We start from the raw sequence: 907,315 nt of genomic DNA, 5'->3' as shown, positions 1-907,315 counted from the left end.
GCTTCGCCAGTGCGGCGCCGAACGTCGTGGTGTCGACCGGGACCGCGGCCCCGGCCAGCAGCGCCCGGACGTCGAACAGGCTCAGGTCCAGCCCGCGCCCGAGGTAGGGGAGCGCGGTGCCGGGCACCTCGTAGTCGCGCTCGCCGAGCCGCAGGTGCACCAGCGCCCGCGCCATGCCCTTCTCGACGGTGGGCCGCACGTCGTAGCGCAGCCGCCCGTCGGGGCTGGGCAGGACGGTGAGCCGCTCGCCCGTGGGCAGGGTGGCGGTCGTCGTCGGCGGTGCCGCGGCGACTGCGGCCGGTGGGGTGAGTCCCACCAATCCCGCGAGCAGCACTGCCGACACCGTGAGAGTTCTTCGCACTGGCACCTCCGTGTGGTGGTTGATCACCACTACCGACGAGCCAGACGCCCGGGTCGTTGAGCCCGGTTCTCGAACTCCGCCGAATTACCCCGATCGGGTCAACGACACACGGTCAGGACCGGGCGGCCGGAATCGGCCGCGCGACGCCGAAACCCCCGTACGGCCCGGCTTTCGCGCGCTTGCGGACCTCGTCGAAGTGCCGGTGCACGGCCTCAGCCGCGGCATCCGCGTCTCGCAGCAAAAGGGCGTCGACGATGGCCTGGTGCCGCTTCGCCGTGGCTGTCGGCGACGACGCGGGTCCGCCGAGCTCGCTTTCGGCGATCCGGTAGACGTCCCAGAACAGCCCGGTGAGCTCGCGCGCGAGGTCGAACCCGGCCTCGGCGCAGATGAGGTCGTGGAACTCGCGGTCGGCCTCCGCCGCGTCCGGGCCCTTGCGCTTCATCCGCGCGACGCAGGCTTGGAGCTCCTCGACCAGTTCGGGCCGGTGGTCGGCGGCGACGCGGCGGGTCAGCTCGGTCTCCAGCATCTCCCGCACCTCCAGGAGGTCGCGCAGCCGCCCGACGTCGGTCGCGCCACGGGCGCGGGTGCGGAACAGCAGCCACGTCTGCAGGGACTCCGAGCCCGCCGAACCGACGAACGTGCCGTAGCCGTGGCGGATCTCGACGATGCCGAGCGCCTGCAGGGCCTTGATCGCCTCGCGGATCGAGTTGCGGCTGACGCCGATGTCCTCCATCAGGCTCAGCTCGGTGGGCATGGGCGCGCCCGGTGGGAGCTCCCGCTCCACGATCAGGTCGATGATGCGCTTGGTGATCTCTTCGCTGCGCTGCGGACGGGCCACTGGTGTCCTCCCCGGGTGCGTCATGAGAGGACATCCTACGTCATACGTCCAGTGCTCTTGACCGGCGCGCGAACGCATCCTAGGCTCACGCCGGTCATAGGACGTCCCATGTCCTACCGTTCGAGGGCACCAGGAGACAGCGATGTCCCAGCTCAGCCGCCGCCAGTTGCTGCGCTACACCACCTTCGCCGGGGCGGCTTTGGCGTTCCCGACCGTGCTCGCCGCCTGCGGCGGCCCGGCTTCCACCAACAAGACCGGCAGCTCGGCGGGCTCCCTGACCGCCGTGATCGGCTACGGCAACAACCAGACGTGGGACCCGCTGCAGACGGCGTCCGCGTTCTCGATGGCCGCGATCCTGCACTGCTACGAGTCCCTCGTGGAGGGTGACCCGATCACCCGGGCGCCGTTCCCCGGCCTGGCGAAGGCCCTGCCGGCCGACGTCAGCGGCACCAGCCTGAAGTTCGAGCTGCGCGACGGCGCGAAGTGGCACGACGGGCAGCCGGTGACCGCCGACGACGTCGTCTTCACCTACGCGCGGGCGCTCAGCGAGAAGGAGAACGTGCTGATCCACAGCTTCTTCTCGCACTGGCTGTCCGAGGTGAAGAAGACCGGCGAGCGCTCGGTCGAGTTCGTGCTGAAGTTCCCCTTCCCGTACGCGCTGCAGCGGATCCAGTGCTGCAAGATCGTCCCGAAGCACGTCTACGACGGCAAGTGGGCCGACGCCGCGGCGGGCAAGGTCGTCGGCTCCGGCCCCTACAAGGTCGTCGAGCAGGCACCGCTGAGCCACACCAGCTTCGAGAAGTTCGCCGACTACAACGGCCCGCGCCCGGCCGCCTACGACAAGATGCTGTGGAAGTCCATCGTGGACTCCGCACCGCGCGTCGCCGCGATCTCGGGTGCCAAGCCGGACGCGCAGATCGCCGAGAACATCCCGGCCGCCAACGCCGACCAGCTCCGCAAGGCCGGCCGCACGGTCGAGTTCGCCGACGGCGGCAACAACCTCTTCCTGCTCTTCAACACCGCGCACAAGCCGTTCGACAGCAACCTCGTCCGCCAGGCCCTGCACTACGCCATCGACAAGAAGAAGATGGTCGAGATCGGCCTCAAGGGCGCCGGCACGCCGGGCACGTCGTTCATCAACCCGAAGCTCCCGTCGTCGCAGCCCGCGTCGCAGGACTTCGCCTACAACCCCGAGAAGGCGAAGCAGCTGCTGCAGCAGGCCGGGGTGAGCGGCCTGAAGGTCACGCTGTCCACGACGAACACCTCGCTCGTCGCCGACTGCGTCAAGGTGATCAAGGAGGGCTGGGACGCGATCGGCGTCCAGACCACTTTGGACTCCCAGGACACCAAGGCGCTGTTCTCCAAGCTCGACGCGGGCACCGACTTCCAGGTCGTCGCGACGACCAACAACCCGATGCAGTTCGGCAACGACCCCGACCTGCTCATCCGCTACTACTACGACGCCAAGTCCATCCTCACCAGCAAGTACGCGCGCTGGACCGGCCCGGACGCCCAGTCGCTGCTGGCCCTGCAGGACCAGGCCGCCGCGGAGGCCGACGAGGCCAAGCGGACGGCGCTCAACAAGCAGCTGCTCGACCGGATCTCCGAGCAGGCCGTGATCTACCCGGTGGTGTTCACCCAGCTCGGCACGGCGTGGGACCCGAAGGCGATCACCGGCGTGCGCGCCCAGGGCTACCCGGGCATCTACCTGAACCAGGCCAAGCCGGTCTAAGAGGAGAACACCCGTGGCCGTCGTCGTGCGGATGCTGCTCAGCCGCATCCTCGCCCTGATCCCGCTGCTGCTCGGCGTGATCCTGTTCGTGTTCATCGTGATGCGGTTCGCGCCGACCGACCCGGCGCTGGCGGCGTTCGACGGCGCGAACGCCACCGCCGAGCAGCTCCAGCAGTTCCGCGCGGAGAACGGGCTGCTGGACCCGCTGCCGCTGCAGTACGTCCACTTCGTCTGGCACCTCGTGCAGGGCGACTTCGGCACCAGCGTGATCACCAAGCAGCCGGTCGGCGAGACCATCGCCACCGCGCTGCCGCTGACCGTGCAGCTCACCCTGCTCGGCCTGGTCATCGCGCTGGTCGTGTCGCTGGTGCTCGGCGTGACGTCGGCGCTGTTCCGCGACCGCTGGCCGGACAAGGTGATCCGCGTGGTCACCCTGGCCGGCGTCGCGGCACCGGCGTTCTGGGTGGCGCTGCTGCTGGTGCAGTGGCTGGCCGTCGACCGGGGCCTGTTCCCGACCAGCGGCTACGTCAGCTCGGCCGACTCCTTCGGCGGCTGGCTCAACTCGCTGACGCTGCCCGCGGTGTCGCTGGCCCTGCCGGTAGCCGCACAGCTGACCCGGGTGATCCGGACGTCGATGGTGGAAGAGCTCGACCGCGACTACGTCCGCACGGCCCGCGGCGGCGGGCTGCCGCCGGTGGTCGTCGTCGGGCGCAACGTGCTGCGCAACGCGCTCGTCACCCCGCTCACCGTGCTCGGCCTGCGGGTCGGCTACCTGCTCGGCGGCGCGGTCGTGATCGAGACGATGTTCGCGCTGCCGGGAATGGGGCAGAACATGATCCAGGCCGTCAAGGACGGCGACACCGCCAAGGTGCAGGGCTTCGTGATCACGATCGCGATCGGGTTCGTCCTGGTCAACCTGATCGTCGACGTCCTCTACCTGATCGCCAACCCGCGCCTGCGGAGCCACGCGTGAAGCGGCTACGCGGGGGCTGGCCCGCACTCGCCATCCTCGGTGTCCTGGTGCTCGTCGCCGTGGTCGGCACGCTCGTGGCGACCCACAACCCGGACGCGCTGAGCACCGACACCGGCGGCCCGAGCGGCACGCACTGGTTCGGCACCGACACCTCCGGCCGCGACATCTTCTCCCGGCTCGTCGCCGGCACCCGCTGGTCGCTCGCCATCGGCCTGGGGGCGGTGGCGCTCGCGCTCGTGTCGGGCGCGGTGATCGGCGCGTTCGCGGCGACGTCGCACCGCCGCGTGGACGCCGTCGTGATGCGCGTGCTCGACGTCATCATGGCGTTCCCGGGCATCGCGCTCGCCGCGGTGCTGGTCGCGGTGTTCGGGCACGGGATCCTGGTGCTGATCCTGGCCATCGGCTTCCTCAACATGCCGCCGGTGGCCCGGGTGGTCCGGGCGAACGTGCTGGCCCAGTACGGCGAGGACTACGTCGCCGCGGAACGCGTCATCGGCGCGCGCCGGTTCTTCGTGCTGACCCGGCACGTCGCGATCAACTGCGCCGCGCCGATCCTCGTGTACTGCACGGTCACGGTGGCCGACGCGATCGTGTTCGAGGCCTCGCTGTCGTTCATCGGCGCCGGCATCCAGCCGCCCGACCCGTCGTGGGGCTCGGTGCTCGCCGACGGCAAGGACCTCGTGCTCACCGGCGGCTGGTGGGCGACGCTGTTCCCCGGCCTGCTCATCCTGATCACGGTGCTGGCGCTCAACATCCTGTCCGAGCGGATCTCCGATGCCTGGGCCGCGCCCTCGGCCCGCGCGGTCAAGGCGGCCGAAGTCGCGAAGGCCGTCGAAGCGCGCGACGACGCCGACACCGCGCCCGTGCTACCCATCGCCGGGCTGCGGGAGGCGGGGGAGCGGCTGTCGCGCACCGCCCGGTCCCTCGACCACCGCGAGACGGTCCTGGAGGTCGACCGGCTGCGGATCGCCTTCCCCGGCCGCCACGAGGGCGTCGACGTCGTCGACGGTGTCTCGTTCAGCGTCCGCGCGGGCGAGGTCCTCGGCCTGATCGGCGAGTCCGGGTGCGGCAAGACGCTCACCGCGCTGTCGATCCTCGGCCTGCAGCCCCCGGCCGCGAAGGTGTCCGGCCGGATCCGGTTCGCCCAGCGCGACCTGCTGGACCTGCGTCCCGGCGAACGGCGTCGCCACCTCGGCCACGACATCGCGATGATCTACCAGGACGCGCTCAGCTCGCTCAACCCGGCGATGACCATCCGGGCGCAGCTCAAGCAGTTCACCCGCCGCGGCGGCACCCGCACCCCGGCCGAGCTGCTGGAGCTGGTCAACCTCGACCCGGACCGCACGCTGCGGGCGTACCCGCACGAGCTGTCCGGCGGCCAGCGCCAGCGGGTGCTGATCGCGATGGCGCTCTCGCGCAGCCCGAAGCTGATCGTCGCCGACGAGCCGACCACCGCGCTCGACGTCACCGTGCAGGCGCAGATCATGGCGCTGCTGCTGCGGCTGCAGGAAGAACTGGGCTTCGCGCTCATCCTCGTCTCGCACGACCTGGCCCTGGTGTCCGAGATCGCCGACCGCGTCGTCGTCATGTACGGCGGGCAGGTCGCCGAGCTCGGCACGACCGCCGAGGTCGTCGGCTCGCCCCGGCACCACTACACGCGCGGCCTGCTGAGCGCGGTCCTGTCGCTGGAGGAGAACGAAGCCCGGCTCACCCAGATCAAGGGTGTCGTCCCGGCGCCCGCCGAGTTCCCGGCGGGCTGCCGGTTCGCCGACCGCTGCCCGGCCGCGCGGGCCAAGTGCCACGACGAAACGCCGGTCCGCTTCGGCGAGCCCGTCGACCACCTCGTCGCCTGCCACTTCCCGGCGGTCGACATCGCCCGCGAGAAGGAGGCGACGGCGTGAACCTCCTCGAGGTCGACGGCGTCCACGTCGTGCACAAGATCCGCGGCGCACGGCTGTTCGGCCACGACAACGTCTACGCGCTGACCGACGCGCACCTGGTCGTCAACCCCGGCGAAACCATCGGCGTGGTCGGCGAATCCGGCTGCGGGAAGTCGACGCTGGCCAAGGTGATCGTCGGCCTGCAGCCGCCGACCGCGGGCACCGTCCGGTTCCGCGGCAAGCCGCTGGACGGCGGCTCGGGCCGCGAGGTCGGCATGGTCTTCCAGGACCCGTCGACGGCGCTGAACCGGCGGCTGGCCGTCGCCAAGATCATCCGCGACCCGCTCGACGTGCACCGCGTCGGGACCCCGGCCGAGCGCAACGAGCGCGTCCGCGAGCTGATGAACCTCGTCGGCCTGCCCACGAGCGTCGCCGACGCGGTCCCCGGCCAGCTTTCGGGCGGCCAGCGCCAGCGCGTCGCCATCGCCAGGGCGCTGGCCCTGCGGCCCGCGCTGCTGGTCGCCGACGAGCCGACGTCCGCGCTCGACGTCTCGGTCCGCGCCCAGATCCTCAACCTGCTGCTCGACCTGCGCGAACAGCTGGAGCTGGCGATGGTGTTCGTCTCCCACGACATCCAGACCGTGTCGAAGATGAGCGACCGGATCGTCACGATGTACCTCGGCCGGATCGTCGAGGAAGCCCCGGTGGGCGCCGAGGCCCGCCACCCGTACACGCGGGCGTTGTTCTCCGCGACGCCCAGCCTGCTCCACCCGGTCGAGCCGATCGTGCTCACCGGCCCGGTGCCGTCGGCGACGAACCCGCCGAGCGGCTGCCCGTTCCGCACCCGCTGCCCCAAGGCGACCGAGGAGTGCGCGGCGGAGCTGCCGCCGCTCGCCGCGGCCGACGGCGGCCACACCTACCGCTGCATCCATCCCGAGATCCCGACCGGAGTGACCCCCTGATGAAGTTCGCCGGAATCGTCCCGCCGCTGTGCACGCCGTTCAACGACGACTTCAGCGTGGACACCGACTCGCTGCGGCGCCACGTCGAGTTCCAGCTCGACGCCGGCGTGCACGGCGTCTTCGTCCTCGGCTCCTCCAGCGAGGTCGCCTTCCTGCCCGACGCCCAGCGCCGCGTCGTCGTCGAAACGACGGTCGACCAGGTCGCCGGGCGCGTCCCGGTGCTCGTCGGCTGTATCGACATGACGACTCTGCGGGTCGCCGAGCACATCAAGGCCGCCGAAGCCGCCGGGGCCGACGCCGTCGTCGTCACCGCGCCCTACTACACGCGGACGCACGTCGCCGAGATCGACCGGCACTTCCGCCTGCTGCGGGAACGCACGGAGCTGCCGATCGTCGCCTACGACATCCCGGTCGCGGTGCACACGAAGCTCGACGGCGGCCTGGTGCTCGACCTCGCCGCGGACGGCGTCATCGCCGCGCTGAAGGACTCCAGCGGCGACGAAGCGGCGTTCCGCGCGGTGCTGCTCGGCAAGCGCGACCGCGGCCTCGACGCCTTCGCCGTGTTCACCGGGTCCGAGCTGGTCGTGGACGCGGCGCTGGCGATGGGCGCCGACGGCGCGGTCCCGGGCCTCGGCAACGTCGACCCGGTCGGGTACGTGCTCATCCACGACCACTTCAAGTCCGGCAACCTCGCCGCGGCCCGCCGTGAGCAGGAACGCCTGATGAAGCTGTTCTCGATCACGTCGGTGGCGCCGCCGAGCCGGATGGGCCGCGGCTCGGCCGGGCTCGGCGCGTTCAAGGCCGCGATGAAGATGCGCGGCTTCATCGACAACGCTGTCATGGCGCCGCCGCAGCTCCCGCTGGACGACGAGGAGCTGTTGCAGATCAAGGGAAAGCTCGCGGAAGCGGGTCTGCTCTGATGATCCGCTACGGCGCCGACTACAACCCCGAGCACTGGTCCGAAGAGGTCCGCCGCGAAGACCTGAAGCTGATGGCCGAAGCGGGCGTCACGATGGTCACCGCGGGGATCTACTCGTGGGCCGCGGTCGAACCGCGGCCGGGGGAGTGGGACTTCGGCTGGTTCGACGACGTCATGGACGGCCTCGCGGGCGCGGGCGTCCAGGTGTGCCTGGCGACGATGACCGCGTCGCCACCGCCGTGGCTGTCCCACGCGCACCCGGAGATCCTGCCGGTGCGCGCCGACGGCGTCCGGCTCTCGCCCGGCGCGCGGCAGCAGTTCTGCCCGTCGAGCCCGGTCTACCGTGCACACGCCGAGCGGCTCGTCTCGGAATTGGCGTCGCGTTATGCCGGGCACCCCGCCCTGGCGATGTGGCACGTCGGCAACGAGTACGGCTGCCACATCCGCGCCTGCTACTGCGACGTCTCCGCCGAGGACTTCCGCCGCTGGCTGCGGGAGCGTTACGGCACGATCGGCGAGCTGAACTCAGCGTGGACGACCACGTTCTGGTCCCAGCGTTACTCCACTTGGGACGAGATCCTGCCGCCGCGCGTCGCGCCGACGTTCCCGAACCCGGCCCAGCAGCTGGACTACCACCGGTTCTCCTCCGACGCCGCGCTCGAGTGCTTCCTGACCGAGCAACGCGTGCTGCGGCGCGTCACGCCCGGTGTCCCGATCACGACCAACTTCGTCGGCCTGGTACAGAAAGCACTCGACTGGCACACGTGGACGCCGCACGAGGACTTCGTCAGCCTCGACTCCTACCCGGACCCCTACGACCCGCGGGCGCACGTCGAAGCCGCGTTCGCCTACGACCTCGTGCGGTCCACAAAGGACCAACCGTGGCTGTTGCTGGAACAGGCGCCGAGCGCGGTGAACTGGCGGCCGCGCAACAGTCCCAAGCCGCCCGGCGCGATGCGGCTGGGCAGCTGGCAGGCGATCGCCCAGGGCGCCGACGCCGTGCTGTTCTTCCAGTGGCGGCAGACCAGCGGCGGCGCGGAGAAGTTCCACTCGGCGATGGTCCCGCACGGCGGCCGCGACACGCGGACGTTCCGCGAGACGGCGGGCTTGGGGCAGGAGCTGGCCCGCGTGCCCGAACTTGCCGGGACGCGCGTGCGCGCCGACGTCGCCATCCTGCACGACTGGCCGAGCTGGTGGGGCCTCGAACTCGACTCGCACCCGGCTCAGCTGGAGTACCTCGAGACGCACCTCGCGCACTACGCGCCGTTGTTCGACGCCAACATCACGTGCGACGTCGTCCACCCTTCGCGCGATCTGTCGCGGTACAAGCTCGTCGTCGTCCCGAACCTGTACCTGCTGGAGCAGGAGACGGCCGACAACCTGCGCGCGTACGTCGCCGGTGGCGGCCACCTCGTGGTCTCGTACTTCACCGGCATCGTCGACGGTCGCGACCGCGCCTACCTCGGCGGGCATCCGGCGCCACTGCGGGACATCCTCGGGCTGCGGGTCGACGAGTTCTGGCCCCTCGAAGACGCCGTCGACCTGCGTTTCGCCGATGGTACAACGGGTTCCGGGACGAACTGGTCCGAATGGATCGAGACCGAGGGCGCCGAGGTGATCGCGTCGTTCGAGGGCGGCGAGCTGGCCGGACGGCCCGCCATCACCCGGCATGTGTTCGGTGACGGCGTCGCCTGGTACCTCGGCACCCGGCCGGATCTGGGCCCGGTACTCGGCCGCGTGTGCTCGGAAGCCGGGGTGTCGCCCGTGCTCGACGGCCCGCCCGGGGTGCAGGCGGTCGTCCGGCACGGCGAGGAAAGCGCTTACCTGATCCTGCTCAACCACGGCACCGAGCCGGTCACCGTCGACCTGCCGCACGCCGCGCCGGACCTGCTCACCGACCCGTCGCGGCCGGTGCGCGAAGTCCGGCTCGCCCCGCGAGGTGTCGCCGTCCTGAAGGGATGAGTATGAGAACACTGGGGAGATGGGCCGCGCTGGTGGCCCTGGTGGCGAGCTCGCTGCTCGCCGTGAGCCCGGCGCGGGCCGAGCCGATGTTCGACCAGCAAGTGTTGTTCAAGGCTTCGCAGGATCCCGGCTACAGCTGCTTCCGCATCCCGGCGATCGTCAAGTCCGCCCACGGCACGCTGCTGGCCTTCGCCGAAGGCCGCATCGACAACTGCGGTGACACGGGCGACATCGACCTCGTGCTCAAGCGCTCGACCGACGGCGGCAAGACGTGGTCGCCGCTGCGGGTCGTCAACCGCGGCGGCGGCGACACGCACGGCAACCCGGTGCCCATCGTGGACCGCCGGACCGGCCGGATCGTGCTGATCACGACGTACAACAAGGGCCGTGACGACGACAAGGGGTGCGACGTCCCGTGCCCGCGGACGCCGCACTCGCAGTACAGCGACGACGACGGCCTGACCTGGTCGGCCCCGGTCGACATCAGCGCGCAGGCGAAACTGCCGGACTGGGACTCGTGGTACGCCTCCGGCCCGCTGCACGGGATCCAGCTGAATCAGGGAAAGCACGCGGGACGGCTCGTGTTCGGCGTCAACGCGGAGACGAGCGACGGCACGCATTCCGTCGAGAACCACGCGGGCCTGGTCTACAGCGACGACGGCGGCCGCAGCTGGCACGTCGGCGCGGTGAACTCCTACCCGCACCCGGTCGGCGGCACGTACACGCAGAAGCCGTCGGAAGTCACCGTCGTCGAACTGGCCGACGGCTCGATCTACGCCGGGGGCCGCGAGCAGGGCGGCACCGACATCGGCAACCGCGACTACGCCATCAGCCGCGACGGCGGCGAGACGTTCTCCACGCCCTTCACCACCATCCCCGACCTGGTGACGCCGATGGTGCAGGGCGCGGTGCTGCGCGTCGGCAACCGCCTGCTGTTCTCGTCGCCGTCGGACACCGACCGGCGGCGCTGGATGATGATCCGCTCGTCCTACGACGGCGGCCGGACGTGGGAGAACGCCGAGCAGGGCACGCGGATCACGACGGACTGGTCCGGGTACTCGGACCTGGTGCAGATTGATAGGTCGCGGATCGGGCTGCTGTACGAGGGTGGCGCCGTCGACGCGCGTGACGAGATCCGCTTCGCGCGCTTCAACCAGGAATACCTGGGGTGGCGCAACTCGGCGGGACCGTCCACACCGGACGTTTCCGGACAGGCCGACGCCCGGGTGCTCGGTGGGGCGTCGATCACCGAGGGACGCTTCGGCGGGGCCGTGGCGCTGGACGGCGTCGACGACTACGTGCGCGTGCCCTACGACCCGGCGCAGCCGCCGGGCGACGGCGACCTCACCTGGACGGGCTGGTTCCGCTACGGCGCGACCAAGGGCAACCAGGTGCTGTTCTGGCTCGGCGGCATGGGCAGCACCGCGCCCCAGCTGTGGTTGCGCGGCGAACCGGCGAACCACCGGCTGATCGCGATGATGACGACGGCGGCCGGGAGCGCGTCGATCACGTCCACGCAGGCCTACGACGACCAGGCGTGGCACCACGTCGCGCTCGAGCGGACCGGCGGCAAGCTCCTGCTGTGGGTCGACGGCGTCCAGGTCGCCTCCGGTGCCGCGGCGGCGGGGTCGGTCAGCCAGACGGTGTCGTTCCAGCTGCAGCTCGGCCAGCGGCTGGACAACCAGTTCCGCTGGAACGGCGCGTTCGACGAGGTCCGCTTCTACCGCAGGGCGCTCACGGCGCCGGAGCTCGACGCGATCCGGCTAGCGAACGCGCCGGTGCCGGCGGGCCAGGTGCTGCGGCTGCCGTTCGACCGGATCCACGGCTGAGCGAGAGGAGGACGCCGCCGGCGATGCTGAGCGCACCGCCGGCGGCGTCCACCCAGGTCGGCGTCTCGCCGAGCCACGCGAACGCGACCGTGACGGCGACGGCGGGCACGAGGTAGAGCGCCCCGTGGCGACGGCGATCGAGTGCCGCGCGACCGTGTAGCCCCAGGCGACGAACCCGATCGCGGAGGGGAAGACACCGAGGCGACCCAGGCCGAGCCGGTGTAGGCGAGGCCGCTGCCGACGGCGATGAGCGTGCTGCCGCCGAGGGCCACCGCGCTGCCGAGGACCCGGGTCGCGGTCAGCCGTTCCCCGAGGAACGCCGCGGCGAGCAGCACGCTGAACACCGGGGCCACCGAGACGAGCAGGCTGGCGGTACCCGCCGGGACGTGCACCTCGCCCCAGTTGAGCAGGAGCTGATAGGCGCTCATCCCGGCGAGCCCGCAGACGGCGATCAGCGGCAGGTCGGCCTTCCGGGGCACGCGGACTTTCAGGAGGGGCGCGGCGAGCAGCAGCACGGCCGAGGCGACGGCGAGGCCGACCTTGACGAGAGCGTGCAGGACGCGCGGGCGGCGAAGCTCCACCATGAAGCCTGACTTTCCGCATGACGAAGAAACCGCCCAGCACCGCACGGTGGCGGCGACGGCGGCCGCGCTGCACCTGACCGGCCCGGCGGTGTCGCAGCACCTGGCGGCGCTCGAGCGGGAAGCGGGCGTGCCGCTGCTGGAGAAGCAGGGCCGGACGCTGGAGTCCACCGCGGCGGGACGGCTGCTGGTCTCGCACGCGGAGGTGATCCTCGACGACCTGGCCGCGGCGGAGTCGGCGATGGCGGCGGTGGCTTCGGAGGGCGCGGGGACGGTCCGGGTGGCGGCGTTCGCGTCGGCGGCGCGGGGGCTGCTGCCGCGGATCTGGGGCGGGCCGGTCTCGTTGCGCCTGATCGAGCAGGAGCCGGATCTCGCGCTCGCCTCGTTGCACCCGCCGGGAGGTCGACATCGTGGTGGTGCACAGCTATTCGCTCGTGCCGCGAAACATCCCGCCGCGGTGCGAGGAGCGCGTGCCGCTGGAGGAACCGGTGCTGCTGGCGGCGGCCGGGCAGGTGGCGTCGCCGGTTCGCCTGGCCGACTTCGCGGACGAGCCGTGGCTGGTGCCGACGTCGGACTTGTCGTGCTACGAGATGATCCAGCGCGCGTGCGGCGCGGCCGGGTTCGTGCCGTCGGTGGTGGCGGAGTCGGCGGACTTCTCGGTCCTGGTGGCCTTGGCGGCGGCTGGTGCCGGGGTGGCTTTGGTCCCGGCCATGGCGGTGCCGTCCGGACCGGTCGGGGTGGGGCTGCACGAGCTGGCGGAACCGTTGACGCGCAAGGTGTTCGCGGTGACGCGGTCCGGCCTCGCGCGGCGGCCCGACGTCCGGGCGGTGCTGGACGAGCTGGCGAGGGTCACACCGTCCGGCAGGTGAGCTGCGGGCGGTCGGCGCCGGTGCCGTTGCCGGTCAAGGCGATGAAGCCGAACGTCGTGCTCGCGCCGGCGTCGAGGGTGGCGTTCCAACCCGCGTTGTCCACCGTGACCGTCGAGCCGTCCACCGTGTAGGTGCCGTTCCACAGGCCGGTGATGTGGTGGCCGTCGGGGAGGGTCCAGCGGACGCTCCAGCCCGAGAGATCGTCGGTGCGGTCGTTGCGGACCGTCACCTGCACCTGGTAGCCGCCCGGCCAGGAGTTCGTGACTTCGTAGCTGGCCGCGCAGCCGAGGTCGGCCGTGGTCGTCGGGGCCGGGGGTGGGGCGGAGGACACCGGTGCCGCGACCGACGTCCCGCCGTCCGGGACCAGAATCGTGCCGATCACCACGCCGAGGGCCAGCAGCACCGCCCCGGCCGCGGCGACGAGCACAAGCCGCCACCGGGGGCGGTGGACTTTCAGCAGCCGGGTGCCCAGGTGGCCCCGGGGACGCGGCGGTGGCAGGGGGCGGTTCTCGGTGACCGCCTCGAACAGCTGCCGGACCTCGGCCATCGACGGGCGCGCGTCGGGGTCCCGCTGGAGCAGGCGGGTGAGCACCTCGGCGAGCGGACCTTCGTGGCGCGGCGGGATGACGTCCTCGCGGGCGACCCGCAGCAGCAGGGCGATCGGGTTGTCGTCGGTGCCGAACGGGGGAGTGCCTTCCAGCGCGCGGTAGAGCGTCGAGCCGAGGGAGAAGACGTCGGCGGGGAACCCGGCTTCGCGGCCGTTGGCGACTTCGGGGGACAGGTACGCGGGGGTGCCCGCGATGAAGCCGCCGCCGGTGACGGTGCCTTCGCCGGTCGCGCGGGAGATGCCGAAGTCGGCGATCTTGGCGACGCCGGAGTCGGCGAGCAGGACGTTGGCGGGCGTGACGTCGCGGTGCACGATGCCTTCGGCGTGCGCGGTGGCGAGGGCGGAGGAGACCTGCAGGCCGATGCGCGCGACGTCGTCGGCGGGCAGGGTTTCGCGGTCGAGCAGGAGGTCGGCCAGGCTCCGCGACGGCAGGTACTCCATGACGAGGTAGGGCTCGCCGTCGTGCTCGACGACGTCGTGCACGGTGATGGCGTGCGGGTGGCGCAATCGCGCGGTGAGCCGGGCTTCGCGAAGGGCGCGCTGGCTCGCCTGGTCACCGGCGGCCTGCCCGATGGCCGGGTCGTAGCCGAGCTGCTTGACGGCGACGACCCGGTCGAGCCGTTCGTCGCGAGCCCGCCAGACGACGCCCATCGCCCCCTGGCCGATCCGGCCGTCGAGCCGGTACCGCCCGGCGATCAGCTGTCCTGCGTCGCTCACGACGACCTCCCGGCCTTCCCCGGAACACACGGATGCGGGGCACGATCGGTTCGAGCTTAGCGACCGGCCCCGGCGATCCGCCGACGAACGCGGCGCGGCCCGGGCGTGCTGAAGGGGACGTTCATCTCATCTCACGCGCTGAAGGGCCCTTTCCTCCCGCCACATGACAGGAAAGGGCCCTTCAGCCCAGCTTGGCAAGTCTCACGCACTGAGCCGGTGCAGCTCGTCCCACGTCGGCACGCGCGGGGTGAACCGCAGCTTCATCCCGGCCTCCGCGGGCAGCCTGTCGCCCTTCCGGGCGTTGCAACTGCGGGCCATGCCACCGCACGCGGCGACCGTGTTGAGCCACGACGTCCGCTCGCCGCCGCGGCTCAGCGGGATCACGTGGTCGATCGTCGTCGCGCGGGCGCCGCAATACGCGCAGCGGTGGCCGTCGCGGGTCAGCACCCCGCGGCGGGACCAGCGCGGCGGCTGCGTATATCGCCACTTCATGACCACGTACCTCAGCAACCGCACGATCTTCGGGCGCGGGAACAACCCGTACGCGAGACCGTCCTCGGCCTCGTGGATCTCGGCCACGTGCCGCACCAGCATGCGGATCGCGTGCGGGACCGACACGGTGTGCAGGGGCTCGTAGCCCGCGTTGAGCACGAGAACCTTCACGGCGCACCTCTTTCCGGGGTGAAGACACAGAAAGCCGCCCGACGGGGGCGGCTTCTGTCTGGCGCCGATCATCGTCGCCCGGAGGCTTGACCTGCGTCAATCGTGTTTCACACCAGGGCGTGCGTGCGGAAGAACCGCCAGATCACCGGGGTCGCGTCGATGACCGTCGGCGTCGCCGAGTCGTTGTTCGGCTCCGTGCTCGGCCAGACGTGCCCGGCCCCTTCGACGCGGTAGTGCTCGAGCGCGCCACCCCGGTCGCAGCCGAGCCACTTCTGGGCCACCACCCCCGCCACCGGCGTCCACGACACCGGCGTCGCGCGGCAACCGTCCCTTGTGGACCACGCCGCCAGCCAGTCCGGGATCGCGGGCAGGCCCTTGGCCGGGTTGCCCGCGTACGGGATCGTCGTGTCCGCCGTGCCGTGGAAGTCGAGCACCGGCACCGGACGGCTCGGGTGGCAGGCGCCGCCCTGCGGGTAGAACGCGCCCGACACCGGCGCGAACGCCGCGATCCGGCCGGCCATGCGGCACGCCAGCACCCCGACGAACCCGCCGCCGTTGGACTTCCCGGCCGCGAAGATCCGGTCGTTGTCCACGCACAGGCCCCGCTGCAGCGAGTTCAGCAGGTCGCTGGTGAACAGGACGTCGTCCGCGGCGGCCGAGTAGGGCGCGCCGGTCCAGGCGGACTCGCCGTCGGTGCCGATCAGGCCCTGCGGGTAGACCGCGATCGCGTCCAGGGCCGAGAAGCCGGACAGCTGCTCCTGGTACAGCGACGTGCGCTTGTGCCCGTGGAACGAAAGCACCAGCGGGTAGGCGCGGCGCGGGTTGTAGTTCGCGGGCAGGTGCACGGTGTACTCGCGGTCGAGCCCGCCCGAGACGACGTGCCGCGTGGTCGTGACCCCGGCGGGCACCGGGGCGGCGCGCCCGCAGCCGGTGGTGCGGACCGGGTGGTCGACGACGCCGGCGGCCGCGGCGGGCGCGGCGAAAGCGGTGGTCAGGGCACAGGCCGCGGCGAACGTGGCGGCCCACCGGGGGAAGCGTCCGGGCACTCGATCCTCCTTGATCGGCAGCGGGGCGTGGTCAGCATCACACCGGGAGCCGGGCGCACCTACATTGCGTTCATAAAGTGCGCGGCGGACCTGTCGGACCCCCTCGGTAGGATCGCCTCACCTCGGCCGATGCACCCGGAAAGGAACGGAAGTGACCACCCCGATCGAGACGCTGGAGTTCCAGTCGGAAGCGCGTCAGCTCCTCCAGCTGATGATCCATTCGATCTACTCGAACAAGGACACCTTCCTGCGCGAGCTCGTGTCCAACGCCTCCGACGCCCTCGACAAGCTGCGGCTGGAGTCGTACCGCGACAAGGACCTCGGCGCGGACACGTCCGACCTGCACATCACCATCGAGGCGGACCCGGCCGAGCGGACCCTGACGGTGCGGGACAACGGCATCGGCATGACCCGCGACGAGGTCGTCGCCCTCATCGGCACGATCGCGAAGTCCGGCACCGCCGACTTCCTGACCAAGCTGAAGGAGGCGAAGGACGCGGCGGCGTCGCAGGACCTGATCGGGCAGTTCGGCGTCGGGTTCTACGCGAGCTTCATGGTCGCGGACAAGGTCACCCTGGTGACGCGCCGCGCGGGCACCGCCGAGGGCGTCCGCTGGGAGTCGACCGGCGAAGGCACGTACACGATCCAGGCGGTCGAAGACGCGCCGCAGGGCACCGCGGTCACCCTGCACCTCAAGCCCGAGGACACCGAGGACCACCTCTACGACTACACGGCCCCGGCGAAGATCCGGGAGATCGTCAAGCGGTACTCCGACTTCATCACCTGGCCCATCCGGATGAAGGGCGAGGGCGACGAGGTCGAGACGGTCAACTCGATGAAGGCGCTGTGGGCGCGTTCGTCGAGCGAGGTGACCGAGGACGAGTACCACGAGTTCTACAAGCACGTCAGCCACGACTGGCAGGACCCGCTGGAGACCATCCGGCTGCAGGCCGAGGGCACGTTCGAGTACCAGGCGCTGCTGTTCCTGCCGTCGCACGCGCCGATGGACCTGTTCCTGCGCGAGCGCAAGCGCGGGGTGCAGCTGTACGTCAAGCGCGTCTTCATCATGGACGACTGCGAGTCGCTGGTGCCGGAGTACCTGCGGTTCGTCAAGGGCGTCGTCGACGCGCAGGACCTCTCGCTGAACGTCTCGCGGGAGATCCTGCAGCAGGACCGGCAGATCCAGCTGATCCGCCGTCGCCTGGTGAAGAAGGTCCTGTCGACGGTCAAGACGATGATGACCGCGGACGCCGAGAAGTACGCGACGTTCTGGCGCGAGTTCGGCCGCGCGGTGAAGGAAGGCCTGCTCGACGACTTCGAGAACCGCGAGGCGATCCTCGAGATCTCGTCGTTCGCGTCGACGCACGACGCGGAGAAGCCGACTTCGCTGGGGGACTACGTCTCGCGGATGAAGGAGGGCCAGGAGCACATCTACTACATGACCGGCGAGTCGCGCTCGGCGATCGAGAACTCGCCGCACATGGAGGCGTTCCGCGCCAAGGGCTACGAGGTCCTGGTGCTGACCGACCCGATCGACGAGATGTGGGTCGACGCGGTGCCGGGCTTCGACGGCAAGCAGTTCCAGTCGATCGCGAAGGGCCAGGTCGACCTCGAGTCGGAGGAGGACAAGAAGGCCACCGAGGTCGCGCGCGAGCAGCAGAAGAAGGACTTCGAGGGCCTGCTGACCTGGATGGGGACGGCGCTGGGCGAGACGGTCAAGGAGGTCCGCCTCTCCTCGCGTCTGACGACCTCCCCGGCGTGCATCGTGGGTGACACGCACGACCTGACGCCGACGCTGGAGAAGATGTACCGCGCGATGGGGCAGGAGCTGCCGCCGATCAAGCGCATCCTGGAGCTGAACCCCGAGCACGGGCTGGTGACGGGGCTGCGGGAGGCGTACGCGGCCCGGCCGGACGACGAGGGCCTGGCCGAGACGGCGGAGCTGCTGTACGGGATGGCGCTGCTGGCCGAGGGTGGCGAGCTGGCCGACCCGTCGCGGTTCATCAAGCTGGTGGCCGGTCGGCTGGAGAAGACCCTCTGACCTGACGCCCGGTGGGTTCGCCTGGCGGGTTTCGACGTCGCGAATGACTCATTCGGGGCGCTGGAGGTCGCGAATGAGTCATTCGCGACCTCCGGGCCGGGGTCGGGCCAGACCGCGCCCGGCTCAAGCCGTCACGGGGCTGCGTTCATCAAATCCAGCGCGCTCTGCTGGCGTGCGGCATCCGCCTGGTCGAACGGCCCCGCCCACATCAGCCCGTACGCCTCCGCGCTGTTCCGGTCGTTCGCGTACGCCGAGTTCGCCTGACGCTGCAAATACCCCGTGTACGGGTGATCCGACAGCGCCGCGTTCAGCGCAGCCAAATCCCGGACGTACACGCCCTTGAAAGTCGGCCCGTCGAGACCGCCACCGCCCGCCGTCTCGCCCGGGTCGCGGAGGATTCCGCCCGGGTTCAAAGCCGTGCTCGTGGTCGACGCGTTCGCCAGCGTGCGGGCCCTCGTCAACAGCCCCGCGTCGCCCGTCGCCCGGGACAGCTCCGTCAAGGCCGCCAACGGCACTCCCTGGTTGTACGTCCACGTCGGCTGGCCGTTGTTGGTGCACGTCGACATGTTCAGCCCGTCGTTCACCAGGTTCGACCCGTTGATCATCCCGCTGCCCGAGAACCACGTCCACCCCGCGCGGGCCCGGCTCAAATACACCGTGTCGCCCGCGATGCGGTTGTGCAGGGCCGCGTTCAGCTGGATGTACAGCGAATTCGGGATCGCGTTCTTCGTCGTCCGCGACGTGTTCCACCACACCCCGCCGCCGCAGACTCCGTCCCAGTACGCCGCCATGTGGTCCGCGTCCGCCCGGGCCGTGTTCAGGTAACGGCTATCACCCGTCAGGTCGTACGCCTTCACCCACGCCAAGCCCCACCACGCCGTGTCGTCCAGATAGTCATTTCTGAAGCTGCCGCCCTGGGCCGCGAGGTTCTTCGTGTACGTCGTGTCGATCGCGTACCGGTAGCTGCCCATTCCGCTGATCCGGATGTTGTCGATGAGCGCCGTCAACGCGTTCGCCGAATTCCACCAGCCCGTCGTGTCGAACAAGCCCGTGCCCAGGTTGTACCGCTCCATCAACGCCGTCGCGGCCGCCGTGCGGCGGTCCCACGCGTTCCACGTCGTCCGAGCCCAGCCGGTGCACGCGATCGTCGACGATCCCGTCGGCTGGCCGCACGCCCGCAGCAGCCCGACGCCCTTGTTCGCCCAGTCGTCGACGTTGTACATCAACGTCCGCCACCCCGTGGCCCCCGACGGCGTCGCCGTGTCGCCCAGCTTGCTGCCCGACGCCCACGTGCGCCCGGCGTCGAACGACCGGTCCAGCCACACGTGGTCGCCGGGTGCGCCGCCGGTGATCGACGCCCAGCCCATGTCGTCGGCGTCGTCCAGGTGCAGGGATAGCCGGCGGCCGCCGACCGTGGCCGAAGCTCCTTCGCGGTCGCCCGGGGACAACGCCGGATCCCGGGCGTCGCAGTACTTGTCGCAGATCGTGGCGGCCGCCGCCGCCGGGGTGGGAGCCGGGGTGGCGGCGAGGACCAGGGTCAGCAGGGGAACGAGGACGTTGAGCACATCGGCCACCTTCCACGGTGAAGGGCGATGCTTTCCTTTCTAACGCGCTGATATTATTGGTCCAGTCCTTTTGTGGACAGGTTTGCGGACAGGAATTCACGCCCGGCGCGAGCTGAGCAAGAGCAGGCACAGCACCGCGATCCCGGTGACGAGCCCGGCCACCAGCAGCATCGGGTCGAGCGACGGCGCGGTCGCCTGCTGCACCGTGGGTGAGGGCACCGTGGTGGTGGGTGGCGCGGTGGCAACCGGTGCTGCGGCGGCCGACGACGTGGGAACCGATGACGGGGAAGCCGCCGCCGTGGACCGGGACGGGGTCGGCTTGGCCGTCGTGGGCGCCGGTTTCGGCGGTGCGGTCGTCGGCGCGGGCAGGACCGTCACCGTGGCCCGCATGTCGGGGTGCACCGAGCAGTAGTACGCGTACGTCCCCGGCTGGCGGAACGTGTAGCTCCAGCTCTGCCCCGCCGACAGCCGCGGGCTCCGGAACGCGACCGGCGCGCTCGTGGTGACCACGTCGTGCGGGGCCTCGTCGTGCTGCATCCACGTGACCGTGTCGCCGACCCGCACCGTCAGCGCGGCGGGGGAGTACGCGTAGCCCTGCATCATCACCTGCTGCGTCGCCGCGGCGGCCGGGTCGGGCGCGAAGGGCAGGTTCAGGAACACCAGCAGGCCCGCGACGGCCAGGGCAGCCCGCCTCATCGGACGAACTCGATCGCGATCTCGACGCGCAGCCGTCGCCGGGCGAGCAGGCGCGCCACCCGGCCCGCCGGACGCCGCGACGCGCGGGCCGGGGCCACGAACCCCGCCGCCCACACGACGACGCTCTCCTCGTCCCGGTGCCGGACGTCACCGCGCAGCTTCACCTCACGCCCGGCGACGCGGCCTTCGACGACGAACGGGTCGTCGTCGACTTCCTCGGCCGTGAAGGTCAGTTCGTCGCGGAACGTCCTGCGGAGCAACGGGGTCCGGAAGGAGCCGAGGGTGATCGTGAGCGTCGAGCCGGGCGTCCAGTGCCCGCCGGTCGCGGTGAGCCTGCCGCGGATCACCGGCGGGCGCGGGGAAACTTCGATGACGCAGCGGTCGCGGCGCAGCGTGTAGCCGATCCCGGGCGGGGCGGGCAGGACGGCGGTGTCGGGCATGGCCGGGTGTCCTCCAAAAGGGGAAGGGCGGGGTGGCCCGGCCGGGCCACCCCGCGGGGGTCAGCAGCTCGCCTGGTCCAGCAGCGGCGTCAGCACGGATTCGAGCCACACCGTGTGGGTCTTGATGTACTGGTCGAGGTTCAGCAGGTCGGTCACCTGCTGACCCAGCGACGTCTCCAGGTGCGCGCTCTTGATGTGCGCGACGATCGGCGCGAGGGTGTCGGTGAGGACCTTGCTGCCCGACCCGTCGAACGCCGGGGCGAGCACGGTCTCCAGCCACACCGTGTGCGTCTTGATGTACTGGTCCAGGTTGAGGATGTCCTGCACCTGCTGACCCGGGGAGGTCTCCAGGTGCGCGCTCTTGACGTGGTCGATGATCGGCTGCAGGACCGCCTTCGGCACGCAGGAGCCGCCGCCGGCCGGGGTGGTCGGCATCGGCATCGAGTGGCTCGGCGGCGAGGTCGGCGCGGACGTCGGGGCCGACGTCGGCGGGGCACTGGTCGGGGCCGACCCGGTGACCGTGACCGTGGCCTTCATGTCCGGGTGGATCGAGCAGTAGTACGAGTACTTGCCCGCCTGGGTGAAGGTGTGGCTGAAGGTCTGCCCGTTCTGCAGGGTCGGCGAGGTGAACTTCTCCGGCCCGTCGGTGATCACGATGTTGTGCGGCGCGGTGTCGTGGTTGGTCCACGTCACCGTGTCCCCGACGTTGATGCTGAGGTCGGCGGGCGAGAACTTGTAGCCCATCGCCTCGACCGACCTCGCCGACGCGGCCGGAGCGGCCTGCTGTTCCTGCTCGAGGCCTTGGTACAGCGGCACGGCCAGCGGGCTCTGCTTGGCCAGCGCCGCGAGGTCGACGTTCGTGGCCGCCGCCGGGGCGGCCTGTTCGCCCTGCCCGCCGCGGAGCGTGGCGATGCTGAACAACGCCGCCGCCAGTGCGACGATCGCGACGGCGACCGGCCAGTGCCGTCGCCGCACCGCCTCCGGTCGCTCGGGGGTGGCCGGGGTGGGGTTGTCCATCGAGGACTCCTTTCGGAACTGCGCGATCACCGGCCGGGACTGGCCGTGACGAGGAAGCTCGCCGCGAGGAGGACCACGATGACGAGCGTGGTCTCGGCGGCGACGGAATAGACGAACGGGCGGACGGTGCCGGCGTCCCCGCGCAGGACGACGGCGAAGTCGAGGCGGCGGCCGACCCAGCCGCGGCTGAACTGCGCGGCGAGCAGCACGGCGGCGAGCACGGCGAGCTTGACCAGCAGCGTCCGGCCGTAGGCGGTGCCGAACACCCGGCCGAGGCCACCGATGGTCTGCCACGCGAGGACCACGCCCGCGGCGACGACGACGGTCACCGACGTCATCGCGAGCTTCGAATACCGGGGGACCACGGTGGCGAGCTTCTCCGGGGTCGCGCCGGGCCAAGACCCCGAACAGCAGCACGGCCAGGCCGCCGATCTACGCGGCGGCGCCCGCGAGGTGCGCGAAGTCCGCGAGCTGCGTCAGCCACGGGCGGGTGCTCTCGACCGCGTGCCCGGTGAGGCCGGTCGTGCGGAGCAGCCCGAGGAGGATCGCTCCGGCCGCGACGCGCCAGGGCAACGCCGTCGCGGCTGCGCGGCCGCGTTGCAGCAGCCAGGCCAGCACGACGCCGCCGAGCAGCCACAGCAACGCCCTGGCGAACCAGATCCGCCCGAACTGGCTGTCGAGGGCCTCGCTGAGCAGGTCCCAGGCCAGGAAGTCGCCGGCCGGGCGCTGCGCGGCCCAGGCCGCCTGCAGGCCCAGCCCGGCGAGCGTGCCGAACAGGCCGAGGAGCCAGCCGGTCACCAGCACCGAACGGGCGCCGCGGTGGCCCGCCCCCGCCGGCCAGAGCACGGCCAGGAACAGCAGCCCGCCGGCGAAGAGCGTCAGGCCGGTGTAGTCGACGGCGCGCGCGAGCACGTACCACGCTTTGACGGCGTCCACGCTCACCGTCCACTCGGGACGGTCGACGGCACGGCGGCGGGGATGAGCGCGCCGTCGGGGGCGCGGCAGTAGCCGAGGACGAGCGCGCCGAGGCCGTCCGGACCGGTGACGCCGAGCCCGGTCGTGACGGTGCCGAGCAGCGGGAGCCCGCCGACGGTGTCCAGAACCTGTTGCGCTGCACCGGGTTCACACGCGGGCACGTCCGTTCCCGGCGGGGGTGGCGGGGGAGTGGTCGGCGGGGTCGTCGGCACGGGAGCCGGGGTCGGCGCGACGACGACGTCGCCGGGTGCCGAGGGGGCCGGCGGCATCGGGGGCATCGGCTCGGCCGGTGGGGCACCGGCGGGCAGCGGGACCGCGGGGACACCGGACGGCGGCAGCCCGGACGGCAGCGGCTGCGTCGTGGCCGGCGCCGGGGGCCCGCCGTCGGCGACCGGCGGCGGGGTGGCCGCGTCCGCGGCGCTCCCGGGACGCAGGCCGATGCCGGACGCGTAGCCGACGACGACCACGACCGCGCCGGCGAGGCTCGCGGCGATGACGTGGTCACGGCGCAGGGCGGGACCTCGCACGGTTTCGTCCTCCAAAGAACGGGAATGCGCTCACCCGGAAAGGGGTCGGCCGGAATGCCGGAGCGGCGGGGAATGAACGGGATGTGGGGAGCAGGTAACCAGCCGTCCCGTTTCGCGGGGTGTTCTTCCCGTGAAGGCGAGGTAAAGTCGGGCGGCCTCCGGGCGGCGGCCGCCGGTGAGATGGTCCGCTGAACGCCTCGTTTTCTGGGCCGTTCGGGTGATCGGCCGCGCGCACCAGTGGAGCAAGCGCCCGATTTGCCCGGTTCGGCGACGGCGGCGCGTTGCGGCGGTGAGAATTGCTTAACGCAGCTGTTTCACGCTTCACGGTTGTCCGTTCCGGTGTGCTCGCTAGCGTTTCCGGTCATGTCCGCCCGATCGTCTTTCCCCGCCCGGATCACCGCCGCACTGGCCGTCGCCGGGGTGTCCTTGTTGTGCGCGCCCGAGGCCGACGCGCACAGCGTGCTCGTGTCCAGCTCGCCCGCCCGGGACGCGGTGCTCACGGCGTCGCCGTCCGAGGCGGTGCTCGTGTTCAACGAGCCCGTGGAGAACCGGTTCACCGAACTCGCCGTGCTGGGCCCCGACGGCGCCTCGCACTGGGAATCCGGCCCGGCGTCCGTTGTGGACGGACGCGTGTCCGCGCCGCTGCGCCCGCTCGGGGCCCGCCGGCGGCTACACGATCCGGTACCGGGTCACCTCCGCCGACGGCCACCCGGTCTCCGGCGCGGTCCCGTTCCGCCTCGCCGTCGCGGGCCCGGCCACGGCGGCCCCGGTCGCGGCGATGACGGCCCGCCCGGACGACGGCCCGGCGCCGCTGTGGCCGTGGATCACCGGCGGTGCCGTCCTGCTCGGCACCGGGTTCGCGGTGGCCAGGCGGGTCGCGCGGGCGAACGCCTGACCCGTGTGTGCCGCCGCGGCCGTCCGGGTAACCCCGGCCCATGGCGAATCTCGACGACACCCAGACCGCGCGGCTGGACGAGTTCGTGCTCGCCCGGCTCGCGGAAGACGAAGACCGGGTCCGCGCGGGCGAGCTCCCGCTGCTGGACGAAGCCGAACGGCGCGGGCACCTGCGGATCATGCACGCCCACGGCGGTGACGGGCTGCTGCTGGTCGGCGGGCCGGTCGAGGCGATGGAAGAGCGGCGCCCGGTGCCCTTCGCCGAGAAGGTGGAGTTCCTGCGCCGCGAAATCCGCGACAGCCACGACGACACGTCGGTGAAGCTGATCGCGTCCGTCTACTCGGCCCACCCCGACTGGCGGGACGACTGGCGGCCCTGACGTTTTGCGCCGTCCGGGAACGGGCAAACGCCCGGTATGTCCCGCACCGTGCTCGACGACGTGACGACGATCCGCGAAGCGGCTCGGCCGCTGCGCTGCCCGCAGGACTTCGACCCGCTCGTCCGGCGGATCGGGGACGCCCGGATCGTGCTGCTCGGCGAGGCGACCCACGGCACCGCCGAGTTCTACCGCTGGCGCGCCGAGCTCACGAAACGGCTGCTGGCGGAACGGGAATTCTGCTTCGTCGCCGTCGAGGGCGACTGGCCCGAGTGCCACCGCGTGCACTGCTGCGCGGCCGGGGCACCCGGCGCGCCGAACGACCCCGGCCAGGTGCTGTGGGGCTTCCGGCGCTGGCCGACCTGGTTGTGGGCGAACGAAGAGGTCGCCGAGTTCGCCGCCTGGCTGCGGTCGTTCAACGCGACCGGCGGCGGGATCCCGTGCGGCTTCCACGGCCTCGACGTCTACAGCCTCGGCGAGTCCCTGCGCGGCGTCCTCGACTACGTGCACGAGCACGCCCCGGACCACGCCGAGGCGGCGCTGCGGGCGTTCCGGTGCTTCGAGCCGTACGGCGAAGACCCGCGTGAGTACGGGATTTCCGCCGAGCTGGTGCCGGAGAACTGCCGCGAGGAAGTCGTGCGCCTGCTGGCCGGGCTCCGGTCGGCGGCGCACGTCGACCCGTGCCGGGTCTCGACCCGGCGTTCGTCGCCGAGCAGAACGCCGAGGTCGTCGCCGGCGCCGAGCGGTACTACCGGGAGCTCGTCCGCGGCGGTGTCCGGTCCTGGAACGTGCGCGACACTCACATGGGCGACACGCTCGATCGGCTGCTCCGCGCATACGGGCCGCGGTCCAAAGCCGTCGTGTGGGCGCACAACACGCACGTGGGCGACGCGCGGGCGACCGACATGGCCGCGGCGGGCATGACCAACCTCGGGCAGCTGGCCCGGGAACGGCACGCGGGCGCCGGCGTCGTCGCCGTCGGGTTCGGCACCCACCACGGGTCGGTGATCGCGGCCGACCACTGGGGCGGGCCCGCGCGCCGGATGCCGGTCGAAGAGGCGCACCGGGACAGCCTCGAAGGCGTGCTGCACGAAGCCGTTCCCGGTGAGGACAGCCTGTACGTCTTCGAAGACGGCGACGGGTGGGCGCAGGAACTGCGCGGGCACCGCGCGATCGGCGTCGTGCACCGCGGCGGCGGGTACGTCCCCACCGTGCCGTCGGCCCGCTACGACGCGTTCGTGCACTGCGACGAGACCACGGCGATCACGCCGCTGCACCAATGGGAGCCGGAGGAGGACGAGCCGCTCGAGGCGCAGACCTTCCCCAGCGGTGAGTGAGGCGGCATGGCTTTCCGGGAGGACGTCCCGCTGGTCTTCGCCGACCGCGAGGACGGCGGCCGGCGGCTCGCGGCCGAGCTGCGGCGGCGCACCTGGGTCGACCCGCTCGTGCTCGGGCTGGCCCGCGGCGGGGTGCCGGTGGCCGCCGTCGTCGCCCGGCGGCTCGGCGCCGACTTCGACGTCGCGGTCGCGCGCAAGATCGGCGCGCCGGGCCGCCGCGAATACGGCGTCGGCGCGGTGACCCCGGACGGGCCCGCGATCTACGACGAAGCCATCCTGCGCTCGCTCCGGCTGACCTCGGCCCGGATGGCCCGCGCGGAAGCCCGCGAGCGCGCGGAGGCGCGACGGCGGCTCGCGCGCTACCGCGACGGGCGGGCCCCGGCCGGTGTCGCCGACCGGGACGTCATCCTCGTCGACGACGGGCTGGCGACCGGCGTCACCGCGACGGCGGCCCTGCGGGACGTGCGGGCCGGGAACCCGCGGACGGTCGTGTTCGCCGCGCCGGTGGGAGCCCCGGGCGCCGCGGCGCGCCTGCTGCACGAGGCGGACGACGTCGTCTGCGTGACCGAACCGGCGGGATTTCGCGCCGTCGGCCAGTGGTACGCCGATTTCCGCCAGACGAGCGACGAAGACGTCCTGGCCCTGCTTTCCGGTGACCGTCGGGAATCCACAGAGGACGGACGGTGACGCGTTGGGCCACCCGGGTACGCCCGGGTTCAGCCGGTCGGGGGCGGGGTAACACCCGGCAAGGGGACCGACCGAGGGCGGGCGTGATGATCGAACGGGACGGGCTCGGCGCGGCGGCGCGCGGGCTGCGGCAGTACCTGCTGGCCGTCGCGGCCAAGCTGGACGCGCCGGCCTGGTTCTGCGAGGTGGACGTGCCGGCGGGCGCCTACCTGGCGTTGGAACGGCGGCTCGGGCGGTTCCCCGACCACGAAGTGGCGCTGCTGTGGGACGAGCGCGACGGCTGGGCGGTGGCCGTGGAGTCGCCGTCGGGGGAGGACCTGGTCGTGCTCGCCTACCTCGGCGAGGACGTCCTACCCGCGCCGGACGCGGTCGTGGCCTTCGTGCGGGAGTGCTACGCCGACGGCTACCCAGGACAGCCGGACCCACCGGGCTTCCGGAGACCCGGGGCCCCGGACGGCTTCGACGACCGCCTGGCCGCGTTCTCGGGCGACGGCGTCCGCCTCCCCGAGGCCCACTCCTGACTCAGCGCGGCGGCAGGACGCAGAACTCGTTGCCCTCCGGGTCGGCGAGCACGATCCACGGGTCGTCGGCCGGGTCGTCGAGGACCTTCGCGCCGAGCATCACCAGCCGCTCCACCTCGGCCCGCTGGTCGCCCTCCACCGGGGCCACGTCCAGGTGCAGCCGGTTCTTCACGGCCTTCTCCTCGGGCACCGGCTGGAAGAGCAGCGCGGGCCCGTCGTCGAGGTCGACCTGCGTGTAGGTCGTGCCGTGCGAATCCGTCCACGTGCGGCGCTTCCCGTTCCCCGGCGCCTTTTCCCAGAACTCGGCGAGCAGGTCGGGCTGACGGCAGTCGACCGTCACGGCCAGGACGCGCGTGGTCGTCATGACCCCGCCACGATCCGGTCGACGGCCTCGGCGACCAGTTCCGGCTCGGCGACCGTCACCGTCAGCGCCGGGTGCCGGATGCGGCCCCACGGCTCGATGCCCGGCACCGGCTCCCGGAACCGCAGGCACACGCCGCGTTCGGTCGTCGTGCCGAACGTCAGGCCGCGGTCGGCGAGCGAGAGCCGGACGCCGAGCGCGCGCACCGCCCGGAACGGGCCGGTGACCTCGGCGCCGGCGAGGTTGTCCAGCGGGGTCTCGACCAGCCACGGGCCGAACCGGACGCGCAGGCCCGCGGCGTCCAGTTCGAGGCCGCTGCGCGTGCCCAGCAGGCGGCGCAGGGAAGGGTGCGGCACGGCGAAGTCCGCGTGCAACCGGTAGTGCACGACGACGGCAGGCTCACCCGTCGCCGGTTCGGCGGCGGTCATGCGTCCCCCGGCGGGACGGCGCTGACGAGGTGCATGGGGCCTCCTTCGCGGTGGGTCCCCCGGGGACTACCCGCTGTGCCCGTGCCGAAACGGCGGGATCACCGGGTGGCGGCGGACCGGGTGAGCGCGCGGGTGGCGACGATCGCGAGCACCAGCCCGGCGACCGCGGTGAGCCCGTGCAGCCAGTTGTCGGCCCAGTTGACGTTCACCGGGTCCTCGGGCGTCTCGAACGCCGTCGCGAGGACGCCGTAAGCCGTCATCCCGGCGAAGCCCACGAACAGCACCCAGCAGTAGATGATCGAGCCGGTGCGCCGCGTCGCGGCGAGCAGGCCGAGCACGCCGACGGCGGTGTGCACGAAGTTGAGCATCGGCGTGGTGCTGAAGATCCACACGGCGCGGCTGGTCTCGTGCCCGGCCGCCGCGGTCTCGGGGGTCAGGAACCCGGCGATCCCGAGCGCGAGGTAGGCCAGCCCGGCCACGGCGACGACCGGACGGAGCCAGCCCGGGCCCGGCCGGGAGCGGGTGTCGGCGGACGACATGGTGGTCTCCTTCCCTCCGGGAGCGGATACCCGCCCGGACGGGGAGGAAACCGGCGTCAGAACTCGTCGGCCTCGGTCAGCTGGTGCTCGAAGGCGTCCGCGCGGGCGACGACCGACTTCAGCGGCCGCTCGAACTCGTGGAAGATCGACAGGTCCTCCATGGGCACGGTGTGCTTGAGGAGGGCGACGCCGTCGACCACGGCCGCGCCGCCGATGGCCGCCGTGCCGGCGAGCTCCAGCAGCGACCGCAGGTCGATCGCGTCGGCCCGGCCGACCGGCGAGGAGATCTCGAGCCACGCCCCGCCGTCCAGGTCGGGCAGGTGGTGCACCGTCACCTGCTGGGTCCGGTCCCGCGGGCCGGTCAGCCGGAACCGCAGCCAGCCGTCGGACTCCTCGAGGACCTCGTACCGCGTCCGGACGAAGTTGATCACATCGGTCCAGCTGGCCACCCGCTCCGCCTTTCACCACCGGTCGTCGTGCGCGGTCGAGCATCTCACGACGGCGGGCCGTCCGGACCGCGGACCGGCCGTTTCACCCCGATTTCATCGCCCGCCCCTACGGTCGGCCGCTCGGGGTGGGCCGGGGGAGGGAGAACGGGTCGGTGAAACCACTGGAGCCCGGCGAGCCGCGCGCGTTCGGCGGCTACCGGGTGCTGGCCGAGCTGGGGCGCGGCGGGATGGGCCGGGTGCTGCTCGGCTGCGGGGACGGCGGGCGGCTGGTCGCGGTCAAGGTGATCCACCCGCACCTGCTGGCGGACGAGGGTTTCCGCAAGCGGTTCCGCCGCGAGGTGGAGGCGTCGCGCCGGGTTTCGGGCCCGCGCACGGCGGCCGTCGTCGACGCCGACCCCGACGCGCCGTCGCCGTGGCTGGCCTCGGAGTTCGTGCCCGGACCGTCGCTGCAGCGGGCCGTCGAGCTGACCGGGCCGCTGCCGCCGGAGGCCGCGCTGGGGCTGGCGTCCGGGCTGGCCGCCGCGCTGGCCGAGGTGCACGCGTCCGGGCTGGTGCACCGGGACCTGAGCCCCGCCAACGTGCTGCTCGCCGCGGACGGGCCCCGCGTCATCGACTACGGGATCGCGCGGGCCGCCGACGGCGAAGGCGTCAGCCGCCTCACCCGCACTGGCTGGCTGGTCGGCGTCCCCGACTTCATGGCACCCGAGCAGGCCGAGGGCGGGGAACCCACCGCGGCCGCGGACGTGTTCTCGCTCGGCTCGGTGCTCTACTTCGCGAGCACCGGGCGCGGCCCGTTCGCCGGGCGGTCCGCGCCGCAGGTCCTCTACAACGTCGTGCACGCCGAGCCCGGCCTCAGTGTGCTGCCGGACGAACTGCGGGACGTCGTGCGGCGCTGCCTGGCCAAGGCGCCCGGCGAGCGCCCGGACCCCGCCGAGCTGGTGGGGGACGCGGGCACCCCGGTGTGGCCGGACGCCGTGCGGGAGCTGATCGAGCGCGAGCACGCCGAGGCGGGCGAACTGCTCACCCCCGCCGAGCGCACCGCGCACTTCAAGAGCCCGACGCGGATCCTCGACCCCACCCTGGCCAGGTCGGGTGAGCAGCCCCGCCGCTTCGCCGGGACCGCGGTCGGCCTGGCGCTGACTGTCCTGGTGTTCGCCATCGTCCTGGCGGTCGCGCCCTGGCGTGACCAGAGCGAGTCGAGCTCGTCGGCGACGTCGTCCGAACCGACGCAGACCACCGCGTACGACGGCGATCCCGTCGCCGCGGTGTCCACTTCGGACGAAGAAACCACGGAACCGCCGACGACCTCGGCCGAGCCGGACGACGGGCCGTTCACCGCGTCCGTCGGCGACTGCTTCGCCGACGAGAACTCTTCCGGCGGGCGGTCGAACCTGCACCGCGACGACTGCGAGCCGGGCAACTTCAAGGTGCGCAAGCGTGCCGACGGCACGTCCGACACCCGAAGTGCGTGCGCCGGGGTCGACAGCGCGAACTGGCTCGTCTCCTGGGACGCCACGAGCGACCGCGACGCCATGGTGCTGTGCCTGGAATACCTCTACCGCGACGACGTCTTCACCGGCGAGGCGGGGCAGTGCGCCTACGGCAACCCCGACGCGTCCGGCTGGCACCTGGTCGACTGCGACCGGCACAACTTCGTGATCGAGCGGATCCTGCACGGGACCGACGACGCGAGCCGGTGCGGCAGCGACCCCGAGCTGCGGTACAAGCTGTCCCACCGCGAGTCGCGGCCCGCGCTGTCCGTGGTGGTGTGCCTGAGCTTCCGGTACGGCGACGACGGTTTCGCCGCGAAGAAGAACAACTGCGTCCGGCTCGCGGACTCGGGACACTTGCTGACGTTTTCCTCCTGCGCGAGCGCGAACTTCGTCGTGACGGGCTACACCCACGACCGCTACGACCCGGCGTTCTGCGGCCGCGACGGCAGCTACGGCTGGCACGACACGGCGGGCTGGGGCGAGTACCTGGACTACACCGTCTGCCTCCGGCGCCGCTGATCACCGCCCGCCGGGTTCGAGCACCGTCACGCGTTCGGCGTTGCGCCGGACCTCGGCACGGGAATACAGCAGGGGCACCGTTTCCCCGGCCTGCCAGCGCGCGGCGAGGTCCCGGTAGTGCGGGCTGCGCGGGTCGCCGGACTGGCCGGGCGTGTTGACGACGCGGGAGGCGTCCCAGCGGCCGACGTCCAGCACCATCCGGAAGGACGCGCCGACCACCTGCCGGTGCGAACCGGGGTCGTAGATCGAAGCGTCCACTGTGTACCAGTCGCCGCCGCGCGGGAACGGGCCGGTGTTCCACGCCGGGTCGCCGCGGACGGGGGAGAGCGGGTGGGCGAACGTCGTCGTCTGGACGCCGCCCCAGCGCCACGCCGCCGGGTCGGGACCGAGGTGGGCGGCCAGGTCCCGGTACGCCTCGCCGAGCGTCGAGAGCAGGAGCCGGTCGCGGGCGGCGGCGGAGCCGAACCACGGCTCCGGGTGCTCGACCGCCGACACGAGCACCGCGTTGTCCGGCACGTACACGTGCGGCAGCGCCTTGGGCGCGACCGCCTGGACGAACGCCGGGCCGAGGTACGCCGTCAGCCACGTCTCGAACAGCGTCCCCGCCGACGTTCCTTCGCTCAGGACGGCGTCCCAGCCGCGCAGGAGTCCCAGCGCGGCCGCGGAGTCCGCGTCCGTGCCCGACAGGCCCGCGAGCACCGCGGTCAGGCGCCGGGCGGGGATCGACAGCCGGTCCGCCTGCAGGGCCACGGAGTCGGCGACCGACGACTTCGGCCGAGCGGCCAGCACCTCGGTGATCCGCTCGTAGCGGGACGGGTTGCTCCACTCGTAACCCAGCCCCTCGACCGGGTAGCCCGCGGGCAGGTTGTACTGGTTGGCGCTGGCGACGTAGCCCTCGGGCGGGTCGACGCGCTCGGGCAGCGCGGCGCCGTCGACGAAGCCGTTCCATTCGTACCGGCCGTCACCCGGCACCGGCAGCAGCCCGTCGTAGCCGGTCCGCCGGGGTGCCCGGCCCACCGACACCAGGCCGATCGTGCCCGTCGTGTCGGCGTAGGCCAGGTTTTCCGCCGGGGCGCCCCACGCGCGGGCCTGGTCGGAGAACTCGCGGAACCCGCCCGCGCGCAGCAGGCGCAGGCTGCCGAGGTACCCGGCCGTGCCCGGCTCCAGCCACGCGGTGCGCACCGCGTACGCGCGGTTCTTCGCCGCGTCCACCCGGATGACCGGGCCGTGCCGGGTGAACGAGAGGGTGACTTCCCGCGGGGCTTCGCCGCGGACGGCGATCCGTTCGGTGGTCGTGCGCATCCGTTCCCAGCCGCCGCCGTAGCGGTAGCGGCCGGGGTCGGCCGGGTCGAGCTCGTAGACGTAGAGGTCTTCCTGGTCGATGGGGAAGACCGTGATGCCGAACGCCGCCGTGCCGTTGTGCCCGGCGGTGATCCCCGGCGCGGACGGGTCACCGGCGCCGATGACGTCGAGGCCCGGCGCCGAAAGGTGCGCGAGGTACCGGGTGGACGGCGCGTCCATCGAGCGGTGCGGGTCGTCGGCCAGGATCGGCCGCCCGGTGGTGGTGCGGCCCGGCCCGATGGCCCAGTTGTTGCTGCCCTCCGCCGAAACCGCGGGCGCGACGGCGACCCCGGTGCCGGTGAACCGCACGGGCGCGGTCGCCAGGCGGTAGGTGTCGAGCACGTCGGCGGGCAGCGAGCACGGGTCGAACCCGGACGGCACCTTCGTCTCGTGCGCCGGTTGCAGCCCGACGCGCACCCGGTCGGCGTCGATCCCGGCGGCGCACGCGACCTTCGCCCTGGCGACCTCGCTGGTGAGGTTCTGGGTCAGGGCGTGCGTGCGGATCCGCACGACGTCCTCGGGCGACCAGCGCGCGGGCCGGTAGCGGAGGAGCGCGAACTCGGGCGGCAGCGCCGACGGCGTGCGCTCGACCCAGTCGAGGTAGGCGTTGATCCCGGCGGCGAACCGCGTCGCGGCGGTCCGGCCTTCGGGCCCGTACACGGCCCACTCCGCGGCCATGTCGCCCCGGTACAGGAACAGCCGTGCGGCGCGGTCCTGCTCGGCGTAGGCGGGCCCGAGCACCTCGGCGAGGGTGCCCAGCCCGCGACGGCGGCCGAGGTCGAGCTGGAACAGCCGGTCGGCCGCGGCCGAAAAACCCTGGGCCAGGTAGGCGTCCGCCGCGCTGCCGGCGTAGATGTGCGGCACGCCCCACCGGTCGGTGACGACCTCGACGGGCCGGTCCAGCCCGGCGGCGGTCAGCACGGTCCGCGGTGCCGCCGCGGCGGCCGCCGGCGTGACGGTGGCGAGCAGCGACACCGCGACGGCCAGCAGCGGCCCCCGGCGCGTCTTCCCTCGGAGCACGGTTCCCCCTCGTGGATCGTGGAAGCCCACTCTCCCAAGGGAACCGTGGTCCGAGAACCCGAGAAAACCGCAGCCGGAGTAGGGGTCGCTAGGGGGTGGAGCGCCGTCGCGCGACGTGGTGCGCGACGGCGACGGCCGTGCTCCCGGCGACGAGGAACGCCGTCGCGGCGGGACTCAGGAACTTCGACAGGCTCGGCGCGGTGCTCGGCCCGGCGAGCCACAGCGTCATCGGCACGACGTAGAGGGCGGCGAGCGCGCCGGTCCACCAGCGGACGGCACGCAGACGGCGGTCGCGCAGGGTGCCGACCGCGACGACGGCGATCGGGATGCCGGACAGGAAGGCGAACCCACCCGCGACGAAGACGGGAACGGCCCAGGCCGCGACGAGGACGGACAGCGAGGTCTTGGCGGGACTGGCGGTGGTGGTCATGGTGGTCTCCGGTCTGGTCAGCGAGCCCGCGCGAGCGCTACCGGGCGCAGGTGCGCGCGGAGGTCAAGCAGCGCGCGTGGGAGCAGATCGCGACCGCGGGCGTCTCCGCGCTGTCGCTCAACGCGATCGCCAAGCAGCTCGGCATGAGCGGCCCGGCCCTGTACCGGTACTTCGCGAACCGCGACGAGCTGATCGCCGCGCTGATCCGCGACGCCTACCGAAGCCTCGCCGACACCGTGAAGGCGGCGCGCGACGCCGGGGCCGACGTCGCCGGGCTGGCCCGCGCCATCCGGGACTGGGCGCACGCCGATCCGCAGCGGTACTTCCTCATCTACGGCACGCCCGTCCCCGGCTACCGCGCGCCCGACGACACCACCGCGATCTCGTTCGAGGTCATGAGCGTGCTGCTCGACGCGTTCGCCGCCCGGTCACCGGAACCGGCGTCGAGGCCGTTCGAGGCGCACCTGTCCGGCCACCGCGCGTGGGCGGGGGAGCACCCGGCGCCACCCGCCGTGCTGCGGCGCGCCCTGACGTTCTGGACCCGGTTGCACGGCGTGCTGTCGCTCGAGCTGGCCGGGCACTTCGCCGGGATGGAGTTCGATCCCGGCCTGCTGATCGCCGACGAGCTGGCCGCCTTGCCGGAGCGGTGAACCCGGCGTCAAACGGTCCTTTGCGGACACCCGCCGCGCGTCACGATGCGCACGGCGACGGCCATCTGCTCCCGGCGGCGGTCCGGTCGCGCGCCGGACGACGCGGTGAACAGGTGCTCGGCCAGTTCGTCGGCGGTGACGCCGTGCTCGCGCCACCGGGACTCGATCCCATTGCGCCGCACCAAGTCCGCGATGGCCGCGACGACGTCGTGGTGAAGCCGCGCCGGAAGTTCGCCGGTCAGTTCCCGCAAGCCGGTGCTCGCCGGGCTGTCGTGGACGGCCGCGAGCGCGTCGGCGAGGCGGTCGGCCACCGTGCGGCCGCCGTCGGCGAGTGCGTTCAGGGCCGTCTCGCGCACTGATCCGGCCAGGTGCTCGACCACCGCGTCGAACAGCGCCTCCTTCGTCCGGAAATGCAGGTAGAGCCCCTGGCGGGACAGGCCCGCCGCGCGGGCGAGGTCGTCCATCGACGTCTTGCGGTAGCCGTAGCGCAGGAACACCCCGGTCGCCGCGTCGAGGATCGCCGCCGCCCGCTCGCCGGGTGGATTGACAGCCTTTGCCCACTTCGTCAACTGGACCTACTTTGTCCGACCGGCCGGTTGTCGTCGCAATTTTTCTGAGTCATGTCAGATTCTTGCATGTTGTCTCCCAGTTGTTGCATGCTCGTACCGCTCTGGCTCCCCTCCCTGCCGTCTCAAAGAAGAGAAGACGCCATGACACGCATGCGCCTGTCCCGGCTCGTCGCCGGTTTCCTCGCCGTGGGCCTCTCCGCCGCCGGGCTCTCCCTCGCCGCCGCCGCGGCCGGTCCACCGCCGGCCGCCACCGCCGCCCCACCCGGCCTCGCCGCCCTCGCGGAAGTGCCGCTGACCCGCACGGTTTCGGCGAGCAGCGCCTTGCCGGGCTACCCGGTCTCGAACGCCGTCGACGGCAACCAGGCCACCTACTGGGAGTCGGCGAACAACGCGTTCCCGCAGTGGATCCAGGCCGACCTCGGGTCGGTCAAGCCGCTCTCGCGGCTGGTGCTGAAGCTCCCCACCGGCTGGGAGGCCCGCACCCAGACCCTGACCGTGCGCGGCAGCACCGACGGCACGGCGTTCACCGACCTCGCCGCGGCGACCGGGTACGCCTTCGCGCCCAGCGCGAACACCGTCACGATCCCCGTGACGGCGTCGACCCGGTACGTCCGGCTCACCATCACGGCCAACACGCAGTGGCCCGCCGCGCAGCTGGCCGAGTTCGAGCTGTACGGCCCGGACTCCGGTGACACCCAGCCGCCGAGCGCGCCCGCGAACCTCACCCTGACCGAGCCCGGCTCCGGGCAGGTCGCGCTGAACTGGGCGGCCTCGACCGACGACGTCGGCGTCACCGGCTACACCGTCTACCGCGACGGTGCCGCCGTCACCACGGTCACCGGCACCACGTTCACCGAGGCCCGGCCCGCGGGCACGCGCGTCGAGTACTTCGTGCGCGCCAAGGACGCGGCGGGCCACGAGTCCGCCGACAGCAACCACGTCGTGCGCCAGGGCACCCAGGCCGGCCAGAACCTCGCCACCGGCAAGCCGATCGAAGCGTCGTCGTCGGCCTTCGACTTCGTCGCGGCCAAGGCAAACGACGGGAACACGAGCACCTACTGGGAGTCCGCCGCGGGCTACCCGAACTCGCTGACCGTGAAGCTGGGCGCGGACGCCGACCTCGACCAGGTCGTCGTCAAGCTGAACCCGGACCCGATCTGGGCCGCGCGGACGCAGACCTTCGAGGTCCTCGGCCGCGGCCAGGGCGCCACCGCGTTCACCTCGCTGAAGGCCGGTGCCGACTACCGCTTCGACCCGGCGGCCAACCAGAACACCGTGACCATCCCGGTGAGCGGCCGCGCCGCCGACGTGCGGCTGCAGTTCTCGGCCAACTCCGGCGCGCCCGGCGCGCAGGTCGCCGAGCTGCAGGTGTTCGGCACGCCCGCGCCGAACCCGGACCTGGTCGTCACCGGCACCACCTGGACCCCGGCCAGCCCGGACGAGACCAGCCAGGTCACCGTCGCGGCGACCGTGAAGAACGCGGGCACCGCGAACGCGGGCGCCACCACGGTGAACGTCAGCCTCGGCGGCACCGTCGCCGGTTCGGCGGCCGTCGCCCCGCTCGCCGCGGGCGCGTCCACCACGGTCACCGTGAACGCCGGGACGCGGCCGCAGGGCAGCTACGGCGTGTCCGCCACGGCCGACCCCACCGGCGTGGTGGCCGAGCAGGACGAAGCCAACAACACCTACACGTCGCCGACGCCGCTGGTGATCGCCCAGGCACCGGGACCGGACCTCGAGGTCACCGGCATCACGTCGAACCCGCCGAACCCGGCGGCCGGCACCGCGGTGTCGTTCACCGTCTCGGTCCACAACCGCGGCACCAGCGGCGCGGGCACCTCGGTGACGCGGCTGGCGGTCGGCGGCACGACGCTGACCGGCACCACGGGCGCGATCGCGGCGGGAGCCACGGCAGAGGTCGCCATCTCCGGCACGTGGACGGCCACCAGCGGCGGCGCGACCCTCACGGCCACCGCCGACGCCACCAACACCGTCGCGGAGACCAACGAGTCCAACAACGGGCTCTCGCGCTCGATCGTGGTGGGCCGCGGCGCGGCCGTGCCGTACACCGAGTACGAAGCGGAAAGCGCGCAGTACCAGGGCCAGCTGCTGGAGGCCGACCCGCTGCGCACGTTCGGGCACACGAACTTCGCGACCGAGTCCTCCGGCCGCAAGTCCGTGCGGCTGGCGAACCAGGGCCAATACGTCGAGTTCACCTCGGCGAACCAGGCGAACTCGATCGTCGTCCGGAACTCGGTGCCGGACGCACCGGGTGGCGGCGGCCAGGACTACACGCTCAGCCTGTACGTCAACGGCACGTTCGCGCAGAAGCTGACGCTGTCGTCGGTCCACAGCTGGCTCTACGGCACGACCGACGACCCCGAGGGCCTGACGAACACCCCGCAGGCGGACGCGCGGCGGCTCTTCGACGAGTCGCACGCCCTGCTGGCGCAGTCCTACCCGCCGGGCACGAAGTTCAAGCTGCAGCGCGACAGCGGCGACAACGCGTCCTTCTACGTGATCGACCTGGTCGACCTGGAGCAGGTCGCCCCCGCGCTGCCGAAGCCGGCGGAGTGCACGTCGATCACCGAGTACGGCGCGGTGCCGAACGACGGTGTCGACGACGCCCCGGCGATCCAGCGGGCGGTCACCGACGACCAGAACGGCAAGATCGCCTGCGTCTGGATCCCGGAAGGACAGTGGCGGCAGGAGGCGAAGATCCTCACCGACGACCCGACCGTGCCCAACGGCGGCGGCCAGTACAACCAGGTCGGCATCTCCAACGTGACGATCCGCGGGGCCGGCATGTGGCGCTCGCAGCTGTACTCGCTCATCCAGCCGCAGGACGCGAACACCATCAACCACCCGCACGAAGGCAACTTCGGCTTCGACATCGACAAGAACGTGCAGCTGTCCGACATCGCGATCTTCGGTTCCGGCCGGATCCGCGGCGGGGACGGCGGTGCCGAAGGCGGGGTCGGCCTCAACGGCCGGTTCGGCACCGGCACGAAGATCTCGAACGTCTGGATCGAGCACGCCAACGTCGGCGTGTGGGTCGGCCGCGACTACAGCAACAAGCCCGAGCTGTGGGGTCCGGCCGACGGGCTCGAGTTCAGCGGCATGCGCATCCGCGACACCTACGCCGACGGCATCAACTTCACCAACGGCACGCGGAACTCGAAGGTGTTCGACTCGGCGTTCCGCACCACCGGTGACGACTCGCTCGCGGTGTGGGCGAACCAGTACGTGAAGGACCCGTCGGTGGACATCGCGCACGACAACGTGTTCGCCAACAACACGATCCAGCTCCCGTGGCGCGCCAACGGCGTCGCGATCTACGGCGGCTACGGCAACCGGATCGAGAACAACCTGATCCACGACACGATGAACTACCCGGGGATCATGCTGGCGACCGACCACGACCCGCTGCCGTTCTCCGGCCAGACGGTGATCGCGAACAACGCCCTCTACCGCTGCGGCGGGGTCTTCTGGGGCGAGCAGCAGAAGTTCGGCGCGGTCACGTTCTTCGCGCAGGGCAAGGACATCACCGGGGTCACCCTGCGGGACACCGAGATCCACGATTCGACCTACGACGGCATCCAGTTCAAGACCGGTGGCGGGAACATGCCGAACGTGGCGATCACGAACGTCAAGATCGACAAGTCGAACAACGGCGCGGGCATCCTGGCGATGAGCGGCGCCCGCGGCAGCGCGACCTTGACGAACGTGACGATCTCGAACTCGGCGGCCGGTGACGTCGTCCGTGAACCCGGTTCGCAGTTCGTGATCAACGGCGCACCCGTCCCGGCCGTGGTCTCGACGGCCCGTCGCCCCGGGTAGCGGTGGCGGGCCGGGGATAACTCAAATGATCGATGACCGCCACGCCGCCGGTGGGTTAGCGTGGGGGCGGCCAGTCGTCGATGTTTTGGGAGGTCCGGATGGGACAGGAACACACGGCAGACAACCCGGCACCGGCCAGCGGCCTGCTGCTCAGCGTCGAGACGCTGACGACGGCCGTGGACCGCGGCAAGGCCAACGGCGCGGTGGCCGACAACGACGGCAACGACTAGGAACACCGCCGTCGTGACGGAGATCCCCGGACTGGCCGACCTCGTGGCACCCCTCGAGGTCGGCCAGTTCTTCGATGACGTGCTGGGCCGGGCACCGCGAAGGTTCACCGGCGAAAAGGGACGGTTCGCCGCCCTGCTCCCGTGGCGGGACCTCGACCGCGTGCTGCGGCAGCACCGCCTGGACTTCCCGCGGCTGCGCCTCGCCCGCGACGGCGAGGTCGTGCCCGCGCACACCTACACCGAGATGGTGCAGACGCGCCGCACCGGGCTGGTGCCCCGAGTGCTCTCGGCGCCCTTCTCGGAGCAATTGCGGGCCGGGGCGACCCTCGTGCTCGACTCGGTCAACGAGCTCGTCGACCCGGTCGGCGACCTCGCCGCGCGGCTGGAACACGAGCTGCGCGAACGCGTCCAGGTCAACCTCTACGCGGGGTGGGGGACCACGCACGGCTTCGACGTGCACTGGGACGACCACGACGCGTTCATCATCCAGCTCTCCGGCCGGAAGCGGTGGCGGCTGCACGGCGTCACCCGGCCGTCGCCGCTGCAGCGGGACGTCGAGCTGCCGCCGCGGCCGGAGGGTGAGCCCCTCGACGACTTCCTGCTCGAGGACGGTGACGTGCTGTACGTGCCGCGCGGGCACTGGCACGACGTCTCCGCGGTCGGGGAGGAGTCGCTGCACCTGACGATCGGGTTCAACGCGGCCACCGGCGTCGATCTGGTGGCGTGGCTCGCCGACCAGGTGCGCGCGGACGAGCTGTTCCGCGAGGACCTGCCGCGGTTCGCCGCGCCGGAGTACCGGACGAAACGGGCGGTCGAGCTGCGCCAGCGGGTCACCGAGCTGCTGACCGACGACCTGGTGGACCGGTTCCTCGCCGATCGCGACGCCCAGGCCCCGGCGCACCCGCGGATCGGCCTGCCGTGGTCGGCGACCGGCGACCTGCTGCCGCCGGGTGACGACTTCGCCGTCCGGCTGCTCACCCCGCGGGCCGCGCTCGAGGAGGGCGAAGGCACGGTCGCCCTGGTCGCGGCCGGGAAACGCCTGGTCTTCGCGGTCGCGGCGCGGCCGGTGCTGGCCGTGTTGCTCGGGGGCGCCCCGTGCTCGTTCGGGGCGCTGACCGAAGCCGCACCGACCCTCGACGGAGTGACGCTCCGGGCCCTGCTCGGCGAGTTGGTCACACAGGGGCTGCTCGCCCCCGCCTGAGTCAGGTACGCTTAGGCATGCCTAAGTCGAGCTCCGGAGCACCAGGGGGAGCTTGCGCCGGACACGAGGGTGCGGCGCCGGGGTGCGCCACGCTGACCCGAGCCCTCGGGGGTCCGCCCGCGGGCACCGCCGGGCACATGACGTCGTGGCTGCTCATCGAGCAGCCCGGCGCGTGGGCGCCGGACGCCCTCGAGACCGTGGTGGCCGAGGCCTTCCCCGATCACCTGCTCGACGCCGCCCGCCAGGCCGGGCTGCGCCCGCTGCTCATCCGCAAGCCGGGGCGCCACGCACGGGTGCCGGGCGCGCCGCGCACGGTGTTCGTCGCGAGCGGCCGCCCCGGCCGGCGCTGGCTCGAGCGGCTCGAGGTCACTGACCTCGCCGAGCTCGCGAACCTCGATCTGGAAGCCGTGGCCGCGGGCCGCGGCGGCCACGGCACCCCGGTGCCCGGCCCGCTGTTCCTGGTCTGCACGCACGGCAGCAAGGACATGTGCTGCGCGGTGTACGGGCGGCCGGTGGTGACCGGGCTGACCCAGAACCACCCGGGCCTGGTGTGGGAGGTGAGCCACGTCGGCGGCGACCGCTGGGCGGGCAACCTCCTGACGGTCCCGGACGGCTTCCTGCACGGCGGGCTCGGCGCGGCCGAGGCCGAGCTGGTGGCCAAGGAGGCGCTGGCCGGCAACGTCCGGCTGGAGCACCTGCGCGGCCGCACGTCGGCGGACAGCTCGTGGGAGCAGTTCGCGGAGATCGCGGTCCGGGGCCGCACCGGCTTGCGCGGCCTGGACGCGGTCGAGGCCGTCGCGAGCTACACCGACGGGGATACACGCAGAGTCGTGGTCGCGGCGGGGCGCCAGACGTACGAGGTGGTCCTGCGGCGGGTGCCGTCGGTGGCGTCCGGTGAGAGCCGCTGCTCGGCGCGCCTGGTGCTTTCGGGGTTCGCGGTGGAGTCGGTGCGCCTGGTCTCGACGCCGTCCCGCCTCGCCTCGTCCGCCTGAGGGTCCACATCGGACCATTCGGGTGCGGGTACCGGCTTCCGCCCGGCCGAACGGCATCGGGCGACCGGCCCAGCGTTCTTGCGCGCGAAATCGGCGGCCTCCTACAGTGATCCTCCCGGTCCCCGGCGGGAGGAAGCGTTGTGCACCACTACATCCACTCGAGGCGGCGCTCGATCACCTTCAACGGCAGGACGATCGTGATCAGTGCCGCGCTGCGGGAAGGCACGTTCGGCAACAACACGCGGAACTCGTTCGCGGTCTCGCGGGTCAAGGGGGTCAGCAACGTCGAACCGGGCGTGACCCGGCCCGGCCGGCTGCACTTCGACGTCGACGGCGGCTCGGGCGCGGTCCTCGAAAACCCGGCGGGCGGCGGCGACAAGATCGACATGACCACGTTCTGCTACAACGCCATCGACCGCGGGCAGGTCCGGAGACTGGTGGCCGACATCAAGGCGGCGCTGGCCGCGAAGTAGCCCGATGGACGCGATCGGCTTGCACAGCATCAACCCGTGGGAAGTCGCTTTTCTGCGGGAGGAGGTGGGCGGCTACTTCGCCGCCGGGATCGAGCTGGCGCCCGGTGCCACGGTCCTCGACGTCGGGGCCAACGTCGGCGTGTTCTCCGCCGCCGTCTTCGAACGGCTCGACGGCGACGTCCGGATCTTCGCGTTCGAGCCGCTGCCGCCGCTGTTCGCAACCCTGGACCGCAACGCCCGCGAGTTCTTCGGCGGACGGCTGACCGCGTTGCCGTTCGGCCTGGCGGCCGCGCCGGACGAACTCGACTTCAGCTACTTCCCGGGCGCGACCATCTTTTCGTCGTCGTGGCGCAACGAGGGCACCGTCGAAGCCGAGCGGCGCCGGGTCACCGCGAGCGTGGTGGAGATGATCCGCGGGGGCGGGCTGGGCCCGGCGTTGCGGCGCATCCCCGCGCCGGTGCTGCGCGGCCTGGTCGGCCGCAAGCTGCGGGTGCTGCGGCAGCTCGAGACGCACCGCGTCGCGGTCCGGCCGCTGTCGCCCGTGCTCGACGAACACGGCATCGACCGGATCGACCTGCTCAAGGTCGACGTCGAAGGCGCCGAGCTGGACGTGCTGCGCGGCCTCGACGACCGGCACTGGCCGCTGGTCCGCCAGGCGGTCGTCGAGGTCGAGGGCTGGCAGCGGAACCGCGACGCCGTCCGCGAGGTCTTCGCGGCCCGCGGGTTCACGGTCGACGCGCGCCAGGACGCCGTCCAGCGGGCCGCGGACATCGGGATGGTGTTCGCGACGCGCTAGGACCGGTACCCGAGCCAGTCGAGGTTGATCGAGCCGTTGTCGCCCGGCTCGTACGACAGGGTCACCACCGGGTCGCGGCCGCTCAGCGGCACGTCGGTGAACGTCGCCGTGCCCCAGGCGTCCCAGCTGTCGGAAACCTTCGGGAAGCTCACCTGCCGCACCCGCTCGCCGTTGACCGACAGCGTCATCGTGCGGGTGTCGTTGTTGGCGTTGGCGTACCGGACCGTGAGCGTGCCGGACTCGGCGCCGGTCGACGTCCGGTGCGCGGTGAACGACGACGACGCGCCCTGCGCCCAGAGCCCGTCGAGGAACGCGCGGCCCGAGTACCCCGTGTGGTTCACGTTCGTCTTCGCGCCGCCGGTGTTGCGGGCGTCTTCCGCCTCGAGGTGCGCCGGGTCGGGGCAGCCCTCTACGGTGCCCGCCGTGTCCGCGCAGCGGTCCAGCGCGTCGGTCACGCCGTCGCCGTCGCGGTCGGCCGGGGCCGCCCCGGTGAGCGTGATGTCGATGGTGTGCGTGCCGGTCAGCGTGGCCGGGACGGAGTTGCCGGGCGCGGGCCTGCCGTCGATCGAGAAGGACCGGACCCGGGTGCCCGCCCCGTGCAGCGCGATCGTCAGGTTCGCGCCGCGGTAATGCAGGTTGCGCAGGGTCGCGTCGCCCCAGCCCGCCGGGAGGCGGGGCGTGAACGCCAGCCCGCGGTCGGTGAAGCCCAGCCCGAACAGTCCGGTGTGGACCATGTCGAGGAACGCCGTCGCCGACCAGGTCTGGTCGGGCTCGGACCCCCAGTGGAACTTCACGGTGTCGCCCAGCCGCTGGTACCCGCCGTCGACGACGCCGGTGTTCCCGTTGTAGATCTCCCAGAATCCGCTGTTGCCCCCGGCGAGCTTCGCCAGCCGGGCCGTCTCCGCCGCGAACGCGTTCTCGTCATCCTGCTGCGCCAGCGCTTTGGCCCACAGGCCCTGCACGAGCGGCCAGACGATCGCGTTGTGCCGTCCGGGCTGCGCGTCGGAGTAGCGGTCCCAGTTCGGGAAGGTGTCGGGCATGCCCCACGTCATCTCGTGGGCGTTGGCCAGGATCGACCGGGCCTGCGCCGGGTTCGCGACGCCGAACAGGATCGCGAATGCCAGCCCGGAGCCCTCCTGGTAGGCGCCGCGGGAGCCGTCGGCGAGCAGCTGGTAGTCGTAGCGGCCGGTGGCCGGGTTCCAGAAGTGCCGGTTGATCGCGGCCTTCAGCGCGGTGGCCTTCGCCCGGAACCCGGCGGCTTCCGCGCCCGGCCGGTGCAGCTGCTCGGCCATGTTCGCGGCGTTCACGTACGCGGCGTAGTAAAGCTCGTTGGTGCTCAAGTACATCCCGCTCGCCACACCCGGCCACGGCATGCTGCCGGTGCTGACCGACTCGGTCGCGTCGGCGGGCGGCGCGGGGTACCCGGCGATGCCGTCGTTGAAGAACGACGCGCCGGTGAACAGCCCGTAGGTGGCGTTGTACCCGGCGGTGGTGGCGTGCTCGCGGATCGTCAGCGTGTCCGCGGCCGTGCGGTAGGCGGTGTCGAGGAACGTCCGGTCGCCGGTGACGAGGTAGTGGTGCCACGCGGCGGTCACCCAGACGACCTGGTCCCACTGCTGGTCGTCCTGCTGGACGCGCGGGGCGCCGGTGGCGTCCTCGTCGACCACGGCCCACAGGGTGTTCCGCGCGAGCGCCGGGTCGAGCAGGCTCGTGGCGTTCCAGCTGTTGATCGACGCGTCGCGCGTCCACGGCTGGGCGTAACCGCCGCCCGCGCGCACGATGCCGACCGCGGGGTCGAGCAGGCCGGTCTTGTCGTAGCGCGGGTCGTAGGCGATCGTGTTGGTGCGCAGCAGGTTGCCGAGGGCCGCGGTGTACGCCGTGCCGAGCAGGGCTTGGCTTTCCGGGTTCGCGAACTCGAGGGTGGGCGGCGCGGGAGCGCCGTCGGCCAAGCCCGCCCCGGCCACGACGCCGCCGGCGACCGCCACGGCGAGGACCAGCGAAGCGGTGCGGGACCGTTTCCTCATCGCGCGTACCCCTTTCAGTGCCGTCAGACCGGAGACAGTGCACCACGGAAAGTCGGCTTTTCCCTGGGAACACGGCATTTCTGTCCGTTTCTGTCCGGCGGCGGCGGGGCCGTCACGGTCCGGTAAAGACCGTTGTGCCCGGTCGCACCGTGTGATCGGGTGACGGAACCCGGTCGCGTTCGGTGAGGAGGGCCCGGTGCCGTTCTTCGTCTCGCGGCTGTTCGCCCGCTGGGTGCTGCACCGGGGCTGGGCGCTGCCGGTCGCGGTCGTGACCGTCGTGTTCGCGACGAGCTGGCCGCTGATGGCGCTGGCCGAGCCGGCGGGCAGCGAGCTGGTCCGGCCGGGCACGTACTGGTGGTACTTCGTCGTCACGGCCGCCACGGTCGGTTACGGCGACTTCTCGCCCGAGACCGTCGCGGGGCGGTTCGTGGGCGGCTACGTGATCGTCGGCGGCATCGCCACGCTCACGACGGTGTTCACCAAGCTCGCGGGCCGGCTGGAGCAGGCGAAGGGACGGCGGATGCAGGGGACGGAGCCGGTGCGGTCGGCCGGGCACACGGTGCTGATCGGGTACACGGCCGGGCGGACCGAACGGATCGTGGCCCAGCTCGTCGCCGACGGCGTGACCGCGCTGGTCCTCTGCGCCGGCGAGGAGGTGCCGGAGCACCCGATGCCCGGCGGGCCGGTGCGGTTCGTCCGCGGTGACCCGACCGCGGCCGACGTCCTGGCCAGGGCGGGCGTGCCGCGCGCCGCCGCCGTCCTGGTGGACATGGCCGACGACAACGCGGCGCTGGCCGTCGCGGTCACCGTGGACCACGCCAACCCGGCGGCGCACGTCGTGGTGACCCTGCGGGACCTCGAGCGGGCCGAGCTGGTGCGCTACGTCGACCCGCGGATCCGCTGCGTGCAGTGGCACGTGCCGCGGATGGTCAGCGAGGAGCTGACCTCGCCGGGCATCGCCGAGGTCTACGCGGAGCTGATGACCGCGGGCGGCGCCGACACGTTCTCGGTGACGCTGCCCGAGTCACTGGGGCGGCTCCCCGCCGAGCGCTGCCGGCTGGCGCTCGGGCGGGCGTTCGGCGCGACGGTGCTGGCCGTGCGCACGGGCGCCGACCTGGTGGTGAACCCCGCGTGGGACGCGGAGCTCGCGGCCGGCGCGGTGCTGTACTACGTCGGCCCGAAGCGGCTCACCGGCGCCGAGGTCGAGACGGCCCTGCGAGCGGCCTGAGCAGCGGCGTCCCGCGGACCGTGGATGATAAGGTCGGTTTGTCCGGATCCCGGCCGTGTGCCGCGTCACTGGCCGAGCCGGGCGGAGTGTTCCATACTGCACCGATGTCGCGAAGGAACTCGGAGGTCGCGCGGTGAGTCCCCGCGAGGGGCCGTCCCGCCCGAAGTTCGGCCGGATCGACCCGTATTGCCTGATGGCCGTGCTGCCCGTGCTGCTCGTCGCCGGGATCCTCGGCGCGCTGGTCAACGTGGCGCTCGGGCTCGGCTGCGCCGTCTTCGCGGGGTTGATCCTGCTCTTCGACTCCTGGGCGAACCGTCCCGCTCGCGCGCCCCGCGAGCCGGAGCCCGAGGCTCCCGCACGGGCTCCGCGCCCGGCGCAGGGCCGCCCGCCGCGCCCGGCGGACCGCGGGCCGGCCCGGCGTCCGGGCCCGCCGCCGCCCCGGCAGCAGCAGGGCCAGCGCCCCGTCCGCCAGGCTCCGCGCGGCGCGCCCTACCGCTGACCCTCCGGTCCGGAGTGGACGCTCCCGGCGTCGTCCCGCGCCGCCGGGGGCAGGAACCCGTGTTCGGACAGGTCGAACCAGTTGCCCTCGGGGTCGATCGCCCGGTACTCGGCGAACGGCCGGTCCCCGCCGCGCAGCACCGGCCGCGGGACCCCCGCTTCGGCCAGGGATTCGGCCACCGGGGCCACCGCCGGGACGTCGAAGCCGAAGTGGTTGAACCCGGTCGGGACGTCGCCGCTCAGCTGCTGCTGGATGAGGGCCAGGTTGAGGTACCCGTCGGTGACGAAGTGGCTGCCGTCCGGGTCGGTGTGGAACAGCTCCATGCCGAAGTGCGTGCGGTAGAACTCGGCCATGCGCCGCGCGTCCCGCACGACGAAGGCGAGGTGGCGGAGCCGGGGGCGGGTCATGCGGCGGGTCCTTTCGGGATCATGTTGTGGAAGGCGGCGATCTCGGGCGCTCCGGCGTGCCGGACCACGGCTTGGGCGTGCGTCACGACTCCGGCGGGGTGGATCTCCGACATCGCGTGCACCAGGGAAAGCTCCGGCGTCAACGGCCGCACCAGCGTCACGGTCGCGCTCAGCGTCGTCCCGCGGTAAGCCGTCTCGAAGAGCCGCGCGTGCCCGGCTTCTACCGCGTCGCGGCCGAGGAGGGCTTCGCCGCGGACGTTCACGAAATCGACGTCGGCGGCGAAGACGGAAGCGAAAAGTGCGGCGTCGCCCGCGTTCCAGCCCGCCGCCATCGTCCGCCACAGTGCGTGGATCACGCTTCCCCCAGTTCCGCGCGGAAGGGCAGCGGCGCGCAGTCGCCGTCCCACGCCGCCAGTGAGTAGTAGAACCGGCCGTCCCGGCGTTCGAGGTAGCAGACGACGTTCAGCGGCCAGCCCGCGCCGCGGAACACGTATTCGTCCATCGGCGTCGGGCGTTCGCTGAGCGGGCGGTCGCGTTCGCAGTCCGGCCCGAGCCGGTGCCAGTCCGGGTGCAGGTGGATGGAGCCGAGCACGTCGAGGCCGCGCGCTTCGGCTGCGCGGGCCACGCGCAGCAGGTCGGCGGGCTCGAACCACCAGGCGCGGACCGGGTTTTCGTAGGCGGACCCGAACCGCGGGACGATCGCCGTCGCGAACTCCGCGCGGGCGCCCGGGTCGGTCGTGCGCGCGTTGCGGCCGAAGGCGAGGTCCGCCACCACCGTCGCGTCCGGCGTGACCGTGCCGAGCAGCACCGCGAAGCACGGTCTCGGTTCGTCGGGGGTGATGCGGGAGTATTCGGCGGCGGCCGCGTCGAGGAACCGGCGGAGCACGGAATCGGGGAACAGCACGGGAAGGGCCGACTTCCCGCTCACCGGAACGGAAACCAGAACTGTCACGCGGGGGAACGTAACCGCGCGCCGGGCCGCGCGGCCATCGTCGTCACGGGACCGGCCCTATTGCAGGGGGCGATAACGTTGCCGATCATGCGCTTGGAGATCAGGCACCTGGAGCTCGTGGTCGAGGTCGCCGACGCCGGGAGCCTGCGCCGGGCCGCCGCGCGGCTGCACCTGAGCCAGCCCGCGGTGACGACGCAGCTGAAGCGGATCGAGCGCTTCTTCGGCGGCCCGCTGTTCGTCCGCTCGGCCGACGGCGTGCTGCCCACCCACGCCGGGGCCGAGCTCGTGCGCGACGCGCGGAACCTGCTGCGCCAGTTCGAAGTCCTGCAGCGCACCGCCCGCGTGAACGCCCGCAGCGAGGCGGGCGCGCCGCTCAAGGTGGGCGGGATCCCGGCGCAGCAGTTCAGCCTGCTCGTCAACGCGCTCACGACGCTGGTGCCGCGGCGGGAGGTGACCAGCCGCACGATCCGCGAGACGGGCACGCTCACGGTGTTGCTGCGCTCCGGCGAGCTCGACGTCGCCGTGCTGCGCGAGTTCCCCGGCTTCCCGCTGGCCCTGCCCGAAGGCGTCGAACACCGGCTGCTGCTGCGGGAGCCGTTCTTCGTCGGCGTCTCGGCCCGGCACCCGCTGGCCGCGCGCGGCGAGATCGAGCTCGCCGCCCTGGCCGACGAGAAGTGGGTGATGCCCGACCCCGACGACAGCGGGATGAACGAGTACTTCGCCCGCGTCTGCGCGTCGGCCGGGTTCGCCCAGCGCATCACGCACTTCACGACCGAGGCGCACGTGGCGTTCGCGCTCACCGCGGGCAACCGCGCGCTGTGCCCGCTCTACCCGATCGGCACGGCCCGCGACGGCCTGGCGACCCTCGCGCTCGCAGGCACGCCGCTGCACCGCGACCTGGTCCTCGCGTGGCGCACGGACTCCGCGCTCGCCTCGCTCGTCGACGAGCTGTGCGAAGAGATCCAGGAGGGTTACCTGGCCTTGGTCGAGGGGGCGGCGTTCTACCGGCGCTGGTGGCACGACGGCGGGGCGGCGTTCGCGCTGCCCCCGGACCGTCACCAGCCCGACTTGAGGAACCCGGCGCCGAAGTCGTGATCGTCGTCGTCGGGTTCGGGCTCCGGTTCGGGTTCGGTGAGGTCGAGTGCCGCGAGGGCGGTGATCTCCTCCCGGGTCCGCGCGTCGGCGACGGCGATGGCGGCCTGCTGCTCGGCTTCCGGCAGGGCGTGCCACTCGTCGATGCCCTCGTGCGCGGCGGCCAGGGTGCTTTCGTCCAAGTAGGACCGGTAGAGCACGTCTTCCGCTTTCGCCCGCCCCGCGAGGACGTCGCGGGCGAAGTCGGCGAGGTCGCCTTCGCCGCGGGCGAGCAGCACCAGCTGGTTGTGCCTCGCGAGCCTGCCCTGCTCGGTGCGCCACGGTGAACCGTCCACTTCAGACCCCCGGGTGCTTGTACGGTTCGCCGGGCCAGGACTTCGCGGCGATCTCCCCGTTGCCCGCGACCAGCTCCGAGATCGACGCGATCGTGTGCGCGAGCGCGGTGAGCGCGTCGATGGCCGACCGCAGGGGACTGACCTCGGCCAGGATGCCCGCGATGGCCTGGCGCAGGGACTCGCCGTCGGCCAGCCCGACGATGCCGAGCAGGCCCAGCTCCAGCGCCTTGCCGAGTTTCAGCACCTTGCCCACCAGCGCGTCGAGCAGGCCTTCGAGCGCGATGTCGAGCGCCTGCATCGCGTCGTACGCCGCGCGGGCGAAGTTCTTGATCTTCCAGCCCGCTTCGGTGCAGAACTTGGCGTGGGCCGCGCAGGCGTACGAGTAGTCGGTCAGCCAGGCGCGGGCCGCCTCGCCCGCGTGCCCGGTCCAGGCTTCCTGGATGCCGTAGCGGCCGCGGTCGACGTTCTGCTTGATCCGCTTGAAGGCGGTCCCGATGTCCTCGAACGCCATGCCCTGGGCCAGCAGGGCGTCCCAGTCGCCGGCCACCAGCTTCTCGACGAGCGCGAGCAGGTCCACGCCGACGACCTTGGTCAGCAGCCCGCGCACCGGCCCCGAGATCGCGGCGCCGCCCGCGATCTTGTCGGCGATGCGCTGGAGCTCGATGTTCCAGCCGCCGAACGCGTCTTCGGACGGCTGGAACGACCACGGGTAGGGCTCGTTGGTCCGCGGGTTGAGCGAGGCGTTCTCGATGTCGGTGAACTGCGCGGCGGTGCCCGGGTCGGTGACGTCGTCGGGTTTCACCCGTTCGGAGAGCGCGTCCGGATAGGACCGGTCGGCTTTCTCGGCGGCTGCCTTGTCGGTTTCGCGGTAGAGCTTGGCCGCGGCGACGAGGGTCGTGTCGCACGCGTGGGCGAGCGACTCGGCCCGGCGGCTGTTGGCGAGGCACAGCGCCTGCCACCGGTCGAGCGGCGCGGCGAGGTTGCCCAGCAGGCCTTCACCAGCGGCGTTGGGACCGGAGTTGGCGGTGGCGGCGCAGATCCCGGCCGCGGAACCGGCCCGCTCGAGCAGGGCGGCGAGCTTCCCGATCGCGGCCGGATCGGCCCGGAAATCCGTGCTGATGGCGAACCCCTCGAATGCGTCGGAATGACCGGAGCATACGGCGGAATCCGCGGGAATCCCACACTAAACCGGACGACCTCGTCGCGCGTGGGAGCACGCCACCACCACGTCCGGAAATTGTCGGTGGCGCGTGTGACACTGCTTCCCGTGAACTTCGTGTTCGAGGCCGAGCTGTGGGAGTGGGACGCCCGGCGCACCGAGACCTGGACCTTCGTGACCCTGCCCGCCGACGCCTCCGACGAGATCCGGGAACGCGCCGCCGCGGCCGGGCCCCGGCGCGGCTTCGGCGCGGTGCGCGTCCGGGCCCGGATCGGCGTGACCGGCTGGCGCACGTCGATCTTCCCGGACAGCTCGCGCGGCTACGTGCTGCCCGTCAAGCGGGCGGTCCGGGACGCCGAAGGCTTCGGCATCGGGGACACCCGCACCGTCACCGTGGAGCTGCTCGACGGGTGACCGGCCGCCCGGCCACGGGATCTGCCGAAACCGGATCGGCGCACGGACGGATCTGTCATGATGCGGGCCACCGCCCACCGCAATCGCACAAGGGAGACACGATGTCCGCCCAGATGGACGAGCTGATCGCCCAGTTCGAGAACTTCCGCAGCAAGGTGCGGCAGGCCGAAGCCCGCTTCGCCGGCGTCGGCGACATGCAGGAGCGGATCGCCCAGGTCGCGACCACCGTCACCTCGCCGGACGGCACGGTCACGGTGACCGCGGGTGCCGGGGGAACGATCACCGACCTGCGGCTCACCGCGGGCGCCACGCGCGTCGAGGCCGGCCAGCTGGCCGCGACGATCATGAGCACGATCCGCCGGGCGGTGGCCGGGGCCGTGCAGCAGCAGGCCGGCATCGTCGACGACACCTTCGGCGACGCGTTCGGCGTCGACCTCACCGCCCAGGTCCGCGAAGCCCAGACCGAGGCGTTCGGAACCGCGGCGGCCCCGCCCGCGTCGGAACCGGAGCCGCGGCAGCCGTCGCGGCCCGTCCGCCGGCCCGCCCCCGGGGACGACGACGACTTCGACCAGGGCCCCATCCTCCGCCGATCCTAGGGAAACCCGCGATGCCAGACGGAATTCAGACGAACATCGGCGCGATCTCCGCCTACGCCAAGCAGCTGCCGTTCTACGAGCAGGAGGCGGACAAGTTCGGCGCCAAGATCGACACCGCCGACGTGACGAACGAGGCCTGGGGGCTGATCGGGCTCTTCGCCAAGGAGGGGTACACCGAGCGCCTGGCCGAGCTGCGTTCGCTGCTGACCGACCTCAAGGACGGCGTCGACGGCTTCACCACGAAGCTCACCAAGGCCGCGGAGATGTACCAGGGCATGGAAGACGCCGGGAAGGTCACCTTCGGCAAGTACGAGGCGGAAATCGACGCGGTGGGGAAGGGCGAATGACCGAGCCGAAGAAGAGCATCGCCGACGCGCTCAACGTCGAGGGCTACGACGAGAGCATGGGCGCGAACCTCGACCGCGCCGCGGGTTACGTGCCGGTGGCCGGCACGGCATACAAGGCGGGCAAGAAGATCGGCGAGCACGCCCGGCAGGCCGCCGAGGCGGACGGCCCGGCCGAGCTGGCGTCCGCGGGGGCCGCGCTGGTCGGCGACGGCGCGGCGTTCGTCGGCGCCGCGGCCGGCGACATGGTCACCTTCGCGATGGACCCGATCGGGTGGCTGGTCAGCCACGGGCTCAACATGCTGCTCGAGCTGGTCCAGCCGCTGCAGGACGCCCTGCACCAGGTCACCGGCGACGGCCCGGCCATCGGGCACGCCTCCGAGAACTTCGTGACGATCGCCCAGGGCTTCGTCGCGCTCGCCGACGACTTCGAGCGGACCGGCGACACCGCGCTGGCCGAGTGGGTCGACGAGGCGGGCAACGCCGCGAAGGAAGCGCTCGGCGACTTCTCCGCCGGCATCCGGGGCATCGGCTCGGCCGCCGGTTCGGTGGCCGAGGTGCTGCAGATGTGGTCGATGGTCATGGTGGTCATCGAGGAGCTGATCAAGGGGATCATCACCGAGCTCGTCTCCTGGCTGATCACGCTCTGGCTGCCCGCGCTGGCGGCCTCGGTGATCAGCTTCGGCGGCTCGGTCGCGGCCGCGATGACCGCGTCGATCGCCAAGGCGGCCAGCGTGCTGCAGAAGGTCACCCGCTACCTGGGCAAGTTCGGCAAGCTGCTCGACAAGTTCATGGAGTTCCTGGTCAAGTACTCCGGCAAGCTGGAGACGTTCGCCCGCAAGCTGCGGGTCGGCGTGATGCCGGGCGAGACCAAGTTCGGGTTCGGCGCGGCGGCCGAGGGCTTCCAGCCGAGCAACCGGCTGCTCACCACGATGTTCGGCACCTCGGCCGGCGTCAAGCCCCTGCTGGCCGGCGCGGGCGTCAAGGCCGGGATCGGCGCGGGGAAGGGTGCCTTCAAGGAAGGCAAGGAAGCCGTCACGCCCGAGGGGGACGAACCGTGGTTCGACAAGAGCGAGATCGGCGGGGACCGGAGCGCGGCGGAGACGCGGGAGAACCTGGACATCTGATCGAGCGCGTGCGCGACGAGGCCCTGGTCCGGCCCGGGTTCCGGGAGCGGGTCGAGGAGCTGGTGCGCGCGCGGTGGCACGAGCCGGTCATCGTGCTGCGCCTCGGCGACACGGACCTGGGCTTCGCGGTCCCGGGCCGTCGCCTGGACGGCACGGTCAAGGGCAGGCGGCTGGTCCGCCGGTTCTTCTGGAACATCCTGCGCGGCCTAGGCGGCGCGGTGCTGTACGTGCTCTACCTGGCGAACGGGTCGGGCGGGGGCGGCAAGACGGGCCACCCGTTCCAGCGCGAGATCCGCGTGTCCGGCCCGGCGGACGCGCAGGCCCTGGCCCTGGTGGACCGGCTGCGCGGGGCGAGCGGGCCGTGGCTGGCGTGCTCCCCGTCGGGCGTCGCGGTGGTCGAGACCGGGCCGACGTACGCCGACCCGGCCGACGCACCGCCGCCGCGGATCCTGTGGGAGGCACGCAAGCCGGAGGCTCCGGCGTTGAGCTTCCGCAAGAGCATGCTGACCTGGCCGGACGGCTCGACCTTCCGGTTCCCGCTGCACGGCCGGGCCGAGGAGCGGCACCTGCGCAAGTTCCTCGAGTTCCCCGACGTCGTGCACTGGGACGGCAAGCCCTAGAGCCGGTCCCGGCCCTCGCGGAAGAACGCCGTGATGGCGCCGTCCAGTTCGCGCAGCGGGCGGGCGGCGCCGAACGGCGCGGTCCAGAACTCACCTTCGCGCGGTTCGAACGGGCCGACGTACGCGTACGGCTCGTCGAGGTAGCCGTCGCCGGGGGAGACGCCGTAGTTCACCTCGTCGAGGGCGATCGCGACGTCGAAGTGCTCGGGCCACAGCACCGGCGTGAGATCCGGGGCGAACTCGCGCAGTGCCCGGTCGCCGTCGGCGAAGCCCTGCAGCAGGGCCTTGAGCACGTCGGCGTCGAAGGTGATCGTCTCCTCCGGCCGGACCCCGGGACCGCCGGAGTAGACGCCCGCGGGCTCGCCCGCCTCGATCCCCGCTTCGGCCGCCACCTCGGTGTAGGTGCGGCCGGACAACGGCACCCGGGCCGTGCCCGTAAGGAGTTCGTCACCTTCGACGCGCAGCTCGCGCCCGGCCACCGTCGCGAAACCGCCCTCGACCACGCGAAGGTCGATGCGCCCGGTCTCGCGGTGCTGCGGCCCGGCGAGCAGCAGCTCGGCGACGCCGTGCAGCGCACGCCTGGTCGGGTTCCAGTCCATCCGAACTCCTCGTGTAACGCCCGGACGGGTTCCGGGCACTGAGCCTGCCTCACCGCAGTGTCCCGGAACCCTGGAGGCGTTACATGGCGGACTGGCACCGGGTCGACCCGGCGGACGTACCCGCGGACGGGCGGGTCCGCAGCGTCACCGTGGACGGCCGGAGCGTGGCGTTGTCGCGGTGCGGCGCGCGCCTCGGCGCGTTGGAAAACCACTGCCCGCACCAGGGCGGCCCGCTCGGCGAGGGCTCGATCGAGAAGGGCTGGCTGCGCTGCCCCTGGCACGGCTACGACTACGACCCGGTGACCGGACAGCCGCCCGAGGGCTTCGGCGACGCCGTCACCACCTACCCGGTCGAGGAACGCGAAGACGGCGTGTTCGTCCGGCTGCCGGACCCGGCACCAGCCGTGCGGACCGTGGCCGACGTCCTGGTCGAGACGCTCGTCGCGTGGGGCGTGCGGCACGTGTTCGGCATGGTCGGGCACTCCAACCTCGGGTTCGCCGAGGCCATGCGCCGCGCGGAGACCCGCGGCGAGCTGACCTACCTCGGGATCCGGCACGAAGGCGCGGCCGCGTTCGCCGCGAGCGCGTACGGCAAGCTCACCGGACGGCCCGCGGCCTGCTTCGCGATCGCCGGGCCGGGCTCGACGAACCTGCTCACCGGGCTCTACGACGCCAAGCTCGACCGGGCGCCGGTCCTCGCGATCTCCGGGCAGGTGCCCTCGAAGGTGCTCGGCCGCGGCGCCTTCCAGGACGTCGACCTCTCGGCGGTCTTCCGCGACGTCGCCGTGTCCACCACGACCGTCCACAGTGGCAGCGACCACGCCGAGCTGGCCGCGCTGGCGGTCAAGCACGCCCTCGACCGGCGGGGCGTGGCGCACCTGGTGCTGCCCGACGAGGTCCAGGTCCAGCCGAGCGACGCGGCACCGTCCACACCGGACGGACGGCGCGCGGGCCGGGCCGGGCGGCCGGACGCCGCCGCCGTGACGACCGCGGCCGCGCTCGTGCGCGACGCCCGGCGCCCGGTGTTCGTCGTCGGCCACGGGGCCCGCGGCGCGGCCGCCGAGGTCACGGCGCTGGCCGAGCGGCTGGGCGCCCCGGTGCTCACCACCTTCAAGGCCAAGGGCCTGGTGCCGGACACCCACCCGCTCGGCGCGGGCGTGCTCGGCCGCAGTGGGACGCCGGTGGCCAGCTGGCTGATGAACGAAGCCGACCTGCTCATCGCCGTGGGCGCGTCGTTCAGCAACCACACCGGGATCGCCGCGTACAAGCCGATCCTGCAGCTCGACGACGACCCGGGTGCGATCGGCCGGTTCGACGCGGTCACGACTTCGCTGCTCGGCGACGCGCGGCTCGCCCTCGACGCGCTCGCGGCGGAACTGGGGGAGACGAAGGCCGAGGACCAGCGCCCCGACGTCGCCGCCCGCTGGGCGATCTGGCGAGCCGAGAAGGCCCGGCGCGTCGCGGACGACCGCGGCCGCGGTGTCTCGGCCGCCGCCGTGTTCGACGCGCTGTCGCGGCACCTGCCCGAGGACGCCGTGGTGACCGTCGACGTCGGCAACCACGCCTACTCGCTGGGCCGCTACCTGGAGTCGAAGGGCCAGCCGGTGCTGATGTCGGGCTACCTCGGCTCGATCGGGTTCGGCTACCCGGCCGCGCTCGGCGCGTGGGCGGCGGCCCCGGACCGCCCGGTCGTGGCCGTCACCGGCGACGGCGGGTTCGGCCAGTACGCCACCGAGCTGACCACCGCCGTCAAGTACGACATCCCGGTGAAGCACGTGCTGCTCGACAACAACTCGCTCGGCAAGATCGGCAAGGAGCAGCTCGCCGCCGACTACCCGGTCTGGCAGACGTCCCTGGTCAACCCGGACTGGGCCGCCTACGCGCAGCTGTGCGGTGCCACCGGGATCGCCGTCACCGGCCGCGACGAGCTGGACGAAGCCATGATCGCGCTCTTCACCGCCGAAGGGCCCGCCCTGCTGTGCGTCGAACAGGACGCCGAACTCCTCTGAAGGGACTCTCATGCCGGACTACGACGACCTGCGTGCCCTGTTCGTCAACTGCACGCTGAAGCGCTCGCCCGAGCGCAGCAACACCGAGGGCCTGATCGAGATCAGCCGCCGGATCATGGAGAAGAACGGTGTCGAGGTCGAGGTGCTGCGCGCGATCGACCACGACATCGCCACCGGCGTCTGGCCGGACATGACCGAGCACGGCTGGGCGAGCGACGAGTGGCCCGCGATCCACGAAAAGGTGCTGGCCGCCGACATCCTGGTGCTCGCGGGCCCGATCTGGCTGGGGGACAACAGTTCCGTCACCAAGCTGGTCATCGAACGGCTCTACGCCTGCTCGCACCTGCTCAACGACGCCGGGCAGTACGCCTACTACGGCCGTGTCGGGGGCTGCCTGATCACCGGCAACGAGGACGGCGTCAAGCACTGCGCGATGAACGTGCTCTACAGCCTCCAGCACCTCGGCTACACCATCCCGCCGCAGGCGGACGCGGGCTGGATCGGCGAAGCCGGGCCCGGACCGTCCTATCTGGACCCCGGCTCGGGCGGCCCGGAGAACGACTTCACCAACCGCAACACCACGTTCATGACGTGGAACCTGCTGCACCTGGCCCGGATGCTGAAGGACGCGGGTGGCATCCCGGTGCACGGCAACCAGCGCGCCGAGTGGGACGCGGGCTGCCGCTTCGACTTCGCCAACCCCGAATACCGCTGAGCCATGCCGGACGTCGGGTTCGTCAACCTGTTCGCGGTGGCGGCGATCGCGCTGGCCGCGCCGCTGCTGCTCGGGCTCGCGCCCCGGCTGAGGATCCCCGCCGTCGTGCTCGAGATCGTCGCCGGGATCGCGCTCGGGCCGTCCGGGCTCGGCTGGATCGAACCGGACCTGCCGGTGCAGGTCGTCGCCCTGCTGGGGCTGGCGTTCCTGCTGTTCCTGGCCGGGCTGGAGATCGACGTCCACCGGCTGCGCGGGCGGGCGTTGCGGGTGGCGTTGCTGGGATACGTCCTGACGCTGGTGCTCGGGCTCGCCGCCGGCGCGGGGTTCGCGGCGGCCGGGTGGCTGCACAGCCCGCTGCTGGTGGCCGTGGCGCTCTCGGCGACGTCGCTCGGCTTGGTCGTGCCGGTCCTCAAGGACGCCGGCCAGGCCGAAGGCGGGCTCGGGCAGGCGGTCATCGCCGCCGCCTCGGTCGCCGACTTCGCCGCCGTGCTGCTGGTTTCGCTGCTGTTCTCGGCTTCCGGCGGCAGCACCGGCGCCCGGCTGGTGCTGCTGGCCGCGTTCGCCGGGCTGGTCGTCGTGACCGCGCTCGTCGTCGCGGCCGCCGGCCGGTCGCGGCGGCTCGGTACCACGCTCACCCGGCTGCAGGACACCACGGCCGAGATCCGCGTCCGCGCGGCCGTGGTGCTGCTGGTCGCGTTCGTCGCCCTGGCCGAGGCGTTCGGGCTGGAGAGCATCCTCGGCGCGTTCCTCGCGGGCGCCGTCGTCGGCCTGCTCGACCGCGACTCCGCGTCCCACCCGCGGTTCCGCGTCAAGCTCGACGCCATCGGCTACGGCTTCCTGGTGCCGGTCTTCTTCGTCACCAGCGGGCTGCGGCTCGACCTGTCCGGGCTGCTCGCCGACGCGGGCGCGCTCGCCCGCGTCCCGCTGTTCCTGGCGGCCCTGCTGCTCGCGCGCGGCATCCCGGCCCTGCTGTTCACCCGGGAGTTCGGGGCCCGGCGGGCGGTCGCGGCCGGCCTGCTGCAGGCGACGTCGTTGCCGTTCCTCGTCACCGCCACGCAGATCGGTGTCTTCACCGGACTGATGACGCCGGTGACCGCGGCGGCGCTCGTGTGCGCCGGGTTGCTGTCGGTGCTGCTGTTCCCGGCCGGGGCGCTGGTCCTCCTGCGGTCGCGCGACCGGGCGGCCGTAAGGTGACCGTCACCCTTTTCCGGCCCGCCCGCGGATACGCTCGCGAGGTGAGAAAGCTGCCGCCCGACGACGAGCTGCTCGCGGCGCTGCGGGCCGGCGACGGCGCTGCGTTCGCCGAGGTGCTCGACGCGTGGTCGTCGTCGATGCTGCGGCTCGCCCGCACCTTCGTCTCGACGCACGCCACGGCCGAGGAAGTCGTGCAGGACACTTGGCTCGCGGTCGTGCAGGGGGTCGGCGGCTTCGAAGGGCGGTCGTCGGTCAAGACGTGGGTGTACCGGATCCTGGTCAACACGGCCAAGAAACGCGGTGCGCGCGAGAAGCGCAGCGTGCCGTGGACGAGCCTGCTGCCCGGCGACGAAGACCACGGCCCGACCGTGGACCCCAGCCGGTTCCAGGGCCCCGGCGGTGCCTACCCCGGGCACTGGCGGGAGGCTCCCGAAGCGTGGCCGTCGCCGGAGAACACCGCACTGGCACTGGAAATCCGTGAGGTGCTCACCGGATTCCTGGACGAGCTGCCCGCGCGGCAGCGCGCCGTGCTGAGCCTGCGGGACATCGCCGACCACACGGCCGAGGAGGTCTGCGAAATCCTGCGGATCTCCGCGGCCAACCAGCGGGTGCTGCTGCACCGCGCCCGCGCGGCCGTCCGCGAACGCCTGGCGGGCTACCTGGAGGCCGCCGGATGAACTGCGACGAGTTCGTCGAGCTGGTCACGGCTTTCCTGGACGGCGCGCTCGACCCGGAGACCGAAGCCCGGTTCGCCGAGCACCTCGCCCGCTGCCCCGGCTGCGAACGCTACCTCGGCCAGTTCCGGACGACGATCACGCGGCTGGGCGAGCTGCCGCCCGAGTCGCTTTCGCCGTCGGTGCGCGAAAACCTGCTGACCGCCTTCCGGGACTGGCACCGCGGCTGAACCGCCTCACCCCCAGTCGTGGAACCCGCGGCCGGTCTTGCGGCCCAGCTCGCCCGCGGCGACCTTGTCCCGCAGCAGCTTCGGCGGGGCGAACCGCTCGCCGAGCGTGCGGTGCAGGTACTCGGCGATGGCCAGCCGCACGTCGAGGCCGACGAGGTCGGTGGAGCGCAGCGGTCCCATCGGGTGCCGGTAGCCCAGCTCCATCGCCTGGTCGATCGCTTCGGCGTCGGCGACGCCCTCTTCGAGCATCCGGATCGCTTCCAGCCCCAGCAGCACGCCGAGGCGGCTGGTGGCGAACCCGGGGGAGTCGCGCACCACGACGTCGGTCTTGCCGAGGCCGCGCACCCAGTCCCGGACCCGGTGCACGACCTGGTCGGCCGTCGCGGGCGCGTGCACCACCTCGACCAGCTTCGACGCCGGGACCGGGTTGAAGAAGTGCATGCCCGCGAACCGCGCCGGAACCCGCAGCGCGGCCCCCAGCTCGGCGATCGACAGCGAACTCGTGTTGCTCGCCAGCACCGTGTGGTCGCCGACCACGGCCTCGGCCCGGGTGAGCACGTCGATCTTGAGGTCGGCGCGCTCGGGGACGGCTTCGACGACGAGGTCCGCGTCGGCCGGGAGCCGCTCGACCGCCTCGACCACGGCGATCCGGTCGAGCACCTCGGCCGGGTCGCCGGTCAGCGCACCGCGTTCGGCGGCCTTGGCGAGCCCGTCGGCCAGCCGGGCGCGGGCGGCGTCGGCCGCCGCCGCGCTGCCCTCCACCACGGACACCCGCGCGCCCCGCGCGGCGAACACCTGCGCGATGCCCGCGCCCATCCGGCCGCCGCCGATCACCCCGACGACGCCGGGCCCCGCGCTCACACGCGCTCCACGAGCAGGGCGACGCCCTGGCCGACGCCGACGCACAGGGTCGCGAGCCCGCGACGCGCGTCTTCCCGTTCGAGGCGGCCCAGCAGCGTCACGACCAGCCGGGCGCCCGAGCAGCCCAGCGGGTGGCCGAGAGCGATCGCGCCGCCGTCGGCGTTGACCTTCGCCTCATCGAGCTTCAGCCGCCGGATGACGGCGAGGCTCTGGGCGGCGAAGGCCTCGTTCAGCTCGACCGCGTCGAGGTCGGCGGCCGAAAAGCCGGTGCGGGCGAGGAGCTTCTCGGTCGCCGGGACCGGGCCGAGCCCCATCAGGTGCGGGGCGACGCCCGCGCTCGCGCTCGCGACGACCCGCGCCCGCGGCGTGAGGCCGTGGCGGCGGACGGCGTCCTCGCTGGCGAGCACCAGCGCGGCGGCGCCGTCGGACAGCGGCGACGACGACCCGGCGGTGACGATGCCGTCCTCGCGGAAGACGGGGCGCAGCTTGGCGAGCTTCTCCAGCGTGGTGCCGCGGCGCGGGCCTTCGTCGACGGCGAACTCGCCGTCCTTGACCGGGACCGGCACGATCTCGCGCTCGAACCGGCCCGCGTCGATCGCGGCGAGGGCGCGCTGGTGGCTGCGCAACGCGAACTCGTCGCACTCCTGCCGGGTCAGGCCGTCCAGCCGGGCGACCTCCTCGGCGGTCTCACCCATCGGCAGGGTCACCTTGCGCACGTCCGGGCCCGCGCCGGGCTCGACGGCGGCGTCGTGCGCGGCGAACTCCGGGTTCGTGAACCGCCAGCCCAGTGAGGTGTCGGCCACCTCACCCGGGCGCGCCCACGGCGTGCCCGGCTTCGCCATCACCCACGGCGCGCGGGTCATCGACTCGACCCCGCCGGCGACGACGACGTCGGCCTCGCCGGACCGGATCGCGTTGGCGGCCGAAGCGACCGCGGTCAACCCGCTGGCGCACAAGCGGTTCACGGTGTAGCCGGGAACCTCGTCGGGCAGCCCGGCCAGCAGGGCGGCCATCCGCGCGACGTTGCGGTTGTCCTCGCCGGCCTGGTTCGCCGCGCCGAGCACGACCTCGTCGACGACGTCGCCCGCGACCCCCGCGCGGGCCACCGCGGCCCGCACCACCAGCCCGGCGAGGTCGTCGGGCCGGACGCCGGCCAGCGCACCGCCGTACCGGCCCTGCGCCGTGCGCACTCCGTCGACCACGAACACCTCGGGCATGGCTCTCCTCTTGACATCCGAACGGGTCCCGCTTTTACTTGGCCCACATTATTTACCGTCCATTCGGTCAGTAAGCAAGGCCGCGGAACGAACTTCACACCCGCCGAGGAAGCCGGAGAGAGATGACGACCACGCACCCCGCCAGGCGCTTCGGTGCCACGCCCGCCGCCGACGAGCTGTCGCCCGACGAGCGCGTGAGCCTCGACGAGCTGCGTGCCCGCCAGCTGGACCGGCTGCGATGGACCCTGCGGCACGCCTACGAGAACGTGCCGTTCTACCGGGCGAAGTTCGACGAAGCCGGCGTCCACCCCGACGACTGCAAGGACCTCGCCGACCTGGCGAAGTTCCCGACGACCACCAAGCACGACCTGCGGGACACCTACCCGTTCGGCATGTTGGCCGTGCCACAGCGGGACGTCCGGCGCCTGCACGCCTCGTCCGGCACCACCGGGAAGCCGACCGTCGTCGGCTACACCGAGCAGGACATCGAGACCTGGTCGACCGTGCTGGCCCGCTCGATCTTCGCCGCCGGTGGCCGTCCCGGGCACAAGCTGCACAACGCCTACGGCTACGGCCTGTTCACCGGCGGCCTCGGCGCGCACTACGGCGCCGAAAAGCTCGGCTGCACCGTGATTCCCGCGTCCGGCGGCATGACCGCCCGCCAGGTGCAGCTCATCACGGACTTCGAACCCGAGATCATCATGGTCACGCCGTCGTACATGCTGACGCTGCTCGACGAGTTCGAACGGCAGGGCGTCGACCCGCGGTCCAGTTCGCTCAAGGTCGGGATCTTCGGTGCCGAGCCGTGGACCGAGCGGATGCGCACGGAGATCGAAGAACGCCTCGACATCGACGCCGTCGACATCTACGGCCTCTCGGAGGTGATGGGCCCGGGCGTCGCGCAGGAGTGCGTGGAAACCAAGGACGGCCTGCACATCTGGGAAGACCACTTCTACCCGGAGGTCGTCGACCCGGTGGACGGCGACGTCCTGCCCGACGGCGAAACCGGCGAGCTGCTGTTCACCTCGCTCACCAAGCAGGCGCTGCCGATCATCCGCTACCGCACCCGCGACCTGACCGCGCTGCGCCCGGGCACCGCGCGGCCGTCGTTCCGGCGGATGGACAAGGTCACCGGCCGCAGCGACGACATGATCATCCTGCGCGGGGTCAACGTCTTCCCCACGCAGATCGAGGAAATCGTGCTCGGCACCGACGGGCTGGCCCCGCACTTCCAGCTGCGGCTGACCAAGCGCGACCGCATGGACCACCTCACGGTCCTGGTCGAATCCCTGGCCGGGACCGACGCCGACCGGCGGCGAGCCGCCGCGCGGGAGATCGCGGGCCGGGTCAAGGACGGCGTGGGTGTCTCGGTCGGCGTGGACGTCCTCGACCCCGAGACGCTGGAGCGTTCGGTCGGCAAGCTGCGCCGGGTGATCGACGAGCGGTAGCCGCTTGCGAGAATGCCGGTATGGCCGACACAGCGACGAACCGGACCGCCAAGCGCGGCAGGCCGGGGTACGACCTGGAATCCCTGCTGCGCGTGGCGGTTTCGGCGTTCACCGAGCGGGGCTTCGACGGCACCAGCATGGAGGACCTCTCCCGCAAGCTCGGCATCTCGAAGTCGGCGATCTACCACCACGTGCGGAGCAAGGACGAGCTGCTGCGGCTGGCCGTCGACCGCGCCCTCGACGGGCTGTTCGCCGAAGTGGCCACTGTGGACGCTCTCGACGGCCCGGCCATCGACAAGCTGGAGCACCTCGTGCGGGCCAGCGTCGGCGTGCTGATCGAGCAGCTGCCGTTCGTCACGCTGCTGCTGCGCATCCGCGGCAACACGAAGGTGGAGCGCGCCGCGCTGGCGCGCCGCAAGGAGTTCGACCGGATCGTCGCGGACCTGGTCGCCAAGGCGGCCGCCGACGGCGACCTGCGACCGGACATCGACCCGAGCATTTCGGCGCGCCTGCTGTTCGGCATGGTCAACTCGATCGCCGAGTGGTACCGGCCGCGCGGCGGCGTCCCGGCCGGAGCCTTGGCGGACGCCGTCGCGACGGTCGCGTTCGACGGGCTGCGGTTGCCCCGTCAGGCGAGCGGGTAGTGGATCATCTCCACGCCGCCGCTGGCGTAGTTCGGTACGTCCGCGGCGACCGCTTTGCCCGCTTCCGAGTCGAGCGCGGCCTGCATCGCGTCGGCGGACTCGAAGTCGGCGTGGAAGACGGCGAAGTACTTGCTGTCGCCGCCGAGCGCGGCCACGTCGAGGGAGTACTCCGACCGCAGGATGCCGGGCAGCTTCGCGGCGAGCGGCAGGTGGGTTTCCACGTAGTACTCGCGGAAGTGGTCGGGGTCGGCGGGCGGGGGGTACAGCACGGTGAGGCGGTGCATCGGACGTCCTCTCGTTGCCGGGGCGGCGGAGGTCCGGCCCGCCGGGGCGGCGAGCCGGACCGCGGCACCGACGATAGCGGTCCGATCAGCCGGTGATCAGGTCCGCGGCCTTCTCGCCGACCATGATGGACGGCGCGTTCGTGTTGCCCGACGGCACGACCGGCATGATCGAAGCGTCCGCGACGCGCAGCCCGTCGATCCCGCGAACCCGCAGGTCAGGGTCCACGACGGCGAGGTCGTCCACGCCCATCCGGCAGGTCCCGACCTGGTGGTGGTAGGTCCCGACCGACCGGCGGGCGAACTCACGGATGTCGTCGCGCGTGGTCGCCGACGGCCCGGGGGCCACCTCGCGCTCGCGCCACTCGTCGAAGGCCCGCTGAGCGCCGACCTCGCGGCTCATCTCGATGGCGTCGCACAGCGCCTCGAGGTCGTACGGGTCGGCGAGGATCCGCGGGTCGACCAGGGCCGGTGCGGTCGGGTCGGCCGAGGCCAGCCGCAGGGTGCCCCGCGACTTCGGCGCGACGATCCCGGCGGCGATCGTGTAGCCGTGCTCGGGCACCTCGTAGCCCTCGGCCGGGTAGACCAGGTGCAGGAACAGTGGCTGCAGGTCCGGGGCCGCGTCGGTCCAGCCGGTGCTGTCGGCGTAGAACTGCGCCTCCAGCAGGTTGTTGCCCCCAGCGGGCAACGGCTTCGAGGCTTCGTAGACGACGCTGATCAGCGGGTGGTCGTGCAGGTTCTCGCCGACCCCGGCGACGTCCGCGACGACGTCGACGCCGACCTCGCGCAGGTGCGCCGCCGGGCCGATGCCGCTGCGCAGCAGGATCGCGGGGGAGCCGATGGTGCCCGCGGAGAGCACCACCTCGCCCTCGGCGCGGGCCACGTGCCGCTCGCCGTCCACGAGGTACTCGACGCCGACCGCGCGGCCGTTCTCGACGACGACCCGGTCGATCAACGCCGACGTCGTGACGGTCAACCCGGGGTGGTCGAGCACCGGCGCGACGAAGCTCTGCCACGCGCTCATCCGGCGGCCGTCGCGCACGGTCATTTCGGTGAAGCCGACCCCGCGCATGTCCTCGCCGTTGAAGTCCTCGGTGCGCTTGTGCCCGGCCGCCACGGCGGCGTCGACGAAGGCCTGCGCGGTCGGGTGCGGCGTCTCGATCCGGCTGACCGGCAGCGGCCCGCCGGTGGCGTGGTGCTCGTCCGCCCCGGCCAGGTGGTCTTCGGAGCGCAGGAACAGCGGGCGGACGTCGTCCCAGCCCCAGCCGGTGCAGCCCTGGGCGGCCCAGCCGTCGTAGTCGGTCCGGTGGCCGCGCATGTAGATCATGCCGTTGAGGGAGCTGCTGCCGCCGAGGACCTTGCCGCGCGGCCAGAACAGCGACCGCCCGTTCGCGTGCTCCTGGGGGACGGTCATCACGGTCCAGTCCCGCGGCCCGGCCAGCAGCGTCGGCCAGCCCTGCGGGCTGTGGATGGCCTCGTCCGTGTCGGCCGGCCCGGCTTCCAGGACGTGGACCGTCCGGCCCGCGTCGAGGAGGCGGCGGGCGAGCGCGCTGCCCGCCGAACCGGCCCCGACGATGACGTAGTCGCTGCTGGTGTGTGAACCCATGGGCACCTCTTCGCTCGACGGTGGATCGCGGGTCCCAGTCTGTGTCGGCGGTCCCCGGGGGAGTTGACTCGGCGCGAACCGGAGTTGCGCACCGGCGAACACCCCGGTTGACCGACCGACCGTTCAGAAAGTAGCGTGCCCCGGGACCAGCGCACACTCGACGAGGAGTCCGCATGGCGACCGCGACGGCCACCGCACCGGCGACCGGGTTCGAAGACTGGGAAGACCGGATCTGCCGCACGTTCGTGCCCCTGCGAGCGACCTGTGACGGCGACACCGCCGGGTTCAGCGGCGACGTCGACTCCGCCGACCTCGGCTCGGTCGCGCTGGCTTCGGTGACCGCGTCGCACGCCGTCGTCGAACGCACCCGCCGCCTGATCCGCCAGGACGACCCCGAGCTGTACAAGTTCGGGCTGCAGGTCAGCGGCACCAGCGTCGTCGAGCAGGACGACCGCCAGGCCCAGCTCACCCCGGGCGACCTGGCCATCTACGACACCTCGCGCCCGTACCGGATCTCCTTCAGCGACGACTTCCGGATGACGGTCGCGATGTTCCCGCGCAAGCTCGTCCGGCTGCCCGAGGACCACATGGCCGGGCTGACCGCCGTCCGGCTGGCCGGTGATTCGGGCCTGGGCGCGCTGATCGCGCCGCTGATGAAGGGCCTGACCGGCGACCTCGGGGACGCGACGACGGTGATCGCGGCCCACCTCGGCGACGCCGTGGTCGACCTGGTCACCGCCGCCTTCGCCCAGCAGCTGCAGCAGCCGCTCGACGCCGGGAGCTCGGCGTCCCGGCGGGCGCTGCGGGCGCGGGTCGGCAAGTTCATCGACGACCACCTCCACGACCCGGACCTGACGTCGAAGGCGGTCGCCGACGCGCACTTCGTGTCCGTCCGGTACCTCCAGAAGGTGTTCGAGGCCGAGGGTGTCTCGGTGTCGGCGATGATCCGGACGCGCCGCCTCGAACGCTGCCGCCGCGACCTGGCCGCCCCGCAGAACCGGGACGTCCCGATCGTGGCCGTCGCGCAGCGGTGGGGGTTCACCGACGCCGCGCACTTCTCGCGGCTCTTCCGCTCCGCGTTCGGGCAGTCGCCGCGGGAGTACCGCAAGAACGCCTGAGGGAGGACGGGCCCGCGGGCCCGGGCACGTCCTCAAAGGACGATCGTGACGACCTTCTCCTCGGTGTTGGCGAGGATGCCGCTCCAGCCGAGCTCGCGGCCGATGCCGCTGGACTTCATGCCGCCCCACGGCAGCGCCGGGTCGATCGCCGCCCAGCCGTTGACCCACACCGCTCCCGCGCGGATCTTCGCGGCGAGGGTGTGCGCGTTCGAGACGTCGCGGGTCCAGATCGTCGCGGCGAGCCCGTACGGCGTGTCGTTGGCGATGGCGATGGCCTCGTCGAGGGTGTCGAACGGGATCACGGCGCCGACCGGGCCGAAGATCTCCTCCTGGGCGATCTTCGAGCTGTTGTCGACGTCGGCGAAGATGGTCGGCCGCACGAAGAACCCGGGTCCGTCGTGCTCGCCGCCCGCGACCAGCTTCGCGCCGGACGCCTTGCCCGCTTCGATGTAGTCGAGCACGCGCCGCCGTTGGTCGGCGTTGACGAGCGCGCCCATGGTCGTCGACTCGGCGAAGGGGTCGCCCAGCACCTGGGCGTCGGCGGCCTGGGCCAGTGCCTCGACGACGGTGTCGTAGTGCGAGCGGTGCACCAGCACGCGGGTGCCCGCCGCGCAGACCTCGCCCTGGTTGAAGAACAGGCCCATGGCGATGCCGTTGATCGCGGCCTCGACGTCGGCGTCCTCGGCGACGATCTGCGGGCTCTTCCCGCCCAGCTCCAGCGTGACGCGCTTGAAGGTGTCCGCGGCGGCCTTCTGGATCAGCCGCCCGACCTCGGGGGAGCCGGTGAAGCTGATCTTGTCGACGTCCGGGTGGGCGACCAGGGCCGCGCCCGCGCCGCCGCCCAGGCCCGGCACGATGTTGACGACCCCGGCGGGGAACCCGGCCTCCTCGACGAGCTTGCCCAGGTGCAGGATCGACAGCGGCGCGTCCTCGGCGGGCTTGACGACGACGGTGTTGCCCGCGGCCAGTGCCGGGCCGAGCTTCCACGCCGCGATCATCAGCGGGGTGTTCCACGGGATGATCGCGCCGATCACGCCCACCGGCTCGCGCACGGTGTAGGAGTGCGTCTTCGCCATCCCCAGGTACCCGGCGGTCGGGATGGTGGCGCCCTGGATCTTGTCGGCCCAGCCGGCGAAGTGCCGGAAGGTGGCGATCGTGTTGGGCACGTCCAGCATCGCGGGCTGCCCGGCGGGCTTGCCGATGTCCAGCGCCTCCAGCCGGGCGAGCTCCTGCGCGTCCCGCTCGACGAGGTCGGCGAGCTTGTTCAGCAGGTGACCCCGCGCGACGCCGGGCGTCTCGCCCCACACGCCTTCGAGCGCGGCCCGCGCGGCCCGGACGGCCCGGTCGACGTCCTCGGCGCTCGCGTCGGCGACCCGGGCCAGCACCTCGCCGGTGGCCGGGTTGAGGTCTTCGAACGTGGCCGCCGCGTCCGTCCAGGCACCGTCGATGAACAACCTGGTGGTGAACCCGGTCCGGGTGTCGGCGGTCAGTGTCATGGCGTCCTCCTGCGGGAAGAAAGGGGTGGCTGCCGCCACCGTCGCAGGAGTCCGCGGCCCGGACTTGCGCGTAACCGCACGCACGTTGTCCAGCGGCGCCCTCAGGCCAGCAGCGGGGCCAGCTGGGCCGCGTGCTCGCGCAGCCGGTCGAGGAGTTCGGTGTTGGGCTCGGCGACGCGGTCCGGGGGCCCGCTGAGCGCCAGCCCGGCCACCAGGGTGCCGTCGGTGACGTCGTGGATCGGGACGGCGAGGCAGCCCCGGTCGGCGTGCAGTTCGCCGCACTGGCGGGCCAGCCGGTCTTCCCGGCAGCGGGCCAGCTCGGCGTCCAGCCGGTCGGCGTCGATGACCGTGTGCGCGGTGAGCTGCCGCAGCCCGCGGACGGCCGCGCGCCAGTCGGCCTGGTCGGCCAGGAGCAGCTTGCCGAGCGCGGACGCGTGCGGGTAGCGGGCGAGCAGCGCCTCGTCGTGCGGCGGGTGGTCGGGGTCGCCGTCGAGCAGGACGATCCGGCCGGTCCGGAAGGACGCCAGGTGCACGCCCCAGCGGACCTGCTGGCGCAGGTGCCCGACGATCGCGCGGGCCGCGGCGGGCGGGCGCGTGGTCACCGGCACGGACAGCCGGGCCGCGCGCCGCCCGAGCGCGAACCCGCGCAGGTCGGGCAGGCGGACCAGGTACCCCTCGGCCACCAGCAGGTTGAGCAGCCGGTAGGTGGTGGCGGGCGGCAGTTTCAACGCCCCCGAGATCTCTTTCGCCGTGACGCCGGGCCCGGCGGCGACGACTTCTTCGAGCACGGCGAGCGCGCTGCGGACCGCCTTGGGCTGGCGGCCGGACAGCGGGGCGGGGTCGGGGCTCACGGCCGGCCGTCCAGCAGGTCTTCGGCGGTGGTCTCGTCGTAGATGCCGATCGCGGCCAGGCTCCGCGGCCGTCGTGCCCGCAGCCAGCCGAACCAGGCCAGCCCGGCCGCGGCGAGCACGGCGAACAGCACCGGGTACGGGCCGTCCACAGTGGACGTCGTGAACACGGTCAGCGCGGCGAGCAGCGCGGCCGCGGTGACCGCCGCCGCGGCGACCGCGCCGCGGGTCAGCTCGCCGATGCGGTGCAGGAACACCGGCGCGGCCAGGCAGACCAGGAAGTAGGCGATCAGGTAGCCGAACCCGGCCACGTTCAGCAGGGTCATGAGCACCTTCGCCGGCGGGACACCGGCGGCCGGCAGTGCCGCGGCCGCGAGCGCGAGCACCGGCACGGTGGCGAGGACCGCGACGTGCGGCGTGCGGTACCGGGGGTGGGTGGCGCCGAGCCGCCGCGGTAGGACGCCTTCGCGGCCCATCGACAGCAGCAGGCGGGCCAGCGTGCCGGCTACGGTCATCGCGCACGCGAAGAACGACGCGCCGATCCCGGCGTCGAGCAGGTAGGACAGCCACGGCAGGTGCTGGGCCGCGGCCAGTGCGCCGACCGGCTCGGCCTGGGCGGCCAGCCCGCCCGGCAGGCTCCGCGCGCCGATCGTCTGCGTGTGGGCGGCGACCAGGTACAGCACGCCGCACAGCGCCGCGGTCCACTGCATGGCGCGGGGGACCGTCCGGAACGGTCGCTTCGCCTCGACGCCGAACGACGTCGCGGCCTCGAACCCGATGAACGCCCCGAGCGCGGGCAGCACCCCGGCGGCGATCCCGCCGAGCCCGCGGTCCGGCGTCGTGAACGGCGACTGCGGCCCCACCCGCACCAGCAGCAGCACGAACACCGTCAGCATCAGACTGATCGACACGGCTTCGGTGACGAGCACGACTCGCCCCGAGAGCCGCACGCCCCGCAGCACGCACACCGTCACCAGCGCCCCGAGCAGGAGCGTGACCACGGCGGCGACCACCCAGCCCGCCGGCAGCCCGGCCCGCTCCAGCCCGCCCCGCGCGTACATCCCGGCGGCGGCGAGGGCGGCCATCGCGAGGAAGCCGTAGCCGATCAGCAGCGCCCAGCCGCAGACGAACGCCGCGACCGGGCCGAGGCCCTTCGCGGTGAGGCTGTAGAGCGACCCGGCGGCCGCCATCCGCCGGGTGAACTGGGCGACGCACACCCCGATCAGCAGGGCGAGCACCAGGGCGGCGGCGAACGACCAGAGCACCCCGGTCCCGGCGTTGGCGGCCGCGATCGCCGGGCTCGCGGCCATCGCCGCCGACGGCGCGGCCCCGGCGACCGACTGCGCGAACACCGGCAGCGGCCCGAGGTTGCGCCGGTCGAGACCGGACATCGGGGACTCCGCGCGCACCGGCGGCAGCAGTCTGGGCGGCAACGACATGGTTCTTCTCCTACCGGGGCGCATCACGCTAACCAAGCTCGATCACGCCGGTATTACGGCCCGGCGCGGGTCCGCACAAGCCGAATGAGAATTTCCGCGGCCGCGTTCCCGCGTTCGGAGAACGCCCTTCGCCGGGTTCCCGGAGGCGGAGACGGGGGTTTGACCCAGCGAGTCCGGTGTCGGCAACGTGTCTCGGCAAGCCTGGGCCGACCGAAGTCCCCATCCTCTCCGGAGGTCCGTCATGGACACGTCCGCGTCCCGTTCCCTTTCCGGCTCCCTCGGTGCCGGTTCCATCGTCTTCATGGTCGTGGCCGCCGCCGCGCCGCTCACCGTCGTCGCGGGCAGCGTCCCGCTCGGCGTCGCGCTGGGCAACGGCGCCGCGTTCCCCGCGACGTTCGCCGTCTGCTGCGTGGTCCTGCTGCTGTTCGCCGTGGGGTTCTGCGCGATGAGCAGGCACGTGCCCGACGCCGGCGCGTTCTACACCTACGTCCGGCGCGGGCTCGGCCGGGCGCCGGGGCTCGGCGCCGCGTTCCTCGCCCTGGTCACCTACACCGCCGTCCAGCTGGCCGTTTACGGCTACCTCGGGGCCACCCTCGACGGCCTGGTCCAGCACTACGGCGGCCCGGCCGTCCCGTGGTGGGCGTACGCGCTGGCGGTGCTCGCCGTCGTCGGCGTGCTGGGCTACCGCCACATCGAGCTGAGCAGCAAGGTGCTCGGCGTGCTGCTGCTGTGCGAGGTCGGCATCGTGCTCGTCTTCGACGCGGTCGTGACCGTGCGCGGCGGGTCGCCGTCCGGGCTGTCCACGGCGCTGTTCGACCCGGCGAAGATCGGCTCCGGCTCGGTCGGCATCGCGATCATGTTCGCCATCGCGAGCTTCATCGGGTTCGAGGCGACGGCCATCTTCCGCGACGAGGCCCGCGACCCGGCCAAGACGATCCCGCGCGCCACCTACACCGCGCTGCTGCTGATCACCGCGTTCTACGCGCTCTCGGCGTGGGCCGTGGTGTCGGCGTGGGGTGACGACGCCGCCATCGCGCAGGCCGGGACCGACCCCGGGACCATGCTGATCACGACGGTCGGCAACTACCTCGGCACCGCGGGCGCCGACGTCGTCCAGGTGCTGCTGGTGACCAGCCTGTTCGCCGCCGCGTTGTCATTCCACAACGTCCTCGCGCGCTACGCGTTCTCCCTCGGCAATTCCGGTGCGCTGCCGTCGCACTGCGGGCGCAGCCACGGCCGCCACGGCTCCCCGCACGTCGCGTCGGTCGTCCAGACGGTCTCGGCGCTGGTGCTCGTCGCCCTGTTCGCCGTCACCGGGATGGACCCGGTCACCCAGGTGTTCTCCTGGATGGCGGGCACCGCGACGCTCGGCGTGCTCGCCCTGATGACGATGACCTGCCTGGCCGTGCTGGTGTTCTTCCGCCGCACGGGCGCCGACCGCCGGGTGTGGCACACCGTCGTCGCGCCGCTGCTGGGCTTCGCCGGGCTGGCCGCCTGCCTGGCCCTGACCATCGGCAACTTCCCGACCCTCATCGGCGGTTCCGCGACGCTGGCCGCCGTGATCGGCTCGGTCCTGCTGGGCGCCTTCGTGCTCGGCCTCGTCCTGCACCGGGTGCTGCGCCCGGTCACCTCCGCCGTCCCGGCTGTCGAACCCGCCTGAACAGGAGCGATCATGACCCTCACCGACGACCAGGTCACCACGACGGCCACCCACCCGCTCGACCCGGTGACCGCCGCCGAGATCACCGCGGCCCGCGGTGTCCTCGCCGAGGCGGGTTTGCTCGGCGACGCCGTGCGGTTCGCGTTCTTCGCCCTCGAAGAACCGGCCAAGGACGAGGTGCTCGCCTTCACGCCGGGCTCGCCGGTCGAGCGCCGCTTCCGGGTCGTGCTGCTGGACCTGGCCGACGGCAGCTCGCGCGACGTCGTCGTGTCGACCACCCGGTCCACTGTGGACTCGGTGACCGGGATCGACCCGGCCGTGTCCGGGCAGCCGCCGATCATCGACACCGAGTTCGAGCTCGTCGAAGACATCGTCAACGGCAGCGAGACGTGGTGTGCGGCGCTGGCCCGCCGCGGGATCGACCCGGCGAGCGTGCGGTCGGTGCCGCTGTCGGCCGGTGCCTACGACGAGCCGGGGGAGGCGGGCCGCCGGATCGTGCGGGTGCTGGGGTTCCAGCAGTTCCACGAGAAGGACCACCCGTGGGCGCACCCGGTCGACGGCCTGGTGGCCTACGTGGACCTGACGCGGCGCGAGGTCGTCCGCGTGCTCGACCACCGCGAGCTGCCGGTGCCCCAGGAGCCGGGCAACTTCGACGACCCGGCGCAGACCGGGCCGCACCGCACGACGCTCAAGCCGATCGAGATCACCCAGCCCGACGGCCCGAGCTTCGCCGTCGACGGCAGCCGTGTCCGGTGGGAGAACTGGGACCTGCGCCTCGGCTTCAACGAGCGGGAAGGCCTGACGCTGCACCAGCTGTCCTTCCACGAGCGGCCGGTGCTGTACCGGGCGTCGGTCGCGGAGATGGTGGTGCCGTACGCGGACCCGTCGCCGGTGCGGTTCTGGCAGAACTACTTCGACTGCGGCGAGTACATGTTCGCCCGCTACACCAATTCCCTCGAGCTGGGCTGCGACTGCCTCGGCGAAATCCGTTACTTCGACGCCACGGTCGCCGACGACCTCGGCGAGCCGCGCACGATCGGCAACGCGATCTGCATGCACGAAGAGGACTTCGGCGTGCTGTGGAAGCACAGCGACATGTTCGCCGGCTCCCACGAGACGCGCCGCCAGCGCCGTCTGGTGATCTCGTTCTTCACCACCATCGGCAACTACGACTACGGCTTCTACTGGTACCTCTACCTCGACGGCACGATCCAGCTCGAGGCGAAGGCCACCGGCATCACCTTCACCTCGGCCTACACCGAGGGCCAGGACTACGCGACGCAGCTGGCGCCCGGTCTCGGCGCGCCGTACCACCAGCACCTGTTCTCCGCGCGGCTCGACATGTGCGTGGACGGCCCGCGCAACGCCGTCGACGAGGTCGAGGCCCAGAGGCTGCCGGTGAGCGCGGAAAACCCGTACGGCAACGCCTTCCGCGAGTCCCGCACCCGGCTGACGTCGGAGTCCGAGGCCGCCCGCGTCGCCGACAACAGCCGGGCGCGCGCGTGGCACATCGTCAACCCGGAAAGCCGGAACCGGTTGGGGCGCAACGTGGCCTACGCGCTGTACCCGGAAGGGCAGCCGACGCTGCTGGCCGACGAGTCGTCGTCGATCCACCAGCGCGCGGCCTTCGCTACCAAACACCTGTGGGTGACCCGGTACGACCCGGCCGAGCGCTACCCGGCGGGCGACCTGGTCAACCAGCACCCGGGCGGGGCCGGGCTGCCGGCCTGGACCGCGGCCGACCGGAGCGTCGACGGCGAGGACATCGTGCTGTGGCACACCTTCGGCCTGACGCACTTCCCGCGGCCGGAGGACTGGCCCGTGATGCCGGTCGACTACGCCGGGTTCACGTTGAAGCCGGTCGGGTTCTTCGACCGCAACCCGACGCTGGACGTGCCGCCGTCGGCGAACGGGCACTGCCACGGTGGCTGACCCGGTCGCCGTGCTGGCCGTGGCCAGCCTGCTGAGCGGACTGGCCGCGCACCCGGCGTGCGGGGTGCGCGGCCGGTGGGCCCACGGGGTGCTCTGCGCCGCGATGGTCGCGATGGCGGTGCCCGGCGTGGCCGTCCTCGGCCCGCTGGCCTGGGCGGGCCTGCTCGGCGGGGTGGCGTACTGGGCGGCGGGGGCGGATCGGCCGGTGCTCGCGCGCCTGCCGGTGCTGGCCGACCTGCTGGCGATGGCCGCGCTGGTGGTCCTGATGCCGCTGGCGGCCGCGCACCCGGGTGCGGTGCCCCACCGGCACGGCGGGCACACCGCGGCCACCACGCCGTCGTTCCTGCCCGTGGTGGTGGTCGTGCTGTGGGCGGCGGCGCGGTGTGCGCTCCACTGGCACGCGCGCGGTTCTCCGGTCCCGGGACCGCGTCGCCTGGCCACCGTCACGGCCGAGGTCACCATGGCCGCGGGCATGCTGCTCATGGTCGGCTGACCGGCCGGTCCTCCGGGTCGGCGGTGTGCCGCGCGGCCAGCTCGGTCCGCGAGCGGACGCCGAGCTTCGCGTAAATCCGCGTCAGGTGGTATTGGACCGTCTTGCCGGACAGGAACAGCTCCGCCGCGACCTCCTTGTTGGACAGTCCGCGCGCGACGAGCTGCGTGACGGCTTCCTCCTGCGGCGTCAGCGCCGTCGCCCCGGTGCGCAGGAGGTTCACCCCGCCCGCCTTCAGCTCGCGGTCGCAGCGTTCGACACAGGTCGTGGCGCCCATGGCGGCGAACCCGTCGCGTGCGGTGGTGAGCAGGACGTCGGCCCGGCCGCGGCGGCCGAGGCGGCGCAGGGTCTGGCCATAGGCGAAGTGCACGCGGGCCTGGTCGTAGCGCAACGGCAGCGCGCCGAGCAGCTCGACGGCTTCGTCGAACGACGCCGTCGCACCCGCGACGTCGTTCCGCGCGCCCAGCAGGCGGCCCCGGGCGGCGGCGAGCCGGGCGCGCGCCGACGCGTGGTCGCGCTTGGCGGCCAGTTTTTCGTGCGGGGCCAGGAAGTCCTCGGCCTCGTCGAGCCGCCCGAGCAGCACGAGGGCGTGGGCGTAGGTGTCGTGCCACGGCCAGTGCCCCGGCTCGTCGGCACTCGACGCCGGCGGACGGCTGGTCAGCGGGTACAGCGCCCGCAGCACCCCTTCGGAGTCGGCGCGCGCCTCGGCGACCTGGGCGCGGGCCAACCGGCTCGGCAGCCGCATGATCGGGTAGTCACCGGTGCCGGTTTCCCCGCGCAGCAACGCTTCTTCGGCGTCGTCCCAGTCCCCGCGCAGCGCGTGCACCGACGCCGAGGTCCACCGCAGCAGCGGCCCGGTGAGCAGGATGCCGGTGCGCTCCTGCAGCTCCAGCGCGTCGCGGACGGTCGTGAGCGCCTCGTCCCACTCGCCGGTCAGGAACTGCGCCCGCGCCAGCCACGCCCGCGCCCACAACGAAATCCGCGCGGAGCCGCCTAGGTAGCTCGTCGGCACCGCGCTTTCCAGGTCGACGCGAGCGTCGTCCACGCGGTCGGTGAGCAGGCCGAGCCAGCCGCGGGCCATCACCGCGCGCTGGGACTGGGCGCCGTGCCGGATCCGCCCGGTGAGCGTCTCGTAGTCCCGCCTCGCCTGTTTGGCGCGGCCGATGCCCGCCAGGCCGAGGCCGCGGATGGCGGCGGCTTCGACGGCGGGCGGGGTGTCCGGCCCGGCCAGCTCGATGGCCCGGTCCGCCCACCGCACGAGGTCGCGGCCGTCGTAGCGGCAGAGGGCGTCCAGGACGTAGCGCTGGCAGATGAGCGCGGCGGTCTCCGGGTCACGCTCGGCGTTGACGATGTCCCACGCGCGCCCCAGCCGGGTGCCCGCCTCGGCGGCCCGGCCGCGGACCAGCGCGAGGTAGCCGAGGACCGCGTCGCGCAGCGGCGTTTCGCGGACGCTCTCCACCTCCGGCGCCAGCGCGGCCGCGCGGAACACGTCCCCGGCGCCGATCAGGGCGTCGACGGCGCGGGTGATCCGGGCCTGCCGCAGGGGCGGGTCGTCGGTGAGCCTGCTCGCGTCGGTGAGCAGAGTGGCCGCGGTGCCCCAGGCGCCCTCGGCGGCCCGTGCCGCGGCGAGGTCGTCGAGCCGGGTGGCCACGTCGGCGTCGGGCACCGGGCTGGCGGCGACGAGCAGCCGCAGTGCCCGCACCGGGTCGTCGACCAGGTCCGCCGCGCGGCGCTGCAGCGCGGCCCGCCGCCGCGGCCCGAGCCGGGCGAGCACGGCGGCGCGGACCATCGGGTCCGGTGGGCCGACGGAGGTCAGGCCGCGCGGCGCGAGCTCGACCAGTCCGGCGGCGGCCGTTTCGTCGAGCATCGGCAGCGGGTCGCCGGTGAGCTCGGCGAGGGCCAGGACGGTCCGGACCGGCGAGCCGTCACCGAGGACCGCGACCGCCTCGGCGAAGCACCGCGCCGGGGGCGAGCAGTCCGCCAAGGCCTGGCGCACGCGGGCATCGACGACGGCCGGTGCGGGCAACACCGGGTCGAAGGTGGTCCAGGTCGAGCGGGGCAGCTCGGCCAGTAGCCGCACGGCGGGTCCTGGCCTGCCCAGGGTGTGCCGCGTCAGCCGCTCGGCCATCGACGGGTGCAGGGCGACGCCGTACGCGGCCGCGAGCTCGGCGATCTCCGCGGCGTCGAGCGGCGGCACCCGGGGCTGGTCGGTCGCGACGCGGGGGAGCAGGTCGAGCACCTCGGCGCGGGCCCGCCGGTCCCCGGTCACCGCGGTCGCCACCACGCGCAGCCCGGCGTCCGGGTGGTGGCGCAGGGCCGACGCCAGTGTCCGCAGGGAGTCCAGGTCGCCGAGCTGGGCGTCCTCGACGACCAGCAGCGTGCCGGGATCGAGGCGCCGGACGAGCTCACCGGCGGCTTCCAGGGGGTCCGGCCCGGTCAGCCCCGGCCAGGCCTGGTCCAGCAGCGCGTACGGCCGGTCGGCCTCCCACTCGGCGCCGGTCGCCCGCAGGCACGGGCCGTCGTGCTCGCCCGCGAGGTGGACGGCGAGCGCCGACGTGCCGATCCCGGACGGCCCGGCGAGCAGGACGAACCGCGCGTGGCCCGCCCGGAGCCGGTGCGCCAGGCCGGTCACGAGGTCCGCCCGCCCGATCAACGGCGGTGCTGCTCTGCTCACGTCCACCTCGTGGTTCGCCTCAGCCGGGATCGCCCCCGGCGACGGGCAGGACGGTGCCGGTGACGTACGAGGCCTCGTCCGAGGCCAGGAACGTGATGGCCGCGGCCTGTTCGTCCAGCGTGCCGTACCGCTTGAGCAATGACGAATCGAGCGTCTGGTCGATGTGGGCCTGGTACCACGCCCGCTCCCGCTCGGTGGCCGGCTCGGGACCGCCCCGCGGGATCCGCCGGGGCGGCGCTTCCGTCCCGCCGGGCGCCGTCGCGACCACGCGGATCCCGGCCCCGGCGTACTCCAGGGCCAGCGACGCGGTGATCGCGTTGATCCCGCCCTTCGCCGCGGAGTACGGGATGCGGTGGATGCCGCGGGTGGCGGCCGAGGACACGTTGACGATCACGCCGCTCCCGCGTTCGGTCATCGACGGCAGCGCGGCCCGGCAGGCGAACAACGTCGTCGTCAGCGACCGCCGCAGCTCGGCTTCGATCTCGGCCGCGGTGAATTCGGTGAACGGCTTGAACCGGATCGCCCCGCCGACGTTGTTGACCAGGACGTCGATCCGGCCGTGCCGCGTCAGGGCGGCCTTCGTGACCGCTTCGGCACCCGCCCACGTCTCGAGGTCCGCGACGACCGGGTGGGCCTCGAGTTCCCCGGCGACGCCCTCGACCAGCTCGGAGCGGTCGGCCAGCACGAGCGCCCCGCCCTCGGCGGCGATCCGCCGCGCGGTCCGCTCGCCGATGCCCTGCGCGGCCCCGGTGATCACGACGACCTTGCCGTCGAAGCGGCCGGGGCTGACGAACGCCGGTCGTTCGGGCGCGCCCGCCATCGCGCGCCGGGTGGTGACCTTGGAGCGTTCGGCGTGCTCGGCGACCAGCCGCCGGGCCGCGGCCCGGTCAGCCGCTTCGAACGCGCTCACGATGTCCAGGTGGTCCTGCGTGCAGCGCGGGTGGCACCAGGTCGCCTTGCGCAGCGTGGTCTCCATGTGGCCCTTGACGCCGAGCGCGCGGTAGGCCTGCAGCAGGTGCTCGTTGCCGGTGAGGCCGAACAGGTAGTCGTGGAAGGCCGCGTTGGTCTCGGTGTAGGCGGCCGCGTCGACGAACCGGTCACCGTCCACATAGGGCACCGTCGACTCGGCCAGCAGCCGGTACCCGGCGAGCTGGCGCGAGGTGAGCCGGCCGATGGTGAGCTCCACCGCGCCCAGCTCCAGCGCCTGGCGCGCCTCGAACACGGCGTCCGACTCGTGCACCGACGGGTGCTCCTCGCCGATCTCGTACCGCCCGGGCTCCGGGGGAGCGGGGAACACGGCCTGCCCGCCGAGTGTCCGCGCGACGGCGGTCTCGGCCTCGGCCGACGGCGGCGTGCCCGCCCGCAACGGCGCGACGGTCGCGACCGGGAACACCGTCTGCCCGGCGAGGGCGCGGCTCGCGCCGGGCACGTTCTCCGGCAGCACCGCGGAGTCCGGCGGCGGCCCGGGCGCCTCGGCCGGTTCGGCGGCGGGCTCCCGCGCCGGGGCGGCGAGGGCGAACTTCTCGTAGTAGAAGCCCGTCGGCTCGATCCCGCCGTCGGCGAAGTGCTTGCGCACGGCCTCGACCATCGGCGGCGGCCCGCACAGGTAGACCGCGACGTCGCCGCCGTGCAGGTGCTCGTCGCGCAGCAACGTCGTGACGTACCCCTTGTTGGGCGCGGAACTGCCCGGATCCGCGACGCAGTGGTCCCAGGTGAAGCCTTCGACCTGCGCGGCCAGTTCGGTGAGGGTTGCGGTCTCGACGAGGTCGTCGTCGGTGCTCACGCCGTAGACCAGGTGCACCGGCCGGGTCGACCCGGTGGCCCGCATGGTCCGCAGGATCGACAGGATCGGGGCCAGCCCGGTGCCCCCGGCCAGCAGCAGCACCGGGCGGTCGGTCTCGCGCAGGAAAAAGCTGCCGTGCGGCCCGGTGAAGGACAGCTCGTCCCCGGGCTTCGCGCGTTCGGTGAGGTACTCCGACATCACCCCGCCCGGGGTGAGCTTCACGAGGAAGGTCAAGCTCTTCTCGTCGGGGGCGTTGCTGAACGAGTAGGACCGGGTCTGGTCGGTGCCGGGCACGGCGATGTTGACGTACTGGCCGGGCAGGAACGCCAGCGCGTCCCGGTCGGGCGTCTCCAGCGTGACGGCCACGGTGGTCGGGGAGAGCCGCTCCAGCGCGGTCAGTGTCGCCGGGTGGGTGGCGGCTTCGGTCTTCGCCACCGCGGACGTGCTCGCGATGCGCAGCACCAGGTCGGACTTCGGTTTCATACTGCACGGCAGCACGTACCCGCGGCCGGCCTCGTCCGCGGTGAGCGCGTCGTCGATGTAGGTGCCGCCGTCGTACTCACCCGACTCGCAGAACGCCTTGCACGTGCCGCAGGCGCCGTCGCGGCAGTCCAGCGGGATGTTGATGCGCTGCCGGTAGGACGCGTCGGCGACGGTCTGGTCCGGCGCGCAGGTGATGAACCGCGTGACCCCGTCCTCGAAGGACAGCGCTACCTGGTGCGTCATGGCGGGCCCTCAGATGTGGTAGACGTCGACGACGTGGTGGATGTAGTCGTTCTTGAGCACCACGGTCTTGCGGCGGATCAGCGGCGCCGCCCCGGAGAAGTCGATGGTGTAGAACGAAGTCCCGTAGTACGGGTCGACGGTCTTGTACCGGAAGTACATGGTGTGCCAGTTGAACCGGACGTCGACGACGTCGCCGCGGCGCTCGATCAGCTCGACGTTGGTGATGTTGTGGCTGGTGCGCGGCTCCGGGATCGACGTCGCGCTCGAGCGCTCGGTGCGGATGCGGAACACGCGGTCCTCCAGCCCGCCCTTGTTCGGGTAGTAGATCAGCGAGATCGACGACTGCGGGTCTTCGGTCAGCAGGTCGTCGTCGCCCCAGGACGGCATCCAGTAGACGACGTCGTCGGCGTAGCACTCCAGCCACTTCTCGAACTCGCGGTCGTCCAGGTAGCGCGCCTCGCGGTAGAGGAACTGCTCGACGTCGTGCTGCGTGATCGTCTTTTCCGCGGTGGTCATCGCGTCTCTCCTCGTTCGGCGGCGATCGCGGCCCGCATGGTGTCCCGCCAGTAGCCGTGCTGGACGGGGTAGAGGCCCTCGTCCTCGTTCTTCTTGCCCGCGGAGATGACGCCCTTCATGTCCAGGGCTTCGGCGACCTCGTCCGGGCCGGTCAGCCAGTGCTTCGCGCCGCGGCTCATGTCGTTCCACGGCGCGGCCGTCGCGCGGAAGGTGAGCTGGCAGGAGCGGAACTCCTCCAGGTCGTCGGGGGTGGCCATGCCGGAGGCGTTGAAGAAGTCCTCGTACTGGCGGATCCGCCACGCGCGGGCGTCGGCGCTCTCGCCCTTCGGCGCGATGCAGTAGATGGTGACCTCGGTCTTGTCCGGCGCGATCGGCCGGAAGTGCCGGATCTGGGTGGAGAACTGGTCCATCAGGTACACGTTGGGGTAGAGGCACAGGTTGCGGGAGCCGCGGACCATGAACTCGCCCTTGGCGTCGCCGAACTTCGCCTTCAGCTCGGCCATCCGGTTCCACAGTGGACGGTCCTGCGGGTTGCCCGCCCACGTCCACAGGCACAGGTGCCCGTGCGGGAAGGACCAGTAGCCGCCGCCGGACTTTCCCCAGCTGCCCGCGTCGAGGGTCTTGGTGTCGTTCTTGGACTCACCGGTGTTGCGCCGCGCGGTGGTGGCGGCGTAGTTCCAGTGCGTGGCCGTGACGTGGTAGCCGTCGGCGCCGTTTTCGGCCTGCACCTTCCAGTTGCCGTCGTAGGTGTAGGTCGACGCGCCGCGCAGCACCTCCAGCCCGTCGGGGGACTGGTCGACGAGCATGTCGATCACCTTGGTCGTGTCGCCGAGGTGCTCTTCGAGGGACAGGACGTCCGGGTTGAGGCTGCCGAAGAGGAAGCCGCGGTAGGAGTCGAACCGCGCGACGCGGGTCAGGTCGTGCGAGCCGCCGGTGTCGAAGGAGTCCGGGTAGCCGGCGCCGTCGGGGTCCTTGACCTTGAGCAGCTTGCCGTCGTTGCGGAACGTCCAGCCGTGGAACGGGCAGGTCAGCGTGGTGCGGTTGTCGGTCTTGCGGCGGCAGATCATCGCGCCGCGGTGCGCGCACGCGTTGATCAGGCAGTGTAGCTCGCCGTCCTTGTCGCGGGTGAGCACGACCGGCTGACGGCCGATGTAGGTGGTGAAGTAGTCGCCGGGGTTCGGCAGCTGGCTCTCGTGGGCGAGGTAGATCCAGTTGCCCTCGAAGATATGCTTCATCTCGAGCTCGAAGACTTCTTCGTCGGTGAAGATCCGCCGGTTGGCGCGGTAGACGCCCGCCTCGGGGTCTTCGACGACGGCGTCGGCGACGACCGCCGACAGGTGCTCCAGCTGTTCGGTCATGGCTTCGAACGGTGACAGGCCGTGCCGCCGGTCACACGAGGCAAATACCCAGTTCTGACCTAGGGTGCTATTGATAACGAGCATCGATCAATCTGCGGAAAACAAGTCTTTGTCTTCGATCAATGTCGCTCCCTACCGTGGGGTGACGGCGACGAGGGCACGGGAGGAGGCAGCCATGGAACTGCGGCACCTGCGGTACTTCGCCACCGTCGCCGAGACCTGCCACTTCGGCAAGGCGGCCGACCGGCTGCACGTGGCCCAGCCGGCGCTGTCCCACACGATCCGGCAGCTGGAGGACGAGCTCGGCGTCGCGCTGCTGTCCCGCACGACCCGGCAGGTCCGGGTCACGCCGGCGGGGGAGTTCTTCCTCGACGAGACCCGCCGGGTGCTCGACGCCGTCGACAGCGGCGTCCGCGGCGTCCGGCGCATCGGTGAAGGCCAGCTCGGCCTGGTCCGGATCGGCTTCACCGGCACGGCGGCGTTCTCGCACCTGCCGCACCTGGCCCGCGCCGTCGGGCACCGGGTGCCCCAGGTCGAGCTCGAGGTTCGCGCCGACCTGCTCACCGTCGACCAGTGCGACCTGCTGCGGGCCGGCACGCTCGGCATCGGGGTGCTGCGCCCGCCGGTGGCCGGCGAAGACATCGGCTTCCGCGTCATCGAGGTCGAACCGCTGGTCCTCGCCGTGCCGGCCGACCACCGGCTGGCCGTCGAGCCCGTGGTGGCGGTGGCGGACCTGCGCGCCGAGCCGTTCGTCACCTACGACGGCCGCAACTCCGTGGTCCACGAAGCCGTCCTCCGCAGCTGCCGCGACGCGGGCTTCACCCCGCGCCGGGTGCACGAGGCACCCGGGACCGCGGTCCTGCTGGCCCTGGTCGCCGGCGGACTCGGCGTCGGCGTCGTGCCGGCTTCGGCGCGGTCGCTGCCGCTGGCCGGGGTCGTCTTCCGCGACCTGGCCGGCGCGGCGACCGTCGAGCTGGCGCTGGCCTGGCACCGCGAATCCCGGTCCCCGCTCGTCACGACCGTCCTCGACGCGCTCGAGGACGTGTTCCCGTCCGTCCGACCCGAGGACACCCGATGAAGATCACGCGGGTGGAGGCGATCCCGTTCGCCATCCCCTACCGCAAGCCCCTGCGGTTCGCCTCCGGCGAGGTGCACACCGCCGAGCACGTCCTGGTGCGGGTGCACACCGACGACGGCGTCGTCGGGGTCGCCGAGGCACCGCCGCGGCCGTTCACCTACGGCGAAACCCAAGCCGGGATCGTCGCCGTCATCGAGACGCTCTTCGCGCCGCAGGTCGTCGGGCTCAGCCTGCTCGACCGCGAGACCGTCCACACGCGACTCGCCCGCACGGTCGGCAACCCGGCCGCGAAGTCGGCCATCGACATGGCCATCTGGGACGCGCTCGGCCGCTCGCTCGACGTCTCGGTGACCGAGCTGCTCGGCGGCTACACCGACCGCATGCGCGTCTCGCACATGCTCGGGTTCGCCGAACCGGCCGCGATGGTCGCCGAAGCCGAGCGGATGCGCGACACCCACGGCATCACGACGTTCAAGGTGAAGGTCGGGCGCCGCCCGGTTTCCCTGGACACCGCCGTGGTGCGGGCGTTGCGCGAAGGTCTCGGCGACGACGTCGGCCTGTACGTGGACGGAAACCGCGGCTGGACGGCGGCGGAGTCGGCGCGGGCGATGCGCGAGATGGCCGACCTGGGCCTGCTCTTCGCCGAGGAGCTCTGCCCGGCCGACGACGTGCTCGGCCGCCGTTGGCTCGTCGCGCAGCTGGACGTGCCGTTCATCGCCGACGAGTCCGCGGTGACCCCGGCCGACGTCACCCGCGAGATCCTCGGCGGGTCGGCCACCGCGGTGAGCATCAAGACGGCGCGGACCGGGTTCACGCGGTCGCAGCGCACGCACCACCTGGCCGAGGGCCTCGGCCTGGAAGTCGTGATGGGCAACCAGATCGACGGCCAGCTGGGTTCGGTGTGCACGGTCGCGTTCGGCGCGGCCTACGAGCTGACGTCGCGGCGGCCGGGCGAGCTGTCCAACTTCCTCGACATGAGCGACGACCTGCTCGCCGAGCCGCTGTGCATCAGCGACGGCGAGCTCGCCGTCCGCCCCGGCGCCGGGCTCGGCGCCGACCTCGATCCCGGCAAGGTCCGGCACTACCGGCAGGACCGCTGACCCCACCACGAATCAAGGAGGATTCATGACCGCCATCCACGAAACCGCCACCGCCGCCGCGTCCGGGGCCAGCGCGACCGAACGCTTCAAGTCCGACAAGCTCGCCGGCGTCGCGAACACGCCGAAGGAGCGCGTCAGCCTGCTGGCCCGCGAAGTCCTCGAAGCCGTGCACAGCACGATCCGCCGGAACAAGGTGACCTACGACGAGTACAACGCGCTGAAGTCGTGGCTGATCAGCGTCGGCGAAGACGGCGAGTGGCCGTTGTTCCTGGACGTCTGGGTCGAGCACGTCGTCGAAGAGGTCGCCACGGAACACCGGCAGGGCAACAAGGGCACCATCGAAGGCCCGTACTACGTGCCGGACGCGCCCGAGCGCGGCGCCGCCGGTTCGGTGCCGATGCGCCCGGACGAGCCCGGCACGCCGCTGGTCTGGACCGGCCGGGTCACGTCCACCGACGGCACCGCGCTGGCCGGTGCGAAGGTCGAGTTGTGGCACGCCGACGCCGAAGGCTTCTACTCGCAGTTCGCCCCGGGCATCCCGGAGTGGAACCTGCGGGCGACGTTCACCGCGGACGCCGACGGGAAGTTCGAGATCCGCACGGTCCGCCCGGCGCCGTACCAGATCCCGACCGACGGCGCGTGCGGCAAGCTCATCGCGGCGGCGGGCTGGCACGCGTGGCGCCCGGCGCACCTGCACGTCAAGGTGTCCGCGCCGGGCCACGAACTGCTGACCGCCCAGCTCTACTTCCCGGGTGACGAGCACAACGACGACGACATCGCCTCGGCGGTCAAGCCGGAGCTGGTGCTGGCGCCCCACCCGGCCGCCGACGGTCACGGCGAAGCGGTCGAGTACGGCTTCGTCCTGGACCCCGAGGTCAATTGAGGCCGCCGCGCCACAGATAGGCGTCGCGCAGGGCGGCGATCAACGCTTCGTCGTCGACTTCGGAGGGGAGATCGCCCATCGGCAGCCAGATTTCGGCGGAGCGCCGTCCGGCGTGGACGCGGATGAGAGTGACACCCGAATAAGAAAGTGTCTCGTCTTGACCGTCCACGCCGGAAAACGACACGCGGCGGGTCTCCGCCCGCACGAGGACCTGCCGTTGGTCGTTCATGCCGTGCTCTTCCCGGACGCGACGGTCGTGGCTGCCTCTCAAGGATAGCCAGCGGACGGCCGCACGCCTGCGGGCGAACAGCGGATTTTCCGTCCACCTCAGTTCAGGGACCGCTCGCGGCTCACCATTCCCGCTGTTTCCCGTCGCTGTCCGTTTACTGTGCGAAGCGCTCGGCGGGCGAATTGACCGGTACCTATCTTTTGTCCTGTCCGACGAAAGTCGGTACCGCGGGTCCCGGCCCCGGCCCAGGCTCGACCGCGCCGGATCACCGTCCCCCGCGAAAGTGAGCCACGGTATGCCAACCCGACCCCTGTTCGCCCGCTCCGCCACCGCCTTGGCGGCCGCCGCCGCGGTCGCCGGGTTCCTCACCCCGGCCGCCACGGCCACGACCATCGACGGCTACTCGCCGACCGTGCAGCGCGAGGCCGTCGCCTCCCTCGCCGCGGACGCCGGGATCAGCGAGTCCGCCGCTGTCGCCCTGCTGCGCACGCAGGCGGCGAGCGTCGACACCCTGCACGCGGTCACCGCGTCACTCGGCGCCCGCGCCGCCGACGGCTACCTCGACGCGGCCGCGAAGCCGGTCGTCAACGTGCTCGACCAGGCCGCCGCCGACCAGGTCACGGCGGCCGGGGCGCAGGCCCGGCTGGTCAAGCACTCCAGCGCGGCGCTCGCGAGCGCGCAGGAAGCGTTGCAGGCCTTGCCGACCGTCGCGCACACCACCGTCGGCCTCGACCCGAAGACCAACCAGGTCGTGCTGACCATCGCCGACGCGGCCAAGGGCACGGACGCGCTGCTCAAGACCGCCGCGTCGCTCGGTGACCGCGTCCGCGTCGAGCGCGTCGCCGGGGAGATGCACACCGCGATCTACAACGGCGAAGCCATCACCGGCGGCGGAACCCGCTGCTCGGCCGGCTTCAACACCAACCGCGGCGGCCAGAACTACGTCATCGACGCCGGTCACTGCACGCGCGCGGTGTCCCAGTGGAACATCGGCCCGTCGCAGGGCGCGAGCTTCCCGAACAACGACTACGGCCTGATCCGCAACACCAGCGGCAGCGCACCCGGCGCGGTCACCCTGTGGAACGGCTCCACGCAGCGGATCAGCTCCGCCGGCACCGCGACGGTCGGGCAGCGGATCAGCAAGAGCGGCAGCACCACGCACCTCACGTCGGGCTCGGTCCAGCGGCTGAACGTCACCGTGAACTACGCCGAAGGCTCGGTGTACCAGCTGATCCAGACCAACGCGCTGGTCAACCCCGGCGACTCGGGCGGCTGCCTGTTCGCCGGCAGCGTCGGCCTCGGCATCACCTCGGGCAAGGGCGGCGGGTCGTCCTACTTCCAGCCGGTGGGCGAGGCGCTGAGCGCGTACGGCGTCAGCCTGAACTGACCGCGGGATCTCCGGCGGCCGTCGTCAGTCGCGGCGGCGGCCGCCGAACACCATCCGGTAGCCGACCAGGATGATCAGCGCGCCGAGGATCGCCAGTCCCCACGTCCGCAGGTCGAAGAACGTGCCGATCTGCGTGTGGAAGAGCGTCTTGCCGACCCAGCCGCCGACGAACGCCCCGCCGATGCCGAGCAGGATCGTGATGATGCAGCCGCCGGGGTCCTTGCCCGGCATGAGGGCCTTGGCGATGATGCCCGCGATGAGGCCGAGCACGATCCAGCTGATGATCCCCACGGGGAGTCCTCTCGTTCGCCCGCTGTCCTGACGGCACAGGATGGCAGCCACCCGCCCGCGCGGCGCGGTGAGCCACGCCGACGTGACCCGGATCTCAGCCGGTTTTTGTCGTACCCCGCCGGTAGCGTCGGGCGCATGGTGCTGTCCAAGGAAGAACGAGAAGAGTTCCTGGCGCAACCCCACATCGGTGCGCTGTCGGTCGTCGAGCGGCCCGACCGGGCGCCGCTCACCGTGCCCATCTGGTACCAGTACACGCCGGGCGGGCCCCTGTGGGTGCGCACGGCGCCCGGGTCCCGCAAGGCCCGCGCGATCGCGGCGGCCGGCCGGTTCAGCCTGATGGTGCAGCGGACGACGCCGTCGGTCCGGTACGTCTCGGTGGAAGGGCCGGTGACGGGCCCGGAGCCGGACGACGCCGAGCGGGCCCGCGAGATGGCCGCCCGCTACCTGCCGCCGGACCAGGTCGACGGGTTCCTGGCCTACGAGCGGGAGCACCTCGGCGAGCACGCCGTGCTGTACCTGCACCCGGAGCACTGGCTGTCGGCCGACCTCGGCCCCGGCTGAGCCGCGGGCTCAGGTGGTGAACCCGCCGTCCACCGGGAGCACCACCCCGCTCAGGTGGCTCGCCCGGTCGCTGAGCAGGAACGCCGCCGCGGAACCGACTTCGGCGCCCGTTCCCGCCTTGCGCAACGGCGTCGCCGCGATGCGGGCCTCCACCCCGCCGGGGATCGTGCGGCGCAGCTCGTCCAGCATCGGTGTCTCCGTGGGACCCGGGGCGATCACGTTCACGCGGACGCCGAGCGGCCCGAAGTCGTGCGCGGCGGTGCGGGTCAGGCCGATCACGGCGTGCTTGGTGGCCTGGTAGGCACCCATGCCCGAACTGCCGCGCAGGCCGCCGATGCTGCTCACGTTCACGATCGAGCCGGACCCCTGCCGCTCCATGACCGCGATTTCCGCGCGCAGGCACAGCCAGGTGCCCTTGACGTTCACCGCCATGATCCGGTCGAAGTCCTCTTCGGACACTTCGTCGAGGCGTCCGCCCTGGCCCATCGCCGCGTTGTTGAACGCGCCGTCGAGGCGGCCGAACCGCGCGACCGTGGCGGCCACGAACTCCGCGACGCTGGCCGCGGAGGAGACGTCGCCGGTCGTGTGGGCGACGTCGTACCCCTCGGCGGAGAGCTTCTCCGCGAGCTCGGCCAAGGGCTTCTCGGTGCGGGCCACGAGCATCACGGACGCGCCGTCCGCGGCGAACACGCGCGCCGCGTCCGCGCCGATGCCGGAGCTCGCTCCGACGACGAGCACGACTTTTCCGGTCAGCAGGCTCATGCGTTTCCTCCTCGCAGGGCCAGCATGGCCCGGGCGTCGGCGGGCGTGGCGATCGGCTTGCCGAGATCTTCGACGACCGCGCGGATCTTCCGGACCTGCTGGGCGTTGCTCTCGGCGAGCTGCCCCTTGCCGATCCACAGGCTGTCTTCCAGGCCGACCCGGACGTGGCCGCCGAGCCACGCGCTGTGCGTGCCGAAGCTCAGCTGGTCGCGCCCGGCCGCGAAGGCCGAGAAGTAGTAGTCGTCGCCGAAGAGCTTGTCGGCGATCCGGACCATGTGCTCCAGGTTCGCGTGGTCGGCGCCGATCCCGCCGAGGACGCCGAACACGCCCTGGATCAGCAGCGGTGGTTTCGCGAGCCCGAGGTCGGCGAAGTACGCCAGCGAGTAGAGGTGCCCGATGTCGTAGCACTCGTACTCGAACCGCGTCCCGGCCGCACCGAGCGTCCGCAGGGTGTCCTCGATCCGGTCGAAGGTGTTCACGAACGGGTTCGAGTACGTGTTGAGCACGTACGGCTTTTCCCAGTCGTGCTTCCAGTCCGTCACCTTGCCGGCGATGCCGGAGTAGACGAAGTTCATCGACCCCATGTTCATCGACGCCAGTTCGGGTTTCAGCTCGCGCGCGGCGGCGAGCCGCTGGTCCATCGTCATCGACGACGCGCCGCCGGTGGTGATGTTGACGACGGCGTCGGTCTGCGCGGTGATCCGCCCGACGATCTTCTCGAAGACCGCCGGGTCGGCGGTGGGCCGCCCGTCCGGTTCCCGGGCGTGCAGGTGCACGACGGCGGACCCCGCTTCGATGGCTTCCAGTGCGGCGTCGGCGACTTCGTCGGCCGACAACGGCAGGTACGGGCTCTGCGACGGGATGTTCACCGAGCCGGTGATGGCGGTGGTGATGATGACCTTTTCGGCCGGGCGCATCAGTTCTCCTCTTCGGCGAGGGCGCGGTAGGCGTCGAGCTTCGCGTCGTCGAGCGGGCCGACCAGGGTCAACGCGACCTGCGTCGCCCCCGCGTCGTACTGGGCCCGCACCGCGTCGCGCACCTGACCGGGCGTGCCGCAGGCGACGAGCGCGTCGACGAGCCGGTCGGACCCCGGCGGAGCCAGGTCCGCTTCGGTGAAGCCGAGCCGCGTCAGCTTGGCGATCTGGTGGGGGAGCGTCAGGTAGTAGGCCAGCCGCTCCCGGGCGACTTCGCGGGCGGCGGCGCGCGACCGGCCGACCACCGCCCACTGCACGACGGACAGGAAGAGCTCCCCGACCGTCTCGCGCGCCCAGCGGGTGTGTTCCGGCGTGACGAGGAACGTGATCAGCCCGTCGGCCCGCTCGGCCGCGAGCCGGGTGATCCCGGCCGAGTACGCCCCGAGCACCCGCGGCACTCCGGGCGCGACCTTGTCCACGCCGTCGAGGTACTCGCGCAGGAACGGCAGGGGCCCGATCCCGCGTTCTCGGACCGCTCCGCTGACCCCGAGCCCCAGCACGTACCGGCCGGGGTACCCGGCGGCGAGGTCTCGCGCCGCCGACCCGGCCGACTTCGGGACGCGTTCGAGCGCGCGGGCCACGCCGTTGCCGACGACCAGCCGGTCCGTCGAGGCCAGCACGAGCGCCGCCGTCGTGAACGCCTCGCGCCCGGTGACCTCCGGGATCCACACCATCCGGTGGCCGTACTCCTCGAGCGTCCGCACGAAGCGCACGACGCCGTCGTGGTCGAGGTGGTCCAGCTCGGCCACCGACAACGCCGTGCGCGGCAAGGAAAGCGTCATCCCGCGGCGTCCCGGAACGCCCGGACGAGCCCGCGCGCGGCTTCGGCCAGCATCGTCGTGTCGTTGCTGAGCAGGACGAAGTCGCAGCCCTCCCGCACCGCCTGCGCGGCTCGCTCGGGAACGCTGCCGAACGCGAGCCCGCAGCGCTTCCCGGCGTCGTGCGCCGCCGAGATCGCCGAGGCGACCAGGTCGAGCACGTCCGGCGAGGACGGCGTCGACCCCATCGACATCGACAGGTCCGCCGCCCCGACGAACACCGCGTCCACGGTGTCCAGCGCCAGCATCTCCGGCGCCGCCTTGATCGCCTCGACGCTCTCCAGCTGCGGGATGCAGAGGACGTCCTCGTTGCCTTCGGCGAGGTATTCGGCGTTCGGGCGCAGGCCCCACGCCCCGGCGCGGCTGGTGCCTCCGGCGCCGCGGACGCCGTGCGGCGGGAACCGGCACGCGCGCCCGACCGCCGCCGCCTCCTCGACGGTGTCGACGTGCGGGACGAGGATGCCCTTCGCGCCCGAGTCGAGGATCTTCTGGATCGTCGACGGCGTCTTGTCCGGCACCCGCACCAGCGGCGTCATGCCGAGCGCGGCGGCCGTGTTGATCAGCCGGTACGCCGTCTGCAGATCCAGTGGCGCGTGTTCCAGGTCGACGACCACGAAGTCGAACCCGGCGAACGCCATGATCTCGGCGGGTTCGCCCGAGGCGATCTTCAGCCACGTCCCCACGGGGGTGTGCGGGCGGGTGAACAGCCCGCCACCAGTGCGCGCGCTCATGGCATGGGGTAATCGTCGGCGTTCAGGACCCAGCCGGGTTTCTCCGAGAAGTCCACCCGCGGCGGGCTGAAGATGTCGATCAGCTGGTTCACGCCGGGGTCGCTCGCCTCGGACGTGTGCACGGTCGGCGGCGGGATGATCGTCACCGACGGGCTGCCGATCCGCACGTGCTCGTCCTCGCGCCAGGTGGAGCTGTCGGGCAGCCACGGCGTCCGGATGTGGTGCACGTATTCCCCTTGCACGGCCAGGGAAAGCTGTTCGAAATCGTCGTGGTGGTGCGGCGAGAGCTTGCGCGGGTCGCGCGGGCCGTCCTGCAGCGGCAGGAAGTTCACCATGAACGAGCGCGTCCGGAAGATCCGCCCGAACCGCTTCGGGTCGTCCGGCACTTCGGACAGCGGGTAGAAGCGGACGCGCTGTTCGGCGGGGGCAGGCCACCGTTCGAGCAGCGCGACGCGCGGGTGGTCTTCGGCGTAGGCGTCCGCGTTGGCCGGGCGGTCGCGCCACGCGGGCTCGGTCGCCTCGACCAGCCGGACCAGCGGGCCGTCGCCGTGCACGCTGATCCGCGACGCGCCGGGCGGGACGACGACCAGGCCCGGCGAGTCCACTTTGGTCGTTCCATCCGCGGTGAGCACGGTGAACGCGGGGGAGGCGTCGGTGACCACGATCGCGAGCTCGCCTTCGAGCGTCCCGTTGTCGAGGTCGTCGCCGTCACGGGCGTCGGTGTGGATCAGGATGACGTTCTGCGCCCGCACCACCGGGGTGGCGCGCAGGTCGAGGTACTGGGCGGCGGCGATCGCGTCGCCGGTGTCCGGGCGGGCCGCAGTGGCCAGGCTCGAGCGAGGATCGTCCTTTTCGTACACGCGCGGGTCCTTTCAGGCGTCGAGGTTCAGCAGGTACGTCGGGTTGTCGCGGACCATCCGCCGCAGGTCCTTCTCCGGCAGGCCGAGGTCGAGCAGGGCCTCACTCACCCGCAGCCAGGCGTCGACCGGCTTCGGGTTGGCCTTCTGGCCGAAGTCCGAGGCCAGCACCGTGTGCTCGGGGCCGAGCGTCTCGATCCAGGTCAGCAGCTGCTTCGGGTCCCACTTCTGGGTGCCCTCGGGGTCGTACATGCCGACCTCGTGCTCGATGAACGCGCCGAGCTCGATCAGCTCGCGGCAGACGGCCGGGTCGGCGCCGATCACGAAGTCGGGGTGGCTGACGACCATCCGCTTCATCCCGCGCTCGTGCGCCTCCTGGAACAGCGTCTTGATGTACTCGGGGTACATGTGCCCGCCGTTGAGGACGGCCTGCTGCTCCTTGATCTCGTCGAGGATCTCGACGGCCTCGGGCTTGAGGACGCCGTCGCCGTCGACGATGTCGATGCGCTCGAGCGTCAGGGGAACGGTGGTGGTCGGGAACGCGCCGTCCTCGGGGTGGCAGTCGATGTGGCGGCCCGAGGAGATGGTCGGGAACCAGACGACCTTGCCGCCCATGCGCAGGCACATGCGCACGGCGTGGACGTTGAGTCCGCCGACCGTGCTGTTCAGAGCGATGCCGCCGAAGGCCTGCGCCTTGACGTCGGCGAGCCGGCCCTTCATCGCGAGGACGTCCATCTGGGTGTTGTGGTGGTGGGACTTGGCGACCATGGCGCGCATCCCGATCCGGGCGCCGTCCTGCGCGGCTTCGACGTGGTCGAACCGCCGGGGGAACGGGCTGGGGCCGGAGTGGACGTGCATGTCGACCAGGCCGTCCAGGACGGTGGCGATGGCGGGACGGGGGCTCATGGGACCTCTTTCGTTCGCATTATGAAGTCAAAGTTCACTATAAGACCGGCTGTCAACCCTGTGACCGGTCTTGTGTATCGACGGACGCATGTTTAGGCTGCCTGAAGTTCACTTCGTGAACATTCGGTTCGGAACTCTCGGAGGGACGACGATGTCCACACCGCCCACGGCCGCGGAGCCGGCCGCCCGTCCCGGAACCCCGCACGGTCCGGACATCGCCAAGGTGCGTGCCGCCGTCCGCGGCGGGACCCTCGCCTACTTCGTCGACCAGTTCGACATCTACCTGCCGATCGTCGTGCTGGCCCCGGCGACGGCGTACTTCCAGGCGGCGAACCTGAGCGCGAGCACGACGGCGCTGCTGGCGTCACTGGTGTTCGCCTCGACGCTGATCGGCCGCCCGCTCGGCGCGGTCATCTTCGGCCACTTCGCCGACACGGTCGGGCGCAAGCGCACGACGCTCGTCGCGGTCGGCGGCTTCGGCGCGATCACGCTGCTGACCGCGTGCCTGCCCGGCCACGAGACGATCGGGATGTGGTCGGTCGGCATCCTCATCGCCCTGCGGTTCGTCGACGGGATCTTCCTCGGCGGCGAATACACGACCGCGGTACCGCTGGCCATGGAGTGGAGCCCGAAGCACAAACGCGGCCTCTACGCCTCCATCATCACCTCGACCTCACCCGCCGCGTACGCGGTGATCGCCGCGATCACGCTGCTGATGCTGCAGCTGCTGCCGTCCGCCGGGCTGCACAGCGCGTACGTGCAGTGGGGCTGGCGGGTGCCGTTCCTCGTCGGCGCGCTGCTCGCGGCCGTGCTGTTCCGCTACTACCTCAAGCAGGTGCACGAGCCGCCGACCGAGCTGACCGGCGAAAAGCACAAGCTCCCCCTGGTCCGGCTGCTGGTGAAGTACCCGCGGGCGCTCGGGCAGGTGTTCGTGCTGATGACCGGCACGTGGCTGGCGACCAACATGGAAGCGGCCGTGACGCCCGCGCAGCTGAAGGCGCACCTGGAGCTGTCCAGCAAACAGGTCACGCTGACGATGCTCGTCATCAACGCCGCCGCCGCGTTGTCCTACCCGCTGTTCGGGATGCTGTCGCAGCGCATCGGCCGGCGCCGGTTCTACATCGGCTACGGCTTCTCGATGGTCGTGCTCGGCGCGGGTTCGTACACCCTGCTGATGGCGTCGAACGGCGGCTTCGGCGCGGCGCTCGGCTTCGGCGTGCTCATCGGCGTGTTCACCGTCGGCACGTTCGGCCCGATCGCGGCGTACCTGACCGAACGGTTCCCGGCGAGCATCCGGTCCACCGGCTACGGCGTCGGCTACAGCCTCGCCCTCATCGCTCCGGCGTTCTACCAGTTCTACCTGCAGCAGTTCGACGGCTTCATGCCCGCGCACCTCGCCCCCGGCGTCCTGATCGTGCTCGCGGGCCTGCTGATCAGCCTCGGCGGCTTCCTCGGCCCGGAGACCAAGGACGTCGACATGGCCGACGACAGCACGATCCCGAAACTGTCCTGAATGGACCGGGTGGAGCTCGGGGGACTGGTCACCGCCAATCCGGTGTGGGTCGGCTCGTCCGAGCTGACCATGACCCTCGCGGGGATCACCGCGTGCGTGGACGCGGGCGCCGGGGCGGTGGTGGCGAAGTCGGTGAACGAGAGCGCCGCCGCCCGGCGCCAGCTGGACATCGCGGACTACGCGTTCGTCGCCGCGGACGGCTCGGTGCGGCCGCCGGGCGCCGGGATGCCCGGTGACGGCCTGTTGAACCGCTCCGGGCTCGCGCAGGTGGACCTGGACGACTGGCTCGGCGTGCTGGCCGACGCCAACGCGTACGGCTCCGCCCGGGGTTGCCCGGTGCTCGGCAGCATCACCCTCGGTGACCCGGAGGCGGCCGCGCGGATCGGGCGCGCGATGGCCTCGGTGGTTCCGGCGGTCGAACTCAACATCGGTGCCCCGCACGGCCGTGAGGCGCGGGCCGTGCGGCAACTGACCGAAGTGGACGGTGTGACCGACGCGGTGCGCGTCGTGCGTTCCGCGGTCGACGTGCCGTTGTTCGTGAAGCTGCCGGGCCAGGCGTCGGACGTCGTCGCGCTCGCCCGCGCGGCCCGGGCGGCGGGCGCGGACGCCGTCGGCCTGGTCGGCCGGTACCCGGGCTTCCTGCCGGATCTCGACGGCGGAGCGGTGCTCGGTTCGTGGGGCGCGTGGAGTTCTCCGGGCTGCTTGCCGATGAGCCTCTACTGGGTGAGCAAGGCTTTCCGGCAGCTCGACGTGCCCCTGATCGGCACCAACGGCGCCCGCACCGCGAAGGACGTGCTGCGGTTCCTCGCTTCCGGCGCGCGGGCGGTCGAGGTCGTCACCGCGCTGTGGATCGGCGGTCCCGCCGCCCTCCGGGTCATGGTCGACGGCGTTTCCGGGATCGGCGAAGACTTCGTCGGCAGCGCGCTGGCGGGCACCCGCGAGTACGGCGACGTGCCGCCGCCGCCGTCTCCGGCGTGGCTGCCCTACACCGCCCGCTGGACGTCGTCGGGCCGGTAGTGCCCGCCCAGCTCGTGGGTGAGCTCGCGCGCGGTGTCGACGACGACGCGCAGTTCGGGCGCGTCGTCCGACATCGACAGCGTGTTGTCCGGGCCGACGATCGCCAGCGTGGCGCAGATGCCGTACTCGTCGAACACGGGCGCGGCCACCGCGACGATCCCGGGCGTGCTCATCGCGGAGCAGTGCCCGACCGCGCGCACCCGGTCGACGTCCGCGCGCAGCTCGTCGCGCGCCGTGCCGGACAGGTTGCCGATCAGCCGTTCCATTGACAGCTGGTCGGCGTGGTAAGCGAGGAACACCTTGCTCTGCGCGGTGTCCAGCGGCAGGTGGCTGCCGACGCGCACGGACACGACGACGATGGTGGAGACGTTCTCCTCGACCCGCGAGACGACCGGGCCGGTGAGCCCCCACAGGCTGAGCACGACGCTCGTCTGCGTCGCGCGCGAAAGGGCTTGCATGTGCCGCGGCGCCAGGTTCACGACGCGGCGGTGCCCGATGGCGAACGCGCCGAGCTGCAGCAGCAGGCCGCCGGGCACGTAGCCGCCGTCGTTGCTGCGTTCGAGTAGCCCGGCCGCAACCAGCGACGTGCAGTAGCGGTAGGCGGTGGTGCGGTTGAGCCCGAGCCGCTCGGCGACCTCGGCCGCGGTGACCTCGGGGGTGGCGGGGTCGAACAGCGACAGGATCTGGCTGACCCGGCTCACCGCCTGGATGTCGGCCTGGTCCGCGCGGGCGTCCGGGGACCGCGTCGGTTTGGTCACGGGAGCCTCCGCGGGACGTCTGAGACGGCTGTTCACTTCGTGAACACAGGCTACCGGACCCGCTCGCGCTCGCTGACCCATCGGATCAATCCCCGGCGGGTCAGGGATCCACGACATTCCTTGTCATCTCGTCAGGTCTAGACATCCGATGGCTGGCCGACCTAGTCTGGCCAGCGTCCACCCCCGATCCGCCGCCGCCGGGTTCGTGGCCGCGGTCCGTCATGAGGGAGCAGCATGCCGATCCGCGGACTGGTCCTCGTCGTCGCCGCCGCCGTTTCCGCGGCGCTACCGGCGGTTTCGCCGGCCGCCGCCGACGACGGGTGCGGCGGGCCGATCCGGCCCGCGACCATCATGACCGTCCAGTCGTGCGACAACCCGGCCCGGATCGTCGCCAAGGCCGCCGCCGTCGTCCCGCGGAAAGGTCAGCTCGCCTGGCAGCAGCGGCCGGTCACGGCGTTCACGCACTTCGGGATGAACACCTTCACCGACCGCGAATGGGGGTCCGGCGCCGAGAAGGAGTCGACCTTCGCGCCGCCGGCCGTCGACACGGACCAGTGGATGCGGTCCCTCAAGGCCGCAGGCGTAACGCAGGTGATGCTCACGGCCAAGCACCACGACGGGTTCGTCCTCTACCCGACGCGCTACACGAACCACTCCGTCGTCGCGAGCCCGTGGTGGCTGACGCCGGGCTGCACCGACGAGGCCCGCGACGCGGCGGAAGCCGCGCGGTCGACGGACCCTTCGGCGTATTGGCAGACCCGCAACTCCGCTTGCGCGAACCCGCGCGGCGACGTCCTGCGCGACTACGTCACCTCGGCCCGGGCCGCCGGGCTCAAGGTCGGCGTCTACCTGTCGCCTGCCGACGGCGCCGAGCTGCCCAAGTCGTTCTTCGCCGACGAGGTGCAGCGCATCGAGGCGAAAGTCGCCGCCGGGCAGCCGTTGAGCATCGAGGAGCAGGCCACCTACGAGGACCGCGCGAGCTCACCGCAGGGCCAGGGCCGCTACGGCACCGGCAGCGCGATCACCCGCCGGACCATCCCGACGCTGGTGCCGCACGACGACCGCGCGGCCGCCCTCGCCGCCGGGAAACTGCCGAAGTTCACCGTCGACGAAGACGACTACAACGCCTACTACCTCAACCAGATCTACGAGCTGTTCACCCAGTACGGCCCGATCGACGAGCTGTGGCTGGACGGCGCGAACCCGTGGCGCGACCGCGGGATCGGCGAAACCTACGACTTCACCACCTGGTTCCGGATGATCCACGCGCTGTCCCCGGACACCGTCACCTTCGCCGGGCCCGCGGGCGTGCGCTGGGTCGGCAACGAGGCCGGGCAGGCCCGTGAAACCGAGTGGAGCCCGCTGCCCACGACCGGTGACCCGAACACGGCACACAACGAAGAGCTGTTCGTCGGCGGCGCGACCGCCGAAGACCTCGGGTCGCGGCAGGTGCTGGCCGATCCGTCGGTGCGGTACCTGCAATGGGCGCCCGCGGAATCCGACGTCTCCATCCGCCCCGGCTGGTTCTTCCACCCGGACCAGACGCCGAAGTCGCCCACGCAGCTCGTCGACATCTACCGCCGGACGGTGGGGCGGAACTCGTCGCTGCTGCTCAACATCCCGCCCGGCCCGGACGGCCGGATCGCGCCCGCCGACACGGCCGCGCTGGCCGGGTTCGGGCAGGCGATCGCCCGGACGCAGAGCCGCAACCTCGCGGCCGGTGCTCCCGGCGCCGTCACGGACTCGTCGCTGACCACGGCGGTTCCCTTGGACCATCCGCTCGACGTCCGGCTGCCCCGGCCGGTCACGTTCGACCAGATCCGGCTCGGCGAGGACATCACGCGCGGCCAGCACGTGGAAGGCGCACTCGTGCAAGCCGAGATCGGCGGCACCTGGCAGACCCTCGCGACGGTGACGACGATCGGCTACACCCGCCTGGTCACGCTGCCCGCGCCGGTGACCGCCGCCCGGCTGCGCGTCGTCGTCACGCAGTCCCGCGCCACGCCGTACCTGGCCACCTTCGCGTTGTACCGCACCGTCGTCTGAAAGGGAGCCATGACCCGCCGCAGAGCTCTGTTCGCCGCCGTCGTGACGGTGGCCGCCACTCTCACCGTCACCGGCCCGGCTGTCGCCGAAGGCGCGCTTCCGGTGGTTTCCCCGACCCCGCAGCAGATCAGCCGCACGTCCGCGGACGTGCCGCTGCCGTCGTCGGTGGCGCTCGTCACCGAGCCCGGCACCGACCCGGCGGCCAAGGACCTCCTGACGTCGGTGTTGCGCGACCACGGCGTCACCACTGGCGGCCACGGCCTGGTCATCCGGCTCGGCGGCACCGGTCGGGACGTCCCGGCGCAGGCCGAGGGGTACGCACTGAGCGTGTCGCGCTCGGGCATCACCATCGGCGGCCGCGACGGCGCCGGCCAGTACTACGGCGTCCAGACGTTGCGGCAGCTGCTCGTCCGGCACGGCCACGGCTGGGTGGTGAGCGGCGCGACCGTGCGCGACTGGCCGAACATGGCGCTGCGCGGGTCGATCGAGGGGTTCTACGGTCCACCGTGGACGACCGAGGACCGCCTGCGGCAGATCGCGTTCCTCGGCGAGGTCAAGGCGAACACGTACATCTACAGCGCCAAGGACGACGCGTACCTGCGCGCGCGGTGGCGCGACCCGTACCCGGCCGACGAGCTGGCCACGCTGGGGCAGCTGGTGCGGGCGGCGAACGCCCACCACGTCGAGTTCACCTACGCGCTGTCGCCCGGGGTGTCGATCTGCTTCTCGTCGCCGTCGGACGTGGCGGCGGTCGTGGCGAAGTTCCAGGCGGTGTACGACCTCGGCGTGCGCTCGTTCTCGCTGCCGTTCGACGACATCTCGTACACGAAGTGGAACTGCGACGGCGACCAGGCGGCGTTCGGCGCCCCCGGCCAGGCCGCCGCGGGCACGGCGCAGGTGTCGCTGCTGAACACGATCACCGAGAAGTTCGCGAAGACCCACGACGGTGTCCGGCCGCTGCAGACGGTGCCGACGGAGTACAGCGACCTGAAGGACTCGCCGTACAAGACGGAGCTGCGCGAGCACCTCGACCCGTCGGTGGTGGTGCAGTGGACCGGGACCGACGTGGTCCCGCCGAGCGTGACCACGGACGAAGCCGCCCAGGTGTCCACAGTGTACGGACGCAAGGTGTTCCTCTGGGACAACTACCCGGTGAACGACTACGAGCAGTCGGCGGGCCGCCTGCTGCTGGCCCCGTACGCGCAGCGCGAGGCCGGGCTGTCCCGGTACCTGAACGGGATCGTCGCGAATCCGATGAACCAGGAGGCGGCGAGCGAGGTCGCCGAGTTCGGCGCGGCGGACTTCGCGTGGAATGACGCGGGATACACGCCGTCGCGGTCGTGGCCGCAGGCGCTGGGGCGCTTGGCGGGCGGCGACCCGCGCGCGACGGCGGCGTTGACGGTGTTCGCGGACCTGGAGCACCTGGCCCCGACGTTCGGCCCGACGCCGTGGCAGCCGCAGGCCCCGGTCCTGGCGGCGAAGATCGCGGACTTCTGGGCCCACTGGAAGGCAGGCGACCACCGGGCGTTGAACGAGTTGCGCGCATATGCGGTCCGCATCCGCGACGCGGCCGACGTGATCCGCGGCGGCCGGGTCCAGCAGGCGTTCGTGACGGAAGCGGGACCGTGGCTGGACGCGACGGCGTTGTGGGGCAAGGCGATGGCGACCCGCCTCGACGCGCTGGCAGCGGCGACCCGAGGCGACCAGACTCGAGCGGACCAGCTCACTGCGGAAGCCGACGCGCTGGTGGCGCGGGCACAGGCGGTGAAGACGGGCAACACGAACCGCTGGGGCGTGCGCCAGGCACTGGTCGGCGACGGCGTCCTGGACACGTTCCTCGCGCAGATCCGGGAGCAGTCATGACGGGGTTGACCAGGCGCGGGTTCCTGGGCGGAGCGGCGGCGATCACGGCGAGCGCGGTGCTGGCGGGCCCGGCCGGAGCGGCGGGCCGCCGCGGCTTGAGCGTGTCGGGCGAGCGGTTCCTGCTGGACGGAAAGCCGTTCCAGATCGTGTCGGGCGCGATCCACTACTTCCGCATCCACCCGGACCAGTGGCGCGACCGCCTGGAGCGCCTGAAGGCACTGGGGTTGAACACGATCGAGACGTACGTGGCGTGGAACTTCCACCAGCCGAAGCGGGGGAGGGCGGACTTCTCGGGCTGGCGAGACCTGCCGAGGTTCATCCGGACGGCGGGGGAGCTGGGGTTCCAGGTGATCGTCCGCCCGAGCCCGTACATCTGCGCGGAGTGGGAGTTCGGCGGGCTGCCGTCGTGGTTGCTGGCGGATCGCGACATGGAGCTGCGCTGCGCGGACCCGGCGTACTTGGCGGCGGTGGACGAGTGGTACGACGAGCTGATCCCGCGGCTGGTGCCGCTGGAGGCCCAGCACGGCGGCCCGGTGGTGGCGGTCCAGATCGAGAACGAGTACGGCAGCTACGGGAACGACACGAGTTACCTGGCCCACTTGCGAGACGGCTTGCGGTCGCGAGGGATGACGAGCTTGCTGTTCGCGGCGGACGGAGCATCGGAGTTCTTCATGAGGTTCGGCTCCCTCCCGGGAACGTTGGAGGTCGGAACGGGCGACGGCGACCCCCGGCCGAGCATCGCGGCGATGAAGGAGTTCCAGCCGGGCAAGCCGGTGATGATGGCGGAGTACTGGGACGGCTGGTTCGACCACTGGGGCGAGGAACACCACACACGCGACGCGGCCCAGATGGCGTCGTACGTGGACACGTTGCTGGCCACGGGAGCGTCGGTGAACTTGTACATGGCGTGCGGAGGCACGAATTTCGGCTTCACGGCCGGGGCGAACACGTCAGGCACGACATACCAGCCAACGGTGACGAGCTACGACTACGACTCCCCGGTGGGTGAAGCGGGAGACGTAGGAGCGAAGTTCACGGCGTTGCGATCAGTGATCACGAAGTACACAAAGGCCCCGGTAGGCCCGGTACCGGCGCGTTCGCCGAGGCAACCGGCACAGACGGTGACGGTATCGGGGTCGGCATCGTTGCTGGAGGCGTTGCCGGTGTTGTCGAAGCCGGTGCGGTCGGCCCAGCCGTTGCCGATGGAGAGAGTGGGGCAGGCAACGGGTTTGATTCACTATCGAACGACGGTCCAGGGACCGCACGCGGGACCGTTGAGCATCCACGGGCTGGCCGACCGGGCGCTGGTGTTCGTCGACGGAGTGCAGGTGGGTCTGCTGGACCGCAATCAGCCATCGGGAACGGTGGAGGTGAAGCTGACAAAGCCCGCAACCCGGCTCGACATCCTGGTGGACGCGATGGGCCGGGTGAACTACGGCCCGTACTTGGCGGACCGCAAGGGCATCGACGGCTGGGTGGCGATGAGCACGCAGCAGAAGCTGTTCGGCTGGGAGACGCGCCCGCTGCCGTTGGACGACCTGTCGGGCCTGCGGTTCACAACGGGTGCGGTGGTGGGTCCGGCGTTCCATCGGGCGACGGTCTCGGTGGCGAGTCCCGAGGACGCGTTTGTCGCGTTGCCGGGGTGGGAGAAGGGTGTGGTCTGGCTCAACGGGGTGAATTTGGGCCGGTATTGGAAGATCGGGCCGCAGCGGACGCTGTATGCGCCGAAGCCGTTGTGGCGCCGGGGAGAGAATTCGGTGGTGGTCCTGGAGTTGCACCAGCCGGGGACGGCGATCGAGATCCGGCCGGAGGCTGACCTGGGGTAGGGGTGCGGTCGTGGCTTGCGCCGGGTGACGGGCCTTGGTCGCGTTGATGGGGGTGCGGGCGGGAGGGTTTGAGTTGGGTTGGCGGATTGGTGGTGGCGGTTCGTTGGGTCGGCTTGGCGTGGGTGGAGCGCGGGGTGGGCTGGTGTGGGGGCGTGAGTTGCGTTGGCGGGGTGGAGGTCCGTCGGGGGAGCCTTGCGATGGGGAATGGGGGTCGGGCTGGTGTGGGCGGCGAGCTTAGTTGGGCGCTGGAGTTGCGAGCGGCGTAGGCGGTGATCGCGGTTCGTCTCCGTGGCATGTGGCCAGGGTGTTTGGGGCGTGGGTGTAGGCCCGTAGCCGGTGGCTGCGGGCCTTTCCCGTTGTTCGGTTGTCAGGCTGCGAACGGTAGGGGTTCGTGGATGTTGTTGCGTCGGGGTTTTCGGCGTTTGTCCAGATAGACCGGTGGGAGGAATTCGGGAAGGCCGTCGGCGGCGATGCGGACTTGCCAGCCCGAGCGGTGCAGCAGGCGGTGGTGGTGCCCGCAGAGCAGGACCATGTTGCCCAGGTTGGTGGGGCCGCCGTCGGCCCAATGCCGGATGTGATGGCCTTGGCAATGCCTCGGTGGGCGGTGACAGCCCGGGAACGCACAACCCCGATCCCGCAGGTAGAGGGCGCGGCGGAGCCCGGCCGAGATCAGGCGGCGGAGGCGCCCAAGATCGAGGGGTTCGCTTTTCTCACCCAGCACCGCCGGGATGATCATGCTGTCGCAGGCATGCACCCGCGCCTCGGCCGCGGTCATGGTGCCGGTGTCGCCCAGGGTGGCGGTGCCGAGACCCGTCTTCAGGTCGGTGAGGGAGACCGCGACCATCACGTGCGCGCGTTCACCGGCCTGCATCGGCAGCGTCGGGGAATTGAGGGCCATATCGATGGCGTCGGAGAACGCATCCCCGTAACGGGCCTGCGGGGAACGGTGGTCGGGGCCGTCGTCGCTGACCCGCCGTTCGGCCAGCGTGTCCAGCAGCGCGCTGGCGCGGGTGCCGGTTTCGTCGTCGAACCGGCCGGACAGCTCCCAGATCCCCGTTCTCTTGCGGCGCAGGAACAACTCCCGGGTCGGAGTGGCCGGTTCGATATCCTCAGGGGCCGGGCCGTCAGGGTCGAGATGCGCCACGATCCGCGCGCCCAGGGCGGCGACCTGCTTGTGCCCGGCGTCCTCGGCCAGGCCGAGCAGGTGCTGTTCGGCACCCTCGCGATGCTCGACCGGGATCTGCTGCAGGGTCTCGACGATCACATCGATCATCGGAGCACTCAAGGTGCCGCGGGTGGCGGTGCGGCCGGTGGCGGCAGCCACCGGAGCAAGAGGGGTGCCGTCGAGATTGCGGCCCGGATTCAACGCCCGGGCCCGCTTCACCACACGTTCGGCCGCGGATTCCGGGACATCGGCGAGGTGCTCGTAGAGGCGGGCCACCGAGCGGTAGCCGAACAGGTCCATCACTCCACGGGATTCGATTTCCACCAGCAGCGCACCGAGTTCGGCATCAGCGGCACGGATGGTGGCGAGCAGCTCACCGACACGGTCGGCCAACGCCACCGCATCCGCCCGCCGCATCGCCATCTCGTCCATGCACCCAACAATACCCAAAGCTCGAACACCTGTTCATCACACAAACAGGTGGCAATAGCACCAAGTGTTCAACGAGGGTGACACCAAAGACAAAGCAACAGCAGGATCGTTGCGTGGGGAATCGGCGCTGGCGACCACAGGAGAAGGCAACCAAAGAGAAGCGCCGATTTCCCACGCCCCGGCGAAGCCGTATCTTGAAAAAGCAACCAAGAGTCAGCCAGTCAAACCCACATGAAGGAAGGCAAGCAAGGTCCCAGGCCCAACAAGAAGACAGATGGCAAGCCCACCAAGAAGAGGAGCATCATCAAGATACATCCTCACAAGAAGCCCAACGGCCACAAGAGCAGTAACAAGCAGCAAAGAGAGCACAACAACAGACACGGAGAATCCTTCGCGAGAGACAGAGGCCCGACGAGGCAAAGGGAAGCGACGCCGGTAGGGAAAAGAGTCAGCAAGCAAAGGAAGGAGGACCACGAGAAGAACGTGAAGAAGGCGAAGCAAGAGCGGCAGCAACACCCGAAGCAGAGAGAAGGCAGACGTACCAAGAGGCAAAAGGGAGCCCCGGCAGCGAAGGAACAACAGCCGAGGGCAGTCGAGGAGCGGAGGGCCGCGCAGTGACAAGATCATGACCAGCGGCAACGGCAACAACGGGACCATCAGAGCCATGAACGGCCGAAGAGACCGCAGGGAGACCACCGAACAGAAGCAAGACGACGAGGAGCGCCCCCAGAGGAGCGCCCCTCACCGTCAGCCAAGATCGTCCGATGCGGCCAGGCTACCTCACCCGTCGTAGGTGGACTGCGTCACGGCGAAGACGTTCCGATTCCCGACGCCTTCCTGAAGTGTCCACAGTAGATCAGCAGCGGTGGAATCCTCCCAGTAGGAGATGCTCTCCCCACCGCCAACCCAGGAGTAAGTCGCGGAACCAGTCGAAGGAGTCCAGTAGTAGAGCTGCTTCTGCCCGGAAGAGTTGAACCACCAGCGCCCGTTGTGCGACGCGACCCCGTTGAGGTTGTACCAAGGAAGCTGCAACGCCTGACTGGCCGTGGTCGTCGCGGCGAAAACACCCGAGGCGAACGGATACCGGATCGCGCGGGGAGCCCGGTTCGGATACGACGTGCACCCGGACTGGCACGTGTACTCCGTCATGACGATCGACTTGCTGACCCGGTCGAGGGAAATCGACGACCAGGCGAGGTTGGTGCCCGACGTCGTCTTGGACGTGATCGTGCCGACCTGCGGCAGCACGTACGCGTAGTTGTGCGCGTAGTACACCGTCGGCGACTGGCGGCCGATCTGGTCGGCCGTGCCGCCCGTGTTCGTCTTGAGGATCTTGCGCATGTCGAACACCCGCATGCCGCGCCCGGTGTCGGCCACGTACAGGTAGTCGCCGTACCAGGAGACGCCGCCCGCGTGGATCGGGATGTCCTTGAAGTCCGGGGCCGACGCCGTGCCCGTCGGCTCGACCAGCAGGACCTTGCGGTACTTGTTCGGGTACGTCGCGTCCCAGTCGACCAGCGTGATCCGGCTGCGCGACTGCGCTCCGTCGCAGCCGTCCTTGGTGTACCAGCTCACCAGCACCAGCTGGTGGCCGTCGTAGTTGCCGCTGTTGGCCGTTCCGACGGCGTCGCGGCTGGTCGTGATGCCCTGCGGGTAGTTGGCGCAGTCGGAGTTGTCGCCGCTGTCGAAGCGGAAACCGCCGGACAGCCCGGCGACCGAGAACGACGACGGCAGGGCCGTGCGGTCGTGGTTCGCGTTGTCCATCACCGTGTGGACGGCCGCGGTGCCCAGCGTCGACACCAGTGCCGAGTTGATCGTGTCGAACTGGTTGTAGTTGGCGCTCAAGGTGTACTGCGACGCGGGCAGGGTGGTGGGCCCCGCCGCGGCGGCGGCCGCGGATGGCGCGACGACCAGGCCTGCGAGCACTCCGGCGGCCACGCAAGCCCGGGTGAGACGACGGCGCGATGACATGAGACCCCCAGTAGTCCGAATCAAAGCCTTCCACAAGGTAGGACCCGAGTGGGTGAATCCGCAACAGCCGGGTTTTGTCGGTGCCCCTCGCTACGGTCGTGGCGTGACTGTGACGGCGATCTTCGAAGAGGGCGAATACCTCCCTGAGTACGGCACTTTGGTGGTCCGCGACCGCTACGCCGCCGACGGGCTGGAGCCGCTGGACAACGAGCTGCTCGGCGAACTGGCGACCGAGGCGTTGTCCGGCACCGTCGCGACGGCGGGGGACGGCTGGGTGCACGGCAAAGCCGGCGACCCGTTCCAAGCCGTGCGGCTGGAGGCGCACGACGCGCCGGCACCGATCGTGCTCGAGGACTGGGAGGACGTCGTCGAATCACCGTTCCGCAGCCGGAGTGGCCGCGTTGCGCTGGGCTTCCTCACCGGCGGGGAAGGGCCGGAAAGCCTGGAGCTGGGCGGGCGCGGCATGTTCCGGGTGCGGGTCTCGCGTCGTACGGCCGTCGACGGCGAGGAGGGCGACGTCTGGCTGGTGCAGTTCTGGCCGTCCGACAGCCGGGAGCTGCCCCGGTGGGTGCGGCGGACCCGGCCCGCGATCTCGGCGCCGGGTTCGGGGTGGCAGGAAGTCCTCGGTTACTCCGTCATGTCCGCGGCGTGGACCGCCGCCGGGTACGTCCCGCCGCGGTCCGGGACCTGGCTCGACGATCCGCTGTTCGAGCCGCTGCCGGACGAGGCCGTCTGCGCGCAGCTCGGCGTGCCGCGCCCGGAGAAGAACCGGGACGCGGTCGCGTTGCTGGTCGCGGCGGGCGTGCTCGTCGCGGACGGCGACGGGCACCGGCTGGCCGAGCACCCGCCATTCGCGGCCGAGCGGCTCGACCTGCCGGATGCGCTGGCCGCCCGGGTGACGGACGCGGCCGACCGAACCCGGTACACCTGGGCCGCGGCCGACCTCACCAGCGTCGCCGCGTGGGGTGACCCCGCGCCGCTCGACGACCTCGCCGAGCGGCTGCTCCTCGAGCCGGGCGACGTTCCCGGCCTGCTCGCCCACGCCGCTGCCACCGGGCTGGTGCACCGGGTCGAGGGCGGGATCGCCGCGCTGCCACGGCGGAAACCGGAATCCTCGGTGGTGGCCGTGCCGATGACACTGCCTACGCGCGCGGAGAACCCGGCCACCTTCGAGGGCGCGCCGCCGCGGGCCGGGGTCGTCGGCGGGAACGGCGACGTCGTCGTGTGGCGCATCGGCGGCCCGGTGGTGCTCGGGCACGTCCCCGACCAGTACCGCTACCGCGCTTACGAGACGTTGACCGGGATCGCGGTGTCCACGTCCGGCGGCCCCGGGATGCTGGTGCGCTGGGACGGGATCGCCGAGCGGCTGCCCGCCGATCTCGGGGTCCATCCGGTGCGCAGTGCCGACGGGCGATTCCTCGCCGGGGTCGAAGTCCACGTCGGCCGCCGGTCGTGGGACCAGCCGCACCTGGTGGACGTCACCACCGGCGAGGTCGCGAGCCTGCCGCGCGCCGACGGCCTGACCCGCCGCGCGCTCGCCGTCGTGGACGGTGCCCTGTACTACTCCGAGGGGATCGACGTGCGGAGCCGCACGTTCCGCTGGCGGCCCGGCGCCGATCCCGAACCGCTGGCGCCGGGGCTCTGGCAGGTCGACCCGCTTTCCGGGGCGGCGCTGGAACGTTCGCCCGACGGCGTCTTCCGGCACGGCCCGGACGGCGTCCGCAGGCCGGTGCCCACGGACCGGCAGTACGAGCTCGCCCCGGGCGGCGAGCGGCTGTACGCGTTCCAGTACGCGCCGCCGTCGGTCTGGCTGCTCGACGACGGCGGACCAGACGAACACCCGCTGCCCGAGGGGTGCGACACCAGCACGGCGATCCCCGCGGCGCCGTTCTGGGAAACGCCGTCGACGCTGGTGTTCCACCACGAGCGCGGCGGCGGGACGCGGCTGGTGCGCTGGCACCTGGAAGCGGGCCGGTTCGACCACTTCGACCTGCCCGCGCTCACCGGGTACCGGCCGTTCGCCGTCCGGCCGATCCTCCGCGCCGTCTCACATTGAGACCGGCGCGGAGGCGAGGACCTGCTGTGATCACGACGTCGGAAGGAGGGCCGGATGACCGAGCACGCGGAGGACGAACCCGATACCGGGCCCGAAGCACCGGATGACGAGCACCGGCTGTGCCTCGAGCGCGCCCGCGGTGCGCTGGTGCTCGCCGGGTGGCAGGTCGACGCCGGGGGCTGAGCTACCGGACGACGCGGAACCGCAGGTGGGTCGCGGCCGGGGTGACCAGGACGTCGGTGCGGTCCAGCGAAATCGCCGACGTGAGGTCGCCGAACAGCCGCGTGCCGCCGCCGACGAGCAGCGGGACGACGTGGACGTGGATCTCGTCGACCAGGCCGAGCGGGAGCGCCTGCTGGAGGACGGTCGCGCCGTGCAGGCCGACGACCTTGTCCCCGGCGGCTTCCTTCGCCTGCTCGATGGCGTCCGCCACGCCGGTGGTGACGAACCGGTAGACGTCCGGGTAGGTGCGGTCCGGCTCCCGGTGCGTGACGACGTAGTTCGGAAGCCCGTCGACGGGCCCGGACTCGCCCCACATGTCCACGCACTTGTCGAAGGACCAGCGGCCCATCACGACGGCGCCGGTGCGGTCGACGGCGCTGTGCAGCAGGGCGCGGTCGGCGTCGGTCGCCTCGTCGAAGAGCCAGTCGTGCAGGGTGCCCGCGCCGTCGCCGAACGGGTTGTCCTTGCTGTCGTTCGGGCCGGTGACGTAGCCGTCGAGCGAGATCGACATGTCGGAGATGACGAGTGCCATGGTGGTGCCCTTTCGTCGCGGGGTTCGCCTGCGCGTCGAACGAGGCGGCCCGCTTTCGACCGGGTCAGCCGGGCAGTCCGCGTGCAGGCACTGCAGCGCGACGTCGAGGCCCGCCACGACGAACTCGCCCGCGGGCAGGCCCACCTCGGCCTCGGTGCGGGAGAGCCGGTCGTGGCGCGGCGCAGCTCTTGATGCGCGTCCGGCTGAAGCCGGCGGACATGACGCTGGAGCTGGGCAAGGGCATGCTGCTCGCGGGCGCTGGCCGGGGAGCCGGCGTTCCGCTGACTCCCCGGCCCGCCGCTCACCAGCTGGACGGGACGTACGCCCAGCCGAGGTAGTCGGAGCGCTGCGCGTACGTGCTCGTCTGGTACACCGACGGGCCCGTGCTGATCGCGACGCCGCCGCCGAGGGCCAGCATGATGTGGCCCGCGCTGGTGGTGCTGGTGAAGAACACCGCCGTGCCCGCCGGGGCGACCGAGCCCGTGTGGATGCGGCCGTTGTTCTTCTGCCACTGGTAGTGCGTCATCGCGGTGGCGAACCGGCCGCTGGTGCCGAAGGCGCGTTCGACGAACAGCTCGCACTGGTTGTTCCAGTCCGTGTGGCCCAGGCGCGCCTTGGCGAACGCGATCGCGCTGTCGGCGCGCGGGTCCGCCGGGAAGGCCGAGCCGCCCGGCTTGAGGCCGTCGGTGTCGCAGTGCGGGATGCCGCTGACGAAGCCCTCGGTGCCGGTCTTGACGTAGGCGTCGGGCACCCACAGATTGTCGCTGGTGAAGTCCCAGATCTCGTCGGACGCGGTGGCCTGGCAGACCACCGGCACCGACGCGCCGGTCAGGTACTTGTCCGGCACGCTGCCCGCCGCGTCGGCCGCGTCGCCCTTGTGCACGCGGCCGTTGAGGTCCGCTTTCGCCGGGTACGAGTGCGGCGTCGTGCACTGCGGCGCGACCATCGCCGTCGAGCCGGTCCTGACGTAGGCGTCCGGGACCCAGAGGCCGTCGGTGGTCAGGTCCCAGATGCTGCTGCCGCCGTACGCGGGGCCGGTGTCCTGGCAGGCCAGGGTGACCGACGTGCCCGCCGGGTACATGTTCGCGATGCGCTGCGCACCCACCGCGACGTCGGGGTCCTTGACCGTGCGACCGTCCACTGTGGTCGTCACCGGGTAGGTCGACGCGGCCTGCGCCGCGGGTGCGGTGGCCAGGCCGGTGACCGCGACGGCCAGCCCGATCGTGGCGACCGCCGCCTTCAATGTGGTTCTCACGTTGTCCTCCAGAAACGATTCCGTGCCGCGGATCGTGGGCCGGGGCCGTACAAGAGGTGTACAAGTCACCGCGCGACAGTGATGTCGCTCGCATTGTTGACAATCCAGGCGACACGGCCTCTACCGTTGAAGGCAACGTCGGCGTGAAGGGGTGTCATGAAGAGCGAAGAGGTCGAGCTCCACCTGCGGGAACGGCTGTTGCGCGGCGAGTTCACGCCCGGCTCCCGGCTGCCCGAGGTGAAGCTGGCCACCGAGCTGGGCGTCACGCGCAACGCCGTCCGGTCGGCGCTGCTCGCGCTCGAATCGCGCAAGCTCGTGGAGCGGATCCCGAACGTCGGGACCGTCGTCGCGCGGGTGGATCCCGAACGGCTGGAAGAGATCTACGACGTCCTCGAGGTCCTCGAAGGGCTCGCCGCCCGGCTGGCTGCGCAGAACGCGGCCGAGGGCGACTGGGCCGAGCTGCGGGAGCTGTTCGCCCCCGGGCCGCTCGACGAAGCCGCCACGAGCGGCGACCTCGAAACCTTCCTGCGGGCCATCGACGCCTACCGCGACACCGTGATCCGGCTGGCCGGGCAGCGTTTCCTCGCCGAAACCCTGGCCGGCGTCCAGGACCAGGCCCACCTGCTCCGGCGGCGCATCCTCATGACGCCGGGCCGGATGGAAGAGAGCCTGGCCGAGCACCGGGCCGTGATCGACGCGCTCGTCGCGGGCGACGGCGAACGGGCCGAACAGCTCAAACGCCTCAACATGCAGACCGCGCGCAAGCGGCTCCGCCGCTACCGCGACTTCCTCGTCTGAGCAAAGGAAATCCCATGTCCCACCAAGAGCGGCGCAGGGCGTTGAAGGCCCTGCTCGCCGGTGAACGGTCGCTGGTCCTGCCCGGCGCGTACGACGCCTTCAGCGCCCGGCTGGTCGAGCAGGCCGGTTATCCCGCCACCTACCTGGGCAGCTTCGCCGCGGCCGCGTCCGCGTTCGGGCTGCCCGACGTCGGCCTGGTCACCCTCACCGAGCTGGCCGAGCAGGCCCGCCGGGTCGTCGACGCCGTCGCGATCCCGGTGCTGGCCGACGCGGAAAACGGCTTCTACGACGCGCCCAATCTGTGGCGCGCGGTGAAGGCGTTCGAAGACGCCGGCGTCGCGGGCGTGCACATCGAGGACAACCTCGGCGGCAAGCACACCGCCGTCCCGGCCGGGCTGCTGCCGGTCGAGGAGATGGCGACCAAGGTCCGCGCGGCGGTCGACGCCCGGACCGACCCCGACTTCCTCATCATCGCCCGCTCCGACGCCGCGTGGGTCGAGCATGACGTCGAAGCCTGCGTCCGCCGCCTGGAGGCGTACGCGGCCGCGGGGGCCGACATGGTGTTCGCGCCCGCGATCCCGGCGGCCGAACTGGCCCGCGTCCGGGGACGGCTGAGCGTGCCGGTGATGGTGCCCGGCGACCTGCTCGACGTGCCGGGCTCGGACGAGCCGTCGAGCACGCTCGCCGAGTACGAAGCGGCGGGCGCCGACGTGATTCTCTTGTGGTACACGGTCATCGGCGCCGCCTCGCGGAACGTCTCCGCCGTGCTGGAGGCGTTGCGCGGCGGGAGTGACGTCGCCGGGGTGAAGGAGTTCGTGACCGACCAGCACGTCTTCGAGGCGGCCATGGGTTACGACGCCTACGAAAAGCGCAGCGCGCTGTACGCGGGACAGGAGGTCCGGTCATGAGTGTCGTCTACCAAGGGGCGCGGGTGATCACCGGCTCGGCGGTGCTCAACGACGCGGCCATCGAGGTCCGCGACGGCGTGGTGACCCGGATCGGCACTGACGTCGTCGCGGACCCCGGCGCCACCACGGTTTCCCTGCACGGCAAGACGGTCATCCCCGCGCTGGTGAACCCGCACGGCCACATCGGCTACATGCGCGGGACGACGGCCGCCGCGGCGAACTACTCGCGCGAGAACGTCATCGACCACCTCCGCCGGCTGGCCTACTACGGCGTGAGCGTGTTCCAGTCGCTCGGCACCGACCGCGACGACACCGAGATCCGGGTGCGGGACGACCAGCGCGCGGGCCGCCTCGGCGAGTCCGATGTCGCGACGCTGTTCACCGCCGGGGCGGGGATCGTCGCGCCGACGCCGGGCGGGACGAACGGCGGGCCGTTCTTCGCCGCCGACGTCGTCCACGAGGCAACGAGCCCCGAAGACGTCCGGGCCTACATCCGCGAGCTGGCCGCGAAGAAGGTCGACGCGGTGAAGTTCTGGCTCGACGACCGGCACGGCACGAAAGCCAAGCGGGGTCCGGAGATCTACGAAGCCGTGATCGACGAAGCCCACGCGCACGGTCTGAAGGTGGCGGCGCACATCTACACGCTCGACGAGGCGAAGGCCGTCGTGCGGGCGGGCGCGGACATCATCGCGCACCTGCCGCGCACCCCGGGCGCCGACGACGAGCTCATCGAACTGCTGATGGAGCGCGACGTCGCGGTGTTCACGTCGCTGGCCATCCAGCGCCCGCCCGGCGAGGCGTGGCTGGACGACCCGGCGCTGGCCGAGACCGTCCCGGCGGAGGCGATCGAAAGCCTGCGCGCGACGATCCGGCAGTACGCCCCGGAACCGCTGTTCGACACCGCGGAGTCCTACGGGCGCATGGAAAAGACGCTCGGCGTGCTCGCCCGCGCCGGGGTCCGGCTGGTGTTCTCCGCGGACACGGGCCTGCTCGCGCAGGTGCCGGGGTTCGCGGAACACCGGGAGCTGGAAGCCCTGGTGGCGGCGGGCCTGGACCCGCTGGCGGCGCTGCGCCTCGCGACGGAGGCGTCTTCCGAGCTGCTGGGGCTGACCGACCGCGGGAGCCTGGCGCCGGGCAAGCGGGCCGACTTCGTGGTCCTCGAGGCCGACCCGCTGGCCGACATCACGAACACCCGCCGGATCGACTCGGTGTACCTCGCCGGGCGGCGGGTGGACCGGGAAGGCCTGCGGGAAACCTGGCAGAAGAGCTGAGCAGAAACGAAAGCCGGGCCGGTGCGGGAAGCACCGGCCCGGCTTTCGTCCGTTGTGGACGATCAGCCGCCGACCTTCCGGTCGCTGCGCGACCAGTAGCGGTCCCGCAGCTGCCGCCGCATGATCTTGCCCGAGCCCGTCTTCGGCAGCTCCGCCACGAACTCCACCGAGCGCGGTTTCTTGTACCCGGCCAGGTGTTCCGCGCAGACCGCGACGATCTCCTCGGCCGTCACCGCGTGCCCGTCGCGCACCACGACGACCGCCTTGAGGGACTCGCCCCACATCTCGTCGGGGACCCCCACGACGGCCACCTCCGACACCGCGGGCAGCGTCGAGACGACGTTCTCGATCTCCGTCGGGTAGACGTTGAAGCCGCCGGTGACGACCATGTCCTTCTTGCGGTCCACGATGTACAGGTACCCGTCCTCGTCGAAGCGCCCGAGGTCGCCGGTGCCCGCCCAGCCGTCCGGGCCGATCATCGCCGCCGTCGCGCCCGGGAGGTTCCAGTAGCCCATCATCATCTGGTCGCCGCGCACGGTGATCTCGCCGATCCCGCCGGGCAGCACCTCCTCGCCCAGCTCGTCGACGAGCTTCACCTCGACGAAGGGGTGCACCCGGCCCGCCGACGCCAGCCGCGGCGGGATGCCGTCGGCCGGGTCGAAGGCGTGGTCGCGGGCGGACAGGCAGGCGATCGGGATCGGCAGCTCGCTGAGCCCGTAGAACTGGACGAACACGTCGCCGAACACCGCGCGCGCCCGGGCGAGCCGGTCCGGCGCGATCGGCGAACCGGCGTAGACGACCGTGTGCAGCGACGAGTAGTCGCCCGGCCGCTGTTCGGCGGCCAGCACCAGCAGGTTCAGCATCGTCGGCACCATCGGCAGGATCGTCACGCGCTGCCGCTCGATCAGCTCGAGGGTCTCGGCGGCGTCGAACTTCGCGCGGGTGAGGTGGGTCGCGCCGCGGACGAAGAACGACGGCGCGACGTACCCGCTCAGGTGGCTCAGCGGCGCGACGTGCAGGACGAGGTCGCCGTCGGTGGCCGGGGAAGCTCGACGAGCTCGTTGCGCACCATCGCCACCCAGTTCGCGTGGCTGAGCGTCGCGCCCTTGGGCAGGCCGGTGGTGCCGCTGGTGTAGAGGATCGCGGCCGGGTCGCCCGCGCCGGGCCGGGCCGGGGGTACGGGATCCGCCGCGCGCAACGCGGCCAGGGTCGTGTCGCCGGGTCCGCCGCCGACGGTGACGACCGACCGCAGCGCCGGCAGCTGGGCGCGCACCCCGGCCAGGCGTTCGGCCCAGTCCGGACCGGCGAACACGACCGAAGCCGCGCAGTCGGTGAGGATGTGGACGACCTCGCGCAGGTGCAGCCGCACGCTGAGGGCCGTCCGGACGAAGCCGCCGACGAACAGCGCGTGCTCGGCCTCGAAGAACTCGGGCCCGTTGGCCAGCAGGAGGACACCGCGGTCGCCGCGCCGCAGGCCCAGTTCGGTCAGCCCGCCGACGATGCGGTGCACGCGGTCGCCGAGCTTCCCGGTAGGTGAGCGCGTGGTCGCCGTCCCGGACGGCGACGCGGGAGCCGAATTCCCGGTACGCGCGTTCGTAGAGGTCCGCGACCGTGACGTCGACGCCGCGGCGCCGGTGGTCCAGCCCGTCGGGGCCGATCGCGCCGGTGGTCCGATCTGGTGCAGCCGTCTCGCCGAGCATCGTCGCTCACCCTCCTCGGTCCCGGCCGATGTTTGTACCGGTCGGTCTGAATAAGCCTGTTAACTGACGATTATGCTTGTACCGATCGGTATAAACAAGTACCGTCGCCGCATGGAGAACAGTGAAGTGCGCGCACTTTTGGTGACCGAACCGGCCGGTCCGGCAGCCCTGCGCATCGGGACGCTGCCCGTGCCGGACGCGGAAGTCGTCATCGACGTGCACGCCGCCGGGGTGACCTTCCCGGACCTCCTGCTGACCCACGGCCGGTACCAGGTGCGGCCCGAGCCGCCGTTCGCGCCGGGGCTCGAGGTCGCCGGGACCGTGCGGCGGGCCGCGCCCGGCACCGGGTTCGCGCCCGGCGACCGCGTCGTCGCCTTCACCGGCCACGGCGGTGGGTACGCCGAGGCAGTCGGCGTGCCGGCCGCGCACGTCGTGCCGCTGCCCGAGGCGATCGGCTTCGTCGACGGCGTCGGCCTGATGGTCAACTACCAGACCGCCTACTTCGGTCTCGCCGAACGCGGGCGGCTGCGAGCGGGGGAGACGGTGCTGGTGCACGGCGCGGCCGGCGGCGTCGGGACGGCGGCCGTGCAGGTCGCGCTCGCGCTCGGCGCCCGGGTGCTGGCGGTCGTCAGCGACGACGCGAAGGCCGCGGTCGCCCGGCGGGCCGGGGCGACGGAGGTGATCCGCACCGATCGGTGGGTGGACGAGGTCCGGGAGCGCGCCGACGGCGTCGACGTGGTCTTCGACCCGGTCGGCGGCGACCGGTTCGACGAGAGCCTGCGGCTGCTCCGCCCGGACGGGCGCCTGCTCGTCATCGGCTTCACGGAGGGGCGGATCCCGCAGGTGGCGGTGAACCGGCTGCTGCTGCGGAACATCGAGGTGGTCGGGGTCGCCTGGGGACACTACGCGGCGATCGACCCCGGCATGATCCGGCGGGTCGGGACGGCGCTCGCGGACTTGGCCGTCGCCGGGCGGGTGCGGCCGGTGGTGGGCCGGACGTACGCGTTCGAGGACGGCGCCGAGGCGCTGGCGGACCTGGAGGCGCGGCGGGCGGCCGGAAAGAGCGTGCTGACGTTCCGACCGGCCGCCCCTGGCGTCACCGGCCGGTGAACTTCGCTTTGCCCGGCCCGTTTTCGAGGAACGACGTCATGCCGATGTCGCGGTCCTCGGTGGTGAACAGGTCCGCGAACAACGCGGACTCGAGGTCGAGGCCCGGTTCGAGATCCTGCTTGATCGCCTTTTTCGCGGCCGCGTAGGCGAGGCTGGGCCCGTTTTCGAACTGGGCGGCGTAAGCGAAGGCCCGGTCGTAGACCTCTTCAGCCGGGACGACTTCGTCGACGAGGCCGAGCTTGAGGGCCTCCTCGGCGTCGACGAACCGTCCGGTGTAGACGAGGTCCAGGGCGGCGGCCTCACCGATCAGCCGGGTGAGCCGCTGCGTCCCGCCGCCGCCGGGGATGACGCCGAGGAGGATCTCGGGCAGGCCGAGCTTCGCGGTGTCCGCGGCGATCCGGCGGTCGGTGCTCAGGGCGATTTCGAGGCCGCCGCCGAGCGCGAAGCCGGTGAGCGCGCTGACGGTCGGCTTCGGGACCGACGCCAGCGCGCCGATGCCCGCGGAGATCCGCCGCGCCTCGGCGGCCATGTCCGCACCGGAGAGGGCGGCCAACTCCCGGACGTCGGCCCCGGCGGCGAACGCCTTCGGCCCGCCGTGCACGACGACCGCCCGGACGTCGCCGCGGCGCGTCACCTCGGCGGCGACCTGCAGCAGCTCTTCCCGGACGGTGCGGTTCAGCGCGTTCACCGGCGGCCGGTCGAGGCGGACGACGCCGACCCCGCCTTCGACGGTCAACCGGACGTGCTCGGCCATGGGTGCCTCCTCGTGGATCAGTTGGTACAACGGAGGCTAGGTCTGCCCGTGTTCGTGTGCTTGTGACGTTGTCCATAACGTGGACCGGGCGGTCCAAGGCCTGGGCGGGTATTCTGGCGGAATGGCCGACGCTGATCTGCACTTCTACTTCGACCCGGTTTGCCCCTTCGCCTGGATGACGAGCAAGTGGGTCCGCACCGTCGCGCGGCAGAAGCGGTACGACGTCGAGTGGCGGTTCATCTCGCTCCGGCTGCTCAACTCGCACATCGACTACGCGGCGCACTTCCCGCCGGAGTACGAGGCTTCGCACACGGCGGGCCTGAAGCTGCTTCGCGTGGCGGCGAGCGTCCGGCGTGCGCACGGCCCGGCGCCGATCGGGGCGTTCTACGAGACGCTGGGGGAGGAGACGTTCGAGCGCGAGGCGGTGCCGGACGGCACGGCAGCCGCGGTCCACCGGGGTACGCGCGAGCTGGCGACCTCGGCGTTGACGCGGAACGGGCTCCCGGCCGAGCACGCGGACGCGTTGGAGGATTCGACGTGGGACGCGGTGATCCAGGCCGAGACGGACGTGGCGCTGACGTTGACGGGCAAGGACGTCGGCACGCCGATCCTGCACTTCGAGCCGCCGACGGGCACGGCCCTGTTCGGCCCGGTGATCAGCCGCCTCCCGGACGACGCCGAGGCGGTGGAGCTGTGGGAGCACGTGGTGGCGTTGTCGCGGTTCCCGGGGTTCGCGGAGCTGAAGCGGAGCTTGCGGGAGCAGCCGCAGCTGCCGTCGTTCGGGGTGGCCGCGGGTGAGGTGGGCAAGCAGGAGGACTGGCACGGCGGCAGCAGACGCCAGAAGAAGTAGGGCCGGACGAGACGGCTTCCCGCGGTTGGGCTCGCGCGCCGCGCTGCCGGGCCCGCGCGGCCGTCACTGCCTCGCGGCAGCCGGTGCCGGAACCGCCGTGGCGGGGGCGAGCTGGCCGTGGATGATCAAATCCGTGAGCCGGTCCGCGATGTCGTCCGGGGACAGCGGGCCCCGCTCCGCGTCCAGCCACACGTGCGTCCAGTTGAACATTCCCAGCACCCCCAGCACCACCACCCGGTCGGCGCTCGCGAACACCCCCTGCGCCGCCCCCTCACGCAGCACCGCGGCGAAGAGGTTCTCGTACTCGTCGCGCAGTTCCTTCAGCCGCTTCGCGCGGATTCCCGTCAACGAGTGCATCTCGCGGATCACCACCGTCACCTCCGCGCAGCGGGCCGCGATCGTCCGCAGGTGCTCGCGGGCCAGCGCGCGCAGCTTCGCCGCCGGGGGCAGGTCCTTGGCCAGCACCTCGCGGCCGCGGGCCAGTGCCTCCTCCACGTGGCGCTTCGACAGGTCGAACAGCAAGTCCTCTTTGGACTTGATGTGGTAGTATAGCGCGCCCCGCTGGAGACCGGCGGCCGCGCCCAGCTCGGCGACGCCCGTCGCGTGGTAGCCCTTGCGGGCGAACATCTCCGCCGCCACCCGCAGGATCCGCTCCTGGGTCGATTCGTCCACCGGGCCTCCTAGTACGATCGGACCGTTCGGTCCAAGACTACGCCGGTGGAGAGCAAGGACTCGGTCTCCGCCGGGGTGAATCCGGCGGCGGTCAGCACCTCCCGGCTGTCGGCACCCGGCAGCGCCGGTGGCCCCGGCGTGCCGGGGACGCTGCGGCTGAACCGCGGTGCCGGGGCGGGCTGGAGCAGGCCGTGGGCGTCGGTGAAGGTTTCCCGCGCCCGGTTGTGCGGGTGCACGGCGACCTCGTCGAGGTTCAGCACCGGCGCGAAACAGACGTCGCGGTCGGAGAGCAGCGCGGTCCACTCGTCGCGCGTCCGGTCGCGGAACACCACCGAGAGCCGGTCGCGCAGACGCGGCCACAGCGACCGATCCTCGTGGCCGCGCACGAATTCGTCGTCGTCGGCCAGGTCGAGCGCGTCGAGCAGCTCCCGGTAGAACCGGGGCTCGACCGCGCCGATGCTGACGAACCGCCCGTCCGCGCACTCGTAGACGCCGTAGAAGTGCGCGCCGCCGTCGAGCAGGTTTTCCGCGCGGTCGCCCCACAATCCCTGTGCTCGCAAGCCGTGCACGATCGTGGTCAGCAACGCCGTCCCGTCGACGATCGACGCGTCCACCACCTGCCCCTGCCCGCTCGCCCTGGCCTCGAGCACCGCGCAGACCACGCCGAACGCCAGGAACATCGCGCCGCCGCCGAAGTCGCCGAGCAGGTTGACCGGCACCGTCGGCGGGCCGTCCGCCGGGCCCATCAGGCCGAGTGCGCCGGCCAGCGCGATGTAGTTGATGTCGTGGCCGGCCCGCGCGGACAGCGGCCCGTCCTGGCCCCAGCCGGTCATCCGCCCGTAGACCAGCCGCGGGTTCCGCTCGCGGCAGGTGTCCGGGCCGATGCCGAGCCGCTCCGCGACGCCCGGCCGGAATCCTTCGAGCAGCACGTCGGCGGTTTCGGCCAGGCGCAGCAACACCTCCGCGCCCTCCGGGTGCTTCAGGTCCAGCACCACCGAACGCCGTCCACGGTTGAGGAGGTCGAACGACGGCGAGACCGGGTTGCCCGCGTGGCCGTCCGGCCGGTCCACACGGATCACGTCCGCGCCCATGTCGGCCAGCAGCATCCCGCAGAACGGGCCGGGCCCGATGCCCGCGACTTCGAGCACGCGGACGCCATGCAGCGGTCCGCGGCGTTCGGGAGCAGGGTCGACCATCCGGGCCTCCAAAGTGGTCCGCGTCACCCGACCGGGTGAAGGTGGCGCAGTGCGGGATTGACTGCGTCGGCGACGAGTGTACCGTTCGGTCGGAACAACGGTACCGACTGATCGGTACAAGAGCCATCGAAACAACGGAGTGACGATGAGCGCATCCCCATCGGGCCGGACCCTCCTCGCCAGGGTCTCGCAGGAACAGATCGTCCTGGTCGTGGTCGTCGCCCTGTTCGTGGTGTTCGGCGTGACCCTGGACGGCTTCCTGCACCTCGGCAACCTGGTCAACCTCGTCCGCAGCGTGTCGTCCCTCGGCATCTTCGGGGTGGCGATGGCGGTCGTCGTCATCGCGCGCGGCATGGACCTTTCGCTCATCGCGTCGATGGGCGTCGCCACCGCCGTCGCGATCCAGCTGATGCACACCGAGGTGAGCACCCCGGTCGCGCTGGTCGCCGGCCTGGGCATCGTGCTGGTGATGGGGCTGCTCAACGGTTTCCTCATCGCCTTCGCCGAAATCCCCGCGCTGTTCGCGACGCTCGCCTCGGGCCTGCTGGTCTACGGGCTCGCGCGCACGACCGTCCTCGACGGACTGATCGCGGAGCTGCCGGGCGACCGCCACTTCGTCCTGGCCCTCGGCCAGGGGACGCTGCTCGGCGTGCCGGTGCCGATCATCGTGTTCGTCGTGACCGCGGCGCTCGCGCAGCTGCTGTTGTCGCGCACCAAAGCCGGGCGGTTCGTCTACGCCCACGGCGACAACGCCGGCGCCGCCGCACTGACCGGGATCGCGGTCCGCCCGTTCACCGTGCTCGAGTACACGGCGAGCGCGACGATCGGGTTCGTCGGCGGCCTGGTCGTCGCCGGGTCGGTCGGCGGGCTCAACACGCAGGTCATCGACAGCACCCTGATCTACGACGTGCTGCTCGTCGTGGTCGTCGGCGGCATCAGCCTGGTCGGCGGCCGGGGGAGCGTGCTGAGCGTCGTGGCCGGCACCGCGCTGATCGGCGTGATGCTCAACGGCATGACGATCCTGAACATGAACACCCACGAGCAGGACATCGTCAAAGGCCTGATCCTGCTCGCCGCGCTGGTGCTCGACAACCGGCTGCACCCCCGCGACGAAGAGACCGTCCGCCAGGGCGACTAGCACTGCCCACCCCGAAGACCCGAGGACAAGGAGGTCCTGTCATGCGCAAAAACCGTGCCCGGAAACCGGCGGCGCTCGCCGCGGCGGCACTGCTGGCCGTCACCGGCTGCTCGACCGGAGGAGGCACCAGCGCCGCGAGCAGTGGGGGCGGGGATCAGGTGCCGCCCACCGCGTCGGCGGGCGAGCTGCGTGACCACGCGCTGAAGAGCCTGCAGGGCAAGACCGCCGCGTTCGTGCCGATCGGCATGGGCACCCCGCTGATGGCCGAGTGGAGCCGCCAGCTGCAGCGCGGGTTCGAAGCCGCCGGCATGCACTACGTGCTGCGCGATCCCAACTGGGACACCGCGAAGCAGGCCGAAGCCGTGCAGTCGCTGATCAACGAGAAGCCCGCCGTGCTCGTGGTGCACAACTTCGACGTCCAGCTCCTGGCGAAGCTGATCCAGCAGGCCCAGCAGGCCGGCATCTACGTCGTCCAGATCAACATGGTGTCCAACTACAAGTCCGACGCCTTCGTCGGCGCGGACACGATCGACCTCGGCCGCCGGATCGCCACCGACATCGTCACCCAGTGCGGCGCGAGCACGCCGACGTCGCACGAGGTCCAGATCGTCCAGGGCGACGCCACGTCCGGCTTCACCCTCGACGTGATGGCGGGCGCCAAGCAGGTCTTCGACCAGCACCCGGAGATCAAGATCGTGTCCACCCAGGCGGCGAACTGGGACCGGACCAAGGCCCACGACATCACCGCCACGGTGATCCGCCAGCACCCGGACCTCTGCGCCAGCTGGGGGTTCTGGGACCAGATGCAGTACGGCGCGGCGACGGCGATCAAGGAAGCCGGGAAGCTCGGCCAGGTCAAGGTCTTCACCTCCGACCACAGCAACATCACCTGCGAAGGCGTCCGCGACGGCATGTTCTTCGAGTCCTACGGCTACTCGGTGCCGACGCAGGGCGCGGACATCGTCGCCATCGCGAAGTACCTCGTCCAATCGGGACAGGCGCCCGGCACCGCGCGGATCGCCGACTACACCCCGCTGGTCAAGATCGACAAGGCCAACTGGAACCAGCCCGACACTTGCTACGACGGCAAGAACGACGGCCTGACCGTCCGCTGACAGCCCGCGCAAAGGGAGAACCATGACGGCAACCGCCCCGACGCGGCCCGCGCCCCCACGGCGGCGGCCCGCCGAACGGAACATTCCCCGGCAGGAGACCCTGCGCGGGCGGCTGCGGCACCTGCGCTACCGCGCGTCGCCGCAGCAGGTCTTCGCGGAGCTGTTCGAGAAGCGCTGGATGGAACCGGCCATCCCGGTGGCCCTGCTCGCCGGGGTCATCGTGTTCTTCTCGATCGCCGCACCGGGGTTCGCCTCGTCGGCGAACCTGCTGTCCACCGCGGCGGAGCTCGCCGAGATGTCGCTGATCTGCCTGGGCATGGCGGTCGTGATGATCTCCGGCGGGATCGACCTCTCGGTCGGCGCGATGTTCGGGCTCACGAACATGGTCGCGATCCTGCTCATCACCGTCGGCGGGGTGCCGGTGGTGCCGGCGATCCTGCTGACCGTCGTGGCCGGGGCCGTGCTCGGCAGCCTCAACGGCGTCATCGTCGCCTACCTCAAGGCCCGGCCCTTCCTGACGACGCTGGTCACGCTGATCATCTTCCGCGGCGTGCTCAACCTGCTCGACCTGCACTTCTCGGCGCAGACGGCGTCGGTGTTCGTGACCGACCCGGTGTGGGAGTGGTTCGGCTCCGGGAAGGTCGCGGGCCTGCCGTTCAGCTTCGTCACGTTGCTCGTGGTGCTCGTACTCGGCCACGTCGTGCTGAGCCGGTCGCGGCTCGGCTGGCACGTCACGGCCGTCGGTGCCAGCAGGCGCGCGGCGCGGCACGCGGGCATCCGGGTCGAGCGCGTGCTGCTCTTCAGCTACGTGGCCGCGGGCGCGTTGTGCGCGGTGGCCGGTGTCTTCTACGCGGCGCGGCTGAGCAGCGCGAGCGCGCGGGTCGGCGAGGGCTTCGAGCTGAACGTCCTGACCGCGGTCATCCTCGGCGGCATCAGCCTCGCCGGCGGCAAGGGCACGGTGTGGCGCGCGTTCATCGGCGCGGCCACGATCAGCCTGCTGGGCAAGGGACTGCTGCTGATGGACGTCGGCGGCGAGGTCCTGCAGACCGTGCTGGCCGTGGTGCTGATCGTCGCCGTCGGCCTGGACACCAAGTGGGGCAAGAACCGCGGCAAGGCGATCCAGAAGACCTACGTCAACCCGACGCTGCTGGAGTACGGCCCGCTGGAGGACATCCGGCCCGGCTCGGGCAGCCCGTTCGAGATCAACGACCGGCTCCGCGACGCCGAAGCCATCGGCCTCGGCCAGGTCGAGGGCCCCGAGGACGTCATCGTGGACGACCAGGGCCGTGTCTACTGTGGAACGCGGCAGGGCTGGATCCTCCGCTTCTCCGGGCCGGACTTCGGCACGCGCGAGGTGTTCGCCCGGATCGGCGGCCACCCGCTGGGCATGGCGTTCGACGCCGAGCGGAACCTGATCGTCTGCGTCGGCGGCATGGGCCTCTACGCGGTGTCGCCGGACGGCAAGCACCGCAAGCTGTCCGACGAAACCGACCGGACGTGGTCGCGGCTGCGCGACGACTCGCGGCTGCGCATGGCCGACGACGTCGACATCACCCCGGACGGCCGGATCTGGTTCAGCGAGGCGACCACCCGGTTCGACATGGCCGACTGGATCCTCGACGGCGTCGAGGGGCGGCCCAACGGACGGCTCGTCTGCCACGACCCGAAGACCGGACGGACCCGCACGGTGCTGCGCGACCTGGTGTTCCCCAACGGGGTCTGCGGCGCGCACGACGGCGAGTCGCTGCTGATCGCCCAGACCTGGCTCTGCCGGATCCTGCGCTACTGGCACAGCGGGCCGAACCGGGGTCGCCTGGAGATCTTCATGGACAACTTCCCCGGCTACCTCGACAACATCAACCGCGCCTCCGACGGCACCTACTGGGTCGCGCTCAACGGGATGCGCTCGCCCGCCTACGACCTGGCCATGCGGATGCCGAAGTTCCGGCGCCGCATGATGAAGCGCATCCCGCGCGACGAATGGCTGTACCCGAGCATGAACCACGGGTGCGTGGTCAAGGTGTCCGAGGCGGGCGAGGTGCTGGAGACGTTCTGGGACCCGGGCGGCGAGAAGCACGCCACGATCACGTCGATGCGCGAACACGACGGCCACCTCTACATCGGCGGCCTGGAGAACAACCGTGTCGGCCGCGTCCGGCTCAGCTGAAGGGAACGACGATGCCCCGAGTCGAAGCGTGGGAACTGGTCAAGGAGTTCCTGTTCCCCGGCCGGTCCGCGCACCGCGCCGTCCCGCCGCTGGACGGCGGCCTCACCCCGAACGACGCCCTGGACGCGTCCCGGACCGCGGTCGGGATCACCGCGCCCGAAGACGTCTGCCCGGACGACAGCGGTGGTCTCCTGGTCAGCACCGGACGGCAGGTCGTCCGGCGGTCCGGCCCGGAGTTCTCCCGGTCCGAGGTGGTCGCCGACCTGCCCGGCCTGGCCGGGGCGCTGGCGCGCACGGGTGACGGTGACGTGCTCGTCTGCGTCGCGGGCATCGGGCTGGTGCGGATCGGCCGCGACGGGACGACGTCCGTCGTCGCCGACACCGACGAGGACGGCGTGCCGATCCACTGCCCGACCGACCTCGCCGTCGCGCGCGACGGCGCGGTGTACCTCACCGACGGTTCGGTCCGCCACCACGGGCCGGACTGGGTCCGGGACCTGATGGAACAGAACGCCACCGGACGGCTGCTGCGGCTCGACCCGGGTGCCGCGCGGGCGACCGTGCTGGCCCGCGGCCTCGGTTACGCGAGCGGCGTCTGCCTGACCGCGGACGAGGACGCGCTCGTCGTCGCCGAAGCCTGGGCGCATCGGCTCAGCCGGTTTCCCTTGAGCGGCCACGGAAGGCCGATCCGGGAGAACCTGCCGGGCTACCCCGGCCGGCTCAACCCCGCGCCCGGCGGCTACTGGCTGGCCGTCTTCGCCCTGCGCACCCAGCTCGTCGAGTTCGTGCTGACGCAACGCGACTACGTCACCGAGATGATGCGGACCATCGAACCGGACTACTGGATCCGGCCCGCGTTGCGCGGCCTGGACTCCGGGCTGGAGCCGTTGCAGGGCGGGCAGATCCGCAAGCTCGGCGTGATCAAGCCGTGGGCCCCGCCGAGGTCGTATGGCCTGGTGGCGCGGCTGGACGAAGAGGGGTACGTGACCGGCAGCCTGCACAGCCGCGGCGGCGGCCGGCGGCACGGCGTCACCTCGGTCAAGCAGGACGGCGAGCGCGTGTTCGTCGCGGTCCACGGCGGTGACGAGGTGCTGGTCCTGGAAGCGGGTGAGGTGTGATGAGCGAGCTGCTCGTCGAAATGGCGCGGGTGACCAAGACCTACCGCGGGGTGCACGCGATCCGCGACGTCGACTTCGATCTGCGGGCCGGGGAGGTGCACGCGCTGGTGGGGGAGAACGGCGCGGGGAAGTCGACCCTGTGCAAGGTCCTCGCCGGCGCGGTGCAGCACTCCGCGGGCGAACTGCGGATCGCCGGGGAGCCGGTGAACTTCCGCCGTCCGCACGACGCGCTGGAGCACGGCATCGCGATGGTCTACCAGGAAACGAGCCTGGTGCCGACCATGACGGCCGCGCAGAACATCGAGCTGGGCCACGAAAAGCTGCTGACGCGGTTCCGCTCGCTCAACATCGGTGCCCAGCAGCTGCTGCAGTCGATGAACTTCCACGTCGACCCGACCGCGTACGTCTCCACGCTCGGCGCGGCGAAGAAGCAGATGGTCGAGATCGCCCGCGCGCTGCGGTCGGAGGCGCGGATCGTCATCTTCGACGAGCCGACCGCGAGCCTCACGCCCGAAGAGACGCTGCACCTGTTCACGGTCATCGACGAGCTGCGCGCGGCCGGGCTCGGCATCATCTACGTCTCGCACGCGCTGGAGGAGTCACTCAAGATCGCCGACCGCGTCACGGTGCTGCGCGACGGCGAACGCGTGGCCTGCCTGGACGCGAAACAGACCAGCCGGGACGAGATCGTCCGCCACATGGTCGGCCGGAGCCTCGGCACCGCGCGGGCGGCCGCGCCGCGCGAACCGGGAGCCCGGCGCCGTCGCGTGCTGGAGGTCGAGAACCTCATCCTCGGCACGGTCGTGAAGAACATGTCCTTCTCCGCCTACGCCGGGGAAGTCCTGGGCATCGCCGGGCTGATCGGCAGCGGCCGCACCGAAACCGCGAAGATCATCGCCGGAGCGCTCAAGCGCAACCGGATCCACGGCGGCCGGGTGCTGCTCAACGGCAAGCCGGTGCGCTACCGCGTCCCGAAGCAGGCGATCGACGACGGCATCGTCTACATCACCGAAGACCGCAAGCTCGACGGCTACTTCGAGACGATGACGATCGCCGAGAACCTCTACCTCGGCCAGCTCGCCTCGCGCCGGGGCCAGTGGTGGCTTTCGCGGTCGCGGCGGCGGGCGCTGGCGAAGGAGTGGAGCGAGCGGCTGCGGATCAAGGCGATCAACGCCGACGCGAAGATCGTCGAGCTCTCCGGCGGCAACCAGCAGAAGGTCGTCGTCGGCAAGTCGCTGGTCGCCGACCCGGAGGTGGTCATCTTCGACGAGCCGACCCGCGGGGTCGACGTCGGCGCGATCGAGGAGATCCACCAGCTGATCCGGCGGCTGGCCGACGAGGGCAAGGCGGTCATCGTCATCTCGTCGTACCTGCCGGAGGTGCTCGCCGTCTCCGACCGGATCCTGGTGACCCGCTTCGGCCGGACCGTCGCCGAGTTCAGCCGCGCGGAGGCGACCCAGGAAAAGATCATGTACGCGGCCATTTTCTGACGAGGAGCTCCATGGACAGCTACACGGTGGCTGAGCTGCTGCGCAAACCGCGCCTGGCCGGCCGGGTCAACGAAGGCCGGATCGCGGTGACGTTCGAAGGGCGGGACGTCACCTACGACGAGCTCGACGAGCGCTCGGACCGGCTGGCCGCCGGGCTGCACGCGGCCGGGTTCCGCCACGGCGACCGCGTCGGGGTGCTGCTGCACAACCGCGTCGAATGGGTGGAGCTGTTCTTCGCGGTGGCCAAGCTCGGCGGGGTCGTCGTGCCGGTGAACTACCTGCTCAAGGCCGCCGAGGTGCGGTACATCCTGGACGACTGCGAAGCGTCCTGGGTGGTCTATGAACCCGCACTCGGCGCGGTCGTGGACGAGGTGCGCGCGGGCGGGTTCGCGGCCAGGTACGTCGAGATCGGCTCGTCCTACGAAGACCTCGTCGCCGAGCCGGGGCCGACACCGAAGTGGACGTTTCGGCCGGGGACCTGTTCCTGCTGCAGTACACCTCGGGCACGACCGGCGTGCCCAAGGGCGCGATGCACACGCATTCGACGGTGCTGTGGAACTCGTTCCACCAGATCGTCGACTACGGCGTCACGGCGGACGAGGTGTACCTGGTCGTGCCCGCCCTGTGCTGGGCCGCCGGGTTCCACGACCTCGCCCTCGCGACGCTGTGGCGGGGCGGCCGGGTCGTCCTGTCCCCCAGCACGGGCTTCGATCCGGAGCGGTTCTTCGCGACCGTCGCCGCCCAGCGCGTGACGTCGGTGCTGCTCGTGCCGACCGTGCTCAAGCGCGTGCTCGCGCACCCCGGGATCGGTGACCACGACCTCGGCTCGCTGCGGCTGATCTGCAGCGGCGGCGAGCCGGTGCCGCTGACCACGATCGCCGACGCGCGGCGGCTGCTGCCGGACTGCGCGCTCGTGCAGGTCTACGGGATGAGCGAGTTCCCGACGATGATGCTGTACCTCGACGCCGCATACGCCGACGCGAAGGCGGGTTCGGCCGGGCGGGCGTGCAGCGCCGCCGAAGTCCGCGTCGTGGACGACAAGGGCCGGGACACCGCGCCGGGCGTGGTGGGGGAGATCATCTGCCGGTCACCGGCGACGATGCTCGGCTACTACGGCAAGGAAGCACCGCTGGAAGGCGGGTGGCTGCGCACCGGCGACCTCGCGCACGTCGACGAAGGCGGCTTCGTGTACGTCTCCGGCCGGTCCAAGGACATGATCATCACCGGCGGCCTCAACGTGTACCCGGCCGAGGTGGAGCGGGTGATCGCCCAGCACCCGGCGGTGCTCGAGGCGGCGGTCGTCGGCGTCCCGGACGACGAGTGGGGCGAGATCGGCTCGGCCCTGGTGGTGGTCCGGGACGAACTGACCGCGGACGAGCTCGTCCGGTACCTGAAGGCGGAGCTGGCGACGTTCAAGATCCCCCGCCGGTTCACGTTCACCCGCACGCCGCTGCCGCGCACGACGTCGGGCAAGGTGCGGAAGTTCCTGGTCCGTGACACGCTGGAGCAGGGGTAACGCCACCCGTGGGGCTCCGGCCGATACCCTGTGGATCGTTCGGTCCACGAGGAAGGCGGCGTCGGCAGATGACGGCAACGGGGTTCGAGGCGAACCGGGCGCGCGTGATCGGCATCGCGGCCGAGCTGTTCGCCAAGAACGGGTACCACGGCACCGGAATCGCGGAGCTCGGCAGCGCCGCGGGCCTCGGCCGCGGCGCGCTGTACCACTACATCGGCAGCAAGGAGGCCGTGCTCTACGCGATCAGCAAGGAGCAGGTCGACAAGATGAACAGCTACGCCGAGGAGCTGCTGGACCAGAACCTCCCGGCCGAGGAACTGCTCCGCCGGATGGCGCGCGGGCTGCTGCGCAACATCGCCGAGCACCGCGCCGAGTGGGCGGTGTTCTTCCGCGAGTACACGGCGCTCACCGGCGAGTGGCGCGACCACGTGATCACGGCTCGCGAGCGGTACGAGGGGTACTGGCGGCAGGCGCTGGACCAGGGCGTGCGCGCCAAGGTGCTGAAGCAGACGCCGCGGCTGCTGGTGAAGGGCATCCTGGGGATGCTCAACTACACCTACCTGTGGTTCGAGCCCGACGGCGAGCTGACGCCCGACCAGGTGGCCGACATGTTCCTCGATGCGGTGATCGAGGGTATCCGCGCCTGAGTTTTTTTGTCCGACCGGTGGCGTGAAGCTGTGCACACAGGCTTGTACCGACCGGTCTATACACGTATTGTCCGGGGTATTCCGACGACTTCCGGAGGAGCCATGACCTCACCGCGCGACGCGGTCATCGTCGACGTGCTGCGCACGCCCGTCGGCAAGGGCAAGCCGGGCGGCGCCCTCTCGCACGTCCACCCCGTGCACCTGCTCGCCGACGTCCTCGCCGCCCTCGTCCGCCGTAACGGGATCGACCCCGCGCTCGTCGACGACGTCATCGGCGGCTGCGTCACCAAGGCCGGCGAGCAGGCGGTCAACCCCACGCGCAGCGCGGTGCTGGCCGCCGGGTTCCCGCTCACCGTCCCGGCCACCACCGTCGACCGGCAGTGCGGCTCGAGCCAGCAGGCCGTGCACTTCGCCGCGCACGCGATCCAGGCCGGCGCGGCCGACGTCGTCATCGCCTGCGGTGTCGAGTCGATGTCGCGGGTGCCGATGCATTCGGACACCCAGGGCGCCGACCACCTCGGGTCCCGCATCTCCGACCGGTTCCCCGGCGGCCTGATCGGCCAGGGCCTGTCGGCGGAGCTGATCTGCGCCCGGTGGGGCCTCGACCGCGACGAGCTGGACGAGTTCTCCGCCGCTTCCCACGCCCGGGCCGCCGCCGCGCAGCCCCTCTTCACCCCGGACCTGATCACCGTCACCGACGCGCCCGGCGTCGTTGCCGACGAAACGATCCGGCCGTCGACCACGACCGAGGGGCTCGCCGGACTGCGACCCTCCTTTGTGGACGAGGAGGCGGCGCGCCGGTTCCCGAAGATCGACTGGAAGATCACGCCCGGCAACTCGTCGCCGCTGACCGACGGCGCGGCCGGTGTCCTGCTGATGAGCGCGGAGAAGGCCGAGCGGCTCGGCCTGACGCCGCGTGCCCGCGTCCACACGACCGCCGTCGTCGGCGACGACCCGATCGTCATGCTGATGGGCGTCGTCCCGGCGACCCGCGCCGTGCTGGAGCGGGCCGGGCTCACCCTCGACGACATCGACCTGTTCGAGGTCAACGAGGCGTTCGCGCCGGTGCCGCTGGCGTGGCAGCGCGACCTGAAGGTCGAGCACGAACGGCTCAACGTGCACGGCGGCGCCATCGCACTCGGCCACCCGCTCGGCGCCAGCGGTGCCCGCATCATGACGACGCTCGTGGGCGCCCTGGAGCACCGCGGCGCGCGCTTCGGGCTGCAGACCATGTGCGAGTGGGGCGGCATGGCCAACGCCACCGTCGTCGAACGGATCTGAGGTATGTCACAGTTTTCCGTATGGACCGATCGGTACAGTCATTCCATGGATGCAGAGACAACGGACCGGGTCGCTTTGGTCACGGGCGCGTCCCGGGGCATCGGCGCCGGCATCGCGCGGCAGCTGCTCGACCGCGGCGTCCGCGTCGCGGGCACGTACCGCTCGGGTGGCGAGCTCGTCGAGAAGCTCGCGGCCGACCACCCCGGCCGCGTCCTGCCGGTGGCGTTCGACCTCGCCGCGCCGGAAACGGCCGACGCGGTGGTCGAGCGCGTCACCGGTCACTGGGGACGCCTGGACACGCTCGTGCTCAACGCGGCCGTGTGGCAGGGCGGCAAGCTCGCCCGGATCGACCTCGGCGACTGGTGGCGCGTGATCGAGGAGAACTTGCGCAGCACCGCGGCGCTGGTCCGGGCCGCAATCCCGTGGCTGGGCCGCGGCACGGACTCCGGCGTCGTGATCATCGGCTCCGCGGTTGGCTCCGTGGGCTTCCCCGGCGACACCGCGTACGCGAGCGTCAAGGCGGCGGCCGTCGGATTCGCCCGGTCGCTGGCGAAGGAGCTGGCCCCGCACGGGGTCCGGGTCAACGTGCTCGCGCCGGGGTTCGTCGACACCGACATGACCTCGGCCATCCCGGAGGCGTCGCGCCGGAAGATCGCCGACGCCACCCTGCTCGGCCGGTTCGGCACCGTCGAGGAGATCGCCAAGGCGGCGGTGTTCCTGGCCGAGGACGCCACGTTCTGCACGGGCGCGGTACTCGCCGCCGACGGCGGCTGGACGCTGTGAATCTCAAGGAGGAAGTCATGACCGCAGGCCTGCCCGACGACGAGTACCAGAAGGTGCGCGACAGCGTCTTCGCGACCATCTGGGACGAGCTCGACCCGCTCGAGCACCGGATCGAGGACACCGAGAAGATCCCCTACGACGTGGTCCTGCCCGCGCTGCGCGCGTGTGGCGCGTTCGGGCTGATCGTGCCGCGCGAGTACGGCGGCGCCGGGCTCTCAATCGCGCAGTACCTGCCGATCCTCGCCGAGTTCGCCAAGATCCAGGGCGGCATCCGGGCGATCGTGCACGTCCACAACTCCTTCGCGCACGCGCTGTCGGAGATCGGGAACGCCGAGCAGAAGCGCGAAATCCTGCCCGGCGCCGCGACCGGCGAGAAGTCGCTCGCCTTCGCGCTCACCGAGCCCGGCAACGGCACCGGCGCGGACCTGTCGACGACGGCGCGCCGCGACGGCGACGACTACGTCATCAACGGCCGCAAGTGGCTGATCACCAACTCGGACATCGCGTCGCACTTCCTGGTGTTCGCCAAGACGTCCGCGAAGGAGGTCTCGGCGCTCATCGTCCCGCGCGACACGCCGGGCTTCACCATCGCGCCGCTGCCGGAGACGATGGGCTGCAAGGGCGCCGAGCACGGCGAGCTGACGTTCACCGACGTCCGCGTGCCCGCGTCGGCGCTGGTCGGCGCCGAAGGCGAGGGTGGCGCGCACCTGGAGCGGGCGCTGGAGATCAGCCGGGTGTTCATCGCCGCGTCGTCGCTCGGCACGGCGTCGCGCGCGCTCGAGCTTTCCCTGAAGTACGCCCAGGAGCGCGTCACCTTCGGCAAGCCGATCGGGCAGCGGCAGGCGATCCAGCGGTACCTGGCCGAGATGGCGGCGGACGTCTACGCGCTGCGCGGCATGCTGGCGGACACGGCGGCCAAGTGGGACAGCGGAAAGCGCATTCCCGCGGAGTCGTCGCTGCTCAAGCAGTTCGGGCTGGAGGCCGTCGGCCGCGTCACCGACCGCGCGCTGCTGGTGCACGGCGGCATCGGCTACACGCGGAAGTACCCGATCGAGCGGCTCTACCGCGACGCGCGGCTCAACTGGCTGGAGGAGGGCACGCCGACCATCCAGTACATGGTGGCGGCGCGCGAGCTGCTGAACGGCTACGAGTTCGACGACGCGTTCAGCGTCGCGTAGTCCTTTGTGGAACCGGACGGCCGGGCACCCGCTGGGTGTCCGGCCGTTTGTGGTGCCGCTCGCAAAGCCTTGGCGCGGCGCCCGTCCGCGCTTATGTTTGACACCACTGTCAAACATGGATCGGTGGAGGCAAACGATGCCGTCGGCAAACTCGGCTGCGATCGTCGAATCGTTCTGGCACGCGGTGTGGAACGGCCACAACCCGGAGGCGGTCGACGACTACGTGGTCGAGGACTTCGTCATCACGAACGCGGGGGAGCGGATCGAGGGCCGCGAGAACTTCAAGGCGTGGGTGCGCGCGTTCCTGGAGCAGGTCGATGACCTCGAGCTGGAGGTCGTCGAGACGTTCCAGAACCACGATGGCAGCCGGGTCGCGTCGCGGTGGAAGGTGCACGGCCGCAACAACGGCGTGCTCGGCACGGAACCGGACGGGCAGCCGATCTCGTTCAGCGGCACGGCGGTGTGGGAGGTCCGCGAGGACGGCAAGCTGCTGCACAACCACGTCGAGCGCGCGTCGTGGGAGCTGTTCCGGCGGTTGACCGCGGCCTGAGCCGTGCAGGCCGTGGCCGCTGTTGCTTTCGGACAGACGCCGCGGCCGGGCTCACGATCGGCGGGGATGGGAAGCCGATCGTGAACCCGGCCGCGGTGCTCGGGTCTCGGCTCTACCGGCTGCGGGGAGCCAGCAGCAGCGCGGTGAACGTCACCGCGCACGCCAGCACGATGTACAGCGAGATCACCCACGATCCGCCGAACCCCGCGAACAGCGCCGCGGCCAGGAACGGGGCCGGGCCGCTCGTGATCAGGCCGCCCACCTGGTAGGCCACCGACACGCCCGTGTACCGGTGGTCGGCGTCGAACAGGTCAGCCAGGAACCCCGCGATCGCGCCGTACGTCGTCGCGTGGCCGAACGTCGCCAGCAGGATCATCGCCACCAGCACCCCGCCGGACGAGCCCGTGTCGATCAGCCAGAAGAACGGGAACGCCGCGACCGCCGAATAGACCGCGCCGCCGAGGAGCACCTTCCGCCTGCCGATGCGGTCGGCGAGCATCGCCACCAGCGGCACCGCCGCGATGTCCACCACGGACGCGATGATCAGGCACGTCAGCACCGTGCCGCGCGAGATGCCGACCGTGCCGGGGCCGTACGACAACACGAAGACACTCGCCACGTAGAACGGGATGTTCGTGCCCGCCTGCGCGAAGATCCCGACCAGGACCGCGCGCAGCGACCGCCGCAGCGTCTCCTTCAGCGGGAACGAAGGAACGCCCTCCGCGCGCGAGACCTGCTCGAACTCCGGGGACTCCTCGAGCCGGCTGCGGACGTACAGGCCGACGAGGATCAGCACCGCGCTCGCCAGGAACGGCAGCCGCCAGCCCCAGCTCAGCAGCTGGTCCTTGGGCAGCTGCTGGACCGCGAGGAACGCCGACGCCGACAGCACGAGCCCGGCCGGGACCCCGGCCTGCGGCCAGCTGCCGTAGAACGCGCGGCGGTGCGGTGGCGCGTGCTCGACGGCCATCAGCACCGCGCCGCCCCACTCGCCGCCGACCGCGAACCCCTGCAGCAGCCGCACCAGCACCAGCAGGATCGGCGCCGCGACGCCGATGGCGGAGTACGTCGGCAGCAAGCCGATCGCCACCGTGCCGCCGCCCATCAGGAGCAGCGACAGCATCAGCATCCGCTTGCGGCCCAGCCGGTCGCCGAAGTGCCCGAACACGATGCCGCCCAGCGGCCGCGCGACGAACGCGACGCCGAACGTCGCGAACGCCGCCAGCGTGCCGGCCAGCGGGCTCAGCGTCGGGAAGAACCGGGAGTTGAACACCAGGGTCGCGGCCGACCCGAAGAGGAAGAAGTCGTACCACTCGATCGCCGTGCCGACGAAGCTCGCGAACGCCACGCGGGCGGGTTTGACCCGCACGCCTTGTTGTTGCTCGACAACCACAACTACCTCCAACGGCATCGGGGGAGAGTGTCCCGGGCGGGGCGCGGGGATCCGGGGTGGAGACCGCCGGGCCCGGACGGGAACCGGGCCCGGCGGCGGACGTGCCACGCCGTCGGTTCGCCGACCGTGACCTGGGACGTTGCGAGGGACTATAGCCGGACCGACCGATCGGTACAAGCACGATCCAGACGCGGGCTGCGGTAACCGATTACCGCTGATTGGCCAGTTCGGACCTCCTGTGACGTGCGAAACGGCGAATGGACCAGTCGTTCCAATGGGGCTACCGTTTCCGGTCAGCCCCGCATCCCCGGAGGACTCGGAGATCGCCATGACCCTGCCCGTCGTCGCCCCCGAAACGTTCCTGCACCCGGTCGAGCTCGGCTGGCCGGTCATCACCGTCCCCGGCCGGGTCGGCCTGGCGACCGTCAGCGGCTTCTGCGGCGTCGAAGTGGCCGGTGCGCTGGCCACCCGCGTGCTGGACCGGTTGCGCGCCACCGAATCGGACGGCCCGGTCGTCGGCATCCCCGGGCCGCCGCCGCACCGGGTCTTCATCGCCGAAGCCGACGTCGTCGCCGACCCGGCGGAGTTCGCTCGGTACGGCGGGCGGCTGCTGCACGCGCCGCACCGGATCACGCTGCCGCCGAGCGGCCTGCCCTACGGCCCGGCGGTCTGGCTCGTCCCGCCCCGGCCCGCGCGACGCTGGCTGCCCAGCCTCTCGACGATCCTCTGGGCACTGCGGGCGGCCGAGCCGAGGGGCACCGAGCGCGCGGTGCCGCCGTGCCGGCTCGGCTGCGCGTTCTGAGCCCCTAGTACTGCAACGACACTTCGTGATGGCCGCGTCGTCGGTAGTGGCTGGCACGCGCCCGGGCTTGGCTGGCTCGTCGCCATCGTGACCAGTGCATCGCATGCTGGCTTGTGCGGCGGATCGGTGCGGTGACGCGGTTGAGCAGTCTGCGAATTTCGTTGGAGGTGAGCGGTATCAGGCCGGGTGTGGATCCCCTTTTTTCGCGGCGTCTCGAGTGAGGACGAGAAACGCCGCTGCCGCCATGGAGAGGGTGATATGCCGATACCATGCTTCGTATCGGCGGACCTGGTAGTGGTCGAGTCCTGTTTCGTTTTTCGCGGTTTGGAAACTTTCTTCGATTGCCCAGCGGCTTCCGGCGACGCGCACCAGTTCGCGGATGTCGGTGCCGGCGGGGCCGAAGCAAATGTAATAGGCGATATCGGTGGGATCGCTGACAGAGCGGCGGGCCAGCAGCCAGTGGCCGACTTCTTGTCGGCGTAGAGGCCGGATGTCGACCACCGCCCAATCGTAGATCCGTTGCCCGTGCGCTCCATCGCCGCAGGACAGACGTTGCCAGGCGGCCGGTTCGACCTCCGCGATGACGGCGCGGGCGCGTCGTTGCCGCAGATCCATGGAAATCACCATTTGGGACTTGGGTACGGCGAGTACATGTGCGATATCGTGTTCTTCCAGCCAGAGCCGCAGCCGCCCGACCTGCCCGTAGGCTTCATCAGCGGTGAACCACGCAAACGGGATTCTCGCGGCGAGCGCGCGTTCCACCATCAGTTGTGCCAACTCGGGCTTGGTCGCGAATCCGACGTCGTCGGGAATGCCGGCCGCAGCGCACCGGCCCCGATCCGCGATCCACTCTTTCGGCAGGTACAACTCGCGATCGATCAAAGCTCGTCCCCGATCCGAGGCGTACGCCAAGAACACGCCGATCTGCGAATTCTCGACTCGCCCGGCCGTGCCCGAATACTGGCGCGCCACGCCGGCGGATTTCGTGCCCTTCTTCACGAATCCGGTCTCATCGGCGATCAACACGCCGCGTTCGGCGTCCCCGAGCACGTCGACCACCGCATCACGCACGTCATCACGCATGCCCTCGGCGTCCCAGGCGTAGAAGTTCAGCAGCCGCTGCATGCCCTGCGGACCCGCCTCGCCCGCCATCTCGGCCAGGGTCCAGCCGTTCTTGCGCTCGGCTTCCGCCAGCAGGCCCCGCAGGTAGGACACCATTTGCCGCCGGGGCTCCACCCGGGAAAACCGCGTCGCGAACCGCCCCGCGAACGCAGCGAAACGCGCCGACCAGTCCGTCACCATCTCCAGCACACAAGATCAACTACACGACCAACGAACCAGAGCCTAACCGACACGCGGATCAATCCATCACGAAGTGTCGTTGCAGTACTAGGGCGTGTCTGACAATGTTTTGGTCCAGGTGATCACGGCGTGGAGGACGACTGCTGAGCGGTAGACGATGGCGAGCTTGTCATAGCGGGTGGCCAGGCCTCGCCATTGTTTGAGCAGGTTGAACCGGCGTTCGGCAACGTTGCGGCCGCGGTAGTCCACCGGGTCGAAGGCGGGCGGCCGCCCGCCGCGGGAACCGCGGCGTTTGCGGTGCCCGGCCTGATCAGCAGGCTCCGGGATCACGGCGGTGATGCCGCGGCCGCGCAGATGACTGCGGATCGCTCGCGAGGAGTAAGCCTTGTCACCGCGGACCCTGTCGGGCCGGGTACGAGCCCGACCGTGTCCAGTTCGAGGGATCCGCAGGTGCCGCATCAGATGCGGGAACATCGGCGCGTCCCCGGCCTGGCCCGGCCCGACCAACATCACCAGCGGCCGGCCGTTCCCGTCGACGAGGTGGTGCACCTTGGTGCTCCACCCGCCGCGGGATCGGCCGATCGCATGATCAGGCGGCTCGGCGAGCAGATCCGTGTAGTTCGACCCAGCCCCCTGTGGGGCGGGTGATGTTGGTGGCGTGCTGATGCGCTCGGGCGATCGTGGAATCCACCGACACCGACCAGTCCACCATGCCCGCGGCGTCGGCTTCGGTGAGCAGGCGCTGCAGGACGGTGTCCCAGGTGCCGTCACCGGCCATCCGGCGATGCCAGGTCCAGATTGTCTGCCACGGACCGAACACCGCCGGCACATCCCGCCACGCCAGTCCGCACCGATACCGATAGATGATCCCCTCGACCATCGCCCGTGCATCCGAGAACGGCCGCCCACGCTTACCGGTGCGGGCCGGCAGTAGATCCTCGATCAACGCCCACTGAGCATCCGAGAGCAACTGAAACCGCGACACGACCAACAGCATCCCAGCCACCATCCAGAATGTTTGTCAGACACGCCCTAGTACTTTCCGCCTAGCCGAAAGTCTCCGAAGTTCCGATGTGCGCGCCCGCGCGGTGGGCGATCTTGGACGCAACGAACCGACGTCCACGAGGAGAACCCCATGCATCCCGCCGCACTGGTCCAAGGCCACGAGCAGACCTGGTCGTGGCTCGTGCTCGGCCTGACCGCCGCCGTCGTGCTGGCCTTCGCCGTGCTGTTCCTGGCCGCGCTCATCAGCATCCTCGGCTCGCGGCTGACCGGCGGCATGAAGCTCGTCTGGGTGATCTTCGCCTTCTGCGCGCCGTTCCTGGGCAGCCTCCTGTGGTTCGCCGTCGGCCGCCGCGACGCGTACCTGCCGGCCCGGCGATGATCGTCGCCGAAGGACTCGCCAAGACCTACCGCGGCGGCGCCGGCGTCGAAGACCTGAGCTTCACCGTGCGACCCGGCGTCGTGACCGGGTTCCTCGGCCCGAACGGGGCCGGGAAGTCGACGACCATCCGGCTGATGCTCGGCCTGACCCGCGGCCGCGGCCGCACCACCTTCGGCGGCCGCACCTACGCCGAGGTGCCCGGTCCACTGCGGACGGTTGGGGTGCTCACCGACGCCGCGGCCGTGCACCCGGCGCGGACCGCCGCGGCGCACCTGCGGATGGTCGCCGCCGGTGGCGGCCTGCCCGCGACACGCGTGCGCGAGGTGCTCACCACCGTCGGCTTGGAGTCGGTCGCGACGCGGCCCGCCGGGCGGTTCAGCCTCGGCATGAAACAACGGCTGGGCCTGGCCACCGCGCTGCTCGGCGACCCCGAGTACCTGATCCTCGACGAACCGGCCACCGGGCTCGACCCCGAAGGCGTGCGCTGGATCCGGGACCTCCTGCGCCGGCTGGCCGGGGAGGGCCGCACGATCCTCGCGTCCTCGCACCTGCTCGCGGAGATGTCGCTGCTCGCCGACGACCTGATCGTCATCGGCGCCGGGCGGCTCGTCTCGGCCGGGCCCCTGGACGAGTTCGTCCGGCGCCACGCCCGCGCCGACGTCGTGGTGCGCGTCGAGAACCCGAGCGTGCTGCTGGTCGCGCTGGCCCGCGACGGCCTGCGCGTGCGCCAGGAGAACGCGGCCGAGCTGGTCGTCGAGACCGCCGACACCGGGCGGGTCGCGGCCGTCGCCGCGCGAGCCGGGGTGGGCGTGCGGGAACTGTTCGTGCGCCGCAGCGGTCTCGAGGACGCGTTCCTCGCCGCCACCGCGGCCGCCGTCGCGCACCGGGGGGAATTGCCGTGAGGAACGCGCTGGCCTACGAACTCGTGCGGGTCCGCACGCTGCGCTCGACCTGGGTGCTGCTGCTGAGCGCCGGGTTGCTGCAGTTCGCCTCCGGGCTCTACTGGGGACTCAAGCGCGACCTCGGCGACCTCGACGCGTTCGCCTCGGCCTTCGGGCTGGTCGACCGCCTCGGCGCGCTGCTGGTCGCGGCGGTCGGCGTCGCCGCGTTCGGGCTCGACCACGAGCACGGCACCCTCGCGACCACCCGGCTGGTGCTGCGCTCGCCGGTCCGGATCGTCGCCGCGCGGGCGCTGGTCACCGCGGGGCTCGGGCTGCTCGCCGGAGTCCTGATGGTGGTGTTCACCGCGGCGGGCGTGGTGACCGGGGGAGGGGCCCTGCCCGCCGACGCGGGGGCGGCGGGCCGGGTCGCCTCCGCGGTGCTGCTGCTGACCGTCCTTTCCGGACTCGCCGGGGTGGCGCTCGGCGGGCTGCTGCGGCACACCGCGCTCGCTGTCGGGATCTTCGCGGTGTGGGTGTTCGTCGCGGAGACGACGTTGGCCGCACTGGCCGACGTCCCGGTGACCGCGTTGCCGATCAGCGGCACGGCGTTGTCCGCGGTGCCGGGAACGCTGGGGTACGCCGCGCTGGTCCTCGTCGCGCTCGGGGCGACGACGTTCACCCTGGCTCGTCGTGACGGCTGACGGGGCGCGCCTTAACCTGAGCACGATGAAGCGATGGCTGAGCTGGTGGGACGGCCGCGTCGCCCTGCTGGCGCTCGACGTCGCCGTGGTGGCCGGCGTGATCGTGGTGACCCTGACCGGCGGCGACCCGCGCGATCCGCACCCGGCGCTGTACGTGCCCGCGGTGTTCGCCTCCGCGATCGCGCTGCTGGCGCGCCGCCGGTGGCCGTTCGTCGTGCTGCTGGTCGCGGTGGCGTGCCTGCCCGCCGGGGTGACGCTGTTGCCGGTGACGGTCGCCGCCTACTCCGTCGCGGCCCGGTACGGGGTGAGCCTGAGGACCGCCGCCGCGGTGGTGGTGTCCGGCATCGCCGGGAACGTCCTGCAGGTGCTGCGGGAGCCGGCGGACGTCACCACGGTCGTGATCGTGCTGGTGATGTTCGTGTTCGGTCCCGCGCTGGCCGGGCTGTGGATGCACCAGCGGGCCGTCCTGCTCGAAGTGCTGCGCGACCGGGCCGACGAGGCCGAGCGCACCCGGACCCTGCTGGCCGACCAGGCCGTGTTCGCCGAGCGGCGGCGGATCGCGCGCGAGATGCACGACGTCGTCGCCCACCGGGTCACCGCCGTCGCGCTGCAGGCGGGCGCGCTTTCCCTGCGGGCGCCGGACGAGCGGACCGAGCGGGCCGCCGAGACGATCCGCGCCACCAGCGCCGCGGCGCTGGACGAGCTGCGGGACATCCTGCGGGTGCTGCGCGACGACGCCCCGGACACCGCGAGCCCGGGCGTCCTGGCGTCGCTGGAGGACCTCGTCGAGGAGGTCGCGGCGACCGGCGCGCGGGTCGAGCTGAAGCTGCCGGACCCGCTGCCCGCCGTGCCGGACCAGGTCGGCCGGGCGGTCTACCGCGTCGTGCAGGAATCCCTGACCAACGCGGGCAAGCACGCGCCGCACGCCGCCGTCGACGTCCGGCTCGCCGCCGAGCCCGACCGGCTGGCGGTGGAGGTCACCAACCGGCTGACCCCGCGCGGCAGCGCGGTCCCCGGCTCCGGCTACGGACTGGTGGGGATGCGCGAACGCGTCGAGCTGGCGGGCGGCGACCTGAGCACGGGCCCGACCGGCGACGGCCGGTTCCGGGTGCTGGCCCGGTTCCCGGTGGGGGTGGAGGCGAAGTGACGGTCAAGGTCGTGCTGCTGGAGGACGAGGAACTGGTCCGCAGCGGCATCCGGATGATCCTCGAGTCGGCCGACGACGTCGAGGTGGTCGCCGAGGACGGCACGGGCGCGCGGGCGGTCGAGCTGACCGACCACCACCGGCCGGACGTGGTGCTCACCGACGTGCAGATGCCGAAGGTCGACGGGCTCGAGGTGGTCCGCAGGCTGGCCGGGCACCCGGCGGCCCCGGCGGTGGTGGTGCTGACGACGTTCGACGTCGACGAGTACGTGTACGCGGCGCTGCGCCACGGCGCGGCGGGGTTTCTGCTGAAGGACACCCCGCCCCGCGAGCTGCTGACGGCGGTCCGGGTCGCGGCCCGCGGCGAGGCGATGCTGTCGCCGAAGATCACGAAGCGGCTGCTGTCGGAGTTCGCCGCGGGCGGCGGAACGTCGCGGGCGCGCGCCCGGCTGTCGGCGCTGACCCCGCGCGAGCACGACGTGGCCGTCCACATCGGACGCGGGCTGAGCAACGCGGAGATCGCGCGGGCCCTGGTGGTCAGCGAGTCGACGGTGAAGGTCCACATCGGACACATCATGGCCAAGCTGGAGGCCGCGAACCGCACCCAGGTGGCGATCCTCGTCCACGACGCCGGGCTGAGCTGAGCTGAGCGTAACCCGGCGGCGATGGAGGCCGCGACGATCGTGGCGACAGGCGGTGACCGCCAAGGCGCACAGCATCGCGAGCAGGTCCGGGCTGAACGCGACCCCGAACGCGGACAGGCCACGCCGATGCGAAACCGCGCCGCCGGTAAGCGTCACCGCCTGGCGCGGCGGTCGAGGACCTTCAGCGACTGCTCGCACCAGCGCAGGTTCTCCCGCTCGAACGACAGCCCCCGCATCAGGGTCAGGTACGGGCCGATCCGCTCGGCCTCCGCGAGGTAGTCGTCCTCGAAGCGGCCGTCCAGCAGGCGGGCCCGCAGCTTCTCGTAGCGGGCGATCTTCACCTCCGCCCGCTGCCTCCGCTCCTCGAGCGCGCGCCGGACCGCCGGCTCGTCGCCCGCGTCCAGGGCCTGGACCTGGACCAGCAGCTCGTCGCGGATCACCCCCGGCCGGGGCGGGCGGGCGGTGAACTCGTGCAGTGTCCGGCGGCCCGCCTCGGACAACGAAAACAGCCGCTTGTCCGGCCGCCGCTCCTGGTGGACCACCCGGGCGTGCACCAGGCCGTCCGCCGCCATACGGTCGAGTTCGCGGTAGAGCTGCTGCGGGGTTGCCGCCCAGAAGTTCGCCACCGATGCGTCGAACCCCTTCGCGAGGTCGTAGCCCGACGCCTCGCCTTCGAGCAACGCCGCCATCAGCGCGTGGCGCAGTGCCATACTCAACTAGTTGACCGCTTCGCGCTGAATCCGGTCGAACTGCGCGGCCATCGCCTCGGCCAGCGCCTGCGCGGCCGACAGCGGCCGGACCATCACCGTGAACTCGTCGATCAGGCCGTCCTCGTCGAGGTGCAGGAAGTCGCAGCCCTCCACCCGGACGTCGCCGATCCGGGCCTCGAACACCAGCGCGTGGTCCCGGCCCTCGCCGCCGTCGAGTTCGCGCACGTACCGGAAGTCCTCGAACACCCGGAGCACGCCGCGCAGGATCGCGGCCGTGATCGCCTTGCCCGGGTACGGCCGGAACGCCACCGGGCTCCGGAACACCACGTTCTCCGCCAGCGTCGCGGCCATCGCGTCGGGGTCCCGCGCCTCGACGGCCTTCCGGAAGCTGTTCATCGCGCCCACCTCTTATAGTCAATTAGTTGAGTACCGTAGGAGCTTACCGTGGTGCAGGCGAGCCCCGGTAGGCTGCGTCGGGCCACACACCCCGGCGCCGGAAGGGATCCCGCACCCATGGAGGACCTCGACGACGCCGCCGCCGTCTTCGGGCAGGTGCGGCCGCGGCTGTTCGGCATCGCCTACCGCATGCTGGGCAGCGCCGCCGACGCCGAAGACCTCCTCCAGGACGTCTGGCTGCGCTGGCAGGCCTGCGACCGGTCCGCGGTGACCAACCCCGGCGCCTACCTCGCGACCACCACCACCCGGCTGGCGATCAACGCCACCAAGACGGCGTACGCGCGGCACGAGACGTACGTCGGCCCGTGGCTGCCGGAGCCGGTGGACACCTCCGCCGACCCGCAGCTGGGCGCCGAACGGGGCGCCGCACTCGAATTCGCCGTGCTGCTCCTGCTGGAGAAGCTCACGCCGACCGAGCGCGCGGCCTACGTGCTGCGCGAAGCCTTCGACTACCCGTACCGCGAGATCGCCGAGATCGTGCAAACCAGCGAAGCCGCGGCACGCCAGCACGTCAGCCGGGCGCGCAAGCACCTCGCGGCGGGCCGCCGCACCCCGGCCGGGCCCGAGGAGCAGAAGCGGTTCCTGACCGCCTTCGTCGCCGCGGCCCAGTCGGGTGACCTGCCGACACTGGAACGCCTCTTCGCCGCCGACGTGATCAGCTACTCCGACGGCGGCGGCACCGTGCGGGCCTCGCGCATCCCGGTGCGCGGCGCGACCACCGTGGCGAAGTACGTCCGCGCGTTCGCCGGCCACTTCTGGACGGGTGTCACCGTGACCCCGGCCGTCATCAACGGCGCGCACGCGATGCTGCTTTCCCGCGACGGCGAAGTCTTCACGGTGCTCACCGTGACCGCGTCGGCCGACGGCATCGACCAGGTGCTGTGGATGATGAACCCGGGCAAGCTGGCGGCCGCCGCCGTATAACGCCCTACACGGCCGCGCTTCGTGGTTCGTACTGGGCGCGCAGGGCCTTCTTGTCCGGCTTGCCGAGCCCGGTCATCGGCAGGGACTCGGCGACCACCACCTGCTTGGGCACGTGAACCGGGCCCTTGCGCTCCCGCACCGCCGCCTGGATCTCCGCGGTCAGGCGGTCGATCGCGGCTTCGTCGCGGGCGGCGTCTTCGCGCAGCACCACGACCGCCGTCACGGCTTCGCCCCACTTCTCGTCCGGGGTGCCGATCACGCCGACCTGCGCGACCGCCGGGTGCTCGGCCACGACGTCTTCGACCTCGCGGGGGAAGACGTTGAACCCGCCGGTGACGATCATGTCCTTCACCCGGTCGACGATGAACCAGAAGCCGTCCTCGTCCTCGCGGGCGACGTCGCCGGTGTGGAGCCAGCCGTCGCGGAACGTCTCGGCCGTCTGCTCGGGCAGGTTCCAGTAGCCGCCGGCCAGCAGCGGGCCCGCCACGCAGATCTCGCCGGGTTCGCCCGGCGGCACCGGTTCGCCGTCCGGGCCGAGCAACGCCGTGCGCAGGAACGCCGACGGGCGCCCGCAGGAGGCGAGCCGCGCGTCGTCGTGGTCGCCCTTGGCGAGGTAGCTGATCGCCATCGGCGCCTCGGACTGCCCGTAGTACTGGGCGAAGATCGGGCCGAACCGGTCGATCGCCTCGCGCAGCCGCACCGGGTTGATCGACGCGGCCCCGTAGTAGACCGTCCGCAGCGACGACAGGTCGCGCGTGCGCGAGTCGGGGTGGTCCATCAGCGCGTAGAGCATGGTCGGCACGAGCATGGTCGCGGTGATCCGCTGCTCTTCGATGATCCGCAGGATCTCGCCGGGGTCGAACTTCGGCACGACGACCAGCGAGCCGCCCTTCAGCAGCGTCGGGGCGAAGAACGCGGCGCCCGCGTGCGAAAGCGGGGTGCAGATGAGGAACTTCGGTGCCTCGGGCCACTCCCACTCGGCCAGCTGGATCTGGGTCATGGTCGCCATCGCCCGCGCGGTGCCCATGACGCCCTTGGGCTTGCCGGTGGTGCCGCCGGTGTAGGTGATCGACACGACTTGGTCCGGCGGCAGCTCGACCGGCACCAGCGGGCCGGGCTCGAAGGTGGCGGCGGTCGCGGTCAGGTCGGTGCCGACGTCGGCGAGCTGCTCCGGCACCGGCCCGATGGTGAGCACCTTCGTCAGCCCGGGCACCTTCTCGAGCAGGCCGAGCGCGCGGTCGACGAAGGCGGGCACCGGGTCGATGACGAGCGTGGTGATCCCGGCGTCGGCGAGGATGTAGGCGTGGTCGTCGAGCGAGCCCAGCGGGTGCAGCGCCGTGCGCCGCGACCCCTGGACCTGCCCGGCGGCGATGATCAGCAGGACCTCGGGCCGGTTCAGCGACAGCAGCGCCACCGGCGCGCCCGTGCCGGCGTCGAGCGCGTCGAAGGCCTGGACGTACTGGCTGACCTGCTCGGCGGTCCGGCCGCCGGTCATCGTCGTCTCGCCGAGCACCATGACCGGCGCGTCCCGATGGCGTTTCAGCGCGGAGACGACCAGGTGCCCGAGGTGGTTCGGATACCGCATCGCCTGCTCGTCCATCCCGGCCCCTTCCGAAACTAGAACACGTTCCCGTTCTGGGCACTATAGCGCCATGGGACCCGGGTGCCTATGAATGGAACAGGTTTCATGGAACGGGGGCGGCCACGGCGCGCGCGACGGCCTCGTCGCGGTCCGGCCGCAGCAGGTACCCGGCGCGCAGGGCCCGGTCGGCCGCCGCCGTGAACGCCGCGACGTACGCCGCATGGTCCGGGTACAGCCGCCGGATCCGCTCCGGTGACAACGGTGTCGTCGTGCCGAGCAGCAGGCACGCGCCCGGCACGTTGCCACCGCTGTTGTTCGGGGCGTAGGCCGCCACCGGCACGTCGAGGTCGGGGAGCCGGACGCCGCCCCGCGCGTTCTGGTCGGCGTCGCGCACGATGATGAGGTTGAGCAGCATCGAGATCGGCGGGGCCACCGGCGGGGCCGCGCCGCCGCGGGCCCAGCGGTCCAGGTGCGCGAAGGCGGCGTTCTCGGCGTACCGGGACGTCATGCTGTTCACCGGCTTGTCGCACGTCGTCGGGGCGCCGTCGTTGATCGACCGGTCGCGGGCGTTGGCCGCGTCGTACAGGTCCAGCCCGTACCGGTCGGCGTGCGCGGTGCCGGCCACCTCCCAGGTGCGCACCAGCGCGGTGTCCTGCCGGACCGAGGCCGAGGCGACGACGTCGGTCTCGGACTGCAGGACGAACACCGGGACGCCGAGGTCGGTGCGGATGCGGGCGGAGAGCGGGCCGAGGACGCCGTCGCCGATCGGGGCCGCGAGCGCCGCCCGGCCGTGGATCATGAAGCCGTCGTAGGCGTGGCGCACCGGCTGGATCGCGTTGGCGTAGGTGGTCAGCCGCAGCGCGGACTGCGAGTGCCCGGTGCCGAGCACGACCGACGGCGTCCGGCCACCCAGCAGCGCCGGGTTCGCCCGGACCGCCTGCGCGGCCTGCGAGAAGACGTCGTAGGAGAGCGCGTCGCCGCTGAGGTCGACGGCGCCGTAGCGGGCCGGGTCGAGGCTCTTCAGCTTGTCGGCGCCCGCCTTCTGCGTCGTCACGCCGACGTAGGCGTGGCCCTCGCGCAGGAAGTGCTCGTACGACTGGGAGAAGTCGACCGGGATGTCGACACCGAAGCTGACGTTGAGCCATTCGACGACGACGGTCCCGGTGAAGCGCGCGGGGTCGCGGGGGCGCACCACGACCATCCGCGTGGTGTAAGGGTTGCCGGTGGAGGCGACGCGCGTGGCCCAGCGGCCGTCGTCGGTCCACAGGCCCGCCTGGGCGTACGTGTCGGCCTGGCCGGAGAGCAGGTACTCCTCTTCGACGTACCCGCGGGCGGCGAGGTCGAGCACGCCTTCGGCGCCACTGACCGGCCAGCCCTTCCCGGCGTCGGCGGGCACCGCCGTCACGGTGGGGGCGGCTTCGGCGGTTCCGGGGACCACGACGGCCGGCAGGAGCACGGCCAGCAGGAGGCACAGCAGTCTGCGCATGGGGGACACCCTCCGTCCACATCGGACACGGATGCGGTCGCCGTCCCGGCCACCGCTCTCCGTCTTTACCGGGCGGGGCGGCGGGGAGGCAACGACGCACCTGCGTGACCCGCTGAACACCCGCCCGGGTGCTCAGCGACCTGACAAAAGCCGGGTGCGGGACACTCATGCGGAACAAAACCGGCTTTCGCGGCCGTCACCTTGCGCGGCGGCAGCGGGTGCGCGACTATCGCGGGACGTTCTGCACGTGCAAGCGCACGGGCGAGGGGGTGTGGTGACCGAGGTGGCGCCGGCGGTGGCCGGGACGGCGGACGTCCCGAGCGACGCGGCCTTGATCGAAGCGGTGCGCGGCGGGGACATCGCCGCATACGGCGAGCTCTACGACCGGCACTACGTCGCCGCGCGCCGGGTGGCGGCCGCGATCGCCGCCGACGAGGCCGAGCGCGACGACCTGGTCGCCGAAGGGTTCACCCGCGTCCTGCGGATCCTGCGCGCCGGAGAAGGTCCGGACGAGGATTTCCGCCCCTACCTGCTCACCACGATCCGGAACACGATGATCAGCTGGCGGCGGCGCGACTCGGCCGTGTCGCTGGTCGCCGAGGTGCCGGACGTCGCGCCGGGCGGGGCGAGCGACGAGCCGGTGGGCAGCCGGATGCACGCCACCGTCGCCGCGGACGCGTTCGCGAGCCTGCCCGAGCGGTGGCGGACCGTGTTGTGGCGGACCGAGATCGACGGCGAAGCGCCGTCGCTGATCGCCCGCGACCTCGGGATGACGCCCAACGGCGTCGCCGCGCTCGCCTACCGCGCCCGGGAAGGCCTGCGCCAGGCCTACCTCGACCAGCACGTCCCCGCCGCGCGCCGGCGCACCTGCCGGATCGTCTCCGGCCAGCTCGCCCGCTGGGTCCGCGACGGCATCGGCGACCACAAGGCGCACCGGATCACCACCCACCTCGACCGCTGCGCGGACTGCCGCGAGCTGGCCAGCGGCCTCCGGCAACTCAACGAGGAACTGCCCGCCACCGTCGCCCCGCTGATCCTGGGCGTCCCGGTCGTGACGCAGTGGCTGTCCACCACGGGATCGCTCGCCTCTTCCGGAGCCGCCGCGGGCACGAGCGCCTTGTCGTGGGCGACCGCGGCGAAGGTGGCCGCCGCGGGCGCGGCCCTGGTCACGACCGTGACGATCGGCGCGAGCACCTCGGTCGACGCGCCGCCCCCGGTGCGTGGCGAGGAAGGCGCGACGGTGCAGCCCCTCCAGACCGTGCCCCGCAGTGGCGTCGCCGCGCCCACCCGCTCGGCCGGGCAGTCCCCGGCGGCCACACCGTCCTCGTCGGGGCCCGCGGCCGCCGGGACGACCGGGCCGCCGTCCGGGAAGCCCGCCGTGGCGGCGGACCCCGAGAAGCCCGAGGTGGCGGCCGACCCGGAGAAGGGCAAGCCGTCGACCAAGGCGGGCAAGCGGCAGAACGAGGACAAGACCAAGCCGTCGAAGACGCCCGGCCCGAGGGAGTGACCCGGCCCCGCGGGGCCGGGCCCTCCGCTCAGCAGGGCTGCAGCAGCCAGCAGAGCCGGTAGTTCGCCTTGTAGATCGCCGACGTCGGCGGCGCGACGATGTTCTGCGTCCGCGCCCCGCCGTGCGCCCAGCTCGTGAAGGCGTACTTCAGGTTGAGCGGCGGCAGGTTCTGCGGGCTGTTCGCGCTGATCGAGTTGACCGACCCGGCGATCACCGTCCGGGAGAACGGCGTGCGCTGCTGGGTCCCGCCGACGGTGAGCATCGCCTGGCTCGGGTTCGAGGTGAAGTTCAGTGTCACCGTCTTCGGCTGCAGGTCGATGGTCTTCGAGCCGGTGCGGCCCGTCGAGTCCGTCGCGGTCAGCGTCAGCTGCAGGTAGGACGGGTACTCGTGGTCGGGGGCGACGAACGACCCCGCGGCCACGCCGACGAAGTCCTGCACGTTGTGCGTGTGGCAGGTGCCGTTGGCCGCGCAGTGCCGGATGGCGAGCCGCCAGGACAACGCCGAGGGCGGCAGGTCGCCGTCCTGCGCGTCGACCGCCCGGCCCGCGAAGGACACCACCTGCCCGACCGACCACGTCAGCGCGGGGTCGGGCGCGTCGATGACCGGCACCGGGTCGAGACCGACCGGGGTGCCGATGGTCACCCGGACCGTCGTGGCCGCCGTCGCGCCGTGGGAGTCGGTCACCCGCAGCCCGGCGTCGACCGCCGCCGCGCTCGTGTAGGTCCAGGTCGGTTTCGGTGCGGCCGAGTCGTCGTAGGCGCCGTCGCCGTCGAGGTCCCAGGCGTAGGACAGCACGTCACCGGCGTCCGGGTCGGTGGACCCGGTGCCGTCGAACTGGACGGTGAGCGGAGCGGGCCCGCTCGACGGCGTCGCCGTGGCCGCCGCGACCGGGGGCCGGTTGGTGCCGCCGGGGTAGCTGACCCGGCGCAGCTCGCCACTGCCCAGCGCGACGTAGAAGAGGTCGCCGCCGGGGCCGGTCAGCAGCTGCACGGGCGCGTTGACCCCGGTCACGAACGGCACCAGGCGGCTCGGGCTGGGCTGCCCGGAGACGGTCTGCATCGCCCAGATGCAACCGCGTGAGGAGTCCGCGAAGAACAGCGCACCGGCGTACTCGGCGGGGTAGTTGCTGCCCGACTCGAACGCGATGCCGCTGATCGAGGAGCCGCCGGTGGGACACGGGTCGCCCGCGACGACCTTCGCGTTGTGGTTGTAGGTGTAGTACGGCGCGGTCTGCCCGCCCGAGGCGTAGAGGGACTCGCAGCGGTCGAGGTTCGCGCCGTCGTAGCCCGCCTGCCTGCCGGTGCCCTCGAAGCAGGGCCAGCCGAAGTTCTCCGCCACCGCGTCGCCGGCGTTCGGGACGCGGTTGATCTCTTCCCAGGTGTTCCAGCCGACGTCCCCGGCCCACAGCTCGCTCGTGCCCGGCCGGAAGCCGAACCGGAACTGGTTGCGCGAGCCGTAGGCGATCACGCGCCGGGCGTCGGCGTCGGCACTGCTCACGAAGGGGTTGCCGGGCAGCCCGGCGCCGGTGTCGGGGTCGATGCGCAGCAGCGCGCCGTTGAGCAGCACCGGCTGCCCGGCGGGACGGCGCGGGGACTGCGACCGCAGCGCGCCGCCTTCGGCGTTCGGCGGCGCGAGGTTCGTCCCGGCCGGCGACGGCGGGTCGGCGCACGGGTTGCCGGTCTGGCCGTAGTCGGCGTAGTTGAAGCTGGCGCCGTCCCCGCCACCGGCGTACAGGGCGCCGTCGGGGCCGAAGGCCAGCGAGCCGACGGAATGGCTGGGGAACTGCTGGCACCAGCCGGTGACCAGCGGTTTCTCGCTGACGGCGGTGCCGCCCGCGCCCATGGTCAGCTGCGAGACGCGGCCGGTGACCACGCAGCCCTTGTCCGTCGCGCCCGGCGGCGTCGGGCACGTGTCGCCCCACTGCGGCGCGGTGCCGCCCGGCAGGGCGTCGAGGGTGTAGGAGACGTAGACGTACGGGCGGGCCGGGAACGCGGGGTCGACGGCCAGCCCGAGCAGGCCCCGGTCCCAGAAGTCCTGGGTCTGCGTGCGCAGGTCGGCGAACACGGTCGCGGTCGGGTCGGCCAGGTTGTCGAACACCTTGACCAGGCCGCTCTTCTCGGCGACGAACACCCGCCCGTCGGGCGCGAACGCGGCGGCGGTCGGCGAGGTCAGGCCGCCGATCGCGACGGTGTCGGCGAACCCCGTCGGCACGGCGGCCGCGGGCGCCGCGGCGGCGACGGCCACGGCGAGCGCACCGGCCAGGGGCAGGACCACCGCCGTGGCGAGGGCACGCCGGGATCTTCGCGGGAACGAACGGGAACGCATGCGGAACTCCTCACGGCGGGGACCGGGCAAAAGCGTCGATGCTGCCCGATATGCCGCCGGACGTCCGGAAGGTGTTACGCCCGGGCCCGGCAGTGCACACGAATGACCGCGCACGAACGGCCGGAATCCGGTACGGGGAAATAACTCACCGGCGTCCCAGCCACTCGGCGAGCAGCGCGCGTTCGGCGTCCGTGAGCCGCGCGTCGGCGGCTGGAAAACCGGCCGGCGCGTCGGTGAGGATCTGCCGGGTCACCGCTTCGTACATGGCGTCGGCGAGGGCGGGGTCGCGGTCGTCCGGGGGCGTGGCCAGCAGGGTGAGGACCGCGCCGGTGCCCGCGGCGTGCAGCAGGTCGACCGCCCGGCGTTCGGGGACCCGGAGCCGTCCGGCCGCGGCGACGCGGTGCACCCGGGCACGCAGGACCGCCAGCCCCGCCTCGGCGGCCGGGGAGACCCGCCCGGGCGCGACGAGCAGGCCGAACAGGGCCGCGTTGGCGAGCCCGAAGCCGATGTGCGCGTCCCAGCCCTCGCGGAGGTCGGCGACCGGGTCCGGGTCCGGTTCCGCGGTGCTCTTCGCGGCGACGTAACCGGTGAAGACGTGCTCGGCGACGGCGTCGAGCAGGGCGTCCTTGTCCTCGAAGAACCGGTAGATGGCCGGTGGCTGCAGCCCGGCCGCCTGGGCGACCGCGCGGATGGTCACGGCCGCCGCGCCGTCGTCCAGCAGCCGAGCCGCCGTCTCGACGATCTTCGCCCGCGTTCCGCTCCGGTCCACCTTCATGGTTCCGATGATAACTCATACTTGCTAACGGTGTGGGTAACGTGGTTAGTATCGACGTAACCAACCGAAGGGGAACACCATGATCGTGCTCACCGGGGCCACGGGAAAGCTCGGCTCCCAGGTCGTCGACCACCTGCTCCGCCGCCTTCCGGCGGGCGAAATCGGCGTCAGCGTCCGTGATCCCGGGCGTGCGGCCGCGTTGGCCGAGCGCGGCGTCCGCGTGCGGCGCGGCGACTTCGCCGATCCCGCCTCGTTGGCCGAGGCGTTCGACGGGGCGTCGCAGGTGCTCGTCGTGTCGACCGACGAGACCGGCGAGACGGCTGTCGCGCGGCACGCGGCGGCGATCGACGCCGCGCGCGAGGCGGGCGTCAAACGCGTGCTGTACACCAGTCACCAGGCGGTGGCGGGGGATTCGCTCTTCTCGCCGATGCCCGACCACGCCGCGACGGAACACCACCTCGCGGCCTCAGGCGTCCCGTTCACCGCACTGCGCAACGGTTTCTACGCTGCCACCGTCCCGCTGCTGCTCGGCCGGGCGTTGGAAACGGGCGAACTGATCGCTCCGGCCGACGGGCCGGTGTCGTGGACCGCGCACGCCGATCTCGCCGAGGCGGCGGCCGTGATCCTCGCCGACGAGGGCCGGTTCGACGGGCCCACGCCGCCGCTGACCGCGCCCGTGGCACTCGACCTCGAAGCTGTCGCGGCGCTCCTGACCGAGATCACCGGCCGGGTCGTCCGCCGGGTGGTCGCCGACGACGGCGAGTGGGTCGCGGGCCTGGTCGCGCACGGCGTACCCGAGGATCGCGCCGCGCTCCTGCTCGGCATGTTCCACGCGGCTCGCCGTGGGGAGTTCGCCGTCGCCACCAGTGACCTCGAAGACCTGCTCGGACGGCCCGCGACCCCGCTGCGCTCCGTGCTCGAAGATCACTATGAACGGGGTGTATAAACTCCGGCTATACACACGGTGTACAGTCCTCAGCATGTCGATCGGACACACCCTGCTCGGGTTGCTGGAGAACGGGCCACGGCACGGCTACGACCTGAAACGCGCCTACGACGACCGGTTCGGGCACGACCGCCGCGTCCACTACGGTCAGGTCTATTCGACCCTCGCCCGCCTCCTGAAGCAGGGGCTCGTCGAGGCCGACGGCGTCGAGGTGGACGGCGGCCCCGAGCGGAAGCGCTACGCGATCACCGAAGCCGGGGTCGCCGACGTCGCCACCTGGCTGGCGACCCCGGAGAAGCCCGACGCGTACCTGCACAACACGCTCTACACGAAGGTCGTGCTCGCGCTGCTGTCCGGGCGGCCCGCCGCCGAGGTGCTCGACGTCCAGCGGTCGGCCCACCTCGACGCGATGCGCGAGCTGACCCGCCGCAAGACCGCCGGCGACCTCGCCGACCAGCTGATCTGCGACCACGCCCTGTTCCACCTGGAGGCCGACCTCCGGTGGCTCGAGCTGACCGCGGCCCGGCTCGACCAGCTGGCGGAGGCGGTCTCGTGAACGACGTCCTGCTCGAAGCGGCGGAGATCGGGAAGGCGTACGGGCCCACCGAAGCCCTGGTGTCGGCGAGCCTGCGGGTGCGCGCGGGCGAGGTCGTCGCGCTGATGGGCCCGTCCGGGGCGGGCAAGTCGACCCTGTTGCACTGCCTGGCCGGGATCGTCCGGCCCGACTCCGGCCAGGTCCGCTACCGGGGCGCGGACCTGGCCGGGATGTCCGACCGCGCGCGCTCGGCGTTGCGCCGCACGGACTTCGGGTTCGTCTTCCAGTTCGGCCAGCTCGTCCCCGAGGCTCACGTGCCTGGAGAACGTGGCCTTGCCGCTGCGGCTGAACGGCGAACGTGGCCGCGTGGCCGCGGGGCGGGCCCGGGCGATGCTGGACGAGCTCGGCCTCTCGGCCGTCGCGGGCCAGCGGCCGGGGGAGGTGTCCGGTGGGCAGGGGCAGCGCGTGGCCGTGGCCCGCGCGCTGGTGACCGGCCCGCGCGTGGTCTTCGCCGACGAACCGACCGGTGCGCTGGACTCCCTCAACGGCGAGCAGGTGATGCAGCTGCTGACCGCCGCGGCCCGCGACCGGGACGCGGCGGTCGTCCTGGTGACGCACGAGGCCCGCGTCGCGGCGTACTCCGACCGCGAGGTCGTCGTGCGCGACGGGCGGACGCGGGAGCTCGAGGTGACCCGGTGATCCGGCGCTGGACCGCCGACCTGCTCCTGGGGGTGCGACTCGCGCTCGGCGGTGGCGGCGCGCGGACGTCGTTGGTACGGCTGGGGTTGACTGCCGTCGGCGTCGGGCTCGGTGTCGTCGTGCTGCTCACGGCGACGTCGTTGCCGACCATGCTCGGCGCCCGCGCCGAACGGTCCGCCGCGCGCACGCCCGGCGCCGTGGCCGTCGAGGGCGTCGACCCCGTGTACGCCGTCAAGCGGGACGACGAGTTTCGCGGCCGCGGGCTGACCGGGTACCTCGTGCAACGGACCGGGCCGCACGCACCGGCCCCGCCCGGCGTCGACCGGCTGCCGGGGCCGGGGGAGGTGGTGCTTTCGCCGTCGCTCGCCGCGCTGCTCGCGTCGCCGGAAGGCGAGCTGCTGCGGCCGCGGTTCTCCCAGCGGGTGATCGGCACGATCGGCGACGCCGGGCTGACCGGGCCGAACGAGCTGTATTTCTACCTCGGCTCGGACACGGTGGCCGGGCAGCCGGAAGCGGGCCCGGTGAGCCGGTTCGGCGGCGAAGCGAACCGGCGCGGATTGTCGTCGATCGAGCTGCTGCTCGTCGTGGTGGGTGCGACGACGTGTCTCGCCCCGGTGTTCGTCTTCGTCGTCACGAGCACCCGGCTCGCCGCCGCGGCCCGCGACCGCAGGCTCGCGGCGTTGCGCCTGATCGGCGCGGACCGCGGCCAGGTGCGCCGGATCGCCGCCGGGGAAGCCCTGCTCGGCTCGTTCGCCGGACTGCTGGTGGGCGGGGCGCTGTTCCTGCTGGTGCGCGCGCTGGTCCCGAAGATCACGGTGTCCGCGTTCCGCGGCGGCATCTTCGGCGTCGACGTCGTGCCGGACTGGCGCCTCGGCGTCCCCGCGCTGGTGGCGTTGCCGGTGCTGGCGTGCGCGGCGGCGGTGTTCGCGCTGCGGCGGGTGGTGATCGAGCCGCTGGGCGTGGTGCGGCGCGGGACGCGGCTGCGGCGGAAACTCGCGTGGCGGTTCATGCCCGCGGTGGCCGGGGGAGCGGTGGTCGGGACCGGGCTCGGCACGGCGAACGCCGACCCCGTCTTGGCCGTGGGGGTGGTCCTGATCCTCGCGGCGATCCCGTTGGTGCTGCCGTGGCTGGTCGAGCGCTGCGCGGGGGTGCTCGGCGGCGGCTCGCCCGCATGGCTGCTGGCCGTCCGGCGCCTCCAGCTGGACAGTGCGACGGCGGCGCGGCTGGTCAGCGGAATCGCCGTGGTGTTGGCCGGATCCATTGCCCTGCAAGGGGTGTACGCGCGCGCCGAAAGCGAGCAGCCGCGTCCGGCGGCCGCGCAGGTGCTCGCGAGCCACTTCGCCACGAACCTCGCGGACGCCCGGGCGTTCGCCGACACTGTGCGCGCGTTGCCCGGGCAGGGTGCGTTGCCGGTGCGCGTCGGTGGCCTGATCGAGAACCAGGCGGGGGCGATGGCGTCGATCCTGGTCGGGACGTGCGCCGAACTGCGAGCCCGTACGGGACTCGCGGACTGCCGCGACGGCGAGGTCTACACCACGCCGTCGACCGACCGCTACCAGCCAGCGCCGGGAGATCGCGTCTGGTTTTCCGGGGCCAGGAAAGCGGATCCACGCATCACTCCACAGTGGACCATCCCGGCAGTACACCAGGCGACCTTCGACGACGCGACGCTGCTCGTCACCCCGGGAGCACTGGCCACGGCGACGAGCGTCGGGCTGGTCTCGACGGTGACCATCCCCGGCGCCGGTCCGGATCTGGTGGAGCGGGTCCGGAACGCGGTCGGCTGGAACGGCACGGCGTACTCGCTGGGCACCGGCCGCGACGGCACGTACGCGCTGATCACCCGGGTGCTGTCGATCGGCTCGGTCCTGGTGCTGCTGCTGGCCGCGGGCAGTCTGCTGATCGCGGCGTGGGAGCAGCTGCGCGAACGGCGGCGCAGCCTCGCGGCGCTGATGGCCAACGGCGTCGGCCGCGGCGTGCTCGCCCGCTCCCTGGTGTGGCAGCTGGCGATCCCGGTGGCGGTGGCGGTGGTCGTCGCGGTGCTCGCCGGGGTCGTGCTCGACTGGCTGCTGCTCACGCTGGTGGTCCACCGGCCGATGCTGGTCGACGTGGGGGCGATCATCACGCTGGCGGCGACGGCGGCGGTGGCGGTCCTGCTCGTCACCGCGGTGACGCTGCCCGCTCTGTGGCGGACCACCAGCTTGGAGCACCTGCGGGAGGAGTGAGCGTCAGGCGGTCAGCCAGCTCGTGCACCACCACGCGCCCTGCTTCTGGCACGCGCGGAAGCTGGTGACCGGGTTGGCGGACGTGCCGGGGAAGACGGCGCTGCAGCCGGAGCTGCTGCCGTTGGCGTCGTCGACGTAGCCACTGGCGCCGCTGCGGAGCCGGTACTCGGTGCGGAAGCCGTAGCCGTCGCTCGCGGTGTCGCAGGAGTAGACGCGGGTGTGGCTGTTGGTGACGCCGCCGTAGCCGCAGCGGAACTGGCCTTGGTAGCCGCAGCCGTAGACCTCCCCGATGGCATCGTGCGCCGAAGCGGCGGGCGCCACGGCGACGGTCCCGGCGAGGGCCAGGAACGCTGCGGCGGCGAGGGTGGGCAGGGAGCGGATCGGCACGGTTCCTCCTGGGATCGGCGGTGACGCGCGGACAACTCCGGAGGGGGCGGACCGGTTGGGGGAGAGGTGGTGACGTCACCTGATCGGCGGAGCGCCGCGCATGGCTCGCGCTGCGGCTTGCCCCGGGGCCGGGCCGCCCCGCCGAAGTGGCCTTGCGGCCACCCTGCCGCCGCCCCGCCACCCTGCCGCCGCCCCGCCACCCTGCCGCCGCCCCGCCGCCCTGCTGTCGCCGCGTGGACCCGCCGCCCTGCCGCCCGCCGCCCCGCCGCCGCCGCCGAGGTGGCGGGGCACCTGGGCCCGCCGACCGGTTCTTGCCCGAGCCGCTAGTTCGACTGCCTCCGGCCGGTCGCTCATCGCTATGGCCCGCTCCCCGCCGCGCTCCGCCGCGCCGTCGCCCGGCGTCCGCTCTTGCCCCCTCGGGCTCGCCAACCAGCTCGAGCCCGCCCCGCAAGCTCGACCACTCCTCACCTCTCCCGCCCGGCCGCCCAAGCGTCGCGAATGACTCATTCGAGACCTCCGACGTCCCGAATGAGTCATTCGCGACCCCGGCCGCACCCGAGCGCACCCGGCGGAGTCGCTCCGATGCGTTCCGTGCGGTGTTGACACAGCCGCGCGGCGGGTGCCAGTATCAGGATTAATCCGATTGGAAACGTTTCCAACACCGGCTTCCGGACTTGGAAACGTTTCCAAACCCAGACTCGAGGTAGAAGCGACGATGACGTCAACACGCGCCACGCTGCTCCAGGTGGCCGAGCGCGCCGGGGTCTCCCTGGCCTCGACCTCCCGCGCGCTGCACGGGACCGGGGCGAGCAAGGCCATGGTCGAGCGGGTCCGGGCCGCGGCCGCCGAGCTTGGCTACAGCGCCGATGCCATCGGGCGCTCGCTCCGGCTGAAGAAGACCTTCCAGGTCGCCTTCGCCGTCGCCGACATCGGGAACCCCGTCTACGTCGAAATGATGCGGGCCATCCACGAGGTCCTCGAACCGCACGGCTACCGGGTCGTCGTGATGACCACCGGCGACACCGCCACCTCGACCACCGAACTCGTCCGCAGCCTGAACAGCGGCTTCGTCGACGGCATGATCGTCAGCCCGCTGCGCACCGACGACCGGCTCATCCGGGAGATCCAGCAGGCACCCGTCCCGGTCGTGGTGATCGGGCGGGCGATGGACGACCGTGGCATCAGCTCCGTCTCCACCGACTCCGCCGGCGGGATCGGCGAGGCCGTCCGGCACCTGCACGCTATCGGGCGCCGCCGGGTCGGCTTCCTCAACGGCCCGCTCGACACGACGCCGGGTGCGTCCCGCCAGCGTGGATTCGACGCCGCCACCGAACACACCGCCTTCGAGCGCGTGGACCGGGAGGTCGCCGCCGACTTCACCGTCACCGCCGGGCTCGAGGCGGCCCGCGCCCTGCTCGCCCGCGGGGACTTCGACTCGCTCGTCGCTGCCAACGACCTGCTCGCCATCGGCGCGATCCGGGCCGTCCGCGAACGCGGCCTGTCCGTGCCCGAAGACGTCGCGATCACCGGCATGGACGACACCGAGCTCGGCCGGGTCTTCCAGCCGAGCCTCACCAGCGTCTCCCTCGGCTCGACCGAACGCGGGCGCGCGGCGGCCCGCATCATGCTCCAGCTCACCGACGATCCGGACCACGAGGCGCAGCAGATCGCCGTCGGCCCGGAGCTGATGGTGCGCGAGTCGACCGGAGGTGCGCGATGACCGCGACCCTGACCCGGCCCGCGCCGCCGGCCGGGAAGAAGAAGCCCGCGATGGCCCGCACCCGGCGCCGCGAAGCGATCGCGCTGGTGCTGCCGTCGCTGATCCCGATCCTCGTGCTCAGCGTCGCCCCGCTCGTCGTCGGGATCTTCCTGGCCTTCACCGACGCGCGCCTCGTGCGCCACCCCGACTACAGCTTCGCCGGGGTCGACAACTTCACCAAGCTCGTCGGCAACGACCTGTTCTGGGACTCGCTGCGGATCGGCATGATCTGGACCGTCGGCGTCACGCTCCTGCAGCTCGCCGCCGCGATGGGACTGGCGCTGCTGCTCAACTCCGGGCTGCGGCTGCAGGGCCTGACCCGGGTGCTCGCGCTGATCCCGTGGGCGATGCCGCCGGTCGTCGTGGCGATCATGTGGCAGATGATCTACTCGGCCAACGGCGGCCCGCTCAACGCCTTCCTCGGCAGCGTCGGCCTCCCGGACGACATCAACTGGCTCGGCGACTTCTCGACGGCGCTGCCCGCGGTGATCGTCGTCGGCGTCTGGGTCGGCATGCCGCAGACCACCGTGACGCTGCTGGCCGGCCTGCAGCAGATCCCGGCCGAGCTGCACGAAGCCGCGGCGGTCGACGGCGCGGGCGCGTGGCGGCGGTTCACCGCGGTCACCTGGCCCAGCCTGCGCCCGATCGTCACCTCGATCACGTCGCTGAACTTCATCTGGAACTTCAACTCGTTCTCGCTCGTCTACGTGCTCACCGCGGGCGGGCCGGGCGGCAAGACGATGGTGCCGGTGCTGTTCATCTACCTGGAAGCCTTCAAGAACCGCGAGATCGGCTACGCCGCCGCGATGGGCCTGGTGCTCGTCGTCGTGGTCGTGCTGATCCTCGCCGTCTACCTGCGGTCGCAGTTCCGCGACGACCGCGCCGTGAAGGGGCGTTGATGCGAGTCCTCCTGCGCCCGGCCCAGTACCTGGCCCTCGCGCTCTACATCCTGTTCCTCGGTTTCCCGTTGCTGTGGCTCATTTCCGCGTCGGTGAAGTCGTCGGGGGAGCTGAACTCGCTCACCGTCAGCCTGCTGCCGGACGAGTGGCACTGGGACAACTACACCGAGGCGCTGACCAAGCAGGGCCTGGTCCGGTCCGCGGCCAACAGCCTGGTCGTGGCGCTCGCGTCCACGGCTTTGTCGGTCGTGATCGCCGTGCCCGCCGCGTACGTGCTCGCCCGGCTCAAGGGCAAGGTGCGGGCCGCGGGCGTCGGCTGGATCCTCGTCAGCCAGGTCTTCCCGGTCGTGCTGATCATCCTGCCGCTGTTCCTGATCCTGCGGACGCTCGGCCTGGCCGACAGCCTCGTCGGCCTGACGCTCGTGCACACGACGTACATGCTGCCGTTCGCGCTCTGGATGCTGCAGGGTTACGTCGCGGCGATCCCGGTCGAGCTGGAAGAAGCCGGCGCGATGGACGGCGCGAGCCGGCTGACCGTGCTGCGCACGATCGTCTTCCCGCTGCTCGCGCCCGGCGTCGTCGCGACCGCGATGTTCAGCTTCGTCTCGTCGTGGAACGAGTTCTTCTTCGCGCTGGTGCTGCTGCAGTCGCCGGAGAACTACACGTTGCCGATCACGCTCAACATGTTCGTCGGCGGCGAGGGCAAGGTCGCCCTCGGGCCGCTCGCGGCGGGCGCCGTGCTCGCCGCCATCCCCAGCATCGTCTTCTTCAGCATCCTGCGGAGGAAGCTCACCAGCGGCCTGATGGCCGGGGCGGTGAAGGGATGAACCCCAACCCCACCAGAAAGATCCGAAAGGTCGGTCGATGAAGACACGACGCATGGTTGCCGCCGCCTGCCTGATGGTCGCCGGCCTGCTGCTCACCGCGTGCGGTTCCGGCAGCGGGGACGGCGGCGGGAGCGGGCCGGTCACCCTCACCTTCCAGTCCCTCTCCGACCAGCCCGCCGCGATCGCGGCGACGCAGAAGATCGTCGGCGACTGGAACAAGGCCCACCCCGACGTGCAGGTCAAGATCGTGCAGGCGGGCTGGGACGGCGTCTACGACAAGCTGATCACCCAGTTCAACGCGGGCTCGGCGCCCGACATCGTGCACTACGAGGCGGCCGGGGTCGCGCCGTTCGCGGCCGACGGCTACCTCGCGGACCTGACGCAGTACCTGCCGGAGCAGAAGCGGGCGGACATCCCCAAGGGCGTGCTCGACTCGGTCACCGTCGACGGCAAGGTGATCGCCGCCCCGACCGAGCTGCAGTCCTATGTGGTCTTCGCGAACAAGACTCTGCTGCAGCAGGCCGGGGTCACGGTCCCGACCGGGAACTCGATGAGCTGGGACCAGCTGCGCGAGATCGCGAAGGCGACCACGAAGGACGGCAAGTACTGCCTCGGCTGGGGCCTGTCGAGCCCGACGGCGGCGTTCGTCGCGCTCGCTCCCGGCTTCGGCGGCAAGTACTTCGAAGGCACCGGTGACAAGGCGCAGCTGAGCGTCGGCCAGGGCGAGCAGGCGCTGCCGCAGCTCGTCGACGCGATGGCGCACCAGGACCACTCGATCCTGCCGGTCACGCTGACGCAGTCGGGCACCAAGGCGCTCGCGCCGTTCTACGCGGGCCAGATCGCGATGACCGTGCAGGGGTCCTACCAGGCGGCCAACATCGCGAAGGACGCGCCGAAGGGCTTCGACTGGGTCGTGCTGCCGCCGCTGGCCGGGTCCGCCGGTCCCGCGCAGGCCGCCAACCCGCAGACGCTGTCGGTGAACAAGGACTCCCAGCACGTCAAGGAAGCCGCCGAGTTCGTCGACTTCTTCACCAACACGGAAAACCTCGCCGCCATCAACGAGGCGGACGCCCTGATCCCGCCGACCACGTCGGCGCGTCAGGCCCTGACGACCAAGCTGGGCGCGAAGAACGGCTGGAAGGAAATCCTCGCCTCCGGGGAGTACCTGACGTCGGCGCCCTACCTGTTCGCCGGCAAGTACGCGCAGTGGAAGGACACCGTCGCGACGCCGGCGTACCAGCAGTTCCTCGCCCAGAAGATCGACGCGGCCGGCCTCGCGAAGCAGCTCGAGGACGGCTGGAAGAACGTGAGCAAGTGACAGGAGCGGATTGGTGACCTGGCTGGAAGACCGGGCCGTCGCGGTGATCACCGGTGCGGCCGTCGGGGACGCCCTCGGCGGCGCCACCGAAGGGTGGACACCCGAGCAGATCGAAGAGCGGCACGGCGGCCGGGTGACCGGTGTCGTCGGGCCGTGGTACCCGGACTGGCGGACGGCCCGCCCGATCGCGCCGTACCACAAGGGCGACGGGCACGTCACCGACGACACCCTCATGACGCGGGCGCTCGTCGAGGTGTACGCGAAGCGCCGCGCGCACCTCGACGCGTACGCGATGGCCGAGGATCTGGTGCCGCTGATGATCGGCGAGCCGCGCTGGGTGCCGGAGCTGGAGTCGACCGCGCTGCTGCTGCAGCGGGTCTTCCTCGCGGAGAAGTGGATCGTCGCGAGGCTCCACTACGGACACGTCGACCCGCGCGAAGCGGGCGTGGGCAACGTGGTCAACTGCGGCGCGGCGATGTACGTCGCCCCGGTGGGCGTGGTCAACGCGGGTGACCCGCGGGCCGCGTACGCCGAGGCGATCGACCTCACCGGCGCGCACCAGTCGAGCTACGGCCGCGAGGCGGCGGGCGTGCTGGCCGCGATGGTGGCGGCCGCGGTCGCCCCGGGCGCTTCGCTCGACGACGTTGTCGCGGCCGCGCTGGACGTGGCCCACGACGGGACGGCGGCGGCGCTGCGCGCGGTCGTCGAGGCGTTCGGTGGCCGGACCGTTCCCCCGGCCACCGACGACGAGGAGCGCGAGCTCGCGGCGCTCGTCCGGGAGACGGTCGCGCCGTTCGACTCGGTGGGGCCGCACTACCGGGAGATGTCGATGGACGCCCGGCGGCCGTCGCGGACGAAGTCGATCGAGGAGCTGCCCGCCGCGCTGGCGTTCGTGCTCGCGCACCGGGGCGACTTCCGGGGCGCGGTGCTGGCGTCGGTGAACTACGGCCGGGACGCGGACTCGATCGCCGTGATGGCGGCGGCGATCTGCGCGGGCCTCGGCGGGACGGCGGTCGTGCCCGCCGAGTGGGTCGACGAGATCGGCGAGGCCAGCCGGATGGACCTGCGGGAGACCGGGCACCTGCTGGCTTCGGCGGCCGCGGACATCCTGAAGGCCGACCGCGAGCGGGCCGCGGCCCGGGCGGCGTTCCTGGAGGCGACGGCGTGAGGCTGACCTGGGCCCGGCCCGAGGACCTGCTCCCGCACGAGCTGGTGCAGTCCGCGGCGGAGGGCAAGGACGTCACGGCGGTCCGGGAGCGGTGGGTCGCGGCGGGCGGCGACCCGACGCCGGTGGTCGGCGGGGCGGGCCCGGAGCGGCCTTCCCTGCGTCAGCTGGCGCGGGAGCTGCTGGACGAGCTGGACGCGCCCGCGGCCGCCCCGGACTGGGAGACCGTGCTCGCGGCGCTCCCGCCCGCGCCTGCGCTCCCGGTCGCGTTCCGCGGCCGCGAGCTGGGCGCGTGGACCGGGCGGGCGGCCGGGTGCCTGCTCGGCAAGCCCGTGGAGAAGATCCCGCGGGAGGGCATCGAGGAGATCCTGCGCGCGACCGGCCGCTGGCCCCTCGACGGCTGGTTCACCGCGGTCGGGCTGCCCGCCGACGTGGCCGCGCGATGGCCGTGGAACCGCCGGTCGGCACCGACGTCGCTGGAAGAGAACATCGACGGGATGCCGGAGGACGACGACCTCAACTACCCGATGCTGGCGTTGACGTTGCTGGAGGCGCACGGCCGCGGCTTCACGACCGACGACGTCGCGCAGCTGTGGCTGGACAACCTGCCCGCCGGTCGGGTGTTCACGGCGGAGCGCGCGGCGTACCGCAACCTGCTGGACGCGCGCCCGGACACGGCGACGTATCGGAACCCGTTCCGCGAGTGGATCGGCGCGCTGATCCGCGCGGACGTGTTCGGCTGGGTGTCCCCGGGCGACGTGCGAGCGGCGGCGCGGATGGCGTGGACGGACGCGCGGCTGAGCCACACGCGCAACGGGGTGTACGGCGCGATGTGGGCGGCGGCCCTCGCGTCGGCGGCGATGGTGTGCGACACCGTGGACGAGGTTTTGGACGCGGCCGAGACGGTGATCCCGCTCGGCAGCCACCTGGCGGCGGCGGTCCTGCTCGGCCGCTCGGCGGCCGAGCAGGGTGACGTCGCGAGTGGACTGGATCGCCTGCACGCGGAGTACGGGGACTTGCATTGGGTGCACGTGCTCAACAACGCGGCGGTGATCGCGTACGCGCTGGCGAAGGGCGGCGGCGAGTTCGGGCCGAGCATCGCGATCGCGGTGACGGCGGGCTGGGACACGGACTCGGCGGCCGCGACGGTCGGCGGGGTGGTGGGCGCGCTGAGCGGAGTGCCGGATTACTGGGCACGGCCGCTGGACGGGCGGATCGCGACCTCGCTGCCTGGCGGCGAGCGGCGGATCACGGAGCTGGCCGCGCGAACGGCGAAGCTGGCGGAGGAGACCCGATGACCGGTCTGACGTCCGGGCGTGTTGTCGTCGTCGGGTCGGCCAACGTCGACCTCGCCGTCGATGTGCCCCGCCCACCGAAAGCGGGGGAGACCGTTCTCGGCGGGCGGCTCCGCCGGAGCCCCGGCGGCAAGGGTGCCAACCAGGCCGTCGCCGCCGCGTTCGCCGGGGGTGCCGACACCACCTTCGTCGGCGCGCTCGGCTCCGATGAGGCCGCCGATCTCGTCCTCGTCTCGCTCGGCGGGGCCGGGGTGCGGACCGATCTCGTCGAACGGGCCGACGCCCCCACCGGCACCGCCTTCGTCACCGTCTCCCCGGACGGCGAGAACGCGATCGTCGTCGCCCCCGGGGCCAACGACCACGTCCGGATCGGGGCCGCGCAAGCCGAGCGGATCGCCGACGCCGATGTCGTGCTCGCCCAGCTGGAAATCCCGCTCGACGTCGTGGCGGCCGCCGCCGCGGCGAAGCGGCCCGGGGCCCTCATGGTGCTCAACGCCGCCCCGTCGCGGGAGCTGCCGGACTCGCTGTGGGACGTCGTCGACCTGCTCGTCGTCAACGAACACGAAGCCGCCGATCTCGCCGGGGAGCCCGAAAAGCTGCTCAAGCGGGTCCCCGCCGTCGTCGTCACCCTCGGCGGTGAGGGCTGCGCCGTCCTGCGCCGCGACCAGGAACCCGTGCGGATCCCCGGCATCCCCGTCGACGTCGTCGACACCACCGGCGCCGGCGACACCTTCTGCGGCGTCCTCGCGGCCGCGCTCGCGCAAGGCCGGGACCTCCCCGAGGCCGCGAAACGGGCTTCGGCCGCGGGTGCGCTCGCCGTCACCCGGCCCGGCGCCCAGGCCGCCGTCCCCACCGCCGCCGAGGTCGACGCGCTCGGAGGAAAGACACCATGACCTACACGTTCGACCCGCTCGTCCCGCGCCCGATCGACCGGCCCACCGAGGTATGCGGCCCACTGTCCGATTTGGACGACGCCAAGATCTTCGCCGCGCCCGAAGACCCGGCCGAGCGGCCCGCGTGGCGCGCGAAGCTCACCGAATGGCGTGAAGACGCCCGGCGGCGCCACGCCTACACCGGCGCCGCCTACGAGCGTCCCCAGGCGACGTGGGCGGCGACCTGCCACACCGTCGCCCAGGTCTGGCTCTGGGACGAGCTCCTCTACTCCTTCGAGGACCACCGCTTCACCCCCGAGCGCTTCCTCGCCGACGCCCGCGACCGCTTCGGCGGCCTCGACGCCGTCGTGCTCTGGCACGCCTACCCGGTGATCGGCCTCGACGACCGCAACCAGTGGGACTTCTACCGCGACGTCCCCGGCCTCGCCGAGCTGATCGAGACGCTGCACCAGGAAGGCCTGCACGTCTTCGTCGACTACAACCCCTGGGACGTCGGCACCCGTCGCGGTGACGACGACCTGACCGAGCTGGCCGCCCTCGTCGAGGACCTGAACGCGGACGGCGTCTTCCTCGACACGCTCAAGAAGGCCGAACCGGACTTCGTCGAGCGCCTGGAAGCCGCCCGGCCCGGCATCGTCCTCGAAGGCGAGTCCAAGCTGCCGGTCGAGCGGATCGAGGACCACACGGCGTCGTGGGCGCAGTTCTTCGCCGACTCGCCCGTGCCCGGCGTCCTGCGCGCCCACTGGTACGAGCGGCGGCACATGCAGCACCACGTCCGCCGCTGGCACCGCGACCACAGCGAAGAACTCCAGTCGGCCTGGCTCAACGGCGTCGGCGTGATGGTCTGGGAGGTCGTTTTCGGCGTGTGGGTCGGCTGGTCGCCCCGCGACGCCGCCACCGTCCGCCGCATGGTCACCCTGCAGCGCGCCGCGGCCGACCTGCTCCTGGAGGGCGAGTGGACGCCCCTGGCCGAGCTGCCGCCCGAGGCCGAGGCGGCGGGCGTGTACGCGTCGCGCTGGCAGCTGAACGACCGGACACTGTGGACGCTCGTCAACCGCGGCGATACCGACTACCACGGCCCGCTCCCCGGCATCGACCTCCTCGGCGGGGTCCCGGCCCGGGGGATCGGCGCCACGGTCGAAGGGTGGCGGCCCGATCTCCCCGAGTTGCCCCACGACCCCGACGCCCGGTTCCCGCACCGGATCGCGACCCGGATTCGTCCCCAGAGGACGACCGGCGTGCCCGACGCGGACGCCGTCGTCGTCCCGGCCGGGCCGTACGTGCTGACCGTGCGGTACCGCGCCCGGGAGACCGGCATGTACCAGGGTGCGCCCTATGTGGACGAATGGAAGCCACTCCCGCCGCGGCTCCACGACGCCCGCACCCTGCAGCGCGAAGGCGAGCTGGCGACGGCCGTCGCCGTCGGGGCCACCGAGGTGACGAACGCCCAGTTCGCCGAGTTCGTCGCCGCCACCGGCTACCGGCCCACGTACCCGCACCGGTTCCTCGCACACCCGGGAACACCGGACGAGCCGGTCACCTACGTCGACCTCGACGACGCGCGCGCGTACTGCGCGTGGCGCGGCGGGCGCCTGCCCACCGAGGACGAATGGCAGCTGGCGGGGGAGACCGGCGGGCTGCGCCGCGGCACCCCCGCCGTGTGGAACTGGACCGAAAGCGAGCACACCGACGGGCGGACGCGGTTCGTGATGCTCAAGGGCGGCGGCGACTACGCGGCCGAAGGCTCCGAGTGGTACGTCGAAGGCGGCGTCAAGGCCGCGGACTACACCGTGAAGCTCCTCCTGCCCGGGCTGGGACTCGCGCGCGCCGCCACGGTCGGCTTCCGGTGCGCTTGGGAGGTGACGGCGTGAGCGTCTCCCGCGATCCCGCCACCGGCGCGCTGGCCGGGCTGCGCGTCGTCGACGCGTCGACGCTGTTCGCCGGGCCGATGGCCGCGATGCACCTGGGCGACATGGGCGCCGAGGTGGTCAAGGTCGAGCATCCGCGCAAGCCCGACCCGTCGCGGACCCACGGCGCCGCGAAGGACGGCGTCAACCTGTGGTGGAAGACCCTGGGCCGGAACAAGCGCACGATCACCGCCGACCTGGGCAGCGAAGGCGGCCGCGAGGTCTTCCTCGCCCTCGCCGCGACCGCCGACGTCGTCATCGAGAACTTCCGGCCCGGCACCCTCGAACGCTGGAACCTCGGGTACGACGAGCTGGCGAGCTGGAACCCGAAGCTCGTGCTCGCCCGCGTCACCGGCTTCGGGCAGTTCGGTCCCTACCGGACCCGGCCCGGCTTCGGCACGCTCGCCGAGGCGATGAGCGGGTTCGCCGCGACCACCGGCGAACCGGACGGCCCGCCGACGCTGCCGCCGTTCGGGCTCGCCGACGGCGTCGCGTCGCTGGCCACGGCGTACGCGATCATGGTCGCGCTCGCCGCGCGCGAACGCACCGGGCGCGGGCAGGTCGTCGACACCGCGATCATCGAGCCGATGCTGGCCATGCTCGGCCCGCAGATCACGCGCTGGGACCAGCTGCGGACCGTCCAGCCGCGCACCGGCAACCGGTCCACCAACAACGCGCCGCGCAACACCTACCGCACCGCCGACGGCGAGTGGGTCGCGGTGTCCACCTCGGCCCAGTCGGTCGCCGAGCGCGTCGTGCGGCTCGTCGGGCGGCCGGACTTCGTCGACGAACCGTGGTTCGCCAGCGGCGCCGACCGGGCCCGCCACGCCGACGAGCTCGACGAAGCCGTCGGCAAGTGGATCGGGCAGCGCACGCGCGACGAGGTCGTGGCCGCCTTCGAGGAGGCGCAGGCGGCGATCGCGCCCATCTACACCGCCGCCGACATCGTCGAGGACCCGCAGTTCCGGGCCCTCGGCACGATCCACGAGATCGACGACGACGACCTGGGCCCGATGCTCATGCAGGGCCCGCTTTTCCGGCTTTCGGGCCACGACGGCGTCATCGGGTTCACCGGCCGCGCGCACGGCGCCGACACCGACGCCGTGCTGGCGGAGCTGGGGTTCTCGCCGGAGCGGATCGCCGAACTGCGCGAACGGGGTGCGGTGTGAGCCCGGCACTGACGTTCCTCTACGCCCCGGCCGACCGGCCGGACCGCGTGCGCAAGGCCCTGGAGTCCGAGGCCGACGTCGTGCTCGTCGACCTCGAGGACGCCGTGGCGCCCGCCCACAAGGACGAGGCGAGAGAGAACGTCCTCCGGCTGCTCGCGGATCCGGCGCGGCCGGTGCAGGTGCGTGTCAACCACCCGAGCACGCCGTGGCACGAGGCCGACCTGGCGGCGGTCGCCAGCCTGCCGCTCTCGGTCGGGGTCCGGCTGCCGAAAGTCGAGACACCGGACGAGGTCCTGGCCGTCGAGCGGGTGCTGCCGGGCCGCGCGCTGCACCCGCTGATCGAGTCGGCCCTGGGCGTGGAACGGGCATTGGAGATCGCCACGGCGTCCCCGGCCATCGCCTCGATCGGCCTCGGGGAAGCGGACCTGCGCTCGGACCTCGGCGTCGCCGACGACGCCGGGCTGACGTGGGCCCGCAGCCGCGTGGTCGTCGCCGCGCGAGCGGCGCGGCTGGTTCCGCCCGCGATGTCCGCTTATGCGAACGTCCGCGACCTGGACGGGCTGGCGGCCTCGTGCCGCGCGGGCCGCGCGCTCGGCTTCCGCGGCCGGACGGCGATCCACCCGGTGCAGCTGGCGACGATCCGGGCGGCGTTCCTGCCGACCCCGCAGGAGGTTTCGCGCGCGCGTGAGGTGATCGCGCGGGTGGCCGGGGCGACGGCCGCCGGGGTCGGCGCGATCGCGTTGCCCGACGGGACGTTCCTCGACGTGGCGATGGTGGAACAGGCGCGCACGGTGCTTTCCCTGGCCGACTAGTACAAGAACCGTACAAGCCGCGGTGTACGAAATTTGGACCCGCGTCTGCCGGAATGACGCCCATGCGAATTCCGAAACTGGTTCTTCTCGTGCTGGCCGTGGCGGCCGGCGCACTGGCGCTGCCGGGGACGGCGAGCGCCGCCTACAGCGATCCCCTGACCACGACGACCAAGCAGGGCCTGGTGTGGCACGCCACCCCGGCCGCCGCGCTCACCGCGCTCGACAGCGCGCTGCCGAACGTCAGCCTCAACACCGTCGTCAACGACCCCAGTTACGCCATGACCGGTTGCACCAGCGCCGAAAAGGCCGCGCTGCCGAAGGCGCCGGTGGCCACGAAGTCCCTGTGCTGGGACAGCGAACGGGCGGGCAGCACGTCGTGGGTGCCGCAGGGCATCACCACCTCGGGTGACGCCGACGACGACGGCATGTGGGGCGCGGACAAGATCATCCTGTCCGGCTGGCACGGCACCGACGCGCTCGGCCGCTACAACGACGCGCGGATCCAGGCGGTCAACTACGACGACCCGGCCTCGGCCGCGCACCGGATGCTGTACCTGGCCGTGCCGAACAGCACCGGCAGCAGCTTCACCGCGGCGAAGGCGCACATGGGCGGGATGGCCTGGTACGGCGACAAGATCTACGTGACCGCCGTCGGCAACACCTCGACCGCGATCCGGGTCTTCAGCACCAAGCACATCCTGCAGATGACCGACACCACGTCGAACGCGATCGGCAAGACCTCCGGCGGCTACGCGGCCTACACGTACAAGTACGCGATGATGCAGATCGGCTACTACACCTACGCCGGCGGTACCTGCAGCATGGACTCCGACACGGGCGTGCCGTGCTTCTCGTCGCTGTCGCTGGACCGCAGCACGTCCCCGGCGTCGATCGTGACGACGGAGTACTTCTCCGACCAGACCAAGCACGGCCGCCTCTACCGCTTCCCGATGGGCGAGGACTACCTGCTGACCGGCACCGCGACCGAGGCGTTCCGCAGCTCCGTCGGCAACATGCAGGGCGTGCTGTCCCACTACGGCAAGTGGTACGTGGCCCACAGCTCGGCGACGATCAACGGCCAGCTCTGGGCCCAGACGACGGCGGCGAGCACGTCGGCGACCTGCGGTTCCACGACGGCCTGCTGGGCGGTCCACCCGGAGGCGCTGACCTACGACTGGTCGACCGGGCTGGTGTGGTCGCAGTCGGAGTGGTCGACCGCGGACTGCGCGGCCAAGGACCAGGTCTGCGGCCGGTCGGTGTTCGCGGTGCCGCTGTCCTCGCTGGGCTAGCTGTGATGTCCAGGGACGTTGTTCCGGGTTGAGGTGACCCGTTGGTGGCCTGTCGTGCGGACAGGTGAAGGCCTCCGGTTGTGAAGTGGAGCTGTCTAGGAACCGCTTCGTCCACCGGGGGCCTTCGTGTCCGGCTGGGCCCGGTCCAGATCGCCGGCTGGCTCAACCTGCCGTCCTCGACCGTGCACGCAGTGCTGGTGCGCTGCCGGATCAACCGGCTTACCCGCATCGACCGGGTCACCGGCGAACCCCTGCGCCGCTACGAACACGACCACACCGGCTCGCTGATCCACGTCGATGTCACCAAGTTCGGCACCATCCCCGACGGCGGCGGACACCGCTTCGTCGGCCGCGCCCAAGGCGACCGCAACCGGGCCGCGACACCGGGCAAGCCCCGCAATGCCGATCACCCGGCTGACCAACCTCCCCGGACAGCACAGCTAGCCGCCGAGGAGGGACGTTCCGAGCGCCGTGGTCAGGTACAGCACCCGGCGCCCGGAACGGTCCCGGTCCACCAGCCCGTTTTCGCGCAGGACGGCCAGGTGCTGCGACACCGCGCTGGGCGTCACGCCGAGCGCGCGGGCCAGCTCGGTCGTGGTGGCGGGGGAGCGGAGGGCTTCGAGGAGCCCGGCCCGCGCGCGGCCGAGCAGCCGGACGGTGCCGTCCGCCGGGGGCTGCGTGCCCGCCGTCCACAGGGCGCCGCGGCCGCGGGCCGGGTAGCGGATCGTCGTCTGGGTGGACGTGCTCCGCTTGACCAGCACGTGGGGAGAGCCGAGCACGACGGGGATGAGGACGAGCCCGCCGGGACCCCGGTGCACCGGGCGGTCGCCGGTCAGCAGCAGCCCGCCGTCGCGCCAGCGCAGGTCCGGGTGCAGGCCGTCGAACAGCTGCGCGGCGCCGCCGGTGGCGAGCACCCGGGCGCGGTGGGCGACGTCGGCGTCGAGAACGGCCCGGATCCGCGGCCAGTGCGGGGCGATCAGCCGGTCGTGCGCCTCCCGCAGTTCGTCGGCGATCGCCTGCACCCCCTCCGACGGCCGCTCGGCGAGTTCGGCGGTCGTCCCGCGGAGTTCCGTGCCGAAGACCCGGCCGAGACTCCGCCGGACCTGCCGCGCGGTGGTCCGCCGGAGCGCGGCCAGATCGTCCTCGATGGACGGACCGGCGCCGCGAGGCGCGGGCACCAGGAACTCCGGCCAGCCGGGCCGGTCGTTGACGATCAACGGCCACGTCCACGGTAGGTCGAGCGGAGCCCGGGCGAGTTCGTCCTCCGCCCAGCGCAGCCACGGCAGCGCGCTCGCCTGCCGCTCGCGCCCGCCCAGCTGCTGCAGGCACGCCACCGTCTCGGACAGGGGCGAGATCGCGAACCGGGTCGCCGCCAGCTCCGCGACGTCGAGGTCGATCGTCAGGGCCATGCCCTCGAGTATGTAGGGCTGGGCTAAATGCTGTCCCACTCCCGCGCGGGCCAGCAGGATCGCCCACCATGACCCTGCCGAAGGCGTTCCGGCGGCTGTGGTGGGCCACCGGCATCGACAACCTCGGCACCGGCGCGTTCACCGCGGCGGTGCCCCTGCTGACCGTCACGGTCACCCACGACCCGAGGCTCGTGTCGCTCGTCTCGACCGCGGCGTTCCTGCCGTGGCTGGTGCTTTCCCTGCCCGCCGGCGCCCTCGCCGACCGGTACGACCGGGCCGGTTTGATGTGGCGCGCGCAGGCGGGCCAGGCCGTGCTGGCCGGCGCGACCGCGGTCCTCGTGGCCTGCGGTGCCGCCGGGATCCCGGTCCTCGCCGTCGCCGCCTTCGGGCTCGGCGCGGGCGACGTCGTGTTCGGCACGGCGGCGCAGGCCGTCCTGCCGGATCTGGTGGCGAAACCGTTGCTGCACCGGGCGAACGGCCACCAGCAGGCGATCACGACGATCACCGCGCAGTTCGCCGGGCCACCGCTCGGCAGCCTGCTCTTCGGGGTGGCGGCCGCACTCCCGTTCGGGCTCGACGCCGTCTCGTTCGCCGGGTCCGCGCTCCTGGTCCGGACGTTGCCGCGGCAGGCGCGGAGCCGCCCGGCGCGGTCCGCCGTCCGGGACGGCCTGTCGTGGCTGCTGCGGCACCGGGCGCTGCGGACGCTGGCCGCGCTGCTCGGCGTCAACACCTTCGGCGGCCAGCTCGCCAACGCGACCCTCGTCCTGCTCGCCACCCAGGTGCTGCACGTCGGCACCGCGGCCTACGGCCTGCTGCTCGCCGGGGCGGCACTCGGCAGCGTCCTCGGCGGGCTGGTCAACGCGCGCGTCGTGGCCCGGATCGGGGCCAGGGCGGCGCTTCTCACCGCGCTGGCGGTCAACGTCGTCGCGTTCGCGGGCGTCGGCCTGAGCCCCGGCGCGCTCGTGCTCGGCGCTTTCCTCGCGGTGAACGGCTTCGCGACGACGCTGTGGAACATCGTCACCGTCGGCCTGCGCCAGCAGCTTGTCCCGGCCGAGCTGCTCGGCCGCGTCACAAGCGCGTACCGGCTGCTCGGCTGGGGCCTGATCCCGGTGGGCACCCTCGTCGGCGGGCTGGTGGCGCACGCGCTGGGCCTGCGCGCGCCGTACCTCGTCGCGGGCGCAGTGCGGGGGATCGCGCTCGTGGCCGCGCTGCCGGTCCTGGTGCGGGCTGAAGGGGACGTTCATCGCATCTGATGCGCTGAAGGGGACTTTCCTGTCATCTGATGAGAGCAAAGTCCCCTTCAGCCCGGCTCGGCCGGGGTGCCTCAGGCCTGCAGGCCGTGCCGGGCCAGTTCGTGACCGGCCAGCTTCTCGATGATGTCGCGGTCCCGCTGCCGCCAGCCGGTCGCGACCTCGCCCACGGAAGCCAGCCGCCGCAACGGCTGCGTCGCCAGTGCCCGCAACGCCAGCAGGTCCAGACCTTCGTCGCCGAGGGCGCGCAGGCGCGCGGCCGCCGTCGCGCGGCGGGTGAAGTGCCAGCGCAGCGGCAGCCAGGTCGCCACCAGGGTCAGCACGGGCAGCGCGATGATGATCGCCGCCATCCACCACGCGAGGTTCTCGACGGCCTCGATCTGCCAGCGGCCCGCGTCGGCCAGCCTCGTCCCGACGTCCGATCCGCCGTGCAGCGCCTTCGCCAGCGCGTCCCCGACGAGCGGGATCCCGTCGGCGGAGTTCGCGGCGTTGTCGAAAGTCCCGCGCAGTCCCGTTCCCGCGTCGACGAGCCCGTCGCCGGGCGCGCGCAGCTTCATCACCTCGTCGTACACCGACGTCGCCAGCCACACCGCGAAGACGACGAGCAACACGGCGAGCAGATCGCTGACGAGCTGGGCGGTGCGGCGGATCGGCCGTTCGGCGTAGAACTGCATCGGGACGCCTTTCGCGGTGGGGGGAGCGCGGGCCACCGCAACGTACCCGCGCTCCGCCCCGCCGAACCGTGCTTACCGCCGGGCCGCCACCGGCAGCTCTTCGAGCCCGCTCAGCGCCGGGGGCAACGGGTCCCGGTGCAGGACCCCGAGCCGCTGGGTGGCCCGGGTGAGCGCCACGTACAGCTCGGCCGCCCCACGCGGGCCGTCGGCGAGGATCGCGGCCGGCTCGACCACGAGGACGGCGTCGAACTCCAGGCCCTTCGTCTCCGACGGCGGCACCGCGCCCGGGACGCCCGGCGGCCCGATCACGACGCTGGTGCCTTCACGACCGGCTTCCTCCCGCACGAACTCCTCGACGGCCGCGGCCAGCTCGTCCTCGGTGACCTGCCGCGACCACGGCGGCACGCCGGACGCGCGGACCGAATCGGGTGCCTTGACCCCGGGCGCGAACTCGGCGAGCACGTCGGCGGCGACGGCCATGATCTCGGCCGGGGTGCGGTAGTTCACCGTCAGGGACCGGTAGACCCAGCGGCCGGGCACGTACGGCGCCAGCACCGCGTCCCACGACCGCGCCCCGGCTTCCGACCGGCGCTGCGCGAGGTCGCCCACCACGGTGAACGACCGGCCGGGGCAGCGCCGCATCAGCACCCGCCAGTCCATTTCGGACAGTTCCTGCGCCTCGTCGACGACGACGTGCCGGTAGGTCCAGTCCCGGTCCGCGGACGCGCGTTCGACGAGCGTGCGCGTGTCGTGCTCGACGAAGCGCTCCGCCAGGTCCTCGGCGTAGAGCAGGTTCTCCGCCGAGAGCATGATGTCCTCGTCCATCTCCTCCCGGTCGAGCTTCATCACCTCCATGACCCCTTCGGCGTACTCCGCCTCGGCCTGCCGCTCGCGCTGAGCGGCCTGCTCGGCGGCCTTGTCGGCCGCCTTGTCCCGGCCCAGCAGGTCGACCAGCTCGTCGAGCAACGGCACGTCCGACACGGTCCAGGCGTCGCCTTCGGTCCGCAGCAGCGTCTGGTCGGCCCCGGCCGCGCGCAGCCGCTCCGGTGAGGAGTACAGCTCCGCCAGCAGCTGTTCCGGTGTCATGATGGGCCACAGCTCGTCGAGGGCCGCCGTGAACTTCTCGTCGGCGGCGAGCTCGGCGAGCAGGCCCGCCCGGAACTGCTCCCACTCCTCCCGGTCGTCGCGGCTCAGCCAGCCCCGGCCGATCCGGCCGATCGCGCGCTCGGTGAGCACGTACGTGACGATGTCGGTGAACACCGCGCGGGCCTCGTTGTGCGGCAGCCCGCTGTCGCGCGCCTCCTGCCGCGCCCACTCGGCGGTCTCCGCGTCGATCCGCACCGTGACGTCCTTGAGCTGGACCGGGATCGGCTCGGCCGGCAGCCGCTGCCGGTCGGCGACCGCGGCCTTCAGCACGTCGAGGATCTTCAGCGAACCCTTGAGCCGGGCGGTTTCCGGGGCGTCTTCGGCGGTGACGTGCAGGCCCGGCACGAAGCCGCCGGTGGTGGTGAACACGACGTCGGTCTCGCCCAGGGACGGCAGGACGCGCCCGATGTGGTGCAGGAACGCCGGGTTCGGCCCGACGACGAGCGCGCCGTGGCGTTCCATCCGCTCCCGCTGCGTGTAGAGCAGGTAGGCGACGCGGTGCAGTGCCACCACCGTCTTCCCGGTGCCCGGGCCGCCTTCGATCACCAGCACACCCGGGTGGTCGAGCCGGATGATCTCGTCCTGCTCGGCCTGGATGGTCGCGACGATGTCGCGCATGCCCTCCCCACGCGGCGCGTTGACCGCGGCGAGCAACGCCGCGTCCGGGTCGCCGTCGCCGTCCTCGCCCGGGCGGCCGAGGACCTCGTCGGTGAAGCCGAGCACCGCGCGCCCACGCGTGTGGAACTGGCGCCGCCGCCGCATGTCCTCCGGGTTCGCGCCGGTGGCGGTGTAGAACGGGCGCGCCGCGGGCGCCCGCCAGTCGAGCAGCACCGGCTTGTAGTCGTCGTCCTGGTCGAACAGGCCGATCCGCCCGATGTAGGACCGCTCGCCGGAGACGGCGTCCAGCCGCCCGAAGCACAGCCCGTTGTCCACGACGTCCAGCCGCTTCACCTCCCGGCCGAGCGCGCGCACGCCGACGTCGCGCTCCATCGCGCCCGCGCCGTCACCCCGCAACGCCGCCTCGTACTCGCTCTTCACCCGCACGCGTTCGGCGTCGAGCCGGTCGTAGAGCCCTGCCACGTGGGCGCGCTCGGCCCGCAGTTCTTCTTCGTACCCCTGTGCTGACACAATCCCTCTTAGTCGTCGGAGCAAAGCGTTCAGGCGGTGGGCGCGCCGAACCACTTCCGCAGCGCGTCCGCCAGTCCGGTGTCGTCTTCCCCGGTCCAGGCCACGTGGCCGTCCGGGCGCAGCAGCACCGCGGGCACGTCCAGCTCCTCGCTGACGTCGACGACGTGGTCGACCCGGTCCGCCCAGCCCGCCGCCGACAGGGCGCCGGTCTGGTCGAGCAGCAGCCCGCGGCCCTGATGCAGCAGCGAGTAGAGGCGCCCGCCCTTGAGGCCGATGTCGCGCAGCCGCTTGCCCAGCAGCGGGTGGCCGTCGCCGAAGTCGTAGCGGATGCCGGTCGCGATGATCTTTTCGGTGAGGTAGCGGTTCACCTCGTCGAACTCCATCAGCTCCGCGAGCAGCCGCCGCGCCGCCTGCGGGCCCGGCTCCAGCTGCATCAGCTCCATCTGCGCGCGGGTGTTGTTCAGCACGTCGGCGGCCACCGGGTGGCGTTCGGCGTGGTAGCTGTCGAGCAGCCCCTCCGGTGCCCACCCGCCGACCTCGGCGGCGAGCTTCCACCCCAGGTTGAACGCGTCCTGCACGCCGAGGTTGAGCCCCTGCCCGCCGGTCGGCGGGTGGACGTGCGCCGCGTCGCCCGCCAGGAACACCCGGCCCACCCGGTAGCGCTCGGCCTGCCGGGTCGCGTCGCCGAAGCGCGAGAGCCAGCGCGGCGAGTGCACGCCGAAGTCGGTCCCGGCGGTCTTGCGCAGCTGCTCCTTGAGCTCCTCGAGCGTCGGCGGCGTCCGGCGGTCCTCGGCGACGCCCTCGGCCGGGACGCCGACGCGGTAGGTGCCGCCTTCGACCGGCATGAAGCCGAACCGCTTCTGGGTCTTGCGGACCTCGACGTTCGCGGTGTCGATCACCTCCCGCGACACACCCACCTCGACCTCGCCGAGCAGCGTTTCGATCCGGCTGGGCTCACCGGGGAACGCGACACCGAGCAGCTTGCGCACGGTGCTGCGGCCACCGTCGCAGCCGACGAGGAACCGCCCCCGCTCGCGCGAGCCGTCGGCCAGCTCGACCGTGACGCCTTCCTCGTCCTGGCTCAGCCCGGTGACCTCGTGCCCGCGCCGGATCTCGGCGCCGAGCTCGAGCGCGTGCTCGGTCAGCAGCCGGTCGATGACGGGCTGGTGGATGCCGAGCGTGTAGCCGTGCGCGGTGTCCAGCTTTTCCGGTGACGGCTTCGGGATTCCGGCGAAGAAACCCCCGACCGGGTATTTCGTGCCCAGTTCGAGGAACCGCTCCAGCAGCCCCCGCTGGTCCATCACCTCGATGCTGCGCGCGTGCAGGCCGAGCGCGCGGACGACCTTCGTCGGCTCCGCGTCCCGTTCCAGCACGAGCACCTCGACGCCGTGCAGGCGCAGTTCGGCCGCCAGCATCACGCCGGTCGGCCCGCCGCCGGCGATGATCACGTCGAACAAAAAGACCCCCTTGAATCACCCGCGTTCGCGCAGGTAGTGGCTTCGGCCGAGAATTGTGCGGCACGACCGGGGTCTTGCCGCAAGCCCGGGGGTGCGCTATACGTTAGACATGGAGGGGAGTGGTTTTCCGCCCTCCGGCCTCCGGGACGTTCTCCCAGATCAACCCCTTCTCATCACCTCAGGTCCTTCGTCGCGCTCGTGATCTATGACAGCCGTCATAGTGTGCTTCGCGTCGCATCGTGCTCTCATGGGACTATGACAGCTGTCATGGAGATCCGGGAGCTGGGCGACCGCCCGGCCGACCGGGAGTGCGTCGCTGCGCTGGTCGCGGCCTGTTCGCCGGAGAGCCTCCGGCAGCGCTTCCTCATGGGCGGCCCGGCTCGCCCCGCGGAGGTGTTCCAGCGCTACCAGCGCTTCCTGCTCGCCGGCGTCACCCTGCTGGCCACCCGGGACGGCCTGCCGGTGGGACTGCTCAACTTCGTCTCGGAAACCCCGGGCGAGGCCGAAATCGGGATCCTCGTCCCCGACGCGTGGCAGCGACGTGGCATCGGGAACGCGCTGAGCCGATGGCTGTGGGCGTCCGGGCGGTGGCCGGGCTGGACCGTGCGCGCCACCGTCCGCACCGGCAACAAGGGCGCCGAAGCACTCCTGCTGCGCCAAGGGTTCCGCCCGGTGCCGTCCTACGAACGCGGCGAACGCGACTTCGCCGTCGTCGTCCCGGACTGGGCTACCATGACGGACGTCATGAAGGAGGCAGCCGATGACGAGGACACCGCGCGAGCGGATGGTGCTCAGCGCCGCGCAGCTGGTGCGGGTCCAGGGTGTCGGGGCGACCGGCCTGCGGGACGTGGTCGCCCACGCCGAAGCCCCGCGGGGGTCGCTGCAGCACTACTTCCCCGGCGGTAAGGACCAGCTGATCTCCGAGGCGATCGCCTGGGCGGGGGACTACGCCGCCCGGCGCGTCGCCCGCGTCGCCGCCAAGCTCGAGGACCCGACCCCCGGGAAGCTCTTCGCCGCGATGGCCGCCCAGTGGCGCGACGAGTTCACGGAGACCGGCTTCGACGGCGGCTGCCCGCTGGTCGCGACGGTCGCCGACACCGCGGCGACCAGCGACACCCTCCGCGAAGCCGTCGGCAAAGCTTTCGAGGGCTGGCGGCGCCCGGTCGCCGAGACGCTCGAGCAGCTCGGCGTGCCGTCCGCGCGCAGCGCGTCGCTCGCGGTCCTGATGCTCAGCGCGCTGGAGGGCGCGATCGTCCTGGCGCGGGCGCACCAGGACGTCGCGCCGCTGGACACGGTGGTCGAGGAGCTGCGGCCGCTGCTCGACGGCGCCGTCGCACCCCGCCGCCGTCGAGCGTCCACAAGGGACTAGCGGCCGCGGAAGAACTCCCGGACGTCACGCACCAGCTCCTCCGGCGCCTGCAGCGACGCGAAGTGGCCGCCGGTGTCGTACTCCGTCCACCGGGTGATCGTGTTGGACAGCGCGGCGAGACCGCGGATCGCGTGGTCACCGCGGAAGTTCGCCACCGCCGTCGGCACCCCCGACGGCGCCGGGCGCTCGCCCCAGCCGTCCTGGCCCGCCTCGAGGTAGAGGCGCGCGGCCGAGCCCGCGGTGCCGGTGAGCCAGAAGATCGTCACGTTCGTGAGGATCGCGTCGCGCGACACCGGAGTCTGCTCGGTGGCGGCGGGGTCCCAGTCCACGAACCACTCCAGGTTCCACGCCAGCTGCCCGGCGGGGGAGTCGTTGAGCGCGTAGGCCAGGGTCTGCGGCCGGGTCGCCATCTGCGTGGCGTAGCCGGAATGGCCGTACCACCACGCTTCGTTCTCCTTCGCGACCTTCCGGTCCGCTTCGGACAGCCGCTCGAGGTCGCCGGGTGCGGTCGGGACACCGGCGTTCGCGACGGCGTTGACGTGCACGCCGAGCACCGCCTCCGGCGCGACCCGGCCCAGCTCGGGGGAGACGATGCTGCCGAAGTCGCCGCCCTGGGCACCGTAGCGCTCGTACCCGAGCCGCCGCATCAGCTCGGCCCACGCCCGCGCGACCCGCCGCGTGTTCCAGCCGCGCTCGCGGGTCGGGCCGGAGAACGCGAAGCCGGGCACCGACGGCGCGACGACGTGGAAGGCGTCGGCCGGGTCGCCGCCGTGGGCGCGCGGGTCGGTGAGCGGGCCGAGGAGGTCGAGGAAGTCGGCGACCGTGCTCGGCCAGCCGTGGGTGAGGATCAGGGGCGTCGCGTCGGGCTCGGGCGAGCGGACGTGGAGGAAGTGCACGCGCTGGCCGTCGATGGTGGTGGTGAACTGCGGGTGGGCGTTGAGCCGCGCTTCCTGCGCCCGCCACTCGAAGCCGTCCCGCCAGTACGAGACGAGCTCGGCGAGGTAGGGCTCGCTGACGCCGTAGTCCCACCCGGCGCCGGGCAGCTCGCCGGGCCAGCGGGTGCGGGCGAGCCGGTGGTGCAGTTCGTCGAGGTCGGCCTGCGGGACGTCGATGCGGAAGGGTTCCATGCCCCGCACCCTCTCGCGGGTGTAGGACAGTTCCGGTCCGCATTGGCTGAGAAGCGCCGGCGAAGTCCCGAGGGGGCGGCGCGGCGAGGGTCGCGAATGAGTCATTGGCGGCGCTGGCGGTCCCGAATGGGTCATTCGCGACGCCGCGGCCCTGGCTGCGACCGGCGGGCATCGGCCAAGCGGGCGCGGGCTGCCCGCGGGTCGTGGCGTTCGTCGTGGGCATGCTCGACGTCGCCTTCGACGTGGAGTCGCCGCCGTCACGGGGGATTGATGGCGTCGAGCATGCCGAGGAGCTTCCACGGCCGCGGCCCGAACGCGGCGAACTTGCCGCCGAGCAGCGGCTTGACCAGACTCTGCCGTCCGATGAAGACCAGCATGAGCGCCGCGGGGTCGGCCCGGAGGTAGGCGTCGGCGAGGCAGCCGGTGCCGAGGGTCAGGCAGCCGCGGTCGAAGTCGAGCACGGTGCGGCCGCCGCCACGCAGGCGGACCTCGATGCGCCCCCGGAAGTCGCTGCCCTCTTTGACGAACGCCGTGGGCGGCAGGGCAGCGATGAGCGGCAGCACGCCGCCCTCGATCGCCAGCAGGGCGTGCCGCCGCCGGATCGGCCACGGGCGCCCGGTCGCCGCGGCGATGTCGTGCCCGTGGATCAGGCACTCCTCGAGGACGTGACCCGCGACGACCGACGGCGGCAGCGGAACACCTTGCAGCCAGTCGACGTGCGGTGCTTCCACCGCGACGTCGTCGAACCCGTCGGCCAGGGCGGCGAGACGATCGGCGAGGACGGCCGGGTCCCGGTCCCCGTCGTCCGCGAGGAGTTTCGCGTTGAGTTCGGCCATGCCCGGTGCCGTCACGACAGCTTCCGGCACCGGGTTTCCGGCGATGGCGTCGATGTCGAAGCGGAAGACGTGCGAGAGGTGGGCCGCGACGTCGGCGACGGTCCAAGTGCCGATCCAGGGGGCCGCCCTGTCGGGGATGCGGCGAACCAGGTCGACCACATCGGGGACGACCTCCCGCACCGCCGCACGGATCTCGTCCAGCTCGGTCATCGGCCCCTCCTCCGGTTCCGCCGGATGGTGGCACGTCCACTTGAGAATGTAAAGTGGACGGATGAGTCGGAGCTACGGCCAGTACTGCGGGCTCGCGCGGGCGCTCGACGTCGTGGGGGACCGGTGGAACCTGCTCGTCGTCCGGCAGCTCCTGGTCGGTCCCGCCCGCTACCGCGACCTGCTCGACGGGCTGCCCGGCGTGGCCACGAACCTGCTCGCCGACCGGCTGCGCGACCTCGAATTCGCGGGCGTCGTCGAGCGGCGATCCGCCGACGAGGGCAACGCCGTCGTGTACGCCCTCACCCCGTGGGGCGCCGAACTGCGGGAGCCGGTCGAAGGCCTCATCCGCTGGTCCACGCCGCGCATGACGAGCGGGCCGGGCGGTGACCACTTCCGCGTCGACTGGCTCGCCGTCGCCCTCCCCGCGCTGCTCACCGGATCCCGGCCCGCGACGGTGGGAATCGCCGTCGGCGACGACCTGCTCCAGGTGCGCTCGACCCGCACCGGTGCCGAGGTCGGCCGGCACGACGGCCGCGACCTCGAGGCCGTCCTGCGTGCGGACGCGCCGATCGTGCTCGGGCTCGCGGCGGGCGTGCTCACCTTCGACGGCACCGCGGGCCTCGTCGACGTCGAAGGAGACGAAAGCGCCGTCCGGGCCGTCTTCAGCCGCGCCTGATCAGGTGTGCGTGCCGCCGTCCACGCGGATCTCCGTGCCCGTGATGAACTCGCCGTCGTCCGACGCCAGCATCGCCACCACGCCCGCCACCGCTTCCGGGCGGGCCACCGGGTTTCCCACCTCCGTCGTCAGGCCCGTCGGGAGGATCGGCAGCAGCCGCCCGAACAGCGAAAAGTCCACGTCCTGCGGCAGCCAGCTCGCCGCCGAGTCCGTGATGCCGCTCTTCACGCTCCCCGGGGCGACGCTCACCGCGCGCAGCCCCTGCTTGCTGTACTCCAGCGCCAGCGAATGCGTGAACGCCTGGATGCCGCCCTTGCTCGCGCAGTAAGCCGCCATGTACGGGTGCGCGAACGACGCCGACGTCGAACTGAAGTTCACCACCACACCCTTGCCGCTCTCCAGCAGCGATGGCAGGGCCGCGCGCGTCACCAGGAACGTGCCCGTCAGGTTCACCGCCAGCACCCGGTTCCACAGCTCCAGCGACGTCTCGTGCGTGTGCGACGCCAGCAGGATGCCGGCCGCGTTGACCAGCACGTCGAGTCCGCCCAGCGTCTCGACGGCCGCGGCCGTGCCCGCGGCGACCGAGTCCTCGTCGGCGACGTCCATGGTCACCATCGACAACCCGGGCGCCGGCGGCAGGTCGAGCCCCGTGACGTCGGTGGCGACGACCCGGGCCCCTTCCGAGAGCAGGCGGAGCGTGGTGGCCCGGCCGATGCCGGAGCCCGCGCCGGTGACCAGGATCCGGCGATCGCGCAAGCGGTCCATGGCGATCACCGTAGCCAGTCAGGCGAGTTCGGGCACCCGTTCCGACACCGGCGGCGGGGGCGGCGGGGTCCCGTCGCCGAACGGGCGGCCGCCGAGCTGCTCGCGGTCGTGCGGGGTCAGCCAGCCGGACACGTCCGGCCCCAGCGGCACGATCCCGGTCGGGTTCACGTTCTTGTGCACCACGTAGTAGTGCTCCTTGATCTGCGCGAAGTCGATCGTGTCGCCGAACCCGGGCGTCTGGAACAGGTCGCGCGTGTAGGCCCACAGCCCCGGCAGCTCGGTGAGCTTCTGCCGGTTGCACTTGAAGTGGCCGTGGTACACCGCGTCGAACCGGACGAGCGTGGTGAACAGCCGGACGTCGGCCTCGGTGATCGTGTCGCCGACCAGGTAACGCTGGTTCGCGAGCCGCTCCGAAAGCCAGTCGAGGCGGTTGAACAGCTTGTGGTAGGCGTGTTCGTACGCTTCCTGCGAGCGCGCGAACCCGCACTGGTACACGGCGTTGTTGACGTCGGTGAACACTTTCCGCGCGACGTCGTCGATCTCGTCCCGCAGCTTTTCGGGATACAGCTCGGGCGCGCCTTCGCGGTGGTAGGCGACCCATTCGGTGGACATGTCGAGCGTCATCTGCGCGAAGTCGTTGGTGACGACCTGGCCGCTCGGGATGTCGACGAACGCCGGCACCGTGATGCCGCGCGGGTACTCCGGGTCGCGCTTGAAGAACGCCTCCTGCAGCCGCTCGATGCCGAGCACCGGGTCGCGGCCGCCGGGATCGAGGTCGAAGCTCCAGCTCCGCTCGTCGTGGACCGGCCCGGCGATGCCCATCGACAGTACCGGCTCCAGGCCGAGCAGCCGCCGCACGATCACCGCGCGGTTCGCCCACGGGCACGCGCGCGCGACGACCAGCCGGTAGCGGCCGGCTTCGACCGGCCAGCCGTCGCGGCCGTCGGCGGTGATGCGGTCGGGGATGTAGTTCTGGTCGCGGCGGTACTCGCCCTTGTCGCTCATCGCGTCCTCAGCAGTCGTCGGATGGGGGAGCGGCGTCGAGCGCCGCGGCCAGCCGGGCCAGCACCGGCCCGGCCGTGCGGATGTCTTCGGTGCTCAGGTGGGCGAACACCGACGCGCGGACGCGGCTGAGGTGGCTCGGGTAGGCCGCCTTCAGTTTGGCCAATCCCGCGTCGGTCAGCACGGCGTTGGCCGCGCGCCCGTCTTCGGGGCAGCGGCGCTTCTCGACCAGCCCGCGGCGGGTGAGGTCGTCGACCACCCGGCTGATCCGGCTCAGCGACAGCGCGGTCGTCGCCGCCAGGGCCGAGATGCGGAGCAGGTGGTCGGGGGCCTCGGACAGGGCGACGAGCACCCCGTAGTCGGAGACGGTGAGCCCGGTCTCGGGCAGGAACTGGTCTTCGAGCGCGCGCGGCAGCACGGTCGCGACGCGGATCAGCGGTCGCCAGAACGCCGCTTCGTCCTGGTCGAGCGCGGTCAGGTCACCCATACCGGTCAGTCTAGCGAAAGCTTGCTTGCGCAACCAGCCAAATTGAGTACAATGTTGTTGAGCCCTCAATCACCCGGGGGGACACCACGCAGAGGAGAAGCAAAGTCATGACCACCGCGACCACCTACCCCCAGCTGACCGGCGAGTACACCCTGGACGCCGCCCACTCGCGGATCGGGTTCGTCGCCCGGCACGCGATGGTGACCAAGGTCCGCGGCAGCTTCAACGAGTTCGCCGGCACCGCCACCATCGACGGCGACGCGCCCGAGAAGTCGTCGGTCCAGGTGACGATCCAGGCGCACAGCATCGACACGCGCAACGCCGACCGCGACGGTCACCTGAAGAGCAACGACTTCCTGTCGATGGACGAGTACCCGCAGATCACCTTCACCTCGACCGAGATCAAGCAGACCGGCGACACGAGCTTCGACGTGACCGGCGACCTGACGATCAAGGACGTGACCCGTTCGGTCACCGTCCCGTTCGAGTTCGAGGGCTCGGCCAAGGACCCGTTCGGCAACGACCGGATCGGCTTCGAGGGCTCGACCACGATCAGCCGCAAGGACTACGGCATCACCTGGAACGCCGCCCTGGAGACCGGCGGTGTCCTGGTCAGCGACAAGGTCACCCTGGAGTTCGAGATCTCCGCGATCAAGTCCGCCTGAGCCGGGGAGCGGGAACCGGCGTCAGGCCCGGTTCCCGCTCGCCTTCAGGTTTTCGATCCCGACGTCGAGCGCCGCTTCGAGGTGGTCGATGCGCCCGGTCGAAAGCATCACCACGACGCCGCCCTGGATGCCCGCCAGCAGGGCGGCCGCCCCGCGTTCGGCGTCCAGCTGCGGGCCGATCTCGCCGGTGCCCTGCAGGTGCCGGACGCCGGCGGCGATTTCGTCCTGCCAGCGCCGCAGCATCTCGCTCACCACGGCCTGCGCGCCCGGCGTCACCCGGCCGAGCTGGGAGATCAGGACGTTGAGCGGGCAGTGCTGCCCGCGCCCGCGGTAGTGCGAGACGACGGTGTCGCGCCAGCGCCGCCACGCGGCCCACGACGTCAGGCCGCCCAGCTGCGGCTGCTGGACGGCGAGGACCTGGTCGGCTTCGTACCGGGCGACGGCCAGCAGGAGCCTGTCCTTGCCGTCCGGGAAGTAGTGGAACAGCTGGCTCTTGCTGGTGCCGGTGCGCGCCCGGACGTCGTCGAGCGTGGTGACGGCGACCCCGCGCTCGCGGATCTCCGCGGCGGCGCCTTCGATGATCCGCTGCCGCGTCGCGGCGCCCTTCGGGGTCAGCTTCGTCGTTGGACTCACCGGTCCACTTTAAACCGGTGTCGCGAATCGTGCCGGGGACGCGACAATCCGGGCATGTCCACCGTGACCCCCTTCGCGTACGTGGCGGTGGTCAGCGCCGTCTCGGGCGCGATCACCGCGTGGTGGCGACTGCGCCGGGACGCGCCCGCGCAGGTGGTCACCCCGGCGGCGCCGCCGGAGCCGGTGGACGCCGAAGTCACCGCGCGGCTGATGGCCGACGAACGCGCCGATCGCCTGCGCGGCCTCGGGGAACTGGCCGAGGAGGCGGACGCCGACCCGGAACTGCGGCAGGAGTGCGTCGACGAGCTCGTCGCCCACCTCAGCCACGTGTGGCCCGAGTGGGCCGCGTGGCAGGCCGAGGTCTGGGACCTGCTGCGGCCGCACCTGAGCCCCACCTCGCCGCGGTTCTGGCCGGGCATGGACCTCCACGTGGAGGATTTCCAGCTCCACCGGGTGGACCTGCGAGGCCTCGAAGTCCGCGACGCCGTCTTCCACGAGGTGTGGTTCGCCGGTGACGCCCGGTTCGACGACCTGATCTGCACCGGGCTGGTGAGCTTCGCAGGCGCGCGGTTCACCCGGCACGCCTTCTTCCGTGGTGCGCGGTTCGAGACCGGCGCCGACTTCGAGGACGTCGTCTTCACCGCCACGGCGGCGTTCGACGGCGTCACCGCGGGCGGCCCGATGTGGTTCGACGGCGTCCGGTTCTCGGCGCGCACGGACTTTTCGTCGGCCGAGTTCGCCGATGTCTCGTTCGTGGACGTGGGTTTCGCGGGCCGGACGACGTTCCGCGGCGCCCGGTTCGCCGACGCCGTCTTCGGCGAAGCCCGGTTCAGCGGGCACGCCGACTTCACGGCGGTGACGGCCGAGGGCTTCGACTTCACCGGGACGCGTGCCCGGACGGACGTGCACGTGGTCCGGACCTGGCCGCCGGGCTGGACGCTCGGCCCGTCCCGGCCGCGCAAGCCGGGGCAGTGGGCCGACTTGCGCCCGCCCCGGCGGTCTTGAATGACAGAGAGGATGTGGGTGAGCACCTCCCGCCGGGGCCTGACCCTTTGAATGACTGACTCCGGGTCTTTACCGAGATCTGTCGCCCCCGGCCGGGAGGTGCTCGCGCACTCACCGGACGGGCGTTGGTGACTTCATAGGAGCCTGGCCAGAGGCCCCATCTCTGTCTTGTCCCGCGTTGCCCGGCTGGTGCGTGCCGCCCTGCCCACGGTCAGCAACGACAGGACGACAATGCCCACTATCGCACCCCACCCCCGGCAACCGCCCGAGGTCACCGGTGGCGTCGACACCCACCTCGACACCCACACCGCAGCCGTGATCGACCCGATCGGACGGGGCCTGGGGACCCGGCAGTTCCCCGCCGACCCGGCCGGGTACGCCGCCCTGCTGGACTGGATGCACACGTTCGGACGACTAACACGGGTCGGGGTCGAAGGCACCGGAGCCTACGGAGCCGGACTGGCCCGGCAGCTGCACCGCAAACAGGTCGAGATCATCGAGGTCGACCGCCCCCACCGCAAAACCCGCCGGTTCCAGGGCAAGTCCGACCCGATCGACGCGATCGCCGCCGCCAAGACAGCCCTGGCCGCAGAACGCACCGCGACCCCCAAGCAACGAGACGGCCGCATCGAGGCACTGCGCACCCTGCGGGTCGCCCGCCGCAGCGCCGTCGAGCAGCGCGCCGACACCCAGCGCCAGATCAGGGCCCTGATCGTCACCGCACCCGACCCGCTACGCGAGCACCTCCGCCACCTGAAGCTCCCGGCACTGATCACCACCTGCGCAGGATGGCGCCCCGACCGCACCGACACCGCATCCCCGGCCACCGCCACCCGGCTCGCCCTGCGCTCCCTGGCCCGCCGCCACCAGCAGCTCACCACCGAAATCACCGATCTCGACCAGCTTCTGGCGCCCTTGGCGGCCACCATCAGCCCACGCCTGCTCGCCGTCCCCGGCGTCGGCACCGACGTCGCCGGCCAGCTCCTGGTCACCGCCGGGGAAAACCACGACCGGCTCACATCCGAAGCCGCGTTCGCCATGCTCTGCGGCGTCGCCCCAATCCCGGCCTCATCCGGCAAAACCACCCGCCACCGCCTCAACCGCGGCGGCGACCGGCAAGCCAACGCCGCCCTCTACCGTGTCGTCCTCACCCGCCTGCGCTGGGATGACCGCACCCGCGCCTACGTCGAACGACGCACCGCTCAAGGCTTAACCAAAAAAGAGATCATCCGCTGCCTCAAACGCTACGTCGCGCGCGAGCTCTACCAGATCATCACCACACGCGACCCCGAACCCGCCACTTGACATCCATAGGAGCATCTCATTCAGGGCGTCGGAGGTCCTGAATGACTCATTCAAGACCCGCGGGCGGGCCGCGCTAGGGCGTGTCTGACAATGTTTTGGTCCAGGTGATCACGGCGTGGAGGACGACTGCTGAGCGGTAGACGATGGCGAGCTTGTCATAGCGGGTGGCCAGGCCTCGCCATTGTTTGAGCAGGTTGAACCGGCGTTCGGCAACGTTGCGGCCGCGGTAGTCCACCGGGTCGAAGGCGGGCGGCCGCCCGCCGCGGGAACCGCGGCGTTTGCGGTGCCCGGCCTGATCAGCAGGCTCCGGGATCACGGCGGTGATGCCGCGGCCGCGCAGATGACTGCGGATCGCTCGCGAGGAGTAAGCCTTGTCACCGCGGACCCTGTCGGGCCGGGTACGAGCCCGACCGTGTCCAGTTCGAGGGATCCGCAGGTGCCGCATCAGATGCGGGAACATCGGCGCGTCCCCGGCCTGGCCCGGCCCGACCAACATCACCAGCGGCCGGCCGTTCCCGTCGACGAGGTGGTGCACCTTGGTGCTCCACCCGCCGCGGGATCGGCCGATCGCATGATCAGGCGGCTCGGCGAGCAGATCCGTGTAGTTCGACCCAGCCCCCTGTGGGGCGGGTGATGTTGGTGGCGTGCTGATGCGCTCGGGCGATCGTGGAATCCACCGACACCGACCAGTCCACCATGCCCGCGGCGTCGGCTTCGGTGAGCAGGCGCTGCAGGACGGTGTCCCAGGTGCCGTCACCGGCCATCCGGCGATGCCAGGTCCAGATTGTCTGCCACGGACCGAACACCGCCGGCACATCCCGCCACGCCAGTCCGCACCGATACCGATAGATGATCCCCTCGACCATCGCCCGTGCATCCGAGAACGGCCGCCCACGCTTACCGGTGCGGGCCGGCAGTAGATCCTCGATCAACGCCCACTGAGCATCCGAGAGCAACTGAAACCGCGACACGACCAACAGCATCCCAGCCACCATCCAGAATGTTTGTCAGACACGCCCTAGGCCGATCGGGCGGTTCCCGGCCCGTGGATGTGTGGCCGGCGCCCGGGCTGGGAACTCGCCTCCTCGGCCTGGGGAGGGAACATGGTTCTGGACAAGCTTTTCTTCGACGGCGAGCCCGCGCAGGTCCGCAGGGTCCGGGCTTGGGTTCGCGACCGGCTCGCCGCCGCGGAGGAGGTACCCGAAGACGTCACCGCGACCGCCGTGCTGGTCGCGGGGGAGCTGGCCGCGAACGCGGTCCGGCACGCGACGGCTCCGGCGTGCGCCCTGCTGACGTGCGCCGACTCGACGGTCTGGATCGGTGTCGAGGACTCCGGCGGCGCCGCCTGGTTCGACCCGGCCGCCCCCGACGTCGCCCCGGTCGGCACCGGGCTGGCGCTCGTGGCGGCGTGCAGCAGCCGTCGCGGGCACTTCCACCGCCGCGACGGCGGCCGCACCGTGTGGGCGGAGATCCCGATCGGCACCTGACGTCCGTCAGCCCAGGGCGGCCGCCATCGAGCGCGACGGCACCGCGTTCAACGCCGCGAGCGTCTCCGCGTCGAGCACCAGCTCGCCCGCGGCGAGGTTCGCCTTGAGGTGGGCCGCACTCGCCGTGCCCGGGATGAGGTGGACGTTCGGCGCGTGGTGCAGCAGCCACGCCAGCCCGACCTGCTCCGGCGTGACGTCCAACGCGGCCGCCGCGGCGCGCACCGCCGGTTCGTCCGTGACCTTCGGCAAGCCGGGGAACGCGCCGCCCAGCGGGAAGTACGGCACCCACGCGATGCCCTCCTCGCGGCACAACGCCAGCAATTCCTCGTCGTCGCGGGAGACCAGGCTGTAGGCGTTCTGCACGCACGCGATGCCCGCCGGGAGCGCGTGGCGCAGCATCTCGAGCGTCACGCTGCTGAGCCCGATCGCGGCGATCTTGCCCTCGTCGCGCAGGGTGATCAACGTCGCCAGCTGGTCGTCGACGTCGACGAGCTGGTCACCCTCGGCCAGTACGCCGGGACGGCGGTCGGCGCGGCGCAGGTTGACCAGGTCGAGCCGGTCGGTGCCGAGGCCGCGCAGGTTGGCCTCGACGCTCGCGCGCAGCTGCTCGGGCCGCTGGGCGAGGCGCAGCGGGACCGGGCCGTCCGGGTCCGGGTCCGCGCCGACCTTGGTGGCGACCAGGACGTCGTCCCCGGCCACCTCGCGGATGACGTCGTTGACGAAGCCGTGGCCGTAGAAGTCGGCCGTGTCGAGGTGGTCGACGCCGAGGTCGAGGGCCCGGCGCAGGAGGGCGACGGCGGCCGAGCGGTCGTCGCGGAGGCGTTCGAGCTGCATGGCGCCGTAGCCGACGCGGGTGACGGTCCGGCCGGCGAGGGGTGCGGTGGAAGGCATGGTGGTCCCGCTCTCGTGCGATGATGGGGGAAGCGGAGGTGCCTCCGCTAACCCGACCGTAGCACAACCGGAGGGACCTCCGTTTTGTCTTCGCCCGAACCCGCGCGTCCGGTGCGCGCCGACGCGCGCCGCAACCGCGAGAAGCTCGTCGAGGTCGCGCGGGCCGCGTTCGCCACCGACGGCGCCGTCGCGCTCGAGACCATCGCCCGTGAGGCCGGCGTCGGGATCGGCACGCTCTACCGGCACTTCCCGACGCGCGAGGCGCTCGTCGAAGCCGTCTACGCGGCCGAACTCGACGACGTCACCGCCAGCGCCCCGGCCCTGCTCGACCAGCACCCGCCCGCGGTGGCGCTGCGCGCCTGGATGGACCGCTACGCGGCCTTCTTCGCGACCAAGCTCGGGATGGCCGACACGCTCCGCGTCAGCCTCGGGACCGGCCGGATCGTGACGGCGGAGACCCGCGCGCGCATCGTCGCGGCGATCGGCGCGATCCTCGACGCGGGCGCGAAAGCCGGGACCTTGCGCGACGACGCCGACCCGGAGGACGTCACGTTGCTGCTGCTCGGCGCTTTCCTGTCGGCCGGACAGGAGCCGGAGCGGATCGGGCGGATGCTGGACCTGCTGGCGGCCGCCCTGCGGCCCTGATTCACTCCGGGCGGATCGGCAGCTGCGCGCCGTCCCGCAGGAACACCGGGATCCGCTCGGCCGGAGCCGCCGCCTCGACCGTGGTCCCGCCTTCGTGACGCGCGCCGGTCACCGCGTCCGTCCACACCGGACCCGACGGCAGGTAGACGCGCCGCGACGTCACCCCCGGCTCGAGCACCGGGGCCACCAGCAGGTCCGGGCCGAGCAGGAACTCGTCCGAGACGTCCCACGCGGCGGCGTCGCCGGGGAAGTCGACGAACAGCGGCCGCATCGGCGGGACGCCCTGCTCGTGCGCGACCCGCATCTGCGCCATCAGGTACGGCCGCAACCGCTCGCGCAGCCGCAACGACTCGGTGATCGCCTCCAGCGCCTCCGGGCCGTAGGACCAGACTTCGTTGGGCCCGCCGGTCATCTCCGGCCCGAACCCGGGACGCGGGTCGCGGAAGCCGTGCAGCCGGAAGAGCGGGCAGAACACGCCGTACTGGAACCACCGGACCATCAGCTCGCGGTACTCCGGCGAGTCCGGGTCGCCGCCGTGGAAGCCGCCGATGTCCGTGGTCCACCACGGGATCCCGGCCACCGCGACGTTCAGCCCGGCCCGCACCTGCGCCCGCAGCGACTCCCACGTCGCCCCGACGTCGCCGGACCACAACGCCGCCCCGAACCGCTGGCTGCCCGCCCACGCCGACCGGGACAGCAGCACCACCTCGTCGTCGCCCTCGGCGCGGATGCCGTCGTGGAACGTCTGCGCGTTCGCCTGCGGGTAGAGGTTGAACACCTCGGCGCCCGGGCCCGCGTGGAAACCGAGGTTGTGCGGGTGGCCCGGCTGGATCTCCGGCTCGTCGCCGTCCAGCCACCACGCGCGCACGCCCAGGTCGTAGTAGTTCTCCTTGACCTTGCCCCAGACGAACCGCCGCGCCGCCGGGTTGGTCGCGTCGTAGAAGGCGACCGGCATCTCGACTCCGAACCCCTTGTCCTTCCAAGGCGCGTGGAACGGGACGCCGTTCTCGGCGGCGACCAGCAGCCCCTGTTCGTGCAGCTCGCGGTAGTTCTCCGACAGCGGGCTGACCGACGGCCACACCGACACCATCAGCTTGACGCCCAGCTCGCCCAGCTCCCGCACCAGCCCGGCCGGGTCGGGCCACTCGGCCGGGTCGAACTTCCAGTCGCCGAGGTGCGTCCAGTGGAAGAAGTCCGTCACGATCACCGAAAGCGGCAACCCGCGCGAATGGTACTCACGTGCGACGGAAAGCAGCTCCTCCTGCGTCCGGTAGCGCAGCTTCGACTGCCAGAACCCGGCCGCCCACTCCGGCAGCATCGGCGCGTGGCCGGTGGCGTCGGCGTAGTGGCCGAGGATCTCGCGGGGGCCGTCGCCGGTGGTGACCCAGTAGTCGAGCTGGCGGGCGTCGTCGGCGACCCAGCGGGTGCCGTTGGCGGCGAACTCGGCCCGGCCGACCGCGGGGTTGTTCCACAGGAACCCGTAGCCGCGGCTGGAGAGCAGGAACGGGACCGACACCTCGGCGTTGCGCTGCACCAGGTCCAGGACCAGGCCCTTCTGGTCGAGCCGCCCGTGCGTGTGCTGGCCGAGGCCGTAGATCCGCTCGTCGTCGTAGGCGGTGAACCGCTGCTCGAGGCGGCCGTACCCGTTGCGGGACGGCATGAACAGCCGCGCCCCGGGCCACCAGAAGTGCGCGCGCTGCTCCGACAGCAGCTCTTCGCCGGTGTCGGTCCGGACGAACTTGAGCTGGGCGTCGATCCCGGTGTCGGTGTCGGCGATCTCGACGACCGCGGTGAGGGCGCCGTTGACCACCCGGCCGGTCCGCCCGTCCGCCTCCGCGGTGGCGGCCGACGGCTTCGCGGGCAGCAGCGCCCCCGGCACGTCGTCGAGAATCCGGTGCCGCCCGGCACGCACGCGCAGGCTGTTGGCGCCCCAAGGCTCGACGCGCAGGACTTCGTGCCGCACGGTCACTTCGAGCGAGCGGCCGTCTTCGGTCGTGGCGATCACGCGGTCTCCTTAGTCTTTGACGGCGCCGCTGGTCAGCCCGGCGACGACGTACCGCTGGGCGACGACGAGCAGGACGGCCGCGGGGATCGCGGCGAGGACGGCGGTCGCCATGATCCCGTTCCAGTCGGCGGACTGGTTGCCGACGAACCGGTAGATGCCCACCGTGATGGGCTCGAACGACTGCCCGGTGGTGAGGGTGACGGCGAACAGGAAGTCCGCCCAGGCGAACAGGAACGAGAACAGCCCGGCGGTCACCAGCGCGTTGCGGCTGACCGGCAGGATGATCGAGAAGAACGTGCGCCAGTACCCGGCACCGTCCACTCGGGACGCTTCGGTGAGCTCCTTCGGCACGGAGATCATGAACGCCCGCAGCAGGAGCACGGCGAACGGGATGGTCGCGGTCGAGTCGGCGAGTACCAGCCCGAGGTAGTTGTCGATCAGGCCGAGGTTGCCGAACACCGTGTACAGCGCGTTGGCCATCACGATGCCCGGGATCATCTGCACGATGAGCAGGACGAACACCAGCACCGGGCCGCCGCGCACCTTGAGCTGGGCCAAGGCGTACGACGCGGGCGCGGCGACGGCCAGCGAGACGAGCACCGCGCCGAGCGCGATGACGACGCTGGAGAGCAGGTTCGGCCCCTGCGTCGCGAGGGCCTCGCGGTAGCCGTCCAGAGTGCCGCCGATCGGGAAGAACGCCGGGTCCGGGCGCAGCAGCGCGCCGCCGGGCTGCAGGGACGCGTTGACCATCCAGTACAGCGGGAAGAGCAGCACCGCGACGATCAGGACGCCCAACACCGTGCGGGCCTTCACGCCGCCGCCTCGGCCAGCGTCGCCTTCGCCGAACGCAGGTACAGCAGGCCGAAGACCGTCGCCACCAGGATGAGGACGTTGCCCACGGCGGCACCCTGCCCGAATGCGAAGTCCCCGAAGCTCAGCCGGTAGGACCACGTCGTCAGCGTCTGGGTCGCGTTGGCCGGCCCGCCGCCGGTGACGACCATGATCACGTCGAACACCTTGATCGTGTAGACCAGCCCGAGCATGAGCACGATCCCGGTGACCGGCCGCAGCAGCGGCCAGGTGACGTGCCGGAAGCGCTGCCACGCGTTCGCGCCGTCCAGCGACGCGGCTTCGTAGAGCGACGCCGGGATCGCGCGCAGGCCGCCGTGCAGGATGACCAGGTTGAACGGGATGCCGATCCAGATGTTGGTGAGGATCACCGCCGGCAGCGCCCAGCTCGTGCCGCTCAGCCACGGCACCGCGTCGAAGCCCAGGAACCGCAGGCCCGCGTTGAGCACGCCGTGGTCCTGGTCGAACATCCACCGCCAGACCGCGCCGCTGACCACCAGCGGCAGCAGCCACGGCAGCAGGAGCAGCGACCGCAGCAGCGAGCTGCCGAGGAAGCGGCCGTTGAAGAACACCGCGAGCGCCAGCCCGATGCCGAACTGGAAGACCAGCGACCCGGCGGTGAACAGGACCGTGTTCAGCGCCGCGGTCGAGAACAGGGGGTTGTCCAGCACGGCGGCGTAGTTCGCGAGGCCGACGAAGGGCGCTTCGCCGGTGTAGAACGACTTCACCGTGTAGTCCTGCGTGCTCATCACCAGGTTCGCGGCGAGGGGATAGCCGAAGAACACGACGACGTAGGCCAGCGCGGGCAGGAGGAACAGCCACGCGGCGAACCGGTTGTCCCGCCGGGACTTCCGGCTCGCGCGCGGCGGTGCCGTGACGGCCGGGGCGGCGAGCGTCACGACCCGCTCGTCTGCTGCGCGGTCTTCAGCGCCTGGTCGGCGGGCTGCTTCCCGGTCAGGGCCGCCTGCAGCGCGTCGGCCAGCGCCTGCGAGACCTTCGGGTACTTCTCGCCGAGTTCGGCGGTGCGGGAGCGGGCCGAGCCGACCTCGTCGACGAACGCCTGCATCGCGGGCTGCTCCGCACCGAACTTCGTCGCGGTGGCTGTCTTCGACGGGATGTAGGCGTGTGCCTTGCTCCACTCGAGCATGGTCGGTTCGGACAGGATGCAGGCGAGCACCTTGCCCGCGGCCTGCTGGGCGGGACCGCTGGTGACCGGCACCGTGCCGACCTCCCCGCCGAGGGCGACCACGGGCTTCCCGCCCGCCCGCGGCACCGGGATCGGCACGACGCCGTAGTGCAGCGACTGCTGTTCGTCCAGCCGGGCCAGGTTCCACGACCCGTTGATCATCATCGCCGCGTTGCCCGCGACGAACTGGTCGGCGACGTCGTTCTGGTTCCAGGTCACCACGGACTTCGACGCCGACCCCGAGTTCACCAGGTCCGTGACGTACTGCAGCGCCTGCGTGGCCTGCGGCGAGTCCAATTGGGACAGTTCGGCGCCGTTGCTCCAGAAGAACGGCAGGAACTGCCAGGTGCCCTCTTCGGACGGGATCGCGGAGAAGGCGAGGCCGTACTTTCCGTCCTTGGTCAGCTTCGCCGCGGCCGCCTTCAGTTCGTCCCACGTCTTCGGCGGTTGCACCCCGGCCGCGGTGAGCAGGTCCTTGTTGTAGATCAACGCGAGCCCGTTGACGCCGGGCGCGACGCCGTACACCTTGCCCTGGTAGGTCCCGGCCTTGACGATGCTTTCGTAGTAGCCGTCGGTGGTGATGCCGTAGTCGGCCAACGGCGTCAGCGCGCCGGTGGCGGCGACCTGCTGCAGCGTCGGGTTGTCGGTGAAGAGCAGGTTCGGCAGCGTCTTCGAGCTCGCGCCCTGCAGCACCTTCGGCAGCATCTGCGCGGTCGGCACCTTCTGGCGCTCGATCTTGATCCCGGTCTGCGCGGCGCACGTGTCGAGGATCTTCTGCCAGGCGGCGGAACCCTGTTCGTCGGCGTAGTAGTCGAAGCTCGGTGATCGACGAGGCGGGCTGCGCGCCGTTCGCCGTGGACGGGGCCGGGCTGGGGCTGCACGCCGCCAGCAGCGCGGCACTCGCCGTCAGGATGAAAGCGCGACGGACTACGGACATGGCGATTCTCCTTCGGCGGTGGAGCAGAACCGGGTGTCAGGCGCGCGGCGCGGCGGTGCTGTCGCGCCGGGTGAGGCGGGGTCCGAGCAGCCGGACCTCGGGCGTGGTGTGGCCGGCGAGCCGGCGCATGGTCATCTCGACGGCCTGGGCGCCGACCTCCTCGGCCGGGATCGCCACCGTGGTCAGCGCGACGGCGTGCTGCGCGGCCATGCTGTCCGGGCACACCGCGACGACCGAAATGTCTTCGGGCACCCGCAGGCCGCGGTGGCGCAGGTCCGACAGCAGCCCGGGCAGCACGGCCTCGTTGTGCACGACCAGGCCGGTCAGGTCCGGGTCCTCGGCGAGCAACTCGTCGAGGCAGGCGCTGACCGCTTCGTAGGAATGAGCGCACGGGCGGGACACCGCACGGATTTCGCGGGTCTTCGCGGCTTCCTCGAAACCGCGCAGGAACCGCGTCGCGTAGCTCGTGCCGCGCCGGTACACGGCGGGGGAGGCGCCGATCAGCGCGATCGAGCGGTGGCCGAGGTCGGCCAGGTGCGCGACGCACGCCGAGCCGGCGGCGGTGAAGTCCAGGTCGACGCAGCTCAGCCCGGCCGGGTGGTCGGGCACGCCGATGAGCACCACCGGCAGGTCGAGCGCGATGAGCATCGGCACCCGCGGGTCGGCGGCTTCGACGTCCATCACCATCAGCGCGTCGGCGATCGCCGACGACGCCACCCGCTGCAGCGCGGCGGGGCCTTCGTCCTTGGTGAGCAGCAGCAGGTCGTGGTCGTGCGCGCGGGCCGCGGTGACCGCCGAGGCGACGAACTCCATCACCACGGCGACGTTGAGGTCCGTGCGCAGCGGCACGACCAGGGCGAGCACGTTGGTCTTGCTGCTGGCGAGCGCCCGGGCCCCGGCGTGCGGGTGGTAGCCGAGCTTGCGGATACTCTCCTCGACCAGCCGCCGGGTCTTCGGTGAGATGGACCGCTTGCCGCTGATCACGTACGACACCGTGCTGGGTGCCACGCCCGCCGCGTTGGCGACGTCGTTGATCGTGACCACGGGCGGCCTCCTGAGGACGGTGCGGGAGATCGGAGTCGAAGCGCATCGACGATGGCACGAAGGTAAGTGACACCCGCCCGAAACACAAGCAGGATTTGCCGCCGGCGGATATTCGATTCCCATTCGACGGCGGTGGTTCTTGTCGAAACTGTCGAACGTGCCTGATGGCGGATCTTCCCCCAGCTCAAGGACGGGTTTCCCGAGTGGTCCGGACATCCTGGGAGCGCGCCCAGGAAGTCTTGACCCCGCCCTAACGCGGCTGTAATAGTCGTCACCATCCTCACCTTCGACGCGAATGTTCCGCGCCGCACTGTCGAAACGATTCGACGAATCCGGGAGGCCGTCCGTGCGCCAGTCCCCGCTCCGCCGCGCCCTCGTGCCGGTGGTGACCGCGACCCTGCTGCTGGCGCCGTCCCCGGCGCTCGCCGCGTCCCCACCGCCGTTCCGCGACCCGGCGTTGCCGCTGGCCACGCGGATCGACGACCTCCTGTCCCGGCTGACCGCGGACGAGAAGATCTCGCTGCTGCACCAGTACCAGCCGGCCATCCCGCGCCTGGGCATCGGCGTCTTCAAGACCGGCACGGAAGCCCTGCACGGCGTGGCGTGGTCGACCGACTACGACAACAACGGCGCCGTCGTCAAAGCGGACGGAACGGTGTTCCCGCAGGCGATCGGCCTGGCCTCGACGTGGGACCCGGCGCTGGTGAAGCAGGTCGGCACGGCCGTCGGGCAGGAGGCGCGCGGGTTCAACGCGCGCAATCCGACGCTGTGGGGCCTGAACCTGTGGGCGCCGGTGGTGAACCTGCTGCGCGACCCGCGCTGGGGCCGCAACGAAGAGGGCTACTCGGAGGATCCGCTCCTCACCGGGGAGCTGGCGACCGCGTACGGCCACGGGATCCAGGGTGACGACCCGCGGTACCTCCAGGCCGCCCCGACGCTGAAGCACTACCTCGCCTACAACAACGAGGTCAGCCGCGACACGAGCAACTCGTCGGTGCCGCCGAAGATCCTGCACGACTACGACGAGCAGGCGTTCAAGATCCCCCTGGAAGCGGGGGCGGCGAACGCCGTCATGCCGTCGTACAACCTGGTCAACGGGCGGCCGAACACGGTGAGCCCGGACCTCGGCGGCCTGCTGCGGAAGTGGGCGCCGCAGGACATCGCCGTCGTCAGCGACGCGGGTGCGCCGTCCAACCTGGTCAACTCCGAGAAGTACTACGCCACTAAAGCCGAGGCGGACGCCGCGGCGATCAAAGCGGGTCTCGACAGCTTCACCGACAACGACACCAACGGCTCGATCACGGTCACCGCCGTCAAGGAGGCACTGGCCAAGGGCCTGCTGACCATGGCCGACGTCGAAACGGCCGATCGCCACCTGCTGTCGCTGCGGTTCCGGCTCGGCGAGTTCGACCCGCCGGGCCGCAACCCGTACGCGAAGATCACCCCGGCCGTCATCGGTTCGCCGGAGCACCGGGCGCTGGCCCGCGAGACGGCCGACGAACAGATGGTGTTGTTGCGCAACAACGGGAACGCGCTGCCGCTGGACGCGGCGAAGACGAAGAAGGTCGCCGTCGTCGGCCCGCTGTCCGACACGTTGTACGAAGACTGGTACAGCGGGGCGATGCAGTACCGCGTCACCCCGGCGCAGGGGATCGCGGAGCGGCTCGGCTCCGCGGGCACCGTCGCGTCGTCGGAAGGCGTCGACCGGATCGCGCTGAAGGACCTGGCCACGGGCCGGTACCTGACGGCGCCCGCCACGCCGGGCAAGGTGACCGCGGGCGGGACCGTCGCGGGCACCGCGGAGTCCTTCGACGTGTTCGACTGGGGCGCGGGCAAGAACACCCTGCGCGCGGCGGCGAACGGCCGGTACCTGAGCTACTCGGGCGGCGCGCTGGTGAACGACGCCGAGCAGCCGACGGGCTGGTTCGTGCAGCAGCAGCTGAAGCTCGACGCGCAGCCCGACGGCAGCTACGTGCTGGAGTACGCGGGCAACGAAGTCACGGAACCGTGGTTCGGCCCGAACCGGTACGCCGTCGTCGGGGCGGACGGCGTGCTGACGATTTCGTCGCCGGACGCGGCGCACGCCACGAAGTTCGGCCGCGAGGTGCTGGGCAGCGGGGTTTCCGCGGCGGTGGACGCGGCCCGCGGGGCGGACACGGCGGTCGTGGTGGTGGGCAGCATGCCGTTCATCAACGGCCGCGAGGCGAACGACCGGACGAGCACGGAGCTGGCTCCGGCCCAGCGAGCGCTGATCGAGGCCGTGCGGAAGGCGAACCCGCACACGGTGGTCGTGGTGGAGAACAGCTACCCGACGACCGGGTGGGACACCCTGGACGTGCCCGGGATCGTGTGGACCAGCCACGCGGGCCAGGAGACCGGCCACGCGGTGGCGGACGTGCTGTTCGGCGACGTGAACCCGAGCGGGCGGCTCACGCAGACGTGGTACGCGTCCGACGCGGGCCTGCCGAGCATCCTGGACTACGACATCGCGAAGACCGGCCTGACGTACCAGTACTACCGCGGGAAGCCGTTGTACCCCTTCGGGTACGGGCTCAGCTACACGACCTTCCGCCACGGCGCGGTACGGGCCTCGCGCACCGGTGCGACGGTCGAGGTCAGCGTGGACGTGACGAACACCGGCGACCGCGCGGGGACCGACGTCGTCCAGCTGTATTCGAAGAACTCCGGCGTGCAGCGGCTCCGGGACTTCACCCGGGTGACGCTGGCGCCGCACGAGACGCGGACGGTCCGGTTTTCGGTGCCGGTGAAGGAGCTGGCGTCCTGGGACGTCTCGCGGGACCGGTCCGTGGTCGCCGCCGGGGTGTACGAGTTCTCGGTGGGGCACAACGCGGCGGATCTCTCCGCGCCGCAGCCGGTGTTCGTGCCGGGGGAGCGGGCGCTGCCCCGCGACCTGAACCGTCCGACGGCGGCGCAGAACTTCGACGACTACGCCGGGACGACGTTGACGGACACGTCGAAGACGTCGGGCACCTCGGTGGCGGCCGTCGCCGGGAGCTGGGTGGCGTACGAGAACGCCGCCTTGGCGGGCCCGGCGCGGTTCACGGCCTCGGTGTCCACAGTGGAGGGAGCACGCATCACGGTCCGGCTGGGGTCGCCGACGGGCCGGATCCTGGGCACGGCGGCGGTCCCGCCGACCGGGGACCGCTACGCGTACACGAGGGTGACCGCTCCACTCGCCACGACCACCGGCCGCCAGGACGTCTACCTGACGTTCGACGGGCCGCTGAACCTGGCGACGTTCTCCCTGCGGTGACGGCCGCCGTGGGGGTCGTGAGTGTTTAGGGCGGTTCTAACCGCCCTAAACACTCACGACCAGCCACGCGCGGACTCAGGGTTTCCGGCCCACTCCGGCGTACGGCAAGGTGTTGATCGCGGGGTCGTCGGACATGTCGCCGACGCCCTCGGGCTTCCACATCGCGCAGCCCACCACGCCCGGCTCGACGACCTCGAAGCCGTCGAAGAAGGCGAGGACCTCGTCGTGCGTGCGGGGGACCGGCTGGTTCTGCTGGTCCTGGTTGGTCTTGTACACCTCGACCGCCTCGTCGAGCCGCTCGGACTCGGAGTCGGCCGCGACGTGCGTCACCGCCAGGAAACTGCCGGGGGCCAGCCGGTCGCGGTAGCGGGCCACGATGCCCGCCGGGTCCCAGGAGTCCGGCACGAAGTGCAGCAGCAGCAACATGAACACGCCGACCGGCTCGTCGAAGTCGAGCACCTTGGCGGCGCCGTCGAAGATGTCGTTGACGTCGCGCAGGTCGGCCTGCAGCACCATGCAGTTCTCGTTGTCCTGCAACAGCAGTTCGCTGTGCGCGACCGCGACGGACTCGCGGTCGACGTAGACCACCCGGCACGCCGGGTCGGCCTGCTGGACGATCTCGTGCAGGTTGCCCACGGTCGGGATGCCGGAGCCGATGTCGAGGAACTGCCGGACGCCGGCGTCGACCATGTACCGGGCCGCGCGGCGCAGGAACGCGCGGTTGAGCCGGGCCGCGTCGCGCACACCCGGCATGATCTTGAGGATCTGCTCGCCGAGGGCCCGGTCGGCGGCGAAGTTGTGGTCCCCGTCGAGCCAGAAGTCGTACACCCGCGCCGGGTTCGGCACGGTGGTGTCGATCTCCGGCGGTACCCAGCTCAGCTCCCCGGTCACGGGACCTCCCACCCTCGCGGACTCTGGAGTGGCGGAGTCTAGTCCCCGCCGTGCCGCTAAGGTGTCCCGGTCCACGAGGAGACGAGGCCATGACGAACCCGCGTCCCGTTCCCGGCGGCTGGCCCGTGCTCGGGCACACGGTGCCGCTGCTGCGCGACCCGCTGAAGTTCTTCGCATCCCTGCCCGCGCACGGAGATGTCGTCAAACTCCGGCTCGGCCCGCTGCCGGTCACCGTCGTCACCACCCCCGAGCTGTCGTGGCAGGTGCTGGCCACCGACGCCGACAAGTTCGACAAGGGCCTGGTCTTCGACAAGATGCGCCCGCTCTTCGGCGACGGCCTGGCCACCTCGAACGGCGAGCTCAACCGCCGTCAGCGCCGCCTGGTGATGCCCGCCTTCGGCCGCGCCCGGATCGCGGGCTACGCCGAGCACACCATGACGAAGCTGGCCGACGAGCTGGCGAGCTCGTGGCGGCCCGGCGAAGTCGTCGAGTTCGACCGGTGCATGCAGGACCTCGTGCTCACCATCGCCGGGCAGACGCTCTTCTCGACCGCGCTCGGCGAGGACGCCCTGCGCGAGATCCAGCGTTCGATCCCGGTCATGCTCAAGTACGTGCTGGTGCGGGCGTTCTCGCCGAAGTTCGTGGAACGGCTGCCGATCCCGCCCAACCGGAAGTTCGACGCCGCCGCCGCGCGCCTGCGCGAGGTGATCGGCGAAACCGTCGTCACCGCCCGCGAAGAGGGCGCCGACCACGGCGACCTGCTTTCGATGCTGCTGCTGGCCCGCGACGAGGACACCGGCGAAGGCATGTCCGACCGCCAGGTGCACGACGAGGTCATCACCATTCTGACCACCGGCGCCGAAACCACCGCGGTCGCGCTGGCCTGGTTCTTCCACGAGCTGGGGCAGCACCCGGACGTCGAACGGCGCTTTCACACGGAGGTCGACGAGGTCCTCGGCGGGCGGCCCGCGCGCTTCGAGGACCTGCCGGATCTGGTGTACACGCACCAGATCGTCAACGAGATCGTCCGCCGCACGCCGCCGCTGATCCTCATGCGGCGGGCCCGCGAAGACGTCGAACTCGGCGGGGTCCGGGTGCCGACGGGCACCGAGGTCGCGGTCAGCCAGCACACGCTCCACCGGGATCCGCGCTGGTTCCCGGACCCGGACCGGTTCGACCCGGACCGCTGGTCGCCCGGCCACACAGCGGAACTGCCGAAGGGCGCGTACATCCCGTTCGGCGCGGGCGCCCGGTTGTGCCCGGGGCACGTCTTCGCACCGACGGAGATCGGCATCGTCGCGGCGACCATCGGGGCGCGGTGGCGCCTGGTTCCGGTGCCGGGCAAGAAGGTGTACGCGCAGCTCAAGGCGACGATGCAGCCGAACCGCCTGCCGATGACCGTGGTGCCGCGGACCTGACGGTGCCCGTTCCACTACCGGGTGTAGTGTTCTCGGGTCCCGAACAGCCACCCCCCTTCCGGAGGAGTACGGCGTGAGACTGCCGGTCAAGCTGACGTCCGCGTTGTTCGCCTGCGGGGTGCTCCTCGCCTCGCTCACCGCCGCGATGCCCGCCGAGGCGGCCGCGATCTCCTGCACCGACACGGATCTCCCGGTCGGCGGCCCGGGTCTGCCACCGCTGGTGCCGGGCACGCCCGCGACCGTGTACGGCAGGCTGTGCCTGCCCGCCGGCGAGGCGCCGGACACCGTCCAGCTGCTCGTGCACGGCGGGACGTACAACAGCGCGTACTGGGACCTGCCCTACCAGCCCGAGCGGTACTCCTACCAGCGCGACATGGCCGCGCACGGGTACGCGACGTTCGCCGCGGACCAGCTCGGCGCCGGCGCCAGCAGCCACCCGCTGAGCCTGCCGCTTTCGGTGTGGGCAGCGGCCGAGTCGATGCACGAGGTGGTCGGGCACCTGCGGGCCGGGCGCGTCGGCGGGGTGCCGTTCGCGAAGGTGGTCATCGTCGGGCACTCGGTCGGGTCCGGGGTCGTCGCGGTCGAGGCGTCGACCTACCACGACGTCGACGGCGTCGTCCTCACCGGCATCACGCACCTGCCGGCGCTGCCGGTGCTCGCGCTGGGCGCGGCCCTCGGTCTCCAGCCCGCGCTGCTCGACGGGCAGCTCGGCCGGCTGGGCAGCGACCCGCTGTACTTCACGACGAAACCGGGGGCGCGCGCCGGGTTGTTCTACGCCGGCGGCGACGCCGACCCGGCCGTGATCGCGGCCGACGAAGCCACGAAGGACCAGGTTTCGGTGCCGGGGATGGGCACGGTCGCGTTGTTCGGGATCGTGCTGCCCGCGACGAAGGGAATTACCGCACCGGTTTTGCAGGTGGTGGGGGAAAAGGACGTCCTTTTCTGCGGACTGCTCGCGTTGCGTGACTGTGCGCACCCCGACGTCTTGCGCGCGCAGGAAGCGCCCTACTACGCCGATCCGTCGAAACTGTCGATGTACGTTCTTCCGGGTGCGGGTCATTCCGTTGCGTTGCACGAAAACGCGGCGGACTACCGGGACGCCACCCGGTCGTGGCTGCGGGACCGGCTGGCGATCGCTCCGCAGGGTTATCACTCGATTGGGTGAATCCTGTTTCGTGCGCCGGACACCAATTCGCGCCAAGATATATCGGTTACCCGAACGCGAGTGTGTGCCGATAACCAGGACAGGCTGAGGTGACTGCTCCCCATCCCCGTGGCGACGTCCCGCGGAAGAAGCCGTCCGCCGAACGGGCGGCGAAACGGCTGTCGACGCTCGCCCGCAAATGGGGTTACCTGATCAGCACCACGGCGTACGTGCCGCACCCGCCGGACGAGATCGAGCGCGAGCTGCGCGTGCTGGCGGGCAGCCTGTTCGACGCGGTCGTGAGCGAACCGCCGGACCTCGAGGCGGCCGCGGCGGCGGGCGGACGGCTCGTCGAGCTGCGCTGCGTCGGCTCCGACAGCCTGCGCCGCAGCCTGGAGATCCTCGGCAAGGCGCTGCTGCGCGAGCCGGAGCTGCACCGCGTCGACGGGCTCGCCGAGCGGGTGGTGCTCGTGCTCGGCGCGTTGAGCTCCGGCTACGGCGAGATGCTGCGCGAAGACATCCAGAAGCGCCAGGAGGGGTTGAGCCGCGCGCTGCTGAAAGTCGAGCAGGAGACGCGGCAGAAGCAGGTCATCACGCGCGCGCAGTTCGAAGCGGTGTTCACCGGCTCGGCCAGCGGTGTCGCGCTCACCGAGCTGGACGGCCGGGTGCTGCGCGCCAACGCCGCGCTCGCGAAGACGCTCAACCGCACGCCCGCCGAGATCGCGTCTATGACGTTGTTCGACCTGGTGCACCCCGAGGACGTCGAGCAACTTCGCGAGGACTACCGCGACCTGGTGGCGGGCAAGCTGCACCGGCTGCGCGCCGGGCGGCGCCTGGTCGGCAAGGACGGCGAACCGATGTGGGCGACGTTCGCCGCGTCCGTCGTCCGCGACGCGGTCGGCGCGCCCCGCCAGCTGATCACCATCGTCGACGACGACACCGAGGTGTCGCTGCTGCAACGGCGGCTGAGCCACCAGGCACTGCACGACGTGCTCACCGGGCTGCCGAACCGGCAGTTCTTCAGCACCCGCTTGGAAAACCTGCTGCGCGAGGCCGACCCGGCCCGCGGCGTCACGCTGTTCCACCTCGACCTCGACGGCTTCTCGCGGATCGCCGGCGGGCTCGGGCCGGACCTCGGCGACCGGGTGCTGCGCGGGGTCGCGGCGAAGCTCAAAGCGGTGTTCGAGGGCGAAAAGGCGCTCGTGGCGCGACTGGGCGCCGACGAGTTCGGCGTGCTGGTGCAAAACGGCGAGGACACGCCGGGGGTGGTGGCGCTCGTCCGCCGGATCACCCACGAGCTGGCGGAGGCGGAGTACGTCGACGGCGACCGCGGGGTCGCGGTGTCGGCGGCCATCGGCGTCGTCCACCGCCCGCCCCGCGACGTCACGCCCGCGGAGCTGCTGCGCGCGTCGGACCTGACACTGCGGCGCGTCCAGGCGGCGGGTGGCCAGTGGGGGTTGTTCGACCGGGAGCTGGACCGCCGCGACCGCCACGACTTCGGGCTCGCGGCGTCGATGGCGGGCGCGTGGGAGAACGGCGAGATCGACGTCGCCTACCGGCCGCTGGTCCGCCCGGACGGCGAAGAGGTGGCCGGGGTCGAGGCGCGGCTGCGCTGGACGCACCCGGCGGAAGGCGTGCTGTCCCACGAGACGTGCGTCCGCCTGGCCGCCGAGACGGGGCTGGCCCTGCCGCTGGGCACGTGGCTGCTGCGCACGGCGGCCGAGCGCCTGGCGGCGTCCGGTGCGTCGGTGCCGCTGACAGTGGAACTGACGGCCCAGCAGGCCGCCGACCCGGAGTTGGTCGGCGAGATCCGCCGGATCCTCGACGAAACGGGCCTGGCGCCGGAGAACCTGCGCCCCGGCTTCCCGGCGGCGACGCTGACGGCCGACACCGGCGAAGCGGCCGACAACCTGAACGTCCTGACGGAAATCGGGGTGGGCGCGGAGATCCACGACTTCGCCGACGTCACGTGCCTGACGGAGTTCCCGGCCCGCACGGTCCGCCTGGCGCCGGGCCTGGTGGCCCGCCGCGAACACCCCGTGGCGGCGCGGGCGGTGACGGCGTTGATCGAAGCGGCGCACCTGGCCGGCGCCGAAGTCGGGGTCGCCGGGGTCGAGTCCGCCGAGCAGGCCGCGTGGTGGCGGGAGCGGGGAGTGGACCGGGTTTCGGGCCCGCCGTTCACCGCGGTGCCGGGCGGGTTGCCGCGCTGCTGAGTCAGATCCGGACGAGGACCTCGTCGAGGGGTTTGCGCCGCGACGCTGTCGGCGGCCGGGGACCGACCGGGATCACCGCGAACGCCTTTTCGTTGCGCGGACGGCCGAGCAGCTCACCGAGGAACCGCATCGGCGACGGCGTGTGCGTCAACGCCGCCAGTCCCGCCACGTGCAGCGCGGTGAGCAGCATGCCGACCGCGATGCCGACGGATTCGTCGACGTAGTAGTGCTTGCGGACGCCGCCGTCGTCGTCGAGGGCGAACCGTTGCTGGAACACCACGATCAAGTACGGCGCTTCCGTCAGGTGGGGCTTGACCGCGTCCGTGCCGAGCGGCCGCAGCGCGTCGAGCCAGGCGTCGCCGAGCCGCCCGTCGTAGGAAATCCGTTCCTCCGCCTCGGCGGCTTCGCGGATCCGCCGCCGCACGGCCGGATCGGTGACGAGGACGAACGTCCACGGCTGCTGGTGCGCCCCGCTCGGAGCGGTGGCGGCGACCGCGATCGCGTCGAGCACCGCGCGTTCGGGGACAGGGTCGGGGGAGAACATCCGCACCGAGCGCCGGGCTTCCATCCGCTGCCGCAAAGCGGCGGCCTGGGCGAGCCCTTCGGCGGCGGGCAGCCGGGCGGGCCGGTAGGGCACGGGGTGGTAGGTCATGCCCGGATTGTGGCGAGGGCCGACCGGCGGCAGCAGGGCCGAACGTCGGTGCTCGCCACGGCCACCTCGCGCCCGCGCGCAAGCCAGGCCGACACCGTCACCTGCTAGATGTCCGCCCCTTGCCCTCGAGCGACGCCGCGCGAGTGGTGAACGGACTCGACGTCCGGAGGATTGATCGGCACCCAGACCGACTGTTCGAGTCCCGGGCCGACGAACAGGCGCCAGTCCTTCGCGTCCATCGCGTTCCGCAGGCTCGGATTCGCCGACCGCCCCTCCTGCCAACCGGCGGCTTTCAGGTCCTTCACCAGCTCATCCGCCAGCCTCTTGGCTTCACTGCCCACGTCAGGTCCTCCCGTCGCCGCGGCACGGTGCGCCGAGCAGCTGTGCGATTCGCGAGGCACCAGTATCCGTTCTGCGGACGGGAAGGTGATCCTTCCTTCGATTTTTACGCCGAACGGTCCAATGTAACTAGGCCATTTGGTCCTGTCGCGCGAAGTGAGCTCCTCATTACCCTCCAGTAGCAGGCAGTGGTGCCGATCACAGTCGCTCCAGGAGGCCCCATGGCGTCGCGCGTGCGAGGACCCGGCTCCGAAGACCGGCGCGAACTGCGGCTCAGGCACATCGCCGGCTGCCTCTCCTGCACCCTCAAGTGCGGGTACTGCGGGCTGCCGGTGCGGCTCACCGGGCCAGGGGCGCACCCCGGCTACGGCGTCGTCGAAGAAATCGGGGCGGAACTGGTGCTGCTGCACCGGTTCTGCCGCGGCGCGCTCGGGCGCTGCCGGACGCGGGGGTGCGTGCTGCGGCGCGCCCACCTCGGCCGCGCGACCGAGCGGTACGAAACCGGCCACCGCCGGCCGGGGCGCTACCAGCGCCTCGGCGTCCGGTGGTCGCCCGACCTCGATCTGTACCGGAAACACTGGCGGGTCGCGAAGATGCGGTACGCGTGCAAGGCGTGCCGGTACTACACCGGCTCGCACTGAGCCGGTCCTTCCATCACGACGCGGAGGACTCGTGCTCGTTCGTCTCATCCTCGGCCTGCTCATGACGGTCGTCGGCCTCGCCGTCGCCGGCAAGCGCGTGGCCTTCCTGTACCAGCTGATCAAGGCCGGTCAGCCCGACACGAAGCGGTCGAACGAGCTGGGCGCCCGCCTCTTCGCGCAGGTGCGCGAGGTGTTCGGCCAGCGCAAGCTGCTCAAGTGGTCGGTGCCCGGCGCCGCGCACTTCTTCACGTTCTGGGGCTTCGTGATCCTCGCTTCGGTGTACCTCGAGGCGTACGGGGCCCTCTTCGACGAGAAGTTCGCCATCCCGTGGATCGGGCACTGGGCGGTGCTCGGCTTCCTGCAGGACTTCATCGCCGTCGCGGTCGCCGTCTCGCTCGGCGTGTTCACGGTGATCCGGATCCGGCAGGCGCCCGAGCGCAAGGACCGGGCGTCCCGGTTCTACGGCTCGCACACCGGCGGCGCGTGGCTGATCCTCTTCATGATCTTCAACGTCGTCTGGACGATGTTCTTCTTCCGCGGCGCGTCCTCGGCGTCCGGCAACTTCCCGTACCAGTCCGGCGCGTACGTCTCGCTCGGCGTCGGGAACCTGCTGGAGCCGCTCGGCCACTCGACGACCGAGGTGCTCGAGACGGTCGGCCTGCTGCTGCACATCGGCGTGATGCTGGTGTTCCTGTCGATCGTGCTCTACTCGAAGCACCTGCACATCTTCGTCGCGCCGATCAACGTGTCGGCGAAGCGGCTGCCGGACGCTCTCGGCCCGCTGCTGCCGATGGAGTCCGGCGGCGTCGCGATCGACTTCGAGGACCCGGGCGAGGACGACACGTTCGGCCGCGGCAAGATCGGCGACTTCACGTGGAAGGGCATGCTCGACTTCGCCACGTGCACCGAATGCGGCCGCTGCCAGTCGCAGTGCCCGGCGTGGAACACCGGGAAGCCGTTGTCGCCCAAGCTCGTCATCATGAACCTCCGCGACAACCTGTTCGAGGAGGCGCCCTACATCCTCGCGGGCACCGAGCACGAAGAGGCGCGCCCGCTGGTCGGCCCGGAGGCCGACGGCGGCGTGATCGACCCGGACGTCCTGTGGTCGTGCACCACCTGCGGCGCGTGCGTCGAGCAGTGCCCGGTGGACATCGAGCACGTCGACCACATCGTCGACATGCGCCGCTACCAGGTGATGATCGAGTCGGCGTTCCCGACCGAGCTGGGCGGGCTGTTCAAGAACCTGGAGACCAAGGGCAACCCGTGGGGTCAGAACAACTCCGAGCGGCTCGCCTGGACGAAGGACCTCGGCTTCGACGTCCCGGTGTTCGACGGGCAGCTGGGCGAGGACGTCGAGTACGTGTTCTGGGTCGGCTGCGCGGGCGCGTTCGACGACCAGGCCCGCAAGACCGTCCGCGCGACGGCGGAGCTGCTGCACATCGCCGGGGTCAACTACGTGGTGCTGGGCAACGAGGAGTCGTGCACGGGCGACCCGGCGCGGCGAGCGGGCAACGAGTTCCTGTTCCAGATGATGGCCCAGCAGACGGCGGAGACGTTGAACGCGGTGTTCGAGGGCCGCGAGCCGAGGCTGCGCAAGATCGTCACGACCTGCCCGCACTGCCTCAACACGCTCAGCCGCGAGTACCCGCAGCTGTACGGGCACTACGAGGTGGTGCACCACACGCAGCTGCTGAACCGCCTGGTCCGCGGCGGCCAGCTGACCCCGGTGAAGGGCGTGGACGACGGACCGCGCGTCACGTACCACGACCCGTGCTACCTCGGCCGGCACAACAAGGTCTACACGCCCCCGCGCGACCTGGTCGGCGCGGCGGGTGCCCAGCTGACGGAGATGCCCCGCCACGCGGACCGGGCGCTGTGCTGCGGCGCGGGTGGCGCCCGGATGTGGATGGAGGAGCAGATCGGCAAGCGGATCAACCTGGAACGGGTCGACGAGGCGATCGCGACGGACGCCGAGACGATCGTGACCGGGTGTCCGTTCTGCCGGGTGATGCTCACCGATGGGCTGGTTCAGCGGCAGAGCGAGCAGAAGGCCGAGAACGTCGATGTCCGGGATGTCGCCCAGCTGCTGCTGGAGCGGGTGAAGACCCCGGAGGCCGCACCGAAACCCTGATCCCGGTATTTCCCGCCGCCCGTCCCGGCTCCGAAGGGAGTCGGGACGGACGGGAGGGACCATGGGGAACCGGGACGCGGCGACGATCGAGACGGTTGAAGGTGCGGTGGCGAGGCTGGCGGTGCGCCGCGGCTCATGGCTCGTCGGCCGCGGGCCGGAGGCGCACCTCAAGCTCTACTCCGATCACGTGAGCCCGCGGCACGCGTGGCTGCGCCGGGACGCGCGCGGCACCTGGGTGTCGGACGCGGGCTCCCGCACCGGCACCCGAGTCAACGGCGAGCCCCTCGCCCCGGGACTGGCCCGTCTCCTGCGCGACGGCGACCGCGTCACCTTCGGGACCATCACCACCGTCTACGCCGACAGCCGCCCCGCCGCCGACGAGCCGCCGGTCTTCGCGAAAACCGGTACCGGCAAGGGAATCCGGCGGCTGGGCGTGCTCCTCGGACCGCCGCTCATCGTGGCCGGGTTCGGGCTGGGCGTCTCCCGGGTGCTCCACTTCCTCACGGCGGGGGCACCCGGCGACTTCCGGCTCGGTGCCGTCCTCTTCGCGCTGGGACTCGCGATCACCGTGCTCAGCCGTCCACAGTAGAGGCGACCACAGTGGACGGTGCCGCCGTCGCCGGTGCCCCGAGCCGCGCGGTCGGCACCTGGTACGTCTCCCGGGCCGTCGCGGCGGCGCCCGCCGCCACCACGCACACTGCCGCCGTGAAGATCGCGACCCCGAGCCAATCCTCCTTCGCCGAGCCGATCGCCGCCACGACGCTCGGGGCGAATCCCGCCACCGCGAAACCGATCTGAGTGCCGATCGCCATGCCCGACAGGCGGACCCGCGCGCTGAACATCTCGCCGTAGAGCGACGGCCAGACGCCGTTGACCCCGGAGTAGGCCACGCCGAACAGCACGATGCCGAGCACGAACAGCAGCGCGTACGAGCCGATCGAGATCGACCACAGGTACGGGAAGATCAGCACGCCGCACAGCAGGCACCCGGTGATGAACACCGGCTTGCGCCCGACCCGGTCGGCGAGCCCGGCCAGCAACGGGATCGCCGCCAGCGCGACGACGTTGGCGAGCACGCCCACCCACAGCATCGGCGTCCGCGCCAGGCCGATCGTGTTCACCGCGTAGCTCAGCGCGTAGACGGTGAAGATCGTGCTCACCGAGGCGATCGTCGCCGCGACGATCACGCGCAGGACGTCCGCCCAGTGGTCCCGGAACAGCACCGCGACCGGCAGCTTCGCGACGTCGGTGCGTTCGAAGACCGGCGTTTCGTCGAGCTTGCGGCGGATCACGAACCCGACCACCACAACCAGCGCGCTGCACCAGAACGGCACCCGCCAGCCCCAGGTCAGCAGCTGCTCCTGCGGCAGCGCGGCGACCGGGAGGAAGATCGCGGTGGCCAGGATCTGGCCGGCTTGGGTGCCACTCAGGGTGAAGCTCGTGAAGTACGCGCGGCGGTGCTCAGGAGCGTGTTCGAGCGACATCGAGTTCGCACCCGCCTGCTCGCCGGCGGCGGAAAGTCCTTGCAGCAGCCGGAGAACGACGAGCAGCACCGGCGCGGCGACGCCGACGCTCGCGTACGTCGGGAGGCAGCCGACGCAGAACGTCGCCACGCCCATCAGCAGCAGCGTGAAGACGAGGACGCGCTTGCGGCCGAACCGGTCGCCGACGTGGCCGAGGATGAACGCGCCGACCGGCCGGGCGAGGTAGCCGACGCCGAAGGTGGCCAGGGCCAGCAGCGTGCCGGTGGCGGGGGAGGAGGCGGGGAAGAAGACCTTGTTGAACACCAGCGCGGCCGCGGTGCCGTAGATGAAGAAGTCGTAGTACTCGAGCGCGCTGCCGATCCAGGCGGCCAGCGCCGCCTTGCGGGGCATCGATCCGGTCACGGGGACGAACTCCTGACGTCCGTGCTTCGTTGCGCAGAGTCGGCGGGGAAGCAATGTACGGTCTAGTTAGTTAATAGACTGTGCGAGACGGATCCCCGGGTGTCAAGAGGCGGTTCGCGGCTCGCCCGCCTCGTCCCGCGCCCGGGGACGCCGGGCTGAAGGGTCCTTTGCTGGCGTCAGATGAGAGGAAAGGACCCTTCAGCGCACCGGATGCGATGAACGTCCCCTTCAGCGCGCGCCGGGCGGGCCGGGGTCAGGCCGTCAGGTAGTCGATCACCAGGTCGCCGAGCATGGTGCGGTAGTGCTCGCGCCGGGCCGGGTCGAGCATGTCGCGGCCGAAGATCGCCTGGAACGTGTGGCGGTTCGCCAGCCGGAACACGCAGAACGAGCTGATGATCATGTGGATGTCGAGCGGGTCGGCGTCGGCGCGGAAGCGGCCGGCCGCCCGGCCGCGCTGGAGGACGACCGTCAGTCCGCCGAGGGCCGGGTCGGCCAGTCCGGCCAGGATCTCGGACTGCGCGAGGTGCTCCGCGCGGTGGATGTTCTCGATGCTGACCAGCCGGATGAAGTCCGGGTTCGCCTCGTGGTGGTCGAAGGTCAGCGCCGCCAGCTGCCGCAGGGCTTCCTCGGGCTCGAGGTGCTCGACGTCGACCTGCCGCTCCAGGGCGCGGATCGCGGAGTACGCCTGCTCCAGCACGGCGATGTAGAGCTGTTCCTTGCCGCCGAAGTAGTAGTAGATCATCCGCTTGGTGGTGCTCGTGCGGGCGGCGATCTCGTCGACGCGGGCGCCGGTGTAGCCCTTGTCCGCGAACTCGCGCATCGCCACCGCGAGGATGTCGGCGCGCGTGCGCTCCTTGTCGCGTTGCCGTTCGGCCTCCGACGATGGTGCGGCCACCGGGCTCCCTCCGCTGCAGGTGAACGGCCCCAACTCTAGCCCAGCCCTTCCGTCCGGGCGGGTCCCGCGCTACCGTGAACTCACTAGTTCGTACATTAATTCCGGAGGACGCGGCGTGACCAGCTACCTGATCGGACTCGTCGGCTCGGGCATCGGGCCGTCCGCCAGCCCGGCGTTGCACGAGCGCGAAGCCGACGAGCTCGGCCTGCGCTACGTCTACCGCCTGCTCGACCTCGACGTGCTGCGCCGCCCGGTCGGCGACGTCGTCGCGGCCGCCCGGCTGGCCGGGTTCGACGGGCTCAACGTCACCCACCCGGCCAAGCAGCTGGTCCTCGAGCACCTCGACGAGCTCTCCTCGGAAGCCGAAGCGCTCGGCGCCGTCAACACCGTCGTCTTCGAACGCGGCCGCGCGATCGGCCACAACACCGACGCCACCGGGTTCGCCCGCAGCCTCGGCCGCGGCCTGCCGGACGTCCGGATGGACGACGTCGTCCTGCTCGGCGCCGGGGGAGCGGGCGCCGCGGTCGCGCACGCGCTGCTCTCCCTGGGCACCGGGCGGCTGACGATCCACGACGTCGATCGGGCGCGCGGCGAAAACCTGGCCGAGGCCCTCAATGAACGGTTCGGCGAAGGTCGTGCGGAAGCAGGAGACCTGGCCGCGGTGGAGAACGCCGACGGCTTGGTGCACGCGACGCCGACCGGGATGGCCGCCCACCCCGGCTCTCCCGTCGCGGCCGAGCTGCTCCGCCCGGACCTGTGGGTGGCCGACATCGTCTACCGGCCACTGGAAACCGCGCTGCTGGCCGCCGCCCGCGCTCGCGGTTGCCGCGTCCTGAACGGCGGCGGCATGGTCGTGCTGCAGGCCGCCGAGTCGTTCCGGCTGTTCACCGGCGTCGAACCGGACCCCGCGCGGATGCTGCGCCACTTCGACGCCCTCGAAGGGGAGGCCGCCCGTGCCGCCTGAGCCGCGCACCGCGATCGCCACCGTCTGCCTCTCCGGCACCCTCGAAGACAAGCTCGCCGCGGCCGCCGCGGCCGGGTTCGACGGCGTCGAGGTCTTCGAAAACGACCTGGTCGTCTCGCCGTCGAGTCCCGCCGAGATCCGCCGCCGCTGCGCCGACCTCGGCCTGACGATCGACCTCTACCAGCCGTTCCGCGACTTCGAGGCCGTCCCGCCCGACGTCCACGCGGCCAACCTCCGCCGCGCGCGGCGCAGGTTCGACGTCATGGCCGAGCTCGGCGCCGACACCGTGCTGGTCTGCTCGTCGGTCTCCCCGGACGCGATCGACGACGACGACCTGGCCGCCGAACAACTGCACGCGCTGGCCGAGGTCGCGGCCGGACGCGGCATGAAGGTCGCCTACGAAGCACTGGCGTGGGGCAAGCACGTCAGCGGCTACGAACACGCGTGGCGCATCGTCCGCCGCGCCGCGCACCCCGCGCTCGGCGTCTGCCTCGACAGCTTCCACATCCTGTCGAAGGGCCACGACCCGGCGCCGATCCGCGCGATCCCCGGCGAGAAGATCTTCTTCCTCCAGCTCGCCGACGCCCCGCGCCTGCCGATGGACGTCCTGCCGTGGAGCCGTCACCACCGGCTCTTCCCCGGCCAGGGCGACTTCGACCTGACGGCGTTCACCGGGCACGTGCTCGCCGCGGGCTACCGGGGGCCGCTGTCCCTGGAGGTCTTCAACGACGTCTTCCGCCAGGCCGACCCGCGTCCGGCCGCGGTCGACGCGATGCGGTCGCTGCTGGCGCTCAAGGAGTCCCTCGGCGTCCTGGACCTCCCGCCCGCACCGGCCCTGACCGGGCACGCGTTCGCCGAAGTCGTCACCGATCCCGGCGCGGGCCGGGTGCTCGCGTCCCTCGGCTTCGCCCGCACCGGCGTGCACCGCACCAAGCCGGTCGAGCTTCTGGGAGCAGGGTGACGCCCGCGTGGTCGTCAACGAGGGCGGCGGGGAACACGGCGCCGTCGGCGCGGTCGCGCTCGCCAGCACCGACCCGGCCCGCTCGGCCCGCCGGGCGGATGCCCTGCGCGCGCCGGTCCTGCCGCGCGTGCGCGGTCCGCGCGAGGCCGAGCTGAACGCGGTCGCGGCGCCGGACGGCACCGAGGTCTTCCTGTGCGGGAACGACGACTGGCGCGCCGACTTCGTGCCGACGGGGGAGACCGCACCCGGCACCGGCGTCCTCGGAATCGATCACGTGGCCCTCACGCAGCCCTTCGACCACTTTGAAGAGGCGGCTTTGTTCTACCGGTCGGTGTTCGGGCTGACGCCGTCGCCGGTGGCCGAGTTCGCGGCGCCGTTCGGCCTGGTCCGCAGCCGGGCCGTCGCGGCGGGCGGGGTGCGGTTGACGCTGGACGGCGCCCTGGTCCGGCGCGGCGAATGGGCGCCCGCGGTACCCGAGCCACAGCACGTCGCGTTCGCCTGCGCGGACGCGGTCGCGACGGCGGAGGCGATGCGCGCGCTGGGGGCTCCGTTGCTGGAGATCCCGGGCAACTACTACGACGACCTCGAGGCGCGGCTCGACCTCCCGGCGGCGCGGCTGGCCGCGCTGCGGGCGAACTCGGTGCTCTACGACCGCGACGAGGACGGCGAGTTCCTGCACTTCTACACGGCGCTGGCCGGGGCGCGGGTGTTCTTCGAGGTGGTCCAGCGGGTCGGCGGCTACCGCGGGTTCGGCGTGGCGAACGCGCCCGTGCGGATGGCCGCGCACCGCGCCCGCCGACATGTCGTGCCACCAGCGAAAACACCAGCCTGATCACGGTCGCCGCCCCGGGAGTCCTTTCCCGGGGCGGTTTTTTCGCGCCCGCCGGGCGCGGCCACGCCGGAACCCGGCTTCCTGCCGTGAAAAACGGCCCGGACACCTTCCTATTCGGACGACTTCTGGCGCCCGGGTCACCGACGCGGGTAACCGTCCGGCTACTGCGCGTCAGACTCCCCGGTGCGTTTACAACGTTCCGGCAACCGCCTTGACAGGGCCTGTGGTACGTACCACTCTAACCCCAACATTGGTCTACACCATTTGGGGAGCCTGGCCGAGGTGGCCGGGCATGGAAAGGACGGCATCGAGTGAAACGCTGGCTCAAGCTGGCGGCGGGCGCCGCCGCATTCACGCTCGCGACCGCTGGTTGCGCGGGCTCCGGCGGCACCGACACCGCGGCCTCGTCGAGCGGCAGCGGACCGCTGAGCGGCACCGTGACGGTCTGGCTGATGACCGGGTCCGCGCCGGCCACCCTGACCGACGCGCTCAACAAGGAGTTCGAGACCGCGCACCCCGGCGTCAAGGTCAAGTACGAAATCCAGCAGTGGGACGGCATCCAGCAGAAGCTGACCACCGCGCTGGCCGGTGGCACCCCGCCCGACGTGATCGAGGTCGGCAACACGCAGACGCCGGCCTTCGCGTCGCAGGGCGTCCTCACCGACCTGTCGGGCGACAAGGACAGCTTCAACGGCGGGCAGTGGCTGAAGGGCCTCGCGGCGTCGGGCGAGTACGACGGCAAGACCTACGGCGTCCCGTTCTACGCGGCCAACCGCGAGGTCATCTACCGCAAGGACATGTTCGAGCAGGCCGGCATCACCAAGCCGCCGGCGTCGAACACCGAGTGGCTGGACGCCATCACCAAGCTGAAGGCGAAGTTCGGCTCCGACCCCGACTTCCAGGCGCTCTACATGCCGGGTCAGAACTGGTACGCGCTGCTGTCGTTCATCTGGGACAACGGCGGTGACATCGCCAAGGCCGAGGGCAAGGGCTACAAGGCCACCCTCGACACCCCCGAGGCCAAGGCCGGCCTGGAGTTCTACAAGCAGCTGGTCGACGCCTCCGGCACCAAGGCCCCGAAGGACGCCGACGAGGCCAAGCCGCAGCAGGCGACCGTCTACGGCGCCGGCAAGGTGGCCATGATGATCGGCCTCCCGTGGGAGCTGGCCACCGCGGCCAAGACCGACGCGAGCCTGACCGACAAGACCGCCGCGTTCGCCATCCCGAGCAAGACCGCCGGCCAGAGCGCCCCGGTGTTCCTCGGCGGCTCCAACCTGGCGATCCCGGCCAACAGCAAGAACGTGGCCGCGGCCAAGGAGTACGTCAAGCTGCTCTCCAGCGCGAAGTACCAGGGCCAGCTCGCCGCCGCCGGCGTCGTGCCCGGCACGTCGACCGACACCAGCGGCCTCGACAAGGACGCCCTCGGCAGCGTGATGGCCAAGGCCTCGGCCAACGGCAAGGCCGTCCCGGCCAGCCCGAAGTGGGGCGACGTCGAGTCCGGTCAGAACCCGATCAAGGACATGCTGACCGCGTACGTGACCGGCAAGAAGACGCTCGACCAGGCGACCGCCGACGCCAACGCAGCGCTCGACAAGCTCATCGGCGGATGACGGCGACCGCGAACATCACGATGCCGGCGGGGGCGACCCCGCCGGCATCGGCGCGGACGCCGGGAGCCCGCAAGCGCCGGAAGGGCCGGTTCGGCGACCGGATCCTCCCGTACCTGCTCCTGCTGCCCGCGCTGGCCGCCATCCTGGTCCTGCTCGCCTGGCCGCTGGTCCAGGTCCTCGGGATCAGCCTCCGCAAGCTCGACATCGGCGAGCTCGTCTCCGGCAAGACCGTCTGGGTCGGGCTCGACAACTACACGAACACCCTGGCCGACCCGGAGTTCTGGACGGTCACCGTCCGGACGCTCGTCTTCACCGCGGCCATCGTCGCCGCGACGATCCTCGGCGGCCTGCTGCTGGCGGTGCTCATGCGCCACCTCGGCCCGGTCGTGCGGATCATGGTCCAGGTGACGCTGGTGCTGGCGTGGGCCACGCCGGTGATCGCCACGACCACGGTGTTCCAGTGGATCTTCGACGAGCAGTACGGGATCCTCAACAAGACCCTCGACCGGCTCGGCTTCCACGGCTTCATCGGGTTCTCCTGGTTCTCCAGCGGCGCCAGCACGCTCACCGTGATCGGGCTGCTCATCGTGTGGCAGGCCGTGCCGTTCGTGACGTTCTCGCTGTACGCGGGCATCATCGGCGTCCCGCGCGAGCAGTACGAGGCGGCCGGCATCGACGGCGCCGGCCCGTGGCAGACGTTCCGCGCGGTCACCTGGCCCGCGATCCGGCCGATCACCACGATGGTGACGTTCCTGTCGGTGCTGTGGGACTTCAACGCCTTCGCCCAGATCTGGGCGATCCGCGAGGGCGGTCCGGACGGCGAGAGCACGACGCTGGCCGTGGTCCTGTACCTCAAGGGCATCGCGGGCAACCACTTCGGCGCGGCGGGCGCGATCGCCACGCTGATGCTGATCGTGCTCGCGCTCATCACCGGCCGGTACATCCAGCTGCTGGTCCGGACCCCGGAAGGTGATCTCAAGTGAGGAAGTCGCTGCCGCAGCGGATCGCGCTCTCGGTCGTGGGCGTGGTCGTGGCGCTGCTGATCCTCTTCCCGACGTACTGGATGTTCGTCACGTCCCTGCGGACGCCGGGTGAGATCCTCTCGCCGAAGTACGACCTGATCCCGACGTCGTTCTCGTTCGGCAACTTCACCACCGCGCTCGGCAAGGACAACTTCCCGACGTACCTGCTCAACAGCCTGATCGTCACCGTCGGGTCGGTGCTGTGCGCGTTGGTGGCCGGCACGCTCGCGGCGATCCCGCTGTCGCGGTTGCGGTTCACCGGCCGCAAGGGGTTCCTGGTGCTGGTCATGGTGGCGCAGCTGGCGCCCGTGTCGGCGCTGTTCATCCCGCTGTTCCTGCTGATGCGGGACGCCGGGCTGCTCAACACGCTGCCGTCGCTGCTGCTGATCTACTTCGCCACCACGCTGCCGTTCACGGTCTGGATGCTCTACGGCTTCGTCAACGGGATCCCGTACGAGCTGGAAGAGGCCGCGATGATCGACGGCTGCAGCCAGACCGGCGCGTTCCGCCGGGTGACGCTGCCGCTGCTCGGCCCGGGCCTGGTCACCACCTCGGTGTTCAGCTTCATCACCGCGTGGAACGAGTACCTGTTCGCGCTGGTCTTCATCCAGGACAAGCCGAAGGAGACGTTGCCGGTGTGGCTGGCGTCGTTCCGCACCGCGTTCGCCACCGACTGGGGCGGCGTGATGGCGGCGTCGGTCATCTACGCGATCCCGGCGCTGATCTTCTTCCTGCTCGTGCAGCGCAAGCTGGTGTCCGGCGCGACCGCCGGCGCCGTGAAGGGGTAGTGCGGTGACCTCACCGGAGAAGCTCGCCGAAGCCGTTCTCCTGCCCGGGTTCGCCGGCACGACCGCGCCGGACTGGCTGCGCCGCCGGATCGACGGCGGCCTGGGTGGGGTGGTGCTGTTCGGCCGCAACGTCGTCGACGACGAGCAGGTCGCCGCGCTGACCACGCAGCTGCGTGGCGGCCGCGAAGGCGTCGTGGTCGGGATCGACGAGGAAGGCGGCGACGTCACCCGCCTCGACGTGAACACCGGGTCGTTCGTGCCGGGGCCGCTGGCCCTGGGCGCGGCCGACGACCCGGAGCTGACCACGGCGGTCGCCGCCGCGCTCGGCGAACGGCTCGCGGCCTGCGGCGTCACGGTGAACCTCGCGCCGTGCGCGGACCTGACCCTGGCGGCCGAGGACCCGATCATCGGCGTCCGGGCGTTCGGGTCCGACCCGGCGAAGGCGTCCCCGCACGTCGCGGCGTACGTGACGGGGCTGCAGAAGTACGGCGTCGCGGCGTGCGCCAAGCACTTCCCGGGCCACGGCGCGGCGACCGAGGATTCGCACGTGGCCCTGCCGGTGCTGCCGCGGACCCTGGAAGAACTGCACGAGATCGAGCTGGTGCCGTTCGCGGCGGCGATCCGGGCGGGGGTGCGCGCGGTGATGTCGGGCCACCTGGTGGTCCGGGCGTGGGGCGACGAACCGGCGACGCTCAACCGGACGGCGCTGACGGACGTCCTGCGCGGTGAGCTCGGCTTCACGGGTGCGGTGATCACCGACGCGCTGGAGATGGGCGCGGTGTCGGGCGCGTACGGGCGGCACGACGGCCTGGGTCAGTCGGCGGTGCGTGCGCTGGCGGCGGGCGCGGACGCGCTGTGCCTGGGCGGGGCGGCGTTCGAGGCCGAGCACCTGGACGCGTGCGTGTCGGCGATCGTGGCGGCGGTCGCGGCGGGGGAGCTGCCCCTGGAGCGCCTGGCGGAGGCGGCATCGCGGACGGCGGCACTGGGCACCGACCCGGCCCCGGCCGCGGTGGGCCCGGTGGACCGCCGGCTCGGCTTGGAGGCGGCCCGCAAGGCGCTGCGCATCCGGGGAGACGTCCGGCTGGACGGCCCGCCACTGGTCGTCGACGTCCAGACCGAGCCGACGATCGCGGCCGGGCCGATGCCGTGGGGCCTCGGCGCGCACCTGGCCGAGCTGATCCCGGGAACCCGGGCGATCTCGGCGACTCCCGACGACGTCGCGGCGATTCTCGAAGCGGCACAAGGGTTCTCGAGCGTCGTGGTGGTGACGCGGGAGGCGCACCGGCACCCGCGGGTGCGCGACCTGCTGGCCGAGTTGTCCTCTGTGGACTACATCAGGGTCGAGACGGGCGTGCCGGGCCCGGCCGACGGCGACGGTCCGCGGATCGACACGTTCAGCGGCTCGTACGTGAGCCTACGCGCGGTGGCCGAGTACCTGGCCTGAGCCGGGCGTCCGGAAGCCCCGCCGGAGACGTCCGGCGGGGCTTCGTCCTTTTTGCCGCATCTTCACAGGGCGTTCGCGCTTTTGTACGAGCCTTGTACCGGCCATCGCCATGCTGTCCCCACCACGAAATCCTGGAGGGACGGACACATGAGAATTCGGATCGGGAAGCGGACGGCGGCCGTGGTCGGGGCGGCCGCGGCTATCGTGCTGGCCGGCGCCACCCCGGCCCTCGCGGCGACCGGGACCGTGCACACCGACTCCGGTGCGCCGCTGACCGTGCGCTCGGCTCCGAGCACCGGGGCGACCTCGACCGGGACGGTCGCCGACGGCACCGCCGTCACCATCGACTGCCAGACCACCGGCGAGACCGTCACCGGCAAGTACGGGACCAGCAACATCTGGGACCACATCCCCGGCGGCTACATCACCGACACCTACGTCTACACCGGTTCCGACGGCCGGATCGCGCCGGACTGCACCGATGTCCCCACCCCACCGACCACCGCGTGCTCCACCTCCGGGCTCGGCGACCCGAACACCTGCGCCCAGGCCGTCACCAAGGCCAAGTCGCGTGTCCACACCAACTACGACTCCTCCTACGACGGCTGGTGCGACCGCATCAACGCCCAGAACTACGGCTTCAGCGCGAGCGGCTCGACCACCGCGTACGTGCACTGGACGCAGATCCCCAGCTCCTACAAGCACGCAGGCAGCACCGACGTCCCGGCGGGCGGGCTCGCCTTCTTCTCCAACGGCGGTGCGGGCCACACGATGATCTCGATCGGTGGCGGCAAGTTCCTGTCGAACGACATCCACGGCGCCGGCACCTACACCGAGACGACGATCTCGGAGATCAAGAGCAAGTGGGGCCAGACCTACCTCGGCTGGTCGCAGCCCTGGTTCAAGGTGAACCACTGACCTGACGTACGACGGACCCCTGTCCCGCCTCCCCGGGACAGGGGTCCGTCCGCGTTCAGGGTTTCAGGTGGTGCAGGACGAAGATCCCGCCCAGCGCCGGGCGGTCGAGCCGTTCGTGGTCGGTGGCCACGTACTCGTCCAGCACCGCGAGGATCCGGCGGTCGAGCTCCTCGACCTCGGCGGGGGACAGGTGCAGCAGGAACTTCTCGTGCACCGCCACCGACTCCGGGCCCGCCGCCCGCACCTCTTCCTGGAAGATCTCGATCGGCGCGAACCGCGTCTCGGCGTCGGCGCCGGACAGCGGGCCGTCGAGCCACCACGTCTCGTTGTTCGAGCGGTACGGCTTCTCCAGCGCGCCGCTCGCGCCGGTGCGGACGGGCGCCGGTTCGAGCAGGCCAGCCGCCACCAGCTGCCGGACGTGGTGGAGGACCGTGCCGGGGTCGCGGTCGAGGCGGTCGGCCAGCTGCTTGTTCGTCAGCTCCTCCACCAGGCACAGCCGCATGATGCGCAGCCGCAGCGGGTGCCCGAGGGCCTTCGCCTCCTCGGGCGTCGCCGGGCGCCGGCGGCGGGGTTCGCTCATGAGCGGAGCGTAGTCCATCGATGGAATCCAGTCACATCGATGGAGAAAACCCCATCGATGTGCGATCCTCCATCAATGAGCGCCACCTTCTGGCGGCTGTGGACCGCCGCCGGCCTGTCCAGCCTCGCCGACGGCGTCCTCAAGGTCGCCCTGCCGCTGGTCGCGGTCGGGTACACGCGGTCGCCCGCCCTCATCGCCGGGCTCGCCTTCGCCTTCACGCTCCCGTGGCTGCTCTTCGCACTGCCCGCCGGCGCGCTGGTCGACCGGCTCGACCGCCGACGCGCGATGCTCGGCGCCAACGTCGTCCGCGGTGGCCTGCTCGCGGCCGTCACGCTGCTGACCGCCTTCGGTGCGGGGTCGATCTGGGCGCTCTACGTCGTCGCCGCGGCGACCGGGACGGCTGAGACGATCTACGACACGGCCGCGCAGTCGATCGTCCCGCAGGTCGTCGGGCGGGCGGAGCTGGCGCGGGCCAACGGCCGGGTGTTCGCCGCCGAGCAGACGGCCAACGAGTTCGCCGGTCCGCCACTGGCCGGGGTGCTGGCCGCGGCCGGAGCCGTCGCCGCGTTCATCACGCCGGTGGCGCTGTGGGCGGTAGCCGTCGCGGCCCTGCTGCTGGTGCGCGGCACTTACCGGGTCCCGCGCGAGCGACGCACGACGCTCCGCTCCGACATCGCCGAAGGCCTGCGCTTCCTGGTGCGGCACAGAGTATTGCGGACGTTCTCGGTCATGGTCGGCACGTTCAACTTCGCGACCGGCGCCGTCTTCGCGGTCCTCGTGCTGCACGCGGTCGGGCCGGACTCGGCGATGGGGTTGTCGGAACCGGCGTTCGGGCTGCTGATGGCCACCATCGCCGCGGGCGGCCTGGCCGGGTCGCTGCTCGCCGAGCGGGTGGAACGCCTGCTGGGTCGCGTCCGCGCGCTCTGGGTGTCGTGGCTCGCGGGCGGGCTGCCCGTCGGCGCGCTCGCGGTGACGACGAACCCGTACGCCGTCGGCGTGGCGTTCTTCGCCGGTGGCGCGGGAATCCTGGTGTCGAACGTCGTGATGGTGTCCCTGCGCCAGCGGCTCACGCCCGACCGGCTGCTCGGCCGGCTCAACAGCAGCCACCGCCTGGTCGCCTGGGGCACCAAGTCCCTCGGCGCGCTCGCCGGCGGGGCGATCGCGCAGGCCTTCGGGTTGCCGGTGGTGTTCGCCGTGATGGCGGTGCCCGCGTTCGCCGTGGTGCTCGGGCTCTTCGTGGTGACCGAACCCGCCCTCGCCGCGGCCGAACGCGAACCGGGGTGCCGCGGCCTCGAGAGCGAGACCGCGGCACCCCGGGAACCGGGCCGCGGGTGACCCGGCGTCACGCGCGGCAGGTCCGCCCGCGGTTCACGCAGTTGACCAGCCCGTTCATGATGCGCTGGGACATCACGTTGGCGAAGTCGTCGTGGTCGGACAGCGGGTTGTGCTTCTCCTGCGGGAAAGCGTCCACTTTGTACTGCTTCTTGACCTGGACGTCGTGCGGGATGTCGTAGGTCAGCGAGATCTGCAGCTGCGGCACGGCCTTGAACCCCTTCGCGCACCGGCCGAACTGATCCGGGAACACGATGTGCGTGCGGTGGTTGGCGCTGTCGGTGTTCTTCCCGTCCCAGCAGCTCGGGAACGTGTGGATCCGCTTGACCTTGCTGTTCTGCGGGCAGATCGGGTACTTGTCGGTGACGCGGTTCTCGAAGCCGGTGCACGTCCAGCTCGCCCGTGCGTTGGCCGGGCCGTTGGTCGACACCTTCGCGTCGCCGTAGAGCACGCGCAGGAACCGCGGCATCGCCACGACCTTGCCCACCGGGCTGCCGCGGAAGGTCAGCTGGACTCGTTGCGGGCGCTGGATTTCCCCGTCGTTGCCGGGCAGCTCGTTGTTCTCGTCCTGGCCGGGCAGCGCGCCACCCGCCGTGGTGCTCGGCGGCGGTGTCGGCGTGCCGGTGTCCTTGCCGGGCTTCGGGGCGCACGGCGCGAGGCCGCCCAGGTCGCCCGGCTTCGGCGCGAACCGGCCGATCGCGATGGCGATGCGGTCGATGATCGCGGCGCGGCGGTCCTTGAGCGGGTTCAGGATCGCGTTGCGCACGAAGTCCGCGCCGCCCTGGCCCTGCGTCTCGGCGATGCGCTTGTTGGCCTCGTCGGTCTGGGTGTCGAGCTGGTCGAGGTTGGCGTCCACTTCGGCCATCGCCTGGTCGGGGACGTCGGCGAGCTTGCTGGCGACGTCCGGGCAGGCGACCTGGACGGTCTTGGCCTCCTGGTCGGCCTGCGCGCGGTCGGCGTCGGGCTTCTTCGCGGGCTCGTTCTTCTCCTCTTCGCCGGTGTCGATGCGCACGACGGGCCAGAAGTAGGCGGACTTGTCGCCGTTCCGGCACGTCGTGCCGGCCCGCACGAGGCTCTTGTTGTTCGAGTCGGCGTTCGTCGAGAGGTTGCCGACGTAGTCGTGCAGGTGCTGGGCGCCGTTGCGGACACCGGGCTGGGCGATGAAGTTGTCCGGGTTGAAGTGGCCGTTCTCGTTGCGGCCGCAGTCGACGGTGAAGGTGCCGGTCGACGCGCCGGTGACCGGGCGCGGGTCGAACTGGTTCGGCTTCACCTTCAGGATGTCGATGTAGAACGCGGGATCGGCTTCGTCGGCGCTGGCTTCACCGGTGGTGCCGGTGGTCGTGGCGACGACGATGCCGCCGACGGCGATCGCGAGGGCGAGGCCGCCGGTGGCGATCTTCGTTCTGCGGGAAAGGCGATGCCGTCCTTGGGTGCGGGACATGCGGAAATCCTCCGGGTGTCGGGCTGGCGGGAACGCACGACACTGAACGGGCACGCGCGTGCCCGTGAGTCGGCGACGGAACGCCCGGCGGCTGGTCCACTGACCCGACATCAGTGGGCGCGCGGTCACCTGCCCGTGGCCGCGCCGTCAACCGGCTGGTTATCGTTCCGTGATGGAACCTACACGGCGTTTTGACACCGGGCAAGAACTGTTTTAGCCATTACGAGCCGTCATGACCGCTTTCGGTTTCCGTAGCCGGGCAACGGGTTTGCCCAGGTCGCGACCGCTCGGGAAAAAAGTTTGAACCGATCCGAACCCGGGTCCGTACTACTCGGTGAAGCGCCAGGAATGCCCTCCGGTCGAATTGTCACGCGGAAATAGCGGGAATGCGCCCTTTTTCGTTCAGCGGAGTGCGGCGGGAACCGCCGGGATCGCCGACAACGCCGAATCGAGCCGGTGGCCCACCGCCAGGCCCACCTGGTCGCGCAGTGCGGCCAGCTTTTCGACGTCGATGCCGGTCGCGATGCCTTCGCCGTGGAAGAAGTCGACGAGGTCGTCGGTCGCGACGTTGCCCGACGCGCCCGGCGCGAACGGGCAGCCGCCGAGCCCGCCCAGTGCCGAGTCGAACCGGCGGATCCCGAGCGCGAGCCCCTCCCACGCGTTGGCCGCCGCGCGGCCGTAGGTGTTGTGCAGGTGCAGCCCCAGCGGGACGTCGGGCAGCTCGTCGCGCACCGCGGAGACCGCGGCGCGCACCTGGCTCGGCCGCGCCGCGCCGATCGTGTCCGCGAGGTGGACCACGCGCGCGCCCATTTTCCCCAGGCGCGCGGCCACGTCGGCCGTGCGGTCGGGGTCGGTGTCGCCGTCGAACGGGCACACGAACGCCGTCGCCACCGACGCTTCGATCGCGACGCCCGCTTCGGACAGGAGTTCCGCGCACCCCGCCAGCCGGTCCAGCGCCGCGTCGGTCGGGACGCCCGCGTTGGCGGTGCTGTGCCCGTCGCTGGCCGAAACCACCAGCCGGACCGCTCGCGCGCCCGCGTCGATCGCCTGCCGCGCCCCGCGTTCGGTGAACACCAGTGTGTGCAGGGTCGCGGGCACGTCCGGCAGGAGGGTCCGCAGCACGTCCCCGGTGTCGGCCATCTGCGGCACCCGGCGCGCCGAGACGAACGAGCCGACCTCCAGCGACCGCACGCCCGCGTCGATCAGGCCGCGGGCGAGCCGCACCTTCTCGTACGTGGGAACGGTGACGGGCTCGTCCTGCAGCCCGTCCCGCAGCACGACCTCGGTGATGAGGACTTCGGTCATGGTCAGATCACTCCGTTCTCGCGCAGGCGGGCGACCGCCTCGCCGGGGACGCCGAGCTCGGCGAGCACGGCCTCGGTGTGTTCGCCCAGCTCCGGCCCGAGCGCGCGGGTCCGGCCGGGCCGCTCGGTCAGGGTCGGCACGATGCCGGGGAAGGTGACTTCGGTTTCGCGGTCGCCGTCCAGGCGGACGCGGTGCCGCTCGTGCATGCCGCGCGCCTCGAAGTGCGGGTCCTTGGCGATGTCGGGGGCGGTGAGGATCGGTCCACACGGGACGGACGCCGCCCGCAGCACGGCCTCGGCGGCTTCCTGGGTGAGGGTCGCCGTCCACGCGCCGATCGCGTCGTCGAGCAGCCCGGCGTGCGCGACGCGGCCGGCGTTGTCCGCGAACCGCGGGTCGTCCGCCAGGTCGGCGCGGCCGACGGCGTGCATCAGGCGGCGGAAGATCGCGTCGCCGTTGCCGCTGACCACGATGTACTTCCCGTCGGCGCAGCGGTAGGTGTTGGAGGGCGCCACCCCGGGCAGCGCGGAGCCCGCCGGGCCGCGCACGACGCCGAACGCCTCGAAGTCCGGGATCAGCGACTCCATCAGCGAGTACACGGCTTCGTACAGCGCGACGTCGACCACCTCGCCCGGGTTCGCGCCCGGCTCGCGGTCGCGCCGGAGCAGGCCCATCAGCGCGCCGATCACCGCGTAGAGCCCGGCGACGGAGTCGGCGAGGCTGACGCCGACCCGCGTCGGCGGCCGGTCGGGGTAGCCGGTGAGCGCGCGCAGGCCGCCGATCGCCTCGGCGACGCCGCCGAAGCCGGGCCGGTCGCGGTAGGGGCCGGTCTGGCCGTAGCCGGACACGCGGACGACGACCAGCCGCGGGTTGAGCGCGCGCAGCTCGTCCGGGCCGAGGCCCCAGCGTTCCAGGGTGCCGGGCCGGAAGTTCTCGAGCAGGACGTCGCTGCGGGCGGCCAGCGCGCGGACGATGTCCTGGCCTTCGGGGCGGCGCAGGTCGACGGTCACCGAGCGCTTGTTGCGGCCCAGTGTGCGGAACAGCAGGGAGGTGTCGCCCGCGTGCAGCCGCCAGCGGCGGAGCTCGTCACCGGTGCCGGGGCGCTCGACCTTGACGACGTCGGCGCCGAAGTCGGCCAGGAGGCGCCCGGCCGTGGGCGCGGCGATGAAGTTGCCCAGTTCGACCACCCGGATGCCGGAGAGCGGCCCGGTTTGTTCACTCATGCCCGACTCCAAACCACTATGTGAGTTGCTAACTCAGAATACGGGCGCGAGTCGCGGAGTCAACCGGTTCGAGCGTGGATAGACTGTGCGGCACACCACGGGCACGGGGCGGGGCGATGGCGGACGAAGAACGCAGCGGCACGACGCCGGTGCTGGTGCTGCGCAAGTTCAAGCAGATCCTCGAGTCGTTCACCATCGACAACCCCGAGCTGACGCTGCAGCAGATCACCCGGTCGACCGGGCTGCCGGCGAGCACGTGCCAGCGGCTGGTGCACAACCTGGTGCGCGAAGGGTTCCTCGACCGCTACGACGACACCTACCGGGTCGGCCTCGGCCTGGTCCGCTGGGCGGCGCCGGGCACGTTCGGCCTCGACCTGGTCCGCCTGACGCGGCCGGTGCTGCACCAACTGCGTGACGAAACGGGCGAAACGGCCTGCCTGTACGTCCGCGACGGCGCCTACCGCACGGTGATCTCCCTGGCCGAGTCGCGGCACCCGGTGGTGCGGCTGTTCGTGGTCGGGATGGTGATGCCGCTGCACGCCGGCTCGGCGGGCAAGGTGTTCCTGGCCTGGGACAAGCTGGCGGTCAAGGACGCGATCGGCCACGGGCTGGCCCGCTTCACCCCGCGCACGGTCGTCGACATCGAGCTGCTGTCCGAGCAGCTCCGGCAGATCCGCGAGGCGGGGTACGCGTCGAGCTTCGAGGAGCGCGACCTCGGCGCGGCGTCGCTGAGCGCCCCGGTGTTCGGCTTGAACGGCGAGGTCAGCGCGGCGATCGGGATCGGCGCGCCGACCCAGCGGATGACCCCGGCCGACGTGCCGCGGCTGGCGCCGATCGTGGTGGAGGCGGGCCGCCGGGCTTCCGAGCGGCTCGGGTACCGGCCGGGCGTGGAGCAGGTCGCGGGTCTCTGACCTTCTTTTCCGCCGGTTCGCCACTGTTGTGCCCTGATGCCCGGATTGTCCCCCGAGTGGAGGGCGGTTCGGGCCTGACTCATCCTGTCTTCGGTCCGCGAGTCCTTGACTCCGCCCGCCGCACGTCACATTATGAGTCGGCCAACCACATAGTGGAGAAGTCAAAGGAGACGACGGATGGCGAACATCCCCGACGCCGCCGTGCCGGACGCCGGCACCATCGCGGGCCGGCTCGACCGGCTGCCCATCACCCGCACGCACCGCCGGGCCACCGTCGCCGTCGGGCTCGGCCTGTTCTTCGACTTCTACGAGGTCTTCCTGACCGGCGTGCTGAGCTCGGTGCTCGTCGAAGAGTTCAACCTGACCAAGGCGGAGCTGCCGCCGCTGCTCGCGTCGACGTTCGTCGGCATGTTCTTCGGCGCCCTGCTGCTCGGCAGGCTCGCCGACCGCTACGGCCGCCGCGGCGCGTTCCTGCTCAACCTCGGCCTGTACTCGTTCTTCTCGCTGCTCGGCGCCTTCAGCGGCGGCGCGCTGATGCTGCTGGTGACGCGGTTCTTCGCAGGCATCGGCCTGGGCGCGGAGCCGCCACTGGCCGACACCTACCTCACCGACCTGCTGCCCGCCCGCAAGCGCGGCCGCTTCATCGCCTGGGCGTACACGCTCGCCTTCTGTGGCTTCCCGGTCGTCGGCTTCCTGGCCCGCGGGCTGACCGAGCACGAGATCTTCGGCATCGCGGGCTGGCGCTGGCTGTTCGTGATCGGCGCGCTCGGCGCGGGCGCGGTCTTCCTGCTGCGGCGCGGGCTGCCCGAGTCGCCGCGGTGGCTGGAGTCGGTCGGCCGCACCGAAGAGGCCGAGCACCTGGTGGCCGGCATGGAGGCCGAGGCCCGCGGCGGCGTCAACGAGAACGTGGCCCCGCCGCGCGGCACCACCCGCAAGCGCGCCGCCGCGCCGGTGCTCGAGCTGTTCGCCCCCGCGCAGCGCCGCCGCACCTGGATGATGGTCGTCTTCCACATCCTGCAGACCCTCGGCTACTACGGGTTCGGCACGCTGGTGCCGCTCGTGCTGGCCGCCAAGGGGTACGCCGTTTCGCAGTCGCTGCTGTTCGCCGCGCTGACCTACCTCGGCTACCCGGTCGGCTCGGCGCTGTCGCTGCCGATCGTGGAACGCGTGGAGCGCAAGTACCTCGTCGTCGGCTCGGTGCTGGCGATGGCGGTGTTCGGCATCGCGTTCGGCTACGCCGGATCGATGGCGCTGATCCTCGTGTTCGGCTTCCTGTACACGGCGACCAGCAACGTGTTCTCGAACGCGTACCACATCTACCAGGCCGAGATCTTCCCGACGGCGTTGCGCTCGACGGCGTCGAGCGGCACGTACTCGCTGTCGCGCCTGGCGAGCGGCGCGATGCCGTTCGTGCTGGTGCCGCTGCTCGCCGCGCACGGCCCGACGACGCTGTTCCTGGTGGTCGCGGGAGCGCTGGTGGTGGTCGCGCTCGACATCGCGGTTCTCGGCCCGAGGACGACGGGCCGCCGCCTGGAGAGCGTGAACGACGACGTCCCGGCCACGGCCCCCTCGCAGCCGATTCGCTGACCGCCGCCGCCTCGTCGATCGGCAACCGGGCGGTGCCGACGACGAGGCGGCCACAGTGGACTTTCCCGCTCGCGGCCTACGAAGCTTCCCGTTTCTGCGCGAGCAGCCCGCGCCGCAGGGTGGTCAGCGCGCGGTGCTGGGCCACGCGCACCGCGCCCGCGCTGCTGAGGCCGACCGCCTCGGCCGTCTCCTCCGCTGTCATGCCGAGGATGATCCGCAGCACCAGGATCTCGCGCTGGCGCGGCGGGAGCGTGTCGAGCAGGCCCTCGGACCAGTCGAGCGCGGCGGAGCGTTCGACCTCCTCGCCGGTCGGGTCCGTGCCCACCCAGCGGTCGGCGGGCGGCTCGGCGACCGGGCTCGTGCGGTCGCGGGCCCGCCGCCGGTGGACGTCGGACACCTTGTGCGCCGCGATCCCGAACACGAACGGCAGGAACCCGTCGACCTTGTAGCGGTAGCCGGGCAGCGCGCGGACCACCGCGAGCAGCACGTCCTGAGCGCAGTCCTCCGCGTCCGACGAGCCGTCCTGCCACGTTCCGAGCCGGCCGAGGCAGTAGCGGAACACGATCGGGCGCAGTTCGCGCAGCACCGCGGCCACCGCCGCGCGGTTCCCGGTCATCGCCGACCGCACCAGCTCGGGGGCGAGGGCGAACGTCGCCGCGGGCGCGCGGTCACCCTCGGCGGAGTGCGGCGGCATCGGGCTTCACCTCTTCCCCGGACGGCAACGGACCGTCACGACGCTAGGTGACGCCTAGTGCCCGTGACACCGGCCCGAAGGCCGCGACGACCAGGGTCTTCCGGCCCTGGCGCGCGGCCCTCCGGCGTGCCTCGCGCGCCGTCGCGCGGGTGGCCGGGCCGAACGGCCCTATCGACGGACCGCGCGGACCGATCACGCTTGCCCTCCGGGGTGGACGACGGAGAAACACAGGTTGACGATGGTGGATGACGTGGGCTTCGGGCTGCTGCTCGACCGGCAGCAGTGCCTGGCGCTGCTCCGGACGGCGAGCCTCGGCCGGGTGATCTTCACCCACCGCGCGATGCCCGCGGTCCGCCCGGTGCGGTTCGCGGTCGTCGACGACGCGGTCGTGTTCGCCGCGCAGGCGGGCAGCCCGCTCTACGCAGGGGCGCGCGACGCCGTCGTGGCGTTCGAGGCCGACGACTTCGCCGACGACCTGGGCGCCGGCTGGTTCGTCAGCCTGCTGGGCCGCGCCACCGAGTCCACCGACGTCGCCGAGATCGCCTGCCTGTGCCCCTGCCGGGGCGGCACGGGCCACCGCTTCCTGCGCATCCCCGCCGAGACCATCACCGGGCACCGCATCGCCTGTCACGCGGAGTGATCCGCCGATCGCCGTAACAGTGGCCGTCCCCCGATCGACCCACCGGATGGACGAACCGGATTGGGCCGTCACGGGCAGTGGCTTGTGGCACCCTTGACGGCCCGGGGCAAGCCCGGGATCGGGTCGGAGCCGACGGGGTCGACGGGACGTGGCGGACGAAATCAGCATGCCGGCGATCCTCGCCGCGGTCGGGAGCATCGCCCGCGAACTCGAGCTGCCGTCGCTGCTGGAACGCGCGGTGACGGCGACGGGCGAGCTGCTCGGCGCGCGCCGCGCCCGGCTGGAGCTGGCGGAAGGCGGCGTCGCCGAGTACGGCCGGGGCAGGCCGGGGGACGGCGCGGTCGAGCTGCCGGTCCGCGCCGGGACGCGCACGTTCGGCACCCTCGTGGTCGAGCCCGGCGACGGCGGCGAGTTCAACCGCCGCGAACGGGAGGTGCTGAGCGCGCTCACCGCGGCGACCGGGATGGCGGTCGAGAAGGCACTGCTCGTCGACCAGATGCGCCGCCGCGAACGCTGGCTCGAGGCGTCCTACGACGTCACCGAAGCGCTGCTCGGCGCCCAGGACCTGCGCGCCACGCTCCGGCTGATCGCCGAGCGGGCCCGCGTCGTCGCGGGCGGGACCGCGGGCGCCATCGCGCGGCCCACCGGGCCCGCCGAGCTCGTGTTCGACGTCGTCGAGCCGCCGGGGGAGGACGCCGACCGGCTCATCGGCCTGACCGTGCCCGCCGAAGGCACCGCGACCGGTGTCGCGTTCACCACCCGCCGCCCGGTCGTGGTCCGCGACTACGGCGAACGCGTCCAGGAACAGCAGCGCGACCGCGCCGGGCCGATGCCGGCCATGATCAAGGACCTGGACTCGGCCATCTCGGTGCCGCTGCTCGTCGGCGAAGACACCCTCGGGGTGCTGGTGGTGGCCAAGTTCCGGGACAAGTCGCCGTTCACCGACTCCGACGTCCAGCTCGCCGAGACGTTCGCCGGGCACGCAGCGCTCGCCGTCGAGTTCTCCCGCGCGCAGGAGGCGCGCCAGCGGCTGGCGGTGTTCGAAGACCGCGACCGGATCGCCCGCGACCTCCACGACCTGGTGATCCAGCGGCTCTTCGCGACCGGCCTCGGCCTGGAGGGGGTGAGCAGGCTGATCGCCGACCCGGCGGTCGCCGCGCGCGTCGCCGGGTTCGCCCAGGACCTCGACGGCACGATCCGCGAGATCCGCAACAGCATCTTCTCGCTGCAGGCACCGGCGCAGGCGCAGGGCAGCCTCCGCGCGGAGCTGCTGCGGGTGGCCCTCGACGCCCGGGACACCCTGGGTTTCGAGCCGCGCGTCGGCTTCGACGGGCCCCTGGACGCCGCCGTGCCGGACGCGGTCCGCACCGACCTGACCGCGTCCCTGCGCGAGGCGCTGACGAACGTCGCGCGCCACGCCGGGGCGACCACGTGCTCGGTCGAGGTCACCGTGGACCCGCTCGGCAGGCGGCTGAACCTGGTGGTGCGCGACGACGGGGCCGGGCCGCCGCCCGGACCCGGCCGGGTCAGCGGGCTCGCCAACCTGGCGGCCCGTGCGGCACGGTGGAGCGGGAACTGCGGGCTGGTGGCCGCCGAGGGCGGCGGTTCCCGGCTGGAATGGACGGCCGAGCTGCCGGCGCACGCCGGCGAGCATGGGAGTGGACGATGACGATCTCGGTATTCCTGCTCGACGACCACGAGCTGGTCCGGACCGGGCTGAAGACCGTCTTCGAGTCCGAAGAGGACATCGACGTTGTCGGGGAGGCGGCGACGGCGGCCGAGGCGCTGGTCCGGATCCCGCAGTCCCGCCCGGACGTGGCGATCCTCGACGTCCGGCTGCCGGACGGCCAGGGCGTCGAGGTGTGCCGCGAGATCCGCTCGACGGTCGAGCCGCCGCCGGCGTGCCTGATGCTGACGTCCTATTCGGACGACGACGCGCTGTTCGGCGCGATCATGGCGGGCGCGGCCGGGTACATGCTGAAGCAGGTTTCCGGCCGGTCGCTGGTCGAGGCCGTCCGCACGGTCGCCGTCGGCGGGTCGCTGCTGGACGCGAACTTGACGGCCTCGGTGATGAACAAGCTGCGCGGGGCGGACGTCTCGGCGCCGGACCCGCGGTACGAGCAGCTCAGCCCCCAGGAGCGGCGGGTCCTCGACCTCGTCGCGGAGGGCCTGACGAACCGCCAGATCGCCGCGCGGCTGTTCCTGGCCGAGAAGACGGTGAAGAACTACGTGTCGTCGGTGCTGCACAAGCTCGGGGTCGAGCGGCGCACCTCCGCAGCCGTCTACATGTCTCAACGGCGCGGCGAGCCTGGTCGATCGGGCTGAATTTCCGGCTGTTCGGCCGTAACCGGTGGGGGGTTCGACGTATCCAGGCGCCGATGCAGTACACCTGTCGGGTGACCGCACGGGTTCCGTGCGCGGCGGAGGGGACGGCATGGCGGGGTTGTCGAGCGGGGACTATGTCACGCGGCAGATCCGGGCACTCGCGGAAGCGGTGCTCCGGGAAGGAGCGGGAGGGGTCGGGACACGCAGCTTCCAGCTGGCGGAGCACCTGGCGGCGGAGGGCGGTGTCCACCGTGGAGACATCATGACCGCCACGGCGACGCTCCTGGCGATGACGGCTTGGTGCGACGGTGAAGCCGAGTCGGCGTCCCGGTTCGCGGAGCTGGCCGGTGAGCACGACGAGGAGTCGCGCGAGCTGGTGACCCATCTGCTGCGCCTGGAGGCCGGCGCGCACCAGGGATGGCTGCCGCGGGAGCAGGTGGAGGCGTTGCTGGAGTACGCGCGCCGGGCCCGGCGGGGTGATCTGGTGCTGCGGATGCGGGTGATCACCGGCAGCCGCAGCGGCGGGCGGCACCGGCGCGAGGACTAGGCGGGCGGGTTTTGGGACGGCCGCGGGTATCGCGCCCGTGGCGCCCGGCTCGGCGAGGAGCTAGCCCGGCAGCGGCGCCGCCGGGTCGGCGAGCCGGTCCGCGTCGACCGGTCGGCCGTCGGCGATCAGCTTGCGCACCGCGTCGAGGCCCTCGTCCCACTGGTTCACGTGCATTCCGGCGACCACGCGGCCGTCCGCGAGCCAGTACGCGTGGAACGCCTCGTCGGTCCCGCGGGTCACCACGCGGTCGTAGCCGCCGGGCGGGAACCAGCCCGTGAACTCCATGCCCACGTCGTACTGGTCCGAGAAGAAGTACGGCAGCTCGTCGTGGACGACTTCGTGCCCGAGCATCGAGCGCGCCGCCGCCGGGCCGCCGTTGGTGGCCGCCGCCCAGTGCTCGACCCGGATCCGGCGCTCGTACGCCGGGTGCCACGCGCTGGCGACGTCGCCCGCCGCGAAGATGTCCGGGTCCTCCGTGCGGAACCCGGCGTCGACGCAGACGCCGTCGTCGACGGCCAAGCCCGCCTCTTCGGCCAGCTGGGTCTCGGGGCGCGCGCCGATGCCGACGACGACCGCGTCGGCCGGGATCTCGTCTTGGTTGGTCTGGACCGCCGTGACCGCCGAGTCGCCCGCGAAGCCCGTCACGGTCGTGCCGAGCCGCAGGTCCACGCCGTGGCGGCGGTGCAGGTCGGCGAAGAACCCGCCCAGTTCCGGCCCGAGCGCCGCGTGCAGCGGCGATCCGGCCGGTTCGACGACCGCGACCTCGCAGCCGTAAGTCCGGGCCGCGGCCGCGGTTTCCAGCCCGATCCAGCCCGCGCCCGCGACGACGACGCGCCCGCCGGACGCCAGCGCGTCGCGCAGCCGATCGGCGTGCGCGAGGCGGCGCAGGTAGTGGACGCCCTTGAGGTCGTTGCCCGGCACGCGCAGCCGTCGCGGCGACGCGCCGGTCGCGAGCAGCAGCTTCGTGTAGCCGAGGCGCTCGCCGCCGGCCAGCTCGACTTCGTGGGCGGCGCGGTCCAGGGCCGTCACGCGCCGTCCGGTCAGGACTTCGACGCGCTGGTCGGCGTACCACTGCTCGTCGTGGACGAACACCGACGCCCGGTCGTCCTGGCCGAGCAGGTAGCCCTTCGACAGCGGTGGCCGCTCGTACGGCAGGTCCGGCTCCGCGCCGACCACGACGACGCGGCCGGAAAACCCTTCGGCGCGCAGGGTTTCCGCGGCCTTGGCGCCGGTGAGCCCGCCTCCGACGATGACGTGGGTGTCCATGGCGGCCTCAGCCGTGCACGCCGGTCAGGGCGAAGAACTCCTGCCGGGTCTTGGGTTCCTCGCGCAGCATGCCGTGCAGGGACGACGTCACGGTCAGCGCCCCGTTCGCCCGCACCCCGCGCAGCGACATGCACAGGTGCTCGGCCTCGATCACGACGCCGACGCCCTTCGGGGCCAGGTGCTCCTGCAGCCAGTCGGCGACCTGCTTGGTCAGCCGTTCCTGCACCTGCAGGTCGCGCGCGAACAGCTCGACGACGCGGGCGAGCTTCGACAGCCCGAGGATGCGCTCGCCGGGCAGGTACCCGACGTGCGCGACGCCGCGGAAGGGCAGCAGGTGGTGCTCGCACAGCGACTGCACGGGGATGCTCTTCGCCAGCACCAGCTCGTCGTAGCCCTCGTCGTTGGGGAACGTCGTCAGCTGGAAGTCGCGCGGGCGCAGCATCTCCGCGTACGCGTTGGCCACGCGGCGCGGGGTGTCGTGCAGGTGCTCGGAGCCGGGGTCCTTCCCGAGCGCGCGCAGCAGGTCGGCGACCGCGCGTTCCGCCGCGCGCAGGTCCATCGCGTCACGGTCGTGAACGACACCGAGGTGCCGCAGCGGAATGGGTTCGCTGACGGGTTCGACGGTCACGGAAGCCTCCTTGTAAAACCAAGTCGGGCCGACATTAGAAGCCCGCGGGGGTTTTCGTCAACGATTATTTGTTTTAGAGTGCGGAGATGCACAAGTCCCAGGCCGGCGCGCTGGCCGCGGTGGCGGCGCTCGACGAGCCGACCCGGCGCCGGTTGTACGAGTACGTCGTCCGCCAGCCGGAGCCGGTGAGCCGGGACGACGTCGCCGCCGCCCTCAGCGTGCCGCGTGCGACCGTCGCGTTCCACCTCGACCGCCTGGTGGACGAACGGCTCCTCGCCGTCGGGCACGAGCGCCGCACCGGGCGCAGCGGGCCGGGCGCGGGCCGCCCGGCGAAGCTCTACCGCCGATCCGACCGGCAGGTGTGCGTCTCCCTGCCCGAGCGGCAGTACGAACTCGCTGGTCAGCTGCTCGCGGGGGCGATCGAGGAAGCCGACGAGACCGGCGGCTCGCCGCGGGAAGTGCTGGGGCGCCGGGCCCGTGAGACGGGCGCGGAGCTCGCCGAAGGCGCCACGGAGATCATCGGCACGCTCGAAGAACACGGCTTCGAACCGCGCACCGAGGACGGCGAGGTGCTGCTCGCGAACTGCCCGTTCCACCGGCTCGCCCGCACGCACACGCGGCTGGTCTGCGAGATGAACCTCGGGCTCGTCGAAGGCATGCTGGCCGGCGTCGGCGAGCGCGGCCTGCGGGCGAAGCTGGCCCCGCGCCCCGGCTTCTGCTGCGTCCGCCTCACCCGCGCCTAGCTCTAAAACTGACAGAGGTTGTTGACAGTCTGGGCTCCTGATCAAGGGAGGCCCATGGCTGAGCGAGTATGGAGTGAGAAGGACCTGGTCAGGCGTGCAAACCGGCGCCTGGCCGTCCTTCGTCACGCCGAAGAAGTCAGCGGCAACGTCGCGGCGACCTGCCGCTACTACGGCATCAGCCGGACCGTGTTCTACCGGTGGAAACGCCGCTACGAGGACGAGGGCATCGACGGGCTGAAGGACCGCTCGAGCGCCCCGCTGCACTGCCCGACGATCACTCCTCCCGAGGTGGTCGAGAAGATCATCCACCTGCGCCAGCACTACCACTTCGGCCCGCTGAAGATCGAGATGTACCTGCGCCGCTATCACGACCAGGAGATCGGCCACTCCACGATCTACCGCATCCTCAAACGCCTGGGCATGAGCCGGCTGCCGGCGTCTCAGCGCTACAAACGCCACCAGCAGCGGTGGAAGCGGTATGAGAAGCAGCGCCCCGGCCACCAGTTGCAGATCGACGTCAAGTTCGTCGAACCGATCACCACCGACGCCGGCCGGAAGAAGCGGTACTACCAGTACACCGCCATCGACGACTGCACTCGCCTGCGGATCCTGCGGATCTATCCCCGCTCCGATCAGAAGACCGCGATCCAGTTCTTGGACTACGTGCTGTCCCGGCTGCCGTTCCAGGTCGAGAAGATCCAGACTGACAACGGTGCGGAATTCCAGTCCGCGTTCCACTGGCATCTGCTCGACCAAGGCATCGGGCACGTCTACATCAGGCCCGCCACGCCGCGGCTCAACGGGAAGGTCGAGCGTTCGCACCGCATCGACGCCGAGGAGTTCTATCGGCTGCTCGACGGTGTCGTCCTCGGCGACATCGGCGCCTTCAACGACAAGCTCAAGGAATGGGAGGACTACTACAACTACCACCGCCCGCACGGCGGCCTGGACGGCCAGACCCCGTATGAGAGGCTGCTACAGAAGACCCAACCCCCATCCCAGGGTGTCAACGACCAGAAGCAGCAGCACACCTAGCCGCGTTTGGCCAGGTGCTCGGCCAAGGCGTCGTGGTAGGCGAACAGCGCGGGCACGCCGCCGCTGTGCAGCACCACCACGCGGTGCCCGGCACCCCAGCGCCCGGCCGCCTGGTGGGCGAGGAACCCGGCGAAGGTCTTGCCGCTGTAGACGGGGTCGAGCAGGACGCCTTCGGTGCGCGCCAGCAGGAGGATCGCGTCGAGGCACGCCTCGGTCGGGTCGCCGTACTCGCGTCCGACGAACTCGTCGTGGATCTCGACCTCCGGCGGCGGCGCGCCGATCTCCAGCAACGCGGTCAGTTCGCCCCACCAGTGCCGGTAGTCCGCCTGGCACGCGTCTCGGTCCTGGTTGACGCTGATGCCGATGACCGGGCACGGGAAACCCTGGTCCCGCAAGGCGAGCGTCACCGCGGTGAAGATCCCGCCGGTGCCGAACGGCAGGTAGACGGCGTCCGGGCGCTCACCGCGTTCGCGCAATTGGGCGGCGAGTTCTAGGCCGGCCCGGACGTAGCCGAGGCAGCTGTGCGGGGTGGTCCCGCTGATCGGGACGGCGTGCGGCCGCCGCCCGGCCGCACGCAGCTCGTCGCACACCGCCTGGACGTGGGTGTCGAGACCCCAGTGGTCGGCGACGTCGACGACCCGGACGTCGGCGCCGAGCAGCCGCACGGTCAGCAGGTTGCCCTGGAACTCGTCGTAGGCGTCGCGGCTGAGCACGACCGTGCAGTCCATGCCGAGCCGCCGGGCGGCCGCGGTGGTCAGGCGGGCGTGGTTGCTCTGCATCGAGCCGCACGTCACCACGACGTCCGCGCCGTCCCGGCGGGCGCGGGCGAGTTCGTATTCGAGCTTGCGGGGTTTGTCGCCGCCGAGGGCGAGGCCGGTGAGGTCGTCGCGCTTGAGCAGGACGCGGGGGCCGAGCTCGGCCGAGAGACGGGAAAGCTCGTCCAGCGGGGTCGGGGTCAGGGCCAGGTGTTCGCGCGGGAAGCGGGCGAGCCGGGTCGTGAGGTCCACGGGCACGTCCTTTCTGGCGACGGAGCCTTTCTAGCGCGGGAGGAACGGCAGGGTGAAGAGGAAGCCGCCGAAGCCGACCAGTGCGGCGGAGGCGACGCGGTGCAGGTGCTGTCCCCGGAGTCGTCTGGCCAGGCGGGTTCCGAGGAACGTGCCGGCCCCGGCCAGCACGCCGAGGGCAGTGCCGAGTCCGAAGTGGACGGACCCCTGCGCCGCGTAACCGAGCGTCGCGAAGCCGACGAGCGGGAGCTGGATCAGCTGCCCGGCCGCGATCGTCGTCAACGCGGGCACGCCGAGCGCCAGCAGCACCGGCACCAGGAGCACGGGCCCGCCGGTGCCGGTGAGCGCCGAGCCGAACCCGACGGCCGCGCCGACCCCGACCGCCGCGGCCGCGGGCAGTTCCCGGGCCTCGCGCGGGCGGGCCCAGAGGTTGTACCCACCGGACCCGGCGGTCACCACGGCCAGCACGAGCCAGAGCGCGGTGGCCGGGACGAGGCCGTTCACGAGCGCGCCGGCCGCGGCGGCCGGGGCCGCGCCGAGGGTGAGCAGGCCGCCGAACCGCCACGGCATCGCCTGGTGCCGGGCGTAACCGAGGGTGCCGACGAGCCCGGTGAACAGGAAGCACCAGCTGCTCGTGCCGGCCGCCGCGTGGATGTCGAGCCCGGCGAGGCCGGTGAGCGCGGGCGGCAGCAGCACGCCGCCGATGCCGACGGTCCCGATGCACACCCCGACCGGCAGTGCCACGAGCAGGACGCCTAGCACGACTCTCGGAGCCGGTGCAGCCGGCGCAGCTGGGACGGCGGCAGGGCGGGGCAGGCGGCGGCATTGTCCACAGCGGACAGCAGGTGCCGGCGTGCCGCGGCGGCCGCGGCGTCGCCGTCCCCGCGGGCGAGTGCGGCGACGACTTCGCGGTGGTCCGCCGTCCAGGCCCGGGCCTGCCGGGCCCCGTCGGCCCACGCGGCCGCTTGGGTTTCCCGCCAGACCGGGCCGGACGCGCGTTCGAGCAGCGTCCGGACTTGCTCGCGCAGGTCCGGGTTCCGGCAGACCCCGGCGATGGCGGCGTGCAGCCGGTGGTCGGTGTCCGCCGGGATCGTGTCGCCCGCGGTCACGAGCGCCATCCCGGCGACGGCGTCGTGCGCCTCGTCGAGGGCGGCGGGGTCCGGATCGGCCGCGGCGAGCCGGAGCACGGCCGGTTCGAGGACGAGCCGCGCTTCGAGCAGGTCGACGACCTCCTCGAAGGTTCGCGCGGCCCGGACGTGCCGGGCGGCACCGGGAACGGGCGAGCCGCCGAGCACGACGGTGCCGCGCCGCCGCCGTGGCTCGACGTACCCGGCGAACTGGAGCGCGCTGAGGGCCTCGCGCACCGACGGGCGGCTGACCGCGAACTCGGCGGCCAGCGCCAGTTCGGTGGGCAGGACGGTCCCGGCGGGCCAGCGCCCGTCGTCGATGCGAGCCCGTACCTCGGCGGCGATCCGCAGCCCGGCGGAGGTGCCCTGGGTGGCTTCCACGGGTCCCGACGGTAGCACGATATGTAAGACATATCAGCCAAGAAAGTCGGACAAGTCGCCCGCCGCTGTTGTCGGGTCGCCAGCACCCCAAGGCGGCCTTGGTTGCGTCTCACGCACCGAAGGCCGCCTTGGGTGCGTCTGACGCAACCAATGTGGCCTTGGGGCGCTTGGGGCCGGTCCGGCGCGGGAGGACCGGTCGGCGGCGATTCGGCGGTACCGTCTCGGGGTGGTGAGACAGCGCGAGACGGAGGGGGCCAGGGTGGTGGACCGGGCGAAGGCGGGGGAGCAGGCCAGGACGGTGCCGCCGGGGTCGCGGCAGCCCAGCCTGGCCGACGTCGCCGGGATGGCCGGGGTTTCGCACATGACCGTCTCCCGGGTGGTCAACGAGAGCGGCCCGGTGCGGCCGGAAACCCGCGAGCGGGTTCTCGCCGCCGTGCAGAAGCTCGGCTACCGGCCCAACACGGCCGCGCGGACGCTCGTCACCGGCCGGTCCGGGACGCTCGGTGTCGTCGCCCTCGAGTCGAACCTCTACGGGCCCGCGAGCACCTTGTACGGCATCGAAAACGCCGCGCGCGAAGCCGGGTACGGGATCGCGATCTGCAGCGTCACCCGCCCCGGCCGGACGTCGATCGGGGACGCCGTGGAAAGCCTGCGGCGCCAGGCGGTCGAGGGGATCGTGGTGATCGCCCCGCACGTCACCGCCGGTCGCGCGCTGGCGGCCGCGCCCGCGGACATCCCGCTGGTGGCCGTGGGTGGCGGCGAAGCCGCGCCGGTCCCGGTGATCTCCGTCGACCAGTACGACGGTGCCCGCCGCGCCACCGAACACCTGCTGGCACTGGGCCACCGGACGGTCTACCACCTGGCGGGCCCGGAAGACTGGCTCGAGGCCAGGGACCGCGAACGCGGCTGGCGCGAGACGCTGGAGCGGCGCGGCCTGCGGGTCCCGGCCGTGGTCCGCGGTGACTGGAGCCCGCGCTCGGGCTACGAGGCGGGCCGGGTCCTGGCGGGCAAACGCGGGCTCAAGGCGGTGTTCTCGGCCAACGACCAGATGGCGCTGGGCCTGCTGCGGGCGTTCACGGAGGCGGGGATCCGCGTCCCGGAGGACGTCCACCTCGCCGGGTTCGACGACGTCCCGGAGGCGGCCTACTTCACGCCGCCGCTGACGACGGTCCGCCAGGACTTCATCGAAGTCGGCCGCCGGACGTTCGGGTTGCTCGAAGACCGGATGGGCGGCGGCGACGTCCGGGTGCGGCACCTCGTGCCCGCCGAGCTGATCGTGCGGGAGAGCACCGGCCCCCGCTGACACCCGCGTCTTGAATGAGTCATTCAAGACCTCCGAAGACCTGAATGAGTCATTCAAGACACTTCGTGCGGACTGTTAGCGCTAACACAACCTCGGCACTGATCCATCCCGGTGTTGTGTCTTGACCGCTTCTGTTGGATCGGCAAAGGATCGTGTTCGGTTCAGTGCCGTTCCCGGAGGTCCCCCGCATGCGCCTCGCCCGCCGTTCCCGGACGCTGTTCGCCGCCTTCCTCGCCGTCGTCTTCGGCCTCGCCGGGGTGACCGTCCCGCAGGCCGCCGCGGCGGCCCCGCAACCCGCGGGCCACACCGTCACCTACGACGGCTACTCCTTCCTGGTCGACGGGCACCGGACCTACCTGTGGTCCGGCGAGTTCCACTCCTACCGGCTGCCGAGCCCGGACCTGTGGCTCGACATCTTCCAGAAGATGAAGGCCGCCGGGTTCAACGCGACGTCGCTCTACTTCGACTGGGGCTACCACTCGCCGCGCCAGGGCGTCTACGACTTCAGCGGCATCCGGGACCTCGACAAGCTCCTCGACATGGCGCAGCAGGCCGGGCTCTACGTCATCGCGCGGCCCGGCCCCTACATCAACGCCGAGGTCGACGGCGGCGGCTTCCCGACCTGGCTGTCCACCACGCCCGGCCACACCCGCAGCGCCGATCCCGTCTACCTGAAGTACTCCGACGAGTGGCAGACGCAGATCGACCGGATCATCGCGCGCCACCAGCTGACGAACGGCACCGGCAGCGTGCTCGCCTACCAGGTCGAAAACGAGTACTACAACGGCAACGCCGACGGCCGCGCGTACATGAAGCACCTCGAGGACAAGGCCCGCGCCGACGGCATCACCGTCCCGCTCGTCGGCAACAACAACGGCACCTTCAACTCCGGTGCGGCCGCGCTCGACGTCGACGCCGCCGACTCCTACCCGCAGGGCTTCGACTGTTCGAACCCCACGCGGTGGAACGGCGTGCCCGACATCAGCTACGACCACGTCCCCGGGAAACCGCTGCTCACCGCCGAGTTCCAGGGCGGCGCCTTCGACCCGTGGGGCGGCCCGGGCTACGAGAAGTGCGCCCAGCTGATCAACGACCAGTTCGCGAACGTCTTCTACAAGCAGAACATCGCGGTCGGCGCGACCGGCCAGAGCTTCTACATGCTGCACGGCGGCACGTCGTGGGGCTGGAGCGCGATCCCCCAGAACTACACCTCCTACGACTACGGCGCCGCGATCACCGAAGCCCGCCAGTTCGACCCGAAGTACGACGAGGACAAGCTGATCGGGTACTTCACGCAGTCGGTCGCGCCGCTGACCAAGACCGACGGGCTGGCGGGAGCGCCGCTGACCGACCCGGCCCTCACCGACACCGCCCGGATCAACCCGGACACCCGCACGCAGTTCCACACCCTGCGCCACACCGACTCGACGTCGACCGCGACGAACACCACCAGCCTCGCGCTCGACCTCGCCGCGCACGCCGGGTACACCTACGACGACCGCGCGCCCGAGGTCGGCTACACCGGCACCTGGAGCCACGTCGGACCCGAGGTGAACTACACCGGCGGCGACTACCAGCACACCGAGTCCTTTTCGGAGGTCACCGGCGACAGCGTGAGCATCCCGTTCACCGGCACCGGAATCCGGTGGGTGACCTCGAAGGACGGCAACCACGGCATCGCCGACGTCTACCTCGACGGGGCCAAGGTGGACAGCGTCGACCTCTATTCGGCGAGCAAGCAGAACCAGGTGACCGGTTACGAGGTGCGCGGCCTGCCCGCCGGGGCGCACACGCTGAAGCTCGTCGTCACCGGGCAGAAGAACGCCGCGGCGACCGGGCCGTTCGTGGTCGTGGACGCCGTCGACCTGCTCTCCGGCAGCGCCGACTACTACCCGGTGGTACCGCAGCAGCCCGGCACCGGCGTCACGCTGAACGGCCGCCAGTCGAAGATCCTGGTCGCCGGGTACGACCTCGGCGGGACGCGGATGCAGTACTCGACGTCGGAGATCATGACCACCGCGGCCATCGGCGATCGCGACGTCGCGGTGCTCTACGGCGACCACGGCGGCCCTGGCGAGACCGTCCTGCGCTTCGCGCAGCAGCCGTCCGTGCGCGTGCTCGACGGAAACGCGACGTCCACTTGGGACGCTACCCGCGGTGACCTGCGGCTGAACTACACCCATGACGGCCTGACCCGGGTGCTCGTCACGGCCCCCGGCGCGCGGCCGCTGCTCCTGCTGCTCGCCGACAAGGCGACGGCGGCGACGTTCTGGCGCCAGGACACCGCGGCGGGCCCGGTGCTGATCCGCGGCACGCACCTGGTCCGGACGGCGGCCGCCGGGTCCGGCACCCTCGCCTTGACCGGCGACACCGGCACCGACGGCGCGTTCGAGGTCTTCAGCACCGCGAAAACCCTGTCCTGGAACGGCTTCCCGGTCTCGGTGACGCCGACGCCGAGCGGCAGCCTCACCGCCACGGCCCCGACCGCGAAGCCCGTGACCCTGCCCGCCCTGACCGGCTGGAAGCACCAGCAGGAGTCGCCCGAGAGCCAGCCCGGCTTCGACGACTCGGCGTGGCCGGTGGCCGACAAGGACACCACCAACAGCTCGACGGCCCTCGGCACGAAACCCGTGCTCTTCGCCGACGACTACGGCTTCCACACCGGCAACACCTGGTACCGCGGCCACTTCACCGGCGACGGGCGGCAGACCGGCATCACCCTGGCGAGCCAGAGCGGCGGCCCGGCGGGCGCGTTCTCGGCGTGGCTCAACGGCGTCTTCCTCGACAGCTCGAAGGACCCGCAACACACCTTCGCCTTCCCGGCGGGCGCACTGCGCCAAGGGGACAACGAGATCTCCGTGCTGACCGTCAACATGGGCCACGAAGAGGACTACGGCGCCGCCAACGGCAACAAGGCCGCCCGCGGGCTCACCGCCGCGCGGCTGACCGGGACGCCGCTGACGTCGGTCACCTGGCGGCTGCAGGGCGTCCGGGGTGGCGAGACCGGGCTCGACCCGGTCCGCGGCCCGCTCAACACCGGCGGCCTCTACGGCGAGCGCGCGGGCTGGTCGCTGCCCGGCTTCCCGGACGCGCGCTGGACGGCCACGACGCTCCCGGCCCAGGACACCACGCCCGGCGTCTCGTGGTACCGGACGACCGCCGACCTCGACCTGCCGCACGGCCAGGACACTTCGCTCGGGCTCACCATCACCGACGACCCCGGGCGGCAGTACCGGGCGCTGCTCTTCGTCAACGGCTGGCAGCTCGGCCAGTACGTCAACTACCTCGGGCCGCAGCACAGCTTCCCGATCCCCACCGGGATCCTGAACCCCAACGGCCACAACACGATCGCCGTCGCGGTGTGGAACCTCGACGGCAGCACCGGCGGGCTCGGCAAGATCAGCTGGACGAACTACGGCAGCTACCGCTCGTCCCTGGCCGTCCGGCAGAACGCCTCGCCCGGCTACGACGCGGTGCGGTACGCGATGCCGCCCGCGCCGACCGCGGCGGTCGCGTTGACCGCGCCGGACACCGTGTCGGGCGGCGAGCGGTTCGCCGCGTCGGCGACCGTGCGGGTGCCCGCGGACGCGCCGACGGTGTTCGACGTCAAGCCGGTGCTCACCGCCCCGGCGGGCTGGACGGTCGGTGCCGCGTCCCCGCCGTCGGTCTCGCGGATCGAAAGCGGGCACGAGGTGACGTTCTCGTGGCCCGTCACCGCACCTTCCACAGTGGACACCGCGGCGCTGAAGGTCGCCGTGGCCTACCGGCAGGCGGGCAAACCGGGGTCGGTGACCGGCGAACGGATCGTCGGCGCCGTGCCCCCGGCGCCTCCCGCGGGCCAGGTCGCCGTCAGTTCGCTGCCGTTCCTGACCGCGACGAATGGCTGGGGCCCGGTCGAACGCGACACGAGCAACGGCGAGGCGGCCGCGGGCGACGGCAAGCCGATGACCATCGGCGGGGTGGCCTACGCGAAGGGCCTGGGCGTGCACGCGGCCAGCGACGTGCAGCTCTACCTCGCAGGCACGTGCACCCGCCTCACCGCCTCGGTCGGCGTCGACGGCGAAACCGGCACCGGCGGCAGCGTCGCCTTCAGCGTGTCGGTCGACGGCGTCACCCGCGTGACGACGCCGGTGGTCAAGGGCGGCCAGGCGGCCGTGCCGGTCGACGTCGACGTCACCGGGGCCCAGGTCCTGGACCTCCTGGTGAGCGACGGCGGCGACGGCAACGGGCTCGACCACGCGGACTGGGCGGTGCCGACGCTGACCTGCGTCACGCCGCCCGGTCGGTGAGCGACGGCAGCGGCCGGAGCAGGAAGGTGGCGCGGACCTGCCGGCGTTCGCGCCACAGGTGGTACACCGCGAGCCCGAAGATGATCGAGCCCACGACGTTCGCGACGAAGTGCCACCAGACGCGGTAGGTGGTCAGCCCCGGACCCGGGTCGACGAGACCGAAGAACGTCGACAGCCCGATCGCCCGCGGCGCGCCGAAGGCCACCGACAGCGTCAGGACCAGGTGCTCGAGCCCGTGCAGGCCCTGCATCCAGACGCCCATCTTCGCCCACCGGCGGGCGCGGGTGCCCACGGCCCGCCGCGTGATCACCATGACCCCGGCGAGCCCCGCCAGGAAGATGAAGTTGCCGGTGAGGTGCAGCAGTTCCATGCCGAACGTCTTGCGGGCGGGCAGCAGCATCTGCAGCCCGTCGGCCAGCCCGGTGCCCCACGGCGTCATCCAGGCCGGGGCGTTGGGGTGGCCGAGCCAGTACCCGGCCTGCGCGATGTGCTCCTGGACGTGCCCGAGCTGCCCGAGCACACCCAGGCCGATCACCGCGACCGCGCCGCGGTACACCCAGGGCCGCACCGGGCCGCGGTTCGCGTACGCCAGCACGCCCACCGCGGCCCACATGGCGAGCGCCCACAGCACGAGCAGCGTCGCCCCCGCGACGTCCCACCCGGACATCGCCGTCATCGGCATGGTCATGGCCGCCTCCCGTCCTCGGTTCCCCGAGACTAGGCGGGCACGCGGCCGGGAGACGTCTTCCACGGTGCGGCGGAGAACAGGACAAACTGTTACACCGCAACGGTTTTTCGCTCAACCGAGGACAAGTCGGACGGCCAGGGCGGTGATCACCGCGCTCGACACGAGTGCCGTCGTCAGCCGTCCGCGCGGCCCGGTGAGGAGCCGCCCGAGCAGGGCTCCGCCGCCGGCCAGCAGGGCTTGCCAGCTCGCCGAGGCGGCGAACGCGGCGACGACGAACACGCCTTGCTCGAGCACCGACACGGCGGTGCCGGCGCGGTCGCCGACGACCAGCGCGGTGAAGTAGACGACCGTCGTCGGGTTCACCAGCGTGATGCCGAGCAGGCTGACGTAGGCGCGGCCGGGTGCGAGCGGGGTCACCGGACGCGCGGTGGCGGCCCGGTGCGAACGCAGCGCCTGCCAGGCGCCGCGAACCGCCAGGACGACGAGGACACCCGCCGAAACGAGCCGCAGCGGACCGGCGACCGGCGTCACGACGCCCGCGATCGCGGCCCCGCCCAGCACGGCGACCAGGGCGTACAGCCCGTCGGCGCTGGCGACGCCGAGCGCGGCGGCCAGCCCGGTCCGCAGCGACGTGCGGGCGGTGAGCGCGACGAGGTAGGTGGCGACGGCGCCGACCGGGATCGCGATGCCGTAGCCGGCCAGCAGGCCGGCGACCAGCGCGCCGGTCACGGCAGCGGGCGGGAGGGCCTCCGCGGACGGCACGGCTGCTGCTGGACCGGCGCGGTGGTCGCGGCGACGGTCGGCAGGAGCGGCATGCGGTGCGTGGTCATGGGGCAGATGGTGGCGGCCGGGCCCCCGCGGCGGCAACCGGATTTCCCAGCCGGTGCGGCCCGGCGAGCTGTGCTTGAATCGGCCCGAGGGCGGGACGAGGCGAGAAAGGGCTTTCACGCATGCGGGTCGACCTGAGCGGGAAGACGGCGCTGGTCACCGGGTCCACCCAGGGCATCGGCGCGGCGATCGCGGCGGGGCTCGCGGGCGCGGGGGCGCGGGTCGCGATCAACGGCCGCAGCGACACCGGTGTCCGGAAGGCCATGGCAAGCCTGAAGGAGACGCTGCCGGACGCCGACCTGCTCGCCGCCCCGGGCGACGTCTCCGACGAGGCGGGTGCCGCCCAGGTCGTCGAAGCGGTGCCCGACGCCGACATCCTGGTCAACAACCTCGGCATCTTCGGCGCCCAGGAGCCCCTCGAGATCACCGACGCCGACTGGCGGCGCTACTTCGAGGTCAACGTCCTGGCCGCGGTCCGGCTCACCCGCGCCTACCTGCCCGGCATGACCGAACGCGGCTGGGGCCGGATCCAGTACATCGCCAGCGACTCCGCCGTCGTGATCCCGGCCGAGATGATCCACTATGGAGTGTCGAAGACGGCGCTGCTCGGCGTGTCCCGCGGGTTCGCCAAGCACGCGGCGGGCACCGGCGTCACGGTCAACGCGGTGATCGCGGGCCCGACGCACACCGGCGGGGTCGAGGAGTTCGTCTACGAGCTGGTGGACAAGGACCTGCCGTGGGACGAGGCCCAGCGCGAGTTCATGAAGCGGCACCGGCCGCAGTCCCTGCTGCAGCGGCTGATCGAGCCCGAGGAGATCGCGAACCTCGTGGTGTACCTCAGCTCCCCGTTCGCCTCGGCGACCACCGGCGCCGCGGTGCGCGTCGACGGCGGGTACGTCGACTCGATCGTGCCCTGACGACGCCGGGGTACCCCGCGCAGGGGTCGCCCGGACGAGGGCGCCGGCTGGGCGGATCCGGCTCCGTGGTTCATGATCGAGTTCATGGACCACATCGAGACACCGGCGAAGCCCGCCCGCGGCCTGCGGCGCGTCCTCCTCGCGGCGGCGACGGGCGCCTTGCTCGCCGCCGCCGCGTGGGTGGCGCTGTGGCTGGCCATGAACGTCTGACCTACGGCGTGACCGGGATGTTCGTCAGCCCCGACCGGGCGTTGGTCGCCGTGTTCGAGGCGTAGACGACGTTCGGGTTCGCCGAGCACTTCGACACCGAGCTGATCTTGATCGCGTAGGCGCCTACGCCACCGAGGTCGGACTTGTTGTCGCGCCAGACGTTGCCGCAGCCGTTGTCGAACGACGGGCTGGTGCTCGGGTTGTGGTTCTCGTAGCCGTTGGCGAACGTGCCGGGCGAGGTGAACGTGCCGGTGTTGCCCTCGATGGTGTAGCCGATGCCCTTGACGTCGATCCAGGAGTCGGCGGAGTTCTGGCCGGTGATCCCGCGGCCGTCGAACGTGTTGCCGCGGATGAGGCCGCCGGTGGTGCCTTCCTTGACGTCGACGGCCTCGGCCGCGACGAACGGGCCGATGTGGTTGTCCAGCACCTGGATCCGGTCGCCGCGGTCGACGCCGCCGGAGTTGCCGTGGCAACCCCAGTTCGAGTTGGCCGAGCCGAGGTAGACGCCTTCGCCGTAGCCGGGCTGCACGAGGCCGGTGTAGGTGATGGTCGAGTTCTTCACGACGCTGTCGGCCGAGGACCGGCGGAAGTGGATCGCCTCTTCGTCGACGTGGTTCACGGTGACGCCGTCGATGGTGGTGTGCGGCGAGGCGTCCACCACGATGCCCTTCTTCGACTCCCGCACGGTGAACCCGGACAACGTCCAGTAGGGCGCGCCGGACAGCCACAGGCCGTACCCGGGATCCCAGCCCGGGGTCGGGGCCGGGCAGTCCGGCGCGTCACCCGACGGGCCGTCGTTGATCAGGACCGCGTCGGCGGGGCCGGACAGGCTGATCGGGTTGGTGGCGGTCCCGGCCTTCGTCGTGACGAACGAGCCGCGGTAGGTGCCGGAGGCCAGCTTGATCGCCTGGCCAGGGGCGGCGTTCGCCAGGGCCGCCTGGAGTTCGGCGGCGGTGGACACGTTCACGACGTCGCTCGCGGACGGGGGAGTGGTCGGGGTGGTGGTGACCGCGACGGTGAAGCCGAAGCTCGCACTGGCCCCGGGCCGGACCGTGCCGTGGCCGGTGGTCCAGACCGAGGTCTGCGCGAACGTGGCGGACAATCTCGCCGAGGCGGCTCGCGCGGCCACCCCGCCGGTCAGGGCGACGACGACGGCGGTGGCGGAAACGGTGGCGGCGCCGAGGAAAACGGCGCGGCGGAGCGGAGTGCGTGGGGACACCAAGGGCCTCCGGAGGAAGATCAGCGGAGGTGTTGCGGCGTACACCCGGACGTCCCTTTATAGGTCAGCCCGGTGACGTGCGTCAACAGTCTGAACCGCAGTCAGGTACGTGAACGTGACACTTTCCGGTGACCCTGGACGTAACCGGTGCCGGACGGGGAATCTCCTCCAGCACAAACCCCTGGCCCGCAGGGAGATTGCGGAAGGAGAGCACGATGAAGACCCGAATCGCGTCCTGGGTGGCGGCTGCCGCGCTCACGGTTTCCGCGGTGGTCGCCACGGCCGTGCCGGCGTCGGCCGACCCGGTGCCGGGGAACCCGAACCAGTTCTACGCCTATTGCTCCGTCGACATCCTGGGCGTGCCGCTCGCGTGCACGGAGACCGACGCCGAGCACGCGTCGCACATCTGCCAGTACGTGCTCACCTCGCTGGGCCTCGGCCTCGACTGCATCCTGCGCTGACGCCGCCGGTTGCCCGAAAGTACCCGGTGGTCCGGACCATCGGGTACTCGTCGGAAAATGACCGACCGGATAGCCTTGTTCTTCGCCACCGGCGCGTCCATACTTTGTTGCCATCCACAACAAATAGGGTGCCGGTGAGCCGCCAGCCGTCGCCCGCGGACGAAGAAGAGGCGACAATGACGTCGACCAGGAACTCCCGCCGGTGGTGGCGGACGGCCCGGCTGCTGGCCGCGCCCGCGACCCTGCTCGTGCTCGGCGCGGTGGTGGCCGCCCCGCAGAGCCAGGCCGCCCCCAACGCGGTCCTCGCGAGCTTCTCCGACGACTTCGACGGCCCGGCGGGCAGCGGGGTCGACGGCGGGAAGTGGGTGCACGAGACCGGCGACAACGTCAACAACCACGAGCGGCAGTGGTACACCGACGGCACCGCGAACGCGGCGCTCGACGGCCAGGGCCACCTCGTGATCACCGCGAAGAAGGAGAACATCGGCAAGAACTGCTGGTACGGCACCTGCGAGTACACCTCCGCGCGGCTCAACACCTCCGGCAAGTTCTCGACCAGCTCCGGGCACGTCGAAGCCCGGATGAAGCTGCCGCGCGGGCAGGGCATGTGGCCCGCGTTCTGGATGCTGGGCACCGACATCGGCACCGCGGGCTGGCCGCAGTGCGGCGAAATCGACGTCATGGAGAACGTCGGGTTCGAGCCGAACACCGTGCACGGCACCATCCACGGGCCGGGTTACTCCGGGTCCGGCGGCATCGGCGCCGCCTACACCGGGCCGAACTTCTCCGACGACTTCCACACCTACGCCGTGGACTGGTCCACCGACAAGATCGTCTGGTCGGTGGACGGCAACGCCTACCAGACGCGCACGCCCGCCGACGTCGGCGGCAACCAGTGGGTGTTCAACCACGAGTTCTTCGTGATCCTCAACCTCGCGGTCGGCGGCTACTGGCCCGGCGACCCGGACGCCAGCACGCAGTTCCCGCAGCAGCTCGTCGTCGACTACGTCCACGTGAGCTGACCCCCGGACCGCGGGGCGCCGCTCGCGCGCGGCGGGCGGCGCCCCGCGCCTTCTTTGGTACAGAACCGCGACATTTCTGGTTCAGACCTGTCGAACAACCCCGACGGACCGGCGATCTTCTCCGGACAGAGTGATCGGTGTGCGCTCGAGAAGCGCACCCCGGCACCCGGAGGAAACGCATGGCCCGTACCCGAATCCCGCCCGTCGCCGGTGGGCTCGCCGCCGCCGTGGCGGTGGTGCTCGCCGCCGCCTGCTGGGTCGTCTTCCCGCCCGAGATCGCCGGCCGGGCGCTCGCGCGGCCGGACGTCGACCTGGCCTTGCCGTGGCCCGACGAAGGGCAGGCGAGCGCCGAGGTGCAGGGGCTCGGCTCGCTCGGCAGCCGCGGTGAGCGCGGGCCGGTGCCGATCGCCAGCGTCACCAAGGTGATGACCGCCTACGTGGTGCTGAAGGACCACCCGCTCGCCCCGGGCGAGGCGGGTCCGGAGATCACCGTCGACGAGCAGGCCCAAGCCGAGTCGACGGCGCCCGACGAATCGACCGCGCCGGTCCGCGCGGGCCGACGGATCAGCGAACGGGACCTGCTGGCGCTGATGCTGATCCCGTCCGGCAACAACATCGCCCGCCTGCTCGCCCGCTGGGACGCCGGCAGCCAGGAAGCCTTCGTCGAGAAGATGAACCGCGAGGCCGCGGCCCTCGGCATGACCGACACGACCTACACCGGCGCCAGCGGGGTCGAGGACTCGACCACGAGCACCGCCGAGGACCAGCTGCGCCTGGCCCGCGAGGTGATGAAGAACGAGGTGATCCGGTCGATCGTGGCGACCCGGAGCCTGCGCGTCGACGGCGTCCCCGGCTCGGTGGTCAACACGAACACGCTGCTCGGCCGCAACGGCGTGATCGGGCTGAAGACCGGCTCCTCGACCGCGGCGGGCGGCGCGCTGATGTGGGCGGCCGAGGTACGCGGCGGGGCGTTGGTCCTCGGTGTCGTGCTGCACCAGAACCCGGGCGGCTCCCCGGCGGCGGGGCTGCGGGCCGCGCTGGAGAACAGCGAAAAGCTCATCGCGGCGATCCAGCGCGAGCTCCCGGCGGCGACCCGATGACCGCGATCACCGAGCCGATCACCGTGCCGCCGACCCCGGAGCGCCGACCGGGGACTTGGCGCCGGGGCCGGGTGATCGCCGTCTTCGCCGTGCTCACGGCGGTGCTGATGCTCGCCCACCGGCTGGTGCCGAACTGGGCGGTCAACGCGGGCAGCCTGCTCGAGACGGTCTTGCCGTGGCTGGGGCTGCTCGTCGTGGCGCTGCTCGTCGCGGCCGCGGTCCGGCGGTCGGCGCTCGCACTGGTGGCGCTGCTGCTGCCCGCGCTCGTCTGGGGTTTCACGTTCGGCGGACGGCTGCTCGACCGGCGGGCGGCCGGGGGAGACTTCACGATCGTCTCGCACAACGTGAACGACGAGAACCCGGACCCGGCGGGCACCGCGCGGGCGCTCGCCGCGTCGGGCGCGCAGGTGATCGCCTTGGAGGAGCTGAAGAAGTCCGAGATCCCGAAGTACGAGGACGCCCTCGCCGCCGGGTACCCGCACCACTCGGTGCAGGGGACGGTCGGGGTGTGGAGCACGTTCCCGCTCCACGACACGCGCCCGGTGGAGATCATGCCGTGGACGCGCGCGCTGCGGACCACAGTGGACACTCCGCGGGGTCCGGTGGCGGTGTTCGTGGCGCACCTGCCGTCGGTGCGGGTCCGGCTCGACGCGGGGTTCACCGCGAACGGCCGCGACGCGGCGATCGGCAGGCTCGCCGACGAACTGGCCGCGGCCCCCGCCCCGCGCACGGTGCTGGTCGGCGACTTCAACGGCACCACCGACGACCGGGGCCTCGACCCGATCACCGCCCGGCTGCGCCCGGCGCAGGACGAGGCGGGCGACGGCTTCGGCTTCACCTGGCCCGCGTCGCTGCCGCTGGCGCGCATCGACCAGATCTTCGTCGGCGGGGTGCGGCCGGTCGCGGCGTGGACGTTGCCCGCGACGGGCAGCGACCACCTGCCGGTGGCGGCTTCGCTGGCGCTCTGACCCGCCGAACATGCCCCTTGAACACCGCCGCGCCGCACGGCCGGTGAAAAACAAACGAGTCTCCCCGCAGGTCGGGGCCCTGAAGTGCGAGAGCGGCCTGCTCCGGGTCACGTGACTAGACCGTTACGCGACCCGGGGTTGACCGCGTCGGTGTTATCGCTAACACTACTCCTCGCCGTCACCGGTTCGGGTGACGGGGACCACGTCAGGGCCGACGAAAGGGGACACCGGTGGCCGAACGACCGCGCTCCGGCGGCCCCGCCAGGGTGGCCGCCACCGGTACGCGGCAGCCGAGCCTGACCGACGTCGCGGGGGTCGCGGGTGTTTCGCACATGACCGTCTCCCGCGTCATCAACGGGACCGGCCCGGTGCGCCCGGAGACCCGCGCCCGGGTGCTCGCCGCGATCGAGGAGCTGGGCTACCGCCCCAACTCCGCGGCCCGCGCCCTGGTCACCGGCCGGACCGGGACGCTCGGCGTCGTCGCGCTCGAGTCCAATCTGTACGGTCCGGCCAGCACGCTCTACGGGATCGAGAACGCCGCCCGCGAAGCCGGGTACGCGATCACGATCTCCAGTGTCAGCCGGCCCGGCCGGTCCTCGATCGCCGACGCGGTGGAGAACCTCCGCCGCCAGGCGGTCGAGGGCATCATCGTCATCGCGCCGCACGTCAGCGCGGGCCGGGCGCTCGAAGCCGCGCCCGCGGACTTCCCCGTCGTCGCCGTCGGCGGCGGCGAGGCGGCGCCGGTGCCGGTGATCTCCGTCGACCAGCGCGACGGCGCCCGCCGCGCCACCGAGCACCTGCTGGCCCTCGGCCACCGGACCGTCTGGCACGTCGCCGGTCCGGAGGACTGGCTGGAGGCCCGCGACCGCGAGCTCGGCTGGCGGGAGACCCTGGAACGCCACGGCGTCGCGGTGCCGCGGGTCATCCGCGGCGACTGGAGCTCGCGCTCCGGCTACGAGGCGGGGCGATCCCTCGCCAAGGACCCGGACCTGGACGCCGTCTTCGCCGGCAACGACCAGATGGCGCTCGGCCTGCTGCGCGCGTTCGCCGAAGCGGGCATCTCGGTGCCGCGGGACGTGCGCGTCGCGGGCTTCGACGACGTCCCCGAGGCGGCGTACTTCACGCCGCCGCTGACCACGGTGCGCCAGGACTTCATCGAAGTCGGCAGGCGCACGTTCGGCCTGCTGAGCGAACGGATGGGCGGGGGCGACCGGCACGCGCGCGCCCTGGTCGTGCCCGAGCTGATCGTCCGCGAAAGCACCGGGCCCCGGTAGCGCGGCGACCGCGGCCCACCCGAGAGCCCCACCTTGGGATGTTAACGCTAACAAAAATGATCACCGTCGATCGAGGAGTGAACGTGCTGAAGAAGCGATGGGCCGCCGCGGCGGCCGCGGCGGCCGGACTCGTGCTGCTCACCGCCTGCGGGAGCGGGGGTTCGTCCGGCTCGTCCGGCGGGGCGATCACGCTCGGCTTCGCCCAGGTGGGCGCCGAGAGCGGCTGGCGGACGGCGAACACGAAGTCCATCCAGGAGTCCGCGAAGACGGCGGGCATCGAGCTGAAGTTTTCCGACGCGCAGCAGAAGCAGGAGAACCAGATCTCCGCGATCCGCTCCTACATCCAGCAGAAGGTCAAGGTCATTGCCTTCTCGCCGGTCGTCGAGTCCGGCTGGGACACCGTGCTCAAGGAGGCCAAGACGGCCAACATCCCGGTCATCCTCACCGACCGCGCGATCGACTCGCCGGACAAGTCGCTCTACAAGACCTTCCTCGGCTCGGACTTCGTCGCCGAGGGCAAGAAGGCGGGGGAGTGGCTGACCAAGGAGTTCGGCAGCGCCACCGGCCAGGTCAACATCGTCGAGCTGCAGGGCACGACCGGTTCGGCCCCGGCGAACGACCGCAAGAAGGGCTTCGCGGACGTCATCGCGGCGGACCCGAAGTACAAGATCGTCGCCTCGCAGACCGGTGAGTTCACCCGCGCCAAGGGCAAGGAGGTCATGGAGGCCTTCCTGAAGTCCCAGCCCAAGATCGACGTCCTCTACGCGCACAACGACGACATGGCCCTCGGCGCCATCGAGGCGATCGAGGCCGCGGGCAAGGTGCCGGGCAAGGACATCAAGATCGTCTCGGTCGACGGCGTCAAGGACGCCCTGCAGGCGCTGGCCGACGGCAAGATCAACCACGTCGTCGAGTGCAACCCGCTGCTCGGCCCGCAGCTGATGGACCTGGTGAAGAAGGTCGCCGCCGGCGAGCAGGTGCCCGCCCGCATCGAGACCCAGGAAACCGAGTTCGACCAGGCGTCCGCCAAGGCCGCCCTGCCGCAGCGCCAGTACTGACCCGTCCCAGGCGGTCGTGAGTGTTTAGGGCGGTTCTAACCGCCCTGAACACTCACGACCCCACCGCCACCCCGGAGCACACGTCATGCCTGAACCGCAGCCCATGGTGCGGATGAGCGGTATCCGCAAGGAGTTCCCCGGCGTCCTCGCCCTGGACGGGGTCGACTTCCGGATGTTCCCCGGCGAGGTCCACGCCCTGATGGGCGAGAACGGCGCCGGGAAATCCACCCTCATCAAGGTGCTGACCGGTGTCTACGGGGTGGACGCGGGCACGATCGAACTCGACGGCGACGAAGTCGCCTTCAACGGACCGGGCTCGGCCCAGCAGGCCGGCATCAGCACGGTCTACCAGGAGGTCAACCTCTGCCCGAACCTGTCCGTGGCGGAGAACGTCTGCCTCGGCCGGGAACCCCGCCGCTTCGGCCGCATCCAGTGGGGCCCGATGCGGCGGCGGGCCGAGGAGCTCCTCGCCCGGCTGGACGTCCACGTCGACGTCTCGGCCGAGCTGAGCCGCTGCTCGATCGCCGTCCAGCAGTTGGTCGCCATCGCCCGCGCGCTCGACGTCGACGCGCGGGTCCTCGTCCTCGACGAGCCGACGTCCAGTTTGGACACCGGGGAGGTCGAGCAGCTGCTGAAGGTCGTGCGGTCCCTGCGCGACCAGGGCATGGCGATCCTGTTCGTCTCCCACTTCATCGACCAGGTCTTCGCGATCGCCGACCGGATGACCGTGCTGCGCAACGGAAAGCTCATCGGCGAGTACCGCACGGCCGACATCACGCCGGTCGAACTGGTCACCCGCATGATCGGCAAGGAGCTGCAGGTCCTCGAAGACCTGGAGGACTCCGGGCCGACCCGCGCCGAGGTCGCGGACGCGCCGGTGCTGCTGGCCGCCGAGGACCTCGGCCGCAAGGGCGGGGTCGCGCCGTTCAGCATCGACGTCCACGCGGGTGAGGTCGTCGGGCTGGCGGGGCTGCTCGGGTCCGGGCGGACCGAGCTGGCCCGGCTGCTGTTCGGTGCCGACCACGCCGACAGCGGGTCGGTGAAGATCGACGGCGAGGCCGCCTCGCTGCGGACCCCGCGCGCCGGGCTGGACCACAAGATCGCGTTCCTGTCGGAGAACCGCAAGGCCGAGGGCCTGGTCGAGGAACTGACCGTCCGCGAGAACATCGTGCTGGCGCTCCAGGCCTCCCGCGGCTGGGCGCGGCCGCTGTCCCGCCGCCGCCAGGACGAGATCGCCGAGAAGTACGTCAAGGCCCTCGACATCCGCCCGGCGAACCCCGAAGCGCTGGTGGGCAACCTGTCCGGCGGCAACCAGCAGAAGGTGCTGCTGGCCCGGTGGCTGATCACCGAGCCGCGGCTGCTCATCCTCGACGAGCCCACCCGCGGCATCGACATCGGGGCCAAGACGGAGATCCAGCGGCTGGTCACCCAGCTCTCGGGCGACGGCATGGCCGTCGTCTACATCTCCGCCGAACTGGAGGAAGTCCTGCGGCTGAGCCACCGCGTCGTGGTGCTGCGCGACCGGAAGGTCGTGGCGGTGCGCGAAAACCAGGCGCTCACCGCGGACGACATCATGGCCACCATGGCCGAGGGGGTGCAGGCGTGAAAGGCATGACGAAACACCGGCTCTTCTGGCCCGTGGTGGCGCTGCTGGTGCTGCTGCTCGGCGATCTCGTCGCGAGCCCGTCGTTCTTCAAGGTCGAGCTGCGCGACGGGCACCTCTACGGGAACCTCGTCGACATCCTCAAGAACGGCGCCCCGCTGGTCCTCATCGCGATCGGCATGACGCTGGTGATCGCCACCCGCGGCATCGACCTCTCGGTCGGCGCGGTCGTGGCGATCAGCGGCTCGCTCGCCTGCCTCTGGGTGAGCGGGCACCCGGACGGAGTCGGGACGACGCTGGTCGCGTTCGGGCTGGCGCTCGGCCTGTCGCTGGTGCTCGGGGTGTGGAACGGCTGGCTCGTCGCCGCGCTGGGCATCCAGCCGATCATCGCCACGCTGATCCTCATGGTCGCCGGGCGCGGGATCGCACAGCTGATCTCCGACGGCCAGATCATCACCGTCAACTCCCACTCCTTCGAATGGATCGGCAGCGGGTTCCTGTTCACCCTGCCCAGCGCCATCCTCATCGCGCTGGCGGTGTTCGTGCTGGCGTCGGTGCTCGTCCGCCGCTCCGCGCTCGGCATGCTCGTCGAAGCCGTCGGCGGCAACCCCGAGGCCAGCAGGCTCGCCGGGCTCCGGTCGGCGCGGCTGACCTGGCTCGTCTACGTCTTCTGCGGGCTGTGCGCGGGCATCGCCGGGCTGATGATCAGCGCGAACGTGCACAGCGCCGACGCCAACCACGCCGGGCTGTTCATCGAGCTCGACGCGATCCTCGCCGTCGTCGTCGGCGGCACTCAGCTGACCGGCGGCCGGTTCTCCCTCGGCGGCGCGGTCATCGGCGCGCTGCTCATCCAGACGCTGACCACCACCGTCTACGCCCTCGGCATCCCGCCCGAGGCGATCATGCTGTTCAAGGCCGTGGTCGTGCTCGCGGTGTGCCTCCTGCAGTCGCCCGCGTTCCGCCGGAAGCTCCGGCGCAGGCACCGGGCCCATCCGGTCACCCCGGCGCCGTCGCCGGAGAAGGTCGAGGTCGGGGTATGACCACGCTCGCCGCCCGCGTCAAGGGCTACCGGCCGCAGCAGCGGCACCTGCCGATCCTCGCCACGATGGCGCTGCTGATCGGGGCGTACATCTTCGGCGCGTCGAGCTACGAGGCGTTCGGCTCCGGGCAGGTCATCCTCGACCTGTTCATCAACAACGCCTTCCTGCTCGTGGTCGCCGTCGGGATGACGTTCGTGATCCTCACCGGCGGCATCGACCTGTCCGTCGGGTCGGTCGTCGCACTGTCCACAGTGGTCTCCGGCGACCTGCTGCAGAAGCACGGCTGGCCCGCGTACGCGGCGATCGCCGTGGTACTGGTGATCGGCGCGCTGCTCGGCGCCGGGATGGGCGCGCTCATCCACTTCTTCGAGATCCAGCCGTTCATCGCGACGCTGATCGGGATGTTCTTCGCCCGCGGGCTCTGCTACACGATCAGCACCGAGGCGTACTCGATCGACAACCCGACGATCGCCACCCTCGCGCAGACACAGATCCCGTTGGGCGGCGAGCTGCACATCTCGATCAGCGTGGTCGTCGCGCTGGTGGTCGTCGCGGTTTCGGCCTACGTCCTGGTCTTCACCCGGTTCGGCCGGACGGTCTACTCGATCGGCGGCAACGCGCAGTCCGCGATGCTGATGGGTCTCAAGACCGGCCGGACGAAGATCGCGGTGTACACGATCAGCGGGTTCTGCTCGGCGCTCGGCGGGCTCCTGCTGGTGCTCTACAAGTCCTCCGGCGACCCGCTCAACGGCGTCGGCCTCGAACTGACGGCGATCGCCGCGGTGGTCATCGGCGGCACCATCCTCACCGGCGGCTCCGGCTACGTGCTGGGCACCGTGCTCGGGATCATGGTGCTGGGCATCATCCAGACGCTGATCACCTTCGACGGCACCCTCAACTCCTGGTGGACCTCGATCATCACCGGGGCCCTGCTGTTCGTCTTCATCGTCCTGCAACGCCTCGTCACCCGCCGAACCCGCTAGCGCGAAAGCGTCACTTTCCCTACGAAAGTGGCGCTTCCGCACCCCCAGTCGTGTGAGCGCTAACGCTCGAAGGAGAGCCATGCCCCACAGATTCCGGCGCCCCCTGGCCGTGCTCGCGGCCCTGACCCTGTTCTCGGCCCTCCCCGTCACCGCCGCCTCGGCGGCCGAGCCCGAGCCGGGCCTGGCCGGGCACTGGACGTTCGACGAAGGCAGCGGCACGACCGCGGCCGACACCGCGGGGGACCACCCCGCCACCCTGAACGCGGGCGCGGGCTGGGGGCCGGGCATCCGCGGCGGTGCATTGACCACCGACGGCGCCGGCGGGTTCGCCGACGCCGGGGCACCCGTGCTCGACACGACGAAGAGCTTCTCCGTCAGCAGCTGGGTCAAGCTCGACAAGACGTCCGGTTTCCAGACGTTCGTCAGCGTCGACGGCACCCAGGTCAGCAACTTCTTCCTGCAGTTCCGCGACGACTCGCGCCGCTTCGCCTTCACCCGCCTCGCCGGGGACGCCCCGGCCGACGGTGTGGTCGCGTCGGCGAACTTCGACCCGGTCGTCGGCCAGTGGTACCAGCTCACCGGCGTGTTCGACGCGGCCGCGTCGACGCTGGCCCTCTACGTCGACGGCACCCGCCAGGCGACCGTCGCCGCGCCCGCGGGCTGGGCCGGCACCGGCCACCTGGTGATCGGCCGCGGCAAGTACGGCGGCAACCCGGTGGACTACGTCGACGGCTCGATCGACGACGTCCGCGCCTACTCCGGCGCACTGACCGGCGCCGACGCCGCCCGCCTGGCCATCGCCGGGCACTGGGGTCTCGACGAAGGCACCGGCACCACCGCGGCCGACGACTCCCTCGACGCGCGCACCGCCACCCTGACCAGCGGGGCCGCCTGGGGCGACGGCGTCGTCGGCCCGCACGGCGCCGTGTTCAACGGCACCGACGCGGCGGCCGACGTCCCGGCGCCGGTCGTCGACACCGCGCAGAGCTTCTCGGTGTCCGCGTGGGTCAAGCCGACCGCGGCCACCGGTTTCCGGACCGCGGTGAGCGTCGACGGCTCGGCGATCAGCGGCTTCTACCTCCAGCGCGCCGCCGACGGCCGTTTCGCCTTCACCCGCCGAGCGGGCGACGGCGACACGGCGTCGTCCTCGGCGGTGTCCACCCTGCCCGCGCAGGCCGACCAGTGGCAGCACGTCGTCGGCGTCTACAACCGCGCGGCCGGAACGCTTTCGTTATACGTCAACGGAACCCTGCAGCAGAGCGTCCCCTTCACCACGCCGTGGACCGCGTCCGGCCACCTGGTCATCGGGCGCGGCAAGTGGGCGGGCGGCCCGGCCGACTGGTTCGCCGGGGGAGTGGACGACGTCCGCGCGTACCCGACACCGCTGACCGCGTCCGCCGTCGCCGCGCTGGCGGCCAGTGGGTCGTGGCACTTCGACGAGGGCACCGGCACGGTCGCTCACGACTCGAGCGCGAACGCGGCCGACGGAACGCTGAAGGGAGCCACGTGGACCGCGGGCGCGGCGGGCAAGGCCGTCCAGCTCGACGGCAAGTCCACTGTGGACATGGGTACGTCGCCCGCGTTCGACACCGGCACCGGCTCGCTCTCGCTGGCCGCCTGGTTCCGCACCACCGCGGACGGCAACGTCGTGGACCACGGCGACGGCTACGCCCTCGGCGTCACCGGCGGCAAGCTCACCGCCCGCGTCGGCACGATCCAGGTGACCACCACCGGCGGCGGGCTCGCCGACGGCAACTGGCACCACGCGGCTCTCGTCCTCGACCGCGCTTCGCAGCGGCTCACCGTCTACGCCGACGGCGACGCGGCCGCGGTCACCACCACCTGCGGCACGCCCACCGGCACGACCCTGGACGTCTCGGCTTGCCCGGCTTCGGGTACCGCGGCGGCCCCGTTCACCGTGGGGTCCGGCTTCACCGGCGCGATCGACGAGGTCGAACTGCGCCGCTTCCCGCTGACCGCCGCCCAGATCGGCACCCTCGCCGGGGCCAACCAGCTCGCGGTCGACGCCAACGTCGTCCGCGCCAACACCCGCCCGACCACCTACGGCTCGATCCTCGAAGACATCAGCCACTCCGTCGAAGGCGGGCTCTACGCGGAACTGGTCCGCAACCGCACCTTCAAGGAGGCCTACCAGCGCGGCAGCGGCGCCGGGGACACGCCGGTCCCGTACTGGTCGCTGCTCACTTCGCCCGGTGCCACCGGCACCTACGCGATCGACACCGCGACGCCGCTCAACACCGCGCTCGACCGCTCGCTGAAGCTGCACGCCGACACGGTTCCGGCCGCCGGGCGCGTGGCGGCGGCCAACGTCGGCTACTACGGCGTCGCCGCGAAGCCGTCCACGAAGTACACCGGCAGCTTCTTCGCCAAGGGCACGTGGACCGGCGCGGTCCGGGTCAGCCTGGAGAAGCCGGACGGCACCGTGCTGGCGAGCAAGGACGTCCAGCCGGTCGGCGCCGCGTGGGCGCAGCAGACGTTCAGCTTCACCACGCCGTCGACGATCACCGCCTCGACCGACAACCGGATCGTCGTCTCGCTGGTCAACAAGGGCAAGACCGCGCTCAGCGGCGACGCCTGGTTCCAGCAGGTCTCCCTGTTCCCGCCGACCTTCAAGAACCGGGCCAACGGCGTCCGCGCCGACCTCGGGCAGAAGCTCGCGGCGATGAAGCTTGGCCTGTTCCGCGTCCCCGGCGGCAACTACCTCGAGGGCAACACCCTCGACACGCGGTTCGCGTGGAAGAACACCATCGGCCCGCTCGAGCAGCGGCCCGGCCACCAGAACACCGCGTGGGGCTACTGGTCCACCGACGGCTTCGGCATCCTCGACTACCTCAAGCTGGCCGAGGACATCGGCGCCCAGCCGCTGCTGGCCCTGTTCGCCGGGTACACGCTCAACGGCCAGCACGTCAGCCAGGCCGACTACCCGCAGTACGTCCAGGAAGCCTTGGACGAGATCGAGTACGCCATCGGCGACCGCTCGACGACGTGGGGCGCCAAGCGGATCGCCGACGGGCACCCGGCCCCGTTCGACCTGCACTACGTCGAGGTCGGCAACGAGGACTGGTTCGACGGCTCGGGTAGCTACGCCTGGCGGTTCACCGACATGTTCAACGCCATCAAGGCGAAGTACCCGCAGCTGACGGTCATCGCCACCACCGGCGGCCTGCAGGGCGGGGCCGCGTCGAGCACGTCGACCGGGGTGCGCCCGGACGCCGCGGACGACCACTACTACCAGTCGCCGCAGTGGTTCACCGACAACTCGACCCGCTACGACACCGCGGACCGCTCCGGCCCGGAGATCCTCGTCGGCGAGTACGGCGCCCAGGACGGCCGGCCCACCGGCACCCTGGCCGCCGCCATCGGCGAGGCCGCGTTCCTGACCGGGCTGGAACGCAACAGCGACATCGTCATCGGCTCGATGTACGCGCCGGTGCTGGTGCACGAGAACCAGTCCAACTGGCCGGTCAACCTGATCGGCCTCGACGCCGGGAGCAGCTACGGCTCGCCGTCGTACTGGGTGCAGCAGATGTTCTCCAGCACGCTCGGCAAGCAGATCGTGACCAGCCGCCTCAACCAGGGCAGCCCCCTGCGGCAGGTGGTGAACGTGACCACCAAGAACGGCCGGAAGACGTTCACGGTCAAGCTCGTCAACCCGACCGGCCAGGTGCAGACGGCCCGGCTGGCGCTCACCGGCGTCACCGCGGTCGACGGCACCGGGACGCTCACCACGCTCACCGGCGACCCGACGGGGCGCAACAGCCTCGCCGCGCCGACCGCCATCGTGCCGCAGACCAGGGAGATCACCGGATTGGCGGCGACGTCGAAGCTGACGCTGCCCGCCAACTCCGTGACGACGCTGGTCTTCACCGGCCGCTAGAACCCCGGGGCGCGGCGCGACCACCGCCGCCCGCGCCGCGTCCCGGTCACCAACCAGGAGGGAGGACACCGTGGGAGAACCACTGACCGTCGGCGTCGACTTCGGCACGCTGTCGGGCCGCGCGGTGGTCGTGCGGGTCCGGGACGGGGCCGAGCTCGGCTCCGCCGTTTTCGAGTACCCGCACGGGGTGCTCGACGAGACGCTGCCCGCCACGGGCCGCGCGCTGCCGCCGGACTGGGCACTGCAGGTGCCCGCGGACTACGTCGGAGTGCTCCGCAACGCCGTACCGGCGGCGCTGCGGGACGCGGGCGTCGACGCGGGTGACGTCATCGGCGTCGCCACCGACTTCACCGCGTGCACCATGGTCCCGACGACCGCCGACGGCACGCCGCTGTGCGAGCTGCCCGGGTTCGAGGGCAACCCGCACGCGTACGTGAAGCTGTGGAAGCACCACTCGGCGCAGCCGCAGGCCGACCGGATCAACGAGCTGGCGCGGCAGCGCGGCGAGAAGTGGCTGCCGCGCTACGGCGGCCTGATCTCGTCGGAGTGGGAGTTCGCGAAGGCGCTCCAGGTGCTCGAAGAGGCCCCGGACGTCTACGCCGCGATGCGCCACTGGGTCGAGGCGGCCGACTGGATCGTCTGGCAGCTGACCGGGACCTACGTCCGCAACGCGTGCACCGCCGGGTACAAGGGCATCCTGCAGGACGGCCAGTACCCGAGCCAGGACTTCCTGCGTGAGCTGGCGCCGGGCTTCGAGTCCTTCGTGGCCGACAAGCTCGAGCACCCGCTGGGCGAGCTGGGTTCGCGGGCCGGTTCGCTGACCGCCGAAGCCGCCGCCTGGACCGGCCTGCCGGAAGGCATCGCGGTCGCGGTCGGGAACGTCGACGCGCACGTCACCGCGCCCGCCGCGAACGCCGTCGAGCCCGGCCAGATGGTGGCGATCATGGGCACCTCGACGTGCCACGTGATGAACGGCGCCGAACTGCGCGAAGTCCCCGGCATGTGCGGGGTCGTCGACGGCGGCATCGTCCCCGGGCTCTGGGGCTACGAGGCCGGGCAGAGCGGCGTCGGCGACATCTTCGGCTGGTTCACCGGGCATTTCGCCCACGACGGGCACGAGCAGCTCACCCGGCTGGCCGCCCAGCAGGAGATCGGCGAACACGGCCTGGTCGCCCTCGACTGGCACAGCGGCAACCGCTCGGTGCTGGTCGACCACGAACTGTCCGGCGTCATCGTCGGGCAGACCCTCGCCACCCGCCCCGAGGACGTCTACCGCGCGCTCCTGGAAGCCACGGCGTTCGGCACCCGGAAGATCATCGAGACCTTCACCGAGGCCGGAGTCCCGGTCACCGAGCTGATCATCGCGGGCGGGCTGATGAAGAACGCCTTGCTCATGCAGATCTACGCCGACGTCACCAACCTCCCGCTGTCGGTGATCGGCTCCGCGCAGGGACCCGCGCTCGGCTCGGCCATCCACGCGGCCGTCGCCGCCGGGGCCTACCCGGACATCCGCGCGGCCGCCGCGGCGATGGGCTCGGTCGAACGCGCGGTCTACCGGCCGGTGCCCGCGCACGTCCACGCCTACGACGAGCTGTACGCCGAGTACACGACGCTGCACGACTACTTCGGCCGCGGCGGCAACGATGTCATGCACCGCCTCGCCGCCCGCCGCCGCGAAGTCGCGAAAGGACGGTCCTGATGTCGCTGACCGGCGAAGTCCTCGACACCGTCGCGGAACTGCGGGAGACCGTGGCGAACCTCCACGGTGAACTGACCCGCAACGCCCTGGTCATCTGGACCGCGGGCAACGTCTCCGCGCGGGTCCCGGGCCGGGACCTGATGGTCATCAAGCCCTCGGGCGTGTCCTACGACGATCTGTCCGCCGAGACCATGGTCGTCACCGACCTGCACGGCGAACTCGTGCACGGCGAGCTGGCGCCGTCCTCGGACACCGCCGCGCACGCCTACGTCTACCGGCACATGCCGGAGATCGGCGGGGTCGTGCACACTCACTCGACGTACGCCACGGCGTGGGCCGCCCGCGGCGAGCCGATCCCGTGCGTGCTCACGATGATCGCCGACGAGTTCGGCGGGGAGATCCCGGTCGGGCCGTTCGCCCTGATCGGCGACGACTCCATCGGCCGCGGCATCGTCGAAACGCTGCGCGCGAGCCGCTCGCCCGCGGTGCTGATGCGCAACCACGGCCCGTTCACCGTCGGGCGGACCGCGCGCGCCGCGGTCAAGGCGGCGGTGATGGTCGAAGACGTGGCCCGCACGGTGCACAAGGCCTTCGAGCTCGGCACCCCCGAACCCCTCCCACCCGAGGACGTCGACCGGCTCTACGCCCGGTACCAGAACGTCTACGGCCAGCACTGAACGCTCCAAGGAGAACGATGACCCGCGCGTCGAAACCCCAGCTCTGGTTCCTCACCGGCAGCCAGGCCCTCTACGGCGAGGAGACCCTCGAGCAGGTCGCCGGCCAGTCCCTGCGCATCCAGCAGCTGCTGGCCGCCTCCGGTGGGATCTCCGCCGAGATCGTCGGCAAGCCGGTGCTGACCGAAGCCGCGTCGATCCGCCGCGTCCTGCAGGAGGCCAACTCCGACGCCGCCTGCGTCGGCGTGATCGCGTGGATGCACACCTTCTCGCCCGCGAAGATGTGGATCACCGGGCTGGACGCGCTGCGCAAGCCGCTGCTGCACCTGCACACCCAGCTCAACGAAGCCCTGCCGTGGTCGACCATCGACATGGACTTCATGAACCTCAACCAGGCCGCGCACGGCGACCGCGAGTTCGGGTTCATCCAGACCCGGCTCGGCGTGCCGCGCAAGACCGTCGCCGGCCACGTGTCCGACCCGGTCGTGGTCGCGCGGATCGACGCGTGGGCGCGCGCCGCCATCGGCGCCGACCACCTGCGGAACCTCCGGCTGGCCCGGTTCGGCGACAACATGCGCGACGTCGCCGTCACCGAAGGCGACAAGGTCGAGGCCGAGCTGCGGTTCGGCGTCTCGGTCAACACCTACGGCGTGAACGAGCTGGTCGAGCAGGTCGACGCCGTGTCCGATGTGGACGCGTTGGTGGCGCAGTACGCCGAGGACTACGACGTCGTCCCCGAACTGGCGGCCGGGGGAGCGCGGCACGAGTCCCTGCGGTACGCGGCGAAGATCGAAGCCGGGCTGCGGAGGTTCCTCACCGACGGCGGCTTCGGCGCGTTCACCACGAACTTCGAGGACCTCGGCGGCCTGCGGCAGCTGCCCGGCCTCGCCGTGCAGCGGCTGATGGCCGACGGCTACGGCTTCGGCGGCGAGGGCGACTGGAAGACGTCCGCGCTGCTCGCCGCGGTCAAGGCGATGGGCGTCGGCAAGAGCCTCGGCGCGTCGTTCATGGAGGACTACACCTACCACTTCGGGCCGGGCACGCCGAAGATCCTCGGCGCGCACATGCTGGAGGTCTGCCCGAGCATCGCCGCCGCGAAGCCGTCGTGCGAGATCCACGCCCTCGGCATCGGCGGCCGCGAGGACCCGGTCCGGCTGGTCTTCGACGCCGCCCCCGGGCCCGGCGTGGTCCTCGGCCTGGTCGACCTCGGCGACCGGTTCCGCCTGGTCGCCAACGAGATCGAGGTCGTCGCGCCGGACGAGCCGCTGCCGAAGCTGCCGGTGGCGCGCGCGGTGTGGGAGCCGGCGCCGTCGCTGTCGACGTCGGCCGAGTCGTGGATCACCGCCGGCGGCCCGCACCACACCGTGCTCACCCAGGCCGTGGGCACCGAAACCCTTCGCGACTTCGCGAACCTCCTCGGCGTCGAGCTGCTCGTGATCGACCAGGACACGACCCCGCACGGCTTCGCCGACCGCATCCGCTGGAACCAGGCCTACCACCGGCTCGCCCAGGGCTTCTGAGAAAGGAAGAAGGAACAATGAAGTTCACCAGAGGAATCGCGGCACTCGCCGCCGCGGGGCTCGCGCTGACGCTGTCGGCGTGCGGCTCGAGCCAGAAGACGGCGGACCAGACGGCGGCTCCCGGCGCTGACGCGGCGGGCAGCCTGGTCGGCGTCACCATGCCGACGAAGTCGTCGGAACGCTGGATCCACGACGGCGACAACATCAAGGCCGCCCTGGAGAAACTCGGCTACAAGGTCGACCTCCAGTACGCCGAGAACGACATCCCCACCCAGGTGAACCAGATCGAGAACCAGATCACCAAGGGCGCCAAGCTGCTGGTGGTCGCTTCGATCGACGGCACCGCCATCACCACCCAGCTGCAGGAGGCGGCCGACCGCAAGATCCCGGTCATCGCCTACGACCGGCTGATCCGCAACTCGCCGAACGTCGACTACTACGCCACGTTCGACAACTTCAAGGTCGGCGTCGAGCAGGCGAACTCGCTGGTCAAGGGCCTGGGCAACGGCCCGGGACCGTTCAACATCGAGCTGTTCGCCGGTTCGCCGGACGACAACAACGCCACCTTCTTCTTCAACGGCGCGATGTCCGTCCTCAAGCCGCTGATCGACAGCGGCAAGCTGGTGGTCAAGAGCGGGCAGACCGACTTCGCCCGCGCGGCCATCCTGCGCTGGGACCCGGCCACCGCGCAGCGGCGCATGGAGGACCTGCTCACCAAGACCTACACCGGTGGCGCGAAGGTCGCGGGCGTGCTCTCGCCGTACGACGGCCTGTCGATCGGCATCCTCTCGGCGCTGAAGAGCAACGGCTACGGCACCGCCGGCCAGCCCTACCCGATCGTCACCGGGCAGGACGCCGAGGTCGCCTCGGTCAAGTCCATCATCGCCGGTGAGCAGTACTCGACGGTCTTCAAGGACACCCGCAAGCTCGCCGACACGACCGTCAAGATGGCCGACGCGGTGCTCAAGGGCGGCAAGCCCGAGGTCAACAACACCACCGACTACGACAACGGCAAGAAGGTCGTCCCGTCCTACCTGCTGCAGCCGGTCACCGTGGACAAGTCCAACTACCAGAAGGAACTCGTCGACTCCGGCTACTACACGGCAGGTCAGCTGAAATGACCGAACTGCTCGGCATGCGCGGGATCACCAAGACCTTCCCCGGGGTCAAGGCGCTGTCCGACGTCACGCTTTCCGTGCGCCAAGGGGAGATCCACGCGATCTGCGGGGAGAACGGCGCCGGGAAGTCCACCCTGATGAAGGTGCTCTCGGGCGTCTACCCCCACGGGACGTACGACGGCGAGATCACCTTCGACGGGCAGCGGTGCGAGTTCGGGTCGGTGCGCGACAGCGAGCGGCGCGGGATCGTGATCATCCACCAGGAGCTCGCGCTGTGCGGACAGTTGTCGATCGCGGAGAACATCTTCCTCGGCAACGAACAGCAGAAGCGGGGCTGGATCGACTGGAACCGCACCAACCACGAGGCCGACGCGCTCCTGCGGCGCGTCGGCCTCGCCGAAAACGCGACCCGGGCGGTGCAGGAGATCGGCGTCGGCAAGCAGCAGCTCGTCGAGATCGCCAAGGCGCTGTCCAAGGACGTCAAGCTGCTCATCCTCGACGAGCCGACGGCGGCGCTCAACGACGACGACTCGGCGCACCTGCTCGACCTGCTGCGCGGGCTGCGTGACGAAGGCGTCACCTGCGTGATCATCTCGCACAAGCTCGGCGAGGTGACCGCGATCGCCGACACCGTCACGATCCTGCGGGACGGCCGCACCATCGAAACCCTCGACGCGGCCGGGCTCACCGAGGAGCGGATCATCACCGGGATGGTCGGCCGCGACCTCGAGCACCGGTTCCCGCCGCGGGAGCCGGACATCGGCGAGGAGGTGCTGCGGATCGAGGACTGGACGGTGCACAGCCCCACCCAGGCCGGGCGGGTCGTCGTCGACCGCGCGTCGCTTTCCCTGCGGCGCGGGGAGATCGTCGGCCTGGCCGGGCTGATGGGCGCGGGCCGCACCGAACTCGCGATGAGCGTGTTCGGCCGGTCGTGGGGCAAGGACATCTCCGGCCGGATCCTGAAGCACGGCAAGGAGATCGACGTCCGGTCGGTGCAGGACGCCGTCCGCCACGGCATCGCCTACGCCACCGAGGACCGGAAGCGCTACGGGCTCAACCTGATCGAGGACGTCCAGCGCAACGTGTCCGCGGCCGGGCTCGGGAAGCTGGCGAAGCGGGGGTGGGTGAACGAGCACGCCGAGCACGACACGGCCGCCCGGTTCCGCCGCGACCTGCGGATCAAGGCACCGTCCGTGCGCAGCGTGACCGGGAAGCTCTCCGGCGGCAACCAGCAGAAGGTCGTGCTGGCCAAGTGGATCTTCACCGACCCGGACGTGCTGATCCTCGACGAGCCGACCCGCGGCATCGACGTCGGCGCGAAGTTCGAGATCTACACGATCATCAACGAACTGGCCGCGCAGGGGAAGGCCGTCCTGGTCATCTCCTCCGAGCTGCCGGAGCTGCTCGGGCTCTGCGACCGGATCTACGCGCTGTCGGCGGGGCGGATCACCGGCCAGGCGACCCGCGAAGAAGCCACCCAGGAACTGCTCATGCAGTACATGACCAAGGAACGGGAATGACCACGACCGAAGCGCGGCCCGCCGCGCCCCCGGCCGAGCGCTCCGCCCGGCGGATCTCGATCAACCCGCGCCAGAGCGGCATCTACGTCGCGTTCGCGCTGATCGTGGTGCTGTTCGAGGTGCTCACCGGCGGCGCGCTGCTGGAGCCGCAGAACATCTCCAACATCATCGTGCAGAACAGCTACGTGCTGATCCTCGCGATCGGGATGATCCTGGTGATCATCTCCGGGCACATCGACCTCTCCGCCGGGTCGGTCGTCGCGATGACCGGCGCGGTGTCGGCGGTGCTGATGGTGAACTGGCAGCTGCCGTGGTTCTGGGCGGTGCTGATCACCCTCGTCGTCGGCGCGGTGATCGGCGCGTGGCAGGGCTACTGGGTCGCCTACTTCGGCATCCCGGCGTTCATCGTGACGCTGGCCGGGATGCTGGCGTTCCGCGCGCTCACCCTGACGGTGCTCGGCAACCAGGGCATCGGCCCGTTCCCGGACGCGATCCGCACGCTGTCCAACGGCTTCACCGACGGCTACCTGGGCAACATCGGCCTCGGCCCGCTGGGTGGTGCCGACCTGGTGTCCCTGCTGGCCGGGGTGGCGGCGGTGGCCGGGATCGCGTTCACCCAGTGGCGCAAGCGCTCGGCGCGGCTGGGTTACGGCCAGGACGTCGACCCGTTCCCGGTGTTCGTGCTGAAGATCGTGGGCATCGCGGTGCTGGTGCTCGCGCTGGTGGTGCAGCTGGCGCGGTTCAAGAACCTGCCGTGGGTGCTGATCCTGCTGGCGGTGCTGGTGCTCGGCTACTCGCTGGTGGCGGGCAAGTCGGTGTTCGGCAGGCACATCTACGCGGTGGGCGGCAACCTGCAGGCGGCGACGCTGTCGGGCGTCAAGGTCAAGTCGGTGACGTTCTGGATCTTCGTCAACATGGGCGTGCTGGCGGCGCTGGCCGGGATCATCTTCGCGGGCCGCCTCAACCAGGCGGGCCCGACGGCGGGGGTGAACTTCGAGCTGGACGCGATCGCGGCGGCGTTCATCGGCGGCGCGGCGGTCCAGGGCGGCGTCGGCAAGGTGGTCGGCGCGATCACCGGCGGCCTGATCATGGCGGTGATCAACAACGGGATGTCGTTGATCGGCGCGCCGAGCGAGCGGGTGATGCTGGTGAAGGGCGTGGTGTTGCTGGCGGCGGTGGCGTACGACATCTGGACCAAACGCCGCGCGGCTTCCTGAGTGCGTGCCGTTCGGAAAGGGGCTTTCCTCGTTCGCGGGGAAAGCCCCTTTTTTTCGAAGTTCTCGAATTGCTTGACCGGGTGGTAACGGGGCGGCCATAGTGCTGGTGAATCCCTCACCGTGGAGGCCTTCCCCATGCGTAAAGTCGTGCGTTCCCTCGTGGTTTCCTTGACTGTGGCCGCTTCTGTGGTCGGATTATCCGGCGTGGCAACCGCCGCGACGTGGTCGTCTTCGGACAAATGGGCGACCTGGTCCAATGGCGGGTACACGATCCGCAACGATGTCTGGGGCAGCGGGGCGGGCCCGCAGACCATCTGGGCGAATTCGTATTCCAACTGGGGTGTCTGGTCGGATCAGCCGAACACCGGTGGCGTGAAGTCGTACCCGCATTCGGCGAAGAACGTCGGCAAGAAGCTGAGCGCGCTCGGAAAGGTGTCGAGCAGCTTCAACGTCAGCCGCCCCGGCAGTGGCGCGTACGAGACGGCGTACGACATCTGGGCGGACAACAACGCCTACGAAACCATGCTGTGGATGAACAAGCAGGGCGCGGTCGGCCCGCTCGGCACCCAGCAGACGACGGCGACGGTCGGCGGCCACACCTGGGACGTCTACAAAGGATCGAACGGGTCGAACGCGGTGTTCTCGTTCGTGCGCACGTCGAACACGAACGCGGGCACGGTCGACGTCCTGGCGGTGCTGAACTGGATCCGCGCCCGAGGCTGGTTCGGTGACGTGACCCTCGGCGAAGTCCAGTTCGGCTTCGAGATCACGTCGTCGGCCGGTGGGCTGAACTTCGCGGCGAACAGCTATTCGGTCACCGCGTCCTGAGGGGCCGTTATTCGTTCGTTATTTATGGAAAGTGAAGGAAGTTCACGTCTGCGGGTGTGATCGCTAACATCGGATCATGGTTCGGCGGGGCACGCTCGGCGTGATAGCGACGGGTTCGACGGCCGCGGGCCCGGTCTTGCACGGCCTCCGCGCGGCGGCCCGGGAAGCGGGTTACGGGCTGAGCGTGTTCAGCGTCCCGGGCCGCGGCGAGGCGGCTCTGGCGGCCGCGGCGGCGGGGCTGCGGCTGCAGGGCGTGGCGGGGATCGTGGTGCTGGACCCGCACCTGGCCGCGTCGCCGCCACCAGTGCCGGGGATCCCGCTGGTCCCGGCGGCTTCGGCGGACCAGTACGAAGGCGCCCGGCGCGCGACGGAACACTTGATGGACATGGGCCACCCGACGGTCTGGCACGTGGGCGGCCCCGAGGACGGCCCGATCGCCCGCGCCCGCGAACTGGGCTGGCGCGAGACGTTGGAGCGCTACGGGGCCGAGGTGCCACCGGTGGTCCGGGGCGATTGGTCGGCCCGGTCGGGGTATCGAGCGGGGCAGTCCCTGGCGGTGGAGGCGGGGGTGTGCGCGGTGTTCACGGCGAACGACCACATGGCGCTGGGCCTCCTGGCGGCGTTCACGGAGGCGGGGATGCGGGTGCCCCGCGACGCGCACGTGGTGGGTTTCGACGACGTCCCGGAGGCGGCTTACTTCGCGCCACCGTTGACGACTGTGCGGCAGGACTTCGTCGCGGCGGGCCGCCAGACGCTCGCCCTGGTGACGGCCCGCATCGACGGCTCGCCCAGTCCGGTGCGGGAGATGGTCGCGGCGGAGTTGGTGGTGCGGGAGAGCAGTCGCCCAACCCGGGTCTGAGGGTCCGGACTCAAGCGCCCCAATGTGGCCTTCGGTGCGTGAGACGCACCCAAGGCGGCCTTCGGTGCGTGGGACGCAACCAAGGCCGCCTTGGGGCGCTTGGCCGGAACCGTCCTCCATCCTTGCCGGGCCGCCTACGCTGGGCCCATGGCGCGTACCTGGGGGACATCGCCCGCTTTCGACGAAGCTCTGGCCGTCGTCGCCCGACGGGCCGAGGACTTCACCCGGCTCCGGCACATCCCGCCGGACGTCGTCGACCTATTCCGGCGTGCCGGGTTCTACCGGGCCACCACCCCGAAGTGCTTCGGCGGCGATGCCCTCCCGCCCGCCGAGTTCCTGCGGATGGTCGAACGGCTGTCCGAAGTGGACGGCTCCGCGGGCTGGGTCGCCAGCTTCGGCTCCTCGGGCGTCTACCTCGCCGCCCTGCCGCCGGACACCCAAGCGCAGCTCTACGCCGATGGCCCCGACCTCGTCTTCGCGGGCGCACTGTTCCCGGTACAACCCGCCGAGGAAGTCCCGGACGGCTTCCGCGTCCGCGGGCGATGGCGCCTCGCGAGCGGCTGCCGAGCCGCCGACTACCTCGGCGTCGGCATCGGGACCGGCGGCTCCGGCCGCCCGCGCACCGCCGTCCTGCCCGCCGCGCAGGTCGACGTCCTCGACACCTGGGACGCCCTCGGCCTGCGCGGCACCGGCAGCCACGACCTCCGCGTCGACGACGTCTTCGTCCCCGCCGACTGGACCTTCGTCCGCGGCGGTCGCCCCACCATCGACGAGCCCCTCTACCGCTACCCGACCCTCGCCTTCGCCTCCCAAGCCCTCGCCGTCGTCACCCTCGGCCTCGCCCGCGCCGCCCTCGACGAAGCCGCCCGGCGCGAAGGAGTGGCCGGCCGCCCTTACGCCCGCACCGCCTTCGCGAAAGCCGAAGCAGAAGCTCCGTTCAGTAAGGGCTTTCTTCTACGAAGCCACCGAGGAGGTCTACGAGACGGCTTTGGCGACAACGCCCCAGCCAGAACAGGTCAGCCTGCTCCGCCTGGCCGCCGCACACGCCGCTCACGTCGGCTTCGACGTCGTCAAAGCGGCCTACGAACTCGGCGGCACGGCGGCGATCGCGGCCGACCACCCCCTGCAGCGCCACCTCCGCGACGCGGCCGTGGTTCCGCAACACGCCTTCCTCAACGAAGGCATGTACGACGGCGCGGGCGCGGTTTTCCTCGGCGCGGAACCGTTCCCCGGCTACCTCTAGAGCGTCAGCCGGTCGCCCAGCTCGCGGATGTGCTCGGCCGACCCGCAATCGAGGTCGAGCTGGCGACGCCGTTCCGCGACGAACGCACGACCCAGCCCCGTCCGGTCCGAAGTGGACATCGACCGCCGCAGCTCGTTCAGCAGCCCGCGCTCTTCACCGCGCACGTGCGCGTCGACGACGTTCTCCAGGCGCAGCAACGCCTTCTCGAAGTCCTCGGCTTCCAGGACCGCCAACAGGTCGTCGGCGAACGGCTCGCCGGACACCGAAGGCCGGACGATCCGCTCGGTCGCCGTCGCGTGGGCGACCAGCAACGCCGCCAGCTCCGCGACCAGCGCCGGGCGGTCCGCCTCCGCGTTGCGCAGGTCGCGCAGCAACTGCTCGAACCGGCGGTGGTCGGCCAGCAGCACCTCCACCAGGTCCGACCCCGGCGCGGCCGCCGTCGGGCCCGGGCGCATCCAGCCGAACGTCAGCTCCACCGCCTGGCGCCAGTGCCCGTACTCGCTGTCTCGACGGGCCGGGTCCATCGCCGGCAGCCATTGCCCGGCCCGGTGCCAGTTGCGCCGCAGCCCCTCCAGGTCCGGCCAGTAGCCGACCGACAAGCCCGCCGCGTACGCCGCGCCCAGCGACACCGTCTCCGCCACCATCGGGCGGACCACCGGCACGTCGAGGACGTCGGCGATGAACTGCATCAGCAGGTTGTCCGCGGTCATCCCGCCGTCGACCTTCAGCGACGACAGCGCGAGCCCGGAGTCCGCGTTCATCGCGTCGACCACCTCGCGCGTCTGCCAGCCGGTCGCCTCCAGCACGGCCCGCGCCAGGTGGCCCTTGGTGATGTACGACGTCAGCCCCGCGATCACCCCGCGCGCCTCGCTGTGCCAGTGCGGCGCGAACAGGCCGGAGAACGCGGGCACGATGTAGCAGCCGCCGTTGTCCTCGACCGTGCGGGCGAGGGTCTCGATCTCGGGCGCGCTGCCGATCAGCTCGAGGCCGTCGCGGAACCACTGCACCAGCGACCCGGTGACGGCGATCGACCCTTCGAGGGCGTACACCGCCGGCTCGTCGCCGATCTTGAACCCGACCGTCGTCAGCATGCCGTGCGTGGACAGCACTGGCGTCGAACCCGTGTTGAGCAGCAGGAAGCTGCCGGTGCCGTACGTGCACTTCGCCTCGCCGGGCGCGAAGCAAGTCTGGCCGAACAGCGCCGCCTGCTGGTCGCCGAGCGCCGCCGCGATCCGGATGCCGGGGACCACGCGGGACGTCGTGCCGTACACCTCCGTCGACGAGCGGATCTCCGGCAGCATCGCGCGCGGGACGTCGAAGAAGTCCAGCAGCTCGGTGTCCCACGACAGCGTGCGCAGGTTCATCAGCATCGTGCGCGAGGCGTTGGTGACGTCGGTGACGTGCACGCCGCCCTCGGCGCCGCCGGTGAGGTTCCAGATCAGCCAGCTCTCGATCGTGCCGAACAGCACGTCGCCGCGTTCGGCTCGTTCTCGCAGGCCGGGGGTGCGTTCCAGCAGCCAGCGGATGCGGGGCGCGGAGAAGTACGTCGCCAGCGGGAGGCCGCACAACTGGCGGACGCGGTCGGCGCCGGGCTCGCGCGCCAGCTGTTCGAGCATGGCGTCGGTGCGGGTGTCCTGCCAGACGATCGCCCGCCCGATTGGGTTGCCGGTGTGCCGGTCCCACAGCACGGTCGTCTCGCGCTGGTTCGCGATCCCGAGCCCGACGACCTGGTCCGCGGTGACGCCGGCGTCGGTCAGGGCCTGCGGCACGATCCGCGACAGGTTCCGCCAGATCTCGACGGCGTCGTGCTCCACCCAGCCGGGCCGGGGGAAGTGCTGCTGGTGCTCGCGCTGCACGACCGAGACGAGCCGGCCGCGGGCGTCGAACAGGATGCACCGGGTGGAGGTGGTGCCCTGGTCGATGGACATCACGTACCGCTGGACCATCGTCCTCCCTTCACCACCGGGACGCGCCGAGGTCACGGGAGACCGCGCGCGCCGCGTCGCGCACGTGGCCCAGCAGCCGGGGGCTCGGGCCGCCGTCCGGCTCGCAGATGCGCTCCACCGGGCCGGACACCCCGATCGCGCCGACCACGATGCCGCCGTGCCCGCGGATCGGGGCCGCGATCCCAGCCTCGCCGGAGATCATCTCGCCGTTCTCCACCGCCCAGCCGGCCTCGCGCACCTTGCCGCAGGCGCGCTTGATCGCCGTCTGGGTGACCAGGGTCCGGCGCGTGTACGCCTCCGGTTCGCCGGTGCGCAACGATGCCACGAGAGTCGTGTCGTAGGCCAGCAGCACTTTCCCGAGCGCCGTCGCGTGCAGCGGCAGCAGCGTGCCGACGTCGAGGGTCTGCAGGCTGTCGTCCGGCCGGAACACGTGGTGCACCACCAGCACCCGGCCTTCCAGCGGCGCGCCGATCCGGACGGCCTCGCCGCTGCGGGCGGCCAGCGCGTCGGCCCAGTTGATGGCCCGGGACCGCAGCTCGTTGACGTCGAGGTAGCTCGTGCCCAGGTGCAGCAGCGCCGCGCCGAGCTGGTACTTGCCCGTGTCGCGGTCCTGCTCGACGAACCCGACGCCCTGCAGCGTGCGCAGGATCCCGTGCGCGGTGCCCTTCGCCAGTTCGAGGGACTCGGCGATTTCGCCGACGCCGAGACGGCCGGAGCCGCGCGCCAGCAACCGCAGGATCGCGGCGGCGCGCTCGATGGACTGGATCGGACCGGGCACGGCGCCAACCTAACCCGACCGGCCCTGATTCGACAATGTCGAACATCCACTTCGGCCGTTCGACAATGCCGACCGGCGTCCGTTGACCGCCCCGCCGGGCGAACCTAGCTTTCACCCACCGGGGGAATGAACGGTCCTTTGTGGAGGAAGCAATGGTGCGAAACCTCAAGGCCCACGGGCTCGTCGGCGAGATGGCCGCCGAGTTCGTGGGGACGATGATCCTCATCCTGTTCGGGTGCGGGGTGGTGGCGCAGGTCGTCGCCGCGGGCATCGGGGACCACGACAGCATCGCCTGGGCCTGGGGATTCGGCGTCACGCTCGGTGTCTACGTCGCTTCGCGGATCAGCGGCGCGCACCTGAACCCCGCGGTCACCGTGGCGCTCGCGGTGTTCAAGGGCTTCGAGTGGCGCAAGGTCGCCCCGTACGCCCTGGCCCAGACCGCCGGCGCGTTCCTCGCCGCGCTGCTGGTGCGCTGGAACTACACCGAGGTGCTCAACGCCAAGGACCCCGGCCTCACGATCAAGACGCAGGGTGTGTTCTCCACCCTTCCGGGTAACGGCACGCTTCCGGTGGGTGACTGGGGCGCCTTCCGCGACCAGATCATCGGCACCGCGATCCTCGTCCTGGTGATCTTCGCCATCACCGACCTCCGCAACACCTCGCCGGGCGCGAACCTCGCCCCGGTCGTCGTCGGCTTCCTCGTCGTCGCGATCGGCATGGCCTGGGGCACCGACGCCGGCTACGCGATCAACCCCGCCCGCGACTTCGGCCCGCGCTTCGCCTCCTGGCTGACCGGCTACGACACGGCCTGGTCCGATCAATACGGCTTCCCCTACTGGTGGATCCCGATCGTGGCCCCGGTGATCGGCGCGGTGATCGGCGGCGCGATCTACAAGTTCTTCATCGAGCGGTACCTGCCCGCCGGGGAGCCGCTGGACGCCATGCCCGCCAAGGACTTCGAGCCCGCCAACTGACTTCAGGAGAACGACCATGCCGGACTACGTAGGCGCCGTCGACCAGGGCACCACCAGCACCCGCTTCATGATCTTCGACCACGGCGGCAACGAAATCGCCCGCCACCAGCTCGAGCACGAGCAGATCCTGCCCAAGCCGGGCTGGGTCGAGCACGACGCCACCGAGATCTGGGAACGCACCCGCTCGGTCATCGCGACCGCGCTCAACAAGGCGAACCTGGCACACAGTGACTTGGCCGCGCTCGGCATCACCAACCAGCGCGAGACCACCGTCGTGTGGAACCGCCGCACCGGGCGCCCGTACTACAACGCGATCGTCTGGCAGGACACCCGCACCGACCGGATCGCCTCGGCGCTGGAGCGCGAGGGCAAGGGCGACGTCATCCGCCGCAAGGCCGGGCTCCCGCCCGCGACGTACTTCTCCGGCGGCAAGCTGCAGTGGATCCTCGAAAACGTCGACGGTGTGCGCGAGGACGCGGAGAAGGGCGACGCGCTCTTCGGCACCACCGACTCGTGGCTCATCTGGAACCTCACCGGCGGCCCGGACGGCGGCGTGCACGTCACCGACCCGACCAACGCGTCGCGCACGATGCTGATGGACCTCGAAACCCTCGACTGGGACGACGAACTGCTGTCGTTCTTCAACATCCCGAAGCAGATGCTGCCGGCGATCCGGCCGTCGTCGAACCCCGGCTTCTTCGGCACCACCCGCGCCGACGGCCCGCTCGGCGGCGAGGTCGCGCTCACCGGCGTCCTCGGCGACCAGCAGGCGGCCACCGTCGGGCAGGTCTGCTTCCGGCCCGGCGAGGCCAAGAACACCTACGGCACCGGCAACTTCCTGCTGCTCAACACCGGCCACGAGCTGGTCCGCTCGAAGCACGGCCTGCTGACGACGCTCTGCTACCAGTTCGGCGACCAGAAGCCGGTCTACGCGCTGGAGGGCTCGATCGCCGTCACCGGTTCGGCCGTGCAGTGGCTGCGTGACCAGCTCGGCATCATCAGCGGCGCGGCCCAGAGCGAGAGCCTGGCCCGCCAGGTCGAGGACAACGGCGGCGTCTACTTCGTCCCGGCGTTCTCCGGCCTGTTCGCGCCGTACTGGCGCTCGGACGCGCGCGGCGCGATCGTCGGGCTCACCCGCGCCACGACGAACGCGCACATCGCGCGGGCGACGCTGGAGGCGATCTGCTACCAGACCCGCGACGTCGTCGAGGCCATGCAGAACGACTCGGGCGTGACGCTGGACGTGTTGCGGGTGGACGGCGGCGTGACCGCCAACGAGCTGTGCATGCAGCTGCAGGCGGACATCCTCGGCGTCCCGGTGTCGAAGCCGGTCGTCGCGGAGACGACCGCGCTGGGCGCGGCCTACGCGGCCGGGCTGGCCGTCGGCTTCTGGAAGTCGACCGACGAGCTGGAGCAGAACTGGAACGAGGACAAGCGCTGGGCGCCGACGTGGACCGGCGAGCAGCGCGCCGAGGGCTACGCGGGCTGGCAGAAGGCCGTCGGCCGCACGCTCGACTGGGTCGACGTGCAATGACCATGAGGAGGAACACCGTGACACCGCTTTCCCCGTCCTACCGCGCGGACACCTTGCGGAAGCTGGTGAACGAGGAGGTCGACGTGCTGGTCGTCGGCGGGGGAGTGACCGGCGCGGGCGTCGCGCTCGACGCGGCGTCGCGCGGGCTGTCGACCGCGTTGGTGGAGGCGCGGGACTTCGCCGCCGGGACGTCCAGCCGGTCGTCGAAGCTCATCCACGGCGGGCTGCGCTACCTGGAGCAGCTGGACTTCAAGTTGGTGCGGGAAGCGCTGAAGGAGCGCGGGCTGCTGCTGCAGAAGCTCGCCCCGCACCTGGTGCGGCCGGTGAAGTTCCTGGTGCCGCTGCGGCACCGGGTGTGGGAACGCGGGTACATCGGCGCCGGGGTCACGCTGTACGACACGCTCGGCGGGGCGCGGGCCCTGCCGCGGCACCGGCACCTGTCCAAGCGCGGCGCGGCCAAGGTGGCACCCGGCCTGGCCGACGACGCGCTGATCGGCGCGATCCAGTACTACGACGCCCAGGTCGACGACGCCCGCCACACGATGACGATCGCGCGGACGGCGGCCGAACAAGGCGCTTCGGTGCTGACGCGGGCGCGTGTGACGTCGCTGCTGCGTGACGGCGAGCGGGTCGTCGGCGCGAAGGTCGTCGACCGCGAGAGCGGCGCCGAAATCGAGGTGCGCGCGAAAACGGTGGTCGCCGCGACGGGTGTCTGGAGCGACGACATGGCGGAGGCGGCGGGGATCCCGGCGCCGTTCACCGTCCGCGCGTCCAAGGGCATCCACCTGGTGGTCCCGCGGGAGAAGATCGACCTCGACACCGGGCTGATCCTGCGCACCGAGAAGAGCGTGCTGTTCGTCATCCCGTGGGGACGGCACTGGATCGTCGGCACCACCGACACCGAGTGGGACCTCGACCGCGAACACCCGGCGGCGAGCCGCGCGGACGTCGACTACGTGCTGGAGCACCTCAACGCCGTGCTCAAGACGCCGGTGACGCACGACGACATCGAGGGCGTGTACGCGGGGCTTCGCCCGCTGCTGGCGGCGAAGGCGGCCGCGACGACGAAGCTGTCGCGGGAGCACGCCGTGGCGCACCCGGTGCCGGGCCTGGTGATCGTGGCGGGCGGCAAGTACACGACGTACCGGGTGATGGCCGCGGACGCGGTCGACGTCGTGGTCGAGGAGCTGGGCCGCCCGGCCCCGCCGTCGTGGACCGACCGGCTCCCGATCGTCGGCGCGGACGGCTACCACGAGCTGTGGGAGGACCGGTTCGGGCTCGCGTCGCGGACCGGGCTGCCGCTGGTGCGCGTCGAGCACCTGCTGCGGCGGTACGGGACGCGGATCTGGAACCTCGTGGACCTCATCCGCGACGAGCCTTCCCTGGCGTCGCCGATCACGGAGACGTCGGAGTACCTGCGGGTGGAGGCGGTCTACGCGGTTTCCCACGAGGGTGCGCTGCACCTGGAGGACGTGCTCACCCGGCGGACGCGGATCTCGATCGAGGAACGCGACCGCGGGGTGGCGGCGGCCCCGGTGGTGGCGGAGCTGATGGCCCCGCTGCTGGGCTGGGACTCCCACCGGACCGACCGGGAGGTCGCGAACTACCTCGCCCGGGTGGAGGCGGAGCGCTCGGCCCAGGAAGCACCGGACGACGCGGCGGCGAACGCCACCCGCCTCGCGGCCCCGGCGCTGCTGCCGAGCTGATCCGGCGTGCTCACGGAGCCGGGCGGCTCGCCGAGCGTCTTGAATGAGTCATTCAGGTCTTCGGAGGTCCTGAATGACTCATTCAAGACGGGCCCCGCCGCCCCGAGCCGGGCGGCAGCCCAGCTCCGTGAGCACGTGCCGGGCGTTGCCCGAGATGACCGGGTTGGTGTGCCGGTAGTACGGCAGCTGGATCACGGCCATCGACAAGGCCCGGCCGCGGCCGCGCGCCCAAGTCGCGTCGTCGGCTCCGACGGCCTCGCGGAAGGTGTGCCGGGTGTCGGCGGTCAGCAGGTTCCACGCGGGGATCAGGTCGCACGCCGGATCGCCGACCCCGGCTGTCGCCCAGTCGAGGACACCGCTCAGGCGGCCGTCGCGGAGCAGCAGGTTGCTCGGCATCAGGTCCGCGTGCACCCAGCTCGGCGCTCCTGTCCACTGTGGAGCTTCGAGCGCCTCGGCCCAGGCGGCGAGGGCCGCCGCCGCGTCGAACGGCTCGTCGGTGCGGCGCAGCTCCTCGATCGCCCGGCGGGTGGCCGTGTCCACGTCCGACAGCGGCTTCCCGCGGCGGGTCGGGGGACCGTCCGCCGGGAGCGCCCGCAGGGCACGCACGAACGCCGCCAGGTCGCGCGCCGGTGCGTCCCGGCCTTCCAGCGCCGGTGAGCCGTCGAGCCAGCCGTGCACCGCCCACGCCCACGGGTAACCCTCGGCGGGTTCGCCGAGCGCGACGACGGCCGGCACCGCGACCGGCAGCCCGTCGAGCGCGGTGAGGATCCGGGCTTCCTTCGCCAGGTCACCGGCGCCGCCCGCGGTCAGGGGAAGCCGGACGGTCAGGCTGTCGCCGAGGCGGTACACCGCGTTGACGGTGCCGCCCGAAGCGAGGGGCGTGACCGGCAGGTCCGCCCATAGCGGGAACTGCCCGCGCACCAGCCGCCGGACGAGAGTGGTGTCGATGGCGTGCTCGTCGGCGTGCATCCGGCCCATGTGATCACCGAACCACGCACGTCAACGGGGTTTCCGTGACGCCGGGCACCCCGGATTGCACGGTGATGCATCGGCGTGCATAATCATTCGCATGTCCAAGGTGCTCACTTCCCTGCCCGTCGGCGAGCGTGTCGGTATCGCCTTCTCCGGTGGCCTCGACACTTCCATAGCGGTCGCGTGGATGCGCGACAAGGGCGCGGTGCCCTGCACCTACACCGCCGACATCGGCCAGTACGACGAGCCCGACATCGCGTCGGTGCCCGGGCGCGCCACCCAGTACGGCGCCGAGCTCGCGCGGCTGGTCGACTGCCGGGAAGCCCTCGTCGAAGAGGGGCTCGCCGCGCTGACCTGCGGCGCCTTCCACATCCGCTCCGGCGGCCGCAGCTACTTCAACACCACCCCGCTCGGGCGCGCGGTCACCGGCACGCTGCTGGTGCGCGCCATGCTCGAGGACGACGTCCAGATCTGGGGTGACGGCTCGACCTTCAAGGGCAACGACATCGAGCGGTTCTACCGCTACGGCCTGCTGGCCAACCCCTCCCTGCGGATCTACAAGCCGTGGCTCGACGCGGACTTCGTCACCGAGCTCGGCGGCCGCAAGGAGATGTCGGAGTGGCTGCTCGCGCACGACCTGCCCTACCGGGACAGCACCGAGAAGGCCTACTCGACCGACGCCAACATCTGGGGTGCCACCCACGAGGCCAAGTCGCTGGAGCACCTGGACACCGGCATCGAGATCGTCAAGCCGATCATGGGCGTGGCGTTCTGGGACCCCGAGGTCGAGATCGCGCCCGAAGACGTCACGATCGGCTTCGAGCAGGGCCGCCCGGTGACGATCAACGGCAAGGAGTTCGCCACCGCCGTCGATCTCGTCCTGGAGGCCAACGCCATCGGCGGCCGGCACGGGCTCGGCATGTCCGACCAGATCGAGAACCGCATCATCGAGGCCAAGAGCCGCGGCATCTACGAGGCGCCCGGCATGGCGCTGCTGCACGCCGCCTACGAGCGGCTCGTCAACGCCATCCACAACGAGGACACCCTCGCCAGCTACCACAACGAAGGCCGCCGCCTCGGCCGCCTCATGTACGAAGGCCGCTGGCTCGACCCGCAGGCCATGATGCTGCGCGAGTCGCTGCAGCGCTGGGTCGGCACCGCGGTCACCGGCGAGGTGACGCTGCGGCTGCGCCGCGGCGAGGACTACTCCATCCTCGACACGCAGGGCCCGGCGTTCAGCTACCACCCGGACAAGCTGTCGATGGAGCGCACCGAGGACTCGGCGTTCGGCCCGGTCGACCGGATCGGCCAGCTGACCATGCGCAACCTCGACATCGCGGACTCGCGGGCCAAGCTGGAGCAGTACGCCAGCCTCGGCATGGTCGGCGGCAACTCGCACCCGAAGCTGATCGGGGCCGCCCAGGCGGCGTCGACCGGCCTGATCGGCGCGATGCCCGAGGGCGGCGCGGAAGCCATCGCCTCGCGCGGCAAGGCGGGCAACGACGCGCTGCTCGACAGCGCCGCGATGGAGTTCGGCACCGACTGACTTCACGGGACCAGCACGACTTTGCCCGTGACAGTGCCGGATTCGGCCAGGGTGAGGGCTTTCGCGGCTTCGGTGAGCGGGAGGCGTGCGGCCACCTGCGGCTGCAGGGTGCCGCACGCCGCCAGGCCGAAGACCGCGGTCAGGTCCTCGGCCAGGCGGGCGCGGAAGCGGGGGAGGTTCCGCTTGCCGCCCCAGACGTTGTAGAAGTGCGCCCGGCGCCGGTTCGGCAGCGCGTTCCACCACAGCAGCCGTGCGAGCAGCTTCAGCACCGGCAGCCGGGAGTTGCCCGGGTCGTCCTTTGTGGACGCGCTGCCGTAGGCGACCAGCGTGCCGCCGGGAGCGAGCAGCCGGAACGAGTCGACGATGCCGGGGCCGCCGACGTGGTCGAAGACCGCGTCGACCCCGGCGGGTGCCAGTTCGCGCACCCGGGCCGGGACGTCGCCGCGGTAGTCGACGGCGGTGGCGCCGAGCGCCGTCACGACGTCCTGGTTCCGGGCCGACGCCGTGCCGATCACCGAAATCCCCGCCGCGCGGGCGAGCTGGACGAGGGTCGTGCCGACGCCGCCGTTCGCGCCGTGGACCAGGATCGTGCCGCCGCGGCGGACGCGGGCGCTGCGGTGCAGCATCTGCCAGGCCGTGATGCCGTTGACGACGAACGTCTCGGCTTCGGCGGCGTCGAGCCCGTCCGGCACCGGGACGAGGTCGGCGGCGGGCAGCACGACGTGGCTGCGCCAGCCGCCGGTCTTCGTCAACGCGGCCACCCGGCGCCCGGCCAGCGTGGGGTCGTCGGCTTCGAGCACGGTGCCGACGACGTCGTAGCCGGGCACGAACGGGAACGGCGGCTGGTCGTAGTACTTCCCGCGCCGCATCTGCTGTTCGGCGAACGAGACGCCGGTGGCCTCGACGCGGATGAGGGCTTCCCCCGCGCCCGGCCGCGGCAGCTCGCGGTGCTCGACGCGCAGGCCGTCGGGCTCGACGATGCCCGGGAGGACGATTTCGGTGGTGGTCATGGTGGTTCCTTCCGATCGTGAGTGACTGATCAATCACTCGATGGGCGCGAAAAGCGGCCCCTGGACGGGGCCCGCGTCAGTTCTTGCCAGGGTGGCGGATCCCGGCGGAGAGGACGGCTGCCCACTCGCCGGCGTGCTCGTCGAGGTCGAGGGTCGCGATCAGGTGGCAGAGCTGGCCGTAGGCGATGAACCGCTGCACCTGGTCGCCCTCGGCGCCGGAGCGCGACCGGGCGAACTCGGTCACCTTGGCGAGCCCGCGCCGCACGGCGTCGGCGACCTCCGGGGTGTCGACGGCGGACTGGGCGTGCACCTGCAGCAGGAGCAGGTTCCGGTCGGCGATGAGCTCGGCGTAGGCGCCGCCCATCTCGTGGAGGATCTTTTCGGGGTCGGCGTCCCCAGTGCGGGCGGCGCCGTTCGAGAGGGCGTGTACGACCAGCTCGTAACACCGGTCGAGCGCGGCCACGAACAGGGAAACCTTGCTGGGGAACAACTTGAAGACGTAGGCGGGGGAGATGTCGGCCTTGGCGGCCACGGCGCTGATCGGCGTGCTGTGGTAGCCGCCGCGGGCGAACTCGGCGATGGCCGCCTCGACGACGGCGTCCCGCCGGGCGTCGGAGGTGGAGAGAGTGGCACCGCGCTTCGTCATGTGAGTGACTGTACACTCACTCTCGCCGGAAAGGCAAGGTTGCCCGGCGAGTGCGTGGACGCAGGCCGCGTGCACGGTTTGGGGATCTCCGGCGGGCCCGGGTGGCGAGATCGGGCTCGGCAGGCCTGCGGATCTAGCGACGCTGGGTTTCGGCGACGGCGTCGGCGACTCGGGTGGCCAGGTCGGGATCGCCCGGGTCCGGCAGCAGCCGGTCGATCGGGGTGAGACTGGCCAGCGCATGGGCGCAGGCCGCATGCACGTCGAGGTGGGCCTGCAGATCTGCTGCGGGCAGCCCGGCCCGCAGCAGCCCCGGCAGCGCCAGCAGCGGCGCGACCGGGTCGCCGGGTGTCACCACCGCCGGGCCCGGGCCGGGATCGTGGCCGCCCAGCAGGTCGACCACGACGTCCACGTCACGGGCGACCCGGGTCAGCGGGAACGCCGCCGCGTCGGCCGGGTGCCACAGCATGATGTCGGCCGTGCCCGCGGCGACCAGCACGGGGACGAGCAGGGGCGCGGCGGACGGCCCGGCGATGAGCACCCGGGCGTCGGCCGGGGTCCGGTCACGCCGGTGGAGCGCGACCCGGACCGCCGCCGCGATCGCGATCGCGAGCGTGTCCTCCTCGGTGAGCACCGAGACTTCCCCGGCCAGGGCGAGCTGGGTCGCGCGGGCCTGGTCGCGGTCGGTTCCGGTGAGGAACACCGCGTCCGCCGCCAGCGCCCGGACGGCCGCAGTCAGCCCGGCCGGGTCCGGCGGCACCGGGACGGCGACGGCCTCGAGTGCGGTGAAGGCGGTGAGCAGCCGGGCGGTCTCGTGGACCCGGGCGGCCCGGTGACCCGCGACCGCGAGGACGAACTCGGTCACAGCGGCACCCTTTCTCCTGGGGCAGAGGCCGGCGGCCCGTCGGTGTAAGCTCTTCAGCAATTGCGAATGTTAGCAAGTCCGTAGGGCTGCGGCGGGAGGGTGATCGGCCGTGAAGGAATTCGAGAAGACCTTGCGGGGCCGCGTCGGCGTCGTCTACACCGAGCTCGCCGCGGCGCGGGAAGGCGGCGAAGACTACGCCTGCGACCTGCACGCCGCCCGGCTCGAGGAGCTGTTCGACCTCGCCCGCCGCCACGGGATCGACGCGACGACGTGGGTCGACCTCGACGTCGCGATCCCGCGGCAGTGCTCGGCCTGAGCCCGCCGGGGAGCGGGCCGCGCGGCCGGCCGGGGGACACGGCAGGATCAGCGCATGCGCACCATCGGACGGCACGGCGGGGAGGGGCGCCCGTGAGCAGGCCGCTGTACCAGGTCAAGGCCGAGTTCTTCAAGACGCTCGGGCACCCGGCCCGGATCCGGATCCTGGAGCTGCTCAGCGAACGGGAGCACGCCGTCTCGGAGCTGCTGCCGGAGATCGGGATCGAACCGGCGAACCTGTCCCAGCACCTCGCCGTGCTGCGCCGGGCCGGGCTGGTCGCCACCCGCAAGGAAGGCTCGGCCGTCCACTACTCGCTGACCAGCGCCGACGTCGCCGAGCTGCTCGCGGTGGCCAGGAAGATCCTGACCGAGGTGCTCAGCGGCCAGATCGAGCTGCTCGGTGACCTGCGGACGGCGCCGGTCGCCGCCCGGCCCCGGGAAGGCTAGGCACGGTCGGGCGAGCCGCCCATCATGCGGAGCATGCCGACACCGCCGGTGCGGACGAAGCGCGTCACCAACGCCGCCGCGAGGAGCAGGAACGCGATGTTCAGCCACGTCGTGTAGTTCCACGACACGCCTTCCCGCATCACCGTCGCCGAGCGCTCGGCCGGGATCAGGCCCGCGGTGCCGAAGAGCAGTTCCACGACGTACCCCGCGCCGACCATCGCGGCGTAGAACGTGCCGAGCAGCACCAGCGTCATGCGGACGCCGTAGTACTTCCGGTAGATGTTCAGGATCGGCAGGATCAGCAGGTCGGCGAAGATGAAGGACACGACGCCGCCGAAGCTGATGCCGCCGTTCCACAGCACCGCGGCGAGCGGCACGTTGCCGATCGAGCAGACGAACGCCAGGATCGCCACCACCGGGCCGATGATCGGGCCCCACACCGCCGACGCGACCGGGTGGTCGGTGAAGAACAACGCCCGCCACCACGACTCGGGCACCCACGCGCCGACCGCGCCCGCGATCAGCAGCCCGATCACCAGGTCGCGCAGGATCGCCGCCCACTCCATGACGAACACGTGCGCCACCGAGGTGAACCCGTCGGCCGAGAACAGCCGCTGCCGGAACGTCCCCGGGCCCTGCACGGACATGTCCATCGCCGCGTGGCCCTCCATCGACCCGGCGACACCCTTTTCGGCCTGCTCGCGGGCCTTCTCCAGCAGCTGCCGGCGGACGAAGAGGCGGAACAGCACGGCGAGGAACACGATCATGATCGGCCCGCCGACGAACTCCGCCGCCGTGAACTGCCAGCCCATCAGCAGGGCCAGGATGATGCCCAGCTCGACGACAAGGTTGGTCGAGCCGATCTCGAAGGCCATCGCGGCGGTGAAGTGCGCGCCGCGCCGGAAGAGCGAGCGGGCCAGCGCGACCGCGGCGTAGGAGCAGGACGACGACGCGGCACCCAGCAGCGACGCCACGGCGAGCGTGCGCGGCCGGTCGTCGCCCATCAGCCGCACGATCGTGGACTTGCGCACGACCGCCTGCACGACGGCCGACAGCAGGAACCCGAGGATCAGGGCCCACAGGATCTCCCAGGTCATCGACCCGGCCAAGGCGAGCGCTTCGAGGACTTCACCCACGGAACGGGGACCCTACTCCCCGCCGCGCCACCGCGCCCGCCGTGTCCACAGTGGACACAGCGGGCGCGGTGGGGAAGGGCTCAGACGCCCGCGGTGGAGGAGATCCAGTCGCGGTACTTCGTGATGTTGATGTAGGCGGTGTAGGACTGGCGGTCGCTCGTGGACGCGACGCCGACCTGCTTGCCGTTGGCGTACATCGGGCCGCCGGAGTCGCCGCCCGCGGTGATGCCGTCACCGCGGTTCGCGCACACCGAAACCCCGGCCGCGCCGTCCGGGCAGTCGATCGAGGTGACGCTGACCTTCGCGACCTTCAGCAGCTGCGACTGGCACTCGATCTCGGGCTTGTCGGTGCAGGTCGCGCCCCAGCCGTAGACCTCGGCCTGGTCGCCGACCTTGACGTCGCCCTCGGACCCGAGCGGCGCGTACTCGGTGTCGACCTGCTGGTCGATCTGCACCAGCGCGATGTCCGCGTCCGGCGCCTCGTGCACGGAGGTGGCGTTGACGGTGGTGCCCTTGGTCTGGTCGAGGTCGCCGACGTGGAAGCTGATCGGCTTGCCGTCGGCGCCCTGGGTGCAGTGGCGGGCGGTGAGGACCCAGTCCGGCGCGATGATCGTCGCCGAGCAGATCTCCTGGCCACCGGCGAACATCCGGGCCGCGGAGTGGAGCGAGTCGGCGTTGCCGCCGTCGATGATGGCGGGCTGGGCGGCCAGGGACGGCGCCGCGGCCGCCAGGGCCGAGAACAACACACCGGAGACGACTACGCCGGTTCGCGCGATACGCACTTTAGGATCAACCTCCTGCCGCGGACCGGGGTCTCGCGGTGACGGGCGGTCAGGGACCCACCTACCGTCACCGCTGTGGGTGAATCCCCGAAACCCGCCGATAGTCGGTTGATCCAAAACACGACTTTCGTCGTGAGCCGATCGGCGCACCCCCGCGATCAGGCCGGTTCGGCAAACGAGTGACGTCCGCGGCGCCGGTGTCCCGAATGTCGGCGAACCACCCACAAGCGGCGCGTCTCGCCGGATACAGTCCGCCCGGCTGGGGCGCCGCCTGGGGCGGCCGCCGGAACGGGGTGCGCGATGGGACCTGAGGTGCGGTTTCACCTGCTCGGACCGCTGACGGTGACGGTCGGCGGCCGTCCGCTGCCACTGGGCGGGACCAAGCAGCGGGTTCTGCTGGCGCACCTGCTGCTCAACGCGAACCGCATGGTCCCGCCCGGCCAGCTGGTCGACACGATCTGGCCGGCCGACCCGCCGACGTCCGCCACGGCCAACCTGCAGACGTACGTGTGGCGGCTGCGCCGGCTGCTGCCGGACGGGGCCGCCCTCCGCACGCACGGCGCGGGGTACTCGCTGGCGGTCGACCCCGGCGACGTCGACGCGCACCGCTTCACCCGGCTCGTCGGCGACGCCGAGCGGGCGGCGAAGGACGGCTCGCCCGAGAAAGCCTTGACACTGCTGGCCGAAGCGGAAGCGATGTGGCTCGGTGATCCCCTGGAGGACCTGCCGACCGCGCCCGCCTGGGACGCCGAGCTCGGGCGGCTCGTCGACAACCGGCTCGCCGCCGTCGAGGAACGCCTTGCGCTGCAAGTGCTCCTGGGCCGCCACGACACCGCGATCGCCGAGCTGACCGTGCTCCTGGCCGAACACCCCTACCGCGAACGGCTTTGGCAGCAGTACCTGCTCGCGCTCACCGGCGCGGGCCGCCGGGCCGAGGCACTGCAGGCGTATTCGACGGCCCGCGAGCGGCTGGTCACCGAGCTCGGCGTCGAACCGGGGCCGGAACTGCGGGCCCTGCAGGCCGCGATCCTGGCCGGGGAGCCGCTTCCCGGGCCGTCACCGGTCGCCGTCCCGGCGCCGCTGCGGCAGCTGCCCGCCGACCTGCCCGACTTCACCGGCCGCGAGGACCACGTCCGGGAGCTGGCGGCCGCACTGGGCCCGGCGCCGGTCGTGCTCACCGGCGCGCCGGGCACCGGCAAGTCGGCGCTGGCCATGCACGTCGCCCACCGGCTCGCGGACGAATTCCCCGACGGCCAGCTGTACGTCGACCTCGCCGGGACCGGCGCCCCGCGCGACCCGGCCGAGGTGCTCGCCGACTTCCTGCACGCGCTGGGCGTCACCGGGAACGCCGTGCCCGCCGGGCTGGACCAGCGGGCAGCGCTCCTCCGGTCCCGCCTGGCCGGCCGCCGCGTGCTGCTGGTGCTCGACGACGCCGCGAGCGCGTCGCAGGTCCGGCCGCTGCTGCCGGGCGACGCCGGGTGCGCGGTGCTGGTGACGACCCGCGGCAGGCTGCCCGACCTGGCCGGCGCGAAGCACGTCGAGCTGCCGGTGTTCGGCGAGACGGACGCCTTGCGGCTGCTGGCCGGGGTCGCGGGCGCGGACCGCGTCGTCGGGGAACCGGCGGAGGCCGCGGCCATCGTGCGCTGCTGCGGGTACTTGCCGCTGGCGATCCGGATCGCCGGGGCGCGGCTGGCCGGGCGGCAGGCGTGGAGCCTGCGCACGCTGCACGACCGGCTCGCCGACGAGTCGAGCCGGCTGAGCGAGCTGCGCGTCGGCGATCTCGGCGTCCGGCCCAGCTTCGAGCTGAGCCTGCGTCAGCTGCCCGCCTCGGCGAGGACGGCGTTCTGCCGCTCCGCGGTACTGGGCGCGCAGGACTTCCCGAGCTGGGTGGTCGACGCGCTGCTGGACCGCGGTGGGGCGCACGAGGTGCTCGACGTGCTCGTCGACGCGAACCTGGTTTCCTTGGCGGGCCTGGATTCCGGCGGCCACCCGCGGTACCGGCTGCACGACCTGCTGCGCTGCTACGCGGCGGAGCTGCTGGGCGCCGAGCCGCTCGCGACGCGGCGGGAGACCCTGGCCCGCGTGCTGTCGGTGTTGCTGGCGTTGGCGAAAGCCGCCGCGGCGGGTCTGCCACCCGCGTTCGGGGCGATGACCGGGCCCGCGCTCGGGGCGCCGCTGCCACCCGGGCTGACCCGGCTGGTCGCCGACCCGCTCGGCTGGTTCACCGCGGAACGGCGGCTGCTGGCGGCCGCGGTCCCGCTCGCCGCCGACGCGGGCCTGGCCGAGCTGGCCTGGCAGCTGACCGCGGCCGCCGTCCCGTTCTACGACCTGCGCGGGCTCTACGACGACTGGCGGCGCGGCCACCTCACGGCGCTCGCGGCGGCGGAGGCGGCGGGCGACCGCGCGGGCGCGGCCGTGCTGCACCGCGGCCTCGGCCAAGTCCGGCTCTACCACGACGAATACGCGGCGGCGGTGGCCGACATGGAACGCTCGGCGGCGTTGTTCGCCGACCTCGGCGACGTCCGCGGCGAGGCGCTGGCGGTGGCCGGGCTGGGGACCGTCGCGCGGGTCCGCGACCGGCCGCGCGACGCGCTCGGGTTCTACCGCCGGGCCCTCGACGGCCTCGGCCGCGCGGGTGACCACAGCGGTGTCGCGCAGATGCGCAACTCGCTGGGCTCGACCTACGCGTTGCTGGGGGAGTTCGGCGAGGCGGAGACGTGGCTGAGTCGAGCGCGCGAGCTGGCGCGGGAAATCGAGGACCCGCACCGGGAAGCGAAGGTGCTGACCGAACTGGGCACCTTGCACCGGGACACCGGGCAGCTGCCGGAGTCGCTGACGTGCCTGCGGCTGGCGCTGAGCATCCTCGAGGGCCTCGACGACGAGCGGTGCAGCGCGTACGCGTTGCTCGGCATCGGCCAGACGCTGCTGGCGGCGGGCGAACCGGTGCAAGCGCGCGGGGTCTGCGACCGGGCGCTGCGGGTGTTCCGGGAAACCGGCAACCGGCAGGGCGAAAAGACCGGCCTGGAGCTGCTGGAGCAGGCGCAACGCCGGCGCAGCCCATCGGCCGCGGCGCGCGGCTGACGTCGTCGCGCGAGGCGGCCGCCGGGCACCCACCCGTGCCCGGCGGCCCGGCCCGGTCAGTTGCTGTTGCCCGGCTTCCAGCCCAGGTAGTGGCTGAAGTAGCCCTGGCGGGCGTGGCCGATCGCGCCGTTCACGCTCGTCGCCCAGACCCCGCCGTTGCCGTCGGCGATGCCGACGTGGCCGTACGCGGAGATGTTCCAGAACACGAACGCGCCGCGCGGCGGCGTGCCCGTCGTGTGGCGGGCGCCGTCGGAGGAGCGCCAGTGCTCGATCGCGCTCGCGTGGTGGGTCGTGCGGTTCCAGGCCAGGCGCACCGCGCGCTCGCAGTAGCCCTGGTAGGCCGTGCTGCCGTTGCGGCTGGAGAACCAGGCGATCGCCTGGTTGGCCGTCCGCGCGGCGGTCAGGTCGGCGGCCGAGTCGGTGATCACCGCGCCCGGGTCGGCGATGTCGGCGGCGGTGACCTCCGAGTACACCTCCGACGGCGGGGCGGTCGCGGCGGAGGCGACGGTCGCGCCGCCGAAGAGCAGGGCGGCCGAGAGCGCGGCCGCCTGGTAGATCGTGCGCATGGGTGTCTCCCTCAGTGGGCCGGGCCCGATCGGCCCGGCATCGACGGGACGACCTTGCTCGGCGCCGCTACACCGGCACTACACCGCCGCTCTCGCCGGTGCGTGACAAATACGCGAACGAATACCTCGGCTCGGCATGACAAAAAACCGGGAAACAAAAACGCACAATGGCCGGTTGGAGAGTTTCCACCTAGTATCCGAATCGCCATTCGACGACGAAAGGACCGACATGACGGAAACCCTTGTCCGGAAAAAGCGATTCCTGGGAATGGCGCTGGCCGCCGTGGTGGCGGGCGCGCTCGCCGTGGTTTCCGCGGGACCGGCCGCCGCGGCCGAGAAAACGCTCACCTACAAGGGCGGGTTCCCGCTCATCGGCGACCAGACGGTCAGCGTCGTGGTGAAGGCCGACATCCCCGCGACGGCCACGGCGGGCGAGCCGGTTTCGGTGCCCTTCAGCCTCGACGTCGACGCCGGGCAGGCCGCCGGCGACGGCCTGCGCCTGGTCGGGGCCACCAAGATCTCGGGCACCATCGAGTCCAAGGTGAACGTCGCGATCAGCGGCCAGTCGGTGGCCATCCCGGTCGAGCTTCCCGATCCCGGAGACGCCGGTGCCCGCCGAGGGCACGCTGAAGTTCACCGCGCAGGGCCAGGTCGACTTCACCATCCCGGCCGGCACCCCGGCGGGCGAGGCGACCAGCAGCGTCGACGCCGCGGCGACCACGCACGTGGCCACCGACTCGAGCCTCGGCGAGTTCGACGTCGAGCTGGCGCTCGACCCGCCGGACCAGGACGCCACCCTGGGCACCACGACCATCGGCTGACCACCCGGCCCGCCGCCGCCGGAATCCGTCCGGCGGCGGCGAGCCGATGCCGGAATCCGGCACCCGGGAAATGCCGGGATCCGCCGGAAACCGTTCCCTCCCAACGTGATCCTCCCAAAGTAGGTACCGGGACGACGGCCGCGTGCGGAGTATTCCGTGCCACCAGGTCGCCTCTTCACCGACTGGAGGACCACTTCGTGAAAACCACTTCAGGAGTCCTACGTGGACTCGCGGCGGTCTCTGCCGCGGCCGCCGCCGTCGTCGCGCTGCAGGCGCCGGCCGCGGCCGCCGCGGCGCAGTCCGACGTCGGCATCACCATGCAGGCGCAGCAGAAGGACCAGTGGTGCTGGGACGCCAGCGGCAACACGATCGCCGACTACTGGGGCTACTCCCTGACCCAGACCCGGTTCTGCCAGATCGCGCACAACGAGTCGGGCAGCGACTGCTCGAACCAGCAGGGGTACCTGTCCGACCAGCAACGCGTGTTCCGCTACCTCGGCTTCACGAACATCGGGTCGTACAACTCCGGCGGCCAGGTCCTTTCCTTCACCACCATCAAGAACCAGATCGACGCCGGGCAGCCGATCGGCACGCGCATCGGCTGGCGCTCCGGTGGTGGTCACATGCACGTGCTCTACGGCTACGACAACGCGAATGGCGCGACCCGCGTCGAATACGGCGACCCGTGGCCCAGCAACAGCCGTTACAACTCGATGAACTACGACACCTACCGCTCGAACAGCCAGTTCCAGTGGACCCACACGCTGTACGGGATCGAGGGATGAGCATGCTGAAGAAAGCGCTGGGCGCGGCCGTGGTGGCCGGCGCCGCGATGCTCATGACGGCCGGGGCCGCGGACGCGGCGAGCGGGCCCGCCGGCACCCCGACGGCGGCCGACACCGCCGCGATCGGGCAGCTCACCGGCGGCGCGGCGACGCTCGACCGGCTGGCGTCGACGAAGTTCCCCGGCGCGCACCCCGCGGCCGTGGCTCGCGCGGCCGCCGCCGACCCGCGCACGCAGGTGCCGGTCTACGAGCCGACGGCGGAGTTCGTCGCCGGGAAGTCCGACGTCCCGGCCGCGCTCGCCTACGTCGCCGTGCCGGCCCGGACCGGCGACGGCACCCCGGCGACCGTGTGGGCCGAGCGGCAGGGCGCGGCCTGGACCGTCGTGAACGTCGCGTCCGGCGACTACGAGCGCCAGTACGCCCAAGCCGCCGCCGGTGGGTATCTCCTGCACGAGCCGCAGGTCAACGCCTGGTACGCGGTGCACGGCGACTCCGTGACGGTGCTCGACGGCTCGGTCACCGGGCTGGCCGCGGGCACGAAGCTCGCCCTCGCGGACTACCGCGCGGCCCTGCACCAGCGGTACGCCGACAAGCTGCCGGGCTCGGCCTACGACCGCGACGGCGCGGGCGGCGGCTACGGCGGCCGCGAGCGGGCCGTCCCGGCCGCGGACCCCGGCGACGTGCCGGTGCTGCCGTTCGTCGTCGGCGGCGTCCTCGTGCTGGCGGCGGGCGCGGTGGTCGTGCCGCGGCTGCGGCGGCGGTAGGGACGGCGAGGGCCGCCGGCCCGCCCCGGCAGACGTCTTGAATGACTCATTCAGGTCCCCGGAGGTCCTGAATGACTCATTCAAGACAGCGGTGAGCGGGTGCGTCCGGCGGCCCTTGGCAGGTGATCATGATCAGGTCACAATGCGCCATGCCCGTTTCGCCCGCCGCGCAGCCGGAGCGACCGGGGCTGAGCGCCTCGGACCTCGCGCTGGTCGAGGCGCTGCAGCGCGACCCGCGGGCGCCGTGGACGCGGATCGCGGCCGCGGTGGGCACCGACGCGACGACCGCGGCCCGCCGCTGGGACCGGCTGCAGGCGGCCGGGCTGGCCTGGCTGACCGCGTACTCCACGGCCCCGACGACCACGGTCGGCTACGTCGACCTCGCCTGCCGCCCGGACGCGCTGAGCGAGCTGACGCGGGAGCTGTGCGGCTGGCCGTCGGTGTTCAGCGTCGAGCGCACCACCAGCCGGTTCCCGCTGTTCCTCGGCCTGGCCGCGCGCGATCTCGACGCGCTGGACGCGCTGGTCACCGGCCGCATCGGGGCCTTGCCCGGGGTGCGCGACGTCCGGTTCGCCGTCGCCACCCGCGTCTTCCGCGAAGGCAGCGGCTGGCTGGTGAACGCGCTGGCGCCGGAACAGCGGGCGGTGCTCGACGAAACCGCCGTGCAGGCCCGGCTGGTTGTCCCGCAGCAGTGGAACGACCAGGACCTGCGCGCGCTCGTCGAGTCCCTCGGCGAAGACGGGCGGCGCAGCTACGCCGAGCTCGCCAGGGACTGCCGGATGAGCGAGTCGGCGGTGCGGCGCACGCTCGCGCGCATGCTGCGCAACCACGAGCTGGACTTCCGCTGCGACATCGCGCACGTCCCGGCGGGCTGGCCGGTGATCGCGAACTACCGCGTCGACGTCGGCCCCGGCGGGCTCGAGCGGGCCGGGACGGCGGTCGCGCAGCTGGCGGAAACCCGTCTGTCGGCCGCGGTCGTGGGCGAGGGGAACCTCGTGGTGTCGGCGTGGCTGAAGGTCCCGGCCGACTGCACCGGGTACGAGACGCGGCTGGCCGCGGCCGCGCCGGGCGCCCGCATCCTCGACCGCGCGATCACCCTGCGGATGCCGAAGCGGATGGGCAGGCTGCTCAGCCCGCACGGCCTGGGCGGCACGCACCAGGCGATCATCCCGGCTCGCTGAGCCTGGGTAGGGTCGAGAGGAGGATCCGGCAGCGGGGAAGGACGACACTTGGGCGAGTCGAACTGGGCGGGCAACCACGCCTACGCCGCGGACGAGGTGCTCGCCCCGCGAACCCTCGACGAAGTACGCGAAGCCGTCGCGGCCGCGACGCACGTCAAGGCGCTGGGCAGCCGCCACTGCTTCAACGACATCGCGGACTCACCCGGCGGTGTCCTGCTCGACCTGAGCGCGCTCGAGAGCCGGGTTGAGATCGCCGACGGGAAGGTGACGGTCGGCGGGTCCGCGCGGTACGGCGACTTCGCGGCCCACGTGCACGCCGCCGGGTACGCGTTGCCCAACCTCGCGTCCCTGCCGCACATCACGGTGGCCGGCAGCGTCGCCACCGGCACCCACGGCTCCGGGCGGCGGCAGCCGGGGCTCGCCGCCGCCGTGTCGGCCATGCAGCTGGTCACGGCGGACGGGAGCATGCGCGAGTTCACCCGCGCCGACGACGTCTTCCCCGGCCTGGTGGTCAGCCTCGGCGCACTGGGTGTCGTCACCCGGCTGACGCTCGATCTGGTGCCCGCCTTCGACGTGCGGCAGGACGTGTTCGACGACCTGCCGTGGGACGCCGCGTTCCGGCACTTCGACGAGATCGAGGACGCCGGGTACAGCGTCAGCATGTTCACGAACTGGGTGAACGACGCCGTCGACCAGGTGTGGGTGAAGAGCCGCGTCGACGCCTTCGCCGAGCGGGCGGACTGGTTCGGCGCGGTCCCGGCCGACGGGCCGCGGCACCCGGCGCACGCGGCGGGCGTCCCGGCGGACAACACCACGGCGCAGCAAGGGATCCCGGGCCCGTGGCACGAGCGGCTCCCGCACTTCGCGCTCGCGTTCACCCCGAGTGTCGGGGACGAGCTGCAGTCGGAGTACTTCGTGCCGTACGAGCACGCCGTCGCCGCGATCGAAGCCGTGCGCGGCATCGGCGACCTCGTCGCCCCGCTGCTGCTGGTCTCGGAAATCCGCGCGATCGCGGGGGACGAGCTGTGGCTGAGCCCGTGCCACGGCGGCGACCGCGTCGCCCTGCACTTCACGTGGCAACCGCGCCAGCCCGAGGTCGAAGCGGTGCTGCCGGTGCTGGAGCAGCGGCTGGCCCCGTTCGGCGCACGCCCGCACTGGGGCAAGCTCTTCCACGGCGGCGGCTCGTACCCGCGGCTGGCGGACTTCCGCGCGCTGGCCGACGACCTGGACCCGGGCGGCAAGTTCCGGAACCCGTTCCTGCGACGGCACGTCTTCGGCGGCTAGCCTCCCGGCGGGGCCGTGGTGGCGCGGACGATCAGGTAGGTGTCCAGCACCTGCGTCGTGTGCTCGTCGGCCTCCCCGTCGAGCAGGCCGAGCAGGATCGTGACGGCCGCGCGGCCCGCCGCTTCGGTCGGCATCGCGATCGTCGTCAGCGGCGGCGCGGAGATCGCGGCGAAGACGAGGTCGTCGAACCCGACGAGGCTGATCTCGTCCGGCACCGGGACCCCGCGCGCGTTGAGCCGCGCCAGCGCCCCGAACGCCACCAGGTCGTTGTAGGCGACGATCGCCGTGACGTCCGCGGCCAGCGCCAGGTCGGCGCCCTGCAGCCCGCCTTCGAACACCGGCGGGAACGGGCCGAACTCGACGACGTCCGTGCCGTGCCGCTCGGCCGCCTCCACCAGCCCCCGCTTGCGGGCGTGGTTCGCCCACGACGTCCGCGGGCCGCCGAGGTAGGCGCAGCGGCGGTGGCCGAGCGCGGCCAGGTGCTGGATCGCCTGCCGCATCCCGTCGGCCGCGTCCATCACGATCGACGGGATGCCCGGCACCTCGCGGTTCAGCAGCACCAGGGCGGTCTGGCCGGCGAGCGCGCGCAGCTGGTCGTCGGTCATGCTCGGGCTGCACAGCACGACGCCGTCGACCTGCCGCGCCATCCGCCGGACGAGGTTCTGTTCCATGGCCGGGTCTTCGTCGCTGTTGGCGAACAGCACCGCGATGTCGTCCTGGCGCGCGCGGGCCTGGACGCCGTTGAGCACGCCGGTGAAGAACGGGTTGCCGAGGTCGGAGACGACGATGCCGATGTGCCCGGTGCGCACCGCGGGCACCGGCTGCGCCGCGGCCGCGGCGTGGTAGCCGAGTTCGGTCGCCGCGGCGAGCACCCGGGTGCGGGTCTGCCGCCGCACCAGATCCGGGGACGTGAACGCCCGCGAGACCGTCGAGATCGACACGTTGGCCCGGCGGGCGACGTCGTGAATGGTCACGCTCACGGCAACTCCTCGGCAGGCTCCTGCCACATCATGGAAACGCCTGGCAGTGTTGTCAACAACGGTTGTGGGTTCCGCCGAAAATCCTGCAAATCGTCGACCGATCACGTGGTAACCCACGGCTGAACCCCGAGTTCCCTCCGCACAGCAAGGGGTTTCGGCGTCGCGGCACTCGGCGCGGAGGCGGGAGTTCACGATTCGTCGATGTGAGAGTAAGCGCTTACTCAAACTGGTCGCCGCCGGACGGAGTAGCCGGTTTTCGATGAATTCGACGTCGGTGTCCCGCATATTGACACGTTCGTCGGGAACGCCCTACGGTGACGATCGGAAGATTTCCCTCCAGCTCCGCACCCTTCGTCAGTTCCGCGCGGCCGGGTGGGCCGCGCCGATCGGAGACCCATGCCGGGGAGCAGGCGCCGCACCGTCGCGGACCCGCCGAGGCTGGCGGTGGTCGGCACGTCCGGCTACGCGTTCAGCTACCTGCACCGCGCGCGCATCCTGCACGACGAGGGCCTGGTGTGCTTCGCGGGCATGGCCGACGTCCGGGTGCCGTCGGCCGCCGCCGTCGCGCTGCTGCCCGAGGGTGCGACGGCGCACGTCGGGGTCGACGAGCTGCTGCGCCGGTGCCGCCCCGACATCACCGTGGTCGCCACCCCGCCGCACGCGCACGTCCGGGTCGGCGGCGCGGTGCTGCGGGCGGGCAGCGACCTGCTGCTGGAAACACCGCCGGTGCTGGACCTGGCCGGGTTCACCACGCTGACGCGGCTGGCCGCGGAGAGCGGAACGGCCTGCCAGACCGGGTTCCAGAGCTTCGGCTCCCCGGCGTTGCCGGTGCTGCGGGCGGCGATCGCGACCGGACGGCTCGGCGGGGTGGCCGGTGTCGGCGCGGCCGGGGCGTGGATCCGCACCGACGCCTACTACCGCCGCAACCCGTGGGCCGGCCGCCGCTGGCTGGACGGCGAGGCGGTCGTCGACGGCGCGCTGACCAACCCGTTCTCGCACGCGGTGGCCACCGCGCTGCTCGTCGGCGGGGTCGCCGCGGACGACCCGGCGGAGATCGCGCTGGAGCTCTACGGCACGCGCGACATCGAAGCCGACGACACGGCGTGCCTGCGCATCCGGTTCGGCGACGGGCCGGAGATCGTCGTCGCCGCATCGCTGTGCGCCGAGCAGGACCACGAGCCCTACGTCGTCGTGCATGGCAGCCGAGGCCGGGCGAAGTTCTGGTACAAGAGCCACCGGCTCGAGCTCGACGACGTGCGCGTCCACCTCGGCGAGCCCGTGGACCTGCTGCGCAACCTGGTCGCCCACCACCGCGACCCGGCCGGGGTGCCGCTGCTCGCGCCGCTGTCGGGGACGCGGGCGTTCGCGTCGGTGGTCGAGGCCGTCCGGGACGCGCCGTCGCCGTCGCGGATCCCGGCGGGCTGGATCCGCACGGTCGGGGAAGGGGCGAGCCGGCACCCGGTGGTGCGGGGGATCGGCGAGGAGGTCGCGGTCGCCGCGGACCGGCTCGCGTTGTTCTCCGAGATCGGGGTGCCGTGGGCGAGTGCGGCGGGGGCCGCGGAACGCACCGGATAGTGGAGCCGGTGCCGTCGCGCTGGCAGCCCGGAAATCCCGCCCGGTCGCTGTAAGCGCTTTCTCAGCGTGCCCATTCGTCGCTGAAAACGTTGTGGCGCAACGACTATCGTCCGGCGTAGGCCGTTGACACCGGTGCGCCGCACTGCTTACCGTGAGCGCGCTGACAGCATTTTCAGAAAAGCTGACCGGCCGAGAACGGAGAAGCCTGATGCGTCGGAGTGGAGAGCGCCGGACCCGCGGGGTCGCCGCGCTGGCCGTGGTGGTCCCGTTGCTGCTGACCGGGGTGGCCGCGTGCGGCTCGGACTCCGGCGACGGCGGCGGCGACGTCACCATCACCTTCGTCTGGTGGGGCAGCGACGGCCGCGCGAACCTGACGAAGAAGGCCGTCGAGCTGTTCCAGCGGAAGAACCCGAAGATCAAGGTGCAGACGTCGTTCTCGGCGTACGCGGCCTACTGGGAGAAGCTGGCGACGCAGACGGCCGGGGGCAAGCCGCCGGACGTGCTCAACGTCGACACGCGCTACCTGGCCGAGTACGGCGGGCGCAACGTCCTGGCCGACCTGAACCAGGGCGCCGGCAAGGCGATCTCGCTGACCGACATCAACCCCGAACTGGCGGCCACCGGTGTGTACCAGGGCAAGCGGTACGCCGTGCCGTGGGCGCAGAACACCCCGGCGATGCTCTACGACCCCGCCGCGTTCACGGCGGCGGGCGCGGACCCGGCGAAGGGCCTGACCTGGCAGCAGTACGCCGACGCGACGCAGAAGGTCAGCGCTGCCGGAGGAGCTCGCGGCACGACCGACTTCGGCATCCTCGACACGGCACTGGAGATCTGGCTGCGCCAGCAGGGCAAGCAGTTCTACACCCCGGAGGGCAAGCTCGGCTTCACCGCCGACGACCTCCGCCGGTACTGGCAGCTGGCGAGCGGGTTCCGCGACGCCAAGGGCGCGTCGCCCGCCGACGTCACGGCGTCCTACAACACCTCGCCCGAGCAGTCGCCGCTGGGCAAGAAGCTGACCAGCTCCGAGTTCGCCTACGACAACCTCCTGCCCGCCTACAAGAAGGCGAACGGCAAGGAGCTGAACGTGGCGCCGTACCCGACGGACGTGCCAGGCAACACCGGGCAGTACCGGCGGCCGTCGATGTTCCTCGCGGTGTCGGCGCGCAGCCAGCAGCAGGAAGCGGCCGCGAAGCTCGTCGACTTCCTGGTCAACGACCCGGAGGTGGGCAAGATCGTCGGCACCGACCGCGGGCTGGCGCCCAACCTCAAAGTGCGCGCGCAGCTGGCGGCGTCCGCGACCGGCAACGACAAGACGCTCTACGACTTCGAAGCCGCGCTCGAGCCGAAGCTCGGGGCAGCGCCGCCGGTGCCGCCGAAGGGCGCGGGCGCGATCCAGAAGCTGCTCCAGCGCACCTACGAGGAAGTCGCGTTCGGCCGGATGAGCATCGACGACGCCGTCGGCCGGTTCATGTCCGAAGCCGAGAAGGGACTTTCGTAGCCGATGACGACCGTGCGCACCCCGGACCCGCCGGTCGCCACGGAGGCGGCCGCGCGCGTCCGGCCGATTCGGCGCCGTCGCAAGAGCCAGCCCGAGGCCTTCGCGTTCCTGACGCCGTGGCTGCTCGGCGCGGTGGCGCTGACCGTCGGCCCGATGGTCGTCTCGCTGTACCTGTCCTTCACCGACTACGACATGTTCACCTCGCCGGACTGGGTCGGGTTCGGCAACTTCACGCACATGTTCACCGACGACGACCGCTACCTGCAGTCGGTGAAGGTGACCTCGATCTACGTGCTGGTGTCGGTGCCGTTGAAGCTGACGGTGTCGCTGCTGGTGGCGATGCTGCTCAACACGCGCCGCGGGGCGAACGGGTTCTACCGCGCGGCGTTCTACGCGCCCTCGCTGCTCGGCGCGAGCGTCGCGGCGGCGCTGGTGTGGCGGGCGCTGTTCATGGGCGGCGGCCCGGTGAACGAGGTGCTGGCCTTCTTCGGCTGGCACACGCCGAGCTGGGTCGACGACCCGCAGTTCAGCCTCGCGTCGATCGTGCTGCTGACGGTGTGGCAGTTCGGCGCGCCGATGGTGATCTTCCTGGCCGGGCTCAAGCAGATCCCGGCGGAGCTGCACGAGGCGGCGGCGATCGACGGCGCGGGCGCGTTCCGCCGGTTCCGGCACATCACGCTGCCGATGCTGTCGCCGGTGATCTTCTTCAACCTGGTGATGGAGGCGATCCACGCGTTCCAGGCGTTCACCCCGGCGTTCGTCATCGGCGGCGGCCGCGGCGGGCCGGCCGACGCGGACCTGTTCTACACGCTCTACCTGTTCGAGGTCGGCTTCCAGGACTTCCGGATGGGCTACGCGTCGGCGATGGCGTGGGTGCTGCTGGCGGTGATCGCGATCGTCACGGCGATCGTGTTCAAGACCGCGAAGCTCTGGGTGTTCTACGACGACGCGGAGGAGCGCCGATGACCGTGGTGCCGCGCTCGGCGCGTTCGGTGGGGTGGCACGTGCTGTGCGTGGTCATCGTGGCGGTGGTGCTGTACCCGTTGGTGTGGCTGGCGTTCGCGTCGGTGAAGCCGCCGGACGAAATCCTGTCCCGGCTGGCGCTGCTGCCGACCCGGTTCGTGTTCGACGGCTACACGAAGGGCTGGGAAGGCGCGGCCGACGTCGGGTTCGGCCGGTTCTTCCTGAATTCGTTCCTGGTGGCGGGGCTGTCGGTGGTGGCCAACGTGCTCTCGTGCTCGCTGGCCGCGTTCGCCTTCGCGCGGTTGCGGTTCCGGTTCCGGGGCGCGCTGTTCGCGTTCATGATCACGACGTTGATGCTGCCGTACCACGTGACGCTGATCCCGCAGTACGTGATCTTCCAGCAGGCCGGGCTGGTCAACACGTTCGTGCCGCTGATCCTGCCGAAGCTGCTGGCGACGGAGGCGTTCTTCGTGTTCCTGATCGTCCAGTTCATGCGCGGGATTCCCCGCGAGCTCGACGAGGCGGCGACGATCGACGGCTGTTCGGTGTACCGGACGTTCTGGCACGTGGTGCTACCGCTGTCGAAACCGGCGCTGGTGACGACGTCGATCTTCACGTTCATCTGGACGTGGAACGACTTCTTCACGCAGATGGTGTACCTGAACGACACGGAGAAGTTCACGGTCCCGCTCGGGTTGCGGCTGTTCGTGGACACGAGCAGCCAGTCGAACTTCGGCGCGATGTTCGCGATGTCGGCGTTGGCGCTGGTCCCGATCGTACTGTTCTTCCTCGCCTTCCAGCGGCTGCTGGTGGAGGGCGTGAGCACCAGCGGTTTGAAGGGGTGAGGCGAATGCGCGCGGTGACGTGGCGGGCGGGGCTGGGGGAGTTCTCGGACTGCCTGGTGGTCGGGCTGGTGGTGGCTGTCGCGTCGATCCCGGTGGTGACGGCGGCGCCCGCGGTGGTGGCGGGGTGCCGGGCGATCGGCCGGACTCGCAGTGGTGTGGGTGGTCCACTGTGGACGACGTTCTGGGCGGACTTCCGGGCGGTGCTGCGGGGCGGGCTGGCCTTCGGTCTCGGGTGCCTCGCGGCGGGGGTTCTGCTGGCGGTGGACTTCGAGGTGGCGGGGGAGCTGCCGGGAGCGGGGCTGCTGCGGCCGGTGTTGGGAGTGCTGGGCGCGGCTGCGGTGGTGATCGCGGTGCGAACCTGCCAGGTTGTGTCTTCGGGTGAGCTGTTCTGGCGACGAGCTTTGATCACGGCTGCTAGGGCGACGGCCGCGGCACCTGCTCAAGCTGCACTTCTTGCCGCTGCCATCGGCCTCTCCGCCGTGCTCGTCTGGATGCTGCCGATCCTCGCCCTGGTCGTCGCCGGACCGCTCTGCCTCGCCGCCGTTGCTACAGGCGGGTCCCGATGATCCCCGCCGTCGTCGTCTTCGGGACCGCCGGGCATGCCCTCACCCACCTTCGCCGGGCCCGCGCCCTGCACGACCGGGGCGAGATCGTCCTCACCGGCGCCTGCGACGTCCGCGAACCCTCGGCCGAGGCCCGCGCCCTCCTCCCCGCCCACGCCGACATCACCCGCGACCCCGCCGATCTCCTGGACGGCGCCGACATCGCCGTGATCGCCACCCCGCCCCACACCCACCTGCCCCTGGCCCGCCAAGCCATGAACGCCGACTGCCACCTGCTCCTCGAGAAACCGCCCGTGCTCGACCTGGTCGCCTTCGACGAACTCACCGAACTCGCCCGAACCCGCGGCCTCGCCTGCCAAACCGGCTTCCAGAGCTTCGGCTCGGCGGCCGTCCCGCTCATCGGAGACACCGTCGAACGCGGCGAAATCGGGACCGTCACCGGGATCGCCGCCGCCGGGGCGTGGATCCGGCGGGACCGGTACTTCGGGCGCGCCGAATGGGCGGGCCGCCGCCGCGTCCGCGGCCAGCCCGTCGTCGACGGTGCCCTCACCAACCCCTTCGCGCACGCCGTGGCGACCGCTCTCCTCCTGAACGGCACCGCGGCCACCCTCCCGGACCGGATCACCGTCGAGCTGTACCGCGCCCGCGACATCGAAGCCGACGACACCGCGTGCGCCCGCCTGAGCTTCGAAGGCGCGCCGGACGTCGTCGCCGCGGCCACGCTCGCCGCCGAGGCCGACCACCAGCCCTACGTGCTCGTCCACGGCACCGACGGCCGCATCCGGTGGGACTACAAGACCGACCTCGTCGAGGTCCGCGGCGAACCGGTGACCGCGGGCCCGCCCGAGGACCTGCTCGTCAACCTCGTCGGCCACCTCCGCGACGCCGTCCCGCTGCGGGCGCCGCTGTCCGCGACGCGCGCCTTCACCGCCCTGGTCGAGGCCGTGCGGGACGCGCCCGACCCGCGCCCGCTCCCCGCGGACCGGGTCGAAATCACGGGCGCCGGGCCCGAGCGGCACTTCGTCGTGCCGGGCATCGACGCCGCCGTCGACACCGCCGCCGAGCGGCTCGCCCTCTTCTCCGAACTCGCCCTGCCCTGGACCGGCGCCGGTGCGCGCGCCTGACGCGGAAGTGAGGTGATGGCGGTGCGCCGCCACGCGATCGTCGGCCTCGGCTCGCGGGCCCAGCTCTTCGCCCGTGCCCTGCACGGCTCGCCGCGGGCCGAGCTCGCGGCCTTCTGCGACACCAACGAGACCCGCATGCGCGTCCACAACGACTGGCTCGGCACCCGCGTGCCCGCCTACCGCGCGGCCGACTTCACCGCGATGCTGGTGAAGGAACGCGTCGACGTCGTCGTGGTCTGCACCCCGGACCACACCCATGCGGACTACGTCGTCGCCGCGCTGGAGGCGGGCTGCGACGTCGTCACCGAGAAGCCCATGACGACCGACGTCGACGGTGCCCGGCGCATCCTGGCCGCCCGCCGCGAGACCGGACGCTCGGTGCGCGTCGCCTTCAACTACCGGTACAACCCCGTCCACCGGCGCGTGCGGGAACTCCTCGCGGCGGGCGCGATCGGCGAGATCGGGTCGGTCGAGTTCAGCTGGCTGCTCGACACCGTCCACGGCGCCGACTACTTCCGGCGCTGGCACCGCGAGAAAGCCAACTCCGGCGGCCTGCTCGTGCACAAGTCGGGCCACCACTTCGACCTGGTCGACTGGTGGCTCGACAGCGGTCCCGAGACGGTGTTCGCCCTCGGCAGGCTGTTCTTCTACGGCGAGGAGCACGGCTCCGCCGACGACCGCTTCGCACTGGACCTCGTGGCCTCGCCCAGGCTGCGCGCGCTCTATCACGACGCAGCGCACGAAGACGGCTACGTCCGGAACCAGGACGTCTTCGCCCCCGGTGCGACCATCGAGGACGACATGTCCGTGCTCGTGCGGTTCCGCGGCGGCGTGGTGCTGAACTACCACCTGCACGCCTACTCCCCGCGCGAGGGCTACCGCGTCGCGTTCTCCGGCAGCGAAGGACGGCTGGAACTCGACGTCCGGGAGAACGAGTTCGCGGCCGGGGCGGCGAACAACGAGCCCGGCCGCGCGCGGCTCACCCTGCAGCGGCACTGGGCGCCGTTCGAAGTCGTGCTCGACGACGTCGTGGGGGCGGGCCACGGCGGCGGGGACGAACGCATGCTCGCCGAGCTGCTCGGCGACGCCGAACCCGATCCGCTCGGCTGCGCGGCCGACCACGACGCCGGGTTGAAGGCGCTGCTCACCGGATTGGCCGCCAACCGGTCGCTGGCGACCGGCCGTCCCGTGTCCGTCGACGAGCTGCTCGGGGAGATCGGGGAACCGGCGTGAGCCGGGCGGCGGTGGGGGACGGAACCTTGGAGCTGGCCGAAGAAGACGACGGCCGGGTGCGCGTCCACCTCGGCGACGTCGTGCTGGCCGAGTACGTGGTGACGCCGCCGACCCCGGCCGGGGATTCGCCGAAGCCGTACCTGCACCCGGTGCGCACCACCGCCGGCGAGACCGTGACCGCGGTCCGGCCGCACGACCACACCTGGCACAACGGCCTGCAGTTCACCATGGCCCACCTGTCGGGGGAGAACTTCTGGGGCGGCCGGACGTATGTGCGCGGCCGCGGCTACACCCCGCTCGACAACAACGGCACCGTCGGGCACGTCGGCTGGGAAAGCATCGTCTGCGCGGCCGGGCACTGCGAACTGCGCCACGAACTGGCCTGGCGCACCGCGGCCGGGCGGCGGTGGCTCAGCGAGCACCGCACGCTGCGCTTCGGCGACGTCTCGGTCGACGGCGGGCACTGGACGCTGACCTGGTCGAGCCGCCTGCGCAACACCAGCGGCCGCGAGCTGCGCTGGGGGAGCCCGGTCACCGAAGGCCGCGACACCGCGGGCTACGGCGGGTTGTTCTGGCGCGGTCCGCGCTCGTTCGTCGGCGGCACGGTCCGGACGCCGGACGACCGGCCCGCGGCGGCTGCGATGGGTCACCGGGCGCCGTGGCTCGCCTTCACCGGGCGGCACGACGAAAGCCTGCGCAGCTCGACCCTGCTCTTCGCCGACAGCCCGGCCAATCGCGGTTTCCCGACGGCCTGGTACGTGCGCGCCGAGCCGTTCCCGGTGGTCAGCTTCGCCGCGACCTACCACCGGCCGTGGCTGCTCGAACCGGGCGAAGAACTCACCTTGACCCACCACGTCGTCGTCATCGACGGCGATCCGGACACCGCCAAGCTGTCCGAGCTCGCGGCCCGGGCGGCCGGATGAAGGAGCTGACATGCGCTGGAAGGCTTTCGCGGGGTGCCTGGCCCTGCTCGCCCTGACGCTGACCGCGGCACCCGCGTCGGCGCACGGGCGCGACCCCGGCCGGGTCGTGCTCGGCCCGCGGGACGGCTGGGCCGCGGCGACCACCGGGACGACCGGAGGTGCGGCCGCCGCGCGTGCCGACGTCCACACAGTCACCAAACGCTCGGAGCTCGCCGCCGCGCTGGCCGCGCACCCGGGCGCGCCGAAGATCATCTACGTCCGCGGCACGATCGAGGGCAACGTCGACGCCCGGGACCGGCCGATGAGCTGCGCCGACTTCGCCGACCCCGGCTACAGCCTGCCCGCCTACCTGGCGGCCTACGACCCGGCGACCTGGGGCAAGGTCGAGCCGTCGGGACCGCTGGAGGAGGCACGGGCGCGCTCGCAGGCCAACCAGGCCGCGCAGGTGGTGCTCGACGTCGGTCCGGACACCACGATCGTCGGCCTCGGCGCGGCCACCCTGCACGGGCTCACCCTGCGCGTCACCGGGGACAACGTGATCCTCCGGAACCTGGTCTTCGCCGACGCGCACGACTGCTTCCCGCAGTGGGACCCGCTCGACGGCGCCGACGGCAACTGGAACTCCGAGTACGACAACCTCGACCTCGTCGGCGCGACGCACGTCTGGGTCGACCACAACGAGTTCAGCGACGGCGGCAACACCAGCCAGCCCAAGTACTTCGGCCGGAAGTACGAAGTCCACGACGGACTCTTGGACATCGTCAACGGCTCGGACCTCGTGACGGTGTCCTACAACCGCCTGCACGACCACGACAAGACCATGCTGATCGGCAACACCGACAAGCCCACCTACGACGTCGGGAAGCTGCGGGTTTCCGTGCACCACAACCTCTTCTCGGAGATCGGCCAGCGCGCGCCACGCGTGCGGTACGGGCAGGTGCACGTGTACGACAACCTGTACGCGGTCCGGGATCCGGCCGCCTACACGTATTCGATCGGCGTCGGCGTCGAATCGCGGATCTACGCGGAGAACAACTTCTTCCGGCTCCCCGCCGCGGTGCCGCTGGGCGCGCTGGTCGAGTACTGGAAGGGGACGGTGCTGCACGCGACCGGAACTCTCGCCGTCACGGGCTCGTCGTGGCCGCGGCCGGTCGACCTGCTGGCCGAGTACAACGCGGCCAACGACCCGGACCTCGGGCCCGACGTCGGCTGGACCCCGGTGCTGGTGGACCGGCTCGACCCGGCGTGGGAAGTCCCCGCGCGGGTGCTGTCCGGCGCCGGTCCCGGTCGGTAGGGGATTCGGTTTTCTGAAAACGCCGCCCGGCGGCGACCATCCGGGCGACTTGCCCGGCGCTGCGGCGAACGACATTGACACAGACTGTCCGCAACCCGAAACTCGGTGACGAGAAAGCGCTTTCACAACCCGGTCGGACGTTTCCCGGCAACGCCGATTGACCGACGAGACCAGGGAGTGGTGCATGATTCCCCCAGTGATTTCCCGGGCCACCCGCGTGGTGGCCGTGGCCGCGCTCGCCGTTTCGGCGGCGGTCGGCACCGGCGCGACCGCGTCGGCCGCATCGTGGCCGAACCCGAGCACAAGCGTGCCGGTCGGCGCGACCATCAAGGTCACCAGCGGCACCTACGACGGCGGGCTCAAGCGGTTCTACGGCACCGGCGACCTCGGCACCGGCGGCCAGGACGAGGACCAGGGCCCGATCTTCGAGCTCGCCAACGGCACGACGCTGAAGAACGTCGTGCTGGGCAACCCGGCCGCCGACGGCGTGCACTGCCTCGGAACGTGCACGCTGCTCAACGTCTGGTGGGAAGACGTCGGCGAGGACGCCGCCACCTTCAAGGGCACGTCCGCCTCGCAGACGATGACCATCGACGGCGGCGGGGCGCGCAAGGCGTCGGACAAGGTCTTCCAGCACAACGGCCCCGGCACCATGTACATCCGCAATTTCCAGGTGAACGACTTCGGCAAGCTGTACCGCTCCTGCGGCAACTGCAAGACGCAGTACAAGCGGAACGTCGTCGTCGACAACGTCACGGCCACCGTGCCCGGCAAGGCGCTGGTCGGCATCAACACCAACTACGGCGACACCGCGAGGCTGACCCGGATCACCATCGTCGGCGACACGAGCCGCAAGATCGAGCCCTGCCAGAAGTACCAGGGCGTCACCAGCGGCGAGCCGACGAAGATCGGCAGCGGCCCGGACTCGACGAACTGCCTGTACACGACCGCGAACATCACCTACCAGTGAGCCCCGGGCGCGGGGGCGCCGGCCGCCGTCCGGCGCCCCGTCCCGGCCAGGAGGTGCCATGCTGAAGACTCTGCTCCTCACCGCGCTCGCCGCCGCCTCGCTGACCGCTCCGGCGGCCGCGGCCGTCAACGTCGTCGTCGCGAAGGACGGCACCGGGAACTTCAAGACCGTCCAGGCCGGGATCGACGCGGTTTCCGCGGGTGGCACGGTCTCCGTGAAGCCCGGGGCCTACCACGAGGTGATCTCCGTCCCGGCGAGCAAGACCGGAATGACGTTGCGCGGCACCACGGGCAAGGCGTCCGACGTCGTCGTGGACTACGACAACGCCAGCGGGACGAAGAAGCCCGACGGCTCGACGTACGGAACCTCCGGCAGTGCCACCGCGACGATCGCGGCGAACGGCTTCACCGCGAGCGCGCTGACGTTCCGGAACTCCTTCGATCGCAACGCCCACCCCGAGATCACCGCCACCCAGGCGGTCGCGGTCAAGACGACGGGTGACCGGATGGTCTTCGACAACGTCACGTTCCTCGGGCACCAGGACACGCTGTACGCCGACACGGCGGCGGTGGGCACCGTGGGGCGGCAGTACTACCGGAACTGCTCGATCAGCGGGGACGTCGACTTCCTGTTCGGCCGGGCCACCGCGGTGTTCGACCGGGCGACGATCACCGCGCTCGACCGCGGGTCGAGCACGAACAACGGCTACCTCACGGCGGCGAGCACGCGCCGGAGCAACCCGTACGGCTTCTTGATCGTGGGCAGCACGGTGCTCAGCTCGGCGGCGCCGGCGAGCTTTCACCTGGGGCGACCGTGGCATCCCGGCGGCGACGTCGACGCGATCGCGCAGGTCGTCGTCCGCGAGACGAGCCTGCCCGCGGCGATCAAGCCCGCGCCGTGGACGGACATGTCCGGCTTCTCGTGGAAGGACGCCCGGTTCTTCGAGTACCGCGACACCGGTCCCGGCGCGGGGACCGGGGCCGACCGGCCGCAGCTGACCGCCGCGCAGGCCGCGACCTTCACGGCCCAGCGGTACCTCGCGGGCGGGGACGGCTGGAACCCCGTGCACTGACGGCCGGGGAAAACCCGCCGGGCGGCCCTTGACGGGCGGCGTTCGAACGGGAACATTGTTAGCGCTAACAGAACGTCCGGGATCAGCGTCGAACCGAGGACAGCCATGAAACCGCACCGCCTGCTCGCCGTCGCCGCCGTGGCCGCCGCCCTGCTGAGCGCGCCCGCCGCCCAGGCCGCGGACTACCCGAACCCCGGTTACGTCACCGGCGACATCGAGGCGGTGCACGACCCGTCGATGATCCGCGCGGCCGACGGCAGCTACCTGCTGTACTCCACCGACCAGTACCTGCAGGTCCGCCGCTCGACCGACCGGATCCACTTCACGAAGATCGGCTCGGTGTGGCCGAACGGCGCGCCGTGGACCGCGCCGTTCACCGACCCGGCCCACCCGGGGTACCTGTGGGCGCCGGACATCTCGTTCCACAACGGCAGGTACTACCTGTACTACGCCGCTTCGACGCTCGGCTCCCGCAACTCGGCGATCTTCCTGGCCACCAGCCCGACCGGGCTGCCCGGCAGCTGGACCAACCAGGGCATCGTCGTGCAGACGAGCACCAGCAACGACTACAACGCCATCGACCCGAACCTGTTCGTCGACTCCTCGGGCCGCTGGTGGCTGAGCTTCGGCTCGTGGTGGACGGGCATCAAGCTGATCCGGCTCGACCCGGCCACCGGAAAGCGCAGCACCACCGACACCGCGTTGCGGAGCATCGCCCAGCGCACGGGCAGCACGACCGCGGAGGAAGCGCCGTACATCGTCCAGCACGGCGGCTACTACTACCTGTTCGTCTCGTGGGACCTGTGCTGTCAGGGCACGAAGAGCACCTACCGGGTGATGGTCGGCCGCTCGACGTCGATCACCGGGCCGTACACCGACCGCACCGGCGTCCGGCTGACCTCGGGCGGCGGCACGCAGATCCTGGCGAGCCACGGCGACGTCCACGGGCCCGGCCACGTCGCGGTGCTCCACGACTCGGACGCCGACGTGCTCGTCTACCACTACTACTACTCGGACGCGACGCCGCTGACCGGGAAGCTCGGCATCAACCTCATCGGCTACGACAGCGCGGGCTGGCCGTACGTCTACTGAAACCCCAACCGGTAAGGGAAAACCGATGCGCCGAGTCCTCACCGCGGTGGCCGCCCTGCTCGTCGCGGCCGGGTTGTGTGCCGCGCCGGCGGCGACCGCCGAGCCGCCGAAGCACCAGGTCACGTTCGACAAGTATTCGCTCATGCTGGACGGCCGCCGCCAGGTCGTCTGGTCGGGCGAGTTCCACCCGTTCCGGCTGCCCAGCCCGGACCTCTGGCGCGACGTGCTGCAGAAGATGAAGGCCACCGGCTACACGGCGGTCTCGATCTACTTCGACTGGAACTACCACTCGCCGGCGCCGGGCGTCTACGACTTCACCGGCGTACGCGACATGGACCGGGTGCTCGACCTCGCCGCCGAAGCCGGGCTGTATGTCATCGCGCGGCCCGGCCCCTACATCAACGCCGAGGTCACCGGCGGCGGGTTCCCCGCCTGGCTGAGCACGCAGGCCGGACGCGCCCGCGGCGACGCGCCGGACTACCTCGCGGCCGCCGACGAGTGGCTGACGCGGATCGACCGGATCATCGGGCGGCACCAGTACACCGACGGCCGCGGCCCGGTGATCCTGTACCAGATCGAGAACGAGCTGGCGGCCACCGGGACGGCGCAGCGCAACTACGTCGCGCACCTCTACGACAAGGTGCGCGCCGACGGCATCGACGTGCCGGTGTTCCACAACGACAAGGGCCGCAACGGGATCTGGGTGCCCGCGGACTCCGGCGTGCCCGGGACCGTGCCGGGCAAGGTCGACCTCTATGCCTTCGACGGCTACCCCGGCGGCACCTGCCGGACGGACGCGACACCGGGCAGCCCGAACGCGGCGCCGGACTGGGGCACCTACGGGCCGGGTGGCGCGAAGGGCGGCGCGAGCGCGTCGCCGAACACCCCGGGGTTCGTCGCGGAGTTCGGCGGCGGCTGGTTCGACTACTGGGGTAGCAACGGCACCTACCCGTGCACCGCCGTCCGGCAGGGGCCGGGTTACGAGCGCGTGTTCTACGGCACCAACCTGGCGAACGGCCTGACGCTCCAGAACTTCTACATGACGTTCGGCGGGACGTCGTGGGGCTGGCTGCCCGCCCCGGTCGTGTACTCGTCGTACGACTACGGCGCGGCGATCGACGAAGGCCGTCAGCTGCGGCCCAAGGCGCTGACGATGAAGGAGCTGGGCTACTTCCTCGCGGCCGTGCCCGATGTGGCCAAAATGGACCGCGCGGCGCCGGTGACGCCGTCGTCGGCGGCGGTGAAGGTGTACCACAACGTCAACCCGGACACCGGTGTTCATTTGTATGTGCCGATGCACTCACCGTCCACTGTGGTCACCGACGACACGTTCACGTTCCCGCTGTTCACACCGGACGGTGACTACACGGTGCCGCTGCGGCTGGCCGGGCAGGACGCCAAGCAGCTGGTGGCGAACTTCGACGTCGCGGGCCAGCACCTGGTGTACTCGACGTCGGAGCTGATGGCCCAGGCCGCCGGGGCCGTGCTGCTGCACGGCAGGCCGGGCGAGGACGGCGAGACGGTGCTCCGGTACGCGACGCGCCCGCGGGTGGACGTCCTCGCCGGGAACGTCACCGCCACCTGGACCGGGAACGACCTGAAACTCGGCTACCGGCACGACGGGCTGGCCCGGGTCCGGATCAGCGGCGGCGGCCGCCCGGCCGTCACGCTGCTGCTCGCCGACGACGCCACCGCCGACACGTTCTGGCTGGCTTCGGGTCTGCTCGTGCGTGGGCCGGACCTGGTGCGGACCGCGCAAGGGTCGTCGTTGACCGGCGACACCAAGGGGTCGAGGGACCTCGAAGTGTGGGGCGCCCGCGGCCCGGTGATGCGCTGGAACGGCACGGCGGTGCCGATGCGGCCGACGGCTTCCGGCAGCCTGCTCGCGCTCCGGCCGTTGCCGGGCCCCGCCGACCCGCGGCTGCCCGCGCTCACCGGCTGGCGCTCCGCCCCCGGCTCCCCGGAAGCGGACCCGGGTTACGACGACTCGGCGTGGACGGCCGCGGACCACACGACCACGAACAGCACCACCCCGCCGCCGTCCGGCCAGCCGGTCCTGACCGCGGACGACTACGGCTTCGGCGTCGGCGACGTCTGGTACCGCGGGCGGTTCAGCGGCACGCCGGGGGAGCAGGTCAGCCTGCGCTACGGCGGTGGCGGCGCCGGGATGGTCCAGGCGTGGCTCGACGGGCAGTACCTCGGCCAGGACGTCCTGCCGTCGGCGCTGGCCGCACCGCCGACGACCGGCACGGCGACGTTCCCGGTGCCGCCCGCCCTGCGCGGCGAAGGACCGCACGTGCTGTCGGTGATGGTGCGGAACGACGGCCACAACGAGGACGGCGGCGTCAACGACGCGCACAAGGAGGGACGCGGGCTGATCTCGACGTCACTGCCGGGCGTGGTGTGGAAGATCCAGGGCGGGACGGCCGACCCCGTGCGCGGGCCGCTGAACAACGGAGGCCTGGCGGGCGAGCGAGCGGGCTGGCACCTGCCCGGCTTCCCGGACCGCGGCTGGGCTCCGGCAGAAGTGCCGTCGGCGACCGCCGCGCCGGGGACGACGTGGTACCGCACGACGTTCGACCTGCGGGTGCCGGCCGGACAGGACACCTCGATCGGGCTGACGCTCGGCGACCCGGCGAAGCCCCGGTCGGGTGGCCGGTACCGGGTGCTGATCTTCCTCAACGGCTGGAACGTCGGCCAGTACGTCGCGGATGTGGGGCCGCAGCACACGTTCGCGTTGCCGACCGGGGTCCTGGACGCCCACGGCCGCAACACGCTGGCGTTGGCGGTGACGAGCGACGGCGGCGAGGGCAACGGGCTGGAACGGGTCGCGCTCACCGACCTGGGTTCGGCGCGGGGCGGGGTGCCGGTGCGGCCGGTGGCGTCGCCCGGCTGGTAGTGCGGCGCGGGCCCGGTGCGTCGCACACACCGGGCCCGTGCCGTCACTTGGCCTTGTTCTTGGCCTGCTTGGCCTTTCCCTTGAGGGTGCCCTTGGCGTCCTGCAGCGGGGCGTAGGTGCCGTAGAGCGCCGGGTCGGGCTTGGGCGCGGTGCCGGGTCCGCCGAGCGGCTTGGGGTCGGTGAGGTATTCGATGCCCGCCTCGGTGGTCCAGCCGCCGCGGGGGCCGTCGGGTCCGTCGGACAGACCCCAGATCGTGTTGTTGTGGGTCTGGTCTTCTTCGTCGAGCAACGCGTTCGGCGCGATTTCGCCCTCGAGGCCGTCGGCTTCGAGCTCCTCGATCGCGGCGAGCCACTGCCGCTGGTGCACCGTGTCGCGGGCGAGGTTGAACTGCAGCATCGCCTTGACGCCGGGGTCGTCGGTCATGTTGTAGAGCCGTGCGGTCTGCAGCCGGCCCTGCGCTTCGGCGGCGGCGTTCGCGCGGAAGTCGGCCAGGAGGTTGCCGGAGGCGATGATGTACTTGCCGTTCCAGGGCGTGCCGTTGCTGTCGGCGGGGAGCGCGCCACCGCCGGCCACGATGGCCTGCTGGACGTCCATGCCGCCGATCATCGCGGCCATCACGGGGTCCTTGACGGCTTCGGCGGTGGCTGTCGCCGGAGCGCCTTCCAGCAGCCGGGCGACCATGGTGGCGAGCATCTCGACGTGCCCGATCTCCTCGGTCGCGGTGTCCATGATGAGGTCCTTGTACTTGCCTTCGATCCGGCAGTTCCAGCCCTGGAACAGGTATTGCATGGTGACGGTCATTTCGCCGAAGGCGCCGCCGATGAGTTCTTGGAGCTTGTGGGCGTAGACGGGGTCGGGCTTTTCGGGTTTGGCTTCGAACTGCAGGAGCTTGGTGTGACGGAACACGCGCGGTGCCCCCTTCGTCAGCGCCGTGGTTCCCGGGGTGGAACCGGTGGCCGGGTCCAGCGCATTCCCGGGCACCGGGGGGATAACCCCGGAAATCGGGATTTCCCGGACAGGGCACGGGTTTGGCGGCGGCGCGAAGCGGGTAGGAGTCGATCACGGACGTACGCGCGTGGAAGGGAGAAGCCTCGGATGAGTGAGCTGTCCGCCCTGCTGCTGACGGTGACGACCGCGGAGCCCCGGCCGGGCACGGCCAAGGTGACCGTGACGGGCGAGATCGACATGACCACGCGGCCCCGGCTCGAAGAGGAGCTGGACCGGGTCTTGGAAACAGCGCCGCGGCGAGTAGTGGTGGATCTGCTCGGCGTCGGTTTCTGCGGCGTGACGGGCGTGGCGGCGCTCGGCCGCTTGCGAGCGCGCTGCGCGGACGCGGGGATCGAGCTGGTGCTGAAGCCATCCCACGTCGTGCGGCGCGCATTGGACCTCGCGGCGGTGGGTTCGCTGTTCCGGCTCGAGGGGCGTGAGGCGGAGGAGCGGCTGGTCGCGCGCTGAGGGCTGGGTTCATTCGGGGCCGAGTGCGGCGCCCGCGACGGCGCCGCCGGGTTCCTTCAGCTCGACGAAAATCGAGTGCGTCGGCGTGGTGCCGACGTTCTCCCCGGAGTGCTCCTGGGCGGAGAGCCAGCGCACCTGTCCGGCGGGCAGGTCGACGCGCACCTCACGGCCACCGGCGGAGATGCGGCGGCTGAAGGAGCTGATCGTGACCATGACGGAGTCCGGGTGCCGGTGCGGCGCCGTGCGGTCGCCCGGGCGGTCCAGGTACTCGAGGACGCGCACCCGCTCGTTTTCGAAGACGACCCGGTAGAGGTCCGGGTTCGTGTCGGCTGGATCAGCGGTCATGGCCGCCTCCTTCGTGGGACGTGAGTACCATGATGGCATGGAGGTGCCATATGAGTCCACGGGCAGAAGCAGGCAGAAGGGCCGGACGAAGACGGCGCTGGTGACGGCCGCGCACGCGTTGCTCGCGGAGGGCCGCTCCCCGACGGTGGAGGACGCGGCCGAGGCGGCGGGGATTTCCCGCACCACGGCGTACCGGTACTTCCCGAACCAGCGCGAGCTGCTGCTGGCGGCGTACCCCGAGATCCAGGACGACGCGAGCTTGCTGCCGGTCGACGCGCCCGACGATCCGGTCGCGCGCCTGGACTTGGTGATGCGGGAGTTCATCGGCTTCACGCGGCGGTGGGAGCCGCAGTTGCGCGCTCAGCTGAGGTTGTCGCTGGAGCCGGGGTCGAGTCGGCCGGTGCTGCGGCGGGGGCGGGCCGTGCGGTGGATCGAGGAGGCGCTGGAGCCGCTGGCCGCAACGCATCCGGGGATCGACGTGCACGGTCTCGCGGTCGCGATCCGGTCGGCGACGGGCATCGAGTCGTTGGTGTGGCTGGTGGACATCGGCGGGCTGGATCGCGACCGGGCGGCGGAGGTGCTGGCCGGTTCGGCGCGGGCGATCCTGCGGGCGGCTTTGGACGCGGAGTCGGCTGAGCCTGGGTGACGTGATCGGTCGCCCGCGAGGGGGCACGCGCGGATGCCGCGCGGCCGGGGTCCGGGTGGCGCTCGGCCGGGGTCGCGAGCGGGTCGAACCAGCCCGGCGCCGCGCTCCGTGCGGGCGGCCCTCGACCGCGGACCGGGCCCCGGCTGAGCTGATGCCGCGCCGAGACCTACCCCGCCAGCCGCCGCCCCGCAACCCCCGGGTCAGCTGATCGGGACCGTCGCCGTGCAGGTCGCCGTGCCGCTGTCGAACGTCGTCGATGCCGTGCCGCGAGCCGTCATCGGGATCGTCAGGCCCGTCGGAAACGCCTCTGCCTGCTCGCCGTTCGTCGCCGCGCTCAACCTCGTGTAGATCGTGCGCGTCGTAACCCCTTCGCGGTACGAAATGCGCATCAGCCGCGTTCCCGAGTCGCCGATGTACGGCCCCGACGTCGTGATCGCCCCGATCGGGCGGTGGTAGCCGCCGGAGGTTTCGTAGCGCAGTGTGAACGTGCCGCCGAAGTCGCCGTCGTGGCACGTGCTCGTGACCTGCTTGATCGTCGCCGCGTCGGCGGGCGCCGCCAGCAGCGTCGTCCCGGCCAGCGCCAGCGCCAGTGCCGTCAGCCCGGCGCGCACCGCAGTCTTCATGGGTCCTCCCAGTCGTCCCGGCCCATCCTGCCGGGCCCCGCTTCCGTCCCGCTTCTCCCTCAGGCCGTGGTCCGGACCAGGTGCACGGGGCAGGCCGCGTGGTGCAGCAGCGCCTGACCGGTCGAGCCGAGCAGCAGGCCGGGGAACCCACCACGGCCGCGGTCCCCGAGCACGACGAGCTGCGCGGCCGCGCTGCGCTCGACCAGCTCCCGGCGCGGGTGGGCCCGGACCACGACCTGCTCGACGGCGACGTCGCCGGTCTCGTGCGCGAGGATCCGCTCGTCGAGCAGGCGTCGTCCGGCATCGGTCATGCTGCGCGGGTCGTCGTGAGGCGGCGGCGTGTCCGCCCACGCGTGCAGCACGACGAGGGGAGCGCGACGCAGGCCCGCCTCGGCGAGCGCGACTTCGAGGACGCGGGTACCGGCTTCGCTGCCGTCGATGCCGGTGACGACCGGGCGTCCGGCCGCGTCCGGCTCGTCCCAGCTGTCCCCGCGCACCACGACCGTGTCGCAGTGCGCGTGCGTCCCGACGGCCGCCGCGACCGACCCGGCGAGCAGGCTCGTGAACCTCCCGTGCCCCGCCGCGCCGACGACGAGCAGCGCCGCGGTGCGCGACGCCTCGATGAGCGCCTGCGCGGCGCGGTCCGAGTCGAGCCGGGTCGTGACGTCGGAGACGCCCTGTGCGACGGCGAGTTCCCGCGCGGTCCGCAGCGCACGTCGACCGCGGGCCCGGAGGGCGTCCACCATTTCTTCGGGCGGGGGCACCACGCCACCGGCGAGGAGGGCCGGCAGGTCGAGGGCGTGCACGATGTCCAGCGGCGCGCCCCGGAGCCGGGCGGCGCGAGCGGCCCACCGGACGGCGTCGAGCGACTCGGCCGACCCGTCGACGCCGGTGACGATCGACCCTCCCGCTGCGGCGGTCATCCGAAGACTCTAAGCCCGGGCGAGCGTCCGCCGCGCGGAGTAGCCGAGCAACCCGAGTTCCAGCGCCGCGAACCCGGCGAGCACCACCGCCCCGGAGGCGACGAGCATCGCGAGCCCGACCACCAGCACCGGCAGCACCAGACCCGCATACGCGGCAAGGAAGAGCGCGGCCAGCACCTCCCCGCGGGTGAGGTCGTCCGCGAGCGCGGCCACCGCGGCGACCGACGCCCGGAACCCCAGCCCGAACCCAGCGCCCGCCAGCACGCTGGCGCCGAAGAACAACGGGAGGTCGGCGGTGAACGCCGCCACCGCCAGCAGCACCAAACCCGTCGCCATCAGCACGTAGCCGGACCACAGCTGCGGCCGCGTGCCGACGCGCGCGAACCCGATCTGCGCGAGCGCGGCGCTGCCCAGCATGGCGAACGGCGCCAGCCCGGCGACCAGCCGCGACGGCTCGTGCAGTTCCTGGCTCAGCAACGCGGGTGCGAGCGCCATGAACAGCCCGCTGAGGGCGAACGCCGCGAACACGCCGATCGCGGCCCCGGCGAACCGCGCCCGGGCGGCGTGCGGCAGCGACAACCGTTGCGGCCGGTACGCCGGGCGCTCCTCCCGGCGTTCGACCGTTTCCGGCACCAGGCTCACCGCGATCGCTTCCAGCAGCAGGACCACGAGGAACACCGCGTACGGCGTGGAAAGCGGGTGGTCGGCGTACCGCGCGAACACCCCGCCGACCAGCGGGCCGAGCGCGAGGCCACCCGCGTTCACCACCGTCGCGACGAGCCCGGAGCGCCCGAGGTCTTCGTCCGGCCGGGCCTGGGCACGCAGCTCGGACAGGTGCGCGGTGGCCGTCGCGGTGATCGCGCCGATCCCGGCGCCGCTGACCAGCCGCGCGATGACCAGGCCGGGCACCTCCGGCCAGAGCAGGAACAACGCCGCGGCGAACGCTTCGGCGAGCAGTCCGGCGAGCAGCACGCGGCGCCGCCCCAGCCAGTCGCTGACGTGCCCGGCCAGGTACAGGCTCAGCATCACCCCGACCGCGTACGCGGCGAAGACCACCGTGACGACGAACGGGGGAAAGCCGTCCCGCCGCTGGTAAAGCGCGTACAGGGGCGTCGGGACGGTGGAGAACGCGAGCGCCGTCGCGAACGCGACCGCGACGACGCGGAAACCCAGGCCGTGGCTCACGCGGAACCGGGCCGGGGAAAGGGTGACGGTCATCGGGACCTTCCGGGTGTTTCGGGATCTTCTCCCTCCACGATGTCCCCGCCGACTCAGCAAGTCCAACGAAAAGTCCTGGTCCCAGTTATCGACTGAGGCGATAGATTGAGGGCATGGAGACGCGTCAGCTCGAGTACTTCGTCGCCGTGGCCGAGGAACTCAGCTTCACCCGGGCCGCGCAGCGGATGTTCGCCGTGCAGTCCACGGTGTCGGCCGCCGTCCGGGCCCTCGAGACCGAGCTCGGCACCCGGCTGTTCGACCGGTCCACCCGCCGGGTCGCGCTGTCGCCGGCGGGTGCCGCGTTCCTGCCGGAGGCCAAGAGCGCGATCGAGGCGCTCGAACGGGCGCGCGCGACCGTCCAGGAGGCGTCGGAAGGCCTGCGCGGCAGCCTCCGGATCGGCACGCTGACGTCGATCGGCGGCGTGGACCTGCCCGCGCTGCTCGGGGCGTTCCACCGGCGCTACCCCCTCGTCGACATCCACGTGACCGTCTCGATCACCGGGTCGACCGGCCTGGCGGGGGAGGTCCGCCAGGGCAGGCTCGACGCCGCGCTCGTGGGCCTGCCCGAAACCGACCTCGCGGGGCTCGACGTGCTGCGCGTCGACACGCGCCCGTTCGTCGTGGTGCTGCCGGCGGACCACCGGCTGGCGGCGCGGCGCGCGGTGCGGCTCGCGGACCTGGCCGGCGAGTCGTTCATCGACACGCCGCGGGGGTTCGGCAACCGCGTCGCCATGGACCGCGCGTTCGACGCCGCCGGCGTGCCGCGGCGGGTCACCGTCGAGGTCGCCGACCTGCGCACGGTGCCCGGATACGTCCGGGCCGGGCTCGGGCTCGCGGTGGTGCCGGACCTGCCCGCGCCGGACGAACCGGACCTCACCGTGCGGCCGCTGGCGGGCGCCGGGCTGGACTGGCCACTGAACCTCGTCACGGCGGGGGCGAAGCGGCCGAGCCGTGCCCTGCGGACGCTGCTCGACCTCATCGAAAGCGCCCGGGAGAGTTGAACACGTTCAACTCTGCGGTACGGTGGGTGGGTGAAGGTCGTGATTCCGGGCGGCACCGGTCATCTGGGCCGGGTGCTGAGCCGCGTGCTGGCCGCGCGGGGAGACGAAGTCGTCGTGCTGACCCGGCGCGAAGCCGGGCCGGAGCCGAGCGTGCGGTACGTGCGGTGGGACGGGCGCAGCGCCGGGCCGTGGACGGGTGAGATCGACGGCTGCGACGTCGTGCTCAACCTGGCGGGCCGGTCGGTGAACTGCCGGTACACCAAGGAAAACCTGCGGGAGATGTGGAACTCGCGCATCGACTCGGCGCGTGTCGTCGGCGGCGCGATCGAGCGGGCCGCGCGGCCGCCGGGTGTGTGGCTGCAGATGAGCACGGCGACGATCTACGCCCACCGCCACGACGCCCCGAACGACGAAACGACCGGCATCCTCGGCGGTGACGAACCGGGTGTCCCGCCGTATTGGGCGTACAGCGTCGACATCGCGCGGGCGTGGGAACGCGAGCAGGAGCGGGCGGACACGCCGCGCACGCGCAAGGTCGCGTTGCGGACGGCGATGGTGATGAGCCCGGAGCCCGGCGGCGCGTTCGAGATGCTGCTGCGGTTGACGCGGCTCGGGCTGGGCGGTCCGGTCGCGGGCGGGGCGCAGTACATGTCGTGGATCCACGAGGACGACCTCGTCCGGGCGATCGACTTCCTCGTCACGCGTGACGAGGTGAGCGGGCCGGTGAACTTGGCGGCGCCGGAGCCGTTGCCGTATCGGGAGTTCCTGCGTGCGCTGCGGGCCGCCGCGGGTGTCCCTTTCGGACTGCCCGCGACGAGGTGGATGGCGGGGATCGGCGCGTTCGTGCTGCGGAGTGATCCCGAGCTGCTGCTGAAGAGCCGTCGCGTGGTGCCGGGGCGGCTGCTGGAGGCGGGGTTCGCGTTCGAGTACCCGGCGTGGTCCGCGGCGGCGGAGGACCTGGTGCGGCGGTCGCGGAGTCCTTTGAGGACGGTCAGCTGAGGTCGGCGTTGTCCCGCAGCCGCCGCGCCATGAGGGCGAGGTGCAGGCGGAAGCGTCCGGCAGGGGAGTCGACCTCGAACCCCAGCACGGCTTCGGCACGCGCGAGCCGGGCGGGCATGGTGCTGTGGTGGCGGTGCAGCACGGCGGCGGCTTTGCGGGCCGAGCCGGTCGCGCACAACGCGGTGAGGGTGGCGAGCGTGTCGCCGGACTCCGCGGCGAGCCGGTCGAGGGCCTGGACGTCGGCGAATTCGGCGAGGCCGGGCTGACCGTCGAGGGCGGCGAGGACGCCGAGGTTTTCCCACCACACCACGGGTTCCGCGGTGGCGGTGAACCGCAGCGCCGTCCGGGCGGCGGTCCAGGAGCGGGCCGCGTCGATGGCCGCCACCTCGGGGCCGATGCCCGCCCGCCCGCCGTCGGCGAGCAATGCGGGCGACAGGTCACCCGGCACGGCCGGACCGGCGCCCGTTCGGCGGCCGTCGGCGAGGGATGCGGGCGGCGGGTTCCGGGGCGTGCTCGGAGCGGCGCCCGTTCGGCCGCCGTCGGTCAGCGATGCTGGCGGCGAGTTCCGGGGCGTGGCCGGACCCGCGCCGGTTCGGCCGCCGTCCAGCAGTCCGTTGGCCCGCCCAGCAGCCGCGTCGGTGCCGGAGTAACCCGGCAACTCGGTCGCCAGCACTGCCCGGACGGATCCCAGCACCGCCGACCGCCCGGCGAACGAACCCGCCCCCACGACCGCCAGCACCCGCAGCCGCGTCGATGGCCCGATGCCCAGCAGGTGCAACGCCCTGGCGCGTTCAGCCGTGCCCGCGTCCTCGGACAGCACCAGCTCCACCAACGCCGGGTCGCCCAGCTCGGGCCGGGGCACGCCCGTGTGCTCCAGCAGGATCGCCGTGGCGATCGCGAACCTTTCCAGCAGCATGTCGTCGAGAGGGATCGGCGCTCCCGTCCGCGCCACCCACACCACCACGCCACCCTCGAGCTCGCGCGTCGCCGCGCCCGGCGGCGGTGCGCCCGCCGCTTCGACCGGTGACTCCGGCTCCGCGCGCAGCGACAGCCCCTGGCCCGGCGCGTGCACGCCCACCGGGCAGCCCGCGAGGTCGGCCGTGCTGCGGACCAGCGCGTCCAGACCGGCGCGCCCGGCGATCAGGCGGTCGAAGAACCCGATCACCCGCACGGCGTTCTCGGCGTCGGCGTCGAGCCCGGACAGCCTCAGCAGCAGGCCTTTCATGCCGTCACGATAGGCGCGTCCGCCGCCGGATGGCGAGGTCCGCCGCCGCAACGCCCGCCGCGTGGCGGTGGCCGCGCCCCGCCTTCGCGGCCCAAGATCGGTCCATGACCTACGCGATCGATCCCGAGCTCCTGCCCTGGCTGGACATGCTCCCCGGGGTGGCCCTGACCGACTACGACAGCCTGGTCGCCGCCCGCTCCTCGATGGGCCAGCTGACCGACGTCCTGCCTGCCTACGAGCCGGTCCACCCCGTCGACTTCCGGGACACGACCGTGCCCGGCCCGGCCGACGCGCCGGACGTCCCGGTCCGCGTCTACTCCCCGGCGGACCGCACCGGCGCCGTGCCCGGCCTGCTCTACATCCACGGCGGCGGGTTCGTCCTCGGCGACCTCGAGATGTTCCACGCCTCCCTGCTGAAGCTGGTCGACGAGCTGGGCATCGTGATCGTCTCGGTCGACTACCGGCTGGCCCCCGAACACCCCTTCCCGGCCCCGGTCGAAGACTGCTACGCGGCCCTGAAGTGGGTCGAAGCCAAGGCGGCCGAGCTGGGCATCGACCCGACGCGGCTCGGCGTCGCCGGGGAGAGCGCCGGTGGTGGCCTCTCCGCCGCCGTCGCCTTGCTCGCCCGCGACCGCGGCGGCCCCGCGCTGTGCTTCCAGTACCTCGGCATCCCGGAGCTGGACGACCGCCTGGACACGCCGTCGATGCGGGCTTACACCGACACGCCGCTGTGGAACCGGCCCAACGCGATCTTCAGCTGGACCAGCTACCTCGGCGCGGAACCCGGCGGCGACGACGTTTCGCCGTACGCCGCCCCGGCACGCGCCACGGACCTGGCGGGGCTGCCGCCCGCCTTCGTCACGACCTGCCAGTTCGACCCGCTGCGCGACGAGGGGATCCAGTACGCGCAACGGCTCGCGCACGCGGGCGTGCACGTCGAACTGCGCCACTACCCGGGCACGTTCCACGGCTCGGGCCTGGTCGAGACCGCGCGGATCTCACGCCGGATGTTCGCCGACGAGGTCGACGCGCTGCGCCGCGGCCTGCGCATCACGACCGGCTGAAGTCAGGGCTTCGGCAGCTTGGCGATGAGCGCTTTGCCCATCGCCACGGCGGTGTCGCAGGGGTCGCCGCCGGTGGTGCCCGCGGTGATCCGGACGTGCTCGGCCAGCCGTTCGGTGGCTTGCCGGTGGCGCCAGGTCACCACGCACGACTCGCCGAGCGCGCGCCGGGTCGCCGTGACGCCGCCGAGGTCGACCGGGGTGCCCTCCGCCGGCACGTCCGCCGTCCGGTCGAACACCAGTCCCGCCGACGGCTTGCCGGACCACTCGCAGTCGCGCATCCGGGTGAGCGTGCCCGTCCCGACCCGGCCGATCGTGGCCGGTTCGACCAGTGCGCACGGGTCCAGCGGCAGCAGGGAACCGGGCGGGAGGTCGAACCGGGAATTGCCCTCGCGGATCCGTTCGACGGCCTCGCCGAGGGCGGCCTGGGCGAATTCGCACGTGTCGGCGACGGTCGTCACGCCCAGCCCGGGCTGGGCCGGCAGCCGCAGCGTCGCCTCGCACGTGCTGCCTCCGACTGTGCTGAGCACCACCGGCCTGCCGTCGAGGTTGCCGGGCGGCTGGGCGTTCAGGACCGTGAACTCCTGGCCCAGCCGGAGGGTCACCGTCGCGCCGGAGCGCGCGCGGTAGTCGCAGCGGTCGATGTCGGGGTAGTCGGTGTTCGGCGCCTTCAAGGTCCCGGCACCGCCGACCGATACGTCGGCCAGCACCCGGCAGGGATCGGTGCGCCGCAGCGTGTCCAGGCTGACCGGGTCGAGGTTCGCGTTCGGGACCTCGGCTCCGGCGCCGGTCACCTTCACCGCGACCAGGGCACCGGCGGCGAGCGCGGCGACGGCGGCCAGCCCGGCGGCCACCGGCACCCAGCGGCGGCGACGCCGGGGCGGCGCGGGCGCCGGCGGGGGAGCGGGCCACGACAGCACCGTCCGGACGGCGGCCTCCTGTGCTCCGATCAGCTCGTGCACCGCCGGTGGCCACGGCCGCGTGCCGGGCGCCACCGGGCCGAGGAAGTCGAGGATCCGCTGCGGGGTCGGCCGCCGGGCCGGGTCCTTGGCCAGGCACGGCTCGATGAGCGCGCGGACCTCCGGCGGCACCGCTGTCAGGTCGGGGACGGCGTGCACGACGTTGTAGAGCAGCTGCGCGGTCGTCGTCCCGGCGAACGGGCCACGCCCGGTCGCGGCCATCACCAGCAGCCCGCCGAGGGAGAAGACGTCGCTCGCGGGCGTCAGCGGACGGCTTTCGGCCTGCTCGGGGGACATGAACGCGGGCGAGCCGACGATGCCGCCGGTGCCGGTGAGCTCGGCGCCGCCCTCGGCCGCGCGGGCGATGCCGAAGTCGATCACCCGCGGGCCGTCGCCGGTCAGCAGGACGTTGCCGGGCTTGAGGTCGCGGTGGATCAGGCCGACCCGGTGGATCTCGGCGAGCGCCGTCGCCAGCCCGACGGCGAGCCGCCGCACGGATTCGACCGGCAGTGGCCCGGTCGCTTCGACGGCCTCCTTCAGCGACGGCCCGGTGACGAACACCGAAGCCAGCCAAGGAGTTTCGGCGTCCGGGTCGGCGTCCATGACAGCGGCGGTGTACGCGCCGGACACCCGTTGCGACGCCTGCACTTCCTGCCGGAACCGGGTGCGGAAGCGGGCGTCGCGCGCGAACTCGGCGTGCACCTGCTTCAGCGCGACCAGGCGGCCGTCCGGGGCGACGCCGAGCAGGACGCGGCCCATGCCGCCTTCGCCGAGCGCGGCGACGAGGCGGTACTTCCCGGCTTGCCGGGCGTCCCCCGGCTCCAGTGGCTTCACGGTTTCGGCAGCCCGGTCCGGGCCGCCTTGGCGAAGTCCCGCACGTGGCGGCAGACCTCCTCGGGGGTGCGCGAGCCGCCGGCCGCGGAGTAGCCGATGACGACGTTTTCGGCGGAGTCTTCGTCGAGCTGCCGGTGCGCCCAGGTCAGGTCGCAGCTCACCTGGCCGGGGAACCGCTTGGTGGTGAAGTACGCGGTGACGCCGCCGAGGTCGACGGTCCCGGCCGAGTCGTAGTAGGCGTCCTTCGACTGGAACGGCCGGGTGCCGCGCTCGAGCGACAGGGAGACGCGGCCGTCGACCTGCCACTCGCAGGCGTGCAGCCCGCGTGGTTCGACCTTGGTGACCGGCCCGACGATCGGTTGCGCGGCCGCGGGGGAAACGAGGGCGCAGGGGTCCACCGGGGCCAGGCTTCCCCGCGCCGCGGGCGGGCTCGCGTTGCCCGCGCGAAGGCGTTTGATCGTTTCGGCGAGGCCCGCTTTCGCCGCGTCGCACGGTTTGGCGAACTTCGCGGCCGAGCCCTCGGCTTCGACGGCGATGGTCGTGTCCGGGCGGCCGACGACCGCCACCGAGGCGGTGCAGCCGCCGTTCTTCTCGTCGATGGCGAGCGGCAGGCCTTCGAGGTCCCCGGACGGCGTGCCGTCGGCGGTCACCGGCCCGCCGACGGCCAGGTCCAGCCACTGCCCCTGTTTCGTCTCGTAGGTGCACTCGAAGAGGTGGACGTCGATCTTCGGGGTGAGCGTGCCGACGCCGGGCACCGACGGCAGCACCTGGCAGAGGTCGACGCCACGCAGCTTGTCCGGACCCAGCGGGTCCGGGTTCGGCGCGGACGTCGTGGCCACCGGGGCCGGGGCGGGCGTGCTCGCGGGCGCGGCGGTCGCGCCGTCGTCGCCGCTCGTGAGCGTGATCGCGGTGATCGTGCCGCCCACGACGACCACGGCCGCCGCCGCGGCGAGCGCGACGCGCAGCCCCCGCCGCCGCGGCTTCGGCGGCTTCTTCACGACAGCCGCGACTTCGGCCTGGTGACGGGCGACGAGCGCGTGCACGGCGGGCGGCCACGGGTGCTGGACCGGCGGCAGCGGGCCGAGCAGCTCGAGCAGCCGCGCGGGCGTCGGCCGCCGGGCGAGATCCTTGGCGAGGCACGGCTCCGCGAGTGCACGGACCTCCGGCGGCAGGCCCCGCAGGTCCGGGTGCGTGTGGACGACGTTGTAGAGCGACTGTGGAGCCGATGCCCCGGCGAAGGCACTGCGCCCGGTCGCGGCGAGGACGAGCAGCGCGCCGAGCGAGAAGACGTCGCTCGCCGGGGTCAGCGGCCGCCCGTCGGCCTGCTCCGGCGACATGAACGCGGGCGAGCCGAGGATGACGCCGGTGTGGGTCAGGTCGGTGCCGCCCTCGGCGGCGCGGGCGATGCCGAAGTCGATGACGCGGGGGCCGTCGTCGGTGAGCAGGACGTTGGCGGGCTTGAGATCCCGGTGCACGAGCCCGGCCCGGTGGATGCCGGCCAGCGCCGACGCCAGCCCGGCGGCCAGGTGCCGCACCGCGGACGGCGGCAGCGGCCCGGTCGCGTCGACGGCTTCCTGCAGCGACGGTCCCGCGACGAACACCGAAGCGAGCCACGGCGTCGGCGCGTGCGCGTCGGCGTCCATCACCGCCGCGGTGTAGGCGCCGGAGACCAGCCGCGAGACGTCGACTTCGCGGCGGAACCGTTCGCGGAATCCGGGGTCGTGCGCGAAGTGCCGGTGCACCTGCTTGACGGCGGCGAGCCTGCCGTCGGGCGCGACGCCGAGCAGCACCCGGCCCATCGCGCCCTCGCCGACCGCCGCGAGCAGCCGGTACCGCCCCACCTGCGCCGGCTCACCCGGACCCAACGGCTCCACAGCCACCTCCGCGGGCGATCGTAGAGCGTGCGGTCACGGCGGTGGCCGGGAACGGCCGGATCGGCGCGGGCCGGTGTGGGGAGTACCACCGGCCCGCGCCTTCCTCCCCCGGGTCCGGAGCGGGCTGAAGGGTCCTTTCCTGGCATCACATGCGAGGAAAGGACCCTTCAGCGCATCAGACGCGATGAACGTCCCCTTCAGCCCGTGCCCACCCCCGGTCAGGGCACGACGTCGGTCACCGTGTCCTTCACCACCTGCCACCGGCCGCGGTCGTGCACCAGCGTCAGGCTGATCGTGTAGTGCCGGTCGATGCCGTGCGACGGCTCGAGGTAGTGCGCGTCCAGGATCGCGAAGCCCATCTGGCAGTTCTCGACCACCGTGTGCACCACCGTCCACGGCATCGAGTACTCGTATGGCACCTTGAACTGCTCCAGCACCGGGTTCACGTTCGCGTCGTAGCCGATGTAGAGGTTGCCGCGGCGGCCCACCGTGACCATGTCGCGGTGGATGATCGCGCGGTAGCGGTCGGCGTCGCGCTTGTTGTAGCTGTCCATGTCCTCCCACACGGCGTGGTCGAACGCCCGCCGGCAGTCGTGCCCGCCACCCCCGGCCTGCTCGCCGTCGGCGGCCGCGGCCGGCGTGGCGAGCACCGCCGCGGCCAGCGCCGTCGTCAAGGCCGCGTAACCCCACTTGCGCATCTGGTTCCTCCGGTGTCCGTCGTGGTCCGGCCCCGGACACTGCCCGGCCGGTGCATCACAGCTGCATCACTTCCGCACCGGTGCCGCGCGCGGGCCGGTTAACCTCGCCCGCGGGGTGAGCCATGGAGTTCCGCGTCCTGGGGCCGGTGCGAGTGCTGGCGGGCGGGCGGCCGATCGGGCCGTCCGGGCCGCGGCAGGAACGCATCCTGGCGGCGCTGCTGCTCGGCGCCGGCCGGGTGGTGCCGGTCGCGCGGCTGGTCGACGTCGTGTGGGACGGCGAACCCCCGGCGACGGCGGTGCGGCAGGTCCGCAACCTCACCACGGCCCTGCGCCGCACGCTCGTCGCGGCCGGGGCGGGCGACGACGTCCTCACCGCCGACGGCCCCGGGTTCACCCTGCGGCCCGGCGCGTTCGACCTCGACGCGTTCGAGGAACACGCCACCCGCGGCGAATTCCGGGAGGCGCTGGCCTGCTGGCGCGGTCCCGCGCTCGCCGGGGTGGACAGCGCCGCGCTGCGCCCCGACGCCGAACGCCTTGAGGAACGACGGCTGGCCGTGCTGGAGCGCTGCCTGGCCGCCGACGTCGAAGCCGGTCCCGCCGACGTCGTCGCCGAGCTGAGCGCGCTGGTTTCCGAGCACCCGCTGCGTGAAGGACTCGTCGGGCTGCTCATGCGGGCCCTGCACGGCGCGGGGCGCCAAGCCGACGCGATCGACGTCTACCAGCGCGCGAAACGGCGGCTGGCCGAGGAGCTCGGGATCACGCCGGGCGCGGCGCTGCGCGCGCTGTACGAACAGCTCCTGCACGAGGAACCCGTGCCGGGACGGTGTTTCCTGCCGTACGACGTGCCGGACTTCACCGGCCGCGCGGCCGAGGTGACCCGCGCGCTCGAGGCGTTGCGCGCCGGGCGGCCGGTGGCCGTCGACGGCATGGCCGGGGTCGGGAAGACGGCGTTCGCGGTCCGCGTCGCGCATCGAGCGGCGCCCGGCTTCCCGGACGGGCAGTTGTTCGTGGACCTGCACGGCCACACCCCGGGTCGTGACCCGCTGCCCGCCGAAGCCGCGCTCTCGGCCCTGCTGCTGCAGACCGGCCTGCCCGCGAGCCGCCAGCCCGACCGGCTCGACGAGCGAGCCGCGCTGTGGCGGTCGAGGGTCGCCGGGCGCCGTCTGCTCGTGGTGCTCGACAACGCCGCCGACGCCGCGCAGGTGGTGCCGCTGCTGCCCGGCGGCCCGGCCGTCGGGGTGCTGGTCACCGGACGGCGGCGGCTGGCGGCCGTCGACGGCGCGACCGCGATCAGCCTCGACGTGCTGCCGCCGTCCGAAGCCGAGGCCCTGTTCGCCGCCGCGGCGGGCGGCCGGTCCGGCGGCGACGTCGCGAAGCTGTGCGGGTACCTGCCGCTGGCGCTGCGGATCGCGGCCGCCCGGCTCCAGGCACGTCCACTGTGGACACCCGCCGACCTGGTGGCGCGGCTCGGCTCCGAACGGCGGCGGCTGGGCGAGCTGCGCGCGGGCGGCCGGGACGTCGCGGCCGCCTTCGCCTTGTCCTACCGGGATCTCACGCCCGCGCAGCGGCGGATGTTCCGGGTGCTGGGCGCCCACCCGGGTGGCGACTTCGCGGTGGCCGCGGCGGCCGCGCTGTACGGCACGGACGTCACCGAGGCCGAGCGGCTCCTGGAGGACCTGCTCGACGCGCACCTGCTGCGGCAGCCCGCCCCGGACCGCTACGGCTTCCACGATCTCATCGCCGAACACGCGCGGGCGGAGGCGGACCCGGCCGAGACCGCGGCGGCCCTCGATCGCCTGCTGGACCACTACCGCGATGCCGAGCTGCCGTTCGCCGCCGAGCGCGCCAACCTCGTCGCGGCCACCGAGTCCGCCCTCGAGACGGGCCGGAACGACCACGCCTGGCGGATCGCCGACCGCGCCGTGGCGGCGTTGCGCGAGCGCGGCCACCGCGACGAGCTGACCGCGCTGGCCCACGCGGGCGTCCGGGCCGCGGCGCGGCTGGGCGACCCGGACGCCCGGCAGCTGAGCCTGGCGAACCTCACCACGGCGCACTGGGAAACCGGACGGCTCACCGAAGCCGTGGACGCGACGGCCGAACGGCTGCGGCTGGTCCGTGAGTCCGGGGACCGCGCGGCCGAAGCAGCGGCTCTCGCCCGGATGGGCGCGCTGCACGGCATGCTCGGCCGGTACGCCGACGCGGTCCGGGACTACCGGCAGGCGCTGGTGCTGGCGGGGGAGACGGGCAGCCACGCGGTCGCCGCGCTGGTCTGGGGCAACCTGAGCAACGCCCAGGAGGTGCGGGGGCAGTTCGAGGACGCGCTCACGTCGGCGTCGCGGGCCGGGGCGATCCGCGAGGAACTGGGCGACGGTGACGGCGCGATCCTGGCGTCGGCCCAGCTCGGGCTGGTGCTGGCCCGGCTCGGCCGGTTCCCGGAAGCCCTTGCGGTGGCGGAGAAAGCGGTGCGGACGGCGGTCGAGTCGGGGTACGCGTTCGGGGAGGCGTGGAGCCGCATCGACTGCGCGGAGGTGCTGCTGGCGGCGGGCCGCGCGGCGGAGGCGCACGACCACGCCGAACGCGCGTGCGCGATCCTCGCGCGGCTCAACCACCCGTTGCTGCTGACGATGGCGGCCAACAGCCTCGGTGCGGCCAGCCTCGCGCTCGGCGACCCGGCGGCCGCGTCGGCGGCGCACGGCGTCGCCCTGACGACCGCACGGCGCATCGGCTACCGCGCCCAGGAAGCCCGGGCGCTGACCGGACTCGGCTCGGCCTGTGCCGCGTCGGGGCGCGACGCCGAGGCTTCGCGGCATCTGCGAGCCGGTCGGGAGCTGTCCGGCGAAATCGGTGAGCCGGTCCGCGCGTCCTGACCGATCATGGGGCCATGGGAACTTCGATCGGGTTGCTGCACCCGGGGGCGATGGGGGCCGCGATCGGCGGGCTGCTCGCCGACCGCCATCCGGTGTCGTGGGTTTCGGCGGGGCGCGGGCCCGCGACGCGACGGCGTGCCGAAGAAGCCGGGCTGACCGAGGTCGCGGACCTGGCCGCGCTGGCCGGGTGCGACGTCATCCTCAGCGTTTGCCCGCCGTCCGCCGCGCTCGACGTCGCCCGGAGCGTCGCGGGGTTCACGGGCACCTACGTCGACGCCAACGCGATCAGCCCCCGCCACGCCGAGGAGATCGGCGAAATCCTGCCCCGGGCGACGGTCGTGGACGGCGGGATCGTCGGGCCGCCGCCGCGCACGGCCGGGACGACCCGGCTCTACCTGTCCGGCCCCGCGGCGGGCGTCGCGGGCCTGTTCGACGGCACCGCCCTGCGGGTGGTGCCGCTTGACGGTCCGGTCGGCCGCGCGTCGGCGCTCAAGCTCGCGTTCGCCTCCTACAACAAGCTCACCTACGCCCTCGCCGCTCAGGCCCACGCGTTGGCGGAGCGCCACGGTGTCGGCGGCGAGCTGCGGGAGCTCGCCGCCGACGTCCTGCCGGACACGCCGTTCGGCGCGCCCGGCGGGATCACCTCCGCCGGACGCCGGGCTTGGCGTTGGGAGGGCGAGATGGCCGAGATCGCGGCCGCGTCCGCCGACGCCGGGCTGGCACCGGAGCTGGTGACGGCGGCGCAGGCGGTGTTCGCCCGCTGGCGTGACCACCGCGACGACGACGGCGTCGACCTCGCCGCGCTCCTGCGCGCCTTGGTTACTTGATGTCGATCAGCACCTTCCCGGTGACGCCCTCTTCGGACGCGCTGTGCGCCTTCGCGGTGTCGGCCAGGGAGAAGCGGTGGACCGGGACGCCGCGGTCTTCGCCGAGCCGCAGGGCGCCGTCGGCCATCGCGGCGGTGATGTCCTCGGCTCCGGCACGCAGCTTGTCCGCGCCGACCGTGTAGAGCACCAGGAACTGGTAGCGCGAGTTCAGCCAGAGGTTCGCCCCGAAGTCGAGGCTGAGGGTTCCGGTGCCGCGGTCGTCACCGTAGACCGCGACCGTGCCGCGCGGGCGCAGCACCTGCGGGTGCAGCGCGGCGTTGACCCCGGCCGCGACCTCGACGACCAGGTCGACGCCGTCCGGGGCGACGTCGCGGATCCGCGCGGCCAGCTCCGGATCGGGGTAGCGCAGCACGTGGTGGGCGCCCGCCGCGCGGGCGAGGGCGGCCTTCGCGTCGCTGCTGACGGTGGCGACGACTGTCGCCCCGGCCCAGCGGGCGAGCTGGATGGCGGCGTTGCCGACCGCGCCGGCGCCACCGCTGACCAGGACGGTCCGGCCGTCGAGCGCGCCGGGGGACAGGCGGGACGGCCCGTCTTCGGCGACGGTCAGCGCCCGGTGCGCGGTCAGCCCGGGGACGCCGAACCCGGCGCCTTCGTCGAACCCGACGCCGTCGGGGAGGCGGACGAGCTTTTCGGCCGGGAGCACGGTGTACTCCTGCGCGGTGCCGGACGCGGGCCCGTAGGCGCCGGCGATGATCAGCCACACGCGGTCGCCGGGCGCGAAACCGGTGACGTCCGGGCCGACGGCGTCGACGACTCCGGCGCCGTCCTGGTTGGGCACGGTCTCGGGGACCTCGGTCCCGGCTTCGGCGCCGCGGCCGTTGCGCTGCTTCCAGTCGGTGGGGTTGACCGCGGACACGACGATCCGGACGCGGACCTCGCCGGGCCCGGGATCCGCGACGGCCCGGTCGGCCGGGGTGAGCACCTCGGGGCCGCCGTGGCGGCGGAAGACGACAGCTTTCATGACCGGTCCAATCCCGCGTGACCCGGGGTTATTCCCGGCGAGCGCGGAAATGGGAGGTGCGGGAAATCGTTTATCGCGGTCCGGCAAATCCGAAATCGACCGCCACGCGGGTGATCCCCCGCCCGGGCGATTTTCGGTGTTGCCCGAGCGGAATCGGCCGTCGCCCCGGAAACTGGGCGCGTGGGAGAGGAAAAGCGCACTCCGGGGGACGAGCGGCCGAAGCGCGACGACGGTGAGCCGACGCCGATCTTCGACGCCGTGTTCAGTGCGACGCGAGCGCGGGCGAATACCCAGAATCCGGCGACCGAGCCGGGCGAAACGGGGCGGTGAGCGAGCCCGAAACGGTTCCGGCCGGGGGAGGGGCTGATGCGCGAGGGGTGGGCGTGGCGAGCCTTGGCGGCGACGTACGCGGTGGTCGCGGCGGCCCAGGTGTACCTCGCGGCGACGACCGGGGTGGTCTGGGCGGTGGCACTGGCGACGGTGTGCCTGGCACTGGCGATCGGCTGCGGTTTCGCGGCCAGGAACCTCGGCCGCTGAACACTTTGCTGGACGTCCGCAGGGAAGATGTAGCATCTCGGGTGCACGTGCATCTGCGGGTGAGGAGTGAAGCGTGGCAGGCGTGGTGAACAGCATGATCGCCGCCGAGTACGCGGCGGGAGCCACGATCTCGGAACTGGCCGAACGCTGGGGCATCGACCCACGCCAGGTGGTCGAACGCATCTCGGCGGCCGTCCGCCCCTGAGCCCCTTCCGGCAGGGCCCGCCGGGCTGAAGGGGACGTTGCTCTCATCTGATGCGCTGAAGGGGACTTTCCTGCGATCACATGCCAGCAAAGTCCCCTTCAGCGCACCAGCCCGCAACCTCGCCTAGATCGCGCGTTCTCCCTTGCCCAGCACGACGATCCCGCCCGGGCTGACGTGGTAGTGCCCGCGGTCCCGGGCCAGGTCCACCCCGATGTGCGCCCCCGGCGGCACGACCACGTTCTTGTCCAGGATGGCCCGCCGCACCACCGCGCCGCGGCCCACGCGGGCTCCGTCGAGCAGCACCGAGCCCTGGACCACCGCGCCCTGCTCCACGATCACGTCCGGGGACAGCACCGAATCGACCACCTGGGCTCCGGAAATGATGCAGCCGTTGCTGACGATCGACTGGTTCGCCGAGCCGCCCTCGACGAACTTCGCCGCCGCGCGCTGGCCCGGGTGGGCCAGGATCGGCCACTTGCGGTTGTACAGGTTGAAGATCGGGTGCGTCGAGATCAGGTCCGTGTGGGCGTCGTAGTAGCTGTCGATCGTCCCGACGTCGCGCCAGTAGCCGTGGTCGCGCTCGGTCTCTCCCGGCACCACGTTGCCGCTGAAGTCGTAGACCGCCGCCTCGCCGGACTTCACCAGCGCCGGGATGATGTCGCGGCCCATGTCGTGGTGCGACGCCGCGTTCTCGGCGTCCGCGTGCAACGCCTCCAGCATCACCTTCGTCGTGAAGATGTAGTTGCCCATCGACACGTACGACTCGTCGGGGGAGTCCGGCAGGCCCGGCGGGTCGTCCGGCTTCTCCATGAACGCGTCGATCATCAGCCCGTCGGTGGTCCGGATGACGCCGAACGAGCTCGCCTCCGCCCGCGGCACGCGGATCCCGGCCACCGTGACGCCCGCGCCCGACGCGATGTGCGCGTCCAGCATCTGGCGCGGGTCCATCCGGTAGATGTTGTCCGCGCCGAACACCGCGATGTACTCGGGGTCCTCGTCGTAGACCAGGTTGAGGCTCTGGTGGATGGCGTCGGCGCTGCCCTGGTACCAGCGCGGCCCGAGCCGCTGCTGGGCCGGCACCGGCGTGACGTACTCGCCGGTCAGCGACGACAGCCGCCACGTCGTCGAGATGTGCCGGTCGAGCGAGTGCGACTTGTACTGCGTCAGCACGCACAGCCGCCGGAACCCGCCGTGCACCAGGTTCGAGAGCACGAAGTCGACCAGCCGGTGCACCCCGCCGAACGGCACGGCGGGTTTGGCGCGGTCCGCGGTGAGCGGCATCAGGCGTTTGCCCTCGCCACCCGCGAGCACGATGCCCAGGACGTCGGCTCCACTGTTCACGAAGACCTCCCGCACGCCTCGTAGAGCGCGACCGTCCGCTCGGCGATCGCCTTCCACCCGAACTCGCCGACCGCGCGCTCGCGGCCGGCGGTGCCCATCGCGGCGGCCCGCTCCGGGGAGCCGACCACCTCGTTCAGCGCGGCCGCCAGCCCCGCCTCGAACCCGCGCGCGTCCCGCTCGTCGTAGTGCACGAGCAGGCCGGTCCGACCGTCGTCGACGACTTCCGGGATGCCGCCGACGTCGCTGGCCACCACCGCCGTGCCGCACGCCATCGCCTCGAGGTTCACGATCCCGAGCGGCTCGTAGACCGACGGGCAGGCGAACACGGCCGCGTGCGTCAGCAGCTGCACGACCTCGTCGCGCGGCAGCATCTCCGGGATCCACCGGACGCCGGTGCGGGTCTTCTCCAGCTCGGCGACCAGCCCGCGGAACTCCGCGTCGAGCTCGGGGGTGTCCGCGCCGCCCGCGCACAGCACCAGCTGGGTGCCCGGGTCGAGCGACGCGCCCGCGCGCACCAGGTGCGGCACGCCCTTCTGCCGGGTGATCCGGCCGACGAACAGCACGTACGGCCGGTCCGGGTCGATGCCGTGCTTCGCCAGCGCGTCGGTGCCGGGGTCGGGGCGGTAGAGCGTGGTGTCGATGCCGTTGTGGATCACGTGCACGCGTTCGGGCGGCACCGCCGGGTAGGCGGCCAGCACGTCGCGGCGCATGCCGCCGCTGACCGCGATGATCGCGTCCGCGGCTTCGTAGGCCTCGCGCTCGATCCACGACGAGACGCGGTAGCCGCCGCCGAGCTGCTCGGCCTTCCACGGCCGCAGCGGCTCCAGCGAATGCGCGGTGACGACGTGCGGGATGCCGTGCGTCATCTTGGCCAGGTGCCCGGCCAGGTTCGCGTACCAGGTGTGGCTGTGCGCGAGGTCGTGGCCTTCGAGCGCGTTCGCCATGGACACCGCGATGTCCATGGTCGTGAACGCGGGCTGGCGGTAGCCGTGGGGATCCGTGTGCCCGGTGGCGTCGGCGCGGTCCGCGCCCCAGCAGTGCACGTCGAGATCGACCAGCGGCCGCAACTCCCGGGCGAGGAACTCCACGTGGACCCCGGCGCCGCCGTAGACCTCCGGCGGGTACTCCCGGGTGAGCAGGCCGACCTTCATGGTTCGAACCCTATGGCCTTTTCGGCCCGCGGCGCAGTCTGGCGTCCAGGGGAAATCGGACGAGTTTCCGGTCACCGCTCAGATGAGCGGCAAGATCACGGCTCGCGGGTGAGCGTGAAGTGGCCGACGCCTTTCGCGGTGGAGAAGACCTGCCAGCTGTCCGGTCCGGTGGCCGGGCCGGCGCCGTACCGCAACCGGTAGTCCGGCCGGTGGGGCGCGATCGAGGTGTCCAGCCAGTGGTAGTTCACCCGCAGCGCCAGGCTCATCAGCGGGTTCGCCGTCGCGATCCGCCGTTCGACCAGCTCCACGGCGTGGCCGCGGTCGGAGAACTCATCGATGATCGCGCACTCGCAGTAGTAGGCGAGGGTGCCGATCTCGCCGGGGCTCGCGACGCTCGCGCCGTTCAGCCGCGCGCCGAGCTCCCGGCCCACCCGTGCGTAGTCCGCGGCGCTGGCCCAGTTCCCGAAGATCACCGGTGACTTCCAGGGCAGGCCTTGGGCGGCGTCGACGGCCGCGCCGCAGAGCACCAGGACACCGGTGAGCCCGAGCGCCAGGACGGGAGGCCCGGTCCGCAAGGCCGCCCGCTCGCGCGCCTGGGCGTACCAGGTGCCGAAGGCGGCGACGGCGAAAGCGCTCGCCGCGGTCGTCGGCGCCACGTAGTACCAGTGGAACGGGCCGACCCCGATGAACGAGTACGCGACGTAGTAGAGGACGCCGCCCGCGGCCAGCGCCGCCACCGGGCCGAGCGCCGGGAACTCCGGCCACCGCACGCCGAAGCGCGCCGCCGCCCACGCGGCGAGCGCGATCACGCCGAGCACGGCGGGCAGGAACGACACGAGCACCGTGATCGGCCAGCCGAGGTAGTACATCACCGGCCCGGTGCCGAACGTCCACGGCGCGAACAGGCCCGCCTGGGCCTGCTTGATCGCCAGCGTGTCGGGCACGAACGAACCGAAGGCGAACCAGCTGACGGCGAACCACGGCGCGGCGGTGAGTACGGCGACCCCGCCGGCGGGCAGCAGCCGCCGCCGGATCGCGGGCGTGCCGAAGGCGATCACCAGCACGAACACGATCAGGTCGAGCCGGGTGAGGACGGCGAGCCCGGCGGCGACGCCGAACCGGACCGGCCGAGCTTCGAGCGCGAAGACCGTCAAAACCAGCAGGACGGCCGGGATCAGCAGCACCTCCAAGCCGATCGCCGACAGCACGAACGGGTTGAGCAGCACGACCGCGACCCCGAGCACGCCCGCCGCGGGCGGCAGCGCCAGCACCCGGCCGAGGCGCTGCCACGCCCAGCCGAGCACAGCGCCGCACAACACGGTCAGGACGCCGAGCGCCACGACGGGGTGCGGATCGCCCGCCACCCGGGTCAGCAGGGTCAGCGCGCCGAGGAGCAGGACGTTCAGCGGCGACGTCGCCGAGTTCGCCGGCGAGCCGGGGATGATGCCCCATTCGCCGTGCACGGCCAGGTTCTTCGCGTAGGCGAGGGTGATGTAGGCGTCGTCGGTGAGGCTGCCGCGCACCAGCAGGAAGACGGCGACGCCGAGCACCGCGCCGAAGACGGGCAGCCACCGTCCCCGCGCGCTCGTCCGCTCCGCGTTCGCCTCCGGAAGCACCGCCCCACCTCGCGGACGCACTGTCGCGACGCCCGCCCTCTGCCCGATCGCCATGACCCGGGAACCGTAGTGGCGGCGCGTTACCGGGGTGCTACGCCCGTGTTAGGGCCGCCGGTCCGGTTCCGATCGTGGCACGCGCGGTGGGAGTCCGCAGTCTGGCGACCCGCGTCCAGGACGTCCGGTGAAGTCCGTCGGCGTGCACCCGGCGAGCGCGCGGAAGTCGCGGTTGAGGTGCTGCTGGTCGGCGTAGCCGCAGTGGTGCGCGATCTCGGACCACGGCAGGCGCCCGGTGAGGGAGGCCGCGTGCTGGAGCCGCAGGATCCGCGCGAAGGCCGATCCCGCAGGCCCAGCACGGGGGAGACCGGCAGGCCGCCGCGCGACGGCGCCGTGAAGTCGAGCGTCACGGTGACCACGCCGAGTGCGGTGAACCGCCAGGGCAGCTCGTCGGCGTGAAGGAAGTCGTGGAAGACGTAACCCAGGACCGGTCCGGACAACTTCGGGTGCGGGCGGACCGGGCGGCGCTCGGCGGGCGCGCGGGCGGCGTCACGCCGCCGCCGAAGCCCGCTACTTCGCCGTCTACGACCACGCGATGAGCCTGTGCCCGGAGCCCGCCGAAGTGCTCGACGTCGGCACCGCGCACGGCACGACCCGCGTCTACCGGTTCGGCGAAGGCGACGCCCCGCCGCTGGTGCTGCTTCCCGGGCTGGGCGCCACTTCCGCGTGCTACGCCGACCTGCTGCCCGCGCTGGCCGCGACCGGCCCCGTCTACACCGTCGACACGCTCGGCGAACCGGGCCGCAGCGTGCAACGCGCCCGGCTGACCACGCACGCCGACCGGGCGCGCTGCCTCGACGACGTGCTCGGCGAGCTCGGGCTCGGCGAGGTGCACCTGGTCGGCGGCTCCACCGGCGGCTGGCACTGCGTCAACCAGGCCGTCCACGCGCCGGAGCGGGTCGGGTCGATCAGCCTGCTCGACCCGACGTCGGTCACCGCGCCGTTCGGCCGCGCGGTGGTCGCGCTCGGCCTGCTGTGCGCGGTGGTCCGGACCGAGCGGGCGCTGCGGTGGTTCGTCGGCCGGGTCGCGGGCCGGGACGCGCTCGAGAGCGCTGTCGTGCGGCTGGTCCTCGCCGGGATCCGGGAGTACCGGCCCCGGGTGCCGTTCCCGGCCCGCCCGTCCGAGGACCGGCTGCGAGCACTGCGGCTGCCCGTGCTCGCGGTGTTCGCCGGGCGCAGCGCGGTGCACGACGCCGGGCTCGCCGCCCGCCGCCTGCGTGCCCTCGTTCCGCACTCCGACGTCGAGCTCCGCCCGGACCTGGCCCACGCCCTGCCCCTCGGTCCGGGGGAACGCGATCGGTTCACCGCCCGCGTGGTCGCCTTCGCCGGACGGGCCACAGTGGACGGACCTGGGCCGATGAAATCCGGGTGAACCGCGGTGTCCTCCCGGGGCGGGATGCGCCCGCGCGGCGGAGTTCCTAGGCTGGGGCGGTGCGGGCGAGGGTGGTCAGCGGGGTCCGGACCCGCCTGGAGGCGAGCCTCGGCCGGGCGGGGATCGCGCTGCCGTGGTGGATCCCGGTGGGGGCGACCGCCGTCGGCGTGCTGCTCGTGGTGGTCTCGGCCGCCCAGCGCGGGCCGACGCTCCTGTCGGTGGTCGCCGGACTGCTGGCGCTGGCGACCCAGCTCGGCTGGGCGCTCACCGGCGCGATCGCGCCGTCGTGGCTGAAGACGCTCACCGTCCTCGGTGCCGTCGGGCTGCTCCTGTCCGATCCGGTCGTCCCGGACTTCTCGCCTGTCCTGCTGGTGGTGCTGGCCGCCGAAACCGCCCTGATCAACCGGCCCGGGTTCGCCTTCGCCGCGACCGCGGCGAGCCTGGCGACGCTCGGCGTCGCCGCCGCGTGGGTCGGGCTCGTCGGGTTCCCGGTGTACTCGGCCGCGGTGCTGCTCGGCCTCTCGGGCGGGCTCATGGGCCGCTGGTACGGGCGGGCGCTGGACGCCGAGCGCGCGGCCCGGGACGCCGTGCGCGACCAGGCCGTCCTCGCCGAACGGCAGCGGATCGCCCGCGAGGTGCACGACGTCGTCGCCCACTCGCTGAGCATCACGCTGCTGCACCTGACCGGCACCCGGCACGCCCTGCGGCAGGACCGCGACATCGACGAGGCCCTCGACGGGCTCGAGGAGGCCGAGCGCGTCGGGCGGACGGCGATGGCCGACATCCGCCGGACCGTCGGGCTGCTCGCCGAAGCACCGGCCGGCACGCGCCCGCTGCCGGACGCCCGCGACATCTCGGCGCTGGTCGAGCGCACCCGCGCGGCCGGGCTGGACGTGCGTTACGAGCAGGAGGGCGACTTGGCGGAGGTGCCGGACCTGGCCGGGCTCGGGCTGTACCGGATCGCGCAGGAGTCGCTCGCCAACGTCGCCAAGCACGGCGGCGGCGCGCCCGCCCGGATGCGGCTGGCCGTCGGCCCCGCCGGGGCGCGGCTCACCGTCCGCAACCGGCTGCCCGCCGGTGCGGTGCCCGCCGAGGGCGGCTCCGGCGTGACCGGGATGGCGGCGCGCGCGGGACAGCTGGGCGCCGAGCTCAGCGCGGGACCGGAAGGGGCGGACTGGGTGGTGGCGGTGAGCGTGCCCGCGGGCGTCCGGCCGGTCGCCCCGTGACGGCGGGCGAGGGTGAGCCCGTCCGCGTGCTGCTCGTCGACGACCAGGAGCTGGTCCGCTCCGGGCTGCGGCGGATCCTGCGCCGCCGCGACGGGTTCGTCATCACGGGGGAGTGCGGCGACGGGGCGGACGTCCCGGCCGCGCTGGCCGCCGCCGAGGCCGACGTCGTCGTGATGGACCTGCGGATGAAGCACGTCGACGGGATCGAGGCGACCCGGCGGCTGCGGCGCGCCGGCCGCCGCCCGCCCGTGCTGGCGCTGACCACCTTCGACGACGACGAGCTGCTGGCGGGCGCCCTACGCGCGGGCGCGGTCGGCTACATCCTCAAGGACTCGTCCGCCGAGGAGCTCATCCGCGCCGTGCGGGCGGTGGCCGCGGGTGACGCCTGGCTCGACGCGGCGGTGACCGCTCGCGTGCTCACGACCTACCGGCGCGCCGCCGTCGACGGGCCCGCCGGGGTGCCGCCGAACCTGCTGACGCCGCGCGAGCTGGACGTGCTGCGCGCGGCCGGGCGCGGGCTGACCAACGCCGAGATCGCCGCGGCGCTGGTCGTCTCCGAGCTGACGGTCAAGAGCCACCTGAGCCGGATCTTCGCCAAGCTGGGGCTGCGCGACCGCGCCGCCGCCGTCGTGTACGCCTTCGACCACGGGATCGTCAGCCCGCGGACGGTGCGCCCGCCCGTCGAGTCCATTGTGGACGACGCGCCGCCGGTGCCGGTCCGCGAGCCGGAGCCGGCGCCGGGCCTGCGGTTCTCGGTGCTGGGCCCGCTGCGCGCGTGGCGGGGCGGCACGCCGCTGGACCTGGGCCCGGTCCGCCAGCAGGCCCTGCTGGCGGCGCTGCTGCTGCGGGTGGGCGCCACGGTCAGCCAGTCCGAGCTGCTGCGCGACGTGTGGGGGCTGGAGCCGCCGGGCACCGGCCTGCGCGTGCTGCCGGTGTACGTGCACAAGCTGCGCAAGTGCCTGCGCGGGCCCGGCGAGCGGACCCCCGACTCGGTGATCGGCCACACCCGCGGCGGCTACCGGCTGGCCGCCGACGGCGTGCGGACCGACGTCGCCCGCCTGGCCGAGCTTGACGCGGACGCCGGGGCCGCCGAGGAGGCGGGCGACCTCGAGGCGGCGGTCGCGTCCTGCGCGGCGGCGCTCGGCCTGTTCCACGGCGAGCCGCTCGCGGGGTTGCCCGGCCCGTTCGCCGACGGCCAGCGGCTGCGGCTGACCGAGCGCCGGAGCACGCTGTGGACCCGGAAGGCGCGGCTGCAGCTGCGGCTGGGCCACGCGGCCGAAGCCGCCGACGAGCTGGCCGCCGTGCTCGCGCTCGAGCCGTTGCGCGAGCCACTGGCCGTGCTGCTGATGCGGGCGCTGCAGGCCACCGGCCCGCCGCGCCGAGGCGATCGCGGTGTACGGCCGCATCCGCGACCGGCTCGCCCAGGACCTCGGCGTGGAGCCGGGGGACGAGCTGCGGCGGACCCACCGGGCGGTGCTCGACGACGTCGTCCACCGCGACTTCCTCGGCAGCCCCTAGCTCCGGTCCACTGTGGACGGCCGGGCAGCGATGCACAAGCGTTGCATGGTGGGAAGAGTGTCGCCGGTCTCCGGGATGGCCGGATCGGCGATGGCGAAGGGCGGCTCGCCGCCGCTCGTCCCACCGCACGTCCCTCCGGTGGGTGGCAGCGCGCCGTTCGCCGTGTCGTCCCCGGCCCGGCACCTTTGTCGTCGCTAAGCTTCTGCCACTTCCGGCGAAGGGAAGCGGTGGAACCCGAAGACGTCGACACGCCGCCCGTCTGGGCGCCCGGCAAGGTGGCCGAGCTGCTCGGCGTGTCACCGGTGACCCTGCGCAGCTGGAGCGCGCGCTACGGGATCGGCCCGCCGGTCCGCGGCGCGGGCAGGCACCGGCGGTACTCCGACGCCGACGTCCGGCGCCTCCAGCACATGCGCCGGCTGGTCGCGCGCGGGATCCCGGTGCGCGAAGCGGCGGCCACCGCGTTCGGGGGTCCGTCGGCGGAGCGGCCCGAGTTCCCGGCGGCGCGGCGGGTGCGTGAGCTGGCCGAAGCGGCGGACGACCTGCGGTCGGCGTCGATCGCCGGCCTGCTGGACGAGACGCTGTCGACGCTGGGCCCGGCGGCGGCCTGGACGGACGTGCTCGCCCCGGTGCTGCGCGGTCTCGGTGACCGCTGGCAGAGCGGCGACCTGTGCTTCGCGTCGGAGTGGACGCTGACGACGGAGATCTCCCTGGCGCTCGAGCGGTTCAGCCGGCGGTTCCCGGAGGCGGTGCCGGGCCGCCCGGTGCTGCTGGCGTGCTGCCCGGCGGAGCGGCATTCGCTGCCGATGGAGGCCCTGCGGGCGACGCTCGCGGAGGCGGGGGTTCCGGTGGCGTACCTGGGGCAGCTGGTCCCGGCGGAGACGGTGGCGGACCTGGCCGAGCGCCTCGACCCGGTGCTGGTGCTGCTGTGGTCACTGGCGCCCCCGACCGCCGACGACCTCCTCGCGGCGCGGGTCCGCGACCTGGGCCGGGCGGTCGGGACGGCCGGGCCGGGCTGGGAGCGGCTCGGCGACCGCGGGTTCCCGCGGGTGAACGACCTGCCGTCGGCGGTCCGGCTGGCGGTCGAGCACGCGCGGGCGTAGCGGCCCGCCTCGCCCCGAGCGTCTTGAATGACTCATTCAGGTCGTCGGAGGTCCTGAACGACTCATTCAAGACACCGGGTTCGTTGCGGAGTCGATGCGATCTGCCGCCGTGCTCCGCCCAGCGGGGCAAACCACCCACCCGCAGACATCGATGTCATTTTTCCGAATTCTTGTCCTCCTTGTCTTCTTGACGGTCACTGCGAGCGCGGCGGAAGCTTCCTGGCAACGTTGTCAGCCCCGCCGGCGCGGCCAACTCCGCGAGGTCCTGCGTCCAGCACGGCTGCCGCTTCGAGAACGGAGTTCGCATGGCGGAGGAGTACGGCATCGGCACGGACGTCGAGCCCGCGGAGGTGGCCGCGGTCTCGCGGCGGCACGTGCTGGCCGCCGGGACCGGGCTGCTCGCCGGGTTCGGCCTCGCGGCCGTCCTGCCCGGGGTCGCGTCGGCCGCGCCCGCCGCGGCCGAGACCCCCAAGACCGACCTGGCCCTCTTCCGGCCGGTGCGGGTCTCGTCGACCGACTACGCAGCGACGCCGGCCGAGTTCGCCGTCGACGGCCTCGCGCAGGTCGGGGTCAAGGGCTCCGGCTGGCGTGCCGCCCAGGGGGACAACCAGTGGATCGTCGTCGACCTGCAGGGCTCCTGCAAGATCGACTCGGTGGTGCTGACCTTCGAGGCCCAGCCCGGCGACCCCGCCTTCGACGCGGGCGCCTCCCGCAGCCACACCAGCGGCTTCGAGATCCAGTCGAGCTACGCGACGGCGTTCGACCTCGACGTCTCCGACGACGGCAAGGCCTGGCGCACCGTCCACCACACCGACGCCGGCGCCGGCGGGGTCGTGACGATCCCGCTCGCCGTCACCGCGCGCTGGGTCCGCTTCACCGCGAGCGGCCGCTCGACGACCAACCCGCTGGGCCTCAACGGCTTCCAGGTGTTCGGCACCAGCCGCGACACCCGGCCCGCGGTCCGCGGCTGGACCAGCTTCCCGGTCCGCCCGAACGACACCCCGCCCGCGCTCGCCGTGGCGGCCGACGGCACCGTGCCGCTCGAGTCCGGCTGGGTCCTCACCATGGACGACTGGGCGCCCACCGGCGACGGCAAGGCGCTCTCGGCGGAGACCGTGGACACGCGGGGCTGGCTCCCGGCGACCGTCCCCGGCACCGTGCTCGCCTCGCTCGTCGAGCAGGGCCAGCTGCCCGACCCGGTGTCGGGCATGAACAACCTGCACGTGCCGGAAGCCCTCTCCCGCCACGCCTGGTGGTACCGCCGCCGCTTCGGCCTCCCGCGCGGCCTAGACACCTCGCCGGGTCGCCATGTCTGGCTCGAGTTCGACGGCGTCAACCACGAGGCGCAGATCTGGCTCAACGGCGCGCGGATCGCCACCCAGAGCCACCCCTTCGGCCGGGGCGCCTACGACGTCACCGCCGCCCTCCGGCGGACCGGCGACCAGGTCCTCGCGGTCAAGATCGCGCCGATGCCGCGACCCGGCAGCCCCGGCGACAAGGGCTCGAACGGCAGCTCCTGGGTCGACGCGGGCAGCACGATGTTCGACAACTCGCCGACCTACCTCGCCGTCTCCGGCTGGGACTGGATGCCCGCGGTCCGCGACCGCGCGTCGGGCATCTGGGACCACGTCCGCCTGCGCTCCACCGGCGCCGCCGTGCTCGGTGACGTCCGCGTCGACACGAAGGTGCCGGACCCGGCCACCGCCGAGGTGACCCTCACCGTCCCGGTCCGCAACGCCGCCGCGACCGCCCAGCGCGTCAAGGTCAGCGCCGCGTTCGGCCCGGTCAGCGTGTCCAGCACGGTCACCGTGCCGGCGGGGGAGACCACCGACGTCGTGTTCCCGAAGCAGGTGGTGAAGAACCCGAAGCTGTGGTGGCCCAACGGCTACGGCGACCCGAACCTCTACGACCTGACGCTCACCGCGGCGATCGGCGCGTCCACGAGCGACCGCCGGAGCGTCAAGATCGGCCTGCGCGAGATCGGCTACCAGTACGACCTGCCGATCGTCATCGCCGACGGCCGCGCGACCCAGACCGTCGACCTCGCCCCGCAGAACGCCCGGTTCGTGCGGATGCTGGGTCTCAAGCGGGCCACCGGCTGGGGCTTCTCGCTCTGGACGATGTCGGTGCTGGACAGCTCGGGCACCGACGTGGCGCAGGGCAAGGCGGCCAGCTCGTTGTCGGTGGCCGACGGCAACCCGCCGGAACGCGCGTTCGACGGCGACCCGAACACCCGCTGGACCTCGGCCTACGAAGACAACCAGTGGCTGCAGGTCGACCTCGGCACCGCGACGGCCTTCGAAAAGGTCGTGCTGACCTGGGAAACCGCCTACGCGGCAACCTTCAAGATCCAGGTGTCGCAGGATGGCGACACCTGGACCGACGCGGCTTCGGTCGACAACAGCCCGAAGCCGCTCACGTTCCTCGTCAACGGCGTCAAGATCTTCGCCCGCGGCGGCAGCTGGGGCTGGGACGAGCTGCTGCGCCGGATGACCGCCGAGCGGACCGACGCCGTCGTCGCGATGCACCGGGACATGAACTTCACGCTGATCCGCAACTGGGTGGGCTCCTCGTACCGGCAGGAGCTGTTCGACGCCTGCGACAAGTACGGCATCCTGCTGTGGAACGAGTTCTGGGACGGCTGGTCGACCGACCCGGCCAACCACGACATCTTCCTGGCGCAGGCGAAGGACACCGTGTTGCGCTACCGCCACCACGCGTGCGCGACGGTCTGGTTCGGCTGCAACGAAGGCACCCCGCCGCCGGTCATCGACAACGCGCTGCGCGACATCGTCCACACCAACACCGACCTGCTCTACCAGGGCAACTCGGCGGGCGGTGTGATCACCGGCGACGGTCCGTACTACTGGCAGGACCCGAAGCGGTACTTCACGGGCGAGGCGACCGGTGGCAAGGCCGGGTTCTGGAGCGAGATCGGGCTGCCGACCGTGTCGGTGGTCGAGAGCATGCGCAACCTGGTCGGCAAGGACGACCCGGGCTGGCCGATCGGCGCGCCCTGGTTCCTGCACGACTGGTCGACCAACGGCAACCAGTCGCCGCAGAGCTACCTCGCGGCGATCGACGCGCGGCTGGCGCCGTCGACGAGCCTGGCGGAGTTCTGCCGCAAGGCGCAGTTCGTCAACTACGAAAGCATGCGCGCGATCTTCGAGGCGTGGAACGCGAAGCTGTGGAACGACGCCACCGGCGTGCTGCTGTGGATGTCGCACCCGGCCTGGCACAGCACGGTCTGGCAGACCTACGACTACGACCTCGACGTCAACGGCAGCTACTACGGCGCGCGCAAGGGCTGCGAGCACTACCACGTCCAGGCCGACCTGACGACGTGGCAGGTGCGGGTGGTCAACCACACGCCGGGCGCGCTGTCCGGCGTCACCGCGACCGCGCGGCTCTACGGTCTCGACGGGAAGGCGCTGGGCCAGGCGCAGGAGCAGAAGCTGGACGTGGCCCCGATTTCGGCGGCGGCCGCGTTCGGCGTGCCGTTCGCCGACGGGCTGCCCGACCTGCACCTGCTGCGGCTGACCCTGACCGACGCGACCGGGGCGGTGATGTCGGAGAACACGTACTGGCGGTACCGGACGGACGCGGCGATGCGGGCGCTCAACCAGCTCCCGGGCGCGCGGCTGACGACGTCGATGCGGGCCGACGGCGACGCGTACACCGCGACGATCCGCAACGACGGCAGCACGGTCGCGGCGATGATCCGGTTGTCGCTGCGGGAGAAGAACGGCACCGACCGCGTGCTGCCGACCCGCTACGGCGACAACTACTTCTGGCTGCTGCCGGGGGAGAGCCGCACGGTCCGCGTCGAGCCGCGGCGCAAGGTGTCGAGCGCGCGGCTGCTGGTCGAGGCGTACAACGTGGCGGCGAAGCTGACTACGTGACGGGTGCGTCGTCGTCTTCCTCGTCCTCCGGCGGCACTTGCCGGCGGGCGAGGAAGATCAGCAGGGCGATGATCGCGACCGGGCCGGTGAACAGGGCGATCTCGTCCCAGCCGCCCTGGTGCATCATCACCACCCGCGCCGCGGTGTCCACTGTGGTCATGCGCCCGACACCAGGGCGATGCCGACGGCGGTGTAGCCGACCATCAGCGCGAGCAGCGGGTACTGGCCCACCGTCCGGTACCCGGCGCGCAGCAGGCCGAGGGCGCGGTCGTGCGCCGAGCCGACCGCCAGGACGTGCCCGAGCACGATCGCGCCCACCTGCACCAGCGCGATGACCGCCGTCGAGACCAGCGTGTAGTCGGCCACGGCGGGGTCGAAGCCGCGCTGGCCTTCGAAGAGCGCGAACGAGAAGTAGTGGGCCACGGTGTAGCCCACCATGATCGGCACCAGCGTGTGCGCGAACCCGGTGTACGGCTCGGTGCCTTTGCGCAGGTACGGCCGCGTCAGCCGGATGCCGCCCACATACGCGGCGGCGGTGAGGGCGATCGCCGCCGCGAGCCCGGCGGTGGCGAGCGGGACCGACGGTGTCAGGTCGTTCCAGAACGGCAGCCGCGTCAAGCCGTCGAACGCCGTCGAGCCGAGGACGACCAGGATCAGCGGGGTCAGGCCGGGGGAGCGGCCGAGGGCGAGCAGCCCGTCGAGCGGCGAACGCACGACCAGGCGTCCGTCGGCCCGCCGCCCGAACGGTGACAGCCCGGCGATGAGCACGGCGTAGACCTCGAAGCCGTCACCGCGGTCGAACCAGCGCGGCCCGAACACCGCGCCGCACGTCACGTGCACCACGGCGTACAGCGTGACGAACCCGGCGATGAGCCGCGGCGAGTCGGAGTGACCCGACGCCAGTTCCAGCCAGAGGAACGCGAGCAGGCTGACGACGGCGGGCCGGTACCCGAGCCGGTCCGGCAGCTCCCGCCGTGCGGGTCCGAACAGCGAAGCCAACGTGCGCAACGGGTTCATGCGCCGCCAGACCGGCCCGGCCAGCAGCGACAGCGGCACGAGCCCGACCCAGAACCACACGTAGAACCACGCGGGCGCCGGGTTGGCGGCCGAGGTGCCCGGGCCGGACCAGGCCATCGCGAGGAACCCGGCGAGACAGACCAGGCCGAGTCCCTTGAGGACGATCGACGTAGCCCGGGCGTCGACGACGCGGGCGAAGGGGAGAGGACGTCCGGCGTCGGCCCCCCGCAGCCGCGGCGTCTTCCACAGCAAGGTGAGCGCGACGAACGACGCGAGCACCGCGGCGGCGCCCGCGTAGAGCGCGAGCCAGAGCGGGACCGGCAGGTCGGACCGCCCGCCGAGCCCGTGGGCCAGGACGATCGTCACGCGCCGACCCGCAGCTGGGTCAGCTTCGCGCCGCTGTGGTGCAGCTCGACCTCGAACAACCCCGGCACGTCGGCGGTGAACGCCACCGAACCCGGTTTGCCCGCCGTCAGCTCCACCTCCTTGTCGTAGCCGTGGACGTGCAGCTCGTCGTCGGCGTCCGTGGTGACCTCGATCCGGACGGCCTGCCCGCGGGCGACCTCGAGCCGCTCGGGTCCGGCCACCCGCTTGCCGCCCTGCACGGTGAACCGCGCGAGCTGTTCACCGGCGGCCGGGGGCGCCGCCGGACCGCCGCACCCGGCCACCAGCAACGCCGCCACCAGCACCGGCGCCAGGATCCGCCGCATCGAGCCGTCCTCTCTCACCTGCGGGATGTCCGGTTGCGGGCACCCCGGGGTTGCCCGGGCGGTTCGCCCGGCTTATCGTGTGACCAACAGTAACAGTTACTTTGGTTCACGGAATCGGCCCTCGACGAGGAAGGCACGTGCGATGGTCCTGGCGCAGGAGAGCAGCCCGCCTGCCGGAGGTGCCCAGTTCGGCCAGATCGTCGTCGCCGGGCTGATGTTCCTGCTGGTCTTCTTCCCGCTGGCGATCTTCGTCCTGCGGGCGCGGGCGGGCAAACGGACGCTCGTCGGCCGCCTCGCCGACTGGTCGGGCGAGCTGTCCGGCCTGCCGCGCTGGGCGGCGCTGCCGATGTTCGTCGCGTTCCTCTCCGGCATGGCCGCGCTGATCGGCGTCTACTGGGACGTCCCGATCCACATGGAGCTCGGCCGCGATGAGGGACCGCTGGCCAACCCCTCGCACTACCCGATCTACTTCGGGCTGATGGGCATCTTCGCCAGCGGCGTGCTGAGCGCCGCGCTCGCGAAGGGCAACCTCCCGAAGCGCACCTTCAAGCTCGGCCCGCACTGGCGGGTGCCGATGGGCAGCGTCCAGATGATGCTGACCGGACTCGTCGGCATCGGCGGCTTCCCGCTCGACGACGTCTGGCACCGCCTCTTCGGCCAGGACGTCACCGAGTGGGGCCCGACGCACGTGCTCATGATCGGCGGCGGCGTCGGGGTGGTGATCGGGCTGCAGCTGCTGCTCGCCGAAGCCCGCCAGGTCGGCGCCACCGGCCCGGTCGTGCGGCTGCTCGGCCCGGTGCTGGCGGGCGCGTGGATGATGGGCGCCTCGGCGTTCCTCATGGAGTTCGACCTCGGCGTGCCGCAGTTCCCGATGCTCGCGCAGGTGGTGCTCGTCGGGCTGATCGGCAGCTGGACGCTCATCTGCGGACGGCTGTCGTGGGGCCCGGGCGGCGCGCTGATCGTGGTCGCCGTGCTGCTGGTCTCCCGTGCCGTCTTCTCGGTGATCCCGCTGGTGGCGGACCTGCACGTCGCGTCGCTGCTGCCGTACGTCGCCGAAGCCGTCGTGATCGAGGTCGTCGCCTTGCTCGTGCGCGGGCCGCTCTTCCCGGTCGCGGCCGGGCTGGCGAGCGGCACCCTGGGCCTGCTCGGCGAATGGGCGTTCTCGCAGTGGCTGATGCCGGACCCGTGGCCCGCCGCGGAGCTCGGGCTGTTCCTGCTCTTCGGCGCGGCCGCGAGCGTCGCGGGCGCGCTGGTGGGGGCGTGGCAGTACCAACGGATCGAGGACGTCGCCGCGGGGATCCGCCGCCGTCAGGCGTTCGGCGCCCGGCATGGCGCCGGGCTCGTCGGCGCGCTCGGCGCCGTCGCGCTGATGGCGACGGTCGCCGTCCCGCTCGCCCCGCCGCCGGGACTCGCCGCCGACGTCCGGCTGACGGAAGCCGCGGCGGGCCAGGAGATCTCCAACCCGCACGGCGGCGGCACGCCCCGCTGGGTCGACGCGACCGTGACGATCACCCGGGCCGACCTCGCCGACGACGCTGTCTGGCTCACCGGATTCGCTTGGCAGGGCGGCGACTTCTACTCCGCGCCGCTGGAGAAGATCGGCCCCGGCGCCTACCGCACGGCCGAGCCGCTCCCGGTCTTCGGGCAGTGGAAGACGGGGATCCGGCTGCACGTCGCCAACCGCATGATGGCGCTCGCGCCGATCTACGCGCCCGCCGACCCGGCGGCCAACGCCCAGGTCATCGCAGCCGAGTCCGGGAAGCGCGACTTCGTCTCGGAGATCTCCTTCCTGCAGCGGGAACGCAAGACCGACACCCCGCTCGTGCTCTGGACGGTGGCCTACGTCGTGGTCGGCCTGATCTTCGCCGGGATGTGGGCGGTGTTCGCGTGGCTCTACGCGGCGGCGGCGTCCGGCAACCCGGCGCGACGCCGCGAGACCGCGAGCTAGTGGCCGCGGACGAACTCGGGGGCTGATTTGGTGCCTGCCGACGAACTAGGCTGGGGTCTGCCCGCCTAGCTTCGGGAGGTGCTCGTTTCGGTGAACCTGCGCCCGCACGCCAGCCTCGGCCGCGTCCTCGACGACCTGGGCGGCACCCTCCTGGACCTCGTGCTCGGGGACGGTGACCGGCCCGGCGGCATCGGCGGCGTCGCCATCCACGACCCCCTCGACGAACCCGCGCTGCCGCAGCACGCGCTGGTGCTGGGCGTCGGACTCGCCGAGCCGGACGAGGTGGTGCGGCAGCTGCGCACCCTGTCCCGCCACGACGCGGCCGGGCTCGTGCTGCGCGCGCCCGTCACGGTGACGGCCGCGATCAAGGCGGCCGTCGAGGAAACCGGCGTCGCGCTGCTGAGCCTCGCCCGCGGCGCGTCCTGGGCGCAGCTCGCGGCGATGCTGCGGTCGCTGCTCGCCGAGGGCGACGTCGGCGACGCCGAACCCGAGACGCTGGCCGGATTGCCGTCGGGGGACCTGTTCGCGGTGGCCAACGCGATCGGCGCGTTGATCGACGCGCCGGTGACGATCGAGGACCGGCGCTCCCGGGTGCTCGCGTTCTCCGGCCGCCAGGACGAAGCCGACCCCTCCCGCGTCGAGACGATCCTCGGGCGGCAGGTGCCGGAGCGGTTCTCCCGGATGCTGGCCGACCGAGGGGTGTTCCGCGAGCTGTACCGCACCGACCAGCCGGTGTACGTCGACCGGCCGCAGGGGAGCCCGGACGGGTTCATGATCCCCCGCGTCGCCGTCGCGGTCCGCGCGGGTGACGAGGTGCTGGGTTCGATCTGGGCCGCGGTGCGCGAACCCCTGACCCCGGACCGGACGCAGGCACTCTGCGACGCGGCCCGCCTGGTCGCGCTGCACCTGCTGAGGGTCCGCGCGGGTGCCGACGTCGAACGGCGGCTGCGAGCGGACCTGCTGAGCACGGCGCTGGAGGGCGGGGCGGGCGCGCGCGAGGCGTTGAGCCGCCTGGGTTTGGGGGACCAGCCGGTAGTGGTGCTCGCGTTGGCGGTGCTCGAAAACGGCGAGGAGGACGCCGAACTGGCCACTGAACGGCAGCGCTTGGCCGACGGCTTGGCGATGCACCTGAGCGCGGTGCACCCGCGTTGTGCGGCGGCGCTCGTCGGCCAGACGGCCTACGGCCTGGTGCCGGTATCGCGCGACGCGGACTGGGAGCGGCGCGCTTCGCGGATCGCGAAGGACTTCCTGGACCGCGTCGGCGACCGCATCCGCGCGGTGATCGGCATCGGCCCGGTGGCGCGCAGCGCGGCCGAGCTGCCGGAAGCCCGCGACAGCGCCGACCGGGCGTTGCGGGTGCTGCGATCGGGCAGCAGGGCGGGCCGCCGGGTCGCGCTGCTGGCCGACGTGCACGTCGAGGCGCTGCTGCTGGAGCTGCAGGATCTGGTGGCCGCCCGCGGTGATCGCCCGACCGGCCCGGTCGCGCGGCTGCTGGACTACGACGAGCAGCACCACGCGCACCTGGTCGAGACGTTGCGAGCCTGGCTCGACGCCTTCGGTGACGTCATCGCGGCTTCGGCGGCGGTCCACGTGCACCCCAACACGTTCCGGTACCGCCTGCGGCGGCTCGCTGAGGTGGGCGGCTTCGACATGACCGACCCGGAAGCGCGGTTCGCCGCGATGCTGCAGCTGCGGGTGGTCGCGCCGCCCGCGTCCTGAAGCCCTCTGTCCGAAATGTCGGTGATTAACCACCGGTTGGCCGATGCTATGTGGTGAGTTACCTACTTTCAGCCGGTGTGCCGCACCTTCGGGGCATGTGACCCTGCTCGGACTTCACGACAGGTGATCAAGCTTCCACGGAGGTGTACCGGGTGTCACGCAAACGGATCATCGCAGGGACGGCGGCGGTGAGCGCGGCCGTCGTCGCGGTGTCGCTCGCCACGACTAGCTCGCCGGCCTACGCGACCATCGCGCAGCCGTCGATGCACGCGGTGGACTCCCTCGCGATGCCGTTCGGCAGCGTCCTGCGGTCGCAGCAGGAGATCGGCGGGGTGCCGGTGTTCGGCGGCCAGCTGGTCCAGCTGCGCGACAAGGCGGGCGCGGTGCTCGCGACGCACGGCCGGACCACGAAGAAGACCGCGGGTGCCTTCCCGGACAGCGACGCGGGTGCCGCCGACGCCGCCATCGCGGACGTCGCGAAGCGCACCGGCCTGCCCGCGAACACGCTGAAGGCCGACGCGCCCCGCGCGTACTGGTACGACGCCACCCTCGGCGGCGCGAAGGGCGACGGCGTCGCCGTGCCGACCTACCAGGTCACCGTGCACGGCGAGAAGCTGAACGACAAGTGGACCGAGGTCGTCAAGGCCGGGACCGCCGACATCGTCACCTCCTGGTCGGAGGTCCGCGAGGCCAACCGCGACGTCTGCGACGCGAACCGCAAGGTGGTCAGCGGGTCCACCGCCTCGGTCCGCTGCGGCACGGCGTTCGACGTCACCCGCACGGAGGGCGGCGCCGAGTCGAGCGTCGCCGACGTCAACAACGTCTACACGTTCTTCGGCCAGGCCTCGGACTTCTACCAGAAGTACGTCAACGTCGACCTCACGAAGCTGATCGGCGCCGACTACCGCGACGGCACCGGCAAGGCGCTGCGCGGCACCGTCCGGATCTGCGTCGACGGCGAATGCCCGTTCGCCAACGCGTTCTGGGACGGCGAGCAGATGGCCTTCGGCGAGGGCGTCACCACCGACGACATCACCGGCCACGGCTCACCCACGGCGTCACCCAGCACACCTCCGGGCTCAGCGGCGGCCAGGCCGACTCGATCAACGAAGGCCTGTCCGACGTCTTCGGCAAGTTCATCGGCATCACGTCGAACGACCCCAACGACACCGGCGAGAACCGCTGGCTGATCGGCGCGGGCTCGTCGCTGGGCGCGATCCGGAACATGAAGGACCCGCGCTCGTCGCTCAAGCCCCAGCCCGACATGGTCAACGGCCCCGGCTGGGACACGAACAACCCGGACGAGCACATCAACGACGGCGTCGTCAACAAGGCCGACTACCTGATCACCGACGGCGACACGTTCAACGGCCAGACCGTGCGCGGCCTCGGCCTCGACAAGTCCGTCCAGATCTGGTGGGGCGTCGAGAACACGCTCACCCAGAGCGCGACGTTCAAGGACGTCGGCGACGCCCTCAACTCCTCGTGCGCGGCGCTCGCCAAGGCGGGCACGGCCGGGATCACCACCGACGACTGCGCGCAGGTCGGCAACGCGGTGAAGGCGACCCAGCTGGACCAGGACCCCAGCTGAGTCCCGCGCGAAAGGCCACCCCGGCGCGTCCGGGGTGGCCTTTCGTGTACGCGGAAAACCCGTTGGCGGCCGGGCGGGCCGCCAGTACTCTGCTCCGGAACCAGACCGCGTCGAAGGAGGGGAGCGAGCCGTGCGCATCGCCGTCGTTCCCCGTCCGCGGTCCGAGGTGATCCTCGTGTCCCCGCGCTCCCGGTGCCTGCCGCGCGGCTCGCACCGGCACCCGTGACGCACTCCACTGTGGACTGACGCGCACGGGCGAATCGCGCTGCCCTGCCCGGATCATCCACAAAGGACCGCGCCATGCGCACGCACGACCTCACCACCGTCCGCAACCTCGGCATCCTCGCCCACGTCGACGCGGGCAAGACCACCGTCACCGAACGGATCCTGCACCGCACCGGAGCCACCCACAAGACGGGCGAGGTCCACGACGGCACCACCGTCACCGACTTCGACCCGCAGGAACGCGACCGCGGCATCACGATCTTCGCCGCGGCGGTCAGCTGTACCTGGGACGGCCACCGGCTCACCCTCATCGACACGCCCGGCCACGTCGACTTCACCGCCGAGGTCGAGCGGTCGCTGCGGGTCCTCGACGGCGCGGTCGCGGTGTTCGACGCGGTGGCCGGTGTCGAGCCGCAGAGCGAAACCGTGTGGCGGCAGGCGGACCGGCACGGCGTGCCGCGCATCGCGTTCGTCAACAAGCTCGACCGCGCGGGTGCGGACCTCGACAGAGCGGTCGCGTCCATCCGGGCGCGGCTGCACCCGGCGCCGCTGGTCGTGCAGCTGCCGATCGGGCGCGAGGACGGCTTCCGCGGTGTCGTCGACCTGGTGCGCTTGCCGTCGGACGCGCCGGACGAGGCGCGGCGACGGCGTCGGGTGCTGGAAGAGGCGGTCGCCGAGCTGCATCCGGTGGCGCTGGAGGAGTTCTGCGCGACCGGGAGGGTGTCGGCGGAGACGTTGGAGAAGGCGTTGCGCGAGTTGACGTTGAGCGGCGACGGGCTGGTGGTGCTGTGCGGCGCGGCCTACCGCGACCACGGGATCGAGCCGCTGCTCGACGCGGTGGTGGCGTACCTGCCGTCCCCGGCGGACGTCCCGCCGGTGCGGGCCGACCGGCCCGCGAACCCGGCGGCACCGGTGGCGGCGCTGGTGTTCAAGGTCGTCGCGACGGCGACGGGACGGCTGACGTACGTGCGGGTCTACTCGGGAACGCTGCGGAAGGGGGACCAGGTGCGCGACGCGGGGCGGACGGAACGCATCGCGCGGGTCCTGCGCGTCCAGGCCGACCGCCATTCCGAAGTGGACTGTGCGGTGGCGGGCGACATCGTGGCGGTGGCGGGCCCGAAGGCGGCGCGCGTCGGCGCGACGCTGTGTGCACCGGAGGCCCCGGTGGTGCTGGAGCCGCCGGTGACGGCGGACCCGGTGGTCTCGGTGGCGGTGGAAGCCCGTCGCCCGGGCGACAGCGAGCGGCTGACGTCGGCGTTGGCCGGGTTGGCCGAGGAGGACCCGTCCTTGGTGGTGCGGTCCGACGCGGAGACGGGCCAGACGGTGCTGTCGGGGCTGGGTGAGCTGCACCTGGAGGTGGCGGTGGAGAAGCTGCGCCGCGACCGCGGCCTGGAGGTGGCGGTGGGCCGGCCGTCGGTGGCCCACCGCGAGACGGTGGTCCGCGGGGTGGCCGGCATGCTGTACCGGCACGTCAAGCAGGACGGCGGCGCGGGCCAGTTCGCGCACGTGGTCTTGGACGTGTCGCCCGCACCGGAAGGGTTCGAGTTCACGTCGTCGGTGGCCGGCGGCCGGGTACCGCGGGAGTACATCCGCGCGGTCGAGGCGGGCTGCCGGGACGCGCTGGCGGAGGGACCGCTGGGCGGCCACCGGTGACGGGCTTGCGGGTCCGGCTTTCCGACGGGGCGACGCACCCGAAGGACTCGTCGGAGCTGGCGTTCCGCACGGCGGGCCGGTTGGGGTTGCGCGCGGCGTTGCGGGCGTGCGAGCTGCGGCTGCTCGAGCCGGTGGCGGAGGTGGCGGTGACGGTGCCATCGGAGGCGGTCGGCGGAGTGCTCGGCGACTTGGCGGCCCGCCGCGGCCGCGTGGCGGGTTCGACGGTGCGGTCGGGCACGGCGCTGGTGACGGCGACGGTGCCGGTGGCGGAGCTGTTCGGCTACGCGGACCGGCTGCGGAGCCGGTCCCAGGGCCGGGGCACGTTCACCGCCCGGCCCGCCGGGTTCGCGCTGGTGCCGTGAGGTGAGGGTGGTGGGTCGGGAGATCCGGTCCACCACCCCACCCAGCCCGCCTCACTCAGCCGCCCGACCCCGCCCGCTTCACCCCGCCCGCTTGGCCCAGCCTGCTTGAGCCCAGCCCGTCCAACTCCGCGCGCTTGGCCCAGCCCGCTTGACTCAGCTCGCCCGACTCCGCGCGCTTGGCCCAGCCCGCTTGACTCAGCTCGCCCGACTCCGCGCGCTTGGCCCAGCCCGCTTGACTCAGCTCGCCCGACTCCGCGCGCTTGGCCCAGCCCGCTTGGCCCAGCTCGCCCGACTCCGCGCGCTTGGCCCAGCCTGCTTGACCCCAGCCCGTCCAACTCCGCGCGCCTGACCCAGCCCCCTGATCCAGCCCGCCCTACTCCGCCCGCCCGTGCCAGAGGAGGTCGCGAATGAGTCATTCGCGACCTCTGGCGCCGCGAATGACTCATTCGCGACACCCGCCGGGCCGCCTCGGACCCCCGGGGAAGGTCTTGAATGAGTCATTCAGGTCTTCGGAGGTCCTGAATGACTCATTCAAGACGCGCCGGGCGGGCGACCCCAGCACCCCCGGCGGGTGATGCTCAGCCGCGGGGGACCGACTCCACCCCGGCGAGCAGCCGGTCCACGTCGTCCTCCGTCGTGTACGGCGCGATCCCGGCCCGCACCGCACCCGTGTCACCCAGCCCCAAATGCCGCGAACACTCGATCGCGTAGAAACTCCCCGCCGGGGCATTCACCCCTGCCGCCCCGAGGTGCTCGTAAACCGCCTGCGAAGCCACCCCGTCGACGGAAAACAGCACCGTAGGAGTCCGATGCCGCGCAGCCCGTCCATACCGGGTCACGCCGGGAATCCCCGCCAACCCGGCATCAAGCCGAGCGAGCAGCGCGCTCTCGTACGCCTCCAACGCGGCAAGAGAAGCGACAAGCCGCTCCCGCCGCGCACCCGACCCGGGAACCAAACCGGCAAGAAAATCCACCGCGGCGGTCGTGCCCGCCAGCAGTTCGTAAGGCAGCGTCCCCAGCTCGAACCGCTCCGGCACCGCATCCGTAGAGGGCAGCAGCTTGTCCGGCCGCAGCGTCTCGAGCAGCGAAGGCGCCGCCACGACAAGCCCCAGGTGCGGCCCGAGGAACTTGTACGGCGAGCACGCGTAGAAGTCGGCGCCCAGGGCGCTGACGTCGACGGGCGCGTGTGGGGTCAGGTGGACGCCGTCGACGTAGAGCAATGCTCCCGCCTCGTGTACGGCCGCGGCGATGGCCGGGATGTCCGGTCGCGTCCCCAGCAGGTTCGACGCCGCCGTCACCGCCACCAGCCGCGTGCGGGAAGACAGCAGCGCGGCGATCTCGGACGGGTCCAGCTCACCCGTCGCCGGGTCGAACGACGCCCAGCGCACCGTCGCCCCGGCCGCCGCCGCGGCCTGGACCCACGGGCGGATGTTCGCGTCGTGGTCCAGGCGGGTCACGAGCACCTCGTCGCCCGGGCCCCAGCTCTTCGCCAGCGTCCGGGAGAAGTCGTACGTCAGCTGCGTCATGCTGCGGCCGAACACGACCCCGGCCGGGTCGGCCGCGAGCAGGTCGGCGACGGCCTGGCGCGCCTCGGCCACCACCGCGCTCGCCCGGCGCTCGGCGGCCGTGACGACGCCGCGGTTGGCGATCGCCGCGCAGAGCGTCCCGGCCACGGCCTCGCCGACGACGTCGGGAACCTGCGAGCCGCCCGGGCCGTCGAAGTGCGCGGCGGACAGGCTGGGGAAGTGCTTGCGGATCGTCTGCACGTCGTAGCTCATGGCGCCAGCGTGCCAGGAACTCAGCGGTTGCGGGGGTGCCGGCGGGCCTGCCGCTCGTTGCCGTGCTTGTAGTTGCCGGTCACGCGGGCCATCAGCAGCTGCGGGTCGTCGCCCCGCTCGGCGGCGGCCAGGAACCGTGCGGCGGCCGCGCCGCGCAGGGTGCCGGCCGGGCGGCCGTGGTGCGTGATCGTCACGGTGCCCTGCTCGTCGGTGCGGAAGGCGAAGCCGGTCGGTGTCCCCATCCGCCCAGCGTGGCACGGCGGGCAACGGGTTTTCCCGGGTTCCGTCCGGGGGTTTCCCGGATGGCGCCCACGCCGGGAACCGACAGAATGCGAGAGGTGATCAACGGGGTGCGGGCCAAGTACGCGCTGGTGGGGGCGCAGCTGCTGGTGCTGGCGGTCGTGCTGGTGTCGTACAACGACGGCCGGGTGCGGTTCCCGGCGTACCGCGTCGACCTGGACGTCTACCGGCTGGGCTCGGCGGCTCTGCTGCACGGCGAGGCCCTGTACGGCACGCTCCCGCCCACCGGCGACGGCCAGCTCCTGCTGTTCACCTACCCGCCGTTCGCCGCGATCCTGCTGGCCCCGCTGAGCGTGCTCCCGTACTGGGCCGCCTGCCTCCTGGTCACCCTGCTGACGATGGGGCTGCTGGCCCTGGTCCTGGTGACGGTCCTGCGGGCGCTCGGCGCGCGGTGCGACTGGCAGCGCGTCGCGGCGCTGCTCCTGGCCGCCGAAGTGCTGGAGCCGGTGCTGCGCACGGTCTACGCGGGCCAGATCGACCTCCTCCTGCTGGCCCTGGTCGTGCTGGACGTCCTCGTCGACACCCCGCGGTGGCCACGCGGGCTGCTGATCGGCATCGCGGCCGCGATCAAGCTCACCCCGGCCGTGTTCCTGCTGTACTTCCTGCTCCGCCGGGACGGCCGCGCGGCGCTCACCGCCGTCGTCACCTTCCTGGCCGCGACGGCCCTGGGCTTCTTGCTCGCCGGGGCGGACTCGGTCCGGTACTGGACCGGCGCGCTCTGGGACACCGGCCGGGTGGGGGAGCCGACCTACGCGGGCGACCAGTCGCTGCTGGGCCTGCTGGCCCGGCTCGGCGTGCCGCCGGACGCGCGCACCGCGTGGTGGCTGCCGCTGGTGGCGCTCGTGCTCGTGCTGACCGCGTTGGGTGTGCGCCGCGCGCTCGCCGCCGGGGAGCGTGTCGTCGCGCTCGGCCTCAACGCCGTCGGCGGGCTGCTCGTCTCGCCGATCTCCTGGACGCACCACTGGGCCTGGGCCGTGGTCGTGCTGCTCGGCTGGGCGGAGCTGGCACGCCGCACGCGACGGCGCGGGTTCGCGGCCCTGGCCGGCGTGGGTGCCGTGCTGTTCGTCGGGGGCCCGCAGTGGTGGTGGCCGCGCGGTGGTGAGGTCGAGAGCCGGTGGAACTTCGTCCAGCAGCTCACCGGGAACGGGTATGTCCTCTTCGGACTGGTCGTGCTGGTCACCGCCGTCGTGGCACGGTTCCCGCGCGACGACGTCAGCGGCGCCGTCCCGGCCCGCGCCGCAGCCAGCCCGCTCCCAGGATGAGCATCGCCGTCCCCAGGCCGAGCGCGAGGCAGACGCCCGCGGTGTTCATGGGCAGCACGTCGGTGACCGTGGACGGCAGCGGCAGCAGCCCGGCGAGCCCGGCCACCGCGTAACCCGTGCCGGCGGCGACCAGGAACCAGGCGGCCAGGCGCGAGGAGCGCGTGCAGAACACGGCGGCGGCGCCGGTCAGCAGGTGCACCAGCGTCCACGGCCCGGACACCGCGAAGACCCCGAACAGGCTGCGCGCGGAGCCGTCGCCCACCGTGACCCCCGGCATCAGCTCGAACGCGCCCAGCACGAGGAACAGCAGGCCGATGAGCATGCCCATGCCCTGCACCGGAGCGGGGCCCCGCTTCGGCACTCTGGCCTCGGGTTCGGTGGTCGCCATGCTGTTCGGATTCCCCGTCCGGGGGCTTTTAATGCACCGCGGCGGGGGTAACCGGGGGCGGAACCGGCCGAGGAGGAGCTGACGATGACCGAGTACCGCCACACCGCGACCGCCGACGTCCCCGCCGACGAGCTGTTCGCCTTCCTGAGCCACCCCGAGAACCTGCCGCGGTACTTCCCGGAGATGAAGGTGGCCGAGCCGAAGGGCGGCGACAGCGTGCACGTCGAGGCCGAGGTCCACGGCGACCGCGTCGCCGGCGAGGCGTGGCTGCGCACCGACTCGGCGACGCGCTCGCTGACCTGGGGCGCGGAAGGCCCCGACGACTACCACGGCGAGCTGCGGATCGACGAGCAGAGCCCGACGTCGTCGGAGATCACGGTGACGCTGCACAGCGTCCGCGAAGCCGACGGCGACGAGGTCCAGCAGGGCCTCGAGCGCACGGTGGCGGCGATGACGCACGCGGCCACGGCCGACGCCGACGTGGCGGCCGCCGAGAGCCAGGGCGGCTGGAGCTCCTACGACGACAAGGGCGGCTCGCCCAGCTGAGCCGGTCAAGACCAGGAGGAGCGGACCCCGCCGCGCAGACGTGCGTATAACGACCTATACCGCATCGCTTCCGACAACTCCCCTCCGCCGGAGTCCCGAAACCAGCGCGGCGACGCCGAACAGTCCACAAGCGACACCCGCGGCCGGGGAACCGAACCCGTTGTACCGGCGCGGAGCCCAGTACGTCGGCGCCAGGCTGGTGCTGCGGTCTGGCATCGTGGGGGAGTGAGCGAGCGACCGGCATTCGTGCTGCACGAGCACTGGCGCCCGCGGCACCACTTCGACCTGCGGCTCGAAGAGGACGGCGTGCTGCGTTCGTGGGCGGTGCCGCGCGGGCTCCCGCCGGACGCGGCCGGCGACCGGCTGGCGGTCGCCGTGCCCGACCACGCCCTCGACCACCTCGGGTACGAGGACGAGACGAAGAAGATCGCCGACACGGGCTGGTGGGAGGAGCACGACCGCACGGACCGGCGAATCCTGTTCACCCTGCACGGCCGGGCGGGCGCGGTGCGGTACGCGCTGATCCGCACGGCCCGCGACTGGCTGCTGCACCGCACCCGCGACCAACCGGGAGGCGCCGATGCCCCGCGCTGAAGTCCTGTCCGCGACCCCGACGCTCTTCCGCGACGACGGTTCGTTCGACGAAGCCGCCAACGTCGCTCTGTTGACTCGGTTGCACGGCCGGGTCGACGGCGTCTTCGTCGCGGGGACGACGGGGGAGTTCCCGGCTTTGGACCGGGCCGAGCGGCGCAGGCTCGCCGAACTGGCGCTCGACGTCTTCGGCCCGGCGCGGACGATCGTGCACGTGGGCGCGGCGAGCACGCGGGAGGCGGTCGTGCTGACGGCGGACGCCCTGGCGGCGGGGGCCGCGCGATTGGCCGTGATCACGCCGTATTACCTGCCCGCGGACGCCGACGCGGTGCGGCGGCACTTCGCCGCGGTGAGTGACGCGGCGGGGGACGCCGAGGTTTACGGCTATCTCTTCCCGGACCGCACGGGTGTCACGGTGACGGCGGAGGAGTTCGCCGCGACGGGTCTGCGGGGCGGGAAGTTGTCCGGGGTCGCGGCCTTGGAGTTCGCCCGGTTTCGCGAGGCCGCGCCCGAGGCCCGGTTCTGGTCGGGTGCGGATACGGATCTGGCGGCGGTGGCGCGCGGTGGTGGGGTGGGCATCGTGTCGGGTTTGTCGTCGGCGTTCCCGGAGCCGTTCACGGACCTGGCGGCCGCGGTCGAGGCTGAGGATGGGGAGGCTGAGCTGGTGGCTCAGGCTCGCGCTGATGAGGTGCTCGCTGTGCTGGGCGGGACTGTGGGTGGGATCAAGGAGGCGGTGCGGCAGCTCGGCATCGGTTCTGGGGTGACGCGGATGGCGGTGCCAGTGCCGCCGGTCGAGCGGATCGCGGCCTACCTGCGGGGCTGAACCCGCGCGGGCGAGCCACCTACGCCCGCGCCTGCGCCCGCCCCGGCCGCATCGCTCGGTGCGCCCAGTGGCCCAACACCGCGAGCAGCGCGATCTCCAGCACCATCATCAGCCGCTCCACCAGGCCCGTCGCCACCGTCGGGAGGTGGCCGCCGAGGAGGACGTTCACCGTGAACGGCACGATGAACGGCAAGTAGAACGGGATCGCCGCCAGTGCCAGGCGCCGCGACCACGTCGCGAACCGGTGCCAGCGCGGGTCGTCGCGGTGCCGCCTGCCCAGCGCCCAGCCGACCACCGGCAGGCTCAAGCATGTCACCGCCGAGGCGTACAAATGGATCTTGCCCGTCGCCGTGATCGCGCCACCCTGCGGGTCCTTCGCGAAGACCGCGACCGCCAGCAGGCTCACGCACCACAGCACCTTCGCCGCCACCAGCGCCGGGTTCGCCAGCAGCCCACGACGGCGCAACGCGACCAGCAGCACCGCCGACCCCGTGCTCGTCAAGATCAGCGCGCCGTCCCACAACCAGCGTCCGGGGACCAGCGCGTAGTCACTGAGCATCGCGCTGACCGGGTCGAGCGGGGCCAGGCTCCGGTCGAGGTGCAGCACGGCGAGCAGCACGAGCGCGACGGCGAACGCGGCTTGGGCGCCGGGCACGAGCAGCCGGGCGCGGAGACGGGGACGGACGGGTGCGGGGGCCAGCATGCAGGAAAACACTCCGGGACGGCTCGGCTGGTTCAGGCGGAGCCGCGGACGCTACCCGTGACCATTCCGTGACCACCGCGCACCCGGGCCCGGTGTGACGCAGCCCTCAGTGCTCGCCGTCGGCGGGGATCTCCGCCGAGTCCGTCAGCCGCAGCTTGCGGCGCGCCCGCTGGTAGAACGTCGTCATCCCCAGCCGGACCACCCGCGCCGCGCTCGGGCGGGCGCGCAGGTCGAGGCGGTCGCCGGGGGAGACGTACCCCGCGACCTGGCCGTCGACCTCGACCGCGAGCCGTCCGCTGGTCGGCAGCAGCTCCAGCGTCACCTCGTCGCGCACCGACAGCACCACGCCCCGGCTGTACGCCGAGTGCGGCGCCGCCGGCGTCACCAGCAGCGCCTCCACCGACGGGCTGGTGATCGGGCCGCCGGCGGAGAAGCTGTACGCCGTCGAGCCGGTCGGCGTCGCGACGACTACCGCGTCCGCCGAGTAGCTGACGAACGGCTGTCCGCCGACGCGGACCGCGACCACCGCACTGCCGTCGCCGGGCACGCGGACCACGGCGATGTCGTTGAACGCCGTGATCTTCCGGCCCTCCAGGACGGCGTCGACGGCCAGCCGCGGCTCCACCGTGAACTGGTGGTCGTCGATGGCCGACAACGCACCGGGCAGGTCGGGCACGTCGACCTCGGCCAGGAACCCCAGCTTGCCGAGGTTCACCCCGAGCACCGGCGCGCGCTGCCCGTCCGCCAGCCGCATGGCCCGCAGCATCGTGCCGTCGCCGCCCAGGCTGACCACCAGGTCGGACCGGCGGCCGAGCTCCTCGGCCGTCACCCCGATCGCCGCGCAGTCGAGCCGGACGATCTCGTCGGCGATGCCGAGGATCTCGATGCCCCGGTTGCCCGCCCAGCCCAGCACGGCTTGGACGGCGGCCGCGGAGTCGCGGCGGGGGTGCAGGACCAGGCCCGCGCTGTGCATGTCAGTGGCTCCGGGGGAGCGTGCCGAGCGTCATGCGCCCAGTCTGCCCGCTCCCGCCGGTCGTCGCGAGAAGCGCAGGGCGCCGTCGTCGATCTTGCCGTGCCGGAGCTTGACGACGTCGTGCGCGTAGCTCATGCCCAGCTGCCACGGCGCCCGCGAACCCGCCTTCGGGAACTCGTCGATCGACCGCTGCACGTAGCCCGCGTCGAAGTCCAGCAGCGGCCGCTCGGTGACGGCCGGGTCGTCGTTGACCGGCACGGCCTGGTCGAGCCCGTGGCGGTCGAGGTGGCGCAGCAGCCGCACGACGTACTCGGCGACGAGGTCGGCCTTCAACGTCCACGACGCGTTCGTGTAGCCGATCGTGAAGGCGAAGTTCGGCACGCCGCTGAGCATCATCCCCTTGTACGCCATGGTTTCCGGCAGCTTCACCGGGTCGCCGTCGACGACCAGGTCGATGCCGCCGAAGGCCAGCAACCGCAGCCCGGTGGCCGTGACGACGACGTCCGCTTCGAGTTCGTCGCCCGACTCGAGCCGCAGCCCCTGCTCGGTGAAGGTCGCGATCCGATCGGTCACGATGGAGGCGTCGCCGCGGCGGATCGCGCGGAACAGGTCGCCGTCCGGGACCAGGCAGAGCCGCTGGTCCCACGGCTGGTAGCGCGGCTTGAAGTGGGTGTCGACGGCGTACCCGGGCGGCAGCTGCTTCATCGCGGCCTTGCGGATCATCGCCTTGACCACGCCCGGGCGGCGCCGGCTGAGCTGGTAGATCAGCGTGCTCACCGCGACGTTCTTCCAGCGCGCGATCGGGTAGGCCAGCCGCGCGCCGAGCAGGCCGCGCAGCCGGTTGGCCAGCGCGTCCTCCGACGGCAGCGACAGGATGTAGGTGGGGGAGCGCTGCAGCATCGTCACGTGCTCGGCGCGATCGGTCATCGCCGGGACGAGCGTGACGGCGGTCGCGCCGCTGCCGATCACGACGACCTTCTTGCCGGTGTAGTCGAGGTCCTCGGGCCAGTGCTGCGGGTGCACGACCGTGCCACCGAAGTTCTCGATGCCCGGGAACTCCGGCGTGTGCCCGGACGCGTAGTCGTAGTAGCCGCTGCACAGGTAGAGGAACTTGGCGGTCAACACCACGGGCTGGTCGTCGTGCACCGCCTCGACCGTCCACAGTGCGTCCTCTGTGGACCATTCCGCGCGGACCACCTTGTGCCCGAACCGGATGTGCCGGTCGATCCCGCCTTCGGCCGCGGTGTCGCGGACGTACCGCAGGATCGACGGGCCGTCCGCGATGGCCTTCGCGTCGGTCCACGGCCGGAACCGGTAGCCGAGGGTCTGCATGTCCGAATCGGACCGGACACCCGGGTAGCGGAAGAGGTCCCAGGTGCCGCCGATGCCGTCGCGGGCCTCGAGGATCGTGAAGGTCTTGCGCGGGAACGCCGTCCGCAGGTGGTGGGCCGCGCCGACGCCGGAGAGCCCGGCGCCGACGATCAGCACGTCGACGTGGTCGGTCATCGCACGGCCTCCGTCCGCCGCGGGCGCCTCATCACGCGCGAGAGCACGGCGTTGTAGTGGGTGGGGGTGATGCGCGCGAGCGCGTCGAAGAGGTAGGCGTCCGGGCCGACGAGGATGCGGGCCTTCCCGCGGTCGACCCCGGCGTGGATGACCGCCGCGGCCTTGTCCGGCGACGTCATGGTCATGGCCTCGAACTGCGCGGCCAGCTGCTCCTGGGTGCGGCCCAGTCCTTGCGGGTCGCGGCGCACCCTGGCGTTGCGCGCGATGTTCGTCGTGATGCCGCCGGGGTGCACGGTCACGGCGCGGACCGCGGAGCCGCGCAGCTCCTGCCGCAGCGACTCGGTGAACCCGCGGACGGCGAACTTCGCCGCGCAGTACGCGCTCTGGTATGGCACGCCGAGCAGGCCGTACACGCTGGAGGTGTTGACGATCGCGCCTTCGCCCTGCTCGACCAGGATCGGCAGGAACGCGCGCGTCCCGTGCACCACGCCCTTGAAGTTGATCTCGTGCAGCCAGTCGTCGTCCTCGGGGACGGCGTCGAGCACGGTCGAGGTCACCGCGACCCCGGCGTTGTTGAACACCGCGGCCAGCGGCGCCGGCAGCCAGTCCTTGACTTCCGCGGCGAACCGCAGCTGGTCTTCGGCGTCGCGGACGTCGAGCACACGCGTCAGCACCTTGCCGTGCAGGGCGGCGGCGGTGGCCTTCAAGCCGTCCGCGTCGACGTCGGCCAGCGCGACCGGCGAGCCGAGCCGGGACAGCCGGGTCGCCAGCGCCCGGCCGATGCCGGACGCCGCCCCCGTGATCACCACCGGTCGGCCGGTGAGGCTACGAGGCCGGGACATCGCTGCTCCTCGCGTGCTTGTCGATGAGGTCGAGGACGGTCGGCCACGCGCCTTCCGGCAGGTCGTGCCCCATGCCGCGGATGGTCTCGAGGCGGGCGCCGCGGATCGCGCGGGCGGTCGCGGCGCCGCCGGTGGGGTGCACCATCCGGTCGCGGTCGCCGTGGACGACCAGCGTCGGCGCGGTGATCCCGCGCAGTTTCGCGGTCCGGTTGCCGGACTTCATGATGGCGGCCAGCTGCCTGCCGACACCGCCCGAGGTCGGGTCGCGGTCCCAGCCCGTCCCGGCCAGCTCGCGGACGAAGGCCTCGTCGAACGGGAACCCGTGCGAGCCGATGTGCCGGAACATCCGGACCGCGCTCTCGACGGCCTCTTCGCGGGTGCGCGGCGGCTTCGCGCCCATCATCCGCAACGTCGAGAGCGCGGGGCGGCCGAGCAGGCGCGACCCGGTCGTCGACATGATCGACGTCAAGGTGCGCACGCGCGTGGGGTGCAGCGCCGCGACGGTCTGCGAGATCATGCCGCCCATCGACACGCCCGCGATGTGCGCGGTCTCGAGGTCCAGCGCGTCGAACAGGCCGACGGTGTCGGCAGCCATGTCGGTCAGGTCGTACTGCTCCGGCGGGAACCGGCCCGCGAGCATCCCGAGCAGGCTCGGCGGCCGGAACCGCGGGTGGGTCGAGCGCCCGGCGTCGCGGTTGTCGAACCGGACGACCTCGAAGCCGCGCCCGGCCAGCTGCACGCAGAAGGCGTCGGGCCAGCTGTGCAGCTGCTGGCCGAGCCCGGCGACCAGCACGACCGGGTCGGCGCCGCGGTCCCCGATCCGTTCGTACGCCAGGGAAATGCCCCGCCCGACGTCGGCGATCTCTTCGGTCACGAATCTCCTCCGGTGCTCCGGCGGCGCACCACCGCGCGGCCGCCCTTGGCGGGGGCGTAGGCCACGCCCCGCGAATGCCAGCGTTCGCCCGCCTCGGTGGTCGGCACGAGCGTGAAGTCCCGCAGCAGAGTCCGCAGCACGACGGACATCTCCATGGTCGCGAAGGCGGCGCCGAGGCAGCGGCGAGTACCACCGCCGAACGGGATCCACTGGTAGAGGTCCGGGCGCGCGCCGGCGAACCGGTGCGGGTCGAACTTCGCCGCCTGCGGGAACACGGCGTCGTCGTCGTGGATGAGCGCGATGCTGACGAGGACCGCGTACCCCTTCGGCAACGTCCACCGGCCCAGCTCGAAGCCGTCCTGCTTGACCTGCCGGGCGGTGAGGTCGATGACCGGGCGGGTGCGCTGGACCTCGAGGATCGTGGCGTCGAGCAGCTTGCTGTCGCCGGTTTCGAGTTCCGCGAGCAGCGCGGGGTGACGGCGGAGGCGTTCGACGGCCCAGGCCAGCGTGGTCGCGGTGGTCTCGTGCCCGGCGGTGAGCAGGGTGAGGAGCTGGTCGGAGATCTCTTCGCGGCTCAGCCCGGAACCGTCGTCGTACCGGCTCTGCAGCATCATGGCGAGCACGTCGTCGCCGTCCGGGCTCGCCTTGGCGATCAGCCGGTCGACGATCGCGTCGTACTCCCGGCGCATCTTCTCGAACCGGCGCCAGGGGTTGAAGCGGCCGCGTTTCGTGATCGGCAGCACGGCGAGCCGCGAGCCCAGGGTGACGAACGGCGGGAGCAGCTCGCGCAGCTCCGCGAACTCGGCCCCTTCGGCGCCGAACACCGCGCGGAGGATGGCGTTGAGGGTGATCCGCATCATCGACGGCAGCGTCGCGAACGGTGTGCCCTCCGGCCAGGTGGCCAGCTCGCGGACGGTTTCCTCTTCGACGATCCGCTCGTAGGCCGCCAGCCGCTTGCCGTGGAAGGGCGGCACCAGGAGCTTGCGTTGCCGTTTGTGCTCGTCACCGGAAAGGGCGAACATCGACCGCGGGCCGAGCACCCGCCCGAGGTTGACCTCGAGGTTGTCGACGAGCTCGGGCCCGGAGGTGAACAGCTGCTTGATCTCGGCGGGGTCGCTGATCACGACGGCGTTGCCGAAGATCGGCACGTTCACGGTGAAGGCGTCGCCGTAGCGCGCTCTGAGCCGCCGCATGCCGCGCAGCGGCTGGGTGAGCGCGTAGGCGCCTTGGACGGCGCGCGGTGCGGCCGGCCCCGGTGGCAGCGCCACGGGGCGCGTCATGGTCGTCATCGACCCCTCCCGAACTGGTGGTACGCGAACGTACCGTCGGTACGGTACGCCGGTGTACCATCCGGTTTCAAGAGGAGGGATATACGGTGGCTCTCGTGGACGTCGACACCCGCCGGCACCGGCAGCGGCTGCTGGACGGGCTCGCCGCGTCGATCACCGAGGCGGGCTTCCGCGACACGACGGTCGCCGACATCGTCCGCCGCGCCCGCACGTCCCGCCGGACGTTCTACGAGCACTTTTCCAGCCGTGAAGAGTGCTTGATCGCGTTGCTGGCGGACGCCAACCGCGCGATGATCCAGCAGATCTCCGACGCGGTCGACGCGCGCGCCCCGTGGGCGGTCCAGGTCCGCCAGGCGATCGAGGCGTGGATCGCGTGCGCGGAGTCCGAACCGGCGATCACGCTGAGCTGGATCCGCGACGTCCCGGCATTGGGCATCGCGGCCCGGGAGCTGCAGCGCGACGCGATGGAGGGGTTCATCGCGATGACGCAACGGCTGACGGACACGCCGGAGATGCGCGCGGCGGGGATCAACCCGCCCTCGCGCCAGCTGTCGATCATGCTCCTGGGCGGGCTGCGGGAACTGATCGCGACCACGGTGGAGGACGGCGGCCGGGCGAGCGACGTCACCGAAGTCGCGGTGCGGGCGTCGATCGCCCTGCTCGGCCCGGCCTGACCGCTAGCTCACGTCGACGGTCAGCTTCGGGGGATCGCGCAGCTCGTCGTCGACCTTGTCCAGGCGCGCGGTCAGCTGCTCGATCGCCGCTCGGGCGTCGTCGCAGATCTTGTTCGCGGCCACCAGGTACGAATCGCAGATCTCCCAGTAGTTGGCGCCGCCGATCGCCGCGGGGTCCTTGCGCCGCTGCGCGCCCTCGACCGCGTCGGCGAGCACCCTGTCCAGCTCGAGGACCTTGTCGAGTTCGAACGGGAACTTGCCCAGCACCCAGTCGCCGATGGCCTTGAAGACGGTCAGGCCGACCCGCTCGAAGCCGGGGTCGGTGAACGTCTGGGCCTGCAGGGCCCCGACGAACTGCTTCATGACCTTGACCATGTCGGCCCGCGCCTGCTCGAAGATCTGGGAGTACGCGATGAGGCACTGGCCGAGTTTGCCGACCGCGAGGATGTAGGGCTCGCTGTAGTTCTCCAGTTCTTCGCGGTAGGTCTGCACCCCCACCGCGATGTCGCCCGCCCACCGGCCGAGTGCCGCACCGAGCGCGCTGTCGAGGTTGTTGAGGACGTCGATGCCGGGGTGTTCTTCCGCGGCCGACTTGTAGCGCAGCTCGTCGATGGCTTGCCACGTCTGGTGCATGACCTGGATCTGCTGCTGCGCGATCACATCGGACGGGTAGAAGAACCGTTCGAACGGGTAGTTGGCCCAGCGGTCCGGATGTGGGCCGGTGGGGCCGTATTCGTGGAGCAGCCAGTCGACCCAGCCCGCCACCCAGCGGGCCCACAGCGCGACTTCGCCGCACTGGCCCTCGTACCGGTCGAACTGCGGGTAGTGCCCCGGCGGCCGATCGGGGAAGTACGGCGGCTGCATCAGCGGTGCCCCCCGTCCGTCCAGGTTTCCCCGATACGCCGGAACCGCTCGCTCGCGGCCGCGTCCGACTCGGCGTAGAGCTTCGACGCACCCTGCAAACCGCTCTGCAGGCGCCGTGCCGTGTCGACGAAGGCGTCATTGTGCGAAATGAGCTTGTCGAAGATTTCCTTGAACTTCTTGTCGAACCTCTCGCAGGCGTGGAAGAACACCCCGGCGTCGCCGTAGTCGCCCAGCAGGGCGGAATTCCCCTCGACCACGGCCTGCGCCTGCTTGACGGCCGAAGCGTGCGCCTCGAAATGCGTCACGGCCTCGGTCGCCCGCTCGGCGGCGTGCTGGACCAGCTTGGGATCGACTTCGAATCCTTGCACCATCTTCCCCCTTCGCGACCACGGGTCGCGGCGCGGGCGCAACCCGGCAAATCGGTCTGGATGGTACTCCCGTCGCACGCCGCCGGAGGGGACTTCCGGAGAACTCAGGCGTCGAGGTCCCGGGCGATCAGCTCGGCCAAGGCGTCGACGGACACCTGAGCGGCGTCACCGTCGGCGGTCAGCTCCACCTCGTCGCCGTGTCCGGCGCCCAGGGTCATCAGCCCCAGGACGCTGGCCGCGTCGACCGGTTCGCCCGCCACCCCGCCCACGATCTTCGCGATGCGAACCTTCGCCGGCTGACCCGCCGCCGTCTTCGCGACCAGCCCCGCGGGCCGGGCGTGCAGCCCGACCGCGCTGGCCACGAGGGTGCGTCGTTGGTACACAGTGGACTCCTTCACGCGTTGACAGTCTGACCGGACACCGCGGCGGAGCGCGACGCCGCACGGAAGCGGACCTGCTTGAGCGCGATCACCGACCCGGCGGCGACCACCGTCCCGGCGACCAGCGCCACCAGGAACAACAGCGGGCTGCCGATCAGCGGGAGCACGAAGATCCCGCCGTGCGGGGCGCGCAGCGTCGCGCCGAACGCCATCGACAACGACCCCGTCACCGCCGAGCCGAGCATGATCGACGGGATCACCCGGAACGGGTCCGCCGCGGCGAACGGGATCGCACCTTCGGTGATGAACGACGCCCCGAGCAGCCAGGCCGCGCGACCGTTCTCGCGCTCGGCCTCGGTGAACAGCTTCTTCCGGACCGTCGACGCGAGCGCCAGGGCCAGCGGCGGCACCATCCCGGCCGCCATCACCGCGGCCATGATCTGCAGCGACGCCGTCGCGCCCGTGGTCAGGCCGCCGACCGCGAAGGCGTAGGCGGCCTTGTTGACCGGCCCGCCCATGTCGAACGCCATCATCAAGCCGAGCAGCGCGCCCAGCAGCAGCGCGCTGGCGCCGCTCAGGCTGTTGAGCCAGTTCGTGAGCCCGGTCGTCGCCGCGGCCATCGGCTTGCCGACCACCACGTACATCAGCACACCGACCACAATGGACCCCAGCAGCGGGTACACCACCACCGGCATGATGCCGCGCATCGCCTTCGGCACCTGGATCTTCTTCAGCGCCATGACGACACCACCGGCCAGGAGCCCGGCGACGAGACCGCCCAGGAACCCGGCGCCGACGGTGACGGCGATCGCGCCGCCGACGAACCCGGGCGCGATCGCCGGGCGGTCGGCCATCGCGAACGCGATGAACCCGGCCAGGACCGGCACCAGGAAGTCGAACGCGGCACTGCCGATCTGGAACATCAGTGCCGCCCAGCCCGCGACCGAACCGGCGTCGAAGTGCTCGGTGACCTTCGGCGCGTCGACGATCCGGTACCCGCCCAAGGCGAAGCTCAAGGCGATCAGCAGCCCGCCCGCCGCGACGAACGGGATCAGGTAGCTGACACCGGTCATCAGCCACTGGCGGACCTTGGTGCCCGCCTTGTCGTTCGCGCCGACCTTCGAGGTCAGCTCCGGGGCGGCCGCGGGGGCGACGGGTTCCCGGGCCGCGGCCTTCGCGCGTTCGAACAACCCGGCGGCGTCGTTGATCGCGGCCTTGACCGGCGCCTCGACGATCGGCTTCCCGGCGAACCGTTCCCGGCCCCGCACGGCGAGGTCCGCGGCGAAGATGACGGCGTCCGCACTCGCGATGTCCTCTGTGGACAGTGGTTCGGACCCGGCGGAGCCCTGGGTTTCGACGACGATCGTGTCGCCGTTGGTCTTGGCGGCCTGCTCCAGGGACTCCGCGGCCATGTAGGTGTGGGCGATCCCGGTGGGGCAGGCGGTGATGGCGACGAACTTCATGGTCAGGCCACCTCCTGGCGGATGTAGTCGGCGACGACGTCGGCGTCGGTGGCGTCCAGGAGGGTCTGCTTGAACTCCGCCCGGACGAGCCGCCGCGCGAGGGCGGCCAGCACCTTGAGGTGGTCGCTGCCGCCGCCTTCGGGCGCGGCGATGAGGAAGATCAGCTTGGCCGGGCCGTCCGGCGCGCCGAAGTCGACGCCGGTTTCGCTGCGGCCGAACGCCAGCGTCGGCGTGGTCACCGCGGCCGAGCGGCAATGCGGGATGCCGATGCCGCCTTCGAGCCCGGTGGCCATCTGCTCCTCGCGGGCGGCGACGTCCTTGAGGAAGAGGTCGAGGTCGGTCACCCGCCCGGCGTCGACGAGCCGCTGCGCGAGCGCGCGGGTGGCGCTGTGCTTGTCGGCGGCGTCGAGGCCGAGGTCGACCAGGTCGGCGGTGATCAGGTCTGCGGTGGTCATGCGGCGGCTCCGCTTAGGGTGAGGGTGGGGTCGGCGTCGAGCACGCGCACCTGGTCGGGGTGCACGTCCTCGGGCGTGGGCATGCGGCTGCCCTCCTGCGTGACCGCGGCGGTGCCGTAGGCGACCGCGGTGCGCAGGGCTCGGGGGCCGGTCCCTCCCGCGTGGAGGAACCCGGCGAGTGCGGCGTCTCCGGCGCCGACGGTGCTGCGCACGGCGACCAGCGGGCCGAGCGCGTGGCGGGTTTCGGTCGGCTCGACCAGCACGGCGCCGCGCGCGCCGAGGCTGACCAGGACACTGCCCACCCCGCCGTCGACGAGCTCGCGGCAGATCGCGACGACGTCGCCGAGCAGCGGCAGCGGGCGGCCGGCGAGCTCGACCAGCTCGTCGAGGTTCGGTTTGAGCAGGTCCGGGCCGCCCGCGACGGCCGCGGCGAGCGGGGCGCCGGAGGAGTCGACGGCGACCTTCGCCCCGGCGTCGCGCGCGAGCTTGGTAAGTCGCGCGTAGAAGTCGTCGGGTACGCCGGCGGGCAGGCTGCCGCAGCAGACCAGCCATTCGCCGCGCGCGGCCAGCTCGACGGCGCGGCGTTCGAGAGTGGCCAGCTCGGCGGGGGAGATCTCCGGCCCGGGCTCGTTGATCTTCGTCGTGGTCCCGTCGGCTTCGACGAGCGTGATGTTGCTGCGGGTCGTCCCGGCGATCGGCACCGCGACGACCGGAACGCCCTCGGGGGCGAGCAAGTCGGCCAGCCGATCGCCGACGAGGCCACCGGCGGGCAGCAGCGCGACGGTCGGCGTCCCGGCCGCGGCCAGTGCGCGGGCGACGTTGACGCCCTTGCCGCCCGGGTCGAGGCGTACGGCTTCGGCCCGGTTCACTTCGCCGCGGCGGAGTTCGACGAGGCGGGCGGTCCGGTCGAGGCTCGGGTTCGGCGTCACGGTGACGATCACGCCAGCACCACCTCCGGGCCCGCCTCTTCGAGCTCGGCCACCGCGCCCGCGTCGATGCCGCTGTCGGTGACCAGGACGTCGATCTCCGAAAGGCGTGCGAAGCGGCTGAGCTGGTCGGTGCCGTACTTGCTGTGGTCGGCCAGCAGCACCCGCTTCCGCGCGGCGGCGACCACGGCGGCCTTCACCGCCGACTCCGCCATGTCCGGCGTCGTGCAGCCGTGCTCGGCGGAAAAGCCGTTGGCGCCGAGGAAAGCGACGTCGACGAGCAGGCCGTCGAGCGCGTGCAGCGTCCACGCCTCGACCGCGGCGAGCGTCGTCCCGCGGACGCGGCCGCCGAGGATGTGCAGGGTGACGCCGGGGCGGGTGGCGAGGATCGAGGCGACCGGGATCGAGTTGGTGATCACCGTGAGGTCGCGGTCGGTGGGGAGCAGCGTCGCGAGCCTGCTGGTCGTGGTGCCCGCGTCGAGCAGGATCGAGCCGCGGTCGGGCACGAGGTCCAGTGCGGCACGGGCGATCGCGTCCTTCTCGGCGGCGTTCGTCTGGTCCCGCTGGGCGACCTCGGGTTCGAAGTCGAGCCGCTCGACGGCGACGGCGCCGCCGTAGACGCGGCGGACGACGCCCTGGCGTTCGAGGACGCCGAGGTCGCGGCGGATGGTCTCGGGGGCGACACCGAGTTCGGCGGCGACGTCGTTGACGTCGACACGGCCGTCGCGACGTGCGCGTTGCGCCAGGAGCTGATGCCGTTCGGCGGCGTACATGCCCGTTCCTCTCCGATGTTTGCCCGTTGCCGTTTGATTGTGCCCGTTGTTACCGTACTGTCAATCCCCAGTTACGAGATCCTTTGCTCCTGGAGGTCCCGCGATGTCGTTGTCCGGAGTCGGAGTCAGCCCGGGCCGGGTGTCCGGCCCGCGTGTCGTAGTAGCCGCTGACCTGCCGGAACCCAGTTCTGCGCCGGTTCCGGACGCGCTCGACGTCGAAGCGGGCAAGATCGGGCCCGCGGCGGCAGCGGTGGCGGCCGAGTTGTCCGATCGTGCCCGTTCCGTGTCCGGAGACGCCCGATCGGTCCTGGAGACGACGGCGGCGATGGCGTCGGATCCGGCGCTGATCGCGTCGGCGGAACGGTTGGTCCGCGAGCGCTCGCTACCCGCGCCGCGCGCGGTGTGGGAAGCGGCGGGGGAGTTCATGACGGCGCTGCGGGCCGCGGGCGGCTACATGGCCGAACGGGCGACCGACGTCGCGGACGTCCGGGACCGGATCGTGGCGTCGCTGCTGGGGCTGGCCCCGCCGGGGGTGCCCGAGCTGAGGTCGCCGAGCGTGCTGGTGGCCCGCGACCTGGCCCCGGCGGACACGGCGGGCCTCGACCCGGACTTGGTGCTGGCACTGGTGACGGAGGAGGGCGGCCCGACGAGCCACACGGCGATCTTGGCCAGGGCGCTGGGAATCCCGGCGGTGGTGGCGTGCGCCGGAGTTCTCGCATGTGACGCTCCCGGCCTCACGGTCGACGGATCGGCGGGCGAGGTGACGGCGTCCGACGGCGTGGTGCGGGCATCGGCCCGGAAGTCACGTCCGGAGTGGGACGGCGTCGGCCGCCTCGCCGACGGGCACCGCGTGAAGCTGCTGGCGAACGTGGGGTCGCCCGCGGACGCGCACGCGGCCATCGCGGCGGGAGCCGAGGGAATCGGGTTGTTCCGCACGGAGTTCTGCTACTTGTCGGCCGAGGAGGAGCCGACGGAGGCGGCGCAGCGAGAGGCGTACGCGGCGGTGCTGGCCCCGTTCGCCGGCCGGCCGGTGGTGGTCCGGACGTTGGACGCGGGGTCGGACAAGCCGTTGGCGTTCTTGCCGATGGGCGCCGAGCCGAACCCGGCGCTGGGCGTCCGGGGGCTGCGGATCGCGTTCGACCGCCCGGAGTTGCTGGACCGCCAGCTGTCAGCGATCACAGCGGCGGCGGCTGACACAGGCGTCGAGCTGTCGGTGATGGCCCCGATGGTGGCAACGGCCGCCGAAGCGGCTTGGTTCGCGGCGCGCGCCCGAGCGGCGGGGATCGGCCGGGTGGGGGTGATGATCGAGATCCCCGCGGCGGCGCTTTGTGCTGAGGAGATCCTCGCCGAGGTGGACTTCGTTTCGTTGGGGACGAACGACTTGGCGCAGTACGTGTTCGCGGCCGACCGCCAGCTGGGCGCGGTGGCGTCGTTGAACGACCCGCACCAGAAGGCGTTGCTGCGGCTGGTGGGCATGGTGGCGGCGGCGGGAGTGGAGGTGGGCAAGCCGGTGGGGGTGTGCGGCGAGGCCGCGGCGGACCCGTCACTGGCGCCGGTTCTGGTGGGCGCGGGGGTGACGTCGTTGTCGATGAATGCGGTGGCTTTGGCCGGGGTGGGTGCTGCGTTGCGCGAGGTCGACCTGGAAGCTTGCCGCGCTTTGGCGCCTTAGCTCACGGTCGGATCGCCGAAGGCGAGTTCGGGCGGCCGTCCGCCTCGCCGCGTGACGACGACGGCCGCGGAGCCGAAGGGCGAGGCGGTGACACCGGGCCGCGCCATCTCGAGCCGCAGCAGACGGGCACCGGAGACGTCGAGGTCGATGGTGGCCGGCTTCCCGGCGGCGACATCGTGTTCGGAGCGCGGTGTCCCGTCGAGGACAACGCGCACCCGCCCGACCTGGAAGGCGTCGGTGGCGTCGTCGAGCACCCCGGCGACCGTGGTGAAGCGCTGGTAGTGGCCACCCAGATCGAGCTCGACGAATCCCGGCCCGGCGGCGGTCGGGGTGGTCGGTCGCAGGACGATGCTGTGCTCGTACTGCACACCGTCGATCGACGCCGCACCGCGCCGCACGCCCTTGCTGGCGCACAGCCACGGTAGTTCCTCTGCTGCGACTTCCGCGGGTTCGCAAGCACCGCCGAGCCAGGTCCCGCGCTCGGGCATGGGGTACTGGCCCTGGCCGGTGATCGCGGAGAGCAGGTCGGCGACGCCGTCGTCAGTGAACTCCACGATCTCGTACCGCGTCGTCGAGTAGGGGTTGAGGAACTCGGGGATGTCGTCGATCGAACCGCCGGGCAGGACGACCGGCAGCACCCGGCGGGTGCCGTCCTCGATGTCCTTGGTCAGCTTGTTGCGGATGATGGCCGTCTCGAACTGGGCGCCGCGACCTTCGTCCGGCGCCGCGTCGCCCTCGGCTCGCGCCCGGTACAGGGGAGACGCCACGACCAAGACGTAGTCCGCCGCCTTGAGGTTCCGGGTGGCCCACAGCGACCAGTCGGTGCGGAAGTTGTCGTGCCACTGGTCGAGGATGACTTCGAGGCCGATCCGGCTGCGCAGGAACGTCGCGAACCGCCGGACCTGGTCTTTGTGCTCCGGAGTGTCGTGCGAATAGCTGACGAAGACCCATGGTGCGTCGTGCTCGGGCATCGGCTTCCCCTCGGGATCGGTCGGTGATTCACCGATCCGGGAGATCGGTATTCCGGAGACGCTTCGCGACTTCGTTTGCCTCCGACTGTCATGTATCCGCGCTGGGTCTCTTTGTCAAGATGCATTTTCCGACCGCGTGGCGGAGGTGGCCAGTTATTGTCCTGGATCTGTCAGGTTTCACGCCTTCTTCGATGATGTACGGCGGATCTAGGATCGGATCCGCCTGGTGGGGAGCGGTGAAGGAGCGAAGACACGCGTGTACGAGTACGACGTGTTCATCAGTTATCAACGCTCCGGCCACGATGTCCCGGCGTGGGTGCGAAATCATTTTCACCCACGGTTGACCGAAGTGCTGGACAACAACCTTTACCGGGACGTCAAGGTATTCCTGGACGACCAGATCCCGACGGGGGCGAACTGGCCCGGTCAGCTGCGATCGGCGCTCTTGCGGACCCGCGTGCTGGTGCCGGTGTGCTCGCCGAAGTACTTCAAGGACGAGTGGTGCCTGGCCGAGTGGCACTCGATGGCGAAGCGGGAAGAGCTGGCTGGCGACGGTCATCCGCGTCAGCTCATCTACCCGGTCATCTTCTGCGACTCGTGGAACTTCCCCGACTACGCCAGCGAGCGGCGCATGCGTGACCTGCACAAGTGGAGCCAGCCGTTCGAGCACTACCAGGCCACGCCGGAGTACATCGGGTTCAACGAGCAGATCGGGCAGATCGCCAAGGAGTTGGAAGAGCTGATCGAACTCGCACCGGACTGGCGTGCCGACTGGCCGGTGCTCACCCCGGCCCCGGAACCGCCGAAGCGGGCGCGGATGCCGAGGTTCTGACCCATGCCAGGATCGGTGTTCACCTTCTACTCCTTCAAGGGCGGGGTCGGGCGGAGCTTCACGCTGGCCAACGTCGCCGTGCTGCTCGCCCGCTGGGGCCACCGGGTGCTCTGCCTGGACTGGGACCTCGAGGCGCCCGGCCTCGTCGACTACTTCCGCCCGCGGCTGCCCCGCGGCCCCGGAGGCGGCGTGGTCGACCTTGTCGACGACTTCCGGCGCGGCCGGTTCGCGCCCGGGGCGCACGTCCTGCGGCTGAAGGACGTCGGCGAGCTCGACTTCATCGCGGCGGGGCGTGAGGAGCCCGGCTACATCGGGCAGGTGCAGGAGATCGACTGGGAAGGCCTGTACGACGAAGGGTTCGGCGAGTACCTCGACAAATGCCGTGAGCAGTGGGCCGCGGACTACGACTTCGTCCTGATCGACAGCCGGACTGGGATCTCTGACATCGGCGGGATCTGCACGGCGCACCTGCCGGACCATCTCGTCCTGCTGTTCACGGCGAACCGGCAGAGCGTCCTCGGCGCGATGGAGGCGGCCCGGCGCGCCGACGCGGCACGAAACCTGCTGCCGTTCGACCGCGCGCGGCTGACCGTGCTCCCGGTGCTGTCGAGGTTCGACAACCGGGAGGAGTACGACCGGTCGGAGGCGTGGCGCCGGATCGTCGTCGAGGAGACAGCCGAGCTGTACCGGACGTGGCTCGACCAGGCGGTCGAGCCGGAGACGATGTCGCGTCACCTCACGTTGCCGTACGTCTCCTACTGGAGTTTCGGCGAGCAGCTGCCCGTGCTGTCGGAGAAGACGCCGAGCGCCGACCAGATCGGGTTCGCCCTGGAGACGGTCGCGGCCGTGATCGCCTGCCGGCTGGACCGGACCGACCTCCTGGCCGAGAACCGCGACGCCTACGTGGCCGCGGTGCGGGCGAGCCGGCAGCAGTTCAAGCACGAGCTGCGGGTGAGCACCCCGCGCACGGCGTTCGGCACCGCGACCGAGCTGGTCTCCGAACTCGAAAAGCGGGACGTCCGCGCGGTGAAGTCGCTCTCGGGCGATCGTTCGCTGCTCGCGCGCACCGACGACGACGCGCGGCACCTGTGCCTGGTCGTCGACGGCAAGGTGAGTCGCTGGCAGGCGGCGGAGGTCGAGTTGTTCCTGCACCGCACCCTCGGCCAGGACCGCCGGGTCATCCCGATCCTGACAGCTGGCACCGAAGCGGCGGCGTTGCCGGGCTATGTCGGCAACCTTCGCTACCTGCGGCTGAGCGCGTCCCGCGGTCCGGCCGAGGTGGCCCGCGACCTGGTCGGCCAGCTGAAGGGCTTCGCCCCGCTGGTGGACACCGACGAAGACCTTGATCTGGTGGCGCTGCTCGGCCAGGCCCGCGGCGCCCGGCTGCGCCCGTCCCGTTGGGACCTGGTCGACGAGCTGGTGACAACCCTGCAGACGGCCGTCGGCGCGGGTGACGGCGACCGGACTCGCGACCTCGCGACGGAGCTCGCGGTGGTGGTGAAACCCCGCACCCCGAACGGCGACGACCACCACGCGGCTCCACCGAGGGTCCGCCAGTCGATCGACTGGCTCCTGCGGACTCTCGACGCCCGCGCCCAGACCACGACGAAGCCGAACCACCGGAAGGATCTCGGATGACCGACCGCTTGGGACACAAGCAGACCGCGGCGATGTTCACGTTGATGGTGCTGGGCCGGGAGGTGCCCAACAAGGAGCTGGAGGAGACCGTGGGGTTCACCCTCACGGGCAAGGACCGGACGCACCTCGACGAGCTCGGGTACGTCGCGAGCGAGCCGACGGGGCCGAGGAGGAGCTTCGTGCACCAGCTGAGCGATCGGGGATGGGCCTGGTGCGAGGACGAGCTCGCCGTGGGCAGCCCACCGCCGCCTCGGGGACACAGCACGCTGGCCGCGGCCCTGTACGTGTTGCTCGGCGGCTTGCACGAATACCTCGTGCGGGAGGACAAGCGGCTGTTCGAGGTGTTCGGCCCGGCTGGGTTGCGGCCCGCCGGGCCTGTTCAGGAGCGGGAATCGGAAGACACCTCGGTCGGCAACCTCGAGGACCGCATCCGCATCGCCTATAAGGAGCTCGTGAAGGAACCCCGTGGCTGGGTGGGGTTGGTTGACCTGCGGCCGAAGCTCGGCGCGCCCGCGGCGGAGGTCGACGCCGTGCTCAAGGAACTGAGCCGCGACGGAAAGGTGCACCTCGTCCCCGAAGACAACCGGAAAGTCCTGACCGCCGCCGACCACGAGGCGGCGATCCGCATCGGCGGTGAGGACAACCATCTGCTCTCGATCGAGGCGTTGTGATGGACGAGCTGAAAGCGCTGGCGACCCTGAGCTTCGACTGGGCGGACACTCCCGACCACGTCTGGCGGGATTCCCCCTACCACGTCGACGGTTTGCACGCCGAGGCGCTCGCCGCGCTCGACACGGGCATCCGCGACGCGGCGACCAGTGACGGGCCCAGCCCGATCGGACTCGTTCTGCGCGGCTTGAAGGGAGTCGGGAAGACCCACTTGCTCGGTCTCGTCCGACGCCACGTGCACCGCGCGCGAGGGTACTTCTTCCTCGACGACGTGACCGCGGCCGAGGCGTTCTGGGAGAACACAGCCGAGGCCTTGCGCCGCGGGCTTTCCCGCCCGGACGATTCGGGTGAGTCGCAGCTGAAGAGCTTCCTGCTGCGGGTATGTCTGCGCGCCCACGTGGACGCCGAGGTCGAGGCGAGGATCCGCCGCGGCCGCGGGCTGACCCGGGACGACGTCGAAGCGTTCGTCGACGGGGTGGCGTCCCTCGACGCGATGGTCGCGGACGAATGCGGCGACACCGCCCGGGCTCTGGTCCTCATCGCCAGCCGGGACCGCGCCGCCAAGTACATCGGCGACGACTACCTCGACGGTGACGCCGAACTGACGTCCGAAGCCCGCGAGTGGAACATCTACTCGCGGCCGAAGCCCTCCCGGGTCCTCGTGCAGGAGATCACGCGGCTGCTCGCTCTCACGGGCCCGGTCGTGATCGCCGTGGACCAGCTCGACACCCTCGTCGCACGGTCGATGAAGCGCACCCAAGAGATCGGCGACCGGGCCGAGGAAGACCTTCTTGTCGCCCAGATCGCCGACGGGCTCATGGGACTCCGGGAGGTCACCCACAAGACCCTCACCGTGCTGGCCTGCCTGCCCAGTACGTGGGACCAGATCAAGTCGACGGCGGCCGCGACCGTACCCGACCGCTTCCGCGAATCCGTGACGCTCGGCCGGATCGTCGATGCCCGCCTCGGCCGGGCGCTGGTTGAGAGACGGCTGGGGGTGGCTTACCAGTCCATGGGCTTCACGCCGCCGCATCCCACCTGGCCGGTCGCACTCCCGGCGTTCGACGAACCTTGGGAGCAGTGGACGCCGAGGGAGCTGCTGAAGCGGATCGGCGCGCATATCGATCTGTGCTTGCGCGCCGGGGAGGCCAGGGAACTCACCTCCTTCGACGAGAAAGCCGTGGTGCCGGTCCCCGCGGCCCGATCCGCGGTTGAGACCGACCGCTTCGCCGAACTCGATTCCGAGTTCGAGAAGCTGAAAGCGGAAGCCGATCCAGGCGGCCTGCTCACGGAGAGGACCGTGGACAAGGTCATGCCGGGTCTGCTCTCCGCCGCCTTGCGGTGCTGGGTCACCGAAGTCGGGGACGACGACCTCGAATGGTCGTGCGAACGCCAGAACGGGCGGAGCGAGGTGCACGCCTGGCTCACGCGGACCCTGGACGAGCGCGCGGATCTCCAGGAGCACTGGGCGTTTCGTGCGATCGCGGCCCGGGATCCGCGTGCGGCCCTGAGCCGGTTCCGCAAGGCCCGCTCGGCCGCCGGCCAGTTGCAGGGCGCGGACAACCGCCACCTCGTCATCCTCCGGGACGCCTGGGGTCGTGGGGCGAAGACGCGGGAGGAAGTCGCGAAGTTCACGGCGGCGGGCGGGCGGACGGTTCCGCCCACCGCGGACGATGTGCGGACCTTCTGGGCGCTCGACCGGATGCTCGCGACGGGCGGGCGGGAGCTGCACGAGTGGCTGATCGACCGCCGACCCGCAAGCCGGTCCGAACTACTCTCCGCCGTCTTGCCGGAGAAGCCGTCGGGGCAGCCTGCCGAAGGCACTCACCCGCCACCCGCGGATGACGAGATCACCCTCGGCACCGTTGTCGGCTCCGGGGAGCCCGTTCGGGTCGAACTCTCCGCTCTTCGCAAGCACGCCGCCGTCTTCGCGGGGTCCGGTTCGGGGAAGACCGTGCTGCTGCGGCGGATCGTGGAGGAGTGCGCTCTGCTGGGGGTCTCCGCGATCGTCCTGGATCCGAACAACGACCTCGCCCGGCTCGGTGATCCCTGGCCCACTCCGCCCGATGGCTGGGGTCCTGATGACGCCCAGCTGGCCAAGCGGTACCTGGCCGAGACCGACGTCGTCGTCTGGACGCCCGGCCGCGCGACCGGGCGGCCGCTCGCCTTCCAGCCGCTGCCGGACTTCGCCGGTGTGCTCGACGACTCCGACGAGTTCGCCGCCGCGGTCGAGGTGGCCGTCGCGACGCTGGCGCCGCAGGCCCGGCTGACCGGCAGCACCGCCAAGGCGAACATCGGGCTGGCCGTGCTGCGCCAAGCCGTCGTACGGCACGCTCGGACCGGGTCGCGCAGTCTGCCCGAGCTCATCGAGCTGCTCACCGACCTGCCCGAGGACGTCAGCAACCTCAACGACGCCAACCGCATCGCGGCCGGGCTGGCTGAGACGCTCAAGGCGGCGATGGTCAACGACCCGCTCTTCGCGGGCGGTGGCGAACCCGTCGACCCGGGTGCGCTGCTCACCCCCGCCGACGGCAAGCGTGCACGCGTCTCGGTGATCAGCTTCGTCGGCTTGCAGGCCGAGGAGCAGCGGCAGAACTTCGTCAACCAGCTGCAGATGGAGCTGTTCGCGTGGATCAAGCGCAACCCGGCGGGCGACCGGCCGCTGGGCGCGCTGTTCGTGATGGACGAGGCGCAGACGATGGCCGCGTCGGGCACGCTCACCGCGAGTACGCGCAGCACGATCGTGCTCGCCTCGCAGGCCCGCAAGTACGGGCTGGGCCTGCTCTTCGCCACCCAGGCGCCGAAGGGACTGCACAACCAGGTCGTCGGCAACGCGATGACGCAGTTCTTCGGCCGCCTTAACAGCCCTGCCCAGATCGCGGCGGCCAACGAGCTGGCCAGGGCGAAGGGAAGCCCGGTGGCGGACATCTCGCGACTGGAGCGCGCCCAGTTCTACGTGGCGGGGGAGGCCTTCGGCTTCCGCCAGGTGGCGACGCCGCTGTGCCTATCTCACCACCCGGCCAGCCCGCTGCGGCTGGAGGAGGTGATCGCCCGGGCACGGGAGGAGTGAGGCTGTCGATTCCGGCGGGGTTCGTTCGACGCGTGGGTGAAGCGAACCCGACCTGAGGAGCCCCCATGATCCGCCTCTACATGACCATGTCCCTCGACGGCTTCATCGCCAGCCCGGATGATCGGCCGGGGCAGGAGCTGGGGGAGGGTGGTGGGCGGCTCTTCAACTGGCTGGACGACCGGCACGGGGACGGCCCCAGCGGGCAGGTCTTCCGGGAAGCGCTGGCCACCGGGGCCCTCATCTCGGGCCGCCGGACCTTCGAACTCGCCGGGCGGTGGGGCGGGGACCACCACGACGGGGTCCCGATCCACGTGCTCACCCGCCACGTCGATCCCGCCGATACCCCGCCCGGGAGCGCGCGGTTCTTCACCGACGTCACCGCCGCCGCGGAGGAAGCGCGGGCTGCCGCCAGGGAGCGGGATGTCATGGTGCACGGGGCGAGTGCCGCGCGCGCCCTCCTCGATGCCCGGCAGCTCGACGAAATCGAGGTGCACCTCGTCCCCGTGCTCCTCGGCGCGGGGCGTCGGCTCTTCGACGGCGCCAAGGCCGAGCTCGAACTCGTCCGGCGGCTCGAGGACCGCGACGTGCTGCACCTGCGGTACCGGGTGCGGTGACGACTGTCCTCACCGGACGGTGCCCGGCCCCGGCAACCGGGACCGGGCCGCGCGTCAGTCCCCTTCCGGGAAGTGGATGTCGGTGATGTGCAGGTCCACCACCTCCACGTCGAGGCCCAGGTACTGCTCGACCGCGTCGATCACGGTCACCCGGATCCGCTCGCCCACCACCTTGATCGCGTGGCCGAACTCGAGGACCAGCGGGATCGTGATCCACGCGACCTCGTCGGCCAGCTCGACCTTGATGCCGTCCGCGTCGAGGCTGTGCACGCCCTCGGCCCGCGCCGCGACGCGGGTGATGATCTTCGCGACCACGCCGTCCGCCACCGTCGTGCTGCCCCGGGTGCCCGCGGCGGGCCGGGCCGCGACCGGTTCCGCTTCGGCGATCACGGCTTCGGCCTCCGCGACGACGGCCTCGGCGGCGGGCTCGGTTTCGGCGACCGGCTCGGCTTCCGCGACCGGCTCGGCCTCGGCGACGTCCTCGGTCTCGGTGACATCGTCCGCGGCGTCCGAGTCGGTCTCGGCCTCTTCGGTGACCGCGTCCGCGTCGTCCCCTTCGGACTCCCCGGCGTCCACCTCAACGGTGGCGTCCTCCGCGGTTTCCGCGGCCGTCTCGGTCTCCGGTGCGGATTCCGTTTCCTCGACGACCGTGGCCGCCTCTTCGGACTCGGGCGCGGCGGCGGCCTCCGGCTCGGCCGTGCCGTAGGCGTACTCGCCGGAGCCGGTGTTTTCGTTCTTGGGGCGGCCGAAGATGCTGTTGATGACGTCGGACATGGTTTCCCTTTCCCGGGAGCGACGACTTCCTGTGGGGACGAACAGACGGGCGCCACTATAGGGTGAAGGCTGTGACGCGCGGCACAGGCCCCCGCCTTCGAGACTCGCTTGTGTCCCAACAGATATTGCCGTCGCCGGGCTGATCACCGTCCGTCAAGCCGGGTTCGGCGATCAGTGATGACCGGTCCGAAAACAGTCCCGTAATTGTCCACTTTCCGCCCGCTGGACATTTCTTTCAGCTTGCTCGGAATAGCTGAACCGGAACGCTCGAACCCAGCGCGCGATATCCTGCCGGATTCAGGTGGAGGTGGTCGCCGACGTCGTAAGCAGGCAAGAGGCGCTCCGGGGTCGCCGGGTCTCGGGCCACCCGGTCGAAGTCCAGCACCGCGTCGAAATGGCCCGGCTCGCGGATCCACGCGTTCACCCGCTGCCGCGCCGCTTCGCGCTCCGGGGTGTCGTAGCCCGTGTTTCCGCCGAACGGGGTGATCGTCGCGCCGTACACGCGGATCTCCTGCGCGTGTGCTCGGACCAGGATCTGGTCGTACGCGTCGATCAGCTGCGCCGCGACCGTGTCGGCGTCGGCCGGTGCGGCCGTGCCGATGTCGTTCACGCCCTCGAACACGATCGCCCACGACACTCCGCTCGTCGCCAGCAAGTCGCGGTCCAGGCGGGCCAGCACGTTCGGGCCCAGGCCGTCCTGGAGCACCCGGTTGCCGCCCGCCGCCTGGTTGACCACCGCCGACGGGATGCGCGATGCCAGGATGTCGGGCCAGCGGTCGTTGCCGTTCGTCGTCGAGCCTCGGCCGTCGGAGATCGAGTCGCCGATCACCGCCACCGCCGATGCCGGGGACAGCGTCTCGATGCCGCTCAGGAAGTACCAGTGGTCCACCGGCGTCGCGCCCGGCAGGTCCGGCGCCGACACCTGGTCGCCCGCCAGCAGGTACGACGTCGTCCGCGAACCCGGGTGCGAAGTGATCGACAGCGACGCCTGCCCGTGCGCGAGGTAGGCCGTCACCGCGATGTTCTCGCCCGCGCGCACCGGGAACGGCAACGGGTCCGACACCACCTGCGCGCCCATCGGCACCACCGTCGACGGCTTGCCGTGGAACGTCACCGGCACCACGCTGTCCGGGACCACCGCCGATACCCCGGCCGCGCCCCCGGCGGGCCGGGCCACCGACACCGCCGACAACGGCAGCACCGCGCCACCGAAGGCGTTCGAAAACCGCAGCCGGATCCGCGGGCCACCGACCGACACGTGCGCCGTCTGGCGCACCGAAGCGTTGTCCAGCACCCGATCGGTCCCCGTGAACGGCGCCGGCGGCATGTTCGACGGCTCCGTCAGCTGCGGCATCGACGTCCACGTCGCCACCCAGTGCGACGACGGCGGCCGCCCGGAAGCGCCGACGAACAAGGCGGTCAGCACCGCCAGCACGGCGATCAGCGAAGTGCGTCTCACGACGAGAACTCCGGGGCGAGGACCCGGTCGAAGCCGACGGCCCGGCGCGGGCCGGAAAGCGTGCAGTGCAGCGTCGCCGCGAACGACTCGCTCGACGTTCCCACCCGCAGTTCGACGTCGCCCGGGTCGACGATGCGCTCGCCCGCGCGACCCGTGTAGGACGTCAGGTCCGCGTGCAGGCCGATGTCCACGACGACCGTCGCGCCCGGCTCCAGCGCCACCCGGCGCGCCGCGATCAGCTGCCGCTCCGGCCGGGCCACCTCGGCCACCGGGTCGTGCAGGTACACCTGGACCACTTCGGTGGTCGCGACGGCGTGGTCGTTCCGGAGCGTGACGCGGACCCGGCAGACGCCGTCGGTCGGCCAAAGCGACCCGGTCGCGCTGACGTCCAGCCAGGTCGCCGGCGCGTAGGACAGCCCGTGCCCGAACGGGAACAGCGCCGACGGGTCCACCGTGCTCACCTCGCTGCGGCGGCCCAGCGGCGCCGCGAGGTAGGTCGACGGCTGGCTCGCCCCGGCCGCCGGGAAGCTCACCGGCAGCCTGCCCGACGGGTTGATCCGTCCACTGAGGACTCCGGCCAGCGCGGCCGCGCCCTCTTCGCCCGGGTAGAAGCCGCAGACCACCGCGGCCAGCCGGGAAATCTGACGGGACAGCTCGTACGGCCGTCCGGACAGGAGGATGACCACGACCGGCTTCCCGGTCGCGAGCAGGGCTTCGAGCAGTTCCTCCTGACGGCCCGGCAGCCGCAGGTCCGGCGCGTCGCAGCCTTCGCCGGACGTCCCGCCGCCGAACAGTCCCGCGTGGTCACCGAGCACCGCCACGCACACGGACGCGTCTTCGCACGCGGCCACGGCCTGCGCGATCCCGTCGTCGTCGCCCCCGGTGACCGGGCAGCCCAGCGCGTAGGTGACGTCGAACGAAGACCTCATCGCCTCCACCACCGTCGGCACCGAGACCCCGAACGGGACGTCCGGGTGGTGCACGCCGACGTGCAGCGGGAACGAGTAGCAGCCGAGCATCGCGCCCGCCTCGTCCGCGCGCGGCCCGACCACGGCGACGCGGGCGCCGGGGGAGAGCGGCAACGTCCCGTCGTTGTGCAGCAGCACGATCGACTTCTCGGCCACCTCCCGGGCGATCGCGCGCGATTCGGCGTCGTCGAGGTCGACCTCCTCGGGCACCTCCGGCGCCCAGTCCGCGTCGAGCAGGCCCAGCTCGCACTTCTGCCGCAGCACCCGTTCGAGGGCGCGGTCGACGGCGGCGGCGTCGACCGCACCCCCTTCCACCGCGGCGAGCAAGGGCTCGCCGTAGCAGTCCATGGTGGGCAGTTCCACGTCGATGCCCGCGGTCAGCGCCTGCCCGGCGGCGTCGCCGGGCCCGGCCGCGACCCCGTGCAGGCGGTGCAGGAACGCGATGGAGAAGTAGTCGGCGACGACGGTGCCGCCGAAGCCGTAGGTGTCGCGCAGCAGCCCGGTCAGCAGGGACGCGTCGGCGGCGGACGGGAGGCCGTCCGTGTCGGTGTAGGCGTTCATCACCGACCGGGCGCCCACGCGCAGCGCCAGCTCGAACGGCGGCAGCAGGACGTCGGCGATCTCGCGCGGCCCGGCCGAAACCGGCGCCAGATTGCGCCCCGCGCGCGAGGCGGAGTAGCCGACGAAGTGCTTGAGCGTCGCGATGATCCCCGCCGACTCGAGCCCGGCGACGTACGCGCTGCCGATCGTCCCGACCAGGTACGGGTCTTCGCCGATCGTCTCCTCGACGCGGCCCCAGCGCAGGTCGCGGGCGACGTCGAGGACCGGCGCCAGACCTTGGTGCACGCCGAGTCCCCGCATGGTCTCGCCGATCTTCGCCGCCATCCGGCGCACCAGGTCCGGGTCGAACGTCGCGCCCCAGGACAGCGGTGCCGGGTAGATCGTCGCCTGCCACGCGGCCAGCCCGGTCAGGCATTCCTCGTGCACCACGGCCGGGATGCCGAACCGGCTGCTGGTGACGATCTGGCGCTGGGTGCGGGCCAGGCTGTGCGCGCCGACGACCGGGTCGACCGGCCGGGTGCCGAAGACGCGGGTCAGCTGCCCGATGCCGTGGCGGACCAGCTCGTCGAAGTCGACCTCGGGGTCGACGAAGTCGTGCTGGTGCGGCGCGACTTCACCGCCGGAGTCGATGCCGACCCAGATGCCGTAGAGCTGCGCGAGCTTCTCGCGGAGGGTCATCCGCGCCATCAGGGCACGGACGCGTTCGCCGGTGCCGGCCGCGGGGTCGCGCCACGGCTCGGGAGCCGTGGCAGGCTGCGTGGTCAAGGCTTTCCGCCCTTCGTCGGGAAAGGAGCCGCCAAGGGCTCCGGGTGGCACTGGTTCAGGAGAGGGCCCGGGTCGAGTGCCGCACCACGAGGCCGGTGTCGAGGGTGACGTGGGTGCGCTCGACGTCGTCGCCGTTGATCAGCGCGATGAGCATGCTGATCGCCCGGTGGCCCATCTCCCGGATCGGCTGGTCCACTGTGGTCAGTGGCGGGCTGCAGAGCGCGGATTCGGGCACGTTGTCGAAGCCCACCACGGAAAGGTCGTCGGGGACCGAGAGCCCCAGCTCCCTGGCCGCGTCGACCGTCGCGATGGCCGAGATGTCGTTCGCGGCGAAGATCGCCGTGGGCCGGTCCGGGCCGGTCAGCAGGGCGTGCGCCGAGGCCGCGGAGACCTCGGGGTCGTAGGCGCCGTCCCGGATCAGGGTTTCGTCGGCGGGCACCCCCGCCGCTTCGAGGGCGCGCAGGTAACCCGCCTTTCGCAGGGTCGCCGACTCGAGGTCGGGGCGCCCGGCGAGGAACGCGATCCGCCGGTGCCCCAGCTCCAGGAGGTGCTCGGTGGCCAGCTGCGCGCCGCGGAGGTTGTCGGAGTCGATGGTCGGCAGGTGCGACGGCCCGGTGTGCGGGTCGACGGCGACGACGGGCGTGCCCGGGACCGCTTCCAGCGAGACGGCGGGCGTGACGAGCACGGCGCCGTCGACGAGGGTGCCCGAGAGCCGGGACAGGTAGCGCTTCTCCCAGCCCGCCGGGTCGCCGGTGCGCCCGCCCGCGGAGTAGACGACGAGTTCGAACCCGCTGCCGCGGATGGCGTCCGCGGCTCCCTTGAGCAGCTCGGTCGAGAACGGTTCGAGGTCGGCGACCAGGATCCCGATGACGTTGGTCCGGTGGTTTCTCAGGCTCTGCGCCACGAGGCTGGCCTCGTAGCCGAGCTCTTCGATGACGGCGCGGACCTTCGCGAGCGTCGCGGCGGAGACGCCGTAGCGCTCGTTGATCACTTTTGAAACCGTGGCCACCGAGACGCCGGCACGGGCGGCGACGTCACGGATGGTCACCCTCGAACTGGGCTGCATCGGCTCAGACTAGCGATGGAAAACGTTATCGACAACGATTGACATCCGTTTTGCCCGGGAGCAAACTCTTCGCCAACCCGGGCGCTGTCACGCCCCGTCCAACTCGGCCGAAGTCGTCAGGAGTGGACCCACGATGTCTGTCAAACGCCGGATCCCCGTTTTCGCCGCCCTGGCGGCCGTAGTCCCGCTCGCGCTGTCCGCGTGCAGCGGGGGGAGCGAAGCACCCGCCCAGCCGAGCGGGCCGGTCACCCTCACCTGGTGGCACAACGGAACCACCGACCCGATCAAGTCGATCTGGGAGAAGGTGGTCACCGACTACCACCAGGCACACCCCGATGTCACGATCAAGGCGCAGCCGCTGCAGAACGAGGACTTCCCCACCAAGGTGCCCCTCGCCCTGCAGGGTGCGGAGCCGCCGGACGTCTACCAGTCCTGGGGGGCCGGCGAGCTCGCCTCGCAGGTCACCTCGGGCAAGCTCGCCGACATCACCGACGCGACCAAGTCGTGGATCGGCCAGGCCGGCAAGTTCGCCGAGAGCTGGCAGGTCGACGGCAAGCAGTACGGCGTGCCGTTCGCGCAGCACTTCGTCGGCTTCTGGTACCGGAAGGACCTGTTCCAGCAGGCCGGGATCACCGCGCCGCCCAAGACGATGGACGAGCTCAACGCCGCCGTCTCGCAGCTGAAGGCCAAGGGCATCGCCCCGATCGCCGTCGGCGGCAAGGACCGCTGGCCGGACGCCTTCTACTACAACTACTTCGCCGTCCGCGAGTGCTCCGCCGACGTGCTCAAGCAGTCGGTGAAGGCGGTCAAGCTCGAGGACCCGTGCTGGACGAAGGCCGGGCAGGACCTCAAGAGCTTCCTGGCCACCGAGCCGTTCCAGACCGGCTACGCGGGCACCCCCGCGCAGCAGGGCGCCGGCAGCTCCGCCGGCCTGGTCGCCAACGGCAAGGCGGCGATGGAGCTGCAGGGCGACTGGGAGCCCGGCACGATGTCCTCGCTGACCGAGGACAAGGACCTCGACTCGAAGATCGGCTGGTTCGCGTTCCCGTCGGTCGCCGGCGGTCAGGGCGACCCGGCGGCCGTGCTCGGCGGCGGCGACGGTTTCGCCTGCACCAGCCGCGCCTCGAAGGCGTGCGCGGACTTCCTGCAGTACCTGAACTCCGAGCCGGTGCAGACCCAGCTCGCGGCGCAGGGAACCGGCCTGCCGGTCAACGCGGCCGCGGCGAAGTCGCTGAAGACCGACACGCTCAAGGAGGTCTTCGACTACGGGACCAAGGCGCCCTACCTGCAGATGTACTTCGACAAGGCGTTCCCGACCGCGGTCGGCGCGGCTCTGAACGACGCCGTGGCCAACATGTTCGCCGGCCAGGGCACCCCCGAGGGCATCGTGGCCGCCGTCAACCAGGCCGCGGCGGGCAACAAGTGACCACGGCGACGAAGCCGGTGCGGACGGCGGCGCGGCCGTCCGCACCGGCGGCGCGGCCCCGGGCCAAGCGGTCCAGCCTGGGCAAGCGGCTCGAGCTGGCCCTGCTGCTCGGGCCCGCCCTGCTGCTGTTCGCCGGGTTCGTCCTGGTGCCGATCGGCATCGCGGGCTTCTACAGCCTGTTCCAGTGGAACGGCTTCGGCCCGCTCGACGACTTCGTCGGCTTCGACAACTACGTCGACGCCTTCACCGGCGAGGTGTTCCAGAGCGCCATCGTGCACAACCTGATCATCGCCGGGCTGTCGATCGTGGTGCAGCTGCCGCTGTCGATCGGGCTGGCGATGCTGCTGAACCGCAAGCTGCGCGGACGCGCGGTGCTGCGGGCCCTGGTGTTCGCACCGTACGTGCTGTCCGAGGCGATCACCGCGGTGATCTGGGTGCTCATGCTGCAGCCCCACGGGTTCGCCGACCAGGTGCTCCAGGCCGCCGGACTGGGCGGCCTGGTCCACCAGTGGCTGGCCGACCCCGGGATCGTGCTCTACACGCTCTTCGCGGTCGTCACCTGGAAGTTCATCGGCTTCGGCATCATCCTGCTGCTCGCCGGGCTGCAAGGGGTGCCGGCGGAGCTGCGCGAGGCCGCGGCGCTCGACGGCGCCTCGGCCTGGCAGACCACCCGGCACGTCGTGCTGCCGCTGCTCGGGCCGACCATCCGGATCTGGGTCTTCCTGTCGGTGATCGGCTCGCTCCAGCTGTTCGACGTCGTGTGGATCATGACGACGGGCGGGCCGGCGAACGCGTCGACGACGATGGCGACCTACCTGGTCGACCACGGGTTCAAGCGCTACGAGTTCGGGTTCGGCTCGGCCGTCGCGGTGATCCTGTTCGTCTTCTGTTTCGTGTTCGCGCTGCTGTACCAGCGGTTCGCGCTGCGTCGCGACACCGAGGGCGCCCTGACGAGGATGGTGGGCTGATGCACTCGCGCAAGTTCGGCGTGGCCGCGGGATACCTCGGGGCGATCGTCGTGATCGGCGTGACGGTGGTGCCGCTGCTGTTCGTCGTGTTCGGCGGGTTCCGCACCAACGCGCAGATCAACTCGGACCCGGCCGGGCTGCCCGGCCCGTGGGTCACCGACAACTACGCGTCGGTCCTTTCCTCCAGCGCGTTCTGGAAGTTCCTCGGCAACAGCGCGCTGATCGCCGTGATCGCGACCGTGGTCGCCGTCGGCCTGGGCTCGATGGCGGGGTACGCGCTGTCGCGCTACCAGTTCAAGGGCCGCGAAGGCGTGTACACGCTCTTCACCCTCGGCCTGCTGTTCCCGCTCACGGTGGCGACGCTGCCGCTCTACCTGTGGCTGCGCCAGCTGGGCATGCTCGAAAGCTTCTGGGGCGTGGCGATCCCGGAAGCGGCGTTCTCGCTGCCGGTGACGATCGTGATCCTGCGCCCGTTCATGCACGCCATCCCGGGCGAGATCGAGGACGCGGCCGTGCTCGACGGCGCGAGCCGCCTGGGGTTCTTCTGGCGCATCCTGCTGCCCCTGTCGACACCCGCGCTGACCACGGTCGCCGTGCTCGCCTTCGTCACCAGCTGGAACGCCTACCTGCTGCCGTTGTTGGTGTTCAACGACTCCGCGCACTTCACGCTCCCGCTCGGCGTCGCGACGTTCCAGTCCCAGTACTCCCAGGACACCGCCCGCGTGCTCGCGTTCACGGCGTTGTCGATGATCCCCGCGCTCGCGTTCTTCGTGCTCGCCGAACGGCGCATCGTCGGCGGGCTGACCGGATCCGTGAAGGGCTGACACAGGAGGTCTGCCGTGCCGTCCGAGGTCCATCGTCGCGCCTTCTTGCAGTTGCTCGCGCTGGCCGGGGCGGGGTCGGCGGCCCTGCCGGGTCTCGCGGAAGCCGGGTCGGGTTTTCCGTTGGTGGCCGGGAAGAAGGCCGCCACGATCGTCGTCAGCTCCGGCGATTTCCCGGGGGTGCGCCGGGTCGTCGGCGACCTGGCCGCCGACGTCGAGCGCGTCACGGGCGTGCGGCCCGCGGTGTCGTTCGACGTCGTGCCCGCGGACGGGCCCGTCGTGCTCGTCGGCACCCTCGGGCACAGCCCGCTGGTCGACTCGCTCGTCGCGGCGGGCCGCCTGGACGTCGGCGGGATCGCCGGGAAGTGGGAGACGTCGCTGAGCCAGGTCGTCGACGGACGGCTCGTGCTCACCGGCAGCGACCAGCGCGGCGTGATCTACGGCGTGTACGAGGTTTCGCGGCGCATCGGCGTCTCGCCGTGGTACTGGTGGGCCGACGTCCCGCCGCGGCGCCAAGCCGAACTGCACCTGCCGGGGGAGCGGTTCAGCCTCGGCACGCCGAAGGTGAAGTACCGCGGGTTCTTCATCAACGACGAAAACCCGGCGCTGGGCACGTGGGCGCCCGCGTACTTCGGCCCCGGCAAGGCACCGGGTTTCCCGAACGGCTTCAACCACCTGTTCTTCGCCAAGGTCTTCGAGACGATGCTGCGGCTGCGGGCCAACTACCTGTGGCCGGCGGTGTGGGGTCGCGCGTTCGCCGAGGACGACCCGCTCAACCACGCCACGGCCCAGGAGTACGGCATCGTCATGGGCACCTCGCACGAGGCGCCGATGATGCGGGGCATCGAGGAGTGGAACCGGCACGCGGTCCCGGCTGTCCGCGACTCGTCGGGGACGATCGTGACGCCGGGCCACGACCCGTACGGCGGGACGGGGGAGTGGAGCTTCCGCCGCAACGGCGACGCCATCAAGGCCTACTGGACCGACGGCATCCGCCGGATGGCCCGCGAGGGCTTCGAAGGCGTCGTCACACTCGGCATGCGCGGCAACGGCGACGTCAGCCTGCCCGACGGCGACGGCATCGAGCTGATGCGGGAGATCATCGCGGCGGAGCGGGAAATCCTCGCTCGCGAGCTGAGCACCGACGTCCCGCAGGTGTGGACGCTGTACAAGGAAGTCCAGCGGTACTGGGCGCAGGGGCTGCAGCCGCCGGACGACGTCATCGTCGTGTTCACCGACGACAACTGGGGCAACGTCCGCAAGCACCCGGACCTCTCCCTCCCGCCGCATCCGGGCGGGTACGGGCTGTACTACCACTTCGACTACGTCGGCGGCGGCCGCAACTACAAGTGGGTCGACACGGCGCTGATCGCGAACACGTGGGAGCAGCTGAACCAGGCGGTTTCGTACGGCAACGACCGGTTGTGGGTCGCCAACGTCGGCGACATGAAGGGCAACGAGCTGCCATTGCAGTTCTTCCTCGACTACGCCTGGGACCCGGCGGCTTGGCCGGTCGACCGGCTGTCCACCTGGGAGCGTTCGTTCGCGGCCGAGAACTTCGGCGCGGGGCTGGCTTCCGACGTCGCCGGGGTGCTGCACGACTACGGGCGGCTGCAGTCGCGGCGCAAGCCGGAGCTGCTCAACCGGCTGATCACCGTGAACCCGGACGGCTCGATCGGCTACGACGACCAGGCGTCGCCGTTCAGCCTGGTGAACTACCGGGAGCTGGACCGGGTCACGCAGGAGTGGCAGGACCTTTCCGCGCGGGCGCTCCGGATCGCCGCCCGGGTGCCCGCGGCGTGGCGGGACGCGTTCTACGAGCTGGTGCTGTACCAGGTCCAGGCGTCGGCGAACCTGTACGCGCTGCGGCGCGCCGAGTTCACGAACCTGTTGTACGCGGCGCAGGGCCGGGCGTCGGCGAACGGGCTCGCCGCCGTCACCGAGGCCCGGTTCGCCGACGACCTGGCGCTGGCGGAGAAGTACAACACGGGCATCGCGGGCGGCAAGTGGAAGGGCTTCCAGACCCAGCCGCACATCGACTACGGCGACGTCGCCCGCTACGGGCCGAACGCGCCCTGGCAGCAGCCGGAGCTGAACAACGTCGCGCTGCCGGACGTGATCTTCCCGGCGGTCCGGCGGGTGGACCTGCCCGCGGCGGCGTCGCTGGGGGTGGCCGTCGACGGGTCTTCGGAGGCGTGGCCGGGCGGTCCGGGACGTCCGGTGCTGCCGGAGTTCAGCCCGTACCAGACCGCGCCGCAGCAGTACGTCGACGTGTTCAACCGCGGGCGGACGCCGTTCCGCTGCACCGTCTCCGCCGGTGCGCCGTGGGTGCTGGTCGAGCCGCGCGGCGGCCGGGTGGAGGAGGAGCTGCGGATGACCGTCCGGATCGACTGGGCCCGCGCCCCGCGCGGCACGACGACCGTGCCGATCGCGGTGACGGGCGCGGGAGAGTCGGTGGTGGTGGACGCGGTCGTCCGGAACCCGGCGGGACCGGTGCGCGGGTTCGTCGAAGCGGGCGGGTACGTGTCGATGGAGGCCGAGCACTGCAGCGCGAACGTCGGCGCGCCGGGCGCGGCCTGGCGCCGGATCCCGGACCTGGGCCGCACGGGCGCGGGGATGACGCCGTTCCCGGTGACGGCGGCGAGCCGGCCACCCGGAGCGGGGCCGCGGCTGGAGTACCGGATGACGCTGTTCACGGCGGGGCCGGTGACGCTGTGGGCGTACCTCTCCCCGCGCAGCAACGTGCTGCAGGGGGACGGGCTGCGGTACGCGGTGGCGTTCGACGACGCGGAACCGCAGGTCGTGAACATCACGAAGGCCACGGGTGCCGACGACATGACCATGAACCGCCAGTGGGAGCGGACCACCTCGGACAACGTGAACCTGACCTCGACCCGCCACGTGATCGGGCAGGCGGGGACGCACGTGCTCAAGGTGTGGATGATCGACCCGGCGGTGGTGGTGCAGAAGCTGGTGGTCGACACGGGCGGGCTGCGGCCGAGCTATCTGGGGCCGCCGGAGAGCAAGCGGTTCCCATGGTGACCCGGACGACGCGGGCGACTCGGGCGACGCGGGCGACCCGGGCGACTCGGGCGCGGACCGAAGCGCCCCAATGTGGCCTTCGGTGCGTCAGACGCAACCAAGGCGGCCTTCGGTGCGCAAGACGCAACCAAGGCCACATTGGGGCGCTCGGGTCGCGCGGAACGGGAGCGGGCCGGTCAGCCCGTGAGGGCTCGGGGCCCCGAGTGGGCCGGGGCCGCCGTGCTGTGGCGGACCACCAGGCTCGTCGCCAGCTCCAGCCGGTGGCTCTCCGGGTGCGTTCCCCGCGCCAACGCGATCGCCAGCCGGGCACCGGCCGCCGCCATCTCCTGCAAGGGCTGGCGGACCGTGGTCAGCTCCGGGGTCAGCCAGCGGGCGATCGGCAGGTCGTCGAAACCCACCACGCTCAGGTCGTCCGGGATCCGCAACCCGGCGTCGCGGGCCGCCTCGTACACCCCCAGCGCCTGCAGGTCACTTCCGGCGAACACCGCCGTCGGGCGGTCCGGGAGCGTGAGCAATGACGCCAGCTCCCGGTAGCCCGACCGGACGTGGAAGTCGCCGCGGCGGACCAACGCCGGGTCGAACTTCAGCCCGGCCGTCTCCAGCGCCGTGCGGTAGCCGTCGATGCGGGCTCGGCTGCACAGCACACCTTCCGGCCCGCCGATCATCGCGATCCGGCGGTGACCGAGGCCCACCAGGTGCCGGGTCGCGGTCAGCCCGCCCTGCCAGTTGGTCGCCCCGATCGACGGGGTCTCCGGGCCGGGGGCACCCGCCGGGTCGACCACCACCAGCGGGATGTCGCGGGCGCGCAGCTTGGCCAGCTGCCCGCCGGTGAAGTCGGAGCACACCGACACGATGCCCACCGGCCGCCGGGCCAGGACGCTCTCCAGCCAGCTCTGCCCCGGCGTGTGCCGCCCCGACGATTCCGCCAGCACGACCGCCATTCCGTTTTCGCGGGCGACGTACTCGACCCCGCGGATGATTTCGAGGGCCCACGTGCTTTCCAGCTCGTGGAACATCAGCTCGAGCAACCGGGAACGCCGCGACCGTTCGTCGGCCCGGCGCCGGTATCCGTATTTCCCAATCACCGCTTCGACCCGGGCGCGGGTGCTTTCGGCGACGTCCGGGCGGCCGTTCAGCACCTTCGAAACGGTCGGTACGGAAACGCCGGTCTCGGCGGCGATCCGGGCGATCGTGACCCGGGTCGCGGAGGGCTCGAGATCCTCGGACTTCGTTGTCATGAAGGAGATTCTAGGTCATCGAAACCCGTTAGGAAACGCTCGAAACTTTCGCTGACGAGGAAGGTCGAACATGCTCAGAACAATTCCTAAAAAACGTGTCGTGCTGGCGGTCGCCGCGCTCGCGGGTATTGCGGTTTGGCAGGCGCCCGCAGCGTCGGCCTCGGTTCCGCTGCAATACACCACGAACCGCTACGTCGGGAGCGCGGTCGCCGCGTCCTATCTCGCTTCGGAACCCGATTACCGGGCCGTGCTCACGCGGGAATTCGACAACGTGACGCCGGAGAACGAGATGAAGTGGGGCACCATCGAAGCGGTGCGCGGGCAGTACGACTGGTCGGGCGCCGACGCGATCGTGCGGTACGCGCAGCAGCACCACAAGACCGTCCGCGGCCACACGCTGGTCTGGCACTCCCAGCTGCCCGACTGGGTCGCCGCGCTGCCCGCCGACGAGCTGCGCCGCGTCCTGCGCGACCACATCACCACCGAAGTCAAGCGGTACAAGGGAAAGATCCGCGCCTGGGACGTCGTCAACGAGATCTTCAACGAGGACGGCACGCGCCGGGACACCGTGTTCCGGCAGAAGCTCGGTGACGGCTTCGTCGCCGACGTCTTCCGCTGGGCGCACGCGGCCGACCCGCACGCGACGCTCTACATCAACGACTACAACATCGAAGGGCTCAACCCGAAGAGCGACGCCGTGTACGAGCTGGTGAAGACGTTGCGCAAGCAGGGTGTCCCGATCGGCGGCGTCGGGATCCAGGCGCACCTGTCGACCCAGTACGGCTTCCCGGACGGCTACCGCGCCAACCTGGCCCGGTTCGCCAAGCTCGGCGTGGACGCCGCGATCACCGAGGCGGACGTCCGGATCCCGACCCCACCCGACGCGGCCAAGCTCGCGACCCAGGCGAGCTACTTCGGCGAGCTGTGGGACGGCTGCCAGTCGGTGCGCCGGTGCGTCGAGTTCACCACGTGGGGCTTCACCGACCGGCACTCGTGGGTGCCGGACGTCTTTCCCGGCGAGGGCGCGGCCTGCCTGTTCGACGAGAACCTGCGCCCGAAGCCGGCGTACTTCCGCATCAACCCCTGACCGGGCCGGGCCGCAGCCCGCGGGCGGCGAGTCCGGCGAGGATCCTGGGGACGGCGGCCAAGGTGGCCGGGCGGCCTTCGTGCATGAGCACGACACCGCCCGGCTCGGCCGCCGCGGCCGCGGCGACGATCTCGTCCGCGGGCGCGCCGTCCCAGTCGCGGGTGTCGACGCTCCAGAGCACCTCGGTCAGCCCGTGCGCGGCGATGGTCGACGCGACCGCGGCGTCGGTGTCGCCGTAAGGCGGCCGGAACAGCACCGGACGCGTGCCGGTGAGCTCGGCCAGGAGGTCCTGCGTGCGCCGGACCTCCTGGTCGCGGGCCCCGGCGTCGAGGCCGGTCAGCCGCGGGTGCGTCCAGCTGTGGTTGCCGATCTCGTGCCCGGCCGCGGCGATGTCCCGGACCAGGCCGGGGTGCGCCGCGGCGTGCTCGCCCCACAGGAAGAACGTGGCCCGCACGCCGTCGAGGGCGGCCAGCAACCCAGGCGTCGTCTCCGGGTACGGGCCGTCGTCGAAGGTCAGCGCGACGGTGGTCACCGGGCCATGGCCGCCAGGCGCTTGGCCGTCGGCCACCGGACGTTCCACGCCCAGCCCAGCTTCTCGAACACCCAGATGACCCTGGCCGAGACGTCGAGCTGGCCGCGCAGCACGCCGTGGCGGGCCGACGTCGGGTCCGCGTGGTGCGTGTTGTGCCAGGACTCGCCCATCGACAGGATGGCCAGCGGCCAGAAGTTCGCCGAGCGGTCGCGGCTGGCGAACGGGCGCTCGCCGATCATGTGGCAGATCGAGTTCACCGACCACGTCACGTGGTGCTGGAAGGAGATCCGCGCCAGGCCGGCCCAGAGGAACGCGGTCAGCGCGCCCCACCACGACAGCGTGATCAGCCCGCCGAGCAGCGGCGGCAGCAGCAGGCTCGTCACGACCCACAGCGGGAAGAGCCGGTCGACGATCCGCATGTCGCGGTCGGCGGCGAGGTCCGGCGCGAAGCGGTCGACGTTGGTCTTGTCCCGGCCGAAGAGCCAGCCCATGTGGGCGTGCCAGAACCCGCGCGCCAGCGCGACGGCGGAGGTGCCGAACAGCCACGGCGAGTGCGGGTCGCCGTCGCGGTCGGAGAAGGCGTGGTGACGGCGGTGGTCGGCGACCCAGCCGATCACCGGCCCCTGCGCCGCGAGCCCGCCGGCGACGGCCAGCGCGATCCGCAGGGCCCGCTTCGCGCGGAACGAGCCGTGCGTGAAGTAGCGGTGGTAGCCGACCGTGATCCCGAGCGTCGAGACGACGAAGAACGCGCCGCCGATGGTCAGGTCGAGCCAGCTGACACCCCACCCCCAGAACACCGGGACGGCCGCGGCGAGCGCGAGGAACGGGACCAGCAGGAACGTGCGGATGGTGATCAGCTCGGCCAGCGTCTGGCGGCCGGAGAGCACGGGCTTCGGGATCGGACGGGGAGCCTTCACGGAGGCGGTCATGCACTACTCACTTCGAGGTCTGCGCCGCGCCGGAGCGGGCCGGGCGCGGAAAGCCCGGGGGCGGAAACACCCGGGGTGTGCGGTCGACGGGTGGCCGGGGCACGTCACCGCTCCTGTCGGCGATCGGGCTCGGTGGCCACGGCGAGAGTGAAACGGCCGGACGCCGGCATACGGGGTGCTCTCGCCCCACCCACGGTACCCGACCGTGGTGAACCTGCCGTGTGACCGCGCACGAGAAAGGCCCCCGCCCCGGTGCGGGGCGAGGGCCTTCGTGCCTCGTGGCTCAGATGACGCTCACGCGCTGGGCCTGCGGGCCCTTCTGGCCCTGGCCGATTTCGAACTCCACGCGCTGGCCCTCGTCGAGCGACTTGAAGCCGTTGCCCTGGATCTCGGAGTAGTGGACGAAGACGTCCGGACCCCCGCCGTCCTGCGCGATGAAGCCGAAGCCCTTTTCACCGTTGAACCACTTGACACTGCCCTGAGCCATACCAATACCTACTCTTTGTAGTGAGCCTGGGCGTCCCGTTCGGACGCCCGGTCTCACCACCATCCTTCCATCAATGCCCGCGCGGGGCACGCCCGGTCTCAAACACCCCAGTCGGGACGCAGCGGCATGCCCATTCCGCCCTCCCGGTCGGTGCGGACGCCGAGGATCTGGTGCAGCTCGATCTCGCGCCGTTCGAAGGCCAGCCGGCAGGCCGCGAGGTACAGCGCCCAGACCCGGCTCCGCCCGGCGCCGGCCTCGCGCACGGCCTCGTCCCAGTGCTCGTCGAGGTTCGCGCACCACCCGGCCAGCGTCAGCGCGTAGTGCTCACGGAGGTTCTCCGAGTGCCGCACCTCGAGCCCGGCGTCGTGCATGGCCGTGACGAGCTCGCCGGGCGCCTCCAGTTCGCCGTCCGGGAAGACGTACCGGTCGATGAACCCGCGCGAGCGGTGCGCGACGCTGGTGTCCGGGTTGGTGATGCAGTGGTTGAGCAGCCGCCCGTGCGGCTTGAGCTTCTCCGCGAGGAACCGGAAGTAGCCGGGCACGTTGCGGGCGCCGATGTGCTCGGTGAGCCCGATCGAGGAGATCGCGTCGAACCCGGTCTCGGTGACGTCCCGGTAGTCGAGGTGGCGGATCTCGGCGCGGTCGGCCAGCCCGAGGGCGACGATGTTCTTCTGCGCCCACTGGGCCTGCTCCCGCGAGAGCGTGACGCCGAGCGCCTCGACGCCGTAGTGCCGGACGGCGTGCGCGACCATGCCGCCCCAGCCGCAGCCGACGTCGAGCAGCTTCATCCCGGGCTGGAGGCCGAGCTTGCGGCAGACCAGGTCGAACTTGTGGTACTGGGCCTCCTCCAGCGAGGCGTCCGCCTCGGGGAACACCGCGCACGTGTAGGCCATCGACGGGCCGAGGACCAGCTCGTAGAACCGGTTGGAGACGTCGTAGTGGCTGGCGATGGCCTCGCTGTCGCGGCCCTTCGAGTGCCGCAGCGCGGTCAGCCCGCGCCGGAACCGGCTCGGGTGCTCCTCGGCGGGCGGCTTGACCACGCGCAGGTGGCGCGGGCCGAGCTTGCGCAGCAGCCACAGCCGGTCGGCCGCGCTGAGCTGGTCGACCTGGGCCGACAGCGCGTGCAGCGCCGTGTAGAGGTCGCCGGTGACGTCGAGCGCGCCCGCGACGTACGCGCGGGCGAGGCCGAGGTCGCCGGGGGAGGACATCAGGTAGTCCAGGGCCAGCGGCGAGCGGACCTGGATGGCGACCGGGGCGTCGGCCGGGCCGCTGCTGCTGCCGTCGTAGGCGGTGATCGACACGGTGGCGCGGGGGCCGAGCAGCCGCTCGAAGACCTCGCCGACCGGGATGCTTGCCTGGGTCACGTTCGTTCCTTTCACCGGCGGCGGACGCATTTTTCGTAGAGGCCCAGCAACCGCTCGTCCGGGTCGTAGGCCCGCTTGAGCTCGCGGTAGGCGTCGCCGTTGTACAGCCGCCAGAACTCGTCCTCGGCGTAGAAGCTGTCCGAGTACAGCGACTTGTGCCCGCCGAGGCGGGTGACCTCGGCTTCGATCATGCGGTTGTGCACGCCGTCCCGCTCGCCGGGGTCGAGGGGGACGGCCGACCAGAACCCGAAGTTGACGTACAGCTCTTCGGGGTCGAGTTCGTAGAGCGGCCAGCGGACGCCGCCGGGCCGCTGCCGCAGCGGGCAGATCCAGACCGGGCTGATCGGGATCTCGCGTTCGAAGAACTCGAGGAACTCCGCGGCCCGGTCGAGCGGGACCTCGATGTCCTGCACGATCGTCTCCTCGGGCGGCATCCGCCGCAGCTTGAGGAGCCGTTCGGCGATCTTGAACCGGCGGTCGAGCGCGACGACCTTCCAGTACACCGACGACCGCAGCAGCCGCCGTCCGAGCAGCAGCCGCGGCAGCCGGTGCTGGACGCCGAACGCGCGCGAGCACCAGAACCAGTCGGTGTCCCAGCGCCACAGGTAGTTTCGGACGGTGAGGTGGTCGGTCTCGCGGGTCCGGATGGAGCGGTAGTAGATGTCCAGCCAGGTGTAATCGCTGGTCGCGGGCGCGGAGTCGGTGAACTTCCCGAGTGTCAGGTACAGCTCGTCCTTGCCGAAGACGGTGCCGTCGACGAAGTCGTGCTCGCCGCTTTCGCAGACCTCCCGCAGCGCGCGGAAGTAGGTGTCGCGGTCGTGGTAGCGGACGTGGCGGAGCTCGACGAACGGCTTCACCGGCTCGAGCAGGATCCGCAGCCGCAGGGCGTAGCCGAGGGTGCCGTAGGAGTTGGGGAAGCCGTGGAACAGGTCCTGGTGCTCGTTGTCCGGCGTGGCGACGACGATCCGGCCGTCCCCGGTGAGCACCTCCAGCTCCAGCACCGACTCGTGCGGCATGCCGTTGCGGAACGACGAGGACTCGATGCCGAGGCCGGTGACGGCGCCGCCGAGGGTGATCGTCTTGAGCTGCGGCACCACCAGCGGCATCAGCCCGTGCGGCAGGGTGGCGTCGACGAGCTGCTCGTAGGTGACCATCCCTTCGACGTCGGCGGTGCGGGTCTCCGGGTCGACGCGCAGCACGTGGCGGAACCCGGAAACGTCCAGGCCCGGGTGCTCCGCGGCGGCGCGGGAGCGGAAGAGGTTCGATGTCCGCTTCGCCAGCCGCACGGTGGCTTCGCCGCTCATGGCGGTGAGCTGCCGCCGCAAGGCGTCGACGCGGGCTTCGTGCTCAGGGAAGGCCGGCCCCGGACGGGCTTCGGGCACCCCGGCCTGATCGATGGTCACGCTCCCGATCCTGCCTCACGGCGACGGCGAACGCACTGTCTCGACGTGCTCGGCGTCCCGTGCCGTGGGACCCGGGTGCCCGCGCGGAGCGCTCAGGCGACCGCGCGGAGCGGCTTTTCCGCTGCCAGCAGGGTTTCCGCGTCGGCGAGGACGGCGTCGACCGCGCGCAGCCGGGCCGCGGTGCGCCGCTCGATCTCGGCCAGCCGCTCGACGCGCTGCCGGGCGTCGTCGACAAGCGCGGCGGCGTGGGCGCGGGCGTCGGCTTCGCGGCGTTCGGCCGTTTCCTCCGCCTCGCGGACGATCGCCGCGGCCCGCTGCCGGGCCGTGCCGGTGATCCCAGCCGCCTCGGCGTGCGCGAGGTCGAGCATCCGGCGGACCCGGTCGCCGACGGCCGCCGGGTCGGCCGGGGTGCGGCAGAGCCGGTCCACGCGCGCCCACAGCTCGGCGTTCTCGGCGCGGGCCTCGTCGAGCCGTCGCGCCAGGGTTTCCGCCTCGGCGACGGCCGCGTCGCGGTCGGCGGTCAGCAGGGCGAGTTCGGCGAGCAGCTCGTCGATGCGCTCGTCGACCTGGGTGCGGTCGTAGCCGCGGAACGTCAGCGCGAAGCTCTCCGGGAGGGGCAGGGGCGCCGTCATCGGGTGGCGAGCAGCGCGGCGAGCTCGGCGGCGTCGCCCGCGGCGCGCAGCGGCACCGGGTCAGGCCGCCCGACGGTGTGGTCGTCCTGGCGCAGTGCGGTGACGAACCGGGCGACCCGCCGCGGCGACGGGATCACGGTCGTGCCGCCGAGGTAGCGCAGGACGATCAGGTCCTCGCCGGAGTGCGTCTCGACCGCCGCCGACCAGCCGCATTCCTCGTCCCAGAGCAGGGCGACGTCGCGGTCGGGGTAGTGCGGCAGCCGGGTGTCGAGGGCGACGTAGGCCGACACGGGGGAGTCGTGGTCGACGGTGCACGACTCGAGGCCGATCCCCAGTTCGGCGGTGACGTCGCGGAGGTAGCCGAGCAGGGCGGGGACGGCGGGGTGCTGGTAACCGGTCGGCAGGGCGATCGATGCGGTCACGGGGGTGCGAAACCTTTCTCGGAGGGGTTCGAACTCTTCTTCGTTCTAACATGTCATCGGAACGATGACAAGAAAGATGTCGCCGGAAAGATGACATCGCGGGTGGCGGAACCGTGCGGTTGAGTGCGGCGACGGCGGGGTATCCGGCGCTCGGACCGCGGGGATCCCGCGGCGGCACAAGGAAAGCGAGGCGGCGTTGAGCATTCTGATCGACTTCGGGCGCGACACGGAGTTCTCGTTCGAGCGGCGGCTGCGCGGGTACCTGGGCGCGGTGGCCAAGGCCGTCGGAGTGGGACTGGAGTCCTGCACGCTCGACGCGGGCACGCCCGCCGCCGCCTACATCGCCCTCGACTGGCGGCTGGCCAGGTTCCCCGACCACGACTTGGCGCTGGTCTGGGACGAGGTCCACGGCTGGGCGGCGGCGATCGAAGACGCCACCAGCGACGCCGTGACGGTGCTGGCCTACCTCGGCGGTGAGGTGCTCCCCGAACCCCGTGCGGTGGTCAAGTTTCTCGCGGCCCTGCGGGCGGACGACCCGGGGGCCGGCACGCTCGAAGCCCCGGTGCTTCGTGAAGCCGGTGACCACGAGCGGTTGCTGGCGATGGTCCCGGCCGCGGGGTGATGGCAGAGTGGGGGCATGGGGGAACTGACGGCGGAGGCCGTGGTCGACCGGATGGTGCCTCGCGAACCGCAGGTGTCTCCCGACGGCCGGTGGGTGGTGTTCGTGAACGCCCCGGCGGGGCACCCCGGAGAGCGTCCGGTGAGCGGCCTGTGGGTCGGGCCCGCCGACGGGAGCGAGCTGCCCCGGCACCTCGCGCCGAGTGCGGCGGAGGACCGGGAGCCGCGGTGGTCACCGGATTCCTCGTGGGTCTACTTCCTTTCCGACCGAGCCGAGCGCGGGAAGCGGCAGCTGTACCGGGTGGACCCGGACGGTGGTGAGCCGGAGGAGCTGACCGACCGGCGTGCGGGGGTGACGGCGTGCGCGCCGATGCCGGACGGTTCGGTGGTGCTGGTGGCGCCGGAGGAGAAGGCGGCGGCCGCCGATCCCCGGGTGCGGGTCGTTCGATCACCGTCGGCGGACGCGGTCGCGGCCGGTCCAGCCGACGCTCCTCCCACGTGGGACACCGTCGACCCGCCCGACCGGCTCTGGCTCCTGGATCCGCGAACCCGCACCGTCCACCCCCTCGGCGACTTCGGCGCCCGGCACGTCGTCGAGGCCGCCGCGCGGCCGGACGGCCACACCGTCGCCGTGCTCACGTGGTCCGTCGCCGATCGGGAGCCCGGGCGCTTCGACCCCGGCCTGGACCTCGTCGACCCCGCCACCGGTGCCCGGCAGGACCTCGGCGTCCCGGCGCACGAGGCCGGCTCGCTCACCTGGTGGCGCGACGACGCCGGCTGGCACCTGGCCTACCTCGGCGTCACCCCGCCCGGCCTGATCGGCGGCAACGCGGTCTTCGACGCCGACGGCCACCGGAACCTCACCGCCGGGATGAGTGTCTGCCCGATCGAACTGGCCGCGTCCGGCGACGGCTCGCTGCTGGCGCTCTTCGCCGAAGGTCTCGACACGACGATCCGGCGCCTCGACCCCGCCGCCGGCACCTTCACCGAGCTCCTCCTCGCCACCGGCAGCCTGCACGACCTGAGCGCGGGTGGAGGCCGGGTCGCCGTCGTCGGGAGCACCGCCACCGAGCCGGACGCCGTCCACTGCGGACCACCCGGCGGCCCGCTCACCCGGCTCGGCGAACCGCCGCTGCGCGGGATCCGCTGGGGCAGCCAGGAACGCCTGTCCTACCGGGCCGAAGACGGCCTGGAACTCGACGGCCTCCTGGTCCTCCCGCCCGGCCGAACCCGCGCCGACGGGCCCTTCCCGCTCGTCACCCTGGTCCACGGCGGCCCGTACGACCGCTGGGCCGACCGGTTCCAGCTCAACTGGTTCCGCTGCGGCCAGTGGCTGGCCGCGGCCGGGCTCGCGGTGTTCCTGCCGAACATGCGCGGCGGCATGGGCCACGGCCACGCCTTCGCCGCGAGTGTCGCGGGCGACGTCGGGGGCGCGGAGTTCACGGACCTGCTCACCGGAATCGACCTCCTCGTCGAGGCCGGTGTCGCCGACGAAGAACGGCTCGGCATCGGCGGCGGCAGCCACGGCGGGTTCGTGGCCGCCTGGGCCGTCACGCAGACGGATCGCTTCCAGGCGGCCGTCGTCAACGCGGGCGTCATCGACTGGCCGCTGCTCGCGGCGACCGGGGAGCACGGCCGGTTCGACGCCGCGCTCGGCGGCCGGGAGAACAGTCCCATCGAGTACGCCGCGAACATCCGCACCCCCGTGCTGATCCTGCACGGCGAGGGCGACACGAACGTCCCGCTGTCGCAGGCCGAACTCCTGCACCACGCCCTCGGCGACCGGCCGCACGAGTTCGTTGTCTACCCCCGGGAGAACCACTCGCTCCGCGAGCGCGCGCACCAGCTCGACTGCCTGCACCGCACCCGCGCCTGGTTCTCACACTTGCTCGCCTAGCTTGTACTCCGCCCCGGCGGTGAACGAGAAGCCGTCCGCCCCGACGGTGACGTCGGCTTCGCGCGGTTCCGCCCGCGCGACGACCGGCTGGACCACGCCGTCGAGGTCGAGCACCACCGACGCGTCGGTGTACCAGCTCGGCACCACCGGGTTGCCCCACCAGTCACGGCGCTGGGCGTCGTGGACGTCCCACGTGATCACCGGGTTGTCCGGGTCGCCCGTGTAGTAGTCGTGGGTGTAGATCTCGATGCGGTGCCCGTCGGGGTCGCGGACGTACAGGTAGAACGCGTTCGACACGCCGTGGCGACCCGGTCCGCGCTCGATCGTGCCGGGCTTGCGCAGCGCGCCCAGGTGGTCGCAGATGTGCAGGATCTGGTGCCGCTCGTGCGACGCGAACGCGATGTGGTGCAGCCGCGGGCCGTCGCCGCCGGTCAGGGCCACGTCGTGGACTGTCGGCTTGCGGAACATCCAGGCCGCGTACACCGTGCCTTCGGCGTCCTGGATGTCCTCCGACACGCGGAAACCCAGGCCCTCGTAGTACTTCCGGGCCGCCGGGACGTCGGGCGTGTCCAGGTTGAAGTGGTCCAACCGCGACAGTGCCCCGGCGCCGTGGACGTCGTAGCGCTGCGTGAACCGCTCGACGTGCTCGGCCTCGTGGAAGAACTCCACCGGGAACCCGAGCGGGTCGAGCACGCGCACCGCCTCGCCGATGCCGCGGGTCGCGCCCGCCGGACGCCGTTCCACCCGGACGCCCAGCGCGCGGTAGTAGGTCTCGGCCAGGTCGAGGTCCGCGGCACTCCGGACGCGGTAGGCCAGCACGGCGAGCGCGGGCGCCGGGCCCTTCCGCAGCACCAGCGAATGGTGCAGGTACTCCTCGAACGCCCGCAGGTACAGCGCCTCGGAATCCTCGTGGGTCACCACGAGACCGAGCACGTCGACGTAGAACGCGCGCGACGCGGCCAGGTCGGTGACGACGAGCTCGGCGTACGCGCAGCGGAGGACGTCCGGCGGGACGGCGGTCATGACTGTCCTTTCCGGACGGTGCCGAACCGGGGCGCGTGCACCGGCCCGAGCGAGACGTGGATCGCCTGCTGGTGGGTGTAGAAGTCGAGCGAGCGGTAGCCGCCTTCGTGGCCGAGGCCGGACGCCTTGACGCCGCCGAAGGGCGTGCGCAGGTCGCGGACGTTGTGCGAGTTCAGCCAGACCATCCCGGCCTCGACCGACTGCGCGAACGTGTGGGCCCGCTCGAGGTTCGACGTCCACAGGTAGGCGGCGAGCCCGTACTTGACGTCGTTGGCCAGCGCCAGCGCTTCGGCTTCGGTGTCGAACGGGGTCAGCGCGACCACCGGGCCGAAGATCTCCTCCTGGAAGATCCGCGCGGTCGGCGGCACGTCGGCGAACACCGTGGGCGCGACGTAGTTGCCGGTGTCCAATCCGGACGGACGACCGCCGCCCGCCAGCAGCCTGCCCTCCGACTTGCCCAGCTCGACGTAGCGCATCACCTTCTCGTAGTGCTCCGGGTGGACCAGCGCGCCGACTTCGGTGGCCGGGTCGTGCGGGTCGCCCACGACGATGTCGGCCGCCCGCTCGGCGTACCGCGCGCAGAACTCGTCGTAGACCGGGCGCTCGACGAGGATGCGGCTGCCCGCGGTGCAGCGTTCGCCGTTGAGGGAGAACACGCCGAACAACGTCGAGTCGAGCGCGGCGTCGAGGTCGGCGTCGGCGAACACGATGGCCGGGGACTTGCCGCCCAGCTCCATCGACATGCCCTTGAGGTGCGTCGCGCAGTTCCGGTAGATCGTCTGCCCGGTCGTGGTTTCGCCGGTGAAGGAGATCAGCGGGACGTCCGGGTGTTTCACCAGTGCGTCACCCGCTTCCTCGCCGAAGCCGTTGACCAGGTTGAAAACCCCGGGCGGGAGTCCGGCGTCGGCGAAGATCCCCGCCCACAGGCTCGCCGACAGCGGCGTGAACTCGGCCGGTTTGAGGACCACCGGGCACCCGGAAGCCAGCGCGGGCGCGAGCTTCCAGCTCTCCAGCATGAACGGCGTGTTCCACGGCGTGATCAGCCCGGCGACGCCGACCGGCTTGCGGTGCACGTAGTTCACCTGCCGCCCGGGCACCTGGTAGGTGTCGTCGGACTGGGCGACGACCAGGTCGGCGAAGAACCGGAAGTTCTCGGCCGCGCGCTGTGCCTGCCCGAGCGCCTGGGTGATGGGCAGGCCGGTGTCGAACGTCTCCAGCTCGGCGAGCCGGGCGTCCTGGGCCTCGACGGCGTCGGCGATCCGGTTCAGGACCCGCGCGCGGGCCCGGGGGAGCAGGCGCGGCCACGGGCCGTCGGTGAACGCCGCGCGCGCCGCCGCCACCGCCCGGTCGACGTCCTCGGCCTGGCCCGCGGCCGCCGTGACGTACGGCGTGTTGGTCACCGGGTCGAGGACGTCGAACGTCTTGCCGGACACGCTGTCGACGAGTTCGCCGCCGATGTAGTGCTTCAGCTCGCCCGGCAGTCCGTCCGGGACGTGGTGGGTCATCCTTTTCCTCCCAGGGTGAAGCCGTCGACCGGGCTGAGGTACCGGGAGCCTTCGGCCATGAGGTCCTTGATCCGCGCGACACCGGATTCGGACGGCGGGATCAGCGGCGGCCGGACGTGCCCGGAGGCGATCAGCCCGCGCTGCTCCAGCACCCACTTGCCGGGCGCCGGGTTGGTCTCGACGAACAGCAGGTCGACCAGGGGGTGCAGGCCGTAGTGGAGTTCCCGCGCCCGTTCGTGGTCGCCGGACTGCCACGCCGTGTACAGCTCGGCGCACGCGGCCGGGGCGATGTTGGCCGTCGCGCTGACGAACCCGGCACCGCCCAGCGCGAGCAGCGGCAGGCAGAGCAGCTCGATCCCGGACCACACCAGCAGCTCCCGCCCGCACCGGTGCAGCACGCGCGAGAAGTGCTCGAAGTCCTTGGTCGTCTCCTTGATCCCGACGAAGTTGTCGCACGAGCGGTACAGCCGCGCGACGGTTTCGGGCGCGAGGTCGACCGCGGTCCGGCTCGGCACGTTGTAGGCGACGATCGGCAGGTCCGGGAACTCGCGGCAGACGGTGCGGTACCAGACGAACAACGCGTCCTGCGTCGGCCGCGCGTAGTACGGCGTGATGACCAAGGCGGCGTCGATCCCGGCGGCGCGCGCCGCGGCCGTCAGTTCCAGGGTTTCCTCCAGCTTCGCCGAGCCCGTGCCCGGGACGAATGGAACGCGGTCGCCGACCTCCGCGGCCACCGTGCGGATCGCTTCGGCGCGCTCGGCGACCGTCTGCGAGCCGGGTTCACCGGTGGAGCCGCCGATCGAGATGCCGTGCGAGCCCGAGGCGAGCTGCCAGCGCACGAGGTTCGTCAGTCCCTCGTGGTCGACCGCGCCCGCGGCGGTGAACGGCGTCATCAGCGGCGCGATCGACCCGCGGATGGCCTGGGGGTCGGAGCGGAAGCGCATGGGTGTCCTTCCTACGGTCGGGTCAGCGCTTTTCGAGCCAGGTGGCGTACTTCGCGCGCCAGTGCTCGTCCATCGGGTAGAGCCCCTCGACGCGCTCGCCCGCGGCGACCCGCTCGGCGATGAACGTCTCCTGCCGCTCCTGCTCGACCGCCGCGTCGACGACCTCCTCGACCAGGTGCAGCGGGATGACCAGGACCCCGTCGCCGTCGCCCGCGATGACGTCGCCGGGGCACACCGCGGCGCCGCCGCAGGCGATCGCGACGTCGACGTCCCACGGCACGTGCCGTCGGCCGAGCACCGCCGGGTGCGGGCCGGCGTGGTAGGTGGGGATGTCCAAAGCGGACACCGCGGCCAGGTCGCGGACGCCGCCGTCGGTGACGATCCCGGCCGCCCCGCGCACCTGCGCCCGCAACGCCAGGATGTCGCCGACCGTGCCGGTCCCGCGTTCTCCGCGCGCCTCGATGACGAGGACGTCGCCGGGGCCGAGGCTGTCGACCGCCCGCTTCTGCGCGTTGTAGCCGCCGCCGTGCTCCTTGAACAGATCCTCGCGGTAGGGCAGGTACCGCAGGGTGCGGGCGCGGCCGGTGAGCCGGGTGCCCGGCCGGGTCGAGGTGAGCTCGTCGATCGACACGGCGTCGTAGCCGCGCTTGCGCAGCTGGGCGGACAGCGTCGCGGTGCCGACGGACTCGATCCGCTCGCGCAGCTCCGGTGTCAGGTCGAAGCCCGGTTCGGCCGTCCCGTACGCGTCCGCGCGGTGCTGCTCGTCAACGCGGGGGAGGGCACCGTACGGCCCGAACGGGACGGTTCCGGCGGCGACGGTCGTGACCAGGCGGCCGGTGGTGTGCCCGGCCGTGTCGACCTCCACCTCGACGATGTCGCCGGGGACGGCGACCGACGCACCCGCCGGGGTACCGGTCAGGACGACGTCGCCGGGTTCGAGGGTGATCAGCTGGGAGAGGTCCGCGACCAGCCGCCCGAAGCCGAACAGCAAGCCGGCGGTGGTGTCCTCCTGGACCAGCTCGCCGTTGAGCCACGTGCGCAGGCGCAGGGCCGCGGGATCGATGTCCGCCGCCGGCAGCACCGCCGGGCCGAGCGGGGTGAAGCCGTCGCCGCCCTTGGACCGCAGGTTGCTGCCCTTGTCGGCGTACCGCAGGTCGTAGACGCCGAAGTCGTTGGCGGCGGTGACCCCGCCGACGTACGACCAGCCGTCTTCGGGGCCGACGCGGCGGGCGGTGCGGCCGATGACCAGCGCGATCTCTCCTTCGAAGCCGAGCAACTCGGTCCCGGCCGGGCGTTCGAGAACGGCACCGCTCGCCGCCACCGACGTCGGCGGCTTGAGGAAGTACGACGGCTGCTGCGGCACCCGGCCGCGCTGGGCGGCGCGGGACCGGTAGTTGAGGTGCAGCGCGATGATCTTGCCGGGCCGGAACATATCCCAAATCATATACGATCGGCGGCGGAAGGGAACCCCTTCGCCGCGTCAAGGCTCGCGGGTCCACAGGGGACGGTCTGTGGCCACCCTCCACTGTGGATAGTCCACTGTGGACCTGACGACGGGCATGACGAAGGCCGGTGCCGCCGGGAGCGCGCGTCACCGGGCGCCGCGGCCCGCGTTCAGCCGAACGGGGTAACGCGGCCGGATGGTCTGGGAGAGAAGGAAAGGCTTGCGAGCACCGCCTGGAGAACGCTCGTGGACACGGGCGCGGCTGGTTGCTCAACCGTTGCCCTGGAGTCTAGTGCAGTTGCACTATGCTGGACCATCCGGTGTGCACATCGGAACGGCGCCGGGGCGCCGAAAACCGAAGAAACGGGTGGCGGATGGGTGGGGCAATGGTCGAGGGGACGCGCCCGGGTGCCAACGGCGCGGTCGCAGGCGTGGGCGAGGCGGGGGAGCAGGAGCTGCGCCGGTTGCTGGCCGGCCTGACCGCCGTGCGCGACGGTGACTTCGGCATCCGGCTGCCCGGTGGGGCCGATGGGCTGCTCGGCGAGATCGCCACCGTGTTCAACGGCATGGCCGACCAGCTGTCGCTGTTCACCTCCGAGGTCACGCGCGTCGCGCGGGAGGTCGGCAGCGAGGGCCAGCTGGGTGGCCAGGCGAAGGTCCCCGGCGTGTCCGGCACGTGGAAAGACCTCACCGACTCGGTGAACGCCATGGCGGGGAATCTCACCACCCAGGTGCGCGACATCGCGCAGGTGGCGACCGCGGTGGCGAAGGGCGACCTGTCGCAGAAGATCGACGTCGACGCGCGCGGCGAGATCCTGGAGCTGAAGGACACCGTCAACACGATGGTGGACCAGCTGTCGTCGTTCGCGGACGAGGTCACCCGGGTGGCGCGTGAGGTGGGCAGCGAAGGCCGCCTCGGCGGGCAGGCCCAGGTGCCCGGCGTCGGCGGCGTGTGGCGCGACCTCACCGACTCGGTGAACTTCATGGCCGGGAACCTGACCGACCAGGTCCGCAACATCGCCCAGGTGACGACGGCGGTCGCGAAGGGCGATCTCTCGCAGAAGATCACCGTCGACGCGCGCGGCGAGATCCTCGAACTCAAGAACACGATCAACACGATGGTGGACCAGCTGTCGTCGTTCGCCGACGAAGTCACGAGAGTGGCGCGCGAGGTGGGCACCGAGGGACGGCTGGGCGGCCAGGCCGACGTCAAGGGTGTCTCGGGCACCTGGCGCGACCTCACCGACTCGGTGAACTTCATGGCGGGCAACCTGACCGACCAGGTCCGCAACATCGCCCAAGTCGCCACCGCGGTGGCCAAGGGCGACCTCTCCCAGAAGATCAACGTCACCGCCCGCGGCGAGGTCCTCGAAGCTCAAGGACACGCTGAACACGATGGTGGATCAGCTGTCCGCGTTCGCGGACGAGGTCACCCGGGTGGCGCGTGAGGTGGGCACGGAAGGCCGTCTCGGCGGCCAGGCCGACGTCAAGGGCGTCTCCGGCACCTGGAAGGACCTCACCGAGTCGGTCAACGTCATGGCCGACAACCTCACCGCGCAGGTCCGCTCGATCGCGCAGGTCACCACCGCGGTCGCGCGCGGTGACCTCTCGCAGAAGATCCGGGTCGACGCCCGCGGCGAGATCCTCGAGCTGAAGGACACCATCAACACGATGGTCGACCAGCTGTCCGCGTTCGCGGACGAGGTCACCCGGGTGGCGCGTGAGGTCGGTACCGAGGGCAACCTCGGCGGCCAGGCCACGGTTCGCGGCGTGTCCGGGACCTGGAAGAACCTCACCGACAACGTCAACGTGATGGCGTCCAACCTGACCGGCCAGGTGCGCTCGATCGCCCAGGTCGCCACGGCGGTCGCGCGCGGTGACCTGTCCCGCAAGATCACCGTCGAGGCCAAGGGCGAGGTCGCGGCGCTGGCGGACGTCATCAACACGATGGTCGACACGCTGTCCGCGTTCGCCGACGAGGTCACGAGAGTGGCCCGCGAGGTCGGCACCGAGGGCATGCTCGGCGGGCAGGCCCGGGTGCCGAACGTCGCGGGCACGTGGAAGGACCTCACCGACAACGTCAACTCGATGGCGAACAACCTCACCGGGCAGGTCCGCAACATCGCCCAGGTGACCACCGCCGTCGCCCAGGGCGACCTGACCCGCAAGATCGACGTCGACGCGCGCGGCGAGATCCTCGAGCTCAAGACCACGATCAACACGATGGTCGACCAGCTCTCGGCGTTCGCCGCGGAGGTCACGCGGGTGGCGCGCGAGGTCGGCAGCGAAGGCCGCCTCGGCGGCCAGGCCGAGGTCGAAGGCGTGTCCGGCACCTGGAAGCGGCTCACCGAGAACGTCAACGAGCTGGCCGGGAACCTCACCCGGCAGGTCCGCGCGATCGCCGAGGTCACCAGCGCCGTCGCGGAGGGCGACCTGACCCGCTCGATCACGGTCGACGCCTCGGGCGAGGTCGCCGAGCTGAAGGACAACATCAACTCGATGGTGGAGTCGCTGCGCGAGACGACGCGGGCGAACCAGGAGCAGGACTGGCTCAAGTCCAACCTGGCCACGATCACCGGGCTGATGCAGGGCCGCCGGGACCTCGCCGTCGTCGCGGCCGCGGTGATGGACGAGCTGGTCCCGATGGTCAACGCCCAGTACGGGGCGTTCTACCTGGCTGACGACACCGCCGAGGTGCCGGAGCTGCGGCTGATCGGCGCGTACGGACACCCCGACGACGGCGACGGCCCGGCCATCCGGTTCCGGATCGGCCAGTCGCTGGTCGGGCAGGCCGCGCGCAGCCGCCGCCCGATCGTCGTCGACGACGTCCCGCCCGGCTACGCCACGATCTCCTCCGGCCTCGGCCGGACCGCGCCCGCCAGCGTGATCGTGCTGCCGATCGTCGTCGAGGACCAGGTGCTCGGCGTGCTCGAACTGGCGTCGGTGCACGGCTTCACCGCCGTGCACCGGGCGTTCCTCGAACTGCTGATGGAGCAGATCGGCGTCAACGTCAACAGCATCGTCGCCAACGCCCGCACCGACGAGCTGCTCGGCGAGTCGCAGCGGCTGACCGCCGAACTGCAGGCCCGCTCCGAAGAACTCCAGGCGCGGCAGGAAGAACTCCAGTCGTCGAACGCCGAACTGGAGGAGAAGGCCGCGCTGCTGGTCACGCAGAACCGCGACATCGAGACGAAGAACCTGGAGATCGAGCAGGCGCGCCAGGAGCTGGAGGCCCGCGCCCAGCAGCTGACCCTGGCGTCGAAGTACAAGTCGGAGTTCCTGGCCAACATGAGCCACGAGCTGCGCACCCCGCTCAACAGCCTGCTCATCCTCGCCCAGCTGCTCGCGCAGAACCCCACGCGCAACCTCACCGCGAAGCAGGTCGAGTACGCGGGCATCATCCACTCCGCCGGGTCGGACCTGCTGCAGCTGATCAACGACATCCTCGACCTGTCGAAGGTCGAGGCCGGGAAGATGGACGTCACCCCGGAGCAGGTGCCCCTGCGCGGGCTGCTGGACTACGTCGAGGCGACGTTCCGGCCGATGACCTCGCAACGCAACCTGGACTTCCGGATCACCGTCGCGCCGGGCTCGCCGTCCGAGCTGCTCACCGACGACTCGCGGCTGCGGCAGGTGCTGCGCAACCTGCTGTCGAACGCGGTGAAGTTCACCGAGGTCGGCGGGATCGAGCTGCACATCGAGCCGGTGGACCCGGAAACCCTGCCCCGGCCGCTGCGGGCGTACGGGCCCGCCGTCGCCTTCCGGGTCACCGACACCGGGATCGGGATCGCCGAGCACCAGCTGGAGTCGATCTTCGGCGCGTTCCAGCAGGCGGACGGCACCACCAGCCGCAAGTACGGCGGCACCGGGCTCGGCCTGTCGATCAGCCGGGAGATCGCCCAGCTGCTCGGCGGGTTCATCACCGCCGAAAGCACCCTCGGTGAGGGCAGCACGTTCACCTTCTCGCTACCGGTCGCGCGGCCGGACTTCGCGCCGCTGCCCGCGGGCGAGCACACCCGGATCGCCGTCACCGGCGGCGACTCCGGTGCCACGCCGTCGGCGCCCCGCGCGCACCGGCGGCTGCTCGTCGTGGAGGAGCGTCAGCACGGGCTGCTGACGCTCGTCGCCGAGAGCGCCGCCGCAGACCTGGCCGACAGCCGGGACATCGGCCTCTCGCCCGCCGACGTCGAGATCGTCACGGCGGTCGGCACCGAGGAGGCCGCGGCCGCGCTCGCCACCGACGCCTACCACTGCGTCGTGCTCGACCTCGACCTGCCCGACCGGACCGCGTTCGGCTTCCTCGACGCGATGCAAGGCGACAGCGCGCTGCGGCTGGTCCCGGTGCTCGCGCACAGCAGCCGTCGCCTCGACGTCGAGCTGGCGCAGCTGGTGCAGTCCCGCGCGGACATGCAGTCGCTCGAAGTGTTGTCGGGCCTGGACGAGCTGCGCGAGCGGATCGCGCTGCACCTGTCGGCCGAGGAGCCCGGCGCGGTGCTGCCGCTGGTCCGCCCGGAGGAGCCGGCCGCGCCGGTGCGGGCGGCCGACGTCGACACGACGCTGGCCGGGCGCACGGTGCTGATCGTCGACGATGACCCGCGCAACGTCTACGCGCTGACCGGGATCCTGGAGCTGCACGGGATGCAGGTGCTGCACGCCGAAGACGGCCGCAAGGGCGTCGAGACGGTCGCGGCGCACCCGGGCATCGACCTGATCCTGATGGACGTGATGATGCCGGAGATGGACGGCTACACCGCGACGGCGACGATCCGCGCGATGCCCGAGCACGCGGACATCCCGATCGTCGCGGTGACGGCGAAGGCGATGCCGGGCGACCGCGAGAAGAGCCTTGCCTCGGGCGCGACGGACTACGTGACCAAGCCGGTCGACGCGGACGACCTGATCGCCCGCATCAAGCGGCACGTGACGGCGTGATCGGGTGACCGCCGAAGAGGAGACCTTCCCGGTGCTCGCGCCGCCCGCCGAGGTGTCCGCCAACCTGGCCCGGCTCGCCGACACCGTCGCGCGGCTGCGCGGCGAGGTCGACCACGCGCAGGCCGTCGCGGACGGCCGTGCGCTGATCGAGCTGGCCAAGGGCGTCCTGATGGAACGCCTGCACTGCACGCCGTCCGACGCGGCGCGGCAGCTGGAGTCGCTCGCCGAACGCGCGGGGATGACCCCGCTCGAGTTCGCCGCGGACGTCGTCGGCGAGGCCGCCGAGGACCGGATCACCGAGGTGGCACAGGAGTTCCTGGCCCAGACCGAGCGCGACGGTTCGGTCGCGGTGCGGCTGCGCACGGCCGAAAGCGGCGTGCTCGCGGCGGGCGACACCCAGCGCGTCGCGGAGTCCATTTTGGAGCACGCGCTGCGGCCGCTCGGCGCGACCGCGGTCGCCGTCTGGCTGGCCGGGCCCGACGGGTCGTTGACCCTGGCCGGGTCGGCCGGGTTCTCGGCCGAAGAGGCGGCCCGCTGGCGGTACGTCCCACCGGGTGTGGCGACCCCGGCCCGCAGCGCGTTGCTCGAGCGCGACACGGTCTGGCTCCCGACGTTGTCCGCGGCCGGGCTGCCGTCGATCGGGCAGCACACGCTGGGTGCGGGCGGCCGGGTCGCGGTCCCGACCGGCACCGGCGGGCGCATCATCGGCGTCGTCGAGATGTGCTGGCCGGACCCGCTGCCCGCCGAACCGGGGCGGCAGCGCCGTCAGCTGGAGGCGTTGGCCGAGCTGTGCGCGCACACGCTCGACACGTGGGACGGCGTGATCGCACCGGTGGCGGCCGACGGTTCCGGCGACTTCCTCGGCGAGCTCGTCGACTTCATCGACGGCCTGCACGACCCGGCGGTGCTGCTGTCGCCGTGCCTCGACGGCGGGCGGTTGAGCGACTTCCGCATCCACCACGCGAACGTCCGGTTCGCCGACCCGGGCGGGCGCCCGCGCAGCAGGATCGTCGGCACCCGGCTGCTGGAGGCGTATCCGCTGGCCGCGGAGGAAAGCGGCCTGCTGGACAAGATCCAGCGCGTCTACGCGACGGGCGAGCCGTTCCGCGCGGACAGCATGGCGGTGACGACGCTGGTCGACCAGGTGCCGCTGACCGTCCTGACCGACATCAGCGTCACCCGCTTCGCCGGAAACGTGCTGCTGATCCTGCGCATCCAGGACGACGCGGCGAAGCTGGCGGTGCTCCTGCAGCACGCCCAGCGGCTGGGGCGCATCGGCGGTTTCGAAGAGAACGTGGTGACGGGCGAGATCACCTGGAACACGGAGCTGTTCTCGCTGTACGGCCTGCCCCCGAACGCGACGCCGTTGTCGCTGCACGACCTGGCGGCGAACGCCCACGCGGACGACGCCCAGGCGATCGGCCGGTTCCTGCGCGCGGTCCTCCACCACCGGCGGCCGTCATCGACGGCGTTCCGCCTGCAGCGTTCCGACGGGGTGGCCCGCCACATCCGGGTGGTGGCCGAGCCGGTCGTCGACGGCCGCGGTGAGCTGATCGCGGTCCGCGGTGCCTACCAGGACGTGTCGGCCCAGCACTGGACCGAGGTGGCCCTGGCGGCAACGCGCGACAGGCTGGCCGAAACCGAGCAGGAGGCGATCGAGCGCAACCGCTTGGCCCTGCAGCTGCAGCACGCGATCATGCCCCCGGCGAGGGCACCGCTGGACATGCCGGGCTTGCGAGCTGCGGTCCGCTACCGGCCGGCGGAGAAGGAGCACCTGGTCGGCGGCGACTGGTACGACGCGGTGGCGTTGCCGACGGGGGAGATCCTGCTGTGCGTGGGCGACGTGGCGGGCCACGGAATCGACGCGGCCACTGGCATGGTGAGCCTGCGCAACGCCCTGCGCGGCCTCGCGGCGACCGGCGCCGGACCCGCCCAGCTGCTCACCTGGCTCAACCTGGTGGCCTACCACCTCACCGACCACGTGACGGCGACGGCGGTCGCGGCCGTCTACGACCCGGCCCACCGGAAGCTGCGCTGGGCGCGGGCCGGGCACCTGCCGCCGATCGTCCGGCACGCGAACGGCGAGGCGACGACGTTGCCGCTGATCCGCGGCTCCCTGCTCGGCGCGGTCCGGGACGTGTCCTACCAGGAGGAAGAGGTCCAGCTCGGCGAGGGCGACATCCTGCTGATCTACACCGACGGCCTGATCGAGCGCCGCGACCGGCCGGTGCAGGAGTCGGTGGCGCGGCTGGTGACCCTGGTGGAGGGCCACGACGGCGGGCTGGAGCACCAGCTGGACACCTTGCTGACGTTCAGCACGGCCGACACCGACGACGACACCTGCGTGGTCGGCATCGAGGTCACGAAGGCGCCGTGAGCGCTGGCTTCGGCCCGGCCGCTGTGCTGTGCTGGACGCCATGGCCACCGTGAGCGTCCGGTACATCGTCGACGACGTCGATGCCGCGATCGCCTTCTACCGCGAGCACCTCGGGTTCACCGAGCGGATGCACCCCGCGCCCGGTTTCGCGATGCTCGCGCGGGGCGACCTCCGGCTGTTGCTCTCCGCGCCGGGCGGCGGCCCGGGCGGTGGGGCCGCGGTCGGTGGGGTCGCGCCCGCGCCGGGCGGGTGGAACCGGTTCGCCCTCGAGGTCGACGACCTGGCCGCCGAGGTCGAGCGGCTGAAGGGCGCCGGAGCGGTGCTGCGCGGCGAGATCGTGCACGGCGTGGGCGGTGACCAGGTGCTCGTCGAGGACCCGTCGGGCAACCCCGTCGAGCTGTTCCAGCCGACCCGCCCCGAGGCGCGCCTCAGGGGTTGACCGCCAGGACCAGGAACCCGGCCAGCAGGACCAGGTGCACGCCACCCTGCAGGCGGGTGGCGCGTCCGGGGACCACGGTCAGGACGCTGACCACCACGGTCAGGGCCAGCAGGACGATCTGCGTCGAGCCGAGGCCCAGCAGCAGCTCGGTCGGCAGCCACACGGACGCGAGCGCGATCGCCGGGATCGTCAGGCCGATGCTGGCGATCGCCGAACCGTAGGCGAGGTTCAGGCTGATCTGCATCCGGTCGCGCTGGGCCGCGCGGACCGCCGCGAGCGTCTCCGGCAGCAGGACCAGCAACGCGATCACGACGCCGACGAACGACTGCGGGAACCCGGCCGCGCGCACGCCCGCCTCGATCGCCGGGGACTCCACCTTCGCCAGCCCGACCACCGCGACCAGGGCCACCAGCAGCAGGGCGAGGCTGCCCAGGGCCGCCCGGTTCGACGGCGGGTCGGCGTGGTCGTCCTCCTTGACCTCGCCGTCGGCCGCCACCGGGAGGAAGAAGTCGCGGTGGCGGACCGTCTGGGTCAGCACGAACGTCCCGTACAGCACGAGCGACGCGAGGGCCGCGAACGTCAGCTGGGCGGGGGAGAACGCCGGGCCGGGGGTGCTGGAGGTGAACGTCGGCAGCACCAGGCTCAGCGTCGCCAGCGTCGCGACGGTGGCCAGCGCGGCGCCGCTGCCTTCGGGGTTGAACAGCGTCGCGCCGTAGCGGCGGGCGCCGACGAGCAGGGCGATGCCGACGATGCCGTTGGTCGTGATCATCACCGCGGCGAACACCGTGTCCCGCGCCAGCGAACCGGCTTCGGGGCCGCCGGAGACCATCATCGTGACGATCAGCGCGACTTCGATGACCGTGACCGCCACCGCGAGCACCAAGGACCCGAACGGTTCCCCGACCCGGTGCGCGACGACCTCGGCGTGGTGCACGGCGGCGAGCACGGTCGCACCGAGCGCAACGGCGACGACGGCGACGAAGACCGGTCCGAGGTCGCGGCCCCAGGCCAGCGCCAGCACGACGACGGCGAGCACGGGCGTGACGGAGGTCCAGGACGTCAGGAAGGATCTCAGCGCGGCCATGCTTTCACCCTGGCACACGCGAGGTGATCTCGCGGGTCCGCCGGGCGTGTCTCACATCGTCCCTTGTGGACGGTCGAACGAGTCGAGCACGTGCCGGCGGAAGGTTTCGCTCAACGGCGGGAGGGTCCGCCCGGCCGCCCAGGCGAGGCCGATGTCACGCGCGGCGTCCACATCGGTCAGTTCCAGGTGCGGTGCGGGGAACTCCGCGGAGTGCGGCAGTGGCAGCACGGACACCCCGAGCCCGGCGGTGACGAGCCCGCGCAGCGTCTCGACCTCGTCTCCCTCGAACCCGATGCGCGGGGTGAACCCGGCTTCGGCGCACAGCCGCTCGGTCGTCTCGCGCAGGGCGTACCCGGGCCGCAGGAGGATGAACGTCTCGTCCGCGACGTCGGCGAGGCGGACGCGGCGGTGTCCGGCGAGCCGGTGGTGCGGCGGGACGGCCAGCCGCAGCGGCTCGACGAGCAGGCGCGTCCACTCCAGCTGGGCGTGCCCGGGGTCGCCGCTGGTGATGACGAGGTCCGCGGTGCCGTCGAGCAGCTCGGCCTCGAGCCCGGCCTCGCCGTGCTGACGCAGTTCGAAGCGGGCGCCGGGGTGCTCGGCGAGGAACCCGCTCAGCACCTCGGGCACCAGCCACGTCCCGAACGTGTGCAGGAAGGCCAGCGGCACGACCCCGGTGCCCGGCGCGACGATCTCGCCGACCTCGCGCAGGCCCTGGTCGAGCTGGTCGAGCACGAGGTCGACGTGCCGCTTGAAGGCGTGCCCGGCCGGGGTCAGCCGCAGCACCCGGCCGGACCGGCGGAACAGCTCGGCGCCGGCGTCGTGCTCCAGCCGCCGCAACGCCCGCGAGAGCGCGGGCTGGGTGAGGTGGCCACGCGCGGCGGTCTCGGTGACGGTCGCGCCCGCGGCGACTTCCCGGAAGAGCCGCAGCGTCTGGACGTCCATGCGCCCAGTGTATGGATTTTCCCCCAATCAGGCATTGGACGCATGCGTCGGACCAGGCCACCCTGGAGGTATGGCAACGGTGGCAGAACAGCTGGTCAGGACCCTGCGGGACGCGGGGGTCGAACGCATCTACGGCATCGTGGGCGACAGCCTCAACCCGATCGTCGACGCGGTCCGCCGCACCGACGGCATCGAGTGGGTGCACGTCCGCCACGAGGAGACCGCCGCCTTCGCCGCAGCGGCCGAAGCGCAGGTCACCGGCAAGCTCGCGGTGTGCGCGGGCAGCTGCGGGCCGGGCAACCTGCACCTGATCAACGGCCTCTTCGACGCGCACCGCTCGGGCGCGCCGGTGCTGGCGATCGCGTCGCACATCCCGTCCACCCAGATCGGCACCGGCTTCTTCCAGGAGACCCACCCGGACCGGCTCTTCGCCGAATGCAGCCACTTCAGCGAGGTCGTCGCCGACCCGGCGCAGCTGCCGCGGCTGCTGCGGATCGCGACCCAGGCCGCCGTCGGCAAGGGCGGCGTCGCGGTGCTGACCATCCCCGGCGACCTCGCCGACCGCAAGGCCACCGGCCCGCTCACCGAGCGGCTCCCGCTGGTCACGCCGTCGCCGGCGGTGCCGCCCGCGGAGGTGGTCCAGGAGCTCGCCGACCTGCTGAACTCGGGGGAGAAGGTGATGCTCTTCGCGGGCGCGGGGGTCCGCGGCGCGCACGACGAGGTCATGGCGGTGGCGGAGAAGCTCGCCGCGCCGGTCGGGCACTCGCTCGGCGGCAAGGAGTGGATCCAGTTCGACAACCCCTTCGACGTCGGCATGAGCGGCCTGCTCGGGTACGGCGCCTGCTACGACGCGATGCACGAGGCCGACCGGATCGTCCTGCTGGGCACCGACTTCCCGTACGACAAGTTCCTGCCGCAGGCCCGCACGATCCAGGTCGACCACGACGCCTCGCGCCTCGGCCGCCGCACGCCGCTGGACCTGGCCGTGCACGGCGACGTGAAGGAGACCCTCAAGGCAGTGCTGCCGCTGCTACGCCCGCGTGCCGACCGCGGGTTCCTCGACCGGATGCTGCGCGAGCACGTGCGGAAGCTGGAGAAGGTCGTCGGCGCGTACACGGGGAAGATCGAGCAGCGCCGGCCGATCCACCCCGAGTACGTCGCTTCGGTGCTCGACGAGGTCGCCGCCGATGACGCCGTGTTCACCGTGGACACCGGCATGGGCAACGTCTGGGCCGCGCGGTACCTGACCCCGAACGGCCGTCGCCGTGTGCTCGGCTCGTTCCGGCACGGCAGCATGGCGAACGCGCTGCCGCACGCGATCGGCGCGCAGCTCGCCCAGCCGGGCCGCCAGGTGGTGTCGCTGTCGGGCGACGGCGGGCTCGCGATGCTGATGGGCGATCTGCTGACGCTGCCCGCCTACGACGTCCCGGTGAAGGTCGTGGTGTTCAACAACGCCACGCTGGGCATGGTGAAGCTGGAGATGCTCGTCGACGGCCTCCCGGACTTCGGCACCGACCACCCGCCGGTGAACTTCGCGGCGATCGCGGCGGCGTGCGGCATCCACTCGGCCCGCGTCGAAGACCCCGGCGACGTCCGCGGCGCGCTGGAGAAGGCGTTCGCCCACCCCGGCCCGGCCGTGGTCGAGGTGGTGACCGACCCGAACGCGCTGTCGATCCCGCCGCGGATCACCGGCGAGATGGTGCGCGGCTTCGCCCTCGGCGCGACGAAGACCGTGCTCAACGGCGGGGTCGGCAAGATGGTCGACCTGGCCCGGGCCAACCTGCGCAACACCCCGCGCCCGTAGCGGCTCACGGGTCGGCGATGATCACGCCGGTGGCGGCGAGGTGCTCCAGTGCCGCCACCACCCGCGCCCGGGTCGTCTCGCTCAGCTCCGCGGCGTCGAGCGCGTCGCGGGCCGTGGCGTGCATGACCAGGTCGCGGACGAAGCGGACCACGTCCGGGGTGCCGAGCAGGCACCCCTCGCGGCGCTCGCACTGGTGGGCGAGCGCCTCGAAGGGACCACGCGGGTTGACCCGGTACGGTGCGTCGAGGTCCACTGTGGACACCCGTCACGCGTGGACGATCACACCGCGGATGTTCTTGCCGTCGCGCAGGTCCTGGTAACCCTCGTTGACCTGCTCGAGGCTGTACTTGCGGGTCACCAGCTCGTCGAGCTTGAGCTGGCCGGCGTCGTAGAGCCGCAGCAGCCGGACGATGTCGTACTGCGGGTTCGCCGAGCCGAACAGCGTGCCCTTGATCGTCTTCTCGAACAGCGTCAGCACGCCGCCGGAGACGTGCACGGTGAGCTTCTCCGGGTTGGCCAGGCCGGTGATGACGACGGTGCCGCCCTTGCCGACGACGTTGAACGCCTCGTTGACGACGTCTTCGTCGACCGTGCCGACGGTGATCAGCGCCTGGTCGGCCAGCTGGCCCCAGGTCAGCTCGGCGACCTTCTCGGCGGCTTCGGCCGCGGTGGCGAACGCGTGGGTGGCGCCGAACTTGAGCGCCGCCTCGCGCTTGAACTCGACCGGGTCGACCGCGACGACGTACTTCGCCCCGGCGTGCTTCGCGCCCTGCACGGCGTTGATGCCGATGCCGCCGATGCCGTAGACGACCGTGGTGTCCCCGGCCCGGACGCCGCCGGCGTAGTTCGCCGTCGCCCAGCCGGTGGGCACGCCGCAGCCGACCAGCACGGCCGTCTCCAGCGGCAGCCAGTCGTCGACCTTGACGACCGAGTGCTGGGAGATCGTGGCGCGCTCGGAGAACGTGCCGAGCATGCACATCGCGCCGAAGTCCTGGCCGCCGCCGTGGAAGCGGAACGTCCCGTCGGGCATGTGGCCGTCGAGGATGGTGGCGCCCATGTCGCACAGGTTCTGGCGGCCGGTCGAGCAGTAACGGCAGGTGCCGCAGTTCGGGATGAAGCTGCAGACGACGTGGTCGCCGGGCGCGACCTTGGTGACGCCGGGGCCGACCTCCTCGATGATCCCGGCACCCTCGTGGCCGCCGATGATCGGGAACCGCGGCACCAGGTCGTTGTCGATCAGGTGCAGGTCCGAGTGGCACAACCCGGCGGCGGTGTACTTGATGAGCACCTCGCCGGGGCCGGGACCGTCGAGGTCCAGCTCCATGATCTCGAACGGCTTACCGGCATCGAACAGTACGGCTGCCTTGGTCTTCACGGCCATCTCCTCCACGTGCGGCGGTGCACCCCTCGTGGCTCGATTGTGGGAAGCCGCGGCGGCGGTGGAGTGTCCAAATCCCGGACACCGGGCTCGGCGTCAGCGGACCCGCAGCGCCCGCATCCGGTTGTAGAGCGTCGAACGGCTGATGCCGAGCTGCTTCGCCGCCCGGACCTTGTTGCCGTCGCAGGCGCGCAGCGTCCGGACGATCACGTCGTACTCCGCCTGCTCCCAGCCGCTCAGTGCCGCGCCCGGGGCCGTCTCCGCGCAGCCCGGGGCGACGTCTTCGGCCGTCAGGTCACCCGCCGAGCGGCGGTCGGCCGCGCCCGCCAGTACCCCGGCCAGCTCCCGCAGGTTGCCCGGCCAGCGCTGCGAACCCAGCAGCTCCAGCGCGCCCGGCGTCAGGCGCAGCGAGTCGCCGAACCCGCGCAGCAGCTCGCGGGCGATCGCCGGGATCTCGTCGCGGCGCTCGCGCAGCGGCGGCAGCTCGATCCGCCGGTGCACCCGCGCGGCGAGCGTCGCCTGGTCGCCGCGCAGCTCCGACGGCGGGCCGCTGACCAGGGCGAACCACGCCGTCGTCGTGTCGAGCAGCCGGGCCAGGCGGACCGCGGCCAGCGGGGTCAGCAGCTGGATCCCGTCGATCACCAGCAGGCCGCGCTGCCCGGTGGCGGCCTCGACCCGCGCGCACCAGGCGGCCTCGCCCGCCACGACGTCGGAGGCGTCGAACTCGTGCAGCGGCTCGTCCCCGGCGACGACGCGGACCGCCGTGCTGCGGCCCGCACCCGGTTCGCCGCAGACGAGCACCCGGCGCCGGGCGTGGCCGGCCCGGCGGAGGCGCTCTTCGATCGACGCCGGGAAGAGGCCGCGCGTGGCCCGCGGCCGCGACACCACCGGGCTCGCCGGGCGCACCGGCGCCAGCTCGAACAGCAGGCCCGCGCTCGCCGAGACGGCCTCGACCCGCACCTCGACCGGCGTGCCCGACGTCAGCCGGAGCCGCCGGAGCCCCCGCTGGGTGCGGCCCAGCTCCTGCAGCAGCCGGTGGTCGGCGGTGTCGACCAGCTCGGTCGCCGCGGTGTTGGCGAGCACGACGTCCTGGCCGAGCGCCAGCACCGCGTGCGCCCGGTGCTGCACCGACTGGAACGCGGCCAGAAGCTGCTGTTCGGCGAGCTTCGCACCGTCGAGCAGCCGCCGCTCGATGTCGGCGACCGCGCGCCGCAGGAAGGGCGCGAGCAGCGGGTTCGCGTCGCCGGCCGGGCCGGTGATGTCGAGGACGCCGGCCAGCCGCCGGGTCGCGGGGTGCACCACCGGGTGGCCGTAGCAGGTGAACTGCTTCAGCGCTTCGAGGAAGTGTTCGTCGCCGTCGACCGACACACCGCGGCGGGTCTCGAACGGCGTCGCCAGCGAGTTGGTGCCGGTGCGCTCCTCGAGGAACTGGCAGCCGGGCACGGCGCTGATGCCTTCCAGGGCCAGCTCGACCGACCGCTCGCTGAACCGCCGGGCCACGATCCGGCACTCCTCGTCGGCGAGCACGACGCAGAAGCGCGTGCCGGCCAGCTGCCGGGCCAGTTCGTCCAGCACGGGCGAGGCGGCGCGCAGCAGCCGGCTGCGGCTGTCGACGTCGGCGACGTCCAGCCGGTCGACGGCCGACTCCGGCGAGAGCCCGGACAGCTCCGCCCGCCGCCACGACTGCGCGATCTCGGTCCGCAGGTCCACTCGCACTCCTCGTCGAGCCGTTCGGTGTCCCCGGGCTGCCATCATCACACGGACGGGCCCGCCGGTGAACCTCTCCGATCGGACAGGGGCCCGCCCGCTCCGACCGGACGGTTTCCGGCCCGTGCGGTTCCCCTTGCACGGCAACGCAAATAGCGTCCGGCCGGTGACCAGGACGCTGGACCCGCTCGCCCCCGGCCACCGCGGCTGGTGGGAAAGCGGCGACCTGCTGGTCTGCCACGCCGACGGCGTCGCGGTGCCGAACGCGCTGACGGCGCGGCTAACGCCAACCCGGGTAACCGAGCACTTCCGCGTGTACGCCCTGGGCACGCGGATCCTGGTGGCGCACCGCTACCGCGGCGACGAGCTCGACGACGACCTGGCCGGGCACCTGGCGGCCGAGCTGCCCGGGCTGGCGCCCCATTTCGAGCGCATCTTCACCGGCGTGGTCCGCACGACCGTCCACGACCCGTTGCTGGCGTGGACCCTCTTCTACGCCAACACCCTCGCGGCGTTGCGCCACCCGTCCCGCGCGGGCGCGATCGCGTCGATGGCGCCTGTGCACTCGCGCGCACTGAACCTCGTGCGCGGCCGTTCCGTGCTGGACCTGGGGTCCTGCTTCGGCTTCCTGCCGTTGCGGCTGGCCGCCCAGGGGCTGCGCCCGATCGCGTCGGACCTCTCGCCCGGGACGATGGAGCTGCTGTCGCGGGTCGCGTCCTGGCTCGGGTCCCCGCTGCCGGTGCTGACCTGCGACGCGGCCGCCGTGCCGCTGGCCTCCCGAAGCGTCGACACGGTGCTGGCGATCCACCTGCTGGAGCACGTCCCGCCCGCGCACGCGGCCGCCGTGGTGCGAGAGATGCTGCGGGTGGCGCGGCGACGGGTGGTGGTGGCGGTCCGGTCCGACCCGGTGGACGCCGGACAGCTCCTGGCGTGGGGGCGGGCGTCGAGGGAGCCGTTCACCGTCTTCGAGCACCACGGTGGCTGGCTGGTCGTGGACCGGGACTGACGATCAGATCAACGCCCGTTTCGAAGCCGCGTAGACCGCCTCCGCCCGGCTGCTCACCGCGAGCTTCCGCATGATGTTCCCGACGTGGAACTTCGCCGTGGTGGGCGAAATGAACAGCTCCGCGCCGATCGCCTGGTTCGACAACCCCTGCGCCAGCAGCTTCAGCACCGTGAGCTCCCGGTCCGTCAGCTGGTGCGCGTCCGGCTGCTCGCGGCTCGACAGCGTCCGGACCACCGACGTCATGCTCCGCTCGTCGAACGCGGTCTCGCCGCGGGACACGGCCTTGATCGCGTTCGCCAGCGCGGTCGTGTCGACGTCCTTGACGACGTAGCCGCGCGCGCCCGCCTGGACCGCGGCCACTACCAGGTGGTCTTCGAGGAACGTCGTCAGCACCAGGACCGACGGCGACGGTTCGGCCGCCGTCAGCTCGCGGCACAACGCCAGCCCCTCCGAATCCGACGACGTCGAGAGCTTCAGGTCCAGCAGCACCACCGCGGGCCGCTGGGCGGCGACCACCGCCTGGGCCTCCGCGGCCGTCGACGCCTCGCCGACGATCCGCAGCAGCGGGTCGAAGCTCCAGCACCGAGCGCAGGCCCTGGCGCAGGATCGCGTGGTCGTCGACGAGGACGATCGTGATCGGCTCGGTCATCCCAGCGGCACCCCGACCACGATCTGGACGCCGCCGATCCGCGAGCGCCGCACCGAGAACGTCCCGCCGAGCTCGCGGGCGCGCGCGTCCATGTTCGCCAGGCCGCGGTGGGCGCCGTCGAGGTCGTGGCCGCCCGCGACGCGCAGCACCCGGCGCAGCACCTCCGGCTCGCCCGAGCCGTCGTCCGAGACGGCGAGCACCACCTGGTCGGTGCGGTAGGTCAGGCGGATCAGGGCGCGGCGCGCGTGCCCGTGCACCGCGCTGTTGAACAGCGCCTCGCCGCAGATCCGGAACAGCGAGTGCTCGGCCGCGGCGGGCAGGTCCACCGGCTTGCCGCCGATCCGCAGCTCCACGGCCAGCTCGGCCGGCAGGTGCACCTCCGTCAGCTGTTCCAGCAGCTCCGGCAGGCTGGCGCGCGTGCCGTCGCGGTCGTGGCTGAGCGCGTGGATGACCGACCGCAGCTGGTCGACGGCGCCGCGGGTGAGGTCCTTGGCCGTGGTGAGCCGCTCCGCCGTCTCGCCGTCCGCCTCGGCCCGGCACAGTTCGATCTGCATGCCCGCCGACAGCACGGACTGCGTGACGCTGTCGTGCAGCTCGCGCGCGATCCGGTTCCGCTCGGAGTCGATCACCTCGCGCTGGCGGGCGGCCAGCAGCTCCTGCTGGGCGCGTTCGCTGCGCCGGTGCAGCGACGAGTTGTGCAGCGCCACCACGCTCTGGCTGGCCAGGATCCGCAGCACGGCCTCGTCGGTCTCGTCGATCCGGCGCCCGTGCGGCGCCCACAGCAGCAGCCCGCCGACGACCTCGCAGGCGAGCGTCACCGGCACGCGGAGGTGGCGGCCGGGCTGGCCGCCGTCGTCGTCGAAGCCGAGCTGCCCGGCCAGCACCCGGGTGAGGCACTCGCGGACGTACGCCGGCATCGGGTCCACAGTGGACAGCTGGCGGCCGCCGGGTCCGATGATCGTGCACCGCGGCTCGGCTTCCGGCAGCACGGAGTCGGCGACGGCGAACAGCGCGTACTCCGCGTCGACGTGCTCGGCCGCGGTCCGGACCGTCGCGCGCAGCAAGTCGTCCTGCTGCTCCACCGTCCGCACGAGCGTCCGGGAGATCCGGTCCAGCGCGTGGATCACGCCCTCGAGGCGCTCGATCGACGTCACGTACGCGGGGTAGAACGACCGCTTGCCCGACCGGACGCCGGTCAGCTCGGCCAGGTAGCCGGGGCCGTGGCCGCCGGTCACAGCGCCGCCCGGAACAGCGCCTCGATGTCCGCGACGTCGGCCGCGCGCGGGTTGGTGGCCAGGCACGCGTCGTGGAGGGTGGTGCGCGCCAGCACCGGCAGGTGCTCGGCGGTGACGCCGATCTCGCCGAGGCACTTCGGCACGCCGACGGCGTCGGCCAGCGCCCGCACCCGGTCGGCGACGGCGAACCCGGCCTCCTCCGGTGGCATCGCGTCCACGGGGAGGCCCAGCGCGCGGGCGATCGGCACGTACCGCCCGGGGTGCGCGCGGGCGTTGAACCGGACGACGTGGGGGAGCAGCACGCCGTTGATCACGCCGTGCGGCAGGTCGAGCAGCCCGCCGACCTGGTGGCTCATGGCGTGCGCGGCGCCGAGGATCGCGTTGGTGAACGCCAGCCCGGCCTCCAGGCTGGCCTGGGCCATCAGCAGCCGGGGCGTCCGCTCGGAAGGCTCGTCGATGCTGCGCACGAGGTTGCCGTTGACCAGCGCCACCGAGGTGAGGGCGTGGTGGTCGGTGAGCAGGTTGTGCGCCCGGGAAACGAACGCCTCGATGCCGTGGGTGAGCGCGTCGAGGCCGGTCGCCGCGGCCAGCCAGGTCGGCATCGTGGTGAGCAGCCGCGGGTCGGTCACCGAGACGTCCGGCACGAGGGTGCGGCCGATGATCGTGATCTTGGTGCGCTGCGCGGTGTCGGTCACGATGCAGAACTGCGAGACGTCGGCGCCGGTGCCCGCGGTCGACGGGATCATCACCATCGGCGGGATCGGCTGGCGGCTGCGGTCGACACCCTCGAAGTCGAGGATGTTCCCGCCGTTGGCGGCCAGCAGCGCGACGCCCTTGCCGGCGTCGATCACCGACCCGCCGCCGAGGCCCATGATGACGTCGCAGCCGGCCTCGACGTAGCGCTCGTGGCCCGCCGCGATCTCGTGGTCCTTCGGGTTGGGGGTCAGGCCGGACCACACGGTGGGCGTCAGGCCCGCGGCGCGCAGGTGCCCGACGAGCTCGTCCACCCACGGCGTCGCGAGCAGCCCGGCGTCGGTGACCAGCATCGGCCGCCGCGCGCCCAGCCGCGCGGCGACGTGCCCCGCCTCGGCGAGGGCGCCTTCGCCGAAGATGATTTCGGGCGCGTGGAACTTGGCGATCGTGGGGGCCTCGGGCCCGGGTGGCGCGGTCGCGGCGGCCTCCGGTGCGGCCGGCTGGATGAGCCCGCTGTCCGGCCAGGCGCCGCCGTCGTCGGCCACCCGGGAGGGCCGGCGGGTGAGGACCACGGACGCTCCAGATGTCAAGTCGGCGATGACGTCCGGCCAGGCTACCCCGCCGGACGGCGGAATCGGCCCGTCCGTTCGGGTAGCCCCCGAGAGCGACTACGCACGGTGGTGTTCGACCACTCGTTCGGCTGCTGGGGGAGCGGGTGGTTCGCCTCCTACCGTCGAAGGGCGCTCGCCGTTCTGTCGCTGGGGAGGTGTGGCCGCGTGCTGGTGGCACTCCAGCGCACGGGTGAGGACCGGGCCCTGCCCACCGCGGCGGAGCACCTGGTGCGGCTGCTGCGTTCCTGGGGCCCGGGCCCGGACCACCTGCCGGGGCTGGCGTTGGCGGGCATCACGGTGCCGAGCCGCCTGGGGCCGCGGTTCGTGGACGCGCTGGTGTTCACGCGGAGTGGAGTGGTGGTCATCGCGGCGCATTCGCCGGGGCCGCAGTTGTCGCCGCTGCCGGGGGCGGGGGAGCGAGCGGGCGCCGGGGTGGCGGCGGCGAAGGGAGCACTGGCCGGGCACGACGGCGGGCGGTTCGTGACGGGGTTGGTCGTGGTGGTGCCGCCGAGATCGGTGGCGGATCCGCGCGGGGACGGGGCTGCTGAGCGGGCCGGAGCGGGTGTGGGCTCATCGGCGGAGGAGCGCCCATCGGCGGCGCGGGTGGAGGGCGGATCGGCCGGGGCGGGTGCGCGCACATCGGCGGCCGAGCGCCCATCGGCGGCGCGGTCGGAAGGTGAGTCGGCCGAGCGGGCCGGAGCCGGATCGGCATCCGCGACGCCGCAGCACGGACCCGCAGCGGACCTGGTGTCGCACTGGCCGGAACCCGAGGCCGTGCCCGGGGTGGCCGTCGTGTTCGCCGATTCCCGCGGCTTGCGGCGGATCATCGCCCAGCACAACCGGTGGCGCACCGTCTGGTCCGCCGACGACGTCCTCGACGCCTGCTACGCCCTCTCCCTCGCCCACCTGGCCCCGTCGCGGTCCGCCCTCCTCGCCGACGGCTTCCCGGCCCGCCTCCCCGCCGTCACCCAGCTGCCGCAACTCCCGGCCGTCGTCACCGTCCCTCCCGACCCGCCGAGCCCGACCGAAGACGAGCAGCCCGCAGCAAGGCCACGAGGGTCCGCCGTCGCCGTCTTCCCCCGGCCCCGGCCGATCCGGCAGGTTCCGTGGGGGCTTCTCGTCTTCCTCACCCTGCTCGTCGCCATCGGGGTCGTCGCCGCCGTTTTCGTCAACCAGGTCTTCCACGGTTCCTGAGCTGCCACGATCCTTTCGCGCCAACTACGCCATCTGCACCGTTTCCGTCGCGACGACTCTGGGCACCTCACGGGAGACGTGAAAGGGGTTCACGATGTCGCGCACCCGAGCGCTCGTCCTGCTCGCCGTCCTCGCCTCCGTCACCGCCTGCAAACCACTTGTCGAAGCGCAGCCGACCACCGCCGCCCCGCCCGTCGCCCCCGCCGAAGCGCGGACCCAGCTCGCCGCCCTCAAGATCGCCGTCCGCGGCACCCTGGACGGCTACAGCCGCGAGAAGTTCCCGCACTGGGACGACGTCGACGGCGCCTGCGACACCAGGGAGCAGGTCCTCAAGCGCGACGGCAAGGACGTCACCACGAACTCCGACTGCGCCCCGAAGTCCGGCACCTGGCTCAGCCCGTACGACGGGAAAACCTGGTCGAAAGCGTCCGATGTGGACATAGACCACCTCGTCCCGCTCGCGCAGGCGTGGGTGAGCGGGGCCAAGGCGTGGACCCAGCAGCGCCGCGAGCATTTCGCCAACGACCTCGTCCGGCCGCAGCTGCACGCCGTCACCGACAACCTCAACGAACAGAAGGGCGACAAGGAACCCGACCAGTGGAAGCCGCCGCTCGTGTCGTACTGGTGCACCTACGCCACCGATTGGATCGTCGTCAAGCGGAACTACGGCCTGACGATCACCGTCCCCGAGAAGACGGCGCTGGAGACCATGCTCAGCCGCTGCTGACCGACCGCGCCGCCGCCAGCGCCTGCGCCGCATACGACTGTCCGAACAGGACAGTGTGCACCAGCAGCGGGAACAGCTGGTGCAGCCCGATCCGCGACACCCAGCCGTCGGCCAGTGGCGTGACCTCCTGGTACGCGGCGAGCACGCGGTCGAGGTGCGGGCAGCCGAACAGGTGCAGCATCGCCAGGTCCGTCTCGCGGTGCCCGCCGTGCGCGGCCGGGTCGATCAGCCACGCCTCGCGGCCGTCCCAGAGGACGTTGCCGTTCCACAGATCTCCGTGCAGGCGCGACGGCGGCTCCGCGAGCGGCGGGAACCGCTCGCACGCGCGCTCGAACACCGCCGCCTCGGACGGGCCGAACGTGCCCGCGTCGACCGCCTGACGCACGTACGGCAGCACGCGGTGCTCGGCATACCACGACGCCCAGTCGTCACCCGCGACGTTCGCCATCGGGGCCAGGCCGATCCACGCCCGCGACGGCCCGCCAGGGGGAGCGGCACCGACCGCTGGCGCGCCGGACGCGTGCAGCCGCGCCAGCCCGCGGCCGAGCCGTTCGGCCGCCGCCGCGGACGGCTGCCCCGTCGGCACGCGGTCGAGCACCAGCCAGTCTTCGTCGTGCCCGTGGACGGCGGGCACCGGCACCGCCTCCGCCGCGGCCAGCCAGCGCAGGCCCGCCGCCTCCGCGGCCGCCGCGCCCGGGGCGTGCCCGCGCTTGGCCACCACCACGCGCCCGTCGTCGAGGACGGCTTCGCGGACGTCGCCGGACAGCCGCCGCGTCCCGGTGACGGCGTGCCCGGTGAGCCGGGCGACGGGCTCGCTCATGTCCCGCACCGTACCGGCGCGCTACGGTGGTCGCCGGAAGGCGAGGGGGTCACGGTGACGGTGCGGGTGGACGAGTTCGAACGGGTACTGGGCGCGCTGGCGGAGGTCCAGCGCTCGGAAGCCCGCGACTACTCCTCGTTCAGCGTGCGCGGCAAGCGGTTCGGCTACTACTGGCCGCGGACCCGCACCGTCGGGCTCAAGCAGACCATCTCCGAGCAGCTGGCGCTGGTGTCCGAGCGGCCGGACGTCTTCGAGGTCCAGTTCACCGCGGGCGGCTTCGGCTGGGTGGTCGTCTACCTGGACGGGATCGAGGTCGACGAGCTGGCCGAACTGGTTTACGAAGCCTGGCGGCTGTCCGCCCCGGACGAGCTGATCGCCGAGGTGCCCTTCACCAGGATCGCCCGCGCGTAGAGCAGGTCGAACCCCTGCCGCTGGACGTTCTGCTGTGACTTCGACCCCGGCTGCGTCGTGACGACGGCGATGTCGCACCCGGCCTCGGCGGCCACCGCGAGCCGGGCCCGCAGCAACGCCGTCTGCACGCCGCGGCGGCGGTGGACGGGCACGGTCGCGGCGCCGGTGAACTGCGCGATCCCGTCGGTCACCCGGAAGCTCGCGCCCCCGGCGAAGTCGCCGTCCCGCTCCGCGACGAACCGCAGCACCCCGGCCATGTCCCGCATCGCGTCGATGACCGTCCCGCGCGGGAACTCCTCGTGCGACGGCAGGCCTTCGGTGTCGGCGACGGCGAACGCGTCGGCGACTTCCGCCAGCCACGTCTCCAGCTCGTCGTCCCGGCAGTACCGGACGCCGTCGGGGAAGGTGGCGTCGCCGACGCGCCTGCCGAGCACGTTCTCGTACGACTCCAGCCGGTAGCCGCGGCCGGTCAGGAACGCGCCGACCGCGGCGTCGGCCAGCTGGCACAGTTCGATCTGCACCGGCGCGCCGAGTTCGGCGAACGCCCGCTCGATCTCGTCGAGACTCGGCGGCGTCCGGCACCCCGGCGAAGCCGAGCCCGGCGACCTTGTCGAACGGCGAGTCCGCCTCCGCGAAACTCGCCACCCCGCCCGCGAACGGCCGCGCGAACCCCACCGAGTCGCCCCGGCGGGCCCGCGCGGCGCCGCTGCTTTCGGCGATCAGTCGGGCCTCGGCGCGTTCGATCCTCGCCGCCAGCGCGATGTCGCAGAAAAGCCGTTCCCCGTCCACACCCTCACGGTGGCGGATGCGGACGGGGAACTCCAACCGGTTTTCTCAGCCCTCCACGCGGTGCGCGGCCCAGAACGACGTCAGGTCGGTCGATCCGGCCGCCGCCTGCGCCGCGGCCTTGAACTCGGCCGTGGTCGACACGCCGTACCAGTGCGCCTGCGCGTACGACTTCAGCAGGTTCGCCATCGCCGTGTCGCCGATCAGCCGGCGCAGGTCGTGCAGGGTGCACTTGCCGTAGTTGTAGACCACCGTGGAGTACCGGGACGAGTGCGCGTCCCAGTAGGCCATCGAGTTGGTCAGCTTCTCCGCGCTCGACTGCCACGTGATGCCGCAGCCGCTGCCGGTGACCCCGCGGTAGAGATCGGTGGCGTAGTCGGTGAAGCTCTCGTCGAGCCACGGCGAGGTGTACTCGTCGTCGCCGACGATGCCGTACCACCACTGGTGGGCGATCTCGTGCGGCAGCGCGGTGTTCGACACGAGGTCGAGCACGAAGCCGGGGTACTCCATGCCGCCGAACCAGAAGTTGTTGTCCAGCACGACATCCAGCTCGCCGTACGGGTAGTCGCCGAACCGCCCGGCGTGCACGTCGACGGAGTCGGCGGCCAGCGACAGCATCGAGTTCGCACTGCTGGTGGAGATCCCGCTGACCGAGTAGACGTTCACCCGCACGCCCTTGCCGGACGTCGTGCTGATCTTCGCGAACGGGCCCGCGGCCCACGCGAAGTCCCGGACCTTGTTCGCCACCGCGTGCGTCGTGGTCGTGCTGCCGCTGGTCGTCTCGGTCGAGGTGCCCGTCGCCGGGGTCAGCAGCGACGTCGGGTGCGCCAGCGTGACGTCGAAGTCGCCGATCACCGTGTAGAACGACTCACCGTTGTTCGTGTACGGGTCGAGGTGCCAGCCCGCGCCGTCGCGGACCGCGAGCACCGGCAGCGCGTTGCCGATCATGTTGTACGCGCCGTCGTGGCCGAACCGGTCCGCGCCGCTGGGGACGACGATCTTCAGATCGAACCCGATGGTCGCCGACTGGCCCTGTGCGAGCGGCGTGGGCAGGGTGATCTTCATGGCCGTGCAGTTCACGCTCAGCGCCGACGGCGTGCCGCCGGTGACGTTCGTGACCGTGATCGGCGTCGTCGGGCAGCTGCCGTGGTAGTTGTCCCAGAGCCGCAGGTAGACCTCCGGCAACGCGGTCGCCGACCCGTTGGTGAAGGTGACGCTCTGGTGGCCGTTCCACGTGTCGCCGGCGGTGTTCGAGGTCAGGTTCACCGTGTACGCGGGGTTGATCGGCGTGCGCGTCGCGTCGGCGGGCGCGGCGGTGACCGTCCAGGTGAACGTGGCGCTGCCGCTGTTGCCGGCCGAGTCCTTCGCCGTCACGGCGACCGAGGACGTCCCGGCCGTGGTCGGCGTGCCGGTGATCTTGCCCGTGCTCGCGCCGATCGCGAGCCCGGCGGGCAGGCCGGTCGCGCTGTAGGTGAGCGCGTCGCCCTGCGGGTCGCTCGCCTGGACCTGCAGGGACACCGCCTGGCCGACGGCGCCGGACTGGGCGCCCGGCGAGGTGACGACCGGCGACTGCGGGTTCGACGAACCGGTGGTGGTGAGCGAGAAGTCGTCGAGCAGGAAGTTGGTCGCCAGGCTGGAGTCTTCGGTGCCGGTGATCTTCAGCGTCACCGTCTGGCCGAGGTAGCGCGACACGTCGACCGTGCGCTGGACGTACCCGGTGTTCTTGTCGAGGTTCGAGTAGCTCGCGAGGGTGTCGGTGCCCGCCTGCACGACGAGCTTGTCGTAGGCGGTGCCGGTCGTCGTCTCCTTGGTGTCGATGTGCGCCCACCAGGACAACGTCGCCGACGCGCAGCCGGCGGGGAGGGTCAGCGACTGCGACAGCGTGTCGGTGTGCGAACTGCCGTAGCCGTCCAGCCAGGCGTCCATCGTCCCGCCGTGCGCCGGTTCCGCCGCGGTGGCGGCGGAGATGACCCCGGCGGTCTGGGTCCACGGCGCGGTCCCGCTCTCGAACCCGCCGTTGCCGACGATCTGGTCACCGCAGACCGCGGCGGCCTGGGCCGGCGCGGCGACGACGACTGTGCCCAGCAGGCCGACGGCCGTGCCGAGCGCAGCAGAAAGCACCCTCGATCTCATGGAGGCTGTCCTTTCCCGGCTCCACCCGTGGGAGCCCCGGAAAGCGTCCTCCGCGGCCGGGGCTGCAACAACCCGCCATGAGTCGGGTTCCGCGCTCAGGCCTGCTGGAGCACGTTGAGCAGGATGACCAGCAGGACGACGGCGCCGGCGACGGCGAGCGTGGCGGAGACGGTGCTCCGGATCCACTCCCCGAAGCCCTTGGCCGTGCGGGCGCGGTAGGAGGTGTAGGCCACGCGGGCGTCCCGCGCGGTCTTGACGCGGCTGCCGACCAGCAGCCCGGCGGCCAGCGCGAGCAGCACGGCGATGAAAACGGACACGAGCGGTTTCCTTCCGGATCGGGAACGGTCTCCATTCCTAGACCCGACGGACGAAATGCGCCATGGCTTATCGGCGGCGATTTCCGGGCCGGTCGGCCCTGGTGCCGCCGGGTCCTCGCGTCCCCTCCTCGCCGGGCACGGATATCCGTCGTTTTCCGTGCCCGGCAAGGGGAAATCAGCCGTTCGCGGCGAGTCCTTTGTGGCGTTCCCGCAGTTCCCGCTTGACGATCTTCCCGCTCGGATTCTTGGGAAGACGGTCCGCGAACACGACGTACTTGGGGCATTTGTAACCGGCGAGTTGTGACCGGGCGTGGTCGATCACTTGCGCTTCGGAAAGGGTGACGCCTTCGCGCGGCACGACCACCGCGGTCACCGCTTCGATCCAGTGTGGATGGCTGATCCCGAACACGGCGACCTCGGCGACGCCGTCGAGCAGGTAGAGCGCCTCTTCGACCTCGCGGCTCGCGACGTTCTCGCCACCGGTCTTGATCATGTCCTTCTTGCGGTCCACGACGGACAGGTAGCCGTCGGCGTCGAGCACGCCGAGGTCGCCGGAGTGGAACCAGCCCGCGCGGAACGCGTCCGCGGTCTTCTCCTCGTCGTGGTAGTAGCCGAGGGTGGCGTGCGGGCTGCGGTTCACGATCTCGCCGACGACACCCGGCGCCACCGGGTTGTCCTCGTCGTCGACGATCCGCGTCTCGACGTTCAGCGACGCCCGCCCGGCCGACCCGGCGCGGTCGAGCTGCTCGTGCGGGCGCAGGATCGTGGCCAGCGGCGCCATTTCCGTCTGGCCGTAGAAGTTCCACAGCGCGACGTCCGGCAGCCGCCGGCTCAGCTCGCGCAGCACCTCGACCGGCATCGCCGACGCGCCGTAGTAGCCCTTGCGGAGGCTGGAGAGGTCCGTCGTGTCGAAGTTTTCGTGCCGCAGCAGGGAAATCCACACCGTCGGCGGCGCGAACAGCTTCGTCGCCCGCTCCCGCTCGACGGCGGCGAGCACGGCGGCCGGGTCCGGGCCGGGCAGGATCACGCTGGTCGCGCCGAGGTAGACGTCGACGGAGAAGAAGCAGTCCAGCTGGGCGCAGTGGTACAGCGGCAGCGAGTGGACCTCGACGTCGTCGGCGGTCATGCCGCCGTCGACCACGCACGAGACGTACTGCGCGATCAGCGACCGGCTCGACAGGAGCACGCCCTTCGGCCGCGACTCGGTGCCGGAGGTGTACATGATCCGCAGCGGGTCGTCGTCGGCGACGAGGACGTCGGGCGCGGTGGAGTCCCCTTCGGACAGCCAGGTGCCGACGTCCGCCCACTCGCCGCCGTCGCCGATCCGGCCGCGGACGACCTCGCCCAGCCCGGCGAGCTCGAGGGCTTTCCGCGCGGTCGGTTCGAGGGCGTCCTCGGCGACGAAGGCCGCGACGTCGGCGTGGCGGAGGATGTAGGCGATCTCGTCGGCGCCGAGCATGAAGTTGACCGGCACGAGCAGTACCCCGAGCTTCGCGGTGGCGAAGGCGAGCGCGCCGAACTCCCAGCAGTTGTGGCTCAGCAGCGCGAGCCGGTCGCCTTTGCGCAGGCCGCGGGCGGCGAGGGCGTTCGCGCACCGGTTGGCGGCCGCCTCGAACTCGGCGAAGGTGAGCCGCCGGTCGCCGTCGACGACGGCGAGCTTGTCCGGCGTGCGCAACGCGGTGCGGCGGAGCAGGTCGCCCAGTGCGTGCTGCCGGGCGCGGTCCACAGTGTGCTGGTCCATCCGGGCAGTCTCGGCCGGGGCGCGGGAACGCGCAAGCTGTCCGGTTCGCGCCGCGTGTACGGATCTTGTACGCCGGGTTGCGAGCTTGGGGCCGGAAACAGGGAGGAAGACATGGTCCCCAAGATCAAGGCGCTCACCGTGGGGCTGGCGGCGGTCGGCGCGGTGACGCTGGCCGGCGGTCCGGTCGCGCACGCCGAGCCGCTCGCCGCCACCGGCATGGAAGCGATGTTCAACAACCCGCCCGAGAACGGCGACCGCGACCACTCGATCGAAACGCGGCTCGTCCAGCTCGTCGACGGCGCGCCCGCCGGTTCGGAGATCCACTTCTCCGTCTACAGCTGGACGCGGCCGGCGGTCGCCGAGGCGCTCAAGGCGGCGCAAGCACGCGGCGTCAAGGTGCGGATCGCCATCGACGGCGGCGCCGACGACGACCCGGCCAACACGGCGATGCCGATCCTCAAGTCCGCCGGGTTCACCCAGCTCGTGTTCTGCGGCACCGGCGGCACCAACACCGGCTGCATCGCCCACGGCGGCAGCCCGCACTCGATCAACCACGACAAGCTGTGGATGTTCTCCGAGACCGAGGGCAAGAAGGCCGTCGTCGTCATCGGGTCGCACAACCTGACCACCACCCAGGGCAACCTGTTCAACAACGCGCTGCTCACCTACGGCGACCCCGACCTCTACGGCTTCTACCTCGGGCACGTGCGCAAGATGCTGGCGCAGCAGAAGAACAACGACTACTTCGACAACGGCGGCTACCACAAGTCACCGGACAGCAAGGTCACCAGCTACCTCTCGCCGCGTGCCGACTCCGGCGGCGGGACCTCGGAGGAGTTCGCCACCGACACGTGGGCGCAGTTGCTGAAGTGGATCACGAAGTACGAGTCCGGCTGCTCGCTCAACGTCGTCCAGGCGAACATCGCCGACTCGCGCACCCCGGTCGTCTCCGAGCTGGTCCGGATCGCCAAGCTCGGCTGCCAGGTGCGGATCGTCTACGACGACATGGGCACGGCCGCGCTGGCCGCGCTGAAGGGCAAGGCGAACATCACGCTCAAGCGCTTCAGCACGACGGTGAACGGCCGGGAGATCTCGGTGCACTCGAAGTACATGCTCTACACGGGCCACTACAACGAGACCGCCCACCGTTCGATCGTCTTCACCGGCTCGCACAACGTCTCCGGAGCCGCCCTGCGCGACAACGACGAGATCCTGATCAAGGTGGCGAACCCGGCCATCAGCACGGCCTACCAGCAGAACTTCTCGACGATCCTGGCCCGAGCCAAGTGCTCCGCCCCGCCGACCGGCACCTGCTGACCGCCTCGGCGCAAGTTGTCGTGAGTGTTTAGGGCGGTTCTAACCGCCCTAAACACTCACGACGAGGGCGACGGGAGCGATCAGCCCGTCAGGACCCGCTCGGCGCGGACTTCCAGGGGGCGGTAGCCCGAGGCGGCGGCGAGCTTGGCCGCCGCCTCGGCGTGGACGCGGGCCGTGTCGGCGTCGCCCGTGGCGAGCGCGGCTTCGGCCAGCCCGGTCAACGCCGCCGCCTCGCACCAGGTGAAGCTGGTTTCGCGGGCGATGTCCAGTGCCGCGGCCAGGTGTTCCGCCGCGTCCGCCGGGTGGCCCAGGTTCAGGCACGTCTCGCCACACGCCGCCAGCGCCGAGGCCTCCGTGCCGCGATCGCCGATCCGGCGGGTCAGCTCGACGGCTTCGGCCGCGTCGGCGAGCGCGCGGGTGCCGTCGCCCGAGCGGGACTCCAGGACCGCGCGGCCGGACAGCGCCGCCGCTTCGCCGTACTGGTAGCCCAGCTCGCGGTTCGCCGTCAGGGCCCGTTCGTAGAACTCGGCGGCCACGGGGTTCCCGAGGTCGCGGTGGATGTGCGCCAGGTCGACGTACAGCACGGCCACGCTGAACCGGGCGCCGTCGCGTTCGGCGATCTCGAGCCCGCGCCCGAAGTGGTGCAGGGCTTCGTCGAGGTCGCCCACCTGACCGCACGCGAAACCCAGGTTGGCCAGCGCCATCGTGACGCCGGGGATCCCGAGCTCTTCGCACAGCCGCAGGGATTCCGCGCCGCACGCGATCGCCGCGTGCGGGTCGCCGAGCCGCTGGTGGACCGCGCTGAGGTTGTTGAGCGCGGCCGCGCGGCCGGCGGGCCAGTCCGCCGCGAGCCCGTCGTCGAGCACGGTCGTGAGGTGGGTGCGGGCGTCGGCGTACTGCCCGCTGTTGACGCCCGCGAGCGCGATCGAGAGCCGCATCGCGGCCTGCGCTTGGCGCGCTCCCGCGACCCGCGCGGCGGTGAGCCCGGTCGTGGCGGTGTCGACCCACTCGGCGTGGTGGCCGCGGTGGTGGAAGAACGCCCGCAGCGCGTCGGCGAGATGCCACGCGAACTCCGCCGGGCCGTGCGCGGCGGCGTGCTCGACGGCCGCGGCGAGGTTCGGCCATTCGGTGTCGAGCCAGGCCAGCGCGTCCTCGGTGCCCTCGAACGGGTTCGGCGTCTCGGGCCGGGGGAGCCGCAGGAAGTGCGGGATCAACCGGCGGCCCGCCGCGTCGGCCGTCGCGAGGTAGTAGTCGAACAGCCGCCGCCGTGCCGCGTCCCGGCCGGTCTCGGTGTCGTCCTCGGCCACCCGCCCGGCCGCGTAGCTGCGCAGCAGGTCGTGGAAGCGGTAGCGGCCGGGCAGGTGCCGTTCGACGAGGTTCGCCGCGGCGAGCGCCTTGAGCTGCTGGGCGGCCCGGCCTTCGGGGACGTCGGCGAGCCGCGCGGCGACCGGCGCGGTGAACGTCTGGCCCGGCACCAGGGCGAGCCGCCGGAACAGCAGGCGGTGTTCGGCGGGCAAGGCCCGGTAGGACACGGCGAACGCCGTCGTGACGGCGCTTTCCTCGGCACCGTCAACGCTCAGCCCGGCCAGCGGGTCGCCGTCGGCGAGTTCGCGAGCCAGCTCGGCGATGCCGGATGCCTCGCCGGCGCCGAGGTTCGCCGCGGCCAGCCGCAGGGCGAGCGGCAGGTGCCCGCACAGCCGCGCCAGCTCCGCGGCCGCGTCGGGTTCGGCTTCGACGGCGGGCGGGCCGAGCACCGTCTCGAGCAGCTGCCGGGAGTCGTCCGCGGGCAGCACCGGCAGCGGCACCGGGCGGGCGCCGGTGCGGGCGATGAGGTCGCCGAGCCGCTGACGGCTGGTGACCAGCACGGTGCCCGACGGCGGCAGCAGCGGCGTCACCTGCGCGCTGTCGCGGGCGTTGTCGAGCAGCACCAGGACCTTCCGGTCGGCGAGCAGCGAGCGCCACAGCGCCGTGCGGCCGTCCGGGTCCGGCGGGATCGCGCGCGGGTCGGTGCCGAGGGCCCGCAGCAGCTGCGCCGCCGCGACCGCCGGGGTCAGCGGCTCGTGTTCAGGGTCGAAGCCGCGCAGGTCGAGGTAGAGCTGGCCGTCGGGGAACCGGTCGCGGACGCGGTGTGCCCAGCGCACGGCCAGCGCGGTCTTCCCGACGCCCGCGGTGCCGGTGACGACCCGGATGTCCGGCCCCGGCCCGGCGTCGGCGGGCTCGTCGAGCCGGGCCAGCTCGGCCGCGCGGCCGGTGAAGCCGCGGACGTCGTGGGGCAGCTGGGCCGGGCGCACGGGTTCGGGCGGCGGCTCCGGCGCGGGGTCGAGGGCCGGGTCGCCGGCGAGGATGGCGGCTTCGAGGCGGGTCAACTCGGGCGCCGGGTCGAGCCCGAGGCCGTCGGCGAGCCGGGCCCGCAGGCCGCGGAAGGCGGCGAGCGCGGCGTCGGTGCGGCCTTCGCGGTGCAGGGCGAGCATCAGCTGGCCGACGAACCGCTGCCGCAGCGGGTGCGCGGCGACGAGCGCGGTGAGCTCGGCGAGCACGTCCCGGCCGCGGCCGAGCCGGAGCTGCGCGTCGATCCGGTCTTCCAGCGCGCTCCAGCGGGCTTCGACGAGCCCAGCCAGCAGCCGCTCGGCGACGTCGGCGGACGCGGCCCCGGCGAGGGCGTCACCCCGCCAGAGCGCCAAGGCTTCGTCGAGCAGGGCGACGGCGGTTTCGTCGTCGGCCGCGCGCGCCCGGCGGACGAGCGCGGTGAAGCGGTGCGCGTCGACCGTTTCCGGGTCGGTGCGCAGGACGTACCCGGGTCCTTCGGTGACGAGCTCGGGGCCGCCGTGGGCGCGGAACACCGCGCGCAGCCGCGAGATCAGCGCCTGGACGGTGTTGCGCGCGCTCGCCGGGGGAGCGATGGGCCAGAGGAGGTCGACGAGCCGGTCGAGCGAGACCGGACGGCCGCCTTCGAGCAGCAGCACGGCGAGGACGAGGCGCTGTTTGCGGGAGCCTAGGTCGACCGGGGTGCCCTCCGCCGTCGCCTCGACGGCGCCGAGGACGCGGAACTCCACCCCGTCACCTCCGCTCACCCGCTCGTGGCGTGCAAGCGTACTGCAAGCGCGGTGCAGGCCGGTTCCGCGATCCTGACCGGGCTGAAGGACAAGTCCCCGACGATGTCCACGGCCGGCTCGGTCGCCCGGTGTCACCGGCGGGTTCGGCTGTCGTCCATCCGGGCGGCACGAGCTGGGGGTAGGGCCACCTCGGCGACCCCTATCCCCGGTCGCCGTGGTGGCCCTTTGTGCTGTTCAGCGGGCGGACTCGTCGATCTGCACGGGATAACCGGCCCGGAGCACGGCGATCGTGGCCGGTGGGGTCAGCACGGGGACGGTGCCTGCCCGGGGCAGCGGCTGCCGCGTGCCGTAGCCCGCGGTCGTCCACTCCGCGAGGTGGCCGTCGACGACCAGTTCGGGGTGGCGGCCGCGGAGCACGAAGACGCCGTCGGGCAGGCCGGTCCAGGGGAGTTCGTGCAGGCGGCGGGTGTGCGTGCCGCGGACGAGGCGTTCGGCGTGCAGCCGCCGGTTCATCGCGGTGGCGGAGGGACGGCCCGGCCAGGCGTCGCGGTAGGCGGTGTAGGCGGGACGGCGGCACTCGCCGCAGGGCCGGTGCCCGGCGGCGAAGGAGACGGCTTCGTCGTGGAAGTAGAGGTGGGTGTAGTGGTTCGGCAGCCACTGCTCCCGCCACCGGCCCCGGAAGGCGAGCGCGCAGGCGATCCACAGGTCGCCGGCATGGAAGCGGACGATGTCGTGGCCGTCGTGCAGGACGCCGCGGTTACCGGTCCAGGCGCCGCGCAGGGGGATGTCGACGACGTCGCCGGTGGGGGTCACGCGGTTGCGCACGCGGGGCCTCCCGGTTTCCGGTGGCGGAGCGGACGGGTGCGTCGCAGAATGCGCGCATGCAGCCGTCGGAGGTCCGGGTGGCGCGCCTGTTCGACCCGGCCGGGCCCGCCGACGGAGTCCGCGTGCTCGTGGAGCGGCTGTGGCCCCGGGGAACGGCCCGCACGGCGGTGGTCCTGGACGGCTGGTACCGGGCACTGGCGCCGTCGGACGAGCTGCGCACCTGGTACGGCCACGACCCGGACCGGTTCGCGGAGTTCGCGGAGAGGTACCGGGCCGAGCTGAAGGAACCGGATCGGGCGGCGGCGTTGGAGAGGCTGAGGGAGCTGGCCGGAGGTGGCCGGGTGACGCTGCTGACGGCGAGCGGCTCGCCGACGATCAGCCAGGCGGCGGTGCTGGCGGGCGTGCTGAGCGGCGAGGAGTGATGCCCGGGCCAGGCGGCGGGCGGCTTGCGTGGCGGTCGCGGTTCGCTGGGGCTCGCCGGGTCGGCGCCGCGGCGGGGCACCGGCACCACGACCCGCAGCCGTCATGAGCGCGACCCGCCCGCCGCGCTCGTCCCGTTCGCCTCGGTCGCGGTGACCGTCGCCGTCGCGACACCCAGCACCTCGTGCCGGGCCGTCAACGTCAGTGTTCCCGTCGGTCCCGCGAACGGCCGCACCCACACCGCCGCCGCGCCGCCCGTCGCCCCCAGGTCCATCACCCGGTCGCCGATCAAGTCGCCCGGGCCCGTCAACGTCAAGCTCACCTCGCCCGTCGCTCCCGCTCGCACCACCCCGAACCGGTCCGTCGCCGCGATCACCACCCGTGTCGCGTCGCTTCCGTCCGCCCTGAGCCGCGTGTCGTCCGGGGTGCAGCTCAGCACGTCCCGGCTCCGGTCGCCGCTGAACCGGCGTGTCACCACCAGCCGCCCGGCCGTGTAGCCGTCGATGCGCAGCTGGGGCCGTTGCCCTCGGCGCACCGTCAAGTCCACCGCGAACGGCGGGTGCGCCAAGTGCGGGAAGTCCGCCCGGCGGCTGCGGGCCTCGCCCACCGGCCGGTCGTCGAGGAACAGCGCCAGCCGGTCGCAGTTCGACCAGATCGTCGCGCCCGGACCCGGGCCCGTCGGCGACGCCGTGAAGTCCCACGCGAAACCCGGCTCCACCACCGCGCAGACGAGCGGGTCGCCCTGCGACGCGTAGAACGCCGCCGCGGGCTTGGGGATCCGGAAGATGTCCGACACCCCCGCGTACTTCGACCCGTCCACCGACCGCTGCCAGCCCGACGGGTAGTCGAACGCGCACCACGCCAGCAGCCCGCAGTACCGGTCGTCGGCCGCGGCCAGGTCGTGGGCCTTCGCGTGCAGCTCCGCTTGGAGCCGGGCCGCCGCCGGGTCGCTCCGGCGGTACGCGCGGGCTCCCGCGAGCGTGCCGATCGACTCCGTCACCAGGTACGGCACCCCCGGGCGCGGTGGGCGCAGCTGGAACGGCGCGCCCCGCCGGGCCGTGTAGTCGTTGTACGCCAAGACTTCGATGTCGTCTCCCGCGTACCGCGCGAGCGTCGTGCTCGCCAGCGCCCCGCTCGTCGGCCGCGACGGGTCCAGCTGCCGGGCCAGCCGCCCGGTCCGGCCGTAAAGCGCCGTCGTGCCGTTCGCCTCGTTCACCCGCGTGCCCCAGATGACGATGCTCGGGTGGTTGCGGTCCCGGGTGATCATCCCCGTGACGTCCCGGAGGTTCTGCTCCTGCCAGACGTCGTCCCCGACCCGGCCCCACCCGGGGATCTCCTCCCAGACCAGCAGCCCCAGCTCGTCGCAGGCGTCGAGGAACGCGCTCGACTGCGGGTAGTGCGAGCAGCGGACCATCGTGCAGTTCAGCTCGCGCCGCAGGATCTCGGCGTCCCGCCGCTGGACGCGGTCCGGCAGCGCGCCGCCCGCGAACGGGTACCACTGGTGCCGGTTGAGGCCGAACAGCTTCAGTCTTCTGCCGTTGAGGAAGAACCCGTCCGGGGTGAACCGCGCCTCGCGGAACCCGGTCCGCACCACCCGCTGGTCCAGCTCCCGCGGCCCGGACCGGAGGCTGACCACGACGTCGCACAGCGCGGGGTCCTCGACGTCCCACAGGCGGACCGCGCCGAGCCCGCCGACGTCGAACTCCACCGTGGTGCCGACCACCGGAGCGGTTGCGCGGGCCAGCTCGCGACCTCCTTGGCGCACCGACGCGGTCACCTCGCCCGTCACGGGCCCGTCGAGGGTGCACGTCAGGTGCAGCGACCGGCCGGGCGAGAGGACGTCGACGGGCCGGGCGAAGACGTCGGCCAGCCGGACCCGCGGCACCGCGCTGATCGCGGCCGGGCGGTAGATCCCGGCGGGCTGGTAGAAGTCGATGACCGACGGGCCCGCACTGCGCGGGAGGTTAGGCGGGACGTCCAGCGCCCACCGCCCGTCGACGACCACGGCGAGGACGTTGTCGCCCTGGACCACCCCGGGCAGCTCGACCTCGAACGGCAGGTACCCGCCCTGGTGGGTGGCGACGAGGCCGCCGTTGAGGTGCACCTCGGCGTTCGTCATGACGCCGTCGAAGCGCGCGACGAAGCGTTCGGCCGCGGTGCCGGTGAAGTGCTTGCGGTAGATCCACCGGTCCTGCCACGAGGACGGCTGCCAGCCGGTCCACGAAAGCGGCGTCACGCAGTGGGGGAGCTGCACCGGGGCGAGGTCGGTCTCGTCGAAGCCGGGTTCGGTGGCGCCGTCGGCGTACCGCCCGAACAACCAGAAATCGCCCAGCCGTCCCCAATCCGGGTCGGGGGAGGCGTTTCCGGCCGACCCCGCGACGACCGCGCCGAGCAGCGCCGCCCCGCTCGCGGCCAGGAACCCGCGCCGGGACAGCCGCGGTTGCGAGTCGGCCCTTTCCGTATCGGCCACTGACGACCTCCGTGCTCGGGCTCCCCGGTGATATCGGTTGTGCTCGTTCAGACGTCACAAACGATCTACGGGTTGCTCAGCGCAGGGTCGATGCCCGAACCACGAGCTCCGGGGTGAACACGACCTGCCGGTGCTCGTGCCCGGTTTCGGTGGTTTCGGCCAGCAGCAGCTCGGCCGCGGTCCGGCCCAGCCGGCGGCGGGGCTGGCGGACCGACGTCAGCGGCACCGCGGCCGCCGCGGCGAACTCGATGTCGTCGTAACCCGCGATCGCCAGGTCCTCCGGGACGCGCATGCGGAGGTTCGCGCACGTCTGCAGGAGGCCGAGGGCGACCAGGTCGTTGGCGCAGAACGCCGCGGTCGGGCGGACCGAGGCGGGCAGCCCGGCGATGCGCTCGCCCGCGCCGCGGCCGTCGGCGACGGTCAGCGCGCTCGTCGTGAGGTCGACGAGGTGGTCCGGGCCGAGCCCGGCGGCCTGCAACGCCCGCAGCGCGCCGAGCCGCCGGTCGCGGACCTGGCCGACGGAGGTGTGGTTGCCGATGAACGCGATCCGCTCGTGGCCCTGCTCGATCAGGTGCCGCACGGCGATCTCGCCGCCGTAGACGTCGTCGACCGCGACCGAGCAGTGCGCGGTGCCGCCGGGCGTCCGGTCGACGACGACCACCGGCGTGCCGCGGTGCGCGATCTCCGCCAGCAGCGGCGCGTCCGGGTCGACCGGCGTGATGAGGATGCCCTGCACGCGCTGCTGTTCGAGGCGCCCGAGGTAGGCCGCCTCCCGCTCGGGCTGGTGCGCGGAGTTGCAGAGGAACAGGGAAAGGTCGCCCGCTTCGGCGGCGTCCTCCATGCCGGCGGCGACGTCGGTGAAGAACGGGTTGCTGCCGTCGAGCATCACGTAGGCCAGCAGCCGGCTGCGCCCGGCCCGCAGCTGCCGCGCGGACTCGTTGCGCACGAACCGGAGTTCGGCCATCGCCGCCTCGACCTTCGCGCGCGTGGCGGGGCTGACGCGGTCGGGCCGGTTCAGCACGTTGGAGACCGTGCCGAGGGAGACGCCCGCGGCGGCCGCGACGTCCTTCATGCCCGCGGCTTTCGGCTCGGCGCCGGACTCCTGGACCGTCATCGGACCCCCTCCTTGAAACGTAACACTGACACGAACTCGTCGGTCGCGAAGCCATTTGGCCACGGTTGTGCGGATGCATTGACTTGTTCTTCGATCGCATAGTAGCGTCACCGCACCAAGTTTGTGAAACCTTTCAATCCGGAGGTCGCGATGACGCGGCAGGACCCGGTCCGGGCTCCTCTGCTGGAGGTGCGCGGCGTGACGAAGTCGTTCGGCGCGGTCGCGGCGGTCGCCGGTGTGAGCTTCGGCCTGCACGCCGGGGAGGCGCACGCGCTCGTCGGGGAAAACGGCGCCGGCAAGTCCACGATCGTCAAGATGCTCGCCGGCGTGCACAAGCCGGACGACGGCACGTTGCTGCTGGACGGCGAGCCGGTGGAGTTCGGCTCCCCGGCCGACGCGAAGGCCGCCGGCATCGCGGTGATCTACCAGGAACCCACGCTGTTCCCCGACTTGAGCGTCGAGGAGAACATCGTGATGGGCCGCCACCCGCGCAAGAGCCTCGGCCGGATCGACCGGGCGGCGATCCGCGCCGAGGCCGAGCGGCTGTTCACCCGCCTGGGCGTCCGGATCGACCCGGGCCGCCCCGCGCGCGGCCTGTCGATCGCCGACCAGCAGATCGTCGAGATCGCCAAGGCGCTCAGCGCCGACGCCCGAGTACTGGTGATGGACGAGCCGACCGCCGCGCTGAGCCAAGTCGAGGTCGAGCGGCTCTTCACCGTGGCGAGGACGCTGCGGAGCGAAGGCGCGGCGATCATGTTCATCTCGCACCGCTTCGAGGAGATCACCGAGCTCTGCCAGCGCGTGACGATCATGCGCGACGGCAAGCACGTCTCCTCCGACGCGATCGAGGACGTCACCGTCGACGAGATGGTCAAGCGCATGGTCGGCCGCGACCTCGACGCGCTGTTCCCCAAGCAGGACGTCGAACCCGGCGCGGTGGTGCTGGAGGTCGAGGGCCTGGCGCGGGAAGGCGTGTTCCGCGACATCTCCTTCTCGGTGCGGGCGGGGGAAATCGTCGCCTTCGCCGGGCTCGTCGGCTCCGGACGGTCCGAAGTGGTCCAAGCCGTGTTCGGAGTGGACGAACGCGACGCCGGGGTCGTGAAGATCGGCGGCAAGAAGCTGAAGGCGCACTCGTCGCGGGCCGCGATGGCCGCCGGGATGGCGCTGGTGCCCGAAGACCGCCGCCAGCAGGGCCTCATCATGGACCTGTCGATCGAGCGGAACGTGACCTTGCCGCGCTCGCGCGCCCTCTCGAAGCTCGGCTTCCTGACCGGCGCGAGCGAACGGCGGGAAGCGCGGCATTGGACCGAGAGGCTGCGCACGAAGTACCGCCGCCTCGCCGACCCCGTCGGCACGCTGTCGGGCGGCAACCAGCAGAAGGTCGTCCTGGCCAAGTGGCTGGCGATGGCGCCGAAGGTGCTGATCGTGGACGAGCCGACGCGCGGGATCGACGTCGGCACCAAGGCCGAGGTGCACCGCCTGATGTCGGCGCTGGCCGCCGAAGGCGTCGCGATCGTCATGGTGTCGTCCGAACTGCCCGAGGTGCTCGGGATGGCCGACCGGGTGCTGGTGATGCGGGAGGGCCGGATCGTGGCCGAGCTCCCGCGCGCCGACGCCACCGAAGACGCCGTGATGTTCGCGGCGATGGGCCAGGGAGCCGCCGCATGACCGTGACCAAGGAGGCGCCGGTGACCGGGGCCGCACCCGTCCACTCCGGACGCTCGTGGACCGCGAACGTGTTCAAGGCGCGCGAATCCGGCATCGTCCTCGCGCTGATCGTGCTGGTCGCGTTCACCGCGACGCAGAACTCCCGGTTCCTGTCCGGGCAGAGCATCCGGGACATCCTGCTCGGCACGGCGATCCTCGCGGTGCTGGCGGTCGGGCAGGCGATCGTGATGATCACCCGCAACATCGACCTTTCGGTCGGCTCGGTGCTGGGCCTGTCGGCGTTCGCCGTCGGCTCCCTGATGCGCGACAACCCCGGGCTGCCGGTGATCGTCGCGCTGCTGGCCGGCCTCGCGGTCGGCGCGGTCTGCGGGCTGATCAACGGGGCGACGGTCCGGTTCGGCCAGGTCCCCGCGCTGGTCGTCACGCTCGGCACGCTCTACGCCTTCCGCGGCGTCAGCTACTTCTGGGCGGGTGGCCAGCAGATCAACGCCGACAAGCTGCCCGCGTCGTTCCTCGAGTTCGGCACGGCGTCGGTGCTCGGCGTGCCGTGGCTGGTGCTGATCGCGGTGCTGGTCCTGGTGGTCGCCGGGATCGTGCTGCGCGGCTACCGGGCCGGGCGGGAGCTGTACGCGATGGGCTCGAGCCCGCAGGCCGCGCAGCTCGCCGGGATCAAGGTGGGCCGCAACACGAGTGTCGCGTTCCTGGTCAGCGGCGCGCTGGCCGGGCTGGCCGGCGTGCTGTTCGCCGCGCGGTTCGGCACGGTCGACGCCGCCGCGGGCACCGGCTACGAGCTCAACGTCGTCGCAGCCGCGGTCGTCGGCGGGGTCGCGGTGTTCGGCGGCAGCGGTTCGGTGTGGGGCGCGGGCCTCGGCGCGCTGCTGCTGACGGTCATCGGCAGCGCGCTGGCCGTGCTCGACATCAACCAGTTCTGGCAGCAGGCGATCGTCGGTGCGCTGATCCTGCTGGCCATCGGTGCCGACCGGCTCGTCGCGGTCCGCGTCGCCAAAGCTCTGAAGAAGAGGGATTCCCATGTCTGACCAAGGGAACCGGCTCGGCAGGCTGCTCAGCTGGGACGCCGCCGTCGTCCTGGTGACGGTGATCGTGCTGATCGTCGCCTCCGGCGCCGTCGAGAACTTCGGCACCAGCCGCAACTTCACGTTCCTGCTGCTCGACCTGCTGCCGATCGCGCTGGTCGCGCTGCCGATGACGTTCATCATCGTGACCGGCGAGATCGACCTGTCGGTGGCGAGCACGCTCGGGCTGACGTCGGCGGTGATGGGGTCGCTGTGGGACGCGGGGATGACGATCGAGACGATCATCCCGCTCTGCGTCGTGCTCGGTGCGATCCTCGGCGCCCTGAACGGCTTCTTCGTCACGGTGCTGAAGCTGCCGTCGCTGGCCGTCACGATCGGCACCCTGGCCCTCTACCGCGGCCTCGCCTTCGTCGTCCTCGGTGACGGCGCGGTCGCCGATTTCCCGCGCGACTACACGACGTGGGTCACCGGGACCATCGGCGACGGCCCGGTCCCGAACGTCCTGGTCCCGCTGGTCGTGGTGGCCCTGATCTTCGGCGTCGTGCTGCACGCGACCCCGATCGGCCGCGGCGTGTTCGCGGCCGGCGCGGGGGAGCAGGCGGCCCGGTTCGCCGGCATCCGCACCGGACGGCTCAAGTTCTGGCTGTACGTCGTCAGCGGCGCGGTCGCCGGCCTGGCCGGTGTCCTGTGGACGCTGCGGTACTCCAGTGCCCGCGCCGACAACGGCTTCGGGCTGGAGCTCGCGGTCGTGGCCGCCGTGCTCCTCGGCGGCGTGTCCATCTTCGGCGGCAAGGGCACGCTGCCCGGCGTGCTCGCCGGGGTGGTCCTGCTGGCCTCGCTGCAGAACGCCCTGCGCCTGCAGGACGTCTCGAACGAGGCGCTCAACATCGTGACCGGCGTGCTCCTCATCGTGTCGGTCCTGCTCCCCAACATCGTGTCCTCGGCCCGCACGGCGCTCCGGCGCCGGCACCGAGCGCCGGTATCCCCAGAAAGGTGACGAAGATGTCCCGACGGTTCCTCACCGGCGCAGTGTCGGCCGGGCTGGTGCTCGTGCTGGCCGCCTGCGGCGGCACGACGAAGAACGACAGCGCGGGCTCCGGTGGCCAGCAGTCCACCGCCGCGGCGAACCCGAACGCCGCGGCCAAGGAGGGCGTCAAGATGGCGTTCCTGCCCAAGCAGCTCAACAACCCCTACAGCGACATCGAGGTCAGCGGCGGCAAGGCGGCGCTCGAAGAGCTGAAGGGCGAGTACAAGCTGGTCGGGCCCAACGACGCGAGCGCGTCGTCGCAGGTCAGCTACATCAACACGCTGATCCAGCAGCAGCAGGACGTGATCGGCATCGCCGCGAACGACCCGAACGCGGTGTGCCCGTCGCTGAACCAGGCGCGCAGTGCCGGCATCAAGGTCGTGGCGTTCGACTCCGACGCGGCCAAGGACTGCCGCGACGTCTTCATCAACCAGGCCACCACCCAGGGCATCGGCGAGGCGCTGGCCAAGCAGGCCAAGGAGCTCTCCGGCGGCTCGGGTGAGATCGCCGTGCTGTCGGCGACGCCGAACGCCACGAACCAGAACGCCTGGATCGAGGTCCTCAAGAAGGAACTCGCCAAGCCGGAGTACTCGGGCCTGAAGCTGGACAAGGTCGCCTACGGCAACGACGACGACCAGAAGTCGTTCCAGGAGGCCCAGGGCCTGCTGCAGTCGTTCCCGAACCTCAAGGTGATCGTGTCGCCGACCACGGTCGGCATCGCGGCCGCCGCGCGGTACGTGAGCTCGTCGAGCTACAAGGGCAAGGTCGCGGTGACCGGCCTCGGCACGCCGAACCAGATGCGCGCGTTCGTCAAGGACGGCACGGTCAAGCAGTTCGCGCTGTGGAACCCGGCCGACATCGGCTACCTGGCCGCCTACGCGGGTGTCGCCCTCAAGTCCGGGCAGATCACCGGCAAGGAAGGCGAGAAGTTCAAGGCGGGCAAGCTCGGCGACTACACGATCGGCGCCAACGGCGAGATCGTCCTCGGCCCGCCGACGACCTTCGACGCCGGCAACATCGACAAGTTCAACTTCTGAGACTCCCGGCCGGGTCGCGGGTCGCGGCCCGGCCGGGCTCCACAAAGGACGGACTGTGCCCCGATACTGCTTCTGCCTCCAGGTGAAGCCCGACCGGATGGCCGAGTACGCGCGGCGGCACCGCGCCGTCTGGCCGGAGATGCGGCAGGCGCTGCACGACACCGGCTGGCGGAACTATTCGCTGTTCCTGCGCGAGGACGGCCTGCTGATCGGCTACGTCGAGGCCGACGACCTCGACGCCGCGCAGGCGGCGATGGCGAAGACCGAGGTCAACGCCCGCTGGCAGGCGGAGATGGCGGAGTTCTTCACCGGCCTCGACGGCGGCCCGCCCGATGAAGGCTTCCAGCTCCTGCACGAGGTCTTCCACCTCGAACCCCCCACCGTCGCGGAAGGACAGTGATCGCCGTGGGCGACTTGACGGCCGTCAAACAGGCTCTGCGGGCACAGCGGATCGAGACGCCGTCGTGGGCGTACGCGAACTCCGGCACCCGGTTCAAGGTGTTCCCGCAGCCCGGGGTGCCGCGCACCCCGGAGGAGAAGATCGCGGACGCCGCGACCGTGCACCGGTTCACCGGGGTGGCGCCGAGCGTGGCCCTGCACATCCCGTGGGACCGGGTCGACGACTACGGCGCCTTGACCGCGTACGCGCGTGACCTGGGTGTCGAGATCGGCGCGATCAACACGAACGTGTTCCAGGACGAGGACTACAAGCTGGGTTCGGTGACGAACCCGGACCCCGGCATCCGGCGCAAGGCGACCGACCACCTGCTCGAGGCGATCTCGATCATGGACGCCACCGGGTCGCGGGACCTGAAGCTGTGGTTCTCCGACGGCATCAACTACCCGGGCCAGGACGACATCCGCGACCGGCAGGACCGCCTGGCCGCGGCGTTGAAGGAAACGTACGACCGGCTCGGCCCGGACCAGCGGATGCTGCTGGAGTACAAGCTGTTCGAGCCCGCGTTCTACGCGACCGACGTCCCGGACTGGGGAACCTCGTACGCGCACTGCGTCGAGCTGGGCGAGAAGGCGACCGTGTGCATCGACACCGGCCACCACGCCCCGGGCACGAACATCGAGTTCATCGTGGCGTTCCTGCTGCGGGCCGGGAAGCTGGGCGCGTTCGACTTCAACTCCCGCTTCTACGCCGACGACGACCTGATGGTCGGGGCGGCGGACCCGTTCCAGCTGTTCCGGATCATGTACGAGATCGTGCGCGGCGAAGCGCTGGACCCGTCCTACGGGATCGCGTTCATGCTCGACCAGTGCCACAACATCGAGGCGAAGATCCCGGCGATCATCCGGTCGGTGATGAACGTCCAGGAGGCCACGGCCAAGGCACTGCTGGTGGACCGCACGGCGTTGCGGGCGGCGCAGCAGGCGGGTGACGTGCTCGGCGCGAACGCCGTGCTGATGGACGCCTACAACACCGACGTCCGGCCGTTGCTGGCGGAGCTGCGCGAGGAGGCCGGGCTGGACCCGGACCCGGTCGCGGCCTACCACCGCAGCGGGTACCAGGAGAAGATCGTGGCCGAGCGGGCCGGTGGCACGCAGGCCGGATGGGGAGCATGAGCATGACCGTGCCCGAGGAACTCGTCGCGCGCAGCAACGCGCTCGGCGCCGACCCGCGCAACACGAACTACGCCGGCGGCAACACCTCCGCCAAGGGCGAGGTGACCGACCCCGTCACGGCCGAGCCGGTGGAACTGCTGTGGGTCAAGGGCTCCGGCGGTGACCTGGGGACGCTGACCGAGGCCGGGCTGGCGGTGCTGCGGCTGGACCGGCTGCGGTCCCTGGTGGACGTCTACCCGGGTGTCGAGCGCGAAGACGAGATGGTCGCCGCGTTCGACTACTGCCTACACGGCCGCGGTGGCGCCGCCCCGTCGATCGACACCGCGATGCACGGTCTCGTGGAGGCCGCGCACGTCGACCACCTGCACCCGGACTCGGGGATCGCACTGGCCACGGCGGCCGACGGGGCCGCGTTGACCAAGGAGTGCTTCGGCGACCGCGTCGCGTGGGTCGACTGGCGGCGGCCCGGGTTCCAGCTGGGCCTGGACATCGCCGCGGTCAAGGCGGCGAACCCGCAGGCGATCGGCGTGATCCTCGGCGGGCACGGCATCACCGCGTGGGGCGCGACGTCGGAGGAGTGCCAGCGCAACTCCCTCGACATCATCCGGACGGCGGAGAAGTTCCTCGCCGAGCGCGGCAAGGCCGAGCCGTTCGGCGCCGTGGTCGCGGGCTTCGAAGCCCTCCCCGAAGCCGAGCGGCACGCCCGTGCCGCCGCGCTGGCCCCGGTGGTCCGCGGGCTGGCCTCGACCGACCAGCGGCAGGTCGGGCACTACACCGACAGCGACGTCGTGCTCGAGTTCCTGGCCCGGGAGAAGCTGGCCCCGCTGGCCGCCCTGGGCACGTCGTGCCCGGACCACTTCCTGCGCACCAAGGTCCGGCCCCTGGTCGTCGACCTGCCCGCGACCGCACCGCTCGAGGACGTCGTCGCGCGGCTGAAGGAACTGCACGCCGAATACCGCGACGAGTACCGCGCTTACTACGAGCGTTACGCGACGCCGGAGTCCCCGGCGATGCGGGGCGCGGACCCGGCGATCGTGCTGGTGCCCGGGGTCGGGATGTTCTCCTTCGGCAAGGACAAGCAGACCGCGCGCGTCGCGGGGGAGTTCTACGTCAACGCCATCAACGTCATGCGCGGCGCCGAAGCCGTCTCGACCTACGCACCGATCGCCGAAAGCGAGAAGTTCCGGATCGAGTACTGGGCCCTCGAAGAGGCCAAGCTGCAGCGGATGCCGAAGCCCAAGCCCCTGGCCGGGCGGATCGCGCTGGTGACCGGCGCGGCGTCCGGGATCGGCAAGGCCATCGCCGAGCGGCTGGCCGCGGAAGGCGCGTGCGTCGCCATCGCGGACCTCAACGCCGAGGCGGCCCAGGCCACCGCGACCGGCATCGGCGGGCCGGACAAAGCCGTCGCCGTCGCCGCGGACGTCACCGACGCCGAGGCCGTGCAGGCGGCGATCGACGCGACCGTGCTCGCCTTCGGCGGCGTCGACCTGGTCGTGAACAACGCCGGGCTGTCGATCTCGAAGCCGCTGCTGGAGACCACCGAACGCGACTGGGACCTGCAGCACGACGTGATGGCCAAGGGCTCGTTCCTGGTCGCGCGGGCGGCGGCGAAGGCGATGGTCGACCAGGGCATCGGTGGCGACATCGTCTACATCTCGTCGAAGAACTCGGTGTTCGCGGGCCCGAACAACGTCGCCTACGGCGCCGCCAAGGCCGACCAGGCCCACCAGGTGCGGCTGCTGGCCGCCGAGCTGGGCGGGCACGGCATCCGGGTCAACGGCGTCAACCCCGACGGCGTCGTCCAGGGCTCGGGCATCTTCGCCGGCGGCTGGGGCGCCCAGCGCGCCGCGGTCTACGGCGTGCCCGAGGAGAAGCTGGGCGAGTTCTATGCCCAGCGCACCATCCTCAAGCGCGAGGTGCTGCCCGAGCACGTCGCCGCCGCCGTGTTCGCGCTCACCGGCGGCGACCTCACCCACACCACCGGCCTCCACGTCCCCGTGGACGCCGGGGTGGCCGCCGCGTTCCTGCGCTGAAGGAGGACCGATGACCCTCGACCGCATCACCCCGCGCCGCACGCGCGTCGGCCTCGTCTCCGGCGGGCTCGGCGCGTACTGGCCGCAGTTCCCGGCGCTGCTGCCGCAGCTGGAGGCCTCCGCGCGGCGGGTCGCCGAGCGACTGTCCGGAATGGACTGCGAGGTCGTCGACGCGGGGTTCGTCTCCGACGCCCAGGAGGGGGCGGCCGCCGCGGAGAAGCTGCGCGTCGCCGGGTGCGACCTGATCATCGGCTTCCTCACGACGTACTTGACGTCGAGCATGCTGGCCCCGGTCGCGCAGCGGTCGGGCGCACCGGTCCTGCTGCTCAACCTGCAGCCCACCGAGGTGATGGACCACGAGACCTTCGACACCGGCGCGTGGCTGGCCTACTGCGGGGCCTGCCCGCTGCCGGAGATGGCCAACGCGTTCCGCCGCGTCGGCGTCGAGTTCCGCTCAGTGTCCGGTTACCTCGAAGACGAGCGGGCCTGGACGCGCATCGAGCGGTGGATCAAGGCGGCCGGGGTGCGGGCGGCGCTGCGGCACGGGCGCCACGGCCTGCTCGGGCACCTCTACCCGGGCATGATGGACGTCTCGACCGACCCGACCCTGGTGTCCGCGCAGCTCGGCGGGCACGTCGAGATCCTCGAGGTCGACGACCTGCGCGTGCGCGTGGAGAAGGTCAACGACGCCGAAACCGAGGCACGCGTCGCCTTGGCACGCGAAGTGTTCACTGTGGACGAGTCCGTGGTGGACGAAGACTTCGCGTGGGGCGCGCGGGTGTCGGTCGCGCTGGACCGGCTCGTCGAGGACTTCTCGCTCGACTCGCTGGCCTACTACCACCGCGGCCTCGACGGCGAGACGCACGAACGCGTCGGCGCCGGGTTCATCCTCGGCGCGTCCCTGCTGACCGCGCGGGGAATCCCGGCGGTCGGGGAGTACGAGCTCCGGACGTCGCTGGCGATGCTGGTCATGGACCGCCTCGGCGCGGGCGGCTCGTTCACCGAGCTGCAGGCGCTGAACTTCCGCGACAACGTCGTCGAAATGGGGCACGACGGCCCGGCGCACCTCGGGATCAGCGCTCGCAAGCCGCTGCTGCGCGGCCTGGGCGTCTACCACGGCAAGCGGGGCTGGGGCGTGTCCGTCGAGTTCGACGTCAAGCACGGGCCGGTGACGCTGTGCGGGCTCGGCCAGCGCCGCGACGGGACGTTCACGCTCATCGCGTCGGAGGGCACGGTCGTGCCGGGTCCGCTGCTGCGGATCGGCAACACGACCTCCCGCGTCGACTTCGGGTGCGACCCGGGGGAGTGGACCGACGCGTGGTCGGCCAGCGGCATCGCGCACCACTGGGCGCTGGGCACCGGCCACCGCGTCGCCGAGCTGACCGCGGTCGCGGACCTGCTCGGCCTGGAGCTGACCGTGGTGCGCGCGTGACGCGGGTGGCGGCGGTCGACCTCGGCGCGTCCAGCGGGCGCGTGATGGCCGGGACGGTCGGGCCGTCGACGCTCGCCCTGGAAGAGGTGCGGCGGTTCCCGAACGGCGGCGTCCGCGCGGGACCGGCGTTGTACTGGGACGTGCTGGGCCTCTACCGCGAGACCCTGGCCGGGATCCGGGAGGCCGGTCCGCTCGACGGCGTCGGCATCGATTCGTGGGCCGTCGACTACGGGCTCCTGGACGAGCGCGGTGCGCTGCTCGGCAACCCCGTGCACTACCGCGACACGCGCACCGAGGGCGTGCCCGCGCAGGTCGGGGCGAAGGTTTCGGCGCGGGAGCTCTACGACGTCACCGGGTTGCAGCAGCTGCCGTTCAACACGCTCTACCAGCTGGTGGCCGAGGGCGACCGGCTCGACGCCGCGGACACGCTGCTGCTGATCCCGGACCTGCTCACCTACTGGCTGACCGGCGAAATCGGCGCCGAGCGGACGAACGCGTCGACCACGCAGCTCTACGACGTCCGCGCCCGGACGTGGGCCGTCGACCTCGCCACGCGCGTCGGCATCCCGCCGCGGCTGCTGCCACCGCTGCGCGATCCCGGCACCGTGGTCGGCCCGGCGCGCGAGCTGTCCGGGCTGCCGGTGGTCGCGGTCGGCTCGCACGACACGGCGTCCGCCGTGGCCGCGGTCCCCGCCGAGCCGGGGACGAACTTCGCCTACATCTCCTCGGGCACGTGGTCGCTCGCCGGGCTGGAGCTGACCTCGCCGGAGCTGAGTGACGCCGCGCTCGCCGCGAACTTCACCAACGAAGGCGGCGTCGACGGGACGATCCGGTTCCTGCGCAACGTGATGGGTCTCTGGGTGCTCTCGGAGACCCTGCGGACGTGGTCCACATCGGACCTTCCGGGCTTGCTCGCGGCGGCGGCCGCGTCGCGCGGGCTGGCCGCGGTCGTCGACATCGACGCCCCGGAGTTCCTGGCGCCGGGCGACATGCCGGCGCGCATCGTGGCGGCCTGCCGGGCCACGGGCCAGCGGCCGCCGGAAGGCCGGGCAGCGGTGGTCCGGTGCATCGTGGACAGCCTGGCGCTGGCCCACCGGCGGGCGATCCGGGAGGCGGCCTCGTTGAGCGGCCGCGCGGTCGACGTCGTCCACATCGTCGGCGGCGGCGCGCGCAACGAACTGTTGTGCCGGCTGACGGCGGACGCGTGCGGGGTGCCGGTGCTGGCCGGGCCGGTCGAGGCGGCCGCGCTGGGGAACGTGCTGGTGCAGGCCCGGGCGCTGGGGGAGGACCTACCGGACCTGGCCGCGATGCGGGCGCTGGTGCGCGAGACCCACGAAGTCCGGCGGTACGAGCCGTCCGGTGCCGGCGACTGGACGGCGGCCGAGGCCCGGCTGGCCGGCGGCTGAAGGGGACTTTCATCGCATGTGGTGAGCGGAAAGTCCCCTTCAGCGCATCAGATGAGACGAACGTCCCCTTCAGCGCGCGCGGAGCGTGGGTGCCGCTCAGCGGGGCGGGTTGCGCGTTCGTCCTCCGGCGGGGGTGGCGGTCGGGCACACTCCCGGCACCCCGGTTGCGGCCCCCCGGCAGGCCCTCGACCGTGGGAGCAGACCACCGACCGAGGGAGAAACCGCGATGGCGCACCGCACCCGCACGCTGGCCGCCGCTGCCGCCGGCGCGCTGGCCCTGTCCCTCGCCGCCCCGGCGACCGCCTTCGCCGACCCGCCCGGCGCCTTGCCCGGCAACGCACCCGACTTCGAAAAGACGTTCCAGCCCGCCTTCGACTACGACAAGGACGGCTGCTACCCGACCCCGGCGATCGGCCCGGACGGCACGATCGCCCCGGGCCTGTCCCTCGGCGGGGACACCAACGGCCACTGCCGCGACTCCTGGGACCTCGACAACACCAACTCGTACGCGCGCGAGAAGTGCGACAACGGCTGGTGCGCGGTCATGTACACGCTCTACTTCGAGAAGGACCAGGCGTCGCTCGGCCCGGGCAGCGCCGGTCACCGCCACGACTGGGAGCACGTCGTCGTGTGGGTCAAGGACAACCAGGTCGAGTACGTGGCGACGTCGCAGCACGGCGGCTTCGCGGTGCACGACCGGGCGAGCCTGCGCTTCGACGGCACGCACGCGAAGGTCGTCTACCACAAGGACGGCGGCTCGACGCACTGCTTCCGCGCGGCCAACGGCAACGACGACCCGCCGGAGAACCACCAGGGCGCCTGGCAGTACCCGACGCTGGTCGGGTGGGACGGCTACCCGGCCGGGATCCGCGACAAGCTGACCCAGGCGGACTTCGGCAGCGCGACCTTCGGCATCAAGGACGGCTCGTTCACCTACAACCTGGGCAAGGCGAAGCCGGGCGGCATCCCGTTCGACGAGAACGCCTAGAGCCAGCCGCGGTCGTCGGCGATCCGCACCGCCTCGACGCGGTTGCGCGCGCCGGTCTTGGTGATCGCCGCGGAGACGTAGTTGCGGACCGTGCCTTCCGAAAGGTAGAGGCGGGACGCGATCTCGGCGATCGTGGCGCCGGTCCGGGCGGTGATGAGCACGTCCCGTTCGCGCGCGGTCAGCGGCGACTCGCCCGCGGCGAGGGTGGCGACGGCGAGCGCCGGGTCGACCACTCGCTCGCCGTCGCGGACCCGGCGGATCGCGTCGGCGAGGACGTCGGCAGGGGCGTCCTTCACCACGAACCCCGCCGCGCCCGCTTCCATGGCGCGGCGGAGGTACCCGGCGCGGCCGAACGTCGTGAGCATGACGACGCGGCAGTCCGGCACCTGCGCGGCGAGCACCGCGGCGGCCGCGAGCCCGTCGAGGCCGGGCATCTCGATGTCGAGCAGGGCGACGTCGGGGCGGTGTTCGCGGGCCGCGGCGACGACCTCGTCCCCGCGGCCGACCGAGGCGACCACCTCGAAGTCGTCCTCGAGCGCGAGCAGCGCGCACAGCGCCTGGCGGACCAGCTCCTGGTCGTCGGCGAGCAGCAGGCGGATGGTCATACCGTCACCCGCAGCCGCCAGCCTCGTGGCCGCACCGGTCCGGCCTCGAGCCGTCCGGCGGCAGCTTCGACGCGCTCGCGCAGCCCCGCCAGCCCAGAACCCGGACTCGCCGTCCCGCCGATGCCATCGTCGACAACCTCCACAGTGGACGCCGAGAGCGTCACGGCGCAGCGCGTCGCGCGGGCGTGCCGGGCCACGTTCGTGAGTCCTTCCCGCACCACCCAGCCGAACAGCTCCTGGTGCGCGGGCCCGACGACGTCGGTGGCCGTCGGCAGGTCGGCCGCGACCCCGCACGCGCGCAGCAGTTCGCGGCCGCGGGCCAGTTCCCCCGCCAGCGTGACTTCGCGGTAGCCCGACACGGCGGCCCGGACGTCGGTCAACGCCTGGCGCGCCAGCGTCTCGACCGCGCTCATCTCTGCTCCAGCCCGCTCGCCGTCTGTGGTGACCAGCCGCCGGGCCAGGGTGCTCTTGACCGTGATCGCGGTGAGCGAGTGGCCGAGCAGGTCGTGCAGGTCACGGGCGATCCGGGTGCGTTCGGCCTCCGACGCCAGCCGGACGACCTCGGCGCGGGCCTCGACCAGCGCGGTGTTGGCCCGGATCGCCTCGGCGAAGGCCGAGACCATGAGGACGGTGAACACGAGCGCCACCGCCTGCGTCCAGCCCGGCCCGTCCGGCCAGGGCACGAGCACGGCGGCGAGCGCGGGCACGGCCACCAGGACGACGGCGAAGCGCCGGGGGAGCCGCGGCACGGCGAGGGAAAGGACGACGGCAGCGAGGAAGAAGGCGTCGGCGTGCGCGGCCGGGATCGCGGCGAGGAACAGCACGGCGCAGCCACCGACCAGCAGCCAGAACAGCCGCGCGGCCCGGCGAGCCGCCGCGGCCGCGGCGAGGAGGTAACCGACGGCGAACGCGCCCACGACCACGCAACCCACCACGGCGGTGGGCCCCGTCGCGTGCTGGAGGACGGCCGCCACGGTCACCGCGGGGTAGACGAGCAGGCCCGCGTCGAGCAGCCGCAGCCGCCAGCCGCGCACCCAGCGCTGCACATCGCTCGTCCGATCCACGTTCGAACGCTACCGCGAACGACGGCCGTTGATCAGCACCGTGACGCCGAGCAGCAGCAGCCCGCAGACGGCCTGCTCGACCCGCAGCCACACCGGGAACAACCCGGGCAACGCGACGATGACGACGATCGCCACGAGCATCACCGCCGAGACGATCCGCAGCCGCAGCAGCCCTTTCCGCGATCCCCGGGCGGCACTGCGGGCGAAGGCGAATGTCAGGAGCGAGCTGCCGACGACGATCGTGGCCCGCACCCAGACCGCGTCGGTCACCATCGCGGGGTGGTTCCGGAACAGGACGATGACGACGAGGGTGAGCACGGAAAGCGCGGCGTAGGTCCCGGTGAGCAGCAGCACCGGGCGGGTCGTGGTGGTCATGCCGGAAATGCTCGTCACCCGGGCCCGTGGGCGGCAGTGCCGTCCCGCACCGGCCACCCGTGACATTTGTCAGCGGCGCGGCACTGGGAGAGCGCTCTCACAGCGTGCTACAAAGGACGGGTGACGACGCAGCCGCCGACCCTGGAGGACGTCGCGCGGGTCGCCGGCGTCTCGCGCGCGACGGTGTCGCGCGTGGTCAACAGCGTGCGCAACGTCGACCCCAAGCTGCGGGAGACCGTCGAACGCGCCATCGCCGACACCGGGTACGTGCCCAACCGGGCCGCCCGCTCGCTGGTCACCCGGCGCACCGGCGGGATCGCGCTGGTCGTTTCCGAGCCGGAGCGGCACGTCGAAGCGTTCACCGGTGGCGTGTTCGGCGACCCGTTCTTCGGCCGGGTCGTCGAAGGCGTCGTCGCGCACCTGCGCCCCCACGGGCTGCACCCACTGCTGATGCTCGTCGACAGCGACGAAGAGCGCGCGAAGCTCGTGCCGAAGCTGCGGCAGGAACAGGTCAGCGGGGTGCTCCTGATTTCCCTGCACCCGGCCGAGGACCCGCTGCCGCGCACGCTGACCGACGCGGGCGTCCCGACGGCGTTGTTCGCGCGCCCGGCCCGGCCCGCCCCGGTCTGCTACGTCGACGTCGCCCACCAGGACGGCGCCCGGCTCGCCGCCGACCGGCTGGTCGCGCGCGGCTGCCACCGGGTCGCCACGATCGCGGGCCCGGCGGGCACCCCGGCCGGCCAGGACCGGCTGGCCGGGTTCCGCGACGCGATGGCCCGCCACGGCCACGCGTACGTGGCGGTCGCCGAGGGCGACTTCACCGAGCACGGCGGCGAACGCGCGATGGAACGGCTGCTGGCCGAGGAACCGGGGCTGGACGGCCTGTTCGTCGCGAACGACCTGATGGCGTACGGCGCGTTGACGGTGCTGCGGGAGGCGGGCAAGCGGGTGCCGGCCGACGTGGCGGTGGTCGGCTTCGACGACAGCCGGATCGCGCTGAGCTGCCGCCCCCGCCTCACGACGATCCGCCAGCCCGTGGAGGAGATGGGCGCGGCGATGGCCCGGATGGTCCTCGACCGGATGGCCGACCCGACCCTGCGCGCGGAGTCGGTGATCTTCGACCCGGAGCTGGTGGTCCGCGACTCGGCCTGAGTGGTTGGATCGGCCGCATGGCCGAGACCCAGCGCAAACCCGTGCCGCGCAACGACGACGGCGAACTCGACACCGCGACGGCGTTCCTGGCCTTCGCCCGCGAGTCCGTCCTCAAGAAGACCGACGGGCTCACCGAGGACCAGCTGCGCCGGGTGCTGGTCGGCTCGGGCACGACGTTGCTCGGGCTGGTCCACCACCTCACGCTCGCCGAGCGGCTGTGGTTCGGCAACCACGTCGCGGGCGGCGAGGACCCCGGCGACGTGGACATGACAGTCCCCGAAGGCCGCACCGCGGCGGACGTGCTCACGGGGTACCGCGCGGCGATCGCGGAGAGCGACGCGGCGATCCGGGCCGCGGGCGACGCGGACCGCCCGGTGGCCGTCGCCGTGGCGGGCACCTTCCACACGCTGCGGTGGGTGCTGGCGCACATGACGAGCGAGACCGCGCGGCACGCCGGGCACGCGGACATCCTGCGGGAACAGCTCGACGGGGTCACCGGCCGCTGACCTGTCCGGGACAGGTCCGGTGGGCGGTCTGGACAACGAGCCGTCCCGCGTGCTCAGATTCTGAACGGCTTTTCCAACGTTGTAAAACGGTCCCCCTACCGGAACAGGAGTCCGCCGTGCGGACGAGAAGACCGAAGATCCTCACTTTGGCGTGCGCGCTCGCCGTCGCCGCGGGTGCCGCCGTGGCGGTCGCGACGCCGGTCGCCGCCGCGAGCCAGACCGTCACCGCCGGGAACGCCCGGTTCCAGGTGCTTTCGCCGACCCTGATCCGCACCGAGTACGCCGGCGACGGGCACTTCCAGGACTCCGCCACCTACAACGCGGTCGGCCGCGGCGGGTTCACGCCCACGCCGTTCACCACGACGACGTCCGGTGGCGTGCTGACGATCCGCACGAGCGCGGCGACCCTGACCTACCGGCTGGACTCCGGCCCGTTCGACGCCGGCAACCTCCGCCTCCGCACCACCGCGGGCCCGGCGGCGGTGACCGCCGCGCCGTGGCGCCACCTGACCTGCGCGGTCGGCGCCCTGTGCGAGGCCGAAGACCTGGTGGCCGACGGGCTCGGCGTCGCGACCGACCACACGGGCTACACCGGGGAGGGCTTCCTCGCCGGGTTCGAGAGCACCGGTGCCTCGGCCACGGCCGACGTCCTCGCCACCACGGCCGGGACGTACGCGCTGACCGCCCGGTACGCCAACGGCCTGGCGGGCGACGGCCAGCACGTCGCGCGCACCTTGAGCGTCTCCGTCGACGGGGGTGCGCCGCAGAAGCTCACCCTGCCCGTGACGGCCGACTGGAACGCCTGGGCGCTCGCCTCGGTCCCGGTCACCCTCGGCGCGGGGCACCACAGCGTCCGGATCGTCCGGACCGCCACGGACTCCGGCAACGTGAACGTCGACGGCGTCGCGGTGCTCCCGTCCGGCGCGCCGTACCCGCCCGCCTCGGCCCGCGCGTTCACCGGCTGCGCCCTGGAGGTCAGCTGCGAAGCGGAGTCCGGGCTGCGGACCGGTTCGGCCGTCGTCGCCTCCGACCACACCGGGTACGCCGGGCGCGGCTTCGTCGCCGAGCTCAACCGCGGCTCGTCGCTCACCCACCGCGTCGTGGACGTCCCCAGCGCGGGCACCTACCGGCTGGACGTCCGCTACGCCAACGGCATGGGCGGCGACGGCCGCCACGAGACGAGGACGGCGTCGGTCAGCGCGAACGGCGTGAGCCGCACGCTGAGCCTCCCGGCCACCACCGACTGGAACACCTGGGGCGCGGCCTCGGTCGCGGTCGACCTGCGGGCCGGCACGAACGACGTCGTCCTCGGCTGTCCCGACGACACCAGCTGCCACGTCAACCTCGACACGGTGGCGGTCAGCCCGGCGGGCGCCGCGGCGCCGCAGCCGCACCTCGCGCTCGGCGGGTACCGGCGCGGCCTCGACGGCGTCAACGGGGACAACGGCTCGCCGTCGCTCACCGAGGGGCTGCTGCACCAGGACGGCTGGTACCTCCTGGACGACACCACGTCGGCGTTGTACGACACCCGCACCCGCGCGGTGACGCAGCGGCCGTCGCACGGCGGGAACCCCTACCAGGACGGCTACCTCTTCGCGTTCGGCCACGCCTACAAGACGGGCCTGGGCGACCTGGCGACCCTGACCGGGCCGCCGCAGCTGCTGCCGCGCTGGGCCTACGGCGTCTGGTACTCGGAGTACATCGACCGCACCGCGGCCGACTACCGCGACACCATCCTGCCGCGCTTCCGCAGCGAAGGCGTGCCGCTGGACGTCCTGGTCACCGACACGGACTTCAAGGCACCGGACACGTGGAACGGCTGGCAGTTCGACACCACGAAGTTCCCCGACCCGGCCGGATTCTTCGCCTGGTCGAAGTCGCAGGGGCTGCACAACAACCTGAACATCCACCCGAGCATCATGGGCTCGGACCCGCAGTTCGCCCGCGCGCAGGCCACGGCCAAGGGCAAGCTGACGAAGTCCGGCTGCGGCAGCGACTGCTACGTCTTCGACTGGGGCGACCCGGACCAGCTCAAGGCGTACCTCGACCTGCACGCCGGGATGATGAAGCAGGGCAACGACTTCTGGTGGCTGGACTGGTGCTGCGACGCGTCGCGCTCGAGCCTGGCCGGCGTCACCCCGGACGCGTGGATCAACCAGCAGTACGCCGACCTGGCCGCGCCGGCGACCGGCCGCGGGTTCGTCATCTCGCGGGCGTACGGGTCGCTGCAGGCGGGCGGCTACGGCGGGCCGACCGGGCTGCCGACGGGGCCGTGGGCGGACAAGCGCAGCACGCTGCACTTCACCGGTGACACGTCCTCGACGTGGGGCACGCTCCGCATGGAGGTGGGTGCGACGCCGGGCGAGTCGGCGGCGACGGGCATGTCGGCGATCAGCCACGACATCGGCGGCCACAACGACACGACGGGCCTGCGCGGCAGTGAGACGTACACGTCGGGCGGGCAGCAGCGCCAGACGTTCAAGCTGCCGGACGACCTGTACGCGCGGTGGGTGCAGCTGGGTACGTTCCAGCCGGTGGACCGGCTGCACAGCAACCACAGCGACCGGCTGCCGTGGCAGTACGGCGACGCGGCGAAGGCGTCGGCGACGAAGTTCCTGAACCTGCGCGAGAACCTGGTGCCCTACACCTACACACTGGCCCAGCAAGCGGCGACGACGGGCGTCCCGGTGGTGCGCCCGACGTACCTGGAGTACCCGGAGGAGCCGGCCGCGTACACCGCGGCGGCGAGCGAGTACTTCTACGGGCCGGACATGCTGGTGGCTCCGGTGACCACGCCGGGCGCGTCGGCGGTGACGTCGGTCTGGTTCCCGCCGGGCCAGTGGACGGACTACTTCACGGGCAAGACGTACGCGGGCGGCACGACCCAGCAGGTGACGTCCGACCTGGGCACGATGCCGGTGTTCCTGCGTGCGGGCGGCATCTCGGTGACGCGCACGGCGGACGTGACGAACGACGTCCAGAACCCCCTGAACCGCGCGACGGTGACGGTGGCCACGGGCGGCACGGGTGCGTTCTCGCTGTACGAGGACGACGGAACCTCGTCGGCCCGGAGCGCGAAGACCCAGATCACGTACACCGAGCGCGCGGGCGCGCACACGGTGACGGTGGCGCCCCCGCAGGGCGGCTACCGAGTCGGGGCGGGTCGCGAGTGGACGGTCAAGTTCCTCGGCGTGGCTTCGGCACCTTCGCGGGTGAAGGTCGGGACCGGGTGGGCACCGTCGTCGAGCTGGAAGTGGGACAAGGCAACGCAGTCCCTGACGGTGACGGCGTCGCAGCACCCGGGCTGGGGACCGGTGACGGTGACGTACTGAGCCACCGGCGGGCGGGCCGGTAATGCCGTCGAGGCCACCGCTCACGGTGGCCTCGACGGTCCCCGGCTCGGCCACCATGTGGGTGATGGCCTCAGCGGCCCGGGCGGGGCTTCCACACCCCACCCGGGCCGCTGCTCATGGGCAGACCCGCCCCCGCGCCCTCCGACCGCGTCACTTTCCCTACGAAAGTGACGATCGCGCATCTTTCCCTACGAAAGTGGCGATCGCGCATCTTTCCCTATGAAAGTGGCGCCTGAGCCGGTTCTCTCTTAGGCCGTCTTCGTCAGGAGCTGCTCCTGACGCGTCCCTTCCGCGCTGACCTCCGCGGCCAGCCGCTTGGTCTCCGCGTCGGCTCCGGAAGCCTGCTCGCCGCGCGCCAGCACCACGACCTGCGCCGCGTGCGCCCGCAGCAACGCCACCCACCGGCCGTCGAACTCCGCTCCACGCCCCGTCCGCAATGCCACCAGGTCGGCCTCGGTGACCATGCCCGGCATCTTGTGTCCACTGTGGATGTCCGCCGCCGGGAGCCCGGCGCGGTCGCGGGCCGCCTTCAGCCGGGCCAGCAACCCCTCTTGCGCGGGCACGACCGCGGCCGCCGCCGAACGAACCGCCGCGCTCGAAGCGTGGTCCGGTGCCAGCCGGGCCGCCGCCAGTGCGTGTTCCGTCATCGGCACGACCAGCTGCAGCCACGCCACGTCCGTCGCGTTGAACGCGGGTGGTGGGGGAGCGGCGGTGGCGGCGCACCCGCCCATGGTCAGCGCCACCACCACCGCCCCCGGGAGCAGCCGTCTCACGGACGGCCGGGCAGCCGGTAGTTCGGCCCCAGCACGCCGCCGCGGTCCGGCTTGTACAGGTCGAACCCGCGCGGGTCGCACTGGAGGCCGCCGTTGATGCAGTGCGTCACCAGCGCCGCCAGCGTCTCCGGGTCCCACGCGTTGAAGAAGTCGTAGTGCCACGAATACCCGCGCCCGCTGGCCAGGTGCACCCCTGACATGTCGCCGCTGACCGGGAACGCCATCTTGAACTCGAGCATCGGTACCGGCACCGGGTGGTCGGCCGGGCACGTCAGCGTCGCCCGGTCCGGGTACGCCATGTGACTCTTGTGGTCGGCCGAGTCGAGGTGGACGCCGTCCCAGCAACTCGGTGCCTGGTAACGGATGTTCAGCTGGCTGCCCTCGACGCACCGCACGGGGATGTCCCAGTTGTGGAAGCTGTCCCCGCACTCCCAGCCCTCGATGGCGCCGGGTGCGTGCTGGAACTCGTCCTGCGTCGCCGTGACGCTCCCGGCGACGTACCGCAGGCCGGGCGGGAACGGCACGACCTTGGTGTAGTCCAGGATCCCGGACTTGTAGTAGACGACCTGCGCGAAGTTCGGCAGCACCACCGAACTCCCGTTGTAGACGGTCGGGAACCAGTACGCCGACAGGTCGTCCGGCGCCAGGCAGGTCGTGTTCCCGACCCCCGCGGCCTGCAGCGACTGCGTCGTGCTGGCCGCGTTGGTGGTCTTGTTGCCGAGGAACGTGTGGTCGTGCGACGCGCCGGGCAGGCCGGGGAAGACGATCGGGTCGTCCGGCTGGTGGTGGCTGGGGGAGCAGTTGACCTGGAACTCGTGGTGGGTCACCAGGTCGTCGGCCCCGGCGGGCGACCAGGTGGCCGTGGTCAGGAAGGCGCCTGCCAGCACGGTGGCGGCGGTGCAGGCGAGGAGCGCGGCTTTCGTTGCCAAGGGTCCTCCACGGTGAGGGTGCCAAGGATGGGAGAGCGCTCTCCCAGAGCATGCGGCTCCCGTCGACGCCTGTCAAGGAGCACCCGGATGTCGGGGCGGGAAGCCATTGTCCGATTCGAGACGGGAACCTTGACAACGCGGGCGGCGGTGCCGAACCATCGGCTGCGCCGGAGAGCGCTCTCCCTCCGTCGTCCCCTGCCGTACGGGAGTCATCGTGGACCGACCGTCGCTCCGCCGCGCCGTCCCGGCGCTGGTGGCCCTGCTCTTGGCGGGCCTGCTCGCGGGCCCGTCACCGGCGCACGCCGCGACCTTGCTGTCCCAAGGGAGACCGGTGACGGCGTCGAGCACCGAAGGCGCCGGCACCCCGGCGTCGGCGGCCGTCGACGGCGACCCCGGCACGCGCTGGGCGAGCGCCTGGAGCGACCCGCAGTGGCTGCAGGTCGACCTCGGCGCGCCCGCCGACCTCAGCGAAGTCACCCTGAGCTGGGAAGCCGCCTACGCGACTGCATACGAAATCCAGATTTCGGACAACGCCTCGTCTTGGCAGACTGTATACAGCACGACCACGGCGACCGGCGGCACGCAAACCCTCGCCGTCACCGGCCACGGCCGCTATGTCCGCCTCTATGGCACCCACCGCGTCGGAGGCTACGGCTACTCGCTCTGGGAATTCCAGGTCAAAGGCGCGACGGCCACCCAAGACGGCCCGGGCGTCACGCGGGTGACCGGCACCCAGGGCAACTGGCAGTTGACGGTCGACGGTATGCCGTGGACCGTCAAGGGTCTCACCTGGGGACCGCCGGTCGGGGAAGCGGCCACCCGGATGCCGGAACTGCACGCGATCGGCGTCAACACGGTCCGCACCTGGGGCACCGACGGCACGACCCAGCCGCTCCTCGACGCCGCCGCGGCGAACGGGATCAAGGTGGTCAACGGCTTCTGGCTGCAACCGGGCGGCGGCCCGGGCAGCGGCGGCTGCGTCGACTACACGACCGACGCGAACTACAAGACCACGATGCTCACCGAGATCCGCAAATGGGTGACCGCCTACAAAACCCACCCCGGCGTGCTGATGTGGAACGTCGGCAACGAGTCGATCCTCGGCATGCAGAACTGCTACTCCGGCACGCAGCTGGAACAGGAACGGATCGCCTACACGCGCTTCGTCGAAGAAGCGGCCCAGGCGATCCACGCGATCGACGCGAACCACCCCGTCACGTCGACCGACGCGTGGACCGGCGCCTGGCCGTACTACAAGGCGTACGCGCCGAGCCTCGACCTCTACTCCGTCAACTCCTACGCCCAGGTGTGCCAGGTGAAGCAGGACTGGCTCGCGGGCGGCTACACGAAGCCGTACATCATCACCGAAACCGGCCCGGCCGGCGAGTGGGAGGTGCCGAACGACGCGAACGGCGTCCCGACCGAACCGACGGACCAGCAGAAGCGCGACGGTTACGTCACTGCGTGGAACTGCGTCCTGGCCCATCCCGGCGTCGCCCTCGGCGCGACGCTGTTCCACTACGGCACCGAGGGCGACTTCGGCGGCGTCTGGTTCAACATCACCACGGGCAACGAAAAACGCCTGTCCTGGTACGCCGTCCGCAAGCTCTACAGTGGACAGACGGGCGGCAACACGCCGCCGGTGATCGCGTCGATGAACCTCAGCCGCAGCACGGACGTCCCCGCGGGCGGCACCTTCACGCTGACGGCGAACGTGTCCGATCCGGACGGTGACCCGATCGGTTACACGATGGGGTACAACAGCAAGTACATCACCAACGCGTCGGGCCTGATCCCGGCGCAGTTCACCGGGTCGGGGACGTTCACCGTCACGGCGCCGCAGCAGCTGGGCGTCTGGAAGATCTACCTCTACGCCCGCGACGGCCACGGGAACGTCGGCATCGAAACGCGCTCGCTGCGCGTCGTCGCGCCGCCGGTCCCCGGCATGAACCTCGCCCGCGGCGCGGCGACCACGGCGTCGAGCTACCAGGCCGACGGACCGGGCGCGCCCTACCCGCCGCAAGCCGCGACCGACGGCAACACCGCGACGCGCTGGGCGAGCGCGTGGAGCGACCCGCAGTGGCTGCAGGTCGACCTGGGCCGCAGCCAGGCGTTCGAGCACGTCCAGCTCGTGTGGGAGGCGGCGTTCGGCAAGGCGTACGAGATCCAGGTCAGCGACGACGCGGCGAACTGGCGCCCGGTGTACGCGACGACGTCGGGCGACGGCGGCGCCGACGACCTCGCGATCTCGGCCACCGCGAGGTACGTGCGCGTGCACGCGACCCAGCGCGGCACGGCGTACGGGTATTCGCTGTACGAGTTCGGCGTCTACCACTCCTGACGGCGCGGTGGCCCCTCCGTCCCGAGGGGCCACCGCGGGCTCAGCCCGGGATCAGGCAGAAGAGGTGGCCTTCCGGGTCGGCGAGCACGACCCAGTCGGTGCCGCCGGGCTGGAAGTCCGGCTTGGTGGCACCGAGCGCTTCGAACTCCTTGACAGCACCGGGCAGATCGGTGACCCGGAGGTCGAGGTGGGCGTGCTTGGCGGCGTCCGGCCAGCCCGGGCCACGGTAGCCCGCGACGCGCTGGAAACCGAGGCCGACCGGGCCACCGCCGAGCTGCACGGTGTCGTCGTCCTGATAGGTCACCTCCCAGCCGAGTGCCTTGGCGTAGAAGGCGGCGAGGGCCGCCGGGTCGGCGCAGTCGAGGACGACCGTGGTGAGTTCCGCGGGCATCGGGTGACTCCTTTCGTCTTTGTCGTGCGGCAGCCTGCCCGCGACCCGCACCGCCGTCTTGAAGATCTTTGCGGCGCCGGAAACTGTCGTACCCCGCGCGTACTGTCCGGAAGGTGCTCGAAGCAGTCGAAGTCGCGGCCCGTCCCGGGTACGCCGTGAGCGTGGTGACCTGCGCGGACGACCACGCAGGCTGGTCACCGCCGGAGGAAGCGGCCGCCCACCGCGTGGTGCTGGTGCGCCGCGGCCGGTTCCGCCGCCGTGCCCGAGGGGTGGTCGCGGGAGTCGACCCGACGCTGGGCTACCTCGTCGAACCGGGTGACGAGGAGGGGTTCGCGCACCCGGCGGGCGGCGACGTGTGCACGGCGGTGACGTTCGGCGCGCGGCTGTGGCGGAGCCTGGCGGGGGAGCGGTCCGCGGGCCCGGCGGTGTACGTCGACGCCGCGCTCGACCTCGCGCACCGCCGTGCGGTCGCGGCGGTCGCCGATCCCGATTACGCGCTGGCGGAAGAGCTTCTGACGTTGGTGGGCCGCGCGATCACGCAAACGGCTCGTGCGCCGACACCCGCGTCGCCGACCCGTGCCGACGACCGGGCGTGGGTGGCGCTGGCGCGGGAGGCGATCGTCGCGGACCACCCGGCGGCGGGTGGGCTCTTTTCGCTTGCCGAGCTGCTGGGGGTGTCGCCGTACCGGTTGAGCCGCGCGTTTCCGCGGGAGCTGGGGGTTTCGCTGACGCGGTACCGGAACCGGGTCCGGGTGGGTCGGGCGCTCGACCGCCTGGAGGCGGGCGAGCGGCGGTTGGCGGTTCTCGCGGCGGATCTCGGGTTCGCCGACCAGGCCCACTTGACGCGGACGGTCCGCGAGCACGTGGGGGTGACGCCTGCGGTATTGCGCCAGTTGCTGGCGAGCTGACCAGGCCCACTTGACCCGCGCGGCCGCGAGCACGTTGGCGCGACATCCGCGGCTCTGCGCCGGTCGCTGGCGACCCGGCGAGGCCGGGCGGCCAGGTCTGCCCGGCGGCGAGGGCGTCGCGGTGCGGGGCCGGGAGGGCCGAGAATCCCCGCCACGGCGGCACTTTTGCCGCACCGCGACACCCCGGCGATCCCTACCGTGTCGGGGATGTCGGAGACCCGCGCCGTCCCACTCTCCCACGCGCGCCGCTGGACGGCGGTCCTCGTGGTCGTCGCCCTCGGGTTCGCGGCGTGGCACGCCTATGGCATCACCGTCGCGCCCTCACGGCCGTTCTTCTGGATCGGCGTCGCGCTCGACCTCCTGGTCGCTCTGGTCGCCTGGCTGCTGGGCCGCGCCTGGCCGCCCGAGGCGCGGTTCGAGCCGGATGCCGTCGTGCTCGGGAAGTCCCGCGTTCCGTACGCCGCGATCACCGATGTCCGGCGCGGTGCCGTCTCGGCCAAGCCGTTCTGGGTCGCGTTCTGGCTGCCGACGTCGCTGCTGGTCGGCTTGATCGTCGCGCTGCGCCCGTCCGGGGACTTCGACCGGCAAGTCGTCGAAGTCGGCCGGGTGCGCGTCCGCTGGCGGGACTACCGGGCTGCGGACGCGTTCATCACGGGTCTGCGCGAGAAGCGGCCCGACGTCGAGGTCCACCACGGCGTCGACCCGGCCACCTACGCCCAGGACCGTTCACCGCGGCTGGGTGTCGGCGGCGGCTTCCTCGCGGCCGGGCTCGGGTGGTGGCTGTTCCTCAGCGGGTGGTTCGGGCTGCAGTTGTTCGACCAGTCGCTCTACAGCGGCCCCTTCCCGGCCGAGCCCACTGCGTCGGCGATCCGGGATCTGACCGGCGACCTCACCGGCTTCGCGCCGCTGCCGGACGCCTCCCGCGAGCTCACCGAATGGCCCTGCGACCGCAAGAACGACCTGATCCTCGGCCCGGACCCGGACGCGGCCGATCTGCACCTGAAGCTGCAGAGCCGCACGCTGCCCGCGGACCGCGCGGGCGCCGTCGAGGACCGGCTGCGGGCGGCGGCGGGAATGGCCCCCGGCGACTACCTGTACTGGTACGGCCCGGACGAACTCGACTTCGCGGTGGACATCCCCGAGGACGACGACCTCTACGTCGAGTTCTCGACGGGTTGCGTGACCGGCGACGCGGTGCCGTCGCTGCGCGAGGAACTCGGGAAGCTGGCCACGGCGATGGGAGTGGGCTGAGGAGGGGTGGCGCGGCGAGGGACGGGGCCGGCGCGTGGCCACCCCCAGCGACCACGTGACACACCCCGTGGCCGCAGCGCCACCCCGGGCCCGGCTGTCCCGTTTCCGAAACACCGAACGGGAGTATCGTAGTCTTTCCGGGACAGGGTGTGTCAAGTTTTCGGAACAGCTACGCTGTCCGGTGTCACGTTTCATGGTTGAAGGTGGTGTGTGGTGAGCGAGGAGCGCAGTTTCGCCGAACGGCTGGCGCACTTGATCGCGACCGTGCACCCGCCGGACCGCAAGCCCTACTCGTACCGGGAGATCGCGCACGGCGTCGCCGAGCAGACCGGCGTCACGATGTCGGCGACCCACGTGCAGCAGCTCGCCGTCGGGGCGCGCAAGGACCCCAAGCGGTCGCACATCCAGGCGCTGGCGCAGTTCTTCGGCGTGCCGGTCACGTACTTCTTCGACGACGAGGTCGCCGGCCAGGTCGACCGGCAGGTCGAGGACGTCGTCGCGTGGCGCGACAGCGAGGCGCGGAACCTGGCGCAGCGCGCGATGCGGCTCTCGCCGCGCGACCGCGAAACGGTGACGGCCCTGGTCGACCAGCTGGCCGGCTACGACGCGAACCGGCGCCGCGAGGGCCGGCGGCGGAAGCCGGAGTGAACCCGCGCGGTCGGCTACGATGACCTCGTCCGTGATCGCGCCCCGGTGCACCCGGCTGGCGCCCGCTGACCGGGGAGGACCCATCGACGAGCGCGGCCTGACGCAGCTCCGTGCCGGAGCGCGGGAGCGGGTGCGGAGTGTCCTCGCCGCCGTGCCGGTGCCGCGGCCGTGGTCGATGAACGCGTGGGTCGACCGCCTCGAGGCGTGGCGCGGGCGCGAGATCGACCTCGTCCCGATCGCGTACCGGCCCGGTCAGCCGTCCGGGGCGTGGCAGGCCCGCCCGGACTACGACCTGATCGCCTACACCGAGCACACGTCGGCGCTGCACCAGGACCACATCATCGCCCACGAGCTCGCCCACATGCTGTGCGCGCACACCGGAACGTGCCAGCTGTCGGAATCCGAGGCGGCCTCGCTGGCGCCGGACCTGGCTCCGGCGGCGCTGTCACACCTGCTCACGCGCGTGACGAGCGGCGCCGACGAGTACGAGGCCGAGCTGATCGCGGTGCTCCTGCTGAGCGCGGCGACCAGTGAGCCACCCGCCGTTCAGCCGGGTGCGTCCGGCCGGGCGGCGGACCAGGCTAGGCGGCTGGCAGCACTCCTGGGATAGTCCGGTCCCGTGATCGACATTCTGTTCCTCGGGGTCGGGGTCTTCGCGCTGGCGATCGGCGTCTGGCGCGCGATCCGCGCCCGCCGCACCGGCGCGGGCGCGGGCGTGGCCGTCTCACTGATCGCGCTGGGCGCGGCGTTCTGCTTCCTGTCCAATCGCGCGCAGCTGCTCGAAAGCGAGCTCTACCCGAGCCTCGGCAGGCTGCTGTCCAACCTGGCGACGATGGTCGCGGCGTACGGGATCGGGCTGACGGTCGCGGAGATCAGCGGAACGCGCGACCGTGGACGGCGCACCCGCCTGGCCGCGCTCGGCGTGGCGTTGACGGTGCTGGTGGTGACGTTCTTCAGCACGTCCGGGCTGCCGCGGGGCATCGGGGTGTTCGACGAGCTGTACCGCACGCACCCGACGCTCGTGGTCTACGTGTTCACCTACACCGTGTACCTCGGGTTCGCCGTCCTCGACATCGCGGTGGTGGCTGCCGTGACGGTCCGGGTGAGCGGTGGTGCGTTGCGCGCCGGGCTCGCGTTGCTGCTGCTGGCGTCGGCGGTCGCGGTCGCCTACCTCGGCGGGAAAGTCGTCGCGACGCTCCGGGCCGTGCAGGCCGACCACCCGGTGAAGGCCTTGTGCAGTGGGCCGTTCTCGACGTTGCCGTGTGCGCTCGACGTCGGATTCCCGGCCGTGTCGGTGCTGCTGATCGTGCTGGGGCTGACGATCCCGTCGGTGCCCGGGCTGGTGGCGGCCCGCCGCGACGCGCGAACGCTGCGGTTGCTGCGGCCGTTGCGCGCGCACCTCACCCGGCGGTTCCCGGAGATCGTGCGGATCGACACCGGGGGCCGATCCCGTCGCGAGCGCCTCTTGACGGCGATGAGCGAGACCAACGACGGGCTGATCCTGGCGGGGGTGACGCCGCAGCTGCCGGCGGTGGCCGCCGCGCGGCTGGTGCGCGACTTGCGGGACGAGCCGGGCGAGGAGGAACCGCCTGCCGCGGATGGGGAGCCGTTCGCGGCGGACGTCGCGCGGTTGAGGGCGATCGCCCGCGCGTACCGCGAGCAGGCGGCGACGGACGAGGAGCCCAGCCGCGCCCAGTGACCGCCGCCGCGGTCACCCGCCGAACGGTGCCGTGAGCCGCGGCTCCCAGCCCCGCTCGCCGAGGGCCACCAGCTGGAGTGCCTCGGCGCGATCGGTGCGCGGCAGCAGGGGCCGCACCTGGTCGGCCACCCGCGAAAGCGTCTCGTCTTCGCCGCCCATCGCGACGGTCACGTGCGCCGCCGGGCGCGGACCGAACCGGCCGCCGTACGGGGGCACCTCGGGCCAGCGTGCGCAGACCGCGTCGGCGATCGGCTGAAGTTCCGGCGTCGGAATCGCCGCGAACCCGGGCGCGGTCACGAGCTCGGCGAGACTCACCTCGGCCGGAGCGAACCCCGCCGCCACGGACCTGACTGCCGCGAACACCTCGGACGTGAGCGAGGAAGAAGGCAAGAACGGATAAAGCGCGGTCACGTGCGCGGGCAGACCGGGCCGGACGAGGGCGGGATCGACCCGCCGAGCGGCGTCGAGCACGGGCTCGGCGGCGGGCAACAGGATCACCAGCGCGGTGGTTCCGGGTTCAGGCACCCCCGCATGATCGCAGTCAGGCCGCGGCGGCACTCTCCGGGAACCGCCCGGACCGCGCCAACGCGAGGCTGCGCCGGCACAGCTCGACGAGCTCCCGGTTCGCCCGGCTGCGCGGCGCGCGCCCGCAGAGCCCGCACCGGATGGCGACCTCGCCGGTCAGCTCGTCGACGGCGACGAGCGCCTGGTGGTCGCACTTGCGGCACCACCGGTAGCCGATGGCCGGGTTCGAGTGCACCGGGGACGACACGCACTCGTGCAGCCAGCGCCGGTGCGTGCGGCACGTGACGCGGTCGGTCGGGTCGAGCCTGCCGCCGTCCTCGGCGTGGTCTTCGCGGACCAGCGTCGAAGCCAGCAGGGGCTGCCGCGCCGCGGCGGGCTTGTCCTGCGGGTTCGGGCTGGCCCACGCGTGGTGGTCGCCGCATCGGCACTTCTCGGTCATGTCGCCCCCAGTGGTCGGGCTGGTCGATGCCCCGAGTGTGGGCGCGCCTCCGGACGGTGGACAACCGGGAAAACGCTCAGTTTCGCCCGGCGGCACGACGGCCGCGGCGGGCGGATGAGCGGACTTCGGCGCCCGTGTATGCGAACATATGTTCTATGACGGACGAGGGGCCCATCCTGCACGCCGACCTCGATTCCTTCTACGCCTCGGTCGAGCAGCGCGACGATCCGGCGCTGAAGGGCAGGCCGGTCATCGTCGGCGGCGGGGTCGTCCTGGCCGCGAGTTACGAGGCCAAGGCCTACGGCGTGCGCACGGCGATGGGTGGTGCCCAGGCCCGCAGGCTGTGCCCGCACGCGGTGGTCGTGCCGCCGCGGATGTCGGCCTACCTGGCGGCCAGCCGCGCGGTCTTCGAGGTCTTCCACGACACGACGCCGTGGGTGGAAGGCCTCTCGATCGACGAGGCGTTCCTCGACGTCGGGGGGCTGACCAGGATCGCCGGGCGGCCGAGCGACATCGCCGAACGGCTGCGCGTGGCCGTCGCCGAGCGAGCCGGGTTGCCCATCACCGTTGGGGTGGCCAGGACGAAGTTCCTGGCCAAGGTCGCCAGCCGCGTCGCCAAGCCGGACGGCCTGCTCGTCGTCCCCCACGACGCCGAACTGGAGTTCCTGCACCCGCTGCCGGTGTCGGCGCTCTGGGGCGTCGGCAAGGTCACCACCGAGAAGCTCCGCGCGCGCGGGATCACGACCGTCGGTCAGCTCGCGACGTCCGAACAGGTGGACTTGACCGGGCTGCTCGGCCGGGGCGCCGGGCGGCAGCTGCACGACCTGGCGCACAACCGGGATCCGCGCCGCGTCGAGCTGGGCCGCCGGCGCCGGTCGATCGGCGCCCAGCGGTCCCTCGGGCGCGGCCGGCGGAGCCCCGCCGAGCTCGACGTCGTCCTGGTGGCGCTGATCGACCGGATCGCCCGGCGGCTGCGCGCGGCCCACCGCGTCTGCCGGACCGTGACGATCCGGCTGCGCTTCGCCGACTTCGAACGTGCGACCCGCTCGCACACGCTGACCGAGCCGACCGCGGGCACCGGTGTGCTGCTCGCCGCGGCGCGGGAGCTGCTCGGGGCCGCGCTGCCGCTGATCGCCGACCGCGGGATCACGCTGCTGGGTGCCACGCTGTCCAACCTGGCCGACGAAGACCCGTTCCAGCTGGCGTTGCCGTTCGAGCGGCAGCGGGCGACGCAGCTCGACACCGCGCTGGACGCGGTGCGGGACCGGTTCGGGAAGGCGGCGCTCACCCGGGCGATCCTGCTCGGCCGCCCGGACGACATCGAGATGCCGATGCTGCCCGACTGACCCGCGAACGCCGCGTCGCGTCGGAAAAGTGTTCAGCTTCGGCCGCCCGGGTTTCCCGGCCCGCCGGGAATGCGCGCGTGGGCCAGCGCGGAAAGGGCCGCGGGGCGCAGTGCGTCGGTTCGGTTCCACAGCCCGGGGGCGACGCTGTCGCGCTGCCCGGCCTGTTCGACGGGTTCGAAACCGGCCTGGCGCAGCAGGTCCGCCACGGCGGCGGGGGAGAGGAAGGTGCGCCACGGCTCGCCCTGTTCCGCGGCCACCGGCGCCACGGCTTCGGCGTAACCGTTTCCGGCTTCGTCGCGCAGTTCCGGCGGCAGCAGGTGATCGGTGACGATTTCCGATCCCGGTGCGAAACCGCCGAGATCCGTCAATGTGGCGAGAATCGCCGCCCGCGTCAGGTACACGGTGACACCGAGCCAGCTGACGAACACGGGACGGAACGGGTCCAGTCCACTCTGGACGAGCCGTTCCCGGAGCGCGCCCGCCTCGAAGTCCACCGGGACGAAGGTCACCGAAGGCGGTTCGGCGATCCCGGCGGCCGCGAGCAGTTCCCGTTTGACCGCCTGGGTCGCCGCGTGGTCGACTTCGAACACCCGGAATCGTGCGCCGACGTCCCGGTAGGCGGACGAATCAAGGCCGGCGCCGAGAATCACATACTGGTCTATACCGGAATTGGCGCGGGCGAGCCGTTCTTCGGTGAACGCGCTGCGGCACACGGCCTGGGCGCGGGCGCCGGCCAGGACCGGGTGCGTTCCGTGGAGCCGGTGGTACGCCAGCAGTTCGTCGGCGCGGTCACCGAGCAGGCGCGCGGCGAGGGGATCGGCGAAGATGACGGGTTCGGCGTCGACGAGCAAATGCGCGGCCCGCGCGGCTGCCGCGGTGAAGGCCGTGCGGCTGGCGCGGGGAGCAATACCGGGAAAGTCGGCGGTGGTCATGTGATCCACGGTACAGATTCGATTTCAATCATATCACAAAAACAAATATTCGACAAGACGACGCGCATTCCGGCTCGGTTGCGGTCACCCTGGGACGCGGGCGACCCGTTCGCCCGGGCGGCCATTGTGGACGCTTCACGGGTGTCGCGCGTGCCGGACGTGATTCGACAGGTTAGGGTCTGTCCGACCGTGTTCTGGAGAAGATGAGGAACGACGAACCATGGCGCAACGGGTGCACGTCGAGATGGTGGACGATCTCGACGGGAGCGAGGCTTCGCAGACCGTCCCCTTCAGCCTCGACGGGGTGACGTACGAGATCGACCTGTCCGAGGAGAACGCGGCGGCGCTGCGCGACGAGCTCGCCCGCTACGTCGCGGCCGCGCGCCGGATCGGCGGCCGCAAGGTCCGCCTCGCGACTGGCCAGTCGCTGTCCGGCTCGTCGAGCTCGGGCACCGACCGCGAGCGCAACCGGCAGATCCGGGAGTGGGCGCAGGCCAACGGCTACGAGGTCGCCGAGCGCGGCCGCCTCTCCAGCGAGATCATCGCCGGCTTCGAGGCCGACCAGGCGTCGGCCGCCGAGCCGGCCGACGCCAAGCCGGCGCGCAAGCGCGCCACCCGCAAGAAGGCCTGACCCGGGTTCGTCGGCCCGCGAGCTCGCCGGGAACCCCTCGTCTAGGCTCGCGGGCATGCCGGACACCCAGTACGAAGACCTGCTCCGCCACGTGCTCGACACCGGTGCCCGCAAAGAGGACCGCACCGGGACGGGCACGCGGTCGATCTTCGGGCACCAGCTGCGCTACCGGCTCGCCGAGGGTTTTCCCTTGATCACCACGAAGAAGGTCCACTTCCGGTCGATCGCCTTCGAGCTGCTGTGGTTCCTGCGCGGCGACGGCAACGTCAAGTGGCTGCAGGAGAACGGCGTCACGATCTGGGACGAGTGGGCGGCGCCGGACGGCGACCTCGGCCCGATCTACGGCGTCCAGTGGCGGTCGTGGCCGACCCCGGACGGCGGGCACGTCGACCAGATCGCCGAAGTGCTGCGCACGCTGCGCGAAAACCCCGACTCCCGGCGGATCATCGTGTCCGCGTGGAACGTCGCCGACATCCCGCGGATGGCCCTGCCGCCGTGCCACGCGTTCTTCCAGTTCTACGTCGCCGACGGCGAGCTGTCCTGCCAGCTGTACCAGCGCAGCGCGGACCTCTTCCTCGGCGTGCCGTTCAACATCGCCAGCTACGCCCTGCTGACGCACATGATCGCCGAGCAGGTCGGCCTCCGCGTCGGCGACTTCGTCTGGACCGGTGGCGACTGCCACGTCTACGACAACCACGTCGAGCAGGTCCGCACGCAGCTCGCCCGCGACGCGCGGGAGTTCCCGCGGCTGCATCTGAAGCCCGCGGACAGCCTGTTCGACTACACCTACGAGCACATCGCGCTCGAGGGCTACGACCCGCACCCGGGCATCAAGGCGCCGGTGGCGGTGTGATCGGTCTCGTCTGGGCGCAGTCGGCGAACGGTGTCATCGGCCGTGACGGCGCGCTGCCGTGGCACCTGCCCGAGGACATGAAGCACTTCCGCACCCTGACCGCGGGTGCGACCGTCCTCATGGGCCGCCGCACCTGGGAGTCGCTGCCGCCGCGGTTCCGGCCGCTGCCGGGGCGGCGCAACGTCGTGCTGTCGAGCACGCCGCAGGACGGCGTCGAGACGTTCGCCGATCTGGCGCCGGCGCTCGCCGCGATGTCCGACGACGTCTGGGTGATCGGCGGCGCGGCCGTGTACCGGGCGGCCCTGCCGTTCGCGGACCGGATCGTGGTCACCGAAATCCGGGAAGAGTTCGAAGGGGACACCCGCGCGCCGGACGTCGGGCGCCCGCCGGACTCCGCGGGGGAGTGGCAGGAGTCGTCGACCGGGTTGCACTACCGGTTCCTGACCTGGCGGTGACCCGGATGGTCCCGGTCGCGCGCTGAGCCGTTCGGCGGCCGGTTTCGCCAAGGCCAGGCCGAAACCTCGGCCGCCGCGGCACGTCCCGCACGCGAAAAGCTTGTCGGCCGTCGCTCCGATGGCCAGACTGTCAGTGCTCCGCGCGGCCGGTACCGCGCCGGAGCACCGGCCCGGTGGCCGCCTCCTCCCTCGATGGCCACCGGGCCGCCCCGGCCCGTCCGTCGACGGGTACTTCCCCCTCCTCGAGAAAGCGTGTTCACGCGGGTGGACATCCGGCCTCGACAGGCGCACACTCAGACTACTCCATACTGCATACAATCTTCAGTCTGGTCTGAGGAGGCGGTCACCATGGCCGAGGTCCGCGAGCTCCGGGACGTCTACGGGCGGCGCTACCGCGTCGGGGAGTCCGACCGGGAGCTGCTCGGCAGGCCGCGGACGTGGGTCACCTGGCTGGCCGCGGCCGCGATGCTCGCCGCCGGGGTGCAGCAGTACGGCTTCGGCGCGATCGTCCCGGCGCTGAGCCGGGCGCACGGGTGGACGTTCGGCGGGATCGCGCTGTCGCTCGCGGTGTGGGCGATCTGCCAGGCCGGGGCGGCTTTCCCGGTGGCGTGGCTGCGCGAACGCGGAGTGCTGCCCGCGCCCGCGGCGATGGTGGCGGGCGCCGTGCTGTGCGCCGCCGGACTGGTGACGCTCGGCCACGCGAGCAGCCTGACCACGGTGTTCTTCGGGTACGCCGTGCTCGGCGGGCTCGGCACCGGCCTGGTCTACGCGACGTGCGTCGGCGCCGTGCTCGCGTGGTTCCCCGAGCGGACCGGTCCCCGTGCCGGGCTGGTGAGCGGCGCGTTCGCCTACGGCAGCGTGCCGTTCGTCGTGCTCGCCGCCGCCCTGCCGACCGCGCGGCCGGCGCTGCTCGACGTCACCGCCGGCGTCGTCCTCGCCGTGATCGCCGGGTGCGGGGTGCTGCTGCGGTACCCGCCGCGGCACTGGTGGCCGGCGACGCCGGAGCCGCGCACGTGGGCGCTGGACAAGGCGCACAACCGGCGTCCGGCGGTCCGGCACTACCGGCCGGCGGAGCTGTTCCGCTGCCGGACGACGCTGGCGTTGTACCTGGTCGTCGTGCTCGCGGCCGCCGTCCTGCTGTTCGACCTCGCCTACCTGGCGACGTTCGTCGCCGAGCGCAGCGGGCCCGGGCTCGCCGCCGCCGCGCTGGCCCTGCTGGCCGCGGCCACGGGCAGCGGTCGGGTGCTCATCGGCCGCCTCGCCGACCGGCTGGGCCGGCACCGGATCCTGCGGTTCGCGCTGCTCGCGGGCGGGGTCGCCCAGTTCGTGCTGTTCTACTCCGGGGAACACCGGCACGCCGTCGGCCTGCTGCTGGGCGTCGCGCTCGCCGGACTCGGCAACGGCTGCTGCTACACGCTGCTGGTCGGCCTGGTGCGCGAGTACTTCGGCGAGGAGTCGGCGGCGCAAAACTTCGGGATCCTGTATTCGGCGAAGGCCGTGGGGGCGGCGGTCGGGATCGGGCTCGCCGCGCTCGTCGTCACGTCGCACGGCTTCGTCGGCGCGTTCGCCGCGGCCGGCGTGCTGAGCCTGGCGGGTGCGGTGCTGTCCGGGCGGCTGTCCCAGCCGGGCCGGCCCAAGTCGCTGCTGCCGGTGGCCTGACGTGGGGCGGATGACGAGCAGGCGCCGGGTGCTGCGTGTCCACGACGGCACGCACACCGCGCGGCCGGACACGCTGACGGTCGAGGAACCCCTGGAGATCCGGGTCGCCGGGAAGGCGCTGTCGATCACGATGCGCACGCCGGGCGACGACTTCGACCTGGCGGCCGGCTTCCTGGTCGGCGAGGGCGTGGTCCGCGCGGCGGCCGACATCCACTCGATCCGCTACTGCGCCGGCGCGACGGCCGACGGCGGTAATACGTACAACGTCCTGGACGTGGTGCTGGCACCCGGCGTCGCGCCGCCGGACGCGTCGGTGGAGCGCAATTTCTACACGACGTCCTCGTGCGGGTTGTGCGGCAAGGCGAGCCTCGACGCGGTCCGGACGACGGTGACGTGGCCGATCGGCGACGACCCGTTCGGCACGGACGTCGGGACGCTGTCGCGCTTGCCGGACGAACTCCGCGCGGCCCAACGGGTTTTCGACCGCACGGGCGGGCTGCACGCGGCGGGGTTGTTCGACGCGGACGGGAAGCTGCTGTGCCTGCGTGAGGACGTCGGGCGGCACAACGCGGTGGACAAGGTGGTCGGCTGGGCGACCCGCGACGGCAGGCTTCCGTTGGCCGGGACGGCTCTGATGGTCAGCGGCCGGGCGTCGTTCGAGCTGGTCCAGAAGGCGGCGATGGCCGGGATCCCGTTGCTGGCGGCGGTTTCCGCGCCGTCGTCGCTGGCGGTGGACCTGGCGGCGGAGCTGGGCTTGACGCTGGTGGGGTTCCTGCGCGGGAGTTCGATGAACGTCTACACGCGACCGGACCGGCTGGGCCTTCAGCCGAGCTGAGCCAGCACGGCGGCGAGGCCGGGGGAGAGGCACGCCGGATGCACGACGGCCAGCTGCCACGGCGGGGGCTGCGCGAACCGCCGGACGGTGAGATCCGGGAAGCGCGCGGCGACCGAGGCGGGCAGGAGACAGGCGGCGAGACCGGCCCGCACGAGCCCGGCGGCGACGGCGAGATCATCGACTTCGAGCGTGACCCGCCGGCGGGGATGCGCGTGGTCGACGGCTTCCCGGATCGCCCAGCCCGGCGGGAAGTCGACGAGGGACAGCTCGGAGAGGTCGGCGGGGGCGGACCGGGAACCGCCGGGCGCGGTGGCGAGCACCAGCTCATCGGCGGGTAGCGGGGTGGTGACGAGGTCGAGAGCGGGTCCATCAACCGCAACCGGCGCCACACACCCGTCCGCCACCGTCAACGCCACGTCCACAGTGGACCCCGTCACGGCATCCCGCACCGACCCGGCACCCACCTGCCGCACCTCCACCACCAACCCCGGATGCGTCTGCCGCAACGTGGCCAGCACCCGGTGCAAGTCCGCGAACAACCCCGGCCGCACCCCCACTCGCACCAGCCCGCCCACCGGGGAAACCGCCGCCCGGGCGCGCTCGGCCGCTTCGAGGGCCGCCCGCGCGGCGGGCACGAAGGCCTCGCCGGCGGGCGTCAACACCACCCGGTGCGTCGTGCGGTGGAACAACGGTGTCCCCAAATCGCGCTCCAGCGCGCGGACCACCGTGGACACCGTCGACTGCACCGTGCGCAGCCGGTGCGCGGCGGCCGTGAAGCCGCCCTCCTCGGCCACCGCCACCACCACCGCCAGCTGCCGGAGGTCCATCAGCACCGGACCTCGTCGAGCGCGCCGGTCCGCTCGTCCAGCACGAACCCGCGCACCTCGCCCGTGTGCGGCAGGAACGGGCTCGCCCGCAGCCGCGCGACGCACTGCCGGACGTCCTGGGCCGGGTCCGTGAACGTCTCTGCCGCCCAGCCCGGGCGGATGCCCGTCCGTTCCTCCAGCCGCCGCGCGAACTCCGTGTCCGTGAACGTCCGCATCCCGCAGTCCTGGTGGTGGATCAGCACGATCTCGCGCGTGCCCAGCAGGTACTGGCTCACCGTCAGCGACCGGATCGCGTCGTCGGTGACCGCGCCGCCCGCGTTGCGGATCACGTGCGCGTCGCCCTCGCGCAGCCCGAGCAGCCGGTACACGCTGATGCGCGCGTCCATGCACGCCAGCACCGCCACCTCTAGCCGCGGCCGTCTCGGCGCGTCCGCGAGCGGCACCCGCGGGCGCGACACCAGCGCGTCCGACGCGGGCATCAGCCCAGTACCTCGCGCGCCAGCGCCGCCGTCTCGCTCGGCGTCCGCCCCACCCGGATCCCCGCCGCCTCCAACGCTTCCTTCTTCGCCGCCGCCGTGCCCGCCGAGCCGGAGACGATCGCGCCCGCGTGGCCCATCGTCTTGCCCTCCGGGGCGGTGAACCCGGCGACGTACCCGACGACCGGCTTCGAGACGTTCGCCTTCACGAACTCCGCGGCCCGCTCCTCCGCGTCGCCGCCGATCTCGCCGATCAGCACGATCAGGTCCGTGTCGGGGTCCTTTTCGAACGCCTCCGCCGCGTCGATGTGCGTCGTCCCGATGATCGGGTCGCCGCCGATGCCGACGCACGTGGAGAACCCGATGTCGCGCAGTTCGTGCATGAGCTGGTAGGTCAGCGTGCCCGACTTCGACACGAGCCCGATCCGCCCGGGCCCGGTGATGTCGGCCGGGATGATGCCGGCGTTCGACTTGCCGGGGGAGATGATGCCCGGGCAGTTCGGGCCGATGATCCGGGTCCGCCCGCCCGCGGCGACGGCGTGCGCCCACAGCCGCGCGGTGTCGTGCACCGGGACGCCCTCGGTGATCACCACCGCGAGCCCGATCCCGGCGTCCACGGCTTCGACCACCGCGTCTTCGACGAACGGCGGCGGCACGAACAGCACGCAGACGTCGGCGCCGGTCGACTCCATCGACTCCGCGACAGTGCCGAACACCGGCAGTTTCGCTCCGCCGATCTCCACGTTCTGCCCGGCCTTGCGCGGGTTCACCCCGCCGACGACGTTCGTCCCGGCGGCCAGCATCCGCCGCGTGTGCTTGGTGCCCTCGGAACCCGTGATGCCGGAGACGACGATCCGGCTGTTCTCGTCCAGGAAGATGGCCACGACTCAGACCTCCGCGATCGCGAGCTTGGCCGCCTCGCGGGCGGCGTCGTCCATGGTGGCCACCACGGTGACCAGCGGGTGGGCGGCTTCGCCGAGGATCCGCCTGCCTTCGGCGACGTTGTTTCCGTCGAGCCGCACGACCAGCGGTTTCGTCGCCCGCTCGCCCAGGATCTCCAGCGACCGCACGATCCCGGTCGCGACGGCGTCGCACGCGGTGATCCCGCCGAACACGTTGACGAAGACGCTGCGCACCTGCGGGTCGCCCAGGATCACCGTCAGCCCGTCGACCATCACCTGCGCCGACGCGCCGCCGCCGATGTCGAGGAAGTTGGCGGGTCCGCGTGCCCCGGCTTCGGCCGCCGCGGCCGCGACGACGTCCAAAGTGGACATCACGAGGCCGGCGCCGTTGCCGATCACGCCGATGTCGCCGTCGAGCTTGACGTAGTTCAGGCCCTTCGCGCGCGCCTCGCGCTCGAGCGGGTCGCCGTCGGACGTGTCGTCGTAGGACGCCGACCGGCGGAAGGAAGCGTTGTCGTCCAAGGTGATCTTGCCGTCGAGCGCGACGATCCCGGTGGCCGTGCTCGCCAGCGGGTTCACCTCGACGAGCGTGCAGTCCTCGGCGACGAACACCTCCCACAGCTTCTCGACGACGCCGGCGACTTCGGCGCGGACGTCGGCGGGGAACCCGGCGGCGACGGCGGCGGCGTCGACCCCGGCGAGCGGGTCGACCGGCACGCGCACGAGCGCCTCCGGATTGTTCGCCGCGACCTCCTCGATCTCCATCCCGCCCTGCACCGACGCCATCGCGAGGAACGTGCGCGCGGCGCGGTCGAGGAGGAAGGAGACGTAGTACTCCTCGGTGATCTCGCTCGCCTCGGTGACCAGCACGCGGTGCACGGTGTGGCCCTTGATGTCCATGCCGAGGATGTCGTCGGCGGCCTGTTCGGCGTCGTCGGCGGTCCGCACGACGCGGACGCCGCCCGCCTTGCCGCGGCCGCCGGTCTTCACCTGGGCCTTGACGACCACCGGTCCGCCGAGCGCGGCCGCGGCGGACCGGGCGGTGGCGGGGTCGGCGGCGACCCGGCCGCGGGGGACGGGTACGCCGTGTTTCTCGAAGAGATCACGGGCTTCGTGCTCGAAGAGGTCCATGCGGGGGCGTCCTTTCCACGGCGGGGCAGGGCAAGGAGGTCCGCCGTGTCCGGGCACGCGGTGGTGGTCCGCGGGGGCGGGGTCGAGGCCCGGGAAAAACCCTGCGGATGGCCCTGGACACGGGCTGCTTGAAGAGTGACTATATGCCTACCCCATACGGTATGCAATCTACAGTCTGCCGCGAAGAGGCCGCTGACCTCGGAGGACGCGGGCGGCGGCACGAGCGGACCGGGATACGGAGCGCCGGACAAGAGAGATCCGGCGGCGGACCAGAGGAGTTGAGCAATGGCGCTGACAACGACCGGCACCACCGCGGGGGAGAGTGCCGCGGCGACGAACGGCGCCGAGCCCGCGCCGGCCGAGATCTCCGGCGGCCACCTGGTGGCGAAGGCTTTGAAGGCCGAAGGGGTCGACACGATCTTCACCCTGTGCGGCGGCCACATCATCGACATCTACGACGGCTGCGTCGACGAAGGCATCGAGGTCATCGACGTCCGGCACGAGCAGGTCGCGGCGCACGCGGCCGACGGCTACGCGCGGATCACCGGCAAGCCCGGCTGCGCCGTGGTCACCGCCGGGCCGGGCACCACCGACGCCGTCACCGGGGTCGCGAACGCCCTGCGCGCGGAGAGCCCGATGCTGCTGATCGGCGGCCAGGGCGCGCTGACCCAGCACAAGATGGGGTCCCTGCAGGACCTCCCGCACGTGGACATGATGACGCCGATCACCAAGTTCGCCGCCACCGTGCCGCACACCGCCCGCGTCGCCGACCTGGTCAGCATGGCGTTCCGCGAGGCCTACGCGGGTGCGCCGGGTCCGTCGTTCCTGGAGATCCCGCGCGACGTCCTCGACGCGCGCGTACCCCTGGAGCAGGCACGCATCCCCGAAGCGGGCCGCTACCGCGCGTCGACGAAGAACGCGGGCGACCCCGCCGACATCGAGAAACTGGCCGACCTGCTCGTGCACGCGAAGAAGCCGGCCATCCTGCTCGGCAGCCAGGTCTGGACCACGCGGGCGACCGGCCCGGCGACGGAGCTGGTGCGCACGCTCAACATCCCGGCCTACATGAACGGCGCGGGCCGCGGCACGCTGCCGCCGGGCGACCCGCACCACTTCCAGCTTTCGCGCCGCTACGCCTTCGACAACGCCGACGTCATCGTCATCGTCGGCACGCCGTTCGACTTCCGGATGGGCTACGGCAAGCGGCTGTCGAAGGACGCCACCGTCGTCCAGATCGACCTCGACTACCGCACGGTCGGCAAGAACCGCGACGTCGACCTGGGCATCGTCGGCGACGCCGGCCAGGTGCTCGCCGCGGTCGCCGAGGCGGCGTCGGGCCGCACCGACAACGGCGCCGTGGCCCGCAAGACGTGGCTCGAGGAGTTGCAGGCCGTGGAGGAGAAGGCGAAGCAGAAGCGCCTGCCGCTGCAGCACTCCGACGCGAGCCCGATCCACCCGTACCGGCTGGTGCACGAGATCAACGACTTCCTCACCGAGGACTCGATCTACATCGGCGACGGCGGCGACATCGTCACCTTCTCCGGCCAGGTCGTCCAGCCGAAGTCGCCCGGCCACTGGATGGACCCGGGGCCACTCGGGACGCTCGGCGTCGGCATCCCGTTCGTGATGGCCGCGAAGCACGCCCGCCCGGACAAGGAGGTCGTCGCGCTCTTCGGTGACGGCGCCTTCAGCCTCACCGGCTGGGACTTCGAGACGCTGGTGCGGTTCAACCTGCCGTTCGTCGGGATCGTCGGCAACAACTCGTCGATGAACCAGATCCGCTACGGCCAGGCCGCGAAGTACGGGCTGCCGCGCGAGCGCGTCGGCAACACCCTCGGGGACGTCCGCTACGACGAGTTCGCGCGGATGCTCGGCGGCTACGGCGAAGAGGTCCGCGACCCGGCCGACATCGGCCCGGCGCTGCTGCGGGCCCGCGAGTCCGGCCTGCCGTCGCTGATCAACGTCTGGGTCGATCCCGACGTGTACGCCCCCGGAACCATGAACCAGACCATGTACAAGTGAGCGGAGGACAAGCCATGGGTAAGGCACTGGAAGGCGTCCGCGTCCTCGACATGACGCACGTGCAGTCCGGTCCGTCGTCCACGCAGCTGCTCGCCTGGCTCGGCGCGGACGTGATCAAGCTCGAAACCCCCGGCCGCGGGGACATCACCCGCGGGCAGCTGCGCGACCTGCCCGGCGTGGACAGCCTCTACTTCACGATGCTGAACTCCAACAAGCGCAGCATCACGCTCAACATGAAGAGCGACGAGGGCAAGGAAGTCTTCGAGAAGCTCGTGTCCGGTGTGGACATCCTCGTGGAGAACTTCGGCCCGGGCGTCGTCGACCGGTTCGGCTACCCGTGGGAGAAGCTGGCCGCGCTCAACCCGCGGCTGATCTACGCCTCCATCAAGGGGTTCGGGCCGGGCCGCTACGCCGACTTCAAGGCCTACGAGGTGGTCGCGCAGGCCATGGGCGGAGCGATGAGCACCACCGGGTTCGAGGACGGGCCGCCGACCGCGACCGGCGCCCAGATCGGCGACTCCGGGACCGGCATCCACCTGGTGGCCGCCATCCTCGCCGCGCTGTACCAGCGGACCTCCACCGGCCGCGGCCAGCGCGTCGCGGTCGCCATGCAGGACGCCGTGCTCAACCTGTGCCGGGTCAAGCTGCGCGACCAGCAGCGCCTGGCCCACGGCCCGCTCGGCGAGTACCCGAACGACCACTTCGGCGAAGAGGTGCCGCGCTCGGGCAACGCCTCGGGCGGCGGCCAGCCCGGCTGGGCGGTCAAGTGCGCCCCCGGCGGGCCGAACGACTACATCTACGTGATCGTCCAGCCGCCCGGCTGGGCCCCGCTCGCCCGGCTGATCGGCAAGGCGAAGCTCGCCGACGACCCGGCGTGGGCCACCCCGGAGGTTCGGCTGTCCAAACTGGACAAGATGTTCGCCCTCGTCGAGGAGTGGACCGAGAAGCACACCAAGTGGGAAGTGATGGAGAAGCTCAACGCCCACAACATCCCGTGCGGCCCGATCCTGTCCACGAAGGAGCTGATCGAGGACGAGACGCTGGCCGAGCTCGGCTCGGTCGTCGAGGTCGAGCACCCGGAGCGCGGGACCTTCAAGACCGTCGGCTGCCCGCTGAAGCTGTCCGACTCGCCGGTCGAGATCGAACGGTCGCCGCTGCTCGGCGAGCACAACGACGAAGTACTGACCGAACTGGGCTACAGCGAGGCGGAGCTCGAGAAGTTCCGCGCGGCGGGGGTGATCTGAGTGGCGGATCGTGCGGCGGTCGAGAAGATCCTCGACCAGGCGGCGGCCGAAGGGCGTTCTTCGCTGACCGCGCCCGAGGGGCGTGCGGTCTGCGAGGCCTACGGCATCCCGACCCCGGCCGAGCGGCTGGCCACCACCGCGGACGAGGCGGTGGCCTTCGCCGAAGAGATCGGGCTGCCGGTAGTGCTCAAGATCGTCTCGCCGGACATCCTGCACAAGACCGAGGCCGGTGGCGTGCTCGTCGGACTGAAGGACGCCGACGCGGTGAAGGCGGGCTTCACGACGATCGTCGACAACGCGAAGGCGTACCAGGCCGACGCACGGATCGTCGGGGTCCAGGTGCAGCAGATGCTCACCGAGGGCCAGGAGGTGATCATCGGCTCGGTCACCGACCCGACGTTCGGCAAGGTCGTCGCCTTCGGTCTCGGCGGCGTGCTGGTGGAGGTGCTCAAGGACGTCACCTTCCGGCTCGCGCCGACGACGACCGAGGAAGCGCTGTCCATGATCGACGGCATCCAGGCCGCCGAGATCCTGCGCGGCGTCCGCGGTTCGGACCCGGTCGACCGCGACGCCCTCGCCGCGGTCATCACCGGCCTCGGGCAGCTCGTGGCCGACTTCCCGCAGCTGTCCGAAGTGGACCTCAACCCGGTGCTCGCCACCGCGCGCGGCGCCACCGCGGTCGACGTCCGCATCCTGGTCGACGCGGACGCGGCGAAGGAGCCGGTCCGGTTCACCCAGGAGGAGATCCTCGCCTCGATGAACCGGATCATGAAGCCGGCGTCGATCGCGGTGATCGGCGCGTCGGCCGAGGCCGGGAAGATCGGCAACTCGGTGATGAAGAACCTGGTCAACGGCGGGTTCGCGGGCGAGATCCACCCGATCAACCCCAAGGCCGCCGAGATCCTCGACCGCAAGGCCTACGCCAGCATCGCCGACGTACCCGGCGACGTCGACGTCGCGGTCTTCGCCATCCCGGCGAAGTTCGTCCCCGCGGCGCTGGAAGAGGTCGGCAAGAAGGGCGTGGCCGGCGCGATCCTCATCCCGTCCGGCTTCGGCGAGACCGGCAACATCGAGCTGCAGAACGAGGTCGTCGCGATCGCGCGCAAGCACGGCGTGCGCATCCTCGGGCCGAACATCTACGGCTACTACTACACGCCGGAGAACCTGTCGGCGACGTTCTGCACGCCGTACGACGTCAAAGGCGGCGTCGCGCTGTCGTCCCAGAGCGGCGGGATCGGGATGGCGATCCTCGGCTTCAGCCGCTCGGCGAAGATGGGCGTGTCCTCGATCGTCGGCGTAGGCAACAAGGCCGACATCGACGAGGACGACCTGCTCACCTTCTTCGAGCAGGACGACAACACCCAGCTCGTCGCCATGCACCTCGAAGACCTCAAGGACGGCCGGTCGTTCGCGGAGACGGCGAAACGGGTCTCGAAGCACAAGCCGGTCGTGGTGCTCAAGGCCGGGCGGACATCGCAGGGCGCCAAGGCGGCCAGTTCGCACACCGGCGCGCTCGCCGGCGACGACAAGGTCTACGACGACATCCTCCGCCAGAGCGGCGTCATCCGGGCACCCGGGCTGAACGACATGCTCGAGTACGCCCGCGGCATCCCGCTGCTGCCCACGCCGAAGGGCGAGAACGTCGTCATCATCACGGGCGCGGGTGGTTCGGGCGTGCTGCTCTCGGACGCGTGCGTCGACAACGGGCTCAGCCTGATGGAGATCCTGCCGGACCTCGACACGGCGTTCCGGAAGTTCATCCCGCCCTTCGGCGCGGCCGGCAACCCGGTGGACATCACCGGCGGCGAGCCGCCGTCGACCTACCGCAACACGATCGCGCTGGGCCTCGAGGACGACCGCATCCACGCGCTGATCCTCGGCTACTGGCACACCATCGTCACCCCGCCGATGGTGTTCGCGGAACTGGTGTCCGAAGTGGTCGAGGAGTACCGGGCCAAGGGCATCCACAAGCCGGTCGTCGCGTCGCTCTCCGGCGACGTCGAGGTCGAAGAGGCGAGCGACTACCTCTACGACCACGGGGTGGTCGCCTACCCGTACACGACCGAAAAGCCGGTCGCGGTGCTGGGCGCGAAGTACCGCTGGGCGCGGGCCGCCGGCCTGCTTTGAAACGTCCTCCACAGGGGCTGGTCCATCTACGAGGAAAGGACGAAGATCCACCGCACGACGGCAAACAGAGGGACATGAGTCAACGGTGACGAAAGAGAACTCTTATGACCGCAGCCACATACCAGGAGATCACTGACCAGAACGGACGGGTGTACCGGATAGGCGAGTCGCCGCACGACATCATGGGGCGCTCACGCAGCTGGATGGTCTGGCTGCCCTGGATCGCCATGATGGCGGTCAGCGTGTTCGAGTACGGCTGGGGCGCCGTCGAAGGCACCCTGGAGGAGAAGTACGGCTGGACGCTGTCCGACGCGTTCTGGCTGGCGAGCATCTGGGCGGTCTTCCAGGCCGGGGTCGCGTTCCCGGCCGGCCGGCTCCGGGAGAAGAACATCGTGTCGGCGAAGACGGCCATGCTGACCGGCGCGGTGTGCAGCGGCATCGGCTACTTCACCATCGCGCACAGCGGGAACCTGGCGCTGGCCTTCATCGGGTACTCCGTCCTCGGCGGCACCGGCGCCGGGCTCGTGTACGCGACCTGCATCAACATGGTCGGCAAGTGGTACCCGGAGAAGCGCGGCGCGCGGACCGGGTTCGTGAACGGCGGCTTCGCGTACGGGTCGGTGCCGTTCATCTACCTCTTCAGCGCGTTCCTCGGCCACGAGAACGTCACCGGGGTGCTCGACGGGATCGGCCTCTACATGCTGATCGTCGTCGGCGTCTGCGGGTTCCTCTTCAAGGACCCGCCGAAGAGCTGGTGGCCGAAGGAGATCGACCCGCTGACGTGGGCGAGGGACAAAGCCGGGGTCAAGAAGAGCCTGGCCAAGAACCCGCCGGCCGTCCGCCAGTTCACGCCGATGGAGGCCATCCGGACCGGCATGCTCCCGCTGATGTGGGTGTGCCTGGTGATCATCGGCGGGGTGTCGCTGTTCGGGATCAACTTCCAGGTGCCCTTCGCCAAGGAGAGCCACTTCGGCGCGTTCGTCGCGGCCTCCTCGGCGGGTGTGCTGGCGATCGTGAACGGCACCGGTCGCGCGGCCGTCGGCTGGGCGTCGGACAAGATCGGCAGGCGGCAGACGCTGACCATCGTGCTGCTGATCGCCGGCGGCGCGCAGTTCGGCGTGTTGTACGCGGGGAACACGCACAACCTGTTCCTGTTCATGGTGTTCGCGTTCCTGACCGGGTTCGGCGGCGGCGCGTTCTACCCGCTGTTCGCGGCGCTGGTACCGGACTACTTCGGCGAGAACAACAACGCGTCGAACTACGGCCTGGTCTACAGCGCGAAACTGGTCGGTGGCGTCGGCGGCGGCGGGCTCGCCGCGGGGGTCATCAGCGCGTGGGGCTACACCGGCGCGTACGTGCTCGCCGGGTGCATCGCGGTGTTGTCGGCCGTGCTGACGCTGTTCCTGCGCCAGCCGGGCCGGACGCGCCACCAGCTCGCCGAAACCGAGCTGGTGGCGCGGCCGTCGGCGGCGGCGGGCGGGTAAGCCCGCCGCTCGCCGGATGGCCCGGTTTCCCGCTCCCCGGTCCTGCCGAAATCAGGATCGGGGAGCTTCCGGACGTTCGTGGTAGGCCTGGCGGGTCCGTTCGGTGTGCTTGGCCATGATCTTCTCGGCCGACTCGACGTTCTGGTTGGCGATGGCGTGGATCAGCTCGTCGTGCTCGTGCCAGGCGTCCTGCCCGCGGGGCCGGGCGATCGGCGTGTAGTACCAGCGGACCCGGCGGTCGACCAGGCCGATCAGCTCCGCGAGCACGGCGTTCCCCGAGAGCTCGGTGATGAACGCGTGGAGCGCGGCGTTGGCGGCCACCAGGCCTTCGGTGTCCTGCTCGGCGAGTGCTTCCAGGCCGGTTTTCTGCAGGTCCCAGAGCCGTTTGACGTCTTCCTCGGTGGCCCGCCCGGCGGCGAGCTTCGCGGAGTGCGTCTCCAGCACGCCGCGGACGCTCAGCAGCTGGTCGGCCTCCTCCTCGGTGGGCAGGTGGACGAACGCGCCCTGGGCGGGGCGGAGGTCCACCCAGCCTTCGCTCTGGAGGCGTTGCAGGGCTTCGCGGACGGGCTGCCGGCTGACGCCGAGGTACTCGGCCAAGTCGGCCTCGACCAGGTGCTGCCCGGGTTCGAGGGTGCGGTTGATGATCAGCTCGGCGAGGGCCTCGTAGACGACCTGCCGCAGCGGCGCGGGCCGTTCGACGCGCTTGGCGGCGGTCGAGCTGAGTGAGCCCTTGGCCGTGCGGCGGCCGGACGGGCCGCGGTCGGGAAACGGGGAAGCGGGCTGGCTCACGGGACACCTCGGGAGGGAGAGGAACGCGATGATCTCTGCTCAGGATACAGGTTTTGGTATGCAAAATCCCAGAATCTCACCCTGTCGGGAGTTTCACGTCGTTTCCCGCCGCTGAGGCCTGGTCTCCACGCCGGATCCAGGATACTGTATGCAATCACGTGCTGGACCTTGGAGGCTCATCATGAAGGTGGCTGTTCTCGGGGCCGGGGCGATCGGTGCCTACGTCGGGGCCGCGCTGCACCGCGGTGGGACGGAGCTGCACCTGATCGCCCGGCGGGCCCATCTCGCCGCGATGCGCGAGCACGGCGTCCGCGTGCTGAGCCCGCGCGGCGACTTCACCGCGCACCCGCACGTCACCGACGACCCGGCCGAAGTCGGCGAGGTCGACTTCGTGTTCCTGGGCCTGAAGGCCAACTCGTACGCGTCGTGCGGGCCCCTGCTCGCCCCGCTGCTCGGCCCGGACACCGCGATCGTGGCCGCGCAGAACGGCATCCCGTGGTGGTACTTCCACGGACTGAAGGGCCACCCGCTCGAAGGACGCCGGGTCGAGACCGTCGATCCGGGTGGCTCGGTGACCGCGGTGCTCGAGCTGAGACGGGCGATCGGCTGCGTCGTCTACTGCTCCACGGTCATCGAGGAACCCGGCGTGATCCGGCACCTCGAGGGCACGCGGTTCTCCCTCGGCGAGCCGGACGGTGAGATCTCCGCGCGCTGCAAGGTGCTCAGCGCGGCGATGATCGCCGGCGGGCTCAAGGCGCCGGTCGAGCCCGACCTGCGCACCGACATCTGGGTCAAGCTGATGGGCAACGTCGCCTTCAACCCGCTGTCGGCGCTGACCAGGGCGACCATGGCGCAGATGTGCGAGCACGAGGACACCCGCGCGCTCGTCGCCACGATGATGACCGAGACGCTGGAGATCGCCCGCGCGGCCGGCGCGGACCCGCAGATCTCGGTCGAGAAGCGCATCGACGGCGCCTGGCGCGTCGGCCACCACAAGACGTCGATGCTGCAGGACCTCGAAGCCGGCAAGCCGCTGGAGATCGACGCCATCATCGGCGCCGTCGTCGAGCTCGCGGAGCTGACCGGCGTCGCGGCGCCGGCCCTGCGCCACGTCCACGCCGCCATCGGCCTGCTCAACCACACCAGCAACACACCCGTTCCCGTCGGGTCGCACTGACCGGAGGTACCCCGTGAAGCGCAGGAAGACCGAGCCGTACGTCCGGCTCACCCAGCCACTGGTGCGCGACTCCGGCGTGCTGCGGCCGGCGACCTGGGAGGAGGCCCTCGACCGGGCCGCCGCCGGGATCCGCCGCACCCTCGACGCGCGGGGTCCGGAGGCGTTCGGGATGTTCTCGTGCGCCCGCGCGACCAACGAGATGAACTTCGTCGCGCAGAAGTTCACCCGCGCCGTGATCGGCACGAACAACGTCGACTCGTGCAACCGGACCTGCCACGCGCCGAGCGTCGCCGGGCTGGCGCGCGTGTTCGACAGCGGCGGCGGGACGTCGTCCTACCAGGAGATCGAGGACGCCGACGTCATCGTGATCTGGGGCGGCAACCCGCGCGAGGCGCACCCGATCTTCTTCCACCACGTGCTCAAGGCCGTCCACAAGGGAGCGAAGCTCTTCGTCGTGGACCCGCGGCGGACGAGCACCGCGAGCTGGGCGCACCGGCAGCTGCAGCTCGAGGTCGGCACCGACATCCCGCTGGCGCACGCGATCGCCCGGGAGATCATCCACTCGGGACTGGCGAACGAGACGTTCATCGAACGCGCCACCGAGGGGTTCGCCGAGTTCGCCGCGTCGGTCGAGCCGTGGACCCTCGAGGTCGCGGAGAAGACGACCGGCGTCCCGGCGGAGCTGATCCGCGAGCTGGCCCACACCTACGCCCGCGCCGACCGCGCGCAGCTGTCGTGGACCCTCGGCATCACGGAGCACCACAACGGCACCGACAACGTGCTGTCGCTGATCAACCTCGCGCTGCTCGCCGGGCAGGTCGGCCGCTACGGCGCCGGGCTGAACCCGCTGCGCGGGCAGAACAACGTCCAGGGCGGCGGTGACATGGGCGCCATCCCGGACCGGCTGCCGGGCTTCCAGGACGTCCTCGACGCGGACGTCCGCGCGAAGTTCGACACCGCGTGGGGCTCGTCGATCCCGCCGCACAAGGGGCTCAACCTGACCCAGATGCTCGACGCGATGGAACGCGGCGACCTGACCTGCGTGTACATCATCGGCGAGAACCCGGTGCAGTCCGAAGCCGACTGCGAGCACACGATCAAACGGCTGTCCAACGTGGACCACCTGGTCGTGCAGGACATCTTCCTCACCAAGACCGCGCAGCTGGCCGATGTCGTGCTGCCCGCGTCGGCGGCCTGGTGCGAGAGCGACGGCACGTTCACCAACTCCGAACGGCGCGTCCAGCGCGTCCGCAAGGCCCTCGAACCGCCGGAGGGCGCGCGCGACGACATCGAGCTGCTCTCGGAGCTGGCCCGCCGCCTCGGCCACGACTGGCACTACACCGGCGGCGAGGAGGTGTGGGACGAGCTGCGCTCGCTGTCGCCGATGCACGCCGGGATGTCCTACGCCCGGCTCGAGGAGCTGGGCGGCATCCAGTGGCCGTGCTACTCGGAGGACACCCTGGAGCCGACGTTCCTGCACGGGCGCCTGTGGGCCGAGGACCCGGCCGAGCGCGGCCGCCCGGCGCCGTTCACGGTGATCGAGCACAGCCCGCCGGTCGACCTGCTCACCGAGGAGTTCCCGATCCGGCTCACCACCGGACGGCGCCTGGACTCCTACAACACCGGCGTGCAGTCGGGCGGGTTCCCGTCGCCGATGCGGCAGGGCGAGACCCTCGACCTGTGCCCGGAGGACGCCCGGTCGCTGGGCGTCGAGCCGGACGAGCTGGTCCGGATCTCGTCGCGGCGCGGCGAAATCGTCGCGCCGGTGCGGCTGGACAAGGGGCTGAAGCCGGGGCTGGCGTTCATGACGTTCCACTTCCCGGACGAGATCGACGTCAACATCATCACCATCGAAGCGACCTGCCCGATCGCCGGAACCGCCGAGTACAAGGCCGCGGCCATCCGCGTCGAGAAGCTCTCGGAAGCGGGAGTCTGAAGTGGACCTCAAACTCCTCGACGCCGTCGCCTCGCGCGAAGAACGCGACGCCGTCGCCGCGTTCGCCGGGGGCGGGCGCGACCAGCTGCTGCCCGCCCTCCACGCGGTCAACGACCGGGTGGGCTGGATCAGCCAGGGCGCGCTCAACCTGATCTGCGAGACGCTGCACGTGCCACCGGCCGACGCGTACGGCGTGGCGAGCTTCTACTCGCTGTTCGCCCTGGAGGAACGCCCGGAACGGGTGGTGCACGTGTGCACCGACCTCGCCTGCCGCGTCAACGGCGCGGAGACCGTGTGCGACGTCCTCACCGAGCACGTCGGCGCCGCGGGGAAGGCGCGCGGCGGGGTCACGTGGCTGCGCAGCCCGTGCCTCGGCGTCTGCGAACGGGCCCCCGCGGCGCTGACGTTCCAGGCCGGCGACCCGGCGACGGCGGAGCTGGTGGCCCCGGCGACCGGCGCGTCGGCCGTACTGGCCGCTCAGCGCACACCGGCTGCCTCGGAAGGCGCGCCGCCGGTGATCCACCAGCGGGACGGGCTGCGGCTGCTGCGCCGCGTCGGCGTCGTCGATCCCGCCAGTTTGGACGACTACCGCGCGACCGGCGGGTACGCCGCGCTGCGCAACGCCCTGCGGATGGGGCAGGCCGCGGTGCTCCGCGAGGTCACCGACTCCGGCCTGCTCGGCCGCGGTGGGGCCGCGTTCCCCACCGGGCGCAAGTGGGCGGCCACGGCCGCGCAACCCGCCGGGCCGCACTACCTCGTGTGCAACGCCGACGAGAGCGAGCCGGGCACGTTCAAGGACCGGGTGCTGCTCGAAGGCGACCCGTTCGCGCTGGTGGAGTCCATGACGATCGCCGCGTACGCGATCGGGGCCCGGCAGGGCTACATCTACCTGCGCGGCGAGTACCCGCGGGCGCTGCGGCTGCTGCGGAACGCCCTCGACGTCTGCCGCGAGCGCGGCTTCCTCGGCGTGGACGTCATGGGCCACGAGGGGTTCTCGTTCGACATCGAGATCCGGCGCGGCGCGGGCGCGTACATCTGCGGCGAGGAGACCGCGATCTTCAACTCGATCGAGGGCTTCCGCGGCGAACCCCGCACGAAGCCGCCGTTCCCGGTCGAGCAGGGGCTCTTCGGCAAGCCGACGGCGGTGAACAACGTCGAGACGCTGGTGAACGTGCCGCTGATCCTCACCGAGGGCGCGGCCGCGTACCGGGCGATCGGCACGGAGGCCTCGGCCGGGCCGAAGCTGTTCTGCCTGTCCGGGAACGTCGAACGGCCGGGTGTCTACGAAGTGCCGTTCGGCACGACCCTGCGGGAACTCCTCTCCTTGGCCGGGGGAGTGCCCGAGGGCCGCTCGCTGCGCGCGATCCTGCTGGGCGGCGCGGCGGGCGGCTTCGTCCGGCCGGACGAGCTGGACCTGCCGCTCACCTTCGAGGACGCGCGGGCGGCGAAGACGACGCTCGGCTCGGGCGTCGTCCTGGTGCTCGACGACCTGGCCGACCTCGGCGGGTTCCTGCTGCGGATCGCGGAGTTCTTCCGCGACGAGTCGTGCGGGCAGTGCGTCCCGTGCCGGATCGGGACGGTGCGCCAGGAGGAGGCGATCCGCCGGGTGCTGGCGGCGGGCTCGGACGAGTGGCCGCTGCTGCGCGAGGTGGGCGGGGTCATGCGGGACTCGTCGATCTGCGGGCTCGGCCAGACGGCCTGGAACGCCATCGAATCCGCCATCGACCGGTTGGGAGCACTGCAGTGACGATTGTGGACATCGGGATCCCCAAGCGGCTGGTCGAGTTCACCGTGGACGGCTCGACCGTGCGCGTGCCCGAAGGATCGACGATCCTCGACGCGTGCACGGCGGCGGGCAAGGACATCCCCACGCTGTGCTACGGCGACACCCTCGAACCGGCGAACGCGTGCCGGGTCTGCATGGTCGAAGTGGAGGGCTCGCGGACGCTGGTGCCGTCGTGTTCCCGCAAGGCCGAGCCGGGGATGGTGGTGCACACCGATTCCGAGCGGACGCGCACGAGCCGCAAGGTGGTCCTGGAACTGCTGGCGTCGGCGACGGACCTGTCGACGACACCGGGCGTCGCGGAGTGGATGGAGGAGGCGGGCGCGGACCCGGACCGCTTCGGCCCGGACGCGGCGACGGTCGCACAACCGGCCATTGTGGACAACGAGCTGTACGTCCGCGACTACGAGAAGTGCATCCTGTGCTACAAGTGCGTCGACGCGTGCGGAGAGCAGTGGCAGAACTCGTTCGCGATCACCGTGGCGGGCCGCGGCTTCGACGCGCGGATCTCGACGGAGTTCTCGAACCCGTTGCCGGACAGCGCGTGCGTGTACTGCGGCAACTGCGTCGAGGTGTGCCCGACGGGAGCGCTGAGCTTCAAGCGCGAGTACGACAAGCGGTCCGATGGTTCCTGGGACGAATCCCGGCAGACGCAGACGACGACCGTGTGCACGTTCTGCGGTGTCGGGTGCAACCTCACGCTGCACGTCCAGGACAACGAGATCGTGAAGGTGACCTCGCCGCACGACAGCTCGGTGACGCACGGGAACCTCTGCATCAAGGGCCGCTTCGGCTGGCAGCACGTCCAGAACCGGTAGCGGCACCCGTTCGCCCGAAGGCGCCGTGGCTCGACGAGCCGCGGCGCCTTCGTCGTTCCGGCGCTAGTGCGGGCCGAAGTCGGGCAGGTCCTGCTCGGACCGGATGGTCTTCCCGTCGGCGGCCGGACCGGCCGAACCTACCGCGGAGGCGGCCGCTCGCCGTTGACCCCGAGCCCGTGGACCAGCTATTCTCGATATGCGAAAGAAAGATTCCGGATAGCGAAATTTGAGGTCGCGATGCCAGAAGAGGGGCACTCCCTGCCGTACGTCGCCAACCTGTCGATCCTGTTCAAGGAGGTACCGCTGCTCGAGCGGGCCGCCGCCGCGCGGGAAGCCGGGTTCACCGACGTCGAGTACTGGTGGCCGTTCGACACCGCGGTCCCCGCGCGCGACGAGGTCGACGCGTTCGTCAAGAGCCTGGACGGCGTCCACCTGCGCGGGCTGAACTTCTACGCCGGCGACATGGCGGCGGGGGAGCGCGGCCTGGTGTCGTGGATCGGCCGCGAGACCGAGTTCGCCGACAGCCTCGTCGTCGCGCTCGGGATCGCCGAACGCACCGGCTGCCGCAGCTTCAACGCGCTCTACGGCAACCGGCTCGACGGCGAAGACCCGGCCAAGCAGGACGACCTGGCGCGGGCGCACCTGGACAAGGCCGCCGACGCCGCCGCGAAGATCGGCGCGCAGCTGGTGCTCGAACCGCTCTCCGGCGCGGACCGCTACCCGCTCAAGACCGCCGCGGACGCCGTGGCCGTGCTCGACGACCTCGGGCGCGACAACGTGCGGCTGCTGGCCGACCTGTACCACCTGGCAGTCAACGGTGACGACCTGGACGCGCTCGCGACGACGCACATCTCCCGGATCGGGCACGTGCAGATCGCCGACGCTCCCGGCCGCCACCAGCCCGGCACCGGCGAACTCGACATCGAGGGACACCTCGCGAAGCTGCAGAACGCGGGCTACGCCGGGTTCGTCGGGATCGAGTACGTCCCGGAACCCGACACCGTCACGTCGCTGGCCTGGCTGCCGAAAACCCGAAGGGGACGAGCATGAAACTGGGATTCATCGGACTGGGCGTGATGGGCGCCCCGATGGCCGCGCACCTGGTCGCGGCCGGGCACGACGTGAGCGGCTACGACGTCACCGCCGCCGCGGGGGAGAAGCTCGCGGCCGCGGGCGGGCGCGCCGCGACCGGGGTCGCCGACGCGGTGGCCGACGCGGACGTCGTCGTCACGATGCTGCCGAACCACCCGCAGGTCGAGGAGGTCGTGCTGGCCGCCGGTGGCGTGCTCGACGTCGCCGGGCCCGGCACGCTCGTGATCGACATGAGCACCATCCGGCCCGAGACCTCGATCGCGATCGCGGAAGCCGCGCGGGACAAGAAGATCCGCGTGCTCGACGCTCCCGTGTCGGGTGGGCAGGCCGGCGCCGAACAGGCGTCGCTGTCCATCATGGTCGGTGGCGACGCCGCGGACTTCGAGGCCGCGAAGCCGGTGTTCGACGCGGTCGGCAAGACCATCGTCCACGTCGGACCGCACGGCGCGGGCCAGGTGGTGAAGGCGGCCAACCAGCTCGTGGTGGGCGGCATCTACGGGCTCGTCGCCGAGGCGATCGTGCTGCTCGAAGCGTCCGGTGTGGACGCCGCGACCGGCCTCGACGTGCTCGCCGGAGGGCTCGCGGGCAGCCGGATCCTCGAACTCAAGCGCAAGTCCATGGTGGACCGCCAGTTCGCCCCCGGCTTCCGGATCGACCTGCACCACAAGGACATGGGGATCGCGCTGGCCGCCGCCCGGCAGGCCGACGTCGCGCTCCCGCTGACCGGGCTGGTCGCCCAGCTCGTCGCCGCCGGCCGTGCCATGGGGTACGGCTCCCTGGACCACTCGGCCTTGCTGAAGGTCGTCGAACAGTTGTCGGGCCGCGTCCCGGCGGAGGTGTGACATGCCCAGAATCCCCGCGATGCAGGCGGTCGTCGACGTCCTGGAAAGCGAAGGCGTCGACACCGTCTTCGGCTGCCCGGGCGCCGCGATCCTCCCGCTGTATAACGCCCTGCAAGGCCGGGCGATCGAGCACCTGATCGTCCGCCACGAAGAAGGCGCGACGCACATGGCCGACGGCTGGGCCAGGACGAACGGCAACGTCGGCGTCGCCATCGGCACGTCCGGCCCGGCCGGGACCAACATGATCACCGGGCTCTACACCGCGCACGCGGACTCGATCCCGATGATCTGCATCACCGGCCAGGCCGCGACGACGAAGCTGCACCAGGAAGCCTTCCAGGCCGTCGACATCGTCGAGATCGCCAAGCCGGTGACGAAGTGGGCGGTGCAGGTCAAAGAGGCCGCGCAGCTGCCGTGGATCTTCCGCGAGGCGTTCCGGATCGCGCGGTCCGGGCGGCCGGGCCCCGTGCTCATCGACCTGCCGATCGACGTCCAGAAGCAGGACATCGAGTGGGACTCGTCGATCGACTCGCCGCTGCCGGTGGCATCGGTCAAGCCCGCGCAGGCGCGGGTCGAGCGGGCCCTGGACATGCTCCTGGCGGCCGAACGCCCGATCATCCTGGCCGGTGGCGGGGTCGTCCTCGGCGAGGCGAGCGAGCAGCTGCGCGCCGCGGCCGAGCGCCTGGACGTCCCAGTGCAGGTGACGCTGATGGGCAAGGGCAGCTTCCCCGAGGACCACGAGCTGTTCGCCGGGATGGCGGGCATCCAGACGTCGCAGCGCTGGGCGAACGCGGCGTTCCTGGAGTCCGACCTGGTCCTGGCGCTGGGCGCGCGGTTCGGCGACCGGCACACCGGTGAGCTGTCGGTGTACCGGGGCGAGCGGAAGTTCATCCACGTCGACATCGAGCCGACCCAGCTGGGCAAGGTGTTCGGGCCGGACCTCGGGATCGTCTCGGACACGCGCGAGTTCCTCGACGCGCTCCTGGCCGCGCTGGACCAGCGCTCGGTGACGCCGCGGCGCGACTGGGTCGGCCGGATCGCGGAGCTCAAGGAAGCGCTTCCCCGCCGGGAGGACTTCGACACGCTGCCGATCAAGGCGCCGCGGGTGTTCAAGGAGATCAACGAAACCTTCGGCGAGGACACCTACTTCGTCACCGCGATCGGGCTCTACCAGATCTGGTCGGGCCAGTTCCAGAAGGCGCACAAGCCGCGCCACTACCAGGTGTGCGGCCAGGCCGGTCCGCTCGGCTGGGAGATCCCCGCCGCGATCGGCGTCAAGAAGGCCCGGCCCGAGGCCGAGGTCGTCGGCGTGGTCGGCGACTACTCGTTCCAGTTCCTCGTCGAGGAGCTGGCGGTCGCGGCCCAGTACGACGTCGGGTTCGTCCTGATCATGCTCAACAACGAGTACCTCGGGCTGATCCGGCAGGCCGAGACCGGGTACGACATGAACTTCGAGGTCGACATCCACTACGACACGAACGGCACGGACAACGTCAAGATCATGGAGGCCTACGGCTGCTCGGGCACCCGCGTGCACGAGCCGGGCGAGATCCGGACGTCGCTGGAGTGGGCCCGCAAGGAAGCCGAGCGCACCAGCCGCCCGGTCCTGGTGGAGATCATGATCGAACGCGAGGGCAACGCCGCCATGGGTGCCGCCCTCGACGCCGTCAAGGAGTTCGAGCCCGCGTAAGCAGTCTGCCGCGGCTTGTCGTGAGTGTTTAGGGCGGTTAGAACCGCCCTGAACACTCACGACCGGTCAGGTGACCACGGCCGCCGTACGAGACCCCGACCTCGTGCGGCGGCCTTTCCGCGTCCATCGGCGGCCGGTTGTCGGAAAGTACAAACGCGGGCCCGAAATTCACCCGCCTTTCAGGGGTTTTGCCGTGGTCCCGGCCACAGCCGAGCGTGTGTACTTCTTGCCGAAGCAGCCCCGAAAGGACGTCCACAGTGGAATTCCTCCGACCCGCCTCGCTGGCCGACGCGCTCGCCGCGAAGGCCGCGAACCCCGGTGCGGTCCCGATCGCCGGCGGCACCGACGTGATGGTCGAGCTCAACTTCGACCACCGCCGTCCGGAGGCCCTGCTCGACCTCGGCCGGGTGGCCGAGCTGCACGAGCACGGCACCGACGGCGGCCGGATCCGGCTCGGCGCGGCCGTGCCCTACACCCGGATCATCGCCGAGCTGGGCGACCGGCTGCCCGGCCTCGCGATGGCCGCGCGGACCGTCGGGTCGCCACAGATCCGCAACCGCGGATCCGTCGGCGGCAACCTGGGCGCGGCCTCGCCCGCGGGCGACTCGCACCCCGCCCTGCTGGCCGCGGATGCCGAGGTCGAGATCGCGTCGGTGCGCGGCACGCGGATCGTCGCGGCGAAGGACTTCTACACCGGCGTCAAGCGGAACGTCCTCGAGCCGGACGAGCTGATCACGTCGGTGCTGATCGAACCGGCCACCGGACCGCAGCAGTTCAGCAAGATCGGCACGCGCAATGCGATGGTCATCGCCGTCGCCGCGTTCGGGCTGGCCCTGCACCCGGCGCAGCGGCGGGTCGGCACTGGCGTCGGCTCGGCCGCACCGACCCCGCGCCGGGCGCTCGAGGCCGAGGAGTTCCTGGCCGGGGAGCTGGACTGGGACGCGCCGAAGGCCCTGGCGGACTCGGTGAAGCGCCGCTTCGGCGACCTGGTCGCCGGGGCCGCGGCGCCGATCGACGACGTCCGCGGCAGCGCCGCCTACCGTCGCCATGCCCTGGGGGTCATGGCGCGCCGGACGTTGACCTGGGCCTGGACCGAATACTGCGGAGGGAGCGCGAAGTGCGCGTGAACGTCACCGTCAACGGCGAACCCCGCCGGGCGGACAACGTCTGGGAAGGCGAAAGCCTGCTGTACGTGCTGCGTGAGCGGCTCGGCCTGCCGGGCTCGAAGAACGCCTGTGAGCAGGGCGAATGCGGTTCGTGCACGGTCTACCTCGACGGCGTCCCGGCGTGTGCGTGCCTGGTCGCGGCCGGGCAGGCCGAGGGCCGCGACGTCGTCACGGTCGAAGGGCTGGCGTCGGGGGAGGCGCTGGACCCGGTGCAGGAGTCGTTCGTGGAGCGCGGCGCCGTCCAGTGCGGCTTCTGCACGCCCGGGCTGCTCGTGGCCGCGCACGACCTGATCGAGCGCAACCCCGAGCCCAGCGACGTCGAGATCCGCGAAGCCCTCGCCGGGAACCTCTGCCGCTGCACGGGGTACGAGAAGATCCTCGACGCCGTCCGCGACGCCGCCGCGAAGAAGGCGGTCCGATGAGCGCCCCGGCCCGCTCCCCGCAGGAGCTGCACGACGCGATCGCCGGCGGCATCGGCGAAAGCCCGCTGCGCCCGGACGGCACGCTCAAGGTGCGCGGCGAGTTCGCGTACTCGTCGGACCTGTGGCACGAGGACATGCTGTGGGGCGCCACCCTGCGCAGCCCGCACCCGCACGCCCGGATCGTCCGCCTCGACGTCTCCCGCGCGCTGGCCCAGCCGGGCGTGCACGCCGTGCTGACACACGAGGACGTCCCCGGCGAGAACGTCTACGGCCTCAAGTACCAGGACACCCCGGCGCTGGCCGAGGGCGTGGTCCGCTACCAGGGCGAGCCGGTGGCGATCCTGGCCGCCGACCACCCGGAGATCGCGCGGCAGGCGCTCAAGGAGATCGTCGTCGAGTACGACGTCCTCGAGCCGGTCACCGACCCCGAGCGGGCGGCGCACGACGACACGCTGCCGAAGCTGCACCCGGGCGGGAACCTGGTGCGCCACCAGCGGATCGTCAAGGGCGACCCGGCCGCCACCGCGGACGTGGTCGTGTCGGGCGTCTACGAGATCGGCATGCAGGACCAGGCGTTCCTCGGCCCGGAGTCCGGCCTCGCGGTCCCGGCGGACGACGGCGGCGTCGACCTCTACCTCGCGACGCAGTGGTTGCACGTCGATCAGCGGCAGACGGCGAAGGCACTCGGGCTGCCGCTGGAGAAGGTCCGGCTGACGCTGTCCGGCGTCGGCGGTGCGTTCGGCGGCCGCGAGGACCTGTCCATGCAGATCCACTCGTGCCTGCTCGCGCTGCGCACCGGCCGCCCGGTGAAGATGAGCTACAACCGCCTGGAGTCGTTCTTCGGGCACGTCCACCGGCACCCGGCGAAGATGTACTACGAGCACGGGGCGACGAAGGACGGCAAGCTCGTCTACGTCCGGGCGAAGCTGTATTTCGACGGCGGCGCGTACGCGTCCAAGACCCCGGTCGTGGTCGGCAACGGCACCACGCTCAGCGTCGGACCCTACGACGTCCCGAACGCCCACATCGAGGGCTGGGGTGTCTACACGAACAACCCGACGTGCGGCGCGATGCGCGGACTCGGCGCCGTGCAGCCGACGTACGCCTACGAGTCCCAAATGGACAAGCTCGCGGCCGCGCTGGACATGGATCCGGCGGAACTGCGGATCCGCAACGCGCTGAGCGAAGGGTCCACTGTGGTCACCGGCCAGGTGGTCGACTTCCCGGCGCCGGTGGCGGAGCTGGTGCAGCGGGTCCGCGACCTGCCGCTGCCGCCCGAGCCGTCCGGCGAACGCGACATCCGCGAACTGCCCGGCGGCGCGTCCAACACCACGCACGGCGAGGGCGTCGTCCGTGGCGTCGGCTACGGCGTCACGATCAAGAACATCTCCTACGCCGAAGGCCTCGACGACTACTCCACCGCCCGCGTGCGGCTCGAGGTGATCGGCGGCGAGGCGGTCGCGCTGGTGCACACCGCGGCGGCCGAAGTCGGCCAGGGCCTGGTGACGCTGCAGCAGCAGATCGCGCGCACCGAGCTGGGCGTGACGCGGGTGAGCGTGCACCCGGCCGACACGAGCGTCGGTGACGCCGGGTCCAGCTCGGCGTCACGCCAGACCTACGTCACGGGCGGTGCGGTCCGCAACGCCTGCCGCGCGGTCGCCGACGCGGTCTACGCGCGGCTCGGCGTCTCCTCCGAAGGCATGACCCTGAACGGCGGCAAGGTGGTCGCGGCCGACGGCGAAGTCGTCGCGGACCTGGCCGAACTGCTCGGTGACACCGCGATCGAGGAGACCCGCGAGTTCCACCACCGCCCGACCTACCCCCTCGACCCGGAGACCGGCCAGGGCGACGCTCACGTCCAGTACGGCTTCTCGGCCCACCGGGCGGTGGTCGACGTCGACCTCGAGCTGGGCCTGGTCAAGGTGGTCCAGCTCGACTGCGCCCAGGACGTCGGCAAGGCGATGAACCCCGACGCCGTCGTCGCCCAGATCCAGGGCGGCTCGGCGCAGGGCCTCGGCCTGGCCGTGATGGAGGAGATCCTGGTGCAGGACGGCAAGGTGCGGAACCCGTCGTTCACCGACTACCTCATCCCGACCATCCTCGACATGCCGCCGATGCGCGTCGACGTCCTCGAGCGGCCCGACCCGCACGCGCCCTACGGCGTCCGCGGCGTCGGCGAACCACCCACGATCTCGGCCACGCCCGCGATCGCCAACGCCATCCGCGCGGCCACCGGCCTCGAGCTGCCGCGCGTCCCGATCCGTCCCGAGCACATCACCGGAGTCTGACCATGACCACTGTTACACGCCGGGGCTCCGCCCCGGGCCGGGGGCGCCGCCACCCGGACCCCCGCAAAGACACGTCGATTTCCGTCGAGCAGGACTGGCTCGACGAAGCCGTCCGGATCGCGACGCAGAACGTCGAAAACGGCGGCGGCCCGTTCGGCGCGCTGATCGTGAAGGACGGCGAAGTCGTCGCGACCGGCGTCAACCGCGTCACCGCGAACCTCGACCCGACCGCGCACGCCGAAGTCGTCGCGATCCGCGCGGCCTGCCAAGCGCTCGGCACGTTCAAGCTGGACGGCTGCGTGCTCGTGTCCAGCTGCGAGCCATGCCCGATGTGCCTGTCGTCGGCGCTGTGGGCGCGCGTGGACAAGGTGCTCTTCGCCGCCGACCGCGACGACGCCGCCAAGGCGGGCTTCGACGACCGCGCCTTCTACGAACTCTTCGACCGTCCCCGTGAGACGTGGACGGTACCCGTGACGCGACTGTCCGCAAAGGACGGTTTCGCCCCCTTCGCGGCCTGGCTCGACAAGAGCGACCGCACCGACTACTGACCCACAAGGCCAGCTGACCGGAGCACAACCCAATCGAACGTCCCGCTCGCCCAGGCACGGCGCTGTGCCTAGGCCTGGCCGAGCACACCCGATGAGGATTATTCAGCCGTCGCCCGGCGCAAAGTCCCTGTTGGGTTGCACGCGCAAGTCCGTTGCGCCGGGCTAGCCCGAATAACCCTCACCGGCAAGGGCAGGACGCATGACCCAGACCGAAGTCCCCACCCCAGTAGTCGACGAAGTACCCCCGCAACGCCGGCCGCTGCTCGACAAGCTGTTCGAGCTGCGGGCCCGGCAGAGCACGATCGGCCGCGAAGTCCGCGGCGGCGTCACCACGTTCGTCGCGATGGCCTACATCGTGCTGCTCAACCCGCTCATCCTCGGCGCCTCCGCCGACATCACCGGCGCCCGGCTCTCGGCCGCCCAGGTGACCACGGCGACCGCGCTGGCGGCCGCGGTGATGACCGTCCTCATGGGACTCGTCGGCAACGCGCCCCTCGCGCTGGCCGCCGGGCTCGGCATCAACGGCATCGTCGCCTTCCAGATGGCGCCGTCGATGACGTGGGCGCAGGCGTTCGGGCTGGTCGTGCTCGAAGGCGTGTGCATCGTGCTGATGGCCGTCAGCGGTGTCCGCGAACGGATCATGAACGCCATCCCGCGGCCGCTCAAGATGGCGATCACCGTCGGGATCGGGCTCTACATCGCCCTGGTCGGGCTGGTCAGCGCCGGGTTCGTGACCCGGATGCCGGACGCGGCGCAGACCACGGTCCCGGTGCGCCTCGGCGCGAGCGGGCACCTGCACGGCTGGCCGATCGTGGTGTTCTGCTTCGGTCTGCTGCTGATGATCGTGCTGATGGCCCGCAAGGTCCCGGGCGCGGTGCTGATCAGCATCGGGGTGGCGACGGTGTTCGCGGTCGTGCTGCACGAGGGGTTCGGCGTCGGCGGCTGGGGCCTGACCACCCCGGCCCTGCCCGACCACGTCGTGGCGGCGCCGGACTTCGGGCTGTTCGGCCACATCGACCTGTTCGGCGGCTTCGCCTCGGCGGGCGCGCTCGCGGCCACGGTGTTCCTCTTCACCCTGGTGCTGTCCGGCTTCTTCGACGCGATGGGCACGATCACCAGCGTCTCCGACGAGGCCGGGCTGTCGAAGAACGGCAAGGTCCCGCGGATGGGCCGGATCCTGCTGGTCGACGGCGCGGGCGCGATCGCGGGCGGCGTCACCGGCTCGTCGCCGAACACGGTGTTCCTCGAGTCCGCGGCCGGCGTCGGGGAGGGCGCCCGGACCGGGCTGGCGAGCGTCGTCACCGGCCTGCTGTTCGCCGGGACGCTGCTGTTCACGCCGCTCGCCGGGGTCGTCCCGGCTCAGGCCGCGGCGCCCGCGCTGGTGGTCATCGGCGGCATGATGGTCGCGCAGTGCCGGAACATCCCGTGGCACGACCCGGACTACACGATCCCGGTGTTCCTGACCGCCGCGTTGATCCCGTTCACGTATTCGATCACCAACGGCGTCGGTGCCGGCCTGATCGCGTTCGTGCTGATCAAGATCGGCCGCGGCAAGTGGCGCGAGGCCGGCTGGCTGCTGTCCCTGCTGGCGCTGGTGTTCGCGGTGTACTTCGCCGTGGACGGCGTCGAGGCCCTCTTCCGTTAGGAGTTGCGGTGACCCTGATGTTCTTCAACGGCGGCGCCATGCGCGGCGAACCCCTCCACCACCTGTTGAACGGCTCGCCGTTCGTGCGGACGGCGGAGACGGCGCCGAAGTACCGGTTCTACGCGGTCGGCGACCAGTGCCCGGCGCTGTACCCGGTATCGCACGGCGGCGCGGCGGTCACCGGCGAGGTATACGACGTCTCGCTGGACGACCTGCGGGACAAGGTGCTCCCGGCCGAGCCTCACGAGCTGGAGCTGGGCGTGGTCGAGCTGGCCGACGGCAGTTCGGCGTTCGCGATGCTGCTGCGGCGGCCGTACACCTCGCACGTCGCCCTGCGCGACATCACCGAGGTCGGCGACTGGCGGGCGTACAAGGCGAGCGCGTGAAGGTGCTGGTCGCGCCGGACAAGTTCAAGGGGTCGCTGACCGCGGCCGAGGTGGCGTCGGTGGTGGCCTCGGGCCTCGCCGACGTCCACCCGGGCCTCGAGGTCCGGACGCTCCCGGTGGCCGACGGCGGCGACGGCACGGTCGACGCGGCCGTCACCGCCGGGTTCCGCCGGGTGCGCGTCCCGGCCCGCGGCCCGACGGGTGCGCTGGTGATGGCGTCCTACGCGGTCCGCGGTGACACGGCGGTGGTCGAGTTGGCCGAGGCATCGGGCCTGCACCGCCTGCCCGGCGGCCTCGAGCCGCTGACGGCGTCGAGCGCGGGCACCGGCGACGTGATCGCGGCCGCCGTGGGCGCGGGGTGCCGCCGGATCGTGCTGGGCGTCGGCGGCAGCGCGTGCACGGACGGCGGCGCGGGCATGCTGACGGCGCTGGGTGCCCGGCTCCTCGACGGTTCCGGGCACGAACTCCCGCGAGGCGGTTTTGCCTTGTCCCGGTTGGCATCGCTGGACCTTTCGGGCCTCTCACTGTCCGATGTGGACATCGAGCTGGCGAGCGACGTGGACAACCCGCTGTTCGGGCCGAACGGTGCCGCGTTTGTCTACGGCCCGCAGAAGGGCGCGTCCCCGGACGACGTCGAGACGCTCGACGCGGCGTTGCGGCAGTGGGCGTCGATCGCCGGGCCGGAGTTCGCGTCGCGGCCAGGAGCCGGGGCAGCCGGGGGAGTGGGTTTCGCGGCGATGGCGGTGCTGGGCGCCCGGATGCGCCCGGGCATCACGCTGCTGCTGGACCTGCTGGGCTTCGACGACGCCTTGGCCGAGGCGGCGCTGGTGGTGACGGGCGAGGGCTCACTGGACCGGCAGACGTTGTCCGGCAAGGCCCCGGCCGGAGTGGCCAGGGTCGCGGCGGCCAAGGGAATCCCGTGCGTGGCGGTGTCCGGGCGCTGCCAGCTGTCCACAGGGGAGCTGGCGGAGGCGGGCATCGCGGCGGCGTACGCGTTGACGGACTTGGAACCGGACCCGGCGCGGTGCATGGCGGAGGCGGCGCCGCTGCTGCGCCGCCTCACGCACCGCCTCGCGGTCGACCACCTCAGGTCATGACCTACTTCTCGCTGTCCAGGTGGGCGAGCTGGGCGTCGGCGTACCGGCCGCCCGCGGCGGCCCCGGCCGGGACGGCGGCCTCGATCTCGGCCAGGTCGGCGTCGGTCAGTTCGACGTCGGTGGTGCCGAGGGACTCGGCCAGCCGGGCGCGGGTACGGGCGCCGACGAGCGGGACAACGTCGTCGCCCTGGGCGGCGACCCAGGCGATGGCCAGCTGCGCGGTGGTGATGCCCTTCGCCGCGGCGAGCTTGGCCAGGGCGTCGGTGAGAGCGAGGTTGCGGTCGAGGTTCTCGCCGCGGAAGCGCGGGCTGTAGCCGCGGAAGTCGCCCGCGGCCAGCTCCCGCGACGGCGACCAGTGGCCGCTCAGCAGCCCCCGCGAGAGGACGCCGTAGGCGGTGACGCCGATGCCCAGCTCGCGGGCGGTCGGCAGAATCTCGGCTTCGATTCCGCGTGAGAGCAGCGAATACTCGATCTGCAGGTCGGAGATGGGGTGGACGGCGGCAGCCCGGCGCAGGGTGTCCGCGCCGACCTCCGAGAGCCCGATGTGCCGGACGTACCCGGCCTTCACCAGCTCGCCGAGGGTCCCGACCTGGTCTTCGATCGGCACGGCGGGGTCGAGCCGGGACGGCCGGTAGACGTCGACGTGGTCGGTGCCGAGGCGGCGGAGGGTGTAGGCGAGGAAGGTCTTGATCGCCTCGGGGCGGCTGTCGTAGCCGAGCCAGGAGCCGTCCGGGCCGCGCAGGGCGCCGAACTTGACGCTGATGACGGCGTGGTCGCGGTTGCGGCCGCGGAGGGCGTCGCGCAGCAATAGTTCGTTGTGGCCCATGCCGTAGAAGTCCCCGGTGTCGAGGAGGGTGACGCCCGCGTCGAGGGCGGCGTGGATGGTCGCGACCGATTCGGCGTCGTCGGCCGGGCCGTAGAGGTCGGACATGCCCATGAGTCCGAGGCCGAGGGCGGAGACGGCCGGACCGGTCCGGCCGAGGGTGCGGGTAAGCATGACATCTCCCTGTTTCCGATGTTACTGATCTGACCGTATCATCGATACCGAACGCCTGCTACCCAACTTTTGTTATCATCGGAACCATGGCAACGAAGACGGCGGTGGACACCCGCGAGCGAATCCTCGAAGCGGCGGCGGCGCTCCTGGTGGCCGAGGGTCGGGACGGGCTGTCAACGCGCGCGGTGAGCGCGGCGGCGGGAGTCCAGCCACCGGCGTTGTACCGGCTGTTCGGAGACAAGGACGGCCTGCTCGACGCGGTGGCGGCGTACGGGTTCGACGAGTACTTGAGGAGCAAGCGAGAGCTGGGGTCGACGGGCGACCCGGTGGAGGACTTGCGCCGAGGCTGGGACCTGCACGTGGAGTTCGGCCTGTCCCGCCCGGAGTTCTACGTGTTGATGTACGGAGACGCCCGCCCAGGCCGAACCTCCCCGGCGGCGCGCGAAGCGGAGGCGATGCTGCGAAGCATCGTGGAGCGAGTGGCGGCGGCCGGGCGCCTGCGGGTGAGTGTGGAACGCGCGGCACGGCTGGTCCACTCGACGGGGATGGGTGTGGTGCTGTCGTTGATCGCGACGCCGGAGGAGGACCGCGACGCCGAGCTGTCGGCGACGGCGCGAGAGACGGTGCTGGCGCGAATCCTCACGGGAGCGGAGGAACCGGCAGGCTCGGACCTGCCGGAGCGAGCGATAGCCCTACGTGCGGGACTGGACGGGGCAACGGCGCTCACGGAGGCCGAGCGCGTCCTGCTGGCGGAGTGGCTGGACCGCATAGCGGACGCGTAAAGATCGGCCACGAAACCCAGACCCCCCGCAACCCCGATACGAAGCCGTAGTCACAATCCGGCTTCGGGGTGGCGTAAAACGTGAGCCGTCCGAATGATCTCGGGCCGTGACTCCCCGGCCCCGGTCATACTGTCCGGATGGTGGATTCTTCCGAGACCGCGGACTCGCCGAATTGGACAACGGGAGGCTTCGTCGAGTTCCAGAGCAACCTCGACTACGCCAGGGATTTGATCAGCGGCGGCCGGCACCTGCAACGACTCCAGGTCGGGGCGTTCGATGTCGCGGACTTGTACCGCGCGGCGTGGGTTCAGGCGGTTTCGGCCTTGGATCATTGGGTTCACCGCGAACTGTACGACCGTGCGCTCGGGTTCGCGATCACCATGTCGGAGCAAAGTCCCCCGAAGAAGTTCTTGAAGCTACGTATCCCGCTCACCTTGTTCGAGGGTGTCCGCCGCGAGCCCGAGAACCTGCCCACGGCCTTCGCCGCGTACCTGCGAGATCAGTTCGGGTGGCAGTCCTTCCAAGCACCGGACAAGATCAAAGACGCGTTGAGCCACGTCAGCGACGTCTCGTTGTGGCAGTCCGTCGCCGGGTGGATCAGCCGCGATCGTGAGCAGGCCGTCTCGCAGACGCAGGTCCAGGAGATGCTGCAACAGATCGTCAATCGGCGGAACAAGATCGCGCACGAGGCCGATCGAGACCCGGAGCGGACGGACGCGAAGCGGCCGATCACGGCCGCCGAGGCTTCGGAGGCGGTCGACGCCATTCACCTGGTGGCCAGTGCGATCATCCGCGTCATCGGACCGCCCCCGGCGATGCCGGAACAGTCCGGTGAAGACGATCTCACCCCGGCCGTCACTGGGACGGCCAAGTCCGCGCTCTACCAGAAGTTCTGGTCCCGATTCGCCCCGATCGCCAAGGAGCGCGGGTGGAGCAAAGCGGCCCCGCCGACGGTGAACTGGTTCCAGATGCCATCCGGAATCGGCGGCGTGAACTGGGTGGTGTCGTTTTCGAAGTTCGGCTGCCGCTCGGAGCTCTACTTCGGCGACCCCGACGGCGCACTCAACTCCCGACGCTGGCAGGCGCTCGCAAATCGGCGCGAAGAGATTATGGATCGGTTCGGTGAGAACCTGATCTTCGACGATCTGCCCAAGAACATCGGCTGCCGGATCGAGGCGCGTCTGCTCCGGCCCGCCATCACCGACGAAGACCATTGGGCGGAGGTGCTGCGGTGGATGGTGGACACGCAGGCGCGGCTGCGCGCGGCGGTCGGTGACCTCTCGGTCCTCAAGAGCCTCTGACCCGGCGGCGCCCGGGGATAGCAACGCTGCGCCGACCGGTCGAAGGCTGAATCGATCCAGCCCGATCGGACATTGCCTGTCATCGGAACATCGCCCAATATGTTGCGACCCACAACATATTGAGCGACAACGCCGTCGGAGGTCCGAGATGATCAGGTGGAAAGCAGTCCTGGCCTGCGCGGGAGCGGGAGTCCTCCTAGCCGGAGCACTACCGGGAACAGCCCTGGCGAGCGGCACGGCAACGGACTGCTGCGGCGGCGGAGCATCCTGGGCAACGGGCAACAAGTCAGCTTTGGGCACGTCGACAACCACGACCAGCCCGGTGTGGTTCACGGTCGCCAACGGCGTCACATCGGAGGTCTTCTACCCCCGAGCCGACGTGGCGAACATGCAGGACATGCAGTTCGTGGTCACGGACGGCAGTACGTTCGTGGATCTCGAGCGCGACGCGACGAACCACGTAGTGACCATGCCGGACGAGAAGGCACTCCAGTACACGGTCACGAACACGGCCAAGAGTGGCAAGTACCGGATCACGACGAACTACGTGACGGACCCGTCCCGAGCAACCCTGGTCACGAACACCCGCTTCCAATCCCTGGACGGCGGAACCTACCGCCTCTACCTCCTGGCCAACCCGTCGATGGCGGGCGGCGGAGCGAACGACAACGCGTGGTGGGACGGCAGCGGGCTCCTGGCCAGCGGCACGGAGACGCTGTTCGGCGGAACGGCGACCACGGTCGTCTCGGCACTGCGAGTCTCAACCGGCTTCACGGCACACGACAACGGCTACACCGGCGCGGCGAGCGACTGCCTGGTGGACCTTCGCGCGGACAAGAACCTGAACAACCAGTTCGACAACATCTCCGGCACGGGCAACGTGGTCCAGTGTGGACAGATCCCGGTCGGCGCGGACACGACGTTCACGGTCGCCCTCGGCTACGGCGGCACGGCCGCGGCAGCAACCTCGGCCGCGAGCGGGTCGCTGAGCAGCGGCTTCACCAGCGTCGCCAGCTCCTACCGCAGCGGCTGGAACTCCTACATCGGAAGCCTGAAACCCGCTCCGAACAGCGTCTCCGGCGACACGCAACGCCGCCGCGCCTACTACGTCGCGGCAATGGCACTGAAGACCGCGGAGGACAAGCAACACCCGGGCGCGAGCGTGGCCGGGCTGGCCACACCGTGGGGCGACTTCACCAACGGCGACCACCTCAACGACGGCTACCACCGAGTCTGGGGCCGAGACCTCTACCAGCAGGCGACGGGCCTCCTGGCCGCCGGAGACCCGGCGCAGGCCAAGCGCATGGCCCAGTTCCTCTGGAACTCACAATGGATCGGCAGCCCCACGGCGGGCGACGGGACGACCTATCCAGCCGGTTCTTTCCCGCGGTACAGCCCGGTATCCGGGGTCGCCGGGGCGAGCGCCCAGCAACTCGGCTGCTGCGAACAGCTGGACCAGGACGCCGACGCGATCCTCCTGGCCTGGCTGACCGGCCTCACCGACGCGTCGACGTACACGAAGATCAAGACGACGGCGAACCACATCGTCGCCACCGGCCCGGACACGACCGAACGCTGGGAGGAGCAGTACGGCAAGTCGCCGTCGTCGGTGGCCGCCGAGATCGCCGGGCTCATCGCCGCGGGCGCCATCGCGCGAACCAACGGCGACACCGCGAGCGCGACGTCGTGGGAGTCCACAGCGGACAGCTGGCGCACCTCGCTGGCAGGGTGGACCGTGACGACGTCGGGCTACTGGGGTGGCCACACGTACTACGAACGCCTGGACCGTAGCGGCAACCCGAACGACACCGGCACGATCTGCTTCGACGAAGGCTGCTTCTACGAACGCGACGTCACCGACTTCGGGTTCCTCGACTTGGTGCGCCTCGGCATCCGGCCGGCGGGCGACGCCACGATCGCGAACTCGGTCGCGCCGACGGCGGCGGCCTACGACGGCAACGCGCCGATGCAGGTGACGCTGCCCAACGGCGACGTCTACTTCCACCGCTACCCGCACGACAACTACGGCGAAAGCACCGCGAACTGCAGTGGCTGGCCCGCCAACGGCAGCCAGCGCTTCGGGCGGCTGTGGCCGGTGCTGTCGGGGGAGCGCGGCCAGTACGAGCTGGCCAACGGCCGCTCGGCCGCGGTCTACCTCAAGTCCATGGCGGACTCGGCCAACGACGGCTACTTCGTGCCCGAGCAGGTCTGGGACCGCGGCGACGTCGGCTGCTTCGGGCTGGGCCGCCCGACCGGCAGCGCGGGCCCGCTGATGTGGGCCGAGGGCCAGTACCTGCGGCTGGCGCAGAGCATGGACGCCGGCCACAACCTCGACACGCCGTCGATCGTCAAGGCCCGCTACGGCACCTGACGTCCCTCACCGCACCAGCCGGACGACCTTCGCCGCGGGGGCGAAGGTCGCCGTCTGGCCGCGGGTCAGGGCGACCGTGTCGGCTTCGAGGCCGTCGCCGAACGCGACCAGGCGGTCGGACTCGACCTCCACCGTCAGCGACGTCTTCGTCAACTCGCCTTCCGTCCAAGAAGTCCCCGTGGTCGGCGACGGCCACGCCTCGCGCACGAACCAGACCAGCCGGGCCTCGCCGGGCGCGGGCAGGCGCAGCGCGCTGCCGCGTTCCCGCCACACGGAGCCGCACCAGCCGGTCGCGCCGGTGCCGGTCCCGACCAGGATCCCCGACGACGCCTGGCGTTCCGCCGTCCCGCTGCCGACCCCCAGCCGGTAGCGGGCCGTCTGGTGCCCGGCGTGGCCGAGGTAGATCTCGTTGAGCGCGAGCAGGCGCTGGCCGTCGTCGGCGGTCAGCTCGGCCATCGTCCGGTGCTCGACGTCGCCGGTCGAGCGCAGCAGGTCCGCGACGGCGCCGGCCGGGTGCTTGACGAGGACGCCGGGCGCGCCGGGCGTCACGCCGATCACCGGCTGGCCGTCGAGGTACTTGGCCACGTTGGCGATCAGCCCGTCCTGGCCGACGACGACCACGACGTCTTCCGGGGTGAACAGGAACCGGTCGAGGTCCGCGCGTTCCACCTCGCCGCGGCGCCAGTCGAGCGGGATCGCCGCCGACGCCGCGGCGAGGGCCGCGCGCACGGCGGCGTCGGCCTCGGTCACTTCGGTGAGGTCCCGGCCCCGCGTGCGCAGGAAGAACTCCGCTTGGCCGCGCGTGCCGTGGCGGGCCACGAGCTCGGCCAGCTCGGTGCGCCGGTGCACCAGCACGACGCGCGGGGCGAGGCTCACCGTCCGCCCAGCTTCGTCAGCAGCGGGGTGAGCAGGTCCGGCGTCAGGACCAGGCTGTCGATCTGGGGCAGGTTGCCCGCCAGCTCCTTCAGCGCGAGCCCGGTCAGGACGCCCTCCGGGAGGTCGCGGTAGGCGGCCAGCCGGGCGGCTTCGCCCGCCGCGTCCGCCTCGCCGAGGGCCCGCTTGCCCGCGGCCTTGACCTGCGTCAGCCGCTCTTCGCGCGACGCCTGCGCCTCGGTCTCGATCCGGCTCGCCGCGGCGGCTTCTTCGGCCTGGCGACGGGCGTTCGCGCCGCGCTGGGCGAGCAGCTGCTCTTCGCGGCGGGCCAGCTCGATCTGGTTCTGCAGCTCGTTTTCCCCGATGGCGCGCTCGCGTTCGACGGCGAGCGCGCGCCGCTCGTAGGTGGCGCGGTCGGCTTCCTGCTGCACCTTCTCCCGCGCGGTCGTCTGCAGGGCCTTCTCGACCTCGGGCTCGGCCCGGATGGCGACGACGCGGACGTCGACGACGGCCGAGCCGGTCTGCGCGAGCCGGGTGTCTTCTTCGGCGAGGCCGGCGCGGATCCGGTCGCGGACCGCCCGGACGCCGTCGACCAGCGCGGTTTCCAGGGGAGTGCGGGTGAGCACCTCGACGGCGTACTGCTGGACGTTCTCGGTGAGCAGCCCGCTGATCTGCGCGAGGGGATCACTTCGCCAGCGCCCGGTGTCGGGGTCGATGGAGAAGTCGATCCGCTGCGCGGCCAGCGCCGGGTCCTCGATCCGGAAGGTGAGGGCGAGCTGCACGGTGACGTCCTGGAAGTCGGCGGTGCGGGCGTGGAAGAGCAGCGGCAGCTCGCGGTCGTCGACCGGCACTTCCGAGACGACCGCGGTCAGCGGCCGGTACCAGAACGACAGCCCGACGCCGTCGTGCGCGAGCTTGCCGCGGCGGTAGTGGCGGATGTGCACGGTGGGAGCACCGCGCAGGTGCCGGAACCCGAACCGGCGATCGATGTCGGCCATGAAGCCCTCCTCTTATCGTCGTTGTGACGATATGGGGTGGACGTCTAATCGTCAAGCTGACGATTACGGGGTAGGGTGGTGGCATGGGTCACCCGCCGTTCGCCGTCACCGTGGACCTGGTCGTGCTGACCCTGACCGGGGACGAGCTGTGCGCGCTGGTGGTGCGCCGGGGGATCTCGCCGTACGAGGGGGAGTGGGCGCTGCCGGGCGGGTTCGTCCGGGCCGACGAGGACCTGCCCGACGCGGCACGGCGCGAACTGGCGGAGGAGACGGGACTGGCACCGGGCACCGTCCACATCGAACAGCTGGCCGGGTACGGCGCACCGGACCGCGACCCGCGGATGCGCGTGGTGACGGTCGCGTACTTGGCGCTGGCCCCGGACTTGCCGACACCGCGGGCGGGCACGGACGCGGCGGAGGCACGCTGGGCGCCGGTGCGTTCCCTGGTGACGGAGCGGCTGGCGTTCGACCACGATCAAATCCTGCGCGACGGCCTCGAGCGGGCCCGGGCCAAGCTGGAGTATTCACCGCTGGCGACGGCGTTCTGTCCGCCGGAGTTCACGGTCGCGGAGCTGCGGAGGGTGTACGAGCTGGTCTGGGACACGCGCTTGGACCCGCGCAATTTTCACCGGAAGGTGACCGGAGCGGAGGGGTTGCTGGAGCCGACGGGCCGGACGACCACTCGCGACGGCGGCCGCCCGGCCCGGTTGTATCGGCGGGGGAAGGCGGAGCTGCTGTACCCGCCGATGCTGCGCGCCTGACCCGCCTCAGTCGGTTTCGGCGACGACCTCGACGGTGGGCAACGCGCCGAGCTGCGCCGGGGTGAGCTTCGAAGCCGCGGCGAAGACCGTCTTCTGGTGCTCCTGGATCCGCGTGTCGACCTGGCGGCTCAGCTCGAAGGCCAGCCGTCCGGTCTGCCGGACCGTCACGTCGTCGACGAGCGGGCGCGGGGCCGAGGTGACGACGACCCCGGCGGCCTGGCCTTCGGCGGACTGGGACACGCCCACCGCGTAGGTCTCCCGCGGGTTGACCGGGCCGTCGAGGGAGAAGTCCCGGATCCGCCCCAGCAGTTCGTGCCACTCGACGACCTCACCCGGCACCCCGGTCGCCTCGACGTCGGCCACGGTCAGGTGCAGCCCGCGGTCGCCGGTCCGGAAGCACCGCGCGTAGGAGTTGAGCGCCGACACCCACAGCGCCTCGACGAGCACCGCGTCCACCCGCGGCCGGGCGAGCTCCGCGACCAGCCGTTCGCAGCACTTCAAGGTGAACTGCAGGTCGTCGAAGATCGCGACCAGGTCCGCCAGGCCGAGCGCGCCGGGCGTGGCCAGCAGCCGCGCGCTCGAGGGGGACGTCGTGGAAGAGGTCACCGGGACGCTCCTGTTCGTCGGGGCCTCAACCACACCGCATCCGGCCACGCCCGGATGTCTCAATTTGCGACAGCCACCCGCCGGAACTCCAGCGTGAACGCCGTCTTCTGCGCCACCAGCCGGTACCGCGGCAGCACCCCGGGCCCGCAGGACGCCGTCCCGAGGCCGTGCTGGGCCGTGTCCAGCGTCAAGTGCACCAGGGGGCCCGGGACCAGGTCGTCCGTGTGCCGGGCCGCCTCCAACGCCGCCGTGTCCCAGCGTCGCGCGGTGAACGCGAACTCCGGTTCGCCCGTGATGTGCACGCCCGCGCCGTCCGGGGTCGTGAAGCGGGCCCAGCGCACCGCCGCCCGGTTGCCGTTCTCCTGCGGGTACACGTACGGCGTCTGCAGGCCGTCGACGCTGCTGGAGAACCGCCCGATCCGCGCCGCCTGGCAGCTGTCCGCGTACGCCTCGCCCGGGCCGCCGCCGAACCACTCCGCCGTCCCCAGCTCCGCCGGGACCGCCATCGTCACGCCCAGGCGGGGCAGCGTGCCCGGGTAGTCGTCCGGCGTCACCTCCACCCGGAGGCGGAGACCGTCGTCGAACGCCGTCCACGTGTAGTCCGCGAACAAGCCGAACGCCTGCGCCGGGGGAGCGACGCGCGTCCGCACCACCAGCTCGTCGCCGTCGGCGTCCACCTCGATCACCCGGTGCTGCATCCGGTGCAGCCCCGCTTCCCGCCACTGCGATGCCTCCGCCGGCCCCGGTGACGAACCGCGGTCGTTGTCCGTCGTCGCCCGCCAGACGTCGAGACGCGGACCCCGCACTTCAAGTCCGCCCAGTGCCGTCAGCACCCCTGTCGCCGGGTCAAACTCGCCCGGTCCCAGCACGAGCCGTCCGGCCGTGTGGAACACCGGGCCCCGCGCGGGCCGCACGGGCCGGACGCGGGGCGGTGACACGGGCAGCTGGCCCCAGCCGACCACGTGCCCCGCCGGGGCCCACGACGTCGCGGCGGTCAACGAAGCCGACACCGTCAGCCACGACTCGCCCGAAGTCGTCGGCAACGACGGAAGTGGCACCGAGACGCTCTGTCCGGAATGGACGACCGGGACGTCGAGAACACCCTGCGCAACAGGGATTCCTTCATCCTCGAGCACCCAGGAGAACGTCAGGTGCTCAGTGGACAGGAAATCGTAGTGGTTCGCCACGCGGACGCCGTCCGGGTCGGCGGAGATCCGGACCGGCTCGATGATCTTCGCGTACTCGAGCAGCCCCGGTGACGGTGTCCGGTCCGGGAAGACCAGGCCGTCGATGACGAAGTTGCCGTCGTGGATCGGCTCGCCGAAGTCACCGCCGTAGGCGAAATGACCGTCGGCAGCCAAGCCGTGGTCGATCCATTCCCAGACGAACCCGCCCTGGTAGTTCGGGTACCGCTCGAACAGCTCCCGGTACTCCAGCAGGCTACCCGGCCCGTTGCCCATCGCGTGCGCGTACTCGCACAGCACGAACGGCAGCTCCCGGCGCCGCTCGTTGTCGTCTTCGCGGCGGCCGATCGCGTCCACTTCGGCGTGCGTCGCGTACATGCGACTGTGGACGTCCACATAGGAACAGTCGTGGTCGCCCTCGTAGTGCACCGGCCGCGTCGGGTCCCGGCGCCGCGTCCACTCGGCCATCCGGGCCAGGTTCTCGCCGGTGTGGCTTTCGTTGCCGAGCGACCAGAGGATCACGCTGGGCCGGTTCTTGTCCCGCTCCACCGTGCGCCGCATCCGGTCCAGGTACGCCTCGGCCCACATCGGCTCGCCACTCGGGTTGCGGTCCCAGCCCAGCGGCCCGAAGCCGTGGGTCTCGAGGTCGCACTCGTCGACCACCCAGAGGCCGTAGGCGTCGCACAACTCCAGGAACTCCGGGGCCGGCGGGTAGTGGCTGGTCCGGACGGCGTTGACGTTGTGCCGCTTCATCAGCAGCACGTCCTCGAGCGCGAGCGCGCGGGACACCACCCGGCCGGAACGCGGGTCGTGTTCGTGGCGGTTCACCCCGCGCAGCAGCAGCCGTCGGCCGTTGACCTTGAGCTGCCCGTCCTCGATCGTGACGGTCCGGAACCCGATCCGCACCGGCACCCGTTCGGCCACAGTCGACAGCGTGCCGTCGTAGAGCCGCGGTGACTCCGCGCTCCACGGCTCGACCGGCAGCTCCAGCGGCTCCCCGGCCGGGTGCGCCGTGACGCCGAGTGCGGGAACGTCCAGCACGACGTCCGGTCCGGTCTCGACGCGGATCGTGCCCAGCCCGGTCGTGTGGTCGTAGTCCGCGCGGACCCAGTAGTCGCCGATGCCGCCGGACGGCCGCGCGAGCAGCGTCACCGACCGGAAGATCCCGGACAGCCACCACATGTCCTGGTCTTCGAGGTAGCTGCCCGCCGACCACTGGTGCACGCGCACGACCAGGACGTTGCCGCGTGGCCGCAGCAGCGGGCCGACCTCGAACTCCGACGGCAGCCTGCTGCCCTTCGTCACGCCCAGTTCGGTGCCGTTGAGCCAGATCCGCCCGCACGAGTCGATCCCGTCGAACCGCAGCACGGCGGACCCGGCGGGCCAGCCGCCCGGCAGGTCGAACCGCAGCCGGTGGTCGCCGGTCGGGTTGTCCGACGGCACGTGCGGCGGGTCGACCGGGAACGGGTAGTGCACGTTCGTGTAGGCGGGCTCGCCGTGGCCGTGCAGCTGCCACATCGAGGGCACCGGCAGCTCGTCCCACGCCGAGTCGTCGAAGCCGTCTTCGAAGACGTCCGGGGGAGCGGCGGCGACGCTCGGGGAGAGCCGGAACCGCCAGGTGCCGTCGAGGGACAACGACGGCGCGTCGGAGGTGAAGGCCGCGCGCGGGGGCAGCGAACCGTGGCCGGGGCCCGGATCTTCGACGTACGACATGGAGTCCTTTCAGCCCTCGAGGGCACCGGCGGCGATCGCCCGTGAGCGCTCCCGTGAACGTTCACGGAACGCCCGGAAGTCTGCGTGGCGACGGGACCGGGTGTCAAGGGATCAGGCGGATTCGCGCAGGTGGAGCCGGGCGCGGATGATCAGCTCGCCGGGCTCGAGCGGCTCGGCACCGGTCACGAGCCGGGCCGCCTCTTCGACGGCGAGGGTCCCGAGCGCGCGGGTGTCGATGGCGACGCTGGAGAGCTCCGGCTCGACGAGCGTGCCGAGTGCCAGCCCGTCGAACCCGATCACCGCGAGGTCGGCGGGCACGCGCAGGCCGAACCGGCGGGCTTCCCGCAGGGCGCCGATGGCGATGACGTCGTTGAAGGCGAACACGGCGGTGACGTCGGGGTGGGCGGCGAGCAGGCCGGCGAGCGCGGCGCCCCCGCCGTCGACGGTCTGCGCGGCGCGCGTGATCCACCCCGGCGCGACGGCGAGGCCGTGCTCGGCGGCGGCCCGGCGGAACCAGTGCTGGCGGATGCTCGGCTCGGGACGGCGGTCGTGGTCGAGCATCCCGATCCGCCGGTGGCCGAGGGAGACCAGGTGGGCGACGGCTTCGCGGACGCCGTCCTCGCCGTCGATCGTGATGCCGCTGAACCGCGCGGCGCGGGGCTCGCGGCCGATCAGCACCACCGGGACGCCCGGGGTGAAGCGGTCGAGGTCCTCGTCGGACCGGCTGAAGTAGCCGACGACCGCGTCGACCTGGGTGCCGATCACCCGGAGCGTGGCCAGCTCCTGCTCGGCGTCGTCGGCGGTGTCGTAGACGACGACGTGCCAGCCGCGGGACCGGGCCGCCTCCAGCGCGCCGGAGGCGACCTCGGTGAAGAAGGGGTTGAGCAGGTCCGGCACGACCAGGCCGATCGTGGTGGTGTCCTGCCGGACCAGGCCGCGGGCGAAGCGGCTCGGGCGGTACCCGAGCGCACGGGCGGCGTCGAGGACGCGCTGCTTGGTCGAGCCGTCGATCTCGGCCTTGTCGTTCAGCGCGCGCGACACCGTCTGCCGGGAGACCCCGGCCGAGCGGGCGACGTCGTGGATGGTCACCCGCCGCGGTTCCGTGCTGCTCGAGGACACCCGCTGAGTATGCCCGCCCGCGGCCGGGCCGCTACCCGAGCGGGGTGCGTTCCCGCCGTTTCGCGATGACGCGCCAGCCGACCGCCAGCACCACGGCCAGCACCGGGATCGAGTAGAACGCGATCTTCTCGGCGCCGTCGGAGAAGCCCATCAGCACCACGACCAGCGCCAGGAACGCGAGCGTCGCCCAGCCCGAGTACGGCGCCCACGGCATCCGGTAGGAGGGCCGTTCCAGCTCGCCGCGCAGCGCGGCCTGGCGCAGCCGCATCTGGCAGAACACCAGCGTCGCCCACGTCGTGATCACCCCGAGCGAGGCGATCGCGATGGCGATGTCGAACGCCTCCTTCGGCACGAGGTAGTTGAGCACCACGCCGAAGAGGTAGGCGACCGAGGTGAAGAGGATGCCGCCGTAGGGCACGTGCCTGCTGCTCATCCGGCTGACGAACGACGGCGCTTCGCCCTTCTCGGCCAGCGAGCGCAGGATCCGGCCGGTGGAGTAGAGGCCGGAGTTGACGCTGGAGAGGGCGGCGGTGAGCACGACGGCGTTCATGACGTCGCCGATGCCCGGGATGCCCAGCCGCGAGAAGACGGTCACGAAGGGGCTTTCGTCGCCGTTGTAGAACGGCCAGGGCAGCAGCATCGCCAGCATCAGCACGGACCCGACGTAGAACACGCCGATCCGCCACACGACGCCGTTGATCGCCTTCGGCAGCACCTTGCGGGCGTCCTTGGTCTCGCCGGCCGCGATGCCGACGACCTCGATGGCCGAGTAGGCGAAGATGACCGCCTGCAGCGTCATCAGCGCGATGCCGATGCCGGCCGGGAAGAATCCACTGTGGTCGGTCAGGTTGTGCACGCCGGCGGGCGTGCCGCCGATGTCCGCGCTGCCGATCACCAGGCCGATCGCGGTGACCAGGAAGACCACGATGGCCAGCACCTTGACCACGGAGAACCAGAACTCCAGCTCGCCGAACAGCTTGACGCTCAGCAGGTTCACCGCGAGCAGCACGCCGAGGGCGACGAGCGCGGTGATCCACTGCGGCACGTCCGGCAGCCACTTGTGCACGTAGATCGCCACCGCGGTGATCTCCGCGATGCCGGTCATCGCCCAGTTCACCCAGTACATCCAGCCGGAGGCGAAGCCGGCCCACGGTCCGATGAACTTCCGCGCGTAGGTGACGAAGCTGCCCGAGCTCGGCTCGTGCAGGACGAGCTCGCCGAGGGCGCGCATCACGAAGTAGGCCGCCACCCCGCAGATCGCGTAGGAGAGGATCAGTGACGGGCCGACCTGGTGGAGCTTGCCGCCGGCGCCGAGGAAGAGCCCGACGCCGATCGCGCCGCCGATGGCGATCATCTGCACTTGGCGGTTGCCCAGCGCTTTCGAGTAGCTTTCACCTTTTTCGGTGAGCAGCGAGGAATCCATGGTCCACGGACGCTAGAGCTTGTGCGGCAAGTCACCAAGCACACTAAGGAAGACTTAAGGTGTGCGGGAGATCACGGCGGTGGTTTTCCCGGTATTTCCCGGTTTCGATTTGACAGGGCCGCCCGCGACCCGGCCGGAGGCGGCTTCTAGGCTACGGCCGTGGACCTCGCGGCGCTGCTGGACCGGATCGCCGACGACGTCGCGCCGGAGGTCGGCCGCGGCGCCGTCGCGGACTACATCCCCGCCCTGGCCCGGGTGCGGCCGCGGCAGTTCGGCATGGCGGTGGCCGAAGTGGACGGTGCGGTGCACGGCGTCGGCGACTGGGAGCGCCCGTTCTCGGTGCAGAGCATGTCCAAAGTGTTCACGCTGGCGCTGGTCCTCTCCCGCGGCGACGGCGTGTGGGCCCGGGTGGGCCGTGAGCCGTCAGGCGACCCGTTCAACTCGCTGGTCCAGCTGGAACACGAGGACGGCATCCCGCGCAACCCGTTCATCAACGCGGGAGCCCTGGTGGTGACGGACGAGCTGGCCCGCCACGGCGACGCGGCGGACGCGTTGCTGGCGTTCCTGCGCGAGGAGAGCGGACGGCCGGAGATCGCGGTCGACCCCGAGGTGGCGGCCTCGGAGGCGGGGCACGCGGACCGCAACCGGGCACTGGCGTACTTCATGGCGTCCTACGGCAACATGCGCCACCCGGTGCCCGCGGTGCTCGACCAGTACGTCCGCCAGTGTTCGATCGCGATGAGCTGCGCGGACGTCGCCCGCTCGGCGGTGTTCCTGGCCCGCCACGGAGTCCGCAACGACGGAACCCGCCTGCTGGGGCTGAGCGCGGCGAAGCGCATCAACGCGGTGATGCTGACGTGCGGCACCTACGACGCGGCGGGGGAGTTCGCCTACCGCGTCGGGTTGCCGGGGAAGAGCGGGGTGGGCGGCGGGATCGTCGCGATCGTGCCGGGGCGGTGTGCTGTCTGCGTGTGGAGTCCTGGGTTGGACGCGCGGGGGAACTCCGTGGCGGGGGTGTCCGCCTTGGACCGGTTCACCACGCTGACCGGCTGGTCGATCTTCTGACTCAGCGTTCCGGCAAGGCAGCGGCGAGGACGTCGAAGTACCGCTGGTTCCGCCACCGCTTCCGATCGCCGATCACGTACAGACGACGCTTCGCCCTCGAGACCGCGACGTTGAGCAGGTTGGGCGTTTCCGCGGCCCACCGACGGGCTCGTTCGCTGTTCGCGGCACTGCCCAGCACCAGGACGACGACGTCGGCCTCCTGACCCTGCACCGTGTGGACGGTGCCGACGTTCGTGCGCGCGAACCGGTCGCCGAACGCCCGCCTCGCCACCTGTTTCGCGCCGCTGACGACCGCGCGGAACGGGCTGACGATCCGGATGTCACGAGCGTCCACCCCGTGCGCGCGCAACTCCTCCAGCAGCTGGGCCAGCGCCTCGCCTTCGGCGGGGATCCAGTTGGTGCTGGACTGGCCCGAGGGGACGTCGATCCACCGGTTCCGATCGGGGTAGTCCGGTCGCGGCCCGGTGCCGTAGACCATGAGGGTGCCGCCATAGGCGATCTGGTTCGAGATTTCGAACATCGGCCGATCGCACCTTCGGTGCACGCGCAACGGTGCACCGACCCAGGTCGAACCCTCGCCGACGGGATCGGGCAGGAACGTGCCGTACCTGTTGAGGCGATCGGCGACGCGCTGGGCCGACACGGCATCCGGCAGCCACTCTTCGGCGACTTCATAGCGCTTCAACAGGGCTCGCTGCGCTGTCGAAGGCAAGGTGACGATCGGCTCCAGCTGCTGCGGATCGCCCACGATCACGGCACGGCGAGCACGCCAGAGGCCTCCGGCGACCTGCTGGGGCGCCGCCTGGCCCGCTTCGTCGACGAACAACCAGCCCAGTGCCTCGCGTCCCAATCGACCGAAGAGCCGGGGCAGGGACGCGAACGTCGTGGAGATCACCGGCACCACGAGGAACAGCGTTTGCCAGACGGCGAGCAGCGCGGGGTCGGTGAGGGCGGGGTTCCCGCTGAGCACCGCCTCGGCGGCAGTCAGGTTGTCGCGCATCGGCGCTCCGGCCCTGACGACGAATTCTTTGTGCAGCCGGAGGGCTTCGAGCGTGACCCGGTTGCGAGCGGCCGTGAACTCGGGGTCGGCCCAGGGCGTGCCCAGCTGGAACGCGTCCTGGTCGGCGCCGGGCGCCGGCGGTTCGGGAAGGCAGCCGGGCCACCGATCCCGTGCTTCCGCGAGCGCGGTGGTGACCGTGGCGAGCACGGCGGCGGCGTGGTCTCGGGCGGCAGTCTGTTCCTGGAGCCGAGCCGTCAGTGCGGCACCTTCGGCGTTCAGCTGGTGAAGTGCCGCGGTCCACTGGCCGAGCACGTGCTCCGCCTGGTCACGGGCGGCTTTGAGGCGTCGGTGTTCGGCGTCCCACTCGCGCCCGGCCCGGAACAACGTCGACAGGGAAACCCAGAAACCGGGCTTGTCCCCGCGGTGGTCGTGGTGCGCGGTCGCGGCGCGCCGCAGTTCGGCCGAGGCCGCGGCGTGACCGTGGTGGATCCGCGCGGACTGGTCCCGCAGGGCGGTTTCCTGGTGCCGGAGCTGAACCAGAGCCGCGTCGGCCGCGCGGAGCCCGCGTTCGATGTCCGGCCGTTCCCGCAAGGCACGCGCCACCTCGGCGCGTTCTGCCGCCAGCCTCGTGACGAGTGCCTCGGCGTCCCGGAACCGCGTCACCGCCTCCTGCCAGGTCCCGGCAGCGCTGGGTTCGTCGCGGGCGCGGCGGAGGATCTTCTGCATCCCCTGGACGTCTTCGGCGGGCGGTCCGCTGTCCGCGGAGGCACGGGCACGACCGGCTTCGTCGCCCCACCAGAACCGTTTGGCGAACACGCCGCAGTTCTTCCGGCTGCCGAGCGTGGCGGCCAGCAACCCCCACGCCGGGGCGTCGAGGACGTGGGAGGCGAGGTCGGTGAAGTAGTCGGCAGCGGTCGCGTCGGCCTCGGCGCCGGCCACGGCCGCGAGGCCCGGGATCTCGGCGGTGACGTTGGCGGCGGCGGTGTTCCCCGCCGTGGCGACCAGGATTTCGGCTCCGGTCACCGAGGCGGCCAGGCGACGGACCGGCACGGAATACCGGTCGTTGATCTTCACCCGCTCGATCTCGCCGGTGAACGCGTCGGCCGGGTTCGACAGGTTCGCCAGCGCACGGGCCCGGGTGACGACGATCGCGGCGATGACGTCCCGGAGCAGGGTGGTCTTGCCGGTACCGGGAGGCCCGTTGACCGCGAACACCCCGGCACCGTCCCCGAGATCGGCCATGATGCGGTCGACCGCGAACTGCTGGCTCAGCACCAACGGCTTGGTGACCGCTCCGGGCCAGCGCCCGGTCGGCTGGGCCGGCGGTTCGACTCCCTCGATCACCGCATGCGGCCGGTCGCGGACATCGATGCGCTCGACGTGCCGAGCCGAAGAGCCGCTTTCCAGGTAGCTCCGGAGCCCGATCCCGATGTCGTCGCGCCGGACCGCTCGTTCGATCTTCGCGAGGTCGTCGGCGATGAAGCTGTTCAAGAAGGTCTGGTCGGCCGCTTCGGCGGAGTTCTTGACGCGGACCTTCGTGCACTGGATGCGGATTCCCTGTGGGGCCAGGACGTCGGCGACGCCCAGCGCCGCGGCGAGTTCGGCGGCGAATTCGTGGAGGGCCTCCGCGGTGAGCGAGAACCGGGGCGCCCGCGGCTCGGTGCTCCCGTCGGCGGGGGCCACGGCTTCCTTCTTCGGAAGAGTCAGCAGCTTCTCGGCGAAAGTGCCGGCGACCGCACCGGCGATGCCGCCGACGACCGGGCCGGCGACCGACCCCACGGCGGCGGCCGCGGCCGTGGTGACCGCCGCACCCGTGGCCTTCGCCCCGGCGCCGGCCGCGTCGATGGCCGCTTTCTTCGCGTGTTCGCCGAGCGCCCGCACCGCCGAACCCGGCCCCGGCGGCGAATCCGTCTCGGGTTTCGGGGGCGCCAGCCGGTCGAGGCCGGCCGCGAAGGCCTGGTTCTCGCGTTCGAAACCGTCGAGCCAACTCGGCGAGCCCGGTCCGGGGTCGCCGAGCCTGCCGAGAGCCCAGGCGCACGTCGACAACGTCCCGGAGTTTTCGACCACGAAGCCGTCCGCGTCGACCGAAAGCGCGAACAGAGCGGCATAGCCGCCCTTCCGCGCTTCGGCGGGCTTGTCGTCGTCCCCGAACGCACGCGAAAGAGCGTCGCGGATCGACGAGAGGTCGTACATGCCGCCGTAGACCGTGAACTGCCAGGCGAGGTGAGCGGGCAGGGGCTCGGCGGTGAGGGGGTGCCCCCGCTCCCACGGCGTGATCTCGTCGGCGTCGAGGTCGAACACCCGCTGTTCGGCGTCGCGTCCGCCGCGTTCGACCTTCGGCACGGTGGACGGGCTGAGCATCTCGACCGCACGCCAAAACCCCACGGTGCGCGCAGAGTCGTCCCGCTGCATGAGTCCCCCTCACGTCTGTGGCAGGGGTCACTGTACGCCATCTCCGTCACAGCGGGTCACCGACCGGGTGACCCACGTCAGTGCGACTGACTCAGCGCAGGTAGTTGTAGACGCTGGCGCGAGAGATCCCGAGCAGGTCGGTCAACGCGGGCACGGCGTTCTTCAGCTCCAGAAACCCGCGCGCCTTCAACGACCGCACCAACTCCTTCTTCGCCGCCGTCGGCAGGGTTCGCGGGGTGTGGCCGCGCTCGGTCGCGTAGTCCTCCACCAGTGCTCGCAGCTCGTCGCTCGTCCTGGCGCGCAACGTCTCCGCCAGCGGGGGCGGGTCGTCCGTGCGGGCCAAGCGCGTCAGCGCCTGTGCCGCCGAACCGAGCAGGGACACGTCGAGGTTGAGGCACAACGCCGCCACGTACTCGCCTTCCGCGTTGCGGATGCCGATCGACGTGCTCTTCGCCGGGCGGCCGTCCGGGAAGCGGTTCGGGTAGTTCTGCAGCACGTCCGGGAAGCCCGGGTCGGCGATGCGCGCCAGGCCCAGCTCGGTCGCCGGGTCGCCGACCGCGCGGCCGGACAGCCCGCCCTCGATCGCGCGGACCGCGTGGGCCGGGTCGCGCAGGTCGTGCAGGACCACCTCGCACAACCCCGGGAACATCCGGCCGACCGCGTGCGCGATCTTCTCGGCCTCGCGCAGCAGCAGCTCGTCCTCGGTCATCCGATCAGCTCCCGCAGCTTGTCCGGCGCCTTCAACCCGGACCCGGTCAGCACCACGACCGTGGTCTCGCCCGGCCGGATCGCGCCGCGCTCGCGGAAGACGTCGATCGCCGCGGCGGCGGTCGCGCTGGTCGGTTCCGCGTACAGCCCCGCTGACGCGAGGCGGCGGGCGGCCGTCGCGATGGTGTCCTCGTCGATCGCCGCCGTGTCGCCGCCCGACCGGCGGATCGCCGCGACGACCTCCGGGAGCCGCACCGGGTGGCGGATCGCCGTGCCCTCGGCGACCGTCGGCGCGAACGGCGGAGGCTCCCGGTCGTGGACGGCCGCGTCGATGGGGGAGCAGTTGCGCGGCTGCGCGACGAGCAGGCGCGGCCGCCGGGTGATCGACCCGGCCGCCAGGAGCTCGCCGAACCCGAGGTCGCAGCCGAGCACGAGGCTGCCCGCGCCGGCCACCGTGACGACCGCGTCCGGCGCGCGGAAGCCGAGGTCCTCCCACAGCTCGTAGGCCAGCGTCTTGGTGCCCTGCAGGAAGAAGGGGTGCCAGTTGTGGCTCGCGTAAGTCGTCCGCGCGGACCGGCGGACGGCTTCGGCGGCCGTGTCGTCGCGCGTGCCCGGGACCAGTTCGACCGTCGCGCCGTACGCCCGGGTCTGCAGCACCTTCGCGGCCGACGTCCCCTCAGGGGCCAACACGGTCGCCGCGATCCCGGCGGCGGCGCTGTAAGCCGCGACTGACGAGCCGCCGTTGCCCGAACTGTCCTCCAGCAGTTCCGTCACGCCCGCTCCGGCCAGCGCGGAGACCATCACGCTCGAGCCGCGGTCCTTGAAGCTGCCGGTCGGGCTGAACCACTCGAGCTTGAACCCGACCTCGACGTCGCCCCAGCGCTGCGGGACGAGCGGAGTCCGGCCTTCGCCGAGCGAGACGGGCCGCAGGTCGCCGGGCAGGGCGGCCCGGTACCGCCAGAGCGAGCGGACGCCGGTGTCGACGTCGCCGGGGCGCAGGCCCGCCAGCGGCTCGACGGTCAGCGGGGCGCCGTCGTCGCCGCGCCACCGCAGCGGGTCACCCGGGTAGCGCGTTCCCGAGCGCTCGTCGGTGTACCAGTACTCCACGACCACCCCTCACGTTGGACATCGAGTCCAAGCATAGACGATCCGTCTAATGTTACCGACAGGTACGCGAATGCCTTTCAGGTCCGTCTCAGGAAAATTTGTCACGAAGTTCGAGGTTTTCGACCGCTGGGCGCTGTGCGGGCAGCTTGGGATACCGAAGGTGTCCGGTCGAATACCGGCCGTCGTCCGGCTCGTCCGGCGGGACGGGCGCTGTCGTGGGTCGTTCGTACCCGCTGGTCGTGGATCGTGTGAGCACGCGAAACCCGGGCGCGCCCTGAATCCACAGTGGACCCATGCGTGGACGGGTGTGGCTCGCCCGGGCTTTTCGTCCCTACTTTCGGCTGTGGGTAAAAGTGCCGGGTGAGCATTAGGCGTCACTCGCCAGAAATGCCGTGCAAAAGGAATGGCGAAAATGGTCGCGCGTCGCCGCCGGATTTACTGTGGCGACACTTGTTCGTGGTGTCCGGGAAACAGTGGACCCTTCGGATGGCGTGGTCCGGTGTGGGCAGGGGCGCTGCGTCCACCGGGTGAGAAGCCTTGCTCCATCCGGGGTGTATGCCATGCGGACCACAGGCTTCCACCTGGTGGTACATGACGTACACGTTAATTCTTGCGCTCTTCGCCAGGTCCGTCCGGCATTTTCTGAACGAGCCGCACTAAATCGCGGTGGGTTGTTGACGGAACGGAGTGGAGCCGCTTAAGTAACACCCCGTTGCTGATCACCCTTTCGTGCATAGCGGGAGTTCCCATGCGTGTCTCGAAAGACGACCGCGTCCCGGTCGTCGCCGTGTCGCCACTGCGGTGGCCGTCGGCGCGCGGGGTCGCGGCCGCCGCGCGCGGGGGCGGGCTCGGCGTGCTCGACCTGACCGGCGGCACCGCCGCCGCGGACGAACTCGCGCTGCTGGTGGAATGGAACGTCCCCGAGTTCGGCGTCCGGCTCACGACGCCGCCCGCGGAGCTGCCCGATGCCGCGACCACCGTCGTGCTCACCGAAGACTCCCCGGGTACGGCGCGGGACTTCCCCGGACGCCGCGTCCTGGCCGAGGTCACCTCGCGCGCCGGGGCGGCCCGGGCGGTCGCCGACGGCGCACACGGGCTGATCGCGCGCGGGCACGAATGCGGTGGCCGGGTGGGGGAGCTGAGCACGTTCGTGCTGCTCCAGGCCCTCCTCGACGACTTTGACGTCCCGGTGTGGGCCGCGGGCGGGATCGGACCGCACACCGCCGCGGCGGCGATCGCGGGCGGCGCGGCCGGGGTCGTCGTCGACACCCAGCTCGCCCTGCTGCCGGAAGCCGAGCTGCCGTCGGCGCTCACCGCGGCCCTGACCGGCCTCGACGGCTCCGAAACGACCTTTGTGGACGGTGTACGGGTCCTGTCCCGGCGGGGCGCCGAGCCGGTCGAAGTCGGCCAGGACGTCTTCCTCGCTACGAGGTTCCGGGACCGTTGGGGCACGGTGACCGCGGCCGTGCGCGGCCTGCGCGACGCCGTCGACGAGGCCTTGCGGACCGAGACCCGGATCCTCGGGCCCGGGAGCGCGGGCAGCCGCGCACTCGGCACGGCGCTGCCGGTCGCGCAGGGCCCGATGACGCGCGTTAGCGACCAGCCCGCGTTCGCCGCCGCGGTGGCCGCGGGCGGCGCCCTGCCGTTCGTCGCACTGGCCTTGTCCGGCCCGGACCAGACCCGCGATGTGCTGGAACGCACTCGCGAAGCGGTCGGCGACGCGCCGTGGGGCGTGGGGGTCCTGGGGTTCGCGGCCGACGACGTCAAAGCCGCGCAGCTCGACGTCATCCGCGACGTGCGGCCCACCCACGCGATCATCGCGGGCGGCCGCCCGGCACAGGCCGCGGCCCTGGAGGACGCCGGGATCTCGACGTTTCTGCACGTGCCGTCGCCCGGGCTGCTGCGGCAGTTCCTGGCGGCCGGGGCGCGCAAGTTCGTCTTCGAGGGCTCGGAGTGCGGCGGGCACGTCGGGCCGCGCACCAGTTTCGCGTTGTGGGAAGCGCAGCTCGGTGTCCTCGCGGAGTACCCCGACGCGGACCTTCAGCTCCTGTTCGCGGGCGGCGTCCACGACGAGCGCTCGGCCGCGATGGTGGCCGCGCTCGCCGCGCCGGTGGCGGCTCGCGGCGCGGCGGTCGGCGTCTTGATGGGCACCGCCTACCTGTTCACCCGCGAGGCCGTCGACGCGGGCGCCGTGCTCCCGGTGTTCCAGCGCGAGCTCCTGGCCGCGCGGCACACCGACCTGCTGGAGACCGCGCCCGGCCACGCCACCCGCTGCGTCCGGAGCCCGTTCACGGTGGAGTACGCGGCGGTCAAGGCGGACCTCGCCGAGCGGGGCGTGCCGAGCCGCGACGCGTGGGAACAGCTGGAGACGCTCAACGTCGGGCGGCTTCGCCTGGCGAGCAAGGGGATCGAGCGCGTCGGCGCCGAGCTGCGCGCGGTGGCGGAGGACCGGCAGCTCGCCGAGGGCATGTTCATGGCCGGTGAGGTCGCGGTGCTGCGCTCGGCCGTCACCACGATCGCGGACCTGCACCACGCCGTCGGCGAGGGCGCGCACGAGTTCCTGCGCGCCCGGGCCGCGTCCTTCGGCGGCGCCACGCCGGAGCCGCCCGCACCCGAACCGCTGGACGTCGCGATCGTCGGCATGGCCTGCATGTTCCCGCAGGCCCCGGACCTGGCCGCGTTCTGGGCGAACGTGCTGTCCGGAGTGGACGCCGTCACCGAGGTGCCGCCGCGGCGCTGGGACGTCGGCCTGTACTACGACCGCGACGGCCAGGGCGAGCGGACGCCGTCGCGGTGGGGCGGGTTCCTGCCGGAGATCGGGTTCGACCCGCTGCAATACGGCATCCCGCCGTCGTCGCTGGCCAGCATCGAGCCGGTGCAGCTGCTGGCGCTGGAGGCCGCGCACCGGGCGCTCGTGGACGCCGGTTACGGGGACCGCGCGTTCGACCGGGCCCGGACGTCGGTGGTGTTCGGCGCCGAGGCGGGCAGTGACCTGTCGAACGCGATGACGCTGCGGACCGTGCTGCCGTCCTATGTGGGCGAACTGCCGTCCGAACTGGACGAACGGCTGCCGCGGCTCACCGAGGACTCCTTCCCGGGGGTGCTGGCCAACGTCATCGCCGGGCGGATCGCCAACCGGCTCGACCTCGGCGGGGCGAACTACACCGTCGACGCCGCCTGCGCTTCGTCGCTGACCGCGGTCGACGTCGCCTGCAAGGAGCTGACCGCCGGCACCAGCGACCTCGTCCTCTGCGGCGGCGCGGACCTGCACAACGGCATCAACGACTACCTGCTGTTCGCCTCGGCGCACGCCCTCTCGCCGACGGGCCGGTCGGCGACGTTCGACAGCGCGGCCGACGGCATCGCGCTCGGCGAAGGCGTCGCGTGCGTGGCGTTGAAGCGGCTCGCCGACGCCGAACGGGACGGCGACCGCGTGTACGCCGTGATCAAGGGCGTCGGCGCGGCTTCCGACGGGCGGGCGCTGGGGCTGACGGCGCCGCGGCCGGAGGGCCAGCACACCGCGCTGACCCGCGCTTACCGCAACGCCGGGGTGTCGCCCGCGCGCGTCGGGCTGGTCGAGGCGCACGGGACCGGCACCATCGTCGGCGACCGGACCGAGCTGGCCACACTGACGAAGGTGTTCACCGAGGCGGGCGCGTCTCCGGGTGGCTGCACGATCGGGTCGGTCAAGTCGCAGATCGGGCACACGAAGTGCGCCGCGGGACTGGCCGGGCTGATCAAGACCGCACTGGCTCTGCACACCGGCGTCAAGCCGCCGACGCTGCACGTCTCCTCGCCGAACCCGGGGTGGGACCCTTCGACGAGCCCGTTCGTGTTCCGGTCGGCCGCGCAGCCGTGGGCCGCGCCGCCCGCCGAGCGGATCGCCGGGGTCAGCGCGTTCGGCTTCGGGGGCACCAACTTCCACGTGGTGCTCGCCGCGCACGACGGCGTCCCGCCTGCTCAGACGGCCGACGAATGGCCCGCCGAGCTGTTCACCTTCGCCACGGAGTCGGCGGCCCAGGAGTTGCTTGGCTTGGTTTCGGAAGGTCCGTGGCGGCTGCGGGACCTGGCGTTGGCCGCGTCCCGGCGGGCGCAAGGACGACCGGTACGGCTCGCCGTCGTGGCGTCCACTGTGGAGGAACTGACCGGACTGCTGCGGCGCGCGCTGTCCGGTGAGGACGGCCCCGGGGTGTTCCGCGCGGACGACGCGGAGCCCGGCTCGGTCGCCGTCCTGTTCCCGGGCCAGGGGAGCCAGCGGCCGGGGATGTTCGCCGAGCTGTTCGTCGCGTTCCCCGAGCTGCAGCGGTACCTGCGGCTGGATCCGGCGACGGCGTCGGTGGTGTACGGCCCGGCGGTGTTCGAGGAGGACGAGCGGCGGGCGGCTGCCGCTCGCGTCACCGACACCCGCGTCGCGCAGCCCGCGCTCGGGATGGCCGGGCTGGCCGCGTTCCGGCTGCTGACCCGGGCGGGGGTGCGGCCCGCGATGCTGGGCGGGCACAGTTACGGCGAGCTGACGGCGCTGGCCGCGGCGGGCGCGTTGACCCCGGAGGCGTTGCTGCACGCGAGCCACGCGCGGGCGGCGGCGATCCTCGACGCGGTGCCCGCCGGGGATCCGGGGGCGATGGCCGCGGTCGCGGCGTCGGCCGCCGAGGTGCGCGCGGTGGTGTCCGACGTGGTACTGGCGAACCACAACTCGCCTCGTCAGACGGTGATCTCGGGCGCGACGGCTGCGGTGGAGGCCGCGGTTTCGCGGCTGCGGGCGGCCGGTCTCGGAGTGAAGCCGCTGCCGGTCGCGTGCGCGTTCCACAGCCCGCTGGTCGCTCCGGCCGGGGAGGCGTTGGGCCGCGCCTTGGACGCGATCGGCGTCGTGACGCCTTCCGTGCCGGTGTATGCGAACCGGACGGCGGCGCCGTACCCGGCGGATCCGGACGGGATCCGGGGCGAGCTGGCCGCGCAGGTGGGGGCGCCGGTGCGGTTCGTCGAGCAGGTCGAGGCGATGTACGCGGCCGGGGCGCGGGTGTTCGTCGAGGCGGGGCCGGGTGCGGTGCTGTCCGGGCAGATCGCGGCGATCCTCGGCGACCGTCCCCATCGGACGGTCGGGTTCGAGCAGGCGGGCCGCCGAGGGGTGCCGGGCTTCCTCGACGTGCTGGCCCGGCTGACGGTGGCGGGGGTGCCGGTCGAGACGGAGTGGTTGTTCCGTGGCCGCGACGCCGTGACGGTGCCGCCTGAGCGTCCTGGTTGGACGGTGGATGGGCACTTGGTCCGGGCGGCGGATGGTTCGATCCCGGCTGGTGGTTTGCGTCCGGCCGAGCGGGTCTCGCTTGGTTCTCCGGCTTCGGCTCCATCATCTTCGGAGGCGATGATTGCCGACTTCCTGCGGACGAGCCGGGAGATGATCGCGGCCCAGCGGGATGTTCTTCTGGGCTTCTTCGGCGGTGAGGCGCCGGTGATCGAGTCGCCGCCGGTGGTGGTTCCGGCCGCGCGGACCGTGCTCGAGACGATCGTGGAGGTGATCGGGGAGCGGACGGGCTATCCGGTGGAGATGATCGAGCCGGACCTGGATCTGGAAGCTGATTTGAGTGTGGACTCGATCAAGAGGGCGGAGATCGCGGGCGAACTGGCGGCCCGGCTGGGGGCCGGGGACGTGGAGGAGCTGGCGAAGGCCCGCACGGCGGCGGCGATCGCCCAGCTGGTCGGGGAGGAGCGCCCCAATGTGGCCTTGGTTGCGTCTGACGCACCGAAGGCCGCCTTGGGTGCGTCTCACGCACCGAAGGCCACATTGGGGCGCTCGGTGCTGGAGGTCGTGGTCGAGGTGATCGGGGAGCGGACCGGCTATCCGGTGGAGATGATCGAGCCGGACCTCGATCTGGAAGCTGATTTGAGTGTGGACTCGATCAAGCAGGCGGAGATCGCCGGTGAGCTGGCCGCTCGGCTGGGTGCCGGGGATGTGGAGGCGGTCGCGAAGGCCCGGACCGCGGCCGGGATCGCCGACGTGCTCGGAGGGGCTGGAGCGGACCGCACCGGGGTGGCTGAGCCTGGCGGGGTAGCTGAGGCAGTGGTAGGTCTCGCGCGGTCGGCGGGGCCCACCGAGTCGGCCGAGCCGGTCATCGTCGCACCCAAGCGGTACGTCCTGGCTGAAGTCGACCTGCCTCCCGCGGCAGCGCCCGACATCTCCGGCCGCCGCTTCCTCATCCTCGGCGCCGGGACCTTCGCCGAGGCCGTCCGCACAGAGCTGACCGACCACGGAGCCACCGCCGAGATCGGAGACGATGTCCGTCCCGGCTTCGACGGCTACCTCCACCTCCCCGCCACCGAGACCGTCCTCCCGGCCGCCTTCCCGCTCTACAAAGCCGCCCTCGCCACCCGGCCACGGTGGCTGCTCACGGCCGGACCCGCCAAAGGCCTCCGCGGTTTCTACCGCAGCATCTCCCGCGAATACCCCGACACGATCGCCCGGGTCGTGGAAAACCCCAACCCCGCAGAGCTCGTCGCGGAGCTGTCCACGGTGGACCGCGAGCCAGTCGTGATCCGGGCCGAAAACCGCCGCATAGGGCTCAAAGCCACCGAAGAAGGACTCGGTCTCCTCGGCACCAGCGGCGCTGGTCCGGCCGGGGACGGCGCAGCCGAGGCAGCAGCGATCGGCCTGGACCGGGAATCCGTTGTCCTGCTCGTCGGCGGCGGCAAGGGCATCACCGCCCGGTTCGCCGCCGCCCTCGCCGGAGCCGCGCGCTGCCGCATCGAACTGCTCGGGCGGACCCCGGTCGCGAATGACGACCTTCCCGACGAACAGAACCTCCGTGCCGCCCTCATCGACCGCGGGATGCGGCACCCCGCCGAGATCGAAAAAGCCGTCCGCCGGATCACCGGTGAACGTGAGATCCGCCGGACCCTCCGGAAACTCGACGAACTCGGCAGCCCGGCCCGCTACCAGTCCGTCGACATGCTCGACGCCGAGGCCGTCCACCGCGCGGTCAAGGAGATCCACGCCGAGCACGGCCGCCTCGACGGGATCGTCTACGCCGCCGGGGTCATCGAAGACAAGCTCGTCGCCGACAAGACCCCGGAGTCCTTCGCCCGCGTCTACACCACCAAAGCCGACGGCGCCCGGACCCTCCTCGAAGCCACGGCCGACCTGCCGGACGAGCCGAAGTTCGTCGTCCTCTTCGGCAGCATCGCCGCCGCGCTCGGGAACCGGGGGCAGGCCGACTACGCCGCCGCCAACGACGCTCTCGAACACCTCGGCAGGCGGTGGCCCGCCGGACGCGCCGTCACCGTCCACTGGGGACCGTGGGCGCCCTCCGGCAGCGGCATGGTCACCCCCGAGCTCATGCGCGAGTACGCCCGCCGCGGCGTCGCGCTCATCGATCCCGACGAAGGCGCCCTCGGCCTCCTGCGCGAGCTCGCCTGGGGCCGTCCGGACACCGACGTCGTCGTCCACACCGCTTCCGGGTGGTGACGGCGATGCGCGTGGCGATCGTCGGCATGTCCGTGCTGCTGCCCGGCGCCCCCGACCTCGACACCTACTGGCGGAACCTCGTCGGCGGCGTCGATGCGATCACCGACGTCCCGCCGGAGAAGTGGGACAGCGCGCACTACGCGCCGGACGAACGCCGGGCCGACCGGGTCTACTGCCGGCGCGGCGGGTTCGTCGACGAACTGGCCGAAGTGGACGTCACCGGGTTCGGGATCATGCCGAACTCCGTGCCCGCCACCGAACCCGACCAGCTGATCGCGTTGCGGGTCGCCGCGCAGGCCGTCGCGGACGCCGGTGGCCCGGACCGGCTGCCCGCCGATCGGGCGAAAGTGGGCGTCGTGCTCGGCCGCGGTGGCTACCTGACGCCTGGGCTGGTGCGGCTCGACCAGCGCGTCCGGACCGCGACCCAGCTCGTGCGGACGCTGGGGGAGCTGCTGCCCGACCTCGACGAAAAGCGGCTCGAGGCCGTCCGGGAAGTCTTCACCGACCAGCTCGGCCCCGAGGCGCCGGAGTCCGCGATCGGGCTGGTGCCCAACCTCGCCGCGTCACGGCTGGCCAACCGACTCGACCTGCGCGGCCCGGCGTACACCGTGGACGCCGCCTGCGCGTCCTCCCTGATCGCCGTCGACCACGCCGTGCGCGAGCTCGCCACCGGGCGCTGCGACGTCGTGCTCGCCGGCGGCGTGCACCACTGCCACGACATCACCTTCTGGAGCGTCTTCACCCAGCTCGGCGCGCTGTCGCCGACCGAGCGGATCCGGCCCTTCCACCGCGACGCCGACGGCGTGCTGATCGGTGAAGGCACCGGCGTCGTCGTGCTCAAGCGGCTCGCCGACGCCGAACGGGACGGCGACCGCGTTTACGCCGTGATCACCGGCACCGGCGTCGCCTCCGACGGGCGGACCGCGAGCCTCGCCAACCCCGACTCCGGTGGCCAGGTCCGCGCGGTCCGCCAGGCCTGGGCGGCGGCGGGACTGGACCCGGCCGACCCCGAGTCCCTGGGCCTGCTCGAAGCGCACGGCACGGCGACCCCGGCCGGGGACGCGGCCGAACTCGCCACCCTGAAAGAGGTCTTCGGCCGCGAGGGCACCGCTGTCCTCGGCTCGGTCAAGTCGATGATCGGCCACACGATGCCCGCCGCCGGGATCGCCGGGCTGGTCAAGGCGGCACTGGCCGTGCACCACGGCGTCCTGCTGCCGACCCTGCACTGCGACGACCCGCACCCCGCGCTCGCCGAGACGCGCTTCTCCACTTTGGACGTCGCCAAGCCGTGGGACGCGCCGGTGCGCCGGGCCGGGGTCAACGCGTTCGGCTTCGGCGGCATCAACGCCCACGTCGTCTTAGAGCAGGCGCCGCACCGCGTGACGCCGGTCGTGGTCCACGAACCCGAGCGCGTGCTGCGGCTCGCGGCCAGGAGCGTCGACGAGCTGCGCGCCCTGCTCGACCGGCCCGGCACGCCCGTGACCAGCGACGGCCCGGTCCGGCTCGGGATCGTCGACCCGACCGAGAAACGGCTGGCCCTGGCTCGGAAGGCGGTCGGCCGCGGACGGCCGTGGCGGGGGCGCAACGACGTCTGGTTCACCGACCGCCCGCTGCTCGGGCCGGGTGGAGGGAAGGTGGCGTTCGTCTTCCCCGGCCTGGAGTCGGACCTGACCCTGAACTGCGGGGACGTCGCCCGCCACTTCGGGCTGCCCTGGCGGCACGCGGAAGTCGAGGTCGGCGACGTCGGACGGCAGGGCGCGGCGGTGTTCGAGCTGGGCAGGCTCCTGCACGCGGCGCTCGGGCGGATCGGCGTCACGCCGGACGCCGTCGCCGGGCACAGCCTCGGCGAATGGACGGCGATGGCCGTCGCCGGGATGCACGCGGAAGCCGAGGTCGACGCGTTCCTCGCCGGGTTCGACCCGGACGCGCTCGTCGTCCCCGGCCTCGCCTTCGCCGCGGTCGGCGCGCCCGCGAACCGCGTGCTCGACGAGCTGGCCGCGCGTGCGGACGTCGTGCTGTCCCACGACAACTCCCCGAACCAGGCCATGGTCTGCGGCCCGGCGGCGGCGGTCGAGCAACTCGTGACGAAGTTCCGGGACGCCGGAGTCGTCGCGCAGGTGCTGCCGTTCCGGTCCGGTTTCCACACCCCGATGCTGCGGCCGTACCTCGGCCCGATCCGCGACGCGGCCGCCCGCTTCACCCTGCACCCGCCGAAAACACCGATCTGGTCGGCCACCACCGTGGCGGAATACCCGGCGGCCGAAGCCGAGGTCCGCGAGCTGTTCGTGCGGCACCTGCTGGAACCGGTCCGGTTCCGGCCGCTCGTGCGAGCGATGCACGACGCCGGGTTCCGGGCGTTCGTCCAGCTCGGCGCGGGCCAGCTCGGCTCGCTGGTCGGGGACACCCTGCACGGCGAGGAACACCTCGTCGTGGCGGCGCACTCGGCTCACCGGCCCGGCCTCGCGCAGCTGCGCCGGGTCACGACCGCGTTGTGGGTCGACGGGCTCGACGTCGCCCGCCTCCCGGGCGAACGTCCGGCCGCGCCCAGGGCCGTCAAACTCGACCTCGGCGGCCGCCTGATCTCCCTGGACGACGGAGTCCGCGCGCACCTCGCGCTCCCGGCCACCCGCCGGTCCACAGTGGACGACCTGGCCGGGAAGGGGCCGCTCGCCGCGGAGCTCGCCGCCCTCCTGGCCGACACGGCCGACCTGGCGTCCACGGTGCTCGCCGCCCGCCCCGACGCGGAGCTTTCACGTGAAAGCTCCGTCCTGGGACGCGTGAAAGCTCGGCCGCCGCGGGAGCTGGACACGAGCCTGACCGTGTCGGTCGAGACAATGCCGTACCTGCTGGACCACTGCTTCTTCAAGCAGCCGCCGCAGGCCGACCCGGGCGATCGGTGGCCGGTCGTCCCCGCCACCACGGTCATCGACCACCTGATGGGCTTCGCCGAGCAGGCCGCGCCCGGCCGCCGCGCGGTCGCCGTGCACGACGTCCGGCTGACGCAGTGGATCACCGCGGTCCCGCCGGTCACCGTGCCCGTGCGGGTGCGGCCCCAGGGCGCCGACCGGGTGCTCGCGGCCCTGGTGGGCTACTCCCAGGCCGTCGTCGAACTGGCTCCCGCTTATCCTGCCGACGCGCCCGCACCCTGGCGCTTCCCGGCGTCGGAGGAACGCGTCCCAGAAACCACCGCGGCCCAGCTCTACGCCGAGCGCTGGATGTTCCACGGCCCGCGTTTCCAAGGCGTCACCGAGCTGACCGCGGTCGGCGAACGCCATGTGCGGGCCCTGCTGACGACGCCCGCCGCGCCCGGCGCGCTGCTCGACAACGTCGGCCAGGTGCTCGGGTACTGGATCATGTCCCGGCTGCCGGAACGCACCACCGTCTTCCCGGTCGCGATGCGCGAAATCCGGTTCCACGGCCCGCACCCGGCGCCGGGCGAACGCCTGGAGTGCCTGGTGAAGATCACGTCACTGACCGAAGAGTTCCTCGAGGCGGACATGCAGCTCGTCCACAACGGACAGGTCTGGGCCGAGTTCACCGGCTGGCGCGACCGCCGCTTCGACAGCACCCCGCACATCCGGCAGGCCGACCGGACGCCCGAGCGCTCGACGTTGTCCCTCGAACAGGCAGGCGGCTGGGCGCTCGTGCGCGAGGAGTGGCCGGACCTGGCCACCCGTGAGCTGATCATGCGCAACTACCTCGCCGGGGCTGAGCGGGAAGCGTACGAACGCCGTCCGCCGCGCGGGCGCCGCCAGTGGCTGCTCGGCCGGATCGCGGCGAAGGACGCCGTCCGCCAGTTCCTCTGGGCCCGCGGCGAACCCGAGATGTTCCCGGCCAGCTTCCGCATCGGCAACGACGACGCCGGTCGCCCCCACGTGACCGGGGGTTACGGCCGGGAGCTGCCGCCACTGACGATTTCCGTGGCCCACCGCGGGGAAGTCGGCGTCGCCATCGCCCGCCACGGCCCGTGCGGCATCGACGTCGAAGAGGTCGCCGCCCGCACGGAGTCCACTGTGGATGCCGCGCTCGGCGCGGGGGAGCAAGCCCTGTTCGCGAGCCTGCCCGGGGATCCGGAACGCTGGTTCGCCCGCTTCTGGACCGCGAAGGAAGCCGTCGCGAAGCTGCTCGGCACCGGCCTTCGCGGCGAGCCCCGTGACTTCGAGGTCGTCGCGGCCGCGCCGGACGAGCTGACGGTGCGGGCCGCCGGGCGCGACCACCTCGTCCGCTGCGCCGACGTCGCCCGCTACGTCGTCGCCTGGACCGAAGAGACGAAGGAGACCGCCGAATGAGCATCGAAACCACCGCCACCGGCGAGGCGGCCGTCCTCGCCCAGCTGGGCGGGATGCTGCGCGAGCTGCTCGCGGAGTACGGCCTCGACGACGTCGAGATCACCATGGACACCACCTTCCACGACGATCTCGAGCTGGAGAGTGTCGACCTGGTGGCGCTGTCCGGCCAGCTGCGCGAGCACTACGGCGACCGCGTCAACTTCGCCACCTTCATCGCCGAGCGCGACCTGGACGAGATCATCGCGCTGACCGTCGGCGAGCTCGTCCGGTACGTCGTCGCGTCGCTGCGGGCGAGCGCGTGAGCCGGATCCGGGCGGGGGAGCTGGACGTGCACGTCCAGCGGCTCGCCCCGGACGTGCCGCTGGACGGCGACGCGCCGGTCGTCGTGTGCGTCCACGGCCTGCTCACCGACAGCCTGGCCAGCTACTACTTCACCCTCGGTCCCGCCTTCGCCGAGCGCGGGCTCGACGTGCTGATGTACGACCTGCGCGGGCACGGCCGCACGACCCGGCCCGAGTCCGGGTACCAGCTGGAGCGGTTCGTCGACGACCTCGTCGCCGTCCTCGACGCCTGCGGGGTCACGCGGCCGGTGCACGTCGTCGGCAACTCGTTCGGCGCGTCGGTCGCGTTCGGCCTCGCCGCGGCCCGGCCCGACCGAGTGGCGAGCGTCGTCGTCATCGAAGGCGAGCCGCCGACGCCGGAGTGGACGCGGCACATGGCCGACGGCCTCGCCGACGCGAAGAACCGGCTGGCCGTCGACGAGGTCATCGAGTGGATCGAGGCGAACCACGGCGCGCACACCGCGCGGCTCTCGAAGGCGGCGAACAAGATCCTCCAGACCACCACGATCGCCGAGGACATCCCGCGCAGCGCGACGATCGCGCCGGACCTCTCGGCCGTCCGCTGCCCGGTGTTCGCGGTCTTCGGCGGCGACTCGGGCCTGGCCGCGCAGGTGCCGCACTTCGAGACGCACTTGGCGCGCTGCCGCTGCGTCGTGCTGCCCGGCCAGGGGCATTCGGTGCTCGTCGAGCGGACCGCCGAGGTGATCGAGCTGGTCTTCGGGTGGGTCCGCGACACCTCGCGCCCCCCGGCGCGGGCCCGCTAGTGGCCCGGTTCCTGTTCGTCGTCCCGCCGCTGGTCGGGCACGTCAACCCGGCGGCCGGGGTGGCGGCCGAGCTCACCGCGCGCGGGCACGAGGTGGCCTGGGCCGGCCACGACGAGCTGCTGTGGCACCTGGTCGGCCCGGACGCGCTCGTGTTCGCCTGCGCCGTGCCCCCGGCGCCCGAGCGGCCGGCCGGGCTCAAGGGACCCGCCGCGCTGCGGTTCCTCTGGCAGGACTTCCTCGTCCCGCTCGCCGACGCGATGGCGCCGGGCGTGGGCGCGGCCCTCGACGCGTTCGAGCCGCACGTCGTCGTCGCGGACCAGCAGGCACTCGCCGGTGGGCTGCTCGCCGAAGCCCGCGGGCTGCCGTGGGTGACGTCGGCGACGACGTCGGCCGAGCTGGCCGACCCCCTCGCCGGGATGCCGAAGGTCGCCGACTGGGTCACCGGGCTGCTCGCCGACCTGCGCGGCCGGATCGCCGGTGGCCGCGGAAGCGCCGACCCGCGGTTCTCCCCGCACGGCGTCCTGGCGTTCACGACGCGCGAGCTGCTCGGCGCGGTCACGCTGCCCCCGCGCGTCCGGCTCATCGGACCGGCGCTGGGGTCGCGTCCGTCCACAACGGACTTCCCGTGGGAGTGGCTCGACCCGCTCCGGCCGACCGTGCTCGTGTCGCTCGGCACGGCGAACACCGAAGCGGGCGCGGGATTCCTGACGGCCGCGGCGGCGGCGTTCGCCGGGACGAGCACGCGAGCGGTCGTCGTGGATCCGGGCGGCGTGCTCGACGCGGTCCCGCCGAACGTCCTGGTGTGCCCGCGCGTTCCGCAGCTGCCGCTGCTGTCCCGAGTGGACGCGGTGCTGTGCCACGCGGGCCACAACACCGTCTGCGAGGCGCTGTGGCACGGGCTGCCGCTGGTGGTCGCGCCGATCCGCGACGACCAGCCGATCGTCGCCGCGCAGGTCGTCGCGGCGGGGGCGGGCGTCCGGCTGCGGTTCGGCCGGGCGGACGCCGACCGGATCGCGGCGACGGTCGAGGAGGTGCTGACCGAGCCGTCGTACCGGCGGGCCGCCGAGACCGTGGCGGCGTCGTTCCACGCGGCGGGCGGCGGCGCGGCGGCCGCCGGGCACCTGGAGCAGCTCGCGCTGGAGAGCCTGGCGCACCTGGGGCCGTGAAAGTCGAAATTTACACCGAAAAATGAGCCCGATACCGTGCTGGGCATGACTGTTTCGGTGTGCTCGGCCGAAGACCTGCCCGCCTTGGTGGCCTCCGCGGCCGCCCTGTTCGCCGAGGACGGCGGACGGCACGACCCCTTCATGGACACCAGCTGGCCCGACCGCGAAGGCCCGGGCTACTACGCGGGTCTCATCGCGGACCCGGACTGCCTGTGCCTGCTCGCCCGCGACGGCGGGGGACACCTGGTCGGCAAGTTGAGCCGGCCCGACCCGCTGCGGCCCGGCGTCGTGCGCGCGGTGCTCGAGAGCATCCGCGTCGCGCCGGAACGCCGTCGCGAGGGCGTGGGTGGTGCGCTGGTCGACGCCTTCCTGGCCTGGGCGCGGGAACGCGGGGCGAACGAGGTGAGCGTGACGGCCTTCGCGGGCAACGAACCGGCGCTCGCGTTCTACGACTCCCACGGCTTCCGGCCGTTCCTCGTCACCTTGACGCGCGCGTGAGCCTCCTGGACGGCCGGGCCGTCGTCATCACCGGAGCCGGGCGGGGCCTGGGACGGGCCTTCGCGCAGCACGCGGCCGGGGCGGGCGCGGCGGTCGTCGTCAACGACGTCGACGCCGAACCGGCCGAGGAAACCGTCGCCGCGATCGAAGGGGACGGCGGCACGGCGGTCGTGAGCGTCGGCTCGGTCGCCGACGCCGGTTACGCGCGGAGCCTGATCACCCTGTGCGGCAAGCGGTTCGGGAAGCTGGACGGCCTCGTGAACAACGCGGCGATCGGCTACCACGCGCCGCCGTGGGAGGACGACGACGCCGAGCGCACGCGGGCACTCGTCGAGACCAACGTGCTCGGCCCGCACTTCTGCGGCACGGCCGCCGCGAAGGTGATGTGCGGCCAGGGGAGCGGCGTCATCGTCAACGTGACGTCGGGGTCGATGATCGGCCAGCGCGGGGCGGCCGCGTATTCGGCGTCGAAGGGCGCGGTGGCCTCGATGACGTACTCGTGGGCGGCCGACCTGGCCCGGTTCGGCGTGCGCGTCAACGCGGTCAGCCCGATCGCGTGGACCCGGCTGATGGCCGCCGACCCCAAGGGGAACCCCGACGCGGACCCGCCCGAGCGGGTCGCGCCGCTGGTGACCTACCTCCTCAGCGACCTTTCCGCGCACGTCACCGGGCAGGTACTGCGGCTCGCCGACGGGCACCTGCACGCGATCCGCCAGCCCGCGATCATCCGCCCGGTGCTGCACCAGGAGGTCTGGACGCCCGAGGAGATCGCCGCGGCCGTCGACGGCGACCTGGTCCTCGAGTCCCCGCCGCACGACCGCTGGACGCTCTGACCGGCCCGGACCACCGGAACGGGTGGCTATCCACAGTGGACGGCGCGCACTAGCCTCGGAGGCCGAGCGAGGAGGGTGCGGATGACGGCCACCGCGGAGGTCGCCCAGGAGCCGGCACCCGCGGCGCTGAGCCGCGGCCGGGTCAACGCGGTGTTCGGTGCCGTGCTGCTCGGGATGCTGCTCGCCGCGCTGGACCAGACCATCGTCGGCACCGCGCTGCCCACCATCGTCGGCGACCTCGGCGGTGCCGGCCACCTCTCCTGGGTCGTCACGTCCTATCTGCTGGCCGAGACGATCATGACGGTCGTCGTCGGCAAGCTCGGTGACCTCTTCGGCCGCAAGCTGATGTTCCAGCTGTCGGTGATCGTGTTCGGCGTCGGCTCGTTCTGCGCCGGGTTCGCCGACAGCATGGTGTGGCTGATCGTCTGGCGCGCGGTGCAGGGCCTCGGCGGCGGCGGGCTGATGGTGACCTCGACCGCGTTGATCGCCGACGTCGTCCCGCTGCGCGAACGCGGCAAGTACCAGGGCGTGCTCGGCTCGGTGTTCGGCGTCGTGACCGTGGCGGGCCCGATGCTGGGCGGGTTCTTCGTCGACCACCTGTCGTGGCGGTGGGCGTTCTACGTCAACATCCCGCTGGTCGTCGTGGTGCTGGTGGTGGCGTCGTCGGCGATGCCGAACGCGCGCGCGGTCGTCAAGCCGGTCATCGACTACCTCGGCATCCTGCTCATCGGCCTCGCCGCGACGGGGCTGACGCTGGTCACGAGCTGGGGCGGCACGCAGTACGCGTGGGGATCACCGGTGATCATCGGGATGGCGATCGGCTCGGTGGTGCTGCTGGCGGCGTTCGTGCTCGTGGAGTCGCGAGCGAAGGAACCGATGCTGCCGATGCGGCTGTTCCGGAACCCGGTGTTCACCGTCGGCGGGATCATGAGCTTCGTCGTCGGCTTCGCGATGCTCGGGGCGCTGTCGTACCTGCCGACGTACATGCAGTACGTGCAGGGCACGTCGGCGACGACGTCCGGGGTGCGGCTGCTGCCGATGGTGCTGGCGCTGCTCGTCGCGTCGATCGCCGCGGGCAACGCGGTGAGCCGCACCGGGCGGTACAAGATCTTCCCGCTGGTCGGGGCGGCGGGCATGACGATCGGGCTGTACCTGCTGTCGCGGCTGGACACCGACACGGGGTTCTGGGAGGCGTCGGCGTACATGGCGGTGCTCGGCCTCGGCATCGGGCTCGGCATGCAGGTGCTGACCATCGCCGTGCAGAACACGGTCGACTACGCCGACCTGGGCGTCGCGACGTCGGGTGTGACGTTCCTGAGGTCGATCGGCAGTTCGTTCGGCGCGGCGATCTTCGGGACGGTGTACGCGAACCAGCTGACGCCGAAGCTGGCGGCGCTGCCGGTGCCGCCGGGCGTCGACCCGCGTGCACTGCAGGTGCCGACGGCGTTGCACGCGCTGCCGGAGTCGGTATCGGCGCCGGTGATCAAGGTGTACAGCGACTCGCTGCACGTGGTGTTCCTCGCGGCGGCACCGGTCGGGCTGCTGGCGTTCGCGCTGGCGTTCTTCTTGAAGGAGGTCCCGCTGCGCGACACGGCCCGCGCGGCGGCCCCGGACCTCGGCGACGGGTTCGCGATGCCGGAGGCCCGCACGGACGACCGCGAGCTGGAGCGCGCGGTGGCGACGCTGTTCTTCCGCGAGCGCCGCAAGGTGGCCCCGGCGATCGTCGCGCGCGCCGGATCCGACCTCGACGAGGGCGGGATCTGGTGCCTGCTGCAGGTCCACCTGCGTGAGCGCCGCGGCGAACCGGCGACGCTCAAGGCGATCGGCGCGCACTTCGGCGTGCCCGCACCGGTGCTGGAACCGGCGTTCAACCGGCTGGAGCTGACGGGGTACCTGCGGTACACGGGCGGGCGGTGGGAGCTGACGCCATCGGGGCACGAGGAGTTCGCCAAGGTGGTGCGAGCCTGGCACGACTGGCTGGCGGAGCGCTTGGGTGACTGGGGAACGGGAAGCCGAGCGGAACTGGACGCGGCGATCGGCCGGGTCGCGGCCCGGCTGCTCGACCAGAGCGCGGAGTCCCGGGCCTACGGGCGGCACGCGCTGGCCTGAGGACCGGAGCTTTCACGTGAAAGCTCGGGGTTCAGCGGCGCCAGAAGTCGTGGGGGGTGTCCCTATGTGGTTGTCAAGCCGCGGCGGGGGCCGGAGCGGGTTCGGGGTGTCGGTAGTGGGTGCCGTTGCGCAGCATGGCGTAGAGGACGTCGCAGCGGCGGCGGGCCAGGCAGATCAGCGCAGCGTTGTGTTTCTTGCCCTCGGCCCGCTTCCGGTCGTAGTAGGCCCTGCTGGTCGGGTCAGACAACGCGGCGAAGGCGGCGAGGAAGAACGCGCGTTTGAGCTGGCGGTTGCCCGTCCGAGCGGGATGTTCGCCCTTGATGCTGGTGCCGGAGCTGCGGGTGACCGGGGCGATGCCCGCGTAGGCCGCCAGATGCCCCGAGCTGGCAAAGTTCGAGGCGTCGCCGACCTCGAGCAGGATGCGGGCTGCGGTCCTGACCCCGACGCCGGGCATCGAAGTCAGGACCCCGGCAAGAGGGTGCGCATCAAGTATCCCCTCAACCTGCTCAGCGACCTGTTTCCGTTGCAGGAGAACCGTTTTGAGGCTGTCGGACAGCCGCGGCAGGACCGTGTCCGCGGCGGCGGTGCCCGGGACGGTGACGGTCTGCTCGCCCAGCGCGGTCATGATCGCCTCGACCAGCTTGCCGCCGAGGCGGGGCGCGTGGACTTTGGCGATGGCGGTGAGTTTGCGGCGGCCGGCCTTGGCGATGCCGGCCGGGCCGCCGCAGCGGGAGAGGATCTCCAGCACCGCTGGGTGGCTGATCCGCGGGCCGATGGCGTGTTCGAGAGCGGGGTGGATGCCGGTGAGCAGCCCACGGATCCGGTTGCTGATCCGGGTGGCTTCGCCGGCCAGGTCGTCGTCGAACCCGACCAGCACCTCCAGCTCCGCCAACGCCTCGTCATCGACATCGACCGGGCGCAGGGTGTGCGGCAGGGAGCGGGCGGCATCGGCGATGACGAACGCGTCCCGGGCATCGGTCTTCGCGCGACCCGGATAGAGGTCGGCGATGCGGCGCATGGCCAGGCCAGGCAAATACGCCACCTGGTGTCCTGCGGCGCGGGCGACCGCGACCGGCAACGCCCCGATCGTGGCGGGCTGATCGACCACGACCAGCAGCGGTCCGTGCGCGGCGAGCTTGTCGAACAGGGCCTTCAGTTTGGGTTCGGTGTTGGGCAGCGGGCCGTCATGCAACCGCTTGCCGTCCGGGGCGAGGCCGACCGCATGATGGGCTTCCTTGCCGACGTCCAAGCCGAGGAACACCCCGAAGCTGCTGCTCATCCACCAGCCGTTCGTTCGTCGCGTCGTGGTCACCGGGTTGGGCATCGATGGCCGGCACCCACGTTACGACGAGACCTACCTGGTGGTGGCCGTGTCCCTATCAGCGGTCCCTCGATGCCACCAGGCCCGGTGACACCACCCCCCGGATCATGCCTTCGACTGGGGGCGCAAGTCATGCCGGGCCTGGTGACCACAACTCCCTGGTCGGGAGCCACGAAAAAGGTAACGGGGGTGCGGCCCGGGCGGAAGCCGGACGCCTCGACCATCGCCGCCGCCTCGGGGAATCCGTGGCCGACCAAGCCCGGCTCGTGGGCGTCGCTGCCGAACGCCACCGCGTCGCCGCCCTCCTCGAACCACCACCGCACCACTTCGCCCGGCAGTGGCACCTTCGTGTTGACCTCCAGCGCCCGGCCGCTCGCCGCGAGGGCTCGCAACACCGTGCGGAACTCCTCCTCGTAGTCCGCCGCCACGAACGGCGGTCCCTCGGCGGGCCACGAGCGTAACGCGTAGTCGAGGTGGGCGAGCACCGCGAAGTCCGCTGTCGACTCGACAAGACCCAGGACTTCCTCGAGGTAGGCGCGGAGGATCTCGCCGGGCGGGCGGCCCGAGATGACGGTCAGCTCGTGGTGGTGCCCGCCGTCGCCGGGCAGGGAGTGCACCGAACCCAGCACCCGGTCGAACTCGTGCGCCGCGAGCAGGGCGTCCGCGCGCGGGCGGTGCCAGTGCGGCTCGCTCAGCTCCACCCCGGACAGGATCCGCAACGACGGGAACCGCTCGCGGCACTCCTCGACGCACGCCAGGTAGCCCGCGACGTCGAGGTCCGGCGGCTCCAGGACGCCGTCGGGGCGCAGGCGCACCCGGAAGTGGTCCGGGAGCAGCGGCCGGATCGGCTCCGGGATCAGCCACGGCGTCAGGTCCGCGTGCTCGGTGAACGCCACCGACGGCAGCCCCAGCTCGAGGGCCCGCTCGCACGACCCGATCATCGACCCGGTGACCGTGTCCCAGGACCATTCGGTGTGGACGTGACCGTCCGGCGGCAGCACCATGAACGTCACGGTAGCGGTGGTTTTGGGCTACGGTCGGGCCCATGGCGCAGAAGTCTCCGTCGGTCGAGCTGGAGGTCGGGCCGCACACCGTGCGGATCTCCAACCCGGACCGGGTCTACTTCCCGGCCCGCGGCGAGACGAAGCTCGACCTGGTCAACTACTACCTCTCCGTCGGCGACGGCATCGTCAACGCCCTGCGCGAGCGGCCCTGCATGCTGCACCGCTTCCCCTCCGGAGTCGCGGGGGAGAAGGTCCACCAGAAGCGCGTCCCGAACGGCGCGCCGCCGTGGCTGGAGACCGTGCGCGTCGACTTCCCCCGCTACGGGCGGCATGCCTACGAGCTGTGCGTGACGGACCTGGCGCACGTCGTGTGGGCCGTGCAGATGTCCACTGTGGAGTTCCACCCGTGGAACTCCCGGCGCGCGGACACCGAGAAGCCCGACGAGTGGCGCATCGACCTCGACCCGATGCCGGAGTGCGGTTTCGACCGCGTCCGCCGGGTCGCGCACGTAGCGCACGAGATCCTCGACGAGCTCGGCGCCGTCGGCTGGCCGAAGACGTCCGGCGGCCGCGGCCTGCACATCTACGTCCGGATCGAACCGCGCTGGGGGTTCCAGGACGTCCGGCGCGCCGCGCTGGCCTTCGCGCACGAAGTCGAGCGACGCGCACCCGACGACGTCACGACCACCTGGTGGCGCAAGGACCGCGACCCGAAGATGCTCTTCGTCGACTACAACCAGAACGCCCGCGACCACACGATCGCCAGCGCCTACTCCGTCCGCGGCAACCCGGAGGGCACCGTGTCGGCACCGATCCGCTGGGACGAGATCGACGACGTCGAGCCGGGCGACTTCACGATCGCGACCATGCCCGCCCGCTTCGCCGAGCTCGGCGACCTGCACGCGGGCATCGACGACGCGGTCTTCTCCCTGGACCCGCTGCTGGAGTGGGCCGACCGCGACGGCGTCGAGGAACCACCCGAGCCGGACTGACGTCGTGAGTGTTTAGGGCGGTTCTAACCGCCCTAAACACTCACGACGCGGTCAGTCGAGGCGCTCGATGATCGTCGCGTTGGCGAGGCCGCCCGCCTCGCACATCGTCTGCAGGCCGTAGCGGCCGCCCGTCTGCTCCAGCACCGACAGCAGCGTCGTCATCAGCCGGGCGCCGCTGCCGCCCAGCGGGTGGCCGATCGCGATCGCGCCGCCGTTGACGTTCACCTTCGCCAGGTCCGCGCCGATCTCGGCCTGCCAGGCCAGCACCACGCTGGCGAACGCCTCGTTGACCTCGAACGCGTCGATGTCGGCCACCGAAAGACCCGCTCGTGCCAGGACCTTGCGCGTCGCCGGGATGATGCCGGTCAGCATGTACAGGGGGTCGTCGCCGGCGACGGCGAAACTGTGGATCCGGGCCCGCGGCCGCAGGCCGAGCGCCTTCGCCGTCTCGGCGCTGGTGATCATCAGCGCGGCCGCGCCGTCGTTGATCGGGGACGAGTTGCCCGCCGTGACGTGCCAGCCGAGATCCGGGAACCGCTGCTCCCAGACGTCGGCGCGGAACGCGGGCTTCAGCCCGGCGAGGATCTCCGGCGTGGTGCCCGGCCGCACGGTCTCGTCGGTCGTGACGTCGACCAGCGCGCCGTCGGGTCCCGGTGCCTTCAGCGGCGCGACCTCGCCGGCGAACTTCCCGTCCGCCCACGCCTTCGCGGCCCGCTGGTGGCTCTCGGCGGAGTACTCGTCCAGCTGAGCCCGGCTGAAGCCCCACTTGGCGGCGATCAGCTCGGCGCTGATGCCCTGCGGCACCAGGCCGTCCGGGTAGCGCGCGGCGACCTGCGTCCCGAACGGGTCGCGCCCGGCCACCTGGCTGCCCATCGGCACCCGGCTCATCGACTCGACGCCGGAGGCGATCACGACGTCGTACGCGCCGGCGATGACGCCCTGCGCGGCGAAGTGGACAGCCTGCTGGCTGCTGCCGCACTGGCGGTCGACCGTCACCGCGGGCACCGACTCCGGCAGCCCGGCGGCGAGCGCGGCCCAGCGGGCGGTGTTCATGCTCTGCTCGCCGATCTGGCCGACCGCGCCGCTGATCACGTCGTCGATCCGGGCCGGGTCGACGCCGGTGCGCTCGACGAGCGAGCGCAAGGCGTGTGCGTGCAGGTCGACCGGGTGCACCCCGGCCAGGCGGCCGTTCGGCTTGCCCTTGCCGATGGGGGTCCGTACCGCGTCGACGATCACCGCGTCCGTCATGGCGTCTGCCTCCTTGCAGATCGGGGATACCCTCGGTATACGCCGTGTGAGTTGGATTCCACAACTCACCTGTTCGGCACGTCACACGCGGTTGACGTGCTAGGTTGGATTTTCAACCCCGTGGAGGTGGCATGGTCCGGCGTGGTCGCGAGTGCTCGGTCGCCGAGGCCCTCGAGGTCGTCGGCGAGCGGTGGAGCCTGCTGGCCCTGCGCGAGATCATGCTGGGGGAGCGGCGGTTCAACCAGATCGCCGAGAACACCGGCGCCAGCCGCGACATCCTGGCCGCGCGGCTGCGCAAGCTCGTCGACGCGGGTGTGCTCGAGAAGGTCCAGTACGAGGCCCACCCGCCGCGCCACGAGTACTACCCGACCGAGGCCGGCCGCGCGCTGCAGCCGATCCTGCTCGGCCTGATGGCCTGGGGTGACCAGTACGTCCACCAGGGCGAACCGCCCACGCTGTGGCGTCACGCCTGCGGCGAGGAGCTGCACCCGGTGACTGTCTGCGCCCACTGCGGCGAACCGGCGAACGCGCCGGGCACCCACGCGATCCGCCTGGGCGCCGTTCACTCCTGACACTGCCGTCCGTCAAGGGCACTCTCCTGGGCGTTACGTCCAAGAGGGTGCCCTTCCTGGCATTGGGCGTTGACTTGTGGCCGCCGTCACTGTAAGTCTTGAACGAATCAGTGCAAGAACCTGACAAGACCGCGAGAAATTGCGGCACGAGTCAGGAAGATTCCGCCCGACCCTCAACGAAGAGGTCTTCATGACGTGCTGCCCGCGCGCGCCCCCCGTACCGCGCCCCGCGTGTCCCCGGTCCCTGGTTTCCGCCGTCCCGAGTCGTCTCCCCTCCTCCCCGGATCAGAGGAACCCCATGAGAACGAAGCGACTTCTGTCGCGCGCGGCGCTCTACGCCGCCCTGTCCCTGCTCCTGGCCGTGCCCGCGGTCGCGGCGAGCGGTGTCCCGGCCGCCGTCCCCGCCGCCGCCGAAGCCGTCCAGCCCGCCGCCCAGGCCGCCGTCGCGACCTACACCGCCAGCAGCCAGCTCGCCGGCTACCCCGTCTCGAACGTCGGCGACGGCAACCAGGCCACCTACTGGGAAAGCACGAACAACCAGTTCCCGCAGTGGATCCAGGCCGACCTCGGGACGGCCACGAACATCGCGCAGCTCGTGCTCAAGCTGCCCGCGAACTGGGAGGCCCGCACCCAGACGTTCTCCGTGCAGGGCAGCACGAACGGCACCGGCTTCAGCGACCTGGTCCCGTCGGCGGGCTACCGCTTCGATCCGGCGACGGCCAACACGGTCACCGTGAACCTCACCGCGAACACCCGCTACGTGCGGCTAACCATCTCGGCCAACACCGGCTGGCCCGCCGCGCAGCTGTCGGAGTTCGAGGTGCACGGCCCGGCCGGCGGTGACACGCAGCCGCCGTCCGCGCCCGGGAACCTCGCCTACACCCAGCCCGCGAGCGGCCAGATCCGGCTGACCTGGTCGGCCTCGACCGACAACACCGGCGTCACCGGCTACGACGTCTATGCCAACAACCAGCTGCGGGGCAGCGTCGGCGGCACCGTCCTGACCTACACCGACAGCCAGCCCGACGGCGCGAGCGTGTCGTACTTCGTGCGTGCGAAGGACGCCGCGGGCAACCAGTCGGCGAACAGCAACACCGTGACGCGCCCCGGCACCCAGGCCGGGACGAACCTCGCGCTGGGCAAGCCGATCACGGCGTCGTCGACGGAGTTCTCCTTCGTCGCGGCCAACGCGAACGACAACTCCCTGACCACGTACTGGGAAGGCGGCGGCGGGACGTACCCGAACCTGCTGACCGTCGCGCTCGGCTCGAACGCCGACCTCAACCAGGTGGTGGTCAAGCTCAACCCGGACCCGATCTGGGGCCCGCGGACGCAGACGATCGCCGTCGAGGGCCGGGACCAGGCCGGGACCGCGTTCACGACGCTGGCCGCCGCGCAGACCTACACCTTCGACCCCGCGACCGGCAACACCGTGACCATCCCGCTCACCGGCCGGGCCGCCGACGTCCGGCTGCGGGTCACCGCCAACTCCGGCGCGGGCGGCGGGCAGGCCGCGGAGTTCCAGGTCTTCGGCGTGCCCGCGCCGAACCCGGACCTGACGGTCTCGGGCGTGTCCTGGTCGCCGCAGAACCCGGTGGAGACCGACGCGATCACCGCCTCGGCGACGATCCGCAACGCCGGGACCGCGGCTTCGGGCGCGACGAGCGTCAACCTCTACCTGGGCACGACGAAGGTCGGAACGGCGAACGTCGGCGCGCTCGCCGCCGGGGCGTCGACGACCGTGTCGGCGAACATCGGCACCCGCGAGGCGGGCAGCTACCAGCTGACCGCGAAGGTCGACGAGGCCAACGCCGTCATCGAGCAGAACGAGGCCAACAACGCCTACACCGCCGCGACCGCGCTGGTCGTCAGCCCGGTGCAGAGCTCCGACCTCGTCGCGGCGACGGCGTGGTCACCGGGCAACCCGTCCGCGGGCAACGCGGTCACGTTCACCACGACCCTGCGCAACCAGGGCACCGTGGCGAGCGCGGGCGGCGCCCACGGCGTCACGGTGACGATCACCGACCAGAACGGCACCGTCGTCAAGACGTTGAGCGGCAGCTACTCCGGCGCGATCGCCGCGGGGGCCACCGCGACGCCGGTGACCGTCGGCACCTGGACCGCCGCGAACGGCCGGTTCACGGTCAAGACGGTCGTCGACAACGACGCCAACGAGCTGCCGGTGAAGCAGGGCAACAACACCAGCACCCAGGCCCTGTTCGTCGGCCGGGGCGCGAACATGCCCTACGACATGTACGAGGCCGAGGACGGCGTGCTCGCCGGCGGCGCGGCCGTCGTCGGGCCGAACCGCACCATCGGCGACCTCGCGGGCGAGGCGTCGGGCCGCAAGGCCGTCACGCTGAACTCGACCGGCTCGTCGGTGGAGTTCACCACCCGCGCGTCGACGAACACCCTGGTCACCCGGTTCTCCATCCCGGACTCCGCGGGCGGCGGCGGGATCAACGCCACGCTGAACGTCTACGTCGACGGCACGTTCCTCAAGGCCATCGACCTGACATCGCACTACGCGTGGCTCTACGGCGCCGAAACCGGCCCGGGCAACTCGCCGGGCGCCGGGCCTCGCCACATCTACGACGAGGCGAGCATGCTGCTCGGCACGACCGTGCCCGCCGGGCACAAGATCAAGCTGCAGAAGGACGCGGCCAACAGCACGAACTACGCGATCGACTTCGTGAACTTCGAGCAGGCCACCGCGGTCGCGAACCCCGACCCGGCGCACTTCGCGGTGCCCGCCGGGTTCACGCAGCAGGACGTGCAGGCGGCGCTGGACAAGGTCCGGCAGGACACCACCCTCACCGGGGTGTACCTGCCCGCCGGGACCTACTCGCTGTCGAGCAAGCTGAACGTCTACGGCAAGGCCGTCACGGTCACCGGTGCCGGGCCGTGGTTCACGAAGTTCTCCGCGCCTTCGGGCCAGGAGAACAGCGACATCGGCATCGACGTGCAGTCGAGCGCGAACGGCTCGACGTTCAGCGGGTTCGCCGTCTTCGGGAACTACACCTCCCGGATCGACGGGCCCGGCAAGGTGTTCAACCTGACGAACGTCGCGAACCTGACGATCGACAACATCTGGGTCGAGCACCAGGTGGTCATGGTCTGGGGCACGAACGTGGACAACACCACGATCAAGAACTCCCGGATCCGCGACACCTTCGCCGACGGCGTCAACCTCACGAACGGGAGCACCGGCAACCACGTCGTCAACATCGAAGCCCGGTCCACCGGTGACGACAGCTTCGCGCTGTTCGCCGCCACGGACATCAACCAGGGCAACCAGTACGACAACGTGTTCGAGAACCTGACCGCGCTCACCCCGTGGCGCGCGGCCGGGCTGGCGGTCTACGGCGGGTACAACAACACCTTCCGGAACCTCTACATCGCGGACACGCTGACGTACTCGGCGATCACGATCAGCTCGCTCGACTTCGGCTACCCGTTCCTCGGGTTCGGGCCGCAGCCGACGACGGTCCAGAACGCCTCGCTCGTCCGGGACGGCGGCCACTTCTGGGGCCAGCAGACGTTCCCGGCGATCTGGTTGTTCTCCGCGTCCAAGGAGTTCCGCGGCATCCGGGTGTCCGATGTGGACATCCAGAGCCCGACCTACAGCGGCATCATGTTCCAGACCAAGTACAACGGCACCACGCCGGAGCACCCGGTCGAGGACACCGTGCTGACGAACGTGTCGATCACCGGCGCGCACCGCAGCGGGGACGCCTTCGACGCCAAGTCCGGGATCGGGATCTGGGCCAACGAGCTGCCGGAACCGGGTCAGGGCCCGGCCGTCGGCTCGGCGACCTTCACCGGGCTCACGCTGAGCGACAACGACGAGGACATCCGCAACAAGACGACCACGTTCACCATCAACCGCAACTGATAAGACGGTGTGCTGCCCGCCGGGAAGCCGTTTCCCGGCGGGCACGCACCGTGCCAGGATGACGCCGGAGGTGGTCGACGTGCGGATCCTGGTCACCGGCGGCACCGGGCAGCTCGGCTCGGCGGTCGTGGCGTGGCTGCGGGCGGCGGGCGAGGAGGTCCGCGTGCTCAGCCGCCGGGCGGCCCCAGACGTCGTCCGCGGCGACCTGCGGACCGGGCGCGGCGTCGACAACGCGGTGGCCGGGGTGGACGCGATCGTCCACTGCGCCACGGATTTCCTGCACGAGACCGCGCTCGCGCGGACCCTGGTCGAGGCGGCCCGCTGGGCGGGTGCCCCGCACCTGGTCTACGTCTCGATCGTCGGCGTCGACCGCGTCCCGCTCGGCTACTACCGGGCCAAGCACGAAACCGAGCGGCTCATCGCGGCTTCGGGCCTGCCGGTCACGATCCAGCGGGCCACGCAGTTCCACGGATTGGTCCGACGGCTGCTCGCGAGCGCGACCCGGCTGCCCGTGGTGCCGGTGCCGCGGATGTCGTTCCAGCCGGTGGACGTCCGGGACGTCGCCGCGCGGCTCACGGACCTCGCGCTGGACGATCCGGCCGGCCGCGTGCACGACTTCGGCGGTCCGGAGATCCTGACGGCGGCGGAGCTGGCCCAAGCGGTCGGCGAGGCGAGCGGGCGGGTCCGGCGGATCGCGCCGCTCAAGGTGCCGGGGGAGACGTTCCGGGCCTACGCCGACGGCGGTCACCTCGCGCCCGAGCACCGCGAAGGCCGGATCACGTTCCGCGAGTACCTGTCCGACCACGCTCGGATGTAATCGGATTAATTCCGAAGATTCTTGACCTTGGATCCGGATAGGTCATATGTTTGGCGGGCTGCACGCCGGTCCCGCCTTCAACGCCGAACGGATCCGACATGTCGAACCCTCCCTCTCGCCGTACCTTCTTCAAGCTCGGTGGCGCGGTCGGCGCCGGTCTCGCCTTCAGCGGCATTCCTCCTTTTGCCGCAAGCGCGGAGGTGCTGCGCCCGGCCGCCGCGGACCTCGTGCCGGACGACCGCGCGACGACGCTGTGGTACCCGGCTCCCGCGGCCGAGGACAAGATCATCGAACAGGGCCTGCCGATCGGGAATGGTCGGATCGGTGCGCTCGTCGGCGGGGACCCCGCCGCCGACTTCCTCTACCTGGCCGACGCGTCGCTGTGGACCGGCGGCGCCAACGACGTCCTCGAAGACGACGGCCAGTTCCCGTACGAACGCGAGAAGTTCGGCACCCTCGGCCTGCTGGCGAAGGTGCGGATCTCGGTGCCCGCGCACACCGGCGTCACGGACTACCGCCGCACGCTCGACCTGAGCAACGGCGTCGTCGTGATCACCTACCGGCACCAGGGCGTGCGGTACCGCCGCGAATACTTCGCCAGCCATCCCGACGACGTCATCGTGATCCGGTTCAGCGGCGGGCCCGTCACCGGCTCCGTCTCGCTGGAGCCGACGCGCGGCGAAACCATGTCCGGTGCGGGGTTCACCGGCACCTTCGCCAACGGCTTGAAGTACGCGTGCGCCGCGTCCGGCGGGACCACGTTCAGCGGCAGCCGGGACGTCGTCGTGGTGCTCAGCGGCGGGACGAACTACGTGCCCGACGCGGCCCGCAAGTTCCTCGACGCCTCCCTCGACCCCCTGGCGTTGGCGAAGGACAAGGCCGCGAAAGCGCTGCGCGCCGGGGGAGACGCGCTGCTGGCCACCCACGTCGCCGACTACCGGCGGCTCTACGACCGGATGAGCGTCGACCTGGGCCGGTCGCCGTCCTCGAAGCGGGCCCTGGACTCGTGGTCGCGGCTGGTCGCGTGGCACGACGACCCGGCGACGCCGGACCCCGAGCTGGAGGCGAGCTACCTGCAGTTCGGCCGCTACCTGACGATCACCGGGTCGCGCGACGGGCTGCCGATGGGCCTGCAGGGGTTGTGGCAGAACAACAACACCCCCGACTGGATGAGCGACTACCACACCGACATCAACCTCCAGATGAACTACTGGCTCGCCGACCGGGCGGGGCTGCCGGGGAGCTTCACTGCCCTGGCGGATTACTGCCTCGCGCAGCTTCCCGTGTGGACGGACAGCACGAAACGCCTGTTCAACGACCCGCGCAACAGGTTCCGGAACACCAGCGGGAAGGTCGCGGGCTGGGCGGTCGCGTTCTCGACGAACATCTACGGCGGCTCCGGCTGGTGGTGGCACCCCGGCGGCAACGCGTGGCTGTGCAACTCGCTGTGGGACCACTACGCGTTCACCCAGGACAAGGCGTACCTCGCGCGGATCTACCCGCTGCTCAAGGGCGCCGCCGAGTTCTGGGACGCGCGGCTGGTGACGACCACCGTCGACGGGCGCGAGGTGCTCGTCGACGACCACGACTGGTCACCGGAGCACGGCCCGCAGGACGCCCGCGGCATCACCTACGCCCAAGAGATCGTCTGGGACCTGTTCGAGCACTACCGCGAAGCCGTCGCCGTGCTCGGCCGCGACCGCGCGTACGGCGACCGGATCGCCGGGCTGCAGCGGAAGCTGTACCTGCCGAAGGTGAGCCCCGCTAGCGGCTGGCTCGAAGAGTGGATGTCGCCGGACAACCTCGGCGAAACCACCCACCGGCACCTGTCCCCGCTCATCGGCTTCTTCCCCGGCGACCGGATCGCCGCCGACACCTCGCCGCCGGAACTGCTCGACGGCGTGCGCAACCTCCTCGTCGCCCGCGGGATGGACAGCTTCGGCTGGGCGACCGCGTGGCGTTCGGCGTGCTGGGCGCGGCTCAAGGACGCCGACCGCGCGTACCAGCTGCTGCTCACGGTGCTGCGGCCGTCGGTCGCGAACGGCAACGGGACCGCGCCGAACTTCTTCGACATGTACAGCCAGGGCAGCTACACGATCTTCCAGATCGACGCCAACCTGGGCGCGCCCACGGCGATGGTGGAGATGCTCGTCTACTCGCGGCCCGGGGTGATCGAGCTGCTGCCCGCGCTGCCGTCGGCGTGGGCCGCGTCGGGCCGCGTGACCGGGATCGGCGCCCGCGGCGGCTTCGAGGTCGACCTGTCCTGGCGCGACGGGAAGGTGACGCGCGCGGTGATCCGCAGCGTCGGCGGGACGAGAACGGAGGTGCGGGCCGGGACCTGGCGGCGCATGATCACGCTGCGGCCGGGCGCGTCCGTCACGGTCGAGCCGAGGTGAAGAAGCCGACGAGCGGAGGACCGATGAGCGTGACGCTGCCCGGTGGCCAGGAAGTGGCCTACACCGACCACGGCGGGTCCGGCCCGGTGGTCGTGCTGCTGCACAGCTTCCTGATGGACGGCCGGATGTTCGAGCCGCAGCTGGCCGCCTTCGACGGCTTCCGGTGCGTCACGGTCGACGAGCGCGGTCACGGCGGCACACCGGCGTCCGGTCCCTTCGACTACTGGGACGTCGCCCGCGACGTCCTGGGCGTGCTCGACCACCTCGGCGTCGAGCGCGCGGCGGTCGTCGGGACGAGCCAGGGCGGGTTCGTCGCGCTGCGGATGGCGTTGCTGGCTCCCGAACGCGTGACGGCGCTCGCCGTGCTGGGCACGTCGGCGGCCGCGGAGGATCCCGCCGTCGCGGCCGGATACCGGGCCGTCCTGGACGCGTGGGTCGGCGGGGGTGCGCCGCCGGAGGTGCTGGACGGCGTCGCGCGGATCTGTTTCGGCGAGTTCGACGCCTCGGAATGGCGGAAGCGCTGGCCGCACGTCCCGGCGGACCGGCTCACGCGCACCATGAACGCCCTCGTCGACCGGGACGCCGTGCTCGACCGGGCCGGCGAGATCGGCTGCCCGGCCCTGGTCCTGCACGGCTCGGCGGACCTGGCCTATCCGGTCGAGCGCGCGGCGGAGCTGGCGGCCGCGTTGCCCGCGGCGGAACCGCTGGTCGTCGTCGAGGGCGGCGCCCACTTCCTCAGCTACACGCACCCGGACGAGGTGAACCCGGTGCTGACGAGGTTCCTCACCACGCACGCGTAATACCGTGGTCGGCGTGGATGTCGACCTGCGCAAGCTGCGGTACTTCGTGGCGGTCGCCGAAGAGCTGCACTTCGGCCGGGCCGCCGCGCGGCTGCACATCGCCCAGCCCGTGCTCTCGCGGCAGATCCGGGCGCTCGAAGGCGAGCTGCGGGCGCAGTTGTTCGTGCGGGACAAGCGATCCACCGCGCTGACCGAGGCGGGCCGCCGGTTGCTGGAGGACGCGCGGCCGTTGCTGGCTTCGGCCGAAGCGCTCCGGCGCCGGGTGGCGACGGCCGCGCGCGGGACGTTCACGGTGGGCTTCATGCCGGGGCTCACGGTCACCGACGCCGTCCGGGACCTGACGGCCCGGCACCCCGAAGTCGCGGTGGAGCTGCTGCGCACGACGTGGGAGGACCAGATCGAGGTGCTCCACGACGGCCGCGCCGACGTCAGCCTCGTCCGGCTGCCGATCGACCGGCGCGGGCTGAGCGTGCGGCCGCTGTTTTCCGAGCCGCGGGTCGCGGTGCTGCGGGCCGACCACCGGCTGGCCGGGAAGGAGTCGGTCCGGGTCGCCGACCTCGCCGCGGAGCACCTGCTCAACCACCCGGACGCGGTGCCGGAGTGGCGAGACGTCGCCACGAGGCTGCGGGACGGCACCGCGCCGCCGTGGCGTGAGTTCCGGAGTGTGGAAGAGAAGCTGGAGCACGTGGCCGCCGGGCAGGGGATCGCCGTCGTCCCGCTGTCCACGTCGGCGTACTACACGCGGCCGGACGTCGTGTGCGTCCCGGTGGAGGACCTGCCGCCGAACGAGGTCTGCCTGGCGTGGGTGGCGAGCCGCCGGTCGCCGCTCGTCTTCGCCTTCACCGAGGCTTGCGTTCGGTATAACCGTATAGCAGAGTGACCGGATGACTCGCTGGGCGACGTTCGACTGTTTCGGCACGCTGGTGGACTGGCGCCACGGCATCGCCACCGGGATCGAGCTGCTGTTCCCGGGCCGCGGCGCGGAGCTGCTGGAGGTCTACAACCGGTTCGAACCGCAGGTGCAGGCCGAGCAGCCGGTGCGGCGGTACCGGGAGGTCCTCGCGGAGTCGCTGCGGCGCACCGCCGCCGAAGCCGGGCTCGACCTCGTGCCCGACGACGCTTCGGTGCTCGGCACGGGCCTGCCGTACTGGCCCGTCTTCCCGGACACCCGCCCGGCCCTGGCCGCGCTGCGCGCGGCGGGCTGGCGGCTGGCGCTGCTCACCAACTGCGACCGCGACCTCATCGGCGAGACCCAGCGGCGGCTCGTGGTGCCGATCGACGCGGTCGTGACGGCCGAGGACGTCGGCTCGTACAAGCCGGGGCACGCCCACTTCGAGCGGTTCGCCGAATCCTTCGGGGCCACCGCCGAAAACTGGGTCCACATCGCCCAGAGCCACTTCCACGACATGGTGCCGGCGCGGGCGCTCGGCATCCCGAGGGTGTGGATCAACCGGCACGCGGACCCGCACGACCCCGCCGTGGCCGACGCCGTGCTGCCGGGCCTCGACGGTCTGGTGGAGACGGTCGAGCGGGTGCACGCGGCCTGATGGGGCTGCAGACGACGACCACGCGGGACGCGCTGGTCGCGGAGGTGCGCCGCCGGATCCTCAGCGGCTCGCTCGAACCGGGCACGCCGCTGACCGAGCAGGGCCTGGCGACGACGTTCGGCGTCGCGCGCCCGACGGTCCGGTCGGCGCTGCAGGAGCTGGTCGCCCGGCACCTCGTGGTGCGGGCGGGCCGGTCGCTGCGGGTGCCGCTGCTGACCGGCGACGACGTCCGCGACCTCTTCACGGTCCGGCTGCCCCTGGAGATCACGGCGACGCGCCTGATCATCGAGCAGGCGCGGCCGATGGACGCGGCCGAGCGGGCACTGGCCGGGCTGGAGTCCCTGCCCCCGGCGGCCGGGTGGAGTGAGCGCGTCGAGGCGCACACGGCGTTCCACCTGGCCCTCGTCGACGCGGCCGGGAGCCCGCGGTTGAGCCGGATCTATCCGCCGCTGCAAGAGGAAATGCAGCTGTGCCTCGCCCGGCTGCGCGAGTCCTACCCGGACCCGCGCACGCTGGCCGTCGAACACCGGCCGCTGCTCGAGGTGATCGCCGCCGGTGACGTCGCGGCGGCCGAGGCCGAGATGACCGACCACCTGGCGCGAGCGCGCGACGGCCTGCTCGCGCCTTGATCCGTCACCGCGTCAGGCCGTGCGGCACCCCGATCCGCCGGGCGGTGAACAAGCCCGCCCACAGCGCCGCCCACGTCCGGGAAGGCGGGCGGGGCGGGCGCGGTGCCGGCGGGGGACCCGCCCGGTACTCCATCTCCACCCGCACCCAGTCGTGGATCCAGTCGCCTCGCATGGTTCCTCGTTTCTCCGATGAGGAACCCCACGGTCGTCCTGAGGGCCACGGCCGCGCATCGGGTGAACGCGCACTCCGGCCCGCCCGAACCCTTACCCGCGGAGTTCGGCCAGCGCGTCGAGGTGGCGCGGCCGCCAGCCCAGCTCGCCCTGCGCGCGCGCCGACGTCAGCCGCTGGTCCAGCGCGAACGCCTCCGCGATCGGGCCCATCCGCGCCGAAGCCTCGGCCAGGGACAGCCGCGTCACCCGCCCGGGACACCCGGCCGCGTGGGTAAGGGCTTCGACGATGTCCGCCAGCGGAAGGTTCTGCCCGCTCACCCCGGCGTACACCGACTTCGCCGGTGCGCGCAGGGCGAGCGCGTACAGCTCGGCGACGTCCTCGACGTGCACGAGCGCCCAGTGGTTGGCGCCGTCGCCGATCAGCGGCACCGCACCCTCTTCGCGGGCCGGGGCGACGAAGAACGTGTCGATGAGCCCGCCGCCCAGGCCGTAGACCAGGCCGGGCATCACCAGCACCGGGTGGCCGCCGTGGGCCAGGACCCGCTCCTCGTTGGCCCGGCGCCACGCCGTGATCGCCGGCGGGCGCTGCGGCGCGTCTTCGTCGACCACGCCGTCGGTGTCGCCGTAGACCCAGACGCCGCCGGTGTGCACGTACGGTCCGCGGTCGCCGAGGCCGTCCTGCAACGCGTCCGCGGCCGCGCGGTCGACCTCCGCCGTGTCGGGGCCGTAGTGCTGGCCGAGGTGGATGACGCCGTCGGCCTCGGCGGCGGCCGCGCGCAGCACCGCCGCGTCGGTCAGCCCGCCCGCGACCGGGGTCGCGCCCAGCTCGGTGAGCACCCGCGCCGCGGCGTCGCTGCGAGCCAGCGCGCTCACCTCGTGACCGTGGCGCACGAGCGCCGTGACGGTGGACCGGCCGACGTAGCCGGAGCCGCCGGTGAGGAAGACCTTCATCGTGGACCTTTCGGGATCGTGGTGGTTCCCCTCCGACTTTCGGCCGTCGAGGGGCACCGCGTCCAAGACCCTTTCCGCCCGCTGTGATACCCCGAGGGCATCAGCGGACGGCGTCGAGGTGCTTCACGAGCTCGGCGAGGACCTCCTCGGCATGGTCGGTGACGAAGAAGTGGCCGCCATCGAACACGCGGAGCGTGCTGGCGCCCTCGGTGTGGATCCGCCAGGCTTCGGCTTCCGCGATCGGCGTCCCCGGATCGCGGTCGCCGGTCAGCACGGCGATCGGTGCCGCGATCCGGCGGCCCGGCTCCCAGCGGTAGGTCTCGATCGCCGTGTAGTCGCCGCGCAGCGTGGGCAGCGCCAGCTCCAGGAGCCCCTCGTCCTCGAACGCCGCCGCGTCGGTGCCGTCGAGCCGCCGCAGCTCGGCGAGCAGGCCTTCGTCGGCGCGGTCGCGGATGTGCTCGTCGCGGGCGGCCGATGGGGCTCGCGCGCCGGAGACGACAAGGGTGGCGGGCGCGTTCGTCCCGGCCTGTTCCAGCCGGTAGGCGGTCTCGAACGCGAGCACCGCGCCCATGCTGTGCCCGAAGAAGACCGTCGGCTTCGGGGTCAGCGCGGCGAGCTCCCCGGCGATCCGGTCGGCCAGCTCGCCGAGGTCGGTGACGCAGGGCTCGCGCCACCGGTCCTGGCGGCCGGGGTACTGCAGGGCCACGACGTCGGTCGCGGGCGAAAGCCGCGCCGATACCGGGTGGAAGAACCCGGCCGAGCCGCCCGCGAACGGGAAGCAGACCAGGCGTGCCGTGCTGCCGGTGGCGTCGTGGAACCGGCGGACCCAGTCCGTCGTGGCGCCGTCGTCGATGCGCAAGCCGTCCCCTTCCCGGATATCGTGGCGGCGACCAGTGAAGCACGACGGGGAGCCGCCGGTGGCCGAGACGACGTACCTGTTCGTCCCCGGCGACCGGCCCGACCGCTTCGCCAAGGCCGTCGCCTCGGGTGCGGACGCGGTGATCATCGACCTCGAGGACGCCGTCGCGCCGGAGGACAAGGATTCCGCCCGCGAGCACGTCGAGGCCTGGCTGGCCGGTGGCGGCCGCGCCCTGGTCCGGATCAACGCGCCGGGCACGCCGTGGTTCGAGGCCGACGCCGCGCTGGTGACCGCTCGCGGCGTCGCGGTCGTCGTGCCGAAGGCCGAAACTCCCGGTGTGCTGGCGGGGTTCCGCGAAGTCGTCGCGCTGGTCGAGACGGCGCTGGGGGTCGAACGCGCCGGTGAGCTGGCGGCCGTGCCGTCGGTGACGCGGCTGGCGTTCGGCAGCGTCGACCTGGCGGCGGAGCTGGGCGTCGCGCCCGAGGACCACGAGCCGTTCGCCTACGCCCGCTCGCGGCTGGTGGTCGCGTCGGCCGCCGCGGGGGTCGCGCCGCCGGTCGACGGCGTCACGACGGACCTGCGCGACGACTCGCGCTTGGCCGCCGACGTCCGCTACGCGCGCCGGATGGGCTTCGGCGGCAAGCTCTGCGTCCACCCGCGCCAGGTGGCGCCGGTCCGGGCCGGGTTCGCGCCCACCGAGGCGGAACGCGAGTGGGCGCGCCGGGTCCTGACGGCGGGCGCGTCGGCGTCCGTTGTGGACGGACGCATGGTGGACCGGCCGGTGCTCGAACGGGCGCGGCGGATCCTCGGGGACTGAACCCGCGCTACACGACGCCTTGACGCCGCAACGCTTCCGGGTCGAAGCCGAACTCCGCCAGCACCGCGTCGGTGTGCTCGCCGACCGCCGGGACCGGGTCCATCCGCGGCGCCCGGCCGGGGACGGTGATCGGCGGCAGGGTGGCGCGGACCGGCCCGGCCGACGTCCCGACCTCGGCGAACCGGTCGCGGGCCGTGAGCTGCGGGTGCGTCAGGACGTCGGGCAGCTCGCGGCGGCGGGCGTGGGCGATCCGGCCCGAGGTCAGGCGCGCTTCCAGCTCGGCGCCGGTCAACCCGGCGAAGATCTCGGCGATTTCCCGTTCCAGCTCGGGACGGTTCGCGACGCGCGCGCTGCCGGTGGCGAATCGCGTGTCGGTGACCCAGCCCGGCCGTTCGACGGCGTGTTCGCAGAACGCCGCCCATTCGCGCTCGTTCTGCACAGCCAGCACGACTTCGGTGCCGTCGCCCGCGGTGAAGGTGCCGTACGGCGCGATCGCCGGGTGGCTGGTGCCGGTCCGCGGCGGCGGCGTCCCGCCGTAACCGGCGTAGTAGAGCGGGAATCCCATCCACTCGACCAGGGAGTCGAACAGGCTGACCTCCAGCTCGGTGCCCTGGCCGGTGCGTTCCCGGTCGTAGAGCGCGGAGAGGATGCCGGAGAAGGCGTACATGCCGGCACCGATGTCGGCGGCCGGGATGCCGCTCTTCGCGGGCTCGTCCGCGGACCCGGTCACCGACACGAGCCCCGCCTCGGACTGGATCAGCAGGTCGTAGGCCTTGGCGTCGCGGTACGGTCCGCTCGAACCGTAGCCGGACACCGAGCACGTGATCAGCCGCGGGCGCGACGCGCGGATGTCCGCCGCGCCGAGCCCGAGCCGTTCCGCGACGCCGGGCGCGAAGTTCTGCACGAACACGTCGGCCCGGTCGAGCAGCGCGGCCATCACCGGACCCGCGGCGTCGCTCTTGAGGTCGAGCGCGACGCTCTCCTTGGACCGGTTGAGCCAGACGAAGTGGCTGGAGAGGCCGTGCACGGTCTCGTCGTAGGCGCGGGCGAAGTCCCCGGTGCCCGGCCGCTCGATCTTGAGCACGCGGGCGCCGAGGTCGGCAAGGTGCCGGGTGGCCAGGGGCGCGGCGACCGCCTGTTCGCAGGACACGACCGTGACGCCGTCGAGGGGCAAGGTGGGCATGGCCGCATCCTGCCACCCGGCTCAGATCGCGCGGGCGATGGCGATGTTCCCGGCGAGCCGCGCGCCCGCCTCGTAGATCATGTATTCGCGGCCTTGGTAGGTGCCGAAACTCGGGGCCGCGCACCGGCCGTTGTCCGGCGCGCCGTCGAGGGACGCGTGGAAGACGCCGAGGTGGTTGCGCTTCGAGAAGTCGTTGCCGACTTCGGTGATCATCAGGTTCCCGCCGTGCGCGATGTCGGTGTTGTAGACGACGTAGGTGCTGTTGTTGCGGTACAGCAGGTGCGGGCCGCCGATGTCGGAGGCGCCGACGTCGGTGTGGCGCACCAACGGCGTCTGGGAGAACGTCCAGTTCCGCGCGTCGGGCGACCAGCCCCAGCCGATGTCGCGGTGGTTGGTGGTGTTGTTGAGCATGAACACCATGACGTAGCGGGCGTTCTTCGACGGCAGGTCCTGGCGGAACACGCGCGCGTAGGACGTCTCGGTGGTGCCGGCGGGCTGCAGGCGCGTGGACAGGACTTCCTTCTCGTAGGTGAAGTGGATGCCGTCGGCGGAGCTGGCCAGCCGGGTGACGGTGTTCTCGCCGTGGAAGTAGAGGTAGATCCGCTTGACGTCGTCGTTCCACAGGGCGTGCGGCGAGGAGACGTGGCTGACCGAGTACTCGCCGGGCCAGGAGTTCGTGATGATCGGGTTGGCGGGGTACTCGGTGAACTCTTCGTCGAGGGAGTTCGCGTACGCCAGGCAGATCCCGCCCGGGGCGTCGTGCGGCGCGTAATAGAGGTAGTAGGCGCCGAGCGCGTTCGGGATGCGGTCCTTGGTGCCGCGGACGCAGGGGAAGATCAGCTCGCCGGTCGGGTTGTAGCGGAGCTTGCTCTTCACCAGGGCGAGCCGCTGGTAGCGGTAGTCGGGGAACCCGGCCGGAGCCGCTTCGGCGGTGGGGAGCAGGGCGCTCGCGCCGAGCGCGACGGCGCCGGCCAGCAGGCCGCGTCGGGTGAGGGTCATGACCGCTCCTTCGAGGTCGGATGTGCGGCGACGGTGCCACGCGTTCGGGGGCGGGTCAATGGAGTAATACGTATTAGTACGGTCGGGACAGGTTTGCTGGAGTTTCGGGCAAAACGGTTGACGGGTCCCGGGACGGCTTGCACGCTGAATCGGATCAGCTGGCCCGCGACCCCGAGCGAGGTACCGATGGGCAGGGTGCGGCGGATGCCCCGGCAGGCCGACATCGCGCGCGTCGCCGGGGTCTCGCAGGCGACGGTTTCGGTGGTGCTGGGCGGGAACCGCACGGGCGTCCGGCTGTCGGAGAGCACGCGGCTGAGGGTGCTGGAGGCGGCGGAGCGGCTGGGGTACGTGCCGGACCCGGTGGCCCAGCGGCTGGCGGCGGCGCGGAACAACCTGTTCGGCGTCTACACGTTCACCCCGGCGTTCCCGGTGGACGCGAGCGACGCGTACTACCCGATCCTGGCCGGGGTGGAGGCGGAAGCGGCGACGCTCGGCAAGGACTTGATCATGTTCACGGCCTCGAGCGCGGCCCCGGACCGGATCCGCCGAACCCGCCTCGCGGACGGCTGCCTGTTCCTCGGCAGGCACGTCCCGGCGGACGCGATCGGCGAGCTGCTCGCGAGCGGCTTCCCGATCGTCTACATCGGACGCCGCACGGAGCTGGGCGGGCGCATCCCGCACGTGGGCGCGGACTACGTGACGGCGTCGGCGGAGGTGGTGACCCGCTTGGCGCGGGCGGGTCACCACCGGATCCGCTACGTGCGCGAGCCGGACGACGCGCCTTCATCGGGAGACCGCGAGCGCGGCGTCCGCACGGCTGCGGCCGCGGCCGGGATGGCGCTGAAGGTGATCCGGACGGACGGAGCCGACCTCGACGCGTCGGTGGTCCGGGGCTGGCTGGCGGACGGGGTGACGGCGCTGGTGGTCGAGGAGACGGACACGGGAGCGGTGTTCCAGGCGACCTGGCGAGCCCTGGCCGCGGCGGGGGTCACGGTGCCGCGCGACCTTTCGTTGGCGGTGCTGGGGCGTCCGCCGGGTGCGGTGGAGGGGCCGGTGATCAGCGGGTTCGAGGTGCCGCGGCGGGCGTTGGGCCGCGCGGCGGTGCGCCTGCTGGCGTCCATGGTGGAGCCGGGGGAGGGAGAGCCGCTGGCACACCGGTTGCTGCCGTGCCCGGCGGTGGCGGAGGAGACGATCGGGCCGGTCCCCTGACCCCGAGCGCCCCAATGTGGCCTTCGGTGCGTCTGACGCACCCAATGTGGCCTTCGGTGCGTGAGACGCACCCAATGTGGCCTTCGGTGCGTGAGACGCACCCAATGTGGCCTTCGGTGCTTTAGACGCACCCAAGGCGGCCTTCGGTGCGTTAGACGCAACCAAGGCCGCCTTGGGGCGCTGGCGAACCGGCAACAGCGGAAGGTGCCGTAGCTGTCAGCCGTTGGCGAGGGTTCCGATGTCGCCGTTCGCGTTGGCGATTCCGTAGCCCTGGGCCGTCGCTTCCTTGAAGACCTTGCCGTCGACCTCGATCGTCACCTTGATGCTGCCGGATCCGCCGCCCTGGGCGAGGATGCTGACGAACTGCAGTGCCTGGTCGCCCGGGAAGCTCGATCTTCTTCTCCCACGGCAGCTTGACGTTCGCCTCCTGGCTGGTCGTCGTCATGCCGTCGGTCGTGTAGGTGATGCTGCTCGCCTTGCCGGAGCCGGTCACCTTGTACACGACCGTGTGCTTCGCCGCGGCCGGTGCCGAGCTGGCGGCGGGCGCCGAGCTTTCCGCGGGCGCCGGGGCGGCCGCCGCGGGGACCGACGGGACCGTCGGGAGCGAGTTCGCCGTGTCCGCGACGACCTTGCCGAACGCGGCCGCCCAGATCACGCAGATCACGAGCCCGATCGCCGACAGCACGACGCCGGCGAGCGCGAGGCCCTTGTTGGTGGCCGCGCCCTTGTTGGCCCGGCTCAGGCCGACGAACGACAGGACCAGGCCGATGATGACCAGCGGCCAGGCGATCACGCCGATCAGCGGGATCGGGGAGAAGATCAGGCCGATGAGGCCGAGGACGAAACCGGAGGTGCCGAGTCCGTTGCGGGGCGGGGCGGCGGCCGGGGGCGGCGGGTAGGGCAGGTGGGCGGTCACGGAGTTCCTTTCGAGACAGACAAGTGCCTAGTCGTCTCCGGACCGGACCGTTGTTACGGCAGTTATCCGTTCGTGTCATCAAGGTGCGCTCGGTCACAGACAGCCCGCGAGCGCGGTCAACAGCTGGGTTCCCCGGTCGTCGACGTCCTCGGACTGCAGCTCGCCCGTCGTGAACGAGAACCCCAGCTCCGCCTCCGGCCACGCGCCGTGGCGGCCGCCGCCGGCGCCGGAATGGCCGAACGCCACCCCCACCGGGCCGTACGTTCCCAGCGGGTCCGGCAACTCGTAGCCGAGGCCGAAGTGGACCGGGCGGTCGTTGATCGCGTCCGTGCCCGATGACCACGTCCGCGTCGCCTCGGCCAGCACCGGGGCCGGGATCAGGCCCGCGCGGATCCGGTCGTAGAGCCGGGCCATCGCCGCCGCGGTGCCTGTCGCGCCGCCAGCGGCCAGCTCAGCCCGGCGGTACGACGCCGCGTTGATCGTGTCCGCGTCCAGGAGCCCGCGGTACATCTTCTCGACGATCCGGCGCCGCCGCGGGTCGTGCAGGAACGTGCTGATCCGGTAGTCCGGCGACCGCGTCAGGCGGGCGACCCGGTGGTCCTCCGACGGCGGTGTTCCCAGGTGGATGTCGACGTCGCCGAGCAACGAACGCAGCACCGCGCCCACCGACCGGCCGGTCACCCGGCGGATCAGTTCCGTGCACAGGTACCCGAACGTCGCCGCGTGGTAGGCGACCCGAGTTCCCGGTGTCCACAACGGACGCTGCGAAGCCAGGGCGAGCGCGTTGGCTCGGTTGTCCAGAAAGGACACGTCGGCCGCGACGTACGGCAGGCCGACCGTGTGGGACAGCACGTGCGACACCCGCGCGTCGCCGCTCGAGAACTCCGGCCAGTACGCCTTCACCGGCGAAGAAGGGTCGATCCGGCCCTGCGCCGTGAGCAGCGCCATCAGCGTGGCGACCACGCCCTTCGTGCCGGAGAACAGCACCACCAGCGTGTCGCGCGTCCACCCGGGCCCGCCCCACAGCTCCACCAGGACCTCGCCCCGGCGCACGACGCTGAACGCCGCCCCGCCGGACGTCCGCGCCAGCACGGCCGAGAACGCCTCCCGCACCGGCTCGAATCCCGGTGCCACCGTGCCCTTCACAGTCGCGGCGTGGCGGCGAGCAGCTCGCGCGTGTAGGCGTGCGACGGCGCGTCCAGCACCGTCCGGACCGGACCCTCCTCGACGATCGACCCGCCCCGCAGCACGGCGATCTTGTCCGCGACCTCGCCCGCGAGCGCGATGTTGTGCGTCACGAACAGCATCGCCATCCCCAGCTCGCGCCGCAGCTCGCCGAGCAGCTCGACGATCGTCGCCTGCACCGAAACGTCCAATGCGGACGTCACCTCGTCGCACACCAGGACGTCCGGCGTGGTCACCAGCGCGCGGGCGATCGCGGCCCGCTGCCGCTCGCCACCGCTGAGCTGCTCCGGCAGCCGGTCGGCCAGCGCCCGGCCGAGCCGGACCCGGTCGAGCATCTCCTCGACCCGCGCGCGACGCTCCGCCCGCGACAGCGACGTCAGCCGCGTCAACGGCACCTCGATCGACTGCGCCACCGTCTTGCGCGGGTTGAGCGAGGAGAACGGGCTCTGGAACACGTACTGGATCCGGCGCCGCTGGTCGTCCGTCCGGTGCCGCGTGGACGTCGCCAAGCCGGTACCCGCCAGCGACACCGTGCCGGTGTACGTGCTGGTGAGGCCCGCGATGCACTGTGACAGCGTCGTTTTCCCGGAGCCGGACTCGCCGAGCAGCATCAGGCATTCGCCGCGCGCGACCGAGACGTCGACCCCGCGCAGCACCTGGTGCTGTCCATAAGAGACACACACGCCGCGAGCGGCGAGCACTGGGTCTTCCGGCGGTGGCGGTGCGGAAAGAGCGTCCGGATCGGGCACCGCGTCGAGCAGCCGTCGTGTGTAGGCGTGCGACGGCGCCCGCAGCACCCTCTCCGCCGGTCCGCACTCGACGATCTCGCCGTGGTACATCACCGCGACGCGGTCGGCGATCTCGGCGACCACCGCCAGGTCGTGCGTGATGTACAGCGCCGCGACGCCGTGTTCGGCCGTCAACGCCCGCACGGTCTTCAGCACCAGGGCCTGCGTGACGACGTCCAGCCCGGTCGTCGGCTCGTCCAGGACCACCACGGCCGGGCGGCACGCGAACGCCATCGCGATGCCGACGCGCTGCTGCTGCCCACCCGACAGCTGGTGCGGGTAGCGGCGCCGGTACGCCGGGTCGGCCGGGAGGCCCACTTCGGCCAGGACCTCGCCGACGCGCTCGTCCACCGAGCCCGAGTGGCCGTGGGTTTCGAGGACTTCGGCGATCTGGCGGCCGATGCGCAGGGCCGGGTTGAGCGACAGCGCCGGGTCCTGCGGGATGTAGGCGACGGTGCTCCCACGCAGCCGCCGCCGGGCCGCGCCGTCCAGGGAGAGCACGTCCACGGCGTCGGGTCCGGCGGTGATCCGTCCGCCGGACACAGCGAGTCCGCGGCGGAAGTGGCCGAGCGCGGCCAGCCCGGCGGTCGTCTTGCCCGAGCCGGACTCGCCGACGAGGGCCAGCACTTCACCGGGCGCGACGGCGAACGAAACGTCGGAGAGCACCGGCGCACCGGCCACTGTGGACACCGTGAGCCCGGTGACTTCGAGGGCGTTCACGCGCGGACCTCCCGCTTCCGGCCGGCGGCGGCCGAGGCGAGGGCGTCGGCCACCAGGTTGGTCCCCACGGTCAGCGCGGCGATCGCCAGCACCGGGAGCAGCACGCCCCACGGCTGGACGACCAGCGCGATCCGGTTCTCGTTGATCATCAGGCCCCAGTCGGCGGACGGCGGCTGGATGCCGAGCCCGAGGAACGACAGCGACGCGATGTATCCGATCGAATAGGTCAGCCGCAGCCCGATCTCCACCATCAGCGGGCCGGTGATGTTCGGCAGGATCTCCCGCAGCAGGATCCGCGACCGTGGCACGGCGTACATCTCGGCCGCGCGGATGTAGTCCTGGCCCGCCACGGCGACGGTCGCCTGCCGCGCGACGCGGGCCGTGCGCGGCGCGTGCGTCAGGCCGATGACCAGTACCAGCAGCCAGCCCTCCGGTCCGATCACCGCGATCGCCAGCAGCGCGATCACCAGCTGCGGGAACGACAGCAGGACGTCGTTGCCGCGCATCAGCAGGCTGTCGAGCCTGCCACCGCCGTACCCGGCGACCATGCCGAGCAGCGCGCCCAGCACGATGCCGAGCGCGGTCGCGAGCACCGCGTAGAGCAGCAGGGTCGTGCCGCCGGCGAGGAACCGGGTCAGCACGTCGCGGCCGAGGCCATCGGTGCCGAAGACGCCGTCGTGCTTGAACGGCTTCCCGGCGAAGTCGGTCGTGGTGTGGCCGGTCAGCACCGGCCCGAGCCACGGGCCGAGCAGGGCGATGAGCGCGACGACCAGCGTGAGCACCGCGCCTATCCGGGCTTGCGGGAACGTCCACGCGGTGCGGAAGAGCCCGCCGGAGCGGACCGGCGGCGCGTCCGCGGTGACCGTGCGGGGGAGTTCGACGGCGGTCATCGGCCCGCCTCCGTCCGGAGCTTGGGGTTCGCCAGGATGCCGACGACGTCGGCGAGCAGGTTCACCACGATGTACACCGCGGCGATGAGCAGCGTGATCGCCTGGACGACGGCGACGTCCCGCTTGGCCACCGCGTCGATCAGCGCCTGGCCGATCCCGGGGTAGCGGAACAGGAACTCGACGACCACGACGCCACCGGCCAGCCACGCCAGCTGCAGCGCGACGACCTGGGCGACCGGGCCGATCGCGTGCGGCAGCGCGTGCCGGACCAGCACCGTCCGCTCCCGCACGCCTTTCAGCCGGGCCATTTCGACGTAGCCGCTGTCGAGGACCTCGTTCATCGTCGCCCGCATCATCCGCGTGATGTACGGCGTCACGACCAGCACCAGCGTGAGCACCGGCAGGACGAGCTGGGCGGGCTGGTGCCAGACGGCCTCGCCGGGCGCGGTGATCGTCACCGACGGAAAGATCTTGAGCACCGTCGTGGAGAGCAGCACGACGAGCGCGACGCCGATGACGAACTCCGGCAGCGCGGCGACGACCAGGCTGACCCCGGAGATCGCCTGGTCGGTGGCGCGGCCGCGGCGGATGGCGCTCCACGTGCCCAGGCTCAGGCCCAGCGGCGTGGCGAGCACCGCGGCGACGACCAGCAGCACCAGCGACGCCGAGATCCGGTCGCCCAGCAACGCTGTCACCGGGCCCTGGGTGGACGTCGACGTGCCGAGGTCGCCGGTGAACAGGCCGCCGAGCCAGTCGAGGTAGCGCTGCCAGACCGGCAGGTCGAGGTGCAGCTGGTGCTGGAGGGCGGCGACGCGCTCGGGAGTGGCCTGCTGGCCGAGGATGGCCCGCGCGGGGTCGCCGGGCAGCAGCAACGTCGCGACGAAGACCAGCAGGGACACCACCCACAGCACCAGGAGGCTGACGAGCAGCCGCCGGACGATCAAGCGCGCCATCTCAGGCCTCCCCGCTCGTGCCGAGCCACGCGGTGCCGAACCGGTAGCCGCTCAGCGAGATCCCGGTGCGGTCCGGGACGAGCCCGGCGACGTACTTGCGGTGGGCGTCGACCTGGTTGACGAAGCCCCAGACGATCAGCCCGCCGCGGTCGTACTCGATCCGTTGCGCGCGTTTGAGCAGGTCGGTGCGCGCGGCGGCGTCCGTCGTGGACCCGGCCCGGGTGACGAGGTCGATGAACTCGGGGTCGTGCCAGTGGGTCTCGTTGTAGGGCGAATTCGGCAGTGAGCCGTTCGCGACCTGGGGGAGGTAGTTGCGGGTGTACCAGAAGTCCTGCGCGAAATCCCAGGACAGGTAGTTCTCGCCGTAGAACGTCGTGGTGTCCAGCTTGCGGATCCGGACGGTGATGCCCGCCGCCTTGGCCTGCTGCTGGAACACCTGCGCGGCTTCGACCGCGCCCGCCTGGATCGGCGCGGTGACGAGCTCGACATCCAGAGTGGAGTGCCCGGCTTCGGCCAGCAGCCGCTTGGCCGCCGCGATGTCCTGCTCGCGCTGGGGGAGTTCCTTGGCGTAGGCGGGATCGAAGGGCGCGTAGAGGTCGTTGCCGAGCCTGCCCTGTCCACTGAGGACCTGGTTGATCATCTGCTCCCGGTCGACGACCAGGCGCATGGCCTGGCGCACCCGGACGTCGTCGAACGGCGGCCGGTCGACGCGCATGGTGAACGGCAGCCACGTCCCGGTCTCGGCGGCGAGCACCTGGATCCGCGGGTCGCTGTTCAGCACGTCGACCAGCGCCACCGGGACCTGGTCGATCGCGTCCACCTGGGACGAGAGCAGCGCGTTGATCCGGGCGTCGTCGTCGGCGAAGTTGATCAGGACCAGCTCGTCGAGGTAGGGCTGCCCCGGCCGCCAGTAGTGCTCGTTGCGGGTGAAGGTGCTCTGCTGCCCCGGGGTGAACGAGCCCGCCTTGAACGGGCCCGTCCCGATCGGGCGCTTCAGGTCGAAGTCCGCCGGGACGATGCCGAGGGAGTACTGGCCCAGCAGGTCGTCGAAGCCCGCGTTCGGTGTGGTCAGCCGGAACTCGACGGCCCGGTCGCCGCTCGGGACCACCTCGCCCAGCATGGTCAGCCCGGCCGCGCCGCTCTTGGGGTCCTTCGGGTCCATGATCCGCTTGAACGTGGCGACGACGTCGGCGGGGGTCACCGGGCGGCCGTCGTGGAACTTGACGTCGTCGCGCAGGACGGCTGTCCAGGTCCGGGCGTCCGGCGACGCGGTCAGTGACCGCGCGACCAGCATCTCCAGCCGGTAGTCGTGGTCGCGGACCAGCAGCGGCTCGTACAGGTTGATCACCCGGGCGATGTCCGGGTTGGTCGCCGGGGTGTGCGGGTCGAGGGTGTCGGACGCCCCGCCGCCGGTGACGCCGACGCGCAGCCTGCCGCCGGACCGGGGCGGCCCGGTGGGCACCGGCGCGGCGTACGTCGTGCCGCACCCGGCGGCGAGCACCGCGACTCCGGTGGCGGCGAGGAACCGGCGTCGGCTGAGGGAACTGCAACGCTCTTCCATGGTGGGGACTTCCGGTGGGAGCGGGTGTTCGGTCAGGCGATGGCGCGCCCCGCGTAGTCCGGGACCGGGTTGAGGTACTCCGCCAGCCGCTCGGCGACGGCGTCGGGCAGGGGCGACGCTCTGCTCGCGGTGACGTGGACGGCGAGGAGCTCCTCGGTGGCCACGAGGTCGCCGCCGACGCGCAGCTCGTGGCAGAGCCGGACCTTCCTGGCGCCGATGTCGAGCACGCTCGTCGTGACGTCGAGCTCGGCGTCCGGGCCGACCTCCCGCAGGTACCGGACGTGGGCTTCCACGGTGTACAGGGAGGAACCACTGCGCTCGGGGCCGAGGCCGACGGTGTCCATCAGGTGCGTCGTCGCGTCCCCGAAGACCAGGACGTAGTAGGGCTCGGAGAGGTGGCCGTTGTAGTCGATCCACTCGGGACGGACGCGGTCGCGGTAGGACAGTTCAGCCACGGCGGGCCGCCTCGACCGCACGCTGGATGGCGATGACCGCCCGGTCGCGTTCGGCGACCAGGTCGGCGATCGTGCGGGCCCCGGCCTCCTCTTCACAGCCTTCGACCACGGCGTCGCGGAGGGCGGTGGTCAGCTCCGGGGCGTCGAGGCGGGTCCACGGGGACTTCAGCGACGGGCCGAAGTGGTCGAGCATGTGCGCCATGCCGCCCTCGCCGCCGGCGAGGTGGAAGGTGAGCATCGGGCCCTGCACCGGCCAGCGCAGGCCGGGACCGGCCGTGATGGCGGTGTCGATCTGCTCGACGGTCGCCTCGCCGTTCGCGACCATGTGCAGGGCCTCGCGCCAGAGCGCCTCCTGCAGCCGGTTCGCGATGAAGCCGGGCACCTCGCGGTCCATGGTGATCACGGTCTTGCCGACGCGCCGGTAGAAGGCCGCGGCGTGCTCGACGGCCCACCGCGCGGTGCGTTCGCCGCCGACGACCTCGACCAGCGGGATGAGGTACGGCGGGTTGAACGGGTGCCCGACGACGAGCCGCTCCGGCGTCGCGGCGTCGGCCTGCATCTCGGTCATGCCGTAGCCGGACGTCGAGGACGCGACGACCACCCCGGCCGGGGTGGCGGCGTCGATCTCGGCCAGCAGCTTCTGTTTGAGGGCGAGGTCTTCGGGAGCGCTCTCCTGGACGAAGGTGGCGTCCGCGACGGCCTCGGCGAGCGTGGGCGTGACGACCAGGTTGTCCCGGCTCGCGCCCTCGGCCAGGCCGAGCGAGGTGAGCGCGGGCCAGGCGGCGTCGACGAGCCTGGTCAGCTTGCCCTCGGCGTCCGGCGCCGGGTCCCAGGCTCGGACGTGGAAGCCCTGGGCGAGGAAGTGGGCGACCCAGCCGCCGCCGATGACCCCGGCGCCGACGCACGCGACGGTCTCAGGCATGGACACGCTCCTTCAGGCCGAGGATCTCGCGGGCGCGGGAAGCGCTTACCACGGTGGCGCCGAGGTTCTCCACGATCCCGACCGCGCGCTCCACGAGCTGGCCGTTGGTCGCCTTGACACCCTTGCTCAGGTAGAGGTTGTCTTCCAGGCCGACCCGGACGTGCCCGCCGAGCAGCACGGACTGCGCGACCCACGGCATCTGGTCGCGGCCGATGGCGAAGGACGCCCACTGCGCGTTTTCCGGCAGCAGGTGGACCATCGCCTGCAGCAGCCCGGGATCCGGTGGGGCGCCGTAGGGGATGCCCATGCAGAGCTGGAAGAGCGGGGGAGCGTCGATCAGGCCTTCTTCGACCATTTTGGACGCGAACCAGAGGTGCCCGGTGTCGAAGATCTCCAGCTCGGGCTTGACGCCCAGCTCCTGGATCCGCTTCGCCCCGGCACGCAGCATGTCCGGAGTGGACACGTAGAGCTGGCTGCCTTCGCCGAAGTTGAGCGAGCCGCAGTCGAGGGTGCAGATGTCGGGCAGCAGCTCTTCGACGTGGGGGAGGCGGTCCAGCGCGGTGACGAGGTCGGTGCCGTCGACGGGCTTGAGCGGGTCCTCTTGGTCCAGGACCAGGTCGCCGCCCATGCCCGCGGTCAGGTTGACCACGATGTCCACTTCGGACTCACGCACCAGCCGCACCACCTCGCGGTAGAGAGCGACGTCCCGGGACGGCGCCCCGGTTTCGGGGTCGCGGACGTGGATGTGCACGACGGCGGCCCCGGCGTTCGCGGCCTCGACGGCGCTCGCGGCGATCTGCGCGGGCGTGACGGGCACGTGCGGGCTGCGGCCGACGGTGTCGCCGGCGCCGGTGAGGGCGCAGGTGACGATGACCTCGTGGTTCATCAGTCTCCCTTCACGATCGACCTCTCGATGAAGTCGCGGAGGTGCTCACGCATGCTTTCGGCCGAGCTGCCGGGCCGGCCGGTCAGCACCTGGATGCCGAGGCCGTCGATCAGCGCGGTGAGGCGGGTGGTGGCGGCGTCCGGGTCGGTCACCCGGAACACGCCCTGTTCGCGGCCGGTGCGGATGGTCATCGCGATCGTCCGGTACCAGCGGTCGATGGAGTCGGTGTAGAGGTCGCGGAACGCCGGGTCGAGCGCCACCTCGTTCCACACCTGCAGCCAGACCGACCACTCGGCGCGCAGGACGCCGTCGGTGGGCAGCTGCAGCTCGACCAGCCGCAGGAGCCGCTCGTGCGCGTCGGAGATCGAGTGGAGCTCGGCGACCTGGCGGTCGAACGCGAGTTTCACGTTGCGCCGCAACGCTTCGTTGAGGACTTCGGTCTTGCTGGGGAAGTGGTAGTGGATGGCCGCGGTGCTCGTGCCGCACGCCTCGGCGATGTCGGCGATGCGCACCTTGTGGTAGCCGCGTTCGGCGATCAGCGCCCAGGCCGTCTCCAGGATGCGGCGGCGCGGCTCGGACTGGGCGAGGTGGTCGGGGTCGTCGCTCGCCAGGCGGGCGGCGGGCGCGGGCACCGCCGTGACGGTGACCGCGTCGTCGCTGCCGTTGAGCAGCCAGTTGACCGTGACGCCGCAGTGCTCGGCGACGCGGACCAGTTCGTGCGGCGAGAACCGGCGGGTGCCGTTCAGCGCCTTGGACAGCTTCGTCTCGTCGAGCCCGATCGCGGCGGCGAACTCCCGCTGGGCTCCCGGCATGGCCTTGACCAGACCGCGGATCCGGTCCCGCAGGTCGGCGGTTTCGTCCATGCCAGGAGACGGTAACCCCGCGTTGCGATAATCGCAATCCTTGACTGATGAGTCAGTCGAAGCGCAAGATTGCCGGACGCTAGCGCGGCACCACCGTGAACCGCCGCAGCGCCAGCGCCGGGTTCTTCGCCCGCACCTCGGCGATCCGCTCGGCGGACACCTCCCCGACGGCCACCCCCGTCTGCTCGCCCAGCGACGTGACGACGACGCCCATCGGGTCGACGAGCATGCTGGTGCCCGACCCCGTCGGCGCGGCTTGACCCGCCGCGGCGACGTACAGCGTGTTCTCGATGGCGCGGGCGCGGATCAGCGTGCTCCAGTGGTATTCCTTCAGCGGCCCGGGCACCCACTCGGCGGGCAGCAGCACGACGTCGGCGCCCGCGTCGGCGAGCCGCCGCGTGACCTCTGGGAAGCGGAGGTCGTAGCAGGTCTGGAGGCCGAAGCGGATCCCGTCGACCTCGAACGTCTCCGGCTCGGTGATGTCCCCGGCGCGGACGACGTCGGACTCGCGGAACCCGAAGGCGTCGTAGAGGTGGATCTTGCGGTAGAGCGCGGTCACGCCGTCCGGTCCGGCCGCGACGAGTGTGTTGGAGATGCGGGAACCGTCGAGGCGTTCGTTCATGCCGCCGACGATGGTGAGCCCGTGGTCCTTCGCCACCGCGAGCAGGCCCGTCACGAACTCGCCGTCGAGCGGCTCGGCGGAGTCGACGAACCGGTGGTCCATCGCCGGGACCGTGAACATCGCGTACTCGGGCAGCACGACCACGCGCGTGCCGCGGTCGGCCGCGTCGCCCACCAGCTTCGTGATCAGGGCGAGGTTGGCGGCCTTGTCGTCGCCGGGCGCGTACTGCGCCAGTGCCACGTGGGTCATGCGGTTTCCTTCCGGGGAGCGGCGGGCATGCGGTCGAGCTTGCCGAGCACGACCGTGTAGCAGAAGATCCCGGCGAGCAGCACCACGCCGGTGACGAGGAACGCGCCGGCGAACGAGCCGGTCACGTCCACGACGGCGCCGGTCACGATCGGCGCGGCGATGCCGATCATGTTGGCCACGAAGTTGACCAGCCCGCCGAGCGTGCCGGAGCAGCCTTCCGGCGCGATGACCGCGACGATGCTGGACCCGGCGGGCACCGACACGGCGAGCCCGGCCGCGCCGATCGAGAGGAACACCAGCGCCACCGCGACGGACCCGGCGTAGGCGGCACCGGCGACCGACAGCGAAACGAGCATGCTGATGACGAGCACGATCCGCCGCGCCTTCGTCTCGTCGCCGCCGCGGGCGATCAGCCGGTCGAGCACGACCCCGCCGACGAGGAACTGCGCGAGCACCGCGACCAGCCACGGGATCATCGTGTAGAAGCCACCGGCCAGCAGCTTCACGCCGAACTGCTTCTCCAGGTAGCCGGGCAGCCAGGTGAGCAGCACGTAGTAGGCGTAGGTGTAGGACGCGTACCCGAGCGCCAGGCCCCAGGTCTTGCGGCGGCGCAGCAGGTGGCCCAGCCCGGCGAGCGAACTCGGGGTGGGCGCGTCTTCGTCGTCGGCGCCGCCTTCGCGCAGGTAGGCGTACTCCTCGGGCGACAACCGGCCGCGGGCCAAGGCCTGCTTCGGCGTCAGGTAGAGCAGCCACCACACGAGGAGGTAGCCGAGGCTGAGGACGCCGGTGAAGACGAAGGCCGCGTGCCAGCTGAACGCCGTCACGAGGAACGCCATCACCGGGATGCCCAGAACGTTGGAGATCTTGGCGCAGCCGTCGAAGACCGCGGTGGCGCGGCCGCGCTCGGACCGCGGGAACCACTGGCCGATCGCCTTCCAGCCCGCCGGGATCGTCGGCGCTTCCCCGAACCCGAGGACCAGCCGCGAGACCAGGAGCAGGCCCAGCCCGCCCGCGGACGCCGTCAGGAAGGACGCGACCGCCCACAAAGCGGCGGCCGCCCGGTTGACCCAGCGGACGCCGATCCGGTCGATGATCGCGCCGATCGGCAGCTGCAATACCGCGTACGTCCAGAGGAACGCCGAAGCCACGACGCCGAGCTGGGCCGCGCTGAGGTGGAACTCCCGCATCATCTCGGGCCCGGCGATGGAGAGGTTGACGCGGTCGACGTAGTTGACGAACGAGCCGACGCCGAGCACACCGGCGATCGTCCAGCGGGTCTTCGCCCGGGTCTTCGTGCGGACCGCCGTCGTCATCGGGCCTGCTCCGCAAGCGACATCGTCTCCTCGAAGGCCGCGGTGAGCCCGGCGGCGAGCGCGCCGTGCTGCATGGTCAGCGCGAGCTGCCCGGCGCCGTGGGCGAGGGCGAACTCCTTCTCCTCCCGGCTCCACGCGGGCAGCACCCACGGCTTCCCGGCCGCGCGGGCAGCGTCGGCGACGCGCTCGAGGTCGGCGAAGTCCCCGGGCTCGCGGGTGTAGGCACCCCGTTCGCGGCGCAAGGACAGGTCGGACGGGCCGACGAAGACACCGTCCACTGTGTCCAGTGCGAGGATCTCGGCGATGTCCTCCAGCGCGCCGGCGTCCTCGATCATCGGCAGGCAGCGGGTGCCGCGGTCCTGCGCGGCGACCCACTCGTCGCTGAAGCCGCGGTAGCCCGTGGTGCGCCCGCCGGCGAAGCTGCGGTCGCCCAGTGGCGGGAACTTCGCGAACGCCGTGACGGCCTTCGCGTGCGCCGCGTTCTCGACGTGCGGGATGACGACCGCGTCGGCGCCGAAGTCGAGCGCCTGCTGGATCGGGCCGCGTTCCGGGCCGAGGACCTTGGCGAGCACCTCCAGGCCGAGCGCGCGCAGGAACGGGATGAACCGCTCGAGGTCGGCGAGGCCGAACGCGCCGTGCTCGATGTCGAGGACGGCGGCGCCGTAGCCGATCCCGCGGGCGATCTCGGCCGCGGCGAACGAGGGATCGGAGAGCCAGACGGCGTAGCGCCGGTCGGCGGGGACGGGGGACATCGGAACCTCCTCGGTGTTGTGTGCACCGTGTATACACGATGGATATCCGACGGTCCAGGCGCTAAGCTGACGGCCGACGAGGGGAGAGGCATGACGACCAGCGCACCGGCCGGGCCGGCGCGGGACCGCGTGTACGCCTGGCTGCGCGACGGGATCATCACCGGCGAGCTCGAAGGCGGCCGGTTCCTGGACGAGCAGTGGGTCTCGGGCGTGGTCGGGGTGTCCCGGACGCCGGTCCGCGAGGCGTTCCACCGTCTGGAGGCCGAGCGCTTCATCAGCCTGCTGCCGCGCAAGGGCGCGCAGGTCCGCACGGTCACCGCGCGCGAGCTGGAGGAGGTCTACCAGAGCCGTCGGCTGATCGAGGGGCACGCGATCAGCGAGGTGTGCGCCGCTCGGGCAGGCGCGCCCGCGGAGATGGCCGGCCTGATCGAGGAGATGGACCGCGCCGGGAAGGCCCGCGACTGGTTCGCCGTGTCGGGCCTGGACCGCTCCTTCCACCGCGCGATCGTGAACGCGGCGGGGAACTCGGTGCTGACGGAGCTGTACGACACGCTGCGGTCGCGCCAGCAGCGCGTCGCCGTGCGGGCACTGGAGGCCCGGCCCGAGCGATTGCCGGTGATCGACGCCGAGCACCGCGCGCTGGTGGCCGCGTTGGACGCGCACGACGCCGAAGAGGCGCTGCGGATCCTCAACCAGCACCTGCGCCCGGTGTCCGAAGTGGTCTCGGCCCTCGACCGCGGCTGAAGGGGACGTTCATCGCATGTGACGCGCTGAAGGGGACGTTCATCGCATCTGATGCACTGAAAGTCCCCTTCAGCCCGCGCCGGGGCGGGTCCCACGCGCGGCGGTACCGGGCGGGCGAATGATAGGAATGGCCGGTGACCGAACCGAACCTGATCGAAGCCGCCGCGGCCGAGGCCGTCACGCTGACCAGCGAACTCCTCCGCATCGACACGACCAACACCGGCGACCCCGACACGCTGGTCGGCGAGCGGGCGGCGGCCGAGTACGTCGCGGAGAAGCTCACCGACGCCGGCTACGAGATCACCTACGTCGAGTCGGGCGGGAAGAACCGGCACAACGTGATCGTCCGGCTCGAAGGCGCCGACCGGAGCCGGGGCGGGCTGCTGATCCACGGCCACCTCGACGTCGTGCCCGCCGATCCGTCGGAGTGGTCGGTGCACCCGTTCTCCGGCGCGGTCCAGGACGACTACGTGTGGGGCCGCGGCGCGGTCGACATGAAGGACATGTGCGGGATGGCGCTCGCGCTGGCCCGGCACTACAAGATGAACGACATCGTGCCGCCGCGCGACCTCGTCTTCGCCTTCCTCGCCGACGAAGAGGCCGGTGGCAAGTTCGGCGCGCAGTGGCTGGTCGAGAACCGGCCGGAGCTGTTCGAAGGCGTCACCGAAGCGATCAGTGAGGTCGGCGGCTTCTCCATCACGCTCAAGGACGACGTCCGCGCGTACCTCATCGAGACCGCCGAAAAGGGCATCCGCTGGATGAAGCTGCGCGTGCGCGGCACCGCGGGCCACGGCTCGATGATCCACCGCGACAACGCCGTCACCAAGCTGTCCGAGGCCGTCGCGAAGCTCGGCAACCACCGCTTCCCGCTGGTGCTCACCGACTCGGTGAAGGAGTTCCTCGCCGGCGTCACCGAGATCACCGGCTGGGACTTCCCCGAAGACGACCTCGAGGGCTCGGTCGCCAAGCTGGGCAACATCTCCCGGATGATCGGCGCGACCCTGCGCGACACGGCCAACCCGACCATGCTCACCGCCGGGTACAAGTCGAACGTCATCCCGTCGGTGGCCGAGGCCGCGGTCGACTGCCGCATCCTGCCGGGCCGCCTGGAGGCCTTCGACCGCGAGCTCGACGAGATTCTCGGCCCGGACATCGAGAAGGAGTGGATGGAGCTCCCGCCGGTCGAGACGACGTTCGACGGCGCGCTCGTCGACGCGATGACCGCCGCCGTGCTCGCCGAGGACCCGGGCGCGAAGACGTTGCCGTACATGCTTTCCGGCGGCACGGACGCGAAGTCGTTCCAGCAGCTCGGCATCCGCAACTTCGGTTTCGCGCCGCTGAAGCTGCCCGCGGACCTCGACTTCTCGGCGCTGTTCCACGGCGTCGACGAGCGGGTCCCGGTCGAGGCCCTGAAGTTCGGCACCCGCGTGCTGGACCGGTTCCTGCGCACGAGCTGATGACCGCGTTCGCGCTCGCCGACGGCACGCCCCTGCAGGTGGTCCGCAGGGGCGACCCGGCCGCGCCGGTGACGGTGGTGTTCGTCCACGGCTACGCGCTCGACCAGCGCAGCTGGGGCCGGATCGCGCCGCTGGTGCCGGACGCGGCCGAGGGCCCGGTGGCCGTGCTGACCTACGACCAGCGCGGCCACGGCGGGTCCGGGCGGGCGCGCCGCGGCACCGCGACGATGGCGCAGCTCGGCGACGACCTCGCCGAGCTGCTGGCGGGCGAGGTGCCGGACGGGCGGATCGTGCTGGTCGGGCACGACATGGGCGGGCTCGCGATCATGTCGCTCTCGCAGCGGCACCCGGATCTGTTCGCCGCGCGGGTTTCGGGACTGGTGCTGCTGGCGACGTCGTCGGGCACGCTCGCGGCCGAGGCGTCGGCGGCCTGGCCGAACGCGCTGGGGAAGCTGGCCCGGGACCTCGAAGCGGTGCTCGGCTCGAAGGTGTTCGGGGTCGTGCGCGAGCACACCAGCCGGGCGGTCAGCGCGGGCCTGCGGTGGTGGCTCTTCGGCGACGACCCCGACCCGGACCTGGTCGAGCTGACCGTGAAGATGATCCGCGGCAACTGGCCGCACACCGTCTCGCTGTTCCGCCCGGCCCTGGACGCCTACGCGCGGGACGCGGCGCTGGCGCAGGTCGGCGGCTTGCCGGTGACGGCGATCGTGGGGGAGCGGGACCGGATCGTCCGCGCGTCCGACGTCGAGCAGTGGGTCGGTGGGCTCGGCAACGGGACCGCCGTGGTGCTTCCCGGTGTCGGGCACGTCGTACCGCTGGAAGCGGCGGCGCAGGTGCTGCCCCGCGTCGTCGCCCTGGTGAACGCGAGCTACCGACAAGACCACGGTTCTTGACAAGTTCTTTGTTCGGCTGGATGCTGGGCGCATGTACTCCGTGGCGGTGATCGAAGACCCGGCCGCGGCCGAGGTGTCGCTGGACCCGATCCGCGCTCGCCTCCTGGCCGAGCTGGCGGAACCGGCGTCGGCGACGATGCTGGCCGCGCGGGTCGACCTCCCGCGCCAGAAGGTCAACTACCACCTGCGGGCGCTGGAGGCGCACGGCCTGGTGGAGCTGGTCGAGGAACGGCGCAAGGGCAACGTGACCGAGCGGATGATGCGGGCGACGGCGTCGTCCTACGTCATCTCGCCGACGGCGCTGGCCGCGGTGCAGCCGGACCCGGCCCAGTCGCCGGACCGGCTCTCGGCCCGCTGGCTGCTCGCCGTCGCCGGACGGCTGGTGCGCGACGTCGGCCTGCTGATCACCGGGGCCGCGAAGGCCGAGCGGCGGGTGGCGACGTTCGCCCTCGACGGCGAGGTGCGGTTCGCCTCGGCCGCCGACCGTGCCGCGTTCGCCGAAGAGCTCGCCGCCGCCGTCACCGCGCTGGTCGGGAAGTACCACGACGAAACGGCCGAGAAGGGTCGCAAGCACCGCGTGGTCGTCGCCGTCCACCCGAGCGTTCCGGAGGAGGCCACCCGTGGGGCGTGAGTTCGAGCAGGCCGACACCGCGGAGGTCGCCGCGACGCCGGAGGAGATCTGGGACGCGATCGCGACCGGGCCGGGTATCGACTCGTGGTACATGGGCCGCAACGAGGTCGAGGGCGGTGCCGGCGGCGTGGTCCGCGGCGCGTTCGGTGGGTACCAGCCGGAGTACCGGATCCGGGAGTGGGACCCGCTGGAGAAGCTCGTCTACGGCAGCGACCCGGAGCCGGACGGCCGGCGGATCGCGTTCGAGTTCCTCATCGAGGGCCGTGACGGCGGCAGCTCCGTGATCCGCTGCGTGACGAGCGGCTTCCTGCCCGGCGACGACTGGGAAGACGAGTTCGAGGCGATGACCGCGGGCAGCGCGATGTTCTTCCGCACCCTGGTCGAGTACGTGTCGCACTTCGCCGGGCGGACGGCGGTGCCGGTGACGGTGTTCGGGCCGCCGGTGGCGGATTGGGACGTTGCCTGGTCCCGGCTGGGGGAGGCGCTGGGCTTGCCCGCACGGCCCGCCGAGGGCGACCGGGTGCGGATCTCCCTCGACGGCCGGGCCCCGGTCGAGGGCGTCGTGTACGCGGTGAACGAGCAGACCGCGGGCGTGCGGACGCCGGACGCGATGTACCGGTTCCTGCAGGGCTTCCATGGGCCGATGGTCGCCGCGCACCACGTCTTCACGCCCGGCGCGCGGGCCGACGTCGAGGAGAAGGCCTGGGGCGACTGGCTGAACCGCGTGTTCGGCTGACCGCGTCGGCTAGGTCGGGAGCGCGCCGGGCAGGCTTTCCGAGGTCTTCTTGCGGCGCAGCCAGACCCGCCGCGTCCCGTCGGCGTAGAGCCGCACGGTCCGCAGTTCCCAGCCCGCGAACTCCGCGTGGATGGAGAGCTGGATCGCCGCCGCACGCCGGGACACGCCCGGGGGGAGGTGCAGGCGGCGATACTCCCAATCCCCTTCGACCACCGCCTCGCTGACCGTCGTCATGGCTGGATCACCTGGGTCCCTTCTCCGGCGGCCGAGCCGACGATCACCCGGCCGCTCTTCTCGTCCACCCCCACCGAGTCCGGCTGGCGCACGGTGGGGAACCGGTACTTCTCGACGGGCTCGCCGCCGCGGACGTCGAACCCGACCACTTCGTTGCGCCCGGTGAGCGTGACCCAGGCGAGGCTGCGCTGCGCGTCGTAGGCGATCCCGTACGCGCCGCCCGGCACCGGGAAGCGCTGCCGCAGGATCAACGGCCAGGCCGAGAACGCGAGCAGCGCGCCCGCGCGCGCGTCGGTCACCAGCACCCGGCCGTAGGAGTCCGCCACCGCGTTCGCGGCCCCGTCACCCGCGCGCAGGCCCTCGCCGACCGTGCCGCCGGCGACGTCCACGGAGAACACCGCCGTCCGCAGCCGGTCCAGCACCACGACGCCCTTGCCGGTGTCGACCAGGTCGTCGGCGCTGTAGAGCTGCCCGCCGATCGTCCGCGCCGGACCCGCCGCGGGCAGCACCTGGATGTCCTTCGCCGCCCCCATCGCGACCAGGCGGTCGGTACCGAAGGCGATGCTCGACGCGGGCTGCCCGCCGGTCTTCGTCTCGGTCAGCTTCCGGTCCGCCAACGACAGCTGCTGCACGACCCCGGCACCCGGCTCGGCGATCTCCACCCGCCCCGGCGCGACGGTCAGCTTCTCGGCTTTGCTGTATAACGGCATATTCACCGGGGCTGACGCGAGCGCGGTCAAGTCGTAGAGCCGCAAAGACGGCGGTTGAGCGAGGGCGACGACGAGGGTCCCCTCGGCGACGGCCACCGCCGACACGGCTCCGGTGGCCAGCACCTGACCGGCGGGCTTCACGGTCACGGCGGGGGAGGCCGCCGGTTTCGCCGCCACGGGGTTCGCGACGATCTGCAGCTCGTCGCTGTCGGACTTGACCGACGAGCAGCCCGAGAGCACCAGGACACCGGCGAGCGGGATCGCGATCCACGACACGGCGGCGAACCGACGCACGTTGCGGCCTCCAGGTGTCCCTCGACGGGCGGTCCTCACCAGCATCCTCCACGATCGTCTTGCCGTCACGCGCATGTCACCCAACAGACACCTGACGCGGCCACCTAGTGCGGCCAGCGTTCCGGGTAGCCGACGTCGATGGCGCTGACGTCGTCGAGGGCGGAGCGGATCGCGGGCGGGAGGGTGATCTCCTCCGCGGTCAGCGACCCGGTGAGCTGGCCGGTGTCGCGGGCGCCGACGACCGGGGCGACGACGCCGGGCCGGTCGCGGACCCACGCCAGCGCGACGGCCAGCGGGGACGTGCCGAGCCCGTCGGCGGCGGTCGCGACCGCCTGCACGATCCGGGCGGCGCGGTCGGTGCGGTGGTGTTCGACGTAACCGGCGTACGCGCTGTTCGCGCCGCGCGAGTCGGCGGGCGTGCCGGTGCGGTACTTGCCGGTCAGCACGCCGCGGCCGAGCGGGGCCCAGGGCAGCAGGCCGATGCCGTGGTGCTCGGCGGCCGGGACGACTTCGCGGTCCACCCCGCGTTCCAGCAGCGAGTACTCGACCTGGGTGGAGATGATCGGCGCGACCGCCGAAGCGCCGGCGGCGGCCGTGGCCAGCTGCCAGCCCGCGTAGTTCGAGACGCCGACGTAACGGACCTTTCCGCTGGTCACGGCGTGCTCGAGGGCGGCGAGGGTCTCGGCGAGCGGCACGCACGTGTCCCAGGCGTGCAGCTGCCAGAGGTCGATGTGGTCGGTGCCGAGCCGCTTGAGCGAGCCGTCGAGCGCGGTGAGCAGCGCGCCGCGGGAGGCGCCGCCGCCGAACGGGCCGTCGTCGCGGCGGGCGACCGCCTTCGTGGCGAGGACGATGTCGTCGCGGGGCACGAGGTCGCCGAGCAGCGAGCCGAGCACCCGCTCGCTCTCGCCCTCGCCGTAGATGTCGGCCGTGTCGACGAGGGTGCCGCCGGCGTCGACGAAGGCGACCAGCTGGCTGGCCGCTTCCTCCGCGTCGGTGTCGCCACCCCAGGTCATGGTGCCGAGCGCCATCCGCGAGACGCGCAGTCCCGAGCGGCCGAGCAGTCGCTTTTCCACGACCGCCGAGCCTAGTGGGCGGGCCCCGGCGAACCTGACCAAGGTGAGTCGTGTCGCGCCCAAGGGCCCCCGTTAGGGTCTGGCCCCGTGCGACTCGGACTCAACCTCGGCTACTGGGGTGCGGGGAACGACCCCGCGAACCTGGCACTGGCGAAACAGGCGGACGAACTCGGCTACGCGGTCGTGTGGGCGGCGGAGGCCTACGGCTCGGACGCCGTCACGGTGCTCACGTGGATCGCCGCGCAGACGTCGCGGATCGACGTCGGTGCCGCCGTGCTGCAGATCCCGGCCCGGACCCCGGCGATGACCGCGATGACGGCCGCGACCCTGGACACGCTGTCGGGCGGGCGGTTCCGGCTCGGCCTGGGCGTGTCCGGCCCGCAGGTGTCCGAGGGCTGGCACGGCGTGCGGTTCACGTCGCCGCTGGGCCGCACTCGCGAGTACGTCGAGATCGTGCGGACGGCGTTGCGGCGGGAACGGCTGAAGTTCGAGGGTGAGCACTTCACGTTGCCGCTGCCGGACGGCCCCGGCAAGGCGCTGCGGCTGACCGTCCGGCCCGCGCGCAAGCACCTCCCGGTGTACCTGGCCGCGATCGGCCCGAAGAACCTGGAGCTGACCGGGGAGATCGCCGACGGCTGGCTGCCGGTGTTCTTCTCACCCGCGCACGCGGGGGAGCAGCTGGCGCACATCCGCGCCGGTGCCGAGCGGGCGGACCGGTCGCTGGACGGGTTCGACGTCGTCCCGACGGTGCCTCTCGTCGTCGGTGACGACTGGAAGGCCTGCGCGGACGCCGTCCGCGGTTACGCGGCGCTCTACCTCGGCGGCATGGGCAGCCGGGAGAAGAACTTCTACAACCAGCTGGCCTGCCGGATGGGCTTCGAGGCCGAGGCCGCCGAAGTGCAGGAGAAGTACCTGGCGGGCGACCGCGCGGGCGCGATGGCCGCGGTGCCGCCGGCGTTCCTCGACGCGACGTCGCTGCTGGGACCGACGGAACGGATCGCGGAGAAGATGACCGAATTCGCCGAGGCCGGCGTGACGACGCTGTCGGTGTCGCCGTTCAGCCCCGACCCGGCGGCCGCGCTGCGGACCGCCGCCGACGCGATCGAAAAGGCGGGGGTGGCCTGACGTGGGCTGGTTCGAAGCACTGGTCCTCGGCCTCGTCCAGGGGCTGACGGAATTCCTGCCGATCTCCTCGAGCGCGCACCTGCGGATCGTCGCGGCGCTGGCCGGCTGGGACGACCCGGGCGCGGCGTTCACCGCGGTCACCCAGATCGGCACCGAGCTCGCGGTGATCCTCTACTTCGGCAAGAAGATCGGCCGGATCCTGCAGGCCTGGTTCTTTTCGCTGTCCAAGCCGGAGTGGCGCCGCGACCCGGACGCCCGCCTCGGCTGGCTGATCATCGTCGGCTCCCTGCCGATCGTGGTGCTCGGGCTGCTGCTGCAGGACGAGATCGACAGCGCGTTCCGCGACCTGCGGATCACCGCGACGGTGCTCATCGTGTTCGGCCTGATCCTGCTGCTCGCCGACCGGATCGGGAAGCAGGAGCGCACGCTCGACGACCTGACGGTGCCGCACGGGCTCGGCTTCGGGTTCGCGCAGGCCCTGGCCCTGATCCCGGGGGTGTCCCGCTCGGGCGGCACGACGAGCGCGGGCCTGCTGCTGGGCTACACCCGCGCCGAGGCGGCCGAGTACTCGTTCCTGCTGGCGCTGCCGGCGGTGTTCGGCTCGGGGGTGTACAAGCTCAAGGACATCGGCTCGGGCGGCGTCCCCGCCCAGTGGGGCCCGACGATCCTGGCGACGCTGGTCGCGTTCGGCGTCGGGTACCTGGTGATCGCGTGGCTGATGGCCTACATCAAGAAGCGCAGTTTTGTGCCGTTCGTGGTGTACCGGCTGGTCCTGGGCGTGCTGCTGTTCGTGCTGATCTTCACGGGTGCGCTGGACCCGAACGCGGGCCCGGTCAGCTCCTGATCGGGCGTCGCGAATGACTCATTCGGGACGTGGGTGGTCCCCAATGAGTCATTCACGACGTGCCGGGAGACGCGCCCACGGGTGCCCGGCGCCGGAGTGGGCGGCCGGTGATGGCGCGGCCTCCGGGTCCGAGTCGGCCGCCCGCGCCGGTCGCGCGGTAAGGGGCGGACCTTGGGCCGGGTGCCCGCGGCCCGCGCAGGCGGCCGGTGAGCGGCTGCCCCGCGCTGCGACGCCCTCGGGCCGAGGCTGGGGCTCCGCAGGCGGCCGATGGCCCTGCGGCCCCGGGCGGCTACGCCCTGGGGCCGGGGTTGGGGCTCCGCAGGCGGCGGATGACCGTGCGGTCCCGGGGCCGAGTCGGCCGCTCGCGCCCGGCCCGCGGCGATACCGCGCCACCCGAGCGGCTCGGCGCCCCCGACCCAACGCGAGCCCGCCGCCCCTGCCGCCGCCTGTCGTGAGTGTTGAGGGCGGTTAGAACCGCCCTCAACACTCACGACGGCTGTGGTGGGGACGGGCCCGGTGATCGTGTCCACGTAGGGTGGGGCCCGTGAGTACGGTCATTCTGGTCCGGCACGGCAAGTCGACGGCCAACGGCTCCGGCGTCCTCGCCGGGCGGTCCCCGAAGGTGCACCTCGACGACACCGGGCGCGCCCAGGCGGAGAAGCTCGTCGAACGCCTCGACGGCGTGCCGCTCTCGGGGCTCGTCGTGTCGCCGATGCTGCGGTGCAAGCAGACCGTCGCGCCGCTGGCCGCCGCGCGGGGGCTGGAGAAGGTCGTCGAGCCCGGGGTGTCCGAAGTGGACTACGGGGACTGGACCGGCAGGGAGCTCAAGCACCTCGCGAAGGAGCCGCTGTGGCGGGTCGTGCAGGCGCACGCCTCCGCGGCCGTGTTCCCCGGTGGGGAGGGGCTGGCGCAGATGCAGGCGCGGTCGGTGGCCGCCGTCCGCGCGCACGACCGGCGGATCGCCGCCGAGCACGGTGACCACGCCGTCTGGCTCCTGTGCAGCCACGGCGACGTGATCAAGTCCATCCTCGCCGACGCGCTCGGCCAGCACCTCGACGCGTTCCAGCGCATCGTCGTCGACCCGGCGTCGATCTCGGTGGTGCGCTACACCGAGACGCGGCCGTTCGTCATGCGGGTCAACGACCACGGCGGCGACCTGCGTGGTGTCGTGCCGCCGGAACCCAAGCCGAAACGGGGCAAAAAGGCCGCTCCGAGCAGCGACGCCGTCGTGGGCGGTACCACCGGGCCGTGAGGTTGGCCACCTCCGGAAAGCGCTGACATCCGCGCCGGGGGACCCCGTAGGGTGGCGGGACCGAGTGTTTCACCCCGAGGAGCCCGCACCGATGATTTCGCCGGACAACCCGTTCGCCGCGCCCAGCGAGTTGCCGTACGCCCTGCCGCCCTTCGACCGGATCGCCGATGAGCACTACCGGCCGGCGTTCGAGGCCGGACTGGCCGAGCACGCGGCGGAGATCGAGCAGATCGCGGCGCAGGACGCCGAGCCGACGTTCGACAACACCATCGTGGCGCTCGAGCGCGCCGGTGAGCTGCTGGGCCGCGTCGCGAGCGTCTTCTACAACCTCTCCGGCTCCAACAGCACCGACGAGATCCAAGCCATCCAGGCCGAGTTCGCGCCGAAGCTGGCCGCCCACCACGACGCGATCCACCTGAACCCGAAGCTGTTCGCCCGCATCGACGCCCTGCACGTGCGGCGCCACGAGCTCGGCCTCGACGAGGAGTCGCTGCGGCTGCTGGAGCGGCGGCACACCGACTTCAGCCGGGCCGGTGCCGGGCTGGGCGAGGCCGAGCAGGCCCGCCTGCGCGAGCTGAACGGCGAGCTGTCCACGCTGCAGACCCGCTTCCAGCAGAACCTGCTCAAGGACACCAACGACCTCGCGGTCGTGATCGCCGACCGCGCCGAGCTCGACGGTTTCGGCGACGGCGCGATCGCCACGGCGGCCGAGGCGGCGTCCGCGCGCGGCGAGGACGGCAAGTACGTGCTCACCCTGACCCTGCCGACCAGCCAGGCGTCGCCGCTGGAGACGTTGCGCGACCGCGACGTCCGCGCGCGCATCCACACCGCGTCGATGGCGCGGGGCAACCGCGGCAACGAGTTCGACAACAACGCCGTCGTCGCCGAGATCGTGCGCCTGCGCGCCGAACGGGCCGCGCTGCTCGGCTACCCGAACCACGCGGCGTACGTGATCGCGGACGAGACGGCGAAGACCGCCGAAGCCGCGCGCGGCCTGCTGGAGCGGCTGGCGCCGGCGGCGGTCGCGAACGCCCGCACCGAGGGCGCGGAGCTGCAGAAGCTGCTCGAAGCCGACGTGCCGGGCGCGACGCTGCGGCCGTCGGACTGGGCGTACTACGCGGCGCAGGTCCGCCGGGAGCGCTTCGACGTCGACACCGAGGCGCTGCGCCCGTACTTCGAGGCCGACCGCGTCTACCTCGACGGCGTCTTCTTCGCCGCCACCAAGCTCTACGGCCTGACCATCACCGAGCGCCACGACCTCCCGGTCTACCACCCGGAGGTCCGGACGTTCGAGGTCTTCGACGCCGACGGCACCCCGCTCGGGCTGTACCTGCTCGACCTCTACACCCGCGACTCCAAGCGCGGCGGCGCGTGGATGAACACGTTCGTCGACCAGTCGGAGCTGCTCGGCCGCAAGACGGTCGTGGTGAACGTCCTCAACGTTTCCAAGCCGCCGGCGGGGGAGCCGACCCTGCTGACCTTCGACGAGGTCGTCACGGCGTTCCACGAGTTCGGCCACGCCCTCCACGCGCTGCTCTCGTCGGTGCGCTACCCGACGTTCTCCGGCACCAACGTGCCGCGCGACTTCGTCGAATACCCGTCGCAGGTCAACGAGATGTGGATGCTGTGGCCCGAGGTGCTGGCCAACTACGCCAAGCACCACGAGACGGGCGAGGCGCTGCCGCAGGAGCAGGTCGAGAAGCTGCTCGCGGCCCAGCAGTACGGCGAAGGGTTCTCCACGACGGAGTACCTGGCGGCGTCCCTGCTCGACCAGGCCTGGCACGGCCTCGGCGTCGACGACCGGGTGGAGGACGTCCAGCGGTTCGAGACGGAGGCCCTGGTGAAGGCCGGTGTCGCGGTCGAGGCGATCCCGCCGCGCTACCGCACGACGTACTTCGCCCACATCTTCAGCGGTGGCTACAGCGCCGGGTACTACTCGTACATCTGGAGCGAGGTCCTGGACGCCGACACGGTCCAGTGGTTCCGGGAGAGCGGGGGACTGACCCGCGAGAACGGCGACCACTTCCGCCGCACGCTCCTGGGCCGGGGTGGCAGCACGGACCCGATGGACGCGTTCCGGGCCTTCCGCGGCCGCGACCCCGAGATCGAGCCGCTGCTGAACCGGCGCGGGCTCACCGGAGTCTGATTCTCTGAGTGTATAACGACCTATACTGCGGGGCCAGTTTCGAAAAACTGGCCCCGCAGTCGTTCTCTGCTACCAAAAGAAGCGGAGAACAGAGAGGTCAGGCCGTCGCCGCTTGGGCGCCCGTGACGATGTGGTCGACGAAGCCGTAGGTGAGGGCTTCGTCGGCGTCGAACCAGCGGTCGCGGTCGGCGTCGGCGGTGATGCGCTCGACCGGCTGGCCGGTCTGGCGGGCGGTGATCTCGGCGATGCGGCGCTTCATCTTGCCGAAGACCTCGGCCTGGATGGCGATGTCGGTGGCGGCGCCGCTGATCCCGGCGCTGGGCTGGTGCATGACGATCCGCGTGTTGGGCAGCAGGTAGCGCTTCCCTGGGGTGCCGGAGGAGAGCAGGAACTGGCCCATGGAGGCGACGAAGCCGAGGCCGTAGGTGGCGACGTCGGGTTTGACGAGCTGCATCGTGTCGTAGATGGCCATGCCCGCGGTGACGGAGCCGCCGGGTGAGTTGATGTAGAAGGTGATGTCGCGGTCGGGGTCGTCGGCGGCGAGCAGGAGGAGCTGGGCGACGATCCGGTTGGCGACCTCGTCGTTGACTTCGGTGCCGAGGAAGACGATGCGGTCGCGCAGGAGCTGGTGGTAGACCGAGTCGTCGGGGGACTGGGTGGGTGCCTGCATGTCGGGTACGGCGAGAAGGGTCATGATCCCGACGCTAGGGCCGGGACGTCGGGGCGGGGACGCGGTTTCGCTGTGAGCGTGCCGTGTTCGCCGGACGCGAAAGGGGCCGCCGTCCGGTGTGGACGGCGGCCCCTTCACAAAATCGCGTGGGTCTCAGATCAGGCCGAGCTTCTGGACCGTGTCGCGCTCTTCGACGACTCGGCGACGGAGGCGTCGATGCGGGCACGGGAGAAGTCGTCGATCTCGAGGCCCTGGACGATCTCGTACTTGCCGTTCTTGGCGGTGACCGGGAAGGACGAGATGAGGCCCTCGGGGACGCCGTAGGAGCCGTCGGAGACGACCGCGGCGGAGGTCCAGTCACCGGCCGGGGTGCCGTTGACCCAGGTGTAGACGTGGTCGATGGCGGCGGAGGCGGCCGAGGCGGCGGAGGAGAGGCCGCGGGCTTCGATGATGGCGGCGCCGCGCTTGGCGACGGTCGGGATGAAGTCGCTCTCGAGCCAGGCCTGGTCGACCTCGACGCCCTTGCCGCCGACCTCGGCGTGCTGGACCGAGGGGTACTGGGTGGCGGAGTGGTTGCCCCAGATGGCGAGCTTCTTGATCTCGGTGACCGGGACGCCGAGCTTCTTGGAGAGCTGGGCGAGGGCGCGGTTGTGGTCGAGGCGGGTCATCGCGGTGAAGCGGTCGGCGGGAACGTCGGGGGCGTGCGAGCGGGCGATGAGGGCGTTGGTGTTGGCGGGGTTGCCGACGACGAGGACCTTGACGTCGTCGGCGGCGCCGGCGTTGATGGCCTCACCCTGCGGCTTGAAGATGCCGCCGTTGGCCTCGAGGAGGTCGCCGCGCTCCATGCCCTTGCTGCGGGGGCGGGCGCCGACCAGGAGGGCGACGTTGGTGCCTTCGAAGGCCTGCTTGGGGTCGTCGAAGATGTCGGTGCCCGCGAGGAGCGGGAACGCGCCGTCTTCGAGCTCCATCGCGGTGCCCTCGGCCGCCTTGACCGCCTGCGGGATCTCGAGGAGCCGCAGCTTCACCGGGACGTCCTGGCCAAGGAGCTGACCGGACGCGATGCGGAAGAGCAGCGCGTAGCCGATCTGCCCGGCGGCGCCGGTGACGGTCACGTTGACAGGGGCTTGGGTCATTGCGGTACTCCAGCTTGAGACGACTTTGGCTAGTGAGTGGAGCCTATCCCTCCCGGGCGTCGCTGTTCGGGTGCGTCCAGTCACTCTCGCTGAATCGATCAGGCCGGGCGCGCCGTGGTTGGGCGGTGGCGCGGAGGCGGGCGGGCGCTGCCGGACCGAGGCGCGTGCGGCGACCTCAGCTCGGCTGCTCGGCGCCGTCCTCGGTGACGTTCGCCGCCATGCGGTGGAGGAAGTCGGCGAGCTGGGCGATCTCCGTGTCGGTGAAGCCTTTTCGCATGCGTTCGTCGTGGGCGATGGCCGCGGAGGCGAGGCGGAGGAACAGTTCGTCGCCCTGGGGGGTGAGGGTGACCAGGTGGACGCGGCGGTTGGCGGGGTCGCGGCGGCGGGTGACGAGGCCGGCGGTTTCCATGCCGTTGAGGTGGTGGGTGAGGGTCGCGCCTTGGATGCCGACGGCGTCGGCGAGTTCGCGCTGGTTGGCCACGGGCCGCGTCTTGAGGGAGATGAGGATCTGCCAGACGGGCTGGGAGCCGCCGGCGGCGGCGAGGGCTTGGTCGAACGCGCGGCCCGCGGTTTTGGCGGTGCGGGCGAGGACGACGCCGATGGGGGCGGTGACGGGTGCTGGCACGGGTGCACCGTACCGCAGATGCCGAGAGGTCTAAGCGTTTGACATCGAACGGTTAGACATCTAACGTTGAGGGCATCGACGGAAGGGGAACCCGATGAGCACCGAAGAGCAGGTCCGCGAGTTCGGCCGGGTCTGGGCCGCGGCCGAGGAACGCGGGGACACCGAGACCCTGGCCGGGCTGGCCGCCGACGGCTTCCGGCTGGTCGGACCGCTGGGCTTCGTGCTGGACCGCGACCAGTGGCTCGCCCGCTACAGCGGCGGCGACCTGGTCACCGAGAAGCTGGACTGGTCCGATGTGGACGTCACCGACTTCGGCGGCACGGCCGTCGCGATCGGCGTGCACGAACAGGTCGCGCGGCACCGGGGGAACCCGGTGAACGGCCGGTTCCGCGGCACGCACGTGCTGGTCCGCGACGAGGACCGCTGGCGGCTGGCGAGCATCCACCTCAGCCCGATCGGTGGCCCGCCGCCGTTCGCGACGGCCGGGGAGCAGCGATGAGCGTCGAACTGAACCACACGATCGTGTGTGCCACCGACCGGGAGAAGTCGGCGGAGTTCCTGGCCGGGATCCTCGGCCTGGCGGTCGGCCCGGTCACCGGGCCGTTCCGGCCGATCCAGCTGGCCAACGGCGTGACGCTCGACTACCTGCGAGTCGAGCGGGTGACGAGCCAGCACTACGCGTTCCTGGTCGGCGAGACCGACTTCGACGCGGCGTTGGCGCGCATCCAGGCGGCCGGGATCACGTACTGGGCGGACCCGTTCCACCAGCGGGCCGGGGAGGTCAACGACCTCGACGGCGGCCGCGGCGTCTACTTCGAAGACCCCGACGGCCACAACCTGGAACTGCTCACGCGGGCGTAGGGAGGACTGGTCATGCGGTTGAGCATCGGGGTCACGGACTTCTCGTGGCCGGACAAGCTGACCGACGAGCTCACCACGGTCGCGGTGGCGGCCGAGGACGCCGGGCTGGACACCCTGTGGGTGGCCGACCACCTGCTGCAGGCCGACCCGAACAGCACGCCGGACTCGGCGATGCTCGAGGCCTACACGACGCTCGGGTTCCTCGCCGGGCGCACGAGCCGGATCGGGCTGGGCACCATGGTTTCGGCCGTGACGTTCCGCCCGCCGGCGCTGCTGGTCAAGGCGGTCACGACGCTGGACGTCCTCTCCGGCGGGCGGGCGCGGTTCGGGATCGGTACCGGGCACCACGACGGCGAGGCGCGGGCGATGGGCCTGCCGTTCCCGCCCGTCGGTGAGCGGTTCGAGCGGATGGAGGAGACCATCCGGCTCGCGCTGCGGATGTGGGCGGGCGACACCTCGGCGTTCGAAGGCAACCACTACCGGCTGGAGCGGCCGGTCGGGAACCCGCTGCCGGTGCGGCGGCCGCGGGTGCTGATCGGCGGGGCCGGGGAGCGGAAGACGCTGCGGCTGGTCGCCCGGTACGCCGACGCCTGCAACGTGTTCGACATCCCGGACGGCGGCAAGACGGTGCGGCACAAGCTGGACGTCCTGGCGCGCCACTGCGCCGAGGTGGGGCGGCCGTACGGGGAGATCGAGAAGACGATCAGCACGCGGCTGTCGCCGGGGGAGACCGCGGAGTCGTTCGCGCGGCGGTGCGCGGAGTTCGTCGCGTGGGGGATCGACCACGCGGTGGTGATCACGGCCGGGCCGTGGCCGGTGAGCGGGATCGAGACGCTGGGGCGGGTCACGGCCGAACTGGACTGACCGGAAAACGCGGGGGTGGCGGTGCCGGTGAACGGGGGGACCGGCGGCGCGAAATCGTTTTCCGTCCGCATTCTTCGCGCGGGTGCGGAATGGCGGGTTTCGGAATTTGTCGGAACGTGAGCAATGTCGCGCGGTGGGACGGTTACGCCGCGTTGCTCCGTTCAGCGGGGTTTGCTTCCATGATCCTTTCGCTACCATGGTCCGGCCCCCGTTACCCAATGTGAATGTATTGGGAAGGATTCCGATGCTGTCTGCGGTCGTTGCTGCCGTAATGGCGCTGTCCTCTGTGGTCGCCCCGCATTCGTGGAACACTCCTCCGCCGCCCGACAAAATCGTCATCGACGTCGTGAACGCGATCGGCTCGGGTTGTCCGCCGAACACGTCGGCGGTGGCCGTTTCGCAGGACAACACCGCGTTCACCGTGACCTACAGCGCCTACACGGCGTTGGTCGGGATCGGGGCCGGGCCGCTGGACGCGCGGAAGAACTGCCAGATCGGGCTGCGGGTGCACGTGCCGCAGGGCTTCACTTACGGAATCGCGCAGGCCGACTACCGCGGTTTCGCGCACCTGGAACGCGGTGCGACCGGCCTGGAAAGAGCGAACTACTATTTCCAGGGCAATTCTCCGACGGCGTACGTGCAGCATCCGCTGACCGGTCCGTTCGAGGACGACTGGCATTTCACGGATTCGACGGAGGTCGGCGCGATCGTGTTCAAGCCGTGTGGTGAGGAACGCAATCTGAACATCAACACGGAATTGCGGGCCGCGGTCGGGACGTCGGATCCGAAGAAGACCACGAGCTACGTCACGATGGACTCGACCGACGGCAGCATCACCACGGTGTACCACTTCGCGTGGCTGGCCTGCCCGTGACCGGAGCACCCTGAGCACCGGGGCGGCGCACCGCCCCGGTGCTCACTTCGCCGCCGCGCGCGGGTCGGTGGCCTGGACGCCGAAGACGCGGCCGAGGGCGACGAGGGCTTCGTCGAGGTGGCTGAGGCTGGAGAGGACGGCGCGGGTCTCGGCCTGCTCGACGCGGTCGGAGACCGGGGTGCCGTCGTCGCGCACGAGCGTGCCGGGTGTGGGGCCACCCGGCGCTTCGAGCGCCTTGCGGAGGACGTCGATGTTGGCCAGCAGCCGTCCGGTGAACAGGCCGAGCCGCTCGGTGTCGGCGCCGGCGAGCTGGCCGGGCTGGGCGCGGGCGGCGACGTGGCGGGCGCGGAAGGCGATGGTTTCGAGCGTGGTGAGCACGTGCCAGCCGTAGTCGCGGCGGGCGCTGCGGAGGTTGACCGGGTGGGTCAGCGGTTCGATGGTGGTGCGGACCTGCTCGACCGCGCGGTCGAGGTCGCGGGACAGCTCGATGATGTTGACGTTCTCTTCCCCGGCCAGCAGCCCGCGGGTGTGCTCGATGAACTCTTCGAGCTCGTCGAGGACTGCGGTGATGTCGTCGAGCATGACCGAGCGGGTGCGGACCGGGACGATGACGACGGCGGCGAGGATGCCCGCGGCGGCGCCGACGGCGGTCTCGGCGACGCGGATCCAGAGCACTTCAAGGCTGAACGTGCCGAGCAGGCTGTAGAGCAGGCCGAGCATGCTGGTGATGAAGAAGGCCATCACCACCTGGGAGACGCGGGCGGTGTAGACCATGCCGAAGACGCAGACCAGGATCAGCGCGAGGGTGGCCGGGGTGGAGCCGGTGACCATGAAGGCGAGCACGACGCCGCCGACGATGCCGATCAGGGTGCCGCCGAGGCGGCGGACGCCCTTGACGAAGGTGGCGCCGGCGCTGGAGGCGCCGATGAACACGACGAACACCGTGAGCACGGCCCAGTACCAGCGCTGGTGGGAGACGAGCTCGCCGCCGAGCACGGCCAGCCCGCCGCCGACGACGGCCTGGATGGCGCTGCGGGTGCGGTTGTCGTAGGCGAACTTCGGGGTCGGCTCGTCGTCTTCTTCCTCGAGCGGTTCCGGCGCGGCTTCCGGGGTCGCGGCGCGTTGCGCGCGGTCGTCGGCCAGCGCCAGTTCGGCGAGGGCTTTGCGGACGCCGTCGCCGGGAGCGGCGTGTTCGTCGATGCGGCTGCCTTCGACGAGCATGCGGCTGTACTCGCCGGTCTGGCTGATCAGCGGCAGCTCGCGCGGGTCGCGTTCCATCAGGGCGCGGAAGCGGGCCAGCCGCGCGATGAGGTCGTCGCGGACTTCGGGGACGGCTCGTCGGAGCAGGTGCGCTGGACGGTGATGGCCAGCCACTGCACGGCGAGCTCGACCTCGATGGCGCGGCGGCGGAGGCGGTCGGCGGCGCGGGCGTCGACGACGTCGGGAGCGGCGTCCTCGATGAGCAGGACGCATTCGTGGAGCCGGTTGATCGAGCTGCGCAGCTGCTTGCGGGTGCGTTCGCTGCCGTTGACGGCGAGGTAGGCCTCGGTGGCGCGGACGACGGCGCCGAGGCGGGCGCGGAACGCGCGGCGCACCCTCAGGAACTCCGCCTCGGCGTTGTGCCGCAGCAGGACGAAGCGGACGAGGGCGTTGGCCAGGACCCCGACGGCGAGCGCGAGCAGCAGCTGCGGGACCTGCTTGAGGTGGGCCTGCAGGAACATCGGGAAGAAGAACAGGAAGAAGCCGATCGAGCCGAGCGCGGTGCCGCGCGCGCCGAAGCGCTGGGCGTAGACGGCGACGAAGATCAGCAGCACGAACACGACGCTGTCCAGCGGCGGCAGCGCGGAGCCGAGGCTGGCGACGGTGATCGACGCGGCTCCGGTGAGGAACGCCAGGCCGAGGGTGACGGCCTGGGCGCCGGGGGTCGGGTCGTTCACGGTGAACGCGGTCATCATCGCGGCGATGGCGCCGACGAGCATGACGGTCAGCGGCAGGTGGGCGGGCAGCAGCGCGGCGACGGCGAGGACGATGCCGAGGACCGCGGACCCGGCCAGCCGCAGCCGGACCAGGCCGGGGTCGGCCGCCGCGAGCCGGTCGAGGGCGGCGGTGCGGAAGTGGTTCATCGGGCCAGCAGCTCCCACTGGGCGAGGGTCGTGCGGCGGCCGCGGGTTTCGGTGACCCGCAGCCGGTAGCGGCCGTGCGCGGCCGGGGTGGCGAGGGCGAAGGGACGGGTCTGGCGGCGCCAGCGGAACAGCTCGCCGGTGCGTTCGTCGAGGGTGGTCCACTCGGTGCCGTCGTCGGAGCCTTCGAGGACCCACGCGCTCGGGTCGCCGCGGCCGTCGCCGGAGGTGAGGGTGTACAGCGTGACTTCGCGGGGTTCGCCGGTGACGGTGAACTCGACCTCCGGGGTGCCGCTGCGGAAGGTGACCTGGGTCCGGGTGGTGTCGTCGAACAAGGCGGTGACGTTCGTGCCGTCGGCACTGGTCGCCGTCCCGGCGAGGTCGGCGACCGGCGACGGCTCTTCGGCGGGCGGCGGCGGGGCGCCCCAGGTCGTGGGTTCGGTGGTGAGGTCGAAGACCAGCTCGGCACCGCCCGCGAGGGTGGCGTGCGCGATCGACGTCGCCTCGTGCGGCTGCCCGTCGACGGTGAGGCCGCGGACGTAGACGGTCTCCTCGGTGTTTCCGGGCGCGCGGACGACCAGCGTCTTGCCCCCGCCCAGGTGCACGGTCGCCTTCTCGAACAGCGGTGACCCGATCGCGTAGCGCGGGCTGCCCACAGCCAGCGGGTAGAAGCCCAGCGCGCTGAAGACGTACCACGCGGACATCTCGCCGTTGTCCTCGTCGCCGGGGTAGCCCTGGCCGATTTCGCTGCCGAGGTAGAGCCGCCGCAGCACCTCCCGCACGACGCGCTGGGCCTTCGCGGGTGCCCCGGCCAGGTTGTAGACGTACGGGATGTGGTGCGAGGGCTGGTTGGAGTGGCCGTACTGGCCCATGCGGACGTCGCGGGCTTCGGTCATCTCGTGGATCAACCCGCCGTACGCGCCGGGCTTGCGGCCGGTTTCCGGCGTGGCGAAGAACGTGTCGAGCTTGGCTTCGAGGCCCGCGTTGCCGCCGTGGAGGGCGGCGAGGCCGGGGCCGTCGTGGGGTGCGGTGAAGGCGGTGTTCCAGGCGTTGGTCTCGACGAAGTCGCCGCCCCACGCGGCGGGGTCGTAGCCCTCGGGCGCGAAGCGGCGGCTGCCGTCGCGGTTGCGGCCCTGGAAGAACCCGATCTTCGGGTCGAAGTGGTGGACGTAGTGCTTCGCGCGCTCGCGGAAGTAGGCCGCGTAGTCGGCGTACATCCGTGCCCGCGGCCCGGCACTTTCACGTGAAAGTGCCTCCGAGAGGTTGGCGAGGCCGAAGTCGTTGATGCAGCCCTCCAGCGCCCAGGACAGTCCTTCGTGGACGGACGTCGGGGTGTAGCCGAGGAAGATCGACTCCGCCAGGCCCTTGCGGCCGACCGAGCGGTGCGGCGAGGTGACCGTGGCGTTCTTCAGCGCCGCGTCGTAGGCCGCCTCGACGTCGAAGTCGCGGACGCCCTTGAGGTAGGCGTCGGCGAACGCGACGTCGGAGCTGGTGCCCGTCATCAGGTCGGCGTAACCGGGGGAGGACCACCGGGAGATCCAGCCGCCTTCGCGGTACTGCTGGACGAACCCGTCGATCATCCGGCCGCAGTGTTCGGGGGTGAGCAGCGCGTACGCGGGCCAGGTGGTGCGGTAGGTGTCCCAGAAGCCGTTGTTGACGTACAGCTCGCCGTCGACGACCTTCGCGCCGGTGCGCTTGCGGGTGCTCGGCCACCACCGCCGCCGGACCGGGCTGGCGTGCCGGACCCCCTTCGGCGTGTTCTCGTGCGCCACGTTCGGGTACAGGAACAGCCGGTAGAGGTTCGAGTAGAGCGTCGTGCGCTGGTCCTCTGTGGCGCCTTCGACTTCGACGCGGCCGAGCTGCTCGGCCCACAGCTCCCGCGCCCGTGTGCGGACCTGCTCGAACGTCGTCCCGGCCGGGATCTCCAGCTCCAGGTTCCGCTTGGCCTGGGCGAGGCTGATCAGCGACGTCGCGATCCGCAGCGTCACGTCCGGGCCGTCGAACTCGAAGTACCCCGCCACCCGCCGCCACGGCTTGCGCCGGATCTTGCCGCCGGTGGTCGCCGGGGCGTCGGTCACGGCGTGGACGAACATCCGCCGCGCCCCGGCCGACAGCCGGCTGCGGACCCAGGTGTACCCGGTGACGACGCCGGTGTCGGGGTTCAGGCGCAGCCCGCCGCGGTTGCCGACGTTGTCGAACAGCAGCCACCCGTGCTTGTCCGGGAAGGTGCAGCGCAGGATCGCCGCGTGCGACGTCGGCGCGAGATCGGCGGTGACGCCGTTGGCGAACCGGACGCCGTAGTGGTGCGGCGAGTCCGTCTCGTCGGCGTGGGAGAACGGCAGCGCGCGCTTGCGGCGGTCCGGCTCGACCGGGCCGGTGCCGGGCAGGATGTGGAAGGTGTGCCGGTCGCCCATCCACGGGCTCGGCTGGTGCGACAACGCCAGCGCCTGCAGCGCCGGTCGGTTCTCCGCGTCGTTGTGCCGGTGGTAGGAGTAGATCCAGTTCGTCACCCCGGCGTCGGTGACCGGGGTCCAGAAGTTGAACCCGTGCGGCACCGCCGTGGCCGGGAAGTTGTTGCCCCGGGAATACTCGCTGCTGGAGTGCGAGCCGCGGGTCGTGCGGACGCAGTCGACCGGGTCCCGCGGCGGCTCGGCGCGGTCGCCGACGCGGACGTCGTCGAGCCAACCGGTGACGTCCCCCTCCGGCACGGCGGTGCGCAGCACCAGCCGCCGCACCCGGCGCCCGGCGAACGCCCCGAGCGGGCGGCGCACCGGGTTCCACTGGTCCACCCACAGCGTCTTGTCGTCCACCGGCGCGAACCCGGCGGAGGTGCCGTCGGCGAACTCGACGTCCACGCTGACCCGGGTGGCGAGGTAGGCGGGGATCTCGCCGTCGGCGGCCGGGAAGACCACATAGGACAGCTCGGTGCGCTCGGTCACCGGCAGGTCCAGCTCGAACAGGACGGCCTCGGGCCGCGCGGTGTAGCGCAGCGCCCGCAGGCCGGTGAAGCCGACACCGGTCTTGGCCGTGGGGGAGCGGTCCGGTCCGCTGTCGACGCGCAGCGCGGGGTCCGCGGGCTGCGGGTCGCCGGATTCGAAGGAGGAGAAGAACACGGCGTCGGGCATGCGCTACACCGTATCGGCCGAACGGCGTAGCGGGCCGGACCGGCGCGGGACCGCGATGTGCTGAAGGGGACTTTAATCGCATCCGATGCGATGAAAGTCCCCTTCAGCCCTCGCCGCCCACCCCTCGGCGCCCCGAACGCCGTGAAGGCCTCCTCCCCGGCCACAGCAACCGGGAAAGAGGCCTTCACGGGCCTACCGCTGGACTAGAGCTTCGCGCACTGCCCGGCGGCGGGGCCGCGGACGGTGTTCGGCAGGTCGTAGTCCGTCGGCACCGGCGTGTTGAGCGCGCACGCCAGCGGGCCCGCCACCGTGCTGGACGTCAGCACCGGGCCGTGGTTGGCCGTCAGCGCCAGCGGGCCGCCGAAGTCGGTCAGCTCGATCGACACCGGGCCGGTCGTCCCGGTGATCGCCACCGGGCCGGTGACCTTCGTGCGGTCGAGCACGACCCGGCCGGCGCCGGTGGCCGCGAGCGGGCCCTCGATCGTGCCGCCGCGCACCACCAGCGACGCACCCTCGGCGACGGTGACCGGGCCCGACACCGCCGCGTCCCGCAGGCACACCGTGCCCGAGGTGACCGACAGCGGCCCGGAGGCGCCGGTGACCGTCTTCGTGCAGGCCGCGTCCGGCTGGCCCAGCAGCTCCACCTCGGCCAGCTGCGCCGGGGCGCCGGTGCTGGTCGCGGTGACCTCGAGCCGGTAGTAGGCGTAGTGCGCCGGGTTGGCCACCTTGAACGCCCGCGTCTGCTGCCGCCAGCTGAACGCCTGGTTCTCCTGCTTGTCGGCCACGGCCCAGGTCTTGCCGTCGTAGGAGCCCTTCAGCACCCAGCTCTTCGGGTCGCCCGCACCGGTCTGGGACGTCAGCGTGTAGTGGCTGACGGCCTCCTCGGTGTTGTTGAGCTGGTACTGCACGGCGCCGGTGACGGCGGCCTGGGTGCGCGAGGTGTTGTCGAACAGCGCACCGGCGTTCGAGCCGTCCGAAGTGGACAGCGTGCCCTTGCCGGCCCCGGTCTCGTCGTGCAGCGGCGTCGGCACCGCGTCACCCGAGGTGATCGACTTCGGCGCGTCACCGGGGGCGGTACCCCACGACGACGGGTTCGGGCCCATGTCGAAGTCGATCGTCCCGCCCTTGGCGATCAGGTCGTGCGGCAGCGACGTCGAGGAGTACGCCTTGCCGTTGACCTTCACGCCCTGGACGTAGACGTTCTTCGCGCTGTTCTTCGGCGCGTTGATCACCAGGTCCTTGCCGCCGGCCAGGTGGACGGTGGCCTTCTTGAACAGCGGCGACCCGATCGCGTAGTTCGGGCTGCCCATCTGCAGCGGGTAGAAGCCCAGCGCCGAGAACGTCCACCACGCCGACTGCTCGCCGTTGTCCTCGTCACCGGCGTAGCCCTGGCCGATCTCGCTGCCGGTGTAGAGCCGCGAGAGCGCCTCGCGGACCTTCTCCTGCGTCTTGGCCGGCTGGCCCGCGTAGTCGTACATGTAGAGCGTGTGGTGCGAGGCCTGGTTGGAGTGGCCGAGCTGGCCCATCCGCACGTCCCGCGCCTCCCGCATCTCGTGGATCACGCCACCGTAGGAGCCCGGGAAGTTCGCGGTCTCCTGGTCGGCGAAGAACGCGTCCAGCTTCTTCGCCAGGCCCGCCTGGCCGCCGTAGAGGTTGGCCAGGCCCTGACCGTCCTGCGGCACGGAGAACGCCATGCCCCAGCCGTTGGTCTCGGTGTAGTCGATGCCCCACACCCGCGGGTCGTACTGCTCCGGCGACCGGCTGAACTTGCCCGCCGCGTCGCGGCCCTGGAAGAACCCGACACTCGGGTCGAACAGGTTCACGTACTGCTGCGCGCGGCTGGTGAAGTACTCGTAGTTGGCCAGGTACTCCTGCTTGCGCGGGTCGCTCGCCGGGGCTTCGTCGTAGAGCTTCTTCGACAGGTTCGCGATGCCGAAGTCGTTGACGTAGCCCTCGATCGACCACGAGAACCCGTGGTCGGCGGTGTTCGGCGCGTACCCGAGGAACATGCCCTGGTCCACGCCCTTGCGGCCGACCGCGTTGTTCGGCGGGGTCACCGTCGCGTCCTTCAGCGCCGCGTCGTAGAACGACTTGACGTCGAAGTTGCGCACGCCCTTGAGGTAGGCGTCGGCGAACGCGACGTCCGCGCTGGTGCCCGTCATCAGGTCCGCGTAGCCCGGCGAGGACCAGCGGGAGATCCAGCCGCCGTCGCGGTACTGCTGGACGAACCCATCGACCATCTTCCCGGCCATGTCCGGGGTCAGCAGCGAGTACGCCGGCCACGTCGTGCGGTAGGTGTCCCAGAACCCGTTGTTGACGTAGGTCTGGCCGTCGACGATCTTCGCCCCGGTCTGGGTCGGGGTGTCCGCCCCCGCCTTCGGCGAGACGAAGCTCGCGTACTGGTACTTCGGCTTCTCCGGGGTGCCGGTGTTCTCGAACGCCGAGTTCGGGTACAGGAACAGCCGGTACAGGTTCGAGTACAGCGTCGTGAGCTGGTCCTTGGACGCGCCCTCGACCTCGATCACCTTCAGCTGGTCGTCCCAGGCGCGCTGGGCGGCGTCGCGGACGGAGTCGAAGGTCGCGTTCGGGGTGATCTCCTGGGCCAGGTTCTTCTTCGCCTGGTCCACGCTGATCAGCGACGTCGCGATCTTCATCGACACGGTCTTGTCCGCGCCGGCGTCGAACCGCAGGTAGCCGGTGACGTTGTCGCGGCCCTGCCCGGTGATCTTGCCGCCCGCGGTGACCGGCTTGTCGAAGGTGGCGTAGACGAACATCCGGCCCGCCCCGGCCGACAGGCCGCTCTTGACGTCGGTGTAGCCCGACAGCGTGCCGCTGGCGGTGTCGAGCGTCAGGCCGCCCTGGTTCTTGTAGTTGTCGAAGAGCAGGCTCGAGTCACTGCCCGGGAAGGAGAACCGGAACACCGCGGCGTGGTCGGTCGGGGCGATCTCGGTCTTGATCCCGTTCTCGAACTGCACGCCGTAGTAGTGCGCGCGGGCGACTTCGTTGTCGTGCTTGAACGCCAGCGCGCGGGCGTCGCGGTTGGCGTCCGGCACCCCGGTGGCCGCGGACGGCATCACCTGGAAGGTCTGCCGGTCGCCCATCCACGGGCTCGGCTCGTGGCTGACGCTGAACGCCTGCAGCTCCGGCAGGTTCTGCTCGTTGTTCTGGCTGTGGTAGTTGTACATCCACCGCACGTCGCCGTTGTCGGCGTTCGCGTCGGTGACCGGGGTCCAGAAGTTGAACCCGTGCGGCACCGCGGTGGCGGGGAAGTTGTTGCCGCGGGAGAAGGTGCCGTTGGCCATCGTGCCGCGCGTGGTGAGCACGTTGTCGCTCGGGCGGGTGCTGGCCGGCGGCGTCGGCGTCGCCGAGATCTTCACGTCGTCGAGCCAGCCCTGCAGCGAGCCGGGGCCGTCGGGGTTGTCGAAGCCGACCAGGATCCGGTCGATCGTCTTGCCCTGGGCGACGGTGCCGATCGCGGAGCGCACCAGGTTCCACTGGTTGGTGTAGAGGACCTTGCTCTTGCCCTGGCCCTCGGGCGTCAGCGGGAAGCCGTACTGGTCGGTGGCGCCGAGGTCACGCAGGTAGGTGCCGTCGGTGAAGGCCAGGTCGATCGCGACGTTCGTGCTCTGGTACTTCAGGTCGCCGGTGATGAACTGCGGCTGCACCTTGTAGGACAGCTCGGTCGAGGCCACGACCGGGACGTCGACGTCGAAGACCTTGTTGTAGGACCAGCCGTGGGCCTGGGTCTGGCTGCCCGAGTAGCGGAAGGCCTTGAGCCCGGTGAAGCCGACGCGGTTCTTGTTCGTGTAGCCGCTGGTCGGGCCCGAGTCGGTAAAGGTGCGCATGTTTGGCAGCGGCGGCGGTGCCGGGTCGTCGTTGGCCAGCAGCAGCTCCGACACCTGCAGGATCGGACCGCCGTTGTTGCGGGTGATGTCCAGCCGGAAGTACTTGTACGCCGCGCTCGGCGCGGCCAGCTGGTAGTCCTTCTGCTGGAACCGCGCGGTGAACGCCTGGTCAGCCTGCTTGTCCAGGTCGGTCCAGGTCTGCGCGTCGTTGGAACCCTGCAGGGTCCAGTCCTTGGGGTCGCGCTCGGCGAAGTCGTTGGCCGAGGAGAGCGCGTAGTGCGTGATCGAGGTCGGCTCGGACAGCGTGATCTGCGCCCACGCCGTCGGGTCCCACGACAGCCACTTCGTGTCGGTGGTGCCGTCGACGAGGTTCGAGACGACCTCGCCGCCGCCGGTGTTCTCGCTGCTGGCGCTGGACTCGGTCACCTTCCCGCGGATGTCACCGGGGATGGCGGTGCCGTTCGCGCCGTTGATGCCGGACGCGCGGGGCTTGCCGGCGGCGTCGGTGTCGACGGTGTCGGTCCACGTCGGCTGGACGTCACCGGGCTCGAAGGAGGAGGTGAAGTCGGCGGGGAGGGCTTCTTCGGCGGCGGAGGAGGCCGCGGGGAGGGCGACCAGGCCGGCGGCGACCACAGCGGCGGTCACCAGGAAAGCGACCGGCGGTCTGGCGCTTCGGGGCATCGTTGCTCCAAGCTCTGGAGGGTGAACGGGGGACCGACGGACGGGGACCGGCGGTGCCCAGGAAGCGAAACGCGCGGGTGACATCGATGTCAAGACCGGTCGGCAAACCTGGCCAGAACTGGACAACCGAGGGGAAGGGGCCCCAATGAGACCAGTCCGGATCTTCACCGCCGTCCTCACCCTCACCCTGGCCACCGCCGGAATCGGCCCGGCCACCGCCCACGCCGCGGCGGATTCCGCCGTCCGGCCCAGCTCCGCCTGCGTCGACCTGGTCCGCGGCTTCACCCTGCCGGGCGCGGCCACGCACGTCACCGAGGCCACCGTCGTCGCCGCGACCGGCACCGACCCCGAGTACTGCGGCGTGCGCGGCTACGTCGAACCCGCCGTCCGCTTCGAGCTGCGGCTGCCCACCAAGACCTACGCCGGCCGCTACCTGCAGTACGGCTGCGGCGGCTTCTGCGGCGTCATCACCCCGCCCGCCTTCGCCGACTGCGGCCTGCCCCACGGCGCCGACGTCGCGGTCGCCGCCACCGACGACGGCCACGTCGGCCGCACCCCGTTCATCGTCGACGACGGCAGCTGGGGCGCGAACGACCAGGCCGCCCGCGACGACTTCGAGTTCCGCGCCTCCCACGTCGTCTCCCGCGCCGCGAAGGCGATCATCAAGGCCTTCTACGGCGCCCCACCGAAGAAGTCGTACTTCACCGGCTGCTCCGACGGCGGCCGCGAAGGCCTCCAGCTCGCCCAGCGCTACCCCGGCGACTTCGACGGCATCGTCGCCGGCGCGCCCGCGAACTACTGGAGCCCGCTGGTCGGGGTGTTCCAGACCTGGCTCGCCCGGGCCAACACCGGCGCCGACGGCCGCCCGATCCTCACCGCCGCGAAGCTGCCCGCCCTGCACAACGCCGTCCTCGCCGCCTGCGACCGCCTCGACGGGCTCACCGACGGCCAGCTCGACGACCCCCGCACCTGCCACTTCGACCCCGCGACGCTGACCTGCCCGGCCGGCACCGACACCGCTGACTGCCTGACCCCGGCCCAGGTCGGCGCGGCCCGCAAGATCTACTCGCCCCCGGTCGACGAGCGCGGCACGCTGCTCTACCCGGGCGGCGAACAGCCCGGCTCGGAGCTCGCCTGGGCCGGCTGGATCATCGGCGTCCCCGAGACCGGCGGCGCCGCGTTCGCCCGCAACCTCGCCGACAACTACCTGCGCTACCTCGGCTACCCGATCGGCGCCCCGGCCTCGACCGTCGACAGCTTCGCCTTCACCCGCCGCGAGTTCGACCGGCTCACCCCCGTCGGCGTCCGCTACAACGCGATGAGCCTGGACCTGACGGAGTTCCGGCGGCGCGGCGGCAAGCTCGTCCTCTGGCACGGCTGGGCCGACCAGGCCATCCCGCCGACCGGCACCCTCGACTACTACCAGCGCCTGACCCAGCGCTCCGGGGGCCTCACCCAGACCCAGAGCTGGGCACGGCTGTTCATGGTGCCCTCGCTCTACCACTGCGGCACCGGCAGCACGCTCACCGAGTTCGACCCGCTGCGCGAACTGGTCGCCTGGGTCGAGCGCGGCACCGCCCCGACGGTGGTGACCGCGACGGGCCGCGACCCGGCCGGGGCCGTCACCCGCACCCGGCCGGTGTTCCCGTATCCGCTGCGGGCGGCCTACGACGGCAGCGGCAGCGTCGACGACGCCGCCAACTTCCGCCCGGCACCCCCGGCCGCGCCCCCGCACGACTTCGTCCACTGGGCCGGTGACGGGCTCTACGCCCTGCCCGGGCCGGTCGCCCGGTAAATCGGGTCACGCGGGTCCGGCGTCGTCGCTAAGGTCACGATCATGACGACGCCGGACCCCGCCGACCGCGTACTCGCCCGCGCCTCCCTCGCCGAAGGCAGCCCGACCGCGTGGTTCGACCAGCTCTACACCGCGGCCGCGCGCGGCGAGGCCGAAGTGCCGTGGACCCGCGGCGCGCCGAACTCCGACCTCGCCGCCTGGATCACCCCGGGCGAGGGCCGCCGCGCGCTCGTCGTCGGCAGCGCCCTGGGCGACGACGCCGAGCTGCTGGCCTCCCGCGGCTGGGCGGTCACGGCGTTCGACGTCGCCCCGACCGCGGTCGAGGCCGCCCGCGCCCGGTTCCCGGAGTCCACAGTGGACTACGTCGTCGCGGACCTGCTGCACCCACCCGCGGACTGGCACCACGCCTTCGACCTGGTTGTGGAGATCATCAACATCCAGGCCATGCCCCGCGACTTCCGCCCCGCCGCCATCGCGTCACTGGCCGGGTTCCTCGCCCCGGGCGGCACCGCCGTGGTGTCCGAAGTGGCCGAGGAGAGCACCGACGCCGAGCACTGGGAAGGCCCGCCGTGGCCGTTCAGCCGCGCGGAAATCGAGTCGGTCGCCCAGGACGGCGTCCGGCTGGTGAGCCTCGAGACCGTCCGCGAAGGCACCCGCTACTGGGCCACCTTCACCCGGTGACGACCCGGCGTGGTGCCGACGACCGCGCTGAAGGCCGCGATGAAGTGACTCGGGTTCGCCCACCCACAGGCGTGCGCCACCTGAGTCGTGTCGTGCCCCTCGGCGAGCAGCACCAGCGCGTGCCCGATGCGCAGCTGCGTCCGCCACTCCGGGAAGGTCAACCCGAGTTCGTCCCGGAACAACCGGCTCAGCGTGCGCGCGCTCGCCCCGATCGCCCGGCCCAGCTCGGCCAGCGACGTGGTGTCCCCGGGGTGCTCGTAGAGCCGCCGCGCGATCGCCCGCAACCGATCGTCACGCGGTTCCGGCAGGTGCAGCGGCCGCTCCGGCGCCGCCCGCAGCTCGTCGGCGAGGACCCGGTGCAGCCGGGCCGTCGCCGCGCGGTCGTACTCCCGCGGCCCGGTCAGCGCCAGCACCACCTCGCGCGCCAGCCCGGACGCGGTGAACACGGCCGGGTGCTCCGGCAGCAGCCGGGCCGCCGGGAACACGATCCGCATGTCAGTGTCCCCGTGCGCGCGGTGCCGGTGGACCACCCCGGCCGGGGTCCACGCGACCCGGTTGGCGGGCACGATCGACGTCCCCTCCGCCGTGTGCACGGACAACACCCCGCGCGCCGCGTAGACGAGGTGCCCGCGGGTGTGGGCATGCGCCTCGCTGGCGCCGCCCGACGGCCAGAAGTGCACGCCCCCGGACGGCCAGATCCGGGACTGGCGAGTTTCGGGCATGGTCTGACATGTTACCGGTGGTCGGCCACCCGTCGCGGCGGCGAAGGTGGACCCATGACGAACACGATGCGAGCCGCGGTCTGCGTCCGGCCGGGCGGCCCGGAAGTCCTGGAGATCCGCGAGCTGCCGATCCCCGAGGTCCGGCCGGGCTGGAGCCTGGTGCGGGTGGCCGGGGCGGGCCTGAACCGGTCGGAACTGCGGACCCGGCAAGGACATTCGCCGGACGTGACCTTCCCGCGCGTGCTCGGGATCGAATGCGTCGGCACGATCGCCGCCTCGGCCGACCCGCGCCTGCCGGAAGGGACGACCGTCGCGGCGGTGATGGGGGAGATGGGCCGCGCCTTCGACGGCGGCTACGCCGAATACGCCCTGCTGCCCGATCCGCTGCTGATGCCGGTCACCACGACGCTGCCGTGGGAGGTGCTCGCCGCGCTGCCCGAGACCTACCTGACCGCCCGAGGCGCACTGGACACCCTCGACGTCGGCCCGGGCACCCGGTTGCTGATCCGCGGCGGGACGTCGTCGGTCGGCATGGCCGCCGCGTCGATCGCCGCCGGGCTCGGCGCGGAAACCGCGGCCACCACCCGGCGGCCCGGCAAGACCGCCGCCCTCACCGCCGCGGGCGTCACCCACGTCCTCGTCGACGACGGCGAGCCGCTCGCGGTCGACCGGATCTGGCCGGAAGGTCCGGACCACGTCCTCGACCTCGTCGGTGCCGACACCGTCGCCGGCTCCCTGCGCCTGGTCCGCCGCGGCGGCACGGTGTGCGTGGCCGGGTCGCTCAGCGGCTGGCTCGTCCCGGACTTCGAACCGATCGCGCGGATCCCGTCCGGCACCAAGCTGACCGCGTTCCACAGCAAGGACGCCCGCGGCCGCACCGAGGTCCTGCAGCGGGTCGTCGACGACGTCGAGTCCGGCACCTACCGCCCCAACGTCGACAAGGTCTTCGGCCTCGACGACATCGCCGCCGCCCACCGGTACATGGAGGACAACGCCGCCGCCGGGAAGGTCGTCGTCGTGCCCTAGCAGGTCTCGAGGAACCGGGACAGCACGCGGGTGCCGAAGTGCAGGCCCGCCACCGGCACCCGCTCGTCCACCCCGTGCGCCATCGCCCGGTACGGGAACCCCTTCGGCAGCCACAGCGGCGCGAACCCGTAGTTGGCGATCCCCAGCTGCGCGAACGCCTTCGCGTCGGTGCCCCCGCCCAGGCAGTACGGCACCACCACGGCTTCGGGGTCCTCCGCCCGCAACGCCGCGGCCATCGCGTCGAACCACGGCGAGTCCACCGGCGCCTCGACCGGCGGCTGGTGCGCGACGAACTCCCGCGTCACGCCTTCCCCGAGCAGTTCGTCCAGCACCGCGAACAACGACTCCTCGGTCCCCGGCAGCACCCGCACGTCCACCTGCGCGGTCGCCGTCGACGGGATCACGTTCACCTTGTACCCGGCGTCGAGCATCGTCGGCGTCGTGCTGTTGCGGACCGTCGGCGCCACCAGGTGCCCCGCCGGGCCCAGCGCGGCCACCGCCGCGTCCACCCCGTCCGGAGTGGACAGATCCACCGGCACACCCAGCGCCGCGCCGGTCCGTTCCAGGAACGCCCGCACCGTCGGCGTCAGCGCCACCGGCCAGCGGTGCGCCGCGATCCGGTGCAGCGCCCCCACCAGCCGGGTGACGGCGTTCTCGTCGTTCGGGCGCGAGCCGTGCCCGGCCCGGCCGCGGGCGGTCAGCCGCAGGTGCGCCGTCCCGCGCTCGGCCGTCCCGACCGGGTACAGGTGCACGTCCCGGCCGTCGGCCGCGGGCACGTGGTAGGTGTAGCCGCCGGACTCGCTGACCGCCGCCACGCAGCCGTCGAACAGGTGCGGGTGCTCGGCGACCAGCCAGTGCGCGCCCCAGTCGCCGCGGTCCTCCTCGTCGGCGACGAACGCCAGCACCAGCTCCCGCCGCGGCCGCAGCCCGTCGGCGAGCGCGGCGAGCACCATCGCCACGAAGTCCTTCATGTCCGTCGCGCCCCGGCCCCACAGGTAGCCGTCGCGGATCTCCCCGGAGAACGGGTGCACCGACCAGTCCGCGGCGTCCGCCGGGACGACGTCGAGGTGCCCCTGCACCAGCAGCGCCGGCAGCGACGGGTCCGTCCCGGGCACGCGGGCGACCACACTGGCCCGCCCCGGCGCGGCTTCGAGGATCTTCGCCGGGATGCCGAGGCCGTCCAGGAACGTGGCGACGTACTCCGCGGCCGGGCGCTCGCCCTCGGCGTCGTTGCCGCCGCGGTTGGTGGTGTCGAACCGGATCAGGTCCGCGCACACCTGCACGACGTCAGCCATAGATACCCTGCACCGCCCCCGCCGCGATCGCCGTGACGACCTTGAACGCCTTCATCGCCTCGGTCATGTTCGGCGCGTCGAACCCGACCCGCCGGGTGCCGATCTGCTCCACCGTCGGGATCACCGCCGCCGCCTGCGCCAGGTGGCTCGCGTCGAACTCCACCTCGATCCGGTGCGCCCCGACCTGCCGCTCTTCCCGTCCCGCCCGCGCCATCGCGTCCGTGGCGGCCCCGGTCAGCAGCTCCGCCGTGCGCGCCGGCGGCAGGCAGATCGCCGCGTACCGGCTCACGCACTCCTTCACCGCGACCAGCTCCGCCTCCGGCGCGTAGTCGCGCGCGTCGTCACACGTTTCGTCGTCACCCGAAACGAGGAGGACCGGCACGCCGTACTCCGCGGCCACCGCCGCGTTCAGCCTGCCCTCGCTCGCCGGGACGTCGTCCAGCCACACCCCGGTGATCTGGTTCTCCAGGTAGGTGTGGGAAAGCACCCCGTCGAACCCGGCACCGGCGTGGTAGCCGAGGAACACCACACCGTCCACACCGGAGTCGATGCCCTGCATCATCGACAGCGGCTTGTGGCGCCCGGTGAGCATCCGCGCCCGCGGGTCCAGCTCCTCCAGCAGCAGGTTCCGCTGCGACGAATGCGCCTCGTTGACCAGCACGTCACCCGCCCCGGCCGCGAACAGCCCGGCCAGCACCGCGTTGACGTCGCCGGTGAACAGCCGCCGGAAGCGGTCCCACTGCGGCGAACCGGGCACGACGTCGTCGGTCCAGGTGACGCCGGTGGCGCCCTCCATGTCCGCCGAGATCATGATGCGCATGCCGGGCACTCTAGCCACGCCGCCGGCGGCCCGGACACGGAATCCCGCCTTCCGCTTGTCACGGTCGGTCACCGGAGGCGCTCGATAACGATCGGACACCTGCCGAGGCGGCAACATATTGCGCGGTTGTCCGGGTATGTGGTTACTTCTCGTCCTTGGGGAGGCTCACAGCGAGAACGATGGGGTGGTTTTTGGTGCATTTCCAACGCAGAGTCGGGCGGCTCGCCCGCGTGGGCGCGGTCGCCGCGGCCGCGACACTGGCGGCGATCCCGCTCGCCGTGCCCGCGCAGGCCCAGCAGGGCAAAGTGCTGCGGGTCGCCCTGACCACCGGCATCGACCACCTCAACCCGTTCACCGCCGTGCTCGCCGCCTCGACGCAGATCGGCCGGTTCACCTACGAGTTCCTCACCGTCCCGAACGCCGAGAAGGCCGAGGCCTCGCCCGCCCTCGCGGAGTCCTGGACCCCGTCGCCGGACAAGCTCACCTGGACCTTCAAGATCCGCACCGGCGTCAAGTGGAGCGACGGCCAGCCGGTGACCGCCAAGGACGCGGCGTACACGTTCAACCGCATGCTCACCGACGAGAACGCCCGCACCGCCAACGGCAACTACGTCGCCAACTTCGAGACCGTCACCGCGCCCGACGACACCACCCTCGTCATCAAGACCAAGACCGTGCAGGTCAACATGAACCTGCTCGACGTCCCGATCGTGCCCCAGCACATCTGGGAGCCGGTCAAGGACCTCAAGGCCGCCGACACCGACGGCCTGGCCATCGCCGGCGTCTCCGACGGCCCCTTCCAGGTCACCGAGTACAAGCCGAACGAGTACGTCAAGCTCAAGGCCAACAAGGACTACTGGCGCGGCGCCCCCAAGATCGACGAGCTGCAGCTGCTGCAGTTCAAGGACACCGAAGCCGCCGTCAACGCCCTCAAGCAGGGCGAAGTCGACGTCATCAACCGGCTCAACCCCAACCAGTTCGCCGCGCTGCAGGGCCAGGACGGCATCACCACCAACGCCGCCCCCGGCCGCCGCTACGACGAGCTGGCGATGAACTTCGGCGTCGCCGACAACGCCAACAACCCCATCGGCGACGGCAACCCGGTCCTCAAGGACATCAACGTCCGCAAGGCCATCACCCAGGCCGTCGACACCCAGACCCTGGTCGACAAGGTCCTCAAGGGCCTCGGCCAGGTCGGCGGCGGCGTCGTGCCCCCGATCTACGCCGACTACCACTGGGACCCCAGCGACACCGAGAAGGTCAAGTTCGACCTCGCCGCCGCCAACGCCACCCTCGAGCAGGCCGGCTACAAGAAGGGCGCCGACGGCGTCCGCACCGCCCCCGGCGGCGCCAAGCTCGAACTGCGCCTGACCGGCCACGCCAACCGCAGCTACGACCAGGGCGTCGCCCAGTACGTCGCCGGCTGGCTCAAGGAGATCGGCATCACGGTCAAGCAGGACCTCGTCTCCGACGACGAGCTGTCCGACCGCACCGCCACCGGCAAGTACGACCTGGCCATCGGCGGCTACGGCACCAACCCCGACCCGGACTACGCGCTCTCGCTGCACACCTGCGCCGCGCGGCCCACCCCGGACGGCAAGGGCGGCAGCACCGACACGTTCTTCTGCGACGCCCAGTACGACGACCTGTACAAGAAGCAGCTGACCGAGACCGACGACGCCAAGCGCGCCGACTACGTCAAGCAGGCCCAGGCCCGGCTCTACAGCCAGTACCCGACGATCGTGCTCGACTACCAGAACGCGCTCGAGGCCTACCGCTCCGACAAGTTCTCCGGCTTCACCACCCAGCCGCAGCCCAAGGGTGCCATCCTCGAGCAGACCGGCTACTGGGGCGTCTACGGCGCCACCCCGGCCGGCACCACCAACGCCGCCGACTCCGGCAGCGGCAACACGGTGCTCTGGATCGTCATCGGCGCGGTCGTCGTGGTGGTCCTCGTCGGCGGCGGCATCGCGCTCAGCCGCCGGAACAAGACCTCGGAAGACCGCGAGTAGGAATGACCACGCCCGACCAGGCCGCGGTGCTCGTCGACCCCGACGAGCACCGCGGCGGGACCGGCACCGCCCGGTTCGTACTCAAGAAGATCGTCGAAGCCCTCATCAGCATCGTGCTGGTGATCGTCCTGTTCTTCTTCCTCTTCCGGATGCTGCCCGGCGACCCCGTCGCCGCGATGACCCGCGACCGCGTCACCAGCCCCCAGCAGATCGCCGAACTGCGCGAGAAGATGGGCGTCGACAAGCCCGTCCTCGTCCAGTTCGGCAACTACTTCTGGAACCTGCTGCACGGCGACCTCGGCGAGTCCCGGCTGCTCAACAACGGCCGCCCGGTCGCCGACATGATCGCCGAGCGGCTCTGGCCGACCATCCTGCTCGTCGGCAGCGCCACCGTCCTCGCCGTGCTCCTCGGCCTGTGGCTGGGCATCCGCGCCGCCTGGCGCCGCGACAGCTTCTTCGACCGCAGCCAGACCGGGATCGCGCTGACCCTCTGGTCGGTCCCGCAGTTCTGGCTCGGCCTGATGCTGCTCGTGGTGACCAACGGCCTGTTCCCCAGCCGCGGCATGCACTCCCCGGACGCCGCCCCCGATGTGCTGTCCCAGACCCTCGACGTCCTGCACCACCTGGTGCTGCCGTGCCTGACGCTGCTGGCGGTGTTCTACGCCCAGTACATGCTGATCATGCGGTCGTCGCTGCTGGGGGAGATGAACGCCGACTACCTCACCACCGCCCGCGCCAAGGGCCTGCGCGACGACCTCGTCCGCCGCCGCCACGCCGTCCCCAACGCGCTGCTGCCCACCACCACGCTGGTGTTCATGCAGTTCGGCCAGGTCGTCGCCGGCGCGGTCACCGTCGAGGCCGTGTTCAGCTGGCCCGGCCTCGGCCAGCTCACCTACGACGCCCTCCACGGCCCCGACCTGCCCGTGCTGCAGGGCGTGTTCACCGTGCTGGCCAGCGCCGTGGTGCTGATGAACCTGCTCGCGGAACTGCTCTACCGCGTGCTCGACCCCAGGGTGCGTACCTCATGACCACCGCTGAGACGCCACGGCAGATCGCGTGGAGCCGCCGCCGCGCGTCACTCGCCCGTACCTGGCAGGAGTTCGCCGCCCAGCGCGCCGCGCTCATCGGGCTCGTCCTGCTCGGCGCCACCGTCCTCGTCGCCCTGCTCCTGCCGCTGATCAGCGACGAGAGCGGCCTCGACGTCACCAAGGCCACCGGGGCACCGCTGTCCCCGCCGAACGCCGACTTCTGGCTCGGCACCGACAACTTCGGCCGCTCGGTGCTGCTGATGACCGTCTGGGGCACCCGGATCTCCCTGCTCGTCGGGTTCTCCGCCGCCCTGCTCTCGGTAGTGATCGGCACCCTGATCGGCATCACCGCCGCGCACTTCGGCGGCTGGGTGTCGGCGACGCTGCTGCGGTTCACCGACTTCTTCCTCGTGCTGCCCTCGCTGATCCTCGCGATCGCGCTCTCGGCGGTGCTCCCGAAAGGCGTCGGCACGATCATCCTCGCCATCGGCCTCACCGCCTGGCCCAGCACCGCCCGGCTCGTCCGGGCCCAGACGCTGACCATCGAAAGCCGTCCCTACATCGAGCGCGCCCACGCCCTCGGCGGCGGCCACCTGCACGTCATCGGCAGGCACGTCCTGCCCGGCGTCATGCCCCTGGTCCTGGCCAACACCACCCTGGTGGTCGGCAACGCCGTCATCGCCGACGCGACCCTGTCGTTCCTCGGCGTCGGCGACCCCAACTCCGTCACCTGGGGCCTGGTCCTGGAAAGCGCGCTCAACAACGGCGCCATCAGCCGCGGCGCCTGGTGGAACGTGCTCCCGCCCGGCATCGCCATCGTCCTCGTCGTCCTCTTCTTCACCCTGGTCGGCCGGGGCCTGGAGACCGTGTTCAACCCGAGGTTGAAGAAGTGACCACCCCGCTGCTGCAGCTCCAGGACCTGAACGTCACCTACGAGGTGGGCGACAAGGAAGTCCCCGCCGTCCGCGGCGTCGGCCTCACCCTCGACCCCGGCGGCACCCTCGGCGTCGCCGGCGAGTCCGGCTCGGGCAAGTCCACCGTCGCCATGAGCGTGCTGCGGCTGCTGCCGCGCACGGCGAAGATCACCGGCGAAATCCTCCTCGACGGCGAAGACGTCACCGAGATGAAGTGGGGACGGCTGCGCGCGGTCCGCTGGGCCGAGGCGTCGGTGGTGTTCCAGGGCGCCATGCACGCCCTCAACCCGGTCCGCAAGATCGGCGAGCAGATCGCCGAACCCCTGCGCCTGCACCCACCGGCGGGGAAGACGCCCACCGACGCCGAGATCGACGCTCGCGTCGCCGAGCTGCTCACCCAGGTCGACCTGCCCCCGAGCCGCGCGGGCGCCTACCCGCACGAGCTGTCGGGCGGGCAGAAGCAGCGCGTCATGATCGCCATGGCACTGGCCTGCTCACCCCGGCTGATCATCGCCGACGAGCCGACCACCGCGCTCGACGTCATCGTCCAGGCCCAGGTTCTCGCCCTGCTGTCCCGGCTGGTCGCCGAGCAGGACATCGGCCTGATCATGATCAGCCACGACCTGTCCGTGCTCGCCGCCACCTGCGAACGCATCGCCGTCATGTACGACGGGCAGATCGTCGAAGAAGGCCCCAGCGCCGAGGTCATGGGCGCCCCGAAGCACGAGCACACGCGGGCGCTGGCCGCGGCGTTCCCCACGGTCGGCGACCCGGTGTCCCGCTTCGCCCCGGCGACCACCAACCCGCTGCCCCCCGAACCCGAGGACCGCGTCACCGGCGAGCCCCTGCTGGAGGCGGAAAACCTGCGGGTCTCCTTCCGCGACCGCACGGGCAAGCGGATCGACGCCGTCGCCGGGGTCGACCTCACCGTGGCCCGCGACGAGATCGTCGCGCTGGTCGGCCAGTCCGGCTCCGGCAAGACCACCCTCGCCCGCACGCTGCTCGGCCTGCAGAAAGCCGACTCCGGCGTCGTCCGCTACGCCGGGAAACCCGTGCCCACCGGGGGAGCGGGGCTCAAGGCCTACCGCCGCCAGGTCCAGCTGGTCCTGCAGGACCCGACGAGCGCCCTCAACCCGGCCCACACGGTGTACGAGGCCGTCGCCGAGGGACCCCGGATCCACCAGCTCGCCGACGAGCGCGCCGTCGTCCACCGGGCCCTGGAGGCCGCCGAGCTGCGGCCCGCCGCGAAGTTCGCCGACCGGCTCCCGCACCAGCTCTCCGGCGGCCAGCGCCAGCGCGTCGTCATCGCCGGAGCGCTCGCGCTGGAGCCTTCGGTGGTGGTGGCCGACGAGCCCGTCGCGTCGCTGGACGCCTCCGTGCGCGGCGAGATCCTCGCCCTGCTGCTGCGGCTGCGCCGCGAACTCGGCCTCGCCGCGCTGGTGATCACCCACGACCTCGGCCTGGCCTGGAACATCGCCGACCGCGTCGCCGTCATGTACCGCGGCGAACTCGTCGAAACCGGGACGGTGGAACAAGTCCTGCTCGACCCGAAGCACGAATACACGAAGTCCCTGCTGGCCGCCCTGCCCGGCGGCACCGCCCAGCGCCGCACCGTCGAAACCTGACACTGCGGGAACCCCGCTCAGGTGCGGTGTGTAACCTCCGAACGGAAATGGCGACCACCACCGACCCCGCGCAGAAGCCCTCGACCACGCTGGCCGAGCGGCTCCTCACGCCTTCGCGATTCCCCTACCGCACGATCGCGATGGGCACAGTCGGCAGCACCTTGCTCATGCTCGCCGCGTTCGGCGCCGGCGGCATCCTGATCAAGGACCCCGTGCTCGGCCACGGCCCGCTCTCGTGGATCCGCTACGGCCACGGCCGCATGCTCGCCAACGCCGTCCTCTACACCGGCTTCGGCCTCGTCGTCTGGGCGTGGGTCCGGCTCGGCCGCTACGTGCTGCTCGGCCGCGTCGGCAGCCGTCCCGTCCTGGTCGCCGCCGGCTGCTGGATGGCGCCGCTGCTCATCTCCCCGCCGCTGTTCACCCGCGACGTGTTCTCCTACCTCGGCCAGGGCGCCCAGCTGCTCTACGGGCTCGACCCGTACGCCAACGGCCCCGCCGAGCTCGACGTCCTGCCGAACGTGGTGCAGAACGTCCACCCGCTGTGGCAGACGACACCGGCCCCGTACGGGCCGCTGTTCCTGCTGATTTCGAAGGGCGTGGTCGCCACCACCGGCGACAACATGATCCTCGGCGTCATCCTGATGCGCGTCGTCCTGCTGGCCGGGCTCGCGGGGACGCTGTGGGCGCTGCCGCGGCTGGTCAAGCACCTCGGCGGCAAGCTCCCGGTGGCGCTGTGGCTCGCGGTGGCCAGCCCGATGATGGTGATCCACCTCTTCGGCGGCCCGCACAACGACCTGATGATGCTGGCGTTCCTCACCATCGGCGTCCTCGCCGCCCTGGAGCGCAAGCACGTGCTCGCGATCGTCCTGGTGACGATCGGCATGCTGATCAAGCCCACCGCGGCGATCGCCCTGCCGTTCCTGGTCTGGATCTGGGCCAACCACCTCGAAGGCGACTCGAAGGTCCGCAACTTCTTCCGCGCCGGAGCGGCCTCGGTCGGCCTGTTCCTCCCGGTGTTCGTCGCCGGGACGTGGATCTCGCTGGGCTCGCTCAACCTCGGCTGGTGGTCCGGCCTCAAGGCCCCGCAGCTCATCGCGAACTGGCTCAACATCCCCACCGGCATCGGCGAGGTGTTCTACAACCTGGTCCACCTGGTGGTCGACGTCCAGGTGTCCCCGTTCGTGACGGTCGCCCGCGCGGCCGGGATGCTCCTGCTGATCGCCTTCGGGGCCCGCCAGTGGTGGCTCGGCCGCGGCGGCGGCACGGAGGCGGTCTACCGCGCCGGGATTTCGCTGCTGGCGGTGGCGATCCTCATGCCGCCGACCCTGCCGTGGTACCTGACCTGGGGATTCGTGCTGCTGTCGGCGTTCAAGTGGCAGCCGAGGCACCTGGCGGTCGTGGTCGCGGTGTCGGTGTTCGTGACGCTCGTGTACTACCCGACGGGCGAGCAGGCGCTGTACGACTGGTGGTTCATCGCCCTGGTCGTGGTGGCGAGCCTCTACTCGGCGGCGTCGCTGCTGCGTCCGGACCCGCTGGGGCTGATCGACGCCTGGCGCCGCCCGGAGAAGTTCCTCCGCGACTGACCCTCGTGAGTGTTCAGGGCGGTTCTAACCGCCCCAAACACTCACGAGCCCGCCCAGCCGCTCCACTTGCGCACCCGGGTGACCACCACCGCGTGCTCCGGCGGCCGCGCCGCGTACTGCTCGTACTTCGCCACCAGCCACGAAACCGGCTCCGCACCCGGCGGCAGCACCCGCGCGGTCCCGTCCGCCCGGACCCACCACAACCGTGACCAGTCCTCGTCGTAGCCGTCGGTCAGGAAACACACCGCGGGATTCGCCTCGATGTTCGCCAGGCGCCGCAACGCCACCGAAGACTTCGGCTTGTGGTCCACCGCGAACACGACCTCGTCACCCCGCACCGCGAACGTCACCGGCACCAGGTGCGGCACCCCCGCCGCCGACACCGTCGCCAGCCGCGCCACCCGCTCTTCAGCAAAACGCGAGCGGGCCTCCGGCTCCGGCAACCTCATGTCAGCGCGGGGGAGTCGAACGTCAACGTCCGCAGGTCCGCGTCCAGCGTCACCGGCACCCCCAGCGGCAGCGTCGGCGACGACGGCACGTGCCCGAACCCGAACTCCTCCACCATCGGCACTCCCAGCGGCCCGAGCCGTTCCAGCAGCAGCTCCCGCACGTCCGCCGGGTCGCCGCACGCCGCCCATGAACCCAGCACGATGCCGCGGACCCCCGCGAACCAGCCGCTGCGCAACAGCTGCGTCAGCATCCGGTCCAGCCGGTACACGCTCTCCGTCACATCTTCCAGCAGCACCACCGCGTCCCGCGCCGAACCCTGCTCCGGTGTCCCGAGACCGGCCGCCAGCAACGACAAGTTCCCGCCCGTCAGCACCCCCGACGCCCGGCCCGGCACCAACGCCGAACCGCCGCGCACCACCAGGTTCCGCTCCGGCTCGAACAGCGACCGCCGCAGGTGCTCCACCGCGAAGTCGTCGAACAGCACGCTCGCCGGCATCGGCGAGAACACACTGGACAGTCCCAAGTGGACGTTCACCGCCCGGTGCAGCGCCGTGATGTCCGACGACCCCGCCAGCACCTTCGGCCCCGCCTCCCGCAACGCCGCCCAGTCCAGCAGGTCCAGCATCCGCTGCACCCCGTAGCCGCCGCGGGCGGCCAGCACGCACCGCACCCCCGGATCCAGCCACGCCTCCGTGAACTCCGCCGCCCGCGCCTCGTCCGAACCGGACAGATACGGCGGCGACCCGGGCGAAGCACGCACGCACGGACCCACCCGCACCTCGACACCCCAGCCGCGCAGCACCGGCAACGCCTTCTCCAGCAGGTCCGCCGGCACCGGCCCGGCCGGCGCCACCACCGCCAGCGTGTCGCCGGCCCGCAACCGCGGCGGCCTCACCGCGACAGCTCCAGCCGCGCCACACCCGGCGTCTCGAACCCGAGCACCTGACCGTAGAACGACAACTCCGCCTCCAGCGCCGCCACGATCGTCGCCGCCTGCCGGAACCCGTGCTGCTCCCCGGCGAACCGCTGGTAGGCGTACGGGATCCCGCGCCCGGCCAGCCCGGCCACGAACCGGTCCGCCTGCTCCGGCGGGCAGATCTTGTCCTCCAGTCCCTGCTGGAACAGCACCGGCTCGGCCAGCGACGCCGCGTTCGCCAGCGGCGACCGGTCCACGTACCGTTGCCTCTCCGCGGGCAACGGCCCGACCAGCCCGTCCAGGTACCGCGACTCGAAGTCGTGCGTGTCGCCCTCGGTGCCGGTCCACCCGGCCAGGTCCAGCACCGGGTACATCACCGTCCCGGCCCGGTAGGTCTTCGTCGTCGTCAGCGACGCCGCCGCGGTGAACCCGCCCGCGCTGCCGCCGCGGATCGCCAGCCGGTCACCGTCCGCCAGCCCGGCCGCCACCAGCGCCTCGGCCACCGCGACGCAGTCCGCGACGTCCACCACGCCCCACTGCTCCCGCAGCCGCTCGCGGTAGGCCCGCCCGTACCCGGTCGACCCGCCGTAGTTCACCGCCGCCACGGCGATGCCGCGGCTGGTGAAGTACGCGATCGACAGGTCGAGCACCGGGAAGCTCTGGCCCGTCGGGCCGCCGTGGACGTGCACCAGCAGCGGCGGCCGCTCGTCCTCGGGCGCAGCGAAGTCCGGGTTCGCCGGCAGGTACAGCGCCACCGGCACCGTCTCGCCGTCGTCGGTGGTGAACACCCGCTCCTCCGGCACCGGCAGGTAGGCCGACGGCAGCTCCGGCTGCGGCGTCAGATCCGTCAAAACGCCTTCGCCGAGCGAGAAATGCACCACCGCGGCCTCGCGGACCGGGCCCGCCGCCACCCCGGCGATCCCGCCGTCGTGTACCGCGAACCCCGACGACGACCACGCCGTCAGCTCCTCGGCCACCGGCGTCACCGAGCCGTCCGCCTCGTCGAGCACGGCCAGCCGCCCGGACGCCAGCACCGCGTGCCGCCCGCCGCCGAGCGGGACGAACCACCGCGCCCCCACCTTCCACAGCGGCCCGCCCAGCTCGCGCTCCACCGGAGCCAGGTTGACCAGCGACCCGTCGAGGCCGACGCGGTGCAGGTTCCACCAGCCGTCCGGGTCCAGCAACGCCAGCAACGTCGACGACGTCTCCCACTCGACCTGGCACACGCTCACGTCCGCGCCGCCGGCCAGCACCCGGTGCGGCCCGAACGAACCGTCCGCCTCGACCGGCGCCACGCACAGCTCGGTCCCGTCCCACGGCATGGCCGGGTGGTCCCAGCCGAACCAGGCCGCGTGCCGCCCGTCCGGGGACAGCTTCGGCACGGTCAGGAAGTGGTGGCTCGCCGCCAGCACGCGCTCGCCGCCGTCCAGGGCGATCGCCACGAGCTCGCGTTCGATGTCGGTCGGCCGCGGCCCGACACTGCGCTCCCGCACCGCCCACACCTCGCCGGGCCGCCCGGCCCGCAGGTCGCCGTACCGGACCGATTGCGGCTCTTCGGGCTCCGGTGTCAGCGGCGCCACACCGGTTTCGCGCAGGGCGTACACGCGCTGATCTGCCCAGTGCGTGAACACCACGACACCGTCGGCGACCGCCCACGGCCGACCGCCGTACTCGTGCAGCCGGTTGCGGACGTTCCACGGCGCCGGCAGGACGTCCTCCGTCCCGCCGGGAACGGCCTTCACCAGCGCGACCCGGCCCTGCTCACCGGGCCGCGCCTCGGCCCACCACACCTCGTCCCCGACGACGTCGAGCCACTGCGGGCCGCCACCGGCGGCGGCCACCTCCGCGGCGGTGATGGGCGAAGACCAGGTTCCGTACGACGCGATCCGAGACACCCCCAGAGGCTAGCGGCCCGCGAAGCGGGGGCGGCGGATGCCGATCATGCGCCGGTGGCCTAGGGTCGACAGTGCTATGTCTCGCGTAATCCACGTCTTCCGCCAGCCGGATCGGTTCGTCGCCGGCACCGTCGGCGAGCCCGGCGATCGCACGTTCTACCTCCAGGCGTCCGAGGACGTGCGCACCATCAGCGTCACCATCGAAAAACAGCAGGTCGTCGTCCTCGCGGAGCGCCTCAGCTCGCTGCTGGAGGAGGTCGCCAGCCGCTTCGGTGCCGACGTGCCCGACGACACCCCCGACGACCTCGTCGACCTGGACCCGCTCACGGTCCCGGTCGAGGAGGAGTTCCGCGTCGGCACCATGGGGCTGGGCTGGGACGCCGACAGCAGCGCGGTCGTCATCGAGCTGCTCGCCATCACCGAGGGCGAGGTCGACGAAACGGTCGTGCTCGACGACACCGAAGAGGGCCCGGACGCCGTCCGCGTCTTCCTCAGCCCCGCCGCCGCCCGCGCCTTCGCCGAGCGCGCCGACCGGGTCGTCAACGCCGGCCGGAAGCCCTGCCCGCTGTGCGGCGAGCCGCTCGACCCCACCGGCCACATCTGCCCCCGGCAGAACGGCTACCGGCGCGAGACCGACGCGGGCGAAGACTGACCATGGCGAGCACCCCCGCGAGACACCCCGACCCGGCCGACCCGGCGTCCCGCGAGCTCGTCACGCACGGCCGCATCGACGTCGAAGGCCGCCTCGTCGACGCCTCGAACGTGACGCTGTTCTGCGCGATCGAGCTCGACGGCGTCACCGGCCAGGTCGTCTACAAGCCGGTGTCGGGGGAGCGGCCCCTGTGGGACTTCCCCGACGGCACCCTCGCCGGGCGCGAGGTCGCCACCGCGATCATCGCCGAGACCGCGGGCATCGGCGCGATCCCGCCGACCGTGCTGCGCGACGGGCCGTTCGGCCCCGGCATGGTCCAGCTGTGGGTCGAGACCACCGAGGACGACCTGGTCGACGTCCGGGCGCCGGAAGAGCTGCCCGAAGACTGGCGCGTCGTGCTGCACGCCCACGACCGCGCGGGCGAGCCCGCGGTGCTGGCCCACGCCGACCACCCCGGGCTGCGCGACCTCGCCGTGCTCGACATCGTCGTCAACAACACCGACCGCAAGGGCGGGCACCTGCTGGCCGGCGTCGACGGCCGCGTCTACGGCGTCGACCACGGCATCTGCCTGCACACCGACCCCAAGCTGCGCACCGTCCTGTGGGGCTGGATCGGCGAGCCGGTGCCGCCGGACACCGTCGAGAAGCTGCGCAAGCTGCGTTCGGAGATCGACGGCGGCCTCGGCAAGACCCTCGCCGAGCACATCACGCGGTTCGAGATCCGGGCGCTGGCCGAGCGCACCGACCTGCTCCTGGCCGAAGGCATCTTCCCGGAGCCGGGCGACGACTGGCGCGCCATCCCGTGGCCGCTGTTCTGATCGACGACGCCGCCCGCGCGCGGCTGGCCGCCCGGTTCGGCGCGGACGTGGCCGAACCGTGGTGCGACGCCCTCCCGGACCTGGTCGCGCGGCTGACCGCGAAGTGGAACCTCGAGGTCCGCGAAGCCCGGCCCGGCAACACGGGCCGGACGTTGCTGTGCACCGGACCCGAAGGGGACCTGCAGGTCCTCAAACTCACGCCGGACCCCGACATCGCCCGCCTGGAGTTCGCCGGGCTGCGCGCCTGGACCGGCTGCCCACGGGTGGTGCAGGTCCTCGACACCGACCTCGACGCCGGCGCCATCCTGCTCGAAGGCCTGGTCCCCGGCACCGAACTGCGCGGCCGGGACGTCCCCTGGCCGGAGATCGGCGCCCTCCTCTCCGAACTGCGCAGCGTCGCGCCCCCGGCGGACCTGCCGCCGCTGACCGACCGCGTCACGTTCATGTTCGACATCACCGAACGCAACCTCCCGGGCTCACCCGTCGAGCCGTACGTGACTCCCGGACTGCTCGCGCGCGCCCGCGACCGCGCACTCGCCCTCGCCGCGGACGGGCCGGTCGCGGTCGTGCACGGTGACCTGCACCCGGGCAACGTCCTCGACGCCGGTCCCCGCCGCGGCGTGGTCGCCATCGACCCGCGCCCGAGCGTCGGCGACCCGGCCTTCGACCTCGCCGACTGGCTCTACCTGCCCTTGGCCGCCGGCGGCACGCTCGACGACGGGATCGAGGCACTCCGCCCCCACCTGCCCGGCCTCGACCCCGACCGAGCCCGCGCGTGGTGTGCCGCCCTGGCCCCGCTGGCCGCCCACGCGCCGCTGCGCCGCGGCGAGCACACGCCGTTCACCGATGCCCTGCTGGAGATGGCGCGCTGACCGGCGTGGCATGACCCGCCCGGGTGCCCGCGACCACTAGGTTGCCTGGTCGTGCGCTCCCACTCCTATGACGACGTGCTCGCCGGCCCGCGCCGCAAGAAGGTGCCGGAGGTCCCCGCCGAACCCGGCCTCGTGGTCGAGGACCCGGCCAGCGGCTACTGCGGCGCGGTGGTGAAGATCGAGTACGGGAACGTCGTGCTCGAGGACGCCAAGGGCCGCCACCGCGTGTTCCCGCTCGCGCCCGCCGGGTTCCTGCTCGAAGGCAAGCCGGTCACGCTCGTGCCCTACCGCGCCCCGGCGAAGGCGCCCGCCCGGCAGATCTCGGCGTCCGGCTCCGTGCGCGTCGAAGGACTGAAGGCCCGCGTCGCCCGCGACTCGCGGATCTGGGTCGAAGGCAAGCACGACGCCGAGCTCGTCGAACGCGTCTGGGGCCACGACCTGCGCGTCGAAGGTGTCGTCGTCGAGCCCCTCGACGGCGTCGACGTCCTCGCCGACCGGATCGCCGAGTTCGGCACCGGCCCCGGCCGCCGCCTCGGCGTCCTGGTCGACCACCTCGTGCCCGGCAGCAAGGAGTCCCGGCTCGTCGAGGCCATCCGCGACGAGAACGTGCTGGTCACCGGCCACCCCTACATCGACGTCTGGGAAGCCGTGCGCCCCGAAGCGGTCGGCATCCGGGCGTGGCCGAAGATCCCGCGCGGCACCGAGTGGAAGCAGGGGATCTGCGACGCGCTCGGCTGGGGGCAACCTTTCGAAGGCTGGCAACGTGTCCTGAGTGGGGTGAGCAGTTTCCGCGACCTCGAGACCCCGCTCATCGGGGCCGTGGAACGGCTCATCGACTTCGTCACCGAGCCGACGGAAGAAGGCTGAATGTCCGAATTGTCCAAGGTCACGCGTAGGTCACGTCCCGTCACCGCCCCGGTGCGAACCGGCGCGATCTGAGAGCATGAAGCCATGTCCTGGGCACTGGTCTGGTTGATCGTCGGCATCGCCTTGATGATCGCCGAAGTCGTCTCCGGCGACTTCGTGCTGATCATGCTGGGGGTCGGCGCGTTGTTCGGAGCCGGCGCCGACGTGCTCACCGGGAACCTGTTCATCGACGTCGCCGTGTTCGCCGTCGCTTCGGTCGGCATGCTCGTGCTGGTGCGGCCCGCGCTGAAGCGGCGCTTCCTCGCCGGGCCCGCCCACCGCACCGGCGTCGACGCGCTGATCGGCGCCCGCGCCGTCGTCGTGTCCACAGTGGACTTCGAGGCGGGGCAGGTGAAACTGGCGGGCGACGTCTGGTCGGCCCGCAGTCTCTCCGAGCACCACCCGCCGATCCAGCCCGGCACGCCGGTCACCGTCGTCGAGATCTCCGGCGCCACCGCCGTCGTGTCGGCCGAGCCGTGAGCCTGGGCTTCGTCGCCGTCCCCGATGGCCGCGCCGCCGTGGTCGAACGCGGCGGGCGGTTCCACGCGGTGCTCGGCCCCGGCCGGCACTTCGTGCTCCCGTTCGCCGACCGGGTCCGCGCCCGCGTCGACCTGGGGGACCAGGTGCTGTCCGCGCCGCCGCGGGCGGTCGTGACCGGCGACGGCAAGGAGGTCCTCGTCGGTTTCGAAGTCACGTTCGCCGTGGTCGACCCGCGGCTGGCGACCTACGAGATCACCGACCCGGCGCTGGCGGTCGAACAGCTGACCTGCACCGCGCTGCGGCAGGAAGCGAGCCTGACGACGGCCGAGCGCGCCGTCGCCGCACCGGGGGACCTGCACCGTACAGTGTGGACGGTCCTGCACGACACCACCGGCCGCTGGGGCGTCGCCGCGAAGGAGCTGAAGCTCGAAGTGAGCAGGCCCGCGGCGCCCGAAACGCCGTCAACCGCGCAAGAATGGTACTAGGTAAGGGGAAGATCTCTTGACCACCACAGTAGCGATCGTCGTGGTCGTGTTACTGGCCTTGTTCGTGATCATCACGGTAGCCAAGGCGATCATGGTCGTGCCGCAGGCGCAGTCGGCCGTGATCGAGCGGCTGGGCCGGTTCCGCACGGTGGCGTCGCCGGGCCTGACCTTCCTGGTGCCGTTCCTCGACAAGGTGCGCGCCCGGATCGACCTGCGCGAGCAGGTCGTCTCGTTCCCGCCGCAGCCGGTGATCACCGAGGACAACCTGACCGTGTCGATCGACACGGTCGTGTACTTCCAGGTGACCGACTCCCGCGCCGCGGTGTACGAGATCTCCAACTACATCGTCGGTGTCGAGCAGCTGACCACCACCACGCTCCGCAACGTGGTCGGTGGCATGAGCCTCGAGCAGACGCTGACCTCGCGCGACTCCATCAACACGCAGCTGCGCGGCGTCCTGGACGAAGCGACCGGCCGGTGGGGCATCCGCGTGAGCCGCGTCGAGCTGAAGGCGATCGACCCGCCGCCCTCCATCCAGGACTCGATGGAGAAGCAGATGCGCGCCGACCGCGAGAAGCGCGCCATGATCCTCACCGCGGAAGGTCAGCGGGAGTCCGCGATCAAGACCGCGGAAGGCCAGAAGCAGAGCCAGATCCTCGCCGCCGAGGGTTCCAAGCAGGCCGCGATCCTCGCCGCCGAGGCCGAGCGGCAGTCCCGTATCCTGCGCGCTCAGGGTGAACGCGCCGCCCGGTACCTGCAGGCGCAGGGCCAGGCGAAGGCGATCGAGAAGGTGTTCGCCGCGATCAAGGCCGGCCGCCCGACCCCGGAGGTGCTGGCTTACCAGTACCTGCAGACGCTGCCGCAGATGGCGCAGGGCGACGCGAACAAGGTCTGGATGATCCCCAGCGACTACGGCAAGGCGCTCGAAGGCTTCGCCCGCGCGCTCGGCGCCCCCGGCGACGACGGCGTGTTCCGCTACGAGCCGCCGAAGGAGGAGCCGACCGACAAGCCGGACCTCGAGGACGAAGAGGTCCAGGGCTGGTTCGACACCTCCAGCGACCCGAAGGTCGCCGAAGCCGTCGCGGCCGCGGAAGCCGTGGCACGCAAGGAGGTCCCGGCCCTCGGCGCCCCGGCGTCACCGCCGGCGCGGCCGTCGATCCCGCGGCCGGTGCAGCAGCAGCCCGAGCCGCAGGCCGACGAGGAGCAGGGCACCGAGGTCACGCCCGCACCGCAGCAGCCGCCGACCCCGCAGGCCGGGTTGCCGCAGCCGCAGGCCCCGGCGGGCCCGCCCCCGGGCGGCCAGTACCAGGGCCCGCCGCCGCAGTCCCCGCCGCCGGGCCAGTTCGGCGGCCCGCAGCAGCAGAACCCGGGCAGCGGGCCGTTCCCGCAGCAGCCCCCGTTCGGCGGCCCCCAGGGCGGCCCGCGCCGCTGACGCTCCAGCCCACGAAAGGGGGGCTCCCACCTCGACTCAGGTGGGAGCCCCCCTTTCATGTCGCCTGGCCCCAAGCGCCCCAATGTGGCCTTGGTTGCGTCTCACGCACCGAAGGCCACATTGGGTGCGTCAGACGCACCGAAGGCCGCCTTGGGGCGCTGGCCGGTCGCCAACGACGACGTCAGGTGCGCTGATAGACCGTCACGTCGTCGATGTCGGCCTTCGAACGGTCCTTCAGGAAGATCACGCAGAGCACCGTGACCACCGCCGACAGGATGATGTAGCCCGAGATCGAATACGGCGTCCCGGTCGTGTGCAGCAGCCACGTCGCCAGCAGCGGCGCCGGACCGCCTGCGAACACCGACGCCAGCTGGTACCCCAACCCCGCGCCGCCGTAACGCAGGTGCGTCGGGAAGCTCTCGCCGATCAACGCCGCCTGCGGGCCGTACTGCAGTGCGTGCGGGATGAACGACACCACCACCGCCACGAACACCAGCGCGTGGCTGCCGTGCGACAGGATCGTGAAGTACGGGAACGCGATCACGCCGGTGACCACCGCCCCGGTCAGGTACACCTGCTTGCGCCCGAACCGGTCCGACAACGCCGAGAACAGCGGGATCAGCGCCAGCTCGCACGCCGCCCCGACGAGGACCGCGTTGAGCACGAACGTCTTGCTGAACTCGTGCCGCGTCACGACGTAGATCAGCACGTAGCTGGTGAACAGGTAGAACGGCATCTGCTCGCTGAACCGCACGCCCGCCGAGAGCAGGATTTCCCGCCAGTGGTGGCGGATCGCGTCGAGCACCGGGGTGCGCGCGGTCTGCCGGTTCTCCACCAGCTTCGCGAACATCGGCGTCTCGAGGATCTTCAGCCGGATCACCAGGCCGACCGCGACGAGCACCAGGCTGGCCAGGAACGGCAGCCGCCAGCCCCACGAGTCGAACGCGTCCGGCGAGAGCGTCGCCGACAGCAGCGTCATGCCGCCGGTGCCCAGCACCAGCCCGACCGGGACGCCGATCTGCGCGAAACTGCCGAGCAGGCCGCGTTTGCGCTGGTCACCCCACTCCATCGCGAGCAGCACTGACCCGCTCCACTCGCCGCCGATCGCAATGCCCTGGACCAGCCGCAGCAGCACCAGCAGCAGCGGGGCCGCGAACCCGATCGCCGACGTCCCCGGCAGCATGCCGACGATGCCCGAGGAGATGCCCATCAGCAGCAGCGTGACGATCAGCGTCGCCTTCCGGCCGATCCGGTCACCCCAGTGCCCGAAGATCGCCGCCCCCACCGGACGCGCGGCGAACCCGACCGCGTACGTCGCGAACGACTGCATCGCCCCCGCGTACGCGCTCGACGCGGGGAAGAACAGGTGCGGGAAGACCAACGCCGCCGCGGTGTTGTAGAGGAAGAAGTCGTACCACTCGATCGTCGTGCCGATCGCGCTGGCCAACGCTGCCCGCCGTACTTGGGCTCGTCCCGATCTGCTGTCCGGCTCCACCTTGTGAGTGACGCCGTTGTCTCCCAAGACCATCTCGCAACACCTCCGGTGACCGATGTCACACAACAGTGTGACGCCCGTCGACGAATTCGGCGATCGATGGCCGGTTTTTCGTCCGGTACGGGAAGAACCTCCTATCCGCGCAGCCGGGCGTTGAGCCGCGCGGCCTGCCGGGTCAGGTGCTCGCGCTCGGGCAGGTTCGGCGCGAGCGCGGCCGCGTCGGCGTACAGGCGGGCCGCGGTGGCCAGGTCCCCGTCCTTTTCGTGGAGGTACGCCGAGGCGGCGGTGTGGCGGGGCAGCGCGGGGTCGAGCTCGGCCAAGGCGGCCAGGCCGGCCCGCGGCCCGTCGGCCTCGCCGAGCGCGACGGCCCGGTTGAGCCGGGCCACCGGGCTGCCGGTGAGCCGGACGAGCTCGTCGTACCACTCCACGATCTGCACCCAGTCGGTTTCCTCGGCCGTCTGCGCGTCGGCGTGCAGCGCGGCGATCGCGGCCTGGGCCTGGAACTCGCCCAGCCGGTCCCGGGCCAGCGCCGCCTGCAGCACCTCGACGCCCTCGGCGATCAGGCGCGTGTCCCACCGGCCGCGGTCCTGCTCGGCCAGCGGCACCAGCCTGCCGTCGGGACCGGTGCGCGCCGGGCGTCGCGCGTGGTGGAGCAACATGAGCGCGAGCAGCCCGGCGACCTCCTCATCGGACGTGCGGGCCGCCAGCTCGCGGGTGAGCCGGATCGCCTCGGCGGCCAGGTCGACGTCGCCCGAGTACCCCTCGTTGAAAACCAGGTACAGCACCCGCAGCACCGTGGTGACGTCGCCGTGACGGGTGAACCGGACGTCCGAGACGGTCCGCTTGGCCCGGCTGATCCGCTGCGCCATCGTCGCTTCCGGCACCAGGTAGGCCTGCGCGATCTGCCGGGTGGTCAGCCCGCCGACCGCGCGCAGCGTCAGCGCGACGGCCGAAGCCGGGGTCAGCGACGGGTGCGCGCACAGGAAGTACAGCTGCAGCGTGTCGTCCACCGCCTCGCCCTCACCCGGCTCCGGCTCGCTCTCGACGCGTTCTTCGCGGTGCCGCCGCGAGGTGTCGGCGCGCGTGGCGTCGAGGAACTTCCGCCACGCCACCGTCACCAGCCAGCCCTGCGGGTCCCGCGGAGCGTCCCCAGGCCACACGCGCAACGCCTCGACCAGCGCGTCCTGCACGGCGTCCTCAGCCGCCGCGAAGCCGGCTCCCCGGCGGACCAGGATGCCGATCACGGTGGGGATGAGGGTGCGCAGCAGGCCGTCGTCCACTCGGGTCACTCCGTGATGGTCTGCGGCGCGCCGTAGAACGGGCGCAGCTCGAGCCACTCGTTGATCGGCTCGCCGCCCGCACCCGGTGCCGCGGACAGCTCGGCGGCCAGTTCCAGGGCCCGCTCGTAGCTGTCGACGTCGATGATCGTCCAGCCGGCGATCAGGTCCTTGGTCTCGGCGAACGGGCCGTCGGTCACCGGCTGCCCCTCGCCGCCGGCGCGGACGAACGTGCCGCCGGGGGAGAGGGCCTGGTGTTCGACGAACTCGCCGGTGGCCTCCAGCCGCTCGCCGAACTCCTTCATGTAGCGGATGTGGGCGGACACCTCCTCCGGCGTCCACTGGTCCATCGGCACGTCGTTGTCGGGCGTCGGCGCGCCGCGGTAGTGCTTGAGCAACAGGTACTTCGCCATGGTGGTCTCCTCGGTGCGGTACGGCCATTTTGGCCGGTTCGGGTGGCGGGCGCGGGATTTCAGGCGTGCTGGCGTTCTTCGCGCCGCCGCACCAGCTCTTCGACGGCGCTGGGCAGGGTGTTCTCGAAGTCGATCAGCTTCGCCCAGGTCGGGGTGACGACGATGCGGACCATGCCGTCGTAGAGCGAGCGCACCTCGGCCTCCCACGCGACCCGCTGCTCGGCCGTCATCTCGTAGCTGCCGTTCATCCGCAGGTACTCCTCCGGGATGCCGTCGACGACGTCGAGCTCGGCCCGGCCGCGGATGAGCAGGATCTTCGGCGGGTGCACCTCGGTGTCGATCGTCAGCGCCACCATCGGGTTCGCCCGCAGCGACGGCAGCTTCGGGGCGTTCTTGGTGGTGCACATGACGATCTCGGTGCCGTTCCAGGTGAACGCGATCGGGACCGCGCGCGGGGTACCGTCCTGGGCGACGTAGGCCAGCCGGGTCAGGTCGCGGGACAGCAGCTCCCGGCTCAGCGGGCGGTCGAGGACCTCGGTGACTTCGTTCTGCTGCACGGCGTGCCTCCTGCGTCGGGGCGGCTCTCGTGGCCGCTCGTGCCCCGGGGACGGAGCCCGCTCGACGTTCTCGACACGGCTCGCCGAAAATTCTCAAACTTGCAGAATCTGCAACTTTGCAGAGTTGGCAAGTTTCGGTACGGTGGAGTTGTGGACATCGACGGCGCCGGACTCCGGGAGCGCAAGAAGCAGGCGACGCGGATCGCGCTGAGCTGGGCGGCGATCCGGCTGACCGTCGAACGCGGCCTGGACAACGTCCGGGTCGAAGACATCGCGGCGGCCGCCGGGGTGTCCACCCGCACGTTCAGCAACTACTTCGGCAGCAAGGGCGAAGCGATCGTGGCCCGCCACCACGACCGGGCCCGCGCGATCGCCGCGGCGCTGCGGGAGCGCCCGGCGGACGAGCCGATCTGGACGGCCATCACCCACGCCGCGCTGGCCGGGTTCGCCCTCGGCGAGCCGGTCACCGAGGGGCGGCCGCCGGACCGCTCGTGGGTCGAAGGGCTCCGGCTGATGGTCGCGGAACCCGCGCTGCAGAGCGAGTTCCAGAAGGCCGGGGCGGCGGCCGAGGCCGAGATCGCCCTCGTCGTCGCCGAACGCACCGGCACGGACGCCGCCACCGACGTCTACCCACGGCTCGTCGCCGGTGTCGTCGGAGCGGCGCTGAGCGTGGTCACGCAGCAGTGGCTGGTCACCGATCCGCCGCGGCCGATGGAAGACCTGCTGCGCGACGTCTTCGGCCGGCTCGCCGCAGGCTTGCCCGAACCCCGCTAGTCCCCGCGTCACCAGGACGCCCGCACCGGACGGGCTGCTTCGCCATGCCCATTTTTCCTGCCACCGCAAGGAGTTCCGCCATGGAAGACGTCGTCATCGCCGGTGCCGGGCCCAACGGCCTGATGCTCGCCTGCGAGCTCGCCCTCGCCGGCATCCGCCCGCTGGTCCTGGAACGGCTGCCCGAACCGACCACCGAAAACCGCGCCAACGGCCTCGTCGGCCAGGTCGTCCGCCTCCTCGACCGCCGCGGCCTGCACGAGCGGCTCGCCGGCCCGATCGGCCCGCCCGCCCCGGCCTTCGTCTTCGGGGCGATGCGCTTGGACCTCACCCTGGCCGAGCACAACTCGCTGCACATCCTCGGTGTGCCGCAGCGCGAAGTCGCGGCCATGCTCACCGAACGCGCCGGGGAACTCGGCGTCGAAATCCGCCGCGGCCACGCCCTCACCGGTCTGGCCCAGGGCACCGACGCCGTCACGATCGACGTCGAAGGCCCGGACGGCGGCTATCGGCTCGACGCCCGGTACCTCGTCGGCGCGGACGGCGGCCGCAGCGTCACGCGCAAGCTCTCGGGCATCGGCTTCCCCGGCGTCACCGAGGACCGCACCCTCTCCTGCACCGCGCACGCCACCGTGCCCGCCGACCTCGTCGACCCGATGACCGGCGAGCTGCGGGTGGCCGGGCACGTGATCCCGCCGTTCTTCCACTACCGCACCGAAACCGGGCTCTTCGTGCACGCGCCGTTCCCCACCGGGAACCTCGTCACGACGATGGAGTGGACCGACGACGAGATCGACGAAGACCGCCCGATGACCCTCGAGGAGATGGCCGAGAGCATCCGCCGGGTGCTCGGCACCGACCTGCCGATCGGGCCACCCGAAGGCGACGGGCCGCACCTGCTGCGGCGGCTGCGCGGGCGCAACACCCGGCTGGCCGACCACTTCCGCGCCGGACGCGTGCTGCTCGTCGGCGACGCGGCGCACGTCCACTCCGCGATCGGCGGGCCCGGGCTCAACCTCGGGCTGCAGGACGCGGTCGGCCTCGGCTGGAAGCTCGCCGCCGAGCTGCACGGCTGGGCCCCGCCCGGGCTGCTCGACACCTACGAGCGCGAACGCCGCCCGGTCGCCGAGCGCGTCGTCATGCACACCCAGGCCCAGGCCGCGCTGATCACCCCGGGCGGTGACGTCACGGCCCTGCGCGAACTGTTCGGCGAACTGCTGCGGCAGCCGTCCACCGTGCAGCACATCGCCGACCTCATGTCCGGCGCCGACGTCCGCTACGAGGCGGCCACCGGCCACCCGCTCGACGGCCGCTGGGCCCCGGACCTCGTGCTGGCCGACGGTACCCGGCTCGCCGAGCTGACCCGCACCGCCCGGCCGCTGCTGCTGGACTTCACGGCGTCACTCGGCGAGGAGCTGCGCGGCTGGACCGACCGCGTCGACCTCGTCGAGGGCAAGGCGGACGGCGACGCGACCGCACTGCTCGTGCGTCCCGACGGGTACGTGGCCTGGGCGTCGAGCTCGTCGGAGCCGGACGAGACCGAGCGGAAGGCCCTGCGCGCGGCCCTCGAACGGTGGTTCGGGACCCCGCTTGACGTGTAGGAGATTTCCTACGTATTGTCGGCGGCATGACGATCACCCACGTGCAGTTCCTGACCCTGCCCGTCGCCGACCACGCCCGGGCGCGGGACTTCTACGTCGGCAAGCTCGGCTTCGACGCCCTCGTCGACCGCCGCACGCCCGAAGGCGGCCGGTTCGTGATGGTGGCGCCGAAAGGCGCGCAGACCGGCATCGTGCTGACCGACCAGCCGGTCACCGGGATCGAGCCGGGCCCGCGGCACTTCCAGCTGCAGACCACCGACCTCGACGCCGACGTCGCCGCGCTGCGGGCCGCCGGCGTCGAGGTGGCCGACCCGGAAGACCGGCCGTGGGGCCGCGCGACGTCGTTGCGCGACCTCGACGGCCACACGCTCGGCCTGCTGGAGCCGAGCGACTTCGGGGCCGTGCCGCGCTGATGCCGGTCAACGACGACGTGTTCGCCGCGCTCGCCAGCCCGGCGCGGCGCGAGGTGCTGCGGCTGCTGCTCGACGGCCCGATGGCCGCCGGCGCCATCGCCGAGCGGTTTTCGATGGCCCGGCCCAGCCTGTCGGAACACCTTCGGGTGCTTCGCCAGGCCGGGCTGGTCAGCGAGCAGCGGCAGGGCCGCAACCGCGTCTACCGTTTGGACGCCGCCCCGCTGGAAGAGGTCGCGGACTGGCTCACGCCGTACGAGCGCTTCTGGCGCAGCAAGCTCGCCAACCTGCGTGACCTGCTGGACGAAGAGGAGGACCTGTGACGGCCGAGGACCCGACCGCGATCCACGTCGACCAGTTCCTCGCCCACCCGCCCCGCAAGGTCTGGCGCGCGCTGACCGAGCCGGACCTGCTGGAGCGCTGGATCAACATGCCCAACGACATCAAACCCGTGGTGGGCCACCGGTTCGAGCTGCTCGCCGAGCCGGTGCCCGCGGCCGGGTTCGCCGGCGGCCCGGTGGCGTGCGAAGTCCTCGAAGTCGAGACCGAGCGCACCCTGAGCATCCGCTGGGGTCCGCAGTGGACGGTGACGTGGCGGCTGGTCCCGGAAGGCACCGGGACCTGGCTGTTCCTCAGCCACGAGGGCTTCGACCCGGACGACGAGTTCCAGCGCGTGTCGCGGCGGATCATGGGCGGCGGCTGGCGATCCCACGTGCCGCGCGCGCTGGCCCGGTTGCTGGACACGCTGCCGGACGCGCCCCCGTTACCATCGGGTGGTGACCCCCGCCGCCGCTGACCCCGCCGACTCGAAGCCCTTGCGCGCCGACGCCCGGCGCAACCGGGCGCGCGTGCTGGAGGCGGCCGAGAGCGTGTTCGCCGCCAAGGGCACCGGGGCCCCCACCGAGGAGGTCGCGCGCGCGGCCGGCGTCGGCATCGGCACCGTGTTCCGGCACTTCCCGACGAAGGAAGCCCTCCTCGAAGCGGTGCTCGTCGCCCGGCTGCAGCGGTTCGCCGACGAGGCCGAAGCCGTCGTCGCGGCGGACTCGGCCGACCCGGGCGACGCGTTCTTCGCGTTCCTGACCAGCTGGATCGAGATGTCCAGCGCCAAGAACGCCTACTTCGAGGCGCTCACCGCGGCCGGGGTCACCTTGCCGGTCGCGAAGTCCGGCATCGGGGCCCGCCTCGTCGAGGCCCTCGGCGTGCTGCTGTCGCGGGCGCAGGACGCGGGCGCGGTCCGGAAGGACCTCGTCGCCGGCGAGCTGATCACGGTGATCATCGGGGTCGCGCGGGCGGCCGAGTACGCCGGCCCGGACGCGCGCCTGCGCGACCGCGTCGTCGAAATCCTCTTCGACGGCCTCCGCCCGTCAACGGGGGAGCGGCGCTGAGCCGACCGGCTCCAGCGTCGGGCGCTTCGCGGTCATCGTGTCCCCGGAGGACTCGCCCCGCAGGCGCCGCCGCACCCACGGCAACGCGTGTTCCTGCGCCCACTGGAGGTTCTGGCGACGGCGGGCGGCCGGGCTGAGCACCTCGCGCGGCCCGAGTTCGGCTCCGGTGAGCGGGTGCTCGACCCCGAGCGCGGCCAGCACGGCGATGGCGACCTCGGTGTGGCCGAAGGCGTTGAGGTGCAGCCGGTCCGGCGCCCAGAGCCGCCGGTCGCGCAGCTGCCGCATCGCCCACATGTCCACGAGCAGCGCGCCGTGGCGGGCGGCGATGCCGCGGACGAACTCGTTGTAGATCGCGACCCGGCCGCGCATCTTCCGGAAGAGCGCGTCTTCGACCCCGTCGACCCCGGTGAACAGCACGAGCCGGGCCCCGGTGCCGCGGATCCGGGCGACGGCGGCCTCGTAGTCGGCCATCAGGCGGTCGATGTCGACCTTGGGGCGCATGAGGTCGTTGCCGCCGGCGTAGAGGGTGACGAGGTCGGGCGCCAGGGCGAGGGCGGGCTCGAGCTGTTCGGCGAGCACCTGCCCCAGCAGCTTGCCGCGGATGGCGAGGTTGGCGTAGCGGAAGTCCGGCTCGCGGGTGGCGAGCTGTTCGGCCGTGCGGTCGGCCCAGCCGCGTACCCCGTTCGGGGCGGCCGGGTCGTCGTCCCCGACGCCTTCGGTGAACGAGTCCCCCAATGCCACTAAGCGCCTGCTCATGTCGGTCAGTTTAAGCACGCCGATCAGGCCGGTGGCACCGCCCGGTCGTTCTCCTCCTTGATGGCCCGCAGGTGCGTCCACGCCTCGACGGTCCGCACCCCCGGCAGTGCCCGCAGGCGTTCCAGCGTCGCCAGCACTTCGTCGAGCGAGCCGACGCGGATCGTGCCGATCGCGTCGCACCAGCCGGCTCCGGTGGCGAGGCAGTCGATCTCGGCCAGGCCCGCGACCTTCCGGGCGACCGGTTCGGCGTCGCCGGTGAAGGTCAGCGCGAAGCCCATCGTGTAGGTCCGGCTCAGCGGGGTCAGCCGGACCAGGGCGCCGACGTGCACGACGCCCGCCTCGAGCAGCCGCAGCACCCGCACGCGCGTCGCGCCGGGTGACAGGCCCGTCAGGCTCGCGAGGTCGGCGAACGACGCGCGGCCGTCGGTCCGCAGGTGCTCGAGCAACGCGTGGTTGGCCGCGTCGAGGTCGATGTCCGCCAGCGGGCCGGGACTTTCCAGCGGCCCGGGCGGGAAGTACGGGTCCTTCCAGATGCGCAGGTAGGTCATCGTCTGCGCCGAGCGAACCCCGGGCACGGCCTGGACGCGGGCGAGACCGCGGGCGAACGCCGCCATGTCCGCCGCGCGCAGCTCGGCGGTGACGGCGAACCGGCCGGCGGTCGTGGTCACGAAGGAGACTTCGTCGATCTTGGCGACCTCGTCGGCGACCGGGCCCGCCGGGCCGTCGGTCTCGATGATCACGTGGCCCAGCTGGTGGAGCCCGAACACCGCGGGGTGGATCGCGCCGACCAGCCGGAGCGCGCCTTCGCGCAGCAGGCGCTGCACGCGGGCTTTCGTGGTCGAGCGCGCGAGGCCGACGACGCTCGCGAGGGTCTCGTAGGAAGCCCGGCCGTCGTCCTGCAGGGCACGGACGAGCCGCTCGTCGATCTCGTCCAGGTTCACGTCCACGGGGTCAACCTAGCGTGTCGTCGACGATCGGACCACGAGGACACGTCAACGAAGACGTAACGACGGGACTAGGCATGAACTATCGTCGAATCGTCTCTTGAACCACCGGGTGTGCGGATGTAACGTCTGCCGCCATCATCGGGTCGGCGCGAAGGGCGACGAAAACAATGGGGAGCAAGCCACCGGATCGGACGTTCTTCGGCCAGCCACGCGGCCTGGTCGGACTGTTCTTCGCCGAGGCGTGGGAACGGTTTTCCTACTACGGCATGCGCGCGTTGCTGCTGTTCTACATGACCGACCGGATCCTCGACGGCGGCCTCGGCATCGACTCGGGCAGCGCGAAGTCGATGATCGCGGTCTACGGTTCGGCCACCTACATGGCGGCGATCCTGGGCGGCTGGATCAGCGACCGGGTGCTCGGCGACCGGCGGGCGACGCTCACCGGTGGCGTGCTGATCATGTGCGGGCACATCTGCCTGGCGATCCCCGCCGGCGCGGGAGCGCTCTTCGCGTCGATGATCTTCATCGCGGGCGGCACCGGCCTGCTCAAGCCCACGATCTCCTCGTCGGTCGGCGACCTCTACGCCGCCGACGACCCGCGGCGCGACTCCGGTTTCAGCATCTACTACATGGGCATCAGCGTCGGGGCGGTCGCCGCGCCACTGGTCGTCGGCACCGTCGGCCAGGAGTACGACTACCACCTCGGCTTCGGCATCGCCGCGGTCGGCATGGCGCTCGGCCTGCTCGTCTACGTCCGCTCCCAGCACCACCTCAGCCCCCGCAGCAGTGCGCCGAAGAACCCCTTGCGGTTGAGTGACGCGCCGCGGTCGCGGGTGATCACGGTGTCCGCCGGGGTAGCCGCGCTCATCGGGGCGGTCGCGATCGCCGTCGCGACCGGGGTCCTCGACGCGGGCGGGATCGTGGACCTCATCAGCGTCGTCGCGATCGCCCTCCCGATCGCCTACTTCACCGTCATGCTGCGCAGCAAGCGCACGACCGCCGCCGAGCGGGCCCGGGTCCGCGGGTACATCCCCATGTTCGTCGCCGCCGTCGCGTTCTGGTGCATCCAGGAGCAGGGCGCGACGGTCATCGCCCAGTACGCGGACGAGAGCACCGACCTGGACGCGTTCGGGTTCGCGATCCCGGCGTCGTGGTTCCAGTCGGTCGGGTCTTTGGTACTGATCGTCCTGACGCCGGCGTTCGCGGTGATGTGGCTGCGGTTCGACCGGTCGCGGCGGGCGCCGTCGACGGCCCACAAGTTCGCCGTCGGCCTGGCGATCGCGGGCCTGTCGTACCTGCTGCTCGTGGTGCCGGCGCAGCATCCGGGCGCCACGAATCCACTGTGGCTGGTCGGCAGCCTGGCCGTGGTCACCGTGGGCGAGATGTGCCTGTCGCCGATCGGCCTGTCGGCGACGACGCGGCTGGCGCCCGCCGCGTTCGCCACCCAGACCATGGGGCTGTGGTTGTCGTCCAACGCGGCCGGTCAGGGCATCGGCGCCCAGCTGGTGAAGTTCTACGACGCCGGATCGGCGGCCGTCTACTTCGGACTGCTGGGCCTCGGCGCGGTCGTGCTCGCCGGGATCCTCTTCGCCATCGCCCCGTTGATCCGGCGGCAGGCCGAACGCCGCGAATCCACTGAGGACGCGAGCCTCGCCGGAGCCCAGCGGTGAAGCGCACGGTCTTCCGGGGCGGCACCGTCTACGACCCCGCGTCGCGGACCGCCGGTTCCGCCGACATCGCGGTCGAGGACGGGTGGATCGTCGACGTCGGCAGCGGCCTCGAGGGCGACGAGGAGGTCGACTGCACCGGCCGCGGGGTGCTGCCGGGGCTGATCGACTGCCACGTGCACCTGACGATGACCGGCTCGGACGTCTTCGAGAGCGTGCAGCAGCCGTTTTCGCTGCAGTTCTACGAAGGCGCCGTGAACATGGCGAAGACGCTCGCCGCCGGGGTGACGACGGTCCGGGACGCGGCGGGCGCGGACCTGGGCATGCGGGTCGCGCAGGAACGCGGGCTCGTGCCGGGCCCGCGCATGCAGGTCTCGCTGAACATGCTGAGCCAGACGGGTGGCCACGGCGATCCGTGGTGGCCGTCGACGTGCGTGGTGGACCTGCTGCCGCCGCACCCGGGCCGGCCACCGGTGATCGTGGACGGCCCCGAGGAGATCCGCCGCAAGATCCGGGAGCTGGTGCGCGCGGGCGCCGACGTCATCAAGGTCGCGACCAGCGGCGGAGTCGTGTCCAGCGGCGCCGGGCCGAAGATCCCGCACTTCCGCGACGACGAGATCGCGATGATGGTGACCGAAGCCTCCGCCGCCGGGCGGCACGTCATGGCGCACGCCCACGGCGAGGGCGCGAAGGCGGCGGTCCGCAACGGGGTCCGCTCCATCGAGCACGGTCACTTCCTCGACGACGAGACCCTGGCGATGATGGCCGAGCGCGGGACCTGGCTGGTGCCGACGCTCAGCGCGGGGGTCGGCCTGCGGCGTGCCCTCGAAGCGGGTGTCCCGTTCCCGGACCACATCGCCGAGAAGATCCGCGAGCGAGCGGGCGGCAGCGTGCGGCGGGCCGCCGAGGCGGGCGTCCGGATCGCGATGGGCACGGACGCGCCGTTGCTCCCGCACGGCGAGAACCTGCTGGAACTGGAGTTGCTGGTCGAGCAGGGGCTGTCCCCGGCCGACGCCCTGCACGCCGCGACGCTGTCGGCGGCCGAGCTGATGGGCGTGGCGGAGATGCTGGGCTCGCTGACCCCGGGCAAGCGCGCGGACCTCGTCGTCGTCGACGGCGACCCGCTGGACGTGCAGGACCTCGGCAACCGGATCGTGGCGGTGTACCAGGACGGCCGGGCGGTGCACGTCGCCCCGCCTAGGCGCTGACCTGCCGGGCCCGGTGGTCGGCGACGTGCACCCGGGTCGCGCACCGGGTCGAGCAGAACCGGCGTCGGCCGTTGCGGGAGGTGTCGACGTAGGCGGTGTCGCAGCCTTCGCGGTGGCAGATCCCGAGGCGGTCCGGGGCTTCGCACACCAGGTGAGCCAGCCCGCCCGCGGTGTACGCCCGGACCCGGCCGACCGGTCCGGCGTCGGCGGCCGAGTAGTGCAGGTGAGGTGGTTTGCCGTCGTGGGTCGTGATGTAGGGGCGGCAAGCCGCTTCGCCCAGCAGGTCGTTGACCAGACCGGGGCGCGCCGCGGGCTCGGCGGCGAACACCGGCCGCAGGCGGTGGGCCCACTCCGCGATCCGGGCCGCCTCGTCGTCGGTCAAGGCGGGGATGACCATGCCGTTGCGGACCATCCCGTCGAGCAGCTCGCTCGCGGAGCCCGCGTTCACCAGGTCGGCGGCCACGAGCGCGGCCGGGCCGCCGTAAGGGTTGAAGTGCACTGAACCATTACACCACGATCGGGGCATGAATTCAGAAGCCTGCCCCCGCTGCGGCTGGCCGCTGGCCGAACTGCCCGGCGCCGCGACCCGCCCCGCCACCCACCGGCTCGAGTACGTGCGCTGCGTGTGCGGAAGCTGGCTCGCCCGCCTCGACGGCGAGGTTGTCGGTGCGACCCAGGCCCGGCTGACCCGGTGAGGCAGTCGGCACAACCCGGCTCGGCTGCCCGGCGAGACCCGCACCAGGCGGACCCGCTCGCTCAGAGATCGAGCACACCTGCGGCGTTGTCGTTCCACTGGTCGACCCGCCGGATGTACTCGTAGAGCGCGCGGCTGCCGCGCACCCAGCGGCCCTGGTCGGCGATCGCGAGGTCGTCCGCTCCGGCCCGCCGGGCCTCGGTGGCGAACCCGGACCGCAGGGAATGCCCCGTCACCGGGTACGGCAGCCCAGCCCGGACCCCCGCCCGGGTCAGGATCTGGTTGACCCCCGTGGTGGTCAACGCGGGCTCGCCGACGTTGCCGTGCCGGTCGACCCGGCGGAACGCGGCGCCCTCGGTGATCCCGGCCCCGGACCGCCACGCGTGCCACGCCCGCACCGGGTCGGTGTCGGGGTTTTCCCGGCGCGGGACGACCATGTCGCCGGTGCTCTTGCCGTGCCGCACGGTCACCGACAGCCCCCGGTCGTCGACCGGCTGCACGTCCGTGACCAGCAGGTTCGCCAGGTCCGAGCAGCGCGCGGCGATCGGGAAGCCGATCAGCAGCATCGCCCGGTCGCGTGCGCCGGCGAGGGTGTCGGGGCAGGCCCGCGACATCGCTCGCAAATCCGCGAGCGTCACCATCGTGGCCTTGCCGCGGCCGCGCTGGATACCCTCGCGGGCCAAGCGCTGCCGGTACCCCTTCAGCGCCCGCCACGCTGCGCGGCTCGCCTCGGGATCGACGACGACCTTGTGGTGCCGGAGCCCGGCGAGTGCACCGGTGAGGCGTCGTTCGATCGTCGACGGCGCCGCCGGGGCGGCGCGTTCCGGGACCTCGGGCACCGTTCGCTCGTCCGGGCGCAGGGTGCGGCCGCGTTCCAGCCACACGACGAACCCCGTCAGCGCCCCGATCGACGCCGACAGCGTCGGGATCCCGGCTTCGGCGGTGTAGTCGCACCAGACCTGCCAGTCCTGGGCGTAGGCCTTGAGCGTGTTGGGCGGGCGCTGGTCCTCGACGTGCCGGGCGGCGGCTTCGTCCAGCAGCGCCAGCCGTTCCTGGGGACTCGCGTCGATCACCGGTTCCAGCTCGGGCACGCGCCGAGGTTACGGGAAGATGATCCCGGGACGCTGTCGATCCGGCCGGGTGCCGTTCGTGTCACCGGTGAACGCACCGACCCGAGGGAGACGTCATGAAGCAGTACCTGCTCAGCATCTACCAGCCCGACGGCCCGACCCCGCCGCCGGAAGTGCTCGACAAGGTGATGGCGAAGCTCGACACGCTCAACGCCGACCTCAAGGCCGCCGGGGCGTGGGTGTTCGCGGGCGGCCTGCACCCGCCGTCCACGGCCACCGTGCTGCGGGCGGCCGACGGCGAAACGCTCGTCACCGACGGCCCGTTCACCGAAGGCCGGGAGCACCTCGGCGGGTTCACGATCATCACCGCGCCCGACCTCGACGCGGCGCTCGAGTGGGGCGGCCGCCTCGCCGACGCCGTCGCCCCGCTGCCGGTCGAGGTGCGGCCGTTCGCCGGATGACCTCCGAGATCGAGCGGGTCTTCGCCGCGGAGTACGGCCGCGCGGTGTCGGTCCTGGTGCGCGTCTTCGGGAATATCGACGTCGCCGAAGAAGCCGTCCAGGACGCGTTCGCCGAAGCCGTCCGGCGGTGGCCGTCCGCCGGGCTCCCACCGAGCCCGGCGGGCTGGATCATCACCACCGCCCGCAACCGCGGAATCGACCGGCTCCGCCGCGAGGCCGTCCGGGCGGACAAGCACGCCCAAGCGGCGCTGCTGCACGCAGAGACTGAGCACGTGGAGGAGGGCGCCGTGCCCGACGAACGGCTCCGGCTGATCTTCACCTGCTGCCACCCGGCGCTGGCCCCGGCGGCTCAGGTCGCGTTGACGTTGCGGCTCCTCGGCGGCCTGACCACCGCGGAGATCGCGAGCGCGTTCCTGGTCGCCGAGCCCACGATGGCCCAGCGGATCGTCCGCGCGAAGAACAAGATCCGCGACGCCGGGATCCCGTACCGCGTCCCGCGCGACGCCGACCTGCCCGCCCGGCTGGCCGCGGTGCTGGGGGTGCTGTACCTGATCTTCACCGAGGGGTACGCGGCCAGCGCGGGGGAGGAGCTGGTCCGCGAAGACCTGTGCCGCGAGGCGATCCGGCTCGCCCGCGTCCTGGCCGCCCTGATGCCGGACGAGCCCGAGGTGTGGGGCCTGCTCGCGCTGATGCTCCTCATCGACGCCCGGCGCGCCACCCGCACCAGCCCCGACGGCGACCTGGTGCTGCTGGCCGACCAGGACCGCTCCCGCTGGGACAAGGACTTGATCGCCGAGGGCCACGAGATCGTCCGCCGGTGCCTGCGCCGCGGCCGTCCGGGGCCGTACCAGATCCAGGCGGCGATCCAGGCCGTCCACACCGACCCGCCGACGGACTGGACGCAGGTCAAGGCCCTGTACGACCAGCTGCTGGCCGTCACGCCGACACCGGTGGTGGCGCTGAACCGGGCGGTCGCGGTGGCCGAGGTCGACGGCCCGGCGGCGGGGCTGGCGCTGGTGGCGGACCTCGACCTGCCGCGGTTCCCGCTCTACCACGCGATCCGCGCGGATCTGCTCGAGCGGCTCGGCCGGGCGGAGGAGGCGGTGGCCGCGTACACGACGGCGATCGGTCTCACGCGCAACTCCGCCGAGCGGGCTCTCCTCGAACGCAAGCGCGCCGCGGCGTCAACCCGGGGTTGACGTCCGGGGGTACCCAGTTTTTCGGGGCCTGATTTCGCTCTCTCGGCGTCCTGGGCCGTCCTGAGTTGGGATATGTGACCTTATCCAAATTCAGTCCGTCATCGTGTTCTGTTCTGATTTTAAACAGTGCCTTCTAGTTCTGATCAGAAGCTTTGATAGGGTCTGATCATGACGGAAGACGCAGGTCAGACGCGGGTGTGCGAATACCGGCGATGTGGAGCGCCGCTGCCACCGGCGGTGGGACGGGGAAGCCGAGCACGCTTCTGTCAGGACGGGAAGACCTGGGGTCGCCGCAACCTCAGCTGCCGCGACGCCGAGGCCGTGCTGTCGGACGCCGAGTCGTTGCGGGAGAGCGACACAGAGCTGGACGACACCGCCGTCACGGCGCTGGCCGATCAGGTCGACCGGGTGCTCGAACCGGCCCAGGGGCTCATCGAGACGCTCACGACGCTGCGCCACCAGCTCGAGGCGACCACGGCCACCGCCCTCGCCGAACGGGACGCCGCCCTGGCCGAAGCCGACGACCACCGCCGTCAGCGCGGGCTCGCCGAAGCCGAAACCGCCCAGGCGAAGCGCGCGGCCGAGGAAGCTGTCGCCCAAGCCGAGGCCGCCGAGAAGGAGAAAGCCGCGGCCCTCCGGGAGCGCGACGAGGACCGCGCGGCCCGGCGCGCCGCCGTGCAGGAGCAGCAGCGAGCAGAAGGCCAGCTGGCGGCGGTCCGGGATGAGCTGGTGCGGGTCGCCGACCGGGCGGACGCCACCGCGGCTCTGGCCGGTGAGCGGGCCGCCACCATCGCCACGTTGACCGCCGAACTGACCGCCGTCCGCGCTGCGCTCGACGAGGAGCGCGAGCGGGCTCGGGCTGCCGCCTCGCGAGCCGAAGCGGCCGAGGCTCGGGCCGACGCCGCCACCGGACGGCTCGACGTCACCCGCGAAGAACTCGCCCAGGCAAAGCGGGCGCAAGAAGCTGCTCTCGAACGAGCGCGGGCCGACGCCGACCGGCTGCGTGCCGGGTTCGACCAGCGGTTGGCCGAGCTGCAGGCCGCGCACGAACAGACCGTCCGGTCGATGCACGAGACGACCACGAACCTCGGCGCCGAACTGCGGACCTGCACCGCCCGGGCCGACGCCGCCGAACGCGAGCTTGCCCAGGTGCTGGCCGAGATCCAGCCAGCGGACGAGACACTTAAGTAGTTACTTGACTATCGACGGGCCGAGGCATAACTTAAGTACATGCTTAACCATGATGAGTCGCTGGACCTGGTGTTCCGCGCGCTGGGCGACCGGACGCGGCGGGCGCTGGTGGAGCGGCTCGTGCGCGGTCCGGCGTCGGTCAGTGAGCTGGCCGAGCCACTGACCATGTCGCTGGCCGCGGTGGTGCAGCACCTCCAAGTGCTGGAGTCCGCCGGCATCGTGCGGTCGGAGAAGGTCGGCCGCGTGCGCACCTGCCGGATCGAGCCGGCTGTGCTGCGCGACGGCGAGCACTGGCTGGGGCGGCAGCGCACCACGTGGGAAGGCAGGCTCGACCGGCTCGGCGACTTCCTCGCCGGGCCCGGCACCTCGGAAGGGAGCACGTCATGACGGTCAAGCACGCCACCTTCACGCTGGAACGCACCTACCCCGCCCCGCGGGACCGGGTGTTCGCCGCGTGGGCCGACCCGGCGGCCAAGGCCCGCTGGTTCGTCCCGGACGGCGAGCACACGCTCGACTTCCGCGTCGGCGGGAAGGAAACCGTCGACGCCACGGGACCGGGCGGCACGGCCTTGTCGGTCGTCTCGACCTACCACGACGTCGTGCCGGAGCAGCGGATCGTCTACTCCTCGACGCTCAGCGGCGGCGACGCGCTCGCCACCGTCTCGGTCACCACGGTCGAGTTCGCCGACGAGGGCGGCGAGACGCGCGTCGTCCTCACCGAGCAGGGCACCTTCCTCGACGGCGCCGAGGACCCGGCGTGGCGCGAGCAGGGCACGGCGGACTGGCTGGACCGGCTGGCCGGGGAGCTCCGGTGACCGCCGCGGTGACCGCGCTCGTCGAAGAGCGAGCCGCGGCCGTGGCGGCGAAGGACATCGAGACGCTGGTCGCGCAGTACGCCGAGGACCTCGTCCTGTTCGACGCCCTCGATTCGTTGCGCGACACCGGCCGCGACGCCGAGCGCGCCCGCTGCGGACGTGGCTCGACGCCTACCGTTCGACGATCGACCTGCGGATCCGCGACCTCGAAGTGGTCGCCGGTGACGACGTCGCCTTCGCGCACTACCTGTTCCACGTCAGCGGCACGATGGTCGACGGCACCGAAGTACGGATGTGGGTGCGCTCCACGGTCGGGTTCCGCCGGGGCGGCGACGGCTGGAAAGTCGTGCACGAGCACAGTTCCGTGCCCTTCGACGGCACCACCGGCCAGGCGCTCATGACGCTCGAGCCCTGACCCGGTACCGCTGGGGACTGACGCCGAACTCGCGTTTGAAGGCGGCACTGAGCGCGAACGCGCTGCCGTAGCCGACCTGGTGGGCGATCGCCCCGATCGTGGCGTCCGGTTGCTGGCGCAGCAGGTCGGCGGCGAGGGCCAGGCGCCAGCCGGCGAGGTAGGCGATCGGGGGCTCGCCGACGAGGGCGGTGAACCGCCGGGCCAGCGCCGCCCGGGAGACGCCGGTGTCGGCGGCGAGCTTGGCGACGGTCCACGGTTCGGCGGGCTGGTGCTGCAGCAACCGGAGGGCGTGGCCGACGACGGGGTCCGCGTGGGCGCGGTACCAGGCGGGCGCGGAGGTGCCGGGCCGGTCGAACCAGGCCCGCAGCGCCGCGATCAGCAGCAGGTCGAGCAGGCGGTCCAGGACGGCTTCCTGGCCGGGCACGTCCTTGCCGATCTCGTCGGCGAGCAGCCCGGCCAGCGGCGTCGGCCAGTCGGCCGCGCGCAGGACGATCAGCGGGGGCAGGGCGGCGAGGAGCCGGTCGCTGAGTTCGCCTTCCATGCCGTAGGTGCCGGTGAGCAGGACGTCCGGGCCGTCGGTGCCGTGGCCCCAGGTGCGGACGCCGACGTGGGTGAGTTCGGTGAGGTGCCCGCCGTCGGGGGTGCGGCACTCCTGGCCGGGCAGGATGTGCGCCTGCGGCGGGGTTTCGGGGTGGTCGGCGACGACGTACGGGTCGGGGCCGCGAGCGATCGCGACGTCGCCTTCGCCGATGAGGACCGCGTCGCCGGTGTCGGGCACGATCCACGCCCGGCCGCGCACGGCCGAGACGACGGTCAGCGGCGCCCGGTCCTCGATCCGCAGCGACCACGGCGGGGTCAGCACCGAGCGCAGCAGGAACGCGCCGTGGGCGCGGGGTCCGTCCAGCAGTGCGGCGAGCGGGTCCATGGACGGCGAGTGTAGACGCTGAAACATGCCATCGAGGTTGTGAACCATGGAGAGTCTCACGTGGGCCTGTTTGACTCGACGTCGTGACGACGATCGTGAGGGAGAGACCGATGTCCACAGTGGTACTGGTGGCCGCCCTGGTCGCGGCCGGGCTGATCGCCGGGTTGTTCTACGCCTACGCGTGTTCGGTGATGCCGGGGCTGGCACGCGCCGACGACAAGACGTTCGTGGAGGGCATGCGCGGGATCAACGTCGCGATCGTCAACCCGGTCTTTCTCGCGACGTTCCTCGGCGCGCCGCTGCTGGCGGGCGTGGCCGTGTTCCTGAAGCCGGGCCCGTGGGTGATCGCCGGGTTCGCGCTGCTGGTGGCGATGGTGGTGATCACCGGGGTGGTGAACATCCCGCTGAACAACGCACTGGAGAACGGCGGCGACGACTACGCGGCCCTGCGCGCCCGGTTCGAGACGGTGTGGGTGCGCTGGAACATCGTGCGTGCGGTGGTGAGCACGGCCGGGTTCGCCTGCCTCGTCGCGGCCGTGGTCACCCGGCGGTCGTGAGTGGCGATTCGGGTTCTAACCCGAATCGCCACTCACGACGGCTAGTCGTCGAGGCGGAACAGCAGGTCGGTCACCCACCGCGTGGGGTCGGGCTCTTCGCGCGGGTCGGTGCGCAGCACTTCCAGGCGGCCGCCCCACTCCTCGCCGTCGGGGCCTTCGCGGCGGTCCCACACCAAGCCCTCGGCCTCGCCCCAGGCGAGCACCGACGCGGTCGCGGCGGCCAGGCCGTCGGGCGCGCCGACGTAGGTGTCGAGGACGTACCTCCCGGCCGGGACCTCGTCGAGGAAGGCAGGCTCGTCCGGGGTGAACTCGCCGTCGATCGGGACGGCGGCTTCGACGGTGAACCGCATCCCGGGGTGGAGTACCCGGTAGCGGAAGAACGGCGGCCCGGCCGGGGTGACGCCGCGTGCGGCCAAACCACCGATCAGCGGGGGCAGGCGGTCGGCGATGCGCGGGAACTCCGGGATGGCGAGGGTGGCGCGCTCGGCGACGTAGCGCTGGGCGGGCCGGTCGATGACGGTGGGCATCAGGCGAAGTCCTCCGGGCCCAGGATCGGGCGGACCTCGATGCTGCCGTAGGTCGCCGCGGGGTGGCGGGCGGCGATGGCGAGTGCTTCGTCGAGGTCTTCGCAGTCGAGGACGACGTAGCCGCCGATCTGTTCCTTGGCCTCGGTGAACGGCCCGTCGGTGAGCAGGACTTCGCCGTCGCGGACGCGGATCGTGGTCGCCTCCGAAGGCGGGCGGAGACCACCGCCGCCGCGGATCTTGCCCTGGCGCTCCAGTTCCTCACCCCAGCCGTCACAGCCGTCGTTCTGGTGTTCCGCGGCGGACTCGTCACCGGCGATCATCAGCAGGTATTGCATGTCAACGTCCTTCCAGCACTTCGCGCAGACGCGCGGCGAAGGCGACCGGTTCGGCGGAGAACCCGCCGTGGTCGCCGGGGAACGGTTCGGCGGTGACGCCGAGGGCGGCGGCCAGGCCGAGGCCCGCTTCACCGGCGGGCTGCCCGGCCGATTTTTCGCCGACGCCGACGACCAGCCGCGTGGTGGTCGCGCGCAGGGCGGCCAGGTCGGGGTCGTAGGCGCCGACGGCGGGCATGAGGTGGCCGAAGAAGTAGGCGAAGTTGCCTTCCGCGCCCGGGTCCAGCGGCGGGGCGGGGTCGATGCCCAAGGTCGCCATGAACGCGGCGAAGGCCGCGCCGAGGCCCTGTTCCCGGTAGAGCGCGGCGACGTCGGGGCCGTCGAGGGTTCCCACGGGCAGGTACCGGGTGATCGGGGGTTCGTGCAGCACGAGCGTCCGGACTTGGCCGGGGTGGCGCACAAGGTGCGTCAGCATTGTGATGGCGCCGCCGCTGCTGGCGAACACGTCGGCGGGACCCACTTCGGCGAGCAGCCGGTGCACGTCGTCGGCGTGCTCGCGCAGGACGTCGGGGCCCGGTTCGCCGTCGAGGGGACTGCGGCCGAGGCCGCGCGGGTCGAAGGTGACGACGGTGTGGTCTTCGGCGAGCACGGGCCGGATGGACGTGAACACGGCGGCGTCGGCGGGCCCGCCGGGGACCAGCAGCAGCACCGGGCCGCGGCCGGTGACGTCGTAGGTGAGAGTGGCGCCGGGGACGGCGAGGGTGGTCATGGGCGTTCCTCCGGTGATCGGGGTTCGCCCTCCCGACGATCGGGCTCGCCCGAGACCGACACGGCTTCCGAAATTCGTCGCGTGAGGTACGCGCGTTCGGCGTCGGTGGGGGCCAGGTCGCGGGCTTTCGCGTACCACTGCGCGGCTTCGGCGTGGCGGCCGAGGCGACGGAGGAAGTCGGCGCGGGTGGCCGGGAGCAGGTGGTAGCCGTCCATGGTCAGGCCGTCGAGGAGCGCGAGCCCGGCGGCGGGGCCCTCGGCCATGCCGACCGCGACGGCCCGGTTCAGTTCGACGACGGCGCTGGGCACGTGTTTGCGCAGTTCGCCGTAGAGCCCGGCGATCTGGGCCCAGTCGGTGTCGGCGGGCCGCGCGGCGGTGGCGTGGCAGGCGGCGATGGCGGCCTGGATCTGGTACGGGCCGGGCCGCCGTCGGCGCAGCGCGGTCTCCAGGACCTGCGTGCCTTCGGCGATTTCGCTCGTGTCCCAGCGGCCGCGGTCCTGGTCCTCCAGGGGGACGAGGACGCCGTCGGGGCCGACGCGGGTGGCGCGGCGGGCGTGCTGCAGCAGCATCAGCGCGAGCAGGCCGAGGACCTCGGGTTCGTCGGGCATCAGCTGGGCCAGGACGCGGGCGAGGCGGAGGGCTTCGGCGGCGAGGTCGGGGCGCAGCAGGTCGGGGCCCGCGCTGGCGGAGTAGCCCTCGTTGAACGTCAGGTAGAGCACGCCGAGCACGGCGGCGGTGCGTTCGGGCAGCAGGTGCGCGGGTGGGACTCGGTACGGGATGCTGGCGTGGCGGATCTTGCGCTTCACCCGCACGAGCCGTTGCGACATGGTCGCTTCCGGCACGAGGAAGGCGCGGGCGATCTCGGCGGTACTGAGCCCGGCGAGGGTGCGCAGGGCGAGCGCGACCTGGGCTTCGGTGGCGAGCGCGGGGTGGCAGCAGGTGAAGATGAGCCGCAGCCGGTCGTCGGTGACGCCGCTGTCGTCGGGGCCGGGTTCTTCCGTGACGTCCATCAGCGCGGCCTCCCGGAGCTTGGCGACGCCGAGGGCGTCGCGGCGGAGCCGGTCGGTGGCGCGGTTGCGGGCGGCGGTGGTGAGCCAGGCGCCGGGGCGGCGCGGGACGCCGTCGCGGGGCCACGTGCGCAGCGCGAGCGCGAAGGCTTCCTGGGCGCACTCTTCGGCGAGGTCCCAGTCGCCGGTGATCCGGATGAGCGTGGCCACGACCTGGCCCCACTCTTCGCGGAACGCCTCGGCGACGGCGGTCTCGACGTCCACCACCCGCTCCTTTCCCCGTGTCCGGTCACCCTGCCGACGAACGGGCGGGCCGGTTACCGACACCTACCCGGTCGCGGCCGCGTGGCAGGCGCCGAACCCGTCGGCGCGCACGACGATCCGGCCGCCTTCCACGCGCACGGCGGTTTCGGTGGCGTCGCTGACCGCGGTGACGCCGGCGGCCGCGGCGAGCTCGCCGCCCGCGTCGCAGACGATCCGCAGCCGGGGCCGCGGGTCCGGGGCGATCGCCTGGTCGAGGCAGCCGCGCAGGTCGGCGACGGCGAGGCGGGCCAGCGGGGCCAGCTCGCCGGGGTCGCTGGTGACGAGCACGGCGGTGACGTCCACGCCGGTGCGGACGGCTTCTTCGAAGGCCGAGGCGCGGTGCAGGCCCAGGACGGCGATGACGCCGTCGCCGGGACGCACGGTGTCGCCGGTGAGCAGGTCGGTCGCCGCCGGTGGGGTCCACGGCTCGTCGGCGGGGCGGGCCTGGCTGGTGATCGGCGGGGTGCTGGGCCAGTCGTCGCTGAGGTCCAGGTCGAGCAGGGCCGCGCAGGCGGTGACGATGTGGAACGGCTCGCCGAAGCCGGGTGCGGCGGCGGCGAGCTGGCTCGCGCCGTGCAGGGTGGTGAGGGCGGCTTCGGCGACGCGGACCAGGCGCCGTCCCGGGCGGACGCGTTCGAGGGCGAGCCCGAGCAGGACCGCGTTCACGCGCATGAGCTGCGCGAACGGTCGCCGGGTGTGGTCGTCGGCGAGGATCTCGGGCAGCAGGTCGCGGGCGAGGCGGGCTTCGTCGCTGTCGCTGTCGGTGGCCAGGGGCAGGCGGGCGACCCAGGCGCGGGCGAACGCGGCCAGGACGTCGGCCGCGTCGGCGTTCGGCGGCGGGGTGGCGAGCCTCGGTGCGCGTTCGGCGAGGTCGGCCAGGACGGCGAAGTAGAGCGCCCGTTTGCCGGGGAAGTTGGAGTAGACCGCGCCGCGGGTGAGCTCGGCGCGTTCGGCGATGACGTCGATCTTGGCCTCGCGGAAGCCGCGGCGGGCGAACTCGTCCCGGGCGGCGGAGAGGACCTTCGCGCGGTTGCGTTCCTGGGTCTCCGCCCTGCTGAGCCTGACCATCGTCCTCCTTGCCGCGGTGTCGCGAGCCAAGCTACCGTGACCACTGAGATGATAAGACCATCTGATGTGAACATCTGGAGTGGCATGACCCCCGAGATCGACCTGACCGACTTCAAGGTCCTCACCGACCCCTTCACCGCCTACGACCAGGCCCGCGAGGTCAGCGCGGTGGCGAAGCTGGTGATCCCCGGCTTCGGCCCGTTCTGGGCGCTCACCCGCTACGCCGAGGCCCGCGCGATGCTGGCCGACCCGCGGTTCGAGGTCCGCGCCGGGAGCTTCATGCGACCGCCGGGCATCCCCGAGCACTGCCTCGAGTACATGCGGACGATGGCCGAGCAGGACGGGCCCGAGCACCTGCGGCTGCGGCGGCTGGTCGCCCCCGCCTTCACCCCGAAGCGCGCCGCCCAGCTGCGCCCGCGCCTGGCGGCGATCACCGAGCGCCTGCTCGACGAGCTGCCCGCGCACGCCGAGGACGGGGTCGTCGACCTGGTGCCGCACTTCGCGCGGCCGCTGCCGATGGACGTCATCTGCGAGCTGGTGGGCATCCCCGACGCCGACCGCCCGCGCTGGCGCGAGTACGGCGCCGCGGTCGCCGGCGGCGCGGGACCGGACTTCGCCGCGGCGATCCCCGAGATCATCGCGGGCGCGAAGGACGCGGTGACCCGCAGCCGCGCCGAACCGGGCGACGACCTGATCGGTGACCTCGTGCACGCCCAGGACGACGACCGGCTCACCGACACCGAGCTGGTCACGCTGGTCTGGCACCTCGTGCTCGCCGGGCAGACGCCGGTGAACCTGATCGCCAACGCCGTCGAAGCCCTGCTGCGGCACCCGGACCAGCTCGCGGCCCTGCGGGCGGATCCGGGGTTGTGGCCGGGTGCGGTGGAGGAGCTGATGCGGTTCTGCAGCCCGCAGCTGCTGACCACGCCGCGGTTCGCGCGGGAGGACGTCGAGATCGACGGGTCGGTGATCCGCGAAGGTGAGCGGGTGACGGCGGCGATGGTGGCGGCCGACCGCGACCCGCGGGTGTTCGCCGACGCCGACCGGCTCGACGTCACCCGGTCCGGGCCGTCGCAGCTGGGCTTCTCGCACGGGCCGCACTTCTGCCTGGGTGCGTCGATCGCGCGGGTGGAGACGGAGGTGGCGTTGTCGGGGCTGTTCGCGCGGTTCCCGGACTTGGCGCTGGCGGCCGAGGACGTGCCGCGGGCACCGGACGGCGGCACGTGGCGCCCGGCGGAGCTACGGCTGCGGCTCTGAGCGCGCGCCAAGTTGTCGCGAATGACTCATTCGCGACGCTGGCGGTCCTGGGCTTGACCCGGTTTGGCGGACACCTCTGATCAGGGGCGGGAGCCCCTGGAAGGGATGTCCCTCATCATGGAACCCATGGCGAAGAAGAAGCCCCGGGCCCGGCAGCGACCTCGGCGGGTGTTCACGCCTGAGTTCAAAGCCCAGATCGTCGGGCTGGTGCAACGCGGCGAGCGGACGGTGCCGGAGGTGGTCCGGGACTTCGAGCTGACCGACTCGGTGGTCCGGAAATGGATAGTGCAGGCCGAACGCGACGCGGGGATCCGCACCGACGGGCTGACCAGCGACGAGAAGGCCGAGCTCGCCGCGCTGCGGAAAGAGAACACCCGGCTGCGTGAGGACGTGGAAATCCTCAAACGGGCGACGGCTTTCTTCGCGAAGGAGACCCGGTGAACGTCTACCCGTTCATCGAGGCGGAGAACGCCCGCGGCGCAGGCACGGTCACGCGTGCCTGCGCCCTGCTGAAGGTCTCCCGTGCCGCCTACTACGCCCACCGCACCGGTCTCTCGCAGCGTGCCCACGAGGATGCCGCCCTGACCGAGAAAATCATCGAGGTGCACGAGGAGTCCCGCGGCACCTACGGGTCACCACGCGTGCACGCCGAACTGCGAGCCCAGGGGCACCGCCATTCCCGCAAACGCATCGCCCGGCTGATGCGCCAGGCCCGACGAGCGGGACGGGCACCGAAGCGATGGCGCACCACCACCGTCGCCGACCCGGCCGCCCCGGCCCGCCCGGACCTGATCACCCGCGACTTCACCTGCCACCCCGAGGACATCAACACGCGGTGGTGCGGGGACATCACCTACATCCCCACCGGGGAAGGCTGGCTCTATCTGGCCACCGTGATCGACATCGCCTCCCGGCGAGTCGTGGGCTGGGCCACCGCCGACCACCTGCGCACCGACCTCATCGACACCGCGCTACGCACCGCTCTCACCCAGCGCCGCCCCGCTCCCGGGGTGATCTTCCACTCCGACCGCGGCTGCCAGTACACCTCGGCCCAGTTCGCCCGCACCGCCGCCGACGCCGGAGTCCGGCTCTCGGTCGGCCGCACAGGCCAGTGCTGGGACAACGCGGTGGCCGAGTCGTTCTTCGCCACCATCAAAACCGAACTGCTCGACCGACAGCCCTGGCCCACCAAAGCCGAGGCTCACCAGGCGATCTTCAGCTACATCGAAGGCTGGTACAACACCCGCCGCCGGCATTCCAGCCTCGGCTACCTCAGCCCCAGCATCTACGAAACAGCCACCCAGCCGGCCACCGAAGCTCAGATAGCCTGATTCCACTCATCAACCCCGTCTGCCAAATCGGGGCATGCCCAGTCCCGAATGAGTCATTCGCGGCACTCCGGCGGCGGCTGTGGCTGGCTGGCGCGGACGAGCGGCCCGCGTGGCGAAGGTCGCGAATGAGTCATTGGCGGCGCTGGTGGTCCCGTATGAGTCATTCGCGACGCTGCGGCTCCGAGCGGCGGGCGTCGACCAGCAGCTCGATCCCGTCGAGGATACGGGTGAGGCCGAAGCGGAACGTGTACGCCGGGTTCTCCGCCGCGTCGTGGGCTTGGCCCGCGGCCGTGCCGACTCGGGAGGAGATCGGGTAGTGCGCCGCGTCGGCGGCCGGGATTCCGGCCAGGACCGGGGCGGCGCGCTCCCACCACTGCGCGTCGGTCATGCCGCTGGTGCGCACCAGGCGGGCGTTGTCGAGTGAGCTGCGCGCGGTCGTCCGGACCAGGCCGGTGACGAGGCTGACCACGGCGTCCATCTCGATGTCGTCGAGTCCGATGCCCTCGACCGCGCGCAGCTCGTGTTCGTACTTGGCGAAGCTGTGCGGGCCGAGCGCCGAGCGGCTGGTGGTGACCTGCAGCAGCCAGGGGTGGCGGTGGAACAACTCCCACTGCGCTTCGGCGATCGCGGTCAGGGTCTCGCGCCAGCCGTTCGGCTCGGGCACCGGCAGCTCGCCGTGGGCGTGGTCGATCATCAGGTCGAGCAGCTCGGCGCGGCCGGGCACGTAGGTGTAGAGCGACATGGGGGAGACGCCGAGCTGCTCGGCGACGCGGCGGATGGTGACCGCGTCGATGCCGTCGGCGTCGGCCAGTGCGATCGCGGCGCGCACGACGTCGGCCGTGGCCAGCTTGGGTTTCGGGCCGCGTTTCGGGGGTGCGGAGACGCCCCAGAGCAGCTCGATCGTGCGTCGCGGGTCGCCGTCGCCGTTGTCCTCGGTGCTCACGCCGGTCATTCTGCCCACCTGATTTCCGTACGTCGTACAGAGTTGTGCTAGCCTGTTCTCCGTACAACGTACAGAGTTAGGAGCTGGATGACTCCGCAGATCCACGCCGAGGGACTGCGCAAGCGCTACGGCGCCGCGTACGCCCTCGATGGGTTCGACCTCTCCGTCCCGGCGGGCACGCTGTGCGGCCTGCTCGGACCGAACGGCGCGGGCAAGACGACCGCGGTCCGCGTGCTCTCCACCCTGCTGCGCCACGACGAGGGCGTCGCCCGCGTGGCCGGGTTCGACGTCGCCACTGAATCAGCGAAAGTGCGCTCGGCGATCGGGCTGGTCGGCCAGCAGGCGGCGGTCGACGAGATCCTGTCCGGGCGGCAGAACCTGATCCTGTTCGGCCGGCTGCACCACCTGGGCCGGCGGGAGGCGGCGCGCCGGGCCGACGACCTGCTGGAGCGGTTCGGCCTGGCCGACACGGGGCCGAAGCCCGTGTCGGCATACTCGGGCGGGATGCGGCGACGGCTGGACCTCGCGGCGTCCCTGCTGGCGGCGCCGCGCGTGCTCTTCCTCGACGAGCCGACGACCGGGCTCGACCCGCGCAGCCGCCTCGAGGTCTGGAAGGCCGTGCGATCCCTGGTCGCCGACGGGACGACCGTGCTGCTCACGACGCAGTACCTGGAGGAGGCCGACCAGCTGGCCGACCGGATCTCGCTGGTCGAGCACGGCCGGGTGATCGCCGAAGGCACCCCGGCCGAGCTGAAGGGCTCGCTCGGCGCGACCCGGATCGAGCTGGCGGTCACCGACCCGGACGCGCTCGGCGCGGCGACGGCGCTGCTGGCCCGGGTCACCGGCGCCGAGCCGGTCACCGAGGAGCTGCGGGTCAGCGCGGCGGCCGGGGCGTCGGCGCTCACCGACGTCGTCCGCGAGCTGGCCGCCGACGGCCTGGCCGTGGCCGACGTCGCGCTGCGGCACCCCACGCTGGACGAGGTGTTCCTCGAGCTGACCGGAAAGGTGGCGCGATGAGGTGGGCTCTGGCGGACGGCTGGACGCTGACCGGGCGCTACCTCGCGCAGCTGGCCCGGCGCCCGGCCCGGCTGGCGACGGTGGTGGCGTTCCCGATCCTGATGGTGCTGATCTTCGCCTACCTGCTCGGCGGCGGGATGAGCGTGCCGGGCGGGGGCTCCTACCGCGAGTTCCTGATGCCGGGGATGTTCGCGATGACGATGGCGTTCGGGTTGTCGGGCACGATGATCGCGGTGCTGGATGACGCCACCAAGGGCGTCACCGACCGGTTCCGGTCGCTGCCGATGGCGCCTTCGGCGGTGCTGACCGGGCGGGTGGCCGCGGACCTGGTGAACGCGGTGCTCGCGCTGGCGGTGCTGCTCGGCTGCGGGTACGCGGTCGGCTGGCGGCCGCACGGCTCACTCGCCGAGACCCTGGCCGCGTTCGGGCTGCTGTTGCTCCTGCGGACCGCGCTGGTGTGGGCCGGGATCTACCTGGGCCTGCTGACCACCGATCCGGCGATGGTGACGCTCGCGCAGACGCTGGAGTTCCCGTTCGGGTTCCTCTCGAGTGCGTTCGTGGCGACCGCGACGATGCCGGCGTGGCTGGGAACCGTGGCGGAGTGGAACCCGTTGTCTTCCACGGTGACGGCGGCGCGGGTGCTGTTCGGCAACCCCGGCGCGGCCGGGACGTCTTGGGTGAGCGCCCACCCGGTGCTGATGGCGGTGGTGTGGCCGCTGGTGCTGCTCGCGGTGTTCGTGCCGTTGTCCGTGCGCCGATACAGGAGGCTGGGGAACTGAACATCCACTTCGCGCCGAGCGATCCGCCGCGGGCGGGACGGCTCGTCGTCGACGGCCGTGATCTCTCCATTGTGGACGGGTTGCCGGAGCTGCTCGGCGGGGCCGACGCGTTCTGGGCGACCGCGGCGACGGCGGCGTTGCGGCTGGTCGCGGCGGGCCGCCTGCTGCCGGGGGTCACCGAAGGCGGGCACGACGCCTGGCGGGCCGGGCCGCTGGAACCCGCGGAGGCGGCGTGGCTGCGGGACCTCGCGGCCGCGATGCCGCCGGACGAGCGCGCGCCGGGGCCGCTGCTGCGGGCGTTCCTCGACGCCGTCGCCGACACGCTGCCCCGCACGCCCGCCGCGGCGAAGGCGGCCGGGGCGCGGTTGTTCGCCGCCGTCGCCCCGCAGCGGGCCGAGGCGGTGCGGGACTGGGCCGACGAGCTGGCCGCGGGCCTGGACTCGGGGATCCGGGTGTCGCTGCGGGTCGAGGCGCCCGGCGGGTTCGACGCGGGCCACTTCCGCGCCGTCGTGCAGGTGCACAGCCTCGCCGAGCCCGGCCAGATCGCCGACGCCGCCGAGCTGTGGGAGACGGGCCGGTTCGGGCCGCGGGCCCGCATCGACGTCGTGCTGGCGCTGCGGCGCGGCGCGCAGGTGTGGCCGGCCTTGGGACCGTTGCTGACCTCGGCCGTGCCGGACGCGCTGCCGCTGGGCGAGGACGACGTCACCGAGCTGGTCGCTGCGGCGGCGCCGCGGCTGGCGGCCGTGGGGATCGACGTGCACTGGCCGGTGGAGCTGGCGGGGTCGCTGACGGCGCGGGCGGTGGTGAGCGCCGGGGACGCGCCGGGTGACCTGCCGTCGTTCTTCGGCGGCGGGCGCGCGCTGGCGTTCGACTGGCAGCTCGCCTTGGGTGGTGAGGTGCTGACCGAGGCGGAGCTGGACGCGCTGGCCGAGGCCCGCCGTCCGGTGGTGCGGCTGCGGGACCGGTGGGTGCTGGTCGACCCGGCGCTGGCGGCCAAGGCGCGGGAGCGGACGTTGAAGCCGCTGACCCCGGTCGACGCGCTGGGCGCGGTGCTGACCGGCAGCACCGAGGTCGACGGCGAGCCGGTCGAGGTCGTCACCGACGGCTGGCTGGCCCGGCTGCGGGAACGGCTGTCCGCGCCACCGGAGCCCCAGGCCCCGCCGCCGGGGCTCGCCGCGACGCTGCGGGACTACCAGCTGCGCGGGTTGCAGTGGCTGGCGACGGTCACCGGGCTCGGGCTCGGTGGCTGCCTCGCCGACGACATGGGCCTGGGCAAGACGGTCACGCTGATCGCGCTGCACCTGCACCGGGCTTCCGGCCCGACGCTGGTGGTGTGCCCGGCTTCGCTGCTGGGCAACTGGGAACGCGAGATCCGCCGGTTCGCCCCCGGCGTCCCGGTGCGGCGCTTCCACGGCAGTGCCCGCTCCCTCGACGACCTCGACGGGTTCGTGCTGACCACCTACGGCACGCTGCGCGCGGATCCGGCGCCGCTGGCCGGGGTCCGGTGGGGGCTGCTGGTGGCCGACGAGGCCCAGCACGTCAAGAACCACCGTTCCGGCACGGCCAAGGCGTTGCGGCTGGTGCCCGCGGCCGCGCGGGTGGCGCTGACCGGGACGCCGGTGGAGAACACGCTCTCGGAGCTGTGGGCGATCCTCGATTGGTCGGCGCCGGGGCTGCTGGGTTCGCTGAGTGAGTTCCGGGCGCGCTGGGCGAAGCCGATCGAGGCTGGGGACCCGGTGGCAGCCGAGCGGTTGTCCCGGCTGCTGCGGCCGTTCCTGTTGCGGCGCCGCAAGTCCGACCCCGGGATCGCGCCGGAGCTGCCGGCCAAGACCGAGACCGACCGGCCGGTGGCGTTGAGCCCGGAGCAGGTCGCGCTCTACGAGGCGGTCGTGCGGGAGATGATGGCCGAGATCGCGGCGAGCGACGGGATGGCGCGACGTGGCCGGATCGTGAAGCTGCTGACCGCGCTCAAGCAGATCTGCAACCACCCGGCGCAGTACCTCAAGGAGCCCGGTGGCCGTTCGGGGAAGCTGGAGCTGCTCGACGAGCTGCTGGACACGATCCTCGCCGAGGGCGGCGCGGTGCTGGTGTTCACCCAGTACGTCGCGATGGCGCGGCTGCTGGAGAAGCACCTGGCCACGCGCGGGATCGGGACGCAGCTGCTGCACGGCGGCACACCGGTCGCCCGCCGCGAAGACCTGGTCAAGCGGTTCCAGGACGGCGAGGTGCCGGTGTTCCTGCTGTCGCTGAAGGCGGCCGGGACGGGGCTGAACCTCACGCGCGCCGACCACGTCGTTCACTTCGACCGGTGGTGGAACCCGGCGGTCGAGGACCAGGCGACCGACCGGGCGTACCGGATCGGGCAGACGAAACCGGTGCAGGTGCACCGGCTGGTCGCCGAGGGCACGATCGAGGACCGGATCGCGGCGATGCTGCGGGAGAAGCGGGCCCTGGCCGACGCGGTGCTGGCCGGTGGCGAGGCGGCGTTGACGGAACTGTCGGACACCGAGCTCGGCGGAGCTCGTCGAGCTGAGGAGCCGCGGATGAGCGACGAGCGGGTGCGCGGGTTCCCCGCGTTCGGGGCGGCCGGGGCGCGCGGGCGGTTCGCGAAGTCGTGGTGGGGCCGGGCGTGGCTGAGCGCGATGGAGGATACGGCGCTGGACCTGCAGCAGCTCAAGGCGGGCCGCCGGTACGCCGCGGCCGGGCTGGTCGGGCCGATCACGGTGAGCCCCGGCCGGATCGCGGCTATGGTCGACGACGCCGACGGCGGCCCGTACCGCACCGAGCTGCGGCTGGCCGAGCTGTCCGAAGTGGACTGGACGCGGTTCCTCGACCGCGTCGCGTCCCGGGCGGGGCACCTGGCGGCGTTGCTGGACCGGGACATGCCGCACGACCTGGTGGAGGCGGCCGACGACGCGGGCGTGCACCTGCTGCCCGGGATCGGCGACCTCGATCCGGAGTGTGACTGCCCGGGCTGGGAGCTGCCGTGCAAGCACGCGGCCGCGTTGTCGTTCCAGGCGTCGTGGCTGCTGGACGCGGACCCGTTCGTGCTGTTGCTGATGCGCGGCAAGGGTGAGCGCGAGATCCGCGAGGAGCTGGAGAGCCGCACGGCCCCGCGCGACGAGTTGGCCGCCGTCGACCGGGCGCCCGGTGAGCTGCCGGACCTGGCCGCGTTCCAGCCGACGGGCGCGCCGTCGCTGCCCGCGGCGCCGGGGGTGCCCGCCGAGGCGTTCGCGCTGCTGGTCGCGAACGCGTCGGCGCGGGCACGGGCGGTGCTGGCGAGGGAGCCGTGGCCGGGGCGGCGGCACGACGCGGTCCGGCTGGCCGCGGAGTTCCCCGACGCGGCGGATCGGCTGGGTGACGGGCCCGAGTTCCGGCGCGCCGTCGCAGCCTGGACGCACGGCGGTTCCGCGGGACTCGACGTCCTCGAAGGGGCGTGGACTCCGCCGAAAGCCGCGCTGGCGGCGGCGCGGACGGCGCTGGCCGACGTCACGGACGAGGAGCCGGTGTTCGACCGCAACCGCTGCACGGTCGGTGACGTGCAGGTGCGGCTGGACCACCAGGGCCGCTGGCACCCGTACCGCCTGGAGGACGGCACGTGGTGGCCCGCCGGGGCGCCGGAGACCGATCCGGGTCTGCTGCTGGGCTGAACCCGCCGGAATTCCCGGTATCCAGCGCGGCACTCAGTGCCTCCTGAGCCCGTGACGGCGGTTTCACGCCGGGGCCCGCTGGGGGTGCGGGCGCGCGGGCTCCCTCCCGCGCGCCCGCCCGGTTTCCCTCGCGAGGGCGGCTAGCCGACCGGCGTGGCCGCGTAGTCCTTGACTCGCATGGAGTCGTGCATGCGGACGCCGCCGGTGTTGAGCTTGGCGAGAGCCGTCGTCATCCGGGCGGGCAACGCCGAGACCAGCTGCCCACCGCGAGCCAGCGCCCACGCCCCGAACCGCGAGCCGGGAATGAGACTCCGGGCGGCACCGACGGCGAACGCCCGGCTCTTGGCGACCAGGTCGGCCATTTCGCGTTCGTAGGCGGCGAAAGCCCGCTCGTAGTCGCCGCGAGCGTCGGCCAGCTCGCCCGCCAGGACGTACGCGCCCAGCACCGCGAGGCTCGTGCTGCCGCCGACGGCCGGGCCGGGGCAGTAGCCCGCGTCGCCGACCAGGGTGACGCGGCCGCGGGACCAGGTGTCCAGCCGCAGCTGGGTGATCGAGTCGAAGTAGAACGGGCCCGGGCCGTCCAGCTCGGCGAGCCAGCCGTCGACCTGGGGGTGCATCCCGGCGAACGCCTCGCGCAGCAGCTCCTTCTGCCGCTCGGTGTTGCGGTGGTGGTAGTGGAGCTCCTCGGTGCGGCGGAACAGGAACACCGCGCGTGCCTCGTCGAGGTGGCGGGCGCTGTAGATCCCCGCGCAGCGGCCGGCGCCGAGGTGCATGACCGTCTCGCCGTCGAGGCCGAGGGTGTCCGGCAGGGACAGGACCGCGAGGTAGGCGCCGATGAACGTGGTGAACCCGGCTTCCTCGCCGAAGACCAGGCGCCGCACGTTCGAGTGCAGCCCGTCGGCGCCGACGACGACGTCGAAGCGGCGGGGTGCGGCGTGTTCGAAGGTGACGTCGCCGTCGGGGGAGATGGCCGTGATCGAGTCGCCGAAGAGGTATTCGACGTCGTCGCGGCCGGCGTCGTAGTAGATCTCGCTGAGGTCGTCGCGCATGATCTCGACGTGCCGGTCGGAGGTGGCCTGGTAGATCTTCGCCAGGTCCACCCGTGCGGGCCGCCGGGCGCCTTCGCGGTGCAGCGTCATCCGGGTCGTGCCGGTCTTGAGCGCTTCCACCCGCGGCAGGACGCCCATCTTCTCCGTGATGTCCATGGCGGGCCGGAACAGGTCGACCGCGTGGCCGCCGGTCTTGCGCAGCGCCGGGGCGCGCTCGACGACGGTGACGTCGAAGCCGTGCCGGGCCAGCCAGTAGGCCAGCACCGGGCCCGCGATGCTGGCGCCGGAGACGAGTATCCGCATGACAACCTCCCTGACTTAACGGTAGGTAAGTTGTACCACAGGTGCTTACCTATCGTTAAGTCAGTTATGCTGGGGCGGTGCCGAAACCCTCCGACACCAAGCAGCGCATCCTCGACGTCGCCCGCGACCTGTTCACCACCCATGGCGTGCAGCGCACCAGCCTGCAGGACATCGCCGACCGGCTGGGCATCACCAAGCCCGCGCTCTACTACCACTTCCCGTCGCGCGACGAGCTGGTGCGCAGCATCGTCGCCCCGATGCTCGACGACGGCGAGCGGTTCCTCCTCGAGCAGGAGGCCCGCGGCGACGCGCCGGTGCGGGAGCTGATCGAAGGGTTCTTCGACTTCAACTACCGCCACCGCGCGGACGTCATCATGCTGCTCGCGGAGATGCCGACGCTGGCCGACCTCGGCCTCATCGACAAGGCATTGGGCTGGCGGACCCGGCTCACCCGGCTCATCTGCGGGCCCGACCCGGGCCTCGAGGCGCAGGCCCGCGCGATCCTGGCGCTCGGCGGCCTGCAGGACGTCTGCATGCAGTTCCCCGACGCCCCGGTCGACGAGCTGAAAGCCGCCGCCGTCGCCGGGGCCCTCGACGCGCTGGGCCGCTAGCGCACGGCCGCGCGCGCGATGATCGCCGCGGTGTCGACCCCGGCGGGCAGGGTGCCGAACGCGATGCCCCAGTCGCCGCCGAAGCGGGACGCGCAGAACGCGTCCGCGACCGCCGGGTCGCCGTGGCGCACCAGCAGCGAGCCCTGCAGCACCAGCGCCATCGCTTCGACCAGCCGCCGCGCCCGGTACTCGATGCCGTCGAGGTCGGTCAGCTCCTTGCGGACGCGGTCGACGGCGTCGTCCAGCCGCGCGTCCCCGCCGGCGGCCTGTTCGACCTCGGCGAAGAACGCCGCCACCGACTCCGGCTGCTTGCCCATGGCGCGCAACGCGTCCAGCGCGGCGACGTTGCCCGAGCCTTCCCAGATCGACGACAGCGGCGCCTCGCGGTAGAGCCGCGGCATGCCGGATTCTTCGACGTACCCGTTGCCGCCGAAGCATTCGAGCGCTTCGGCCGCGTGCATCGGGGCCCGCTTGCACACCCAGTACTTCGACACCGCCAGCCCGAGCCGCCGGAACGCCTGCTCCTGCGCGTCGCCCGGCCGGTCTTCCGCCGCCGCCAGCCGCATCGCGACTGTCGTCGCCGCCTCGGACTCGAGCACCAGGTCGGCCAGGACGTTGGCCATCAGCGGCTGGTCGACCAGCGCCTTGCCGAACGCCCGCCGGTGGGTCGCGTGGTGGATCGCCCGCACCGCGCCCAGCCGCATGCCCGACGCGCTGCCGAGCGTGCAGTCCAGCCGGGTGTTGTTGACCATCTCGATGATCGTGCGGACCCCGCGGCCCTCCTCGCCGACCAGCCAGCCGACGGCGTTGTCGTACTCGATCTCCGACGACGCGTTGGACCGGTTGCCCAGCTTGTCCTTCAGCCGCTGCAGCCGGATCGGGTTGCGCGAGCCGTCGGGCAGGACGCGGGGGAGCAGGAAGCACGACAGCCCGCCGGGCGCCTGGGCCAGGGTCAGGAACATGTCCGACATCGGCGCCGAGGTGAACCACTTGTGCCCGACGAGGGTGTAGCTGCCGTCGGCGCTCGGGGTCGCGGTCGTGGTGTTGGCGCGGACGTCGGAGCCGCCCTGCTTCTCGGTCATCGACATGCCCGCGATCAGGCCGCGCTTGGTGGTCGGCTCGCGCAGCCCGAAGTCGTACTCGGTCGCCGCCAGCAGCGGTTCGTACCGCGCCGCCAGCTCGGGGTTGGCGCGCAGGGCCGGGATCGCCGCGTAGGTCATGGAGATCGGGCAGCTGTGCCCGGCCTCGACCTGGCCCCACACGTAGAACTTCGCCGCTCGCGCCGCGTGCGCCCCGGCGCGGGAGTCCCGCCACGGCGTGCCGTGCAGGCCGTGCGAGACCGCGACCGTCATCAGCTCGTGCCAGTGCGGGTGGAACTCGACCTCGTCGATGCGGTGGCCGTAACGGTCGTGGGTGCGCAGCACCGGCTCGTTCTCGTTGACCAGCCGCCCCCACTCCTGGGCCTGTTCGCCGCCGGCGAGCCGGCCCAGCTCGTGCACCTCGTCCGCGGCCCACCCGGCCCCGGCCCGCTCCAGACCCTCCAGCAGCGCCGGGTCCGCCCCGACGTCGTGACCCACGAGCGGCGGGACCTGGTTGGTGACCTCATGCGTGGCGGGCATCGGAACCTCCTAGAGCGCGGACGACGAACGTGCGGCAGCTCGGCGACATCACCGGCGTTTCCGCTGGTCAAGGGACCGATCAGGACTTCGGCGGCGGCACCGACGAGCGCGGCGGCGGTCAGCTTGCCGTCCTGCGGCGGCAAGGCACCCTGCCGCACCCCGGCGGTGACGTGCTCGGCGACGACCTCAGTGAACGCGCGCCGGAACTCGAGCCGTTCGGCGTCGATCAGCGCGTCGACCGGCTCGGCCAGCAGCGCGTACGCCTGCCGGGGTGCCTTCAGCGCGCGCTGGGCGAAGGTCTCGAACACGGCCAGGACCCGCTCGGCGGGCTCACCGGGGGCCGCGGACGCCTCCCGGACCGCCGCCACCTCCCGCGTGACGACCTGCCGGAACACGTGCACGACCAGGTCGGCCTTGGTGGGGAAGTGCTTGTACACGCTGCCGACGGCCACCCCGGCACGCTCGGCCACCGCGGCGACGGAACAGCCGCTGTAGCCGTGTTCGGCCAGCTGCCGCGTCGCGGCGGCGATGATCGTCTCGCGCTGGGCGTCGAGGCGTTCCTGCACCTTCGGGGTGCGGCGGTAGGGCACGTCAAGAAGTGAAGCACTGATTCATTGCTTCAGCAACCGCGTCGCGCCCCGCGCCTCGATGTCGGCGGGCAGCTTGCGCCGCAGCACGGGCTCGGCCAGCCAGCGCAGGGGGGTGGTCGCGGACCGGCAGCGGCGCCCTCTACAAGCACTTCCCCTCGACAGCCGCCCTGCTGGAAGCGGCCGTGCACGACAACCTGGATCGCCTCACCGCCCGCACCGCCGAGACCCCCGACGACCCGCGGGAAGCCCTGCGCGTCCTGGCCGACGTCGCTCGACTCCTCGGTCGCGGCCCTCAACCTCCGCACCCGAGCCCTTGCGCTGGAGCGCACTCCAGCTCCTACCGTCGAAACCATGACCACCCCGCAGCACAAGATCGGCTCCGGCTTCGGCGCCACCAGCACCGCCGCCGAAGTACTCCACGGCATCGACCTCACCGGCAAGCTCGCCCTCGTCACCGGCGGCTACTCCGGCCTCGGCCTCGAAACCACCCACGCCCTCACCCGAGCCGGCGCGCACGTGATCGTCCCCGCCCGACGCCGCGCCACCGCCGAGGCCGCCCTCGACGGCATCGCCGACGTCGAGATCGACGAACTCGACCTCGGCGACCTCGGCAGCGTCCGCGCCTTCGCCGACCGCTTCCTCGCCACCGGCCGCCGCCTCGACATCGTCATCACCAGCGCCGGCATCATGGCCGCCCCCGAAACCCGCGTCGGCCACGGCTGGGAAGCCCAGTTCGCCACCAACCACCTCGGCCACTTCGCCCTCGTCAACCACCTCTGGCCCGCCATCGCCGACGGCGCCCGCGTCGTCTCCGTCTCCTCGCGCGGGCACCACTTCTCACCGATCCGCTGGGCCGACCCCCACTTCGAGACCGGCTACGACAAGTGGCTCGCCTACGGTCAGGCCAAGACCGCCAACGTCCTGTTCGCCGTCCACCTCGACCGGCTCGGCCGCGACCGCGGCGTGCGCGCCTTCGCCCTGCACCCCGGCTCGATCCTCACCAACCTCGCCCGCCACATCCCGCACGAGGAACGCCTCGCCCAAGGCTGGATCGACGAAAACGGCACCCCCAGCGGCTACTTCAAGACCCCGGAAGCCGGGGCCGCCACCCAGGTCTGGGCCGCCACCTCACCCCAGCTCGACGGCATGGGCGGGGTCTACCTCGAAGACTGCGACATCGCCGAACCCGCCCCCGACGGCGACGGCGTCACCGACGTCGGGCTCCGCGTCGGCGTCCGCGACTACGCCATCGACCCGGAACAGGCCGCGCGCCTGTGGACGCTCTCGGCCGAACTCACCGGCGTCGACGCTACTTCCCGGCGATCACGCCCACCGCGATCCCCAGGATCGCCGTGTTGTAGACGAACGACACCACGCTGTGCGTCAGCACCGTGTACCGCACCGGCCGCGCCCGCACCTCCACATCGGACGTCGCGAACGACGTCCCCACCGTGAACGCGAAGTACGCGAAATCCAGCAGGTTGGGCCGCTCCGTCGCCGGGAACCGCAACCCCGGCCCCGGAGCGGCCCGGTAGTGCAGGTGCGCGTACCGGTCCGCGTACCCGAAGTGCAGCAGGATCCACGCCGCCAGCACCGCCGGCACCGCACTGATCTGCAGCACCAGCGCGTACTCGTCGTCCTCCTCGGCGATCGCGTTCGCCACCAGGATCAACCAGCCCGCCGACATCCCCACCACGCTCACCAGCAACGTCGCCGCGAAGCTCGACCGCCGCCCCAGCAGGCTGTGCAGCCACTCCGGCTCGCCGTCGGCCACCAGCCGGTACCGGCGGATCCGCAGCCACCGCGTCACGATCACCGCCACCGCCAGCAGGTCCCACGCCAGCAGGAACACCACATCCAGCCCCGTGTCCGGCGCGAGCAGCCACCCCAACCCCAGCAGCACCAGCAGGAAATCCGCGCACTGGTACCAGAACCTCCGCAGACGACGCACCGCGCGAAGCTAACCGCCCCCGCCCGCCACGGCACCCCGGATCACCCGCTCAGGTGGCCCGCTTCACCAGTGCCACCAGGTACCGGCAGGGGAGCGGACCCGGGTTCACGAACACGCAGTCCGCCGCCGGACCCAGCTGCAGGCAGTCCCCGGCGGCCAGCTCGTGCACCTCGGTGCCCTCGTGGAACCGCAACTGCCCGTCCAGCACCCAGATCTGCTGGTGCAGGAACGTGTACGTGCCCGCCGCCAGCGGAACCTCCGCGCCCGGCGGCAACTCGACCTCCACCAGCTCCAGCGGACGCCCGCCGGCGGGGGAGACCGCCCGCCGCCGGTAGCCCGTCTCCGGGTCCACCCACACCGGCTGCTCCGCCGCGCGCACCAGCCGCCGCTCGTCACCCTCGGCCCGCGCGATCAGCTCCGACAACGTCATGCCCAGCGCGGCCGACAGCCTCGCCAGCAACGCAGCCGTCGGCTGCACGTCACCCCGCTCGATCTTGCCGATCATCGCCCGCGAAACCCCGGACTGTTCGGCCAGCGCTACCGCGGACAGGCCGCGCGACGTCCGGGCCGCGTGCACGGTGGCGGCCAGGCGGGCAGTCAGGGGATCAGTCATAACCGGGATACTATACGACTCAGTCTGGCTACCATCTGAGCCATGATTCGAGCCGCCACCACCCGGGACGCCGCCGCCTGCGCCGCCCTTTACGCCCCCTACGTCACCGACACCGCCATCTCCTTCGAAACCGAGCCACCCGGCCCCGAAGAAATGGCCCGCCGCATCACCCACGCCCACGCCTGGTACGTCCTCGACGAAGACGGGCACATCGCCGGATACGCCTACGCCACCCCGTTCGCCCCGCGCGCCGCCTACCAGTGGTCCTGCGAGACCAGCATCTACCTCGAACGCGGCCGTCGGCGCACCGGTGCCGGGCGCGCGCTCTACGAGACGTTGTTCGAGCGGCTGCGCGAACGCGGGTTCCACCGCGCCTTCGCGGGCATGACCCTGCCCAACGACGCCAGCGCCGGCCTCCACCGCGCGCTCGGCTTCGAACCGGCGGGCGTCTACCGACGCGTCGGCTGGAAACTCGGTGCCTGGCACGACGTCGCCTGGGTCCAGAAGGACCTTCACGCAACCGATGGTTGCACTCGCCCGCCGGAGCCGCTAACGTGACACGCAACCAAACGTTGCACAAGGAGCCCGGCATGGAACACGGCACCATCGAACGCGAAATCCACATCGACGCCACCCCCGACGTCGTCTTCGACGTCGTCAGCAGCCCCCAGCACCTCCGCGAATGGTGGCCCGACGAGGCCGAATACCCCGTCGAACCCGGGGGAGCCGGCCGCATCGGCTTCGGCGGCCACTGGGTCCAGTTCACCGTCGTCGACGCCGTCCCCGAAACACTTCTCCTTCCGCTGGACCCACGAAGCGGGGGAGACCGCCGCACCCGGCAACTCGTTCCTCGTCGTCTTCGAACTCGAACCCACCGCCACCGGCACCCGCCTCCGGATGACCGAAACCGGCTTCCGCGAACGCGGCTGGGACGAAGCCAAGATCGCCGCCGAGTACGCCGACCACGTCAGCGGCTGGGACCACTTCCTGCCGCGCCTGCCCGGCTACGCGACCAAAGTCGGCAGCAAGGCATGAGCACCGCCGTGGACGACGACCTCTGGTCGGCCATCGGCGACCCCACCCGCCGCCGCCTGCTCGACCTCCTGCTCGCCGACGGCACCGCGACCGCCACCAGCCTGAGCGAACACCTGCCCGTCACCCGCCAGGCCGTGGCCAAGCACCTCGCCGTCCTCGACCGCGCCGGCCTCGTGCACGCCGCCGCCGCGGGCCGCGAAAAGCAGTACCGCGTCGACGAAACCCAGCTCGCCCGCGCCGTCGCCCAGCTCGCCGAAGTCGGCAACACCTGGGACGCCCGGCTCCGCCGCATCAAGCGCATCGCCGAAACCATCGAAAGGAACCGCTGAACCATGGACATCCTGCACCGCATCGGCATCCACGACGCCACACCCGAGAAGGTCTACGAAGCACTCACCACCCTCGACGGCCTGTCGGGCTGGTGGACCGAGAAAACCGTGGGGGACACCGAACCCGGCGGCGTCATCGCCTTCCGCTTCATCCCGGGTGGCTTCGACATGAAGGTCCTCGAGACCGTCCCGGGCAAGCTCGTCCACTGGGAAGTGGTCGACGGCCCACCGGAGTGGCTCGGCACGACGATCCGCTGGGACCTCGAACAGCGCGACGACTACACGATCGTCCTGTTCAAGCACGAAGGCTGGCGCGAGGCGGGCGAGTTCATGCACCACTGCAGCACGAAGTGGGCGAGCTACCTGCTGAGCCTCAAGCAGCTCGTGGAGACCGGGGAAGGAGCCCCGAGCCCGCGGGACGTGCAGATCAGCGACTGGCACTGACGTTACTTGACATAATGTACATTATCGGCACTTGGTGACCAGCTGCGCCGAAGTGCCGAGAGGGGCGGAAGAAGGCCGGGACGCGAGCGAGTTCGTCAGAACGGCTTCTCCTCGGGTTTGGCGCCGGGCCTGAGACGCGAGTCCTCGTTCCGACGGTTTGAGCTGGCTACCGGCCGAGCCTGCAGGACCGAGAGAATGTCCCCTGGAGCTGCGGATCCAACGTCCTGCCACTCGACCTCAAAACGTCACGGTGACGAAACTAGGTTGAGTTCGCGGGTGTCGCAGAGAGCTTCGATGGGCGCCGAGGTCGACTCTCGTGAGCCACCTGGTCCCAGCCCGGACCCTCGACGATCTCGCCTGCCGCCAGTCGAACACGCGTGCGATTCCCTGTTGTGTGCGCACAGGAGGCGTCTGAGGCCCCGAAACTGCCTCAGGCGAGACCTCGGATCCCCCGGGAGCGGATTCCCGGCCATCCCGACGTTTCATGCATAATGGCAATTATGCATGAAACGTCAGGTCCGAACCCGGCCACGGAAACTGTCGGTGCCGTGCGGTACAAGATCCACATGAAGGTTTCCGAGGCGCAGCAAGCCTTCTTCGCCGCCCGCCGTCCCCGCAAGGACTCCCCGCACACCACCGACGCCTACCGCCGGGACCTCGCCGGGATCACCACTCTCCTGGCTTCGGAGCTGGGCCGGGACGCCGAAGACCTGGAGGTGGCCGATCTGACCGGTCCGGCGCTCCGGTCGGCGTTCGGGGTGTTCGCGGACGGGCACGCGAAGAGCTCGGTGCTGCGGGCGTGGTCGACGTGGAACCAGTTCCTGACGTTCTGCGTGGCCGACGGGCTGCTGGCCGGGAACCCGATGGGTGCGGTGGCGCGGCCGCGGACGCCGGCGTTGACGCCGAAACCGTTGCGGGGTGAGGAAACCCCGGAGCAGCTGCTCTCGGCGGCGGCCGCGGGTTCGCGGCGTGCGCGGGACCCGTGGCCGGAGCGGGACGTGCTGGTGATCGCGCTGGGACTGGTGGCGGGGTTGCGGGCGGCGGAGATGCGGGCGCTGACGTCGCGGTCGCTGGTGGGGCGCGCGGGTGAGCCGCGGTTGCACGTGCGGGGCAAGGGCAGCCGGGACCGGTCGATCCCGGTGCAGCCGGTGCTGGCGGAGCTGATCGAGCGGTACCGGGAGTCGTGCCGGGCGCGGTTCCCGGGGATGCGGTTCTCCCCTGGTTCGCCGTTGCTGCTGGACCGCTCGGGTGAGCCGATCGGGCGGGGTGCGCTGGAGTACCTGGTGAAGTCGTGTTACCGGGGTGCGGGGTTGCACGACCGGGTGCCGGCGGGGGCGAATCTGCACGCGTTGCGGCACACGTTCGCGACGCGGTTGGCGGAGGACGGGGCGACGGCGTCGGAGATCATGGCGTTGCTGGGGCACGCGAGCTTGGCGACGAGCCAGAACTACATCGAGGCGACGGGCCGGGAGCAGCGTGCGGCAGCGGCGAGCAACCGGACGTACCGGGCGTTGGACGGTTTGGGCTGAGTCCGTGCGCGCGCGGTCGTGAGTGGCGTTTGGGGTTCTAACCCTAATTGCCACTCACGACGTCGGTGGGCTCCCCCGTGCGGGTGGTCAGCGGAGCTGTTCGAGGTCTTTGGCGGCGCGGGCGATTTCTTCGGCCAGTGTGCGGAGTTCGCGGGGGTCGGCGTCGTCGTCGACGGCGGTGACGATGTCTTCGGCCGCGCAGCGCAGCTGGAACAGGCGGTCTTGGAGGGCGGCGATTTCGGTGTCGGAGAGCACGACGGCGTCTTCGGGCAATCCGCTTCGCTGCAGGGCGGTGCGGCGTTCGTAGGCGCGCTGGCGGCAGGATTGGCCGCAGTAGCGGCGTCGTCGGCCGACGTTGCCGGCTTCGGGCAGGCGGCGGCCGCACCAGCCGCAGTGCTTCGGGGCGCCGCGGCGGGCGGGGGCGGGTTCGAGCTGGGTCAGTTCGGCGGCTTCCCTCACCCGGGAGACCCTAGCTGGCCATCGTCCGCTCATGCCGGGGTCATGCCGGAAGTGCACACTTGAGGGATGCACGCGTCGTTCCCGTACTTGGCCGATCCGCTCCCCCGTGCGTTCGCCCACCGCGGGTGGCACCTGGACGAGCTGGAGGGGTTGGAGAATTCGCTGCCGGCGTTCCGGCGGGCGTGTGCCGAGGGGTACCGGTACCTGGAGACGGACGTGCACGCGACGGCGGATGGCGTGGTGGTGGTGCACCACGATCCGAACCTGGACCGGACGACGGACGGTTCGGGGCCGATCGCGACGAAGACGTGGGACGAGCTGAAGAGCGTCAAGGTCGCCGGGAAGGTGCCGTTGTCGCGGCTGGAGGACCTGCTGGAGGAGCTGCCGGACGCGCGGTTCAACGTGGACGTGAAGGCGGATCGGGCGGTGGAGCCGTTCGTGCGGGTGCTGGAGCGGATGAAGGCGCACGACCGGGTGGCGGCGGCGGCGTTTTCGGACGCGCGGCTGGTGCGGTTGCGGAAGCTGGCGGGGCCGAAGCTGGTGACGGCGATGGGGCCGCGGTCGGCGTTCGCGTTGTGGGCGCGGGGGAAGCTGCCGTTGCTGCCGCTGGGGCGGCTGGTGCTGGGGGCGATGGCTCAGGTGCCGGTGCGGCAGGGGGCGTTGCGGGTGGTGGACAAGGCGTTCCTGGCGATGGCCGGGCGGTCGGGCATCGAGGTGCACACGTGGACGATCGATGATCCGGCGGAGATGCGGATGTTGCTGGACCTGGGGGTGCATGGGATCGTGACGGACCGGCCGGACCTGCTGCGCGAGGTGCTGATCGAGCGGGGCGCGTGGCAGCGGTCGCAGGAGTCGTGAGTGTTTAGGGCGGTTAGAACCAGGCGGTTAGAACCGCCCTAAACACTCACGAGGGGGTCAGCGGGGTGGTTTGCCGGTCCAGGCGGCTTCCCAGGTTTTGGGGCCGAGGAGGCCGCTGTCCTTGATGCCGTTGGCGCGCTGGAGGTCGAGGACGGCGGTGCGGGTCTTGTCGTAGTAGCAGCCGGTGCCGGTGAAGCCGTAGCCGAAGGCGTTCATGCGGAGCTGGAACGCCTTGAGCGGGGTGGCGCAGTCGCCGTAGGAGTAGACGACGCCGGGCCAGGCGGGTTTGGGGCCGCTGCCGGGTGGTGGGGCGGGCAGTCCTCCCCCGCCGATGTAGGCGGATTCGGCGTAGGTGGGGACGCGCTTGCTGCGGGCGTCGGCGTCGCCGGCGAGCTTGAGCATGCCGGCGCATTGCCAGGGTTGCCAGCCGCGCATGCGGTAGAGGTAGAGGGCGCGGTAGTCCTGTTCGGCGGGGGCTGCCTGGTCGGGGCGGCCTTGTCCGCCGACGCTGCGCCAGGTGGGCAGGTCGAACTGGTAGGCGCCGTAGTAGCCGTTGCCGGTGTTGGTGGCGTAGCGGCCGCTGGACTCGCACATGCGGAGCTTGGCCCAGGCGCTCGACGCGGGGTCCGCGGAGGCCGTGGCGGGGGCGGTGAGCGGCAGACCCAGCGCGGTGATGGCGAGCAGCAGGAGTCTGGCGACCGTGCGTCTCCGGTTGTGGATCATGCGAGCACAGTAGGAGTGTGTCCCTTTGACCACAAGAGACACACTGCGCGCCTCAGTCTCACATGAAACTCTGTTCACTCGGGTTCGCGACACGCCGTGGGGGGTCGACCGTGATCTCCCCGGAAGTGGCGAATGATCACGAAGCGACAAAGCGGACACGGTTTGGGCGGCCCGGTCCTTCGTGTTGCGAAGCACCAGTAGTCTCCGCGCTGACCTGGAAGTTCTCGACACCGAGGAGCCGTGGATGACGCTGGCCGGGACGCGTTCGACGAGGCGCGAGCGCTGGGGCTGGTATTTCTACGACTGGGCGAATTCGCCGTTCTATTCGTCGACGACGACGGTGTTCGGGGCCCTGTCGATGAGCTCGATCGCGGCGGCGGACGCGAAGACGAACATCACCCTTAACGGGGACCGTCCGTGCGTCGACGCGGCCGGGAAGGCGGACACGCTGCAGCACTGCGACGTGTCGTTGTTCGGGCTGCACTTCCCCGCCGGTTCGGTGTGGGGGTACCTGCTGTCGGTGGCGACGGTGGTGCAGGTGCTGGTGCTGCCGATCGCGGGTGCGGTGGCCGACCGCAGCCACAACAAGCGGCGGATCCTGGGCGGGTTCGCGTTCCTGGGCGCGGCCGCGGCGGCGGCGATGTTCTTCCTGGCGGGCTCGGACTGGCAGCTGGGCGTGGTGCTGTTCATCGTGGCGAACATCGGGTACGGCGGTTCGCTGGTGATCTACTACTCGTTCCTGGTCGACATCGGCGGGCCGGACGAGCGGGACGCCATCTCGGCGAAGGGCTGGGCGTTCGGGTACCTGGGTGGCGGGCTGGCGCTGGCGCTGCAGCTGGGGTTCTACCTCGGGCACGACACCTTCGGGGTGAGCGAGGGCCTGGCGGTGCAGATCTGCTTCCTGACGTCGGGGCTGTGGTGGGCGGCGTTCACCGTCCCGGCGGTGCGGGCGCTCCCCCGGCGGCACACGCCGGTCGACGTCGCGCCGGGCCGGTCGGTGCTGCGGGCGGGGTTCGCGGAGCTGCGGCAGACGGTGGTGTCGGCGAAGGCGTTCCCGTTGACGCTGGCGTTCCTGGGCAGCTACCTGGTCTTCACCGACGGGATCAACACGGTGGTGACGGTGTCGGCGCAGTACGGGAAGGACGAGCTGGGGTTCGGCAACAGCGTGCTGATCGTGACGATCCTGGTGATCCAGTTCGTGGCGTACCTGGGCGGGACGCTGCACGGGCTGGTGGCGCGGCGGATCGGGGCGAAGCGGACGATCCTGGGCAGCCTGGTGCTGTGGGTGGTGGTGCTGGCCGGGGCGTACTTCGTGCAGCCGAAGCAGATGTTGCAGTTCATCGCGGTGGCGGTGGGGATCGGGCTGGTGCTGGGCGGGACGAACGCGTTGTCGCGGTCGTTGTTCAGCCAGATGATCCCTAAGGGCAAGGACGCGCAGTACTACTCGCTCTACGTCGTGGGTGAGCGCGGGACGTCGTGGCTGGGCCCGCTGTTGTTCGGGGCGGTCGGGCAGGCGACGGGGTCGTTCCGGCTGGCCATCGTGGCGCTGGTGATCTTCTTCGCGGCGGGGCTGGTGCTGGTGTGGCTGGTGCCGGTGCGGCGGGCGATCGTGGCGGCGGGCAACACCCCGCCGGAGGTTCTGTAGGCACCGATAGGGTCGGGCGTCGTGACCTTGGTGAACGACCGTCCAACCGGCCCCGACCCCACCGATGCCCTCTCGTCGGTTCCCGCGGCCGGGTCGCGGCGCGGGACGCCGCCGGTGGGCAGGCTGAAGTTCTGCTACGGGCCGATGGACTGCGGGAAGTCGACGCTGGCGCTGCAGATCGACCACAACCACGCGCGGCAGGGGCGTCGTGGCCTGGTGCTGGTGCGCCACGACCGGTCGGGCGCGCCGCAGATCTCGAGCCGGATCGGGCTGAGCAGGCAGGCGGTGGAGGTCGGCGAGGACACCGACGTGCGGGAGCTGGTGCGGCAGGAGTGGGCGCGCGGGCAGCACGTGGACTACGTGGTGGTGGACGAGGCGCAGTTCCTCTCCCCCGGTCAGGTCGACCAGCTGGCGGAGCTGGCCGACGAGGTCGAGATCGACGTGTACTGCTTCGGGATCGCGACGGACTTCCGGAGCCGGTTGTTCCCAGGTGCCGCTCGTCTGTTCGAACTGGCGGACGAGTTGCAGCCGGTTCAGGTGGAGGTGTTGTGCTGGTGCGGGCTGCCCGGGCGGTTCAACGCGCGGGTGCTCGACGGCGAAGTGGTGCGCGAGGGCGACACCGTCGTGGTGGCAGATACCGAACAATCCGTAGTTGAATCTTCAGCTTCAGCGCGTTTTGAGGCCGAATCCGCTACCGTGCGTTATCAGGTATTGTGCCGCCGCCACTTTCGGGCGGGTGACTTGGGACCGGTTACCGCTCATCACGGTCAGTTACGGTTGACCTGAGCTGGGCGCCAGTAGCCCATCCGGGGGATATCAGCACTAAGAAGGCCGTATTGACGTCACGCCGGAGCGCGAAACGCCTCCTACTAGAGGAAGCTGATCCCGGCGGGTGACGCAGCTCATCGTGAGCAACGACATGGCTTCCCGGGAATCCCCGGGGCCCCCGAGTCGTTGCATAGGGTGAGCATCACCCTGGCTCCACCCCGGAGCTGACTGAAAGGACCCCCATCATGGCCGACCGTGTTCTTCGTGGAAGCCGGCTGGGAGCGGTCAGCTACGAGACCGACCGCAACCACGACCTCGCCCCACGGCGCACCGTGCGCTACGCCTGCCCGAAGAACCACGAGTTCGAGGTGCCGTTCTCCGACGACGCCGAGATCCCGACGGTCTGGGAGTGCCGCCTGCACGGAAGCGAGTCCGAGATCGTCGACGGCGGGCAGCCCGAGCAGAAGAAGGTCAAGCCGCCGCGCACCCACTGGGACATGCTGCTCGAGCGGCGCACGATCCCCGAGCTTCGAGGACCTGCTCAACGAACGTCTCGCCGAGCTGAAGGGCCGCCGGACCTCCCGGTCCGCGTAGCGCTCCAGGAGCTCGGCCCGTAGCCACCGCTCCCACCACAACGAAGAGCCCCCGCGACCTCCCCCCGCGGGGGCTCTTCCGCGTCCTGGGGTGGTGTCTTGAATGAGTCATTCAGGTCTCCGGAGGTCTTGAATGACTCATTCAAGACGCGCGGCTCGGCGGCTGGATGGGCCGGTGGGCTCAGCCAGTGCGCCTCGCGCGTGGGCGCGCTGCAGCGGCTCGGCCGACCACTGAACCGCCGGGCCGCTGCGACTGCTCGGCGCGCCCGCGAATGCCGGGCGGCCAGGGCTCGGCTCGCCGTCCGCTGGGGCGATGGCGGACCCTCGAGAGCTACTCGCGCGGGCTGAATGGCCCGTTCAGCGCCGCCCACTGCAGGAGCATGATCGTCTTCGCGTCGGCGATCTCGCCCGTGTCGATCATCTTCACCGCCTCGCCGAACGGCAGCTCCACCACCTCGATGTCCTCCCCCTCCTCGGCGAGCCCGCCGCCTTCGCCGCGCTCCGCCGGGCGGTACGGCGCCGCGTAGCAGTGCAGGCGCTCGGTCACCGAGCCCGGGCTCGTGTACACGTCGAACACGTGCTCCAGCTCCCCGATGCGGACGCCCGTCTCCTCCGCGGCCTCCCGGCGGATCGCCGTCTCCGGGTCGTCCTCGTCCAGCAGGCCCGCGGCCGTCTCCAGGAACATGCCGTCCGGGTGGTCGTTGACGTACACGGGGTAGCGGAACTGGCGGGTCAGCAGGACCGTGCCGCCCTCGAGGTCGTACAGCAGCACCGTCGCGCCGTTGCCGCGGTCGTACGTTTCGCGCTGCTCCGTCGTCCAGCGGCCGTCGCGGTGCTGGTAGTCGAACGTCGTGCGGCGCAGCACGTGCCACGCCTTGGCGATCAGCTCGACCTTCGTGACGCGCACCCGCGGGTTGCGGGCCGGGGCGCTTGTGGGAGAACTCATGCCTCGACCATAATGTGCATGAGTCGGAAGAAACAAGGAGGATCGTGCATGCTGGTGGGCGAACGCCGTGACCTGCTGCTGGCCCGGCTGGCCGCCGACGGCAAGGTGCTGGCCAAAGACGTCGCGGCCGAACTGGGCGTCTCCGAGGACAGCATCCGCCGTGACCTGCGGGATCTGGCCGCCGCCGGGCTCTGCCAGCGCGTCTACGGCGGGGCGCTGCCGGTCTCCCCCGCCGTCGCCGACTACGCGAGCCGGACGTCGATCGCCGTCGAAGGCAAAGATCGGGTGGCCGCCGTCGCCGCCGGGCTCGTCCGGCGCGGCTCGACCGTCATCCTCGACGGTGGCACCACCACCCTCGCCGTCGCCAAGGCGCTCCCCCGCGACCTCGAGGCCACCGTCGTCACGCACAGCCCCACCGTCGCCGTCGCGCTGCTGGAGCACGCGCGCGTCGAGGTCTTCCTGCTGGGCGGGCGGCTCTTCCGGCACTCGGCGGTCACCTGCGGCGCGGCCGCCGCCGAGGCCGCCCAGGCCATCAGCGCCGACGTCTTCCTGCTCGGCGTCACCGGCGTGCACCCCGAGGCCGGGCTCACCACCGGCGACGCCGACGAAGCCGCGATGAAGCGGACACTCGCCCGGCGCGCGGCCGACACCTACGTCCTCGCCAGCGCCGAGAAGCTCGGTGCGGCTTCGCGCTTCCCTGTGCTGCCCTTCGTCGACGTCGCGGGCGTCATCACCGACGCCGACGACGCAAACGTGCAGAAACTTGCAGAGTCGGGTGTGAAGGTCCTCAAGGCCTGACTTCGACGTACCACTCGCGGCCCAGCACCAGCGCGAACACCGGCACCGGCAGCCACACCAGCACCCGCAGCACCGGCGCGAGCCGCCCCGTGCCGCGGACGTCGGACACGTGCGCGGCCAGTGCCGCCTGCTTCCGCGCGGCGAACCGCCGCACCAAGAACCGGTGCGTGATGGCTGAGGCCGGGCTGTAGGCGCGGCTCAGCGCGGCCACGTCGTACCGGAACGGGATCCGCAGCGCCCGGATCAGGCGGACCAGGCGCACGACGACGTCACGCGGCATCGTCGCCTCCAGCAGCCGCGTGCCGGTCAGCCGGGCCGCGCGGCGGGCGACCTCGTGCACCTTGACGTGGTCGGGGTGGCCGTAGCCGCCGTTGGGGTCGTAGCCGAGCAGCAGGTCGGCGCGCTCTTCGTGCAGCACGGCGGCGAGCCGGTGCGCGGCCTCCTCGGTGTCGGCGCGGACGAACCGCTGCCGTCCCGGCGGGTCGGGGTACAGCACCGGCCCGTGGCCGCTTTCGGCGTACCCGAGGTGCACCACGCGCCGGACGCCGAGGATGGCCGCCGCGGCTTCCAGCTCGGCCCGGCGCGGCGTCGGGCACTCCTCGCCCATGCCGTCGGTGGCCACCACGACCACCACCCGGTGCCCGTCGGCCGCCGCGCGGGCCAGTGTGCCGCCCGACAGCAGCGCGGGGTCGTCGGCGTGGGCGTGGAAGGCCACGATGGTCGTCATCCGCCCCATGATGGCCGAGAACGGGAGAAGACGGCATGACTGAGCACCGGGTCCGGTTCGCGGCGATCTTCGACGCGGAGGTCCGCAGGCAGAACGACCGCTTCCGCGCCGCGGCCGCCGTCCGGCCCGGCGAAGACGTCCTCGACGTCGGCTGCGGCACCGGCGAGTCGACGCGGGAAGCCGCGGCAGCCGGCGCGAACGCGCTCGGCGTCGACGTGTCCGAGCAGGCGATCGCCAAGGCCCGCGAGCTGGGCGGAGCGGCGTTCGAAGTCGCCGACGCGCAGGCGCACCCGTTTCCGGCCGGGGCGTTCGACGTCGTGCTGTCCCGGTTCGGGGCGATGTTCTTCCCCGACCCGCCCGCCGCGTTCGCCAACCTCGCCCGCGCCCTGCGCCCCGGCGGCCGCCTGGTGCTGCTGGTGTGGCAGACACGCGACCGCAACGAGTGGTACTCCGTGCTGCACGACGCCGTGGCGCCCGGCAGCACCCCGCCGCCGCCCGGGCCGCACTTCTCCCTCGGCGACCCGGACGCCACCCGCGCGCTGCTGGAGGGCGCCGGGTTCACCGACGTCGTGTTCACCGAGGTGGCCGAGCCCGTCTGCTACGGCCCCGACGCCGCGACGGCGTGCGAGTTCGCACTCGGCCTGCTCGACGTCAAGCAGCTGCTCGACCACGGGGACGAGCAGTCGGTGGCCCGCCTGCGCGACGCCTTCGCCGCACACGAAACCCCCGAGGGAGTGCTGCTCGATTCCCGGACGTGGCTGGTGACCGCGCGGGTCAGCCGCGCTTGACCAGCCGCCGCAGCTGCTGCCAGCGGCGCTCGAGGCCCCACTTGGCCACCCGCAGGAACGCCTCCTGGATGATCGAGCCGCTCATCTTCGACTCGCCGATCTCGCGCTCGGTGAAGGTGATCGGGACCTCGACGATCTCGAACCCGGCGTCGGCCGTGCGGATCGTCAGGTCGATCTGGAAGCAGTAGCCGTGCGAGACGACCTCGTCCAGGGCCAGCTTCTCCAGCACCGGACGCCGGTAGGCGCGGAACCCGGCGGTGATGTCGCGGACCCGCATCCCCAGCGCCAGCTGCGAGTAGAGGTTCGCCCCGCGCGAGAGCACCTGGCGGTTCACCGGCCAGTTCACCACGCTGCCGCCCGGCACGTAGCGCGAGCCGATCGCCAGGTCGGCGTCGCCGACGGCGTCCAGCAGGCGCGGCAGGTCCTCCGGCGCGTGCGAGCCGTCGGCGTCCATCTCGACGATCGTGTTGTACTCGCGCGCCAGGCCCCAGCGGAACCCGGCGATGTAGGCGGCGCCGAGGCCCGCCTTCTCCGTGCGGTGCATGACGTGGACGTGGTCGTTCGCGGCCGCCCGCTCGTCGGCCAGCTCACCGGTGCCGTCCGGGCTGCCGTCGTCCACCACGAGCACGTGCACGTCCGGGAGTACCTTGTGCAGGCGATCCAGGATCGGGCCGAGGTTCTCCCGCTCGTTGTAGGTCGGGATCACCACCAGCACCGGCTCGATTCCCCGGGCCCCCCGCGGCGCCTGCGACATCCGTGCTCCTCCGATATCCGCGGCGGTCAGTCCGCCGCTTCCCCTGCTGCCGTGCCGGCGCTCGCGCGCCGGGTGCGAAAACGGAGTACGAGCCCACCGGCCACCCCGGCGATCGCCAGTGCCAGCAGCCCGTACTCCGTCCACGCACCGAGTCGATCCGACAGCGTAGTCTGCGTCCGCAGCGGCACGCGCCCGACCAGGGAGTCCGCCGTGAAAAGGCCCGTTGAGCTGGTCACGGACCCGTCCGGCGCGACGATCGCGCTGACGCCGGAGACCGCCGACACCACGACGGCCCGGCCGTGCTCGACCGCCCGCAGCCGCGACATCGCCAGCTGCTGCAGGCTCATCTCGCTCTCGCCGTACCACGCGTTGTTCGTCGGGACCACCAGCAGCTCCGCGCCGTCGCGGACGGCGTCGCGGGCCGGGTAGTCGAACGCCGCCTCGTAGCAGACGAACACGCCGACCTTCGTGCCCGCCGCGGGCATCGTCTGGTTGGCGCCGTCGCCGGGGACCATGTCGACGGTCTCGGCGTCCAGGAACGGCGTCACCAGCTCGGCGACCTTGCGGGCGGGCACGTACTCGCCGAAGGGCACCAGCTGCTGCTTCGCGTAGCGCGCGCCGGGCCCGGTGCTCGGGTCCCAGTCGATGACGGAGTTCTGCAGGTGCCCGTCGGGCAGCTGGTAGATCGCGCCGATCAGGGCGGGCACGCCGAAGTCCGCGACGAGCTGGTCGACCTGCGGGTCGGGGCCGGTGACGGTGGTGGCGCTTTCGGGCCACAGCAGCAGGTCCGGTTTCGGGACCCGCCCGGCGCGGACGTCGGCCAGCAGCCGCTCGCTCTCCGCGATCGTGTTGCGCCGCAGCAGCCCGCGCTCGCCTTGCAGCGCGAGCCCGATGTCGGGGGCGTTGCCCTGCACGGTCGCGACCGTGCGCTCGCCGTCCTGCGCGTCGGTCCCGATCGTCGGCCACAGCGCCAGCCCGGCGATGACGGGCAGCACCGTCCCGAGAGCGGCGAACGCCACCGGGCGGGTGACTTCGCGCCGCTCCCACATGCGGGCGGCGAGCGCGGCCAGGCAGAAGCCGGTGAACACGACGGCGAGGCCGACCAGCGGCGCGCCGCCGATCGAGGCCAGCGGCAGGAACGCGCCTTCGGGCTGGCTGAACGCCACCCGGCCCCAGGGGAAGCCGCCGAAGGGGAACCACGCGCGGGGCGTCTCGAGCGCGATGAACACCAGCGCGGCCCACAGCGGCGCCGCGGGCAGCCGGGAGACCCACGTGATGAGTCCGCCGGCGAGGCCGTAGTAGAGCGCCAGCGCGAAGGACAGGCCCAGCCACGGCCACGGGCCGAAGTCGGGGCCGAGGAAGTCCAGCAACCAGGTCAGCAGCGGCAGGAAGAACACGAACCCGAACGCGAAGCCGTAGCCGAACGCGCCGCGGAAGGTGCGGCCGCGCAGCACGAGGGCGAACCCGGCGAACGCCAGCGGCGCCAGCCACCACAGCGGGCGCGGCGCGAAGCTGAGGTAGTAGGCGAAGCCGGACACCAGGGCCGTGGCCAGGCGGAGCAGCCAGGCGCGCGGGAAACGCCGGGTTCGGGCGGGTTGGTGCGGGGCGCCCGGTTCGGGGTCCGCCACGGTGACTGCCACGGAAGACAACTCTAGGTGATGGCGTCGTGGACGATCTCGCCCGCGCGCACGGTCCGCAGGCACCGGGGCAGTTCGGCGCCCGGTTCGAGCCGCGGCAGCGGCGGCACCCCGGCCCGCGGGTCGGTCGACCAGCGCTGCACGCGGCTGTCCGGCGTCGCGACGACGAGGTCCGTCGCGTCCCAGATCGCGTAGTGCGCCGGCGCGCCTGGGGTGAGGCTGCCGGTGACGCCGTCGTTGACCCCGGCGGCGCGGTGCCCGGCCCGGGTGTGGGCGGTGAACGCCGCCCGCGGTGACAGGCCCGCGCCCGGCGTGCGGTGGTAGGCGGCGGCGCGGACGCTGCCCCACGGGTCCAGCGGGGTCACCGGCGCGTCGGAGCCGAAGGCGAGCAGGACGCCTTCCGCGGCCAGTGCCGAGAACGGGTTCAGCCCGGCCGCGCGGTCGGGGCCGAGCCGCTCGGCGTACATGCCTTCCGGGCCACCCCACAGGGCGTCGAACAGGGGCTGCATCGACGCGACGGCGCCCCAGCCCGCCAGCTGCTTCGCCTGTTCGGCGGTGACCATCTCCAGGTGCTCCAGCCGGTGGTGGCGGGCCGCGAGCGCGCGCTGGCCGACTTCCTTTTCGGCCAGGCGGAAACCTTCGACGACTTCGGCGACGGCGGCGTCGCCGATGACGTGGAACCCGGCCTGCAGCCCGGCTTCGGTGCACGCGGCCAGGTGTTCGCCGATGCGCTGGGCGTCGAGGTAGCGGGTGCCGGAGCCGTCGTGGTCGGCATACGGCGTGGTGAGGGCCGCGGTGTGGGAGCCGAGCGCGCCGTCGACGAACAGGTCACCGGCCAGGCCGCGGGCGCCCAGCTCACGGGCGGTGTCGACGGCGCCGAGTTCGCCCCAGTAGCCGACGACCTCCGGGGTGCCGGGACCGGCGAGGGCGAGCAGGGCGGCGAGGTCGTCGCGGCCGGAGATGTCGGGGCCGGCGCATTCGTGGACGCTGGCGATGCCCTGGCGCGCGGCCTCGGCGAGGAAGGCCCGCTGGGCGCGTTCGCGCTGCTCGGGGGTGACGGCGGCGCGCACGGCCGCGCGGACGGCGTGGTGGGCGGCGCGGGTCAGCGGGCCGTCGGGCGACCAGCCGTCGGCGTCGCGGGCGGCCGGAGCCAGCTCGACCAGCGCGGTCGAGACGAGCGCGGAGTGGACGTCGACGCGGCTGAGGTACACCGGCGCGCCTCCGGCGGCGGCGTCGAGTTCGGCCCGGCTGGGCAGGCGCGGGTCGGCCCAGGTGCTCTCGTCCCAGCCGTGGGCGAGCAGGACCTGGCCGGGGACGACGGCGTCGCGCACGCGGGCCAGCAGGTCGGCGCCGCCGCGGACGCCGGTGAGGTCGAGGCCGGTCAGGTGCAGGCCGGTGGCGGTGGCGTGGACGTGCGCGTCGACGAAGGCGGGGGCGACGAAGGCGCCTTGAAGGTCGACGATCTCGGCGCCGGGGTGCAGGGCGCGGGCGGGGGCGTCCTGGCCGACCCAGACCACGGTGCCGCCGGTGACCGCCATCGCCGTGGCGTCCGGGCCGGCGGGGGTGTAGATGCGCCCGCCGAGCAGGAGCGTCGTGTGTTCGTCCGTCACGCCCCTGAGTCTGCCCCCTGCGTCCACGTGGGGGACGGCGACCCAGCAGGCAGGAAGATTTACTCCGTGAGAACGTTATGACAGGATATTTTCACGCGTTCCCGACGACTAGGAGTACAAGTGACTGCGACCCAGGAACCTGTGACGCCTGCCGCCGCCTTCGACCAGCCCTACGAGTACGCCCGCGCCGAGCTGGTGGAACCCGACTGGCGCCGCTTCCCCGGCTGGCACGACGTGACCGAGGCCGAGTGGCGTGACGCGCAGTGGCAGCGGGTGCACTGCGTCCGCAACGTCAAGCAGCTGCGCGCCCTGATGGGCGACCTGCTGGAGGAGCGCTTCTACGACGACCTGCTCGCCGACCAGCGCGAGATGGCGACGATGTCGATGCTGCTGCCGCCGCAGATGCTCAACACGATGGCGCCGCACGCCGGCACCGACCCGGCCAAGGTGACCGAGGCGTTCTACGCCGACCCGATCCGCCGCTACATGCTCCCGGTGCGCAGCGACCGCGACCCGGTCTGGGCGAGCCACCCGCACTCCGAGCGCGACTCGCTGCACGAGGCCGAGATGTGGGTGGTCGAGGGCCTGACCCACCGCTACCCGACCAAGGTGCTGGCCGAGATGATCTCGACCTGCCCCCAGTACTGCGGCCACTGCACGCGGATGGACCTGGTCGGCAACTCGACCGAGCAGATCGAGAAGCACAAGCTGACGCTCAAGCCGGTCGACCGCCAGGACGCGATGATCGCCTACCTCAAGAAGACCCCGGGCGTCCGCGACGTCGTGGTGTCGGGCGGCGACGTGGCCAACGTGCCGTGGCCGCAGCTGGAGTCGTTCCTGATGCGCCTGATGGACATCGACACCGTCCGCGACATCCGCCTGGCGACCAAGGCCCTGGCGGCGCTCCCCCAGCACTGGATCCAGCCGAAGGTCGTCGAAGGCCTCGAGCGCGTCGCGGTGACGGCCCAGCGGCGTGGGGTCAACCTGGCGATCCACACGCACGTCAACCACGCCCAGTCGGTGACCCCGCTGGTGGCGGAGGCAGCCCAGACGGCGTTGAACGTGGGCGTGCGCGACGTCCGCAACCAGGGCGTGCTGATGCGCGGGGTCAACGCGACCCCGGCGGCGCTGCTGGACCTGTGCTTCGCGCTGCAAGGCGAGGCGAACATCCTGCCGTACTACTTCTACATGTGCGACATGATCCCGAACGCCGAGCACTGGCGGGTCGCGGTGTGGGAGGCCCAGGAGCTGCAGCACGCGATCATGGGCTACCTGCCCGGGTACGCGACGCCGCGCATCGTGTGCGACGTGCCTTATGTCGGGAAGCGGTGGGTGCACCAGCTCGCCGAGTACGACCGGGAGCTGGGGATCTCGTACTGGACCAAGAACTACCGGACCGGCATCGAGCTCGACGACCCGGAGGCCCTGCAGCGGCGGTACCCGTACTACGACCCGATCTCGACACTTCCCGAGGCCGGGCAGCGGTGGTGGAGCACCCAGGGGAACTGACTCCGCGCGGTCACGGAATGGGCCTCAGCCGAGCCGACTGGGGCCCATTCGTGTTTTCCCGCTGGACTGTCGGGGTGACCGGACACCATTTCCGCGCGGGCGATCTTCCGCGTCCCTAATCTCGCGTCATGGCGAAAGGTTTGGTGATCACGGCGATCGGTGTCGTCTCCAGTGTGCTGGGCATCATCACGTTCTTCGGGCCGAAGAACGTCCACGACGTGGCGAAGCCGAGCACGCCGACCAGAAGTGCGACCGCGGCGCCCGCCCCCGTGACGGATCCCGGCGAAGGCAAGTGGGACTACATCCACGCCGCCGACCGGGCCTGCTACGCCGCGACCGGGAAAGTCGGCACCGCCGGGAACTATTCGAAGAAGCAGCCCGGCGTGTGGCCGGCCGCCATCGGAAAATTGCGCGCCGAGATGGTCGAGCAATGGAAAAAAGTCGGCGAACCAGACGATCCCTCCGACCCCGCTTTCGACGATGAAACGAAGAAAGTCTGGGCCGACTACCGGGACGCGAACTGGTGGTGGACGCAGATGACCGGCGAACTGCGGCGCGGGCTGTACGACGACGCGCACGACTCCTACGAGAAGTTCAAGATCTACGACGACAGCGCGATCAAGGGCGCCACCAAGCTGGGCTTCGAGACCTGCAACTACGCCTGGCCGCGGTTCACCGCCTGGTGACGCCCCCGCTCAGTACTCCACCCGGCTGCCCGCGCCCGTCTCCACCGCTCTGGTGTGGACGAAGCGGGCCGCCGCGAGGTCCTGGATCGCCAGGCCCACCGACTCGAACACCGTGATCTCCCCCTCCGACTCCCGCCCCGGGGCCCGGCCCAGCAGGACCTCGCCCAACGGCGTCAGATCCGACGGCCCGATCACCCCCGCGCGGGCCGCGAACACGTAGTCGCCCGCCTCGTTGACCGCCGACTCCAGGGAGTCCACGAACACCCTCGCGGCAGCCATCGTCGGCGGGTCCAGCTCGCGCGTGTGCGCGACGCACGAGCCGACCGCGTTGACGTGCGTGCCCGGGCGCAGCCACTCGCGCCGCAGCACCGGCTCCGGGGCGTTCGTCGCCGTCACCACCACGTCGGCGCCGCGGACCGCCTCCTCCGCCGATGACGCCACCTCGATCGGGAGGTCCAGCTCCGAAGACAGCTCCGCGCACACCTTCGCCGCCCGGACGTGGTCGCGGGCCACCACCCGCACCCGGCGCCACGACCGGACCGCCGCCAACGTGCGGATGTGGGCCGCGCCCTGGACGCCGATGCCGATCACCGTCAGCTCCGCCGCGTCCGGGCGGGCCAGCGTCTCCGTCGCCACCGCCGTCACCGCCGGGGTGCGCAGCTCCGTGAGCACCGACGCGTTCAGCAACGCCAGCGCCTCCCCCGTCTCGCCGCTGAACAGCAGCATCGCGCCCTGGTGGGCGTCCAGTCCGAGTGCGGTGTTGCCCTCGAACAAGCACACGATCTTGACGCCGTACCCCGCGTCGGGCGTGTGGGCGGGCATCATCGCCAGCAGGCCCTTGGCGCCCTCCGGGGCGACCACCGGCCGCAACGGCTGGCACACCTCGCCCCGCGCCAGCGCCATCAGCGCCTCGCGCATCGGCGCCAGTCCCTCCTTCGGCGGGAACAACGCGCGGACGTCGGCCCCGGAGAGCACCAGCAGCGTCATCGCGTGCCCGCGCCGAACAGCTGCTCGTCCAGCCCCGCCGGCCGCACCGCTTCGGGGATCGAGCGCGTGTAGTAGTTCATCGTCACCACCGCGCGCAGCGCGTCGTCGGTCCGCAGCGGCTGGACGTAGTGCGGGTGGAACCGCGCGTCGAAGAAGAACAGCTGCCCCGCGCGCGGGTAGATCACGGCGGCGTCCTCGTCGACTTCGGTCACGTCGCGGGCGTGGCGGTTGCGGGAGACGACCAGGCCGCCGCCGGTCTCCTCCGTGCAGTCGGTCAGGTACAGCAGGCCCTCCATCGGGTTGCTGTCCACGTGGCACGGGTAGCGCATGGTGATCCCGCGCTGCACGTTGAGGCTCAGCGCCCGGTTGGCGGTGCTGGTCAGCTCCAGCGGCTCGTCGATCAGCCGCTCACCCAGCTGCCGGAACCAGCCCGCGTACAGCTCGTTCACCCACGGCGCCTGCTCGACGAGCACCTCGCCGTCGACCGACTCCAGCGGGATGACGGCGTCGGCGGTCTCGCGCGCGGTCGTCATCGTCGGGCGGAAGCTGCGCTGGGCCGCCTGCTGCCGCGCGACGTCCAGCAGGGCATCGGTCCAGCCCTCCGGCAGCGCGCTGCCGACGTCGTAGATGTGCCAGTGGAACGGCAGGTCCCGCGGCGGGGTCCAGCTCGCGAACAAGCCCTGGTCGATCGTCGCCGTCATGGCGTCTCTCCTTCGGTCGATCCGTCCTCAATGGACGTTCAAGTGCGCCCGCAGGCGCTCGGCCACCTCGGCCGTACGGTCGAACGGGAAGCTGTGGCCGCCGTCGAACACGGCCGCGGCGAACCCGGCGCTCGTGTAGCCCGCCCACTCCGCGGTCACCGCCTCGGACGTCGACGGGTCGGCGAGGCCGTGCCAGGCCAGCAGGTCCACCGGCACCGGCTCGGCGCGCACGCGCTGGTATCCGGCCAGCAGCCGCAGATCCTCGCGCAGGGTCGGCACGAACAACGCCCGCATCGGCGAGTTCCGGGCCGCGCGATCGGCGAACCCGAGCGCGACGAGCCCGTCGAGGAACTCGTCGTCCTCGGCGTCCAGCAGCCCCGTCACCGCGGCGCCCGAACTCAGGTGTGGCGGGCGGGCCGCGACGACGACGAGGAACTCCGGCGGCGCCAGCGTGCCCTCGGCACACACCTGCCGCGCCAGCTCGTAGGCAATCAGGGCGCCCATGCTGTGCCCCGCCAACGCGTACGGCTCGTCCGCCGGGATCCGCGCCATCAGCCGGGTGGCGGCCTCGACGAGGCTCGACACCGGCGTGTCGCGGCCGCGACCCGGCAGGTTCAGCGGACGGACAGTCAGCTCGGGAGCCAGCGCGGCCACCCACGGGCGGAACGCGCGGGCCGAGCCGCCGGCCCCGGGCACGCAGAGCAGCTCCACCGGCCCTCCTACTTGTGCAGGCTGCCGGCCGCGACCGGGTGCACGGTCAGCTCGCCGGGCCGTTCGTTGGGCGTCAGCAGCGGGTACAGCGTCCGCCGGACGTCCTGTTCGGACAGTGCGCGGGTCTCGTCGACGTAGACCGCCAGCCCGAGCGCCCCGGCGTGCTCGTTCGCGGGCGGGGTGACGACCGCGCGCAGGACACCGTCGAGCCCTTCGGCCGCCTTCCGCACCGAGGACAGGGACACCTTGTCGCCGCGCACGATGGCGAAGTCGGAGATCCGCCCGCTCAGCCACAGGTAGCCGTCGTCGTCGAGGCGGCCGACGTCGCCGGTGGCGATCGTGTCCGGGCCGACCAGCTTGCCGCGCGACACGCCTTCGCCGACCCCGACCTTGGCCCGGTACACCGTGTCGGCGGTGACGAGCACCTCCTGCTGGTCCGGCCCGCGGCCGACGTCGCGCACCCCGAGCCGGACGCCGTCGAGGGGTGTCCCGGCCGAGGCGTAGCGGCTCGGCCGCTCGCGGTGGGCGGCGAGCGTCGACACGCGCGGCCCGGCTTCGGTGAGCCCGTAGGTCAGGTACAGCTCGAGTCGCGGGTTGTCGGCGAGCAGCCGGGTGGTGCGGGCCGGGTCGAGCGCGTGCCCGCCCACACCCAGCACGCGCAGGCCCGCGGGCAGGCGCCCGTCGTCGGCCTGCAGGTCCGCGACCAGCAAGGGCGTCAGCGCGGACACCGTCACGTCGTGGGCGGCCACCACGTCGCGGTACCCGGCCGGGGTGAACGGCGGGCCGGTGACCACCAGGGACGCGCCGGTGACGAGCCCGGCCAGCACCTGCGCGACCAGGGCGTAGGAGTAGTGCATCGGCAGCGTGACGAGCATCCGGTCCTCGCGCCGCAGCCCGATGCTCGCGGCGTGGCGGGACGCGTTGCGCCGCAACGCGGTGATGTCGTGCAGGCAGCCGGTGGCCATCCCCGACGTGCCCGAGGTCAGCAGGATCGCCTGACCCGGCCGATGGGTCCGAAGTGGACCGTCCGCGAGGTGGGTGAGGGTGACCTGGTCGGTTCCGGTGCTCGCCGCGCGCACGAGCCCGGCCGCGCCCAGGCGGCGGGCGGTCGCGCGCAGCCGGGCCGCCGGGGTCGAGGCCGCCAGCAGCGTCGGCACCAGCCCGGCCAGGACGAGGGCGAAGAACACCCGGATCAGCCGGGTGCCGTTGGGCAGCGCGACCAGCACCACCGAGCCGGGCGCGAACCCAGTCGCGGCGAACCGCTCGGCCAGCTCGCCCACGCCCGCGCAGCCGCCGGTCGCGCCCGGCCACGTCGTGCGGGCCAGCAGGTCCTCGACCTCGCCCGCGGTCACCCCGGTGTTCACGCCGCCTCCAGCAGTTCGCAGGTACCTCGGTGGGTGCCGGACCGGTCGACCTCGTGCGTCACCAGCAGCACCGCCGGGGCCGCGCCGGAAAGCCACCGCGCGGCCAGCACCCGCGCCACCGGCAGGCCTTCCGCCGGCGGCATCGTGAGCAGCAGGCTCGGCCCGTGCAGCCCGAACTGCAGGCAGCTCAAACCGACGAGCGTGCCGGGGCTCGCCGCGACGAACCGCAACGGCGACACCGTGCCCTTGCCGACGTCGGCCGCGACCCGGCGCAGCGTGTCGCCGGTGGCGTACTCGCTGACCCCCAGCACGGCCAGCGGCCCGCGGTCGCCGGGCCAGTCCCGCAGGGCCCGGCCGACCAGGTCGCACACCAGCCACGCGGCCGGGTCGGCGTAGCGGACCTGGGCGTCGGGCGGGCGGGGCGCGTCCGGGGCGCGGGTCCCGGTGGTGATCACCTCAGGCATCGGGCCCCCGTTCGAACAGCAGGCACGTGTTGAACCCCCCGAAGCCGAGGGTCAGCGAGATCCCGAAGTCGCCCTCGACCGCGTGCGGCGCGTCCCGCGCGACCGGCAGCCGCAGCTCCGGCATCGGCCGGGTCAGCCCGAGCACCGGCGGCACCGTCCGGTCCCGCAACGCCAGCAGCAGCGTGATCGCTTCGACGACGCCGGTCGCGCCCAGCGAGTGGCCCAGCGCGCCCTTGGTCGCGAACACCACCGGCGGGCGTTCGAGGTCTCCGAACAGCCCGGACAGGCAGGTGGCTTCGGCTTCGTCGTTGAGGACCGTCGCGGTTCCGTGGGCGTTGACCACGGCGACGTCGGCCAGTCCCAGCCCGGCCACCTCGACGCTGCGGCGGACCGCCCGCGCGGCCGCCTCGCCGTCGCTCTTCGGCGCGGTCATCCCGGCCGCGTCGTTGGTGGACCCCCAGCCGCGCAGGTAACCCAGCGGGCGGGCCCCGCGCCGTCGCGCCGACTCCTCGCGTTCCAGCACGACGTAGGCGGCGCCGTCGCCGGGCAGCATCCCGGATCGTTCGGTGTCGAACGCGCGGTGCAGCGTCGGCGACAGCGTGCCGAGCAGCGAATGCCCGAGCCGTTTGCCTTCGGTCAGCAGGTCGACGCCCCCGGCGACGACCACGTCGGCGTAGCCCGCCTCCAGAAGCTCGGCCGCGACGGCGATCGCGTCGGAACCCGACGAGCACGCCGTCGACAGCGAAACCGGCGCCCGGGTCAGGCCGAGCCGCTTGGCCGCCTCGGCCGTCCAGTCGTGCAGGGACCCCGGATCCGGGTCGTCGATGTGCGGGCCCAGGCTGGTGCCGAGCACCAGGACCGGGTCGGCGTCCTCGGCTCGCAGTCCCGCGTCGCGCAATGCGGCTTCGGCGGTGAGCGTGGCGAGTTCGACGTGCCGCTCGCGCGGGCCGCCGTCGGCGGGACCGTCGGGCAGCAGGCCCGCGACGAAGCTGCGCAGCACCGTCGCCCCCGGGACCACGCGGTGGCCCGACCGCCCGGCGAGCAGGTCGGCCCACACCTCGTCCCGGTCGGCGCCGAGTGACGTGCGCCAGGCGGCGCCCGTCACGCAGAACACCCGGTCGCGGTGCCGTCCTGCGGTCAGCACGGGACCTGCTCGACGATCGCGAACGCGTTGGTGCCCCCGATCCCGGCCGACATGACCCCGGCCCGGCGCGGACCCGGCGGCGTCCAGTCCCGGCCCTCGGGCAGGATCGAGAACCGGTCGCCGCCCGCGGTCAGCTCCTCGATCGGGTCGGCGGTGTTCGGGGTCGCGGGCAGGTACCCGTGCTCCACCGCGTAGGCGGTCTTGATCAGCGCGGCCAGCCCGGCGGCGGTGTCGGTGTGCCCGATGCTCGCCTTCACCGACCCCACGGCCAGCGGCTGGCCCGCCGAGCCGAGTGCCTCGGTCAGCGCGGTCGCCTCGATCTGGTCGTTCATCGGGATGCCGACGCCGTGCGCCTCGACGTAGCCGAGGTCGGCGCCGGTCACCCCGGCCTCGGCCAGTGCCCGCTCGACGACCCGGATCTTGCCGGGCACGCCGGGGATGGTGAACCCGGCCTTCTGCCTGCCGTCGTTGTCGACGACCGTCGAGCGGATCACGGCGTGGATCGGGTCGCCGTCGGCGAGGGCGTCCTCGAGCCGCCGCAGCAGGACCGCGCCGACGCCGTCGCCGGGGACCGTGCCGGTGGAGGCCCGGTCGAACGGGCGGCAGACGCCTTCGCTGGAGTAGATGCCGTTGGGCGTGTACTCGTAGGTGCCGTCGGTCTCCATCACCGCGACGCCGCCGGCGAAGGCGTAGTCGCTGGCGCCCAGCCGCAGGCTCTGGCAGGCCAGGTGCACCACGACCAGCCCGGTCGCGCACGAGGCGTCGATCATGATGCTTTCGGCCTGCAGGTCGTGGAAGTAGGAGAAGTGCGGGCCCGCGAACGTCGCGTCCAGGTCCGCGGTCTCCTCGAAGGTGCCGCGCACGACGTGCTTGGTGCGCGACACCCCGGCGTAGACCGCCGTCGAGCGGCCGATGTCCGACAGCCGCAGCCCGGCGTCCTCGGCCGCCGCCCACATCGCCTCGAAGAGCATGCCGTGCTGCGGGTCCCGCTCGGCCGTCTCGCGCGTGTAGCCGACCAGCCCGGCGTCGTAGAGGTCGCGGTCGGGAATGAAGCCCCACGCCGCGATGTCGCGCGGCCCGTCCCCCGGCGGCACCGGCGCGCCGCGGGTGAACCGGTCCCGGCCGGACCGCAGGTTGTCCCAGAACTGCGACGCGCTCCCGGCGCCGGCGTACCGGCAGCCCATCCCGACGATCGCGATGGCGTCGGATCCCGGCTTCCCGCTCATGCCGCGGCCTCCATTTCCTCGACGGTCTCCGGCACGGCCCGCTCGGCGGGCAGCGTCCGGCGCAGCCCCAGCACCAGCACGGTCGCGACGACGCTGAGCGCGATCATCACGCCGACGAACACGGCACCGGACCCGAACGGCAGCAGCGCGCCGGCCAGCGACGGGCCGATCACGGCGCTGGTGGACAGGGTGATCGAGAACAAGGCGTTCGCCCGGCCCCGCAGGTCTTCCCCGACCGCGTTGTTCAGCAGCGTCGTCAGCAGCGGGACGACCAGCGACTCCCCGATCGACAGCAGGATCACCGCGACCGTGGCCAGCACCAGCGCCGTCATGCCCGTGTGGCCGCCGGCCAGGAGCACGAACACCCAGCAGGCCGCGAACATCACGCCGCTGCCGGCGACCAGCAGTGTCCGGGAGAACCGCTCCAGGTGCGGCATCACCGCGAACTGCACGACCGCGCAGAGGATGATGTTGACGGCGAAGGCGAACGACAGCCCGCTCGCGGTGATCGCGCCGGTCTGCGTCAGGTAGCCGGGCAGCCCGGCGCGGAACTGGCCGAAGGACACCAGCGCCGAGAGCAGCAGCACCGCGAGCAGGGCCAGCAGGGCGGGCTGGCGCAGCACGGCCCGGTAGCTGCCGCGGCCGCCGCCTGCCTGGCTTTCCTTGTGGTGCACCCGGTTCGGCAGCACCTTCACCGTCGCCACGGCCATCACGAAGAACGTGGCCGCGTCGATCGAGTACATCAGGAAGTACCGCCCGACCGGGCTGAGGAACGCCAGCGCGGCGAACACGCCGCCGAGGATCACGCCGATCCCCATCGCCACGTTCAGCACGCCGTAGTCCGCGGAGTAGGCGGTCTCGCGCTGCTCGGGGGTGGTCGTCGCGCCGTAGGCCGCGCGCACGGCAGTGCCGACCCCGCTGATGCCGAACCCGAACACCACCGCGGCGGTGACCGCCACCCACGCCTGACCGGCGAAGGCGAACAGCAGCGTCCCGATGCCGGCGTTCACGTTGGACAGCGGCACGACGACGTTGTAGGGCAGCCGGTCGAGCAGCGCGCCGTAGGCCAGGCCGCCGAAGACGGCCGCGAACGCCTGCACGGCCAGCGTCGCCGCGGGTACCCAGGTCGGCAGGTGCCGGACCTCGGTGAGGTAGATCCAGAGGAAGGGCATCACCATGCCCGCGCCCAGCGCGCTGATCCCGTTGGTGGCGATCAGCAGCCGCGCGGCCCGCGGCAGCGCCGCGATCCGCTTCAGGCCCTTCATGCCGCGTTCGCCTCCAGCCGGGCGGACACGGCGGCGACCAGCGTCGCCACCGTCTGGTGGTCGAAGAGCATGCGGACCGGCAGCCGGGTGCCGACCGCGCGGCCGAGGGCGGCCATGATCCGGGTCGCGCCGAGGGAGTTGCCGCCGACGGAGAACCAGTGGTCGTCGTCGGTGAAGCGGTCGTGGCCCAGCACGCGGGCCCACGTCTCGCGGACCAGGGTGGTGAGGTCGGGGTGCGGTGTGGTCACGGCTGGGCTTCCTTCTCTCGGGACTGTTCGGCGAGGTGGTCGGCGAGACGGCGCGGGGTGGGGTGGCCGTAGAGGTCGCGGATGCCGACCGTCAGGCCGGCCTCCCGCAGGGCGGCCAGTGTCTTCGCGGCGAGCAGCGAGTTGCCGCCGGAGTCGAAGAAGTGGTCGTCCGGGCCGACGCCGTCGCCGAGGACCGCGCGCCACGCGGCCAGCACGACGTCCGCGTCGCGGTCGGTGTCCGTGACGACCGGGGTGCCGCCGAGCACCGGCTCGGGCAGGGCGGCTTCGTCGAGCTTCCCGTTGACCGTCAAGGGAAGCGCGGGCACGGCCGTGAACGTGGTGGGCACCATGTACGCGGGCAGCAGCGCGGCCGCGCGGGTCCGCAGCCCGGCCGTCGCCGAGGCGGGAGTGCCGTCGGCCAGGACGACGTAGGCGTCGAGGCGCGCTTCGGCGGTGCCCGGGGCGGCGAGCACGACGGCCGCCGCGACGACCTCCGGCTCGGCCAGCAGGACCCTGCGGATCTCGTCCAGCTCGATCCGGTAGCCGCGCAGCTTGACCTGGCTGTCGAGCCGGCCGAGGTGTTCGAGCCGCCCGTCGGGCAGCAGCCGGCCCAGGTCGCCGCTGAGGTAGCGCCGCTGCCCGGTCGCCGGGTCGGTGACGAACCGCTGCGCGGTCAGCTCGGCCCGCCCCAGGTAGCCGTGCGCGAGCCCGGCCCCGCCGACGGCGATCTCCCCGGGCACACCCGGCGGCAGGGGGCGCAGGCGCGGGTCGACGACGCTGATCTGCCAGCCGGGGATGGCCCGGCCGACCGAGCGCGACCCGGCGAGCGCGTCCGCGCGGGTCACGGTCTGGGCGGTGACGTGGACGGTGGTTTCGGTGATGCCGAACATGTTCACCAGCCGGCACCGCGTCTCCGGGTACCGATCGAACCACGGCAGGAGCGCGAAGGCGTCCAGGGGTTCGCCGCCGAAGATCACCAGCCGCAGCGCGAGGTCGTCGAAGCGCCGCAGCTGTGTTTCGGTCACCTGAGCGAAGCTCGACGGCGTCTGGTTGAGGACGGTGACGCGTTCGTCCCGCAGCAGCGCGGCGAACTCGTCCGGCTCACGCCGGGTCCACTCCGGCACGACGACCAGGCGGCCGCCGGTGAGCAGGCAGCCCCAGATCTCCCAGACGGAGAAGTCGAACGCGACCGAGTGGAACCACGTCCAGACGTCGTCCTCGCCGAGCCCGAAGCCGTCGGCGGTGCCGGTGATGAGGTCGACGACGTTGCGGTGCGGGACGACGACGCCCTTGGGCCGCCCGGTGGAGCCGGAGGTGTAGATGACGTAGGCCGGGTCGTCCGGCGCGGCGAGCGCGGCCGGGACCGGGCCGTCGGCGGGCAGCTCGGCCGCGGTGACGCAGGGACGCCCGGGCAGGCGCTGCGCGGCGGTGCCGTCGGTGACGACGAGGGTCAGCCCGGCGTCGTCGGCGATGTAGGCCAGCCGCTGGTCGGGGTAGGCCGGGTCGAGCGGGACGTAGACCGCACCGGCCCGCAGCACGCCGAGCAGGATCGCGACCAGTTCGGCGCCGCGCTCGTGCACGATCCCGACCCGGTCGCCGGGCCGGACCCCGCGTTCGCGCAGGCCCGCGGCGTACCGCTCGGCTCGCTCGGCCAGTTCGGTGTAGCCGAGCCGGCCGTCCTCACCGGACACCGCCGCGGCGCCGAGGCGCAGCGCGACCTGCTCGGCGAAGACGTCGGTGATCGTGCGCGGGTCCCCCGTGGCTTCCGGGGCCGCCACCGGCGGTGCTTCGAGGGCGATGTCGGACAGCGGCCGGTCCTGGTCGCCGTTGCGCAGTTCGTCGAGCACAGCGGCCAGGTGGCGGCCGAGCTGGTCGGCGGCCCACGGCGCGACGGCGTCGGCGGCGAAGTGGCCGGTGGCCCGTTCCCCGTGGATGTGCACGGTCAGGGCGTAGGGCGTGGCCGGTGCCGAGCGGAGCCGTTCGGGTACGAGCTGTTCCTCGACCACGATGCCGACCGTGGGCCGGTCACGGGTGGTTCCGGCGGGAGCGGTGGCCGTCTGCTTGCGGAACACGCCGACCGGCTGGTCTTCTTCGACCGTGACGAGCACGGCCCCGCCGGGCACCCCGAACGCCACCGTGGTGGTCCGGGCGTAGCGGCTGAAGACGAGGCCGAGCGCCGCGAGCACGTCGGCGGGATCGGCCCGCCCCAAGTCCACAGTGGAGGGACGTGACGGTCCGGCCAGGTGCGTGAGCGGGTCCCGGACGGCCGCCGCTTCGGCCAGCGGGCCCCGGGGCTCCGGTACCGGCACGTCCGCGATTTCGCCGTCGATGACCGCGAGGGCGAGCGCGTCGGGGACCGGCGCGGTCACGACCAGCTCGCGGTCGCCGTTGTCGAAGGACAGGACGACGAGCCGGGCGGGGCCGGGGCTGCCGCGGCGCAGTTCGCGCTCGCGCCACCGGTCCGCATCCGCGCTGGGCACGCGCTGGAACCACGCGGTGGTGCCCAATGCGGATGCGCGGGCGACGATGGTCTCGTCGCCGAGCCCGGTGGGCAGCCGGTACAGGGCCGCGCCCATGGAGACGTTCTGCACTGCTCCTCCTCGCCCGCTTCAGCGGCTCGTGAACCCGCCGTCGACGGTGACGACCCCGCCGGTGGCGTGCCGGGACTCGCCGGTGGCGAGCCAGACGACGGCCGCGGCGACGTCGGCGGCCTCGACGAGCTCGTTGGTGGGCTGGTCGCGCACGAACGTCGTCTCGTGCTCGGCGACGTCCAGCCCGAGCGCGCGGGCGATCTCCGACAGCATCCGGCCTTCCAGCGCCGGGTCGTCGCGGACCGAGCCGGGGCACACGGCGTTGACGCGGACCTTGTGCGGCGCGAGGTCGAGCGCGGCGGCCCTGGTCAGCCCGAGCACGCCGTGCTTGGCCGCGACGTAGCCGGCGAAGTTGCGGTACCCGACCAGGCCCGCGGTCGAGGCGATGGTGACGATGCTGCCGGAGCGCTGGGCGATCATCGTGGGGGCCACGGCCTTCACCGCCCGCCACGGGCCGGACAGGTCGACGTCGAGCATCAGGTCCCACTCGGGCTCGGTCATCTCGTGGACCGCCTTGCCCGAGGGCGCGGCGATGCCGGCGTTGTTGACCAGCACGTCGATGCGGCCGAAGCGGTCGACGGTCTTGCGGGCCACGGCTTCCAGCGCGCCGAGGTCGCGGACGTCGGCGGCCACGACGAGCGTCGCCGCCCCGAGGTCCGTGCACAACGCGGCCGTGTGGTCCAGTTGGCTGGCCGTGCCCGCCGGGTAGCCGAGGCCCTCGATCGGCGCGGCGACGTCGAGCAGCACCAGGTCCGCGCCTTCGGCGGCCAGTGCGGTCGCGCAGGCCCGGCCGATCCCCCGTGCGGCGCCGGTGACGATCGCGGTCCGTCCGGTGAGCCGGCCGGTCACGACCGGGCTCCTTCGCCGGCGAGCTCACGCTCCAGCAGCGCGACCAGCGGGCGCCACTGCTCGACCAGGTACATGTGGCCGCCGGGGAACTCCCGGGTCGTACACCCCGCCGACGTCACCTCGCGCCAGCGCCCTGCCGCTTCCGCGGACACCAGCGTGTCGTTCTCGCCGCGCACGGAAACCACCGGGAAGGCCACCGGTGGCGGGTCGCCGGGCCGGTAGCTCTCGTCGACGGCGACGTCGCCGCGCAGAGCGGGCAAGAGCAGCTCGCGCAGGTCGGGGTCGTCGAGGGCGGCGTGCCGGTACCCGGCCAGCTCGGCGACGGCCACCACGAACTCGTCGTCGGGCAGCCCCCCGATCGGGGCCGACCGCGGCACGCCGGGCCGCGGGGCGCCACTGGCGAACAGGGTCAGCTCCGTGCCGGGCCGTTCCCGTGCCACCAGCCGCGCGACCTCGTAGGCCACCAGGGCGCCGAAGGAGTGGCCGAAGACGCCGACGCGCTCGGCGGTGCCCACTTCGCGCAGGACGTCTTCGGCGACGGCGTCGAGCAGCTGCGCCATCGTGGTCGCCGGTGGCTCGGCGAACCGCCGTTCCTTGCCGGGCAGCTCGACCGCGGCGAACCGGATCGACGGCGCCGCCTCCGGCCAGGCCTGGAAGAAGCTCGGTCCCGCCCCGGCGGGCGGGAAGCACAGCACGGGCACGCCAGCGCTCATCGTCATCCCCTCACTCGAACCGGTTGCCTTCGGCGGTGAACGCGTCCGCGGCGAGGTAGGCCGCGCGCAGCTCGTCCCCGGTGGCGCCGTCGAGCCAGACGTTCTGCAGGCGGCCGTTGGTGCCGGTCCGGTAGTCGGGCTCGTCGCCGACCGCGCACCGGACGTCGACCCGCCACACGCCGGGCTGCCGCATCAGCTCGGCGGGGTCGGCCAGCGCGGTGATCCGCCCGCCGGTCGTCGGGCAGTGGGTGAACGCGCAGGCCGCGTAGCCGTCGGCGACCACCGGGCGGCGTTCGGCCTTGCCGACGGCCGCCTCCAGCACCAGCCGGACCGGGTTGAGCTCGCTCAGGTGCGGCACGATCGACGAGAGGAACCCGCCGAGGCGGCCGTTGACCTCGATCAGCCGCGGCCCGGTCGCCGTCAGCTTGAACTCCAGGTGCGAGACCCCGGTGGTGACGCCCAAGGCGCTCAGGATCGCCCCGGCGCGCTCACCCGCCAGCCGCTGGGTTTCCCACGGCAGCAGCGAGGGCCCGGTCATCCCGGTCTCGCGCAGCGGCGGGATCAGCGGGAACCGGTCCGACACCCAGAAGGGCCAGTGGTCGTCTTCGCCGAGGGAGAGGACTTCCACCGAGAAGTGGTCGCTCAGCCAGTCGCCCGCCGGGTGCGGGACGCCGATCAGGCGTTCCTCCAGCAGCCACTTCTGCGCGCCGCTGGACCCGTGGCCCAGCCGGAAGTTGCCGCGGCTGGTGGGCGCGGTGCCGGTGGCTTCGGCCAGCGCGGCCCGCAGCCCGGCTTCGTCGTCGACGGTGTAGACGTTGAGGCTTCCGTTGCCCCGCACCGGCTTCAGCACCGCGGGGAAGCCGACGGCCGCGATCGCGGCCACCAGCCCGGCCTCGTCGGTGAACGCCGCCGCCCGCACGCCCAGCCCGGTGTCCGCGAGCCGGGCGCGCTGGACGTCCTTGTGCGTCACCGCTTCGGCGGCCGCTTCGGAGTGGTAGGGCAGGTCGAGGCGGGCGGCGACCGCGGCGACGAGCGGGATCCACTCGTCCTCGAGCGTCACCACGCCGTCGACCTCGAGGGCGGCCAGCTCGGCGGCGACGTCGGCCGCGGGACGGCCGGCCGCGTCGACGACCTCGGCCAGGTCCGCCACGCCTTCGCGCTCCTCGGCCGTCCACGGCTGCGGGCCGGCGTTGACCACCACGAGCTCGCACCAGTCCGCCGCGGCGTCGAGCAGGTCCGGCAGCCCGGACGCGTCGGCCGATTCGAACACCGCCACCTTGGTCATGACCCGGCCTCCCGCCGTTTCGCGTACCTGCGGGTCTCGCCGTCGGAGCCGAGGAACGCGAACCCGGTCTTCTCCAGCACCCGCCGCGACGGCAGGTGGTCTTCGTCGGTTTCGGCGCGCACCGCGGTGACGCCGGGCTGGCGGAACGTCCACGCCAGCAACGCTTCGACGACTTCGGTGGCCAAGCCGCGGCCCTGGTAGGCCTCGATCAGGCCGTAGCCGATCTCGGCCTCGCCCGCCGCGTCCGGGGCCGAGTGGAACCCGATGTCGCCGACGGCGAGCCCGGACGCGCGGTCGACGACCTGGTAGAGCCCGAAGCCGGGCCGGTAGGCGTCGGCGGCGACCATCCGCACCACGAGCTTCGCGCCGCCGACGGTGCCGTCGAACGGGTAGCCGGGCGCCCACGCCCACCGGTCCGCCGCGGGTTCGCCGGCGATGATCGCCCGCACCTCGTCGAACGGGACCTCCCGCAGGGTCGTCCGCCGTGTCTCCAGCACGGTCAGCGGGGCCACGTGGGGGTGCTTGGTTTCCTGCGTCATGCCGCCTCTTCGTCAGGGGTCACCGCGCTCATCGCGCGGTAGACCTCGGTGTTCTGCAACCACAGCTTCGGGAACAGCGGGCGCACCGCGAGCCGCTCCAGGTCGGAGATGGACTTGCCGCGCATGCTCGTCGGCCGCTCGCCCGCGTCGGTCTCCTCGTCGGCGGCGCGGGGCTGGCCCCCGAGCATCTGCCAGACGAGGTTGATGTGGACCTGTTTCCACTCGAGGACCTGCGAGTCGAGCCGCTGCAGGCCGGTCATGACGTCGGCGAGCTGCATCGTGGCCGGGGCGGCGGAGGTGTCCGGGCCGGTGGCCTCCACCAGGTCGGCGAAGGTGACCCCGGCGGCGGCGACGGCCGCTTCGAACTCGGCCCAGACCGCGTGCGCGGCGCGGCGGATGTTGCGCGAGCCGGGCGACGCGAGCCCCGAGGCCGCTCCGGCCAGGTACTGGCGCATCCGCAGGAACGACACCTGGGTGAGGGAGTTCATCATGACGCGCAGGCATTCGACGGTCAGCGCCGCGGTGTCGGTGCAGCGCACGAGGTGCCTGCTGGCGGTGATCGGGTCGCCCTTGGCCAGTGCCCCGGTCAGGTCGCAGAGGCTGTGGTGCACCGCGACCCAGCAGTACTCGGTCAGCAGGTGCACGATCTGGAAGAAGCGGTGGTCGGAGTGCAGCAGCTCGTCCTCGGGAATCAACGCCGACAGCGCCGCGGTCAGCCTGATCTCGGTCTCGTAACCACTGCCGCGGTCGAATTCGTACCGCAGGCGCGGATTCGACTGGGACGGATTGAGCGTCCGCACCTTGCGGTCGCCTTCTTCGCCTTCCCACGGTGCCACGAAAAGACCCCCCAAAGCGTGAATTCGGCGGCAGATCACCGCTGGTGTCCCAGCGTGGCAGTTACCGCTCGACCACAGCAACCGCCACGATCAGTGACGGAGATCACAGCAATTCAGAATACGTTTTCCGCCACGCCGATCCGCCTTCCCGTGATCGGCAGAAATGGAGAAGGACGGTTGTCGGCCACTCGCTAACGTCGAATGCGGCAGCGAATCGAGCGGGGGGCGGAAGTGCCGGAATCGAGCGAAAACACCCATGTCGCCGTGGTGAACGACGAGGAGCAGTACGCGGTCTGGCCCGCCGGGCTCGCGCTCCCGCCGGGCTGGCGGGCGGCCGGGTTCGCCGGCACCGAGGAAGCCTGCCTCGACCACATCGCCGAGACGTGGCGCGACATCACGCCGCGCTCGGTCCGCCGGGCCGCATGAGCCGGCACGCGGTCCTCGGCGCGGGCGGGGTCGGGCTCGCGCTCGCCGCCGCGCTGGCCCGCGGCGGCGAAGACGTCACCCTGCTGCTGCGGCCCGCCTCCCTCGCGCGGTACCCCGGCACCGTGACGGTGCACCACGGCCTCCGCGCGGGCTTCGCGGTCGACGTCCCGGCCGCCGCGACCCTGACCCGGCCCGCCGACGTGCTGTGGGTCTGCGTCAAGCACCCCGACCTGACCGGCGCCCTGACGAGCGTGGCCGCCGACGTCGGCGTCGTCGTCCCGCTGCTCAACGGCACCGCGCACCTGCCCCCGCTGCGCGAGCGCTTCGGCGACCGCGTCGTCGCCGGGACGATCCGGATCGAAGCCACGCGCACCGCGGTCGGTGAAGTGCGGCAGGAATCCCTGTTCACCGAGGTCGAGCTGGCCGGCGCGCCCGGTGTCGTCACGGCGGCGCTGGCCGCGGCCGGGATCGGCTGCACCGACGGCGGCTCCGAAATCGACGTGCTCTGGCGCAAACTCGCCCTGCTCGCCCCGCTCGCCCTGGCCACGACGTGCGCGGCGGGCGCACTGGACGCCGTCCGCGCCGACGAGGACCTGACCCGGCTGATGCTGGCCTGCGCCGAAGAGGCGTGCGCGGCGGGCCGGGCCGAAGGCGCGCGGCTCGACCGCGGCCGTGTCCTGCGCGCGCTCACCCGCGCCCCGGGGCGCACCCGCACGTCGCTGCAGCGCGACGTCGCACAGGGACGCGCGGGCGAGCTCGACGCGATCGCCGGCCCGATCCGCGCGGCCGGCGCCCGGCACGGAATCCCGACCCCGGCCACCGACGAGCTCGCGCACCGGGCGCGGACGGACGCGGGCACGCCGCTGCCCGCCGGAACCCGAGAGTGAGGCAAGCGATCATGTCGCCGAAGACCGCCCTGGAAGACACGCTGCGGGAGATCCTGGTCGCCGACCTGTACGTCGACGTCCCGGCCGAGGGCATCCAGCCCGACGACAGCCTGCAGGAGACCCTCGGGCTCGACTCGCTCGGGTTCGTCGAGCTGCGCGCCCGCTGCGAGCAGCAGTTCGGCGTCGCCATCTCCGACACCGACTTCACGCCGGTGAACTTCCGGTCCATCAGCACGATCGCCGACTTCGTCGTGCGGCGGCAGGCCGGGAACTAATTCTTTCGACCGCGAGAGGACCACTGTGATCGAGGCGCGTAGGCCGGCGACGGCGGAGCAGACCGAGGTGTGGCTCGCCATGCAGCGGGAGCCGGAGTCCGCCCGGTTCACCATCCCGCTCGACCTGGAGCTCACCCCCGGCGTCGACGTCGCGGCACTGCGGGCCGCGCTCGGCGACGTCGTCGGGCGGCACCCGAACCTGCGCAGCGCCTTCGACGCCGAAGACGGGGAACTGGTGCAGGTCGTGCACGACGAGCTGCCCGTGCCGTTCGTCGAGCACCGCCGTCCCGGCCGCTACGACCGGGCCGCGGCGCTGGAGTGGGCGGCCGCCGTCGCGTCCCAGCCGTTCGACCTCGCCTCCGCGCCGCTGGTGCGCGGCACGCTCCTGCACGCCGACGACGGCGCGCTGTTCGTGCTGGCGGTGCACCACATCGTTTCCGACGGCTGGTCGCAGAACGTCCTGGTCCGCGACCTCGTGCACGCCTACCGGGAACGGCTCGCCGGACGTCGTCCGTGGGACGCGCCCGCCCCGGCCGCGGAGTCCACTGTGGACGTCCCGGCCGCCGAGCTGGCCGGGTACTGGTCGGGGCTGCTGGCCGACCAGCCGCCGTCGCTCGCGCCCATCGCGGACCGCAACCGGCCCGGTTCCGTGCCGGGCCCGGCGGGCTTCCACGAGATCGTGCTGACCGAAGACGTCCTCGACCGCGTCCGCGCGGTGGCCCGGGAGCGGATGGCCTCCCCCGCCGTCGTCGTGCTGAGCGCCTGGCTGACCCTGCTGCACGCGTGGAGCGCCACCGCGGACGGGACCACCGGCATGCTCTTCGCCGCCCGCGCCCCCGAAGACGAGGACCGCGTCGACCTGCTCGCCCGCGTCCTGCCGGTCCGCAGCGCGCTCGAGCTCACCGACACCTTCGCGGCGCTGGTCGACCGCGTCCGCGACCAGATGCTCGACTCGCTGGAGCACTCAGCCGTGCCCTCGGCCCAGTTGCGGGAGATCCGTCGCGACGGCGGTTCGGCGCTCATCGACAACAGCGTCTTCATGTACTTCCCGGAACAGGAGCTGGCCTGGACCACCGGGGACACGACGATCCGGGTCGTCGAGCACGAGACGTCGGCGGGCAAGTACGACCTGTCGCTGGCGGCGCTGGAAGGCGAGTCCCACATCCGGCTGCGGATCGACCACGACACGCTGGTCTACCGCGACAGCACGGCCGAGCTGCTGCTGGCGCAGCTGGTCAAGCTGCTCACCGACGCCGTCGCCGACCCGGAAGCGACCTGCGGCGCGCTGGTCGCGGCGTGCGACCCGTTCGTGCCGTCCCGCCCGGCGACCGAGTGCGAGCCGGTCAACCGCGTGCTGCTGCACGACATGGTGCGCCGCCAGGCCGAGCTGCGCCCGGACGCGGTGGCCGTGCGCTACCACGACGAAGTCCTCACCTACGCCGAGCTCGTCGCGCGGGCCGCCGAGGTCGCGAACTGGCTGCGTGCCGAAGGGCTCGGCGCCGAGTCGCTGGTGGCGCTGCTGCTGCCGCCGGGCCCGGCGTCGGTCGTGTTCTGGCTGGGAACGCTCATGGCGGGCGCGGCGTACCTGCCGCTGGACCCGGCCTACCCCGACGCGCAGCTGCAGATGGTGATCGACGACGCGCGGCCGCGGCTGGTGGTCGGCGCACCCGGCTTCGTCGAGCGGGTACGGCTGCCGAAGTGCCCGATCTACCTGGTCGACGAGGCGCTCGCGGAAGCCGCCCGCCACCCGAGCACCCCGCCGGAGGTCGAGATCGACCCGGCGACGGTGTTCAACGTGCTGTACACGTCCGGGTCGACGGGCCGGCCGAAGGGCGTGGTGTGGCCGCACTCGGGGTTCATCCGGCTGCTCAACCGCCCGGACTTCGTGCCGTTCCACCACACCGACGTCGTCTCGCAGCTTTCGCCGTTGAACTTCGACGGCGCGACCTACGAGGTGTGGGGCGCGCTCACGCACGGCGCCGAGCTGGTGATCTTCGACAAGGAGCTGACGCTGAGCCCGCCGGAGCTGCGGACGGCGTTCCGCGAGCGCGGGATCACGACGCTGATCGTGTCGACGCCGCTGCTCAACCGGCTGATCGAGGACGTCCCGGACCTGTTCACCAGCCTGCGGCGGGTGTACTTCGGCGGGGAGATCATCTCGGTGCCGCACCTGGAGAAGGCGCTGCGGTGGAGTGCGCCGGGGACGATGCTGCACAGCTACGGGCCGACGGAGAACTCGTTCACGACGACGTGGATGCCGGTCACGGAGATCGAGGAGAACACGCGGACGCTGCCGATCGGCTCGGTGGTCCCGGAGACCGACGGCTACGTGGTGTTCGACCACGCGACGATGCGCCAGGCACCGCGAGGCGTGCCGGGCGAGCTGCTGCTGGGCGGCAGGGGCGTGACGCGCGGCTACCTCGGCAACGCGCGCGAGACGGCGCGGCGGTTCATCCCGGACCCGTATTCGAGGGTGCCGGGCGCGCGGCTGTACCGCACGGGTGACCGGGTCCGCCGGCTCCCGGACGGGCGGCTGGAGTTCATCGGCCGCAACGACAACCAGGTGAAGATCCGCAGCCAGCGCGTCGAGCTGGGCGAGGTGGAGTCGGCGCTGGCGGCGCACGCGTCGGTCGAGGCGGCGTTCGTGACGGTGTGCTTGAACAGCCGCAAGGAGAAGGAGATCGCGGCGTACGTGGTGCTCGGGCCGGGCGGCACGACCGAGGAGTTGCGGCGGCACGCTCGTGAGGTGCTGCCGGTGTTCGCGGTGCCGCGGTACCTGGTGGCGCTGGACCGGATGCCGCTGACGCCGAACGGCAAGATCGACCGCCGCCGGTTGCCGGAGGCCAATGCCGCGGCCGCCCCGGCCCCGGCCCCGGCCCCGGCTGCGGTCATGCCGGCCGCCCCGGTGGCCGCGGTGGCGGAGTCCACTGTGGATCTGGTGCGCGAGGCGTGGGCGGAGCTGCTGGAGCACGACACGTTCGCGATGGACGACAACTTCTTCGACGTCGGCGGGCATTCGCTGATCCTGGTGAAGCTGCAGGCGGGGCTGCGGAAGCGGTTCACCACGGCCCCGACGATCGGTGAGCTGCTCCGGCACACGACGGTGCGGGCGCAGGTGGCGTTGCTGGCGAACGTGGCGACGGTGAAGGGCGCGGTGGGCGGCCCGGCCGACGCGGATCGCTCTGCGCAGGCCGCCGCGGCAGCCGCAGCGGGCAGCCCGGCAGCCGCGGCGGGCAGCCCGGCAGCCGCGGCGGGCAGCCCGGCAGCCGCAGCGGGCAGCCCGGCAGCCGCAGCGGGCAGCCCGGCAGCCGCAGCGGGCAGCCCGGCAGCCGCAGCGGGCAGCCCGGCAGCCGCGGGTGGCTCGGCGGCGGTGCCCTCCGCCGCCACTCCCGCGGGCGGTAACAGGGGCGCCACCGAGCCACCCGCGGCCGCGACCACCTCGACCGGCGACCAGGTCATCGCCGTCTCGGCCAGGTCCGAAGCCGCCCTTGCCGAGGCGCGGCGGCGGCTCGCCGACCACCTCGACGCCATGCCCGGCCTCGACCTGGCCGGAGTGGCCGCGACCCTCGATCGCGGGCGGGAACGGTTCACGCACCGGTTCGCCGTCGTCGCCGGGTCCCCCGCCGCGGCCGCCGCCGGGTTGCGGGACGGCGTCCTCAGCACCCTCCCCGTCGCCGCCGGGGTCGTCGACCGGACCCGGGATGCCCGGCTCGTCCTCGCCTTCGGCCCCGGCACCCCAGAAGACCGCCTCGGCGAGACCGATCCCGGCCTCTCCCCCGCCGCACGCGTCTTCTGCGCCCAGCACACTGCCGTCACCGACCTGACCGGCCGGGGGGCCGTGCCCGACGTCGTCACCGGGACCGGGGTCGGGCACCTCACCGCCGCCGTCGTCGCCGGGCTCCTGTCCTACGCCGACGGTCTGCGGCTCGCGATCGCCCTCGACGAACCCGCCACCCTCACGGCGACCGTCGAAGCGGTCGACTTCGCCGCCCCGGCCGTCCCCATCGCCACCGCCGACGGCATCGCAGCCGCCGGACGGCCCCTCGACGCCAAGCTGTGGGTCAAGCACCTCACCTACCACGGCGACCCGGCGGAGCTGCTGGCCGCCGCGACCGGCACCCGCCCGGCGGTGGTCGTCGACCTCGGCGACGGCGGTTTCCTCACGGCCGCCTCCGCGCGGCCGGACCTCACGGGCGTCCCCGGCGGCGATGCCCTCGCGGCGTCGGCCCGGTTGTGGTGCACCGGCGTCGACATCGGGCTGACCGACGGCCGCGCCCGCCGAGTCCGGCTCCCCGGCTACCCGTTCGCCCGGCCGGACACCCCGGAACCACCCGCGCCGGCGCCGGTTCGCGACACCCTCGCGGCCGCTTGGGAGGCGGTCACGGGCGAACCGCCGCGCGGGACGTTCCCGCCGGCCCGGCTCGCGCAGCTGCACCATCGGCTCCGCCTCGCCTTCGACGAGGTCCCCGACGTCGCCACCATGGCGTCCACAGTGGACTTCGACGGCCTCGCCGCACTGCTCGCCGCCACGGCGAAGGTCACGGCTCGTCCCTTGGGCGGGTGACCCGGCACGACTTCGTCCCTTCCGGGTGATCTCCGGACGGCGGCGGCCCGCCACCCTGGGCCGCCTGCGCCGGGCGGCACTTTCACGTGAAAGTGCCGCCCAGGGGCGTGCCGCCGCCGTCTGCCTGTGGAGGGTGCCGCATGGTGCGAGTCTCGCTCACCGATGTCCCGGTCCGAGTACCCGTGCGGGGACGGCGACGGCGGTCCACCGGCCGCGGGCAGCCGCCGCCGATCCCGTTGCCGCCACCGGACTCCCGCGGCACCTCCGCCCCGCCACCGCGGGCCCTGGTCGTCCTGCTCGGAGCCGCGGCCGCGGTCGTCGTGCTGGCCGGGCTGCGTGCCGTCGCCTGGCTCGCCGGGCCCGTGTTCCTCGCCCTCGTCGTCGTCATCACCCTCGATCCCGTCCGGACCTGGCTGCGCGGCAAGGGGCTGCCGCGCTGGCTCACCGTCGCCGTGCTGGTGGCCACCGTCTACACGGCGCTGCTCGCGGTGTTCGTCGTGGTCGTGGTGTCCCTCGCGCAGCTGTCGGCCGTGCTCCCGCGCTACGCCACCCGGATCGACGCCCTGCTGCGCGACGGCCTCACGGTCCTCGGGGTCGGTCCCCAGCAGGTCCGCGACCTGCTGACGTCGGTGGACGCGGGCAAGCTGGCCGGCCTGGCCGCGTCCCTGCTGGCTGGCGTCGGCAGCCTGGTCACGAACCTCGCGTTCCTGCTGGCCCTGCTGTTGTTCCTGGGCACCGAGTCCGCGTGGGCCGGGCAGCGGCTGGGCCGCATCGCGCGCGATCGGCCGTGGATCAGCGCGGCCCTGCGCCGTTTCGCCACCGGTACCCGCACCTACCTGCTCGTGACCACCGTGTTCGGCGGCCTGGTCGCCGCGCTCGACACCGCCGCGCTCGCCGTGCTCGGCATTCCCGGGTCCGTGCTGTGGGGACTGCTGGCCTTCGTGACGAACTACGTCCCCAACGTCGGCTTCGTGATCGGCGTGGCCCCGCCCGCCGTGCTCGCACTGCTCGACGGCGGCTGGCGGCCCATGGTCGTGGTGCTCGTCGTCTACTCGCTGCTGAACTTCGTGGTGCAGTCCCTGATCCAGCCCCGGTTCGTCGCGGGCTCGGTCGGGCTGTCCACTCTGGTCACCGTGCTCGCGCTGGTGTTCTGGACGTGGCTGCTGGGCCCGCTCGGCGCCGTCCTCGCCGTGCCCGCGACGCTGCTGGCCAAGGCGCTGCTGGTGGACGTCGACCCGCGGGCCGGATGGGCGGACGCGCTGCTCTCGGCACCCGGGCGGGAGTGAGGTTCAGGTCAGGCCGTGCTGGCGAGCGACGACCACGGCCGAGCGGCGGTTGTTCACCCCGAGCTTGCCGTAGATGGCCCGCACGTGGGTCTTCACCGTGTTGACCGAGACGGTGAGGTCGGAGGCGATCTCATCGAGGGACCGCTGGGACGGCAGCCGCTGCAGCACGACCTGTTCGCGGTCGGTCAGCTCGCTGGGCGGGGCGTGCGGGACGAGGCGGCCGCGGACCGACTGCGCGAACCGGTCCAGCGCTCCGAACCCGCCCGAGTGGTCGATCAGCAGGTGCCCGACGCGGGGTTCGGCGAGCGCGAACGGGCGGGTCAGCGAGTTCGGCCGGGCGAGGGTGAGCGCACGGTCCAGCGCGTGCAGCGCCTTGGTCCGCCGGTGTGAGCGCAACGCGAGCGCCGTCTCGGCCAGGCACGTGTCCACCGGGGTCGCGGGCAGCAACGCGGGTGTCGCCGTCGTGTGGCGGAGGACGGCTTCGGCCGCGTCGGTCTCGTCGGCGGCGAGGTGGGCGCGCACCTGCAGCAGGGCCAGCTCCGCGGTGCCCGGCAGCCGCTCCTGTGCCCAGGCCAGCACTTCCGCCGCGTGCAGGGCTTCACCGAGTGCGAGGGCCGCGTGGTGTTCGGCCACGGCGCACACCGCGGTCAGCTCGCGGGGCAGGTCGAGTCCGGCGAGCCGGTGCCGGGCCGCGCGCATCGCCTCCGAGCCCGCCGCGCGCTCGCCCTCGTCGAACCGTGCCACGCCTTCGAAGAAGCACCGCAGGCGCTCGATCACCGGTGCGGCGCCGGGTACTTCCGCCCGCGCGGCCTGGGCCAGTTCGCGGCCGGCGGCCACCGGTTCGCAGCGCATGAGATCGTCGTAGGACAGCATCAGGTGGCACTCGGCGACGCCGGGAGTGCGCCGCCAGCCGTGCCGCCGCGCGACGGCGAGGGCGCCCGTGCAGGCCCGGCGCATCGCCGCGTGGTCACCGGCCAGCGCGGTGGCGACGGCGAGCGCGAGCCTGCTGTGCAGCACGAGGTGGTCGAGCCGCTCGCCGTGGGCCAGCCGGAGGGCTTCCGCGGCGCGGGTGACGGCGTGGCGGCGGGCACCCCGGTACAGCGACCGCCAGGCGAGGTCGAGGGTTTCCCACGCGTCGATTTCCGGGGACCGCTCCGTCGGCGGTCCGGCCGTGTCCGACGGCCGCTTCCCGGTCAGCATGGCGAGATGGCGGACGGCGAGCGGACGCAGGCCGTCTTCGCCGCCGGGGGCGCCGAGTTCGGCGGTGGCCGCTTCGAGCTCGCCGCGCTGCAGGTGCTCAAGCGCCGAGGCCAACCGCAGCCGCGGGCTGGCGGCGACCGTCGCCGCGCCGAGGTGGGTGAGGGCGACGCGGACGGGTTCGCCGTCGCCGGTCAGGACCAGGCGGGTGGCGTGGTCGCGAGCCAGGGTCAGCACGCGTTGCCGGTCGTGGCCCGCGACGGCGTGGGACAGCGCGTCGCCGAAGCGTCCCTCCCCGGCGTACCAGCGGGCGGCGGTGCCGTGCAGCCGCCGCACCCGTGCCGGGCGGCGCCGGGCCAGTTCCGCGCGCAGGAAGGCGCGCAGCAGCGGCGGCAGCCGGTAGGTGTCGGCCGGGGTGCGGGTCACCAGCCCGGTCTCGCGTTCGAGCTGGTCCAGCGTCTCCCCGGCGTCGGTGCGGCCCGACAGCCGTGCGGCGAGGGCCGCGCTCACCGTGTCGCAAACGCTGATGCACAGCAACAGGTCCGAGGTGGACAGCGGCAGCCGCGAGAGCACTTCGTCGGCGAAGAACCGCGCCACCGCTCGTTCGTCGCCGCTGACGGAGGCGACGAGCTCGTCGGCGTTCTCGGCGTCGCGCACCGATACCGCGGCCCAGCCGAGGGCGGCGGCCCAGCCCGCGGTGCGTTCGGTGAGCTCGCGGACGCGGTCGTCACCGACCGCGGCGCCGGTGGCCCGCAGCAGGTTCGCCGTTTCCCGGGCGCTGAACCTCAGGTCGGCGGCGCCGACGCGGGACAGCGTGCCCTCGACGTGCAGGCGCGCGAGCCGCAGCCTCGGCTCGACGCGGGTGACCAGCACCAGCCGCGGTCCCGGCGGCAGGTGACGGGCCAGCGCGGCGAGGGCTTCGCGCGCCTCGGCGCCGACGATCTCGTGGAGGTCGTCGAGCACCAGGCGGACCGTGACGCCGGTGAGGGCGTCCCCGAGGTCGGCGAGGAACTCCGTGCGCTGCCCGGGTCCCGGCGGGTCGAGCCGGTGCAGCGGGTTGGCGCCGGGGACGGCCGGGCAGCGGCGCAGCGCGGCCAGGATCGCCGCCCAGAGACGGTGTTCGTCGTTGTCGTCGCGGTCGAGCGACACCCAGGCGACGTCCCGGCCGTGCCCGGCCCAGCCGGCCAGCGCCGTGGTCTTGCCGGACCCGGCCGGGGCCCGGAGCACAGTCACCGGCCGGCGGGTGGCGCGGTCGAACACGGCCGCGAGCCGCGGGCGGGGCACGAAGATCCGCGGCACGCGCGGCACCGTCACCTTGGCGCCGGGGATGCGCCGCGACCGCGACGTCGTTCGAGCGGGCACGGTCACCTCTCGGCTGGGGAAGGGGGAACGACTGTACTGATCAGCGGTCACCAGATTTCGTAGGTCGCCTCGTCGCCGTGCACGATGACGGCCCAGATGACCAGGACGTCGAGGGCGATCACGACCACCCCCCAGACCGGGTAGGCGGACAGGAACGCCAGCTGCGCCAGCGCGTTGAAGCCCGCGAGGGCGACGGTGACGACGCGGGCCCACTGAGCGCCGGTGAACAGCGCGATGCCGGCGAGCACGGCCAGGACTCCGACGATCAGGTGCACCCAGCCCCAGCCGGCGAGGTCGAAGACGAGCAGGCCCGACGGTCCGAGCACGTAGTAGTTCCGGTCGAACAGCGCGACCAGCCCTTCGACGACGTTGAACAGGCCGGCCAGCACCGTGATCGCCCCGGCGAACCAGATCCAGCCGACCCGCCGCGACCGGGCGACGGCCCGGTTTCCCGGCGGGGGCGGCGGGGGCGTCCCGGCTCCGGGTGCGCCGGAGCGGTGCTGCGTGTGTTCGCTCATGGTCCCTCTCTCCGTGGGGTACGGGCGGTGCGGACCGGGGCGATCATGGTCGGTCCGGCGTCCGGACGGCCTCGCCCGCGCCAGGTGAGATCAGGGCGTCCGGCGGAGCGGGCGGACTCATGCGGGCCGGGCGATGCCGCCGCCGCGGGCCGGGAGCACAGTCCCGCCCGGACGAGGAGAACCCCGACCGGAAGGACGAACCATGACTTCGCTGACCGTGTGGACGTTCCCGGCCGCCGACGGCGCCGATAAGGCACTCGGGTTGCTGCGGCAGCTGAGCAAGCAGCAACTGATCTCGATCACCGACGCCGCCTGCGTGAGCTGGCCGGAAGGGCGGAAGAAGCCGAAGACCACGGACCTGGGCTCGCTGACCGGCGCCGGCGCGCTCGGCGGCGGGTTCTGGGGCCTGCTGTTCGGATTGATCTTCCTGGTCCCGTTGCTGGGCATGGCCGTCGGCGCGGCGATCGGGGCGCTGACCGGGTCGCTCGCGCACGTCGGGATCGACGAGCAGTTCATCGACACCGTGCGGGCGCGGGTCACGCCCGGGACGTCGGCGCTGTTCGTGATGGCGAGCGACACGGTGGTGGACCGGGTCGTCGAGCCGTTCAAGGAGACCGGGGCGTCGCTGCTGACGACCAACCTCTCCGCCGAGGAGGAGGCGCGGCTGCGCGAGGCGTTCGGTGACGCCCCGCGGCCGCACCACGCATGACCGGGCCGGACCGCGGCGACGCCCCCGAGCGCCGCCGCGGCCACCCGCGAGGCCGCCCTGCCCGGCCTCCGCCGCTCACGTTGCCCGCCGCGCGCCGCGCGGTCGTCACCCGTGGTGGATGACCCGCGCTTCACCCCGCGTGGGCGACGCCCCCGGCGTCGCGGCGGCCGAAGATCCCCCCATGCCGCACACCGGGACGGACTCCGCCGAACGTGTCGCCTGTGGCCGCGCCGCCCGCTCCGCCGTCGCGCGGTCGGAGCATGCCGAGTTCCCCGCGCCCGGTGCCCGGGCCGATCCCCTGGTGCTGCTGGCCCGCCAGGATCACGGGCGGGTGCCGGAACTGCTGCCGGTCCGCTACGGGCGGCTGGCCGCCTCCCCGCTGGCCTACTTCCGCGGTGCCGCCCTGCCGATGGCCGCCGACCTGGCCGCGACCCCGCGCACGGGCCTGCTGGTGCAGGCGTGCGGCGACGCCCACCCGGGCAACTTCGGCCTGGTCGCCGCGCCGGGGCGGCGGCTCGTGCCCGACCTCGTGGACTTCGACGAAACCCTGCCCGCGCCGTGGGAATGGGATGTCAAGCGGCTGACCGCCGGGCTCGAGGTCACTGGGCGGGAGACCGGGCACCCCCCGGCGCAGCGCCGCCGCACCGCCCTGGCCGCGGTCGAGGCCTACCGCGAGGCGATGCACGGCTTCGCGGGCCGGACGGCGCACGAAATCCGCCACGCCCGCCCCGATCCCGGTCCGCTGCGGGTGGTCGCGGGCCGCCGCCCGGCCGGGCGGGTCCGGCCCGGGCCGCTGGTGCCGGCGAGCCGGATCGGTGGCGACGGCGACCCGGCGACGCTGGCCGACCGGCTCGGGTCCGTGCTGGCGCGGTACCAGCGTGGGCTGGGTCCGGGCCGCCGGGAGCTGCTCGCGGGGTACCGGCTGGCTGAGGTCGCCCGCCGGGTGCCCGACGTAGGCCGCATCGGTACCCGGTGCTGGCTGGCGGCACTGGTGGGTCCGGGCGCGCCGCTGGTGCTGCAGGTCAAGGAAGCGGGGAGTTCCGTGTTGCAGGAGTACACCGGGGCCGCGCCGGGGTGCGCGGGCCGGCGGGTGGTCACCGGACAGCGGCGGACGCAGGCGGTCGGCGACGTCTTCCTCGGCTGGGCCCGCACCACGCGGTTCGACGGCCGGGCGCGGGACTTTTCCGTCCGCCGCCTGCCGGACGGGCGGGCCGGCACCGACGTCGCCGCCATGACGCCGAACGTGCTGCGGGCGCACGCCCGGCTGTGCGGGTGGACGCTGGCCAAGGCCCACGCCCGGACCGGCGACGCGGTGGCGATCGCCGCCTACCTCGGGTTCGGACCGGTGTTCGCCGAGGCCGTCCGGGAGTTCGCGGTGGCCTGCGCGGACCAGAACGAGCGTGACCACGCGGCCTTGCGCGCCGGGATCCGCCGCGGCGACGTCACGGCGGCGACCCGGTGAGTCATTCCCGAATCGGCATTCCCGGAAATCGGCGGGTCACCCGCCGGGCAGTTCGCGGACCCGGTGCACGGAGTCCACTCGCATGCCGAGTGCTTCGAGCGTGCACAGGATCCGGGGAATGCTCGCCGGGTCGGCGACGGTGCCGAAGACGATGGTCTCCGGCGGAACGGGAACGACGAGCATTCCCCGGAAATCCTCGACGGTCGCGGACCGCGGCGGAATGGGGCCACTGCCCCGGAAGACGTAATCGACTGCGGCTTTCGGTCCACCGCGGAGTGGCCGGCTCACCGGGCGCGCTTCCCGTGCCCGGCCGCGTACCAGGCCGCGGCCACCACGACGACGTCGAGCAGCACCACGGCCGCCGACCAGGCGTGCGTCGGCAGGAAGAGCAGGCGGCCGACCAGGTCGACGGCGGCGCGGACACCGAGCCGGACCGCGGTGACGCCGGTCAGCGCCGACAGCAGCAGGACGAGCGACAGCACCACGGCCTCGGTTCCGATCCGGCCCGTCCGCACCACGTCGAGCACCACCAGTTCGCCGGGGCCGACCCAGAAGAACTGCGTTCCGACGAATCCGCACCGCGGCCCGATGGACACGGACCGGCTTTTCCGGGAATCTCCACAACCGTTCACGGGGCCACACGATTCTGCGCCGGACGAACGTTTTCCTCGCCCGCGGCGGGTGAGCCGGTCGAATTGCGTGACACACTCCGCCGCCTTGGCGGGAAACCGACCCGGAGAAGGAGGCAGCATGCCGGACAGCCGCGACGTTTCGCCGCGAAGACGGGTGCCCAAGACGAAGGTCACGATCCCCGCGCGGCCCAGGGATCTGGTGGACCGGCCACGGCTGCGGGAGCTCCTCGACGGCGTGCGGGACGCCGCGGTGGTGTTCGTCGGTGCTCCGGCGGGGTACGGCAAGACCGTCCTGCTGGCCGACTGGGCCGCCCGGCGACGGGGTCCGGTCGCGTGGGTCTCGGCCGATGCGGAAGACGACGACGACCGGCTGTTCTGGTCGGCGGTCCTCGACGCGCTCGGCGGCTGCGTCCCGGCCGTGGCCTCGTCGCGGCGGCTGGCGGTCCCCCGCCGCCCGGGCACCGATCTCGGGTTCCTGGCCCGCGTCGCCGACGCGCTGGACTCGGCGCCGGAACCGGTCGTGCTCGTGCTCGACTCCGCCCAGGAAGTCACCGCCGACCGCACGTGGCGCGGCCTGCGGGCGCTGGTGCGCCACCACCCGGCCGGTCTGCGTCTGGTGGTCTCGAGCCGCCGGGAACCGCCCCTGCCGCTGGTGCGGGCACGGCTCGCCGACCGGCTGGTCGAAGTCGGGGCGGCCGACCTGCGGTTTTCCGCCGCGGAGGCCGCGGCCTTCCTCGAAACGTCCGGCGCGGCGATCCCGCCGGACCAGATCGGCCCGCTGGTCGCCCGCACCGGCGGCTGGGTGGCCGGGTTGCGGCTGGCGGTGGCCTCGGCCGAACGGCACGGGAGCCTGCGCGAGTTCTTCGCCGGCCGCGACCCCGCTGTGCTGGACTACCTGACCGACGAGGTGCTGGCCCCGTTGAGTGCCGCCCAGCGCACGCTGCTGCGGGCGATCAGCATCTGCGACGACGTCCCGGCCGGGCTCGCGGCCGCGCTGTCGGGCCTGCCGGACGCGGAGTCGATGCTGCGTGAGCTCGGTGAACCGGCCACCCGGGCGGTCCGCTCGGACGGGACGCCGCCACACCACCGCCCGGCGCCGCTGTTGCGCACGTACCTGCGGGCCGAGCTGTGCCGCCGGACACCGGACCGGGCCCGTGCCCTGCACGCCGCGGCGGCGCGGTGGTTCGCCGAGCACGACCGGCCCACGCCCGCGCTGCTGCACAGCGTCCGGTCCGGCAACACCATCCGCGTCGGCGAGTTGCTGCGCCGGCACGCCGTGACGCTGTTCCTCACCGGCGACCACGATGTGCTGCGGCTGGCGCTCGGGGCGCTCGGTGACCGGCCGGTGTCCGCCGATCCGTTGCTGGCCTTGGTTTCGGCCGCACTGTGCCTGGAGACGGGCGAGACGTCGGCGGCCGGGCTGCGGCTGGCCCGCGCGGAGGCGGCGTGGCCGGACGACCCGCCCGCGGAGCTGATCGTGCTGCGGCAGGTGGCGTATTCGCGGCTCGCCCAGCTCGACCTCGGTCCGGTGCGGGCGCTGCGCGCGGCCGAGCGGGTCGACGAGGAGCTCGCCGCGGGCACGAGCCTGGCCGGGCTGGCGGCGGTGCACCGGGCGGGGATCCTCGTCGCCCGCCACGAGGGCGGCGCGGCGCGGGCGAGACTGGTCCGAGTCCTCGGCGACGCCGAAGAGCGCCACCACGACTTCACCGTGACCCAGTGCCTGACCACCTTGGGCAATCTCGCCTGCTACGACGGCGACTACCGGGTGATGGACACCCTGGCGCGCCGGGTGGTGGCCCGGCGCCCGGCCCTGGATCAGCGGCGGTCGCTGGAGGGCGCCCAGGTCTGTGCCCTGCTCGCCTACGGCGCGTTGCTGCGCGGGGAACCCGCCGAATGCGTGGAGCACGCCAAGCGAATCGGGCGGCTGCTCGGGGACGCCCCGGCCCGCGCGGCCCGCGACCTCCGCCTGATCGCGGAAACCCTGCACGGCGCGGCCGAGTTCGAGCTCGGCGGCTGGCACGCGGGGTTGCGCCGGATGCGGCGCGCCCGCACGCACCTGGGCACCGGTCGGGCCCGCCCGGCCGAGCAGGCGGCGCTGTGCGCGGTCTTGGAGCACCGCGCCGCGCTGCGGCTCGGCGCGGCGGGCCAGGCCCGCGAGACGGTGCGGTGGGCACAGCCGATGCTCACCGGTTCGGGTGAGCTGCTCCTGATGCGGGCCCGCACGCAGCTGCGGCTGGGCAGGCAGGGCGCGGCGAGTTCGGTGCTGCGGTCCTTGGTGGACGACGAGGCGCCGATGTGCCTGCCGTGGGTGTCGATCGAGGCTTCGCTGGTCGGGGTGCAGGCGGCACTCTCGGCGGGGGCGCAGGAGCGGGCGGTCCGCCTGCTGGACCAGGCGCTTCGGGCCGCCGAACCGGGTGTCGTCCGGTTCCCGTTCGTCTTCGCCTCCGGCGAAGTCGTCGGGTTCCTCACCTCGCGGCTGGGCCGGCTCGGCGCCGGGGAGCGGTTCGCCGGTGAGGTGCTGGCGCTGCGCCGCCGGTTGCGCACCCCGCCGATGCCCGCGCCGTTGACCGACCGCGAACGCAGCGTCCTGCGCCTGCTGCCGACGCAGCGCTCGATCGACGAGATCGCCCAGGACCTGACGGTTTCGCCGAACACGGTCAAAACCCACGTCCGCGGCATCTACGCGAAGCTCGACGTCCGCAGCCGCCGGGACGCCGTCGCGATCGCGCTGCAGCGCGGCCTGCTCGACACCGACGTCACCGACTTCACGGGCTGATGACCGCTCGCCTCACCCGCGCCGGGTGAGGCGAGCGCCCGCGGAATCCGGTCGAGTGAACCGCCCCGATCCCGGTGTGAGGAGATGTCATGGCGTTGGCGAGCGCGGAGTACCCGTTCCTCGATCTGATGTGGACGATGCTGGTGTTCTTCTGCTGGGTGGCCTGGTTCTGCCTGCTGTTCGTCGTGTTCGGCGACCTCTACCGCAGGCCGGACGCGTCCGGCTGGGCTAAGGCCGGGTGGACGGTGCTGGTGCTCGTGCTGCCGTTCCTCGGGGTGCTGCTCTACCTCGTCACGCAGGGCAGGCAGCTGGCCGAACGGCGGCGGGCCCGCGAGGTGGCCGCGCACGAGCGGTTCGACGACCACATCCGGTCGGTGTCGGCGGGCGACCGGACCGGCGCGGCGCAGATCGCCGAAGCGAAGCGGCTGCTCGACCAGGGCGTCATCGACGAGCAGGAGTACCACGCCCTCAAGCGGAAGGCCCTCGCACCTTGAGCCGGCGCTGGGTGGTGCTGCGGCCGGTGCTGACGGTCACGGCGTTGCTGTGCGTGTACTACGTGCTCCCGGTCGACCAGCAGGTACGGCCCTGGAGCGTGGCGGTGTTCACCGGCGGCTTGGCCGTCGTGGTGCTGCTGGTCGCCGGCGAGGTGCGGCTGATCCTGCGCTCGCCGTACCCGGCCTGGCAGGGGGTGCAGGCGCTGGCGTTGGTCGTCCCGTTGTTCCTGCTGCTGTTCGCCGACGGCTACTACGTGCTCGGCCACGACCGGCCGGGCGCGTTCGGCTCGCCGTTGACGCGGACTGACGCGCTGTATTTCACCGTCACGGTGTTCGCCACGGTCGGGTTCGGCGACATCGTCCCGGTTTCGGCCGCCGCACGGGTGCTGGTGACCGTGCAGATGGCCGCGGACCTGGTGGTGCTGGGCATCCTGCTGCGGGTGATCGTCACGGCGGTCACGCGCCGGCAGTCGTCCACATCGGACACCTCACGTCGGGCGCGGGAGCAGCAGGGCGGCGACGAGCCCCACCACGGCCGCGAGCGCGAGGGTGGCGAGGGCGAGCGCGAACGACGTCCCGCCCGGGCCGGACGTGCCCGCCAGGACGGACCCGGCCAGCGCCGTGCCCACCGACGAGCCCAGGTTGGACACGCAGCGCGAGACCCCCGAGATGTCGCCCTGGGCCGAGTCCGGGCCGCGGGACTGGACCAGGTTCACCGACGCGGTCAGCATGATCCCCACGCCCGCGCCGAGCAGGAGCAAACCCGGCACCGCGCTCGGCACCCCGGAATCGGCGCGCACCAGCAGCAGCACGAGCGCCAGCCCCGCGACGGTGAGGACGAAGCCGCCGCGGACGAGCCGGCGCGGTGAATGCCGCCGCGCCAGCCGGCCCGCGGCCGCCGAGGCGCCCAGGATGCCGATCGTGGCGGGCGTCAGCGTCAACCCGGTCTCGATCGCGTCGTAGCCGCGCACCTGCTGCAGGAACACGGCGATCACGAAGAACGAGCCCTGCAGGACCAGCCACTGCACGTGCTGGGTGAGCAGGCCCAGCCGGGTGACGCGGTCGCGGAAGAGGCCGGACGGCACCAGGGGTTCGCGGCCGGCTCGCTCGCGCGCGCGGACGTGTGCGAAGAACCCGGCGAGGATCCCGCCGCCGGCACCGGCGAGCACCCACACCGGGGAGGGCCCACCGGCCGGGAGCAGCACCACCTCGGCGACGATCCAGTCGGCCCGCGAGACGAGCCAGCCGTAGGTACCGGCCTGCAGCACCCCGGACACGACGAAGAACAGGCCGGTGGCCGAAAGGACCGCGCCGGCGACGTCGAACGGCGTCCGCCGCGGCCGGCGCGGGTCGTCGATGCGCCGGGCGAGCACGAGGACCCAGCCGACGAGCAGCACCTGCAGCAGGAACGACGCCCGCCAGCCGAACCAGGTCGTGACCAGTCCCCCGACGAGCGGCCCGGCGGCGGCGCCGAGCGCGCCCGCGCCGCTGACCACGCCGAAGCGCCGGGCCCGCGCTACCAGGTCCGGGCTGGTCGCGGTGACGAGGATGTAGATCGGCGGGATCATCAGCGCCGATCCGATCCCCTCCAGCACGGAGTACCCGAGGACCAGCAGCCCCAGCCCCGGCGCGGCCGACGCGAGCAGGGCGCCCGTGCCGTAGACGGCGAGCCCGGCGGTGAAGCAGCGTTTGCGGCCCAGGACGTCGGTGAGCTTGCTGCCGGGCACCATCAGCGAAGCCATGGTGAGGGTGAAGAGCGTGATCGCCGTCTGGACGCCGAGCACGGTGGTGCCGAGGTCGGCGGCGATCACGCTGACGGCGACGGTCATGGTGGTCGCGGCGTAGCTGGCGACGAACTGGGCGAGGGCCAGGGGCAGCACGGTCATCGTTCCTCCTCGACGGTGCCGCACAAGGTGGCGTGGCCGTCGCCGGGCCACCTCACCCCACGCGGATGAGGCAGCACGCGCCGGCCGGGACGACCGTGATCGCGACCGCACCCCCGAAGGAGGAACCATGACCGAGACCGCGATCGCCGAGCACGGGCTGATCGGTGACCTGCAGACCGCCGCGCTGGTCACCACCGACGGGTCGGTCGACTGGTTCTGCTGCCCGCGGTTCGACTCGCCGTCGGTCTTCGGCGCGCTGCTGGACGACGAACGCGGCGGCCGGTTCCGCATCCGCCCGGCGGGCCCGCACACCTCCGTCCAGATGTACTACCCGGACACCGCGGTGCTGATCACCCGCTTCTCCGGCGCGGACGGGATCGGTGAGGTGGTGGACTTCATGCCGCCGTGCGGCGAGGCCGTCACCGGCACGCACCGGATCGCCCGGCTGGTGCGCTGTGTGCGCGGGCGGATGGCGTTCGAGGTGCTCGTGGCACCGCGGTTCGACTACGGCCGCCGTCCGCACGAGGTGGTGCTGACCGGGCCGGGCGCGGTCTTCGTCGCCGACGAGCGTTGCCTGGCGCTGCACGTGGTCCGCGAGCCGGACGACGCGCACCTCGCCGAAACCCGCGTCGAGGGCGGCGACGTCCACACGCGGCTGGTGCTGGAGGCGGGGCAGGTCCGGGGTGTCGTGCTGGAGTCGGACCCGGCACGGTCACCGCACGAGATCCGCGTCGGCGAGTTCACCGAGCTGTTCGAATCCACTGTGGACTGGTGGCGGACGTGGCTGGCCCGCTCCACCTACCGCGGCCGCTGGCGGGAGATGGTGGCCCGCTCGGCGATCACGTTGAAGCTGCTGACCTACGCGCCGACGGGCGGGCTGGTCGCGGCGCCGACGTTGGGGCTGCCGGAGGAGCTCGGCGGCGAGCGGAACTGGGACTACCGCTACACGTGGGTGCGGGACGCGTCGTTCTCGGTGTCGGCGTTGCTGGCGGTGGGGTTCACGGAGGAAGCCGCGGCGTTCGGAGCCTGGCTCGGCGAGCGCATCCGCGAGGGCGACGGCGGTCCCTCGGGTCCGCTGGCCGTGCTCTACCGCGTCGACGGTACGACGGACCTGCGGGAGGAGCCCCTCGGCCACTGGTCGGGGTACCGCGGGTCGAGCCCGGTCCGCATCGGCAACGACGCGGCCGGGCAGCTCCAGCTCGACATCTACGGCGAGGCGCTCGACAGCGTCTGCACGGCCGACCGGGCGGGGTTCGGGCTGCCCCACCGCGGCTGGACGGCGGTCCGGGCGGTGCTCGACTGGCTCGGCGAGCACTGGGACCAGCCGGAGGAGGGAATCTGGGAAACCCGCGGCGGCCGCCGCTGCTTCACCTATGGCCGGTTGATGAGCTGGGTGGCGTTCGACCGCGGAATCCGCCTGGCGCGGGCCCACGGCCGCCCGGCCCCGGTGGAGGACTGGACGTGGCAGCGGGACAGCATTTACGACCAGATCCTCAACCGCGGCTGGCACCGGACGCGCCAGGCGTTCGTCCAGCACTACACGGGCGACGACCTGGACGCGGCGCTGCTCCGGATGCCCCGCACGGGATTCCTGCCGCCTCGTGACCCGCTGTGGATCTCGACGTTGGACGCGATCGGCACGGACTTGGTGACCGACACGCTGGTCCACCGCTACGACCCGGTGTCGTCCCCGGACGGGCTGGCGGGCTCGGAGGGGACGTTTTCGTTGTGCAGCTTCGCGTATGTCGACGCGCTGGCCCGGGCGGGGCGTCTGGAGCAGGCGCGGGCGGCGTTCGAGAAGATGCTCACCTACGCCAACCACGTCGGGTTGTACGCGGAGGAGATCGCGCCGACCGGGGAGCAGCTGGGGAACTTTCCGCAGGCCTTCACGCACCTGGCGCTCATCGATGCCGCGGTGACGCTCGACGCCGCGCTGGGGTGACGGTGGGGAGCCGGTTCCCCACGGGTTTCGCGAATTCGACCGAACGGAAACCGGCCCGAGACCAAGGCCGGTAACAAGGGACCGGGCGCCGACGTCATCAGACCCACGCGATGCGAGAGGGTGGACATGACAGCGACCGCGCCGATCCGAGAACGTTCCGAAACCGAGTCGATCCCGCCGAACCCCGGAACCGACCCGGAGAGCCCGCCGCGGTCCCGGCTGCTGGGGCTGTGCGGCTACCTCTTCCTCTTCGTCTGGCCCCCGGCGGTGCTCCTGCAGGTGTGGTTCGAGCACCTGCCCGGCTGGCTCTACGGCGTTCTGCTGACCTGCGCGGTCCTGTTCTACGGCCGCGTACTGCTCAACATGTTCACGGCGAAGCTCGCCAGCGCCGAGGCCAAGAAGCGCGGAAGCCTCGACGGGTCCGGCGACGTGGGCGCGGTGGAAGAGCTGGCGAACGACCTCCGGGACGACCTCGACGTCATTTCCGTCGAGCACCTGCAGCAGTTTGCCTGGTCGTTGCTCACACCCGCCGCGGTCCGCCGGAGGGTCACCGACGAGTACACGCCGGATCACCGGACGCTCCGCAAGTCCGTGACCATCGAGTTCTCCTTCGACCGGCGGTTCCATCAGTGGCCGGCCGAGCCGGATCACCGCGCGGCGCCGGTGCGCTGGTGGCGATCACGATGCCGAAGAAAGGTCAGTTGTACGACCACTTCAGCATCACCGATGCCGCGGGCACCCCGATTCCCCGGCTTCTCCAAGGCGAGTACCGGTTGCTGGTGGCGAAAACCTTGCGCGCGATGCTCCGCGCGGCTTTCGGCAACACGCCGCTGAGCCCGGAAGCCCTGGAAGCGGAACGGGAAGCCCTCGAGGAAATCGTCCGGGTGGGGCTCCCCGCTCAGCACCGCGACGAGTCCGAAAGTGATTTCCGGATGCGCTACCAGGACCACCTCGATCGCCGCTTGCGCGTGCTCGAGAAGATCCGGCGGCTGGTCATTCCCGACGGCTGCGATCACGGATTCCTCCGGCTCGCCGTAGAGCTGGTCTCGAAGCTGTCGCTCAACTACGCGGTCGTGGCGGCCATACCCGGCGACGGCGCCCGGTACGTCGTCAAATACGACTACACCCTGATCCCCGACCTCGAACTGAGCAAAGTCACCCGCCGGCGGGGTATCCGAAGCCGCCTGCACTTCCTCCTGGGCACGCGGCCGGTGTTCCTGTCGGTGAGTGCGCGCAACGCCGCCTACTGCCAGAGCTACCACCTGGCGATCAACGCCGCGTCGAACCTCTACGTCGGCGACTTCGACATCACGGCCGTCACGAACCACGTCGACGCCCAGGTCGCCACGACCAGGCAGAAACCGCTGTGGCGGGTCCGCGGCCGCCGCGGACAGCACTACTTCCACCTGCACACCCGCGGCCTGCAGATCCGCGGCAAGCAGGCCGACGCGGACAAGCTTTCGGTGAAGGTCAAGTTCTTCGAGGTCCCGCCCGGTTCGCTGGGCCACGCCGGGATCGCGGCGCTGGCCTGCCTGGCGATCGTGACCGCCGTCGGCTGGACGGTCACCACGGTGACCGATGTGGACCGGATCGACACGCAGATCGCCGCGTTCCTGCTGGCCTTCCCCGGGCTGGCGGCGGCGTGGCTGGGCTTCGAGGCGAAATCGGCGCACCTGTTCGAGGGGAGCCTGACCGCGCGCCTGTCGTCGGCGGCGACGTTCCTGCTGTCGATGGCGGCGAGCGTCCTGCTGCTCCTGACGGTCTCGCACGTCGTGCACCAGCACCGGGTGCGGCTGTTCGTCTTCGGGACCGCAGACGGGCCGTGGTCGGTCCTGGTCGCCCTGGCGGCTCTGCACGCGGCGGCGATCTGCGCCATCTGGTGGCAGCGCGCCGCGATCTACCGGCGGCTGGCCGTGCGGCCGGTCGGCAGTTCCGGTTCCCCGGCCACGTCCTCGACCGAGTCTTGACGGAGGCGACGATGTCGAAGTCCGACTTCCCGCGCACGATCCGGCGGCTGGTCCTCGGCCGCCAGAGCAGCGACTACCGGGACGCCGCCCGCGCGGAGCGGCAGTACAACCGCCGGGTCCGTGCGGAGGTGGAAGAAGCCCAGTGGACGGTAGAGACGGTCGACTGGCCGGTGAGCCACCCCGACGACGTCGCCGACGACGACGGCTTCCGGCTCCTCGGCAGCACGGCCTACGTCCAAGCGCTGGACGGTCTGGGCGCCAGCTACGCCGGGCAGCCGGTGGCCGGGCCCGCCGATCAGCCCACGGGCTGAGCCGTGGTGCTCAGCCGCCGTGGGTGGTGTCGCTCTGGTAGCTCGTGTACGTGTACGGGTTGTCCAGGATCTTCGTCTCCGGGACGTCCGGGTTCATCCCCTGCCGCCACGCCTCCTCGCCGAGCTGGGACCTCAGGTACTCCACCGTGGACTCCACCGTCCGCCGGACCGCCGCGAGATCCACGTCCACCAGACGCCCGTCGCGCTTCACCACCCGCCCGTTCACCAGCACCGTGTGCACGTCCCCGCGCTGAGCCTGGAACGCCACGTGGCCGTACGGGTTCAGCAGCGGGAACGACACCGGTGAGTGCTCGTTCTTCAGCAGCACCACGTCGGCCTTCTTCCCGACCTCGAGGCTGCCGATGTCCGACCTCCCCAAAGCCGCCGCGCCGCCGCGGGTCGCCCACTCCACCACCTGCTCCGCGCGCAACGCCGCGTGCGTCACCGTCTCGCCCTTCGCGTGCGCCTCCAGGTGCTCGCGCGAGCGGTCCGCGCCCAGTGTCGTGCGCATCGCCGTGAACAGGTCGCCGCTCCACCAGACCGAGGTGTCCATCGACAGCGACACCGGGATGCCGTACTTGCGCAGCGCCCAGGTGGGCGGGTAACCCTGGCCCGCGCTCTGCTCGCTCTCCGTCGACACCGACACCGACCCACCCGTCGCGGCGATCCGGTGGTAGGAGTCCGCCGACAGCGACGCGCTGTGCACGTAGATCGTCTCCGGTGTCATGAACCCGTGGTCGTGCATCAGGCGGATCCCGTCGTCGCCGGTCGCGCCCCACACCCCCGCGTGCGTCGTCACCGGCACGCCCAGCTCGCGCGCCACTTCGAACGCCCCTTTCTCCGGGAACGCCGGGTCTCCCGTGACGTCGAACGCGAGCTGGAAGCCGAGCAGGTCGTCCCCGGTGATGCGGCGGGAGACGAAGTCGCGGAACTCCGGGGTCGCGGTCCAGTGCGCCGGGGAGTCCTGGATGTTGCCGTAGGCCAGGACGAACCGGCCGGGCACCGCCTGCAGCGCGTCGGCCGCGGCGTCGGCGTGCTGGGTCGTCCGCAGCCCGTGCGACCAGTCCACTGTGGTCGTGACGCCGGCTTCGAGCGCTTCCAGCGCGCCGAGGAGGTTGCCCGCGTAGATGTCCTCGGGGCGGAACACCTTGCCCCATTCGAGGTAGTACCAGACGAAGTACTGGGTCAGCGTCCAGTCGGCGCCGTACCCGCGCATGGCCGTCTGCCACAGGTGCCGGTGGGTGTCGATCATGCCCGGCATGACGATGCCGCCGGCCGCGTCGATCTCCGTCGTGCCCTCGGGGACCTCGAGTGCCGGGCCGATCGCGGTGATCCGGTCGCCTTCGACCAGGACGTCCGTGCCGGGCAGGACGCGGTGGGCGTCGTCGAGCGTCAGTACCGTGCCACCCCGCAGGACGATCGGACCGGGCATGACTGCCTCCTGCGTACACTCGTCCGACAGGCGGACATCGGGTGGGTGTGGCCACTTTTGCCCAGTGCCGCGCCGGTGTCAATCCCCGCCGCTACGCTGCGGTCAGGACCACGGCAGGAGGAGGTCGCGATGCCACGCGAGGGAACCGGTCCCGACTTCATCGAGGCGCTGGCCCGCGGGCTCGAGGTGATCACGGCGTTCCGGCCGGGCCGGGACGCGCTGACGCTGGCCGAGGTCGCCACCGCCGCCGGGCTGGCGCGCCCGACCGCGCGCCGGATCCTGCTGACCCTGGAGGAGCTCGGGTACGTCCGCACCGACGGGCGCGGCTACTCCCTGACGCCGCGGGTGCTCGACCTCGGTGTGGCCTACGTGCGGTCGAAGGGGCTGTGGGAGGTCGCCCGGCCGCACCTGGAGCGCCTGGTCGAGCGCACGAACGAGTCGTGTTCGATCGCGCAGCTCGACGGCTCGGACATCGTCTACGTCGCGCGGGTGGCGGTGCCGAAGATCGTCGGGCTGACCGTGCAGATCGGCACCCGGTTCCCGGCGCTGCCGACGTCGCTGGGCAAGGTGCAGCTCGCCGCCCTTCCGCCGGACGAACTGGAGAAGGTGCTGGCCGAGCCGACCCGCTCCGGGCTGGTCGCGCGCTGGCAGCCGGAGAAGGCCGAGCGCGACGCCGAGCTGCGCGAGGTGCGGGCCCGCGGCTGGGCGCTCACCGACGAGCAGCTCGCGCTGGGCATCCGGTCGGTGGCCGCGCCGCTGCGCGACGGGTCCGGGCGGGTGATCGCCGGGGTCAACGTCAACTGCCACGCGGCGGAGACGTCCGTTGAACGCCTGCTGGAGCACCACCTGCCGCTGCTGCTGCAGACCGCCGGGGACATCAGCGCCGACTTCGCCCGGCTCGACGACGTCCCGCACGTCACCGTCCCGGCCGTCTCGTGACGCCTTGACCGGACGCGCCCGCTGTCGCAGACTTGCGGACACAAGTCCGTCAGACGGACAGAAAGTGAGGATTGCCGTGGGTCCGCTGTCCGGTCTGCTGGTCGCGGACTTCTCCCGGGTGCTCGCGGGCCCGTACGCGACGATGCTGCTCGCCGACCTGGGCGCCGACGTCGTCAAGGTCGAAGGCCCGCAGGGCGACGAGACACGCACCTGGATGCCCCCGGTGCGCGGCGACGTCTCCACCTACTACCTCGGCGTGAACCGCGGCAAGCGGTCCATCGCCCTGGACCTGCGCGACGAAGCCGACGCCGCGGTCGCCCGCGAGCTGGCCACCCGCGCGGACGTGGTGATCGAGAACTTCAAGCCCGGCGGCCTGGCGAAGTACGGCCTCGACTACGACGCGGTCAGCAAGGCCAACCCCGGTTCGGTTTACGCCTCGATCAGCGGGTTCGGCTCCGGCGTTGGCGCGCACGTGCCCGGGTACGACCTGATGGTGCAGGCGATCTCGGGCCTGATGAGCCTGACCGGTGACCCCGACGGCCCGCCGTACCGGGCCGGGATCTCGGTGTTCGACGTGATGGCGGGCAACCACGCGGTGATCGGCATCCTCGCCGCCCTGCGCCACCGCGACGCGACCGGCGAAGGCCAGCACGTCGAGGTCAACCTGCTGTCCTCGGCGCTGACCGGGCTGGTGAACCACAGTTCCGCCTACGCCGCGGGCGGGGTGGTGCCGTACCGGATGGGCAACGCCCACCCGAGCGTCTTCCCCTACGAGCCGCTGCCGACCGCCGACGCCGACCTGATCGTCGCCGCGGCCAACGACGGGCAGTTCCGCCGCCTGTGCGAGGTGCTCGACCTGCCGGACGTCCCGGACGACCCGCGGTTCGCCCGCAACGCCGACCGCACGAAGAACCGCGAGGAGCTCCGGCCGATCCTGGTCGAGCGCCTCAAGACGCGCACCGCCGTGGCCTGGTTCGACGCGCTGACGAAGGTCGGTGTCCCGTGTGGACCGATCAACACGATCGACGGCGGGTTCGCGATGGCCGAGCGCTTCGGCCTCGACCCGATCGTCGAGGTCGGCGACGGCGACCGCGCGGTCCCGACCACACGTCACCCCATCCGGTTCTCCGCGACCCCCGCGGCCTACCGGCTGCCCCCGCCCGAACTGGACGAACACGGCGCCGAGCTGCGCGCCTGGCTGGAGGCCGAGAGTGCCTGACCCCGTCTACGAAACCGCGCTCGGTGCGTCCACGAAGGACAAGATCACCCTGCTCGGGCACGACCTCGCCGAGGACGTGATGGGCACGGTCGGGTTCGGCGAGCTCGCGTTCTGGCTGGCCACGCAACGACGTCCGGCCACCGGGGAAGCCCGCGTCTTCGAAGCGGTTTTGGCCGCGCTGGCCGACCACGGGTTCACCCCGACCGCGATCGTCACGCGCCTGACCTACCTGTCGGCGCCCGACTCGGTCCAGGGCGCGCTCGCCGCCGGGCTGCTGGGTGGCGGGTCGCGGTTCCTCGGCGTCACCGAGGACTGCGGCCGGTTCCTGCACGCCGTGCTCACCGAAGCGGGCGAGCTGCCCACCGACGAAGCCGGCTGGGACGCGCTGGCGTTGAAGACGGTCGAAAACAGCCGTGCGGAGAAGAAGTTCGTACCCGGGCTCGGGCACCACGTGCACAAGGACGGCGACCCGCGGACCCGGCGGCTGTTCGCGATCGCCGACGAGGAGGGCCTGCGCGGCCCGCACCTGGAGCTGTTCGCCGCGATCGGCCGGGTGCACCCGCGGGTGCTCGGGAAGACGCTGCCGCTCAACGGCGCCGGTGTCTGCGGTGCCGCCCTGGCCGACCTGGGGCTGCCGCTGGAGCTGCTGCGCGGGTTCGCGCTGCTGGCCCGCACGGCCGGCCTGATCGGGCAGCTCGCCGAGGAGCTGCGCCACCCCGTCGCGAACGACATCTTCCTGTCGGTGGACCTGAACAACCGGTCGGTGCCACCGGACCCACAGCAGTGAGAGGAACGCCGATGCAGCTCGTCACCGAGGACAACATCACCGAGCTCGCCGCGCAGCGCTGGGCGAGCGCCCACGACCCGCGGACCGCGGAGCTGATGACCGCGCTGGTCCGGCACCTGCACGCGTTCGCCCGCGAGGTGCGGCTCACCGAGCCGGAGTGGATGGCCGCGATGCGGTGGCTGACCGAGACCGGGCAGATCAGCGACGAGAAGCGGGAGGAGTTCATCCTCGCCTCCGACGTGCTCGGGCTGAGCATGCTGGTGGTGCAGATGAACCACGCCTTCGACGCGAAGGCGACCCCTGCGACCGTGCTGGGCCCGTTCCACATCGACGGCTCGCCGGAGAAGGACTTCGGCGGCGACATGTCCGACGGCCTGCCCGGCGCGCCGCTCTACATCACCGGCACCGTCCGCGGCCTCGACGGCTCCCCCGTCGGCGGCGCGGTCCTCGACGTCTGGCAGGCCGACGAGGAAGGCGCCTACGAGTCGCAGATCCCGGACATCGACGAAGCTAGGCTGCGCGCGAAGTACGCCACCCGCGCCGACGGGTCCTACTGCCTGCGCACCATCGCGCCGAAGGGGTATTCGATCCCGATGGACGGCCCGGTCGGGCAGCTGATCGGGGCCACGGACATCTCCCACTTCCGGCCCGCGCACGTGCACTTCCTGATCAACGCCGCCGGGTACGAGCCGCTGATCACCCACCTGTTCCAGGAGGGCGCCGAGTACCTCGACAGCGACGTCGTGTTCGGCACCAAGCAGGAACTGGTCGTCGCATTCGAGCAGCGGGAGCCGGGGCCGACGCCCGACGGTGGCGAGTCGGCGGAGCCGTGGCTCGAGGCGCGGTACGACTTCGTGCTGCAGCCCGTCTGACGCCGTGCGCGCGGCGGAGATCCGGGCGGCGGGGCGGCCGCCGGTGGTGGCCGAGCGGGCGGTGCCCGAGGCGGGGCCGGACGGCGTCGTGGTGGAGGTGACGGCCGCGCCGATCACGCCGCTCGATCAGCTCTGTGCGTCGGGGACGTCGTACTTCGGGGTTCCGGCGACGCCGTACGTGCCCGGGGTGCAGGGCGTGGGCGTGCTGACGCGGCCGACGCCGTCGCACCCGGCGGGAACGCCGGTCTGGTTCGCGACGGCCGCGGGCATGCGGCCCGGGGACGGCAGCATGGCCGAGCACGCCGTCGTGGCGCCCGCCGACCTGGTCGTCCTGCCGCGGGAGGCCGAGCACGCGCTGGTGGCGGCGCTCGGGTTGTCGGCGGTCGCGGCGTGGCGGTGCCTGACCGCGACCGGCGGGCTCACCGTTGGGGAGACCGTGCTGGTGCTGGGCGCGGGCGGAGTGGTCGGGCAGTCGGCCGTGCAGCTGGCGCGCATCGCCGGGGCCGGGCACGTCGTGGCGTGCGCGCGGACGGACACCGCGCTGGAGCGGGCACGGCGCTTCGGGGCCGACCACACCGTGCGGCTCGACGAGGACGAAGACGTCGAGGACCTGGCGCGCCGGTTCGGCGAGCCGGACCTCGTCATCGACCCCGTCTGGGGCTTCCCGGCGGCAGCGGCGTTGCGGGCGTTGCGCCCGGGCGGGCGGCTGGTCAACCTGGGCAGCGCCGCGGGCGAACAGTGCCCGATCCCCTCGGCCGTGCTGCGCAGCCGGTCGCTGCGGGTGCTCGGCTACACGAACAACGCGCTCACCACCGAGGAACGCCGGGAAGCGCTGCTGACCGTGGTGGACCACGCGGTGGCCGGGACGCTAACCGTCGACTTCACGCGGGTGCCGCTGGCGGACGCGGCCGGGGCGTGGGACCGCCCGGGCCGCGTCGTGCTGGTGCCGTAGGGCCGGTTCGAAATCGGTCGGAGCCGTTCGGCGATCTCGGCCCGGCCCGTCAAAGGTCTTGAATGAGTCATTCAGGTCTTGGGAGGTCCTGAATGACTCATTCAAGACGTCGGCGCGGGCCCCCCGGCTGTCCGTGCCGGGCACCGGCGCCGACTGCGATACCGGCGCTAGCGGGCGTAGCCCTCGGCGGCCAGGCGCTTGCCGATCTGGTCGTAGACGGCCTGGTCGTCGGGCGCGACCGTGGCAAGCCCGTCGACGTAGCGGTTGAACAGGCAGAACGACGCCGCGATCAGCACGGTGTCGTGGAGCTCGACGTCGGTGGCGCCCTCGGCGCGGGCGGCGGCGATCAGCTCTTCGGTGACCGCGCGGCCCGTCTCGCGGACGGCGAGCGCGATCCGGAGCAGGGCCTTGAGCTTCGCCGACACGGGCGCGTCGTCGATCCCGCCGCACGCGGCGTCGACCACCGCGCGGCCGCCGTCGATCGTCTCGGCCGCCGCGGCGGCGTGGCTGCCGGTGCAGAAGCGGCACTCGTTGCCGTTCGAGACGACGGTCGCGATCAGCTCGCGTTCGCCGACGGTGAGGGAGTTCGGGCCGCGCAGCAGCACCTCGGCCAGCTGCCCGAGCGGGGCCGCGGTCTCCGGCCGGTAGGCGAAGAGCGCGCTGATTCCCGGCAGCTGCGGGTCGAGCGGGATGTGCGGCATCGGTTCCTCCTCGCGGGGGCGGGCGATCTTCTCCCGCAGTCTTTCGGCGGGCGGCGGCCCGGCCAACCTCCACGTTGCCCAACCGGGCCGCCGCCGAATGCCTCAGCCGAGGGCGAAGTCGTCGGCGTAGACGGCACTTTGGCCGTACCAGCCGTGGACGTAGACCGTCACCGCGCCCGACCCGCCGGTCGTGAACGGCACCGACAGCCGGGTCCAGCCGCCGCTGGAGGTCCAGGTGCTGGCGGTGGCCCCGCCGCGAACGCCGACGTAGGCGTAGCTGCCCTGCACCCACGCGGTGAGCGTGTAGGCGTGGTTCGGGGCGAGCGTGACGTTCTGCGCCGTTTCGCCGGTGGCCGACGCCGTGGGCACCACCTGCAGCGCGTGGGTGCCCGAATGTGCCGGCGAGGAGACGATCGCGTCGCCGGTGGCGCTCCACGGGCTCAGCGCGCCGGTTTCGAAGCCGCCGTTGACGACCCCGCCCGCCGGTGGGGTGCCGTTGATGGTCAGGGTGAAGGTGGTGCTGTGGCTGCCGGAGGCCGCGGTGCCGGTCACGGTGAGCGGGTAGACGCCGGGGACGGCCGCTGTGGTGGTGGCGACCGACAGCGTCGCGGTCCCGCCCGCGGTCACCGAACCCGGGCTGACCGACGCGGTGACCCCGGCGGGCGCCCCGGTGACCGCCAGCGTCACCTGTTGCGCGGACCCGGAGGTGACGGCGGTGCCGAGGGTCGCGGTGGCCGAGCCGCCCGGGTCGACCGCGGCCGACGCCGGGTTCGCCGTGAGGGAGAAGTCGTTGCCGGGCACGGAGGTGCCGCCGGTGAACGGCTCGAAGGCGTGGCTGAAGAACCAGGTGTCCTGGGCGATGCCGGAGCAGTTGTCCGCGGCGGCGCCGCCGGGGCAGCTGCCGTTGTCGCGTTGCAGGGCCCAGAAGGAGATTTCGTTGATGCCCTTCGAGACGGCCCAGTTGTAGACGGTGGCGGCGTCGGCGGTGGTGAACGTCTCGGCCGGGCCGAAGTCGTCGACGCCGATCATCTCGGTGACCCCGACCATCCCCCACAGCTGCGCCTGCGTCTTGCCCGGGTAGAGCGCGCCCAGCTGGGAGACCAGTCCGGCGGCGGCGGTCTGGGTGTCGGTGGCCATCTGGTGGGCGGCGTTGTCGTAGTAGTCGAAGGTCATCAGGTTCACGACGTCGACGCGGGTGCCGTTGGCGACGGCGTTGCGCAGCACGGCCAGGCCGCTGTCGGCGAGGCCGCGGGTGGTGGTGGGCAGGGTGTAGGAGATCTGCAGGGGACGTCCGGACGCCGCGGCCCAGTCCTGGACCTTCTTGATGGCCTTGTTGCGGCGGTCGATGCCGGCGGTGTTGGTGAGGGAGTTGTCCTCGATGTCCATGTCGAGGCGGGGGACGTCGTAGGTGGTGATCACCGACTCGTACGCGGCGGCGATCGAGTCGACGTTCGTGCAGCTGTCGGCTATTTCGGTGCCGGTGTTGTCGGCGGTGTAGCCGCCGAAGGACGGGATGACGTCGCCGCCGCGGGAGCGGATCGTGGTGATGTCGGAGCCGAAGACGCCGGTCGAGATCGGCATCCCGGTGTCGCCGTTCCAGTAGGTGGTGCAGGAGCCTTTGGTCGCGGCTTGGAGGAACGCCATCGTGAGGTGCTTGGCGCCGGACTGCTGGGCCAGCGCGGCCGGGCTTTCGCCGGTCCAGGCTTCGAAGTAGGGCGCGAAGACGTGGGCGGGCAGCGGTGTGGCGGCCTGCGCGGTGCCGGCCGCGGCGACCAGGGATCCGGCGGAAACCGCTGTCAGGGCAAGGAAAACGGACATTCGGGAGAAAGGTCTGCGTCGACGCATCTGCGCTCCAGTGCCGGCGGGGAGCCGTGCCGCGGCGGTGCACGGCGGAACGCCTTCAGGATTGGACCAGACCAATCCGGGCGTCAAGGTTCCGCGCGGTAAACCGGCCGGATGGCGGCCGCCGTTGGTCGCGTCGGCGAACACGGCGGGTGAGCAACGATCGCGACAAAAACGTTCCAACCCGCGCGGTATCCCGGTAGCGTCCGCGTCCATGCGGGTGACCCGGGGGACGATTGGACAACGCAGAGTGACGATGCCGTGGCGGGCGGCCCCGAAGGCCGCCCTTTCCAGCCCGCTGACCCTCGTCGTCGCGGCCGTGACCGCGCTGCTGGCCTGCTTCCTCGGCACCGCCGCGGTCCTGCAGTCCTCCGCCGCCGGCGGCGCGGCCGTGACCTACCAGACCGGTATCACCTGCCCCGACAGCTACGGCCCGGTCTTCGGCAAGGGCAACATCCCGGTGCGGGACATCCCCGTGCTCACCCAGGCCGTCCAGCGGCACGCCGCCGCGCACGGCTTCGGCGCCCCGGTCGTCGGCCAGTACACGAACGTGCTGCCCGGCACCGAGTTCAACGGCGACCCGCACTACAAGGTCCGCCTCGCCTACCGCGACCAGGCCGGTCTGGACAACCTGACGCTGCAGCAGGGCACCCGCGCGCCGGGGCTGTGGCTGGGCAACGTCGTGGCCGACGCCGAGCACATCGGCGTCGGCACCCGCCCGAGCCTGCAGGGCACCCCGCTGCCGCCGGTCACCGGGATCTACCGCGACCTGCTCGACCCGCCGCCGCGGTGGTGGTGCTCGCAGCAGTCGGGCGCGGTCGTGGACCGGCTGGCCAACGACCCGATCGACTCGATCGTCTTCGCCACCGACCGCAAGACCTTCGACACCGCGGTCGCGGCCATCGGCCTGCCCACGATGCAGTACTTCCACATCTCGTTCTACGAGCCGGCGCCGACGACCCTCAGCGGCGCCGAGGACCTGCTGCGGCGCTCGCGCGACCTCGTGGCCGACGTCCGCGCCGACCTGACCGCCCAGGGCCGCGGCTCGCTGGTCGCCGCCGACGTCCCGACGTTCGAACGCTCGGTGCAGATCGCGCGCCAGGCCCAGGAGAACGTGTTCGTCTCGATCCTGCCGCTGGCGCTGATCAGCGTCCTGGTCGGCTGCGCCGGCCTCGGCACCGTCGCCCTGCAGTGGTACCAGCGGCGGCACGCGCAGCTGCGGCTGCTTTCCGCCCGCGGCAGCGGCCCGGGGGCCCTCGGCGGGCTCGCGGTCGCCGAGCTGGGCCTGCCGATCCTGCTGGGCGGCGCGCTCGGCGCCGCCGCGGCCCGGCTGCTGCTGGGCGTGTACGGCCCACCCGGCGCGCCCGATCCGGCCTCAGAGCTGCGCGCGGGCTTCGTCGCAGCGGGCACGCTGGCGGTGTCGCTGGCGTTGCTGGCCCTCGTCGTCGCCGTGCGCGCGCACCGGGAGTTCGAGCTGGGCCGCGTGCGCCGCAAGGGCGCCCGGGTGCGGCTGCTGGCCTACTTCCCGTGGGAAGCTCGCGACGGCGGGCATGGCCTGGCTCGGCTGGACGCGCCTGACGCACTACGGCACCGCCTCACGCCTCGGAAATCCGTTACCCCAGGTCGACCCGCTGGCCCTGACATACCCGGTGTTCGTCGTGCTCACCGTCGGGCTGCTGACCGCGCGGCTGGCGTGGCTGGCCCTGCACGCCTCGCACCGGGCCCGGTTCTGGTCGCGCCCGGCCCTGCAACTGGCGATCCGGCGGCTGGCCGGCGCCCGCGCCCCGGTGACCGGGGTGCTCGTGATCGGCACCCTCGCCATCGGCACGCTCGCCACCGGCATCGGCATCGCCCGCGGCCAGGAAGAGGCGCTGGACACGAAGTCGGCGATCTTCGTCGGCAGCAACGCCCGCCTCGACACCGACAGCCCGCTCGGGATGGGGAAGGTCGCGATGCCCGCGTCGCTGGCCGGGTCCAGCACGATCGTCGGCGAGCTGACCGGCACCGGCAGCGTGGTCCTGGTGGTCGACCCCGCCACGTTCGCCCAGGGCGCCGCCGTCGACGCCGTCCCCTCCGACGACCTCGAAGGCCTGCTGGCGAAGATCGCCCACCCGGACCCGCACGGCACGCCGGTGATCCGCGTCGGGCACACGGCCAAGCAGACCGGGCAGCTGCCGGGTGGGCTGGCCGACGCCGTCCCGGTCGGTGACCTGCCGGTGTTCCCGATGATCGGCACCTCCCCCGGCTACGTCGTCTCCCGCACGGTGCTCAGCCCGGCGCAGCTGTCCGCGGTGCCGAAGTGGAGCGTGCTGACGACCGCGTCGATGACCGACGCGACCACCGCCCTGCGCGCGGCCGGGGTGTTCATCCCGAACCGCGTCAGCCGCGAGACGGCACTGGACGGGCTGCCGTTCTTCGTCGTGTCGTGGACGTTCTCCTTCGTCGCGCTGCTGGGCGCGGTGCTCGGGGTGGTGGCGATCCTGGCGCTGCTGGTCGCGGTCGAGGTCAGGCGGCGCCAGAACGCCCTCGCCGGGGCGCTGGTGCTGCGCATGGGCATGCGGCCGCGGACCCTGCTGGCCAGCCACCTGATGGAACTGGGCGCGCTGAGCGGGCTCGCGATCGTGGTCGGCGTGGTGTGCGGGATCTCGGTGGCCGGGTTGTCGGTCCCCCGCTTCGACCCGGCGACCTTCCTCGCGCCGCGCTCGGAGCTGCCCGACCCGCTGCCGTTCGTGCTGACCGTGCTGGCCATCGGCGTGCTCGTGGTGGGCCTGGCCGGCTGGATCGCGGTGCGCTCGGTGCGCACCGCCCGGACCGCGGAGCTGATCCGTGCCTGACAAACCGATTTTCTCCCTGCGCGGCATCGGCGTGGACTACCTGACCCCGGCCGGGGTCGTCACCGGCGTCGACGACGTCAGCATCGACGTGCCCGCGCGCGGGATGACCGTGCTCGCCGGGCCGTCCGGGTCCGGGAAGTCGACGCTGCTGCGCGTGCTGGGCCTGTTCGAACAGCCCGCGCGCGGCACGCTGACGTTCCAGGGCGCCGACGTCCGCAAGCTCAAGCACCGCGAACGGCGGGCCCTGCGCCGCCACCACCTCGGGCTGGTGTTCCAGAACCCGGCCGACAACCTGCTGGGCTACCTGAGCGTGGCCGACAACCTCCGCGCCGCCGCGGAAGCCGCGGGAACCGACTGCACCCCCGATGACATCCTCGGGCAGCTGGGCCTGCACGGCACCGGCGGCTGGAAGATCTCCGCGCTCTCGGGCGGGCAGCAGCAGCGGCTGGCGTTCGGGTGCGTGCTGGCCGCGCGCTCGACGGTGGTCCTCGCCGACGAGCCGACGTCGCAGCTGGACGAGGCGTCGGCGGACCTGGTGCTCGACACCTTGCGCTACCTGGTGGACCAGGACTTCGCGGTCCTGGTCGCCTCGCACGACGAACGCCTCATCGACCTCGGCGCGCGAGTGGCCCGGCTCCACAAGGGCGTGCTCGAAGGCGTCGAAGAACAGGAGCCCCGGCCATGACCCTGGTGGAAGCCGTCGGGCTGCGCCGCAGCTTCGCCCACCCCAGCGGCGACATCGAAGTGCTGCGCGGGCTCGAGCTGCGCGTCGGCGCGGGTGAACTGGTGACCGTGTCCGGCCGCTCGGGGTCGGGCAAGAGCGCGCTGCTCGCCCTGCTGTGCGGGTTCGACTCCCCCGACTCCGGCTGCGTACTCCTGGACGGCGTCCCGATCAGCGGGGCACCGCCGTGGCACACCTGCGCGGTGCTGCCGCAGGCGCTCGGGCTGGCCAACGAGCTGACGATCGCGGAGAACGTCGCCCTGCCGCTGCGGTTGCGGTCCGACATCCCGCGCCCGGCCGCTCGCGAGATCACCGCGCGCGTGAGCGAGCTGCTGGACGAGCTGGGCATCGGCGACCTCGGCGACCGCTACCCGCTGGAGGTGTCGTTCGGGCAGCAGCAGCGGGTGGCGCTGGCCCGCGCGGTCGCCGGACGGCCACGGGTCCTGCTGACCGACGAGCCGACCGCGCACCTCGACGCGGGCAGCACACCGCGGGTCCTGCGGCTGCTGCGCCGCTGCGCGTCGGAGGGCGCGGCGGTGATCGTCGCGACCCACGACGACGAGGTGCACCGCATCGCCGACCGCCGCGTCCGGCTGCTGGACGGGGTCCTCACCGCGCTGCTCGACTGAAGCTAGCCCGCCTCGGTGAGGTCCGTCGTCTCCGCCAGCTCCACCGCGACCTCCACGATCTTCGGCACCGCCGGGTTGTCGTGGCCCGGCGCCCACACCAGCTCCGTGCGGGCCACGTCCCCTTCGAGCGGCACGAACGCCACCCCGCCGCGGCGCAGGCTGTGCGACGAACGCGTCAGCCGCGTCACGCCCACTCCCGCCGCGACGAGACCCAGCAGCCCCTGCACCGTCGCCGCGCGCTGCACCACCCGCGGCGTGAAGCCCGCCGCCGCGAAGTCCGCGTCATAGCTGCGATGCCACGGCTCCCACGAACTCCGCGGCGTCAGCACCCACGGCTCGTCCGCCAGGTCCGCCAGCCGCACCGACGAACGCCCGGCAAGGGGATGGTCGGCGGGGAAGACCGCACAGACCTCCTCGGTCAGCAACGTCCGCGACGCCAGCCCCGCCACCAACGGCGGCCGCGTGAACGCCAGGTCGAACCGGCCCTCACGCAGGCCTTCGACCAGCTCGGCGATCGACGCCTCGGCCGTCGTCACCGCCAGGTCGGGGAACCGCTCGCGGACCGCGCGGACCACCGGCGGCAGCAGGTAGTTCGCCGTCGTGGTGAGGAACGCCAGCCGGACCGTGCCGATCTCGCCGCGGACCGCCCGGCCGACCGTCGCGACGGCTTCGTCGGCGCGGGCCAGCACCGCCCTCGCCTCCGGGAGGAACAGCTCCCCGACGGCGGTCAAGCGGGCACCACGCGCGCCACGCTCGAACAACCGCGCGCCCAGAGTCCGCTCCAGCACGGTGATCTGCTGCGACAACGACTGCTGCGCGATGTGCAGCCCGGCCGCGGCCCGCGTGAAGCTCGTTTCGTCCGCGACGGCGACGAAGTAGCGAAGGTGCCGCAGCTCGGGAGTCACAGGCCCAGACTGTAGCCCCGGCAGGACACCGGTGTTGGCGGCCCGGCGGAGATCGACACCAGGATGGGAGCAGGGAAACCACTGGGAGGAAGGCGAAGATGACGAACACCGACGGCCGCGTCTGGCTGATCACCGGCTGCTCCGCCGGCTTCGGCCGCGAGATCGCCCTGGCCGCGCTCGCCGCGGGCGACCGGGTGCTGGCCACCGCGCGGCGGCCGGAGACCCTGGCCGACCTGCGCGACCACGGCGGCGACCGGGTCCGGACCGCGGCCCTCGACGTCACCGACCCCGGCCAGGTCGACGCCGCCGTGAAGACCGCGCTCGAGGAGTTCGGCCGGATCGACGTCGTGGTCAACAACGCCGGCAACGGCTCGGTCGGCGCCGTCGAAGAGCTGACCATGGACGAACTGCGCGCCCTGATGGAGGTGATGTTCTTCGGCGCCGTCGCGGTCACCAAGGCCGTGCTGCCGCACCTGCGGGCCCAGGGCAGCGGCACGGTCGTGCAGATCAGCTCGATGGGCGGCCAGCTCTCCCCGCCCGGCTACGGCGCCTACTGCGCCTCGAAGTTCGCCCTCGAAGGCATTTCCGAAGCGCTCGCCGCCGAGGTGGCACCGTTCGGCGTGCGGGTGCTCATCGTCGAGCCGGGCGCGTTCCGCACCGAGTTCGGCGGCGGCCGGATGCACCGCTCCCGCACCATCGACGCCTACGCGGTGTCCACCTCGGCCACCCGCCAGGCGGTCGAGACCATGGACGGCACCCAGCCGGGCGACCCGGCCAAGGCCGCCGCGGCGATCGTCCGCGCCGTGGACAGCGACAACCCACCGCTGCGGCTCGCGCTCGGCGCGGACGCCGTCGACGCCATTCGCGCCCACCACGCCTCGCTCGCCGCGGACCTGGCCGCCTGGGAAGACGTCAGCCGGGCGACCGCCCTCGGCTAGAACGCCTTGGCCGCGTCACGGGCCGATTCGTGGGCGATGCGGCTCAGCTCGTCCGCGTCGCCGGTCAGGGTCGGGTGGTAGCGGATCTCGGTGACGTCGTCGATCCCGGCCCAGTTCAGCCAGCCGGTGAAGAACGGCGCCTGGAAGTCCCGGCCGAACTCCGGCCCGAGACCCGGACCCCACACCGCGCTGGTGTAGATCACCGCGGCCCGCTTGCCGCGCAGCAGGCCTTCGTACCCGGTCACCGCGTCGACGCCGAACACCAGCCCCGGCTGCGACACGACGTCGATGAACTGCTTGAGCACGTACGGCACGCCCGAGTTCCACATCGGGACGCTGAAGAGCACCCGGTCGGCGGCGTCGAACCGCGCGAACGCGGCCTTCGCCGCCGACCACGCTTCGGCTTCCGCGCCCTGCGGGACGCCGCCGCCGAACACGGTCATCTTGGCGCGCGCCGCGGCCGGGCCGAACGACGGCAGGGAACCGTCCCAGAGGTCCCATTCCTCGATCTCTGCCTCCGGGTGCACCGTGCGGTAGGTGTCCAGGAAAGTAGCTGCCAGACGCAGCGACTGGGAGTCTTCCCCGCGCGGGGACGCGGAAATGTGCAGCAAATCAGGCATGACAGTGCTCCTCGATGGGGTGTCGGCTTCCGCCGGACGAAGAATCGGACTAGAGTCCGCTTATGTCTTCGAACCGTAGCGGACCGGAGTCCGCTTCGTCAACGCCGGTCGAACTGCCCGTCCTCGGCGCCCCCGTCCGCGAACGCGCCGACGCCGCCCGCAACCGCCTCCGCGCCCTCACCGCCGCCGAAACCCTCTTCGCCGAACGCGGCGTCGACGCCGTCACCATGGACGACGTCGCGAACGCCGCCGGCGTCGGCAAAGGCACCCTCTACCGCCGCTTCGGCGACAAAGCCGGCCTCGCCATGGCCCTGCTCGACGAACGCGAACGCGAACTCCAGGACCGCATCCTCACCGGCCCGCCACCCCTCGGCCCCGGCGCACCCCCCACCGACCGGCTCGCCGCGTTCGTCGAGGCCTACCTCGACCTCCTCACCCGCCAGCTCGACCTCGTCCTGCTGTCCGAAACCGCCACCACCGGCGCCCGCTTCCGCACCGGCGCCCACACCCTCTGGCGACAGCACGCCCGCCACCTCCTCGACGCGGGCGGCGCGCCCGACGCCGAAATCGCCGCCGACGTCCTGCTCGCCGCACTTTCCGCCGAACAAGTCCGCCACTGGCTCCGCGACCGCGAACTCGACCCGGCCACCCTCGCCGCATCCCTCGTGGCACTGGTGCGAACCTGGACCGTGACCTGAGCCCGACCGCACACCGCCGTCCGTAGAATCGACCGCGATGCGACGTCTTCGGTGGTACTGGGGGGCCTTGGTCCTCGCGTGCGTGGCCCTGCTGGCCGGCTTCTTCGTCTTCTTCGGCTCCGAAAGCCAACCCGGGCGACCCCAGCCCCGCCAAGGCCCGCCCGGCACCGGACCGCTCACCGTCGTCGCCATGGGCGACAGCACCGTCTCCGGCGAAGGCGCCGGCCAATACACCCCCACCACCAACGGGCAGGGCGGCAACTGGTGCCACCGCTCCCCCAACGCCTTCGTCGAAAAGATCGCCGTCCCCGGCGTCACCGCCCACGTCAACCTCGGCTGCTCCGGCGCACCCGCCGAACAGGTCGCCCTCGGCGACGTCAAGCAGTGGACCGAAGGATCGCAAGCGCAGCAGCTCGCCGCGGTCGTCAAAGACCACCGGGTCACCGCCGTCGTGATCGCCGTCGGCGCCAACGACGAACCCAAGTTCTCCAACCAGGTCACCGAATGCTTCAAGGCCTGGTTCAACGCTGGCGGCCCGTCGTGCAGCACGGCGCTCAAGCAGAACTGGCAGTCCAAAGTGGACGCCATGGTGCCGAAGGTGGCGAAGGCGGTCTCGGACGTCAAAACCGTGCTGGCCCAAGCGGGTTACGTCCCCGCCGACTACCAGCTCATCCTGCAGTCCTACGCCGCCCCGATCGGCCCGGACCTGCCGGAGGACCTGCGCAACCTCAACGGCTGCCCGTTCCGCGTGGAAGACCTGCGCTGGATCTCCCAGACCGGCATCGGCGTCCTGTCCGCCGGGCTGAAGGCGGCCGCGCAGCAGAGCGGGGCCCGGTTCTTGGACCTGGCCAAGGCGGGCGTGAAGCACGAGGCGTGCAGCGGCGGCCCGAACCCGGCGACGGAGTGGTTCACCCGGCTGACCCTGCAGCTGGCGGACCTCGGCCAGGCCGACCGCGCCGGGCACGCGCTGCAGGAGTCGTTCCACCCCAACGCGGCCGGGCACACGGCGATCGCCAACTGCGTGACCGAGTTCATCGTCGCCCGCGAAGGCAACGCTTCATGCCTCGCGGGCGCGGACGGCAAGCTCCACGCGGCCCCGGAGGTCGTGGCTCGCTGAGAGGCTCCCCGGTCCTGAGCGGGTCTTTGTTCTTGTCCCGGTTTTCCTGAAACTCGCCCAGTGGTATAGGGCGTTATACACTCAGAGATCGAGTGCCGCACGCAACGCGATGTCGATGCGCTCCTGGACGTCCTGGTCGATCTCGGCGACTCGCTCGTCGAACCAGGGCCGGTAGAGCCTCGTCAGGTTGAGCGTCGACACCCAGTAGCGGGCGTCGATCGCCACCCCGAGGATGTCCATCGGGTCGCGCTCGAGCAGTTCGGTGCCGAGCAGCCAGGGCCGCTCGGACTCGTTCACCCCGTCCGAGGACAGCAGCACCACGGTGCGCTGCCGGGCCGGTTCGGTCGGGGGTGGTACGTCCAGACTTCACCCCTGCGCACGCAGATCCTTTTCCGCCGCGCTGCGCTCGGCCTCGTCCGATTCCGCGACGGCCGGTTCCGGCTTCTGCGGGGTGTAGCCGGTGCGAACCGCCTCGCGCCGGGCCGCCTTCGACAGCCAGGACGAGACCGAGATCCCGTGTGCTTTCGCGGCGCGTTCGGCGAACTCCAGTGCGCCGCTGTCCAGCGAAAGAGTGACCTTACGTGTTGCCATACCTTTTACCGTACCAGCGCCCCGGCCACCGGGCGGGGCGCCGGCGTCAGAACGTGGGCGAACGTCCCTCGAACGGCGTAGAGAGCACCACCGTCGTGCGGGTCGACACCTTCGCCGCCTCCCGGATCCGGCGCAGCAGGTCCTCCAGGGCCAGCGGCGACTGGACGCGCACCAGCAGGATGTAGGACTCGTCGCCGGCGACCGAGTAGCACGACTCGATCTCCTTGATGTGCTGGATCCGCTGCGGGTAGTCGTCCGGCGCCGCCGGGTCGTTCGGCGTCAGCGAGATCAGGGCCGTCAAGGGCAGGCCGATCTGCTCGCCGTCGAGCCGGGCGGTGTAGCCGAGGATGACCCCGCGCTGCTCGAGGCGGCGCACCCGCTGGTGCACCGCCGACACCGACAGCCCGACACGCTCGGCCAGATCGGTGAAGCTGCGCCGCCCGTCGGCCGCGAGCTCCTGGACGATCGCCTGGTCCAGCGGCTCCAGGCCGCCGGTCGTCATGCGTCCAGCACGACGAGCTCGTGCGGCTGGTTGTTGACGGACTCGACGCCGTCCGCGGTGACGATCACGATGTCTTCGATCCGGGCGCCCCAGCGACCCGGCTGGTAGATGCCCGGCTCGACGCTGAAGGCCATGCCCGGCTCCAGCGGCAGCGCGTTCCCGGCGATGATGTAGGGCTCCTCGTGCACGTCCAGGCCGATGCCGTGGCCGGTGCGGTGGATGAAGTACTCGCCGAACCCGGCCTCGGCGATGACGTCGCGCGCGGCCGCGTCGACGGCCTCCGCCGTCACGCCCGGCTTCACCGCGGCCACCGCGGCGGCCTGGGCGCGCTGCAGCACCGCGTACGTCTCGGCCACGTCGGCGTCGCGCGGCTCCCCCACCGCGTACGTGCGGGTGGAGTCGGAGTTGTAGCCCGCGGGCAGCGGGCCGCCGATGTCGACGACCACGACGTCACCCTTCTCGATGACGCGGTCGGAGACGTCGTGGTGCGGGCTCGCGCCGTTCGGGCCGGAGCCGACGATCACGAAGTCGGCCTGGGCGTGGCCCTCCTCGACGATGGCCGCGGCGATGTCGGCGCCGACCTCGGCCTCGGTGCGGCCCGGCCGCAGCCACTCGTGGACGCGGGCGTGCACGCGGTCGATCGCCGCGCCCGCCTCGCGCAGCGACGCGATCTCCGCGGCGTCCTTGCGCATCCGCAGCTCGCGGACCACCGGCCCGGCCAGGGTCTGCTCGGCCTCCCCCAGCGCCGCGCGCAGCGCCAGCACGTGCAGGGCGGGGGTGAAGTCGCTGACCGCGACGCGGCCGGGCTTGCCGAGCCGGTCGGCGACCAGCTTGTACGGGTCGTCGCCGTCCACCCAGGTCAGCAGCTCGACGCCGAGCTCGCCGGTGGGCACGTCGGCGTAACCCGGCGCCTCCAGCTTCGGCACCACCAGCGCGGGCGTGCCGTCGGCCGGGACGACGAGCGTGGTGAGCCGCTCGAACGAGCCGCCGGCCTGGCCGATCAGGTAGCGCAGGTCGGAGCCGGGCGCAATCAGGAGCGCGTCGGTGTCCGCGGCGGCCGCGGCGGCGCGGGCGCGGTCCAGCCGGGCGCGGAGGGCGGTGGCGTCGGGGGCGGGCGTGTGGAGGGATCGGCGCGACATGGGAGCGAGCCTAGCCGGGCGCCCCGGGTGATCCACTCGCCCGGGCCCGCGACATGCCGGACGTCGCCCGCAACTCCCAGGCTGCTCTCGTTCCGTGCCGCGGACGCGTGGCATGCCGTCGCCGGGGCGCCGGGCGTGGGAGGCTGTGCGGGTGACCGGACCACTTGCCCTGCTCGACTCCGCGAGCCTCTACTTCCGCTCGTTCTTCGCCCTGCCCGACTCGATGCGCGCCGCCGACGGGACGCAGGTCAACGCGGTACGGGGGTTCGCCGACACGATCGCGCGAATCCTCACCGACCGGCACCCAGCCCGCCTCGTGTGCTGCCTGGACGCGGACTGGCGGCCGAAGTTCCGCACGGACCTGCTGCCCAGCTACAAGGCGCACCGCGTGGCCGAGGAGACCGGCAGCGGCAGCCCCGACGTCGAAGAGGTCCCCGACACCCTGACCCCGCAGGTGCCGATCATCCTCGACCTGATGGAGGCCTTCGGGTTCGCCACCGCCGAAGCCGCCGGCTACGAGGCCGACGACGTCATCGGCGCGCTGGCGACCCGCGAGAAGGCCGACCCGGTCGAGGTGATCACCGGCGACCGCGACCTGTTCCAGCTGGTGCGCGCCGAGCCGACGCCGACGTCGGTGATCTACGTCGGCAAGGGCTGGGCCAAGGCCGAGGTGCTCGGCCCGGCCGAGATCGCCGAGCGCTACAGCCTCCCCCGCGACACCGCCGGCCCGGCGTACGCGGACATGGCGGCTCTGCGCGGCGACCCGTCCGACGGGCTGCCCGGCGTCGCCGGGATCGGCGAGAAGACCGCGGCGAAACTGATCACGCAGTTCGGGTCGCTCGAAGCACTGGTCGAGGCCGCGTCGTCCGGGGACTCGCGGGTGCCGCTCAAGACCCGGCTGCGGCTGTCCGAAGCGGCGGACTACGTGGCCGTCGCCCCGACCGTCGTCCGGGTCGCGGTCGACGCGCCGGTCGAGCAGTCCCGCCCCGACACCGTGCCGTCGGTGCCCGCCGACCCCGCCCGGGTCGCCGAGCTGGCCGAGCGGTGGAACCTCGGCAAGTCCGTCGAGCGGCTCATCGAGGCCCTGCCCGGCACCTAGCTGTGACGTCCGGGGAGGGCTCAACCGCAGCCGCACGAGCGCACCAGGTGCTCGGGGCTGCGGGCCGAGCTGTGGCGCGGATGGCAATCCCGGCCACGCCTTCGACGCGGTAACGGCCGGCCCTCCTCGCGTCGGTCTTGGGCGCGACCACGAACATCTTGCCGCCGCGGCGCAGGTCCAGCCCTGCCTCCGGAGACGTGAAGCGGTTCCTCGACAGCTCCACTTCACAACGGGTCACCTCAACCCCCGGGGGGGTGTCCCTATGTGGTTGTCAAGCCGCGGCGGGGGCCGGAGCGGGTTCGGGGTGTCGGTAGTGGGTGCCGTTGCGCAGCATGGCGTAGAGGACGTCGCAGCGGCGGCGGGCCAGGCAGATCAGCGCAGCGTTGTGTTTCTTGCCCTCGGCCCGCTTCCGGTCGTAGTAGGCCCTGCTGGTCGGGTCAGACAACGCGGCGAAGGCGGCGAGGAAGAACGCGCGTTTGAGCTGGCGGTTGCCCGTCCGAGCGGGATGTTCGCCCTTGATGCTGGTGCCGGAGCTGCGGGTGACCGGGGCGATGCCCGCGTAGGCCGCCAGATGCCCCGAGCTGGCAAAGTTCGAGGCGTCGCCGACCTCGAGCAGGATGCGGGCTGCGGTCCTGACCCCGACGCCGGGCATCGAAGTCAGGACCCCGGCAAGAGGGTGCGCATCAAGTATCCCCTCAACCTGCTCAGCGACCTGTTTCCGTTGCAGGAGAACCGTTTTGAGGCTGTCGGACAGCCGCGGCAGGACCGTGTCCGCGGCGGCGGTGCCCGGGACGGTGACGGTCTGCTCGCCCAGCGCGGTCATGATCGCCTCGACCAGCTTGCCGCCGAGGCGGGGCGCGTGGACTTTGGCGATGGCGGTGAGTTTGCGGCGGCCGGCCTTGGCGATGCCGGCCGGGCCGCCGCAGCGGGAGAGGATCTCCAGCACCGCTGGGTGGCTGATCCGCGGGCCGATGGCGTGTTCGAGAGCGGGGTGGATGCCGGTGAGCAGCCCACGGATCCGGTTGCTGATCCGGGTGGCTTCGCCGGCCAGGTCGTCGTCGAACCCGACCAGCACCTCCAGCTCCGCCAACGCCTCGTCATCGACATCGACCGGGCGCAGGGTGTGCGGCAGGGAGCGGGCGGCATCGGCGATGACGAACGCGTCCCGGGCATCGGTCTTCGCGCGACCCGGATAGAGGTCGGCGATGCGGCGCATGGCCAGGCCAGGCAAATACGCCACCTGGTGTCCTGCGGCGCGGGCGACCGCGACCGGCAACGCCCCGATCGTGGCGGGCTGATCGACCACGACCAGCAGCGGTCCGTGCGCGGCGAGCTTGTCGAACAGGGCCTTCAGTTTGGGTTCGGTGTTGGGCAGCGGGCCGTCATGCAACCGCTTGCCGTCCGGGGCGAGGCCGACCGCATGATGGGCTTCCTTGCCGACGTCCAAGCCGAGGAACACCCCGAAGCTGCTGCTCATCCACCAGCCGTTCGTTCGTCGCGTCGTGGTCACCGGGTTGGGCATCGATGGCCGGCACCCACGTTACGACGAGACCTACCTGGTGGTGGCCGTGTCCCTATCAGCGGTCCCTCGATGCCACCAGGCCCGGTGACACCACCCCCCGGATCATGCCTTCGACTGGGGGCGCAAGTCATGCCGGGCCTGGTGACCACAACTCCCTGGTCGGGAGCCACGAAAAAGGTAACGGGGGGCAACGTCGCTGGACATCACACCTAGAACAGCGTCCCGTTCCACGGCGCGGTGACCGTGGTGAACAGCTCGTCGGCCCGCGCGACGGCGGCCGGGTCCCGCACTTCGACCCGGCCCGCCTGCGCGAGCGCCGTCGCGCTCCACTGCCCGAGGTACAGCATGCCGAGCGTGTCGACGTCGAGGGCCAGGTCCGCGGCCGCGTCCGTGCGGCGGGCACCGTCCGGGCCGACCTCGTAGTGCCCGGTGTTGGCCGCCAGGATCCGGTCGGTCACGGCGAGCACGACCGGCTCGGCCGCGCGGTAGGTGCGGGCGTCCAGCGCGGCGGCGACGTCGACCGGGCGCAGCCACAGGTCGTCCTCGACGTCGAGGGTGCGCGCGTGCCGGTGGTCGGTCAGCATCGCGGCGAGAGCCTCGTCGACCGGGCGGTGGCGTGCGTGCACGGCCGAGACCAGGTCGACCGACAGCAGGAACCGCCAGAGCCCGGCCGCGGCGACCGGGTTCGCCGCGTGCAGGTCGCGGACCTTCAGCACCGCGCCCGCGTCCGGGTCGTCGAGGGTGCGGGTGTCGACCGTGTCGTACACGACGTAGCCGTCGTCGCCTTCCGGTCCACTGTGGACGGCGACGACGTGGCTGCCGTCCGGGCCGACGTGCCGGTCGTGCGTGGTCGGCCACCACAGGTCCGGCCGCTCGATCATGCCCGGCCGCGTCAGCCCGATCCGCCGGTACAGCCCGGGAATCTCCTTCACGGCCTCCTCGGGCGTCAGCATCCGCACCTCGCCGCCGGACGGCACGCGGTCGTGCAGCCGCGCGGCGGGCCGCGCCACCCGGACGGTCTTGGCCAGGGCAGCCGAGCCGTAGCCGAACCGCCCGTAGATCGTCGGCTCGCTGGCGTGCAGCGCCGCCAGCGGGATCCCGCGCTCGGCGAACTCGGCCAGCTGCGCCGCCATCAACGCGCTCAGCACCCCGCGCCGGGTGCGGTCGGCCCGGACCCCGACGCCGTCGACCGCGGCGAGCGGCAGGACCCGCCCGCCGGGCACCGCGATCCCGGTGTCGAAGGAGCTGGTGATCCCGATCGGCGCGCCCCGCTCGAACACGCCGAACTTGTGCGCCGCGGGCCAGGACTCCCCCACCCGCGCCCAGGTGGTGTCGCTGACCCGGTTGCTGTGCAGGGCGCGGCCGAGCAGGTCGTAGGTGGGACGGCGTTCGTCCTCGGTCACCGGGCGGACGTCGAAGGCGGTCATGCCGCCGATCTTGCCGTCCGGCCCGGCGCGGGGCACCCGGATTTCCGGCGCGTCAGAAGTACGTGCCGCTCCAGGACGCCACGCGGGTGCCGAAGAGCACGTCGGCGGCCACAGCCGCGGCCGGGTCGCGCACCTCGATCCGCCCGGCGTCCGCCAGCGCCGACGGCCGCCAGGTCCCGAGGTACACCATCGCGAGCGTGGTGACGTCGAGGCGCAGCGCGGCCGGCTCGTCCGTGCGCTCGGCACCCTCCGGCGTGATCCGATAGGCACCGCCGTTGCCCGGCAGCAACGGATCCACGACCTCCAGCACGACCGGAGCCGCGTGCCCGTACTCGCGGCCGGCCAGCGCGCGCGGGACGTCGACGAGCCGGATCCAGTGCTCGTCGGCGATCCGGTCGACGCTGCTGCGGCGGTGGTCGGCCAGCAGCAGCTCGATCGGCTCGTCGAGCGGCCGTTCCTCGGCGACGACCCGGTCCACCAGGTCGACACCCAGCAGGAACCGCCACAGCCCGGCGAACGCGGCCGCCGAGCCGGTGAACAGGTGCCCCACCTCGAGCTGCTTGGTCCACGGGTGGGCGTGCAGGCCTTCGACCCGGTAGGTGGCGAACCCGTCCGGCCCGTCGGGGCCGTGGTGCACCAGCGCCTTCGTCGGCTGCTCGTGGCGGCGGGCCTGGTTCTCGTAGAACCGCCACAGCACCTCGGGCCGGGTCATCATCCCCGGCCGGTGCGGGAGCCGCTCGTAGACGGCGGGCAGGACCTCCACGGCGCGGTCCAGGTCCAGCAGCTCGACCTCGCCGCCCACGGGCACCTCCGGCCGCAGCCGCGCCCGGTGCCGGTCGACGCTGTAGGTCCGGGACCGGGTGGCCAAACCGTAGCCGAACCGGCCGTAGATCGACGCCTCCGAAGCCAGCAGGTTCGCGAACACCACGCCCCGCTCGGCGAAACCCTCCAGCTGCCCGGTCAGCAGCGCCCGCATCACGCCGCGCCGGGTGCGGTCGGCGCGGACGCCGACCGAGGTCACCCCGGCCATCGGCAGCCGAGCCCCACCGGGAACGGTCAGCTCGGCGTCGAACGAGCGGGCCGTGCCGACCAGCTCCGGGTCGAACGCGCCGAGCGTCCCACCCGGCTGGTACGCCCGGGCCGCGCGTTCCCACTCGGCGTCGTCGGCCGGGCGGAAGTGCACGGTCTCGCGGAACAGGTCGCTCGCGGCGCGGTGCTCGGCATCGGTCAGCGTCCGGATCTCGAAGTCGCTCATACCCCGGATCATCGCCGGAGACGGCGAAGTCCGGCCACCGGAATTCCCGGCGACCGGACTTCGCGCCCGCGCTACTTCGCGGCGGGCGGGGAAACCTCGTAGTTCCCGCCGTCGCCCTTCACCGTGATCTGCACCTGCTGCGGCTTGCCGGCGATGGTGGCGGTGCACTCGAACTTCGCACCGTCCTCCACCTTCTGCTCGGCCGGGCAGGTGACCGCGGTGACGCCCTCGATCTTGTACGTCTCGGTCAGCAGCTTCTGCACGTCGGTCTGCATCTGCGTGTTGTTGAAGACCTGCGTCTTGAAGAACCCGGGCGCCACGAACCCGAGCACGCCGACCACCGCGACGACCACGACCAGCACGATGATGCCGATCAGCAGGCCCTTCTTGGACTTCGCCGGCTTCTCGCCCTCCGGCGCGCCCTGGCCGGGGAACTGCTGCTGGCCGTAGTCGTACTGGCCCTGCGGCGGCTGCTGGCCGTACTGCGGCTGCTGCTGGGGCCCGCTCTGCGGGTACGCGCCACCCGGCTGCTGCTGCCCGTACTGGGGCTGGGCCTGCGGGCCGCTCTGCGGGTAACCCCCACCGGGCTGCTGCCCGTACGGCGGCGGCTGCTGGCCCCACTGCGGCTGCTGCGGCGGCGTGTACCCGCCGGGCTGCTGACCCCACTGCTGCGGTTGCTGGGGCTGCTGCGGCTGGCCCCACTGCTGTTGCTGGTTCGGGTCGTACGAAGGCGGCTGCTGCCCCCACTGCGGCTGTTCCTGCGGCCCGCTCGGCGGGTACGCGCCGCCCGGCTGCTGCCCGTACTGGGGCTGCTGTGGGTCGTTGCCGCCATACGGCGTGCTCATCGTCTGCCTCCGCCTGCTTCGCTCATCTCGCTGTCCACCCCGAAACCGCCGTCAAGCCGCGTACGCACGGTGTCGCAGGCGATCCAACCACAGGTCGGAGCCGAGCACACGTGTCCACGCTCACCGCCTCCGCCGTCCGGAGCAGGGCTAACACGGAGTTCACGCGGCACCCGCGGCGACGACACCCCGCCGCAGCGCCTTGACCGCGTCGGCCGCCGCCGCGCCCACCGGATCGGCCTTGCCGAGCACGTCCCGGATCTGGTCGAGCAGGTCGATCACCTGCCGCGACCACCGCACGAAGTCCCCCGCCGACAACTCCTGCCCGTTGGCTTCGGCGGCCGTGAGCACCTTCTCCAGCGACTCGCCGCGCGCCCACCGGTAGACCGGCCACGCGAAGCCCGCGTCGGGCTCCCGCGTGCGGTCCAGGCGGTGCCGCCGCTCGTCCTCGGTCAGGTCCACCCACAGCTTCACCGTCTCCTGCCACGCCTCCGGCACGGCCCCGCCGGGCAGCCGCGGCTCCCCCGCCGTGTCCCGCCGGGCCTCGAACACCAGCGTCGAGACGACGGCGGCCAGCTCGGCCGGACCGAGCTTCCGCCACACGCCGTGCCGGATGCACTCCGCGGCCAGCAGGTCCGACTCGCTGTAGAGCCGGGTCAGCCGCCTGCCGTGCTCGGTGACGCGGTCCTCGCCGTCTCCCGCCGACTCCGGCCCCAAGTAGCCGCGCTCGCCCAGCAGCGCCAGGATCCGGTCGAAGGCCCGCGCCAGCGAGTGCGTCGTCGCCGCGACTTTCCGTTCCAGCTGCTGGGTTTCCGCCGCGAGCCGCTGGTACCGCTCGACCCACCGCAGGTTCGCTTCCCGCTCGGCCAGTCCGTGGCACGGGTGCGACCGCAGGGCACGCCGCAGCGCCGCCAGCTCACCGTCCTCGTTCGCGCCGGACCGCCGCTTCTGCCTGCCCGGCAACGAAATCCCGGCGTTCCGCAGCGTCGAGGCGATGTCACGCCGGGTCTTCGGCGACCGCAGCTCGATGTGCTTGGGCAGCTTGATGCGGCCCAGCGCCTCCACCGGCGCCGGGAAGTCCGCCACCGACAGCGGTCCGGACCACCGGTCCTCGGTCACCACGACCGGCCGCGGCTCCCGGATCGGGTCCAGCCCCGGGTCGACGACCACCGCCAGCCCGGCCCGCCGCCCGGCGGGCACCGCGATGACGTCACCCTTGCGCAGCTTCTCCAGCGACTCCGCCGTCCCCGCCCGCCGCACCGCGGTGTTCTGCCGCGAAAGCGCCTTCTCCCGCGTCGAGATCTTCGCCCGCAGCTCGACGTACTCGAGCATCTCCTCGAAGTCCCCGGTGATCGCGGCCGCGTACCCCTTGAGCGCTTCCTTGTTGCGCTCGATCCGGCGTGCCGTGCCGACCACCGACCGGTCCGCCTGGAACTGCGCGAAGGACTGCTCCAGCAGCTCCCGCGCCTCGGCCGCGCCGACCTGCGCGACCAGGTTCACGGCCATGTTGTAGCCGGGCCGGAACGACGACCGCAGCGGGTAGGTCCGCGTCGAGGCCAGCCCCGCGACCTGCTTCGGGTCGACCCCGGGCTGCCACGCGACGACCGCGTGCCCCTCGACGTCGATGCCCCGCCGCCCCGCCCGGCCGGTCAGCTGCGTGTACTCCCCCGGCGTCAGGTCGACGTGCGCCTCGCCGTTGTACTTGACCAGCCGCTCCAGCACGACCGTCCGCGCGGGCATGTTGATCCCCAGCGCGAGCGTCTCCGTCGCGAACACGACCTTCACGAGGCCGCGGACGAACAGCTCCTCGACCGTCTCCTTGAACGCCGGCAAGAGCCCGGCGTGGTGCCCGGCGATCCCGCGCTCCAGCGCCTCCCGCCACTCCCAGTACCCGAGCACGCCCAGGTCGCCCTCGGGCAGGTCCGACGTGCGCTCCTCGATGATCCGGCGGATCTCCTCGACCTCGGCCGGCCCGTTGAGCCGCAGCCCCGACCGCACGCACTGCCCCACCGCGGCGTCGCAGCCCGCCCGCGAAAAGATGAACACGATCGCCGGCAGCAGCCCGGCCCGGTCCAGCTGCTCGACGACGTCCACCCGCGACGGCGGCCGGTACCGCGGCATCCGCGGCGGCGCACCTCGCCGCCCGCGCGGGCCCCGCAGCCCGGCGGGCGCGTGCAGCCGCCCGACCTCCTCGGTGCGGCGCAGCAGCGTCGGGTTGATCCGCAGCTCGGCCCCCGGCGCGTGGGTGTCCTCGCCCGCGAACAGGTCCAGCAGCCGGTTCCCCACCAGCATGTGCTGCCACAGCGGCACCGGCCGGTGCTCGTCGACCACGACCGTCGTGTCGCCGCGCACCTCGACCAGCCACTCGCCGAACTCCTCGGCGTTGCTCACCGTGGCCGACAGCCCCACCACGCGGACGTGCTCGGGCAGGTGCAGGATCACCTCTTCCCAGACCGCCCCGCGGAACCGGTCGGCCAGGTAGTGGACCTCGTCCATGACCACGTAGCCGAGGTCGGTGATCGTCGAGGACCCCGCGTAGAGCATGTTGCGCAGCACCTCGGTGGTCATCACGACCACCTGCGCGTTGCCGTTGATCGAGGTGTCCCCGGTCAGCAGGCCGACGGCGTCGGGGCCGTAGCGGGCGACGAGGTCGGCGTACTTCTGGTTCGACAACGCCTTGATCGGCGTCGTGTAGAAGCACTTGCGGCCCTCGGCCAGCGCCAGGTGCACGGCGAACTCGCCGACGACCGTCTTGCCCGCCCCGGTGGGCGCGCACACGAGCACGCCGTGGCCGCCCTCGAGGGCCTCACACCCCCGGATCTGGAAGTCGTCGAACTCGAAGGACGCCTCCGCGGCGAAACGCGTCAGCTGGGGGTACTTCCCGCGGCGCAAGGAGGCCGCATAGGCCTCGGCCGGGGACGGAGAAGGGCTACTGGCCACCTCGTCAGGGTTCCACATCCCCCCGCCGGTCCGCACGCCGCGTGACCGACGGCGAGTCGCTCCTGGTCCCCGCGGGTTTTTTCGGCGGCTCGGACCCGTGCTGATCAAGAAACCGGCCCGGCGGTATAGGTCGTTATACACCTGAATGTGCCGGGAACCGGTTCGCGTCGTCCGTCGTCGGAGCGGCGTGAGGAGGCCCCGATGACCGAACCGTGTCCGAGCTGCGGCCAGCTCGACCAGGTGCAGCACGTGCCCGCGGTGTACCAGGGCGGGCACTCGTTCTACCGCGGCCAGGGCCCGACGGTCGCCGTCCCGGCCGGTGACGGCGTCGTCTACACGAGCTCCCAGGTCAGCGGGGTCTCGGTGACCGCCGTCGCCCGCTCACTGGACCCCTTCCCTCCCCCGCGCCGCAACGGCGGACTGCTCGCGGCCGTGATCGCGCTGGCGCTGGTCGGCAGCTGCTTCCTGCTGCTGCCGTTCTCGGCGGCCGACGACCCGCCACCCGGCGGCCCGGGCGCGAAGGTCCTGGGTTTCGCCGTGCTGGCCCTGCCCGCGGTGGGCGTCTACGTCGCCGCCGGCGTGCTGATCTGGCTCTACGTGCGCAAGCTGCGGGCGCACCGCAAGCAGCGGCGTGGGGTGCCCGCGGCCCAGCAGGTGTGGGAGCAGGGCTGGTTCTGCCACCGCTGCGGCGGGGTCTACTTCGCCGACGCGGGACGGCTGCTCACCCCGGCGCACTTCCGCCAGCTGGTCGCGCGGGCCGGGGGCTACGACGCCTAAGCGAGCACGGTCAGCGCGCCGGGGACGCAGCTGGCCGTCACCGGGACACTCCCCTGCGGCTCGCCGTCGGCGTAGGCCGGCCAGGTGTTGCCGTCCAGGGAAACCGAGCGGGCGCGCAGCGTGCGGACCGCCGGGTGCGTGAGGTGCTTTCCGGTGCGCAGGCCGGGCAGCATCCGGATCAGGCCGCGGCGGGTGGCGTGACCGATGATCGTGACGTCGAAGACGCCGTCCTCGGGGTCGGCGGTCGGGCAGATCGGCACGCCGCCGCCGTAGAACGGGGTGTTGCCCACGGCGACCAGGGTCGCGTCGAGCTCCAGCCGTTCGCTGCCGGTGTCGACCACCACCGGGCGGGCGCGGAAGGCGGCCAGCTCGGCGAGGATCGCCACGTCGTAGCGGCGCGGGCCGGACGGCCAGCGCATCCGGTTGGCGCGTTCGTTGACGCTCGCGTCGAAGCCCGCGCACAGCACCGTCGCGAACCAGGTGTCGCCGATGCGCCCGAGGTCGATCCGCCGCCGCGCGCCGGACTTCAGGGCCGCGACCAGGGCATCGACCGCCGCGAGCGGCTCACCGGGGACGCCGAGGGCGCGGGCGAAGTCGTTGCCGGTGCCCGCCGGGACCAGCCCGAGCGCGACGTCGTGGTTCGCGCAGAACTGGACTCCCTGGTGAGCGGCGCCGTCGCCGCCGAGCACGATCAGGACGTCGAGGCCCGCGTCGTGCGAGGTCCGCATCAGCTCACGGGACTCTTCGACGCTGGTGGCGACCAGGACGTCGAGGCGGTCGACCGCCGTGCGCAGCCGCTCGGCGACGGTGTCGGCGATCCGGGCGGCGGCGCCGTGCCCCGAGGCCGGGTGCACGGCCAGCGCGGCGTGGATCCCCACTACGTGACGTCGTCGGTGCTGGCCCGGCCGCCGGACGCGGTCGGGGTGGACGGCTCGTCGTCGATGGTGCTCGGCGTGTAGTCGAACGGCGCGGCTTCGTCGTCGGCGAGCTTGTCCCAGCCTTCGTCCTCGCGGGCCTGGTCGAGCTTCCGGTCGTGGAAGCGGGCCATCTGGACGGCGATCTCGAACAGCACGGTGAGGGCACCGGCGAGGCCGAGCATGGAGAACGGGTCGGAGCCGGGGGTGGCGAAGGCCGCGAAGACGAACAACGCGAACACGATGCCGCGGCGCCACTTCTTGAGCTGGCGGTACTTGACCACGCCGACGCGGTTGAGCATCACGACCAGCAGCGGCAGCTCGAAGCTGATCCCGAAGATGACCAGCAGCGACAGCATGAACGAGATGTACTTGTCCGCGGTCAGCGCCGTGATGAACTCGCCCTGGCCGAAGCCCATGAGCAGCTGCAGCGCGTGCGGGAACAGGATGTAGGCGAGCACGGCGCCCGCGGCGAACAGCACCGAGGCGAACCCGACGAACGTCAGCGCGTACCGGCGTTCCTTCGAGTACAGGCCCGGCGCGATGAAGGCCCACAGCTGGTAGAGCCACGCCGGGGACAGCACGACCGCACCGGCGGCGACACCCACCTTGATCTGGATCATGAACGCTTCGAACGGCACCGTCTGCAGCAGCTGGCAGCCCGCGGCGCCGTTGAGCCGGCGATCCGCCGGGATGGCGCAGTAAGGCGCCTTCATGATGTCGCCGAGCGACGGGATCGGGCCCAGCTTGGTGCTGAACCAGATGAACCCGAAGATGCCGCCGATGACGACGGCGAGCAGCGCGAAGCCGAGACGGCGGCGGAACTCGTAGATGTGCTCGATGAGCGTCATCGTGCCGTCGGGGTTGCTGCGACGGCTGCGCTTGCGCCGCTTCGACCGGCGGCTGTCACCGTTACCGGAGGCGGGTTCCGCCACGGGATGTTCCGTTCTCGTCGGTGTCCGCCGGAGCGCGCCGGGGCCGGCGCGCTCCGTGGACCAGGGACCGGGTGTGGCCCAGCCGTCAGCTGGCGTTCTTCTGCGGCTGGTCGGCCGCCTGCTGCTTCTTCAGCTCGTCGAGCTGCCGCTGCAGGTCGGCGACCTGCTGGTCGGTCGAAGCCGGGGCGGCGGGGGTGGCCGGGATCTGCTTCGTCTCGGCGGGCTCGGCGTCATCGTGCGCCGCGGACTTGTCGCCGGTGAGGTCCTTGGTCTCGGCCTTGAAGATCTTCATGGACTTGCCGATGGACCGGGCCGCGTCGGGAAGCCTCTTGGCCCCGAACAGCAGCACGACGACGAGCACCAAGATGATCAAATGCCACGGCTGCAATCCGTTCAGCATGGTGGCCTCCTATCTGCGTCTGGTAGGGATGTTACTGGTTTTCCGGAGACCGGCGGCGTTCCGCGAACGCGACGCGCAACGCAGCCGTCCGGGCGCGGATCAACCCCGCCCGGTCCTGGGTGTTCGTAGCCACCATGCTTGCGGTCCGCCGGAAAGCACGCAAGACCTTGACGGTCCGGACCAGCAGAAGCAGGAGCAGCAGCAGGCCGATCGCGGCGAGCACGATGGTGGGCAGGTACGGCACGCGGTCAGCCTAGTGGTCGCAGGTTGACGGAAGGTGACGGGCTCGGGCCACGGCGTCGGCGGCCCGGCGGCCGACGTCCGACGCGAGGTCGGCCGGGCTCTCCACCAGCGCTTCCCCGCCGAGTCCCAGCACCAGGCGCACCATCCAGGACTGGTCGGCGTAGCGCATCCGGATCCGCAGCCGGCCGCCGTCGAGCTCGTCGAGCTCCTCGCACGGGTAGTACTCGGCTACCCAGCGTGCGTCCGGGTCGAGGACCAGCACGGCCTCCCGCTGGTCGGGCCGCTCGCGGAAGACGCCGTCGGAGATGTCGGTCGGGTGGGCGTGCGCGGGCGGCCGGGACGGCTCGTCGAGCACCGTCAGCTCGTCGATCCGGTCCAGCCGGAACAGCCGGACGCCCTCGGCGCGTCGGCACCACGCCTCCAGGTAGCCGACGGCCTGGACGATCAGCAACCGCATCGGGTCGACCGTGCGCTCGGTGATCTGGTCCTTCGACGCGGTGTAGTAGCGGATCCGCAGCGCCCGGCCGTCCTGCAGGGCCTGGGCGACCTCTTCGCGGGTCCGCGCGGTCTTCTTGCCTTCGCGCACGCCACCGCCGACGACCACGCCGGCGGGCTGGGCCTGCCCGGCGGCGGACTCGATCTTGGCGATGGAGCGGCGGACGGCGTCGCCGTCGACCACGCCCGGCGTCTCGGCCAGCGCCCGCAGCGCGACCAGCAGCGCGGTCGCCTCACCACCGGTGAGCCGCAGCGGGCGGTTCATCCCGGCGTCGTGGGTGACGACGATCGTGTCGCCCTCGAAGGACAGGTCGATCAGGTCGCCGGGCCCGTAGCCGGGCAGCCCGCACATCCACAGCAGCTCGAGGTCCTTGCGCAGCTGCTTGGGCGTGACGTCGAAGTCGTGCGCCGCCTCGTCGACGCGGATGCCCGGGCGCGCGAGCAGGTACGGCACGAGGGCGAGCAGCCTCGACATCCGGTCGGTGGACCCGCTCACCGGCCGCTCCCCTGCCGGGCCACGACGGCTTCGAGCCGGTCCTGGACGGACTTGGCCAGCACGTCGGGTTCGAGCACGACGACGTCGGGGCCCTGCGCGGCGATCCAGTCGGCGGCGGACTCCGGGAAGTAGAGCCCGATCTCGACGAGGTCGCCCTCTTCGCCGTCGACGGTGCACCGGCCGACGACGGTGCCGCGGCGGCGGACCCCGGCGGCCCGGCCGTCGGCGACCCACAGCCGCGCGGCCGTCACCGGGCTGGGCTCGGACTCGCCGGTGACCGACACGAGCTTGAGCAGGTTGACGCCCTCGGGCCGCTTGACCTCGCCGGGCTTGCCGACGGTGCGGACCTGGCCGGTGACGCGGGAGAGGCGGAAGCAGCGGGTGGCGCCGCGGTCGCGGTCGTGCCCCACGACGTACCAGCGGGCCTTCCACGACACGACGCCCCACGGCTCGAGGGTGCGCACCCGGCGTTCCGGCGAGCCGCTGCGCCGGTACTCGAACTTGACCACCTGGCCGTTCTGCACGGCGGCGAGCAGCGGCCCGAACGCCGGTTCGGCGCGCACGCGCGGCTCGACGACGGTGGGCGCCTGGTCGTCGACCTCCAGCCCGGCGGCCCGCAGCTTCACGAGGGCGCCCTGCGCCTGCCCGGTCAGCTCCGGGGAGTCCCACAGCCGGGAGGCGAGCGCGACGGCGGCGGCTTCGTCGGGGGCGAGGTCGATCTCGCCGAGCTCGTAGTCGCGGCGGGCGATGCGGTAGCCCTCGATGGCGTCGAAGGCGGAGTTGCGGCCGGTTTCCAGCGGGATGCCGAGCTCGCGCAGCTCGGTCTTGTCCCGTTCGAAGGTCCGGAAGAAGGCGTCGTCGCTGGCCGCGTCGCCGTAGCCGGGCACGATGCCGCGAATCCGCTCGGCAGTGAGGTACTGCCGGGTGGACAGGAGGGCCAGCACCAGATTGACCAGCCGTTCGGCGCGTGCGGTGGACACCCGGTAGAGCCTAGCTCGCGCCGCCCGGCCCGATCGTGAGGTCCGGGGTGCGCGCGTCGTAGTCGGCGCGGGCGCTGCTCACGGCGTCGAAGTTAGCCTCGGCCCACCCCTTGAACCCGGCCATCAGCGCGCGCAGGCTTTCCCCAAGCGGCGTAAGGGAATAGTCGACGCGGACGGGCACCGACGCGGTCACTTCGCGGCGGACGAGCCCGTCCCGTTCGAGGACCCGCAGGGTCTGGGTGAGCATCTTCTGGCTGACCCCGGCGATGCGCCGCGAAAGGTCGCTGTAGCGCTGCGGGCCGTCACCGAGCGCGACCAGGATCAGGCTGACCCACTTGCCGGCGATCTCGTCCAGGAGCTTCCGGGACGGGCACGCCGAGAGGTAGGCATCTCGCTGGTCCGCCACCGGCTGCCTCCTTCGTCGCGGGACCCGCTTCCTGATGGAGAGTAGCTCCCCGCGCGTTCGCGGGGCTAGCCTGACGGCATGGATGATCGTGTTCTCCTCGTGACCGGCGCGTCCCGCGGCCTGGGGGCCGCCACCGCGCGGCTGGCCGCCGCGGCCGGGTTCCGGCTCGCTCTCGTCGCACGCAAGGCGGAGTCCGTCGCCTCGCTCGCCGCCGAGCTCGGCGAAGACCGGGCGCTGGCCCTCGGCGCGGACGTCGCCGACTGGCCCGCGATTTCCGGAGCCGTCGCCGAGACGGTGGACCGGTTCGGCCGCCTCGACGCGGCGTTCGCCAACGCCGGGATCGGGGTGGGGACGTCGTTCTTCGGCACCGACGACCCCGACCCACGGGCGTGGGAGGACATGGTCCGCACGAACGTGCTGGGCGCGGCGTACACGGCTCGCGCGGCGCTGCCCGCGCTCAAGGAGACGGCGGGGCACCTGCTGATCACCGGCTCGGTGGCCGGGCGCTACATCCGCAACGCGAGCCTCTACTCGGCGACGAAGTGGGCCGTGACGGGGATGGCCGGGGCGATCCGCGAGGAGGCGGTCGGCACGGGGGTGCGGGTGACGCTGATCAACCCGGGCATCACGGACACGGACATCCTCACCGACGCCCAGCGAGCCAAGCCGATGCTGGCGGCCGAGGACATCGGCCGCGCGGTGTTGTACGCGCTGCAGCAGCCGCCGTCGGTGGACGTCAACGAGATCATGGTCCGGCCGACGGGCCAGGTGCTCTAGCGGCCCAGGCGGGCGACGCGGCCCTGGACCCCACTGGCCCAGCAGCTCCCCGACCCCGTGCAGTCCACGGTGTCGAAACTGCCCGAGTCGAACGCCGTCCAGTGCCGTCCACCGTCCCGGCTGAGGTCACTTCCGCCGGGGCCGACCCCGAGCACCGTCCCACCCCGCCAGGCCACGCCCGACCGATAGCCGGCCGGGTACTCACTCGGCGTCGCCCACGTCCGGCCGCGGTCGTGGCTGAGCGCGACCGCCGGGCCGGGCGCCGTCGGGTTCGCGTAGTCGCCGCCGATCGCGATGCCCTGGCCCGGGCTCCGGAACGCCACCGCGAACACCCCCGCCGACGCGCTGCTCGGCAACGGCGTCGCAGCGGCCGTCCAGTGCCGTCCGCCGTCGCCGGAGTGCAGGACTCGAGCCTTCGCGCCGCCGCCGGTGGCCAGCCACGCCTCGAACGGCCCCGCCGTCGTGACGCACTGGCCGCTCGCCGCGAAGCCCGCCTCGCCCGGCAACGCGGGCGGGAAACCGCTGTCGGGGACCTGGCGCCAGCTGCGGCCGCCGTCGAAGGTGGCCTGCACCCGGAACCGGCCGTCGACCGGGTCGCTCATCGCCAGCCCGCGCCACGGGTCGAAGAAGGCCAGGCAGTCGTAGAACGCCGCCGCCTCGGTGTTCTGGAACGTCTGGCGCCAGTGGGCGCCGCCGTCGTCGGTCCGGTAGACGCGGGAGTCCGTCCCGGGCCCGATCGACAGGACCACCGCGCGCTCGGCGTCGAACGCCTCGATGTCGCGGAACTCGAGCGTCCCGGTGTCCGGCGGGCCGACGGACTTCCAGGTCGCCCCGCCGTCCGTGGTCCGCAGCACCGTGCCCTGGGTGCCGCTGACCCACGCCACCCGCGCACTCACCGCGGACAGGCCGCGGAACTGGGCGGTGACCCCGGTCGGCGTCAGCTCCCACTTCGGCAGGCGCTCCCCCGCCGACGCGGGCACGGCGACCGACACCAGCAGGGCGCACACGAGCAGCACGACACGCATGCGCCGATCCTGCCGCACCCGCCCGGCGACTTTCGTAGGGAACGCCGGGCGGGCGGGCCGGTCAGAGCGAGCTGATCAGCCGTTCGACGCGCTCGTCGACCGAGCGGAACGGGTCCTTGCACAGCACCGTGCGCTGGGCCTGGTCGTTGAGCTTCAGGTGCACCCAGTCGACCGTGAAGTCGCGCCCGGCGGCCTGGGCGGCGGCGATGAAGTCGCCGCGCAGCTTCGCCCTCGTCGTCTGCGGCGGGGTGTCCTTGGCCGCCTCGATCTCGCCGTCGTCGGTGACCCGGCGGACCAGGCCCTTGCGCTGGAGCAGGTCGAAGATGCCCCGGCCACGGCGGATGTCGTGGTAGGCCAGGTCGAGCTGCGCGATGCGCGGGCTGGACAGGTCCAGGTCGTGCTTGTGCCGGTACCGCTCGACCAGCCGGTGCTTGATCGCCCAGTCGATCTCGGTGTCGATCTTGCTGAAGTCCTGCTGCTCGACCGCCTCGAGCGCCCGGCCCCACAGCTCGACGACGCGCTCGTTCGCCGGGGTCGAGCCGTTCTCCTTGAGGTGCTGGACGGCGCGGGCGTGGTACTCGCGCTGGATGTCCAGCGCCGACGCCTCGCGCCCGCCGGCCAGCCGCACCTGGCGGCGGCCGGTGAGGTCGTGGCTGATCTCGCGGATCGCCCGGATCGGGTTGTCCAGGGTGAAGTCGCGGAACTGGACGCCGGCCTCGATCATCTCGAGCACCAGGTTCGCCGAGCCGACCTTGAGCATGGTCGTCGGCTCCGCCATGTTCGAGTCGCCCACGATGACGTGCAGGCGCCGGTAGCGCTCGGCGTCGGCGTGGGGCTCGTCGCGGGTGTTGATGATGGGCCGCGACCGCGTGGTCGCGCTGGAGACGCCTTCCCAGATGTGTTCCGCACGCTGGGAGAGGCAGTAGACCGCGCCGCGCGGGGTCTGCAGCACCTTGCCGGCGCCGCAGATGAGCTGGCGGGTCACCAGGAACGGCAGGAGCACGTCCGCGATCCGGGAGAATTCACCCGCCCGGGTCACGAGGTAGTTCTCGTGGCAGCCGTAGGAGTTGCCCGCCGAGTCGGTGTTGTTCTTGAACAGGAAGATGTCGCCGCCGATGCCCTCGTCGGCCAGCCGCCGCTCGGCGTCGACGAGCAGGTCCTCGAGGATCCGCTCACCCGCCTTGTCGTGCGTGACCAGCTGGACCAGGTCGTCGCACTCGGCCGTCGCGTACTCGGGGTGCGAGCCGACGTCGAGGTAGAGCCGGGAGCCGTTCGACAGGAACACGTTGGAGGAGCGTCCCCACGACACGACTCGCCGGAACAGGTAGCGCGCCACCTCGTCGGGCGAGAGCCTGCGCTGTCCGTGGAAGGTGCACGTGACCCCGAACTCGGTCTCGATGCCAAAGATCCGCCGCTGCATCCCACCAGAGTAGGCGCTGCACCCCCTTCGACGGTGCGCCGTTCGGGCGTCGACACGCCCCCAGTAGGCCACAGACGGTGAATTCACCCTGAATACGGCACGATTGGAGCACGGCTCTTGACGGCGCGCGGAAGGCGGACCCTTTGTCACACCAGCTCATCCGGGCCTTCCGGCGGGTCGGGCGGACCGACCGCGCCTTGATGCGGCGCAGTGCGGCGTTGCCCGCTTCACGAGCCGATGACGCCCTGATGGCACTGTCGAGATCGGCGAACAAGTCCCGCCTGTGGTGGGGCGTCGCGGCCCTGCTGGCCACCAGGAAGGGCGAGACGCGCCGGGCCGCGTTGCGCGGGGTGGTCGCGATCGCCGGGGCCAGCGCCGCCGCGAACCTCATCGGCAAGCCGCTGTTCCCGCGCCGCCGCCCGGCCGAGGAGGAGGTGCCCATGCACCGCCGCCTGCGGAAACGGCCGACGTCGTCATCGTTCCCGTCCGGGCACTCGGCGTCCGCCGCGGCCTTCGCGACGGCGGTGGCGATGGAGTCCCCGAAAGCGGGGCTCGCCGTGGCCCCGCTGGCGCTGGCGGTCGCCTACTCCCGCGTCCACACCGGCGTCCACTGGCCCTCCGACGTGGGGGTCGGCCTGAGCATCGGGGTCGGCGTCGGGCTCGCGACGCGGCACTGGTGGCCCCTGCACGACGACATCCCCGGCCGCACGGCCCACGACGCCGAGGCCCCCGAGATGGTCGACGGGGAGGACATGCTCGTCGTCGTCAACCCCAGCTCCGGCGTGGCCACCCACGACCCGACCGACGAGGTCCGGTTCGCCTGGCCCAAGGCCGCCCTGCTCTACCCGGACCCGAAGCAGGAGCTGCGCGCCCAGCTCGAGGCCGAGATCGACGCGCGCGGCACGGTCCGCGCGCTCGGCGTCGCGGGCGGCGACGGCACCGTGGCGGCGGTCGCGTCCGTGGCCGCCGAGCGCGAACTGCCGCTCGCGCTCATCCCGGCCGGGACGTTGAACCACTTCGCCCGCGACGTCGGCGTCCGCGCGATGCCCGACGCCGACGCGGCGACCGAGGTCGGCAACGCCGTCGGCATCGACCTGGGCGAGGTCGAGATCGGCGGATCGAACGGCGCCGATCACCGATGGTTCGTCAACACGGCCAGCCTCGGCGGCTACCCGGAGATGGTGCGGCTGCGCGAGAAGCTGCAGGAACGGCACCCCAAGTGGCCGTCGGCGGCGATCGCGCTGGCCAGGACGCTGCGGCACGCCAAGCCGCTGACCGTCCGGCTCAACGGCAAGCTCACCCAGGTCTGGCTGCTTTTCGTCGGCAACGGCACGTACGCGCCCAAGGGGTTCGCGCCCAGCCGCCGTCCCGCGCTCGACACCGGCTTGCTCGACATCCGTTACCTGCGCGCGGACCTGCCCTACTCCCGCGCCCGGTTCCTGCTGGCCATGCTCACCCGCAGCCTCGCGGCCAGCCACGTCTACCAGGAAGCTCGACCTGCCGGAGCTGGACGTCGAGCTGCTCGACGGCAACCGCCGCGTCGCCACCGACGGCGAGGTCGGCCCGCTCGGCAACCGGTTCCGCTTCCGGTCCCGGCCGAGCGCCCTCACCATCTACCGCCTTTAATCGCTCTTTACCTTCTCTCAACGAACCCACAGGTGCCCCTGGCTAGCGTCATGATCGAGATGCGGGCGACCCTGCCCGCGGCCAGGGGACGAGCGGGGGTTCGATGGACGGGCACGGCTGGGCGAACGCCGTGCACCGGGCCGCGACGGACCCGGTGCTGCCTGGCGACATCACCGCCCGAGCCCGCGACCTGGGCCCGCTCGAGTCACCGCTCATCTGGCTTTCGCTCGCCTCGGCGGCCGTCGCCGTGCTGGCCGTGGTGATCGCGCTCGGGCACCGGCGCCGGATCCGCCGCTGGGGCTCGACGGCGTTCGGCGTCCTCCTGCTGCTCGCGGCGGTGACGTGCCTCAACAGCTACGTCGGCTACGTGCGCACCACCGACGACCTCGCCCGCCTGCTCCAGCGCGGCCCGGGGGTCGTCAACCTCGCCGGACGCCTCCTCGACGACGGCAAGGAGGCACCCGAAGCGAGCGCCGCCGCACCGCGGGCCGCGGTGAGCGCCGGTCAGCGCGTCGACGTGGTGAACCTGCCGGATCCGGCGCACGGGATCCCGTCGGGCAGCAACTACGTGATCCTGCCGCCGGGGTACACCACGGACACGGCCCGCCGCTACCCGGTGGTGTACCTGATCCACGGCTACCCGTTCGGCGGCCCGCGAGACTGGCTCACCTCGGGCGACGCGCCAGGCACGCTCTTGGCGCTGCAGCAGGCCCACGTGATCGCGCCGATGATCGTGGTGAGCGTCGACCTGACGGCGGGCAACCCGGCCACGGACTGGGAGTGCCTCGACGTCCCGGGTGGCCCGCAATTGGAGACTTACCTGGCCCGTACGGTGGTCCCGGCGATCGACCACCGCTACCGCACGATCCCTGACCGTGGTCACCGGGCGTTGGGCGGCATGTCCGGGGGTGGCTTCGGTGCTTTGAATATCGGGCTGCATCATGTCGATGAGTTCGCCACGCTGGTGATCGCGCTGCCCTACGACGATCTCAATGACTCTGTAGGGGTTCTCGACGGCAATCAGGCCGCCATTGCTGCCAATACGCCGCGTCGGTACCTGCCGACCATGGCGTTTCCAGCGCCGATCTCGGTGATGTTGGCTGTGGGGACTGGGGCGCCTACCGATGTGACCACTGCCCATCGGATCGCGGATGCTCTTCGGGCTCGGGGGCAGGAGGCTGTTGTGCATGCCGAACGCGGGTTCAACCACACCTGGCACACCGCTCGGGCTACGTTGCCTTACCTGCTGGCGTTTGCCGATCAGGCCTTTCGGGCTTCGCCTGTGGTTTCTTGACCTCGTTCTTCGAGCGCGAACGTCCACAGGCAAAACATGTCCTCGCCGGACGGGCAGGCTCCGGGATGGCCGGGGCTTCGTAGCCTTCTTGCGTTCTCGTGGGGGCCGCTGGGTGGTCATCCCGTCGCCTGATTGAGGCCTATCACTTTGAGCCAGGCCCGCAAGCCTCCGTAGCCAACTCGCGTTCTGGGAGTAGTTGCGGGCCTGGCTCAAAGTGATTTGACGGCCTCAGGCGACGGGATGACCACCCAGCTCCTTTGTCTAAGTTGGGCTCTCCGTCCCCACGAAACAGGGGCGCGGCCACTGGCCACGCCCCTGTTTCTGAACCTCACTCGCCTTCCGGCTTGCTCTCTGGCTCCTCGCCCACCGGGTCCGGGACCGGGAGCAGTGCGTCCAGCGCCGCTCCCGTCAGGCGGCGGAATGATCGCCTCGGGCGGTCCCGGTCCAGGACCGCCACCTCCAGCTTGATCGGGTCCGCTTCGCCGTTTCCGTTCGCCGCCGGGGTGCTCGATGACGAGCCTGCCGATGACGACGTCGACGACGCCGGCTGGCTCGGGGTTCGCAGGGCCGCCACCGCGACGCCCAGCGCCGCCTGCAGCTCCAGGCCGTCCTCGAACGTCTCCTTCAGCTTTGCCGAAATCTTGTCCGCCTGGCCGCCCATCACCACGTACTGCGGCTCGTCGAAGATCGACCCGTCGTACGTCAGGCGGTACAGCTGGTCCTCCGCCGCACTCGCGCCCACCTCCGCTACGCAGATCTCCACCTCGAACGGCTTCAGCTGCTCGGTGAAGATGCTGCCCAGCGTCGCCGCGTACGCGTTCGCCAGTGCCCTTGCGCTCACGTCACGCCGGTCGTACTGGTAGCCCTTCAAGTCCGCGTGGCGGATGCCCGCCACTCGCAGATTCTCGAACTCGCTGTAGCGGCCGACCGCCGCGAAGCCGATCCGGTCGTAGATCTCGGACACCTTGTGCAGCGTGGCAGACGGGTTCTCCGCCACGAACAGCACGCCGCCCGCGTACTTCAGCACCACCACGCTCCGGCCGCGCGCGATGCCCTTGCGCGCCAGCTCGGAACGCTCCCGCATCAGCTGCTCGGGAGAGGCATACAACGGCATCGTCACGGTGTGCGCTCCAGGTCTTTCGGTGTTCCTACGTTCACTGGTCCAAGCCCCGCGTCAGGACAGCCGGCGCTGCTGGCGCTCGATGCGGCCCTGGACCACGGCCTCGGCGACCGCCGCGGTCTCCGACTCGGACAGCTGCACGGCACCCTGCTCCGCCGTGATCGTCACGACGCTCGGGAAGATCCGGCGCACCAGGTCCGGGCCGCCCGATGCCGTGTCGTCGTCCGCCGCGTCGTACAGCGCCTCCACCGCCACCCGGACCGCGCCTTCGACGTCCGCGTCCGGGTCGTGCAGCTTCTTCAACGCCGACTTCGCGAACAGCGAACCCGAACCGATGCCCGCGTAGCCGCCGTTCTCCTCGTAACGCCCGCCCGCGGCGTCGTACGAGACGATCCGGCCCGCGTGCTTCGCGTCCTCGGCCTCCAGGTCGTAGCCCACGAACAACGGGATCGCCGCCAGCCCGGCCATCGCCATCTCGAGGTTGCCCTTGACCATCCCGGCCAGCTTGTTCGTCTTGCCGTCCAGCGACAGCGAAACGCCCTCGATCTTCTCGTAGTGCGCCAGCTCGACCGCGTACAGCCGCACCATCTCCACGGCCAGCCCCGCCGTGCCCGCGATGCCCACCGCCGAATACTCGTCGGTGACGTGCACCTTCTCGATGTCCCGGCTCGCGATCAGGTTCCCCGACGTCGCCCGCCGGTCGCCCGCGATCAGCACCCCGCCCGCGAACGTGCAGGCCACGATCGTCGTCCCGTGCGGGATGTTCAGCTCCGCCGCACCCGGCGCCACCCGCCGCTGCGGGAGCAGCTCCGGTGCCTGCTCACGCAGGAAATCGGAGAACGACGACGTCGCCGACGAGAAGTACGCGGCAGGCAGCGCGGGACCCGAGATGCCCCTGGTGTTGTCCATACGTGCTCAAAAATCCCATCTGTGCGGGCCGGGGCCCCACGGCCGGCGACCCGCAGGGGTCACCGCCACGCGGAACCCCGGCCGCCGGCTGAACGGTCGGCAAGGGCGCGGCGCCCGAGCGGCTTACTCGCCGCCCTTCTGCACGTAGGCCCGGACGAAGTCCTCGGCGTTCTCCTCGAGCACGTCGTCGATCTCGTCCAGGATCGTGTCCACGTCCTCGCCGAGCTTTTCGCGCCGCTCCTGACCCGCCGCGCCGGTGTCGTCGAACTCCTCGTCGGAGTCACCACCGCCGTGCTTTTCGATCTTTTCCTGGGCCATCTCGCCTCCCGGTGTGGCTGATGTTTCCTAGCCTACCCAGCGCCCCCGACATTCGGGGTCACGCCGCGATCGCTGGTGCGTCCCGCCTAGTCCGAACCGGTGAGCGCCTCCACCAGCTCTTCAGCGGTCGCCGCGTTGTCGAGCAGCTTGCCGACGTGCGCCTTCGTCCCCCGCAGCGGCTCCAGGGTCGGGATCCGCACCAGGGACTCCTTGCCCACGTCGAAGATGACCGAATCCCACGACGCCGCCGCGATCGACGTCGCGTACTTCTCCAGCGCCCGGCCCCGGAAGTAGGCCCGCGTGTCCGACGGCGGCGTCGTCACCGCGGCCAGCACCTCTTCCTCCGACACCAGCCGCTTCATCGACCCGCGCGTGACCAGCCGGTTGTACAGGCCCTTCGCCAGCCGCACGTCCGAGTACTGCAGGTCGACCAGCCGCAGCCGCGGTGCGCCCCAGGCCAGCTGGTCCCGCTGCCGGTAGCCCTCCAGCAGCCGCAGCTTGGCCGGCCAGTCCAGCCGGTCCGCGCACTCCTGCGGGTCGCGGGCCAGCGCGTCCAGCACCTCGCCCCAGACCCGCAGGACCTCCTTCGACGCCTGGTCCGCGCCCGTGCGCTCCAGGTTCTGCGAGGCGATCTCGTGGTAGGCGAACTGCAGGTCCAGCCCGGTGTACTTCTTCCCGTTCGCCAGCGCGACCTGTGTCTTCAGCGTCGGGTCGTGGCTGATCTGGTGGACCGCCTTGACCGGCTCGTCCAGCTTCAGGTCGTCGAACCGGATGCCCGACTCGATCAGGTCCAGCACCAGCGCCGTCGTCCCGACCTTGAGGTACGTCGAGTACTCCGACATGTTCGCGTCGCCGATGATGACGTGCAGCCGCCGGTACTTGTCCGCGTCCGCGTGCGGCTCGTCGCGGGTGTTGATGATCCCGCGCTTCAGCGTGGTTTCGAGGCCGACCTCGACCTCGATGTAGTCCGCACGCTGGGAGAGCTGGAACCCGGCTTCCTCGCTCTGCTGGCCGATCCCGACCCGGCCCGAGCCGGTCACGACCTGCCGCGACACGAAGAACGGCGTCAGCCCCGCGATGATCGCGGTGAACGGCGTCGACCGCGCGCACAGGTAGTTCTCGTGCGTGCCGTAGCTCGCGCCCTTGCCGTCGACGTTGTTCTTGTAGAGCTGCAGCTGCGGCTGCCCCGGCACGGAGGCGGCCTTCATCGCCGCCTCCTCCACGACGCGCTCGCCCGCCTTGTCCCAGATGACCGCGTCGCGCGCGTTCGTCACCTCGGGTGCCGAGTACTCCGGGTGCGCGTGGTCGACGTACAGCCGCGCGCCGTTGGTCAGGATGACGTTCGCCGCGCCGAGGTCCTCGACGTCCGGGTCGTGGCCCGGCCCGCCGGGGCCGGTCAGGTCGAACCCGCGCGCGTCGCGCAGCGGCGACTCCACCTCGTAGTCCCACCGCGCGCGCCGGGCGCGCGGGATGTCGGCCGCCGCCGCGTAGGCGAGCACGACCTGAGTGGAGGTGAGTACCGGGTTCGCCGTCGCGTCGCCCGGCACGGAGATGCCGTACTCGACTTCGGTTCCCATGATCCGCCGCATGTCCACCACCCTACGGGGTCGCCCTAGTGGAACGATGCACCCATGCCAGGCAGTGACGAACTCGTTGCCCTCTATGACCAGGCGGGCTCGGTCGTCGGCACGGCCACCCGCGCCAGGGTCCGCGCCGAGGCCCTGTGGCACGCCGCCGGCGTCGTACTGGTCCGTTCGGGTGACGGCCGAGCCGTTTACGTGCACCTCCGCACCGCCGTGAAGGACGTGTTCCCCTCGACGTGGGACTGCTGGGCCGGCGGCGTGGTCGCCGCCGGCGAAACCCCGGCCGAGTGCGCCCGCCGCGAGCTCGCCGAAGAGCTCGGCGTCCACGGGGTGGAACCCGTGCCGCTGTTCACCAAGGTCTACGACGACGGCCGCAACCGCTGCCACAACTTCGCCTTCGAGGTCCGCTGGGACGGCCCGATCCACCACCAGGCCGAGGAGATCGTCGAAGGCCGCTGGATCCCGCTGGAAGAACTCCGCGCGTGGATCGACGACCCGGCCCCGGAGCTGCCGTTCATCCCTGACGGCCGCGAAGGCGTCCAGGAGTGGTTCCGCCGCTACGGCTGAGCGGTCAGCTTCGCCGTCATCGCGGGCAGGAGCCGCTTGGCCGCGTCCATCGCGCGCGTCTCCGTGCTCGCCGAGACGGTCAAGCCCGACACGAGGTTCCCCTTGGCCAGCAGCACGGTGCAGGTCTTGCCTTCGCACCAGGCGCGTTGCAGGTCCACGCCGGACTGCGGCGGCACGGTCACCGTCTTGCCCGCGCACTCCGCGTTCGCCACGGCGTCGACGGCGACCCGCTCGGGGTAGGCCGCGACGCGGTGGCGCAGCACGGACCCACTCGGGTAGCGCCAGGTCGCGGTGCGGCTGCTCGTCGACACCCCGGCGGTCAGGCAACCCGAAGCTTCGCCGGAACCCGGCTGCACACCTTCTTCGGCGACGTCCGCGTCGGATAGCAGCGCTCGTTCCGCGAGCAGACCGGGGTCGGGAGCGGCGACGGCCGGCGTGACCGGAGCGGCCCTCGCCGGGCTCACCGGAGCGGCCTCGACCGGCGCCGACGTGGGCGCCGGATCGTCGTAGTACGTCTCCAGGTTGTTCGGATCCGGCCCGTCGCAGGCCGTCAGGCCCGCCAACGCGACCGCGGCCAAGGCGACCACCTGACGATGACGCACTCGCTCCGGCCTCCTGTCGTCCGTTGGTGCCTGCGAAGGGTAGTGCAGCGGCTCACCGCCACTGGAGGGAGGACCGGTGTCGCCAGTACTCCTCGGGATTCTCCGCGAGACCCGCCAGCGCGGCCTCCTCCTCTGTGCTCAAGGAAAGCGTGGTGGCCCGCAGGTTCGCCGCCAGCTGGGCCGGGCTCGCCGGGCCGATGACGGCGCGGTCCACCCAGTCGCGCGCCAGCACAGCGGCCACCGCGACCGCGTCGGCGCCGGTCCCGTGCGCGGCCGCGACGTCGAGGACGGCCCGCGGCGCTTCGACCACGAGCCTGCCGTTGGCGAGGGTTTCCTTGACCAGCACCCGTTTCCCGGCCGCGTGCGCCGCTTCGAGCGCCCGGCCCACCGACGGTTCCAGGACGTTCCACGTCGACTGCACCGCGGAGAACACCGGCCGCCCGGCCACTTCCAGCGCGAACGCCCGCTCGATCGCGTCCGCCTGCCGCGGCCCGGACGTCGAGAACCCGACCGCGACCCCGTTCGCGGCCAGCTCCGCCAGCGCTTCGAGGAGCGGCTCGTCGGTGAACAGTGGACTGTCCACAGTGAGCGAATGCACCTGGTAGAGCGAGACCCGGTCCCCCAGCAGCGCCAGGGTTTCCGCCCACTGCGCGGCGAACCGCGCCGCCGAGTGCTCCTTCACCTCGTGGACTTCGGCGTCCATGCGCCAGTCCCCGACGTAGGCGTAGCCCCACTTGCTGGACACCTCGACGTCGGCGTGGCCGCGTTCGGCGAGCCAACCGGCGAGGAACTCCTCCGAGCGCCCGTAAGAGCGAGCGACGTCCACGTGCCGGACGCCCGCGGCGTAGGCGTCGTCGAGGACCTCGAACGTCGCCGCGCGCATCGACTCGACGTCCCGCACCGCGGGGAGCGCGTCGTCGCGGCCGAGGTTGATGTAGGCGGGACGGCCCAGCGCCGCCAGGCCGAGCGCGACGCGCTCCACGGGCGCCTTCACGCCGTCTGCTTGTGCCGGAGGATGGCCAGCCACTGGCCCGACGTCTGCGCCTGGCGGTGCAGCTTCTCCAGGCGCGCGGCGGGCGCGCGGACGTAACCCTTGCCGAAGACGGGCGCGATCTGGCGGAGGCTGGCCCCGCTCTCGCGCGCGGCGAGCAGCAGCCAGTCCGACGCGTCGGCGCAGGCCGCGGACGCGCGGCGCAGCTCGCCGAGCAGGTCGATCAGTTCCTGGGGCGCCACCTCCCCCGCCTCGACGGCGGCGGCCGTCGTCTCCAGCCAGGCCAGGACGTCGGCTTCGGTGATGGGCGCGCGGGGCCGGGAATCTTCGGTCACGCCGGTGAGTATAGGTCGTTATACGCGAAGGTCCGGGGAGCACACGCCGGGGCCGGTTATGCTGATCTCGAAGCCCATGACGACGCACACCGAACCCGAACCCGACGTCGAGCCGCTGCTCGACGTGTTCAAGGCGCTCGCGAACCCGGTGCGGCTGCAGGTGCTGCGGTGGCTGCGCGACCCGGTGCGGCACTTCCCGGTCGAACGGGCGATCGCCGATCCGGTCGAGGTCGGCGTGTGCGTGACGCACATCCAAGAGAAGACGGGGCTCGCGCAGTCGACCGTCTCGGCGTACATGGCCGAGTTGCAGCGCGCCGGCCTTGTCCGCGCGACGCGCGTCGGCAAGTGGACGCACTACAAGCGGGACGAAGCCCGGATCGCCGAGTTCGTCGCCGTCCTCGGCCGGACCCTCTAGCTCCCCTCCCCGCTTCGTCACCCCTGCTTGTCGTTCATATCGTAAATCTGCGATACTTCGATTTATGGATACGATCGACAAGACGCGGCTGGGCCGCTACGGGATCTGGACGTTCGACTTCGAGGACCAGCCCGCGAGCCTGATCCGCGATTCGGCGCAGGAGCTGGACGAACGGGGCTGGCCCGCGCTCTGGATCCCGGAAACCGAGAAGCGGGAAGCCTTGACCCACGCCGGGTTCCTGCTGTCGGCGACGGAACGGATCACGGTCCTCAACGGCATCGCGCAGATCTGGGCCCGCGAAGCCCGGTGGACGCGCGCCGCGGCCCTGCTGCTGGCGGACGCCTACCCCGGCCGTCACGTGCTGGGCCTCGGGTTCGGCGGCGGGAAGCCCGGCGCGAAGCCGCTCCAGGCGATGAACGACTACCTCGACGCGCTGGACGGCGCCCCGATCCCGCGCCTGCTGGCGGCTTACGGCCCGAAGATGCTGGAGCTGGCCCGCGACCGGTCGGCGGGCGCGCACACGTACCACGTGACACCGGAGCACACGGCGCAGGCGCGCGAGATCCTCGGCGACGGGCCGTTCCTCGGCGTCGAGCACGCGGTGCTGTTCGAGACGGACGCGACGAAGGCCCGCGAGATCGCCCGCGCACACCTGCACCGGTACCTCACGTCGAAGTACAACGTCGCGAAGTACCTGCGGCTCGGCTACACGGAGGCGGACATCGACGGCGGCCGCGGCAGCGACCGGCTCATCGACGACCTGGTGTTCTGGGGCGACCTCGACACGATCACGGGCAAGCTCGCGGCGCACGTCGACGCGGGCGCGGACCACGTGGGCGTCCAGGTCATCGGGGTCGAGCCGGGTACGTCGGCCATGCCGCACTGGCGACGGCTGGCCGACGCGCTGCTACCCGCGTAACCCGAACCGCGCGGTGCAGTGCCAGAGGCGCTTGAGCACCTGGGGGTCGTGCGTGCCGGCGCGGACGGCGTCGCCGATGACGCGGGCGTCGAGCCAGCCGTCTTCGGCGATGTCCCTCCCGGCCCGCACGACCTCTTCGCCGCGGAAGTCCGCGTGCTCGGCCAGCACCGCCACCGGCAGCCGGAACCCGTGGTGCCAGTACACCGGGAACGAGAACTCCCTGGCCACCGCCTCGATGTCGGTCCCCCGGTACGCCGGGTCCAGCACGAGCGCCTCGACGTTGCCCGCCAGCGGGAGCGGACCGTGGACGTGGGCCTCGATGTGGTCGTCCAGCTCGTCCAGGTCACCCGCCTCGGCGAGCGGCAGCAACGGCATGTGCGCCGGGGTACCGAAGTCGACGGGCTCGGTGCAGCTGTCCGGGTAGCAGAACGTCGTGCGCCGCAAGACCTCCCGCTTGAGCCGGAAGTGGCACGAGCCGAACCGGACCGACCCGCCCGCCGGACGGCGCCGGTAGTTCAGCGAGCCGTACTTCGGCCGCTCGGACGGCGGCAGCCGGTCGTAGACCCCACCGAACATGCGGCTCTCCCACCGCCAGCGGTCACCGCCGTCGTGCGCGGTCAGGCCGCCGTTGCTGGTGCCCGTCTCGAACTGCGAGCGGTAGACGCCGTCGGTGACGAGGTGGCGCAGCAGTGGCACGCCGCCCACGAGACGGTCCGGGTGGAAGTGCAGTGTGACACACAGGTCTTCAGGCAGCGGCGGTCCGGAAACCCGGCTCGCGACGTACCTGACGGCGTCCTGCCAGCGTGTTTCTCCGCTCCCCCAGCCCATGGGTTCCATTCTAGCCCCACCGTATAGGCCGTTATACGCAGGACAGCGTCCGAAAACCGCTGGCTTCGCGCGCGGCCGCCCGGCTTGACTGCGCCCATGCGACTGGCGGGTTTCGGGGTCACGGTGCGGTTCGCGCTGCTGGCGATCGTCTGGGGTGCGAGTTTCCTGTTCATCAAGGTGGGCCTGGGCGGGCTCTCCCCCGCCCAGGTCGCCTTGGCACGCGTCGCGCTGGGCGCGTTCGCCTTGGCCGCGGTGCTCGTGGTGCGGCGGCGGCCACTCCCCCGCGATCCCGTGCTCTGGGGCCATCTCGCGGTCGTCTCGATCCTGCTGTGCGTGGTGCCGTTCCTGCTGTTCTCGTGGGCGGAACAGTACATTTCGTCCGGTTTGGCGAGCATCTTCAACGCGACCACGCCGCTCATCACGATGCTGCTGGCGGCCGCAGCCCTGCCCGAAGAGCGGTTCACGCCACCCCGGGTGCTGGGGTTGCTGCTCGGATTCCTCGGCGTGCTCACGATCGTCGGGGTGTGGCACGGCGTCGACGTCTCGCACCAGCTGACCGCGCAGCTCGCGTGTCTCGGCGCCACCACGTGCTACGGCGCGTGTTTCGTCTACATGCGCCGGTTCGTCTCACCCCGTGGGACGGACCCGGTGGTCGTCGCGTTCGGGCAAACCGCGTCGGCGACGGTCATCCTGGGCGCGCTCGCCCCCGCCATCGCGGCCACGCCGGTGCAGCTGGACTTCGCGGTGGTGGCGAGCATGCTCGCGCTCGGGGTGCTGGGGACCGGCCTCGCGTACGTCTGGAACGTCCGCATCATCGCGGCCTGGGGCGCGGCCAACGCCTCGGCGGTGACCTACCTCACACCGGTCGTCGGGGTGCTGCTGGGCGTGCTCGTGCTCGGCGAACCGGTGAGCTGGAACCAGCCCGCGGGGGCCTTGCTCGTGGTGCTCGGCATCCTCGCCGCCCACGGAAAGTTGCGCGCCCGCCGCGCAACCCGGCGGGAAGCCGAACTGGTCGGCCGCTAGACACGCCGATGGGGCGGCTGCCGAAGCAACCGCCCCATCGAGGTTCGGACTTACAGGTACTGACCGGTGTTCGTGGCGGTGTCGATCGCCCGCCCCGAGTCCTGGTTCTTGCCGGTGACGAGCGTGCGGATGTAGACGATCCGCTCGCCCTTCTTGCCGGAGATCCGGGCCCAGTCGTCCGGGTTGGTGGTGTTGGGCAGGTCCTCGTTCTCCGCGAACTCGTCGACGATCGCGTCGAGCAGGTGCTGCACGCGGAGACCCGGCTGCTTGGTCTCCAGCACCGACTTGATCGCCGACTTCTTCGCCCGGTCCACGATGTTCTGGATCATCGCGCCCGAGTTGAAGTCGCGGAAGTACAGGACTTCCTTGTCCCCGTTGGCGTAGGTCACCTCGAGGAACCGGTTCTCGTCGCTCTCCTCGTACATCCGCTCGACGGTGTGCTGGATCATCGCGTCGAACGTCGCCTTGGCGTCGCCGCCGAACTCGGCGAGGTCGTCCGCGTGGATCGGCAGGCCTTCGGCCAGGTACTTGGAGAAGATGTCCTTCGCGCCTTCGGCGTCCGGACGCTCGATCTTGATCTTGACGTCGAGCCGGCCCGGCCGCAGGATCGCCGGGTCGATCATGTCCTCGCGGTTGGAGGCGCCGATGACGATGACGTTCTCCAGGCCTTCGACACCGTCGATCTCCGACAGCAGCTGCGGCACGATCGTGGTCTCGACGTCGGACGACACGCCCGACCCACGGGTCCGGAAGATCGAGTCCATCTCGTCGAAGAACACGATCACCGGGGTGCCCTCGGAGGCCTTCTCCCGCGCCCGCTGGAAGATCAGGCGGATGTGCCGCTCGGTCTCCCCGACGAACTTGTTGAGCAGCTCGGGGCCCTTGATGTTCAGGAAGTAGGACTTCCCGTCCGCCGCGTCGCCGCGGGCCTCGGCCACCTTCTTGGCCAGCGAGTTCGCCACGGCCTTGGCGATGAGCGTCTTGCCGCAGCCCGGCGGGCCGTAGAGCAGGACGCCCTTCGGCGGCCGCAGCTGGTACTCCTGGTACAGGTCGGCGTGCAGGAACGGCAGTTCCACCGCGTCCCGGATCTGCTCGATCTGCCGGGTGAGGCCACCGATGTCCTCGTAGCGGACGTCCGGCACCTCCTCCAGCACCAGGTCCTCGACCTCCGCCTTCGGCACGCGCTCGTACGCGTAACCGGCCTTGGAGTCGACCAGGAGCGAGTCGCCCGGCTTGAGCGGCTGCTCCGCCAGCAGATCGGAGAGCAGGACCACCCGCTCCTCGTCCGCGTGCCCGACCACCAGCGCGCGAAGGCTGCCGCCCTCGACGTCGGCGGCGAGCACCTCGCGCAACGCGCACACCTCGCCGGTGCGTTCGAAGCCGCCCGCCTCGACCACGGTGAGCGCCTCGTTGAGCCGCAGCGCCTGGCCGCGCCGCAGCGAAGACAGCTCGACCGCGGGCGAAACGGACACCCGCATCTTGCGCCCGGCGGTGTAGACGTCCACCGTGTTGTCCTCGTACGCCTCGACGAAGACGCCGTACCCGGACGGTGGCTGGGCCAGCCGGTCGACCTCCTCACGGAGAGCGAGGAGCTGTCCTCGCGCCTCACGCAGGGTTTCGACCAGTTTGGTGTTCCGCTCGGTGAGCTGGCTCACCCTTTCCGAGGCCTCGGCGAGCCGCTGTTCGAGAACTCGGTTCTGCCGTGGCGAGTCGGTCAGTTTGCGGCGCAGCAGCGCCACTTCCTCCTCGAGAAAACGGATCTGCCGAGCCTGCTCGTCCGCCGTCGTCCCAGCTCCGGATGTTGCTGAAGGGTCGGCCTCCTCGCGCCGACCTCCGGGAAGGTCATGATGCATCGGGCACCTCCTCGGAGTGCTTTTCATTCCACGGTACCGGCGATCACCGACAAGAAAAGGCCTTTCCGGATCACAAGATCGGCGCGTCGCGGTTTCCCCGCCCCGTCCAGCACGGACATTCCCGCAGCGCAAGCGGCCATTTCGGTGCCGTGACCCGGGTGTGTCGCGGGGCCGGCCGAGCCGGGACGAAGCAAGCACGTCGGAAGTACCCCGCCGCCGAGAGCGCCAACCCTGGACGACTCGGGCACTTCCGGCGAGTTCCGCCCTAACCGCGCGGGCGACACGCCCGGTGGCTAGCATCGGGCCGACATCGGCACCGTCTGCCGAGTCTCACGCGAAGGACGCTAGGGGGCACCACTCATGACCTATCCGCCGCAGCAGCCGGGCGGCTACGGCCAGCAGCCCGGTGGCTACGGGCAGCAGCCCGGGCCGTACGGCCAGCCCCAGCCGGGCGGCTACCCCCAGAGCGGCCCCCAGCCCCAGCCGGGCTACGGCGGCACCCAGCAGTTCGGGCAGCCCGGTCCGTACGACCAGCCCGGCCAGGGCGGTTACCCCCCGCAGACGGGCCCTCAGCCCCAGCAGGGCCACCCCCAGTACGGCCAGCAGGACCCGCAGGGCTACCCGCAGTACGGGCAGCAGGACCAGTGGGGCCAGCAGCCGCAGCAGGGCTTCGGCGGTTACGACCCGTACGGGGGCGGCGGCTTCGGCGACGCGCCCCCGCCCAAGAAGAAGAAAACCGGCCTCATCGTCGGCATCGCGGTCGGCGCGGTGGTGCTCGTGGGCGGTGGCGTGACCGCCGTCGTCCTCGCCACCAGCGGCGATGACGGCACCACCGCGGCGCCGCCCGCCAGCAGCAGCTCGGCCGCGCCGACGTCCGCGCCCAAGACGTCGACGCCGAAGAGTAAGACCACCTCGCCGACCAGCCCGTCGACGAAGAGCTCCAAGCCCGCGGGCGGCCCCGCCCCGGCCGGCAAGCCGAGCTCGCAGGAGCTGTTCGACACGACGATCGCCGCCTACAACGCCAGCGACGAGAAGGCGCTCGCCGACACCATCTGCCGCAGCGTCTTCGAGGGCACCACGGGTGACATCCCGAAGGTGACGGTCAAGCTGACCGGCACGCCGACCGACACCGGCGACAAGTCCACGGTGCGCTACTCGGCCACCGACGGCAGCAAGACCAAGGTCGGCACGATGTCGGCCCAGAAGGAGTCCGGCCTGTGGTGCCTGTCCAACGTGAAGGCGGACGGCTCGTGAGCCGCCGCGGGCGGTGAACCGCGCGCTCGCCGCCGGGCTGGTCCTGCTCGGCGTGGCCGGCGCGGGTGTGGTGCTGGGACTGCTGCTCGTCGCGCCGTCCGGTGCCCCGCCCGCGCCGTCGAGCACGCCACCGCCCGCGACCCGCGCGTCGACGTCCACCCCGCCGGACGCGGTGGACGCGGCGGCGGTGACGGTGCTGGCCAAGGCGATCGTCGACGCGATCGCCCGGCACGACTCGGCGGCGTTCGGCAAGCTGACGTGCCGCCCGCAGAGCGCCGAGGCCTTGGCCGCGCTTCAGCGCACCTGGGACGCGGCGGGCCCGGTCAGCGCGACGCTGGCCGAACCGCCGGACCTGCGCGGCGAGTCGGCGACGGCGAAAGTGCACGTCGAAGCCGCGGGCGGGACGAAGGACACGCCCTTCCCGCTGCACAAGGAGAACGGCCGCTGGTGCGTGCCGGGCTGAGTCAGCCCTTGCCCTTGCTCGGCCGCCGCGACACGCGCGGGGACACCGTGCCGTCCGCCAGCCGCCGCGCCGTGAGCAGGAACGCCGTGTGCGCGACCATCCGGTGGTCCGGGCGCACCGCCAGGCCGACGACGTGCCACGGCCGCATCAGCGTTTCCCACGATTCGGGCTCGGTCCAGCACTGCTGCTCGCGCAGGGATTCCGTGACGCGGGACAGCTGCGTGACGGTCGCGACGTAGACGGTCAGCACACCGCCCGGCACGAGGTGCGCGGCCACGTTCGGCAGCTGGTCCCACGGGGCGAGCATGTCCAGCACGACCCGGTCGACCTCGCCCTCGTGCGAAGCCAGGTCCGCGACGGTGAGCGACCAGTTCGCCGGCTTCTCGCCGAAGAACTTCTCGACGTTGCGCTCGGCGTGTTCGGCGTGGTCTTCGCGGATCTCGTAGGAGTGCACGTGCCCGGCCGGGCCGACCGCGCGCAGCAGCGAGCACGTCAGCGCGCCGGAACCGGCGCCGGCTTCGAGGACGCGCGCGCCCGGGAAGATGTCGCCCCACATGACGATCTGCGCGGCGTCCTTCGGGTAGATCACCTGCGCGCCGCGGGGCATCGAAAGCACGTAGTCCGGCAGGAGCGGGCGCAGCGCGAGGTAGGTCGAACCGCCCGCGGACGTGACGACCGAGCCTTCGGGCCTGCCGATGAGGTCGTCGTGGGCGAGCGCGCCGCGGTGGGTGTGGTACTCACCGCCGTCGGCCAGCGTCAGGGTGTAGTGCCGCCCCTTCGAGTCGGTCAACTGCACCCGATCACCCGCGCGAAACGGTCCGCTGACCGACAACACTTCCTCCTGTACCCCGAATGGCCGACGACAGATCTTCGCAGGCCGGTCGCGCCCCGGGCTCAGCGGGTACGGCGGTTCAGCGCGGCGCGCAGGTCGTCGCGGCGCAGCACGCCGGCGGGGCGGCCTTCGTCGTCGACGACGAGGAACTGCCACGCGGCGGTCTCGCGCACCCGCTCGACGACGTCCTCCCCCGGTTCCGAGGCGAGCAGGACGGTCTCGGCGCGGATCGGCTCGGCCGCGAGTTCCGCCGGGGCGTGCGGCGACGAGCCAGCGAGCCGCTCGGCGGCGCCGGTGTCGAGCAGCCCGGCGGCGACCCCGTCGGCGCGGACGAGCACCACGCCGCGGCCCGCCGACGCGGCCAGCGCGTCGGACACCGGGCTCTCGGCGGGCAACTGCAGGACCGGCCGGACGAGCTCGCCGAGCACGAGGCCTTCCGGCCAGGTACGCCGGGCTTCCGCGGCCAGTTCCGAGCGGGCACCGAGGATGACGAACCAGGCGGTGACGACGCAGACGCCGAGCCGCAGCCAGCGGTCCGGGCTCGCGGTCGCCAGCCCCCACAGGGCCCACACGAGCAGCCCGGCGGCGACGACGGCACCCCCGGCGACGGCGGCCCGCGTGCCCTTCGCCCGGATGCCGGTGGCCGCCCACACTCCGGCGCGGACCAACCGCCCGCCGTCGAGGGGCAGCCCGGGCAGGAGGTTGAAGACGCCGACGGCGAGGTTCGCGACGGCACACTCGGCGACGAGCAGCCAGACGGCCCCGTCCGGTGGAACGGCGAACATCAGCAGGCCGCAGAAGCCGCCCAGCAGGAGCGAAACGGCGGGCCCGGCCGCGGCGACGAGCCCTTCCTGGCCGGGGCGCTTGGGGGTGCGGGCCACTTCGGACAGGCCGCCGAGCAGGAACAACCGCAGCCGCCGCACGGGAATCCCCAGCCGCAGCGCGGCCAGGCAGTGCCCGAGTTCGTGTGCGAGGACGGAGAGGCCCAGGAGGAGCGCGAAGGCACCGGCGAGCAGCCACGAGGTGAGCGCGGAGGCATCGGGCAGCAGCCGCCCGACGAGCGGCGCGTAGAGCACGACGACGATCAGCGAGCCGATCCACCAGGAGGGCGCCAGCAGGACGGGCACCCCGGCGACGCGGAACAGCAGGAGCCCACCGTCGGAGACGACGGCTTGCCGGGTGCCCCCGGTGCCCTGTTCACTGGTCGCGGCCATGCCCGAGAGCCTAGAGCCCCGGGTGTGGGGACCGGGTGATCCGGTCCGGGTGGTGTCGCGGCGGGAAGGTGGAGGCAGTCGGCCGAGCCACCCGGCGGCTTGCGGCTGCGGCGGCTCAGCGGCAGCCCGGCGGCCGAGCTGCGGCGGCATGGCGGAGCCACCCCGTGCCAGCCCGGCGGCCTGGTGGCGGCGGATCGGCAGCGGCTCGGCTGGTGTCATGAATGACTCATTCAGGACCTCCCAAGACCTGAATGAGATGCTCCTATGGATGTCAAGTGGCGGGTTCGGGGTCGCGTGTGGTGATGATCTGGTAGAGTTCGCGCGCGACGTAGCGTTTGAGGCAGCGGATGATCTCTTTTTTGGTTAAGCCTTGAGCGGTGCGTCGTTCGACATAGGCGCGGGTGCGGTCATCCCAGCGCAGGCGGGTGAGGACGACACGGTAGAGGGCGGCGTTGGCTTGCCGGTCGCCGCCGCGGTTGAGGCGGTGGCGGGTGGTTTTGCCGGATGAGGCCGGGATTGGGGCGACGCCGCAGAGCATGGCGAACGCGGCTTCGGATGTGAGCCGGTCGTGGTTTTCCCCGGCGGTGACCAGGAGCTGGCCGGCGACGTCGGTGCCGACGCCGGGGACGGCGAGCAGGCGTGGGCTGATGGTGGCCGCCAAGGGTGCCAGAAGCTGGTCGAGATCGGTGATTTCGGTGGTGAGCTGCTGGTGGCGGCGGGCCAGGGAGCGCAGGGCGAGCCGGGTGGCGGTGGCCGGGGATGCGGTGTCGGTGCGGTCGGGGCGCCATCCTGCGCAGGTGGTGATCAGTGCCGGGAGCTTCAGGTGGCGGAGGTGCTCGCGTAGCGGGTCGGGTGCGGTGACGATCAGGGCCCTGATCTGGCGCTGGGTGTCGGCGCGCTGCTCGACGGCGCTGCGGCGGGCGACCCGCAGGGTGCGCAGTGCCTCGATGCGGCCGTCTCGTTGCTTGGGGGTCGCGGTGCGTTCTGCGGCCAGGGCTGTCTTGGCGGCGGCGATCGCGTCGATCGGGTCGGACTTGCCCTGGAACCGGCGGGTTTTGCGGTGGGGGCGGTCGACCTCGATGATCTCGACCTGTTTGCGGTGCAGCTGCCGGGCCAGTCCGGCTCCGTAGGCTCCGGTGCCTTCGACCCCGACCCGTGTTAGTCGTCCGAACGTGTGCATCCAGTCCAGCAGGGCGGCGTACCCGGCCGGGTCGGCGGGGAACTGCCGGGTCCCCAGGACCCGTCCGATCGGGTCGATCACGGCTGCGGTGTGGGTGTCGAGGTGGGTGTCGACGCCACCGGTGACCTCGGGCGGTTGCCGGGGGTGGGGTGCGATAGTGGGCATTGTCGTCCTGTCGTTGCTGACCGTGGGCAGGGCGGCACGCACCAGCCGGGCAACGCGGGACAAGACAGAGATGGGGCCTCTGGCCAGGCTCCTATGAAGTCACCAACGCCCGTCCGGTGAGTGCGCGAGCACCTCCCGGCCGGGGGCGACAGATCTCGGTAAAGACCCGGAGTCAGTCATTCAAAGGGTCAGGCCCCGGCGGGAGGTGCTCACCCACATCCTCTCTGTCATTCAAGACGCGGCAGCGCGGCGAACGGCGGCCCGAGGTCGACGGAACCCGGCGCCGGGCGTTGCGGTCGCCGGAACTGTCGGACCCCGGCGTTACGCTCTGCCCATGCCCGACGCCGACACCGTCACCACGGATCTCGAAGCACCCTCCGCCGTCGCCACCGAGGTGCGGCGGCGGCCCGCGTTGTCGCCGTCACGGGCCAGTGACTTCAAACAGTGCCCGCTGCTCTACCGGTTCCGCGCCGTCGACCGGCTGCCCGAAGTCCCGACCAAAGCCCAGCTGCGGGGCACCCTCGTGCACTCCGTCCTCGAGCGCCTCTTCGCCCTGCCCGCCGCCGAACGCGTCCCCGAGCAGGCACGGGAACTCCTCGGTCCCGCCTGGACAGACCTGTCCGCGGACCGTCCGGAGTGGACCGAGCTCTTCGACGGCGAAAAGCCGGACGACCACGCGGAATGGCTGCGCTCGGCCGAAAAACTCCTCGACGCCTACTTCGACCTCGAAGACCCGCGGCGGCTGGAACCCGAAGCCTGCGAGCTGCACGTCGAGATCGAGCTCGGCTCCGGTGTGCTGCTGCGCGGCTACATCGACCGGCTCGACGTCGCGCCGACCGGGGAAATCCGGGTCGTCGACTACAAGACCGGGGCCGCGCCGCGCGAGATCGGCGAGGCCAAGGCCATGTTCCAGATGAAGTTCTACGCCGTCGTCCTGTGGCGGCTGCGCGGGGTCGTGCCGCGGCAGCTGAAGCTCATGTACCTCACCGATGGCCAGTCCCTCGCCTACACCCCCGACGAAGCCGAGCTGCTGCGCTTCGAGCGCACCCTCGAAGCCATCTGGCAGGCCATCCTCAAGGCGGGCAAGACCGGCGACTTCCGGGCGAACAAGAGCAAGCTCTGCAACTGGTGCGACCACCAGGCGCACTGCCCCGAGTACGGCGGCACGCCACCCGAATACCCCGGCTGGCCGGAGCCCGACGCGGGCGACGAAACGCCGCTGGACCGGGCCGACTGATGGCCGACGCCTTCTACGTCCCGCTCGGCGAAGACCGCTTCTCCGCGACCGGCCACACGGCCGGGCCGTGGTCGTCCGACTCGCAGCACTTCGGCCCGCCGTCGGCCTTGCTCGTGCGCGCACTCGAAAACGTCGAACCCGCGCATCCCGCGGAACTGGCCAGGGTGACCGTCGAGATCCTCGGCCCGGCCCCGGTCGCCGAGCTGACCGTGCGCGCCCGCGTCGAACGGCCCGGCCGCTCGGTCGAGCTGCTGCAAGCCGAACTGGCGAGCGCCGAGCGCGTCGTCGCCCGCGCCTCCGCGTGGCGCATCGCGACCTCCGACACCGCCGAAGTCAGCACCGACGCCGGTCCGCTGCTGCCCGCCCCGGACACCGTCACCGAGTCGCCGTGGCCGGAAGGCTGGCAGAGCGGCTACCTCGACGCGATGGAGTGGCGGGCGGTCCGCGGCGGCATGGACGTGCCCGGACCGGCCGCCGTGTGGGCCCGGCAGCGCGTCCCGCTCGTCGACGGCGAAGAGCCGAGCGGCCTGCAGCGGCTGTTCACCGTCGCCGACTCCGGCAACGGCGTGTCGAACTTCCTCGAGCCGCGGAAGTGGTGGTTCATCAACTCCGAGCTGACCGTGCACCTGCGGCGGCCGCCGTCCGGCGAGTGGATCGGCCTCGACGCCGTCACGCTCGTCGGCAAGAACGGCATCGGCACGGCTACCAGCATCCTGCACGACGCCGACGGCCCGGTGGCCACCGGCGCGCAGGCACTCCTGGTGCGACCGCGACAGGCCGGGGGCGGATAGCCACCCACAACGGGCCCGCATCCAATAACCTTCGCGGAACGACCGACTTGAGGAGCGCTCCGGCATGCAGATCACCTCGGTGGTCAACCAGAAAGGCGGGGTCGGCAAGACCTCACTGAGCGTCGGCACCGCGGCCGCACTGGCCGAGCGGGGCCGGCGGGTGCTGCTCGTCGACCTCGATCCGCAGGGCCACGCGACGACCGAGATGCTCGGCCTGTCCGAGGTGCCCCCGGACCAGCCGAGCCTGGCGAAGGCACTGGCCAAGACGTGGAAGGGTTCGATCGACGAGCTCGTCGTCCCGCACCCGCGCAGCAACCTCGGCAAGGGCGGCGCGCTCGATGTCGTGCCGACGTCGCCGGGGATGTTCGACCTGATCCGGCGGCTCGACTCGTTCCGCGTGCCCGGCTGGCAGCTCGCGCGCGTCATCCAGTTCGCGAACTACGACCACTGCATCATCGACTGCCCGCCCGCGCTGGACGTCCTGACGAACAACGCGCTCGCGGCGTCGCACGGCATCCTGGTGCCGGTCCAGCCGGACAAGACGAGCATCCGCGCGCTGCGGCTGCTGGCCGACCAGGTGCGCTACGTCGAGCAGACCGTCGGCAGGCAGCCGCTGTCGTGGTTCGGCCTGGTGCCGAGCCTCTACCGGCGGCCGATTTCGCACTACGCGGCCGCGGCGCTGCAGGAGATGTACGAGTTCGGCATCCCGATGCTGTCGCACCTGCCGCTCGGCGTCGTGATGAACGAGGCGGCAGCGAACGGCGTCCCGGTGACGACGTACGCGCCGGAAACCCTGCAGGCGCTGTCGTTCCGCGAGATCGCGGCGACGCTGGACGGCTACCTGGCGCAGAACTCGGCGCCCGCGGTGGTGCCCGCCGACGAGGAGTTCGTCTTCGAGGACTTCATCTCCGAGGTCGCGGTGGCCCGCAACGTCAACGACAACGGCGCCCGCAAAGGTCTGTACGACCTGCTCCCGAAGAAACCCAACCGCCCGCGCTGACGCTGTCGTGAGTGTTTAGGGCGGTTAGAACCGCCCTAAACACTCACGACAGCGGTACGTCAGAGGCGGCAGGAGCGGATGTCCGACGCCAGGATCGCCTTCGCGCCCACCTCGGCCAGCTCGTCCATGATGAGGTTGACCTCCTTGCGCGGCACCATCGCACGCACCGCCACCCAGTCCTCGTGGGCGAGCGGGGCCACCGTCGGCGACTCGAGGCCCGGCGTGATCGCGATCGCGCGCTCGACCAGCGACCGCGGGCAGTCGTAGTCCAGCATCATGTACTGCTGCGCGAACACCACGCCGCGCAGGCGGGCGGCCAGCTGCGACTTCGCCTTGCTCTCCGGCGTCCCGCGACGCTGCAGCAGCACGGCTTCCGACACGCAGATCGGGTCGCCGAACGCGACGAGGTTGTTCTGGCGCAGGGACCGGCCGGACTCGACGACGTCCGCGATCGCGTCCGCCACGCCAAGCTGGATCGAGATCTCGACCGCGCCGTCGAGGCGGATCACCTCGGCCTCGACGCCGTGGCGGGCGAGGTCGTCGCGGACCAGCCGCGGGTACGACGTCGCCAGGCGCTTGCCCTGCAGGTCCGCCGGCTTCCAGTCGCGGCCCGCCGGGGCGGCGTAGCGGAACGTCGAGCCGCCGAAGCCGAGCGCCTGGATCTCCTCGACCGGGGCGCCGGAGTCGAGCGCGAGGTCGCGGCCGGTGATGCCGAGGTCGAGCTCGCCGGAGCCGACGTAGATCGCGATGTCCTTGGGCCGCAGGAAGAAGAACTCGACCTCGTTCACCGGGTCGAGCACGGTCAGGTCGCGCTGCTCATGCCGCTTGCGGTAGCCCGCCTCGCCGAGCATCTCCGTCGCCGCGGCGGCGAGGGCTCCCTTGTTCGGCACGGCAACACGCAGCATTTCGCTCTTCTCCTCGTTCCTCGCCCGATCCAGCACCGAGCGACCCGTCACAGGTAGCGGTAAACGTCCTCGGTCGACAGGCCGCGGCCGAGCATCAGCACCTGCACCCGGTACAGCAGCTGGGAGATCTCCTCGGCGAGGCGCTCGTCGGACTCGTGCTCGGCGGCGATCCACACCTCGCCGGCTTCCTCGAGCACCTTCTTGCCCTGGGCGTGCACCCCGGCGTCGAGGGCGACGACGGTGCCGGACCCGTCGGGACGGGTACGCGCGCGCTCGGCAAGCTCCGCGAACAGCTCATCGAAGGTCTTCACGGTCTGCAGATCCTTCCATCCCGGACCCGCGCGCGCCCCTCCGGGATGGCCCGGGTGCCACCGATCTCACACCGGAGCGGGCGCCGCCTCCCGAGGAGTGGGACGGCGTTCGAAGTCGAGCAGGTAGCGCTTGCGCTCCAGACCGCCGCCGTAGCCGGTCAGCGAGCCGGTGGAGCCGATCACCCGGTGGCACGGCACGATGATCGAGATCGGGTTCTTGCCGTTGGCGAGCCCGACCGCGCGGGCCGCCGACGGGCGGCCGAGCAGCTGGGCCAGCTCGCCGTACGACGTCGTCTCACCGAATGGGAGTTCGAGCAGCGCCGACCACACGGTCCGCTGGAACGGCGTGCCCGCGAAGGCCAGCGGGAGGTCGAAGTCCCGGCGCTGCCCGGCGAAGTACTCCTTCAGCTGGGCCTCGGCCCGGTCGAAGATCTCGGCTCCGGCGGACGGCGCGCCGAACGTCGCGTCGGCGGGGCGGTGGCGTTGGTAGTCCATGTACAGCCCGGTGAGCGCGTCGCCCTCGGCGACGAGGGTCAGCGGGCCGCAGGGACTGTCCACGACGACGTGGGTGGGCATGGTTCTCCTGTCGGAAGCTAGGCCGCGGGCATCCGGTTGATCGCGTGGTCTCCGGTGGCCCACAGGTGCTGGGTGGCGTAGGCGCGCCACGGGCGCCACGCCGCGGACCGGGCGACGACGGCGGCCTGCCCGCCGAGCCCGAGGGTCTCCGCCGCGTACTTGATGCCGAGGTCGGTGGGCAGGAAGGCGTCCGGGTCGCCGAGGGCGCGCATCGCGATGCTCTCCACCGTCCACGGCCCGAATCCCGGCAACGCGGTCAGCGCGGCCCGGGTCGCGCCCCAGTCGCTGCCCGCGCCGAGGTCCAGCCCGTCCGTCAGCGCCTCGACCAGGGCCAGGAGCGTGCGACGTCGGCTGCGCGGCATGGCGAGCGTCTCGGGGTCGAGGGACGCCAACGCCTGCGGAGACGGGAACAGGTGCGTCAGGCCGCCTTCGGGATCTTCGATCGGTTCGCCGTGCGCGACGACGAGCCGGGCCGCGTGGGTGCGGGCCGCCGCCGTCGAGACCTGCTGGCCGAGTACCGCGCGGACGGCGAACTCGGCGCCGTCGACCGTGCGCGGGACCCGGCGCCCGGGTGCGGCCGCGACCAGCGGGGCCAGCAGCGGGTCGGCGGCGAGCTGGTCGTCGACGGCGACCGGGTCGGCGTCGAGGTCGAGCAGGCGCCGGCAGCGGCTGGTCGCCGCCGGCAGGTCGCGCAGGTCGGTCAGGGAGAGGCGGCAGGCGATGTGGCCGTCTTCGGGCCGCAGCGCGACGACGCCGTGGCCGTGCGGCAGCCGCAGCGTCCGGCGGTAGGCGCCGTCCCGCCACTCCTCCACGCCCGGCACGCCGGTGGCCACGAGGTGGCCGAACAGGTTGTCCGGGCACAGCGGCTTGCGGTAGGGCAGCCGCAGCACGAGCGCCCCGGCCGCCGAGGGCTTGCCCTTCGCGCGCTGCCGCAGCTCGGTCGGTGACAGGGCGAACACCTCGCGGACGGTGTCGTTGAACGTCCGGATGCTGCCGAACCCGGCGGCCAGCGCCAGCTCGGTCATGGGCAGCGTGGTCGTCTCGATCAGGGTCCGCGCGGTCTGCGCGCGCTGGGCCCTGGCCAGCGCCAGCGGCCCGGCGCCGAGCTCCGCGAACACCTGCCGCTGAACCTGCCGGACGCTGTAGCCGAGCCGCGCGGCGAGGCCCTGGACGCCTTCGGTGTCGACGACGCCGTCGGCGATCAGCCGCATCGCCCGCGCCACCAGGTCGGCGCGCTCGTTCCACAGCGGCGAGCCGGGGCTCGCGTCGGGGCGGCAGCGCTTGCAGGCCCGGAACCCGGCCTGCTGGGCGGCGGCCGCACTCGGGTAGAAGCTCATGTTCCGCGGCTTCGGCGGTACCACGGGACAGCTGGGGCGGCAGTAGATCTTCGTCGTCAGCACCGCCGTGTAGAACCACCCGTCGAAGCGGGCGTCCTTCGCCTGGACCGCCCGCACGCACCCCTCGAAGTCCTCATGCACGCCGACCAGCATCGCGGACCCGGCGGGGCGCGGCTAGCGGAAATGCGACGTGGAGGTGGTCAGACCAGCAGGGCCGCCAGGGCCGGGACGTCGATGCCCACCAGGGAGTCGCGGAACACGCGCCGCTCCCCCGGCTCGACCGGGACGTCGTTGGGGATGACCAGGACCGTGCAGCCCGCGGCCACCGCCGACGCCGTGCCCGGCGGCGAGTCCTCCACCGCGACGCACCGCTCGGCCGAGACACCGAGCAGCTCGGCCGCTTTGAGGTACGGGCGCGGGTGCGGCTTGTTGTTCCCCTCGACCTCGTCACCGCACACGGTGACGTCGAAGAAGTCCCGGCCGATGGTGTTCAGCGCCAGCTCGGTCAGGTCGCGTTCGGTCGAGGTGACCAGCGCCGAGCGCAGCCCCGCTTCCCGCACCGCCGTCAGCGCTTCGCGGGCGCCGGGGCGCCACGGCAGCTCGTCGTTGAAGAGCCCGGCCGTGCGACGGCGGATCTCCGCGCCGGTCGAGGCGATCGACTCCGGCGTCACCGGACGGCCGACAACCTCGAGCAGGTACGCCGAGGTGTCGTCCATGTTGGACCCGACGAGGGTCAGCCGCTGCTCCTCGGAAAGCTTGCCGCCCAGCCACTCCGTCGTCTCGTAGAGCGCGACGTCCCACAGCTTCTCGGAGTCGACCAGCGTGCCGTCCATGTCCCACAGCACGGCATCGAGTCCGTCCACAGTGGATCTCCCTCAGGTGTTGAAGTACTTGGCTTCCGGGTGGTGGCAGACGATCGCGTCGGTCGACTGCTCGGGGTGGAGCTGGTACTCCTCGGACAGCTTGACGCCGATGCGGCCCGGTTCGAGGAGCGCGACGATCTTCGCCCGGTCCTCGAGATCGGGACAGGCGCCGTAGCCCAGTGAGAACCTCGCTCCACGGTAGCCGAGCTTGAAGAACTCCTCGACGTCGTCCGGGTCCTCTGAGGCGACCGCCACACCGCCGGGGAAGGTCAGCTCCTGCCGGATCCGGCAGTGCCAGTACTCGGCCAGCGCCTCGGTGAGCTGGACGCCGAGGCCGTGCACCTCGAGGTAGTCGCGGTAGGCGTTGGCCGCGAACAGCTCGTTCGCGTAGTCGGCGATCGGCTGGCCCATGGTGACGATCGTGAACGGCACGACGTCGACCTCGCCGGACTCGCGCGGCCGGTAGAAGTCGGCCAGGCAGAGCCGCCGGTCGCGGCGCTGGCGCGGGAAGGTGAAGCGCACGCGCTCGGGCGCGTCGGGCTCCGGCTCGGTGAGCACGACCAGGTCGTCGCCCTCGGCCACGCACGGGAAGTAGCCGTAGACGACGGCCGCGTGGGCCAGGACGCCGTCGGCGGTCAGCCGGTCGAGCCAGTACCGCAGCCGCGGCCGCCCCTCGGTCTCGACCAGTTCGTCGTACGTCGGCCCGGCGCCGCCGCGGGCGCCCTTGAGCCCCCACTGCCCCATGAACGTCGCCCGCTCGTCGAGCATCGCGGCGTAGTCGGCGACCGCGACGCCCTTGACCACACGGGAGCCCCAGAACGGCGGCGTCGGCAGCGGGACGTCGGTCGCCACGTCCGACCGCGCGGGCGGCGGGCCTTCAAGGGCTTCTTCCTCGGCCTTGCGGGCTTTGCGCGCCTCGGCGATCCGCAGCGACCGCTCCCGGCGTTCCTTGCGTTCCAGGCGCTTCTTCTCGGCGTCGGCGTCCACCAGCGGCGACTCGCCGCGCTTGGCGGCCATGATCGCGTCCATCAGCCGCAGCCCCTCGAACGCGTCGCGCGCGTAGCGGACGTCGCCGAGGTACAGCTCGGTCAGGTCGTTCTCCACGTAGGAACGGGTCAGCGCCGCGCCGCCGAGCAGCACCGGCCAGCGCGCGGAGACGCCCCGGGAGTTCATCTCCTGGAGGTTCTCCTTCATGATCACCGTGGACTTGACCAGCAGCCCGGACATCCCGATCGCGTCGGCGCCGTGCTCCTCGGCCGCGTCGAGGATCGTGGTGATCGGCTGTTTGATGCCGAGGTTGACGACCTCGTAGCCGTTGTTGGACAGGATGATGTCGACGAGGTTCTTGCCGATGTCGTGGACGTCGCCGCGCACGGTGGCCAGCACGATCCGGCCTTTGCCGGAGTCGTCCTCCTTCTCCATGTGCGGCTCGAGGTGGGCGACGGCGGCCTTCATCACCTCGGCGGACTGCAGCACGAACGGCAGCTGCATCTGCCCGGACCCGAACAGTTCGCCGACGGTCTTCATGCCGGACAGCAGCGTGTCGTTGATGATCTGCAAAGCGGGCCGCTGCTCGAGGGCGGCGTCGAGGTCGTCGGCCAGTCCGTTGCGCTCGCCGTCGACGATCCGGCGTTCGAGCCGTTCGAACAGCGGCAACGCTGCCAGCTCCTCGGCCCGTGACGCCTTGGACGACGCCGCGCTGACGCCCTCGAACAGGGCCATCAGCTCCTGCAGCGGGTCGTAGCCGTCACGACGGCGGTCGTAGACGAGGTCGAGGGCGACCGCGCGCTGGTCGTCGGGGATCCGCGCCATCGGCAGGATCTTCGACGCGTGCACGATCGCGGTGTCGAGCCCGGCTTGGACGCACTCGTGCAGGAACACCGAGTTCAGCACCTGCCGCGCGGCCGGGTTGAGCCCGAACGAGATGTTGGACAGCCCGAGCGTGGTCTGGACCTCGGGGTGGCGGCGCTTGATCTCGCGGATGGCCTCGATCGTCTCGATGCCGTCGCGGCGGGACTCCTCCTGGCCGGTGGCGATGGTGAAGGTCAGGGCGTCGATGATGATGTCGGACGTCCGCACGCCCCAGTTTCCGGTGATGTCCGCGATCAGCCTCGAAGCGATGTCGGCCTTCTTCTGCGCCGTGCGCGCCTGGCCTTCTTCGTCGATGGTCAGGGCGACGACGGCGGCGCCGTACTCGCGCACCAGCTCCATGACCTGGGTGAACCGGGACTCGGGGCCGTCGCCGTCCTCGTAGTTGACGGAGTTGACCGCGCAGCGGCCGCCGAGCCGCTCCAGGCCCGCGCGAAGCACCGGGACCTCGGTGGAGTCGAGCATGATCGGCAGGGTGGACGCCGTGGCGAGGCGCCCGGCCAGCTCGGCCATGTCCGCGGTGCCGTCGCGCCCGACGTAGTCGACACACAGGTCCAGGAGGTGGGCGCCGTCGCGGGTCTGCTCGCGGGCGATCTCGACGCAGTCGTCCCAGCGGCCCTCCAGCATCGCGGTGCGGAACGCCTTCGAGCCGTTGGCGTTGGTCCGCTCGCCGATCATCAGCACGCTCGCGTCCTGCTTGAACGGCACCGCCTGGTAGAGCGACGACACGCCCGGCTCGGGCCGCGGCCGCCGGGGTACCGGTTTCGTCTCGGAGACCGCCGCGGCGAGCTGCCGGATGTGCTCGTCGGTGGTGCCGCAGCAGCCGCCGACGAGGCCGACGCCGAACTCGCGGACGAACCCGGTCAGCGCCTCGACCAGGGCTTCCGGGCCGAGCGGGTAGACCGCGCCGTCCGGGCCCAGCTCGGGCAGGCCCGCGTTCGGCATCACCGAGAGCGGCACGCGGGCGTGCTTGGCCAGCTGCCGCAGGTGCTCGCTCATCTCGGCCGGGCCGGTGGCGCAGTTGAGGCCGATGACGTCGATGCCGAGCGGTTCCAGGGCGGCCAGCGCGGCCCCGACCTCGGTGCCGAGCAGCATGGTGCCGGTGGTTTCGACGGTGATCGAGGCGAGGATCGGCACCTGCCTGCCCTCGGCGGTCATCGCCCGCTTCGCGCCGATGATCGACGCCTTCGTCTGGAGGATGTCCTGGGTGGTCTCGACGATCACCGCGTCGACGCCGCCGGCGAGCAGACCGCGGACCTCTTCGCGGTAGGCGTCACGCAGCGTGGTGAACGGCGCGTGGCCGAGCGTCGGCAGCTTCGTGCCCGGGCCGACCGAGCCGAGCACGAACCGCGGACGGTCCGGCGTCGCGAACTCGTCGGCCGTCTCGCGGGCCAGCCGGGCCCCGGCTTCGGCCAGCTCGAAGATCCGCCCGGTGATGTCGTACTCGGCGAAGTTGGCGAAATTGGCCCCGAAAGTGTTGGTTTCGACGGCGTCCGCGCCCGCCTCGAGGTACCCGCGGTGGACCGAACGGACCACGTCCGGCCGGGTGACGTTGAGGATCTCGTTGCAGCCTTCGAGGCCGTCGAAGTCGGCCAGGCTCAGGTCGTGGGCCTGCAGGGCGGTGCCCATGGCGCCGTCGGCCACGAGAACGCGCGAGCGAAGGGCTTCGAGGAAGGGCGACGACAGGCGGTCGGACATGCTGAACAGGGTAAGGCCGGTGGTCGTAGGCTGGTCCGGTGAGTGAGCCCGTCGACGAGACCCCGCGGCCGCCCGGCGACCGCACCGAACCCACCCGCCCGCTGATGGTCGTCGCCTTCGAAGGCTGGAACGACGCGGGTGACGCGGCCAGCCGCGCGGTGGAGCACCTGCAGCTGAACTGGGACGCCACGCCCCTGGCCGAACTGGAGCCCGACGACTACTACGACTTCCAGGTCAGCCGCCCGACCGTCCGGATGGTGGACGGCGTCACTCGACGGGTGGACTGGCCGACGACGACGCTGTCGGTGTGCCGCCCCGACGGGTTCGACCGGGACGTCGTGCTGGTGCAGGGCCCCGAGCCGAACATGCGCTGGCGTGCCTTCTGCGCCGAGCTGCTGGAGCACATCAAGCAGCTGGACGTCGCGACGGTGGTGACGCTGGGCGCGCTGCTCGCCGACACCGCGCACACGCGGCCGGTCCCGGTCACCGGGACGGCGTACGACAAGGACACCGCGTCGCTCTACGGGCTCGACCTGAACAACTACCAGGGCCCGACCGGCATCGTCGGGATCCTGCAGGACTACTGCGTGCAGGCGGGCATCCCGGCCGTGTCGATCTGGGCCGCGGTGCCGCACTACGTGTCGCACCCGCCGTCCCCGAAGGCGACGCTGGCGCTGCTGCACAAGCTGGAGGACATCCTCGACGTCGAGATCCCGCTCGGCGCGCTGCCGGAGCAGTCCGAGGAGTGGCAGCGCACGGTCAGCGAGATGGCCGACGAGGACGAAGAGATCAGCGAGTACGTCCGCAGCCTCGAGGAGCGCGGCGACGCGCAGAGCGAGGTCGCGGAGCAGGACGTCAGCGGCGACAAGATCGCCGCCGAGTTCGAGCGCTACCTGCGCCGCCGCGGCCGCGGCGGCGGGCAGGAAGGTTTCGGCCTGCGCTGAAGGGGACGTTCAGCGCATCTGACGCGCTGAAGGGGACTTTCCTCGCATCTGATGCCAGGAAAGTCCCCTTCAGCCCGCGTCACTTGCGCCAGCTGGTGGCGAACGCCCGCGCGGGGTTCGCCACCAGCATGGCCGTGACGACGTCGCCGCCGAGCAGCGTCGTCAGCCGCGGGGCCAGCGTCGTGAGCAGGTAGGACGCGCCCGGCTGGAACCGGGCCGCCGCGGTGGTCGTGTCGCCGCCGAGCAGGATTTGCCCGCCGTGCCCGGCCTCGACGAGCGCCTCGAGGCCGTCGAAGAGCCGCCAGTCGGTGGCGTGGTTGGCCCGCGACGGGCCGTCGAAGCCGAGGAACACGCCGGTCTCGGCGATCTCCCGCTGCAGCCGCGCGTCCGGGTTCCGGTTGAGGTGCCCGAGAATCACCTTTTCGGGTGGAACGTCCAACTTGCCGCACAGCAGCTCGACCGTCTCCAAGCCCGCCGTGCCGAGTTCGAGGTGCACCGCGATCGGCGCGCCCGTGTCCTGGTGGGCGACCGCGGCGGCGGTCATCGTCAGCCGGGCGTGGGGGTCGATCGTGTGGAACGCGCCCGCCACCTTGACCAGCCCGGCGCGCGGGCCGGTCCGCGGCTCGTCGGGCAGGTCGGCGGGCTGGGTGCCCTCGGTCAGGTCGGCGACGAACTCCTTGACCAGGCCGTCCACGACACGGCCGAGGATCGCCGGGTTGTAGTGCTCGGCGCGGTGCAGGCCGGTCGCCGCGACCACGTGCACGCCGATCTCCCGCGACATCCAGGCCAGTTCGCGGGTCCGCCGGGTCAGGCCGTACGGCGTCCATTGGACGAGCGCCGAGCCGCCCCGCGTCTTGAAGTCGAGGAGCGCCTCCGCGGCGGCGGCCGGGTCGTCCAGCTCCTGGCCGGGCAGCAGTTTCGAGGCGAAGAAGAGGTGGTCGTGCGAGTCCGTCACGCCCAGTTCGGCCGGATCGATGTCGCCCAGCACCGTCCGCACCCGTGGTTCCCCAGTCACACGGCCGAGTGTAACGCCTCACCCGTTACGATGGCGAAGTGTCCGAAGAGTTCCGCCTCGACATGGGGGCGCCCTGGCTGAACCTGCTCGCCACGCGCGGGCGGCACTTCGGGGCGCGGCCGGTCGAGCGCATCCCGTCGCCCGAGCGCCTGCGCGACTGGCTCGAGCAGGTCGAACTGGCCCCGCTCGCCCCGCTGACGCACGCCGACCTCGCCGCGGCCCACCGGCTCCGGGAGGTCCTCCGCGAACTCGCGCTGGGCGCGGTCGACGCCGTTTCGCCGCGAGCCGACCAGGTCAGCTCGCTGGCAGCGTTTCTCAAGCCCGAGCCCGTGCACCTGGCCGCACTGGACCGGCTCCACCGCAGTGCCCCGCCGACGGCGTCCGATGCGTTCGCCCGGCTGGCGCACCAAGCCGCGGACTGGCTCACCGGGCCGTTACGCAACGACCTGCGGGCCTGCCCGGAGCAGGACTGCCGCGGGGTGTTCGCCGACCCGGGCGGGCGGCGGCGGTGGTGTCCCTCCCCCGCTTGCGCGAGCCGCGGCCGGGTCCGCGCGCTCAGGGAACGGCGTCGCGCGGACTCATGACGGCCAGAGGATCCGGCGCAGCGGCACCGGTCCGCGGGCCCGCTTCCGCCACTCCCGCGGGTAGCCGAGGGAGACCTCTTCGAAGCGGACGCCGTCGGCCTCGGTGGTCCGCGGGATGTGCAGGTGGCCGTAGACGGCGATCTCCGCGCGGTAGCGCAGGTGCCAGTCCTCGGTCTTCGTCGTGCCGCACCACAGCGCGAACTCCGGCCAGTACAGCGGCGCGGTCGGGTGGCGGTGCAGCGGCCAGTGCGACATCAGGATCGTGCCGTGGTCCTCGGGGATCGCGTCGAGGCGCCCGGTGCTGATCTTCAGCCGGTCCTCGCACCACGCCTGGCGGCTCGGGTACGGGTCCGGGTGCAGGAAGTACTCGTCGGTGCAGACCACCCCGGCCTCACGCGCCTGGCGCAGGGCCTCTTCGAGAGACTTCCCCTCGGCCTCCGGGGTGCGCCAGCTGTAGTCGTAGAGCAGGAACAGCGGCGCGATCGTCAGGGGGCGGGGACCGTGGCGCCAGACGGGAAACTCGTCCTCCGGCGTCACGACGTCGATCGCGCGGCACTGCTCGACGAGGTACTCGTAGCGGGCCTGGCCGCGCAGCTGGCATTCGTCGTTCTTGGTCGTCCACAGCTCGTGGTTGCCGGGCACCCAGACGACCTTCGCGAACCGCTCGCGCAGCGTCTTCAGCGTCCCGATGACCGCCTCGGCCCGCTCGGCGACGTCGCCCGCGACGAGCAGCCAGTCACCGGGGGTCTCCGGGACGACGTCGTCGAGGATCGGGCCGTTGCCCTCGTGGGTCACGTGGAGGTCGCTGGTGGCGAAGAGGTGCGGCACCCCTCCACCGTAGCCACCGCGCCGCGCTTCCCGGCCAGCGCCACGACACCCGCGACGACGTACACCCCGGCCTGAACGTTGAGCAGCACCGCCGGTCCGGTGACCGCGACGAGTGTCCCGGCCAGCAGCGCGCCGAGCGTCGTGAAGGTGGCGACGGCGGCGAACGTCGTGCTCAGCACCCGTCCGGCGCGTTCGGGCGCGACCGCGCTCTGGATCTCCGACAGCGCCCCGGCACCGACGACCACGCCGGGTGCGCCGACCAGGACGAACAGGCCGACGTAGACGCCCAGCGCCGTGGTCACCAGCGACAGGTTCCAGATCACCGCGGACAGCAGGCCCAGCGCGACCGAGCCCCAGCCGAGCAGGGCGGGCGGCGCCACCCGCCGCGCGATCGTGGCCAGCGCGAACCCGGCGGCCAGGCCACCGAGCGCCTGCACGCCGCGCAGCAGCCCGGCGTCAGCCTCGCTGCCGCCGAGCACGTCCAGGACGTACACCACGAACAGCACCAGGAACATGCCTTGCGCCAGCGAGGTGAAGACGAGCGCGAGCCCGGTGCGCCACAGACGGCGGTTGTGCGTCAGCTCGCGGAGGCCATCGAGCCAGGCCCGCACCACGGGTTCGGGCTCGGCCGCCGGCGCGGGCGCGGCCACCCGCCGGAACGGCTTGGCCAGCAACGCCGCCGCCACCGCGAGCACGACGAGGTAGCCGGTGATGACGTCGGCGAGCCCGCCGAAGCCCAGCAACGCGCCCCCGGCCCAGCCACCGGCCAGCCGGGCGACGCTGCCGTTGACGCTCATGAGCCCGTTCGCGCCGGTGACCTCCTCGACGCCGACCAGTTCGGGAACCAGCGCGTTGCGCGCCGGTTCAAACACCGACGCCAGCGCCGCCTGCGCGGCCATCACCGCGTAGACGATCCCCACGTTCGGCTCGGCCAGCAGCGGCAGCACGACGACCGCGAGCCCGCAGCAGACCGCGAACAGCACGGCGCGGCGGTTCCACCGGTCGGCGATCACGCCGGCGACCGGGCTCAGCAGCACCGCGGGCAGCAGGCCGAGCACGATGCTCAGCGCCGTCGTCGCGGCCGAGCCGGTGCGCTGGAAGACGTACACGGGCAGCGCGACCTGCAGCATCCATTCGGCCGTCTCGCCGAAGAACGCGGCCACCCACAGCCGCGCGAACGCCGGTACCCCCAGCAGCTGTTTCACGCCTCCGCCTTCCCCGAGTGTTCGATGCGCGGGAACGCCCGCAGGCCGACGTGCACCGAGCGCGCGTCGGCGGGCGCGTCCGTCCGGATCGCGCCGACGTACGGGCGGACCAGCGCGTCGATCGCCTCGACCAGGCGGGTCAGCTCCTCCGGCGTGACGCGCAGCGCGTACGTGGTCAGGCCCGCCACGGCCCGCCAGGCCGGGTCGAGCGTGTCGAGGGAGTCCAGGTACCGCTGGGTCAGCTCCTGCTCGTGGGTGAGCGTCGCGCCGACTACGCCGAGCTGGGCCGCCCGCTGCGCCGGGTCGTCGGCCAGCTCCCCCATTTCGAGGCCGACCTGGCGGGCGCGCCACGGCCGTTCGCGGCCGTCTTCGGCGTCGGCCCGCTCGACCAGCCCGTACTGCGCGAGCTGCCGCAGGTGCCAGCTGCAGTTGGACGCCGTCGAGCCGACGGCTTCGGCGCACTCGCTCGCGGTGCGCGGCCCGACGGCCGTGAGGTGGTTCAGCAAGGCCGACCGCAGCGGGTGCGCCAGCGCGCGCAGCAGCTCGACGTCCTCGATCCGCTTGCGCGGCGGCAGCTCGGCCATCGGCCGTCCTTTCTGAAAGAGATGTTTCGAAAGACTTCTTTCATACTTGGTCCCGCCTGCGGGTTTGTCAAGGAAGTCCGCTATCGTTCGCGGGGCAGTCACTGCGCGAGGCAGTGACTGCGTCGTCACAACCTTGGATGGACGTTGCCCGACCAGCGCGAACTCGCCACCGCCGCCGCACTCGCCCTCCCCCGGTTCGTGGGTTCGACCGCGCTCTTCCACGCCGCGGTCGCCGAGCGGATGGCCGTCACCCCCACCGAGCTGCACTGCCTGCACCTGCTCCACGGCGGCGTCAGCGACTCCCCGACCGAGCTCGCCCGGTTGCTCGGGATGTCCACCGGCGCGTTCACGCGGCTGCTCGACCGGATGGAGCGCCACCGGCTCGCCGAACGCGCGCCGGACCCCGCCGACCGGCGCCGGCTCGTCGTCCGGCCGCTGCCGGACCGGATGGCCGAGCTCGCCGAGCTGTACGCGCCGATGGCCCGGTTCGTCGGCGAGCGACTGGCCCGCCTTGACCGCCGCCAGCTCACGGCGTTGCTGGAGTTCCTCACCGACGGCACGGCGGCCGCCGAACGGTCCACGGGCCAGCTGCCGGATGTGACCCACGCCATAACCCGTTGACTAACTCTACGGTTGTTGCGTTAACCTGGTTCCACTATGAGGAACTGAACCGCGCCCATCCCGCTTCCGAGGCGGCACCCGGTCGAGCCGACGCTCCCGCGTGCCACGACGCCCGGCGGGATTTCCGCTTTCTTCCCCCAGGGCTCGGTGATCACCCATGGCAACCCTCTTTCCCTTGCAGGCCAAGGACGTCGTCTTCGGCTACGGCACCCGCACGGTGCTCGACGGCGTCTCGCTGACCGCGTCGGCCGGGCAACGGCTCGGCCTGGTCGGCGAGAACGGCACCGGCAAGTCCACCCTGCTGCGCCTGCTCGCCGGGCTCGACGAACCCCGCTCCGGCGAGGTGCTCCGCGGCCCCGACGTCGGGTTCCTGCTGCAGGAGCTGCCGTTCGGCATGGACGCGACCTTCGCCGACGTCCTCGACGACGCGCTCGCCGAGATCCGCGCCGCCGCGGCCCGGCTCGACGAGCTGACCGCGGCGATGACCGACCGGCCCGACGACCCGGCCGTGCTCGACGAGTACGGCCGCGTCCTGGAGTGGGCCCAGGCCCACGACCTCTGGGACGCCGACCGGCGCGCCAAGCTCGTCTGCGACGGGCTCGGCCTCGGCGGCGTCGAGCCGGACCGGCGGCTGGGCACGCTCTCCGGCGGGCAGCGGTCCCGGCTCGGCTTGGCCGCACTGCTGATCCGGCGGCCGGAGACGCTCCTGCTGGACGAGCCGACCAACCACCTCGACGACAGCGCGATGGCGTTCCTGGAGCACCACCTCACGGAGCTCACCGGCATCGTCGTGCTGTCCTCGCACGACCGGGTGTTCCTCGACGCCGTCTGCACCGACATCGTCGACCTCGACCCGGCCGCCGCCGACCGGCAGGCCGGCGGGGCGGTCCGCTACGGCGGCAGCTACACCGACTACCTCGGCCACAAGAAGGCCGAGCGCGCCCGGTGGGAGCAGCGGTACGCCGAAGAGCAGGAGGAGCTGAAGGAGCTGCGGGAAACCGTCGCGGTCACGGCGCGCAACGTCGCCTACGGCCGCGGTCCCCGCGACAACGACAAGTTCATCCACGCGTTCAAGGGCGCCCGCGTCCAGAAGACGATCTCGCGGCGGGTGCGCGACGCCGAGCAGCGCCTGGAGAACCTCGAACGCGACCAGGTGCGCAAACCCCCGGCGCCACTGCGGTTCCGGGCCGAGCTGACCGGCCGCGCTTCCGGCGACGGACCGGCGATCTCGGTGCGGTCGCTGGAGGTGCCGGGGCGACTGCGGTTGCCGCGGCTCGACGTCGACGGTGCGGCCCGGCTGCTCGTGACCGGCGGCAACGGGGCCGGGAAGTCGACGCTGCTGTCGGTACTGGCCGGGCGGCTCGCGCCCGCGGCCGGGACGGTCCACTTCGGACAGGGCGTGCGGGTCGGCTTGCTGGAGCAGGACGTGGTCTTCACCGAACCCGAGCGGAACGCGGCCCGCGTGTACCGGGACGCGCTCGGCGAGGACGCTCCCCCGCTGAGCCAGCTGGGCCTGCTGGCGTCCCGGGACCTCCGGCAGCCGGTCGGGGCGCTTTCGGTGGGCCAGCGACGTCGCCTGGCACTGGCGATCCTGCTGGCCGAGCCACCGGACGTGCTCCTGCTGGACGAGCCCACGAACCACATTTCGCTGACCCTGGCGGAAGAACTGTTCGCCGCGCTCGATTCGGCGCCGGGCGCGGTCGTCATCGCGTCTCACGACCGCTGGCTACGCCGAGACTGGTCAGGCGACCACCTGGAGCTGGCCGACGGCCAGCCCGCCGCGGTATAGGCCGTTATACACAGGGAGGGGTGGCACTTTCACGTGAAAGTGCCGCCCTCCCTTGGGTCAGAGGGTGATGCCGAGGAGAGCGTCGACCGCGATGCGGATCAGGCCCGGGGCCGCCGGGTCGGTGCCGTCGCGGCGCAGGGCCTCGCTCGCCCACGCGTCGATCGCCGCGAGGGCCTTCGGGGTGTCCAGGTCGTCGGACAGGTGGTCGCGCAGGCGGGCGACGGTGTCCTCGGCGGACGGGCCTGTGGGCAGCGAGACGGCCTCGCGCCAGCGCGCCAGCCGGGTCTCGGCCTCGGCGAGCAGCGCGTCCGTCCACGGACGGTCCTCGCGGTAGTGCCCGGCGAACAACGCCAGCCGGATCGCGCCCGGGTCGACGTTGTCGGCCCGCAGCCGCGAGACGAACACCAGGTTCCCGCGCGACTTCGACATCTTCTCGCCGTCGAGGCCGATCATCCCGGCGTGGACGTAGTGGCGGGCGAACGGGCCGTCCTTGGCGACGGCTTCGGCGTGCGCCGCGCTGTACTCGTGGTGCGGGAAGATGAGGTCCGAACCACCGCCCTGGAGGTCGAACCCGAGGCCGAGGCGGTTGACCGCGATGGCGCTGCACTCGATGTGCCAGCCCGGACGGCCCGGGCCCAGCTCCGACTCCCACGACGGCTCGCCGTCACGGGCCACGCGCCACAGCAGCGCGTCCAGCGCATGGCGCTTGCCGGTGCGGTCGGGGTCACCGCCGCGCTCGGCGAAGAACTTCCGCATCGTCGGCTCGTCGTAGTTCGACTCGTAGCCGAACTTCCCGGTCGCCGAGTGGTCGAAGTAGATGTCCGGGAACTCCGGGTCGTCCGCGCGGTAGGCGGCGCCGTTCGCGACCAGCTTCGCGATGACCTCGACGATCTCCGGGATGCTCTCCACCGCGCCGACGAACTGCCGCGGCGGGATGACCCGCAGCGCGGTCATGTCCTCGCGGAACAGCGCCGTCTCGCGCATGCCCAGCACGACCCAGTCGTCCTGGTCGCGCTCGGCCCGCTCCAGCAGCGGCTCGTCGATGTCCGTCACGTTCTGCACGTAGTGGACGTCGTGCCCGTTGTCCCGCCACACGCGGTTCACCAGGTCGAAAGCCAGGTACGTCGCGGCGTGCCCCAGATGCGTCGCGTCGTAGGGCGTGATGCCGCAGACGTACATCCGGGCGGTGGCGCCGGGCGCGGTCGGGCGGATCTGCCCGGTGGCCGTGTCGTGGAGCCGCAGCGGGCGGGGGGTGCCGGGGATGCGGGGCACGTCGACCGATGACCAAGTCTGCATACCCTCGACTGTAAGCGCTGCCTCCGGCGTCCTCCCGCCCGGTGGGACTCGTCCCCCACACGGCCGTGCCGCGCGTGTCACCCCGGCCGAAGCCCCGCCCGCGGTTAGCCTGACACGATGAACGCCGAGGTCACGGTGGGTGGCGCGGGCGCCGTGATCCTGGTCGTCGCGGCGGCCGTCGTGCTGCTGCGGCTGCGCCGCACCCGGCTCACGCGCGGATCCGGCACGCTGCGAGAACCCGTGACGCGGCTCACCCGCGTCCCCCGCGAGCCGCTCTCGGCCGTGTTTCGCGGTGGGCTGCGAGCCCGGATCGAGGAGACGTTCGCGTCCGGCCGCTTCTGCGTGCTGCTCGGTGGTCCGGGCACCGGCAAGACGCACCTGGCTGCCGCGTACGCCCGGGACTGCCGCGCCCCGGTGGTCTGGGTGACGGCGGACCCGGCCCGGGCGTTCGCCGAGCTGGCGGAGGCGGGTGCCGACGCGGGTCTGGCGTGGGTCGACAGCCTCGACGACGCGCTCGTGGTCTTCGACGACGCGACCGACCCGGACGCGCTCACCCGCTGGCTGCCCGCCCGCGCACGGGTGCTGGTGACGACGACGGTGCCCGACTTCGAAATCCTCGGCGGCACGGTGCCGGTGGGCGGGTTCACCGAGCCCGAAGCGGTCGGGTTCCTGTGCGCCCGCTCGGGCCACGACGCCGACGAAGCCGCGCTGGACGTGGTCAGGGAGCTGGGCTGCCTGCCGCTCGCGCTGGCCCAGGCGGGTGGGGTGCTCCGGCAGCAGGGGCTGAGCTTCGCGTCCTACCTCGACCGGGTGCCACACACGCCGCCGTTGGAACGCGAGCCGGGCGAAGCGCACCCGGCCTGTGTGGAGGACACGACGCTCGCGGCGTTGGCCACGGCGGCGGCCCAGGACAGCCGGGCGCAAGGGGTCGCCGAGGTGCTCGCGCTGCTCGCGGCCGGCGGTGTCCGCCGCGAGCTGGCCCACCGGATCGGCCCGGACCCGGTCGCGGTGGACGCGGCGCTGCACGGGCTGGCGGAGGCGTCATTGGCCGAGTTCGACGTGCCGGGCGAGCTGGTGAGCACGCACCGCCTGACGCGGCGGGCGATCCTGGGCAGGCTCCACGGCGAAGAGCGTCTAGCCCCGGCGCTGGACCGGGCGTTCGACGTGCTCGAAGGGCCGACGGCCGACCTCGCCGACCACACGGCCGCGCTGTGGCGGCATTTCCGGGCCCTGCCGTCGGCGGAGCTGGGGCCGAGGCTCGGGCGGATGTTGCGGTTGCGGCGCCGGTCGGTGGACGAGCTGGTGGCTTCCGGGGCGGCCGCGCAGGCTCGGGCGCTCGGCCGCGAGGTGCTCGCGGACCACGAGGCGTACCTGCCGCCGGATCACGAGGACACGACGCTCGCGGCGGAGTCCCTGCGGAGAGCGGGCGCACAGCGGGTGGAGCCGGTGCCGTCGCGCCACGGCCGCCGCGCGCGGAGGTAGCCGCGGCTCAAGTTGTCGTGAGTGTTTAGGGCGGTTCTAACCGCCCTAAACACTCACGACTGCCTAGGTGACCACGACGTCAGCGGCGGCGGGTTCGCAGGTAGTCGCCGACCACCGCCGCGCCCAGGCCGTCCAGGTCCGGGGCCACCACTCGGCCGCCCGAACGGCGGGCGATCAGGTCGACGAACGCCGTCAGCCTCGGGTCGTCGCCCAGGCGGAACACCGTCACCGATGCGCCCAGCTTGGCCAGGCGGTCCACTTCGGACAGTGTCTTGTGGAGCGTGCGCGGCTGGGGCGGGTAGTCGAAGACCGCCTCGCCGTCCGGTTCCAGGTGGGCCGTCGGCTCGCCGTCGGTCACCATCAGGACCACCGGTTGCGCGTCCGGGTGCCGCCGGAGATGCTGCCCGGCCAGGAGCAACCCGTGGTGGGCGTTGGTGCCCTGCTCCCACGCGCCCTCCAGCCCGATCAGCTCCGGCAGCTCCACCGACTGCGCGTACCGGCCGAACGTGACCAGTTGCAGCGCGTCGTTGCGGAACCGCGTGCTGATCAGCTGGTGCAACGCCAGCGCCGTGCGCTTCATCGGCAGCCAGCGGCCCTCCTGGACCATCGACCACGACGTGTCGACCAGCAACGCCACCGCCGCCCGCGACCGGTGCTCCGTCTCGACCACTTCGACGTCCTCGACGTCGAGCCGGACCGCTCGCTCCCCCACCGACACCGACCGCAGCACGGCGTTGCGGATCGTCCGCGGCACGTCCCACGGCTGCATGTCCCCGAACCGCCACGGCCGTGACGCCCCGGTCGGCTCGCCCGCCGCGCCCGCCGACTCCGTCTCGCGGTCGCCGGTCTTGCCGCGCAACGCGTTCACGATGTCGGCCAGTGCCGTCTCGCCGAGGCGCCGCAACGCCTTGGGCGACAACCGCAGCGTGCCGTCGGCGGCCCGTTCGAACAGGCCTTGACGGCGCAGCTCGCGCTCCAGTTCGGACAGTCGCCGCGCGTCGACCCCGGCGTCCTTGCCGAGCTGGCGCTCGAGGGCCTCCAGGTCGATGTCCTCCAGGCTCGCGCCCGGGTAGGACTGGCTCAGCTGCTCGGCCAGCGCGTCCAGCTCCGCCAGATCGGCCATCGCCTGGGCGCCTTCGCCCATGCCCAGCGGGTTCTTGCCGCGGAAGCGCTCCGAGCCCGTCCAGTCCTCGCCGGGCCGGGCCGCGCGCAGCTGCGCGTCCAATTGGGACAGTTGCTGCGCGAGCCGCGGGTCGCCGAACGCCTGCTGGGTCAGCTCCGCCAGTTCGGCGCGCTGCTCGGCCGACATCGAGTTGAGCATCCGCTGCGCCGCCGCCGACCGCTCGGCCAGCGCGTCGATCAGCTCTTCGACGTTCCGCGGGTTCTCCGGGAAGAACTCGCCGTGCTGGGACATGAAGTCCTCGAACCGCTGCTGGACGTCCTCGGCGCCCTGCGCGTGCGCCGCGAGGAGGTCGTTGAGGTCCGAGAGCATCTCGTTGATCCGCTCGACGTCCTCGGGCCCGGCGTTCTGCAGCGCCTGCTTCATGCCCTGGAACCGCGACTCCATCAGCTCCTGGCCGAGCAGGTCGCGGATGCGCTGGTAGTTCTCCCGGCCCTGCTCGGAGCGCCAGTCGTAGTTCGCCAGCTCGTTGACGGCCGCGGCCGTGCCGGACGGCAGCGCGTCGAGCTGGGCCTCGCGGAACCGCGCTTCGTCGTCCGGGTCCGGGAACAGCTCGCGCCGTTCCGCGTCGAGGGCTTCCTGCAGCAGGCGCTGGACCTCCTGCAAGGTGCCGTTGAGGTTGTTGCGACGCTGGATCTGCGACCGGCGCTGCCACAGGCGCCGGGTCAGCTCGTCCAGGCCCGCGGTGCGCTCCGTACCGCGCCGGAGCAGTTCTTCCAGCGCGGAGCGCGGCGACGACCCGGCCATCACCTCGCGGCCGATCTCGTCGAGCGCGTCCCGCAGGTCGGCCGGGGGCGCGAGCGGGTCCGGCCCGTCGTGCCACGGGCCGTAGGAGTAGCCGTCGGGAAACGGGACCGCGGTCATCGGCCGTAGACGGTCGTCGCGTCGTCGGAGTCCTTGGCCAGCCGCCGCGCCAGGAACAGCGATTCGAGGGCGAGTTCGACGGCGGCCGCGATCCGCCCGGCGGGCTCGTCGGCGGCGACACCGGCCCGGGACGCGACCTCGTGCAGCACTGGCAGCTCCGGCAAAGCCGCGAGGACGTCCTTGGCCGGGACGCGCTCGCCGGTCGCGACCAGGTGGCCCTCCTCGACGGCGTCGGCCAGCGGACGCAGGTCCAGCCCGGCGAAGCGGGCGCGGGCGGTCTCGGCGATCGCCCGGCGCATGAGGTGCACGAGGTGCTCGATCTCGCGGCCTTCTTCGCCGGGTTCGAACTCGATCTTGCCCCGCAGCACGGACGGGACGGCGTCGAGGTCGACCGGGCGCGCCACGGCCGGTTCCTCACCGGTCAGCGCCGCGCGCCGCAGGGCCGCGGCCGCCACGGTTTCCGCCGCGGCGACGGCGAACCGCGCCGACACGCCGGAGCGCTGGTCGATGACGGTGGATTCGCGGAGGTTCCGGACGAACCGGGCGAGGACCTCCAGCAGCGGCTCCCCGACCTCGGCGACGAGGTTCGCCTCCTGCTTGACGACGGCGACCTCGGCCTCGACGTCCAAGGGGTAGTGCGTGCGGATCTCGGCGCCGAAGCGGTCCTTCAGCGGGGTGATGATCCGGCCGCGGTTGGTGTAGTCCTCCGGGTTCGCGGTGGCGACCAGCAGGACGTCCAGCGGCAGCCGCAGCGTGTAACCGCGGACCTGGATGTCGCGCTCCTCCATCACGTTGAGCAGCGCGACCTGGATGCGCTCGGCGAGGTCGGGCAGCTCGTTGATGGCGACGATCCCGCGGTGGGCGCGCGGGACGAGACCGAAGTGGATGGTCTCGGGGTCGCCGAGGCTGCGGCCTTCGGCGACCTTCACCGGGTCGACGTCGCCGATCAGGTCGCCGACCGAAGTGTCCGGGGTGGCCAGTTTTTCGGTGTAGCGCTCGGAGCGGTGGCGCCAGGCCACCGGCAGGTCGGCGCCGAGCTCGGCGGCCCGGCGGATCGACGCGGGCGTGATCGGCTGGAGCGGGTGTTCGCCCAGCTCCGAGCCCTCGATGACGGGCGTCCACTCGTCGAGCAGGCCGGCGAGGGTGCGCAGCAGGCGGGTCTTGCCCTGGCCGCGTTCGCCGAGCAGGACGACGTCGTGGCCGGCCAGCAGCGCGCGCTCGAGCTGCGGCAGCACCGTGCGGGAGAACCCGACGATGCCGGGCCAGGCGTCCTCGCCGTTCTTGAGGGCGGTCAGCAGGTTGTCGTGGATCTCTTGGGCGATCGGGCGCGGCTCGTACCCGGCCGCGCGCAGGGCCCCGGCGGTCCGGGGAAGAGCGTCTGGAACTGCGTTCACCCGTTCGACGCTACTGCCGGATCGGCGGTGCGTCGACGTGGAGCGACTCCAGCGTGGCCGCGCTGCTGCAGTGCGTGCCGGACCGGTAAAATAGGGCGTCGTGTGCCGTCCCAGTGCGACTTTCGCCGTCTGGTCCTCCGCGTGGCTGAACGGAGCCGCGGCGTCCGACGATGTGCTCGACGCCCTGCTCGCGTGGGGTGAGGCCCACGACGTGGTCGCCGCCGACGCGGCCGCCGCGGAGGCGTTCGAGCTCCCCTTGGCCTTCAACCGGGCGGCCACTCCCGTGCAGCTGCTGATGGCGCTGCGTTCGCAGGGAGCGAAAAGCATGCAGCTGGTGCTGCCGGTCGCGGGCGACGTCCGCGGCCTCGGCGGCGGCGGTCCGTTCACCGAAGCGGCGTTGCGCGCCGGTGACGCCGTGGTGCTGCCGGAAGCTCGGGTTCGGGCTGGTGCCGGAGCCGATCGCCGAAGGCCTGGTGCGGTGGACGGTCTATTCCCTGGCCACGCCGTCGCGGCCCGAGTACGTCGGGCTGGGCGAAGCCGAGCACGGCCTGACCGACGCGATCCGGAACAGCGCGGGCGCGCTGCAGTCACTGGACGTGGCGTCCGACCGGCCCGGCGTGCGCGCGGAGCTGTCGGCGCACCTGCGGTCGCGGCCGAACGTCGACTGGCCGGGCGGGACGCCGGGCCGGGCGCTGCGGGTGCTGCAGCGGGCCGAAGAGATCGCGGCGATCCTGGCGATCGCGTCCGCCGACGACCCGGGCGGCGCGCTGTCGGCGTCGGCTTCGACGTTGCGGGCACAGGCCCTGCGGCCGCTGTCGGAAGCGGTCCGGACGGCCCGGTGCGCCGCGGTCAACGAGGCGGTGCGGGTCTTCGCGGAACAGACGGCCCGCGAGGGGTGACCGAGCCCGCGGTGCGTCCCGCCCGGCCCGCCGACCTCCCGGCGGTGGCCGGGCTGCGGTGGCGCTGGGTGGCCGAGCGGGACGGCCTGCCCGAGGGCGAGCGGGCCGGGTTCGTGCGCGAATTCGCCGCCTGGGCGAGGGAAAACGCCGAGACCCACCGGTGCCTGGTCGTCGCGCGCGGGGACGAAGTGCTCGGCATGGCGTTCCTCGCGATCACCGCGCGGGTGCCGACGCCGCCGGCGTTCTCCCGGGCGACGGGTGACGTGCAGTCCGTGTACGTCGTGCCCGAAGCGCGCGACAGCGGCCTCGGTGGCCTGCTCATCGACGCGACCTTGCGCCTGGCCGCGGATCTCGGGCTGGAGCGGGTCACCGTGCACTCGTCGTCGCGCGCCGTCCCGGCCTACGAAAGGCACGGCTTCGCGCGGTCACCGCACCTGCTGCAGGCGGACGTCAGCGAGCCGGGCGCTTGGCGGGTTCGCAGCAGCCGACCGCGCACGGCGCGCCGTTGACCGTGCAGCCCGCCGCCGGGAACGGCGACAGCTTCCGCGGCTCGGCCCCGTGCGTGTGCTCGCGGACCAGCTCCACCACCAGCTCCGCGAACCGCGGGTCGGAGCCCGCCGACGCCGCGCGGGCGAACGCCATCCCGTGCTCCGCCGCGCGTTCCGCCGCCTCGTTGTCCAGGTCCCAGATCACCTCGAGGTGGTCGGACACGAACCCGATCGGCGAGATCACCACGCCGCGGACGCCGTCGGCGTGCAGGGCGTCGAGGTGGTCGACGATGTCCGGCTCCAGCCACGGGACCTGCGGCGGCCCGGACCGCGACTGCCAGACGACGTCGTACTCCGCGATGCCCGCCTCGGCCGCGACGAGCCGGGCCGCTTCGGCGATCTGGCGCGAGTAGCGGCGGCCACCCTCGGCCGGCGGACCCGAGGCGAGGTCCGCGCTCTCCGGCACCGAATGCGCGGTGAAGACCGTGCGGATCCCGGGCTCGTTCCCCAGCGACGCGTGGGCCGCGCGCACGCCGTCGGCCACCGCCGCGACGAACAGCGGGTGGTCGAAGAACTGGCGGATCTTCACCAGTTCGGGGGCGCCGTCACCGACCGCGGCGCGGGCGCGTTCGATGTCCTCGTCGTACTGGCGGCAGGCCGAGTAGCCGCCGTACGCGCTCGTGGGGAACACCAGGACCCGCTTCGCGCCGGCTTCGGTCAGCGACGCGAGGGTGTCCTCGACCATCGGGTGCCAGTTGCGGTTGCCGAAGTGCACCGGGAGGTCCATCCCGACCGCCGCGAGCTGCTTCTCCACCGCGGCCATCGCGTCGCGGTTCAGCTTGTTGATCGGCGAAACGCCCCCGAAGTGCCGGTAGTGCTCGGCGACCTCGAGCAGCCGCTCCCGCGGCACGCCCCGGCCCCTGGTGACATTCTCGAGGAACGGCATGACGTCGTCGGGTCCTTCCGGACCGCCGAACGAAAGCCACAGCAACGCGTCGTATCCCACCCCGTCATCTTGCCGATGTGGCGGCCCGCACGCTGACGGGGGCCCGTTGTGAATCGATCAGTCCAAAACTCTGCTACGGTGGTCCCATGGCCAGGCCACGGGAGTTCGACGAAACCGCTGCCGTCGAGAGCGCGATGCACGCGTTCTGGGAGCGCGGCTACGAGGCGACGTCGACACAGGACCTGTGCGAGGCCACCGGGCTCGGCCGCAGCAGCGTCTACAACACCTTCACCAGCAAGCGAGCCCTGTTCCAGCGCTCGCTGGCGCACTACACGAACACCCAGCTCGGCAAGCGGCAGGCACTCCTCGACGGCCCGGGCACCGCGGCCGAACGGCTCGCCGCGGTCCTCTACCAGGCCATCGACGACGACCTCGAGGACCGCCGCCGCGGCTGCCTCGTCGTCAACACCCTGGCCGAACTCGGCGTGCCCGACGACGAGGTGGGCGCGGCACTGCGGAACGACACCGACCGGAACCTGGCCATGTTCGCCGAATGCGTCCGCGAAGGGCTGCTCGACGGCAGCCTCCGGGACGGCCTCGACCCGGCCGAGGTGGCCGAGTTCCTGCTCGGCACCACCTCGGGGCTGCGCGTGATGGCCCGCCGGGGTACGAGCCGCGACAGCATGCGCGCCGTCGCGAAGCTGGCACTGGCCGCCATCACGCGCTGAGCCCAGCACGCCACGGGCTCCGCGCGCCCTGATTTTGAACTGAACGATACAGAACTGGGAGGGACCCCATGCCCCTGGCCGTCTTCGTCCTCGGGCTCAGCGTCTTCGCGCTGGGCACGTCCGAGTTCATGATCACCGGCCTGCTCCCCGGGATGGCCGCCGACCTCGGGGTGAGCATCCCCGACGCCGGGCTGCTGATCTCGGCGTTCGCGATCGGCATGGTCGTCGGCGCGCCGCTGCTGGCGATCGGCACCCTCCGCCTCCCCCGCCGCCGGACGTTGCTGGCGCTGCTCGGCGTCTTCGCCGCGGCGCACGTCGTCGGCGCCCTCGCCGATGGCTACGCCGTCCTCTTCGCGACGCGGGTGGTCGCGGCCCTCGCCTGCGCCGGGTTCTGGGCCGTGGCACTGGCGACGACGATCGCGCTCGTGCCCGTCGAGCGGCGCGGGCGGGCGATGGCGGTGCTGGTCGGCGGGCTGACCGTGGCGAACATCGCCGGGGTGCCCGCCGGGACGTTCCTCGGCCAGCACGCGGGCTGGCGGACGGCGTTCTGGGCGGTGGCGGTGGTGACGGTGCTCGCGGTCGCCGGCGTCGCGCTGCTGGTGCCCGAGACGACCGGTGGCGCGGTGGGCGTCCGCCGTGAGCTGCGGCTGTACCGCCGCGGCCGGGTCTGGCTCGCGCTCGGCGTGATCGCCTTGTGCCAGGCCATGATCTTCGCCGCGTTCAGCTACCTGGCGCCGTTGCTGACCGAGACCGACGGCCTGCCGGGCGAGTGGGTGCCGGGGGTGCTGGCGCTGTTCGGCGTCGGGGCGCTGATCGGGATCAGCGTCGGCGGGCGGCTGGCCGACCGGCGGCCGATCGCGACGCTCTACGGCTGCCTCGCCCTCGCGCTGGCCGCGTTGCTGGTGCTCGCGCTGACCACCGACGCGCTCGTCGCTGTCGCGGCCGTGCTCGCCTTCGGCGTGGCCGGGTTCGGCGCCAACCCGGCGCTGAACCTGCGCGCCTACCAGGCCGCGGGCGACGCGCCGACGCTCGTCGGCGCCAGCACGACGTCGGCGTTCAACGTCGGCAACACGGTCGGCCCGTGGCTGGGCGGGGTCGCGATCGACGCCGGGCTCGGCTTCCCGAGCGTGGCCTGGACCGGCATGCTGCTCGGCGCGGCCACGCTCGCCGTGCTCACGGTCGCCGCCGCCGTCCAGCGCAGCGACGACCGTGAGCCGGTGGCCGTGTGAGACTCAGACGCCGAGGAAGTGGACGCCGCCGTCGACCATGATCATCGAGCCGGTGGTGGCGGGCAGCCAGTCCGAGAGCACCGCGCAGACGCTCTTGGCCACCGGGTCCGGGTCCGTGCTGTCCCAGCCGAGCGGCGCGCGCTCGCCCCAGCCGTCCTCCAGGTCGACGAAGCCCGGGATGGACTTGGCCGCCATGGTCTTCATCGGGCCCGCGCTGACCAGGTTGACGCGGATGCCCTGCGGCCCCAGTTCCTTGGCCAGGTACCGGTTGACCGACTCGAGCCCGGCCTTCGCGACGCCCATCCAGTTGTAGACCGGCCACGCGACGCGCGCGTCGAAGTCCATGCCGACGTACGAGGCACCCCGGCCCATCAGCGGCAGGCACGCCTTCGCCAGCGACATGTACGAGTACGTCGAGATCTCGATCGCGGTCTTGACGTCTTCGGCGGGCGCGTCCATGAACGGCGCGCCGAGGCAGGTCTGCGGGGCGAACCCGATCGAGTGCAGCACGCCGTCGAGGCCGTCGACGTGCTCGCGGACCTTGTCGGCGAGCCCGTCGAGGTGCTCCTGGTTGGTGACGTCCAGCTCGATCACGGGCGCCTCTTCGGGCAGCCGCTTCGCGATGCGCTCGACGAGCGACATGCGGCCGAAGCCGGTCAGCACCACCTTCGCGCCCTCCTGCTGCGCGATCTTGGCCGCGTGGAAGGCGAGCGAGGCGTCGGTGATGATGCCGGTGATCAGCAGGCGCTTGCCTTCGAGCAGTCCGGGCACAGGTCCTCCAAGTCTTGGTTCTGGGTAACGGGAATCAGTGGCCGAGGCCGAGGCCGCCGTCGACGGGCAGCACGGCACCGTTGACGTAGCCGGCTTCCTCGGAGGCCAGGTAGCGCACGGCGGCGGCGATCTCCGACGGCTCGGCGTACCGGCCGGAGGGCACCTGCGCGAGGATCTCCTTCTTGCGCTCCTCGGGCAGCTCGTCGGTCATGTCGGTGTGCACGAACCCCGGGGCGATGACGTTCGAGGTGATGTTGCGCGACCCGAGCTCGCGGGCGAGCGAACGCGCGAAGCCGACGAGCCCCGCCTTGGACGCGGCGTAGTTCGCCTGGCCGGCCGAACCGGAGAGGCCGACGACGGAGGAGATGAAGATGAACCGCCCCCACTTGCCGCGCAGCATGCCCCGGGAAGCACGCTTGGCGACGCGGTAGGCGCCGGTCAGGTTCGCGTTGACGACGCGCTCGAACTGGTCCTCGCTCATCCGCATCAGCAGGGTGTCATCGGTCAGCCCGGCGTTGGACACGAGCACCTCGACCGGACCCTGGTGCTCCTCGACGAGCTTGAAGGCGGCGTCGATCTGCTCGGAGTCGGTGACGTCCGCCTGGACCCCGAAGAGCCCATCGGGCGCCCCCGAACCACGGTGCGTGACGGCGACCCGGTGCCCCTGCTCGGCGAGGTCCCGGGCGATCGCCAGACCGATGCCCCGGTTGCCCCCGGTGACCAGAACCGACCGTCCCACAGTGTTCTCCCTCTTCGTCGACCGTGCGCTGATGTCGGGCACGAGGTTATCGGCAGCGCCGCCGGGTCGCGCACCCGCGTTCGCGGTGTCCGCGACCGTCCTGAGCGGGCGTCCGGAACGCGCCCGCCGGGCACCCAGAACCCAATCAAAGAACGCACCGGTAACCAACGGTCACCGATGCGTTGTTGCACACAACCCGTCGGTAACCCGCGCGAGCCGACCTCCGTCCTAAGCGGGTGTTAGGAACTCCCTCCCGGCCTTGCCGCTCCCCTCCCCCGTTGGTCACCGTGTGTCGCAACACAGGAGGTCGACGATGACAACCCGGATCAGCCCCCCGGCCACGGGGGCCGTCAGCGAGAAGCGCGTGATCGGGAACGTGCTCCGCGGCTCGATCGGCAACTTGATCGAGTGGTACGACTGGTACGCCTATGCGGCGTTCACCACCTACTTCGCCAAGTCCTTCTTCCCCACGACCGACACCACGGCCGCCTTCCTGGGCACCGCCGCCGTGTTCGCCGTCGGGTTCCTCATGCGGCCGCTCGGTGGCTGGATGCTCGGGCGGTTCGCCGACCGGTTCGGGCGCCGCAGTGCGCTCGTGCTCTCGGTGACCTTCATGGCGGGCGGTTCGCTGCTCATCGCCGTCACGCCGAGCTACCACACCATCGGCATCGCCGCGCCGATCCTGCTGCTGGTCGCCCGGCTCGTCCAGGGCCTGTCGGTCGGTGGCGAGTACTCCACCTCGGCGACCTACCTGTCCGAAGTGGCCACTCCCGGCAAGCGCGGCTTCTACTCGAGCTTCCAGTACGTCACCCTCTACGGCGGCCAGCTCCTCGCGCTCGGCCTCCAGCTGATCCTGCAGGCGATCCTGACCGAGCAGCAGCTCACGTCGTGGGGATGGCGGATCGCGTTCGCCGTCGGCACGGTCGCCGCGCTCACCGTCATGTGGCTGCGGCGCGGCATGGACGAGTCCGAAAGCTACGAGCGCGAAGCCGGCGAAAACAAGGGCGAGCGCGGGACGCTGCGCACGCTGGCCAAGTACCCCAAGGAGATCGCCCTCGTCGTCGGCCTCACCCTCGGCGGCACGGTCGGCTTCTACACCTTCGCCACCTACAGCCAGAAGTTCCTGGAGAACACCGCGCACATCCCGCGCCGGCAGGTCACCATCGTGCTGTTCTGCGCGATCCTCGTCGCGGCGATCCTGCAGCCGGTCGCCGGGCGGCTCTCCGACCGCATCGGCCGCCGCCCGCTGCTGCTGTTCTTCGGCATCGGCGGCACCCTGCTCACCGTTCCGCTCATGACCGTGATGGGCTCGACCCGCAACCCCGTCGGCGCGTTCTTCCTCGTGCTGGCCGGCCTGGTGATCGTCGCCGGGTACACCTCGATCAACGCGATCGTGAAGGCCGAGCTGTTCCCGACGAAGATCCGCGCGCTCGGTGTCGGGCTGCCGTACGCGCTGACCGTCGCCATCTTCGGCGGGACCGCGGAGCTGATCGCGCAGGCGCTGAAGAGCGCCGGGCACGAAACGGTGTTCTTCTGGTACGTCGCGGGCTGTGTCCTGGTCTCCCTGATCGTCTACGGCACAATGCGGGAAACCTCGAAGACCTCGGAGCTGGACGAACGCTGAGAAGGGGATGACCGTGCGCGTGCTCCTCGTCGAAGACGACGCGGGTGTCGCCGGCGCGCTCGCCGAGTCGCTGCACGCGCGCGGTCATCCCGTCACGCTCGTCGGCCGCGGGGCCGACGCCCTGCACCGCCACCGCGACGCCGACCTGGTCCTCCTGGACCTCGGCCTGCCGGACCTCGACGGGCTCGACGTGCTCCGGAAGATCCGGGCGGTCTCGCCGGTGCCGGTGATCGTGCTGACTGCCCGCGGCGACGAGCGATCCGTCGTGCGCGGCCTGCGCCTCGGCGCGGACGACTACCTCACCAAGCCGGTGCGGCTGGCCGAACTCCTCGCCCGGATGGACGCCGTCGTGCGGCGCGCCGTAGCCCGCGCCACCCCGGCCGGGGACGTCGTGCGCGTCGAGGACGTCGAGATCGACCTCGGCGCCCGCCGCGTGCTCGTCGCCGGGCAGGACATCGGGCTCACCACCAAGGAGTTCGAGGTGCTCGCCGTGCTCGCCGCCCGCCCAGGCACCGCCGTCAGCCGCCAGCAGCTGATGGACGAGGTCTGGGGCGACGCGTACCTCGCGGTGTCGCGCTCCCTCGACGTCCACCTGACGGCCCTGCGCGCGAAGCTCGACCGGCCGGGCCTGCTCACCACCATCCGCGGCTTCGGCTACCGGCTCGGCCGGGACTGACCCGTGCGCACCCGGCTGCTGGTCGTCCTGGTCGCCTTGGCGCTCGCCGTCGTCGCCGCGTTCGCGCTGCCGCTGCTGACGGCCACCGCCGAGCAGCGCACCCAGCAACTGGTCATCTCCCGGACCGCCGACGTCGACCGGTTCGTCGTGCTCGCCCAGCAGGCCGTCGACACGCGGGATCCGGCGGCGCTTTCGGCCGACGCGGCCCGCTACGCCGAGCTGTACGGCGAAGGCGTCGTGATCGTCGATGCCCGGCGCCTGCCCCTCGTTCAAGCCGGTGGGCTGACCGCGGCCGACCCGGCGGTGCACGCCCTGGTCGAGGCGACCATGCGCAACGAGCCCGCGCCGCGCGTCGACGGGCTTTCCCCGTGGTCGGCCGAACCCGCCTACTTCGCCCGCCCGGTCGGCACCGGCACCCGCGTGTCCGGCGTCGTCGTGCTGCGGGCGTCGGTGACGGCGGCGGCCGCGGACGTCGCCACCCGGTGGGCCACCATCGGCGCCGGGGCGCTGCTGGTCGCCGTGGTGTTCGTGCTGCTCGCCGTGGTGCTGGCCCGGTGGATGGTGCGGCCGCTGCACGAGCTGGAGACCGGGGTGCTCGCGGTCGCCGCCGGGCACCGCGCGCACGTCCCGGAACGCACCGGGCCGCGGGAGCTGCGGGCACTGGCCGGGCAGGTCAACCGGATGTCCGAGGCCGTCTCGGAAGCCGCCGACCAGCAGCACCGGCTGGTCGCCGACGCCTCCCACCAGCTGCGCAACCCGCTGGCCGCGCTGCGGCTGCGCGTCGACTCCCTGGCCCACCAGGTCGAGGGCGACGGCGCGACCTACCGGGCCACCGTCGCCGAGGTGGAACGGCTGGAGAAGCTCCTCGACGGCCTGCTGGCGCTCGCCCTGGCCGAGAGCACCGCGACGCGCGTCGCCGCGGGCGGCGCGGATGAGGCGTGCGACCTCGCGTCCGTCCTCGCCGAACGCGTCGACGCGTGGCGCCTGGCCGCCGAGGACGCCGGGGCGGTGATCGTGCCGCCGCCCGGCCACGCCGAGCCGGTGACCGTGCGCTGTCCCGAAGGCGAGCTGGCCCAGATCCTCGACGTGCTGCTGGACAACGCCGTCCACTACGCCGGGCGCGGCGCGAAGATCACCGCGGACTGGGAAGCCGACGACGACACCGCGACGCTCGTCGTCGCCGACGACGGACCCGGTCTGTCCACTGAGGACCGGGCGCGGGCGACCGAGCGGTTCTGGCGTGCGGGCGGCGAGGGCGCGCCGCGCGGGACCGGGCTGGGCCTGGCGATCGCGCACCAGCAGGTCCGCACCCGCGGCGGCGTCCTGGAACTGCGCCAGGCCGAACCGCACGGCCTCGAAGTCCGCGTCACGCTGCCGCGGCAGGAGGTGCCGCGATGACGCTCACCCGCCGCACCGCCCTCCTCGGCGGCCTCGGCCTCGCGCTGGCCGGCTGCTCGACGTCCGGCTACCCCGGCCCGGAGCGCACGGTCACCATCGCCGCCGGGGAACGCGGCGGCTTCTACCTCGCCTTCGCCGAACTCCTCGCCGCCGAGCTGAACCGCGCCGAGCCGCGGCTGCACGCCACCGCCGTGCCGACCGAGGCGAGCGTCGCGAACGTCGACCTCGTGCGGCGCGGCCAGGCCGACCTCGGGCTGGTGCTCACCGACGTCGCCCAGACGGCGTTGCGCGGCGACGCGCCGTTCACCGGAGAAGTGCCGCTCCTCGCGCTGGGCCGCGTCTACGAGAACTACCTGCAGCTCGTCGTGCGCGCGGACGGGCCGGTGCGCCGCCTCGCCGACCTCGCGGGCCGCCCGGTCTCCCTGGGCGCGGGCGGCTCCGGCGCGGCCCAGCTCGGCGAGCGCCTGTTCGCCAAGGCCGGGGTCGCGGTGGACGCCCGGCACCTGCTGTTCGACGACGCCGTCCGCGCGCTGGCCGCCCGGCGGATCGACGCGATGCTGTGGTCCGGCGGGGTACCGACGCCGAAGCTCGCCGACCTGACCCGCACGACGCCGATCGCGTTGCTCCCGCTCGACTCCGTCGTCCCCGCGCTGCGCGCCGCGTACGGGCCGGTGTACGACCAGGTCCAGGTGCCGGACGGGGCGTACCGCGGGGTCGGCGCGCCGGGCACGATCGGCGTGGCGAACCTGCTGGTCTGCTCCCCCGCCCTGCCCGACGACGTCGCCGCCGCGGTCGTCCGGCTGCTCGTCGAGCGCGCCACCGCGCTGGTGCCCGCGGAGGCCGTCGGGACGCAGTTCCTCGACGTCCGGCCCCTGATCGGCACCCAGCCGGTGCCGCTGCAGCCGGGCGCGGCGGCCGCTTACCGGACGCTGCACGGCTGACCGCTAGATTGGGCTGGTGACCGAACCCCGCCGTCCGATCGTCGAGATGCCGTTGCGCGTGCGCTACCACGAGTGCGACGGCCAGGGCATCGTCTTCAACGCCCACTACATGGCCTATGTGGACATGTGCGCCTTCGCGGCCGAGAAGGCGTTGTTCGGCTCGCACGACGAGTTCCTCGCGCACGGCACGGACGTCGTGGTCGCGGAGGCGAACCTGAAGTTCCGCGCGCCCGCCCGCTACGACGAGGAACTGGTCGTTTCGCAGTACCTGACCCACCTCGGGACGACGTCGCTGGTGTTCGACTTCGAGATCCACCGCGGCGAGACGCTCGTGCTGGCGGCGAACGTCCGGTACGTGTTCATCGACCCGGCCACCGTGCGGCCGACGGCGCCGCCGGACGCGGTCCGCAAGGTCTACGCGGCCCTGCTCGGGGACTGAGCCGTGTTCCGGGTTCTCTTCTACCACCCCGAAATCCCGCCGAACACGGGCAACGCGATCCGGCTCGCCGCGAACACCGGGTGCGAGCTGCACCTGGTGGAGCCGCTCGGGTTCACGTTGGAGGACAAGCAGCTCCGCCGCGCCGGGCTCGACTACCACGACCTCGCGCGGGTCCACGTGCACGCCGACCTCGACGCGGCGTGGGCGGCGTTGCTGCCGGCGAAGGTGTACGCGTTCAGCGCGTCGGCGACGCGGCTGCACACCGACGTCGCCTACACCCCGGGCGACGTGCTGATGTTCGGGCCGGAGTCGGTGGGGCTGCCCGTTTCCGTGCAGGGGGCACCCGAGGTCACCGACCGCGTGCGGCTGCCGATGCTGCCGACGAGCCGGTCGCTCAACCTGGCCAACACCGCGGCGATCGCCATCTACGAGGCGTGGCGGCAGAACGGGTTCGCGGGCGCCTAGGCCATGACGGATTCGTAGGCGGCGAGCACGGCGTTCACGCCGCGGGTGTAGCCGTCCTCCCAGAGCACCTGGTTCATCACGTAGGCCACGACCATGCGGTGCTCGACGTCGACGAGCACCACCGAACCACCCCAGCCGCCCCAGGAAGCCGAGCGGTTCTCCAGCCGGTAGCCCAAGCCCCAGCGGATCGGCATGCCGAGAACGCGGTCGACGCCGTGGAACTGTTCCTCGAACACCCGCTCGCCCCCGGCGGCCGACAGGAGCCGCACACCACCGGTGACGCCCCCACAGGCCAGCGCGGATTGCACGGCGGCGACCGAGCGGGCGTTGCCGTAGCCGTTGACGGCCGGGATTTCCGCGCGCCGCCAGGCTTCGGTGAAGGAGTCCGAGACGCCGACGAGGAACCCCGGCGGCTTGTCGCCCTTCGGATCGGGGATCAGCTGGGCGACGCGGTGGTCGTGTTCGGGGGCCAGCCCGATGTGGAAGTCGGCGCCGGTGGGAGTGACGATCTCTTCTTGGAAGAACGTCCCCAGGGTGCGTCCGGTGACGCGGCGGACGACCTCCCCGACGAGGAAGCCGAAGGTGACCGAGTGGTACCCGGCGGCCGTGCCGGGTTCCCACTTCGGTGTCTGGGCAGCCAGGCGAGCGGTGGTCCCCGCCCAGTCGGTCAGGTCGGCGACGGTGATCGGGTCGGCGAAGTCCGGCAGGCCCGCGGAGTGCCCGAGCAGGTGCCGCACGAGCACGGTTTCCTTGCCGGCGGCGGCGAACTCGGGCCAGTAGGCGGCGACGGGCGCGTCGAGGTCCAGGTCGCCGCGGTCGGCCAGGACGAGCGCGCAGAGGGCGGTCATGGTCTTGGTGGTGGACCAGACGGTGGTGATGGTGTCCCGGCCCCACGGCGTGGTCCGGGCGGCATCGACGTAGCCGCCCCAGAGGTCGACGACGGGTTGACCATCGACGAAGACGGCGACGCTGGCCCCGACGTCGTCGGTGTCGAGCGAGGTCGCGAGCACATCGCCCACTTTCGCGAACCGCCCGTCACAGCTGCCCTGGATGTCGGCCACGGCGGCCAGCCAACTCCCTCCGGCCGCGCGGGGCCACCGAATTTCCCGGTGATCCCGCCGGGCCAACCACGCCTGGTACGAGCGGCACTACACCAACCCGGCCACGATCGCCTACGACCACGCCGTCAACCCTGGCGCGAGCGCGTGGTTCGAGGCCCACGGTGTCCGCTGGGCCAAGCTCGTGTCGCCCAGCCTGCCGGGCGAGGTCATCTACGAAGACGATGACCAGATCGTCGTCGTCCCGCACGGCGGCGGGCGCCGGGACCAACCTGGCAGGGTCGAGCGCGAACCGGCCTGACCGGCGGCCGTCAAGATCGGCTCCGGTAGGTTCGCCGGATGCGACAGCAGTTCCTGGGGGCGCTCATCGGCGCCGCGTTCGGTGCCGTGTTCGTTCTGGTCAACTCCGGGGACCCCGTCCCCGCCGCGCTCGGCTGGGTGCTTCGCGCCCTTGCCGTCCTCGCGCTCGCCGCCGTTCTCTTCCTCGGGCTTCGGGCCGGTGGGCGGCCCACCCTCGACGGGCGGCCGATGTTCGGTCCCCGCTACCGAATCGTCGTCATCAGTGAGGTCGTGCTGCTCGTCGCCGGGTTCTTCGTGCTCAGCCTGCTCGACGCCCCCGTCCAGGCGAACGTCGCGTGGATCGCCACCGTCGTCGGGCTCCACTTCGTCGCCCTCGCCTCCGCCTGGAAGACCCGGTCGATCCTCGTCGTCGGCGTCGTCCTGACCGTGCTCGGTGTGGTCGGACTGGCGCTGCTCGGGAGCCCGGCCCTGCCGTGGGTGCCGTTCGTCAGCGGGGTGCTCTCCGGGGTGACCCTGCTCGGCGGAAGCCTCTACGGCGTCCGCCGAGCCTGAGTCACGGGAGTCTCTGCCCCAGGAACAGGCTGGCCGCCGCGCCGATCATCAGGATCAGCGTTCCGACGACCACCCACGGCTTGCTCGCGTCCGCGTCCTTGATCTCGTAGCCGATCTGCTCGCCGAGGTCCCCGTAGACCTTCTTCAGCTCCTCGGCACTGGCCGCCTTGTAGAAGTCGCCGCCGGACAGCCGGGCGATTTCGCGCAGCGACTCGTCGTCCACGCTTACCGGCTGGGCCTTGCCCTCGATGTCGACCGAACCGTGCGTCGTGCCGAAGGAGATCGACGAGATCGGCACGCCCGCCTGCTTCGCCGCCTGGGCCGCCGTGTAGCCGCCGCGGGCCGCGTACAGGTCCTCGGGCACCGTCTGCTTCCCGTCGGACATCAGCACTATCCGCGCCGGCGGCGGCCCGTCCGCGCCGCCCACGACGCTGGAGAAGCTCTCCACCGACTGCAGGGCCGCGAAGATGCCCTCACCGGTCGCCGTCGACTGGGCCAGCTTCAGGTTCTCGATCGCCTTGATCACGCCGTTGCGGTCCGTCGTCGGGTTGACCAGCACCGTCGCCGTGCCCGCGAACGAGATCAGGCCCAGGTTGATGCCCGGGGTCATGTTCTGCGCGAACTGCGTCGCCGCGTCCTGCGCCGCCTTCAGCCGGGTCGGGGCGACGTCGGTGGCCTCCATCGACAGCGACACGTCGATCACCAGCATCACGGTCGCCCGGTTGCGGGGCACCTTCTGCTCGGCCGTCGGCCCGGCCAGCGCCACCGTCAGGATCAGCAGCGACAGCACGATGAGCACCGCGGGCAGGTGCCGGGTCCAGCCCTGGCTCTTCGGCGCGACCCGCTCGAGCAGGTCGAGGTTCGCGAACCGCATGGTCCGCTTGCGGCGCGCGCGCTGCGCCAGGACGTACCCGACCGCGACCGCCGCGACGGCGATCAGCAGCAGGAACCACCACGGCGCCGTGAAGCCCGTCAAGCTCATGCGCACACCTCGCTGACGCTCGGTGCGGCCTGAGTCGGCAGCGCTGTGTTGGATGGTTCGGTCGCAAGCTCCCTCACGCGACACCCCCGGACCAGCGGCGCTTGCGGGCGACGACGAACCGCACCATGTCGGCGATCCAGTCGGCGTCCGTGCGCAGCGTCAGGTGCGCCGCACCCGCGCGCCGCAGGCCGGCCGCCACCTTCTGCCGGTGGGCGTGGGCCGCGGCCCCGAACTCCTTGCGCAGCAAGGCCGAAGCGTGCACTTCGCGCTGTTTCCCTGTCTCCGGGTCGGCCAGCACGACGGTGCCCACCTCGGGCAGGTCGACGTCGCGCGGGTCGAGGACTTCGATCGCGATCAGTTCGTGGCGCCCGCCCAGCGCCCGCAGCGGCCGCTCCCACGAGCTGTCGCCCAGGAAGTCGGAGATCACCACGGCCAGCCCCCGGCGCCGCGGCGGGCGGCGCAACGCCTCCAGCGCCTGGGCGAAATCGCCCCGGGTGCCCTCGGCCGCGCGGGGCGTCTCGGCCAGCTTCCGGACCAGCCCACGTGCGTGCGCCAGGCCGCCGCGGGCCGGGATGCGGGTGGTGTCCGCGCCGGTGGAGATCAGCGCGCCGATCCGGTTGCCGCCGCCTCCGGTGAGGTGCGCGACCGCCGCGACCGCGCAGACCACCAGGTCACGCTTCTCGCAGAGCGCCGTGCCGAAGTCGAGGCTCGCCGAGAGGTCGGCGACCACCCAGGTCTCCAGCTCGCGGTCAGCGACCGTCTCGCGGATGTGCGGGGTCGTGGTGCGCGCGGTGACCGCCCAGTCCATCCGGCGCACGTCGTCGCCGGGCTGGTACGGGCGCGCCTCGCCGGGCTCGGACCCCGGCCCGGGCACCAGGCCGAGGTGGTTGCCCTGCAGCAGCCCGTCGAGCCGGCGGCGGACGTCGAGCTCCAGCGTCCGGAGCCCGGCCTCCATCCGGTCGCCGCGCAGCACCGGCGGCGCCCACGAAGGGCGGTCGCCCTTCTCGTTCTTCGCCATCGCCGGGTTACCTGACCGGCGCGCCCGCCGGGACCGGGCCCTGGCCGGCGCCGCCCTGCGGCCGGGCGGAGACCTGCGGCAGCGGCACGGTCTGCAGCACGCGCGTGATGATGTGGTCGATGGGCACGCCGTCGGCCAGCGCGTCGTAGGACAGCACGAGCCGGTGGCGCAGCACGTCCGGCACGACGTCGACGACGTCCTGCGGCAGCACGTAGTCGCGGCCGCGGACCAGGGCCAGCGCCCGCGCGGCCGCGATGATGCCCAGGCTCGCGCGCGGCGAAGCACCGTAGGACACCCAGCCCGCGACGTCGGCGAGGCCGTGCTCGTTCGGCGTCCGGGTGGTCAGCACCAGCCGCACCACGTAGTCGACGAGCGCGTGGTGCACGAACACCTGCGACGCGACGCCCTGCAGCCGGACCAGCTCGGTCGGCGAGAGCACCTCGTGCGGGGTCGGCGGGGTGACGCCCATCCGGTAGATGATCTCGCGCTCCTCCTCGGCGGAGGGGTACTCGACGACGATCTTGAACAGGAACCGGTCGCGCTGCGCCTCCGGCAGCGGGTACACGCCCTCGTTCTCGATCGGGTTCTGGGTGGCCAGCACGAGGAACGGGTCGGGCATCGGGAACGTCTGCCCGCCGATCGACACGTGCCGCTCGGCCATCACCTCGAGCATCGCCGACTGGACCTTGGCGGGCGCGCGGTTGATCTCGTCGGCGAGCACGAAGTTCGCGACGACCGGGCCGAGCTCGACGTCGAAGCGCTCGGCGCCCTGGCGGTAGATGCGGGTGCCGAGGATGTCGGCCGGCACGAGGTCGGGGGTGAACTGGACGCGGGAGAACGACCCGCCGACGACCCGCGCGAACGTCTCGACGGCGAGGGTCTTCGCCACGCCCGGCACGCCTTCGAGCAGCAGGTGGCCCTTGGCCAGCAGGCCGACCAGCATGCGTTCGACCAGGCGGTCCTGGCCGACGATGATCCGCTTGACCTCGAACACGGTCCGCTCCAGCAACTGGGCGTCCCGCGCCGGTGTCGCCTGCTGGCCGTTCCCGCCCTCGGCGTAGCCGGGCTCGGTCACTCTGCCTCCTCGAAAGTTCGTGCGCCGCCCCCGCGACGATCATCACGCGGTGCGACCGTACTGCGTTCCCCGGTCGTCCGTCCGTCCGGCACGCGGACGCGCGGGTCGGCCCTCGAGTAGCCAACACCCTTCCCGGTGTGACATCTGTGAAGACCTTGCCCGGCCCGCCGCGGCGATCGAGGATGCGGAGATGACCCGGGTCAGGCTCGCCGAGCTGGTCGCCACCCTCTCGCTGGTGGCCGACCTCGGCATGGGCCGCCCGATGGAGCGGGTCCTGCGCCAGACGGTGATCACGCTGCGGCTGGCCGAGGCGGCCGGGGTCGAGGACGGGATCCGGGCCGCGGCCTACTACACGTCGCTGCTGACCTGGGTCGGCTGCGCGGCCGACACCAGCGAGCTGGCCGAGCTGTTCGGGGACGAGACGCAGCTGTACGCCGACAGCCACGACGACGACCTCGCCGGGGTCACGATGGCGGTGTTCATCGCGCGCCACCTCGGCGGCGGCAGCTCGCGGCTGCGCCGGGCCGGGATGGTCGGCAAGTTCCTGGCCACGGCCGGGAAGTCGGTCCAGCGGGTGATGCAGGCGCACTGCCAGGGCGCCAGCGAGCTCGCGGACCGGCTCCGGCTCGGCGACGACGTCTGCCGCCCGCTGCTGCAGGCGTTCGAGCGGTGGGACGGCCGGGGCGTGCCCGGGCAGGCCGGCGGCGACGATCTCGCGCTCGCCACGCGGCTGGTCCACCTCGCCGACAACGTCGAGGCCTTCCACCGCACGGCCGGGGTCGAGGGCGCGCTCGCCGTCGCCCGCGAACGCCGTGGCACGCAGTTCGACCCGCGGCTCGTCGACTGCTTCCTGGACCACCACGCCACCGTCCTCGCCGGGCTCGAGGAGATCCAGGCCTGGGACGAGGTGATCGCGCTCGACCCGCGCCTCGGCGAGCAGCTCCCTGACGACGAGCTCGACCAGGCACTGCGGGCCTTCGGCGACTTCGCGGACCTCAAGTCGCCCCACCGGCTCGGGCATTCCCGCAGCGTCGCCGAGCTCGCCGCCGCCGGTGCCGCGCAGCTCGGCCTGGCCGAGGCGGACGTCGTGGTGGTGCGCCGGGCGGGGTGGGTGCACGACATCGGGATGATCGGCGTGCCGAGCGCGGTGTGGAACGCGGCGAAGCCGTGGACGCTCGCCCAGCGCGAGCGCGCCCGGACCCACCCGTACCTGACCGAACGGATGCTGGCGCGAGTGCCCGCGCTGGCGTCGGTCGCGCGGTGCGCCGCACAGCACCACGAACGGCTCGACGGCTCGGGTTACCCCCACGGCCTCTCCGGCGACGCGCTGCCCATGACGTCGCGGGTCCTCGCGGCCGCGGACGTCTACCATGCGCTGGGCGAGTCCCGCCCGCACCGCGAGGCCCTGCCCGCATCCGCCGCCGCGGAGGTCCTCGCCGGCGAAGCCCGGGCCGGCCGCTTCGACCACCGGGCGGTCGACGCCGTGCTGACCGCGGCCGGACGGCGCGTGCGCCGGACGCTCACCGACCGGCCCGGGCTGACCGCGCGGGAGACGGAGGTCCTGGTGCAGCTGGCGCGCGGGCTGTCCAACCCCGAGATCGCGAACGCGCTGAGGGTGTCGCGCAAGACCGTCTCGACCCACCTGGAGCACATCTACGCGAAGCTCGGGGTCTCGACGCGGACGCAGGCGGCGCTGTTCGCGATGCGCCACGGTCTTGTCGGGTAGTTGCCCGATCCGCCGGGCCGCCGCCGCCCGTAGAACTGGCGCATGACCACACACACGGTTCCCCGGTTCGCCGGAATCTTCCTCGACGGGCTCGCCGGTCAGGACTTCGCGCGGCTGGCCGACGCGCTGGCCGACGACGTCCAGCTCAGCGCCCTGGTCCCGCGCGGCCTGCGAGAGGCGCGGGGCGCGGACGAGGTCCGCGCGACCTTCACGCGCTGGTTCGGCGACACGGACGCCTTCGAGCTGGCCGAGGCGGACGTGGACGAGATCGGCGCGCGGCTGCACCTGCGGTGGCGGGCCCGGCTGCGCGCCGCCCGGCTCGGCGACGGCTGGTTCGCCGTCGAGCAGCAGGCGTTCGCCGACACCGCCCCGGACGGCCGCCTCGCCCGGATCAGCCTGGTCTGTTCCGGCTACTGCCCCGACCACCACTGACGAGATCGGAGACCACCATGCCCCGCTACCTCATCGAGCGCGAGATCCCCGGCGCCGGCCGGATGACGGCCGACGAGCTGCACGCCATCTCCGCGAAGTCCAACCAGGTGCTGGCCGGGATGGCCGGGCGCGCCCAGTGGGTGCACAGCTACGTCACCGACGACGCGATCACCTGCGTCTACCTGGCCGAAGACGCCGATGCCGTGCGCGAGCACGCCGACTGCGGCGGCTTCCCCGTCACGACGATCCGCGAGGTCGCCGCGGTGATCGACCCGGCCACCGGGGAGCCCGGCTGAGCCCGTGGCTCAGCGGTGGCGCTCGAGGTCTTCCGGAGTGTCGATGTCGTCCGATTCGCCCCGTTCGGCGGCGACTTCGGTGATCCGCAGGCCGCCGAGCACGCGGCGCAGCGACGCGTTCTCGACCCGCTCGGGCAGGGCGGACTTCACGGCCGCGACGCGCCACGCGCCCAGCAGCCACTGCCGGGCGCCGTCGGCGTCGACCAGGACGGCGCCGTCGGCGTCGCCGACCGCGGCCACCAGCTTGTCCACTGTGGACCGGCGGACGCCCGGGAGGTCGGCGGCCAGCACCGCGACCAGCTCGACGTCGTCGGGCACGAAGACCAGCCCCGCGGCCAGCGCGGCGACCGGGCCGGTGCCGGGCACCGGCTCCCGGGTCCACACGACGTCGAAGCCGGGCCGCCGCGGCCCGACGGCGACCACACGCTCGGCGCCGTCGAGGGCGTGGATCGCGCGGGCCAGCAACGGTTTCCCGCCGACCGACAGCGCTGGCTTGTCCACACCGGACAGTCTGCTGGCCGCACCGCCGGCCACCACGATCCCCGCGTAGCGCATCCGAGGAACTTAGCGGGCCAGCACGAGGTAGGTGAAGCCCAGCACGCCGCGGTAGTCCCGGACGTACTCGCGCAACCGCCGGTCGAGCCACTCCCGGACCTCCGCCGCCCGCGGATCGTCCGGGTGCGCCGCCTGCCATTCCTCCCAGGCCGCTCGCGACGTCGACTCGAAGTCGTCCCATTCGAGCTGGTCGGCGGTGCTGAAGTGGAGCACGCGCCACCCGGCGGCGCTCGCCGCGTCGAGCAGCTCGGGCAGGGTCAGGATGTCCGGGCCGAAGATCTCCCGCGCCGTGGCGTTCGGCGATGCCACCCAGAAGCCGTCGCCGTAGAGCAGCCGCCCGGACGGCAGCACCACCCTGGCCAGCGCCTCGAGCGCCGCTTTCGTCGAGCCGAAGGCGTGGGCGGAACCGATGGAGAAGGCCCGCTCGGCGGGAACGTCCCAGGTCGCGGCGTCGGCCTCGGCGAAGTCCACGGCCAGCCCCCGCTCGGCGGCCGCCGCCCGGCCCCGCTCGAGGCCGGTCACGTCGGTGTCGACGCCGGTCGCCCGCAGGCCCGGCGTCCGCGCGGCCGCCCGCAGCAGCAGCTCGCCCCAGCCGCAGCCGAGGTCGACGAGGTGCCCGTCGCCGAGCGCCATCCGGTCCAGCAGGAGTTCGGCGTGGGGCTCGGACAGGGGCGTGTTCCAGCGCATCCGCGAGCGCCGCAGCGCGTTCAGTTCGTCGTCCACGGGCTGATCTTGGCGGCTCGGCGCCGCCGCGGTCGACCGGGTTTCGCCCATACTCGGGGCATGACCTACACCGTCGAACCCCGCGTCGACGCCTACATCGACGCCCTGCCCGAGTGGCAGCGGGCGATCTGCCGGGAGGTCCGCGAGCTGGTCCACGCGGCGGACCCCGAGGTCGTGGAGACCATCAAGCGCACCCGGCAGCCCTACTTCGTGCTGCAGGGCAACATCTGCGCCCTGCTGGCGGCGAAGGACCACGTCAACGTCTTCGTCTACGACGGCGGCATCGTCCGCGACCCCGAGGGCATCATCACCGCCGGGCACGAGAACAAGACCGCGCGGACCGTCGCCTTCCGCGAGGGCGAGAAGATCAACGCGCCCGCGCTCACCGCGATGTTCCGGCAGATCATCGCGAACAACCGGGCGGGCGGCTGGCGCAAGCTCAAGGCCGAGCGCGGCCAGGCGGGCTGAAGGGGACGTTCACCGCGTCCTACGCGCTGAAGGGGACTTTCCTCGCATCACATGCCAGGAAAGTCCCCTTCAGCGCGGCCAGGCGGGCTAGCCGATCAGGCGGGTCGCGTACGGCATGATCCCGCCGTAGCGGACCGGCGCGATCCGGACGCGCAGCCCGGACTGCGGGGCCTCGACCATCTGGCCGCCGCCGAGGTAGAGCGCGACGTGGTGGATGCCACCCGCGCCGCCCCAGAACAGCATGTCGCCGCGGCGCATCTGCGACAGCGGGACCCGCCGCCCCGACGTGTACTGGTAGCCGCTGTAGTGCGGCAACGACTTGACCCCGGCGAACGCGTAGATCATCAGGCCGGAGCAGTCGAAGCCGATCTTGTTGTAGTCGCCGTAGCGGTCGGCGACGCCGCCGTCGCGGATGCCGCGCGTCGGGCCGCTCGCGTTGCCGCCGCCCCAGGCGTACGGCGTGCCCAGCCGCGACAGGGCCCGGGCGATCACGGCCTCGATGGACCGGCCGGCGGGAGCCGACGGCGCGGGACCGGATGACGGCCGGCCGCCACCCCCGGACGAGCCGAGCGCGGCCTGGCGGGCGCGTTCCTCGTCCTCGCGCTGCTTCTGCGCGAGCCAGTCCTGGTAGCGCTGGCGCTGGCCCTGCAGGCCGTTGACCTTGGCCTGCGCCGCGTAGAGCTGCTGCTCGACGTCGGACTTGTTCTTCTCGAGCTGGGTGTTCTGCGACGCCTGGGCGTCCTGGGCCTGGACGGCGGCCGTCTGCGCGGCGTCGGCGCTGTTCTTGGCCTGGCGCGCGGCGTCCTGCTTCTGCTGGGCGATCTCCGCGGCCTTGCGGGCGGCGGCGTCCTTGTTCGACTTCTCGGTCTGCGCCTGCTGGAGCCGGTCGAGGGCGTTGAGCCGGTCGCCGCCGACGGCGTCGAGCAGCTGCGCGCGGGCGAGCATGTCCTTCGGGCTGTCGGCGCTCAGGTACGCCGAGAGCGAGCCGACCGTGCTCCCCTGCTGGAAGCTCGCGGCGGCGAACGTCTTGAGGTCCGCGCGGGCCTTCTCGATGGCCGCCGACGCGGCGTCGGCCTCGGTGCGGGCCGCCCGGGCGTCGTTCTCCGCCTGCGTCGCCGCGTCCTGCGCGGACTGCAGGTCGACCAGCGCCTTGTTGGCCTCTTCCTGCTTCAGCTCGACGTCGTCCTGCAGTTGCGACAGCTTCTGCTCGGCCTGCGCGAGCTGGTTGGTCAGCCTGCCGACCTCGCCCGCCTTCGCGTTGGCGTCGGCCTTGCTGGAGTTCAGCTCGGAGTCACTGGGGTTGGGCGGCGGTGGCGGTGCCGCCAGCCCGGTGCCGCCGGCGCCGAACAAGATCACCAGCGTGAGCGCGCTCACGGTGAGTCCACGGCGAGCTCGCGGCACCTCCGGACCCCCACGCCGTCCCGCCACGACCGCCCACCTCCGCTCACCAGCGCACATCGCGCGTCACTGCAGTCACACCACTATCACAAGCATCACCGGAAACTTACACACCGTAGGCATCAATTCCCCTCATTGAGGGACCCTCCGGACCCCGCGTGTCCGGATGGCGCAGCACACACCGCGTGTCGTCTTGAACCGCAAACAGGACACGCGTACTGTTTGGGGCATCGCGAGGTGTGCCATCCCGAATCCGGCCCTACGGTGGGGGTGCGCAAGACTCGCTCCCACCGAACCGACCGAACTGACCCGGGACTCGACCGCCGCACCGGCGCGGAAGTCCATGCCACTGGAGTTAGACGTGACCGCACCTGCCAGCAAGGACAGCTTCGGCGCCAAAGACACGCTGAAGGTCGGCGACGCCTCGTACGAGGTGTTCCGCCTGAACAAGGTCGAGGGCGCCGAGCGGCTGCCCTACAGCCTGAAGATCCTGCTCGAGAACCTGCTGCGCACCGAGGACGGCGCGAACATCACCGCCGACCACATCCGCGCCCTCGGCTCGTGGGACCCGAACGCCGACCCGTCGATCGAGATCCAGTTCACGCCCGCCCGCGTGATCATGCAGGACTTCACCGGCGTGCCGTGCGTCGTCGACCTCGCCACCATGCGCGAAGCGGTCACCGACCTCGGCGGCGACCCCGACAAGGTCAACCCCCTCGCCCCGGCCGAGCTGGTCATCGACCACTCGGTCATCATCGACGTCTTCGGCCGCGCCGACGCCTTCGAGCGCAACGTCGAGATCGAGTACGAGCGCAACCGCGAGCGCTACCAGTTCCTGCGCTGGGGCCAGGGCGCCTTCGACGAGTTCAAGGTCGTCCCGCCGGGCACCGGCATCGTGCACCAGGTCAACATCGAGCACCTGGCGCGCACCGTGATGGCGCGCAACGGCCAGGCCTACCCCGACTCCTGCGTCGGCACCGACTCGCACACCACCATGGTCAACGGCCTGGGCGTGCTGGGCTGGGGCGTCGGCGGCATCGAGGCCGAGGCGGCCATGCTGGGCCAGCCGGTGTCGATGCTCATCCCGCGCGTCGTCGGCTTCAAGCTGACCGGCGAGATCCCGGCCGGCGTCACCGCCACCGACGTCGTGCTCACCATCACCGAGATGCTGCGCAAGCACGGCGTGGTCGGCAAGTTCGTCGAGTTCTACGGCGAGAGCGTCGCCCAGGTGCCGCTGGCCAACCGCGCCACCATCGGCAACATGAGCCCGGAGTTCGGCTCCACCGCGGCGATCTTCCCGATCGACGACGAGACCGTCCGCTACCTCAAGCTGACCGGCCGCTCGGCCGAGCAGGTCGCGCTGGTCGAGGCGTACGCCAAGGAGCAGGGCCTCTGGCACGACCCGTCGCACGAGGCGTCCTACTCCGAGTACCTCGAGCTGGACCTCTCGACGGTCGTCCCGTCGATCGCCGGCCCGAAGCGCCCGCAGGACCGCATCGAGTTGTCGGACGCGAAGTCGTCCTTCCGCAAGTCGATCCACGACTACGTGGACGGCGAGCAGGTCACCCCGCACACCAAGGTCGACGAGGCCGTCGAGGAGTCGTTCCCGGCGTCCGACCCGGCCGCGCTGTCGTTCAAGGACGAGGACGCGGTCGACATCCAGTCGGCGGCCAACGGCGGCAACGGCCGCCCGACGAAGCCGGTCAAGGTTTCCTCGGCCGACCGCGGCGAGTTCATCCTCGACCACGGCGCCGTGGTGATCGCCTCGATCACCTCCTGCACCAACACGTCGAACCCGTCGGTCATGCTCGGCGCCGCGCTGCTCGCGCGCAACGCGGTCGAGAAGGGCCTGTCGGTCAAGCCGTGGGTCAAGACGTCGATGGCGCCGGGCTCGCAGGTCGTCACCGACTACTACACCAAGGCCAACCTGTGGCCGTACCTGGAGAAGCTGGGCTACCACCTGGTCGGCTACGGCTGCACCACGTGCATCGGCAACTCCGGCCCGCTCTCGGACGAGATCTCCGCGGCGATCCAGGAGAACGACCTCACCGCGGTTTCGGTGCTCTCGGGCAACCGGAACTTCGAAGGCCGGATCAACCCCGACGTGAAGATGAACTACCTCGCGTCGCCGCCGCTGGTCATCGCCTACGCGCTGGCCGGCACGATGGACTTCGACTTCGCGACCCAGCCGCTGGGCCAGGACACCGACGGCAACGACGTCTTCCTGAAGGACATCTGGCCGACGGCGCAGGAGATCCAGGAGACCATCGACTACTCGATCACGCAGGAGATGTTCACCAAGGACTACGCGGACGTCTTCGACGGCGGCGAGCGCTGGAAGTCGCTGCCCACCCCGGAGGGCAAGACCTTCGAGTGGGACACCGAGTCCACCTACGTGCGGAAGCCCCCGTACTTCGAGGGCATGACGCCGGAGCCGGCCCCGGTCACCGACATCACCGGCGCGCGCGTGCTGGCGAAGCTGGGCGACTCGGTCACCACCGACCACATCTCCCCCGCCGGCGCGATCAAGCCGGGCACCCCGGCCGCGCAGTACCTGACCGAGCACGGCGTGGAGAAGAAGGACTTCAACTCCTACGGCTCCCGGCGCGGCAACCACGAGGTGATGATCCGCGGCACGTTCGCGAACATCCGGCTGCGCAACCAGCTCCTGGACGACGTGCAGGGCGGCTACACCCGCGACTTCACGCAGGAGGGCGCCCCGCAGGCGTTCATCTACGACGCGGCGCAGAACTACGCGAAGGCCGGCACCCCGCTGGTCGTGCTGGGCGGCAAGGAGTACGGCTCGGGCTCGTCGCGTGACTGGGCGGCCAAGGGCACGTCGCTGCTGGGCGTGCGCGCGGTGATCACGGAGTCGTTCGAGCGCATCCACCGGTCGAACCTGATCGGCATGGGCGTCATCCCGCTGCAGTTCCCGGCGGGCGAGTCGGCGGCGTCGCTCGGCCTCGACGGCACCGAGACGTTCGACATCTCGGGCATCACGGCGCTGAACGAGGGGTCGACGCCCCGCACGGTGCACGTCACGGCGACCAAGCAGGACGGCTCGAAGGTGGAGTTCGACGCGGACGTCCGCATCGACACCCCGGGCGAGGCGGACTACTACCGCAACGGCGGCATCCTGCAGTACGTGCTGCGGAAGATGACGCAGGCGTAAGGGTTTTCCCTTCGGAGGGCCTCCCCGCTCGGCTGAGCGGGGAGGCCCTTTCCGTTACGCGGGCACGGCTTCCCAGCGCACGCTGGACACCGACGGCTCCAGCGAAAGCCGTGACACAGCCGCCTCCATCTGGGCGTCGTCGCGCTGGTCGCCGACCAGCTCGGCGCGCACCTCCACCGTGCGGTCCTCGCGGTCCGTGCTCAGCACCGACAGCAGGCGGAAGTCCGTGCGGGTCAACGACTGCACGAGCAACGCCCGCACGTGCGCCTCGGTCGCGTCGCGGGTCACCGCCTGGAACGCGTACCTCGTCGGCGTCTCGTCCCCGGCGTCCGGGCGGCGGTCGACGACCCGGCCGAGCGGCCGCAGCACCACGTTCACCCCGACCACGACCGCCGTCCCGGAAGCCGCGATCGCGTACAGGCCCGCCCCGGCCAACGCGCCCACCGCCGCCGAGCACCACAGCGTCGCCGCCGTGTTGAGGCCGCGGACGTTGAGGCCGTCGCGCAGGATCACCCCCGCGCCGAGGAACCCGATGCCCGAAACGATCTGGGCCGCCACCCGGGTCGGGTCGGCGTCGCCGCTCGTGGACAGGCCGCCGAAACCGTGGGCCGACAGCAGGACGAACAAGGTCGCGCCTACCGCGACCAGCGCGTTGGTGCGCAGCCCGGCCATCCGGGCGCGGAACTGGCGCTCGACGCCGATGACGGCACCCAGGCCGACCCCCGTGCCGACGCGCAGCAGCATTTCGAAGATGGTCATGATCCGGCTCTTTTCCGGCGTGCGCGCACTGCCGGACAGGGGGCGGCCGGACTCAGCCCAGCCGGAAACCTCCGGTGAGCGCGCGCCCGGCCGTCCGATGACTGTCCGCTGGCATGTGCCGCTCACCTCGCTTCCCGTACTCGTGTTGATCAAGCCTCGCCACTGTACCGGACGCGCGAAGGCCGGGGCGACGTCGAACGCGTCACCCCGGCCTTCGCGAAGCTCAGCCCTGGGCCGCCGTCTCGAACGGCTGGACGTTCGGCTGGAACACCTGCCCGTTGGCCGGGACCTTGAGGTCGGTCAGGTAGTCCGCCACGGCCTGGTCGACGCCGAGGGCGTCACCGAGGATGCAGTGGCCGAACGCGTCGACCGACAGCAACCGGCTGTTGCCCAGCTCCGCGGCCATGCGCTGCGAGAACTTGTACTGCGTCGCCGGGTCGAAGAAGTTGCCGACCACGACCACCGGCACGTCGGTCTTCGCCCGCCACGGCCCGCGGTAGACGTCCGGGTGCTTCGCCGGCCACACCGGGCAGCCCGCCGTGTCCGCGAACGCCTGGTACCGGCCGAACGTGGGCGATTCGCGTTCCCACTTGGCCGCGATCCCCGGCACCTGCTCCTGCTTGATCTTGAACGGCTTGTCGGAGCAGTTGACGGCGAAGTACGAGTCGTCGCTCGTGTAGGGGCTGTCCGGGTTCTGGTCGGCGAGACCCTGCTTGCCGGCGGTCAGCACCTTCATCTGCCGCGGCTGCAGGGTCTGCGTCTGCGCGCCCGCCGGGTGGATGGCGGTGTAGAGCGCCTGCAGGTCCTCGGCCAGGCCGGGGAACGCCGACGGCGAGTACAGGACGCTCGAGACGCCGCCGGTGAACTGGTTGATGTCGACCGAGCCGCCGCCCGGGATGGTGATCGGCTGCTTGCGCAGGTACTCCCGCAGCTCGTCGAACTTCGCCCGCGGGGTGCCGTCGCTGAACGCGCACTTCGCGCCCACCTGGTCGCATCGCTTCAGGAAGCCGTCGAGCGCGATCTCGAAGCCCTGCGCCCGCTCCCGGTCGTACTCCACGCCGTCGCTGGTGCGTAGCGCCGGGTCGACGTTGCCGTCGATGACGATCGCGCGCGACTGCTTCGGGAACATCGACGAGTAGGTCGAGCCGATCAGCGTCCCGTACGAGAAGCCGACGAAGGTCAGCTTCTGGTCGCCGACGGCCGCGCGCAGCGTGTCGAGGTCGCGCACGACGTCCTTGGTGGACATGTGGTTGAGCAGCGAACCCGCGTTGTTCTTGCAGAACTGGCCGTAGTCGCGGTAGCTGGCCAACGTCCCGGAGATCTCGGTGCGGCTCAGCGGCACCGGGATCTGCGCGGCGAGGACCTCGTCCGCGTCCTCCTGGGTGGTGAAGCAGCGCAGCGGGTTGCTCTGCCCGACACCGCGCGGGTCGAAGCCGATCAGGTCGAAGCGGTCGAGCACCTGCGGCTGGAAGTAGTACTGGCCGCTGATCGGCATCCGCAGGCCCGAGCCGCCGGGACCGCCGGGGTTGAGGAACAGCGAGCCGACGCGCGCGTCCGGCGTGCGGGCGGTGCGCTTCAGCAGGGCGATGTCGATGGTGCCGAGTGCGGCGTTGTCGTGGTCGATCGGCACGCGGTAGCGCGCGCAGCTGTAGAACTTCACCTGGTCCGCGGGCACCCCGGCGAGCGTGGCGGGCGGACAGGCGCCCCAGTTCGGTGCCGCGGTCGCGCCGACCGGCGCGGGTTTGACGGCCTCTTCGGCGGCGGTGGCGACCCCCGCCGCCCCGGTCGCGCCGAGACCGGCCACGAGTGCCCCCACCAGCGCGAACGAGCGCACCCGGCCCCTTGTGGATCTCCGCAAGACGTCTCCTCCCTAGGTCACGCATCCGCCGCGCGGTCAAGACGTCACGGCGCGTTACCCGGGAGAGACTGGCACAAATCGGTGAATACCGTCACCGTCCGAAAGGATGGTGGGAACCTATCGGGTGACGCGTTCGAGTACGAAAACGGGCAACGGGCGGCCCGCCTCCTTCTGCTCCATCGCATACCCCGGCCAGAAGGCCAGCAGCTCGGCCCACATCCGGTCGTACTCCTCGCCGGTGAGCTCCCGCGCGACCACGTCCACCGGCCGCCCCGCCAGCGCGACCGAGGCCTTCGGGTTCGCCCGCAGGTTGAGCGCCCACGCCGGATCGTGCTGACGGCCCCAGTTGGAGGCCGTCAGCACGAACCCGTCGCCGTGCGGGTAGTAGAGCAGGTTCGTGGCTCGGTCCAGCCCGCTCTTGCGGCCCGTCGTGGTCAGGCGCAGGGACGGCAGCCCGGCGAGCGCCACGAGGCTCACCCGGCCGCCGAACGCCTTGTGCAGTTTCTTGTCCGCCCAGACGACGAACCGCGACGTGCGCATCAGCCACGGCTTGGTGCCGACGGCCCGGGCGAGCGCCCGGAGAGGATTAGCCACGCACGGATTTTGCCAGGCTCACGCCGAACCGCTGCTGGGAGTCGGTCCACCACCGCTCGAGGGCGAACCCGGCCGCGGCGAGCTCGGCCTCGATCCCGCTCGGGCGGAACTTCGCCGAGATCTCCGTCCGGATGTGCTCGCCCGCCGCGAAGGACACCTTCAGGTCCGCGCCCGGGATGTCGACCGTGACGTCGTGGCGGGCCCGCAGCCGCATCTCGACCCACTCGTTCTCCGCGTCCCAGTACGAGACGTGGTCGAACTCGTCGGGGTCGAAGTCCGCGCCGAGCCGGGCGTTGATCACCCGCAGCACGTTCTTGTTGAACTCCGCCGTGACGCCCGCGGCGTCGTCGTACGCGCGCTCGAGGATGCCCGCGTCCTTGACCAGGTCCGTGCCGAGGAGCAGCCACTCCCCCTCGTCCAGAACCTCCCGCACCGACCGCAGGAAGGCCGCGCGCTCGGCGGGCAGGAAGTTGCCGATCGTGCCGCCGAGGAAGGCCACCACCCGCGGCTGACCACCGGGCAGCAGGTCGAGGTGCTGGGTGAAGTCGCCGACCACGCCGCGGACGGTCAGCCCCGGGTAGTCCTTCGAGATCGCCTCCGCGGCGTCGGCCAGCGCGGACTCCGACACGTCGAGCGGGACGAACGCCTCCAGGGTGCCGTGCCCCGTGAGCGCGTCGAGCAGCAGCCGGGTCTTCTCACTCGACCCCGAGCCGAGCTCGACGAGCGTGTGCGCGCCGGTCAGCTCCGCGACGTCGCCCGCGTGCGCGGCCAGCACCTCGCGCTCACTGCGGGTCGGGTAGTACTCCGGCAGCTGGGTGATCTTCTCGAACAGCTCGCTGCCTTCGGCGTCGTAGAACCACTTGGGCGGCAGCCACTTCCGGTCCGCGGTGAGCCCGGCGACGACGTCCGCGCGCAGTTCCGCGGTGACGGCGTCGCCGGAGCGGTGGTGGTCGAGATCGACTTCGGTCATGAACGCTCCTCGGTCAGGGGAAGCAGGGCGACGCCGGCCGCGGTGACGTGCACGGCGTGGTGGTCGGGGACGGGCTTCCAGCGCGGGTCGCCGTCGCAGGGCTCGGACGACAGGAGCACGCCCGCCGGGGTCTCCAGCACGGACAGCGCGTGCGTCCAGGCCGTGCCGATCAGCGTTTCGCCGTCGGTGAGCAGGAAGTTGAGCCGGGAGCCGGGCGCGGCCGCCTCGACGGCGGCGGTCAGCCCCGCCACCGCGCGCAACGGGTCCTCCCCCGTGGCCAGCCGGGCGCGCAGCATCGCCCAGAGCACCGCCGAGTCGGTCGGCGCCTCCAGGGTGAGCAGCTCGGTGACCGGCAGCTCCTTGGCGAGCTCGGCCAGCGAGCCCGGCCAGCCGCGGACGACGCCGTTGTGGCTGAACAGCCAGGGCCCGGCGGTGAACGGCGCCGCGGCCGCCTCGGTCACCGGCATGCCGGTGGTGCCGTTGCGGACCGCGGCGACGAACGCGCCCGTGGTCAGGGCCGCGGCCAGCGGCGGCAGCGTCTCGTCCGTCCACAGTGGAGTGGACCGCCGGTGCCGCAGCGGCGCCGAGCCCGGGCCCGGGTACCACCCGAGCCCGAACCCGTCGGCGTTCACCGAGCCGCCGCCGCGCATGTCGGCCGGCGCGTAGGACTGCACCAGCAGCGAATGCGGCGCGCGGAAGAGCACCTCGGCGGGCGACACGGGCTCGCCGAGGTAGCCGATGTGACGGCACATGCGCCTAGCCCACCTCGCCGGGGGCCGCGTCGCGAGCCGTGCGGAAGCCGGCGAAGATCTGCCGCCGGATCGGGTAGTCCCAGTTGCGGAACGTGCCCCGGATCGCCGCCGCGTCGGTGCCGAACGACCCACCGCGCAGCACCTTGTACTCCGGCCCGAAGAAGACCTCCGAGTACTCGCGGTACGGGAACGCCGAGAAGCCCGGGTAGCCGTGGAAGTCGGTCGAAGTCCACTCCCAGACGTCGCCGATCAGCTGGTGCACCCCGGTCGGCGACGCGCCGGCCGGGTACGCGCCCGCGGGGGCCGGACGCAGGTGCCGCTGGCCGAGGTTCGCGTGCTCGGCCGACGGTTCCTCGTCACCCCACGGGAACCGCCGCGACCGGCCGGTCGCCGGGTCGAACCGGGCGGCCTTCTCCCACTCCGCCTCGGTCGGCAGCCGCCGCCCGGCCCAGGCCGCGTACGCCTCGGCCTCGTAATACGAAACGTGCACGACGGGCTCGTCGGCCGGGACGCGCTCGTACACGCCGAACCGGGTGCGCCACCAGCCGTCCTGCTCCCGCTTCCAGAAGCGCGGCGCCGTGATCGAGTGCTCCGTCCGGTACGCCCAGCCCGCCGGGCTCCACCAGCGCTCGTCGTCGTACCCGCCGCCGTCGAGGAACGCCGTGTAGGCGCCGGCGGTCACCGGCACGGTGTCCAGCCAGAACGCGTCGACGGCGGTCTCGTGCGCCGGGCGCTCGTTGTCCAGCGCCCACGGCTCCGCCGACGTGCCCATCGTGAACGCGCCGCCCGGGACCAGCACCTCCGCCGGGAGAACCCCGGCCCGGGCGGGCGGCGGCTCCGGCGCGTGCAGCACCGGATCGCCCTGGCGCAGCTGGTGGGTGGCCAGCATGGTCTCGTCGTGCTGCTGCTCGTGCTGGGTGATCATGCCGAACGCGAAGGCCTGCTCGGTCAGCCGCCTGCCTTCCAGCGGCACTCGCTCCAGCACGTCGAACGCCTTCTCACGCACCTCGCGGACGTACGCGCGGGCCTCGGCCGGCCCCAGCAGCGGCAGCGCCGGCCGGTCGGCGCGGGCGTGCTGGAAGGCGTCGTAGATGTCGTCGATGTCCGGCCGCAGCGGCTCGCGGCCGCCGACGTCGCGGACCAGCCACAGCTCCTCCTGGCTGCCGATGTGCGCGAGGTCCCAGACCAGCGGCGACATCAGCTTCGAGTGCTGGCGGACCAGGTCCTCGTCGTCCACGGCGTCGGTCAGCGCCACGCTGCGCGCCCGGGCGCGGGTCAGCGCCTCCGCCGCGCGGGCCCGCAGGTCCTGCGCGCTCAGGTCACCCAGTGCTTCCGTGCTCATGCTTCTTCGCTCCTCGATCGGTTCGCGCGCCCCTGCACGCTTTCGCTGATCTCGGTGATCGACTGCCCGGTCAGTCCCGTCGCGCCCAGCTCGGCGCAGCCCAGGTCGGCCAGCTCGGCCGCGACGGCCGCCAGCTCCGGGTCGGCCAGCCCGGCCCGCGCCGCCGTCGTCCAGCGGTCCGCGACCGGCGCGCACACCGCGCGCACCTTGTCCACAGTGGACGGCCGGGCGAGCAGGGCGGCGACCAGCGCCACCGGCGCCAGCCACGCGTCCGGCGGCTGGGCGTCCAGGTACCGGATCTCCAGGTACCCCTGCGGGCGGACGGGGGTGAACATCGTGGTGAGGTGGTAGTCGAGATCCGCCGCCGTCGGCTTCGGCAGCAGCGCCGCGGCGCCCCGGCCGTCGATCCAGTCGGCGAACGTCAGCCCCTCCGGCGCGTCCCACGGCCGGTCGCCGCGGCGCAGCACCATAAGCGGGGTGTCCATCAGGCGTTCGGCCCACGCCGCGGCGGGGTCGTCCGGCACGCCGGAAGTGCGCGTGCGTACCGCTTCCGTGTCGTGCACCGCGAGCCACCGGGCCGACGCGTGCCCGGTGTCCCGGCCGGCGTGGACGCGGGAGTTGGCGAACAGGGCCAGCAACGGCGGGCCCATCGCGTGCGCCGCCGCCCACCGGGCCGCGTAGTGCTCGGGCTCCCCGGTGTCGACGCAGACCTGCAGGCCGGCGGTGCTGCACATCATCGTGAGGCCGCCGGGCCCGATCGGCGCGAACCGGCGCTCCATCGCCGCGTAGCGCGGCGTGTGCAGGACCCGCCGCGGCGCGCGGTGCGCGTCGATCCCGGTTTCGCCGAGCACGAGGCCGTGGGCGGCGAGGCGGTCGCGGAGGTGGTGGAGGTCGGCCGTGACGGCTGCGTCGAGGTCGCGCAGCGAGGCCTGGGGAAGAGCGGAAATCTCGACCTGGCACCCGGGCTCGAGGCTCACGGGTGAGCCGGCCGGGAGCGGGGAGGCGGGGCTGTCGGGGCGGAGGGTCCGCGGGGTGTGCGGACCCAGGGCCGTCGCGAGGATGTCCGGATCGAGGGGTCTGGCCGGGTCGTCGGCATGGTGCACGGTGAACTCCAGCTCCACGCCGGTCAGGCGGGGTGGTCCGTGCTTGAAGCACACCGATGCGACGTACGCCTCCCCGGCCGCGCGGTCCGCCAGGACCCGCGCGGTGCGGTTCGACGCACTACCCGACTTCTCGGGAAAATCGTGCACCGTCTGCATGTCCGTTCCTGTTCCGTGTGGTGGAACTTCTTGACTTCGGACGCTACACGCGGGGTACGACAAAATCAGGGCTCGTCCTGACCGGCAGGACGAGATCACCACTTTGTAAGAAGTCCCGGATCAGGGCAAAGCGGACTCGGTGCCCAATCCCAGCTCGGCCGCCGACGCCCGGACAGCCTCGATCACCAGGTGCAACGCGGGGCGCCGGAACGCGGTCCGCCGGAAGGCGATCGACACGGTCCGCAGCAGCGGCGTCGTGAGCGTGACGACGTCGATCCCGGGCGGCCGCAGCAGCCGCAGGCCCAGGTCCGACACGAGGGTGATGCCGAGGCCCGCGCCCACCATCGCCATCGCCGTGGACTGCTCCTCGACCTCGTGGTTGATCTTCGGCGCGAAGCCGTGCCGCTGGCACGCCGTGCGCATCGCGCGGCCGAAGTGCGACTTCGGGCTGGCCAGGATCCACGGGTGCTCGGCGAGGTCGTCCAGCGACGCCGACCCCGACGGGACGGCACCCCGCGGGACCGCCGCGTGCAGCCGCTCCACGGCCACGACGGCGCGTTCCAGCCCGGCGTCCCACGTCGTCGGGGCGTCGGAGTACTCGATCACGAACGAGAGGTCGAGCGTGCCGTCCCGGACGGCCTCGGCGGTGTCCTCCGGCGCCAGCTCCCGGGTGCGCACCTCGATGCCGGGGTGCTCGCCGGCGAGCGCGGTCAACGCCGTCGGGAGCAGGCCGGACGCGACCGAGGCCCACACCCCGGCGGTCAGCCGGACCGTGCGCGCCTCCTGGGCCTCTTCGAGGGCGAGCGTCGCGCGTTCCACCGAACCGAGGATCTCTTCGGCGTGCTCGGTGAGCAGCTTGCCGAGCTCGGTCAGCTGGACCCGGCGGCCGAGCCGTTCGAACAGCTTCGCGCCGACGTCACGCTCCAGCTGCGCGAGCTGCTGCGACACCGCCGACGCGGTGTAGTGCAGCGCGGCGGCCGCCGCGGTGACGGTGCCCCGGCGGTGCAGCTCGCGAAGCATCCGGAGCCGGTGCAGCGAAAGCTCCATGCACCAAACCTAAACGAGATCGTGCAGCGACGGTAAATGGACGCGCGGGCCACCCCGGGCGCACGCTCGTGGAGGCGGTCACGAGACCGCCCCGGACTTCTCTGGAGGTGAGTGGCCTGATGACCCCGCGCAACGCCGAGCCCCTGATGCGGCTCACGTGGACCGACCCCGTCACCGGCGCGCACGGCTACCTGGTCGTGCACAGCCTGGTCTCCGGCGTCGCCACCGGCGGCACCCGGATGCGGGCGGGCTGCACCATGACCGAGGTCGAGGACCTCGCCCGGGGCATGGCCAACAAGACCGCCACCTTCAACCTGCCGGTCGGCGGGGCCAAGGGCGGCATCGACTTCGACCCGAAGGACCCGCGCGCGTTCGACGTCCTCAAGCGGTTCTGCGCGTTCCTGCGGCCGTGGCTGGACGCGCACTGGGTGACCGCGGAGGACCTGGGTGTGCCCCAGCACCTGATCGACTCCGTGTTCGCCGAGCTTCGGGCTGGAGCAGTCGTACCACGCGGCGATCCGCCGTTCGGCCGACCCGGCGCGCACCCTGCGGCGGGTGCAGGCGGGCCTCAACGCCCCGGTGCCCGGCGGGCTCCTGCTCGGCGACGTCGTCGGCGGCTACGGCGTCGCTCAGGCCTGCCTCGGTGTCGCGTCGGCGTGGGACTGGGACGTCCGCGAGACGACCGTGGCGATCCAGGGCATCGGCACCATGGGCGGCGGCGCGGCCTGGTACCTGCACGAAGCCGGGATGAAGGTGGTCGCGGTCGCCGACGCGGCGGGCACGCTGTACGCGCCGGAGGGGCTCGACGTCCCGGCGCTGCTGGAGCTGCGCGACCGCTTCGGCGAGGTCGACCGGACCCGGCTGCCCGACGGCGTCCGCGTGCTGCCGCGGGACTCGGTCGTCGGCATCGACGCGGACATCTTCGTTCCCGCCGCGATCTCCTACGCGCTGCGGCCCGACAACGAGAACCTGGTGAAGGCCAAGGTGGTCGTCGAGGCGGCCAACGCGGCGACGACGCCGGAAGCCGAGGCGGCGCTGTCCGCGCGCGGGGTCGCGGTGGTGCCGGACTTCGTCGCCAACGCGGGCGCGGCGGCGTGGGCGTGGTGGCTGCTGCTGGGCGAGGTCGGCGCCGACCCGGCCGACTCGTTCCTGCGGCTGCGCACGGAAATGCAGGCGAAGGTGGCGCTGCTGCTGACGGAGTGGAACATGGACCGGCTGCCGCTGCGCATCACCGGACTGCGGCTGGCCGAGGCCAACCGCGCCCAGCGCGCCGAGGCGGCGCTCGCGCCCGAGGGCGAGCCGCAGCTGCTCATCCCGTGAGCCGGGGGTTCCGCGCGGCGCCTCGGGTGGGGGCGCCGCGCGGTTCCTTCACCGCGCGAAGCGGTCGGTCGCGCCGACCAGGACGTCCTGCATCGAGGGGTCCTGCGTGGAATGCCCGACGTTGTCGAGCATGACCAGCTCGCTGCCCGGCCAGCCGTGGTGCAGCAGCCACGGCGTGCCGACGATGTTGCTCGTGTCGAGAATCCCCTGCGCCAGCACGGCCGGGATCCCGGCGAGCTTGCCGAGGTTGCCGAGGATTTCGCCGTCCGGCAGGAACGCCCGGTTGCTGAAGTAGTGCGTGACCAGCCGCGCGAAGCAGAGCTGGTAGGCCGGGTCCGCGAAGGCCTTGTACGGGGGCACGCCCGGGAGCATCGCGTCCTCCCAGGCGCACCAGTCGTCGGCCGCCTTGTGGTGGACCGCCGGGTCGGGATCCATCAGCAGCCGGTGGTAGGCGGCGGACAGGTCGCCGTCGCGCTCGCTCTCCGGCACGCCTTGGCGGAACCTCTCGAAGGCTTCCGGGAAGTACGCCCCCAGCCCGCGGATGAGCATTTCGATCTCGATGAACCGGTCGGTCGCGAGGCCCATCAGGACCATTTCGCTGACCCGCTCGGTGTGCCGCAGGGCGTAGGTCAGGCTGAGCACCGAACCCCAGGAACCGCCGAACAGCAACCACTTCTCGATGCCCAGGCGCGTCCGCAGCAGTTCGAAGTCCGCGACCAGGTGGTCGGTGGTGTTGGCGGACAGGTCGGCGACCGGGGCGCCGGCGTGCGGGGTGCTGCGGCCGCACCCGCGCTGGTCGACGAGCACGACCCGGTACTTCGCCGGGTCGAAGTACCGGCGGAGGTTCGCCGAGCAGCCGGTGCCCGGGCCGCCGTGCACGACGAGCGCGGGCTTCCCGTCCGGGTTCCCGCAGGTCTCCCAGTAGATCTCGTGCCCGTCACCGACGTCGAGCAGGCCGTGGTCGTACGGCTCGATCTCGGGGTACAGCATCAGCGCGTCCTTCCACCGGAATACAACAGCGCTGTCACGTTAGCGTCGGCGGAAGCTCCGCGCGCGCGGTTTTCCGGTCAGACGAGGGCGCCGGCCAGCTCGGCGAGCGTGTCGGCCAGCTCCTTCGGCCCCGCCGGGCCGATGTGGATCACCTCGTCGTCGCCCGCACCGGAGGTGTAGCTGAGGTAGCGCCCCCAGTCGGTGTCGGCGTAGTGCAGCGGCTGTTGCAGGCAGGTGTGGCGGCCGACGTCGTCGCGACGGCCGACGTAGAGCTCGCCGCTGCCCGACACCGGCCGCTGCACGAGGCTGACGACGTCGGCGATGGCCGCGGGCAGCGGGTAGGCGTCCTGGCCGCGGCGCGCCGCCTCGGCCAGGTCCGCCACCCGGACGGTGCGCGGGTGGCCGCCGCCGGGACCGACCGGCGGCAGCTGCTCGACGAGGGACTCGGCGAGCCGGTTCCGGTCGATCTCCTGCACGCCGACGTGCGTCCCGTCGGAGACGGCCAGCACGGCCTGCAGGCCTTTCGCGGCGGCGAGCACGCCGTAGGTCTGGCCGCCGGTGCCGACCCAGCCGTAGCACTCCCGCGCCGGGCTGACCAGCAGCGGCAGCCAGTCGAGGAAGTCGACGGTGGCCCGGCCGCGCGCGTCGACCAGGCCGGCCTCGGCGAGCGCGGCCTCGACCCGCTTGTCGGCCTCTTCGCGCTCGGCGTCCGAAAGCCACAGCGGCTCCGGGCGCAGCGTGATGTGCAGCTGACCGACCTGCTCGCGTTCGGCCAACGCGGCCAACGCCTCGACCGGAACGTCCACCCGGCCTGTTGCCACGTCCACCCGCCTACTCGCCGATGACCGGCGGGCTGGTCCGCTGGTCGGTGCCGAAGATCGCGTCCGGATCCGCTTCGATCAGGAAGTCCGGGCGCTGGTGCTCATCATCGTCCTCGCCCTCGCCACGCCGGCCCCCGGGGCCCATCGGCCCCATCTGCCCGGACCGCCCGGCGGCCGACCGTGCGGCGGCGGCCTCCGCGGCGGCCGCGTTGCCGAGGCTGCCCATGCCGGAGCCACGGCCGCTGCCGAGCCCGCGCTCCCCCGCGGCACCGCTGCCCCCGGCCCCACCACTCCCGCTGCCGCCCCCGATCGGGCGGCCGTTGGAGTCGAGGAGCCGGCTCCCCGCGTTGCCGCTGTTGGGCCCGCGGGTGCTCGAGTTGGGGTCGCTGCCGAAGGTGTTCGAGTAGTTCTGCCCACCCCCGGTGTTGGTCGGGTAGTAGTTGATCCCTCCGTCGACGTTCGGCGGCGTGTTCCCGGGGCGGTCGGTGAGCTGCCCGGGCCGCGTCGGCGTGGGACGGCCGGTGCCGGTGGTGTGGGTGTCGTCGGCACCGGGCACCACGGGACCGGGCGGCTCGACGATGCCGATCGGCCGGTCCGTACCCCCGGGCCGGACGGTCCCACCCGGGCGGTCCGTCCCGCCCGGACGGTCGGTCCCACCGGTGCGCCCCGGGTCGTCGACGCTCGAGGTCGTGGTGTGGTCACCGTCCCCGGGGTCGCCGCCCCCCTCTTCCGGGTACCACTTGTGTTCGTCGACGATGATCGGCGGCCGGGGAGGCTTGGGCGGCTCCGGCGTGTTGACGGCGATGGAGGCGCCGTCGGACTCGAGGACGCCGTAATTCGTCGGCATCGTCGCGGTCGTGCCGTTGGTGGCCGTGCTGTACTGGTCCATCACCCGGACGTTGGTCTCGTTCGCCGCGTTGTACCTGGCCATCCCCTCCTGGTAGGAGTCGATGTCGTCCTTGGCCATGAACGGCCCGGCGATCGGGATGGCGGCCTTGAGCCCGGTCGTCCACGGGTTGGGCTTGTCCGGCTTCGGCGGCACTTCGACGACGCTGTTGCCGGAATGGTCGAAGACGGCGGCCTGGGTGTCGACGGAGAACTTGGTCTCGTCGAGCGGCAGGGCGGTCTCGGCGAACGCCAGCTCGAGCGGGCCCGCCCCGGCGTTGGCCGCGTCGGCGGCGTCACCGGTCCAGGCACTCGTCATCCGCTCCTGCAGGGATTTGATGCTCTCCGCACGGGTCTTGTAGGCCTCGGAGAGCTTGTTCACCGACTCCGACATCTGCCGGAGCCCCTGCGTGTCGCCCTGCTTGAAGTTGTCGTAGATCTGCTTGCCGTCCACTCGTCATGCCCCCTTGAGTGTTCTGACGATCCCGGCCGCGGCACCTTGCGCGGCGTCACAAGAATCCTGCTGTCCCTCGTAGCCCCCGGTGACCACGGAAACCGCCAGGTCGTCGGCGATGCCGATCGCCATGCTGCAGTTCCCGGTCGCCCGCCGGTCCCGCGTGTCCCAGTAGATCGCGGGGTATCCCTCGACATCGGGAGCACGCTCGAGGAACTTGGTCACGCCGTTCGGGCGTTCGTAGTCCGCCTGAATCCCGGCCAGACCACCGCCGCCGCGGTCGCGGTTCCCGGTTCCGAGGATGACCAGCAGGCTGATCCCCTCGCCCTTGATCTTCCAGCCGCAGTTGGGACCGGCCTTGTTCTCGGCGCTGCCGTCGTTCTGGCGCGGTTCCCCGGGGTCGGTGAACTTCAATCGAGCCAGCTCGTCCGCGGGGACGAGACCGCACGGATCGCTCTCGTACTTCGACGCGTCCAGGGGCGAGGCCACCTTCGGGACGTTCGCGTCCGAAGTCGGCTCCGACGACGCCCCCGGCGAAGACGGGGCCGGCGTGGCCGCGCCCCCGGTCGTCGAAGTGCAGCCGCTCACGAGCGCGGAGCCCATGAGGAAAGCCCCGGCGAGAACGCTCGCGCGGGTGGTCTTGCCCAAGCTCACGTCGCCTGCCTGAAGGTCTCGGACATGCTCTCGTCGGTCACGACGGTCTTGCTCTGCGCCGCCTTGAGCTTCTTGATGTAGCCCTGCACGTACTTGCGCATGGACTCGTTCTGCTCCTGCAGGGACGCGATCGAGTCGTGGGCCGTCGACACGAACGTTCCGCTGGCCGGATCCTGTCCGGGAGGGACCGCCGCGGCCCTCAGTGTTTCGATCGTGCGCCCGTCGTCGACGATCTTGTCCAGCTCCGCTTCCCACAGCCCGATCACCGAGGCGAGCTCCTCGGGGTCCATCTTGAACTGGCCGCCCTGGCCCCCGCCGCCGTAGACGTGGCCCCGGCTGCCCAGCAGGTCACCCCAAACCGCCTGTGCCGCCTGCCCGGCCTCACCGATGATCACGCCGCGCACCTTCCCCTCAGTTCACCCACCGTGATGTGGCAAAGACTAGCCAACCGTCTCACGAGCTGTCAGCGAATCGCCGCAACGTTCCGACGTCGGGGTGGCCCTTTCGGTTCCCGCGCACTCCGGGTCACAGTACGTACGTACGGATTGCGAGATGACCGTCCGCGATGCCAGGATTTCAGGATGCCACGCGTTAGCCAGGATCACCTCGACGCACGCCGGCGCCAGATCCTCGACGGCTCGCGCGTCTGCTTCGCGCGCTACGGCTACGAAGGTGCCACAGTCCGGCGCCTCGAGGAAGCCACCGGGCTCTCGCGCGGGGCCATCTTCCACCACTTCCGCGACAAGGAGTCGCTCTTCCTCGCCCTCGCCGAGGACGACGCCATCCGGATGGCCGACGTCGTCGCCGAACAAGGTCTCGTGCAGGTGATGCGCGATCTCCTCGCCGGCGACGGCGAGCACCCCGCCGACTGGCTCGGCACCCGGCTCGAAGTGTCGCGGCGGCTGCGGACCGACCCCGAGTTCCGGGCCCGCTGGGCCGAGCGCTCCGAACAGCTGACCACCGCGACCCGGCTGCGCCTGCTGCGCCAGCGCGAAGCCGGGAACCTGCGCGACGACGTCGACGTCGACGTCCTCACCGCCTTTCTCGAACTCGTCCTCGAAGGACTCGTCTCGCACCTGGCCATGGGCCTGCCCGGCGCCGGTCTCGGCCCGGTGCTCGACCTCGTCGAGGAGACCGTGCGGCGGCACCGGCCCGGCACCGCCTGAGCGGGCCGTGTTCCAATGGCCGCGTGGATCTTCTCGAGGCGCACGGCCAGGCGTTGCGGGCCTTCGGCGACGCCGTGCGCACCGCCGGCGCGGCCGACTGGGGCCGCCGGACGCCGTGCGCCGCGTGGACCGTCCGCGACCTGGTGAACCACGTCGTCGCCGAGCAGCTGTGGGCGCCTTCCCTGCTCGCCGGCGCCACCCTCGACGACGTCGGTGACCGCTTCGACGGCGACGTCCTCGGCGCGGACCCCGTCGCCGCCTGGGACTCGGCCGCCGAGGCCGCCCGCGAGGCCTTCCTCGACGACGGCGTCCTCGAACGCGCCGTCCACCTCTCCTCCGGACTGGCGCCCGCGCGCGAGTACGCCTGGCAGATGACCATCGACGCCGCCGTCCACGCCTGGGACCTCGCGACCGCGCTCGGCCTGCCCAACCCGGTCACCGAACCGCTGGCCTGGCGGCTGCTCGACGTCGTGCGGCCCTGGGTCGACGACTGGCAGGGCCTCGGCCTGTTCGACCCGCCGGTCGCGGTGCACCGCGACGCCGGGGCCGCCGCCCGCCTCGTCGCCCTGCTCGGCCGCGACCCGCGCTGAACCACCCGGGGTGGTGAGCGCGCCGACACACCGGTAACCCGGCGCCCGATGGCCCGGACACGTTAAGATTGTCCGCATATTCGCAGTACACGCCGATTTCCCCGTAGGAGTGACCGTTTCGTGCGCGCAGCGCAGTCACCCGGTGACAGTACCGGGCCGGGTGACCGACCCGGCTGTCCGATAGGTTCATCCCCCGCCGCCTTGGCGGGTGCGGAATGATCCAGATCCTCTTCGCCGTGCTCGGCGTCCTCCTCTTCGTGCTGCTGACCGTCGGCACCGGGCTGGCCGTCGCCGCCGAGTTCTCCCTGACCGCGCTGGAACGCAGCACCGTCGACGCCGACGTCCGGCAGCACGGCGACCGCCGCGCGCTGACCGTCCAAAAGGCACACCGGACGCTGTCGTTCCAGCTCTCCGGCGCCCAGGTCGCGATCACGCTCACCACGCTGATCACCGGGTACCTGGCCGAGCCGCTGATCGGCGAGCTTGTCCGGCCGCTGCTCACCGGCGTCGGGCTGCCCGCCGAGTTCGCCGCGGGCGCGTCGATCGTGCTCGCGCTGGTGCTGGCCACCTCGCTGTCGATGATCCTCGGCGAAATGGTGCCGAAGAACCTCGCGATCGCCCGGCCCCTGCCGACGGCGCGCGCGGTCGCCGGCTACCACTCCCGCTTCTCGGCGCTGTTCCGCTGGCTCATCACGCTGATGAACAACAGCGCGAACTTCCTCGTCCGCAAGTTCGGCGTCGAGCCCCAGGAAGAGCTGCGGTCCGCGCGTTCGCCGCAGGAGCTGGGCTCGATCGTGCGCTCCAGCGCCGAAAGCGGCACGCTCGACACGTCGACGGCGGAGCTGCTGGACCGCTCGCTGCGGTTCGGCGAGCGCACCGCGGAAGAGCTGATGACCCCGCGCGTGCAGCTCGAGGCCCTCGCCGTCGACGACACGATCGAGGACCTCATCGACATCTCGCGCCGCACCGGCTTTTCGCGGTTCCCGGTGCACGCCGAGGACCTCGACGACGTGCGCGGCGCCGTGCACGTCAAGCAGGCCTTCGCCGTGCCCGCCGCGGACCGCGCGGCCGTGCCGATCGGCTCGGTCATGCGCCCGGTGCCGACCGTGCCCGAGTCCCTCTCCGGCGACGACCTGCTGCTGCGCCTGCGCGACTCCCGCTTCCAGCTGGCCATCGTCGTCGACGAGTACGGCGGCACGGCCGGGCTGGTGACCCTGGAGGACGTCGTCGAGGAGATCATCGGCGACGTCCGCGACGAGCACGACGAGCGCGAGGCGCCCGCGTCGCAGCAGGTCGGCACCGACAGCTGGCTGGTGTCCGGGCAGCTGCGCGCCGACGAGGTCACCGACGTGACCGGGTTCCGGATGCCCGACGGCGACTACGAGACGATCGCCGGGCTGATCCTGGAGCGGCTGGGCAAGATCCCCGCCGAGGGTGACGCCGCCGAGGTCGACGGGTGGCGGCTCACCGTGACCACGATGGACAAACGCCGGATCGCCGAGGTCGAGGTCGCTCCGGTCCGCGCGGCCGCGGAGCAGGAGGTGGCTCCGTGAACGACTGGCTGAACATCGCCCTGATCGTGGTTCTGTTGCTGGCCAACGCTTTCTTCGTCGGCGCGGAGTTCACGCTGATCTCCTCCCGGCGCGACCGGCTCGAGGCGCTGCTGGAGCAGGGCAAGACGCGCGCGAAGATCGTGATCAACGCGAGCAAGCACGTGTCCCTGATGCTGGCGGGCGCGCAGCTGGGCATCACCATCTGCTCGCTGCTGCTCGGCCGCCTCGGCGAGCCCGCGGTCGCGCACCGGCTGTCGGCGTTCTTCGACCTCTTCGGCCTGCCCGAAGCCCTGCTGCACCCGATTTCGTTCGCGATCGCGCTGGCGTTCATCACGGTGCTGCACGTCCTGATCGGCGAGATGGTGCCGAAGAACCTCGCCATCGCCGAGCCGGAGCGGCTCGCGCTGTGGCTGGTGCCGGTGCACGTCGCGTGGGTGAAGGTGGCCAACCCCTTCATCTGGCTGCTGAACTTCGTCGCGAACTCGCTGCTGCGCGCGGTGAAGGTGGAGCCGAAGGACGAGCTGGAGACGGCCTACACGTCCGACGAGCTGGCCGAGCTGCTCAGCGAGTCGCGGCGCGAAGGACTGCTCGACCAGTCCGAGCACCAGCGGCTGGCCCAGACGCTGTCGTCGGTGCAGAAGACGGTGGCCGACGTGCTGGTCCCGACGGCCGAGCTGACGACGCTGCCGTGCGGCCCGACGCTCGGCGACGTCGAGCGGGCGGTCTCCTCGACGGGCTTTTCGCGGTTCCCGGTGTGCACCGACGACGGACGGCTGACCGGCTACATCCACGTGAAGGACGTCCTCGACCTGGCGGGCGAGGACCCGGCGACGATCGTGCCGCCGGCGAAGACGCGCCCGCTGACCGAGCTGCGCGCCGACGCCCGGCTCGACGTCGCGCTGTCGGCGATGCGCAAGGAAGGCAGCCACCTGGCGCGGGCGCTGGACCCGAGCGGGAACGCCGTGGGCGTCGTCGCGCTCGAGGATCTGGTCGAGGAGTACGTGGGCACGGTGCGCGACGGCACGCACGTGGGCGCATGACCGGCGTCGAGGTGCTGGCCTCGCCGGAGTGGCAGGCCCGCGAGGCGGCGCACGTCGCGCGCATGCGGAAGTGGACGGTCCCGCACCAGGAGCGGCGCGCGCGGGGCGAGAAGCACCCGGTGCTGGATTTCCTGTTCACGTACTACTCGTACCGGCCGTCGCACCTGGAGCGGTGGCAGCCTGGACCGGGCGTCGCGCTGGCCGGACCCGAGGCGCACCGGTTCCTGGACCGCAAGGGCTACGTCTCGACGGCGGACGGGGTGTTGCTGGACCCGGCGGGCTTCGGCGCGGGAAAGGTAAGGACGGCCGAGTTCGTCCTGCGCCTGCTGACGGCGACGGCGTCCCGCGCGCCGCGGCTGAGCTGCTTCGGGCTGCACGAGTGGGCGATGGTGTACCGCGAGCCGGCGGATTCGGTGCGCCACAACCAGGTCCCGCTCCGGCTCGGCTCGGCCGGGACGGACGAGGTGGTGGAGTCGCTGGACATCCGCTGCGGGCACTTCGACGCGTTCCGCTTCTTCACCGACGCCGCGCGGCCGCGCAACGAGCTGACGCCGTCGAGGGAGACACAGGTCGCACTGGAGCAGCCCGGGTGCCTGCACGCGAACATGGACCTGTTCAAATGGGCGTACAAGCTCGACCCGTTCGTGCCCGCGGAGTCGTGGCGGACTGTTTCGAGCTGGCGGTCGAGATCCGGGAAGCTCGACATGCGGGCGAGCCCGTACGACCTGGCGGAGCTCGGCTACCCGCCGGTGCGGATCGAGACGGCGGCGGGGCGGGCGGAGTACGCCAGGGCCCAAGCGGAGTTCGCCCGCCGGGCGGCGCCGCTGCGTCATCGCCTGATTGCGCATTGCCATCGCCTGGTCAGCGCAGCACCCTGAGCGCGGGCAACTGTGAGTCAGATTATTCTCTCACCGATACTCACCTGTTAGGGTGATAACAGTTTGATTGCATCGCAGCGCGTGCTTGGCATGCGCTCACCCGCGAAAGGATGACGATGGGGCGACACTACCGGGACGAGGAGCCGGTGCCGCACCCTCTGGACCGCACGCCGCGCGTCCCCGCCGAGGGTCGCCCTCCCCACGGGGAGGTGTCCGGTTCGCACCCCGTCGTCGGCCGCAGTGAGGCCTCCGGGGCCTTCCGGACTCCTGGGCGCAGCTCCATCTCGGACGCTTTCGGTATCGCGGGTCGTCCCACGGGTGCCTCTCGGGTGCCCGGTCGTGGTGAGTCATCCGGTTCCTATCCCGTCGCCGGGCGCGGTGATGCTCCGGGCGCTCGTCCCGCCGCGAGGCGCAATGAACGGTCTGGTTCGTACCCGGTTGTCGGGCGCGGCGAGACCAGCAGCGCCCACCCGGCCGTCGGCCGCGGTGAACGAACTGGTTCGTACGCCGCCGCCAACCCTGGCGAGGCCAGTGGGGCCTATCCGGCGGTGGGCCGCAATGAACGATCCGGTTCGTACCCGGTCGCCCCCAGCCCCGGCGCCGGGCGCAATGAACCATCCGGTTCGTACCCGGTCGCCCCCAGCCCCGGTGCGGGCAGCAATGAACGAACTGGTTCATTCACCACCGGCGGCCGTGGCGAGACCAGCGGTGCTCACCCCGCCGTCGGGGCTGGTGAACGATCCGGTTCGTACCCCGTCTCCCGGCGCGGCGAAGCCTCCGGCAACTACCCGATCACCGCGCGGAACGCGCCCGCCCGTCAACCCGAGAGTGCCGCCGAGCGGACCGAGGTCATCACCCGCCACGGGGAGACCTCCGGCAACTACCCCGTCACGGCCCGGAGCGAAGCCACCGGCTCGGCCCGCACGGTGAGCCGCGGCGGGGAGGACCGCACCGCCGAGCCCGCCGACGAAAGCCCGCGCCGCCGCCGCGCGGGCGCCGACAAAGACTCCCGCCGCCGCCCCGCCGACGAGAACCCCGGCCGCCGCCGGGTGCCCGGCCGCAGCGAGACCACCGGCCCGCACCGCACCGCCGACGCCAGCGAGACCGGCTCCCACCGCACCCTCGGCAGCAGCGAAACCACCGGGTCCCACCGGACCCTCGGCAGCGAATCCACCGGCTCCCACCGCACCGTCGGCAAGAGCGAAGGCACCGGCTCCCACCGCATCGTGGGCAAAAAAGCCCCCCGCCGCCGGATCGCGACATGGCCCATCGCCTGTCTCGTGCTCGCCGCCCTGCTCGGGCTCGGGATCATCGGGTGGAACTGGGCCGACAGCGAACTCAACAGCCGTGCCGAGGCGCAGGCCGCCAGCTGCTCCGGTGGTACCTCGCACATGCGGATCATCGTCACCCCGAGCGTGCAGAAGCCGCTCACCGCCGCCGCCGATCGGTGGAACCAGGCCGCCACCGTCGTGCACGGGCAGTGCGTGCACGTCATGATCGAAGCCAAACCGTCTTCGCAGGTGCTCGACGCGCTCGTCGGCCGGTCCAACCTCGACGCCATCGGCGGACTGCCCGCCGCCTGGCTGCCCGAATCCTCGTACTGGGTCAGCGAGCTCACCACGAAGAAGCCCGAGATGATCGGCTCGCCCGCCCAGTCGGTGGCCAACGCGCGCTCGGCGGACTACCCGTTCATCGGGCTCACCGGGCCGGGCATCGACGACACCGTGCTCCGCGCCGCCCAGACCTTCCGCGAGTACCTCGAGCAGCCCGCCCAGCAGGCCGACTTCACCGCCGCCGGGATCAAGTCCGCCTAGACGCGCGTGCCGTTGTCGAGCTCGGCCACCACGGCCAGGTCGTCGTCGGCCAGCTCGAAGTCGAAGATCCCGAAGTTCTCGCGGGTCCGGGTCGTGGTGGCCGACGCCGCCACCGCGACCGTGCCCTCCTGCAGGTGCCACCGCAGCACGATCTGCGCCGGGGTCTTGCCGTACTTCGCCGCGAGCGCGGTCACCGTCTCGTCGGCCAGCAGCCCCGCGTTCGCGGCCGGGCTCGACGCCGCCGTCAGGATGCCGCGCTCCGCGTGGAACTCGCGCAGCGGGAGCTGCTGCAGCCACGGGTGCAGCTCGACCAGGTTGACCGCGGGCACCACGCCGGTCGCGTCGATCAGCCGCCGCAGCTCGGCGACCCCGAAGCCGGCGACGCCGATCGCGCGGACGCGGCCGTCGGCGCGCACCCGGGTCAAGGCCCGCCAGGTGTCGGTGAACGCGCCCTTCGTACCGTCGAGCAGGCACAGGTCGGCCCGTTCGACGTCGAGCGCCGTCAGTGCCTGGTCGGCCGCGCGGCGGGCGCCGTCGTAGCCCTGCGCGGGCACGTGCACGCTCACGAACAGCTCTTCGCGGGGCACGGTGGTGAGCGCCGCGCCCACCGCCGTCTCGGTCCCGGGTGCGGTGTCGATGCCGCGGTAGCCGACGTCGAGGGCGATGCGGACGGCCCGGCCGGTTTCGGCCGCGGACAGTCCCGCGACACCGAACAGCAGCTGGGGGATGCGGACTCCGTCGGACAGGGTGAGCGAAGGCGGGACGGCCATGATCCTCACTTCGGATGCGCGGGGAACCCCATCATTCCACCGACGCGGCCCGCTCGCGCAGAAACGCGGCCGTCGCCGGGTCGGCCGGGAAGAACGACTCGATCACCAGCTCCGCCACGGTGACGTCCAGCGGGGTGCCGAACGTGGCCACCGTGCTGAAGAACGTCAGGTCGGTGCCCTCGTGGCGGAAGCGCAACGGCACGAAGATGTCACCCGGTCCGGGGACCTCCACCTCGGGCACCGGCTGGTCGCACGGGTACCCGCGCAGCTCGTCGAGGAGCTCGGCGAGGCCGGTGTCGGCGGTCTGGGTGACCTGGCGCCGCAGCCGGCCGAGCAGGTGGGCGCGCCACTCCCCCAGGTTCAGGATGTGCGGGGCCATGCCGTCGGGGTGCAGGGTCGCGCGCAGCACGTTGCCGGTCAGCTCGGGCGCCACCCCGGCCACGAAGAGCCCGATGCTGGCGTTGGCGTCGACGAGGTCCCAGTTCCGGTCGACGACGGCGGCCGGGTACGGCTCGTGCCCGGCGAGCAGCTGCCGGACGGCTTGGCGGACGGCGCTCATCTCCGGGTCCCCCAACGCGTTCTCGGTGTACGCGGGCGCGTACCCGGCGGCCAGGAGCAGCCGGTTGCGTTCGCGCAGCGGGACGTCGAGGTGCTCGCCGAGGCGCAGCACCATGTCCCGGCTCGGCTTGGACCGGCCGGTCTCCACGAAGCTGAGGTGGCGGGTGGAGATGTCCGCCGAGATCGCGAGGTCGAGCTGGCTGATCCGGCGGCGGTCACGCCATTCCCGCAGCAGCTCGCCGACCGGCCGCTGTCGCGCGGCCGCCTGCACCGTAGTCGTCACGCGGCCGACGCTACGGCGAGCACGGCACCGCTGCCATTACTTCGGACGTAATGCCCAGGCATTACCTCTCGCGTAATCGACGCGCCGCCGCCGGTCCGCCAAAGTCGGTTCCAGCGCAGGACGACGAAACCCGTTGTCCCCCAACCGAAGGAGCACCACCATGACCGACGTCCGCGGCCTCGTCGAGCAGTACATCGCCGTCTGGAACGAAACCGACGGCGACAAGCGCCGCGCCCTCATCGCCGACCTGTTCACCGAAGACGTCCGCTACACCGACCCGCTCGGCGCCGTCGCCGGGCACGACGGGATCGACCAGTTCGTCGGCGGGGCGCAGCAGCAGTTCGCCGGGCTCACCTTCAGCCTGCCCGCCGAGCCGGACGCGCACCACGACCTCGCGCGGTTCCAGTGGTACCTCGGCACGCCGGGCACCGAGCCGGTCGCCATCGGGTTCGACGTCGTCGAGCTCGAGGACGGGAAGATCGCCAAGGTGCACGGCTTCCTCGACAAGCTGCCCGGCTGAGGACACGACGTGCGGGCTCCCGGGCAGGGGAGCCCGCACGTCATCCGCGCCTAGCTCTTCAGCGCGCCCCGCCAGCGCACCGTCGGGCGCAGCTTCTCCGGGTTCACCCGGTGCTTGTTCGCCCCCACGATGTCGAACATCGACTCGATCAGCGTGTCCGAAAGCAGGTGCGGCGCCAGCCCCAGCTCGACCAGCCCGGTGTGCTTCACGTTGTAGTAGTGCTCCGGCGCCTCGGTTCGCGGGTTCTCCAGCTGCTCGATCTGCACCGGGCCGGGGAACCGCTCGGCGACGAGCTCGGCGATCGCGGCCACGGACATGCTCTCGGTCATCTGGTTGAAGACGCGGAACTCCCCCGCCTCGGCCGGGTTCTCCACGGCGAGGCGGATGCACTCCACGGTGTCGCGGATGTCGATCAGGCCGCGGGTCTGGGCGCCCTTGCCGTACACGGTCAGCGGCTGGCCCAGCACCGCCTGGATGACGAACCGGTTGAGCACGGTGCCGAACACCGCGTCGTAGTCGAACCGGGTCGCCAGCCGCGGGTCGAGCGCCGTTTGGGGTGTCTGCTGGCCGTACACCACGCCCTGGTTGAGGTCCGTCGCCCGCAGCCCCCACGCGCGGCAGGTGAATTCGATGTTGTGCGAATCGTGGACCTTCGTCAGGTGGTAGAAGGAACCCGGCCGCTTGGGGAACAGCACGCGGTCCTTGCGCCCGTTGTGTTCGAGGTCGAGCCAGCCTTCTTCGATGTCGATGTTCGGCGTGCCGTATTCGCCCATCGTGCCCAGTTTGACCAGGTGGATGGCCGGGTTGATCTCGGCGATCGCGTACAGCAGGTTCAGCGTGCCGACCACGTTGTTGTGCTGGGTGTAGACCGCGTGCTCGCGGTCGATCATGGAGTACGGCGCCGACCGCTGTTCGGCGTAGTGGACGACGGCGTCCGGCGCGAAGTCGCGCACCGCGTCGAAGAGGAACTCCGCGTCCAGCAGATCGCCTTCGTAGCTGGTGATCTCCTTGCCCGAAACCTGCCGCCACGCGGCGATCCGGTCGTCGAGCGACTCGATCGGGACCAGGCTTTCCACGCCCAGTTCGGCGTCGTAACCGCGGCGCGCGAAATTGTCGAGAACGGCCACGTCGTGGCCTTTGTCCGATAAGTGCAGCGCGGTCGGCCAGCCCAGATATCCGTCACCGCCGAGAACCAGCACCCGCATTGTGCCGCCTTTCCTGCTCGTTTACGCCACAAGCGTGCCGATCATGCGAAAGAGCAGAGGCTTGCGGGAACCCGACAGTGCAATAGCCGGGGCTTCGCCCCGGGCCGGGGGCTCCGCCACCCGGAGCCCCCCGGACGTTATCGATCACGTCCTGATGAAGACCTGGCAATAGGCTGTGAATCTCCTATGCGTAGGGGGCCCGGACGGCGGCGCGCCCGGCCCGCGGGGAGGATGGGGGCATGACGACCGTAACCAACGGCGTGCGGCCCCGCACAACGGACGAAACCCGCCGCCGCGGCTGGGCCCGGCTGGCGCGCGCCGCCGCGACTTCGGTCGCCGCCACGGTCCTCAGCCAGGTCGTGCTGCTGGCCGCGCTGGCCACCGGCGGGGTCCCGGCGCTGGCGAGCTCGCTGGCCTGGGCCGCCGGCGCGGTGCTGAACTTCGTGGTCACCCGCCGCTGGGTGTGGGGCCGCACCGGGCGCCCGCGCGTGCGGCGCGAGCTGCTGCCCTACCTCGTCGTCATCGGGCTCGGCGGGCTCTCCTCGATCGGCCTGACCACGCTCTCCGGCTCGCTGCTGACGCGGCTCGCGCTGCCGCACTTCTGGTGGGTCGTGCTCGTCGACGCCACCTACGTCGCGAGCTACGCGCTGGTGTTCGTCGTCAAGTTCACGCTGCTCGACCGGCTCGTGTTCGGCCGCGGCGCAGCACATACCCCCGCCACCACGTCCCGGTCATGACGCGGGCGTAGTTGGCGCCGTAGACGAGGCTGCCGCCCTTCTTGCTCTTGCCCGCCTTCCGCAGCCGCATGCTCATCGGCAGCTCGACCACGCGCGCCCCGCGCGCGGTCACCCCGAGCAGCAGCTCCGAAGACTGGTACTGCGGCTCGTTGAGCGGCACCGAACAGGCCAGCTCCGCCCGCATGGCGCGGAAGCCGAACGACGTGTCGGTGATCCGCCGCGCGGTCAGCACCGACGCCAGCACCGCGAACACCCGCACCCCGAGCCACCGGACGCGGCTGTCGGCCTCTTCGTGCCCGAGCCGCCGCGAGCCGGTGACGAAGTCCGCGGTGCCGTCGACGACCGGGCCCGCGAGGGCCGCCAGCTCGCTGTTGTCGTACTGGCCATCGGCGTCGGTCGTCACGACGTACTCGGCACCGTGCTCAGCCGCGAGGTGGTAGCCGAGCCGCAGGGCGGCGCCTTGGCCGCGGTTGCGCGGTGCGACGCAGACGTACGCGCCGTGCTCCTCGGCGATGGCGGCCGTGTCGTCCGTGCCGCCGTCGACCACCACGAGCACGTCGACCCGCAGCCCGAGGCATTCGTCCGGCATCTTCTCCAGGACTTCGCCGATGCCGCCGGCTTCGTTGTAGGCGGCGATGACGACGGTCAGCGGGGCCAGTGCGAGACCCGGGTGGCGGTCGCGGAAGTCTGCCAGGGCGCCCCGGTCGACGTCGTCGGGGAAGGCGGCCAGGCGTTTCCGGCTGGCCGACGTCAGCGTCGTGAAGCCGAGTGCCCCCGCGAGCGGCAGCAGCACCAGCGCGGGGATCTGGTAGCGCCAGGAGAACTGGAACACCGCCGAGGCGAAGAGCAGGACCAGTCCGCTCGACGCGGCGAGCAGGGCGCCCGCCTGAGCGCGGTCCAGCGGCTTCTTGCGGCGGAACACCGTCAGGAGCCCGAGGAGCGCGCCGATGCCGAGCACCGCGCCCGGGACGTACCCGCCGCCGAGCTGGTAGTCGCGCAGGATCTTCGCCAGCGGCTGGTCGACGCTCGCGACGACGCCGTCGTTCTGCAGCGTGACCAGGTCGATCAGCGATTGGTCGGCCCACTGCGGGTAACTCAGCTGGAACTGCCACCGGTCCAGCGGGACGTCGGTGGGGTCCTGCTCGCGGGTCCAGGCGAAGCTCTTCGAAAAGTCGTTCAGGACCGCCTCGGCGACGTCGCCGGGCTGCGCCTTCAGCACGGCGATCGCGAACTCGTGGGCCAGCGCGGCTTTGTCCGCACCCGGCGGCAGCGGGCCCGGCCAGTTCGGGTCGAGGTCGGCGTGCGTGTAGTTGTCCACCAGGCGCGTCTCGCGCGGCTCGGCCGGGCAGAACACCTGCAGTTCCGGGGCCAGGTGCAGGTTTGCGCAGTCGGCGACGGCGGCGGTGCGGCCGTAGAGCATGTTCCCGGACGGCCCGGTCAACCCCCACTTGCCGGTCTCGGAATGGACGCGCGCCGAGTAGGGCACGAGCACGACGAGGAGGCCCAGCAACCCGATCCCGGCGCGGCGCCAGCCCGCCCAGTTCCGCCACGCGCCCCCAGCGACGACCAGGAACACCAGCAGCGGCAATGCCAGCGAGATCCCGATCAGCCGGGTCAGCACGCCGAACCCGAGCAGCAGGCCCGCGGCCCCCGCGCGTTTCCAGCCCGGCGCGCCCTTGCCCAGCAGCAGCCACAGCAGTCCGAGCAGCACCGCCTCGAACGTCACCTCGGACATGATGTTCTGCTCGATCTGCAGCTGGTAGGCGTCGAGCAGCACCGGTGCGGCGGCGAGCGCGCCCACCCACGGGCGGCCGCCGAGGCGCAGCACCAGCCCGTACACGCCGATGGCGATGAGCAGTCCGCCGACGTGCTGGACGGCCGCGACCCAGGCCAGCCCGCCGACCGCCAGCAGCGGGCGCAGCACGAGGTCGTAGCCGATGGGGTCGAGCTGGTCGGCGCGCAAGGCGTGCAGGTTGTCGATGTAGCGGAACGAATCGATGAACAGCAACGCGGGCCGGTAGGCCAGCCAGGTCAGCACCCGCAGCACGATCGCGGGTACCAGCAGCAGGAGGAGCGGCCAGTGGCGGCGCAGGAACGCGGTCACGGTGTCGCGAGGCTCGAGAAGTACTTCCAGGCCGTGGCCAGGCCTTCGGCCAGGGAGACTTCCGGCCGGTAGCCGATGGTTCCGGCGCTGGCTGAGACGTCGACGACCACCGCGGGCATCTCCCCGGCCGGCGCCTCGACGTGCTCGACGGGCAGCTCGGCGCCGGTCACCTCGCGCACGGCCTCGACCATCTCCAGCACCGAAACCGACCGCCCGGCGCCGACGATCGCGCGGCCGGAGTAGCCGCTGTCGAGGGCCAGCAGGATCGCGCGGACGACGTCGTCGACGTGCACGAGGTCGCGGCGCTGGCGGCCGTCGCCGTAGATCTTGACGCCGCCGCCGGACAGCGCGGCCCGCATCATCCGCGGCACGAAACTGTCCTTGTGGGACATTCCGGGCCCGTAGACGTTGGTGAACCGCAACGCGCACGTCGTCATGCCGTACGCGCCGGAGTAGCCCGAGAGCAGCATCTCGCACGCGGCTTTGGTGGCGCCGTAGGGCGTCAAGGGCCGCAGTGGGAGGTCGGGAGTGATGGTCGCGGTGCCCACGTTCCCGATCACCGCGTTGGTCGAGGCGAGCAGGAACCTCGGCACCTCGTGCCGCCGGGCCAGTTCGAGCAGTTCCTGCGTCACGAGGACGTTGTCGGCGAAGGTCTGCTCGGGCAGCTCGACCGAGCGCAGCACCGACGTCAGCGCGGCGAGGTGGACGATGCCCGCGGTCTCCGCCGTGACGGCTTCTTCGCGGACGGCGGCTTCGCGCAGTTCCCCGGTCACCACGCGGACGCGGTCGAGCTCGTCGGGGAACGGCACCCGGTCCACGACGGTGACCGGGACACCCCGGTCGCGGAGGGCTCGCACGACGGCCCGGCCGATGAAGCCACTGCCGCCGGTGACGACCACGGACGTCCGGTCAGGACCGTGCGCACTCAGCATGGCGCCAACCTATCCCCCGAACCTGTGCGCCCGGTGCGGGGCGTCGCGTGTTGCCGCCTCGGCAACGAATTTTGCGCGCACACCGAGCTTGCCAGGAGCCTGGCGAGCACCGCACCCGACTCACCGAGGGAACCCTGATGCCGCACGACTTCTCCGGCCGCACCGCGCTCGTCACCGGAGCCACCTCCGGCATCGGCCGGGCCACCGCCGTCGCCCTCGCCGAACGCGGCGCCGCCGTCGTCGTCCACGGCCGCGATCCCCGGCGAGCGGCCGAAACCGTCGCCCTCATCGAGGAGAAGGGCGGCACGGCCCGCTTCGAGGCCGCCGACCTCGCCGATCCGGCGGAGGTGACCCGCCTCGCCGCGCGGGCGGGCTCGGTCGACGTCCTCGTCAACAACGCCGGGATCTTCCGGTTCGCGAGCACCGCCGACACGGACCAGGCGACGTTCGGGGCGCACCTCGACGTCAACCTGCGGGCGCCGTTCCTGCTCGTCCAAGCCCTGGCCCCGGCGATGGTGGCCCGCGGCCGCGGCGCGGTGGTCAACCTCAGCAGCGGCGCCGCCGCCACACCCGGCTTCGGCACCGGTGTCTACGGCGCGTCCAAGGCGGCGCTGGAGTCGCTGACGCGGGTGTGGGCCGCCGAGTTCGGCCCGGCGGGCGTGCGCGTCAACGCCGTCGCCGCCGGTCCCACCCGCACCGAGGGCACCGCGGTCCACGGCGAGGCCTTCGAAGCGGCCGCCCAGTCCGTCGCGCTGCGGCGGCTGGCCGACGCCGACGAGATCGCCGAAGCGGTCGTGTTCCTCGCCTCCGACGCCGCCGGCTACGTCAACGGCGCCACGCTCAGCGCCATGGGCGGGCTGCCCGCTCTCGGCTGACGCGTCAGGCGAAAGCCTCCGGTGGCGGGCAGGAGCAGACCAGGTTGCGGTCCCCGGCGGCACCGTCGATGCGGCGGACCGGCGGCCAGATCTTCTCCGTGCGCGTCCCGGCCGGGAACACCGCGGTCTCGCGGCTGTACGGGCGGTCCCAGTCGCCCACGACGCAGCTCGCGGTGTGCGGGGCGTGCCGCAGGGGTGAGTCATCGAGCGGCCACTCCCCCGCCGCGACCTGGTCGATCTCGCCGCGGATGGCGATCATCGCGTCGCAGAAGCGGTCGAGTTCGGCGAGGTCTTCGCTTTCGGTCGGCTCCACCATGAGCGTGCCCGCCACCGGGAACGACATCGTCGGCGCGTGCAGGCCGTAGTCCGCCAGGCGTTTCGCGACGTCGTCGACCGTGACGCCGGTGGCCTTCGTCAGCGGACGCAGGTCGAGGATGCACTCGTGCGCGACGAGGCCCTCGCGGCCCGCGTACAGCACCGGGTAGTGCTCGGCGAGCCGCCGGGCGACGTAGTTCGCGTTGGCCACCGCGACCAGCGTCGCCGCGCGCAGTCCCTCAGCGCCCATCATCCGGACGTAGGCCCAGGAGATCGGCAGGATCGACGCGCTGCCCCACGGCGCCGCGCTCACCGGACCGACTCCGGTGGCCGGTCCGGCGACCGGCTGCAGCGGGTGGTTCGGCAGGAACGGCGCCAGGTGCGCGCGGACGCCGATCGGGCCGACGCCGGGCCCGCCGCCGCCGTGCGGGATGCAGAACGTCTTGTGCAGGTTGAGGTGTGACACGTCGGCGCCGAAGCGGCCGTACTGGGCGACGCCGATCAGAGCGTTGAGGTTCGCGCCGTCGACGTACACCTGGCCGCCCGCGTCGTGCACCGCCGCGCACACCTCGCCGACGGTGTCCTCGTAGACCCCGTGCGTCGACGGGTAGGTCAGCATGATCGCGGCCAGGTCGGCGCGGTGGTCGTCCACAGTGGAGCGCAGGTGCGCGAGGTCGATGTTGCCGTCGTCGTCGCAGCGGACGACGACCACGCGCATGCCCGCCATCACCGCGCTCGCCGCGTTCGTCCCGTGGGCGCTCGCCGGGATCAGGCAGACGTCTCGCGCGTGCTCGCCGCGCGAGCGGTGGTAGGCGCGGATGGCCAGCAAGCCCGCGAACTCGCCCTGGCTGCCGGCGTTGGGCTGCAGGGAAACCGTGTCGTAGCCGGTGATCCGCGCGAGCCAGGCGGCCAGGTCGGCGACGACCGTCAGCAGCCCGGCGGCGTCCTCGGCGGGCGCGAACGGGTGCAGCCCGGCGAACTCCGGCCAGGTGACCGGCTCCATTTCGGCCGTGGCGTTGAGCTTCATGGTGCACGAGCCGAGCGGGATCATGCTGCGGTCGAGCGCCACGTCCTTGTCCGCCAGCTGCCGCAGGTAGCGCAGCAGCGCGGTTTCCGAGCGGTGGCTGTGGAACACCGGGTGGGTGAGGAACGCGCTGGTGCGCCGCAGCGGCGGCGGCAGCGCGTCCGCCGTGTCCGCGTCGAGGCCGTCCACATCGGACACCGAGACGCCGAACGCCTTCCACACGCGGGAAAGCCGCTCACGGGTGGTGGTCTCGTCACAGGCCACACCGACGTGGTCGTCGTCGACGCGCCGCAGGTTGACCCCGAGGTCGCGCGCCGTCTCGACGACCGCGTCGGCCCGGCCGGGAACCGCGGCGGTGATCGTGTCGAAGAACTCGCCGTGCACGACGTCGACGCCGCCCTCGGCGAGCCCGGCGGCGAGCACGGTGGCCATCCGGTGGGCGCGTACCGCGATCGCGCGCAGCCCGTCGGGTCCGTGGTACACGGCGTACATCGACGCCATCACGGCGAGCAGGACCTGCGCGGTGCAGATGTTCGACGTCGCCTTCTCGCGGCGGATGTGCTGCTCGCGGGTCTGGAGGGCGAGCCGGTACGCGGGCGCGCCGTCGGCGTCCTTCGACACGCCGACCAGGCGTCCGGGCAGCTGCCGTTCCAAGCCCTTGCGCACCGCCAGGTAGGCGGCGTGCGGGCCGCCGAAGCCGAGCGGGACGCCGAACCGCTGCGTCGAGCCGACGGCGACGTCGGCCCCGAGTTCCCCGGGCGGCCGGAGCAGGGTGAGGGCGAGCGGGTCGGCGGCGACGATGACGGCGGCGCCGTGGTTCTTGGCCTCGGCGATGGTGAGGTCCGGCTCGCGGACGGCACCGGACGCGCCCGGGTACGAGAGGAGCACGCCGAAGAAGTCCCCGCCGAGGCCGAGCCCGGTCAGGCCTTGGGAAAGGTCTTCGACGACCAGTTCGATGCCGAGCGGCTCCGCACGGGTCCGCAGCACGGCGAGGGTCTGCGGCAGGGTGTCCTCGTCGACGACGAACCGGGTGGACGTGGACTTCCCCGCGCGCCGGACGAGCGTCATCGCCTCGGCGGCGGCGGTGGCCTCGTCGAGCAGGGAGGCGTTGGCGACGGGCAGCCCGGTGAGGTCGGCGACCATCGTCTGGAAGTTGAGCAGGGCTTCGAGCCGCCCCTGCGAGATTTCGGGCTGGTAGGGCGTGTAGGCGGTGTACCAGGCCGGGTTCTCGAGGACGTTGCGCCGGATGACGGGCGGGGTGACGGTGTCGTGGTAGCCGAGCCCGATCATCTGCGCCATCGGCCGGTTCCGCGCGGCGAGCTTCCCGCAGCTCGGCGAGGGCTTGGGCTTCGGTGGCGGCGGGCGGCAGTTCCAGTGGCTGCGCGGAGTCCCGCAGCGACGACGGCACCGCGCGCTCGGCGAGTTCGTCGAGGGAGGCGACGCCGATGACGTCGAGGATGCGGCGGAGGTCGTCCGGACCGGGCCCGATGTGCCGGTCGGCGAAGGGGATGCCCTGTTCCAGCGAGGCGAGTGAAGGATCCACGGAGGCCTCCTTGAGACGGCGGGGCTGGGCCCGGACTTCGCTGTCCTGGCCCTCCCCACTCTGTCCGTACCCGAAATGGGCGCCTGAGAGTTTCGCCCGCAGTTTGCCGGGCTTGCACCGTCGGCGGGGCCATCAGGCTGTGTTCTGACGACCCGCTTTCCAGAGGCGTCTCGTCCGCGCGGTCCAGGGTGCCTGAGAGGTTCCGGGGAGGACTTGCTCCTTCGGCGCCGAACTCACTATGAGGTTCGGACTCTCCCGCGCGGATTCGTCGACCGCAGGGAGAACCTTACTCCGTCCGCCTCGGCGGTGATCAACCGGTCTTGCGGGCGTTGCGGCGCTGGGTCAGCTCGTCCGGTTCGTGCGTCTCGACGACGCCGCCGTCGGCGCGTTCGGCCGGGAACTCGTGGATGGTGCCGCTGATCTCCTGCATCGCCCCGCTGACCGCGATGCCGAAGACGCCTTGGCCGCCCTGGAGCAGATCGACGATCTCCTCCGGGGACGTGCATTCGTAGACCGTGGTGCCGTCGGAGAACAGCGTGACCCGGGCGAGGTCGCGGACCCCGCGGACGCGCAGGTGGTCGACGGCGACGCGGATGTTCTGCAGCGAGACCCCGGTGTCCAGGAGCCGCTTGACGACCTTGAGGACCAGGATGTCCTTGAACGAGTACAGCCGCTGCGAGCCGGAGCCGTGCGCGGTGCGGATGCTGGGCGCGACCAGCTTCGTCCGGGCCCAGTAGTCGAGCTGGCGGTAGGTGATCCCGGCGATCTGGCACGCGGCCGGGCCGCGGTAGCCCACCAGCTCGTCCGGCAGCGAGTTGTCGGGGAACAGCTCACCCTGCTCGCCACTCGCGACCTCAACAGGCTGCTTCTCGGAACCAGCCTCGACCACGCAAGCCTCCCCTCGCCCGACCTGGCGGCCGGCGAATGACAGCCGGACGGCCCCAGGAGCGGGGCCCGCCGGAGGTCGACCGCCACGGTCCGGCCCCAGACCGCGAATCACACCGTGGCGATTTACCTCCTTCGACGGTAAGCGCCCGGACTGGACCGGTCAACGCGACGCGCGGCAAGCCTCAACGGACGGATGAGCCTTTGAGCCGTTCGCCGTACCCCGTGGGCCGCGGTTCAAACCCGCTCGACACTTTTACTCAGCCGTGTTAATTTTTACTCATGCAAGTAAACACCGACCTCATGGCGGAGCTGGGGCTCAGCGTCACCGAGGCCGCGCGGCGCGCGCAGATCATCGGCGCGACGATCGGCGTCATCGCCGACCTCGGCTACCGGAAGACCACCTTCGCCAAGATCAAGGAGCGCGCCGGGCTCAGCAGCACCCGGCTGATCTCCTACCACTTCACGAACAAGGCCGGCCTGATGCAGGCGGTGCTGAGCACGGTCGTCGAGACGAAGAACGAGTTCCTCACCGCGCGCACCGGCGGCGAGCTCGACCCGGCGGACCGGCCCGGCTACCTGCGGGCGCACATCGAGACGTCGATCGCGTTCCTGCGCGCGTACCCGGAGTGCGTCCGGGTGCTCACCGAGCTGGCGGCCAACGCCGACGACGCCGACGGCTGGGTGATGACGAAGGTGCTGGTCGACGACATGCGGGTGCACGGCCTCGCGCGTCAGCTCAAGCAGGGGCAGGCCGAAGGGCTGTTCGGCGAGTTCACGCCGGAGGTGATGGCGATGTCGATCGCCCAGGCCATCGACGGCGTCGCCGCGGCCTACGCGGCCGACCCCTCCCTGGACCTGGAGAAGTACGGCCGCGAGGTCGCGGACACCTTCGTCAAGGCGACGGCGCCATGAGGGCCCGGTCGAGCCGCTCTTCGATGCGGGCCTTCGGGAACGCGCCGACGATCGTCTCGACCGGCTCCCCGTGGCGGAAGAGAATCATCGTCGGCAGCGACATGACCTGGTAGGAGCGGGTGGTCTCCGGGTTCTCGTCGGAGTTGATCTTCCGCACGGCGAGCGTCCCGGCGCGTTCGGCGGCCAGCGCGTCGAGCACCGGGGAGACCATCCGGCAGGGCGGGCACCAGGTCGCCCAGAACTCGACGAGCACGGGGACGTCACTGCCGAGGACTTCGGCGAAGGTCGCATCGGTGACTGCGGTGACTTCGGACATCGGGGGGCTCCTTCAGGGGCGCGGGGAATCGGGCACGACACACGGATCGGGGGCCTGCCGGGCGAGGGCGGCGACGAGCTTCGCGGTCAGCTCGGCGCGGATGCCGCCGAGTTTCGCCAGCAGCGCGTCGGCTTCTTCGAGCTTGCGGCGGTACACCTCGATCGAGCTTTCGCACGCGTCGCCGGTGTCGTGGCCGCTGCGCAGGCACTCGACGAACGGCCGGGTCTCCTCCAGCGTCAGCCCGACCGTCTGGAGGGTCTGGATCTCCTTGACCAGCTGGAGGTCGTCCTCGTCGTACTCGCGGTAGCCGTTCGCCGAGCGACGGGCCGCGAGGAGGCCCTGGGCCTCGTAAAAGCGCAGCGCACGGGTGGTGACACCCGTGCGCTGTGCGAGTTCTCCGATCCGCATGCCTCCGACGCTAGACGTTGACGTCCGCGTCAAGGCAAGAGATCAGGTGTCGGCTCCGCGGAAGTCTTCCGGCGACACGGAGTCGAGGAACTCGCGGAACTTCTCGACCTCGTCCTCCTGCTCGTCCGGGATGATCAGGCCGGCCTCTTCCAGCACCGCGTCCACGGCGTGGATGGGGACGCCGATCCGCAGGGCCAGCGCGACCGAGTCGCTCGGCCGGGCGGACACCCGGATGTCGCCGTCGAAGACCAGCTCCGCGAAGAACGTGCCTTCCTTCAGATCGGTGATGACGACCTGCTCCAGCTCCCGGCCCAGCGCTCCGATGACCTCTTTCAGCAGGTCATGCGTGAGCGGACGGGCGGGGCGGACCCCCTGCTGCTCCAAGGCGATGGCGGTGGCTTCGACCGAGCCGATCCAGATCGGCAGATACCGTTCACCCTCGGTCTCCCGCAGCAACAAGATCGGCTGATTCGCGGGCAGCTCGACCCGCACACCGACGACGCGCATTTCGCTCATCGGGTTTCGCCTCCCTCTCGTGCACACGGGCTTCAGCGTTCGAACGGCTTCGCGCCGCCACTGCCGACGCTACCCGTCATCCGTGCGCTGTGCTCGCTGTCCGGACTCTCTCGGTTCGCCTGCCGCAAACCCTGCTCTCACGGTACGGCATGCGGGTCCGAACATTCAGTCATTGACATGGGACCGCAAAGAGGATCTCACTGCCCCGTTACGATCAACACCCGGCGACGCCACGGATTCCGGCCTTGACGAGGAGCGTGTGCAGCGTCACGGACAGTGCCGCGAGCTCCCTGACCACCTCGTCCGCCCTCGCCCCGGCCTCCGGGTCACGATGCCGGTACACCGGCGTCACGATCTGCTCCAGCAACCCCACCTCGCGGTCGGCCGCGGCGCGGAAGGCACGCAGATGTCTCGGCTCGATACCGAATTCGGTCATCGCCTTCACCGTGCGCGCCACCAGCACCGCGTCGGGGTCGAAGAACCCCGCCGGGCCCGGCCGGACCAGGCCGTACTGCTGGAGGTCGGCCAGCGCGGCCTCGTCGATGCCGGCCCGCTCCAGGAGCTCCTCCTGGGTCAGGCGCAGCTCCTTGCCAGCGGCGAAGTCGTCCGCCACCGGCAGGCCGACGTTCTCCGCGGGCGCGTCGATCGGCACCAGCCGGCGCGGCGGGCGGGGCAGGGCCGCGGCGGGCCCGGCACCCGAGTCCGCCGCGTCCAGCTGCTCCTTGATGACCTTCAGCGGGAGGTAGTGGTCCCGCTGGGCGGCCAGGACGAACCGCAGGCGCTCCACGTCCGCCGCGGCGAACTGCCGGTACCCCGAAGGCGTCCGGCCCGGCGTGACCAGGCCTTCCGCTTCGAGGAACCGGATCTTGGAGATGGTGACGTCGGGGAAGTCGGCGCGCAGCTGCGCCAGAACGGCCCCGATGCTCAACCCGTGGTTCTGTGGCCGCCCGGCCGCCGTCACTGCGCCCCCTGGCCCCCGTGCCCCGGGCCGGTCAGGAAGACCAGGCGGAACTTCCCGATCTGGACCTCGTCGCCGCCGGCGAGGACGGCCTGGTCGACCGGCTCCCGGTTGACGTAGGTGCCGTTGAGGCTGCCGACGTCGATGACGACGAACTCGCCGCCCTCGCGCCGGAACTCCGCGTGCCGCCGGGACACCGTGACGTCGTCCAGGAAAATGTCGCTGTCCGGGTGCCGCCCGGCGCTGGTGGTGTCGCGGTCGAGCAGGAACCGCGAACCCGCGTTGGGCCCGCGCTTCACGACCAGCAGGGCCGAACCGGGCGGCAGGGCGTCGACGCCCTGGACCGGAGCTTCCGCGGCCGGGGCGGGCTCGTGGCCTTCGGCTTCGGCCAGGAAGTCGGCCCGGAAGACAGAGGTCCGCTCCGGAGACTGCTCCGGGGGAACGCCGCCGGGCCCGTCGTTCGTGCTCACCTGAGCTCTCCTCCACACATGCTGTGATGCCTAGTACTCAAGAACGTGTAGCTGCCAACGTACCGTGCCTGATCGATTCTCCGAGCCCCGGCTCCCCGAACCGGCGGAGCGGGCTTCAGCCCTTGGTCAGCGCGTCGTACGCCTCGGCTTCGAGCAGGGCTTCCAGGCCCGCCGAGTCGTCGAGCCGGATCTCGATCAGCCAGCCCTCGCCGTACGGGTCACTGTTGATCAGCTCGGGCGAGTCGGCGACGGCGTCGTTGACCGCCACCACCTCGCCGTCGACCGGCGCGAACAGCTCGGAGACGCTCTTGGTCGACTCGACCTCGCCGAAGACGTCGCCCGCGCTCACCTGGCGGCCGACCTCGGGCAGGTCGACGAACACGACGTCGCCGAGCTGGTCTTGCGCGTACTCGGTGATGCCGACGCGGACGAGCGTCTCCTCGCGGGTGGCGACCCACTCGTGTTCCTCGGTGTAGCGAAGCTCTTCAGGAGCGGACACCGCCGGTCCCCTTTCATGCCCTCACTGGCGAAAACGTGCTGGGCGAAGTCTTACACCCACACGGCGCAGCCGCCCGGCACGACCCGGGGTAACGGCGTCGCGCTCAGTCGTCGCCGGCGCCGCGCAGCGCGTTGCGCGCCTGCACGACGTACAGCACGCCGGACCAGAGGTAGAGGACCGCGCCCCAGATGGTGAAGGCGTAGCCGATCGGCCGGGCGACCGCGGCGACGTCGGAGCCGCCCTGCGCGAGCAGCAGGAACGGGAAGGCGTACATCAGGACGAAGGTGGCGCCCTTGCCGATGTAGGTGACCTCGGGCGGCGCGAAGCCGCGGCGGCGCAGCGTCATGACGCAGACGCCGAGGACGGCCTCGCGCAGCACGAGCGGGACCACGACCCACCACGGGATGATCTCGCGGACCAGGAACGCGATGAGCGTCGCCAGGATGTACAGCCGGTCGGCCGCCGGGTCGAGCAGCTGGCCCAGCCGGGACATCTGGTTGAGCCAGCGGGCCAGCTTGCCGTCGAGCCAGTCGGTGAGGGCGCTGAACACCAGCACCGCGAGCGCCCAGCCGTCCTCTTCCGGGCCGAGCAGCAGCCAGAGGAAGACCGGGACGCCGGCCAGCCGCAGCAGGGACAGGATGTTCGGGACGTTCAGGGCCTGCCGCAGCAGTGACGGCTCGGCGCTCGCCTGAGCGGCGGGTTCGGGGGCGGCTGTGCTCACCCGCCCAGCCTAGAGTGCGCCGGTCAGCACGCCCGGCGGCGGCTCCAGCCGCGTCGCTGCAGCTCGGCGCTGCTCAGCGCTTCGGGGCGGCCGCGGTAGTCGGTGCCCATCCAGCGGGCGCGGCCGGGGCGCGCCTCGAGGACGTACGGGCGGCCGCAGCACCAGACGACGCTGCTGGGCACGGTCGGCGGACTGGACGGGTCTTCGGTGTCGCCGCCTTCGGGGCTGGTCACTGCTTCGGCGTTCATCGCTCTCACGGGCTCGGGACGGGTGTCGGGGACGGGGAAGCTCTTCGGCCTCCACCGGGATCTTCGGCACGCGCGGCCCGGATGTTAACGGGCACGGCGGGAATTAGACCGATCGATTCTCGATGACAGCGCGAGGTTTCGGAGCGTGAACGGAATGTTAATCGTCCATTGTGGACGGTGTTGGGGCGGGCACCGGACGGGCCGCCACCCGGCTGGAGTAATCTGCCGCACACCCGTGGGCACGTCGCCCCGCGGGGCCCACCGGGGAGGAAGGATCGCGGTGCCCCACCCGACCACCACGAGGAAGTGGCTCGCGGCCTGCCTCGCCGTGCCCGCGCTGGCGGCGTGCTCCGGCGCCCCGGCCGCCCCGGCGCCGCCGTCCCCGCCCCCGGCGACGTCGTCCCCCGTTCCGACGACGACCGGCACGCCCCCGCCACCGCCCGCGACCGGCGGCTCGTCCACGCCGGCGCCGGTGTCGAAGCCGTCCGGGGCACCGCCGTCGGTCCCCGGCTCGTGCGGCACGGTGACCGCGGCCAGCGGGCTGACGCTGTACGTGTTCGACAGCGGCTCGGCCGGCGTCAGCTGCGCGGCGGCGACGAAGCTGGTCGGCGACTTCCACCGCAAGATCGCCGGGCGCCAGGGCGCCGGGTCGAACGACGCGGTGAACGAGACCGTCGACGGCTGGCTGTGCACGTCCGGGCCGCCCGCCGCGCAGGGCGGCACCACCTGCACCAAGGGCGAGCAGACGGTGTTCGCCGCCGTCGTGCCGTCCGAGTGACCCGTTCCCGTTCCCGTTCCTGAAGGGCCCATGAAGACACTCGCGTACCCCTTGCTGCTCGTCGCCGCGACCGCCGTACTGGCCGGCTGCGGCGGCGACCCGGCGCCCGCCACGCCGACCCCCGGCGGGCCCGCCCCCGCCGCGGCCGCCGCGGCCGAGTCGACGGCCCCTGGCGTGCCCTGCGGCGACGTCACGGGCACGGGCGGCGCGAAGACGGCGGTGGTGGCGCACGGGAAGGTCGACTGCGCCGCGGCGACGAAGCTGCTGAAGGACTACTTCGCGAAGCTGACCCCGGCCGAGGCGAACGCGCCCGACGGCCCGGGCCCGGTGGTGCTCGACGAGTGGACGTGCGGCAGCGGCCCGAACGACCCGGTGACAGCGTGCTCCACCGAGGACGGCCGCCAGGTCGAGGGCACCCGCGGCTGAAAGCGCCCCAAGGCGGCCTTGGTTGCGTCAGACGCACCGAAGGCCGCCTTGGTTGCGTCTGACGCACCGAAGGCCACATTGGGGCGCTTGGGCCCGTCAGCTCTTGAGGTCGGGGAAGTCCTCCTCGCGGTACTCCGTCGACTCGGCGCGCTTCGGGTCGTTCTCGCGGCCGCGCAGCTCGACGCGGCGGATCTTGCCCGAGATCGTCTTCGGCAGCTCCGCGAACTCCAGCCGCCGGATCCGCTTGTACGGCGCCAGGTGCTCGCGGCAGTACGCGAGGATCGAGCGCGCGGTCTCCGCGTCCGGCGAGAATCCGGACGCCAGCACGACGTACGCCTTGGGCACCGCGAGCCGGATCGGGTCGGGGGCCGGGACGACCGCCGCCTCCGCCACCGCCTCGTGCTCGATCAGGACGCTCTCCAGCTCGAACGGCGAGATCCGGTAGTCCGACGCCTTGAACACGTCGTCCGTGCGCCCGACGTACGTGATGTAGCCGCGCTCGTCGAGCGAACCGACGTCGCCGGTGTGGTAGAAGCCGTTCGCGAAGGCCGCCGACGTGCGCTCGTCGTCGTCCGCGTAGCCGGTCATCAGGCCCACCGGGCGGTGCTGGAGGTCCAGGCAGATCTCGCCCTCGGTCGCGCGCTCGCCGGACACCGGGTCGACCAGGGCCACCACGAACCCGGGCAGCGGGCGGCCCATCGAGCCGGGCACGACGTCCTGGCCGGGCGTGTTGGCGATCTGGACGCTGCTCTCCGTCTGGCCGAAGCCGTCGCGGATGGTGACGCCCCACGCCTTCTCGACCTGGTCGATGACCTCCGGGTTCAGCGGCTCCCCCGCGCCGACGACCTTGCGCGGCGGCGACTTCAGCGCCGTCAGGTCGGCCTGGATGAGCATCCGCCACACCGTCGGCGGCGCGCAGAAGCTCGTCACGCCGCACCGGTCCATCTGGGCCATCAACGCGGTCGCGTCGAACCGGGTGTAGTTGTAGAGGAACACCGTCGCCTCGGCGTTCCACGGCGCGAAGAAGTTGCTCCACGCGTGCTTCGCCCAGCCGGGTGAGGAGATGTTGAGGTGGACGTCGCCGGGCTCCAGCCCGATCCAGTACATCGTCGACAGGTGGCCGACCGGGTAGGAGACGTGCGTGTGCTGCACCAGCTTCGGCTTCGCGGTCGTGCCGGAGGTGAAGTACAGCAGCAGCGGGTCGGCCGCCTTGGTCGGGCCGTCCGGGGCGAACTCCGGCGACTCGGCGAACGCCGTCGCGTACGAGTGCCAGCCCTCGACCGGCTCCCCCACCGCGATCCGCGTGTAGTCGCCCGCGACGCCGTCGAACTTCGGCGCGTCCACCGAGCGGACCACGACGTGCTTGGCCGCGCCGCGCTCCACCCGGTCGGTCAGGTCGGCCGGGCCGAGCAGCGTCGACGCCGGGATGATCACCGCGCCGAGCTTGATCGCGGCGAGGATGGTCTCCCACAGCTCGCCCTGGTTGCCCAGCATCAGGATCAGCCGGTCGCCGCGGCGGACGCCCAGGCCGCGCAGCCAGTTCGCCACCTGGTTGGACCGCCCGGACATCTCCGGGTAGGTCCAGCGGTTCTCGGAGCCGTCCTCCTCGACGATCCACAGCGCAAGCCGCTCGGCGTTGTCGGGGTCGTGCGCGACCACGTCGAACCAGTCGATCGCCCAGTTGAACTCGTCGAACTCCGGCCAGGCGAAGTCGCGGTAGGCCGTCTCGTAGTCCTCGCGGTGGGTCTGCAGGTAGTCCCTGGCCACGCGGAACGCGTGGTGGACTTCCGAAGCGCCGTTGCTCACCCTGCCTCCTCGGGAGTGTCTATTCGCCCTTGAACTCCGGCTTCCGGCGCTCCATGAACGCCTGGACCGCTTCGCCGAGGTCCTTGCTGGGCAGGAACGCCGAGTTCCACGCCGCGACGTACCGGAGGCCGTCGGCGACCTGGCGCTCGGTGTTCGTGGCCAGTACCTGCTTCGTACCCTGCACCACCAGCGGCGGGTTCGCAGCGATCTCCCCCGCGAGTTCCCGCGCGGCCTTCAGCAGGGCGTCCTGGTTCTCGTGGACGTCGTTGACCAAGCCGATCTTCTCGGCGCGGGCGGCGTCGATGTCCTTGCCGGTCAGGGCGAGCTCCCGCAGGTGCCCCTCACCGACGATGGAGGCGAGGCGCTGGAGGCTGCCGAGGTCCGCGACGATGGCGACGCGCACCTCGCGGACGCTGAACTTGGCGTCGGCGCTGGCCAGCCGGACGTCCGCGGCGGCGATGACGTCGACACCCCCGCCGATGCACCAGCCGGAGACGGCCGCGATGACCGGTTTGCGGCATTCCGCGATCGAGCTGACCGCCGCCTGCAGGGAGCGCACCTGGTCGAGGAAGGCCGTGCGCGGGCCGGCGAGGGCGTCGCCGCCCAGCATCGGCGCCCAGTCGCCCATCATCGCCGGCAGGTCGAGGCCGTAGGAGAAGTGCGCGCCGCTGCCGGTCAGCACCACGGCCCTGACCTGCGGGTCGGCGTCCAGCGCGCGGAACACCAGCGGCAGCTCGCGCCAGAAGTCCGGCCCCATCGCGTTGCCCTTCGACGGGCCGAGGAGCGTCACTTCGGCCACGTGGCCTTCGACGTCGACCTTGAGGGAGACGAGGTCGGGCAGACTGTCAGCAGTAGCGGTCATGGGGTCATCTTGACCCATGCCCGCGGCCACCCGCCATTGGCACGTTGTCAATTGACGCCCCCGTCACTGTGCCGACCTGGTCGGGGGATGCTTTCCTGGAACGACTGACGCCACGACGCGGGGAGGACGGTGGGACATGAGCCCGGCCAGCAGTGCGACCGTGATCGAACCGGAGTCCCCGGCGACTCCCGTCCGGCGGGCCTCCCGCCCGATCGAGCTGACCGGCTCGTTCGACCACGAGGGACACCGGCTCTGGTACACGGAGTTCGGCAGCGGCGACCGCGTCGTCGTGCTCACCCACGGGATCATGCTGACCCGCCGGATGCACGCGCCGCTGGCCCGCCGACTGGCCGGCGAGGGCTTCCGCGTCATCACCCTCGACCTGCTCGGCCACGGCGACTCCGACCGCCCCACCGAGTCGTGGCTGTACTCGATGCCCTCGTTCGCCGAGCAGACGCTTGCCCTGCTCGACCACCTCGAGGTGGACTCGGCGGTGATCGGCGGGACGTCCCTCGGCGCGAACGTCTCGCTCGAAGTCGCGGTGCTGGCCCCCGACCGGGTCCGCGGGCTGATCGTCGAGATGCCGGTACTGGACAACGCGATCGTCGCCGGGCTGATCACGTTCGCGCCGCTGCTGATGGCGGCGAGGTTCCTGCCGGTGACGGTGCAGGCGGTGGCGCTGGCGGCATCGCTGGTCCCGCACGGCAACCAGTGGGTCGACGTCGTCACCGACACGCTCTCGCAGCGCCCGGCCCCGATGGCGGCGTTGCTGCACGGCGTGCTGTTCGGCCGGATCGCGCCGCCGAAGGCGGTCCGCCGCAAGATCACCGCGCGAGCGCTGGTGATCGGGCACCAGAACGACCCGATCCACCCGTTCGGCGACGCGGACACCCTGGCCGTGGACATGCCGGACGCGGAGTTCGTCCAGGCCCGCAGCCCGGTCGAGCTGCGCCTCGACCCGACCCGGCTCACCGAGGCGATCCGCGACTTCGCCGCGAGCTGCTACGAAGACTGAGCGGCACGAAGGTCGACGGGCGAGGTCGCCGCTACGGCCGCTCCGGCGCGAGCCCGGCCACCGGGCCGATCACGATGACCGCCGGTGGGCGGACCCCCGATGCCGCCGCGTCGGTGACCACCGTGTCCAGCGTCGAGCGCAGCGTGCGCTGGGTGCGCATCGTGCCGTCCTCCACGATCGCCACCGGGGTGTCCGCCGGGCGGCCGCCGTCCAGGAGGGCCTTCGCGAACTGCGGGAGCCGCTCCACGCCCATCATCAGCACGATCGTGCCGCGCAGGCGGGCCAGGAGCTCCCAGTCGACCAGCGAGCGGTCGTCGCCCGGAGCCACGTGGCCCGATACGACCACCACTTCGTGCGCGACGCCGCGGTGCGTAACCGGGACGTCGGCGACCGCCGGCACCGCGAACGCGCTCGTGATGCCCGGGACCATCGTCACCGGCACGCCCGCCTCGACGCAGGCCAGCACCTCTTCGAAGCCGCGGCCGAACAGGTACGGGTCGCCGCCCTTCAGCCGGACGACGAACTTGCCTTCCTTGGCTTTCTCGATCAACGTCTGGTTGATGACGTCCTGGCTGGCCGCGCGGCCGTAGGGGATCTTCGCCGCGTCGACGATCTCGACCTCGGGCGCGAGCTCGTCCAGCAGCTCGCGGGGGGCCAGCCGGTCGGCGACGACGACGTCCGCGCGGGCCAGGAGCCGTCGGCCGCGGACCGTGATCAGCTCCGGGTCGCCCGGGCCGCCGCCGACCAGGGCCACGCCCGGCAGGGTGCCCTCGGGGTGGGGCTGGCGGCCGTCCTCGATCGTGCCGTTGTGCAGGCCGTCCAGCATCGAGTCGCGGACCGCGGCCGAGCGCAGCGGCTCACCGCCGGAGAGCACGCCGAACAGGAGGCCGCCGTGGCGCCCGGACGCCGGGGTCACCGCCGATCCCGACTCACCCTCGTCGGCGCGGACGCAGAACACCCGCTCGCGCTCGGCCTCGGCGCAGATCGCCGCGTTGACCTCGGGGTCGTTCGTGCAGGCCAGGGCGTACCACGCGTCGCGCAGGTCGCCTTCGGTGTAGCGGCGCTCATGCCAGACCAGCTCGCCCGCGTCCACCATCCCCTGCACCGACGGCGTCGTGTGCGGTGACACCAGTTCGACGCGGGCACCCGCGCTGATCAGCCTGGGCAGCCTGCGCTGGGCCACGGTGCCGCCGCCGAACATCACGACGCGGCGGCCCGTGAGCTGGAGGCCGGAGAGGTAGTGCGGGTCGTCCATGCGCCGGAGTTTATTGGGGGTTCACCGCCGCGCCAGCCCAGCGTGGGTCACGCCACCCGGAGAGGCTTCCGGGTGGCGTGACACCGTCAGCTCGTGCGACCCGACGACGGGTACGGCAGCAGGGCCATCTCCCGCGCGTTCTTGATCGCCGTCGCGACCTGTTTCTGCTGCTGCGGCGTCAAGCCCGTCACGCGGCGGGCGCGGATCTTGCCCCGATCCGAAATGAACTTCCGGAGCAGGTCGACGTCCTTCCAGTCGACAGCCCTGATCCGGTTGGCGTGCAACAGGTTCACCTTGCGCTTGCCCGGGCGGTCCCGGTTCGGCTTCGGCATCCGGATCACCAGCTCGACTTCGACACGCCGGGCAGCTCGCCGTTGTGTGCGGCCTGCCGCATCTTGACCCGCGACAGCCCGAACTTCCGCAGGTAGCCGCGCGGGCGACCGTCGGCGGCGTCCCGGTTGCGGATGCGCGTCGGGCTCGCGTCACGCGGCAGCTTCTGCAGCGCGACCACCGCCGAAGCCTTCTCCTCCGTGGACGAGGACGGCGAGGCGATGACGGCCTTGAGCTCCCGGCGCCGGGCGACGTACCGCGCCGCGATCACCTTCCGCTGCTCGTTCTTGGCGATCTTGGACTTCTTGGCCATCAGCGCTCTTCCTTGAACTCGACGTGCTCGCGCGCGACCGGGTCGTACTTGCGCAGCACCATCCGGTCGGGGTCGTTCCGCCGGTTCTTCTTCGTGACGTACGTGTAGCCGGTCCCCGCGGTGGACCGCAGCTTGATGATCGGCCGGACGTCGGTGCTCTTGGCCATTACAGCTTCACTCCCCTTGCCTTCAGCTCGGCGACGACGGCCTCGATGCCGCGCTTGTCGATCGTCTTCAAGCCCTTGGCGGACACGCGCAGGCGGACCCAGCGGCCCTCGCTCGGCACGAAGTAGCGACGGTTCTGCAGGTTCGGCTCCCAGCGCCGCGAGGTGCGGCGGTGCGAGTGCGAGACCTGCTTGCCGTAGCCCGGCTTGCGGCCGGTGACCTGGCACACGGCGGACACGGACCCTCCCGAGTTGGTAGTGGTTTTCGTTTTCATCTACTCTACGCACCGTACCCCGTCCGTATTCCTGGAGCCCTCGTGACCCCTGATCCCCGCGTCCCGCTCGTCCTCGTGAGCGGCCTCGCCCCGGGCCCGAACGCCACGCTCGCCGAACTGCTGCGGGCCGCCGGGCCCGGCACCGCCGTCGTCCACCACGACCTGCGCGAGATCCACTCCGGTGTGGTCCGGCGCCGCCTGCGGCTGGGCGAGCGCGACGAGCTGACCGTCCTCGAGCTGGCGCACGGCTGCGTGTCCTGCACCCTGCGCGAAGACCTGCTCCCCCTGCTGCGGCACCTCGCGCGGCGGCCCGGGGTGCGGCGGGTCGTCGTCCGGCTCGACGAGGCCATGGAGCCGGAGCCGGTGAGCTGGGCGATCCGCACCGTCCTGGTCGGCGACCACCCGGTGAGCGACGACGTCGACCTGCGCGCGGTGCTCACCGTCGTCGACTGCGCGACCTGGCTCGCCGACGCGACCGGCGACGACGTCCTGGCCGAGCGGAACCTGCAGGCCAGCCCGGAGGACGAGCGCACGGTCGCCCAGGTGGCGCTCTCGCAGGTCGAGTTCGCCGACGTCCTGGTGCTGGCCGGCGCGGCTCCCGACGCGTGGACCGCGGCGAAGGCGTCCGCGGTGCTCGACCGGGTAGCGCCGTCGGTCCCGCGGGTCGAACTGGCCCGGACCGACGGCCACGGCGTGCTCGACGTCGTGCCGGCCGACGCGCGCCGCGGCGAGGTGACCGACATGCACGGCGCGCTGCTGCGCGGCGAGCCGCCACTGCACGTCGACTGCGGCATCGGCCTGGTCACGTTCACCGCGCAGCGGCCGTTCCACCCCGAGCGGCTGCACGACGCGCTGGACGTGCTGCTCGACGGCGTCGTCCGCACCCGCGGGCGCGCCTGGGTGGCGAGCCAGCCCGACGTCGCGTTCTGGATCGAGTCGGCGGGCGGCGGGCTCGGCATCGGCCACGCCGGGCCGTGGCTCGCCGCCCCGGACGGTCCCGAGTGGACGGACGTCTCCCCCGAGCGCCGCACGCTGGCTTCCCTGCGCTGGGACCCGGTGCACGGCGACCGGGCGCAGGAGCTCGTCGTGGTGACGGACCAGACAACGCCCGACGAGATCGACGCGGCCCTGCGCGGCGCTCTGCTGACCGAAGAGGAACTCGCGGCAGGACCCGAGGCGTGGGCGCGCTACCCCGACCCGTTCGGCGACTGGCACGAAGAACCGTGCGAGGACACCGAACCCGACCCGGCGCGGCACGACGCGACCGCGGCGAACCGAAAGGAAGACCAGTGAAGAACGGAATCCACCCCGACTACCACCCCGTCGTGTTCAAGGACTCGTCCACCGGCGACAGTTTCCTGACCCGCTCCACCATCACCTCCGAGAAGACGATCGAGTGGTCCGACGGCCGGACCTACCCGCTCGTCCTGGTCGACATCAGCTCGTGGTCGCACCCGTTCTGGACCGGCACCCAGCGGATCATGGACAGCGCCGGCCAGGTCGAGAAGTTCCACCGCCGTTACGGGAAGCGGGAGAAGCGCTGATGGCCGTCCCGAAGCGCAAGAAGTCGCGCAGCAACACCCGGTCCCGGCGGTCGCAGTGGAAGGCCGCCGCGGTGGACCTGGTCCCGATCAAGGTCGACGGCGAGGTCCAGCTCGTCCCGCGCCGCCTGATGCGGCACTTCCACTCGTGACCGTCCCGGTCACCGTGCTGTCCGGCTTCCTCGGCGCGGGCAAGACGACACTGCTGAACCACATCCTCGCCAACCGGGCGGGGCTGCGGGTGGCGGTGATCGTCAACGACATGAGCGAGGTGAACATCGACGCCGCGCTCGTGCGCTCCCAGGAGCGCCTTGTCGAGCTGACCAACGGGTGCATCTGCTGCACCCTGCGGGAAGACCTGCTCGACGAGGTCGCGGCCTTGTGCGCGGACGACCGGTTCGACCACGTGCTCATCGAGTCGAGCGGGATCTCCGAGCCGATGCCGGTGGCGGCGACGTTCACCTTCCTCGGCGCGGTGGCCCGCCTCGACACGATGGTGACGGTGGTGGACGCGGCGAACTTCGCCCGCGAGCTGGCCGCCGGGGACTCCCTCGCCGAGCGGCGGCTGGACCAGTACGAGGACGACGAGCGGACGGTCAGTGACCTGCTCGTGGACCAGGTCGAGTTCGCCGACGTCCTGCTGCTGAACAAGACCGACCTGGTCCCGGCGCCCGACGTGGACCGCCTGGTGGCGACGTTGCGGCGGCTCAACCCCGCCGCCGACGTCGTCACGGGCAGGTTCGGGAAGGTGCCGCTGGAGCGCGTGTTCGGCACCGGACGCTACGACGCGGAGCGGGCCCAGGAGGCGCCCGGCTGGGTCGCGGAGCTGAACGGCGACCACGTGCCGGAGACCGAGGAGTACGGGATCTCGAGCGTGGTGTTCCGCGCGTCCCGGGCGTTCGACCCGGCGGCGTTGTGGGACTTCGTGACGCGGCGCCTGGACTCCGGCGAGTTCGGGACGGTGTTGCGCTCCAAGGGGTTCTTCGCGCTGACGTCCCGGCCCGGGGTGACCGGGCTGTGGTCGCAGGCGGGCGCGGTGGCGCGGTTCGAGCCGCAGGGGGTCGCCGGAGAACCGCGGCAGGAGCTGGTGTTCATCGGCGTCGACCTCGACGGCGAGGCGCTGCTCGCCGCGTTGCGGGACTGCCTCGGCGAGGTGGCGACCGGGCCAGACCGGTTCCCGGAGTGGGACCCGGTGCACGTCCACTGACCGTCGTGAGTGTTTAGGGCGGTTCTAACCGCCCTAAACACTCACGACCGCTTCGTCCGAGTTGATAAACCCAGGTTTATCAGTCTAGGTTGACGATCGTGACCGACGAGGACCTCCTCCAGGCGAGCACCGATCTGCGCGTCGCCCTCGGGCGTCTGGTCCGGCGGCTGCGGCAGGGCTACGTCGTCGGGGAGCTGACCCTGCCCGAGCGCTCGGTCCTCTCGCGGCTCGACCGGGAAGGCCCGGCCACCCCCGGCTGCCTCGCCGACCTCGAACGCGTGAAACCGCAGGCCATGGGCGTCACCCTGGCCGGGCTGGTGGACCGCGGGCTGGTCGAGCGGCGCAAGGACGACTCCGACGGCCGTAAGGTGCTGATGTCGGTCACCGAAGCCGGGGTCCGGCTGCTGACCGACCGCCGCTCGCGGACGACCCGGCAGATGGCGACGGCGCTGGCCGAGAAGTTCACCGAGGCCGAGCAGCGCGAGCTGATCGCGGCCATCCCGCTGATCGAGCGGCTGGCGGACGAGCTGTGACCGTGACGGCGGCCCCGGCGAGCCGCTACAAGTGGGTCGCGCTGTCCAACACCACGCTCGGCGTGCTGATGTCCGCGCTCGACGGCTCGATCGTCATCATCTCGCTGCCCGCCATCTTCCGCGGCATCGGCCTCGACCCGCTCGCGCCCGGCAACATCGGCTACCTGCTCTGGATGATCCTCGGCTACCTGCTGGTGCAGGCCGTGCTGGTGGTGACGCTGGGACGGCTCGGCGACATGTTCGGCCGGGTCAAGATGTACAACCTCGGCTTCGTCGTCTTCAGCGCCGCGTCGGTGGCATTGTCGTTCGACCCCTTCCACGCCGGCGGCGGCGCGCTGTGGCTGATCGGCTGGCGGATCGTGCAGGCGGTCGGCGGCTCGATGCTCACCGCGAACTCCGCGGCGATCCTCACCGACGCCTTCCCGGCGCGGCAGCGCGGCATGGCGCTGGGCGTCAACCAGATCACCGCGCTGGCCGGGCAGTTCCTCGGCCTGGTCGTCGGCGGGCTGCTCGCCGAGATCGACTGGCGCGCGGTGTTCTGGGTGAGCGTGCCGTTCGGGCTGCTCGGCACGATCTGGTCGATCCGCAGCCTCCGCGAGGTCGGCACGCCGAGCCGCGCCAAGATCGACTGGGGCGGCAACGTCACCTTCGCCGCGGGCACCGCGGTCCTGCTCGCCGCGATCACCTACGGCATCCAGCCGTACGGCGGCGCCGCGACCGGCTGGGGCAACCCGCTGGTGCTCGGCGGCATCGGCGCGGGTGTCCTGCTGCTGGCGCTCTTCGGCGTCATCGAGACGCGCGTCGCCGCCCCGATGTTCCAGCTTTCCCTGTTCAAGATCCGCGCGTTCGCCGCGGGCAACGTCGCCGCGTTGCTCACCTCGGTGGCTCGTGGTGGCATGCAGTTCATGCTCATCATCTGGCTGCAGGGGATCTGGCTGCCCCTGCACGGCTACGACTACGAGCGGACCCCGCTGTGGGCGGGCATCTACCTGCTGCCGCTGACCGTCGGGTTCCTGGTCGCCGGGCCGGTGTCGGGCTACCTCTCCGACCGGTTCGGGGCGCGGCTGTTCTCCACCGGCGGGCTCCTGCTGGTCGCGGCGGCGTTCCTCGGGCTGCTCGCGCTGCCGGTGGACTTCCCCTACCCCGTGTTCGCCGCGCTGCTCGTGGTCAGCGGGATCGGCCAGGGCATGTTCTCCGCGCCGAACACCTCGGCGATCATGAGCAGCGTCCCGACCGCGCAGCGCGGGGTCGCCTCCGGCATGCGGGCGACGTTCCAGAACTCCGGGACGTCGCTGTCGATCGGCGTGTTCTTCTCGCTGATGATCGCCGGGCTCGCGTCGTCGCTGCCGCAGACGCTCACGAGCGGCCTGCAAGCCCACGGCGTCCCGGCCTCCGTCGCCGACGGCGTCGCCCAGCTGCCGCCGGTGAGCACGCTGTTCGCCGCGTTCCTGGGCAGCAACCCGGTCGGGCACCTGCTCGGCCCGGGCGTCCTGGCCGGGCTGCACCCGGCCGACCGGGCGGAGCTCACCGGTGGCGAGTTCTTCCCGCGGCTGGTTTCCGGACCGTTCCACCACGGCCTCGTCGTCGTGTTCACCGCGGCCGCCGTGATGGCCGTCGTCGCCGCGGTGGCCTCCGCCTCGCGCGGCAAGCGCTACTTCCACACCCCCGAGGGAACGAAGGAGAACCGATGACCGACGAGATCGTCGCCGGGACCGTCAGCATCAGCGGCCACGGCGGGGACGAGCTCGAGGCCTACCTGGCCAAGCCGACCGACGCGACCCCGCGCGGCGGCGTGGTGGTGATCCACCACATGCCCGGCTACGACGCGGCGACGAAGGAGATCGTGCGCCGCTTCGCCGTCGAGGGCTACAACGCGCTCTGCCCCAACCTGTACACGCGCGAGGCGCCGGGAGCGGACTCGGACGACGCGGCCGCGACGGTCCGCGCGCTGGGCGGCGTCCCCGACGACCGGCTCGTCGGCGACGTCTCCGGGGCCGCGGACTACCTGCGCGCGCTGGAGAACGCGAACGGCCGGATCGGCGTGATCGGGTACTGCTCGGGCGGGCGCCAGGCGTTCCTGTCCGCCTGCTCCCTGGACCTCGACGCGGCGGTCGACTGCTACGGCGCCTTCGTCGTCAACGACCCGCCGGAGGCCATGAAGCAGATGAAGCCGCTGCTGGGGCTGGCCCCGCAGCTGTCGTGCCCGCTGCTGGGCATCTTCGGTGCCGAGGACCAGTTCCCGAGCCCGGACGAGGTGGCCGTGCTGGCGGCCGAGCTGGAGAAGCTGGGCAAGAAGCACGAGTTCCACACGTACGCGGGCGCGGGCCACGCGTTCTTCGCGGTCGACCGCCCGAGCTTCCGGCCGGAAGCCGCCAAGGACGGCTGGGACCGCATCCTCGACTTCTACTCCCGCACGCTCACCGCCTGAGAGGACCGCACCATGTGCACTTACCTGACGGAGAAGTTCACGCTCGAAGGGAGCGGCAAGGGTGCGCGCGGCTGGTTCCGGCTGAGCGAAGGCACCGTGTACGTCGACCACCCGGTCCACGCGCCGTACGCGCACACGGTGAACATCGACTTCCGCAACCCGGAGCTGGGCGCTTCGGCGAGGGTCGCGCTCGAACTCACCGAAGAAGACGCGCTGGCCCTCGCCGACGCGATCCACGCGGCGGTCAAGTCCGCCCCCGCGGGCCTGGCTTCCCGCAACCAGTGAGGCGGTCGTGAGTGGCGATTCGGGTTCTAACCCGAATCGCCACTCACGACGGGGTGTAGAGCGCGCCGAGGAACTCCAGGAGGAGGCGTTCGCGCAGGGGCGCCGGCGCCGTCGCGAGGAGGGCGTTGATCGGGGCCATGCGGTCGGGGAGGCCAGAAGCGCCGCCGAGGCCCGCCGCCGCCAGCAGGCCCGCGAACTGTTCCGGCGTCAGCGTCGCCGGATCCAGGGCCGCGACGAACTCGGCCACCGCCGGGTCGACGACCACCGGGCCCGCCGCGCGCGCCGCGTCCACTGAGGCCGCCAAGTCGGCCAGGAACTCCTTCTCGCTGCCGTGGTTGGCCGCCGTCACCGTCAGGTGCAGGTTCACCGGGGACGACAGGTGCGCGAACTGCGGCTGGACGTACCAGCCGCGTGCCTTCATCTCGTCGGCCACGGTGAACAGGTCGAAACCGTCGTCGCCGGTGAACGCGATCAGCGTCGAGATCGGGTCGCCCAGTACCCGCAGGCCGTCGATCTCCGTGATGCCGGAGCGGATCCGGGAAACCGCTTCCCGGGTCGACGCCGCCAGCTGGAGGTAGCCGTCCGGACCGAGGTGGTTCACCACCGCCCAGGCCGCCGCGAGCGGGCCGCCCGAGCGCGTGCTCTGGATCGTCGTGTTCAGCATCGTGTACCCGGGCCACGAGGCGCTCGCGAAGTAGTGCGAACGCCGCAGCTCGGCCGATGCGTGCAGCAGCACCGACGTCCCCTTCGGGCAGTACGCGTACTTGTGCAGGTCCACCGAGATGCTCGTGACGCCGGGAACGCGGAAGTCGAACGGCGGGACGTCGGCGCCCAGCCGCGCGAAGTACGGCAGCACCCAGCCACCGATGCAGGCGTCGACGTGCATCCGGACGCCCCGCTCGCGGGCCGCCGCCGCGACCTCCGGGATCGGGTCGAGCACACCGTGCGCGTAGGACGGCGCGCTCGCCACCACCAGGACCGTCGAGTCGTCGATCGCCGCGGCCATCGCCGCCGGGTCGGCGCGGAACGTCACCGGGTCGACCGGGACGTCGATCCGGCGCAGCCCGAACAGGTGCGCGGCCTTGTGGAACGCCGCGTGCGCGGTGGTCGGCAGCACGATCGACGGCGCGGGCCGGTCGTCGCGCGCGGCGAGCACGGCCAGCAGGCACGACTCCGTCCCGCCCGAGGTCACCGCCCCGACCACGCCCGGGACGCCGCCGAGCAGGCTCGCGGCCTCGGCCACGAGGTCGTTCTCCATCTGCAGCAGGCTGGGGAACGCCGTCGGGTCGAGGCCGTTGGCCGACGACGCCAGCGCGTGCGCCGCCGCGCCGAGGGAGTCCACTTCGGACAGTCCGCTGTCGTAGACGTAGGCCAGGGTGCGGCCGCCGTGCGTCGGCAGGTCGCCCGCGCGCAGCTCGCGCAGCGCGGCGAGGACGTCCTCAGGCGGGTTCATGACGCGGCTCCAGCACCGAGCGCCGCAGCAGCGGCAGGGCCAAGGCGATCAGCACGCCGGGGATGACCGACGCCCCGATCAGGATCGCCAGGATCGCGCTGTGCGGCTGGTTCGCCGTCGCGTCCGTGCTCGACACGTACCCGCCGACGGCGAGGATCAAAGCCCACAGTCCGCCGCCGAACGCCAGCCCGAGCGTCTCCCCCGCCGTCCACACACCGGCCGCGATCCCCGCGCGGGTCTCGCCGGTGCGCTCCTCCTCGGCCGTGATCAGGTCGGGCAGGATCGCCAGCGGGAACACCGAAATCCCGGCGTACCCGACCCCGCACAGCGCCACGAACACGAAGGACACGACCAGCGGCAGCTCCCGGGCGAAGACCAGCCCGAGCAGCCCGATCGCGAACGCCGCGGTGGCCAGCCGGAAACCGTTGAGCTTGCCGACGCGGTCGCCCAGCCGGGGCCACAGCGGCATGGTGACCAGCGCCGGGCCGACGAAGATGACGAACAGGATCGTGCCGTAGCCCTCGTCGCCGAGGATGCGCTGGGCGAAGAACGGGATCGCGGCGAGCACCGTGCCGATCCCGAGCGCCTGGATGAAGTACGTGCCGAGCAGCCACCGGAACGGCCGCCACGCGGTGAGCGTCCGCACCAGCTCCTTGAGGCTCACCGTGTTGGGCCGCAGCGAGCCGACCGGGGCGTCCTTCAGCCCGAAGTACACCAGCAGCGTCGCGGCCAGCACGATCAGCCCGATCACCACGGCCATGATCCGGTAGCCTGCGACCCCGCCGATCCCCGTGCTGATCGCCGGGGCGCCGCCACCGCAGACCAGGATCGTCACGGCCAGCACGCCGATCCGGACGCTGGTGAGCTTCGTGCGCTCGGTCGCGTCTTCGGTCAGTTCCGCGGGCAGCGCGTTGAACGGCACCTGGAACAACGCGTACGCCGTGGCGCAGGCGGCGAACGCGATCGCCACGTAGAGCGCGTCCGGCAGCGGGTCGCCGAAGCCGGGGTGGGCGAACATCGCCGCGAACAGGATGGCCACGCCGATGCCGCCGATCAGCAGGAAGCGGCGGCGGCTGCCGGTCTTGAGCAGGTCGGCGTCGGACAGCCGGCCGGCGACCGGGTTGAACAGCACGTCCCAGGCCTTGGGCACGAACACGATCGCGGCGGCCCAGCCCGCCGGCACCGCCATGGTGTCGGTCAGGTACTTGACGAGCACGAGGCCGGGGACCGTGCCGAAGGACCCGGTGACGAACGAGCCGAGCGAATAGCGGAACCTCGTCCGGCCGGACAGCGTCGCCATGGTCCTCCTCGCAGAGCGGATCCCGATGAGGCGATCAGTAGTGGATCTCGGCCCGCACCGGGTAGTGGTCGGAGGGAATCGTGCCACCGTCGTAATGCACCAGCCGTACCGGGCCGACCTCGGCGCGTCGCAGCGAGCCGACGTAGTCCAGCGAGTCGCGGTAGCCGGCCGGGACGGACTTCGCCGCGTTCGGGTTGGTCGCCGCGTCGAAGGTGTACTCCCCCGCGCCCGTGGTCTCGAGCGTGCCGCCGAGTGCCGCCTCGCCCTGTTCCGCCTGGGTGCGGCCCGCCGCGTCCCGGCGGTCCTGCCCGGCCCAGTACTCGATGTTGAGATCACCGGCGACGGCCACCGCGTCACCGTCCGGGACGTGGGCGGCGGCGAGATCGCGCAGTTCGCGCAGCTGCGCCATCCGGATGTCGTGGGCCTTCGGCAGGGTTTCGGGTCCTTCGTCGGCCTGCAGGTGCGTGCCCGCGAGCCAGAGCGCCTTGCCGTGCGCGAAGATCCGGACCAGCGCGGCGCCCTTGTTCGAGAGGTAGTCCGCGGTCCCGGAGTACGAGTTGCGGTAGACGAGCTGGTGCTTTTCGGTGATCGGGTACTTGCTGAGCACCGTGACGCCGCCGTTGACGACGAACGGCGAGTTCGAGCAGTTCCCCGCGATGGACGTCCAGCCCGGCGACGTCGAGCAGTACTGCCCGACCAGCGGCGTCTGGAAGGGGTAGGCGTCGGCGAGCCGGTCGCGCAGGTCTTCGGCCTGGTCGCTGAAGGCCTCTTCGAGCACGACGACGTCGGTGTCCTGGGCGCGGATGACGGATTCGGCGGCTTGCGCCCTGGCCTGCTTGTCGGCCGTGTCCGGGTTGGCGATCCACGGCAGCTGCCAGAGGTTGAAGCTGAGCACGCTCACCGCGGCTTCACCGGCCCGCGCGGGCGCGGCCAGGAGGCTGAGGGCGGTGACGGCGGCGGCGAGAATGGCGGTCCTGCGCACGCGGGGTCCTTTCATGAGACGAGGAAGGCGCGGGAAGTCCCGCTCAGCTGGGCGATGGCACCGGTGAGGCCGTGCTTCCACGCTCCGAAGTGGACGACGCGGTACTTGCCAGCCGGGGTGTTCGCGGGGATGTCCCAGGTGACCTCGGCGCGGGACTCGCTCACGAACGTCCGCGTCCAGCGGAACTTCGTGGCCCAGTCGCCGTCGTCGGCGTGGCGGATCCAGCGGCCGTCGGCGTAGCGCTGGACCTCCAGGAAGGTTCCGTCGCGGCGCAGGTCGTTCTTCGGGTGTCCGGTCACGAACGCGACCGACACCCGCTCGCCGCGCCGGTAGCTGCTCTGCGCATCGGTGACGACGTCGCCGAAGCTCTTCAGCAGAGGCGCGCTGTCGAACACCACACCGGGTTGGAAGTTGACGAGCTTGCCGCGCAGGTCGCGCGGCACCGGCCCGTGCGGCACCGGAGAGCCCGCCTTCATCGCGGCCGCGAGCTTCGCGAACTCCTGCTGGTAGGCCGGGAGCGTGTAGCGGCCGAAGAGCGTCGACGCGCCTTCGTACTGCTGCGAGTCGTACTCCTCCGGCGTCGTGACGTACTGGCTGTAGGCGTTCGCGTAGCCCTGCATGAGGACGTTCTCGAGCGGCACGCCCAGCGTCTCGGCCACCGTGCGCCGGATCCGCAGCCCGGCGACGATCGTGTACTCCGCGGGCCCGGCGACCAGGTGCAGGTGTCCGATCCGGATGATCTGCAGCGGCAGCACCTCGGGCGCCCACGGGTACGGCTGCATCGCCCCGAACGGCACCGCGACGACCTTCGGCGCCTGCGCGTCGGCCAGCGCCTGCGGGATCGGCGCGTCGATGCCGCCGAGCCAGTCGATGAACGGGTTCTTCACGCCCTCGGGCAGCGGAAGGCCGGGCCCGTCTTCGGTGCTGCCCGCCAGCATCGAGACGCCGATCGCGGCGGTGCAGGTCCGGTGCGGACGGCCGTCCGGGGTGAACCGGCCGTCGACGTCGACGGCGGACATGTCCACGTAGCACATCCGGTGGTCGACCCCGCCGGTGATCGGCTCGCTCGCGGCGTCGAACGCGCGTTTCGCCGCCTGGAACTGGAGTTCGCCGATCCGCCGCGTGTTCTCGAACTCCGTCTCGGGCGTGCCGGGCTTCAGGTCCAGGTTCGGCGTCATGTCGCCGGAGTTGGTCTGCGCGAAGGCGGCGACGAACCCGGGCGGGCCGTCGAGGTAACGGACGCCCGCGTGGTCGTGCTCCCACGCGTAGGCCGCGTACCCCTTGTTGTCGCTGCTGATCAGGTGGTTGCCGTTGCTCATCGACGTGCCGTGCGTCGCGAACCAGGTGATGGCGCCGACGTCCTTGCCGCCGCGGCGGAACCGCAGCACGGTGACGGCGGGGTCGATGGCGAGCGGGAAGTGGTCCTTGTCGGGGTTGCGTTCGAAGGCGACCCGCGACCGGTTGGCGCTGGCCTCGGTCAGCTCGGTGCGGCCCACTGCGAGCTCGCCCGGCGCCAGGTCGTCGTGGGCGCGGGTGATGGCGTCGACGACCCCGGCGACGACAGCGTCGTAGGTCTGCTGCTGGAAGCCGAGGATCGACAGGTCGTAGGCCGCGTAGTGCGAGTCGCCGCCGCACGCCGAGTGCGTGTGGGTCGCGTTGAGCAGGACGTTCTGCTCGGTGTAGCGGTCTCCGTAGCGCGTGGCGAGCTCCCGCAGGACGCCCTGGTGCACGGACTGGAAGAGAGCACCCAGCTCCGCGGTGACGAAGACGATCCGCCGGGTGCCGTCGTCGACGATGTAGGCGCGGGCCCGGGTGCGCAGGTGGATGCCCGCGGTCTGCTGCTGCGGCATCGAGTAGCCCATCATGCCGTTCTCGGCGGCGGGTCCGGTGACGTCGCCGATCCCGACGCCGACGCGCAGCCCGGTCGCGGCGGCCGCGGGTCTCCCGGCGACGGCGGCGAACGGCAGCGCGGTGGCTCCGGCCAGGACGGTACGACGACTCACCCGCATGCGGTCTCCCGACTAACGTGAACGACATTCGCGTTAGTCGGGGACCGTACGTGACGGGCGCCACCCGGGCAACCCGACGAAAGTGCCGTCAGCCGAGCGCGTCGGCGATCTTCGTCAACGTCGCCGCGTCCCCGCGCAGGAGCAGCTGGGTGACGACGGTTTCCTCCCACGCCCGCAGCTCGTCGCGGATCTTCTCCGGCGGCCCGATCAGCGACGTGTCCTCCACCAGCGACGTCGGGATCGCGGCCGTCGCCTCGTCCTTGCGCCCGGCCAGGTACAGCTCCTGGACCTTGTCGGCGACGTCTTCGTAGCCGAGCCGGGCGAAGACGTCGTGGTGGAAGTTGACGCTCTTCGCGCCCATCCCGCCGATGTAGAGCGCCAGCGACGGCTTGATCCACGAGGCCGCCTCCTCGACGTCGTCGTGGACGATCACCGGGAGCGAGCACGGGACCTCGAAGGTCTCCAGCGTGTGCCGCGCCCCCGGCCGCGCGAAGCCCTCCTCCAGCGCGGCCTTGTAGAAGTCGTTGCTCTTCGGCGAAAAGAACAGCGGCAGCCAGCCGTCGCCGATCTCGGCCGACAGGGCGACGTTCTTCGGGCCCTCCGCGGCCAGGTAGATGGGGATCTCCTTGCGCAGCGGGTGGACCGTCGGCTTCAGGGCCTTCCCGAGCCCGGTGCCGCCCTTGAGCGGCAGCTGGAAGTGGTCGCCGTCGAGGGTCACCGGGGCTTCGCGGGCGATCACCTGGCGGACGATGTCCACGTACTCCCGCGTCCGGGCCAGCGGCTTCGGGTACGGCTGCCCGTACCAGCCCTCGACCACCTGGGGTCCGGACGCGCCCAGCCCGAGCACCATCCGGCCGCCCGAGAGGTGGTCCAGCGTCATCGCGCTCATCGCCGTCGCCGTCGGGGTGCGCGCGGCCATCTGGACGATGTTCGTGCCGAGCCGGATCCGGCTGGTGGACGCGCCGTACCAGGCCAGCGGCGTGAACGCGTCCGAGCCGTACGCCTCCGCCGTCCACACCGAGTCGAAGCCCAGCTCTTCGGCCTTGACCACGGCCTCCAGCGTGCCCGGGGTCGGGCCGGCGCCCCAGTACCCGACGTGGAATCCCAGCTTCACGAATGCCTCCTAGACGTTCGGCGCGTAGTGCTCCGGCTTGCCCCGCTCGGACAGCGGCGGCAGGTTCCTGCGTGGAGTCTCGACCAAGGGCGCGTCCGGAGCCACCTCGCCGCGCACGCGACGCCAGCCGGCGCGGGCCCGCGGGTGGTAGCGGCGGTCGTGCGGGACGAGCTTGAACACGGTGTTGATCAGCTTGCCGACGCGCCGGTGCCGGCGGGCGTCGCGCTCGGTCCAGCGGAAGCCGAGCAGGTCGCGGACCTCGCGGTCGTAGAGGCCGATGGTCAGCCAGCGGAAGTTCTTCGCGACCAGCGCGCTCACCGGCCGCCAGAGCGCGTCCGGCAGCCAGGGCAGGAACGGCGGCTTCGCGATGCCCCGCAGGTCGAGGACGTCCCTGGTCGCCTTGTTGTCCTCCAGGACCTCGGCGCACATGTGCTTCCAGTAGCGCTGGAAGTCCTCCCAGCTCTCCGGTACCGGCCGCATGGTCATGTCGTACATCCGCCACCACGTGACGTGCTCGTCGAACAGCTTCCGCTTCTCGGCTTCGCCGATGCCGCCCATGAAGTGGTCGGCGATGAGGATCGTGCTCACGAAGAACGTCGAGTGCGCCCAGTAGTAGGTGTCCGGGTCGAGTGCGTGATAGCGCCGTCCCTGGGCGTCGACGCCCTTGATGCGGTCGTGGTAGCCGCGGACCTCGAGAGCGGTCTGGTGCGCGCGCGGGCCGTCGTAGACGACGCCGCCGATCGGGTAGAGCGAGCGGAACAGCCGCTGCCAGCGCTCCTCGAAGAACCGTGAGTGCTGCTCGACGCCGGCGCCGAGGCCCGGGTGCATGTTCTGCATCGACCCGGCCCACAGGGCGATGAGCAGGCCGCGCCAGTCGCCGAAGTACTTCCACGTCAGCGAGTCGGGGCCCAGCGGTTCGGGTGCTTCCCTGCTCATCGGCGCGCTCCTCGTCGAGTCCGAACTGACTACGGCTGTTGTCAGGCTAGGATCTGACAACAGTTGTAGTCAACCGAGGAGTGACCATGCCGGGCCGCACGTGGGCGGGCACGACCCTGGACGACCGGAAGGCGGCACGCCGCGAACAGCTCGTCTCCGCCGGGCTGGAGCTGCTGGGCACCGAGGGGTCGGCGGGCACGAGCGTGCGCGCGGTGTGCCGCCACGCCAAGCTCACCGAGCGCTACTTCTACGAGAGCTTCGCCGACCGCGAAGAGCTCGTCGCGGCGGTATACGAGCACGTCGGCGAGCAGGCGCGGCAGGCGCTGGTCGACGCGGTCCGGGACGCGCCGAACCCGACGCTGCGGGCCGAGCACGCCGTGCGCGCGTTCGTCGAGCTGATCGTCGACGACCCACGCAAGGGCCGGGTCCTGCTGCTCGCCCCGCTGACCGACCCCGCGCTGACCCGCCGCGGCCTGCACCTGCTGCCGGTGTTCGCGGCCCTGGTCGGCGAGCAACTGTCGCACGGCGACGAGACCGAGCGGCAGATGGTCGCGGTCGGACTGGTCGGCGCGCTGAGCAACGTCTTCATCGCCTACCTCGACGGCTCGCTGAAGGTTTCGCGCGAGCGCCTGGTCGCGCACTGCGTCAAGCTCGTCCTCGGCGCCGACGACCACTGACCCACCTCCTGCCGACCGGGTGACACTCGCGCGGCGGATCGGGCACACTCAACCCATGCGTACCGCTGGGCGGAACGACGGCGCGAGCGGCGACGGCCTCGTCGCGGCCCGGCTCGCCGCGCTCCTCGAGGCCTTCCGACCGGGTGACGAGACCCTCGGCGTCTCCGAGCTGGCCCGCCGCACCGGCCTGGCGAAGACGACCGTCCACCGGCTCGTCGGCCACCTCACCGACACCGGCCTGCTCGAACGCGAGGACAGCGCGGTGCGGCTGGGCCTGCGGCTGTTCGAAATCGGCCAGCTGGCCTCGCCCCGGCGCGGGCTCGTCGAGGCGGCCCGGCCGTACCTCGCCGACCTGCGCGAGGCGACGCGCAACACCGTCCACCTCGCGATCCTCGAAGGCACCGAAGTCGTCTACCTCGACGTGCTGCGCGGGCCGGACGCGCCGACGCTGCCCTCGCGCATCGGCGGCCGCTTTCCCGCGCACGCCACCGGCGTCGGCAAGGCGATCCTGGCGTTTTCCGCGGAATCCGTGGTGAACCAGGTGGTCGACGCCGGATTGCCGCGGATGAGCCCCAAGACGATCACGGCACCCGGCCTGCTCCGGCGTCAGCTCACCCGGATCCGGGAAGACGGGATCGCCTTGGAGCGCGAGGAATCCGGCGTCGGCGTCGTGTGCGCGGCCAGCCCGCTGCTCGACGCGCGCGGGGTCGCGGTCGCCGCCGTCTCGATTTCCGGCTGGGCCAACCGGATGCGGACCGAACGGGTCGCCCCCGCCGTCCGGACGGTCGCGCTCGCGTTGACCCGCACACTCTCCGGATCCACTCCGGACGGTCGGAAATAATCTTGCGGGACAACGCTTTCCCCGCCGCTGAGCCGTCCGGCTGACCCGTGCCGGACCGGGGCGCGGGGGCGGCTACGATCCACCGCGATGGCCCAGCACAGCCGGGGGACGCCCGTTTCGGGCCGCTCCCCCGCGACGCCTCCCGGGCCGACGGGCACCCGGTCCCCGGCGGCACACCGGTTGCTGTCCCTCGACGTCGTCCTCGCCCTGCTCGCGCTCGTGGGTGGCCTGCGCGTCCTCTACTCGGGCGCGGCCACCCCGGTGCTGCCCGCGGAAGCCGCGAACGTCGCCCACGCCTACGCACTCGGCCACCTGACGCCGTTCACCGGTGCGGACGACGCGGGGGCCAGCCCGTTCGGCTGGGCGCAGCTGGCCGCGTACACGATGGTCTCCGGCGCGTTCGGCCGCTCGGGCACGGCCGTGGCCGCGGTCCGCGAAGCCGTGCTCGCCGCCGCGCTCGCCGGTGCCCTGCTGCTGTGGTTCCTGGCGCGACGGCTCGGCTGCCCGCGGTGGGCGTCGGCGGCCGCGGTGCTGCTGCTCGCGGCGTCGCCGCTGGCGCTCGGGCTGCAGCGGCTGGTCGTCGTCGAGCACCTCGCGGTCGGGTGGGCCTTGGGCGGGCTCCTGCTGGTCACCCGGCCCGACGCCCGGATCCGGCACGACGCCCTCGCCGCGCTCTGCCTGCTCGCCGCGGTGCTCACTTCGCCGCTGGCGCTGGTCTTCCTGCCCGCGGCGGGCTGGCTGCTCATCCGGCGGTCGCCGGTGCGGGCGGCACTGGTGGCCGTGCTGCTGAACCTCGGGCTGGGCATCGCGTTCGGGCCCGCGGCCGGGCTGCTGCGGCCGCACCTCGCGGCCGCGGGACGGCCCACGGTCGCCGACTGGGTGGCGCTCGACCCCGCCTGGGCCGTGCTGTCCACGGTCGCGCTGGTCGCCGCCGTGGGCGTGAGGTCGTTGCGGCCGTTCGCGCTGGCGGGCCTGCTGCTCGCCGCGACCCTGGTCGTGCCCGGCGTGCCGGACACCGCCGTGCTCGCCCTGCTGCTGCCGCTCACACCGTTGCTGCTGGCCGGGGTCGCGCAGGCGGTGACCCGCCAGCGCGTCGCCCCGGCGGCCGTCGTCCTCGTTGTGGTCGTCGCCGCGAGCTGGAGCTACGGCTACCCGGCGCCGCGGCCCGCCACCGACCGGTCCGATCCGCTCGTCGGCGCGCGGGACTGGCTGCGGGCCAACGCTTCCGGCGCCCGGCTGCTGGTCGACGACGCCGCGTGGGCCGAGCTCGCCGGGGTGGGCTGGCCGACCGGCATGCTGGCCACGCCCGCCGCGTGCGAGCCAGCGTGCCCGCCCGCCGAGTGGGCCGTCTTCGGCGAGGACCGGGACGAGCTCCAGCACCGCCACCCGGGCTTGGCGCGGGTCTTCGCGACCGCGCAACCGACCGCCGTGTTCGGCACTGTCACCGTCTCGCGCCTCGGGGTGCCGCCCGACGGCCCGGCCGCGGCGTCGGAGGCTTCGGCCCGCGCCCACGCCGGGGCGGCGCTGGTGGACTCCACCCGCATCACGCTCACGCCCGAGGCGGCCGCGGTGCTCTACGCCGGGAACGCCGACCCCCGGCTCATCGCGACGATCGCCGCGCTCGCGACCCTGCAGCCGGTCCGGGTGGCGGCGTTCCCCGAAGCCCCCGGCGAGGACCCGGCCGGGCAACCCCGCCGCCGGGTGCTGCTGACGGGCGGCGAAGACGGCGCGGCCGCGTTCTACGCCGGCCGGCGCGACCTGTTCCGCCCGTCCTCGGTCACCAGGACCGGCAGCGGCGTGCTCGTCACCTACCCGCTGTTCGCGCCGCCGGGCCTGCTGGTCCCGTTCTCCTCCCCCTGACGGCCTAGGACTCCTTGAGCAGCCCGCGCCGCGCCAGCTCGGGCCGGACACCGTCGCCGAACCAGTACGCCTCCTCGAGGTGCGGGTAGCCCGACAGCACGAACTCGCTGACGCCGACGTCGTGGTACTCCTCGATCAGGTCCGCGACCTCGTGGTGGCTGCCGACGAGCGCGGTGCCCGCCCCGCCGCGGACCAGGCCGATGCCCGCCCACAGGTGGGGGTGGATCTCCAGCCCGCGGACGCCGCCGTCGAGCTTCCCGCCGTGCAGCGCGACCATCCGCCGCTGCCCGATCGACTCGCTCGCGGCCAGCTGCGCCTGCGCCTTCGCGACCTGGTCCGGGCTCAGCGCGTCCAGCAGCTTCTGCGCCTCGGCCCACGCTTCGGCCGAGGTGTCGCGGGAGATCGTGTGCAGCCGGACGCCGAACCGGATCGGGCGGTCCCCGGCCAGCTCGCGCACCTTCGCGATCTTCTCCGCGACCTGCGCGGGCGGCTCGCCCCAGGTCAGGTAGACGTCGGCGTGCCGCGCCGCGACCGGCAGCGCGGCAGGCGACGACCCGCCGAAGTACAGCGGCGGGACGGGATCCGGCGCCGCCAGCGTCGTCGCGCCCTCCACGCGCAGGTGGTCGCCTTCGAACGTGAACGGGTCCCCGGACCAGACCCCGCGCACGATGGTGAGGAACTCGTCGGTGCGGGCGTACCGCGCGTCGTGGTCGTGCCAGTCGCCGAACCGCCGCTGCTCCACCGCGTCGCCGCCGGTGACGATGTTGAGCAGCACCCGGCCGTTCGACAGCCGCTGGAAGGTCCCCGCCATCTGCGCGGCCAGCGTCGGGGAGATGACCCCGGGGCGGAACGCGACCAGGAACTTCAGCCGGGTCGTCTCGCGGATCAACGCGGCCGTGGTGAGCCACGCGTCCTCGCACCACGTGCCGGTCGGCGTCAGGACACCTTCGAAGCCCTGCCGCTCGGCGGCGCGGGCGACCTGCGCGAGGTAGTCCAAGTCGGGTACGCGCTGGGCCGACGGCCCCTGGGACCGGTTGGCGTGGAAGCGTTCCACGATCGTGCGGCCGTCGCCGCTGGTGGGCAGGAACCAGTGCAGGGTGATGCTCATCCGTTGCTCCTCGCCTGGTCCAGGTCGGGACCGAACCGCCGGTCGGCGAAGGCGGCGAAGTCCACCTTGCCCGGCAGCGTCGTCTCTTCGGTGAAGGCGTCCGCGAGCTGCTGCTCGGACGCCACCACCGCGTCGTCCAGCGGGATCGGCAGGTCGCGGCCGGCGTCGACGGCCTTCTGCGCGACCTCGAGCTTCAGCCCGGTCTCCTTCGCCCACGCCCGCGCCCACTCGGTCCGGTGCGTGTCGGCCCACTTCTGCGCCTTGACGACCCGGATCGCGAAGTCGCGCAGCGCCGCGTTCTTGCCGGGGTCGGCCAGCGCGGCAGTGCCCGCGGTCAGGAAGCCAAGCCCGTTCGAGGCGCCCCGGCCGTCGGCCAGCACCCGGGCGTGCGCTTCGAGCTGGACTTGCGCGGTGTAGGGGTCCCAGATCGCCCAGGCGTCGATCGTTCGCTGGGTGAACGCGGCATAGGCCTCCGACGGCTGCAGGAAGCTCAGCTTGACGTCCTTCGTGGACAGTCCGTTCCGGTGCAGCGTGTTCAGCAGCTGGCCGTGCGCCGACGTGCCCTTCGCGACGCCGATCGTCTTGCCCTTCAACGCGGCGACGTCGGGCAGCGTCGAGCCGGGCGGGACGAGGATGGCCTCCCGCTCGACGTTGCTGCGCGAGACGCTGATCACCTTGATCTTCGCCTTCGCCGCGGCCGCGAAGATCGGCGGCGTGTTGCCGACGCGGCCGGTGTCGATCGCGCCCGCCGACGCGGCTTCGAGCAGCGGCGGCCCGGAGGTGAACGTCGACCATTCGATCCGGTACGGCGTGCCGTCCAGCTGCCCGGCGGCGGTCAGCAGCGACTTGACCCCGCCCTTCTGGTCGCCGACCTTGAGGGTCACCTTCGCCAGGTCTGCCGCGCTCACCGGGCCGGGCACGGCCGCCTGATCGGCGCCGGTCGCCGAGCCGCACCCGGCCAGGGTCAGTGCCGCCGCGACCACCGCGATTCCCTTACGCCACTGCATCTTCGGTCACTCCCAGGTCGGCCAGCACGCGCCGGCGGAGGTCGTCGTGGTCGGCTTCGCGTGGACGGTGCTCGGCCACGATCCGGCCGCCGTCGAGCACCAGGACCCGGCCGGCGAGCCGCAGGGCCTCGTCGACGTCGTGGGTCACCAGCAGCACACCGGGCCGGTGCCGCCGCCACAGGTCCACCACCAGCCCGTGCATCGCGATCCGCGTCAGGGCGTCGAGGGCGCCGAACGGCTCGTCCAGCAGGAGCAGGCCGGGTTCGCGGACCAGGGCGCGCGCCAGCGAGACGCGCTGGGCCTCGCCGCCGGACAGCGTCAGCGGCCAGTCGTCGGCGTGGGCGGCCAGGTGGACTTCGGCGAGCGCTTTCTCGGCCAGCGCGCGGTTGCGGGACTTCGCGACGCCGTCCTGGCGCAGGCCGAGGACGACGTTGCGCCAGACCTTCCGCCACGGCAGCAGCCGCGGCTGCTGGAAGGCGACCGAGACGGTCCCGGCCACGGTGGCGTGGCCGTCCACGTCGTCGTCGAGGCCCGCGAGCACCCGCAGCAGCGTCGACTTGCCGGAGCCGCTGCGGCCCAGCAGCGCGACGAACTCGCCGCGCTCGACGGTCAGGTCGAGTCCACTCAGGATGGTCCGGTCGCCGAACTTCTTCGTCAGGTTCCGGACTTCCGCTACCGGGTTCGCCACCGCAGCACCTTCCGTTCGAGCAGCCGGACCAGCGCGTCGGTGACGAGGCCGAGCACGGCGTACAGGACGAGCCCGACGACCACGACGTCGGTGCGCAGGAACTCTCGCGCGTTGTTGATGAGGTAGCCGACGCCGGCGTCGGCGTTGACCGTCTCGCCGACGATCAGCGCCAGCCAGGCGATGCCGAGCGACTGCCGGAGCCCGACCAGCGCCTGCGGCAGCGCACCCGGGAGGACGACGTGCCAGAGCCGTTCGGCGCGGCTGAACCCGAGCGCTCGCGAGGCTTCGACGAGGTTCGGGTCCGCGCCGCGGATTCCCGAGTGGACGTTGAGGTAGAGCGGGAACGCGACGCCGAGCGCGACCAGCACGATCTTCGTCTCCTCGCCGATCCCGAACCACAGGATGAACAGCGGGATCAGGCCGAGGAAGGGCAGCGTCCGCAGCATCTGCACGGGCGGGTCGACGAGCGCCTCGCCCCAGCGGGACAGGCCGGAGACGATGCCGAGGAAGACGCCCACGGCGGCACCGATCGCGAACCCGGCGCCGACGCGGCCGAGGGAGACGGCGAAGGCCTCGCCGAGCTCACCGCTGCGCGCGACTTCGACGCCCGCTCGCACGACCGTCCACGGTGAACTGAGCTTTTCCGGTGGCAGGGCACCGGTGGCGCTGGCCAGCTGCCAGGCCGCGACGAGCGCGACCGGGCTGAGCCAGCGCCGCAGATCGGGGCGCCACAACGCCTTGCGAGGCGGTCCTTCGGCGGTGTTCCGGGCGCGCGTCAGCACGCCCGTGGTGGAAATCGACACGGATTTCTCCCGGGGAGGGGGACGATCGGGATTGCGTGATCCCGACCATCGGGCCCCGGGCGGGCGAAGTCAATCGGTGCCCAATCCGTGAAATCGCGGGGTTTCAGCCCGTGGAACGCACTTGCTCAGCCGCCGAACATGACCTTCCATTCGTCGAGCGACCGCGGCCGGTAGACGAAGTTGGTGCGCTTGACTTCGGACAGCGCGGCCGACGGCTCGGCCGAGTACTGGTGCCCGGGGTAGACGACCGGGTCGCCGTCGAGGCTCGCGAGGGCCTGCAGGCTGCGGTAGATCTCCTCGGCGTCGCCGCCGGGGAAGTCCGTGCGGCCGCAGCCTTCGAGGAACAGCGTGTCGCCGGAGACGAGCTTGTCCTCGACGAGGAAGCATTGACTGCCGGGGGTGTGGCCGGGCGTGTGCAGCATCCGGATCGGGATGGCCCCGACTTCGAGGACGTCGTCGTGGTCGTGCGCGCGCAGGTCGGTCCCGGACACGCCGGTGACGCGGCGGACCCACTCGGTCTCGGCGCCGTTGACGTGGATCGGCACCGGCCGGATGGCGAGCAGCTCGGCGATGCCGGGCAGGTCGAAGCCCAGCATCGCGCCGCCGACGTGGTCGGGGTGGTGGTGCGTGGCGAGCACCCCGGTGAGCCGCATACCGTCAGCTTCGAGCACGTCGACGAGGTCCTGCACGGCGTAGGCGGGGTCGACGACGACGGCGTCGCCGGTTTCCCGATCGCCGATGAGGTAGGCGAAGTTCACCATCTGCGTCGCGACGGGATCCCCGACGGCGAAGTCGCGGCCGGCGAGCAGCTGCCGGAAGTAGAGCCGATCTGCCATGGCCACACCCTACGGGGTCAGTCGGCCGCCCACTGGTGGACGCTCCCCCGGTGCAGGGCGACGTACGCCCGGTCGCGCAGGACGTTCGCCTCGTGGTCCGACAGCGTCGTGCTGATCGGCCGGAGCACCAGTCTCACCAGCAGGTTCTTCTGGTCCGGGCGCGCGCCGAGGCGGGCCAGCGCCTGCGGTGGCAGCTCGGCGCACAGCGTCTCCTGGCGGATCTCGACCGACTCGACGACGTCCGCGTCTTCGCCGAGGGCGTCGCGGACGCGGTCGCCGAGGTCTTCGGCCCGGTCGTCGGCCGCCACGGCGATGGAGAGGTCCCGGCGGACCGGCGGCAGGGCGGAGACCGGTCGGTACGGGGCGAGGTCCGTCAGCTGGGCGGCGACCGCCGGGTCGGACGAGCGCAGCAGGCGGATGTCCGGGATGCCCTTGAGCAGCATGAGCATCCGGTCGAGGCCCATGCCGAGGGCGAGCCCGGACCGGTCCGCCCCCAGTCCGGCGCGCGCGAGGACAGCGGGGTGAGCCAAGCCGCACTCGGCGATCTCGACCCAGGCGCCGTCGTGCTCGACGTCGAGCTGGGCACCGTCCACTGTGTACGGGTGGCGGCGTGGTTCGAGCCGCCACGGGCGCCCCGGCAGGAGTTCGCCCACCAGCTTCGCGACCATGTCGCGGAGATCGGCTGGGGTCATCGGGTGGCGGGTGATGCGCCAGAGGTCGAGCTGGTGGGGCGTGCCGCTGTGCAGCCGGTCGATGCTGTCGCGCCGGTAGACGACACCCGGGCAGACGAGCAGGACGTCGTCGGCCGGGTTGGCGGCGAGCGCTCGCAGGGCGGCCGGGATCATCGCGCTGGAATGGCTGCGCAGCACGTGGTCGGCGTCGACGTAGCGGGTGTAGCGCGCGTCGCGGGTGACGTCGGCGGGGTCGTAGCCGAGGTTGTCGTAGTTGTCGGCGACGGTGACGATCCGGTCGCCGGGCCACCGCCGCACCGCGCAGGGCCACCGATCGGCGAGGGCGCCGACGGCCCGGTCGACGACGAGCTGGACGGCGTGCGGCCCGGCGGCCGGATCGGCGAGATCCCGGACGGCGAGGTCGCGGGCGAGCTGGGCGGGGGTGAGCGTTGCGGGCATGACGGAACCTCCGAGGTGAGCGGGACGGATGAGGGAGGTGCTCCCCCTGGCCCGGACACCCGGCGAGGTCGATGCGGCTTCAGTCGCGTCGAAAGACGGAGACCGCGCGGTGCGGCGGAGGCGGTGTGCCTCAGGCAGCGCCGACCGCGGGCGTGGCACCGGAACCCCGCTGGCACCCGAGAAGGGCCAGGGGGCCGGTAAATCGGCGGTACTCCGCGACGACGGCCACGAACCCAGGATAGCCGCGAGGTCACGCGGTTTTCCGGCTTCGGCCGCGGGTGGCCCGGGCGCAGCCGACCGCTCGCGCCGCCGCCTGCGCGCGCCGGGTCTCTCACACGGCCGCCGGGCGACCCGCGCCCTCCTCACCCCTACGTCACTCGCCCACCTCCCCGTCGGCCAACTCGCGCAGCACGTCCAGGTGTCCCACGTGCCGCGCGGTCTCCTGCACGACATGAGCCAGCACCCACCGCACGGTGAACTCCGACCGCCGCCGGGTCCGGTCGTCCGGGCTCACCCCGCGCAGCGCCTTCTCCACCCGCGCCCACTCGGCCTTGTACGCCGCCACCACCGACTCCGGCGTGTCCTCCGCCGTCAGGTCCCAGCTCGGGTCCGGCGAACCCGCCCACAGCGACGGCAGATCCGCCCCACCGGCCTCGATGCACAGCCACCACCGCTCGACCGCCGTCAGGTGCTTGACCACCCCCAGCGCACTCATCCGCGGCGACACCGGCAACGGCGTCGCCGCCGCCTGGGCCCGGGACAGCCCGGCCAGCTTGTTCACCGCCGTCGCGCGCAGGAACTGCAGGAAGTCCAGCTGGAGGCGCAGCTCGTCGAAGGCCAGCCGCGGTGGCCAGGACCGTCGCACCTTCGAACTCGTGTTCGACATGACCGGAACCTACCGCACGGGTCCGACAAAATAGAGTGATCGGCATGTGGTGGGGACTGCTCTGCGCCTTGGGCGCCGCTTGCGCATACGGCGTCGCCTCGGTGATGCAGTCCGTCGCCGCTCAGGCGACCGATACCGGGGCCGACGGCGTCGATCCCAAACTGCTCGTCCGGGTGCTCGGGCAGTGGAAGTTCGTGCTCGGCCTGTCGCTGGACGTGCTCGGCTTCGTCGCGCAGATCGTCGCCCTGCACGTCCTTCCCCTCTTCGTCGTGCAGGCCGCGCTCGCCGCGAGCCTCGCCGTGACCGCCGTCGCCGCGCGGTTCCTCGGCACGCGGCTCGGGCGGCGGGAATGGGCCGCCGTGGCCGTCGTCTGCGCCGGGCTCGCCCTGCTCGGCGCCGCCGCCGAAAGTGAGGGCTCCGATCCCGTCGGCCTCGGTTTCCGGCTCGGCCTCATCGGCGCCGTCGCCGTGCTCGCGGTGGCCGGGATCGCCGCCGGGAAGGCGAGCCGCCGGGTGCGGACGCCCGCGCTCGGGCTCGTCGCCGGGCTCAGCTTCGGCGTCGTCGCCATCGCCGGCCGGATCATCCCCAGCCTCGCGCCGCTGGACCTGCTCACCGATCCCGCGACCTACACCGTCGCGGTCGCCGGCGGGATGGCCATGCTCTTCTACGCCACCGCGCTGCAACGCGGGAGCGTCACCACCTCGACCGCGATGATGGTGCTCGGCGAGACGGTCTTCCCGTCGCTGGTCGGCGTCCTCGTCCTCGGCGACCGGACGCGGCCCGGGTTCGTCCTGGTCGCCGCGGCCGGGTTCGTGCTCGCGGTGGCCGCCGCGCTCGCCCTCGCGCGGTTCGGGGAACCGGCGACCGAACCGCGAACTGAGACGAAGCCGACCGCCGCCCCGTAACTCCTTTACTTAGACTAGCCTTACCTATCCACGGAGCAGGACAGGGAGGCGCGGGTGAGCACGACCGGACGGGAAGTCCTCCGCCGTTCGATCGCCGGGCAACGACGATCGGTGGCGCTCGCCGCGCTGCTGACGGCGGGCCACCAGGGCGGCGAAGCCCTGGTACCGGTGGTGATCGGCGTGGTGATCGACCAGGCCGTCGCGAACGGCTCGACGAGCACCCTGCTGCTGTGGCTGGCGGTGCTCGGCGTGCTCTTCGCCTTCCTGTCGACCAGCTACCGCCTCGGCGCCCGCTTCGGCGAGCGAGCCGCCGAACGCGCCGCGCACGACCTGCGCCTCGACCTCGGCCGCCGCGTCCTGCACCCGGCGGGTGGCGCCGAGTCCGGCAACCTGGCGGGCGAGCTGGTGAGCATCGGGACGTCGGACGCGAAGCGCGTCGGCCAGCTCAACAGCGTCCTGCCCTTCGCCGTCGCGGGCCTGGCCGGGCTGCTGGTCAGCGCCGTCGTGCTGCTCACCATGAGCATCCCGCTGGGCCTGCTGGTGCTGCTCGGCACGCCGCCGATGCTGTACCTGGCGCACCTGATCGGCAAGCCGCTGGAACGCCGCAGCGAAGCCGAACAGGAACGGTCCGCGTTCGCCTCCGGCATCGCCACCGACCTCGTTGCCGGGCTGCGCGTGCTCAAGGGCGTCGGCGCCGAACGCGCCGCCGTCGACCGCTACCGGCGCACCAGCCGGGACTCCCTGCGCGCGACGTTGCGCGCGGCCCGCGCCCAGGCCTGGCACAACGGCGCCCTGCTCGCGCTGACCGGCGTCTTCATCGCCCTGGTCGCGCTCGTCGGCGGCAATCTCGCCGCGGCGGGCGAGATCAGCGTCGGCGACCTCGTCGCCGCGGTCGGGCTCGCGCAGTACCTGACGACGCCGTTCCTCATCTTCTCGTGGGTCAACGGCGAACTGGCCCAGGGCCGCGCGTCGGCCGGGCGGATCGCCGTCGTGCTCAACGCCCCGCCCGCCGTCGGCGCCGGGGACGCCACCCTGCCGGACCCGCCCGCCGGGCACGTGCGGCTGTCCGCGCTGAGCCGCGGTGCCCTGCGCGCCGTCGACTTCGAAGCCCGGCCGGGCGAGCTGCTCGGCGTGGTCGCCACCGACCCGGCCGCCGCGACCGACCTCCTCGACTGCCTCGGCCGGGCCGCGGACCCCGCGGCCGGCTCGGTGTCCGTCGACTCCGTCGACCTGTCCACTGTGGACCCGAGCCGGGTCCGCGAGGTGGTGCTCGTCGCGGCGCACGACGCCGACCTGTTCGCCGGAACCGTCGCCGAAAACGTGGCAACCGGCCCGAAAACCGCCGAGGCGATGACCGCGGCCGCCGTCGACGAGGTGGCGAGTGCGCTGCCCGACGGCGTCGCGACGGCGGTCAGCGAACGCGGGCGGTCCCTGTCCGGCGGGCAGCGGCAGCGAGTCGCGCTGGCCAGGGCGCTCGCCGCCGACGCGCCGGTGCTGGTGCTCCACGACCCGACGACGGCCGTCGACACGGTGACCGAAGCCCGGATCGCCGCGGGCCTGGCCGAATTGCGGCGCGGCCGCACGACGATCCTCGTGACCACCAGCCCGGCCCTGCTCGCCGCGACCGACCGCGTCGTCTTGCTCGACGACGGGCGGATCGCGGGCGAAGGCAGCCACACCGAACTGGCCGGCCGGGCCGACTACCGGGCGGCGGTGCTGTCATGACCCGTGAACTCCTCCCCGTGGCCGACGGCCGCCGGATCCGCGCCGTCCTCGGCGAACTGGTCGGGCACGCCAAGGGCCGCGCGATCGCCGCGGCGACGATGCTGGTCGCCGCCACCGCCATCGGCCTGCTCACCGCGCCCCTGCTCGGCCGGGTGGTCGACCTGGTCGCGACGCACCGCCCGGCGACCGACTTGGTCACGCCGGTCGTCGGCCTGGTGCTCGTCGCGCTCGCGCAGGCGGTGGCGACCGCGATCGGCGTCTCGCTGGTCGCCCGGCTGGGCGAGACGATCCTGGCCGAACTGCGGGAACGCTTCGTCGAGCGGGCCCTCGGGCTGCCGCTCGAGCAGCTCGAACGCGCCGGGTCCGGCGACCTCACCGCCCGCGTGACGAACGACGTCTCCGTCGTCGCCGAGGCCGTCCGGCAAGCACTGCCGGAGCTGGGCCGCTCGGTGCTGACGGTGCTGCTCACGCTCGGCGCGCTGGCCGTGCTCGACTGGCGGTTCCTGCTGGCCGCCCTGGTCGCCGTGCCGATCCAGCTCTGGACCGTCCGCTGGTACGTGCCGCGCGCGAAGCCGTTGTACGCCAAGCAGCGCGAGGCCGTCGGGGCGCAGCAGCAACAGCTGCTCGACACCATCGGCGGCGCGAAGACCGTCCGCGCGTTCCGGCTGGCCGACGCCCACCTCGAACGGGTCCGGAAGCGCTCCGACGGCGCCGTCGACCTCGCCCTGCGCGGGATCCGGCTGGTGACACGGTTCTACGCGCGGCTCAACCTGGCGGAGTTCGTCGGGCTGTCGGCGGTGCTGGCGATGGGGTTCCTGCTCGTCGGGGCCGACGCGGTGACGGTCGGCGTCGCGACGGCCGCGGCCCTGTACTTCCACAGCCTGTTCGGGCCGATCACGACGGCGCTGGCGCTGGTCGACGACGCGCAGGCGGCCGCGGCCAGCCTCGCGCGGCTGATCGGCGTCGCGGACCTGCCCGCCGAAGCCGCCCCCGAGCGGCCCACGCGCCCGGTCGACGCCTCGGTGAAGACGGCGGCGACCGGCTATTCCTATGTGGACGGTCATCCGGTGCTGCGCGACATCGACCTCGACGTCGCCCCCGGCGAGCGCGTGGCCCTGGTCGGGGCGAGCGGGGCCGGGAAGACCACGCTGGCCAAGCTGATCGCCGGGATCCACCGCCCGGACACGGGTTCGGTGACGCTCGGCGGCGTCCCGCTCGACGAGCTGGGCCCGGAGGCCACCCGCCGGACGGTCGCGCTGATCAGCCAGGAGGTGCACGTCTTCGCCGGGCCACTGGCCGACGACCTGCGGCTCGCGCGGCCGTCGGCGACCGACGCCGAACTGCGGGCGGCGCTGGCGAAGGTCGGCGCGCTGTCCTGGGTGGACAGTCTGCCGGACGGGCTCGCCACGGTCGTCGGCGAAGGCGGCCACCAGCTGACGGTCACCCAGGCCCAGCAGCTCGCCCTGGTCCGGCTGGTGCTGGCCGACCCGCCGATCGCGATCCTCGACGAAGCCACGGCGGAGGCGGGCAGCGCCGGGTCGCGGGTCCTGGAGTCGGCGGCCGCGGCGGCCCTGGAGGGACGTACGGCGCTGGTGGTCGCCCACCGCCTGACGCAGGCGGCGGCGTCCGACCGGGTCGTGGTCCTCGACGCGGGGGCGGTGGTGGAGTCCGGCACGCACGACGAGCTGGTCGCGGCCGGGGGCCAGTACGCGAAGCTGTGGGCGGCCTGGTCGGGCCAGCGCGCCTGAGACCGCACGCGAAAGCGCCGGAAGCCTTCGTCGGCTTCCGGCGCTTTCGTGTTTCCGGAGTGGTCAGGAGTCCATGGCGTCGGCCAGCGACTTCGGCCGCATGTCCGTCCAGTTCGCTTCCACGTGGTCCAGGCAGGCCTGGCGGCCGTCCGGGCCGAAGGCGACGGTCCAGCCGGCCGGGACGTCGACACGCTCCGGCCACAGGCTGTGCTGGTTCTCCGCGTTGACCAGCACGAGGTAGGTGCCGTCGGCGTCTTCGAACGGGTTGGTCATGCGGGCCTCCTCAGGCGGTGATGTCCGTGCGGGCGCCCTGGACGACCTCGGTCAGCTTCCGGATGACCGGGGCCGCGAGCACCGGGTTGAACCGGGGTTCGGTCGACCAGTCGGCGAGCTGGTTCGCCTTGACGGCGGGCAGCTGCGCCCACGTCGGGATCGCGGCCAGCTGCTGGCGTGAGAGCGCGTACGTGCGGCTGTCGGTGAGGATCAGGTCCGCCGGGTACTTGCCGGCCTGCTCCCAGCTGAGCGTCTCGAAGTAGTCGTCGGTGCCGCCGCCGTTGACGATGTCCAGGCCGAGGTCGCGGTAGTAGGCGAGGTCGGCGAAGAACTCGGGCTTGCAGACGTACAGGTTGTCCTTGTCGCTGGACACGACGAGCACCTTGAGGCCGGGCTTGGCCTTGACGGCGGCCTTGAGGTCGTCGGACGCCTTCTGGAAGTCTTCCTTGCCCTTCTTGATGACGTCGGAGTTCGCGTCCCCGCCGAGGGCGACGGCGAGCTGTTCGTACCGCTCGATCACCTTCGGCAGCGTGACCTTGTACTCCGACATGGCGACGATCGGCGCGACCTGCTGCACCTTGGGGCCGAGGTCGTCCTTGAGCACCCACAGGTCGGTCGGCTTGGCCCCGGTGAGGCCGGTGACGACCAGGTCCGGCTTGGTGGCGGCGAACTTCTCCATGCTGAAGTCGTCCCAGGCGTTGCCGATCGAGGTGACGGCGTTCAGGTCGATGTTCCCGGCCTGGAGCTCCTTGGCGCCGTCGGCGGTCTTCTGCGGACCGAAGACACCGACGGGCCGGACACCGTAGTCCCACAGGGCGGCCGCGGAGCTGACGTAGGCCACGACGCGGCTCGGGCGCGCGTCGCGCGAGGCCTTCTGGCCCCGGTCGTCGGTGAACTCCCACGGACCGGACGCGGCGTTCGCGGGCTTGTCCTCGCTGCCGCACGCGGTGAGGACGACGGTCGCCGCGAGCCCGCCGGCTCCGATAAGGAATCCACGCCGGCTGAGCCCGGCAGCGCCTTGAAACACGGACATGAGCACCTCTCGACGACTTTAGGGTAGGCACACCTTATTTAGGTGAGGCTGCCAAAAGCAACAGCGGCGGCGGACCTGTGGTCACGCCCACCCGCGCTGTTCCGGTGACGCCGGACGCGCTCGAGAACGGCGGCAGCTCCTGCCCACCTGGCGGCAAGCCCGGGCCGACCGCCACCCCGGCGGATCGGCGTGCCCGAGGGGGCGGTGCGGCCCGGCGGTCCGCGGCAGTCCTGTCCGCCGCCCTCGCCCCGCCCCGTCCCGTCGTGAGTGGCGATTCGGGTTAGAACCCGAATCGCCACTCACGACGGCTTTTCGGTCGCGTCGGCGAGGTCCTCGGGGTCCGGCGCCCGACCGCGTCAACTCCGGCCCGAGAGCTGCGCCTCGGCGCCCGGCACCGGCTCGGCCGGGTCATGCCCCAAATGCACCTGCCGGTTGTCCGCATCCACATGCACCACCCGCGGCCGGTGCGCCGCACGCTCGGCCTCATCGACCTGGGCGTACGTGATGATGATGACCAGGTCACCAGGGTGCACGAGGTGCGCGGCCGCGCCGTTGACGCCGATCACGCCCGTCCCCGGCTCGCCCGTGATCGCGTACGTCTCCAGCCGGGCCCCGTTGGTGATGTCGACGACCTGGACCTTCTCGCCTTCGACGATGTCCGCCGCCGCCATCAGGTCCGCGTCGATCGTCAGGGAACCCACGTAGTGCAGGTCCGCCTGGGTCACGGTCGCGCGGTGGATCTTGGCGTTCATCAAGGTGCGGTGCACGGGTTACCTCGCGTCTCGGGTCAGCAGCGCGGCGAGGCCCGCCGCGGTGGGGGTGCGGAAGAACTCGGCGATCTCCAGCTCGGTGCCGAGCCGCTCGGTGATCCGGTTGCGCAGGACCACCAGCAGCATGGAGTGCCCGCCGAGGGCGAACAGGTCGTCGTCGGCGCCGACCGCCGGGACGTCCAGTACCTCCGCGAAGATCTCGCAGAGGGCTTTCTCCACCGGGGTTTCCGGGGCCCGGCCGCGGGCCTCGAACTCGGGTGCCGGGAGCGCCGCCTTGTCGAGCTTCCCGTTGGGCGTCACCGGGAACCCTTCGAGGGGCACGATCGCCGCGGGGACCATGTACTCCGGCAGCGACCGGGCCAGGAACTCCCGCAGCCGCGCGGGATCCGCGGTCGCCGGGGTCGTGTACGCGACCAGCCGCTCGTCCAGGACGGCCACCAGCGCCTGCGTGACGTCGTCGTGGCGGGTCAGCGCCGTCTCGATCTCGCCCGGCTCGATGCGGAAGCCGCGGACCTTCACCTGGTCGTCGGTGCGGCCGAGGTACTCCAGCTGCCCGTCCGGGCGCCAGCGCACCAGGTCGCCGGTGCGGTACATCCGCTCCCCCGGCTCGAACGGCGAGGCGACGAACCGTTCCGCGGTCAGCGCGGGACGATCGTGGTAGCCGCGGGCCAGGCCCGCGCCCGCCAGGTACAGCTCGCCGGGCACCCCGGCCGGGACCGGGCTCAGGCCCCCGTCGAGCACGTACGCGCGGGCGTTGTGCACCGGGCGGCCGACCACCGGCCGGTCCGCGTCGGCGAACCGGCCGACCAGCGCGTCCACTGTGGCCTCGGTCGGGCCGTACAAGTTGTACGCCGCCGTGCCAGGCATCGACCGCAACTGCTCCCACAGCGTCTGGGACACGGCCTCACCGCCGACGCCGACGACGCCCAGCGCGCATTCGCCGTCTTCGACAACCCCGGCCGAAGCCAGCTGCGCGAAGTGCGACGGCGTCAGCTCCAGGAAATCGAGCCGCCGTTCGCGCACGACCGCGGCCAGCCGGTCCGGGTCGCGGCGGGTCTCGTCGTCGACGACGTGCACCTCGTGCCCGTCGAGCAGCCACAGCTGCGGTTGCCACGACGCGTCGAAGAAGAACGCCCACGCATGCCCGACCCGCAGCCGCCGCCCGCCCGCCGCGGCGACCGCCGGGCGGTACAGCGTCTCGCGGTGGCTGTGGAACAGGTTGACCAGGCCGGAGTGCGGGATGACGACGCCCTTCGGCTTGCCCGTCGAGCCGGACGTGTAGAGCACGTACGCCGGATTCGCGGGCGACGGCGGGGTGAGCGCCGCGTCACTGTCCACAATGTCCTCGACGAACAACGCCCCAGGCAGCCGCGAAGCCAGCACACGGCTGGTGAGCACCAGGGACGCACCGGAGTCGGCGAGGATCGCGGCGATCCGGTCCCCCGGCTGGTCCGGGTCCACCGGCAGGTAGGCCGCACCCGTCTTGAACACGCCGAAGATCGCCTCGACGACCGCCGCCGACCGCGGCAGCACCAGCGCGACGACCTTTTCGGGGCCCGCGCCCTGCGAGGCGAGCCACCGCGCCAGGCGGTCGGTCCGCGCGGCGAACTCCGCGAAGGTGACACTCGACGTCGCGTCGCTCAGCGCGGTCGCGTCGGGCGTCGCCGCCACCTGGGCGGCCAGCCGGTCGACCACGGTCGGCGCCGACAGGGTCAACGGCGCACCGGCACCCCACTCGCCGACGATCCGGTGCCGCTCGGCCGGGTCCAGGACGTCGATCCGGCTCAGCGGCCGGTCCGGGTCCGCGACGACCGCCGTCATCAGCCGGACCAGACGCTCGGTGAGCGTCCGGGCGGTCGGCTCGCCGAACAGGTCGAGGCTGAACTCGAGGTCGCCGTCGATGCCTTCGGTCGTTTCGACCAGGTCGAAGGACAGGTCGAACTTCGCCTGCCGCAACCCGGTGTCCCGGTAGGCCGCGTCGAGCCCGAGCAGCCGCTCCGGCTCCGAGCCCGAGTGGTACACCGCGAGCATCACCTGGAACAGCGGGTGCCGGGCCAGCGACCGGGCCGGGTTGAGCAGCTCGACGAGGTGCTCGAAGGGCAGGTCCTGGTGCGCGTACGCGGCGAGGTCGGCCTCCCGGACGCGTGCCAGCAATTCCCGGAACGTCGGGTCGCCGCCGGTGTCCGTGCGCAGCACCAGCGTGTTGACGAAGAACCCGGCCAGGTCCTCCAGCGCGTGGTCCGTGCGCCCGGCCACCGGCGTCCCCAGGGGGATGTCGGTGCCCGCGCCGAGCCGGGTCAGCAGCGCCGCGAGGGTCGCCTGCAGGACCATGAACGTGCTGGTGTCGCTGCCGTGGGCCAGTTCCTTCAGTCCACGGTGGACGTCGGCGGGCACGGTGAACGGCACGGCCGCACCGCGGTTGGTCGAACGCGCCGGGCGCGGCCGGTCCGCCGGGAGCGCCAGCTCGTCGGGGATCCCGGCCAGGGTCTCCCGCCAGAACGCCGCCTGGCGGCCCAGGACGCTGTCCGGGTCGTCGGCGCGGCCGAACATCTCCCGCTGCCACAGCGTGTAGTCCGCGTACTGCACGAGCAACGGCGTCCACTGTGGACGTTCGCCGCGCAGGCGGGCCGCGTACGCGGTGTCGAGGTCCCGCTTCAGCGGTGGCAGCGACCAGCCGTCGCCCGCGATGTGGTGCACCAGCAGCACGAACACGTGCCGCTCCGGCCCGGCCGAGACGAGCGTGGCGCGGACCGGGATCTCGGCGTCCAGGGTGAAGCAGTAGGACGCCGCGGCCGTGACGCGCTCGTCGAGGTCGGCTGCCGGTTCGACCACCAGCTCCGGGCGCGCGCGGTCGTCGCCGGCGTCGAGCACGACCTGCCGGGGCGTGCCGTGCTCTTCGACCAGGATCGTCCGGAGGACCTCGTGCCGGGCGACGACGTCGCCGAGCGCGGCCCGCAGCGCGTCGACGTCGACCGGTCCGGTCAGCTCCCACGCCCACGGGATGTTGTAGGTCGCGGTCAGGCCGTCGAGGCGGTCGAGGAACCACAGCCGCTGCTGCGCGAACGACAGCGGCAGCACCTCGGGCCGCTCGGCCGGGACCAGCGCGGGACGGCTCCGGCGTTCAGGATCCAGCAACTCGGCCAGGCGGGCCGGGGTCGGCGCGTCGAACACCGCCCGGATCGGCACCTCGACGCCGAGCAGCGCGCGGATCCGGCTGACCAGCCGCGTCGCCAGCAGGGAGTGCCCGCCGAGGGTGAAGAACCCGTCGTCGGGGCCGACCGCCGGGACGCCGAGGACGTCGGCGAACAGCTCGCACAGCGCCTGCTCGGCCGGGGTCCGCGCGACCCGGGCGAACGTCCGCACCGCCGGGTCGGGCAGGGCGGCGCGGTCGAGCTTGCCGTTGGCGTTCACCGGCAGCTCGGGCAGCACCACGACGGCCGAGGGCACCAGGTACTCCGGCAGCCGCGCGGCCACGAGCGCCCGGAGCGCCACCGGGTCGCCCGACGGCGCCACGTAAGCGAGCAGCCGGTTTTCGCGGGCGATCACGGCCGCGCGCGCCACCGACGGGTCGGCCGTCAGGACGGCTTCGACCTCCCCGGGCTCGACGCGGAAGCCGCGGATCTTGAGCTGCTGGTCGGCGCGGCCGAGGAACTCCAGCGCGCCATCGGGCCGGCGGCGGACGACGTCGCCGGTGCGGTACATCCGCTCCCCCGGCTCGAACGGCGACGCGACGAACCGTTCCGCGGTCAGCGCCGGTCGGCCGAGGTAGCCGCGGGCGAGCCCGGCACCGGCCAGGTACAGCTCGCCGCGCACGCCCGGCGGCACCGGCCGCAGCGCTGCGTCGAGGACGTACGCGCGGGTGTTCGCGATCGGCCGTCCGATGGCGACCGGGCCGCAGACCTGGGCGAGGCTGTCGCCCGCGACTTCCGAGCAGCCGTAGAGGTTGACCAGTTCCGCCGACGGCCACCGGGCCGCGACCTTCTCGGCGAGGGCGTCCGACAGCGGTTCGCCACTGGTGATCCAGGTGGTCACCGAAGCGAACGCGTCGGCCGGGGCATCCTCGGCGAAGCTGGCGA

820 protein-coding genes, 28 pseudogenes and 1 riboswitch (2 of these 849 only partly in view) are annotated in these 907,315 nt (G+C 72.1%); of the genes and pseudogenes, 450 read left to right on the top strand and 398 right to left on the bottom strand.

Annotated features, from left to right (window positions below; all coding sequences use genetic code 11):
* Positions 1–361 carry the 5' end (the start) of a hypothetical protein gene (locus QP939_RS42975; protein ID WP_285452512.1) on the bottom strand. It extends 1,760 nt beyond the left edge of the window, so only the first 361 of its 2,121 coding nucleotides appear in the window; the start codon lies at positions 359–361; its stop codon lies beyond the left edge, outside the window.
* Positions 362–473: 112 nt separating this feature from the next.
* Complete coding sequence (locus QP939_RS42970; RefSeq protein WP_285452510.1) at positions 474–1,223, bottom strand: FadR/GntR family transcriptional regulator; 750 nt, start codon at positions 1,221–1,223, stop codon at positions 474–476.
* A 118-nt stretch (positions 1,224–1,341) separates the two neighbouring features.
* On the opposite strand from QP939_RS42970, the gene QP939_RS42965 reads away from it, so the two are divergent.
* The 7 genes from QP939_RS42965 to QP939_RS42935 are packed head-to-tail and all read left to right on the top strand — an operon-like array spanning position 1,342 to position 11,456.
* On the top strand, positions 1,342–2,931 hold the full coding sequence (locus QP939_RS42965; protein WP_285452508.1) for an ABC transporter substrate-binding protein: 1,590 nt from the start codon (positions 1,342–1,344) through the stop codon (positions 2,929–2,931).
* A 13-nt stretch (positions 2,932–2,944) separates the two neighbouring features.
* Positions 2,945–3,904, top strand: a complete 960-nt coding sequence (locus tag QP939_RS42960) for an ABC transporter permease (RefSeq protein ID WP_285452507.1) — start codon at positions 2,945–2,947, stop codon at positions 3,902–3,904.
* Positions 3,901–5,805 (top strand): dipeptide/oligopeptide/nickel ABC transporter permease/ATP-binding protein, encoded by a 1,905-nt coding sequence (locus QP939_RS42955; protein WP_285452505.1) that lies wholly within the window; start codon positions 3,901–3,903, stop codon positions 5,803–5,805. Before QP939_RS42960 ends, QP939_RS42955 begins: the two co-directional genes overlap by 4 nt.
* Positions 5,802–6,746, top strand: a complete 945-nt coding sequence (locus QP939_RS42950) for an oligopeptide/dipeptide ABC transporter ATP-binding protein (protein WP_285452504.1) — start codon at positions 5,802–5,804, stop codon at positions 6,744–6,746. Before QP939_RS42955 ends, QP939_RS42950 begins: the two co-directional genes overlap by 4 nt.
* Positions 6,746–7,666 carry a dihydrodipicolinate synthase family protein gene (locus QP939_RS42945; RefSeq protein ID WP_285452502.1) on the top strand — a complete coding sequence of 307 codons (921 nt, stop codon included), beginning with the start codon at positions 6,746–6,748 and terminating at the stop codon, positions 7,664–7,666. Before QP939_RS42950 ends, QP939_RS42945 begins: the two co-directional genes overlap by 1 nt.
* Entirely contained in the window at positions 7,666–9,627 is a 1,962-nt protein-coding gene (locus QP939_RS42940) for a beta-galactosidase (protein WP_285452501.1), read from the top strand. The genes QP939_RS42945 and QP939_RS42940 overlap by 1 nt, the downstream gene beginning before the upstream one ends.
* A gap of 32 nt (positions 9,628–9,659) precedes the next feature.
* Entirely contained in the window at positions 9,660–11,456 is a 1,797-nt protein-coding gene (locus QP939_RS42935; RefSeq protein WP_285452500.1) for a sialidase family protein, read from the top strand.
* Here QP939_RS42935 and QP939_RS42930 read toward each other — a convergent pair.
* On the bottom strand, positions 11,348–12,085 hold the full coding sequence (locus tag QP939_RS42930) for a DMT family transporter (RefSeq protein WP_285459976.1): 738 nt from the start codon (positions 12,083–12,085) through the stop codon (positions 11,348–11,350). The genes QP939_RS42935 and QP939_RS42930 overlap by 109 nt on opposite strands.
* Here QP939_RS42930 and QP939_RS52045 point away from each other — a divergent pair.
* Together QP939_RS52045 and QP939_RS42925 are read left to right on the top strand one after the other, a co-directional pair.
* Positions 12,039–12,209: pseudogene (locus QP939_RS52045) on the top strand (helix-turn-helix domain-containing protein); the annotation flags it as partial. The gene QP939_RS42930 and the pseudogene QP939_RS52045 sit on opposite strands and share 47 nt — an antisense overlap.
* A gap of 196 nt (positions 12,210–12,405) precedes the next feature.
* On the top strand, positions 12,406–12,906 hold the full coding sequence (locus tag QP939_RS42925) for a LysR substrate-binding domain-containing protein (protein WP_285459975.1): 501 nt from the start codon (positions 12,406–12,408) through the stop codon (positions 12,904–12,906).
* Here QP939_RS42925 and QP939_RS42920 read toward each other — a convergent pair.
* From QP939_RS42920 to QP939_RS42910, 3 genes are all read right to left on the bottom strand, one after another.
* On the bottom strand, positions 12,887–14,230 hold the full coding sequence (locus QP939_RS42920; protein ID WP_285452498.1) for a protein kinase domain-containing protein: 1,344 nt from the start codon (positions 14,228–14,230) through the stop codon (positions 12,887–12,889). The two genes, QP939_RS42925 and QP939_RS42920, sit on opposite strands and share 20 nt — an antisense overlap.
* 201 nt (positions 14,231–14,431) lie before the next feature.
* Positions 14,432–14,893 (bottom strand): HNH endonuclease, encoded by a 462-nt coding sequence (locus QP939_RS42915; RefSeq protein WP_285452497.1) that lies wholly within the window; start codon positions 14,891–14,893, stop codon positions 14,432–14,434.
* Positions 14,894–15,000: 107 nt separating this feature from the next.
* A complete protein-coding gene (locus QP939_RS42910; protein WP_285452495.1) occupies positions 15,001–15,939 on the bottom strand; it encodes a CE1 family esterase in 939 nt (312 codons plus the stop codon).
* Between the two features lie 151 nt (positions 15,940–16,090).
* Here QP939_RS42910 and htpG point away from each other — a divergent pair, with 151 nt between their 5' ends.
* Positions 16,091–17,980, top strand: coding sequence for a molecular chaperone HtpG (htpG, locus tag QP939_RS42905; protein ID WP_285452493.1), 1,890 nt, complete (start codon positions 16,091–16,093; stop codon positions 17,978–17,980).
* 131 nt (positions 17,981–18,111) lie between these two features.
* Here the strand turns inward: htpG and QP939_RS42900 are convergent, their stop codons facing one another.
* The 7 genes from QP939_RS42900 to QP939_RS42870 form a co-directional block, all read right to left on the bottom strand.
* On the bottom strand, positions 18,112–19,545 hold the full coding sequence (locus QP939_RS42900; protein ID WP_285452491.1) for a glycoside hydrolase family 76 protein: 1,434 nt from the start codon (positions 19,543–19,545) through the stop codon (positions 18,112–18,114).
* A gap of 96 nt (positions 19,546–19,641) precedes the next feature.
* Entirely contained in the window at positions 19,642–20,241 is a 600-nt protein-coding gene (locus QP939_RS42895) for a cupredoxin domain-containing protein (RefSeq protein WP_285452489.1), read from the bottom strand.
* A complete protein-coding gene (locus QP939_RS42890) occupies positions 20,238–20,681 on the bottom strand; it encodes a hypothetical protein (RefSeq protein ID WP_285452487.1) in 444 nt (147 codons plus the stop codon). The genes QP939_RS42895 and QP939_RS42890 overlap by 4 nt, the downstream gene beginning before the upstream one ends.
* Positions 20,682–20,741: 60 nt before the next feature.
* A complete protein-coding gene (locus tag QP939_RS42885) occupies positions 20,742–21,698 on the bottom strand; it encodes a cupredoxin domain-containing protein (protein ID WP_285452485.1) in 957 nt (318 codons plus the stop codon).
* Between the two features lie 26 nt (positions 21,699–21,724).
* Positions 21,725–22,063 (bottom strand): CopD family protein, encoded by a 339-nt coding sequence (locus QP939_RS52320; protein WP_285452483.1) that lies wholly within the window; start codon positions 22,061–22,063, stop codon positions 21,725–21,727.
* Between the two features lie 67 nt (positions 22,064–22,130).
* Complete coding sequence (locus QP939_RS52315) at positions 22,131–22,634, bottom strand: hypothetical protein (protein ID WP_285452481.1); 504 nt, start codon at positions 22,632–22,634, stop codon at positions 22,131–22,133.
* Positions 22,635–22,636: 2 nt separating this feature from the next.
* Entirely contained in the window at positions 22,637–23,200 is a 564-nt protein-coding gene (locus tag QP939_RS42870; RefSeq protein WP_285452479.1) for a hypothetical protein, read from the bottom strand.
* A gap of 363 nt (positions 23,201–23,563) precedes the next feature.
* Between QP939_RS42870 and QP939_RS42865 the strand changes: the two are divergent.
* The 7 genes and pseudogenes from QP939_RS42865 to QP939_RS42835 all read left to right on the top strand — a co-directional run.
* Positions 23,564–23,791, top strand: a pseudogene (locus QP939_RS42865) (copper resistance CopC family protein); the annotation flags it as partial.
* Positions 23,792–23,816: 25 nt separating this feature from the next.
* Positions 23,817–24,095, top strand: coding sequence for a copper resistance protein CopC (locus QP939_RS42860; RefSeq protein WP_285452477.1), 279 nt, complete (start codon positions 23,817–23,819; stop codon positions 24,093–24,095).
* Positions 24,096–24,135: 40 nt separating this feature from the next.
* Positions 24,136–24,474: a DUF6221 family protein gene (locus QP939_RS42855; protein WP_285452475.1), complete on the top strand. Its 339-nt coding sequence runs from the start codon at positions 24,136–24,138 to the stop codon at positions 24,472–24,474.
* 36 nt (positions 24,475–24,510) lie between these two features.
* Positions 24,511–25,080: pseudogene (locus QP939_RS42850) on the top strand (erythromycin esterase family protein); the annotation flags it as partial.
* A gap of 71 nt (positions 25,081–25,151) precedes the next feature.
* A complete protein-coding gene (locus QP939_RS42845) occupies positions 25,152–25,808 on the top strand; it encodes an erythromycin esterase family protein (protein ID WP_285452473.1) in 657 nt (218 codons plus the stop codon).
* Positions 25,809–25,814: 6 nt separating this feature from the next.
* Entirely contained in the window at positions 25,815–26,495 is a 681-nt protein-coding gene (locus QP939_RS42840) for a phosphoribosyltransferase (RefSeq protein WP_285452471.1), read from the top strand.
* An 86-nt stretch (positions 26,496–26,581) separates the two neighbouring features.
* Entirely contained in the window at positions 26,582–27,016 is a 435-nt protein-coding gene (locus QP939_RS42835; protein ID WP_285452469.1) for a DUF6292 family protein, read from the top strand.
* Position 27,017: 1 nt separating this feature from the next.
* Here QP939_RS42835 and QP939_RS42830 read toward each other — a convergent pair whose 3' ends face one another.
* The 4 genes from QP939_RS42830 to QP939_RS42815 all read right to left on the bottom strand — a co-directional run bounded on the left by QP939_RS42830 (position 27,018) and on the right by QP939_RS42815 (position 28,793).
* Positions 27,018–27,380 carry a VOC family protein gene (locus QP939_RS42830; protein ID WP_285452467.1) on the bottom strand — a complete coding sequence of 121 codons (363 nt, stop codon included), beginning with the start codon at positions 27,378–27,380 and terminating at the stop codon, positions 27,018–27,020.
* Positions 27,377–27,805: a hypothetical protein gene (locus QP939_RS42825; RefSeq protein WP_285452465.1), complete on the bottom strand. Its 429-nt coding sequence runs from the start codon at positions 27,803–27,805 to the stop codon at positions 27,377–27,379. The genes QP939_RS42830 and QP939_RS42825 overlap by 4 nt, the downstream gene beginning before the upstream one ends.
* 98 nt (positions 27,806–27,903) lie before the next feature.
* Positions 27,904–28,344 (bottom strand): DUF4383 domain-containing protein, encoded by a 441-nt coding sequence (locus QP939_RS42820; protein WP_285452463.1) that lies wholly within the window; start codon positions 28,342–28,344, stop codon positions 27,904–27,906.
* A 56-nt stretch (positions 28,345–28,400) separates the two neighbouring features.
* Entirely contained in the window at positions 28,401–28,793 is a 393-nt protein-coding gene (locus tag QP939_RS42815; RefSeq protein WP_285452461.1) for a hypothetical protein, read from the bottom strand.
* A gap of 152 nt (positions 28,794–28,945) precedes the next feature.
* Here QP939_RS42815 and QP939_RS42810 point away from each other — a divergent pair, with 152 nt between their 5' ends.
* A complete protein-coding gene (locus QP939_RS42810; protein WP_285452459.1) occupies positions 28,946–30,805 on the top strand; it encodes a serine/threonine protein kinase in 1,860 nt (619 codons plus the stop codon).
* On the opposite strand, the gene QP939_RS42805 is transcribed toward QP939_RS42810, so the two are convergent.
* Together QP939_RS42805 and QP939_RS42800 are read right to left on the bottom strand one after the other, a co-directional pair.
* The gene (locus QP939_RS42805; RefSeq protein ID WP_285452457.1) at positions 30,806–33,166 is read right to left on the bottom strand and encodes a penicillin acylase family protein; all 2,361 of its coding nucleotides are present in this window, start codon (positions 33,164–33,166) and stop codon (positions 30,806–30,808) included.
* An 88-nt stretch (positions 33,167–33,254) separates the two neighbouring features.
* Positions 33,255–33,596, bottom strand: coding sequence for a hypothetical protein (locus QP939_RS42800; RefSeq protein ID WP_285452455.1), 342 nt, complete (start codon positions 33,594–33,596; stop codon positions 33,255–33,257).
* Positions 33,597–33,646: 50 nt separating this feature from the next.
* Here QP939_RS42800 and QP939_RS42795 point away from each other — a divergent pair, with 50 nt between their 5' ends.
* Positions 33,647–34,246, top strand: coding sequence for a TetR/AcrR family transcriptional regulator (locus QP939_RS42795; RefSeq protein WP_285452453.1), 600 nt, complete (start codon positions 33,647–33,649; stop codon positions 34,244–34,246).
* A gap of 8 nt (positions 34,247–34,254) precedes the next feature.
* Here QP939_RS42795 and QP939_RS42790 read toward each other — a convergent pair whose 3' ends face one another.
* Complete coding sequence (locus QP939_RS42790) at positions 34,255–34,815, bottom strand: TetR/AcrR family transcriptional regulator (RefSeq protein WP_285452451.1); 561 nt, start codon at positions 34,813–34,815, stop codon at positions 34,255–34,257.
* Positions 34,816–34,956: 141 nt separating this feature from the next.
* Between QP939_RS42790 and QP939_RS42785 the strand changes: the two genes are divergently transcribed.
* The 6 genes from QP939_RS42785 (at position 34,957) to QP939_RS42760 (ending at position 42,347) form a co-directional block, all read left to right on the top strand.
* Positions 34,957–38,655: a CARDB domain-containing protein gene (locus tag QP939_RS42785; protein WP_285452449.1), complete on the top strand. Its 3,699-nt coding sequence runs from the start codon at positions 34,957–34,959 to the stop codon at positions 38,653–38,655.
* Between the two features lie 98 nt (positions 38,656–38,753).
* A complete protein-coding gene (locus tag QP939_RS42780) occupies positions 38,754–38,885 on the top strand; it encodes a hypothetical protein (RefSeq protein WP_285452447.1) in 132 nt (43 codons plus the stop codon).
* Positions 38,886–38,898: 13 nt separating this feature from the next.
* Positions 38,899–40,086, top strand: coding sequence for a cupin domain-containing protein (locus tag QP939_RS42775; protein WP_285452445.1), 1,188 nt, complete (start codon positions 38,899–38,901; stop codon positions 40,084–40,086).
* 137 nt (positions 40,087–40,223) lie between these two features.
* Positions 40,224–41,078 (top strand): ferredoxin family protein, encoded by an 855-nt coding sequence (locus QP939_RS42770; RefSeq protein ID WP_285452443.1) that lies wholly within the window; start codon positions 40,224–40,226, stop codon positions 41,076–41,078.
* 140 nt (positions 41,079–41,218) lie between these two features.
* Positions 41,219–41,551 (top strand): hypothetical protein, encoded by a 333-nt coding sequence (locus QP939_RS42765; protein ID WP_285452441.1) that lies wholly within the window; start codon positions 41,219–41,221, stop codon positions 41,549–41,551.
* Between the two features lie 4 nt (positions 41,552–41,555).
* Positions 41,556–42,347, top strand: coding sequence for an FkbM family methyltransferase (locus QP939_RS42760; RefSeq protein WP_285452439.1), 792 nt, complete (start codon positions 41,556–41,558; stop codon positions 42,345–42,347).
* On the opposite strand, the gene QP939_RS42755 is transcribed toward QP939_RS42760, so the two are convergent.
* Positions 42,344–44,371, bottom strand: a complete 2,028-nt coding sequence (locus tag QP939_RS42755; protein ID WP_285452437.1) for a glycosyl hydrolase family 65 domain-containing protein — start codon at positions 44,369–44,371, stop codon at positions 42,344–42,346. The genes QP939_RS42760 and QP939_RS42755 overlap by 4 nt on opposite strands.
* Before the next feature lie 196 nt (positions 44,372–44,567).
* On the opposite strand from QP939_RS42755, the gene QP939_RS42750 reads away from it, so the two are divergent.
* Positions 44,568–45,599 (top strand): ion channel, encoded by a 1,032-nt coding sequence (locus QP939_RS42750; protein WP_285452435.1) that lies wholly within the window; start codon positions 44,568–44,570, stop codon positions 45,597–45,599.
* 133 nt (positions 45,600–45,732) lie between these two features.
* The gene (locus tag QP939_RS42745; RefSeq protein ID WP_285452433.1) at positions 45,733–46,098 is read left to right on the top strand and encodes a hypothetical protein; all 366 of its coding nucleotides are present in this window, start codon (positions 45,733–45,735) and stop codon (positions 46,096–46,098) included.
* On the opposite strand, the gene QP939_RS42740 is transcribed toward QP939_RS42745, so the two are convergent.
* From QP939_RS42740 to QP939_RS42730, 3 genes are read right to left on the bottom strand one after another with little or no spacing between them, the layout of a single operon-like run.
* On the bottom strand, positions 46,089–46,505 hold the full coding sequence (locus QP939_RS42740) for a VOC family protein (RefSeq protein ID WP_285452431.1): 417 nt from the start codon (positions 46,503–46,505) through the stop codon (positions 46,089–46,091). The two genes, QP939_RS42745 and QP939_RS42740, sit on opposite strands and share 10 nt — an antisense overlap.
* Entirely contained in the window at positions 46,502–46,861 is a 360-nt protein-coding gene (locus QP939_RS42735; RefSeq protein WP_285452429.1) for an SgcJ/EcaC family oxidoreductase, read from the bottom strand. The genes QP939_RS42740 and QP939_RS42735 overlap by 4 nt, the downstream gene beginning before the upstream one ends.
* The gene (locus QP939_RS42730; RefSeq protein ID WP_285452427.1) at positions 46,858–47,457 is read right to left on the bottom strand and encodes a hypothetical protein; all 600 of its coding nucleotides are present in this window, start codon (positions 47,455–47,457) and stop codon (positions 46,858–46,860) included. The genes QP939_RS42735 and QP939_RS42730 overlap by 4 nt, the downstream gene beginning before the upstream one ends.
* Positions 47,458–47,544: 87 nt before the next feature.
* Between QP939_RS42730 and QP939_RS42725 the strand changes: the two genes are divergently transcribed.
* On the top strand, positions 47,545–48,552 hold the full coding sequence (locus tag QP939_RS42725) for a LysR family transcriptional regulator (protein WP_285452425.1): 1,008 nt from the start codon (positions 47,545–47,547) through the stop codon (positions 48,550–48,552).
* Here QP939_RS42725 and QP939_RS42720 read toward each other — a convergent pair.
* Both QP939_RS42720 and QP939_RS42715 read right to left on the bottom strand, forming a co-directional pair.
* Positions 48,513–48,884, bottom strand: a complete 372-nt coding sequence (locus QP939_RS42720) for a hypothetical protein (RefSeq protein WP_285452423.1) — start codon at positions 48,882–48,884, stop codon at positions 48,513–48,515. The two genes, QP939_RS42725 and QP939_RS42720, sit on opposite strands and share 40 nt — an antisense overlap.
* A 1-nt stretch (position 48,885) precedes the next feature.
* Positions 48,886–49,686: a hypothetical protein gene (locus tag QP939_RS42715; protein WP_285452421.1), complete on the bottom strand. Its 801-nt coding sequence runs from the start codon at positions 49,684–49,686 to the stop codon at positions 48,886–48,888.
* 465 nt (positions 49,687–50,151) lie between these two features.
* On the opposite strand from QP939_RS42715, the gene QP939_RS42710 reads away from it, so the two are divergent.
* From QP939_RS42710 to QP939_RS42690, 5 genes are all read left to right on the top strand, one after another.
* Positions 50,152–50,457: a DUF1905 domain-containing protein gene (locus QP939_RS42710; protein ID WP_285452419.1), complete on the top strand. Its 306-nt coding sequence runs from the start codon at positions 50,152–50,154 to the stop codon at positions 50,455–50,457.
* Positions 50,458–50,558: 101 nt separating this feature from the next.
* A complete protein-coding gene (locus QP939_RS42705; protein WP_285452417.1) occupies positions 50,559–51,053 on the top strand; it encodes a YbaB/EbfC family nucleoid-associated protein in 495 nt (164 codons plus the stop codon).
* An 11-nt stretch (positions 51,054–51,064) separates the two neighbouring features.
* Complete coding sequence (locus QP939_RS42700; protein ID WP_285452415.1) at positions 51,065–51,400, top strand: hypothetical protein; 336 nt, start codon at positions 51,065–51,067, stop codon at positions 51,398–51,400.
* A complete protein-coding gene (locus QP939_RS42695; protein ID WP_285452413.1) occupies positions 51,397–52,524 on the top strand; it encodes a hypothetical protein in 1,128 nt (375 codons plus the stop codon). Before QP939_RS42700 ends, QP939_RS42695 begins: the two co-directional genes overlap by 4 nt.
* Before the next feature lie 8 nt (positions 52,525–52,532).
* On the top strand, positions 52,533–53,144 hold the full coding sequence (locus QP939_RS42690) for a hypothetical protein (protein WP_285452411.1): 612 nt from the start codon (positions 52,533–52,535) through the stop codon (positions 53,142–53,144).
* On the opposite strand, the gene QP939_RS42685 is transcribed toward QP939_RS42690, so the two are convergent.
* Entirely contained in the window at positions 53,141–53,743 is a 603-nt protein-coding gene (locus tag QP939_RS42685; protein ID WP_285452409.1) for a hypothetical protein, read from the bottom strand. The genes QP939_RS42690 and QP939_RS42685 overlap by 4 nt on opposite strands.
* Before the next feature lie 83 nt (positions 53,744–53,826).
* On the opposite strand from QP939_RS42685, the gene QP939_RS42680 reads away from it, so the two are divergent.
* The 5 genes from QP939_RS42680 to QP939_RS42660 are packed head-to-tail and all read left to right on the top strand — an operon-like array spanning position 53,827 to position 58,565.
* Positions 53,827–55,752 carry a thiamine pyrophosphate-binding protein gene (locus QP939_RS42680; protein ID WP_285452407.1) on the top strand — a complete coding sequence of 642 codons (1,926 nt, stop codon included), beginning with the start codon at positions 53,827–53,829 and terminating at the stop codon, positions 55,750–55,752.
* 10 nt (positions 55,753–55,762) lie between these two features.
* Positions 55,763–56,467, top strand: coding sequence for a flavodoxin family protein (locus QP939_RS42675; RefSeq protein ID WP_285452406.1), 705 nt, complete (start codon positions 55,763–55,765; stop codon positions 56,465–56,467).
* A 3-nt stretch (positions 56,468–56,470) separates the two neighbouring features.
* Positions 56,471–57,661: a cation:proton antiporter gene (locus QP939_RS42670; RefSeq protein WP_285452405.1), complete on the top strand. Its 1,191-nt coding sequence runs from the start codon at positions 56,471–56,473 to the stop codon at positions 57,659–57,661.
* Positions 57,662–57,702: 41 nt separating this feature from the next.
* Positions 57,703–58,338, top strand: a complete 636-nt coding sequence (locus QP939_RS42665; protein WP_285452404.1) for an RNA polymerase sigma factor — start codon at positions 57,703–57,705, stop codon at positions 58,336–58,338.
* Positions 58,335–58,565, top strand: coding sequence for an anti-sigma factor family protein (locus QP939_RS42660; RefSeq protein WP_285452403.1), 231 nt, complete (start codon positions 58,335–58,337; stop codon positions 58,563–58,565). Before QP939_RS42665 ends, QP939_RS42660 begins: the two co-directional genes overlap by 4 nt.
* A gap of 6 nt (positions 58,566–58,571) precedes the next feature.
* On the opposite strand, the gene QP939_RS42655 is transcribed toward QP939_RS42660, so the two are convergent.
* Complete coding sequence (locus QP939_RS42655) at positions 58,572–59,426, bottom strand: 3-hydroxyacyl-CoA dehydrogenase family protein (protein WP_285452401.1); 855 nt, start codon at positions 59,424–59,426, stop codon at positions 58,572–58,574.
* A complete protein-coding gene (locus tag QP939_RS42650; protein ID WP_285452399.1) occupies positions 59,423–60,643 on the bottom strand; it encodes a thiolase family protein in 1,221 nt (406 codons plus the stop codon). Before QP939_RS42650 ends, QP939_RS42655 begins: the two co-directional genes overlap by 4 nt.
* Positions 60,644–60,765: 122 nt before the next feature.
* On the opposite strand from QP939_RS42650, the gene paaK reads away from it, so the two are divergent.
* Positions 60,766–62,091, top strand: coding sequence for a phenylacetate--CoA ligase PaaK (gene paaK, locus QP939_RS42645; RefSeq protein ID WP_285452397.1), 1,326 nt, complete (start codon positions 60,766–60,768; stop codon positions 62,089–62,091).
* A gap of 20 nt (positions 62,092–62,111) precedes the next feature.
* Positions 62,112–62,735: a TetR/AcrR family transcriptional regulator gene (locus QP939_RS42640; RefSeq protein ID WP_285452396.1), complete on the top strand. Its 624-nt coding sequence runs from the start codon at positions 62,112–62,114 to the stop codon at positions 62,733–62,735.
* Here the strand turns inward: QP939_RS42640 and QP939_RS42635 are convergent.
* Complete coding sequence (locus tag QP939_RS42635; RefSeq protein WP_285452395.1) at positions 62,720–63,019, bottom strand: EthD family reductase; 300 nt, start codon at positions 63,017–63,019, stop codon at positions 62,720–62,722. The two genes, QP939_RS42640 and QP939_RS42635, sit on opposite strands and share 16 nt — an antisense overlap.
* Before the next feature lie 85 nt (positions 63,020–63,104).
* A complete protein-coding gene (locus QP939_RS42630; RefSeq protein WP_285452393.1) occupies positions 63,105–64,622 on the bottom strand; it encodes a GMC family oxidoreductase in 1,518 nt (505 codons plus the stop codon).
* A gap of 173 nt (positions 64,623–64,795) precedes the next feature.
* Between QP939_RS42630 and QP939_RS42625 the strand changes: the two genes are divergently transcribed.
* The gene (locus QP939_RS42625) at positions 64,796–65,740 is read left to right on the top strand and encodes an AraC-like ligand-binding domain-containing protein (RefSeq protein ID WP_285452392.1); all 945 of its coding nucleotides are present in this window, start codon (positions 64,796–64,798) and stop codon (positions 65,738–65,740) included.
* 32 nt (positions 65,741–65,772) lie between these two features.
* On the opposite strand, the gene styD is transcribed toward QP939_RS42625, so the two are convergent.
* The 3 genes from styD to QP939_RS42610 form a co-directional block, all read right to left on the bottom strand.
* Positions 65,773–67,236, bottom strand: coding sequence for a phenylacetaldehyde dehydrogenase StyD (gene styD / locus QP939_RS42620; RefSeq protein ID WP_285452390.1), 1,464 nt, complete (start codon positions 67,234–67,236; stop codon positions 65,773–65,775).
* 101 nt (positions 67,237–67,337) lie between these two features.
* Positions 67,338–68,087 (bottom strand): IclR family transcriptional regulator, encoded by a 750-nt coding sequence (locus QP939_RS42615; protein ID WP_285452389.1) that lies wholly within the window; start codon positions 68,085–68,087, stop codon positions 67,338–67,340.
* Positions 68,084–69,523 carry an APC family permease gene (locus tag QP939_RS42610; RefSeq protein ID WP_285452388.1) on the bottom strand — a complete coding sequence of 480 codons (1,440 nt, stop codon included), beginning with the start codon at positions 69,521–69,523 and terminating at the stop codon, positions 68,084–68,086. The genes QP939_RS42615 and QP939_RS42610 overlap by 4 nt, the downstream gene beginning before the upstream one ends.
* A gap of 241 nt (positions 69,524–69,764) precedes the next feature.
* On the opposite strand from QP939_RS42610, the gene QP939_RS42605 reads away from it, so the two are divergent.
* From QP939_RS42605 to QP939_RS42595, 3 genes are read left to right on the top strand one after another with little or no spacing between them, the layout of a single operon-like run.
* On the top strand, positions 69,765–71,183 hold the full coding sequence (locus QP939_RS42605) for an APC family permease (protein WP_285452387.1): 1,419 nt from the start codon (positions 69,765–69,767) through the stop codon (positions 71,181–71,183).
* 12 nt (positions 71,184–71,195) lie between these two features.
* The gene (locus QP939_RS42600; protein WP_285452386.1) at positions 71,196–73,115 is read left to right on the top strand and encodes a primary-amine oxidase; all 1,920 of its coding nucleotides are present in this window, start codon (positions 71,196–71,198) and stop codon (positions 73,113–73,115) included.
* Entirely contained in the window at positions 73,108–73,608 is a 501-nt protein-coding gene (locus tag QP939_RS42595; RefSeq protein ID WP_285452385.1) for a DUF5134 domain-containing protein, read from the top strand. The genes QP939_RS42600 and QP939_RS42595 overlap by 8 nt, the downstream gene beginning before the upstream one ends.
* Here QP939_RS42595 and QP939_RS42590 read toward each other — a convergent pair.
* The 4 genes from QP939_RS42590 to benA are packed head-to-tail and all read right to left on the bottom strand — an operon-like array spanning position 73,595 to position 80,662.
* Positions 73,595–76,279, bottom strand: a complete 2,685-nt coding sequence (locus tag QP939_RS42590) for a LuxR C-terminal-related transcriptional regulator (protein WP_352248875.1) — start codon at positions 76,277–76,279, stop codon at positions 73,595–73,597. The genes QP939_RS42595 and QP939_RS42590 overlap by 14 nt on opposite strands.
* Positions 76,280–76,298: 19 nt before the next feature.
* Entirely contained in the window at positions 76,299–78,788 is a 2,490-nt protein-coding gene (gene benC / locus QP939_RS42585) for a benzoate 1,2-dioxygenase electron transfer component BenC (RefSeq protein WP_285452384.1), read from the bottom strand.
* A gap of 9 nt (positions 78,789–78,797) precedes the next feature.
* Entirely contained in the window at positions 78,798–79,304 is a 507-nt protein-coding gene (gene benB / locus QP939_RS42580; RefSeq protein ID WP_285452383.1) for a benzoate 1,2-dioxygenase small subunit, read from the bottom strand.
* Entirely contained in the window at positions 79,301–80,662 is a 1,362-nt protein-coding gene (gene benA / locus QP939_RS42575) for a benzoate 1,2-dioxygenase large subunit (protein ID WP_285452382.1), read from the bottom strand. Before benA ends, benB begins: the two co-directional genes overlap by 4 nt.
* A gap of 175 nt (positions 80,663–80,837) precedes the next feature.
* On the opposite strand from benA, the gene QP939_RS42570 reads away from it, so the two are divergent.
* Genes QP939_RS42570 through catA form a run of 3 tightly spaced genes read left to right on the top strand, consistent with a single transcriptional unit; the run spans position 80,838 to position 83,723 of the window.
* Complete coding sequence (locus QP939_RS42570) at positions 80,838–81,740, top strand: LysR substrate-binding domain-containing protein (protein ID WP_285452381.1); 903 nt, start codon at positions 80,838–80,840, stop codon at positions 81,738–81,740.
* Positions 81,737–82,840, top strand: coding sequence for a mandelate racemase/muconate lactonizing enzyme family protein (locus QP939_RS42565; RefSeq protein WP_285452380.1), 1,104 nt, complete (start codon positions 81,737–81,739; stop codon positions 82,838–82,840). The genes QP939_RS42570 and QP939_RS42565 overlap by 4 nt, the downstream gene beginning before the upstream one ends.
* A gap of 25 nt (positions 82,841–82,865) precedes the next feature.
* Positions 82,866–83,723 (top strand): catechol 1,2-dioxygenase, encoded by an 858-nt coding sequence (gene catA / locus QP939_RS42560; protein ID WP_285452378.1) that lies wholly within the window; start codon positions 82,866–82,868, stop codon positions 83,721–83,723.
* On the opposite strand, the gene QP939_RS42555 is transcribed toward catA, so the two are convergent.
* Positions 83,716–83,952: a hypothetical protein gene (locus QP939_RS42555; RefSeq protein WP_285452377.1), complete on the bottom strand. Its 237-nt coding sequence runs from the start codon at positions 83,950–83,952 to the stop codon at positions 83,716–83,718. The two genes, catA and QP939_RS42555, sit on opposite strands and share 8 nt — an antisense overlap.
* A gap of 295 nt (positions 83,953–84,247) precedes the next feature.
* On the opposite strand from QP939_RS42555, the gene QP939_RS42550 reads away from it, so the two are divergent.
* The gene (locus QP939_RS42550) at positions 84,248–85,339 is read left to right on the top strand and encodes a S1 family peptidase (protein ID WP_285452375.1); all 1,092 of its coding nucleotides are present in this window, start codon (positions 84,248–84,250) and stop codon (positions 85,337–85,339) included.
* Positions 85,340–85,363: 24 nt separating this feature from the next.
* Here QP939_RS42550 and QP939_RS42545 read toward each other — a convergent pair whose 3' ends face one another.
* The gene (locus tag QP939_RS42545; RefSeq protein WP_285452374.1) at positions 85,364–85,630 is read right to left on the bottom strand and encodes a GlsB/YeaQ/YmgE family stress response membrane protein; all 267 of its coding nucleotides are present in this window, start codon (positions 85,628–85,630) and stop codon (positions 85,364–85,366) included.
* A 135-nt stretch (positions 85,631–85,765) separates the two neighbouring features.
* Between QP939_RS42545 and QP939_RS42540 the strand changes: the two genes are divergently transcribed.
* Positions 85,766–86,191: a pyridoxamine 5'-phosphate oxidase family protein gene (locus tag QP939_RS42540; RefSeq protein ID WP_285452372.1), complete on the top strand. Its 426-nt coding sequence runs from the start codon at positions 85,766–85,768 to the stop codon at positions 86,189–86,191.
* Positions 86,192–86,200: 9 nt separating this feature from the next.
* On the opposite strand, the gene QP939_RS42535 is transcribed toward QP939_RS42540, so the two are convergent.
* The 6 genes from QP939_RS42535 to QP939_RS42510 are packed head-to-tail and all read right to left on the bottom strand — an operon-like array spanning position 86,201 to position 91,239.
* On the bottom strand, positions 86,201–86,953 hold the full coding sequence (locus tag QP939_RS42535) for an SDR family NAD(P)-dependent oxidoreductase (RefSeq protein ID WP_285452370.1): 753 nt from the start codon (positions 86,951–86,953) through the stop codon (positions 86,201–86,203).
* On the bottom strand, positions 86,950–87,870 hold the full coding sequence (gene kce, locus QP939_RS42530; protein WP_285452368.1) for a 3,5-dioxohexanoate:acetyl-CoA acetone transferase: 921 nt from the start codon (positions 87,868–87,870) through the stop codon (positions 86,950–86,952). Before kce ends, QP939_RS42535 begins: the two co-directional genes overlap by 4 nt.
* A complete protein-coding gene (locus QP939_RS42525) occupies positions 87,870–88,709 on the bottom strand; it encodes an LLM class flavin-dependent oxidoreductase (protein ID WP_285452366.1) in 840 nt (279 codons plus the stop codon). The genes kce and QP939_RS42525 overlap by 1 nt, the downstream gene beginning before the upstream one ends.
* Positions 88,706–89,476: an HpcH/HpaI aldolase family protein gene (locus QP939_RS42520; protein WP_285452364.1), complete on the bottom strand. Its 771-nt coding sequence runs from the start codon at positions 89,474–89,476 to the stop codon at positions 88,706–88,708. The genes QP939_RS42525 and QP939_RS42520 overlap by 4 nt, the downstream gene beginning before the upstream one ends.
* A complete protein-coding gene (locus QP939_RS42515) occupies positions 89,473–90,336 on the bottom strand; it encodes a cupin domain-containing protein (RefSeq protein ID WP_285452362.1) in 864 nt (287 codons plus the stop codon). The genes QP939_RS42520 and QP939_RS42515 overlap by 4 nt, the downstream gene beginning before the upstream one ends.
* A gap of 12 nt (positions 90,337–90,348) precedes the next feature.
* Complete coding sequence (locus QP939_RS42510; RefSeq protein WP_285452360.1) at positions 90,349–91,239, bottom strand: DUF6282 family protein; 891 nt, start codon at positions 91,237–91,239, stop codon at positions 90,349–90,351.
* Positions 91,240–91,390: 151 nt separating this feature from the next.
* Between QP939_RS42510 and QP939_RS42505 the strand changes: the two genes are divergently transcribed.
* Positions 91,391–92,752, top strand: a complete 1,362-nt coding sequence (locus QP939_RS42505) for an MFS transporter (protein ID WP_285452358.1) — start codon at positions 91,391–91,393, stop codon at positions 92,750–92,752.
* Positions 92,753–93,769 (top strand): beta/alpha barrel domain-containing protein, encoded by a 1,017-nt coding sequence (locus QP939_RS42500; RefSeq protein ID WP_285452356.1) that lies wholly within the window; start codon positions 92,753–92,755, stop codon positions 93,767–93,769.
* Here the strand turns inward: QP939_RS42500 and QP939_RS42495 are convergent.
* Positions 93,736–94,527, bottom strand: a complete 792-nt coding sequence (locus QP939_RS42495) for an IclR family transcriptional regulator (RefSeq protein WP_285452354.1) — start codon at positions 94,525–94,527, stop codon at positions 93,736–93,738. The two genes, QP939_RS42500 and QP939_RS42495, sit on opposite strands and share 34 nt — an antisense overlap.
* A gap of 234 nt (positions 94,528–94,761) precedes the next feature.
* Here QP939_RS42495 and QP939_RS42490 point away from each other — a divergent pair, with 234 nt between their 5' ends.
* The 3 genes from QP939_RS42490 to QP939_RS42480 are packed head-to-tail and all read left to right on the top strand — an operon-like array spanning position 94,762 to position 100,262.
* On the top strand, positions 94,762–96,573 hold the full coding sequence (locus QP939_RS42490; RefSeq protein WP_285452352.1) for an alpha-L-fucosidase: 1,812 nt from the start codon (positions 94,762–94,764) through the stop codon (positions 96,571–96,573).
* A 9-nt stretch (positions 96,574–96,582) separates the two neighbouring features.
* Entirely contained in the window at positions 96,583–98,436 is a 1,854-nt protein-coding gene (locus QP939_RS42485; RefSeq protein ID WP_285452350.1) for a glycoside hydrolase family 84 protein, read from the top strand.
* Positions 98,433–100,262, top strand: a complete 1,830-nt coding sequence (locus QP939_RS42480; protein ID WP_285452348.1) for a beta-galactosidase — start codon at positions 98,433–98,435, stop codon at positions 100,260–100,262. The genes QP939_RS42485 and QP939_RS42480 overlap by 4 nt, the downstream gene beginning before the upstream one ends.
* Positions 100,263–100,629: 367 nt before the next feature.
* On the opposite strand, the gene QP939_RS42475 is transcribed toward QP939_RS42480, so the two are convergent.
* Positions 100,630–101,859 (bottom strand): HNH endonuclease signature motif containing protein, encoded by a 1,230-nt coding sequence (locus QP939_RS42475; RefSeq protein WP_285452346.1) that lies wholly within the window; start codon positions 101,857–101,859, stop codon positions 100,630–100,632.
* Between the two features lie 231 nt (positions 101,860–102,090).
* Here QP939_RS42475 and QP939_RS42470 point away from each other — a divergent pair, with 231 nt between their 5' ends.
* Entirely contained in the window at positions 102,091–102,477 is a 387-nt protein-coding gene (locus QP939_RS42470) for a hypothetical protein (protein WP_285452345.1), read from the top strand.
* A 162-nt stretch (positions 102,478–102,639) separates the two neighbouring features.
* Here the strand turns inward: QP939_RS42470 and QP939_RS42465 are convergent, their stop codons facing one another.
* Positions 102,640–103,797 carry a hypothetical protein gene (locus tag QP939_RS42465; protein ID WP_285452343.1) on the bottom strand — a complete coding sequence of 386 codons (1,158 nt, stop codon included), beginning with the start codon at positions 103,795–103,797 and terminating at the stop codon, positions 102,640–102,642.
* 136 nt (positions 103,798–103,933) lie between these two features.
* Here QP939_RS42465 and QP939_RS42460 point away from each other — a divergent pair, with 136 nt between their 5' ends.
* Positions 103,934–105,886, top strand: a complete 1,953-nt coding sequence (locus QP939_RS42460) for a hypothetical protein (RefSeq protein ID WP_285452342.1) — start codon at positions 103,934–103,936, stop codon at positions 105,884–105,886.
* 54 nt (positions 105,887–105,940) lie between these two features.
* Positions 105,941–106,069: a hypothetical protein gene (locus QP939_RS42455; protein ID WP_285452339.1), complete on the top strand. Its 129-nt coding sequence runs from the start codon at positions 105,941–105,943 to the stop codon at positions 106,067–106,069.
* 1 nt (position 106,070) lies between these two features.
* On the opposite strand, the gene QP939_RS42450 is transcribed toward QP939_RS42455, so the two are convergent.
* The gene (locus QP939_RS42450) at positions 106,071–106,784 is read right to left on the bottom strand and encodes a dihydrofolate reductase family protein (protein WP_285452337.1); all 714 of its coding nucleotides are present in this window, start codon (positions 106,782–106,784) and stop codon (positions 106,071–106,073) included.
* Between the two features lie 47 nt (positions 106,785–106,831).
* Between QP939_RS42450 and QP939_RS42445 the strand changes: the two genes are divergently transcribed.
* Entirely contained in the window at positions 106,832–106,978 is a 147-nt protein-coding gene (locus QP939_RS42445; RefSeq protein ID WP_285452336.1) for a hypothetical protein, read from the top strand.
* On the opposite strand, the gene QP939_RS42440 is transcribed toward QP939_RS42445, so the two are convergent.
* Positions 106,942–107,895, bottom strand: coding sequence for a hypothetical protein (locus QP939_RS42440; protein ID WP_285452334.1), 954 nt, complete (start codon positions 107,893–107,895; stop codon positions 106,942–106,944). The genes QP939_RS42445 and QP939_RS42440 overlap by 37 nt on opposite strands.
* Before the next feature lie 156 nt (positions 107,896–108,051).
* On the opposite strand from QP939_RS42440, the gene QP939_RS42435 reads away from it, so the two are divergent.
* From QP939_RS42435 to QP939_RS42425, 3 genes are read left to right on the top strand one after another with little or no spacing between them, the layout of a single operon-like run.
* Positions 108,052–108,693 carry a GntR family transcriptional regulator gene (locus QP939_RS42435; RefSeq protein WP_285452333.1) on the top strand — a complete coding sequence of 214 codons (642 nt, stop codon included), beginning with the start codon at positions 108,052–108,054 and terminating at the stop codon, positions 108,691–108,693.
* A gap of 14 nt (positions 108,694–108,707) precedes the next feature.
* Positions 108,708–109,601, top strand: a complete 894-nt coding sequence (locus QP939_RS42430) for an isocitrate lyase/PEP mutase family protein (RefSeq protein ID WP_285452331.1) — start codon at positions 108,708–108,710, stop codon at positions 109,599–109,601.
* The gene (locus QP939_RS42425; protein WP_285452329.1) at positions 109,598–110,872 is read left to right on the top strand and encodes an amidohydrolase family protein; all 1,275 of its coding nucleotides are present in this window, start codon (positions 109,598–109,600) and stop codon (positions 110,870–110,872) included. Before QP939_RS42430 ends, QP939_RS42425 begins: the two co-directional genes overlap by 4 nt.
* A 62-nt stretch (positions 110,873–110,934) precedes the next feature.
* On the opposite strand, the gene QP939_RS42420 is transcribed toward QP939_RS42425, so the two are convergent.
* Both QP939_RS42420 and QP939_RS42415 read right to left on the bottom strand, forming a co-directional pair.
* A complete protein-coding gene (locus tag QP939_RS42420) occupies positions 110,935–111,867 on the bottom strand; it encodes a class I adenylate-forming enzyme family protein (RefSeq protein WP_285459973.1) in 933 nt (310 codons plus the stop codon).
* Positions 111,868–111,872: 5 nt separating this feature from the next.
* The gene (locus QP939_RS42415; protein ID WP_285459972.1) at positions 111,873–112,547 is read right to left on the bottom strand and encodes an AMP-binding protein; all 675 of its coding nucleotides are present in this window, start codon (positions 112,545–112,547) and stop codon (positions 111,873–111,875) included.
* A gap of 136 nt (positions 112,548–112,683) precedes the next feature.
* Between QP939_RS42415 and QP939_RS42410 the strand changes: the two genes are divergently transcribed.
* Entirely contained in the window at positions 112,684–113,682 is a 999-nt protein-coding gene (locus QP939_RS42410) for an NADPH:quinone oxidoreductase family protein (RefSeq protein WP_285452327.1), read from the top strand.
* Here the strand turns inward: QP939_RS42410 and QP939_RS42405 are convergent.
* Positions 113,669–114,436: an enoyl-CoA hydratase/isomerase family protein gene (locus QP939_RS42405; RefSeq protein WP_285452325.1), complete on the bottom strand. Its 768-nt coding sequence runs from the start codon at positions 114,434–114,436 to the stop codon at positions 113,669–113,671. The two genes, QP939_RS42410 and QP939_RS42405, sit on opposite strands and share 14 nt — an antisense overlap.
* Positions 114,437–114,557: 121 nt before the next feature.
* On the opposite strand from QP939_RS42405, the gene QP939_RS42400 reads away from it, so the two are divergent.
* Positions 114,558–115,286: a DsbA family protein gene (locus QP939_RS42400; RefSeq protein ID WP_285452324.1), complete on the top strand. Its 729-nt coding sequence runs from the start codon at positions 114,558–114,560 to the stop codon at positions 115,284–115,286.
* 63 nt (positions 115,287–115,349) lie between these two features.
* On the opposite strand, the gene QP939_RS42395 is transcribed toward QP939_RS42400, so the two are convergent.
* Positions 115,350–115,958: a TetR/AcrR family transcriptional regulator gene (locus tag QP939_RS42395; RefSeq protein WP_285452322.1), complete on the bottom strand. Its 609-nt coding sequence runs from the start codon at positions 115,956–115,958 to the stop codon at positions 115,350–115,352.
* An 8-nt stretch (positions 115,959–115,966) separates the two neighbouring features.
* The gene (locus QP939_RS42390; RefSeq protein WP_285452321.1) at positions 115,967–117,154 is read right to left on the bottom strand and encodes a CaiB/BaiF CoA transferase family protein; all 1,188 of its coding nucleotides are present in this window, start codon (positions 117,152–117,154) and stop codon (positions 115,967–115,969) included.
* A 145-nt stretch (positions 117,155–117,299) separates the two neighbouring features.
* On the opposite strand from QP939_RS42390, the gene QP939_RS42385 reads away from it, so the two are divergent.
* The 12 genes and pseudogenes from QP939_RS42385 to QP939_RS42330 all read left to right on the top strand — a co-directional run bounded on the left by QP939_RS42385 (position 117,300) and on the right by QP939_RS42330 (position 130,137).
* Complete coding sequence (locus QP939_RS42385; RefSeq protein WP_285452319.1) at positions 117,300–118,292, top strand: ABC transporter permease; 993 nt, start codon at positions 117,300–117,302, stop codon at positions 118,290–118,292.
* A gap of 41 nt (positions 118,293–118,333) precedes the next feature.
* A complete protein-coding gene (locus QP939_RS42380; protein WP_285452318.1) occupies positions 118,334–119,407 on the top strand; it encodes a sugar ABC transporter substrate-binding protein in 1,074 nt (357 codons plus the stop codon).
* A 22-nt stretch (positions 119,408–119,429) separates the two neighbouring features.
* Positions 119,430–121,574: an ABC transporter permease gene (locus QP939_RS42375; protein WP_285452316.1), complete on the top strand. Its 2,145-nt coding sequence runs from the start codon at positions 119,430–119,432 to the stop codon at positions 121,572–121,574.
* 11 nt (positions 121,575–121,585) lie between these two features.
* Complete coding sequence (locus tag QP939_RS42370; protein WP_285452315.1) at positions 121,586–122,692, top strand: SMP-30/gluconolactonase/LRE family protein; 1,107 nt, start codon at positions 121,586–121,588, stop codon at positions 122,690–122,692.
* Positions 122,692–124,182 (top strand): sugar ABC transporter ATP-binding protein, encoded by a 1,491-nt coding sequence (locus tag QP939_RS42365; protein ID WP_285452314.1) that lies wholly within the window; start codon positions 122,692–122,694, stop codon positions 124,180–124,182. The genes QP939_RS42370 and QP939_RS42365 overlap by 1 nt, the downstream gene beginning before the upstream one ends.
* Positions 124,183–124,193: 11 nt before the next feature.
* Positions 124,194–124,463, top strand: a pseudogene (locus QP939_RS42360) (AMP-binding protein); the annotation flags it as partial.
* A 176-nt stretch (positions 124,464–124,639) separates the two neighbouring features.
* Positions 124,640–125,698: a class I adenylate-forming enzyme family protein gene (locus QP939_RS42355; RefSeq protein ID WP_285452313.1), complete on the top strand. Its 1,059-nt coding sequence runs from the start codon at positions 124,640–124,642 to the stop codon at positions 125,696–125,698.
* Positions 125,699–125,766: 68 nt separating this feature from the next.
* A complete protein-coding gene (locus QP939_RS42350) occupies positions 125,767–126,345 on the top strand; it encodes a TetR/AcrR family transcriptional regulator (RefSeq protein ID WP_285452312.1) in 579 nt (192 codons plus the stop codon).
* Between the two features lie 102 nt (positions 126,346–126,447).
* Positions 126,448–127,626, top strand: coding sequence for a thiolase family protein (locus QP939_RS42345; RefSeq protein WP_285452311.1), 1,179 nt, complete (start codon positions 126,448–126,450; stop codon positions 127,624–127,626).
* A gap of 45 nt (positions 127,627–127,671) precedes the next feature.
* The gene (locus QP939_RS42340; RefSeq protein WP_285452310.1) at positions 127,672–128,409 is read left to right on the top strand and encodes an SDR family NAD(P)-dependent oxidoreductase; all 738 of its coding nucleotides are present in this window, start codon (positions 127,672–127,674) and stop codon (positions 128,407–128,409) included.
* A 17-nt stretch (positions 128,410–128,426) separates the two neighbouring features.
* The gene (locus QP939_RS42335; protein WP_285452309.1) at positions 128,427–129,587 is read left to right on the top strand and encodes an acyl-CoA dehydrogenase family protein; all 1,161 of its coding nucleotides are present in this window, start codon (positions 128,427–128,429) and stop codon (positions 129,585–129,587) included.
* Positions 129,588–129,723: 136 nt separating this feature from the next.
* Entirely contained in the window at positions 129,724–130,137 is a 414-nt protein-coding gene (locus QP939_RS42330; protein WP_285452308.1) for an ester cyclase, read from the top strand.
* A 112-nt stretch (positions 130,138–130,249) separates the two neighbouring features.
* Here QP939_RS42330 and QP939_RS42325 read toward each other — a convergent pair whose 3' ends face one another.
* On the bottom strand, positions 130,250–131,545 hold the full coding sequence (locus tag QP939_RS42325; protein ID WP_285452307.1) for an MFS transporter: 1,296 nt from the start codon (positions 131,543–131,545) through the stop codon (positions 130,250–130,252).
* 310 nt (positions 131,546–131,855) lie between these two features.
* Here QP939_RS42325 and QP939_RS42320 point away from each other — a divergent pair, with 310 nt between their 5' ends.
* On the top strand, positions 131,856–132,329 hold the full coding sequence (locus QP939_RS42320) for a hypothetical protein (RefSeq protein ID WP_285452306.1): 474 nt from the start codon (positions 131,856–131,858) through the stop codon (positions 132,327–132,329).
* Between the two features lie 177 nt (positions 132,330–132,506).
* On the opposite strand, the gene QP939_RS42315 is transcribed toward QP939_RS42320, so the two are convergent.
* The 3 genes from QP939_RS42315 to QP939_RS52305 all read right to left on the bottom strand — a co-directional run bounded on the left by QP939_RS42315 (position 132,507) and on the right by QP939_RS52305 (position 134,628).
* Entirely contained in the window at positions 132,507–133,631 is a 1,125-nt protein-coding gene (locus tag QP939_RS42315; RefSeq protein WP_434219669.1) for an IS701 family transposase, read from the bottom strand.
* An 87-nt stretch (positions 133,632–133,718) separates the two neighbouring features.
* On the bottom strand, positions 133,719–134,180 hold the full coding sequence (locus tag QP939_RS52310; RefSeq protein WP_414641853.1) for a transposase: 462 nt from the start codon (positions 134,178–134,180) through the stop codon (positions 133,719–133,721).
* Positions 134,181–134,220: 40 nt separating this feature from the next.
* A complete protein-coding gene (locus QP939_RS52305) occupies positions 134,221–134,628 on the bottom strand; it encodes a transposase (RefSeq protein ID WP_414641854.1) in 408 nt (135 codons plus the stop codon).
* Between the two features lie 138 nt (positions 134,629–134,766).
* On the opposite strand from QP939_RS52305, the gene QP939_RS42305 reads away from it, so the two are divergent.
* From QP939_RS42305 to QP939_RS42285, 5 genes are read left to right on the top strand one after another with little or no spacing between them, the layout of a single operon-like run.
* On the top strand, positions 134,767–135,015 hold the full coding sequence (locus tag QP939_RS42305; RefSeq protein WP_285452305.1) for a PLD nuclease N-terminal domain-containing protein: 249 nt from the start codon (positions 134,767–134,769) through the stop codon (positions 135,013–135,015).
* Positions 135,012–135,917 carry an ABC transporter ATP-binding protein gene (locus QP939_RS42300; RefSeq protein WP_285452304.1) on the top strand — a complete coding sequence of 302 codons (906 nt, stop codon included), beginning with the start codon at positions 135,012–135,014 and terminating at the stop codon, positions 135,915–135,917. Before QP939_RS42305 ends, QP939_RS42300 begins: the two co-directional genes overlap by 4 nt.
* Positions 135,914–136,597 carry a hypothetical protein gene (locus QP939_RS42295; protein WP_285452303.1) on the top strand — a complete coding sequence of 228 codons (684 nt, stop codon included), beginning with the start codon at positions 135,914–135,916 and terminating at the stop codon, positions 136,595–136,597. Before QP939_RS42300 ends, QP939_RS42295 begins: the two co-directional genes overlap by 4 nt.
* A 25-nt stretch (positions 136,598–136,622) precedes the next feature.
* On the top strand, positions 136,623–137,744 hold the full coding sequence (locus QP939_RS42290) for a sensor histidine kinase (protein WP_285452302.1): 1,122 nt from the start codon (positions 136,623–136,625) through the stop codon (positions 137,742–137,744).
* On the top strand, positions 137,741–138,385 hold the full coding sequence (locus QP939_RS42285; RefSeq protein ID WP_285452301.1) for a response regulator: 645 nt from the start codon (positions 137,741–137,743) through the stop codon (positions 138,383–138,385). Before QP939_RS42290 ends, QP939_RS42285 begins: the two co-directional genes overlap by 4 nt.
* Before the next feature lie 152 nt (positions 138,386–138,537).
* Here the strand turns inward: QP939_RS42285 and QP939_RS42280 are convergent, their stop codons facing one another.
* Complete coding sequence (locus QP939_RS42280) at positions 138,538–139,095, bottom strand: PadR family transcriptional regulator (RefSeq protein WP_285452300.1); 558 nt, start codon at positions 139,093–139,095, stop codon at positions 138,538–138,540.
* 6 nt (positions 139,096–139,101) lie between these two features.
* Positions 139,102–139,491: a nuclear transport factor 2 family protein gene (locus QP939_RS42275; protein ID WP_285452299.1), complete on the bottom strand. Its 390-nt coding sequence runs from the start codon at positions 139,489–139,491 to the stop codon at positions 139,102–139,104.
* Positions 139,492–139,608: 117 nt separating this feature from the next.
* Between QP939_RS42275 and QP939_RS42270 the strand changes: the two genes are divergently transcribed.
* Entirely contained in the window at positions 139,609–140,475 is an 867-nt protein-coding gene (locus QP939_RS42270) for an RNA polymerase sigma-70 factor (protein WP_285452298.1), read from the top strand.
* Between the two features lie 4 nt (positions 140,476–140,479).
* Here the strand turns inward: QP939_RS42270 and fadD8 are convergent, their stop codons facing one another.
* Both fadD8 and QP939_RS42260 read right to left on the bottom strand, forming a co-directional pair.
* Positions 140,480–142,075, bottom strand: a complete 1,596-nt coding sequence (fadD8, locus tag QP939_RS42265; RefSeq protein WP_285452297.1) for a fatty-acid--CoA ligase FadD8 — start codon at positions 142,073–142,075, stop codon at positions 140,480–140,482.
* Positions 142,076–142,160: 85 nt separating this feature from the next.
* The gene (locus QP939_RS42260; protein WP_285452296.1) at positions 142,161–143,543 is read right to left on the bottom strand and encodes an alpha/beta hydrolase domain-containing protein; all 1,383 of its coding nucleotides are present in this window, start codon (positions 143,541–143,543) and stop codon (positions 142,161–142,163) included.
* A gap of 274 nt (positions 143,544–143,817) precedes the next feature.
* On the opposite strand from QP939_RS42260, the gene QP939_RS42255 reads away from it, so the two are divergent.
* A complete protein-coding gene (locus tag QP939_RS42255; protein ID WP_285452295.1) occupies positions 143,818–145,050 on the top strand; it encodes a sigma-70 family RNA polymerase sigma factor in 1,233 nt (410 codons plus the stop codon).
* Between the two features lie 28 nt (positions 145,051–145,078).
* Here the strand turns inward: QP939_RS42255 and QP939_RS42250 are convergent, their stop codons facing one another.
* Both QP939_RS42250 and QP939_RS42245 read right to left on the bottom strand, forming a co-directional pair.
* Positions 145,079–147,376: a PQQ-dependent sugar dehydrogenase gene (locus tag QP939_RS42250; RefSeq protein WP_285452294.1), complete on the bottom strand. Its 2,298-nt coding sequence runs from the start codon at positions 147,374–147,376 to the stop codon at positions 145,079–145,081.
* 145 nt (positions 147,377–147,521) lie between these two features.
* Positions 147,522–148,151, bottom strand: coding sequence for a TetR/AcrR family transcriptional regulator (locus QP939_RS42245; protein ID WP_285452293.1), 630 nt, complete (start codon positions 148,149–148,151; stop codon positions 147,522–147,524).
* A 79-nt stretch (positions 148,152–148,230) separates the two neighbouring features.
* Between QP939_RS42245 and QP939_RS42240 the strand changes: the two genes are divergently transcribed.
* The 4 genes and pseudogenes from QP939_RS42240 (at position 148,231) to QP939_RS42225 (ending at position 152,556) form a co-directional block, all read left to right on the top strand.
* Positions 148,231–149,097, top strand: a complete 867-nt coding sequence (locus QP939_RS42240; protein ID WP_285452292.1) for an NmrA family NAD(P)-binding protein — start codon at positions 148,231–148,233, stop codon at positions 149,095–149,097.
* Between the two features lie 34 nt (positions 149,098–149,131).
* Positions 149,132–149,653, top strand: a complete 522-nt coding sequence (locus tag QP939_RS42235) for a PadR family transcriptional regulator (protein ID WP_285452291.1) — start codon at positions 149,132–149,134, stop codon at positions 149,651–149,653.
* A pseudogene (locus tag QP939_RS42230) lies at positions 149,650–150,331 on the top strand (ABC transporter ATP-binding protein). Before QP939_RS42235 ends, QP939_RS42230 begins: the two are co-directional and overlap by 4 nt.
* On the top strand, positions 150,328–152,556 hold the full coding sequence (locus QP939_RS42225) for an FtsX-like permease family protein (RefSeq protein WP_285452290.1): 2,229 nt from the start codon (positions 150,328–150,330) through the stop codon (positions 152,554–152,556). Before QP939_RS42230 ends, QP939_RS42225 begins: the two are co-directional and overlap by 4 nt.
* A gap of 3 nt (positions 152,557–152,559) precedes the next feature.
* Here the strand turns inward: QP939_RS42225 and QP939_RS42220 are convergent, their stop codons facing one another.
* Positions 152,560–152,943, bottom strand: a complete 384-nt coding sequence (locus tag QP939_RS42220; protein WP_285452289.1) for a hypothetical protein — start codon at positions 152,941–152,943, stop codon at positions 152,560–152,562.
* Between the two features lie 715 nt (positions 152,944–153,658).
* On the opposite strand from QP939_RS42220, the gene QP939_RS42215 reads away from it, so the two are divergent.
* The 12 genes and pseudogenes from QP939_RS42215 to QP939_RS42160 all read left to right on the top strand — a co-directional run.
* Positions 153,659–154,663 carry a LacI family DNA-binding transcriptional regulator gene (locus QP939_RS42215; protein WP_285452288.1) on the top strand — a complete coding sequence of 335 codons (1,005 nt, stop codon included), beginning with the start codon at positions 153,659–153,661 and terminating at the stop codon, positions 154,661–154,663.
* Positions 154,660–155,601 carry a carbohydrate ABC transporter permease gene (locus QP939_RS42210; RefSeq protein WP_285452287.1) on the top strand — a complete coding sequence of 314 codons (942 nt, stop codon included), beginning with the start codon at positions 154,660–154,662 and terminating at the stop codon, positions 155,599–155,601. The genes QP939_RS42215 and QP939_RS42210 overlap by 4 nt, the downstream gene beginning before the upstream one ends.
* Positions 155,601–156,428 carry a carbohydrate ABC transporter permease gene (locus QP939_RS42205; protein WP_285452286.1) on the top strand — a complete coding sequence of 276 codons (828 nt, stop codon included), beginning with the start codon at positions 155,601–155,603 and terminating at the stop codon, positions 156,426–156,428. Before QP939_RS42210 ends, QP939_RS42205 begins: the two co-directional genes overlap by 1 nt.
* A gap of 37 nt (positions 156,429–156,465) precedes the next feature.
* Positions 156,466–157,746, top strand: coding sequence for an ABC transporter substrate-binding protein (locus tag QP939_RS42200; RefSeq protein WP_285452285.1), 1,281 nt, complete (start codon positions 156,466–156,468; stop codon positions 157,744–157,746).
* A 13-nt stretch (positions 157,747–157,759) separates the two neighbouring features.
* Positions 157,760–158,914 (top strand): ADP-ribosylglycohydrolase family protein, encoded by a 1,155-nt coding sequence (locus tag QP939_RS42195; protein ID WP_285452284.1) that lies wholly within the window; start codon positions 157,760–157,762, stop codon positions 158,912–158,914.
* The gene (locus QP939_RS42190; RefSeq protein WP_285452283.1) at positions 158,911–160,209 is read left to right on the top strand and encodes an ADP-ribosylglycohydrolase family protein; all 1,299 of its coding nucleotides are present in this window, start codon (positions 158,911–158,913) and stop codon (positions 160,207–160,209) included. Before QP939_RS42195 ends, QP939_RS42190 begins: the two co-directional genes overlap by 4 nt.
* A complete protein-coding gene (locus tag QP939_RS42185) occupies positions 160,206–161,099 on the top strand; it encodes a ribokinase (RefSeq protein ID WP_285452282.1) in 894 nt (297 codons plus the stop codon). Before QP939_RS42190 ends, QP939_RS42185 begins: the two co-directional genes overlap by 4 nt.
* Positions 161,096–162,970, top strand: coding sequence for an SUMF1/EgtB/PvdO family nonheme iron enzyme (locus QP939_RS42180; RefSeq protein WP_285452281.1), 1,875 nt, complete (start codon positions 161,096–161,098; stop codon positions 162,968–162,970). The genes QP939_RS42185 and QP939_RS42180 overlap by 4 nt, the downstream gene beginning before the upstream one ends.
* The gene (locus tag QP939_RS42175; protein ID WP_285452280.1) at positions 162,967–164,175 is read left to right on the top strand and encodes a CaiB/BaiF CoA transferase family protein; all 1,209 of its coding nucleotides are present in this window, start codon (positions 162,967–162,969) and stop codon (positions 164,173–164,175) included. The genes QP939_RS42180 and QP939_RS42175 overlap by 4 nt, the downstream gene beginning before the upstream one ends.
* Positions 164,172–164,987: an HpcH/HpaI aldolase/citrate lyase family protein gene (locus QP939_RS42170; protein WP_285452279.1), complete on the top strand. Its 816-nt coding sequence runs from the start codon at positions 164,172–164,174 to the stop codon at positions 164,985–164,987. The genes QP939_RS42175 and QP939_RS42170 overlap by 4 nt, the downstream gene beginning before the upstream one ends.
* Before the next feature lie 62 nt (positions 164,988–165,049).
* The gene (locus QP939_RS42165; RefSeq protein ID WP_285452278.1) at positions 165,050–166,276 is read left to right on the top strand and encodes a hypothetical protein; all 1,227 of its coding nucleotides are present in this window, start codon (positions 165,050–165,052) and stop codon (positions 166,274–166,276) included.
* A gap of 125 nt (positions 166,277–166,401) precedes the next feature.
* Positions 166,402–166,677 (top strand): annotated as a pseudogene (locus QP939_RS42160) (IS481 family transposase); the annotation flags it as partial.
* 39 nt (positions 166,678–166,716) lie between these two features.
* On the opposite strand, the gene QP939_RS42155 reads toward QP939_RS42160, so the two are convergent.
* Positions 166,717–167,685, bottom strand: coding sequence for an ArsR/SmtB family transcription factor (locus QP939_RS42155; RefSeq protein ID WP_285452277.1), 969 nt, complete (start codon positions 167,683–167,685; stop codon positions 166,717–166,719).
* A gap of 68 nt (positions 167,686–167,753) precedes the next feature.
* Between QP939_RS42155 and QP939_RS42150 the strand changes: the two genes are divergently transcribed.
* Entirely contained in the window at positions 167,754–168,938 is a 1,185-nt protein-coding gene (locus QP939_RS42150) for an MFS transporter (protein ID WP_285452276.1), read from the top strand.
* Positions 168,939–169,009: 71 nt separating this feature from the next.
* Here the strand turns inward: QP939_RS42150 and QP939_RS42145 are convergent, their stop codons facing one another.
* The 3 genes from QP939_RS42145 to rox form a co-directional block, all read right to left on the bottom strand.
* Positions 169,010–169,609 (bottom strand): hypothetical protein, encoded by a 600-nt coding sequence (locus QP939_RS42145; protein ID WP_285452275.1) that lies wholly within the window; start codon positions 169,607–169,609, stop codon positions 169,010–169,012.
* Positions 169,610–169,681: 72 nt separating this feature from the next.
* Entirely contained in the window at positions 169,682–171,883 is a 2,202-nt protein-coding gene (helR, locus tag QP939_RS42140) for an RNA polymerase recycling motor ATPase HelR (protein ID WP_285452274.1), read from the bottom strand.
* A gap of 29 nt (positions 171,884–171,912) precedes the next feature.
* Positions 171,913–173,340: a rifampin monooxygenase gene (gene rox / locus QP939_RS42135; RefSeq protein WP_285452273.1), complete on the bottom strand. Its 1,428-nt coding sequence runs from the start codon at positions 173,338–173,340 to the stop codon at positions 171,913–171,915.
* Between the two features lie 255 nt (positions 173,341–173,595).
* On the opposite strand from rox, the gene QP939_RS42130 reads away from it, so the two are divergent.
* Both QP939_RS42130 and QP939_RS42125 read left to right on the top strand, forming a co-directional pair.
* Positions 173,596–174,246, top strand: a complete 651-nt coding sequence (locus tag QP939_RS42130) for a GNAT family N-acetyltransferase (protein ID WP_285452272.1) — start codon at positions 173,596–173,598, stop codon at positions 174,244–174,246.
* On the top strand, positions 174,128–174,709 hold the full coding sequence (locus tag QP939_RS42125) for an LmrA/YxaF family transcription factor (RefSeq protein WP_434219688.1): 582 nt from the start codon (positions 174,128–174,130) through the stop codon (positions 174,707–174,709). The genes QP939_RS42130 and QP939_RS42125 overlap by 119 nt, the downstream gene beginning before the upstream one ends.
* Here QP939_RS42125 and QP939_RS42120 read toward each other — a convergent pair.
* Positions 174,706–175,836, bottom strand: a complete 1,131-nt coding sequence (locus QP939_RS42120) for an epoxide hydrolase family protein (protein WP_285452271.1) — start codon at positions 175,834–175,836, stop codon at positions 174,706–174,708. The two genes, QP939_RS42125 and QP939_RS42120, sit on opposite strands and share 4 nt — an antisense overlap.
* Before the next feature lie 257 nt (positions 175,837–176,093).
* Positions 176,094–176,882 (bottom strand): maleylpyruvate isomerase N-terminal domain-containing protein, encoded by a 789-nt coding sequence (locus QP939_RS42115; protein WP_285452269.1) that lies wholly within the window; start codon positions 176,880–176,882, stop codon positions 176,094–176,096.
* A 61-nt stretch (positions 176,883–176,943) separates the two neighbouring features.
* On the opposite strand from QP939_RS42115, the gene QP939_RS42110 reads away from it, so the two are divergent.
* Positions 176,944–177,558, top strand: a complete 615-nt coding sequence (locus QP939_RS42110) for a winged helix-turn-helix transcriptional regulator (RefSeq protein ID WP_285452267.1) — start codon at positions 176,944–176,946, stop codon at positions 177,556–177,558.
* On the opposite strand, the gene QP939_RS42105 is transcribed toward QP939_RS42110, so the two are convergent.
* The 3 genes from QP939_RS42105 to QP939_RS42095 are packed head-to-tail and all read right to left on the bottom strand — an operon-like array spanning position 177,559 to position 179,812.
* Positions 177,559–178,323 carry an SDR family NAD(P)-dependent oxidoreductase gene (locus QP939_RS42105; RefSeq protein ID WP_285452266.1) on the bottom strand — a complete coding sequence of 255 codons (765 nt, stop codon included), beginning with the start codon at positions 178,321–178,323 and terminating at the stop codon, positions 177,559–177,561.
* 18 nt (positions 178,324–178,341) lie between these two features.
* The gene (locus QP939_RS42100; RefSeq protein ID WP_285452265.1) at positions 178,342–179,328 is read right to left on the bottom strand and encodes a glutathione S-transferase family protein; all 987 of its coding nucleotides are present in this window, start codon (positions 179,326–179,328) and stop codon (positions 178,342–178,344) included.
* A 7-nt stretch (positions 179,329–179,335) separates the two neighbouring features.
* Complete coding sequence (locus QP939_RS42095; RefSeq protein ID WP_285452263.1) at positions 179,336–179,812, bottom strand: MarR family winged helix-turn-helix transcriptional regulator; 477 nt, start codon at positions 179,810–179,812, stop codon at positions 179,336–179,338.
* A gap of 107 nt (positions 179,813–179,919) precedes the next feature.
* On the opposite strand from QP939_RS42095, the gene QP939_RS42090 reads away from it, so the two are divergent.
* Positions 179,920–180,477 (top strand): YceI family protein, encoded by a 558-nt coding sequence (locus QP939_RS42090; protein ID WP_285452261.1) that lies wholly within the window; start codon positions 179,920–179,922, stop codon positions 180,475–180,477.
* A gap of 21 nt (positions 180,478–180,498) precedes the next feature.
* Here QP939_RS42090 and QP939_RS42085 read toward each other — a convergent pair whose 3' ends face one another.
* Positions 180,499–181,110: a TetR/AcrR family transcriptional regulator gene (locus tag QP939_RS42085; protein WP_285452259.1), complete on the bottom strand. Its 612-nt coding sequence runs from the start codon at positions 181,108–181,110 to the stop codon at positions 180,499–180,501.
* A gap of 54 nt (positions 181,111–181,164) precedes the next feature.
* Here QP939_RS42085 and QP939_RS42080 point away from each other — a divergent pair, with 54 nt between their 5' ends.
* Both QP939_RS42080 and QP939_RS42075 read left to right on the top strand, forming a co-directional pair.
* Positions 181,165–182,115, top strand: a complete 951-nt coding sequence (locus tag QP939_RS42080; protein ID WP_285452258.1) for a pentapeptide repeat-containing protein — start codon at positions 181,165–181,167, stop codon at positions 182,113–182,115.
* A gap of 231 nt (positions 182,116–182,346) precedes the next feature.
* A complete protein-coding gene (locus tag QP939_RS42075; RefSeq protein WP_285459970.1) occupies positions 182,347–183,420 on the top strand; it encodes an IS110 family RNA-guided transposase in 1,074 nt (357 codons plus the stop codon).
* Between the two features lie 73 nt (positions 183,421–183,493).
* Here QP939_RS42075 and QP939_RS52300 read toward each other — a convergent pair whose 3' ends face one another.
* A complete protein-coding gene (locus tag QP939_RS52300; RefSeq protein WP_414641853.1) occupies positions 183,494–183,955 on the bottom strand; it encodes a transposase in 462 nt (153 codons plus the stop codon).
* Positions 183,956–183,995: 40 nt separating this feature from the next.
* On the bottom strand, positions 183,996–184,403 hold the full coding sequence (locus QP939_RS52295; RefSeq protein WP_414641854.1) for a transposase: 408 nt from the start codon (positions 184,401–184,403) through the stop codon (positions 183,996–183,998).
* A 120-nt stretch (positions 184,404–184,523) separates the two neighbouring features.
* On the opposite strand from QP939_RS52295, the gene QP939_RS42065 reads away from it, so the two are divergent.
* On the top strand, positions 184,524–184,907 hold the full coding sequence (locus QP939_RS42065) for an ATP-binding protein (RefSeq protein WP_285452256.1): 384 nt from the start codon (positions 184,524–184,526) through the stop codon (positions 184,905–184,907).
* A gap of 6 nt (positions 184,908–184,913) precedes the next feature.
* Here QP939_RS42065 and QP939_RS42060 read toward each other — a convergent pair whose 3' ends face one another.
* Complete coding sequence (locus tag QP939_RS42060) at positions 184,914–185,798, bottom strand: aldo/keto reductase (protein WP_285452254.1); 885 nt, start codon at positions 185,796–185,798, stop codon at positions 184,914–184,916.
* 84 nt (positions 185,799–185,882) lie between these two features.
* Between QP939_RS42060 and QP939_RS42055 the strand changes: the two genes are divergently transcribed.
* Positions 185,883–186,443, top strand: coding sequence for a TetR/AcrR family transcriptional regulator (locus tag QP939_RS42055; protein ID WP_285452253.1), 561 nt, complete (start codon positions 185,883–185,885; stop codon positions 186,441–186,443).
* Between the two features lies 1 nt (position 186,444).
* Here the strand turns inward: QP939_RS42055 and QP939_RS42050 are convergent, their stop codons facing one another.
* The 5 genes and pseudogenes from QP939_RS42050 to QP939_RS42030 form a co-directional block, all read right to left on the bottom strand.
* A complete protein-coding gene (locus QP939_RS42050; RefSeq protein WP_285452251.1) occupies positions 186,445–188,448 on the bottom strand; it encodes a glycoside hydrolase family 31 protein in 2,004 nt (667 codons plus the stop codon).
* A 9-nt stretch (positions 188,449–188,457) separates the two neighbouring features.
* Positions 188,458–189,261: a carbohydrate ABC transporter permease gene (locus QP939_RS42045; RefSeq protein ID WP_285452249.1), complete on the bottom strand. Its 804-nt coding sequence runs from the start codon at positions 189,259–189,261 to the stop codon at positions 188,458–188,460.
* The gene (locus QP939_RS42040) at positions 189,258–190,196 is read right to left on the bottom strand and encodes a carbohydrate ABC transporter permease (protein WP_285452248.1); all 939 of its coding nucleotides are present in this window, start codon (positions 190,194–190,196) and stop codon (positions 189,258–189,260) included. Before QP939_RS42040 ends, QP939_RS42045 begins: the two co-directional genes overlap by 4 nt.
* Positions 190,193–191,420, bottom strand: a pseudogene (locus QP939_RS42035) (sugar ABC transporter substrate-binding protein). The gene QP939_RS42040 and the pseudogene QP939_RS42035 overlap by 4 nt, the downstream one beginning before the upstream one ends.
* Before the next feature lie 36 nt (positions 191,421–191,456).
* Positions 191,457–192,464, bottom strand: a complete 1,008-nt coding sequence (locus QP939_RS42030) for a LacI family DNA-binding transcriptional regulator (RefSeq protein ID WP_285452246.1) — start codon at positions 192,462–192,464, stop codon at positions 191,457–191,459.
* Between the two features lie 346 nt (positions 192,465–192,810).
* Between QP939_RS42030 and QP939_RS42025 the strand changes: the two genes are divergently transcribed.
* Positions 192,811–195,738 carry a glycoside hydrolase family 3 protein gene (locus QP939_RS42025; RefSeq protein WP_285452244.1) on the top strand — a complete coding sequence of 976 codons (2,928 nt, stop codon included), beginning with the start codon at positions 192,811–192,813 and terminating at the stop codon, positions 195,736–195,738.
* Positions 195,739–195,813: 75 nt separating this feature from the next.
* Here QP939_RS42025 and QP939_RS42020 read toward each other — a convergent pair whose 3' ends face one another.
* Positions 195,814–196,629, bottom strand: a complete 816-nt coding sequence (locus QP939_RS42020; protein ID WP_285452242.1) for an SAM-dependent methyltransferase — start codon at positions 196,627–196,629, stop codon at positions 195,814–195,816.
* Between the two features lie 89 nt (positions 196,630–196,718).
* On the opposite strand from QP939_RS42020, the gene QP939_RS42015 reads away from it, so the two are divergent.
* The 3 genes from QP939_RS42015 (at position 196,719) to QP939_RS42005 (ending at position 201,404) form a co-directional block, all read left to right on the top strand.
* Complete coding sequence (locus tag QP939_RS42015) at positions 196,719–198,047, top strand: cytochrome P450 (protein WP_285452241.1); 1,329 nt, start codon at positions 196,719–196,721, stop codon at positions 198,045–198,047.
* A gap of 73 nt (positions 198,048–198,120) precedes the next feature.
* Complete coding sequence (locus QP939_RS42010; RefSeq protein ID WP_285452239.1) at positions 198,121–199,212, top strand: alpha/beta hydrolase; 1,092 nt, start codon at positions 198,121–198,123, stop codon at positions 199,210–199,212.
* An 89-nt stretch (positions 199,213–199,301) separates the two neighbouring features.
* Positions 199,302–201,404, top strand: a complete 2,103-nt coding sequence (locus QP939_RS42005; protein ID WP_285452237.1) for a putative bifunctional diguanylate cyclase/phosphodiesterase — start codon at positions 199,302–199,304, stop codon at positions 201,402–201,404.
* A 1-nt stretch (position 201,405) separates the two neighbouring features.
* Here QP939_RS42005 and QP939_RS42000 read toward each other — a convergent pair whose 3' ends face one another.
* The gene (locus QP939_RS42000) at positions 201,406–202,056 is read right to left on the bottom strand and encodes a nitroreductase family protein (protein ID WP_285452235.1); all 651 of its coding nucleotides are present in this window, start codon (positions 202,054–202,056) and stop codon (positions 201,406–201,408) included.
* A gap of 104 nt (positions 202,057–202,160) precedes the next feature.
* Positions 202,161–202,397, bottom strand: a complete 237-nt coding sequence (locus QP939_RS41995) for a hypothetical protein (protein ID WP_285452233.1) — start codon at positions 202,395–202,397, stop codon at positions 202,161–202,163.
* Between the two features lie 219 nt (positions 202,398–202,616).
* Between QP939_RS41995 and QP939_RS41990 the strand changes: the two genes are divergently transcribed.
* The 3 genes from QP939_RS41990 (at position 202,617) to QP939_RS41980 (ending at position 205,756) form a co-directional block, all read left to right on the top strand.
* Positions 202,617–203,036, top strand: coding sequence for a hypothetical protein (locus QP939_RS41990; protein WP_285452231.1), 420 nt, complete (start codon positions 202,617–202,619; stop codon positions 203,034–203,036).
* A gap of 31 nt (positions 203,037–203,067) precedes the next feature.
* Positions 203,068–205,167, top strand: coding sequence for a (Fe-S)-binding protein (locus QP939_RS41985; protein ID WP_285452229.1), 2,100 nt, complete (start codon positions 203,068–203,070; stop codon positions 205,165–205,167).
* A gap of 61 nt (positions 205,168–205,228) precedes the next feature.
* Entirely contained in the window at positions 205,229–205,756 is a 528-nt protein-coding gene (locus QP939_RS41980; RefSeq protein ID WP_285452227.1) for an FHA domain-containing protein, read from the top strand.
* On the opposite strand, the gene QP939_RS41975 is transcribed toward QP939_RS41980, so the two are convergent.
* Both QP939_RS41975 and QP939_RS41970 read right to left on the bottom strand, forming a co-directional pair.
* Positions 205,740–207,053: an MFS transporter gene (locus tag QP939_RS41975; RefSeq protein ID WP_285452225.1), complete on the bottom strand. Its 1,314-nt coding sequence runs from the start codon at positions 207,051–207,053 to the stop codon at positions 205,740–205,742. The two genes, QP939_RS41980 and QP939_RS41975, sit on opposite strands and share 17 nt — an antisense overlap.
* A gap of 253 nt (positions 207,054–207,306) precedes the next feature.
* Positions 207,307–207,948, bottom strand: a complete 642-nt coding sequence (locus QP939_RS41970; protein ID WP_285452223.1) for a TetR/AcrR family transcriptional regulator — start codon at positions 207,946–207,948, stop codon at positions 207,307–207,309.
* A 115-nt stretch (positions 207,949–208,063) separates the two neighbouring features.
* Here QP939_RS41970 and QP939_RS41965 point away from each other — a divergent pair, with 115 nt between their 5' ends.
* From QP939_RS41965 to QP939_RS41935, 7 genes and pseudogenes are all read left to right on the top strand, one after another.
* Complete coding sequence (locus QP939_RS41965; protein ID WP_285452221.1) at positions 208,064–208,912, top strand: shikimate dehydrogenase; 849 nt, start codon at positions 208,064–208,066, stop codon at positions 208,910–208,912.
* A pseudogene (locus tag QP939_RS41960) lies at positions 208,902–210,705 on the top strand (bifunctional sugar phosphate isomerase/epimerase/4-hydroxyphenylpyruvate dioxygenase family protein). Before QP939_RS41965 ends, QP939_RS41960 begins: the two are co-directional and overlap by 11 nt.
* A 311-nt stretch (positions 210,706–211,016) precedes the next feature.
* A complete protein-coding gene (locus QP939_RS41955) occupies positions 211,017–212,315 on the top strand; it encodes a sugar ABC transporter substrate-binding protein (protein WP_285452219.1) in 1,299 nt (432 codons plus the stop codon).
* Positions 212,312–213,298, top strand: coding sequence for a carbohydrate ABC transporter permease (locus QP939_RS41950; protein WP_285452217.1), 987 nt, complete (start codon positions 212,312–212,314; stop codon positions 213,296–213,298). Before QP939_RS41955 ends, QP939_RS41950 begins: the two co-directional genes overlap by 4 nt.
* Positions 213,295–214,125, top strand: a complete 831-nt coding sequence (locus QP939_RS41945) for a carbohydrate ABC transporter permease (RefSeq protein ID WP_285452215.1) — start codon at positions 213,295–213,297, stop codon at positions 214,123–214,125. Before QP939_RS41950 ends, QP939_RS41945 begins: the two co-directional genes overlap by 4 nt.
* A 4-nt stretch (positions 214,126–214,129) precedes the next feature.
* Positions 214,130–215,569, top strand: coding sequence for a glycoside hydrolase family 3 protein (locus tag QP939_RS41940; protein WP_285452214.1), 1,440 nt, complete (start codon positions 214,130–214,132; stop codon positions 215,567–215,569).
* Positions 215,570–215,716: 147 nt separating this feature from the next.
* On the top strand, positions 215,717–216,487 hold the full coding sequence (locus QP939_RS41935; RefSeq protein WP_285452212.1) for an SH3 domain-containing protein: 771 nt from the start codon (positions 215,717–215,719) through the stop codon (positions 216,485–216,487).
* Between the two features lie 55 nt (positions 216,488–216,542).
* On the opposite strand, the gene QP939_RS41930 is transcribed toward QP939_RS41935, so the two are convergent.
* Positions 216,543–217,067, bottom strand: a complete 525-nt coding sequence (locus QP939_RS41930; protein ID WP_285452211.1) for an ArsR/SmtB family transcription factor — start codon at positions 217,065–217,067, stop codon at positions 216,543–216,545.
* A 75-nt stretch (positions 217,068–217,142) separates the two neighbouring features.
* Between QP939_RS41930 and QP939_RS41925 the strand changes: the two genes are divergently transcribed.
* Entirely contained in the window at positions 217,143–218,402 is a 1,260-nt protein-coding gene (locus tag QP939_RS41925; protein ID WP_285452209.1) for an MFS transporter, read from the top strand.
* A 7-nt stretch (positions 218,403–218,409) separates the two neighbouring features.
* On the opposite strand, the gene QP939_RS41920 is transcribed toward QP939_RS41925, so the two are convergent.
* From QP939_RS41920 to QP939_RS41910, 3 genes are all read right to left on the bottom strand, one after another.
* Complete coding sequence (locus QP939_RS41920; protein WP_285452207.1) at positions 218,410–219,840, bottom strand: DUF1996 domain-containing protein; 1,431 nt, start codon at positions 219,838–219,840, stop codon at positions 218,410–218,412.
* A 402-nt stretch (positions 219,841–220,242) separates the two neighbouring features.
* The gene (locus QP939_RS41915; RefSeq protein WP_285452206.1) at positions 220,243–221,145 is read right to left on the bottom strand and encodes a hydroxymethylglutaryl-CoA lyase; all 903 of its coding nucleotides are present in this window, start codon (positions 221,143–221,145) and stop codon (positions 220,243–220,245) included.
* A gap of 2 nt (positions 221,146–221,147) precedes the next feature.
* A complete protein-coding gene (locus QP939_RS41910; protein ID WP_285452205.1) occupies positions 221,148–222,365 on the bottom strand; it encodes a CaiB/BaiF CoA transferase family protein in 1,218 nt (405 codons plus the stop codon).
* Positions 222,366–222,481: 116 nt separating this feature from the next.
* On the opposite strand from QP939_RS41910, the gene QP939_RS41905 reads away from it, so the two are divergent.
* Complete coding sequence (locus QP939_RS41905) at positions 222,482–223,276, top strand: IclR family transcriptional regulator (RefSeq protein WP_285452203.1); 795 nt, start codon at positions 222,482–222,484, stop codon at positions 223,274–223,276.
* Between the two features lie 177 nt (positions 223,277–223,453).
* Entirely contained in the window at positions 223,454–224,863 is a 1,410-nt protein-coding gene (locus QP939_RS41900) for an MFS transporter (protein WP_285452202.1), read from the top strand.
* Positions 224,864–224,939: 76 nt separating this feature from the next.
* On the opposite strand, the gene QP939_RS41895 is transcribed toward QP939_RS41900, so the two are convergent.
* Positions 224,940–225,557 carry a sigma-70 family RNA polymerase sigma factor gene (locus QP939_RS41895; RefSeq protein WP_285452201.1) on the bottom strand — a complete coding sequence of 206 codons (618 nt, stop codon included), beginning with the start codon at positions 225,555–225,557 and terminating at the stop codon, positions 224,940–224,942.
* 238 nt (positions 225,558–225,795) lie between these two features.
* On the opposite strand from QP939_RS41895, the gene QP939_RS41890 reads away from it, so the two are divergent.
* The 4 genes from QP939_RS41890 (at position 225,796) to QP939_RS41875 (ending at position 229,069) form a co-directional block, all read left to right on the top strand.
* Positions 225,796–226,197 carry a pyridoxamine 5'-phosphate oxidase family protein gene (locus tag QP939_RS41890; RefSeq protein WP_285452199.1) on the top strand — a complete coding sequence of 134 codons (402 nt, stop codon included), beginning with the start codon at positions 225,796–225,798 and terminating at the stop codon, positions 226,195–226,197.
* A gap of 166 nt (positions 226,198–226,363) precedes the next feature.
* On the top strand, positions 226,364–227,866 hold the full coding sequence (locus QP939_RS41885; RefSeq protein WP_285459969.1) for a GAF domain-containing sensor histidine kinase: 1,503 nt from the start codon (positions 226,364–226,366) through the stop codon (positions 227,864–227,866).
* Positions 227,863–228,522 (top strand): response regulator, encoded by a 660-nt coding sequence (locus QP939_RS41880; RefSeq protein WP_285452197.1) that lies wholly within the window; start codon positions 227,863–227,865, stop codon positions 228,520–228,522. The genes QP939_RS41885 and QP939_RS41880 overlap by 4 nt, the downstream gene beginning before the upstream one ends.
* Positions 228,523–228,784: 262 nt before the next feature.
* Entirely contained in the window at positions 228,785–229,069 is a 285-nt protein-coding gene (locus tag QP939_RS41875; protein WP_285452196.1) for a hypothetical protein, read from the top strand.
* Between the two features lie 60 nt (positions 229,070–229,129).
* Here the strand turns inward: QP939_RS41875 and QP939_RS41870 are convergent, their stop codons facing one another.
* Both QP939_RS41870 and folE read right to left on the bottom strand, forming a co-directional pair.
* Positions 229,130–230,335, bottom strand: a complete 1,206-nt coding sequence (locus QP939_RS41870; protein ID WP_285452195.1) for an NAD(P)/FAD-dependent oxidoreductase — start codon at positions 230,333–230,335, stop codon at positions 229,130–229,132.
* Between the two features lie 7 nt (positions 230,336–230,342).
* Positions 230,343–230,963, bottom strand: coding sequence for a GTP cyclohydrolase I FolE (folE, locus tag QP939_RS41865; RefSeq protein ID WP_285452193.1), 621 nt, complete (start codon positions 230,961–230,963; stop codon positions 230,343–230,345).
* Between the two features lie 86 nt (positions 230,964–231,049).
* Here folE and QP939_RS41860 point away from each other — a divergent pair, with 86 nt between their 5' ends.
* Positions 231,050–231,706: a helix-turn-helix transcriptional regulator gene (locus QP939_RS41860; RefSeq protein WP_285452192.1), complete on the top strand. Its 657-nt coding sequence runs from the start codon at positions 231,050–231,052 to the stop codon at positions 231,704–231,706.
* A gap of 54 nt (positions 231,707–231,760) precedes the next feature.
* Entirely contained in the window at positions 231,761–232,741 is a 981-nt protein-coding gene (locus tag QP939_RS41855; protein WP_285452190.1) for an IS481 family transposase, read from the top strand.
* Here QP939_RS41855 and QP939_RS41850 read toward each other — a convergent pair.
* The 3 genes from QP939_RS41850 to QP939_RS41840 are packed head-to-tail and all read right to left on the bottom strand — an operon-like array spanning position 232,738 to position 235,253.
* Positions 232,738–233,748, bottom strand: coding sequence for a 1-aminocyclopropane-1-carboxylate deaminase/D-cysteine desulfhydrase (locus QP939_RS41850; RefSeq protein WP_285452189.1), 1,011 nt, complete (start codon positions 233,746–233,748; stop codon positions 232,738–232,740). The two genes, QP939_RS41855 and QP939_RS41850, sit on opposite strands and share 4 nt — an antisense overlap.
* Before the next feature lie 30 nt (positions 233,749–233,778).
* Entirely contained in the window at positions 233,779–234,489 is a 711-nt protein-coding gene (locus QP939_RS41845) for a sulfite exporter TauE/SafE family protein (protein WP_285452188.1), read from the bottom strand.
* A gap of 11 nt (positions 234,490–234,500) precedes the next feature.
* A complete protein-coding gene (locus QP939_RS41840; RefSeq protein ID WP_285452187.1) occupies positions 234,501–235,253 on the bottom strand; it encodes a FadR/GntR family transcriptional regulator in 753 nt (250 codons plus the stop codon).
* A 259-nt stretch (positions 235,254–235,512) separates the two neighbouring features.
* On the opposite strand from QP939_RS41840, the gene QP939_RS41835 reads away from it, so the two are divergent.
* A complete protein-coding gene (locus QP939_RS41835) occupies positions 235,513–236,556 on the top strand; it encodes a LacI family DNA-binding transcriptional regulator (RefSeq protein WP_285459968.1) in 1,044 nt (347 codons plus the stop codon).
* A gap of 188 nt (positions 236,557–236,744) precedes the next feature.
* Complete coding sequence (locus tag QP939_RS41830; RefSeq protein WP_285452185.1) at positions 236,745–240,845, top strand: beta-galactosidase; 4,101 nt, start codon at positions 236,745–236,747, stop codon at positions 240,843–240,845.
* Here the strand turns inward: QP939_RS41830 and QP939_RS41825 are convergent.
* Positions 240,826–241,533: a DUF6008 family protein gene (locus tag QP939_RS41825; protein ID WP_285452184.1), complete on the bottom strand. Its 708-nt coding sequence runs from the start codon at positions 241,531–241,533 to the stop codon at positions 240,826–240,828. The genes QP939_RS41830 and QP939_RS41825 overlap by 20 nt on opposite strands.
* Positions 241,534–241,644: 111 nt before the next feature.
* Complete coding sequence (locus QP939_RS41820) at positions 241,645–242,295, bottom strand: LysE family transporter (protein ID WP_434219604.1); 651 nt, start codon at positions 242,293–242,295, stop codon at positions 241,645–241,647.
* Between the two features lie 188 nt (positions 242,296–242,483).
* Here QP939_RS41820 and QP939_RS41815 point away from each other — a divergent pair, with 188 nt between their 5' ends.
* Together QP939_RS41815 and QP939_RS41810 are read left to right on the top strand one after the other, a co-directional pair.
* Positions 242,484–243,278 (top strand): SDR family NAD(P)-dependent oxidoreductase, encoded by a 795-nt coding sequence (locus tag QP939_RS41815; RefSeq protein WP_285452183.1) that lies wholly within the window; start codon positions 242,484–242,486, stop codon positions 243,276–243,278.
* Between the two features lie 84 nt (positions 243,279–243,362).
* Positions 243,363–243,488, top strand: a complete 126-nt coding sequence (locus QP939_RS41810; protein ID WP_285452182.1) for a hypothetical protein — start codon at positions 243,363–243,365, stop codon at positions 243,486–243,488.
* 1 nt (position 243,489) lies between these two features.
* Here the strand turns inward: QP939_RS41810 and QP939_RS41805 are convergent, their stop codons facing one another.
* The gene (locus QP939_RS41805) at positions 243,490–244,707 is read right to left on the bottom strand and encodes a right-handed parallel beta-helix repeat-containing protein (RefSeq protein WP_285452180.1); all 1,218 of its coding nucleotides are present in this window, start codon (positions 244,705–244,707) and stop codon (positions 243,490–243,492) included.
* Positions 244,708–244,922: 215 nt separating this feature from the next.
* On the opposite strand from QP939_RS41805, the gene QP939_RS41800 reads away from it, so the two are divergent.
* From QP939_RS41800 to QP939_RS41715, 18 genes are all read left to right on the top strand, one after another.
* On the top strand, positions 244,923–245,168 hold the full coding sequence (locus QP939_RS41800) for a hypothetical protein (protein ID WP_285452178.1): 246 nt from the start codon (positions 244,923–244,925) through the stop codon (positions 245,166–245,168).
* 176 nt (positions 245,169–245,344) lie between these two features.
* The gene (locus QP939_RS41795; RefSeq protein WP_285452177.1) at positions 245,345–246,190 is read left to right on the top strand and encodes a glycoside hydrolase family 16 protein; all 846 of its coding nucleotides are present in this window, start codon (positions 245,345–245,347) and stop codon (positions 246,188–246,190) included.
* Positions 246,191–246,369: 179 nt separating this feature from the next.
* Complete coding sequence (locus QP939_RS41790; protein ID WP_285452176.1) at positions 246,370–247,290, top strand: D-alanyl-D-alanine carboxypeptidase family protein; 921 nt, start codon at positions 246,370–246,372, stop codon at positions 247,288–247,290.
* Positions 247,287–248,258, top strand: a complete 972-nt coding sequence (locus QP939_RS41785; RefSeq protein WP_285452175.1) for an endonuclease/exonuclease/phosphatase family protein — start codon at positions 247,287–247,289, stop codon at positions 248,256–248,258. Before QP939_RS41790 ends, QP939_RS41785 begins: the two co-directional genes overlap by 4 nt.
* 230 nt (positions 248,259–248,488) lie before the next feature.
* Complete coding sequence (locus tag QP939_RS41780; RefSeq protein ID WP_285452173.1) at positions 248,489–249,532, top strand: LacI family DNA-binding transcriptional regulator; 1,044 nt, start codon at positions 248,489–248,491, stop codon at positions 249,530–249,532.
* A 56-nt stretch (positions 249,533–249,588) separates the two neighbouring features.
* On the top strand, positions 249,589–250,590 hold the full coding sequence (locus tag QP939_RS41775; RefSeq protein ID WP_414641791.1) for an ABC transporter substrate-binding protein: 1,002 nt from the start codon (positions 249,589–249,591) through the stop codon (positions 250,588–250,590).
* Positions 250,591–250,693: 103 nt separating this feature from the next.
* Positions 250,694–252,196, top strand: coding sequence for a sugar ABC transporter ATP-binding protein (locus QP939_RS41770; protein WP_285459965.1), 1,503 nt, complete (start codon positions 250,694–250,696; stop codon positions 252,194–252,196).
* Positions 252,197–252,201: 5 nt separating this feature from the next.
* Positions 252,202–253,233 carry an ABC transporter permease gene (locus QP939_RS41765; RefSeq protein ID WP_285452171.1) on the top strand — a complete coding sequence of 344 codons (1,032 nt, stop codon included), beginning with the start codon at positions 252,202–252,204 and terminating at the stop codon, positions 253,231–253,233.
* A complete protein-coding gene (gene yjfF / locus QP939_RS41760) occupies positions 253,230–254,216 on the top strand; it encodes a galactofuranose ABC transporter, permease protein YjfF (protein WP_285452170.1) in 987 nt (328 codons plus the stop codon). The genes QP939_RS41765 and yjfF overlap by 4 nt, the downstream gene beginning before the upstream one ends.
* A 79-nt stretch (positions 254,217–254,295) precedes the next feature.
* Positions 254,296–258,114, top strand: a complete 3,819-nt coding sequence (locus QP939_RS41755; RefSeq protein WP_285452168.1) for an alpha-L-arabinofuranosidase family protein — start codon at positions 254,296–254,298, stop codon at positions 258,112–258,114.
* A 70-nt stretch (positions 258,115–258,184) separates the two neighbouring features.
* Positions 258,185–259,813 (top strand): ribulokinase, encoded by a 1,629-nt coding sequence (gene araB, locus QP939_RS41750; protein ID WP_285452167.1) that lies wholly within the window; start codon positions 258,185–258,187, stop codon positions 259,811–259,813.
* A complete protein-coding gene (locus QP939_RS41745) occupies positions 259,813–260,490 on the top strand; it encodes an L-ribulose-5-phosphate 4-epimerase (protein ID WP_285452166.1) in 678 nt (225 codons plus the stop codon). The genes araB and QP939_RS41745 overlap by 1 nt, the downstream gene beginning before the upstream one ends.
* 17 nt (positions 260,491–260,507) lie before the next feature.
* On the top strand, positions 260,508–262,007 hold the full coding sequence (araA, locus tag QP939_RS41740) for an L-arabinose isomerase (protein WP_285452165.1): 1,500 nt from the start codon (positions 260,508–260,510) through the stop codon (positions 262,005–262,007).
* A gap of 17 nt (positions 262,008–262,024) precedes the next feature.
* Complete coding sequence (chvE, locus tag QP939_RS41735) at positions 262,025–263,128, top strand: multiple monosaccharide ABC transporter substrate-binding protein (RefSeq protein ID WP_285452164.1); 1,104 nt, start codon at positions 262,025–262,027, stop codon at positions 263,126–263,128.
* A complete protein-coding gene (gene mmsA / locus QP939_RS41730; protein WP_285452163.1) occupies positions 263,125–264,645 on the top strand; it encodes a multiple monosaccharide ABC transporter ATP-binding protein in 1,521 nt (506 codons plus the stop codon). The genes chvE and mmsA overlap by 4 nt, the downstream gene beginning before the upstream one ends.
* Complete coding sequence (gene mmsB, locus QP939_RS41725; protein WP_285452161.1) at positions 264,642–265,862, top strand: multiple monosaccharide ABC transporter permease; 1,221 nt, start codon at positions 264,642–264,644, stop codon at positions 265,860–265,862. The genes mmsA and mmsB overlap by 4 nt, the downstream gene beginning before the upstream one ends.
* 135 nt (positions 265,863–265,997) lie before the next feature.
* Positions 265,998–266,690, top strand: a complete 693-nt coding sequence (locus tag QP939_RS41720) for a glycoside hydrolase family 12 protein (RefSeq protein ID WP_285452160.1) — start codon at positions 265,998–266,000, stop codon at positions 266,688–266,690.
* Between the two features lie 76 nt (positions 266,691–266,766).
* A complete protein-coding gene (locus QP939_RS41715) occupies positions 266,767–267,549 on the top strand; it encodes a substrate-binding domain-containing protein (protein ID WP_285452159.1) in 783 nt (260 codons plus the stop codon).
* A gap of 258 nt (positions 267,550–267,807) precedes the next feature.
* Here the strand turns inward: QP939_RS41715 and QP939_RS41710 are convergent, their stop codons facing one another.
* Positions 267,808–268,248 carry a hypothetical protein gene (locus QP939_RS41710; RefSeq protein WP_285452157.1) on the bottom strand — a complete coding sequence of 147 codons (441 nt, stop codon included), beginning with the start codon at positions 268,246–268,248 and terminating at the stop codon, positions 267,808–267,810.
* Positions 268,249–268,537: 289 nt separating this feature from the next.
* Here QP939_RS41710 and QP939_RS41705 point away from each other — a divergent pair, with 289 nt between their 5' ends.
* Positions 268,538–268,792: an acyl-CoA dehydrogenase family protein gene (locus QP939_RS41705; RefSeq protein WP_285452156.1), complete on the top strand. Its 255-nt coding sequence runs from the start codon at positions 268,538–268,540 to the stop codon at positions 268,790–268,792.
* On the opposite strand, the gene glpK (QP939_RS41700) is transcribed toward QP939_RS41705, so the two are convergent.
* Both glpK (QP939_RS41700) and QP939_RS41695 read right to left on the bottom strand, forming a co-directional pair.
* On the bottom strand, positions 268,789–270,738 hold the full coding sequence (glpK, locus tag QP939_RS41700) for a glycerol kinase GlpK (RefSeq protein ID WP_285452155.1): 1,950 nt from the start codon (positions 270,736–270,738) through the stop codon (positions 268,789–268,791). The two genes, QP939_RS41705 and glpK (QP939_RS41700), sit on opposite strands and share 4 nt — an antisense overlap.
* A gap of 10 nt (positions 270,739–270,748) precedes the next feature.
* A complete protein-coding gene (locus QP939_RS41695) occupies positions 270,749–271,516 on the bottom strand; it encodes an IclR family transcriptional regulator (protein WP_285452154.1) in 768 nt (255 codons plus the stop codon).
* A 152-nt stretch (positions 271,517–271,668) separates the two neighbouring features.
* Between QP939_RS41695 and QP939_RS41690 the strand changes: the two genes are divergently transcribed.
* From QP939_RS41690 to glpD, 3 genes are read left to right on the top strand one after another with little or no spacing between them, the layout of a single operon-like run.
* On the top strand, positions 271,669–272,490 hold the full coding sequence (locus tag QP939_RS41690) for an MIP/aquaporin family protein (protein ID WP_285452153.1): 822 nt from the start codon (positions 271,669–271,671) through the stop codon (positions 272,488–272,490).
* A gap of 16 nt (positions 272,491–272,506) precedes the next feature.
* A complete protein-coding gene (gene glpK, locus QP939_RS41685; protein WP_285452152.1) occupies positions 272,507–274,024 on the top strand; it encodes a glycerol kinase GlpK in 1,518 nt (505 codons plus the stop codon).
* A 2-nt stretch (positions 274,025–274,026) separates the two neighbouring features.
* Positions 274,027–275,730: a glycerol-3-phosphate dehydrogenase gene (glpD, locus tag QP939_RS41680; RefSeq protein WP_285452150.1), complete on the top strand. Its 1,704-nt coding sequence runs from the start codon at positions 274,027–274,029 to the stop codon at positions 275,728–275,730.
* A gap of 78 nt (positions 275,731–275,808) precedes the next feature.
* Here glpD and QP939_RS41675 read toward each other — a convergent pair whose 3' ends face one another.
* Positions 275,809–276,708: an aminoglycoside phosphotransferase family protein gene (locus QP939_RS41675; protein ID WP_285452149.1), complete on the bottom strand. Its 900-nt coding sequence runs from the start codon at positions 276,706–276,708 to the stop codon at positions 275,809–275,811.
* Positions 276,709–276,799: 91 nt separating this feature from the next.
* Between QP939_RS41675 and argG the strand changes: the two genes are divergently transcribed.
* Complete coding sequence (argG, locus tag QP939_RS41670) at positions 276,800–278,248, top strand: argininosuccinate synthase (RefSeq protein ID WP_285452148.1); 1,449 nt, start codon at positions 276,800–276,802, stop codon at positions 278,246–278,248.
* Positions 278,249–278,250: 2 nt separating this feature from the next.
* Here the strand turns inward: argG and QP939_RS41665 are convergent, their stop codons facing one another.
* From QP939_RS41665 to QP939_RS41655, 3 genes are all read right to left on the bottom strand, one after another.
* A complete protein-coding gene (locus QP939_RS41665; RefSeq protein ID WP_285452146.1) occupies positions 278,251–279,258 on the bottom strand; it encodes a medium chain dehydrogenase/reductase family protein in 1,008 nt (335 codons plus the stop codon).
* A gap of 76 nt (positions 279,259–279,334) precedes the next feature.
* Complete coding sequence (locus QP939_RS41660) at positions 279,335–279,904, bottom strand: TetR/AcrR family transcriptional regulator (RefSeq protein ID WP_285452144.1); 570 nt, start codon at positions 279,902–279,904, stop codon at positions 279,335–279,337.
* A 133-nt stretch (positions 279,905–280,037) separates the two neighbouring features.
* Positions 280,038–280,766, bottom strand: coding sequence for a hypothetical protein (locus QP939_RS41655; protein ID WP_285452142.1), 729 nt, complete (start codon positions 280,764–280,766; stop codon positions 280,038–280,040).
* Positions 280,767–280,875: 109 nt separating this feature from the next.
* Between QP939_RS41655 and QP939_RS41650 the strand changes: the two genes are divergently transcribed.
* Positions 280,876–281,082, top strand: a complete 207-nt coding sequence (locus tag QP939_RS41650) for a hypothetical protein (protein WP_285452140.1) — start codon at positions 280,876–280,878, stop codon at positions 281,080–281,082.
* A gap of 92 nt (positions 281,083–281,174) precedes the next feature.
* On the top strand, positions 281,175–281,528 hold the full coding sequence (locus tag QP939_RS41645) for an ArsR/SmtB family transcription factor (RefSeq protein ID WP_285452139.1): 354 nt from the start codon (positions 281,175–281,177) through the stop codon (positions 281,526–281,528).
* On the opposite strand, the gene QP939_RS41640 is transcribed toward QP939_RS41645, so the two are convergent.
* Positions 281,525–282,664 carry a permease gene (locus QP939_RS41640; protein ID WP_285452138.1) on the bottom strand — a complete coding sequence of 380 codons (1,140 nt, stop codon included), beginning with the start codon at positions 282,662–282,664 and terminating at the stop codon, positions 281,525–281,527. The two genes, QP939_RS41645 and QP939_RS41640, sit on opposite strands and share 4 nt — an antisense overlap.
* Before the next feature lie 80 nt (positions 282,665–282,744).
* Positions 282,745–283,446 (bottom strand): S1 family peptidase, encoded by a 702-nt coding sequence (locus QP939_RS41635; RefSeq protein WP_285452137.1) that lies wholly within the window; start codon positions 283,444–283,446, stop codon positions 282,745–282,747.
* 300 nt (positions 283,447–283,746) lie between these two features.
* Here QP939_RS41635 and QP939_RS41630 point away from each other — a divergent pair, with 300 nt between their 5' ends.
* A complete protein-coding gene (locus QP939_RS41630; protein WP_285452135.1) occupies positions 283,747–286,527 on the top strand; it encodes an AfsR/SARP family transcriptional regulator in 2,781 nt (926 codons plus the stop codon).
* A 56-nt stretch (positions 286,528–286,583) separates the two neighbouring features.
* Here QP939_RS41630 and QP939_RS41625 read toward each other — a convergent pair whose 3' ends face one another.
* Positions 286,584–287,093, bottom strand: a complete 510-nt coding sequence (locus tag QP939_RS41625; protein WP_285452134.1) for a hypothetical protein — start codon at positions 287,091–287,093, stop codon at positions 286,584–286,586.
* A gap of 136 nt (positions 287,094–287,229) precedes the next feature.
* Between QP939_RS41625 and QP939_RS52035 the strand changes: the two are divergent.
* From QP939_RS52035 to QP939_RS41595, 6 genes and pseudogenes are all read left to right on the top strand, one after another.
* Positions 287,230–287,613 (top strand): annotated as a pseudogene (locus QP939_RS52035) (hypothetical protein); the annotation flags it as partial.
* Between the two features lie 88 nt (positions 287,614–287,701).
* Positions 287,702–287,914, top strand: coding sequence for a hypothetical protein (locus QP939_RS41615; protein WP_285452132.1), 213 nt, complete (start codon positions 287,702–287,704; stop codon positions 287,912–287,914).
* Between the two features lie 197 nt (positions 287,915–288,111).
* A complete protein-coding gene (locus QP939_RS41610) occupies positions 288,112–288,699 on the top strand; it encodes a papain-like cysteine protease family protein (RefSeq protein ID WP_285452131.1) in 588 nt (195 codons plus the stop codon).
* Positions 288,696–289,463: a hypothetical protein gene (locus QP939_RS41605; RefSeq protein WP_285452130.1), complete on the top strand. Its 768-nt coding sequence runs from the start codon at positions 288,696–288,698 to the stop codon at positions 289,461–289,463. The genes QP939_RS41610 and QP939_RS41605 overlap by 4 nt, the downstream gene beginning before the upstream one ends.
* A gap of 149 nt (positions 289,464–289,612) precedes the next feature.
* Positions 289,613–290,644 (top strand): Lrp/AsnC family transcriptional regulator, encoded by a 1,032-nt coding sequence (locus tag QP939_RS41600; RefSeq protein WP_285452129.1) that lies wholly within the window; start codon positions 289,613–289,615, stop codon positions 290,642–290,644.
* Between the two features lie 48 nt (positions 290,645–290,692).
* Positions 290,693–291,928, top strand: a complete 1,236-nt coding sequence (locus tag QP939_RS41595; protein WP_285452128.1) for an FAD-binding protein — start codon at positions 290,693–290,695, stop codon at positions 291,926–291,928.
* Here the strand turns inward: QP939_RS41595 and QP939_RS41590 are convergent.
* Complete coding sequence (locus tag QP939_RS41590; RefSeq protein ID WP_285452126.1) at positions 291,925–292,908, bottom strand: LacI family DNA-binding transcriptional regulator; 984 nt, start codon at positions 292,906–292,908, stop codon at positions 291,925–291,927. The two genes, QP939_RS41595 and QP939_RS41590, sit on opposite strands and share 4 nt — an antisense overlap.
* Before the next feature lie 396 nt (positions 292,909–293,304).
* On the opposite strand from QP939_RS41590, the gene QP939_RS41585 reads away from it, so the two are divergent.
* The 13 genes from QP939_RS41585 to QP939_RS41525 all read left to right on the top strand — a co-directional run bounded on the left by QP939_RS41585 (position 293,305) and on the right by QP939_RS41525 (position 308,959).
* Entirely contained in the window at positions 293,305–294,483 is a 1,179-nt protein-coding gene (locus QP939_RS41585; RefSeq protein WP_285452125.1) for a Gfo/Idh/MocA family protein, read from the top strand.
* A gap of 208 nt (positions 294,484–294,691) precedes the next feature.
* Positions 294,692–295,981 carry an ABC transporter substrate-binding protein gene (locus QP939_RS41580; RefSeq protein WP_285452124.1) on the top strand — a complete coding sequence of 430 codons (1,290 nt, stop codon included), beginning with the start codon at positions 294,692–294,694 and terminating at the stop codon, positions 295,979–295,981.
* A gap of 3 nt (positions 295,982–295,984) precedes the next feature.
* Positions 295,985–296,947, top strand: coding sequence for a carbohydrate ABC transporter permease (locus tag QP939_RS41575; protein ID WP_285452123.1), 963 nt, complete (start codon positions 295,985–295,987; stop codon positions 296,945–296,947).
* The gene (locus QP939_RS41570; RefSeq protein ID WP_285452122.1) at positions 296,944–297,789 is read left to right on the top strand and encodes a carbohydrate ABC transporter permease; all 846 of its coding nucleotides are present in this window, start codon (positions 296,944–296,946) and stop codon (positions 297,787–297,789) included. Before QP939_RS41575 ends, QP939_RS41570 begins: the two co-directional genes overlap by 4 nt.
* 5 nt (positions 297,790–297,794) lie before the next feature.
* Positions 297,795–298,355: a DUF624 domain-containing protein gene (locus tag QP939_RS41565; RefSeq protein ID WP_285452121.1), complete on the top strand. Its 561-nt coding sequence runs from the start codon at positions 297,795–297,797 to the stop codon at positions 298,353–298,355.
* Positions 298,352–299,476 (top strand): Gfo/Idh/MocA family protein, encoded by a 1,125-nt coding sequence (locus tag QP939_RS41560; protein ID WP_285452120.1) that lies wholly within the window; start codon positions 298,352–298,354, stop codon positions 299,474–299,476. The genes QP939_RS41565 and QP939_RS41560 overlap by 4 nt, the downstream gene beginning before the upstream one ends.
* A 15-nt stretch (positions 299,477–299,491) precedes the next feature.
* The gene (locus QP939_RS41555; protein WP_285452118.1) at positions 299,492–300,709 is read left to right on the top strand and encodes a Gfo/Idh/MocA family protein; all 1,218 of its coding nucleotides are present in this window, start codon (positions 299,492–299,494) and stop codon (positions 300,707–300,709) included.
* Positions 300,706–301,632, top strand: a complete 927-nt coding sequence (locus tag QP939_RS41550) for a DUF6807 domain-containing protein (protein WP_285452117.1) — start codon at positions 300,706–300,708, stop codon at positions 301,630–301,632. The genes QP939_RS41555 and QP939_RS41550 overlap by 4 nt, the downstream gene beginning before the upstream one ends.
* Before the next feature lie 10 nt (positions 301,633–301,642).
* Positions 301,643–302,926, top strand: coding sequence for a pectate lyase family protein (locus tag QP939_RS41545; protein WP_285452115.1), 1,284 nt, complete (start codon positions 301,643–301,645; stop codon positions 302,924–302,926).
* 199 nt (positions 302,927–303,125) lie between these two features.
* On the top strand, positions 303,126–303,896 hold the full coding sequence (locus tag QP939_RS41540) for a pectate lyase (protein ID WP_352252835.1): 771 nt from the start codon (positions 303,126–303,128) through the stop codon (positions 303,894–303,896).
* Positions 303,897–303,954: 58 nt separating this feature from the next.
* Positions 303,955–304,968, top strand: coding sequence for a pectinesterase family protein (locus tag QP939_RS41535; protein ID WP_285452112.1), 1,014 nt, complete (start codon positions 303,955–303,957; stop codon positions 304,966–304,968).
* A 105-nt stretch (positions 304,969–305,073) separates the two neighbouring features.
* Positions 305,074–306,060: an arabinan endo-1,5-alpha-L-arabinosidase gene (locus QP939_RS41530; protein ID WP_285452111.1), complete on the top strand. Its 987-nt coding sequence runs from the start codon at positions 305,074–305,076 to the stop codon at positions 306,058–306,060.
* A gap of 25 nt (positions 306,061–306,085) precedes the next feature.
* Positions 306,086–308,959, top strand: a complete 2,874-nt coding sequence (locus QP939_RS41525) for a beta-galactosidase (protein WP_285452110.1) — start codon at positions 306,086–306,088, stop codon at positions 308,957–308,959.
* Positions 308,960–309,002: 43 nt separating this feature from the next.
* Here the strand turns inward: QP939_RS41525 and QP939_RS41520 are convergent, their stop codons facing one another.
* On the bottom strand, positions 309,003–309,866 hold the full coding sequence (locus QP939_RS41520; protein ID WP_285452108.1) for a manganese catalase: 864 nt from the start codon (positions 309,864–309,866) through the stop codon (positions 309,003–309,005).
* A gap of 189 nt (positions 309,867–310,055) precedes the next feature.
* Between QP939_RS41520 and QP939_RS41515 the strand changes: the two genes are divergently transcribed.
* Positions 310,056–310,415 carry an STAS domain-containing protein gene (locus QP939_RS41515; protein ID WP_285452106.1) on the top strand — a complete coding sequence of 120 codons (360 nt, stop codon included), beginning with the start codon at positions 310,056–310,058 and terminating at the stop codon, positions 310,413–310,415.
* Between the two features lie 9 nt (positions 310,416–310,424).
* Here the strand turns inward: QP939_RS41515 and QP939_RS41510 are convergent, their stop codons facing one another.
* Positions 310,425–310,760 (bottom strand): cupin domain-containing protein, encoded by a 336-nt coding sequence (locus tag QP939_RS41510; RefSeq protein ID WP_285452104.1) that lies wholly within the window; start codon positions 310,758–310,760, stop codon positions 310,425–310,427.
* Between the two features lie 37 nt (positions 310,761–310,797).
* Between QP939_RS41510 and QP939_RS41505 the strand changes: the two genes are divergently transcribed.
* Positions 310,798–311,406, top strand: a complete 609-nt coding sequence (locus QP939_RS41505) for a TetR/AcrR family transcriptional regulator (protein ID WP_285452102.1) — start codon at positions 310,798–310,800, stop codon at positions 311,404–311,406.
* Positions 311,407–311,606: 200 nt separating this feature from the next.
* On the opposite strand, the gene QP939_RS41500 is transcribed toward QP939_RS41505, so the two are convergent.
* From QP939_RS41500 to QP939_RS41490, 3 genes are read right to left on the bottom strand one after another with little or no spacing between them, the layout of a single operon-like run.
* Positions 311,607–312,029: a hypothetical protein gene (locus QP939_RS41500; RefSeq protein WP_285452101.1), complete on the bottom strand. Its 423-nt coding sequence runs from the start codon at positions 312,027–312,029 to the stop codon at positions 311,607–311,609.
* A 59-nt stretch (positions 312,030–312,088) separates the two neighbouring features.
* Positions 312,089–312,952 (bottom strand): universal stress protein, encoded by an 864-nt coding sequence (locus QP939_RS41495; RefSeq protein WP_285452099.1) that lies wholly within the window; start codon positions 312,950–312,952, stop codon positions 312,089–312,091.
* Positions 312,953–312,961: 9 nt separating this feature from the next.
* Entirely contained in the window at positions 312,962–314,170 is a 1,209-nt protein-coding gene (locus tag QP939_RS41490; RefSeq protein WP_285452097.1) for an MFS transporter, read from the bottom strand.
* A gap of 113 nt (positions 314,171–314,283) precedes the next feature.
* On the opposite strand from QP939_RS41490, the gene QP939_RS41485 reads away from it, so the two are divergent.
* Both QP939_RS41485 and QP939_RS41480 read left to right on the top strand, forming a co-directional pair.
* Positions 314,284–315,171, top strand: a complete 888-nt coding sequence (locus QP939_RS41485; protein WP_285452095.1) for a LysR family transcriptional regulator — start codon at positions 314,284–314,286, stop codon at positions 315,169–315,171.
* Between the two features lie 30 nt (positions 315,172–315,201).
* A complete protein-coding gene (locus QP939_RS41480; RefSeq protein ID WP_285452094.1) occupies positions 315,202–316,170 on the top strand; it encodes a TIGR01777 family oxidoreductase in 969 nt (322 codons plus the stop codon).
* On the opposite strand, the gene QP939_RS41475 is transcribed toward QP939_RS41480, so the two are convergent.
* Positions 316,163–317,395 (bottom strand): PucR family transcriptional regulator, encoded by a 1,233-nt coding sequence (locus tag QP939_RS41475; protein WP_285452093.1) that lies wholly within the window; start codon positions 317,393–317,395, stop codon positions 316,163–316,165. The genes QP939_RS41480 and QP939_RS41475 overlap by 8 nt on opposite strands.
* Positions 317,396–317,499: 104 nt before the next feature.
* Between QP939_RS41475 and QP939_RS41470 the strand changes: the two genes are divergently transcribed.
* Positions 317,500–318,459: an alpha/beta hydrolase gene (locus tag QP939_RS41470; RefSeq protein WP_285452092.1), complete on the top strand. Its 960-nt coding sequence runs from the start codon at positions 317,500–317,502 to the stop codon at positions 318,457–318,459.
* Between the two features lie 2 nt (positions 318,460–318,461).
* Here the strand turns inward: QP939_RS41470 and QP939_RS41465 are convergent, their stop codons facing one another.
* The 3 genes from QP939_RS41465 to QP939_RS41455 form a co-directional block, all read right to left on the bottom strand.
* Complete coding sequence (locus QP939_RS41465; protein ID WP_285452091.1) at positions 318,462–320,249, bottom strand: serine/threonine-protein kinase; 1,788 nt, start codon at positions 320,247–320,249, stop codon at positions 318,462–318,464.
* Complete coding sequence (locus QP939_RS41460; RefSeq protein WP_285452089.1) at positions 320,246–322,123, bottom strand: serine/threonine-protein kinase; 1,878 nt, start codon at positions 322,121–322,123, stop codon at positions 320,246–320,248. The genes QP939_RS41465 and QP939_RS41460 overlap by 4 nt, the downstream gene beginning before the upstream one ends.
* Positions 322,124–322,341: 218 nt before the next feature.
* Positions 322,342–322,821 carry a hypothetical protein gene (locus QP939_RS41455; protein ID WP_285452088.1) on the bottom strand — a complete coding sequence of 160 codons (480 nt, stop codon included), beginning with the start codon at positions 322,819–322,821 and terminating at the stop codon, positions 322,342–322,344.
* Positions 322,822–322,943: 122 nt separating this feature from the next.
* Here QP939_RS41455 and QP939_RS41450 point away from each other — a divergent pair, with 122 nt between their 5' ends.
* Entirely contained in the window at positions 322,944–325,688 is a 2,745-nt protein-coding gene (locus QP939_RS41450; RefSeq protein ID WP_285452087.1) for an AfsR/SARP family transcriptional regulator, read from the top strand.
* Between the two features lie 14 nt (positions 325,689–325,702).
* A complete protein-coding gene (locus QP939_RS41445) occupies positions 325,703–326,515 on the top strand; it encodes an NAD(P)-dependent oxidoreductase (protein WP_285452086.1) in 813 nt (270 codons plus the stop codon).
* Here the strand turns inward: QP939_RS41445 and QP939_RS41440 are convergent.
* The gene (locus tag QP939_RS41440) at positions 326,508–327,536 is read right to left on the bottom strand and encodes an NADPH:quinone reductase (RefSeq protein ID WP_285452084.1); all 1,029 of its coding nucleotides are present in this window, start codon (positions 327,534–327,536) and stop codon (positions 326,508–326,510) included. The genes QP939_RS41445 and QP939_RS41440 overlap by 8 nt on opposite strands.
* 366 nt (positions 327,537–327,902) lie before the next feature.
* Between QP939_RS41440 and QP939_RS41435 the strand changes: the two genes are divergently transcribed.
* Both QP939_RS41435 and QP939_RS41430 read left to right on the top strand, forming a co-directional pair.
* On the top strand, positions 327,903–328,073 hold the full coding sequence (locus tag QP939_RS41435; protein WP_285452083.1) for a hypothetical protein: 171 nt from the start codon (positions 327,903–327,905) through the stop codon (positions 328,071–328,073).
* A 73-nt stretch (positions 328,074–328,146) separates the two neighbouring features.
* Positions 328,147–328,278, top strand: coding sequence for a hypothetical protein (locus QP939_RS41430; protein ID WP_285452082.1), 132 nt, complete (start codon positions 328,147–328,149; stop codon positions 328,276–328,278).
* Positions 328,279–328,401: 123 nt separating this feature from the next.
* On the opposite strand, the gene glgC is transcribed toward QP939_RS41430, so the two are convergent.
* The 4 genes from glgC to QP939_RS41410 form a co-directional block, all read right to left on the bottom strand.
* Positions 328,402–329,619 (bottom strand): glucose-1-phosphate adenylyltransferase, encoded by a 1,218-nt coding sequence (gene glgC, locus QP939_RS41425; RefSeq protein ID WP_285452081.1) that lies wholly within the window; start codon positions 329,617–329,619, stop codon positions 328,402–328,404.
* Positions 329,616–330,770, bottom strand: a complete 1,155-nt coding sequence (gene glgA, locus QP939_RS41420; RefSeq protein ID WP_285452080.1) for a glycogen synthase — start codon at positions 330,768–330,770, stop codon at positions 329,616–329,618. Before glgA ends, glgC begins: the two co-directional genes overlap by 4 nt.
* A gap of 95 nt (positions 330,771–330,865) precedes the next feature.
* The gene (locus QP939_RS41415; protein WP_285452079.1) at positions 330,866–332,386 is read right to left on the bottom strand and encodes a glycosyltransferase family protein; all 1,521 of its coding nucleotides are present in this window, start codon (positions 332,384–332,386) and stop codon (positions 330,866–330,868) included.
* A 102-nt stretch (positions 332,387–332,488) separates the two neighbouring features.
* The gene (locus tag QP939_RS41410) at positions 332,489–332,668 is read right to left on the bottom strand and encodes a helix-turn-helix domain-containing protein (protein WP_285459964.1); all 180 of its coding nucleotides are present in this window, start codon (positions 332,666–332,668) and stop codon (positions 332,489–332,491) included.
* A 21-nt stretch (positions 332,669–332,689) separates the two neighbouring features.
* Here QP939_RS41410 and QP939_RS41405 point away from each other — a divergent pair, with 21 nt between their 5' ends.
* The 6 genes and pseudogenes from QP939_RS41405 (at position 332,690) to QP939_RS41380 (ending at position 341,558) form a co-directional block, all read left to right on the top strand.
* Positions 332,690–332,839, top strand: a complete 150-nt coding sequence (locus QP939_RS41405) for a hypothetical protein (RefSeq protein ID WP_285452078.1) — start codon at positions 332,690–332,692, stop codon at positions 332,837–332,839.
* Positions 332,840–332,975: 136 nt separating this feature from the next.
* Complete coding sequence (locus tag QP939_RS41400; protein ID WP_285452077.1) at positions 332,976–333,812, top strand: alpha/beta fold hydrolase; 837 nt, start codon at positions 332,976–332,978, stop codon at positions 333,810–333,812.
* Positions 333,813–333,871: 59 nt separating this feature from the next.
* A complete protein-coding gene (locus tag QP939_RS41395; RefSeq protein ID WP_285452076.1) occupies positions 333,872–335,038 on the top strand; it encodes a sensor histidine kinase in 1,167 nt (388 codons plus the stop codon).
* Positions 335,035–336,348, top strand: a pseudogene (locus QP939_RS41390) (response regulator); the annotation flags it as partial. The gene QP939_RS41395 and the pseudogene QP939_RS41390, both read left to right, overlap by 4 nt.
* A gap of 435 nt (positions 336,349–336,783) precedes the next feature.
* Positions 336,784–337,656, top strand: coding sequence for a MerR family transcriptional regulator (locus QP939_RS41385; RefSeq protein ID WP_285459963.1), 873 nt, complete (start codon positions 336,784–336,786; stop codon positions 337,654–337,656).
* A gap of 305 nt (positions 337,657–337,961) precedes the next feature.
* A complete protein-coding gene (locus QP939_RS41380) occupies positions 337,962–341,558 on the top strand; it encodes a discoidin domain-containing protein (protein ID WP_285452075.1) in 3,597 nt (1,198 codons plus the stop codon).
* On the opposite strand, the gene QP939_RS41375 is transcribed toward QP939_RS41380, so the two are convergent.
* The 3 genes from QP939_RS41375 to QP939_RS41365 are packed head-to-tail and all read right to left on the bottom strand — an operon-like array spanning position 341,551 to position 343,285.
* On the bottom strand, positions 341,551–341,718 hold the full coding sequence (locus tag QP939_RS41375) for a hypothetical protein (protein ID WP_285452074.1): 168 nt from the start codon (positions 341,716–341,718) through the stop codon (positions 341,551–341,553). The two genes, QP939_RS41380 and QP939_RS41375, sit on opposite strands and share 8 nt — an antisense overlap.
* Positions 341,715–342,941, bottom strand: coding sequence for a hypothetical protein (locus tag QP939_RS41370; RefSeq protein ID WP_285452073.1), 1,227 nt, complete (start codon positions 342,939–342,941; stop codon positions 341,715–341,717). The genes QP939_RS41375 and QP939_RS41370 overlap by 4 nt, the downstream gene beginning before the upstream one ends.
* On the bottom strand, positions 342,938–343,285 hold the full coding sequence (locus QP939_RS41365; RefSeq protein ID WP_285452072.1) for a cupredoxin domain-containing protein: 348 nt from the start codon (positions 343,283–343,285) through the stop codon (positions 342,938–342,940). Before QP939_RS41365 ends, QP939_RS41370 begins: the two co-directional genes overlap by 4 nt.
* A 142-nt stretch (positions 343,286–343,427) precedes the next feature.
* Between QP939_RS41365 and QP939_RS41360 the strand changes: the two genes are divergently transcribed.
* The 5 genes and pseudogenes from QP939_RS41360 to fusA all read left to right on the top strand — a co-directional run bounded on the left by QP939_RS41360 (position 343,428) and on the right by fusA (position 350,783).
* Complete coding sequence (locus QP939_RS41360; protein WP_285452070.1) at positions 343,428–345,233, top strand: hypothetical protein; 1,806 nt, start codon at positions 343,428–343,430, stop codon at positions 345,231–345,233.
* A 78-nt stretch (positions 345,234–345,311) separates the two neighbouring features.
* Positions 345,312–346,952 carry a PucR family transcriptional regulator gene (locus QP939_RS41355; RefSeq protein ID WP_285452069.1) on the top strand — a complete coding sequence of 547 codons (1,641 nt, stop codon included), beginning with the start codon at positions 345,312–345,314 and terminating at the stop codon, positions 346,950–346,952.
* Positions 346,953–347,104: 152 nt separating this feature from the next.
* Positions 347,105–348,142, top strand: coding sequence for a hypothetical protein (locus QP939_RS41350; protein ID WP_285452067.1), 1,038 nt, complete (start codon positions 347,105–347,107; stop codon positions 348,140–348,142).
* Positions 348,055–348,543, top strand: a complete 489-nt coding sequence (locus QP939_RS41345; protein WP_285459962.1) for a M4 family metallopeptidase — start codon at positions 348,055–348,057, stop codon at positions 348,541–348,543. Before QP939_RS41350 ends, QP939_RS41345 begins: the two co-directional genes overlap by 88 nt.
* A 300-nt stretch (positions 348,544–348,843) precedes the next feature.
* Positions 348,844–350,783, top strand: a pseudogene (fusA, locus tag QP939_RS41340) (elongation factor G).
* A gap of 578 nt (positions 350,784–351,361) precedes the next feature.
* Here fusA and QP939_RS41330 read toward each other — a convergent pair.
* On the bottom strand, positions 351,362–352,561 hold the full coding sequence (locus tag QP939_RS41330; protein WP_285452064.1) for a cysteine desulfurase-like protein: 1,200 nt from the start codon (positions 352,559–352,561) through the stop codon (positions 351,362–351,364).
* Positions 352,562–352,581: 20 nt separating this feature from the next.
* Entirely contained in the window at positions 352,582–352,803 is a 222-nt protein-coding gene (locus tag QP939_RS41325; protein WP_285452062.1) for a hypothetical protein, read from the bottom strand.
* A gap of 96 nt (positions 352,804–352,899) precedes the next feature.
* On the opposite strand from QP939_RS41325, the gene QP939_RS41320 reads away from it, so the two are divergent.
* On the top strand, positions 352,900–354,123 hold the full coding sequence (locus tag QP939_RS41320; RefSeq protein WP_285452061.1) for a glycosyltransferase 87 family protein: 1,224 nt from the start codon (positions 352,900–352,902) through the stop codon (positions 354,121–354,123).
* On the opposite strand, the gene QP939_RS41315 is transcribed toward QP939_RS41320, so the two are convergent.
* On the bottom strand, positions 354,074–354,511 hold the full coding sequence (locus QP939_RS41315; protein ID WP_285452059.1) for a DUF4383 domain-containing protein: 438 nt from the start codon (positions 354,509–354,511) through the stop codon (positions 354,074–354,076). The genes QP939_RS41320 and QP939_RS41315 overlap by 50 nt on opposite strands.
* Before the next feature lie 84 nt (positions 354,512–354,595).
* Between QP939_RS41315 and QP939_RS41310 the strand changes: the two genes are divergently transcribed.
* The 3 genes from QP939_RS41310 to QP939_RS41300 all read left to right on the top strand — a co-directional run bounded on the left by QP939_RS41310 (position 354,596) and on the right by QP939_RS41300 (position 356,471).
* Positions 354,596–355,057: an SRPBCC family protein gene (locus tag QP939_RS41310; protein WP_285452057.1), complete on the top strand. Its 462-nt coding sequence runs from the start codon at positions 354,596–354,598 to the stop codon at positions 355,055–355,057.
* A 225-nt stretch (positions 355,058–355,282) separates the two neighbouring features.
* Positions 355,283–355,651, top strand: a complete 369-nt coding sequence (locus QP939_RS41305; protein WP_285452056.1) for a DNA polymerase ligase N-terminal domain-containing protein — start codon at positions 355,283–355,285, stop codon at positions 355,649–355,651.
* On the top strand, positions 355,638–356,471 hold the full coding sequence (locus tag QP939_RS41300; protein WP_285452054.1) for a dihydrodipicolinate synthase family protein: 834 nt from the start codon (positions 355,638–355,640) through the stop codon (positions 356,469–356,471). Before QP939_RS41305 ends, QP939_RS41300 begins: the two co-directional genes overlap by 14 nt.
* Before the next feature lie 19 nt (positions 356,472–356,490).
* Here QP939_RS41300 and QP939_RS41295 read toward each other — a convergent pair whose 3' ends face one another.
* From QP939_RS41295 to QP939_RS41270, 6 genes are all read right to left on the bottom strand, one after another.
* Positions 356,491–357,174 carry a DUF998 domain-containing protein gene (locus QP939_RS41295; protein ID WP_285452052.1) on the bottom strand — a complete coding sequence of 228 codons (684 nt, stop codon included), beginning with the start codon at positions 357,172–357,174 and terminating at the stop codon, positions 356,491–356,493.
* 106 nt (positions 357,175–357,280) lie between these two features.
* Positions 357,281–358,147 carry an NAD(+)/NADH kinase gene (locus QP939_RS41290; protein WP_285452050.1) on the bottom strand — a complete coding sequence of 289 codons (867 nt, stop codon included), beginning with the start codon at positions 358,145–358,147 and terminating at the stop codon, positions 357,281–357,283.
* Between the two features lie 30 nt (positions 358,148–358,177).
* Positions 358,178–359,653, bottom strand: coding sequence for a flavin-containing monooxygenase (locus QP939_RS41285; RefSeq protein WP_285452049.1), 1,476 nt, complete (start codon positions 359,651–359,653; stop codon positions 358,178–358,180).
* A complete protein-coding gene (locus QP939_RS41280; protein ID WP_285452048.1) occupies positions 359,650–360,495 on the bottom strand; it encodes an SDR family NAD(P)-dependent oxidoreductase in 846 nt (281 codons plus the stop codon). Before QP939_RS41280 ends, QP939_RS41285 begins: the two co-directional genes overlap by 4 nt.
* The gene (locus QP939_RS41275) at positions 360,479–361,369 is read right to left on the bottom strand and encodes an alpha/beta fold hydrolase (protein WP_285452047.1); all 891 of its coding nucleotides are present in this window, start codon (positions 361,367–361,369) and stop codon (positions 360,479–360,481) included. The genes QP939_RS41280 and QP939_RS41275 overlap by 17 nt, the downstream gene beginning before the upstream one ends.
* Positions 361,366–362,658 carry a cytochrome P450 gene (locus QP939_RS41270; RefSeq protein ID WP_285452046.1) on the bottom strand — a complete coding sequence of 431 codons (1,293 nt, stop codon included), beginning with the start codon at positions 362,656–362,658 and terminating at the stop codon, positions 361,366–361,368. The genes QP939_RS41275 and QP939_RS41270 overlap by 4 nt, the downstream gene beginning before the upstream one ends.
* A gap of 86 nt (positions 362,659–362,744) precedes the next feature.
* Between QP939_RS41270 and QP939_RS41265 the strand changes: the two genes are divergently transcribed.
* Complete coding sequence (locus QP939_RS41265) at positions 362,745–363,332, top strand: TetR/AcrR family transcriptional regulator (protein WP_285452044.1); 588 nt, start codon at positions 362,745–362,747, stop codon at positions 363,330–363,332.
* A gap of 3 nt (positions 363,333–363,335) precedes the next feature.
* On the opposite strand, the gene QP939_RS41260 is transcribed toward QP939_RS41265, so the two are convergent.
* The 7 genes from QP939_RS41260 to QP939_RS41230 are packed head-to-tail and all read right to left on the bottom strand — an operon-like array spanning position 363,336 to position 368,561.
* Positions 363,336–364,196 (bottom strand): hypothetical protein, encoded by an 861-nt coding sequence (locus QP939_RS41260; RefSeq protein WP_285452043.1) that lies wholly within the window; start codon positions 364,194–364,196, stop codon positions 363,336–363,338.
* Positions 364,196–364,642 carry a hypothetical protein gene (locus QP939_RS41255; protein WP_285452042.1) on the bottom strand — a complete coding sequence of 149 codons (447 nt, stop codon included), beginning with the start codon at positions 364,640–364,642 and terminating at the stop codon, positions 364,196–364,198. Before QP939_RS41255 ends, QP939_RS41260 begins: the two co-directional genes overlap by 1 nt.
* Before the next feature lie 26 nt (positions 364,643–364,668).
* A complete protein-coding gene (locus QP939_RS41250; protein WP_285452041.1) occupies positions 364,669–364,947 on the bottom strand; it encodes an HPr family phosphocarrier protein in 279 nt (92 codons plus the stop codon).
* 11 nt (positions 364,948–364,958) lie between these two features.
* The gene (locus tag QP939_RS41245) at positions 364,959–366,407 is read right to left on the bottom strand and encodes a PTS fructose transporter subunit IIC (RefSeq protein WP_285452040.1); all 1,449 of its coding nucleotides are present in this window, start codon (positions 366,405–366,407) and stop codon (positions 364,959–364,961) included.
* 2 nt (positions 366,408–366,409) lie between these two features.
* Complete coding sequence (locus tag QP939_RS41240) at positions 366,410–366,862, bottom strand: PTS sugar transporter subunit IIA (protein WP_285452038.1); 453 nt, start codon at positions 366,860–366,862, stop codon at positions 366,410–366,412.
* Positions 366,859–367,803: a 1-phosphofructokinase gene (pfkB, locus tag QP939_RS41235; protein WP_285452037.1), complete on the bottom strand. Its 945-nt coding sequence runs from the start codon at positions 367,801–367,803 to the stop codon at positions 366,859–366,861. The genes QP939_RS41240 and pfkB overlap by 4 nt, the downstream gene beginning before the upstream one ends.
* Positions 367,800–368,561, bottom strand: coding sequence for a DeoR/GlpR family DNA-binding transcription regulator (locus QP939_RS41230; protein WP_285452035.1), 762 nt, complete (start codon positions 368,559–368,561; stop codon positions 367,800–367,802). The genes pfkB and QP939_RS41230 overlap by 4 nt, the downstream gene beginning before the upstream one ends.
* A 103-nt stretch (positions 368,562–368,664) precedes the next feature.
* Here QP939_RS41230 and QP939_RS41225 point away from each other — a divergent pair, with 103 nt between their 5' ends.
* Positions 368,665–370,230, top strand: a complete 1,566-nt coding sequence (locus tag QP939_RS41225; protein WP_285452033.1) for a phosphoenolpyruvate--protein phosphotransferase — start codon at positions 368,665–368,667, stop codon at positions 370,228–370,230.
* Here QP939_RS41225 and QP939_RS41220 read toward each other — a convergent pair.
* Positions 370,227–371,201 (bottom strand): SEFIR domain-containing protein, encoded by a 975-nt coding sequence (locus QP939_RS41220; RefSeq protein ID WP_285452031.1) that lies wholly within the window; start codon positions 371,199–371,201, stop codon positions 370,227–370,229. The two genes, QP939_RS41225 and QP939_RS41220, sit on opposite strands and share 4 nt — an antisense overlap.
* 226 nt (positions 371,202–371,427) lie before the next feature.
* On the opposite strand from QP939_RS41220, the gene QP939_RS41215 reads away from it, so the two are divergent.
* The 5 genes from QP939_RS41215 (at position 371,428) to QP939_RS41195 (ending at position 378,024) form a co-directional block, all read left to right on the top strand.
* Positions 371,428–372,033, top strand: a complete 606-nt coding sequence (locus QP939_RS41215) for a toll/interleukin-1 receptor domain-containing protein (RefSeq protein WP_352248733.1) — start codon at positions 371,428–371,430, stop codon at positions 372,031–372,033.
* Between the two features lie 3 nt (positions 372,034–372,036).
* Entirely contained in the window at positions 372,037–373,671 is a 1,635-nt protein-coding gene (locus QP939_RS41210) for a CATRA system-associated protein (RefSeq protein WP_285452029.1), read from the top strand.
* Positions 373,668–374,342, top strand: a complete 675-nt coding sequence (locus QP939_RS41205) for a hypothetical protein (RefSeq protein WP_285452028.1) — start codon at positions 373,668–373,670, stop codon at positions 374,340–374,342. The genes QP939_RS41210 and QP939_RS41205 overlap by 4 nt, the downstream gene beginning before the upstream one ends.
* Positions 374,342–377,410, top strand: a complete 3,069-nt coding sequence (locus tag QP939_RS41200; RefSeq protein WP_285452027.1) for a helicase HerA domain-containing protein — start codon at positions 374,342–374,344, stop codon at positions 377,408–377,410. Before QP939_RS41205 ends, QP939_RS41200 begins: the two co-directional genes overlap by 1 nt.
* 65 nt (positions 377,411–377,475) lie before the next feature.
* Complete coding sequence (locus tag QP939_RS41195; RefSeq protein WP_285452026.1) at positions 377,476–378,024, top strand: dihydrofolate reductase family protein; 549 nt, start codon at positions 377,476–377,478, stop codon at positions 378,022–378,024.
* Between the two features lie 54 nt (positions 378,025–378,078).
* Here the strand turns inward: QP939_RS41195 and QP939_RS41190 are convergent, their stop codons facing one another.
* The 4 genes from QP939_RS41190 to QP939_RS41175 form a co-directional block, all read right to left on the bottom strand.
* Positions 378,079–378,798 carry an Asp23/Gls24 family envelope stress response protein gene (locus QP939_RS41190; RefSeq protein WP_285452024.1) on the bottom strand — a complete coding sequence of 240 codons (720 nt, stop codon included), beginning with the start codon at positions 378,796–378,798 and terminating at the stop codon, positions 378,079–378,081.
* A gap of 235 nt (positions 378,799–379,033) precedes the next feature.
* The gene (locus QP939_RS41185; protein WP_285452023.1) at positions 379,034–380,233 is read right to left on the bottom strand and encodes an SGNH/GDSL hydrolase family protein; all 1,200 of its coding nucleotides are present in this window, start codon (positions 380,231–380,233) and stop codon (positions 379,034–379,036) included.
* A gap of 20 nt (positions 380,234–380,253) precedes the next feature.
* Positions 380,254–382,551 carry a beta-xylosidase/alpha-l-arabinosidase gene (locus QP939_RS41180; protein WP_285452022.1) on the bottom strand — a complete coding sequence of 766 codons (2,298 nt, stop codon included), beginning with the start codon at positions 382,549–382,551 and terminating at the stop codon, positions 380,254–380,256.
* Between the two features lie 55 nt (positions 382,552–382,606).
* Positions 382,607–383,617, bottom strand: a complete 1,011-nt coding sequence (locus QP939_RS41175; RefSeq protein ID WP_285452021.1) for a LacI family DNA-binding transcriptional regulator — start codon at positions 383,615–383,617, stop codon at positions 382,607–382,609.
* Between the two features lie 133 nt (positions 383,618–383,750).
* On the opposite strand from QP939_RS41175, the gene QP939_RS41170 reads away from it, so the two are divergent.
* Genes QP939_RS41170 through QP939_RS41155 form a run of 4 tightly spaced genes read left to right on the top strand, consistent with a single transcriptional unit; the run spans position 383,751 to position 389,874 of the window.
* A complete protein-coding gene (locus tag QP939_RS41170; protein ID WP_285452020.1) occupies positions 383,751–385,043 on the top strand; it encodes an extracellular solute-binding protein in 1,293 nt (430 codons plus the stop codon).
* Positions 385,040–386,011, top strand: coding sequence for a carbohydrate ABC transporter permease (locus QP939_RS41165; protein ID WP_285452019.1), 972 nt, complete (start codon positions 385,040–385,042; stop codon positions 386,009–386,011). The genes QP939_RS41170 and QP939_RS41165 overlap by 4 nt, the downstream gene beginning before the upstream one ends.
* Positions 386,011–386,835, top strand: a complete 825-nt coding sequence (locus tag QP939_RS41160) for a carbohydrate ABC transporter permease (protein WP_285452018.1) — start codon at positions 386,011–386,013, stop codon at positions 386,833–386,835. Before QP939_RS41165 ends, QP939_RS41160 begins: the two co-directional genes overlap by 1 nt.
* A gap of 15 nt (positions 386,836–386,850) precedes the next feature.
* Entirely contained in the window at positions 386,851–389,874 is a 3,024-nt protein-coding gene (locus QP939_RS41155) for a glycosyl hydrolase 115 family protein (RefSeq protein WP_285452017.1), read from the top strand.
* A 176-nt stretch (positions 389,875–390,050) separates the two neighbouring features.
* On the opposite strand, the gene QP939_RS41150 is transcribed toward QP939_RS41155, so the two are convergent.
* Positions 390,051–391,112: a LacI family DNA-binding transcriptional regulator gene (locus QP939_RS41150; protein WP_285452016.1), complete on the bottom strand. Its 1,062-nt coding sequence runs from the start codon at positions 391,110–391,112 to the stop codon at positions 390,051–390,053.
* 100 nt (positions 391,113–391,212) lie between these two features.
* Here QP939_RS41150 and QP939_RS41145 point away from each other — a divergent pair, with 100 nt between their 5' ends.
* Positions 391,213–392,199, top strand: a complete 987-nt coding sequence (locus QP939_RS41145) for an endo-1,4-beta-xylanase (RefSeq protein ID WP_285452015.1) — start codon at positions 391,213–391,215, stop codon at positions 392,197–392,199.
* On the opposite strand, the gene QP939_RS41140 is transcribed toward QP939_RS41145, so the two are convergent.
* From QP939_RS41140 to QP939_RS41110, 7 genes are all read right to left on the bottom strand, one after another.
* Entirely contained in the window at positions 392,189–392,731 is a 543-nt protein-coding gene (locus QP939_RS41140) for a polysaccharide deacetylase family protein (RefSeq protein WP_285452014.1), read from the bottom strand. The two genes, QP939_RS41145 and QP939_RS41140, sit on opposite strands and share 11 nt — an antisense overlap.
* Positions 392,728–393,660, bottom strand: a complete 933-nt coding sequence (locus QP939_RS41135; protein ID WP_285452013.1) for an acyl-CoA desaturase — start codon at positions 393,658–393,660, stop codon at positions 392,728–392,730. Before QP939_RS41135 ends, QP939_RS41140 begins: the two co-directional genes overlap by 4 nt.
* A 283-nt stretch (positions 393,661–393,943) precedes the next feature.
* A complete protein-coding gene (locus tag QP939_RS41130) occupies positions 393,944–394,147 on the bottom strand; it encodes a cold-shock protein (protein WP_072479091.1) in 204 nt (67 codons plus the stop codon).
* 98 nt (positions 394,148–394,245) lie between these two features.
* Positions 394,246–395,541, bottom strand: coding sequence for a class I SAM-dependent methyltransferase (locus QP939_RS41125; RefSeq protein WP_414641948.1), 1,296 nt, complete (start codon positions 395,539–395,541; stop codon positions 394,246–394,248).
* Positions 395,523–396,914 carry an FAD-binding oxidoreductase gene (locus tag QP939_RS41120; RefSeq protein ID WP_285452010.1) on the bottom strand — a complete coding sequence of 464 codons (1,392 nt, stop codon included), beginning with the start codon at positions 396,912–396,914 and terminating at the stop codon, positions 395,523–395,525. The genes QP939_RS41125 and QP939_RS41120 overlap by 19 nt, the downstream gene beginning before the upstream one ends.
* 92 nt (positions 396,915–397,006) lie before the next feature.
* Entirely contained in the window at positions 397,007–397,546 is a 540-nt protein-coding gene (locus QP939_RS41115; RefSeq protein ID WP_285452009.1) for a hypothetical protein, read from the bottom strand.
* The gene (locus QP939_RS41110) at positions 397,543–397,968 is read right to left on the bottom strand and encodes a DUF6292 family protein (RefSeq protein ID WP_285452008.1); all 426 of its coding nucleotides are present in this window, start codon (positions 397,966–397,968) and stop codon (positions 397,543–397,545) included. The genes QP939_RS41115 and QP939_RS41110 overlap by 4 nt, the downstream gene beginning before the upstream one ends.
* A 196-nt stretch (positions 397,969–398,164) precedes the next feature.
* On the opposite strand from QP939_RS41110, the gene QP939_RS41105 reads away from it, so the two are divergent.
* Both QP939_RS41105 and QP939_RS41100 read left to right on the top strand, forming a co-directional pair.
* On the top strand, positions 398,165–398,590 hold the full coding sequence (locus tag QP939_RS41105; protein ID WP_285452007.1) for a DUF6292 family protein: 426 nt from the start codon (positions 398,165–398,167) through the stop codon (positions 398,588–398,590).
* A 15-nt stretch (positions 398,591–398,605) separates the two neighbouring features.
* Complete coding sequence (locus QP939_RS41100; RefSeq protein WP_285452006.1) at positions 398,606–400,483, top strand: S9 family peptidase; 1,878 nt, start codon at positions 398,606–398,608, stop codon at positions 400,481–400,483.
* On the opposite strand, the gene hpaD is transcribed toward QP939_RS41100, so the two are convergent.
* From hpaD to QP939_RS41080, 4 genes are read right to left on the bottom strand one after another with little or no spacing between them, the layout of a single operon-like run.
* The gene (hpaD, locus tag QP939_RS41095; RefSeq protein ID WP_285452004.1) at positions 400,466–401,506 is read right to left on the bottom strand and encodes a 3,4-dihydroxyphenylacetate 2,3-dioxygenase; all 1,041 of its coding nucleotides are present in this window, start codon (positions 401,504–401,506) and stop codon (positions 400,466–400,468) included. The two genes, QP939_RS41100 and hpaD, sit on opposite strands and share 18 nt — an antisense overlap.
* Positions 401,503–403,011: a 5-carboxymethyl-2-hydroxymuconate semialdehyde dehydrogenase gene (gene hpaE / locus QP939_RS41090; RefSeq protein WP_285452003.1), complete on the bottom strand. Its 1,509-nt coding sequence runs from the start codon at positions 403,009–403,011 to the stop codon at positions 401,503–401,505. Before hpaE ends, hpaD begins: the two co-directional genes overlap by 4 nt.
* A complete protein-coding gene (gene dapA, locus QP939_RS41085) occupies positions 403,008–403,955 on the bottom strand; it encodes a 4-hydroxy-tetrahydrodipicolinate synthase (RefSeq protein ID WP_285452002.1) in 948 nt (315 codons plus the stop codon). The genes hpaE and dapA overlap by 4 nt, the downstream gene beginning before the upstream one ends.
* Positions 403,956–403,977: 22 nt before the next feature.
* Complete coding sequence (locus QP939_RS41080) at positions 403,978–405,387, bottom strand: fumarylacetoacetate hydrolase family protein (RefSeq protein WP_285452001.1); 1,410 nt, start codon at positions 405,385–405,387, stop codon at positions 403,978–403,980.
* 398 nt (positions 405,388–405,785) lie between these two features.
* Between QP939_RS41080 and QP939_RS41075 the strand changes: the two are divergent.
* The 3 genes and pseudogenes from QP939_RS41075 to QP939_RS41065 all read left to right on the top strand — a co-directional run bounded on the left by QP939_RS41075 (position 405,786) and on the right by QP939_RS41065 (position 413,147).
* Positions 405,786–410,331 (top strand): annotated as a pseudogene (locus tag QP939_RS41075) (HAMP domain-containing protein).
* Positions 410,332–410,335: 4 nt separating this feature from the next.
* Complete coding sequence (locus QP939_RS41070) at positions 410,336–412,708, top strand: SpoIIE family protein phosphatase (RefSeq protein ID WP_285452000.1); 2,373 nt, start codon at positions 410,336–410,338, stop codon at positions 412,706–412,708.
* 40 nt (positions 412,709–412,748) lie between these two features.
* Positions 412,749–413,147 (top strand): VOC family protein, encoded by a 399-nt coding sequence (locus QP939_RS41065; RefSeq protein ID WP_285451999.1) that lies wholly within the window; start codon positions 412,749–412,751, stop codon positions 413,145–413,147.
* Here QP939_RS41065 and QP939_RS41060 read toward each other — a convergent pair.
* Positions 413,137–414,231: a calcium:cation antiporter gene (locus tag QP939_RS41060; RefSeq protein ID WP_285451998.1), complete on the bottom strand. Its 1,095-nt coding sequence runs from the start codon at positions 414,229–414,231 to the stop codon at positions 413,137–413,139. The genes QP939_RS41065 and QP939_RS41060 overlap by 11 nt on opposite strands.
* Positions 414,232–414,282: 51 nt before the next feature.
* A complete protein-coding gene (locus tag QP939_RS41055) occupies positions 414,283–415,173 on the bottom strand; it encodes a LysR family transcriptional regulator (protein WP_285451997.1) in 891 nt (296 codons plus the stop codon).
* Positions 415,174–415,243: 70 nt separating this feature from the next.
* On the opposite strand from QP939_RS41055, the gene QP939_RS41050 reads away from it, so the two are divergent.
* Positions 415,244–416,977, top strand: a complete 1,734-nt coding sequence (locus tag QP939_RS41050) for a pyruvate dehydrogenase (RefSeq protein ID WP_285451996.1) — start codon at positions 415,244–415,246, stop codon at positions 416,975–416,977.
* A gap of 4 nt (positions 416,978–416,981) precedes the next feature.
* Here QP939_RS41050 and mftB read toward each other — a convergent pair whose 3' ends face one another.
* From mftB to QP939_RS41035, 3 genes are all read right to left on the bottom strand, one after another.
* Complete coding sequence (gene mftB / locus QP939_RS41045) at positions 416,982–417,239, bottom strand: mycofactocin biosynthesis chaperone MftB (protein ID WP_285451995.1); 258 nt, start codon at positions 417,237–417,239, stop codon at positions 416,982–416,984.
* Between the two features lie 3 nt (positions 417,240–417,242).
* The gene (locus QP939_RS41040) at positions 417,243–418,352 is read right to left on the bottom strand and encodes an NDMA-dependent alcohol dehydrogenase (RefSeq protein ID WP_285451994.1); all 1,110 of its coding nucleotides are present in this window, start codon (positions 418,350–418,352) and stop codon (positions 417,243–417,245) included.
* 99 nt (positions 418,353–418,451) lie between these two features.
* Positions 418,452–420,065, bottom strand: a complete 1,614-nt coding sequence (locus tag QP939_RS41035; RefSeq protein WP_285451993.1) for a sigma-54-dependent Fis family transcriptional regulator — start codon at positions 420,063–420,065, stop codon at positions 418,452–418,454.
* 163 nt (positions 420,066–420,228) lie between these two features.
* Here QP939_RS41035 and mftM point away from each other — a divergent pair, with 163 nt between their 5' ends.
* A complete protein-coding gene (gene mftM / locus QP939_RS41030) occupies positions 420,229–421,068 on the top strand; it encodes a mycofactocin oligosaccharide methyltransferase MftM (protein ID WP_285451992.1) in 840 nt (279 codons plus the stop codon).
* Positions 421,069–421,071: 3 nt separating this feature from the next.
* On the opposite strand, the gene QP939_RS41025 is transcribed toward mftM, so the two are convergent.
* From QP939_RS41025 to QP939_RS41015, 3 genes are all read right to left on the bottom strand, one after another.
* Positions 421,072–421,584 (bottom strand): response regulator transcription factor, encoded by a 513-nt coding sequence (locus tag QP939_RS41025; RefSeq protein WP_352248711.1) that lies wholly within the window; start codon positions 421,582–421,584, stop codon positions 421,072–421,074.
* Positions 421,585–421,713: 129 nt separating this feature from the next.
* Entirely contained in the window at positions 421,714–422,952 is a 1,239-nt protein-coding gene (locus QP939_RS41020; protein ID WP_285451990.1) for a sensor histidine kinase, read from the bottom strand.
* Complete coding sequence (locus QP939_RS41015; protein ID WP_434219603.1) at positions 422,949–424,217, bottom strand: iron-containing alcohol dehydrogenase; 1,269 nt, start codon at positions 424,215–424,217, stop codon at positions 422,949–422,951. Before QP939_RS41015 ends, QP939_RS41020 begins: the two co-directional genes overlap by 4 nt.
* A 204-nt stretch (positions 424,218–424,421) precedes the next feature.
* Here QP939_RS41015 and QP939_RS41010 point away from each other — a divergent pair, with 204 nt between their 5' ends.
* Both QP939_RS41010 and QP939_RS41005 read left to right on the top strand, forming a co-directional pair.
* Positions 424,422–425,450 carry a hypothetical protein gene (locus QP939_RS41010; protein ID WP_285451988.1) on the top strand — a complete coding sequence of 343 codons (1,029 nt, stop codon included), beginning with the start codon at positions 424,422–424,424 and terminating at the stop codon, positions 425,448–425,450.
* A 94-nt stretch (positions 425,451–425,544) separates the two neighbouring features.
* On the top strand, positions 425,545–426,177 hold the full coding sequence (locus QP939_RS41005; protein ID WP_285451986.1) for a GmrSD restriction endonuclease domain-containing protein: 633 nt from the start codon (positions 425,545–425,547) through the stop codon (positions 426,175–426,177).
* Here QP939_RS41005 and QP939_RS41000 read toward each other — a convergent pair.
* Entirely contained in the window at positions 426,164–426,997 is an 834-nt protein-coding gene (locus QP939_RS41000; RefSeq protein WP_285451984.1) for a fructosamine kinase family protein, read from the bottom strand. The genes QP939_RS41005 and QP939_RS41000 overlap by 14 nt on opposite strands.
* 54 nt (positions 426,998–427,051) lie before the next feature.
* Here QP939_RS41000 and QP939_RS40995 point away from each other — a divergent pair, with 54 nt between their 5' ends.
* Entirely contained in the window at positions 427,052–427,408 is a 357-nt protein-coding gene (locus tag QP939_RS40995; RefSeq protein ID WP_285451982.1) for an MmcQ/YjbR family DNA-binding protein, read from the top strand.
* On the opposite strand, the gene QP939_RS40990 is transcribed toward QP939_RS40995, so the two are convergent.
* From QP939_RS40990 to QP939_RS40975, 4 genes are all read right to left on the bottom strand, one after another.
* Positions 427,333–427,929, bottom strand: coding sequence for a GNAT family N-acetyltransferase (locus QP939_RS40990; protein ID WP_285451980.1), 597 nt, complete (start codon positions 427,927–427,929; stop codon positions 427,333–427,335). The two genes, QP939_RS40995 and QP939_RS40990, sit on opposite strands and share 76 nt — an antisense overlap.
* Before the next feature lie 313 nt (positions 427,930–428,242).
* The gene (locus QP939_RS40985; protein WP_285459960.1) at positions 428,243–430,315 is read right to left on the bottom strand and encodes a putative Ig domain-containing protein; all 2,073 of its coding nucleotides are present in this window, start codon (positions 430,313–430,315) and stop codon (positions 428,243–428,245) included.
* A gap of 107 nt (positions 430,316–430,422) precedes the next feature.
* Complete coding sequence (locus QP939_RS40980) at positions 430,423–430,644, bottom strand: hypothetical protein (protein ID WP_285451979.1); 222 nt, start codon at positions 430,642–430,644, stop codon at positions 430,423–430,425.
* 175 nt (positions 430,645–430,819) lie between these two features.
* Positions 430,820–432,385, bottom strand: a complete 1,566-nt coding sequence (locus tag QP939_RS40975; protein WP_285451978.1) for an acyl-CoA synthetase — start codon at positions 432,383–432,385, stop codon at positions 430,820–430,822.
* Positions 432,386–432,496: 111 nt separating this feature from the next.
* Between QP939_RS40975 and QP939_RS40970 the strand changes: the two genes are divergently transcribed.
* Positions 432,497–433,702: a phospholipase D-like domain-containing protein gene (locus QP939_RS40970; protein WP_285451976.1), complete on the top strand. Its 1,206-nt coding sequence runs from the start codon at positions 432,497–432,499 to the stop codon at positions 433,700–433,702.
* 80 nt (positions 433,703–433,782) lie between these two features.
* Here QP939_RS40970 and QP939_RS40965 read toward each other — a convergent pair whose 3' ends face one another.
* Together QP939_RS40965 and QP939_RS40960 are read right to left on the bottom strand one after the other, a co-directional pair.
* Entirely contained in the window at positions 433,783–436,755 is a 2,973-nt protein-coding gene (locus QP939_RS40965) for an AfsR/SARP family transcriptional regulator (RefSeq protein WP_285451974.1), read from the bottom strand.
* Positions 436,756–436,989: 234 nt separating this feature from the next.
* Positions 436,990–437,580, bottom strand: a complete 591-nt coding sequence (locus QP939_RS40960; protein WP_285451973.1) for a hypothetical protein — start codon at positions 437,578–437,580, stop codon at positions 436,990–436,992.
* Positions 437,581–437,636: 56 nt separating this feature from the next.
* Here QP939_RS40960 and QP939_RS40955 point away from each other — a divergent pair, with 56 nt between their 5' ends.
* Positions 437,637–438,002: a DUF488 domain-containing protein gene (locus QP939_RS40955; RefSeq protein ID WP_285451972.1), complete on the top strand. Its 366-nt coding sequence runs from the start codon at positions 437,637–437,639 to the stop codon at positions 438,000–438,002.
* Between the two features lie 101 nt (positions 438,003–438,103).
* Here the strand turns inward: QP939_RS40955 and QP939_RS40950 are convergent, their stop codons facing one another.
* On the bottom strand, positions 438,104–440,470 hold the full coding sequence (locus QP939_RS40950; RefSeq protein ID WP_285451971.1) for a glycoside hydrolase family 2 protein: 2,367 nt from the start codon (positions 440,468–440,470) through the stop codon (positions 438,104–438,106).
* A 76-nt stretch (positions 440,471–440,546) separates the two neighbouring features.
* A complete protein-coding gene (locus tag QP939_RS40945; RefSeq protein ID WP_285451969.1) occupies positions 440,547–441,584 on the bottom strand; it encodes a LacI family DNA-binding transcriptional regulator in 1,038 nt (345 codons plus the stop codon).
* A gap of 150 nt (positions 441,585–441,734) precedes the next feature.
* Between QP939_RS40945 and QP939_RS40940 the strand changes: the two genes are divergently transcribed.
* From QP939_RS40940 to QP939_RS40895, 10 genes are all read left to right on the top strand, one after another.
* The gene (locus QP939_RS40940) at positions 441,735–443,252 is read left to right on the top strand and encodes a sugar ABC transporter ATP-binding protein (RefSeq protein WP_285451967.1); all 1,518 of its coding nucleotides are present in this window, start codon (positions 441,735–441,737) and stop codon (positions 443,250–443,252) included.
* On the top strand, positions 443,249–444,289 hold the full coding sequence (locus QP939_RS40935; protein WP_285451965.1) for an ABC transporter permease: 1,041 nt from the start codon (positions 443,249–443,251) through the stop codon (positions 444,287–444,289). Before QP939_RS40940 ends, QP939_RS40935 begins: the two co-directional genes overlap by 4 nt.
* On the top strand, positions 444,282–445,283 hold the full coding sequence (locus QP939_RS40930; protein ID WP_285451963.1) for an ABC transporter permease: 1,002 nt from the start codon (positions 444,282–444,284) through the stop codon (positions 445,281–445,283). The genes QP939_RS40935 and QP939_RS40930 overlap by 8 nt, the downstream gene beginning before the upstream one ends.
* Positions 445,284–445,288: 5 nt before the next feature.
* Complete coding sequence (rhaS, locus tag QP939_RS40925; protein ID WP_285451961.1) at positions 445,289–446,350, top strand: rhamnose ABC transporter substrate-binding protein; 1,062 nt, start codon at positions 445,289–445,291, stop codon at positions 446,348–446,350.
* Positions 446,351–446,405: 55 nt separating this feature from the next.
* Entirely contained in the window at positions 446,406–446,750 is a 345-nt protein-coding gene (locus tag QP939_RS40920; RefSeq protein WP_285451959.1) for an L-rhamnose mutarotase, read from the top strand.
* Positions 446,747–447,922 carry an L-rhamnose isomerase gene (gene rhaI, locus QP939_RS40915; protein WP_285451958.1) on the top strand — a complete coding sequence of 392 codons (1,176 nt, stop codon included), beginning with the start codon at positions 446,747–446,749 and terminating at the stop codon, positions 447,920–447,922. The genes QP939_RS40920 and rhaI overlap by 4 nt, the downstream gene beginning before the upstream one ends.
* Positions 447,923–447,924: 2 nt before the next feature.
* Entirely contained in the window at positions 447,925–449,955 is a 2,031-nt protein-coding gene (locus QP939_RS40910) for a bifunctional aldolase/short-chain dehydrogenase (RefSeq protein ID WP_285451957.1), read from the top strand.
* A 10-nt stretch (positions 449,956–449,965) separates the two neighbouring features.
* Positions 449,966–451,387, top strand: a complete 1,422-nt coding sequence (locus tag QP939_RS40905; RefSeq protein WP_285451956.1) for an L-fucose/L-arabinose isomerase family protein — start codon at positions 449,966–449,968, stop codon at positions 451,385–451,387.
* A gap of 5 nt (positions 451,388–451,392) precedes the next feature.
* Positions 451,393–452,793, top strand: coding sequence for a rhamnulokinase (locus tag QP939_RS40900; RefSeq protein WP_285459959.1), 1,401 nt, complete (start codon positions 451,393–451,395; stop codon positions 452,791–452,793).
* A 226-nt stretch (positions 452,794–453,019) separates the two neighbouring features.
* Positions 453,020–453,781 carry an NPP1 family protein gene (locus QP939_RS40895; RefSeq protein ID WP_285451955.1) on the top strand — a complete coding sequence of 254 codons (762 nt, stop codon included), beginning with the start codon at positions 453,020–453,022 and terminating at the stop codon, positions 453,779–453,781.
* Here the strand turns inward: QP939_RS40895 and QP939_RS40890 are convergent.
* Genes QP939_RS40890 through QP939_RS40880 form a run of 3 tightly spaced genes read right to left on the bottom strand, consistent with a single transcriptional unit; the run spans position 453,778 to position 455,825 of the window.
* The gene (locus QP939_RS40890; protein ID WP_285451954.1) at positions 453,778–454,386 is read right to left on the bottom strand and encodes a response regulator transcription factor; all 609 of its coding nucleotides are present in this window, start codon (positions 454,384–454,386) and stop codon (positions 453,778–453,780) included. The genes QP939_RS40895 and QP939_RS40890 overlap by 4 nt on opposite strands.
* Entirely contained in the window at positions 454,383–455,450 is a 1,068-nt protein-coding gene (locus QP939_RS40885) for a sensor histidine kinase (protein WP_285451953.1), read from the bottom strand. Before QP939_RS40885 ends, QP939_RS40890 begins: the two co-directional genes overlap by 4 nt.
* A gap of 9 nt (positions 455,451–455,459) precedes the next feature.
* Positions 455,460–455,825, bottom strand: a complete 366-nt coding sequence (locus QP939_RS40880) for a hypothetical protein (protein WP_285451951.1) — start codon at positions 455,823–455,825, stop codon at positions 455,460–455,462.
* A 120-nt stretch (positions 455,826–455,945) separates the two neighbouring features.
* On the opposite strand from QP939_RS40880, the gene QP939_RS40875 reads away from it, so the two are divergent.
* The 3 genes from QP939_RS40875 (at position 455,946) to QP939_RS40865 (ending at position 460,815) form a co-directional block, all read left to right on the top strand.
* Positions 455,946–456,977, top strand: coding sequence for a LacI family DNA-binding transcriptional regulator (locus QP939_RS40875; RefSeq protein WP_285451950.1), 1,032 nt, complete (start codon positions 455,946–455,948; stop codon positions 456,975–456,977).
* Between the two features lie 17 nt (positions 456,978–456,994).
* Positions 456,995–457,483, top strand: a complete 489-nt coding sequence (locus QP939_RS40870) for a DinB family protein (protein WP_285451949.1) — start codon at positions 456,995–456,997, stop codon at positions 457,481–457,483.
* A gap of 116 nt (positions 457,484–457,599) precedes the next feature.
* Positions 457,600–460,815 carry a TIM-barrel domain-containing protein gene (locus tag QP939_RS40865; RefSeq protein WP_285451948.1) on the top strand — a complete coding sequence of 1,072 codons (3,216 nt, stop codon included), beginning with the start codon at positions 457,600–457,602 and terminating at the stop codon, positions 460,813–460,815.
* Positions 460,816–461,084: 269 nt separating this feature from the next.
* On the opposite strand, the gene QP939_RS40860 is transcribed toward QP939_RS40865, so the two are convergent.
* Both QP939_RS40860 and QP939_RS40855 read right to left on the bottom strand, forming a co-directional pair.
* The gene (locus QP939_RS40860; RefSeq protein ID WP_285451947.1) at positions 461,085–461,609 is read right to left on the bottom strand and encodes a DUF305 domain-containing protein; all 525 of its coding nucleotides are present in this window, start codon (positions 461,607–461,609) and stop codon (positions 461,085–461,087) included.
* A complete protein-coding gene (locus tag QP939_RS40855; RefSeq protein WP_285451946.1) occupies positions 461,606–462,538 on the bottom strand; it encodes a DUF1996 domain-containing protein in 933 nt (310 codons plus the stop codon). The genes QP939_RS40860 and QP939_RS40855 overlap by 4 nt, the downstream gene beginning before the upstream one ends.
* A 214-nt stretch (positions 462,539–462,752) precedes the next feature.
* Here QP939_RS40855 and QP939_RS40850 point away from each other — a divergent pair, with 214 nt between their 5' ends.
* Positions 462,753–464,879: a discoidin domain-containing protein gene (locus QP939_RS40850; RefSeq protein ID WP_285451945.1), complete on the top strand. Its 2,127-nt coding sequence runs from the start codon at positions 462,753–462,755 to the stop codon at positions 464,877–464,879.
* Positions 464,880–464,919: 40 nt separating this feature from the next.
* On the opposite strand, the gene QP939_RS40845 is transcribed toward QP939_RS40850, so the two are convergent.
* Entirely contained in the window at positions 464,920–465,270 is a 351-nt protein-coding gene (locus tag QP939_RS40845; RefSeq protein WP_285451943.1) for a VOC family protein, read from the bottom strand.
* A gap of 113 nt (positions 465,271–465,383) precedes the next feature.
* Between QP939_RS40845 and QP939_RS40840 the strand changes: the two genes are divergently transcribed.
* The 5 genes from QP939_RS40840 to QP939_RS40820 all read left to right on the top strand — a co-directional run bounded on the left by QP939_RS40840 (position 465,384) and on the right by QP939_RS40820 (position 469,776).
* Positions 465,384–466,178: a helix-turn-helix transcriptional regulator gene (locus QP939_RS40840; protein ID WP_434219602.1), complete on the top strand. Its 795-nt coding sequence runs from the start codon at positions 465,384–465,386 to the stop codon at positions 466,176–466,178.
* A 207-nt stretch (positions 466,179–466,385) separates the two neighbouring features.
* A complete protein-coding gene (locus tag QP939_RS40835) occupies positions 466,386–467,429 on the top strand; it encodes a hypothetical protein (RefSeq protein WP_285451942.1) in 1,044 nt (347 codons plus the stop codon).
* 213 nt (positions 467,430–467,642) lie between these two features.
* Positions 467,643–468,077 carry an XRE family transcriptional regulator gene (locus QP939_RS40830; protein ID WP_285451941.1) on the top strand — a complete coding sequence of 145 codons (435 nt, stop codon included), beginning with the start codon at positions 467,643–467,645 and terminating at the stop codon, positions 468,075–468,077.
* Between the two features lie 19 nt (positions 468,078–468,096).
* The gene (locus QP939_RS40825) at positions 468,097–468,687 is read left to right on the top strand and encodes a hypothetical protein (RefSeq protein ID WP_285451940.1); all 591 of its coding nucleotides are present in this window, start codon (positions 468,097–468,099) and stop codon (positions 468,685–468,687) included.
* Positions 468,688–468,696: 9 nt separating this feature from the next.
* Positions 468,697–469,776 (top strand): hypothetical protein, encoded by a 1,080-nt coding sequence (locus QP939_RS40820; RefSeq protein WP_285451939.1) that lies wholly within the window; start codon positions 468,697–468,699, stop codon positions 469,774–469,776.
* A gap of 12 nt (positions 469,777–469,788) precedes the next feature.
* Here the strand turns inward: QP939_RS40820 and QP939_RS40815 are convergent, their stop codons facing one another.
* Together QP939_RS40815 and QP939_RS40810 are read right to left on the bottom strand one after the other, a co-directional pair.
* Positions 469,789–470,301, bottom strand: a complete 513-nt coding sequence (locus tag QP939_RS40815) for a 2'-5' RNA ligase family protein (RefSeq protein ID WP_285451938.1) — start codon at positions 470,299–470,301, stop codon at positions 469,789–469,791.
* Positions 470,302–470,317: 16 nt separating this feature from the next.
* Positions 470,318–470,740, bottom strand: coding sequence for a hypothetical protein (locus QP939_RS40810; RefSeq protein WP_285451937.1), 423 nt, complete (start codon positions 470,738–470,740; stop codon positions 470,318–470,320).
* A gap of 155 nt (positions 470,741–470,895) precedes the next feature.
* On the opposite strand from QP939_RS40810, the gene dinB reads away from it, so the two are divergent.
* Positions 470,896–472,086 carry a DNA polymerase IV gene (gene dinB, locus QP939_RS40805; RefSeq protein ID WP_285451936.1) on the top strand — a complete coding sequence of 397 codons (1,191 nt, stop codon included), beginning with the start codon at positions 470,896–470,898 and terminating at the stop codon, positions 472,084–472,086.
* A 32-nt stretch (positions 472,087–472,118) separates the two neighbouring features.
* On the opposite strand, the gene QP939_RS40800 is transcribed toward dinB, so the two are convergent.
* Positions 472,119–473,018, bottom strand: a complete 900-nt coding sequence (locus tag QP939_RS40800; protein ID WP_285451935.1) for a class I SAM-dependent methyltransferase — start codon at positions 473,016–473,018, stop codon at positions 472,119–472,121.
* Between the two features lie 220 nt (positions 473,019–473,238).
* On the opposite strand from QP939_RS40800, the gene QP939_RS40795 reads away from it, so the two are divergent.
* The 5 genes from QP939_RS40795 to fdhD all read left to right on the top strand — a co-directional run bounded on the left by QP939_RS40795 (position 473,239) and on the right by fdhD (position 477,451).
* Entirely contained in the window at positions 473,239–473,649 is a 411-nt protein-coding gene (locus QP939_RS40795; protein ID WP_285451934.1) for a histone-like nucleoid-structuring protein Lsr2, read from the top strand.
* Positions 473,650–473,704: 55 nt separating this feature from the next.
* Positions 473,705–474,502: a thymidylate synthase gene (locus tag QP939_RS40790; RefSeq protein ID WP_285451933.1), complete on the top strand. Its 798-nt coding sequence runs from the start codon at positions 473,705–473,707 to the stop codon at positions 474,500–474,502.
* On the top strand, positions 474,499–474,957 hold the full coding sequence (locus tag QP939_RS40785; RefSeq protein WP_285451932.1) for a dihydrofolate reductase: 459 nt from the start codon (positions 474,499–474,501) through the stop codon (positions 474,955–474,957). The genes QP939_RS40790 and QP939_RS40785 overlap by 4 nt, the downstream gene beginning before the upstream one ends.
* Before the next feature lie 348 nt (positions 474,958–475,305).
* On the top strand, positions 475,306–476,616 hold the full coding sequence (locus QP939_RS40780; RefSeq protein WP_285451930.1) for an OFA family MFS transporter: 1,311 nt from the start codon (positions 475,306–475,308) through the stop codon (positions 476,614–476,616).
* Position 476,617: 1 nt separating this feature from the next.
* Positions 476,618–477,451, top strand: a complete 834-nt coding sequence (gene fdhD, locus QP939_RS40775; protein WP_285451928.1) for a formate dehydrogenase accessory sulfurtransferase FdhD — start codon at positions 476,618–476,620, stop codon at positions 477,449–477,451.
* Here the strand turns inward: fdhD and QP939_RS40770 are convergent.
* Genes QP939_RS40770 through sucC form a run of 4 tightly spaced genes read right to left on the bottom strand, consistent with a single transcriptional unit; the run spans position 477,439 to position 480,787 of the window.
* A complete protein-coding gene (locus QP939_RS40770) occupies positions 477,439–478,278 on the bottom strand; it encodes a LysR family transcriptional regulator (protein WP_285459957.1) in 840 nt (279 codons plus the stop codon). The two genes, fdhD and QP939_RS40770, sit on opposite strands and share 13 nt — an antisense overlap.
* Positions 478,278–478,757 carry a beta-class carbonic anhydrase gene (locus QP939_RS40765; RefSeq protein WP_285451926.1) on the bottom strand — a complete coding sequence of 160 codons (480 nt, stop codon included), beginning with the start codon at positions 478,755–478,757 and terminating at the stop codon, positions 478,278–478,280. Before QP939_RS40765 ends, QP939_RS40770 begins: the two co-directional genes overlap by 1 nt.
* Positions 478,757–479,638: a succinate--CoA ligase subunit alpha gene (gene sucD, locus QP939_RS40760; RefSeq protein ID WP_285451925.1), complete on the bottom strand. Its 882-nt coding sequence runs from the start codon at positions 479,636–479,638 to the stop codon at positions 478,757–478,759. The genes QP939_RS40765 and sucD overlap by 1 nt, the downstream gene beginning before the upstream one ends.
* Before the next feature lie 3 nt (positions 479,639–479,641).
* Positions 479,642–480,787 (bottom strand): ADP-forming succinate--CoA ligase subunit beta, encoded by a 1,146-nt coding sequence (sucC, locus tag QP939_RS40755; protein WP_285451924.1) that lies wholly within the window; start codon positions 480,785–480,787, stop codon positions 479,642–479,644.
* Between the two features lie 285 nt (positions 480,788–481,072).
* Between sucC and QP939_RS40750 the strand changes: the two genes are divergently transcribed.
* From QP939_RS40750 to QP939_RS40735, 4 genes are all read left to right on the top strand, one after another.
* Complete coding sequence (locus tag QP939_RS40750) at positions 481,073–482,809, top strand: thiamine pyrophosphate-binding protein (RefSeq protein WP_285451923.1); 1,737 nt, start codon at positions 481,073–481,075, stop codon at positions 482,807–482,809.
* Positions 482,810–482,823: 14 nt separating this feature from the next.
* Positions 482,824–484,053 (top strand): formyl-CoA transferase, encoded by a 1,230-nt coding sequence (gene frc, locus QP939_RS40745; RefSeq protein WP_285451922.1) that lies wholly within the window; start codon positions 482,824–482,826, stop codon positions 484,051–484,053.
* Positions 484,054–486,180, top strand: coding sequence for an acetate--CoA ligase family protein (locus tag QP939_RS40740; protein WP_285451921.1), 2,127 nt, complete (start codon positions 484,054–484,056; stop codon positions 486,178–486,180).
* A 104-nt stretch (positions 486,181–486,284) separates the two neighbouring features.
* Positions 486,285–487,664, top strand: a complete 1,380-nt coding sequence (locus QP939_RS40735) for an OFA family MFS transporter (protein WP_285451919.1) — start codon at positions 486,285–486,287, stop codon at positions 487,662–487,664.
* 51 nt (positions 487,665–487,715) lie between these two features.
* On the opposite strand, the gene QP939_RS40730 is transcribed toward QP939_RS40735, so the two are convergent.
* Positions 487,716–488,453, bottom strand: coding sequence for a GntR family transcriptional regulator (locus QP939_RS40730; protein WP_285451918.1), 738 nt, complete (start codon positions 488,451–488,453; stop codon positions 487,716–487,718).
* A 181-nt stretch (positions 488,454–488,634) separates the two neighbouring features.
* On the opposite strand from QP939_RS40730, the gene QP939_RS40725 reads away from it, so the two are divergent.
* The 14 genes from QP939_RS40725 (at position 488,635) to QP939_RS40660 (ending at position 505,343) form a co-directional block, all read left to right on the top strand.
* Positions 488,635–489,630 carry a 2-dehydropantoate 2-reductase gene (locus tag QP939_RS40725; RefSeq protein WP_285451916.1) on the top strand — a complete coding sequence of 332 codons (996 nt, stop codon included), beginning with the start codon at positions 488,635–488,637 and terminating at the stop codon, positions 489,628–489,630.
* A gap of 13 nt (positions 489,631–489,643) precedes the next feature.
* Positions 489,644–491,566 (top strand): molybdopterin oxidoreductase family protein, encoded by a 1,923-nt coding sequence (locus QP939_RS40720; RefSeq protein WP_285451914.1) that lies wholly within the window; start codon positions 489,644–489,646, stop codon positions 491,564–491,566.
* 1 nt (position 491,567) lies between these two features.
* A complete protein-coding gene (locus QP939_RS40715; protein ID WP_285451913.1) occupies positions 491,568–493,313 on the top strand; it encodes an NAD(P)H-dependent oxidoreductase subunit E in 1,746 nt (581 codons plus the stop codon).
* Positions 493,310–494,167, top strand: coding sequence for a 2Fe-2S iron-sulfur cluster-binding protein (locus QP939_RS40710; protein WP_285451912.1), 858 nt, complete (start codon positions 493,310–493,312; stop codon positions 494,165–494,167). The genes QP939_RS40715 and QP939_RS40710 overlap by 4 nt, the downstream gene beginning before the upstream one ends.
* A 237-nt stretch (positions 494,168–494,404) precedes the next feature.
* On the top strand, positions 494,405–495,217 hold the full coding sequence (locus QP939_RS40705; protein ID WP_285451911.1) for a hydroxypyruvate isomerase family protein: 813 nt from the start codon (positions 494,405–494,407) through the stop codon (positions 495,215–495,217).
* Positions 495,214–496,101, top strand: a complete 888-nt coding sequence (locus tag QP939_RS40700; protein ID WP_285451910.1) for a 2-hydroxy-3-oxopropionate reductase — start codon at positions 495,214–495,216, stop codon at positions 496,099–496,101. Before QP939_RS40705 ends, QP939_RS40700 begins: the two co-directional genes overlap by 4 nt.
* A gap of 1 nt (position 496,102) precedes the next feature.
* Positions 496,103–497,791 (top strand): glyoxylate carboligase, encoded by a 1,689-nt coding sequence (gene gcl, locus QP939_RS40695; protein ID WP_285451908.1) that lies wholly within the window; start codon positions 496,103–496,105, stop codon positions 497,789–497,791.
* A gap of 257 nt (positions 497,792–498,048) precedes the next feature.
* Positions 498,049–498,918: an FAD binding domain-containing protein gene (locus tag QP939_RS40690; protein WP_285451907.1), complete on the top strand. Its 870-nt coding sequence runs from the start codon at positions 498,049–498,051 to the stop codon at positions 498,916–498,918.
* The gene (locus QP939_RS40685) at positions 498,909–499,379 is read left to right on the top strand and encodes a (2Fe-2S)-binding protein (protein WP_285451906.1); all 471 of its coding nucleotides are present in this window, start codon (positions 498,909–498,911) and stop codon (positions 499,377–499,379) included. The genes QP939_RS40690 and QP939_RS40685 overlap by 10 nt, the downstream gene beginning before the upstream one ends.
* Positions 499,376–501,667 carry a xanthine dehydrogenase subunit D gene (gene pucD, locus QP939_RS40680; protein WP_285451905.1) on the top strand — a complete coding sequence of 764 codons (2,292 nt, stop codon included), beginning with the start codon at positions 499,376–499,378 and terminating at the stop codon, positions 501,665–501,667. The genes QP939_RS40685 and pucD overlap by 4 nt, the downstream gene beginning before the upstream one ends.
* 2 nt (positions 501,668–501,669) lie before the next feature.
* Entirely contained in the window at positions 501,670–502,215 is a 546-nt protein-coding gene (locus QP939_RS40675) for a nucleoside deaminase (RefSeq protein WP_285451904.1), read from the top strand.
* 199 nt (positions 502,216–502,414) lie between these two features.
* A complete protein-coding gene (locus tag QP939_RS40670) occupies positions 502,415–503,860 on the top strand; it encodes an NCS2 family permease (RefSeq protein ID WP_285451903.1) in 1,446 nt (481 codons plus the stop codon).
* A gap of 8 nt (positions 503,861–503,868) precedes the next feature.
* Positions 503,869–504,246, top strand: coding sequence for an allophanate hydrolase-related protein (locus tag QP939_RS40665; RefSeq protein ID WP_285451902.1), 378 nt, complete (start codon positions 503,869–503,871; stop codon positions 504,244–504,246).
* Positions 504,243–505,343 carry a glycerate kinase gene (locus QP939_RS40660; protein ID WP_285451900.1) on the top strand — a complete coding sequence of 367 codons (1,101 nt, stop codon included), beginning with the start codon at positions 504,243–504,245 and terminating at the stop codon, positions 505,341–505,343. Before QP939_RS40665 ends, QP939_RS40660 begins: the two co-directional genes overlap by 4 nt.
* A 1-nt stretch (position 505,344) precedes the next feature.
* On the opposite strand, the gene QP939_RS40655 is transcribed toward QP939_RS40660, so the two are convergent.
* Entirely contained in the window at positions 505,345–506,340 is a 996-nt protein-coding gene (locus QP939_RS40655) for an aldo/keto reductase (protein WP_285451898.1), read from the bottom strand.
* Positions 506,341–506,426: 86 nt separating this feature from the next.
* Between QP939_RS40655 and QP939_RS40650 the strand changes: the two genes are divergently transcribed.
* From QP939_RS40650 to QP939_RS40640, 3 genes are all read left to right on the top strand, one after another.
* On the top strand, positions 506,427–507,122 hold the full coding sequence (locus tag QP939_RS40650) for a TetR/AcrR family transcriptional regulator (protein ID WP_285451896.1): 696 nt from the start codon (positions 506,427–506,429) through the stop codon (positions 507,120–507,122).
* A gap of 137 nt (positions 507,123–507,259) precedes the next feature.
* Complete coding sequence (locus QP939_RS40645) at positions 507,260–508,423, top strand: DUF4268 domain-containing protein (protein ID WP_285451895.1); 1,164 nt, start codon at positions 507,260–507,262, stop codon at positions 508,421–508,423.
* 148 nt (positions 508,424–508,571) lie between these two features.
* Positions 508,572–510,794 (top strand): glycoside hydrolase family 15 protein, encoded by a 2,223-nt coding sequence (locus QP939_RS40640; RefSeq protein WP_285451893.1) that lies wholly within the window; start codon positions 508,572–508,574, stop codon positions 510,792–510,794.
* Positions 510,795–510,800: 6 nt separating this feature from the next.
* Here QP939_RS40640 and QP939_RS40635 read toward each other — a convergent pair whose 3' ends face one another.
* A complete protein-coding gene (locus QP939_RS40635; RefSeq protein ID WP_285451892.1) occupies positions 510,801–511,670 on the bottom strand; it encodes an NAD(+)/NADH kinase in 870 nt (289 codons plus the stop codon).
* Positions 511,667–512,665: an SPFH domain-containing protein gene (locus QP939_RS40630; protein WP_285451891.1), complete on the bottom strand. Its 999-nt coding sequence runs from the start codon at positions 512,663–512,665 to the stop codon at positions 511,667–511,669. The genes QP939_RS40635 and QP939_RS40630 overlap by 4 nt, the downstream gene beginning before the upstream one ends.
* 83 nt (positions 512,666–512,748) lie before the next feature.
* Between QP939_RS40630 and QP939_RS40625 the strand changes: the two genes are divergently transcribed.
* Positions 512,749–513,426, top strand: coding sequence for an NUDIX hydrolase (locus tag QP939_RS40625; RefSeq protein WP_285451890.1), 678 nt, complete (start codon positions 512,749–512,751; stop codon positions 513,424–513,426).
* Positions 513,427–513,432: 6 nt separating this feature from the next.
* On the opposite strand, the gene QP939_RS40620 is transcribed toward QP939_RS40625, so the two are convergent.
* The 4 genes from QP939_RS40620 to QP939_RS40605 form a co-directional block, all read right to left on the bottom strand.
* Entirely contained in the window at positions 513,433–514,032 is a 600-nt protein-coding gene (locus QP939_RS40620) for a hypothetical protein (protein ID WP_285451889.1), read from the bottom strand.
* Positions 514,033–514,091: 59 nt separating this feature from the next.
* Positions 514,092–516,929, bottom strand: a complete 2,838-nt coding sequence (locus tag QP939_RS40615) for a glycoside hydrolase family 2 TIM barrel-domain containing protein (RefSeq protein WP_285451887.1) — start codon at positions 516,927–516,929, stop codon at positions 514,092–514,094.
* Between the two features lie 111 nt (positions 516,930–517,040).
* Positions 517,041–518,048 (bottom strand): LacI family DNA-binding transcriptional regulator, encoded by a 1,008-nt coding sequence (locus QP939_RS40610; protein ID WP_285451886.1) that lies wholly within the window; start codon positions 518,046–518,048, stop codon positions 517,041–517,043.
* 31 nt (positions 518,049–518,079) lie between these two features.
* Positions 518,080–519,471, bottom strand: coding sequence for an amino acid permease (locus QP939_RS40605; RefSeq protein ID WP_285451885.1), 1,392 nt, complete (start codon positions 519,469–519,471; stop codon positions 518,080–518,082).
* A gap of 159 nt (positions 519,472–519,630) precedes the next feature.
* Here QP939_RS40605 and QP939_RS40600 point away from each other — a divergent pair, with 159 nt between their 5' ends.
* Positions 519,631–520,536 carry a glutaminase gene (locus tag QP939_RS40600; protein ID WP_285451884.1) on the top strand — a complete coding sequence of 302 codons (906 nt, stop codon included), beginning with the start codon at positions 519,631–519,633 and terminating at the stop codon, positions 520,534–520,536.
* 1 nt (position 520,537) lies between these two features.
* On the opposite strand, the gene QP939_RS40595 is transcribed toward QP939_RS40600, so the two are convergent.
* The 3 genes from QP939_RS40595 to QP939_RS40585 all read right to left on the bottom strand — a co-directional run bounded on the left by QP939_RS40595 (position 520,538) and on the right by QP939_RS40585 (position 525,763).
* Positions 520,538–523,948, bottom strand: a complete 3,411-nt coding sequence (locus QP939_RS40595) for a DEAD/DEAH box helicase (RefSeq protein ID WP_285451883.1) — start codon at positions 523,946–523,948, stop codon at positions 520,538–520,540.
* Between the two features lie 91 nt (positions 523,949–524,039).
* Positions 524,040–524,657 (bottom strand): helix-turn-helix transcriptional regulator, encoded by a 618-nt coding sequence (locus QP939_RS40590; protein ID WP_285451882.1) that lies wholly within the window; start codon positions 524,655–524,657, stop codon positions 524,040–524,042.
* Complete coding sequence (locus tag QP939_RS40585; protein WP_285451881.1) at positions 524,654–525,763, bottom strand: threonine synthase; 1,110 nt, start codon at positions 525,761–525,763, stop codon at positions 524,654–524,656. The genes QP939_RS40590 and QP939_RS40585 overlap by 4 nt, the downstream gene beginning before the upstream one ends.
* 748 nt (positions 525,764–526,511) lie before the next feature.
* Here QP939_RS40585 and QP939_RS40580 point away from each other — a divergent pair.
* From QP939_RS40580 to QP939_RS40545, 8 genes are all read left to right on the top strand, one after another.
* A complete protein-coding gene (locus tag QP939_RS40580; RefSeq protein WP_285451879.1) occupies positions 526,512–533,219 on the top strand; it encodes a type I polyketide synthase in 6,708 nt (2,235 codons plus the stop codon).
* A 5-nt stretch (positions 533,220–533,224) separates the two neighbouring features.
* On the top strand, positions 533,225–537,508 hold the full coding sequence (locus tag QP939_RS40575) for a beta-ketoacyl synthase N-terminal-like domain-containing protein (protein WP_285451878.1): 4,284 nt from the start codon (positions 533,225–533,227) through the stop codon (positions 537,506–537,508).
* Entirely contained in the window at positions 537,505–537,810 is a 306-nt protein-coding gene (locus QP939_RS40570) for an acyl carrier protein (protein WP_285451876.1), read from the top strand. Before QP939_RS40575 ends, QP939_RS40570 begins: the two co-directional genes overlap by 4 nt.
* Entirely contained in the window at positions 537,807–538,613 is an 807-nt protein-coding gene (locus tag QP939_RS40565; RefSeq protein WP_285451875.1) for an alpha/beta fold hydrolase, read from the top strand. The genes QP939_RS40570 and QP939_RS40565 overlap by 4 nt, the downstream gene beginning before the upstream one ends.
* Complete coding sequence (locus QP939_RS40560; RefSeq protein ID WP_285451873.1) at positions 538,613–539,779, top strand: glycosyltransferase; 1,167 nt, start codon at positions 538,613–538,615, stop codon at positions 539,777–539,779. Before QP939_RS40565 ends, QP939_RS40560 begins: the two co-directional genes overlap by 1 nt.
* Before the next feature lie 45 nt (positions 539,780–539,824).
* Complete coding sequence (locus tag QP939_RS40555) at positions 539,825–540,277, top strand: GNAT family N-acetyltransferase (RefSeq protein WP_285451871.1); 453 nt, start codon at positions 539,825–539,827, stop codon at positions 540,275–540,277.
* Positions 540,274–541,110, top strand: coding sequence for an SDR family NAD(P)-dependent oxidoreductase (locus tag QP939_RS40550; RefSeq protein WP_285451869.1), 837 nt, complete (start codon positions 540,274–540,276; stop codon positions 541,108–541,110). The genes QP939_RS40555 and QP939_RS40550 overlap by 4 nt, the downstream gene beginning before the upstream one ends.
* Positions 541,111–541,191: 81 nt before the next feature.
* Positions 541,192–543,219, top strand: a complete 2,028-nt coding sequence (locus QP939_RS40545) for an MDR family MFS transporter (protein WP_285451868.1) — start codon at positions 541,192–541,194, stop codon at positions 543,217–543,219.
* A 73-nt stretch (positions 543,220–543,292) separates the two neighbouring features.
* Here QP939_RS40545 and QP939_RS40540 read toward each other — a convergent pair whose 3' ends face one another.
* Both QP939_RS40540 and QP939_RS40535 read right to left on the bottom strand, forming a co-directional pair.
* The gene (locus QP939_RS40540; protein WP_285459953.1) at positions 543,293–544,498 is read right to left on the bottom strand and encodes an IS110 family RNA-guided transposase; all 1,206 of its coding nucleotides are present in this window, start codon (positions 544,496–544,498) and stop codon (positions 543,293–543,295) included.
* Positions 544,499–544,527: 29 nt separating this feature from the next.
* On the bottom strand, positions 544,528–545,544 hold the full coding sequence (locus tag QP939_RS40535; protein ID WP_285451867.1) for a PHP domain-containing protein: 1,017 nt from the start codon (positions 545,542–545,544) through the stop codon (positions 544,528–544,530).
* Positions 545,545–545,585: 41 nt separating this feature from the next.
* Between QP939_RS40535 and ligD the strand changes: the two genes are divergently transcribed.
* Positions 545,586–546,536, top strand: a complete 951-nt coding sequence (ligD, locus tag QP939_RS40530) for a non-homologous end-joining DNA ligase (RefSeq protein ID WP_285451866.1) — start codon at positions 545,586–545,588, stop codon at positions 546,534–546,536.
* 51 nt (positions 546,537–546,587) lie between these two features.
* Here the strand turns inward: ligD and QP939_RS40525 are convergent, their stop codons facing one another.
* The gene (locus QP939_RS40525) at positions 546,588–547,784 is read right to left on the bottom strand and encodes a thiolase family protein (RefSeq protein WP_285451864.1); all 1,197 of its coding nucleotides are present in this window, start codon (positions 547,782–547,784) and stop codon (positions 546,588–546,590) included.
* A gap of 131 nt (positions 547,785–547,915) precedes the next feature.
* On the opposite strand from QP939_RS40525, the gene QP939_RS40520 reads away from it, so the two are divergent.
* The 8 genes from QP939_RS40520 (at position 547,916) to QP939_RS40485 (ending at position 558,440) form a co-directional block, all read left to right on the top strand.
* Positions 547,916–548,356: a winged helix-turn-helix transcriptional regulator gene (locus tag QP939_RS40520; protein ID WP_285451863.1), complete on the top strand. Its 441-nt coding sequence runs from the start codon at positions 547,916–547,918 to the stop codon at positions 548,354–548,356.
* A gap of 298 nt (positions 548,357–548,654) precedes the next feature.
* On the top strand, positions 548,655–552,251 hold the full coding sequence (locus tag QP939_RS40515; RefSeq protein WP_285451862.1) for a discoidin domain-containing protein: 3,597 nt from the start codon (positions 548,655–548,657) through the stop codon (positions 552,249–552,251).
* A 58-nt stretch (positions 552,252–552,309) separates the two neighbouring features.
* Complete coding sequence (locus tag QP939_RS40510) at positions 552,310–553,068, top strand: SDR family oxidoreductase (protein WP_285451861.1); 759 nt, start codon at positions 552,310–552,312, stop codon at positions 553,066–553,068.
* A 98-nt stretch (positions 553,069–553,166) separates the two neighbouring features.
* Positions 553,167–555,464 carry a glycosyl hydrolase family 95 catalytic domain-containing protein gene (locus QP939_RS40505; protein ID WP_285451860.1) on the top strand — a complete coding sequence of 766 codons (2,298 nt, stop codon included), beginning with the start codon at positions 553,167–553,169 and terminating at the stop codon, positions 555,462–555,464.
* 23 nt (positions 555,465–555,487) lie between these two features.
* Complete coding sequence (locus QP939_RS40500) at positions 555,488–556,264, top strand: alpha/beta fold hydrolase (protein ID WP_285451859.1); 777 nt, start codon at positions 555,488–555,490, stop codon at positions 556,262–556,264.
* A 13-nt stretch (positions 556,265–556,277) separates the two neighbouring features.
* Entirely contained in the window at positions 556,278–557,144 is an 867-nt protein-coding gene (locus QP939_RS40495; RefSeq protein WP_285451858.1) for a LysR family transcriptional regulator, read from the top strand.
* A gap of 4 nt (positions 557,145–557,148) precedes the next feature.
* Entirely contained in the window at positions 557,149–557,811 is a 663-nt protein-coding gene (locus tag QP939_RS40490; RefSeq protein ID WP_285451857.1) for an HAD family hydrolase, read from the top strand.
* Positions 557,811–558,440, top strand: coding sequence for a GntR family transcriptional regulator (locus QP939_RS40485; protein WP_285451856.1), 630 nt, complete (start codon positions 557,811–557,813; stop codon positions 558,438–558,440). The genes QP939_RS40490 and QP939_RS40485 overlap by 1 nt, the downstream gene beginning before the upstream one ends.
* Before the next feature lie 4 nt (positions 558,441–558,444).
* Here the strand turns inward: QP939_RS40485 and QP939_RS40480 are convergent, their stop codons facing one another.
* The 3 genes from QP939_RS40480 to QP939_RS40470 form a co-directional block, all read right to left on the bottom strand.
* Entirely contained in the window at positions 558,445–558,612 is a 168-nt protein-coding gene (locus QP939_RS40480; RefSeq protein WP_285451855.1) for a hypothetical protein, read from the bottom strand.
* A 92-nt stretch (positions 558,613–558,704) separates the two neighbouring features.
* Positions 558,705–559,562, bottom strand: a complete 858-nt coding sequence (locus QP939_RS40475) for an NAD-dependent epimerase/dehydratase family protein (protein ID WP_285451854.1) — start codon at positions 559,560–559,562, stop codon at positions 558,705–558,707.
* 100 nt (positions 559,563–559,662) lie between these two features.
* Entirely contained in the window at positions 559,663–560,421 is a 759-nt protein-coding gene (locus tag QP939_RS40470) for a thioesterase II family protein (RefSeq protein ID WP_285451853.1), read from the bottom strand.
* A 58-nt stretch (positions 560,422–560,479) separates the two neighbouring features.
* On the opposite strand from QP939_RS40470, the gene QP939_RS40465 reads away from it, so the two are divergent.
* Positions 560,480–561,238, top strand: coding sequence for an HpcH/HpaI aldolase/citrate lyase family protein (locus QP939_RS40465; RefSeq protein ID WP_285451851.1), 759 nt, complete (start codon positions 560,480–560,482; stop codon positions 561,236–561,238).
* 7 nt (positions 561,239–561,245) lie between these two features.
* On the opposite strand, the gene QP939_RS40460 is transcribed toward QP939_RS40465, so the two are convergent.
* Entirely contained in the window at positions 561,246–562,421 is a 1,176-nt protein-coding gene (locus tag QP939_RS40460) for a CaiB/BaiF CoA transferase family protein (protein ID WP_285451850.1), read from the bottom strand.
* A gap of 21 nt (positions 562,422–562,442) precedes the next feature.
* Positions 562,443–563,420 (bottom strand): hypothetical protein, encoded by a 978-nt coding sequence (locus QP939_RS40455; RefSeq protein ID WP_285451849.1) that lies wholly within the window; start codon positions 563,418–563,420, stop codon positions 562,443–562,445.
* A gap of 204 nt (positions 563,421–563,624) precedes the next feature.
* On the opposite strand from QP939_RS40455, the gene QP939_RS40450 reads away from it, so the two are divergent.
* Positions 563,625–564,629, top strand: coding sequence for a LacI family DNA-binding transcriptional regulator (locus tag QP939_RS40450; protein WP_285451848.1), 1,005 nt, complete (start codon positions 563,625–563,627; stop codon positions 564,627–564,629).
* A gap of 151 nt (positions 564,630–564,780) precedes the next feature.
* On the opposite strand, the gene QP939_RS40445 is transcribed toward QP939_RS40450, so the two are convergent.
* The 13 genes from QP939_RS40445 to QP939_RS40385 all read right to left on the bottom strand — a co-directional run bounded on the left by QP939_RS40445 (position 564,781) and on the right by QP939_RS40385 (position 577,704).
* Positions 564,781–565,545 carry a DUF4190 domain-containing protein gene (locus QP939_RS40445; RefSeq protein ID WP_285451847.1) on the bottom strand — a complete coding sequence of 255 codons (765 nt, stop codon included), beginning with the start codon at positions 565,543–565,545 and terminating at the stop codon, positions 564,781–564,783.
* 93 nt (positions 565,546–565,638) lie between these two features.
* A complete protein-coding gene (locus QP939_RS40440; protein ID WP_285451844.1) occupies positions 565,639–566,679 on the bottom strand; it encodes a serine hydrolase domain-containing protein in 1,041 nt (346 codons plus the stop codon).
* 8 nt (positions 566,680–566,687) lie between these two features.
* A complete protein-coding gene (locus QP939_RS40435; RefSeq protein ID WP_285451843.1) occupies positions 566,688–568,238 on the bottom strand; it encodes an ATP-binding cassette domain-containing protein in 1,551 nt (516 codons plus the stop codon).
* Positions 568,235–569,128 carry an ABC transporter permease gene (locus QP939_RS40430; RefSeq protein WP_285451841.1) on the bottom strand — a complete coding sequence of 298 codons (894 nt, stop codon included), beginning with the start codon at positions 569,126–569,128 and terminating at the stop codon, positions 568,235–568,237. Before QP939_RS40430 ends, QP939_RS40435 begins: the two co-directional genes overlap by 4 nt.
* Entirely contained in the window at positions 569,125–570,081 is a 957-nt protein-coding gene (locus QP939_RS40425) for an ABC transporter permease (RefSeq protein ID WP_285451839.1), read from the bottom strand. The genes QP939_RS40430 and QP939_RS40425 overlap by 4 nt, the downstream gene beginning before the upstream one ends.
* A gap of 1 nt (position 570,082) precedes the next feature.
* Positions 570,083–571,642, bottom strand: a complete 1,560-nt coding sequence (locus QP939_RS40420; RefSeq protein ID WP_285451837.1) for an ABC transporter substrate-binding protein — start codon at positions 571,640–571,642, stop codon at positions 570,083–570,085.
* A 32-nt stretch (positions 571,643–571,674) separates the two neighbouring features.
* Positions 571,675–572,097, bottom strand: a complete 423-nt coding sequence (locus tag QP939_RS40415) for a thioesterase family protein (RefSeq protein ID WP_285451836.1) — start codon at positions 572,095–572,097, stop codon at positions 571,675–571,677.
* A complete protein-coding gene (locus QP939_RS40410; RefSeq protein ID WP_285451835.1) occupies positions 572,090–573,019 on the bottom strand; it encodes a 3-hydroxyacyl-CoA dehydrogenase NAD-binding domain-containing protein in 930 nt (309 codons plus the stop codon). The genes QP939_RS40415 and QP939_RS40410 overlap by 8 nt, the downstream gene beginning before the upstream one ends.
* Positions 573,012–573,905 carry a beta-keto acid cleavage family enzyme gene (locus QP939_RS40405; protein ID WP_285451834.1) on the bottom strand — a complete coding sequence of 298 codons (894 nt, stop codon included), beginning with the start codon at positions 573,903–573,905 and terminating at the stop codon, positions 573,012–573,014. The genes QP939_RS40410 and QP939_RS40405 overlap by 8 nt, the downstream gene beginning before the upstream one ends.
* Positions 573,905–574,768 (bottom strand): TetR/AcrR family transcriptional regulator, encoded by an 864-nt coding sequence (locus QP939_RS40400; protein ID WP_285451833.1) that lies wholly within the window; start codon positions 574,766–574,768, stop codon positions 573,905–573,907. The genes QP939_RS40405 and QP939_RS40400 overlap by 1 nt, the downstream gene beginning before the upstream one ends.
* A 79-nt stretch (positions 574,769–574,847) precedes the next feature.
* Entirely contained in the window at positions 574,848–575,639 is a 792-nt protein-coding gene (locus QP939_RS40395) for a carbon-nitrogen hydrolase family protein (protein WP_285451832.1), read from the bottom strand.
* Positions 575,636–576,952 (bottom strand): MFS transporter, encoded by a 1,317-nt coding sequence (locus tag QP939_RS40390; protein ID WP_285451830.1) that lies wholly within the window; start codon positions 576,950–576,952, stop codon positions 575,636–575,638. The genes QP939_RS40395 and QP939_RS40390 overlap by 4 nt, the downstream gene beginning before the upstream one ends.
* Positions 576,949–577,704 carry an HpcH/HpaI aldolase family protein gene (locus tag QP939_RS40385; RefSeq protein WP_285451828.1) on the bottom strand — a complete coding sequence of 252 codons (756 nt, stop codon included), beginning with the start codon at positions 577,702–577,704 and terminating at the stop codon, positions 576,949–576,951. The genes QP939_RS40390 and QP939_RS40385 overlap by 4 nt, the downstream gene beginning before the upstream one ends.
* Positions 577,705–577,794: 90 nt before the next feature.
* Between QP939_RS40385 and QP939_RS40380 the strand changes: the two genes are divergently transcribed.
* The 5 genes from QP939_RS40380 to QP939_RS40360 all read left to right on the top strand — a co-directional run bounded on the left by QP939_RS40380 (position 577,795) and on the right by QP939_RS40360 (position 582,165).
* Positions 577,795–578,448 carry a GntR family transcriptional regulator gene (locus QP939_RS40380; RefSeq protein ID WP_285451826.1) on the top strand — a complete coding sequence of 218 codons (654 nt, stop codon included), beginning with the start codon at positions 577,795–577,797 and terminating at the stop codon, positions 578,446–578,448.
* Positions 578,449–578,582: 134 nt separating this feature from the next.
* Positions 578,583–579,905, top strand: a complete 1,323-nt coding sequence (locus tag QP939_RS40375) for a M20/M25/M40 family metallo-hydrolase (RefSeq protein ID WP_285451825.1) — start codon at positions 578,583–578,585, stop codon at positions 579,903–579,905.
* Positions 579,905–580,798 (top strand): alpha/beta fold hydrolase, encoded by an 894-nt coding sequence (locus QP939_RS40370; RefSeq protein WP_285451824.1) that lies wholly within the window; start codon positions 579,905–579,907, stop codon positions 580,796–580,798. The genes QP939_RS40375 and QP939_RS40370 overlap by 1 nt, the downstream gene beginning before the upstream one ends.
* Positions 580,799–580,829: 31 nt before the next feature.
* Entirely contained in the window at positions 580,830–581,429 is a 600-nt protein-coding gene (locus tag QP939_RS40365) for an ArsR/SmtB family transcription factor (RefSeq protein WP_285451823.1), read from the top strand.
* Entirely contained in the window at positions 581,419–582,165 is a 747-nt protein-coding gene (locus QP939_RS40360; RefSeq protein WP_285451822.1) for an SRPBCC family protein, read from the top strand. Before QP939_RS40365 ends, QP939_RS40360 begins: the two co-directional genes overlap by 11 nt.
* A 9-nt stretch (positions 582,166–582,174) precedes the next feature.
* On the opposite strand, the gene QP939_RS40355 is transcribed toward QP939_RS40360, so the two are convergent.
* From QP939_RS40355 to QP939_RS40345, 3 genes are all read right to left on the bottom strand, one after another.
* A complete protein-coding gene (locus QP939_RS40355) occupies positions 582,175–582,399 on the bottom strand; it encodes a DUF5703 family protein (RefSeq protein ID WP_285451820.1) in 225 nt (74 codons plus the stop codon).
* Positions 582,396–583,403 (bottom strand): YncE family protein, encoded by a 1,008-nt coding sequence (locus QP939_RS40350; protein WP_285451819.1) that lies wholly within the window; start codon positions 583,401–583,403, stop codon positions 582,396–582,398. The genes QP939_RS40355 and QP939_RS40350 overlap by 4 nt, the downstream gene beginning before the upstream one ends.
* A 104-nt stretch (positions 583,404–583,507) precedes the next feature.
* Entirely contained in the window at positions 583,508–584,476 is a 969-nt protein-coding gene (locus tag QP939_RS40345) for an aldo/keto reductase (RefSeq protein WP_285451818.1), read from the bottom strand.
* Positions 584,477–584,563: 87 nt separating this feature from the next.
* Between QP939_RS40345 and QP939_RS40340 the strand changes: the two genes are divergently transcribed.
* From QP939_RS40340 to QP939_RS40325, 4 genes are all read left to right on the top strand, one after another.
* Complete coding sequence (locus tag QP939_RS40340; protein WP_285451817.1) at positions 584,564–585,601, top strand: LLM class F420-dependent oxidoreductase; 1,038 nt, start codon at positions 584,564–584,566, stop codon at positions 585,599–585,601.
* Between the two features lies 1 nt (position 585,602).
* Positions 585,603–586,445 (top strand): undecaprenyl-diphosphate phosphatase, encoded by an 843-nt coding sequence (locus QP939_RS40335; RefSeq protein ID WP_285451816.1) that lies wholly within the window; start codon positions 585,603–585,605, stop codon positions 586,443–586,445.
* Positions 586,446–586,989: 544 nt separating this feature from the next.
* Positions 586,990–587,697, top strand: a complete 708-nt coding sequence (locus QP939_RS40330; protein WP_285451815.1) for a histidine phosphatase family protein — start codon at positions 586,990–586,992, stop codon at positions 587,695–587,697.
* 91 nt (positions 587,698–587,788) lie between these two features.
* Complete coding sequence (locus tag QP939_RS40325; protein ID WP_285451814.1) at positions 587,789–589,843, top strand: M3 family metallopeptidase; 2,055 nt, start codon at positions 587,789–587,791, stop codon at positions 589,841–589,843.
* Positions 589,844–589,940: 97 nt separating this feature from the next.
* Here QP939_RS40325 and QP939_RS40320 read toward each other — a convergent pair whose 3' ends face one another.
* The 3 genes and pseudogenes from QP939_RS40320 to QP939_RS40310 all read right to left on the bottom strand — a co-directional run bounded on the left by QP939_RS40320 (position 589,941) and on the right by QP939_RS40310 (position 592,271).
* A complete protein-coding gene (locus tag QP939_RS40320) occupies positions 589,941–590,537 on the bottom strand; it encodes a ClpP family protease (RefSeq protein ID WP_285451813.1) in 597 nt (198 codons plus the stop codon).
* Between the two features lie 129 nt (positions 590,538–590,666).
* Positions 590,667–591,646: pseudogene (locus tag QP939_RS40315) on the bottom strand (malate dehydrogenase).
* 175 nt (positions 591,647–591,821) lie between these two features.
* The gene (locus QP939_RS40310) at positions 591,822–592,271 is read right to left on the bottom strand and encodes a MarR family winged helix-turn-helix transcriptional regulator (RefSeq protein WP_285451812.1); all 450 of its coding nucleotides are present in this window, start codon (positions 592,269–592,271) and stop codon (positions 591,822–591,824) included.
* A 94-nt stretch (positions 592,272–592,365) separates the two neighbouring features.
* Here QP939_RS40310 and QP939_RS40305 point away from each other — a divergent pair, with 94 nt between their 5' ends.
* The 4 genes from QP939_RS40305 (at position 592,366) to QP939_RS40290 (ending at position 594,870) form a co-directional block, all read left to right on the top strand.
* The gene (locus tag QP939_RS40305; RefSeq protein WP_285451810.1) at positions 592,366–592,770 is read left to right on the top strand and encodes a nuclear transport factor 2 family protein; all 405 of its coding nucleotides are present in this window, start codon (positions 592,366–592,368) and stop codon (positions 592,768–592,770) included.
* Entirely contained in the window at positions 592,767–593,132 is a 366-nt protein-coding gene (locus QP939_RS40300; protein WP_285451809.1) for a VOC family protein, read from the top strand. The genes QP939_RS40305 and QP939_RS40300 overlap by 4 nt, the downstream gene beginning before the upstream one ends.
* 12 nt (positions 593,133–593,144) lie before the next feature.
* On the top strand, positions 593,145–593,996 hold the full coding sequence (locus QP939_RS40295; RefSeq protein ID WP_285451807.1) for an LLM class F420-dependent oxidoreductase: 852 nt from the start codon (positions 593,145–593,147) through the stop codon (positions 593,994–593,996).
* A 244-nt stretch (positions 593,997–594,240) separates the two neighbouring features.
* Complete coding sequence (locus QP939_RS40290) at positions 594,241–594,870, top strand: DUF4360 domain-containing protein (RefSeq protein WP_285451805.1); 630 nt, start codon at positions 594,241–594,243, stop codon at positions 594,868–594,870.
* Positions 594,871–594,912: 42 nt separating this feature from the next.
* On the opposite strand, the pseudogene QP939_RS40285 reads toward QP939_RS40290, so the two are convergent.
* The 3 genes and pseudogenes from QP939_RS40285 to QP939_RS40275 all read right to left on the bottom strand — a co-directional run bounded on the left by QP939_RS40285 (position 594,913) and on the right by QP939_RS40275 (position 604,641).
* A pseudogene (locus tag QP939_RS40285) lies at positions 594,913–596,993 on the bottom strand (FUSC family protein).
* Positions 596,990–600,115: a GH92 family glycosyl hydrolase gene (locus QP939_RS40280; RefSeq protein ID WP_285451803.1), complete on the bottom strand. Its 3,126-nt coding sequence runs from the start codon at positions 600,113–600,115 to the stop codon at positions 596,990–596,992. Before QP939_RS40280 ends, QP939_RS40285 begins: the two are co-directional and overlap by 4 nt.
* Positions 600,116–600,318: 203 nt before the next feature.
* A complete protein-coding gene (locus QP939_RS40275) occupies positions 600,319–604,641 on the bottom strand; it encodes a GH92 family glycosyl hydrolase (protein WP_285451802.1) in 4,323 nt (1,440 codons plus the stop codon).
* Positions 604,642–604,786: 145 nt separating this feature from the next.
* Here QP939_RS40275 and QP939_RS40270 point away from each other — a divergent pair, with 145 nt between their 5' ends.
* A complete protein-coding gene (locus QP939_RS40270; protein WP_285451800.1) occupies positions 604,787–606,436 on the top strand; it encodes a tannase/feruloyl esterase family alpha/beta hydrolase in 1,650 nt (549 codons plus the stop codon).
* Between the two features lie 42 nt (positions 606,437–606,478).
* On the top strand, positions 606,479–607,117 hold the full coding sequence (locus tag QP939_RS40265; protein ID WP_285451799.1) for a class I SAM-dependent methyltransferase: 639 nt from the start codon (positions 606,479–606,481) through the stop codon (positions 607,115–607,117).
* On the opposite strand, the gene QP939_RS40260 is transcribed toward QP939_RS40265, so the two are convergent.
* Positions 607,093–607,839 carry an AraC family transcriptional regulator gene (locus QP939_RS40260; protein WP_285451798.1) on the bottom strand — a complete coding sequence of 249 codons (747 nt, stop codon included), beginning with the start codon at positions 607,837–607,839 and terminating at the stop codon, positions 607,093–607,095. The genes QP939_RS40265 and QP939_RS40260 overlap by 25 nt on opposite strands.
* 54 nt (positions 607,840–607,893) lie before the next feature.
* On the opposite strand from QP939_RS40260, the gene QP939_RS40255 reads away from it, so the two are divergent.
* Positions 607,894–608,865, top strand: coding sequence for a zinc-binding dehydrogenase (locus QP939_RS40255; protein WP_285451796.1), 972 nt, complete (start codon positions 607,894–607,896; stop codon positions 608,863–608,865).
* Here QP939_RS40255 and QP939_RS40250 read toward each other — a convergent pair.
* Both QP939_RS40250 and QP939_RS40245 read right to left on the bottom strand, forming a co-directional pair.
* Positions 608,862–610,160 carry a M20/M25/M40 family metallo-hydrolase gene (locus QP939_RS40250; RefSeq protein WP_285451794.1) on the bottom strand — a complete coding sequence of 433 codons (1,299 nt, stop codon included), beginning with the start codon at positions 610,158–610,160 and terminating at the stop codon, positions 608,862–608,864. The genes QP939_RS40255 and QP939_RS40250 overlap by 4 nt on opposite strands.
* Positions 610,153–610,980 (bottom strand): M55 family metallopeptidase, encoded by an 828-nt coding sequence (locus QP939_RS40245; protein ID WP_285451793.1) that lies wholly within the window; start codon positions 610,978–610,980, stop codon positions 610,153–610,155. The genes QP939_RS40250 and QP939_RS40245 overlap by 8 nt, the downstream gene beginning before the upstream one ends.
* 179 nt (positions 610,981–611,159) lie before the next feature.
* Between QP939_RS40245 and QP939_RS40240 the strand changes: the two genes are divergently transcribed.
* The 5 genes from QP939_RS40240 to mptB are packed head-to-tail and all read left to right on the top strand — an operon-like array spanning position 611,160 to position 618,142.
* Entirely contained in the window at positions 611,160–612,992 is a 1,833-nt protein-coding gene (locus QP939_RS40240) for an ABC transporter substrate-binding protein (protein WP_285451792.1), read from the top strand.
* 2 nt (positions 612,993–612,994) lie between these two features.
* Positions 612,995–614,020, top strand: coding sequence for an ABC transporter permease (locus QP939_RS40235; protein ID WP_285451791.1), 1,026 nt, complete (start codon positions 612,995–612,997; stop codon positions 614,018–614,020).
* Positions 614,017–614,913 carry an ABC transporter permease gene (locus tag QP939_RS40230; protein ID WP_285451790.1) on the top strand — a complete coding sequence of 299 codons (897 nt, stop codon included), beginning with the start codon at positions 614,017–614,019 and terminating at the stop codon, positions 614,911–614,913. Before QP939_RS40235 ends, QP939_RS40230 begins: the two co-directional genes overlap by 4 nt.
* Positions 614,910–616,559, top strand: a complete 1,650-nt coding sequence (gene nikE / locus QP939_RS40225) for a nickel ABC transporter ATP-binding protein NikE (protein ID WP_285451789.1) — start codon at positions 614,910–614,912, stop codon at positions 616,557–616,559. Before QP939_RS40230 ends, nikE begins: the two co-directional genes overlap by 4 nt.
* 47 nt (positions 616,560–616,606) lie before the next feature.
* Positions 616,607–618,142: a polyprenol phosphomannose-dependent alpha 1,6 mannosyltransferase MptB gene (mptB, locus tag QP939_RS40220; protein WP_285451788.1), complete on the top strand. Its 1,536-nt coding sequence runs from the start codon at positions 616,607–616,609 to the stop codon at positions 618,140–618,142.
* Between the two features lie 41 nt (positions 618,143–618,183).
* Here mptB and QP939_RS40215 read toward each other — a convergent pair whose 3' ends face one another.
* Genes QP939_RS40215 through QP939_RS40205 form a run of 3 tightly spaced genes read right to left on the bottom strand, consistent with a single transcriptional unit; the run spans position 618,184 to position 621,403 of the window.
* Entirely contained in the window at positions 618,184–618,591 is a 408-nt protein-coding gene (locus tag QP939_RS40215; RefSeq protein ID WP_285451787.1) for a TIGR03668 family PPOX class F420-dependent oxidoreductase, read from the bottom strand.
* Positions 618,588–619,487 carry a S66 peptidase family protein gene (locus QP939_RS40210; RefSeq protein WP_285451786.1) on the bottom strand — a complete coding sequence of 300 codons (900 nt, stop codon included), beginning with the start codon at positions 619,485–619,487 and terminating at the stop codon, positions 618,588–618,590. The genes QP939_RS40215 and QP939_RS40210 overlap by 4 nt, the downstream gene beginning before the upstream one ends.
* Positions 619,484–621,403, bottom strand: coding sequence for a prolyl oligopeptidase family serine peptidase (locus QP939_RS40205; protein WP_285451785.1), 1,920 nt, complete (start codon positions 621,401–621,403; stop codon positions 619,484–619,486). The genes QP939_RS40210 and QP939_RS40205 overlap by 4 nt, the downstream gene beginning before the upstream one ends.
* 76 nt (positions 621,404–621,479) lie before the next feature.
* Here QP939_RS40205 and QP939_RS40200 point away from each other — a divergent pair, with 76 nt between their 5' ends.
* From QP939_RS40200 to QP939_RS40170, 7 genes are all read left to right on the top strand, one after another.
* Positions 621,480–622,055, top strand: a complete 576-nt coding sequence (locus QP939_RS40200) for a DUF3090 domain-containing protein (protein WP_285451784.1) — start codon at positions 621,480–621,482, stop codon at positions 622,053–622,055.
* 2 nt (positions 622,056–622,057) lie between these two features.
* Positions 622,058–622,873 carry an SCO1664 family protein gene (locus QP939_RS40195; RefSeq protein ID WP_285451783.1) on the top strand — a complete coding sequence of 272 codons (816 nt, stop codon included), beginning with the start codon at positions 622,058–622,060 and terminating at the stop codon, positions 622,871–622,873.
* Positions 622,858–623,745, top strand: a complete 888-nt coding sequence (locus tag QP939_RS40190; RefSeq protein WP_285451782.1) for an aminoglycoside phosphotransferase family protein — start codon at positions 622,858–622,860, stop codon at positions 623,743–623,745. The genes QP939_RS40195 and QP939_RS40190 overlap by 16 nt, the downstream gene beginning before the upstream one ends.
* A gap of 51 nt (positions 623,746–623,796) precedes the next feature.
* Positions 623,797–624,612 (top strand): DUF3097 domain-containing protein, encoded by an 816-nt coding sequence (locus QP939_RS40185; protein WP_285451781.1) that lies wholly within the window; start codon positions 623,797–623,799, stop codon positions 624,610–624,612.
* An 84-nt stretch (positions 624,613–624,696) separates the two neighbouring features.
* Entirely contained in the window at positions 624,697–625,131 is a 435-nt protein-coding gene (locus QP939_RS40180; RefSeq protein ID WP_285451780.1) for an NfeD family protein, read from the top strand.
* A complete protein-coding gene (locus tag QP939_RS40175) occupies positions 625,128–625,616 on the top strand; it encodes an SPFH domain-containing protein (protein WP_285451779.1) in 489 nt (162 codons plus the stop codon). Before QP939_RS40180 ends, QP939_RS40175 begins: the two co-directional genes overlap by 4 nt.
* A 91-nt stretch (positions 625,617–625,707) precedes the next feature.
* Positions 625,708–627,048: an SPFH domain-containing protein gene (locus tag QP939_RS40170; protein WP_285459956.1), complete on the top strand. Its 1,341-nt coding sequence runs from the start codon at positions 625,708–625,710 to the stop codon at positions 627,046–627,048.
* Between the two features lie 181 nt (positions 627,049–627,229).
* Here QP939_RS40170 and QP939_RS40165 read toward each other — a convergent pair whose 3' ends face one another.
* From QP939_RS40165 to QP939_RS40150, 4 genes are all read right to left on the bottom strand, one after another.
* Complete coding sequence (locus QP939_RS40165) at positions 627,230–628,576, bottom strand: MFS transporter (RefSeq protein ID WP_285451778.1); 1,347 nt, start codon at positions 628,574–628,576, stop codon at positions 627,230–627,232.
* 101 nt (positions 628,577–628,677) lie between these two features.
* Positions 628,678–629,823, bottom strand: a complete 1,146-nt coding sequence (locus QP939_RS40160; RefSeq protein ID WP_285459955.1) for an RNA polymerase sigma factor — start codon at positions 629,821–629,823, stop codon at positions 628,678–628,680.
* A gap of 5 nt (positions 629,824–629,828) precedes the next feature.
* Positions 629,829–630,233 (bottom strand): YciI family protein, encoded by a 405-nt coding sequence (locus tag QP939_RS40155; RefSeq protein ID WP_285451776.1) that lies wholly within the window; start codon positions 630,231–630,233, stop codon positions 629,829–629,831.
* A gap of 59 nt (positions 630,234–630,292) precedes the next feature.
* Complete coding sequence (locus tag QP939_RS40150; protein WP_285451775.1) at positions 630,293–630,790, bottom strand: pyridoxamine 5'-phosphate oxidase family protein; 498 nt, start codon at positions 630,788–630,790, stop codon at positions 630,293–630,295.
* A gap of 150 nt (positions 630,791–630,940) precedes the next feature.
* Here QP939_RS40150 and QP939_RS40145 point away from each other — a divergent pair, with 150 nt between their 5' ends.
* The 6 genes from QP939_RS40145 (at position 630,941) to QP939_RS40120 (ending at position 634,957) form a co-directional block, all read left to right on the top strand.
* Positions 630,941–631,564 (top strand): TetR/AcrR family transcriptional regulator, encoded by a 624-nt coding sequence (locus tag QP939_RS40145; RefSeq protein ID WP_285451774.1) that lies wholly within the window; start codon positions 630,941–630,943, stop codon positions 631,562–631,564.
* Between the two features lie 80 nt (positions 631,565–631,644).
* A complete protein-coding gene (locus tag QP939_RS40140; protein ID WP_285451773.1) occupies positions 631,645–633,162 on the top strand; it encodes an FAD-dependent monooxygenase in 1,518 nt (505 codons plus the stop codon).
* Between the two features lie 26 nt (positions 633,163–633,188).
* Entirely contained in the window at positions 633,189–633,575 is a 387-nt protein-coding gene (locus QP939_RS40135) for a VOC family protein (protein WP_285451772.1), read from the top strand.
* Positions 633,575–633,895 carry a metalloregulator ArsR/SmtB family transcription factor gene (locus tag QP939_RS40130; protein WP_285451771.1) on the top strand — a complete coding sequence of 107 codons (321 nt, stop codon included), beginning with the start codon at positions 633,575–633,577 and terminating at the stop codon, positions 633,893–633,895. Before QP939_RS40135 ends, QP939_RS40130 begins: the two co-directional genes overlap by 1 nt.
* A complete protein-coding gene (locus tag QP939_RS40125; RefSeq protein ID WP_285451770.1) occupies positions 633,892–634,368 on the top strand; it encodes an SRPBCC family protein in 477 nt (158 codons plus the stop codon). Before QP939_RS40130 ends, QP939_RS40125 begins: the two co-directional genes overlap by 4 nt.
* Complete coding sequence (locus QP939_RS40120) at positions 634,349–634,957, top strand: TetR/AcrR family transcriptional regulator (RefSeq protein WP_285451768.1); 609 nt, start codon at positions 634,349–634,351, stop codon at positions 634,955–634,957. Before QP939_RS40125 ends, QP939_RS40120 begins: the two co-directional genes overlap by 20 nt.
* On the opposite strand, the gene QP939_RS40115 is transcribed toward QP939_RS40120, so the two are convergent.
* On the bottom strand, positions 634,937–635,713 hold the full coding sequence (locus tag QP939_RS40115) for an SGNH/GDSL hydrolase family protein (protein WP_285451767.1): 777 nt from the start codon (positions 635,711–635,713) through the stop codon (positions 634,937–634,939). The two genes, QP939_RS40120 and QP939_RS40115, sit on opposite strands and share 21 nt — an antisense overlap.
* A gap of 23 nt (positions 635,714–635,736) precedes the next feature.
* Positions 635,737–636,660, bottom strand: a complete 924-nt coding sequence (locus QP939_RS40110; RefSeq protein ID WP_285451765.1) for an Lrp/AsnC family transcriptional regulator — start codon at positions 636,658–636,660, stop codon at positions 635,737–635,739.
* Between the two features lie 167 nt (positions 636,661–636,827).
* Here QP939_RS40110 and QP939_RS40105 point away from each other — a divergent pair, with 167 nt between their 5' ends.
* Both QP939_RS40105 and QP939_RS40100 read left to right on the top strand, forming a co-directional pair.
* Entirely contained in the window at positions 636,828–638,330 is a 1,503-nt protein-coding gene (locus QP939_RS40105) for a peptide MFS transporter (protein ID WP_285451762.1), read from the top strand.
* The gene (locus tag QP939_RS40100) at positions 638,327–639,535 is read left to right on the top strand and encodes a metal-dependent hydrolase family protein (protein ID WP_285451761.1); all 1,209 of its coding nucleotides are present in this window, start codon (positions 638,327–638,329) and stop codon (positions 639,533–639,535) included. The genes QP939_RS40105 and QP939_RS40100 overlap by 4 nt, the downstream gene beginning before the upstream one ends.
* Here the strand turns inward: QP939_RS40100 and QP939_RS40095 are convergent.
* Entirely contained in the window at positions 639,525–640,034 is a 510-nt protein-coding gene (locus QP939_RS40095; RefSeq protein WP_285451759.1) for a CGNR zinc finger domain-containing protein, read from the bottom strand. The two genes, QP939_RS40100 and QP939_RS40095, sit on opposite strands and share 11 nt — an antisense overlap.
* Positions 640,035–640,059: 25 nt before the next feature.
* Between QP939_RS40095 and QP939_RS40090 the strand changes: the two genes are divergently transcribed.
* A complete protein-coding gene (locus QP939_RS40090; RefSeq protein ID WP_285451758.1) occupies positions 640,060–640,230 on the top strand; it encodes a hypothetical protein in 171 nt (56 codons plus the stop codon).
* A gap of 61 nt (positions 640,231–640,291) precedes the next feature.
* On the opposite strand, the gene QP939_RS40085 is transcribed toward QP939_RS40090, so the two are convergent.
* On the bottom strand, positions 640,292–641,320 hold the full coding sequence (locus QP939_RS40085; RefSeq protein WP_285451757.1) for a site-specific integrase: 1,029 nt from the start codon (positions 641,318–641,320) through the stop codon (positions 640,292–640,294).
* A gap of 95 nt (positions 641,321–641,415) precedes the next feature.
* On the opposite strand from QP939_RS40085, the gene QP939_RS40080 reads away from it, so the two are divergent.
* The 6 genes from QP939_RS40080 to QP939_RS40055 all read left to right on the top strand — a co-directional run bounded on the left by QP939_RS40080 (position 641,416) and on the right by QP939_RS40055 (position 645,380).
* Positions 641,416–641,760 (top strand): YciI family protein, encoded by a 345-nt coding sequence (locus tag QP939_RS40080; protein WP_285451756.1) that lies wholly within the window; start codon positions 641,416–641,418, stop codon positions 641,758–641,760.
* Entirely contained in the window at positions 641,757–642,959 is a 1,203-nt protein-coding gene (locus QP939_RS40075; protein ID WP_285451755.1) for an RNA polymerase sigma factor, read from the top strand. Before QP939_RS40080 ends, QP939_RS40075 begins: the two co-directional genes overlap by 4 nt.
* A gap of 168 nt (positions 642,960–643,127) precedes the next feature.
* Entirely contained in the window at positions 643,128–644,150 is a 1,023-nt protein-coding gene (locus tag QP939_RS40070) for a coiled-coil domain-containing protein (RefSeq protein WP_285451753.1), read from the top strand.
* 39 nt (positions 644,151–644,189) lie between these two features.
* Positions 644,190–644,537, top strand: coding sequence for an ArsR/SmtB family transcription factor (locus tag QP939_RS40065; protein ID WP_285451752.1), 348 nt, complete (start codon positions 644,190–644,192; stop codon positions 644,535–644,537).
* Entirely contained in the window at positions 644,534–644,965 is a 432-nt protein-coding gene (locus tag QP939_RS40060; RefSeq protein WP_285451751.1) for an SRPBCC domain-containing protein, read from the top strand. The genes QP939_RS40065 and QP939_RS40060 overlap by 4 nt, the downstream gene beginning before the upstream one ends.
* Positions 644,966–645,176: 211 nt before the next feature.
* Entirely contained in the window at positions 645,177–645,380 is a 204-nt protein-coding gene (locus QP939_RS40055) for a YybH family protein (RefSeq protein ID WP_285451749.1), read from the top strand.
* Here the strand turns inward: QP939_RS40055 and QP939_RS40050 are convergent.
* Complete coding sequence (locus QP939_RS40050; protein ID WP_285451748.1) at positions 645,361–646,305, bottom strand: AraC family transcriptional regulator; 945 nt, start codon at positions 646,303–646,305, stop codon at positions 645,361–645,363. The genes QP939_RS40055 and QP939_RS40050 overlap by 20 nt on opposite strands.
* Before the next feature lie 110 nt (positions 646,306–646,415).
* Between QP939_RS40050 and QP939_RS40045 the strand changes: the two genes are divergently transcribed.
* Positions 646,416–646,862, top strand: a complete 447-nt coding sequence (locus tag QP939_RS40045) for an anthrone oxygenase family protein (RefSeq protein WP_285451747.1) — start codon at positions 646,416–646,418, stop codon at positions 646,860–646,862.
* Positions 646,863–646,903: 41 nt separating this feature from the next.
* Here QP939_RS40045 and QP939_RS40040 read toward each other — a convergent pair whose 3' ends face one another.
* The 5 genes from QP939_RS40040 to QP939_RS40020 all read right to left on the bottom strand — a co-directional run bounded on the left by QP939_RS40040 (position 646,904) and on the right by QP939_RS40020 (position 650,868).
* Positions 646,904–647,389, bottom strand: a complete 486-nt coding sequence (locus tag QP939_RS40040; RefSeq protein WP_285451746.1) for a GyrI-like domain-containing protein — start codon at positions 647,387–647,389, stop codon at positions 646,904–646,906.
* Positions 647,389–647,724 (bottom strand): YciI family protein, encoded by a 336-nt coding sequence (locus tag QP939_RS40035; RefSeq protein WP_285451745.1) that lies wholly within the window; start codon positions 647,722–647,724, stop codon positions 647,389–647,391. The genes QP939_RS40040 and QP939_RS40035 overlap by 1 nt, the downstream gene beginning before the upstream one ends.
* A 1-nt stretch (position 647,725) precedes the next feature.
* Positions 647,726–648,490 carry an alpha/beta fold hydrolase gene (locus QP939_RS40030; RefSeq protein ID WP_285451744.1) on the bottom strand — a complete coding sequence of 255 codons (765 nt, stop codon included), beginning with the start codon at positions 648,488–648,490 and terminating at the stop codon, positions 647,726–647,728.
* Positions 648,487–649,761 carry an RNA polymerase sigma factor gene (locus QP939_RS40025; RefSeq protein ID WP_285451743.1) on the bottom strand — a complete coding sequence of 425 codons (1,275 nt, stop codon included), beginning with the start codon at positions 649,759–649,761 and terminating at the stop codon, positions 648,487–648,489. Before QP939_RS40025 ends, QP939_RS40030 begins: the two co-directional genes overlap by 4 nt.
* Positions 649,762–649,824: 63 nt before the next feature.
* Positions 649,825–650,868: a TetR/AcrR family transcriptional regulator gene (locus QP939_RS40020; protein WP_285451742.1), complete on the bottom strand. Its 1,044-nt coding sequence runs from the start codon at positions 650,866–650,868 to the stop codon at positions 649,825–649,827.
* 84 nt (positions 650,869–650,952) lie between these two features.
* Here QP939_RS40020 and QP939_RS40015 point away from each other — a divergent pair, with 84 nt between their 5' ends.
* From QP939_RS40015 to QP939_RS40005, 3 genes are all read left to right on the top strand, one after another.
* Positions 650,953–652,125, top strand: a complete 1,173-nt coding sequence (locus QP939_RS40015) for a cytochrome P450 family protein (RefSeq protein ID WP_285451741.1) — start codon at positions 650,953–650,955, stop codon at positions 652,123–652,125.
* 126 nt (positions 652,126–652,251) lie between these two features.
* Positions 652,252–652,566: a transposase gene (locus QP939_RS40010; protein WP_414641955.1), complete on the top strand. Its 315-nt coding sequence runs from the start codon at positions 652,252–652,254 to the stop codon at positions 652,564–652,566.
* Complete coding sequence (locus QP939_RS40005; RefSeq protein WP_285451740.1) at positions 652,563–653,456, top strand: IS3 family transposase; 894 nt, start codon at positions 652,563–652,565, stop codon at positions 653,454–653,456. Before QP939_RS40010 ends, QP939_RS40005 begins: the two co-directional genes overlap by 4 nt.
* Positions 653,457–653,616: 160 nt before the next feature.
* Here the strand turns inward: QP939_RS40005 and QP939_RS40000 are convergent, their stop codons facing one another.
* The gene (locus QP939_RS40000) at positions 653,617–654,408 is read right to left on the bottom strand and encodes a TetR/AcrR family transcriptional regulator (RefSeq protein ID WP_285451739.1); all 792 of its coding nucleotides are present in this window, start codon (positions 654,406–654,408) and stop codon (positions 653,617–653,619) included.
* 78 nt (positions 654,409–654,486) lie between these two features.
* Between QP939_RS40000 and QP939_RS39995 the strand changes: the two genes are divergently transcribed.
* From QP939_RS39995 to QP939_RS39980, 4 genes and pseudogenes are all read left to right on the top strand, one after another.
* Positions 654,487–655,416: an ATP-binding cassette domain-containing protein gene (locus QP939_RS39995; protein WP_285451737.1), complete on the top strand. Its 930-nt coding sequence runs from the start codon at positions 654,487–654,489 to the stop codon at positions 655,414–655,416.
* Positions 655,413–656,195: an ABC transporter permease gene (locus QP939_RS39990; protein WP_285451736.1), complete on the top strand. Its 783-nt coding sequence runs from the start codon at positions 655,413–655,415 to the stop codon at positions 656,193–656,195. Before QP939_RS39995 ends, QP939_RS39990 begins: the two co-directional genes overlap by 4 nt.
* A 2-nt stretch (positions 656,196–656,197) precedes the next feature.
* Positions 656,198–658,742: pseudogene (locus QP939_RS39985) on the top strand (SCO1167/SCO6262 family helicase).
* Positions 658,739–659,845 (top strand): SWIM zinc finger family protein, encoded by a 1,107-nt coding sequence (locus QP939_RS39980; protein WP_285451735.1) that lies wholly within the window; start codon positions 658,739–658,741, stop codon positions 659,843–659,845. Before QP939_RS39985 ends, QP939_RS39980 begins: the two are co-directional and overlap by 4 nt.
* Before the next feature lie 140 nt (positions 659,846–659,985).
* Here QP939_RS39980 and QP939_RS39975 read toward each other — a convergent pair whose 3' ends face one another.
* Positions 659,986–661,197, bottom strand: a complete 1,212-nt coding sequence (locus tag QP939_RS39975) for an FAD-dependent monooxygenase (protein WP_285451734.1) — start codon at positions 661,195–661,197, stop codon at positions 659,986–659,988.
* Positions 661,198–661,274: 77 nt separating this feature from the next.
* Between QP939_RS39975 and QP939_RS39970 the strand changes: the two genes are divergently transcribed.
* Positions 661,275–661,808, top strand: coding sequence for a TetR/AcrR family transcriptional regulator (locus QP939_RS39970; RefSeq protein ID WP_285451733.1), 534 nt, complete (start codon positions 661,275–661,277; stop codon positions 661,806–661,808).
* Here QP939_RS39970 and QP939_RS39965 read toward each other — a convergent pair.
* Both QP939_RS39965 and QP939_RS39960 read right to left on the bottom strand, forming a co-directional pair.
* A complete protein-coding gene (locus tag QP939_RS39965) occupies positions 661,805–663,427 on the bottom strand; it encodes an acyl-CoA dehydrogenase family protein (RefSeq protein WP_285451731.1) in 1,623 nt (540 codons plus the stop codon). The genes QP939_RS39970 and QP939_RS39965 overlap by 4 nt on opposite strands.
* A pseudogene (locus QP939_RS39960) lies at positions 663,411–664,017 on the bottom strand (TetR/AcrR family transcriptional regulator). The gene QP939_RS39965 and the pseudogene QP939_RS39960 overlap by 17 nt, the downstream one beginning before the upstream one ends.
* Positions 664,018–664,368: 351 nt before the next feature.
* On the opposite strand from QP939_RS39960, the gene QP939_RS39955 reads away from it, so the two are divergent.
* Complete coding sequence (locus tag QP939_RS39955) at positions 664,369–665,472, top strand: SDR family NAD(P)-dependent oxidoreductase (protein WP_285451730.1); 1,104 nt, start codon at positions 664,369–664,371, stop codon at positions 665,470–665,472.
* Here QP939_RS39955 and QP939_RS39950 read toward each other — a convergent pair.
* Both QP939_RS39950 and QP939_RS39945 read right to left on the bottom strand, forming a co-directional pair.
* Positions 665,417–665,827 (bottom strand): annotated as a pseudogene (locus tag QP939_RS39950) (DUF1345 domain-containing protein); the annotation flags it as partial. The gene QP939_RS39955 and the pseudogene QP939_RS39950 overlap by 56 nt on opposite strands.
* Before the next feature lie 190 nt (positions 665,828–666,017).
* The gene (locus tag QP939_RS39945) at positions 666,018–666,581 is read right to left on the bottom strand and encodes a helix-turn-helix domain-containing protein (protein WP_285451729.1); all 564 of its coding nucleotides are present in this window, start codon (positions 666,579–666,581) and stop codon (positions 666,018–666,020) included.
* A gap of 42 nt (positions 666,582–666,623) precedes the next feature.
* Here QP939_RS39945 and QP939_RS39940 point away from each other — a divergent pair, with 42 nt between their 5' ends.
* From QP939_RS39940 to QP939_RS39915, 6 genes and pseudogenes are all read left to right on the top strand, one after another.
* The gene (locus QP939_RS39940) at positions 666,624–667,139 is read left to right on the top strand and encodes a GNAT family N-acetyltransferase (protein WP_285451728.1); all 516 of its coding nucleotides are present in this window, start codon (positions 666,624–666,626) and stop codon (positions 667,137–667,139) included.
* Between the two features lie 32 nt (positions 667,140–667,171).
* Positions 667,172–667,312: pseudogene (locus QP939_RS39935) on the top strand (SRPBCC family protein); the annotation flags it as partial.
* Between the two features lie 112 nt (positions 667,313–667,424).
* Positions 667,425–667,616, top strand: a pseudogene (locus QP939_RS39930) (SRPBCC domain-containing protein); the annotation flags it as partial.
* On the top strand, positions 667,613–667,945 hold the full coding sequence (locus tag QP939_RS39925) for an ArsR/SmtB family transcription factor (RefSeq protein WP_285459954.1): 333 nt from the start codon (positions 667,613–667,615) through the stop codon (positions 667,943–667,945). The pseudogene QP939_RS39930 and the gene QP939_RS39925, both read left to right, overlap by 4 nt.
* A 3-nt stretch (positions 667,946–667,948) precedes the next feature.
* Positions 667,949–668,389: an SRPBCC family protein gene (locus QP939_RS39920; protein ID WP_285451727.1), complete on the top strand. Its 441-nt coding sequence runs from the start codon at positions 667,949–667,951 to the stop codon at positions 668,387–668,389.
* Positions 668,390–668,937: 548 nt separating this feature from the next.
* Positions 668,938–669,918 carry a tyrosine-type recombinase/integrase gene (locus tag QP939_RS39915; protein ID WP_285451726.1) on the top strand — a complete coding sequence of 327 codons (981 nt, stop codon included), beginning with the start codon at positions 668,938–668,940 and terminating at the stop codon, positions 669,916–669,918.
* 87 nt (positions 669,919–670,005) lie between these two features.
* On the opposite strand, the gene QP939_RS39910 is transcribed toward QP939_RS39915, so the two are convergent.
* Complete coding sequence (locus tag QP939_RS39910; protein ID WP_285451724.1) at positions 670,006–670,377, bottom strand: hypothetical protein; 372 nt, start codon at positions 670,375–670,377, stop codon at positions 670,006–670,008.
* A 66-nt stretch (positions 670,378–670,443) separates the two neighbouring features.
* On the opposite strand from QP939_RS39910, the gene QP939_RS39905 reads away from it, so the two are divergent.
* Positions 670,444–671,235, top strand: coding sequence for a glycerophosphodiester phosphodiesterase family protein (locus QP939_RS39905; protein ID WP_285451723.1), 792 nt, complete (start codon positions 670,444–670,446; stop codon positions 671,233–671,235).
* A gap of 57 nt (positions 671,236–671,292) precedes the next feature.
* Here the strand turns inward: QP939_RS39905 and QP939_RS39900 are convergent, their stop codons facing one another.
* Positions 671,293–671,958, bottom strand: a complete 666-nt coding sequence (locus tag QP939_RS39900; protein WP_285451721.1) for a transglycosylase family protein — start codon at positions 671,956–671,958, stop codon at positions 671,293–671,295.
* 244 nt (positions 671,959–672,202) lie between these two features.
* Here QP939_RS39900 and QP939_RS39895 point away from each other — a divergent pair, with 244 nt between their 5' ends.
* The 3 genes and pseudogenes from QP939_RS39895 to QP939_RS39885 all read left to right on the top strand — a co-directional run bounded on the left by QP939_RS39895 (position 672,203) and on the right by QP939_RS39885 (position 674,965).
* Complete coding sequence (locus QP939_RS39895; RefSeq protein WP_285451720.1) at positions 672,203–673,603, top strand: MFS transporter; 1,401 nt, start codon at positions 672,203–672,205, stop codon at positions 673,601–673,603.
* Positions 673,604–673,624: 21 nt separating this feature from the next.
* Positions 673,625–674,389 (top strand): thymidine kinase, encoded by a 765-nt coding sequence (locus QP939_RS39890; protein WP_285451719.1) that lies wholly within the window; start codon positions 673,625–673,627, stop codon positions 674,387–674,389.
* 227 nt (positions 674,390–674,616) lie between these two features.
* Positions 674,617–674,965, top strand: a pseudogene (locus tag QP939_RS39885) (RNA polymerase-binding protein RbpA).
* Positions 674,966–675,295: 330 nt separating this feature from the next.
* Here QP939_RS39885 and QP939_RS39880 read toward each other — a convergent pair.
* A complete protein-coding gene (locus QP939_RS39880) occupies positions 675,296–675,910 on the bottom strand; it encodes an NUDIX domain-containing protein (RefSeq protein ID WP_285451717.1) in 615 nt (204 codons plus the stop codon).
* A 48-nt stretch (positions 675,911–675,958) separates the two neighbouring features.
* On the opposite strand from QP939_RS39880, the gene QP939_RS39875 reads away from it, so the two are divergent.
* On the top strand, positions 675,959–676,708 hold the full coding sequence (locus QP939_RS39875) for a DeoR/GlpR family DNA-binding transcription regulator (protein WP_285451716.1): 750 nt from the start codon (positions 675,959–675,961) through the stop codon (positions 676,706–676,708).
* Here the strand turns inward: QP939_RS39875 and QP939_RS39870 are convergent.
* A complete protein-coding gene (locus QP939_RS39870) occupies positions 676,698–677,435 on the bottom strand; it encodes a PIG-L deacetylase family protein (RefSeq protein ID WP_285451715.1) in 738 nt (245 codons plus the stop codon). The genes QP939_RS39875 and QP939_RS39870 overlap by 11 nt on opposite strands.
* Before the next feature lie 35 nt (positions 677,436–677,470).
* Between QP939_RS39870 and QP939_RS39865 the strand changes: the two genes are divergently transcribed.
* The gene (locus tag QP939_RS39865; RefSeq protein ID WP_285451714.1) at positions 677,471–678,223 is read left to right on the top strand and encodes a class I SAM-dependent methyltransferase; all 753 of its coding nucleotides are present in this window, start codon (positions 677,471–677,473) and stop codon (positions 678,221–678,223) included.
* Here the strand turns inward: QP939_RS39865 and QP939_RS39860 are convergent.
* From QP939_RS39860 to QP939_RS39850, 3 genes are read right to left on the bottom strand one after another with little or no spacing between them, the layout of a single operon-like run.
* Positions 678,210–678,977 (bottom strand): polyprenol monophosphomannose synthase, encoded by a 768-nt coding sequence (locus tag QP939_RS39860; RefSeq protein ID WP_285451712.1) that lies wholly within the window; start codon positions 678,975–678,977, stop codon positions 678,210–678,212. The genes QP939_RS39865 and QP939_RS39860 overlap by 14 nt on opposite strands.
* Before the next feature lie 26 nt (positions 678,978–679,003).
* Positions 679,004–680,617 carry an apolipoprotein N-acyltransferase gene (gene lnt, locus QP939_RS39855; protein WP_285451710.1) on the bottom strand — a complete coding sequence of 538 codons (1,614 nt, stop codon included), beginning with the start codon at positions 680,615–680,617 and terminating at the stop codon, positions 679,004–679,006.
* Positions 680,618–680,628: 11 nt separating this feature from the next.
* Positions 680,629–682,224: an amidohydrolase gene (locus tag QP939_RS39850; protein ID WP_285451709.1), complete on the bottom strand. Its 1,596-nt coding sequence runs from the start codon at positions 682,222–682,224 to the stop codon at positions 680,629–680,631.
* Positions 682,225–682,344: 120 nt separating this feature from the next.
* Here QP939_RS39850 and QP939_RS39845 point away from each other — a divergent pair, with 120 nt between their 5' ends.
* Together QP939_RS39845 and QP939_RS39840 are read left to right on the top strand one after the other, a co-directional pair.
* Complete coding sequence (locus QP939_RS39845) at positions 682,345–683,733, top strand: KamA family radical SAM protein (RefSeq protein WP_285451708.1); 1,389 nt, start codon at positions 682,345–682,347, stop codon at positions 683,731–683,733.
* Between the two features lie 143 nt (positions 683,734–683,876).
* Positions 683,877–684,419 (top strand): hypothetical protein, encoded by a 543-nt coding sequence (locus QP939_RS39840; RefSeq protein ID WP_285451707.1) that lies wholly within the window; start codon positions 683,877–683,879, stop codon positions 684,417–684,419.
* A gap of 9 nt (positions 684,420–684,428) precedes the next feature.
* Here the strand turns inward: QP939_RS39840 and QP939_RS39835 are convergent, their stop codons facing one another.
* The 15 genes from QP939_RS39835 to QP939_RS39765 are packed head-to-tail and all read right to left on the bottom strand — an operon-like array spanning position 684,429 to position 699,342.
* Complete coding sequence (locus QP939_RS39835; protein WP_285451706.1) at positions 684,429–685,406, bottom strand: ornithine cyclodeaminase family protein; 978 nt, start codon at positions 685,404–685,406, stop codon at positions 684,429–684,431.
* On the bottom strand, positions 685,403–686,107 hold the full coding sequence (locus QP939_RS39830; RefSeq protein WP_285451705.1) for a 2OG-Fe(II) oxygenase family protein: 705 nt from the start codon (positions 686,105–686,107) through the stop codon (positions 685,403–685,405). Before QP939_RS39830 ends, QP939_RS39835 begins: the two co-directional genes overlap by 4 nt.
* A 27-nt stretch (positions 686,108–686,134) precedes the next feature.
* Positions 686,135–686,818, bottom strand: a complete 684-nt coding sequence (locus QP939_RS39825; RefSeq protein WP_285451704.1) for a thioesterase II family protein — start codon at positions 686,816–686,818, stop codon at positions 686,135–686,137.
* An 8-nt stretch (positions 686,819–686,826) separates the two neighbouring features.
* Positions 686,827–688,182: an adenylate-forming 2-oxoglutaryl-ACP ligase AmcH gene (amcH, locus tag QP939_RS39820; protein WP_285451703.1), complete on the bottom strand. Its 1,356-nt coding sequence runs from the start codon at positions 688,180–688,182 to the stop codon at positions 686,827–686,829.
* The gene (gene amcG, locus QP939_RS39815) at positions 688,179–688,646 is read right to left on the bottom strand and encodes a cispentacin moiety biosynthesis protein AmcG (RefSeq protein ID WP_285451702.1); all 468 of its coding nucleotides are present in this window, start codon (positions 688,644–688,646) and stop codon (positions 688,179–688,181) included. Before amcG ends, amcH begins: the two co-directional genes overlap by 4 nt.
* The gene (gene amcF, locus QP939_RS39810; RefSeq protein ID WP_285451700.1) at positions 688,639–689,790 is read right to left on the bottom strand and encodes a cispentacin biosynthesis acyltransferase subunit AmcF; all 1,152 of its coding nucleotides are present in this window, start codon (positions 689,788–689,790) and stop codon (positions 688,639–688,641) included. The genes amcG and amcF overlap by 8 nt, the downstream gene beginning before the upstream one ends.
* Positions 689,784–691,016, bottom strand: a complete 1,233-nt coding sequence (locus QP939_RS39805) for a beta-ketoacyl [acyl carrier protein] synthase domain-containing protein (protein WP_285451699.1) — start codon at positions 691,014–691,016, stop codon at positions 689,784–689,786. The genes amcF and QP939_RS39805 overlap by 7 nt, the downstream gene beginning before the upstream one ends.
* Entirely contained in the window at positions 691,013–692,281 is a 1,269-nt protein-coding gene (locus tag QP939_RS39800; RefSeq protein WP_285451698.1) for an MFS transporter, read from the bottom strand. The genes QP939_RS39805 and QP939_RS39800 overlap by 4 nt, the downstream gene beginning before the upstream one ends.
* Positions 692,278–692,529 (bottom strand): acyl carrier protein, encoded by a 252-nt coding sequence (locus QP939_RS39795; RefSeq protein WP_285451697.1) that lies wholly within the window; start codon positions 692,527–692,529, stop codon positions 692,278–692,280. The genes QP939_RS39800 and QP939_RS39795 overlap by 4 nt, the downstream gene beginning before the upstream one ends.
* The gene (locus QP939_RS39790; RefSeq protein WP_285451696.1) at positions 692,526–695,120 is read right to left on the bottom strand and encodes a non-ribosomal peptide synthetase; all 2,595 of its coding nucleotides are present in this window, start codon (positions 695,118–695,120) and stop codon (positions 692,526–692,528) included. Before QP939_RS39790 ends, QP939_RS39795 begins: the two co-directional genes overlap by 4 nt.
* An 18-nt stretch (positions 695,121–695,138) precedes the next feature.
* The gene (locus tag QP939_RS39785) at positions 695,139–695,969 is read right to left on the bottom strand and encodes an SDR family oxidoreductase (RefSeq protein ID WP_285451695.1); all 831 of its coding nucleotides are present in this window, start codon (positions 695,967–695,969) and stop codon (positions 695,139–695,141) included.
* Positions 695,966–696,682 (bottom strand): thioesterase II family protein, encoded by a 717-nt coding sequence (locus QP939_RS39780; RefSeq protein ID WP_285451694.1) that lies wholly within the window; start codon positions 696,680–696,682, stop codon positions 695,966–695,968. The genes QP939_RS39785 and QP939_RS39780 overlap by 4 nt, the downstream gene beginning before the upstream one ends.
* Positions 696,683–696,692: 10 nt before the next feature.
* Positions 696,693–697,967, bottom strand: coding sequence for an ATP-grasp domain-containing protein (locus QP939_RS39775; protein WP_285451692.1), 1,275 nt, complete (start codon positions 697,965–697,967; stop codon positions 696,693–696,695).
* Complete coding sequence (locus QP939_RS39770; RefSeq protein ID WP_285451691.1) at positions 697,964–698,506, bottom strand: GNAT family N-acetyltransferase; 543 nt, start codon at positions 698,504–698,506, stop codon at positions 697,964–697,966. The genes QP939_RS39775 and QP939_RS39770 overlap by 4 nt, the downstream gene beginning before the upstream one ends.
* Entirely contained in the window at positions 698,503–699,342 is an 840-nt protein-coding gene (locus QP939_RS39765; protein WP_285451690.1) for a hypothetical protein, read from the bottom strand. Before QP939_RS39765 ends, QP939_RS39770 begins: the two co-directional genes overlap by 4 nt.
* A gap of 231 nt (positions 699,343–699,573) precedes the next feature.
* Here QP939_RS39765 and QP939_RS39760 point away from each other — a divergent pair, with 231 nt between their 5' ends.
* The 5 genes from QP939_RS39760 to QP939_RS39740 all read left to right on the top strand — a co-directional run bounded on the left by QP939_RS39760 (position 699,574) and on the right by QP939_RS39740 (position 706,780).
* A complete protein-coding gene (locus QP939_RS39760; RefSeq protein WP_285451689.1) occupies positions 699,574–699,768 on the top strand; it encodes an MbtH family protein in 195 nt (64 codons plus the stop codon).
* Positions 699,765–700,655, top strand: coding sequence for a ketopantoate reductase family protein (locus tag QP939_RS39755; RefSeq protein ID WP_285451688.1), 891 nt, complete (start codon positions 699,765–699,767; stop codon positions 700,653–700,655). The genes QP939_RS39760 and QP939_RS39755 overlap by 4 nt, the downstream gene beginning before the upstream one ends.
* An 11-nt stretch (positions 700,656–700,666) precedes the next feature.
* Positions 700,667–700,930, top strand: a complete 264-nt coding sequence (gene amcB, locus QP939_RS39750) for a cispentacin biosynthesis acyl carrier protein AmcB (RefSeq protein ID WP_285451687.1) — start codon at positions 700,667–700,669, stop codon at positions 700,928–700,930.
* Between the two features lie 25 nt (positions 700,931–700,955).
* The gene (locus QP939_RS39745; RefSeq protein WP_285451686.1) at positions 700,956–705,494 is read left to right on the top strand and encodes a non-ribosomal peptide synthetase; all 4,539 of its coding nucleotides are present in this window, start codon (positions 700,956–700,958) and stop codon (positions 705,492–705,494) included.
* Between the two features lie 140 nt (positions 705,495–705,634).
* Entirely contained in the window at positions 705,635–706,780 is a 1,146-nt protein-coding gene (locus QP939_RS39740; RefSeq protein ID WP_285451685.1) for an AI-2E family transporter, read from the top strand.
* Positions 706,781–706,783: 3 nt separating this feature from the next.
* Here the strand turns inward: QP939_RS39740 and QP939_RS39735 are convergent, their stop codons facing one another.
* Together QP939_RS39735 and QP939_RS39730 are read right to left on the bottom strand one after the other, a co-directional pair.
* A complete protein-coding gene (locus QP939_RS39735; protein WP_285451684.1) occupies positions 706,784–709,339 on the bottom strand; it encodes a winged helix-turn-helix domain-containing protein in 2,556 nt (851 codons plus the stop codon).
* Between the two features lie 47 nt (positions 709,340–709,386).
* Positions 709,387–709,857, bottom strand: a complete 471-nt coding sequence (locus QP939_RS39730) for a DUF7144 family membrane protein (RefSeq protein ID WP_285451683.1) — start codon at positions 709,855–709,857, stop codon at positions 709,387–709,389.
* Positions 709,858–710,059: 202 nt separating this feature from the next.
* Between QP939_RS39730 and QP939_RS39725 the strand changes: the two genes are divergently transcribed.
* Together QP939_RS39725 and QP939_RS39720 are read left to right on the top strand one after the other, a co-directional pair.
* The gene (locus QP939_RS39725) at positions 710,060–710,566 is read left to right on the top strand and encodes a DUF1269 domain-containing protein (RefSeq protein WP_285451682.1); all 507 of its coding nucleotides are present in this window, start codon (positions 710,060–710,062) and stop codon (positions 710,564–710,566) included.
* 181 nt (positions 710,567–710,747) lie between these two features.
* Positions 710,748–712,028, top strand: a complete 1,281-nt coding sequence (locus tag QP939_RS39720; RefSeq protein ID WP_285451680.1) for a DUF2252 domain-containing protein — start codon at positions 710,748–710,750, stop codon at positions 712,026–712,028.
* Positions 712,029–712,064: 36 nt separating this feature from the next.
* On the opposite strand, the gene QP939_RS39715 is transcribed toward QP939_RS39720, so the two are convergent.
* Positions 712,065–712,211, bottom strand: a complete 147-nt coding sequence (locus tag QP939_RS39715) for a hypothetical protein (protein ID WP_285451679.1) — start codon at positions 712,209–712,211, stop codon at positions 712,065–712,067.
* 101 nt (positions 712,212–712,312) lie between these two features.
* Positions 712,313–712,624 (bottom strand): hypothetical protein, encoded by a 312-nt coding sequence (locus QP939_RS39710; protein ID WP_285451678.1) that lies wholly within the window; start codon positions 712,622–712,624, stop codon positions 712,313–712,315.
* A 154-nt stretch (positions 712,625–712,778) separates the two neighbouring features.
* Here QP939_RS39710 and QP939_RS39705 point away from each other — a divergent pair, with 154 nt between their 5' ends.
* From QP939_RS39705 to QP939_RS52025, 3 genes and pseudogenes are all read left to right on the top strand, one after another.
* Positions 712,779–715,436: a winged helix-turn-helix domain-containing protein gene (locus QP939_RS39705; RefSeq protein WP_285451676.1), complete on the top strand. Its 2,658-nt coding sequence runs from the start codon at positions 712,779–712,781 to the stop codon at positions 715,434–715,436.
* An 89-nt stretch (positions 715,437–715,525) separates the two neighbouring features.
* Positions 715,526–715,930 carry an SHOCT domain-containing protein gene (locus tag QP939_RS39700; RefSeq protein ID WP_285451674.1) on the top strand — a complete coding sequence of 135 codons (405 nt, stop codon included), beginning with the start codon at positions 715,526–715,528 and terminating at the stop codon, positions 715,928–715,930.
* Positions 715,931–715,941: 11 nt separating this feature from the next.
* Positions 715,942–716,331: pseudogene (locus tag QP939_RS52025) on the top strand (potassium channel family protein); the annotation flags it as partial.
* 87 nt (positions 716,332–716,418) lie between these two features.
* Here the strand turns inward: QP939_RS52025 and QP939_RS39690 are convergent.
* The gene (locus tag QP939_RS39690; RefSeq protein WP_285451672.1) at positions 716,419–717,816 is read right to left on the bottom strand and encodes an MFS transporter; all 1,398 of its coding nucleotides are present in this window, start codon (positions 717,814–717,816) and stop codon (positions 716,419–716,421) included.
* Between the two features lie 127 nt (positions 717,817–717,943).
* Here QP939_RS39690 and QP939_RS39685 point away from each other — a divergent pair, with 127 nt between their 5' ends.
* The 4 genes from QP939_RS39685 (at position 717,944) to QP939_RS39670 (ending at position 722,036) form a co-directional block, all read left to right on the top strand.
* Entirely contained in the window at positions 717,944–719,758 is a 1,815-nt protein-coding gene (locus tag QP939_RS39685; RefSeq protein WP_285451670.1) for a glycoside hydrolase family 15 protein, read from the top strand.
* Between the two features lie 126 nt (positions 719,759–719,884).
* A complete protein-coding gene (locus QP939_RS39680) occupies positions 719,885–720,592 on the top strand; it encodes a hypothetical protein (protein ID WP_285451669.1) in 708 nt (235 codons plus the stop codon).
* On the top strand, positions 720,538–721,725 hold the full coding sequence (locus tag QP939_RS39675) for a hypothetical protein (RefSeq protein ID WP_285451668.1): 1,188 nt from the start codon (positions 720,538–720,540) through the stop codon (positions 721,723–721,725). Before QP939_RS39680 ends, QP939_RS39675 begins: the two co-directional genes overlap by 55 nt.
* An 11-nt stretch (positions 721,726–721,736) precedes the next feature.
* Positions 721,737–722,036, top strand: a complete 300-nt coding sequence (locus tag QP939_RS39670; protein ID WP_285451666.1) for a hypothetical protein — start codon at positions 721,737–721,739, stop codon at positions 722,034–722,036.
* A 10-nt stretch (positions 722,037–722,046) separates the two neighbouring features.
* Here the strand turns inward: QP939_RS39670 and QP939_RS39665 are convergent, their stop codons facing one another.
* Positions 722,047–723,468 (bottom strand): amidohydrolase family protein, encoded by a 1,422-nt coding sequence (locus tag QP939_RS39665; RefSeq protein ID WP_285451665.1) that lies wholly within the window; start codon positions 723,466–723,468, stop codon positions 722,047–722,049.
* 129 nt (positions 723,469–723,597) lie between these two features.
* Between QP939_RS39665 and QP939_RS39660 the strand changes: the two genes are divergently transcribed.
* From QP939_RS39660 to QP939_RS39640, 5 genes are all read left to right on the top strand, one after another.
* Positions 723,598–724,407 carry an IclR family transcriptional regulator domain-containing protein gene (locus QP939_RS39660; RefSeq protein WP_285451664.1) on the top strand — a complete coding sequence of 270 codons (810 nt, stop codon included), beginning with the start codon at positions 723,598–723,600 and terminating at the stop codon, positions 724,405–724,407.
* A 64-nt stretch (positions 724,408–724,471) separates the two neighbouring features.
* Positions 724,472–725,626 (top strand): CaiB/BaiF CoA transferase family protein, encoded by a 1,155-nt coding sequence (locus QP939_RS39655; protein WP_285451663.1) that lies wholly within the window; start codon positions 724,472–724,474, stop codon positions 725,624–725,626.
* A complete protein-coding gene (locus tag QP939_RS39650; protein WP_285451662.1) occupies positions 725,619–726,413 on the top strand; it encodes a citryl-CoA lyase in 795 nt (264 codons plus the stop codon). Before QP939_RS39655 ends, QP939_RS39650 begins: the two co-directional genes overlap by 8 nt.
* Before the next feature lie 11 nt (positions 726,414–726,424).
* Positions 726,425–727,285, top strand: coding sequence for a dioxygenase family protein (locus QP939_RS39645; RefSeq protein WP_285451660.1), 861 nt, complete (start codon positions 726,425–726,427; stop codon positions 727,283–727,285).
* Positions 727,286–727,289: 4 nt separating this feature from the next.
* Positions 727,290–728,237 carry a quinone oxidoreductase family protein gene (locus QP939_RS39640; RefSeq protein ID WP_285451658.1) on the top strand — a complete coding sequence of 316 codons (948 nt, stop codon included), beginning with the start codon at positions 727,290–727,292 and terminating at the stop codon, positions 728,235–728,237.
* Positions 728,238–728,404: 167 nt separating this feature from the next.
* Here QP939_RS39640 and QP939_RS39635 read toward each other — a convergent pair whose 3' ends face one another.
* Positions 728,405–728,938, bottom strand: a complete 534-nt coding sequence (locus QP939_RS39635; protein ID WP_285451656.1) for a carboxymuconolactone decarboxylase family protein — start codon at positions 728,936–728,938, stop codon at positions 728,405–728,407.
* 102 nt (positions 728,939–729,040) lie between these two features.
* Positions 729,041–730,756 (bottom strand): glycosyl hydrolase family 18 protein, encoded by a 1,716-nt coding sequence (locus QP939_RS39630; protein ID WP_285451654.1) that lies wholly within the window; start codon positions 730,754–730,756, stop codon positions 729,041–729,043.
* 274 nt (positions 730,757–731,030) lie between these two features.
* Between QP939_RS39630 and QP939_RS39625 the strand changes: the two are divergent.
* The 3 genes and pseudogenes from QP939_RS39625 to QP939_RS39615 all read left to right on the top strand — a co-directional run bounded on the left by QP939_RS39625 (position 731,031) and on the right by QP939_RS39615 (position 734,964).
* Positions 731,031–733,614 (top strand): annotated as a pseudogene (locus QP939_RS39625) (FtsX-like permease family protein).
* Positions 733,607–734,299 carry an ABC transporter ATP-binding protein gene (locus tag QP939_RS39620; RefSeq protein ID WP_285451652.1) on the top strand — a complete coding sequence of 231 codons (693 nt, stop codon included), beginning with the start codon at positions 733,607–733,609 and terminating at the stop codon, positions 734,297–734,299. The pseudogene QP939_RS39625 and the gene QP939_RS39620 overlap by 8 nt, the downstream one beginning before the upstream one ends.
* On the top strand, positions 734,296–734,964 hold the full coding sequence (locus tag QP939_RS39615; RefSeq protein WP_285451650.1) for an ABC transporter ATP-binding protein: 669 nt from the start codon (positions 734,296–734,298) through the stop codon (positions 734,962–734,964). The genes QP939_RS39620 and QP939_RS39615 overlap by 4 nt, the downstream gene beginning before the upstream one ends.
* 2 nt (positions 734,965–734,966) lie before the next feature.
* Here the strand turns inward: QP939_RS39615 and QP939_RS39610 are convergent, their stop codons facing one another.
* The gene (locus QP939_RS39610) at positions 734,967–735,869 is read right to left on the bottom strand and encodes a LysR family transcriptional regulator (RefSeq protein ID WP_285451649.1); all 903 of its coding nucleotides are present in this window, start codon (positions 735,867–735,869) and stop codon (positions 734,967–734,969) included.
* A gap of 98 nt (positions 735,870–735,967) precedes the next feature.
* Between QP939_RS39610 and QP939_RS39605 the strand changes: the two genes are divergently transcribed.
* Complete coding sequence (locus QP939_RS39605; RefSeq protein ID WP_285451648.1) at positions 735,968–736,807, top strand: oxidoreductase; 840 nt, start codon at positions 735,968–735,970, stop codon at positions 736,805–736,807.
* Here the strand turns inward: QP939_RS39605 and QP939_RS39600 are convergent.
* The gene (locus QP939_RS39600; protein WP_285451647.1) at positions 736,804–737,427 is read right to left on the bottom strand and encodes an FMN-dependent NADH-azoreductase; all 624 of its coding nucleotides are present in this window, start codon (positions 737,425–737,427) and stop codon (positions 736,804–736,806) included. The two genes, QP939_RS39605 and QP939_RS39600, sit on opposite strands and share 4 nt — an antisense overlap.
* 62 nt (positions 737,428–737,489) lie before the next feature.
* Between QP939_RS39600 and QP939_RS39595 the strand changes: the two genes are divergently transcribed.
* Positions 737,490–738,125, top strand: coding sequence for a TetR/AcrR family transcriptional regulator (locus tag QP939_RS39595; protein WP_285451645.1), 636 nt, complete (start codon positions 737,490–737,492; stop codon positions 738,123–738,125).
* A 37-nt stretch (positions 738,126–738,162) separates the two neighbouring features.
* Complete coding sequence (locus QP939_RS39590) at positions 738,163–739,242, top strand: GDSL-type esterase/lipase family protein (protein WP_285451644.1); 1,080 nt, start codon at positions 738,163–738,165, stop codon at positions 739,240–739,242.
* Positions 739,243–739,323: 81 nt separating this feature from the next.
* Here the strand turns inward: QP939_RS39590 and QP939_RS39585 are convergent.
* The 4 genes and pseudogenes from QP939_RS39585 to QP939_RS39570 form a co-directional block, all read right to left on the bottom strand.
* A pseudogene (locus QP939_RS39585) lies at positions 739,324–739,622 on the bottom strand (hypothetical protein).
* Positions 739,609–739,833, bottom strand: coding sequence for a hypothetical protein (locus tag QP939_RS39580; RefSeq protein ID WP_206788328.1), 225 nt, complete (start codon positions 739,831–739,833; stop codon positions 739,609–739,611). Before QP939_RS39580 ends, QP939_RS39585 begins: the two are co-directional and overlap by 14 nt.
* Before the next feature lie 46 nt (positions 739,834–739,879).
* Positions 739,880–740,335 carry an Lrp/AsnC family transcriptional regulator gene (locus QP939_RS39575; RefSeq protein WP_285451643.1) on the bottom strand — a complete coding sequence of 152 codons (456 nt, stop codon included), beginning with the start codon at positions 740,333–740,335 and terminating at the stop codon, positions 739,880–739,882.
* Entirely contained in the window at positions 740,332–741,474 is a 1,143-nt protein-coding gene (locus QP939_RS39570; RefSeq protein ID WP_285451642.1) for a M24 family metallopeptidase, read from the bottom strand. The genes QP939_RS39575 and QP939_RS39570 overlap by 4 nt, the downstream gene beginning before the upstream one ends.
* 151 nt (positions 741,475–741,625) lie before the next feature.
* Here QP939_RS39570 and QP939_RS39565 point away from each other — a divergent pair, with 151 nt between their 5' ends.
* Complete coding sequence (locus QP939_RS39565; RefSeq protein ID WP_285451641.1) at positions 741,626–742,573, top strand: 5'-3' exonuclease; 948 nt, start codon at positions 741,626–741,628, stop codon at positions 742,571–742,573.
* 271 nt (positions 742,574–742,844) lie between these two features.
* Here QP939_RS39565 and QP939_RS39560 read toward each other — a convergent pair whose 3' ends face one another.
* The 5 genes from QP939_RS39560 to QP939_RS39540 form a co-directional block, all read right to left on the bottom strand.
* Positions 742,845–744,050, bottom strand: coding sequence for an IS110 family RNA-guided transposase (locus tag QP939_RS39560; protein WP_285459953.1), 1,206 nt, complete (start codon positions 744,048–744,050; stop codon positions 742,845–742,847).
* Positions 744,051–744,304: 254 nt separating this feature from the next.
* Positions 744,305–745,522, bottom strand: a complete 1,218-nt coding sequence (locus QP939_RS39555) for a GNAT family N-acetyltransferase (protein ID WP_285451640.1) — start codon at positions 745,520–745,522, stop codon at positions 744,305–744,307.
* Positions 745,523–745,574: 52 nt separating this feature from the next.
* The gene (locus tag QP939_RS39550) at positions 745,575–746,777 is read right to left on the bottom strand and encodes a GNAT family N-acetyltransferase (protein WP_285451639.1); all 1,203 of its coding nucleotides are present in this window, start codon (positions 746,775–746,777) and stop codon (positions 745,575–745,577) included.
* Positions 746,778–746,848: 71 nt separating this feature from the next.
* On the bottom strand, positions 746,849–747,622 hold the full coding sequence (locus tag QP939_RS39545) for a DUF4333 domain-containing protein (RefSeq protein ID WP_285451638.1): 774 nt from the start codon (positions 747,620–747,622) through the stop codon (positions 746,849–746,851).
* Between the two features lie 159 nt (positions 747,623–747,781).
* Positions 747,782–750,577 (bottom strand): DEAD/DEAH box helicase, encoded by a 2,796-nt coding sequence (locus QP939_RS39540; protein WP_434219601.1) that lies wholly within the window; start codon positions 750,575–750,577, stop codon positions 747,782–747,784.
* A gap of 183 nt (positions 750,578–750,760) precedes the next feature.
* Here QP939_RS39540 and QP939_RS39535 point away from each other — a divergent pair, with 183 nt between their 5' ends.
* Positions 750,761–751,336, top strand: coding sequence for a hypothetical protein (locus tag QP939_RS39535; protein WP_285451636.1), 576 nt, complete (start codon positions 750,761–750,763; stop codon positions 751,334–751,336).
* Here QP939_RS39535 and QP939_RS39530 read toward each other — a convergent pair.
* The 7 genes from QP939_RS39530 to QP939_RS39500 form a co-directional block, all read right to left on the bottom strand.
* Positions 751,333–752,214 (bottom strand): diacylglycerol/lipid kinase family protein, encoded by an 882-nt coding sequence (locus QP939_RS39530; RefSeq protein WP_285451635.1) that lies wholly within the window; start codon positions 752,212–752,214, stop codon positions 751,333–751,335. The two genes, QP939_RS39535 and QP939_RS39530, sit on opposite strands and share 4 nt — an antisense overlap.
* Complete coding sequence (gene tatC, locus QP939_RS39525) at positions 752,214–753,185, bottom strand: twin-arginine translocase subunit TatC (RefSeq protein ID WP_285451633.1); 972 nt, start codon at positions 753,183–753,185, stop codon at positions 752,214–752,216. The genes QP939_RS39530 and tatC overlap by 1 nt, the downstream gene beginning before the upstream one ends.
* Before the next feature lie 85 nt (positions 753,186–753,270).
* Positions 753,271–753,585 carry a Sec-independent protein translocase subunit TatA gene (gene tatA, locus QP939_RS39520; RefSeq protein ID WP_285451632.1) on the bottom strand — a complete coding sequence of 105 codons (315 nt, stop codon included), beginning with the start codon at positions 753,583–753,585 and terminating at the stop codon, positions 753,271–753,273.
* Between the two features lie 31 nt (positions 753,586–753,616).
* On the bottom strand, positions 753,617–753,829 hold the full coding sequence (locus tag QP939_RS39515; protein ID WP_285451631.1) for a bacteriophage holin: 213 nt from the start codon (positions 753,827–753,829) through the stop codon (positions 753,617–753,619).
* A gap of 9 nt (positions 753,830–753,838) precedes the next feature.
* Entirely contained in the window at positions 753,839–754,819 is a 981-nt protein-coding gene (locus tag QP939_RS39510) for a helix-turn-helix transcriptional regulator (protein WP_285451630.1), read from the bottom strand.
* A complete protein-coding gene (locus QP939_RS39505; protein ID WP_285451629.1) occupies positions 754,816–755,799 on the bottom strand; it encodes a helix-turn-helix transcriptional regulator in 984 nt (327 codons plus the stop codon). Before QP939_RS39505 ends, QP939_RS39510 begins: the two co-directional genes overlap by 4 nt.
* Before the next feature lie 10 nt (positions 755,800–755,809).
* Positions 755,810–756,205, bottom strand: a complete 396-nt coding sequence (locus tag QP939_RS39500; protein ID WP_285451628.1) for a winged helix-turn-helix transcriptional regulator — start codon at positions 756,203–756,205, stop codon at positions 755,810–755,812.
* 78 nt (positions 756,206–756,283) lie between these two features.
* On the opposite strand from QP939_RS39500, the gene QP939_RS39495 reads away from it, so the two are divergent.
* Positions 756,284–756,982 carry an SDR family oxidoreductase gene (locus QP939_RS39495; protein ID WP_285451627.1) on the top strand — a complete coding sequence of 233 codons (699 nt, stop codon included), beginning with the start codon at positions 756,284–756,286 and terminating at the stop codon, positions 756,980–756,982.
* On the opposite strand, the gene QP939_RS39490 is transcribed toward QP939_RS39495, so the two are convergent.
* Together QP939_RS39490 and pafA are read right to left on the bottom strand one after the other, a co-directional pair.
* Positions 756,979–758,007, bottom strand: a complete 1,029-nt coding sequence (locus tag QP939_RS39490; protein WP_285451625.1) for a WD40/YVTN/BNR-like repeat-containing protein — start codon at positions 758,005–758,007, stop codon at positions 756,979–756,981. The genes QP939_RS39495 and QP939_RS39490 overlap by 4 nt on opposite strands.
* Before the next feature lie 61 nt (positions 758,008–758,068).
* Positions 758,069–759,427, bottom strand: a complete 1,359-nt coding sequence (gene pafA, locus QP939_RS39485) for a Pup--protein ligase (RefSeq protein ID WP_285451624.1) — start codon at positions 759,425–759,427, stop codon at positions 758,069–758,071.
* Between the two features lie 143 nt (positions 759,428–759,570).
* Between pafA and QP939_RS39480 the strand changes: the two are divergent.
* Positions 759,571–761,053: pseudogene (locus QP939_RS39480) on the top strand (bifunctional phosphatase PAP2/diacylglycerol kinase family protein).
* A 103-nt stretch (positions 761,054–761,156) separates the two neighbouring features.
* Positions 761,157–762,347, top strand: coding sequence for an alpha/beta hydrolase (locus QP939_RS39475; RefSeq protein WP_285451622.1), 1,191 nt, complete (start codon positions 761,157–761,159; stop codon positions 762,345–762,347).
* A gap of 328 nt (positions 762,348–762,675) precedes the next feature.
* Here QP939_RS39475 and prcA read toward each other — a convergent pair whose 3' ends face one another.
* The 4 genes from prcA to dop all read right to left on the bottom strand — a co-directional run bounded on the left by prcA (position 762,676) and on the right by dop (position 766,283).
* Positions 762,676–763,467, bottom strand: a complete 792-nt coding sequence (gene prcA / locus QP939_RS39470) for a proteasome subunit alpha (protein WP_285451621.1) — start codon at positions 763,465–763,467, stop codon at positions 762,676–762,678.
* Positions 763,468–763,521: 54 nt separating this feature from the next.
* Entirely contained in the window at positions 763,522–764,376 is an 855-nt protein-coding gene (prcB, locus tag QP939_RS39465; RefSeq protein ID WP_285451620.1) for a proteasome subunit beta, read from the bottom strand.
* Positions 764,377–764,499: 123 nt separating this feature from the next.
* A complete protein-coding gene (locus QP939_RS39460; RefSeq protein WP_013226725.1) occupies positions 764,500–764,694 on the bottom strand; it encodes a ubiquitin-like protein Pup in 195 nt (64 codons plus the stop codon).
* An 86-nt stretch (positions 764,695–764,780) separates the two neighbouring features.
* Positions 764,781–766,283, bottom strand: a complete 1,503-nt coding sequence (gene dop, locus QP939_RS39455) for a depupylase/deamidase Dop (RefSeq protein WP_285451615.1) — start codon at positions 766,281–766,283, stop codon at positions 764,781–764,783.
* 42 nt (positions 766,284–766,325) lie between these two features.
* Between dop and QP939_RS39450 the strand changes: the two genes are divergently transcribed.
* Positions 766,326–766,844: an NUDIX hydrolase gene (locus tag QP939_RS39450; protein ID WP_285451614.1), complete on the top strand. Its 519-nt coding sequence runs from the start codon at positions 766,326–766,328 to the stop codon at positions 766,842–766,844.
* Here QP939_RS39450 and QP939_RS39445 read toward each other — a convergent pair.
* The 3 genes from QP939_RS39445 to QP939_RS39435 are packed head-to-tail and all read right to left on the bottom strand — an operon-like array spanning position 766,835 to position 768,772.
* On the bottom strand, positions 766,835–767,446 hold the full coding sequence (locus QP939_RS39445; protein ID WP_285451612.1) for a hypothetical protein: 612 nt from the start codon (positions 767,444–767,446) through the stop codon (positions 766,835–766,837). The two genes, QP939_RS39450 and QP939_RS39445, sit on opposite strands and share 10 nt — an antisense overlap.
* A gap of 52 nt (positions 767,447–767,498) precedes the next feature.
* Complete coding sequence (locus QP939_RS39440; RefSeq protein WP_285451610.1) at positions 767,499–768,440, bottom strand: aldo/keto reductase; 942 nt, start codon at positions 768,438–768,440, stop codon at positions 767,499–767,501.
* On the bottom strand, positions 768,437–768,772 hold the full coding sequence (locus QP939_RS39435; protein ID WP_285451609.1) for a hypothetical protein: 336 nt from the start codon (positions 768,770–768,772) through the stop codon (positions 768,437–768,439). Before QP939_RS39435 ends, QP939_RS39440 begins: the two co-directional genes overlap by 4 nt.
* A 76-nt stretch (positions 768,773–768,848) precedes the next feature.
* Here QP939_RS39435 and QP939_RS39430 point away from each other — a divergent pair, with 76 nt between their 5' ends.
* Together QP939_RS39430 and QP939_RS39425 are read left to right on the top strand one after the other, a co-directional pair.
* Entirely contained in the window at positions 768,849–769,187 is a 339-nt protein-coding gene (locus QP939_RS39430) for an ArsR/SmtB family transcription factor (protein ID WP_285451608.1), read from the top strand.
* Between the two features lie 64 nt (positions 769,188–769,251).
* Complete coding sequence (locus tag QP939_RS39425; RefSeq protein ID WP_285451607.1) at positions 769,252–770,106, top strand: TIGR03620 family F420-dependent LLM class oxidoreductase; 855 nt, start codon at positions 769,252–769,254, stop codon at positions 770,104–770,106.
* On the opposite strand, the gene QP939_RS39420 is transcribed toward QP939_RS39425, so the two are convergent.
* Positions 770,095–770,934, bottom strand: a complete 840-nt coding sequence (locus QP939_RS39420) for a DUF3626 domain-containing protein (protein WP_285451606.1) — start codon at positions 770,932–770,934, stop codon at positions 770,095–770,097. The genes QP939_RS39425 and QP939_RS39420 overlap by 12 nt on opposite strands.
* Positions 770,935–771,030: 96 nt before the next feature.
* Here QP939_RS39420 and QP939_RS39415 point away from each other — a divergent pair, with 96 nt between their 5' ends.
* Complete coding sequence (locus tag QP939_RS39415; protein ID WP_285451604.1) at positions 771,031–771,957, top strand: DMT family transporter; 927 nt, start codon at positions 771,031–771,033, stop codon at positions 771,955–771,957.
* A 50-nt stretch (positions 771,958–772,007) separates the two neighbouring features.
* Here QP939_RS39415 and arc read toward each other — a convergent pair whose 3' ends face one another.
* Complete coding sequence (arc, locus tag QP939_RS39410) at positions 772,008–773,810, bottom strand: proteasome ATPase (RefSeq protein WP_285451603.1); 1,803 nt, start codon at positions 773,808–773,810, stop codon at positions 772,008–772,010.
* A gap of 360 nt (positions 773,811–774,170) precedes the next feature.
* On the opposite strand from arc, the gene QP939_RS39405 reads away from it, so the two are divergent.
* Together QP939_RS39405 and QP939_RS39400 are read left to right on the top strand one after the other, a co-directional pair.
* The gene (locus QP939_RS39405) at positions 774,171–775,064 is read left to right on the top strand and encodes a hypothetical protein (RefSeq protein ID WP_285451602.1); all 894 of its coding nucleotides are present in this window, start codon (positions 774,171–774,173) and stop codon (positions 775,062–775,064) included.
* A 13-nt stretch (positions 775,065–775,077) separates the two neighbouring features.
* Positions 775,078–775,527 (top strand): hypothetical protein, encoded by a 450-nt coding sequence (locus tag QP939_RS39400; RefSeq protein ID WP_285451601.1) that lies wholly within the window; start codon positions 775,078–775,080, stop codon positions 775,525–775,527.
* 1 nt (position 775,528) lies between these two features.
* On the opposite strand, the gene QP939_RS39395 is transcribed toward QP939_RS39400, so the two are convergent.
* The 3 genes from QP939_RS39395 to QP939_RS39385 all read right to left on the bottom strand — a co-directional run bounded on the left by QP939_RS39395 (position 775,529) and on the right by QP939_RS39385 (position 778,918).
* Positions 775,529–776,359 (bottom strand): tRNA (adenine-N1)-methyltransferase, encoded by an 831-nt coding sequence (locus tag QP939_RS39395; RefSeq protein ID WP_285451600.1) that lies wholly within the window; start codon positions 776,357–776,359, stop codon positions 775,529–775,531.
* A gap of 62 nt (positions 776,360–776,421) precedes the next feature.
* Positions 776,422–777,573: a site-2 protease family protein gene (locus tag QP939_RS39390; RefSeq protein ID WP_285451599.1), complete on the bottom strand. Its 1,152-nt coding sequence runs from the start codon at positions 777,571–777,573 to the stop codon at positions 776,422–776,424.
* Between the two features lie 271 nt (positions 777,574–777,844).
* Positions 777,845–778,918, bottom strand: coding sequence for an IS110 family RNA-guided transposase (locus QP939_RS39385; protein WP_285459952.1), 1,074 nt, complete (start codon positions 778,916–778,918; stop codon positions 777,845–777,847).
* A 334-nt stretch (positions 778,919–779,252) separates the two neighbouring features.
* On the opposite strand from QP939_RS39385, the gene QP939_RS39380 reads away from it, so the two are divergent.
* The 3 genes from QP939_RS39380 to QP939_RS39370 all read left to right on the top strand — a co-directional run bounded on the left by QP939_RS39380 (position 779,253) and on the right by QP939_RS39370 (position 781,946).
* A complete protein-coding gene (locus QP939_RS39380; RefSeq protein WP_285451598.1) occupies positions 779,253–780,155 on the top strand; it encodes a RecB family exonuclease in 903 nt (300 codons plus the stop codon).
* The gene (locus QP939_RS39375; RefSeq protein ID WP_285451597.1) at positions 780,155–780,946 is read left to right on the top strand and encodes a thioesterase family protein; all 792 of its coding nucleotides are present in this window, start codon (positions 780,155–780,157) and stop codon (positions 780,944–780,946) included. Before QP939_RS39380 ends, QP939_RS39375 begins: the two co-directional genes overlap by 1 nt.
* Positions 780,947–781,010: 64 nt before the next feature.
* Positions 781,011–781,946: a ParA family protein gene (locus QP939_RS39370; RefSeq protein WP_285451596.1), complete on the top strand. Its 936-nt coding sequence runs from the start codon at positions 781,011–781,013 to the stop codon at positions 781,944–781,946.
* Positions 781,947–782,005: 59 nt separating this feature from the next.
* Here the strand turns inward: QP939_RS39370 and hisG are convergent, their stop codons facing one another.
* The 6 genes from hisG to metH form a co-directional block, all read right to left on the bottom strand.
* On the bottom strand, positions 782,006–782,851 hold the full coding sequence (hisG, locus tag QP939_RS39365; protein ID WP_285451595.1) for an ATP phosphoribosyltransferase: 846 nt from the start codon (positions 782,849–782,851) through the stop codon (positions 782,006–782,008).
* Between the two features lie 47 nt (positions 782,852–782,898).
* The gene (locus tag QP939_RS39360; protein ID WP_013226745.1) at positions 782,899–783,162 is read right to left on the bottom strand and encodes a phosphoribosyl-ATP diphosphatase; all 264 of its coding nucleotides are present in this window, start codon (positions 783,160–783,162) and stop codon (positions 782,899–782,901) included.
* Between the two features lie 66 nt (positions 783,163–783,228).
* A complete protein-coding gene (locus QP939_RS39355; protein ID WP_285451591.1) occupies positions 783,229–783,738 on the bottom strand; it encodes a methylated-DNA--[protein]-cysteine S-methyltransferase in 510 nt (169 codons plus the stop codon).
* A 17-nt stretch (positions 783,739–783,755) separates the two neighbouring features.
* Positions 783,756–785,216 carry an AlkA N-terminal domain-containing protein gene (locus tag QP939_RS39350; protein WP_285451590.1) on the bottom strand — a complete coding sequence of 487 codons (1,461 nt, stop codon included), beginning with the start codon at positions 785,214–785,216 and terminating at the stop codon, positions 783,756–783,758.
* A gap of 59 nt (positions 785,217–785,275) precedes the next feature.
* Positions 785,276–785,908 carry an HAD family hydrolase gene (locus QP939_RS39345; RefSeq protein WP_285459951.1) on the bottom strand — a complete coding sequence of 211 codons (633 nt, stop codon included), beginning with the start codon at positions 785,906–785,908 and terminating at the stop codon, positions 785,276–785,278.
* Between the two features lie 42 nt (positions 785,909–785,950).
* Positions 785,951–789,505, bottom strand: a complete 3,555-nt coding sequence (gene metH, locus QP939_RS39340) for a methionine synthase (protein WP_285451589.1) — start codon at positions 789,503–789,505, stop codon at positions 785,951–785,953.
* 38 nt (positions 789,506–789,543) lie between these two features.
* Between metH and QP939_RS39335 the strand changes: the two genes are divergently transcribed.
* Entirely contained in the window at positions 789,544–790,449 is a 906-nt protein-coding gene (locus QP939_RS39335) for a PAC2 family protein (protein WP_285451588.1), read from the top strand.
* 79 nt (positions 790,450–790,528) lie between these two features.
* On the opposite strand, the gene QP939_RS39330 is transcribed toward QP939_RS39335, so the two are convergent.
* Positions 790,529–791,464: a phosphotriesterase family protein gene (locus tag QP939_RS39330; RefSeq protein ID WP_285451587.1), complete on the bottom strand. Its 936-nt coding sequence runs from the start codon at positions 791,462–791,464 to the stop codon at positions 790,529–790,531.
* 38 nt (positions 791,465–791,502) lie between these two features.
* Here QP939_RS39330 and QP939_RS39325 point away from each other — a divergent pair, with 38 nt between their 5' ends.
* Positions 791,503–792,048, top strand: coding sequence for a CGNR zinc finger domain-containing protein (locus QP939_RS39325; protein ID WP_285451586.1), 546 nt, complete (start codon positions 791,503–791,505; stop codon positions 792,046–792,048).
* Here QP939_RS39325 and QP939_RS39320 read toward each other — a convergent pair.
* From QP939_RS39320 to QP939_RS39310, 3 genes are read right to left on the bottom strand one after another with little or no spacing between them, the layout of a single operon-like run.
* Positions 792,043–792,876: a metallophosphoesterase family protein gene (locus QP939_RS39320; protein WP_285451585.1), complete on the bottom strand. Its 834-nt coding sequence runs from the start codon at positions 792,874–792,876 to the stop codon at positions 792,043–792,045. The genes QP939_RS39325 and QP939_RS39320 overlap by 6 nt on opposite strands.
* Positions 792,840–794,081 carry an MFS transporter gene (locus QP939_RS39315; RefSeq protein ID WP_285451584.1) on the bottom strand — a complete coding sequence of 414 codons (1,242 nt, stop codon included), beginning with the start codon at positions 794,079–794,081 and terminating at the stop codon, positions 792,840–792,842. Before QP939_RS39315 ends, QP939_RS39320 begins: the two co-directional genes overlap by 37 nt.
* Entirely contained in the window at positions 794,078–794,665 is a 588-nt protein-coding gene (locus QP939_RS39310) for an ArsR/SmtB family transcription factor (protein WP_285451583.1), read from the bottom strand. Before QP939_RS39310 ends, QP939_RS39315 begins: the two co-directional genes overlap by 4 nt.
* Before the next feature lie 144 nt (positions 794,666–794,809).
* Between QP939_RS39310 and QP939_RS39305 the strand changes: the two genes are divergently transcribed.
* Both QP939_RS39305 and QP939_RS39300 read left to right on the top strand, forming a co-directional pair.
* Positions 794,810–795,286, top strand: a complete 477-nt coding sequence (locus QP939_RS39305; protein WP_285451582.1) for a MarR family winged helix-turn-helix transcriptional regulator — start codon at positions 794,810–794,812, stop codon at positions 795,284–795,286.
* A gap of 157 nt (positions 795,287–795,443) precedes the next feature.
* Positions 795,444–797,075, top strand: a complete 1,632-nt coding sequence (locus QP939_RS39300) for an ABC-F family ATP-binding cassette domain-containing protein (protein WP_285451581.1) — start codon at positions 795,444–795,446, stop codon at positions 797,073–797,075.
* A 57-nt stretch (positions 797,076–797,132) separates the two neighbouring features.
* Here QP939_RS39300 and mshC read toward each other — a convergent pair whose 3' ends face one another.
* Entirely contained in the window at positions 797,133–798,371 is a 1,239-nt protein-coding gene (gene mshC / locus QP939_RS39295) for a cysteine--1-D-myo-inosityl 2-amino-2-deoxy-alpha-D-glucopyranoside ligase (RefSeq protein WP_285451580.1), read from the bottom strand.
* 117 nt (positions 798,372–798,488) lie between these two features.
* On the opposite strand from mshC, the gene QP939_RS39290 reads away from it, so the two are divergent.
* Positions 798,489–799,853, top strand: coding sequence for a hypothetical protein (locus tag QP939_RS39290; protein ID WP_285451579.1), 1,365 nt, complete (start codon positions 798,489–798,491; stop codon positions 799,851–799,853).
* A gap of 79 nt (positions 799,854–799,932) precedes the next feature.
* On the opposite strand, the gene QP939_RS39285 is transcribed toward QP939_RS39290, so the two are convergent.
* Together QP939_RS39285 and QP939_RS39280 are read right to left on the bottom strand one after the other, a co-directional pair.
* Positions 799,933–801,897, bottom strand: coding sequence for a vWA domain-containing protein (locus QP939_RS39285; protein WP_285451578.1), 1,965 nt, complete (start codon positions 801,895–801,897; stop codon positions 799,933–799,935).
* On the bottom strand, positions 801,894–803,291 hold the full coding sequence (locus QP939_RS39280) for an ATP-binding protein (RefSeq protein ID WP_285451577.1): 1,398 nt from the start codon (positions 803,289–803,291) through the stop codon (positions 801,894–801,896). The genes QP939_RS39285 and QP939_RS39280 overlap by 4 nt, the downstream gene beginning before the upstream one ends.
* A 100-nt stretch (positions 803,292–803,391) precedes the next feature.
* Between QP939_RS39280 and QP939_RS39275 the strand changes: the two are divergent.
* Both QP939_RS39275 and QP939_RS39270 read left to right on the top strand, forming a co-directional pair.
* Positions 803,392–804,190 (top strand): annotated as a pseudogene (locus QP939_RS39275) (Rv1486c family protein).
* Positions 804,187–804,699, top strand: coding sequence for a GNAT family N-acetyltransferase (locus QP939_RS39270; protein ID WP_285451576.1), 513 nt, complete (start codon positions 804,187–804,189; stop codon positions 804,697–804,699). The pseudogene QP939_RS39275 and the gene QP939_RS39270 overlap by 4 nt, the downstream one beginning before the upstream one ends.
* Here the strand turns inward: QP939_RS39270 and QP939_RS39265 are convergent.
* A complete protein-coding gene (locus QP939_RS39265) occupies positions 804,641–805,684 on the bottom strand; it encodes a ferrochelatase (RefSeq protein ID WP_285451575.1) in 1,044 nt (347 codons plus the stop codon). The genes QP939_RS39270 and QP939_RS39265 overlap by 59 nt on opposite strands.
* Before the next feature lie 86 nt (positions 805,685–805,770).
* Here QP939_RS39265 and QP939_RS39260 point away from each other — a divergent pair, with 86 nt between their 5' ends.
* Together QP939_RS39260 and QP939_RS39255 are read left to right on the top strand one after the other, a co-directional pair.
* Entirely contained in the window at positions 805,771–806,352 is a 582-nt protein-coding gene (locus QP939_RS39260; protein WP_285451574.1) for a TetR/AcrR family transcriptional regulator, read from the top strand.
* A 68-nt stretch (positions 806,353–806,420) separates the two neighbouring features.
* A complete protein-coding gene (locus QP939_RS39255) occupies positions 806,421–807,581 on the top strand; it encodes a Cmx/CmrA family chloramphenicol efflux MFS transporter (protein WP_285451572.1) in 1,161 nt (386 codons plus the stop codon).
* 3 nt (positions 807,582–807,584) lie between these two features.
* Here the strand turns inward: QP939_RS39255 and fabI are convergent, their stop codons facing one another.
* Together fabI and fabG are read right to left on the bottom strand one after the other, a co-directional pair.
* Positions 807,585–808,352 carry an enoyl-ACP reductase FabI gene (fabI, locus tag QP939_RS39250; protein ID WP_285451571.1) on the bottom strand — a complete coding sequence of 256 codons (768 nt, stop codon included), beginning with the start codon at positions 808,350–808,352 and terminating at the stop codon, positions 807,585–807,587.
* 34 nt (positions 808,353–808,386) lie between these two features.
* The gene (gene fabG / locus QP939_RS39245) at positions 808,387–809,091 is read right to left on the bottom strand and encodes a beta-ketoacyl-ACP reductase (RefSeq protein ID WP_285451570.1); all 705 of its coding nucleotides are present in this window, start codon (positions 809,089–809,091) and stop codon (positions 808,387–808,389) included.
* A 313-nt stretch (positions 809,092–809,404) separates the two neighbouring features.
* On the opposite strand from fabG, the gene QP939_RS39240 reads away from it, so the two are divergent.
* Genes QP939_RS39240 through QP939_RS39215 form a run of 6 tightly spaced genes read left to right on the top strand, consistent with a single transcriptional unit; the run spans position 809,405 to position 814,634 of the window.
* Positions 809,405–810,715, top strand: coding sequence for an MFS transporter (locus QP939_RS39240; RefSeq protein WP_285451569.1), 1,311 nt, complete (start codon positions 809,405–809,407; stop codon positions 810,713–810,715).
* Positions 810,716–810,722: 7 nt separating this feature from the next.
* Positions 810,723–811,391, top strand: a complete 669-nt coding sequence (locus QP939_RS39235; protein ID WP_285451567.1) for a response regulator transcription factor — start codon at positions 810,723–810,725, stop codon at positions 811,389–811,391.
* A 3-nt stretch (positions 811,392–811,394) separates the two neighbouring features.
* Positions 811,395–812,789 (top strand): sensor histidine kinase, encoded by a 1,395-nt coding sequence (locus tag QP939_RS39230; protein ID WP_285451566.1) that lies wholly within the window; start codon positions 811,395–811,397, stop codon positions 812,787–812,789.
* On the top strand, positions 812,786–813,730 hold the full coding sequence (locus QP939_RS39225) for a TAXI family TRAP transporter solute-binding subunit (RefSeq protein WP_285451564.1): 945 nt from the start codon (positions 812,786–812,788) through the stop codon (positions 813,728–813,730). The genes QP939_RS39230 and QP939_RS39225 overlap by 4 nt, the downstream gene beginning before the upstream one ends.
* 16 nt (positions 813,731–813,746) lie before the next feature.
* Positions 813,747–814,169 (top strand): acyl-CoA thioesterase, encoded by a 423-nt coding sequence (locus QP939_RS39220; RefSeq protein WP_285451562.1) that lies wholly within the window; start codon positions 813,747–813,749, stop codon positions 814,167–814,169.
* Positions 814,170–814,172: 3 nt separating this feature from the next.
* Positions 814,173–814,634, top strand: coding sequence for a tRNA (cytidine(34)-2'-O)-methyltransferase (locus QP939_RS39215; RefSeq protein WP_285451560.1), 462 nt, complete (start codon positions 814,173–814,175; stop codon positions 814,632–814,634).
* Here QP939_RS39215 and QP939_RS39210 read toward each other — a convergent pair.
* Positions 814,631–815,695: a serine hydrolase domain-containing protein gene (locus QP939_RS39210; RefSeq protein ID WP_285451559.1), complete on the bottom strand. Its 1,065-nt coding sequence runs from the start codon at positions 815,693–815,695 to the stop codon at positions 814,631–814,633. The genes QP939_RS39215 and QP939_RS39210 overlap by 4 nt on opposite strands.
* Positions 815,696–816,031: 336 nt before the next feature.
* Between QP939_RS39210 and QP939_RS39205 the strand changes: the two genes are divergently transcribed.
* Positions 816,032–816,544, top strand: coding sequence for a hypothetical protein (locus QP939_RS39205; RefSeq protein WP_285451558.1), 513 nt, complete (start codon positions 816,032–816,034; stop codon positions 816,542–816,544).
* Between the two features lies 1 nt (position 816,545).
* On the opposite strand, the gene QP939_RS39200 is transcribed toward QP939_RS39205, so the two are convergent.
* The 3 genes from QP939_RS39200 to QP939_RS39190 all read right to left on the bottom strand — a co-directional run bounded on the left by QP939_RS39200 (position 816,546) and on the right by QP939_RS39190 (position 819,619).
* Positions 816,546–817,526 carry a VWA domain-containing protein gene (locus QP939_RS39200; RefSeq protein WP_285451557.1) on the bottom strand — a complete coding sequence of 327 codons (981 nt, stop codon included), beginning with the start codon at positions 817,524–817,526 and terminating at the stop codon, positions 816,546–816,548.
* A 73-nt stretch (positions 817,527–817,599) separates the two neighbouring features.
* On the bottom strand, positions 817,600–818,544 hold the full coding sequence (locus tag QP939_RS39195) for a DUF58 domain-containing protein (RefSeq protein ID WP_285451556.1): 945 nt from the start codon (positions 818,542–818,544) through the stop codon (positions 817,600–817,602).
* A 7-nt stretch (positions 818,545–818,551) separates the two neighbouring features.
* Positions 818,552–819,619 carry an AAA family ATPase gene (locus QP939_RS39190; protein WP_285451555.1) on the bottom strand — a complete coding sequence of 356 codons (1,068 nt, stop codon included), beginning with the start codon at positions 819,617–819,619 and terminating at the stop codon, positions 818,552–818,554.
* A 190-nt stretch (positions 819,620–819,809) separates the two neighbouring features.
* Here QP939_RS39190 and QP939_RS39185 point away from each other — a divergent pair, with 190 nt between their 5' ends.
* From QP939_RS39185 to QP939_RS39175, 3 genes are read left to right on the top strand one after another with little or no spacing between them, the layout of a single operon-like run.
* Complete coding sequence (locus QP939_RS39185; protein ID WP_285451553.1) at positions 819,810–821,345, top strand: HD domain-containing phosphohydrolase; 1,536 nt, start codon at positions 819,810–819,812, stop codon at positions 821,343–821,345.
* Between the two features lie 42 nt (positions 821,346–821,387).
* The gene (locus QP939_RS39180; protein ID WP_285451552.1) at positions 821,388–821,777 is read left to right on the top strand and encodes a nuclear transport factor 2-like protein; all 390 of its coding nucleotides are present in this window, start codon (positions 821,388–821,390) and stop codon (positions 821,775–821,777) included.
* Positions 821,778–821,794: 17 nt separating this feature from the next.
* Positions 821,795–822,073, top strand: coding sequence for a DUF4242 domain-containing protein (locus QP939_RS39175; RefSeq protein ID WP_285451551.1), 279 nt, complete (start codon positions 821,795–821,797; stop codon positions 822,071–822,073).
* A 9-nt stretch (positions 822,074–822,082) separates the two neighbouring features.
* On the opposite strand, the gene mobA is transcribed toward QP939_RS39175, so the two are convergent.
* Together mobA and QP939_RS39165 are read right to left on the bottom strand one after the other, a co-directional pair.
* A complete protein-coding gene (gene mobA, locus QP939_RS39170; RefSeq protein WP_285451550.1) occupies positions 822,083–822,628 on the bottom strand; it encodes a molybdenum cofactor guanylyltransferase in 546 nt (181 codons plus the stop codon).
* Between the two features lie 9 nt (positions 822,629–822,637).
* On the bottom strand, positions 822,638–823,351 hold the full coding sequence (locus QP939_RS39165) for an SAM-dependent methyltransferase (protein ID WP_285451548.1): 714 nt from the start codon (positions 823,349–823,351) through the stop codon (positions 822,638–822,640).
* Positions 823,352–823,411: 60 nt separating this feature from the next.
* On the opposite strand from QP939_RS39165, the gene QP939_RS39160 reads away from it, so the two are divergent.
* A complete protein-coding gene (locus QP939_RS39160; protein WP_285451546.1) occupies positions 823,412–823,819 on the top strand; it encodes a DUF1801 domain-containing protein in 408 nt (135 codons plus the stop codon).
* Positions 823,820–823,906: 87 nt separating this feature from the next.
* On the opposite strand, the gene QP939_RS39155 is transcribed toward QP939_RS39160, so the two are convergent.
* The gene (locus tag QP939_RS39155) at positions 823,907–825,220 is read right to left on the bottom strand and encodes an NlpC/P60 family protein (protein ID WP_285459950.1); all 1,314 of its coding nucleotides are present in this window, start codon (positions 825,218–825,220) and stop codon (positions 823,907–823,909) included.
* A gap of 358 nt (positions 825,221–825,578) precedes the next feature.
* Between QP939_RS39155 and acnA the strand changes: the two genes are divergently transcribed.
* Positions 825,579–828,389 (top strand): aconitate hydratase AcnA, encoded by a 2,811-nt coding sequence (gene acnA / locus QP939_RS39150; protein WP_285451545.1) that lies wholly within the window; start codon positions 825,579–825,581, stop codon positions 828,387–828,389.
* A 54-nt stretch (positions 828,390–828,443) separates the two neighbouring features.
* On the opposite strand, the gene QP939_RS39145 is transcribed toward acnA, so the two are convergent.
* From QP939_RS39145 to QP939_RS39110, 8 genes are all read right to left on the bottom strand, one after another.
* Positions 828,444–829,148, bottom strand: a complete 705-nt coding sequence (locus QP939_RS39145; RefSeq protein ID WP_285451543.1) for an MgtC/SapB family protein — start codon at positions 829,146–829,148, stop codon at positions 828,444–828,446.
* Between the two features lie 223 nt (positions 829,149–829,371).
* Positions 829,372–830,982 (bottom strand): alpha/beta hydrolase, encoded by a 1,611-nt coding sequence (locus QP939_RS39140; protein WP_285459949.1) that lies wholly within the window; start codon positions 830,980–830,982, stop codon positions 829,372–829,374.
* Positions 830,983–831,123: 141 nt separating this feature from the next.
* A complete protein-coding gene (locus QP939_RS39135) occupies positions 831,124–831,546 on the bottom strand; it encodes a nitroreductase family deazaflavin-dependent oxidoreductase (protein WP_285459948.1) in 423 nt (140 codons plus the stop codon).
* Between the two features lie 46 nt (positions 831,547–831,592).
* Positions 831,593–832,570 carry an L-histidine N(alpha)-methyltransferase gene (gene egtD / locus QP939_RS39130; protein WP_285451541.1) on the bottom strand — a complete coding sequence of 326 codons (978 nt, stop codon included), beginning with the start codon at positions 832,568–832,570 and terminating at the stop codon, positions 831,593–831,595.
* Positions 832,567–833,322: an ergothioneine biosynthesis protein EgtC gene (gene egtC / locus QP939_RS39125; protein ID WP_285451540.1), complete on the bottom strand. Its 756-nt coding sequence runs from the start codon at positions 833,320–833,322 to the stop codon at positions 832,567–832,569. Before egtC ends, egtD begins: the two co-directional genes overlap by 4 nt.
* 4 nt (positions 833,323–833,326) lie before the next feature.
* Positions 833,327–834,664 (bottom strand): ergothioneine biosynthesis protein EgtB, encoded by a 1,338-nt coding sequence (gene egtB / locus QP939_RS39120; protein ID WP_285451539.1) that lies wholly within the window; start codon positions 834,662–834,664, stop codon positions 833,327–833,329.
* The gene (locus QP939_RS39115; protein WP_285451538.1) at positions 834,661–835,923 is read right to left on the bottom strand and encodes a glutamate-cysteine ligase family protein; all 1,263 of its coding nucleotides are present in this window, start codon (positions 835,921–835,923) and stop codon (positions 834,661–834,663) included. Before QP939_RS39115 ends, egtB begins: the two co-directional genes overlap by 4 nt.
* 120 nt (positions 835,924–836,043) lie before the next feature.
* Positions 836,044–836,970: a LysR family transcriptional regulator gene (locus tag QP939_RS39110; RefSeq protein ID WP_285451537.1), complete on the bottom strand. Its 927-nt coding sequence runs from the start codon at positions 836,968–836,970 to the stop codon at positions 836,044–836,046.
* 119 nt (positions 836,971–837,089) lie between these two features.
* Between QP939_RS39110 and QP939_RS39105 the strand changes: the two are divergent.
* Positions 837,090–838,290, top strand: a pseudogene (locus tag QP939_RS39105) (Glu/Leu/Phe/Val dehydrogenase dimerization domain-containing protein).
* 48 nt (positions 838,291–838,338) lie between these two features.
* On the opposite strand, the gene pip reads toward QP939_RS39105, so the two are convergent.
* The 5 genes from pip to QP939_RS39080 all read right to left on the bottom strand — a co-directional run bounded on the left by pip (position 838,339) and on the right by QP939_RS39080 (position 842,489).
* Positions 838,339–839,280: a prolyl aminopeptidase gene (pip, locus tag QP939_RS39100; RefSeq protein ID WP_285451536.1), complete on the bottom strand. Its 942-nt coding sequence runs from the start codon at positions 839,278–839,280 to the stop codon at positions 838,339–838,341.
* A 77-nt stretch (positions 839,281–839,357) separates the two neighbouring features.
* Positions 839,358–840,086 carry an ESX secretion-associated protein EspG gene (locus QP939_RS39095; RefSeq protein ID WP_285459947.1) on the bottom strand — a complete coding sequence of 243 codons (729 nt, stop codon included), beginning with the start codon at positions 840,084–840,086 and terminating at the stop codon, positions 839,358–839,360.
* A 25-nt stretch (positions 840,087–840,111) separates the two neighbouring features.
* The gene (locus QP939_RS39090) at positions 840,112–841,440 is read right to left on the bottom strand and encodes a hypothetical protein (RefSeq protein ID WP_285451535.1); all 1,329 of its coding nucleotides are present in this window, start codon (positions 841,438–841,440) and stop codon (positions 840,112–840,114) included.
* Between the two features lie 3 nt (positions 841,441–841,443).
* On the bottom strand, positions 841,444–842,094 hold the full coding sequence (locus tag QP939_RS39085; RefSeq protein WP_285451533.1) for a DUF3558 domain-containing protein: 651 nt from the start codon (positions 842,092–842,094) through the stop codon (positions 841,444–841,446).
* Positions 842,091–842,489, bottom strand: coding sequence for a hypothetical protein (locus QP939_RS39080; protein WP_285451532.1), 399 nt, complete (start codon positions 842,487–842,489; stop codon positions 842,091–842,093). The genes QP939_RS39085 and QP939_RS39080 overlap by 4 nt, the downstream gene beginning before the upstream one ends.
* A gap of 186 nt (positions 842,490–842,675) precedes the next feature.
* Here QP939_RS39080 and QP939_RS39075 point away from each other — a divergent pair, with 186 nt between their 5' ends.
* The 6 genes and pseudogenes from QP939_RS39075 to QP939_RS39050 all read left to right on the top strand — a co-directional run bounded on the left by QP939_RS39075 (position 842,676) and on the right by QP939_RS39050 (position 849,135).
* On the top strand, positions 842,676–843,260 hold the full coding sequence (locus QP939_RS39075) for a TetR/AcrR family transcriptional regulator (protein ID WP_285451531.1): 585 nt from the start codon (positions 842,676–842,678) through the stop codon (positions 843,258–843,260).
* Between the two features lie 23 nt (positions 843,261–843,283).
* Entirely contained in the window at positions 843,284–843,850 is a 567-nt protein-coding gene (locus QP939_RS39070; RefSeq protein ID WP_285451529.1) for a TIGR03086 family metal-binding protein, read from the top strand.
* A gap of 215 nt (positions 843,851–844,065) precedes the next feature.
* Positions 844,066–845,403 (top strand): hemolysin family protein, encoded by a 1,338-nt coding sequence (locus tag QP939_RS39065; protein WP_285451528.1) that lies wholly within the window; start codon positions 844,066–844,068, stop codon positions 845,401–845,403.
* The gene (locus tag QP939_RS39060) at positions 845,400–846,443 is read left to right on the top strand and encodes a hemolysin family protein (RefSeq protein WP_285451526.1); all 1,044 of its coding nucleotides are present in this window, start codon (positions 845,400–845,402) and stop codon (positions 846,441–846,443) included. Before QP939_RS39065 ends, QP939_RS39060 begins: the two co-directional genes overlap by 4 nt.
* Positions 846,440–847,321: pseudogene (locus QP939_RS39055) on the top strand (3-methyladenine DNA glycosylase). Before QP939_RS39060 ends, QP939_RS39055 begins: the two are co-directional and overlap by 4 nt.
* A gap of 926 nt (positions 847,322–848,247) precedes the next feature.
* Positions 848,248–849,135: a hypothetical protein gene (locus tag QP939_RS39050; RefSeq protein WP_285451525.1), complete on the top strand. Its 888-nt coding sequence runs from the start codon at positions 848,248–848,250 to the stop codon at positions 849,133–849,135.
* Here the strand turns inward: QP939_RS39050 and QP939_RS39045 are convergent.
* Positions 849,132–849,905, bottom strand: a complete 774-nt coding sequence (locus QP939_RS39045) for an aldo/keto reductase (protein WP_285451523.1) — start codon at positions 849,903–849,905, stop codon at positions 849,132–849,134. The two genes, QP939_RS39050 and QP939_RS39045, sit on opposite strands and share 4 nt — an antisense overlap.
* A gap of 31 nt (positions 849,906–849,936) precedes the next feature.
* On the bottom strand, positions 849,937–850,746 hold the full coding sequence (locus tag QP939_RS39040; protein WP_285451521.1) for a helix-turn-helix domain-containing protein: 810 nt from the start codon (positions 850,744–850,746) through the stop codon (positions 849,937–849,939).
* A gap of 160 nt (positions 850,747–850,906) precedes the next feature.
* On the opposite strand from QP939_RS39040, the gene QP939_RS39035 reads away from it, so the two are divergent.
* Complete coding sequence (locus QP939_RS39035) at positions 850,907–851,266, top strand: nuclear transport factor 2 family protein (protein WP_285451520.1); 360 nt, start codon at positions 850,907–850,909, stop codon at positions 851,264–851,266.
* A 50-nt stretch (positions 851,267–851,316) separates the two neighbouring features.
* Here QP939_RS39035 and QP939_RS39030 read toward each other — a convergent pair whose 3' ends face one another.
* On the bottom strand, positions 851,317–852,471 hold the full coding sequence (locus QP939_RS39030; RefSeq protein ID WP_285451519.1) for an NAD-dependent epimerase/dehydratase family protein: 1,155 nt from the start codon (positions 852,469–852,471) through the stop codon (positions 851,317–851,319).
* A gap of 239 nt (positions 852,472–852,710) precedes the next feature.
* Here QP939_RS39030 and QP939_RS39025 point away from each other — a divergent pair, with 239 nt between their 5' ends.
* On the top strand, positions 852,711–853,208 hold the full coding sequence (locus QP939_RS39025; protein ID WP_285451518.1) for a GtrA family protein: 498 nt from the start codon (positions 852,711–852,713) through the stop codon (positions 853,206–853,208).
* Here the strand turns inward: QP939_RS39025 and QP939_RS39020 are convergent.
* Together QP939_RS39020 and QP939_RS39015 are read right to left on the bottom strand one after the other, a co-directional pair.
* Entirely contained in the window at positions 853,138–855,312 is a 2,175-nt protein-coding gene (locus QP939_RS39020; RefSeq protein ID WP_285451517.1) for a glycosyltransferase family 2 protein, read from the bottom strand. The two genes, QP939_RS39025 and QP939_RS39020, sit on opposite strands and share 71 nt — an antisense overlap.
* Entirely contained in the window at positions 855,309–856,244 is a 936-nt protein-coding gene (locus QP939_RS39015; protein WP_285451515.1) for an NAD-dependent epimerase/dehydratase family protein, read from the bottom strand. The genes QP939_RS39020 and QP939_RS39015 overlap by 4 nt, the downstream gene beginning before the upstream one ends.
* A 137-nt stretch (positions 856,245–856,381) precedes the next feature.
* Here QP939_RS39015 and QP939_RS39010 point away from each other — a divergent pair, with 137 nt between their 5' ends.
* Complete coding sequence (locus tag QP939_RS39010) at positions 856,382–857,119, top strand: SDR family NAD(P)-dependent oxidoreductase (RefSeq protein WP_285451514.1); 738 nt, start codon at positions 856,382–856,384, stop codon at positions 857,117–857,119.
* A 4-nt stretch (positions 857,120–857,123) separates the two neighbouring features.
* Here QP939_RS39010 and gcvP read toward each other — a convergent pair.
* Both gcvP and QP939_RS39000 read right to left on the bottom strand, forming a co-directional pair.
* Positions 857,124–860,001 (bottom strand): annotated as a pseudogene (gene gcvP, locus QP939_RS39005) (aminomethyl-transferring glycine dehydrogenase).
* A 169-nt stretch (positions 860,002–860,170) separates the two neighbouring features.
* A riboswitch (glycine riboswitch) is annotated at positions 860,171–860,269 on the bottom strand.
* 42 nt (positions 860,270–860,311) lie between these two features.
* The gene (locus tag QP939_RS39000) at positions 860,312–860,890 is read right to left on the bottom strand and encodes a MerR family transcriptional regulator (protein WP_285451512.1); all 579 of its coding nucleotides are present in this window, start codon (positions 860,888–860,890) and stop codon (positions 860,312–860,314) included.
* Between the two features lie 278 nt (positions 860,891–861,168).
* On the opposite strand from QP939_RS39000, the gene QP939_RS38995 reads away from it, so the two are divergent.
* Positions 861,169–861,801 (top strand): TetR/AcrR family transcriptional regulator, encoded by a 633-nt coding sequence (locus QP939_RS38995; protein ID WP_285451510.1) that lies wholly within the window; start codon positions 861,169–861,171, stop codon positions 861,799–861,801.
* Here QP939_RS38995 and trxA read toward each other — a convergent pair.
* The 8 genes from trxA to QP939_RS38955 form a co-directional block, all read right to left on the bottom strand.
* Complete coding sequence (gene trxA / locus QP939_RS38990; RefSeq protein WP_285451509.1) at positions 861,782–862,117, bottom strand: thioredoxin; 336 nt, start codon at positions 862,115–862,117, stop codon at positions 861,782–861,784. The genes QP939_RS38995 and trxA overlap by 20 nt on opposite strands.
* Positions 862,118–862,129: 12 nt before the next feature.
* Entirely contained in the window at positions 862,130–862,525 is a 396-nt protein-coding gene (locus tag QP939_RS38985; protein WP_285451507.1) for a MerR family transcriptional regulator, read from the bottom strand.
* A 42-nt stretch (positions 862,526–862,567) separates the two neighbouring features.
* On the bottom strand, positions 862,568–863,041 hold the full coding sequence (locus QP939_RS38980; RefSeq protein ID WP_009078856.1) for a bifunctional nuclease family protein: 474 nt from the start codon (positions 863,039–863,041) through the stop codon (positions 862,568–862,570).
* 214 nt (positions 863,042–863,255) lie between these two features.
* A complete protein-coding gene (gene ftsR / locus QP939_RS38975; protein WP_285451497.1) occupies positions 863,256–864,002 on the bottom strand; it encodes a transcriptional regulator FtsR in 747 nt (248 codons plus the stop codon).
* Positions 863,999–864,469: a glycogen accumulation regulator GarA gene (garA, locus tag QP939_RS38970; protein ID WP_086679381.1), complete on the bottom strand. Its 471-nt coding sequence runs from the start codon at positions 864,467–864,469 to the stop codon at positions 863,999–864,001. The genes ftsR and garA overlap by 4 nt, the downstream gene beginning before the upstream one ends.
* A 115-nt stretch (positions 864,470–864,584) precedes the next feature.
* Positions 864,585–864,968, bottom strand: coding sequence for a glycine cleavage system protein GcvH (gcvH, locus tag QP939_RS38965; protein ID WP_285451496.1), 384 nt, complete (start codon positions 864,966–864,968; stop codon positions 864,585–864,587).
* A gap of 103 nt (positions 864,969–865,071) precedes the next feature.
* Positions 865,072–865,689, bottom strand: a complete 618-nt coding sequence (gene clsA / locus QP939_RS38960) for a cardiolipin synthase ClsA (protein ID WP_285451494.1) — start codon at positions 865,687–865,689, stop codon at positions 865,072–865,074.
* Between the two features lie 23 nt (positions 865,690–865,712).
* Positions 865,713–865,937 (bottom strand): hypothetical protein, encoded by a 225-nt coding sequence (locus tag QP939_RS38955; RefSeq protein ID WP_285451492.1) that lies wholly within the window; start codon positions 865,935–865,937, stop codon positions 865,713–865,715.
* A 280-nt stretch (positions 865,938–866,217) separates the two neighbouring features.
* On the opposite strand from QP939_RS38955, the gene QP939_RS38950 reads away from it, so the two are divergent.
* Positions 866,218–866,715, top strand: coding sequence for a hypothetical protein (locus tag QP939_RS38950; protein ID WP_285451490.1), 498 nt, complete (start codon positions 866,218–866,220; stop codon positions 866,713–866,715).
* Between the two features lie 30 nt (positions 866,716–866,745).
* Entirely contained in the window at positions 866,746–867,141 is a 396-nt protein-coding gene (locus QP939_RS38945; protein ID WP_285451489.1) for a hypothetical protein, read from the top strand.
* Positions 867,142–867,237: 96 nt separating this feature from the next.
* On the opposite strand, the gene QP939_RS38940 is transcribed toward QP939_RS38945, so the two are convergent.
* Both QP939_RS38940 and QP939_RS38935 read right to left on the bottom strand, forming a co-directional pair.
* A complete protein-coding gene (locus tag QP939_RS38940) occupies positions 867,238–868,947 on the bottom strand; it encodes an AMP-binding protein (RefSeq protein ID WP_285451488.1) in 1,710 nt (569 codons plus the stop codon).
* 19 nt (positions 868,948–868,966) lie between these two features.
* A complete protein-coding gene (locus QP939_RS38935) occupies positions 868,967–869,809 on the bottom strand; it encodes a crotonase/enoyl-CoA hydratase family protein (protein ID WP_285451487.1) in 843 nt (280 codons plus the stop codon).
* A gap of 136 nt (positions 869,810–869,945) precedes the next feature.
* On the opposite strand from QP939_RS38935, the gene QP939_RS38930 reads away from it, so the two are divergent.
* Entirely contained in the window at positions 869,946–870,824 is an 879-nt protein-coding gene (locus QP939_RS38930; protein WP_285451486.1) for an alpha/beta fold hydrolase, read from the top strand.
* Positions 870,825–870,855: 31 nt separating this feature from the next.
* Here the strand turns inward: QP939_RS38930 and cobA are convergent, their stop codons facing one another.
* The 5 genes from cobA to rpmB all read right to left on the bottom strand — a co-directional run bounded on the left by cobA (position 870,856) and on the right by rpmB (position 873,125).
* A complete protein-coding gene (gene cobA / locus QP939_RS38925; protein ID WP_285451485.1) occupies positions 870,856–872,079 on the bottom strand; it encodes a uroporphyrinogen-III C-methyltransferase in 1,224 nt (407 codons plus the stop codon).
* An 86-nt stretch (positions 872,080–872,165) separates the two neighbouring features.
* Positions 872,166–872,420 carry a 30S ribosomal protein S18 gene (gene rpsR, locus QP939_RS38920; RefSeq protein WP_285451484.1) on the bottom strand — a complete coding sequence of 85 codons (255 nt, stop codon included), beginning with the start codon at positions 872,418–872,420 and terminating at the stop codon, positions 872,166–872,168.
* A complete protein-coding gene (rpsN, locus tag QP939_RS38915; RefSeq protein WP_285451483.1) occupies positions 872,417–872,722 on the bottom strand; it encodes a 30S ribosomal protein S14 in 306 nt (101 codons plus the stop codon). The genes rpsR and rpsN overlap by 4 nt, the downstream gene beginning before the upstream one ends.
* Positions 872,722–872,889, bottom strand: coding sequence for a 50S ribosomal protein L33 (gene rpmG, locus QP939_RS38910; protein ID WP_285451482.1), 168 nt, complete (start codon positions 872,887–872,889; stop codon positions 872,722–872,724). Before rpmG ends, rpsN begins: the two co-directional genes overlap by 1 nt.
* Complete coding sequence (gene rpmB, locus QP939_RS38905) at positions 872,889–873,125, bottom strand: 50S ribosomal protein L28 (RefSeq protein ID WP_285451481.1); 237 nt, start codon at positions 873,123–873,125, stop codon at positions 872,889–872,891. Before rpmB ends, rpmG begins: the two co-directional genes overlap by 1 nt.
* Positions 873,126–873,203: 78 nt before the next feature.
* On the opposite strand from rpmB, the gene mrf reads away from it, so the two are divergent.
* The 8 genes from mrf (at position 873,204) to QP939_RS38865 (ending at position 879,155) form a co-directional block, all read left to right on the top strand.
* Complete coding sequence (gene mrf / locus QP939_RS38900) at positions 873,204–874,454, top strand: ribosome hibernation factor-recruiting GTPase MRF (RefSeq protein WP_285451480.1); 1,251 nt, start codon at positions 873,204–873,206, stop codon at positions 874,452–874,454.
* Complete coding sequence (locus tag QP939_RS38895; RefSeq protein ID WP_285451479.1) at positions 874,451–874,705, top strand: type B 50S ribosomal protein L31; 255 nt, start codon at positions 874,451–874,453, stop codon at positions 874,703–874,705. The genes mrf and QP939_RS38895 overlap by 4 nt, the downstream gene beginning before the upstream one ends.
* Positions 874,705–874,854: a 50S ribosomal protein L32 gene (gene rpmF, locus QP939_RS38890; protein ID WP_285451477.1), complete on the top strand. Its 150-nt coding sequence runs from the start codon at positions 874,705–874,707 to the stop codon at positions 874,852–874,854. Before QP939_RS38895 ends, rpmF begins: the two co-directional genes overlap by 1 nt.
* Complete coding sequence (locus QP939_RS38885; RefSeq protein WP_285451476.1) at positions 874,851–875,909, top strand: GTP-binding protein; 1,059 nt, start codon at positions 874,851–874,853, stop codon at positions 875,907–875,909. Before rpmF ends, QP939_RS38885 begins: the two co-directional genes overlap by 4 nt.
* A gap of 98 nt (positions 875,910–876,007) precedes the next feature.
* Positions 876,008–876,442: a MarR family winged helix-turn-helix transcriptional regulator gene (locus tag QP939_RS38880; RefSeq protein WP_285451475.1), complete on the top strand. Its 435-nt coding sequence runs from the start codon at positions 876,008–876,010 to the stop codon at positions 876,440–876,442.
* The gene (locus QP939_RS38875) at positions 876,439–878,133 is read left to right on the top strand and encodes an MFS transporter (protein WP_285451474.1); all 1,695 of its coding nucleotides are present in this window, start codon (positions 876,439–876,441) and stop codon (positions 878,131–878,133) included. The genes QP939_RS38880 and QP939_RS38875 overlap by 4 nt, the downstream gene beginning before the upstream one ends.
* A complete protein-coding gene (locus QP939_RS38870; RefSeq protein WP_285451473.1) occupies positions 878,130–878,870 on the top strand; it encodes a dienelactone hydrolase family protein in 741 nt (246 codons plus the stop codon). Before QP939_RS38875 ends, QP939_RS38870 begins: the two co-directional genes overlap by 4 nt.
* 12 nt (positions 878,871–878,882) lie before the next feature.
* Positions 878,883–879,155 carry a DUF6295 family protein gene (locus QP939_RS38865; protein WP_285451471.1) on the top strand — a complete coding sequence of 91 codons (273 nt, stop codon included), beginning with the start codon at positions 878,883–878,885 and terminating at the stop codon, positions 879,153–879,155.
* Positions 879,156–879,198: 43 nt separating this feature from the next.
* On the opposite strand, the gene QP939_RS38860 is transcribed toward QP939_RS38865, so the two are convergent.
* The 6 genes from QP939_RS38860 to QP939_RS38835 all read right to left on the bottom strand — a co-directional run bounded on the left by QP939_RS38860 (position 879,199) and on the right by QP939_RS38835 (position 886,949).
* Positions 879,199–880,608 carry a pyridoxal phosphate-dependent decarboxylase family protein gene (locus tag QP939_RS38860; protein ID WP_285451470.1) on the bottom strand — a complete coding sequence of 470 codons (1,410 nt, stop codon included), beginning with the start codon at positions 880,606–880,608 and terminating at the stop codon, positions 879,199–879,201.
* Complete coding sequence (locus QP939_RS38855; protein ID WP_285451469.1) at positions 880,595–881,908, bottom strand: MFS transporter; 1,314 nt, start codon at positions 881,906–881,908, stop codon at positions 880,595–880,597. Before QP939_RS38855 ends, QP939_RS38860 begins: the two co-directional genes overlap by 14 nt.
* 34 nt (positions 881,909–881,942) lie before the next feature.
* Positions 881,943–882,890, bottom strand: a complete 948-nt coding sequence (locus QP939_RS38850; protein WP_285451468.1) for a sphingomyelin phosphodiesterase — start codon at positions 882,888–882,890, stop codon at positions 881,943–881,945.
* Positions 882,891–882,901: 11 nt separating this feature from the next.
* Entirely contained in the window at positions 882,902–884,899 is a 1,998-nt protein-coding gene (locus tag QP939_RS38845) for a neutral/alkaline ceramidase (RefSeq protein WP_285451467.1), read from the bottom strand.
* A gap of 88 nt (positions 884,900–884,987) precedes the next feature.
* Positions 884,988–886,013, bottom strand: a complete 1,026-nt coding sequence (locus tag QP939_RS38840) for an LLM class F420-dependent oxidoreductase (RefSeq protein ID WP_285451466.1) — start codon at positions 886,011–886,013, stop codon at positions 884,988–884,990.
* A 9-nt stretch (positions 886,014–886,022) separates the two neighbouring features.
* Positions 886,023–886,949 (bottom strand): oxygenase MpaB family protein, encoded by a 927-nt coding sequence (locus QP939_RS38835; protein WP_285451465.1) that lies wholly within the window; start codon positions 886,947–886,949, stop codon positions 886,023–886,025.
* 86 nt (positions 886,950–887,035) lie between these two features.
* On the opposite strand from QP939_RS38835, the gene QP939_RS38830 reads away from it, so the two are divergent.
* From QP939_RS38830 to QP939_RS38820, 3 genes are all read left to right on the top strand, one after another.
* Positions 887,036–887,626 carry a TetR/AcrR family transcriptional regulator gene (locus QP939_RS38830; protein WP_285451464.1) on the top strand — a complete coding sequence of 197 codons (591 nt, stop codon included), beginning with the start codon at positions 887,036–887,038 and terminating at the stop codon, positions 887,624–887,626.
* A 55-nt stretch (positions 887,627–887,681) separates the two neighbouring features.
* Positions 887,682–888,467, top strand: coding sequence for an IclR family transcriptional regulator (locus tag QP939_RS38825; protein WP_285451463.1), 786 nt, complete (start codon positions 887,682–887,684; stop codon positions 888,465–888,467).
* Positions 888,468–888,554: 87 nt separating this feature from the next.
* A complete protein-coding gene (locus QP939_RS38820; RefSeq protein ID WP_285451462.1) occupies positions 888,555–890,327 on the top strand; it encodes a glycosyl transferase in 1,773 nt (590 codons plus the stop codon).
* Positions 890,328–890,331: 4 nt separating this feature from the next.
* Here QP939_RS38820 and QP939_RS38815 read toward each other — a convergent pair whose 3' ends face one another.
* The 7 genes from QP939_RS38815 to QP939_RS38785 all read right to left on the bottom strand — a co-directional run bounded on the left by QP939_RS38815 (position 890,332) and on the right by QP939_RS38785 (position 896,785).
* On the bottom strand, positions 890,332–891,435 hold the full coding sequence (locus QP939_RS38815) for an LLM class flavin-dependent oxidoreductase (RefSeq protein ID WP_285451460.1): 1,104 nt from the start codon (positions 891,433–891,435) through the stop codon (positions 890,332–890,334).
* On the bottom strand, positions 891,432–892,442 hold the full coding sequence (locus tag QP939_RS38810; RefSeq protein WP_285451459.1) for an ABC transporter substrate-binding protein: 1,011 nt from the start codon (positions 892,440–892,442) through the stop codon (positions 891,432–891,434). The genes QP939_RS38815 and QP939_RS38810 overlap by 4 nt, the downstream gene beginning before the upstream one ends.
* Positions 892,429–893,130 (bottom strand): ABC transporter ATP-binding protein, encoded by a 702-nt coding sequence (locus QP939_RS38805; RefSeq protein WP_285451458.1) that lies wholly within the window; start codon positions 893,128–893,130, stop codon positions 892,429–892,431. The genes QP939_RS38810 and QP939_RS38805 overlap by 14 nt, the downstream gene beginning before the upstream one ends.
* Positions 893,115–893,933: an ABC transporter permease gene (locus tag QP939_RS38800; RefSeq protein WP_285451457.1), complete on the bottom strand. Its 819-nt coding sequence runs from the start codon at positions 893,931–893,933 to the stop codon at positions 893,115–893,117. The genes QP939_RS38805 and QP939_RS38800 overlap by 16 nt, the downstream gene beginning before the upstream one ends.
* Positions 893,934–894,058: 125 nt before the next feature.
* Positions 894,059–894,769, bottom strand: coding sequence for an MBL fold metallo-hydrolase (locus QP939_RS38795; RefSeq protein WP_285451456.1), 711 nt, complete (start codon positions 894,767–894,769; stop codon positions 894,059–894,061).
* Positions 894,770–894,786: 17 nt separating this feature from the next.
* On the bottom strand, positions 894,787–895,899 hold the full coding sequence (gene srmL, locus QP939_RS38790) for a PheS-related mystery ligase SrmL (RefSeq protein WP_285451455.1): 1,113 nt from the start codon (positions 895,897–895,899) through the stop codon (positions 894,787–894,789).
* 373 nt (positions 895,900–896,272) lie between these two features.
* Positions 896,273–896,785 carry a DinB family protein gene (locus tag QP939_RS38785; RefSeq protein ID WP_285451454.1) on the bottom strand — a complete coding sequence of 171 codons (513 nt, stop codon included), beginning with the start codon at positions 896,783–896,785 and terminating at the stop codon, positions 896,273–896,275.
* A 44-nt stretch (positions 896,786–896,829) separates the two neighbouring features.
* Here QP939_RS38785 and QP939_RS38780 point away from each other — a divergent pair, with 44 nt between their 5' ends.
* The 3 genes from QP939_RS38780 to QP939_RS38770 are packed head-to-tail and all read left to right on the top strand — an operon-like array spanning position 896,830 to position 901,163.
* Positions 896,830–897,690, top strand: a complete 861-nt coding sequence (locus tag QP939_RS38780; protein WP_285451453.1) for a DMT family protein — start codon at positions 896,830–896,832, stop codon at positions 897,688–897,690.
* A 54-nt stretch (positions 897,691–897,744) separates the two neighbouring features.
* A complete protein-coding gene (locus tag QP939_RS38775) occupies positions 897,745–899,415 on the top strand; it encodes an ABC transporter ATP-binding protein (protein WP_285451452.1) in 1,671 nt (556 codons plus the stop codon).
* Complete coding sequence (locus QP939_RS38770) at positions 899,412–901,163, top strand: ABC transporter ATP-binding protein (RefSeq protein ID WP_285451450.1); 1,752 nt, start codon at positions 899,412–899,414, stop codon at positions 901,161–901,163. Before QP939_RS38775 ends, QP939_RS38770 begins: the two co-directional genes overlap by 4 nt.
* 63 nt (positions 901,164–901,226) lie before the next feature.
* Here the strand turns inward: QP939_RS38770 and QP939_RS38765 are convergent, their stop codons facing one another.
* From QP939_RS38765 to QP939_RS38750, 4 genes are all read right to left on the bottom strand, one after another.
* Positions 901,227–901,436: an MbtH family protein gene (locus tag QP939_RS38765; protein ID WP_285451448.1), complete on the bottom strand. Its 210-nt coding sequence runs from the start codon at positions 901,434–901,436 to the stop codon at positions 901,227–901,229.
* 10 nt (positions 901,437–901,446) lie between these two features.
* Positions 901,447–902,469 (bottom strand): ABC transporter substrate-binding protein, encoded by a 1,023-nt coding sequence (locus QP939_RS38760; RefSeq protein ID WP_285451447.1) that lies wholly within the window; start codon positions 902,467–902,469, stop codon positions 901,447–901,449.
* A gap of 356 nt (positions 902,470–902,825) precedes the next feature.
* Entirely contained in the window at positions 902,826–903,236 is a 411-nt protein-coding gene (gene panD / locus QP939_RS38755; protein ID WP_285451446.1) for an aspartate 1-decarboxylase, read from the bottom strand.
* 3 nt (positions 903,237–903,239) lie between these two features.
* A protein-coding gene (locus QP939_RS38750) for a non-ribosomal peptide synthetase (RefSeq protein WP_285451445.1) crosses the window boundary here: on the bottom strand, positions 903,240–907,315 show its 3' portion. The gene runs 1,312 nt beyond the window's last position; the window shows 4,076 of its 5,388 coding nt (coding positions 1,313–5,388); its start codon lies beyond the right edge, outside the window — the gene reads right to left on this strand; its stop codon occupies positions 903,240–903,242.

Origin of the sequence: Amycolatopsis nalaikhensis, from assembly GCF_030264295.1 — a bacterium.
Taxonomy (GTDB): Bacteria; Actinomycetota; Actinomycetes; order Mycobacteriales; family Pseudonocardiaceae; genus Amycolatopsis; species Amycolatopsis nalaikhensis.
Note: the sequence above shows the minus strand (reverse complement) of the source record. Positions and strands in the feature narration are given on the sequence as shown.

Excerpts from the sequence above, each read along its gene's own strand:
- QP939_RS40010 (WP_414641955.1), top strand. The coding sequence starts at position 652,252 with ATGGCGAAGAAGAAGCCCCGGGCCCGGCAGCGACCTCGGCGGGTGTTC.
- QP939_RS42290 (WP_285452302.1), top strand. The coding sequence starts at position 136,623 with ATGAAGCGATGGCTGAGCTGGTGGGACGGCCGCGTCGCCCTGCTGGCG.
- QP939_RS40290 (WP_285451805.1), top strand. The coding sequence starts at position 594,241 with ATGCTGTCTGCGGTCGTTGCTGCCGTAATGGCGCTGTCCTCTGTGGTC.
- paaK (WP_285452397.1), top strand. The coding sequence starts at position 60,766 with ATGACGACCACGCACCCCGCCAGGCGCTTCGGTGCCACGCCCGCCGCC.
- QP939_RS40905 (WP_285451956.1), top strand. The coding sequence starts at position 449,966 with ATGACCCTCGACCGCATCACCCCGCGCCGCACGCGCGTCGGCCTCGTC.
- QP939_RS41990 (WP_285452231.1), top strand. The coding sequence starts at position 202,617 with ATGGCGTCGCGCGTGCGAGGACCCGGCTCCGAAGACCGGCGCGAACTG.
- QP939_RS40975 (WP_285451978.1), bottom strand. The coding sequence starts at position 432,385 with ATGGACCAGCACACTGTGGACCGCGCCCGGCAGCACGCACTGGGCGAC.
- QP939_RS42240 (WP_285452292.1), top strand. The coding sequence starts at position 148,231 with ATGATCGTGCTCACCGGGGCCACGGGAAAGCTCGGCTCCCAGGTCGTC.
- QP939_RS41310 (WP_285452057.1), top strand. The coding sequence starts at position 354,596 with ATGACCGAGTACCGCCACACCGCGACCGCCGACGTCCCCGCCGACGAG.
- QP939_RS41895 (WP_285452201.1), bottom strand. The coding sequence starts at position 225,557 with ATGCCGCCGCACTCCGCCGAGGGTGACCGCGCGCCCGCGGCGACGTTC.
- QP939_RS42485 (WP_285452350.1), top strand. The coding sequence starts at position 96,583 with ATGACCCGCCGCAGAGCTCTGTTCGCCGCCGTCGTGACGGTGGCCGCC.
- QP939_RS41195 (WP_285452026.1), top strand. The coding sequence starts at position 377,476 with ATGATCCGCCTCTACATGACCATGTCCCTCGACGGCTTCATCGCCAGC.
- QP939_RS41910 (WP_285452205.1), bottom strand. The coding sequence starts at position 222,365 with ATGAGTGAACAAACCGGGCCGCTCTCCGGCATCCGGGTGGTCGAACTG.
- rhaS (WP_285451961.1), top strand. The coding sequence starts at position 445,289 with ATGTCCCGACGGTTCCTCACCGGCGCAGTGTCGGCCGGGCTGGTGCTC.
- QP939_RS52295 (WP_414641854.1), bottom strand. The coding sequence starts at position 184,403 with ATGCTGTTGGTCGTGTCGCGGTTTCAGTTGCTCTCGGATGCTCAGTGG.
- QP939_RS40520 (WP_285451863.1), top strand. The coding sequence starts at position 547,916 with ATGGTCCGGCGTGGTCGCGAGTGCTCGGTCGCCGAGGCCCTCGAGGTC.
- QP939_RS39145 (WP_285451543.1), bottom strand. The coding sequence starts at position 829,148 with ATGACCATCTTCGAAATGCTGCTGCGCGTCGGCACGGGGGTCGGCCTG.
- QP939_RS41050 (WP_285451996.1), top strand. The coding sequence starts at position 415,244 with ATGGCAACGGTGGCAGAACAGCTGGTCAGGACCCTGCGGGACGCGGGG.
- QP939_RS39405 (WP_285451602.1), top strand. The coding sequence starts at position 774,171 with ATGACCTATCCGCCGCAGCAGCCGGGCGGCTACGGCCAGCAGCCCGGT.
- QP939_RS41535 (WP_285452112.1), top strand. The coding sequence starts at position 303,955 with ATGCTGAAGACTCTGCTCCTCACCGCGCTCGCCGCCGCCTCGCTGACC.
- QP939_RS42760 (WP_285452439.1), top strand. The coding sequence starts at position 41,556 with ATGGACGCGATCGGCTTGCACAGCATCAACCCGTGGGAAGTCGCTTTT.
- QP939_RS42600 (WP_285452386.1), top strand. The coding sequence starts at position 71,196 with ATGACCCTCACCGACGACCAGGTCACCACGACGGCCACCCACCCGCTC.
- QP939_RS42840 (WP_285452471.1), top strand. The coding sequence starts at position 25,815 with ATGGCTTTCCGGGAGGACGTCCCGCTGGTCTTCGCCGACCGCGAGGAC.
- QP939_RS41950 (WP_285452217.1), top strand. The coding sequence starts at position 212,312 with ATGACGGCGACCGCGAACATCACGATGCCGGCGGGGGCGACCCCGCCG.
- QP939_RS39380 (WP_285451598.1), top strand. The coding sequence starts at position 779,253 with ATGCCCGACGCCGACACCGTCACCACGGATCTCGAAGCACCCTCCGCC.
- QP939_RS40770 (WP_285459957.1), bottom strand. The coding sequence starts at position 478,278 with ATGGACCTCCGGCAGCTGGCGGTGGTGGTGGCGGTGGCCGAGGAGGGC.
- QP939_RS39875 (WP_285451716.1), top strand. The coding sequence starts at position 675,959 with ATGCTGGTGGGCGAACGCCGTGACCTGCTGCTGGCCCGGCTGGCCGCC.
- catA (WP_285452378.1), top strand. The coding sequence starts at position 82,866 with ATGACCGCCATCCACGAAACCGCCACCGCCGCCGCGTCCGGGGCCAGC.
- QP939_RS40575 (WP_285451878.1), top strand. The coding sequence starts at position 533,225 with ATGCGCGTGGCGATCGTCGGCATGTCCGTGCTGCTGCCCGGCGCCCCC.
- QP939_RS39290 (WP_285451579.1), top strand. The coding sequence starts at position 798,489 with ATGAACGCCGAGGTCACGGTGGGTGGCGCGGGCGCCGTGATCCTGGTC.
- QP939_RS39310 (WP_285451583.1), bottom strand. The coding sequence starts at position 794,665 with ATGGCCGAGCTGCCGCCGCGCAAGCGGATCGAGGACGTCGAGCTGCTG.
- QP939_RS41830 (WP_285452185.1), top strand. The coding sequence starts at position 236,745 with ATGCGCCTCGCCCGCCGTTCCCGGACGCTGTTCGCCGCCTTCCTCGCC.
- QP939_RS40295 (WP_285451807.1), top strand. The coding sequence starts at position 593,145 with ATGCGGTTGAGCATCGGGGTCACGGACTTCTCGTGGCCGGACAAGCTG.
- QP939_RS42500 (WP_285452356.1), top strand. The coding sequence starts at position 92,753 with ATGGACCGGGTGGAGCTCGGGGGACTGGTCACCGCCAATCCGGTGTGG.
- QP939_RS38760 (WP_285451447.1), bottom strand. The coding sequence starts at position 902,469 with ATGTCCGTGTTTCAAGGCGCTGCCGGGCTCAGCCGGCGTGGATTCCTT.
- QP939_RS42145 (WP_285452275.1), bottom strand. The coding sequence starts at position 169,609 with ATGCAGTTCTACGCCGAACGGCCGATCCGCCGCACCGCCCAGCTCGTC.
- QP939_RS41500 (WP_285452101.1), bottom strand. The coding sequence starts at position 312,029 with ATGAAGACTGCGGTGCGCGCCGGGCTGACGGCACTGGCGCTGGCGCTG.
- QP939_RS39645 (WP_285451660.1), top strand. The coding sequence starts at position 726,425 with ATGCAGCTCGTCACCGAGGACAACATCACCGAGCTCGCCGCGCAGCGC.
- QP939_RS40400 (WP_285451833.1), bottom strand. The coding sequence starts at position 574,768 with ATGGACGAAACCGCCGACCTGCGGGACCGGATCCGCGGTCTGGTCAAG.
- QP939_RS38980 (WP_009078856.1), bottom strand. The coding sequence starts at position 863,041 with ATGAGCGAAATGCGCGTCGTCGGTGTGCGGGTCGAGCTGCCCGCGAAT.
- QP939_RS41360 (WP_285452070.1), top strand. The coding sequence starts at position 343,428 with ATGGTCCTGGCGCAGGAGAGCAGCCCGCCTGCCGGAGGTGCCCAGTTC.
- QP939_RS42130 (WP_285452272.1), top strand. The coding sequence starts at position 173,596 with ATGACAGCTGTCATGGAGATCCGGGAGCTGGGCGACCGCCCGGCCGAC.
- QP939_RS38830 (WP_285451464.1), top strand. The coding sequence starts at position 887,036 with ATGCCGGGCCGCACGTGGGCGGGCACGACCCTGGACGACCGGAAGGCG.
- QP939_RS39605 (WP_285451648.1), top strand. The coding sequence starts at position 735,968 with ATGACGAACACCGACGGCCGCGTCTGGCTGATCACCGGCTGCTCCGCC.
- pafA (WP_285451624.1), bottom strand. The coding sequence starts at position 759,427 with ATGCAGCGGCGGATCTTTGGCATCGAGACCGAGTTCGGGGTCACGTGC.
- QP939_RS39575 (WP_285451643.1), bottom strand. The coding sequence starts at position 740,335 with ATGACGACCGGCGGCCTGGAGCCGCTGGACCAGGCGATCGTCCAGGAG.
- QP939_RS40555 (WP_285451871.1), top strand. The coding sequence starts at position 539,825 with ATGACTGTTTCGGTGTGCTCGGCCGAAGACCTGCCCGCCTTGGTGGCC.
- QP939_RS42075 (WP_285459970.1), top strand. The coding sequence starts at position 182,347 with ATGCCCACTATCGCACCCCACCCCCGGCAACCGCCCGAGGTCACCGGT.
- QP939_RS41060 (WP_285451998.1), bottom strand. The coding sequence starts at position 414,231 with ATGGCCGCGCTGAGATCCTTCCTGACGTCCTGGACCTCCGTCACGCCC.
- QP939_RS40650 (WP_285451896.1), top strand. The coding sequence starts at position 506,427 with ATGGCAACGAAGACGGCGGTGGACACCCGCGAGCGAATCCTCGAAGCG.
- QP939_RS40515 (WP_285451862.1), top strand. The coding sequence starts at position 548,655 with ATGAGAACGAAGCGACTTCTGTCGCGCGCGGCGCTCTACGCCGCCCTG.
- QP939_RS40940 (WP_285451967.1), top strand. The coding sequence starts at position 441,735 with ATGACGCGGCAGGACCCGGTCCGGGCTCCTCTGCTGGAGGTGCGCGGC.
- QP939_RS42770 (WP_285452443.1), top strand. The coding sequence starts at position 40,224 with ATGACGTCGTGGCTGCTCATCGAGCAGCCCGGCGCGTGGGCGCCGGAC.
- QP939_RS40795 (WP_285451934.1), top strand. The coding sequence starts at position 473,239 with ATGGCGCAACGGGTGCACGTCGAGATGGTGGACGATCTCGACGGGAGC.
- QP939_RS39700 (WP_285451674.1), top strand. The coding sequence starts at position 715,526 with ATGGCGTTGGCGAGCGCGGAGTACCCGTTCCTCGATCTGATGTGGACG.
- QP939_RS41765 (WP_285452171.1), top strand. The coding sequence starts at position 252,202 with ATGACGAAACACCGGCTCTTCTGGCCCGTGGTGGCGCTGCTGGTGCTG.
- benC (WP_285452384.1), bottom strand. The coding sequence starts at position 78,788 with ATGACGCACCAGGTAGCGCTGTCCTTCGAGGACGGGGTCACGCGGTTC.
- QP939_RS42635 (WP_285452395.1), bottom strand. The coding sequence starts at position 63,019 with ATGCACCGCCTCACCGTGCTGTACCCCCCGCCCGCCGACCCCGACCAC.
- pucD (WP_285451905.1), top strand. The coding sequence starts at position 499,376 with ATGAGCGCCCCGGCCCGCTCCCCGCAGGAGCTGCACGACGCGATCGCC.
- QP939_RS40640 (WP_285451893.1), top strand. The coding sequence starts at position 508,572 with ATGATCAGGTGGAAAGCAGTCCTGGCCTGCGCGGGAGCGGGAGTCCTC.
- QP939_RS40895 (WP_285451955.1), top strand. The coding sequence starts at position 453,020 with ATGGCGCACCGCACCCGCACGCTGGCCGCCGCTGCCGCCGGCGCGCTG.
- QP939_RS42235 (WP_285452291.1), top strand. The coding sequence starts at position 149,132 with ATGTCGATCGGACACACCCTGCTCGGGTTGCTGGAGAACGGGCCACGG.
- QP939_RS41800 (WP_285452178.1), top strand. The coding sequence starts at position 244,923 with ATGAAGACCCGAATCGCGTCCTGGGTGGCGGCTGCCGCGCTCACGGTT.
- QP939_RS41795 (WP_285452177.1), top strand. The coding sequence starts at position 245,345 with ATGACGTCGACCAGGAACTCCCGCCGGTGGTGGCGGACGGCCCGGCTG.
- QP939_RS41825 (WP_285452184.1), bottom strand. The coding sequence starts at position 241,533 with ATGACCATGCCGATGACGGCGATGTCCGGGTGGGACGTCGCGGGGGCG.
- QP939_RS40540 (WP_285459953.1), bottom strand. The coding sequence starts at position 544,498 with ATGAGCAGCAGCTTCGGGGTGTTCCTCGGCTTGGACGTCGGCAAGGAA.
- QP939_RS40255 (WP_285451796.1), top strand. The coding sequence starts at position 607,894 with ATGACGAACACGATGCGAGCCGCGGTCTGCGTCCGGCCGGGCGGCCCG.
- QP939_RS42610 (WP_285452388.1), bottom strand. The coding sequence starts at position 69,523 with ATGTCGTTGCCGCCCAGACTGCTGCCGCCGGTGCGCGCGGAGTCCCCG.
- QP939_RS39205 (WP_285451558.1), top strand. The coding sequence starts at position 816,032 with ATGCGACAGCAGTTCCTGGGGGCGCTCATCGGCGCCGCGTTCGGTGCC.
- QP939_RS42155 (WP_285452277.1), bottom strand. The coding sequence starts at position 167,685 with ATGGCCCTGACGATCGACCTCGACGTCGCGGAGCTGGCGGCGACCCGG.
- QP939_RS39895 (WP_285451720.1), top strand. The coding sequence starts at position 672,203 with ATGACGCTGGCCGGGACGCGTTCGACGAGGCGCGAGCGCTGGGGCTGG.
- QP939_RS42320 (WP_285452306.1), top strand. The coding sequence starts at position 131,856 with ATGACCCTGCCCGTCGTCGCCCCCGAAACGTTCCTGCACCCGGTCGAG.
- QP939_RS40845 (WP_285451943.1), bottom strand. The coding sequence starts at position 465,270 with ATGCCCGCGGAACTCACCACGGTCGTCCTCGACTGCGCCGACCCGGCG.
- QP939_RS41575 (WP_285452123.1), top strand. The coding sequence starts at position 295,985 with ATGACGACCGTGCGCACCCCGGACCCGCCGGTCGCCACGGAGGCGGCC.
- QP939_RS38795 (WP_285451456.1), bottom strand. The coding sequence starts at position 894,769 with ATGGCAGATCGGCTCTACTTCCGGCAGCTGCTCGCCGGCCGCGACTTC.
- QP939_RS41890 (WP_285452199.1), top strand. The coding sequence starts at position 225,796 with ATGGTGGATGACGTGGGCTTCGGGCTGCTGCTCGACCGGCAGCAGTGC.
- QP939_RS39425 (WP_285451607.1), top strand. The coding sequence starts at position 769,252 with ATGGATACGATCGACAAGACGCGGCTGGGCCGCTACGGGATCTGGACG.
- QP939_RS39860 (WP_285451712.1), bottom strand. The coding sequence starts at position 678,977 with ATGTCGCAGGCGCCGCGGGGGGCCCGGGGAATCGAGCCGGTGCTGGTG.
- QP939_RS39800 (WP_285451698.1), bottom strand. The coding sequence starts at position 692,281 with ATGAAGGGCCTGAAGCGGATCGCGGCGCTGCCGCGGGCCGCGCGGCTG.
- QP939_RS39870 (WP_285451715.1), bottom strand. The coding sequence starts at position 677,435 with ATGACGACCATCGTGGCCTTCCACGCCCACGCCGACGACCCCGCGCTG.
- QP939_RS42510 (WP_285452360.1), bottom strand. The coding sequence starts at position 91,239 with ATGAGCCCCCGTCCCGCCATCGCCACCGTCCTGGACGGCCTGGTCGAC.
- QP939_RS42945 (WP_285452502.1), top strand. The coding sequence starts at position 6,746 with ATGAAGTTCGCCGGAATCGTCCCGCCGCTGTGCACGCCGTTCAACGAC.
- QP939_RS41375 (WP_285452074.1), bottom strand. The coding sequence starts at position 341,718 with ATGACCACAGTGGACACCGCGGCGCGGGTGGTGATGATGCACCAGGGC.
- QP939_RS42475 (WP_285452346.1), bottom strand. The coding sequence starts at position 101,859 with ATGGACGAGATGGCGATGCGGCGGGCGGATGCGGTGGCGTTGGCCGAC.
- QP939_RS41855 (WP_285452190.1), top strand. The coding sequence starts at position 231,761 with ATGGCTGAGCGAGTATGGAGTGAGAAGGACCTGGTCAGGCGTGCAAAC.
- QP939_RS41220 (WP_285452031.1), bottom strand. The coding sequence starts at position 371,201 with ATGCCCGAGCACGACGCACCATGGGTCTTCGTCAGCTATTCGCACGAC.
- QP939_RS41005 (WP_285451986.1), top strand. The coding sequence starts at position 425,545 with ATGTCGCGCACCCGAGCGCTCGTCCTGCTCGCCGTCCTCGCCTCCGTC.
- QP939_RS42490 (WP_285452352.1), top strand. The coding sequence starts at position 94,762 with ATGCCGATCCGCGGACTGGTCCTCGTCGTCGCCGCCGCCGTTTCCGCG.
- ligD (WP_285451866.1), top strand. The coding sequence starts at position 545,586 with ATGGCGCAGAAGTCTCCGTCGGTCGAGCTGGAGGTCGGGCCGCACACC.
- QP939_RS38770 (WP_285451450.1), top strand. The coding sequence starts at position 899,412 with ATGACCCGTGAACTCCTCCCCGTGGCCGACGGCCGCCGGATCCGCGCC.
- QP939_RS41980 (WP_285452227.1), top strand. The coding sequence starts at position 205,229 with ATGGGGAACCGGGACGCGGCGACGATCGAGACGGTTGAAGGTGCGGTG.
- QP939_RS41470 (WP_285452092.1), top strand. The coding sequence starts at position 317,500 with ATGACCTACGCGATCGATCCCGAGCTCCTGCCCTGGCTGGACATGCTC.
- QP939_RS41585 (WP_285452125.1), top strand. The coding sequence starts at position 293,305 with ATGCCGGGGAGCAGGCGCCGCACCGTCGCGGACCCGCCGAGGCTGGCG.
- QP939_RS42505 (WP_285452358.1), top strand. The coding sequence starts at position 91,391 with ATGTCCACACCGCCCACGGCCGCGGAGCCGGCCGCCCGTCCCGGAACC.
- QP939_RS41450 (WP_285452087.1), top strand. The coding sequence starts at position 322,944 with ATGGAGTTCCGCGTCCTGGGGCCGGTGCGAGTGCTGGCGGGCGGGCGG.
- QP939_RS41290 (WP_285452050.1), bottom strand. The coding sequence starts at position 358,147 with ATGCACAGCGCGGGCCTGGTCCTGCACCCCCGCCGCGACTCCGCGGCC.
- QP939_RS42830 (WP_285452467.1), bottom strand. The coding sequence starts at position 27,380 with ATGACGACCACGCGCGTCCTGGCCGTGACGGTCGACTGCCGTCAGCCC.
- QP939_RS41860 (WP_285452192.1), top strand. The coding sequence starts at position 231,050 with ATGCACAAGTCCCAGGCCGGCGCGCTGGCCGCGGTGGCGGCGCTCGAC.
- QP939_RS39740 (WP_285451685.1), top strand. The coding sequence starts at position 705,635 with ATGGTGCGAGTCTCGCTCACCGATGTCCCGGTCCGAGTACCCGTGCGG.
- QP939_RS42630 (WP_285452393.1), bottom strand. The coding sequence starts at position 64,622 with ATGGGTTCACACACCAGCAGCGACTACGTCATCGTCGGGGCCGGTTCG.
- QP939_RS39780 (WP_285451694.1), bottom strand. The coding sequence starts at position 696,682 with ATGAGCGCTGGCGTGCCCGTGCTGTGCTTCCCGCCCGCCGGGGCGGGA.
- QP939_RS39490 (WP_285451625.1), bottom strand. The coding sequence starts at position 758,007 with ATGCGTGTCGTGCTGCTCGTGTGCGCCCTGCTGGTGTCGGTCGCCGTG.
- QP939_RS38810 (WP_285451459.1), bottom strand. The coding sequence starts at position 892,442 with ATGCAGTGGCGTAAGGGAATCGCGGTGGTCGCGGCGGCACTGACCCTG.
- QP939_RS42695 (WP_285452413.1), top strand. The coding sequence starts at position 51,397 with ATGACCGAGCCGAAGAAGAGCATCGCCGACGCGCTCAACGTCGAGGGC.
- QP939_RS40430 (WP_285451841.1), bottom strand. The coding sequence starts at position 569,128 with ATGACCGCCGTCGAACTCCCCCGCACGGTCACCGCGGACGCGCCGCCG.
- QP939_RS40525 (WP_285451864.1), bottom strand. The coding sequence starts at position 547,784 with ATGACGGACGCGGTGATCGTCGACGCGGTACGGACCCCCATCGGCAAG.
- QP939_RS40200 (WP_285451784.1), top strand. The coding sequence starts at position 621,480 with ATGTCTCGCGTAATCCACGTCTTCCGCCAGCCGGATCGGTTCGTCGCC.
- QP939_RS42570 (WP_285452381.1), top strand. The coding sequence starts at position 80,838 with ATGGAACTGCGGCACCTGCGGTACTTCGCCACCGTCGCCGAGACCTGC.
- QP939_RS42365 (WP_285452314.1), top strand. The coding sequence starts at position 122,692 with ATGAGCGAGCTGCTCGTCGAAATGGCGCGGGTGACCAAGACCTACCGC.
- QP939_RS40735 (WP_285451919.1), top strand. The coding sequence starts at position 486,285 with ATGACCGCAGCCACATACCAGGAGATCACTGACCAGAACGGACGGGTG.
- QP939_RS40030 (WP_285451744.1), bottom strand. The coding sequence starts at position 648,490 with ATGACCACCCTCGCCGTCCCCGGCGCCACTCTCACCTACGACGTCACC.
- QP939_RS40075 (WP_285451755.1), top strand. The coding sequence starts at position 641,757 with ATGACCTCCGAGATCGAGCGGGTCTTCGCCGCGGAGTACGGCCGCGCG.
- dinB (WP_285451936.1), top strand. The coding sequence starts at position 470,896 with ATGACGGACGAGGGGCCCATCCTGCACGCCGACCTCGATTCCTTCTAC.
- QP939_RS42890 (WP_285452487.1), bottom strand. The coding sequence starts at position 20,681 with ATGCCCGACACCGCCGTCCTGCCCGCCCCGCCCGGGATCGGCTACACG.
- QP939_RS39285 (WP_285451578.1), bottom strand. The coding sequence starts at position 801,897 with ATGACCGCGGTCCCGTTTCCCGACGGCTACTCCTACGGCCCGTGGCAC.
- QP939_RS40390 (WP_285451830.1), bottom strand. The coding sequence starts at position 576,952 with ATGACGACGGCGGTCCGCACGAAGACCCGGGCGAAGACCCGCTGGACG.
- QP939_RS38825 (WP_285451463.1), top strand. The coding sequence starts at position 887,682 with ATGCGTACCGCTGGGCGGAACGACGGCGCGAGCGGCGACGGCCTCGTC.
- QP939_RS41625 (WP_285452134.1), bottom strand. The coding sequence starts at position 287,093 with ATGCGCACGATCTACCAGGCGGCCGCGCTCTCGGCCGCCCTGCTCTTC.
- QP939_RS40355 (WP_285451820.1), bottom strand. The coding sequence starts at position 582,399 with ATGACGACGGTCAGCGAGGCGGTGGTCGAAGGGGATTGGGAGTATCGC.
- QP939_RS42680 (WP_285452407.1), top strand. The coding sequence starts at position 53,827 with ATGGCGGACTGGCACCGGGTCGACCCGGCGGACGTACCCGCGGACGGG.
- QP939_RS40275 (WP_285451802.1), bottom strand. The coding sequence starts at position 604,641 with ATGCCCCGAAGCGCCAGACCGCCGGTCGCTTTCCTGGTGACCGCCGCT.
- QP939_RS40115 (WP_285451767.1), bottom strand. The coding sequence starts at position 635,713 with ATGAGCAGGCGCTTAGTGGCATTGGGGGACTCGTTCACCGAAGGCGTC.
- QP939_RS40380 (WP_285451826.1), top strand. The coding sequence starts at position 577,795 with ATGACGACCAGCGCACCGGCCGGGCCGGCGCGGGACCGCGTGTACGCC.
- QP939_RS39010 (WP_285451514.1), top strand. The coding sequence starts at position 856,382 with ATGCCGCACGACTTCTCCGGCCGCACCGCGCTCGTCACCGGAGCCACC.
- QP939_RS41920 (WP_285452207.1), bottom strand. The coding sequence starts at position 219,840 with ATGTCCCGCACCCAAGGACGGCATCGCCTTTCCCGCAGAACGAAGATC.
- QP939_RS40060 (WP_285451751.1), top strand. The coding sequence starts at position 644,534 with ATGACGGTCAAGCACGCCACCTTCACGCTGGAACGCACCTACCCCGCC.
- QP939_RS42825 (WP_285452465.1), bottom strand. The coding sequence starts at position 27,805 with ATGACCGCCGCCGAACCGGCGACGGGTGAGCCTGCCGTCGTCGTGCAC.
- QP939_RS40480 (WP_285451855.1), bottom strand. The coding sequence starts at position 558,612 with ATGCGAGGCGACTGGATCCACGACTGGGTGCGGGTGGAGATGGAGTAC.
- QP939_RS41815 (WP_285452183.1), top strand. The coding sequence starts at position 242,484 with ATGCGGGTCGACCTGAGCGGGAAGACGGCGCTGGTCACCGGGTCCACC.
- QP939_RS52305 (WP_414641854.1), bottom strand. The coding sequence starts at position 134,628 with ATGCTGTTGGTCGTGTCGCGGTTTCAGTTGCTCTCGGATGCTCAGTGG.
- QP939_RS39600 (WP_285451647.1), bottom strand. The coding sequence starts at position 737,427 with ATGCCTGATTTGCTGCACATTTCCGCGTCCCCGCGCGGGGAAGACTCC.
- QP939_RS39535 (WP_285451636.1), top strand. The coding sequence starts at position 750,761 with ATGACCGAACCGTGTCCGAGCTGCGGCCAGCTCGACCAGGTGCAGCAC.
- QP939_RS38815 (WP_285451460.1), bottom strand. The coding sequence starts at position 891,435 with ATGAGCATCACCCTGCACTGGTTCCTGCCCACCAGCGGCGACGGCCGC.
- QP939_RS42755 (WP_285452437.1), bottom strand. The coding sequence starts at position 44,371 with ATGAGGAAACGGTCCCGCACCGCTTCGCTGGTCCTCGCCGTGGCGGTC.
- rpmG (WP_285451482.1), bottom strand. The coding sequence starts at position 872,889 with ATGGCCAAGAGCACCGACGTCCGGCCGATCATCAAGCTGCGGTCCACC.
- QP939_RS39030 (WP_285451519.1), bottom strand. The coding sequence starts at position 852,471 with ATGCGGGTGCTGGTTCTCGGCGGTGACGGATATCTGGGCTGGCCGACC.
- QP939_RS40410 (WP_285451835.1), bottom strand. The coding sequence starts at position 573,019 with ATGCCTGAGACCGTCGCGTGCGTCGGCGCCGGGGTCATCGGCGGCGGC.
- QP939_RS39255 (WP_285451572.1), top strand. The coding sequence starts at position 806,421 with ATGCCCCTGGCCGTCTTCGTCCTCGGGCTCAGCGTCTTCGCGCTGGGC.
- QP939_RS40000 (WP_285451739.1), bottom strand. The coding sequence starts at position 654,408 with ATGACCGGCGTGAGCACCGAGGACAACGGCGACGGCGACCCGCGACGC.
- QP939_RS39260 (WP_285451574.1), top strand. The coding sequence starts at position 805,771 with ATGGCCAGGCCACGGGAGTTCGACGAAACCGCTGCCGTCGAGAGCGCG.
- QP939_RS39045 (WP_285451523.1), bottom strand. The coding sequence starts at position 849,905 with ATGGCCGTCCCGCCTTCGCTCACCCTGTCCGACGGAGTCCGCATCCCC.
- QP939_RS41365 (WP_285452072.1), bottom strand. The coding sequence starts at position 343,285 with ATGCGGCGGATCCTGGCGCCGGTGCTGGTGGCGGCGTTGCTGGTGGCC.
- QP939_RS41210 (WP_285452029.1), top strand. The coding sequence starts at position 372,037 with ATGCCAGGATCGGTGTTCACCTTCTACTCCTTCAAGGGCGGGGTCGGG.
- QP939_RS39595 (WP_285451645.1), top strand. The coding sequence starts at position 737,490 with ATGTCTTCGAACCGTAGCGGACCGGAGTCCGCTTCGTCAACGCCGGTC.
- QP939_RS41875 (WP_285452196.1), top strand. The coding sequence starts at position 228,785 with ATGACCGCCACGGCGACGCTCCTGGCGATGACGGCTTGGTGCGACGGT.
- QP939_RS41000 (WP_285451984.1), bottom strand. The coding sequence starts at position 426,997 with ATGAGCGAGCCCGTCGCCCGGCTCACCGGGCACGCCGTCACCGGGACG.
- QP939_RS39940 (WP_285451728.1), top strand. The coding sequence starts at position 666,624 with ATGATTCGAGCCGCCACCACCCGGGACGCCGCCGCCTGCGCCGCCCTT.
- QP939_RS40750 (WP_285451923.1), top strand. The coding sequence starts at position 481,073 with ATGGCGCTGACAACGACCGGCACCACCGCGGGGGAGAGTGCCGCGGCG.
- QP939_RS41570 (WP_285452122.1), top strand. The coding sequence starts at position 296,944 with ATGACCGTGGTGCCGCGCTCGGCGCGTTCGGTGGGGTGGCACGTGCTG.
- QP939_RS42685 (WP_285452409.1), bottom strand. The coding sequence starts at position 53,743 with ATGGACTGGAACCCGACCAGGCGTGCGCTGCACGGCGTCGCCGAGCTG.
- QP939_RS38995 (WP_285451510.1), top strand. The coding sequence starts at position 861,169 with ATGCAAGTAAACACCGACCTCATGGCGGAGCTGGGGCTCAGCGTCACC.
- QP939_RS40790 (WP_285451933.1), top strand. The coding sequence starts at position 473,705 with ATGCCGGACACCCAGTACGAAGACCTGCTCCGCCACGTGCTCGACACC.
- QP939_RS39690 (WP_285451672.1), bottom strand. The coding sequence starts at position 717,816 with ATGACCGTGCTGCCCCTGGCCCTCGCCCAGTTCGTCGCCAGCTACGCC.
- QP939_RS42445 (WP_285452336.1), top strand. The coding sequence starts at position 106,832 with ATGCGCGTCCGGCTGAAGCCGGCGGACATGACGCTGGAGCTGGGCAAG.
- QP939_RS39660 (WP_285451664.1), top strand. The coding sequence starts at position 723,598 with ATGCCACGCGAGGGAACCGGTCCCGACTTCATCGAGGCGCTGGCCCGC.
- QP939_RS40195 (WP_285451783.1), top strand. The coding sequence starts at position 622,058 with ATGGCGAGCACCCCCGCGAGACACCCCGACCCGGCCGACCCGGCGTCC.
- metH (WP_285451589.1), bottom strand. The coding sequence starts at position 789,505 with ATGTCCGACCGCCTGTCGTCGCCCTTCCTCGAAGCCCTTCGCTCGCGC.
- QP939_RS39065 (WP_285451528.1), top strand. The coding sequence starts at position 844,066 with ATGATCCAGATCCTCTTCGCCGTGCTCGGCGTCCTCCTCTTCGTGCTG.
- QP939_RS39075 (WP_285451531.1), top strand. The coding sequence starts at position 842,676 with ATGCCACGCGTTAGCCAGGATCACCTCGACGCACGCCGGCGCCAGATC.
- QP939_RS39135 (WP_285459948.1), bottom strand. The coding sequence starts at position 831,546 with ATGCGCACGTCGCGGTTCGTCGTCTGGGCGGACAAGAAACTGCACAAG.
- QP939_RS40670 (WP_285451903.1), top strand. The coding sequence starts at position 502,415 with ATGACCCAGACCGAAGTCCCCACCCCAGTAGTCGACGAAGTACCCCCG.
- QP939_RS40880 (WP_285451951.1), bottom strand. The coding sequence starts at position 455,825 with ATGACCACCACGACCCGCCCGGTGCTGCTGCTCACCGGGACCTACGCC.
- QP939_RS40450 (WP_285451848.1), top strand. The coding sequence starts at position 563,625 with ATGCCCCGGCAGGCCGACATCGCGCGCGTCGCCGGGGTCTCGCAGGCG.
- QP939_RS41230 (WP_285452035.1), bottom strand. The coding sequence starts at position 368,561 with ATGTACGCCGCCGAACGGCATCAGCTCCTGGCGCAACGCGCACGTCGC.
- QP939_RS40105 (WP_285451762.1), top strand. The coding sequence starts at position 636,828 with ATGGGGAGCAAGCCACCGGATCGGACGTTCTTCGGCCAGCCACGCGGC.
- QP939_RS40545 (WP_285451868.1), top strand. The coding sequence starts at position 541,192 with ATGACGGCCACCGCGGAGGTCGCCCAGGAGCCGGCACCCGCGGCGCTG.
- QP939_RS39680 (WP_285451669.1), top strand. The coding sequence starts at position 719,885 with ATGACAGCGACCGCGCCGATCCGAGAACGTTCCGAAACCGAGTCGATC.
- QP939_RS42400 (WP_285452324.1), top strand. The coding sequence starts at position 114,558 with ATGGCCGACGCTGATCTGCACTTCTACTTCGACCCGGTTTGCCCCTTC.
- QP939_RS42205 (WP_285452286.1), top strand. The coding sequence starts at position 155,601 with ATGCGAGTCCTCCTGCGCCCGGCCCAGTACCTGGCCCTCGCGCTCTAC.
- QP939_RS42535 (WP_285452370.1), bottom strand. The coding sequence starts at position 86,953 with ATGAGCCTGCTGACCGGAAAAGTCGTGCTCGTCGTCGGAGCGAGCTCC.
- QP939_RS42550 (WP_285452375.1), top strand. The coding sequence starts at position 84,248 with ATGCCAACCCGACCCCTGTTCGCCCGCTCCGCCACCGCCTTGGCGGCC.
- QP939_RS38820 (WP_285451462.1), top strand. The coding sequence starts at position 888,555 with ATGGCCCAGCACAGCCGGGGGACGCCCGTTTCGGGCCGCTCCCCCGCG.
- frc (WP_285451922.1), top strand. The coding sequence starts at position 482,824 with ATGGGTAAGGCACTGGAAGGCGTCCGCGTCCTCGACATGACGCACGTG.
- QP939_RS41785 (WP_285452175.1), top strand. The coding sequence starts at position 247,287 with ATGACCGCGATCACCGAGCCGATCACCGTGCCGCCGACCCCGGAGCGC.
- QP939_RS42060 (WP_285452254.1), bottom strand. The coding sequence starts at position 185,798 with ATGCCTTCCACCGCACCCCTCGCCGGCCGGACCGTCACCCGCGTCGGC.
- QP939_RS42260 (WP_285452296.1), bottom strand. The coding sequence starts at position 143,543 with ATGCGCAGACTGCTGTGCCTCCTGCTGGCCGTGCTCCTGCCGGCCGTC.
- QP939_RS42455 (WP_285452339.1), top strand. The coding sequence starts at position 105,941 with ATGACCGAGCACGCGGAGGACGAACCCGATACCGGGCCCGAAGCACCG.
- QP939_RS40020 (WP_285451742.1), bottom strand. The coding sequence starts at position 650,868 with ATGGTCAGGCTCAGCAGGGCGGAGACCCAGGAACGCAACCGCGCGAAG.
- QP939_RS39685 (WP_285451670.1), top strand. The coding sequence starts at position 717,944 with ATGACCGAGACCGCGATCGCCGAGCACGGGCTGATCGGTGACCTGCAG.
- QP939_RS39180 (WP_285451552.1), top strand. The coding sequence starts at position 821,388 with ATGACCACACACACGGTTCCCCGGTTCGCCGGAATCTTCCTCGACGGG.
- QP939_RS40615 (WP_285451887.1), bottom strand. The coding sequence starts at position 516,929 with ATGTCGTACGTCGAAGATCCGGGCCCCGGCCACGGTTCGCTGCCCCCG.
- QP939_RS41495 (WP_285452099.1), bottom strand. The coding sequence starts at position 312,952 with ATGACCGCCGCAGCGGGAGGGTCGATCGTCACCGGCGTCGACGGGTCG.
- QP939_RS40955 (WP_285451972.1), top strand. The coding sequence starts at position 437,637 with ATGCAGCCGTCGGAGGTCCGGGTGGCGCGCCTGTTCGACCCGGCCGGG.
- QP939_RS39830 (WP_285451705.1), bottom strand. The coding sequence starts at position 686,107 with ATGACGGCGACGATCGACCAGGGCTTGTTCGCGAGCTGGACCCCGCCG.
- QP939_RS42210 (WP_285452287.1), top strand. The coding sequence starts at position 154,660 with ATGACCGCGACCCTGACCCGGCCCGCGCCGCCGGCCGGGAAGAAGAAG.
- QP939_RS41515 (WP_285452106.1), top strand. The coding sequence starts at position 310,056 with ATGAGTGAGCTGTCCGCCCTGCTGCTGACGGTGACGACCGCGGAGCCC.
- QP939_RS38785 (WP_285451454.1), bottom strand. The coding sequence starts at position 896,785 with ATGTCGAACACGAGTTCGAAGGTGCGACGGTCCTGGCCACCGCGGCTG.
- QP939_RS39035 (WP_285451520.1), top strand. The coding sequence starts at position 850,907 with ATGACCGACGTCCGCGGCCTCGTCGAGCAGTACATCGCCGTCTGGAAC.
- QP939_RS41125 (WP_414641948.1), bottom strand. The coding sequence starts at position 395,541 with ATGCGTCCGCCGCCGGTGAAAGGAACGAACGTGACCCAGGCAAGCATC.
- QP939_RS42970 (WP_285452510.1), bottom strand. The coding sequence starts at position 1,223 with ATGACGCACCCGGGGAGGACACCAGTGGCCCGTCCGCAGCGCAGCGAA.
- QP939_RS39945 (WP_285451729.1), bottom strand. The coding sequence starts at position 666,581 with ATGACTGATCCCCTGACTGCCCGCCTGGCCGCCACCGTGCACGCGGCC.
- QP939_RS40405 (WP_285451834.1), bottom strand. The coding sequence starts at position 573,905 with ATGAACCACGAGGTCATCGTCACCTGCGCCCTCACCGGCGCCGGCGAC.
- QP939_RS41715 (WP_285452159.1), top strand. The coding sequence starts at position 266,767 with ATGGTTCGGCGGGGCACGCTCGGCGTGATAGCGACGGGTTCGACGGCC.
- QP939_RS42480 (WP_285452348.1), top strand. The coding sequence starts at position 98,433 with ATGACGGGGTTGACCAGGCGCGGGTTCCTGGGCGGAGCGGCGGCGATC.
- QP939_RS41400 (WP_285452077.1), top strand. The coding sequence starts at position 332,976 with ATGAGCCTGTGCCCGGAGCCCGCCGAAGTGCTCGACGTCGGCACCGCG.
- QP939_RS40270 (WP_285451800.1), top strand. The coding sequence starts at position 604,787 with ATGAGACCAGTCCGGATCTTCACCGCCGTCCTCACCCTCACCCTGGCC.
- QP939_RS41675 (WP_285452149.1), bottom strand. The coding sequence starts at position 276,708 with ATGGGCCGGATGCACGCCGACGAGCACGCCATCGACACCACTCTCGTC.
- QP939_RS40605 (WP_285451885.1), bottom strand. The coding sequence starts at position 519,471 with ATGGATTCCTCGCTGCTCACCGAAAAAGGTGAAAGCTACTCGAAAGCG.
- QP939_RS40365 (WP_285451823.1), top strand. The coding sequence starts at position 580,830 with ATGTACTCCGTGGCGGTGATCGAAGACCCGGCCGCGGCCGAGGTGTCG.
- QP939_RS42430 (WP_285452331.1), top strand. The coding sequence starts at position 108,708 with ATGTCCCACCAAGAGCGGCGCAGGGCGTTGAAGGCCCTGCTCGCCGGT.
- QP939_RS40080 (WP_285451756.1), top strand. The coding sequence starts at position 641,416 with ATGAAGCAGTACCTGCTCAGCATCTACCAGCCCGACGGCCCGACCCCG.
- QP939_RS41190 (WP_285452024.1), bottom strand. The coding sequence starts at position 378,798 with ATGTCCGACGTCATCAACAGCATCTTCGGCCGCCCCAAGAACGAAAAC.
- QP939_RS42325 (WP_285452307.1), bottom strand. The coding sequence starts at position 131,545 with ATGCCGTTGGAGGTAGTTGTGGTTGTCGAGCAACAACAAGGCGTGCGG.
- QP939_RS41170 (WP_285452020.1), top strand. The coding sequence starts at position 383,751 with ATGTCTGTCAAACGCCGGATCCCCGTTTTCGCCGCCCTGGCGGCCGTA.
- QP939_RS41435 (WP_285452083.1), top strand. The coding sequence starts at position 327,903 with ATGCGCGAGGGGTGGGCGTGGCGAGCCTTGGCGGCGACGTACGCGGTG.
- QP939_RS39705 (WP_285451676.1), top strand. The coding sequence starts at position 712,779 with ATGCCGGACAGCCGCGACGTTTCGCCGCGAAGACGGGTGCCCAAGACG.
- glpK (WP_285452155.1), bottom strand. The coding sequence starts at position 270,738 with ATGGTCCAGCGGTACGTGATGTCCATCGACCAGGGCACCACCTCCACC.
- QP939_RS42740 (WP_285452431.1), bottom strand. The coding sequence starts at position 46,505 with ATGACCCGCCCCCGGCTCCGCCACCTCGCCTTCGTCGTGCGGGACGCG.
- QP939_RS40170 (WP_285459956.1), top strand. The coding sequence starts at position 625,708 with ATGGTCGTGCCGCAGGCGCAGTCGGCCGTGATCGAGCGGCTGGGCCGG.
- QP939_RS40490 (WP_285451857.1), top strand. The coding sequence starts at position 557,149 with ATGACTCGCTGGGCGACGTTCGACTGTTTCGGCACGCTGGTGGACTGG.
- QP939_RS39225 (WP_285451564.1), top strand. The coding sequence starts at position 812,786 with ATGACGCTCACCCGCCGCACCGCCCTCCTCGGCGGCCTCGGCCTCGCG.
- QP939_RS42000 (WP_285452235.1), bottom strand. The coding sequence starts at position 202,056 with ATGACCTACCACCCCGTGCCCTACCGGCCCGCCCGGCTGCCCGCCGCC.
- QP939_RS41150 (WP_285452016.1), bottom strand. The coding sequence starts at position 391,112 with ATGACAACGAAGTCCGAGGATCTCGAGCCCTCCGCGACCCGGGTCACG.
- gcl (WP_285451908.1), top strand. The coding sequence starts at position 496,103 with ATGCCCAGAATCCCCGCGATGCAGGCGGTCGTCGACGTCCTGGAAAGC.
- QP939_RS39300 (WP_285451581.1), top strand. The coding sequence starts at position 795,444 with ATGGCAACCCTCTTTCCCTTGCAGGCCAAGGACGTCGTCTTCGGCTAC.
- QP939_RS42330 (WP_285452308.1), top strand. The coding sequence starts at position 129,724 with ATGCCGTCGGCAAACTCGGCTGCGATCGTCGAATCGTTCTGGCACGCG.
- QP939_RS39370 (WP_285451596.1), top strand. The coding sequence starts at position 781,011 with ATGCAGATCACCTCGGTGGTCAACCAGAAAGGCGGGGTCGGCAAGACC.
- QP939_RS40810 (WP_285451937.1), bottom strand. The coding sequence starts at position 470,740 with ATGACCGAGAAGTGCCGATGCGGCGACCACCACGCGTGGGCCAGCCCG.
- cobA (WP_285451485.1), bottom strand. The coding sequence starts at position 872,079 with ATGGACGACCCGCACTACCTCTCCGGCCTCCAGCTCACGGGCCGCCGC.
- QP939_RS39615 (WP_285451650.1), top strand. The coding sequence starts at position 734,296 with ATGACCCTGGTGGAAGCCGTCGGGCTGCGCCGCAGCTTCGCCCACCCC.
- QP939_RS39240 (WP_285451569.1), top strand. The coding sequence starts at position 809,405 with ATGACAACCCGGATCAGCCCCCCGGCCACGGGGGCCGTCAGCGAGAAG.
- QP939_RS41790 (WP_285452176.1), top strand. The coding sequence starts at position 246,370 with ATGGCCCGTACCCGAATCCCGCCCGTCGCCGGTGGGCTCGCCGCCGCC.
- QP939_RS40910 (WP_285451957.1), top strand. The coding sequence starts at position 447,925 with ATGACCGTGCCCGAGGAACTCGTCGCGCGCAGCAACGCGCTCGGCGCC.
- QP939_RS42705 (WP_285452417.1), top strand. The coding sequence starts at position 50,559 with ATGTCCGCCCAGATGGACGAGCTGATCGCCCAGTTCGAGAACTTCCGC.
- QP939_RS42895 (WP_285452489.1), bottom strand. The coding sequence starts at position 20,241 with ATGAGGCGGGCTGCCCTGGCCGTCGCGGGCCTGCTGGTGTTCCTGAAC.
- QP939_RS42700 (WP_285452415.1), top strand. The coding sequence starts at position 51,065 with ATGCCAGACGGAATTCAGACGAACATCGGCGCGATCTCCGCCTACGCC.
- QP939_RS40800 (WP_285451935.1), bottom strand. The coding sequence starts at position 473,018 with ATGACCACCGCCGACTTTCCCGGTATTGCTCCCCGCGCCAGCCGCACG.
- QP939_RS39160 (WP_285451546.1), top strand. The coding sequence starts at position 823,412 with ATGACCTACACCGTCGAACCCCGCGTCGACGCCTACATCGACGCCCTG.
- trxA (WP_285451509.1), bottom strand. The coding sequence starts at position 862,117 with ATGTCCGAAGTCACCGCAGTCACCGATGCGACCTTCGCCGAAGTCCTC.
- fadD8 (WP_285452297.1), bottom strand. The coding sequence starts at position 142,075 with ATGGACGAGCAGGCGATGCGGTATCCGAACCACCTCGGGCACCTGGTC.
- QP939_RS42800 (WP_285452455.1), bottom strand. The coding sequence starts at position 33,596 with ATGACCACCACCGCCAGTCCCGCCAAGACCTCGCTGTCCGTCCTCGTC.
- QP939_RS40630 (WP_285451891.1), bottom strand. The coding sequence starts at position 512,665 with ATGGCCGACATCGATCGCCGGTTCGGGTTCCGGCACCTGCGCGGTGCT.
- QP939_RS39630 (WP_285451654.1), bottom strand. The coding sequence starts at position 730,756 with ATGTCCGTTTTCCTTGCCCTGACAGCGGTTTCCGCCGGATCCCTGGTC.
- chvE (WP_285452164.1), top strand. The coding sequence starts at position 262,025 with ATGAAGTTCACCAGAGGAATCGCGGCACTCGCCGCCGCGGGGCTCGCG.
- QP939_RS39545 (WP_285451638.1), bottom strand. The coding sequence starts at position 747,622 with ATGAGCACGCCGTATGGCGGCAACGACCCACAGCAGCCCCAGTACGGG.
- QP939_RS42520 (WP_285452364.1), bottom strand. The coding sequence starts at position 89,476 with ATGAGCGCGCGCACTGGTGGCGGGCTGTTCACCCGCCCGCACACCCCC.
- glpD (WP_285452150.1), top strand. The coding sequence starts at position 274,027 with ATGAGGAGGAACACCGTGACACCGCTTTCCCCGTCCTACCGCGCGGAC.
- QP939_RS42110 (WP_285452267.1), top strand. The coding sequence starts at position 176,944 with ATGAGTCGGAGCTACGGCCAGTACTGCGGGCTCGCGCGGGCGCTCGAC.
- kce (WP_285452368.1), bottom strand. The coding sequence starts at position 87,870 with ATGCGCCCGGCCGAAAAGGTCATCATCACCACCGCCATCACCGGCTCG.
- QP939_RS42390 (WP_285452321.1), bottom strand. The coding sequence starts at position 117,154 with ATGGTCGACCCTGCTCCCGAACGCCGCGGACCGCTGCATGGCGTCCGC.
- QP939_RS39025 (WP_285451518.1), top strand. The coding sequence starts at position 852,711 with ATGACGACCGTAACCAACGGCGTGCGGCCCCGCACAACGGACGAAACC.
- QP939_RS39430 (WP_285451608.1), top strand. The coding sequence starts at position 768,849 with ATGACGACGCACACCGAACCCGAACCCGACGTCGAGCCGCTGCTCGAC.
- QP939_RS41200 (WP_285452027.1), top strand. The coding sequence starts at position 374,342 with ATGGACGAGCTGAAAGCGCTGGCGACCCTGAGCTTCGACTGGGCGGAC.
- QP939_RS42185 (WP_285452282.1), top strand. The coding sequence starts at position 160,206 with ATGACCGGTCTGACGTCCGGGCGTGTTGTCGTCGTCGGGTCGGCCAAC.
- QP939_RS41205 (WP_285452028.1), top strand. The coding sequence starts at position 373,668 with ATGACCGACCGCTTGGGACACAAGCAGACCGCGGCGATGTTCACGTTG.
- QP939_RS38945 (WP_285451489.1), top strand. The coding sequence starts at position 866,746 with ATGAAGACACTCGCGTACCCCTTGCTGCTCGTCGCCGCGACCGCCGTA.
- QP939_RS40645 (WP_285451895.1), top strand. The coding sequence starts at position 507,260 with ATGGTGGATTCTTCCGAGACCGCGGACTCGCCGAATTGGACAACGGGA.
- QP939_RS39920 (WP_285451727.1), top strand. The coding sequence starts at position 667,949 with ATGGACATCCTGCACCGCATCGGCATCCACGACGCCACACCCGAGAAG.
- QP939_RS41560 (WP_285452120.1), top strand. The coding sequence starts at position 298,352 with ATGATCCCCGCCGTCGTCGTCTTCGGGACCGCCGGGCATGCCCTCACC.
- QP939_RS42965 (WP_285452508.1), top strand. The coding sequence starts at position 1,342 with ATGTCCCAGCTCAGCCGCCGCCAGTTGCTGCGCTACACCACCTTCGCC.
- QP939_RS40180 (WP_285451780.1), top strand. The coding sequence starts at position 624,697 with ATGTCCTGGGCACTGGTCTGGTTGATCGTCGGCATCGCCTTGATGATC.
- dop (WP_285451615.1), bottom strand. The coding sequence starts at position 766,283 with ATGCGGCGGATCATGGGAACCGAAGTCGAGTACGGCATCTCCGTGCCG.
- QP939_RS41580 (WP_285452124.1), top strand. The coding sequence starts at position 294,692 with ATGCGTCGGAGTGGAGAGCGCCGGACCCGCGGGGTCGCCGCGCTGGCC.
- QP939_RS40325 (WP_285451814.1), top strand. The coding sequence starts at position 587,789 with ATGATTTCGCCGGACAACCCGTTCGCCGCGCCCAGCGAGTTGCCGTAC.
- QP939_RS42540 (WP_285452372.1), top strand. The coding sequence starts at position 85,766 with ATGGTGCTGTCCAAGGAAGAACGAGAAGAGTTCCTGGCGCAACCCCAC.
- QP939_RS38835 (WP_285451465.1), bottom strand. The coding sequence starts at position 886,949 with ATGAGCAGGGAAGCACCCGAACCGCTGGGCCCCGACTCGCTGACGTGG.
- QP939_RS40455 (WP_285451849.1), bottom strand. The coding sequence starts at position 563,420 with ATGACCCTCACCCGACGCGGCCTGCTGGCCGGCGCCGTCGCGCTCGGC.
- glgA (WP_285452080.1), bottom strand. The coding sequence starts at position 330,770 with ATGAAGGTCGGCCTGCTCACCCGGGAGTACCCGCCGGAGGTCTACGGC.
- QP939_RS40580 (WP_285451879.1), top strand. The coding sequence starts at position 526,512 with ATGCGTGTCTCGAAAGACGACCGCGTCCCGGTCGTCGCCGTGTCGCCA.
- egtD (WP_285451541.1), bottom strand. The coding sequence starts at position 832,570 with ATGACCGAAGTCGATCTCGACCACCACCGCTCCGGCGACGCCGTCACC.
- QP939_RS40250 (WP_285451794.1), bottom strand. The coding sequence starts at position 610,160 with ATGGCTGACGTCGTGCAGGTGTGCGCGGACCTGATCCGGTTCGACACC.
- QP939_RS39495 (WP_285451627.1), top strand. The coding sequence starts at position 756,284 with ATGGATGATCGTGTTCTCCTCGTGACCGGCGCGTCCCGCGGCCTGGGG.
- QP939_RS42675 (WP_285452406.1), top strand. The coding sequence starts at position 55,763 with ATGCCGGACTACGACGACCTGCGTGCCCTGTTCGTCAACTGCACGCTG.
- QP939_RS40780 (WP_285451930.1), top strand. The coding sequence starts at position 475,306 with ATGGCCGAGGTCCGCGAGCTCCGGGACGTCTACGGGCGGCGCTACCGC.
- QP939_RS42370 (WP_285452315.1), top strand. The coding sequence starts at position 121,586 with ATGCCCCGAGTCGAAGCGTGGGAACTGGTCAAGGAGTTCCTGTTCCCC.
- QP939_RS42065 (WP_285452256.1), top strand. The coding sequence starts at position 184,524 with ATGGTTCTGGACAAGCTTTTCTTCGACGGCGAGCCCGCGCAGGTCCGC.
- QP939_RS39770 (WP_285451691.1), bottom strand. The coding sequence starts at position 698,506 with ATGACGCAGGAAACCAAGCACCCCCACGTGGCCCCGCTGACCGTGCTG.
- QP939_RS39235 (WP_285451567.1), top strand. The coding sequence starts at position 810,723 with ATGACCGTGCGCGTGCTCCTCGTCGAAGACGACGCGGGTGTCGCCGGC.
- QP939_RS39560 (WP_285459953.1), bottom strand. The coding sequence starts at position 744,050 with ATGAGCAGCAGCTTCGGGGTGTTCCTCGGCTTGGACGTCGGCAAGGAA.
- QP939_RS39995 (WP_285451737.1), top strand. The coding sequence starts at position 654,487 with ATGACTCCGCAGATCCACGCCGAGGGACTGCGCAAGCGCTACGGCGCC.
- QP939_RS38930 (WP_285451486.1), top strand. The coding sequence starts at position 869,946 with ATGAGCCCGGCCAGCAGTGCGACCGTGATCGAACCGGAGTCCCCGGCG.
- QP939_RS42340 (WP_285452310.1), top strand. The coding sequence starts at position 127,672 with ATGGATGCAGAGACAACGGACCGGGTCGCTTTGGTCACGGGCGCGTCC.
- QP939_RS39390 (WP_285451599.1), bottom strand. The coding sequence starts at position 777,573 with ATGGCCGCGACCAGTGAACAGGGCACCGGGGGCACCCGGCAAGCCGTC.
- QP939_RS40265 (WP_285451799.1), top strand. The coding sequence starts at position 606,479 with ATGACGACGCCGGACCCCGCCGACCGCGTACTCGCCCGCGCCTCCCTC.
- rpsN (WP_285451483.1), bottom strand. The coding sequence starts at position 872,722 with ATGGCCAAGAAGTCCAAGATCGCCAAGAACGAGCAGCGGAAGGTGATC.
- egtB (WP_285451539.1), bottom strand. The coding sequence starts at position 834,664 with ATGAGCACGGAAGCACTGGGTGACCTGAGCGCGCAGGACCTGCGGGCC.
- QP939_RS40235 (WP_285451791.1), top strand. The coding sequence starts at position 612,995 with ATGACCACGCCCGACCAGGCCGCGGTGCTCGTCGACCCCGACGAGCAC.
- QP939_RS39730 (WP_285451683.1), bottom strand. The coding sequence starts at position 709,857 with ATGAGCGAACACACGCAGCACCGCTCCGGCGCACCCGGAGCCGGGACG.
- QP939_RS40065 (WP_285451752.1), top strand. The coding sequence starts at position 644,190 with ATGCTTAACCATGATGAGTCGCTGGACCTGGTGTTCCGCGCGCTGGGC.
- mshC (WP_285451580.1), bottom strand. The coding sequence starts at position 798,371 with ATGCAGACTTGGTCATCGGTCGACGTGCCCCGCATCCCCGGCACCCCC.
- QP939_RS40155 (WP_285451776.1), bottom strand. The coding sequence starts at position 630,233 with ATGGCGAAGTACCTGTTGCTCAAGCACTACCGCGGCGCGCCGACGCCC.
- QP939_RS42345 (WP_285452311.1), top strand. The coding sequence starts at position 126,448 with ATGACCTCACCGCGCGACGCGGTCATCGTCGACGTGCTGCGCACGCCC.
- QP939_RS40460 (WP_285451850.1), bottom strand. The coding sequence starts at position 562,421 with ATGCCCACCTTGCCCCTCGACGGCGTCACGGTCGTGTCCTGCGAACAG.
- QP939_RS38935 (WP_285451487.1), bottom strand. The coding sequence starts at position 869,809 with ATGACCGCTACTGCTGACAGTCTGCCCGACCTCGTCTCCCTCAAGGTC.
- QP939_RS42100 (WP_285452265.1), bottom strand. The coding sequence starts at position 179,328 with ATGAGCGACAAGGGCGAGTACCGCCGCGACCAGAACTACATCCCCGAC.
- QP939_RS42375 (WP_285452316.1), top strand. The coding sequence starts at position 119,430 with ATGACGGCAACCGCCCCGACGCGGCCCGCGCCCCCACGGCGGCGGCCC.
- QP939_RS39415 (WP_285451604.1), top strand. The coding sequence starts at position 771,031 with ATGCGACTGGCGGGTTTCGGGGTCACGGTGCGGTTCGCGCTGCTGGCG.
- QP939_RS39865 (WP_285451714.1), top strand. The coding sequence starts at position 677,471 with ATGACTGAGCACCGGGTCCGGTTCGCGGCGATCTTCGACGCGGAGGTC.
- QP939_RS42095 (WP_285452263.1), bottom strand. The coding sequence starts at position 179,812 with ATGGGTGACCTGACCGCGCTCGACCAGGACGAAGCGGCGTTCTGGCGA.
- QP939_RS39965 (WP_285451731.1), bottom strand. The coding sequence starts at position 663,427 with ATGCCCGCCACGCATGAGGTCACCAACCAGGTCCCGCCGCTCGTGGGT.
- QP939_RS39175 (WP_285451551.1), top strand. The coding sequence starts at position 821,795 with ATGCCCCGCTACCTCATCGAGCGCGAGATCCCCGGCGCCGGCCGGATG.
- QP939_RS42625 (WP_285452392.1), top strand. The coding sequence starts at position 64,796 with ATGGCGACCGCGACGGCCACCGCACCGGCGACCGGGTTCGAAGACTGG.
- QP939_RS40655 (WP_285451898.1), bottom strand. The coding sequence starts at position 506,340 with ATGCTTACCCGCACCCTCGGCCGGACCGGTCCGGCCGTCTCCGCCCTC.
- QP939_RS39590 (WP_285451644.1), top strand. The coding sequence starts at position 738,163 with ATGCGACGTCTTCGGTGGTACTGGGGGGCCTTGGTCCTCGCGTGCGTG.
- QP939_RS40945 (WP_285451969.1), bottom strand. The coding sequence starts at position 441,584 with ATGACGGTCCAGGAGTCCGGCGCCGAGCCGAAAGCCGCGGGCATGAAG.
- QP939_RS40260 (WP_285451798.1), bottom strand. The coding sequence starts at position 607,839 with ATGCCCGAAACTCGCCAGTCCCGGATCTGGCCGTCCGGGGGCGTGCAC.
- QP939_RS39905 (WP_285451723.1), top strand. The coding sequence starts at position 670,444 with ATGCACGCGTCGTTCCCGTACTTGGCCGATCCGCTCCCCCGTGCGTTC.
- QP939_RS40700 (WP_285451910.1), top strand. The coding sequence starts at position 495,214 with ATGAAACTGGGATTCATCGGACTGGGCGTGATGGGCGCCCCGATGGCC.
- QP939_RS41315 (WP_285452059.1), bottom strand. The coding sequence starts at position 354,511 with ATGGCGACCACCGAACCCGAGGCCAGAGTGCCGAAGCGGGGCCCCGCT.
- QP939_RS41630 (WP_285452135.1), top strand. The coding sequence starts at position 283,747 with ATGGGACCTGAGGTGCGGTTTCACCTGCTCGGACCGCTGACGGTGACG.
- QP939_RS40165 (WP_285451778.1), bottom strand. The coding sequence starts at position 628,576 with ATGGTCTTGGGAGACAACGGCGTCACTCACAAGGTGGAGCCGGACAGC.
- QP939_RS40705 (WP_285451911.1), top strand. The coding sequence starts at position 494,405 with ATGCCAGAAGAGGGGCACTCCCTGCCGTACGTCGCCAACCTGTCGATC.
- QP939_RS41490 (WP_285452097.1), bottom strand. The coding sequence starts at position 314,170 with ATGACCGTCACCCTTTCCCCGGCCCGGTTCCGCGTGAGCCACGGCCTG.
- QP939_RS40890 (WP_285451954.1), bottom strand. The coding sequence starts at position 454,386 with ATGACCATCCGCCTGCTGCTCGCCGACGACCAGGAGCTGGTCCGCCAG.
- QP939_RS40130 (WP_285451771.1), top strand. The coding sequence starts at position 633,575 with ATGCCGGTCAACGACGACGTGTTCGCCGCGCTCGCCAGCCCGGCGCGG.
- QP939_RS39975 (WP_285451734.1), bottom strand. The coding sequence starts at position 661,197 with ATGCGGATACTCGTCTCCGGCGCCAGCATCGCGGGCCCGGTGCTGGCC.
- QP939_RS38860 (WP_285451470.1), bottom strand. The coding sequence starts at position 880,608 with ATGAACCCGCCTGAGGACGTCCTCGCCGCGCTGCGCGAGCTGCGCGCG.
- QP939_RS42660 (WP_285452403.1), top strand. The coding sequence starts at position 58,335 with ATGAACTGCGACGAGTTCGTCGAGCTGGTCACGGCTTTCCTGGACGGC.
- QP939_RS42855 (WP_285452475.1), top strand. The coding sequence starts at position 24,136 with ATGGCGAATCTCGACGACACCCAGACCGCGCGGCTGGACGAGTTCGTG.
- QP939_RS41325 (WP_285452062.1), bottom strand. The coding sequence starts at position 352,803 with ATGGGGACACCGACCGGCTTCGCCTTCCGCACCGACGAGCAGGGCACC.
- QP939_RS39665 (WP_285451665.1), bottom strand. The coding sequence starts at position 723,468 with ATGCCCGGTCCGATCGTCCTGCGGGGTGGCACGGTACTGACGCTCGAC.
- QP939_RS39755 (WP_285451688.1), top strand. The coding sequence starts at position 699,765 with ATGAGCCGGCACGCGGTCCTCGGCGCGGGCGGGGTCGGGCTCGCGCTC.
- QP939_RS40500 (WP_285451859.1), top strand. The coding sequence starts at position 555,488 with ATGAGCGTGACGCTGCCCGGTGGCCAGGAAGTGGCCTACACCGACCAC.
- QP939_RS41225 (WP_285452033.1), top strand. The coding sequence starts at position 368,665 with ATGTCGTTGTCCGGAGTCGGAGTCAGCCCGGGCCGGGTGTCCGGCCCG.
- sucC (WP_285451924.1), bottom strand. The coding sequence starts at position 480,787 with ATGGACCTCTTCGAGCACGAAGCCCGTGATCTCTTCGAGAAACACGGC.
- QP939_RS42785 (WP_285452449.1), top strand. The coding sequence starts at position 34,957 with ATGACACGCATGCGCCTGTCCCGGCTCGTCGCCGGTTTCCTCGCCGTG.
- QP939_RS39355 (WP_285451591.1), bottom strand. The coding sequence starts at position 783,738 with ATGCCCACCCACGTCGTCGTGGACAGTCCCTGCGGCCCGCTGACCCTC.
- QP939_RS41160 (WP_285452018.1), top strand. The coding sequence starts at position 386,011 with ATGCACTCGCGCAAGTTCGGCGTGGCCGCGGGATACCTCGGGGCGATC.
- mmsB (WP_285452161.1), top strand. The coding sequence starts at position 264,642 with ATGACCACGACCGAAGCGCGGCCCGCCGCGCCCCCGGCCGAGCGCTCC.
- QP939_RS40305 (WP_285451810.1), top strand. The coding sequence starts at position 592,366 with ATGAGCACCGAAGAGCAGGTCCGCGAGTTCGGCCGGGTCTGGGCCGCG.
- QP939_RS40320 (WP_285451813.1), bottom strand. The coding sequence starts at position 590,537 with ATGACCCTTCTCGCCGTACCCGACATGCAGGCACCCACCCAGTCCCCC.
- QP939_RS40050 (WP_285451748.1), bottom strand. The coding sequence starts at position 646,305 with ATGGACCCGCTCGCCGCACTGCTGGACGGACCCCGCGCCCACGGCGCG.
- QP939_RS41915 (WP_285452206.1), bottom strand. The coding sequence starts at position 221,145 with ATGACCGAAGTCCTCATCACCGAGGTCGTGCTGCGGGACGGGCTGCAG.
- QP939_RS42425 (WP_285452329.1), top strand. The coding sequence starts at position 109,598 with ATGAGTGTCGTCTACCAAGGGGCGCGGGTGATCACCGGCTCGGCGGTG.
- QP939_RS40045 (WP_285451747.1), top strand. The coding sequence starts at position 646,416 with ATGTCCACAGTGGTACTGGTGGCCGCCCTGGTCGCGGCCGGGCTGATC.
- QP939_RS42165 (WP_285452278.1), top strand. The coding sequence starts at position 165,050 with ATGCGAATTCCGAAACTGGTTCTTCTCGTGCTGGCCGTGGCGGCCGGC.
- QP939_RS40135 (WP_285451772.1), top strand. The coding sequence starts at position 633,189 with ATGACGATCACCCACGTGCAGTTCCTGACCCTGCCCGTCGCCGACCAC.
- mmsA (WP_285452163.1), top strand. The coding sequence starts at position 263,125 with ATGACCGAACTGCTCGGCATGCGCGGGATCACCAAGACCTTCCCCGGG.
- QP939_RS38855 (WP_285451469.1), bottom strand. The coding sequence starts at position 881,908 with ATGGCGACGCTGTCCGGCCGGACGAGGTTCCGCTATTCGCTCGGCTCG.
- hpaE (WP_285452003.1), bottom strand. The coding sequence starts at position 403,011 with ATGACCCACCACGTCCCGGACGGACTGCCGGGCGAGCTGAAGCACTAC.
- QP939_RS41445 (WP_285452086.1), top strand. The coding sequence starts at position 325,703 with ATGGGAACTTCGATCGGGTTGCTGCACCCGGGGGCGATGGGGGCCGCG.
- QP939_RS42650 (WP_285452399.1), bottom strand. The coding sequence starts at position 60,643 with ATGCCCGAGGTGTTCGTGGTCGACGGAGTGCGCACGGCGCAGGGCCGG.
- QP939_RS42335 (WP_285452309.1), top strand. The coding sequence starts at position 128,427 with ATGACCGCAGGCCTGCCCGACGACGAGTACCAGAAGGTGCGCGACAGC.
- QP939_RS39725 (WP_285451682.1), top strand. The coding sequence starts at position 710,060 with ATGACTTCGCTGACCGTGTGGACGTTCCCGGCCGCCGACGGCGCCGAT.
- QP939_RS42090 (WP_285452261.1), top strand. The coding sequence starts at position 179,920 with ATGACCACCGCGACCACCTACCCCCAGCTGACCGGCGAGTACACCCTG.
- QP939_RS41900 (WP_285452202.1), top strand. The coding sequence starts at position 223,454 with ATGGCGAACATCCCCGACGCCGCCGTGCCGGACGCCGGCACCATCGCG.
- QP939_RS42215 (WP_285452288.1), top strand. The coding sequence starts at position 153,659 with ATGACGTCAACACGCGCCACGCTGCTCCAGGTGGCCGAGCGCGCCGGG.
- egtC (WP_285451540.1), bottom strand. The coding sequence starts at position 833,322 with ATGTGCCGTCACATCGGCTACCTCGGCGAGCCCGTGTCGCCCGCCGAG.
- glpK (WP_285452152.1), top strand. The coding sequence starts at position 272,507 with ATGCCGGACTACGTAGGCGCCGTCGACCAGGGCACCACCAGCACCCGC.
- QP939_RS40625 (WP_285451890.1), top strand. The coding sequence starts at position 512,749 with ATGGGTCACCCGCCGTTCGCCGTCACCGTGGACCTGGTCGTGCTGACC.
- QP939_RS39420 (WP_285451606.1), bottom strand. The coding sequence starts at position 770,934 with ATGGGCTGGGGGAGCGGAGAAACACGCTGGCAGGACGCCGTCAGGTAC.
- QP939_RS42885 (WP_285452485.1), bottom strand. The coding sequence starts at position 21,698 with ATGGACAACCCCACCCCGGCCACCCCCGAGCGACCGGAGGCGGTGCGG.
- QP939_RS40870 (WP_285451949.1), top strand. The coding sequence starts at position 456,995 with ATGGCCGAGACCCAGCGCAAACCCGTGCCGCGCAACGACGACGGCGAA.
- QP939_RS39580 (WP_206788328.1), bottom strand. The coding sequence starts at position 739,833 with ATGGCAACACGTAAGGTCACTCTTTCGCTGGACAGCGGCGCACTGGAG.
- QP939_RS42410 (WP_285452327.1), top strand. The coding sequence starts at position 112,684 with ATGGAGAACAGTGAAGTGCGCGCACTTTTGGTGACCGAACCGGCCGGT.
- QP939_RS40090 (WP_285451758.1), top strand. The coding sequence starts at position 640,060 with ATGAATTCAGAAGCCTGCCCCCGCTGCGGCTGGCCGCTGGCCGAACTG.
- QP939_RS41545 (WP_285452115.1), top strand. The coding sequence starts at position 301,643 with ATGCGCTGGAAGGCTTTCGCGGGGTGCCTGGCCCTGCTCGCCCTGACG.
- QP939_RS40935 (WP_285451965.1), top strand. The coding sequence starts at position 443,249 with ATGACCGTGACCAAGGAGGCGCCGGTGACCGGGGCCGCACCCGTCCAC.
- QP939_RS42305 (WP_285452305.1), top strand. The coding sequence starts at position 134,767 with ATGCATCCCGCCGCACTGGTCCAAGGCCACGAGCAGACCTGGTCGTGG.
- QP939_RS40535 (WP_285451867.1), bottom strand. The coding sequence starts at position 545,544 with ATGGTGCTGCCGCCGGACGGTCACGTCCACACCGAATGGTCCTGGGAC.
- QP939_RS40590 (WP_285451882.1), bottom strand. The coding sequence starts at position 524,657 with ATGACCGAGGACGAGCTGCTGCTGCGCGAGGCCGAGAAGATCGCGCAC.
- amcG (WP_285451702.1), bottom strand. The coding sequence starts at position 688,646 with ATGCCTGAGGTGATCACCACCGGGACCCGCGCCCCGGACGCGCCCCGC.
- QP939_RS40280 (WP_285451803.1), bottom strand. The coding sequence starts at position 600,115 with ATGCCCGACGCCGTGTTCTTCTCCTCCTTCGAATCCGGCGACCCGCAG.
- QP939_RS39955 (WP_285451730.1), top strand. The coding sequence starts at position 664,369 with ATGACCACCCCGCAGCACAAGATCGGCTCCGGCTTCGGCGCCACCAGC.
- QP939_RS41080 (WP_285452001.1), bottom strand. The coding sequence starts at position 405,387 with ATGTTCCGGCCCGGCAAGATCATCGCGCTGCACCTCAACTACCGGTCC.
- QP939_RS42150 (WP_285452276.1), top strand. The coding sequence starts at position 167,754 with ATGACCCTGCCGAAGGCGTTCCGGCGGCTGTGGTGGGCCACCGGCATC.
- QP939_RS41930 (WP_285452211.1), bottom strand. The coding sequence starts at position 217,067 with ATGAGCGAACCCCGCCGCCGGCGCCCGGCGACGCCCGAGGAGGCGAAG.
- amcB (WP_285451687.1), top strand. The coding sequence starts at position 700,667 with ATGTCGCCGAAGACCGCCCTGGAAGACACGCTGCGGGAGATCCTGGTC.
- QP939_RS39990 (WP_285451736.1), top strand. The coding sequence starts at position 655,413 with ATGAGGTGGGCTCTGGCGGACGGCTGGACGCTGACCGGGCGCTACCTC.
- QP939_RS41380 (WP_285452075.1), top strand. The coding sequence starts at position 337,962 with ATGGCGGAGGAGTACGGCATCGGCACGGACGTCGAGCCCGCGGAGGTG.
- QP939_RS41775 (WP_414641791.1), top strand. The coding sequence starts at position 249,589 with ATGATCACCGTCGATCGAGGAGTGAACGTGCTGAAGAAGCGATGGGCC.
- mobA (WP_285451550.1), bottom strand. The coding sequence starts at position 822,628 with ATGCGCTACGCGGGGATCGTGGTGGCCGGCGGTGCGGCCAGCAGACTG.
- QP939_RS42015 (WP_285452241.1), top strand. The coding sequence starts at position 196,719 with ATGACGAACCCGCGTCCCGTTCCCGGCGGCTGGCCCGTGCTCGGGCAC.
- QP939_RS42605 (WP_285452387.1), top strand. The coding sequence starts at position 69,765 with ATGGACACGTCCGCGTCCCGTTCCCTTTCCGGCTCCCTCGGTGCCGGT.
- QP939_RS39450 (WP_285451614.1), top strand. The coding sequence starts at position 766,326 with ATGCCAGGCAGTGACGAACTCGTTGCCCTCTATGACCAGGCGGGCTCG.
- QP939_RS39550 (WP_285451639.1), bottom strand. The coding sequence starts at position 746,777 with ATGAGCGACTTCGAGATCCGGACGCTGACCGATGCCGAGCACCGCGCC.
- QP939_RS39775 (WP_285451692.1), bottom strand. The coding sequence starts at position 697,967 with ATGACCAAGGTGGCGGTGTTCGAATCGGCCGACGCGTCCGGGCTGCCG.
- QP939_RS40765 (WP_285451926.1), bottom strand. The coding sequence starts at position 478,757 with ATGCCCGCGTCGGACGCGCTGGTGTCGCGCCCGCGGGTGCCGCTCGCG.
- QP939_RS42820 (WP_285452463.1), bottom strand. The coding sequence starts at position 28,344 with ATGTCGTCCGCCGACACCCGCTCCCGGCCGGGCCCGGGCTGGCTCCGT.
- QP939_RS41665 (WP_285452146.1), bottom strand. The coding sequence starts at position 279,258 with ATGACCACCACCGAAATCGTCCTCCCGGGCATCGTCGAGCCCGACGGC.
- QP939_RS42315 (WP_434219669.1), bottom strand. The coding sequence starts at position 133,631 with ATGGTGACGGACTGGTCGGCGCGTTTCGCTGCGTTCGCGGGGCGGTTC.
- QP939_RS39475 (WP_285451622.1), top strand. The coding sequence starts at position 761,157 with ATGGACGGGCACGGCTGGGCGAACGCCGTGCACCGGGCCGCGACGGAC.
- QP939_RS41270 (WP_285452046.1), bottom strand. The coding sequence starts at position 362,658 with ATGACGACCATGACGCGCCCCGTGGCGCTGCCACCGGGGCCGGCCGCA.
- rpmF (WP_285451477.1), top strand. The coding sequence starts at position 874,705 with ATGGCCGTCCCGAAGCGCAAGAAGTCGCGCAGCAACACCCGGTCCCGG.
- QP939_RS42470 (WP_285452345.1), top strand. The coding sequence starts at position 102,091 with ATGAAGGAAGGCAAGCAAGGTCCCAGGCCCAACAAGAAGACAGATGGC.
- QP939_RS40040 (WP_285451746.1), bottom strand. The coding sequence starts at position 647,389 with ATGCCCACCGTCATCGACCGGCCCGCCCAGCGCTACGTCGCCGAGCGC.
- QP939_RS38765 (WP_285451448.1), bottom strand. The coding sequence starts at position 901,436 with ATGACCAACCCGTTCGAAGACGCCGACGGCACCTACCTCGTGCTGGTC.
- QP939_RS41485 (WP_285452095.1), top strand. The coding sequence starts at position 314,284 with ATGGAGACGCGTCAGCTCGAGTACTTCGTCGCCGTGGCCGAGGAACTC.
- QP939_RS41455 (WP_285452088.1), bottom strand. The coding sequence starts at position 322,821 with ATGCGCAAGTGGGGTTACGCGGCCTTGACGACGGCGCTGGCCGCGGCG.
- QP939_RS39670 (WP_285451666.1), top strand. The coding sequence starts at position 721,737 with ATGTCGAAGTCCGACTTCCCGCGCACGATCCGGCGGCTGGTCCTCGGC.
- QP939_RS41055 (WP_285451997.1), bottom strand. The coding sequence starts at position 415,173 with ATGGACGTCCAGACGCTGCGGCTCTTCCGGGAAGTCGCCGCGGGCGCG.
- QP939_RS40570 (WP_285451876.1), top strand. The coding sequence starts at position 537,505 with ATGAGCATCGAAACCACCGCCACCGGCGAGGCGGCCGTCCTCGCCCAG.
- QP939_RS38865 (WP_285451471.1), top strand. The coding sequence starts at position 878,883 with ATGTGCACTTACCTGACGGAGAAGTTCACGCTCGAAGGGAGCGGCAAG.
- QP939_RS42385 (WP_285452319.1), top strand. The coding sequence starts at position 117,300 with ATGAGCGCATCCCCATCGGGCCGGACCCTCCTCGCCAGGGTCTCGCAG.
- QP939_RS41565 (WP_285452121.1), top strand. The coding sequence starts at position 297,795 with ATGCGCGCGGTGACGTGGCGGGCGGGGCTGGGGGAGTTCTCGGACTGC.
- QP939_RS41870 (WP_285452195.1), bottom strand. The coding sequence starts at position 230,335 with ATGGACACCCACGTCATCGTCGGAGGCGGGCTCACCGGCGCCAAGGCC.
- QP939_RS41295 (WP_285452052.1), bottom strand. The coding sequence starts at position 357,174 with ATGCTGGCCCCCGCACCCGTCCGTCCCCGTCTCCGCGCCCGGCTGCTC.
- QP939_RS41525 (WP_285452110.1), top strand. The coding sequence starts at position 306,086 with ATGCGCCGAGTCCTCACCGCGGTGGCCGCCCTGCTCGTCGCGGCCGGG.
- QP939_RS39015 (WP_285451515.1), bottom strand. The coding sequence starts at position 856,244 with ATGCTGAGTGCGCACGGTCCTGACCGGACGTCCGTGGTCGTCACCGGC.
- arc (WP_285451603.1), bottom strand. The coding sequence starts at position 773,810 with ATGCATCATGACCTTCCCGGAGGTCGGCGCGAGGAGGCCGACCCTTCA.
- QP939_RS40035 (WP_285451745.1), bottom strand. The coding sequence starts at position 647,724 with ATGCAATACCTGCTGATGATCGCCGGTGACGAGTCCGCCGCGGAACAC.
- QP939_RS41720 (WP_285452160.1), top strand. The coding sequence starts at position 265,998 with ATGCGTAAAGTCGTGCGTTCCCTCGTGGTTTCCTTGACTGTGGCCGCT.
- QP939_RS38845 (WP_285451467.1), bottom strand. The coding sequence starts at position 884,899 with ATGCGGGTGAGTCGTCGTACCGTCCTGGCCGGAGCCACCGCGCTGCCG.
- QP939_RS42115 (WP_285452269.1), bottom strand. The coding sequence starts at position 176,882 with ATGACCGAGCTGGACGAGATCCGTGCGGCGGTGCGGGAGGTCGTCCCC.
- QP939_RS41555 (WP_285452118.1), top strand. The coding sequence starts at position 299,492 with ATGGCGGTGCGCCGCCACGCGATCGTCGGCCTCGGCTCGCGGGCCCAG.
- QP939_RS40395 (WP_285451832.1), bottom strand. The coding sequence starts at position 575,639 with ATGACCCACGTGGCACTGGCGCAGTACGCGCCCGGCGACGACAAGGCC.
- QP939_RS39570 (WP_285451642.1), bottom strand. The coding sequence starts at position 741,474 with ATGTCGCGCCGATCCCTCCACACGCCCGCCCCCGACGCCACCGCCCTC.
- srmL (WP_285451455.1), bottom strand. The coding sequence starts at position 895,899 with ATGCCCGCAACGCTCACCCCCGCCCAGCTCGCCCGCGACCTCGCCGTC.
- QP939_RS41810 (WP_285452182.1), top strand. The coding sequence starts at position 243,363 with ATGGACCACATCGAGACACCGGCGAAGCCCGCCCGCGGCCTGCGGCGC.
- mptB (WP_285451788.1), top strand. The coding sequence starts at position 616,607 with ATGGCGACCACCACCGACCCCGCGCAGAAGCCCTCGACCACGCTGGCC.
- QP939_RS39900 (WP_285451721.1), bottom strand. The coding sequence starts at position 671,958 with ATGATCCACAACCGGAGACGCACGGTCGCCAGACTCCTGCTGCTCGCC.
- QP939_RS40510 (WP_285451861.1), top strand. The coding sequence starts at position 552,310 with ATGACGCCGGAGGTGGTCGACGTGCGGATCCTGGTCACCGGCGGCACC.
- QP939_RS40970 (WP_285451976.1), top strand. The coding sequence starts at position 432,497 with ATGGTCCCCAAGATCAAGGCGCTCACCGTGGGGCTGGCGGCGGTCGGC.
- QP939_RS40595 (WP_285451883.1), bottom strand. The coding sequence starts at position 523,948 with ATGCAGCGGGACGACTCTGCGCGCACCGTGGGGTTTTGGCGTGCGGTC.
- QP939_RS40015 (WP_285451741.1), top strand. The coding sequence starts at position 650,953 with ATGACCCCCGAGATCGACCTGACCGACTTCAAGGTCCTCACCGACCCC.
- QP939_RS40485 (WP_285451856.1), top strand. The coding sequence starts at position 557,811 with ATGGGGCTGCAGACGACGACCACGCGGGACGCGCTGGTCGCGGAGGTG.
- QP939_RS39345 (WP_285459951.1), bottom strand. The coding sequence starts at position 785,908 with ATGGACGGCACGCTGGTCGACTCCGAGAAGCTGTGGGACGTCGCGCTC.
- QP939_RS42940 (WP_285452501.1), top strand. The coding sequence starts at position 7,666 with ATGATCCGCTACGGCGCCGACTACAACCCCGAGCACTGGTCCGAAGAG.
- QP939_RS42565 (WP_285452380.1), top strand. The coding sequence starts at position 81,737 with ATGAAGATCACGCGGGTGGAGGCGATCCCGTTCGCCATCCCCTACCGC.
- QP939_RS40070 (WP_285451753.1), top strand. The coding sequence starts at position 643,128 with ATGACGGAAGACGCAGGTCAGACGCGGGTGTGCGAATACCGGCGATGT.
- QP939_RS42250 (WP_285452294.1), bottom strand. The coding sequence starts at position 147,376 with ATGCGTTCCCGTTCGTTCCCGCGAAGATCCCGGCGTGCCCTCGCCACG.
- QP939_RS42725 (WP_285452425.1), top strand. The coding sequence starts at position 47,545 with ATGCGCTTGGAGATCAGGCACCTGGAGCTCGTGGTCGAGGTCGCCGAC.
- QP939_RS41880 (WP_285452197.1), top strand. The coding sequence starts at position 227,863 with ATGACGATCTCGGTATTCCTGCTCGACGACCACGAGCTGGTCCGGACC.
- QP939_RS42105 (WP_285452266.1), bottom strand. The coding sequence starts at position 178,323 with ATGGACCGCTTGCGCGATCGCCGGATCCTGGTCACCGGCGCGGGCTCC.
- QP939_RS42435 (WP_285452333.1), top strand. The coding sequence starts at position 108,052 with ATGAAGAGCGAAGAGGTCGAGCTCCACCTGCGGGAACGGCTGTTGCGC.
- QP939_RS42835 (WP_285452469.1), top strand. The coding sequence starts at position 26,582 with ATGATCGAACGGGACGGGCTCGGCGCGGCGGCGCGCGGGCTGCGGCAG.
- QP939_RS40240 (WP_285451792.1), top strand. The coding sequence starts at position 611,160 with ATGGGGTGGTTTTTGGTGCATTTCCAACGCAGAGTCGGGCGGCTCGCC.
- QP939_RS41905 (WP_285452203.1), top strand. The coding sequence starts at position 222,482 with ATGGCGGACGAAGAACGCAGCGGCACGACGCCGGTGCTGGTGCTGCGC.
- QP939_RS41660 (WP_285452144.1), bottom strand. The coding sequence starts at position 279,904 with ATGACGAAGCGCGGTGCCACTCTCTCCACCTCCGACGCCCGGCGGGAC.
- QP939_RS39200 (WP_285451557.1), bottom strand. The coding sequence starts at position 817,526 with ATGAGCTTGACGGGCTTCACGGCGCCGTGGTGGTTCCTGCTGCTGATC.
- QP939_RS40420 (WP_285451837.1), bottom strand. The coding sequence starts at position 571,642 with ATGGAAGAGCGTTGCAGTTCCCTCAGCCGACGCCGGTTCCTCGCCGCC.
- QP939_RS42280 (WP_285452300.1), bottom strand. The coding sequence starts at position 139,095 with ATGGCACTGCGCCACGCGCTGATGGCGGCGTTGCTCGAAGGCGAGGCG.
- QP939_RS41130 (WP_072479091.1), bottom strand. The coding sequence starts at position 394,147 with ATGGCTCAGGGCAGTGTCAAGTGGTTCAACGGTGAAAAGGGCTTCGGC.
- QP939_RS40930 (WP_285451963.1), top strand. The coding sequence starts at position 444,282 with ATGTCTGACCAAGGGAACCGGCTCGGCAGGCTGCTCAGCTGGGACGCC.
- QP939_RS40825 (WP_285451940.1), top strand. The coding sequence starts at position 468,097 with ATGACCTCGTCCGTGATCGCGCCCCGGTGCACCCGGCTGGCGCCCGCT.
- QP939_RS40230 (WP_285451790.1), top strand. The coding sequence starts at position 614,017 with ATGACCACCGCTGAGACGCCACGGCAGATCGCGTGGAGCCGCCGCCGC.
- prcB (WP_285451620.1), bottom strand. The coding sequence starts at position 764,376 with ATGGACAACACCAGGGGCATCTCGGGTCCCGCGCTGCCTGCCGCGTAC.
- QP939_RS42270 (WP_285452298.1), top strand. The coding sequence starts at position 139,609 with ATGGAGGACCTCGACGACGCCGCCGCCGTCTTCGGGCAGGTGCGGCCG.
- QP939_RS39980 (WP_285451735.1), top strand. The coding sequence starts at position 658,739 with ATGAGCGACGAGCGGGTGCGCGGGTTCCCCGCGTTCGGGGCGGCCGGG.
- argG (WP_285452148.1), top strand. The coding sequence starts at position 276,800 with ATGTCCAAGGTGCTCACTTCCCTGCCCGTCGGCGAGCGTGTCGGTATC.
- QP939_RS41475 (WP_285452093.1), bottom strand. The coding sequence starts at position 317,395 with ATGAAAGGCCTGCTGCTGAGGCTGTCCGGGCTCGACGCCGACGCCGAG.
- QP939_RS42350 (WP_285452312.1), top strand. The coding sequence starts at position 125,767 with ATGACGGCAACGGGGTTCGAGGCGAACCGGGCGCGCGTGATCGGCATC.
- QP939_RS42670 (WP_285452405.1), top strand. The coding sequence starts at position 56,471 with ATGCCGGACGTCGGGTTCGTCAACCTGTTCGCGGTGGCGGCGATCGCG.
- QP939_RS39195 (WP_285451556.1), bottom strand. The coding sequence starts at position 818,544 with ATGGCGAAGAACGAGAAGGGCGACCGCCCTTCGTGGGCGCCGCCGGTG.
- QP939_RS38955 (WP_285451492.1), bottom strand. The coding sequence starts at position 865,937 with ATGAACGCCGAAGCAGTGACCAGCCCCGAAGGCGGCGACACCGAAGAC.
- QP939_RS40370 (WP_285451824.1), top strand. The coding sequence starts at position 579,905 with ATGACCGCGTTCGCGCTCGCCGACGGCACGCCCCTGCAGGTGGTCCGC.
- QP939_RS41300 (WP_285452054.1), top strand. The coding sequence starts at position 355,638 with ATGCCCCGCGCTGAAGTCCTGTCCGCGACCCCGACGCTCTTCCGCGAC.
- QP939_RS39925 (WP_285459954.1), top strand. The coding sequence starts at position 667,613 with ATGAGCACCGCCGTGGACGACGACCTCTGGTCGGCCATCGGCGACCCC.
- QP939_RS42640 (WP_285452396.1), top strand. The coding sequence starts at position 62,112 with ATGGCCGACACAGCGACGAACCGGACCGCCAAGCGCGGCAGGCCGGGG.
- QP939_RS38985 (WP_285451507.1), bottom strand. The coding sequence starts at position 862,525 with ATGCGGATCGGAGAACTCGCACAGCGCACGGGTGTCACCACCCGTGCG.
- QP939_RS39835 (WP_285451706.1), bottom strand. The coding sequence starts at position 685,406 with ATGACGCTGCTGGTGCTCTCCGGGGCCGACGTCCGCGCGTTGTTCCCG.
- QP939_RS38780 (WP_285451453.1), top strand. The coding sequence starts at position 896,830 with ATGTGGTGGGGACTGCTCTGCGCCTTGGGCGCCGCTTGCGCATACGGC.
- QP939_RS39185 (WP_285451553.1), top strand. The coding sequence starts at position 819,810 with ATGACCCGGGTCAGGCTCGCCGAGCTGGTCGCCACCCTCTCGCTGGTG.
- styD (WP_285452390.1), bottom strand. The coding sequence starts at position 67,236 with ATGACACTGACCGCCGACACCCGGACCGGGTTCACCACCAGGTTGTTC.
- QP939_RS40300 (WP_285451809.1), top strand. The coding sequence starts at position 592,767 with ATGAGCGTCGAACTGAACCACACGATCGTGTGTGCCACCGACCGGGAG.
- benA (WP_285452382.1), bottom strand. The coding sequence starts at position 80,662 with ATGACCGAACAGCTGGAGCACCTGTCGGCGGTCGTCGCCGACGCCGTC.
- QP939_RS41605 (WP_285452130.1), top strand. The coding sequence starts at position 288,696 with ATGAGCATGCTGAAGAAAGCGCTGGGCGCGGCCGTGGTGGCCGGCGCC.
- QP939_RS42380 (WP_285452318.1), top strand. The coding sequence starts at position 118,334 with ATGCGCAAAAACCGTGCCCGGAAACCGGCGGCGCTCGCCGCGGCGGCA.
- QP939_RS42180 (WP_285452281.1), top strand. The coding sequence starts at position 161,096 with ATGACCTACACGTTCGACCCGCTCGTCCCGCGCCCGATCGACCGGCCC.
- QP939_RS42245 (WP_285452293.1), bottom strand. The coding sequence starts at position 148,151 with ATGAAGGTGGACCGGAGCGGAACGCGGGCGAAGATCGTCGAGACGGCG.
- QP939_RS41240 (WP_285452038.1), bottom strand. The coding sequence starts at position 366,862 with ATGACCACCGCAGACCTGATCACCGCCGACCTGGTCGACCTCGGCCTC.
- QP939_RS40245 (WP_285451793.1), bottom strand. The coding sequence starts at position 610,980 with ATGCGCATCATGATCTCGGCGGACATGGAGGGCGCCACCGGCGTCACC.
- hpaD (WP_285452004.1), bottom strand. The coding sequence starts at position 401,506 with ATGACCGCCGTCCCGCCGGACGTCCTCCGCTGCGCGTACGCCGAGCTC.
- QP939_RS41510 (WP_285452104.1), bottom strand. The coding sequence starts at position 310,760 with ATGACCGCTGATCCAGCCGACACGAACCCGGACCTCTACCGGGTCGTC.
- QP939_RS41505 (WP_285452102.1), top strand. The coding sequence starts at position 310,798 with ATGGAGGTGCCATATGAGTCCACGGGCAGAAGCAGGCAGAAGGGCCGG.
- QP939_RS41885 (WP_285459969.1), top strand. The coding sequence starts at position 226,364 with ATGCCGGCGATCCTCGCCGCGGTCGGGAGCATCGCCCGCGAACTCGAG.
- QP939_RS39110 (WP_285451537.1), bottom strand. The coding sequence starts at position 836,970 with ATGGAGCTTTCGCTGCACCGGCTCCGGATGCTTCGCGAGCTGCACCGC.
- QP939_RS41100 (WP_285452006.1), top strand. The coding sequence starts at position 398,606 with ATGGGGGAACTGACGGCGGAGGCCGTGGTCGACCGGATGGTGCCTCGC.
- benB (WP_285452383.1), bottom strand. The coding sequence starts at position 79,304 with ATGACCACCGCGGAAAAGACGATCACGCAGCACGACGTCGAGCAGTTC.
- QP939_RS39805 (WP_285451699.1), bottom strand. The coding sequence starts at position 691,016 with ATGAGCGGGAAGCCGGGATCCGACGCCATCGCGATCGTCGGGATGGGC.
- QP939_RS39375 (WP_285451597.1), top strand. The coding sequence starts at position 780,155 with ATGGCCGACGCCTTCTACGTCCCGCTCGGCGAAGACCGCTTCTCCGCG.
- QP939_RS40140 (WP_285451773.1), top strand. The coding sequence starts at position 631,645 with ATGGAAGACGTCGTCATCGCCGGTGCCGGGCCCAACGGCCTGATGCTC.
- QP939_RS40475 (WP_285451854.1), bottom strand. The coding sequence starts at position 559,562 with ATGAAGGTCTTCCTCACCGGCGGCTCCGGCTACGTCGGCCGGTCCACC.
- QP939_RS42275 (WP_285452299.1), bottom strand. The coding sequence starts at position 139,491 with ATGAACAGCTTCCGGAAGGCCGTCGAGGCGCGGGACCCCGACGCGATG.
- pip (WP_285451536.1), bottom strand. The coding sequence starts at position 839,280 with ATGCTGTACCCCGAGATCGAGCCGTACGACCACGGCCTGCTCGACGTC.
- tatA (WP_285451632.1), bottom strand. The coding sequence starts at position 753,585 with ATGCTGAACGGATTGCAGCCGTGGCATTTGATCATCTTGGTGCTCGTC.
- QP939_RS41115 (WP_285452009.1), bottom strand. The coding sequence starts at position 397,546 with ATGACGGCGCCCCTGCCCCTCCCGGAGAGCTTCGCGCTGACGTTCCGC.
- QP939_RS40675 (WP_285451904.1), top strand. The coding sequence starts at position 501,670 with ATGACCACTGTTACACGCCGGGGCTCCGCCCCGGGCCGGGGGCGCCGC.
- QP939_RS41330 (WP_285452064.1), bottom strand. The coding sequence starts at position 352,561 with ATGAGCTACGACGTGCAGACGATCCGCAAGCACTTCCCCAGCCTGTCC.
- QP939_RS41135 (WP_285452013.1), bottom strand. The coding sequence starts at position 393,660 with ATGACCGCCTCCGTGAAGGCTCCCCGTCCGATCCCGAAGCCCGTGCTC.
- QP939_RS41245 (WP_285452040.1), bottom strand. The coding sequence starts at position 366,407 with ATGAAGTTCGTCGCCATCACCGCCTGCCCCACCGGGATCGCCCACACC.
- QP939_RS41925 (WP_285452209.1), top strand. The coding sequence starts at position 217,143 with ATGAGCGCCACCTTCTGGCGGCTGTGGACCGCCGCCGGCCTGTCCAGC.
- QP939_RS41935 (WP_285452212.1), top strand. The coding sequence starts at position 215,717 with ATGAGAATTCGGATCGGGAAGCGGACGGCGGCCGTGGTCGGGGCGGCC.
- QP939_RS39715 (WP_285451679.1), bottom strand. The coding sequence starts at position 712,211 with ATGCTCGTCGTTCCCGTTCCGCCGGAGACCATCGTCTTCGGCACCGTC.
- QP939_RS40835 (WP_285451942.1), top strand. The coding sequence starts at position 466,386 with ATGTCGGAGACCCGCGCCGTCCCACTCTCCCACGCGCGCCGCTGGACG.
- QP939_RS41285 (WP_285452049.1), bottom strand. The coding sequence starts at position 359,653 with ATGACCGACCACGTCGACGTGCTGATCGTCGGCGCCGGGCTCTCCGGC.
- araA (WP_285452165.1), top strand. The coding sequence starts at position 260,508 with ATGACCCGCGCGTCGAAACCCCAGCTCTGGTTCCTCACCGGCAGCCAG.
- QP939_RS41065 (WP_285451999.1), top strand. The coding sequence starts at position 412,749 with ATGGCCACCGTGAGCGTCCGGTACATCGTCGACGACGTCGATGCCGCG.
- QP939_RS40725 (WP_285451916.1), top strand. The coding sequence starts at position 488,635 with ATGAAGGTGGCTGTTCTCGGGGCCGGGGCGATCGGTGCCTACGTCGGG.
- QP939_RS40385 (WP_285451828.1), bottom strand. The coding sequence starts at position 577,704 with ATGTCCCCCGTCCCCGCCGACCGGCGCTACGCCGTCTGGCTCTCCGAT.
- QP939_RS39115 (WP_285451538.1), bottom strand. The coding sequence starts at position 835,923 with ATGCAGACGGTGCACGATTTTCCCGAGAAGTCGGGTAGTGCGTCGAAC.
- QP939_RS42780 (WP_285452447.1), top strand. The coding sequence starts at position 38,754 with ATGGGACAGGAACACACGGCAGACAACCCGGCACCGGCCAGCGGCCTG.
- QP939_RS40215 (WP_285451787.1), bottom strand. The coding sequence starts at position 618,591 with ATGAGGTTGCCGGAGCCGGAGGCCCGCTCGCGTTTTGCTGAAGAGCGG.
- QP939_RS41175 (WP_285452021.1), bottom strand. The coding sequence starts at position 383,617 with ATGCAGCCCAGTTCGAGGGTGACCATCCGTGACGTCGCCGCCCGTGCC.
- QP939_RS41755 (WP_285452168.1), top strand. The coding sequence starts at position 254,296 with ATGCCCCACAGATTCCGGCGCCCCCTGGCCGTGCTCGCGGCCCTGACC.
- hisG (WP_285451595.1), bottom strand. The coding sequence starts at position 782,851 with ATGCTGCGTGTTGCCGTGCCGAACAAGGGAGCCCTCGCCGCCGCGGCG.
- QP939_RS42080 (WP_285452258.1), top strand. The coding sequence starts at position 181,165 with ATGTCCACCGTGACCCCCTTCGCGTACGTGGCGGTGGTCAGCGCCGTC.
- QP939_RS39540 (WP_434219601.1), bottom strand. The coding sequence starts at position 750,577 with ATGTGGAACCCTGACGAGGTGGCCAGTAGCCCTTCTCCGTCCCCGGCC.
- QP939_RS41260 (WP_285452043.1), bottom strand. The coding sequence starts at position 364,196 with ATGCAGCCGCCGTACTTCCCCGATCGGCCGCCGGGGCACTACCCGCAG.
- QP939_RS42525 (WP_285452366.1), bottom strand. The coding sequence starts at position 88,709 with ATGACGCTTTCCTTGCCGCGCACGGCGTTGTCGGTGGCCGAGCTGGAC.
- QP939_RS40505 (WP_285451860.1), top strand. The coding sequence starts at position 553,167 with ATGTCGAACCCTCCCTCTCGCCGTACCTTCTTCAAGCTCGGTGGCGCG.
- QP939_RS39635 (WP_285451656.1), bottom strand. The coding sequence starts at position 728,938 with ATGCCGCACATCCCGCTCGACCCGCAGCTGCCGGGAATCAGCGCGCTC.
- QP939_RS39720 (WP_285451680.1), top strand. The coding sequence starts at position 710,748 with ATGCCGCACACCGGGACGGACTCCGCCGAACGTGTCGCCTGTGGCCGC.
- QP939_RS41280 (WP_285452048.1), bottom strand. The coding sequence starts at position 360,495 with ATGTCCCGGCCTCGTAGCCTCACCGGCCGACCGGTGGTGATCACGGGG.
- QP939_RS42405 (WP_285452325.1), bottom strand. The coding sequence starts at position 114,436 with ATGGCCGAGCACGTCCGGTTGACCGTCGAAGGCGGGGTCGGCGTCGTC.
- QP939_RS41600 (WP_285452129.1), top strand. The coding sequence starts at position 289,613 with ATGCCCGTTTCGCCCGCCGCGCAGCCGGAGCGACCGGGGCTGAGCGCC.
- QP939_RS38870 (WP_285451473.1), top strand. The coding sequence starts at position 878,130 with ATGACCGACGAGATCGTCGCCGGGACCGTCAGCATCAGCGGCCACGGC.
- yjfF (WP_285452170.1), top strand. The coding sequence starts at position 253,230 with ATGACCACGCTCGCCGCCCGCGTCAAGGGCTACCGGCCGCAGCAGCGG.
- QP939_RS42120 (WP_285452271.1), bottom strand. The coding sequence starts at position 175,836 with ATGGAACCCTTCCGCATCGACGTCCCGCAGGCCGACCTCGACGAACTG.
- QP939_RS42555 (WP_285452377.1), bottom strand. The coding sequence starts at position 83,952 with ATGAACGACCAACGGCAGGTCCTCGTGCGGGCGGAGACCCGCCGCGTG.
- QP939_RS39385 (WP_285459952.1), bottom strand. The coding sequence starts at position 778,918 with ATGCCCACTATCGCACCCCACCCCCGGCAACCGCCCGAGGTCACCGGT.
- QP939_RS41770 (WP_285459965.1), top strand. The coding sequence starts at position 250,694 with ATGGTGCGGATGAGCGGTATCCGCAAGGAGTTCCCCGGCGTCCTCGCC.
- QP939_RS39460 (WP_013226725.1), bottom strand. The coding sequence starts at position 764,694 with ATGGCCCAGGAAAAGATCGAAAAGCACGGCGGTGGTGACTCCGACGAG.
- QP939_RS42200 (WP_285452285.1), top strand. The coding sequence starts at position 156,466 with ATGAAGACACGACGCATGGTTGCCGCCGCCTGCCTGATGGTCGCCGGC.
- QP939_RS39880 (WP_285451717.1), bottom strand. The coding sequence starts at position 675,910 with ATGAGTTCTCCCACAAGCGCCCCGGCCCGCAACCCGCGGGTGCGCGTC.
- QP939_RS41530 (WP_285452111.1), top strand. The coding sequence starts at position 305,074 with ATGAAACCGCACCGCCTGCTCGCCGTCGCCGCCGTGGCCGCCGCCCTG.
- dapA (WP_285452002.1), bottom strand. The coding sequence starts at position 403,955 with ATGCGCTTCCGCTCCGACCCCCAGGCCATCCGCGGGTCGATCGCGCCG.
- QP939_RS42300 (WP_285452304.1), top strand. The coding sequence starts at position 135,012 with ATGATCGTCGCCGAAGGACTCGCCAAGACCTACCGCGGCGGCGCCGGC.
- QP939_RS39555 (WP_285451640.1), bottom strand. The coding sequence starts at position 745,522 with ATGACCGCCTTCGACGTCCGCCCGGTGACCGAGGACGAACGCCGTCCC.
- QP939_RS41690 (WP_285452153.1), top strand. The coding sequence starts at position 271,669 with ATGGTGCGAAACCTCAAGGCCCACGGGCTCGTCGGCGAGATGGCCGCC.
- QP939_RS40425 (WP_285451839.1), bottom strand. The coding sequence starts at position 570,081 with ATGGCGCGCTTGATCGTCCGGCGGCTGCTCGTCAGCCTCCTGGTGCTG.
- QP939_RS41440 (WP_285452084.1), bottom strand. The coding sequence starts at position 327,536 with ATGAAAGCTGTCGTCTTCCGCCGCCACGGCGGCCCCGAGGTGCTCACC.
- QP939_RS41745 (WP_285452166.1), top strand. The coding sequence starts at position 259,813 with ATGTCGCTGACCGGCGAAGTCCTCGACACCGTCGCGGAACTGCGGGAG.